Origin of the sequence: Streptomyces formicae, assembly GCF_002556545.1 — a bacterium.
GTDB lineage: Bacteria > Actinomycetota > Actinomycetes > Streptomycetales > Streptomycetaceae > Streptomyces > Streptomyces formicae_A.
The window spans coordinates 1,148,829-2,071,574 of sequence record NZ_CP022685.1 but is presented as its reverse complement, the minus strand read 5'-3'; the positions used below and the strand labels follow the sequence as shown (position 1 = coordinate 2,071,574).

775 protein-coding genes, 8 tRNA genes, 3 rRNA genes, 4 pseudogenes and 2 riboswitches (1 of these 792 cut by a window edge) are annotated in these 922,746 nt (G+C 71.8%); of the genes and pseudogenes, 448 read left to right on the top strand and 342 right to left on the bottom strand.

Translation table 11 applies throughout. From position 1 onward, the window contains the following. Positions 1–59: 59 nt before the first annotated feature. Together KY5_RS08520 and KY5_RS08515 are read right to left on the bottom strand one after the other, a co-directional pair. Complete coding sequence (locus KY5_RS08520) at positions 60–893, bottom strand: siderophore-interacting protein (protein ID WP_098241652.1); 834 nt, start codon at positions 891–893, stop codon at positions 60–62. Then, positions 890–1,918, bottom strand: a complete 1,029-nt coding sequence (locus KY5_RS08515) for an ABC transporter substrate-binding protein (RefSeq protein ID WP_098241651.1) — start codon at positions 1,916–1,918, stop codon at positions 890–892. Before KY5_RS08515 ends, KY5_RS08520 begins: the two co-directional genes overlap by 4 nt. 53 nt (positions 1,919–1,971) lie before the next feature. Here KY5_RS08515 and KY5_RS08510 point away from each other — a divergent pair, with 53 nt between their 5' ends. The 3 genes from KY5_RS08510 to KY5_RS08500 are packed head-to-tail and all read left to right on the top strand — an operon-like array spanning position 1,972 to position 4,918. After that, positions 1,972–3,015, top strand: coding sequence for a FecCD family ABC transporter permease (locus tag KY5_RS08510; RefSeq protein ID WP_098241650.1), 1,044 nt, complete (start codon positions 1,972–1,974; stop codon positions 3,013–3,015). After that, complete coding sequence (locus KY5_RS08505) at positions 3,012–4,040, top strand: FecCD family ABC transporter permease (protein WP_098241649.1); 1,029 nt, start codon at positions 3,012–3,014, stop codon at positions 4,038–4,040. Before KY5_RS08510 ends, KY5_RS08505 begins: the two co-directional genes overlap by 4 nt. Beyond that, positions 4,037–4,918 (top strand): ABC transporter ATP-binding protein, encoded by an 882-nt coding sequence (locus tag KY5_RS08500; protein ID WP_098241648.1) that lies wholly within the window; start codon positions 4,037–4,039, stop codon positions 4,916–4,918. The genes KY5_RS08505 and KY5_RS08500 overlap by 4 nt, the downstream gene beginning before the upstream one ends. Here KY5_RS08500 and KY5_RS08495 read toward each other — a convergent pair. Beyond that, positions 4,902–5,249, bottom strand: coding sequence for an alkyl sulfatase C-terminal domain-containing protein (locus tag KY5_RS08495; protein WP_098241647.1), 348 nt, complete (start codon positions 5,247–5,249; stop codon positions 4,902–4,904). The two genes, KY5_RS08500 and KY5_RS08495, sit on opposite strands and share 17 nt — an antisense overlap. A 42-nt stretch (positions 5,250–5,291) precedes the next feature. Here KY5_RS08495 and KY5_RS08490 point away from each other — a divergent pair, with 42 nt between their 5' ends. Genes KY5_RS08490 through KY5_RS08480 form a run of 3 tightly spaced genes read left to right on the top strand, consistent with a single transcriptional unit; the run spans position 5,292 to position 7,340 of the window. Further along, a complete protein-coding gene (locus KY5_RS08490) occupies positions 5,292–5,600 on the top strand; it encodes a hypothetical protein (protein WP_098241646.1) in 309 nt (102 codons plus the stop codon). Between the two features lie 7 nt (positions 5,601–5,607). After that, positions 5,608–6,423, top strand: a complete 816-nt coding sequence (locus KY5_RS08485; RefSeq protein ID WP_098241645.1) for a TlyA family RNA methyltransferase — start codon at positions 5,608–5,610, stop codon at positions 6,421–6,423. Positions 6,424–6,434: 11 nt separating this feature from the next. Beyond that, positions 6,435–7,340: an NAD kinase gene (locus tag KY5_RS08480; protein WP_098241644.1), complete on the top strand. Its 906-nt coding sequence runs from the start codon at positions 6,435–6,437 to the stop codon at positions 7,338–7,340. Between the two features lie 9 nt (positions 7,341–7,349). On the opposite strand, the gene KY5_RS08475 is transcribed toward KY5_RS08480, so the two are convergent. Then, positions 7,350–8,708 (bottom strand): FtsX-like permease family protein, encoded by a 1,359-nt coding sequence (locus tag KY5_RS08475; RefSeq protein WP_234362654.1) that lies wholly within the window; start codon positions 8,706–8,708, stop codon positions 7,350–7,352. A 202-nt stretch (positions 8,709–8,910) separates the two neighbouring features. Between KY5_RS08475 and recN the strand changes: the two genes are divergently transcribed. Continuing rightward, positions 8,911–10,662, top strand: coding sequence for a DNA repair protein RecN (recN, locus tag KY5_RS08470; RefSeq protein WP_199842978.1), 1,752 nt, complete (start codon positions 8,911–8,913; stop codon positions 10,660–10,662). A 517-nt stretch (positions 10,663–11,179) separates the two neighbouring features. After that, entirely contained in the window at positions 11,180–12,319 is a 1,140-nt protein-coding gene (locus tag KY5_RS08465; RefSeq protein WP_098241642.1) for a glycosyltransferase family 4 protein, read from the top strand. A gap of 6 nt (positions 12,320–12,325) precedes the next feature. Here the strand turns inward: KY5_RS08465 and KY5_RS08460 are convergent, their stop codons facing one another. Next, a complete protein-coding gene (locus KY5_RS08460) occupies positions 12,326–13,948 on the bottom strand; it encodes a PucR family transcriptional regulator (RefSeq protein ID WP_098241641.1) in 1,623 nt (540 codons plus the stop codon). Between the two features lie 107 nt (positions 13,949–14,055). Continuing rightward, positions 14,056–15,867: a glycoside hydrolase family 15 protein gene (locus KY5_RS08455; protein WP_098241640.1), complete on the bottom strand. Its 1,812-nt coding sequence runs from the start codon at positions 15,865–15,867 to the stop codon at positions 14,056–14,058. A gap of 443 nt (positions 15,868–16,310) precedes the next feature. On the opposite strand from KY5_RS08455, the gene KY5_RS08450 reads away from it, so the two are divergent. The 12 genes from KY5_RS08450 to KY5_RS08395 all read left to right on the top strand — a co-directional run bounded on the left by KY5_RS08450 (position 16,311) and on the right by KY5_RS08395 (position 29,657). Beyond that, the gene (locus KY5_RS08450) at positions 16,311–17,990 is read left to right on the top strand and encodes a CTP synthase (protein ID WP_098241639.1); all 1,680 of its coding nucleotides are present in this window, start codon (positions 16,311–16,313) and stop codon (positions 17,988–17,990) included. A gap of 86 nt (positions 17,991–18,076) precedes the next feature. After that, on the top strand, positions 18,077–18,703 hold the full coding sequence (locus tag KY5_RS08445) for an NUDIX domain-containing protein (RefSeq protein ID WP_098241638.1): 627 nt from the start codon (positions 18,077–18,079) through the stop codon (positions 18,701–18,703). 157 nt (positions 18,704–18,860) lie between these two features. Next, a complete protein-coding gene (locus KY5_RS08440; protein ID WP_098241637.1) occupies positions 18,861–20,954 on the top strand; it encodes a tetratricopeptide repeat protein in 2,094 nt (697 codons plus the stop codon). 145 nt (positions 20,955–21,099) lie between these two features. Next, entirely contained in the window at positions 21,100–22,215 is a 1,116-nt protein-coding gene (ald, locus tag KY5_RS08435) for an alanine dehydrogenase (protein ID WP_098241636.1), read from the top strand. 347 nt (positions 22,216–22,562) lie between these two features. Continuing rightward, entirely contained in the window at positions 22,563–23,735 is a 1,173-nt protein-coding gene (locus tag KY5_RS08430) for a ParA family protein (RefSeq protein ID WP_079043497.1), read from the top strand. Beyond that, positions 23,720–24,310 carry a hypothetical protein gene (locus tag KY5_RS08425; protein ID WP_098241635.1) on the top strand — a complete coding sequence of 197 codons (591 nt, stop codon included), beginning with the start codon at positions 23,720–23,722 and terminating at the stop codon, positions 24,308–24,310. Before KY5_RS08430 ends, KY5_RS08425 begins: the two co-directional genes overlap by 16 nt. 18 nt (positions 24,311–24,328) lie before the next feature. After that, positions 24,329–25,276: a segregation and condensation protein A gene (locus KY5_RS08420; protein WP_098241634.1), complete on the top strand. Its 948-nt coding sequence runs from the start codon at positions 24,329–24,331 to the stop codon at positions 25,274–25,276. Continuing rightward, complete coding sequence (gene scpB, locus KY5_RS08415; protein WP_267894265.1) at positions 25,273–25,932, top strand: SMC-Scp complex subunit ScpB; 660 nt, start codon at positions 25,273–25,275, stop codon at positions 25,930–25,932. Before KY5_RS08420 ends, scpB begins: the two co-directional genes overlap by 4 nt. Beyond that, entirely contained in the window at positions 25,932–27,083 is a 1,152-nt protein-coding gene (locus tag KY5_RS08410; protein ID WP_098241633.1) for a pseudouridine synthase, read from the top strand. The genes scpB and KY5_RS08410 overlap by 1 nt, the downstream gene beginning before the upstream one ends. 70 nt (positions 27,084–27,153) lie before the next feature. Beyond that, positions 27,154–27,888, top strand: coding sequence for an NUDIX hydrolase (locus KY5_RS08405; protein ID WP_098241632.1), 735 nt, complete (start codon positions 27,154–27,156; stop codon positions 27,886–27,888). Further along, positions 27,885–28,886: an ADP-ribosylglycohydrolase family protein gene (locus KY5_RS08400; protein WP_098241631.1), complete on the top strand. Its 1,002-nt coding sequence runs from the start codon at positions 27,885–27,887 to the stop codon at positions 28,884–28,886. Before KY5_RS08405 ends, KY5_RS08400 begins: the two co-directional genes overlap by 4 nt. 3 nt (positions 28,887–28,889) lie before the next feature. Continuing rightward, positions 28,890–29,657, top strand: a complete 768-nt coding sequence (locus KY5_RS08395; protein ID WP_098241630.1) for a DNA polymerase beta superfamily protein — start codon at positions 28,890–28,892, stop codon at positions 29,655–29,657. Here the strand turns inward: KY5_RS08395 and KY5_RS08390 are convergent. The 4 genes from KY5_RS08390 to KY5_RS08375 are packed head-to-tail and all read right to left on the bottom strand — an operon-like array spanning position 29,640 to position 32,179. After that, complete coding sequence (locus KY5_RS08390) at positions 29,640–30,326, bottom strand: DNA polymerase beta superfamily protein (RefSeq protein WP_098241629.1); 687 nt, start codon at positions 30,324–30,326, stop codon at positions 29,640–29,642. The genes KY5_RS08395 and KY5_RS08390 overlap by 18 nt on opposite strands. Before the next feature lie 22 nt (positions 30,327–30,348). Beyond that, positions 30,349–30,831 (bottom strand): Rieske (2Fe-2S) protein, encoded by a 483-nt coding sequence (locus KY5_RS08385; protein ID WP_234362653.1) that lies wholly within the window; start codon positions 30,829–30,831, stop codon positions 30,349–30,351. Next, positions 30,828–31,421, bottom strand: a complete 594-nt coding sequence (locus KY5_RS08380; protein WP_098241628.1) for a DUF6529 family protein — start codon at positions 31,419–31,421, stop codon at positions 30,828–30,830. The genes KY5_RS08385 and KY5_RS08380 overlap by 4 nt, the downstream gene beginning before the upstream one ends. Positions 31,422–31,477: 56 nt before the next feature. Next, entirely contained in the window at positions 31,478–32,179 is a 702-nt protein-coding gene (locus tag KY5_RS08375) for a hypothetical protein (RefSeq protein ID WP_098241627.1), read from the bottom strand. Positions 32,180–32,310: 131 nt separating this feature from the next. Here KY5_RS08375 and KY5_RS08370 point away from each other — a divergent pair, with 131 nt between their 5' ends. The 6 genes from KY5_RS08370 to der all read left to right on the top strand — a co-directional run bounded on the left by KY5_RS08370 (position 32,311) and on the right by der (position 37,449). After that, the gene (locus tag KY5_RS08370) at positions 32,311–32,796 is read left to right on the top strand and encodes a YidB family protein (protein ID WP_418952863.1); all 486 of its coding nucleotides are present in this window, start codon (positions 32,311–32,313) and stop codon (positions 32,794–32,796) included. Positions 32,797–32,927: 131 nt separating this feature from the next. Next, entirely contained in the window at positions 32,928–33,290 is a 363-nt protein-coding gene (gene aroH, locus KY5_RS08365) for a chorismate mutase (protein ID WP_098241626.1), read from the top strand. Then, entirely contained in the window at positions 33,287–34,372 is a 1,086-nt protein-coding gene (locus KY5_RS08360) for a prephenate dehydrogenase (protein WP_098241625.1), read from the top strand. Before aroH ends, KY5_RS08360 begins: the two co-directional genes overlap by 4 nt. Before the next feature lie 146 nt (positions 34,373–34,518). After that, on the top strand, positions 34,519–35,214 hold the full coding sequence (gene cmk, locus KY5_RS08355) for a (d)CMP kinase (RefSeq protein WP_098241624.1): 696 nt from the start codon (positions 34,519–34,521) through the stop codon (positions 35,212–35,214). Beyond that, the gene (locus KY5_RS08350) at positions 35,172–35,888 is read left to right on the top strand and encodes a lysophospholipid acyltransferase family protein (RefSeq protein ID WP_199842976.1); all 717 of its coding nucleotides are present in this window, start codon (positions 35,172–35,174) and stop codon (positions 35,886–35,888) included. Before cmk ends, KY5_RS08350 begins: the two co-directional genes overlap by 43 nt. 82 nt (positions 35,889–35,970) lie before the next feature. Next, a complete protein-coding gene (gene der / locus KY5_RS08345) occupies positions 35,971–37,449 on the top strand; it encodes a ribosome biogenesis GTPase Der (protein ID WP_098241622.1) in 1,479 nt (492 codons plus the stop codon). Positions 37,450–37,544: 95 nt separating this feature from the next. Here the strand turns inward: der and KY5_RS08340 are convergent, their stop codons facing one another. Next, on the bottom strand, positions 37,545–37,925 hold the full coding sequence (locus KY5_RS08340) for a hypothetical protein (protein ID WP_098241621.1): 381 nt from the start codon (positions 37,923–37,925) through the stop codon (positions 37,545–37,547). A 119-nt stretch (positions 37,926–38,044) separates the two neighbouring features. Then, the gene (locus KY5_RS08335; RefSeq protein ID WP_098241620.1) at positions 38,045–38,830 is read right to left on the bottom strand and encodes a hypothetical protein; all 786 of its coding nucleotides are present in this window, start codon (positions 38,828–38,830) and stop codon (positions 38,045–38,047) included. Positions 38,831–39,357: 527 nt separating this feature from the next. Here KY5_RS08335 and KY5_RS08330 point away from each other — a divergent pair. Both KY5_RS08330 and KY5_RS08325 read left to right on the top strand, forming a co-directional pair. Then, positions 39,358–39,978 carry a transglycosylase family protein gene (locus KY5_RS08330; protein WP_098241619.1) on the top strand — a complete coding sequence of 207 codons (621 nt, stop codon included), beginning with the start codon at positions 39,358–39,360 and terminating at the stop codon, positions 39,976–39,978. A gap of 107 nt (positions 39,979–40,085) precedes the next feature. Next, positions 40,086–40,709 carry a transglycosylase family protein gene (locus KY5_RS08325; RefSeq protein WP_098241618.1) on the top strand — a complete coding sequence of 208 codons (624 nt, stop codon included), beginning with the start codon at positions 40,086–40,088 and terminating at the stop codon, positions 40,707–40,709. On the opposite strand, the gene KY5_RS08320 is transcribed toward KY5_RS08325, so the two are convergent. From KY5_RS08320 to KY5_RS08310, 3 genes are read right to left on the bottom strand one after another with little or no spacing between them, the layout of a single operon-like run. Beyond that, complete coding sequence (locus KY5_RS08320) at positions 40,675–41,364, bottom strand: ATP-binding cassette domain-containing protein (protein ID WP_098241617.1); 690 nt, start codon at positions 41,362–41,364, stop codon at positions 40,675–40,677. The genes KY5_RS08325 and KY5_RS08320 overlap by 35 nt on opposite strands. Beyond that, on the bottom strand, positions 41,361–43,994 hold the full coding sequence (locus KY5_RS08315) for an ABC transporter permease subunit (protein ID WP_098241616.1): 2,634 nt from the start codon (positions 43,992–43,994) through the stop codon (positions 41,361–41,363). The genes KY5_RS08320 and KY5_RS08315 overlap by 4 nt, the downstream gene beginning before the upstream one ends. A 4-nt stretch (positions 43,995–43,998) precedes the next feature. Next, positions 43,999–44,514 carry a hypothetical protein gene (locus KY5_RS08310; protein ID WP_098241615.1) on the bottom strand — a complete coding sequence of 172 codons (516 nt, stop codon included), beginning with the start codon at positions 44,512–44,514 and terminating at the stop codon, positions 43,999–44,001. 135 nt (positions 44,515–44,649) lie between these two features. Here KY5_RS08310 and KY5_RS08305 point away from each other — a divergent pair, with 135 nt between their 5' ends. The 5 genes from KY5_RS08305 (at position 44,650) to KY5_RS08285 (ending at position 49,871) form a co-directional block, all read left to right on the top strand. Next, entirely contained in the window at positions 44,650–45,216 is a 567-nt protein-coding gene (locus KY5_RS08305) for a hypothetical protein (protein ID WP_098241614.1), read from the top strand. After that, positions 45,191–46,498 carry an ABC transporter substrate-binding protein gene (locus KY5_RS08300; protein WP_098241613.1) on the top strand — a complete coding sequence of 436 codons (1,308 nt, stop codon included), beginning with the start codon at positions 45,191–45,193 and terminating at the stop codon, positions 46,496–46,498. The genes KY5_RS08305 and KY5_RS08300 overlap by 26 nt, the downstream gene beginning before the upstream one ends. 163 nt (positions 46,499–46,661) lie before the next feature. Continuing rightward, positions 46,662–47,936, top strand: coding sequence for a glycosyltransferase family 4 protein (locus KY5_RS08295; protein ID WP_098241612.1), 1,275 nt, complete (start codon positions 46,662–46,664; stop codon positions 47,934–47,936). Next, a complete protein-coding gene (locus KY5_RS08290) occupies positions 47,933–48,814 on the top strand; it encodes a hypothetical protein (RefSeq protein WP_234362652.1) in 882 nt (293 codons plus the stop codon). Before KY5_RS08295 ends, KY5_RS08290 begins: the two co-directional genes overlap by 4 nt. Before the next feature lie 46 nt (positions 48,815–48,860). Continuing rightward, positions 48,861–49,871 carry a helix-turn-helix transcriptional regulator gene (locus KY5_RS08285; protein WP_098241611.1) on the top strand — a complete coding sequence of 337 codons (1,011 nt, stop codon included), beginning with the start codon at positions 48,861–48,863 and terminating at the stop codon, positions 49,869–49,871. On the opposite strand, the gene ctaD is transcribed toward KY5_RS08285, so the two are convergent. Beyond that, positions 49,780–51,510 (bottom strand): cytochrome c oxidase subunit I, encoded by a 1,731-nt coding sequence (ctaD, locus tag KY5_RS08280; RefSeq protein WP_098247121.1) that lies wholly within the window; start codon positions 51,508–51,510, stop codon positions 49,780–49,782. The two genes, KY5_RS08285 and ctaD, sit on opposite strands and share 92 nt — an antisense overlap. A gap of 503 nt (positions 51,511–52,013) precedes the next feature. Between ctaD and KY5_RS08275 the strand changes: the two genes are divergently transcribed. After that, on the top strand, positions 52,014–52,229 hold the full coding sequence (locus KY5_RS08275; RefSeq protein ID WP_098241610.1) for an I78 family peptidase inhibitor: 216 nt from the start codon (positions 52,014–52,016) through the stop codon (positions 52,227–52,229). A gap of 164 nt (positions 52,230–52,393) precedes the next feature. Here KY5_RS08275 and KY5_RS08270 read toward each other — a convergent pair whose 3' ends face one another. Both KY5_RS08270 and KY5_RS08265 read right to left on the bottom strand, forming a co-directional pair. Beyond that, a complete protein-coding gene (locus KY5_RS08270) occupies positions 52,394–53,410 on the bottom strand; it encodes a phosphatase PAP2 family protein (protein WP_098241609.1) in 1,017 nt (338 codons plus the stop codon). A gap of 259 nt (positions 53,411–53,669) precedes the next feature. Beyond that, a complete protein-coding gene (locus tag KY5_RS08265) occupies positions 53,670–54,818 on the bottom strand; it encodes a mannosyltransferase family protein (RefSeq protein ID WP_098241608.1) in 1,149 nt (382 codons plus the stop codon). Between the two features lie 230 nt (positions 54,819–55,048). Between KY5_RS08265 and KY5_RS08260 the strand changes: the two genes are divergently transcribed. Then, positions 55,049–56,680, top strand: a complete 1,632-nt coding sequence (locus tag KY5_RS08260; RefSeq protein ID WP_098241607.1) for an MFS transporter — start codon at positions 55,049–55,051, stop codon at positions 56,678–56,680. Between the two features lie 178 nt (positions 56,681–56,858). Further along, a complete protein-coding gene (locus KY5_RS08255) occupies positions 56,859–58,055 on the top strand; it encodes an acyl-CoA dehydrogenase family protein (RefSeq protein WP_098241606.1) in 1,197 nt (398 codons plus the stop codon). Between the two features lie 39 nt (positions 58,056–58,094). Here the strand turns inward: KY5_RS08255 and KY5_RS08250 are convergent, their stop codons facing one another. Beyond that, the gene (locus KY5_RS08250; RefSeq protein ID WP_098241605.1) at positions 58,095–58,544 is read right to left on the bottom strand and encodes a cell division protein SepF; all 450 of its coding nucleotides are present in this window, start codon (positions 58,542–58,544) and stop codon (positions 58,095–58,097) included. Between the two features lie 290 nt (positions 58,545–58,834). Between KY5_RS08250 and KY5_RS08245 the strand changes: the two genes are divergently transcribed. After that, a complete protein-coding gene (locus tag KY5_RS08245; RefSeq protein WP_199842974.1) occupies positions 58,835–60,160 on the top strand; it encodes a DUF5685 family protein in 1,326 nt (441 codons plus the stop codon). 45 nt (positions 60,161–60,205) lie between these two features. On the opposite strand, the gene KY5_RS08240 is transcribed toward KY5_RS08245, so the two are convergent. Continuing rightward, positions 60,206–61,165, bottom strand: a complete 960-nt coding sequence (locus KY5_RS08240; RefSeq protein WP_098241603.1) for an ABC transporter substrate-binding protein — start codon at positions 61,163–61,165, stop codon at positions 60,206–60,208. 532 nt (positions 61,166–61,697) lie between these two features. Between KY5_RS08240 and KY5_RS08235 the strand changes: the two genes are divergently transcribed. The 12 genes from KY5_RS08235 to adhE all read left to right on the top strand — a co-directional run bounded on the left by KY5_RS08235 (position 61,698) and on the right by adhE (position 76,770). Beyond that, positions 61,698–62,564 carry an amino acid ABC transporter permease gene (locus KY5_RS08235; protein WP_098241602.1) on the top strand — a complete coding sequence of 289 codons (867 nt, stop codon included), beginning with the start codon at positions 61,698–61,700 and terminating at the stop codon, positions 62,562–62,564. After that, positions 62,561–64,303 carry an FAD/NAD(P)-binding protein gene (locus tag KY5_RS08230; protein ID WP_098241601.1) on the top strand — a complete coding sequence of 581 codons (1,743 nt, stop codon included), beginning with the start codon at positions 62,561–62,563 and terminating at the stop codon, positions 64,301–64,303. Before KY5_RS08235 ends, KY5_RS08230 begins: the two co-directional genes overlap by 4 nt. Before the next feature lie 29 nt (positions 64,304–64,332). Continuing rightward, entirely contained in the window at positions 64,333–65,217 is an 885-nt protein-coding gene (locus KY5_RS08225) for an amino acid ABC transporter permease (RefSeq protein ID WP_098241600.1), read from the top strand. Further along, positions 65,214–65,975 (top strand): amino acid ABC transporter ATP-binding protein, encoded by a 762-nt coding sequence (locus tag KY5_RS08220; protein ID WP_098241599.1) that lies wholly within the window; start codon positions 65,214–65,216, stop codon positions 65,973–65,975. Before KY5_RS08225 ends, KY5_RS08220 begins: the two co-directional genes overlap by 4 nt. A gap of 10 nt (positions 65,976–65,985) precedes the next feature. Continuing rightward, positions 65,986–66,960, top strand: coding sequence for an ABC transporter substrate-binding protein (locus KY5_RS08215; RefSeq protein ID WP_098241598.1), 975 nt, complete (start codon positions 65,986–65,988; stop codon positions 66,958–66,960). A gap of 90 nt (positions 66,961–67,050) precedes the next feature. Further along, the gene (locus tag KY5_RS08210) at positions 67,051–68,112 is read left to right on the top strand and encodes an LLM class flavin-dependent oxidoreductase (protein ID WP_098241597.1); all 1,062 of its coding nucleotides are present in this window, start codon (positions 67,051–67,053) and stop codon (positions 68,110–68,112) included. Next, positions 68,109–69,416, top strand: coding sequence for an NtaA/DmoA family FMN-dependent monooxygenase (locus KY5_RS08205; RefSeq protein WP_098241596.1), 1,308 nt, complete (start codon positions 68,109–68,111; stop codon positions 69,414–69,416). Before KY5_RS08210 ends, KY5_RS08205 begins: the two co-directional genes overlap by 4 nt. Before the next feature lie 5 nt (positions 69,417–69,421). Next, positions 69,422–70,267 (top strand): DUF1684 domain-containing protein, encoded by an 846-nt coding sequence (locus tag KY5_RS08200; protein WP_098247120.1) that lies wholly within the window; start codon positions 69,422–69,424, stop codon positions 70,265–70,267. Positions 70,268–70,546: 279 nt separating this feature from the next. After that, positions 70,547–71,449, top strand: coding sequence for a S1 family peptidase (locus KY5_RS08195; RefSeq protein WP_098241595.1), 903 nt, complete (start codon positions 70,547–70,549; stop codon positions 71,447–71,449). 182 nt (positions 71,450–71,631) lie between these two features. Beyond that, positions 71,632–72,546 (top strand): slipin family protein, encoded by a 915-nt coding sequence (locus KY5_RS08190; protein ID WP_234362651.1) that lies wholly within the window; start codon positions 71,632–71,634, stop codon positions 72,544–72,546. Between the two features lie 280 nt (positions 72,547–72,826). Next, positions 72,827–73,906 carry a S1 family peptidase gene (locus tag KY5_RS08185; protein WP_098241594.1) on the top strand — a complete coding sequence of 360 codons (1,080 nt, stop codon included), beginning with the start codon at positions 72,827–72,829 and terminating at the stop codon, positions 73,904–73,906. A 260-nt stretch (positions 73,907–74,166) separates the two neighbouring features. After that, positions 74,167–76,770, top strand: coding sequence for a bifunctional acetaldehyde-CoA/alcohol dehydrogenase (gene adhE / locus KY5_RS08180; protein ID WP_098241593.1), 2,604 nt, complete (start codon positions 74,167–74,169; stop codon positions 76,768–76,770). An 18-nt stretch (positions 76,771–76,788) separates the two neighbouring features. On the opposite strand, the gene KY5_RS08175 is transcribed toward adhE, so the two are convergent. Genes KY5_RS08175 through KY5_RS08165 form a run of 3 tightly spaced genes read right to left on the bottom strand, consistent with a single transcriptional unit; the run spans position 76,789 to position 79,692 of the window. Beyond that, complete coding sequence (locus tag KY5_RS08175; RefSeq protein ID WP_098241592.1) at positions 76,789–77,937, bottom strand: AAA family ATPase; 1,149 nt, start codon at positions 77,935–77,937, stop codon at positions 76,789–76,791. A gap of 46 nt (positions 77,938–77,983) precedes the next feature. After that, positions 77,984–78,646, bottom strand: a complete 663-nt coding sequence (locus KY5_RS08170) for an acetate uptake transporter (RefSeq protein WP_098241591.1) — start codon at positions 78,644–78,646, stop codon at positions 77,984–77,986. Further along, a complete protein-coding gene (locus KY5_RS08165; protein ID WP_234362650.1) occupies positions 78,643–79,692 on the bottom strand; it encodes an ABC transporter permease in 1,050 nt (349 codons plus the stop codon). Before KY5_RS08165 ends, KY5_RS08170 begins: the two co-directional genes overlap by 4 nt. Before the next feature lie 185 nt (positions 79,693–79,877). Between KY5_RS08165 and KY5_RS08160 the strand changes: the two genes are divergently transcribed. From KY5_RS08160 to KY5_RS08150, 3 genes are all read left to right on the top strand, one after another. Beyond that, a complete protein-coding gene (locus tag KY5_RS08160; RefSeq protein WP_098241590.1) occupies positions 79,878–83,330 on the top strand; it encodes a DNA polymerase III subunit alpha in 3,453 nt (1,150 codons plus the stop codon). Further along, positions 83,327–84,349: a DNA polymerase Y family protein gene (locus KY5_RS08155; protein WP_098241589.1), complete on the top strand. Its 1,023-nt coding sequence runs from the start codon at positions 83,327–83,329 to the stop codon at positions 84,347–84,349. The genes KY5_RS08160 and KY5_RS08155 overlap by 4 nt, the downstream gene beginning before the upstream one ends. 175 nt (positions 84,350–84,524) lie before the next feature. Next, the gene (locus KY5_RS08150; RefSeq protein ID WP_098241588.1) at positions 84,525–85,388 is read left to right on the top strand and encodes an esterase/lipase family protein; all 864 of its coding nucleotides are present in this window, start codon (positions 84,525–84,527) and stop codon (positions 85,386–85,388) included. A gap of 24 nt (positions 85,389–85,412) precedes the next feature. On the opposite strand, the gene KY5_RS08145 is transcribed toward KY5_RS08150, so the two are convergent. Next, the gene (locus KY5_RS08145) at positions 85,413–86,393 is read right to left on the bottom strand and encodes a lytic polysaccharide monooxygenase auxiliary activity family 9 protein (protein ID WP_098241587.1); all 981 of its coding nucleotides are present in this window, start codon (positions 86,391–86,393) and stop codon (positions 85,413–85,415) included. Positions 86,394–86,662: 269 nt separating this feature from the next. Here KY5_RS08145 and KY5_RS08140 point away from each other — a divergent pair, with 269 nt between their 5' ends. Further along, positions 86,663–87,502: an AraC family transcriptional regulator gene (locus KY5_RS08140; RefSeq protein ID WP_234362649.1), complete on the top strand. Its 840-nt coding sequence runs from the start codon at positions 86,663–86,665 to the stop codon at positions 87,500–87,502. 126 nt (positions 87,503–87,628) lie between these two features. After that, positions 87,629–88,159, top strand: a complete 531-nt coding sequence (locus KY5_RS08135; RefSeq protein ID WP_098241585.1) for a hypothetical protein — start codon at positions 87,629–87,631, stop codon at positions 88,157–88,159. A 31-nt stretch (positions 88,160–88,190) separates the two neighbouring features. On the opposite strand, the gene KY5_RS08130 is transcribed toward KY5_RS08135, so the two are convergent. Beyond that, positions 88,191–88,877 carry a response regulator gene (locus tag KY5_RS08130; RefSeq protein ID WP_098241584.1) on the bottom strand — a complete coding sequence of 229 codons (687 nt, stop codon included), beginning with the start codon at positions 88,875–88,877 and terminating at the stop codon, positions 88,191–88,193. A 131-nt stretch (positions 88,878–89,008) separates the two neighbouring features. On the opposite strand from KY5_RS08130, the gene KY5_RS08125 reads away from it, so the two are divergent. The 4 genes from KY5_RS08125 to KY5_RS08110 are packed head-to-tail and all read left to right on the top strand — an operon-like array spanning position 89,009 to position 92,514. After that, a complete protein-coding gene (locus tag KY5_RS08125) occupies positions 89,009–89,992 on the top strand; it encodes a Bug family tripartite tricarboxylate transporter substrate binding protein (RefSeq protein ID WP_199843536.1) in 984 nt (327 codons plus the stop codon). Continuing rightward, on the top strand, positions 89,989–90,531 hold the full coding sequence (locus KY5_RS08120; protein WP_098241582.1) for a tripartite tricarboxylate transporter TctB family protein: 543 nt from the start codon (positions 89,989–89,991) through the stop codon (positions 90,529–90,531). The genes KY5_RS08125 and KY5_RS08120 overlap by 4 nt, the downstream gene beginning before the upstream one ends. Position 90,532: 1 nt before the next feature. Next, positions 90,533–92,041 carry a tripartite tricarboxylate transporter permease gene (locus KY5_RS08115; protein WP_098241581.1) on the top strand — a complete coding sequence of 503 codons (1,509 nt, stop codon included), beginning with the start codon at positions 90,533–90,535 and terminating at the stop codon, positions 92,039–92,041. Then, positions 92,038–92,514, top strand: a complete 477-nt coding sequence (locus KY5_RS08110; protein ID WP_098241580.1) for a GNAT family N-acetyltransferase — start codon at positions 92,038–92,040, stop codon at positions 92,512–92,514. Before KY5_RS08115 ends, KY5_RS08110 begins: the two co-directional genes overlap by 4 nt. A 15-nt stretch (positions 92,515–92,529) precedes the next feature. Here KY5_RS08110 and KY5_RS42095 read toward each other — a convergent pair whose 3' ends face one another. Next, on the bottom strand, positions 92,530–92,670 hold the full coding sequence (locus tag KY5_RS42095; RefSeq protein ID WP_098241579.1) for a hypothetical protein: 141 nt from the start codon (positions 92,668–92,670) through the stop codon (positions 92,530–92,532). Positions 92,671–92,771: 101 nt separating this feature from the next. On the opposite strand from KY5_RS42095, the gene KY5_RS08100 reads away from it, so the two are divergent. Further along, a complete protein-coding gene (locus tag KY5_RS08100; RefSeq protein ID WP_098241578.1) occupies positions 92,772–94,274 on the top strand; it encodes a trifunctional class I SAM-dependent methyltransferase/NUDIX hydrolase/VOC family protein in 1,503 nt (500 codons plus the stop codon). A gap of 25 nt (positions 94,275–94,299) precedes the next feature. Here KY5_RS08100 and KY5_RS08095 read toward each other — a convergent pair whose 3' ends face one another. After that, positions 94,300–94,797, bottom strand: a complete 498-nt coding sequence (locus KY5_RS08095; protein WP_098241577.1) for a DUF402 domain-containing protein — start codon at positions 94,795–94,797, stop codon at positions 94,300–94,302. Further along, a complete protein-coding gene (locus tag KY5_RS08090; protein ID WP_098241576.1) occupies positions 94,778–95,707 on the bottom strand; it encodes a GNAT family N-acetyltransferase in 930 nt (309 codons plus the stop codon). The genes KY5_RS08095 and KY5_RS08090 overlap by 20 nt, the downstream gene beginning before the upstream one ends. A gap of 70 nt (positions 95,708–95,777) precedes the next feature. On the opposite strand from KY5_RS08090, the gene KY5_RS08085 reads away from it, so the two are divergent. Continuing rightward, entirely contained in the window at positions 95,778–96,158 is a 381-nt protein-coding gene (locus KY5_RS08085) for a GntR family transcriptional regulator (protein ID WP_199842972.1), read from the top strand. A gap of 174 nt (positions 96,159–96,332) precedes the next feature. On the opposite strand, the gene KY5_RS08080 is transcribed toward KY5_RS08085, so the two are convergent. Then, the gene (locus KY5_RS08080) at positions 96,333–97,427 is read right to left on the bottom strand and encodes a DUF5925 domain-containing protein (protein WP_098247119.1); all 1,095 of its coding nucleotides are present in this window, start codon (positions 97,425–97,427) and stop codon (positions 96,333–96,335) included. A gap of 140 nt (positions 97,428–97,567) precedes the next feature. Between KY5_RS08080 and KY5_RS08075 the strand changes: the two genes are divergently transcribed. After that, positions 97,568–98,992, top strand: coding sequence for a GH39 family glycosyl hydrolase (locus KY5_RS08075; protein ID WP_098247118.1), 1,425 nt, complete (start codon positions 97,568–97,570; stop codon positions 98,990–98,992). Positions 98,993–99,016: 24 nt separating this feature from the next. On the opposite strand, the gene KY5_RS08070 is transcribed toward KY5_RS08075, so the two are convergent. The 6 genes from KY5_RS08070 to KY5_RS08045 all read right to left on the bottom strand — a co-directional run bounded on the left by KY5_RS08070 (position 99,017) and on the right by KY5_RS08045 (position 107,349). Beyond that, the gene (locus KY5_RS08070) at positions 99,017–102,838 is read right to left on the bottom strand and encodes a lipopolysaccharide biosynthesis protein (RefSeq protein WP_098241574.1); all 3,822 of its coding nucleotides are present in this window, start codon (positions 102,836–102,838) and stop codon (positions 99,017–99,019) included. Beyond that, entirely contained in the window at positions 102,831–103,634 is an 804-nt protein-coding gene (locus KY5_RS08065; RefSeq protein ID WP_098241573.1) for a polysaccharide deacetylase family protein, read from the bottom strand. The genes KY5_RS08070 and KY5_RS08065 overlap by 8 nt, the downstream gene beginning before the upstream one ends. Further along, positions 103,627–104,631: a glycosyltransferase family 2 protein gene (locus KY5_RS08060; protein ID WP_098241572.1), complete on the bottom strand. Its 1,005-nt coding sequence runs from the start codon at positions 104,629–104,631 to the stop codon at positions 103,627–103,629. The genes KY5_RS08065 and KY5_RS08060 overlap by 8 nt, the downstream gene beginning before the upstream one ends. Beyond that, positions 104,628–105,455: a glycosyltransferase family 2 protein gene (locus KY5_RS08055; RefSeq protein WP_098241571.1), complete on the bottom strand. Its 828-nt coding sequence runs from the start codon at positions 105,453–105,455 to the stop codon at positions 104,628–104,630. The genes KY5_RS08060 and KY5_RS08055 overlap by 4 nt, the downstream gene beginning before the upstream one ends. 363 nt (positions 105,456–105,818) lie before the next feature. Next, complete coding sequence (locus KY5_RS08050; protein ID WP_098241570.1) at positions 105,819–106,919, bottom strand: GNAT family N-acetyltransferase; 1,101 nt, start codon at positions 106,917–106,919, stop codon at positions 105,819–105,821. A 1-nt stretch (position 106,920) separates the two neighbouring features. Then, complete coding sequence (locus tag KY5_RS08045) at positions 106,921–107,349, bottom strand: hypothetical protein (RefSeq protein WP_234362648.1); 429 nt, start codon at positions 107,347–107,349, stop codon at positions 106,921–106,923. A gap of 234 nt (positions 107,350–107,583) precedes the next feature. Between KY5_RS08045 and KY5_RS08040 the strand changes: the two genes are divergently transcribed. Next, positions 107,584–108,402 (top strand): SGNH/GDSL hydrolase family protein, encoded by an 819-nt coding sequence (locus KY5_RS08040; protein WP_098241569.1) that lies wholly within the window; start codon positions 107,584–107,586, stop codon positions 108,400–108,402. Here the strand turns inward: KY5_RS08040 and KY5_RS08035 are convergent. The 4 genes from KY5_RS08035 to KY5_RS08020 are packed head-to-tail and all read right to left on the bottom strand — an operon-like array spanning position 108,386 to position 114,564. Beyond that, complete coding sequence (locus tag KY5_RS08035) at positions 108,386–110,089, bottom strand: serine/threonine-protein kinase (protein ID WP_098241568.1); 1,704 nt, start codon at positions 110,087–110,089, stop codon at positions 108,386–108,388. The genes KY5_RS08040 and KY5_RS08035 overlap by 17 nt on opposite strands. A gap of 31 nt (positions 110,090–110,120) precedes the next feature. Next, on the bottom strand, positions 110,121–111,671 hold the full coding sequence (locus KY5_RS08030) for a nickel transporter (protein WP_234363149.1): 1,551 nt from the start codon (positions 111,669–111,671) through the stop codon (positions 110,121–110,123). A gap of 14 nt (positions 111,672–111,685) precedes the next feature. Then, positions 111,686–113,014, bottom strand: coding sequence for a tetratricopeptide repeat protein (locus KY5_RS08025; protein ID WP_098247116.1), 1,329 nt, complete (start codon positions 113,012–113,014; stop codon positions 111,686–111,688). Further along, a complete protein-coding gene (locus KY5_RS08020) occupies positions 113,011–114,564 on the bottom strand; it encodes a DUF4331 domain-containing protein (protein WP_098241566.1) in 1,554 nt (517 codons plus the stop codon). The genes KY5_RS08025 and KY5_RS08020 overlap by 4 nt, the downstream gene beginning before the upstream one ends. Positions 114,565–115,087: 523 nt before the next feature. Here KY5_RS08020 and KY5_RS42460 point away from each other — a divergent pair. Beyond that, on the top strand, positions 115,088–115,360 hold the full coding sequence (locus KY5_RS42460; protein WP_079044039.1) for a hypothetical protein: 273 nt from the start codon (positions 115,088–115,090) through the stop codon (positions 115,358–115,360). Positions 115,361–115,533: 173 nt separating this feature from the next. On the opposite strand, the gene KY5_RS08010 is transcribed toward KY5_RS42460, so the two are convergent. Next, positions 115,534–116,316, bottom strand: coding sequence for an ABC transporter permease (locus tag KY5_RS08010; protein ID WP_098241565.1), 783 nt, complete (start codon positions 116,314–116,316; stop codon positions 115,534–115,536). A gap of 71 nt (positions 116,317–116,387) precedes the next feature. Continuing rightward, complete coding sequence (locus KY5_RS08005) at positions 116,388–117,320, bottom strand: ATP-binding cassette domain-containing protein (RefSeq protein WP_098241564.1); 933 nt, start codon at positions 117,318–117,320, stop codon at positions 116,388–116,390. A gap of 63 nt (positions 117,321–117,383) precedes the next feature. On the opposite strand from KY5_RS08005, the gene KY5_RS08000 reads away from it, so the two are divergent. After that, positions 117,384–118,112, top strand: coding sequence for a TetR/AcrR family transcriptional regulator (locus KY5_RS08000; RefSeq protein WP_098241563.1), 729 nt, complete (start codon positions 117,384–117,386; stop codon positions 118,110–118,112). A gap of 22 nt (positions 118,113–118,134) precedes the next feature. Here the strand turns inward: KY5_RS08000 and KY5_RS07995 are convergent, their stop codons facing one another. Both KY5_RS07995 and KY5_RS07990 read right to left on the bottom strand, forming a co-directional pair. Beyond that, positions 118,135–120,963 carry an ATP-binding protein gene (locus KY5_RS07995; protein WP_098241562.1) on the bottom strand — a complete coding sequence of 943 codons (2,829 nt, stop codon included), beginning with the start codon at positions 120,961–120,963 and terminating at the stop codon, positions 118,135–118,137. A gap of 72 nt (positions 120,964–121,035) precedes the next feature. Continuing rightward, entirely contained in the window at positions 121,036–121,977 is a 942-nt protein-coding gene (locus KY5_RS07990) for an NADP-dependent oxidoreductase (protein ID WP_234362647.1), read from the bottom strand. Between the two features lie 182 nt (positions 121,978–122,159). Between KY5_RS07990 and KY5_RS07985 the strand changes: the two genes are divergently transcribed. Continuing rightward, positions 122,160–123,557: an MFS transporter gene (locus KY5_RS07985; RefSeq protein ID WP_098241561.1), complete on the top strand. Its 1,398-nt coding sequence runs from the start codon at positions 122,160–122,162 to the stop codon at positions 123,555–123,557. Here the strand turns inward: KY5_RS07985 and KY5_RS07980 are convergent. The 3 genes from KY5_RS07980 to hmgA are packed head-to-tail and all read right to left on the bottom strand — an operon-like array spanning position 123,550 to position 126,918. After that, positions 123,550–124,764: a type ISP restriction/modification enzyme gene (locus tag KY5_RS07980; RefSeq protein WP_098241560.1), complete on the bottom strand. Its 1,215-nt coding sequence runs from the start codon at positions 124,762–124,764 to the stop codon at positions 123,550–123,552. The two genes, KY5_RS07985 and KY5_RS07980, sit on opposite strands and share 8 nt — an antisense overlap. A gap of 25 nt (positions 124,765–124,789) precedes the next feature. Then, a complete protein-coding gene (locus KY5_RS07975; RefSeq protein ID WP_098241559.1) occupies positions 124,790–125,539 on the bottom strand; it encodes a GntR family transcriptional regulator in 750 nt (249 codons plus the stop codon). Positions 125,540–125,592: 53 nt separating this feature from the next. After that, on the bottom strand, positions 125,593–126,918 hold the full coding sequence (gene hmgA / locus KY5_RS07970; RefSeq protein WP_098241558.1) for a homogentisate 1,2-dioxygenase: 1,326 nt from the start codon (positions 126,916–126,918) through the stop codon (positions 125,593–125,595). Between the two features lie 100 nt (positions 126,919–127,018). Here hmgA and KY5_RS07965 point away from each other — a divergent pair, with 100 nt between their 5' ends. The 4 genes from KY5_RS07965 (at position 127,019) to KY5_RS07950 (ending at position 132,797) form a co-directional block, all read left to right on the top strand. Continuing rightward, positions 127,019–127,663 (top strand): TetR/AcrR family transcriptional regulator, encoded by a 645-nt coding sequence (locus KY5_RS07965; protein WP_098241557.1) that lies wholly within the window; start codon positions 127,019–127,021, stop codon positions 127,661–127,663. Positions 127,664–127,769: 106 nt separating this feature from the next. After that, positions 127,770–130,010 carry a molybdopterin-dependent oxidoreductase gene (locus KY5_RS07960; RefSeq protein ID WP_098241556.1) on the top strand — a complete coding sequence of 747 codons (2,241 nt, stop codon included), beginning with the start codon at positions 127,770–127,772 and terminating at the stop codon, positions 130,008–130,010. Between the two features lie 121 nt (positions 130,011–130,131). Then, positions 130,132–131,565: a CitMHS family transporter gene (locus KY5_RS07955; RefSeq protein WP_098241555.1), complete on the top strand. Its 1,434-nt coding sequence runs from the start codon at positions 130,132–130,134 to the stop codon at positions 131,563–131,565. Beyond that, a complete protein-coding gene (locus KY5_RS07950; RefSeq protein WP_098241554.1) occupies positions 131,565–132,797 on the top strand; it encodes an MFS transporter in 1,233 nt (410 codons plus the stop codon). The genes KY5_RS07955 and KY5_RS07950 overlap by 1 nt, the downstream gene beginning before the upstream one ends. Here KY5_RS07950 and KY5_RS07945 read toward each other — a convergent pair. Further along, entirely contained in the window at positions 132,781–133,998 is a 1,218-nt protein-coding gene (locus KY5_RS07945; protein WP_098241553.1) for a S8 family peptidase, read from the bottom strand. The two genes, KY5_RS07950 and KY5_RS07945, sit on opposite strands and share 17 nt — an antisense overlap. A gap of 568 nt (positions 133,999–134,566) precedes the next feature. Between KY5_RS07945 and KY5_RS07940 the strand changes: the two genes are divergently transcribed. Together KY5_RS07940 and KY5_RS07935 are read left to right on the top strand one after the other, a co-directional pair. After that, positions 134,567–135,955 carry an aldehyde dehydrogenase family protein gene (locus tag KY5_RS07940; protein ID WP_098241552.1) on the top strand — a complete coding sequence of 463 codons (1,389 nt, stop codon included), beginning with the start codon at positions 134,567–134,569 and terminating at the stop codon, positions 135,953–135,955. A gap of 32 nt (positions 135,956–135,987) precedes the next feature. Continuing rightward, the gene (locus tag KY5_RS07935; RefSeq protein WP_098247114.1) at positions 135,988–137,067 is read left to right on the top strand and encodes a Zn-dependent alcohol dehydrogenase; all 1,080 of its coding nucleotides are present in this window, start codon (positions 135,988–135,990) and stop codon (positions 137,065–137,067) included. Positions 137,068–137,069: 2 nt separating this feature from the next. Here the strand turns inward: KY5_RS07935 and KY5_RS07930 are convergent, their stop codons facing one another. The 5 genes from KY5_RS07930 to KY5_RS07910 form a co-directional block, all read right to left on the bottom strand. Beyond that, entirely contained in the window at positions 137,070–140,393 is a 3,324-nt protein-coding gene (locus KY5_RS07930; RefSeq protein ID WP_098241551.1) for an NACHT domain-containing protein, read from the bottom strand. Then, positions 140,390–140,767 carry a hypothetical protein gene (locus tag KY5_RS07925; RefSeq protein ID WP_098241550.1) on the bottom strand — a complete coding sequence of 126 codons (378 nt, stop codon included), beginning with the start codon at positions 140,765–140,767 and terminating at the stop codon, positions 140,390–140,392. The genes KY5_RS07930 and KY5_RS07925 overlap by 4 nt, the downstream gene beginning before the upstream one ends. Continuing rightward, positions 140,764–141,840: an urea transporter gene (locus tag KY5_RS07920; RefSeq protein WP_324960811.1), complete on the bottom strand. Its 1,077-nt coding sequence runs from the start codon at positions 141,838–141,840 to the stop codon at positions 140,764–140,766. The genes KY5_RS07925 and KY5_RS07920 overlap by 4 nt, the downstream gene beginning before the upstream one ends. A 55-nt stretch (positions 141,841–141,895) precedes the next feature. Continuing rightward, complete coding sequence (locus KY5_RS07915; RefSeq protein ID WP_098241549.1) at positions 141,896–142,846, bottom strand: DMT family transporter; 951 nt, start codon at positions 142,844–142,846, stop codon at positions 141,896–141,898. 137 nt (positions 142,847–142,983) lie between these two features. After that, positions 142,984–143,577, bottom strand: a complete 594-nt coding sequence (locus KY5_RS07910) for a dihydrofolate reductase family protein (protein WP_098241548.1) — start codon at positions 143,575–143,577, stop codon at positions 142,984–142,986. 69 nt (positions 143,578–143,646) lie between these two features. Here KY5_RS07910 and KY5_RS07905 point away from each other — a divergent pair, with 69 nt between their 5' ends. Further along, positions 143,647–144,225 (top strand): TetR/AcrR family transcriptional regulator, encoded by a 579-nt coding sequence (locus KY5_RS07905; RefSeq protein ID WP_098241547.1) that lies wholly within the window; start codon positions 143,647–143,649, stop codon positions 144,223–144,225. Here the strand turns inward: KY5_RS07905 and KY5_RS07900 are convergent. Continuing rightward, positions 144,222–144,938, bottom strand: coding sequence for an ArsR/SmtB family transcription factor (locus KY5_RS07900; protein ID WP_098241546.1), 717 nt, complete (start codon positions 144,936–144,938; stop codon positions 144,222–144,224). The genes KY5_RS07905 and KY5_RS07900 overlap by 4 nt on opposite strands. Before the next feature lie 73 nt (positions 144,939–145,011). Further along, positions 145,012–145,671 carry a TetR/AcrR family transcriptional regulator gene (locus tag KY5_RS07895; RefSeq protein WP_098241545.1) on the bottom strand — a complete coding sequence of 220 codons (660 nt, stop codon included), beginning with the start codon at positions 145,669–145,671 and terminating at the stop codon, positions 145,012–145,014. 72 nt (positions 145,672–145,743) lie between these two features. Between KY5_RS07895 and KY5_RS07890 the strand changes: the two genes are divergently transcribed. From KY5_RS07890 to KY5_RS07880, 3 genes are all read left to right on the top strand, one after another. After that, positions 145,744–146,895 (top strand): acyl-CoA dehydrogenase family protein, encoded by a 1,152-nt coding sequence (locus tag KY5_RS07890; RefSeq protein ID WP_098241544.1) that lies wholly within the window; start codon positions 145,744–145,746, stop codon positions 146,893–146,895. Between the two features lie 61 nt (positions 146,896–146,956). Next, positions 146,957–147,247, top strand: coding sequence for a YiaA/YiaB family inner membrane protein (locus tag KY5_RS07885; protein WP_098241543.1), 291 nt, complete (start codon positions 146,957–146,959; stop codon positions 147,245–147,247). Positions 147,248–147,314: 67 nt separating this feature from the next. Continuing rightward, entirely contained in the window at positions 147,315–147,938 is a 624-nt protein-coding gene (locus KY5_RS07880; RefSeq protein WP_199842970.1) for a TetR/AcrR family transcriptional regulator, read from the top strand. A gap of 13 nt (positions 147,939–147,951) precedes the next feature. On the opposite strand, the gene KY5_RS07875 is transcribed toward KY5_RS07880, so the two are convergent. Next, the gene (locus KY5_RS07875) at positions 147,952–148,416 is read right to left on the bottom strand and encodes a MaoC family dehydratase (RefSeq protein ID WP_098241541.1); all 465 of its coding nucleotides are present in this window, start codon (positions 148,414–148,416) and stop codon (positions 147,952–147,954) included. Positions 148,417–148,546: 130 nt separating this feature from the next. On the opposite strand from KY5_RS07875, the gene soxR reads away from it, so the two are divergent. Together soxR and KY5_RS07865 are read left to right on the top strand one after the other, a co-directional pair. Then, positions 148,547–149,014, top strand: coding sequence for a redox-sensitive transcriptional activator SoxR (soxR, locus tag KY5_RS07870; RefSeq protein ID WP_098241540.1), 468 nt, complete (start codon positions 148,547–148,549; stop codon positions 149,012–149,014). Positions 149,015–149,115: 101 nt separating this feature from the next. Continuing rightward, positions 149,116–149,634 (top strand): hypothetical protein, encoded by a 519-nt coding sequence (locus KY5_RS07865; RefSeq protein ID WP_098241539.1) that lies wholly within the window; start codon positions 149,116–149,118, stop codon positions 149,632–149,634. Positions 149,635–149,646: 12 nt separating this feature from the next. On the opposite strand, the gene KY5_RS07860 is transcribed toward KY5_RS07865, so the two are convergent. Then, complete coding sequence (locus tag KY5_RS07860) at positions 149,647–150,255, bottom strand: hypothetical protein (protein ID WP_098241538.1); 609 nt, start codon at positions 150,253–150,255, stop codon at positions 149,647–149,649. Between the two features lie 297 nt (positions 150,256–150,552). Between KY5_RS07860 and KY5_RS07855 the strand changes: the two genes are divergently transcribed. Further along, a complete protein-coding gene (locus tag KY5_RS07855) occupies positions 150,553–153,390 on the top strand; it encodes a penicillin acylase family protein (RefSeq protein ID WP_098241537.1) in 2,838 nt (945 codons plus the stop codon). A gap of 9 nt (positions 153,391–153,399) precedes the next feature. Here the strand turns inward: KY5_RS07855 and KY5_RS07850 are convergent, their stop codons facing one another. Further along, on the bottom strand, positions 153,400–154,701 hold the full coding sequence (locus tag KY5_RS07850) for a serine-threonine protein kinase (protein ID WP_098241536.1): 1,302 nt from the start codon (positions 154,699–154,701) through the stop codon (positions 153,400–153,402). A 41-nt stretch (positions 154,702–154,742) separates the two neighbouring features. On the opposite strand from KY5_RS07850, the gene KY5_RS07845 reads away from it, so the two are divergent. Beyond that, entirely contained in the window at positions 154,743–155,339 is a 597-nt protein-coding gene (locus KY5_RS07845; RefSeq protein ID WP_098241535.1) for a DinB family protein, read from the top strand. 9 nt (positions 155,340–155,348) lie between these two features. Here the strand turns inward: KY5_RS07845 and KY5_RS07840 are convergent, their stop codons facing one another. From KY5_RS07840 to KY5_RS07830, 3 genes are all read right to left on the bottom strand, one after another. Further along, on the bottom strand, positions 155,349–156,668 hold the full coding sequence (locus KY5_RS07840) for an MFS transporter (protein WP_234362646.1): 1,320 nt from the start codon (positions 156,666–156,668) through the stop codon (positions 155,349–155,351). A 59-nt stretch (positions 156,669–156,727) separates the two neighbouring features. Then, positions 156,728–158,065: an erythromycin esterase family protein gene (locus tag KY5_RS07835; protein WP_098241533.1), complete on the bottom strand. Its 1,338-nt coding sequence runs from the start codon at positions 158,063–158,065 to the stop codon at positions 156,728–156,730. 129 nt (positions 158,066–158,194) lie between these two features. Further along, complete coding sequence (locus tag KY5_RS07830) at positions 158,195–159,445, bottom strand: exo-beta-N-acetylmuramidase NamZ domain-containing protein (RefSeq protein WP_098241532.1); 1,251 nt, start codon at positions 159,443–159,445, stop codon at positions 158,195–158,197. 145 nt (positions 159,446–159,590) lie between these two features. On the opposite strand from KY5_RS07830, the gene KY5_RS07825 reads away from it, so the two are divergent. Genes KY5_RS07825 through KY5_RS07815 form a run of 3 tightly spaced genes read left to right on the top strand, consistent with a single transcriptional unit; the run spans position 159,591 to position 162,646 of the window. Continuing rightward, positions 159,591–160,358, top strand: coding sequence for an SDR family oxidoreductase (locus KY5_RS07825; RefSeq protein ID WP_098247112.1), 768 nt, complete (start codon positions 159,591–159,593; stop codon positions 160,356–160,358). Next, positions 160,355–162,028 (top strand): class I adenylate-forming enzyme family protein, encoded by a 1,674-nt coding sequence (locus tag KY5_RS07820; protein WP_098241531.1) that lies wholly within the window; start codon positions 160,355–160,357, stop codon positions 162,026–162,028. Before KY5_RS07825 ends, KY5_RS07820 begins: the two co-directional genes overlap by 4 nt. 21 nt (positions 162,029–162,049) lie before the next feature. Then, complete coding sequence (locus KY5_RS07815) at positions 162,050–162,646, top strand: TetR/AcrR family transcriptional regulator (RefSeq protein WP_098241530.1); 597 nt, start codon at positions 162,050–162,052, stop codon at positions 162,644–162,646. A gap of 121 nt (positions 162,647–162,767) precedes the next feature. Here the strand turns inward: KY5_RS07815 and KY5_RS07810 are convergent, their stop codons facing one another. The 3 genes from KY5_RS07810 to KY5_RS07800 form a co-directional block, all read right to left on the bottom strand. After that, on the bottom strand, positions 162,768–164,000 hold the full coding sequence (locus KY5_RS07810) for an acyl-CoA dehydrogenase family protein (RefSeq protein WP_098241529.1): 1,233 nt from the start codon (positions 163,998–164,000) through the stop codon (positions 162,768–162,770). 9 nt (positions 164,001–164,009) lie between these two features. Continuing rightward, a complete protein-coding gene (locus KY5_RS07805) occupies positions 164,010–165,041 on the bottom strand; it encodes a phosphotransferase family protein (RefSeq protein WP_098241528.1) in 1,032 nt (343 codons plus the stop codon). Between the two features lie 157 nt (positions 165,042–165,198). Further along, the gene (locus tag KY5_RS07800) at positions 165,199–165,495 is read right to left on the bottom strand and encodes a hypothetical protein (protein ID WP_098241527.1); all 297 of its coding nucleotides are present in this window, start codon (positions 165,493–165,495) and stop codon (positions 165,199–165,201) included. A 117-nt stretch (positions 165,496–165,612) separates the two neighbouring features. On the opposite strand from KY5_RS07800, the gene KY5_RS07795 reads away from it, so the two are divergent. Next, positions 165,613–166,548, top strand: a complete 936-nt coding sequence (locus KY5_RS07795) for an NADP-dependent oxidoreductase (protein ID WP_098241526.1) — start codon at positions 165,613–165,615, stop codon at positions 166,546–166,548. Positions 166,549–166,572: 24 nt separating this feature from the next. Here KY5_RS07795 and KY5_RS07790 read toward each other — a convergent pair whose 3' ends face one another. From KY5_RS07790 to KY5_RS07765, 6 genes are all read right to left on the bottom strand, one after another. Beyond that, positions 166,573–166,914, bottom strand: a complete 342-nt coding sequence (locus KY5_RS07790) for a DUF202 domain-containing protein (protein WP_098241525.1) — start codon at positions 166,912–166,914, stop codon at positions 166,573–166,575. A gap of 4 nt (positions 166,915–166,918) precedes the next feature. Beyond that, positions 166,919–167,284, bottom strand: coding sequence for a YidH family protein (locus KY5_RS07785; protein WP_418952862.1), 366 nt, complete (start codon positions 167,282–167,284; stop codon positions 166,919–166,921). Between the two features lie 51 nt (positions 167,285–167,335). Continuing rightward, the gene (locus KY5_RS07780) at positions 167,336–167,872 is read right to left on the bottom strand and encodes an NUDIX hydrolase (RefSeq protein ID WP_098247111.1); all 537 of its coding nucleotides are present in this window, start codon (positions 167,870–167,872) and stop codon (positions 167,336–167,338) included. Positions 167,873–167,887: 15 nt separating this feature from the next. Continuing rightward, entirely contained in the window at positions 167,888–168,658 is a 771-nt protein-coding gene (locus KY5_RS07775; protein WP_098241523.1) for a glucose 1-dehydrogenase, read from the bottom strand. Continuing rightward, positions 168,655–169,299 (bottom strand): TetR family transcriptional regulator, encoded by a 645-nt coding sequence (locus KY5_RS07770; RefSeq protein WP_098241522.1) that lies wholly within the window; start codon positions 169,297–169,299, stop codon positions 168,655–168,657. The genes KY5_RS07775 and KY5_RS07770 overlap by 4 nt, the downstream gene beginning before the upstream one ends. A 397-nt stretch (positions 169,300–169,696) precedes the next feature. Beyond that, positions 169,697–170,584: a DMT family transporter gene (locus tag KY5_RS07765; RefSeq protein ID WP_098241521.1), complete on the bottom strand. Its 888-nt coding sequence runs from the start codon at positions 170,582–170,584 to the stop codon at positions 169,697–169,699. A gap of 245 nt (positions 170,585–170,829) precedes the next feature. Between KY5_RS07765 and KY5_RS07760 the strand changes: the two genes are divergently transcribed. From KY5_RS07760 to KY5_RS07740, 5 genes are all read left to right on the top strand, one after another. Continuing rightward, positions 170,830–172,485 (top strand): FAD-binding dehydrogenase, encoded by a 1,656-nt coding sequence (locus KY5_RS07760; protein WP_098241520.1) that lies wholly within the window; start codon positions 170,830–170,832, stop codon positions 172,483–172,485. 198 nt (positions 172,486–172,683) lie between these two features. Beyond that, positions 172,684–173,646, top strand: coding sequence for a hypothetical protein (locus tag KY5_RS07755; RefSeq protein WP_098241519.1), 963 nt, complete (start codon positions 172,684–172,686; stop codon positions 173,644–173,646). Positions 173,647–173,737: 91 nt separating this feature from the next. Continuing rightward, entirely contained in the window at positions 173,738–175,303 is a 1,566-nt protein-coding gene (locus KY5_RS07750) for an APC family permease (RefSeq protein WP_098241518.1), read from the top strand. A gap of 156 nt (positions 175,304–175,459) precedes the next feature. Beyond that, a complete protein-coding gene (locus tag KY5_RS07745; RefSeq protein WP_098247110.1) occupies positions 175,460–176,125 on the top strand; it encodes a molybdopterin-dependent oxidoreductase in 666 nt (221 codons plus the stop codon). After that, a complete protein-coding gene (locus KY5_RS07740) occupies positions 176,109–176,723 on the top strand; it encodes a cytochrome b/b6 domain-containing protein (protein WP_098241517.1) in 615 nt (204 codons plus the stop codon). The genes KY5_RS07745 and KY5_RS07740 overlap by 17 nt, the downstream gene beginning before the upstream one ends. Positions 176,724–177,074: 351 nt before the next feature. Here KY5_RS07740 and KY5_RS07735 read toward each other — a convergent pair whose 3' ends face one another. Both KY5_RS07735 and KY5_RS07730 read right to left on the bottom strand, forming a co-directional pair. Next, positions 177,075–178,472, bottom strand: a complete 1,398-nt coding sequence (locus KY5_RS07735; protein ID WP_098241516.1) for a GntP family permease — start codon at positions 178,470–178,472, stop codon at positions 177,075–177,077. A gap of 82 nt (positions 178,473–178,554) precedes the next feature. Next, a complete protein-coding gene (locus tag KY5_RS07730) occupies positions 178,555–179,061 on the bottom strand; it encodes a gluconokinase (protein WP_098241515.1) in 507 nt (168 codons plus the stop codon). Between the two features lie 181 nt (positions 179,062–179,242). Here KY5_RS07730 and KY5_RS07725 point away from each other — a divergent pair, with 181 nt between their 5' ends. The 4 genes from KY5_RS07725 to KY5_RS07710 all read left to right on the top strand — a co-directional run bounded on the left by KY5_RS07725 (position 179,243) and on the right by KY5_RS07710 (position 185,042). Continuing rightward, positions 179,243–179,944 (top strand): FadR/GntR family transcriptional regulator, encoded by a 702-nt coding sequence (locus tag KY5_RS07725; RefSeq protein WP_098241514.1) that lies wholly within the window; start codon positions 179,243–179,245, stop codon positions 179,942–179,944. Positions 179,945–179,982: 38 nt separating this feature from the next. After that, on the top strand, positions 179,983–180,402 hold the full coding sequence (locus tag KY5_RS07720) for a YchJ family protein (protein ID WP_098247109.1): 420 nt from the start codon (positions 179,983–179,985) through the stop codon (positions 180,400–180,402). Between the two features lie 361 nt (positions 180,403–180,763). Further along, positions 180,764–183,658: a peroxidase family protein gene (locus KY5_RS07715; RefSeq protein WP_098241513.1), complete on the top strand. Its 2,895-nt coding sequence runs from the start codon at positions 180,764–180,766 to the stop codon at positions 183,656–183,658. After that, on the top strand, positions 183,645–185,042 hold the full coding sequence (locus tag KY5_RS07710) for a hypothetical protein (protein WP_098241512.1): 1,398 nt from the start codon (positions 183,645–183,647) through the stop codon (positions 185,040–185,042). Before KY5_RS07715 ends, KY5_RS07710 begins: the two co-directional genes overlap by 14 nt. Before the next feature lie 12 nt (positions 185,043–185,054). Here KY5_RS07710 and KY5_RS07705 read toward each other — a convergent pair whose 3' ends face one another. Beyond that, positions 185,055–186,614: an acetolactate synthase large subunit gene (locus KY5_RS07705; protein WP_098241511.1), complete on the bottom strand. Its 1,560-nt coding sequence runs from the start codon at positions 186,612–186,614 to the stop codon at positions 185,055–185,057. A gap of 81 nt (positions 186,615–186,695) precedes the next feature. After that, positions 186,696–187,730: a helix-turn-helix domain-containing protein gene (locus KY5_RS07700; protein ID WP_098241510.1), complete on the bottom strand. Its 1,035-nt coding sequence runs from the start codon at positions 187,728–187,730 to the stop codon at positions 186,696–186,698. A gap of 52 nt (positions 187,731–187,782) precedes the next feature. Here KY5_RS07700 and KY5_RS07695 point away from each other — a divergent pair, with 52 nt between their 5' ends. The 3 genes from KY5_RS07695 to KY5_RS07685 all read left to right on the top strand — a co-directional run bounded on the left by KY5_RS07695 (position 187,783) and on the right by KY5_RS07685 (position 190,546). Then, positions 187,783–188,211: a cupin domain-containing protein gene (locus KY5_RS07695; RefSeq protein ID WP_098241509.1), complete on the top strand. Its 429-nt coding sequence runs from the start codon at positions 187,783–187,785 to the stop codon at positions 188,209–188,211. A gap of 14 nt (positions 188,212–188,225) precedes the next feature. After that, entirely contained in the window at positions 188,226–188,927 is a 702-nt protein-coding gene (locus KY5_RS07690; RefSeq protein WP_098241508.1) for a VOC family protein, read from the top strand. A 179-nt stretch (positions 188,928–189,106) separates the two neighbouring features. After that, complete coding sequence (locus KY5_RS07685; RefSeq protein WP_098241507.1) at positions 189,107–190,546, top strand: ATP-binding protein; 1,440 nt, start codon at positions 189,107–189,109, stop codon at positions 190,544–190,546. On the opposite strand, the gene KY5_RS07680 is transcribed toward KY5_RS07685, so the two are convergent. Further along, positions 190,479–192,419, bottom strand: coding sequence for an amino acid transporter (locus tag KY5_RS07680; RefSeq protein WP_098241506.1), 1,941 nt, complete (start codon positions 192,417–192,419; stop codon positions 190,479–190,481). The two genes, KY5_RS07685 and KY5_RS07680, sit on opposite strands and share 68 nt — an antisense overlap. Positions 192,420–192,618: 199 nt before the next feature. On the opposite strand from KY5_RS07680, the gene KY5_RS07675 reads away from it, so the two are divergent. The 8 genes from KY5_RS07675 (at position 192,619) to KY5_RS07640 (ending at position 202,781) form a co-directional block, all read left to right on the top strand. Continuing rightward, positions 192,619–194,460 carry an APC family permease gene (locus KY5_RS07675; RefSeq protein ID WP_098241505.1) on the top strand — a complete coding sequence of 614 codons (1,842 nt, stop codon included), beginning with the start codon at positions 192,619–192,621 and terminating at the stop codon, positions 194,458–194,460. A 30-nt stretch (positions 194,461–194,490) separates the two neighbouring features. Next, the gene (locus KY5_RS07670) at positions 194,491–194,670 is read left to right on the top strand and encodes a hypothetical protein (protein ID WP_098241504.1); all 180 of its coding nucleotides are present in this window, start codon (positions 194,491–194,493) and stop codon (positions 194,668–194,670) included. Further along, on the top strand, positions 194,667–194,756 hold the full coding sequence (gene kdpF / locus KY5_RS07665) for a K(+)-transporting ATPase subunit F (protein ID WP_055544543.1): 90 nt from the start codon (positions 194,667–194,669) through the stop codon (positions 194,754–194,756). The genes KY5_RS07670 and kdpF overlap by 4 nt, the downstream gene beginning before the upstream one ends. Positions 194,757–194,764: 8 nt before the next feature. Continuing rightward, positions 194,765–196,429 carry a potassium-transporting ATPase subunit KdpA gene (gene kdpA, locus KY5_RS07660; RefSeq protein ID WP_098241503.1) on the top strand — a complete coding sequence of 555 codons (1,665 nt, stop codon included), beginning with the start codon at positions 194,765–194,767 and terminating at the stop codon, positions 196,427–196,429. Beyond that, positions 196,426–198,567, top strand: a complete 2,142-nt coding sequence (gene kdpB, locus KY5_RS07655) for a potassium-transporting ATPase subunit KdpB (RefSeq protein ID WP_098241502.1) — start codon at positions 196,426–196,428, stop codon at positions 198,565–198,567. The genes kdpA and kdpB overlap by 4 nt, the downstream gene beginning before the upstream one ends. Before the next feature lie 5 nt (positions 198,568–198,572). Further along, entirely contained in the window at positions 198,573–199,241 is a 669-nt protein-coding gene (locus KY5_RS07650) for a potassium-transporting ATPase subunit C (protein WP_098241501.1), read from the top strand. Between the two features lie 283 nt (positions 199,242–199,524). Next, entirely contained in the window at positions 199,525–200,208 is a 684-nt protein-coding gene (locus KY5_RS07645) for a response regulator (RefSeq protein WP_098241500.1), read from the top strand. A 26-nt stretch (positions 200,209–200,234) separates the two neighbouring features. Further along, the gene (locus KY5_RS07640) at positions 200,235–202,781 is read left to right on the top strand and encodes a sensor histidine kinase (protein ID WP_098241499.1); all 2,547 of its coding nucleotides are present in this window, start codon (positions 200,235–200,237) and stop codon (positions 202,779–202,781) included. A gap of 69 nt (positions 202,782–202,850) precedes the next feature. On the opposite strand, the gene KY5_RS07635 is transcribed toward KY5_RS07640, so the two are convergent. The 4 genes from KY5_RS07635 to KY5_RS07620 are packed head-to-tail and all read right to left on the bottom strand — an operon-like array spanning position 202,851 to position 207,718. Continuing rightward, entirely contained in the window at positions 202,851–203,882 is a 1,032-nt protein-coding gene (locus tag KY5_RS07635; protein WP_098241498.1) for a polyprenyl synthetase family protein, read from the bottom strand. After that, entirely contained in the window at positions 203,879–204,934 is a 1,056-nt protein-coding gene (locus KY5_RS07630) for a terpene synthase family protein (protein ID WP_098241497.1), read from the bottom strand. The genes KY5_RS07635 and KY5_RS07630 overlap by 4 nt, the downstream gene beginning before the upstream one ends. Beyond that, complete coding sequence (locus tag KY5_RS07625) at positions 204,931–206,358, bottom strand: cytochrome P450 (RefSeq protein ID WP_098241496.1); 1,428 nt, start codon at positions 206,356–206,358, stop codon at positions 204,931–204,933. The genes KY5_RS07630 and KY5_RS07625 overlap by 4 nt, the downstream gene beginning before the upstream one ends. Positions 206,359–206,389: 31 nt before the next feature. Further along, positions 206,390–207,718, bottom strand: coding sequence for a cytochrome P450 (locus KY5_RS07620; RefSeq protein ID WP_159072501.1), 1,329 nt, complete (start codon positions 207,716–207,718; stop codon positions 206,390–206,392). Between the two features lie 196 nt (positions 207,719–207,914). Between KY5_RS07620 and KY5_RS07615 the strand changes: the two genes are divergently transcribed. Beyond that, positions 207,915–209,174 (top strand): glycosyltransferase, encoded by a 1,260-nt coding sequence (locus tag KY5_RS07615; RefSeq protein WP_098241494.1) that lies wholly within the window; start codon positions 207,915–207,917, stop codon positions 209,172–209,174. A gap of 2 nt (positions 209,175–209,176) precedes the next feature. Here KY5_RS07615 and KY5_RS07610 read toward each other — a convergent pair whose 3' ends face one another. Next, positions 209,177–209,668 (bottom strand): dirigent protein, encoded by a 492-nt coding sequence (locus KY5_RS07610; RefSeq protein ID WP_098241493.1) that lies wholly within the window; start codon positions 209,666–209,668, stop codon positions 209,177–209,179. 196 nt (positions 209,669–209,864) lie between these two features. Next, positions 209,865–209,952 (bottom strand) — tRNA-Leu (locus KY5_RS07605). Positions 209,953–210,139: 187 nt separating this feature from the next. Between KY5_RS07605 and KY5_RS07600 the strand changes: the two genes are divergently transcribed. The 3 genes from KY5_RS07600 (at position 210,140) to KY5_RS07590 (ending at position 212,840) form a co-directional block, all read left to right on the top strand. After that, positions 210,140–211,465, top strand: a complete 1,326-nt coding sequence (locus KY5_RS07600) for a M20/M25/M40 family metallo-hydrolase (RefSeq protein WP_098241492.1) — start codon at positions 210,140–210,142, stop codon at positions 211,463–211,465. 186 nt (positions 211,466–211,651) lie between these two features. Further along, positions 211,652–211,885: a chaplin ChpH gene (gene chpH, locus KY5_RS07595; protein WP_055544536.1), complete on the top strand. Its 234-nt coding sequence runs from the start codon at positions 211,652–211,654 to the stop codon at positions 211,883–211,885. 139 nt (positions 211,886–212,024) lie between these two features. After that, entirely contained in the window at positions 212,025–212,840 is an 816-nt protein-coding gene (locus KY5_RS07590) for a chaplin (protein ID WP_098241491.1), read from the top strand. Between the two features lie 65 nt (positions 212,841–212,905). On the opposite strand, the gene KY5_RS07585 is transcribed toward KY5_RS07590, so the two are convergent. Continuing rightward, entirely contained in the window at positions 212,906–213,094 is a 189-nt protein-coding gene (locus KY5_RS07585) for a DUF5703 family protein (protein ID WP_055544534.1), read from the bottom strand. A 47-nt stretch (positions 213,095–213,141) separates the two neighbouring features. Between KY5_RS07585 and KY5_RS07580 the strand changes: the two genes are divergently transcribed. Continuing rightward, positions 213,142–213,900: a hypothetical protein gene (locus KY5_RS07580; RefSeq protein ID WP_098241490.1), complete on the top strand. Its 759-nt coding sequence runs from the start codon at positions 213,142–213,144 to the stop codon at positions 213,898–213,900. A 102-nt stretch (positions 213,901–214,002) separates the two neighbouring features. On the opposite strand, the gene KY5_RS07575 is transcribed toward KY5_RS07580, so the two are convergent. Further along, positions 214,003–216,207, bottom strand: coding sequence for a helix-hairpin-helix domain-containing protein (locus tag KY5_RS07575; RefSeq protein WP_098241489.1), 2,205 nt, complete (start codon positions 216,205–216,207; stop codon positions 214,003–214,005). Then, positions 216,204–217,184: an aldo/keto reductase gene (locus KY5_RS07570; protein ID WP_098241488.1), complete on the bottom strand. Its 981-nt coding sequence runs from the start codon at positions 217,182–217,184 to the stop codon at positions 216,204–216,206. The genes KY5_RS07575 and KY5_RS07570 overlap by 4 nt, the downstream gene beginning before the upstream one ends. A 198-nt stretch (positions 217,185–217,382) precedes the next feature. Here KY5_RS07570 and KY5_RS07565 point away from each other — a divergent pair, with 198 nt between their 5' ends. Then, complete coding sequence (locus tag KY5_RS07565; protein ID WP_098241487.1) at positions 217,383–218,438, top strand: LLM class F420-dependent oxidoreductase; 1,056 nt, start codon at positions 217,383–217,385, stop codon at positions 218,436–218,438. 237 nt (positions 218,439–218,675) lie between these two features. Then, positions 218,676–219,464 carry a ferritin-like domain-containing protein gene (locus tag KY5_RS07560; RefSeq protein WP_098241486.1) on the top strand — a complete coding sequence of 263 codons (789 nt, stop codon included), beginning with the start codon at positions 218,676–218,678 and terminating at the stop codon, positions 219,462–219,464. A gap of 15 nt (positions 219,465–219,479) precedes the next feature. On the opposite strand, the gene corA is transcribed toward KY5_RS07560, so the two are convergent. Then, the gene (corA, locus tag KY5_RS07555; protein WP_199842968.1) at positions 219,480–220,478 is read right to left on the bottom strand and encodes a magnesium/cobalt transporter CorA; all 999 of its coding nucleotides are present in this window, start codon (positions 220,476–220,478) and stop codon (positions 219,480–219,482) included. Between the two features lie 61 nt (positions 220,479–220,539). On the opposite strand from corA, the gene KY5_RS07550 reads away from it, so the two are divergent. From KY5_RS07550 to KY5_RS07530, 5 genes are all read left to right on the top strand, one after another. Next, complete coding sequence (locus tag KY5_RS07550; protein ID WP_098241484.1) at positions 220,540–221,226, top strand: histidine phosphatase family protein; 687 nt, start codon at positions 220,540–220,542, stop codon at positions 221,224–221,226. A 102-nt stretch (positions 221,227–221,328) separates the two neighbouring features. Then, the gene (locus KY5_RS07545) at positions 221,329–221,919 is read left to right on the top strand and encodes a DUF3090 domain-containing protein (RefSeq protein ID WP_098241483.1); all 591 of its coding nucleotides are present in this window, start codon (positions 221,329–221,331) and stop codon (positions 221,917–221,919) included. After that, a complete protein-coding gene (locus KY5_RS07540; protein WP_098241482.1) occupies positions 221,883–222,713 on the top strand; it encodes an SCO1664 family protein in 831 nt (276 codons plus the stop codon). The genes KY5_RS07545 and KY5_RS07540 overlap by 37 nt, the downstream gene beginning before the upstream one ends. A 91-nt stretch (positions 222,714–222,804) precedes the next feature. Continuing rightward, positions 222,805–224,034: a cysteine--1-D-myo-inosityl 2-amino-2-deoxy-alpha-D-glucopyranoside ligase gene (gene mshC / locus KY5_RS07535; RefSeq protein WP_098241481.1), complete on the top strand. Its 1,230-nt coding sequence runs from the start codon at positions 222,805–222,807 to the stop codon at positions 224,032–224,034. Positions 224,035–224,182: 148 nt separating this feature from the next. Next, positions 224,183–227,242, top strand: a complete 3,060-nt coding sequence (locus KY5_RS07530) for an NPCBM/NEW2 domain-containing protein (protein ID WP_098241480.1) — start codon at positions 224,183–224,185, stop codon at positions 227,240–227,242. 84 nt (positions 227,243–227,326) lie between these two features. On the opposite strand, the gene KY5_RS07525 is transcribed toward KY5_RS07530, so the two are convergent. From KY5_RS07525 to KY5_RS07510, 4 genes are all read right to left on the bottom strand, one after another. Next, complete coding sequence (locus tag KY5_RS07525) at positions 227,327–227,902, bottom strand: hypothetical protein (RefSeq protein ID WP_234362645.1); 576 nt, start codon at positions 227,900–227,902, stop codon at positions 227,327–227,329. 60 nt (positions 227,903–227,962) lie between these two features. Beyond that, a complete protein-coding gene (locus KY5_RS07520) occupies positions 227,963–229,720 on the bottom strand; it encodes a S8 family peptidase (protein ID WP_098241478.1) in 1,758 nt (585 codons plus the stop codon). 323 nt (positions 229,721–230,043) lie between these two features. Continuing rightward, entirely contained in the window at positions 230,044–231,141 is a 1,098-nt protein-coding gene (locus KY5_RS07515) for a PAC2 family protein (protein ID WP_098241477.1), read from the bottom strand. 127 nt (positions 231,142–231,268) lie between these two features. Then, complete coding sequence (locus KY5_RS07510) at positions 231,269–231,940, bottom strand: FadR/GntR family transcriptional regulator (RefSeq protein WP_098241476.1); 672 nt, start codon at positions 231,938–231,940, stop codon at positions 231,269–231,271. Between the two features lie 213 nt (positions 231,941–232,153). On the opposite strand from KY5_RS07510, the gene KY5_RS07505 reads away from it, so the two are divergent. After that, positions 232,154–232,714 carry a MarR family winged helix-turn-helix transcriptional regulator gene (locus tag KY5_RS07505; protein WP_098241475.1) on the top strand — a complete coding sequence of 187 codons (561 nt, stop codon included), beginning with the start codon at positions 232,154–232,156 and terminating at the stop codon, positions 232,712–232,714. Here KY5_RS07505 and KY5_RS07500 read toward each other — a convergent pair. Genes KY5_RS07500 through KY5_RS07450 form a run of 11 tightly spaced genes read right to left on the bottom strand, consistent with a single transcriptional unit; the run spans position 232,675 to position 242,627 of the window. Next, positions 232,675–233,721, bottom strand: coding sequence for an aromatic ring-hydroxylating oxygenase subunit alpha (locus KY5_RS07500; protein ID WP_098247108.1), 1,047 nt, complete (start codon positions 233,719–233,721; stop codon positions 232,675–232,677). The genes KY5_RS07505 and KY5_RS07500 overlap by 40 nt on opposite strands. Before the next feature lie 5 nt (positions 233,722–233,726). Further along, the gene (locus KY5_RS07495) at positions 233,727–233,951 is read right to left on the bottom strand and encodes a recombinase-like helix-turn-helix domain-containing protein (protein WP_098241474.1); all 225 of its coding nucleotides are present in this window, start codon (positions 233,949–233,951) and stop codon (positions 233,727–233,729) included. A gap of 19 nt (positions 233,952–233,970) precedes the next feature. Continuing rightward, positions 233,971–234,912, bottom strand: a complete 942-nt coding sequence (locus tag KY5_RS07490) for a PDR/VanB family oxidoreductase (protein ID WP_098241473.1) — start codon at positions 234,910–234,912, stop codon at positions 233,971–233,973. A 15-nt stretch (positions 234,913–234,927) separates the two neighbouring features. Further along, on the bottom strand, positions 234,928–236,559 hold the full coding sequence (locus KY5_RS07485; protein WP_098241472.1) for a thiamine pyrophosphate-binding protein: 1,632 nt from the start codon (positions 236,557–236,559) through the stop codon (positions 234,928–234,930). A 10-nt stretch (positions 236,560–236,569) separates the two neighbouring features. Continuing rightward, on the bottom strand, positions 236,570–237,343 hold the full coding sequence (locus KY5_RS07480; RefSeq protein WP_098241471.1) for an SDR family oxidoreductase: 774 nt from the start codon (positions 237,341–237,343) through the stop codon (positions 236,570–236,572). Between the two features lie 19 nt (positions 237,344–237,362). Continuing rightward, positions 237,363–238,103, bottom strand: a complete 741-nt coding sequence (locus KY5_RS07475; RefSeq protein ID WP_098241470.1) for an SDR family oxidoreductase — start codon at positions 238,101–238,103, stop codon at positions 237,363–237,365. After that, positions 238,096–238,617 carry a cupin domain-containing protein gene (locus KY5_RS07470; protein ID WP_098241469.1) on the bottom strand — a complete coding sequence of 174 codons (522 nt, stop codon included), beginning with the start codon at positions 238,615–238,617 and terminating at the stop codon, positions 238,096–238,098. The genes KY5_RS07475 and KY5_RS07470 overlap by 8 nt, the downstream gene beginning before the upstream one ends. After that, the gene (locus KY5_RS07465; protein WP_098241468.1) at positions 238,608–239,423 is read right to left on the bottom strand and encodes an alpha/beta fold hydrolase; all 816 of its coding nucleotides are present in this window, start codon (positions 239,421–239,423) and stop codon (positions 238,608–238,610) included. The genes KY5_RS07470 and KY5_RS07465 overlap by 10 nt, the downstream gene beginning before the upstream one ends. Next, the gene (locus KY5_RS07460) at positions 239,420–240,217 is read right to left on the bottom strand and encodes an aspartate dehydrogenase domain-containing protein (RefSeq protein ID WP_199842966.1); all 798 of its coding nucleotides are present in this window, start codon (positions 240,215–240,217) and stop codon (positions 239,420–239,422) included. The genes KY5_RS07465 and KY5_RS07460 overlap by 4 nt, the downstream gene beginning before the upstream one ends. Beyond that, positions 240,214–241,119, bottom strand: a complete 906-nt coding sequence (locus KY5_RS07455; protein ID WP_098241467.1) for a VOC family protein — start codon at positions 241,117–241,119, stop codon at positions 240,214–240,216. Before KY5_RS07455 ends, KY5_RS07460 begins: the two co-directional genes overlap by 4 nt. A 20-nt stretch (positions 241,120–241,139) precedes the next feature. Beyond that, positions 241,140–242,627 carry an aldehyde dehydrogenase family protein gene (locus tag KY5_RS07450; RefSeq protein ID WP_098241466.1) on the bottom strand — a complete coding sequence of 496 codons (1,488 nt, stop codon included), beginning with the start codon at positions 242,625–242,627 and terminating at the stop codon, positions 241,140–241,142. Positions 242,628–242,849: 222 nt separating this feature from the next. On the opposite strand from KY5_RS07450, the gene KY5_RS07445 reads away from it, so the two are divergent. Then, positions 242,850–244,280, top strand: a complete 1,431-nt coding sequence (locus KY5_RS07445; RefSeq protein WP_098241465.1) for an MFS transporter — start codon at positions 242,850–242,852, stop codon at positions 244,278–244,280. 27 nt (positions 244,281–244,307) lie between these two features. On the opposite strand, the gene KY5_RS07440 is transcribed toward KY5_RS07445, so the two are convergent. From KY5_RS07440 to KY5_RS07405, 8 genes are read right to left on the bottom strand one after another with little or no spacing between them, the layout of a single operon-like run. Beyond that, positions 244,308–245,069: a ferredoxin reductase gene (locus KY5_RS07440; RefSeq protein ID WP_098241464.1), complete on the bottom strand. Its 762-nt coding sequence runs from the start codon at positions 245,067–245,069 to the stop codon at positions 244,308–244,310. Then, positions 245,062–245,691, bottom strand: coding sequence for a sulfite oxidase-like oxidoreductase (locus KY5_RS07435; RefSeq protein WP_098241463.1), 630 nt, complete (start codon positions 245,689–245,691; stop codon positions 245,062–245,064). Before KY5_RS07435 ends, KY5_RS07440 begins: the two co-directional genes overlap by 8 nt. Further along, entirely contained in the window at positions 245,688–247,043 is a 1,356-nt protein-coding gene (locus KY5_RS07430; protein ID WP_199842964.1) for an amidohydrolase, read from the bottom strand. The genes KY5_RS07435 and KY5_RS07430 overlap by 4 nt, the downstream gene beginning before the upstream one ends. Before the next feature lie 30 nt (positions 247,044–247,073). Then, a complete protein-coding gene (locus KY5_RS07425; protein WP_098241462.1) occupies positions 247,074–247,835 on the bottom strand; it encodes a purine-nucleoside phosphorylase in 762 nt (253 codons plus the stop codon). Further along, positions 247,832–248,734, bottom strand: a complete 903-nt coding sequence (locus KY5_RS07420) for an ABC transporter permease (RefSeq protein WP_098241461.1) — start codon at positions 248,732–248,734, stop codon at positions 247,832–247,834. Before KY5_RS07420 ends, KY5_RS07425 begins: the two co-directional genes overlap by 4 nt. Further along, positions 248,734–249,828 (bottom strand): ABC transporter permease subunit, encoded by a 1,095-nt coding sequence (locus tag KY5_RS07415; protein WP_098241460.1) that lies wholly within the window; start codon positions 249,826–249,828, stop codon positions 248,734–248,736. Before KY5_RS07415 ends, KY5_RS07420 begins: the two co-directional genes overlap by 1 nt. Position 249,829: 1 nt before the next feature. Then, positions 249,830–251,398 carry an ABC transporter ATP-binding protein gene (locus KY5_RS07410; protein ID WP_098241459.1) on the bottom strand — a complete coding sequence of 523 codons (1,569 nt, stop codon included), beginning with the start codon at positions 251,396–251,398 and terminating at the stop codon, positions 249,830–249,832. Next, on the bottom strand, positions 251,382–252,431 hold the full coding sequence (locus tag KY5_RS07405) for a BMP family ABC transporter substrate-binding protein (RefSeq protein WP_098241458.1): 1,050 nt from the start codon (positions 252,429–252,431) through the stop codon (positions 251,382–251,384). Before KY5_RS07405 ends, KY5_RS07410 begins: the two co-directional genes overlap by 17 nt. A gap of 351 nt (positions 252,432–252,782) precedes the next feature. Between KY5_RS07405 and mtnA the strand changes: the two genes are divergently transcribed. Further along, positions 252,783–253,847 (top strand): S-methyl-5-thioribose-1-phosphate isomerase, encoded by a 1,065-nt coding sequence (gene mtnA, locus KY5_RS07400; protein ID WP_098241457.1) that lies wholly within the window; start codon positions 252,783–252,785, stop codon positions 253,845–253,847. A 5-nt stretch (positions 253,848–253,852) separates the two neighbouring features. Here the strand turns inward: mtnA and KY5_RS07395 are convergent, their stop codons facing one another. The 9 genes and pseudogenes from KY5_RS07395 to KY5_RS07355 all read right to left on the bottom strand — a co-directional run bounded on the left by KY5_RS07395 (position 253,853) and on the right by KY5_RS07355 (position 263,227). Then, positions 253,853–254,764, bottom strand: coding sequence for an alpha/beta hydrolase (locus KY5_RS07395; RefSeq protein WP_199843532.1), 912 nt, complete (start codon positions 254,762–254,764; stop codon positions 253,853–253,855). Positions 254,765–254,953: 189 nt separating this feature from the next. Beyond that, the gene (mtnB, locus tag KY5_RS07390) at positions 254,954–255,586 is read right to left on the bottom strand and encodes a methylthioribulose 1-phosphate dehydratase (RefSeq protein WP_098247104.1); all 633 of its coding nucleotides are present in this window, start codon (positions 255,584–255,586) and stop codon (positions 254,954–254,956) included. Between the two features lie 27 nt (positions 255,587–255,613). Beyond that, positions 255,614–256,300, bottom strand: a pseudogene (gene mtnC / locus KY5_RS07385) (acireductone synthase); the annotation flags it as partial. After that, complete coding sequence (locus KY5_RS07380) at positions 256,297–256,881, bottom strand: 1,2-dihydroxy-3-keto-5-methylthiopentene dioxygenase (RefSeq protein ID WP_098241456.1); 585 nt, start codon at positions 256,879–256,881, stop codon at positions 256,297–256,299. The pseudogene mtnC and the gene KY5_RS07380, both read right to left, overlap by 4 nt. Positions 256,882–256,940: 59 nt before the next feature. Continuing rightward, the gene (locus KY5_RS07375; RefSeq protein WP_098241455.1) at positions 256,941–258,005 is read right to left on the bottom strand and encodes an LLM class flavin-dependent oxidoreductase; all 1,065 of its coding nucleotides are present in this window, start codon (positions 258,003–258,005) and stop codon (positions 256,941–256,943) included. A 156-nt stretch (positions 258,006–258,161) separates the two neighbouring features. After that, the gene (locus KY5_RS07370) at positions 258,162–259,787 is read right to left on the bottom strand and encodes a glycerol-3-phosphate dehydrogenase/oxidase (protein WP_199842962.1); all 1,626 of its coding nucleotides are present in this window, start codon (positions 259,785–259,787) and stop codon (positions 258,162–258,164) included. Positions 259,788–259,791: 4 nt separating this feature from the next. Then, the gene (gene glpK, locus KY5_RS07365; protein WP_098241453.1) at positions 259,792–261,336 is read right to left on the bottom strand and encodes a glycerol kinase GlpK; all 1,545 of its coding nucleotides are present in this window, start codon (positions 261,334–261,336) and stop codon (positions 259,792–259,794) included. A gap of 67 nt (positions 261,337–261,403) precedes the next feature. Further along, the gene (locus tag KY5_RS07360) at positions 261,404–262,195 is read right to left on the bottom strand and encodes an MIP/aquaporin family protein (RefSeq protein ID WP_098241452.1); all 792 of its coding nucleotides are present in this window, start codon (positions 262,193–262,195) and stop codon (positions 261,404–261,406) included. Positions 262,196–262,462: 267 nt separating this feature from the next. Continuing rightward, positions 262,463–263,227, bottom strand: coding sequence for an IclR family transcriptional regulator (locus KY5_RS07355; protein WP_098241451.1), 765 nt, complete (start codon positions 263,225–263,227; stop codon positions 262,463–262,465). A gap of 267 nt (positions 263,228–263,494) precedes the next feature. Between KY5_RS07355 and metH the strand changes: the two genes are divergently transcribed. The 4 genes from metH to KY5_RS07335 all read left to right on the top strand — a co-directional run bounded on the left by metH (position 263,495) and on the right by KY5_RS07335 (position 271,475). Continuing rightward, a complete protein-coding gene (gene metH / locus KY5_RS07350; protein WP_234362644.1) occupies positions 263,495–267,058 on the top strand; it encodes a methionine synthase in 3,564 nt (1,187 codons plus the stop codon). 115 nt (positions 267,059–267,173) lie between these two features. Then, positions 267,174–267,869, top strand: a complete 696-nt coding sequence (locus tag KY5_RS07345) for an HAD family hydrolase (RefSeq protein WP_098241450.1) — start codon at positions 267,174–267,176, stop codon at positions 267,867–267,869. A gap of 347 nt (positions 267,870–268,216) precedes the next feature. After that, positions 268,217–269,824, top strand: a complete 1,608-nt coding sequence (locus KY5_RS07340) for an ABC transporter substrate-binding protein (protein ID WP_098241449.1) — start codon at positions 268,217–268,219, stop codon at positions 269,822–269,824. A 73-nt stretch (positions 269,825–269,897) separates the two neighbouring features. Beyond that, entirely contained in the window at positions 269,898–271,475 is a 1,578-nt protein-coding gene (locus KY5_RS07335; protein WP_098241448.1) for an ABC transporter substrate-binding protein, read from the top strand. An 89-nt stretch (positions 271,476–271,564) separates the two neighbouring features. On the opposite strand, the gene KY5_RS07330 is transcribed toward KY5_RS07335, so the two are convergent. Both KY5_RS07330 and KY5_RS07325 read right to left on the bottom strand, forming a co-directional pair. Then, positions 271,565–272,236 (bottom strand): response regulator, encoded by a 672-nt coding sequence (locus KY5_RS07330; RefSeq protein WP_098241447.1) that lies wholly within the window; start codon positions 272,234–272,236, stop codon positions 271,565–271,567. A gap of 14 nt (positions 272,237–272,250) precedes the next feature. Then, positions 272,251–273,132 (bottom strand): RecB family exonuclease, encoded by an 882-nt coding sequence (locus tag KY5_RS07325; RefSeq protein ID WP_098241446.1) that lies wholly within the window; start codon positions 273,130–273,132, stop codon positions 272,251–272,253. 129 nt (positions 273,133–273,261) lie between these two features. Here KY5_RS07325 and KY5_RS07320 point away from each other — a divergent pair, with 129 nt between their 5' ends. The 3 genes from KY5_RS07320 to KY5_RS07310 all read left to right on the top strand — a co-directional run bounded on the left by KY5_RS07320 (position 273,262) and on the right by KY5_RS07310 (position 276,558). Next, positions 273,262–274,794, top strand: coding sequence for a site-2 protease family protein (locus tag KY5_RS07320; RefSeq protein WP_098247102.1), 1,533 nt, complete (start codon positions 273,262–273,264; stop codon positions 274,792–274,794). Positions 274,795–274,862: 68 nt separating this feature from the next. Next, entirely contained in the window at positions 274,863–275,765 is a 903-nt protein-coding gene (locus KY5_RS07315; RefSeq protein WP_098241445.1) for a tRNA (adenine-N1)-methyltransferase, read from the top strand. Between the two features lie 214 nt (positions 275,766–275,979). Beyond that, the gene (locus KY5_RS07310; protein WP_098241444.1) at positions 275,980–276,558 is read left to right on the top strand and encodes a hypothetical protein; all 579 of its coding nucleotides are present in this window, start codon (positions 275,980–275,982) and stop codon (positions 276,556–276,558) included. Between the two features lie 19 nt (positions 276,559–276,577). Here KY5_RS07310 and KY5_RS07305 read toward each other — a convergent pair whose 3' ends face one another. Beyond that, on the bottom strand, positions 276,578–276,892 hold the full coding sequence (locus KY5_RS07305) for a ferredoxin (protein WP_055555581.1): 315 nt from the start codon (positions 276,890–276,892) through the stop codon (positions 276,578–276,580). Positions 276,893–277,146: 254 nt separating this feature from the next. Between KY5_RS07305 and arc the strand changes: the two genes are divergently transcribed. From arc to prcA, 6 genes are all read left to right on the top strand, one after another. Further along, a complete protein-coding gene (gene arc / locus KY5_RS07295) occupies positions 277,147–278,913 on the top strand; it encodes a proteasome ATPase (RefSeq protein WP_055555579.1) in 1,767 nt (588 codons plus the stop codon). A 213-nt stretch (positions 278,914–279,126) separates the two neighbouring features. Continuing rightward, positions 279,127–280,638, top strand: a complete 1,512-nt coding sequence (gene dop / locus KY5_RS07290) for a depupylase/deamidase Dop (protein ID WP_098241442.1) — start codon at positions 279,127–279,129, stop codon at positions 280,636–280,638. A 119-nt stretch (positions 280,639–280,757) separates the two neighbouring features. After that, on the top strand, positions 280,758–280,976 hold the full coding sequence (locus tag KY5_RS07285; protein ID WP_098241441.1) for a ubiquitin-like protein Pup: 219 nt from the start codon (positions 280,758–280,760) through the stop codon (positions 280,974–280,976). Next, positions 280,973–281,272, top strand: a complete 300-nt coding sequence (locus KY5_RS07280; protein WP_098241440.1) for an endonuclease VII domain-containing protein — start codon at positions 280,973–280,975, stop codon at positions 281,270–281,272. The genes KY5_RS07285 and KY5_RS07280 overlap by 4 nt, the downstream gene beginning before the upstream one ends. Further along, entirely contained in the window at positions 281,224–282,069 is an 846-nt protein-coding gene (gene prcB, locus KY5_RS07275) for a proteasome subunit beta (RefSeq protein ID WP_098241439.1), read from the top strand. The genes KY5_RS07280 and prcB overlap by 49 nt, the downstream gene beginning before the upstream one ends. Before the next feature lie 51 nt (positions 282,070–282,120). After that, a complete protein-coding gene (gene prcA / locus KY5_RS07270) occupies positions 282,121–282,906 on the top strand; it encodes a proteasome subunit alpha (RefSeq protein WP_098241438.1) in 786 nt (261 codons plus the stop codon). Positions 282,907–282,989: 83 nt separating this feature from the next. Here the strand turns inward: prcA and KY5_RS07265 are convergent, their stop codons facing one another. Further along, entirely contained in the window at positions 282,990–284,012 is a 1,023-nt protein-coding gene (locus tag KY5_RS07265; protein ID WP_234362642.1) for a LacI family DNA-binding transcriptional regulator, read from the bottom strand. A gap of 138 nt (positions 284,013–284,150) precedes the next feature. Between KY5_RS07265 and KY5_RS07260 the strand changes: the two genes are divergently transcribed. The 12 genes from KY5_RS07260 to KY5_RS07205 all read left to right on the top strand — a co-directional run bounded on the left by KY5_RS07260 (position 284,151) and on the right by KY5_RS07205 (position 296,241). Beyond that, positions 284,151–285,410, top strand: coding sequence for an MFS transporter (locus KY5_RS07260; protein ID WP_098241436.1), 1,260 nt, complete (start codon positions 284,151–284,153; stop codon positions 285,408–285,410). A gap of 9 nt (positions 285,411–285,419) precedes the next feature. Continuing rightward, positions 285,420–286,781, top strand: coding sequence for a Pup--protein ligase (gene pafA / locus KY5_RS07255; RefSeq protein ID WP_098241435.1), 1,362 nt, complete (start codon positions 285,420–285,422; stop codon positions 286,779–286,781). Positions 286,782–286,920: 139 nt separating this feature from the next. Beyond that, positions 286,921–287,916 carry an FKBP-type peptidyl-prolyl cis-trans isomerase gene (locus KY5_RS07250; protein ID WP_098241434.1) on the top strand — a complete coding sequence of 332 codons (996 nt, stop codon included), beginning with the start codon at positions 286,921–286,923 and terminating at the stop codon, positions 287,914–287,916. 75 nt (positions 287,917–287,991) lie between these two features. Then, positions 287,992–288,366, top strand: a complete 375-nt coding sequence (locus KY5_RS07245) for an FKBP-type peptidyl-prolyl cis-trans isomerase (protein ID WP_098241433.1) — start codon at positions 287,992–287,994, stop codon at positions 288,364–288,366. Positions 288,367–288,503: 137 nt separating this feature from the next. Beyond that, positions 288,504–289,481, top strand: a complete 978-nt coding sequence (locus KY5_RS07240; protein ID WP_098241432.1) for a helix-turn-helix transcriptional regulator — start codon at positions 288,504–288,506, stop codon at positions 289,479–289,481. 17 nt (positions 289,482–289,498) lie between these two features. Further along, positions 289,499–290,485, top strand: a complete 987-nt coding sequence (locus KY5_RS07235; RefSeq protein ID WP_098241431.1) for a helix-turn-helix transcriptional regulator — start codon at positions 289,499–289,501, stop codon at positions 290,483–290,485. 11 nt (positions 290,486–290,496) lie between these two features. Then, a complete protein-coding gene (locus KY5_RS07230) occupies positions 290,497–290,757 on the top strand; it encodes a hypothetical protein (protein ID WP_098241430.1) in 261 nt (86 codons plus the stop codon). 9 nt (positions 290,758–290,766) lie between these two features. Then, positions 290,767–290,964: a hypothetical protein gene (locus tag KY5_RS07225; RefSeq protein ID WP_098241429.1), complete on the top strand. Its 198-nt coding sequence runs from the start codon at positions 290,767–290,769 to the stop codon at positions 290,962–290,964. 207 nt (positions 290,965–291,171) lie between these two features. Next, positions 291,172–291,456: a Sec-independent protein translocase subunit TatA gene (tatA, locus tag KY5_RS07220; RefSeq protein ID WP_098241428.1), complete on the top strand. Its 285-nt coding sequence runs from the start codon at positions 291,172–291,174 to the stop codon at positions 291,454–291,456. A 92-nt stretch (positions 291,457–291,548) separates the two neighbouring features. Next, positions 291,549–292,445 carry a twin-arginine translocase subunit TatC gene (tatC, locus tag KY5_RS07215; protein WP_098247101.1) on the top strand — a complete coding sequence of 299 codons (897 nt, stop codon included), beginning with the start codon at positions 291,549–291,551 and terminating at the stop codon, positions 292,443–292,445. Between the two features lie 40 nt (positions 292,446–292,485). Further along, complete coding sequence (locus tag KY5_RS07210; protein ID WP_098241427.1) at positions 292,486–293,376, top strand: diacylglycerol kinase; 891 nt, start codon at positions 292,486–292,488, stop codon at positions 293,374–293,376. 54 nt (positions 293,377–293,430) lie between these two features. Further along, the gene (locus KY5_RS07205; RefSeq protein WP_098241426.1) at positions 293,431–296,241 is read left to right on the top strand and encodes a DEAD/DEAH box helicase; all 2,811 of its coding nucleotides are present in this window, start codon (positions 293,431–293,433) and stop codon (positions 296,239–296,241) included. 183 nt (positions 296,242–296,424) lie between these two features. On the opposite strand, the gene KY5_RS07200 is transcribed toward KY5_RS07205, so the two are convergent. Then, complete coding sequence (locus tag KY5_RS07200; protein WP_098241425.1) at positions 296,425–297,519, bottom strand: LLM class flavin-dependent oxidoreductase; 1,095 nt, start codon at positions 297,517–297,519, stop codon at positions 296,425–296,427. Between the two features lie 484 nt (positions 297,520–298,003). On the opposite strand from KY5_RS07200, the gene KY5_RS07195 reads away from it, so the two are divergent. From KY5_RS07195 to KY5_RS07175, 5 genes are all read left to right on the top strand, one after another. Continuing rightward, positions 298,004–299,629, top strand: a complete 1,626-nt coding sequence (locus KY5_RS07195) for an ATP-binding protein (RefSeq protein WP_098241424.1) — start codon at positions 298,004–298,006, stop codon at positions 299,627–299,629. Then, entirely contained in the window at positions 299,626–300,033 is a 408-nt protein-coding gene (locus KY5_RS07190; protein ID WP_098241423.1) for a roadblock/LC7 domain-containing protein, read from the top strand. Before KY5_RS07195 ends, KY5_RS07190 begins: the two co-directional genes overlap by 4 nt. After that, on the top strand, positions 300,030–300,458 hold the full coding sequence (locus tag KY5_RS07185; RefSeq protein WP_098241422.1) for a DUF742 domain-containing protein: 429 nt from the start codon (positions 300,030–300,032) through the stop codon (positions 300,456–300,458). The genes KY5_RS07190 and KY5_RS07185 overlap by 4 nt, the downstream gene beginning before the upstream one ends. Then, positions 300,439–301,062: a GTP-binding protein gene (locus KY5_RS07180; RefSeq protein WP_098241421.1), complete on the top strand. Its 624-nt coding sequence runs from the start codon at positions 300,439–300,441 to the stop codon at positions 301,060–301,062. The genes KY5_RS07185 and KY5_RS07180 overlap by 20 nt, the downstream gene beginning before the upstream one ends. Before the next feature lie 94 nt (positions 301,063–301,156). Beyond that, positions 301,157–302,632, top strand: coding sequence for a cytochrome P450 (locus KY5_RS07175; protein WP_098241420.1), 1,476 nt, complete (start codon positions 301,157–301,159; stop codon positions 302,630–302,632). Here KY5_RS07175 and KY5_RS07170 read toward each other — a convergent pair. Next, complete coding sequence (locus tag KY5_RS07170) at positions 302,626–303,570, bottom strand: RluA family pseudouridine synthase (RefSeq protein ID WP_098241419.1); 945 nt, start codon at positions 303,568–303,570, stop codon at positions 302,626–302,628. The two genes, KY5_RS07175 and KY5_RS07170, sit on opposite strands and share 7 nt — an antisense overlap. Positions 303,571–303,641: 71 nt before the next feature. On the opposite strand from KY5_RS07170, the gene KY5_RS07165 reads away from it, so the two are divergent. After that, a complete protein-coding gene (locus KY5_RS07165) occupies positions 303,642–304,241 on the top strand; it encodes a GNAT family N-acetyltransferase (RefSeq protein ID WP_098241418.1) in 600 nt (199 codons plus the stop codon). A gap of 56 nt (positions 304,242–304,297) precedes the next feature. Here KY5_RS07165 and KY5_RS07160 read toward each other — a convergent pair whose 3' ends face one another. Further along, on the bottom strand, positions 304,298–305,134 hold the full coding sequence (locus KY5_RS07160) for a siderophore-interacting protein (RefSeq protein ID WP_098241417.1): 837 nt from the start codon (positions 305,132–305,134) through the stop codon (positions 304,298–304,300). 52 nt (positions 305,135–305,186) lie between these two features. After that, positions 305,187–306,125: a 5'-3' exonuclease gene (locus KY5_RS07155; RefSeq protein WP_234362641.1), complete on the bottom strand. Its 939-nt coding sequence runs from the start codon at positions 306,123–306,125 to the stop codon at positions 305,187–305,189. 289 nt (positions 306,126–306,414) lie between these two features. Here KY5_RS07155 and KY5_RS07150 point away from each other — a divergent pair, with 289 nt between their 5' ends. From KY5_RS07150 to KY5_RS07130, 5 genes are all read left to right on the top strand, one after another. Continuing rightward, positions 306,415–307,533: a quaternary amine ABC transporter ATP-binding protein gene (locus tag KY5_RS07150; RefSeq protein WP_234362640.1), complete on the top strand. Its 1,119-nt coding sequence runs from the start codon at positions 306,415–306,417 to the stop codon at positions 307,531–307,533. Further along, positions 307,526–310,135 (top strand): ABC transporter permease/substrate binding protein, encoded by a 2,610-nt coding sequence (locus tag KY5_RS07145; RefSeq protein ID WP_098241414.1) that lies wholly within the window; start codon positions 307,526–307,528, stop codon positions 310,133–310,135. The genes KY5_RS07150 and KY5_RS07145 overlap by 8 nt, the downstream gene beginning before the upstream one ends. Before the next feature lie 166 nt (positions 310,136–310,301). Beyond that, positions 310,302–311,291: a hypothetical protein gene (locus KY5_RS07140; RefSeq protein WP_098241413.1), complete on the top strand. Its 990-nt coding sequence runs from the start codon at positions 310,302–310,304 to the stop codon at positions 311,289–311,291. A gap of 105 nt (positions 311,292–311,396) precedes the next feature. Further along, complete coding sequence (locus KY5_RS07135) at positions 311,397–311,972, top strand: helix-turn-helix domain-containing protein (protein WP_098241412.1); 576 nt, start codon at positions 311,397–311,399, stop codon at positions 311,970–311,972. Then, entirely contained in the window at positions 311,972–312,754 is a 783-nt protein-coding gene (locus KY5_RS07130; protein WP_098241411.1) for a helical backbone metal receptor, read from the top strand. The genes KY5_RS07135 and KY5_RS07130 overlap by 1 nt, the downstream gene beginning before the upstream one ends. A gap of 15 nt (positions 312,755–312,769) precedes the next feature. Here KY5_RS07130 and KY5_RS07125 read toward each other — a convergent pair whose 3' ends face one another. Beyond that, positions 312,770–313,909 carry a TDT family transporter gene (locus KY5_RS07125; RefSeq protein ID WP_098241410.1) on the bottom strand — a complete coding sequence of 380 codons (1,140 nt, stop codon included), beginning with the start codon at positions 313,907–313,909 and terminating at the stop codon, positions 312,770–312,772. Positions 313,910–313,979: 70 nt separating this feature from the next. On the opposite strand from KY5_RS07125, the gene KY5_RS07120 reads away from it, so the two are divergent. Continuing rightward, positions 313,980–314,960, top strand: coding sequence for a LysR family transcriptional regulator (locus tag KY5_RS07120; protein WP_234362639.1), 981 nt, complete (start codon positions 313,980–313,982; stop codon positions 314,958–314,960). A gap of 42 nt (positions 314,961–315,002) precedes the next feature. On the opposite strand, the gene KY5_RS07115 is transcribed toward KY5_RS07120, so the two are convergent. Then, on the bottom strand, positions 315,003–316,169 hold the full coding sequence (locus KY5_RS07115; protein ID WP_098241408.1) for an alanine--tRNA ligase-related protein: 1,167 nt from the start codon (positions 316,167–316,169) through the stop codon (positions 315,003–315,005). A 353-nt stretch (positions 316,170–316,522) separates the two neighbouring features. On the opposite strand from KY5_RS07115, the gene KY5_RS07110 reads away from it, so the two are divergent. Both KY5_RS07110 and KY5_RS07105 read left to right on the top strand, forming a co-directional pair. Further along, on the top strand, positions 316,523–316,969 hold the full coding sequence (locus KY5_RS07110) for a DNA-binding protein (RefSeq protein ID WP_098241407.1): 447 nt from the start codon (positions 316,523–316,525) through the stop codon (positions 316,967–316,969). An 81-nt stretch (positions 316,970–317,050) separates the two neighbouring features. Then, on the top strand, positions 317,051–318,016 hold the full coding sequence (locus KY5_RS07105) for a phosphotransferase (protein ID WP_098241406.1): 966 nt from the start codon (positions 317,051–317,053) through the stop codon (positions 318,014–318,016). On the opposite strand, the gene KY5_RS07100 is transcribed toward KY5_RS07105, so the two are convergent. From KY5_RS07100 to KY5_RS07090, 3 genes are all read right to left on the bottom strand, one after another. Further along, a complete protein-coding gene (locus KY5_RS07100; protein WP_098241405.1) occupies positions 317,985–318,668 on the bottom strand; it encodes a gamma-glutamyl-gamma-aminobutyrate hydrolase family protein in 684 nt (227 codons plus the stop codon). The genes KY5_RS07105 and KY5_RS07100 overlap by 32 nt on opposite strands. Positions 318,669–318,708: 40 nt before the next feature. Then, on the bottom strand, positions 318,709–320,154 hold the full coding sequence (eat, locus tag KY5_RS07095; protein ID WP_098241404.1) for an ethanolamine permease: 1,446 nt from the start codon (positions 320,152–320,154) through the stop codon (positions 318,709–318,711). 169 nt (positions 320,155–320,323) lie between these two features. Beyond that, entirely contained in the window at positions 320,324–321,073 is a 750-nt protein-coding gene (locus KY5_RS07090; protein WP_098241403.1) for a FadR/GntR family transcriptional regulator, read from the bottom strand. Between the two features lie 75 nt (positions 321,074–321,148). Here KY5_RS07090 and KY5_RS07085 point away from each other — a divergent pair, with 75 nt between their 5' ends. The 6 genes from KY5_RS07085 (at position 321,149) to KY5_RS07060 (ending at position 328,391) form a co-directional block, all read left to right on the top strand. Then, positions 321,149–322,519, top strand: coding sequence for a glutamine synthetase family protein (locus KY5_RS07085; protein WP_098241402.1), 1,371 nt, complete (start codon positions 321,149–321,151; stop codon positions 322,517–322,519). 7 nt (positions 322,520–322,526) lie between these two features. Beyond that, complete coding sequence (locus KY5_RS07080; protein ID WP_098241401.1) at positions 322,527–323,879, top strand: aldehyde dehydrogenase family protein; 1,353 nt, start codon at positions 322,527–322,529, stop codon at positions 323,877–323,879. A 4-nt stretch (positions 323,880–323,883) separates the two neighbouring features. Continuing rightward, on the top strand, positions 323,884–324,663 hold the full coding sequence (locus KY5_RS07075) for a 3-oxoacyl-ACP reductase (protein ID WP_098241400.1): 780 nt from the start codon (positions 323,884–323,886) through the stop codon (positions 324,661–324,663). A gap of 81 nt (positions 324,664–324,744) precedes the next feature. Next, on the top strand, positions 324,745–326,049 hold the full coding sequence (locus tag KY5_RS07070; RefSeq protein WP_098247100.1) for a haloacid dehalogenase-like hydrolase: 1,305 nt from the start codon (positions 324,745–324,747) through the stop codon (positions 326,047–326,049). Positions 326,050–326,071: 22 nt separating this feature from the next. Next, on the top strand, positions 326,072–327,385 hold the full coding sequence (locus tag KY5_RS07065; RefSeq protein WP_098241399.1) for a hypothetical protein: 1,314 nt from the start codon (positions 326,072–326,074) through the stop codon (positions 327,383–327,385). A gap of 55 nt (positions 327,386–327,440) precedes the next feature. After that, complete coding sequence (locus tag KY5_RS07060; RefSeq protein WP_098241398.1) at positions 327,441–328,391, top strand: DUF2510 domain-containing protein; 951 nt, start codon at positions 327,441–327,443, stop codon at positions 328,389–328,391. Between the two features lie 42 nt (positions 328,392–328,433). Here the strand turns inward: KY5_RS07060 and KY5_RS07055 are convergent, their stop codons facing one another. Continuing rightward, positions 328,434–329,636 (bottom strand): amino acid deaminase/aldolase, encoded by a 1,203-nt coding sequence (locus KY5_RS07055; protein ID WP_098241397.1) that lies wholly within the window; start codon positions 329,634–329,636, stop codon positions 328,434–328,436. Between the two features lie 169 nt (positions 329,637–329,805). On the opposite strand from KY5_RS07055, the gene KY5_RS42450 reads away from it, so the two are divergent. Genes KY5_RS42450 through KY5_RS07040 form a run of 3 tightly spaced genes read left to right on the top strand, consistent with a single transcriptional unit; the run spans position 329,806 to position 333,443 of the window. After that, positions 329,806–331,518 (top strand): hypothetical protein, encoded by a 1,713-nt coding sequence (locus KY5_RS42450; RefSeq protein ID WP_234362638.1) that lies wholly within the window; start codon positions 329,806–329,808, stop codon positions 331,516–331,518. Then, positions 331,515–332,699 carry a type VII secretion-associated serine protease mycosin gene (gene mycP, locus KY5_RS07045; protein WP_098241396.1) on the top strand — a complete coding sequence of 395 codons (1,185 nt, stop codon included), beginning with the start codon at positions 331,515–331,517 and terminating at the stop codon, positions 332,697–332,699. The genes KY5_RS42450 and mycP overlap by 4 nt, the downstream gene beginning before the upstream one ends. Positions 332,700–332,708: 9 nt before the next feature. Beyond that, positions 332,709–333,443: an SseB family protein gene (locus KY5_RS07040; RefSeq protein ID WP_098241395.1), complete on the top strand. Its 735-nt coding sequence runs from the start codon at positions 332,709–332,711 to the stop codon at positions 333,441–333,443. Positions 333,444–333,459: 16 nt separating this feature from the next. Here KY5_RS07040 and KY5_RS07035 read toward each other — a convergent pair whose 3' ends face one another. After that, entirely contained in the window at positions 333,460–333,846 is a 387-nt protein-coding gene (locus KY5_RS07035) for a DUF1844 domain-containing protein (protein WP_098241394.1), read from the bottom strand. Between the two features lie 381 nt (positions 333,847–334,227). Here KY5_RS07035 and infC point away from each other — a divergent pair, with 381 nt between their 5' ends. From infC to KY5_RS06985, 10 genes are all read left to right on the top strand, one after another. Continuing rightward, on the top strand, positions 334,228–334,890 hold the full coding sequence (gene infC / locus KY5_RS07030; RefSeq protein ID WP_199843524.1) for a translation initiation factor IF-3: 663 nt from the start codon (positions 334,228–334,230) through the stop codon (positions 334,888–334,890). 108 nt (positions 334,891–334,998) lie between these two features. After that, on the top strand, positions 334,999–335,193 hold the full coding sequence (gene rpmI / locus KY5_RS07025) for a 50S ribosomal protein L35 (protein WP_007829094.1): 195 nt from the start codon (positions 334,999–335,001) through the stop codon (positions 335,191–335,193). 97 nt (positions 335,194–335,290) lie between these two features. Then, positions 335,291–335,677 (top strand): 50S ribosomal protein L20, encoded by a 387-nt coding sequence (gene rplT, locus KY5_RS07020; RefSeq protein WP_098241392.1) that lies wholly within the window; start codon positions 335,291–335,293, stop codon positions 335,675–335,677. Positions 335,678–335,851: 174 nt separating this feature from the next. After that, on the top strand, positions 335,852–336,697 hold the full coding sequence (locus KY5_RS07015) for a TrmH family RNA methyltransferase (protein WP_098241391.1): 846 nt from the start codon (positions 335,852–335,854) through the stop codon (positions 336,695–336,697). Between the two features lie 53 nt (positions 336,698–336,750). After that, positions 336,751–337,893: a sensor histidine kinase gene (locus KY5_RS07010; RefSeq protein ID WP_098241390.1), complete on the top strand. Its 1,143-nt coding sequence runs from the start codon at positions 336,751–336,753 to the stop codon at positions 337,891–337,893. Positions 337,894–338,043: 150 nt separating this feature from the next. Next, complete coding sequence (gene pheS, locus KY5_RS07005) at positions 338,044–339,174, top strand: phenylalanine--tRNA ligase subunit alpha (protein WP_098241389.1); 1,131 nt, start codon at positions 338,044–338,046, stop codon at positions 339,172–339,174. After that, a complete protein-coding gene (gene pheT, locus KY5_RS07000; RefSeq protein WP_098241388.1) occupies positions 339,174–341,687 on the top strand; it encodes a phenylalanine--tRNA ligase subunit beta in 2,514 nt (837 codons plus the stop codon). Before pheS ends, pheT begins: the two co-directional genes overlap by 1 nt. A gap of 192 nt (positions 341,688–341,879) precedes the next feature. Beyond that, positions 341,880–343,025, top strand: a complete 1,146-nt coding sequence (locus tag KY5_RS06995; protein ID WP_098241387.1) for a PP2C family protein-serine/threonine phosphatase — start codon at positions 341,880–341,882, stop codon at positions 343,023–343,025. A 260-nt stretch (positions 343,026–343,285) separates the two neighbouring features. Further along, the gene (locus KY5_RS06990) at positions 343,286–344,635 is read left to right on the top strand and encodes a transcriptional regulator (protein WP_098241386.1); all 1,350 of its coding nucleotides are present in this window, start codon (positions 343,286–343,288) and stop codon (positions 344,633–344,635) included. A 109-nt stretch (positions 344,636–344,744) separates the two neighbouring features. After that, entirely contained in the window at positions 344,745–345,287 is a 543-nt protein-coding gene (locus KY5_RS06985; RefSeq protein WP_098241385.1) for an NUDIX hydrolase, read from the top strand. Here KY5_RS06985 and KY5_RS06980 read toward each other — a convergent pair. After that, the gene (locus tag KY5_RS06980; RefSeq protein WP_098241384.1) at positions 345,284–345,541 is read right to left on the bottom strand and encodes a hypothetical protein; all 258 of its coding nucleotides are present in this window, start codon (positions 345,539–345,541) and stop codon (positions 345,284–345,286) included. The two genes, KY5_RS06985 and KY5_RS06980, sit on opposite strands and share 4 nt — an antisense overlap. Positions 345,542–345,743: 202 nt before the next feature. Further along, on the bottom strand, positions 345,744–346,604 hold the full coding sequence (locus tag KY5_RS06975; RefSeq protein ID WP_098247098.1) for a 3-hydroxybutyryl-CoA dehydrogenase: 861 nt from the start codon (positions 346,602–346,604) through the stop codon (positions 345,744–345,746). A gap of 181 nt (positions 346,605–346,785) precedes the next feature. Here KY5_RS06975 and KY5_RS06970 point away from each other — a divergent pair, with 181 nt between their 5' ends. Beyond that, a complete protein-coding gene (locus KY5_RS06970) occupies positions 346,786–348,021 on the top strand; it encodes a glycoside hydrolase family 10 protein (RefSeq protein WP_098241383.1) in 1,236 nt (411 codons plus the stop codon). A 10-nt stretch (positions 348,022–348,031) separates the two neighbouring features. Here KY5_RS06970 and KY5_RS06965 read toward each other — a convergent pair whose 3' ends face one another. Next, positions 348,032–348,223 carry a DUF1918 domain-containing protein gene (locus KY5_RS06965; RefSeq protein WP_098241382.1) on the bottom strand — a complete coding sequence of 64 codons (192 nt, stop codon included), beginning with the start codon at positions 348,221–348,223 and terminating at the stop codon, positions 348,032–348,034. A 107-nt stretch (positions 348,224–348,330) separates the two neighbouring features. After that, positions 348,331–349,269: a DMT family transporter gene (locus KY5_RS06960; RefSeq protein ID WP_098241381.1), complete on the bottom strand. Its 939-nt coding sequence runs from the start codon at positions 349,267–349,269 to the stop codon at positions 348,331–348,333. Between KY5_RS06960 and KY5_RS06955 the strand changes: the two genes are divergently transcribed. From KY5_RS06955 to KY5_RS06945, 3 genes are all read left to right on the top strand, one after another. Then, on the top strand, positions 349,268–350,704 hold the full coding sequence (locus KY5_RS06955; protein WP_098241380.1) for a PLP-dependent aminotransferase family protein: 1,437 nt from the start codon (positions 349,268–349,270) through the stop codon (positions 350,702–350,704). The genes KY5_RS06960 and KY5_RS06955 overlap by 2 nt on opposite strands. An 88-nt stretch (positions 350,705–350,792) precedes the next feature. Further along, entirely contained in the window at positions 350,793–351,236 is a 444-nt protein-coding gene (locus KY5_RS06950; protein WP_098241379.1) for a GNAT family N-acetyltransferase, read from the top strand. A gap of 54 nt (positions 351,237–351,290) precedes the next feature. Next, positions 351,291–351,881: a histidine phosphatase family protein gene (locus KY5_RS06945; RefSeq protein ID WP_098241378.1), complete on the top strand. Its 591-nt coding sequence runs from the start codon at positions 351,291–351,293 to the stop codon at positions 351,879–351,881. Here the strand turns inward: KY5_RS06945 and KY5_RS06940 are convergent. From KY5_RS06940 to KY5_RS06930, 3 genes are read right to left on the bottom strand one after another with little or no spacing between them, the layout of a single operon-like run. After that, entirely contained in the window at positions 351,811–352,350 is a 540-nt protein-coding gene (locus tag KY5_RS06940) for a DUF6314 family protein (RefSeq protein ID WP_098241377.1), read from the bottom strand. The two genes, KY5_RS06945 and KY5_RS06940, sit on opposite strands and share 71 nt — an antisense overlap. Then, a complete protein-coding gene (locus KY5_RS06935) occupies positions 352,347–352,919 on the bottom strand; it encodes a GrpB family protein (RefSeq protein WP_098241376.1) in 573 nt (190 codons plus the stop codon). Before KY5_RS06935 ends, KY5_RS06940 begins: the two co-directional genes overlap by 4 nt. A 44-nt stretch (positions 352,920–352,963) precedes the next feature. Continuing rightward, a complete protein-coding gene (locus tag KY5_RS06930) occupies positions 352,964–353,953 on the bottom strand; it encodes an aldo/keto reductase (RefSeq protein ID WP_098241375.1) in 990 nt (329 codons plus the stop codon). A 260-nt stretch (positions 353,954–354,213) separates the two neighbouring features. Here KY5_RS06930 and KY5_RS06925 point away from each other — a divergent pair, with 260 nt between their 5' ends. Together KY5_RS06925 and KY5_RS06920 are read left to right on the top strand one after the other, a co-directional pair. Beyond that, the gene (locus tag KY5_RS06925) at positions 354,214–355,710 is read left to right on the top strand and encodes an alpha/beta hydrolase (RefSeq protein WP_098241374.1); all 1,497 of its coding nucleotides are present in this window, start codon (positions 354,214–354,216) and stop codon (positions 355,708–355,710) included. Then, positions 355,707–356,903, top strand: a complete 1,197-nt coding sequence (locus tag KY5_RS06920; protein WP_098241373.1) for a serine hydrolase domain-containing protein — start codon at positions 355,707–355,709, stop codon at positions 356,901–356,903. The genes KY5_RS06925 and KY5_RS06920 overlap by 4 nt, the downstream gene beginning before the upstream one ends. A gap of 184 nt (positions 356,904–357,087) precedes the next feature. Here KY5_RS06920 and KY5_RS41720 read toward each other — a convergent pair whose 3' ends face one another. The 3 genes from KY5_RS41720 to KY5_RS06905 are packed head-to-tail and all read right to left on the bottom strand — an operon-like array spanning position 357,088 to position 359,307. Continuing rightward, positions 357,088–357,225, bottom strand: a complete 138-nt coding sequence (locus tag KY5_RS41720) for a hypothetical protein (RefSeq protein WP_159072500.1) — start codon at positions 357,223–357,225, stop codon at positions 357,088–357,090. A 4-nt stretch (positions 357,226–357,229) separates the two neighbouring features. Continuing rightward, positions 357,230–358,717 (bottom strand): MFS transporter, encoded by a 1,488-nt coding sequence (locus tag KY5_RS06910; RefSeq protein WP_098241372.1) that lies wholly within the window; start codon positions 358,715–358,717, stop codon positions 357,230–357,232. Continuing rightward, positions 358,714–359,307 (bottom strand): TetR/AcrR family transcriptional regulator, encoded by a 594-nt coding sequence (locus KY5_RS06905; RefSeq protein WP_098241371.1) that lies wholly within the window; start codon positions 359,305–359,307, stop codon positions 358,714–358,716. The genes KY5_RS06910 and KY5_RS06905 overlap by 4 nt, the downstream gene beginning before the upstream one ends. Positions 359,308–359,437: 130 nt before the next feature. Between KY5_RS06905 and KY5_RS06900 the strand changes: the two genes are divergently transcribed. After that, the gene (locus KY5_RS06900; RefSeq protein ID WP_098241370.1) at positions 359,438–361,657 is read left to right on the top strand and encodes an NADP-dependent isocitrate dehydrogenase; all 2,220 of its coding nucleotides are present in this window, start codon (positions 359,438–359,440) and stop codon (positions 361,655–361,657) included. Between the two features lie 99 nt (positions 361,658–361,756). Here the strand turns inward: KY5_RS06900 and KY5_RS41715 are convergent, their stop codons facing one another. Together KY5_RS41715 and KY5_RS06895 are read right to left on the bottom strand one after the other, a co-directional pair. Beyond that, entirely contained in the window at positions 361,757–361,897 is a 141-nt protein-coding gene (locus tag KY5_RS41715) for a hypothetical protein (protein ID WP_159072499.1), read from the bottom strand. 64 nt (positions 361,898–361,961) lie between these two features. Next, complete coding sequence (locus KY5_RS06895; RefSeq protein WP_098241369.1) at positions 361,962–362,786, bottom strand: LysR family substrate-binding domain-containing protein; 825 nt, start codon at positions 362,784–362,786, stop codon at positions 361,962–361,964. A 57-nt stretch (positions 362,787–362,843) separates the two neighbouring features. Between KY5_RS06895 and KY5_RS06890 the strand changes: the two genes are divergently transcribed. Next, positions 362,844–363,254 carry a DUF5997 family protein gene (locus tag KY5_RS06890; RefSeq protein WP_098241368.1) on the top strand — a complete coding sequence of 137 codons (411 nt, stop codon included), beginning with the start codon at positions 362,844–362,846 and terminating at the stop codon, positions 363,252–363,254. A 624-nt stretch (positions 363,255–363,878) separates the two neighbouring features. On the opposite strand, the gene KY5_RS06885 is transcribed toward KY5_RS06890, so the two are convergent. Together KY5_RS06885 and KY5_RS06880 are read right to left on the bottom strand one after the other, a co-directional pair. Continuing rightward, positions 363,879–364,424, bottom strand: a complete 546-nt coding sequence (locus KY5_RS06885) for an FABP family protein (protein ID WP_098241367.1) — start codon at positions 364,422–364,424, stop codon at positions 363,879–363,881. Between the two features lie 161 nt (positions 364,425–364,585). Further along, positions 364,586–365,026 (bottom strand): DUF6299 family protein, encoded by a 441-nt coding sequence (locus KY5_RS06880; protein ID WP_234362636.1) that lies wholly within the window; start codon positions 365,024–365,026, stop codon positions 364,586–364,588. 210 nt (positions 365,027–365,236) lie between these two features. On the opposite strand from KY5_RS06880, the gene argC reads away from it, so the two are divergent. Genes argC through KY5_RS06855 form a run of 5 tightly spaced genes read left to right on the top strand, consistent with a single transcriptional unit; the run spans position 365,237 to position 370,088 of the window. Next, positions 365,237–366,265 carry an N-acetyl-gamma-glutamyl-phosphate reductase gene (gene argC, locus KY5_RS06875; RefSeq protein ID WP_098241365.1) on the top strand — a complete coding sequence of 343 codons (1,029 nt, stop codon included), beginning with the start codon at positions 365,237–365,239 and terminating at the stop codon, positions 366,263–366,265. Next, entirely contained in the window at positions 366,262–367,416 is a 1,155-nt protein-coding gene (gene argJ, locus KY5_RS06870) for a bifunctional glutamate N-acetyltransferase/amino-acid acetyltransferase ArgJ (protein ID WP_098241364.1), read from the top strand. The genes argC and argJ overlap by 4 nt, the downstream gene beginning before the upstream one ends. Further along, positions 367,413–368,333, top strand: coding sequence for an acetylglutamate kinase (argB, locus tag KY5_RS06865; protein WP_098241363.1), 921 nt, complete (start codon positions 367,413–367,415; stop codon positions 368,331–368,333). The genes argJ and argB overlap by 4 nt, the downstream gene beginning before the upstream one ends. After that, a complete protein-coding gene (locus KY5_RS06860) occupies positions 368,330–369,523 on the top strand; it encodes an acetylornithine transaminase (RefSeq protein WP_098241362.1) in 1,194 nt (397 codons plus the stop codon). The genes argB and KY5_RS06860 overlap by 4 nt, the downstream gene beginning before the upstream one ends. Before the next feature lie 19 nt (positions 369,524–369,542). Then, complete coding sequence (locus tag KY5_RS06855; protein WP_098241361.1) at positions 369,543–370,088, top strand: arginine repressor; 546 nt, start codon at positions 369,543–369,545, stop codon at positions 370,086–370,088. 49 nt (positions 370,089–370,137) lie between these two features. Here KY5_RS06855 and KY5_RS06850 read toward each other — a convergent pair whose 3' ends face one another. From KY5_RS06850 to KY5_RS06840, 3 genes are all read right to left on the bottom strand, one after another. After that, a complete protein-coding gene (locus KY5_RS06850; RefSeq protein WP_199842958.1) occupies positions 370,138–371,118 on the bottom strand; it encodes a bile acid:sodium symporter family protein in 981 nt (326 codons plus the stop codon). Positions 371,119–371,204: 86 nt separating this feature from the next. Further along, the gene (locus KY5_RS06845) at positions 371,205–371,918 is read right to left on the bottom strand and encodes a L,D-transpeptidase family protein (RefSeq protein WP_098241360.1); all 714 of its coding nucleotides are present in this window, start codon (positions 371,916–371,918) and stop codon (positions 371,205–371,207) included. Positions 371,919–371,921: 3 nt separating this feature from the next. Next, positions 371,922–372,509: a pyridoxamine 5'-phosphate oxidase family protein gene (locus KY5_RS06840; protein WP_098241359.1), complete on the bottom strand. Its 588-nt coding sequence runs from the start codon at positions 372,507–372,509 to the stop codon at positions 371,922–371,924. 121 nt (positions 372,510–372,630) lie between these two features. On the opposite strand from KY5_RS06840, the gene KY5_RS06835 reads away from it, so the two are divergent. The 5 genes from KY5_RS06835 (at position 372,631) to KY5_RS06815 (ending at position 378,480) form a co-directional block, all read left to right on the top strand. Beyond that, the gene (locus tag KY5_RS06835) at positions 372,631–373,824 is read left to right on the top strand and encodes an argininosuccinate synthase (RefSeq protein ID WP_098241358.1); all 1,194 of its coding nucleotides are present in this window, start codon (positions 372,631–372,633) and stop codon (positions 373,822–373,824) included. A 25-nt stretch (positions 373,825–373,849) separates the two neighbouring features. After that, positions 373,850–375,280 (top strand): argininosuccinate lyase, encoded by a 1,431-nt coding sequence (gene argH, locus KY5_RS06830; protein ID WP_098241357.1) that lies wholly within the window; start codon positions 373,850–373,852, stop codon positions 375,278–375,280. A gap of 65 nt (positions 375,281–375,345) precedes the next feature. After that, positions 375,346–376,320, top strand: a complete 975-nt coding sequence (locus tag KY5_RS06825; RefSeq protein ID WP_098241356.1) for an aldo/keto reductase — start codon at positions 375,346–375,348, stop codon at positions 376,318–376,320. Positions 376,321–376,390: 70 nt separating this feature from the next. Next, complete coding sequence (locus KY5_RS06820) at positions 376,391–376,942, top strand: TetR/AcrR family transcriptional regulator (protein WP_234362635.1); 552 nt, start codon at positions 376,391–376,393, stop codon at positions 376,940–376,942. Continuing rightward, the gene (locus KY5_RS06815; RefSeq protein ID WP_098241354.1) at positions 376,939–378,480 is read left to right on the top strand and encodes an MFS transporter; all 1,542 of its coding nucleotides are present in this window, start codon (positions 376,939–376,941) and stop codon (positions 378,478–378,480) included. Before KY5_RS06820 ends, KY5_RS06815 begins: the two co-directional genes overlap by 4 nt. A gap of 220 nt (positions 378,481–378,700) precedes the next feature. On the opposite strand, the gene KY5_RS06810 is transcribed toward KY5_RS06815, so the two are convergent. Then, positions 378,701–379,390 carry a lysophospholipid acyltransferase family protein gene (locus KY5_RS06810; RefSeq protein WP_098247096.1) on the bottom strand — a complete coding sequence of 230 codons (690 nt, stop codon included), beginning with the start codon at positions 379,388–379,390 and terminating at the stop codon, positions 378,701–378,703. 365 nt (positions 379,391–379,755) lie between these two features. Here KY5_RS06810 and KY5_RS06805 point away from each other — a divergent pair, with 365 nt between their 5' ends. From KY5_RS06805 to KY5_RS06795, 3 genes are all read left to right on the top strand, one after another. Beyond that, entirely contained in the window at positions 379,756–380,937 is a 1,182-nt protein-coding gene (locus KY5_RS06805; protein WP_098241353.1) for a glycerophosphodiester phosphodiesterase, read from the top strand. 74 nt (positions 380,938–381,011) lie between these two features. Next, on the top strand, positions 381,012–381,539 hold the full coding sequence (locus tag KY5_RS06800; protein WP_098241352.1) for an RNA polymerase sigma factor: 528 nt from the start codon (positions 381,012–381,014) through the stop codon (positions 381,537–381,539). A gap of 37 nt (positions 381,540–381,576) precedes the next feature. After that, on the top strand, positions 381,577–382,080 hold the full coding sequence (locus tag KY5_RS06795; protein WP_098241351.1) for a GNAT family N-acetyltransferase: 504 nt from the start codon (positions 381,577–381,579) through the stop codon (positions 382,078–382,080). Between the two features lie 65 nt (positions 382,081–382,145). Here KY5_RS06795 and KY5_RS06790 read toward each other — a convergent pair whose 3' ends face one another. Then, entirely contained in the window at positions 382,146–382,589 is a 444-nt protein-coding gene (locus tag KY5_RS06790; protein WP_234362633.1) for a hypothetical protein, read from the bottom strand. Position 382,590: 1 nt separating this feature from the next. After that, on the bottom strand, positions 382,591–382,950 hold the full coding sequence (locus KY5_RS06785) for a hypothetical protein (protein ID WP_098241350.1): 360 nt from the start codon (positions 382,948–382,950) through the stop codon (positions 382,591–382,593). A 71-nt stretch (positions 382,951–383,021) separates the two neighbouring features. Between KY5_RS06785 and KY5_RS06780 the strand changes: the two genes are divergently transcribed. The 10 genes from KY5_RS06780 (at position 383,022) to KY5_RS06735 (ending at position 396,620) form a co-directional block, all read left to right on the top strand. Then, entirely contained in the window at positions 383,022–383,669 is a 648-nt protein-coding gene (locus tag KY5_RS06780) for an HAD family hydrolase (RefSeq protein WP_098241349.1), read from the top strand. Positions 383,670–384,080: 411 nt separating this feature from the next. Next, positions 384,081–385,133: a methionine ABC transporter ATP-binding protein gene (locus tag KY5_RS06775; protein ID WP_199842955.1), complete on the top strand. Its 1,053-nt coding sequence runs from the start codon at positions 384,081–384,083 to the stop codon at positions 385,131–385,133. Continuing rightward, positions 385,130–385,876, top strand: coding sequence for a methionine ABC transporter permease (locus KY5_RS06770; RefSeq protein WP_098241347.1), 747 nt, complete (start codon positions 385,130–385,132; stop codon positions 385,874–385,876). Before KY5_RS06775 ends, KY5_RS06770 begins: the two co-directional genes overlap by 4 nt. A gap of 80 nt (positions 385,877–385,956) precedes the next feature. After that, positions 385,957–386,796 carry a MetQ/NlpA family ABC transporter substrate-binding protein gene (locus tag KY5_RS06765; protein ID WP_098241346.1) on the top strand — a complete coding sequence of 280 codons (840 nt, stop codon included), beginning with the start codon at positions 385,957–385,959 and terminating at the stop codon, positions 386,794–386,796. Positions 386,797–386,798: 2 nt separating this feature from the next. Next, on the top strand, positions 386,799–387,626 hold the full coding sequence (locus tag KY5_RS06760) for a MetQ/NlpA family ABC transporter substrate-binding protein (protein ID WP_098241345.1): 828 nt from the start codon (positions 386,799–386,801) through the stop codon (positions 387,624–387,626). Between the two features lie 153 nt (positions 387,627–387,779). Continuing rightward, a complete protein-coding gene (locus KY5_RS06755; RefSeq protein ID WP_098241344.1) occupies positions 387,780–388,463 on the top strand; it encodes a GNAT family N-acetyltransferase in 684 nt (227 codons plus the stop codon). A gap of 150 nt (positions 388,464–388,613) precedes the next feature. Continuing rightward, complete coding sequence (cbiE, locus tag KY5_RS06750; RefSeq protein ID WP_098241343.1) at positions 388,614–389,840, top strand: precorrin-6y C5,15-methyltransferase (decarboxylating) subunit CbiE; 1,227 nt, start codon at positions 388,614–388,616, stop codon at positions 389,838–389,840. A 357-nt stretch (positions 389,841–390,197) separates the two neighbouring features. Continuing rightward, positions 390,198–394,283 (top strand): nicotinate-nucleotide--dimethylbenzimidazole phosphoribosyltransferase, encoded by a 4,086-nt coding sequence (gene cobT / locus KY5_RS06745; protein WP_098241342.1) that lies wholly within the window; start codon positions 390,198–390,200, stop codon positions 394,281–394,283. Positions 394,284–394,479: 196 nt separating this feature from the next. Further along, positions 394,480–395,712, top strand: a complete 1,233-nt coding sequence (gene cobA / locus KY5_RS06740) for a uroporphyrinogen-III C-methyltransferase (RefSeq protein ID WP_098247094.1) — start codon at positions 394,480–394,482, stop codon at positions 395,710–395,712. Positions 395,713–395,801: 89 nt separating this feature from the next. Continuing rightward, the gene (locus KY5_RS06735; protein ID WP_098241341.1) at positions 395,802–396,620 is read left to right on the top strand and encodes a TrmH family RNA methyltransferase; all 819 of its coding nucleotides are present in this window, start codon (positions 395,802–395,804) and stop codon (positions 396,618–396,620) included. 12 nt (positions 396,621–396,632) lie between these two features. On the opposite strand, the gene KY5_RS06730 is transcribed toward KY5_RS06735, so the two are convergent. After that, complete coding sequence (locus tag KY5_RS06730; protein WP_234363146.1) at positions 396,633–397,946, bottom strand: serine/threonine-protein kinase; 1,314 nt, start codon at positions 397,944–397,946, stop codon at positions 396,633–396,635. 196 nt (positions 397,947–398,142) lie between these two features. On the opposite strand from KY5_RS06730, the gene KY5_RS06725 reads away from it, so the two are divergent. The 4 genes from KY5_RS06725 to KY5_RS06710 all read left to right on the top strand — a co-directional run bounded on the left by KY5_RS06725 (position 398,143) and on the right by KY5_RS06710 (position 400,901). Continuing rightward, on the top strand, positions 398,143–398,409 hold the full coding sequence (locus tag KY5_RS06725; protein ID WP_098241340.1) for a hypothetical protein: 267 nt from the start codon (positions 398,143–398,145) through the stop codon (positions 398,407–398,409). Positions 398,410–398,610: 201 nt separating this feature from the next. Continuing rightward, on the top strand, positions 398,611–398,814 hold the full coding sequence (locus KY5_RS06720; protein ID WP_055556485.1) for a hypothetical protein: 204 nt from the start codon (positions 398,611–398,613) through the stop codon (positions 398,812–398,814). Between the two features lie 735 nt (positions 398,815–399,549). Beyond that, complete coding sequence (locus KY5_RS06715) at positions 399,550–400,467, top strand: aminoglycoside phosphotransferase family protein (protein ID WP_234362632.1); 918 nt, start codon at positions 399,550–399,552, stop codon at positions 400,465–400,467. Positions 400,468–400,577: 110 nt separating this feature from the next. After that, positions 400,578–400,901, top strand: a complete 324-nt coding sequence (locus KY5_RS06710; protein WP_098241338.1) for a zf-TFIIB domain-containing protein — start codon at positions 400,578–400,580, stop codon at positions 400,899–400,901. A 49-nt stretch (positions 400,902–400,950) separates the two neighbouring features. On the opposite strand, the gene KY5_RS06705 is transcribed toward KY5_RS06710, so the two are convergent. From KY5_RS06705 to KY5_RS06685, 5 genes are all read right to left on the bottom strand, one after another. Then, positions 400,951–401,025: transfer RNA gene (locus KY5_RS06705), tRNA-Val, on the bottom strand. Positions 401,026–401,054: 29 nt separating this feature from the next. Next, a tRNA-Val gene (locus KY5_RS06700) sits at positions 401,055–401,126 on the bottom strand. A 37-nt stretch (positions 401,127–401,163) separates the two neighbouring features. Next, a tRNA-Val gene (locus KY5_RS06695) sits at positions 401,164–401,235 on the bottom strand. A gap of 1 nt (position 401,236) precedes the next feature. Further along, positions 401,237–401,310, bottom strand: a tRNA-Cys gene (locus tag KY5_RS06690). A 40-nt stretch (positions 401,311–401,350) separates the two neighbouring features. Further along, positions 401,351–401,423, bottom strand: a tRNA-Gly gene (locus KY5_RS06685). 187 nt (positions 401,424–401,610) lie between these two features. Here KY5_RS06685 and KY5_RS06680 point away from each other — a divergent pair. The 3 genes from KY5_RS06680 to KY5_RS06670 are packed head-to-tail and all read left to right on the top strand — an operon-like array spanning position 401,611 to position 404,332. Continuing rightward, on the top strand, positions 401,611–402,636 hold the full coding sequence (locus KY5_RS06680; RefSeq protein ID WP_098241337.1) for a chorismate-binding protein: 1,026 nt from the start codon (positions 401,611–401,613) through the stop codon (positions 402,634–402,636). Beyond that, a complete protein-coding gene (locus KY5_RS06675) occupies positions 402,633–403,454 on the top strand; it encodes an aminotransferase class IV (RefSeq protein ID WP_098241336.1) in 822 nt (273 codons plus the stop codon). The genes KY5_RS06680 and KY5_RS06675 overlap by 4 nt, the downstream gene beginning before the upstream one ends. Positions 403,455–403,507: 53 nt before the next feature. Then, positions 403,508–404,332, top strand: a complete 825-nt coding sequence (locus KY5_RS06670; RefSeq protein WP_098241335.1) for a GNAT family N-acetyltransferase — start codon at positions 403,508–403,510, stop codon at positions 404,330–404,332. Here the strand turns inward: KY5_RS06670 and KY5_RS06665 are convergent. Further along, positions 404,329–404,841 carry a DsbA family protein gene (locus tag KY5_RS06665; RefSeq protein ID WP_098241334.1) on the bottom strand — a complete coding sequence of 171 codons (513 nt, stop codon included), beginning with the start codon at positions 404,839–404,841 and terminating at the stop codon, positions 404,329–404,331. The genes KY5_RS06670 and KY5_RS06665 overlap by 4 nt on opposite strands. A gap of 188 nt (positions 404,842–405,029) precedes the next feature. On the opposite strand from KY5_RS06665, the gene KY5_RS06660 reads away from it, so the two are divergent. Then, positions 405,030–405,473: a hypothetical protein gene (locus KY5_RS06660; protein WP_098241333.1), complete on the top strand. Its 444-nt coding sequence runs from the start codon at positions 405,030–405,032 to the stop codon at positions 405,471–405,473. Between the two features lie 28 nt (positions 405,474–405,501). Here the strand turns inward: KY5_RS06660 and KY5_RS06655 are convergent, their stop codons facing one another. After that, the gene (locus tag KY5_RS06655) at positions 405,502–407,073 is read right to left on the bottom strand and encodes a DUF4874 domain-containing protein (RefSeq protein ID WP_159072498.1); all 1,572 of its coding nucleotides are present in this window, start codon (positions 407,071–407,073) and stop codon (positions 405,502–405,504) included. A 188-nt stretch (positions 407,074–407,261) separates the two neighbouring features. Here KY5_RS06655 and KY5_RS06650 point away from each other — a divergent pair, with 188 nt between their 5' ends. After that, positions 407,262–407,480, top strand: coding sequence for a hypothetical protein (locus KY5_RS06650; RefSeq protein ID WP_098241331.1), 219 nt, complete (start codon positions 407,262–407,264; stop codon positions 407,478–407,480). A gap of 22 nt (positions 407,481–407,502) precedes the next feature. Here KY5_RS06650 and KY5_RS06645 read toward each other — a convergent pair whose 3' ends face one another. Both KY5_RS06645 and KY5_RS06640 read right to left on the bottom strand, forming a co-directional pair. Further along, positions 407,503–408,060: a CGNR zinc finger domain-containing protein gene (locus tag KY5_RS06645; RefSeq protein WP_098241330.1), complete on the bottom strand. Its 558-nt coding sequence runs from the start codon at positions 408,058–408,060 to the stop codon at positions 407,503–407,505. 277 nt (positions 408,061–408,337) lie between these two features. After that, on the bottom strand, positions 408,338–408,751 hold the full coding sequence (locus tag KY5_RS06640) for an SsgA family sporulation/cell division regulator (RefSeq protein ID WP_003959770.1): 414 nt from the start codon (positions 408,749–408,751) through the stop codon (positions 408,338–408,340). A 191-nt stretch (positions 408,752–408,942) separates the two neighbouring features. Here KY5_RS06640 and KY5_RS06635 point away from each other — a divergent pair, with 191 nt between their 5' ends. After that, the gene (locus tag KY5_RS06635) at positions 408,943–409,398 is read left to right on the top strand and encodes a TIGR02611 family protein (protein ID WP_098241329.1); all 456 of its coding nucleotides are present in this window, start codon (positions 408,943–408,945) and stop codon (positions 409,396–409,398) included. A 66-nt stretch (positions 409,399–409,464) separates the two neighbouring features. Continuing rightward, positions 409,465–409,536, top strand: a tRNA-Val gene (locus KY5_RS06630). Between the two features lie 116 nt (positions 409,537–409,652). On the opposite strand, the gene KY5_RS06625 is transcribed toward KY5_RS06630, so the two are convergent. Continuing rightward, positions 409,653–412,043, bottom strand: a complete 2,391-nt coding sequence (locus KY5_RS06625) for an SCO7613 C-terminal domain-containing membrane protein (RefSeq protein ID WP_098241328.1) — start codon at positions 412,041–412,043, stop codon at positions 409,653–409,655. An 83-nt stretch (positions 412,044–412,126) separates the two neighbouring features. Here KY5_RS06625 and KY5_RS06620 point away from each other — a divergent pair, with 83 nt between their 5' ends. Then, on the top strand, positions 412,127–412,573 hold the full coding sequence (locus KY5_RS06620; RefSeq protein ID WP_098241327.1) for an SRPBCC family protein: 447 nt from the start codon (positions 412,127–412,129) through the stop codon (positions 412,571–412,573). Between the two features lie 39 nt (positions 412,574–412,612). Next, positions 412,613–412,684 (top strand) — tRNA-Val (locus KY5_RS06615). 95 nt (positions 412,685–412,779) lie between these two features. Here KY5_RS06615 and KY5_RS06610 read toward each other — a convergent pair. Continuing rightward, positions 412,780–413,505, bottom strand: a complete 726-nt coding sequence (locus KY5_RS06610; RefSeq protein ID WP_098241326.1) for a 3'-5' exonuclease — start codon at positions 413,503–413,505, stop codon at positions 412,780–412,782. A gap of 166 nt (positions 413,506–413,671) precedes the next feature. Here KY5_RS06610 and KY5_RS06605 point away from each other — a divergent pair, with 166 nt between their 5' ends. The 6 genes from KY5_RS06605 to KY5_RS06580 all read left to right on the top strand — a co-directional run bounded on the left by KY5_RS06605 (position 413,672) and on the right by KY5_RS06580 (position 423,244). Further along, positions 413,672–414,238, top strand: a complete 567-nt coding sequence (locus tag KY5_RS06605) for a DUF4365 domain-containing protein (protein WP_098241325.1) — start codon at positions 413,672–413,674, stop codon at positions 414,236–414,238. Positions 414,239–414,240: 2 nt separating this feature from the next. Beyond that, positions 414,241–415,470 (top strand): hypothetical protein, encoded by a 1,230-nt coding sequence (locus KY5_RS06600; protein WP_098247093.1) that lies wholly within the window; start codon positions 414,241–414,243, stop codon positions 415,468–415,470. Positions 415,471–415,626: 156 nt separating this feature from the next. After that, positions 415,627–417,609: a threonine--tRNA ligase gene (gene thrS, locus KY5_RS06595; protein WP_098241324.1), complete on the top strand. Its 1,983-nt coding sequence runs from the start codon at positions 415,627–415,629 to the stop codon at positions 417,607–417,609. A 113-nt stretch (positions 417,610–417,722) separates the two neighbouring features. Then, positions 417,723–418,289: an HIT family protein gene (locus tag KY5_RS06590; RefSeq protein ID WP_098241323.1), complete on the top strand. Its 567-nt coding sequence runs from the start codon at positions 417,723–417,725 to the stop codon at positions 418,287–418,289. A 129-nt stretch (positions 418,290–418,418) separates the two neighbouring features. After that, positions 418,419–419,831: a helix-turn-helix domain-containing protein gene (locus KY5_RS06585; protein ID WP_098241322.1), complete on the top strand. Its 1,413-nt coding sequence runs from the start codon at positions 418,419–418,421 to the stop codon at positions 419,829–419,831. Positions 419,832–420,052: 221 nt separating this feature from the next. Then, complete coding sequence (locus tag KY5_RS06580) at positions 420,053–423,244, top strand: M20/M25/M40 family metallo-hydrolase (protein ID WP_098241321.1); 3,192 nt, start codon at positions 420,053–420,055, stop codon at positions 423,242–423,244. Positions 423,245–423,296: 52 nt separating this feature from the next. Here KY5_RS06580 and KY5_RS06575 read toward each other — a convergent pair whose 3' ends face one another. Together KY5_RS06575 and KY5_RS06570 are read right to left on the bottom strand one after the other, a co-directional pair. Next, a complete protein-coding gene (locus tag KY5_RS06575; protein ID WP_098247092.1) occupies positions 423,297–424,964 on the bottom strand; it encodes a hypothetical protein in 1,668 nt (555 codons plus the stop codon). Between the two features lie 181 nt (positions 424,965–425,145). Then, positions 425,146–427,344, bottom strand: coding sequence for an elongation factor G-like protein EF-G2 (locus tag KY5_RS06570; protein ID WP_098241320.1), 2,199 nt, complete (start codon positions 427,342–427,344; stop codon positions 425,146–425,148). A 258-nt stretch (positions 427,345–427,602) separates the two neighbouring features. On the opposite strand from KY5_RS06570, the gene pgsA reads away from it, so the two are divergent. From pgsA to KY5_RS06495, 15 genes are all read left to right on the top strand, one after another. Continuing rightward, the gene (gene pgsA, locus KY5_RS06565; protein WP_098241319.1) at positions 427,603–428,274 is read left to right on the top strand and encodes a phosphatidylinositol phosphate synthase; all 672 of its coding nucleotides are present in this window, start codon (positions 427,603–427,605) and stop codon (positions 428,272–428,274) included. Beyond that, a complete protein-coding gene (locus tag KY5_RS06560; protein WP_098241318.1) occupies positions 428,271–429,191 on the top strand; it encodes a phosphatidylinositol mannoside acyltransferase in 921 nt (306 codons plus the stop codon). Before pgsA ends, KY5_RS06560 begins: the two co-directional genes overlap by 4 nt. Further along, entirely contained in the window at positions 429,188–430,351 is a 1,164-nt protein-coding gene (locus KY5_RS06555; RefSeq protein WP_098241317.1) for a glycosyltransferase family 4 protein, read from the top strand. The genes KY5_RS06560 and KY5_RS06555 overlap by 4 nt, the downstream gene beginning before the upstream one ends. A 129-nt stretch (positions 430,352–430,480) precedes the next feature. Beyond that, positions 430,481–431,026, top strand: coding sequence for a hypothetical protein (locus tag KY5_RS06550; RefSeq protein ID WP_098241316.1), 546 nt, complete (start codon positions 430,481–430,483; stop codon positions 431,024–431,026). A gap of 178 nt (positions 431,027–431,204) precedes the next feature. Continuing rightward, positions 431,205–432,119 (top strand): pyridoxal 5'-phosphate synthase lyase subunit PdxS, encoded by a 915-nt coding sequence (pdxS, locus tag KY5_RS06545; protein WP_098241315.1) that lies wholly within the window; start codon positions 431,205–431,207, stop codon positions 432,117–432,119. After that, a complete protein-coding gene (gene pdxT, locus KY5_RS06540; RefSeq protein WP_098241314.1) occupies positions 432,119–432,724 on the top strand; it encodes a pyridoxal 5'-phosphate synthase glutaminase subunit PdxT in 606 nt (201 codons plus the stop codon). Before pdxS ends, pdxT begins: the two co-directional genes overlap by 1 nt. Positions 432,725–432,803: 79 nt before the next feature. After that, entirely contained in the window at positions 432,804–433,556 is a 753-nt protein-coding gene (locus KY5_RS06535) for a YebC/PmpR family DNA-binding transcriptional regulator (protein WP_098241313.1), read from the top strand. Positions 433,557–433,668: 112 nt separating this feature from the next. After that, complete coding sequence (gene ruvC / locus KY5_RS06530) at positions 433,669–434,259, top strand: crossover junction endodeoxyribonuclease RuvC (RefSeq protein WP_098241312.1); 591 nt, start codon at positions 433,669–433,671, stop codon at positions 434,257–434,259. Beyond that, the gene (ruvA, locus tag KY5_RS06525) at positions 434,256–434,864 is read left to right on the top strand and encodes a Holliday junction branch migration protein RuvA (RefSeq protein WP_098241311.1); all 609 of its coding nucleotides are present in this window, start codon (positions 434,256–434,258) and stop codon (positions 434,862–434,864) included. The genes ruvC and ruvA overlap by 4 nt, the downstream gene beginning before the upstream one ends. Positions 434,865–434,928: 64 nt before the next feature. Next, positions 434,929–436,002: a Holliday junction branch migration DNA helicase RuvB gene (gene ruvB / locus KY5_RS06520; RefSeq protein WP_098241310.1), complete on the top strand. Its 1,074-nt coding sequence runs from the start codon at positions 434,929–434,931 to the stop codon at positions 436,000–436,002. A 197-nt stretch (positions 436,003–436,199) separates the two neighbouring features. Next, complete coding sequence (gene yajC, locus KY5_RS06515) at positions 436,200–436,661, top strand: preprotein translocase subunit YajC (RefSeq protein ID WP_098241309.1); 462 nt, start codon at positions 436,200–436,202, stop codon at positions 436,659–436,661. Between the two features lie 166 nt (positions 436,662–436,827). After that, complete coding sequence (gene secD / locus KY5_RS06510) at positions 436,828–438,567, top strand: protein translocase subunit SecD (RefSeq protein WP_098247091.1); 1,740 nt, start codon at positions 436,828–436,830, stop codon at positions 438,565–438,567. Between the two features lies 1 nt (position 438,568). Further along, positions 438,569–439,696, top strand: a complete 1,128-nt coding sequence (gene secF / locus KY5_RS06505) for a protein translocase subunit SecF (protein ID WP_098241308.1) — start codon at positions 438,569–438,571, stop codon at positions 439,694–439,696. Next, positions 439,693–440,241 (top strand): adenine phosphoribosyltransferase, encoded by a 549-nt coding sequence (locus KY5_RS06500; RefSeq protein ID WP_098241307.1) that lies wholly within the window; start codon positions 439,693–439,695, stop codon positions 440,239–440,241. Before secF ends, KY5_RS06500 begins: the two co-directional genes overlap by 4 nt. Before the next feature lie 372 nt (positions 440,242–440,613). Next, positions 440,614–443,154 (top strand): RelA/SpoT family protein, encoded by a 2,541-nt coding sequence (locus tag KY5_RS06495; RefSeq protein ID WP_098241306.1) that lies wholly within the window; start codon positions 440,614–440,616, stop codon positions 443,152–443,154. Positions 443,155–443,259: 105 nt separating this feature from the next. Here KY5_RS06495 and KY5_RS06490 read toward each other — a convergent pair whose 3' ends face one another. Beyond that, positions 443,260–444,492 carry a DUF349 domain-containing protein gene (locus KY5_RS06490; protein ID WP_098241305.1) on the bottom strand — a complete coding sequence of 411 codons (1,233 nt, stop codon included), beginning with the start codon at positions 444,490–444,492 and terminating at the stop codon, positions 443,260–443,262. A 134-nt stretch (positions 444,493–444,626) separates the two neighbouring features. Then, on the bottom strand, positions 444,627–445,451 hold the full coding sequence (locus KY5_RS06485; RefSeq protein ID WP_098241304.1) for a peptidylprolyl isomerase: 825 nt from the start codon (positions 445,449–445,451) through the stop codon (positions 444,627–444,629). 166 nt (positions 445,452–445,617) lie between these two features. Here KY5_RS06485 and KY5_RS06480 point away from each other — a divergent pair, with 166 nt between their 5' ends. Next, on the top strand, positions 445,618–446,331 hold the full coding sequence (locus tag KY5_RS06480) for an MBL fold metallo-hydrolase (RefSeq protein WP_098241303.1): 714 nt from the start codon (positions 445,618–445,620) through the stop codon (positions 446,329–446,331). Positions 446,332–446,343: 12 nt separating this feature from the next. Further along, entirely contained in the window at positions 446,344–447,609 is a 1,266-nt protein-coding gene (gene hisS, locus KY5_RS06475; RefSeq protein WP_098241302.1) for a histidine--tRNA ligase, read from the top strand. Between the two features lie 79 nt (positions 447,610–447,688). Here the strand turns inward: hisS and KY5_RS06470 are convergent, their stop codons facing one another. Then, positions 447,689–448,540, bottom strand: coding sequence for an ABC transporter permease (locus KY5_RS06470; protein WP_098241301.1), 852 nt, complete (start codon positions 448,538–448,540; stop codon positions 447,689–447,691). Next, complete coding sequence (locus KY5_RS06465) at positions 448,537–449,403, bottom strand: ABC transporter ATP-binding protein (RefSeq protein ID WP_098241300.1); 867 nt, start codon at positions 449,401–449,403, stop codon at positions 448,537–448,539. Before KY5_RS06465 ends, KY5_RS06470 begins: the two co-directional genes overlap by 4 nt. Before the next feature lie 136 nt (positions 449,404–449,539). Here KY5_RS06465 and KY5_RS06460 point away from each other — a divergent pair, with 136 nt between their 5' ends. From KY5_RS06460 to rpsD, 4 genes are all read left to right on the top strand, one after another. After that, positions 449,540–450,181, top strand: coding sequence for a vitamin K epoxide reductase family protein (locus KY5_RS06460; protein WP_098247090.1), 642 nt, complete (start codon positions 449,540–449,542; stop codon positions 450,179–450,181). Between the two features lie 57 nt (positions 450,182–450,238). After that, on the top strand, positions 450,239–451,600 hold the full coding sequence (locus KY5_RS06455) for a replication-associated recombination protein A (protein ID WP_098241299.1): 1,362 nt from the start codon (positions 450,239–450,241) through the stop codon (positions 451,598–451,600). Between the two features lie 106 nt (positions 451,601–451,706). After that, a complete protein-coding gene (locus KY5_RS06450; RefSeq protein WP_098241298.1) occupies positions 451,707–452,426 on the top strand; it encodes an HNH endonuclease family protein in 720 nt (239 codons plus the stop codon). A gap of 344 nt (positions 452,427–452,770) precedes the next feature. Further along, a complete protein-coding gene (rpsD, locus tag KY5_RS06445) occupies positions 452,771–453,385 on the top strand; it encodes a 30S ribosomal protein S4 (protein WP_055543665.1) in 615 nt (204 codons plus the stop codon). A gap of 22 nt (positions 453,386–453,407) precedes the next feature. Here the strand turns inward: rpsD and KY5_RS06440 are convergent. Next, positions 453,408–455,523 (bottom strand): annotated as a pseudogene (locus KY5_RS06440) (ATP-binding protein). A 173-nt stretch (positions 455,524–455,696) separates the two neighbouring features. Between KY5_RS06440 and KY5_RS06435 the strand changes: the two are divergent. The 13 genes from KY5_RS06435 (at position 455,697) to nusB (ending at position 468,739) form a co-directional block, all read left to right on the top strand. Then, on the top strand, positions 455,697–456,143 hold the full coding sequence (locus tag KY5_RS06435; RefSeq protein WP_098241297.1) for a DUF948 domain-containing protein: 447 nt from the start codon (positions 455,697–455,699) through the stop codon (positions 456,141–456,143). A gap of 7 nt (positions 456,144–456,150) precedes the next feature. Next, positions 456,151–456,525: a DUF6167 family protein gene (locus KY5_RS06430; RefSeq protein ID WP_098241296.1), complete on the top strand. Its 375-nt coding sequence runs from the start codon at positions 456,151–456,153 to the stop codon at positions 456,523–456,525. Then, positions 456,525–459,194, top strand: a complete 2,670-nt coding sequence (gene alaS / locus KY5_RS06425) for an alanine--tRNA ligase (protein ID WP_098241295.1) — start codon at positions 456,525–456,527, stop codon at positions 459,192–459,194. Before KY5_RS06430 ends, alaS begins: the two co-directional genes overlap by 1 nt. Continuing rightward, positions 459,194–459,679 carry a Holliday junction resolvase RuvX gene (gene ruvX / locus KY5_RS06420; RefSeq protein WP_098241294.1) on the top strand — a complete coding sequence of 162 codons (486 nt, stop codon included), beginning with the start codon at positions 459,194–459,196 and terminating at the stop codon, positions 459,677–459,679. The genes alaS and ruvX overlap by 1 nt, the downstream gene beginning before the upstream one ends. Positions 459,680–459,803: 124 nt before the next feature. Continuing rightward, complete coding sequence (gene mltG / locus KY5_RS06415) at positions 459,804–461,642, top strand: endolytic transglycosylase MltG (RefSeq protein ID WP_098241293.1); 1,839 nt, start codon at positions 459,804–459,806, stop codon at positions 461,640–461,642. Next, a complete protein-coding gene (locus KY5_RS06410) occupies positions 461,632–462,471 on the top strand; it encodes a shikimate dehydrogenase (protein WP_098241292.1) in 840 nt (279 codons plus the stop codon). Before mltG ends, KY5_RS06410 begins: the two co-directional genes overlap by 11 nt. Before the next feature lie 134 nt (positions 462,472–462,605). Continuing rightward, complete coding sequence (gene aroC / locus KY5_RS06405; RefSeq protein WP_098241291.1) at positions 462,606–463,790, top strand: chorismate synthase; 1,185 nt, start codon at positions 462,606–462,608, stop codon at positions 463,788–463,790. Continuing rightward, a complete protein-coding gene (locus KY5_RS06400; protein WP_199842954.1) occupies positions 463,787–464,302 on the top strand; it encodes a shikimate kinase in 516 nt (171 codons plus the stop codon). The genes aroC (KY5_RS06405) and KY5_RS06400 overlap by 4 nt, the downstream gene beginning before the upstream one ends. Further along, positions 464,299–465,396: a 3-dehydroquinate synthase gene (gene aroB / locus KY5_RS06395; protein WP_098241290.1), complete on the top strand. Its 1,098-nt coding sequence runs from the start codon at positions 464,299–464,301 to the stop codon at positions 465,394–465,396. The genes KY5_RS06400 and aroB overlap by 4 nt, the downstream gene beginning before the upstream one ends. A 152-nt stretch (positions 465,397–465,548) precedes the next feature. Beyond that, positions 465,549–466,463, top strand: a complete 915-nt coding sequence (locus KY5_RS06390; RefSeq protein ID WP_098241289.1) for a Pro-rich N-terminal domain-containing protein — start codon at positions 465,549–465,551, stop codon at positions 466,461–466,463. Between the two features lie 108 nt (positions 466,464–466,571). Beyond that, a complete protein-coding gene (locus KY5_RS06385; protein ID WP_098241288.1) occupies positions 466,572–467,678 on the top strand; it encodes an aminopeptidase P family protein in 1,107 nt (368 codons plus the stop codon). 57 nt (positions 467,679–467,735) lie between these two features. Beyond that, positions 467,736–468,302 carry an elongation factor P gene (gene efp / locus KY5_RS06380; RefSeq protein WP_055543676.1) on the top strand — a complete coding sequence of 189 codons (567 nt, stop codon included), beginning with the start codon at positions 467,736–467,738 and terminating at the stop codon, positions 468,300–468,302. 2 nt (positions 468,303–468,304) lie between these two features. Continuing rightward, on the top strand, positions 468,305–468,739 hold the full coding sequence (gene nusB / locus KY5_RS06375; RefSeq protein WP_055543677.1) for a transcription antitermination factor NusB: 435 nt from the start codon (positions 468,305–468,307) through the stop codon (positions 468,737–468,739). A gap of 215 nt (positions 468,740–468,954) precedes the next feature. Here the strand turns inward: nusB and bldD are convergent, their stop codons facing one another. After that, positions 468,955–469,455 carry a transcriptional regulator BldD gene (gene bldD / locus KY5_RS06370; RefSeq protein ID WP_030787240.1) on the bottom strand — a complete coding sequence of 167 codons (501 nt, stop codon included), beginning with the start codon at positions 469,453–469,455 and terminating at the stop codon, positions 468,955–468,957. Between the two features lie 223 nt (positions 469,456–469,678). Between bldD and pyrR the strand changes: the two genes are divergently transcribed. The 13 genes from pyrR (at position 469,679) to metK (ending at position 484,297) form a co-directional block, all read left to right on the top strand. Further along, entirely contained in the window at positions 469,679–470,251 is a 573-nt protein-coding gene (gene pyrR, locus KY5_RS06365; protein WP_098241287.1) for a bifunctional pyr operon transcriptional regulator/uracil phosphoribosyltransferase PyrR, read from the top strand. 85 nt (positions 470,252–470,336) lie between these two features. Then, on the top strand, positions 470,337–471,323 hold the full coding sequence (locus KY5_RS06360) for an aspartate carbamoyltransferase catalytic subunit (protein ID WP_098241286.1): 987 nt from the start codon (positions 470,337–470,339) through the stop codon (positions 471,321–471,323). Between the two features lie 5 nt (positions 471,324–471,328). Continuing rightward, a complete protein-coding gene (locus KY5_RS06355) occupies positions 471,329–472,615 on the top strand; it encodes a dihydroorotase (RefSeq protein WP_098241285.1) in 1,287 nt (428 codons plus the stop codon). Continuing rightward, positions 472,612–473,181 (top strand): hypothetical protein, encoded by a 570-nt coding sequence (locus tag KY5_RS06350; protein WP_098241284.1) that lies wholly within the window; start codon positions 472,612–472,614, stop codon positions 473,179–473,181. Before KY5_RS06355 ends, KY5_RS06350 begins: the two co-directional genes overlap by 4 nt. After that, positions 473,178–474,320: a glutamine-hydrolyzing carbamoyl-phosphate synthase small subunit gene (gene carA / locus KY5_RS06345; RefSeq protein WP_098241283.1), complete on the top strand. Its 1,143-nt coding sequence runs from the start codon at positions 473,178–473,180 to the stop codon at positions 474,318–474,320. Before KY5_RS06350 ends, carA begins: the two co-directional genes overlap by 4 nt. Continuing rightward, entirely contained in the window at positions 474,313–477,621 is a 3,309-nt protein-coding gene (carB, locus tag KY5_RS06340; RefSeq protein ID WP_098241282.1) for a carbamoyl-phosphate synthase large subunit, read from the top strand. Before carA ends, carB begins: the two co-directional genes overlap by 8 nt. Positions 477,622–477,706: 85 nt before the next feature. After that, positions 477,707–478,813 carry a quinone-dependent dihydroorotate dehydrogenase gene (locus KY5_RS06335; RefSeq protein WP_098241281.1) on the top strand — a complete coding sequence of 369 codons (1,107 nt, stop codon included), beginning with the start codon at positions 477,707–477,709 and terminating at the stop codon, positions 478,811–478,813. Further along, entirely contained in the window at positions 478,810–479,655 is an 846-nt protein-coding gene (gene pyrF, locus KY5_RS06330; RefSeq protein WP_098241280.1) for an orotidine-5'-phosphate decarboxylase, read from the top strand. The genes KY5_RS06335 and pyrF overlap by 4 nt, the downstream gene beginning before the upstream one ends. 405 nt (positions 479,656–480,060) lie before the next feature. Then, positions 480,061–480,384 (top strand): integration host factor, encoded by a 324-nt coding sequence (locus KY5_RS06325; protein ID WP_005319887.1) that lies wholly within the window; start codon positions 480,061–480,063, stop codon positions 480,382–480,384. A gap of 38 nt (positions 480,385–480,422) precedes the next feature. Further along, positions 480,423–481,016, top strand: a complete 594-nt coding sequence (gmk, locus tag KY5_RS06320) for a guanylate kinase (RefSeq protein WP_098241279.1) — start codon at positions 480,423–480,425, stop codon at positions 481,014–481,016. A gap of 45 nt (positions 481,017–481,061) precedes the next feature. Further along, positions 481,062–481,334, top strand: a complete 273-nt coding sequence (gene rpoZ / locus KY5_RS06315; RefSeq protein WP_005319902.1) for a DNA-directed RNA polymerase subunit omega — start codon at positions 481,062–481,064, stop codon at positions 481,332–481,334. Positions 481,335–481,406: 72 nt separating this feature from the next. Further along, a complete protein-coding gene (gene coaBC, locus KY5_RS06310) occupies positions 481,407–482,663 on the top strand; it encodes a bifunctional phosphopantothenoylcysteine decarboxylase/phosphopantothenate--cysteine ligase CoaBC (RefSeq protein ID WP_098241278.1) in 1,257 nt (418 codons plus the stop codon). Positions 482,664–483,088: 425 nt separating this feature from the next. Further along, positions 483,089–484,297, top strand: coding sequence for a methionine adenosyltransferase (gene metK, locus KY5_RS06305; protein ID WP_098241277.1), 1,209 nt, complete (start codon positions 483,089–483,091; stop codon positions 484,295–484,297). Between the two features lie 66 nt (positions 484,298–484,363). Here metK and KY5_RS06300 read toward each other — a convergent pair whose 3' ends face one another. Genes KY5_RS06300 through KY5_RS06285 form a run of 4 tightly spaced genes read right to left on the bottom strand, consistent with a single transcriptional unit; the run spans position 484,364 to position 489,504 of the window. Further along, on the bottom strand, positions 484,364–485,464 hold the full coding sequence (locus KY5_RS06300) for a hypothetical protein (RefSeq protein WP_159072497.1): 1,101 nt from the start codon (positions 485,462–485,464) through the stop codon (positions 484,364–484,366). Positions 485,465–485,484: 20 nt separating this feature from the next. Next, a complete protein-coding gene (locus KY5_RS06295) occupies positions 485,485–487,434 on the bottom strand; it encodes a hypothetical protein (protein ID WP_098241275.1) in 1,950 nt (649 codons plus the stop codon). Continuing rightward, positions 487,431–488,183 carry a toll/interleukin-1 receptor domain-containing protein gene (locus tag KY5_RS06290; RefSeq protein ID WP_098241274.1) on the bottom strand — a complete coding sequence of 251 codons (753 nt, stop codon included), beginning with the start codon at positions 488,181–488,183 and terminating at the stop codon, positions 487,431–487,433. Before KY5_RS06290 ends, KY5_RS06295 begins: the two co-directional genes overlap by 4 nt. Before the next feature lie 28 nt (positions 488,184–488,211). Then, positions 488,212–489,504 (bottom strand): helix-turn-helix domain-containing protein, encoded by a 1,293-nt coding sequence (locus KY5_RS06285; RefSeq protein WP_098241273.1) that lies wholly within the window; start codon positions 489,502–489,504, stop codon positions 488,212–488,214. Between the two features lie 224 nt (positions 489,505–489,728). Between KY5_RS06285 and KY5_RS06280 the strand changes: the two genes are divergently transcribed. After that, a complete protein-coding gene (locus KY5_RS06280) occupies positions 489,729–491,969 on the top strand; it encodes a primosomal protein N' (protein WP_098241272.1) in 2,241 nt (746 codons plus the stop codon). A 207-nt stretch (positions 491,970–492,176) separates the two neighbouring features. On the opposite strand, the gene KY5_RS06275 is transcribed toward KY5_RS06280, so the two are convergent. Then, complete coding sequence (locus tag KY5_RS06275) at positions 492,177–492,719, bottom strand: hypothetical protein (RefSeq protein WP_098241271.1); 543 nt, start codon at positions 492,717–492,719, stop codon at positions 492,177–492,179. A gap of 312 nt (positions 492,720–493,031) precedes the next feature. Here KY5_RS06275 and fmt point away from each other — a divergent pair, with 312 nt between their 5' ends. Together fmt and KY5_RS06265 are read left to right on the top strand one after the other, a co-directional pair. Next, positions 493,032–493,976, top strand: coding sequence for a methionyl-tRNA formyltransferase (gene fmt, locus KY5_RS06270; protein WP_098241270.1), 945 nt, complete (start codon positions 493,032–493,034; stop codon positions 493,974–493,976). Positions 493,977–494,029: 53 nt separating this feature from the next. Beyond that, on the top strand, positions 494,030–495,511 hold the full coding sequence (locus KY5_RS06265) for an RsmB/NOP family class I SAM-dependent RNA methyltransferase (RefSeq protein WP_098241269.1): 1,482 nt from the start codon (positions 494,030–494,032) through the stop codon (positions 495,509–495,511). Between the two features lie 24 nt (positions 495,512–495,535). Here KY5_RS06265 and KY5_RS06260 read toward each other — a convergent pair whose 3' ends face one another. Both KY5_RS06260 and KY5_RS06255 read right to left on the bottom strand, forming a co-directional pair. Further along, a complete protein-coding gene (locus tag KY5_RS06260) occupies positions 495,536–496,450 on the bottom strand; it encodes a PDR/VanB family oxidoreductase (RefSeq protein ID WP_418952746.1) in 915 nt (304 codons plus the stop codon). 94 nt (positions 496,451–496,544) lie between these two features. Further along, positions 496,545–497,174, bottom strand: coding sequence for an MSMEG_1061 family FMN-dependent PPOX-type flavoprotein (locus KY5_RS06255; RefSeq protein ID WP_098241268.1), 630 nt, complete (start codon positions 497,172–497,174; stop codon positions 496,545–496,547). A gap of 147 nt (positions 497,175–497,321) precedes the next feature. Between KY5_RS06255 and KY5_RS06250 the strand changes: the two genes are divergently transcribed. Beyond that, positions 497,322–497,945: a TetR/AcrR family transcriptional regulator gene (locus tag KY5_RS06250; protein ID WP_098241267.1), complete on the top strand. Its 624-nt coding sequence runs from the start codon at positions 497,322–497,324 to the stop codon at positions 497,943–497,945. On the opposite strand, the gene KY5_RS06245 is transcribed toward KY5_RS06250, so the two are convergent. Further along, positions 497,917–500,073, bottom strand: coding sequence for an MMPL family transporter (locus KY5_RS06245; RefSeq protein ID WP_098241266.1), 2,157 nt, complete (start codon positions 500,071–500,073; stop codon positions 497,917–497,919). The genes KY5_RS06250 and KY5_RS06245 overlap by 29 nt on opposite strands. 134 nt (positions 500,074–500,207) lie before the next feature. Here KY5_RS06245 and rpe point away from each other — a divergent pair, with 134 nt between their 5' ends. The 7 genes from rpe to KY5_RS06210 all read left to right on the top strand — a co-directional run bounded on the left by rpe (position 500,208) and on the right by KY5_RS06210 (position 506,842). Then, complete coding sequence (rpe, locus tag KY5_RS06240) at positions 500,208–500,894, top strand: ribulose-phosphate 3-epimerase (protein ID WP_098241265.1); 687 nt, start codon at positions 500,208–500,210, stop codon at positions 500,892–500,894. Positions 500,895–500,972: 78 nt separating this feature from the next. Then, positions 500,973–502,019, top strand: a complete 1,047-nt coding sequence (locus KY5_RS06235) for a sugar-binding transcriptional regulator (protein ID WP_098241264.1) — start codon at positions 500,973–500,975, stop codon at positions 502,017–502,019. A gap of 99 nt (positions 502,020–502,118) precedes the next feature. Then, the gene (locus KY5_RS06230) at positions 502,119–502,529 is read left to right on the top strand and encodes a ribonuclease domain-containing protein (RefSeq protein ID WP_098241263.1); all 411 of its coding nucleotides are present in this window, start codon (positions 502,119–502,121) and stop codon (positions 502,527–502,529) included. After that, positions 502,526–502,936: a barstar family protein gene (locus KY5_RS06225; RefSeq protein ID WP_098241262.1), complete on the top strand. Its 411-nt coding sequence runs from the start codon at positions 502,526–502,528 to the stop codon at positions 502,934–502,936. The genes KY5_RS06230 and KY5_RS06225 overlap by 4 nt, the downstream gene beginning before the upstream one ends. Positions 502,937–503,110: 174 nt before the next feature. After that, positions 503,111–504,553, top strand: coding sequence for a GuaB1 family IMP dehydrogenase-related protein (locus tag KY5_RS06220; protein WP_199842953.1), 1,443 nt, complete (start codon positions 503,111–503,113; stop codon positions 504,551–504,553). A 353-nt stretch (positions 504,554–504,906) separates the two neighbouring features. Further along, a complete protein-coding gene (locus KY5_RS06215) occupies positions 504,907–506,376 on the top strand; it encodes an amino acid permease (protein WP_098241260.1) in 1,470 nt (489 codons plus the stop codon). A gap of 10 nt (positions 506,377–506,386) precedes the next feature. After that, positions 506,387–506,842, top strand: coding sequence for an Lrp/AsnC family transcriptional regulator (locus tag KY5_RS06210; RefSeq protein ID WP_098241259.1), 456 nt, complete (start codon positions 506,387–506,389; stop codon positions 506,840–506,842). A gap of 50 nt (positions 506,843–506,892) precedes the next feature. Here the strand turns inward: KY5_RS06210 and KY5_RS06205 are convergent, their stop codons facing one another. After that, a complete protein-coding gene (locus tag KY5_RS06205; RefSeq protein ID WP_234362629.1) occupies positions 506,893–507,480 on the bottom strand; it encodes a Repetin in 588 nt (195 codons plus the stop codon). A 186-nt stretch (positions 507,481–507,666) separates the two neighbouring features. Beyond that, positions 507,667–508,263, bottom strand: a complete 597-nt coding sequence (locus KY5_RS06200) for a Repetin (protein WP_098247086.1) — start codon at positions 508,261–508,263, stop codon at positions 507,667–507,669. 426 nt (positions 508,264–508,689) lie between these two features. Here KY5_RS06200 and KY5_RS06195 point away from each other — a divergent pair, with 426 nt between their 5' ends. Both KY5_RS06195 and KY5_RS06190 read left to right on the top strand, forming a co-directional pair. Then, positions 508,690–509,487, top strand: a complete 798-nt coding sequence (locus tag KY5_RS06195; protein WP_199842952.1) for a carbon-nitrogen hydrolase family protein — start codon at positions 508,690–508,692, stop codon at positions 509,485–509,487. 58 nt (positions 509,488–509,545) lie between these two features. After that, the gene (locus tag KY5_RS06190; protein WP_098241258.1) at positions 509,546–511,243 is read left to right on the top strand and encodes a flavin monoamine oxidase family protein; all 1,698 of its coding nucleotides are present in this window, start codon (positions 509,546–509,548) and stop codon (positions 511,241–511,243) included. Positions 511,244–511,340: 97 nt separating this feature from the next. Here KY5_RS06190 and KY5_RS06185 read toward each other — a convergent pair whose 3' ends face one another. The 5 genes from KY5_RS06185 to KY5_RS06165 all read right to left on the bottom strand — a co-directional run bounded on the left by KY5_RS06185 (position 511,341) and on the right by KY5_RS06165 (position 517,464). Beyond that, positions 511,341–512,270, bottom strand: coding sequence for an LLM class F420-dependent oxidoreductase (locus tag KY5_RS06185; protein ID WP_098241257.1), 930 nt, complete (start codon positions 512,268–512,270; stop codon positions 511,341–511,343). A 136-nt stretch (positions 512,271–512,406) separates the two neighbouring features. Further along, positions 512,407–513,111 carry a DUF5995 family protein gene (locus KY5_RS06180; protein ID WP_098241256.1) on the bottom strand — a complete coding sequence of 235 codons (705 nt, stop codon included), beginning with the start codon at positions 513,109–513,111 and terminating at the stop codon, positions 512,407–512,409. A 196-nt stretch (positions 513,112–513,307) separates the two neighbouring features. Next, positions 513,308–514,471, bottom strand: a complete 1,164-nt coding sequence (locus tag KY5_RS06175) for a Cmx/CmrA family chloramphenicol efflux MFS transporter (RefSeq protein WP_098241255.1) — start codon at positions 514,469–514,471, stop codon at positions 513,308–513,310. Positions 514,472–514,702: 231 nt separating this feature from the next. Continuing rightward, positions 514,703–516,109 (bottom strand): uracil-xanthine permease family protein, encoded by a 1,407-nt coding sequence (locus tag KY5_RS06170; RefSeq protein WP_098241254.1) that lies wholly within the window; start codon positions 516,107–516,109, stop codon positions 514,703–514,705. A 143-nt stretch (positions 516,110–516,252) separates the two neighbouring features. Next, positions 516,253–517,464, bottom strand: a complete 1,212-nt coding sequence (locus tag KY5_RS06165; protein ID WP_098241253.1) for an MFS transporter — start codon at positions 517,462–517,464, stop codon at positions 516,253–516,255. Positions 517,465–517,562: 98 nt separating this feature from the next. Between KY5_RS06165 and KY5_RS06160 the strand changes: the two genes are divergently transcribed. After that, the gene (locus KY5_RS06160) at positions 517,563–518,732 is read left to right on the top strand and encodes an ROK family transcriptional regulator (protein WP_098241252.1); all 1,170 of its coding nucleotides are present in this window, start codon (positions 517,563–517,565) and stop codon (positions 518,730–518,732) included. A 47-nt stretch (positions 518,733–518,779) separates the two neighbouring features. On the opposite strand, the gene KY5_RS06155 is transcribed toward KY5_RS06160, so the two are convergent. The 3 genes from KY5_RS06155 to KY5_RS06145 all read right to left on the bottom strand — a co-directional run bounded on the left by KY5_RS06155 (position 518,780) and on the right by KY5_RS06145 (position 522,950). After that, positions 518,780–519,526 carry an SDR family oxidoreductase gene (locus KY5_RS06155; RefSeq protein WP_098241251.1) on the bottom strand — a complete coding sequence of 249 codons (747 nt, stop codon included), beginning with the start codon at positions 519,524–519,526 and terminating at the stop codon, positions 518,780–518,782. Positions 519,527–519,615: 89 nt separating this feature from the next. Beyond that, the gene (locus KY5_RS06150; protein ID WP_098241250.1) at positions 519,616–520,512 is read right to left on the bottom strand and encodes an RNA polymerase sigma-70 factor; all 897 of its coding nucleotides are present in this window, start codon (positions 520,510–520,512) and stop codon (positions 519,616–519,618) included. Between the two features lie 116 nt (positions 520,513–520,628). Further along, positions 520,629–522,950, bottom strand: coding sequence for a chitinase C-terminal domain-containing protein (locus KY5_RS06145; RefSeq protein WP_098241249.1), 2,322 nt, complete (start codon positions 522,948–522,950; stop codon positions 520,629–520,631). A gap of 311 nt (positions 522,951–523,261) precedes the next feature. Between KY5_RS06145 and KY5_RS41710 the strand changes: the two genes are divergently transcribed. The 7 genes from KY5_RS41710 (at position 523,262) to KY5_RS06115 (ending at position 543,248) form a co-directional block, all read left to right on the top strand. Next, on the top strand, positions 523,262–523,408 hold the full coding sequence (locus KY5_RS41710; protein WP_159072496.1) for a hypothetical protein: 147 nt from the start codon (positions 523,262–523,264) through the stop codon (positions 523,406–523,408). 91 nt (positions 523,409–523,499) lie between these two features. Beyond that, the gene (locus KY5_RS06140; RefSeq protein ID WP_098241248.1) at positions 523,500–526,730 is read left to right on the top strand and encodes a lantibiotic dehydratase; all 3,231 of its coding nucleotides are present in this window, start codon (positions 523,500–523,502) and stop codon (positions 526,728–526,730) included. Then, complete coding sequence (locus KY5_RS06135; protein WP_098241247.1) at positions 526,727–528,142, top strand: lanthionine synthetase LanC family protein; 1,416 nt, start codon at positions 526,727–526,729, stop codon at positions 528,140–528,142. Before KY5_RS06140 ends, KY5_RS06135 begins: the two co-directional genes overlap by 4 nt. Positions 528,143–528,244: 102 nt before the next feature. After that, positions 528,245–540,232, top strand: a complete 11,988-nt coding sequence (locus KY5_RS06130) for a type I polyketide synthase (protein ID WP_098241246.1) — start codon at positions 528,245–528,247, stop codon at positions 540,230–540,232. Between the two features lie 36 nt (positions 540,233–540,268). Then, a complete protein-coding gene (locus KY5_RS06125) occupies positions 540,269–541,783 on the top strand; it encodes an FAD-dependent monooxygenase (protein WP_098241245.1) in 1,515 nt (504 codons plus the stop codon). A gap of 2 nt (positions 541,784–541,785) precedes the next feature. After that, positions 541,786–543,039 carry a cytochrome P450 gene (locus tag KY5_RS06120; RefSeq protein ID WP_098241244.1) on the top strand — a complete coding sequence of 418 codons (1,254 nt, stop codon included), beginning with the start codon at positions 541,786–541,788 and terminating at the stop codon, positions 543,037–543,039. 2 nt (positions 543,040–543,041) lie between these two features. Further along, a complete protein-coding gene (locus tag KY5_RS06115) occupies positions 543,042–543,248 on the top strand; it encodes a ferredoxin (RefSeq protein WP_098247084.1) in 207 nt (68 codons plus the stop codon). Positions 543,249–543,309: 61 nt separating this feature from the next. On the opposite strand, the gene KY5_RS06110 is transcribed toward KY5_RS06115, so the two are convergent. From KY5_RS06110 to KY5_RS06095, 4 genes are all read right to left on the bottom strand, one after another. Further along, positions 543,310–546,264: a helix-turn-helix transcriptional regulator gene (locus KY5_RS06110; RefSeq protein ID WP_098241243.1), complete on the bottom strand. Its 2,955-nt coding sequence runs from the start codon at positions 546,262–546,264 to the stop codon at positions 543,310–543,312. 362 nt (positions 546,265–546,626) lie between these two features. Next, on the bottom strand, positions 546,627–547,463 hold the full coding sequence (locus tag KY5_RS06105) for an AfsR/SARP family transcriptional regulator (protein WP_324960405.1): 837 nt from the start codon (positions 547,461–547,463) through the stop codon (positions 546,627–546,629). A 54-nt stretch (positions 547,464–547,517) separates the two neighbouring features. Further along, positions 547,518–548,012 (bottom strand): flavin reductase family protein, encoded by a 495-nt coding sequence (locus KY5_RS06100; RefSeq protein WP_199842950.1) that lies wholly within the window; start codon positions 548,010–548,012, stop codon positions 547,518–547,520. A gap of 121 nt (positions 548,013–548,133) precedes the next feature. Continuing rightward, positions 548,134–549,339 (bottom strand): acyltransferase family protein, encoded by a 1,206-nt coding sequence (locus tag KY5_RS06095; RefSeq protein WP_098241241.1) that lies wholly within the window; start codon positions 549,337–549,339, stop codon positions 548,134–548,136. A gap of 185 nt (positions 549,340–549,524) precedes the next feature. Between KY5_RS06095 and KY5_RS06090 the strand changes: the two genes are divergently transcribed. After that, positions 549,525–550,115: a TetR/AcrR family transcriptional regulator gene (locus KY5_RS06090; protein ID WP_234362628.1), complete on the top strand. Its 591-nt coding sequence runs from the start codon at positions 549,525–549,527 to the stop codon at positions 550,113–550,115. A 78-nt stretch (positions 550,116–550,193) separates the two neighbouring features. Here KY5_RS06090 and KY5_RS06085 read toward each other — a convergent pair whose 3' ends face one another. From KY5_RS06085 to KY5_RS06050, 8 genes are all read right to left on the bottom strand, one after another. Then, a complete protein-coding gene (locus KY5_RS06085; RefSeq protein WP_098241239.1) occupies positions 550,194–551,243 on the bottom strand; it encodes an LLM class flavin-dependent oxidoreductase in 1,050 nt (349 codons plus the stop codon). Between the two features lie 39 nt (positions 551,244–551,282). Beyond that, positions 551,283–552,752 carry an MFS transporter gene (locus KY5_RS06080; protein WP_098241238.1) on the bottom strand — a complete coding sequence of 490 codons (1,470 nt, stop codon included), beginning with the start codon at positions 552,750–552,752 and terminating at the stop codon, positions 551,283–551,285. A gap of 234 nt (positions 552,753–552,986) precedes the next feature. Next, positions 552,987–554,471 (bottom strand): FAD-dependent monooxygenase, encoded by a 1,485-nt coding sequence (locus tag KY5_RS06075; protein WP_098241237.1) that lies wholly within the window; start codon positions 554,469–554,471, stop codon positions 552,987–552,989. A gap of 81 nt (positions 554,472–554,552) precedes the next feature. Next, the gene (locus KY5_RS06070) at positions 554,553–556,403 is read right to left on the bottom strand and encodes a dipeptide ABC transporter ATP-binding protein (RefSeq protein WP_098241236.1); all 1,851 of its coding nucleotides are present in this window, start codon (positions 556,401–556,403) and stop codon (positions 554,553–554,555) included. After that, a complete protein-coding gene (locus tag KY5_RS06065; RefSeq protein ID WP_234362627.1) occupies positions 556,390–557,325 on the bottom strand; it encodes an ABC transporter permease in 936 nt (311 codons plus the stop codon). Before KY5_RS06065 ends, KY5_RS06070 begins: the two co-directional genes overlap by 14 nt. Next, positions 557,322–558,572: an amidohydrolase family protein gene (locus KY5_RS06060; RefSeq protein WP_098241235.1), complete on the bottom strand. Its 1,251-nt coding sequence runs from the start codon at positions 558,570–558,572 to the stop codon at positions 557,322–557,324. The genes KY5_RS06065 and KY5_RS06060 overlap by 4 nt, the downstream gene beginning before the upstream one ends. Next, positions 558,569–559,516, bottom strand: a complete 948-nt coding sequence (locus KY5_RS06055) for an ABC transporter permease (RefSeq protein WP_098241234.1) — start codon at positions 559,514–559,516, stop codon at positions 558,569–558,571. The genes KY5_RS06060 and KY5_RS06055 overlap by 4 nt, the downstream gene beginning before the upstream one ends. Continuing rightward, positions 559,513–561,153 (bottom strand): ABC transporter substrate-binding protein, encoded by a 1,641-nt coding sequence (locus KY5_RS06050; protein WP_159072495.1) that lies wholly within the window; start codon positions 561,151–561,153, stop codon positions 559,513–559,515. Before KY5_RS06050 ends, KY5_RS06055 begins: the two co-directional genes overlap by 4 nt. 180 nt (positions 561,154–561,333) lie before the next feature. Between KY5_RS06050 and KY5_RS06045 the strand changes: the two genes are divergently transcribed. Further along, positions 561,334–573,339 (top strand): SDR family NAD(P)-dependent oxidoreductase, encoded by a 12,006-nt coding sequence (locus tag KY5_RS06045; protein WP_418952745.1) that lies wholly within the window; start codon positions 561,334–561,336, stop codon positions 573,337–573,339. A gap of 14 nt (positions 573,340–573,353) precedes the next feature. Next, entirely contained in the window at positions 573,354–587,348 is a 13,995-nt protein-coding gene (locus KY5_RS06040) for a type I polyketide synthase (RefSeq protein ID WP_098241231.1), read from the top strand. A 216-nt stretch (positions 587,349–587,564) separates the two neighbouring features. On the opposite strand, the gene KY5_RS06035 is transcribed toward KY5_RS06040, so the two are convergent. From KY5_RS06035 to KY5_RS05990, 10 genes and pseudogenes are all read right to left on the bottom strand, one after another. Continuing rightward, positions 587,565–588,845 (bottom strand): MFS transporter, encoded by a 1,281-nt coding sequence (locus KY5_RS06035; protein WP_098241230.1) that lies wholly within the window; start codon positions 588,843–588,845, stop codon positions 587,565–587,567. An 81-nt stretch (positions 588,846–588,926) separates the two neighbouring features. Beyond that, positions 588,927–589,457 carry a carboxymuconolactone decarboxylase family protein gene (locus KY5_RS06030; protein WP_098241229.1) on the bottom strand — a complete coding sequence of 177 codons (531 nt, stop codon included), beginning with the start codon at positions 589,455–589,457 and terminating at the stop codon, positions 588,927–588,929. Positions 589,458–589,483: 26 nt separating this feature from the next. Then, a complete protein-coding gene (locus tag KY5_RS06025) occupies positions 589,484–590,326 on the bottom strand; it encodes a hypothetical protein (RefSeq protein ID WP_098241228.1) in 843 nt (280 codons plus the stop codon). Between the two features lie 163 nt (positions 590,327–590,489). After that, a pseudogene (locus KY5_RS06020) lies at positions 590,490–595,211 on the bottom strand (type I polyketide synthase); the annotation flags it as partial. 41 nt (positions 595,212–595,252) lie between these two features. Further along, on the bottom strand, positions 595,253–596,056 hold the full coding sequence (locus KY5_RS06015; RefSeq protein WP_098241226.1) for a thioesterase II family protein: 804 nt from the start codon (positions 596,054–596,056) through the stop codon (positions 595,253–595,255). Continuing rightward, positions 596,053–596,280 (bottom strand): phosphopantetheine-binding protein, encoded by a 228-nt coding sequence (locus KY5_RS06010; RefSeq protein WP_234362626.1) that lies wholly within the window; start codon positions 596,278–596,280, stop codon positions 596,053–596,055. Before KY5_RS06010 ends, KY5_RS06015 begins: the two co-directional genes overlap by 4 nt. Then, the gene (locus tag KY5_RS06005) at positions 596,280–598,208 is read right to left on the bottom strand and encodes an HAD-IIIC family phosphatase (RefSeq protein WP_098241224.1); all 1,929 of its coding nucleotides are present in this window, start codon (positions 598,206–598,208) and stop codon (positions 596,280–596,282) included. Before KY5_RS06005 ends, KY5_RS06010 begins: the two co-directional genes overlap by 1 nt. Positions 598,209–598,213: 5 nt before the next feature. Beyond that, positions 598,214–599,242 (bottom strand): 3-oxoacyl-ACP synthase III family protein, encoded by a 1,029-nt coding sequence (locus KY5_RS06000; RefSeq protein WP_098241223.1) that lies wholly within the window; start codon positions 599,240–599,242, stop codon positions 598,214–598,216. 39 nt (positions 599,243–599,281) lie between these two features. Beyond that, complete coding sequence (locus KY5_RS05995; protein ID WP_098241222.1) at positions 599,282–600,310, bottom strand: alpha/beta fold hydrolase; 1,029 nt, start codon at positions 600,308–600,310, stop codon at positions 599,282–599,284. Beyond that, complete coding sequence (locus KY5_RS05990; protein ID WP_234362625.1) at positions 600,307–601,095, bottom strand: 2-oxo acid dehydrogenase subunit E2; 789 nt, start codon at positions 601,093–601,095, stop codon at positions 600,307–600,309. The genes KY5_RS05995 and KY5_RS05990 overlap by 4 nt, the downstream gene beginning before the upstream one ends. Before the next feature lie 222 nt (positions 601,096–601,317). Further along, a riboswitch (FMN riboswitch) is annotated at positions 601,318–601,448 on the top strand. Between the two features lie 182 nt (positions 601,449–601,630). Between KY5_RS05990 and ribD the strand changes: the two genes are divergently transcribed. The 10 genes from ribD (at position 601,631) to KY5_RS05940 (ending at position 610,118) form a co-directional block, all read left to right on the top strand. Beyond that, a complete protein-coding gene (gene ribD, locus KY5_RS05985; protein WP_098241221.1) occupies positions 601,631–602,734 on the top strand; it encodes a bifunctional diaminohydroxyphosphoribosylaminopyrimidine deaminase/5-amino-6-(5-phosphoribosylamino)uracil reductase RibD in 1,104 nt (367 codons plus the stop codon). A gap of 1 nt (position 602,735) precedes the next feature. Then, the gene (locus tag KY5_RS05980; RefSeq protein ID WP_098241220.1) at positions 602,736–603,356 is read left to right on the top strand and encodes a riboflavin synthase; all 621 of its coding nucleotides are present in this window, start codon (positions 602,736–602,738) and stop codon (positions 603,354–603,356) included. Positions 603,357–603,412: 56 nt separating this feature from the next. Then, positions 603,413–604,000, top strand: coding sequence for a nicotinamide mononucleotide transporter family protein (locus KY5_RS05975; protein ID WP_098247080.1), 588 nt, complete (start codon positions 603,413–603,415; stop codon positions 603,998–604,000). Then, a complete protein-coding gene (locus KY5_RS05970; RefSeq protein WP_098241219.1) occupies positions 603,997–605,286 on the top strand; it encodes a bifunctional 3,4-dihydroxy-2-butanone-4-phosphate synthase/GTP cyclohydrolase II in 1,290 nt (429 codons plus the stop codon). The genes KY5_RS05975 and KY5_RS05970 overlap by 4 nt, the downstream gene beginning before the upstream one ends. Before the next feature lie 32 nt (positions 605,287–605,318). Continuing rightward, positions 605,319–605,804, top strand: a complete 486-nt coding sequence (ribH, locus tag KY5_RS05965) for a 6,7-dimethyl-8-ribityllumazine synthase (protein WP_055547749.1) — start codon at positions 605,319–605,321, stop codon at positions 605,802–605,804. 35 nt (positions 605,805–605,839) lie between these two features. Further along, a complete protein-coding gene (locus tag KY5_RS05960) occupies positions 605,840–606,112 on the top strand; it encodes a phosphoribosyl-ATP diphosphatase (protein WP_098241218.1) in 273 nt (90 codons plus the stop codon). Between the two features lie 54 nt (positions 606,113–606,166). Next, positions 606,167–607,015, top strand: a complete 849-nt coding sequence (gene hisG, locus KY5_RS05955; protein WP_098241217.1) for an ATP phosphoribosyltransferase — start codon at positions 606,167–606,169, stop codon at positions 607,013–607,015. A gap of 20 nt (positions 607,016–607,035) precedes the next feature. Next, positions 607,036–607,485: a PH domain-containing protein gene (locus KY5_RS05950; protein WP_098241216.1), complete on the top strand. Its 450-nt coding sequence runs from the start codon at positions 607,036–607,038 to the stop codon at positions 607,483–607,485. Between the two features lie 198 nt (positions 607,486–607,683). Continuing rightward, the gene (locus KY5_RS05945) at positions 607,684–609,027 is read left to right on the top strand and encodes a hemolysin family protein (RefSeq protein WP_098241215.1); all 1,344 of its coding nucleotides are present in this window, start codon (positions 607,684–607,686) and stop codon (positions 609,025–609,027) included. Then, positions 609,024–610,118: a hemolysin family protein gene (locus tag KY5_RS05940; protein WP_098241214.1), complete on the top strand. Its 1,095-nt coding sequence runs from the start codon at positions 609,024–609,026 to the stop codon at positions 610,116–610,118. Before KY5_RS05945 ends, KY5_RS05940 begins: the two co-directional genes overlap by 4 nt. A gap of 35 nt (positions 610,119–610,153) precedes the next feature. Here KY5_RS05940 and KY5_RS05935 read toward each other — a convergent pair whose 3' ends face one another. Further along, a complete protein-coding gene (locus KY5_RS05935) occupies positions 610,154–612,037 on the bottom strand; it encodes an AAA family ATPase (RefSeq protein ID WP_098241213.1) in 1,884 nt (627 codons plus the stop codon). Positions 612,038–612,503: 466 nt separating this feature from the next. Next, positions 612,504–613,154 carry a uridine kinase family protein gene (locus KY5_RS05930; protein WP_098247079.1) on the bottom strand — a complete coding sequence of 217 codons (651 nt, stop codon included), beginning with the start codon at positions 613,152–613,154 and terminating at the stop codon, positions 612,504–612,506. Between the two features lie 295 nt (positions 613,155–613,449). Between KY5_RS05930 and KY5_RS05925 the strand changes: the two genes are divergently transcribed. From KY5_RS05925 to KY5_RS05910, 4 genes are all read left to right on the top strand, one after another. Further along, positions 613,450–614,799, top strand: a complete 1,350-nt coding sequence (locus KY5_RS05925; protein WP_098241212.1) for a peptidase C39 family protein — start codon at positions 613,450–613,452, stop codon at positions 614,797–614,799. Positions 614,800–614,953: 154 nt separating this feature from the next. After that, positions 614,954–615,505 carry a SigE family RNA polymerase sigma factor gene (locus KY5_RS05920; protein ID WP_098241211.1) on the top strand — a complete coding sequence of 184 codons (552 nt, stop codon included), beginning with the start codon at positions 614,954–614,956 and terminating at the stop codon, positions 615,503–615,505. Further along, positions 615,502–616,875: a PQQ-binding-like beta-propeller repeat protein gene (locus KY5_RS05915; protein WP_098241210.1), complete on the top strand. Its 1,374-nt coding sequence runs from the start codon at positions 615,502–615,504 to the stop codon at positions 616,873–616,875. Before KY5_RS05920 ends, KY5_RS05915 begins: the two co-directional genes overlap by 4 nt. Before the next feature lie 161 nt (positions 616,876–617,036). Then, positions 617,037–617,687, top strand: a complete 651-nt coding sequence (locus KY5_RS05910) for a DUF6629 family protein (protein ID WP_098241209.1) — start codon at positions 617,037–617,039, stop codon at positions 617,685–617,687. Positions 617,688–617,699: 12 nt separating this feature from the next. On the opposite strand, the gene KY5_RS05905 is transcribed toward KY5_RS05910, so the two are convergent. Further along, on the bottom strand, positions 617,700–619,178 hold the full coding sequence (locus KY5_RS05905) for a M1 family metallopeptidase (RefSeq protein ID WP_199842949.1): 1,479 nt from the start codon (positions 619,176–619,178) through the stop codon (positions 617,700–617,702). Positions 619,179–619,377: 199 nt separating this feature from the next. Here KY5_RS05905 and KY5_RS41355 point away from each other — a divergent pair, with 199 nt between their 5' ends. Then, positions 619,378–619,524 carry an SCO1431 family membrane protein gene (locus KY5_RS41355; RefSeq protein ID WP_107645690.1) on the top strand — a complete coding sequence of 49 codons (147 nt, stop codon included), beginning with the start codon at positions 619,378–619,380 and terminating at the stop codon, positions 619,522–619,524. Here KY5_RS41355 and KY5_RS05900 read toward each other — a convergent pair. The 3 genes from KY5_RS05900 to KY5_RS05890 are packed head-to-tail and all read right to left on the bottom strand — an operon-like array spanning position 619,502 to position 622,023. Then, a complete protein-coding gene (locus tag KY5_RS05900; protein ID WP_098241208.1) occupies positions 619,502–620,410 on the bottom strand; it encodes a hypothetical protein in 909 nt (302 codons plus the stop codon). The genes KY5_RS41355 and KY5_RS05900 overlap by 23 nt on opposite strands. 24 nt (positions 620,411–620,434) lie before the next feature. Further along, positions 620,435–621,418 carry a DUF6114 domain-containing protein gene (locus tag KY5_RS05895; RefSeq protein WP_418952744.1) on the bottom strand — a complete coding sequence of 328 codons (984 nt, stop codon included), beginning with the start codon at positions 621,416–621,418 and terminating at the stop codon, positions 620,435–620,437. Further along, a complete protein-coding gene (locus KY5_RS05890) occupies positions 621,409–622,023 on the bottom strand; it encodes a DUF6230 family protein (protein WP_199842947.1) in 615 nt (204 codons plus the stop codon). The genes KY5_RS05895 and KY5_RS05890 overlap by 10 nt, the downstream gene beginning before the upstream one ends. A 141-nt stretch (positions 622,024–622,164) precedes the next feature. On the opposite strand from KY5_RS05890, the gene KY5_RS05885 reads away from it, so the two are divergent. Next, complete coding sequence (locus KY5_RS05885) at positions 622,165–622,788, top strand: TetR/AcrR family transcriptional regulator (protein WP_098241206.1); 624 nt, start codon at positions 622,165–622,167, stop codon at positions 622,786–622,788. An 81-nt stretch (positions 622,789–622,869) separates the two neighbouring features. Here KY5_RS05885 and KY5_RS05880 read toward each other — a convergent pair whose 3' ends face one another. Beyond that, entirely contained in the window at positions 622,870–624,114 is a 1,245-nt protein-coding gene (locus KY5_RS05880) for a glycoside hydrolase family 18 protein (protein ID WP_098241205.1), read from the bottom strand. Positions 624,115–624,484: 370 nt separating this feature from the next. On the opposite strand from KY5_RS05880, the gene KY5_RS05875 reads away from it, so the two are divergent. From KY5_RS05875 to KY5_RS05860, 3 genes are all read left to right on the top strand, one after another. Beyond that, complete coding sequence (locus tag KY5_RS05875) at positions 624,485–625,657, top strand: acyl-CoA dehydrogenase family protein (protein ID WP_098241204.1); 1,173 nt, start codon at positions 624,485–624,487, stop codon at positions 625,655–625,657. 596 nt (positions 625,658–626,253) lie between these two features. Next, positions 626,254–627,381: a hypothetical protein gene (locus KY5_RS05865; protein ID WP_098241202.1), complete on the top strand. Its 1,128-nt coding sequence runs from the start codon at positions 626,254–626,256 to the stop codon at positions 627,379–627,381. A 23-nt stretch (positions 627,382–627,404) separates the two neighbouring features. Further along, positions 627,405–628,505, top strand: a complete 1,101-nt coding sequence (locus KY5_RS05860; RefSeq protein WP_098241201.1) for a phosphotransferase family protein — start codon at positions 627,405–627,407, stop codon at positions 628,503–628,505. Between the two features lies 1 nt (position 628,506). Here the strand turns inward: KY5_RS05860 and KY5_RS05855 are convergent, their stop codons facing one another. Further along, positions 628,507–628,938, bottom strand: a complete 432-nt coding sequence (locus KY5_RS05855) for a hypothetical protein (protein ID WP_098241200.1) — start codon at positions 628,936–628,938, stop codon at positions 628,507–628,509. Between the two features lie 233 nt (positions 628,939–629,171). Here KY5_RS05855 and KY5_RS05850 point away from each other — a divergent pair, with 233 nt between their 5' ends. From KY5_RS05850 to fxsA, 4 genes are all read left to right on the top strand, one after another. Next, positions 629,172–629,612, top strand: coding sequence for an Lrp/AsnC family transcriptional regulator (locus KY5_RS05850; RefSeq protein WP_030789227.1), 441 nt, complete (start codon positions 629,172–629,174; stop codon positions 629,610–629,612). A 47-nt stretch (positions 629,613–629,659) separates the two neighbouring features. Next, positions 629,660–631,321, top strand: coding sequence for an amidohydrolase (locus KY5_RS05845; protein WP_098241199.1), 1,662 nt, complete (start codon positions 629,660–629,662; stop codon positions 631,319–631,321). Positions 631,322–631,879: 558 nt separating this feature from the next. Further along, positions 631,880–632,671 (top strand): polyprenol monophosphomannose synthase, encoded by a 792-nt coding sequence (locus KY5_RS05840; RefSeq protein ID WP_098241198.1) that lies wholly within the window; start codon positions 631,880–631,882, stop codon positions 632,669–632,671. Between the two features lie 147 nt (positions 632,672–632,818). Continuing rightward, positions 632,819–633,397 (top strand): FxsA family membrane protein, encoded by a 579-nt coding sequence (fxsA, locus tag KY5_RS05835; protein ID WP_098241197.1) that lies wholly within the window; start codon positions 632,819–632,821, stop codon positions 633,395–633,397. A 127-nt stretch (positions 633,398–633,524) separates the two neighbouring features. Here the strand turns inward: fxsA and KY5_RS05830 are convergent, their stop codons facing one another. The 4 genes from KY5_RS05830 to KY5_RS05815 all read right to left on the bottom strand — a co-directional run bounded on the left by KY5_RS05830 (position 633,525) and on the right by KY5_RS05815 (position 637,131). Beyond that, entirely contained in the window at positions 633,525–633,899 is a 375-nt protein-coding gene (locus KY5_RS05830; RefSeq protein WP_030360404.1) for an RNA polymerase-binding protein RbpA, read from the bottom strand. 256 nt (positions 633,900–634,155) lie between these two features. Next, positions 634,156–635,514: an MFS transporter gene (locus KY5_RS05825; RefSeq protein WP_107645689.1), complete on the bottom strand. Its 1,359-nt coding sequence runs from the start codon at positions 635,512–635,514 to the stop codon at positions 634,156–634,158. 46 nt (positions 635,515–635,560) lie between these two features. Further along, entirely contained in the window at positions 635,561–636,328 is a 768-nt protein-coding gene (locus KY5_RS05820; protein ID WP_098241196.1) for a glycerophosphodiester phosphodiesterase, read from the bottom strand. Next, a complete protein-coding gene (locus KY5_RS05815; RefSeq protein WP_418952861.1) occupies positions 636,325–637,131 on the bottom strand; it encodes a YczE/YyaS/YitT family protein in 807 nt (268 codons plus the stop codon). The genes KY5_RS05820 and KY5_RS05815 overlap by 4 nt, the downstream gene beginning before the upstream one ends. A 30-nt stretch (positions 637,132–637,161) precedes the next feature. Between KY5_RS05815 and KY5_RS05810 the strand changes: the two genes are divergently transcribed. After that, positions 637,162–638,661: a PLP-dependent aminotransferase family protein gene (locus KY5_RS05810; RefSeq protein WP_098241195.1), complete on the top strand. Its 1,500-nt coding sequence runs from the start codon at positions 637,162–637,164 to the stop codon at positions 638,659–638,661. A gap of 41 nt (positions 638,662–638,702) precedes the next feature. Here KY5_RS05810 and KY5_RS05805 read toward each other — a convergent pair whose 3' ends face one another. Next, the gene (locus KY5_RS05805) at positions 638,703–640,289 is read right to left on the bottom strand and encodes a hypothetical protein (protein ID WP_098241194.1); all 1,587 of its coding nucleotides are present in this window, start codon (positions 640,287–640,289) and stop codon (positions 638,703–638,705) included. A 37-nt stretch (positions 640,290–640,326) separates the two neighbouring features. Further along, on the bottom strand, positions 640,327–640,521 hold the full coding sequence (locus tag KY5_RS05800) for a hypothetical protein (protein ID WP_018534760.1): 195 nt from the start codon (positions 640,519–640,521) through the stop codon (positions 640,327–640,329). A 291-nt stretch (positions 640,522–640,812) separates the two neighbouring features. Between KY5_RS05800 and KY5_RS05795 the strand changes: the two genes are divergently transcribed. From KY5_RS05795 to KY5_RS05770, 5 genes are all read left to right on the top strand, one after another. After that, positions 640,813–641,205: an ankyrin repeat domain-containing protein gene (locus KY5_RS05795; RefSeq protein ID WP_098241193.1), complete on the top strand. Its 393-nt coding sequence runs from the start codon at positions 640,813–640,815 to the stop codon at positions 641,203–641,205. Positions 641,206–641,506: 301 nt separating this feature from the next. Beyond that, positions 641,507–642,925, top strand: coding sequence for a HEAT repeat domain-containing protein (locus KY5_RS05785; RefSeq protein WP_098241192.1), 1,419 nt, complete (start codon positions 641,507–641,509; stop codon positions 642,923–642,925). 198 nt (positions 642,926–643,123) lie between these two features. Continuing rightward, positions 643,124–644,254, top strand: a complete 1,131-nt coding sequence (locus tag KY5_RS05780) for a glycosyltransferase family 4 protein (protein WP_098241191.1) — start codon at positions 643,124–643,126, stop codon at positions 644,252–644,254. A gap of 122 nt (positions 644,255–644,376) precedes the next feature. After that, the gene (locus tag KY5_RS05775; RefSeq protein ID WP_418952743.1) at positions 644,377–645,531 is read left to right on the top strand and encodes a glycosyltransferase; all 1,155 of its coding nucleotides are present in this window, start codon (positions 644,377–644,379) and stop codon (positions 645,529–645,531) included. A 73-nt stretch (positions 645,532–645,604) separates the two neighbouring features. After that, on the top strand, positions 645,605–646,438 hold the full coding sequence (locus KY5_RS05770; RefSeq protein ID WP_234362624.1) for an SGNH/GDSL hydrolase family protein: 834 nt from the start codon (positions 645,605–645,607) through the stop codon (positions 646,436–646,438). 38 nt (positions 646,439–646,476) lie between these two features. Here KY5_RS05770 and KY5_RS05765 read toward each other — a convergent pair whose 3' ends face one another. Genes KY5_RS05765 through KY5_RS05745 form a run of 5 tightly spaced genes read right to left on the bottom strand, consistent with a single transcriptional unit; the run spans position 646,477 to position 650,887 of the window. Continuing rightward, positions 646,477–647,346 (bottom strand): biotin-dependent carboxyltransferase family protein, encoded by an 870-nt coding sequence (locus tag KY5_RS05765; RefSeq protein ID WP_098241188.1) that lies wholly within the window; start codon positions 647,344–647,346, stop codon positions 646,477–646,479. Beyond that, a complete protein-coding gene (locus KY5_RS05760) occupies positions 647,343–647,957 on the bottom strand; it encodes a 5-oxoprolinase subunit B family protein (RefSeq protein ID WP_098241187.1) in 615 nt (204 codons plus the stop codon). The genes KY5_RS05765 and KY5_RS05760 overlap by 4 nt, the downstream gene beginning before the upstream one ends. After that, on the bottom strand, positions 647,954–648,736 hold the full coding sequence (locus tag KY5_RS05755; RefSeq protein ID WP_098241186.1) for a LamB/YcsF family protein: 783 nt from the start codon (positions 648,734–648,736) through the stop codon (positions 647,954–647,956). Before KY5_RS05755 ends, KY5_RS05760 begins: the two co-directional genes overlap by 4 nt. A gap of 43 nt (positions 648,737–648,779) precedes the next feature. After that, positions 648,780–649,589 (bottom strand): putative hydro-lyase, encoded by an 810-nt coding sequence (locus tag KY5_RS05750; protein WP_098241185.1) that lies wholly within the window; start codon positions 649,587–649,589, stop codon positions 648,780–648,782. Continuing rightward, entirely contained in the window at positions 649,586–650,887 is a 1,302-nt protein-coding gene (locus KY5_RS05745; protein WP_098241184.1) for an MFS transporter, read from the bottom strand. Before KY5_RS05745 ends, KY5_RS05750 begins: the two co-directional genes overlap by 4 nt. A 160-nt stretch (positions 650,888–651,047) precedes the next feature. Between KY5_RS05745 and KY5_RS05740 the strand changes: the two genes are divergently transcribed. The 4 genes from KY5_RS05740 to KY5_RS05725 all read left to right on the top strand — a co-directional run bounded on the left by KY5_RS05740 (position 651,048) and on the right by KY5_RS05725 (position 658,983). Beyond that, positions 651,048–651,767 carry a GntR family transcriptional regulator gene (locus tag KY5_RS05740; protein ID WP_234362623.1) on the top strand — a complete coding sequence of 240 codons (720 nt, stop codon included), beginning with the start codon at positions 651,048–651,050 and terminating at the stop codon, positions 651,765–651,767. 70 nt (positions 651,768–651,837) lie between these two features. Next, complete coding sequence (locus KY5_RS05735) at positions 651,838–653,364, top strand: hypothetical protein (RefSeq protein ID WP_098241183.1); 1,527 nt, start codon at positions 651,838–651,840, stop codon at positions 653,362–653,364. A gap of 46 nt (positions 653,365–653,410) precedes the next feature. Continuing rightward, positions 653,411–654,304, top strand: coding sequence for a hypothetical protein (locus tag KY5_RS05730; RefSeq protein WP_098241182.1), 894 nt, complete (start codon positions 653,411–653,413; stop codon positions 654,302–654,304). A gap of 62 nt (positions 654,305–654,366) precedes the next feature. Beyond that, the gene (locus tag KY5_RS05725) at positions 654,367–658,983 is read left to right on the top strand and encodes a hypothetical protein (RefSeq protein ID WP_098241181.1); all 4,617 of its coding nucleotides are present in this window, start codon (positions 654,367–654,369) and stop codon (positions 658,981–658,983) included. Here the strand turns inward: KY5_RS05725 and KY5_RS05720 are convergent. The 5 genes from KY5_RS05720 to KY5_RS05700 all read right to left on the bottom strand — a co-directional run bounded on the left by KY5_RS05720 (position 658,973) and on the right by KY5_RS05700 (position 665,963). Next, entirely contained in the window at positions 658,973–660,097 is a 1,125-nt protein-coding gene (locus KY5_RS05720) for an aromatic ring-hydroxylating oxygenase subunit alpha (RefSeq protein ID WP_234362622.1), read from the bottom strand. The two genes, KY5_RS05725 and KY5_RS05720, sit on opposite strands and share 11 nt — an antisense overlap. A gap of 11 nt (positions 660,098–660,108) precedes the next feature. After that, positions 660,109–661,278 carry an N-methyl-L-tryptophan oxidase gene (solA, locus tag KY5_RS05715; protein ID WP_098241179.1) on the bottom strand — a complete coding sequence of 390 codons (1,170 nt, stop codon included), beginning with the start codon at positions 661,276–661,278 and terminating at the stop codon, positions 660,109–660,111. Positions 661,279–661,344: 66 nt separating this feature from the next. Continuing rightward, positions 661,345–663,798 (bottom strand): GcvT family protein, encoded by a 2,454-nt coding sequence (locus tag KY5_RS05710; protein WP_098241178.1) that lies wholly within the window; start codon positions 663,796–663,798, stop codon positions 661,345–661,347. Beyond that, positions 663,795–664,880 (bottom strand): S-(hydroxymethyl)mycothiol dehydrogenase, encoded by a 1,086-nt coding sequence (locus tag KY5_RS05705; protein ID WP_098241177.1) that lies wholly within the window; start codon positions 664,878–664,880, stop codon positions 663,795–663,797. Before KY5_RS05705 ends, KY5_RS05710 begins: the two co-directional genes overlap by 4 nt. A 252-nt stretch (positions 664,881–665,132) precedes the next feature. After that, the gene (locus KY5_RS05700) at positions 665,133–665,963 is read right to left on the bottom strand and encodes an IclR family transcriptional regulator (protein WP_234362621.1); all 831 of its coding nucleotides are present in this window, start codon (positions 665,961–665,963) and stop codon (positions 665,133–665,135) included. Between the two features lie 189 nt (positions 665,964–666,152). Here KY5_RS05700 and KY5_RS05695 point away from each other — a divergent pair, with 189 nt between their 5' ends. Both KY5_RS05695 and KY5_RS05690 read left to right on the top strand, forming a co-directional pair. After that, complete coding sequence (locus tag KY5_RS05695) at positions 666,153–666,488, top strand: bifunctional 3-phenylpropionate/cinnamic acid dioxygenase ferredoxin subunit (protein WP_098241176.1); 336 nt, start codon at positions 666,153–666,155, stop codon at positions 666,486–666,488. Then, positions 666,485–667,768, top strand: a complete 1,284-nt coding sequence (locus KY5_RS05690; RefSeq protein WP_098241175.1) for an NAD(P)/FAD-dependent oxidoreductase — start codon at positions 666,485–666,487, stop codon at positions 667,766–667,768. The genes KY5_RS05695 and KY5_RS05690 overlap by 4 nt, the downstream gene beginning before the upstream one ends. A 28-nt stretch (positions 667,769–667,796) precedes the next feature. Here KY5_RS05690 and KY5_RS05685 read toward each other — a convergent pair whose 3' ends face one another. Beyond that, a complete protein-coding gene (locus tag KY5_RS05685) occupies positions 667,797–668,258 on the bottom strand; it encodes a hypothetical protein (RefSeq protein ID WP_098241174.1) in 462 nt (153 codons plus the stop codon). A gap of 455 nt (positions 668,259–668,713) precedes the next feature. Here KY5_RS05685 and KY5_RS05680 point away from each other — a divergent pair, with 455 nt between their 5' ends. From KY5_RS05680 to KY5_RS05660, 5 genes are read left to right on the top strand one after another with little or no spacing between them, the layout of a single operon-like run. Continuing rightward, positions 668,714–671,833 (top strand): nitrate- and nitrite sensing domain-containing protein, encoded by a 3,120-nt coding sequence (locus KY5_RS05680; RefSeq protein ID WP_098247073.1) that lies wholly within the window; start codon positions 668,714–668,716, stop codon positions 671,831–671,833. Continuing rightward, on the top strand, positions 671,830–672,270 hold the full coding sequence (locus KY5_RS05675) for a roadblock/LC7 domain-containing protein (RefSeq protein ID WP_055553594.1): 441 nt from the start codon (positions 671,830–671,832) through the stop codon (positions 672,268–672,270). Before KY5_RS05680 ends, KY5_RS05675 begins: the two co-directional genes overlap by 4 nt. Positions 672,271–672,279: 9 nt before the next feature. Further along, entirely contained in the window at positions 672,280–672,732 is a 453-nt protein-coding gene (locus KY5_RS05670; RefSeq protein WP_234362620.1) for a DUF742 domain-containing protein, read from the top strand. Between the two features lie 25 nt (positions 672,733–672,757). Next, positions 672,758–676,444, top strand: a complete 3,687-nt coding sequence (locus tag KY5_RS05665) for a hydantoinase B/oxoprolinase family protein (RefSeq protein ID WP_098241172.1) — start codon at positions 672,758–672,760, stop codon at positions 676,442–676,444. After that, positions 676,425–677,030 carry a GTP-binding protein gene (locus tag KY5_RS05660; protein WP_098241171.1) on the top strand — a complete coding sequence of 202 codons (606 nt, stop codon included), beginning with the start codon at positions 676,425–676,427 and terminating at the stop codon, positions 677,028–677,030. Before KY5_RS05665 ends, KY5_RS05660 begins: the two co-directional genes overlap by 20 nt. 74 nt (positions 677,031–677,104) lie before the next feature. Here KY5_RS05660 and glpK (KY5_RS05655) read toward each other — a convergent pair whose 3' ends face one another. The 5 genes from glpK (KY5_RS05655) to KY5_RS05635 all read right to left on the bottom strand — a co-directional run bounded on the left by glpK (KY5_RS05655) (position 677,105) and on the right by KY5_RS05635 (position 682,425). Further along, positions 677,105–678,625: a glycerol kinase GlpK gene (glpK, locus tag KY5_RS05655; RefSeq protein WP_098241170.1), complete on the bottom strand. Its 1,521-nt coding sequence runs from the start codon at positions 678,623–678,625 to the stop codon at positions 677,105–677,107. A gap of 22 nt (positions 678,626–678,647) precedes the next feature. Beyond that, positions 678,648–679,403, bottom strand: coding sequence for an MIP/aquaporin family protein (locus KY5_RS05650; protein ID WP_098241169.1), 756 nt, complete (start codon positions 679,401–679,403; stop codon positions 678,648–678,650). A gap of 385 nt (positions 679,404–679,788) precedes the next feature. Then, the gene (locus KY5_RS05645) at positions 679,789–680,979 is read right to left on the bottom strand and encodes a lipid-transfer protein (RefSeq protein WP_098247072.1); all 1,191 of its coding nucleotides are present in this window, start codon (positions 680,977–680,979) and stop codon (positions 679,789–679,791) included. After that, entirely contained in the window at positions 680,976–681,401 is a 426-nt protein-coding gene (locus tag KY5_RS05640) for a Zn-ribbon domain-containing OB-fold protein (protein ID WP_098241168.1), read from the bottom strand. Before KY5_RS05640 ends, KY5_RS05645 begins: the two co-directional genes overlap by 4 nt. A 190-nt stretch (positions 681,402–681,591) precedes the next feature. Continuing rightward, on the bottom strand, positions 681,592–682,425 hold the full coding sequence (locus KY5_RS05635; protein ID WP_098241167.1) for a M15 family metallopeptidase: 834 nt from the start codon (positions 682,423–682,425) through the stop codon (positions 681,592–681,594). 73 nt (positions 682,426–682,498) lie between these two features. On the opposite strand from KY5_RS05635, the gene KY5_RS05630 reads away from it, so the two are divergent. After that, positions 682,499–683,032: an NUDIX domain-containing protein gene (locus KY5_RS05630; protein ID WP_234362619.1), complete on the top strand. Its 534-nt coding sequence runs from the start codon at positions 682,499–682,501 to the stop codon at positions 683,030–683,032. Between the two features lie 104 nt (positions 683,033–683,136). On the opposite strand, the gene KY5_RS05625 is transcribed toward KY5_RS05630, so the two are convergent. Beyond that, complete coding sequence (locus KY5_RS05625; RefSeq protein ID WP_098241165.1) at positions 683,137–685,497, bottom strand: glycoside hydrolase family 31 protein; 2,361 nt, start codon at positions 685,495–685,497, stop codon at positions 683,137–683,139. A 214-nt stretch (positions 685,498–685,711) separates the two neighbouring features. On the opposite strand from KY5_RS05625, the gene KY5_RS05620 reads away from it, so the two are divergent. Next, positions 685,712–687,697: an acetoacetate--CoA ligase gene (locus KY5_RS05620; RefSeq protein ID WP_098241164.1), complete on the top strand. Its 1,986-nt coding sequence runs from the start codon at positions 685,712–685,714 to the stop codon at positions 687,695–687,697. Positions 687,698–687,782: 85 nt separating this feature from the next. Further along, positions 687,783–688,676 (top strand): hypothetical protein, encoded by an 894-nt coding sequence (locus KY5_RS05615; protein ID WP_098241163.1) that lies wholly within the window; start codon positions 687,783–687,785, stop codon positions 688,674–688,676. Between the two features lie 61 nt (positions 688,677–688,737). Here KY5_RS05615 and ptsP read toward each other — a convergent pair whose 3' ends face one another. Both ptsP and KY5_RS05605 read right to left on the bottom strand, forming a co-directional pair. Continuing rightward, positions 688,738–690,408, bottom strand: a complete 1,671-nt coding sequence (ptsP, locus tag KY5_RS05610; RefSeq protein WP_098241162.1) for a phosphoenolpyruvate--protein phosphotransferase — start codon at positions 690,406–690,408, stop codon at positions 688,738–688,740. Between the two features lie 77 nt (positions 690,409–690,485). Next, positions 690,486–690,935 carry a PTS sugar transporter subunit IIA gene (locus KY5_RS05605; RefSeq protein WP_098241161.1) on the bottom strand — a complete coding sequence of 150 codons (450 nt, stop codon included), beginning with the start codon at positions 690,933–690,935 and terminating at the stop codon, positions 690,486–690,488. 715 nt (positions 690,936–691,650) lie between these two features. Between KY5_RS05605 and KY5_RS05595 the strand changes: the two genes are divergently transcribed. The 13 genes and pseudogenes from KY5_RS05595 (at position 691,651) to KY5_RS05535 (ending at position 707,172) form a co-directional block, all read left to right on the top strand. Next, positions 691,651–693,176, top strand: a 16S ribosomal RNA gene (locus KY5_RS05595). A 296-nt stretch (positions 693,177–693,472) separates the two neighbouring features. Beyond that, a 23S ribosomal RNA gene (locus KY5_RS05590) occupies positions 693,473–696,596 on the top strand. A gap of 88 nt (positions 696,597–696,684) precedes the next feature. Next, positions 696,685–696,801 (top strand): 5S ribosomal RNA (gene rrf, locus KY5_RS05585). The 16S, 23S and 5S rRNA genes sit together here, the layout of an rRNA operon. 160 nt (positions 696,802–696,961) lie before the next feature. Beyond that, positions 696,962–697,570: a CDP-alcohol phosphatidyltransferase family protein gene (locus tag KY5_RS05580; protein WP_055544981.1), complete on the top strand. Its 609-nt coding sequence runs from the start codon at positions 696,962–696,964 to the stop codon at positions 697,568–697,570. A gap of 112 nt (positions 697,571–697,682) precedes the next feature. After that, positions 697,683–700,178: a mannose-1-phosphate guanyltransferase gene (locus KY5_RS05575; RefSeq protein WP_098241160.1), complete on the top strand. Its 2,496-nt coding sequence runs from the start codon at positions 697,683–697,685 to the stop codon at positions 700,176–700,178. A 90-nt stretch (positions 700,179–700,268) separates the two neighbouring features. Continuing rightward, the gene (locus KY5_RS05570; protein ID WP_098241159.1) at positions 700,269–701,168 is read left to right on the top strand and encodes a DUF881 domain-containing protein; all 900 of its coding nucleotides are present in this window, start codon (positions 700,269–700,271) and stop codon (positions 701,166–701,168) included. After that, a complete protein-coding gene (locus tag KY5_RS05565; protein ID WP_003988855.1) occupies positions 701,165–701,497 on the top strand; it encodes a small basic family protein in 333 nt (110 codons plus the stop codon). Before KY5_RS05570 ends, KY5_RS05565 begins: the two co-directional genes overlap by 4 nt. Before the next feature lie 5 nt (positions 701,498–701,502). After that, positions 701,503–702,330: a DUF881 domain-containing protein gene (locus KY5_RS05560; protein WP_098241158.1), complete on the top strand. Its 828-nt coding sequence runs from the start codon at positions 701,503–701,505 to the stop codon at positions 702,328–702,330. Positions 702,331–702,412: 82 nt separating this feature from the next. Beyond that, positions 702,413–703,375 (top strand): FHA domain-containing protein, encoded by a 963-nt coding sequence (locus KY5_RS05555; protein ID WP_098241157.1) that lies wholly within the window; start codon positions 702,413–702,415, stop codon positions 703,373–703,375. 42 nt (positions 703,376–703,417) lie between these two features. Beyond that, the gene (locus tag KY5_RS05550) at positions 703,418–704,161 is read left to right on the top strand and encodes a MerR family transcriptional regulator (RefSeq protein WP_098241156.1); all 744 of its coding nucleotides are present in this window, start codon (positions 703,418–703,420) and stop codon (positions 704,159–704,161) included. 84 nt (positions 704,162–704,245) lie between these two features. Further along, entirely contained in the window at positions 704,246–704,719 is a 474-nt protein-coding gene (locus tag KY5_RS05545) for a bifunctional nuclease family protein (RefSeq protein ID WP_030794342.1), read from the top strand. A gap of 169 nt (positions 704,720–704,888) precedes the next feature. Then, positions 704,889–705,506 carry a MerR family transcriptional regulator gene (locus tag KY5_RS05540; RefSeq protein WP_098241155.1) on the top strand — a complete coding sequence of 206 codons (618 nt, stop codon included), beginning with the start codon at positions 704,889–704,891 and terminating at the stop codon, positions 705,504–705,506. A 93-nt stretch (positions 705,507–705,599) separates the two neighbouring features. Next, positions 705,600–707,172, top strand: a pseudogene (locus tag KY5_RS05535) (DNA polymerase IV). Here the strand turns inward: KY5_RS05535 and KY5_RS05530 are convergent. After that, the gene (locus KY5_RS05530; protein ID WP_098241153.1) at positions 707,091–707,468 is read right to left on the bottom strand and encodes a PRC-barrel domain-containing protein; all 378 of its coding nucleotides are present in this window, start codon (positions 707,466–707,468) and stop codon (positions 707,091–707,093) included. The pseudogene KY5_RS05535 and the gene KY5_RS05530 overlap by 82 nt on opposite strands. A gap of 144 nt (positions 707,469–707,612) precedes the next feature. Further along, positions 707,613–707,711, top strand: a riboswitch (glycine riboswitch). Positions 707,712–707,903: 192 nt separating this feature from the next. Here KY5_RS05530 and gcvP point away from each other — a divergent pair. Beyond that, positions 707,904–710,792: an aminomethyl-transferring glycine dehydrogenase gene (gene gcvP / locus KY5_RS05525; protein WP_098241152.1), complete on the top strand. Its 2,889-nt coding sequence runs from the start codon at positions 707,904–707,906 to the stop codon at positions 710,790–710,792. A gap of 155 nt (positions 710,793–710,947) precedes the next feature. Here gcvP and KY5_RS05520 read toward each other — a convergent pair whose 3' ends face one another. Together KY5_RS05520 and KY5_RS05515 are read right to left on the bottom strand one after the other, a co-directional pair. After that, positions 710,948–711,154, bottom strand: a complete 207-nt coding sequence (locus KY5_RS05520; RefSeq protein ID WP_030794330.1) for a DUF5999 family protein — start codon at positions 711,152–711,154, stop codon at positions 710,948–710,950. A 324-nt stretch (positions 711,155–711,478) separates the two neighbouring features. Beyond that, a complete protein-coding gene (locus tag KY5_RS05515; RefSeq protein WP_098241150.1) occupies positions 711,479–712,063 on the bottom strand; it encodes a hypothetical protein in 585 nt (194 codons plus the stop codon). Positions 712,064–712,547: 484 nt separating this feature from the next. On the opposite strand from KY5_RS05515, the gene KY5_RS05510 reads away from it, so the two are divergent. Then, a complete protein-coding gene (locus tag KY5_RS05510; protein ID WP_098241149.1) occupies positions 712,548–714,068 on the top strand; it encodes a glutamate--cysteine ligase in 1,521 nt (506 codons plus the stop codon). Between the two features lie 5 nt (positions 714,069–714,073). On the opposite strand, the gene KY5_RS05505 is transcribed toward KY5_RS05510, so the two are convergent. After that, positions 714,074–715,843: a substrate-binding and VWA domain-containing protein gene (locus KY5_RS05505; protein WP_098241148.1), complete on the bottom strand. Its 1,770-nt coding sequence runs from the start codon at positions 715,841–715,843 to the stop codon at positions 714,074–714,076. Positions 715,844–716,010: 167 nt separating this feature from the next. On the opposite strand from KY5_RS05505, the gene KY5_RS05500 reads away from it, so the two are divergent. Continuing rightward, on the top strand, positions 716,011–716,814 hold the full coding sequence (locus KY5_RS05500) for a CPBP family intramembrane glutamic endopeptidase (RefSeq protein WP_098241147.1): 804 nt from the start codon (positions 716,011–716,013) through the stop codon (positions 716,812–716,814). A gap of 50 nt (positions 716,815–716,864) precedes the next feature. Here KY5_RS05500 and KY5_RS05495 read toward each other — a convergent pair whose 3' ends face one another. The 3 genes from KY5_RS05495 to KY5_RS05485 all read right to left on the bottom strand — a co-directional run bounded on the left by KY5_RS05495 (position 716,865) and on the right by KY5_RS05485 (position 719,020). Further along, positions 716,865–717,713, bottom strand: a complete 849-nt coding sequence (locus KY5_RS05495; RefSeq protein ID WP_098241146.1) for a PhzF family phenazine biosynthesis protein — start codon at positions 717,711–717,713, stop codon at positions 716,865–716,867. A gap of 194 nt (positions 717,714–717,907) precedes the next feature. Continuing rightward, positions 717,908–718,381, bottom strand: coding sequence for a carboxymuconolactone decarboxylase family protein (locus tag KY5_RS05490; protein WP_098241145.1), 474 nt, complete (start codon positions 718,379–718,381; stop codon positions 717,908–717,910). A gap of 156 nt (positions 718,382–718,537) precedes the next feature. Then, positions 718,538–719,020, bottom strand: a complete 483-nt coding sequence (locus KY5_RS05485) for a MarR family winged helix-turn-helix transcriptional regulator (RefSeq protein WP_098241144.1) — start codon at positions 719,018–719,020, stop codon at positions 718,538–718,540. A 64-nt stretch (positions 719,021–719,084) separates the two neighbouring features. Between KY5_RS05485 and KY5_RS05480 the strand changes: the two genes are divergently transcribed. Beyond that, the gene (locus KY5_RS05480; RefSeq protein ID WP_098241143.1) at positions 719,085–719,465 is read left to right on the top strand and encodes a tautomerase family protein; all 381 of its coding nucleotides are present in this window, start codon (positions 719,085–719,087) and stop codon (positions 719,463–719,465) included. 146 nt (positions 719,466–719,611) lie between these two features. Next, positions 719,612–720,241, top strand: a complete 630-nt coding sequence (locus KY5_RS05475; protein WP_098241142.1) for a PadR family transcriptional regulator — start codon at positions 719,612–719,614, stop codon at positions 720,239–720,241. A 123-nt stretch (positions 720,242–720,364) separates the two neighbouring features. On the opposite strand, the gene KY5_RS05470 is transcribed toward KY5_RS05475, so the two are convergent. Further along, positions 720,365–720,793: an SRPBCC family protein gene (locus KY5_RS05470; RefSeq protein WP_098241141.1), complete on the bottom strand. Its 429-nt coding sequence runs from the start codon at positions 720,791–720,793 to the stop codon at positions 720,365–720,367. A gap of 280 nt (positions 720,794–721,073) precedes the next feature. On the opposite strand from KY5_RS05470, the gene KY5_RS05465 reads away from it, so the two are divergent. After that, positions 721,074–721,949, top strand: a complete 876-nt coding sequence (locus KY5_RS05465) for a putative protein N(5)-glutamine methyltransferase (RefSeq protein WP_098241140.1) — start codon at positions 721,074–721,076, stop codon at positions 721,947–721,949. A gap of 12 nt (positions 721,950–721,961) precedes the next feature. Here KY5_RS05465 and KY5_RS42090 read toward each other — a convergent pair whose 3' ends face one another. Next, positions 721,962–722,150 carry a hypothetical protein gene (locus KY5_RS42090; RefSeq protein ID WP_199842945.1) on the bottom strand — a complete coding sequence of 63 codons (189 nt, stop codon included), beginning with the start codon at positions 722,148–722,150 and terminating at the stop codon, positions 721,962–721,964. A 195-nt stretch (positions 722,151–722,345) separates the two neighbouring features. Between KY5_RS42090 and KY5_RS05455 the strand changes: the two genes are divergently transcribed. The 3 genes from KY5_RS05455 to KY5_RS05445 all read left to right on the top strand — a co-directional run bounded on the left by KY5_RS05455 (position 722,346) and on the right by KY5_RS05445 (position 725,206). Continuing rightward, on the top strand, positions 722,346–722,897 hold the full coding sequence (locus KY5_RS05455) for a Clp protease N-terminal domain-containing protein (protein WP_098241138.1): 552 nt from the start codon (positions 722,346–722,348) through the stop codon (positions 722,895–722,897). A 168-nt stretch (positions 722,898–723,065) separates the two neighbouring features. Continuing rightward, the gene (locus KY5_RS05450) at positions 723,066–724,085 is read left to right on the top strand and encodes an EamA family transporter (RefSeq protein ID WP_098241137.1); all 1,020 of its coding nucleotides are present in this window, start codon (positions 723,066–723,068) and stop codon (positions 724,083–724,085) included. A 152-nt stretch (positions 724,086–724,237) separates the two neighbouring features. Then, the gene (locus KY5_RS05445) at positions 724,238–725,206 is read left to right on the top strand and encodes a DMT family transporter (protein WP_098241136.1); all 969 of its coding nucleotides are present in this window, start codon (positions 724,238–724,240) and stop codon (positions 725,204–725,206) included. A 101-nt stretch (positions 725,207–725,307) separates the two neighbouring features. On the opposite strand, the gene KY5_RS05440 is transcribed toward KY5_RS05445, so the two are convergent. Beyond that, entirely contained in the window at positions 725,308–726,009 is a 702-nt protein-coding gene (locus tag KY5_RS05440; RefSeq protein WP_098241135.1) for a pyridoxamine 5'-phosphate oxidase family protein, read from the bottom strand. A gap of 127 nt (positions 726,010–726,136) precedes the next feature. On the opposite strand from KY5_RS05440, the gene KY5_RS05435 reads away from it, so the two are divergent. Beyond that, the gene (locus KY5_RS05435) at positions 726,137–727,468 is read left to right on the top strand and encodes an aminotransferase class I/II-fold pyridoxal phosphate-dependent enzyme (protein WP_098241134.1); all 1,332 of its coding nucleotides are present in this window, start codon (positions 726,137–726,139) and stop codon (positions 727,466–727,468) included. Here KY5_RS05435 and KY5_RS05430 read toward each other — a convergent pair. After that, positions 727,459–728,484 (bottom strand): DMT family transporter, encoded by a 1,026-nt coding sequence (locus KY5_RS05430; RefSeq protein ID WP_098241133.1) that lies wholly within the window; start codon positions 728,482–728,484, stop codon positions 727,459–727,461. The two genes, KY5_RS05435 and KY5_RS05430, sit on opposite strands and share 10 nt — an antisense overlap. A 74-nt stretch (positions 728,485–728,558) precedes the next feature. Here KY5_RS05430 and KY5_RS05425 point away from each other — a divergent pair, with 74 nt between their 5' ends. After that, entirely contained in the window at positions 728,559–729,461 is a 903-nt protein-coding gene (locus KY5_RS05425) for a LysR family transcriptional regulator (RefSeq protein ID WP_098241132.1), read from the top strand. Between the two features lie 117 nt (positions 729,462–729,578). Here KY5_RS05425 and KY5_RS05420 read toward each other — a convergent pair whose 3' ends face one another. Beyond that, the gene (locus KY5_RS05420; protein WP_098241131.1) at positions 729,579–730,046 is read right to left on the bottom strand and encodes a pyridoxamine 5'-phosphate oxidase family protein; all 468 of its coding nucleotides are present in this window, start codon (positions 730,044–730,046) and stop codon (positions 729,579–729,581) included. Positions 730,047–730,190: 144 nt separating this feature from the next. Here KY5_RS05420 and KY5_RS05415 point away from each other — a divergent pair, with 144 nt between their 5' ends. Next, complete coding sequence (locus KY5_RS05415; protein ID WP_098241130.1) at positions 730,191–730,826, top strand: cysteine hydrolase; 636 nt, start codon at positions 730,191–730,193, stop codon at positions 730,824–730,826. A gap of 40 nt (positions 730,827–730,866) precedes the next feature. On the opposite strand, the gene KY5_RS05410 is transcribed toward KY5_RS05415, so the two are convergent. Beyond that, positions 730,867–731,355 (bottom strand): Rieske (2Fe-2S) protein, encoded by a 489-nt coding sequence (locus KY5_RS05410; protein ID WP_098241129.1) that lies wholly within the window; start codon positions 731,353–731,355, stop codon positions 730,867–730,869. Positions 731,356–731,387: 32 nt separating this feature from the next. Beyond that, on the bottom strand, positions 731,388–733,526 hold the full coding sequence (locus tag KY5_RS05405) for a S9 family peptidase (protein ID WP_098247071.1): 2,139 nt from the start codon (positions 733,524–733,526) through the stop codon (positions 731,388–731,390). Positions 733,527–733,590: 64 nt separating this feature from the next. On the opposite strand from KY5_RS05405, the gene KY5_RS05400 reads away from it, so the two are divergent. From KY5_RS05400 to ung, 6 genes are all read left to right on the top strand, one after another. Next, positions 733,591–734,382 carry a HipA family kinase gene (locus KY5_RS05400; protein ID WP_098241128.1) on the top strand — a complete coding sequence of 264 codons (792 nt, stop codon included), beginning with the start codon at positions 733,591–733,593 and terminating at the stop codon, positions 734,380–734,382. Continuing rightward, positions 734,379–734,777, top strand: coding sequence for a DUF3037 domain-containing protein (locus KY5_RS05395; protein WP_098241127.1), 399 nt, complete (start codon positions 734,379–734,381; stop codon positions 734,775–734,777). Before KY5_RS05400 ends, KY5_RS05395 begins: the two co-directional genes overlap by 4 nt. A gap of 170 nt (positions 734,778–734,947) precedes the next feature. Next, complete coding sequence (gene fabG, locus KY5_RS05390; RefSeq protein WP_098241126.1) at positions 734,948–735,709, top strand: 3-oxoacyl-ACP reductase FabG; 762 nt, start codon at positions 734,948–734,950, stop codon at positions 735,707–735,709. A 17-nt stretch (positions 735,710–735,726) separates the two neighbouring features. After that, positions 735,727–736,500, top strand: coding sequence for an SDR family oxidoreductase (locus tag KY5_RS05385; RefSeq protein ID WP_098241125.1), 774 nt, complete (start codon positions 735,727–735,729; stop codon positions 736,498–736,500). A gap of 186 nt (positions 736,501–736,686) precedes the next feature. Next, positions 736,687–738,270, top strand: a complete 1,584-nt coding sequence (locus tag KY5_RS05380; RefSeq protein WP_098241124.1) for an ABC transporter substrate-binding protein — start codon at positions 736,687–736,689, stop codon at positions 738,268–738,270. Between the two features lie 118 nt (positions 738,271–738,388). After that, positions 738,389–739,072, top strand: coding sequence for a uracil-DNA glycosylase (ung, locus tag KY5_RS05375; protein ID WP_098241123.1), 684 nt, complete (start codon positions 738,389–738,391; stop codon positions 739,070–739,072). A gap of 2 nt (positions 739,073–739,074) precedes the next feature. On the opposite strand, the gene KY5_RS05370 is transcribed toward ung, so the two are convergent. Beyond that, complete coding sequence (locus KY5_RS05370) at positions 739,075–739,485, bottom strand: DUF3224 domain-containing protein (RefSeq protein ID WP_098241122.1); 411 nt, start codon at positions 739,483–739,485, stop codon at positions 739,075–739,077. 101 nt (positions 739,486–739,586) lie between these two features. Here KY5_RS05370 and KY5_RS05365 point away from each other — a divergent pair, with 101 nt between their 5' ends. Together KY5_RS05365 and KY5_RS05360 are read left to right on the top strand one after the other, a co-directional pair. Then, the gene (locus KY5_RS05365; RefSeq protein WP_098247070.1) at positions 739,587–740,552 is read left to right on the top strand and encodes a helix-turn-helix transcriptional regulator; all 966 of its coding nucleotides are present in this window, start codon (positions 739,587–739,589) and stop codon (positions 740,550–740,552) included. Positions 740,553–740,640: 88 nt separating this feature from the next. Continuing rightward, a complete protein-coding gene (locus KY5_RS05360; protein WP_098241121.1) occupies positions 740,641–741,129 on the top strand; it encodes a tetratricopeptide repeat protein in 489 nt (162 codons plus the stop codon). Positions 741,130–741,160: 31 nt separating this feature from the next. On the opposite strand, the gene KY5_RS05355 is transcribed toward KY5_RS05360, so the two are convergent. After that, positions 741,161–741,652, bottom strand: a complete 492-nt coding sequence (locus tag KY5_RS05355; RefSeq protein WP_098241120.1) for a hypothetical protein — start codon at positions 741,650–741,652, stop codon at positions 741,161–741,163. 114 nt (positions 741,653–741,766) lie between these two features. After that, the gene (locus KY5_RS05350) at positions 741,767–742,360 is read right to left on the bottom strand and encodes a TetR/AcrR family transcriptional regulator (RefSeq protein ID WP_098241119.1); all 594 of its coding nucleotides are present in this window, start codon (positions 742,358–742,360) and stop codon (positions 741,767–741,769) included. A 140-nt stretch (positions 742,361–742,500) separates the two neighbouring features. On the opposite strand from KY5_RS05350, the gene KY5_RS05345 reads away from it, so the two are divergent. Together KY5_RS05345 and KY5_RS05340 are read left to right on the top strand one after the other, a co-directional pair. Then, entirely contained in the window at positions 742,501–743,742 is a 1,242-nt protein-coding gene (locus tag KY5_RS05345) for an FAD-dependent monooxygenase (protein ID WP_098241118.1), read from the top strand. 34 nt (positions 743,743–743,776) lie between these two features. After that, the gene (locus KY5_RS05340) at positions 743,777–744,682 is read left to right on the top strand and encodes a Gfo/Idh/MocA family protein (RefSeq protein ID WP_098241117.1); all 906 of its coding nucleotides are present in this window, start codon (positions 743,777–743,779) and stop codon (positions 744,680–744,682) included. Here the strand turns inward: KY5_RS05340 and lnt are convergent. The 5 genes from lnt to KY5_RS05310 form a co-directional block, all read right to left on the bottom strand. Next, entirely contained in the window at positions 744,606–746,255 is a 1,650-nt protein-coding gene (gene lnt, locus KY5_RS05335; protein ID WP_418952742.1) for an apolipoprotein N-acyltransferase, read from the bottom strand. The two genes, KY5_RS05340 and lnt, sit on opposite strands and share 77 nt — an antisense overlap. Positions 746,256–746,433: 178 nt before the next feature. Further along, the gene (locus KY5_RS05330) at positions 746,434–746,952 is read right to left on the bottom strand and encodes a nuclear transport factor 2 family protein (RefSeq protein WP_098241116.1); all 519 of its coding nucleotides are present in this window, start codon (positions 746,950–746,952) and stop codon (positions 746,434–746,436) included. 75 nt (positions 746,953–747,027) lie between these two features. After that, positions 747,028–747,531: an NUDIX hydrolase gene (locus KY5_RS05325; RefSeq protein WP_098241115.1), complete on the bottom strand. Its 504-nt coding sequence runs from the start codon at positions 747,529–747,531 to the stop codon at positions 747,028–747,030. Beyond that, complete coding sequence (locus tag KY5_RS05320; protein ID WP_098241114.1) at positions 747,532–747,711, bottom strand: hypothetical protein; 180 nt, start codon at positions 747,709–747,711, stop codon at positions 747,532–747,534. Positions 747,712–748,027: 316 nt separating this feature from the next. Beyond that, the gene (locus KY5_RS05310; protein WP_098241112.1) at positions 748,028–748,483 is read right to left on the bottom strand and encodes a MarR family winged helix-turn-helix transcriptional regulator; all 456 of its coding nucleotides are present in this window, start codon (positions 748,481–748,483) and stop codon (positions 748,028–748,030) included. A gap of 164 nt (positions 748,484–748,647) precedes the next feature. Here KY5_RS05310 and KY5_RS05305 point away from each other — a divergent pair, with 164 nt between their 5' ends. The 5 genes from KY5_RS05305 (at position 748,648) to KY5_RS05285 (ending at position 754,455) form a co-directional block, all read left to right on the top strand. After that, positions 748,648–750,105, top strand: coding sequence for an MFS transporter (locus KY5_RS05305; protein WP_098241111.1), 1,458 nt, complete (start codon positions 748,648–748,650; stop codon positions 750,103–750,105). Between the two features lie 165 nt (positions 750,106–750,270). Continuing rightward, positions 750,271–750,903: a DUF4352 domain-containing protein gene (locus KY5_RS05300; protein ID WP_098241110.1), complete on the top strand. Its 633-nt coding sequence runs from the start codon at positions 750,271–750,273 to the stop codon at positions 750,901–750,903. Positions 750,904–750,995: 92 nt separating this feature from the next. Then, positions 750,996–751,529, top strand: coding sequence for an HAD domain-containing protein (locus tag KY5_RS05295; protein ID WP_098241109.1), 534 nt, complete (start codon positions 750,996–750,998; stop codon positions 751,527–751,529). A gap of 251 nt (positions 751,530–751,780) precedes the next feature. Further along, positions 751,781–751,957: a hypothetical protein gene (locus tag KY5_RS41705; RefSeq protein ID WP_159072494.1), complete on the top strand. Its 177-nt coding sequence runs from the start codon at positions 751,781–751,783 to the stop codon at positions 751,955–751,957. A gap of 857 nt (positions 751,958–752,814) precedes the next feature. Beyond that, on the top strand, positions 752,815–754,455 hold the full coding sequence (locus KY5_RS05285) for an FAD-dependent monooxygenase (RefSeq protein ID WP_098241108.1): 1,641 nt from the start codon (positions 752,815–752,817) through the stop codon (positions 754,453–754,455). Between the two features lie 51 nt (positions 754,456–754,506). On the opposite strand, the gene KY5_RS05280 is transcribed toward KY5_RS05285, so the two are convergent. Next, complete coding sequence (locus KY5_RS05280; RefSeq protein WP_098241107.1) at positions 754,507–755,508, bottom strand: hypothetical protein; 1,002 nt, start codon at positions 755,506–755,508, stop codon at positions 754,507–754,509. Positions 755,509–755,810: 302 nt separating this feature from the next. On the opposite strand from KY5_RS05280, the gene KY5_RS05275 reads away from it, so the two are divergent. Together KY5_RS05275 and KY5_RS05270 are read left to right on the top strand one after the other, a co-directional pair. After that, the gene (locus KY5_RS05275) at positions 755,811–759,875 is read left to right on the top strand and encodes a type I polyketide synthase (RefSeq protein ID WP_098241106.1); all 4,065 of its coding nucleotides are present in this window, start codon (positions 755,811–755,813) and stop codon (positions 759,873–759,875) included. A 153-nt stretch (positions 759,876–760,028) separates the two neighbouring features. Beyond that, positions 760,029–760,652 (top strand): TetR/AcrR family transcriptional regulator, encoded by a 624-nt coding sequence (locus KY5_RS05270; protein WP_098241105.1) that lies wholly within the window; start codon positions 760,029–760,031, stop codon positions 760,650–760,652. 91 nt (positions 760,653–760,743) lie between these two features. Here KY5_RS05270 and KY5_RS05265 read toward each other — a convergent pair whose 3' ends face one another. Next, complete coding sequence (locus KY5_RS05265) at positions 760,744–761,790, bottom strand: NAD(P)-dependent alcohol dehydrogenase (protein ID WP_098241104.1); 1,047 nt, start codon at positions 761,788–761,790, stop codon at positions 760,744–760,746. Between the two features lie 487 nt (positions 761,791–762,277). On the opposite strand from KY5_RS05265, the gene aroA reads away from it, so the two are divergent. From aroA to KY5_RS05230, 7 genes are all read left to right on the top strand, one after another. Beyond that, positions 762,278–763,591, top strand: a complete 1,314-nt coding sequence (gene aroA, locus KY5_RS05260) for a 3-phosphoshikimate 1-carboxyvinyltransferase (RefSeq protein ID WP_234362618.1) — start codon at positions 762,278–762,280, stop codon at positions 763,589–763,591. A gap of 5 nt (positions 763,592–763,596) precedes the next feature. Further along, positions 763,597–764,781: a chorismate synthase gene (aroC, locus tag KY5_RS05255; RefSeq protein ID WP_098241102.1), complete on the top strand. Its 1,185-nt coding sequence runs from the start codon at positions 763,597–763,599 to the stop codon at positions 764,779–764,781. A gap of 90 nt (positions 764,782–764,871) precedes the next feature. Then, a complete protein-coding gene (gene hppD / locus KY5_RS05250; RefSeq protein ID WP_324965833.1) occupies positions 764,872–767,232 on the top strand; it encodes a 4-hydroxyphenylpyruvate dioxygenase in 2,361 nt (786 codons plus the stop codon). Continuing rightward, the gene (locus KY5_RS05245) at positions 767,214–768,686 is read left to right on the top strand and encodes an FAD/NAD(P)-binding protein (protein ID WP_159072492.1); all 1,473 of its coding nucleotides are present in this window, start codon (positions 767,214–767,216) and stop codon (positions 768,684–768,686) included. The genes hppD and KY5_RS05245 overlap by 19 nt, the downstream gene beginning before the upstream one ends. A 48-nt stretch (positions 768,687–768,734) precedes the next feature. Beyond that, positions 768,735–771,365: a non-ribosomal peptide synthetase gene (locus KY5_RS05240; RefSeq protein WP_098241099.1), complete on the top strand. Its 2,631-nt coding sequence runs from the start codon at positions 768,735–768,737 to the stop codon at positions 771,363–771,365. Then, entirely contained in the window at positions 771,365–772,876 is a 1,512-nt protein-coding gene (locus tag KY5_RS05235) for a tryptophan 7-halogenase (protein WP_098241098.1), read from the top strand. Before KY5_RS05240 ends, KY5_RS05235 begins: the two co-directional genes overlap by 1 nt. 148 nt (positions 772,877–773,024) lie before the next feature. Next, a complete protein-coding gene (locus tag KY5_RS05230; protein ID WP_098241097.1) occupies positions 773,025–774,518 on the top strand; it encodes a cation:proton antiporter in 1,494 nt (497 codons plus the stop codon). Positions 774,519–774,588: 70 nt separating this feature from the next. Here KY5_RS05230 and KY5_RS05225 read toward each other — a convergent pair whose 3' ends face one another. From KY5_RS05225 to KY5_RS05170, 12 genes are all read right to left on the bottom strand, one after another. Further along, a complete protein-coding gene (locus tag KY5_RS05225; RefSeq protein WP_098241096.1) occupies positions 774,589–775,062 on the bottom strand; it encodes an allene oxide cyclase barrel-like domain-containing protein in 474 nt (157 codons plus the stop codon). Positions 775,063–775,128: 66 nt separating this feature from the next. After that, the gene (locus KY5_RS05220; protein ID WP_098241095.1) at positions 775,129–776,781 is read right to left on the bottom strand and encodes an aromatic amino acid ammonia-lyase; all 1,653 of its coding nucleotides are present in this window, start codon (positions 776,779–776,781) and stop codon (positions 775,129–775,131) included. 2 nt (positions 776,782–776,783) lie between these two features. Beyond that, a complete protein-coding gene (locus KY5_RS05215; RefSeq protein ID WP_098241094.1) occupies positions 776,784–777,854 on the bottom strand; it encodes an AMP-binding protein in 1,071 nt (356 codons plus the stop codon). A gap of 70 nt (positions 777,855–777,924) precedes the next feature. Further along, entirely contained in the window at positions 777,925–778,686 is a 762-nt protein-coding gene (locus KY5_RS05210) for an SDR family NAD(P)-dependent oxidoreductase (protein ID WP_098241093.1), read from the bottom strand. Positions 778,687–778,739: 53 nt separating this feature from the next. Next, positions 778,740–779,759, bottom strand: coding sequence for a long-chain fatty acid--CoA ligase (locus KY5_RS05205; protein WP_098241092.1), 1,020 nt, complete (start codon positions 779,757–779,759; stop codon positions 778,740–778,742). Continuing rightward, positions 779,756–780,031, bottom strand: coding sequence for an acyl carrier protein (locus KY5_RS05200; protein WP_098241091.1), 276 nt, complete (start codon positions 780,029–780,031; stop codon positions 779,756–779,758). Before KY5_RS05200 ends, KY5_RS05205 begins: the two co-directional genes overlap by 4 nt. After that, positions 780,018–780,482, bottom strand: a complete 465-nt coding sequence (locus KY5_RS05195) for a hypothetical protein (protein WP_098241090.1) — start codon at positions 780,480–780,482, stop codon at positions 780,018–780,020. Before KY5_RS05195 ends, KY5_RS05200 begins: the two co-directional genes overlap by 14 nt. 26 nt (positions 780,483–780,508) lie before the next feature. Then, on the bottom strand, positions 780,509–782,248 hold the full coding sequence (locus KY5_RS05190) for a prenyltransferase/squalene oxidase repeat-containing protein (protein ID WP_098241089.1): 1,740 nt from the start codon (positions 782,246–782,248) through the stop codon (positions 780,509–780,511). Then, the gene (locus KY5_RS05185) at positions 782,245–783,594 is read right to left on the bottom strand and encodes a phenylacetate--CoA ligase family protein (RefSeq protein ID WP_098241088.1); all 1,350 of its coding nucleotides are present in this window, start codon (positions 783,592–783,594) and stop codon (positions 782,245–782,247) included. Before KY5_RS05185 ends, KY5_RS05190 begins: the two co-directional genes overlap by 4 nt. 34 nt (positions 783,595–783,628) lie before the next feature. Beyond that, positions 783,629–784,999 (bottom strand): aldehyde dehydrogenase family protein, encoded by a 1,371-nt coding sequence (locus tag KY5_RS05180; protein ID WP_098241087.1) that lies wholly within the window; start codon positions 784,997–784,999, stop codon positions 783,629–783,631. A 53-nt stretch (positions 785,000–785,052) separates the two neighbouring features. Further along, entirely contained in the window at positions 785,053–786,156 is a 1,104-nt protein-coding gene (locus KY5_RS05175) for a 3-deoxy-7-phosphoheptulonate synthase (RefSeq protein WP_199842942.1), read from the bottom strand. 320 nt (positions 786,157–786,476) lie between these two features. After that, positions 786,477–787,349 carry a helix-turn-helix transcriptional regulator gene (locus KY5_RS05170; RefSeq protein WP_098241086.1) on the bottom strand — a complete coding sequence of 291 codons (873 nt, stop codon included), beginning with the start codon at positions 787,347–787,349 and terminating at the stop codon, positions 786,477–786,479. A 154-nt stretch (positions 787,350–787,503) separates the two neighbouring features. Between KY5_RS05170 and KY5_RS05165 the strand changes: the two genes are divergently transcribed. Next, complete coding sequence (locus KY5_RS05165) at positions 787,504–788,910, top strand: MFS transporter (protein ID WP_098241085.1); 1,407 nt, start codon at positions 787,504–787,506, stop codon at positions 788,908–788,910. Between the two features lie 216 nt (positions 788,911–789,126). On the opposite strand, the gene KY5_RS05160 is transcribed toward KY5_RS05165, so the two are convergent. Together KY5_RS05160 and KY5_RS05155 are read right to left on the bottom strand one after the other, a co-directional pair. Next, entirely contained in the window at positions 789,127–789,999 is an 873-nt protein-coding gene (locus tag KY5_RS05160; protein WP_098241084.1) for an undecaprenyl-diphosphate phosphatase, read from the bottom strand. Positions 790,000–790,197: 198 nt separating this feature from the next. Then, the gene (locus KY5_RS05155; protein WP_098241083.1) at positions 790,198–790,659 is read right to left on the bottom strand and encodes a winged helix-turn-helix transcriptional regulator; all 462 of its coding nucleotides are present in this window, start codon (positions 790,657–790,659) and stop codon (positions 790,198–790,200) included. A 116-nt stretch (positions 790,660–790,775) separates the two neighbouring features. On the opposite strand from KY5_RS05155, the gene KY5_RS05150 reads away from it, so the two are divergent. Continuing rightward, positions 790,776–791,945, top strand: a complete 1,170-nt coding sequence (locus tag KY5_RS05150; RefSeq protein WP_098241082.1) for a thiolase family protein — start codon at positions 790,776–790,778, stop codon at positions 791,943–791,945. A 49-nt stretch (positions 791,946–791,994) separates the two neighbouring features. On the opposite strand, the gene KY5_RS05145 is transcribed toward KY5_RS05150, so the two are convergent. Continuing rightward, on the bottom strand, positions 791,995–792,699 hold the full coding sequence (locus KY5_RS05145) for a TVP38/TMEM64 family protein (RefSeq protein WP_098241081.1): 705 nt from the start codon (positions 792,697–792,699) through the stop codon (positions 791,995–791,997). A gap of 49 nt (positions 792,700–792,748) precedes the next feature. Between KY5_RS05145 and KY5_RS05140 the strand changes: the two genes are divergently transcribed. Continuing rightward, on the top strand, positions 792,749–793,459 hold the full coding sequence (locus KY5_RS05140) for a DNA alkylation repair protein (protein WP_098247067.1): 711 nt from the start codon (positions 792,749–792,751) through the stop codon (positions 793,457–793,459). A 352-nt stretch (positions 793,460–793,811) separates the two neighbouring features. Continuing rightward, a complete protein-coding gene (gene tuf, locus KY5_RS05135) occupies positions 793,812–794,981 on the top strand; it encodes an elongation factor Tu (protein WP_098241080.1) in 1,170 nt (389 codons plus the stop codon). 88 nt (positions 794,982–795,069) lie between these two features. Here tuf and KY5_RS05130 read toward each other — a convergent pair whose 3' ends face one another. Then, positions 795,070–796,215 (bottom strand): serine hydrolase domain-containing protein, encoded by a 1,146-nt coding sequence (locus tag KY5_RS05130; protein WP_098241079.1) that lies wholly within the window; start codon positions 796,213–796,215, stop codon positions 795,070–795,072. A gap of 71 nt (positions 796,216–796,286) precedes the next feature. Here KY5_RS05130 and KY5_RS05125 point away from each other — a divergent pair, with 71 nt between their 5' ends. Beyond that, complete coding sequence (locus tag KY5_RS05125; protein WP_098241078.1) at positions 796,287–796,970, top strand: TetR/AcrR family transcriptional regulator; 684 nt, start codon at positions 796,287–796,289, stop codon at positions 796,968–796,970. A 107-nt stretch (positions 796,971–797,077) separates the two neighbouring features. Beyond that, complete coding sequence (locus tag KY5_RS05120) at positions 797,078–797,869, top strand: spermidine synthase (protein WP_098247066.1); 792 nt, start codon at positions 797,078–797,080, stop codon at positions 797,867–797,869. On the opposite strand, the gene KY5_RS05115 is transcribed toward KY5_RS05120, so the two are convergent. From KY5_RS05115 to KY5_RS05100, 4 genes are all read right to left on the bottom strand, one after another. After that, positions 797,831–799,189: an MFS transporter gene (locus tag KY5_RS05115; RefSeq protein ID WP_418952741.1), complete on the bottom strand. Its 1,359-nt coding sequence runs from the start codon at positions 799,187–799,189 to the stop codon at positions 797,831–797,833. The genes KY5_RS05120 and KY5_RS05115 overlap by 39 nt on opposite strands. Positions 799,190–799,246: 57 nt before the next feature. Then, positions 799,247–800,350, bottom strand: coding sequence for a hypothetical protein (locus tag KY5_RS05110; protein ID WP_098241076.1), 1,104 nt, complete (start codon positions 800,348–800,350; stop codon positions 799,247–799,249). A 194-nt stretch (positions 800,351–800,544) separates the two neighbouring features. Then, a complete protein-coding gene (locus KY5_RS05105; RefSeq protein ID WP_098241075.1) occupies positions 800,545–801,594 on the bottom strand; it encodes a hypothetical protein in 1,050 nt (349 codons plus the stop codon). 126 nt (positions 801,595–801,720) lie between these two features. Beyond that, positions 801,721–802,698, bottom strand: a complete 978-nt coding sequence (locus KY5_RS05100) for a hypothetical protein (RefSeq protein ID WP_098241074.1) — start codon at positions 802,696–802,698, stop codon at positions 801,721–801,723. Positions 802,699–802,795: 97 nt separating this feature from the next. Here KY5_RS05100 and KY5_RS05095 point away from each other — a divergent pair, with 97 nt between their 5' ends. The 4 genes from KY5_RS05095 to KY5_RS05080 all read left to right on the top strand — a co-directional run bounded on the left by KY5_RS05095 (position 802,796) and on the right by KY5_RS05080 (position 808,344). Continuing rightward, a complete protein-coding gene (locus tag KY5_RS05095; protein ID WP_098241073.1) occupies positions 802,796–803,239 on the top strand; it encodes a DUF4442 domain-containing protein in 444 nt (147 codons plus the stop codon). Positions 803,240–803,481: 242 nt separating this feature from the next. Beyond that, the gene (locus KY5_RS05090; protein ID WP_098241072.1) at positions 803,482–805,971 is read left to right on the top strand and encodes a beta-glucosidase family protein; all 2,490 of its coding nucleotides are present in this window, start codon (positions 803,482–803,484) and stop codon (positions 805,969–805,971) included. Further along, positions 805,968–807,596: a carboxylesterase/lipase family protein gene (locus KY5_RS05085; protein WP_098241071.1), complete on the top strand. Its 1,629-nt coding sequence runs from the start codon at positions 805,968–805,970 to the stop codon at positions 807,594–807,596. Before KY5_RS05090 ends, KY5_RS05085 begins: the two co-directional genes overlap by 4 nt. A 55-nt stretch (positions 807,597–807,651) precedes the next feature. Then, positions 807,652–808,344 carry a DedA family protein gene (locus KY5_RS05080; protein WP_098241070.1) on the top strand — a complete coding sequence of 231 codons (693 nt, stop codon included), beginning with the start codon at positions 807,652–807,654 and terminating at the stop codon, positions 808,342–808,344. 29 nt (positions 808,345–808,373) lie between these two features. Here KY5_RS05080 and KY5_RS05075 read toward each other — a convergent pair whose 3' ends face one another. Then, positions 808,374–808,907, bottom strand: coding sequence for a gamma carbonic anhydrase family protein (locus KY5_RS05075; protein ID WP_098241069.1), 534 nt, complete (start codon positions 808,905–808,907; stop codon positions 808,374–808,376). Between the two features lie 143 nt (positions 808,908–809,050). Here KY5_RS05075 and KY5_RS05070 point away from each other — a divergent pair, with 143 nt between their 5' ends. From KY5_RS05070 to KY5_RS05060, 3 genes are all read left to right on the top strand, one after another. Further along, positions 809,051–809,788 carry an acyltransferase gene (locus KY5_RS05070; protein WP_098241068.1) on the top strand — a complete coding sequence of 246 codons (738 nt, stop codon included), beginning with the start codon at positions 809,051–809,053 and terminating at the stop codon, positions 809,786–809,788. Positions 809,789–809,957: 169 nt separating this feature from the next. Then, positions 809,958–810,542 carry a helix-turn-helix domain-containing protein gene (locus KY5_RS05065; RefSeq protein WP_098241067.1) on the top strand — a complete coding sequence of 195 codons (585 nt, stop codon included), beginning with the start codon at positions 809,958–809,960 and terminating at the stop codon, positions 810,540–810,542. A 19-nt stretch (positions 810,543–810,561) separates the two neighbouring features. Beyond that, positions 810,562–811,119: a YbaK/EbsC family protein gene (locus KY5_RS05060; protein WP_098241066.1), complete on the top strand. Its 558-nt coding sequence runs from the start codon at positions 810,562–810,564 to the stop codon at positions 811,117–811,119. Between the two features lie 13 nt (positions 811,120–811,132). Here KY5_RS05060 and KY5_RS05055 read toward each other — a convergent pair whose 3' ends face one another. Continuing rightward, positions 811,133–812,299, bottom strand: coding sequence for an acyl-CoA dehydrogenase family protein (locus KY5_RS05055; protein WP_098241065.1), 1,167 nt, complete (start codon positions 812,297–812,299; stop codon positions 811,133–811,135). Beyond that, positions 812,296–813,489: a CaiB/BaiF CoA transferase family protein gene (locus KY5_RS05050; RefSeq protein WP_098241064.1), complete on the bottom strand. Its 1,194-nt coding sequence runs from the start codon at positions 813,487–813,489 to the stop codon at positions 812,296–812,298. The genes KY5_RS05055 and KY5_RS05050 overlap by 4 nt, the downstream gene beginning before the upstream one ends. A gap of 191 nt (positions 813,490–813,680) precedes the next feature. Here KY5_RS05050 and KY5_RS05045 point away from each other — a divergent pair, with 191 nt between their 5' ends. From KY5_RS05045 to KY5_RS05035, 3 genes are all read left to right on the top strand, one after another. Then, entirely contained in the window at positions 813,681–814,580 is a 900-nt protein-coding gene (locus tag KY5_RS05045) for a hypothetical protein (protein ID WP_098241063.1), read from the top strand. Between the two features lie 214 nt (positions 814,581–814,794). Continuing rightward, positions 814,795–815,547 carry a GNAT family N-acetyltransferase gene (locus KY5_RS05040; protein ID WP_098241062.1) on the top strand — a complete coding sequence of 251 codons (753 nt, stop codon included), beginning with the start codon at positions 814,795–814,797 and terminating at the stop codon, positions 815,545–815,547. After that, entirely contained in the window at positions 815,544–816,548 is a 1,005-nt protein-coding gene (locus KY5_RS05035; RefSeq protein ID WP_098241061.1) for a lysophospholipid acyltransferase family protein, read from the top strand. The genes KY5_RS05040 and KY5_RS05035 overlap by 4 nt, the downstream gene beginning before the upstream one ends. 476 nt (positions 816,549–817,024) lie before the next feature. Here the strand turns inward: KY5_RS05035 and KY5_RS05030 are convergent, their stop codons facing one another. Continuing rightward, positions 817,025–819,052, bottom strand: a complete 2,028-nt coding sequence (locus KY5_RS05030) for a hypothetical protein (RefSeq protein ID WP_098241060.1) — start codon at positions 819,050–819,052, stop codon at positions 817,025–817,027. Positions 819,053–819,364: 312 nt separating this feature from the next. Here KY5_RS05030 and KY5_RS05025 point away from each other — a divergent pair, with 312 nt between their 5' ends. Beyond that, positions 819,365–820,948, top strand: a complete 1,584-nt coding sequence (locus KY5_RS05025) for an SDR family oxidoreductase (protein ID WP_098241059.1) — start codon at positions 819,365–819,367, stop codon at positions 820,946–820,948. Here KY5_RS05025 and KY5_RS05020 read toward each other — a convergent pair. Together KY5_RS05020 and KY5_RS05015 are read right to left on the bottom strand one after the other, a co-directional pair. After that, positions 820,945–822,006 carry a chitinase gene (locus tag KY5_RS05020; protein WP_098241058.1) on the bottom strand — a complete coding sequence of 354 codons (1,062 nt, stop codon included), beginning with the start codon at positions 822,004–822,006 and terminating at the stop codon, positions 820,945–820,947. The genes KY5_RS05025 and KY5_RS05020 overlap by 4 nt on opposite strands. A gap of 157 nt (positions 822,007–822,163) precedes the next feature. After that, the gene (locus KY5_RS05015) at positions 822,164–822,619 is read right to left on the bottom strand and encodes an Lrp/AsnC family transcriptional regulator (RefSeq protein ID WP_098241057.1); all 456 of its coding nucleotides are present in this window, start codon (positions 822,617–822,619) and stop codon (positions 822,164–822,166) included. Between the two features lie 158 nt (positions 822,620–822,777). Here KY5_RS05015 and KY5_RS05010 point away from each other — a divergent pair, with 158 nt between their 5' ends. Then, positions 822,778–823,818 carry an asparaginase gene (locus KY5_RS05010; protein WP_234362616.1) on the top strand — a complete coding sequence of 347 codons (1,041 nt, stop codon included), beginning with the start codon at positions 822,778–822,780 and terminating at the stop codon, positions 823,816–823,818. Between the two features lie 142 nt (positions 823,819–823,960). Here KY5_RS05010 and KY5_RS05005 read toward each other — a convergent pair whose 3' ends face one another. Beyond that, positions 823,961–827,773, bottom strand: coding sequence for a hypothetical protein (locus KY5_RS05005; RefSeq protein WP_159072491.1), 3,813 nt, complete (start codon positions 827,771–827,773; stop codon positions 823,961–823,963). Positions 827,774–827,987: 214 nt separating this feature from the next. On the opposite strand from KY5_RS05005, the gene KY5_RS41700 reads away from it, so the two are divergent. Then, a complete protein-coding gene (locus tag KY5_RS41700; RefSeq protein WP_159072490.1) occupies positions 827,988–828,452 on the top strand; it encodes a hypothetical protein in 465 nt (154 codons plus the stop codon). A 39-nt stretch (positions 828,453–828,491) separates the two neighbouring features. On the opposite strand, the gene KY5_RS04995 is transcribed toward KY5_RS41700, so the two are convergent. Beyond that, positions 828,492–829,457: a helix-turn-helix domain-containing protein gene (locus KY5_RS04995; RefSeq protein WP_159072489.1), complete on the bottom strand. Its 966-nt coding sequence runs from the start codon at positions 829,455–829,457 to the stop codon at positions 828,492–828,494. Positions 829,458–829,638: 181 nt separating this feature from the next. Between KY5_RS04995 and KY5_RS41695 the strand changes: the two genes are divergently transcribed. Next, positions 829,639–830,781, top strand: a complete 1,143-nt coding sequence (locus KY5_RS41695) for a twin-arginine translocation signal domain-containing protein (RefSeq protein WP_159072488.1) — start codon at positions 829,639–829,641, stop codon at positions 830,779–830,781. Positions 830,782–830,831: 50 nt separating this feature from the next. Next, positions 830,832–831,293, top strand: a complete 462-nt coding sequence (locus KY5_RS04985) for a hypothetical protein (RefSeq protein WP_098241051.1) — start codon at positions 830,832–830,834, stop codon at positions 831,291–831,293. 110 nt (positions 831,294–831,403) lie between these two features. Here the strand turns inward: KY5_RS04985 and KY5_RS04980 are convergent, their stop codons facing one another. The 5 genes from KY5_RS04980 to KY5_RS04960 all read right to left on the bottom strand — a co-directional run bounded on the left by KY5_RS04980 (position 831,404) and on the right by KY5_RS04960 (position 836,983). Further along, the gene (locus KY5_RS04980; protein ID WP_098241050.1) at positions 831,404–832,087 is read right to left on the bottom strand and encodes an HAD family hydrolase; all 684 of its coding nucleotides are present in this window, start codon (positions 832,085–832,087) and stop codon (positions 831,404–831,406) included. Positions 832,088–832,113: 26 nt separating this feature from the next. Beyond that, positions 832,114–832,596, bottom strand: a complete 483-nt coding sequence (locus KY5_RS04975) for an Lrp/AsnC family transcriptional regulator (protein WP_098241049.1) — start codon at positions 832,594–832,596, stop codon at positions 832,114–832,116. Positions 832,597–832,753: 157 nt separating this feature from the next. Beyond that, positions 832,754–834,070, bottom strand: a complete 1,317-nt coding sequence (locus KY5_RS04970) for a ricin-type beta-trefoil lectin domain protein (protein WP_234362615.1) — start codon at positions 834,068–834,070, stop codon at positions 832,754–832,756. Positions 834,071–834,202: 132 nt separating this feature from the next. Next, positions 834,203–835,723 carry an MFS transporter gene (locus tag KY5_RS04965; RefSeq protein WP_098241048.1) on the bottom strand — a complete coding sequence of 507 codons (1,521 nt, stop codon included), beginning with the start codon at positions 835,721–835,723 and terminating at the stop codon, positions 834,203–834,205. Positions 835,724–835,807: 84 nt separating this feature from the next. Then, positions 835,808–836,983, bottom strand: coding sequence for an alpha-hydroxy-acid oxidizing protein (locus KY5_RS04960; protein WP_098241047.1), 1,176 nt, complete (start codon positions 836,981–836,983; stop codon positions 835,808–835,810). Between the two features lie 181 nt (positions 836,984–837,164). Between KY5_RS04960 and KY5_RS04955 the strand changes: the two genes are divergently transcribed. Continuing rightward, entirely contained in the window at positions 837,165–837,584 is a 420-nt protein-coding gene (locus KY5_RS04955) for an ATP-binding protein (protein ID WP_234362614.1), read from the top strand. 46 nt (positions 837,585–837,630) lie between these two features. Here the strand turns inward: KY5_RS04955 and KY5_RS04950 are convergent, their stop codons facing one another. Both KY5_RS04950 and KY5_RS04945 read right to left on the bottom strand, forming a co-directional pair. Continuing rightward, positions 837,631–838,593 carry a hypothetical protein gene (locus tag KY5_RS04950; RefSeq protein WP_199842940.1) on the bottom strand — a complete coding sequence of 321 codons (963 nt, stop codon included), beginning with the start codon at positions 838,591–838,593 and terminating at the stop codon, positions 837,631–837,633. Between the two features lie 379 nt (positions 838,594–838,972). Continuing rightward, on the bottom strand, positions 838,973–840,025 hold the full coding sequence (locus KY5_RS04945; protein WP_098241045.1) for a LacI family DNA-binding transcriptional regulator: 1,053 nt from the start codon (positions 840,023–840,025) through the stop codon (positions 838,973–838,975). A gap of 280 nt (positions 840,026–840,305) precedes the next feature. On the opposite strand from KY5_RS04945, the gene KY5_RS04940 reads away from it, so the two are divergent. From KY5_RS04940 to KY5_RS04930, 3 genes are all read left to right on the top strand, one after another. Continuing rightward, positions 840,306–841,607: an ABC transporter substrate-binding protein gene (locus KY5_RS04940; RefSeq protein WP_098241044.1), complete on the top strand. Its 1,302-nt coding sequence runs from the start codon at positions 840,306–840,308 to the stop codon at positions 841,605–841,607. Positions 841,608–841,725: 118 nt separating this feature from the next. Continuing rightward, on the top strand, positions 841,726–842,688 hold the full coding sequence (locus tag KY5_RS04935; protein ID WP_098241043.1) for a carbohydrate ABC transporter permease: 963 nt from the start codon (positions 841,726–841,728) through the stop codon (positions 842,686–842,688). After that, a complete protein-coding gene (locus KY5_RS04930) occupies positions 842,685–843,578 on the top strand; it encodes a carbohydrate ABC transporter permease (RefSeq protein WP_098241042.1) in 894 nt (297 codons plus the stop codon). Before KY5_RS04935 ends, KY5_RS04930 begins: the two co-directional genes overlap by 4 nt. Positions 843,579–843,645: 67 nt before the next feature. Here KY5_RS04930 and KY5_RS04925 read toward each other — a convergent pair whose 3' ends face one another. Together KY5_RS04925 and KY5_RS04920 are read right to left on the bottom strand one after the other, a co-directional pair. Beyond that, positions 843,646–844,482, bottom strand: coding sequence for a class II fructose-bisphosphate aldolase (locus KY5_RS04925; RefSeq protein ID WP_098241041.1), 837 nt, complete (start codon positions 844,480–844,482; stop codon positions 843,646–843,648). Between the two features lie 8 nt (positions 844,483–844,490). Continuing rightward, entirely contained in the window at positions 844,491–845,441 is a 951-nt protein-coding gene (locus KY5_RS04920) for an SIS domain-containing protein (protein ID WP_098241040.1), read from the bottom strand. A 199-nt stretch (positions 845,442–845,640) separates the two neighbouring features. Here KY5_RS04920 and KY5_RS04915 point away from each other — a divergent pair, with 199 nt between their 5' ends. Continuing rightward, positions 845,641–846,444, top strand: a complete 804-nt coding sequence (locus KY5_RS04915) for a DeoR/GlpR family DNA-binding transcription regulator (RefSeq protein ID WP_098241039.1) — start codon at positions 845,641–845,643, stop codon at positions 846,442–846,444. Between the two features lie 73 nt (positions 846,445–846,517). Next, entirely contained in the window at positions 846,518–847,456 is a 939-nt protein-coding gene (locus KY5_RS04910; RefSeq protein WP_098241038.1) for a GNAT family N-acetyltransferase, read from the top strand. Positions 847,457–847,530: 74 nt separating this feature from the next. Here KY5_RS04910 and KY5_RS04905 read toward each other — a convergent pair whose 3' ends face one another. Beyond that, positions 847,531–849,054: a chitinase gene (locus KY5_RS04905; RefSeq protein ID WP_098241037.1), complete on the bottom strand. Its 1,524-nt coding sequence runs from the start codon at positions 849,052–849,054 to the stop codon at positions 847,531–847,533. A gap of 287 nt (positions 849,055–849,341) precedes the next feature. On the opposite strand from KY5_RS04905, the gene KY5_RS04900 reads away from it, so the two are divergent. Together KY5_RS04900 and KY5_RS04895 are read left to right on the top strand one after the other, a co-directional pair. Next, complete coding sequence (locus tag KY5_RS04900) at positions 849,342–850,139, top strand: phosphotransferase (protein WP_098241036.1); 798 nt, start codon at positions 849,342–849,344, stop codon at positions 850,137–850,139. A 156-nt stretch (positions 850,140–850,295) separates the two neighbouring features. Beyond that, entirely contained in the window at positions 850,296–851,456 is a 1,161-nt protein-coding gene (locus tag KY5_RS04895; protein ID WP_098241035.1) for a glycosyltransferase, read from the top strand. Here the strand turns inward: KY5_RS04895 and dctA are convergent. From dctA to KY5_RS04875, 4 genes are all read right to left on the bottom strand, one after another. Then, a complete protein-coding gene (gene dctA / locus KY5_RS04890) occupies positions 851,424–852,803 on the bottom strand; it encodes a C4-dicarboxylate transporter DctA (RefSeq protein ID WP_098241034.1) in 1,380 nt (459 codons plus the stop codon). The genes KY5_RS04895 and dctA overlap by 33 nt on opposite strands. Positions 852,804–852,858: 55 nt before the next feature. Continuing rightward, positions 852,859–853,914 (bottom strand): tartrate dehydrogenase, encoded by a 1,056-nt coding sequence (locus tag KY5_RS04885; RefSeq protein WP_098241033.1) that lies wholly within the window; start codon positions 853,912–853,914, stop codon positions 852,859–852,861. Between the two features lie 72 nt (positions 853,915–853,986). After that, positions 853,987–854,907, bottom strand: a complete 921-nt coding sequence (locus KY5_RS04880; RefSeq protein ID WP_098241032.1) for a LysR family transcriptional regulator — start codon at positions 854,905–854,907, stop codon at positions 853,987–853,989. Between the two features lie 67 nt (positions 854,908–854,974). Then, on the bottom strand, positions 854,975–855,958 hold the full coding sequence (locus KY5_RS04875) for a pyridoxal-phosphate dependent enzyme (protein WP_098241031.1): 984 nt from the start codon (positions 855,956–855,958) through the stop codon (positions 854,975–854,977). Between the two features lie 237 nt (positions 855,959–856,195). Between KY5_RS04875 and KY5_RS04870 the strand changes: the two genes are divergently transcribed. Then, positions 856,196–856,756, top strand: coding sequence for a response regulator (locus KY5_RS04870; protein ID WP_098241030.1), 561 nt, complete (start codon positions 856,196–856,198; stop codon positions 856,754–856,756). Here the strand turns inward: KY5_RS04870 and KY5_RS04865 are convergent. Beyond that, positions 856,737–857,270, bottom strand: coding sequence for a GNAT family N-acetyltransferase (locus KY5_RS04865; RefSeq protein ID WP_098241029.1), 534 nt, complete (start codon positions 857,268–857,270; stop codon positions 856,737–856,739). The two genes, KY5_RS04870 and KY5_RS04865, sit on opposite strands and share 20 nt — an antisense overlap. Before the next feature lie 118 nt (positions 857,271–857,388). Next, positions 857,389–859,704 carry a glycosyl hydrolase family 18 protein gene (locus KY5_RS04860; RefSeq protein ID WP_098241028.1) on the bottom strand — a complete coding sequence of 772 codons (2,316 nt, stop codon included), beginning with the start codon at positions 859,702–859,704 and terminating at the stop codon, positions 857,389–857,391. A 549-nt stretch (positions 859,705–860,253) separates the two neighbouring features. Between KY5_RS04860 and KY5_RS04855 the strand changes: the two genes are divergently transcribed. After that, positions 860,254–860,997, top strand: coding sequence for a trypsin-like serine peptidase (locus KY5_RS04855; protein WP_098241027.1), 744 nt, complete (start codon positions 860,254–860,256; stop codon positions 860,995–860,997). A gap of 6 nt (positions 860,998–861,003) precedes the next feature. Here the strand turns inward: KY5_RS04855 and KY5_RS04850 are convergent, their stop codons facing one another. Then, on the bottom strand, positions 861,004–861,501 hold the full coding sequence (locus KY5_RS04850) for a cupin domain-containing protein (RefSeq protein ID WP_098241026.1): 498 nt from the start codon (positions 861,499–861,501) through the stop codon (positions 861,004–861,006). Positions 861,502–861,958: 457 nt separating this feature from the next. On the opposite strand from KY5_RS04850, the gene KY5_RS04845 reads away from it, so the two are divergent. Together KY5_RS04845 and KY5_RS04840 are read left to right on the top strand one after the other, a co-directional pair. Further along, positions 861,959–863,467 carry an FUSC family protein gene (locus KY5_RS04845; protein ID WP_098241025.1) on the top strand — a complete coding sequence of 503 codons (1,509 nt, stop codon included), beginning with the start codon at positions 861,959–861,961 and terminating at the stop codon, positions 863,465–863,467. A 336-nt stretch (positions 863,468–863,803) separates the two neighbouring features. Then, positions 863,804–864,850, top strand: a complete 1,047-nt coding sequence (locus tag KY5_RS04840) for a lactonase family protein (protein WP_234362613.1) — start codon at positions 863,804–863,806, stop codon at positions 864,848–864,850. 75 nt (positions 864,851–864,925) lie between these two features. Here the strand turns inward: KY5_RS04840 and KY5_RS04835 are convergent, their stop codons facing one another. From KY5_RS04835 to KY5_RS04795, 9 genes are all read right to left on the bottom strand, one after another. After that, on the bottom strand, positions 864,926–865,870 hold the full coding sequence (locus tag KY5_RS04835) for a sirohydrochlorin chelatase (protein ID WP_098241023.1): 945 nt from the start codon (positions 865,868–865,870) through the stop codon (positions 864,926–864,928). 95 nt (positions 865,871–865,965) lie between these two features. Then, positions 865,966–866,964 carry an N-acetylglucosamine kinase gene (locus tag KY5_RS04830; protein WP_098241022.1) on the bottom strand — a complete coding sequence of 333 codons (999 nt, stop codon included), beginning with the start codon at positions 866,962–866,964 and terminating at the stop codon, positions 865,966–865,968. Beyond that, the gene (locus KY5_RS04825; protein ID WP_098241021.1) at positions 866,961–867,638 is read right to left on the bottom strand and encodes a uracil-DNA glycosylase; all 678 of its coding nucleotides are present in this window, start codon (positions 867,636–867,638) and stop codon (positions 866,961–866,963) included. Before KY5_RS04825 ends, KY5_RS04830 begins: the two co-directional genes overlap by 4 nt. A 33-nt stretch (positions 867,639–867,671) precedes the next feature. After that, entirely contained in the window at positions 867,672–868,757 is a 1,086-nt protein-coding gene (locus KY5_RS04820) for a WD40/YVTN/BNR-like repeat-containing protein (RefSeq protein WP_199842935.1), read from the bottom strand. A gap of 117 nt (positions 868,758–868,874) precedes the next feature. After that, positions 868,875–869,783: a homocysteine S-methyltransferase gene (gene mmuM / locus KY5_RS04815; protein WP_098241019.1), complete on the bottom strand. Its 909-nt coding sequence runs from the start codon at positions 869,781–869,783 to the stop codon at positions 868,875–868,877. Next, a complete protein-coding gene (locus KY5_RS04810) occupies positions 869,780–871,825 on the bottom strand; it encodes an ABC transporter ATP-binding protein (protein WP_098247063.1) in 2,046 nt (681 codons plus the stop codon). Before KY5_RS04810 ends, mmuM begins: the two co-directional genes overlap by 4 nt. Positions 871,826–871,850: 25 nt before the next feature. Continuing rightward, positions 871,851–872,756 carry an ABC transporter permease gene (locus KY5_RS04805; RefSeq protein WP_199842933.1) on the bottom strand — a complete coding sequence of 302 codons (906 nt, stop codon included), beginning with the start codon at positions 872,754–872,756 and terminating at the stop codon, positions 871,851–871,853. Then, positions 872,753–873,712, bottom strand: a complete 960-nt coding sequence (locus KY5_RS04800) for an ABC transporter permease (protein WP_098241018.1) — start codon at positions 873,710–873,712, stop codon at positions 872,753–872,755. Before KY5_RS04800 ends, KY5_RS04805 begins: the two co-directional genes overlap by 4 nt. Beyond that, a complete protein-coding gene (locus KY5_RS04795; RefSeq protein ID WP_098241017.1) occupies positions 873,709–875,550 on the bottom strand; it encodes a peptide ABC transporter substrate-binding protein in 1,842 nt (613 codons plus the stop codon). The genes KY5_RS04800 and KY5_RS04795 overlap by 4 nt, the downstream gene beginning before the upstream one ends. Positions 875,551–875,755: 205 nt before the next feature. Here KY5_RS04795 and KY5_RS04790 point away from each other — a divergent pair, with 205 nt between their 5' ends. The 3 genes from KY5_RS04790 to KY5_RS04780 all read left to right on the top strand — a co-directional run bounded on the left by KY5_RS04790 (position 875,756) and on the right by KY5_RS04780 (position 879,428). Further along, positions 875,756–876,955: an ROK family transcriptional regulator gene (locus tag KY5_RS04790; protein WP_098241016.1), complete on the top strand. Its 1,200-nt coding sequence runs from the start codon at positions 875,756–875,758 to the stop codon at positions 876,953–876,955. Next, positions 876,952–878,526 carry a M81 family metallopeptidase gene (locus KY5_RS04785; RefSeq protein WP_098241015.1) on the top strand — a complete coding sequence of 525 codons (1,575 nt, stop codon included), beginning with the start codon at positions 876,952–876,954 and terminating at the stop codon, positions 878,524–878,526. The genes KY5_RS04790 and KY5_RS04785 overlap by 4 nt, the downstream gene beginning before the upstream one ends. Before the next feature lie 74 nt (positions 878,527–878,600). Then, entirely contained in the window at positions 878,601–879,428 is an 828-nt protein-coding gene (locus KY5_RS04780; RefSeq protein WP_098241014.1) for a transporter substrate-binding domain-containing protein, read from the top strand. A gap of 25 nt (positions 879,429–879,453) precedes the next feature. Here the strand turns inward: KY5_RS04780 and KY5_RS04775 are convergent, their stop codons facing one another. Beyond that, positions 879,454–879,687, bottom strand: a complete 234-nt coding sequence (locus KY5_RS04775) for a WhiB family transcriptional regulator (RefSeq protein WP_098247061.1) — start codon at positions 879,685–879,687, stop codon at positions 879,454–879,456. Positions 879,688–879,774: 87 nt separating this feature from the next. On the opposite strand from KY5_RS04775, the gene KY5_RS04770 reads away from it, so the two are divergent. Beyond that, complete coding sequence (locus KY5_RS04770) at positions 879,775–880,158, top strand: VOC family protein (protein WP_098241013.1); 384 nt, start codon at positions 879,775–879,777, stop codon at positions 880,156–880,158. Between the two features lie 41 nt (positions 880,159–880,199). Here KY5_RS04770 and KY5_RS04765 read toward each other — a convergent pair whose 3' ends face one another. Then, positions 880,200–881,279, bottom strand: a complete 1,080-nt coding sequence (locus KY5_RS04765) for an NADH:flavin oxidoreductase/NADH oxidase (protein ID WP_098247060.1) — start codon at positions 881,277–881,279, stop codon at positions 880,200–880,202. A gap of 252 nt (positions 881,280–881,531) precedes the next feature. Between KY5_RS04765 and KY5_RS04760 the strand changes: the two genes are divergently transcribed. Then, positions 881,532–881,894 carry an ArsR/SmtB family transcription factor gene (locus KY5_RS04760; protein WP_098241012.1) on the top strand — a complete coding sequence of 121 codons (363 nt, stop codon included), beginning with the start codon at positions 881,532–881,534 and terminating at the stop codon, positions 881,892–881,894. Between the two features lie 122 nt (positions 881,895–882,016). Here the strand turns inward: KY5_RS04760 and KY5_RS04755 are convergent, their stop codons facing one another. Continuing rightward, positions 882,017–883,384 (bottom strand): FAD-dependent oxidoreductase, encoded by a 1,368-nt coding sequence (locus tag KY5_RS04755; RefSeq protein ID WP_098241011.1) that lies wholly within the window; start codon positions 883,382–883,384, stop codon positions 882,017–882,019. 175 nt (positions 883,385–883,559) lie between these two features. Here KY5_RS04755 and KY5_RS04750 point away from each other — a divergent pair, with 175 nt between their 5' ends. Next, entirely contained in the window at positions 883,560–884,126 is a 567-nt protein-coding gene (locus tag KY5_RS04750; RefSeq protein WP_324960087.1) for a DUF6214 family protein, read from the top strand. 49 nt (positions 884,127–884,175) lie between these two features. Here KY5_RS04750 and KY5_RS04745 read toward each other — a convergent pair whose 3' ends face one another. Next, complete coding sequence (locus KY5_RS04745) at positions 884,176–884,853, bottom strand: DUF305 domain-containing protein (protein WP_098241009.1); 678 nt, start codon at positions 884,851–884,853, stop codon at positions 884,176–884,178. Between the two features lie 168 nt (positions 884,854–885,021). On the opposite strand from KY5_RS04745, the gene KY5_RS04740 reads away from it, so the two are divergent. After that, positions 885,022–886,524 carry an LVIVD repeat-containing protein gene (locus KY5_RS04740; protein WP_098241008.1) on the top strand — a complete coding sequence of 501 codons (1,503 nt, stop codon included), beginning with the start codon at positions 885,022–885,024 and terminating at the stop codon, positions 886,522–886,524. Here KY5_RS04740 and KY5_RS04735 read toward each other — a convergent pair. After that, positions 886,512–887,189 carry a TetR/AcrR family transcriptional regulator gene (locus KY5_RS04735; RefSeq protein WP_098241007.1) on the bottom strand — a complete coding sequence of 226 codons (678 nt, stop codon included), beginning with the start codon at positions 887,187–887,189 and terminating at the stop codon, positions 886,512–886,514. The genes KY5_RS04740 and KY5_RS04735 overlap by 13 nt on opposite strands. A 248-nt stretch (positions 887,190–887,437) precedes the next feature. Between KY5_RS04735 and KY5_RS04730 the strand changes: the two genes are divergently transcribed. Both KY5_RS04730 and KY5_RS04725 read left to right on the top strand, forming a co-directional pair. Next, positions 887,438–887,683, top strand: a complete 246-nt coding sequence (locus KY5_RS04730; RefSeq protein WP_098241006.1) for a DUF2630 family protein — start codon at positions 887,438–887,440, stop codon at positions 887,681–887,683. Continuing rightward, positions 887,680–888,081, top strand: a complete 402-nt coding sequence (locus KY5_RS04725) for a (4Fe-4S)-binding protein (protein WP_098241005.1) — start codon at positions 887,680–887,682, stop codon at positions 888,079–888,081. The genes KY5_RS04730 and KY5_RS04725 overlap by 4 nt, the downstream gene beginning before the upstream one ends. Before the next feature lie 481 nt (positions 888,082–888,562). Here the strand turns inward: KY5_RS04725 and KY5_RS04720 are convergent, their stop codons facing one another. Both KY5_RS04720 and KY5_RS04715 read right to left on the bottom strand, forming a co-directional pair. Beyond that, positions 888,563–889,267, bottom strand: a complete 705-nt coding sequence (locus tag KY5_RS04720; RefSeq protein ID WP_098241004.1) for a phosphatase PAP2 family protein — start codon at positions 889,265–889,267, stop codon at positions 888,563–888,565. Positions 889,268–889,345: 78 nt separating this feature from the next. Then, on the bottom strand, positions 889,346–890,281 hold the full coding sequence (locus KY5_RS04715; protein ID WP_098241003.1) for a M56 family metallopeptidase: 936 nt from the start codon (positions 890,279–890,281) through the stop codon (positions 889,346–889,348). Positions 890,282–890,496: 215 nt separating this feature from the next. Here KY5_RS04715 and KY5_RS04710 point away from each other — a divergent pair, with 215 nt between their 5' ends. After that, positions 890,497–891,138 carry an HAD family hydrolase gene (locus tag KY5_RS04710; protein WP_098241002.1) on the top strand — a complete coding sequence of 214 codons (642 nt, stop codon included), beginning with the start codon at positions 890,497–890,499 and terminating at the stop codon, positions 891,136–891,138. A gap of 19 nt (positions 891,139–891,157) precedes the next feature. Here the strand turns inward: KY5_RS04710 and KY5_RS04705 are convergent, their stop codons facing one another. Then, positions 891,158–891,715, bottom strand: a complete 558-nt coding sequence (locus KY5_RS04705; protein WP_098241001.1) for a DUF5134 domain-containing protein — start codon at positions 891,713–891,715, stop codon at positions 891,158–891,160. Between the two features lie 199 nt (positions 891,716–891,914). Here KY5_RS04705 and KY5_RS04700 point away from each other — a divergent pair, with 199 nt between their 5' ends. From KY5_RS04700 to KY5_RS04680, 5 genes are all read left to right on the top strand, one after another. Further along, the gene (locus tag KY5_RS04700) at positions 891,915–893,624 is read left to right on the top strand and encodes an FUSC family protein (RefSeq protein ID WP_098241000.1); all 1,710 of its coding nucleotides are present in this window, start codon (positions 891,915–891,917) and stop codon (positions 893,622–893,624) included. Continuing rightward, the gene (locus KY5_RS04695; RefSeq protein WP_098240999.1) at positions 893,621–894,157 is read left to right on the top strand and encodes a MarR family winged helix-turn-helix transcriptional regulator; all 537 of its coding nucleotides are present in this window, start codon (positions 893,621–893,623) and stop codon (positions 894,155–894,157) included. The genes KY5_RS04700 and KY5_RS04695 overlap by 4 nt, the downstream gene beginning before the upstream one ends. A gap of 193 nt (positions 894,158–894,350) precedes the next feature. Then, complete coding sequence (locus KY5_RS04690; RefSeq protein ID WP_098240998.1) at positions 894,351–895,619, top strand: M20 family metallopeptidase; 1,269 nt, start codon at positions 894,351–894,353, stop codon at positions 895,617–895,619. Next, entirely contained in the window at positions 895,616–897,049 is a 1,434-nt protein-coding gene (locus tag KY5_RS04685; RefSeq protein WP_098240997.1) for an aldehyde dehydrogenase family protein, read from the top strand. Before KY5_RS04690 ends, KY5_RS04685 begins: the two co-directional genes overlap by 4 nt. A gap of 35 nt (positions 897,050–897,084) precedes the next feature. After that, positions 897,085–897,897: an SDR family NAD(P)-dependent oxidoreductase gene (locus tag KY5_RS04680; protein WP_098240996.1), complete on the top strand. Its 813-nt coding sequence runs from the start codon at positions 897,085–897,087 to the stop codon at positions 897,895–897,897. A 276-nt stretch (positions 897,898–898,173) separates the two neighbouring features. Here KY5_RS04680 and KY5_RS04670 read toward each other — a convergent pair whose 3' ends face one another. Together KY5_RS04670 and KY5_RS04665 are read right to left on the bottom strand one after the other, a co-directional pair. After that, complete coding sequence (locus KY5_RS04670; RefSeq protein WP_098240994.1) at positions 898,174–899,520, bottom strand: NAD(P)/FAD-dependent oxidoreductase; 1,347 nt, start codon at positions 899,518–899,520, stop codon at positions 898,174–898,176. Between the two features lie 170 nt (positions 899,521–899,690). Further along, positions 899,691–900,083 (bottom strand): VOC family protein, encoded by a 393-nt coding sequence (locus KY5_RS04665; protein WP_098240993.1) that lies wholly within the window; start codon positions 900,081–900,083, stop codon positions 899,691–899,693. A gap of 69 nt (positions 900,084–900,152) precedes the next feature. Here KY5_RS04665 and KY5_RS04660 point away from each other — a divergent pair, with 69 nt between their 5' ends. Beyond that, positions 900,153–900,704, top strand: coding sequence for a GNAT family N-acetyltransferase (locus KY5_RS04660; RefSeq protein ID WP_098240992.1), 552 nt, complete (start codon positions 900,153–900,155; stop codon positions 900,702–900,704). 27 nt (positions 900,705–900,731) lie between these two features. Here KY5_RS04660 and KY5_RS04655 read toward each other — a convergent pair whose 3' ends face one another. The 5 genes from KY5_RS04655 to KY5_RS04635 form a co-directional block, all read right to left on the bottom strand. After that, positions 900,732–901,415: a glycerophosphodiester phosphodiesterase gene (locus tag KY5_RS04655; RefSeq protein WP_098240991.1), complete on the bottom strand. Its 684-nt coding sequence runs from the start codon at positions 901,413–901,415 to the stop codon at positions 900,732–900,734. A 277-nt stretch (positions 901,416–901,692) separates the two neighbouring features. After that, positions 901,693–902,370 (bottom strand): PadR family transcriptional regulator, encoded by a 678-nt coding sequence (locus KY5_RS04650; RefSeq protein WP_098240990.1) that lies wholly within the window; start codon positions 902,368–902,370, stop codon positions 901,693–901,695. A gap of 48 nt (positions 902,371–902,418) precedes the next feature. Beyond that, positions 902,419–905,106 carry a pyruvate dehydrogenase (acetyl-transferring), homodimeric type gene (gene aceE / locus KY5_RS04645; RefSeq protein WP_098240989.1) on the bottom strand — a complete coding sequence of 896 codons (2,688 nt, stop codon included), beginning with the start codon at positions 905,104–905,106 and terminating at the stop codon, positions 902,419–902,421. A 123-nt stretch (positions 905,107–905,229) separates the two neighbouring features. Next, on the bottom strand, positions 905,230–905,925 hold the full coding sequence (locus KY5_RS04640; protein WP_098240988.1) for a GntR family transcriptional regulator: 696 nt from the start codon (positions 905,923–905,925) through the stop codon (positions 905,230–905,232). Between the two features lie 81 nt (positions 905,926–906,006). Continuing rightward, positions 906,007–907,557, bottom strand: coding sequence for a bifunctional phosphatase PAP2/diacylglycerol kinase family protein (locus KY5_RS04635; RefSeq protein ID WP_098240987.1), 1,551 nt, complete (start codon positions 907,555–907,557; stop codon positions 906,007–906,009). A gap of 134 nt (positions 907,558–907,691) precedes the next feature. Here KY5_RS04635 and KY5_RS04630 point away from each other — a divergent pair, with 134 nt between their 5' ends. From KY5_RS04630 to KY5_RS04620, 3 genes are all read left to right on the top strand, one after another. After that, a complete protein-coding gene (locus tag KY5_RS04630) occupies positions 907,692–908,063 on the top strand; it encodes a DUF488 domain-containing protein (protein ID WP_098240986.1) in 372 nt (123 codons plus the stop codon). A 100-nt stretch (positions 908,064–908,163) separates the two neighbouring features. Then, positions 908,164–908,958 (top strand): SDR family NAD(P)-dependent oxidoreductase, encoded by a 795-nt coding sequence (locus KY5_RS04625; RefSeq protein WP_098247059.1) that lies wholly within the window; start codon positions 908,164–908,166, stop codon positions 908,956–908,958. Between the two features lie 140 nt (positions 908,959–909,098). After that, the gene (locus KY5_RS04620) at positions 909,099–910,085 is read left to right on the top strand and encodes an alpha/beta fold hydrolase (RefSeq protein WP_098240985.1); all 987 of its coding nucleotides are present in this window, start codon (positions 909,099–909,101) and stop codon (positions 910,083–910,085) included. A 170-nt stretch (positions 910,086–910,255) separates the two neighbouring features. Here the strand turns inward: KY5_RS04620 and KY5_RS04615 are convergent, their stop codons facing one another. Continuing rightward, a complete protein-coding gene (locus KY5_RS04615; protein WP_098240984.1) occupies positions 910,256–910,990 on the bottom strand; it encodes an ANTAR domain-containing response regulator in 735 nt (244 codons plus the stop codon). A gap of 291 nt (positions 910,991–911,281) precedes the next feature. On the opposite strand from KY5_RS04615, the gene KY5_RS04610 reads away from it, so the two are divergent. Further along, positions 911,282–911,845 (top strand): GNAT family N-acetyltransferase, encoded by a 564-nt coding sequence (locus tag KY5_RS04610; protein WP_098240983.1) that lies wholly within the window; start codon positions 911,282–911,284, stop codon positions 911,843–911,845. A 152-nt stretch (positions 911,846–911,997) separates the two neighbouring features. On the opposite strand, the gene KY5_RS04605 is transcribed toward KY5_RS04610, so the two are convergent. Further along, entirely contained in the window at positions 911,998–913,500 is a 1,503-nt protein-coding gene (locus KY5_RS04605; protein WP_098240982.1) for an MFS transporter, read from the bottom strand. Between the two features lie 118 nt (positions 913,501–913,618). On the opposite strand from KY5_RS04605, the gene KY5_RS04600 reads away from it, so the two are divergent. Continuing rightward, positions 913,619–914,365, top strand: a complete 747-nt coding sequence (locus KY5_RS04600) for a TetR/AcrR family transcriptional regulator (RefSeq protein ID WP_098240981.1) — start codon at positions 913,619–913,621, stop codon at positions 914,363–914,365. Next, positions 914,358–916,628: an arylsulfatase gene (locus KY5_RS04595; RefSeq protein ID WP_098240980.1), complete on the top strand. Its 2,271-nt coding sequence runs from the start codon at positions 914,358–914,360 to the stop codon at positions 916,626–916,628. Before KY5_RS04600 ends, KY5_RS04595 begins: the two co-directional genes overlap by 8 nt. Positions 916,629–916,659: 31 nt before the next feature. On the opposite strand, the gene KY5_RS04590 is transcribed toward KY5_RS04595, so the two are convergent. Together KY5_RS04590 and KY5_RS04585 are read right to left on the bottom strand one after the other, a co-directional pair. After that, the gene (locus KY5_RS04590; RefSeq protein WP_098240979.1) at positions 916,660–917,985 is read right to left on the bottom strand and encodes a uracil-xanthine permease family protein; all 1,326 of its coding nucleotides are present in this window, start codon (positions 917,983–917,985) and stop codon (positions 916,660–916,662) included. Continuing rightward, positions 917,982–919,115 (bottom strand): aryl-sulfate sulfotransferase, encoded by a 1,134-nt coding sequence (locus KY5_RS04585; protein WP_098240978.1) that lies wholly within the window; start codon positions 919,113–919,115, stop codon positions 917,982–917,984. The genes KY5_RS04590 and KY5_RS04585 overlap by 4 nt, the downstream gene beginning before the upstream one ends. A 165-nt stretch (positions 919,116–919,280) precedes the next feature. Here KY5_RS04585 and KY5_RS04580 point away from each other — a divergent pair, with 165 nt between their 5' ends. The 4 genes from KY5_RS04580 to KY5_RS04565 all read left to right on the top strand — a co-directional run bounded on the left by KY5_RS04580 (position 919,281) and on the right by KY5_RS04565 (position 922,511). Then, complete coding sequence (locus KY5_RS04580; RefSeq protein ID WP_098240977.1) at positions 919,281–919,889, top strand: helix-turn-helix domain-containing protein; 609 nt, start codon at positions 919,281–919,283, stop codon at positions 919,887–919,889. A gap of 82 nt (positions 919,890–919,971) precedes the next feature. Then, positions 919,972–920,592 carry a TetR family transcriptional regulator gene (locus KY5_RS04575; RefSeq protein ID WP_098240976.1) on the top strand — a complete coding sequence of 207 codons (621 nt, stop codon included), beginning with the start codon at positions 919,972–919,974 and terminating at the stop codon, positions 920,590–920,592. Between the two features lie 14 nt (positions 920,593–920,606). Continuing rightward, complete coding sequence (locus tag KY5_RS04570) at positions 920,607–921,419, top strand: SDR family NAD(P)-dependent oxidoreductase (RefSeq protein ID WP_098240975.1); 813 nt, start codon at positions 920,607–920,609, stop codon at positions 921,417–921,419. 51 nt (positions 921,420–921,470) lie between these two features. After that, positions 921,471–922,511 (top strand): NAD(P)-dependent alcohol dehydrogenase, encoded by a 1,041-nt coding sequence (locus KY5_RS04565; protein WP_098247058.1) that lies wholly within the window; start codon positions 921,471–921,473, stop codon positions 922,509–922,511. 12 nt (positions 922,512–922,523) lie between these two features. Here the strand turns inward: KY5_RS04565 and KY5_RS04560 are convergent, their stop codons facing one another. After that, a protein-coding gene (locus tag KY5_RS04560) for a chitinase (RefSeq protein ID WP_098240974.1) crosses the window boundary here: on the bottom strand, positions 922,524–922,746 show its final stretch. Its footprint extends 509 nt past the window's final position; only the last 223 of its 732 coding nucleotides appear in the window; its start codon lies off the right edge, out of view — the gene reads right to left on this strand; the stop codon is at positions 922,524–922,526.

Sequence of the window (922,746 nt, the reverse complement as noted above, 5' to 3'; positions counted from 1 at the left end):
GGTGACGTGACGTGACGTCAGGGCAGGCGGGGGGCCCGCCCTGACGCCGACGCCTTGTCTCAGGCGGCTTCGCCCCGTGCGATCAGTTCGTCCGTGGTCGTGTCCTTGCGCCAGTAGCCGGAGAACGACACCTTCTTGCGGTCGATGCCCCGGTCGCGCACGAGGTGGCGGCGGACGGCCTTGACGGTCGCGGACTCGCCCGCGACCCAGGCGTAGGGCGTGCCTTCGGGGAGGTCGGCGCCGCGTAGCGCGTCCGTGGTGGCGCCCTCCTCGGTGAGCCAGTGGATCTCGGCGTCGGCCTCGGTGGGCAGTTCCTGACGGTCTGCCAGGTCGTGCACCTCGATCCAGACGCGGGTCGGCAGTCCCGGCGGGAGCGTCTCCAGGATGCTCGCGACGGCCGGGAGCGCGGACTCGTCGGCGGTCAGCAGGAGCCAGTCGGTGTCCTGCGGCGGCCGGAAGTCGTACGCCCCGTTCTCCTCGTCGACCGGGGCGAGGACGCCGATGCGGGCGCCGGGCCGCGCGGTCCGTGCCCAGCTGGTGGCCGGGCCGTCGGCGGGCGAGGGGGTCGCGCCGTGCACGGCGAAGTCGACGATCAACTCCTCGGGTTCGCGGCGCAGTTCGCGGGTCGTGTAGGTGCGCATGATGCCGCGTACGTCCGGGTCGAGCGCGCACCACGCGGCGTACCAGTCCATCGCGTCACCGGAGTCGGTGTCCGGCATGACCGGGGTGTCCTGGCCGGGGTGCGGCAGGAAGATCTTGATGCGCTGGTCGCGGCCGCCCGATGCCATGCGGGACAGGCCGGTGCCGCCGAAGGCGACGCGGATCATGGCGGGGGTGAGGTGTTCGGCGCGCAGGACCTGCGCGTCGAAGAACTGGTACGGGGATTCGGTCATCGCTTGAGCCTCTTCGACTTCTCGACTGCGGTGGCGAGCCCCTCCAGGACGGGGGCGTATCCGGCGTAGCTGTAGCGCTCCTCCATCGACCAGGCCACGGTCTGTCCTGCCTTGACGGCGGGGAGCCGGGCCCAGGTGGGCTTCTTCGCGAGCTCCTCGGGGGGCAGCGCGGTCGTGCGGTTGTCGATCATGATCAGGTCGGCGTGGTACTTGTCGGCGTTCTCCCAGCTGAGGAACTCCCAGAAGCCCCACTCGTCGCTCTTCTCGCCCTCGACGAACTCGATGCCGAGGTCCTTGAAGTAGTTCAGGTCGCAGTAGGAGTCGGGGACGGCGACGTACATCTGGTCGGCGTCGCCCGTCATGGCGAGGACCTTGAGGCCGCGACCTGCCGCCGCGGCCTTGCGCAGGGTGCGTTCGGCCTTCTGGAAGCGGGCCTTGGCGGCACGCACCTTGTCGGTCTCCAGGTCGGCGCCGAGGGAGGTGGCCAGTTCGGTGTAGCGCTTGAGCGGCTGCTCCAGGGAGACGCGGGCGCCGTTGATGCCGACGCTCGGGGCGAGCGAGGCGATCTTCTCGCGGCTCTCCTCGGGGACGAACCAGAGGGCGGGCGCGGGGAACATGTTGCTGATCAGCAGGTCGGGTTCGAGGGCCGCGTACTTCTCGATGTTGAACTGGCCCCACGCGGTGCCGAGGCTGGTCAGCTCGGTGAGGTCGAGGTCGCCCGCCTGCGGGTTGGGCTTGCCGTCGATGTGCTCGGAGGGACCGAAGACGCCCGTGCACTCGATGCCGTAGTCGTGCAGGGCGGCGGCAGTGCTGACGAAGGCGACGATGTTCTTCGGGAGTCGCTCGGCGGTGGCGGTCTTGCCGCGGTCGTCCTTGAAGCGCCAGGCCCTGGTGTCGCCGCCGGACCGTTTCTCCTTGCCGCCGCCGCACGCGGTGAGCAGCGCGCCGACGCCGAGCGCGCCGCCCGCGGTGATTACGCCGCGGCGGTTCAGGGCAGTCGAGGGGGAGCGACGGGATGCGGGCATGGGTGGCGCTTCTCTCATCGAAGTGCAGTGCGAGGGTAGGCTAACCTAACCTGGTGTTGGTCGACAGTCCCCCAGAACCCCGCGCGGAATCCGCTCCCGCGCCCCCCAAGCGCCGCGCGATACGCAGCATCGGACTGCTGGCGTCGGTGCTCGTGCTGCTGCTCCTCTTCCTGACGAGCATCGCGATCGGCGCGAAATCGATGTCCCTGGACCAGGTCTGGCACGGACTGTTCGAGGACTCGGGGACGTACGGGGACGTGGTGGTCGGCGAGCGGCTCGCCCGCACCCTGCTCGGCCTGCTCGCCGGTGTCGCGCTCGGCCTCTCCGGCGCCGTCCTCCAGGCACTCACCCGCAACCCGCTGGCCGACCCCGGGCTGCTCGGCATCAACCTGGGCGCGTCCGCCGCGGTCGTCACCGCGATCAGCTTCTTCGGCGTGACCTCGCTCAGCGGCTACGTGTGGTTCGCCTTCGCGGGCGCCGCGATCGTCGGCGTGTTCCTCTACATCCTCGGCGGCGCGCGCGGCGCGACGCCCGTGCGGCTCGCGCTCGCGGGCACCGCCATCAGCGCCGCGCTCTACGGCTATCTCCAGGCCGTGATGATCACGGACGGCGCCGCGCTCAACAAGATGCGCTTCTGGACGGTCGGCTCCCTGGCCTCCGCCAACATGGACACCATCAAGCAGGTGCTGCCCTTCCTCGTGATCGGCACCGTGCTCGCCCTCTCCCTGGCCCGGCCGCTGAACGCCATGGCCATGGGCGACGACACCGCCCGCGCGCTCGGCGCCCATCTGACGCGTACGCGCGCGCTGTCCATGGCGGCCGCGACCCTGCTGTGCGGCGCGGCGACGGCGGCCTGCGGGCCCATCGTCTTCGTCGGTCTGATGGTGCCGCACATCGTGCGCTCCTTCACCGGACCCGACATGCGCTGGATCCTGCCGTACGCCGCCGTCCTCTCGCCGGTCCTGCTGCTCGGCGCGGACGTCGTGGGCCGCGTGGTGGCGCGGCCCGCCGAGCTCCAGGTGGGCATCGTGACCGCGGTCATCGGCGCGCCCGTCTTCATCCTTCTCGTACGTCGGCGGAAGTTGGCCCAGCTGTGAAGGCGATACGCACCCGGGGCGGCCTCTCCGTCCGGCTCGACGTCCGCACCGCGGTGGTCGTCGCCCTGCTCCTTGTGGCCGCGCTCGCCGCGAGCGTCGTCCTCATCGGCACCGGCGACTTCCCCATCCCCGCCGCCGACGTCGTCCGCACCCTGCTCGGCAACGGCAACGCGGGGCAGGAGTTCATCATCAACGACCTGCGCCTTCCGCGGGTCCTTGTCGGACTGCTCGTCGGCGCGGCCCTCGGTCTCGGCGGCGCGCTCTTCCAGTCCATCGCGCGCAACCCGCTGGGCAGCCCGGACGTGCTCGGCCTCGGACAGGGGTCGACCGCGGGCGCGCTCACGATGATCGTCCTGTTCCAGGGCGACGCGGTCGAGGTCGCGGGCGGCGCGCTCGTCGGCGGTCTGGTGACCGGCCTCGCCATCTATCTGCTCGCCTGGAAGCGGGGCGTGCACGGCTACCGGCTCGTCCTCGTCGGCATCGGCGTCTCCGCCTTCATGACGGCCGTCAACGGCTATCTGCTCACCAAGGCCGACTTCGTGGACGCCGCCCGTGCCGTGGTCTGGATGACGGGATCCCTCAACGGGCGCGACTGGGACCAGGTCTGGCCGCTGCTCGCGCTCTGTGCCGTCCTCGTACCGCTCGTGCTCGTGTACGGGCGGCCGCTGCGGATGCTGGAGATGGGCGACGACGTCGCGGGCGCGCTCGGCGTGCGCGTCGAACGCACCCGCCTGGTGCTGCTGGTCGCCTCCGTGCTGCTGACCGCGGCCGCCACCGCCGCCGCGGGCCCGGTCGCCTTCGTCGCGCTCACCGCACCGCAACTGGCCCGGCGCCTGACCCGCTCGCCGGGCCCGAACCTGATGCCCGCGATGTTCATGGGCGCCACGCTCCTGATCGTCGCGGACTGGGCCTCGCAGCGGGCCTTCGGCGCGGACCAGCTGCCCGTCGGCGTCGTCACCGGCGTGCTCGGCGGCGTCTATCTGCTGTGGCTGCTCGTCACGCAGCGCAAGGCGGGACGCATATGAGGCCCCGCCGCGAACCCGTACCACCCCAGGACCGCGTACTACCCAAGGACCAGGAGCGTGCTGCTGTGAACCGGCTCATCGCCGACGACGTCACCCTCGGCTATGACCAGCGCGTCATCGCGGAGAAGCTGTCCGTCGAGATCCCCGACAACTCCTTCACCGTGATCGTGGGCCCCAACGCCTGCGGCAAGTCGACGCTGCTGCGCGCCCTGTCCCGGATGCTGAAGCCGTCCGAGGGCCGCGTGCTGCTCGACGGCAACGTCATCCAGTCGATGCCCGCCAAGAAGGTCGCCAAGACGCTCGGCCTGCTGCCCCAGTCGTCCATCGCGCCCGACGGGATCACGGTCGGCGACCTGGTGGCGCGCGGCCGCTATCCGCACCAGGGCCTTCTGCGGCAGTGGTCGGACGACGACGAGCGGATCGTCGACGCGTCGATGGAGTCGACCGGCGTGCGCGAACTCGCCGATCGCTATGTCGACGAACTCTCCGGCGGCCAGCGCCAGCGCGTCTGGATCGCGATGGCCCTGGCGCAGCAGACCCCGCTGCTCCTCCTCGACGAGCCCACGACGTTCCTCGACATCCAGCACCAGATCGACGTCCTCGACCTGTGCGCCGAGCTCCACGAGGAGCAGGGCCGCACGCTCGTCGCCGTGCTGCACGACCTGAACCACGCCGCCCGCTACGCCACGCACCTCATCGCGCTGCGCGACGGCGCGGTCGTCGCCGAGGGCGCGCCCGCCGACATCGTCACGGCGGACCTCGTGGAGCAGACGTTCGGGATCAGCTGCCAGATCATCGACGACCCGGAGACGGGGACGCCGCTGGTGATCCCGGCGGCGCGCGCGGGGCGCAGGGCACCGGCTAAAGCAGGGATCTGAGCTTCAGCAGATCCCGGAAGCCCGCCTCCAGCTTCACCCGGCCCGAGGCCCACGCCTTCGCGAAGTTCAGCTCGCCGGAGACCATCGCGACGAGGTCGTCGCCGGTCATCGCGAGGCGGATCTCGGCCTTCTCGCGGGGCGGGCCCGGATGGTGGTCGAGCACCGTGATCCGGCCGTTCTCCAGACGCCCGGTGAAGGTGACGTCGAGATCGGTGATGCGGCAGCTCAGTGAGCGGTTCAGGGCCACGGCGCCGCGCACGTCGCCGTCTGCGGACGCGAGATTGTCCGAGAGTCTGTCGAGTGCGGTGCGGCACTCCGCCATGGTCGCCATCGTGATCGACGGTACCGCAGCGCTTCGGGGTAGCGTCGTGCCATGAGCGACTCTTACGCGGGCCCCGAAGAGGGGGAGGCGGTGGACCCGGAGCCTCAGGTTCCGGACGAGCCGTCGTACGACCCCGCAGCCCCGGCGCCCCTCGGCGTCGAGCGCACCCCCACGGGCAACGCCGACGTGGACTCCGGCCTGGCCCGTCTCGGCGACGCGGACCACCTCGCCACGGAAGGACACACCGAGGTGTACGAGGATGTACACCGGGGCCTGCGCGACGCGCTGACCGCGCTCGACACCCGTCCCGGCCCACCGGCACCCCCAGGGGCGCCCACACCTTCGTACAACAGGAGCTGAACCGAACGTGGCAGGAGTGGCACGACGCCGCCTCGACGCCGAGCTCGTCCGCAGGAAGCTCGCGCGCTCGCGCGAGCACGCGAGCCAGCTGATCGCCGCAGGCCGGGTCGCGGTCGGCAAGACCGTCGCGACCAAGGCCGCGACCCAGGTCGAGACGGCCGCCGCGATCGTGGTCTCGCAGGACGACAGCGACCCCGACTACGTCTCGCGCGGCGGGCACAAGCTCGCGGGCGCGCTCGCCGCCTTCGGGCCGCGGGGGCTGGTCGTCGAGGGGCGGCGCGCGCTCGACGCGGGCGCCTCCACCGGCGGCTTCACCGACGTGCTCCTCCGGGCGGGCGCCGCGCACGTCGTCGCCGTCGACGTCGGCTACGGCCAGCTCGCGTGGTCCCTCCAGAGTGACGACCGGGTCACCGTGAAGGACCGTACGAACGTACGGGAGTTGACGCTCGAAGCCATCGACGGCGTCCCCGTCGACCTGGTCGTCGGCGACCTCTCGTTCATCCCGCTCGGCCTGGTGCTGCCCGCCCTCGTGCGGTGCGCGGCGCCGGACGCGGACCTCGCGCTCATGGTCAAGCCGCAGTTCGAGGTCGGCAAGGAGCGGCTCGGCAGCGGCGGCGTGGTGCGCAGCCCCGAACTGCGGGCCGAGGCCGTGCGCGAGGTGGCGCGGCAGGCGTGGGGGCTCGGCCTCGGGGTGCGCGGGGTGACCGCGAGCCCGCTGCCAGGGCCTTCGGGGAACGTCGAGTACTTTCTGTGGCTGCGCGCCGGGGCTCCCGAACTGGACCCGGCGGACGTTGACCGTGCCGTGGCGGAGGGGCCCCGTTGACCCAGACCCGAGTGACCCAGACCCGAGCTCGTACCGTCTTCCTGCTCGCGCACACGGGACGGCCCGCGGCCATCCGCAGCGCCGAACTCGTCGTCCAGGGGCTGCTGCGCAGCGGCCTCGGCGTACGGGTCCTGGAGGCGGAGGCCGAGGACCTGCCGCTGCCCGACGAGGTCGAGACGGTCAAGGAGGCCACCGCCGACTGCATCGACGACTGTGAGCTGATCGTCGTGCTCGGCGGCGACGGGACGCTGCTGCGCGGCGCCGAGTTCGCCCGGGCCTCCGGGGTGCCGATGCTCGGCGTCAACCTCGGCCGGGTCGGCTTCCTCGCCGAGGCCGAGCGCGACGACCTCGACAAGGTCGTCGACCGCGTGGTCACCAAGGCGTACGAGGTCGAGGAGCGCATGACGATCGACGTCGTCGTGCGCCGCAACGGCGACGTCGTGCACCGCGACTGGGCGCTCAACGAGGCCGCGGTCCAGAAGGTCTCGCCCGAGCGGATGCTGGAGGTCGTCCTGGAGATCGACGGGCGGCCCGTCACCGGCTTCGGCTGCGACGGCATCGTCTGCGCGACGCCGACGGGATCGACGGCGTACGCCTTCTCGGCGGGCGGTCCCGTCGTCTGGCCCGAGGTCGAGGCGCTGCTCATGGTGCCGATCAGCGCGCACGCGCTGTTCGCCAAGCCCCTGGTGACCTCGCCCGACTCGGTGCTCGCCGTCGAGGTCCAGCAGCACACGCCGCACGGCGTGCTCTGGTGCGACGGGCGGCGGACCGTCGAACTGCCCGCGGGGGCGCGGGTCGAGGTGCGCAGGGGCGAGGTGCCGGTGCGGCTCGCGCGGCTGCACCACGCGTCGTTCACGGATCGACTCGTCGCCAAGTTCGCGCTGCCGGTCTCCGGGTGGCGGGGGGCGCCGCACTGACCCTCGGGGTCAGGTGGCGCCGACCACCGAGATCGCCCGCTTGCGCATCACGGCGCGGACCGGCAACCCGGTGGCGAGCAGGGTCAGCAGCAGCGTGCCCGTCGCGACGCCGGTCGGCACGGGCCACGGCAGGTACGGCAGGGAGGAGCCGAACGCCGTGCTGAGGATCGGCGCGAGCGTGCCCAGTGCGATCGCGCAGCCGAGCAGCAGCGCCGTGCCCGCGACGACCACGGCCTCCCAGGCCGCCATCGCGCGCACCTGCGCGCGCTGACTGCCCACCACCCGCAGCAGGGCGACGTCACGGCGGCGTTCGAAGGAGATCATCGCGAGGGTGTTCGCCGCGGCGATGGCGGCGAAGCCCGCGTACAGACCCGTGCCCACGTAGTCGAGCCAGACCTCGCCGGGGCTGCCCGCCGAGCCGGTGTGGTGCTGCGCCGTCGTATGCATGCCGATCTTGGTGAGCCCGAACCCCACGACGAGGACGAGCGGGACGACCGCGGCGGAGAAGCGGCGGGGCTGCGAACGGACGTTGAGCATCGCCAGGCGCGCGCTCGGGCCGAACCGGCCGACGGCCGAGGAGACCAGCCAGGCCGCGGGGCCGATGAGTCGCGGGCCGAGCAGACCGGCGCCGACGCAGAAGAGGATCAGCACGAGGAACGCGCCCTCGCCCGCCTCGGCCGCCGGCTGCTTCGACAGGAGTACGGCGACCACGCAGGCCCCCGCGATCGCGATCACCCCGAGCGGTGCGCGCAGGAGCCCGAGGCCGCGCCGCCCGGTCGCCGCCTCGCCCAGGGCGCGGGCCGGACGCAACAGGGAGAAGCGCAGCGCGGAGAGGAAGGCGGCGAGCGTCGTGGTCACCACGGCCACACCGATGCACACGGGCAGCGCGAGCCAGCTGAAGCGGAAGGTGGCCTCGGCGGGCAGCAGCCCGTGCGAGACCATCCCCGCGTGCCACCAGCGGGCGCCGAAGCCGCCGAGGACGAAGCCGGCGAGGGCCGCGGGGACCGACGCGGCGAGCGCCTGCACGGCCACCGCGCGGCGGACCTGGCGGGGCTTGGCGCCGATCGAGCGGACCATGGCCAGCTCGCGGTGCTGCTGTGCCACGGCCGTGCCCATCGTCGACGCGACCACGAAAATCGACATGTAGATGGATCCGATCAACAGGACGACGGCCATGTCGCCCACGCTGTTCTCCGCGATCTGCGCGCGGGCCGCCGCGGAGAGTCCCTCGGTGCTCCCCGCGCTCGTCGAGGTGAGCATCATTGTCGAAGCGCTCACCACGGTCGCCGCGAAGAGCGCGGCCACCGCCGTGCCCACGAAAGCCGGGCGGTGCGCGCGCAGGGCAGCCTGTGCCAGTCCTGTTGCCATGTCGATCATGGTCCTGCGGGGGCGGTGCGGGTGGCCATGCGGTGGGCTGGTGGATCTTGCTGGGGTTATCCCCACCCCTCCTCCCGTACCCCTTCCCGGCCGTCCCCTCGGAGAGTGACGTCGAACGTGCGGGTCGGTCGCCAACCTGCGCCTTCGCGGGCCAACGAAGGGGTGACGTCGCGGCGCACAGGGGAAACCTCGTATGGTCGGGTCCGTGTTGGAGGAGATGCGGATACGGTCGCTCGGAGTCATCGACGACGCGGTCGTCGAGCTGTCACCCGGTTTCACCGCCGTGACGGGTGAGACGGGTGCGGGCAAGACGATGGTGGTCACGAGCCTGGGGCTGTTGCTCGGCGGGCGCGCGGATCCCGCCCTGGTGCGGATCGGCGCCAAGTCGGCGGTGGTGGAAGGGCGCATCGCCGTGCCCGCGGGCGCCTCCGCGGTCGTCCGCGCGGAGGAGGCGGGGGCCGAACTCGACGACGGGGCGCTGCTCATCAGCCGTACCGTTTCGGCCGAAGGGCGCTCGCGCGCCCATCTCGGCGGGCGGTCCGTGCCGGTCGGCCTGCTCTCCGAACTCGCCGACGACCTCGTCGCCGTGCACGGTCAGACCGACCAGCAGGGGCTGCTCAAGCCCGCCCGGCAGCGCGGCGCGCTCGACCGGTACGCGGGCGACGCCGTCGCCGTGCCGCTCGCCAAGTACACGGCCGCGTACCGGCGGCTGCGGGCCGTCACCGTCGAGGTCGACGAGATCACCACACGCGCGCGTGAGCGAGCCCAGGAAGCGGATCTGCTGCGCTTCGGCCTCGACGAGATCGGTGGCGTCGAGCCGCGCGCGGGCGAGGACGTCGAGCTGGCCGGTGAGGCCGAGCGGCTCGGCCACGCGGAGGCCCTCGCCTCCGCCGCCGCGTCCGCGCACGCCGCGCTCGCGGGCAACCCCGAGGACCCGGAGGGCGTCGACGCCTCCACGCTGGTGGCGGGGGCCTCGCGGGCCCTGGAGGCCGTGCGCTCCCACGACCCCGCCCTGTCCGCCCTCGCCGACCGGCTCGGTGAGATCGGGATCCTGCTCGGCGACGTGGCGGGCGAGCTCGCCGGGTACGCCGACGACCTCGACGCCGATCCCTTGCGCCTCGCGGCCGTCGAGGAGCGGCGGGCCGCGTTGACCCAGCTCACCCGGAAGTACGGCGAGGACATCGACGCCGTGCTCGCCTGGGCGGAGGCGGGGGCCGAGCGGCTCGGCGAACTGGAGGGTGACGACGACCGGTTGGGCGAGCTGACGGCCGAGCGGGACGCGCTGCGGGCCGAACTCGCCGGGCTCGCCTCGGCGCTGACCGACGCGCGCCAGGAGGCGGCGTCGCGGTTCGCCGCGGCGGTCACCGAGGAGCTGGCCTCGTTGGCCATGCCGCACGCGCGCGTGACGATCGCCATCAGCAGCACGGAGGTTCCCGAGGGCGGGGACGGCGTGGTCGTCGGGGACCGCACGGTCGCGTACGGGCCCGCGGGGGTCGACGAGGTCGAGCTGCTGCTCGCCCCGCATCCTGGCGCGCCGCCCCGGCCCATCGCCAAGGGGGCGTCGGGCGGTGAGCTGTCGCGCGTGATGCTCGCGGTCGAGGTGGTCTTCGCGGGTACGGATCCGGTTCCCACGTATCTGTTCGACGAGGTCGACGCGGGGGTCGGCGGCAAGGCGGCGGTCGAGATCGGCCGACGGCTCGCGCGCCTTGCCAAGTCCGCGCAGGTCGTGGTCGTCACGCACCTGCCGCAGGTGGCGGCGTTCGCGGATCGGCAGCTGCTGGTGGAGAAGACGAACGACGGCATGGTGACGCGGTCCGGGGTGCAGGTGCTCGAGGGCGAGGACCGGGTGCGGGAGCTGTCGCGGATGCTGGCGGGGCAGGAGGACTCGGAGACGGCTCGGGCGCATGCGGAGGAGTTGTTGGCTGCGGCTCGGGGGGACGGGTAGCTGGCGGGGGCGCCTTGGGCGGGTGTCGCCTCGGGTTCGTCGTGGGGCGGGGCCGCGGGGGTATGTGCGTACTCGCCGTCCCAGAGCATTGCCAACGGACTTGCTTCCCTGCCTCGTTCACTGATGTGCTCCGTGCGCACATACCCCCACGTCCCCTCGGGCCGTCTTGGCGGCTGCGGCCCGTTTTTAGGGGCGCGGGGAACTGCGCGAAACCCCCGTGTGCCGTCGCACCGGACGGGGGGAAGATGCCACCACCTCCCCCACCCACCCGGCAGGGAACTGCGCGAACCCCCGTGTGCCGCCGCGCCGGACGTGGGGAAGATGTCACCACCTCCCCCACCCACCCGGCGGCGCAAACTCACCCGTGTGGGTGATCCCGCCCGGAGAGTTGCCAGGACAAACGCGGAAGTGACCTTTCAGCGGTGCCGGAACGCCCGTGCGGACTGGCATCCTTGGCGCAGCATCTGCCCGACCCGCCCGAGCACCGACCCGACGCAGACTCAGGAGCCCCGGCCACGTGAGCCACGTGAGCAGCCACTCGCCGCACGGACAGACGCCGCTGCACACCGTTCAAGTCCTCGGCGGCGGCAGCGCGGGCAGCAGCGCGCATGTCAGATCGCTGGCGGCGGGACTTGCCGCCCGGGGCGTGCGGGTCACCGTGTGCGCTCCGGACGAGGCGGATCGGGCGTACGACTTCGCGGCTACGGGCGCCCGCCACGTCCCGGTGCCGCGCAGCGGGGACCCCGCCTCCGTCGCCGCCCTGCGCGCGGCCTGCGCCGAGGCCGACCTCGTGCACGCACACGGACTGCACGCCGCCCTCAGGGCCTCCGTGGCGCTGACGGGGCGACGCGTCCCGCTCGTCGTCACCTGGCACACCCGCTCGTACGCGGAAGGCGCCCGCGCCCGTGTGCTGCGCCTCCTGGAGCGGCGCGTGGCCAAGGCGGCCGCCGTGGTCCTCGGGGCCTCGTCCGACCTCGTCGACCGGGCCCGCAGCAGGGGCGCGCGCGACGCCAGGCTCGCCGCCATCGCGCTGCCCGCGCCGCGCCGCCCCGACGACGCGGCCGAGGAACCGGACAGCCTCCTGCACAAGGCCCGTGCCGAACTCGGCGCCGTCGACCGGCCGTTGATCCTCGCCGTCGGCGCGCTCGAACGGCACTGCGGCTACGACCACCTCCTGGATGCCACGCGCGTGTGGCGGCATCTGGATCCGCTGCCGCTCCTCGTCGTCGCGGGGGAGGGGCCCGAACGGGGCGCCCTGCAACGGCGCATCGAGGCCGAGGGGCTGCCCGCCCGGCTCGTGGGGCGGCGCGACGACGTGCCCGAGCTGCTCGCGGCCGCCGACCTCGCGGTGGTGCCCAGCAGTTGGGAGTCCCGCTCCGTGCTCGCCCAGGAGGCCCTGCACGCGCGCGTGCCCCTCGTGGCGACGGCCGTCGGCGGTCTCCCCGAACTGGTCGGCGACGCCGCCGAACTCGTCCCGTACGGCGACGCGGAGGCCCTCGGCACCGCCGTGGCGCGCCTGCTGGCCGACCCGGTGCGCAGGGACGAGCTGAAGGCCAGGGGCGAGGCGCAGGCCGCCACCTGGCCGTCGGAGGACGAGACCGTCACCCAAGTCCTCAGCGTGTACGACGAGTTGACGCAGCCCGTGCCGTACAGCTGACGCGCCTCACGTCACGTGGCGGCGCGCCCGCAGGGCCAGGCTCAGGGCCAGCACCGTCTGCGGGTCGTCGAGGTCCGTGCCCAGGAGCTCGCTTATCCGGGCCAGGCGGTTGTACAGCGTCTGGCGGTTGAGGTGGAGTTCGCGCGCGGTCTCCGCCTTGCGGCCCGCGTGCGCCAGGTAGGTCTGGAGCGTGGGCAGCAGCGGCGGCTTGGAGCGCTCGTCGTGGGCCCGCAGCGGGCCGATCGCGCGGTCCACGAACGCCGCGAGGTCGGGGTGGTCGCGCAGCCGCCACAGGAGCAGGTCGATGTCCAGGCGCCGCGCGTCGTACCAAGGCCGGTCGGACAGGCCCTGCGCCGCGGCCGCCGTCTCCGCCGCGTGCCGCAGGCCCGCGGAGGCCGCGGCCCAGCCGCCCGCGACCCCGACCACGACGACCGGCGGCTGCGCCCCCGGCCGCCGCATCCCGGCCCGCTCCACACCGGCCCGCAGCGCGGCCGCGACGCGGTCGGCCACCGCGGTGCGCTCCGACTCCGAGCGCAGACCGAGCAGGAGCGGCACGCGGCCCTCCACGGGGCGTACGCCGAGGAGCACCGGCACTCCCACCGACGCCAGCTCCTCGGCGACCGCGCGGGCGAGCACCGCCCAGCCGCTGCCGGTCGGCAGCCCGTCGGCGAGCCGCATCACGACCGGCAGGAGCGGGCTCTCGCCGGGCTTGAAGCCGAGTACGCGGGCCTGCGCGGGCGCGTCGTCGGCGGCGATCCGGCCCTCCGCGAGGTCGGTGAGGAAGTCGCCCCGGCCGCGCGCCGCGAGCTCCTCCTCCTGGCGGGCCTGCATGAGCACCACCGCGAGGCTGCTCGCGGCCCGCTCGGCCGCGATGCGGTGCACCGGAAGCGGCGCGGCCTCCACGGCGAGCAGCACGAGCCTGGCCCGCACCGAACCGGCGCCGGGACCGCCGCCCGGTACGTCGACGAGGACCGCGCCCGCGGGCGGCCCGTCCTTGCGGTGCCCCCGCAGCCCCTCCCACACCTGGAGCGGGTCGGCGCACTCGGTGCCCGCGCCCGCGGCGTACAGGAGCTGGCCGTCCGCCGTCTCCAGGAAGACCGGGTTGCCGCTGAACTCCGCGAGGATGCCGAGCACTTGGGGCACCCCGCCGCCGCCGAGCAGCGCCTCGGTGCAGCGCCTGTGCACCTCCTCGGCCCGCTGGAGCAGCGCGTAGTGGCCGTTGACGATCTCGGTGTGCACCTCTTCGGTGACCGTCACGAACGGCACCTCGCGGTGCAGCTGCACCAGGGGCAGTCCTGCCGCCCGCGCCGTGTCCACGATCGCGGCGGGCAGCCGGGTGAAGCGCGGCCCCAGCTCGACCACGAGCGCCGCGATGCCGCGCTCGGCGAGGTTGCGCACGAAGGCCCGCTGTTCGGCGGGGCGCGCGCCGAGCCCGAGGCCGGTGGTGAGCAGCAGCTCGCCGCCCTTGAGCAGCGAGGCGATGTTGGGCACCTCGCCCGCGTGTACCCATCGCACCGTGCGCTGCAACCGCTCCGCGCCCGCGACGACCTCGGGGAGACCGCCGCGCAGGCCCGGCAGTTCCAGCGCGCGCTGCACGGTGATGCCGCCCTGAGTGCCCTGACTGTCCATGGCGCGGACGCTACCGGGGCGCACGTCCCCGGGACATCTCCGGTGGCGTGCGTCACACGCGGACGGCGACGGGTCCGCTGCCCGTCGCCGTCCGGAGCCGAGCGGCGCTACCCTCCGTACGCCCCCGAAGCCGTCAGCCGGAGCGCCGTGTCGATCAGCGGCACGTGGCTGAACGCCTGCGGGAAGTTGCCGACCTGGCGCTGCAGGCGCGGGTCCCACTCCTCGGCGAGCAGGCCCAGGTCGTTGCGGAGCGCGAGCAGCTTCTCGAAGAGCTTGCGGGCCTCGTCGACCCTGCCGATCATCGCGAGGTCGTCGGCCATCCAGAACGAGCAGGCGAGGAACGCCCCCTCGTCGCCTTCGAGGCCGTCCACGCCCGCGTCGTCACCGGTCGTCGGGTAGCGCAGGATGAAGCCGTCGGACGTGGAGAGCTCGCGCTGGATCGCCTCGATCGTGCCGATGACGCGCTTGTCGTCGGGCGGCAGGAAGCCCATCTGCGGGATGAGCAGCAGCGAGGCGTCCAGCTCCTTTGAGCCGTACGACTGCGTGAAGGTGTTCCGCTCCTTGTCGTAGCCCTTCTCGCAGACGTCCCGGTGGATGTCGTCGCGCAGCTCGCGCCACTTCTCCAGCGGGCCGTCCGCGTCACCGGACTCGATGAGCTTGATGGTGCGGTCGACGGCGACCCAGACCATCACCTTGGAGTGCACGAAGTGGCGGCGCGGCCCCCGCACCTCCCAGATGCCCTCGTCCGGCTGGTCCCAGTGCGTCTCCAGGTAGCGGATCAGCTTGAGCTGGAGCAGCGAGGCGTAGTCGTTGCGGGCCAGGCCCGTCATGTGGGCCAGGTGCAGGGCCTCGGTGACCTCGCCGTACACGTCGAGCTGGAGCTGGTGCGCGGCGCCGTTGCCCGCCCGGACCGGCTGCGAGTTCTCGTATCCGGGCAGCCAGTCGAGTTCGGTCTCGCCGAGCTCGCGTTCGCCCGCGATGCCGTACATGATCTGCAGGTTCTCCGGGTCGCCCGCGACCGCGCGCAGGAGCCACTCGCGCCAGGCGCGGGCCTCCTCGCGGTAGCCGGTGCGCAGCAGCGAGGAGAGCGTGATCGCGGCGTCGCGCAGCCAGGTGAAGCGGTAGTCCCAGTTGCGCGAGCCCCCGATGTCCTCGGGCAGCGAGGTGGTGGGCGCCGCGACGATCCCGCCGGTCGGCGCGTAGGTGAGCGCCTTGAGCGTGATCAGCGAGCGGACCACGGCCTCCCGGTAGGGACCGTGGTACGTACAGTGTTCGACCCACTCCCGCCAGAAGGTCTCCGTGGCGGTGAGCGCCGCCTCGGGCTCGGGCAGCGCGGGCGGCTCCTTGTGCGAGGGCTGCCACGAGATGGTGAACGCGATCCGGTCGCCCGGCGCCACCGTGAAGTCCGAGTAGGTGGTGAGGTCCTTGCCGAAGGTCTCGGCGGAGGTGTCGAGCCACACGGAATCGGGTCCGGCGACGGCCACCGTGCGCCCGTCGACCTTGTGGACCCAGGGCACCACACGGCCGTAGCTGAACCGCATGCGCAGCGCCGAGCGCATCGGCACCCGGCCGCTGACGCCCTCGACGATCCGCACGAGCTGCGGGGCGTCGGTGTCGCGCGGCGGCATGAAATCGATCACGCGGACGGTGCCGCGCGGAGTGTCCCACTCGGATTCGAGCACCAGGGAGTCGCCGCGATAGGTGCGGCGCGCGGCCCTGGGTGGCTGCGCCTCCGGGCCATGCGCAGGCCCCAGGCGCCAGAAGCCGTGCTCGTCGGTGCCCAAGAGGGCGGCGAAAACGGCGTGGGAGTCGAAGCGGGGCAGGCACAGCCAGTCGACTGTGCCGTCCCGGCAGACCAGGGCAGCGGTCTGCATGTCTCCGATGAGTGCGTAGTCCTCGATGCGCCCGGCCACGTGCATCTCCAGTCGAACGGCCACGTTCGCCCCGCGGGGCGCTTACTGGTCAGCGGTCAAGTGATCGTTGACGAGCGCTTGTTCCGGGTGCAGGGCGGGGTGATGCCGTGTGCCGGAGGGGGCTCGGCAGCGAGTGTCCGAGCAGGATACGACGCACGTTAGTGATCTGCGCGCCCCTCTGGACAACGCGGCTACGCCGAACGGGTGAGCGCCTGGTGAGAGGCGGTGCGCGGGGCAGGAAGAGGGGCGTGCGGGTCTCGTGACCGAGATGTGCGCGCCTCGTGGCGGAGCGTGGCCGGAAGCGGGCCCGCCCCGTCGCTGATACCCTGGTAGCCCGTGAGCCGGTGGTCATAGAACCCCCGAACCGCAGCGACGGCGCCTCCCCGAATCCCTGGTGAGGGCGCCGGAACGCACCTCCAGACCGCGACCACGGGAGCCCCCCTTTGGCTATGCAGCCCGCTGCTTTTCGAAACAGCACAGCCACGACGACCAAGCACATCTTCGTCACCGGGGGTGTCGCCTCCTCGCTCGGCAAGGGGCTGACGGCCTCCAGCCTTGGCGCGCTGCTCAAGGCAAGGGGTCTGCGCGTCACCATGCAGAAGCTCGACCCGTACCTGAACGTCGACCCGGGCACGATGAACCCCTTCCAGCACGGCGAGGTGTTCGTCACCAACGACGGCGCCGAGACCGACCTGGACATCGGCCACTACGAGCGCTTCCTCGACGTCGACCTCGACGGCTCGGCGAACGTGACCACCGGCCAGGTCTACTCCCAGGTGATCGCCAAGGAGCGGCGCGGTGAGTACCTCGGCGACACCGTCCAGGTCATCCCGCACATCACCAACGAGATCAAGCACCGCATCCGCCGCATGGCGACGGACGACGTCGACGTCGTGATCACCGAGGTCGGCGGCACGGTCGGCGACATCGAGTCGCTGCCCTTCCTGGAGACCGTCCGCCAGGTCCGCCACGAGGTCGGCCGCGACAACGTCTTCGTCGTGCACATCTCGCTGCTGCCCTACATCGGCCCCTCCGGCGAGCTGAAGACCAAGCCGACCCAGCACTCGGTCGCCGCCCTGCGCAACATCGGCATCCAGCCCGACGCGATCGTGCTGCGCGCCGACCGCGAGGTGCCGACCGCCATCAAGCGCAAGATCTCGCTGATGTGCGACGTGGACGAGGCCGCCGTGGTCGCCGCCATCGACGCCAAGTCGATCTACGACATCCCGAAGGTCCTGCACACCGAGGGCCTGGACGCCTACGTCGTGCGCAAGCTCGACCTGCCGTTCCGCGACGTCGACTGGACCCAGTGGGACGACCTGCTCGACCGCGTGCACAACCCCAAGCACGAGGTCACCGTCGCCCTGGTCGGCAAGTACATCGACCTGCCCGACGCCTACCTCTCGATCACCGAGGCCATGCGCGCGGGCGGCTTCGCCAACAAGGCCCGCGTCAAGGTCAAGTGGGTCACCTCGGACGACTGCAAGACCCCGGCGGGCGCCAAGAAGCAGCTCGGTGACGTCGACGCGATCCTCATCCCCGGCGGCTTCGGCGACCGAGGGGTCAACGGCAAGATCGGCGCGATCCAGTTCGCCCGCGAGAACAAGGTGCCGCTGCTCGGCATCTGCCTCGGCCTCCAGTGCATCGTGATCGAGGCCGCCAGGAACCTCGCGGACATCCCCGACGCCAACTCCACCGAGTTCGACGCCGCCACCGCCCACCCGGTGATCTCCACCATGGCCGAGCAGCTCGACATCGTCGCGGGCGAGGGCGACATGGGCGGCACGATGCGCCTGGGCATGTACCCGGCCAAGCTCGCCGAGGGCTCCATCGCGCGCGAGGTGTACGACGGCAAGGAGTACGTCGAGGAGCGCCACCGCCACCGCTACGAGGTGAACAACACCTACCGCGCCGAGCTGGAGAAGAAGGCCGGTCTCCAGTTCTCCGGCACCTCCCCGGACGGCAAGCTCGTCGAGTACGTGGAGTACCCGCGCGAGGTGCACCCCTACCTGGTCGCCACGCAGGCCCACCCGGAGCTGCGCTCGCGCCCGACGCGTCCGCACCCGCTCTTCGCGGGGCTGGTGAAGGCGGCCGTGGAGCGCCAGACGGCGGCCAAGAAGGCCAAGTAACACCAGGGTTGTACGGTTGCCGGGGTGCGTGCCTTTCGAGGCGCGTGCCCCGGTTTCCGCTTGTGTGCGTGGGAGGACAGGACGACATGACGATCAAGGACACCGCCGAGGAGTGGCAGGTCACGGCGAGCCGGACGCCGTTCGTCGGGAACAAGACCTCCGTGCGTACCGACGACGTGGTCATGCCCGACGGGACCGTCGCGCACCGCGACTACCAGGTCCACCCCGGCTCGGTGGCCGTCCTCGCGCTCGACGACGCGGGCCGCGTCCTGGTCATCCGCCAGTACCGCCACCCCGTCCGCCAGAAGCTCTGGGAGATCCCCGCGGGTCTCCTGGACGTCCCCGGCGAGAACCCGCTGCACGCCGCCCAGCGCGAGCTCTACGAAGAGGCGCACGTCAAGGCCGAGGACTGGCGGGTCCTCACCGACGTCTACACCACGCCGGGCGGCTGCGACGAGGCCGTGCGCGTCTTCCTCGCGCGTGACCTCTCCGAGGCCGAGGGCGAGCGCTTCGAGGTCTCCGAGGAGGAGGCCGACATGGAGCTCGCCAGGATCCCGCTGGAGGAGCTCGTGCGCGGCGTGCTCGGGGGCGAGCTGCACAACAACTGCCTCGTGGTGGGTGCCCTCTCGCTGTACGCCGCCCTCAAGGGTGACGGCGTCGACGCGCTGCGCCCCGCGGAGGCGCCGTGGCCGGCCCGCCCCTTCGAGGTGTGAAAGCGCCGTCGACGCCTGCGGTGTGACGATCCACTGATCCGATCGGGCGACTTGCGCGCGCCGCGCGGCCGGGAGGGCCACGGGGCCTGAACTAGGCTCTGAAAGCGTCCCGCCCGGAGTCCCGGCGGGTTCGTGCAGGCGGACGGGAGCGTGGCCCGTGACGGATCAGGCGGTCGACACGGACGGTGCGGCGGCGGGTGGCGCTGTGCCGTCGCCCGCGAGTGCCGCGGCCCAGCCGACCAAGGCTCAGTTCGTGGGCAGACGCCGGGAGTTGAAGGAACTCCGTGCCGACATCGACCGGGCGGGACTCGACACCCTCTCGGGCCGCAAGGCACCCCGGGCACGCGTCCTGCTGGTCGCCGGACGCCCCGGCTCGGGCCGCACCTCGCTCGCCGTGGAACTGGCGCGGCAGCTGGCGGACGACTACCCCGACGGGGTGCTCCGCGCCCGCCTCACCGAACCCGACGGCGCCCGGGTCCCCACCGAGCGCACCGCCCGCGAACTGCTCGACGCGCTGGCCGTGCCCGCGCCGCCCGGGGCCTGCGAGGACGACCTCTCCGCCGCCCTCAGGGACGCGCTCGCCGACCGCAGGGCGCTGCTCCTGCTCGACGACGCGGCCGACGCGGAACAGGTCGACCCGCTCCTGCCCGACACCCCCGACTGCCTGGTCGTCGCGGTCTCCGAGGGGCCGCTCACCGGCATCCCCGACGTACGGCCGTGCACGCTCGGCGGCCTGGACAAGGGCGCCGCCGTCGAGCTGCTCGCCAGGGCGTCGGGGCCCGTGCGCATCACCGTCGACCCGCGCTCGGCCGAGTCCCTGGTCGAGGCGTGCCAGGCGCACCCCGAGGCGCTGGTCCTCGCCGGTGGCTGGCTCTCGGTGCGGCCCAAGGCCGCCGTCGCCGATCTGGCCAAGCAGGTGCACGACATGCCGGACGAGGGATCGGCCCTCGCACGTGTCTTCCACCACACGTACGCCTCGCTGCCCGGGCCCGCCGCGCGGATACTGCGATTCCTCTCGCTGGCCCCCGCGGGCCACGTCGACCCGCACACCGCGTCCGCGCTCGCGGGCTGCTCGGTCTCCGCGGCCCGCACGACCCTCGACGACTTCGTGGCGCTCGGCCTGGTGCGCGCCGTGGACTCGCCGCTGCCGCAGTACGAGGTGCCCGGCTGTCTGGTGCCGCTCCTGCGCGCCCGCACCGAGAGCCAGGACAGGCCCGCCGAGGTCCAGCTGGCCAGGGCCCGGATGCTGGAGCGGACCGTCCGCCTGTTGCAGTCCTGCCGGGCGGTCACGGAGCCGGAGGGATCCGCTGCCCGCAAGAAGCTCGCGGGGCTGCCCCGGGCGCTGCGCTTCCCCTCCGCTGCGGCCGCCGCCGAGTGGCTGTGGATCCGGCAGCCCGCGCTGCTCGCCGCCGCCAGGATCGCGGTGGCCGACGGGGAGCTCGACACCCTCGCGCGGCGCCTGATGGCCGCGCTGGTCAGGGCCCTGGTCGCGCACCGGGGCACGGAGGACGCGGCCCCGGTGCTCTACGGGATCCACCGTCTGGTGCTCGACGTCGCCGAGCGGCGGAACCTGCCGCGCGAGCAGGCCGCCGCGCTCCTGAACCTCGCGGACCTGGACGCCCAGACCGGACGTACGCGGGAAGCGCTGGTCCGCTACCGGGCGGCGCTCGATGCGGGGCGGGCGGCCGGTGATCCGTACGCGACCGCGCGCGCGATGGAATCCGTAGGCGGCGCCTACCAGGAGCTGGGGGACTGGCCGAGGGCCTCCGACTGGTACGGCAGGGCGCTGGCCCAGCGGCTCGCGCGCGACGAGCGCGCCGACGCCGCCAGGATCTACGGCCGGATCGGCGCGGTGCACACCTATGCGGGCCGCTACGGAGAGGCCCTGCGCAACTGGAGTTCGTCCGTCACCGGGCACCGCAAGAACGGGGACGTGGCGGCCCAGGCACGGGCGTTGAGCGAGATGGCGCGGGTCCAGGAGTACGCGGGGCGTCCCGAGGAGTCGCTGCGGACCTGCCAGGAAGCGGTGGAGTGGGCGCGGCACGCCAAGGACGTGCGGCTGCAGGCCGCGTTGCAGCTCCGGCTCGCCGACACCCTGGACCGGCTCGGCGACCCGGCGGCCGCCCGGCTGCACAGGGGCGCGGCCGAGCGCATGCTGGGAACGGAGATCCCCGCGGCCGCCAGGCTTGAATCGAACGGTGGAGCACAGCCTTCCGCCTGCGAAATCCGTAGTGCATCTACAGAAGATTGAAGTATTGGAAGGCTAGACAGCGAGAAATCCTTCATTAGACTGGCTCCGCCGCGTACATCCGTGGTGTCTCCCGTTGCGCCCTCGTGTGCACCGGTCTGTGTTGCATTGCCCGAGAAATCCCCTGAGCCAAGGACCGTGATCCACGATGAAGGTCGGCATCCCCCGCGAGGTCAAGAACAACGAGTTCCGGGTGGCCATCACCCCCGCCGGCGTGCACGAGCTGGTGCGCCACGGCCACCAGGTCGTCATCGAGCGGAACGCCGGTGTGGGCTCCTCGATCACGGACGCCGAGTACGTCTCGGCCGGTGCGAAGATCCTGGAGACCGCCGATGAGGTCTGGGCCACCGCCGACCTGCTGCTGAAGGTCAAGGAGCCCATCGCGGAGGAGTACCACCGCCTGCGCAAGGACCAGACCCTCTTCACCTACCTGCACCTGGCCGCGTCCAAGGAGTGCACGGACGCGCTCCTGGAGTCGGGCACCACCGCCATCGCGTACGAGACCGTGGAGACCGCGAACCGCGCGCTCCCGCTGCTCGCCCCGATGTCCGAGGTCGCGGGCCGTCTGGCCCCGCAGGTCGGCGCCTACCACCTGATGGCCGCCCAGGGCGGCCGCGGTGTCCTGCCGGGCGGCGTCCCGGGCGTGGCCGCGGGCAAGGCCGTCGTCATCGGCGGCGGCGTCTCCGGCTGGAACGCCGCGCAGATCGCCATCGGCATGGGCTTCCACGTGACCCTGCTCGACAAGGACATCAACAAGCTCAAGGAGGCGGACAAGATCTTCGGCACGAAGATCCAGACCGTCGTCTCCAACGCCTTCGAGCTGGAGAAGGCCTGCCTCGACGCCGACCTCGTCATCGGCGCCGTGCTGATCCCGGGTGCCAAGGCCCCGAAGCTGGTCACCAACGAGCTCGTCTCGCGGATGAAGCCGGGAAGTGTCCTTGTCGACATCGCGATCGACCAGGGCGGCTGCTTCGAGGACTCGCACGCCACCACGCACGCCGAGCCGACCTTCCCGGTCCACAACTCGGTCTTCTACTGCGTCGCCAACATGCCCGGCGCGGTGCCCAACACCTCCACGTACGCGCTGACCAACGCGACGATGCCGTACATCGTCGAGCTGGCGAACCGCGGCTGGGTCGAGGCCCTGCGCCGCGACCCGGCGCTCGCCCTGGGTCTCAACACCCATGACGGCAAGGTCGTTTACAAGGAGGTCGCCGAGGCCCACGGTCTCGAGCACCTCGAGATCGAGACGCTCCTCGGCTGACCCGGGTGACTGACTTCGGTCAGTCTCCGACACTTTCGTCAACGAGAGTCGTCAATCTCACGCCAGCGGCCGGACCTTGAGAGGGGTCCGGCCGTATGCGTATCAGTGTGGACACGCTCAACTCGCCTTGAACGTAACCATTTAACCGTTTCGCCCACCCCTGAAACGTGCCGATGGCATGCCGCACGCCCTTGACATCAGGGTGTTCCGTTGCCGACACATCGGGTCCGGTCCGGCGGATTGTGTTGCTGTGGACCGGTGACACGCCATAGAGTCGCCAACCGTCGGCATGGCGCCACGCTGACCTATCGAGAAATTTCCTGGTCACCAAGGAGGTAAGACGACTTGTGAATGAGTCGACATTTGCTCCCGGGGGTGGTCAACCAGGAACCTCTGAGCGGGGCCAAGGACCCGTGGGGCTCGAGGCCGTCGGCTCGGTCGCTGTCCGCACCTTCGAAGCCCGGCAGAGCCCCCAGCCGACACAGTCAGCACCCCAGAGCATGGATGGCCATCACGTGAACGCCATGGCCGGCGACCGGAGTGGCGATAACACCCACACCCACCTCGCCGACTACGAGGAACTGCCCCAGGGGCACTTCTACGACCCCGACGCCGAGTACGAGCCCGATCCGGAGTACGCGGCCACGCTCGCGCCGGACGCCGCCCGTCAGCGCCGCGAGCGCATCGGTCCCACGGGGCGCCCGCTGCCGTACTTCCCGATCCCGGGCCCGCTGACCGACCACGGTCCCGCGAAGATCATCGCGATGTGCAACCAGAAGGGCGGCGTCGGCAAGACGACGTCGACCATCAACCTGGGCGCGGCCCTCGCGGAGTACGGACGCCGGGTCCTGCTCGTCGACTTCGACCCGCAGGGCGCGCTCTCGGTGGGCCTCGGGGTGAACCCGATGGAGCTGGACCTGACGGTCTACAACCTCCTCATGGAGCGCGGCATGTCCGCGGACGAGGTGCTCCTGAAGACGGCGGTCCCGAACATGGACCTGCTGCCCAGCAACATCGACTTGTCGGCCGCCGAAGTGCAGTTGGTGAGCGAGGTCGCCCGCGAGTCCACGCTGCAGCGCGCCCTGAAGCCGCTGATGCAGGACTACGACTACATCGTGATCGACTGTCAGCCCTCGCTCGGCCTGCTCACCGTGAACGCCCTGACGGCGGCTCACAAGGTGATCGTGCCGCTCGAGTGCGAGTTCTTCGCGCTGCGCGGTGTGGCCCTGCTGACCGAGACGATCGAGAAGGTCCAGGAGCGGCTCAACCCCGACCTGGAGCTCGACGGCATCCTCGCGACCATGTACGACTCCCGCACGGTGCACAGCCGTGAGGTGCTCGCGCGCGTGGTCGAGGCCTTCGACGACCACGTCTACCACACGGTCATCGGGCGCACGGTGCGCTTCCCGGAGACCACGGTCGCCGGTGAGCCCATCACGACGTACGCCTCCAACTCGGTCGGCGCGGCCGCCTATCGTCAGCTCGCCAGGGAGGTGCTCGCCCGGTGTCACGCCGAGTGAGTCTGCCCGGGGCCGACGAGCTGTTCCGTACGACCGGGGGGATGGCGCTCCAGTCGTCGTCTCCGCGGCGCCCGGCCAACGGCGAGGCGCGCGTGCCGGGGCCCGCGGGCGAGAGCGACGAGGCCGCGGCCACGGACGACGCCGCCGCGCAGGGCGACGGCGGTGACCCCGCCGAACACGCGGCCACGGACGCGGAGTCGGGCGCCGAGTCGCGCAGCCGCGCCGCGGCCGCCGAGGGCGAGAAGGGTGCCGGGCGCCGCGCGGCCCCGGCGCAGGAAGGTTCGGCCACCCAGGGCGGCGGCAAGTCCGGCTCGTCGACCGCGCAGGCACGGCGGCGGGCCAGGGCGGCGAACCGGCGCCCCAGCGGGCGTGAGCGGCACGACGAGAAGATCACCGTGTACGTCTCCGCCGAGGAACTGATGGACCTGGAGCACGCGCGCCTCGTGCTGCGCGGCGAGCACGGGCTCGCGGTCGACCGCGGGCGCATCGTGCGCGAGGCGGTCGCCGTCGTCCTCGCCGACCTGGAGTCGCGCGGGGACGCGAGCATTCTCGTACGACGGTTGCGCGGGCGGTAAGGGTAGCGTTCCCGCCTGATGGCCACGAACGACTACTCCGCACCGCCCCCGTCCGGCAGACGCCGTGCTCTGGGCCGTGGGCCCGGGGAGGCTCCCGCGGAGCCGGAGCCGGACTCGCAGCCGGAGGCTGTGGAGCCGGAACCGGTGGCACCCGAGCCCGACGACGGGCGTTTCACGGTGCGGCTCGCGAACTTCGAAGGGCCCTTCGATCTGCTGTTGCAGCTGATCTCCCGGCACAAGCTCGACGTCACCGAGGTCGCGCTGTCCAAGGTGACCGACGAGTTCATGGCGCACATCCGGGCCATGGGGGCCGACTGGGACCTGGACCAGACGACCGAGTTCCTGGTGGTGGCGGCCACCCTGCTCGATCTGAAGGCGGCCAGGCTGCTGCCCGCCGCCGAGGTCGAGGACGAGGGCGATCTGGCGCTGCTGGAAGCCAGGGACCTGCTCTTCGCGCGGCTGTTGCAGTACCGCGCGTACAAACGGATCGCGGACATCTTCAGCGGGCGCCTCGATGACGAGGCCCGGCGCTATCCGCGGACCGTGGGCCTGGAGCCGCACCACGCGGAGCTGCTGCCCGAGGTCGTCATCAGCATCGGCGCGGAGGGGTTCGCCAAGCTCGCCGTGAAGGCCATGCAGCCGCGCGCCAAGCCGCAGGTGTACGTGGACCACATCCACGCCCCGCTGGTCTCCGTACGCGAGCAGGCGGGCCTCGTCGTCGCCCGCCTGCGGGAGTGCGGGGAGGTCAGCTTCCAGGTGCTCGTGGAGGACGCGGGGGACACCCTGACGGTCGTCGCCCGCTTCCTGGCCCTCCTGGAGCTGTACCGGGAGAAGGCCGTCGCCCTGGACCAGGAGGACCCGCTGGGCGAGCTGATGGTCCGGTGGACCGGCGGGGACGGCGCGGCGGAGCCGACCGTGACCGACGAGTTCGACCGGGCCCCCGAGCCGATGGAGGAGAAGGCGTGAGCGAGCAGAGTCCCGTGGGGGAGCTTGCCGGTGCCGTGGCCGAGCTGGAGCTGCGGCCCGCCTTGGAGGCCGTCCTGATGGTGGTGGACGAGCCCGCCACCGAGGAGCACCTCGCCAAGATCCTGCAGCGGCCCAGGCGCCAGGTCGCCGAGGCGCTGCGGGAGCTCGCCGACGAGTACACGGTGCAGAAGCGGGGCTTCGAGCTGCGTCTCGTGGCGGGCGGGTGGCGGTTCTACACGCGGCCCGAGTACGCGGCGGCGGTGGAGGGCTTCGTGCTCGACGGGCAGCAGGCGCGGCTCACCCAGGCGGCCCTGGAGACCCTCGCGGTGGTCGCGTACCGCCAGCCGGTCAGCCGTTCCCGGGTCTCCGCGGTGCGCGGGGTGAACTGTGACGGGGTGATGCGGACGCTTCTCCAGAGGGGCCTGGTGGAGGAGGCGGGCGCGGAACCCGAAACAGGTGCGATCCTGTACAGGACGACGAACTACTTTCTGGAGCGGATGGGCCTGCGCGGCCTTGACGAACTCCCGGAGCTCGCGCCCTTCCTCCCCGAGGCGGAGGCGATCGAGTCGGAGACGCTGGAAGGTGTCCCGTCGTTCGACCCGGACGCACCCGATGCGCCGGGTGACGAGGACGCAGACGACCAGACGGAACTTTGATGCGAAACAGCAGCGGCAGGAACAGCAGCGGAAACAACGGCGGGAGCCGTGGTGGCAACAGCGGCGGCCGCGGCAACAGCGGCGGCCGGGGAAGCACCGGCGGCCGCGGCAATTACCGGGGCGCCGGTAACGGCCGTGACGACAAGCAGGGCAGCGGCAGGCCCAGCAAGCCGCGTCCCGAGGAGCGGCGCTACGACGTGAGCCCCGCCGACGGCGGCGGCACGCCCAAGAAGGGCCGTGGCGCGGCGGCGCGCGGCGGCGCCAAGGGCGGCCCGCGGACCTCCCAGGGCACCGGCGCCCGCGGCAGCCGTCGCGGCGGCTCCCCGGCGACCTCGCGGGAATACGACGCCCGGCAGGAGGAGCGCAACCGCGAGCGGTACGCGGGCAAGCCCAAGGCGAGCCCGCCCAAGACCTTCCCGGGCGCCGAGCAGGAGGGCGAGCGGCTCCAGAAGATCCTGGCCCGTGCGGGCTACGGCTCGCGCCGCGCCTGTGAGGAGCTGGTCGACGAGGCCCGCGTCGAGGTCAACGGCGAGATCGTCCTGGAGCAGGGGCTGCGCGTCGACCCCGAGAAGGACGAGATCAAGGTCGACGGCCTGACCGTGGCCACGCAGTCGTACCAGTTCTTCGCGCTGAACAAGCCGGCCGGTGTCGTGGCCACGATGGAGGACCCCGACGGCCGCCAGTGCCTGGGCGACTACACGAACAACCGCGAGACGCGGCTGTTCCACGTGGGCCGTCTGGACACGGAGACCGAGGGCGTCATCCTGCTCACCAACCACGGCGAGCTCTCGCACCGGCTGACCCACCCGAAGTACGGCGTGAAGAAGACCTACCTCGCGCACATCGTGGGTCCGATCCCGCGCGACCTGGGCAAGCAGCTCAAGGACGGCATCCAGCTGGAGGACGGCTACGCGCGCGCGGACCACTTCCGCGTCGTGGAGCAGACCGGCAAGAACTACCTGGTCGAGGTCACCCTGCACGAGGGCCGCAAGCACATCGTGCGGCGCATGCTCGCCGAGGCGGGCTTCCCGGTCGACAAGCTGGTGCGGGTGGCTTTTGGGCCCATCACCCTGGGCGACCAGAAGTCCGGGTGGCTGCGCAGGCTCTCCAACACGGAGGTCGGGATGCTGATGAAGGAAGTCGATCTGTAGGCCCTGAGGGGTTGTGACCGCCCGCCCACCCTCTTTATAGTCGTGATGACTATTAAGGGGGTGGGCGGGCATGTCCGTGTCCGGGACCTACGACAAACGCGCCTACGAGCCGTTCGCCGTCACCGTCGACCTGGCGGTGTTCACCATCCGCGACGGCGCGCTGCACGTGCTGCTCGTCGAGCGCGGCCAGGAGCCGTACGCGGGGCGCTGGGCGCTGCCCGGCGGCTTCGTGCGGCCCGACGAGTCCGCGGAGGGCGCGGCGGCGCGCGAGCTCGCGGAGGAGACCGGGCTCGCGGACGTCAGCGGGCTCCATCTGGAGCAGGTGCGCACCTACAGCGAGCCGGACCGCGATCCGCGCATGCGGGTCGTCTCCGTCGCCTTCGCGGCGCTCGTGCCCGACCAGCCCGAGGTGCACGGCGGCGGCGACGCGGCCCGCGCCGCCTGGCTGCCGTACCGGCCCGCGAGCTACCGGCCGCTGGCCTTCGACCACGACCGGATCCTGGCCGACGCCCACGACCGGGTCGGCGGCAAGCTGGAGTACACCGGCATCGCCACCGCCTTCTGCGCGCCCCGGTTCACCCTCGGCGAGCTGCGGCAGGTCTACGAGGCGGTGTGGGGCGCCGAACTCGACCCCGCCAACTTCCGGCGCAAGGTCGTCGGCACCCCCGGGCTCGTCGAGGCGATCCCCGGCGCCGCGCGCCTGACCGGCGGCCGCGGCAAGCCCGCCGCGCTCTTCCGCGCGGGCAGCGCCACCACCCTGCACCCGCCGCTGCTCCGCCCCGCGTCGGAAGGAACCTCCTCATGAAGCGCGCCGCCACCGGATCCCTGCTCGGGCTCGCCCTCGGGGACGCGCTCGGCTTCCCGACCGAGTTCAACGACGTACCGTCGATCCTCGCCACGTGCGGGCCCTGGCGGGAGATGGAGCTGCCGAAGCGGGCGCTCATCACGGACGACACCCAGATGACGCTCGCGCTGGCCCGCGGCCTGCGCACCGCCATGGACCGGGGCGCGCTCGGGCCCAAGCGTCTGGAGCGGCCGCTGCGCGAGGAGTTCGTGGACTGGTACCAGTCGCCGGAGAACAACCGCGCGCCCGGCAACACCTGCCTGCGGGCCTGCTACCTCCTCAAGGACGGTCGGCCGTGGGCGGAGGCCAGCCAGACGCACTCCAAGGGCTGCGGCGCCAACATGCGCGTCGCGCCCATCGGCCTCGTGCCGGGTCTGAGCGACGAACAGCGGGCGGGCGCCGCCCAGTTGCAGTCCGCGCTCACCCACGGCCACCCCACCGCGCTCGCCGCATCCGACCTCACCGCGCACGCCGTCCGGCTGCTCGCCGAGGGCGTCGAGCCGACCGGGCTCGTCGGACTGCTGCGCTCCTACGCGTACGAGAACCGCGAGACGTACCACGAGCGCTGGCTCGGCGACCTGTGGACGCGGGGCGACGCCGCGACGCCGGGGGCGTTCGTCGCGCAGGGCTGGGACGAGTGCCTCGGTGCCCTGGAGCGGCTCAGGGACGCCCTGCGCGCGCCCTCGCCCGAGACCGATCCGTGCCTGGCCACCGGCGAGGGCTGGATCGCCGAGGAGGCGCTCGCCACCGGGCTGCTGTGCTTCCTGATGTTCGTCGACGAACCGGTCGCCGCGGTGCGCAGGGCCGCCTGCACGTCGGGGGACTCGGACTCGATCGCCTGCCTGGCCGGGGCGTTCGCGGGGGCCCATCTCGGGGCGGACGCGTGGCCCGCCGCGTGGACGGCGCGGATCGAACACGGGGACGAGCTGCACGCGTTCGGCGAGCTCTGGGATTCTTGAGCCATGACTGCTGACCTCGGCCTCGATGTCGACCTGCACGCCGTCGTCGCCGAGCAGGCCGACCCCCTGCTCTTCGCGACGGTCTCCGGCGCGCATCTGTACGGCTTTCCCTCCCGTGACTCGGACGTGGACCTGCGCGGCGTGCACCTGCTGCCGGTGGCCGATCTGGTGGGGCTCAAGGAGCCGGACGAGACCCGGTCCAGGATGTGGCTGCGCGACGGGGTCGAGATGGACCTCGTCACGCACGACCTGCGCAAGTTCGTGCGGCTGATGCTGCGGCACAACGGCTACGTCCTGGAGCAGCTGCTCTCGCCCCTGGTGGTGCACACCACCGACGTGCACGCGGAACTCGTCGCGCTCGCGCCCACCGTGCTCACCAGCCACCACGCCCACCACTACCGGGGGTTCGCACGGACCCAGTGGCGGCTCTTCGAGAAGAACGGCGAACTCAAGCCGCTGCTCTACACGTTCCGGGTGCTGCTCACCGGCGTCCACCTGATGCGTAGCGGCCGGGTCGTCGCCGATCTGCCCACGCTGGCGGGCGAGGTGGCCGGGGCGCCCGCGTACCTGCCCGAACTCATCGACGCCAAGAGCGCGGCCGAGCACGGCGGCGCCGAGGTGGACCGCGCGCGCGTGGCCGCCGACGTGGAGCGGCTGCACGCCCTCCTCGACGAGGCACAGGCCGCCTCGGTGCTGCCCGGGGTCCACACCGCGTACGACGCGTTGCACGATCTCGTCGTCCGGGTGCGCCTGTCAGGACCTCAGGGCTGACGCCTGCCGCGTACGGAAGAGGAAGTCCTCGATCCGCTCCCGGTCGGGTCCGGCCGGGAGCGGGCTGTGCGGGGCCGCCGCGTCCGCCTCCGCCGCGAGACGGTTCATCCAGGACTCGACCTCCGGCCAGGAGAGCTCGCCGCGCTTGACCGCGAGCAGCGGCTCGCGGTGCTCGGCGACGTCGATCGTCAGCTCACCGGTGCGCAGCAGGTCGCGGCAGGAGATCAGCAGGCGCAGCAGGTGCATCGCGTGCTTCCAGCGCGGGGCGCCGTGGACGCGGACGTCGGCGTCCAGCTTCTTGCGCTGGCCGAGGGCATAGCGGGCGAAGGTGTCGTGGGCCTGGCGGGAGAGGAACGCGCCGCGCAGGTCGAGCAGTTCGCGGCCGGTCTCGGTGAGGTGCTCCACGAGCGGGGAGTGCAGGCACTCCAGGACGTTCGGGTTGGCGCGCAGGGCCAGCTCGCAGAAGCGTTCGAGCTCCCAGCTGAACTGTTCGGCCGCGGGCCCGTCCACATGCGTCGGCGGCTTCTCGAAGCGCCAGAAGAGCGGTGTGGGGGCGAGGAAGATGCCCCTGCGGTCGGTGTCGCTGTCCTCCGTGGCCAGGCCGAAGGCGCGCGAGCCCATCACGCAGGAGTAGATCGTGTGGTCGCGGACCAGGTCCTGAGGGTGCATGCCGTGAGCGTACGGCTCCGGGTCAGCCGAGCGTGATCGAGTTTCCGGTGACCGTGATCTTCTGCGGGGGCAGCGGACGCGGCGCGGGGCCGCCCGCGACGGAGGCGTCGGCCACGCGGTACTTGCTGCCGTGGCAGGGGCAGTTGATCGTGCCGCCCGCCACCTCGGAGACGGTGCAGCCCTGGTGGGTGCAGACCGCCGAGAAGGCCCTGAAGTCGCCGCGCTCCGGCTGCGTCACGACGACCTTCTCGTCCTTGAAGACCTTGCCGCCGCCGACCGGGATGTCGGAGGTCCTGGCCAGCTCGGGGCCGGCGGGCGGCTTCTCGGAGGCGGGCGCGGATGACGTGTTGTCCGAGGCGTCGGAGCCGGACGACGCCGAGGCGGAGGCGGGCTCCGACGACTCGGGCCGCGCCCCCTCGTCGCCGTACTTGCTGCACCCCGCGGCGAGCGCGCCCGCACCCGCCGCGATCACCGCACGGCGCGAGGCCCGCCCCGTGCCGCTCACGTCGTCACCCCGACCGTACGGAAGAACCAGAGCGCCGACGTCAGCCAGAGCACCGTGAGCGTCACGAAGACCGCGCCCGCGACCAGGGGAAGCAGCCAGCCGGGCAGCCGTTCCGAGCGGAGGAGCAGCATCTTGGCGCTGAACACCCCGAAGAAGAAGCAGCCGAGCAGCGAGTGCCACAGCACGCGGGTCGAGTACGTCTGGTAGCCGAGCGCGTAGAGGCAGTGCACCGCCACGGGGACGGCGACCAGGAACGCGATCCGGCCCGACCAGCGGTGCAGGGCCGCCGACCAGGAGGGGCCCGGGACCCTGCCGTACAGCATCAGGGCCGAGACGACCTGCACGAGCGCGAAGGCGAACGCCGTCGTGGCCAGCCAGGACTTGACGGCGCTCGTGCTGCTGAACCCCGCGAGGTTGAAGGCGGTGCCCTCCGGGTCGTGGACCTTGCCGTACGCCCCGAGGCCCACCGCGACGGCCGCGGCGACCAGCGCGGGCACCAGATAGCGGGCGGCGCTCGGCCTGCGGTGCTCGCCCGCGCCCGGCGGCACGGGGAAGCCGCCCTGGGTGGGGGCGGTGGGGTCGACGCTCATGAGGGCTCCCTCTCGGCGTGGGCGGGACGGGCGCTCGGCGGTGCGGGCGGGCGGCGCTACGGAGTGACGGGACGGGCGGTGACGACGTCGCCGTCGACCCGGGCGGTGCGGGTGTCCGGGTCGAGCCGCGGGGCCTTCGCGGGCCTGCCGTCGCGCGTGAGGATGCCGACCTGGCTGCCGTCGGCCAGGACGATCCAGCCGCCGTCGAGCTTGGCGCCGCGCACCTCGGTGGTGGCGCGGTAGAGGCCGGACGGCTTGACGGCCTTGGCGGCGGTGAACTTCCAGGTCTCTTTGTCGATGTCGACCGTGCCCCGGATCTTCGTGCCGGCGAGTCGGCCGTTCAGCTTCGCCCCGTGCTTGCCGGTCAGCCGCATCGAGCCGTCGTCCTCGACGTTGCCCTTGAGCCAGGACTCGGTGTCGTGGCCGTCGCAGAAGTACGCGATGGCCTTGCCGTCGCGCAGCGAGAGGGAGACCGCGGAGGTGTTGTCGTCGGTGCGGCCCGCGTAGTCGGCGTTGGGCGGCGGCATCTTCGAAGGCTGCTCGGAAGGCCGCTCGGAAGGCTGCTCCGAAGGCTTCTTCGACGGACTCGGGCTCGGTGCGGGCTTCGACGCGCCCTTCGCGGGGGAGGAGGGCGCGGCGCCGGGCGCCTCACCTCCGTACGACGAACTGCCCGTCCCCGTCGTCGCGTTGAGCGACAGCATGAACAGGGCGAGCAGCAGCCCGGCGAGAAGGGTGTACAGAGGTCCTGAGCGCTTCATCCGAGCCCCCCGAGGCGCTGTGCCTGCCTGCCCTCCCATGCAAGCGGACCCGTGCGGCCCCGTCCATAGCTAAACAGCCCTCAATCGGCCCAAGTGGCGACAGGGGGCGATTCGGGTGACATTGGCATGGTCTGAGGCCCGGCCGCCCTCCCCGGCGCGGGCCAGGACCTCACGCGAAAGGCATGACCATGGCGGGTAACGATCTCGGCAGCCTTCTCGGCGGTCTGCTCGGCGGCGGCCAGCAGGGCGGCGCGTCCGGCGGCGGGGGTGGCAACATCCTCGGCGCGCTGCTCGGCGCCCTGATGAGCAAGGGCGGCGGCGCGGGCGGGAGCAACCCGCTGTCCGGCCTCCTGGAAGGACTGACCAAGGCCGGACTCGCCGACCAGGCCCAGTCCTGGGTCGGTACCGGCGAGAACAAGGAGGTCTCCGGCACCCAGGTGCGGGAGGCGCTGCCGGACGACACCCTCCGCCAAGTCGCCGAGGAGGCCGGAGTCTCCCCTGAGCAGGCCGCGAACGAGATCGCTCAGGTGCTGCCGCAGGCCGTCGACAAGCTGACGCCCGAGGGCCAGGTGCCCTCGGGATCGCTCGAGGACCTGATCAGGCAGCAGCAGCTCTGACCCACCCCGGTATGGTGCGCGGCGCCCGTCTCGGCAGACGGGCGCCGCGCACTCCTGTGCCGGGCGCTGACTACGCTTGTCGTACGAAGGCGTCGGCAGCAGTCGTCGCCGCGCGAGCGAGGAGCAGCACTGTGGCGGTACGAGCGGTCCGGGGCGCCGTCCAACTGGAGCGGGACGAGGCCGGGCACATGGGCGAGCGGGTCGGCGCGCTGCTCACCGCCGTCCTCGAGCGGAACGGGCTGACCCAGGAGGACCTGATCAGCATCTGGTTCACGGCCACGCCCGATCTGCACTGCGACTTCCCCGCGGCGGCCGCGCGCGGCCTCGGCATCGTCGACGTACCGCTGATCTGCGCCCAGGAGCTGGACATAGCCGGGGCCATGCCGCGCGTGGTCCGTGTCCTCGCGCACATCGACACCGACCGGCCGCGCTCCGAGGTCGCGCACGTCTACCTCGGCGCCGCCGCCGCACTCCGCAAGGACATCGCCCAGTGAGAACCGCCCTCGTCATCGGCACGGGACTGATCGGCACCTCCGCCGCCCTCGCCCTCGCGTCCCGTGGCGTCACCGTCCACCTCGCCGACCACGACCAGGCCCAGGCCCGCACCGCGGCCGCGCTCGGCGCGGGCACCGACGAGGCGCCCGCGGGCCCCGTCGACCTGTGCGTCGTCGCCGTGCCGCCCGCGCACGTCGCGGCCACCCTGGCCGACGTCATGCGACGCGGCGCCGCGCGCGCCTACCTCGACGTGGCCAGCGTCAAGGGCGGCCCGCGCCGCGATCTGGAGGCGCTCGGCCTCGACCTCGCCCCCTACATCGGCACGCACCCCATGTCGGGGCGCGAGCGCAGCGGCCCGCTCGCCGCCACCGCCGACCTCTTCGAGGGACGGCCCTGGGTGCTCACGCCGACCAGGGACACCGACACCGAGGTCCTCAACCTCGCCCTGGAGCTCGTCGCGCTCTGCCGCGCCGTCCCCGTGGTGATGGACGCCGACGCCCACGACCGCGCGGTCGCGCTCGTCTCGCACATGCCCCACCTGGTCTCCAGCATGGTCGCGGCCCGCCTGGAGCACGCCGACGAGACCGCGGTGCGGCTCTGCGGCCAGGGCATCAGGGACGTCACGCGGATCGCCGCGTCCGACCCGCGCATGTGGATCGACATCCTCTCCGCCAACCCGGGCCCGGTCGCCGACCTGCTCGCCGCCGTCGCCACCGACCTGGACGACACCGTGGCGGCGCTGCGGGCGCTGCAGTCCGCCGACGCGGAGAAGCGGACCGAGGGCGTGGCGGGCGTGGAGAACGTGCTGCGGCGCGGCAACGCGGGCCAGACCCGGGTGCCGGGCAAGCACGGCGCCGCCCCGGCCGCCTACGAGGTCGTCGCGGTGCTCATCGACGACAAGGCGGGCCAGCTGGCCCGGATCTTCGCCGACGCGGACCGGGCGGGCGTCAACATCGAGGACGTGCGCATCGAGCACGCCACGGGACAGCAGGCGGGCCTGATCCAGCTGATGGTCGAGCCGAAGGCGGCGCCCGTGCTGAGCGCGGCGCTGCGCGAGCGCGGCTGGTCGATCCGGCAGTAGCGGCCGGTCATCCGCCGTCGCGGGCGGGCGGCGGGGGCCGGTGCGCGGGGGCTGTAAGGGCAGGGTGTGCGAGCCAGTAACCTTGTGCGGGGCGTGTTCGCGTCCCGCTTCCCCGCTCCGAGTACTGCGAAAGGTGTCCGCTCCCCGTGGAAACCGCAGCAACCGCCGCCCCGGCCGCCGTGATCGTCGCCATCGACGGGCCCTCCGGCACGGGCAAGTCGAGCACCTCGAAGGCCGTCGCCGCCCAGCTCGGCCTCAGCTACCTGGACACCGGCGCCCAGTACCGGGCGATCACCTGGTGGATGGTGCACAACGGCATCGACCTCACCGACCCGAGCGCGATCGCCGCCGTCGCGGGCAAGCCCGAGATCATCTCCGGCACCGACCCGGCCGCCCCGACCATCACGGTCGACGGCACGGACGTCGCGGGCCCGATCCGCACCACGGAGGTCACCTCCAAGGTCAGCGCGGTCAGCGCCGTCCCCGAGGTGCGTGCCCGCATCACCGAGCTGCAGCGTTCCATCGCCGGGTCGGCCGAGCAGGGCATCGTCGTCGAGGGCAGGGACATCGGTACGACGGTGCTGCCCGACGCCGACCTGAAGATCTTCCTGACCGCGTCGCCCGAGGCCCGCGCCGCCCGCCGCTCCGGCGAGCTCAAGGGCGCCGACGTCAAGGCGACCCAGGAGGCCCTGGTCAAGCGGGACGCGGCCGACTCCAGCCGCAAGACGTCCCCGCTGGCCAAGGCCGGTGACGCCGTCGAGGTCGACACCACCGAGCTCACGCTCCAGCAGGTCATCGAGTGCGTCGTCACCCTCGTCGGGGAGAAGCGGGCGGCGAAGTGAGCGAGGCTCCCGCCGACCGGGGCGCTGCCGTCCGGGGCGCTTCCGAGCGCGGTGCGGAGGTCGGCCGCCGGATCGGCGTCGGCCTGATGTACGGCCTGTGGAAGCCGCGGGTGCTCGGCGCCTGGAAGGTGCCGGCCACCGGCCCGGTGATCCTGGCCGTGAACCACTCGCACAACGTCGACGGACCGATGGTCATGGGCGTGGCGCCCCGGCCGACGCACTTCCTGATCAAGAAGGAAGCGTTCATCGGGCCGCTCGGCTCCTTCCTGCACGGGATCGGCCAGGTCGAGGTGGACCGGTCGATCGCCGACCGCACCGCCATCACCAGGGCCCTCGGCGTCCTCTCCGACGGCGGCGTCCTCGGGATCTTCCCCGAGGGCACCAGGGGCGAGGGAGACTTCGCCTCGCTGCGCGCGGGCCTCGCGTACTTCGCGGTGCGCGCCGGAGCGCCGATCGTGCCGGTCGCCGTCCTCGGCAGTACGGAGCGGCGCGGACGGCTGATAAAGCAGCTGCCGCCGCTGCGCAGCCGGGTCGACGTCGTCTTCGGAGACCCCTTCGAAGCGGGTGACGGCAGCGGGCGGCGTACGCGCAAGGCGCTCGACGAAGCCACCGTGCGCATCCAGGAGCGGCTCACCGGCCACCTGGAAAACGCCAGGCGCCTGACCGGGCGCTGAGCGAGACTTATCAAGTAGTGCCCCGGCCGACACGAGAGGCCGGTGCACCGATCACCACGATGAACGACGAGGTACGGACTTCATGAACGACCAGACACAGCCCGAGGGCGACGGCTTCGCCGAGCACGACCACGGGGCGCTCGGCGACGCCGAGTACGCACAGTTCATGGAGCTCGCCGCCGAAGAGGGCTTCGACGCCGAGGAGGTCGAGGGCGCCATCGAGGAGGCGGGCCACGGCCCGCTGCCCGTCCTCGCCGTCATCGGCCGCCCCAACGTCGGCAAGTCGACCCTGGTGAACCGCATCATCGGCCGCCGCGAGGCCGTCGTGGAGGACCGTCCGGGCGTCACCCGCGACCGCGTCACCTACGAGGCCGAGTGGTCGGGCCGCCGCTTCAAGCTCGTCGACACCGGCGGCTGGGAGCAGGACGTGCTCGGCATCGACGCGTCCGTCGCCGCCCAGGCGGAGTACGCCATCGAGGCCGCGGACGCCGTGGTCTTCGTGGTGGACGCCACGGTCGGCGCCACCGACACCGACGAGGCGGTCGTGCGCCTGCTCCGCAAGGCGGGCAAGCCCGTCGTGCTCTGCGCCAACAAGGTCGACGGCCCCTCCGGCGAGGCCGACGCCACCGCCCTGTGGGCCCTCGGCCTCGGCGAGCCGCACCCCGTCTCCGCGCTGCACGGCCGCGGCACCGGCGACATGCTGGACGCCGTCCTCGAAGCGCTGCCCGAGGCGCCCGCGCAGACCTTCGGGACCGCGATCGGCGGACCGCGCCGCATCGCGCTCATCGGCCGTCCGAACGTCGGCAAGTCCTCGCTCCTGAACAAGGTGGCCAACGAGGACCGCGTGGTCGTCAACGAACTGGCGGGCACCACCCGCGACCCGGTCGACGAGCTCATCGAGCTGGGCGGCATCACCTGGAAGTTCGTCGACACGGCGGGCATCCGCAAGCGCGTCCACCTCCAGCAGGGCGCCGACTACTACGCCTCGCTGCGCACCGCGGCCGCCGTCGAGAAGGCGGAGGTCGCGGTGATCCTCATCGACTCCTCCGAGAGCATCTCGGTCCAGGACCAGCGCATCGTGACGATGGCGGTCGAGGCGGGCCGCGCGATCGTCGTGGCGTACAACAAGTGGGACACCCTCGACGAGGAGCGCCGCTACTACCTGGAGCGGGAGATCGAGACCGAGCTCGCCCAGGTCGCCTGGGCGCCGCGCGTCAACGTCTCGGCGACCACCGGGCGCCACATGGAGAAGCTCGTCCCGGCGATCGAGACGGCCCTCGCGGGCTGGGAGACGCGCGTGCCGACCGGGCGTCTGAACGCCTTCCTCGGCGAGATCGTCGCCGCGCACCCGCACCCGGTCCGCGGCGGCAAGCAGCCCCGCATCCTCTTCGGCACGCAGGCGGGCACGAAGCCGCCGCGGTTCGTCTTCTTCGCCTCCGGCTTCATCGAGGCGGGCTACCGCCGCTTCCTGGAGCGCCGTCTGCGCGAGGAGTTCGGCTTCGAGGGCACGCCGATCCACGTCTCGGTGCGGGTCCGCGAGAAGCGCGGCCGCAAGAAGTAGCAGTCGTACGGGGCGCGCCCGCGCCCGTACGCACGGATGCCCGGCCTCCCCACGACGGGGAGGCCGGGCATCCGTGTTCGTCCGTGCTCGCCGCCTCAGTGCTCGCGGCGCGGTCCCGGCGGCAGCGCGGCGGGGAACTGGTGGTGGCCCGTCGCGTGGTGGTGCGCCATGTGGTGGTCGTGCTGGCCGTAGCGGGCCACCTGGAACTGGCCGAAGGCGGTGTGCCGCGCGTCGTGCCGCGGGTCGTGCCCGCGGTGCTGGACGCCGTAGGGGCCCGCCCCGAAGGCGGTGAATCCCAGGTCCTCCTCGCCGCTCCGGTCGCCCGGCAGGGCCCTGAAGGACCTGAGGTACTCCGAGTACAGCGTGTCGTAGATCGGCGTGGCCGAGTGGTCGCCCGGTGTGTCCTGCGACGTGCGCATGGACGGGATCGGGCTCTGGTACACGGGCCGGGGGCGTGAGGGGTCGTATGGGTGCACGTCTGTGCCAACGAAACCGTCGCCCGACGGATGCGGGGGCCGCGCCGCTTTCCCGGGCCGGTGGGGGTGTGACCGGCGCATTCGGGTCGGCGGCGCGGCCCCCGATGGAGGCCGGACCGTCAGGTTCCGGCGAGCGGCATCGCGCAGGCGACGAGGCGGCCGTGGGCCGCGGCCTTGTCCAGGGCGTCGCGCAGCAGGTCCTCGCGCGGCTGGCGGCCGATCACGCCGGAGGGCGCGGCGAAGAGCAGCACGGTCTGCGTCTTGTTGGCCGCGGCCCGCCAGGCCTCGGTGACCTGGAGCGGGTGGTGGGCCTGCCACCAGGCGACGGGGGAGCCGCCGTTCGTGCCGGGCTGCAGGATGGCGTGCAGCTGGCCCATGGCGAGCAGCACGGACCAGCCGGGCAGCCCGGGCGGTACGCCGTCGAGCGAGCTCGCGGGCATGAAGCCCTGCTCGATCAGGAGCGGCAGGAAGTCGTCGCCGCCGCTGCCCGGGGTGGTGCCGGGGCGGGCGATGGGCCCGGTCGGCTCGACGACGAGGGCGGGCCGCAGCTCGCCGTCGATCAGGACGAGGCCGCTGGTCACGCCGAGCACGGCCTGCTCGGGGACGACGTCGGCGGGGCCTTCGCCGTCCTCGCCGGTGATCGACCGCACGGCGCCCTGCAACTGCTCCTCGGAGACCGTGACGATCTGGGAGGGCAGGCAGGTGGCGTGGGCGAAGGCCAGCACGGCGGTCTCGTCGCCGACGAACAGGACGGTGCTGGTGCGCTCCTGTTCCGCGTCGCCCGGGGTGCGGCAGGACGTGCAGTCGTAACTGCCGGGGGTGTTGTCTCCGGCGAGCAGCCGGTCGGCCTCTTCGTCGCCGATCTCGGCGCGTACGTCGTCGCTGACGTCGAGCATGCGCGGCACGGTGGCTCCTCGCGATCGTCACATGGGGGTGCGTGGGGTGGATGTGGCGGCCGGGCGGCGCCCGGCTCATAAGAAGACAACGGTGGATCAGTGGCGCAGGTCACGCGCGGAAGCGAACGGAATCGAACCATCCGCAGCGGAGGGTGAGTCGGGCACCGGAATCTGTCACTCCGCGCCAACACGTGCTGGGTGCACGAAACTTGGGTCGGTGAGGTGGGTCACAGATCGCCGGGGCGCATGGTCGACAAATCATGAAATCCAAGGACGTAGTGGGTGGCCGAAACTCGCCGATACCCCGGGTAACAGTCAACTGGCCTGGAATGACAAGGAGTTGGTTGATAGCGGGGCGAGAGAGCTCCTAGATTCCACCGCCGTGTGCAGCGAGCACCGCTCGGGTACGTCCGCCGGTCGCACCAGCCAGCTCAAGCACCGACACCGGCGGTCGGGGCCGGACGGGACCCCAGGCGCCGGACGCGCGAGGGGCCCGCACGGCCCGGGGGAGCCCGGGTCCTTCGAGAGGGAAATTCATGTCCGCACGTCCCAAGTGCATTCGCAAGACGGCAGTGATCGCAGGGGCGGCGCTCGTCGCCCCGCTGACGCTGCTCGCCGCGACCGGCCAGGCCGACGCGGCAGACGGCGGAGTGTGGGACCGCATCGCACGGTGTGAGAGCGGCGGAAACTGGCAGATCAACACGGGCAACGGCTACTACGGCGGACTGCAGTTCTCCGCCGGTACCTGGCGCGCGTACGGCGGCGGGGCCTACGCGCCCACCGCCGACAAGGCGTCCAAGGCGCAGCAGATCGCTGTCGCCGCCAAGGTCCAGCGCGCGCAGGGGTGGGGCGCCTGGCCCACCTGTGCGGCCCGGGCGGGCGCGTACGGCAGCGCGCCGTCCGCCGCCGCTCCGGTGCCGAAGGCGGCCAAGCCCGCGCCCAAGGCCGTGCAACGGCGCGCCGAGCGGGCACCGGACCGTACCGACCGGGGTGCGTCGCGGAGCGCTCCCGGTAACTACACCGTGCGGCAGGGCGACACCCTCAGCCGCATCGCGGCCCGCCACGGCACCAGTTGGCAGCGCGTGTACGCCGTGAACAAGGCGGTGATCGGCGGGGATCCCGACACGATCGTGCCGGGCCAGCGGATCAGGGTCTGAGACGCCGCGGATCCGGCATCGCGCCTGGTCGGCCGACCGGGTGGGGGTCGCCACCGCGGCGGCGCGGCACGCCCCCGGGCCGTCGCGCGGCCACCTAGCGTGACCCGATGCACCCGAAGCTGAAGCTGAACCCGACCAGGCGTCTGCGGTCCGTGTCCCTGCTCCTCGGCGCGCTCCTGGCGGCAGTGGTCCTGCCGCACCCCTCCGCTGCCGCGGCTCCGCCGCCGCTGCCGGGGGCCGCTTCCGCGATGTACGACTGTTCCCTGACCAAGGGCCCGTGGAACTGCCTCGCCGAGTGCGAGAGCAGTGGACGATGGCACGTGAACACGGGTAACGACTACTACGGCGGGCTCCAGTTCTGGCAGCCCACCTGGGAGGAGCACGGCGGGCTCGCGTACGCGCCGCGCGCCGACCTCGCCACCAGGGAGGAGCAGATCAAGGTCGCCGAGGCGGTGCTGCGTACGCAGGGCTGGAAAGCCTGGCCCGTCTGTTCGAAGAAGGTGCGGATCGAGCGGTTCGACCGGCCCGGCGGCACGGGGCGCGCCGACCGGCGCGAGCACACCGTCAAGGCCGGGGAGACGCTGAGCTCCATCGCGCGGCGCTACCGGGTCAAGGGCGGGTGGCAGGCCCTCTACAAGGCCAACCGCGACATGATCGGGCGGGCTCCCGACCGGCTCAACGTGGGAACGCTGCTGGTCATTCCGGGTGGTTCGGGCGGCAAGCGGCGTTGAGTTCGCCCGGCTCGCCGCTGAACACCACCGTGCCGCGGCGCAGTTCGTGCACCACTGCCGTCCGGCCCGCGCCCCTACCGGGGCGCAGGGCGGGCGGTAGTCGCTGTTCCGCCACGATCACGCAGGCGTCCAGGGCGCCGAGCAGTTCGTACGTACGGGCCGCCAGCGCGGGCGACATGCCCTGGGTGGGCTCGTCCGCGAGGACCACTCCGGCGCCCGACAGGGGAGCCCTGGACAGGGCGAGGGCGCGCTGCTCGCCGCCGGAGAGCGTGCCCGCGCGGCGCGGCAGCAGGGCGCGCAGCTCGGGGTAGACCTCCAGGGCCGCGCTGAAGTCGCCCTCGGGATGGGCCAGTTCGAGGTTCTCCCGCACGGTGAGGGAGGCGAAAACGGCCTGCCGGTCCGGGACGAAGCAGAGTCCGGCGGCGGCCCGCGCGTGGGCGGGCTGGGACGTGATGTCCCTGCCGTCCCGCACGACGCTGCCCCGGGTGAGGGGGAGGGTGCCCGCCAGGGCGTGCAGGGCCGTGGTGCGGCCCGAGCCGTTGCGGCCGAGGAGGACGGTGAGGGCGGGGGAGGGCGCGGCGAGGGTCACGCCGTGGAGGGCCTCCAGGGGGCCGTAGTGGACGTGGGCTCCGTGCAGTCCGATGCCCTTCCTCATGGCGCCGCCAGTACGCGGTCCGGCGGGCCCGAGGCGACGATCCGGCCCGCCGTCATCACGTGCACGGTGTCGGCCAGGTCCGCCACCAGGTCGAGGTCGTGCTCCACCACCAGGATCGCGGTGCCGTCGGCCGCGAGGGCGCGCAACAGGGTGGCCAGCGCGGTCACTTCGGCCGTGTCGAGGCCCGCGGCCGGTTCGTCGAGGAGGAGGGTGTGGGGTCCGCCTGCCAGGGCCCTCGCCAGTTCCGTGCGTCTGAGGGCGCCGGTGGGGAGGGCGGTCGCGGGGTGGGTGGCCAGGTGCTCCAGGGACAGGAGGCGGAGGGTCCGGGAGGCGTGGCGACCGGTCTGCTCGGCGCCTACGCGGATGTTCTCCTCGATCGTCAACGTCGGGAACACCGCGAGTTGTTGGAACGTGCGGGCCAGGCCGAGGCGGGTGCGGGCGTGGGGCGGGAGCGCGGTGATGTTCGTGGTGCCGAGGGTGATGCTGCCGGACCGGGGACGGAGGGTGCCCGCCAGACAGTGGAACAGGGTGCTCTTGCCCGCGCCGTTGGGGCCTATGACCGCGGTGACGCGGCCCCGGGGGACCGTGAGGGAGACGTCGTCCAGGGCCGTGAAGCCGTCGTAGGCGAGGGTGATGTGGTGGGCGGCGAGCGGGCCCGGTGCGCCTTCCGTGTCTTGTGGGTACGGGGCCGCAGGGGCATTGTGCCGCGCTCGCGGACGCTCCCGCGTACCCTTCCGGGGGTTCGGCGGCTGCCGCTCCTCGGTGGTGACGGGCGAGCCTCGCGTGAGCCGCAGGGTTTCGCGCAGGTGGGTGCCCCGGGGAGTCAGGCGGGGCGTGCGGCGGACGTACTGGGTCGCCTCGCGCAGCGCCTCGTAGGGCCCGCCGGGGAAGCGGCCGATCAGGATGGCCAGGAGGCCGATGACGGCCGCGGCCACCCCGCCCCGGGTGCCCGCGTCCAGGCCGACCAGGAGTGCCGCGGCCGCCAGTGCGCCCAGGACGCTGTCCGAGCCGAGGACCAGGACCGCCGCGAACCAGAGGAGGCCGCGCACGGGGTCGTACGCCCCGGCGTCGAAGGCCCGTTGGCCCATGGCGAGCATGCCGCCGCCCAGGGCGGCCAGCGCCGCGCCGGTGACGAAGGCCGCGAGCTTGAGCGCGGGGACCCTGACCCCGGCCGCCGCCGCACCCTCCTCGTGGTCCCTCATCGCCGCGAGCGCGCGGCCCGTGCGGCCCCGGCGCAAGGCGGTGACCAGGAGCAACGCGCCTGCCAGGAGGGCGAGTTCGAGCACGTAGTACGCGCGGTCGCCGGTGAAGCCCGCGGGGCGGTCCAGGGTCAGGCCCGATGTGGCGTACGGCTGGGCGAAGACGAAGCGGCTGACGCCCACGCCCACGGCGAACGTCGCGAGGGCCAGCGCGAGGCCGCGTCTGCTGATCGCGGGCCATCCCGTCAGGAGGCCCAGGGGCGCCACGAGGAGTACCGCCACCGCCAGGGCGGGCAGGTGCGGGAGTTCGGGGAGCCCTGGGAAGCGGCCCGCCGTGAGCAGCGCGGTGAAGAGCGCGCCGAGGCCCGCGTACGCCGCCTGGCCCAGGGAGATCTGGCCTCCTCTGCCCGTGACGATCACCAGCGAGAGCAGGATCACCGCGAGCGCCGGGACCTGGACGGACGTGGTGAGGTCCGAGCCCGCGAAGCCGAGGGGGAGGAGGAAGAGGACCGTGGCCACGATCCAGGCGCCCGGAGGCGTGGGGACGCGGGCCGTCGCCGTACGCGGCAGGGCGTCCTGGGAGCCGATGCCCGGCAGGATCAGGGCGGCGACGAGCAGGGCGATGACGAAGAGGTTCGCGCCCGCCGTCTGGAGGAGCTGTTCCTGCCAGCCGGGAGGGTGCAGACGGGTCAACTGGCTCTGGGCCACGCCCAGACCGAGCGCCACCAGGACGGCGATGGGCAGGCTGCGCATCCCCGCGGCCACCGCCACGGCGAGCACCTCCATGACCAGGAGCGGCATGCCGTACGGGTCGAGACGCAGGTAGGGAGCCAGGAGCACCCCGGTGAGGCCCGCGGTGAAGGAGCCGAACGCCCAGCCCGCCGCGGCCACCCGGTCCGCGTCGATGCCGGAGAGTACGGCCAGGCGGCGGTTGTCGACCACGGCGCGCAGCTCGCCGCCGAAGCGGGTCCAGCGGGTGACCGCGCCCACGGCGAGGGCGAGCGCCACCGCCGTCGCCAACTGGGCCCAGGGGTCGGCGGACAGGAGCGTCGGCGCGTCCGCGCGGGCTCCCTGGCCCCAGAGCAGGGCCGCCGCTCCGACGAGCAGGATGAAGACGCCGATGGACGCGACCAGGGTCTGCGCCTGTGCGCCGCCGCGCACCGCGAGCGGGCGGAAGACCGCGCGCTCCAGGAGCAGCCCGATGGCGGGGGCGATGACGAGCAGGGTGACCGCGGCGGCCGGCGGGAGCGGCCAGTGCCACTCGGCCGTGAACTGGCGCAGCACGTACGCGCACACCATCGCGATCGCGCCGTGCGCGAAGTTGAGGACGCCGGTCGCGCGGTACGTGACGATCAGGCCGATGCCGGTGAGGGCGGCCGCGCTGCCGACCGAGAGCCCGGCCAGCGTGAGGTCGTAGCTCAGGGACGCCACCGCGTCATCGCTCCGGGGCGGCGTCGGCGGGCGGTTCGCAGATCGGGCAGGGGCCGAGGTCGCCCCGGGCGAGGATCGTGGCGTCCGCGGGGACCGCCTCCGGCTTGTCCGCGACCAGGGGGCAGTCCGCGCGGTGCCACAGCGTGCCGCCGGGGACCATCAGGAGGTCGTCGCTGGTCGCCACGGTCTGCGGGGAGCCGGGCGAGAGGGGAGCGGTGGCTTCCGTCGCCACCAGGAGGCCGTACAGCTCCTCCACGCGCGCCGCGGCCAGGGTGCTCCTGCCGTGGGCGAGCAGCACGGTGCCCGCGATGATCAGTGCAGCGCCCGGCACCGTGCACGAGGCGAGATAGGGCAACTGCCGCTCCGCGAACCGCTCTCCGGAGACGCCGTACCAGCCGATCACACAGAGCACGGCGCCCGCGGCCAGTGCCGCGAAGGCCGCCCACAGTTCGGGGCGCACCCCGCGCAACCGGCCCTGACGGGGCGCACCGGCCGTCGGATCTGTCCGAGCCACCCGCATCCAGGCCCCCTGGGACACGTCAGTCACGTCGATGGGCTGTCCATGTCAGCCGATGGATTGCACTATGCCTTCTGGAAGCTGACCCTGAAAGCTCCGGGCGCTGATGGCCCGGACCGATACCCGGTGGTGAGCCAGATGGTTCTCGGGAGCAGCCCCAGGCGGGGGACGGATCGCGGGCGGGGGAGGGCGCGGAGCGCGGCGTCGGCGGCCGCCACGGTCCTGCTGATCGCGTCGGCCGCCGTGGCCTGCGGCGACGACAGCGGGGGCGGGGACGGCAGCGATCCGCCCGAGCCGTCCGTGGAGAAGACGACCGGGGCACCGCGGGAGAGCGCGAGCGCGCCCGCCGACACGGCGGCCGCGGAGAAGGAAGTCCGCGCCAACTGGGAGAAGTTCTTCGATCCCGAGGTGTCCATGAAGGACAAGGAGACCGTTCTGGAGAACGGCTCCAAGATGCGGGACGTGCTGGAGGGCTTCAGCGGCGACCGGCGCGGCAAGGAGGTCGCGGCGGAGGTCGGCAAGGTCGAGTTCACCTCGCCGAAGGCCGCCGACGTGACGTACGCGCTGACCCTGAAGGGAGCCACCGCGCTGCCCACCGCGTCCGGTACGGCGGTGCGGCAGGACGACACCTGGAAGGTGTCCGTCAAGACCCTCTGCGCGCTGGTGAAGCTGAGCGGGAATGCGTCGCCGGGTCCCGGCTGCTGAGGTGCTGCTCGCCGCCGCGCTCCTGGTGGGGAGCGCGGCCTGCGGCAGCCGGCTGCCGGAGAGCGACTTCGAGGGGCGGGGCACCGCGCCCGCGCCGGTGGGCGGCGCGCCCCTCAGGGTCGGCATCATCACCAGCGCGACGAGCCCGGTCGGCGGCTCCGCCTTCACGGGGCCGCGCGACGGGGCCAGGGCCTATTTCGACAGGATCAACGCGCGCGGCGGCATCGGCGGCCGCAAGGTCGATGTGCGCACCTGCGACGACGGCGGCAGCGGCGTCGGCAACAACGACTGTGTGCACAAGCTCGTCGAGGAGCAGCAGGTCGTCGCGCTCGTGGCCACCGCGTCCCTCGACTACGCGGGCGCCTCGCGGGTGTCCCACGCGCGCGTGCCCGACATCGGCGGACAGTCGATCGGATCCGCGTACGACACGTATCCGCATCTGTACGGGATCTACGGCAGCCTCGCCCCGCGGAACGGGAAGCCGGGCTGGGACGGCAAGCTGTACGGCGGCACGGAGGTCTACCGCTACTTCAAGCGGGAGCAGGGCGCGCGCACCGCTGCCGTCGTCTCCTACAACCAGGCCGCGTCCGCCGCGTACGCCCGGCTCGTCACCCGCGGTCTGAAGGCCGAGGGCTACCGGGTGGTCACCGAACAGGTCGACTTCGCGCTGCCCAACTTCCGCGCCGCGGCGGCCGACCTGAAGGAACAGGGCGCCGACCTCGTCTTCGACGCGATGGACACGCACGGCAACGCGCAACTGTGCGAGGCGATGGACGACGTGGGGGCGAAGGTCACCGCGAAGGTCACCAACGTGCAGAACTGGACGTCGTCGGTGGCCGAGGACTACAAGGACGCGCCGCGCTGCCGCAACGCCCTGTGGGCGACCGGGTCGAGCCGGAACTACGAGGACACCGGCCACCCGGCCGTGCGCGAGTTCCGGGCCGGCATGAAGGCGGCGGGCAAGGGGGACGCGCTCTCCCAGTGGCAGCTGGAGGGCTGGGCCGCCGCCATGTGGTTCACCGACGCGGCGAAGTCCTGCGCGGGCGGCGCGGGCGGCGACGTCACGCGCGCGTGCGTCGACCGCTTCATCAACCGGGGTCGGCCCTACTCCGCGCGGGGGCTGCTGCTTCCCGTCAACTTCGAGCACCTGGCCGAGCCGCCGAGGACCCGCAGAACGTGCCTGTCCGTCGCCCGCTGGCAGGACGGGAAGGGCTGGGTGACCCGGGGCGGCGACATGAACGACAACTGCTTCGATGTCCCGCAACTCTCCTACCAGCCGTGATCTGCCGGATCACCGGAAAGTTCCCGCCCTGTGCTACCGATCACGTATCTGTTGGGAAACAAAGTGATGAGGAAACCCAACCCTTGGCCAGGAATCTCGGTCTAACCCTGCGGTAGGCGGATGAGGGGGACTGTCCGCATGGAAACGCGGGATACGGGGACGTATGCACATCTCTTTCCTGATTCACAACGCGTACGGAATCGGAGGGACCATCCGGACGACGTACAACCTCGCGAACACGCTGGCCCAGCAGCATGACGTCGAGGTCGTGTCCGTCTTCCGGCACCGTGACGAGCCCGTCTTCGCGCCTGACCAGCGCGTGCGGCTCCGGCACCTCGTCGACCTGCGCAAGGGCACCTCGGGATACGAGGGCGACGACCCCCAACACCTGCTCCCCGCCCGGACGTTCCCCAGCGCCGAGGGCCGCTACGACCAGTACAGCGCGCTCACCGACCGGCGCGTCGCCGACCACCTCGCCCGGCTCGACGCGGACGTCGTCGTCGGTACCCGCCCCGGCCTCAACGTGCACATCGCCCGGCAGACCGCGCGCGGCCCGCTGCGCGTCGGGCAGGAGCACCTCACGCTGGACAGCCACTCCAAGGAACTCCGCCGCCAGCTGCGCAGCGTCTACCCGCGCCTCGACGTCCTGACCACGACGACCGAGGCCGACGCCCGCGCCTACACGCGCAAGATGCGGCTGCCCGGCGTGCACGTCCAGGCCGTGCCGAACCCCGTGCCCGCGCCCGGCATAGAGCCCGCCGACGGCTCCCACAAGTGGGTCGTCGCGGCAGGGCGGCTCGCCCCGGTCAAGCGGTACGACCTGCTGATCAGGGCCTTCGACAAGGTCCGGCGCGAGCGCCCCGACTGGCGCCTGCGGATCTACGGCGGCGGCAAGCAGAAGGAGAAGCTGCGCGCCCTGATCGACGAACTCGGCCTCTACAACCACGTGTTCCTGATGGGCCCGGCCCATCCCATCGAGCCCGAGTGGGCCAAGGGGTCCATCGCCGCCGTCACCTCCAGCCTGGAGTCGTTCGGCATGACGATCGTCGAGGCGATGCGCTGCGGGCTGCCCGTGGTGGCCACCGACTGCCCGCACGGCCCCGGCGAAATCATCGACAACGGTGTCGACGGGCGGCTCGTCGAGGTCGGCAACCCCGACGCGATAGCGGGCGGGCTGCTCGAACTGATCAATGACGACGCGCTGCGGCGCGACATGGCGGACGCCGCGCTCCAGGACTCGGAGCGCTTCGACCCGGCACGCATCGCCGAGCGTTACGACGCGATGTTCTCCGGGATGCTCAGCCGGGGGAGCTCGTTCGGGGGCCGGATGCGCGGCTCCCTGCACCGCACGCGCGGCGCGCTGCTCGGGGGCGCGTACGCGGTGCGGGACCTCACAGGAGCACGACGCGGCGCACAGATGAAGGGATCCACCGCATGACGGCCTTGGCCACCTCGCAGGCGCAGGCGTACGCCGGGGACGACCAGGAGGTGGCGACGGCGCCACGTGCCGACTGCATCGCCGACTCCGCGGGCGGCCTCACCTTCGACGTGACGGAGACCGGCGAGCCCGGCATGCGGGACGCGGCGTACCTGCTGCTGCGCCGCCGCGAGTCCGACGACGAGGTGCGCCTGCCGCTCTCCCCGTCGGCGGACGGCAGGCTGCGGGCCGCGCTGCCCAGCAGCGTCGAGCTCGCCGAGGGCCGCTGGAACGCCTACGTCCAGCTCGCGGGCGGCGAGCCGCGCCGCCTGATGCCCGGCGTGAACGACCTGCGCTCGCTGGTGGACCGCGCGCCGAGCGGCGCCCGCGGCCACGTCGCGGTGCGCATCCCCTACGCGACGAAGCAGGGCAACCTCTCGGTGCGCAGCTGGCTGCGCGCGCCGCACGCCGAGGTCGGCGAGATCCAGATATCCGACGCGGACGTGTCCGTGCAGGGCCGGGTGTACGGGACCACGCTGACCGGCGCCGCCTACGCGGAGGCCGTCAGGCGCACCGAACCCGACCTGGTCCGGCGGGCCGAAGTGACCTCGGAAGGGCCAGGCTTCACCTTCACGCTGGGCCACGGACCGCTCGCGGACAGCGGCCAGGGACCCTGGGACCTGTGGCTGTGCCCCGAGGGGGAGAGCGGCCCGCGCATCCGCCTCGCCCGGCTCCTGGACGACGTCCCGGACAAGAAGGCGATCTTCACCTACCCGTGGGTGCGCGTCGGGACGGCGGACGGCGCGGTCGAGGCGGGGCTCTACTACACCAACGACAACGACCTGTCGGTGCGGATCAGGGAGGCGCGTGCCGAGGAAGCGACCGGCACGGAGGGCTGAGGTTCGCGGACAGCGGCTGTCCTGAACTGCGGGCACAATCACGTCCATGTTGGAGACATCGGCACGACTGCTCCGCCTGCTCTCCCTGTTGCAGGCCCACCGCGAATGGTCGGGCGCCGACCTCGCCGACCGGCTCGGCGTCACCGCGCGCACGGTCCGCCGTGACGTGGACCGGCTGCGCGAGCTCGGCTATCCCGTCAACGCGAGCCCCGGCACCGGCGGCGGCTACCAGCTCGGCGCGGGCGCGGAGCTGCCACCGCTGCTCCTGGACGACGAAGAGGCGGTCGCGGTCGCCGTCGGCCTGCGCACGGCCGCGGGGCAGGGCGTCGAGGGCATCGGCGAGACCTCGGTCCGCGCGCTCGCCAAGCTGGAACAGGTCCTGCCGGACAGGCTGCGCCGCCGGGTGGGCGCCCTGAACGCGTTCACCGTGCCGATGCTGCGCGCCCCGCAGCCGCAGGGCGTGGACCCCGTGGTCCTCACGGAACTGGCCCACCTCTGCCGGGACTCGGAGCGGCTGCGCTTCGACTACCGCGACCACGCGGGCAGTTCGACCCGGCGCACCGTCGAACCGCACCGCCTGGTGTGCACCGAGCGCCGCTGGTACCTCGTCGCCTGGGACCTCGACCGGGCGGACTGGCGGACCTTCCGCGCGGACCGGATCACCCCGAGACCGCCGCACGGCCCGCGCTTCGCGCCCCGCACGCCACCGGCCGACGACCTGGCCGCGTACGTCTCCCGGGGCGTCTCCACGCGCGCGTACGCCACGCGGGCCGTGGTCCGCCTGCTCGTGCCCGTGGAAGAGGCGACCCAGCGGATCACGCCGTCGGACGGCACCCTGGAGGCCGAGACCGAGCACACCTGTCTGCTGCGCACGGGCGCGGCGAGCCTGGACGTGATGGTCTTCCACGTCCTCTTCATGGGCATGGAGTTCGAGGTCGTCGAGCCCGCCGAGCTCACCGACCGGATCAGCTCGGCCCGCGACCTGTTGACCCGGGCCCTGGACCGGGGTGCTCCGTCTGCGGATCCTGCGGCACACCGCTCACGTCCTGCGCCGTGAACGCCGCGTACTCGGGATGGTGCAGATCGAACGCCGGGGACTCCGAGCGGATCCGGGGCAGCGTGACGAAGTTGTGCCGGGGCGGCGGGCAGGAGGTCGCCCACTCCAGGGAGCGGCCGAAGCCCCAGGGGTCGTCGACGTCGACCTTCTCGCCGTACTTGGCGGTCTTCCAGATGTTGTAGAGGAACGGCAGCGTGGAGAGGCCGAGCAGGAACGCCCCGATGGAGGAGATGGTGTTGAGCACGGTGAAGCCGTCCGCGGCCAGGTAGTCCGCGTACCGCCGCGGCATGCCCTCGGCGCCCAGCCAGTGCTGGACGAGGAACGTGGTGTGGAAGCCCACGAAGAGCGCCCAGAAGTGGATCTTCCCGAGCCGCTCGTCGAGCATCTTGCCGGTCAGCTTCGGCCACCAGAAGTAGAAGCCGCCGAAGGTCGCGAAGACGACGGTGCCGAACACCACGTAGTGGAAGTGCGCGACGACGAAGTACGTGTCGGTGACGTGGAAGTCGATGGGCGGCGAGGCGAGCAGCACACCGGTGAGCCCGCCGAACAGGAAGCTCACCAGGAAGCCGATCGCCCAGAGCATGGGTGTCTCGAAGGACAGCGAGCCCTTGAGCATCGTGCCGGTCCAGTTGAAGAACTTCACGCCGGTCGGGACCGCGATGAGGAAGGACACGAAGGAGAAGAAGGGGAGCAGGACCGCGCCGGTGGCGAACATGTGGTGCGCCCACACGACGATGGACAGACCGGTGATGGCCGTCGTGGCGCCGACGAGCGGCAGGTAGCCGAAGATCGGCTTCCTGCTGAAGACCGGGATGATCTCCGTGATGATGCCGAAGAACGGCAGCGCGATGATGTAGACCTCGGGATGCCCGAAGAACCAGAAGAGGTGCTGCCACAGCAGCGCCCCGCCGAACTCCGCCTCGAAGACCACCGAGCCGAACCGCCGGTCCGCCTCCAGGACGAGCAGCGCGGCGGCGAGCACGGGGAAGGCGATCAGCACCAGGATCGAGGTGAACAGGACGTTCCAGGTGAAGATGGGCAGCCGGAACATCGTCATGCCGGGCGCCCGCATCCCGATGATGGTCGTCAGGAAGTTCACCGAGCCGAGGATCGTGCCGAAGCCGGAGAGCGCGAGTCCCATGATCCACAGGTCGGCGCCGATGCCGGGGGACCGCTGCATGCTGTTGAGCGGGGCGTAGGCGAACCAGCCGAAGGCCGCGGGGCCGCCCGGCACGAGCAGCGAGCCGAGCACCATCAGGCCGCCGAAGAGGAACAGCCAGTACGAGAGCATGTTCAGGCGCGGGAAGGCGACGTCGGGCGAGCCGATCTGCAGCGGCATGATCTCGTTGGCGAAGCCCGCGAACGTCGGCGTCGCGAAGAGCAGCAGCATGATCGTGCCGTGCATGGTGAACGCCTGGTTGAACTGCTCGTTGGTCATCAGCTGCAGCCCGGGCCTGGCGAGTTCGGCCCGCATCATCAGCGCGAGGAGCCCGGCGATCAGGAAGAAGACGAACGACGTGATCAGGTAGAGGTGGCCGATCTTCTTGTGGTCCGTGGTGGTCAGCCAGTCCACGATCACCCGGCCGGGGCGCCGCTCCCGTACCGGCCCTTCGGTCGCCTGCGCCGTATCGGTCCCCATCGCTTGCCCCTTCGCCATCGCGTCCTGGGCCTGCTCGAAGCTCACGCCATGATGCTCGCGTCGCCCCGGCTGCGACAGAGGGCGTACACGTCCGCGCGCGAGCGGCGGACCGGCTTCCGCGCGTGCCGCGGATCGGCTCCTGTGGAGAAGCTGTGAATTCCCTATGCTCCGTCACATCCCGGAAAGAGGCTGGGATTCGGAAATGCGGAGGGTTCGCGAAGACGGCTCCGCGGTATTTTCCGTGAGGTATTCCGGCGATCTTCGAGTGATCTTCGGGGGATCTTTCGGGCGCTCGTGGAGAGACGGGAAGAGGCCCTCGAATTACGTCGCGACAAGGAGGGAACCGCCCGTACGTGTGACGGAGTTCGACCGAAACGCGCGTGGTGATCCTGTGACATAAGCGTGACCGGAGAGGTACCGGTGACGCATGGTGCGGGGTTCTCGCCCGCTCCCCGGCGGCCCCGGACTTCCTCGGCGCGACCCGGCCGCCTAACGTGGCGGGCATGGCACCTATTCCGACTCCTCCCGCACAGCCCCAGGACGACCCGGACGCGTATGTCGGCCTGGGGGCCGAAGGCGCCGAGCGGCAGGCGCGCGAGCGCGGCTGGTCCACCGTCAGGTCGCTGCCGCCGGGGGCGATGATCACGATGGAGTACCTCGCGGGGCGGCTGAACTTCGAGGTCAAGGAAGGCGTCGTGACGCGCTGCTGGAAGGGCTGAGCGACCGGCCGCTGAGAGACCGCCCGCTGAGAGACCGCCCGCTGGGCGACCGTCCGCTGGGCGGCGCCCACGACGAAGGCCCCGGTTCCGAGAGGAACCGGGGCCTTCGCGGTGCGGGGGATGGGCTGTGCGTACCGCCCCCGCCGTTCGTGGTGCCCGCCGGGTCAGCCGCCCGCCACCGGGCGGGCCGATGTGGTGCCGCGCGGCACGCGATCGGCGCCCGGTGGACGGCGGCTGCCCGCCGGGGTGACCGGGGTCCGCTCCGAGCGCGCCGTGTGCGGTCCTGGCGCGAGGTAGGCGGGGGTCCTCGCCGAGCGGGCCGCGCCGATGGTCTCGCGCAGCGGCGGCTCCTCGTCCAGGGCGGCGCGCTGCGGGATCATCGCGGAGACGCCGGCCGGGGCCTGGGCGGGCGCGATGCCGAAGCGGCGGGCCCGCCAGGCGTCGCGGAGGGTGAAGAGCATGGTCTCGACGCGGGTGATCAGGGGCTCGAACCAGGGCAGCGCGAGCAGGATGAGCAGGCCCGCGGCCCAGCCGAGGAAGACGTCGCTGATCCAGTGCGTACCGAGGTAGACGGTGGTGAGGCCGACGCTGAGGGAGACCACCGCGGAGAGCGCCGACAGATAGCGGCGGGTGCGCGGGGTCGAGGCGAGGTACGCCAGGATTCCCCAGGTCACCACGGCATTGGCGGTGTGGCCCGAGGGGAATATATCGCCGCCGAGTCCCATCTCGTTCGAGCCGATGGTGGTGGCGTAGTGCGGGCCGAGGCGGCCCATGCCGATCTTGGCGGCGCCCACGGTGACGTTGAGCAGGAGCAGCGCGGTACCGAACGTGAGCAGCGGGCGCAGCGTGTGCTGGCGCCAGGAGCGCCAGCCGAGCCAGGCCGCGACCATGACGGCGGTCGGGCCGCGCTGGCCGAGGACCACCCAGTAGTCGAGGAAGGCGTGGATCTCGGGCCACTGCTGGTAGGGCCGGAAGAACATGACCTGCCAGTCGAACCGCACCAGCCACGAGGTGGTCAGCACGGCGACGACGATGGCCAGGTAGAAGGCCAGGGTCGCGCTGAAGAGCACGACCCTGTGCCGGCTCATCCTCGGCACATCGAGGTGGGTCGGTCGTTCCGGCTCACGGTCTAGCCGGGCGAAGACCCGGTCAAGACGGGTGAGGTTTCGTTCGGTACGCACCCAATCGACGTTACAGCGAGTGAGTGCGGCACTAGGCCGAATCAGTGGCTTTGTGATGACGATGTGATGTGGGATTGATCTCAGAAGGGGGTTTATTCCCGGGGATTTATTAATCCACGGAGAGACCCTTACTCAATTCGTTGATCGTTTCCGGTGCTGTTTTATCGCCCTTATGAATTCGTTCACCGGGTCCTGGCGCGGAATTTCCCGTTCGATCATCGGGAGACGGCGCCCGGCGACAGAAACGATCATGACGTGATCACGGTGGCCCCGAGCCGTGCAGCCAGAACGCCCCGTACACCGCGCTCGCGAGGGCCACACCCCCGAGGACCAGCGCCGACCTGGACGTACGCAGCCTGGCGAGGGCCACGGCGAGCGGCAGGAGCAGCGGGAAGGCGGGCAGCAGGAGCCGTGGCTTCGAGCCGAAGTAACCGGCCGCGCACAGCGCGAGCGCCACGACGATGCCGGTGTAGACGAGCAGCGGCAGCGGCTGCCTCTGCCGGACGCCGACGACGTACAGCCAGATCACCAGCGCGACCCCGACGATGAGCCCCAGACCCGCGAGGGCGCCGGGGAGCGAGGTGAACTTCTCCCCGACGAAGCGCGCGAAGGCGTAGCCGAAGTCGAAGCCGTTGCCCCAGCCCGCCTGCACGTCGAGGTAGCCGAAGAGGCCGTCGCCCGTGCGGTGGCCGACCCAGAGCACATAGCCCGCGGCGCCGAGCGGGGCGAGGAGCACGCCGAGGACCATGCGGGGCGCCGCCCGCCGCTCCCGGTACACCTGGACGGCCGCCGCCACCCAGATCGCGGCGACCACCGCCGCGCCCACCGGCCTGGTCAGGCCCGCGCAGGAGGCGAGCAGGCCCGCCGTCACCCAGCGGCCCCTGAGCACCGCGTACAGCGACCAGGCGGCGAGCGCCGTGAACAGGGACTCGCTGTACGCCATCGACTGCACGATGCCGACGGGCAGCACCGCCCAGATCGCGGCCGCGCAGATCCCGGCCCGGCGGCCGTACACGTGGTCGGCGACCGCGAAGATCCCCGCCGCGGCGAACAGCGAGGCCACCCAGCTCACCACCAGGCCCGCGTCCGCGTACGACAATGGGCTGATCGCCGAGACGAGCCGCTCCAGCCACGGCAGGAGCGGGAAGAACGCCAGGTTCGAGTGCACGCTGCCGTCCGGGAGCGTCACCTCCCAGCCGTAGCCGTGCTCGGCGACGCGGGTGTACCAGAGCGAGTCCCAGCGGGCGGTGAGGAGCGTGTGCGGGCTCTTGCCCGCGGCGGCGCCCCAGATCGCGAGCACCGCGAGGCCCAGCGCACGCACCCCGGCGTACACGAGGAGCGCGGGCGCCGCGCGGCGCAGCGCGTGGCCCGCGCGGGGCGGCGTGAGGCGTTGATCAAGATCAGTCACGGGCTCGATTATCGGCCGAAGAGGGAACCGGACGCCCGCCCGGGGCGTGGTCGATGGGCGGGGGCGTGGCGCACGCCACACGGCATCCGCACAACCATGAGAGGTCCGCCACGCGCCCCAGGCGTGAACTCGCGTACTCTGACGGCTCACTCGCCTTTGTCTGCGCCGCCGGAGCAGGGAGTTCACCTCCCGCAGGCCGCCGATGCGAGGGATCACTGGGAGGTAGGCACATGTCCGGGACGTCCACGGCCGCAGCACCGTTCGGCCGTCGGGGACCCGGGACGGGTGCCGGGGCGAACCGCTGGCTCGTGCTCGTCGTCCTCTGCGTCAGCCTGCTGCTGGTCGCCGTCGACGCCACCGTGCTGCACGTGGCCGTGCCCGCCGTCACCGAGGACCTGCGGCCCGGCGCCATCGAGCTGCTGTGGATCGTCGACATCTACCCGCTGGTCTGCGCCTCGCTCCTGATCCTCTTCGGCACGCTCGGCGACCGCGTCGGCCGCAGACGCGTCCTCCTCCTCGGCTACGCGCTCTTCGGCGTCGCCTCCGCCGTCGCCGCGCTCGCCGACAACGCGCAGGTCCTGATCGCCGCCCGGGCGCTGCTCGGCGTCGGCGGCGCGATGATCATGCCCGCGACCCTGTCGATCCTGCGCCAGGTCTTCCCCGACCGGCGCGAGCGGGCCGTCGCCATCGGCATCTGGAGCGCGGTGGCCGCCGTGGGCGCGGCCGTCGGACCGCTGCTCGGCGGGTTCCTGCTCGAACACTTCTGGTGGGGCTCGGTCTTCCTCATAAACATCCCGCTGATGCTGGTCAGCCTGCCCATCGGGCGCTGGCTCCTGCCCGAGTCCACCGGCGACAGGAACGGGCCGTGGGACGTGGTCGGCGCGCTGATGGCCGCGGCGGGGCTCTTCGGCGTCGTGCTCGGCGTGAAGCGGCTCGGCGGCGGCGAGTCGCCGCTCGGCGCCACCACCCTGGTCTCGCTCGTCGTCGGCATCGCGCTGCTCGTCGGCTTCGTGCGCAGACAGCGGCGGCGCACGCATCCGCTCGTCGATCTGTCGATGTTCGCGCGGCCCGCGTTCAGCACGTCGGTCGGCTGCATCGTGCTCGCCATGCTCGCCCTGGTGGGCCTCGAACTGATCGCCGCGCAGTATCTGCAACTGGTGCTCGGCCTGTCCCCGCTGGAGACGGGGCTCAGGCTGCTGCCGCTCACCATCGCCGCGATGGCCGCGGGGCTCGCCGGATCGCAGCTGCTGCACCGCTTCGGGCCCCGGGTGATGGTCTGCTCGGGCTTCGCGCTGACCGCGCTCGCCGTGGTGCTCCTCACCGGCATGGGCGACCACGCCAACGACGCGCTGCTGCTCACCGGCTTCGTGCTGCTCGGCCTCGGCCTGGAGACCACGCTGTTCGGTTCGTACGAGTCGATGCTGAGCGAGGCGCCGCCGTCCCAGGCGGGCGGCGCCGCGGCGATCGGCGAGACCTCCTACCAGCTGGGCGCGGGCATCGGCATCGCGCTGCTCGGCAGCGTGATGAACGCGGCGTACGCGCCGGGGCTCTCCTCGGTCCGGGGGGTTCCGGCGGCGGACAGTGCGGCGGCGAGTCACTCGCTCGGCGAGGCGTATGACGTCGCCGAGCGGCTCGGTGGCGGTTCGGGGGCGGCTCTGCGGGCCGCGGCGCGGGATTCCTTCGTGCACGGGCTGCATGTGACGCTGCTGGTCAGCGCCGGGTTGCTGGTGCTTGGTGCGGTTGCGGCTCTGCGGTTGCCTCGGGTGATGGAGTGTGGGGTGCCTGCGGTGCGGCTTGAGCAGGGGGTGCCGGCGCCTCGGGACGCCGCTGGGGTCGGTGTCACGTCGTCCGTGGATGCCTGAACCTCTCGGGGCCCGTCCTTCGGGTGCGGGTCCGTCGTGGCTGAGCGCGCAGTTCCCCGCGCCCCTTACGGGGCCGCCCCTTACAGGACCTCTCTGGACGTGCGGGAGACTGCGTCGTACCGTCAGCGCGAGTCGTAGATAACTATCGCTGCTAGTTTTCTTGTCGCCGGAGGTCCGCATGTCCGCAAGCGCCCGTACGCCGCTCCCGTCCTTCGACCCCGCCGATCCGCTCGGCATCGACGATCTGCTCGACCCGGAGGACCTCGCGATCCGCGACACGGTCCGCGGCTGGGCGGCGGACCGGGTTCTGCCGCACATCGCCGAGTGGTACGAGAAGGGCGAGCTGCCCGGGATCCGGGAGCTCGCCCGTGAGCTCGGCTCCCTCGGGGCGCTCGGCATGTCCCTGGAGGGCTACGGCTGCGCGGGCGCGAGCGCCGTGCAGTACGGGCTCGCCTGCCTGGAGCTGGAGGCCGCCGACTCCGGCATCCGCTCCCTCGTCTCCGTGCAGGGCTCGCTCGCCATGTACGCCATCCACCGCTTCGGCTCCGAGGAGCAGAAGCAGCGGTGGCTGCCCGGCATGGCCGCGGGCGAGATCATCGGCTGCTTCGGCCTCACCGAGCCCGACCACGGCTCCGACCCGGCCGCCATGCGGACGCACGCGAAGAAGGACGGCCCCGACTGGGTGCTCACCGGACGCAAGATGTGGATCACCAACGGATCGGTGGCGGGCGTCGCCGTGGTGTGGGCGCAGACCGACGAGGGCATCAGGGGATTCGTCGTACCGACCGACGCGGCGGGCTTCTCGGCCCCGGAGATCAAGCACAAGTGGTCGCTGCGCGCCAGCGTCACCAGCGAGCTGGTGATGGACGAGGTGCGGCTGCCGGGCGATGCCGTGCTGCCCGACGTCGTCGGCCTCAAGGGCCCGCTCAGCTGTCTGTCCCACGCGCGCTACGGCATCGTCTGGGGAGCCATGGGCGCGGCGCGCTCCTCCTTCGACGCGGCCCTGGAGTACGCGAGGACCCGCGAGCAGTTCGGCAGGCCGATCGGCGGCTTCCAGCTCACCCAGGCCAAGCTCGCCGACATGGCGGTCGAGCTGCACAAGGGCGTCCTGCTCGCCCATCACCTCGGGCGGCGCATGGACGCGGGAAAGCTCAGGCCCGAGCAGGTCAGCTTCGGCAAGCTGAACAACGTACGAGAAGCGATCGAGATCTGCCGTACGTCCAGGACCATCCTGGGCGCCAACGGGATCTCGCTCGAGTACCCGGTCATGCGGCACGCGACGAACCTCGAGTCGGTCCTCACCTACGAGGGCACCGTCGAGATGCACCAGTTGGTACTGGGCAAGGCGCTCACCGGACTCGACGCCTTCCGGTAGTCCGGCGCCGGTACGTGGTCGCGGTGAGCGGCCCTGCCCCTAGCTCTGGTTGAAGAAACCGTCCGCGGGGCGGCCCGCGGCCTCGCCGTTCACGATCTGGGTGTGCGCGGGGGTGAGCAGGAAGACCCGCGTCGCCACGCGCTCGATCGAGCCGCGCAGACCGAAGGTGAGGCCGGCCGCGAAGTCCACCACGCGCTTGGCGTCGGTGGGCTCCATGGCCGTGAGGTTCATGATCACCGGGACGCCGTCCCGGAAGAGCTCGCCGATGGCCCGCGCGTCCCGGAAGCTGTCCGGGGTCACGGTCCCGATGCGGCGCTCCTCCTCCTCGGCCGCCTCGGCCGCCACCCGCACGCGCGGGTCGGTGATCCAGGCCTCCGCCTTGTCGGGCCCTTCGGCCCTGTCGTCCTCGTAGCCGTCGTCGTAGTAACGCTCGTCATTGTTGTCGTCGACGAGGCCAAGCCAGGCACTCGCCTTGCGCACCGATCCCATGGACGCCTCCTCTCACAGCGGTTTCCCTGCGTTCCGCATCCCCATGTTCGTCCATGATGCGGATGATGCGCCAAGTGGATAGTCGCCGCGCGGGGGTTTCGTGACGGTACTGGTGCAGAGTCAACACGCCGACGCGCGTTGTCCTCCAAGGGTCGTGCCGTGTACGGCTGCTGACAGTGAGTGAAATATGATTCTTCACGGCGTATGGGTGACGGCAGGTGCGTCCGGGTGAACGGTCTCTCGCTACGATGCCGGAGTTGATCGGTTTCCGGACTCTCGGGGGAGTCGTCTTGTTCGGAATTGTCAGGCCCTGCAGTCATCGGCTCGGCGAGGGACTCAAGACCCAGTGGATGGCGCACCTGTGCGGGCTCTGCCTCGCGCTGCGCGGCGACCACGGGCAGTTCGCCCGGGTCGTCACCAACTACGACGGGCTCATCGTCTCGGTTCTGACGGAGGCTCAGGCCGAGCGCGCCACCGGCTGGCGGCGCACGGCGGGGCCCTGTCCACTGCGCGGGATGCGGACGGCCTCCGTCGCGCAGGGCGAGGGCGCGCGGCTCGCCGCCGCCGTCTCGCTGGTGCTGGCGTCGGCGAAGGTCCGTGACCACGTCGTCGACGGGGACGGGCTGCTCGCGCGGCGCCCGGTGTCCTTCGCGGCCCGCCGCGTGGCCAAGGGCTGGGACAAGGCGGGCGCGCGCACCGGTGCCGCGGTGGGATTCGACACGGCGGTCCTGCTCGACGCCGTCGAACGCCAGGCGGGCATCGAGTCCTTGGCCGGGCCCGGCACCTCCCTGCTCACGGTGACCGAGCCGACCGAGACGGCCACCGCCGCGGCCTTCGCGCACACCGCCGTGCTCGCCGGGCGGCCAGGGAACGCGGCGCCGCTCGCCGAGGCGGGGCGGCTCTTCGGCAGGCTCGCGCACCTCCTGGATGCCGTCGAGGACCAGGAAGCTGACGCCGCGTCGGGTGCGTGGAACCCGCTGACGGCGACCGGAACCACGCGGACCGAGGCGCGCCGTCTCGCCGACGACGCCCTGCACGGCATACGTCTCGCACTGCGGGACGCCGAGTTCACCGACGGCAAGCTCGCGCACCGGCTGCTCGCGCACGAGCTGGGCAGGTCGATCGACCGGGCCTTCGGGACCGACGCGTGCGGGCACACCCACGAGGTGACGGCCCATCAGGGCGGCGCCTTCGGGCCGCCGCAGGGCGGTCAGGGGTACGACGGGCAGCAGGGCGGTCCTTACGGGCCTCCCGCCGGCGGTCCCTACGGTCCGCAGAATCCTTACGGAGGCGGCAATCCGTACGGGGGCGGGGCGCCCGGCGGTCCCGGGGGACCTGTCGGACCCGGTGGGCCGGTCGGACCCGGTGGGCTTGGCGGCTTCGGTGGCGGGCCCGACTTCGGGAAGCCGCCGAAGCCGGGCAAGCGCGGCTTCTGGGCGGGGTGTGCCGTCGCCATCGGCCTCTGCTGCACGTGCAAGGTGTGCTGCGCCGACCACTACGAGGGCCCCTGGTCCCGGAAGCGGCGCGAGGGCTGCTGCAACAACTGTGACTGCGGTGGCGACGGGGGCTGCTGCGAGTGCTGTGAATGCTGCTCGTGCTGCGACTGCGGGCTCTAGCTCCGGAGGGCCTGTTCCTGGGGCCGCCCCACGGATGAGGGGGCGTCAGCCCGTGATCTCCGGCGGGGAGATCCGGGACTCCTTGATCGCCGAGGCCCGCGTCCCCCACTTCTTCAGGATCCGGTCGTACGTCCCGTCCTTGATCAGCTGATCGACCGCGGCCTGGAACGCGGGCGCCAGCTTCGTGCCCTTCTTGAAGGCGAAGCCGACGTCGAGCCGGTGGTACTCGCCGAGGAACTTCAGGCCCTCCTGCTGCCGCACGGCGTACCGCAGGCCGTTGATGGTGGACATCACCACGTCGGCGCGGCCCTGCTGGAGGGCGGGCCAGATCGCGCCCTGCTCGGCGTACGTCTTCACGCCGTACGGCTTCTTGCCCGCGTCGGCGCAGACGTGCTTGTTGTCCTCCAGGGTCACCTCGAAGGTGGTGCCCGCGCCGGTCGCCACGTTCAGGCCGCAGAGCTGCTCGAAGTCGGTGACCTCGGCCAGCTTGCTGTCCTTGCGGACGGCGAAGCCCTGGCCGTCGTTGATGTACGTCACGAAGTCGATGGTCTTGCGGCGCTCCTCGGTGACGCCGAAGTTGCCGGTGCCCAGGTCGTACTTGCCGCTGTCCAGGGCGGGCAGGATCGCCTCGAAGCTCGCGGCCTCCCGCTTCAGCTTCAGGCCGAGGACCTTGGCGACGGCGTCCGCGAAGTCGATGTCCTGGCCGACGATCGTCCTGCCGTCCTCCAGGTAGGTGGCGCCCGGCGGGGTGCCGCCGACGGCGGAGGCGAGGCTGAGGGTGCCGCGGTCGCGGACGTCCGCGGGCAGCAGCTCCGCCGAGGCCCGGTTCTTCCTGACGGAGGACACCACGTCCGTGGTCGGGATCTCGGCGCTCCCGCCCGCGGGCGCCGCACCGCCCGGGGTGTCCGCGCCACCCCCGGATCCGCACGCGGTCAGCGTGAGGGTGGCGGCGGTGATCAGGGCGAAGGCGGCCGGGAGGCGACGGGAGTGCGGGGGCGTGCTCATGGCGTGACGTTCTCCAGCTCGGCAGGGCAGGGCGAAGCGGGGCAGGGCGAAGCGGACGTACGAGGGGAGGGGTGCCGCCGCTCACGACGGGAGAGCGGTGACGTACGCGTGTGAAGGCGGGGTCGACGCCCGCGCGGGGCGCGGGCGTCGGGAAGGGAAGGCGCGCAGAAGCCGACGGCCCCGAAGGTCAAAGGGCCCGCGACCCGAGGGTGCGAGGGCCGGAGGGCCCGACGGGCTCAGGACGCGGAGATCGCAGGGGGTCGGCTCAGGAGGACATCAACAAGACGCCGACCACACTCGACCGAAGTCGATGTGGGAGCGCGTGACCAGCCACTGCTGCGGATGCATGGGCCAAGTGGAACAGGCATCCGTTTCCGCGTCAACTGCCGTGAGACGTACGGCTCATATTCTGGACAGCCTTGACAGCGGGCGGAAAGCGCACCGTAATCTCAGGGACGGATCGTGCTGAGGGGCTCGGTCCGTGTGAAGGCACCACCCGTGTTCGAGCTCGTGCATCCACGGAGCCTTCCGCATGTCTTCCGACACCCTCGCCAACGTCGCGACCGCCCCTCCTCCCGAGAATCCCGCAGTACTCCCCGACACCCCGCGCATCGTGCCCCGGCCCCGTGCGGGCCAGTGGACGGCCGCCGCACTCGTCCTGGTCCTGCTGGCGCTCGCCGCCACCTCGGTGATCCGCAATGAGGCGTTCCAATGGGGCCTCGTCGCCGACTACTTCACCTCGGCGTCCGTGCTGCGCGGCCTCTGGCTCACCCTCTGGCTGACCGCCGTCGTCATGGTGCTCGGCTTCGCGCTCGGCACCCTGCTCGCCATGGGCAGACTCTCCGCCAACCCCGTCCTGCGCACGGTCAGTTGGGGATACGTCTGGTTCTTCAGGTCGATGCCGATCCTGGTGCAGCTGCTGTTCTGGTTCAACATCGGCGCCCTGTACCCGGAGGTCTTCGGGGTCAGGACGGTGAACCTGATGGGGCCCGTCACCATCGCCGTCGTCGGCCTCACCCTGCATGAGGCCGCGTACGCGGCCGAGGTGGTGCGCGGCGGGATCCTCTCCGTGGACCGGGGGCAGATCGAGGCCGCGCAGTCGCTCGGGCTCGGCCGGTGGCGGCGCTGGCGGCGGATCGTGCTTCCGCAGGCCATGCGGTCCATCGTGCCGCCCGCGGGGAACATGCTGATCGGGACGCTCAAGGGCACCTCGATCGTCAGCGTCATCGCGGTGCAGGACCTGCTCTACTCCGTGCAGCTGGTCTACCACCGCACCTACCAGGTCATCCCGCTCCTGATGGTCGCCACCCTCTGGTACGTCGTGGTCACCTCGGTGCTCGGCGTCGGCCAGTACTACGTCGAGCGGCACTACGCGCGCGGCTCGGAGCGTGCCCGGTGAGGCGCTCGCTCGTGATCGTGGGGGCCGGTCCGCGCGGCACCGGGATCCTGGAACGCATCGGCGCCAACGCCCCTGCCCTGTACGGGGATGCGGGGCTCGACATCCACCTCGTCGACCCGTACCCGCCGGGCGGCGGCCGCATCTGGCGGCACGACCAGTCGCCGCTGCTCTGGATGAACTCGCAGGCCCAGGACGTCACCATGTTCACCGACGAGACGGTGGAGGTGACGGGACCCGTCCTGCCGGGACCCGCACTCGACGAGTGGTCCGGGCTCGACGGGCGCACCTTCGCCAGCCGCCGCGAGCAGAGCCGGTACATGGGCTGGGTGTACGAGAAGGCGGTGGCGGGTCTGCCGCGGGGTGCCGTCGTCCGCCACCACCGGCGCAGGGCGGTCCGCCTCACCGGCGAGCGCACGGGGCGTCAGGAAGTGTGGCTGGAGGGCGTCGACGAGCCGCTCCTCGCCGACGTGGTCCTCCTCACCCAGGGCCACCTCGACGCCGAACTCGACGACGAACAGGACGAGTTGGCGCGGTACGCCGAGCGGAACGGGCTCGTGCACCTGCCGCCCGACTTCACCGCCGACGCCGATCTCTCGCGGCTCGCACCCGGCGAACCCGTCCTCGTACGCGGCTTCGGGCTCGCCTTCGTCGACCTGATGGTGCTGCTGACCGAGGGGCGCGGCGGGCGGTACGAGGGGGAGACGTACCTGCCGTCCGGGCGCGAGCCCGTCCTCTATGTCGGCTCGCGGCGCGGCGTGCCCTACCACTCCAAGATCGGCTACGCCTTGACGGGCGAACGGCCGCCGTTGCCGCGCTACTTGGGCCCCGCAGAGATCGACGAGCTGCTCGCCAGGCCCGAAGGCTACGACTTCCGGCGCGACGTGTGGCCGCTCGTCGAGAAGGAACTCGGCTTCGCCCACTACCACCGGCTCTTCACCGCCCATCCCGAGCGCACCCGGGCCGCCTGGACGGACTTCGACGAGAAGTACGCGGCCTGCCCGCCGGGCAGCCCCGAACTCGACGCCCTCGTCGCCTCCGCCGTGCCCGACCCCGCCGACCGGCTCGACCTCACGGCGCTCGACCACCCGCTCGCGGGCGTGCGCCACACCTCGTACGAAGGACTCCAGGACGGCCTGCGCGGCTACGTCACCGACGACCTCACGCGCCGCCACGACCCCGGGCACAGCCCGGACCTCGCCGTCTTCCTCGGGCTCCTCTCCGTCTACGGGCAGTTGATGCGGCTCGGCGACGTGGGGGAGTGGTGGCACGGCTTCTTCAGCTACCTCGCGTCCGGGCCACCGGGGCCCCGGCTGCGCCAGCTGCTCGCCCTCTCCCGGGCCGGGGTCGTGCGGTTCCTCGGCGCCGACGTCCGCGTCACCGCCGAGGACGGGGTGTTCCGCGCCCAGAGCCCGACCCTGCCGGGCCAGGTCACCGAGGCCCGCGCGCTCGTCGAGGCGCGGCTCCCGCAGCCCACCCTCGCCCGCACCCGCGACCCGCTCCTGCGCGCGCTGCACGCCGAGGGGGTCGCGGTGACCGCGGCGGGGCTGCTCGCCGTCGATCCCGCCGACGGCCGCGTGCTGGACCGCGCGGGCGTGCCGCATCCGCGCCGCTTCGCGCTCGGCCCGCACACCGACGCGCGCGGCGCGGGGGCCTTCACCAGGCCGCGCACCAACAGCCCCTCGTTCCGGCAGAACGACGCCACCGCGCGCGCCGTACTCGACCTGCTCCGCACGCTCTGATCCCTCCGACTGAGCCCTTCGAGGAATCCATGTCCCTGACCGCTGATCCCCCCGTCGACAAGGCCACGACCCCACCGGGCGACGACTACGGCGACCTGAAGGTCGTGCCCGTGCGCCACCCCTTGCGGTGGGCCGCCGTCGCCGCGACCGCCGTCCTGATCGCCCAGTTCGCGCACGGCCTCGTCACCAACCCCGCATGGGAGTGGGAGGTGTTCGCCGAGTTCTTCACCGCCGACGTGATCCTCAAGGCGGTCTGGGTCACCCTCCAGCTCACCTTCTACGGCACCGCCATCGGCTTCGCGCTCGGCATCGTCCTCGCCTTCATGCGGCTCTCCGCCAGCCCCTTCCTGAAGTCGGTGGCCTTCGGCTACATCTGGGCGTTCCGCTCCATCCCGCTCATCGTGCAGCTGCTCTTCTGGTTCAACCTCGCCTATCTGTACAAGGAGGTGCGGTTCGGGATCCCCTTCGGGCCCGGCTTCCTCTCCTTCGACACGATGGGTCTGGTCGGCGCGATGAGCGCCGCCGTGCTCGGCCTCGCCCTGCACCAGGCCGCGTACGCCGCCGAGATCGTGCGCGCGGGTGTACTCGCCGTCGACGGCGGCCAGTTGGAGGCGGCCGCCGCGCTCGGCATCCCCAAGCTGCGCCAGGTGCGCAGGATCGTCCTTCCGCAGGCGATGCGGTCGATCCTGCCCAACGCGGCCAACGAGATCATCTCGCTCTTCAAGGGCACCTCGATCGTCTCCGTGATGGCGATCGGCGAACTCTTCTACCAGGTGCAGGTCATCTACGGCCGCAACGGCCGCGTGGTGCCGCTCCTCATGGTCGCCACCGTCTGGTACATCCTCCTGACCAGCGCGCTCTCCGTCCTCCAGCACTACGTCGAACGTCACTTCTCCAAGGGGGCCGCGCGATGAGCGCCATGGTCGAACTCCGTTCCGTACGCAAGTCGTTCGGGTCGTTGGACGTGCTGAAGGGAGTCGACCTGGAGGTCGGCGCGGGCGAGGTCACCGTCGTCCTCGGGCCCTCCGGATCCGGCAAGTCGACGCTCCTGCGCACCATCAACCACCTGGAGAAGGTCGACGGGGGCTGGGTCAGCGTCGACGGCTCGCTGATCGGCTACCGGCGCTCCGGCGACAAGCTGTACGAGTTGCGCGAGCGCGAGGTGCTCAAGCAGCGCACGCAGATCGGCTTCGTCTTCCAGAACTTCAACCTCTTCCCGCACCTGACCGTCCTGGAGAACGTCGTCGAGGCGCCGGTCTCCGCGCTGAAGCGGCCCCGCAGGGAGGCCGTGGCGAGCGCGGAGGCGCTGCTCGCCAGGGTCGGACTCGCCGACAAGGCCGACGCCTATCCGCGGCAGCTCTCCGGCGGTCAGCAGCAGCGCGTCGCCATCGCCCGCGCGCTCGCCCTGGAACCCAAGCTGCTCCTCTTCGACGAGCCGACCTCCGCGCTCGACCCGGAGCTGGTCGGCGAAGTCCTCGACGTCATCAAGGACTTGGCGCGCCGGGGCACCACGATGATCGTCGTCACGCACGAGATCGGCTTCGCCCGCGAGGTCGCCGACACGGTCGTCTTCATGGACGACGGGCGCGTGATCGAGCGGGGCGCTCCGGACGACGTCCTCGACGCGCCGCAGCACGAGCGCACGCGCGCCTTCCTCTCCAAGGTCCTCTAGGAGCTCCTGAATGCCATCCCGACGCACCACCCTCACCTACGCCGTCGCCGCCCTGGTCGCCACGCCGCTGCTCGGCGCCTGCGGCGGCGACAGCGACGCCGCGACCGGCGGCGGCAAGCCCGGCACCAAGCGGGTCGGCGACATCAACATCGGCCCCGACCAGCACCGCGTACGCGGCAAGAAGGTCGCGTCCATCGCCGCGCTCGTCCCCGAAGCGGTGCGAAAGCGCGGCACGCTGCGGCTCGGCGGCGGTGCCGACTCGACCGCGCCGCTCGGCTTCTACGCCACCGACGACAAGACCCGCATCGGCTCCGAGGTCGACCTCGCGATCCTCGTCGCCGACACGCTCGGTCTGAAGCCGACGTTCGAGCAGGTCTCCTGGGAGAACCTCTTCGTCGGCCTGGACAGCGGGAAGTTCGACGGCGTGTTCAGCAACGTCACGGTGACCGAGGAACGCAAGGAGAAGTACGACTTCGCCACCTACCGTCTGGACAACATCGCCTTCGAGGCGAAGAAGGACGCGGACTTGAAGGTGAAGGGCCCCGCCGACGTGGCGGGCAGGTCCGTCGCGGTCTCCTCCGGCACCAACCAGGAGAAGATCCTCGTCGACTGGAGCAGGAAGAACGAGAAGGCCGGGCGCGAGCCGGTCGACATCAAGTACTTCCAGAAGGACTCCGACTACTATCTGGCCCTCCAGTCCGGGCGCATCGACGCGTACCTCGGGCCCAGCCCCTCGGTCTCCTACCACGTGGCCTCGGCGGGACAGACGAAGGTCGTCGGCTCGCTGTCCGGCGGGGGCGCGTCGGTCCAGGGGGAGATCGCGGCGACCACGAGGAAGGGGAGCGGGCTCGTGGACGCGTATGCCGCCGCGCTCAATCACGTGATCGCGGACGGGAGTTACGCGAAGGTGCTGAAGCGGTGGGGGCTTTCCGGGGAGGCCGTGGCGAAGTCGCGGGTCAATCCGCCCGGGTTGCCAAGGCCGTAGTCGTTCGGCCGCGGGCCGGTCGTGGTCGCTCGCGCAGTTCCCCGCGCCCCATAGGGGGCGCCCCGTTCCCTGCTCAGAAAGGTTCAGTTGATGTCCAGCCTTCATCTTGCCGCCGCCATCGACCATCCCGGGGTCTATGAAGCCGCTCCCTACGCCGAGTTGGCGCTGCTCGCCGAGGGCGGGGCGCTCGACTTCGTGACGCTCGGGGACTCCTTCGCGCGGCCCGGGCTCGACGCGCTCGCCGTGGCCGCACGGCTCGCGCCCGGCACCGGGCGGATCGGGCTCGTGCCGACCGTCACGACCACGCACACCGAACCGTTCCACGTGCAGGCCGCCGTCGCCACGCTGGACTGGGTCAGTCACGGACGGGCCGGTTGGGTGGTCGAGGTGTCGGAGACCGAGGCGCAGGCCCGACTCTTCGGGCGGCGGCGGGCCGAGGCGCCCGAGCAACTGTGGCAGGAGGCGGGCGAGTTCGCCGACGTGGCGGCGCGCCTGTGGGACAGCTGGGAGGACGACGCGGAGATACGGGACGTGCCGACCGGCCGTTTCATCGACCGCGACAAGCTGCACTACGTGGACTTCGAGGGCCGCGCCTTCTCGGTTCGGGGCCCGTCCATCGTGCCGAGGCCGCCGCAGGGCCACCCGGTGACCGTCGTCGACGCCACCGATCCGTGGGCCCGCGAGGCCGCGGCCCGCCATGCCGACGTCGCCCTGGTGCGGTCCCCCTCCCTCACCCGGGCGGACGCCGCGCGGGCCGAACTGCGCGGCCTCGCCACCCGGTTCGGGCGCGACCCGGACACGCTGCGGGTGTTCGCTTCGCTCGTCGTCGACCTCGGCGGCGGCGAGTACGCCGCGGAGCCGGGCCACGGGGGCGGGCCGCTGCCCACCGCCGAGGGTCCCGCCTACCGGGGCGGGCCCGTCGACCTCGCCGAGCTGATCGCCGACTGGCACCGGGCGGGCGCCGTCGACGGGTTCCACCTCACGCCCGTCGAGCCGCGCCGTGACCTGGAGCGGCTCGTCAACGGCACCGTCGCGCTGCTCCAGCACCGCGGTCTGTTCCGCACCTTCTACCCGGGCAGCACGCTCCGGGAGCACCTGGGCCTCGCCCGGCCCGCCAACCGTTACGCCGCGCTCGCGGGGGAGCCCTCATGACCGAACGTACGCCCGGCAAGCAGATCCATCTGGCCGCCCACTTCCCCGGTGTCAACAGCACCACTGTCTGGACCGACCCCAGGTCCCGCTCGCACATCGACTTCTCGTCGTTCCAGCACCTCGCCCGCACCGCCGAGCGCGGCCTCTTCGACTTCTTCTTCCTCGCCGAGGGGCTGCGCCTGCGCGAGCACAAGGGGCGCATCCACGACCTGGACGTCGTCGGGCGGCCCGAGGCGCTGACCGTCCTCACCGCGCTCGCCGCCGTCACCGAGCGGCTCGGCCTCGCGGGCACCGTCAACGCGACCTTCAACGAACCCTATGAACTCGCCCGCAGACTCGCCTCCCTCGACCACCTCAGCGCGGGCCGCGCCGCCTGGAACGTGGTCACCACGTCGGACGCCTTCACCGGCGAGAACTTCCGGCGCGGCGGCTACCTCGACCTGGCGGAGCGCTACACCCGCGCCGCCGAGTTCCTCGCGACGGCGCGCGAACTGTGGGACTCCTGGACGCCCGACGGCAGGCAGCGGCCGTTCGCGCACCACGGCCGGCACTTCGCGATCGAGGGCGAGTTCACCGTCCCGCGCTCCCCGCAGGGGCACCCGGTCGTCATCCAGGCAGGGGACTCGCCGGAGGGCCGCGAGTTCGCCGCGTCGGCCGCCGACATCATCTTCACCCGGCACGGCACGCTGGAGGCCGGGCGGGAGTTCTACGCCGACGTGAAGGGGCGCCTCGCCGCGTACGGGCGGGACCCCGATGACCTGCTGATCATGCCGGGGGTCAGCTACGTCCTCGGCGACACCGCGGCGGAGGCGCAGGAGAAGGCCGCCGAGATCCGCCGCAAGCAGGTCTCCCCGCAGAACGCGATCCTCGCCCTGGAGCAGGTCTGGGGCGTGGACCTCTCCGCTTACGACCCGGACGGGCCGCTGCCCGACATCGACCCGGACCCGGGCTCGGAGCTCGTGCAGGGACGCGTGAAGATCACCGACCCGTTCGCCGTGGCCGCGAAGTGGCGCGCCCTGTCCGAGGCCAAGGGCCTGTCCATCCGGCAGACCGTCATCGAGACCACCGCGCGCCAGTCCTTCATCGGCACGCCGGACGCGGTCGCCGCCGAGCTCGCGGAGTTCGTGGCGCGCGACGCCGCCGACGGCTTCATCCTCGTCCCGCACCTCACTCCCGGCGGGCTCGACGACTTCGTCGACCGGGTGGTGCCCCTGCTCCAGGAACGCGGCGTGTACCGCACGGAATACCGGGGCGCGACACTGCGCTCCCATCTCGGGCTGCGCGAGCCCGCAGGGAAAGGTTGATCAACATGAGCACCGAACACGACACCGCGGCGACCGCAGGGGCCGGGACCGACGTCGCAGGGGACTGGAAGCGCTGGCACGAGCGGCGCGTCGAGAGCGTCTCGGCCCCCTACGGGCCGCTCTCCCTCAAGGGCACGCACTGGCTCGCGGACCATCCGGAGGGCAAGCTCCCTGATCTGCCGGGGCGGTGGGCCGAGACGCCGGACGCGGTCGTCCTGACCGTGGGGCCCGATGACGGCGGTGCGGGCCCCGGCGACGGCCTCACCCTCGACGGGCAGCCGGTCACCGGAGAGGTGCGGCTGACCGCCGACAGCGGCCCCGCCGCCGAAGCCCGCGTCGCGTACGGCGCGCGCCGTCTCGTCGTCATCCGCCGCGAAGGGCTCTGGGCGGTACGCGACTTCGATCCCGACGCGCCCGCGCGCCGCGCCTTCACGGGCATCGACGCCACCGCGTACGACGCGTGCTGGGCGGTGCCCGGACGCTTCACGCCGTACGGCGAGGACCGCACCGTCACGGTCGGCAACGCGGACGGCAAGGAGCGCGGCCTCGGGATCGGCGGTGAACTCTCCTTCCGCCTCGGGGGAGTTGAGCACACCTTGCAGGTGACCGTGGAGGGGGACGGGTCGCTGTGGGCGGTCTTCGCCGACGCCACCAGCGGCACCTCAAGCCACCGCTTCCGGTTCCTGCGGCCCCCGGCGCCGGACGCCGAAGGCCGCACCACCGTGGACTTCAACCGGGCGCTGCTGCCGCCGTGCGCCTTCGCCGACCACTTCCTGTGCCCCTTCCCGCCGCCCGGCAACACCCTCCCCACCGAGATCGCGGCGGGAGAGCGGAACCTTCTCGACCGCTGAGACGTCTGACTGCGGGGACGCCCCGAAGGCGGCCCCTGAACCACGGCCGATGACCCAAGCCCCGGTGGCGTACGACAGGTACGAAACCCACCGGGGCCGGTCGTCGTGTATCGGTCGGCGGCCGAAACACGCCCTTGTGCGGCCTGTCCCACCCCCCAATACTCCCGAGCAGCGCTTGTCAGGAGCACGGCGTATCCGGAATCAGGGCTTGCTCTTTGGCTGCGCCTCACGGGTCCACAACCCACAAGGACCCACTGACTTCCCTCGGGAGGAACAAACGTGAGGATCAAGCGCACCATCCCCCGCAGCGGTCCGGCGAGACGCGTCTCCATGCTTGCCGTGGCCACCGGTCTCGTCGCCGCGGGCGCGCTCGCCGTCCCCGCCGCCAGCGCCCACGACGGCACGGCGACGTTCAGCGCCGCGCAGCTGGAACAGGCCAGTGACGCCGTGCTCGACGCCGATGTCGCGGGCACCTCCTGGGGCGTCGACCCCACGACCGGGCAGGTCGTCGTGACCGCCGACAGCACGGTGTCCAAGGCCGAGATCGCCGAGCTGAAGTCGGCGGCGGGCAGCAACGCGGGCGCCCTGAAGATCGAGCGCACCCCGGGCAAGTTCCAGAAGTACATCTCCGGCGGGGACGCCATCTACGCGTCCAGCTGGCGCTGTTCGCTCGGCTTCAACGTCCGCAACGGCAGCACCTACTACTTCCTGACGGCCGGGCACTGCACCGACGGCGCGGGCACCTGGTGGTCCAACTCGGCGAAGACCACCGTGCTCGGCACCACGTCGGGCTCCAGCTTCCCGACCAACGACTACGGCATCGTCAAGTACACCAACAACTCGGTCACCAAGTCCGGCACCGTGGGCAGTCAGGACATCACCAGCGCCGCCGACCCGACGGTCGGGCAGACAGTCACCCGGCGCGGTTCCACGACCGGTACGCACAGCGGCCGTGTCACCGCGCTGAACCAGACCGTCAACTACGGCGGCGGCGACGTCGTCTACGGCATGATCAAGACCACGGTCTGCGCCGAGCCCGGCGACAGCGGTGGTCCGCTCTACGCGGGCTCGACGGCCCTCGGGCTCACCTCCGGCGGCAGCGGCAACTGCTCGTCGGGCGGCACGACCTTCTTCCAGCCGGTCACCGAGGCGCTGCGCGCGTACAACGTCAGCGTCTACTGACTCCGGTGCACTGATGCACTGAGCGGCCACCGAGTCCGCAGCCAGCAGCGGGTGGGCCCCCGTCCGGTACGCCGGGCGGGGGCCCACCCTTGTGTCCCGTCACCCTCTCCCTTTGTGTCCGGCACGGGGTTACCTTCGAAGAGGACGCCCAACACGCCCAATTCGGACCCTGGGGGGCCGGCATGGTCGAGGAGCTGGTGGCGGCGGGAGTGACCGTCGGGTCTCTCTCAGTGGTCTACGTGATGGCGGCGGCGCGCGTCGTCAAGCAGTACGAACGCGGTGTGGTGCTGCGCCTCGGCAAGCTGCAGCGGTCGGTGCGCGGCCCGGGGCTCACCATGATCGTGCCCGCCATCGACCGGCTCCGTAAGGTCAACATGCAGATCGTGACGATGCCGGTGCCCGCGCAGGACGGCATCACCCGCGACAACGTCACGGTCCGGGTGGACGCCGTCATCTACTTCAAAGTCGTCGACGCGGCCGACGCCGTCGTCCAGGTGGAGGACTACCGTTTCGCGGTCTCGCAGATGGCGCAGACCTCGTTGCGGTCCATCATCGGCAAGAGCGACCTGGACGACCTGCTGTCCAATCGCGAAAAGCTCAACCAGGGCCTCGAGTTGATGATCGACTCCCCGGCGATCGGGTGGGGCGTGCAGATCGACCGCGTGGAGATCAAGGACGTCTCCCTGCCGGAGACGATGAAGCGTTCCATGGCACGGCAGGCCGAGGCGGACCGGGAGCGGCGTGCCCGGGTCATCAACGCCGACGCCGAACTCCAGGCGTCCAAGAAGCTCGCCGAGGCGGCGCACGAGATGGCGGAGGAGCCGGCGGCCCTGCAACTGCGGCTGCTGCAGACCGTGGTGGCGGTCGCCGCAGAGAAGAACTCCACCCTCGTCCTGCCCTTCCCCGTCGAACTGCTCCGCTTCCTGGAGCGCGCCCAGCAGGCGCTGCCGACACCACAGCAAGCGTCACCGGATGCGCCGTCCGCGGCGGATCCGGTCGTTCCTGTGACCCCGGCGAAGCTGCCGGAATCCGGTGCGGAGAAGGCGGAATTCGGAGAGCCCGGCCGCGCCGCGGGGTCGAGATCCGGACAGGACTAGTCCTTACAGGCTGGCGATCGTCCCCTCGCACGCGGTGTTTGCAACGGGAACCGACGTGGCGAGACCGAGGTCGTCCAACCGGCCGGGGGCGCGCGACCGTTGTCGTGCGCGCGTCCTGAAGTAGACCTTGTGTGCGACCGGAGGGCATCGGGATAGTGGGCGAGGCCACATTGGCATGGACGCGGCTTCTTTAGCGTGGTGACTCCGTGCCGCGTACGCCCTGCGGCCCGCCCGGCCCCCACGCCTGACGGGTCGTTCCCCCCACAGGAGGTCGTGACTTTTGAAGCACCGACGCATACCCAAGCGGCGTGCCGCCGTGGCAGGCGCGGGCATCGCCGCGCTGGTAGCCGCGGGAATCACCTTCCAGACTGCGAACGCGAGCGAGAACTCCCCGGATCCCACGCCGGACACCCTCTCGGTGGCGAAGGCCGGAAAGCTCGCCTCGTCCCTGGGCAAGGAGCTCGGCACCCAGGCCGCGGGCACCTACTACGACGCCAAGGCCAAGAGCCTCGTCGTCAACGTCCTGAACAAGAGCGCGGCGGACAGCGTCGAGTCGGCCGGCGGCAAGGCCAGAATCGTCGAGAACTCCCTCGCCGAGCTGAAGAGCGCCCGTACGACGCTGAACGACAAGGCGGCCGTGCCCGGCACCTCCTGGGCGATGGACCCGGCGGCCAACAAGGTCGTCGTCACGGCCGACCGCACGGTCAAGGGCGCCAAGCTCGACAAGGTCTCCGCGATCGTGAAGAGCCTCGGCGGCAAGGCCGAGCTCAAGCACAGCAAGGGCGAGTACAAGGCCTTCATCGCCGGTGGCGACGCGATCTGGGGGAGCGGTTCGCGCTGCTCGCTCGGCTTCAACGTCGTCAAGGGCGGCCAGCCCTACTTCCTGACGGCGGGCCACTGCGGCAACGCGGTCAAGAGCTGGTCGGACTCGCAGGGCGGCTCGGAGATCGGCACCACCGAGGAGTCGAGCTTCCCGGGCAACGACTACGCCATCGTGAAGTACACGGGTGACACCCCGCACCCCAGCGAGGTCAACCTCTACGGCGGCACCCAGGCGATCAGCAAGGCAGGGGACGCCACGGTCGGCCAGAAGGTGCAGCGCAGCGGCAGCACCACCCAGGTCCACGACGGTGACGTCACCGCGCTCGACGCCACGGTCAACTACCAGGAGGGCCAGGTCGACGGTCTGATCCAGACCACGGTCTGCGCCGAGCCCGGCGACAGCGGCGGCGCGCTCTTCGCCGGTGACACCGCGCTGGGTCTCACGTCGGGCGGCAGCGGTGACTGCTCCTCGGGCGGCGAGACGTTCTTCCAGCCGGTGCCGGAAGCCTTGTCGGCCTACGGTGCGGAAATCGGCTGACCTCTCGGTCAAGCTCTGAGTCCCGCCCCCTTAAAACGGGGCGGGGCTTTTTTGGGATTCCTTGTGAAAACTTTCACAAGAGCGCAAGGGTCTAAAGTCCTGTGGGACCTGTGCAGGTCAAGGCTGGTGTGTGGGATGGATCCGTTCCTCCGGAAGGACCTTATGCCTGGATGGTGAGGCCCTTTTCGGCGCCTCAAGGAGCGCCCGCGGGTGTGGAATTGGAGGCGTAAAGAAAAGGTCCTGAAGAAGGAGTACCTGCCATGCGGGCCAAGGAGATGGTGGACGGACTTGTCGAGAGGGCGCTCGCCGCGCTCGACCGGTTCGAGTCGTACGACCAGGAGCAGGTCGACCACATCGTCAAGAAGGCCTCCCTCGCCGCGCTGAGCCAGCACGGGGAGCTGGCGCGGCAGGCGGTCGAGGAGACCGGACGCGGCCTGTTCGAGGACAAGGCCGTCAAGAACCTCTTCGCGTGCGAGCACGTCGTCAACTCGATGCGCGGCCTGAAGACCGCGGGCGTCATCTCCCGCGACGAGCTGAACGGCATCACCGAGATCGCCGAACCGGTCGGCGTCGTCTGCGCGATGACCCCGGTGACCAACCCGACGTCGACGACCGTCTTCAAGGCGCTCATCGCCCTGAAGACCCGCAACCCGATCGTCTTCGCCTTCCACCCGAGCGCGCAGCGCTGCTCCGCCGAGGCCGCCCGCGTGGTGCGCGACGCCGCGATCGAGGCGGGCGCGCCGGAGGACTGTGTGCAGTGGGTCGAGGAGCCGTCGATGGAGGCCACCGGGCTCCTCATGCACCACGAGGGCGTCTCCACCATCCTCGCCACCGGCGGCAACGCGATGGTCAAGGCCGCCTACTCCTGCGGCAAGCCCGCGCTCGGCGTCGGCGCGGGCAACGTACCCGCCTACGTCACGCGCAGCGGCAAGCTGCGCCGCGCCGTGCACGACATCGTGCTCTCCAAGTCCTTCGACCACGGCATGATCTGCGCCTCCGAGCAGGCCGTCATCCTCGATCAGGAGATCTACGAGGAGGGGCTCGCGGAGTTCCGGCGGCTCGGCGCGTACGTCCTGACGGCGGCCGAGAAGACCAAGCTGGAGGAGTTCGTCTTCGGCACCACCGCCTTCGCCAACAACTGCTCGGGCGCCAAGCTGAACGCGGCCGTCGTCGGCAGGTCCCCGCAATGGATCGCCGAACAGGCCGGGTTCTCCGTGCCGGAGGGCACCTCGGTCATCGTCGCCGAGTGCGCGGAGGTCGGCGAGGGCGAGCCGCTCACCCGCGAGAAGCTCTCCCCGATCCTGGCCGCGCTGAAGGCCGAGGACACCGAGCACGGACTCGAACTCTCCGCCCGGATGGTCGAGTTCCACGGGCTCGGGCACAGCGCCGCCATCCACACCGAGGACGAGGAGCTCGCCGAGGAGTTCGGCAAGCGCGTCAAGGCGATCCGCGTCATCGTCAACGCGCCCTCCACCTTCGGCGGCATCGGCGACGTCTACAACTCCTTCCTCCCCTCGCTCACCCTCGGCTGCGGCTCCTACGGGCACAACTCGGTGTCCGACAACGTCTCCGCGGTCAACCTCGTCAACGTCAAGCGGATCGGACGGCGCAACAACAACATGCAGTGGTTCAAGGTCCCGCCGAAGATCTACTTCGAGCGCAACTCGCTGCGCTACCTCGGTGAGATGGAGGGCATCAGGCGCGTCTCGATCGTCACGGACAAGACCATGTCGACGCTCGGGTTCGTCGCCCGCGTGACCGACATCCTCGCGGCGCGGCCCGACGCGGTCACCGTGCAGATCATCGACAACGTCGAGCCCAACCCGGAGCTGGCGACGGTGCGGGCCGGTGCCGCGCTGATGCGGGACTTCCAGCCGGACACCATCATCGGCCTCGGCGGCGGCTCGCCGATGGACGCGGCGAAGATCATGTGGCTGATGTACGAGCACCCGGAGATCGAGTTCGCGGACACCAAGGAGAAGTTCTTCGACATCCGCAAGCGCGCCTTCAAGTTCCCGGGGCTCGGCAAGAAGGCCCAGATGGTGGCGGTCCCGACCACCTCGGGCACCGGCTCCGAGGTCACTCCCTTCGCGGTCATCTCCGACCCGAAGGCCGCGCAGAAGTACCCGCTCGCCGACTACGCGCTCACCCCGAACGTCGCGATCGTCGACCCGGTCCTGCCGATGGGGCTGCCCGCCACCGTCACCGCCGACTCCGGCTTCGACGCGCTGACCCACGCCACGGAGGCGTACGTCTCCGCCTACTCGAACGACTACACCGACGGGCTCTGCCTCCAGGCGATCAAGCTCATCTTCGAGAACCTGGAGCGGTGCGTCGTCAACGGCCCGAAGGACCCCGAGGCGCGCGAGAAGATGCACAACGCCTCGACGGTCGCGGGGATGGCCTTCGCCAACGCCTTCCTCGGCCTGGTGCACGCGATGGCGCACACCCTCGGCAACACGTTCCACGTCGCCCACGGGCGCACCAACGCGCTGCTGCTTCCGCACGTCATCCGGCACAACGGCACCGTCTCCGGCAAGGCGACGCCGTGGCCGAAGGCCGAGGTCTACCGGGCGCCCGAGCGCTTCCAGGAGATCGCCCGGATGCTGGGCCTCGCGGCCGCGACGCCCGAGGAGGGAGTGGAGTCCTATGCCCGTGCGGTCGAGGAACTGCGTGCCAAGTGCGGTATCCCCGCCTCCTTCCAGGAGGAGGGTGTGGACGAGGCGGCCTTCCTGGCGGCTCTGCCGCAGCAGGCGATGAACGCGTACGCCGATCAGTGCGCGCCCGCCAATCCCCGGATGCCGATGATCGATGAGATGCAGCAGCTCATGCGGCAGGCGTACTACGGCGCGACCAGCCACTGACGAGCCGCAGGTTCGAACTCAGCGCTTCGGCCAGTACCAGAGCGGCTCGTCCAGCAGGCTTTCCCGGCCCGCCACCGTCGTTCGGCCCGACTCCTTGAGCAGTTCTATGGAGTTGACGTCGACGCGGTGGCGGGCCGCTCCCTTCGCCACCGCTTCGGCCAGTTCCTGGGCGTGGGTCACCAGGACGACCTGGGTGTCGTCCGTCGCGGCGACGATCAGGTCGGCGAGCGGGCGGAGCAGGTCGGGGTGCAGGCTCGTCTCCGGCTCGTTGAGGACGAGGAGGGACGGCGGGCGTGGGGTGAGGAGCGCGGCGGTCCACAGCAGGTAGCGCAGGGTGCCGTCGGACAGTTCGGCAGGGCCCAGGGGGCGCAGCAGGCCGCGCTGGTGCAGTTGGACTTCGAAGCGCCCTCCGTTGTCGACGACGCGGACCCGGCTGCCGGGGAAGGCGGCCGCCACCGCCTCGTCGAGCGCCACGTCGTCGCCGATCTCGCGGATGGTCTGCAGGGCCGCCGCCAGGTCCGCGCCGTCGTGGGTGAGGACGGGGGTGCGGGTGCCGATGCGGGCGGCGCGGGCGGGCGCGTCGGCGTCGGTGCGCACGTGGTCGTAGAACCGCCAGGAGCGGATCAGCTCGCGCAGCCGCAGCAGGTCGGGGGCGAGCTGGGGGTCGGCGAACTCGCTGAGCATGCTGTCGTACGGCTTGATGCCCTGGGAGCGGTGCCAGCCGCCGTCGGCCGTGCGGGTGCGCACGGCGGGGCCCGCGCGGTCGCAGAGCAGCGCGGCGGTCCGCAGCACGGGCCCGGCCCAGGTGGACTCGCGCTTGATCTCGGGGTCGAGGGCGAACATGGAGGGCGCGCCGCCAGGGCCCGAGCCGCTGGACTGGGGGACGCCGAAGTCGACCGCGTACCCGAACTCGTCCCCGGCGAAGCCCAGTTTGAGCCCGGCGGGCTCCGCCTTGCGCTCGCCCGCCCACATGGCGGACGGCAGGCCGCCCTCGCGGGCCAGGGCCGCGACCGCGCCGCCGGTGGCGGAGTCGGCGAGCAGCCGCAGGGCGCGGTACAGGCTGGACTTTCCCGTGCCGTTGGCGCCGGTGATCACGTTCAGCCGGTCCAGCGGGACGATCAGCTTGCGCAGGGAGCGGTAGTTCTCGACGGCGAGTGTGCGGATCATGCGTCTCAGCCTCGCACCCGGGTCTGACAATCGGGTCTGACCCTTTTCAGCTCTCCGGCCGGACGTCCGGGGCGTCCGGCGCGAGGAAGCGGCCCATCGGCAGGACGGGGCGGCCCCAGGTGGACGCCATCACCTGGCCCGCGAGCAGGTAGAGCGCCCCGGCGCTCGCGCCGAGCCCGAACCAGCCCGCGACCCGGTTCCAGCCGACCGACCCCGTGAAGCCGTTGCAGGTCATCGCCACGAACACGACGAGGACGCAGGTGAAGGTGAGCAGCAGCGCCAGATGGATGCGGAAGCTCGCCAGCCACAGCACGAAGACCACGAACACCCAGGGCAGGGTGAACAGCCCCATCGTGTCGCCCCGCAGCGACGGGTCGAGGCCGGGAAGCACCCAGAGCAGCATCAGCGACTTCGCCATCCAGAAGAGCCCGAAGCCGCCGAAGACCGTGGCGTGCCAGGTGTCGCCGCGCTGTGCCTGGAAGAGCCCGGCGAGCAGCTGCGCGAGCCCGCCGATGAAGAAGCCCACCAGGGGCACGACCGAGTGCAGGAGCTTCTCGGGGAAGACGCCCGCGTCGATGCCGGTGGCGATCATCGTGACGACGATGAAGCCGGTGAGCCCGAGCGGGCCCAGCTGGGCCTGCGCGGTGGGCTCCATCCGTTTGACGGAGACGGCCTGGGCCGCGGGGCCCGTGCGGTGCGGAAGGTTCACGCGGCGCCTTTGCCGAACCCGCTGGCGGTCAGGTCGATCGAGCCGCTGCTGCTCCTGCTCCCGCGCCGGGCGGACAGGGCGATGGTGACGGCGACGCCGAGCACCGCCCAGGCGACCAGGACCAGGAGCGGTCCGGTGACCGCGTTCCCCTCGAAGTACGCGATGGAGCGCGCCACCCAGGTGCCCGCGCCCGGCGGCAGCCAGGGCCCGATCGCCTCCCAGAAGGGCGGCAGCATCGGCAGCGGGAAGGCGCCGCCCGCGCTCGGGTTGCCCGCGATGACGACGAGGAGGACGGCGAGGCCGATGCCCACGATGCCGGTGAGCGACTGCAGGGCGAGCGTGAGCGCGCCGACCCCGAAGGTCAGCAGGGCGCCGAGGCCCCACAGGCCCATGATGCTGCCGGGCAGGGCGCCGAGGATCGGCCCGATGATGATCGCGCCGCCGAGTCCGCCGACGATCGAGAAGAGCGCCATGGTGCCGAGCCTGATCACCGCGCGCGGCACGTTGGCGGCCCGGGAGCCCGCGCTGATGGCGAGGATCGAGGCGCACAGGTAGCCGCCGACGCACCAGCCGACGACCAGGTAGAACGAGGAGAGCCCGTTGAAGTCCTGCTTCGACGCGGGGGCCACGTCGACGGTCTTCACCGAGCGCTTCTCGGCGCCCTCGACCTTGGCGGTGAGCTCCACCAGGGTCCTGGAGAGGGCGGTGCCGCCGCCGGAGGCGACCAGGAGGGTGTCGGTCGTGCCGCGCGGGTCGACGATCAGCGCGCCGTCGATGTCCCTGTTCATGATCTTGTGGCGGGCGACGCCCTCGTTCTCGACCACCCGGGGGTCGAGCGGTTCGCCGGGGAGCTTCTTCAGCCGGTCGGCGGTCTGCTGGGCCGCGTCCCCCGGGGCGACCACTCCGAAGGACACGTCCTTCGGTTTCGGGTTGTGCAGGGCCCCTACGTAGGAGGCGATGAACAGCAGTTGCAGGGCGAGTACGCCGATGACGAGCAAGGCTGCTCGCGGAGTGACGGCGCTCTTCAATTCGTCGGCGAACCTCATGCCTCCACGCTCCGGGGCTTCGAGCGTTTCCGCAGGTGGGATGGGCCGAACGGACGACAGGAGCGGGGCGGTAGTGCCCTCGATCGGTTAATCGAACATTCGTGTCGTACGTGAGTTCGAAACTGGTCTATGGTGGAGAGAGGGGGCTGCGAGGTCGGATCGGTTCAGGGTTACAGGAGGTGCGTGTGCCGGGGTTCACGCATCTGCACACCGTCTCCGGGTTCTCCCTGCGCTATGGCGCGTCGCACCCGGAGCGGCTGGCCGAGCGCGCCGCCGAGCGGGGCATGGACGCCCTCGCGCTCACCGACAGGGACACCCTCGCGGGCGCCGTCCGGTTCGCCAAGGCCTGCGCCAAGGCGGGCGTGCGGCCGCTGTTCGGCGCCGAGCTCGCGGTGGGGGAGCCCGCCCCGCCACGGGGCGAGCGGCGCCGCGCCCCCGTGCGCGGCGGTGCCTTCATCGACGAGTCGACCCCGCGCGTGACCTTCCTCGCCCGCGACGGCGCCACCGGCTGGGCCGCGCTCTGCCGCCTCGTCACCGCCGCGCACCGCGCCCCGGAGGGGCAGCCCGTGCTGCCGTGGCAGGAGAACCACGGGGACGGCCTGACCGTGCTGCTCGGCCCCGCGTCCGACGTGGGGCGCGCGCTCGCCGCCGGACGTCCCGACCGGGCCGCCAGGCTCCTGGCCCCGTGGCGCGAGCGCTACGGCGACGCGCTGCGCCTGGAGTCCGTCTGGCACGGGCGTGAGGGCACGGGGCCGGGATCGCTCCGGCTCGCCGCGCGCACCGTCGGCTTCGCCGCTGAGCAGGGCGTACGTCCGGTCCTGAGCAACGCCGTGCGCTACGCCGACCCGGGGCAGGGCCCCGTCGCCGACGTGCTCGACGCCGCGCGCCGCCTCGTCCCCGTCGATCCGACCAAGGAACTCGACGGCGGCGAGCGGTGGTTGAAGGGCGCGGACGCCATGCTCGGCATCGCCGAACGGGTCGTCGAGGCGGCCGGGTTCCGCCGCGACACCGCCCACCGGCTGATCGAACAGACCCGGGCGGCCGCCGCCGAGTGCCTCGTCGACGCGGAGGACGACATCGGTGTCGGCACCGTGCACTTCCCCGAGCCGCGCCTGGTCGGCGCCGGGCACCGCACCGCGCAGCGCGTCCTGGCGTCACGGGCGGCGGCGGGCATGGTGCTGCGCGGCTACGACCGGGCGGCGGGGGCCCGCGCGTACTGGGAGCGAATGCACCGCGAGCTGGACATCATCGCGTACCACGGCTTCGCGTCCTACTTCCTGACCGTGGCCCAAGTCGTCGACGACGTAAGGGACTTGGGCATCAGGGTCGCCGCACGCGGCTCCGGCGCGGGATCCCTCGTCAACCACCTCATCGGCATCGCGCACGCCGACCCCGTCGAGCACGGCCTTCTCATGGAGCGGTTCCTCTCCAAGCGGCGGTCCGTGCTCCCCGACATCGACATCGACGTCGAGTCGGCCCGCAGGATCGAGGTCTACCGCGCGATCATCGGCCGCTTCGGCACCGAGCGGGTCGCGACGGTCGCGATGCCCGAGACCTACCGGGTGCGCCACGCCGTGCGCGACGTCGGCGCCGCCCTGTCCATGGACCCGGCCGACATCGACCGGATCGCCAAGGCGTTCCCGCACATCCGTGCCCGCGACGCCCGCGCCGCGATGGAGGAGCTGCCCGAACTGCGCGGGATCGCCGAGGAGTTGGGGGACAGGGACCGGCTGTGGGAGCTGGTCGAGGCGCTCGACGCGCTGCCGCGCGGTGTCGCCATGCACCCGTGCGGGGTGCTGCTCTCCGACGCCTCGCTGCTCGCGCGCACGCCCGTCGTGCCGACCAGCGGCGAGGGCCTGCCCATGTCGCAGTTCGACAAGGAGGACGTGGAGGAGCTCGGGCTGCTCAAGCTGGACGTGCTCGGCGTGCGGATGCAGTCGGCGATGGCGCACGCGGTGGGGGAGGTCGAGCGGGCCACGGGGGACCGGGTGGACATCGACGCGGTGCCGCCCGGCGACCCGGCGACGTACCGGCTCATCAAGTCCGCCGAGACGCTGGGCTGCTTCCAGATCGAGTCGCCGGGCCAGCGCGACCTGGTCGGCCGCCTCCAGCCCGCGACCTTCCACGACCTGGTGGTCGACATCTCGCTGTTCCGTCCGGGACCCGTCGCCGCCGACATGGTGCGGCCCTTCATCGAGGCCAGGCACGGCCGCGCGCCCGTCCGCTATCCGCACCCGGATCTCGCCGGGCCGCTGAAGGACACCTACGGCGTCGTCGTCTTCCACGAGCAGATCATCGAGATCGTGGACATCATGACCGGCTGCGGACGCGACGAGGCGGACCGGGTGCGGCGCGGGCTCTCCGATCCCGAGTCGCAGGGCCGGATCCGCTTCTGGTTCGCGCAGCACGCGGCGGCCAGGGGCTATGACGCGGAGACGATCGGCCGCACCTGGGAGATCGTCGAGGCGTTCGGCTCGTACGGCTTCTGCAAGGCGCACGCGGTGGCCTTCGCCGTGCCGACGTACCAGTCGGCGTGGCTGAAGGCCCATCATCCGGCCGCGTTCTACGCAGGGTTGCTCACGCACGACCCCGGGATGTACCCGAAGCGGCTGCTGCTCGCGGACGCGCGGCGGCGCGGGGTGCCGATCCTGCCGCTGGACGTGAACCGGTCCGCGGTCGCTCACCGTATCGAACTGGTGTCTGATAACTCGGAATCCCGAGAGGTCTGGGGCCTGCGCCTCGGGCTCTGTGACGTGCACGGCATCAGCGAGGCCGAGTCCGTGCGGATCGCCGAAGGGCAGCCCTACGCCTCGCTCGTCGACTTCTGGGAGCGGGCCAGGCCCTCGAAGCCGGTCGCGCAGCGGCTCGCGCAGGTCGGCGCGCTCGACGCGTTCGGCGCCAACCGCCGCGATCTGCAACTGCACCTGGCCGAACTGCGGCGGGGCGCGCGCGGCGCGGCGGGCGGCCAACTGCCCCTGGCCGGTGGGCGCGCGACCGCGCCCGCGGGCCTTCCCGACCTGGACGACGCCGAACGGCTCAGCGCCGAACTCGGTGTCCTCGGCATGGACTCGTCCCGCCATCTCATGGGCGACCACGAGGAGTTCCTGCGGGAGCTCGGCGCGCTCTCGGCGCGGCGCCTGCGCGAGGCCGAGCACGGCGCGACCGTCCTGGTGGCGGGCGCCAAGGCCGCCACGCAGACCCCGCCGATCCGCTCCGGCAAGCGGGTCATCTTCACCACCCTCGACGACGGCACGGGCCTGGTCGACCTGGCCTTCTTCGACGACGCGCACGAACGGTGCGCGCACACCGTCTTCCACTCCTGGCTGCTGCTCGTACGCGGCGTGGTGCAGCGCAGGGGCCCGCGCAGCCTCAGCGTGGTCGGCTCGGCCGCGTGGAACCTGGCGGACCTGGTGGAGGTGCGCAAGGAGGGCGGCCTCGACGCGGTGGCGCGGCGCCTGGCGGAACCGGGCCCGGAACCGGGCCCGGAACCGGAGCCGGGGCCCGGGGCGGGGGAGGGGCGCCGCATCCGCATGGCCACGGGCTACGAGATGCACCCCTGGGCGGATCTGCGCCCGGCGGGCGAAGGGACGGCGGGAACGCGGAAGCTGTGGCACCAGAGCCCGGGGAGCGCGGGATGAACACGATCCACACCGCCCACACCGACCAAGCCGTCCACGGCGGCGCGAGCACCCTCTACGTACGCTTCCTGCTGCCCCCCATGCATGAAGCCCTCCTGCCCCAACTGCTCGGCCTGCTCGGTGAGTTCACCCCAGAGGTCGAGGCGCTGCCGCCCGACGCCGCGCTCGTCGACGTGCGCGGCGCGCGGCGGTACTTCGGGCGCGGCGCCGTCGAGCTCGCCGCGCTGATCAGGGTGCGGGCGCTCGCGCTGTACGGAGTGGAGTGCGCGATCGGCGCGGGCCCCGGCCCGATGCTGGCCAGGATGGCCGCGCGCGGGGCCGCCCCCGGGGTGACCCGCGCGGTGCCCGAAGGGGCGGATGGGGTGAGGGAGTTCCTCGCCGAGCGGCCCGTCGGCGAACTGCCGGGCATCGGCCGCGCCACCGCCCGCACCCTGTGCGAGTACGGCCTCGACTCCCTCGGCAAGGTCGCCGCCGCGCCCCTGTCCACCCTGCAGCGGCTCGTCGGCGCCAGGGCGGGCCGCGAGCTGCGCGAGAAGGCGCGGGGCGTCGACCGCGCCCGCGTCGTACCGAACGCCGCCTCGCGCTCCCTCTCCGCCGAACGCCCGTTCCCGCGCGACGATTTGGACCCGTTCCGGCACCGCCGCGCACTGCTCTCGATCGCCGAGGAGCTGGGCGCGGGGATGCGCGGCGACGACCAGGTGTGCCGGACGCTGACCCTCACCGTGCGGTACGCGGACCGCACCACCACGACCAGGACGCGGACGCTGCCCGAGCCGACCGCGCACTCGGTCGCGCTGACCACCACCGCGTACCGCATGTACGAGGCGCTCGCCCTGCAACGGGCCAGGGTGCGCGCCGTCGCCCTGCGCGCCGAGGGCCTCGGCCCCGCCGAACACGCCGCCCATCAGCTGACGTTCGACCCGGTGGACGAGCGGTCCCGCAGGATCGAGGAGGTGGCCGACCGGGCGCGGGAGAGGTTCGGCCCGGGCGCGATCGTGCCGGGGACACTGGCGGCGTAGGGCCCGCGGCCCGGCCGCGAGGACCGCGCCAGTGACCACTGGAACTTTTTACTGACGCGTAACTTCACTCTTCGCGTACCGGCCCCTAGCTTGGCATGCGCACGGCACATCCTCGTGATCCGGATCACAGGGCTCACCCCCCCGCAACTCCCTTGAGCCGCAAGGAGATCACACGATGCTGCCCTGGAGACGAGCGCTGCGCGCGCTCGCCGCCGCCCTGCTCGTCATGGGCGCGGTCACCCTCACCCCTGCCGCCACGGCCGCGGCCGACACGGCGTCGTCCGCGTCGTCGAGCGGCTGGAACGACTACGGCTGCAAGCCGTCCGCCGCCCACCCGCGCCCGGTCGTCCTCGTCCACGGAACCTTCGGGAACTCCATCGACAACTGGCTCGTCCTCGCGCCCTACTTGGTCAAGCGCGGCTACTGCGTCTACTCGCTGGACTACGGGCAGTTGCCCGGCGTGCCCTTCTTCCACGGGCTCGGCCCGATCGACAAGTCGGCCGAGCAGCTGGACGCCTTCGTCGACAAGGTGCTGGCCGCCACGGGCGCGAAGAAGGCGGACCTGGTGGGCCACTCGCAGGGCGGCATGATGCCCCGCCAGTACCTGAAGTTCCTCGGCGGCGCCGACAAGGTGAACGCGCTGATCGGGCTCGCGCCCGACAACCACGGCACCACCCTGCTCGGCCTGACCAAGCTGCTCCCGTACTTCCCCGGCGCCGAGGACCTGCTCGACGCGAAGACCCCGGGACTCGCCGACCAGGTGGCGGGATCGGCGTTCCTGACCAAGCTCAACGAGGGCGGCGACACGGTGCCCGGCGTGCGCTACACCGTCATCTCCACGAAGTACGACGAGGTGGTCACCCCGTACCGCAGCCAGTTCCTGACCGGTCCCGACGTCCACAACGTGACGCTTCAGGACCTGTGCCCCGTCAACCTGGCGGAGCACGTGACGATCGGCATCCTCGACCGCGTCGCCCACCACGAGGTGGCCAACGCGCTCGACCCGGCGCACGCGACGCCGAGCACGTGCCTGTCGTAGCACGTGCCCGGCGTCGCACCCGGCTCAGCGGCCGTGACGGCCCGCCGCGCGGCGGCGGGTCGTGGCGAACATCGCCGCGGCGCCGACGGCGAGGGCGGCGGCACCGCCCATCGCGATGTACGGCGTGGTGCTGTCGCCGCCGGTCTCGGCGAGGTTGTCACCCGCGGCGCTGACCGGCTTCTCGGCGCCGCCGTTCACCTCGGGCTCGTTGCCGGAGGGCGCGTCGGCGGGGGCGGCGGCGTCGGCGCCGGTCTTCGCGTCCGCGTCGCCGTGGCCGTGGTGCTCGACCGTCGACTTCTCCGCGCCCGCCGCGATGTCCTTCTCGGAGGGGGCCGACGCGGTCGGCGCGGAGGCGCCCGAGCCGCCGCTGTCCTTGCCGAAGACGACGTCGGAGCAGGTGTAGAAGGCCTCGGGCGAATCCGAGCGCTGCCAGATCGAGTAGATCAGGTGGCGGCCCGACCTGGCGGGGATCTTCCCGTCGAAGACGTAGTCGCCGTTCTCCATCTTCGGGTCGGTGACGTTCACGAAGGGCTTCGCCTCCAGGTCCGACCACTTCAGGGGCTTGGAGGGGTCGTACGAGTCCTTCGTGAGGTACAGCTCGAAGGAGCCCTTGTGCGGGGCGGTGCCCTTGTAGCGGAAGGTGTGGCCGCCCGCGGCGAGCTTGGTCGAGGGCCAGTCGGCGCGCGGCAGGTCGAGGCCCTTGTACTTGTCGTTGCCCGCGCTGCACAGCTTGCCGTCGGGGATGATCTCCTTCGACTTGCCCGCGGCGTTGGCGATGTTCACGGCGTTCCAGTCGTAGAACGCCTGGGCGCCGCTGGCGGCGACCGCGGCCTTGCAGGCGGCCGACTTCGGCGCCTCGGGGCCCTCCTGGAAGCAGGCGGAGACCCGGCTGACCGGGTCCGTCATCGACCCGTGCGCGGCGGCGGGCGCGGCCGAGAGGGCGGTCAGGGCCAGCGGGGCGACACCTGCGGCGGCGAGCGCGGCGACCTTGCGACGAGCAGTCATGGGTGGTTCTCCTCAGAGGGCGGTTCAGGGGGCGACCAGAAAGCTAGCCCCTGAAAACCGTGAAATCGCCTGCTGGGGCCGGGGGATGGAGATCCTTATGGTGCGGTTAAGGGAGCGCTAATCAGGGGCTCAGGCTGAGTCCTGGAATGTCCCGCCTCGCGTGTTTCACCGCATCCCCTAGGCTGCTGACACCGGGCGGGCGGCGCCGCGGGAGGGGACGGGGCATGGCGCGGGGCGGTAGCGAGGGAGCGGTCGGCGGGGGAGTCGAGATGACGCGCCTTGGCGGCGGCAGATGGCGGGTCACCCGGCCCTGGCCCGCCGCGCTGCGGCCGTATCTGCACAGTTACGCGGGCTACTGGGAGACGGTGGCCTCGCCCTACCGGGTCCGCCTGGTCCCCACCGGCCGCGCCGTCGTGGTGATCAGCCTGGGGGAGCCGTTCGCCCAGGTGCGCAGGCTGGGGGAGACCGGTCCGGCCGCCGGCGTGGTGGGCTCGCTGGTCTCGGGGCTCGAGGACGGGCCCCGGGTGTGCGACCACCCCGGCGGCCAGGAAGCGATCAGGATCGAACTGACCCCGCTGGGTGCCTACCGGCTGTTCGCCGTGCCGATGCGCGAGTTGACCAACACGCTGGTCGAGCTGCAGGCCGTACTGGGCCCCAGGGCAGGCGAGTTGGTGGAGCGCATCGCGCTCATCGACGACTGGGGAGCCCGGTTCGACCTGCTTGACACCGCGCTCATCGGCAGGCTCGGGCGCGGCCCCGAGCCCGCGCCCGAGGTGCGCCACGCCTGGCGGCTGCTCTCCCGGTCGGGCGGGGCGGTCCCGGTGGCCGGGATCGCCGCCGAAGTGGGCTGGAGCCACGGCCACTTGGTCCGCCGCTTCACCGAACAGGTCGGTCTCACACCGAAGACGTCCGCCCGCGTGCTGCGCTTCCACCGGGCCGTGCGGCTGCTCGCCCGCGAGACCGCGAACCTCCACGAGGTGGCCGCCGTCTGCGGCTTCTACGACCAGGCCCACCTCAACCGCGAGTTCCGTGCCCTGGCCGACCTCACCCCCGGCAGGCTGGCGGCCGGGCGCCTCGCGGAGGGGGCCGTGCCACTTCAGGACGGGTGAGCGGCGAGGTCAAATTTGTCCAAGCCAGCCCGTCCGCACGTCGCTAGGGTCCCCGACTGTGATCTTCAGGCCGATGGCCTGGGCCAGTACTCCGGTGCTCCGCACCGGCACGTCAGGGGGACCCCGATGGCACAGCAGAATCAGCCCGCACGCCGCGGGCGCTGGGAGCGCTACAAGGTGACGGGCCCGTTCTCGCCCCAGGACCTGGCTGGGCTGTGGGGAGCCATCGCGGGCGTCGTGCTCCTCGCCGTACTGCTCGGCTGGGCGCTCGACATGAAGGGCGGTGTGGTGATCGTCGCCGCGATCCCGTTCATCTCGTCCTGGTTCGACTCCAAGCGCATCCTCTTCCAGTTCGACGCCGCGGGCGCCCGGGTCGGCAACGTGCTGCTGCCCTGGAACGACGTCACCCAGTTCGTCGTGGCCGTGCCTCCCGGCAGCGAGGAGGTCCTGATCGGCGCACGGCTGCGGCAGAGCGCGACGCTCCCGGCGGGGGCACGGGTCCCGCAGGCGCACCCGGACATGCCCGCACCGCTGTACGTGGCCGTTCAGCGGCACAAGTTCGACCTGGCCAAGATGGTCACCAAGGCCCGCAAGTACGCCCCGGCGCACGTTCAGATCATCGTCGCCGAGCCGTCCGGGGAACGGGTCGCCTCCTGAGCGCCTCGACGGCCCTGAGCGCCCTGAGCGCTCACCCCAGCCACCGGTACTGCCGCTCGGGCCGCCCCGTCCCTCCGTACCGGAGCGAGACATCGGCCCGCCCGGTCTCCGCGAAGAACTCCAGGTAGCGGCGCGCGCTCACCCGGGAAAGCGCCCCCGCCTCGGCGCACTCCGAGGCGGAGAGGCCGCCCGGGTGGGCGCGCAGCGTCTGCTCCACCAGCTCCGCCGTGTGCGCGGCGAGCCCCTTCGGCAGTTCCCTGGAGCCCGGCGGGCGAGGGCCGAAGAGCTGGTCGACGTCCTCCTGACGCGCCTCCGCGAGCCCTTCCAGACGCGCCCGAAGAGACGCGGCATGCCTCAACTGCTCTTGTAGAGCAGCCTGGTTGAACGGCTTGATCAGATAGTGCAGGGCGCCCGCCCGCAGCGCGGCCTGCACGATCTCCGCGTCCCGCGCCGCCGTGATGAACAGGGCGTCCACCGGCTGCCGCGCCGGATCCCGCTCCTCGGCCGCCCGCAGCTCGCGCAGCACCGCGATGCCGTCCATGTCGGGCAGGTAGACGTCGAGGAGGACGAGATCGGGGCGCAGGCGCTCCACCGCGCCGACCGCTTCGGCGCCGCTGTGGGCCACGCCCACCACGGTGAACCCGTCCATCGACGCCACGTACCGACTGTGCAGCTTGGCGACCATGAAGTCGTCGTCCACGACCAGCACCCTTGTCATCGCCGCAGGCTATGGGCGCGACCACAACGACCACAACGTCCGTTGATTCCGGAAGAGAGACAGGTTGTTAACGCGCGGGCAACATGTGGGCCACCTCACACCCGACTACGTACCGACAGGTGGTGGCACACGTGCGCCTGCGCACACCCCTCGCCCTGCTCGGGGCCGCACTCCTCGTGCTCGTCGCGCCGCCGCTGCTCACCACGGGCAGCGGCGCCGAGACCGGCACCCAGATCCCCGGCCTGCGCCTCATGGTCCCCAACACGCCCGGCGGCGGCTACGACATCACCGCCCGCACCGCGGCGAAGAACGCCGAGGACGCCGAACTCACCCACAACATCGAGGTGTTCAACCTGCCGGGCGCGGGCGGCACCGTCGGCCTGACCCGCCTCGTCGGCGAGCACGGCAACGGCAAGCTCGCGATGTCCATGGGCCTCGGCGTGGTGGGCGCCGCACGCTCCAACCACTCCCCGAAGACCCTCGCGGACACCACGCCGATCGCCCGGCTCACCGAGGAGCAGGACGTCGTCGTGGTCGCGAAGAACTCCCCGTACCAGACCATCGACCAGCTCGTCGCGGCCTGGAAGAAGAACCCGGGCAAGCTCCCCGTGGGCGGCGGCTCCTCGCCCGGCGGGCCCGACCACCTCGCGCCGATGCTGATGGCGCGCGCCGCCGGGATCGCCCCCAAGCAGGTCAACTACGTGCCGTTCGACGGCGGCGGCGAACTGCTCGCGTCCATCCTCGGCAGCAAGGTCGCCTTCGGCGTCTCCGGCGTCGGCGAATACCTGGACCAGATCAAGTCGGGCGAACTGCGCCTGCTCGCCGTCACCGGGCCGAAGCGGGTGAAGGGCCTGGACGGACCCACCCTCAAGGAGTCCGGCTACGACGTGAACTTCACCAACTGGCGCGGCATCGTCGCCCCGCCGGGACTCAGCGACGCCGAACGCAAGAAGCTCACCGGCCTCATCAGGAAGCTGCACGCCTCGCCCGAATGGAAGAAGTCCCTCAGGACGAACGGCTGGGACGACGCCTTCTTGACCGGCGACGCGTTCGGCGACTTCCTGGCAGCCCAGGACAAGCGCGTCGTGTCCGTACTGAAGGAGCTGGGGCTGTGACCGCCACCGAACTCCCCGAGCGGCCCGAGCAGGAGGCGCGCGGCCGCCGCTCCTGGCTGCGCGAACACTCCGAACTCGGCGTCTGCGTCCTGCTGTTGGCACTCGGCGTGCTCGTCCTCACCGACGCGCTCACCATGGACGTCGAGATCACCCAGCGCGGCCCCGTCGGACCCAAGACCGTGCCGGTCGTCGTCGGCGTCGGGCTGCTCGTCGTCGCCGTGCTGCTCGCCGTCGACGTCCTGCGCGGCGGGCGCGGCGAGGCCGAGGGCGGCGAGGACATCGACCTGTCCGAGCCCGCCGACTGGCGCACCGTGCTCCTGCTCGCGGGCGTCTTCCTCGCCACCGCCGTCCTCATCGAACCGCTCGGCTTCCCGATCGCGGGCGCCCTGCTCTTCTGGGGCTCCGCCTACGCGCTGGGCAGCCGCCACCTCGACCGCGATCCGCTGATCGCCGCGGGACTCTCCGTCGTCACGTACGAAGTCTTCAACAACCTGCTCGGCGTGCCCCTGCCCGGCGGGCCCCTGATGGGAGTGCTGTGACATGAACGCCTTCACCTCCCTGATGGACGGCTTCGGCACCGCCCTCACCCCGATCAACCTCCTGTGGGCCGCGATCGGCGTCCTCCTCGGCACCGCGATCGGCGTCCTGCCCGGCATCGGCCCCGCGATGGCGGTGGCCCTGCTGCTCCCGGTGACGTACGGACTCGAACCCACCGGCGCGTTCATCATGTTCGCCGGCATCTACTACGGAGCGATGTTCGGCGGCTCCACGACCTCCATCCTGCTCAATACGCCAGGGGAGAGCGCGGCCGTCGTCGCCGCCATGGAAGGCCATCCCATGGCCAAGTCGGGGCGCGGCGCACAGGCGCTCGCCGCCGCGGCCATCGGGCACTTCGCGGGCGGCATGATCGGCACGCTCCTCCTGGTCGCGCTCGCGCCGACCGTCGCCGACCTCGCCGTGGACATCGGCGCGCCCGACTACTTCGCCATCATGGTGCTCGCCTTCATCGCGGTCACCTCCGTGCTCGGCTCCTCCCGCGTCCGAGGGCTCGCCTCGCTCCTGATCGGCCTGACCATCGGCCTGGTCGGACTCGACCAGATGACCGGACAGCAGCGGCTCACCTTCGGCTCGCTCCAACTCGCCGACGGCATCGACGTGGTGATCGTCGCGGTCGGCCTCTTCGCGATCGGCGAGGCCCTGTGGGTCGCCGCCCACCTGCGCCGCTCCGGCGCCGAGGCGATCCCCGTCGGCCGCCCCTGGCTCGGCAGGAAGGACGTCAAGCGCACCTGGAAGTCCTGGCTGCGCGGCCCCCTCATCGGCTTCCCCTTCGGCGCGATCCCTGCGGGCGGCGCGGAGATCCCGACCTTCCTCTCCTACGTCACGGAGAAGCGCCTGTCCCCGCACAAGGACGAGTTCGGCAAGGGCGCCATCGAAGGCGTCGCGGGCCCCGAGTCCGCGGCCTCCGCGTCGGCGGCGGGCACCCTCGTCTCCATGCTGACGCTCGGCCTGCCCACCACGGCCGTCGCGGCCGTGATGCTCGCCGCGTTCCAGCAGTACGGCATCCAGCCGGGACCGCTGCTCTTCGAACGCGAACCCGACCTGGTCTGGGGCCTGATCGCGTCCCTGTTCGTCGGCATGGTGCTGCTGCTCGCCCTCAACCTGCCGCTCGCCCCGGTCTGGGCGAAGCTCCTGCGCATCCCCAGGCCCTACCTCTACGCGGGCATCCTGTTCTTCGCGGCCGTCGGCGCCTACGCCGTCGGCGGTGAGCCGCTCGACCTCGTCATCCTGCTGGTCATCGGCCTGATCGGCTTCGGCATGCGGCGCTACGGACTGCCGATCCTGCCCGCCGTCATCGGCGTCATCCTCGGCCCGAACGCCGAGCAACAGCTGCGCCGCGCCCTGCAGATCAGCGACGGCAGCGTGCGCGGCCTCGTCGACACACCGTTCTCCGTGACGGTCTATGGCCTCATCGTCCTGATCGTGGCGTGGCCCTTGGTGAAGAAGGCGGTGGTGCGGGCGCGCCGACGTGGCGTAGACGTAGAGGCATGACCGACGACATCCGCCTCGCCACCGCCGCCGACGTACCCGCCGTGCGGGCGGTGACCGACGCGGCGTACCACCACTACATCGAGCGGATCGGGGTGGTGCCCGCGCCGATGGAGGCCGACCACGCCGCGGACGTGGCGGCGGGGCGGGTGTACGTCACAGGGGACCCGGTGACCGGCCTCCTGGTGCTCGTCCCCCGGCCGTACGAGGGCCGTCTCCTCCTGGAGTCGATCGCGGTCCACCCCGATGCCGCGGGGCAGGGGGTGGGCCGACGACTGCTCGCCTTCGTGGAGGCACACGCGCGTGCGCTCGGCTTCATCGAAGTCACGCTCTACACCAACGCGTTGATGTGGGAGAACCAGAAGATCTATCCCCGGTACGGGTACGAGGTCGTGGAGCGGCGCGTGGACGGTCCCTACGACCGGGTGCACTACCGCAAGCGACTGCCGCGGCCGTCCGGGGAGTCCGGGGACTGAGGCCACCCGCCGGGCTCAGCCGTCCGGCCACCAGGTGCGCTGGATGTCCTTGCGGACCTCCGGCCTCTCATGCGGCCGGGACTCGGCCTCCTGACGCTCCCGCACTCGGCGGGTGACGGGTCGGCCAACGGGCTTGTGCGTGGTCACTCGGCGCATGGCTGCCTCCCTCTCCCTATCCGATGTCCATTTCCGAGGTGGCGTAGACCTCCATGGACACGCTTTTCTGATTTGTCAGTGGCGAGTGCCACGATCGGGACATGACGAGCAACGAGGGTCCCGGAGCCATCGATTGGGACGCGGCCGCGGCCACGTTCGACGACGAGCCGGACCACGGCCTGCGCGACGGGGACGTGCGGGCGGCCTGGGCCGAGCGGCTGCGGGAGTGGCTGCCGAGGACACCCGGCGAGGTGCTCGACCTCGGCTGCGGCACCGGCAGCCTCGCCCTGCTCGCCGCCGAGCAGGGCCACCGCGTCACGGGAGTCGACCGCGCGCCGGGGATGGTGGCCAGGGCCCGCGAGAAGCTGGCGGGCCACACCGCCGACGTGCTGCTCGGCGACGCGAGCCTGCCACCGGTCGGCGACCGGTGGTTCGACGCGGTCGTCGCCCGCCACGTCCTGTGGACGCTCCCCGACCCGGAGGCGGCCCTGCGCCACTGGCGCACGCTGCTGCGCCCCGGCGGCCGTCTGATCCTGATCGAGGGCGTCTGGGGCACGGTGAGCCCCGTCGGACTCCCGATGTCGCGACTGGTGCGGGCCCTCACCCCGCTCGTCCCGCGCCTGCACTCCGAGCGCCTCTCGGGGGACGCGCGGCTGTGGGGCGGTCCTGTGGACGATGAGCGCTACGCCCTGGTGGCCTCCCTGCCGACCGCGCCGCCCCGCCACCGGGAGGTCGTCGACGTCCACCTGATCCTGCTCAGGGGCGACGAGGTCCTCCTCTCCAGACGGGCCAATACCGGCTACGGGGACGGCTTGTGGCACCTCCCCTCGGGACACGTGGAGGACGGCGAGGACGTCCGCGCGGCACTGCTCCGCGAGACCCGCGAGGAGATCGCCGTCGACCTGGCCCCCCAGGACGTCCGGGTGGAACTGGTCATGCAGCACAGGGGCCCTGCGGGCGCGCCGAGGACGGGCTGGTTCTTCGCGGCGGAGCATCGGTCGGAGCGTGCCCCGGTCAACGCCGAGCCGGACAAGTGCGCGGAGCTCGCCTGGCATCCGCTGGGCGCGTTGCCCGAGGACATGGTGGCGTACTGCCGCGCGGGCCTCGCGGCCTGGCGGGCGGGCGAGCGGTTCGTCCTGCACTGGCAGCACGACGCGGAGAGCGTCGCGTACGACGAGGGGCGCACCGCCGCGCCGGTCCCGCTGGCCCCCGCGCGGGCGGGCGGAGTCCACCACGTGGAGCTGTGGGTGCCCGACCTCGCGGCGGCGGAGGTCTCCTGGGGGTGGCTGCTCGGCGCGCTGGGCCACGTCCCGTACCAGCGCTGGGAGCACGGCCGCAGCTGGCGGCGCGAGGGCACCTACGTCGTGCTGGAACACTCGCCGGACCTGCGGCCGGGCCGCCACGACCGGCGGCGGGCAGGACTGAACCACCTCGCGTTCCACGTGGCGGACCGAGACCACCTCGACCGGCTGGTGGCCGCCGCGCCCGGCCGGGGCTGGACCCTGCTCTTCCCGGAACGCCATCCGCACGCGGGCGGCGAAGGGCAGTACGCGGCCTACCTGGAGGACGGGCAGGGCTATGAGGTCGAGCTGGTCGCGGAGTAGCCCGACGGCCCGGATCCGGACCCGGTCAGAGCGTGCCGAAGCCCTCCGCGCGGGCCAGGGCCTCCAGGTCGTCCAGGGCCCGCACCGCCGCCTCGGCCGCCGCCGGATCCGTGGTGGCGAGGCCGCTCTCCGCGAACTCGTCCTCGTCCAGGCGCAGGATCGTGGCGCCGTCCGCGGAGACCCACAGGTCCAGGTCCAGGTCCTCCACCGTGAGGGTGTCGCCGGTGCGGACCGTGGGGCGGGTGACGTCGCAGTACCAGCCCTTGAGGGTGCCGTCCGCGGCGTACACCTCCTTGATCGCGTACCAGCGGTCGCGCCAGTAGTGCTCGGTGAAGACGTCGCCGGGCTCGAAGCGCACGAAGCCGAAGTCGCGGACGTGCGGGGCCGCCCAGGGCGCCCGGACGGTGAGCTTGGTGCCGTCGTCGGCCAGGAGCTCCGCCGGGTAGCGGATCTTGGTGCGGCCCGCCTTGACCAGGGCCACCCGCACGGTCGCGTGGCGTGCCTCAGCCGAGGTCCCTGACATGGCGCACCTCCGTCCCGCAGATCTCGTACCCGAACCACTCGTTGATCGCCAGCATCGGCTCGTTGCCCGCGTCGTTGCCGGTGAACGCCTCCGTGCAGCCCGCCTCCCTCGCGCGGTGCAGGGAGTCGTTCTTGGCGAGCTTGGCCAGGCCCTTGCCCCGGTGGGCGCGCGCCGTGCCGGTCATGCCGGACGCGTAGCGGCCCGCGCCGTCGGTGCGGGCCAGGCTGAACGCCGCGGGACGTCCTTCGACCAGGGCCACCGTGGTGAGCTCGCGGCTCACCAGCGGGTGGTGCCAGGTCTCGGCGAGCCAGTGCGCGTAGTCCGTGAACTCCGCGGCGATGTCGCCCGGTTCGTCCGCGACCGTCTCCGCGTCCAGGTCGAACAGCGGCCGCGCGTCGTCCGCGAACACCGAACCGCTGACCAGCTCGACCCCGGCGGGCGGCCCCTGACGGGGCGGCAGCGTGCCGTGTGCCAGGTCCAGGCGCAGGAAGTGCGCGGACCGGCTCGCCCGGTAGCCGTGGCGGTCGGCGAAGGCGAGGTTCGCGGGGTCGTCCATCACCCACGAGTAGACGGTGGTCGTGCCCTCGCCCGCCAGGTACTCCTCCGCCGTGCGCAGGAGCAGCGTCCCCGCGCCCGCGCCGCGCCGGTCCGGGTGGACGTAGACGTTGGCGTAGCCCTGCCCGGGCTCCGGGCTGTCGTACGCCAGGCCCACCTGCGCCGTGCCGATGATCTCGCCGTCCACCTCGGCGATCAACTGCCGGTAGCCGGAGTCGGGATGGGCGTGCGCGCGGTCGAAGGCGACCGACTCGGGAGTGGCGAGCATGGCGGGCACGGCGGCCCGGCGCACGGCGGCGAAACCCGCGGCGTCCCCCGGGAGATCGGGACTCAGGGTTCGGACGATCACTGTCATGGAGCCGCACGGTACGCGCGGTGTGCGCCGGGGTGCCTCCCATTTTCCGCGCGTGCGGGACAATCGGTCCGTGACTGTGAAGATCGACATCGACGGGGGCGCGAGCGACGCGCCGTACGAGCAGGTGCGGGCCCAGATCGCCGGGCAGGCGAGGTCGGGGGCGCTGCCCGTCGGCTACAAGCTGCCGACGGTGCGGGGGCTCGCGGAGTCGCTGGGGCTCGCGGCGAACACGGTGGCGAAGGCGTATCGGGCGCTCGAGGCGGACGGGGTGATCGAGACGCGGGGGCGGAACGGGACGTTCGTCGCTGCGGCGGGGGAGGGGGCGGTGCGGGAGGCGTCTGCCGCGGCGCAGTCGTACGCCGAGCGCGTCCGACGCCTCGGGCTCTCCGAGGCCGACGCGCTCGCCGCGGCGCGGGACGCACTGCGTGCGGCCTACGGGGCTTCTGGCTGAGGCGCCCCGTAAGGGGCGCGGGGAACTGCGCGACCAGCCCGGACGCGGCCGCGGATGCCCACTGCGAGGTGCTCCCTGCCACGGAAAGCGGTACTCGGCACCGGGGGTTGTGCCCACCCGTTCCGCCGTGCGGAACGCCTGCCCACAACAGGGGGCGCCTGCCCGCGATGGGCGCTACAGGTACAGGCCCCCGTCCGCCCCCTCCCGTTGGTCCGGGACCGACGTCGGGGTCGTGCCGCGCCGCAAGGCGAAGAGTTCGGCGAGGGTCGCGCCCTCGCGGGAGAGACCCTCCTCCGTGCCGAGCCACTCCACCGACTCGGTCCGGGTCAGCGGCCCGACCTCGATGCGGGCCAGGCAGCGGCCGGGACGGACGACGGCGGGATGCAGCCGCTCCAGGTCCTCGTTGGTCGTGACGCCCACGAGGACGTTGCGCCCCTGCCCGAGGAGCCCGTCCGTGAGGTTGAGCAGCCGCGAGAGAGCCTGCCCCGCCGTGTGCTTCGCCTCGCCGCGGATCAGCTCGTCGCAGTCCTCGAGGAGCAGCAGCCGCCACCGCCCCTTCGCCGTGCCGTCGTCCTCGCCGATCGCGATGTCCATCAGGTAGCCGACGTCGGAGAACAGGCGCTCCGGGTCCAGGACGCAGTCCACCTGGCACCAGTCGCGCCAGGAGCGCGCGAGCGTCCGCAGCGCCGTCGTCTTGCCCGTGCCCGGCGGGCCGTGCAGCAGCAGGAGGCGGCCCGCGATGTCCTCGGGCGTGGTCTTCATCAGCTTGTCCATGGCCTCGGCGACCGGCGCCGTGTAGTTGGGCCTGACCTCGTCCCACGTGCCGGCCGAGATCTGCCGCGTCGTACGGTGCGGGCCGCGCCGGGGGGAGACGTACCAGAAGCCCATGGTGACGTTCTCCGGCTGCGGCTCCGGCTCGTCCTGTGCGCCGTCCGTGGCCTGCCCGAGGACCTTCTGGGCCAGATCGGCGGTGGTCGCCGTCACTGTGACGTCCGCGCCCCGGTTCCAGCGGGAGATCAGCAGCGTCCAGCCGTCCCCCTCGGCGAGCGTCGCGCTGCGGTCGTCGTCGCGGGCGGCCCGCAGCACCGTCGCCCCCGGCGGAAGCAGCGTGGAACCGGACTTGACGCGGTCGATGTTGGCGCTGTGCGAGAAGGGCTGCTCGCCCGTGGCGAAGCGGCCGAGGAAGAGGGCGTCCACGACATCCGACGGGGAGTCGCTGTCGTCGACGTTGAGCCGGATCGGCAGGGTGTCCTGAGGGTTCGCAGACATGCCGCCATGATCCGGCACGCACGCGTGCTTGTGCATCCGGTTTCCGTAGTGAGTCCCTTGTGTCCCGGTCCGGGCGTTGTTACACAGTGGTGGTCCGGAACGCGCCCCACCGCCAACTCACCCCGATACCCTTGCCCTTGATGGCACGCCATGGGTGGAATTCGGACGCGTTGCGGTGGCGGCTCACCGCACTGATCGGCGTAGCTCTGGCCGCGCTGGCCCTGGTGGTCACCCTGCTCGACACGTTCCCCGGGGACGGGGCGGGCACGCGCGGCACCACCCGTGACGGGGACAAGGTGCACGGCACGCCCGCCGTCCCGCCCGGCGACGCGAGCGCCGAGGTCGGCTGGGGCTTCACCCACACCCAGTACAGCGCGGACGAGGGCGACGCGCGCGCCACGGACCGCGTACGGAAGGAACTCGCGGACCAGGGGCGGCCGATCCCGCAGATCCAGCACATCATGGGCTGGGGCGCGGGCAATCCGGAGCCGGTGCAGGGCCGCTACGACTTCTCCGAGATGGACCGCAGGGTGGACTTCGTCCGGGGGACCGACGGCACGCCCGTGGTCACCCTGTGCTGCGCACCCGACTGGATGAAGGGCGGCAAGCCCGGCGCGGACAACACCGACTGGAGCCAGCAGTCCCTGGAGACGGCCCCGGAGCGCGCGCACTACAAGGACTTCGCACGGCTCGCGGCCACCGTCGCCAAGCGCTACCCGGACGTACGCCACTTCATCGTGTGGAACGAGTTCAAGGGCTTCTGGAACAACGAGCGGGGCCGCTGGGACTACGAGGGGTACACGGAGCTCTACAACCTCGTCTACAAGGAGCTCAAGAAGGTCAACAAGGACATCATGGTCGGCGGTCCCTACGTGGTGATGGACAGCTTCGACCCGCGTCAGAGCGAGGGCACGTCGACGACGGTCAAGGGTCCCTGGGGCCGCATGGACCAGCGGGCCCTCGACGCCTTCGACTACTGGAACAAGCACAAGGCGGGCGCGGACTTCGTCGTCGTCGACGGCTCCAGCTACACCGAGGACGACGAGATGCTCCCCGACGAGTTCCGGGCCACCGACAAGCTCACGGCCGTCAGCGAATGGGTGCGGGCGCGGACCGGTGACCTGCCGCTGTGGTGGGCCGAGTACTACGTGGAGCCCGGCGACAGCCAGGACGACCGCGACGACTGGACCGAGGACCACCGCGTCGCCGTGCAGGCATCGGGCCTGATGGCGATGGCCCGCGGCGGCGCCACCAGCGGCTTCTACTGGAACCCGCAGAAGCGGGGCGAGAAGTGCGCGGGCTGTCTGTGGACCGCCACGCAACTGGACGACGGCGGAGCCGAGTTGCCCATGCTCGGGCTCATCGAGCGGTTCGGCAAGGAGTTCGGGCCCGGCACGACGTACGAGAAGGTCTCCGTCGCCGCCGACGACCGGCCGAACGTACGCGTCATCGCCGACCGCGACGTGGCCCTGGTGGTGAACACCCTGGACCGCCCGATCAGCGCGAAGGTGGACGGGCAGCGGTTCGCGATGAAGGGGTACGAGGTGAAGTGGCTGAAGCGGTAGGGCACCCCGCGCGGCCCTCCTGCCTCACGCCATCGTCACGAACCGTTGGATCAGCGCGGCGACGAGCACCGCGAGCAGCGGCAGCGAGAACCAGAAGCTGCTCTGCAGCCGCCGCTGCTGCCGCACGCTCGGCGCGGTGGCGACCCGCACCACCTCGCGCGCCGCGAGGAGCAGCACCAGCGCGATCGCGGCGAGCGCGCCCACCACCGACCAGGGCGTCCAGGTCACCTGCGGACCGATCGGTCCCGGGGCGGCCGCGGGGACCTTCCCGTCCGGCTGGTCGCGCAGCGCGTAGATCGTCGCGTCGTCGTTGGTGAAGACCTTCTCGAGCTCCTGGCGGTCGTCGAGGTTGTGCAGGAGCCGCGGCTCCCACGTCCTCGCGTAGCCCGCGTCCAGCTGGAGGTAGACCGACTGGCTGCGGTTGATCATGAGATACGACTGGGGTCCCGCGTCCTTGAGCGCCTTCACCAGGCCGGACACCAGGACCGGATCGGTGGGCGCGAGCGTCGGGACGTACTCGACCTTCTCCATGTCACGGGTGCCCCACGGCATCGCGGGCGTCACGTTGTTGACCGTGTCGTCGCTCATCCAGAGCAGCCGTACCGTCGGGTCGTCGTGCGCGTACACGTACTCCATGGCGCTGACCTCGCCGGGCCTGATCCGTTCGAAGGACTCGTTGCCCCAGCGGGACACCAGGAAGCCGCCCATCAGGACGAGCCCCGCCATCAGCGCGGCGAGCGGCGCGAGGCTCACCCGGTCGCGGTCCCGCTCCTCCAGGGTCAGGCCCGCGCGCGGGAACAGCGCGAGGCCCGCGAGCAGACACGCGCCGGGCAGCGCGAACATGAAGACGCGCAGCGCCATCTCGCCGCCGTACGACTGCATGCCGAAGCCCAGGAACGGCACGAAGGTGAGGACGAGCAGGGAGCGCTCGGTGTACTTGTAGGAGCGCCGCCGCCACCAGCCCCAGCAGCCGAGGGCCAGGACGGTGCCCGCCATCGCCACGCGCGCGTAGAGCACGAGTTGGTGCGTCGAGCTGCCGCCCTCGATGCGCCCGGAGACGGACGAGGACACGTTGCCGCCGACGCCGCCGACCCCGCCGAACAGCTCGTCGAAGTGTCCCGACCAGTACGGCTCGGCGAGGAAGCCCAGCCACACCGCGACGAAGACCCCGAACAGGAGGGGCAGCCCGCGCAGTTCGGAGCGGCCGAACACGACGAGGGCGGTGAGCACGCCGAGCATCACGAACGGCGTGAGCTGGTGCGCGGGGACCGTCGCGGCGAACAGGCCGACGAGGATCAGGAGCAGGATCGCGCGCTCCTTGCGGCCCGTCGGCTCGACCTCGTTCTCGCCGGGCCGCCGCTTGGCCCACAGCACGCGCGGCGCCCGGAACCACACCAGGAGGATCGCGACGAAGGAGAGGTAGAGCAGATACGTGAAGCCCTGCGGCGAGAAGTAGTCCTGGCCGACCCAGCCGCTCAGGACGAAGATCCACAGTCCCGCCCACTTGGCGCGCCAGGCGGCCCGCAGGGAGCGCACGAGCAGGAACATCGGCGCCAGATAGAGCAGTTGCATGGCCAGCGGCCACCAGCGGATCACCTCGGTCATGTCCGAGACGCCGCACGCCCGCGCGACGAAGGTGGCCGCGGCGAAGAACCCCGGCCAGCTCCAGCGCGCGTCCAGGTCGGGCACCGCGGACCCGGTCCTGTCGATGTACTCCATGAAGCCGAGGTGCTGCCAGGCCGTGGCGAACCGGGGCTCGGTCTCGATGACCGCGGGCAGCGCGTGCAGCGACACCACCGTGGCGAGCAGGGTGACCAGGAGCAGGCCCTTGATCGGCTTGTCCATCCAGAGCAGCGCGGCGAACACGATGACCAGGAGGGCGGCACCGGCCAGGGTCGGCGTCGGCAGGACGGAGATCAGGCCGAGCCCGCCCATGCCGTCCAGGTCGGCCTCGCCGAGGCCGAACACCGGCAGCCAGTACAGGGCGAGCGCGACGGCCAGGAGCAGCGCCATGACGAGGACGCGGCGGCGCGGGGTCTTCTCGGGGGCGTCGGGCTCTTCGGGCAACGGCTCCTCGGGCAGCGGCACTTCACTGACGGCGCCGTCGGGACCGTAGGGGCCGGGCGGCGCCTCAGGAGGCGCCTCGGGTTCGGGCTTCTCCACCGGAGCCGACGGCGCCGACTTCACCGAGGAGGACGGACCGGGAGCGGGGGTTCTCAGCGCCCACGTGGGCCGGTGGTCCATGTCGTCCCCCTCGCTCGGCGCCACGGGCCGTACGTCGGGCCTGCGCTCCTGGTGTTCGAAGTCGACCTGCACGGCGAGGTGCAGGGTGTCGGAGTCGAGGGACTCGCGCAGCGCCCACGCGGGCCCGTGCCGCTCCGTGGCCTGGACGCCCGCGCCTCGCGCCCGCACCCGCTCGGCGGGCGCGTCCGGCGTGCCCAGGTCGGCCAAGTCGCCGTCGGGTGCCGTGCCGTCGGCGGTCGCCGCCACGGGGACAGTACGCGTCACGCGGTACAGCTTCGGCGCGGCGATCGCCACGATCACCGCGAGGCTGGAGATCTCCGCGACGCCCGCGCCCGTCAGGCCCATGCGCGGCAGCAGGAGCAGCGTGAGGCCGAGCACCATGACGCACAACAGGCCCTGCAGCCAGGCGATCCCCGAGGTCTTGCTCTGGGCGCGCTGCACCGCGAAGTACGTCTCCATGACGACCCTCAGGAGCGCGCCCACCGCGAACCAGCGCAGCAGCGGGGTCGCGGCCTCCGCGTATCCCTGGCCGAACATGCTGAGTACGAGGGGCGCCGCGAGGAAGAGGGTCCCGCACACCGGCAGCATGATCATCGCCATCCGGCGCAGCGCGGAGCGGGTGTTGGCGGCGAGCAGCGCCGGGTCGTGCGCGCCCTCGACGGTGAGGGAGGCGCCCATGTTGATGGCGAGCAGGTTGATGGTGCCGCCGATGGTGGTGGTGATGTAGAAGTACGCGTTGTCCACCGAGCTGACCTGCGAGGCGACGATCACCGGGACGAGGTAGACGACGGCGAGCGAGAAGAGCGAGCCGGTGTAGTCACCGGCCAGGAAGCGGCCGATCTCGCGCAGCGTCGGCGGGCGCGTCTTGCCCTCGGTGGCCTGCACGTGGCGCGGTACCAGGCGCCGGAAGACCAGCCAGCCGAGCGGGACCACCGAGACGAGGATCGAGGCGACCCAGGAGACGAAGACGCCCGCCGTGGGGATCGCGGCGGCGATCGCGATGAGCAGGCCGAGCTTGGCGACGGAGAAGACGGTGTTGCCGACGGGCACCCACAGCGCGTTGCGCAGGCCCGTCAGGACGCCGTCCTGGAGGGTGAGCAGCGACCAGGCGACGACGGCGAGGACGAAGCCGATGCCGTGCACGGGGCCGTGCAGGAAGCGGTAGGAGGGGCCCCAGAGGTCGAGCGTCAGCAGGAAGACCGCGGCGGCCAGCGCCACGGCCGCCGAACTCCCCGCGTACGTACGGAAGATGAGCCTGCCCGTGGCGCGGCCCGCGATGGGGATGAAGCGCACCAGGGCGCCCGTCAGCGTCAGGGCGGTGAGGCCCGCGAGGAGCTTCATCGCCGCGATCGCCGCCGAGCCCTGGCCGACCGCCGACTCCGAGTAGTACCGGGCGGCGGCCAGCCAGAAGCCGACGCCGAGCACGCCGGAGATGCCCGTGTTCAGCATCAGCGCGTAGGCGTTGCGGAACAGCGGGCTGCCGCCGTCGCCCCGCCCCGGCAGGCGCAGCCTGCGGGGCCTGCCGGACTTGCCGGTCGGCCGCCGCGCCGAAGTGCTCGCGCAGCCGGCGACGTCGGCCTGGGCGGTGGTCGTGTCAGACACGGGAACGGATGGCCTTCCGGCGGACCTGTCGGGCTCGGCGGACCACGGCGTACCCCTTGGTGAGGGCGTGGTCCCTGGCGAAGTTCCGGTGGATCGCGCGGCCCTCGACGAGCCGCTCGAACTCCTCGGTCGCGGTGCTGCGGCGCACCGTGACCCGGCGCAGGGCGTAGGGCCCCTGGGCGCGCCGGGCGAGGGAGTTGCCGACGGCGAGGGACTGGGCGTACCCCGTCTCCCGCACGCGTTCGCGCACCCGGCGGCTGGAGTAGCCGTACGGGAACGCGAGGGAGCGCGGCCGGGTGCCCAGCTCGTCGGTGATGATGTCCCGGCAGGACCGCAGCTCGAACCTGAGCCCCTCGTCGGACAGCTGGTCGAGTTCGGGGTGGGTGTGGCTGTGACCCCCTATCTCGGCGCCCGTCGCGGCGAGTTCGCGCACCTGGTCCCAGTCGAGCATGCGGTCGAGGCCGCCCCCGGTGTCGTACTTCCCGCGCAGCCAGCCCGTGGCGACGAAGACCGTGGAGGCGAAGCCGTGCTTGGCGAGCACGGGCAGCGCGTACCGGTGCACGCCCTCGTAGCCGTCGTCGAAGGTGATCAGGACCGGGCGGTCGGGCAGCGTGCCGCCCGCCGCGCGCCAGGCGGTGGCCAGCTGGTCGGTGGTGAGCGGTGTGAACCCCCGCTCGCCGAGCACCTCCATCTGGCGTGCGAAGGCCTCGGGCGACACCGACAGGTCGTGCGTCGCCTCGTTCGGCACGTGCGCCACCGAGTGGTACATCAGTATCGGCACGGGTCTCTCACTCATGCCGGGCCCCCTCGCCGCCCGTGTCGTCGCCGATCTCCGCCACGGAGAACGTGGCGCCCGCCCTGCGCGCGCGGACGCTCCCGATGACGTACCCGCCCGCCGCGGCGAACACGCCCGTCACGATGGCGCCCGCGCGGGCCGCGCCGCCGGGCCGCCCGAGCACGGCGTCCCGCAGGCCGCGGACGACCCCGGCGGGCAGCACGCGCGTGGTGTAGCGCCGCTCCGACTCCAGGCCCTTGCCGGAGCCGACGCTGCGCGACACCAGGGCCTTGGAGAGGCCCTCGGCGTACGACCGGCTGCGGAAGTAGGGGAACCGCTCCCGCGCGGCGGGCACCCGGTGGTGGATCACCGCGCGGTCGTCCATCAGGAGCACCGCGTCCGGTCTTGCGCGGGTGAGGCGGATGCAGAACTCGGTCTCCTCGCAGCCCAGCGGCCGCTTGTCGCCGTCGCGTCCGATGCCGGTCGCGAAGCCGCCCGCCACCTCGAAGGCGGCACGCCGGAACGCGGCGTTGCCGCCGAGGACGTTGCGCACGCGCACCCGTCCCGCGGGGTGCCCCTTGTACATGCAGCCGACCACCCAGTCGAACTCCTCGGGGAACCAGACGGGCCGCCGCCCGGAGTCCCAGGCGGGCAGGGTGCGGCCGCCGACGGCGAGGACGTCCGGGTCCTCGAACCCCTCGGCGAAGCGCCGCAGCCAGTCCCGCTCGGCGACGGCGTCGTCGTCGAGGAAGGCGATGACGGCGCCCCGGGACGCGGCGATGCCGGTGTTGCGGCCCGCGGAGAGGCCGCGGGGGCCCGCGTTGGCGAGCACCCGCACCCCCTCGGTCTCCTTGTACTCCTTGGTGAGCCGGTCAAGGAGCACGGTGTTGTGGTCGACCACGAGAAGGGTCTCCAGGGCCGTCAGTGACTGCGCGCGCACCGAGGCGACCGCCGCGAGGATGTCCTCCCAGCGGTCCTCGGTGTACACGCAGATGACGACGGAGAGCTCCGCGCTCAAGACGCCTCTCCCTGGCCCTCGCGGAAGGGGAGCCCACGCGAACGCACCCGCTGCGTACGGCGGTTGGAGCGTTCGGCGAGGATCACCTTCAGTACCCGGATGCCGTCCCTGACGGCTCTGAGGTTGCTGGCGCCGTGGATGCGCAGGTACTCGTGGCTGGGGATCTCCTGGACCTTGAGTCCGGCCTTGACGACCCGGATGTTCATCAGGGTCTCGACCTCGAAGCCGGTGCAGTCGAGCTCGATCTTGTCGAGGCAGTGCCGCCAGAAGGCGTTGTAGCCGTAGCACAGGTCGGTGTATCTGGCGCCGAACTTGGCGTTCACGACCGAGCACAGGACGTGGTTGCCGAGCTTGCGGATGGGCGTCATGTCGTCCGTGCCGCCGCCGTTGGCGAACCGCGAGCCCTTGGCGAAGTCCGCTCCCGAGACGAGGGCGGAGACGTAGGAGACGATCTCGCCGCCGTCGGCCGAGCCGTCGGCGTCGACCATCACGATGATGTCGCCCGTGCACGCGGCGAAGCCGGTGATCAGGGCGTCGCCCTTGCCCTTGCCGAGCTGGCGGACGACCTTCACGTCCGGCCACAGCTCGCGGGCGACGGCCACCGTGTCGTCGGTGGAGTTGCCGTCCACGAGGACGACCTCGTGGATCCACTCGGGCAGCGTCTTGAAGACGTACGGAAGGTTCTCCGCCTCGTTCATCGCGGGTATGACGACGCTGACCGGCGGCGTGATCGCCAAGTGTGTGGAGATCGGGCGGTAGTTCCTGGAGATCTCGTTTAACGGATCTTCTTGTCCGGCGTCCGCCGGGCGCACGAAAGAAGTCATGAGTCTGGTGGTCCCTCTCGTCCGGTGGACCGCCCGCCCCCGGGCGGTCCGGTAATTGATCCGGTTCGAAAGGGGGGTTCTCACGTGAACATGACGAAATAGATCTCCGTACATGCCGAGTGAGCTGGCATTTCGCGGGACGTGACCCGGTTGAAGAGCGATTACCGGGCACGGCACCCCCCTACCGCGCCCCGCACGGGCGCCATCGCGACCTTGAGCCCTCCCCTAGATCGCATTGCGTGATGGACCGTATGCGGGTGGATGTACGACGGTATTGACGATTGAGACTGTATGGCAAGACCTGGAACGTGGCCTCACGTTTTTGATGATTTGAGTAATCTATGCGGTCACATTCGGACGGCGCTATTCACGTCCCAGTGATCGAATTTTGCCCAATCTCTTGAGCAATTTGTCGGCGGGCTCGAAGAGTTCCGGTCGCGACACCACGGTGTTGCGCAGCGCCCGGACCGGAGCGCGGTGCGCCCGGTGTCCGAATGCCACGGGGTGGCGCAGCGCCACCCACCCCTCGGAGACGGCGAGTTCACGCGTCTTCAGGGAGTCCTTGTACGCCTTCTGGCCGCGTCCGAGATCGAGATACGCGATGCCGTCGGCGGCCGCCGCCTCGGCCATGTGCAGGTGCATCGTCATGCCCGGCGAATATCGCCCGTAGGCGGGGTCGTAGGCGGGGAACCAGTTGACGAGCACCCGTTCGGTCCGTAGCCCGAAGTGGGCGGCGACCGGCACGTCGGCCGCGTAGAGGACGGACAGGATCCCGGCGAACGAGTCGGACCTGGTGTGGAAGAGGCGGCGCACCAGCTGGCTGATCCAGGGGTGCGCGAAGCGGTCGCTGCGGCCCGTCCTGCGGTACTGGGCGGACTTCCAGCCCATCAGGGTGGCCAGGACCTCGGGGTCGCGCTCGTCGTGCACGTAGCGGACCTCGCCGTGGTCGCGGACGAGTCTTCGCTCCTTGGCCAGCGTGCGCCGGGCGAACTTGGACGCTCTTTCGTGCAGTTGGTCGAGGTAGGCGTCGAATCCCTGGTCGAGGTCCATGACGGGGGAGGGGAAGGTGCCGGACGCGCCCGTCACGAACGGCTCCTGACCGCCTGCCAGGTGATCGAACTCCCACACCGCGAGCCCGCAGGCCCGCAGCAGCTCCCGGGCGTCCCACAGATAGCCGGGCCGGTGCACCAGGCCCTGGCAGTCGGAGAGGCCCAGGCCGATGGCCCGGCCGACGCCGGTGATGGATCTCTGGAAGGGGAAGAACGCGGCGGGCTCGCCGTCCTCGCGCACCACGCCGATGAACACACCGCGTCTCGCCTGCCCCATCGCGAGCGTGAACTCCGGCGAGAGGAACGGATTGGCGAGCTCGGGCGAGCCGTTGAGGTGGGCCTTGGACTGGAGCGCGGTCCACGCCGCCCGATCGGCCGCGGTCAGTTCCCCGGGGCGGTGCACGGTGATGTCCACGTCAGGTGGTCCGCCTTCTCGCCGTAGTACGGCGGCGCGCGCGCCGTAGCAGTACCAGCAGGAGGGTGAGCGAGCTGAACAGGGTCACGGCGACGACTCCGCCGCGCACCGACCACACATGCAGCGCCAGCATGGCCTGTGCCACAAGGAGGTTGACCGCGACCGACCCCGATGCGGAAGCCACGATCCGGCCCCATGGCGTCAGCCCGCGCAGCGCGGCCCAGCTCGCCGCGGCGGGCGCGACGAGCAGGAAGAAGAGGACGAAGGGGCCGCGCAGCGGCGAGGAGAGGTCGATGAGCGCGAGCGTCGCCCCCACGCCTCCCACGGCGACGGCGACCCCCGCGAGCAGGGGCGGCAGATCCTCTCGTCGGCCCTGCCCGGCCTGCCGTTCGGTGTCTGATGACAGTGCCTTGATGCCGATGTTCTGCATGGGCGACTTTGCCCCCCGACGCGCCGGATGCCGGGCTTCAATGTCGCGCAGTCCCCGGCGGCCCGTCAAGATGCGGAGGGAGTGTGGAGATGTTCCTGTCAGGGGCCTTATTCAGCGGATGAACTTCCCCTACGGGAAGGGAACTTGTTGACGAATTCATTGACATGCCCACTACCCGTTACTGGTGGTGCGTGCTATCACTGACGAGGCAGAAATCCTGCTAAGGGAGGTTCCATGAGATTGTCCCGAATCACGGCATACATGTCCTCGCTCCTCCTCGCCTTTGCCTTTGCCCTTACCGGGGCCGCGGCGGCTCAGGCGGACCAGTCCGGCCAACAGGCCGCCGCCACCGGCTATGTGGCCCTCGGCGATTCCTACGCGTCGGGCGTCGGCGCCGGCAGCTACGACAGCGCGAGCGGCAACTGCAAGCGCAGCAAGGTCGCGTACCCCGTGCTGTGGGCGGCCGCCAACTCACCCTCCAGCTTCAACTTCACCGCTTGCTCGGGCGCTCGTACGAGTGACGTCCTGGCCAACCAGCTCGGCCCGCTCGGTTCGGGAACGGGCCTCGTCTCGCTCTCCGTCGGCGGCAACGACGCGGGCTTCGCCGACGTCATGACGACCTGTGTGCTCCAGTCCGAAGCCAACTGTCTGGCACGGATCGACCAGGCGCGCGCCTTCGTCGACTCGACGCTGCCCGGCAACCTCGACAAGGTCTACTCCGCGATCGACGCCAAGGCGCCCTCCGCGCACGTCGTGGTGCTCGGTTACCCCCGCTTCTACAAGCTGGACGGCCAGTGCGTCGCCGGTCTCTCCGAGAAGGAGCGGGCCGCCATCAACGGCGCGGCCGACTACCTGAACGCGGCCACCGCCAAGCGCGCCGCCGACCACGGCTTCACGTTCGCCGATGTCACGTCCGCCTTCTCCGGACACGAGATCTGCTCGGGCAGCGCCTGGCTGCACAGCGTGGAGTGGCTCAACCCCAGCGAGTCCTACCACCCCACGGCCTCGGGACACTCCGGCGCCTACCTCCCGGTCTTCACCGCGGCTGCCTGACCCCCACCGTTCCGTCGTAAGCGCTGGGCGAGTAGGAAGAGGAGGCCCCGCCCGTCGGGGTCTCCTTCTCGCACGTGACGGTGTACGAGACCGAGTCGGACGTCGTGCGCACCGGGCTCCGCACCTCCACGGCGATCGTGTTCGCGTACGTCCCGCCGCCCTCGTCGTACGCCGTCTCGATGTGGTTGACCTGCCGCGTCTTGCCGGTCCCCGTAGAGAAGGACAGCGTCTTCCAGCCCGGGTCGGTCGGCTCTCCCGAGCCCGTGACCCAGCGGTACTCGACGGTGACGGGGACCCGCCCGACCGTGAACGTCGCGGTGAACGTCGGCGCCTGGCCCGACGTCGGCGGGCAGGGGCCCTTGTACCGGGTGTTGGCTCCGGAGACGTGCACCTTCACGGACTGGGCGGGCGTGTTGCCGCCGCCGTTGCCTCCGTTGCCGTTGTTCCCGCCACCGCTGCTGGTCGAGCCCCCGTTCGAGCCGCCGCCGCCTTCCTTCGTGGAGCCGTCCGAAGCGCTCCCGCCGGACCCGCCGTTCGAGCCTCCGTACGTATCGCCGCCCCCGGACGTGCCGCCTCCGGCCGCGTTGTTGCGGTCGCCCGTGTGGTCGCCACCGCCGTCGTCGCGGTTCAACAGCGCGTACGCCAGGCCGCCCAGGGCGAGCATCAGCGCGACCACGCCCGCGATGAGCACGAGGACCGTCCGGCGGGAGCGCGCGTTCTCCGTCGTCCCTGTGCTGCCGTACGCGGAGGGCTGCGGCGAGGCGACCGGCAGCGGTGCGGGTGGCGTCGGCGCGGGGGGTTCCTGCCGGGAGACGACCGTCGGCGCGTACGGGAAGGCGGCCTCGGTGCGCGGCGCCTCGCCCGACGCCACCAGACGCAGATCGCGCTCCGCCGCGTCGGCCGACATCCGCTCGGCGGGGTCCTTGCGCAGCAGCCCCTGGATGACGGGCGCCAGCGGACCCGCGTTGCGGGCGGGCGGCAGCTCCTCGTCCACCACCGCGCGCAGCGTGCTCAGCGGGGTGTCCTGACGGAACGGCGAACTGCCCTCCACGGCGGCGTAGAGCAGCACGCCCAGCGACCACAGATCGGACGCGGGACCGGGCCGCTGGCCCAACGCCCGCTCGGGCGCGAGGAATTCGGGCGATCCGACGACCTCACCCGTCATCGTCAGGGCCGAGCTGCCCTCCACCGTCGCGATGCCGAAGTCGGTCAGGACCACCCGGCCGTCGTTGGCGATCAGTACGTTGCCGGGCTTGACGTCGCGGTGCAGCACTCCCGCGCCGTGGGCGGCGCGCAGGGCCGCGAGGACCTCGGCACCGATGTACGCGGCACGCTCCGGGGGCATCGGGCCCTCGGCGTCGAGGCCGTCCGAGAGGGAGAGGCCGCGCACGATCTCCATCACGATCCACGGGCGGCCGCCCTCGTTGGCCACGTCGTAGACCGTGACCACGTTGCGGTGCGGAATGCGCGCGGCGGCCCATGCCTCGCGCTCCAGGCGTGCGTACAGCCGCTCGACCTCGCCGGCCGGGAGCCCGGCGGGCGCGCGGACCTCCTTGACGGCCACCTCGCGTCCGAGCACCTCGTCCCTGGCTCTCCAGACCGTGCCCATGCCGCCCTCGCCCAGCGGGGTCAGGAGGCGGTAACGCCCCGCGATCACGCGCTCTGCCTCGCTCACGGGCGCCCCCATTCGCAGCGGTGCGATTCAGATCAAAAGTAGCTCAACCGAGCGCCGTTGCGGCCCCCTTGAACACCAATCCGCACCCGAGGGCGAGCACCACGCAGGCCGAACCGAGCGGCAGGAACCGCGCGGTGATCCGTCGGAGCCCCGCGGGCACCGCGCCGCCGAGCCGTCCGCTCGCGAGGGCCCCCGCGCGGACCACGAGGAACCCGGCCGCCGTCAGCGTCAGGGCGAGCCCCGCGCCGTACGCCACCACGAGCAGCAGACCGAACCAGGCCGCACCGAGCGCGGCGGCGCCGACCAGCACGACGACGGCGGAGGGACTGGGCACGAGCCCGCCCGCGAACCCGAGGAAGAGGGCGCCGCGCACGCCGGTGCCGGGGGCCTTGTCGTGCCGGTGGGGGTGGGGGCGCGGGGGAGAGTGGTCATGAGGGTGGGGGTGCGGGTGCGTAGGGGGATGTGGGTGGGGGTGCGGGTGCTCGTGGTGGTGGTGCGAGTGGTTCGAGCCGCTCGTACGCCGACGGCGCCATGCCCTGCGGACGAGGAGGACGCCCGCACCCGTGACGAGCACGCCGCTCGTCACGCCGAGCCAGGCGACGACCGAGGGCCCCGCGGCCGAACCCCCGCTCACCAGGAGGCCGAGCGCGAGCACGCCCAGGGTGTGCGTGACCGTCACCGACGCGGCCAGCGGCAGCACGTCCCGCGCGGTCGCACGGCCTCGGGCGGCCGCCGCGGCGGCCATCAGCGTCTTGCCGTGGCCCGGCGCGAGCGCGTGCAGGGCGCCGAGGAGCAGGGCGGTGCCGAGCGCGAGGGCGGCGAAGCCCGGGGTGAGCCGGTGCCGGCCGACGAGTCCGGTGAGCGCCCGCGTCCATCGGTCGGCGCCGCGCGGCAGCACGGAGGCACCCGGCGCCTGCCGCTCGGCGCCGAGTGCGGGGCCGCCGGGGACGATCCGCAGCGCGGCGGTCGCGGTCGCGGGCGGGTCGGACTGGAGCTCCTTGGGATAGCGGGTGAGCCGCTGTGAGGGGGATTCCTCGGGCACGTCGGAGCGGGCGAGCGTCATCCGGTCGCCGCGAGCCGTGACCTCACGCCAGCCGCCGGTCTCGGATGCACCACCGCTGAACCGGAGTTCGACGGCGGTGCCGCGGGGCAGGGGAGCGGTCAGGACGCACTCCACGCGCAGGGTGTCCAGGCCCGCCTGGCCCGGCCGTACGCGGACGCGGGCGTCCCGCACCCGGAGCGCCGCGCGCCGCCCGTCCACGTCGACCCGCGTGTCCCCGGCGGCGGCCCGGCACCGCTCCCGCGCCCAACGCGCCCTGCCCACGTCGCGGATGCGCGGCGCGGCCTGGGTGGCGGGAATCTCGGCGAGGTCCTCCACGTGCTCGACCCGCAACCGCCCCGGCTCGGCGACGAGCCCGTCGTACCGGCTGACGGTGAAGTTCCCCAAGGGATGCGCGAAAGCGGCACCCCCGCCGAGCCCCCACACCAGGAACCCCACCCCCACCACACACCCCCACCGAAGGCCCCACCGAACCCCCCACCGCCTCCGCGCGGCTCCCGCCCCTCGCGTACGTCGCCGCGCCTTGAGCCTCATGACCGACCTCTGCCTCATGACCCGCCCCCCATCTCCCGCAGCGCCTCGCGTGCCGCTGGTGCCCCCAGGGGTGAGAACCCCGGGTTCTTGCGCAGCGCCGCCCGCAGGGAGCGTTCTGCCGCGGTCGTGTGGCCGGTGGCGTGTTCGATGATTCCTCGGTGGTAGAGGAACGTCGCCTCGTCGAAGCCGGTGGCCGTGGCGCGGTGGGCGTAGCGCAGGGCCTCCTCGTCGTGGCCGTTGACGTGCAGCGCCCAGGCGAGCGCGTCGGCCGTGTGGACCGTCCTGCGGCGCGCCCACTCCGCCCGTGCCGCCCGCAGCGCCGCCGCCCCGTCCCCGTGGTCGGCCGCGGCCAGTGCCGTGTCCAGGTCCGCGTCGACGCCGTGTGCGCGGGCGAGCGCCACCCAGGCGTCCACGAGGCGGTACTGCTCGCGGGCCCGCCGCCGCTCGCCCCGCGCCTCGTACAGCTCGCCGAGCGCGAGCACGGGGCCCGGCAGCGGCTGGCGGGCCACCACGTCGCGCAGGTCGGCGATGGCCGCCGCCGTGTCGCCGCGTGCCGCCCGCGCCCTGGCCCGGCACTCCAGGGCGGGCAGATACGCGGCGTCGGCCCGCAGCGCGGCCCCGCAGCGCCGGAGCGCGGTCGCGTAGTCGCCCTGGCGCCAGGCGAGTTGGCCGAGCGCCGTCGACACGTACGCCACGTCCCCCGGTGCCGTCGCGCCGGCGAGGGCCCGCTCCAGGACGCGCCGGGCGGTCGTGACGTCCCCGCGCAGCTCCCGTACGTACGCGTAGCGCGTGAACACCGGCACCCCGGGCCGCCGTGCGTCCGCCGTGTCGGCCGCGCGGGCCGCCGCGTCGTACTGACCGAGTTCGACCAGGGCGTCGATGCGGGAGGCCAACGCCCGCTCGTTGTAGGGGTTTTCGGCGAGCGCGGCCGACGCGTGCCGCAGTGCCCCGTGGAAATCGTGCCGGGCGGCGGCCACCGCTGCGCGCCCCGCGAGCGCCGCGTCGTTGCCGGGGCGCAGCTTCAGGGACCGGTCGATGGCGCGGTCGGCCGCGTCGTAGAGCGCCGGGTCGCCGCGTGTGCGGGCCTGTTCGACGTGGGCCGTGCCCAGCGTCGCCCAGGAGACGAAGTCCTTCGGCTGGGCGCGCAGATGGGCCCGCAGGGCGGCCACGCCCCGGTCCAGGTCGCCGTCCCTGGGCAGGACGGTCGGCACGGCGGGACCGGCGACGGCGGGGGGCCGACCGGCCCCCGCGCCGCCGCCGAGCACGATGGCACCTCCCGTGAGGGCGGCCGCCAGGGCCACGACGACCCCGGCGGTACGCGCCGCGCGGCGTGCCGTGCTCAAGTGGCCCGCCCCCGCCTGCGCCACCACAGGAGGCCGAGCCCCACGAGGAGCACACCGGCGGCGCCCGCCGCGGCGGAGCCGATCAGAACGGCGTCGTCGGTGCCGTCCGCCGGGGTGGCCCGCTCGAAGGAGCCGCCGACGAGCGCGTCGCGCGCGGAGCTGCCGGACGCGCTGTCCTTGCCGTCCTGGCCGCCCTTGCCCGCAAGCGGTCCGCGGGATCCGGCCGTGGGCAGCGCCAGATACGGGAAGGTCCCGCCGAACGCCTGGTCGTTGGCGTTCACCGCGTCGCCCAAGTCGTTCTTGTTGCCGACCAGTTCACCCGCGACGGCCTGCAGCTCGATGTCGACGACGTCGTCGGTGAGCCGCCGCCCGTTCGGGAAGCCCGCGTTGTCGCCGTCCAGGACGCCGAGCCGCTTGGGGTCGGCGCTGGGCTTGACGGAGGTGTTGAGGCGCAGCGCCTCCGCGGGGCGCACGCCGGGCGGCTGGTTGAGCCCCTTCACCCCGGTCAGGAAGACGGAGACCAGGTCCTTGCGGGGCTCGTCGGCGGCCTTGATCCCGTAGATCTTCTCCAGGAGCCTGGCCAGCTCGGGGCGCTGCACGTACGTCAGGAAGTCGGCGTCCTTCCAGGGCGAGGACGCGTTGAACCTGTCCTTGTCGCGCAGCGGCACGACCACCTCGTTGACCAGCGGGTTGCCGAGCCGCGACACCTGCGTCCAGTCGCCCTGGGCGTTCTTGCGCTGCGTCGTCGACCAGATGCCGACGGTCGGCTGCTTCGCGGACCGGCGCAGGTCGGCGCTGGGCACCTGAAGCGCCACGGTGTTCACGTTGTAACCCTTGAGCGTGTCCCTGCCGACCTCGGAGAGGTTCCCGCCGTACAGCAGGTCGAAGACCCGCAGATCCAGGAAGAAGGGATCGTCGGCCTGCCCCACGTAGGAGGTCCCGCCGCCCGAGACCTGACGCACCGCCTGGTCGCGGAGCTTCTTGTAGTCGGGCATCGACGCCCTGCCGACGTTCGACGGCGCGACCGGCAGGTCGTCGGCGATCTTCTTGGTGGAGACGATCTTCTGGTCGTCGAGCTTGAGCAGATCGATGTCGTACGTCTGCGTGATGTTGAGGTCGGGGTCGTCGAGGCTCGTCACCTGGTCGGTGTTGTAGAGGAAGGTGTCCTTGTTCTTGACCTTGGTGTCGAACGTCCACCGGTAGATCAGGTCGCCCTGCGCGTCGCCGTCGCTGTCGACGTGGATGTCGTACCGGGCGTCCTCGGGGTAGAGGTAGAAGTTGGGTCCTCCCGCGGGTTCCTCGAAGGGGATCCAGTTCGCCACGAGCGTCGTGGTGTCCGGCTTGTCGGGGCTGACGAACGCGTACACGTCCGTGTTGTCGTACTGGGGCTGCCCCGAGATCAGCGGGGCCTCCCGGTGGCTCGAGGCCTCGGCGGCCCCCGGACCCAGTGCGCTCACCCCGGCGGCCGTGAGCCCCCCGGCGGCCAGCGCGCCGCAGACGAGGGCGGCGAGCCCGCGCCACCCCGTCCCGGTCCTGGCGATTGCTGTCATCGCATGCGTCCTCGTGTCCCTGTGCGGTGGTGCTGCGTGCGACCGCCCACGCGGTGCGGGGGCCGCCTGACACAGGCCATTCGGGACGGCGGACCGGGCGGATTGGGGGCGCGCGCCGGACACCGGCCTCCTGTCCTCGACTCCGTGCGACAGGTGACGGGGGCGGGTACGACGGGCGCATCAGGCCCCGGTCACGGAACCGGCGCACGTGAGATGGACCACGTCGGGGCCGACGACGGAGCCGACCACGGACCGGACCTCCGGGACCTGGGCGGATCGCGCCCGGAGGCAGCCGCCGCCGGGCGTGGGGCGGCCGCGGGGTGCGATCGGGCGTTCGGCCCGCCGCCGGACCCGCCGTCGGACGGGATGTCCAACTCGCCCTGGAATCAGTTGTATTCGGAGAGTAGTCGTCAACCTCCTTGTGGGGGAGGTGAATCCTGCGACCGGGATACACGAGTGTCACGATGGGGCGATAGGGTTAACCTGCCCTGGGCCGGGTGCCCTCGTACGGGTGGGGAGTGACATGGAACAGATAACGGTGCGCAGCAGGGCGCGTGTCCCTGCGATCACTTGTGGGAGCAGCGCGACCAGCTCGCGTCTCGACCGCCATCTCTCGGTGCTGGGCGGTCCCGCCGTCCCGCAGCGCGAGTCGCACGAGGCGACCTTGCTGATGCGTGAGCTCACCTCACGTGACGCCGCGCACGCCCGCAGCAGCCGGGGTGCCCGAGTGAGGCGTGTCTCACTCTTCGCGCCGCTGCGTCGGTTGCGTCGGTCGCTTTTCGGGGGTCGTCGCTAAGGCCGCGGGTGGTCTGGGAGATTCGAACCGTCGCTCTTCGCGGCGGACGCACTCCCACCCACCCACCCGATTTCCCACCACACGTGTGTCCAGCTCACCCGTCGCCATCTCACCCGTCCCCGCAACACCCTTGCCCCGCCCGCTCGTTGGTACCGCGGACTTCCCCACCGCACTCACCGATCTCCCCGTGTGCAACGCCGGACCGCGAGCGGCACGCAGAGCGCGAGCAGCACGAGGGACCACGCGATCGACCCCGCCACGGGATGCGCCACCGGCCACGCGGCATCCGCGGGTACGGGCGCGTTGCCGCACAGGTCCCGTACCGCCGTGGCGACCGCGCTGATCGGATTCCACTCGGCGACGGTGCGCAGCCAGCCCGGCAGCCCTTCGGTGGGCAGGTAGGCGTTCGAGAGCAGCGGCAGCATGAAGGTCGCGCCGCCCAGCTGCCCCGCCGCCTCCTCGCTCCGTGAGACGAGCCCGAGCAGGATGCCGATCCAGGTGCTGGCGAAGCGGAAGAGCAGCAACAGGCCGAAGGCGCCGACCGCTTCGAGCACCCCGCCCTCGATCCGCCACCCCATCGCGAGCCCCACGAGCATCAGCGGCACGAGGCCCGCGGCGGTCGTCGCCAGATCGGCGACGGCCTGCCCGAACGGCACGGCGGCCCGGCTGATCGGCAGGGTCCGCAGCCGGTCCATCACCCCGCGGTGGGAGTCCTGGGCGGCCGTGAACATCCCGGTCATGATGCCGTTGGCGGCGGTCGCCACGAGCATGCCGGGCACGAGGAACGCGCGGTAGTCGGAGCCGGGCATCGCGAGCGCGCTACCGAAGACGTAGCCGAAGAAGAGCAGGAAGACAATGGACATCGTCTGGGTCATGATCGGGATCGCGGGCGCGTGCTTGATGCGCCGCAAGTGTCGACCGAACATGGCCCCGCTGTCGTGGACGAGGTCAGTCATGTGGTTCAGCCCTTCGGGTAGGAGCGTTGGGTGGGCGGGCGAGAACGATTCGCCGCGAAGCGGCGCGCTGTTCAAGAAACAAGCCGCAGAAAGACGTCATCAAGCGTCGGAACCCGCAGACTCGCGTCGACGACAGGAACCCCCGCGGCATCGAGCTCCCGCACGAGCCGAGGCAGCGTCAGCGAGGGATCGAGCGACACCACGCCCACGGTCCGCTCCTCCGCACGGAGAACCGGCTCCGCACCGGTCAGCTGGTCCAGCACGACCGCGGCCGCGGACAGCGCCTCGTCCTCCGCCACGACCACCTCCGCATAGCTCCCGATCTGTGCCTTGAGCTCCGCGGGCGTCCCCCGGTGCGCGGCCCGTCCCTCGTCGATCAGCACGATGTCGTCGGCGAGTTGATCGGCCTCCTCCAGGTACTGGGTGGTGAGCAGCACGGTCGTGCCCTCGGCCGCCAGCTTCCGCACGGCGTCCCAGATGCCGTTCCTGCTGTGCGGATCGAGGCCGGTGGTCGGCTCGTCGAGGAAGAGCACCCGGGGCCGGACGAGGAGGCTCGCCGCGAGGTCGAGGCGGCGCCGCATGCCGCCGGAGTACGTCCGCGCGGGACGCCCCGCGGCGTCGCCGAGGCCGAACTCCTCCAGGAGCTCGTCGGCACGCGTGCGCGGCGCCCGCAGCAGCTTGGCGAAGAGCCGGAGGTTCTCCCGCCCCGTGAGGTCGCCGTCGACCGAGGCGTACTGCCCGGTGACACCGATGTGGCGTCGTACCGCCTCCGGTTCGCGCAGCACGTCATGCCCCGCGACCCGCGCCGTGCCCGCGTCCGGCGTCTGGAGGGTGGTGAGCACGCGGACGGCGGTCGTCTTGCCCGCGCCGTTGGGGCCGAGCAGCCCGCAGACGGTGCCTTCGGCGATGGCGAGATCCAGGCCGCGCAGGGCCCGCACGGCGGAATCGCCGGAGCCGTAGCGCTTCTCCAGACCTTCACTAAGTACAGCGTACGTAGAAGTCATGTCGGCACCGTACCCCACTACGTACGCTGTACGTAACTAACATGGTGGGCGAGGTGATGATCCATGGCGGGCCGAGCGGCCACTCCCGAAGTGATCTGGGCGCGCCCCGAGCGTGCGGGCCGCGGCCCCAAGCCCGCGTACAGCAGGGCGGACATCGCGGCGGCCGCCGTCCGCATCGCCGACGCGGACGGCGCCGACGCGGTCTCCATGCGGCGCGTGGCGGGTGAGCTGGGCTGCGGCACCATGTCGCTCTACAACTACGTGCCGCGCAAGGAAGACCTGTACGAGCTGATGGTCGACGCGGTCAGCGCCGAGTATGAGCTGCCCGCGGGCCCCGGGGCCGCCGACTGGCGCGCGGAGATCCTCGCGCTCGCCCGCCAGACGCGCGACATGATGCGCCGTCACCCCTGGCTGGCGCGCGTCATGTCACCGCTCTACGGATGCAGCCCGAACGCCCTGCGCTTCCTGGAGCACTGCCTGACCGTCCTCGAAGGGCTCGACGTCCCCTCGGGCACCAAGATGGAACTGATCGGCATGGTCAACGGCTCGGTCATGACGTACGTGGCCAACGAGTCCGCCATGGCCGACCACGCCAGGTCCCTGCCGTGGTCGGAGGAGCAGGAACAGGCCGCCCGGTTCGCCTACCTCGCGGGCCAGGTCGGCGGCGGCGCCTACCCACGCCTCGCCGCCGCGTTCGCGCAGGGCCCCGCGCCGGGCACCCCGGACGAGATCTTCGAGCGGATGCTCAACCGGCTCCTCGACTCCTTCGCGGGGGCGGGCGGGGCGGGCTGAACGGCCAGGTCCCCGCCGGGCGTCAGGCCGCCTCCTCGCGTTCGTCGCTGAAGTCGAGCCCGGCCAGCTCGCCGCGCGAGGCCACGCCCAGCTTCGGGTAGGCGTTGTAGAGGTGGTAGCCCACGGTCCGGGGCGAGAGGAACAGCTGGGCGCCGATGTCCCGGTTGGTCATGCCGGTCGCCGCGAGCCGCACCACCTGGCGTTCCTGGGGGGTGAGGTGCTCCAGGGGTGCCAGGTCGCCGCCGCGCCGCGCCCGGCTCTCACCGGTGGCCCGCAGTTCGGCGCGGGCCCGCTCGGCCCAGGGCGCGGCCGCCAGGAGCTCGAAGGTGTCCAGGGCGGAGCGCAGCGGTGTACGGGCTTCGCTCCTGCGGCCCGCGCGGCGCAGCCACTCCCCGAGGAGCAGCTCGGTGCGGGCCCGTTCGAAGGGGCGGCCGTCGTCGGCGTGCAGGGCGAGCGCCTCCTCGTACACCGCGCCCGCCGCCGCCTCGGGGGCGAGCAGCGCACGGCAGCGGGCGGCGAGGGCGCGTGCCCATGCCGCGCCCGTGTGTCCGGCCCACGCGCCGAAGTCCGCCGCCAACTCCCGCACGGAGGCGGCCCGTCCGGTGCGTACGGCCGCCTCGACCCGGTCCGGCACGCCGTACAGGACGGCGACCGTGTGGCCCGACGGGCTCGCCGCGACGTCCTCGTACACGCGCAGCGCCGCCTCGTACCTGCCGTTGCCCAGCTCCAGGAGGCCGACGGCCAGCGCGCCCCACTCCAGTCCCGGCAGCGTCTGGCGCGGATCGCTGCCCCGGCCCGCGAGGTCGCGGCAGCGCTCCTCGTCGCCGTCGAGCGCCGCGAGATGGGCGAGGGCGCCTCTCAACTGCCGTGCGTAGTACGGCTGTCCGGTGTCCTCGGCGATCCGCAGCCCCTCGTCCGCGCCGGCCAGCGCACAGCCGTGCCTGCCCAGCAGGATCCGGGTGCGCGTGCGCAGCAGCAGTACGAGGGGCAGCGGACCGAGCGCGCCCTGGTCGCGGCAGTCGCGCTCCAGCTCGGCCACGAGGTCGTTGCCGGTCCGCACCTCGGCGAGCGGCGCGAACCAGGAGGCGATCGAGACCCGTTCGCGCAGGGTGTGCCCCTGGCCCTGGCGGGGGGTCCGCAGCGTCTCGAACAGCGCGCGCAGCGGCGCGAGTCCGGCCCCCGGGTCGCCCGCCGCGAGCCGGGCGAGGCCCTCGGCCGCGGCCAGATAGGGCGGCGCTTCGGGCAGCGCGTCGATCGGCGCCTTCAGGCCGAGCCCGGCCAGCCGGTCACCGGTCTCCTCGATGGCCTGCCGGTGCCCGGAGTGCCAGGCCGCCGCCATCGCCTCGTACGCCATGAACGCCGCTGTCCCCGGCGCGTGCGGGGCGATCCCGGCGGCCGCGTCCAGGAGCACGGCACCTGCGGTGTCGAGCCTGCCCTGCTCGCGGGCGAGGACGGCGCGAGCCTGGGCGAGGTGCGCGAGGACGGCGGGGTCGGTGAGGTGCGGGGCGACGCGCAGGGCGAGTTCCGCGGCACGCTCGTGCTGGCCCGCGTCCGCGGCGGCCGACGCGGCGAGCGCGAGGCGCCGGGCGCGGTGGTCGCCCTCCGGGCTGAGCTGGGCCGCACGTTCGCAGGCCGCGGCGACGGCCGCGTAGCCACCGCGCTCGCGGGCGTGCTCGGCGGTCTCCTCCAGGGCGGCGGCGACGTACTCGTCGGGCTCGGTCGTGGCGGCGGCCAGATGCCAGGCGCGGCGGTCCACGTTGCCGACGCGGGGCAGCGCGTCGGCGAGCGCGCGGTGGGCGGCGATGCGGTCGCCGACCGGCGCGCCGCGGTAGGCGGCCGCGCGGACGAGGGGGTGCCGGAAGGCGAACCGGCCGCCGTCGACGCCGATCAGCTCCTTGCGTTCGGCGGGCTCCAGATCGGTGACGGAGGCGCCGAGGGCGCTCGCCGCGGACGCGGTCACCGCGAGGTCCCCGGTCCCCTCGGCGGCCGCGACGACCAGCAGGAGGCGGGTCGCGCGCGGCAGCGCGCCGACGCGGTCGGCGAACGTCGCAAGGAGGCGGGAGTGGCTGGGCAGCGCGCCCAACCGGTAGTCGTACGCGGACATCCGGCCCTCCCGCTGGGCGGCGGGCAGCTCGCGCAGGGCGAGCGGGTTGCCGGCCGATTCCGCCCGGATCTGATCGCGTACGTGGCGGGGCAGATCCCCCGCGTGCGCGGCGAGCAGCTCGCTCGCGGCCCCTTCGTCGAGCCCGGTGAGCCGCAGCTCGGGCAGGCCCTGCGCGGGGAACGGCGGGGCGTGCGCGTCGCGGGCGGCGAACAGCATGACGATGCCGTCGGCGGTGAGGCGCCGGGCCGCGAAGAGCAGGGCGTCGGCGGAGGCCCGGTCGAGCCAGTGGGCGTCGTCAACGAGACAGAGGACCGAGCCGCCGTCCGCACCTTCCGCCAGGGGCTGCCCGGACTCCTTGGGCCGCACAGGTTCCGCGAGGTCCGCGAGGAGGGTGAGGACGGCGAGGCCGACGAGGAAACGGTCGGCACCGGCGCTCGGGCTCGGCGCGAGCCCGAGCGCCGCCCGCAGCGCGTCGGCCTGCGGCCGCGGGAGGTCGTCGATCCGGTCGGTGGCGCGATGCAGGAGCAGATGCAGCCCCGCGAAGGGGAGTTCGCTCTCCGCCTCGATGCCGGTGGCACGCAGGACGCGGGTGCCGTGCGCCGTCGCCAGCGCGGCGGCGTGCTCGAGCAGCTCCGTCTTCCCGATACCGGCCTCGCCGCGCAGGACGAGCGCGGCGCTCGCGCCCTGCCGGGCACGTACCAGCAGCTCAGCCAGCCGAGCGGTCTCGTCGTCGCGTCCGTAGAGCATGGTCCGACCCTAACGGGCCCCCGCGGGCGACCGGTTCGGAAGGTCGCTGTCGTCCGTCACCGGGCCCGTGCCTCACGACCCCACCGTCAGCACCACCTTGCCGATGCCGTGCCCCGTCTCCACGTTCTGCTGGGCCTGCGCCGCCCGCTCCAGTGAGTACTGGGCGCGGATGTGCACCCGCAGCTGCCCCTTCGCGTACAGATCCACCATCTCGGCCAGTCGCCAGGCGGCCCGGGTGCCGGTCATCTCCGGCAGGCCCAGCGCACGCGCCTGCTCGGTGTCGACCATCGTGATGACCCGGTCGCGGTGTGCGGCCACCGCCGCCGCGGCGGCCAGACCCGCCCCGCCCGCCCCGTCGAGCACCGCGTCGACACCGTCGGGGGCCAGGGCGCGCAGCCGCTCCTCCAAGCCGTCGCCGTACCGCACAGGGACCGCGCCGAGCTTCCGCAGATGGCCGTGGTTGGCCTCGCTCGCCGTGCCGATGACGGTGCTCGCGCCCCACAGCCGTGCCAACTGCACGGCCAGCGTGCCGAGTCCGCCCGCCGCCGCGTTGATCAGGACCGTGTCACCGGGCTCCACCCGCATCGCGCTCAGCGCCAGGTGCGCGCCCTGCGCGTTGCCCGAGAAGCCGCCCGCCACCGCCCATTCCATCTCGTCGGGCTTGCGCACCAGTTGGTCGGCGCCCACCACGACGTACTCCGCGTACGCGCCGAGCAGCGAGTAGCCGAGCACCGGTTCGCCGGGGACGAAGTCGGTGACGCCGGGGGCGACGGCGTCGACCGTGCCCGCGAACTCGTTGCCCGGCACGATCGGGAACTCCACGCCCGGCGGCCTCATCACGCCCTGCCTGATCCCGATATCGAACGGCATCACCCCGGCCGCCCGTACCCGCACCCGCACCTGGCCGGTCCCCGGCTCGGGGACGGGCAGGTCCGCGGTGCGCAGGACGTCGGCCGTGCCGTACGCCGTGATCGCGGCCGCCCGCATCGTCTTCTCCGTCGCCGTTTCCGTCATCGTCGACTCAACTCCCTGTCCGCTCGCTGATGTCCCTTGATCCGGACACTCGGAACGGTAGGAAGCGCCCGGGGTGCCGGACCTCTGTCGGACGACCGGGTTCATGACCGGGTCCGGTTACCTGGTCACCCCCAGTCGTACGACGGAGGCGAGGCGCGGCACCCGGTTCCTAGGTTCGGGCCATGACGCATACGACCTGTGGGACCGATGGGGGAAGCGACGCCGTGCGGACGCGGTGGGCGCCGGTCGCCGTGCTGGCGCTCGCGTTTCTGATGGTCACCCTCGAACTGAGCCTGTCGTCGGTGACCTTGCCCGCCATCGGCGCCGAACTCGGCGTGGGGACCGGCGCGACCCAGTGGGTGCTGCTCGCCTACGCCCTGCCGACGGCCGCGCTCGCGATCCCGGCGGGCCGCTGGGTGGACCGCGTGGACCTGCGGGCCCTGTTCCTGCTGGCCGTGCCCGCGGTCGGTGTCACCAGCGTGCTCGCGGCCGTCGCGCCGAACTTCCCCGCCCTCATCGCCGCCCGGATCCTCCAAGGCGTGGCGGGCGTCCTGGTCGGCGCCCTCTACCTGCCGATGGTCGCCGCCACCGTCCACCCGGACCAGCGCGGCCGTGCCATGGGCTACATCGCCACGATCATGCCGCTCGGCTCGATGGGCGGCTCGTCCCTCGGCGGGCTCGTCGCGGACGCGTACGGGTGGCGTCCTGTGATGCTGATGAAGCTCCCGGTCCTGATCGTGGTGGTCTGGCTCGGGGCGCGCTTCGTCCCTTCGACGGGACCGCGCGGGCTCACCAGGCCCGACCGCTCCCTGGTCGGCGACGGCCTGGTGCTCGGTGGCGCGGTGGCCGCGCTCCTGGTGGCCTTCGACCGGATCGAGGCCGACCAGCCGATCGTCGCCGCGCTGTTCGCCGTGGCGGGCGCCGTGCTCGGAACGGGGTGGTCGCGGCTGCGTTCGGCGCGCCCGGTCATCGGCCTGCTGCGGCGCAGGGCCGTCGGCCTGCCGATGCTCGCCCTCCTGGTGACGGGCACCTTCGTGGGGCTCTCCTACTTCCTGCTGCCGTTCTACGTCGCCGACGTGCTGGACAGGGGCGCCGCCACGACCGGCCTCGCGATGGTCTTCTTCATCGGCGCCGTGGCCCTCTGCTCACCGGTCAGCGGCCGTCTCGCGGACCGGCTGCCCGGCAGGTTCCTCGGCGCGGGCGGACTCGTCCTGGTCGTCGTGGGGCTGCTGAGCATGCTGACGCTCGGGCCGGACTCCGGGCTCGTCGACATCGGCTGGCGGCTGGCCGTGATCGGCGTGGGGCAGTCCCTGTTCGGTACGCCGGTGAACGCGTCGATCATGGCCGCGGCGCCGCCCGGCATGCTCGGCACGAGCGGCGGGGTCGGCAACACCGCGCGCACCCTCGGCTTCACGGTCGGTCCCGCGATCGCGGCGCTCGCCCACGGCCTCGGCGGCGGGGGAGCGGCGGGCTTCCGCACCGGCGTCGTCGTGCTCGCCGTGCTCCAGATCGCCGGGATCCTCGCGCTCGTGGCAGCGGGCGACGCCGGTCGCGAGGCCACGTCCGGCGAAGTCAGATGAGCGCGAACTGTCCGCCGGGGCCCTCTTCGTGGTGGTCGAGGACGGAGGCCGGGCGTCGTGCCGCCTCCGGTACCGGCAGGATGCCCGCCTCGCGCAGCTCGGCGGCGTCCGTCGTCCGTTCCTCGTCGAGCGCGTCCGTCAACTCGCCTCGTCGCGGCTCCAGTTCGCTCAGGAGCGTGAGTACGGTGATCAGTTCGAGGAGTTCGGACGTCCAGGTCTGCGGCCAGGTCGTCGGGCGGATCGCCTCCAGCGCGGTGGGGTCCTCGGGCTCGGTGGGTGTGGTGCGGCGCAGGCACCACAGTTCCAGGACGCGTACGCCGCTCACCTCGAACTCCCACGCCTCGCGCGGCACCGGTGAGATGCGTCCCGCGTCCAGGCACAGTGCTTCCTCGTCGGCGTCGTAGGTGAGCGCCGTCGGCCGTGCGGGGAGCGGCGCCCGGACGTAGGGTCGTCGTCCTCCGGGGAGCTTGGGGCGGGCGCCGTCGGCGCGTGCCTGGAGGCGGAGCAGGTGGTGGCCCAGTTCCGTGCCGCGTGCCCACAGCTCGGCGTCGGAGGTCAGCGGGACCCGGCAGCCCCCGGCCGACGGGCGTGCGGCGGCCAGCGTCCAGGCGAGCAGGTCCTCGGCGTCGACGGGCTGTCCGAGGGCGGCGGAGAGGTGGGTGAGCAGGCCCGGTGCCACGTTGGGTTCGCGTCCGCAGGGGCGGCGGAACAGCGGTCGGATCCTGCCCGGGCGTCCGGCGGGCGAGCGGCCGTCGGGGAGTACGGCGGAGGCCAGTACGGCGGGGCCCGAGGCTCCCGCGACGTGTCCCTGCTCCACGAGGAACAGCTGGCCCTCGCCCGCGACCCGCCACAGCTCGGGCCGTGCCACGTCGATGAGCCGGTGATCGGGGATCAGCCACTGTTCGTCGAAGGGGCCGTGCAGCACGCGCACCGGCTCCGGGCAGCGGCCCGACTCGGTGGCCAGCGGGCCGGTGCCGCCGGGGTGGCCGGGGAGCTGGGCGACCGTGGTGTGCGGGGTGCGCGAGCGCGAGGGGGCGAGCAGGCGGGCCCGCGCCGGGGCGTCCGCGCGGACGAAGGCGTCCCAACGGGCCTTCAGGGATGCGGCGTCGGGGCCCATCGGCCACCCCCGGCCCGGCCGGAGCGGTGCGACGGACCACGGCATGAGGTCACCGAGCAGCGGCGCTTCGTCGTGCGTCACGCCCGGCATCGTACGACGTACCCCCGGCCGGGCGTCACGTCGCGTCGAGCGTGACCGTGAAGGAGAAGCGGTCGCCCCGGTAGTGGATGCGGGCCACGTCGAGGGCCCGTCCCTCCTCGTCGTACGTGATGCCGGTGTAGTGCAGGATCGGGCTGAGCAGCGGCACTTGGAGGAGCCGGGCGGTCTCCGGGTCGGCTAGCGTGGCCTCGACGGTGTCGGTGATCCGGCCGATGGTGACGCCCACCACGTCCCGCAGGACCTTGGTCATCGGCCAGCGCACGAGGTCGTCCGGGTCGATGCGGTCGGCCAGTTCGGGGCGGATGTAGTTGCGGGCGTGGTTGGTGGGCTCGCCGGAGAGCTCGTCGCCGCGCAGCCGGTGGTAGGTCGCCACCTCGGCCGAGTCGGGGAAGTGCTCGGCGAGTTCGGCCGGGACGGGCGCCGTGCCGTGCTCCAGGAGCCGGGTGCTCATGCCCGACTGCTGGGCCACGATCGCGTCGACCGAGCCGAGCAGGCGGACGGGGGAGCCGCGCTGCGCGCTCGGTTCGATGAACGTGCCGCGCCGCCGGTGCCGGGAGATGAGGCCCTCGTCCTCCAGCTCCTTGAGCGCCTGCCGCATGGTCAGCACGCTCACCCCGTAGTGCCCCGCCAGCTGCTCCTCGGTGGGCAGCCGGAGCGGGGCCTCGGGGGTGCGGCCGAGTATCGAGGCGCGCAGTGACTGGGACACCTGGTACCACAGCGGCAGCTTCCGATTCAGGACGATCGAGTCCGGGGCGAAAGCGGTCACGGTCTCTCCGAATCAGTCGCGTGAGCAGCGCCGACAGCTGCGTGAACACCTTGTCAGCTGCGGAAGTGGCGCTCCAGACCCTGCCACACGTCGTCGTACCCGCGCTGCAGATGGGCCGCCTGGGCCGCCTGCCCTGTCGCGGTCACCGGCCAGCGCGTCTCGAACATGAAGGCGAGGCCGTCGTCGATCTTCTGCGGCTTCAGCTCGGCGGCCGACGCCTTCTCGAAGGTCTCGCGGTCGGGTCCGTGCGCCGACATCATGTTGTGCAGCGAGCCGCCGCCGGGCACGAAGCCCTCCGCTTTGGCGTCGTAGGCGCCCTCGATCAGGCCCATGTACTCGCTCATCACGTTCCGGTGGAAGTACGGCGGCCGGAAGGTGTCCTCGCCGACCAGCCAGCGCGGCGCGAAGACGACGAAGTCGACGCCCGCCAGGCCCGGGGTGTCCGAGGGCGAGGTGAGGACCGTGAAGATCGAGGGGTCCGGGTGGTCGTAGCTGATCGAGCCGATCACGTTGAAGCGGTGCAGGTCGTAGACGTACGGCACGTGGTTGCCGTGCCAGGCGACGACGTCGAGGGGGGAGTGGTCGTACGTCGCGGACCAGAGGTTGCCGCAGAACTTGTTGACCACCTCCACCGGACCCTCGACGTCCTCGTACGCGGCGACGGGCGCGCGGAAGTCCCGTGCGTTGGCGAGTCCGTTGGCGCCGATCGGGCCGAGGTCGGGGAGCTGGAAGGGCGCGCCGTAGTTCTCGCAGACGTACCCGCGCGCGCTCGCGTCGAGCAGCTCCACGCGGAAGCGGACGCCGCGCGGGATCAGCGCGACCTCGCCGGGCTCGGCGTGCAGCAGGCCCAGTTCGGTGCGGAGCAGGAGCCCGCCGTGCTCGGGCACGATCAGCAGCTCGCCGTCCGCGTCGCTGAACACCCTTTCCCGCATGGAGGAGTTGGCGTGGTAGAGGTGAATGCCCATGCCGGTGCGCTGGGTCGCGTCGCCGTTGCCGCCGAGCGTCCACAGGCCCGCGACGAAGTCCGTGCCGGGCGCGGGTTCGGGGAGCGGGTTCCAGCGCAGGCGGTTGGGGTCGGGCACCGACTCCGTGAAGGGGGCGGTGCGCAGAGCGCCGTTGTCGACGCGGGTGAAGCGCGGGTGCGCGGCCGAGGGGCGGATGCGGTACAGCCACGAGCGGCGGTTGTGCGCCCGTGGCTCGGTGAAGGCGGAGCCGCTCAGCTGCTCGGCGTAGAGCCCGAGGGGAGCGCGCTGGGGAGAGTTGCGGCCGTGCGGCAGGGCGCCCGGCACGGCCTCCGAGCTGTGTTCGTTGCCGAAGCCGGAGAGATAGGACAGCCCTTCGGCGGTCTTCCGGGCGTCGCTGGTGTGGTCCCCGCTCATCGTCGCTCCCTCGTCATGATTCCTATGGAACACCGTAGGATTCAGCTTTTCCTTCCGCAAGAGGGAGCCAAGAAGCTGAGCGGTGCTCTACTCTCCCGGGATGTCCCACCCGAACCCGCCCGAGGAGCCGCGCCCGCTGGGCGCCCTGCGCCGCACGCCCGTGCAGCAGCGCAGCGCCGAGCGCCTGACCCGCATCCTCGACGCCTGCGCGGCCCTCCTGGACGAGGTCGGGTACGAGGAGCTCAGCACCCGCGCCGTGGCGCAGCGCGCCGACGTGCCGATCGGCTCCGTCTACCGCTTCTTCGGCAACAAGCGCGCCATGGCGGACGCCCTCGCCCACCGCAACCTCGACCGCTACGGCGAACGCGTCGGGGCCCGCATGGCCGACGTCGCCCCGGGTGACTGGCGCGGTGCCGTCGACATCGCCTTCGACGAGTACCTCGCCATGAAGCGCTCCGTACCGGGCTTCGGTCTCGTCGACTTCGGCATCCCCTCCGCCCCCGACGCGATGCCCGACGCCAACCTCGACGTCGCCGACCGCGTGGGCGAACTCCTCGCCGACCACCTCGGCCGCCCCCTCGACGCCGCACTGCGCCGCGCTGTCGTGGTCGCCGTCGAGGCGGTCGACTCGGTCCTCCAACTCGCCTTCCGCACCGACCCGTCGGGGGACGCGGCGCTGATCGTGGAGGCGCGGGAACTGGTCCACGCGTATCTGACGCATCGGCTCGGCGGCGCGGGGGAGTAGGGGGCAGGGGAGTAGGGGGCAGTTTCGCCGCCCGCGGGGGCTCCCCTCCATGCGTACCGGTCGGTATGCTCAAGGCGCTCGCACACCCACGCCCCGGGGAGGGCTCATGCCCCGTACCGCCCTGCGCATCTGCCCGCTCTGCGAAGCCACCTGCGGGCTCACGCTCACCGTCGAAGGCGCCCGGGTGACCGGTGCGCGCGGCGACCGGGACGACGTGTTCAGCCACGGCTTCATCTGCCCCAAGGGCGCCTCCTTCGGCGAGGCCGACGCCGACCCCGACCGGCTGCGTGCGCCCCTCGTGCGCAAGGACGGGCGGCTCCAGGAGGTGGGCTGGGACGAGGCGTTCGACGTCGTCGCGGCCCGGCTGCGACCGCTGGTCGAGGAGCACGGGCCGAACGCCGTCGGCGTCGTCCTCGGCAATCCGAACGTCCACAGCGTGGCGGGCGCCCTCTACCCGCCCGTCCTGCTCGGCGCCCTCGGCACCCGCAACGTCTTCACCGCGAGCACCGTCGACCAGATGCCCAAGCACGTCTCCAGCGGACTGCTCTTCGGCGACGCCCTCGCCATCCCGGTGCCCGACCTCGACCGCACCGACCATCTGCTACTCCTCGGTGCCAACCCCCTGGAATCCAACGGGAGTCTGTGCACCGCGCCCGACTTCCCCGGCAAACTCAAGGCGTTGAAGGCGCGCGGCGGCACCCTCACCGTCGTCGACCCGCGCCGCACCCGCACTGCCGCGCTCGCCGACCGGCACCTCGCGATCCGCCCCGGCACCGACGCGCTGCTGCTCGCCGCGCTCACCCAGGTCCTCTTCGAGGACAAGCTGACCGACCTCGGCGAGCTGGCCGACCAGGTGCAGGACGTCGATGAACTGCGCGAAGCGGTACGGGAGTTCACCCCCGAGGCCGTCTCGCCGGCCTGCGACGTGCCCGCCGACACCATCCGCGCGCTCGCCCGCGAACTGGCCGAAGCGCCCACCGCCGCCGTGTACGGACGCGTCGGCGCGAGCACCGTCGCCTTCGGCACCCTCACCAGCTGGCTCGTCGACGTACTGAACGTTCTGACCGGGAACCTGGACAGGCCGGGCGGCGCCCTCTTCCCGCTCGCCGCCACCGCACAGCCGCCCCGCCCGGCCGGCCCCGGCAAGGGCTTCGCGCTCGGGCGCTGGCACAGCAGGGTGAGCGGACACCCGGAGGCCAAGAGCGAACTGCCGCTCGCCGCGCTCGCCGAGGAGATCGACACGCCCGGGGAGGGCGCGGTGCGCGCGGTCGTCGCCATCGCCGCCAACCCCGTCCTGTCCGCGCCCGACGGCGACCGTCTGGACCGGGCCCTGGAGTCCCTCGACTTCATGGTGAGCGTCGACCCCTACCTCAACGAGACGTCACGCCACGCGGACGTCGTGCTCCCGCCGCCCCCGCCCGCCCAGAGCGCCCACCACGACTTCGTCTTCAACGGATTGGCCGTACGCAACCAGGTCCGCTACACCCGCGCCGCCGTCCCCCTGGAGGAGGGCCGCATGGCGGAGAGCGAGATCCTCGCCAGGCTCGTCCTCGCGGCATCGGGCACGCACGGCGCCGACCCGTCGGCGGTCGATGCGATGGTGGTCGACAACACCCTCGGCAAGGCCGTCACACAGCCGCACTCGGCGGCGTACGGCCGTGACCCCAAGGAGCTCGCCGGGCTCCTGACCGGCGCGGACGGCCCCGAGCGGCGGCTCGACATGATGCTGCGCCTCGGCCCCTACGGCGACGGGTTCGGCGCCCGGCCCGAGGGCCTGACCCTGGAGCGGCTCCTCGCGCATCCGCACGGCATCGACCTCGGACCGCTCGCCCCGCGCGTGCCCGAGGTGCTCAGGACCCGCAGTGGACGCGTCGAGCTCCTCCCCGAGCCGCTCGCCGCCGAGCTGCCCCGGCTCGCCCGCGCGATGACCGAGGAGCCCGCCGCGCTCGTCCTGGTCGGCCGACGCCATCTGCGGTCCAACAACAGCTGGATGCACAACGTCCGCACCCTGGTGGGCGGCTCCAACCGCTGCACGCTGCACGTCCACCCCGACGACGCGGCCCGCGCCGGACTCGCCGACGGGGGCCTGGCGCGCGTGGCCGCCGCAGGAGGGGAGATCGACGTGCCGGTGGAGGTGACGGACGCGGTGCGCCCCGGAGTGGTGAGCCTGCCGCACGGCTGGGGGCACGACCGGCCCGGCACCCGGCTCGCCGTCGCGGCCGAGGAACCCGGCGCCAACGTCAACCAGCTCCTCGACGGCACGCTCCTCGACCCGCTCTCCGGAAACGCGGTGCTCAACGGCTTTGCCGTGCAGGTCACCGCCCTTACCCCTGCCCTACCGCGTTGACCTGGAGTTTTGCGCTTATTGCTCGCGCGTCAACATCTTGTTAACGCTTCGGAGCGGGTCCTAACGTCATCCGGACCGCCAGACCTGGTGGGAGTTCGATGGTGAACGTTAGGTAGCCCCCATGCTGACAATCCTCGGATTCGTCATGATCGCCACCTTCCTGGTGCTGATCATGATGAAGAAGATGTCGCCGATCGCGGCACTGGTGCTGATCCCCGCGCTCTTCTGCGTGTTCGTAGGAAAGGGAGCCCATCTCGGGGACTACGTCCTCGAAGGCGTCGGCAATCTGGCGCCCACGGCGGCCATGCTCATGTTCGCCATCGTGTACTTCGGCGTCATGATCGACGTCGGCCTCTTCGACCCGATCGTCCGGGGCATCCTGCGCTTCTGCAAGGCGGACCCGGTGCGCATCGTGGTCGGCACCGCCGTGCTCGCCGCGATCGTCTCGCTCGACGGCGACGGCTCGACCACCTTCATGATCACGGTCTCGGCGATGTACCCGCTGTACAAGCGCCTCAAGATGAGCCTCGTCGTGATGACGGGTGTCGCCGCGACCGCCAACGGCGTCATGAACACCCTGCCCTGGGGCGGCCCGACGGCCCGCGCCGCGACCGCCCTGAAGGTCGACGCGTCCGACATCTTCGTCCCCATGATCCCGGCGCTCGCCATGGGCCTGGTCGCGGTCTTCCTCCTCTCGTACGCCCTGGGTCTGCGCGAGCGCAAGCGGCTCGGTGTCCTCTCCCTCGACGACGTCCTGACGAAGGAGACGGCGACGTCCGACGAGACCGTGCTCGTGGGCGCCGGTGGCGACGGCGACCGTACGAAGCCCACGAAGAAGCCGACCGGATCCGCCGGGGGAGCGGGCACCGACGCGGAGGCCGACGCCGACGCAACGGACGCGGACGACGAGGGCTTCCAGGGCCTCGACCCGCACCGCGCGACGCTGCGCCCCAAGCTCTACTGGTTCAACGCGGGCCTCACCGTCCTGCTGCTCACCGCCATGATCATGGAGTGGCTGCCGATCCCGGTGCTCTTCCTGCTCGGCGCCGCGCTCGCCCTCACCGTCAACTTCCCGCACATGCCCGACCAGAAGGCCAGGATCGCCGCTCACGCGGAGAACGTCCTCAACGTCACCGGCATGGTCTTCGCCGCCGCCGTCTTCACCGGCGTCCTCCAGGGCACCGGCATGGTCGACCACATGGCCGACTGGCTGGTCGACGCGATCCCGGAGGGCATGGGCTCGCAGATGGGCCTCGTGACGGGCCTGCTCTCCATCCCGCTCACCTACTTCATGTCCAACGACGGCTTCTACTTCGGCGTCCTGCCGGTCCTCGCCGAGGCGGGCCAGGCGCACGGCGTCGGCACCCTGGAGATCGCCCGCGCCTCCATCGCCGGGCAGGCCCTGCACATGTCGAGCCCGCTGGTGCCCGCCGTGTACGTCCTGGTCGGCATGGCCAAGGTCGAGTTCGGCGACCACACCAGGTTCACCGTCAAGTGGGCCGTGCTCACCTCGCTCGTGGTGCTCGGCTCCGGGATCCTCTTCGGCATCATCTGATGCCCGACGCGTCGACCGGGCCCGGTGGCAGGGGCTGGCTGCTCCGTCTCGTCATCGCCTTCAGCTTCGCGCAGGGGGCGGTGTCGATGGCGCGGCCCGCCGTCTCCTACCGGGCCCTCGCGCTCGGCGCCGACGAGCGGGCGATCGGCGTCATCGCGGGCGTGTACGCGCTGCTCCCGCTCTTCGCCGCCGTACCGCTCGGCCGCAGGACCGACCACGGGCGGTGCGCGCCGCTGCTGCCCGTCGGCGTCGTCCTGATCTCCGGCGGCTGCGCGCTGAGCGGCATGGCGAACTCCCTGGCCGCGATGGCCGCGTGGAGCGGTGTGATGGGGCTCGGCCACCTCTGCTTCGTGATCGGCGCGCAGTCGATCGTGGCCCGCCAGTCCGCGCCCGCCGAACAGGACCGCAACTTCGGCCACTTCACCATCGGCGCCTCGCTCGGACAGCTCGTCGGGCCGATCGCCGCGGGCGCCCTCATCGGCGCCGACACGGGCCGCACCAGCGCGCTCGCGCTGCTGGTCTCCGCGGCGGTCGCGGCGGTGGCCATCGGCTCGCTCTGGCGCATCGAGTACGTGAGGTCGGCGCCCTCGGGGACGACAGAACCGCGGGTTCCGGTGTTCGGCATCCTGCGTACCAGGGGCGTGCCCGCGGGCATCTTCATCAGCCTCGCGGTGCTCTCGGCGACGGACATCCTCACGGCCTATCTGCCGGTGGTCGGCGAGCACCGGGGGATCGCGCCCGCCACGGTCGGTCTTCTGCTCTCGCTGCGGGCGGCGGCCACCATCGCCTGCCGACTGGTGATGACGCCGCTGATCAACCTGCTCGGCCGCGCCGCCCTGACCGTGGTCACCTGCGTGCTCGCCGCGCTGCTGTGCGCGGGCATCGCGCTGCCCGTGCCCGTGTGGGGACTCGGCGCGATGCTGGTCCTGCTCGGCTTCTGCCTGGGTGTCGGCCAGCCGCTTTCGATGACGACGGTGGTGCGGGCAGCGCCGCCCGGCGCCCGCTCCACGGCCCTCGCCCTCCGCCTCACGGGCAACCGCCTCGGCCAGATCGCGGCCCCGGCATCGGCGGGCCTGATCGCCGGAGTGGCGGGCGTGGCGGCGCCGTTCGTGATGCTGGGCGGGCTGCTGCTCGTCGCGGCGGGGCTCGGCGCGCGCACGAGCCCCGGAGGCGCGAGACGCCCCCGGGGCACTGCTGACCGCGCTGGGCGGAGAGTTACTGAACGATCTTGAGCAGCTTGTTCGGGGAACCCGAACCGGGGCTGGTCACGACGTTCGGGGTGGCGCCGTTCACGAGGGCGCTGGAGACCTGGGCCGGGGTGGCCGAGGTGTGTCCCGCCAGGTAGACGGCGGCCGCGCCCGCGACGTGCGGAGTGGCCATCGACGTACCGGAGATGGTGTTGGTGGCGGTGTCGCTGGTGTTCCAGCCCGCCTTGATGTTCACGCCGGGCGCGAAGATGTCCAGGATCGAGCCGTAGTTGGAGAAGCTGGCCCTGGCGTCGGTGTTGCTGGTCGCGCCGACCGTGATGGCTTCGGGGACCCTGGCGGGGGAGGAGTTGCCCGCGTTGGTGTTCTCGTTGCCCGCAGCGACCGCGTAGGTGACGCCGTCGGCGATGGACTTCTTCACCGCGTTGTCGAGCGTCGTGGACGCGCCGCCGCCGAGCGACATGTTGGCCACGGCGGGGGCGCCCGCGGCGTGGTTGTTCGTCACCCAGTCGATGCCCGCGACGACCCCGGCGGTGGTGCCCGAGCCGTTGTTGTCGAGCACGCGGACCGCCACGATCTTGGCCTTCTTGGCCACGCCGTAGGTCTTGCCCGCGATGGTCGTGGCGACGTGCGTGCCGTGGCCGTTGCCGTCCTGGGCGGTGTTGTCGCCGTCCACGGCGTCGTAGCCGTTGACCGCGCGGCCGCTGATCTCGGTGTGCGTGATCCGCACGCCGGTGTCGATCACGTACGCGGTGACGCCGCCGCCCGCGCTGTCCGGGTAGGTGTAGGTGCCGGAGAGCGGGAGCTTCGCCTGGTCGATGCGGTCCAGGCCCCAGGGGGCGTTGGACTGCGTCGCGGTGGCGTGGAGCACCCGGTCCTGCTCGACGGAGGCGACGGCGGGATCGGCGGCGAGTCTCTTCGCCTCGGTCGCGCTGAGGCCGGTCGCCGCGTAGCCGTTCAGGGCGGACTTGTAGGTCTTGTGCACCGAGCCGCCGTACTGGGCTATGAGGTCCTTGCCCCGGCTCGAGGCGGCCTTGAGGCCGGAGCTGTCCTTCAGGGTCACGAGATAGCTGCCCTTGACCGCGTCGGCGGAGCCCGCCGCGATCACGGTGCCTTCGGCGGGGGCGGAGGCCTGGGCGGGCAGTGCGGCGACCGTACCGATGACGGCGGCGGTGGCGGTCGAGATCGCCGCGGCGATCACAGTCTTCTTGCTGCGGAGCATGGCCATTACGAGGGAGTCCTCCTCATAGGCGGCGCGCCCGGGGTCGGGCGTCGCGACTGTGGGGGGTGCGCGCGTGGATCGCACACACAGATGGGAGCGGCCACTGCCGCTCCCGTCGCGTTCAGTAGCGTGGCGGCTCCCCGGGGTCAGATCAAGAGAGTTGACGCCTTGTCATGCAGCTGTCACACAAGAGAAGTTGAATTCGGGTCGAATACGCCGGGAATGCCCGAGGGCGGGGCCTGCCCCGTCAGGGGCGCGGGGAACGGCGCGCTCAGCGCCAACGCGCCCGCACGCGAAGTCCGTACGCCCACGGACGGGACGTCGGAGACGGTGCCGAGGGGGGCGCCCCGCAAGGGGCGCGGGGAACGGCGCGCCCAGCCACGGCGAACCCGCACGCGAAGTCCCTGCGACCACGGACGCGAAGCCCCTGCGACCACGGACGGGAGGTCAGAACCCGCACCCAAGTCACACCCCCACCGCTCCCAGCCCGGGCGGAAGCCCCACCCCCCTGGTGTCAGAAAACTATCAACGCTAGTTTGTGGTTCCGGCCCTGACGACTACCTGGAGGACGGCGATGAAGGCCCACGACGGGATGTACATCGACGGCGCCTGGCGCCCCGCTGCGGGCACCGGCACCATCACGGTCCTGAACCCCGCGGACGAGCGCCCCGTCGGCGACGTCCCCGCGGGCGACGCGCAGGACATCGACGCCGCGGTGCGCGCCGCCCGCAGGGCCCTGCCGGCCTGGTCCGCGACCCCGCCCACCGAGCGCGCCGCGCTGATCGGCGCGCTGCGCGACCGGCTCGTCGCCCGCAAGGACGAGATCGCCGAGACCGTCACGGCGGAACTCGGCTCCCCCCTCGCCTTCTCGGAGGCGGTCCACGCGGGCGTACCGATCCTGGTCTCCGGTTCGTACGCGGAACTCGCGGCGACGCACGCCTTCGAGGAGCAGGTCGGCAACTCGACCGTCTACCTGGAGCCGATCGGCGTGGTCGGCGCGATCACGCCCTGGAACTACCCCCTCCACCAGATAGTCAACAAGGTCGCCCCCGCGCTCGCCGCGGGCTGCACCGTCGTGCTCAAGCCCGCCGAGGACACCCCGCTCACCGCGCAGCTCTTCGCCGAGGCGGTCCACGAGGCGGGCATCCCCGCGGGGGTCTTCAACCTCGTCACCGGGCTCGGCCCCGTCGCCGGGCAGGCGCTCGCCGAGCACGAGGGCGTCGACCTGGTCTCCTTCACCGGGTCGACCGCCGTCGGCAAGCGGATCGGCGCCACCGCGGGCGCCGCCGTCAAGCGCGTCGCCCTGGAGCTCGGCGGCAAGTCCGCCAACGTCATCCTGCCGAGCGCCGACCTCGCCAAGGCGGTCAACGTCGGCGTCGCGAACGTCATGTCCAACTCCGGCCAGACGTGCAGCGCCTGGACCCGCATGCTGGTCCACACCGCCCGGTACGACGAGGCGGTGGAGCTCGCCGCAGCGGCCGCCGCCAAGTACGGCCCCCGCATCGGCCCCGTCGTCAACGCCAAGCAGCAGGCGCGCGTGCGCGGTTACATTGAGAAGGGCGTCGAGGAAGGCGCCCGGATCGTCGCCGGCGGCCCCGAAGCGCCCCAGGAGCAGGGCTATTACGTCCGGCCGACGGTCTTCGCCGACGTCACCCCCGAGATGACCATCGCCCAGGAGGAGATCTTCGGCCCGGTGGTCTCCCTCATCCGCTACGAGGACGAGGACGACGCCCTGCGCATCGCCAACGGGACCGTGTACGGACTCGCGGGCGCGGTGTGGGCGGCCGACGACGCCGAGGCGATCGCGTTCGCACGCCGCATGGACACCGGCCAGGTCGACATCAACGGCGGCAGCTTCAACCCCCTTGCCCCGTTCGGCGGTTACAAGCAGTCGGGCGTGGGCCGCGAACTCGGCGCCCACGGCCTTGCTGAGTACCTCCAGACGAAGTCCCTCCAGTTCTGAGCCGCCCGACCTACCCGAAGGAGTACGTGAACGTGGTCCGCGCCGCCATCCTCCCCGCCGTCGGCTCCGCCCTGGAGATCGCCGAGATCGAGCTGCCCGAGCCCGGCCCCGGCCAGGTCAGGGTGCGCCTCGCCGCCGCCGGGGTCTGCCACTCCGACCTGTCCCTGACCAACGGCACGATGCGCGTCCCGGTGCCCGCCGTGCTCGGCCACGAGGGCGCGGGCACGGTGGTTTCCGTCGGCGACGGCGTCACCCACGTCGCGCCCGGCGACGGCGTCGTCCTGAACTGGGCGCCGTCCTGCGGCAGTTGCCACGCCTGCTCGCTCGGCGAGGTGTGGCTCTGCGTCAACGCCCTCGCGGGCGCGGCGGACGTCTACGCCAAGCGGTCGGACGGCAGCGACCTCCACCCCGGCCTGAACGTCGCCGCGTTCGCCGAGGAGACGGTGGTCGCGGCGGGCTGCGTCCTGCCGGTGCCCGACGGCGTCCCGCTCACCGACGCGGCCCTGCTGGGCTGCGCGGTTCTGACCGGGTACGGCGCGGTGCACCACTCGGCGAAGGTCCGCGAGGGCGAGACCGTCGCGGTGCACGGCGTCGGCGGGGTGGGCCTCGCCACGCTCCAGGCGGCCAGGATCGCGGGCGCCGAGCGGATCGTCGCGGTCGACGTCTCCCCGGAGAAGGAGGAGTTGGCGCGCGCGGCGGGCGCCACGGACTACGTGGTGGCCTCGGAGACGACGGCGAAGGACATCCGCAAGCTCACCGGCGGCCACGGCGTCGACGTGGCCGTGGAGTGCGCGGGCCGCGCGGTGACCATCCGCACGGCCTGGGAGTCCACCCGCCGAGGCGGCCGCACCACGGTGGTCGGCATCGGCGGCAAGGACCAGCAGGTCACCTTCAACGCCCTGGAACTCTTCCACTGGGGCAGGACCCTCTCGGGCTGTGTCTACGGCAACTGCGACCCTGCCGTGGACCTGCCGGTGCTGGCCGGTCACGTCCGCGCGGGCCGCCTGGACCTCGCCGCCCTGGTGACCGACCGGATCGGCCTCGACGGCATTCCGGCGGCGTTCGAGAACATGGTCGCGGGCAAGGGGGGTCGGGCGCTGGTGATGTTCTGAGGTCAGGTGTCCAGCTTCAGGCGGGCCAGGGGGAGCGCGGACCCGGCAGGGGCCTTGAACCCGTCCAGGCGCCGCGAGCCGTGGATCAGCCATCGTTCGCCCGCCTGGAGCTGGATCTGGTCCAGTACGCGGGCACGGAGACCGTCCGACCAGAACGGGTTGTTCTCGGCGAGCTCGGTCAGGTCCCACTTGCTCGCGGACTCCAGGGCCCGAGCGATGTCGCGGTCCGTGGGGGAAGCTCCGTCGACGCGCAGCAGGTTCATCAGCGGCCAGTCCTCGTGCCCGGCGTCCGTCGGGGCGATCCAGTGGGCCGCCAGCGCCTCCCAGTTCTCCGGCAGGTCGCTCAGCTCGGCGATCGTTCTGCACAGGCTCCGGAAGGTGGCGTCGTCGAGCAGGCGACGCGCGCGCTCGATGACGGCGCGGGCCGACCCCCGGCCGGTCTCCCCGGATTGCACGGACCACGCCCGATGGGATAGCCGTCGGGCGAGCCCGGCGAACTCCGTGTCGTCCCGGACGTCGGAGAGCGCCAGCAGGGCCGACTCGTACGAGATGGTGAGATCGCACTCCGCAGGGACGCTCCCGATCACCTCGCGCAACTGCTCGGCCCCTACGGTGTCCAGGCCGTGGCGCAGGCCGTAGTCGCAGAGCGGTACGAGGAGGTTCTCGGCGACGGCGGCAAGGCGCGCGCGATCGCCGCCTCGGCACGCCGACCAGATGTCCCAGACCTCCCCGGCCAGCGCCGTGACGCGCTGATCGGCCCCGCCCGGTGTGACCCAGTGCATGGCCGCGAAGGGGAAACCGCTCGACGCCACCCGGGCCCCGAGGGCACCGTGGCGCAGGTACGCGTCGATGTCGTGCAGACGTACCCCGTTCGTTCTCCAGCGCTCCTCCGCGGCGTACCAGGCACGGGCGTCCAGCGGGTCGGTGAGCCGCGCGGCTACGAGGCCCTCCCGCACGGGCCACGGCAGCATCCGCCACGCCGAGAACTCGTCGAAGTCGGTCCGCTTGCGAGCCAGCGAGGCGAACGTGGCCGCACGAGGGGCGCGCGCCGCCTCCGCGACCTCGCGCCATGCCGCCCAGTTCGGGTGGCAGTCGTCCGGCGGTGTGGTCAGCGACTCCAGCCACTCCGAGCCTTTCAGGGACAAGGGGCCTGACAACGGCCACATGCCTTCGAGCTCTATGCCGTTGAGTGCGCGTGAGATCGGCCCGGAATGCATCACCTGCCAGGCGGCCCATGCCCAGTCGGACAGTTCGTGGACGGTCCGCACGAGCGAATCGGCGGACACGGCGTGCGGATCCGCGCGCCGAAGAAGAACGGTGAGATGTTCGGGCCCCACGGCTTCGGGGACCGCGGTGTCCAGCAGGAGCCTGGGAAGCGCGGCGGGCGGGGCCCCGTCGAGATGTCCCCGTACCGCTCGCAGCGCGTGCTGGTTTCCTTGCTCCGCAAGCTTGTTGAGGAATCGCCAGGGGTTGCCGTGCGAGGCCCGGGCGGGCGGGGCCGACTCCACGAGGCCGAGGAGTTCATCGACCCTGGGGCCGTCGAAGAGGCCCCACGCCGACGCGGCGAGGCGGTCGGCACGGTGGCCGAGGTCGGCGATGACGTCCGCGCCTGGCAGGAGGTGCAGTCGGTATCGGTCCTCCAGCTCCGGCATGTCCGCCAAGAGGTCGACGGCCAGCTCCGCCCCTCTCAGCTCCAAGGACGCGACGCCGGAGAACCGCGCCGAGTCCAGCTCGGCCAGCGTGGTGATCACCGAGTCCCGCAGGTCCCGCTCGTCCAGGTGCTCCGTCTCGAAGGCCGCGGTCGCCATGAACCTCGCCACGTTGCGCCAGGGTTCGGACTCGGCGGCCGCGCGGAACCGCTCGCGCACCAGGCGCTCGTCACCCGTCCCCGCGAGATGCGCGGCGGCCAGGAACTCCACCAGGGACTTGATCTGGAAACCCACGATGTCGGAGTCCACCCCGACGATCAGGACGAGGCGTTCCCTGGCGAAGCGGAGCAGTTGCTGGACCACGTCCGTCTCGTCGTCACCCGCCAGCACCCCGGTGTCCCGCACCACGGCCCCCGCGATCGCGGCGAAGTCGTCGGCGCGGATGCCGCGCACGTCGTGCTGCTTCTCGCCCGCCACGATGATGTGGAAGGCGGCACGGCGGTGCAACTCGTCGACCAGCCCCCGGTAGCGCTCCAGGAAGGTGCCGAGCTCCCCGCCCCTGCCCTCTTCACGGGCGTACACGTGGTCGTAGTAGCGGGCGAACAACCGGTGCCGCCCGGTGGGCAGTTCACCCGAGTCGGCCAGGATCGAGACCACGAGGGCGACGTGCAGGGGAGTGTTGAGGATGTCCGGCAGATCGCCGCGACGTGCCGCGTCGCGGAAGAGCCCGAGGAGCCGCTCGCCCTCGGGGCCTTCCCCCGCCAGGACGGCCGCGTGCAGCTCGGCCTCCTCCGGGGAGAGGTCGGTCAGGGACCAGGCGGTGAACGCGTGGGGCCGCAGCTCGTCCCCGTACGCCTGCGGCCGGGAGGTGACGACGATCGACGCGTGGGCCCGGTCCACCTGCATGTCGTCGGCGAAGTCCCTGACGTGCCGCAGGACGGCGGAACGGTGGCGCGGGGACACCTCGTCGTAGCCGTCGAGGACGAGGGCGGTGGGCACGGCGCGGGCCAGGGCGCGGATCTCCGAGGGGGAGACCTCGGTCTTGAGGAGGTGTTCGTAGCGGTGGGCGAGGAAGTGCCACAGGGAGCGCCGCGGCTCGGCCGTGCCGCTCAGGTACGAGGCGAGGGCGTCGGCCTCGATCCACAGGGGGAAGCGCGCGGGCGCGGGAGGCGTCAACGTCAGCCTGCGCAGCGCGAGTTCGACGCGGTCGAGTTCCGTGACCGTCTGCGGGGAGAGCAGCTCGGAGTCGAAGGCGCGCAGCAGGGCGGCCCTGTGCACGTGGGCGAGCATCTGGACGGCGGTGGTCTTGCCCTGGCCGGGCCCGCCCGTCAGAACGGTCCGCAGCGACGGTCCTTCCATGGAGAGGTACTGCTCCACGAAGTGCCGTTGGGCGTCGCCGGTGCCCACTTCGGCCGGACTCCGGGACGGCAGTCGTACGAGGAGGTCCACGAACACGTCCGCGATGCTCCTGCGCTCGCGCACGAGGGAGGGATCGAGCAGCCGGACCGAGGCCCCGGCGTGGAACTCCCTTTGCAGGACCCGCAGGAGAAGGTGCTCGGTCTCCGGCGCGGTGACTCCGGTGCCGCGGTCGCCGCCCCCGAGGCGGAGGTGGACGTCGCCGTGGAAGACGGCCCCCGGCGCGTTCAGCCCCGACGAGCCCTCGACGTGATTGCTCACGGCCCGTCGGTCCCCGCATCGTCGCCGAAGCTCATGGTGACGGGCCCGGTGAACGTCGCCCCCGGCGCGTTCAGGCCCCGGGAGTCGTTGACCGTGTTGATCTGCGACGCCGCAGGGCCGAACCGAGCCGTCAGCGACTGGAGTTCACGCTGGAAGTCCGGGTCGGAGGCGGCAAGGTCCCGCAGCGCCCCGCCCAGCCGGCGCACGGCTTCGGGGTCCGTCGCGTCCCGCTCGTCGAGTACGGCCAGGACGCCGGAATCCCCCGCGAACCGTTCACGGAGCCGCTCCCAGAGCGCGGCGGCGGCGCTGGTCCCCAGCTGTCCCCAGGCCCCGCCGAGTGCCGCGGCGGCCAGTGCGTCGAAGGCGATGCTCATGCCGTCACGGTATCGCCCCGCTCCGACAGCGAACGGTCCGAACCGGCAAGCCGCGGAAAGGACTTGGCCCCGGCCAGGAACACGAGCGTGGTCAGCACGAACGGCCAGGTGAAGGTGTGCCCGCCGGACGGCGCGAAGAGCGCCGAAAGCGCCGAGCCGACCGCCGTGGCCGCGGCGGCGCCCACGAGCGCGTACGCCAGCGTCGCCGTCCGCACGGGCAGGAAGACGCCGCACAGGGCGAGCGCCACGAGGACGGAGTTGTATCCCATCGAGCCGTCGGTGATCTGCGCGGCGGGGGCACCGAGCGCCCAGGCCGTGCCGATGCCGACCACGCTGCCGAGGGCCGCCACGGCGGCCGCGCGGCGGCTCGCGATCAGCAGTCCGGCGAACAGCAGGGCGCCCACGTACCACTGCGGCATGAAGAAGATCTGGGCGAAGTCCGCGAAGAAGGCGCGGGCCAGTTCGGCGGGGCGCACGACGGTGGGACCCGTCGCCGCGCGGGTGAGGGCGGCGAGCGCCTCGCCGTGGTGCCAGACCCGTTCGAAGCCGGGCGCCGCGATCGTCATCGTGCTCGCGATCAGGCAGTACGGGAGGGTCAGCGAGGGCAGCCCCCAGACGCCGAGGACGTTGGCGACGGCCGAGGTCACCACCGTGACGACCACGCAGCCGCCGATGGCCAGCAGCGCCGTCGAGAGGTGGTCCGCGCCCAGGAACACGGCGAAACAGAGCGCCGTGAGACAGGCGTTGAAGCCTTCGAGCCCCGTGGTGACCCTGTCCTTGTCGGCGCCGAGGAACCGCGCGGTGGCGGTGCCCACGGCGGTTCCGACGAGGCCGTAGAGGCCGTACCGCCACCCCGCGGCGAACAGCGCGACACAGAAGACGGCGCCCGCCGCGGCGCTCGGCAGGAAGGTGACCTGGGCCTGCCCGCGCAGCACCGCGGCGCCGAAGCCGACGGCGCGGCCGCGGGAGAGCCTGACGGGCGGCCCGTTGCCGCCGGTTGAAGGTGCTGTCGGACTCTCGGCCGAGTCCTCGGCAGAGCTCCCGCTGTCCGTCGCATCCGTCGCATGCCCCACGGCCACTCCCGTGTTACGTCCTTGTTTCGTCCGGCAGGACGGATGCAGATTACATCTACCTGCGGGAAGGCGTGGTCTCCGGGGTGGCGACGGTCTGCGCGCGAGGACGCGAGCGCGCCACCGCGACCCCGGCGAGACACAGCGCGCCGCCGCCGAGCGTCACCGCGCCGGGCACCTCGTCGAGCGCCAGCCACGACATCGCCACGACGAGGGCGGGCACGGCGTAGGTCGTCGCGCCCATGCGGCTCGCGGTCGTGCGGGCGAGTGCGTACGCCCAGGTCGTGAAGGCGAGCGCGGTCGGAAAGACGCCCAGGTACAGCATGTTGAGGGTCGCGGACGCGGGGGCGTGGCCCATGTCCCGCACGAGCTGACCGGCGAACGGTAGACAGCCGACCGCGCCCACCAGGCAGCCGAACGTCGTCACCTGGAGCGCGCTCGCGTGGCCGAGCGCGGGCTTCTGGGCGACGATCCCCGCCGCGTACCCCACGGCGGCGATCAGACAGAGCGCCACGCCGAGCACGGACGCCTTCCCCTCGCCCGACATCGAGAGGCCGACGGCGATCACGCCCGCGAAGGAGACCGCCATCCCGGCGAGGAGCCGCGGCGGCAGCGCGTCGCCCAGCAGGCGCGAGGCGAGCAGCGCCACGAGGATCGGTCCCACGTTCACGAGCAGCGCCGCCGTGCCCGCGTCGACCTGCTGCTCGCCCCAGTTGAGGACGACCATGTACACCCCGAACCAGAGCAGCCCGGACACGGCGATGCCCGGCCAGGCGGCCCGGGGCGGCCAACCCTCCCTGCGCAGCGCCCAGATGACCCCGAGCGTCAGCGCCCCGGCGAGCAGTCGGCCGAGCGCGAGCGCGCCCGGCGCGTAGGCGGCCCCCGCGCTGCGGATGGAGACGAAGGCGGAGGCCCACATGACGACGGTGAAGGTGGCGGCGGCGGCCGCGAGTACTTCGGGACGCCGGAACCAGGGGCGGGAGGAGGGGGAGGGGAGGGGTGCAGACATGCCCCGAGGCTAGGGCGGGAACGCTTCGGCCCCCACCGAATTATCGCGGCACGGTCAGCGCCCCGTCAGGGGCGCGGGGAACTGTGCGCCCAGCCACGGCCGACCCGCGGAAGGGGAACGGCCCGACCCGCGGAGCGTCACGCCTCGAACCACGTGATCATGACCTCGTTGGCGAACGACTCCCGCGCACGCACGCGAAACCGCTTCGGGTCGAACTCGCCGCCGAACAAGGGGATTCCGGCCCCCGCGACCACCGGATAGCTCTTGACGATCAGCTCGTCGATCTCGGGAAGCAGCGCGGCCGCCAGCCTGCCGCCGCCGCAGAGCCAGATGTCGAGGCCCTCGGGCCCTTCCTGCCGCTTGAGGTCGCGCACCAGCGCGAGCGGGTCGCCGCCGACCACGGTCACCGCGGGGTCGGGGGAGGGGCCGAGGGTGCTGGACACGACGTACTGGCGCAGATGTGCGTACGGACTCGGCATGCCGTGCTCCAGGGCGGGGCGGTAGGTGCCGCTGCCCATGAGCACGGTGTCGAAGCGCAGGTTGGGGGCGTCGGCGAGGCCCGCGTGGGCGCGCATCGCGGTCGGGACGGTCTCGGGGTAGCGGGCGTTGACCGCCGCGGCGTACGCCGCGGCCTGCTCCGCGTCGCCCACGGGGTAGAAGTCGACCTCGCCCGCCGGGCCCGCGATGTACCCGTCGACGGAGGTGCCGATGTAGTAGACGAGCTTGCGCATCAGGTAACTCCCCCTGTAGTACTCTTTTCGTAGTGGTTGAAACGTAGTACTACATGTGGAGTGGTGTCAATGGTGCGCAGGAATGACGAGCGGCGGGCGGCCCTGGTCGACGCCGCCATCGAGGTGCTTGCCAGGGAGGGTGCGAGGGGCCTGACCTTCCGCGCCGTGGACACCGAGGCGGCGGTGCCGACCGGTACCGCGTCCAACTACTTCGGCAACCGCGACGACCTGCTGACCCAGGCGGGTGCCCGCGTCTACGAACGGCTCACGCCCGGCGACGCGGAGATCGAGCGGCAGCGCACGGCCGAGCCCGACAAGGAGACCTACGTCGAACTGATGCGCGAGGTCGTCGGCCGGGTCAGCGGCTTCCGCACCGGCTATCTGGCCCTGCTCGAACTGCGCCTGGAGGCCACCCGCCGCCCCGAGCTGCGCGCGGTCCTGACCGGGCGCGTCCAGGACGACCTGGCCGCCAACCTGGCGTACCACGAGAGCTCCGGACTGCCCGGTGACGCGACGGCGGTCAAGCTCCTCTACCTGGCGCTCAACTGGCTCATCCTCGAGCAGCTCACCCTCCCCGACGTCCTCTCGGAGGCCGAGCGCGACCGCCTGGTCGAGGCGGCGGTCCAGCGCGTCATCATCGACGACTAGGCGCCTCGGAGGCCGTCGATGCCCAGGTGCGCGGCGAGCGCCCGCGCCCCGGCCGGGGTGACCCGCACCGCGCGCTCCGAGCCGATCCGCTCGCACCAGCCCGCGGCCAGCGCGTGCCCGCACAGCGCGGCGCCCGCGACCCCGGCCAGATGGGGCCTGCGCTCGGTCCAGTCCAGGCAGGCCCTGGCCAGCGGCCTTCGGCCGGTGCGCACCAACTCGATGCCCAACTCCCCGTACCAGTCGACGCCTTGGTCGGTGAGGGCGAACCCGGTGTCCTGCCGGAGCAGCCCCCGGCTCGTCATCGCCCCGGTGATCGCGATGCCGAGCCGCCCCGCGAGGTGGTCGTAGCAGGTGCGGCCCCGCGCCATCGCGGACCGGGTGCTCGACTCGCGCAGCGTGCGGGGCCGGGTGGCGTCGGGTGCCGCGTGCGCGGTGAGGTCCTCGACGAGCTGGGCGACCCGCGCGTCGGCGAGCCGCACGTAGCGGTGCCTGCCCTGCCGCTCCTCGGTGAGCAGCCCGCCCGCGACCAGCTTGCCCAGGTGCTCGCTGGCGGTGGAGGCCGCGACGCCCGCGTGCCGGGCGAGCTCGCCCGCCGTCCAGGCCCGTCCGTCGAGCAGCGCGAGCAGACAGGCCGCCCGTGTCTCGTCGGCGAACAGCGCGGCGAGTGCGGCGAGGGCCGGTGCGGTGGTGTTCTTCGTGTGGCCGGGCGTCATGCCACCAGGATGCGCCGGGAACGCTTCGCCGTGGGCCGAACCGTCACCTGCCGCGAAGAGGCGGGCCGAAGCCCTACGCCCCCGCCGCCTGCCCGGCCGTCACCTGCTCGTACTGGAGCGCGAGCCCGTCGAGCAGGGCCCGCAGGCCCGTCTCGAAGGCCCGCCCGTCGATCACTTCCTGGCGCTCGGCGAGCAGGTGGGCCTGGCCGAGGTGGGGGTAGTCGGCGGGGTCGTACGCCGCCTCGTCGTCCACGAAGCCCCCGGCGAACGAGCCGAGCGCGGAGCCCATGATGAAGTACCGCATCAGCGCGCCGATCGAGGTGGCCTGCGCGGCGGGCCAGCCCGCGTCGACCATCGCCCCGAACACCGCGTCCGCGAGCCGCAGTCCGGCCGGGCGGCGGCCCGGGCCGCTGGCGAGCACCGGGACGATGTTCGGGTGCCGGGTGAGGGCGGCCCGGTAGGAGGCCGCCCAGTCGTGCAGCGCGGTGCGCCAGTCGCGCGCGTCGTCGGCGTCGAACATCGACAGGTCGACCTGGGCGCTCACCGAGTCCGCGACCGCCTCCAGGATCTGGTCCTTGGTGCGGAAGTGGTTGTAGAGCGAAGGACCGCTGACCCCGAGCTCGGCGGCGAGGCGGCGCGTGGAGACGGCGGCGAGGCCCTCCGCGTCGACGAGGGCGCGTGCCGTGTCGACGATGCGTTCTCGGCTGAGGAGGGGCTTGCGCGGTCGGGCCATGCGGCACATAGTAGGGCTGCCACCAGAAACTAGCAGTGCTAATTTAAATGTCGACGCGAAGAGGTGCGCACGATGAACCTGGAGCTCAGCGAGGAGCAGACCGCGGTCAGGCAGCTGGCCAAGGACTTCGTCGCGCGCGAGATCACCCCGCACGTCGTCGAGTGGGACCGCACCGAGAGCGTCGACCGGGCCATCGTGAAGAAGCTCGGCGAGGTCGGCTTCCTCGGCCTGACGATCGACGAGGAGTACGGCGGCTCGGGCGGCGACCACCTCGCGTACTGCCTGGTGACCGAGGAACTCGGCCGGGGCGACTCCGCCGTGCGCGGTATCGTCTCCGTCTCGCTCGGGCTCGTCGCCAAGACCGTCGCGTCCTGGGGCAGCGAGGAGCAGAAGCGGCAGTGGCTGCCCGGCCTCACCTCCGGCGCGTACGTCGGGTGCTTCGGGCTCACCGAACCGGGCACCGGATCGGACGCGGGCAACCTCGCGACCAAGGCCGTGCGCGACGGCGACTCCTACGTCATCAGCGGCACCAAGATGTTCATCACCAACGGCACCTGGGCCGACGTCGTCCTCCTCTTCGCCCGCACCAACGACGCCCCCGGACACAGGGGCGTCTCCGCCTTCCTGGTGCCCACCGACACGCCGGGGCTGACCCGCCGCACCATCCACGGCAAGCTCGGCCTGCGCGGCCAGGCCACCGCGGAGCTGGTCCTCGAGGACGTGCGGGTCCCGGCGTCGGCGATGCTGGCGCCCGAGGGCAAGGGGTTCTCGGTGGCCATGTCGGCCCTCGCCAAGGGGCGGATGTCGGTGGCCGCGGGCTGCGTGGGCCTCGCCCAGGCCGCCCTGGACGCCGCCGTGCGGTACGCGGGCGAGCGCGAGCAGTTCGGCAAGCCCATCGCCCACCACCAGCTGGTGCAGGAGCTGATCAGCGACATCGCCGTCGACGTGGACGCCGCGCGCCTGCTGACCTGGCGGGTCGCCGACCTCATCGACCGGGGGCTGCCCTTCACCACGGAGTCGTCCAAGGCCAAGCTGTTCGCGTCGGAGGCCGCGGTGCGCGCCGCCAACAACGCGCTCCAGGTCTTCGGCGGTTACGGCTACATCGACGAGTACCCGGCGGGCAAGCTGCTGCGCGACGCCCGCGTGATGACCCTCTACGAAGGCACGAGCCAGATCCAGAAGCTCGTCATCGGCCGCGCGCTGACGGGGGTTTCCGCGTTCTGAGTACGTGAGGTGAGTACGGGAGCGGATACGGCGCGGCCGCTCCGGGGCCAGGCTGTGGGGCATGAGCGAAACACCGGTCAAGCAGCAGAGCACCACGGCCTACTACGGCCAGGCGGTCGCGTCGTTCGCCGTGGCGCTCGGCGCGACGGCGGTCGGCATCTACAGCCTGGATGTCAGCGGCTGGATCCGCGCCTTCCTCGCCATCTCCGTCCTGTACCTGACGACGTCCGCGTTCACCCTGGCCAAGGTCATCAGGGACCGGCAGGAGGCCGACCAGATCATCAGCCGCGTCGACCAGGCGCGCCTGGAGAAGATCCTCGCCGAGCACGACCCGTTCAAACCGGCCGCCTGACGGCGCCCTAAGCGCTTGCTCACCGACAAGGGTATGGTGTCCCTCCCTGAAGGCTGAAGGAGTGGGCATGGGTACGGCGGAGCAGACGGGCGGCGACGAGCAGCCGTGGGGCGAGGTGAGCCCCGACGCGGCCAGGCGTCTCCTTGTCGCCGCCGTCGAGGCCTTCGCGGAGCGCGGGTACCACGCGACGACGACGCGGGACATCGCGGGCCGCGCGGGCATGAGCCCCGCCGCGCTCTACATCCACTACAAGACGAAGGAAGAGCTGCTCCACCGCATCAGCAGGATCGGCCACGACAAGGCCCTCGCCATCCTGCGGACCGCGGCGGACGGCGAGGGCACGGCCGCCGAGAGGATCGCCGCCGCCGTGCGCTCCTTCGTCGGCTGGCACGCCGCCCACCACATGACCGCGCGCGTCGTGCAGTACGAACTCGACGCGCTCGGCGACGAGCACCGCACGGAGATCGTCGCCCTGCGCCGCAAGTCCGACGCGGCCGTGCGGGACATCATCAACGACGGGGTGCGGGCGGGCGAGTTCGACGTCCCCGACGTGCCGGGCACCACGCTCGCCGTGCTCTCGCTCTGCATCGACGTCGCCCGCTGGTTCAACGCCTCAGGGCACCGCACGCCCGACGAGGTCGGCGCGCTCTACGCCGACCTCGTGCTGCGCATGGTGGGGGCCCGGACGTAGTCCGCAGAGCCGCTCAGAAGTAGTAGCGGGACACCGACTGCGCGACGCAGGACGGCTTGTCGCCGCCCTCGCGCTCGACCGTGACGGTGGCCGTGACCTGCACGCCGCCATCCTTCGTGGCACTGACGTCGGTGAGCACGGCGGTGGCGCGCAGCCGCGAGCCGACCGGCACCGGCGAGGGGAAACGGACCTTCTCGGTGCCGTAGTTGAGCCCCATCTTCATGCCCTCGACGCGCATGATCTGCGGCACCAGGCTCGGCAGCAGCGACAGCGTCAGATAGCCGTGCGCGATGGTCTTCTTGAAGGGCCCCCGCGCCGATTTCTCCGCGTCGACGTGGATCCACTGGTGATCGCCGGTGGCGTCGGCGAAGAGGTCGATCCGCTTCTGGTCGATCTCCAGCCAGTCGCTGTACCCGAGCTGCTCGCCGACCCCGGCGCGCAGTTCCTCGGCCGACGTGAAGATCCTCGGCTCCGCCATGTCCCTGGTCCTCCCGGATGTGTGCGACTGGACGTGTGCGACCACGCCGTCTACGTACGCGACTAAGCGCTTGCTCAGCATGCGGGGTGTGCCGACGCGTGTCAACGCACCAGCCATTAGGGTTCGACGGGTGCCCCAGATCCCAGAGAAGGTCCACGAACTCACGGTCGGCCAGCTGTCGTCCCGCAGTGGCGTCGCCGTGTCCGCCCTGCACTTCTACGAGTCCAAGGGCCTCATCACCAGCCGCCGCACCTCGGGCAACCAGCGCCGCTACCACCGTGACACGCTGCGCCGCGTCGCCTTCATCAGGGCCTCCCAGCGCGTGGGCATCCCGCTCGCCACGATCCGCGAGGCGCTCGACTCGCTGCCCGAGGAGCGCACGCCCAACCGCGAGGACTGGGCACACCTCTCGGAGCACTGGCGCGCGGAACTGGACGAGCGCATCAAGCAGTTGGGCCGCCTACGCGACCACCTCACCGACTGCATCGGCTGCGGCTGCCTCTCCCTGGAGACCTGTGTGCTCTCCAACCCCGACGACGTCTTCGGCGAGCGGCTCACCGGCTCCCGCCTCCTCGCGGAGCGCCGCACGGGGCAGTGACGCAACCCTGCGCAGTGACGCAACCGCGCGCCGTCCCCCCGACGTGTAAGCAGCACAGGGAGGTTGGGCCTTAGCGCCGACAGCGATCCGGGGGAGGACCGATGTCACTCGCCATCTGCTCGTTGAAGTGGGACTCCGCGCTCAGCGGACAGCAGAACGTGACGTACGACAGCGACGGATACCACCTGGTGCGGTTCCCGTACGGGGCGGGGGAGGAGTCGTACGACCCGTGGACCATGCACGACCCGGCCAAGGGCGGCACGGGTCCTTCCCAGTTCCCGGACGCCAGGTCCGGGCTCATCTGGCCGAGCCACGAGGGCTGGGGGCTGCTCTCCGCGCTGGTCTTCTGGGCGGCGGACACCGACCCCACCGAGTACCGGGCGCGCTTCGTGCGCGATCCGCTGTCCGTGTCCACCGGGTACGACTCCACCGCGACGACCGACTCGGCGCCCACCAGGGGCGCTCAGTTCAGGTCCTACACCTGGCAGATGTTCGTGCACCCCGAGACGCCCCTGGGGCTGAAGATCACGGCACGCGGCGTGGGGGACGTGCGCATCGCCACGCCGCTGACGCTCGCCGAGTTCAAGCTCGCCATCCACACCGAGGTGGGCACGCCCTGACGGCGGCGCTCCTCAGACTGTCACCAGGGGCCTCAACCGCCTCGCCCGCGCCTGGGCCACCGCGTCCTGCGTGAGCACCGGAGCGGGTACGACGATGCCGCAGCCCGTGCAGACCGCCCCCGAGGACGGCTCGTGCGCCAGGCCGTGCTGCCAGACGAGTGAGGTGTCCGCGCAGACCGGGCAGCCGTTGCCGGGTTCCCGCTCCAGCGCCGTGATCAGCCGGCGCAGGACCTCCGCGAGCGGGGCGTGCGGGTGGATGCCGGGGTCGTCGCACCAGGCGACCCCGAACCCGCCCCAGGTGCAGCGGTGCCAGTCGTCGATGGTGCCGGGGCGCCTCAGCCCGTCGTGCTTCTCCTTGCGGCGGCGCGCCGCGAATCCCGCCTCGTAGGCGAGCCAGACGGCGCGTGCCGCCTCCAGTTCGTCGAGCGCGGACACGAGCCGCGCCGGGTCGGGCGACCGGTCCTCGGGGCCGAACCCCGCCCGGGAGCACAGATGGTCCCAGGTCGCCCGGTGGCCATAGGGGGCGAACCTCTCCAAGCACTTGCGCAGCGAGTACCGCCGCAGTGCCAGATCGCTCTGCGGATCACGCACCTGTCTCGCGAGACTCCGGAATCCGGCCATCGCCCTGCACCTCCGTCACACGTACTGCCCCGTACTGGTACCCCGCGTTCCGTATCTGTCGGCGTCGCAGTCGAGTCGAAGTCGAAACGACGTCGCCGAGTAGACGTATCGACACGCGATTCGGCTCCCTTCTCGGGCGACCGTTTTTCGCCTGCCCGTTTGAACAGGGGTGATGCGTCATCGAGGGGGGCGCGTTGTGGTGATTCGGAAAAGGCGACGCATGTTCACCTTTCAGGTTGGGCGACCCGCCAGTAGCCTCCGCCGCATCGGCCTTCCGCAGGACCCGGAGGAGCATCCATGCGACGACGCATCGTCAGACTCAGAACGCTCACGGCGGGAGCGGCCCTCGCGCTCGGTGCGGCCCTCCTCGCGCCGCTGCCCGGGGCCGGTGCCGCGCCGCGCCAGCCGGTCGCCGAGCAGCGGCCCGCCGTGGACGGGGACCACTGCGCGGGTCAGTGCGCGGACGTCCTGCCGCCCGGCGCCAACGGCAGCGCGACCCTCGCCGAGATACTCGCCCACCGGGTCCTCGGCACCCAACCACCGCACGCCGACGACCAGTTGGGCCCCTACGACGCGCTGTCCTCCGGCTATTCCTCGCTCACCGACGACCGGCTCACCGAGTTCTTCAACGACGCGTCCTTCGGAGTCCCGGACGACCAGGTCGCCTCCACCACCAAGCCGCGCGACGACGTGACGATCACCCGGGACAAGAAGTACGGCGTCCCGCACATCAAGGGCACGACCCGCTACGGCACCGAGTTCGGCGCGGGCTTCGCCGCCGGGCAGGACCGGCTCTGGCTCATCGACCTGTTCCGGCACATCGGGCGCGGCGAACTGACCTCGTTCGCGGGCGGCGCGCTCGCCAACCAGGGCCTTGAGCAGCAGTTCTGGCCGCAGGCCCCGTACACCGAGCAGGACCTGGAGAAGCAGGTCGAGTACATCAGGTCCACCCAGGGCGAGCGCGGCAAGCAGGCCATGGAGGACGCCCAGGCGTACATCGACGGGCTCAACGCCTACCGGGTGAAGTCCAAGAACGGCCGCTACTTCCCCGGCGAGTACGTCCTGACCGGCAAGATCGACGCGATCACCAACGCCGGTGAGATCCAGCCCTTCAAGATCACCGACATGATCGCGCTCGCGTCCGTCGTCGGCGGCCTGTTCGGCAACGGCGGCGGCGGAGAGGTCGAAGGGGCCCTCTCGCTGCTCAAGGCCCAGGAGAAGTACGGCGTCGAGAAGGGCACGAAGGTCTGGGAGTCCTTCCGCGCCCGCAACGACCCCGAGGCCGTCCAGACCATCCACGACGGCACGAGCTTCCCGTACGCGGGCAAGCCGGAGAAGGCGCGCGGCACCGCGCTGCCCGACCCGGGATCGGTCGAGCGCGAGCAACTCGTGTACGACCGCGAGGGCGGCGCCAGGACCGGGGTCAAGGACCCGGTGAAGGCGCCGAAGAAGCTCAAGCCGCTCCAGGGCATGTACGACGAGGGCGTCCTGCCCTCGGACCTCTTGAAGCAGGACGGCCACAAGAAGGGCATGTCCAACGCCCTGCTCGTCTCCGGCGAGCACACCGCGAGCGGCAACCCCGTCGCCGTGTTCGGCCCGCAGACCGGCTACTTCGCGCCCCAGCTCCTCATGCAGCAGGAGCTCCAGGGCCCCGGCATCAGCGCGCGCGGCGTCTCCTTCGCGGGCGTCGGCATGTACGTCCAGCTGGGGCGCGGCCAGGACTACGCCTGGTCGGCCACATCGGCGGGGCAGGACATCACCGACACGTACGCCGTCGACCTGTGCGAGCCGGGCGGCGGCACGCCCACCAAGCAGTCCACCGGGTACCTCTACCGGGGCACCTGCACGCCCATGGAGAAGCTGGAGCGCAAGAACGCCTGGAAGCCGACGCTCGCCGACTCCACGGCCGCGGGCTCCTACCGCATGCAGGTCTTCCGCACCAAGTACGGCATCGTCACGCACCGCGCGAACGTCGAGGGCAAGCCCGTCGCGTACGTCTCGCTGCGCTCCACCTACCGCCACGAGGCCGACTCGATCATCGGCTTCCAGATGCTGAACGACCCCACGTACGTCAAGGACGCCCCGACGTTCATGAAGGCGGCGCAGCACATCAGCTACGCCTTCAACTGGTTCTACGCCGACTCGCGCGACATCGCGTACTACAACAGCGGCGCCAATCCGGAGCGTGCCGAGAGCGTCGATCCCGCGCTGCCGGTCAAGGCGCAACAGGCGTACGAATGGCGGGACTTCGACCCGGCGGACAACACCTCGGCGCAGACGCCGCCCGCCGAGCACCCGCACTCCGTCAACCAGGACTACTACATCTCCTGGAACAACAAGCAGGCCAAGGACTTCAGCACGGCGGGCTTCGGGGCCAGTGCCGTGCACCGAGGCGACCTGCTCGACGGGCGGGTCAGGAAGCTCACCGAGGAGGGCGGTGTCACCCGCGCCGCGCTCACCCGGGCCATGTCGGAGGCGGCCGTCACCGACCTGCGCGGCGAGCAGGTCCTTCCCGAGCTGCTGAAGGTGCTGCGCAGCAAGCCGGTCACCGACCCGCAACTGGCCAAGGCGGTACAGGAGTTGGAGGCGTGGCACAAGGCGGGCGCGCAGCGCAACCAGACGTCGGCGGGCTCCAAGACGTACGCCCACCCCGACGCCGTGCGCGTCATGGACGCCTGGTGGCCGCTGCTCGTCGAGGCCGAGTTCGAGCCCGGTCTCGGCAAGGACCTCTACGACTCCCTGACCGGGGTGCTGCCCATCGACGAGTCACCGTCGGCGGGCCACGGACCCACCGGGGCGCACGCGGGCTCCGCCTTCCAGTACGGCTGGTGGGGCTATGCCGACAAGGACCTGCGCAAGGTGCTCGGCCAGCCGGTGAAGGGCGAACTCGCCGACGACTACTGCGGGGGCGGGAAGCTGGACGCCTGCCGGGACGCCCTGCTCGCCACCCTCGCCCGGGCCGTCGCCAAGCCCGCCACCGAGGTCTACCCCGGTGACGACGCCTGCAAGGCGGGCGACCAGTGGTGCGCGGACGCCGTCATCCACCGGGCGCTCGGCGGCATCACGCACCGGCCGATCCAGTGGCAGAACCGCCCGACGTACCAGCAGGTCGTCGAGTTCCCCTCGCACCGCTGAGCGAACGGTTCAGGCCGAGGCGATCCGCCCCGCGGTGAACACGACACGCGCCAGCTCCTGGTGGCAGATGTCGCTGTGCGCACCGGAGGGCGGACCGCCCCGGCGCACCACCGCGGCCGCGTCCACGCTCACGCACCCCGTGGTGGGCACGGCGTGACCGAGGGTGATGCGCTGGGTGCCGTCCACGGCCTGGATCCCGTCGTAGCCGATGGCGCCCCACCGCTCCCACAGGTTCAGGAAGCTCGTGGAGTCACCTGCCAGCTTCGACGCCAGCGGATAGAGCTTGCCGAGCGCGTCGTCGTGCCGCGAGTAGCAGGAGATCAGCGGTCCGTCGATCCGCCGCTGGATGCCGTGCAGGGCGCCGCCGCGCGTGGCGTCCTGGGGCAGCCGGTCGGCGAACGCGTAGTGCGAGAAGGCCCCTTGGAGCAGGGTCGTCGACTTCACGGTGCGCACGTCGGCGGGCATCCCGCGCAGCGCGTACGACACGAGCCTCGCGCCGAAGCTGTGCCCGATCAGATGGACCCGGACCGTCGGTACGTCACGGGCGAGCAGACCGATCGCCGGGCCGAGGCCCAACTGCCCGATCGCGCCGGCGCGTCGCTTCATCGCGTAGTAGGTGCCCTGCCGCAGCAGCTCGTGCGCGCCGTTCCACAGCCGTTTGCGCAGCCGCCCGAAGAGCTCGGGCGCTCCCTCGGTGTCGAGGACGGCCGCGAACATTTCGCAGACCTCGATCGCGTCGTCGGTGAGCATGGCGGGCTCGCCCGCGCCGGTGTCCTCGCCGAAGTGCCTGGCCGGGTGGGACTCGCGCAGCGACACGAGGTCGCGGACCAGGCGCCCGAACTCGTAGAGCCGGGACGGCACGTCGGAGTGTTCGGCGAGCAGCTCGGCGATCCGGTCGAGCTCCGCGTGGTGCTCGGGGAAGGCCCGCGCGAGGGCCTCGCGGGTGACCTCGTCGAGCACGGGTTCACCGGGCGGCGCCGCGGCCGGGGTGGCGGCGGACGGGGGGAAGTCGGGGATGGGCTCGTCGGCGAAGCGGATGGCGGGCCAGAGCACGCCGACGTAACCGAGGCGCACCCGCGCCCCTGACATGGCCTGGCAGGGGGCGAAGAAGCGCTCGTACAGCCGCCTCGCGTCCCGCTGCTCGTTGTTCCAGCCGTGCGCGAAGACCAGCAGATCGGTGACGCGTTCACGTTCCGCGCCGGACAGCAGCTCTTCGCGCTGCGCGGTGTCGACGTCGCCGTCGGCGTCGAAGGTCAATTCCCAGTAGGGCTCCACGCCGGTATGGTCCTGCTGACCGGCGTGCCTGGCCATACACCGCGCACCACGAGCGGCACGTGGCAAGCTTGTGCCGCATGATCGACGACTTCGCGAAGGACACCCTGCACGGGAGACTGCGGCGGGACCGCACGGCGCTGCTCTGGAAGCTCGACGGCTTGTCCGACTACGACGCGCGCCGACCGCTGACGGCGACAGGGACCAACCTCCTCGGCCTGGTCAAGCACCTGGCCAACGTCGAGGCCAGGTACTTCGGCGAGGTCTTCGACCGCCCTTCCCCGGAAGGGCTTCGCCGGTGGCAGGACCACTCCGGCGGCAGCGACCTGTGGGCGGCCGAGGACGAGACGCGTGACCAGATCATCGCGTTCTACCGGCGCACGTGGGAGCACTCCGACGCGACGATCGACGCGCTTGCGCTCGACGCCCCCGGCCACGTGCCGTGGTGGCCGGAGCCGCACCCCAACACGAACCTGTTCGCCGTCCTGGTCCATGTCCTCGGCGAGTCCAACCGGCACGCCGGGCACGCCGACATCCTGCGCGAGGGCCTCGACGGCCGGACCGGGGCGCGCCCCGAACACGAGCAGCGGATCGACGACGAAGCCCGTGCGGCCCACCGCGCGAAGGTCGAACAGGCCGCCAGGGCGGCCGCGTCCATCGCGGATCCCGCCACGTGAGCCACCCGCTCAGGCGAGTTCCCGCTCCCGCGTCTCCGGCAGCGCGAGCACGCACACCAGCGACACGACCGCCATGGCGCTCACGTACCAGCCCACCGAGGAGGAGCCGAACGCGGACTGGAGGCGGGTCGCCACCAGGGGAGAGACCGCGCCGCCGAGCACGCCGCCCAGGTTGTACGCGAGCGAGGCGCCCGAGTAGCGCACGTTCGTGCTGAACAGCTCCGGCAGGTAGGCGCCCATCGGGCCGTAGACCACGCCCATGCAGAAGAGCGCGCCGCCGATCGCGAGGGCGATGAGCACCGGCTGCTCGGTGTCCAGGAGCGGGAAGAGGACCAGGCCCCAGACCACCGCGAGCCCCGCGCCCGCGAGGACCAGCCTGCGCCGTCCCGCCCCGTCCGAGCGGGTCGCGGCGAGCCAGGTACCGGCCGCGAGGAAGAGGCAGGCCACCAGGGAGAGGCCGAGCATGGTGTTGCGGGAGACGTGCAGGGTGCCGGTGGCGTACGCCAGGCAGTACGTCGTGGCGGTGTAGAAGAGGCCGTACGCGACGACCATCCCGCCCGCGCCGAGCAGCAGTTCGCGCGGGTGGCGGCGGAGCACGTCGAGCGTGGGGACCTTGCTGGCCTCCTGCGCCGCCATGACCTTGGCGAAGACCGGCGTCTCGCTGATCCGCAGCCGCACGAAGAGTCCCACGCCGACGAGCAGGAACGAGAGCAGGAAGGGCACGCGCCAGCCCCACGAGCGGAACGCGTCGTCGGAGAGGGTGGAGGAGAGCAGCCAGAAGACGCCCGTCGCCGCGAAGAAGCCGACGGAGGGACCGAGTTGGGGGAAGGCGGCGTACATCCCGCGCTTCTTCTTCGGCGCGTGCTCCACCGCGAGCAGCGCCGCGCCGCCCCACTCGCCGCCGAGCCCGATGCCCTGGAGGAAGCGGAGCAGGATCAGCAGGACCGGCGCCCAGATGCCCAACGTGCCGTATCCGGGCAGGAGTCCGACGAGCGCGGTGGAGAGGCCCATCAGGAGCAGCGAGGCCACGAGCACGGACTTGCGGCCCACGCGGTCCCCGAAGTGGCCGAAGATCACCGAGCCGATGGGCCGGGCCGCGAACGCCACCGCGTAGGTGGAGAACGAGGCGAGGGTGGCGTTGACCGGGTCGAGGGTCGGGAAGAACGCCTGGTTGAGGACGAGCGCGGCCGCCGTGCCGTAGATGTAGAAGTCGTAGAACTCGATGGCCGTCCCGATGAAGGAGGCCACGGCCACCCGGCGCAGGCTCTCCGGGCTGCCGTCCGCGTCCTGGACCTGCTGTTTCACTGTTGCTGTCGCTTCGCTGTGCACGAGCGGCACTCTCGTGGTGGATGGAGGGGGCAGTCAATACTTGATACGGCCAGTCTCGGTCACTGAGACTGCCGGTGGGCCGCGGTGACCTCGTGCAGATGGATGAGGACGTCGTGCGAGGGCGCGAGGCGGATCTTGTACGGGCCGTCGGGCCAGCCCGAGCCGATGCTGCGGGTCACGCGTGCCCGGCTCAGCCACTCCTTGGCCGGGGCGGGCAGGGCGCGCAGATCGACGAAGTAGTCGTCGAGACGCACCTTGTCGAGCGTGTACTCGTTCATGCCGCGGGTGGCCGGGCCCACCGAACGGGGCTTCCACACCTCGGAGTCCGGGCCCTGCGCCATGAAGCCACCCCGGTCGAAGGTGAACCCGATGCTCGCGTACCGCTTGCCGAGCCGGTCGCGCAGGAAGGCGCCCTGCATCTTCGGGTAGCGCGGGTCGTAGGACTCGTACGCGACGTGCGCGTTGTGGGCCGAGAGGAACACCTTGCCGCCGTCGTACCGCTGCCACCACGCCGTGTTCTCCGCCATGATCCGGTCGCGGTAGAGCATGGCGTCCCGCTGCCCTTCGGCCGTGTCGAGCGGGAAGGCGTACATGTCCCCGGTCTGCGCGACGGACAGGGCGTGGTGCAGGGCCAGTTCGTACGCCGTGCCGCCTCCCGCGGGCCGCCGCTCCTTCAGCAGGTCGTACGCCGCCCACGCCTTCTTCGCCAGCGCCTGGCGCTCCGCGCGCGGCAGCGCCATGTAGGTGTCGCCGTCCGTCACCCGGCGCAGCGGCGCGTACAGGGCGTCGATCCGGCCGAGCAGGTCGGGATCGTGCTCGCGCACGTAGGCGCGCACCCCGTCGAACAACTCGACGCCCTGCTCCGGGTAGTTGAGGTCGTCACCCATGACGCGCAGCTCGCGCTCCGGGTTCCTGTCGTTGTACGCGCGCATCCAGGTGAGCAGATGGACGTACTCGTCGGTGTCCCACGGCGTCTTCGCCAGTTCCCGGTGGACGAGTGCGCGCACGTCGCCCTTGCGGCCCTCGCCCCGCACGTAGGCGTCGAAGCGAAGGCCGGTCGTCCAGCTCATCTCCTGCGCGAAGGTGGTGAATCCCTTCTCCTTCACGAGATGGCGGAACACCCGCTCCTTCATGGTGAAGAACTCGTGCGAGCCGTGGGTCGCCTCGCCGAGCCCCACCACCGAGGCGCCGCCCACCATCCGGCCGAGCGCCCGCAGGTCCTCGGTGTTCCCGCCGGGGTCGGTCGAGCGCAGGGGGTGGGCCGCGCGCTCGATCGCCGCGACCGGATCGGCGGGACGGGGTGCCGCTCCCGCGCCCTGGGGCGCGTACAGCACGGCCCCCGCCCCTGCCGCCGCGACCAGCAGCAGGGGAACTCCCCGTCGTGTCACCCGTGTCATGCCGAACCTCCCTGTTCCGCCCGCGCGAACCCACGCGGATCGACCGGAAGATCACGGTCTCCCACGCGGCGGGAGCGGCGCCATGGAGCAGGCACCCCGTGGCGTAGTGGGGCCTGCCCCACCGGGGCGTCAGGAGTAGCGCAGATACCGGCGGCGCACCGCCCGGAAGCGGGTGAGGTCGTCCTGCCAGGCGCCCACCACCTCGTCCGTCCCCGCACCCGCGTCGATCATCGTGCGGACCCGGGCCGAGCCGGTGAGCTTGTCGATCCAGTGGTCGGGGCGCCAGGCGAAGCCGCTCCACGCCTTCCTCGCCGTCACCAGGAGCGCGATGCCGGTGCGCACGGGGTCGTACGACTCCCGGTCGTGCACGTGGAGTTGGACGCCGCCGATGGTCTTCCCCCGGAACTTGTCGAAGGTGGGGGCGAAGTACGCCTCCCTGAAGTACACGCCCGGCAGGTCGAGCCGGTCGAGCGCGGCCGCCCACCGCCGGTCGATCCCCTCCGCGCCGAGCAGTTCGAAGGGGCGGGTCGTGCCGCGCCCCTCGGAGAGGTTCGTGCCCTCGAACAGACAGGTGCCGCCGTACGCCAGGGCGGTGTCGGGCGTCGGCATGTTCGGGCTCGGCGGCACCCAGGGCAGCCCCGACGCGTCGGGGAAGTCGGTGCGCCGCCAGCCCGTCATCAGGACGGTCTCCAGCTCGACGGGCCGCTTCAGGAACTCCCCGTTGAACAGCCGCGCCAGCTCCGCGACCGTCATGCCGTGCGTCTGCGCGATCGGCTCACGCCCCACGAAACTCGCGAACTCCCTGCGCAGGACGGGTCCGTACGCCTCGCGGCCCGACACCGGATTGGGCCGGTCGAGCACCACCAGGCGCTTGCCCGCGAGGCGCGCCGCCGCCATGCAGTCGTAGAGCGTCCAGATGTACGTGTAGAAGCGGGCGCCCACGTCCTGGATGTCGAAGACGAGGGTGTCCACGCGGGCGGCCGTGAAGACGGCGGCCAGGTCCTCGCCGCTCTTGCGGTAGGTGTCGAACACGGGAAGCCCGGTGGCCGGATCGTCGTACCTGCCCTGCGAGCCGCCCGCCTGCTCGGTGCCCCGGAAGCCGTGCTCGGGGCCGAACACCGCGACCAGGTCCACGCGCTCGTCGGCGTGCATCACGTCCACGACGTGCCGCACGTCGCGCGTCACCCCGGTGGGGTTGGTGACGACGCCGACCCGCTGTCCTTCGAGGAGCCGGTAGCCGTCGGCGGCGAGGCGCTCGAACCCGGTGCGAAGACGGGGTCTCGGCCCTTGTCCGGCGTACGGGGTGGCGGCGGCCGGGGCCGCCGGCGTCAGGGCGGTTCCCGCGGTGGCGGCGAGGAGTCCGCGTCGGGAGAGGTTCATGGGCCGGACGCTAGTGGCCGAGGGGGCGCCGGGGAACGAACCCGGGCCGTGCGCCCCCCTTTCGCCGCGACATACCGACTGGTTAGTCTGCGAGGAATGCCGAGGCGCCGGGGGAGCCTGCCGAGCCGCAGGTCGAAGGAGAACGATCGTGGAGACCCTGCAGGACAAGGGAGTTGTCGTCACCGGTGCGGGAGGCGGCATCGGGGCCGCGCTCGCCCGCCGCTTCGCCGCCGAGGGGGCGCGCGTCGTCGTCAACGACATGGACGGCGCCAAGGCCAAGACCGTCGCCGACGAGATCGGCGGGATCGCCGTGCCGGGCGACGCCTCGCTGATCGTGCGGGAGGCGGCGGACGCGCTCGACGGCACGGTCGACGTGTACTGCGCCAACGCCGGGCTCGGCTCCGGCGGCAGCGAGGCCGCCCCCGAGGAGGTCTGGGCCGCGGCCTGGGACGTCAACGTCATGGCCCACGTGCGGGCGGCGCACGCGCTCCTGCCCGGCTGGCTGGAGCGGGGCAGCGGCCGCTTCGTCTCGACCGTCTCCGCCGCCGGACTGCTCACCATGATCGGCGCCGCGCCCTACAGCGTCACCAAGCACGGCGCGTACGCCTTCGCCGAATGGCTCTCGCTCACCTACCGGCACCGCGGCATCAAGGTCCACGCGATCTGCCCGCAGGGCGTGCGCACCGACATGCTCGCCGCCACCGGCACCGCGGGCGACCTCGTGCTCGCGCCCACCGCGATCGAACCGGCGGCCGTCGCGGACGCGCTCTTCGCGGGCATCGAGGAGGACCGCTTCCTGATCCTTCCGCACCCCGAGGTCGCCGCGTACTACCAGGCGCGGGCCGCCACCCCCGACAAGTGGCTGACCGGCATGAACCACATCCAGCAGAAGTGGGAGGAGACGGAGCGGTGAGCGACACGACCTCGATCTACGCCGCGAAGCCCTGGCTCGCGCGCCTCAACGACGCCCAGCGCGGCCCCGTACGGCCCGCCGCCTCCGTCGTGCACGCCTTCCGCTCGGCCGTGGAGCGGGCGCCCGAGCACACCGCGCTCGCCTACTTCGACGGGCGCCTGAGCTACCGCGAGACGGACGCGCTCACCGACTCCGTGGCCGGACACCTGGCCGCGCGCGGCATCGCACGCGGCGACCGCGTCGCGATCCTCCTGCAGAACACCCCGCACTTCGTGATCGCGCTGCTCGGCGCCTGGAAGGCGGGCGCCACGGTCGTGCCCGTCAACCCCATGTACAAGTCGGCGGAGGTCGGCCACGTCCTGGCCGACGCGGGCGTGGCCGCGCTGATCTGCGCCGACCGCGCCTGGGAGACGTACCTGCGCGAGACGGCGGCGGACTCCCCGGTCCGCGTCGTGCTCACCGCCTGCCAGCTCGACCTCCAGACGCGGGGCGACACCCGGGTTCTCGACTTCGAGCGGCTGCCCACGCCCGCCGACGCCGACGACCTGGTGGCGGTGGCGCGCCAGGGCGTCGCCGCGCCCGCCGACCGGACGCTCGGCAGGGACGACATCGCCCTGATCAGCTACACCTCGGGCACCAGCGGCGCCCCCAAGGGCGCCATGAACACCCACGGCAACATCACCTACAACGCCGAGCGGCAGCGCGTCGGCTGCACGATGCCGCAGGGCTCCTGCTACTTCGCGATGGCGCCGCTCTTCCACATCACCGGCATGGTCGCGCAGGTCGCCGGGTGCATCGCCAACGCGGGCACCCTCGCGCTCGCCTACCGCTTCGAGGCGGGCGTCGTCCTCGACGCCTTCGCCGAGCACCGGCCCGCCTACACGGTCGGCCCCTCGACCGCCTTCATGGCACTCGCCGCCCACCCGAAGGCGACCCGCGCGCACTTCGACTCCTTCCAGATGATCTCCTCGGGCGGCGCCCCGCTGCCGCCCGCCCTGGTGGAGAGGTTCCGCGCCGACTTCGGCCCCTACCTGCACAACGGCTACGGCCTCACCGAGTGCACCGCGCCCTGCGCCTCCGTGCCGCCGGGGCAGGAGGCGCCGGTCGACCCGGTCTCGGGCACGTTGGCCGTCGGCGTTCCAGGCCCCGAGACCGTCGTACGCATCCTGGACGACCTCGGCCAGGAGGTGCCCTTCGGGGAGCACGGCGAGATCGTGGTGCGCGGACCGCAGGTGGTGCCCGGCTACTGGCAGCGGCCCGAGGCCACCGGCGAGTCCTTCCCCGACGGAGAACTGCGCACCGGCGACATCGGGTTCATGGACCCGGCGGGCTGGCTCTACGTCGTCGACCGCAAGAAGGACATGATCAACGCGTCCGGCTTCAAGGTCTGGCCGCGCGAGGTCGAGGACGTCCTCTACACCCACCCCGCGGTCCGCGAGGCGGCCGTCGTCGGGGTGCCCGACAGCTACCGCGGGGAGAGCGTCAAGGCGTACGTCAGCCTGCGTCCCGGCAGTGACACCGGCGCCGACGAACTGATCGCGTACTGCGCGGAGCGGCTCGCCGCCTACAAGTACCCGCGCGAGGTCGCGATCCTGGCGGAGCTCCCGAAGACGACAAGTGGGAAGATCCTCCGGCGGGAACTGCGTTCCCGTGCACGGAACAGTCAATGATGCGAAAGGCAGGTGGCGGCAGTGGCCAGGACGACGGACGGTGACGGCACGCCCGTCCCGCAGCGGCTGCTTGCCGCCGCCACCCGGCTCTTCGCCGACCGCGGCTACGACCGCACGTCGGTGCAGGAGATCGTGGAGGCGGCCGGTGTCACCAAAGGCGCGCTCTACCACTACTTCGGCTCCAAGGACGACCTGCTGCACGAGGTCTACGCCCGGATGCTCCGCGTCCAGCAGGAGCGGCTCGACGCCATCGCGGACGCGGACGCGCCCGTCGAGCAGCGGGTCCGCGACGCCGCGGCCGACGTCGTGGTCACCACCATCGACAACCTCGACGACGCGTCGATCTTCTTCCGCTCCATGCACCACCTGAGCCCTGAGAAGAACAAGCAGGTCCGTGCGGAGCGGCGCCGCTATCACGAGCGGTTCCGCGCGCTGATCGAGGAGGGGCAGGCCTCCGGCGTCTTCTCCACGGCGACCCCCGCGGATCTCGTGGTGGACTACCACTTCGGGTCCGTCCACCACTTGTCCACGTGGTACCGCCCGGAGGGCCCGCTCACTCCTCAGCAGGTGGCGGACCACCTGGCCGACCTGCTCTTGAGGGCCCTGCGGGCCCCGTAGGGGCGCGGGGAACTGCGCGCTCAGCCCCCGCCGGGGCGCGGTCGCGTCTGCCGCGGCAGGCCTTACGGCGGGCGCGGCCCGTCGCGGGCTGGCCGCGCAGTTCCCCGCGCCCCTTACGGGGCTACACGTACTTCTTCAGCTCACGCCGCGCGAGGGAGCGCTGATGCACCTCGTCGGGCCCATCGGCGAGCTGCAAGGTCCGCGCTCCCGCCCACAGTTCCGCGAGCGGGAAGTCCTGGCTCACGCCCCCCGCGCCATGGAGCTGCACCGCCCGGTCGAGGATGTCGACCACCGCACGCGGCGTCGCGATCTTGATGGACTGGATCTCCGTGTGCGCGCCCTTGTTGCCGACGGTGTCCATCAGCCAGGCCGTCTTGAGTACGAGAAGACGCAGCTGCTCCACCGCGACCCGCGCGTCCGCGATCCACTCCTGCACCACGCCCTGCTGGGCGAGCGGCTTGCCGAAGGCCGTACGGGAGACCGCGCGCCTGCACATCAGCTCGATGGCGCGCTCGGCCATGCCGATCAGCCGCATGCAGTGGTGGATGCGGCCGGGGCCGAGCCGCGCCTGCGCGATGGCGAAGCCGCCGCCCTCCTCGCCGATCAGGTTCGAGACGGGGACCCTGACGTCGTCGAAGACGACCTCGGCGTGGCCGCCGTGGTAGTGGTCCTCGTAGCCGTAGACCTTCATGGCGCGCCGCACTTCGAGGCCGGGGGTGTCGCGCGGGACGAGCACCATCGACTGCTGGCGGCGGATGTCGGAGGCGTCCGGGTCCGTCTTGCCCATCACGATGAAGACCTTGCAGTCGGGGTTCATCGCCCCGGAGATGTACCACTTGCGGCCCGAGACGACGTACTCGTCGCCCTGCCGCTCGATCAGCGTGGTGATGTTCGTGGCGTCGGACGAGGCGACCTCGGGTTCGGTCATCGCGAACGCCGAACGGATCTCACCGGCGAGCAGCGGCTCCAGCCACTGCTTGCGCTGCTCGTCCGTGCCGAACTGCGCGAGGACCTCCATGTTGCCGGTGTCGGGCGCCGCGCAGTTCAGCGCGGTGGGCGCCAACTGCGGGGAGCGGCCGGTGATCTCGGCGAGCGGCGCGTACTGGAGGTTGGTGAGGCCCGCGCCGTGCTCCGCGTCGGGAAGGCTGTGCTGGTCTACAAAGAAGAGATTCCACAGCCCCTGGCGACGGGCCTCGGCCTTCAGCTCCTCGACGACCGAGGGCGTGTCCCAGGGCGAGGCGAGCAGGGCGCGCTGCTCCTCGACGACCTGCTCGGCCGGGTGGACGTGCTCCTCCATGAAGGCGAGCAGCTTGGCGCGCAGCTCTTCGGTGCGCGCGTCGAATGCGAAGTCCATGGCTGTCCCTCAGCCTTCCTGTCGTCCCTGGAGAGTGGTGAGGCCGTGCTCGATGAAGACCGGGACCAGCTCGCCGATCCGGTCGAAGCCCGCGCCGACGGTCTGGCCGAGCGTGAAGCGGTAGTGGATGCCCTCCAGGATCACGGCGAGCTTGAACCACGCGAAGGCCGTGTACCAGGAGATGGCGCCGACGTCGCGCCCCGACCGCGTGGCGTACCGCTCGATGAGCTCGGCCGGGTCCGGGTGGCCGGGGGCGCCCGCCGTGGTGCTGACGGGGGAGTCGGGCAGCTCCAGCTTGACGCTGTACATGGCCAGGAGGCCCAGGTCGGTGAGGGGGTCGCCCAGCGTGGACATCTCCCAGTCGAGCACCGCCCTGATCCGGTCGGACCCGTCGATCAGGACGTTGTCGAGCCGGTAGTCGCCGTGGATGACGGTCGCCGCGGGCGAGGTGGGCAGCGCGCGGCCGAGGGCGGCGTGCAGCTCGTCGATGCCCGCGAGGTCGCGGCCGCGGGACGCGTCGAGCTGCTTGCCCCAGCGGCGCAGCTGCCGGTCGAGGAAGCCGTCGGGGCGCCCGAAGTCGCCGAGGCCGACCGAATCAGGGTCCACGGCGTGCAGGTCGACGAGGGTGTCGACGAGCGTGAGCACCGCGGCGCGGGTCCGCTCGGGGCCGAGCGGCGCGAGCTGTTCGGCGGTGCGGTAGGGGGTGCCCTCCACGTACTCCATGACGTAGAAGGGCGAGCCGATGACCGACTCGTCCTCGCACAGGAGCACCGGCTTCGGCACCGGCACGTCCGTCGGGTGCAGTGCGCTGATCACCCGGTGCTCGCGCTTCATGTCGTGCGCGGTGGCGAGCACGTGGCCCAGCGGGGGGCGCCGCACCACCCAGCGGGACGCGCCGTCGGTCACGGCGTACGTGAGGTTGGACCGGCCGCCCTCGACGAGCCGGGCCGAGAGCGGCCCGCCGACCAGCCCTGGCCGTTCGCGGTCGAGGTGGCCGCGCAACGTCTCCAGGTCGAGGCCCGGTGGGTGGACTGCGCTCATCTTCACTCCTGATCGGCGAGGCGGTGGCGTGCCACACCATGATGCCGACCAGTCGGTATGTCGTCTAGGGGCTATCGGGGACGGGCCAGGAAGGGGCGCGGGGAACTGCGCGACCAGCCACACCCGGCCCGCAGTCGTCCCGCGTGCTCAGGGGCCCTCAGTGATCGTCCCAGTGCCCTTCGTGGGCGGCGTGCCGATGCCCATCGTGCAGATAGTCGACGTGATCGGCGTGGCTGACGGCGTCATGCCCGCAGCCGTCGCCGTGCTGGTGATCATGCCCCTGATGGGCCACGTGCCCGCTCGGCTCGCACTCGTCGTAGTGGTCGGTGTGCAGCCGGTGCAGATGCCCGTCGTGCGCGTAGTCGACGTGGTCACCGTGCGGCACCTCGGGATGGCCGCACGCGGGGCCGTGGACGTGGTCGTGGACGGGGTGTTCGTGGTGGAGCGTGGTCATGGCGCACACCTTCGATGGGGGGGGAGGGGTGACCCTCTCAGGCTAGCCCCCGATGCCCCTTTGATGGCGTTATGGGAGCCTTGTCGGTGTCTCTCCGACCTCCGTGAAGGCGACCCCATGAAGGCGATCAGCTACCGCAGCTACGGCGGACCCGAAGTCCTCGAGTACGGCGAGGTGCGCGACCCCAAGGTCGGCCCCGACTCCGTCCTGGTGAAGGTGCGGGCCGCCGCCGTGAACCCCGTCGACTGGAAGTGCCGCGAGGGCTACCTCGACGCCGCCCTCGACCCGGTCTTCCCCGTGATCCCGGGCTGGGACGTCGCCGGTGTGGTGGTCCAGCCGGGCGCGTCCGTGCCGGAGTTCGCCGTCGGCGACGAGGTCATCGGCTATGTGCGCGAGGACTTCCTCTCGCGCGGCACGTTCGCCGAGTACGTCGCCGCGCCCGTGCGCACCCTCGCCCGCAAGCCGCGCAACCTCACCTTCGAGGAGGCCGCGGGGCTGCCGCTCGCCGGGCTCACCGCCTACCAGGTGATCGTCAAGGCTCTTGAGGTCACCGAGGGCGACGTCGTGCTCGTGCACGCGGCCGCGGGCGGGGTCGGCTCGCTCGCCGTCCAGCTCGCCCGGCACGCGGGCGCCCGCGTCATCGGCACCGCGAGCGAGCGCAACCACGACTATCTGCGCGAGCTCGGCGCGGAACCCGTCACCTACGGGGACGGACTCGTCGACCGCGTGCGGGCCCTCGCGCCCGAGGGCGTCGACGCGGCCTTCGACACGGTCGGGGGCGACGCGCTCAAGGCATCGGCCGAACTCCTCGCCCCCGGCGGGAGGCTCGCCTCCATCGCGGACGGCGGCGTGATCGGGCTCGGCGGCCACTACTGCTTCGTACGTCCCGACGCCGCCGATCTGCGACGGCTCACCGAGCTCGCCGAGCAGGACGTCCTGACCGTCCACGTCGACGAGACGTTCCCGCTGGAGCGGGCCGCGGAGGCGCACCGGCGCAACGCGGAGGGCCGCACCCGGGGCAAGATCGTCGTCACGGTGGAGTGGACGGACTGACCCCGCGCCCCGCTCGGGGCCCTCTCAGAACACCATCGCCGCGGCGCACACCGCGAACGCCAGCGTGCACAGCGCCGCGGCCCGCGCGGTGCCGAGGGAGAGCGTCCGGGGCCCGCACGCGCTCAGGGCGACCATCCTGCGGTGCGCGACGGCCAGGAAGCCCAGCCAGAGCAGCAGGCACAGGGCGCAGGCGAGGACGCCGGGCACCGTCGGCCCCTGGTGCAGCGCGGCCCGTCCGGCGAGCACGGCGGCGACCGTGCACGACAGCGTCGTACGCCGCCACGCGAGCCGGGTGCGCTCCGGCTGGAGCCCGGGATCGCGGACCCGTTCCCCGGGATCGCGGACCTGTTCCCCGGCCGGTGTCACCCCGTCACCCCTCCCACCCGAAGAGCACGACCACCACCATGGCGAGCGCGACCACGGCGACGGCGAGGCCGAGCAGCACGGGGAAGCGGCTCGTGGGCAGGTCGTCGCCGCGCCGCATGGCCCGCTCGCAGCGCACCCAGTGGTTCACCGCGCGCAGCGAGCAGAGCACGCCCGCGGCGAGCAGCGCGAGCGCGAGCCCGATGCGCCACGCCCAGCGCAGGTCCGGCAGGAACTGGTCCACGGCGAAGCCGCCGCCGATCAGCGCCAGCGCGGTGCGCAGCCAGGCCAGGAAGGTGCGTTCGTTGGCGAGCGAGAAGCGGTAGTCGGGGGTGTCGCCCTCCTCGCGGATGCGTTCGGGCGCGAACCACATCCGCAGGCCCTGTACGAAATTGCTCACGGGCGCACCATAAGCCGTGCCAGGTCAGGCCGCGCGGAAGGCCCTCAGCCGGTGGTAGGCGTCGAGCCCGTCCGGCACCCACTCCCACGTGCCGAGCCGCCGCTCCAACTCGTCGTCGGTGACGAAGTCGTGCCAGGCGACCTCCTCGGCCTGCGGGTCCACCGGCAGGTCACAGCGCACCTCGTACAGGGCGGACCACCAGGAGTGCCCGGCGCCGTCGTCGTACAGGAACTTGAACAGGGGCGTGGGGCGCGGCAGTCCCTGGACCCCCAGCTCCTCCTGTGCCTCGCGCAGCGCCGCGTCGTCGTACGACTCGCCCGCCCCGACCACGCCGCCGACGAACATGTCGTACCGCGAGGGGAAGACCAGCTTGGTCGGGGTGCGGCGGTGCACGAAGAGACGGCCCCGGGCGTCCCGCACCTCGATGAACACACAGCGGTGCCGCAGGCCACGCGCGTACGCCTCGGCGCGGGGGGCCTCGCCGACGACCTCGTCGTGCTCGTCGACGATGGTCAGGATCTCTTCGCGGGGGTCGGCCTGTCCGGCTGCTGAGTCAGTCATGCCGACCATCCAACCTCACTGCCCCATGACGTACTTGACCGTGGGGCCCGCCGTCCAGCCGCCGTCGACGGCGAGCTCGGCGCCGGTCACGTAGGAGGCGGCGTCCGAGAGCAGGAAGACCATGGCGCTGGCGATCTCGTGCGGCTCGCCGACCCGGCCCATCGGGGTGTTGGGGTACTTGCCCTCGCCCTGCTCGATGCCGACCTGGGCGGTCATCGGGGTGTACGTCATGCCGGGGTGGACGGAGTTGACGCGGATGCGGGCGGTGCCGAGCTCCACGGCGCCGATCTTGGTGAGGCCGCGCACGCCCCACTTGGACGCGCCGTACCCGGCGGTGAGCGCGAGGCCCATGAGCCCGGCCGCGGAGGAGATGTTGACGATGGATCCGCCCCCGGCCTCCTTCATGGCCGGGATGACGGTCTTCATGCCGATGAACACGCCGGTGAGGTTGATGTCGAGGACCTTGCGGAAGTGCTCGACGGACTCCGACTCCAGGAACTGTCCGGTGGATATGCCCGCGTTGTTCACCAGGCCGTGGATGCCGCCGAACTCGGCGACGGCGAAGTCGGCCACCCGCTGCCAGTCCGCCTCGGACGTCACGTCGTGGTGGACGAAGCGGGCGCGCTCGCCGAGGGCCTTCGCGGTGGCCTCGCCCTCCTCGTCGAGGACGTCGGTGAGGACGACGCTGGCGCCCGCGGCCACCGCCTGGCGGGCGGCGTCCGCGCCCAGGCCGCGGGCGGCGCCCGTGATGACGACGGTCTTGCCGGTGAGGTCGTGCTGGGTCATGAGGCATCTCCAAGGTGGGGTCGCGGGGCCCGCAACAGGGCCGCGGTGGTTTCGACGAGGTCGGCGAGGAAGAGCCGCTCGTCGGTCAGGGGGGTGGTGCCCGCCAGGTACTGGCGGGCGCGGTCGCCGAGGGCGGCGCCGACCAGCGTCAGCGCCAGGTCCAGGCGCTCCAGGCGCAGCGGCTCGGGCAGGCCCGCCTCGGTGAGGCAGTCCTCGACGAGCCCGATGAGGCGCCAGTAGACGGTGCCGTCGATGGTGGGGTGCGGGGTCCTGGTGCGTACGCCGCTCTCGTGGCTGAGCTGGGCGGACACGCGCAGACAGCGCCGCCCGCGCTCGGTGCGCAACTCGGTGGCCTCCGCGGCCACCAGAGCACCGAGCAGCCCGCGCAGCCCCGCACCGTCGCCGACCCGCTCCAACTCGTCGGCGAGCACCAGCTCGGTGCGCTCCTGACGCGCGGCCATCACGGCATCGAGCAGCCCGCCCCGGGAGCCGAAGTGGTACTGCACGGCAGAGGGATTGCTCTGCCCCGCGATCCGCACGATGTCCCGCAGCTGGGCCCCGTCCACTCCCTGCTCGGCGAAGACCTCTTCACCAGCACGAATGAGCTTCTCCCGAGTCTCGGGACCTGATGTCCTGGCCATGCCCCCACTCTAATGCCGACCATTATTAAAAGCGAGGAAGCACCTGCGGACCCCACTGGACGCGCGGCCCGGCCAGGGGCGCGGGGAACGGCGCGCCCAGCCCCAACGAGCCCGCAGGTGATGTGCGCGGCTCGGCGTGGAGGGTCCCCGTGCGGCTCGGCTGGACGCGCAGGCCGGGGCGGCCCGGTCAGGGGCGCGGGGAACTGCGCGCCAAGCCACAGCGAACCCGCAGGGAGTGTGCACGGCCTCGGCGTGGTGGGCCCCGGTGCGGGCTCGGCTGGAGGCGCGGGCCGGGGCGGCCCGGTCAGGGGCGCGGGGAACGGCCGCGCCCAGCCACAGCGAACCCGCAGACGCCACCGGCACACGAACCGGCCACGGCGTGAGGCGACACCCCGCCTCAGGCCCGCTGAAACTCCCGCTCCCCGGCCGCCCCACCCCTCGGCATGGCCGGGTGCAACCCAAGAAGCACCACCCCCACCACGATCCCGAGAAGCCCACCCGCCTCCCAGGCGAGCGCCCCCGCATCGGTGTGCAGACGGTCACCGAGGAAACCCACCCCGCACGCGATCCCCGCCAACGGCTGCGCCGCCGTGAGCGCGGGCAGGGACATCCGCAGCGGCGCCGTCTCGAAGGCGCTCTGGACGAGGACGAGGCCCGCGACGCCGAGCGCGACCACCCCGTACGGCTGCCACCCGGCAAGAAGCCCCGCCCAGCCGTCCGCGGACAACCGCTGCCCGCTCACCCGCGTCAACGCGTCCTGCACGCCGTAGAGGAGCCCGGCGGCGAGCGCGAGCAGGGCGGGCCCCGCGCTGAGCCGGGACCGCTTGGCGTACGCCGTGAGCAGCAGCGCGCCGCCGACCATCACGCCGATGATCAGCCAGTGCCGCACCGGATCCGTCACCGCGGCCCCGCCGTGCGGCCGGCCCGCCACGATGAACGCCGTGACACCGCCCGCGAGCAGCGCGAGCCCGGCCCAGCCCTGGCGGCCGAGCCGCTGGCCCGTCTGGTGGCGCGAGAGGGCGAGCGCGAAGAGCAGGTTCGTGGCCAGCAGCGGCTCGACCAGCGTCACCTCGCCGTGCCCGAGGGCGACCGCGCCGAGCGCCATGCCGCACACCATCAGGCCGATCCCGGCGAGCCAGCGCGGCACCCGCACCAGGTCGAGGAGCAGCCGGGGCGAGAGGAAGTCGCTCAGCGGCGCGAGCCGCGCCGCGTTCTGCTGGAGCACGAAGCCGAATCCGAGGCAACAGGCGGCACCGACGGAGAGGAGGAGGACCGTAACCGGCACGTGAGGCACCTCGGGGCTCAAGGCGGGTCGGGGGACGGGTGCTTGGCGGGGCGTCGCGGCGGAGCGGCCTTGCCGTGACACCGCCGCGCGGGCGGGTACTTGGCCGACGATAGTCCCCTTCGTCCCGCTCCGCGCCCGCCCGCTTGACGAACTTCCGCCGTCTGTCGGTTGACGTCCGTCACCGCGCTATCCAGGATCTGACCCACCAGTAACTTTGCGGGACCCTGTCGAGGAGGACGACCCCTATGGCGTACGACGCAGATGTGATCGTGATCGGGGCGGGGCTCGCCGGGCTCGCGGCGACCGCGGAGCTCGTCGACGCGGGCCGCCGGGTCATCCTCGTCGACCAGGAGCCCGAGCAGTCGCTCGGCGGCCAGGCGCACTGGTCCTTCGGCGGGCTCTTCTTCGTCGACTCGCCCGAGCAGCGCCGCCTGCGGATCAAGGACTCGCACGCGCTGGCCCTCCAGGACTGGATGGGCACGGCCGCCTTCGACCGTCCGGAGGACCACTGGCCGCGCAAGTGGGCCGAGGCGTACGTCGACTTCGCGGCCGGTGAGAAGCGGTCCTGGCTGCACGGGCAGGGCGTGCGGTTCTTCCCGGTCGTCGGCTGGGCCGAGCGCGGCGGGTACGACGCGCAGGGGCACGGGAACTCGGTGCCGCGCTTCCACATCACCTGGGGGACGGGCCCCGGACTGCTCGCGCCGTTCGTGCGACGGGTGCGCGAGGGCGTGGCGCGCGGCCTGGTCCAGCTGAAGTTCCGGCACCGCGTCAGCGGCCTCGGGCGCAGCGCGGGCGCCGTCGACACGGTCACGGGCGAGGTCCTGGAGGACTCGTCCGTGGAGCGCGGCAAGGCCAGCAACCGCGAGGTGACGGGATCCTTCGAGTTCCGCGCGCAGGCGGTGATCGTCACCTCGGGCGGCATCGGCGGCAACCACGATCTCGTACGCGCCAACTGGCCGCAGCGGCTCGGCAGCCCGCCCGAGAAGATGATCTCCGGGGTGCCCGCGCACGTGGACGGCAGGATGCTCGGCATCGCCGAGGGCGCGGGCGCGCGCCTGATCAACCGCGACCGCATGTGGCACTACACCGAGGGCATCGAGAACTGGCACCCCATCTGGGACAAGCACGGCATCCGCATCCTGCCGGGCCCCTCCTCGCTCTGGCTGGACGCGCGCGGCGACCGCCTCCCCGTGCCGCTCTTCCCCGGCTTCGACACCCTCGGCACGCTCGAACACATCATGGGCACGGGGTACGACTACACGTGGTTCGTGCTCAACCAGCGCATCATCGGCAAGGAGTTCACGCTCAGCGGCTCCGAACAGAACCCGGACCTGACGGGCAAGTCGGTGCGCGGGGTCATCGACCGGGCGCGGTCCGAAGTGCCCGGTCCCGTCAAGGCGTTCATGGACCACGGCGCCGACTTCGTCGTCGAGAAAGACCTGGGCGCGCTCGTGCGCGGCATGAACGCGCTGACCAAGGAGCCGCTGATCGACGAGGCCGCGCTGCGCCGCACCCTCGCCGCGCGCGACCGCGAGATCGCCAACCCGTTCACCAAGGACCTCCAGGTCACCGCGATCCGCGGCGCCCGCAAGTTCCTCGGCGACCGGCTCATCAGGGCCGCGGCCCCGCACCGGATCCTGGACCCCAAGGCCGGGCCGCTCGTCGCCGTGCGCCTCAACATCCTCACGCGCAAGACCCTCGGCGGCCTGGAGACCGACCTGTCCTCGCGGGTCCTGACCGAGGGCGGCCGGCCGCTGGAGGGCGTCTACGCGGCGGGCGAGGCCGCCGGGTTCGGCGGCGGGGGAGTGCACGGATACCGCTCGCTCGAGGGCACCTTCCTCGGCGGCTGCCTCTTCTCGGGGCGTGCGGCGGGGCGCGCGGCCGCGGCCGCCGTCCGGTAGGCGCTGACCGCGGGCGGCGAAAGTAAAGCGCATACATCGGGCGACCGGGGGTTACCCCAGGTGAGGAGCGAAGTCGGCAGATTCTGAGATGAGTTGGTGAAGAGCCAGCGTACGGGCGGGTCTTGACGTGGAGTGCCGCCTACCGCTTTGCTGTGCGTGATCATCCGAACGCAGCCGCGCCGGGGAGGACGTCCCGCGGTGTCACCACCCCCACCCCCACTGGGCCGTTCCCGCAAGAAGCGGACGGCGCACGCCTTCGACGCCGCACTCGACGACGCCGAACTCGTCGTCGCACGCACCGCGTTGACCCAGGGCCGCTGGACCGAGGTCCGTGCCCTGCTCGCCGCCACCGGGAGCGACTGGGACCGCAGGGGCCACCGTTTCGACGTCCTCGCGCAGGAACCCACCACCGAGGCGTGGGTACGCGACTGGCGGCTCGCCGAGCCCGAGAGCTACGACGCCGAGGTGCTGCTCGCCTTCGCCGCCGTGCACAAGGCCCTGCGCGGCAAGGCGCGTTCGGACAAGGTGCGCGCCCTGTGCCGCGAGGCGGCCGCGCGGCAGCCCGCCGATCCGACGCCCTGGCTCGCGCTGCTCCTGCTCGAACGATCCCTCGGCCGCGAGGAGGACGTCGTGCGCCTCTTCGACGAGGTCCGCCACCGGCACCCCGAGCACCACCACGCCCACCACCTCATGGTGGCCAGGCTCGCCGAGCGGCGCCCCGCCGCCGGGCAGGACCCGATGCACGAGGTCTACGACTTCGCCTCCTGGGCGGTCGAACAGGCACCCGCCGCCTCGCCGTTGGCGGTCCTGCCGGTCGTCGCGCACGCCGAGCGCTACCGGGTGCTTGCCGCCGCGGGCCTGGAATCCGCCGATCCGGCCGCCTCCGGGCACTGGACGGGGCGCCGCGCCCGCGGCGTGATGAAGACCGCCTTCGACTGGTGGCTGGAGTGGCAGAGACCCGGCGCCCCCACGCATCCGCGCGCCTGTGTCGACCTCAACTTCCTCGCCCACGCCACGTTCTGCGAGGGCAGGGCGGCCGAGACCGCCGCGCTCTTCCACCGCATCGGCAGGCACGCGACCTCGGCCCCCTGGTCGTACCCCGACCGGGATCCGTACGCGGCGTTCGGCGCCGCGCGGGCCGCGGCGCTCGGATCGGCCTGAGCATGCGTCCCCGATCAGGACCCGCAGCGGTTTCCCGCAGCAGTTCCCCGCACCAGTTCTCCCATCAGTCCCCCGAAAGGACGACCGCGCCATGGCGACGGGCAGTTCGCGCACGAGCGGCAGCAGCACCCTCGGTGATCCGACGGGTGACACCGGCATCAGCACGTACAAGGGCCAGGAGACCGCGCTGCGGGCCGGGCGGCTCGGCACGGCGGGGCTGCTGCTCTCCGTGCTCGCCGCGACCGGGCCGCTGATGGTCGTCGCCGGTGTCATGCCCACCACATACGGCGTGATGGGGGTCGTCGGACAGCCCCTGCTCTTCCTCATCCTCGGCGTCGTCCTCGCCCTCTTCAGCTTCGGCTACGCGGAGATGAGCCGGCACGTCCACAACGCGGGCGCCTTCTACGCGTACATATCCCGGGGCCTCGGCGGCACCGCGGGCGCCGGTGCCGCGCTGGTCGCGCTCGTCGCCTACAGCGCGTTGCAGGCCGGTCTGTACGGCATGCTCGGCTTCGAGGTGTCCGGGCTGCTCCAGACGTACTTCGAGGTCGAAGTCGCCTGGTGGATCCCGGCGCTCGTTGCCGTCGCCGTCGTCGCGGTCCTCGCCTGGCTGAAGATCGACCTCAACGCGCGCGTGCTCGGCGTGCTGCTGCTCATCGAGGTGGCGCTCGTCGTCATCTTCGACATCGCGGCCGTCGCGGACCCGGCCAAGGAGGGCCTGTCCCTGCACGCCTTCAACCCGGACACCCTCACGGGCGCGGGCGTGGCCACCTCGCTCTGCTTCTGCATCGCGGCCTTCACCGGCTTCGAACAGGCGCCCGTCTACGCCGAGGAGACCAGCCGCCCGCAGGTCGTCGTGGCCCGGGTGATGTTCTTCGCGGTGGGCTTCGTCGCGATCTTCTTCGCCTTCAGCTCCTGGGCGCTCACGGTCGCCGCGGGCCCTTCCGGCATCGTCCCCGCCGCCCAGGAACAGAGCGCGGGACTGCTGTTCAACCTCACCGAGTCCCGGCTCGGCGGCACCTTCACCGACGTCCTCCACGTCCTCTTCGTGACCGGCATGTTCGCGGCGATCCTCAGCTTCCACAACGTCGTCGCGCGCTACGCCTTCGCGATGGGCCGCGAGCGGCTGCTGCCGGCCGCGTTCGGCCGCACCAACACCGCGACCGGCGCGCCCGGCACCGGATCGCTGCTCCAGACCGTCGTCTCCGTCGTGGTCGTCATCGGCTTCGCCGTCGCCGACGACGGCCCCGCGGGCGACCCGACCGCGCCCGTCCTGCACCTGTTCACCTGGGGCGGCAACATCGGCGCGCTCGGCGTGATCCTCCTGATGGCCACCGCGTCGATCGCCGTCATCGTCTTCTTCGTCCGCAGGGGAGCGGCCCGCGCCCAGGTGTGGCGGATCACCGCGTCCGCGCTCGCCACGGTCGGCCTGCTCGTCATCGCCGGGTACACCGTCAAGGACTTCGACGTCCTGGTCGGCGCGGGCAAGGACTCGGCGCTCAGCTGGGTGCTGCCCGGCATCATCTTCCTCGCCGCCCTGATCGGCGTGGTCTACGGCGTGGTCCTGCGCTCCAGGAACCCCGCCGCGCACGCCCGCATCGGGCTCGGCAACGAGGCGTTCCAGCTGGAGAAGGCGTCCGGCGGCGCGGAGATGTGACGGAACGCTGACGACCGCACGCGGCCCCTGGCCTCCGGGGGCCGCGAGTGCTCGAATCGAAGCGTGACCACGCGACAGACCGAAGCGGACGAGGGGCGGGACGCCGGGCGGGACGACGGGCGTGGAACGCCCGTCGGGCGCCGCATCGTCCTCGGCATGCTCGGCCTGGGCGCCCTGGGGGTGGCCGCCGCGCCCCCGCTCCAGCGCGGGCTCGAGGCCTTCCTCGGCGCCGCCGCCGACAAGGACCCCACGGGCCTGACCGAACTCCTGCCCAACGGCGGTGGGTTCCGCTACTACTCGGTCGCCGCCTCCGTGCCGCACAAGAGCCCGTCGTCGTACCGCCTGAGGATCGACGGACTCGTCGAGCGGCCCGTCACCCACACCCTGGCCGCGCTGCGCGCCTTCCCGCAGACGCGTCTGGTCCGCGACGTGCAGTGCGTGACGGGCTGGCGGGTGCCGAGGACGCCGTTCGAGGGGGTACGGCTCGGCCGGCTCCTGGACGCCGCGGGAGTGCGTCCTGAGGCCCGTGCCGTACGGTTCACCTGCTTCGACGGGACGTACAGCGAGAGCCTCACCCTCGAACAGGCCCGCAGGAAGGACGTCCTTGTCGCCCTGCGCATGCAGGACGCGCCGCTCGGCCACACCCACGGCGGTCCCGTCCGCCTCTACGCCGCCCCGATGTACTTCTACAAGTCGGCCAAGTGGCTCTCCGGCATCACGCTGACCGACGAGGTCGTGCCCGGCTACTGGGAGCGGCGCGGCTACGACGTGGACGCGTGGGTCGGCCGGTCGAACGGACGGGACGATGAGCCGACTGTCTGAGGTGGCCGGGGCGCCGGAACGCGTACGCAGGTTCAGCCGCGCCCAACGGTGGGTGCATCGGCTCACGGCCGTGCTGATGGGGGTGTGCGTGGCGAGCGCCGCCTGCCTCTACGTCCCCCAGTTCGCCGAGCTCGTGGGCCGCCGCGCTCTGGTGGTCACCGTCCACGAGTGGTCCGGGCTGCTGCTCCCCGCCCCGTTCCTGGCGGGCCTGGCCTCCCGTGCCTTCCGCGGCGACCTGCGCCTGCTCAACCGCTTCGGTCCGCACGACGGCGCGTGGCTGCGGGCGGCGCTCCGGCGCGGGCCGAGGCCCGGGGCGGGCAAGTTCAACGCGGGTCAGAAGGTGTTCGCCGGGTGGCTGGCCGGGGCGGTGCTCGTGATGCTCGGCACGGGGCTGCTGATGTGGTTCACGCACCTCGCACCCTTGGCGTGGCGCACGGGGAGCACGTTCGTGCACGACTGGCTGGCGCTGGCCATCGGGGTGGTGCTCGCCGGGCACGTGGGGATGGCGCTCGGGGATCCCGAGGCGCGGCGGGGCATGCGGACCGGGTCTGTGGACCCGGGGTGGGTGGAGCGGGAGCATGCGCTGTGGCGACGGTGACAGGGGGTTGACGTCACGTCGCCGGCTGCGCCGAGCTCGTCCTCAAGCGCCGGACGGGCTCGATATTTCGGTCCCCGCCGTCGTCGGCTTTGATCACCGGCTGCGCCGAGCTCGTCCTCAAACGCCGGACGGGCTGGGATTCCCCCGGACGGGCTGGGATTCCCCCCGGACGAGCTGAGATTCCGCCGGCCGGGCTGAGATTCCCCCGGACGGGCTGAGACGTTCGCGGCCGGGCTGCGATGTGCAGCCCGGCCGCAGGAATGTCTGCCCGGTGGCGGAAGGCGAGCGATTCTCAGCCCCTCCGGCGTTTGAGGAGCGGGGTCCGGGGCGGAGCCCCGAGGAGACGGCGCGCTAGATGACCAGCGACAGGAGCAGGACCAGCCCACCCGCCACCACGGAGATGATCGTCTCCATCACCGACCACGTCTTGATCGTCTGCCCCACGTCAAGACCGAAGTACTCCTTGACCAGCCAGAACCCCGCATCGTTGACATGCGAGAAGAACAGCGAACCCGCACCGATGGCCAGCACCAGCAACGCCGTGTGCGAGGTCGACATGTCGGCCGCCAGCGGAGCGACAAGCCCCGCCGCCGAGATCGTCGCGACCGTCGCCGAGCCCGTCGCCAGACGGATCGCCACCGCGATCAGCCACGCGAGCAGCAGCGCGGGGATCGACCAGTCCTTGGAGAAGTCCAGGATCATCTGGCCCACGCCGACGTCGATGAGCGTCTGCTTGAAGCCGCCGCCCGCGCCCACGATCATCAGCACGCCCGCGATCGGCGCGAGCGACTTCTCGACCGTCGTCGAGAGCCGGTCCTTGGTGAAGCCCGCCGCACGGCCCAGCGTGAACATCCCGACGATCACCGCCGCGAGCAGCGCGATCAGCGGCGAACCGATGACGTCGAAGACCCGCTGCACCGTGGCCTGGGGGTCGTCCACCACGATGTCCACCAGCGCCTTGGCCAGCATCAGGACGACGGGCAGCAGCACCGTGGCGACGGTCGCGCCGAAGCCGGGGCGCTTGTCCAGGTCCTCCGAGGGACGCTGCGGGATCATCTTCTCAGGGGCGGGGACATCCACCCAGCGGGCCGCGACCTTGGCGAAGAGCGGGCCCGCGATGATCACCGTGGGAATGGCCACGAGGACGCCGAGCGCGAGCGTGACACCGAGGTTGGCGTCGACCGCGTCGATCGCCACGAGCGGACCCGGGTGCGGCGGGATGAGCCCGTGCATCACGGACAGACCGGCGAGCGCCGGGATGCCGATCCGCATCAGCGAGTAGTTGCCGCGCTTGGCGACCATCAGGACGACCGGGATCAGCAGCACGATGCCGACCTCGAAGAAGAGCGGCAGACCGATCACCGAGGCGATGAGCACCATCGCCCAGGGCATCGCGCGCCCGCCCGCCTTGGCGAGGATCGTGTCGACGATCTGGTCGGCGCCGCCGGAGTCGGCGAGCAGCTTGCCGAGGATCGCGCCGAGGGCGATGAGGACGCCGACGCCCGCGACGGTCGAGCCGAGGCCGGTGGTGAAACTGGCGATCGCCTTGTCCAGCGGCGCGCCAGCGAAGGCGCCGAGCGCGAGTGACCCGACGGTCAGCGCGAGGAAGGCGTGCAGCTTGAACTTGGTGATGAGCAGGACGATGACGGCGATGCCCGCGAGGACGGCGATCCCCAGCTGGGCATGGCCCGCCGAGGTGATCGGCTCGACGGGGTCCGCTGCCAGCATCTCGACGCTGAGATGGGTCACGGTTGTTTCCTTGTGCGTGGGTGCCCCGTAAGGGGCGCGGGGAACTGCGCGACCAGCCCGATGCGGCCCGCAGACGAATTGCCTAGCCGAGGAGGTGAAGCGCCTCGAAGGCCCGATCGGCGATCTCCTCGGGGCCACCCGAGACATCGACGTCGACACCCGCCTCGTCCGCCCCGAGGGGCTGCAACGTGGCGAACTGGGAATCGAGCAGCGCCGTGGGCATGAAGTGGCCCTGGCGGTGCGACATCCGCTCCTCGATGAGGGCCCTGTCACCGGTGAGGTGGACGAAGACGACGCCGGGCGCGGCCGCCCTGAGCCGGTCGCGGTAGGCGCGCTTGAGCGCCGAGCTGCTGACCACCCCGCCGTGTCCTGCCCTGCCGTGCGCCCAGGCGCCGATGGCATCGAGCCACGGCCACCTGTCGTCGTCGGTGAGCGGCGTACCGGAGGACATCTTCTGGATGTTCTCCGCCGGGTGGAAGTCGTCGCCCTCGGCGTAGGGAACGCCGAGCCGGTCCGCGAGCAGGGGGCCGATCGTGGTCTTGCCGGTTCCTGCCACGCCCATGACTACGACGACGTGGGGGGTGCTCATCGCTGGTGCCTCGCTGTCTTCATGTCCTCATCGACATCGGTCGCGCGGACCGGGACCGAAGGGGGGTGGCCCCGGTCCACGCGTTCACGCCACTGAAACCCATTAGGTCTGACGAATTCAAGTGCCTGTGATGTAAAAGTCTGACTTATTGTTCCCGGGCCACTCCTCGTAGGCTTCCGTCATGACCGCACAGGCCCGAGGGCTGCACTCCCGCGTACTGGAAAGCCTCGGGCCCGCCATCACCGCGGGGGAGTACCCGCCAGGCAGCGTGCTGCGCACCGACGAGCTGGCCCAGCGCCTCGAGGTCTCCCGCTCCGTGATGCGCGAGGCGGTCCGGGTCCTGGAGTCCATGCACCTCGTCGCCTCCCGTCGCCGCGTGGGCGTGACCGTACTGCCCACCGAGGAGTGGAACGTCTACGACCCGCAGGTCATCCGGTGGCGTCTGGCGGGCGCCGACCGGCCGCGCCAGCTGCGCTCGCTCACGGTGCTGCGGTCCGCGATCGAGCCCGTCGCCGCGGGACTCGCGGCCCGGCACGCCACCGCCGAGCAGTGCGCCGAGCTCACCGCGTGCGCGCTCGGCATGGTCGCCCACTCGCGGGGGCACCAGCTGGAGGGCTATCTGAAGCACGACGTGGCCTTCCACCGGGTGATCCTCAACGCCTCGGGCAACGAGATGTTCGCCCGGCTCGGCGATGTCGTCGCGGAGGTCCTGACCGGCCGTACCGCACACCAGGTGATGTTCGAGGACCCGGACCCGCCCGCCGTCACCCTGCACGTCCGGGTCGCCGAGGCGGTGCGCGAGGGGGACGCGGCCCGCGCCGAGGCCCTGACGCGGGAGATCGCCGAGGGCGCCCTCCAGGAGCTGGACATCCTCGCGCCCTGAGGCGGGGGAGCCCCGGACGGTCGGCGACAATGGGCACCATGTCCCGACGCGCCGCACGCCCCGCCCGTACCGCACGCCCCGCGAACTGCCCCTGCGGCCACCCCGTGCCGTACGAGAAGTGCTGCGGCAGGCTGCACCGGGGCGAGGCCGCGGCGGCCACCCCCGAGGAGCTGATGCGCTCCCGCTACAGCGCGTTCGCGGTCCGGGACGAGGGCTACCTCCTGCGCACCTGGCACCCGAGGACGCGGCCGCCGCGCGTGGAGTTCGACCCCGCGACGCGCTGGACGGGCCTGACCATCGAGGACACCACCGAGGGCACGGCGTTCCACCCGAGGGGCACGGTCACCTTCCTGGCCCGGTACACCGACGGGGGCCGCGCGGACTCCCTGCACGAACACAGCACGTTCGAACGCGTCGACGGAGCATGGGTGTACGTCGACGGCACGTTCATCGACTGAACCGGGGGCGACCGCGCGCCGGGTCCGCAGCGGACGCCTGTCCGAGAACCGACGTGACCCGGCCATCGGTGTACCCGTGCGCGTGGGACTGCTGGGAAGCGGAGGTTCACACGGGGTGTGTCCGCGGCGCGCGGGGTGCGGCCGCGCGGGGCCCCCGACGCCGCCGACGGGCCCAAATGCCCTGACCCGCCCGCCTGTTCGAGGTGGCGGAGCGGCCGTGCACATAGGCGGGAACCGGCGCTGCGGGCGACCGGTGCCACCAGTAGCGTCTGCCTGCTTCCTGTCCCTTTCGCGGTCCCGTGCACGCATCCGCGGTCCCGCGCACGCAGTCCCGTACGCCGCGCGAAGAAAGAGGCGCCCGATGGCCGACACCGGACAGCACCAGCAGAGCCAGCAGAGCTACGAGCGCCACCTGGGCGGCAGCCCGGAAGCGGAACGCCTGCTGTTCGAGCGCCTGGCCCAGGAACTGATGAAGGTTCAGGAGAAGAACCGGCGCGGCGCGGGGGCCGCCACCCCCGGCCGCGCCTTCCACGAGAAGGCGGCGCTCGGCGTGGAGAACGCCCGGCTGCGCTTCCACGACGAGCTGCCCGACGCCCTGCGGCAGGGCTTCGCGCAGCCCGGAGCCGAGTACGCGGCGACCGTGCGGCTCTCCAACGCCAGCGGCATCCGGCAGGCCGACGGAGCCCCCGACCTGCGCGGCGCCGCGGTGCGCGTGACGGTGTCCGCCCGCGAGAGCCACGACCTGCTCGCCACCAACCACCCGGTCTCGCACGCCCGCGACGCCCGCGAGTTCGTCGCCTTCGCCAAGGCCATGGCGGGCGCCACGACCCCGCTGCGCAAGGCCGTCGGGCTGCTGGTCAAACTCCCGCTCGCCGTCGGCCTCTCGACCGCCGCCCGCATGCGCCGCAACGTCCGGGCCGCCGCCCGCCACACCGTCGAGAGCCTGGCCGGTGAGACGTACTGGAGCCGCGGCGCCATCCTGTGGGGCGAGGCGGGCCCGGTCCGCTATCTGCTGCGTCCCACGGGCAGCGCCACCACCGCCAAGGCGGGCTCCGGACGCCGCGATCCGCAGTACCTGCGGCGGGAGTTGGAGACCCGGCTCGCCCGCCAGGACGTCGCCTTCGAGCTCTGCGTCCAGCGGTACGCCGACGCCGTGCGCACTCCCGTCGAGGACGGCTCCGTGGAGTGGCTGGAGTCCGTCGCGCCCGCGCTGCCCGTGGCCACGCTCACCGTGCCGAGCCAGGACCTCGACACCGCCGAGGCCCGCGCGGCGGGCGGCCGCGTCGAGGTGATCGGCTTCAACCCCTGGTACACCACCGACGACTTCCGTCCGCTGGGCAACCTCAACAGGGCCCGCAAGGCCGCCTACGAGGCGAGCGCCGCCTACCGGCACGGACTGCGCTTCGTCACCGAGGAGCCGCTGCGCAACAAGGTGCTCGGCGTGCCCGTCGGCGCCGCGTTCCGGCTCCTGAACCGCTTCGTGCCCTGGCACAAGCTGCCGTTGCAGGCGAGCCTGCTCAACCTCGTCTTCCTGCGCCAGGCGCTGCGCCGCTTCAACCTCATCGACACCGACCCGCACGAGGCGCCCCCGAAGGCGGTCCCCGTGCCCGCGCCCGTCGACGAGAGGCTGCGCACGGCGCGGTCCTACGACGGGACGTACAACGACCTCTCCGCGCCCACGATGGGCGCCGTCGGCGCACCCTTCGGGCGCAACCTCGCCCCCCAGTACCGGCCCGACCTCTTCGACACCCCGAACCCGGTCACCGTCAGCCGCCAACTCCTGTACCGCGACACCTTCCTGCCCGCCACGTCGCTGAACGTCCTCGCCGCCGCCTGGATCCAGTTCCAGGTCCACGACTGGGTCAACCACCCGCGCCACAAGCCCGGCGGCAAGGCCGTCGAGGTGCCCCTGCCGGCCGGGAGCACCTGGCACAACACCCCGGGCGGCCCCGCCGAGCGCGTGATGCGCTTCGCCGAGAACGAGGGCATCGAGCTGCCCGGCGACCAGCCGCCGCTCCTCTTCGCCAATGCCGCTTCGCACTGGTGGGACGGTTCTGAGGTCTACGGCGAGAGCGAGCAGACCGCGAGGTTCCTGCGGGAGCCCGACGGCGGCGACAAGCTCCGCCTCGAAGACGGCCATCTGCCCATCGGCCAGAACGGCATCCCCCTGACCGGCTTCGCCGAGAGCTGGTGGCTGGGCCTGAGCGCCATGCACACGCTCTTCGCCCGCGAGCACAACGCGGTCTGCGACGCGCTGCGGGCGGCCTACCCCTCGATGAGCGCCGAGAGCCGCTACCACACGGCACGCCTGGTCGTCTCCGCCCTCATCGCCAAGATCCACACGGTGGAGTGGACGCCCGCGATCCTCGCCACCGAGGCCATCGACCTCGGTCTGCACACCAACTGGGACGGGCCGCCGCAGAGTTGGCTGAACAAGCTCGGCCTGTGGCTCCTCGAATCCCACTCGCTGACGGGCATCCCCAAGACGCTCCCCGACCACCACGGCGCGCCGTACTCCCTCACCGAGGACTTCGTCACCGTCTACCGGATGCACCCGCTGATCCCCGACGACTACGAGATGCGCGAACACCACTTCGGGCAGCGCCTGGAGGCCCTCACCTTCAACGACATCCAGGGCGGCGCGGCCGAGGCGGCCATCCGCAAGACGGGCCTCGCCGACACGCTGTACTCCCTCGGCATCGCCCACCCCGGAGCGATCACGCTGCACAACTTCCCGCGCGCGCTCCAGCGGTTCGAGCGCGACGGCGAGATCATCGACCTCTCCGTGGTCGACCTGGTGCGCACCCGCAGGCGCGGCGTGCCCCGCTACAACGACTTCCGCGCGGGCCTGCACAAGGAGCGGATCCGGCGCTTCGAGGACCTCAGCGAGGACCCCGGGACCGTCGCGCGGCTCAAGGACGTCTACCGCTCGGTCGACGAGATCGACACCGTCGTCGGCCTGTTCGCCGAGAACCCGCCGCACGGCTTCGGCTTCAGCGACACGGCCTTCCGCATCTTCATCCTGATGGCCACCCGGCGGCTCCAGAGCGACCGCTTCCTGACCGTCGACTTCCGCCCCGAGATCTACACCCCGCTCGGCATGGACTGGGTGCAGAAGGGCGGCATGAAGTCGGTGCTCCTGCGGCACGCCCCGGAACTCGCGGGCCTGCTGCCGCGCGGCGCGAGCGCGTTCGCGCCCTGGCGTCAGGTGCAGCCGGTCAGCGGCGGGGGCGGGGGCGGACATGCCGGAGGCTGACGACGGCCCGGGAGTCCCCGGCGACCCGGGGCACCCCGGCCTCGCGGACCTGTTCGCCAGACCGCTCCTGGAGACGGTCTGGCGGCGCCGCACGCACCGGGTGAGCCGAGGTGCCGACGTCCCCGCGGGCTCGATGAGCCATCGCTCCACGCACGAGCCGCGCCCCCTGTCCGAACTGGAGGAAGCGGTCCTCATCGCGCTGACCGGGTGCACGGGCCTGACGATGCCGGACCGTCCCTTCGACGACCCGCGCGACGGCACGCCCATCATGGCGAAGCCGAACATGACCATGGCGGGCCGCACCGCGGGCAGCCCGGACAACGCGCAGGCCACGCACTTCTTCCTGATCAACGACTCGGGCACCTACTTCCTGCGAAGGCTGCCCCCTGCCCCTTCCGCACCCCTGGACGCGCGGCGCCTGGTCGAGCGGGCGCGGCTCGCGAAGGTCCGCGTCCTCGACCACCGGCTCGACGTCGCCGAAGGGCTGCGCGACTTCCCCGCCTACCTCGACTCGAACCGCTTCCTGTCCAACCTGCCGGGAACGACGCTCCTGTTCCCCGTCGTGGACCTCTCCCACCAGTACATCAACGCCCTGATGTACCTGCTCACCCAGCCCGACCAGGCCCGCCCCACCCTCGTCGACGACCGCAACTTCTACCGTCCCGCGGGCGTCAAGAAATGGGTCCGCAACGGCTTCCTCAACGGCGACCTGAAACTGCCGCTGGGCGCCCTCGGCCCGCTGCGCACCCAGATCGAGGCGGACCTGCTCCTGCAGAACCTGATGCTGACCGCCGAGGCGATGGGACTCGGTGCCTGGATCCACGCCTCCGTCAACCCTCAGATCGCCCTGGGCGACCCGAAGTTCTCCCGCGCCTACGGCCGCATGCTCGGCTTCTCCTTCGTCACCCCGCGCTGGCGCCTGCCCGACCTGTGGCGCTGGCACGTGCCGCTCCCCAAGTACGCGACGGTGCGCGCGCATCCGGTGGGCCTGACGTCCCCCGAGGGCGAGACGCTGATCGCGGCCGCGTGCCCGCCCGCCCACCGCACCATGCGCGAGGCGGTCGACACGGTGATCCGCGACAAGTTCGGGCCCGGCGGCGTCTACGGGGACAAGGACGTGTTCGCGCGCATCTACAAGGAGCAGTACGGGCAGCGTTATCTGGCGGAGGCCAGCGCGTACGAGGAACGGGTCGTCGAGTGCGCGCGCGACATCTGCCAGTACATCCACGACACGCACCGCCGCTTCCCCGCGCACACGGACGCGATCCACGTGCCCGGGGTGTGGCTCCAGGTGCACCACGTGGAGACCGAGTACTACGAGAGGTTCTTCAGGAACGGGCTGACCGACGCGCACCGTCGGCACGAGGGCCTCTGGGACGGCTGACCGCACCGGGGGTCACACCAGCGACGGCACCACGCAGTCGATCAGGAAGGGCCCCGGCTCGGCGAGGCCACGCTTCAGCAGGGCCGCGAACTCCTCGGCGGTGTCCGCCCGTTCGGCGGGCACCCCCATGCCGCGCGCCAGCGCGACGAAGTCGAGGGAGGGGCCCGAGAGGTCGAGCAGCCGACGGGCCCGCGCCCCCTCCGCGACGGCCCCCACCGCCCCCAGCTCCAGATTGAGGATCGCGTACGACCGGTTGTCGAAGACCACGGTCGTGACGTCGAGCCCTTCCCTGGCCTGCGTCCACAGCGCCTGCACCGTGTACATCGAGGCGCCGTCCCCGACCAGCGCGAGCACGGGCCGCTCGGGGCAGGCCACCGCGGCGCCCACGGCGAGCGGCAGCCCCTGGCCCATCGCCCCGCCGGTCAGCGTCAGCCAGTCGTGCGGCGGCGCGCCCGCGGTGGCGCCGGGCAGCCAGAGCCCCGAGGTGTTCGCCTCGTCCACGACCACGGCGCCCTCGGGCAGCAGCGCCCCGATCACGGCGGCCGCCGTCTCGGCGGTGAGGTCGCCCGAGGGCAGCGCGGGCCGCGCGGCCTCCTCCGGTACGGGGGATCCGGGCCCGAGCACCTCGGCGAGCCCAGCGAGCGCCGCCGTCACGTCCTCCGCGCCCGCCGCGAGCGTGTGCACCCGGCACCCCTCGGGGAGCAGGTCGCCGTCCTGCCCGGGATAGGCGAAGAAGGCGACGGGCGACGTGGCCCCGGCGAGCACCAGGTGCCGTACGCCCGCGAGCCTGCGCCGCGCGGCGGCGGGGAGGTAGGCGAGCCGCTCGACGACGGGGCGTCCCGCGCCGCGCTCGGCACGGGCGGGGAACGTCTCGCACAGCAGCTCCGCGCCGGTCGCGGCGGCGATCCGCGCCGCGGCCGCGAGCCCGGCCCCGCGCACGGCCTCGCCGCCCAGCAGCACGGCCGCGCTCTCGCCGGAGCGCAGCGCGTCGGCGGCGCCGGTCACCGCGTCCACCGAGACGAGCCCGCGCCTGGCGGGGCGTGGCGGTGTGGCGGCGGGCGGGTCGCCCGCGTCCGACCAGGAGACGTCGGCGGGCACCACCAGGGTCGCGATGCGCCCCGGCGGCCCGGTCGCGGCGGCCACCGCTTCCGCGACGTCGCCCGCGAGTTCGGCGGCGTGATACGTGCGCCGCGTCCAGCCGGAGACCGTTCCGGCGAGCGCCTCGATGTCGGACTCCAGGGGCGCGTCGAGCCGCTTGTGGCGCAGCGCGTGGTCGCCGACGACGTTGACCAGCGGGGTCGCGGCGCGCCGCGCGTTGTGCAGGTTGGCGAGGCCGCCCGCGAGCCCGGGGCCCAGGTGGAGGAGCGTGCACGCGGGCCGTCCCGTCATCCGCCCGTACCCGTCGGCCGCGCCGGTGGCGACGCCCTCGAAGAGGCAGAGCACGGGACGCAGTGCGGAGGCGTCCTCCAGTGCCGCCACGAAGTGCATCTCGGAGGTCCCCGGGTTGGCGAAGCAGGCGCGGACCCCCGCGCCCACGAGTCCTTCGATCAGGATCTGCGCTCCGTTCGGCATGGCGGTCCGCCTCTGCTCGGTGGGCAGGGTGTGCGGGGGCGTCGGTGGCCGACGTCCGGCGCGTGGGAGGGGTGCCAGTCTTCACGGAGTCCGGTCCTGGACGGCAGCCGGGATCCGGCCAGCCGGACCGGGTCCGCCGGGGCCGAACCTGCGCCGGTAGTCGCTCGGGCTCAGCCCCGTCTCCCGGCGCAGCCTTGCGCGCAGATTGGCGGCCGTCCCCAGGCCGCTGCGGCGCGCGACGACGTCCAGACGTTCCTCGCCGCGCTCGATGAGTCGGCAGGCCAGGGCCACGCGCTCGCCGGTCAGCCAGGCCAGCGGGGTGGTGCCGAGCTGGGCGCGGAAGCGGCGGTGCAAGGTGGCCGGGCTGACCCCCGCGCGGGCCGCGAGGTCCGCCACGGTGAGCGGCTGCCCGAGCCGCTCCTGTCCCCAGGCGAGCAGCGGCGCGAGCGAGGCGTCCCGCACTTGTGGGACGGGCCGCTCCACGAACTGCCGCTGGCCCCCGTCCCGGTGGGCCGCGAAGACGAGTCGCCTGCTCACGGAGTTGGCGACCTCGGCGCCGAAGTCGCTGCGCACGATGTGCAGGCCCAGGTCGAGGGCGGCCGAACTGCCCGCCGCGGTGAGGATGTCGCCGTCGTCGACGAAGAGCACGTCCGGTTCGAGCCGCACGGCCGGAAACCGCTCCCGGAAGGCGTCCGCCCACTGCCAGTGCGCGGTGGCCCTGCGCCCGTCGAGCACCCCGGCCTCGGCGAGGGTGAAGGCGCCGCTGCAGAAGCCCACCAGGCGGGCCCCGCGCGCGTGCGCCCCGCGCACGGCGTCCAGGACGGCGGGCCGCCGGGGGACCTCGGTGTCGGGCCTGTTGGGCACGATCAGGGTGTCCGCGGTCTCGGCCGCTTCGAGCCCGGCGACTCCGGTGAGCGTGAAGAAGCCGTCCCGCATCAGGGTGCCGGGCTCCGGCGAGCAGAGCGCGAAGTCGTAGAGCTCGCGGCCGAGTTCGGGCCTGCGCAGGCCGAAGACCTCCGTGGCGCAGCCGAGTTCGAAGGGGTTGGAGTTCTCGTCGACGATCACCACGACGCGGTGGGGACGGCCGGGCGACGGCTGCGAGGATCCTTGTGGCATGTGCGATTTCTAGCACTCGCGCACGGTGGCGCGCACGGTCGATGATCGCTGCATGAGCACCGAACCCCTCTCCCTCGACCAGGCACTCGCCTCCTTCGACGCCCTGTGGAGCCCGCGCGTCGTCACGCGGGTCAACGACTACGACGTACGCGTCGCGAAGGTCGAGGGCGAGCACCTCTGGCACGTGCACGACGACACCGACGAGTTCTTCCTCGTGCTCGGCGGCGAGCTCCACATCGACCTGCGGGAACCGGCGGGGGAGCGCCGGGTCACGCTCCCGGCGGGCTCGGTCTTCACCGTCCCGCGCGGCATCGAGCACAAGCCGTACGCCCCCGACGGCGCGCGGATCCTCCTCTTCGAGCCCACCGGAACCCTGACGGTGGGCGACCGGCACGACGAGATCCCGGACCACGTGGACGCGACGACGGGGCACGCGCTCACCGGTCCCGGTCTCCCGGGCCCCCTCTCTGTTCAAATTTGACTAGACTGGCGCGCATGCCAGAGAAAACCATCCCGCTCCTGCCGTGCCAGGAGATCCAGCCGGTGGTCGACTTCTACACCGCGCTGGGTTTCGAGACGACCTTTCTCCAGAAGAGCCCCTACGCCTACGCCGACCTGGAACGCGGCACCATCGAGCTGCAGTTCTTCGCCATGAAGGGGTACGACCCGAAGGAGTCCTACTCCGGCTGCTACGTCCTCACCGACGACGTGGCCGACCTGCACACCGCCTTCCGCGCGGGGCTCAAGGCGGCGTACGGCAGGATCCCCGCCCGGGGACTGCCCCGCATCGGACCGCTCAAGGACATGTCGTACGGCGTGCGGCAGTTCCTGATGACCGATCCCGGCGGCAACAGCATCCGCGTCGGACAGCCGATCAGCGAGGACCCGTCGATGCGCCCCGCGCCCAAGGGGACCTTCGCGCGGGCCCTGCACACGGCGGACCTGTTCGCCGACTCCAAGGAGGACCTGCCGGGCGCCGCGAAGATCATCGATCGCGCGCTGGGCCTGACGGACGAGCGGCCCACCCCCGAACAGGAGGTGCGGCTGCTCGTCCTGCGCGGCGACATCGCCCAGCGGCTGGGCGACGACACCCTGGCCGAGAGCCTCCTCGCCCGCGCCGCCGGGGTCCAACTCTCCGAGGCGGAAAGGGAGTCGACGCGCGACGCGCTGGCGCGCCTGGCCGAACTGCGGGCCTAGGGCCGGGACCCGCACGTCAGGGCCTCGTCAAAGTCCCCGTGCGCGGCGCCAGGGCGGCGTCAAGGCCCGTGTCCACGGCGGCCGTCGGGGGAGTGGGTGAGGCACGCTCCCCCAAGGGCGTCCGCCCGGGAGACCGCCCCGCTGGACCGAGCTGGACCGAGCTGGACCGAGGGGCTGTCATGAGCGACGACGTACGACCCGGAGCGCTGAAGGTCTATCTGGGGTCGGCCCCCGGCGTCGGCAAGACCTGCCGCATGCTCGACGAGGCGCATCGCAGGGCCGCCCAGGGCACCGACGTGGTCGTGGGGGCCGTCGAGTGCCACGGGCGCCCGTACACCGAGGCGTTGCTCGCGGGGCTCGACGTGCTGCCGCCCGCCGGGGGCGGCCTCGACCTCGCGGCGCTGCTCGCCCGCCGCCCGCGCCTCGCCGTCGTCGACGACCTCGCGGTCGTCAACACCCCGGGCGGCGGCCGTCGTTCGCGCCGCTGGCAGGACATCGAGGAACTGCTCGCGGCCGGTGTCGACGTCATCACCGCGGTCGACATCCGGCACCTGGAGTCCCTCAACGACCTCGTCGAGAAGATCACCCGGGTGCCCGTCACCGGGACCGTCCCCGACCGCGTCGTCCGCCGCGCCCGGCAGATCGAGCTGGTGGACATGGACCCCGAGGCGCTGCGCCGCCGCATGGCGCACGGCGGCATCCACGCGCCCGAGGACATGGACGCGGCCCTCGCCCACCACTTCCGCCCCGGCAACCTCACCGCGCTGCGCGAACTCGCCCTGCGCCGGCCGGCCGGACACGTCGGCGCCGCCCTGGAACGCGCCAGACTGGCCGAGGCCACCGCCGAGGTCGAGCCGGTCAGGGCCGCCGACCGGATGCGCACCGCGCTGCTGCGGGCGGTCGGCCACGACCTGCGCACCCCGCTGGCCGCGGCCCTTGCCGCCGTCGCCTCGCTGCGCAGCCGCGACGTGCGGTTCTCCGCCGAGGATCGCGACGCCCTGCTCGCCACCGCGGACGAGTCCCTCGCCAAGCTGGACCGTCTGGTGGCGAACCTCCTCGACCTGAGCAGGCTGGAGGCGGGCGCGCTCACCCTCGCCCTGCGGGCCACCGCCCTGGAGGAGGTCGTGGTGCCCGCGCTCGAAGCGCTGCCCGAGGGCGGGCACCGCATCGAGACGCGGCATCTGGAGGAGGCCCCCGCCGTCCTCGCCGACCCGCCCCTCCTGGAGCGCGTGATCGCCAACCTGATGGGCAACGCGGCCCGCCACTCGCCGCCCCACGAGCCGGTCCTCGTCTCGGCGAGCGCGCTCGCCGACCGCGTCGAACTGCGCGTCGTCGACCGGGGCCCCGGACTGCCCCCGACCGGCCGCGATCGGCTCTTCGCACCGTTCCAGCGGCTCGGCGACACCGACAACAGCACCGGGCTCGGCCTCGGGCTCGCGCTCGCGCGCGGCCTGACCGAGGCCATGGACGGCACGCTCACCCCGGAGGACACCCCGGGCGGCGGGCTCACGATGGTGCTCTCGCTGCCCTGCGCGGCCCGGCCGGGGGACCTCAGCCCACGTGTACCCGCGGTCGCCTCTCCGGGTCCGGCTCGGCCCGGCGCAGCACCTCCCGGGTGACGGGCGCGACCTCGCCGTCGCCGAAGACGAGGAAGCGCAGGAGGTGGCTGATCGGATTGCCCTCGGTCCAGTTGAAGTAGGCGTGCGGGACCTGTCCCGTGCGGTCGCGGATCTCGATCAGGACGGCCGCGATGGTGTTGGGCACCCCGGGACCCGCCACCCGCAGCCTGCGCGAGTGGTGCTTCTCGTCGCCGCACACCGTCAGCGAGGTGGTGAAGTCGGAGGAGTTGCGGACCAGGACCTCCAGGAAGAGCACGGGCTTGCCGTCGGGGATGTGGGTCTGCTCGCGCTGGCTGTACTCCTTGGCGCGGTACTCGGCGGTGCTGTGCTCCTGCGGTTCGTTGGCGATGATCCGCACCGGCCCCGACGCGGCGACCTCGTCGATGAGCCGGGCCGCCGTCTCGTCGAACACCACGCCCGTCGACCGCAGTTCGAAGGCCCTGTGCACCCGGGACGCGAAGGACGTCAGGACGATCCCGAGGATGAAGAGCGCCGCGATCTTGATGCCGTCGGGCCGCTCGACGACGTTGGTGACCAGGGTGTACGCGAACACGGCGGTGATCAGGCCGAAGCCGAGGGTGGCCGCCCGGTGCCCCCGGTGGCGCACGGCGACCGTCGAGGCGAAGGCGGCGGAGAGCATCAGGACGAGGACGCCGGTGGCGTAAGCGCCGCTCTGCGCGTCGACGTCGGCGTTGAACCACAGGGTGATGGCCACCGCGATCGCCATGAAGACGAGGACCAGCGGCCGCACCGCCCGCGTCCACTCGGGCGCCATGCCGTAGCGCGGCAGGTAGCGCGGCACGATGTTGAGAAGACCGGCGAGCGCGGAGGCCCCGGCGAACCAGAGGATGGCGATCGTCGAGACGTCGTAGAGCGTGCCGAACACCTCGCCCAGGTGCTCGTGCGCCAGATACGCGAGCGCCCGCCCGTTGGCGGGGCCGCCCTTCTCGAAGTCGCCTTGCGGGATCAGGATCGTCGTCGCCAGGCTGGACAGCAGCAGGAAGCAGCTCATCAGGAGCGCCGCCGTGGTCAGCAGCTTGCGGGTGTCCCTGATCCGGCCCGCCGGCTTCTCGTAGGTGTCCGTGTCGTCGCCCCGGACCTGCGGCATCACCGCCACGCCGGTCTCGAACCCGGACATGCCGAGTGCCAGCTTCGGGAAGACGAGCAGCGCGACGCCGACCATGACGAACGGCGAGGAGTGCTCGGCCGTCATCGCGCTCCACCAGTCGCCGACGCGCACCGGCTCGCTGAGCACCAGCCACACCGAGGTGGCGAGCACGACCAGGTTGAGCGTGAGGAAGACCCCGACCAGGGCGACGGCCACCCCGATCGCCTCGCGGAACCCCTTGAGGAAGACCGCGCCGAGCGCCGCGATCAGGACGAGGGTGATCAGGACGTTCTCGCCGTCCAGCCAGTGCGGGGCGAAGGGGTTCTCCACGACGTGCGCGGAGGCGTCCGCGGCGGACAGCGTGATGGTGATGATGAAGTCCGTGGCGGCGAACCCGAGCAGGACGAGGACGAATATCTTCCCCGACCACCACGGGAGCAGCCGCTCCAGCATGTGGATCGAGCCCTCGCCGTGCGGCGACTCCTTGGCCACCCTGCGGTAGACGGGCAGCGCGCCGAGGAGCGTCAGGGCGATGAGGACCAGGGTGGCGAGCGGCGAGAGCAGTCCGGCGGCGAGGGCCGCGATGCCCGGCTGGTAGCCGAGCGTGGAGAAGTAGTCCACGCCGGTCAGGCACATCACGCGCCACCACCTGTGGCCCTGGTGCTCGGCGGGCGGGGTGGAGTGCGGGCCCTGGTGCCGCGCGGACTGCTCGGTGATTCCTTCGAGGAGCCAGGCGCGCAGGTGCCGTCGTGCCGTCGCGGTCATGTCGACATCGTCACCCGCAGCCGTCAAAAAGGCGTGAAGACCGGGCCGTTCCGCGCGAAGAACGCGCAAGGGGAGCGCTTCACCGACCGGAACCGGACAGAACCTGGGCGCACCTGCCCACGACCGGGCCCGTTCGACCCGCGCGCCGGGCCCGCCCGCTCCGGAGCCCCGAACTCCCGGCGCCCCAGAAGGAGTACGCATGTCCGTCCTGACCAGTGAGCCGGGAACCGCCTCCCGCGACGAGGACCCGCCCGATAGCGGGGACAAGCACCGGCTCACCGTCGTCACCGGGCTCGCGGCCCTCTCCCTGGACGCGATGGCGTCCGTCGCGTACGGCCCCGAGGCGATCGTGCTCGTCCTCGCCGCCGCGGGCGGCTACGGCCTCGGCTTCACCCTGCCGGTCACCCTCGCGATCGCCGCCCTGCTCGCGGTCCTGGTCGCCTCCTACCGCCAGGTGATCGCCGCCTTCCCCGACGGCGGCGGCTCCTACGCCGTGGCCAAGACCCACCTCGGCCGCCGCACCAGCCTGGTCGCCGCCGCGTCCCTCGTGCTCGACTACGTCCTGAACGTCGCGGTCGCCGTCACCGCCGGGGTCGCCGCCCTGACCTCGGCCTTTCCCTCGCTGTACGGCGAGCGGCTGTGGATCTGCCTGGCCGTGCTCGTCCTGATCACCGCGATCAACCTGCGCGGCATCGTCGACTCCGCACGGGCCTTCATCGTCCCGACCGCGGTCTTCGTCCTCTCGATGCTCACCCTGATCGCCGTCGGCCTCTTCCGCTCCGCGCCCGTCAGCACCGAGGCCGCGCAGGGCCACGCCTCGGTCGTCGCCGACAACGCCACCACCGTCGGCGCCCTGCTCCTCCTGAAGGCCTTCGCCTCCGGCTGCTCCGCGCTCACCGGCGTCGAGGCCATCGCCAACGCCGTGCCGTCCTTCCGCGCCCCGCGCGCCAGGCGCGCCAAGGACGCGGAGATCGCCCTCGGCGCGGTACTCGGCGTCATGCTGATCGGCCTCGCCGTGCTGATCTCCCGCTTCCACCTCCAGCCGGTCGAGGGCGTCACCGTCCTCGCCCAGCTCGCGGACGCCTCGCTCGGCCACAACGCGGCCTTCTACGTCATCCAGTTCGCGACGATGATCCTGCTCGCCCTCTCCGCGAACACCTCCTTCGGCGGCCTGCCCGTTCTCCTGAAGCTGCTCGCCCGCGACAACTTCCTGCCGCACGTCTTCGCCCTCAAGGCCGACCGCCAGGTCCACCGGCACGGCGTCCTCACCCTCGCCGCGATCTCCGCCGCCCTGCTCGTCTTCTCCGGCGGCGACACCAACACCCTCGTGCCGCTCTTCGCCATCGGCGTGTTCGTCGGCTTCACCATCGCGCAGACCGGCATGGTCCTGCACTGGCGCCGCGAGCGGAGCCCGAAGTGGCGCGGCAAGGCCCTCCTGAACGGTCTGGGAGCGGTCCTGACCGGCGTCAGCGCGGTCGTCGTCACCGCCACCAAGTTCCATGAGGGCGCCTGGCTGATCGTGATCGCCCTGCCCCTCCTGGTCGCCGCCTTCGAGACCGTCCACCGGGCCTACGCCCGCATCGGCGAGCGCCTCGGCCTCGGCCGCGTACCGGAGTGCCCGCACCGCGACCGCTCCCTGGTGATCGTCCCCGTCTCCTCCCTGTCCCGCCTGACCAGCGAGGCCCTGACCGCCGCCGTCTCGCTCGGCGACGAGGTCCGCGCGGTGACCGTCTGCCACCCCGACCCGGAGGACCGGGCGCAGGTGGAGGCCCTGGAGCGGGACTGGGCACTGTGGGGCCCCGGTGTGGACCTGGTCCGCGTCCCCGCCGAGCGCCGCACCCTCGGCAGGCCCATCGCCGCGTACGTACGAGCGATCGAGGAGGCCCGCCCCGGCACCCGCGTCACCGTGCTGATCCCCGAGGTCGAACCGGCCCGCGCCTGGCAGCGGATCCTGCAGAACCAGCGCGGCGCCGTGGTCGCCCACGCGGTCCGCAGGGACACCGACGCGGCCATCTGCCGCCTGCGCTTCCGGCTCTCGTAAGAGACCCGTCAAGAGGGCTCATGACGGCGTATGGACGGCGTCAACGGCGGCCGGATCCGGCTGGAAGGGCGCTTTCCTCTAATCGTCAGTTCAAGCAAACCCATCCACTTTCCTCAGGAGCTCACGATGGCCGACGTGGCCTTCGTCGTCACCACGATCGCGGTCTTCGCGCTGGTGGCACTCGTCGCCAAGGGGGTGACCAAGCTGTGACCGCCGAGAACATCGTCGGCCTGATCGTGGCCGTCGCCCTGCTGGGCTATCTCGTCCTCGCCCTCGTCTTCCCGGAGAGGTTCTGAGCACAGATATGAGCCCCGTCCTCGCTGGTGTGCTCCAGCTGCTCGCGCTGATAGCGGCGCTTGCCCTCGCCTACCGCCCGCTCGGCGACTACATGGCCCACGTCTACTCCTCGAAGAAGCACCTTCGCGCGGAGAAGTGGATCTACAAGGCCATCGGCGCCAACCCGGACACCGAGATGCGCTGGCCCGCGTACCTGCGCGGCGTCCTCGCCTTCTCCGCGGTCGGCGTCCTCTTCCTCTACCTGCTGCAGCGGCTCCAGGGCTCGCTGCCCGGATCGCTCGGCTTCCGGTCGATCGACCCGGACCAGGCGTTCAACACCGCCGCGTCCTTCGTCGCCAACACCAACTGGCAGTCGTACTCCGGCGAACAGGCCATGGGCCACGTCGTGCAGACCGCCGGTCTCGCCGTACAGAACTTCGTCTCGGCGGCCGTGGGGATCGCCGTGGCGGTGGCCCTGGTCCGCGGCTTCGCGCGCGCCCGCACCGGTGAGCTCGGCAACTTCTGGGCCGACCTGGTGCGTGGCGTCGTCCGCGTCCTGATCCCGATCTCCGTGATCGGCGCGCTCGTCCTGGTCGCCTGCGGTGCCATCCAGAACTTCTCCGGCATCCACGAGGTCGGCCAGTTCCTCGGCGGCAAGCAGGAGTGGAACGGCGGTGCCGTCGCTTCCCAGGAGGTCATCAAGGAGCTGGGCACCAACGGAGGCGGCTACTTCAACGCCAACTCCGCCCACCCCTTCGAGAACCCCAACGGACTCTCCAACCTCTTCGAGGTCTTCCTGATCCTCGTCATCCCGTTCGCGCTGACCCGCACCTTCGGCACGATGGTCGGCTCGGTGCGGCAGGGCTACGCGATCCTCGCCACGATGGCGACGATCTGGATCGGCTTCACGGCGCTGATGATGTGGACCGAGTTCCACCACGGCGGCCCGGCCTTCGACGTCGCGGGCGGCGCGATGGAGGGCAAGGAGACCCGGTTCGGCATCGGCGGTTCGGCGATCTTCTCGGTCGCCACCACGCTGACCTCCACGGGCGCGGTCAACTCCTTCCACTCCTCCAACACCGGCTTCGGCGGCGGCATCGACATGCTGGGCATGCAGCTCGGCGAGATCGCTCCGGGCGGTGTCGGTTCCGGCCTCTACGGCATGCTGATCATGGCGATCATCGCGGTGTTCATCGCGGGCCTGATGGTCGGCCGTACGCCGGAGTACCTGGGCAAGAAGATCGGCACCCGCGAGATCAAGCTCGCGGCCTGCTACATCCTCATCACGCCCGCGCTCGTCCTCGGCTTCACCGCGGTGTCGATGGCGCTGCCCACGCCCAAGGACTCGATGCTCAACACCGGGGCGCACGGCTTCTCCGAGATCCTGTACGCCTTCACGTCCGGCGCCAACAACAACGGCTCGGCGTTCGGCGGTCTGAGCGCGGACACCACCTGGTTCAACACCACGATCGGCCTCGCGATGCTGCTCGGCCGCTTCCTGCCCATGGTGTTCGTCCTCGCGCTCGCGGGCTCGCTCGCCGAGCAGAAGCCGATCCCGGCCACCGCGGGCACCCTGCGCACCGAAAAGCCGCTGTTCACCGGTCTGCTGGTCGGCACCATCATGATCATCACCGGTCTCACCTACTTCCCCGCCCTCGCGCTGGGACCGCTTGCCGAGGGGCTGGCGTCATGAGCACACCCATCAAGAAGCACGAGGAGCGGACCACCGCTCCGGCCACCGCCCTCGCGCCCCACCCGGACGTCCCCAGCGGCAACAAGTCCGCCGACGACGGCAAGGTCGGCGCGGGCCTCTTCGACCCCGCCCAGCTCCTGAAGTCGCTGCCGGACGCGGTCCGCAAGCTGCACCCGCGGGTCATGGTCAAGTCCCCGGTCATGTTCGTGGTCCTGGTCGGCTCGGTGGTCACCACCGTGCTCGCCGTGAAGGACCCGGGCGACTGGTTCGGCTGGGCGATCGCCGCCTGGCTCTGGCTGACCACGATCTTCGCCAACCTCGCGGAGGCGGTCGCCGAGGGCCGCGGCAAGGCGCAGGCCGACACCCTGCGCAAGGCCAAGACCGACACCGTCGCGCGCCGTCTGACCGGCGGTACGGAGGAGTCGGTGCCCGGCACCGAGCTGCGCATCGGCGACCTGGTCGTCTGCGAGGCGGGCGACATCATCCCCGGCGACGGTGACGTCGTCGAGGGCGTGGCCTCGGTCGACGAGTCCGCGATCACCGGCGAATCGGCCCCCGTCATCCGGGAGTCGGGCGGTGACAGGTCCGCCGTCACGGGCGGGACGAAGGTCCTCTCCGACCGCATCGTCATCAAGATCACGACGAAGCCCGGCGAGACGTTCATCGACCGCATGATCAACCTGGTCGAGGGCGCGGCCCGGCAGAAGACGCCCAACGAGATCGCGCTGAACATCCTCCTCGCGTCCCTCACCATCGTCTTCCTGCTCGCCGTCGTCACCCTCAAGCCCTTCGCCATCTACGCGGGGGCCGACGACCAGACCTCGATGATCGTCCTGACGGCACTGCTCGTCTGCCTGATCCCGACGACCATCGGCGCGCTGCTCTCCGCGATCGGCATCGCGGGCATGGACCGCCTGGTCCAGCGCAACGTCCTCGCCATGTCCGGCAGGGCGGTCGAGGCGGCGGGCGACGTGTCGACCCTGCTCCTGGACAAGACCGGCACCATCACCCTCGGCAACCGCCAGGCCGCCGAGTTCGTGCCGGTGCGCGGCACCACCGAGGCCGAGGTCGCCGACGCCGCCCAGCTCTCCTCGCTGGCCGACGAGACCCCCGAGGGCCGCTCCATCGTCGTACTCGCCAAGGAGAAGTACGGCCTGCGCGAGCGCCACCAGGGCGAGCTGACCGGCGCCGAGTGGGTGCCGTTCACGGCGCAGACCCGGATGTCGGGCGTGGACGTCGACGGACGCAAGGTGCGCAAGGGCGCGACGGGATCGGTCGTCGCCTGGGTCAAGGAACGTGGTGGCGAGGTCGCCGAGGATGCGCAGGAACTCAACGACCGCATTTCACAGGCTGGTGGCACGCCGCTCCTTGTGGCTCTGGAAGATGCTGACGGTGCGCGCGTCCTCGGGGTGATCCACCTCAAGGACGTGGTCAAGGAGGGCATGCGCGAGCGGTTCGACGAACTGCGCCGCATGGGCATCAAGACCGTCATGATCACGGGCGACAACCCGCTGACCGCCAAGGCGATCGCGGACGAGGCGGGCGTGGACGACTTCCTCGCCGAGGCCACGCCCGAGGACAAGATGGCGCTGATCAAGCGGGAGCAGGCGGGCGGCAAGCTGGTCGCGATGACGGGCGACGGTACGAACGACGCGCCCGCGCTCGCCCAGGCGGACGTCGGCGTGGCCATGAACACCGGTACCTCGGCCGCCAAGGAGGCCGGGAACATGGTGGACCTGGACTCCAACCCGACCAAGCTCATCGAGATCGTCGAGATCGGCAAGCAACTCCTCATCACCCGGGGCGCGCTCACGACCTTCTCGATCGCCAACGACGTCGCGAAGTACTTCGCGATCATCCCCGCCATGTTCGCGGTCGCCTATCCCTCGCTCGACAAGCTCAACATCATGAACTTGTCGTCGCCCGAGTCGGCGATCCTCTCCGCGGTCATCTTCAACGCGCTGATCATCATCGCGCTGGTGCCGCTCGCGCTGAAGGGCGTGCGGTACCGGCCGATGAGCGCCGACAAGATGCTCCGGCGCAACCTCGGGATCTACGGCCTCGGCGGGCTCGTCGCGCCCTTCATCGGCATCAAGATCATCGACGTACTCCTCTCCCTCATCCCCGGAATCGGTTGATCGGCATGAACAACTCCGTAGGAAACTCGGCGCGGTTGCTGGGGGCGGGCCTGCGCGCCCTGCTCGTCCTCACCGTGATCTGCGGCGTCCTCTACCCGCTCGCGGTGACCGGCGTCGCCCAGGCCCTGTTCCACGACAAGGCGAATGGCTCCGAGGTGACGGCGGACGGCAAGGTCGTCGGCTCCGAACTCATCGGCCAGCGCTACGACCTGCCGCTCAAGAAGGGCCAGGAGACGGCCGAGCCCGACCTCAAGTGGTTCCAGCCGCGCCCCTCCAACGGCCTGGGCGAGAACAGCGTCAACACCCAGTACCAGCTGCTCCTGTCCGGCGCCACCAACCTCTCCGGCGACAACAAGGACCTGGTCCAGCAGGTGAAGGACGCCAAGGCGGCCGTCATCAAGGACAACTCCACAGCGGACCACCAGGTCAAGCCCTCCGACGTGCCCGCCGAAGCGGTCACCTCCTCCGGCTCGGGCCTCGACCCGCACATCTCCCCGGAGTACGCCGACCTCCAGGTGCACCGCGTCGCGGCCAGGAACCACCTGGGCGTCGAGCAGGTTCGGAAGCTGGTCGACGGACACACCGACGGACGGATCCTCGGCTTCGTGGGAGAGCCGCGCGTCAACGTCCTCCAGCTCAACATCGCCCTCAAGGAACTGACCGAGAAGGGCTGATGGGCTTAGGGCCTGTCCGGCGGATCATGGCGCTGTCGCGGGGTCTGGCACGCCCTCCCCCAAGCTCTCGGCTCCGCTCGAGCAGGGGAGACCCCACTGCGTTGCCGCCCTCCTCCGCCTTGCAGCTGCACGCACCAGACCCCGCTCGCCTGCACCGGACGGTGGACGCCACCCGAGCGCGCCCTGATCCGCCGGACAGGCCCTAACCGTCACCGGCGGGAGCCGAGGAACCCGGCACACACCGGGGTCCGTCGGCTCCCGCCACGAGGAAGAAGGCACTCCGATGACCCGGGTCCTTGTGGTGGAGGACGACGCACAGCTCGTACGGGCTCTCGTGATCAACCTGGAAGCGCGCGCGTACGCCGTGGACGCGGCCCCCGACGGAGCCACCGCGCTCCGCCTGGCCGCCGCGAAACAGCCCGACGTCATCGTTCTCGACCTCGGTCTCCCCGACATGGACGGCATCGACGTACTGAAGGCCCTGCGCGGCTGGACCCGCGTACCGGTCCTCGTGCTCACCGCGCGGCGCGCCTCCGACGAGAAGGTCGCCGCGCTCGACGCGGGAGCCGATGACTACATCACCAAGCCGTTCAGCATGGACGAACTCCTCGCCAGGCTGCGCGCCGCCGTCCGCCGCACCGAGTCGGCCCCGGCCGCCAGGGAGACCGTGGTGGTCACCACCGACGACTTCTCCGTCGACCTGGTGGCCAAGCGGGTCACCCGGCGCGGCCGCGACATACGCCTGACCCCGACGGAGTGGCAGCTCCTCGAAATACTGATCTGCCACCCGGGACGGCTCATCACCCAACGGCAGTTGCTGCTCGACGTGTGGGGCCCGTCCTACGGCACCAAGACCAACTACCTGCGGGTCTACATGGCCCAGTTGAGACGCAAGCTGGAAGCGGACCCCTCCCACCCCCGGTACCTCATCACGGAGCCGGGCATGGGATACCGCTTCGAGAGCTGACGACCGGCGGACGGACTCGAGAACCCATGGCACGCGGCACCCTCAGGATCTACCTCGGCTCCGCACCCGGCGTCGGCAAGACGTACGCGATGCTCTCCGAGGCACACCGTCGTGTCGAGCGCGGCACCGACTGCGTGGTCGCGTTCGTGGAACACCACGAAAGGCCGCGCACCGAGGTGATGCTGCACGGCCTCGAAGTGGTGCCGCGCAGGCGACTGGAGTACCGGGGCTCGGTCTTCACCGAGATGGACCTCGACGCGGTCCTCGCCCGCCGCCCGGCCGTCGCCCTGGTGGACGAGCTCCCGCACACCAACGTCCCCGGCTCGCGCAACGCCAAGCGCTGGCAGGACGTCGAGGAACTCCTCGCGGCCGGCATCGACGTCGTCTCCACGGTGAACATCCAGCACCTGGAGTCGCTCGGCGACGTCGTGGAGTCCATCACCGGCGTACGGCAGAAGGAGACCGTCCCCGACGAGGTGGTGCGCCGCGCCGACCAGATCGAGCTGGTCGACATGTCGCCCCAGGCGCTGCGCCGCCGCATGGCGCACGGCAACATCTACAAGCCCGACAAGGTCGACGCGGCGCTCTCCAAGTACTTCAGGCCCGGCAACCTCACCGCCCTGCGTGAACTCGCGCTCCTGTGGACCGCCGACCGCGTCGACGAGTACCTCACCGAATACCGCGCCGAGCACCGCGTCAAGAAGATCTGGGGCTCGCGCGAACGCATCGTCGTCGGTCTCACCGGAGGACCCGAGGGCAGCACCCTCCTTCGCCGCGCGGCCCGCCTCGCCGAGAAGGGCGCGGGCGGCGAGGTGCTCGCCGTCTACATCTCCCGCAGCGACGGCCTCAGTTCGGCCTCGCCCAAGGAACTCGCCGTCCAGCGCACCCTGGTGGAGGACCTCGGCGGCACCTTCCACCACGTCGTCGGCGACGACATACCGGCCGGGCTCCTCGACTTCGCGCGCGGGGTCAACGCCACGCAGATCGTCCTCGGCGTCTCACGGCGCAAGACCTGGCAGTACGTCTTCGGGCCCGGGGTCGGCGCGACAGCGGCCCGCGACTCGGGACCCGACCTCGACGTCCACCTCGTCACGCACGACGCGGTCGGCACCGGGCGCGGGCTCCCGGTGGCCAGGAGCGCCCGGCTCGGCCGCGCCCGGCGCCTGGGCGGCTGGCTGATCGGCGTGGCGGGCCCGGTCCTCCTCACCTGCCTGCTCAGCACCTGGGCACCCGGCGTGGGCCTCGCCAACGACATGCTGCTCTATCTGTCGCTGACCGTCGCGGCCGCGATACTGGGCGGCGCCTGGCCCGCGCTCGTCTCGGCGGGCGTCGGTTCACTGCTCCTGAACTGGTACTTCACCCCGCCCATCGGCAAGTTGACCATCAACGACCCGAAGAACATCGTCGCCCTCGCCATCTTCGTCGGCGTCGCGGTGTCGGTGGCCTCGGTCGTCGACCTGGCCGCCCGGCGCACCCACCAGGCGGCCAGGCTGCGCGCCGAGTCGGAGATCCTCTCGTTCCTCGCGGGCAGCGTGCTGCGCGGCGAGACCAGCCTGGAGGCCCTCCTGGAACGGGTCCGCGAGACCTTCGCCATGGAGTCCGTCGCCCTCCTGGAACGCGCGAGCGACGTCGAACCCTGGACCTGCGCGGGCCGGGTCGGCACGGCCCTGCCGCTCGGTCGGCCGGAGGACGCGGACGTGGACATGCCTGTCGGCGACCACATGGCGCTCGCGCTCTCGGGCCGGGTGCTGCCCGCCGAGGATCGCCGGGTGCTCGCCGCGTTCGCCGCGCAGGCCGCCGTCGTCCTGGACCGCCAGCGGCTCCAGGGGGAGGCGAAGGAGGCCCGCGCGCTCGCCGAGGGCAACCGCATCCGCACCGCGCTGCTCGCCGCCGTCAGCCACGACCTGCGCACCCCGCTCGCGGGCATCAAGGCGGCCGTGTCCTCGCTGCGCTCCGACGACGTCGAATGGTCCGAGGAGGACGAGGCCGAGCTCCTGGAGGGCATCGAGGACGGCGCCGACCGCCTGGAACACCTCGTCGGCAACCTCCTGGACATGTCCCGCCTCCAGACCGGCACCGTCACCCCGCTCATCCGCGAGATCGACCTCGACGAGGTCGTGCCCATGGCGCTCGGCGGCGTACCGGAGGGCAGCGTCGACCTGGACGTCCCGGAGAACCTGCCGATGGTCACGGTCGACAAGGGCCTCCTGGAGCGCGCGGTCGCCAACATCGTCGAGAACGCCGTGAAGTACAGCCCCGAAGGCGCCCGCGTCCTGGTCTCCGCGAGCGCCATCGGCGACCACGTCGAACTGCGCGTGGTGGACCGGGGACCCGGCGTCCCCGACACCGCCAAGGACCGCATCTTCGAACCGTTCCAGCGCTACGGTGACGCTCCGCGCGGCGCGGGCGTGGGCCTCGGCCTGGCCGTCGCCCGAGGCTTCACGGAGTCGATGGACGGCACGCTCACCGCCGAGGACACCCCGGGCGGCGGGCTCACGATGGCGCTCACCCTGCGGGCGGCTCCGGGCCACCCGCAGGGCGGGGAGGAACGTCCGGCGGCGGCCACGACCTGACCGGGCCCGGCCGCACACCGCTCCTTCACTCGTCCCCTCAGACACTCGTCCCCTCAGACACTCGTCCCCTCAGACGTCTCTTCGCGTGATCAGGTCCGCCAGCGAGGCCAGCGCCGCCGCCCCCTCGGGCACGAGCTCCGCGCCCGCCAGACAGCCGAGCGCCGAGGACCGCTGCCGGTCCGCCTCCTCCTGCGCCCAGCGGCGCCCGCCCGCCTCCTCGATCAGCGCGGCGGCGCGGGAGACCGCCGCGTCGTCCAGCGGACCCGCACGGCCGTAGAGCTCGGCGAGGCGGGCACCGGCCGGGGTGCCGCCGGACAGCGCGGCCACCACGGGCAGGGACTTCTTGCGCAGCCGGATGTCCGCGCCGACGGGCTTGCCCGTCCTCGCGCTGTCGCCCCAGATGCCCAGGAGATCGTCGACGAGCTGGAACGCCAGACCCAGATGGCGCCCGAACTCCCGCAGCAGACCCACCCGCCGCTCGTCGGCCCCCGCCGCCACGGCGCCCAGCGCACAGGCCGCGGCGAGCAGCGCGGCCGTCTTGCCGCCCGCCATCCGCAGACACTCGTCGAGGCCGACGTCGGCGCGTGACTCGAAGGCGAGGTCGGCGCCCTGGCCCGCGACCAACTCCAGGAGCGCGTCGGCCAGTTCCCGCACGGCGGCGGGGGAGAGCCGGGGGCAGCGGTGGGCGAGGACCTCCAGGGCGGCGGCCAGCAGGGCGTCGCCCGCGAGGACCGCACGGGCGCTGCCGAAGACCGCCCAGGTGGCGGGCCGCCCCCTGCGCAGCCGGTCGCCGTCCATCAGATCGTCGTGCACCACCGTGAAGTTGTGCACCAGCTCCACGGACGCCGCGTGGGCCACCGCCTGTTCGGGACCGGCGCCCAGGGCCTCGGCAGCGGCGATCACCAGCGCCCCGCGCACCCCCTTGCCCCAGTCGCCGTTCACCGGACGCCCGGCCTCGTCGCACCAGCCGAAGTGGTACGCGGCCACCGGACGCACCGGTTCGGCGAGCCGGTCGACGGCCTTGCGCAGCTCGGGCTCGGTCAGCTCCTTGGCCCGCTTGAGGAGCTGCGCCGCCTCGGTGGTGACCGCGGGCGCCGTCATCGCTCGGCCCTCGTCAGGACGGTCTCCAGGTACGCGTCGGGGCGCCTGCTGTCGTCGGCGACCTCGGCGGCCTCGTACCGCTTGGTCCGGCTCGACCAGTCGAGATTGCCCCGCATCCACGTCCGCATGCCCGCCAGATAGGGGGTGAGGACGGCCGTGTGCCCGGGGTGGGCGCGCAGGAGTTCGCGCTCCCGCGCCAGGAACAGCTCGGTCTCCGCCGACGTCGCCCCGATGACGTGCGCGAGCGCCTTGTCCCGGTCGAGGCCCCGGTGGTGTTCCACCACGTGGACGAGGTTGTGCACCTCGCCCATCGCCCGCTCCTTCTCCAGCGAGTACACGTCGTTGGTCCAGCACACGACGTTGCACGCCGCCTCCAGGGCCGCCGTGAACTCCCGGCTCTCATAGACGGCCACCGGCACGTCGATCCGCTCGACGATGTCGATCAGGTCCATGCACACGTAGATCGCGCCGGTGTGCCGACGCTTCTCTCTGTACGTCTCCTCGTCGGGGACGATGCCCGCGTGCCGGTTCCCCGCCTCCCAGGTGGCGGCCGTGGTGAGGCAGTCGTCGAGGTGCTGGACGAAGCGGCGGCGCCAGTGCGCCGTGGCGTCCGACGACGACCGCAGCCACAGGTCGGCGAGCGACGACACGGCCGCCGGAAGCTCCGGGTCCACCGCGGCGGCCGCCCCGTGGTCGGCGCTCCCGAGGACGGCCCGCATCCCGGCGAACACCTCCTTGACCTGCTCGGGGCTGTGCCCCACGCGGCCGTCGTCCAACTGGTCGTCGACGAGGAAGAGCCAGGCGAACCAGCCCGCCATCAGCTCCAGACGCTCGGCGTCGGCGGTCGGATAGACCATGGCCGCGAACCAGCCGAAGTCCGCCTTCTCGAACCGCCGCCTCGCCGCGTCGCGCCGCACGAGGCCGATCCGCCGCGTCCACTCCCCGAGATGGGCACGCGCCTGCTCGACGTGCGGACTCACGCGGTACGGAAAGGGGTTGAGGATGTCCGGCACGGGCCCCTCCGGTCTGCTCGCTGTCGTCGGGTCGGTCATGAGCGCGGTTCCGGCCGCAGATGCACCCCGCCCTGGGGATGCAGCGTGATCAGTGCCTCCGGGTGCACGTCGGGCGTGCCCGCAGGCCGCACGAGGCGGTGGGTGCGGGCCACGGTGGCCAGGACGAGGGTGAGCTCGGCGAGGGCGAAGTGCTTGCCGATGCAGATGCGGTGGCCGCTGCCGAAGGGGACGTACGCGTGCTTGGGGCGCGCCGCGACCCGCTCGGGGGTGAACCGCTCGGGATCGAAGCGCTCCGGGTCGTCCCAGAAGTCGGGGTGCCGGTGCAGGAAGTAGCTGTTGATCAGGACGTTGGTGCCGGCGGGCATCCGGTGCCCGTCGATCTCGTCCTCCTCGCGCGCCCGCCGCATGAACTGGTACGCGGGGGAGTAGATGCGCAGCGTCTCCTCGGCGATCATCCGGGCGTACGACAGCTTCGGCAGGTCCTCGAACTCAGGCACGCGGCCGCCGAGCACCTGGTCGACCTCCGCGTGCAGCCGCTCCTCGACCTCGGGATGGTTGGCCAGCAGGTAGAAGGCCCAGGACAGCGTGTTGGTGGTCGTCTCGTAGGCGCCGATGCAGATGTTCAGGACCTCGTGGTGCAGCTGCTCCAGGTCCATCCCCTTGCCGTCCTCCTCGTCCACGGAGTGCAGCAGCAGGGTCAGCAGGTCGGCCTCCTCGCCCGCCGGGGTGTCCTCGCGCAGCCGCTGGGTGATGAACCCGGAGACGAACGCGTCCATGTCGTTGATGGCCCGGCGCAGCCGCTCGTTGCGCGGCGTCGGGACGCCGAGCGGCGGGAAGGGGAAGCGGAAGAACGCGCCGAGGATGCTGTTCGCCTCGCCGAAGGCCCGCTCGAAGGCCTGCGCGGACTCGCTCACATCGGCACTGAACAGCGACCTGTTGACGATGCGCAGCGCCAGCTGGCCGATCTCGTCGGTGACGTCGAGCGTCCCGCCGGCGCCCCTGGCCCCCTCGCCGCGCTCCCAGCGCTCCAGCATCCGTACGGTCTCGTCGGTCATGTTCCTGGCGAACGCGCCGACCGTGCGCGGCGTGAAGTGCGGCGCCATCATGCGGCGTTGCCTGCGCCACAGCTCCATGTCCGCGTTGGCGATCAGCCCCTTGCGCAGCACGGGACGGACCACCTTGAAGAGCACGGCGTCCTTGTCGTACTGCTCGCCCCGGTCGACGAGCACGTGCCGGATGTAGTCCGGGTGGTTCACCATCACCATCGGCAGGCCGAGCAGCCGGAAACGGAAGATGTCTCCGTGCCGCTCGAGACCCCCGCCGAGAAAGGCGAGCTGGTCACGTTTGAAGGCGAGTGTTCCGCCGATGCCGTCCCGGGCCTTGACGGTCGGGATCTCCTTGAGCGGAGAGCTGTTCCTGGTGCGTAATCGGCGTGCGGCGCGGTCGCGCGGAATCAGGGACATTCATGACCTCGATACCTCGATATGCGTGGCGTCAGCGGCGTTGCAGTCTCAGCCGTATGCCGCCCTTGGGATGCAGCGTGATGAGCGGAGCGAATCCCACCGGCGGCTGCCCGGGGGGCCTCGTGACGTGAAATGCCTGGGCGAGCATGACGGTGATGATGTGCAGCTCGGTCAGTGCGAATTGCTTGCCGAGGCAGTAACGCGGACCGCTGCCGAATGGCTGGTACACGCCGCGCGGGCGCTTGGCGACTTCCTCGGGCGTGAAACGCTCGGGATCGAACCGGGTAGGGTCCGGCCAGAATTCCGGATGCCGGTGGAACGTGAAGAGATTCAGATAGACGTCGGTGCCCTTCGGGATCCGGTAGCCGTCGATGACGTCCTCGTCGACCGCGTGCCGCATCGTCTGCCACGCGGGCGTGAAGAGGCGTAGCGTCTCGTCGATCACCCGGCGCGTGTACGACAGGTTCGGCAGGTCGTCGAAGGTGGGCACCCGCCCGTCCAGCACCCCGTCGACCTCTTCCTGCACCCGGCGCTGGATGTCGGGGTGCGCGGCGAGCTGGTAGAAGATCCACGAGATGGAGTTGCTGGACGTCTCGTACCCCGCGATGATCATGGCGAGGATCTCGCTGGTCAGCTGTTCGTGCGTGAGCCCCGTGCCCGTCTCCTCGTCCAGCGAGTTCAGGAGCAGGGTGAACAGATCGGGCTTGTCGCTCCGGTGCTCCATGCGCGCCGAGATGAGGTACGCGATGAACGCGTCCATGTTCCGGATGAGCGCCCGCAGCCGGTTGCGGGAGGGCGAGTACCAGGACAGCGGCGGGAACGGGAACCGGAAGAACTTCCCGGCGATCGCGTTCACCTCCAGGAAGTCCCGCTCGAACTGCCGCCCGCGCTCGGCCGCGTCCACTCCGAAGAGGGCGCGCAGCACGATCTTCAGCGCCAGATCGGCGACGTCGGCGGTGACCTCGACGGGGGTGCCCGCGTCGGCGTCCGGCTCCCAGGCGCGCAGCAGCTCGGCGGTGAGATCGCTGATGTTGGTGGTGAACCCGGCCACGCTGGAGCGGTGGAAGGACGGCTGCATCAGCTTGCGGTGCGTCCGCCACGACTCGCCGCCCTTGTTGGCGATGAGCCCCTCGCGCAGCACCGTGCGGGTGGCGCGGTAGAGGAAGTTGTCCTTGTCGTAGTTCTGGTGGTGATCGACCAGGACGTGCTGGAGGTGGTCCGGGTGATTGATCATCACGGTGGGCAGTCCGCCGAGGCGCATGTGGAAGATGTCGCCGTGGGTCTCGACCGAACGCACCAGAAAGGCGAGTTGGTCGCGCCGCATGTCCTTGAGGCCGACGAGGTTCTCCCGCAGGCTCAATCGTGGAACGGGTCGGGCGGAAGAGCTCTCTGATTCGGGCAGCCTTGATCCGACGGGTGTGCTGGACACGTGAGTTCCTCGCGACATCGGGAGCTGGAGCGATCACTTTTCGGGGAAACTATCCGTCCGCAATATCGCGCCGTTATCGGGAAGGTTCATGGTGGCTTGATCCGAGGCGCGACCCTACGATGCCGCCATGACCGTCCTCCTGATCGGCAACGGAACGCACGGCGACATAGCACCGCTCATCGGCCTCAGTACCCGTCTTCAGGCGGCGGGCCACTCCGTCGCCATCGCGACGTACAAGGCATTCGAGCAGCAAGTCAGGGACAGCGATACGGAATTCCGTATTCTGCCGGGTGACCCGAGCCTGCTCGGCGTCAATGAACAGGGCCGCCTCAAGAAGAAGAGCCTCGGCGAATCGCTGCGGGCGGGCCGCTGGCTGCGGCGGATTCTCCGGCACTCCGAGGAACTCGCCGACGGTCTGATCGCCGCGGCCGAGAAGGACACCGACGTCCTGGTCTGCAGCGGCCTGACGATGTTCCACGGCTACCACCTGGCGAAGGCCCTGAACCTGCCCAGCATGGGCCTCGGCCTCCAACCCCTGCACCCCACCGGGGACTTCCCGCCGCCTGTCGGCGTCTCCTCACTGGGCCGCTGGGCCAACCGCGGTCTCGGCGAGCTGATGTTCACCACGGGACTGACCCCGTGGTCGAGCTCGCCGGAGTTCTGCGCCAGGATCGGCGTGCCCCGGCTGAACACCGCGCAGACCCTGCGCCGCACGGCCGAGGAGCGCTGGCCCGTCCACTACGGCTTCAGCCCCTCCGTGGTGCCGCGCCCCGCGGACTGGCGGCCCGGCGTGGACGTGGTCGGCTACTGGTGGCCCCACGAACGGCCCGGCTGGCAGCCGCCGCGGGAACTGGTCGACTTCCTCGACGCGGGGCCCGCGCCCGTCCGCGTCGGCCTGGGCAGCGCGGGCGACCCCCGCGACGCCGAACGGCTCGGCGAACTGCTGCACGCCGCCCTGCGCAAGGCGAAGGTACGGGCGGTCGTCCAGTCGGGGACCGCGGGCATCGACCTCGCCGGCGACGACGTCCTGACGATCGGGAACGCCCCGCACAGCTGGCTCTTCCCGCGCACGGCCGCCGTGGTGCACCACATGGGCGCGGGCACCACGGGAGCGGGCCTGCGCGCGGGCGTGCCCACGGTGGGAGTGCCCACCTTCGGCGACGCCCCGTTCTGGTCCCGCCGCCTGGTCTCCCTGGGCGCGAGCCCCGGTTACGTCCCCATCGGCGAGCTGACCCCGGACCGCCTCGCCGCGCTGATCCGCGCCGCGGTCCACGAAAGACGCCACACGGACCGCAGCCGGGCCCTGGCCGCGGCACTCGCCGCCGAGGACGGCGGGGCCCGCACGGTCGCGGCGGTGGAGCGGCTGCTCGACCGTGGCACCGCATGACGTCAGTGCAGGATCTCGGCGCGCATGCGCTCCTGCGGCGTGGCGATGTCCCAGTAGCGAGCAGTGCCCCGGGCGTCCTTGAAGGCGCCGGTGCCGCCGGTGATGGCCATGTCGAGCGACCGCGCGTCGCTCGCCTGCAGCGATTGCATCGTCAGGGAACCACGCTCGAGCTCGATCGTGATCACGGCCTGTGACGTGTGCCTCTCGCCGTCGACGCTGACGACCTGAGACGTCCCGGCCCCGCGCCCGACCGTGCGGCCGTTCTCCACGGCGGTGCCGCAGAAGACGCTCATGTCGCCCAGGCCCGGCCCGGTCGGACCGACGTCGATGGCCTTGTACTCGAGGTCCTTGATCTGGAGCTCGATGACCTCGGCCCGGTCCTTGCCCGAGGTGTCGGCGGCCGCGCTGCCCACGGCGAGGACGCCGACCCCGGCGGCCACGAGCGACAGGGCGGCACATTTCACGAGCAGGGGTCGTCTCTTGCCGTTCTCCATGGCGGAAGCTCCTCATCGAGATCTGCGGGTGCGAACAACTGGACGCTATGGCGCGCCCGTTGTGCCCGTCCAAGACCAATGCCGCTATGACGTCATGACGTCCGCGGAATGAGAAGGGAGTGGGGAGGCGGTGGGGAGAGGGGACAACGCAAACGGTGCTGACCGAGATTCGGTCAGCACCGTTTGGTGTACTGCGTGGTGTCCGAGGGGGGACTTGAACCCCCACGCCCGATAAAGGGCACTAGCACCTCAAGCTAGCGCGTCTGCCATTCCGCCACCCGGACTAGGTGTCTGTCTTCGCGGGGTTTTCCCCGCGGCGACAGAGAGAACATTACCAGGCTTCCGGGGGCACTCGATCACCCCTCCCTCGGCTGTGAACGGACGATGACGACACCCGCCCGGCCTTGGGCGATGAGGTCAGGAGAGAGAGGATGAGGGGGACCACCAGCTGCGAATGCGGGAGGAGCCAGCGTGAGCGGGTCCAGCACGGGCAAGGCCGTCACCGGCGAGGACGAGGTCGTCGACCTCTGCCGTGAACTGATCCAGATCGATACGAGCAACTACGGCGACCACTCGGGCCCGGGGGAGCGCAAGGCCGCCGAGTACGTGGCCGAGAAGCTCGCCGAGGTCGGGCTCGAACCCAAGATCTTCGAGTCCCACCCCGGCAGGGCCTCCACCGTCGCCAGGATCGAGGGCGAGGACCCGTCGCGGCCCGCGCTGCTCATCCACGGCCACACCGACGTCGTGCCGGCCAACGCCGCGGACTGGACGCACCACCCCTTCTCGGGTGAGATCGCGGACGGCTGTGTGTGGGGCCGGGGCGCCGTCGACATGAAGGACATGGACGCGATGACCCTCGCGGTCATCCGTGAGCGCATGCGCACGGGCCGTAAGCCCCCGCGCGACATCGTGCTCGCGTTCCTCGCCGACGAGGAGGCGGGCGGCACGTACGGCGCGCGGCACCTCGTCGACAACCACCCCGATCTCTTCGCGGGGTGCACGGAGGCGATCAGCGAGGTCGGCGGCTTCTCCTTCACCGTCAACGAGAACCTGCGGCTCTATCTCGTCGAGACGGCGCAGAAGGGCATGCACTGGATGAAGCTGACCGTGGACGGCACCGCCGGTCACGGTTCGATGATCCACAAGGACAACGCGATCACCGAGCTCTCCGAGGCCGTCGGGCGCCTGGGGCGGCACAAGTTCCCGGTGCGCGTCACCAAGACGCTGCGGCACTTCCTCGACGAGCTCGGCGACGCCCTCGGCACCGAGCTCGACCCCGAGAACATGGACGAGACGCTCGCCAAGCTCGGCGGCATCGCCAAGCTCATCGGCGCCTCGCTGCAGAACACCGCCAACCCGACGGAGCTCGGCGCCGGTTACAAGGTGAACGTGATCCCCGGACAGGCCACCGCGCACGTCGACGGCCGTTACCTGCCGGGCTACGAGGAGGAGTTCCTCGCCGACCTGGACCGGATCCTCGGCCCGAACGTGCGGCGCGAGGACGTGCACGCGGACAAGGCCCTGGAGACCACGTTCGACGGCGCCCTGGTCGACGCCATGCAGACCGCCCTGCGCGCCGAGGACCCGATCGCGCGCGCCGTGCCGTACATGCTCTCGGCCGGTACGGACGCCAAGTCCTTCGACGACCTCGGCATCCGCGGCTTCGGCTTCGCGCCGCTGAAACTGCCGCCGGAGCTGGACTTCGCGGGCATGTTCCACGGTGTGGACGAGCGGGTCCCGGTGGACGGCCTGAAGTTCGGGGTGCGGGTGCTCGACCGTTTCATCGACGCCTCCTGACGCGAGACGTTTCTTGACGGGAACCGTCCGATTTGCGTGCTGAAACGACTTTCCAACAATCGCCAGCGCGTACGTACTTGAATGGAAAGAGTGAAAGGGGTCCTGGGCTCGTAGCCCCACAACTTCCCCCTCGTTACAGGTGATGCAGTCCGCGGCTGGGACTGCATTTGCCAACAAGGAGGAATAATGATCAAGAAGGTCGTCGCTGCTGCGGCTGCCACTGGTGGTCTCGTGCTCGCTGGCGCGGGCATCGCCGCTGCCGACGCCGGTGCCCAGGGTGCCGCCGTGAAGTCCCCCGGTGTCGTCTCGGGCAACGTCATCCAGGTGCCCGTGCACGTGCCGGTGAACGCCTGTGGCAACACGGTCTCCGTGATCGGGCTGCTGAACCCCGCCTTCGGCAACACCTGCATCAACAAGTGACGTTGTTGTGCCTCACCCCTTGAGGGGTTGAGTCCGTCGGCCCCGGAGTGCGTGCCATGCACTCCGGGGCCGACGGGCATTTCGCGCCCGGGCAAGGAGGCCCGGGCGTTTTCCGGAAGGCAAAAGGCAGGGAACAGCTATGCGACAGGTCACGCGCAAAGGTCTGATGACCGTGGCGGCCGCGACCGGCGTACTCGCCGTGACCGGCGGCTACGCCCACGCGGACTCCGGTGCTGAGGGCAGCAGTTCGCAATCGCCCGGTGTGCTGTCGGGCAACTCCGTCCAGCTCCCGGTTGACGCTCCTGTCAACGCGTGCGGCAACACGGTGAACGTCGTCGGGGTCCTCAACCCCGCGATGGGCAACAACTGCGCCAACGGCTCCCACCACGGGGGCGGTTACGGTTCGGACAAGCCGCACGGCGGCGGGTCTACGGCGCACGGCCACACCAGCGACTCACCCGGCGTCGGGTCCGGCAACAGCGTGCAGGTGCCGATCGACGCCCCGGTGAACGTGTGCGGCAACAGCGTCACCGTCGGCGGCCTCGGCAACGCGGCCACCGGCAACAGTTGCGCCAACGAAGGAGGCCAGGCGGTGACCCCGCCCGGCTCCAAGCCGCCGGGGAGCCCGGAGCACCCCGGCAAGCCGGAGCAGCCGGGTACGCCCGAGCACCCCGGCACGCCGGAACACCCGGGCAAGCCGGAGCAGCCCGGCAAGCCGGGACAGCCGGAGCAGCCGGGCAAGCCCCACCAGCCCGGCAAGCCGCACGCTCCGGTGGGCCCGGTCGACCGTGCCATGCCGAACCACCCGGGCACGCAGAGCGTCACGCCGCCCGAGGGAACCTCGCAGCTCGCGGAGACCGGCACCTCGATGCCGATCGGCCTCGCGCTGCCGGTGGGCGCGGGCGCACTGCTCGCGGGCACCGTGCTGTACCGCAGGGCTCGGGCGAACGCCTGAGTGACCCCGCGTGCGAGCACGTCGAAACGGAGCGGGCCCCGCGACTGCGGGGCCCGCTCCGTTTCTCACCAGGTGGCCCTCAGCTGGCGGATGATCCGCCGCTTCAGCCGCACGCGGCGGCTCCCGTCGGAGTGCAGGCTCAGGCGATCCAACTCCCAGTGCCCGTACTCCGCGTGGTCCGTCAGCAGGCGTGTGGCTTCCTTGCGGGTCACCCCACGCGGTACGTACACGTCGACAAATTCGTATTCCGGCATCGCATCTATTGTGCGGGCATGGGCCCGGTACGGATAGCGTCTGCACTATGTCTGATGCTGCGCAGCCCACCGCTGCCGAGGTACGTGCCGCCGCCGAGGCGGTCAAGACCGCGCTCGACCGACACCTGGCCGCGGTCGAACGCAGGTCGGGCGAGGACGATCCGGCCGTCTACGAGGCGTTCAACGAGCTCGCCGCCGCGGCCGAGGAGTACGACGAACTCCTCTACGACCGCTACGACGAGGTCACCCCCTTCGAGATTCCCGGCACGGAGGATGCCCTGCCGCCCTACCAGGGCCCGGCGGAGGCGAACGCGCTGAGCGTGCTGATCCGTCGCGACTACGCCGTGGTCGAGCCGCAGCGGCTGCTCGCCCAGGCCCAGCGGGTCGCCGACCTCGACGCGGAGGGTGGGGGCGCGGGGCCCGCCGACACCGTGCACGGCGCGCTCGGCGTCCTCTTCGGCGAGTTCGAACCGGACGAAATCGCCTCCCGGCACAAGGAGTTCGGTCTGGAGGAGGGGGACTCCACGCTCTGGGTCACGGCCGCGGACGCCCCCGCCGATCCGGGGGAGTGGCTCGACGCCCCCTTCGACCAGGCCGACCCGCACCGGGTCGTGTGCCGCTTCGACGTCAGCGCGGTCTTCGACGACGAGCTGGACGACGACGCCCTGGACGGGGTCGACGCGGACGTCGACATCGACCCGGACCTGGTGGTGCCCCTCGACGAGGTCGAGGACATCGAGGACGCGGACGAGCCGGATGACGTGGAGGGCGAAGTGGACGCCGCGGACCGGGGCGCCGGACGCTGACGGCGAGAGCCGGCTGACACCGGCACGAACATCGGCAAGCGCGCCGCTCCTCGCAGGGGCGGCGCGCTTGTCCGTGTCCGGGACAGGCGGCGACGGGTCCGCTCAGACGGCCACCGACGGCACCTGCGGGCGCAGGAGCGTCTGCAGACGCGTCGTACGGTCCTTCCAGAGGCGCTCCGCCACCGCGCGCGGCAGCGCCTGCTCCACGCCCCGCACCACCGAGAGGTGCCGCTCACCGCGGCTGAACGCGGTGTAGACCCACGGCCGGGTCAGCGCCTGGCCGGCGTCGCCCGGCAGCACCACGACCGCCGCGGGCCAGCGCAGCCCCGTCGCCTGGTGCGCGGTGAGCGCCCACGCGTGCCGCACCTCCTGCTCGACCCGCTCCTTGCGTACGACGACGGGGGCGCCGTCGCACTCCAGGTGCAGCCCTTCCGCGTCGGCCCGCACCACCCGGCCGAGCGTCGTACGGCCCGCTGCCGGGACGTGGGCGACCCGGTCGCCGGGGTCGAAGCCGCCGAACCTGCCGGGGCCGGGGTTCAGCCGCTCCTTCAGGGCGGCGTTGAGCACGCGCGTGCCCGCGGCGCCGCCGTGCCCGGGAGTGATGACCTGGGTCTGCTCGGCGGGCACCCCGATCGCCCGGGGCACCGAGTCCGCGACGAGCTGCACGGTGCGGTGGATCGCCTCCGCGGCGTCGCGCACCGGGACGATCACGACTTCCTTGCCGGGCGCCTCGACCTGGTTCAGCTCGCCGATGCCGATGCCGGAGACCAGCTCGCCGATGGGGCCGGGGTCCGGGGTGCGCGAGACGACCTGGGGGCAGCAGCGCGCCGCGACGAGGTCCGCGAAGACCCGCCCCGGCCCGGCCGACCACAGCACGCCGGTGTCGCCGCCGAGCACCAGGCGGGCGCCGTCCGGCAGGGACTCCGCGAGCATCGCCGCCGTCTCCACGTCCAGCTGCGGAGCGTCCAGGACGACGAGGAGGTCGAGCGTGAACGCGCCGTCCGCGTCCCGTCCGGGGCCCTCGGCCCCGGCGAGCAGCCCCGCCACGGTCACCGCGGCCGCCTCGGGCACGCCCGGCGCCTGTGCGACGCGCTGGCGTCCCTCGGCGCTGTGGGTGGCCACGCAGACTCGCAGATCCATCGCCGCGGCGGCCGCCACCAGGGCGGCGGGCTCCGCACGCGCCGTCTCGCCGCCGGTGTGCAGCACGAGGCCGTGCCCGGCCACGGCGCGGACCAGCTCGGCGGCCGAGCCGGAGAGCTCGGCGGCCGCGGCCTCCCAGTCGTCGGCCGACGGGCCCAAAGCGTCGTCCTTGGAGAGGGAGTTGATCACTCGGGCGAGCCCGTCCGCCAGGCTCTCCTCCGCCAGCGCGTACCGCTCGAGTCCGATCAGGACGCGGACCGGGCGCTCCTGCTCCTCCTCCGCGCCGTCCTGCGCGTCCTCGTCGTCCGAGCGCTGGACCGGTACCTCGGCGCCCTCGATGGCGTCCTGGAAGACCAGGGCCTCGCCCTCGGCGACGGCGCTCTGCACCGCGGCGTCGGGATCCGGCACGGAGCGCTGGGCGAGCGCGGCGACCAGCGCCGAGGAGTCGAGCGCCGTGTGCCCCGCGACGGCGGCCTGCTCCAGGAGCCAGACGGTGATCGCGCGGCCCCTGCGCTCGTCGTCGGGACCGCACTCGGCGCCGAGCAGCGCCCGCGCGAACCCGTCGGCCTGCTCGGTCCTGACGCCGGGAACCCGCAGCAACTGCCAGGGGTCCTCGCGCAGCAGGCCGTCGGCGCCCTCGCCGAGCGCGGCCGCCGCCGGGGCCGCGAGGGTGGCGGGGGCGCCGCCTTCGGTGAGCACGGCCCGCACCGCTTCGACGGACTCCGCCGCGGGAGCCGACGCCGCCACCGGCTCCTGTGCGCGCGCCGGTCCGGCGGCGGGGGAGGGGGCGGGCCTGCGCGGGGCGGGCTCAGGATCACGGAAGGCGCTGGCGACGGGCTGCTCGCCGCTCTCCACGGCGCGCACGGCGGCGAGGAGGTCGGCGGCGGTACCGCTCAGCTTCGTCCCGGCCGCGATCGGTCCTTCCTTGGACGCCTTGCGCTGTTCGATCCGCTCCCTGAGCTCGCGCTGCGCGGCGATCTCCGCCTCGGTCTCCGACAGCTCGGCGGGCTCCGCGGACTCGGCGGCCTCGGTGGTTCCGGCGGCTTCGGCGCTCTCGCCTTCGCCGTCCGCGCCGTCCGGGGCGGCGTCCGGCGTGCCCGGTCCGGCTTCCTCCGCGGCAGCGGTCTCCGCTTCCTCCGCGGCAGCGGCTTCGGGCTCCGTACTCACAGCGTGCTCCAGTCTTGATCGGGATAGCGGTGCACGGGCGCCGACACGTCGTCGAGCGCCTGGCAGATCTCGTCAGGAAGACTAAGGGTCTCCACTGACAAAGCGGCCGCGAGCTGCTGCGCGTTGCGCGCGCCGACGATCGGCGCGGTCACTCCGGGGCGGTCCCGCACCCAGGCCAGGGCGACCTGGAGCGGGGTCGCGGCGAGGCCGTCGGCGGCGGTCACGACCGCGTCCACGATGCGGCTCGCCGCGTCGTCCAGATAGGGCGCGACGAAGGGCGCCAACTGGTCGGACCCGCCGCGCGAGTCGGCCGGGGTCGCGCGGCGGTACTTGCCGGTGAGCACGCCACGGCCGAGCGGCGACGAGGGCAGCAGGCCCACCCCGAGGTCGACGGCCGCGGGCAGCACCTCCCGCTCGACGCCGCGCTGCAGCAGGGAGTACTCCATCTGCGTACTGGCGAGACGGGTGCGCGTGCCCGGCGCGGCGAGCTGCCAGGTCGCGGCCTTGGCGAGCTGCCAGCCGCAGAAGTTGGCGACTCCCGCATAGCGGGCGCGGCCGCTGCTGACCGCGATGTCGAGGGCTTGCAGGGTCTCGTCGAGGGGCGCGTCGGGGTCGAAGGCGTGGACCTGCCACAGGTCGACGTGGTCCGTGCCCAGGCGGGCGAGCGAGGCGTCGAGCGCGGCGAGCAGATGGCCGCGCGAGCCGTCGACGCGCCGCTCGGGGTCGGGCACGCTGCCCGCCTTGGTGGCGACGACCAGGTCGTGCCGGGGCACGAGCCGCTCCATCAGGCGCCCGAGCAGGTACTCGGCCTCCCCGTCGCCGTACACGTCGGCCGTGTCGACGAGGGTGCCGCCCGCCTCCCAGAACGCCTTCATGAGGTCGGCGGCGTCGTTCTCGTCGGTGTGCCCCCAGGTGAGGGTGCCGAGTCCGATGCGGGACACGCGCAGGCCGGTCCGGCCGAGATGCCTCTGCTCCATGGGCGCTGAGATTACTGGCCGGACTCCTGTGACGGGTGGGCCTGTGGACAAACCATCGAATGTGCAGAACTCGGCCACCCGTTCCGGTCGCCCCCGCCTCCGGCGCCCCCGGTCCGCCCCTGACGGATCGGCCACCCGCGCGCTACAGTCCCCGGCACAGGGACGTTACTCATGAGTACAGCGGTAAGGGGATCGGCCATGCAGCTCGGGATCAACCTCGGCTACTGGGGCGCCGGGATGGACGCGGACAATCTCGCCGTCGCCAGGGAGGCCGACAAGCTCGGCTACGCGGTCTGCTGGGCCGCCGAGGCGTACGGCTCGGACGCCGCGACGGTGCTGTCCTGGGTCGCGGCCCAGACCGAACGCATCGACATCGGATCCGCGATCTTCCAGATCCCGGCCCGCCAGCCCGCGATGACGGCGATGACGGCGGCCACCCTCGACTCGCTCTCCGGCGGCCGCTTCCGCCTCGGCCTCGGCGTCTCGGGCCCGCAGGTCTCCGAGGGCTGGTACGGCGTAAAGTTCGACAAGCCGCTGGCCCGCACCCGCGAGTACGTCGAGATCGTCCGCAAGGCGATGACCCGCGAGCGCCTCTCGCACGAGGGCGAGCACTGGACGCTGCCGCTGCCCGGCGGCCCCGGCAAGCCCCTCAAGCTCACCGTCCACCCCCAGCGCGAGCACATCCCGCTGTACATCGCGGCGATCGGCCCCAAGAACCTGGAGCAGACCGGCGAGATCGCCGACGGCGCCCTGCTGATCTTCCCGGCCGCCGAGCACCTGGAGGAGACCGCGCTCAAGCACCTGCGGGCCGGGCGCGCGAAGGCGGGCAGGACGATGGAGGGCTTCGACGTCGTCCCCACGCTGCCGCTGGCCGTCGGCGACGACTCCCAGGTGGAAGCCCTCGCGGACATGTTCAGGCCCTACACCGCGCTGTACGTCGGCGGCATGGGCAGCCGCAAGCAGAACTTCTACAACCAGCTCGCGGGGCGCATGGGGTACGAGAAGGAGGCCGCCGAGATCCAGGACAAGTACCTGGCGGGCGACAAGGACGGCGCGGCCGCCGCGGTGCCGCACCAGCTGATCGACTCGACGACCCTCCTCGGCTCCGTGGACCGCATCGCCGAGCGGATGCGGGCGTACGCGGCGGCCGGGGTGACCACGCTGACGCTGGCGCCCGCGGGCTTCACGCTGGAGGAGCGGCTCACCGCGCTGCGGGCCGGCACCCAGGCGCTGGAGCGCGCCGGACTGGCGTAAAGCGGGAGGGGGAGGTTTCTGCGGCCGTGGTGGGGGCTCGGGGGGTCTTCCCCGCCACGGCCGTCACGGAGCACAACGCGCCACCGGGCCCCCGGTTACGGCCTGCGGCACGCCGTCGTCGTCCGCCGTCGTCCTTCGTTCGGCGGAGTAGACCGGTACACCTGTTGCTCAGCGCCGAACCTCGCATTTGACTATTTCTTTGCGGAGGTTCGTGCCCAGGGCATGGAGGTGCCAGTGATGCTGTCGGCCAAGAGCGTCTTCGAGGAAATCCTCGACAACGACGAGTCGTTCCGGCTCTTCTGTTCGATCGCCGCCAGCGGCGAGGCCCAGGGAGGCTGGGAGAACGGCCGGATCGCCGCGCTCGTGCCCGAGGGCGAACGGGCGCTGGCCCCCAAGATCGCCCGGCACGGCGCCGACGAGGACAAGCACGGCCGGATCTTCAACGCGCTGCTGAGGAAGCGGGGGCTCGCCCCCGTCGAGGTCCCGCACGAGACCGACTACACGATGCTCCTGGAGAAGCACGGCATCGGCCTCGCGCACGAACAGTTGAGGGCCGACAAGCCGCTCACCGTGCAGGACATCGTCACCTACCTCGCGCACAGCAGAGTCACCGAGCAACGCGCCTCCGAGCAGATGCGACTGCTGCTCAAGTACTTCGCCGACCACCCGGACATCGGCCGCGCGGTCCGCATGATCTCCGGCGACGAGGACAACCACCTGGCGTACTGCCACGAGGAGTTGCTGCGCCTCGCGCGCGCCGGTCACGGCCGCGCCATCCAGCGCGCCCTGCGCGAGTGCGCGCTCGCCGAGATCGGCGTCTACCGCGACGTGAGCCTCGCCGTGATGGACCACATGGGGCGCGTCCTGGGCTGGCCCCCGGTCAAGCGGCAGGTGCTCGCCGCGGGGATCCACGGCGTGTACGCGTACGAACGGCTCGTCGGCTGGCGGCGGATGGTGTCCCTGGAGATGCCCGAGCGCCGCGACGCGCTCGGCGGTCCCGCGGCCCCCGCACCCGGGTTCGCCTAGACCGCCCGCAGCGCCCTACAGCCAGCCGCGGCTCTTGAACATGCGGTACAGGCCGAATTCGAGGGCGACCATCAGTCCGATCACGGCCGGGTAGGTCCACACCCAGTGCAGCTCGGGCATGTGGTCGAAGTTCATGCCGTAGACGCCCGCGATCATCGTGGGGACCGCGGCCATGGCGGCCCACGCCGAGATCTTCCGCATGTCGTCGTTCTGCCGCACGCTCATCTGCGCCAGATGCGCGGACAGGATGTCCGACACGAGCCGGTCAAGGCCCTCCACGGACTCGTTCACGCGCGTCAGGTGGTCGTTGACGTCACGGAAGAACGGCTGCGCCGAATCCTCCACGAAGGGCACGGCAGGACCGAAGGGGCCCGCTCCGGAGAGGCGGGCGAGGGGAAGCGCGAGCGGGCCCGTGGCCCTGCGGAACTCCAGGATCTGCCGCTTGAACGTATAGATCCGCGAAGCGGTGTTGCGGGAGCCGCCGATGTCCGGTGAGAAGACCTCCGCCTCTAGGAGCTCCAGATCCGCCTGGAGCTCGTCGGCGACCTCCAGATAGTGGTCCACGGAGGCGTCCGCGATCGAGTAGAGGACCGCCGTGGGGCCGTGTTTGAGGACGTCGGGGTCGGCCTCCAGGCGGTGGCGTACGGCCCCGAGCGGCGCGCCCTCGCCGTGCCGGACGGTCACCACGAAGGAGTCGCCCATGAACACCATGACCTCTCCGGAGGTGACGGTGTCGCTGTCCTGCTCGTACACGACCGGCTTGAGGACCATGAACAGCGAGTCGTCGTAGACCTCCAGCTTCGGCCGCTGGTGGGCCTTGAGGGCGTCCTCGACGGCCAGCGGATGCAGCCCGAACTCCTGACTGACCTTGTCGAACTCGGCCTCCGTCGGCTCGTGCAGGCCGATCCAGACGAAGGCGTGGCCCGATGCCCTCGCCTCCTCCAGTGCGGCGGAGAAGTCCTCGGGGCCCTCGGTCCGGCGACCCTCGCGGTAGATGGCGCAGTCGACGATCACACCGGCATTGTTCCCAACCCGCCCACCGGTCGCACCCCCGCGGGCGCTTAGGCTGAGCCGCATGCCCACGCTGATCCTCGTCCGGCACGGACGTTCCACCGCCAATACCGCGGGCCTGCTCGCCGGGTGGACCCCCGGTGTGGCCCTCGACGAGCGGGGCGCCGCGCAGGCCGCCGCGCTGCCGGGGCGCCTCGCCGCCCTGCCGATCACCGAGGTCGTCACCAGCCCCCTGCAGCGCTGCGCGGAGACCGTGGCACCGCTGCTCGCGGCCAGGCCGGGCCTCCAGGCGCACAGCGAGGACCGCATCGGGGAGTGCGACTACGGCGAATGGTCGGGCCGCAAGCTCGCCGAGCTCGCCGACGAGCCGCTGATGGAGGTCGTCCAGCGGCATCCGTCGGCCGCCGCCTTCCCCGGCGGCGAGTCCATGCGGGCCATGCAGACGCGGGCGGCCGAGGCGGTCCGCGAGTGGAACGCGCGCGTGGAGCGCGAGCACGGCGAGGACGCCGTCTATCTGATGTGCTCGCACGGCGACATCATCAAGTCCCTCGTCGCGGACGCCATCGGGCTCCACCTGGACCTCTTCCAGCGGATCTCCGTGGAGCCCTGCTCGGTCACCGCCATCCGCTACACGCGGCTGCGCCCCTTCCTCGTACGCCTGGGGGACACCGGGGACTTCGCGTCCCTCGCGCCCCGCGAGGCGCCGCAGGGCGACGACGCGACGGTCGGTGGCGGTGCGGGCGCACCGTGATCGTCGCCCGCAGTAGGGTGAAGCGGTTGAAGCAGGCCCCGTAGTCGCCGTGTCACCCGTCGTGGCACGAGTACTTGCAGTCGATCCCAATGGAGACAGGACGTGTCCCGTCAGGTGTTCCTCTACGACCCGCCGGAGCGTTTCGTCGCCGGAACGGTCGGGCTGCCCGGACGGCGTACCTTCTTCCTCCAGGCCTCAGCGGGGATCAGGGTGACCAGCGTCGCCCTGGAGAAGACCCAGGTGGCCGCGCTCGCCGAGCGCATGGAAGAACTCCTCGACGAGGTCGTACGCCGCAGTGGGGGCAATGCCGCGGTGCCGGCCGTCGCCCCCGCCGAGATCACCGACAGCGCGCCGCTCGACTCCCCCGTGGAGGAGGAGTTCCGGGTCGGCACGATGGCGCTCGCCTGGGACGGCGACGAAGAGCGGATGATCGTCGAGGCGCAGGCGCTCGTCGATCTGGACGCCGAGTCCGAGGACGATCTGGCCGAGGCCGAGGAGAGACTCCTCCAGGACGAGGAGAACGGCCCGCCGATGCTCCGCGTCCGCCTCACCGGCGCCCAGGCCAGGGCGTTCGCCAAGCGCGCCCTGGACGTCGTGAACGCGGGCCGCCCGCCGTGCCCGCTGTGCAGCCTCCCGCTCGACCCGGAAGGACACGTATGCCCGCGCCAGAACGGATACCGGCGGGGAGCGTGAGCGCCGACCCCGTCACGCTCCTGACCCGCGGGGAGCTGACCGTGCGCGGGCGGATCCGTGAGGCGTCGAACGCGGTGCTCTACTGCACGGTCTCCTACCAGGGCGAGGAGGCCGCCTGCGTCTACAAGCCCGTCAGGGGCGAGCGGCCGCTGTGGGACTTCCCCGACGGCACGCTCGCGGCGCGCGAGGTCGCCGCGTACGAGGTGTCACGGGCGATCGCCAGGGACGGCTGGGACCTGGTGCCGCCGACCGTGTGGCGCGACGGGCCCTACGGCGAGGGCATGTGCCAGCTGTGGATCGAGGCGGAGGACGGCACGGAGCTGCTCGCCCTAGTCGACGGCGACGAGCCGGGCGAGGGCTGGAAGGCGATCGGCTTCGCCCAGGTCGACGAGGACAGGACCGCGCTCCTCGTGCACGCCGACGACGTGCGGCTGCGGCGCCTCTCGGTGCTCGACGCGGTGATCAACAACGGCGACCGCAAGGGCGGCCACCTGCTCACCGCCGAAGGACGGCTGCACGGCATCGACCACGGGGTCACGTTCAACGCCGAGGACAAGCTGCGGACGCTGCTGTGGGGCTGGGCGGGGGAGCCGCTGCCCGAGGAGGCCCTTGAGGCCCTGCGGGCCCTGCGCGACGCCCTCAAGGAGGGCGCGGACCTCGCCGAGCGTCTGGCCGCCCTGATCACCCCCGCCGAGCTCGACGCCACCCGCGCGCGGGTGGCCGCGCTCCTGTCCTCGGGACGGCATCCGGAGCCCGGCGGAGACTGGCCCGCGATCCCCTGGCCACCGGTGTGACGGGGGGAATCGGCCACCCGGAATCCCGCGCGGCCGATTCTCCTTGATCCCCCACTCGTATACGGATGCCTCGTCCGGTTAGGCTCATGGCATGCATGCCTGGCCCGCTTCTGAGGTCCCCGCCCTTCCTGGCAAGGGCCGCGACCTCCGGATCCACGACACCGCGACCGGTGGACTCGTCACCCTCGACCCCGGTCCCGTCGCCCGTATCTACGTCTGCGGCATCACTCCGTACGACGCGACCCACATGGGTCACGCGGCGACCTACAACGCGTTCGACCTCGTACAGCGCGTGTGGCTCGACACCAAGCGGCAGGTTCACTACGTCCAGAACGTGACCGACGTGGACGACCCGCTCCTGGAACGCGCCAACCGCGACGGCAAGGACTGGGTCGAGCTCGCCGAGGGCGAGACCGCGCTGTTCCGCGAGGACATGACCGCGCTGCGGCTCCTGCCGCCGAAGCACTACATCGGAGCCGTCGAGGCGATACCCGGCATCGTGCCGCTCGTCGAACGGCTCAGGGACATGGGCGCCGCCTACGAGCTCGAAGGCGACGTCTACTTCTCGGTCGAGTCCGACCCGCACTTCGGGGAGGTGTCCGGGCTCGACGCGGCAGCCATGAAGCTGCTCTCCGCCGAGCGCGGCGGCGACCCGGAGCGTCCGGGCAAGAAGAACCCGCTCGACCCGATGCTCTGGATGGCGGCCCGCGAGGGCGAGCCGAGCTGGGACGGGGCCTCGCTCGGCCGCGGCAGGCCCGGCTGGCACATCGAGTGCGTCGCCATCGCCCTGGACCACCTGGGGATGGGCTTCGACGTGCAGGGCGGCGGTTCCGACCTCGCCTTCCCGCACCACGAGATGGGCGCGTCGCACGCCCAGGCGCTCACCGGCGAGTTCCCGTTCGCCAAGGCGTACGTGCACGCGGGCATGGTCGCCCTGGACGGCGCGAAGATGTCCAAGTCCAAGGGCAACCTCGTCTTCGTCTCCAAGCTGCGCCGCGACGGCGTGGACCCGGCGGCGATCCGCCTCGCGCTGCTCGCGCACCACTACCGCGCGGACTGGGAGTGGACCGACGCGGTCCTCGCGGAGGCCGTCGAGCGGCTCGGCCGCTGGCGTGCGGCGGTGTCCCGTCCCGACGGGCCGTCCGCCGAGGCGCTCGTCGAGGAGGTCCGCGAGGCGCTGGCCGACGACCTGGACGCGCCGAGGGCGCTCGCCGCGGTCGACGCCTGGGCCGCCCGCCAGGGCGCGGAGGGTGGTTCGGACGAGGGCGCACCCGGCGTCGTATCCCGTGCGGTGGACGCGCTTCTTGGCGTGGCCCTGTAGCAGTTACCCGTGGCTGAGGTCGATCGCCCTGCGGGCTCGTCCTCAATCGCCGGACGGGCTCGAACCCGTGATGGGCCGCTCCGGAAGTCCAGGAGCGGCCCATCAAAGTCCATGGCCCCGGGGCCGGTCGACGCGCTAGACCTCCGCCATGAGATCTCCCACGCGCTTCAGATCGGCGGCCGCGGCCGCCCTGCTGGGCCTCCTCGCGGTGTTCGCGGGCCCCGGCGGCGGCTCCGCGCAGGCCGCCGACGAGCCCTCGACCACCGTCGGTGACGTCACCGGGTTCGCCCACGACGGATCCGTCTACCGGCTCACCGCGGGTGCGGCCGAGGCCCGCGTCAGCTTCGTCTCCCAAGAGACGTTCCGGCTCGAACTCGCCCCCGACGGGACGTTCACGGACCCGGCCGGCAAGGACATCGTGCTGCCGCAGGGCAAGGCGCCGCGCACCACGTGGGCGGACAAGGGCGACCGCTACGAGCTGAGCACCTCCGAAGTGACGCTGCGCGCCTACAAGTCGCCGCTGCGCTTCGCCCTCTACCGGGCCGACGGCAGCCGCGTCTGGGCCGAGTCCAAGGGCCTGTCCTGGACGAAGGACGCCACCACGCAGAGCCTGGCGCGCGGCGCCGACGAGCAGTTCTACGGCGCGGGGATGCAGAACGGCCGCGGCAACACCTCGCACCGGGGCAAGAAGGTCGAGGTCGGCGTCGACTACGACTGGGACGACGGCGGGCACCCCAACTCCGTGCCCTTCTACCTGTCCTCGCAGGGGTACGGGGTCTTCCGGAACACCTACGCCCCCAACACCTACGACTTCGCCGAGCCCGTGACCGCCACAGCGAAGGAAAAGCGCTTCGACGCCTACTACTTCGCGGGGCGCGGCGACGACGCGGCCAAGGACGTCATCGGCCAGTACACGAAGCTGACCGGCAAGCCCTTCCTGCCGCCGGTCTACGGCATGGAGATCGGCGACGCCGACTGCTACCTCCACAACGCCAACCGGGGCGAGCGCCACACCCTGGACGCCCTGAAGGTCGCCGACGGCTACGTCGAGAACGACATGCCCAACGGCTGGATGCTGGTCAACGACGGCTACGGCTGCGGCTACGAGAACCTCGCCGAGACCTCCAAGGGCCTGGCCGAGCGCAAGATGAAGATGGGCCTGTGGACCGAGGACGGCCTCGACAAGATCGCCGACCAGGTCAAGGCGGGCCAGCGCGTCGCCAAACTGGACGTGGCCTGGGTCGGCGACGGCTACAAGAAGGCCCTCGACGGCTGCAAGGACGCGTACCAGGGCATCGAGGACAACAGCGACGTCCGCGGCTTCACCTGGGCCCCGGAGAGCTGGTCCGGCGCCCAGCGCTGCGGTGTGCAGTGGTCGGGCGACCAGAGCGGCAGCTGGGAGTACATCCGCTGGCAGATCCCCACGTACGCCGGGTCCACCATGTCCGGGCTCGCCTACACCACGGGTGACGTCGACGGGATCTTCGGCGGCAGCCCCAAGACGTACGTACGCGATCTGCAGTGGAAGATGTTCCTGCCGGTCACGATGACGATGGACGGCTGGGCCGCCAGCGACAAGCAGCCCTTCCGCCAGGGCGAGCCCTACACCTCCATCAACCGCACGTACCTGAAGCTGCACGAATCGCTGCTGCCCTACCTGTACTCGTACGCCCACGAGGCGACGAAGACCGGTGTGGGCGCGGTGCGGCCGCTGGCCTTGGAGTACCCCCATGACCCCAAGGCCGCGACCGACGCCGCCAAGTACGAGTTCCTGACCGGCGAGGACTTCCTCGTCGCGCCCGTCTACAAGGACTCCACCACGCGCGACGGCATCTACCTGCCGAAGGGCACCTGGACCGACTACTGGACCGGGCGCACCTACCGGGGCCCGACCACGATCGACGGCTACAGCGCGCCCCTGGACACGCTGCCGCTCTTCGTGAAGGGCGGCGCGACCGTGCCCATGTGGCCGGGCGGCATCCGTTCCTACGAGGACAGGAAGGCCGACTCGCCGCTCGCCTGGGACATCTACCCGCAGGGGAAGTCCTCCTTCGAGCTGTACGAGGACGACGGCGTGACCCGGCAGCACCGCGCGGGCAAGTACGCCATCCAGCGCGCCGAGGTCGACGCGCCCCGCGCCGGAGCGGGTGACGTGCGGGTGCGGATCGGCGCGAGCAAGGGGCGGTTCGCCGGGAAGCAGAGCACGCGGCCCTACGCGTTCACGCTGCACACCGGGGACGCGCCGAGCCGCGTGGGACTCGATGGGCGCACGCTGCCGAAGCTCGCGTCGAAGAGCGCCTACGAGAAGGCCGGGCAGGGCTGGTTCTACGACAGGGACGACCGCGGCGGCGTCGTCAAGGTGAAGACCGCCGCCCAACGCACCGACCGTGCCTTCGCGTTGACGCTGGAGGACACCAGTGCCGTCGGCGGTGCCGTGCCCGGGGCGCAGGCCGCCGTGAGCGCCGCCGCCGGGCAGGAGCTCGGCGCGGGCACCGCGGGGAAGGTAGCCGTGGAGGTCACGGCGGGCAGCAAGGACGCCACCGGGGTCGACGTCACCCTCGACGCCCCCAAGGGCTGGACCGTCGGCACCGCCGAGATCGACCGCGTCCCCGCGGGCGGCACGCGCCGGGTGGAGGTGGCCGTCACCCCCGCCAAGGACGCGGACATCGGCGAGCGCTCGCTCACCGCGACCGCCCGCTACCGCGCGGCGGGCCAGGAACGCACCGCCACCGGGCGGTTCGCGGTCGGCGTGCTGCCCGAGGCGCCCGCCGAGGACACCTGGGCGAGCGACATGGTCTGGCTCACGTCCACCAACGGCTACGGTCCCGCCGAACGCGACCGCAGCAACGGCGAGTCGGGCGCCGCCGACGGGCACCCGCTGACCCTGGCGGGGAAGACGTACGAGAAGGGCATCGGCACGCACGCCGACTCCGTCATCGAGGTCTACACGGGCGGTCGCTGCGCGAAGTTCACCGCGGACGCGGGCATCGACGACGAGATCAACGGCTACGGAGAGGTGGCCTTCTCGGTCGAGGCCGACGGCAGGACGCTATGGACCTCGCCGAAGGTGACGGGCGCGTCGGCGACCGTTCCGGTGGACGTCGACGTGAGCGGCGCCCGGCACGTGGTGCTCAAGGTGAAGGACACCAACGGCTCCAAGAGCGGGGACCACGCGGACTGGGCCGCGGCCAGGTTCAGCTGCGCGTAGGGGGCCTGGGCAGGGAGCGGCGCCGGGCGGGACGAACCCGCCCGGCGCCGCCGTTCGGTGTGCCGCGTTCCCCTCAGGCCGTGGTCAGCTGGTGACCACGATCGACAGGAGGAGACCCGGGTTGCCGGTGTCGTAGTAGCCGTACACCGTCTGGCCGTACGCGAACGCCTCCTGCACCTCGTCGTGCGTGCTGTCGAGCGGGTCGACGGAGACGCGCCACGAGCCGTCGATGAGCAGGTAGAGCAGCGGCGACTGCCCCGGCAGCGGCTGGACGACGTCCCAGAACGCCGTCGCGACGCCCGAGGTGACGTTCTGCGTGGAGACCTGCGGGGCCTGCGTCTGCGGGATCTGCTCCGTGCCCATCTGTTGCAGCAGCCCCTGGAACGGCTGCTGCTGGCCGAGCTGCTGGAGCTGCTGCTGCACGTGCTGCGGGACCTGTTGGATGCCCTGCTGGCCCTGGAAGCCCTGTCGGCCCTGGATGCCCTGCTGGCCCTGGATGCTCGGCGGCCCGAACGGCTGGCGCTGGCCGAATCCCTGCTGCCCGAAGGGCTGCTGGCCCTGCTGCTGTCCGAACTGCTGCGGCGGGGCCGTGCTCGGTCCCTGCTGGCCGTACTGCTGGCCTTGCTGTCCCAGTTGGCTCATCTGCGGGGTGGTGCTCATGCGGGTGCCACCTTCCCTCACTGATCGCGCGGATTGTACGGATTGCGCTGATGGATTCGTTCAGCCCGTGACGACCAGGCCGACGACCTCGTCGTCCGAGAACCAGACGCGTACGTCCGGCTGACCCCCGGCGAACGCGGCGTGCACCGCCTGACGCGTCTCGGGGGACGGGTTGTTGAGGTTGCGCCACTCCCCGGCCACGAAAAGACGCAGCCTCGGCGGGAGTTCCGGCGGATAGGGGAGCAGCTCGTCCCAGAACTTCTCGGCGCGGCCCGAACCCACCGCCGACGGCAGCAGATTCGTGACCGCTGCCTTCAGGTCGGGGCGGTTGCCGATGCGTTGCGACGCGGGCCTGCCCGGGGCGTCCTGCTGCGGCGATCCGGTGGAGCGCAGCAGCGCACGGGCCCGGTCCGGCGTCATCGGCTGCTGGCCCGACGCCTTGAGCATGCCCTGCAGCGCGGCGAGGGCGCCGACCACGATCGGCGACGCCGACGACGTGCCGGAGAACGTGTCCGTGTACCAGGCGAGTTCCTCCGCGCCGCCCTGCAGATCTCCCGGCCGGTCCCAGAAGCCACCGGTCGACGTGGTCTCGCGGCCCCAGCCCTGCGCGTCCACGCGGGCGCCGTAGTTGGAGAACGCGAGGCGCGAGCGGTCGGGCCCGTGGTCGCGGCCGTGCGTCCCGGGCGGCGGCGCGCCCGCGCCCACCAGGACCGCGCCCGAGGAGCGGTTGGCGGGGTTGAAGGGGTTGCGCCACCAGGACGGGAAGCCGTCCGACCTGCGCTCGTACACCGCGTCGTCCAGGGACTCGGCGCCGTTGCCCGCGGCGCCCACGACGAGGATGCCCTTGGCGGTGGCGTAGCGCACCGCGGCGTAGTCGTCGGGCCACCACTCGATGGCGATGTAGCCCTTCTGGTCGTCGCGTGCCTCGAAGTCGAACTTCGGTCCGGGGCGGTGCAGTTCGAGCAGGATGATGTCGCCGGGGTGCAGCCGGTCGGCCGCCGCGCGGATGGTGGCCGCCGTGCCGAGCGGCTGGAAGGAGGCGGCCGCGGTCACGGCCTCGGGCACGATGCCGGTGATGCCGATGCTGTTGCGGTCGCCGCCGATGACACCGATCACCGCGGTGCCGTGGTTGCGCCAGGCCACGTCCTGGATGGGGGTGCCGAGGACGACCCCGGCGAGCTTGCCCGACAGGTCCTCGTGGCGCAGCTGCCAGGCACCCTCGACGTCGATGATCGTGACGCCCTCGCCGGAGCCGCCGAGCCGCTGCCAGGCCCACCGGGCGTCGACGCCCTCGGGCGCCGGGTTCAAGTACCCCTGCCTGCTGGTGAAGTCGGGCGTGACGGGCATGCCCTCCTTGCGCCGCCGCGTCGCCTCGTCGAGCTCCTGCGGCCGGGACCGCGAGGGGTCGATCGAGGCGGGTACGGCGCCCGGCTTGATGTACGCCGTGTCGATGCCCGGCAGCGCCGCCATCCGCGAGCGCAGTTCCTGGGCCCGGTCGTCGCCGCCGCGCACCCGGTAGAAGAGCGCCAGGTCGGGCAGGTCCTCCTCGGCCTCGCTCGTGGGGGCGGCGGCCCGCAGCCGGTCCTCGTTGCCGAACAGGGGCTCCAGGACGAGCTGTTCGTCGGTGAGGAACATGTTCAGGGCCGACACGTCGGATCCCGACGCCGAGCGGACCTCGTCCTCACCGGCGCGCAGCCGGGCCTCGGGCCGTGCGACGACGATCAGCTCCTGCTCGGCTCCTCGGTAGGTGAATCCCATCCCGTCGGGGCCCGGCCCACCGGCTCCGGGGTCCCGTGCCGGGTTCGCCTGGTCGGTCATCGCTTCACCGCTCCCTTCGGTCCTTCGGGTGCCGTGCTCTGCGCAGCCGCGCCTTCGGGGCACACCTTGCTACTGGCGCGCCGACTCGTCCACCCCTCTTTTGCGCAACAGCGTTTGAAGAGAAGTTGAAAAGGGAAGCCCGGGCAATTCGGCCGGAAGGCGATGTCACGCCCTCAACACGCCAAACTCGTACGAGGGTGTCAGTGGTGCGAGGGGGGCTGGTGCGGGGAGGGGGCAGCGCGAGGGGCGGCACCCTCGTGGGTGTCGCCCCTTCACATGGCGTGCCGTGCGCTCGCACATGGCGTGCCGTGCGCTCGGCCGCGTCAGTCGTCCGAGGACTCGGCCGTACCGGAATCGCCCGAATCGTCACTGTCGTCGTCACCGCTCGCGGCGGGCCCGGAGCTCTCGGCGTCCTCGGGGCCGCTGGTGCCCTCCGGCCCTCCTGCCCCCTGCTCCGTCGGGCGCTGCGAGGGCTTCGGCTTCGGCGGCCGGGTGCGCTCGCTCGGCGTATCGCGCAGGTAGGCGGCGCCTTCGCCGTCCGTGGCGTGGCCCGCGGTCTGGCCGGGGCCCGGCGGCCCGCCGCCGTCGCGGCGGCGCAGATAGCGCTCGAACTCGCGGGCGATGGCCTCGCCCGACGCCTCGGGGAGCTCCGCGGTGTCCCGGGCCTCCTCGAGGGACTGGACGTACTCGGCGACCTCGCTGTCCTCGGCGGCCAGCTGGTCCACGCCCACCTGCCAGGCGCGCGCGTCCTCGGCCAGCTCGCCCAGCGGGATGCGCAGGTCGATGAGGTCTTCCAGGCGGTTGAGGAGCGCCAGCGTCGCCTTGGGGTTGGGCGGCTGCGACACGTAGTGCGGGACGGCGGCCCAGAGGCTGACGGCGGGGACGCCCGCGTGCGTGCAGGCCTCCTGGAGGATGCCGACGATGCCCGTCGGGCCCTCGTACTTGGTCTCCTCCAGGTCCATCGTGCGGGCCAGATCCGGGTCGGAGGTGACGCCGCTGACCGGCACCGGACGGGTGTGCGGGGTGTCGCCGAGCAGCGCACCCATGATCACGACCAGTTCGACGCCCAGCTCGTGCGCGAAGCCCAGGATCTCGTTGCAGAACGAGCGCCAGCGCATGGACGGCTCGATGCCGCGGACCAGGACCAGGTCGCGCGGCTTGTCGCCGCCCACGCGCACCACCGAGAGGCGGGTCGTGGGCCACGTGATCCTGCGCACCCCGCCGTCGAGCCAGACGGTGGGCCGGTTGACCTGGAAGTCGTAGTAGTCCTCGGCGTCCAGCGCCGCGAACACCTCGCCTTTCCACTCCTTGTCGAGATGCGCGACCGCGGTGGAGGCGGCGTCGCCGGCGTCGTTCCAGCCCTCGAACGCGGCCACCATGACCGGGTCGACCAGCTCGGGAACCCCCTCGAGCTCGATCACCCAGGCCTCCTTCCGACGTTCCCTTGCGTACGCCCCAACCTTACGGCGTCGGCAGGGGCCCTCCGCAGCCCCCTTGCGTGGGGGAGTGACGGGAACACTGCCCAGGTCACCCGCGCGTCACTCATGCTCACAGGGTGGAGCGCAGCCACTGTTCCACGCTCGCGATGTGCACCGTCGCCCACGACCTGGCCGCCTCGGCGTCACGGTCGCGCAGCGCGGTGAGGATCGCGCGGTGCTCGTGGAGGGTCCGGCTGACGGCGTCCTCCTGGGTCAGGCCGCGCCAGACGCGGGCCCGGGTGGTGGGTCCCGAGAGGCCGTCGAGGAGGGAGCAGAGCACCGAGTTGCCGGAGGACTGCACGATGCCCCGGTGGAACTCCAGGTCGCAGGCGACCAGCTCCTCCACGGACGGCGTCGCCCCCAGGGCGTCCAACTGCTGCGTCAGCGTGTCCAGTTCGGCCTCGGTGATGCGCGCGCAGGCCATCGCCGTCGCCGCGGGCTCCAGGATCCGGCGCACCGCGAGGAACTCCAGGACCGTGTCGTCGCGGTGGAAGTCGACGACGAAACTCAGGGCCTCGAGGAGGAGTTGGGGGTCCAGACTGGTGACGTAGGTGCCGTCGCCCTGGCGTACGTCGAGAATGCGGATCAGCGAGAGCGCGCGCACCGCCTCACGCAGGGAGTTGCGCGAAAGTCCCAGGTCGGCGGCGAGCTCGCTCTCCTTGGGCAGCCGGTCGCCGGGACGCAGTGCGCCGGAGACGATCATGCCCTTGATCTTCTCGATGGCCTCGTCGGTGACAGCCATGGGGACCTCGCCTCACGTGTCAAAGGTGCGTGTCAAAGGTGTCGGATCAAAGGTGCCGGAAAGACATCCGATGTATCAGGCGATTATGGCCCGTCACGCAGCCGTTGCGCACCAGGGTGCGGGGATTGCCCGTGATCCTTGAGGGCTAAGATTTCCGTACGGGCCCGGCTGACCATGGACCCGGACGGCGGACGGCACGGAGGGCGGCGACAGATGGCCGGGAAGAAGGCGGCGCACCAGCCGGACGCGGTGGCGTCGATCATCGAGGACTGGGCGCGGGAGCGGCCCGACCTCGACACCGCGCCCCTGGAGGTCCTGGCCCGCCTTCACCGCACCTTCATCCGGTACAACACCCGGCTCACCTCGGCGATCGAGCGGCACGGCCTCGCGGTCGCCGGGTTCGACGTGCTGACCGCGTTGCGCAGGGCGGGGGCGCCCTACCGGCTCACGGCGGGCCAGCTCGCCGACTCCGGCCTGGTCTCGTCGGCCGGGGTGACGCTGCGCATCGACCGCCTGGAGAAGGACGGCCTGATCGTGCGCGAGCGCGACGCGGAGGACCGCCGCGTCGTCTACTCGCGGCTCACGGACACCGGGCTCGCCAAGATCGACGAGGTGTTCGCCGAGCACCTCGACAACGAGCGCCGGATGCTCGGCGGGCTCTCGCCCGCCGAGTGCCGCCAGCTGGCCCGGCTGATGTCCAAGCTGGAGCGGTCCATCACGGAATCGGACGCGCCTCAGGAGGCGGACGAGGAGCGCGCGGGCGCCGCGGGCTGAGCGGCCCGCGCCTGGGCCTCGGCCTCGGCGCGGTACATCCGGCGCAGCCGCACCACGCCCAGGTCGTGCTGGTAGAGGTTCTCCCGCTGGTCGGCGTCGGCGGGCATGGCCTCCAGCATCACCCGGTCCTGTTCGAGCACCTGCCAGTGGCGCTCCTCGATGAGGGTCTTGTAGAGGAAGCGCCAGGTGTCGCGCTGCCAGCCCGTCACGCGGCGGTAGCGCCAGAAGAAGACACCCGTGCGGTTCTCGTCGACCGGGCAGACCATGCCGACGATCCCGAAGGGACCCCCCGGCCCGGCCGACGGCGGGTACGGGATGGTCAGGTCCACCCAGTCCACGCCGGTGCGGCACAGCTCGACCCAGTCGAAGTTGACGCCCCGCTGGTCGGTCTTCTCGAAGAAGTAGCCGCGGTCCGTCTCGCGGATGCGGAACTTGGCGGTGGTGTCGCCGTCGTACATCGTGTGCGACTCGTGGTGCAGGAACGCGCCGTGCATCGGGTCGAGCAGGTTCTCCACCGCGAACCGCCAGGGGCCGTTCCACTCCGCGTAGCAGAGGATCGCGTCCACGTCGGGGTCGGTGAGCGGCTCGGGCAGGGTCAGTCCGGCCGGTTCGGGGTGCTGCTCGTCGCCGAAGTAGGCGAGGACCGCGCCGCCGATCTCGCGCACCGGCAGCGAGGTGACCAGCTTCCTGCCCTCCAGGTTGCAGCCGGGCAGGCCCGGTACGGAGGAGACGGTGCCGTCGGTCTCGACCTCCACGCCGTGGTACCAGCACGCCACCCGGTCGCCCAGGTGTTTGCCCAGGGAGAGGGGCGCGCCGCGGTGCGGGCAGCGGTCGGCGAGCATCGCGAGGGTGCCGTCGGAGCGGCGGAACAGGAGCCACTGCTCGCCGAGGGCGGTGACCTTGCGCATCGCGCCGGGCGCGACGAAGGACGAGGGCACGACGGGGTGCCACTGGTTGCGCAGGCCGGTGGCGTAGAGGTGGTCGGCGGCGGCGGTCGGGGTGCTCATCTCGGTCACGCTCCCAGTCGGTTCATCTCGGCGCGGAAGGACTCCTCGGTCCACGGGGCGCCGTCCGGCGCGTGCACCTGTCGGGCGTTCAAGCCGCTTACGACGTCGGCGAGTTCATGTCCGTCCTTGGTGAAGACCTCTTCGAGGGTGGCGGCGAGCTTGTACTCGTAGGGGGTCGGCTCGTGCGTACGGGACTGGTGGACGTCCAGATACGGCCAGGTGGTGGTCACTGTTGCCTCCGGTGGGGAATCACAGGTCGAGGACGAGGCGGCCCGACGCGCAGCGCGAGACGCAGATCATCATCGAGGCGTTGGCGGCGTGCTCGGCGTCGCTGAGCAGGAAGTCGCGGTGGTCGGGGGTGCCTTCGAGCACGCGGGTCTCGCAGCTGCCGCAGATGCCTTCCTGGCAGGAGCTGGTGACGGTGAGGCCCGCGGCCTCGGCGGCCTGCAGGATGGACGTGTCGGCGCCGACGGAGAGCGTGCGTCCGGAAGCGCGGCACTCCACCTCGAACGCGTCGTCGTCACCGTTCCGCGTCACGACGGGCGCGGCGAACCGCTCCACGCGCAGCCGGTTCGCGGGGCAGACGGCCTCCACGGCGGCGAGCAGCGGCTCGGGGCCGCAGCAGTAGACGAGCGTGTCGCCGGAGATCCCGGCGAGCGCGGCGGCCAGGTCGATGTGCCCGCACTCGTCCTGCGGCACGACGGTCACGTCACCGCCCAGCGCGTCCAGTTCGTCGGTGAACGCCATCGACCGCCGGGTGCGCCCGCCGTAGACCATGCGCCAGTCGGCCCCGCGCCGCGCCGCCTCGCGGGCCATGGCCAGGATCGGGGTGATGCCGATGCCGCCCGCGACGAACACGTAGGACGGCGCGTCCTGGAGCGCGAAGTGGTTGCGCGGCGCGGAGACGGTCACCTGCTGGCCGGGGCGCAGCCGCGTGTGGACGTGGCGTGAACCGCCGCGCGACGTGGGTTCGTCCAGGACCGCGACGCGGTAGACGCCCGGGTCGCGCGGATCGCCGCACAGGCTGTACTGGCGGATCCGCCCGCCCACGTGGACGTCGAGGTGGGCGCCGGGGCTCCAGGCGGGCAGCGGTTTGCCCTCGGGGTGGGCGAGTTCGACGGAGAGGACTCCGTCCGCCTCCCAGGTCATGCGGCGCACCAGCAGGCCGAGTTCGCCTTCGTGCTCACTCATGGGGGTCGCTCCTCCTCACTGGCCGGGGATCTTGACCGGCGGGGTGAACGGGTTCTTCATCGGCCCGAGCCCGGCCAGGTCGACCTCGACGAGGGTCGGCCCGTGGGACGCGACGGCCCGGCCGATCACGGGCGCCGCGTGCTCCTCGGCGGCGATCCTGTCGTACGCGAGCCCGCAGGCCCTGGCGAGGAGCGCGAAGTCGGGGGTGGCCAGGTCGACGCCCGAGCGGCGCTCGCTGTAGCGGTCCTGCATGTTGCGGAGCACGCCGTAGCCGCCGTCGTTGAAGACGATCAGGGTCAGCCTCGGCCGCTCCTGGGCGAGCGTGAGCAGCTCGCCCAGGTGCACCGCGAGCCCGCCGTCGCCCGCAAGGACCACCGTGGGTGCCTCGGGGCGGCCGAGCGCGGCGCCGATGCCCATGCCCAGGCCCTGCCCGATGCCGCCGCCGCGCGGGAAGACGTTGTCACGCGGGTCGTACATCTCCAGGAGCCGGTTGCCCCAGCTGCTGGACGGGATCGTCACATCGCGGGCGACGACCGCCTCGCGCGGCAGCGCGGCCCTGACGGCGTCGCAGATCGCGGCCTGCGGACCGATGGCGTCGCGCAGATTCGCCCGTACCTCCGCGCGTACGGCGGCGATGCGGGTGTCCCAGCCGGACTCGGCGGAGCCGCGCCCCGCGTACGGAAGGAGCGCCGCGAGGACGTCCGACGCGTTGCCGCACAGGGCGTGCGTCGCCGGGTAGACGCGGCCGAGCGCGGCCGGGTCGACGTCGATCTGGACGTGTGCGGCGGGCAGCCGCAGGCCGTAGTCGGCGGTCTCGTTGGAGCGGAAGTGCGTGCCGACGGTGAGGAGCAGGTCGGCGTCGGCGAGCAGCGCGCGCCCTGCCGGGGTGGTGGCGAAGTTCCCGATGACGCGCGGGTCGTCCTCGGGGACGGTGCCGCGCCCCGAGTTGGAGGTGAGCAGCCCTGCCCCGGTGGCGTCGAGCAGCTCGGAGAGCGCGGCGCCCGCGCGGACGGCGCCGCCGCCCGCCCAGACGAGGGGGCGCCTCGCGGCGGCCAACAGCTCTCCGGCCGCGGCGAGTTCGGCGCCGAGCGGCGGCGTGAAGATCGGCTCGGGCAGGTCGATCGCGGCATCGGTCTGCGCCGCGTACTGGAGGTCGACCGGCCACTCCACGCTCGCGGGACCGCCCGGTGCGGCGAGCGCCGCGCGGGCCGCCTCGCGCAGCACCCGGCCCGCCTCGGCGGCCGACGGCACGGTGGCCGCGTACGCCGACACGGCCCTCAGCATGCCGAGCTGGTCCTTGGTCTCGTGGATGAAGCCGCGCCCGCTGCCCAGGTAGGCGCTCTCCACCTGCCCCGTGACGTGCAGCACGGACGTGCCCGCGCTGAGCGCCTCGACGAGCGAGCCCGCGGCGTTGCCCGCGCCCGTGCCGGTCGAGGTGAGGGCGCAGCCGATCGAGCCGCGGGCCCTGCCGTAGGCGTCGGCGGCGTTCACGGCGCTCGCCTCGTGCCGCACGGGCACGAAGCGCAGCTCCCGGTCGACGGCCTCGACCAGCGGCAGATTGTGCACGCTGACGATGCCGAACACGGTATCGATGCCGAGTTCGCGCAGGACGGCGACGAGGAGATCGCCCCCGGTGTCGTAACGCATGAAGGGCTCCTCAGAGGATGCCGCGGCCGACTCCGCCGCAGACGTCGATGCTGGTTCCGGTGATGTAGGAGGCGCGCGGCGAGAGCAGGGTGACGATCGCGTACGCCACCTCGTCGGCCCGTCCGAGCCGCCCGAGCGCGATGCCCCGGTCGGCGGCGAGCCCGGCCTGCCAGTCGTCGTAGCCGAGCGCGCTGCCGGACGCGGCGTGCCGACGCGTCCACTGGCCGGTGTCGACGAGCCCGAGGCAGACCGAGTTGACGCGGATGCCGTCCGGCGCGAGCTCCGCGGAGAGGGACTTGGAGAGGTTGAGGACGCCCGCACGGGCGGCGCTCGTCGTGATCAGCCGGGGTTCCGGCTGCTTGGCGAGGACGGCGTTGACGTTCACCACGGAGGCGGCGGCCGACGCGCGCAGCCAGGGCAGGCCCGCGTGCAGGGGGTGGAGGACGCCCGCGAACTTCAGCTCCAGCTCGTCGCGCCAGTCCTCGGCGGTCGACGCGGCGAAGTCCTTCATGCGGGACTGCCCCGCGTTGTTGACGAGTCCGTCGATGCCGCCGAACTCCTCGGCGGCGCGCCGGGTGAAGTCGCCCACGGCGGTGGCGTCGCGCACGTCGCACACGGCCGTGAACAGACGTTCGTGGTCGCCGATCCGCTTCAGGCGCTCGGCGTCGCGTCCGCAGGTGGCGACGTTCGCGCCCTCGTCGAGCAGGGCGCGGACCGTGGCCAGACCGACGCCCGAGCTGCCGCCGGTGACCAGGACGGTCCGGTCGGCGAGGCCCAGATCCATAACTGATGGCTCCTGTGGGTCAGTTCATGGTGAAGCCGCCGTTGACGGCGATCACCTGTCCGGTGAGGTAGCGGGACTCCTCGGAGAGGAGGAAGGCGGCGAGGCCGACCAGGTCGTCGGGCCGCTGCGGACGCGGGACGGCCCGGCCCGCGCGGTACAGGTCGTGCCGCTCGGCGGGCACCGACGCGGTGGCCTCGCACTCGGTGAGGCCCGGCGCGAGCGCGTTGACGGTGATGCCGCGCGCGCCGAGTTCCCGGGCCATCGCCCGGGTCAGGGCGATGACGGCGCCCTTGGACGCGATGTAGTGGGCGAGCCGCGGAGAGCCGTACAGGGCCGCGTCGGAGGCGATGTTGACGATGCGTCCCGCGGCACCGAACAGCGGGTGCAGCGCCTTCGCCACCAGCCAGGGCCCGCGCGCGTTGACGGCCATCAGCCGGTCCCACGCCGCGACGTCGATGTCCTGGAACTCCTTGCCGCCGACGCCGTTGGCGAGCGCCGCGTTGTTCACCAGGCCGTAGAGCGGCCCCATCTCCCCTACGAAGGACGCCAGTTCCCCGACCGAGAGGGGATCGGCCACGTCGCAGCGTACGAAGTGGGCGTCGCCACCGTCCGCGCGCAGCTCCTGGGCGGCCCGCTCGCCGCGCTCGGGGTCGACCTCGGCGACCACGACCCGGAAGCCGTCGTCGGCCGCCCGGCGGGCCATGGCGAACCCCAGGCCGCGGCCCGCCCCGGTGACGACCACCGTGCGCGGCTCAGTCACGGGTGACGCCGTGCATCGGCGAGTACTCGGGGTAGGAGGGGACCTGCGGCTTCCGGGTGCCGATGACGACGCAGAACAGCGCGTCCGTGTCGCCCTCGTTCTTCAGGGAACGGGTCACCCCGGCCGGGACGACGATCATGTCGCGGTAGCCGAGCGTGCGGTACTCCACCTCGTCGGCACCTCGGTGCACCCCGACGCGGACCTCGCCCTCCAGGACGAAGAAGGCCTCCTCCACGTCGTGGTGGGTGTGCGCGGGCCCCTCGGCGCCGGGCGGGAGCAGCATGTTGGAGAAGGTGAAGCCGCCGGACGGCAGGATGCGGCTGTCGCCCTCGTGGTCGCCGGTGGCGCCGGAGCCGACGTAGCGGATCTGGCCGCGGCGGTACTGCGGGCCCGCCTTCTCCTGGAAGGAGAGCGTGTCGAAGTCCGCGACGCGGGACTCCTTGGAGGCGATCAGGGAGTCGGTGTACTGGGCGAGGTCGCCGCCGTTGTCGTACGCGGTGGTGGTCAGAGGCATGACGTGAACTCCTGCTCGGGAAGGTGGGCGGTCTCGGGAAGGCGGTCGGTGATGCGGAGGTGGGAGAGGACCCAGGCGTCGAAGCGCTCGGGCTGTTCCTGGTTGGCCAGGTGACCGGCGTCCTTGACGATCACGTAGGCGGTCTTGTGCAGGGCTCCGGCGAGGACCTGCGAGGCCCCGACGCCGGTGACCCGGTCCTGGTCGCCGCAGAGGACGAGGGAGGGCGCGGAGACGGCGGGGAGCTCCGCGCGCAGATCGGCGGCGGCCATCGCCTCGGCGGCGTACGCGTAGCCGGGCAGCCGCACCGACGCGGCCATGGTGTCGACGACCCGCCGCACGAGCTCGGGCGGCGCGTCCGGCGAGAGGAGCCGGGGGCCGCGCCGCTCGGCGAACTCCCGCGGTCCGAGCTCGGCGAGCTCGGCGGCCCGCCGCCGCATGCCCTCCGCCTTCGCCGGATCGGTCCCCGACCCCGCGCTGGAGTCCGCGACGATCAGCGAGTCGACGAGCTCCGGGTGGCGCGCGGCGAGCCGCAGCGCGATCACGCCGCCCCAGGAGACGCCGAGGACGTGCGCCGACGTGCCGTGGGCGCGGATCACCTCGGCGGCCGCGTCCGCGAAGCCGTCCAGGTCCAACGGGTGTGCCGGGTCGGGCGACTTGGCGTATCCCGGCGCGTCCCAGGCGATGACCCTCACGTACGCGGAGAGCTCGGCCAGCTGGGGTGCGAACGCGGCCGACGAGGAGCCGATGCCGTGCAGGCACAGCAGCAGCGGGCCCTTCGAACCCGCCTTCTCCAGGTGGACGTTCACAGGATCTGCCCCGTCCGCCCGGCAAGGGCCGCGAGCGAGCGCAGCACCGCGTACGGCACGACCTGGCTGGTCGCGGGGTTGCCCGGGTCCGGCAGATGGGCCACTTCGAAGCGGTACGCGCCGTGCGGGCCGGACGCCTCGACGACGTGTCGCGTGTGGTGCGCGCCCGGATCGGCGACGACCTGGACCCGCACAGTGTCCAGGTCGCCGACGGCGAGGGCGACCGAGGCCGCGACGTTCGTCGACTTGGGGAACCTCACCGGAATGTCGCGCGCGGTCCCCGCGAGGACCTCGACAGGGCCTGTCGCCGTCCGTAGCCGGGACAGCAACTCATCGTCCATCCACGGCTGTTCGAGCGTGGCGGGCAGCTTCGTGGTGGTCAGCCGCACCTCGTCGAGCGGGCCCAGGGCGCGTACGGCCTGGAGGAGGTCGAGCCCGCCGACCGCGCCGCCGGTGAAGTAGACCCGGCCAGGCCCCGCCGCGAGCAGGCGCTCGGCAAGCTCCTCGTCGGTGAGCGCGCCCGTCGAGGCGATCAGCAGGTCGGTCCCGGAGGCGAGCACGCGCTCGCCCCACTCCCGCACGACGCCCTGGCCCGCCGCCTCCACGATCAGATCGCAGCGTTCCAGCGCCTCGTCGAAGGAGAGCTGCGGCGCGGGCGCTCCCTCGCCGAGCGGGCGGTTGTCGACGACGCACACCAACTCGGCGCCGGGAACGCGGTGTTCGGCGAGCGCGGTGCCGACGACGCGGCCGATGGCGCCCCAGCCGACGAGGCCCACTTTCCTGGTGGCGTTCACGCGCGTGCTCCTTCCGGCGAACCGGCCATGTGGCAGCGGATCTCCTGGGAGGGCGGGCCCGCCGTGCCCCACAGGTCGGACAGCTCGGGCACCCGCCGCCACACCTTGGCGATCCAGCGGTCCTCGACGACCTGGGCCACCTCGGAGGTGTACTCGCACACGAGCCCGGTCGGGTCGGTGAAGTAGGAGAAGGTGTTGTTGCCGGGCCCGTGCCGCCCGGGACCCCACTGCGGAAGGACCCCGTGGTGGCGCAGGCGGCCCAGGCCCCGCATGAAGTGGTCGACCGAACTCATCTCGTACGCCACGTGGTTGAGGGAGACCCAGTCGGCCTGGTTGAACGCGACGCAGTGGTGGTCGGCGTTGCAGCGCAGGAACGCCATCTGGTGCTCGGACCAGTCGGAGACCCGCAGGCCGAGCACGTCGGTGTAGAAGGCGACGGACGCGTCGATGTCGGTGGTGTTCAGGACGGCGTGGGTGACGCCGACGGGCACCGCGGCGGCGCGGCCGCGCGGGGCGACGGCCCAGGTCTGCGCGGAGAGCTCCAGCAGGCGGCCCTCGTGGTCGGTGAAGCGAAGGCCGTAGCCGCCGCCGACCTGGTCGAGCGGTCCTGGACCCGCCACCGGGGTGATGCCGCGCGCTTCGAGCCGCCGGGCGGCCTCGTCGACCTCCGCCGGGGTGCCGACGGAGAAGGTGAGGCGGCCGAGGCCCGCCCGCTCCGAGCGGGTGAGCTGGAGGGCGTGGTGCTCGTCGCCCGTGCCGCGCAGCCAGCTCGCGCTGTGCTCGGACTCGACCACCTCGAGGCCCCAGGCGTCCTCGTAGAAGTCGGTGGCCTGGGCGAAGGAGGGGGTGAGCAGCTCGACGGAGCGCAGGGCGCGCAGCCGGGCTATCGGGGGATGGGACATCAAGTACTCCGGGGGTGTGGTCAGTTGGCCCAGGGCAGCGGGGTCTCGGCGGTGCCCCAGTACAGGGACTTCTGGCGCTGGTGGGCGCGGATGCCGTCGCGGCCCTTCTCGCGGCCGAGGCCGCTGTCCTTCATGCCGCCGAAGGGGGTGGAGATGCTGAACTGCTTGTAGGTGTTGATCCAGACGGTGCCCGCCTCGATCCGGCGCGCGATCCGCCACGCGGCGCGGTGGTCGCGGGTCCAGATCCCGCAGGCCAGGCCGTAGACGGAGTCGTTGGCCTGGGCGACGAGGTCCTCCTCGTCGTCGAAGGGCAGGGCGACGAGGACCGGGCCGAAGATCTCCTCCTGGCAGGTGCGCGAGGAGTTCGGCAGTCCTTCGACGACCGTGGGCAGGTAGTACGCCCCGTCCCGGTACGCCGCGCCGTCGGGCGCCGCGCCGCCGCACAGGACCCGCCCGCCCTCCTCGCGCGCCAGGTCGACGCGCGCGGCCACCGCGTCCCGGTGGTCGTGGTGCACCAGCGGCGCCACCTGGGTGTCAGGGGCGGTGCCGGGGCCCACCCGCAACGCCCGCGCGCGCTCGACCAGTTCACCGACGAACTCCGCGTAGAGCTCGCGCGCCACGAAGAGCCGCGACCCCGCCACACAGGACTGCCCGCTGGAGGAGAACACCCCGAACATCACCCCGGCCAGGGCCTGTTCGACGTCGGCGTCGGCGAGGACGACCGTCGGTGACTTGCCGCCGAGCTCCAGGGAGAGCGGCATCAGCTTCTCGGCGGCCGCGTGGGCGATCGTCCGCCCGGTCGCCGTGCCGCCGGTGAAGGTGACCTTGCCCACGCGGGGATCGCGCACGATCGCGTCGCCGACGACGCTGCCGCGCCCGGGCAGGACGGACAACAGGGCTGCGGGCAGGCCGAGTTCGTCCAGGGCCCGGCCGATCAGGCGGCCGAGCGCCAGTGAGACGAGCGGAGTCCACTCGGCGGGCTTGAGGAGCACCGCGTTGCCGCCCGCGAGCGCGGGGGCGAGCTTCTGCGCGTCGCTGGCGACGGGGGAGTTCCAGGGGTTGATCGCGCCGACCACGCCGATCGGCTCGTACGCGCTCATCGTGACGTAGTCGCCGCGCGCGGGCGTGATCGACTCCTCGGCGGTCTCCACCGCGGCCGCGGTGTAGCGGAACGTGCCGGCGGCGCTGGCCACCAGGGCGCGGGTCTCGGCGAGCGTCTTTCCGGTGTCGGCGGTCTGGAGCGCGGCGAGCTCGTCGGCCGCTTCGTCGATCAACCGGGCGACGCGGTGCAGGAGTTCGGCGCGCCGGTGCGGCGGCAGCTCCCGCCAGCGCGGGTCGGCCGCGGCGCGGGCCGCGGCGTCGGCCGCCTCGGCGACCTCCTCGGCGGTGACCGCGTGCACGGTGGTGAGCACGCGCCCGGTGGCCGGGTCGACGGTCGGGGCGGGGGCGCCCGCGCCGCGTCGCCACCGGCCCCCGATGCGTGCCTCGTCGGCCGGGATGCGAAGCATGAGGAGCCTCCCTCTAGGCACTTGAGTAAGTGCTGGAAATCTAAGGGCTTAAATATCTTCGACGCAAGACCCGGCCGCCGGTTCTTTCCACGCTCAGACCCTTGACGCAGTCAGGGAGAGGGGCGGTACAACTTAAGCGCTTAGAAACTTTGCGCTAACTCGCCCCCGGTCTCGGGACGTCGAGACCCCGCTCCCGTCCCCTCATCGCCGCGGAGTACCTGCATGACGCTCAACGCTTCGGACGCCGCACAGGACCACGCCGTCCTGACCGCGCGCGCCGCGATCGCCGCCCGTTTCGAACGACTGCCCCTGTGCCGCTGGCACGTCACCGTCCGCCTCATCGTCGGCGCCGTCACCTTCTTCGAGGCCTTCGACCAGCTCCTGATCGCCTACGCCCTGCCCGAGCTGCGCCACGAGTTCCACCTCGGCACCTCGGGGGCCACCCTGCTGCTCACCGTGGGCTCGATCGGCATGCTGATCGGCGCCCTGCTCTCCGGGCGGCTCGCCGACCGCGTCGGCCGGGTCAAGGTGATCGCGATCTGCGTCGCGGTCTCCAGCGCCGCGAACCTCGCCCTGGCCGCGGCGCCCTCCCTGGAGCTCTTCACGGGCCTGCGTTTCGTCCAGGGCCTGGCCATCGGCGGCGAGGTCCCGGTGGCCGCCACCTTCATCGCCGAGATCACCCGCAGCCACCGGCGCGGCCGCTTCGTGCTCCTGTACGAACTGGTCTTCCCCGCGGGACTCACCGTCGGCGCCCTCGTCGCCGCCTGGGTGGTGCCGATGCTCGGCTGGCGCTGGATGTACGCCATCGCCGCACTGCCCGGGCTGCTCTGCATCCTCGTCCAGCGCAAGGTGCCCGAGTCGCCTCGCTGGCTCGCCGACCACGGCAGGACGGACGAGGCCGCCGAGGTGATGACCGGCATCGAGAGGGAGGTCGAACGCGTCACGGGGAAGCCGCTGCCGCCGGGGCCCGACGCGGCGCCCGAGCCGGTGCCGACCGCCACCGCCACGGAGACCGCCACCGCCCCGGAGACCGCCACCAGCGGCCTGCGCGGCCTGTTCACCGGCCGCTACCGCCGCCGCACCCTGGTCATCGGCGTCCTCTGGTTCACCGGCTACTTCGTCAACTACGGCATCACGTCCTGGCTGCCGACGATCTACCAGAACCGCTACGACCTGTCCCTCTCGGACGCGCTCCTCTACTCCACCGTCACGTCCTGCGCGGGCCTGCTCGGCTGTCTCGTCGCCGCGCTCACCGTCGACACGGCGGGACGCAGGCGCGTGATCACCGGCTGTCTCGGCGGGGCCGCCGCGATGCTGCTCGTCCTCGCGTTCCTCGGTGCCGACACCCCGGTCGAGGTGCTGATCTGGACCTCGCTCGCGGCGGTCTTCTTCTTCGGCTCCAACATCTGTCTGTACCTGTACACGCCCGAGCTGTTCCCCACCCGCATGCGGGCGCTCGGCAGCAGCGTGGGCGGTGCGATGAACCGGCTCGGCGTGATCCTGGGCCCGATCGTGGTGGGCGCGGTCTACGCGGACGGCAGCGTCTCGACCGTGTTCGTGATGCTGGGCGCGGTGGCCGTGGTGGGCGCCGTCGTCGCGGCGCTCGGCGCGGAGGAGACGGCGGGGCGGCGCCTGGAGGAGGTGTCCCCCTGACGCCGGCCCCACCGTCTGCGGCGGCGGTCAGCCGAAGCGTTCGATCCTGATCCGGTCGACCGGCTGGCCGCCCGCCACGAGCAGCCGCGACGCGTGCTCCGCGAAACCGTTGGAGCCGCAGACGTACGCCTCCCAGCCGCCCTCGGGCTGCCCGTCCGCACCCAGGAAGGGCGCCAGATGGGCGGCGTTCAGGCGTCCCTCGGTGCGGGTCAGGACGGCCGTGGTCTCCTCGGCGTACTCGGCCGCGTAGATCAGGTCCTGTCGGGTGCGCGCCGAGACGACCAGGCGCAGCGGCAGGTCGAGCCCGGCGGCCCGGTGGTGGCGGACCATCGACATCAGCGGCACCACGCCGGAACCCGCGCCGAGCAGCAGCGCGGGCCGGTCGCCGGGCCAGGCGAAGAACCCGGACAGCGGCCCGCGCACCTCGACCGTGTCGCCGACGCGGGCGACGGTGTGCAGGTGTCCGGAGACCTCACCGCCCGGCACGTGGTCCAGGGTCAGCTCGATCTCGCCGCTGCCGTCGGGCGCCGACGCGATCGAGTAGTGCCGCTGGGCGACGTAGCCGTCCTCGGCGGTGAGCCGCAGCATGAGGTGCTGGCCCGGCAGGTGGCCCTGCCACTCGGGCACCTTGAGGCGGAACGTGGAGACGGCAGGGGTCTCCGCGCGGATCTCCAGGACGGTCGCGCGCTGCCAGGTGGCCGCGGCGCGGTTGCTGACCGCGATGCGCCCCGGCACGGCGAACCGGCTCGGCGGCACGAAGCCCTCGGAGGTGGGGAGTGCGTCAGTCACCGGAGTAGCGCTCCTCCGCCCACGGGTCGCCCCGGTGGTGATAGCCGTTCTGTTCCCAGAAGCCGGGCTCGTCGTGGTCCAACAGGCGCAGCCCGGCGACCCACTTGGCGCTCTTCCAGAAGTAGAGGTGCGGGACGATGAGCCGGGCGGGCCCGCCGTGCTCGGCGGGCAGCGGCCCCTCCTCGTACTCCCAGACGATCCACGCCTTGCCGCCCGTCACGTCGGCGAGCGGCAGGTTCGTGGTGTAGCCGGTGTGGGAGTACGCGACGACGTGTGTGGCGCCGGGCAGCGGGCCCGCTGCCGCCAGGAACGCGTCCAGGCTCACCCCGCCGAAGCGCACCCCGAACTTGGACCAGCTGGTCACGCAGTGGATGTCGCCCCGGTACTCGGACGCGGGCAGCGCGTGCGCCTCGTCCCAGGTCCAGGTGTGCGGCGTCGTGACGAGCCCGTCGACGCGGAACGTCCAGTCCGCGGCGGTCAGTTGGGGCGTCACCTCGGCGGACAGCACGGGCCAGCCGTCGCGCGCGTCGTACTGCCCGGGAGGCAGCCTCGGGTCGCGGTCCGCGGCGCGGGCGCGGCCCGTGAAGCCGCGGGTCGGCGCGAAGTCGGTGTAGCGGCTCATGCCGTGCTCGTCTCCGGTTCGGCGGCCGCCGCCTCGGCCAGGTCCCGCAGCACCGCGGCCTCGTCCAGCGTGCGCAGGGCGCGGTCGCGCATCAGGACGCGCCCCTCGACGACCGTGTCCCGGACGTCGGAGGCCGCCGCCGCGTACGCGAGCGTCGACCACGGGTCGTGCCGGGGCAGCAGATGCGGCCGGTCCAAGTCGAGGACGATCAGGTCGGCGCGCTTGCCCGCCTCGAGGGAGCCGAGCCGGTCGCCGAGGCCGAGGGCGCGCGCCGACTCGATGGTCGCCATCCGCACGGCCTGCTCGGCACCGACCGCCGTCGGGTCGCCGCCCGCCTTGTGCACCAGCGCGGCGATCTTCACCGCGCCGAGCAGGTCGAGGGTGTTGGAGGACACCGCGCCGTCCGTGCCGAGGCCGACCGTGACGCCCGCGTCCAGGAGCTCGGGCACGCGGGCGATGCCGCAGCCCAGCTTGAGGTTGGAGACCGGGCAGTGCGCGACGGGCGTGCCGGTGCGGGCCAGGGTCGCGATCTCGGCGTCCGTGAGGTCGACGGCGTGCGCGAGCAGGGTGTCGGGGCCGAGCACGCCCAGCGAGTCGAGCAGCTCCACGGGGCGCATGCCGTGCTGCGCCACGACGTTCTCGACCTCGGCCGCGTTCTCGGACGCGTGGATGTGGAGGAGCGCGCCGTGCTCCCTGGCGAGCGCGGCGATCTCGGTGAGCTGCGCGGGATTCAGGGTGTACGCGGAGTGCGCGCAGACCACCGGGCGGGTGCCGGGCGCGGGGACGTACGCCTTGAGGTGCGCGGTCGCCCACTCCAGGCGCTCGGCGTAGGGCTTGCCGTCCGGCGGGCCCGGCACGTCCATGAAGGTGGGGCCGGTCAGGAGGCGCCACCCGGCCTCGCGGGCGGCGGCCTCGGCGGACTCGTGGAACCAGAACATGTCGAGCGCGGTGGTGACACCGCCGCGCACGGACTCGGCGATCGCGGCCCGCATCGCGGTCGCCACCGTCCCGGGCGACAGGATCGCGGCCTCGCGCGGCACGACCCGCTCCAGGAAGCCCTGGAGGGTGACGTCGTCGGCGATGCCCCGCATCAGGTTCATCGCGAGGTGCGTGTGCGTGTTGATCAGGCCCGGCAGGACGAGGCAGCCGCGCGCGTCGATCTCCTCGGCGGCCTCGTACGTCGCGCGGAGCCGGTCGGCGGGTCCCACCTCGACGATCCGGCCCGCGCGGACGGCGACGGCGCCGTCCGGCACGAGGGTGCCCGCGTCGTCGACGGTCAGGACGTCGCCGCCGTGCACGAGCAGGTCCATGGCGCCGCCCCGGTCCTGGGCGGGCAGGTCAGTGGCGTACATCGGATCCGTTCTCGGGGTCGGGGGTGGCGGTCAGCGCTCGGCCGAGGCCAGCAGGCGCAGCGCGTCCAAGGTTATCCGGGCGCCCCGCTCGACCCCTTCGGCGACCACGTTGCGGTGCGGGTCGTACCCGCCGGTCGCCTCGGTGTCGACGAGCTCGTCGGCGTTGGCGCCGTCCACGACCAGGGCGCCGCCCGCGGTCAGGCCGTGCGTGGAGGCGAAGACGTAAAGGGCGGAGAGCTCCATCTCGATGGCGGCGATGCCCGCCGCCGCGTACGCCTCGCCGGGCAGCGGCAGGAAGCCCGGCTGGAAGGCGGCCCGCGTCCAGACCACCCCGCGGTGGTACGGCGCCTCGGCCGCCCGCGCCGCGCGCTGGAGCGCGAGGACCGCCTCGGGGGCCGAGAACGCCGGGTACTCGGCGGGGATCAGCTGCTGCGTGACCCCGTCGTCGCGCACCGCCGCGTCCGCGATGACCAGGTCGCCGTCGCGGATGCCGGGGCGGATCGCGCCCGCGGTGCCGAGCCGGATCAGCGTGCTGACACCCGCCTCCGCGAGCTCCTGGAAGAGCAGGATCGCGCCGGGCGCGCCGACGCCGTGCGAGGCGACGACCACGTCGGTGCCCTGCCAGCTGCCGGTGAAGACGCGGTACTCGCGGTGGTAGGACACCTCCTTGGCGTCAAAGAGGAGATCGGCGACGGCGGCCGCGCGGCCCGGGTCACCGACCACGACCGCCCGCGCGGGCAGCCCGGCCCGGGGCACGCGGGTGATGGGCAGGGTGTCGGTGGACGTCGTCATGAGGAGGCTCCTACCAGGGGCTCGGGACGCTTGCGGCGCTTGCGGCGCGCCGTGGACAGGAAGAGGGCGACCAGGGTCACCACATAGGGGGCGGCGTCGGTGGCCTGCTGTGGCAGACCGTTGCCCTGGAGCCGGAAGCCGACCGCCTCCGCGACGCCGAAGAGCAGCGCGGCGAGCAGCACCCCGACCGGCAGGGCCCGGCCCAGCATGACCGCGACCACGGCGATCCAGCCGCGGCCCGCCGTCATGTTCTCCGAGAACAACGTGACGTTGCCGAGGGCTAGTTGGGCGCCCGCGAGCCCGCACAGCAGCCCGCTGGTGAGCACGGCGGCGTACTGGTACTTCGCCGGGCTCACCCCCAGCGTCGCGGCCGCGTCGGGCGCCTCGCCGACCCCGCGGAGCCGCAGCCCCCAGGGATGGCGCGCGAGGAACACGGCGGCGACGGCGACGGCCGCCCACGAGAGGTACACGAGGGCGGAGTGGCCGGACAGGACGGGGCCGAGGAAGCCCAGGTCGATGCCGCCGAGGCCCGCGAGCCCGGGATCGGAGAAGGTGCCCTGCACGCCGAAGACCGTACGCAGCAGGAACCCGGTCAGGCCGACCGCGAGCAGATTGAGCGCGACGCCGAGCACGACGGCGTCCCCGCGCAGGGTGATGGTGCCCACGGCGAGGATCATCGCGTACGCCGCCGAGGCGAGGGCACCGAACAGGACACCGAGCCAGGCGCTGCCGGTGAACCAGCTGCCCGCGACCGCGCTGAAGCAGCCGATCAGCATCATGCCTTCGAGCCCGATGTTGAACACGCCCGCGCGCTCGCAGATCGCGCCGCCGAGCGCGGCGAGCAGGATCGGGGTGAGGGCGAGGAGCGCCGAGTGGAAGAGCGCGGAGTCGACGGACATCAGAGGTCCCCCTCGGTGCGGACGGGCTCGTCGGCGGCGGGTCCCGGCTTCCTGGCGCGCCGCCAGGTCAGCTGGAGCCGCGCGGCGAGGAAGACGATGACGACGGCCTGGAGCACCTGCGTCAGCTCGCGCGGCACGGCGGTGGCCCGCTCCATGGCGAGCCCGCCGACGTCCAGCGCGGCGAAGAACAGCGCGGCGAGCGCCGTGCCGAGCGGCGCGGCGGAGGCGAGGAGCGCGGCGGTCAGGCCCGTCCAGGTGTGCCCGGCCGCGGTCAGCGAACCGTCGATGAAGCGGTACGGGAAGCTGAGCACGCCGATCGCGCCGACCAGCCCGGCGACGGCCCCGGACAGGCCCATCAGGCGCAGCGTGAGCCGGGGCCCCTCGATGCCCGCGTACGCCGCGAAGCGCGGGTTGAGCCCCGTCATGCGGATCTCGTAGCCGGTGGCGGTGCGGGCGTCGGCGAACAGGAAGGCGGCCGCGGCGAGCACGACGAGCACCAGGCCCACCGTGACCGTCGACGACCCGAAGGCGGGCAGCTCGACGCCCTCGGGAAGCCGCCGGGTCTGCGGCAGGCTCGACCCCTCCTCCTTCAGCGGGAAGCGCGCGAGATAGGAGGCGAACGACATCGCCGGGTAGCCGAGCAGCAGGCTGCTCACCAGGAGCGGTACGCCGAACTGGTTCTGGCACACGGCGGCGAGCGCGGCGTAGGCGGCGCCCGCCAGCATCCCGGCGAGCAGCGCGGCGAGCACCGCGAGCGGGGCGGGCAGCGGGACGTAGAGCCCGGTGGCCGCCGCGGCGATGCCGCCGAGGACCAGCTGGCCGTCGCCGCCGAGGTTGAGCAGCCCGGCCCGCATCGGGATCGCGAGCGCGACGGCGAGCCCGATGATGCTGGTGCCCGTCGTCAGGGTCGACCCGATGCCGTCGGGCCCGAGCGCGCCGCTGAGCACGGAGCCGTACGCGCCGATGGGGTCGGCGCCGGTGCCGACGAGGAACAGCGCGCCGACGAGCACGGCGGCGACGACGGAGTGCAGGGCGGGGGAGCGCAGGGCGCGCCCCGCGACCGAGCGGGCCCCGGTCGCAGAATCGACGGCCATGTCAGGGGCCCTCCTTGAGGGATTCCTTGGGGGCTTCCTCGACGGATTCCTCGGCGGATACGGGGGGCTCCGGGGCGCCGCCCGCCATCGCGAGACCGAGCCGTCGCTCGTCGGCCTCGTCGCGAGGGAACTCGGCGGCGATCCCGCCTTCGAACATCACGAGGACCCGGTCCGAAAGGCCCCGGATCTCGCTGAGTTCGGCCGAGACGAGCAGGATCGCGTGACCCGCGTCGCGGTGCGCGATCAGCTGGTCGTGGATCGTCTGGATGGCGCCGATGTCCACCCCGCGGGTGGGCTGTTCGACGATCAACAGGGGCGATTCATGGGCGAGTTCACGGCCGATGACGAGTTTCTGGAGGTTGCCGCCGGAGAGCGAGCCCGCCGGGTGCCTGCTCGACGCGGCCTTGATGCCGAAGCGTTCGATCAGCACGCGCGCGTGCTCGCGCAGCCGGCCGGGCGTGAGCAGGCCGTGCCCGCGGTGGTGGCCCATGGCGAGGTTCTCCGCGATCGTCGCGGCCGGGGCGGTGCCGACCGCCGTGCGGTCCTCGGGGACGTACGCGAGGCCCGTCGCGCGGCGCCGCGCCGCCGACGCGTCCGTGACGTCCTCGCCGGTGAGCGTGACCCGGCCCGCGCCCACGGGGCGCAACCCCGCGACGGCCTCGACCAGTTCGGACTGGCCGTTGCCCGCGACGCCCGCGATGCCGACGATCTCCCCGGCGCGCACGTCGAACGACACGTCCCGCACGGCGTCCGTCGTCAGGCCGGTGACCGAGAGGACCGCCTCGCCGGGCGAGCCCGCAGGATGCATCCGGTCGAGCTCCACCGCGCGCCCGGTCATGGCCGCCGCGATGCCGTCCGCGCTCGTCTGCGCGGTCCGCAGCCGCGCGGCGACCCGCCCGTCGCGCAGCACCGTCACGGAGTCGCTGCCCTCCATGACCTCGCGCAGCTTGTGCGTGACCAGGAGGACGGTGCGGCCCTCGTCCGTGAGGGAGCGGAGCACGCGGAAGAGTCCGTCGGCCTCCGCGGGCGTGAGCACCGCCGTCGGCTCGTCGAGGATGAGCGTACGGGCGCCCCGGTAGAGGAGTTTGAGGATCTCCACGCGCTGGCGCACGCCCACCGGCAGGTCCGCGACCTTCGCCGTCGGATCCACGGCGAGCCCGTGCTCGTCGGCGAGCGCCGCGACCCGGCGCACCGCCTCCGCGCGATCGGTGAGACCGAAGCGGCGCGGTTCGGCGGCGTACACGACGTTCTCGGCGACCGTGAACGAAGGGAACAGCTTGAAGCTCTGGTGGACCATCCCGAGCCCGGCCGCGATCGCCTCGCTCGGGCTCGCGAAGGACACCTCGCGCCCGTCGAGCAGGATCTGCCCCGCGTCAGGGCGGTGCAGCCCATACAGGACGGACATCAGCGTGGACTTGCCCGCGCCGTTCTCGCCCATCAGGGCGTGGATCTCGCCGCGCCGCACCGTCAGGTCCACCCGGTCGTTGGCGAGCGTGCCGGGGAACTCCTTGGTGATGCCCCGCAGTTCGACGGCGGGTGTGCCGCCGGTGTCCTCAGGCGGCGGGGTCATCGACGGTCAGCTTCCCGGCGACGATGTCGTCCCGCAGTTCCTCGACGCGCTGGAGCACGTCCTTGTTGGCGGGCTTCGCGATCAGGCACGCCGAGTCCGCGACGCCCGGCTCCAGGCCGGTCAGCGACATGCCGCCCTCCTTCAGGCCGTACGACACGGTCGTGCCGCCCTTGCCGTCCAGGATCTGCGCGATGCCCTTCTCCACGGCGACGTCGGTCTTCTTCAGGACGTTGTCGACGACCACGCCGGGGTTGCCCACGCACTGGTTGGCGTCGACGCCGTACGCCTGGAAACCCTTGCCCTTGGCGGCCTGGAACACGCCCGTGTTGCCGCCCGCCGCGGCCGCCATCACCTGGTCGGCGCCGCCCGAAGCGAGCGTCGCCGCCTGGTCCTTGGCGCGCGCCGCGTCGTTGAACGGCGACTGCCCGCCGACGAACAGCGTCCGGGAGGTGACACCGGGCCGCACCTTCTTCGCGCCCGCCGCGAACGGCTCGCTGTAGCGCCGGAACTGCGGGGTGTCGAGCACGTCGACCGCGCCGACCTTCTTGCCCTTGGTGAGCAGCCCCGCCTCCGCGCCCGCGAGGTAGACCGCCTCGTGCTCGCGGAAGACGGCACAGGTGACGTTCTCGTACGTCTTCTTGGTGCACGCGTCGACGAGCAGGAACTGCTGCTTGGGATGCGCCTCCGCCTGCTGCGCCACGATGTCCGCGAACTCGAAGCCGACCAGCGCGATGACGTCGGGCGCCGAGTCCACGGCCGAGGCGACGTTCTGCTGCCGCGAGTCGTTGTCGCTGCTCTGGAACACCTTCTGCGAGCCGCCCTGCGCTGTCGCCGCCGCCTTCACCCCGGCGACGGCCAGCTTGAGGAACTCGTTCTGGGCGACGGGGTCGGGCGTGACGAGCGTGAACGCCTTCCCCTTCGCCCCCTTGCCCGCGTCGTCGTCCTTGGCCGCGGCGTTGCAGCCGGTCGCGAGGAGGACGGCGCCGACGGTCGCGGCGGTGAGTCTCAGTGACGTACGCGTACGCAGGGACATGGGATCGCCTTCGTGGAGGCGCCCGGGGCGGGACCCGGGCGGAGACAGGAGAGTCGTACGTGCGGTGCGAGTGTCGCGCTCAGCGACAACAGCGGCGACAGCGGCACATTCGGCGGCCGCAGGACACGGTGGGGCAGCGCGTCGCGTCCGCTTTCGCGGTGATGATCGCGGTCATGGCTGTCCTCCTCGCACCGTGGATCGGATCGATCTGTCCTGGGTGGCGGTGAGGGTAACACCGGATTTCGGACAGCCGCACGAACGTCTCGAAATGTGGTTCGAGCATGTCAGGTACGGTGACGGCACCCCTCCTCCCGTGGCCGGAATCGCCCCCCTTCATTCGGAGTTGAGCCCATGAACCACCAGGAACTGCGCGCCGTGACGTGGACGGCGGCCGCGGAGGACGGCCGTCCCGCCCTGTCCCTCATCGACCAGACGGCGCTCCCGCACACTCTGGAGCGCCTCGCCGTCACCACGGTCGACGGCCTCGTCGACGCGATCGTGAGCCTCGTCGTGCGCGGCGCCCCCGCGATCGGCGCCGCGGGCGGGTACGGGGTGGCGCTCGCCATGGCGCAGGCCGAGCGCGAGGGCTGGGACCGCGCGCGCCTGGACGCCGAGGTCGCACGGATCCGCGCGGCCAGGCCCACCGCGGTGAACCTCATGGTCTGCGTCGACCGCGTCGCGCCCCGCATCGGCGAGGGCCTGCCCGCGGTGCTCGCCGAGGCCGACGCGATCGTCCGCGAGGACCTGGCGGCCAACCGCGCGATGGGCGCGTACGGCGCGGACTGGCTCCTCAAGCGGGTGGCTGCCGCCGGGGAGCGCCCGCTGCGCATCCTCACCCACTGCAACACCGGCGCCCTCGCCACGGCGGGCTGGGGCACCGCGCTGGGCATCATCCGCGAACTGCACGCCAGGGGCCGGATCGAGACGGTCTACGCCGACGAGACCCGCCCGCTCCTCCAGGGCGCGCGCCTCACGGCCTGGGAGCTCGCCCAGGAGGGCATACCGCACTACGTCCAGGCGGACGGCGCGGCGGCGGGCACCATCCTGCGCGGCGAGGTCGACGCGGCGATCGTCGGCGCGGACCGCGTCGCCGCCAACGGCGACACCGCCAACAAGGTCGGCACGGTGGGCATAGCCCTCGCGTGCGCCTACGCGGGCATCCCCTTCGTGGTGGCGGCACCCACGACCACGGTCGACCTGACCACGCCGTCGGGTGACGCCATCCACATCGAACTCCGGGGCGAGGACGAGGTGGTGGAGTGGGCGGGCATCCGCACCGCTCCCGCGGCATCCCGCGGCCACAACCCGGCGTTCGACGTGACGCCCGGCTCCCTGGTGACGGCGCTCGTCACGGAGCAGGGCGTACGGGAGGTGGCGGCGGGGGAGTTGCCGGTGGTGGGCCCGTCCGGCGCTTGAGCGGACTACCCGCGCGCGGCCAGCGCGGCCAGGGCCTCCGCGACCGGGGCGGGATCCAGCGGCCCGACGTGTGACGCCCCGGGGAAGTCGCGTACGCGGAACCTGTTGCCCGGCGTGGCCGCGTCCGCCTCGGCGATCATCCTGTCCTGGAGCGCGGTGGCGATCGTCCGGTCGTTGCCGAACCGCAGGTAGGTGCGGGGCAGACGGCCCCAGGTGCCCGCCCGGCCGACCGCTCGGCCCGCGTACGCGGCGACCGGCTCGTCGGTCTGCATCTCGGCCAGGATCCGGCGGAACTCGGCGTCGGGGTAGTCCGCGCAGATCATCTCCTTCAGGAGGGCGAGAGCGTGGCTGTCACCCGTCCGGAAGTTCAGCCGCAGGACGCCGATGCGGTCCAGGTCGCCCATCGCCAGCTCGACCGGGCTGACGGCGTTCGCGTTCTCGGGCGCCGCCGTGCAGGCGTCCGCGGTGGGCAGGGCGCGGCTCGGGCAGAAGGCCGCCATGTAGCAGATGTGGTGCAGCAGGTGCGGGACGGCGTCGGCGACGCGGCTCACCGACACGCCGCCCAGGCTGTGCCCGACGAGCACCACCGGGCCGTTGCGCGCCGCCCGCCGCACGATGCCCGTGACGCGCGCCTCGTAGTCGTCGAGGTCGAGGCCCTTCAGCGGGGACGGCTCGACCGCCAGTGCCGCGAGGTCCTGGCGCTGGTACGACTCCGGCACGAAGGCCTCGGCGCCGTGCCCGGGCTGGTCCACCATGACCGCGCGGTGCCCGCGCAGCGTCAGCTCCCGTGCGATCGGCATCCAGAACGCGCCCGCGCTGTGGGTGCCGTGCACCAGCACGTAGGTGGTGGGCCCGCGACGCGGGGCCGCGGCGGCCGGAGAGGCGCCGAGCCCGGTGGCCAGCGCCGCGCCCCCCACCGCGAGTCCGAGCCCGCGTAACGCGGCCCTCCTGGTGGCACCCGTCCGGTCCTGAGCCTGTTCTTCGTTCCCGGTATTCGTCATGAGCACGACGCTACGAAGGGGCCGCGCCGCCTGCCAGAGGCCCAGCACCCCTTCAGAGGTGGGGCCAGCTCCACTCTCCTCGGAGGCGGGGCCGGCTCCACCCTCTCAGCGCCGCGCCAACTCCAGTTCGAGGAGCCACTCCACGACCTCGGCCCGGTGCCGCGCCTCACGGGCGTCGGCGCCCCACACGTAGATCCCGTGCCCGGCCACGACGACCGCGGGCATCCCCGGGGCCAGCGCCGCTTCGAGCCGGTCCCCGAGCACCGTCATGTCCTGGCTGTTCGCGATCACCGGCAGCGTCACCGAGACCTCGTGCGTCGGATGCCCGAGCCCCTTCAGCATCTCCAGGCCCTCGAACACGAGCCCCTCGGGGGACCGTTGCCCCATGACCACGGACGCCACCGTGTGGACGTGCACCACGGCGCCCGCGCCGGTGAGCCGCGCCACGCGCGCGTGCAGCGCGGCCTCGGCGGACGGCCTGCCGGGGCCGACCGCGGCCCCCGCCCCGTCCGTGAGCACCACGTCGGACGACGTCAGTTCGCCCTTGTCCCGGCCGCTCGCCGTCACGGCGAGCCGCAGCGGATCACGGGAGAGGACGAGCGACAGGTTCCCCGACGTGCCCCGCATCCAGCCGAACGACGCGAACCGCGCGGCCTCCGCGGCGAGCACGGCACCCGCCTCCTCCAGATCGGCAGCGGTAACGGCGCTGACGGAGGTGACGGCGGTGGTCCCGGTCATGAACTGCTCCAAGTCCGCGACCACCGGATGGTCGCCGAAGTCGGCGTCGGCGTACGGCTCCCCGGCCCTGCGCACCCCGACCGCACGCCAGCCCGCGGCCCGCGCCGCGTCCAGCTCGCCGGGCCGGTCGGAGAGGAAGAGCAGCCGCTCGGGGGCGACGCCGGTGGACGAGGCGATCTTCCGGTAGGAGTCCGCCTCCTGCTTGGGCCCCGCGTTCTCGGTGTCGTACAACCCGCTGACGAGACCGAGCAGATCGCCCTCGGGGGAGTGCGCGAACCACGCGCGCTGCGCGGCCACCGAACCGGACGAGTAGACGTAGAGCCGCACCCCGTCCGCGTGCCAGCGCCGCAGCACCTCGATGACGTCGGGGTAGAAGTGCGAGACGAGGTCACCGCGGGCGAAGCCCTCCGCCCACAGGATGCCCTGCAACGTCTTCAGGGGCGTCGCCTTGCGGTCCTCGTCGACCCACCGGCCGAGGATCTCCTCCACGCGCGCGGCGTCCGCGTCGGGCTCACCGGCCTCGGCCCGCACCTGCGCGACGGCCCGCGCCACCTCGGGCTCCGCGCCCCGCGCGGCGAGGAGCGCGCCGAAGCGTGCGCGCGCGTACGGGTACAGCACGTCCACCACGAACCCCGTGGCGCTCGTGGTGCCTTCGATGTCGAGCACCACGGCGTCCACGGCGTCCACGTCGAACCGGCCGGGCTCCACGCTCACGCGGCGTACCCCGCGTGGATCTCGTCGAAGTCGGGGAAGCGCTCCGCGATCGGGCTGCCCGTGAAGTTCCCGATCCAGCCGTCCTCCTCGTGGAAGAAGCGGATCGCGGTGAACGCGGGCGACGTGCCCATGTCGAACCAGTGCGTCGTGCCCCGCGGCACCCCGAGCAGGTCGCCCTTCTCGCAGTACACGGCGTGCACTTCGCCCGCCACGTGCAGATAGAAGATCCCGGCGCCCGCGACGAAGAAGCGCACCTCGTCATCGTCGTCGTGGGTGTGCTCGGCCAGGAACTTCTGCCGGGCGGCCGCGGCCTTCGCGGGCCACTGCGGGTCCTCGCTCGGGTGGAGCGCCACGACGTCCACGGTCCGGAAGCCCTCTTCGGCGTTGAGCTTGTCGATCTCCGCGCGGTAGGCGGCGAAGACCGTGTCGCTGTCCGCGTCGGCCGGCACGTCCTCGCGCACCGGCCACTGCTCGTAGCGCACGCCTATGGGGGCCAGCGCGGCGGCGATCTCCACCGGGTCCGAGGTGCGCCGCACTAGGGACTCGGGGCCGGTCTCCGGCCAGGTCGTCAGGAGGGTCATTGATCACTCCAGGGCAGGTCAGGGCTGTTCTTCGGATCGTAGCTCCCGGTGCGGACACGTCACGGGGTGTCCCACAGCGTGGACGGCGCGGCCCTGCGCACCACCGGCGCGATCTCCTGCGCGAACCGCTCCAGGGTCTCGATCTGCTCGGCGGGCGCGAGCCCGAAACCGTCCACCGTGATCGACTGCAGATCGTGCCCGTACACCTCGTGGTAGCCGAGGATCTTGTCGATGATCTGCTGCGGGGAGCCGATGAGTTGGGGCCCGTCCGCGATCGCGTCCTCGATCGTGCGGAAGGGCGTGTTGTACCCCGCCTTTCCCGCCAGATCGGGCCGGAAGGACTGCGCGACCTTCGCCTCGTACAGCTCCTTGTAGCGGGCGACGGCCTGCTCCGCCGTGTCCGCGATGAGCAGCCCGCCCGAGCCCGCCGCGACACGGGCGCGGGCCGGATCGTGGCCGTACGCCTCGAAGCGCTCGCGGTAGTGGGCGATCAGCGACGCGTACGCCGAGCGCGGCTGGACGGCGTTGGCCGTGAACAGCGGATCGCCGTGCTTGGCCGCGAGCTCGGGGGAGTTGAGGGAGGTCGCCGAGCCGTGCCAGACGCGCGGCGCCCCGTCGTAGGGACGCGGCACCGTCGTCACGTTCTTCAGCGGCGGCCTGAACTCGCCCTCCCAGTCGACGTTCTCCTGCGTCCACAGGCGCCGCAGCAGCTCGTACTTCTCGCGCTGCAGGTCCCACTGCCGCTCCTCGTCGAGCCCGAACAGGTCGAAGTGCCCGGCCTCCGCCCCCTTGCCGACGACGAGTTCGACGCGGCCGCGCGAGATCTGGTCGAGGGTCGCGTAGTCCTCAGCGACCCGCACCGGGTCGAGGATCGCGACGACGGTGACGCCGGTGAGCAGCCGGATGCGGGAGGTGCGCGCCGCGATCGCGCCGAGCACGACCGTCGGGCTCGACGACAGGAAGGCGCCCGCGTGCCGCTCGCCCACGGCGTACGCGTCGTAGCCGAGGCGCTCGGCGGCCACCCCGACCTCGATCACCTCGTCGAACCGGTCGGCGGGGGAGGGGAGTCGGCCTGTCAGCGGGTGCGGGGCGTGGGAGATGAGGGAAAGCACCTGGAACTTCATGCCTTCAAATGTGCGCGCGGAACGTTGCGGCCCTGTGGCGGCGGTGTGGCATGAGCAGGGGCACGGGGCGGGGCACGGGGCGGGGCATGAGTAAGGGGCGGCCGCCCATGGCGACCGCCCCTTACCAGGGCCTCAAGGAGAGGTGCGTCGGGTGTGTCAGCCCTTCTTGCCCAGCAGGTCCTCGACCTTGCCGCGGACCTCGTCCGTCGCCAGGCCGCGGATCGTCAGCGTCGTACGACGGCGCAGCACGTCGTCCGCCGTCTCGGCCCACTCGTTGTCACGGGCGTAGACGACCTGCGCCCAGATCTCCGGGGCGTCGGGGTGGACGCGCTCGGCGAGCTCCGGGTTTTCGTTCGCAAGCCGGGCGATGTCGAAGGAGAGCGAGCCGTAGTGCGTCGCCAGGTGCTTGGCGGTGTCGGCGGCCATGCGCGGACCCGGTGCCGGGCCGTCCACCAGGAGACGGTGGGCGACGGCGCGCGGGTTGGCGATGCCGGGCAGCGGCAGCTTCTTCGGCAGCGAGGAGATCGGCTCGTAGTCGTCGCCCAGCGGGTGGCCCGGCAGCGACTCCAGCTTCTTCATGATCGTCCGGCCGATGTGGCGGAAGGTCGTCCACTTGCCGCCCGCGATCGACAGCATGCCGCCCGCGCCCTCGGTGACGACCGTCTCGCGCTTGGCCTTCGAGGTGTCGCCGGGACCGCCGGGCAGGACCCGCAGACCCGCGAAGGAGTACGTGATCAGGTCGCGCGACAGCTGCTGGTCGCGGATGGAGAACGCGGCCTCGTCCAGGATCTGCGCGGTGTCGGCCTCGGTGACCTTGACGTCGGCCGGGTCGCCCTCGAACTCCTCGTCCGTGGTGCCGAGCAGGAGCATGTCCTCCCACGGCAGCGCGAACGTGATGCGGTACTTGTCGATCGGCGTGGCCAGCGCGGCCTTCCAGGGAGCGGTGCGCTTGAGGACCAGGTGCGCGCCCTTGGAGAGGCGGATGGAGGGGGCCGAGTCCGGGTTCTCCATCTTGCGCAGGTGGTCGACCCAGGGGCCGGTCGCGTTCAGCACCAGGCGGGCGTTGACGCCGAACTCGGTGCCGTCCATGCGGTCCTTGAGCTCCGCGCCCGTGACCCGGCCCTTGGTGAAGCGCAGCCCGGTGACCTCGGCGTGGTTGAGGACGGCGGCACCGGCCTCGACGGCCGCGCGGACCGTCATCAGGGCCATGCGCGAGTCGTTCATCTGGTCGTCGCCGTAGACCGCGACGGCCTTGAGGTTGTCCGTGCGCAGCTCCGGCACGTCCTGCGCGGCCTTGGAGGGCGAGAGCAGGTGGCCGACGCCGTCGCCGAACGCGGAGAGCGCCGAGTACGCGAAGACGCCCGCGCCCAGCTTGGCCGCGCCGTGCGGACCGCCCTTGTAGACGGGCAGGTAGAAGGTGAGCGGGTTCGCCAGGTGGGGGGCGACCTGACGGGACACCGCGCGACGCTCGAAGTGGTTCTCCGCCACCAGCTTCACCGCGCCGGTCTGCAGGTAGCGCAGACCGCCGTGGAGGAGCTTGGAGGAGGCGGAGGAGGTGGCGCCGGCGAAGTCACCGGCGTCCACCAGGGCCACCCGCAGGCCCGACTGCGCGGCATGCCAGGCAGTGGAGATGCCCAGGATTCCGCCGCCGATCACCAGGAGGTCGTACGTCGCCTTGGAAAGCTGCTCCCGGGTCTCGGCGCGGCTCGCCACTCCAAAAGCAGCACGTGAACCGGCAGCCGGATGCGTCCCGAGGGCAGGGACGCTCTGCAGGGTGGTCATTGTCTTACTCCTCGCCACTCTCATCGAGCCAACCCATGGACCGCTCGACGGCCTTGAGCCAGCTCTTGTACTCACGGTCGCGGGTGTCCGCGTCCATGTGGGGGGTCCATTCCGCGGCCCGGCGCCAGTTGGCGCGCAGCTCGTCGGTGGAAGACCAGAAGCCGACGGCGAGCCCGGCGGCGTAGGCGGCACCGAGGCAGGTCGTCTCGGCCACCATCGGGCGCACCACGGGTGCGTCGAGGAAGTCCGAGAGGGTCTGCATCAGCAGGTTGTTGGAGGTCATGCCGCCGTCGACCTTGAGGGCCGCGAGCTCGACGCCGGAGTCCTTCGTCATGGCGTCGGTGATCTCACGGGTCTGCCAGGCCGTGGCCTCCAGGACGGCGCGCGCGATGTGCGCCTTGGTGACGTACCGGGTCAGACCGGTGATCACGCCGCGGGCGTCGGAGCGCCAGTACGGGGCGAACAGACCGGAGAAGGCCGGTACGAAGTAGGCGCCGCCGTTGTCCTCGACCGACGACGCGAGCGTCTCGATCTCCGCGGCGGAGTTGATCAGGCCCATCTGGTCGCGCATCCACTGCACCAGCGAACCGGTGACGGCGATGGAACCCTCGAGGGCGTAGACCGGCTTCTGGTCGCCGATCTGGTAGCCGACCGTGGTCAGCAGGCCCGAGTACGAGTTGATGGCCTTGTCACCGGTGTTCATCAGCATGAAGGTGCCGGTGCCGTACGTGGACTTGGCCTCGCCCTCGTCGAAGCAGGTCTGGCCGAACAGGGCCGCCTGCTGGTCGCCGAGCGCGGAGGCGACGGGGATGCCGCCGAGCAGGTCGCCGAGCGGGCCGCCGGAGACCTCGCCGTAGACCTCGGCGGAGGAGCGGATCTCGGGGAGCACCTGCATCGGGACGCCGATGGAATCGGCGATGCGCTCGTCCCACTCCATCTTGTGGAGGTTCATGAGCATGGTGCGCGAGGCGTTGGTGACGTCGGTGACGTGCTGGCCGCCGTCGACACCGCCGGTCAGGTTCCAGATGACCCAGGAGTCCATGGTGCCGAAGAGGATGTCGCCCGCCTCGGCGCGCTCGCGCAGGCCCTCGACGTTGTCGAGCAGCCAGCGGGCCTTGGGCCCGGCGAAGTAGGAGGCCAGCGGCAGACCGGTCTCGCGGCGGAAGCGGTCCTGGCCGACGTTGCGCCCGAGCTCCTTGCAGAGCGCGTCGGTGCGGGTGTCCTGCCAGACGATGGCGTTGTGCACCGGCTCGCCGGTGTTCTTGTCCCACAGCAGCGTGGTCTCACGCTGGTTGGTGATGCCGATCGCCTTGATGTCGTCGCGGGTGATCCCGGCCTTGGAGACGGCGGAGGCGACGACCTCCTGGACGTTGGTCCAGATCTCGGTGGCGTCGTGCTCCACCCATCCCGGCTTCGGGAAGATCTGCTCGTGCTCCTTCTGGTCGACGGAGACGATCCGTCCGTCCTTGTCGAAGACGATGCAGCGGCTCGACGTGGTGCCCTGGTCGATGGCCGCGATGAAGGGGCCTGCGGTGTGTGCGTCGGTCACGGTGTGCTCCAGAAGTTCTTGCTGTGGCTCTCGGGCTCTGAGGCGTTAATCGGTCGCTGTCGCGGGTCTACTTGAACGCGACGTTGTAGAGACCGCCCGCGATGGCTCCGCCGATCAGCGGACCGACGATCGGCACCCAGGCGTACGTCCAGTCCGAGCTGCCCTTGTTCGGCAGCGGGAGCAGGGAGTGCACGATGCGCGGACCGAGGTCACGGACCGGGTTGATCGCGTAGCCCGTGGGGCCACCGAGCGAGAGGCCGATGCCGACCACGACGAGCGCGGTGATCAGGGCGCCGAGGGTGCCCAGGCCGTTGCCGCCGTCGTTCAGGCCCTGGGTCAGGATGGCGAGCACCAGGACGACCGTGGCGATGACCTCGGTCAGCACGTTCTGGACGTAGTTCCGGATCTCGGGGCCCGTCGAGAAGATGCCGAGGACGGGGCCCGCCGACGGCGCGGCCTTCTGGTCGACCATGCCCTCTTCCACCGGCTGCGCCGCGAGGATCTCGGGGTCGGTCAGGTGGGCCTTGAACTGGCCCATGTAGGCGACCCACACCAGGAAGGCGCCGATCATCGCGCCGAGCAGCTGCGAGCCCAGGTAGATCGGGACGTCGCTCCACTTGGTGCCGCCCTCGATCGCGAGGCCGAGCGTGACCGCCGGGTTGAGGTGGGCGCCGGAGACGCCACCCGCGAGATAGGCGCCGGTCAGTACGGCGAAGCCCCACCCGAAGGTGATGGCGAGCCAGCCGGCGTCCTTGGCCTTTGAGCGCTTGAGCGTGACGGCGGCGCACACGCCACCGCCCAGCAGGATGAGCACGGCGGTACCGATGGTCTCGCCGATGAAGATGTCGGAGCTGGACACCCGCGACTCCTTTGTCCTTCGTCCAGGGGAAGGCGAACCCCGGGTCCCTCCGGTGGTCCGCGACCTCAGGTGAGGTCGTTGCCGGCCCTTGGCCTTGTCACACTCTAGCGCGTAATGCCGGTAGGTGTTCGACAATGCCGACCGATGGACGCGAGTCTCGCCCTGGTGTTACTCGCTCGTCAAGAGTTCTGTTATTGAAAACACGATCGTTATTGATCGTTCCGCGTTATCGGTGATCCCGCAGCCCGACGGGGGCGCGGCCGCTGCTCAGAAGCGCCCGGCGCCCAGGTCGCGGGAGACGGCCCGCGCGCAGTCGCGCACGGCGGCGATCAGCTCGGGCCGCAGCTCCCCGTCCCTGCACACGCGCTCCACGGCGCCGGTGACGCCGACCGCGCCGACCGGCATGCGCCGCCGGTCGTGGATGGGGGCGGCGACGGAGGCGATGCCCTCCCAGGTCTCCTCGACGTCCGCCGCGTACCCGCGCGCGCGGGTCAGGTCGAGGATGCCCTCGAAACCGTCGGGGTCGGCGACGGTGTGCGCCGTGAACGTCTTGCGCTCGGCCTCCACGGCCTCGTTGTGCGCGACCGGGTCGTACGCGGAGAGGACCTTGCCGAGCGCGGTGGAGTGCAGCGGCTGCATGGCCCCCACCTCCAGGACCTGGCGGCTGTCGTCGGGCCTGAAGACGTGGTGGACGATGAGCACGCCCTGCTGGTGCAGGACGCCGAGGTGGACGCTCTCGCCGCTGGAGCGGGCCAGGTCGTCGGTCCACACCAGGGCGCGGGCCCGCAGCTCGTGCACGTCCAGATAGCTGTTGCCCAGGCGCAGCAGCTCGGCGCCCAGCTGGTAGCGGCCCGACGCGGAGTCCTGCTCCACGAAGCCCTCGGCCTGGAGGGTGCGCAGGATGCCGTGGGCCGTGCCCTTGGCCAGGTCGAGCGAGGAGGCGATCTCCGAGAGGCCGAGCCGCCGTTCACCGCCCGCGAGCAGCCGCAGCATCGCCGCGGCCCGTTCGAGCGACTGGATGTTGCGTGCCATCGCAGTCCCGACCTCCGTCCCCTCGCACCACATTCGACGTTCGACAATGCTGAACACTATCGGTCGTTGTCGACCTCCCGCTAATGCACGGACGGCCCGTGTCGTACCCCTGTGCCCTGTCAAGAGGGCACTTGAGCCAGCCTCGAACCGCACGTCCGTCCCGTGGACGCCTTCACCACGGGACCTTGGTCCCGGCTACCCTGGCCGAGTGCGCCCTCCAACAGAAGGCGCAAAGCCGACAGCCGTCGCACTCCAGGGAGCTCTTTCATGGCCTCGTCGCCAACCCCGTCGTCGCAGTCCGCGCAGGCCGTACAGGCCGCCGGGACAGTGGACTTCCCGCCCGAGAGCAGGGCCCGAGTCGAGGCCTTCCGCGAGGCCCTCGCCACCCGTGTGGTCGTGGCCGACGGCGCGATGGGCACGATGCTCCAGGCGCAGGACCCCACGCTCGAGGACTTCCAGAACCTCGAAGGCTGCAACGAAGTCCTCAACATCACCCGACCCGACATCGTCCGCTCGGTGCACGAGGAGTACTTCGCGGTCGGCGTCGACTGCGTGGAGACCAACACGTTCGGCGCGAACTTCGCCGCCCTGAGCGAGTACGACATCCCCGAGCGCAACTTCGAGCTCTCCGAGTCCGGCGCCCGCATCGCCCGCGAGGTCGCCGACGAGTTCACGGCGAGCACCGGGCAGCAGCGCTGGGTGCTCGGCTCGATGGGCCCCGGCACCAAGCTGCCGACGCTCGGCCACGCCCCGTACACGGTCCTGCGCGACGCCTACCAGATCAACGCCGAGGGCATGATCGCCGGCGGCGCCGACGCGCTCCTGGTGGAGACCACCCAGGACCTGCTCCAGACCAAGGCCGCGATCCTCGGCGCCCGCCGCGCCCTTGACGCCACCGGCGCGAACCTCCCGGTCATCTGCTCGGTCACCGTCGAGACCACGGGCACCATGCTCCTCGGCTCCGAGATCGGCGCCGCCCTGACCGCGCTGGAACCGCTCGGCATCGACATGATCGGCCTGAACTGCGCCACGGGCCCGGCCGAGATGAGCGAGCACCTGCGCTACCTCGCCCGCCACTCGCGCGTCCCGATCTCCTGCATGCCCAACGCGGGCCTTCCGGTCCTCGGCAAGAACGGCGCGCACTACCCGCTCACCGCGCCCGAGCTCGCCGACGCCCAGGAGACCTTCGTACGCGAGTACGGCCTGTCCCTGGTCGGCGGCTGCTGCGGCACCACGCCCGAGCACCTGCGCCAGGTCGTCGAGCGGGTGCGCGGCGTCGAGACGAGCCCGCGCGAGCCGCGCCCCGAGCCCGGCGCCGCCTCGCTCTACCAGAGCGTCCCGTTCCGCCAGGACACCTCGTACATGGCGATCGGCGAGCGCACCAACGCCAACGGCTCCAAGAAGTTCCGCGAGGCCATGCTGGAGGGCCGCTGGGACGACTGCGTGGAGATGGCCCGCGACCAGATCCGCGAGGGCGCCCACATGCTCGACCTCTGCGTCGACTACGTGGGCCGCGACGGCGTCAAGGACATGGCCGAGCTCGCGGGCCGCTTCGCCACCGCCTCCACCCTGCCCATCGTCCTGGACTCCACCGAACTCCCGGTGCTCCAGGCCGGACTGGAGAAGCTCGGCGGCCGCGCCGTCATCAACTCCGTCAACTACGAGGACAGCGACGGACCCGAGTCGCGCTTCACCAAGGTCACCGCGCTCGCCAAGGAGCACGGCGCCGCGCTCATCGCGCTGACCATCGACGAGGAGGGCCAGGCCCGCACCGCCGAGCACAAGGTCGCCATCGCCGAACGGCTCATCGAGGACCTCACGGGCAACTGGGGCATCCACGAGTCCGACATCCTCATCGACACCCTGACCTTCACCATCTGCACCGGCCAGGAGGAGTCGAGGGGCGACGGCATCGCCACCATCGAGGCGATCCGCGAGCTCAAGCGCCGCCACCCCGACGTGCAGACCACGCTCGGCCTCTCCAACATCTCCTTCGGCCTCAACCCGGCCGCCCGCGTGCTGCTCAACTCCGTCTTCCTGGACGAGTGCGTCAAGGCGGGCCTGGACTCGGCGATCGTGCACGCCTCCAAGATCCTGCCGATCGCGCGCTTCGACGACGAGCAGGTGAAGGTCGCGAGCGACCTCATCTACGACCGCAGGGAAGAGGGCTACGACCCCCTCCAGAAGCTCATGGAGCTCTTCGAGGGCGTCTCCACCAAGTCGATGAAGGCGGGCAAGACCGAGGAACTCCTCGCCCTGCCCCTGGACGAGCGCCTCCAGCGCCGCATCATCGACGGCGAGAAGAACGGCCTGGAAGCCGACCTCGACGAGGCCCTGACGGGCATGCCCGCCCTCGACATCGTCAACACCATCCTCCTGGAGGGCATGAAGGTCGTCGGCGAGCTCTTCGGCTCCGGACAGATGCAGCTGCCGTTCGTGCTCCAGTCCGCCGAGGTCATGAAGAGCGCGGTCGCCCACCTCGAACCGCACATGGAGAAGTCCGACGCGGAGGGCAAGGGCACCATCGTCCTGGCCACGGTCCGCGGCGACGTCCACGACATCGGCAAGAACCTCGTCGACATCATCCTGTCGAACAACGGCTACAACGTGGTCAACCTCGGCATCAAGCAGCCCGTCGCCGCGATCCTGGACGCCGCCGAGGAGCACAGCGCAGACGTCATCGGCATGTCAGGACTCCTGGTCAAGTCCACCGTGATCATGAAGGAGAACCTGGAGGAGCTCAACCAGCGCAAGATGGCGGCCGACTTCCCGGTGATCCTCGGCGGCGCTGCCCTGACCCGTGCGTACGTCGAGCAGGACCTGCACGAGATCTACGAGGGCGAGGTGCGCTACGCCCGCGACGCGTTCGAGGGCCTGCGCCTGATGGACGCCCTCATCGCCGTCAAGCGCGGCGTGCCGGGCGCGACCCTGCCCGAGCTCAAGCAGCGCCGCGTCCCGAGCAAGGCGACCGCGGCCGTCCTCGAGGCCGACGAGGACGAGGGGCCCGCCCGTTCCGACGTCGCCGTCGACAACCCGGTCCCCACGCCGCCGTTCTGGGGCACCCGCGTCGTCAAGGGCATCCAGCTCAAGGAGTACGCCTCCTGGCTCGACGAGGGCGCCCTCTTCAAGGGCCAGTGGGGCCTGAAGCAGGCACGGACCGGCGACGGACCCTCCTACGAGGAACTCGTCGAGACCGAGGGCCGCCCGCGCCTGCGCGGCTGGCTGGACGAGCTGCACACCAAGAACATGCTCGAAGCGGCCGTGGTGCACGGCTACTTCCCCTGCGTGTCCAAGGGCGACGACCTGATCATCCTCAACGACGACGGCTCGGAGCGCACCCGCTTCTCCTTCCCGCGCCAGCGCCGCGGCCGCCGCCTGTGCCTCGCCGACTTCTTCCGCCCCGAGGAGTCTGGTGAGCGCGACGTCGTCGGCTTCCAGGTCGTCACCGTCGGCTCGAAGATCGGCGAGGCCACGGCCGAGCTCTTCGCCGCCGACTCCTACCGCGACTACCTCGAACTGCACGGCCTGTCCGTGCAGTTGGCCGAGGCGCTCGCCGAGTACTGGCACGCGCGCGTGCGCACCGAGCTCGGCTTCGGCGGCGAGGACCCCGCCGACGTCGAGGACATGTTCGCCCTGAAGTACCGCGGCGCCCGCTTCTCGCTCGGCTACGGCGCCTGCCCCGACCTGGAGGACCGCGCGAAGATCGCCGAGCTGCTCCAGCCGGAGCGCATCGGCGTGCAGCTCTCCGAGGAGTTCCAGCTGCACCCCGAGCAGTCCACCGACGCGATCGTCATCCACCACCCCGAGGCGAAGTACTTCAACGCGCGCTGACGCTCCCGGGAAACCCGAGAGCGCGTTGTACGGACGAGTCGTACACTGGTCGGTCCAGCTCAGGCCGGTTCCCCTCGGGGAACCGGCCTTCTCGTCCCTCATGGAGGTGTGCCGGATGACCAGTACGGTCCCCGCGCTTGGTACTCGAACGGCCGAGGGCTCCGCCCTGCAAGGCGTCCTCCTCGACATGGACGGCACACTCGTCGACACCGAGGGCTTCTGGTGGGACGCCGAGGTCGAGGTCTTCGCCTCCCTCGGGCACGCGCTCGACGAGGCCTGGCGCGACGTGGTCGTCGGCGGACCCATGACGCGCAGCGCGGGCTTCCTCATCGAGGCCACCGGCGCCGACATCACCCTGCCCGAGCTCACCGTGCTGCTCAACGACGGCTTCGAGGACCGCATCAGCCGCTCCCTGCCGCTGATGCCCGGCGCCGCCCGGCTCCTCGCCGAACTCGCCGGGCAGCGCGTGCCGATGGCCCTCGTCTCCGCCTCCCACCGGCGCATCATCGACCGCGTGCTCGACTCCATCGGCGCCCACCACTTCGAACTCACCGTCGCGGGCGACGAGGTGGCCCGCACCAAGCCGTACCCCGACCCCTATCTGCTCGCGGCCGCGGGCATCGGCGCGGACCCCGCCAGATGCGCTGTGATCGAGGACACCGCCACCGGAGTGGCCGCCGCGGAGGCCGCGGGCTGCCGGGTGGTGGCCGTGCCGTCGGTCGCGCCCATCGCCGCGGCGGCGGGCCGCACCGTCGTCCCCTCGCTGGAACACGTCAACCTGCCTTTCCTGCAAGGGCTGATGACGTTCTGAGGGTCCGCCAGTTCCGTTCGCGACACGGTTGAAGGTGTGACGTTTCCCACGTCGATCAGGGTCGACAGTGGGGCCCTTGTGTGCCGTGACCCCTCGTGGGGCAGAGGGGGGCGTGGCATTGTGTCCCGATTGGTGGGAGCGTGCACGAAACCTTCCACTGTTGGGTTATCGGTGCGTCCGCGCCCGGTTTCGCAGCGTGATTGGCCGTATACCTCCCACCCTCTCCGGAGCTCGACTGGTGCGGACTAATCTCATCGCGAGAACATCGCCCCACCCCCCGTGCCCCACCAACCCACACCCCGCGTTGCGGGATTCACGGGATCCAAGAGCTCTGGAGAACGTCGAGCATGAACCGCAAGACTTTGGTGCTGCCGGCTGTCATAGGTCTGCTCGCCCCCGCGCTCGCCGCGTGTGGCGGTTCCGGCAGCGGAGACGGCGACGACGCGATCGCCGTCGGCACCACGGACGCGTTCGCCATCTCGAAGGAGGTCCCGGCACCCTTCGACCCGGCCTACGCCTACGACGCCGGTTCCTGGAACGTCCTGCGCCAGACCGTGCAGACGCTGATGGCCCTGCCGCGCGGCGACGGTGAACCGCAGCCCGAGGCCGCCGAGCAGTGCGGCTTCACCGACACGGGCAACGAGCGCTACGCGTGCACCCTGCGCAAGGGCCTGAAGTTCTCGGACGGCAAGCCGCTGACGGCCGCCGACGTGAAGTTCTCCATCGAGCGGGTCCGCGACATCAAGCTCAAGGACCCCAGCGGTTCGGACGGTCTGGTGTCGAACGTCGAGGAGATCGAGACCGAGGGCGACCGCGAGGTCGTCTTCCACCTCAAGACACCCGACGCGACGTTCCCGTACAAGCTGGCCACCCCCACCGCGGGCATCGTCAGCAAGGACCACTACAGCAAGAACAAGCTGCGCGACGGCTTCGAGGTGTCGGGCTCCGGCCCCTACACCGCGGAGCAGGAGGTCAAGGACGACCGCCTGGTCAAGACGGTCTTCACCAAGAACCCCGAGTACAAGGGGCAGTTCAAGCCCCAGAGCGACAAGATCGAGCTGCGCAACTTCGCGGACACCGCCGCCATGGGCAAGGCGCTCAAGGACGGCGACATCGACCTGATGACCCGCACGATGTCGCCCGAGCAGGTCAAGCAGCTCGACGCGTCCTCGGACAAGAACATCGACCTGGTCGAGATGCAGGGTCTGGAGATCCGCTACCTCGCCTTCAACACCGATGCCCCGACGGTGAAGACCAAGGCCGTCCGCCAGGCCATGGCGCAGCTCGTCGACCGAGGCGCGATCGCCTCGCAGGTGTACGGCTCGACGGCCGACCCGCTGTTCTCGCTGGTGCCGACCACCATCACAGGACACGCCAACTCGTTCTTCAACAAGTACGGCAACGCGAGCACGGCCAAGGCCCGTCAGCTCCTGGAGAAGGCCAACATCTCCACGCCGGTGAAGCTGACGCTGCACTACACGACCGACCACTACGGTCCGGGCACCAAGAAGGAGTTCGAGATCCTGCGCAAGCAGCTCAACGACTCCGGCCTGTTCGACGTGGACATCAAGGGCGTGCCGTGGAGCACCTTCCGCGCGGCCGAGCGTGACGGCAAGTACGCGGTGTACGGCATGGGTTGGTTCCCCGACTTCCCCGACGCCGACAACTTCCTCGCGCCCTTCCTCGACAAGGACAACTTCCTCGGTTCGCCGTACGTGAACCGGACCATCAACGACCAGTTGATCCCCACCTCGCGCCGCGAGGCCGACCGGCTCGCCGCGTCCAAGAGCATCCGCAAGATCCAGGACCTCGTCGCCGAGGACGTCCCGATCCTGCCGCTCTGGCAGGGCAAGCAGTACATCGCCGCGCGCGACGACATCACGGGTGTCGAGTGGGCCCTCAACTCGGCGTCGAACCTCCAGCTGTGGGAGCTGGCCCGCGGCGTCAGCGGCTGACGTTCCCATGAGGGGGCGGGCGACCTCCGCCCCCTCGGTTCCACCGAACGACCACCACATCAAAGGCACGTAAGTGAAATGTCGTAACCAGTGGCTCGCCCTCCCGCTCACCGGAGGACTGGCCGCCGCCCTGCTGACCGGATGCGGGACGGAGACGGGCGGCGCGGGGGACACGGGCGACGCGGTCGTGGTGGGGATGTCCGACGACGTCCTGGCCACCGACCCGGCAGCAGGCTACGACCCCGGGTCGTGGCTCCTCTTCAACAACGTCTTCCAGTCCCTCCTGAGCTTCCCCAAGGGCGCCACGGAGCCCGAGCCCGAGGCCGCCAAGGCGTGCGGGTTCACGGACACGGAGGCGAAGGTCTTCAAGTGCGAGCTGCGTGACGGGCTGAAGTTCAGCAACGGCAACGCGCTCACCTCGAAGGACGTCAAGTTCTCCTTCGACCGCATGCGCGCCATCAAGGACGACGCGGGCCCCGCGCTCATGTTCCCGATGCTGGACAGCGTCCGGACCCCGGACGCCAAGACCGTCGTCTTCCAGCTGAAGTACCCCGACGCGACCTTCCCCAGCAAGATCGCCTCGGGCGCCGGCTCGATCGTGGACCACCGCGAGTACGCGATGAACCGGCTGCGCACGGACGGCAAGGCCGTCGGCTCCGGGCCCTACGAGCTCGACTCCTTCGGCGAGGACCAGGCGAGGTTCTCGGTCAACTCCGACTACCGGGGCACCGCGAAGGTCAAGAACGAGGGCGTGGCGATCACGTTCTTCCACGGTGACCAGAAGGGCCTCAAGAACGCCCTCGCGAACAACGAGGTCGACCTCGCCTACCGAGGTCTCGCCGCCGCCGACATCGCCGACATCGAGCGCGACACCTCCCAGGACCTCGACATCGTCGAGGGCACCAGCGCCGAGGTGCAGCACCTGGTCTTCAACATGAAGGACCCGGTCGCGGGCAAGCTCGGCGTGCGCAAGGCCATGGCCTACCTGCTCGACAGGGACGCCCTGGTCAAGGAGGTCTACCGGGACACGGCGACGCCGCTCTACTCGATCGTCCCCGCGGGCATCGGCGGCCACAACACCGCGTTCTTCGACACCTACGGCGACCGCCCGCAGCGCGCCAAGGCCGCCTCCGCCCTGCGCGGCGACGGCATCGAGGGCAAGGTCAAGCTCACGCTCTGGTCGACGCCCTCGCGCTACGGCCCGGCCACCGACCACGAACTGCGCGCCATCGCCAAGCAGCTCAACGCCTCCGGCCTCTTCGACGCCGACGTGAAGTCGGTCGGCTTCGAGCAGTACGAGAAGGACATCGCGGCGGGCAAGTACGGCGTGTACGTCAAGGGCTGGGTGCCGGACTACCCGGACCCGGACAACTTCACGCAGCCGTTCTTCGGCAAGGGCAACGTCCTCGGCAACCGCTTCGAGAACCGCGACATCACCGGGAAGATCATTCCCGGCACCGCGCGGCAGAGCGACCGGGCCAAGACCGACAAGCAGTACGCCGAACTGCAGGACATCGTCGCGGAGCAGGTGCCGATCCTGCCGGTCTGGCAGGCCAAGCAGTACGCGGTCGCGCGCGACAGCGTCTACGGCCTCGAATCCTGCCTGGACGCCTCGACGGTGTTCCGCTTCTGGGAGATCAGCAAGGGCTGAGCCCGGCCGGGACCCCTGAACCGACGGCGAAGACGGCGAAGGCGGCCACCCCCTCGGGGGCGGCCGCCTTCGCCGTCGGTCGGTACCCGCTACTGCGCGCCGGGTCGCACCAGACCGCTCTCGTACGCGTACACCGCGGCCTGCACGCGGTCGCGCAGGCCCAATTTGGTGAGCACGTGGCCGACGTGGGTCTTCACGGTCGTCTCGCTCACGAAGAGGTCCGCCGCGATCTCGGCGTTCGACAGGCCGCGGGCCACCAGCTTCAGGACCTCGACCTCGCGCTCGGTGAGCGTGTGCAGCGTGTCGGGCACCGGCTCGTCGCCGGAGGGCAGGTGCGCGGAGTACTTGTCGAGCAGCCGACGCGTGATGCTCGGCGCGAGCATCGCCTCGCCCGCGGCGACCACGCGGATCGCCTGCACCAGCTCGTTGGCCGGGGCGTCCTTGAGGAGGAAGCCGCTGGCACCCGCGCGCAGCGCCTCCACCACGTACTCGTCGAGGTCGAACGTGGTCAGGACCAGGACCTTCGCCGGGCCGTCCCTGCCGGGCCCGGTGATCTGCCGGGTCGCCTCGACACCGTCCATCCGGGGCATGCGGATGTCCATCAGGACCACGTCGGGCTGGAGCGCCCGCACCTGGTCCAGAGCCTGCAGGCCGTCTCCGGCCTCGCCGACGACCGCGATGTCCTGCTCGGCCTCCAGAATCATCCGGAACCCGGTGCGCAACAGCGGCTGGTCGTCGACCAGTAGGACGCGGATGGCCACGTAACTCTCCTTCGCTAGGCCGGGCCCATTCTGCCCTGCTCGCCCTCGGCGGACTCGGGCACCCTCACCGGAAGGGGATACGGCGGGGGAGTCCCCCCGAATTCCGGACAGACGGCCTGGTGGTCGCACCAGCCGCACAGCTTCGTGGGCCGCGGCCGCCAGTCGCCCGTCTCGGTGGCGAGCTCGATCGCCTCCCAGAGCGCGAGCAGCTTGCGCTCGACCCGCTCCAGATCGGCCACCACCGGGTCGTACGTGACCACGTCCCCGCTGCCGAGGTAGACCAGCTGCAGACGGCGCGGCACGACACCCTTCAGACGCCACACCACAAGGGCGTAGAACGTCATCTGGAACAGGGCGCCCTCCGCGTACTCCGGACGCGGGGCCTTGCCCGTCTTGTAGTCGACGATGCGGACCTCACCCGAAGGGGCCACGTCCACCCGGTCGATGATGCCGCGCAGCTTCAGGCCCGACTCCAGCTCCGCCTGCACGAACAGCTCCCGCTCCGCGGGCTCCAGGCGGGTGGGGTCCTCCAGGGTGAACCAGCGCTCGACGAGCTTCTCGGCGTCGGCGAGCCAGCGCGTCATGCGCGCGCCCTCCGGATCGTCCGCGAACAGCTCGGTCAGCTCCGGCTTCGCCTCGCGCAGCCGGTCCCACTGACCGGGAATGAGCGACTTGGCGCGCGGCGCGGTGCGCTCACCGGCGGGGGCGTCGAAGAGCCGCTCCAGGACCGCGTGCACCAGGGTGCCCCGGGTCGCCGCCTCGCTCGGCTTCTCGGGCAGCTTGTCGATCACCCGGAACCGGTAGAGCAGCGGACACTGCATGAAGTCACCCGCGCGCGAGGGCGACAGGGACGCCGGGCGCACGGCCGCCACGGCACCGTCGGTGCTGGTTTCCATGAGGACAGACCCTACGACCCGCCACTGACAACAGCCGCATACCATCGACGACAGACCCTCTCGCCCTGCATGATCGTGCGGGTGACCGCGCCAGCCCGGGGCGAGGGACGCTTCGAACGAGGGGACATCGTGGACGAGAGCGGCGGGAGCGGCAGGCCGCGGTCCGACGGCGCCGAGGGCCGGCGGCCGAGCGGAACGGATGGTTCCGTGGAGCCGTCGCGTCCGGTCGACACGGCACGGCCCCGGCACGACGAGGCGGAAGGACCCGCGCCGGTGCCCGGGAACGCGACCGCGAAGGCCCGGGAGACCCAGGACACGCGCGAGGTCCATGGAACCCCGAACAACCCGAGTGACCCGAGTGACCCGAGCGACCCGAACAACTCGGAGACTCCAGAGGCCCCGGCGCGCGACCGCCTGACCAAGGCCGCGCCCCAGGACCCTCACCCCGAGCGCTCCCGCGCCACCCACGGCCCGGCGGGCAAGGCAACACCGCCCACCAAGGCGCGGCGCGGCCCCGGCGGCGGACTGCTCATGGGCAAGCCCTTCGGCGTGCCCGTGTACGTCGCGCCCAGCTGGTTCCTCGTCGCCGCCCTCATCACCTGGGTCTTCGGCGGCCAGCTCGACCGCGTCCTGCCCGAGCTCGGCGGCGCCCGCTACCTGGTCTCGCTCTTCTTCGCCGTGGCCTTCTACGCCTCCGTACTCGTCCACGAACTGGCCCACACCGTCGCGGCCCTCCGCTTCAAGCTGCCGGTGCGCCGGATCCAGCTGCAGTTCTTCGGCGGCGTCTCGGAGATCGAGAAGGAGTCCGAGACCCCCGGACGCGAGTTCGTCCTCGCCTTCGTGGGCCCGCTCCTGTCCCTGGTGCTCGCCGGGGTCTTCTACGCGGGCATGCGCGCCGTCGAACCGGGCACCGTCCCCGGCGTCCTGCTCGCGGGCCTGATGATCTCCAATCTGATCGTGGCCGCCTTCAACCTGCTGCCGGGGCTGCCCCTGGACGGCGGCCGCATGCTGCGCGCCGTCGTCTGGAAGATCACCGGCAAGCCGATGAGCGGCACCGTCGCCGCCGCCTGGGTCGGCCGCGCCCTCGCCATCTCCGTACTCATCGGCCTGCCCCTGCTCAACCAGTCGGGCGCGCTCGGCGGCGAGGCCCAGGACATCGGCGGCATGGACACCGTCATGGACGCGCTGCTCGCCGCGATCCTCGCCGCGATCATCTGGACCGGCGCGGGAAACAGCCTGCGCGTGGCCCGCCTGCGCGAACACCTGCCCGAGCTGCGAGCCCGCACCCTGACCCGCCGCGCCGTCCCCGTCGAGGGCGACACCCCGCTCTCCGAGGCGCTGCGCAGGGCCAACGACGCCGGGGCCCGCGCCCTCGTCGTGGTCGACCCGGACGGCGACCCCCTGTCCGTCGTCCGCGAGGCGGCCATCGTCTCCGTGCCCGAGCACCGCCGCCCCTGGGTCACGGTCAGCGGCCTCGCCCAGGACATCACCGAGGGCATGCGGGTCTCCGCCGAGCTCGCGGGGGAGGAGCTCCTGGACACCCTGCGGGCCACGCCCGCCACGGAGTACCTGGTCGTCGAGGACTCGGGCGAGATCTACGGAGTGCTGTCCGCGGCGGACGTGGAGCGTGCCTTCGTCAAGGCGATGGCACGGCCCAGCTGAGCGCCACCTCCCCACGGCAGTGGGCTCGCGTGGTCGGTGGGATCCGCCGCGGCCGGTAGGCTGGTCACATGTCCGAACCGACCGGTGCCGCCCGCCGTCGCGGGCCCTTCAAGGTCGGGGACCAGGTCCAGCTCACCGACCCCAAGGGACGCCACTACACGTTCACGCTCGAGGCCGGGAAGAACTTCCACACCCACAAGGGTTCCTTCCCCCACGACGAGCTGATCGGCGCTCCCGAGGGCAGTGTTGTCCGTACCACGGGAAACGTCGCCTACCTGGCGCTGCGACCCCTGCTCCCCGACTACGTCCTGTCCATGCCCCGCGGCGCCGCCGTGGTCTACCCCAAGGACGCGGGGCAGATCCTGGCCTTCGCCGACATCTTCCCCGGCGCGCGCGTCGTGGAGGCGGGCGTGGGCTCCGGCTCGCTCAGCAGCTTCCTGCTGCGCGCCATCGGCGACGAGGGCATGCTGCACTCGTACGAGCGCCGCGAGGACTTCGCCGAGATCGCCAAGGGCAACGTGGAGCGCTACTTCGGCGGCCCGCACCCCGCCTGGCAGCTCACCGTCGGCGACCTCCAGGACAATCTGACCGACGGTGACGTCGACCGCATCATCCTCGACATGCTGGCCCCCTGGGAGTGCCTGGACGTCGTCAAGAAGGCGCTCGTCCCCGGCGGCATCCTGTGCTGCTACGTCGCCACGACCACCCAGCTCGCCCGCACCGTCGAGTCCATCCGCGAGATCGGCTGCTTCAACGAGCCCACCTCGTGGGAGTCGATGATCCGCAACTGGCACGTGGAGGGCCTCGCGGTCCGTCCCGACCACCGCATGATCGGCCACACCGGCTTCCTGCTCACCGCCCGCCGCCTCGCGGACGGCGTGGAGCCCCCCATGCGCCGCCGCCGCCCCGCCAAGGGCGCGTACGGCGAGGACTACTCCGGACCGAACGCCGACGGCGGGTCGCCGCGCTGATCGCGCGCTGACCGCCCAAGAAGCAGGCGCCGCCGCCGAGTTCCCTGACCGACCAGGGAACTCGGCGGCGGCGCCGTTTCGTTGACAGGGCACCAGCGACGTACCAACAGAATCGGACGACCCACCGGACCCCGGTGTTCCACCTCACTGTGAGGTATGGCACGATGCTGGCCACCTCCCCCACCGGCACAGCCCTCACAGGAGACACTTCCTCGTGCAGCACCCCGCCGTCCCGGAACTGGCACACACCACCGCGCGCCCCATCCACTGGCTGGCCACCGCGGCCGCCCTCGCCGCCGTGATCGGGGGCTCGGCCGTCCTGCAGCCCGACCCGGCGAACGCCGCGCAGTCCGGCGCGAAGCCGCACAGCAGAACCGCCGCGGCCCCGGCCCCCGCGCCCGACCCCGCGGCCGTCGACTTCCCCCTGGACTGCGGCCCCGTCAAGTCCGTCGTCAAGAAGAAGGCATCGGGGGACCTCGACGGGGACGGCAGGCCGGAGACCGTCGCCGTGGTGCACTGCGAGGCCGGCTCCGGCACCCCGCCCGACGCGGTCTACGTGATCACCCGGGCAGGCTCGGGCAAGCCCCGCGTGGTCGCCACGCTGGTCGACCCGAAGGAGCGGCTGAACGTCAGCGACTTCGCCGTACGCGGCGGCGCGGTGACCGCGACCCTGCTCGGCTACTCCTCGCCCAACGTGCCCCGCTGCTGTCCCGACCGCGAGGACAAGGCCAAGTGGCGATGGAACGACGGCACATTCGAGCGAACAGATCCCGCCGCGGCGCGCAGCGTCTGACGCCGCGGCGGCCGCCGGGTCACTCCGCGTCGGGTCCGTAGACCTCGACGCTGTCCGAAACGCGGCGGACGTGGATGCAGTCGCCGGGGCACTCCTTCGCGGAGTCCACGACATCACGCAGGAGCGGCAGCGGCACGGGCGTTGTGGCCCCCGGGGCCTGCAACAGCTCGTCGTCGCCGCTCTTCACATAGGCGAGACCGTCGATGTCCAGCTCGAAGACCTCGGGCGCGTACTGCGCACAGATGCCGTCTCCGGTGCAGAGGTCCTGGTCGATCCAGACCTCCAGCAGATCATGGCCCTCACTGCCGGTCTCGGCGTCGTGCCGCACGGTCATCTCTCCTGCCGTTTGCTGCGTCGAGCGGTCCGACTCATGTGCAAGTCGGGCCAGCCCTGACGGGTGTTGAACACTTCGACGATACAACCGCCCGCTTTCCGATGTTGTTGGGTGGGTATTCCCCTGACGTGAGGGAGAGCGCAAGGGTGAAGATCGGACACACCCCCATCGTCTTTGTGATCTAGGGGTTTCAATCGACACCCACCCAGGTAGGGTCTGGAAGCGTCCAGCTCCCCTTGGAGGAGGTGAGGACCGTGGCAGCCCACGACGACGACATCAACCGCGGCATCCGGCCCGGGCGAGGGTCTGAGGACCCCGCCGGACAGGTTGCCTATCTCGAGCAGGAAATCGCCGTCCTGCGACGCAAGCTCGCCGACTCTCCGCGTCATACGAGGATTCTCGAAGAGCGGATCGTCGAGCTGCAGACCAACCTGGCCGGCGTGTCCGCGCAGAACGAGCGGCTCGCCAACACGCTCCGCGAGGCCCGCGACCAGATCGTGGCCCTCAAGGAAGAGGTCGACCGGCTCGCGCAGCCACCGGCCGGCTTCGGAGTCTTCCTCGTGGCGAACGAGGACGGCACGGCGGACATCTTCACCGGGGGCCGCAAGCTCCGGGTGAACGTCAGCCCGAGCGTGGAGCTCGAAGAGCTCAGGCGCGGCCAGGAAGTAATGCTCAACGAAGCGCTCAACGTGGTCGAGGCCATGGAGTACGAGAGCGTCGGCGACATCGTCACCCTCAAGGAGATCCTCGAGGACGGCGATCGAGCCCTGGTGGTCGGACACACCGACGAAGAACGAGTGGTGCGGCTCGCCGAACCCCTCCTCGACGTCACCATCCGCCCCGGCGACGCCCTCCTGCTCGAACCGCGCTCCGGCTATGTCTACGAGGTCGTTCCCAAGAGCGAGGTCGAGGAGCTCGTCCTCGAAGAAGTCCCCGACATCAGCTACGAGAAGATCGGCGGCCTCGGCGGCCAGATCGAGATGATCAGGGACGCGGTCGAGCTTCCCTACCTCTACCCCGACCTCTTCAAGGAGCACGAACTGCGGCCGCCCAAGGGCGTCCTGCTGTACGGGCCCCCTGGTTGCGGCAAGACGCTGATCGCGAAGGCCGTCGCCAACTCCCTTGCCAAGAAGGTCGCCGAGGTGACCGGGCAGCCCGCGGGGAAGAGCTACTTCCTCAACATCAAGGGCCCCGAGCTCCTCAACAAGTACGTCGGGGAGACCGAGCGCCACATCCGCCTGGTCTTCCAGCGTGCGCGGGAGAAGGCGAGCGAGGGCACCCCCGTCATCGTCTTCTTCGACGAGATGGAATCCCTCTTCCGCACCCGCGGATCCGGTGTCAGCTCGGACGTGGAGAACACCATCGTCCCGCAGCTACTCGCCGAGATCGACGGCGTGGAAGGGCTGGAGAACGTCATCGTCATCGGCGCCTCCAACCGCGAGGACATGATCGACCCCGCGATCCTGCGGCCAGGACGACTCGACGTGAAGATCAAGATCGAGCGTCCGGACGCCGAGGCGGCGAAGGACATCTTCGCCAAGTACCTCACCGAGCGGCTCCCGCTGCACGCGGACGACCTCGCCGAGCACAGCGCCGACCGGCGCGCCACGGTGCACGGCATGATCCAGTCCGTGGTCGAGCAGATGTACGCGGAGTCCGAGGAGAACCGCTTCCTCGAGGTGACGTACGCCAATGGCGACAAGGAAGTCCTGTACTTCAAGGACTTCAACTCCGGCGCCATGATCGAGAACATCGTGGGCCGCGCCAAGAAGATGGCCATCAAGGCCTTCCTCGAGGCGAACCAGAAGGGCCTCAGGGTCGCTCACCTCCTCCAGGCTTGCATCGACGAGTTCAAGGAGAACGAGGACCTGCCCAACACCACCAACCCGGACGACTGGGCCAGGATCTCCGGAAAGAAGGGCGAGCGGATCGTGTACATCCGCACCCTCGTCACCGGAAAGCAGGGCGCGGACACCGGACGCTCCATCGACACGGTGGCCAACACCGGTCAGTACCTGTAGAACACAGGGCGGCTGCGGGTGTCCTTCACGGGTACCCGCAGCCGTCTGTTTTTCAATGACAGCAATGATCTCCCCACCAGCGCAAAGGCGTTCTAGGCTCTTCGGTACCGCCGAGTCGCGCAGTGCGGGGACGGGCACCGCACACGCACCGGAGAACCAGCGGTACTTGAGCGCCGTTCCCGAAGGGGAGCGCCGCCGGGCAAGGAGGGCCGCATGACCGTACGGCGAGTAATGGGCATCGAGACGGAGTACGGCATCTCCGTCCCCGGCCACCCCAACGCCAATGCCATGCTCACCTCGTCCCAGATCGTCAACGCCTATGCCGCGGCGATGCACCGGGCGCGACGCGCCCGCTGGGACTTCGAGGAGGAGAACCCGCTGCGGGACGCGCGGGGTTTCGACCTCGCCCGCGAGGCCGCCGACGCCAGCCAGCTGACCGACGAGGACATCGGCCTCGCCAACGTCATCCTGACCAACGGCGCACGCCTGTACGTCGACCACGCACACCCCGAGTACAGCTCGCCGGAGATCACCAACCCCTGGGACGCGGTCCTGTGGGACAAGGCCGGCGAACGCATCATGGCCGAGGCCGCCGAGCGCGCGGCGCAGCTCCCCGGCGCCCAGCCGATCCACCTCTACAAGAACAACACCGACAACAAGGGCGCCTCCTACGGGACGCACGAGAACTACCTGATGAAGCGGGAGACCCCCTTCTCGGACATCGTGCGGCACCTGACGCCCTTCTTCGTCTCCCGGCAGGTCGTCACCGGCGCGGGACGCGTCGGCATCGGCCAGGACGGCCACGAGCACGGCTTCCAGCTCAGCCAGCGCGCCGACTACTTCGAGGTCGAGGTCGGCCTGGAGACGACGCTCAAGCGGCCCATCATCAACACCCGGGACGAACCGCACTCGGACGCCGAGAAGTACCGCAGGCTGCACGTGATCATCGGGGACGCGAACCTCTCCGAGATCTCGACGTACCTCAAGCTGGGCACCACCTCGCTCGTCCTCGCGATGATCGAGGACGGCTTCATCGCGGTGGACCTCGCGGTGGACCAGCCGGTGCGCACCCTGCACCAGGTCTCGCACGACCCCTCGCTCAAGCACCTGGTCACGCTCCGCAGCGGCCGCTCACTCACCGCGGTCCAGCTCCAGATGGAGTACTTCGAGCTGGCCCGCAAGTACGTGGAGGAGCGCTACGGCGCCGACGCGGACGAGCAGACCAAGGACGTGCTCGCCCGCTGGGAGGACGTCCTCGGGCGCCTGGAGAGCGATCCGATGAGCCTGTCCGGAGAACTCGACTGGGTCGCCAAGCGAGAGCTGATGGAGGGCTACCGCCGCCGTGACGGCCTCGACTGGGACGCCGCGCGGCTCCACCTGGTCGACCTCCAGTACGCCGACGTACGGGCCGAGAAGGGCCTGTACAACCGCCTGGTGGCCCGGGGCAAGATGAAGCGGCTCCTGGACGAGGCGGACGTCGAGCGGGCCAGGAGCAAGCCGCCCGAGGACACGCGCGCGTACTTCCGCGGGCGCTGCCTCGAGCAGTACGCGGACGACGTGGCCGCGGCGTCCTGGGACTCGGTCATCTTCGACCTGCCGGGCCGTGACTCGCTGCAACGGGTACCCACGCTGGAGCCCCTGCGCGGCACGAGGAACCACGTCAAGGAACTTCTGGACCGCTGCCGTACGGCGGAAGACCTGGTACGGGTGCTGTCCGGGGGCTGAAAGGCCCACAGTGTGGGAATCATCGAGGTGGTCCCCGGACGTTGAGGAAGTAAGGGGCCGATGTCAGACCTCGCTTGTAGGGTCTGATCAAGAACGTCTAACCGAGCGGGGTGAGGTAGATGGCGACCAAGGACACCGGCGGCGGGCAGCAGAAGGCGACGCGCTCCACCGAGGAGACCGAGGAGCAGACGCAGGACGCGCAGGGCTCCGAGGACCTCAAGGAGCGCCAGGAGAAGCTGAGCGACGACGTGGACTCCGTGCTGGACGAGATCGACGACGTCCTCGAGGAGAACGCCGAGGACTTCGTTCGCTCATTTGTGCAAAAAGGCGGTCAATGACCGACCTGCCGCGGTGCCGGGAGTGCGTGGCCGAGTACGGCGCGGCGCACGACCGGCGCCGTCGGGAGGCCCTCGGCAAGCCGGTGCGGGGGATCTGTCCCAGCGCCTCCGCAATCCATGTGGATCACTGCCACGCGACGGGTAAGGTCCGTGGCGTACTGTGCTTCAACTGCAATTCGGGCATCGGCAAGTTGGGGGACGACCCCGACAGGACCCGCCGAGCCGCCGCTTACCTGGAAGGAAACTCGTGGAAGCCAATCCTCGTAGCACCGGGCGTCTACCAGCTGCCTTCCTGACGCCTGGTTCGTCGTCCTTCATGGACTTCCTGTCCGAGCACCAGCCCGAGATCCTGCCGGGCAACCGGCAGCTGCCGCCCACCCAGGGCGTGCTCGAGGCTCCGCACGGTACGACCATCGTGGCCGTGACGTTCCCCGGCGGCGTGGTGCTCGCCGGTGACCGGCGAGCGACGATGGGCAACGTCATCGCGCAGCGCGACATCGAGAAGGTGTTCCCTGCCGACGAGTACTCGGCGGTGGGCATCGCGGGCACGGCGGGTCTCGCCGTGGAGATGGTCAAGCTCTTCCAGTTGGAGCTGGAGCACTTCGAGAAGGTGGAGGGTGCCACGCTCTCGCTGGAGGGCAAGGCGAACCGCCTCTCGACGATGATCCGGAGCAACCTCGGCATGGCCATGCAGGGCCTCGCCGTGGTGCCGCTCTTCGCGGGGTACGACGTGGACCGCGAGAAGGGGCGCATCTTCTCGTACGACGTCACGGGCGGGCGTTCCGAAGAGCACGGTTTCGCGGCGACCGGTTCGGGTTCGGTCTTCGCGCGCGGTGCGATGAAGAAGCTCTACCACGACGCTCTGACGGAGGAGCAGGCGACGACCCTGGTCATCCAGGCGTTGTACGACGCGGCCGACGACGACTCGGCGACGGGCGGTCCCGACATGGCCCGCCGGATCTTCCCCATCGTCACCGTGATCTCCGACGAGGGTTTCCGGCGGCTGACGGAGGAGGAGTCCTCCGCGATCGCGCGCTCGATCCTGGAGAAGCGTCTGGAACAGCCCGACGGCCCGCGTGCCGCGCTGCTCTGATCGCTCCGAATTCGCCACTGACTGAAGTTTTGACAGAAAGGGACGGATCCGGTGTCGACGCCGTTCTATGTCTCACCCCAGCAGGCCATGGCCGACCGGGCGGAATACGCCCGCAAGGGCATCGCCCGCGGTCGCAGCCTTGTCGTGATGCAGTATGCCGACGGCATCGTGTTCGTCGGCGAGAATCCGTCCCGTGCGCTGCACAAGTTCAGCGAGATCTATGACCGGATCGGCTTCGCGGCCGCCGGTAAGTACAACGAGTACGAGAATCTGCGGATCGGCGGCGTCCGTTATGCCGACCTCCGCGGATACACCTACGACCGTGACGATGTGACGGCCCGTGGGCTCGCCAACGTCTATGCCCAGACGCTCGGCACGATCTTCTCCAGCAACGCGGAGAAGCCGTACGAGGTCGAGCTGGTCGTCGCCGAGGTCGGTGCCACGCCGGACGGGGACCAGATCTACCGCCTGCCGCACGACGGTTCGATCGTGGACGAGCACGGCTCGGTCGCGGTCGGCGGCAACGCGGAGCAGATCAGTTCCTACCTCGACCAGCGTCATCAGGACGGGATGACGCTCGCGGAGGCGCTCAAGCTCGCGGTGCAGTCGCTCTCCCGTGACACCAACGGCAGCGAGCGGGAGATCCCCGCGGAGCGGCTCGAGGTGGCGGTCCTGGACCGGACGCGGCCCCAGCAGCGGAAGTTCAAGCGGATCGTGGGGCGCCAGCTGTCCCGCCTGCTCGACGAGGGCGGCGCCACGGACGCGGCCGGAGACACGGACGCCGACACGGACGCGGGGACCGGGTCGGCGCGGGACTCCGGCGGCGACGTGGAGTAGCCATCTGCGTGGTGCGCCCCGTGTTCCGGCCCGAGGGCCGGGGCGCGGGGCGTTGTCGTGTGCGGGGGAGGGGGCGCCTGAGGTCAGCGGGCGGGGCCGGTGGACCCTCGGACGACGAGTTGGACGTCGAGCGGGGTGGCGTCGGGGGTGCGGCTCTCCAGGACGGCGACCAGGGTCTCCATGCCGCGCTCCCCGAAGCGCTCGGCGGGCAGCCGGACGGTGGTCAGTTCCGGTTCGACGGCGGTCGCCAGGGTCAGGTCGTCGAAGCCGGTCACCGAGACGTCCTCGGGCACGCGCAGGCCGAGCCGCCGTGCCGCCTTGCAGACGCCCGCGGAGAGGAAGTCGTCGTCGCAGACGACAGCGGTGGGCCGGGGCCCCGGGGCGGCCAGGGCGGCCTCGGCGACGACGCGGGCGCCCTCGACGTTCAGGGGTGCCGCGACTCGGTGTACGACGGTGTCCGCGCCGCGCAGCCCTCTCGCGAGGGCGTCTGCGCGCACGTCGAAGGTCCAGGAGTCCACGTCCGCGGCCAGGTGCAGGAAGTCGCGGTGGCCGAGGGCCAGCAGGTGCTCCGTCACCTGGCGCATGCCGTCGGCGAGATCGAGGTTGACGGTGGCGGCGCCCAGGCTGCCCGCGGGGTCGCTGTCCAGCATCACCAGGGGCAGGTCGTCGCCGCGGATGGTGGCGAGCGCGTCCGAGGCCATGGAGGAGGCGAGTACGCCGTCGAGGGAGGCCCGGGCCGAGGCGAAGGGGTCGCGGGCGGGGCCGATGCCGTCGGGGGAGGGGTAGAGCACCACGCCGAAGCCGTGCCGGGCGGCGACGCGGGCCACGCCGGTGTAGACGTGGGCGAAGAACTCGTTGGTGAGTTCGGGGACGACCAGGAGCGCGGTCCTGGTCCTGCCGAGGCGCAGGTTGCGGGCCGCGAGGTTGGGGCGGTAGCCCAGTTCTCGCGCGGCGAGGCGCACTCGCTCGGCCGTCGGCTCGGCGACCCGGCCGCGCCATTTGTCGCCGAGTACCAGGGAGACCGTGGCCTGGGAGACCCCGGCCGCGCGCGCGACATCGCGGCTCGTGGGGCGGGCGCCCCCGGATTCCTGTAGTGGCCCGGCCACTGGCACCTCCCGGCTCGTGCCCTCGGGGGTCGGAGCGGTGGCCTCCCGTGGACAGTGGACAGCGCTCATGGTACGTATGACGCTCGACGTTATACGTAAAACCTCGGGCGACGGTGCCGGGGGAAGGGGCGGGTGGCCATGGCGGGCGGATACGCGGAGATCCTCCGGACGAGATACGCGATGCGGCTCCTTGCCGGGACGCTGGTGGGCAGGCTCCCGAACGCCACCGCCGCGATCGCCATCGTGCTGTTCGTGCGCGCCGAGGGCGGGACCTACAGCCTCGCCGGTGCGTTCGCCGCGGTCTACGGAGTCGCCAACGCGGTCGGCCAGCCGCTCCTGGGGCGCCTCGTCGACCTGCGGGGCCAGCCGCGCGTGCAGCTGCCCGCCGCGCTCCTGTCCGCCCTGGGCATGGCCGTCTTCGCCTTCACCGGTCCCGACGCGCTCGCCCTGGCCTACGTCGCCGTGGGCGCGGCCGGGCTCTTCACGCCGCCCCTGGAGGGCGGCCTGCGCGCGCTGTGGCCGAGCGTGCTCGGCAAGGAGGAGCAGGTCCACACGGCGTACGCCATGGACGCCATCGCCCAGGAAGTGATGTTCACCGTCGGCCCGTTGCTCGTGACCGGCTGCGTCGCCCTCTGGTCGGAGCAGGCCGCGCTGCTCGTCGTGAACGCCGTCGGTGTGCTCGGGGCCCTCTCCGTAGTCATGTCCCGGCCCTCGCGCGCGTGGCGCTCGGCGCCCCGGGAGGCGCACTGGCTCGGGGCCCTGCGCTCGCCGGGGCTCCTCGCGCTCCTCGGCGCGTTCCTGTTCATCGGCATGGCGCTGGGCTCCATCACCGTCGCCGGTGTGTCGTACGGCGACGAGCACGGTGGCGACGCGGTGTACGGCTGGCTGATGGCGGCGCTCGGACTCGGCGCCCTGGTCGGCGGTTCGGTGTACGGGGCGCGGCAGTGGAGTGGTGTGCCGGAGCGGCGGTTGACCGTCCTCGTGGCCCTGCTCGCCGTCTGCTACGCGCCGTTGACGCTGACGCCCGGCGCGGTCGCCATGACCGCGCTCGCCGCCCTCGCGGGCGTCTTCCTCGCGCCCGCGCTCGCGTGCGCGTTCATCATCGTCGACCGGCACGCCCCGCGCGGGACGGTCACCGAGGCGTTCTCCTGGCTCGTGACGACGTTCACGGTCGGCGCCTCGCTCGGCACGGCCGCGGCCGGCCCGGTCGTCGAGTGGGGCGGGACGGCCTGGGGGTTCGCGGTCCCGGGGCTCGCGGGCGCGGGCGCACTCCTAGTTTTGCTGGCCACAGGGCGGGTATTGGAAGCGCCCGTGGAAACAGGGGTTGTTGCGGGTTCATCGGAAAATGATCGAAACGGTGCCGTCGAACCCGGTTTCAGTGCCGGGCATCAGGCGTAATGTTCAGTCATGGACCGCCGCATTTTCGGGCTGGAGAACGAGTACGGCGTCACGTGCACGTTCAGGGGACAGCGCCGCCTGTCGCCTGACGAGGTGGCGCGCTACCTCTTCCGCCGTGTTGTGTCATGGGGCCGCAGCAGCAACGTCTTTCTGCGGAACGGAGCCCGCCTCTATCTTGACGTGGGATCACATCCGGAATACGCCACACCCGAATGTGACAACGTGACCGAGCTTGTCACCCACGACAAAGCGGGCGAGCGCATTCTGGAAGGCCTGCTCGTCGACGCCGAACGCCGCCTGCACGAGGAGGGAATCGCGGGCGACGTCTATCTCTTCAAGAACAACACCGACTCGGCGGGAAACTCCTACGGTTGCCACGAGAACTATCTGGTTGCCCGTCACGGAGAGTTCTCCCGGCTCGCGGACATCCTCATCCCGTTCCTCGTCACGCGGCAGCTGCTGTGCGGCGCGGGCAAGGTGCTGCAGACTCCGCGCGGCGCCGTGTACTGCGTGAGTCAGCGTGCCGAGCACATCTGGGAGGGCGTGTCGTCGGCGACGACCCGCTCCCGGCCGATCATCAACACCCGCGACGAACCGCACGCCGACGCCGAGCGCTACCGCAGGCTGCACGTCATCGTCGGCGACTCGAACATGTCCGAGACGACCATGCTCCTGAAGGTCGGCGCCACCGACCTCGTGCTGCGCATGATCGAGGCGGGCACCGTCATGCGCGACCTCACCCTGGAGAACCCGATCCGGGCCATCCGCGAGGTCAGCCACGACATCACGGGCCGCCGCAAGGTGCGTCTGGCCAGCGGCCGCGAGGCATCGGCACTCGAAGTGCAGCGCGAGTACTACGAGAAGGCCGTGGACTTCGTCGACCGCAGGGGCATCCGCACCGGCACGGTCGAGCAGGTCCTCGAACTGTGGGGCCGCACGCTCGACGCGATCGAGGCCGAGGACCTCGACCGGATCGGCACCGAGATCGACTGGGTCATGAAGTACAAGCTCATCGAGCGGTACCGGGCGAAGCACAACATGACCATGTCGCATCCGAGGGTCGCGCAGATAGACCTCGCCTACCACGACATCCACCGTCGACGGGGTCTGTACTACCTCCTGGAGAAGAAGGGTCAAGCCACCCGCATCTGCAACGACTTGAAGATCTTCGAGGGCAAGTCGGTGCCGCCGCAGACGACACGCGCGAGGCTGCGCGGCGACTTCATCCGGCGTGCCCAGGAACAGCGCCGTGACTTCACGGTCGACTGGGTGCACCTCAAGCTCAACGACCAGGCGCAGCGCACCGTGTTGTGCAAGGACCCCTTCCGGTCGGTCGACGACCGGGTGGAGAAGCTCATCGCCGGGATGTGAGTCGATGGGGCCTCTGTGAGGCCAGTTGCGTCGTGGGAACGCAACACGGGCGCCGTACGTTCCTCGTACGGCGCCCTTCTCACGCCGTAGAGTTGCGCGCACGCCAACCCACAAGATCGACCGATACGAGGCCCCCACCGTGCGCCGACGCTCACTTCTTCTTGCCGTCCCGGCCGGCCTGCTCACGCTGGCAGGCTGTGGTGACGACAAGGCCGACAAGGCCAAGTCCAAGCCCAGCGACAGCCCGACCAACTCCGCGTCGGCCCCGCCGACGGCGAAGATCGTCGATGGTCCTGTGCCCGAGATCACCAAGGGCGACAAGTTCGGGCAGAAGCCGACCGTCGCCAAGGGCTCGGGCAAGCCGTCCTCCGATCTCGCGGTGAAGACGCTGATCGAGGGCAAGGGCAAGGAGGTCGCCAAGGGCGACTACCTGCAGGCCAACTACCTCGGCCAGATCTGGGCCACCGCCAAGGTCTTCGACAACTCCTACGACCGGGGCAACCCCACGGTCTTCCCGATCGGCGTCGGCAAGGTCATCCCGGGCTGGGACCAGGCCCTGGTGGGCAAGAAGCTCGACAGCCGCGTGGAGCTCGCCATCCCGCCGAAGATGGGTTACGGCGAGGAGGGCAACAAGCAGGCGGGCATCAAGGGCTCGGACACCCTCGTGTTCGTCGTCGACCTCGTGGACTCCTTCAACGCCAAGAGCTCGGCGAAGGGCAAGGAGGTCGCGCAGTCCAACAAGGACCTGCCCAAGGTCGGCACGAACACCGACGGCAAGGCCCCCTCGATCGACGTCCCGAAGACCGACGCCCCCAAGAAGCTCGTCGCCAGCTATGTGCTGGAGGGCGACGGTGACGTGGTCAAGGAGACCGACAGCCTCCTGTGCCAGTACAAGGGCGTGCTCTGGGCGGACGGCAAGGAGTTCGACTCCTCGTACAAGAGCGGTCAGCTCGCGCAGTTCCAGCTCGCGCAGGTCGTCAAGGGCTGGGCACAGGGTCTGACCGGCAAGAAGGTCGGCAGCCGTGTGCTCATCGTCATCCCGCCGGAGCTGGGGTACGGCGACCAGCCGCCGCAGGGCAGCCCGATCAAGAAGGACTCGACGCTGGTCTTCTGCGTGGACATCCTCGCGAAGTGATCCGCGCTGAGTGATCCGCCGCGAGGGATGCAAGACTGTCCGCGCTGACCTTTCGTTTCAAGCAGGAGCATTTTCGTGAGCATTGACAAGCCCGAGGTCGACTTCCCCGTCGGCGAGCCGCCGACCGAGCTGCAGATCAAGGACATCTGGGAGGGTGACGGGGCGGTCGCCAAGGCGGGCGACTTCGTCAAGGTCCACTACGTGGGCGTCGCCTTCAGCTCCGGCGAGGAGTTCGACGCGAGCTGGAACCGCGGCAACCCGCTGGAGTTCCAGCTCGGTGCCGGACAGGTCATCTCCGGCTGGGACCAGGGCGTGCAGGGCATGAAGGTCGGTGGCCGGCGCGAGCTGACCATCCCGGCCCACCTCGCGTACGGCGACCGCGGCGCCGGTGGCGGCCGCATCGCCCCGGGCGAGACGCTGATCTTCGTCTGCGACCTGGTCTCCGTCTGAGGACGTCCGTGACCTGATCTGTTCGTCAAGGGTCCATGCCTGTCTGGCATGGACCCTTGGCTTTTGCCACGACACCCCGGGGCGGTACGGTCATCGGTCGGAAGCACTGTCTGTTGTAAGGCCGAGAAAGGGCGTCGATGGCCATTGCCAAGGCCGAGCGGCTGATGAACCTGGCGCTGTGTCTGCTCGGGACCCGGCGGCCGCTCAGCAAGCGCGAGCTGCGCGATTCCATCGAGGCATACGTCGAGGCCTTCGGGCCCGGCGGCCGGGCGGCGGGGTCGGAGGACTCCTTCAACCGGATGTTCGAGCGCGACAAGGACGACCTTCGCGAGCTCGGCCTGGTCATCGAGACCGTGGAGAACCTCGACGGCGACGTCGGCTACCTGGCCCGCAGGGACAGCAACCGGCTGCCGCCCATCACCATCGACGCCGAGGAGGCCGCCGCCCTCGGTCTCGCCGCGAAGGTCTGGCAGCAGGCCAGGCTCGCCGGAGCGGCCAGCGGCGCCCTGCAGAAGCTGCGCGCGGCCGGGCTGCCCGAGGACGTCGACCCGTACGAGTCGCACGGCGCCCTCGAACCGCGCATCCCCGCGCACGACGCGTCCTTCGAGCCGCTGATGCTGGCCTGCCGCGACCGCCGCCCCGTCGTCTTCGACTACCGCAAGGCCACGGCGGCCCGCCCCGAGCAGCGCCACGTCGAGCCCTGGGCGCTGGAGTGCTGGCGCGGCCACTGGTACCTCGCGGGCTGGGACAGGGACCGGGGCGCCGAGCGCGTCTTCCGGCTCTCCCGGATCACCGGCAAGGTCCGGGCCCGCGCGGGGAAGTACACCGCCGACGTCCCCGACGTCGTCACGGTCCGTGAGACCGTCGCGAGCTGGGCGGGGGAGACCGCCGACCGCACCGCCCTGATCCGGCTGCGGACGGGCGCGGGCTACCCGCTGCGCGCCAAGGCCGTCTCGGTGCGGGAACTGGGCGACGGGTGGGACGAGTTGGAGATTCCGTACGGCCACGGGCTCGATGCCTGGCTGGTGGAGTTCGGGCCCGACGTGGTGGTCCTTGAGCCCGCCGAGCTGCGGGCCGACGTCGTGGACCGGCTGCGCGCCGTGGCCAAGGGCTGAGGGGGAACGGAAAGACCATGGCCTCGAACGCCATCGACCAGACCCGACGCATGCTGTCGCTCGTGACCTATCTGCGCGAGCGCCCCGGCGCCCACGTGGGGGACGTCGCCCGCGCCTTCGGCATCACCCCCGACGAACTGATCTCCGACCTCGACGTCCTGCCGCTGTGCGGGACGAGCTTCCGCGGCGGCGACCTGCTCGACATCGACACCGACGGCGACCGCATCTGGTGGCACAACCCCGACGACGTCGCGGCGCCGCTCCGGCTCGCCGCCGACGAGGCCACCGCGCTGCTGGTGGCCGCCCGCGCGGTCTCCACCCTGCCCGGACTGCGCGAGAGCGACCGCCTCGCGCTCCTGCGCGCCACCGCCAAGCTGGAGACCGCGGCGGGCGAGGCGGCGGGCGCCAGCTCCCGGCTCTCGGTCACCTTCGAGTCCGAGGGCGGCGTCTTCGCCGACGTCGACCGGGCGATCTCCGAGCGCCGCAGGCTCTGGATCCGCTACTACTCGCCCGCCCGCGACGAGCTCACCGAGCGCGAGATCGACCCGATCCGCCTGGTGAGCGTCGGCCACACCTACGTGGAGGCGTGGTGCCGCCGCTCCGAGGCGCGCCGCACCTTCCGGCTCGACCGGGTCGCCGAGATCAAGATCCTGGACGAGCCGTCCGCGCCGCCCGAGGTCGAGCTGCGCGACCTCTCCGAAGGACTCGTGCAGCCCGCCGCCGAGGACCCCGAGGTGGTCGTCGAGGTCGGCCCCGGCGGACGCTGGGTCGCCGAGTACTACCCGCACGACAGCGCCGACGAGCTGCCCGACGGCGGTCTGCGGATCACCCTGCGCACCCCCGATCCCGCCTCGCTGCGCAGGCTCGCGCTGCGGCTCGGCGGGGACGGGCGGATCGTCTCGCCGGCGCAGCTCGCCGACAGCGCGCGGCAGGCGGCGCGCGAGGCCCTCGACGCGTACGAGCAGCCCTTCGACAGGGACGACAGGCAGGAGCAGGGGCGTTGAGCACACCGACCATGTCCGGATTGCCGGGGGTGCCCGCGCAGCCGAAGCACGGGCCCGTCCTCTTCACCGCCGCCTGCCCCGACTGCCGCGCCCGCTTCGAGCTCTCCGCGGGGGCGCTGCGCCTGGCGATCGGCGCCAGCCGCCGCACCACCTTCTACTCCTTCACCTGCCCCGAGTGCGGGGTCGCGGTGCGCAAGCCCGCGGGCGAGCGCATCGTGGAACTCCTCACCGGCGCGGGGGTGCGGACGCTGCGTCTGCACTCCACCGTCTAGGCTCGGCGCATGTTCTGGGCGATGCTCGCGATCGCGGCGGGCTTCTTGGGTCTCGCCGTCCTCGGCGTACTGGCGATCAAGGTGTTCGTGGAGGCACAGCGCCTCGCACGTCAGGTGAGCGAGACCACACGGAAGATCAACCGGGCGGCCGAGGACCTGGAGCAGGCGGCGGCCGGTGTGGCCCGTGCGGGCGGAGAGGCCCTTTAGCCTCCGCGACCTGTCAACTCCCCAGGGATGGCGGGTACGCTGCGAAGGCGGCCCGGGATCGAGGCGGGGGCCGTACTCGGAGTATGCGCGGGGATTGCCGAGCGTTTACCCCGGGGGGTTACGATCGCTGCCAGCGAGGAGATCGGATGTATGTCCGTTCTCCGAGCAACCAGACTCCTGTCGCCTCGGTGAAGAAGGTATACAGCTATGGGTAGGCTCGGCCCCACCGAGATCATTCTCATCCTCGTCGTCATCGTCCTGCTGTTCGGAGCCAAGAAGCTGCCCGACATGGCGCGCTCCCTCGGCAAGTCGGCCCGCATCCTCAAGAGCGAGGCCAAGGCCATGAAGAGCGAAGGCAAGAAGGACGAGGCCGCGCCGGCCGACCCGCCGAGCGACCCCGCCGTCCAGCAGCGCACCATCCAGGCGGCCCCCGGCGACGTGACCAGCTCGCGCCCGGTCAACGAGCCGACCGACCGTACGACGCAGCGCTGATCCAAGGTCGGTGACGACCGGCCTGCCGCACGAGATGAGGACGTGGGTTGCTCAAGTCTGCCCGCAAGAAGGAGAAGGACCCCGAGGGGCGGATGCCCCTCGCGGAGCACTTGCGCGAGCTCCGCAACCGGCTCGCCAAGGGCATGCTGGCGATCACGATCGTGTCGATCGCCGCCGCGTACTACAGCGAAGAACTGATGAAGTTCCTCGCGTCCCCGGTGCCGCGCTGTCCTGACGGCGGCCTGGAGAGCAAGGGCGGCGAGTGCGCCGTCGTCGCCTACACCGACCTGCTCTCGCCGTTCACCACCACGGTCAAGGTCAGCGTCATGGCGGGCATCATCATCGCCAGCCCGGTCTGGCTGTACCAGCTGTGGGCGTTCATCGCGCCCGGACTGCACAAGAGCGAGCGCAAGTACACGTACGCCTTCGTGTCCGCCGCGGTGCCGCTCTTCGCGGGCGGCGCGCTGCTCGCCTACGTGATCCTGCCCATCAGCGTGCGCGTCCTGCTCGGGATCACCCCCGACGGCTCGGCGAACATCCTGCCGATGGACAAGATCCTCGACTTCACGGTCCGGATGATCCTGATCTTCGGCGCGGCCTTCGAGCTGCCACTGATCCTGATCATGATGAACCTGACGGGCATGGTGACGGGGCGCCGGATGGCGGGCTGGTGGCGCGGTGTCGTCATGGGCGTGTTCATCTTCGGCGCGGTCGCGACGCCGACCACCGACCCGTTCGGCATGATGGCCCTCGCGGGGCCGATCGTCGTCCTGTACTTCATCGCCGTCGCCTTCTCGATCGTGAACGACAAGCGGCGGGCACGGAAGAATCCCGACGCCGAGCTGGACGACGACGAGGCGTCCGACCTCGACCTGACGCCCGAGCCGATCGACCAGGTCGAAGGGGTACGGCCGCCGAGGGCGCTGCCCGAGCAGGCGGGCTCCGGACGGTCCGATCAGCGGGTGAACGGCTTCGACGACGTGACATAAACGGTTCCTGCGAAGTGACCCGACCTTGTATGGTCCGCCCGTGACCAGCGAGATCACCCTCTTCGTCAATCCCACCGCGGGCCGCGGCCGGGGCGCTCACGCAGCGCAGCCGGCCGCTTCCGCATTGCGGGCCCGCGGCTTCTCCGTACGCACGGTCATCGGTGTGGACGCCCCCGATGCGCTACGCAGGGCCCGTGAGGCCGTCGACGGCGGCACCGGGGCGCTGATAGCCGTCGGCGGCGACGGCATGGCGAGCCTCGCGCTCCAGGCCGTCGCCGGGACCCGCACGCCGCTCGGCGTGATCGCCGTGGGCACGGGTAACGACTTCGCCAGGGCGCTCGGCCTGCCGGTGCGCGAGCCCGCCGCCGCGGGGGAGGTGGTCGCCGAGGCGCTCAAGGGGGCGCGCACCCGCGACGTCGACCTGGGGCGGGTCGAAGGGACGTGGTTCGGGACCGTGCTCGCGTCCGGCTTCGACTCGCGGGTCAACGACCGGGGCAACCGGATGCGGTGGCCCACCGGGCGCTTCAAGTACGACCTGGCGATGGTCGCCGAGCTCGCCGCGTTCAGGCCCGTGCCCTACCGCATCGTGCTCGACGGCGGGACGGTCCACGAGGTCGACGCCACGCTCGTGGCGGTCGGCAACGGAACGTCGTACGGCGGCGGCATGAGGATCTGCGCGGCGGCCGACATGAGCGACGGGCTGTTCGACGTCACGGTGGTGGGGGACTGCAGCCGTACGACGCTCCTGAAGGTCTTTCCGCGCGTCTACAAGGGCACGCACCTCGACCATCCCAAGGTCACCGTGTACCGGGCCGCGAAGGTCGAGCTCGCCGCGCCCGGCATCACCGGATACGCGGACGGTGAGCCGCTCGGCGCGCTGCCGCTGACCGCGGAGTGCGTGCCGGGGGCCGTACGGATCCTGGGGCCGTGAGCTCCCGATAATGATCGTCCGTTGTCAGTGGTCCCCGGTAGTCTCGAAAGCACGATGACAGAGGACCTCTCACCGGCCGAGCGGTACGCGGCGGCGCGCAAGCGCGCTGTCGAGCAGGCCACCGCACTCGCGTCCTTCCGCGAGATGTACGAATTCGGCCTCGACCCCTTCCAGATCGAGGCCTGCCAGGCGCTCGAGGCGGGCAAGGGCGTGCTCGTCGCCGCCCCCACGGGCTCGGGCAAGACGATCGTCGGCGAATTCGCCGTGCACCTCGCTCTGCTGCAGGGCAAGAAGTGCTTCTACACCACGCCCATCAAGGCGCTCTCCAACCAGAAGTACGCCGACCTCGCCAAGCGGTACGGCGCGGACAAGGTCGGCCTGCTGACCGGCGACAACAGCGTCAACTCCGATGCCCCGGTGGTCGTCATGACCACCGAGGTCCTGCGGAACATGCTGTATTCGGGCTCGCAGTCGCTGCTCAACCTCGGCTATGTGGTCATGGACGAGGTGCACTACCTCTCCGACCGCTTCCGCGGCGCCGTCTGGGAGGAAGTGATCATCCACCTCCAGGAGTCGGTCACGCTCGTCTCCCTCTCGGCGACGGTGTCCAACGCCGAGGAGTTCGGCGACTGGCTCGACACCGTGCGCGGCGACACCGAGGTGATCGTCTCCGAGCACCGGCCCGTGCCGCTCTTCCAGCACGTGCTCGCCGGGCGTCGGATGTACGACCTCTTCGAGGAGGGCGAGGGCCAGAAGAAGGCGGTCAACCCCGACCTCACGCGCATGGCGCGGATGGAGGCCAGCCGTTCGTACAACCCGCGCGATCGCCGCAAGGGCAAGATGGTCCGCGAGGCCGACCGCGAGCGCGAGCGCAGACAGCGCTCACGGATCTGGACGCCGGGCCGCCCCGAGGTGATCGAACGGCTCGACTCCGAGGGCCTGTTGCCCGCCATCACGTTCATCTTCAGCCGCGCCGCCTGCGAGGCCGCCGTCCAGCAGTGTCTGTACGCGGGCCTCAGGCTGAACGACGACGACGCGCGGATGAGGGTCCGCGAGATCGTCGAGGAGCGCACGGGTTCGATCCCGAACGAGGACCTCCACGTCCTGGGCTACTACGAATGGCTCGAGGGCCTGGAGCGCGGCATCGCGGCGCACCACGCGGGCATGCTGCCCAGCTTCAAGGAGGTCGTCGAGGAGCTCTTCGTGCGCGGCCTGGTCAAGGCCGTGTTCGCCACCGAGACGCTCGCGCTCGGCATCAACATGCCCGCGCGCAGCGTGGTCCTCGAAAAGCTCGTCAAGTGGAACGGCGAGCAGCACGCCGACATCACCCCGGGTGAGTACACGCAGTTGACGGGTCGTGCGGGGCGCCGGGGCATCGACGTCGAGGGCCATGCCGTGGTCCTGTGGCAGCGCGCCATGAGCCCCGAGCACCTCGCCGGGCTCGCGGGCACGCGCACGTACCCGCTGCGCTCCAGCTTCAAGCCGTCGTACAACATGGCGGTGAACCTGGTCGACCAGTTCGGGCGGCACCGCTCGCGCGAGCTCCTGGAGACGTCCTTCGCGCAGTTCCAGGCCGACAAGTCGGTCGTCGGGATCTCCCGGCAGGTGCAGAAGAACGAGGAGGGTCTGGAAGGCTACAAGGCCTCCATGACCTGCCACTTGGGGGACTTCGACGCGTACGCGCGACTGCGTCGCGAACTCAAGGACCGCGAGACCGAGCTGGCCAAGCAGGGCGCAGCCCAGCGCAGGGTCGCCGCTGCCGCCGCCCTGGAGAAGCTCAAGCAGGGCGACGTCATCCACGTCCCGACGGGGAAGTACGCGGGCCTCGCGCTCGTGCTCGACCCGGGGCTGCCCGCCGGGCGGGTCAACGGCCAGCGCGGCTTCGACCACGTGGACGGGCCGCGTCCCCTGGTGCTCACCGCCGAGCGGCAGGTCAAGAGGCTCGCGGCGATGGACTTCCCGGTGCCGGTCGAGGCGCTGGACCGGATGCGCATCCCGAAGTCGTTCAACGCGCGCTCGCCGCAGTCCCGCCGTGACCTGGCGTCCGCGCTGCGCACCAAGGCGGGGCACATCGTCCCCGACCGGCACCGCAAGGGGCGTGCGGCGGCCGCCGACGACCAGGAGATCGCCCGTCTGCGCACGGAGCTGCGCGCGCACCCGTGTCACGGCTGCGACGAGCGCGAGGACCACGCGCGCTGGGCCGAGCGGTACCACCGCCTCAAGCGCGACACCTCGCAGCTCGAGCGGCGCATCGAGGGGCGGACGAACACCATCGCCCGCACCTTCGACCGCATCGTCGCCCTGCTCACCGAGCTCGACTACCTGCGGGGCAACGAGGTCACCGAGCACGGCAAGCGGCTCGCCCGGCTCTACGGAGAGCTGGACCTGCTCGCCAGCGAGTGCCTGCGCGCCGGGATCTGGGAGGGGCTCAACCCCGCCGAACTGGCCGCGTGCGTCTCGGCGTTGGTCTATGAAGCACGGGTCGGCGACGACGCGCTCGCGCCCAAGCTGCCGTCCGGCGCGGCGAAGGCGGCGCTCGGCGAGATGGTGCGGATCTGGGGGCGTCTCGACGGTCTGGAGGAAGACTTCAAGATCAGCCAGACCGAGGGCGTCGGTCAGCGCGAGCCGGACCTGGGCTTCGCCTGGGCGGCGTACATGTGGGCCAACGACAAGGGGCTCGACGAGGTCCTGCGCGAGGCGGAGATGCCGGCGGGTGACTTCGTGCGGTGGTGCAAGCAGGTCATCGACGTGCTCGGGCAGATCGCGGCGGCGGCGCCGCGCGAGAACAGTACGGTCGCGAAGAACGCGCGCAAGGCGGTTGATCTGCTGTTGCGCGGTGTGGTGGCGTACAGCTCGGTCGGCTGAGAGGTCCGCCCCGTCAGGGGCGCGGGGAGTGCGCGACCAGCCACGTCCGGCCTGCGGGCGTGACTGGGCGCCCAGTGGGCCGCTCAGGCGCTTTGCGGGGCGGGCTCCGTGGTGCTCGTCGGCGGCCGCAGGTGCTTCGTGGCTGGTCGCGCAGTTCCCCGCGCCCCTTGCGGGGGCGCGCTCCTACGGGCGCGTCGCGTCCCGCTTCGCGACTTCTTCGCGGACGATCGGGATCACGTGGCGGCCGAAGTCGATCGCGTCGTCGAGGAGGTCGTAGCCGCGGGCGGAGAGGATCTCCACGCCCAGGTCGTAGTAGTCGAGCAGGGCCTGTGCGACCGTCTCGGGAGTCCCCACCAGGGCCGTCGAGTTGCCCGCGCCGCCCGTCTCCGCGGCGGTGGGCGTCCAGAGCGCGCGGTCGTGCCGGTCCCCTGACGCGGCCACCGCGAGGAGCCGCTGCGATCCTGCGTTCTGCGGCTCGCCGAGCGGCCGGCGCCGGGAGAGCGCGGCACCGGCCTTGCGGGCCTTGACGCGCTCCAGGGTCGCGTACGCCTTCTCCCAGGCCAGTTCCTCGGTCGGCGCGATGATCGGGCGGAACGCCACCTGGATCGTGGGGACGTCGGTGCGGCCCGCGGCCTTCGCCGCCGCCTTCACCGACTCGATCTGCTCGGCGGTCTGCGCCAGCGGCTCGCCCCACAGGCAGTAGATGTCGGCCTCGGCCCCGCCCGCGGCGTACGCGGCGGGCGAGGAGCCGCCGAACGAGACGCGCGGGTGCGGCTGTTGGACCGGGAAGATGTCGCTGACGAAGTCGTTGAAGCGGTAGTGCGTGCCCTCGTGGTCGAAGGGTTCGTGCGACGTCCAGGCCCTCTTGATGATCTGGATGGCCTCGCGGGTGCGGGCGTAGCGCTCGTCCTTGGTGAGGAAGTCGCCCTCGCGCTGCTGCTCGTGGTCGTTGCCGCCGGTGATGAAGTGCACCGCGAGGCGCCCGTCACTGATCCGGTCGAGCGTCGCGAAGGTCTTCGCGGCGAACGTCGGGTACGAGACGTTGGGGCGGTGCGCGACCAGGATCTGGAGCCGGTCGGTGCGGGCCGCGATGTACGCGGCGGCGGGGGAGGGGTCGGGGGAGTCCGAACCGTAGGCGAACAGGACCCGGTCCCAGCCGTGGTCCTCATGCGCCCTGGCGAGCCTGAGGGTGTAGTCCTTGTCGAAGGAGGCGCCGGAGCGCGCGGTCACTTCGGATCCTTCGTTGGTGGCGGCGATGCCGAGGAACTCGACGGGCATGGTGAAGCCTCATCTCCTGCTGCGGTGACGTGGGGTGGTCGGCGGTGCCTTCAAAGGCGACACGCGGCGGACCACACCCGACCGAAGTCGATGTGGTCCCGGGTGACCAGCCGCAGCTGAGGTCGCATGCGTGGAGTGGAACAGGCGTCCATACGAGGCGTCAACGACGGTGCGGAGCAGGCAATTCCCCGGCGGGCCAAGGCCGTTCGAAGGTGTCACTCCATGTGTTCGAATGATCGCCAAGCGTGTAAATGGGGTGAGTGTATGCCCCTGGGTGAGGCGTCTGCAGGGGGTTGCCGAATATGACTCGGCGATGATTCCGGCGGACTAAGCTCGCCCGGAGCGCGGCGAGTTGAAACGAGTTGCGATACATTCGCGCGCTTGTTCATAGATCTTTCGAAAGTTCGTTTTGTTCCACCGCGCTACCCCGTTCCCGCAGAGTCCCCCCCGATTTCCCCCCAAGACGAGTGTTCAGAGGGCATACATGGTGAGTGTTCAATCGCCTCCCGGTGGCCGAGAAATCCCTTACGCGCGTGTGCTGTTGCTGCCTGCCATGCTCATGGCCGCAGCGACCGGAGCAGCCGTAGCCGCGGTGACGGAGACCGCGCGCCCCGCCGTGGGCCTGTGCGGTGCCGTCGCGACCCTGATGGTCGTCGTGGTCGGCACCGAAGCCGTGCGGCGCGGCCGGATCATCCGGGGGCTGCGCGCGCAGTACGCACAGCGGCTCGCCTTCCTCGAACGGCGCATCGCATCCCATGACGACGAGACCGTCCGCCTGGGCAGGGAGATCCTGCCCGAGGCGCTCTGGCGACTGCGCCAGGGCGAATCACCCGTGGAAGTGGTCCGCAACGTCGTCGACAATGACGAGGCCTACCGCGAACTGCCGGACTCGCAGCGTGAATTGCTGCGTTCCGTGCTCGACACCCTGGACCGCGAGGAGGCCATGCGCGAGTCCGCGCAGCGCGCCTTCGTCAACATCGCGCGGCGCGTGCAGTCCATCGTCCACCAACAGGCGGCGGAACTGCGTGACATGGAGGAGTTCCACGGCCGCAACCCCGAGGTCTTCGACGACCTGCTCCGCATCGACCACGGCACCGCGCTGATCGGGCGTCTCGCCGACTCCATCGCGGTGCTCGGCGGCGCCCGTCCGGGCCGCCAATGGCCCAAGCCCGTACCGCTGTTCAGCGTGCTGCGCGGCGCGATGTCCCGGATCCTCGACTACCCGCGCGTCGAGCTGCACTCGATCGCGAAGGTCGCCATCCACGGCACGTCCGTCGAACCGCTCATCCACGCCTGCGCGGAACTCCTCGACAACGCCACCCGGTACTCGCCGCCGCAGACCAAGGTGCACGTCACCGCCGTCGAGGTGCAGACCGGCATCGCCGTCGAGATCGAGGACGGCGGCGTCAGCCTCAGCGAGGAGGCGCGGGCCAGGGCCGAGCGCATGCTGGAGCAGGCGCAGGCAGGCATCGACCTGAACGACCTCGGTGAGACCCCGCGCCTCGGCATGGCCGTGGTCGGCAGGCTCTCGCAGATGTACAACCTCCAGGTCTCGCTGCGCCAGTCCGCCTACGGCGGCGTACGCGCGGTCCTCATCGTGCCGCGCGAGATGATGACCACGGGGCCCGCGCCCGGTCTCGCCCACGGCATCGGCGCCTCCGCCGTACCCCGCGTGGACAACGGCGGGCGGCCGATCGAGGAGCCCGCGCGCAACATCCGGCGCAAGAAGCCCCGGGTCGTCACCGCGGGGCCGCCGCTGCGCTCCCCGCTCACCGCGACCATGGAGGACGACGTCCCCGAGGTCACCGAGTGGACGCCGAACGGCCTGCCGCAGCGCCGCAGCCGCGTCAAGATCTCCCTGAGCGAGCGGTACGCCCAGGAGGCGGAGGCCCAGCGGATCGCCGAGGCGCACGCCGCCGCGACCGCGTCGCCCCCGCCCGCACCCAAGCGAGAAGAGCCCGAACCGGGCCTGTGGATCGAGGCGTTCATGAAGGGCGTCAAGGGCGACGAGCCCCAGGATCCTGATCCGTCCGCCCCGCAGGGATACACCCCTCCGCAGGGAACCAGTCAGAACGACCACGGCAATGCCGACGAGGGGGGCTGGAAGTGATCCAGCAACGCGCCAATTTCGACTGGATGCTCAAGGAGCTCGCCGACGGAGTGCCGCAGACGCGGCAGATCGTGGTGCTCTCCGCCGACGGCCTGCGCATCGCCCGCTACGGCGGCGACCCGGACGCGGCCGACCGCATCGCCGCCGCCTGCGCGGGACTCCAGAGCCTGGCCGCCGCGGTGGCCACGGAGATCCCGCACAGCGACGGCAACATGAAGATGGTCATCATCGAGATCAACGGCGGCTACTTCTACCTGATGGCCGCGGGAGCAGGCGCCTATCTCGCGGTGCTCGCCGACGAGACCGTCGACGCGGGCCTCATCGGCACCCGCATGCGGGACCTCGTCGTACGCATCGGTGCCCACCTGACGAGCCCGCCGCGGCGTGACGGGCAGGCCGTATGACTCCTCCGCAAGGCTCCTCGCACGGCCCTCCGCACAGCGACGTCCCCGCCCAGGACGGGGCGGCGGCCCGCGAGGGCCCGCCCCAGCGCGAACGCCGCAGTCCGGAGAACCCCGAGCGGCTGTACATCCTCACGGGTGAGGACTCCGAGCGCGCGCCGCTCGACCTCGTCACCCTGATCGTGGCGGCGGGCGAGGCGTCCCCCACGGCGCAGCCGGAGCACTCCGCGATCCTGCGGCTGTGCACGACGCCCCTCTCCGTCGCCGAACTCTCGGCCTACATGGCGCTGCCGTTCAGCGTCGTGACCGTCGTCCTGACGGAGTTACTGGCGACCGAGCTCATTCAGGCGCGCGCCCCCATCGTCCGCTCCGCGCTCCCCGACCGGTCCCTCCTCGAAGCGGTGATGCATGGACTTCAGAAACTCTAAGAACACCGACACGATCACCGGCCCGCGCAGCGAGGACGTTCTGCCGCACACGGCCGCCGCCGCCGTGAAGGTCGTGGTCGTGGGCGGATTCGGGGTCGGCAAGACGACCATGGTCGGCTCGGTCAGCGAGATCCGGCCGCTGACGACCGAAGAGACCATGACCCAGGCGGGCATCGGCGTCGACGACAACTACGGCTCGGAAACCAAGACGGCCACCACCGTGGCCATGGACTTCGGGCGGATCAGCATCTCCGAGGAGCTGGTCCTCTACCTCTTCGGCACCCCGGGCCAGGAGCGCTTCTGGTTCCTGTGGAACGGCCTGTTCGAAGGCGCGCTCGGCGCGGTCGTCCTCATCGACACCCGCAGGCTGGAGGTCAGCTTCGACGTGATCGGACGTCTGGAGGAGCGCGGCGTGCCCTTCGTCGTCGCCGTCAACTCCTTCCCCGACGCGCCCGACCACCCGGTCGAGACCCTGCGCAAGGCCCTCGACCTGGAACCCGCCGTGCCGATCCTGAGCTGCGACGCCCGCCGCAGGGAGTCGAGCAGGGACGTCCTGATGACGCTGATGCGCTATCTCCACACGCTGACCGTGGCCCGCGCCTGACCGCGGCCCCGGCCCCTCCACCGCACCTCCTTCCGCAATCCCGCCACCCCTTCCGCAACCCCGGATCTCCTTCCGCGAACACGGAGCGACGAACGTGACGACTCCTTCCTCCTCCTGGCCCGGCACCGACGGCGCGACCGCGCCACCGCCGGGCTGTCCCGCCCACGGGCTCGGCCCCAACGGCCTGCGCCGTCTGTACGGACCCGAGGCCGACACCGATCTCGCGGGCCTCTACGAGAAACTGCGCGCCGAGCACGGCCCGGTCGCGCCCGTCCTGATCCACAACGACGTGCCGATCTGGGCGGTGCTCGGCCACAGCGAGAACCTCCACATGATCCGCACCCCCTCGCAGTACACCCGCGACTCGCGCATCTGGCGGGCCGTGCGGGACGGCACCGCGGGCCCGGACAACCCGCTCGCGCCGGTCTTCACCTGGCAGCCGATGGCCACCTTCGCCGAGGGGGACGAGCACCAGCGGCTGCGCGGCGCCGTCACCGGCGCCATGTCGGGCATCGACCACCGGGGCGTCCGCCGCTACATCAACCGCTATACGAACCACCTGCTCAACGACATCTGCCAGGACGGCCAGGCCGACCTCGTCAGCCAGTTCGCCGAGCACCTGCCGATGATGGTGATGTGCCACATCCTCGGCATGCCCGAGGAGTACAACGAGCGCATGGTGCAGTCGGCCCGCGACATGATCAAGGGCACCGAGACCGCCATCGCCAGCAACGCGTACATCATGAAGGTGATGATGGGACTGGTGGCACGGCGCCGTGCCCACCCCGAGGAGGACTTCACCAGCAGCCTCATCGCGCACCCCGCCCAGCTCAGCGACGACGAGGTCGGCGCGCACCTGCGCCTGGTGCTCATCGCGGCGTACGAGGCCACCGCCAACCTCATCGCGAACGTCCTGCGGATGGTCCTCACCGACCCGCGCTTCCGCGCCCAGCTCAGCGGCGGCCAGATGACGGTCCCCGAGGCGGTCGAGCAGTCCCTCTGGGACGAGCCGCCGTTCAGCGCGATGGTCGGCTACTTCGCCAAGCAGGAGACCCAGCTCGGCGGCCAGCGGATCAGGCCGGGCGACGGCCTGATCTTCGGCATCGCGCCGGGCAACGTCGACCCGATGGTCCGCCCCGACCTCGCCGCCAACATGCAGGGCAACCGCTCACACCTCGCCTTCGGCAGCGGACCGCACGAGTGCCCGGGACAGGACATCGGCCGCGCCATCGCCGACACCGGTGTGGACGCGCTCCTGATGCGCCTTCCCGACGTCGAACTCGACGTGCCGGAGAGCGAGTTGCGCTGGACGTCGTCGATCCTGTCGCGGCACCTGGTGCAACTGCCCGTGCGCTTCGCGCCGCGCCCGCCGCAGGACGTGATGGCCCGTCCCTCGGCGCAGGTGCCCGCGCCGCGCAGGGACTGGCACGTGTCGTCCCCGCCGCCGTCGCGCGCGCCGGAGCCGGTGGCCGCCCAGGCACCGCAGCAGCCCGCGTCCGCACCCCTCGCCGAGAACGAACGGCCCAAGGGGGCCTGGCGCCGCTTCCTGACCTGGTGGCGGGGTTACTGAGCCCAGGCATCGTACGCCGACCAGGCGCCCAGCGTTCTGCCGCTGACGAAGCGGTGCGCGGCGCCGGTCACCGGATCCGTGAACTCCAGGACGCGGGAGAGGAGTTGGAGGGGCCGCCGGAAGTCGTCCGGCGGCACCGGGTCCGCCACCACCGGGTAGACCGGGTCCCCGAGGATCGGCAGGCCCAACGCGTTCATGTGGACGCGGAGTTGATGGGTGCGGCCGGTGCGGGGGACGAGCCGGTAGCGGCCGAGTCCCGCGCGGTGCTCGACGAGTTCGATCCGGCTCTCGCTGTTCGGCTCCGCGTCCGCCACCTCGTACGCCGCGATGATCCCGCGCACCTTCTCGATGTGGCTGCGCACGGTGCGCGGGAGCGGTACGGCCGGATCGTGGGCGGCGATCGCCTCGTACTCCTTGTGGACGCGGCGGTCGCTGAACAGCGTCTGGTAGGCGCCGCGTTCCTCGGGGCGCACGGTGAACAGGAGCAGTCCGGCGGTGAGCCGGTCCAGGCGGTGTGCCGCGCCGAGCGTCGGGATGCCGAGCTCGACGCGCAGTCGGGCGAGGGCGGTCTGGGTGACGTGGGAGCCGCGCGGCATCGTCGCCAGGAAGTGCGGCTTGTCGACGACGACGATGTGCTCGTCGCGGTGGACGACGTCGAGCGCGAAGGGGACCGGCACCTCGTGGGGCAGGTCCCGGTGGAACCAGACGAAGGTCCCGGGCGCGTAGGGCGCGTCCGGGACCACCGCGACCCCGTCGGCGCCGACGATCCTGCCGTCCCGCAGCAGGGCGTCGATGACCCCGGGCCCGGCGGCGAGCCGCTCCACGAGGTGGTCCCGCACGGTGGGCCACGCGCCGTCGGGCGGCAGCTTGATCCGGACGGGGTCGATGCCGTCGCGCTGGGGGAGGGGCGCGGGCGGAACGCGGGGCTTTCGTCTCATCAGGAGGTCAGGGTATGCGGCGGGGGGAAAATCGCTGTCCGGGGCCGCGCCCCGCTGCCACCATGAGGCCCATGCCCATGAAGATCGAAGACGTCGTCGCGCCCGGCACGCTCGCCCGCCGCGAGCAGCCGGTCATTGCCGTCCCTGGGGGACTCGTCATGCGGCCGTGGTCGGCCGCCGACGCGCCCGCCGTGTACGAGGCGTTCCAGGACCCCCTGCTGAGCCGCTGGCACGCGCGCGGGGCCGACTCCGAGAGCGAGGTGCTCGGCTGGATCGAGGACTGGCGCGCGAGCTGGGCCGGGGAGCGTGACGCGTACTGGGCGGTCGCCGACGCGGGGACGGACGAGCTGGTGGGCCGGATCGCCCTGAAGGCCATGGTGCTCGCCGACGGCCAGGCCGAGGTCGCCTACTGGACCATGCCGCAGGCGCGCGGCCGGGGTGTCGCGTCGCGTTCCGTCGTCGCGCTCTCGTCCTGGGCCTTCGGTGAAGTGGGGCTGCACCGGCTGGAGTTGACGCACTCGATGGCCAACGAGGCGTCCTGTCGTGTCGCCCTGAGGACCGGCTTCGCGGTGGAGGGCACCAAGCGCGGCGCGGGGCTGCACGAGGACGGCTGGCACGACATGCATCTGCACGCGCGTCTCAAGGGGGACGGGCCCGCCGCGTCGGAGTGACGGCGGGCCGGGCGTCGTCGGCCGTTCCTGGTGCTTCTCCCGCTTCGGCGAGGTGGTTACGCCGCCTGCTCCTGCTCCGCCTCCACCTGCGCGTTCCACTCGCGCTTGGACGCCTGCCAGCCGTCCTCGTTGTGGCCCACGCGCCAGTAGCCGGAGATAGAGAGGCGCTCGCGCGGCACCTCGCGCTCGACGCGCAGATAGCGGCGCAGCTCCTTCACGAAGCCCGCCTCGCCGTGCACGAAGGCCTGCATCTCGCCCGGGGGGAACTCCAGGGCGCGCACGGCCTCGACGAGGAGCTGGCCGACCGGGCGCTCGCCCCTGTGCAGCCAGACGATCTCGGCGTCGGTCGCGATCTTCTGCTCCTCCTCGGGGCCCTCGACCTCCACGAAGACGCGGGCGACCGCGCCGGGCGGGAGCGCCTCGGCCGCGGCGGCGATCGCGGGCAGGGCGCTCTCGTCACCGGCGAGCAGGTGCCAGCCCGCGTCCGCGTCCGGGGCGTAGCCGCCGCCGGGGCCGAGGAAGCGGATCGTGTCGCCGAGGCGGGCGTCCCGCGCCCACGGCCCCGCGAGGCCCTGGTCGCCGTGGATCACGAAGTCCACGGCGAGCTCGCGGGCCTCGGGGTCCCACCAGCGCACGGTGTACGTCCGCGTCACTGGCCACTGGTCGCGCGGGAACTCCTCGCGGATCCGCTGCATGTCGAAGGGCTCCGGATACGTGACGCCCTCGGCGTCGAAGAGCAGCTTCACGTAGTGATCGGTGCACTCGCCCGCGGCGAACTGGGCGAGTCCCTCCCCGCCGAGGACCACGCGCTGCATGTGCGGGGTGAGTCGCTCGGTGCGCACCACGTGGGCGACATGGGTCTGCGGTGCTTTGCGTGCCGGACGTTCTGCCATGGCGACGGCCTCCCCTGATCCACAAATACTTAGGCAAGCCTAAGTTAACACCTCAGGCGTGGAGAGTGGAGAGCAGCCGTTGCAGAGAACCGCCCAGATTCCACTGGGCCGCCAGCTCGTCGAGCGCGGCGGGGTCGCGCGGCTCGTGGGGCAGCGCGAGGTCCACGTCGGGCAGCGGCACGTCGCCCGCGACCCGGACGACCTGCGGCGCGACCGCCACATAGGGACGTGCCTCGTCGAGCCGCTTGCGCTGCGACGGCGTGAGCTTCGCCTTCGGGTCGTCCACCGCCGCCATGATCCCGGCCAGGTCGCCGAACGCGTCGAGGAGCTTGGCCGCCGTCTTCTCGCCGATGCCGGGGACGCCGGGCAGGCCGTCGCTCGGGTCGCCGCGCAGCAGGGCCAGGTCCACGTAGCCCGGGCCGTCCACGCCGTACTTCTCGCGCAGCCAGCTCTCGTCCGTGATCTGGAGGGAGCCGACGCCCTTGAGGGGGTAGAGGACGCGGATGCCGCGCTCGTCGTCCACGAGCTGGTAGAGGTCGCGGTCCCCGGTGACGATGTCGACCGGGCCCGTCGCGCGGGCGGCATAGGTGCCGATCACGTCGTCCGCCTCGTACGCCGGTACGCCCACGCGCGCGATGCCGACCGCGTCGAGCACGTCCTCGATGATCGGGACCTGCGGCGCGAGCGTGTCCGGGGTCTCCTCGGCGTCCGGGCCCTCGGGGACCTCCTCCGCGACACGGTGTGCCTTGTAGGAGGGGATGAGCTCGACCCGCCAGTGCGGGCGCCAGTCCGCGTCCATGCAGGCGACCAGGTCGTCGGGGCGGTGGTCCTGGACGAGGCGGGTGATGAAGTCGAGGAGTCCGCGCACGGCGTTCACCGGGGTGCCGTCCGGGGCCTTCATCGACTCGGGGACCCCGAAGTAGGCCCGGTAGTAGAGGGAGGCCGTGTCAAGGAGCATGAGGCGTCGAGTTCGCTGAGTCACGTTGCGCATCATGCCGCACGGCACCGACAGTGGAGCCGTACGGCACCGCGGGGCGAGGGGCCCTCCGTGCCGCCGCCGGGACCACGTTGCGCATCGCGCAGAAGCCTTGCCGAGAGTGCAACAAATGTGAGCTGGAACACTCCCCGGTTTGATTCGTGTAAGTGCGGGAAGGCGCGCATCCGGAGCGAACCCGGTCGAGTATTCAACTTTTCGATCGGGCAAGTGGGCAGAAGCCACTGCGTTCCACGGCCCGCCGGCGGGGGAGGCGGGCCGTCTTGGTTCGACCCGAGAGGTGTATGTGTCCAGGCTGCAGGCCGAGCACTTGTACAAAGTGTTCGGCAGACGACCCGATGACGCGGTGGAGCGACTCCGCCACGGAGCCGACCGAGAGGAGCTGCGCGACGAGGGCACCACCGCCGCCGTCATCGACGCCTCCTTCGAGGTCGAGCCGGGCCAGATCTTCGTCGTCATGGGTCTCTCCGGATCCGGCAAGTCCACGTTGCTGCGCATGCTCAACGGACTGTCGGAGCCGACGGCCGGTCACGTCCGCTTCGACGGTCAGGACCTGACCGAGCTGAGCGCCAAGGAGATGCGGGAGGTGCGCTCCAAGAAGATCAGCATGGTCTTCCAGCACTTCGCGCTCTTCCCGCACCGCAGCGTCCTCGAGAACGCCGGTTACGGCCTCGAGGTGCAGGGCGTGCCGCGCGCCGAGCGCGAGAAGCGGGCCACCGAGGCGCTGGAGCTGGCCGGTCTGAAGGGCTGGGAGAAGTCCTGGCCCGACGAGCTGTCCGGCGGCATGCAGCAGCGCGTGGGCCTGGCCCGCGCGCTCGCCACCGACGCCGACCTGCTCCTCATGGACGAGTCGTTCAGCGCGCTCGACCCGCTGATCCGCCGTGACATGCAGGACCAGCTCCTGGTGCTCCAGAAGCGGCTGAAGAAGACCATCGTCTTCATCACCCACGACCTGAACGAGGCCATGCGCCTGGGCGACCAGATCGCCGTCATGCGCGACGGGCAGATCGTCCAGATCGGCAACGCCGAGGACATCCTCGTCACCCCGGCCAACGACTACGTCGCCGCGTTCACGCAGGACGTCGACCGCTCCCGGGTGCTGACCGCGGGCGCGATCATGGCCGATCCCGACGAGGACTTCGTGGCGGCGGACGCCCCCGCGACGGTCACCGCGGACACCCCGATCATCGAGCTGTTCACGCCCTGCTCCACCAGCGGTGTGGCCGTCGCCGTCACCGACGACGAGGGCGAGCTCATCGGTGTCGTGCCGCGGGCCAGGCTGCTCGCCGTGCTCGGCGAGCCGATGAAGACGGAGACGCCCGGGGAGCCGCAGGACGCGGCGGCCGCCGCCGTCCCCGAGCAGGACAACGGCAAGAACGTGGGCAAGGTGAGCAGCGGTGCCTAGGATTCCCTTCGGCGACTGGGTCAATGACTCGGTCGAATGGCTCAGAACCCACATGGACTGGCTGTTCGACTTCATCAAGACGATCTTCCAGAACATGTGGGACGGCGTCTACGACGTCCTCTCCGCGCCCGAGCCGCTCCTGATGGCGGGCATCCTCGCCGTCATCGCGTTCTGGCTGCGCGGTCTGCTCGGCGGTGTGCTGTCCTTCGTGGGCTTCGCCTTCATCGTGTCCCTTGAGTTGTGGGACAACGCGATGATGACGCTGTCCCTGGTGCTCGTCTCCACCTTCGTGGCGCTGGTCATAGCCGTGCCCGTGGGCATCTGGGCGGCGCGCTCCAAGACGGTCAGCGGCATCGTCAGGCCCGTCCTCGACTTCATGCAGACGCTGCCCGCGATGATCTACCTCATCCCGGCGCTGCTGTTCTTCCGCATGGGCGCCCCCGCGGGCATCGTCGCCACGATCGTCTTCGCGCTCGCCCCCGGCGTGCGCATGACGGAACTCGGCATCCGCCAGGTCGACAAGGAGCTGGTCGAGGCCGCCGACGCGTTCGGCACCACGCCCCGCAACACCCTCTTCCGGGTGCAGCTGCCGCTCGCGCTGCCGACGATCATGGCCGGTGTCAACCAGGTCATCATGCTCGGCCTCTCCATGGCGGCGCTGACCGGCATGGTCGGCACGCCGGGCCTGGGCGCCGACGTGAACGCGGCCATCGGCCAGCTCGACGTCGGTCTCGGCGCCGAGGCGGGCGTCTCCATCGTGATCCTCGCCATCTACCTGGACCGCGTCACCAGCGGTCTGGGCGGCCAGGTCTCGCCGCTGGGCCGTCGCGCGCTCGCCAAGCTGCGGGCCGCGCAGGGCCTGAACATCTGGAACTACCGTCCCCGGCCCGTCGTCGCGATGGTCGGCGTCGTCGTCCTCGCGCTCGTCGCGGGCGGCATGGGCATCTTCGGCGGCACCAAGTCCGAGTCCGTGGCCGACGCCAAGAACGTCGGCGACGGCAAGGAGCTCAAGGTCGGCTACATCCCCTGGGACGAGGGCGTCGCCTCCACCTTCCTCTGGAAGGAGATCCTGGAGCAGCGCGGCTTCAAGGTGACGACCAGCCAGCTGGAGGCCGGTCCGCTCTACACCTCGCTCGCGCAGGGTGACATCGACTTCCAGACGGATTCCTGGCTGCCGACGACGCACGCCTCGTACTGGAAGAAGTACGGCAAGGACCTCGAGGACATGGGCTCCTGGTTCGGGCCCACCTCGCTGGAGCTGGCCGTTCCCGCGTACATGAAGGACGTCAACTCCCTCGAAGACCTCAAGGGCAACGCCGACACCTTCAAGGGCAAGATCACCGGCATCGAGTCGAGCGCCGGAATGATGGGCCTGCTCAAGGACAAGGTCCTGGACGCGTACGGCCTGAAGAAGGAGTACAAGGTCGTCGACGGCTCGACCCCGGCGATGCTGGCCGAGCTGAAGGCCGCGTACTCCAAGAAGGAGCCGATCGTCACCACCCTGTGGTCGCCGCACTGGGCCTACAGCGACTTCAAGCTGAAGAAGCTCAAGGACCCGAAGGGCGCCTGGGGCAAGGGCGACGGCGTGCACACGCTGGCGCGCAAGGGCTTCTCGGACGAGAACCCCGAGGTCGGCAAGTGGCTCAAGGACTTCAAGATGAGCGAGAAGCAGCTCACGAGCCTTGAGGCCGAGATCAACAAGGCGGGCAAGGGCCAGCAGCAGGAGGCCGTGCGCGCCTGGCTGAAGAAGAACTCGGGCGTCGTCGACAAGCTCGCCCCGCTGCCGAAGAACTCGGGCAGCGACGAGAACAAGCGCCCGCTGAAGGCCGCGTACTTCGCGTGGGACGAGAACATCGCCGTCACCAACCTGTGGAAGCGCGTCCTGGAGAAGCGCGGCTACAAGATGGACCTGACGCCGGCCGACGTGGGCCCCGCCTACACCGGTCTCGCGCAGGGCGACCTCGACCTCAACCTCGACGCGTGGCTGCCCACCGCCCAGAAGACGTACTGGGACAAGAACAAGGCGAACCTCAACGACCTGGGCTCCTGGTACAGCCCGACGTCCCTGGAGGTCGCCGTCCCGTCCTACGTCAAGGGCGTGAAGTCCCTGGAGGACCTCAAGGGCAAGGGCGACAAGTTCAAGGGCAAGATCATCGGCATCGAGCCGGGCACCGGCGTGATGCAGGCGCTCAAGGACAAGGTCCTGCCCGGCTACGGCCTGGAGGACGAGTACGAGATCGCCGCGGGCTCCACCCCCGCGATGCTCTCCGAGCTCAAGGCCGCCTACGCCAAGAAGGAGCCCGTCGCGGTGCTCCTCTGGTCGCCGCACTGGGCGTACAACGAGTACGACCTGACCAAGCTGAAGGACCCCAAGGGCGGCTTCGGCAAGGGCGACACGATCCGCACGCTCTCCAGCAAGGACTTCCCGAACCAGTACCCGCAGCTCACGAAGTGGCTCAAGAACTTCAAGATGAGCGAGCAGGAGCTGGCCAGCCTGGAGAACGAGATCAACAAGGCGGGCAAGAACAACGAGCCCAAGGCCGTCGACGCCTGGCTCAAGAAGAACCCGGGCTTCGAGTCGAAGATGACCTCCGCGAAGTAGCCGGAACGACGGCCGCGCGGCAGTAGCACGCGGTCATCACCCCGAAGGGGTGGGCCTCGCCCTGTGGCGAAGCCCACCCCTTCCGGCGTTCCGGCGGGGCCGCCCGGTCCCTAACCTCGACTGGGCCCCACCCGAACCTCGACCGTGCGAACGGGAGACCCCGCCCGTGACCGCAAGGCAGCCGAGGACGGCGCTCTTCACCGTCGCCGCCGTCCTCTCCCTCGCCGCTGCCCTGCTCGTCTCGCAGCTGGCGCGGGCGGACGCCACCCCCGCCTCGCCCGCCACCGCGCGGCTGGCCGCGCTCGCCGACGACGTGCCCTCCGCCGAAGGGCACCGCTACGACGCGCGGGACCACACGGGCCGCACCATGGACGCGGCCCAGATCCAGCAGGCCCAGGACGGCACCTACCTCGCCGTCTACCACACGCTCCTGGCCGACGGCCGCTTCCACGCCGCCGTCGCCACCTCCACGGACCTGCGCCACTGGCAGCGCCGCCACGACTTCGGGCCCGGCACCCACCAGCCCTCGCTCGCGCACGACGGACGGGGCGGCTACGTCCTCGCGTACGAGAAGGACCCGCGCAACCACATCGCGGTGCGGGCGTACGAGGATCAGCGGGCGCTGCTCGCGGGGCGCGCCCACCGGGCCTTCGACGCGCCGCTCACCCTCTCGCGCTGCGCCGAGGGCACGCCGAGCATCACCTCCGTACGCGGCGCGACCATCCAGCTCACCGGGCACTACCGCGCGGGCTGTGACACCGACCGCCAGCTGCGCGCCACGCTCACCGGGTTCCGGCACTGGCACGCCGAGCCCGACCGACGGCTCGACCGCGCGCTGCGCCGGTGGGGCAACGGCGGCAACATCGGGGACCGCGCGCCCGTCGAACTCGGCGGGCGGCGCGTGGTGCTCATCGAGGGCCAGCGCAGGCGCGGCGACTTCGGCAGCTGGGCCACCTACGCGTACGACCCCTCCAGCGGACGCGCTGACCGGCTCGACATCCGCACGCACGGCGGCAGCCGCGCCTTCGCCAACCCCTCGGCGACCCTGCTCACCGATCCGCGCGGGCAACCCGCCCTGCTCGTCAGCCTGTTCGTGCCCGAGGAAGGTTCCGCCCCCGGGGAGTCGGGGCAACTGCTCTACTGGCACAAGCTGTGACCCCCGGTCGGGTCAACGGGGCAAAACCGTTTGGCGAACATGCGTAGGGTGCAGAGAACCCCTCAGGGTTGAGAGTGGACCGATGCGCTGAAGGGAGCCGAGGCGATGGACGAGCACAAGGAGACCCTCCGGGTGGGCTCGGCCGTGCGGCGCCGCCGCCGGCAGCTGGAGCTCACCCTCGCCGTCGTCGCCGAGCGCAGCGGCCTCTCGGTGCCGTTCCTCAGCCAGATCGAGAACGAGCGCGCCCGTCCCAGCACGCGGTCCTTGCAGCGGGTCGCCGACGCCCTGTGCACGACCGACGTGGAGCTGCTCGCCGCCGCCGACCCGGCCCGCACGGTCGAGGTGGTGCGCGCCGACGACGACACGGATCTGGACACCTCGAAACCGGCCGCACGGGTGCGCGAGCTGACCCGCGGTCACCATCAACTGCACGTTCTCGAATTCATCGGTGACCACGACGAGGGCCGCGAATTCCAGCACCGCAACGACGAGTTGATGTACGTCGTCGAGGGCGCCGTGGAGATGGAGGCGGAGGGCCGCGCCTACCGCCTCGGGCGCGGCGACAGCCTGTTCCTCACCGGCGGGGTGCGGCACCGCTGGCGGGCCACCGTGCCGGACACCCGGGTCCTGGTGGTCGCCGTGGGCGACCACATCGAGGCGGTGGACGACGGGGGGCGCTGATGGTGCTCCGCCCGGGGACCCCGCCGCGGGTCGTCTCGCTCGTGCCCTCGCTGACCGAGGCGGTCGCCGTGAGCGTGCCGGGCGCGCTGGTCGGGGCGACCGACTGGTGCAGCCATCCGGCCGGCCTCGACGTCACCCGGGTGGGCGGCACCAAGAACCCCGACGTGCCCCGGATCCTCGCGCTCGCGCCCGACCTGGTGATCGCCAACGAGGAGGAGAACCGCGCGCCCGACCTGGCCGCCCTGCGCGCGGCGGGGCTCCAGGTGCTCGTCACGGAGGTGCGCGACCTGGACCAGGCGTTCCGCGAGCTGGCCAGGGTCCTCGCGGCATGCGGCGCGGAGCGGCCCCGATGGCTCGAGGAGGCCGAGGCCGCGTGGTGGGAGCCGCCCCCGCACCTCGAGGGCGCGGGCGGGCCCCCTCGCCCGGACATCCGCCTGCGCGCCGCGATCCCGATCTGGCGGCGGCCGTGGATGGTCCTGGGACGTGACACCTTCGCGGGGGACCTCCTCGCGCGCATGGGCGTCGACAACGCGTACGCCGCTCACGCCGAGCGCTATCCGCGGATCCCGCTGGAGGAGCTGCGGGCCGCGGACCTCGACCTGGTGGTGCTGCCCGACGAGCCCTACCGCTTCACCCGCGACGACGGCCCCGAGGCGTTCCCCGCGCGTACGCCGGTCGCATTGGTCAGCGGCCGCCACCTCACCTGGTACGGGCCCTCGTTGGCGGAGGCGCCCGCGGTGCTGGGGGCGGCGCTGCGGGCGGCCTACCCACCGGCCCTGTGAGCGCGCCTTCGCGGGTCAGCCCTTGGCGGGCCGGGGCGCCGCGAGCAGCCTGCCGCTGACCAGGCCGCGCAGGGTGTGCGCGAGGGCGATCGCCCAGGCGGTCAGGAGCAGGACGTACAGGCCGGTGGCCAGCCAGTCGAAGGCGACGAGGCCGGTGTGCTTGCCGAGGCCCTCGGTGCCGGTCACGCAGGTGCCGACGGGGAAGGTGAAGGCCCACCAGGTCATCGCGAAGCCCATGCCGCGGCGCCGGGCGCGGGCCACCATCGCGGCCGCGAGCGCCAGCCACATCAAGGCGAAGCCGATCACGGGGACCCCGTAGAGCACGGCGAAGGCCAGGAAGCCGCGGTCGAGCGGGGCGGGGACGACGCCGGGCGCGAAGTCGGCGAACTTGTTGGCGGCGGTGGTCGACTGACCGAGCGGGCCGAGCACCAGGAAGAGGGTGGGGGTCAGGGCCAGCGGCAGGGGCCCCGCGGTCACCAGGCGGGCGAAGATCACCGGCAGCATCACCAGGGTGGCGAGCAGGCTCAGTCCGAACATCGCGAAACAGGCGTACAGCAGGGTCTCCCGCGCCTGTCCGGCCGGCAGGTGGGGCACGAACAACGGGCCGACGGCGGCCGACACCATCGGGGCGACCACGGGCAGCAGCCACACGGGAGTGGCCTGGTCGGCGGCGATCCTGTGGCGGACCACCATCAAGTAGGGGATGGCGACGGCGGCCGCGAGTCCGATGGCCGTACCGGCGGTGAACAGCACGGTGGCCAAGGGGACCGCCACGCCCGTACCGAGCCAGTCCGCGCCCACGATCAGGGTGCCGCCGCCGACCGCGAGCAGTGCCATCGAGAGGCAGCCGTAGAACGGCGCCACGGCCGGATCGAGGAGGTGGGCGCGGGCCTGGTCGCGGTGGTGGATCCAGTGCGCGGCGCGGCCGGTGAGCAGCGCGGCGAGCATCACGAAGGACAGCGCCCAGACGACGGTGCAGGCCGTGCGCAGCCCGGTGAACTGGTACGGCAGCGTGGCACCGGCGTTGGCGATGATGGCGGTGCCCATGACGGAGGCGTACCAGTTCGGCCCGAGGTGTCGGACGGCGGCGGCGCGGCGCGCGGTGGGCGCGGGCGCGGGGTGCACGGTGTGCGCGGGGTGGGCGGTGGTGACCATGAGTCCACGGTCCCGCGCGCGCCCACCGGTCACCAGGGACCATTCCCCTATGGGGCCATAAACTGACTTTATGAGTATGTCTCCGCAGCCCGCCGCCTCCGAAGCCCCCGCCGGGACCGACCGTGCCAGGACCCCGGAGGCCCTGCTCGCCCACCGGGTGCCGGACCTCGGGGCGCTGCAACTCCTGCTGGCCGTGGCCCGGCTCGGCAGCCTGGGCCGGGCCGCGCGGGAGCTGGGCATCACCCAGCCCGCCGCGAGCAGCCGGGTCCGCGCCATGGAGCGGCAGTTGGGCGTCGCGCTCGTGGACCGCTCGCCGCGCGGTTCGCGGCTGACGGACGCGGGCGCGCTGGTCACCGACTGGGCGGGGCGGATCGTGGAGGCGGCGGAGGCCTTCGACGCGGGGGCGCAGGCGCTGCGCGACCGGCGGGACTCGCGGCTGCGGGTCGCGGCCAGCATGACCATCGCCGAGTACCTGCTGCCCGGCTGGCTGATCGCGCTGCGCACCCAGCGCCCCGACACGGCCGTGTCCCTGCTCGCGGGCAACTCGACGGCCGTTGCCGAGCGCCTCCTCGCGGGCGAGGCGGACCTCGGTTTCGTCGAGGGGCTCACCGTGCCGGACGCGCTGGACGGCGTGGTCATCGCGCACGACAGGCTCGTGGTGGTGACGGCGCCGACGCACCCCTGGGCGCGGCGGCACAAGCCGCTGGCCGCCGAGGAGCTGGCGGCGACACCGCTGATCCTGCGCGAGGAGGGCTCGGGCACCCGCCAGGTGCTCGACGCGGCGCTCGGCGGCCTGGCCCGCCCGCTGATCGAGCTCTCCTCGACGACGGCGGTGAAGGCCGCCGCGGTCAGCGGCGCGGGCCCCTCGGTCCTCAGCGAGCTCGCGGTGGGCGAGGAACTCGCGGCCCGGCGCCTGGTCGAGATCCCCTTGGCGGACGTACGCCTGGGCAGGGAGCTGCGCGCCGTCTGGCCGACGGGACATCGCCCCGCGGGTCCTGGCAGGGATCTGCTGGGGCTGACGCGGGGTGGGCCGGGGGCGCGGGACGCGTAGGTCCCCCTGTCCCGTCCCCGTCCCCTCCCCGGCCCCCTTGTCTCACTGCTGCCGCAGGTTCATGACCAGCTCGCGCGGCAGCCCGTGGGTGTCGTGGAGGTAGTGGAAGTCCTCCTCGTCCAGCGGACCGCGGAACCGGGGCCTGGCGAGCACCTGCCTGCCGCGTTCCAGGAGTCCCAGGAACTTGCGCTCCTCCTCGCACAGCACGCGGCGCACCTCGTCGGGGCCGGTGTCCTGCCGGAAGTGGTCCCGGGTGTGCAGGAACAGCTCGTCCGGCAGGTCGCCGACGGTGCGCGAGGGGTCGTCGCGCCACAGGGCGGTGAGCAGGCGCCGCACCAGCCGGCGCAGGACGTAGCCGCGGCCGGTGTTGGCGGGACGCACTCCGTCGCCGATCACGACCACGGCCGAGCGCAGGTGGTCGCAGACCAGCCGCAGCGTGGCCTCGTCCAGCGGCCACAGGGGCGGTACGAGACGGCGCCAGGGGGCGAAGACGTCGCACTCGAACACCGACGTGCGGCCCTGCAACAGCGAGGCGAGGCGTTCCAGGCCGAGGCCGGTGTCGACGTTGCGCTGGGGGAGCGGCACGAGGGAGCCGTCGGGGAGCTTGCGGTGACGCATCATCACGTGGTTCCACACCTCCACCCAGCGGTCGTCGCGGGTGGGCGTCGACCGGGGAGGGCCCTCGCCGGTCCACAGGAACATCTCCGAGTCGGGGCCGCAGGGTCCGGTCGGCCCGTTGTCCCACCAGTTGTCCTCGACGGTGAGCTCGACCGGAACGCCACGCTCCTGCCAGACCTCCAGGGAGGCGCTGTCGAGGCCCACCTGGTCGTCGCCGCCGAAGACCGTGGCGTGCAGCAGGCCCGGGTCGACGCCGAAGCCCTCGGTGAAGAGGTCGTATCCCCAACTGAGGCTCTGCGGGCCCTCGTAGTCGCCGAGGGACCAGGTGCCGAGCATCTCGAAGACCGTCAGGTGCGTGGGGTCGCCGACTTCCTCCAGGTCCGTGGTGCGCAGGCAGCGCTGCACGTTGACCAGGCGGCTGCCGAGCGGATGCGGGCGCCCCTCCAAATACGGGGTGAGGGGGTGCATGCCCGAGGTGGTGAACAGGACGGGGTCGCCGGGCGGCGGCAGCAGCGTGGAGCCGGTCGTGCGGCGGTGTCCGCGCTCCTCGTAGTACTCGACGAACGTACGGATGATGTCTTCGGTGTTCATGGTGGGGGCTCCTTCGCGTGAACGCGGGAGGCGCCGGATAACGGATCCGCGCGATCACCGGAGTCAGGGCGGGAGCCATGCACCATCGGCGGGCCGTTTCCGGTCGCCGAGGGGAAGGGGAAGGTCAGGCGGCGGCAACCGGCGAGCTGGTCGCTCGCGCGGTCGCGGTGGTGCGTGGGCCGGTGACGTTCATGAGGCCGAGGGTAACTCCGTTCGCGGTGGTGCGTCACACGATTTACGGCAGGGGGTGACGTGCCCTCTTCGATCCCTCTTCGATCCCTCTTCGATCGTGCAAACAAAGTGTTCACAATGAACTGTTGACTCCGTGCCGTGTGTCAGTCCATGCTGGATCCATGCCGTCGACTCCCGAGCAGCCCCAGGCCGCCGACCCCTTCACGCCCCCGCACCCCGAACAGGCCCGCGCCCACCGGGTCTACGCCTCGCTGATGCGCGTCGCCGAGCGGCACGCGGCCGACGAGGACCAGCGGGCGCGGCAGGTCCACCCCACCGTGCTCGGTCCGCACGAGGCGGTCAGGCTGGTGGCGTTCCTGCTCAGCGGCGCGGCCAGGCCCGTCGAAGGGGAGCCGGAGGTGGACCACGCGGACATCACCGCCGCCCTCACCCTGCTGCCGATGGTCCGCGGCGAGCTGGACGAACTGGAGACCGGGCTGCTCCAGATGGCGCGGGGGCGCGGCATGACCTGGCCGGAGATCGCCTTCGGCCTCGGGCTCGGCACGCCGCAGGCCGCGCGGCAGCGGTACGAGCGGCTGGCTTCGCGTACGGCGGGGGAGGGCGAGTAGCCGACGCTTCCCCCTCCGGGGGGCAGTGAGGCCCGGGGAAAACGCCTGGCGCCCGCCCCGGAGCCCTGCCCATCATGGGGCATGATTCCCACCGCGCCCCCGGCCACCGGCGTCCGTGCCCCCTGGGAGCAGCTCCCCGCGCACGTGAAGAGCGCCCTCGAGGCCGAGCTCGGCGGGACCGTGGTGGCCGCGACGACGCAGCACGGCGGCTTCTCGCCGGGCGTCGCGGCCCGGGTGCGGCTCGGGGACGGGCGGCGCGCCTTCGTCAAGGCCGTCAGCGCCGAGGCCAACCCCGGCAGCCCCCGGCTGCACCGCGCGGAGGCCCGGCACTCCGCCGCCCTGCCGGACTCCGTGCCCGCGCCCCGGCTCCTCGCGTCCTACGACGACGGGGCGTGGGTCGCCCTCGCCTTCGAGGACGTCGAAGGGCGCCAGCCGCACGTGCCCTGGCGCGCCGACGAGTTCGCCCTCGTGCTCGACGCGGTGGCGGAGCTCTCGCACGCGCTGACGCCCGCGCCCATCGAGGCGCGATCCGTCGTGGATACGGAAGGGGAGAGCTTCCGGGGCTGGCAGCGGCTGATCGAGGCCGAAGGGGCGGTACGCGAACGGCTCGACCCGTGGACGCGCCGCAACCTGCCCGCCCTCGCCGAACTCGCCGCCCCCTGGACCGAGTTCGCGTCGGGCGACACCCTCGCCCACGCCGACCTGCGCGCCGACAACATGCTGATCACCGCCGAGGGTCGGGTCGTCTTCGTGGACTGGCCGCACGTCGTGCGCGCCGCGCCCTGGTTCGACCTGCTCGTCATGCTGCCGTGCGTGCGCGCCCAGGGCGGACCCGACCCGGAGGACGTGTTCACCGCCCACCCCGTGGGCAGGGACGCGGACCCGGCGGGCGTGAGCGCCACGCTCGCCGCCCTCGCCAGCTACTTCGTACGGGGATCCCTGCAGCCCGATCCGCCCGGGCTGCCCACCCTGCGCGCCTTCCAGGCCGCCCAGGGCGCGGCCGCCCTCGACTGGCTCAGGAAGCGGCTCGGACCAGCGCTGCCATGACGCGCGTGTCCTCACCCATCTCCGGGTGCCACTGCACGCCCAACACCCAGGAAGCGCCCGGGAGTTCGACGGCCTCGACGGTGCCGTCCGCCGCGTGCGCGGACACCACGAGGCCCTTGCCGAGCCGGTCCACCGCCTGGTGGTGGTAGGTCGGCACGGCCGTCTCCTCGGGGGCCACGCGCGCGTACAGCGTGCCGGGTACGGGCGTGACCGCGTGCGTGCCGAAGACGCCGGTCCCCGCCGTGTGCCCGTCCATGTGCTGCACCAGCGTCCCGCCGAGCGCCACGTTCAGGAGCTGCATGCCGCGGCAGATGCCGAGCAGCGGCTTCCCCGACGCCAACGCGGCCTCGATGAGGGCCAGTTCCCAGGCGTCCCGCTCCCGTGCGGGCGGCCCGGTGCGCTCCTCGCGCTCGGCGCCGTACCGCACGGGTTCGACGTCGGGCCCGCCCGCGACGACCACGCCGTCGAGGCGGGCGACGACGTCGGCGGCGTACGAGGGATCGTCCGGCGGCACCATCGAGGCGAGGCCGCCCGCCGCCTGCACCAGGCGCGGGTACCCCGCGGGCAGCAGGGCCGCGGGCAGCTCCCACACGCCCCAGCTCACCTTGGACTCCAGATAGGTGCTGACCCCGATCAGCGGCCTGCCGCTCACTGTGTTCTCCTTCGCCTCTTCGCCGTCTTCGCCGTCGTGCTCAGTCGCGTGCCAACTCTGCCTCCGCGGCCGCGAGCGCCGCGAACTCCTCCTCCGGCGCCCGCGCCACCAGGCGCTTGCGGCTGTACATCCCGAAGTAGCCGATCGCGACGACGTACACCCCGAGTGCGATCAGCGCCGCCGTCACGTCCACCAGGAACGTCGCGACCAGGGCCGCGCAGGCGAGCACCAGGGCCACCGATGACGTCAGGATGCCGCCCGGCGTGCGGTAGGGGCGCTCCAGGTCCGGCTCGCGGCGGCGCAGGACGATGTGCGAGAGCGACATCAGGGCGTACGAGATGGTGGCGCCGAACACCGCGACGTTCAGCATCCGCGCGCCGTCACCGGTCGCCGCCGCCAGGCCGAAGCCGATCGCGCCCGGGACCAGGAGCCCCAGGTAGGGGGCCTTGCGGCTGCTGGTGAGGGAGAGGAAGCGGGGCAGGTAGCCCGCGCGGGAGAGCGCGAAGAGCTGGCGCGAGCCCGCGTAGATCAGCGAGAAGAAGGACGCCACCAGGCCCGCGAGGCCCGCGTAGTTGACGATGCGGCTCAGCGTGGTCGCCTTGCCGCCCGGCTGCAACGCCTCCACCAGCGGATTGCCCGCGTCCTGGAGGGCGTTCGCGCCGCGCGCGCCCGCCGAGGCGAAGAACGTGAGGAGCGCGAGCACGACCAGGATGGCCATCGACCAGCGGATCGCGCGCGGCAGCGTGCGCGCGGGGTCCTTGGTCTCCTCGGCCGCCAGCGGCACGCCCTCGACGCCGAGGAAGAACCACATGCCGAACGGGAACGCCGCCCAGATGCCCAACAGGCCCATCGGCAGCCACGAGTTGGCGCCGAAGGCGTCCGCTTCCACCGGGATGTCGTTGAGCTTGGACGCGTCGAAGTCCATGAAGGCGCCGACCGCGAAGACGAGCAGCGCGGCCACCGCGATGCCGGTGACGACGAAGCTGAACCGCAGCGCCTCGCCGACGCCCCACAGGTGGATGCCGATGAAGACGACGAAGCAGGCGAGGTGGACCGGCCAGCCCGAGGTCAGGCCGAACAGGCCGAGCGACTCGACGTAGTCGCCGATGAAGATGGAGATGGCCGCGGGTGCCAGGACGTACTCGATGAGGATCGCCGTGCCGGTCAGGAAGCCGCCCCACGGGCCGAGCGCCCGGCGCGCGAAGCCGTAGCCGCCGCCCGCGGTGGGCAGCACGGACGACAGCTCGGCGAGCGAGAAGACCATGCACGCGTACATCACGCCCATGAGGCCCATCGCGATGGCGAGACCGCCGAAGCCGCCCTCCGCGAGGCCGAAGTTCCAGCCGGAGTAGTCGCCGGAGACGACATAGGCGACGCCGAGTCCGGTCAGCAGGAGCCAGCCCGCGCTGCCCCTGCGGAGCGTCCTGCGTTCCAGGTAGTCGTCCGCCGGTTCGGCGGCACTCGGCTTGGTGGACTCCACGGTCATGGCACGGCTCCTATGCGGCGGCAGGCATATGGATCAGCTCAGGGCACTCAATGGAACGGATCCATACCTTTGCCGTGCGGCGGTCGAGAAATCAAGCCCTCTGCGTTACCTGTTGGTTAACGGCCCCTCACGTACGGCTCCTCACGTACCGCTCCTCACGTACCGCTCCTCATGTGAGGAACCCCCGCAGCAGCGCCGCCGTCCCCGCGCAGTGCTCGCGCATCATCTCCCGCGCCCCGTCCGCGTCCCCGTCGAGCACCGCGTCGACGAGCGCGGTGTGCTGACGCTGCGAGTGCTCCAAGTTCCTCACGAGCAGCGGGATGCAGTCGAGGAGGTCGTTGACCGTGGCGCGGACCGCGGCGTACTGCGCGGTGAGCGTCGGCGACCCGCACAGCTCGGCGAGCGTGAGGTGCAGGAGGGTGTCGAGGCGGCGGTACTCCGTCAGGGGCGCGTCATGCGTCTGGGCGAGCGCCGCGCGCAGCCGGTCCGCCTGCTCGCCGGTGAGCCCGTGCGTGGCACAGAGCCCGGCCGCGCCCACCTCAAGGACCTCGCGGAAGCGCAGCGCGTCCTCCACGTCGACGTCCTTGATGCGGCGGCGCAGCTCGTCCTCGCCGGGCGCCTCGGGGCGCGGCCGCACGAACGTGCCGCCGTAGCGCCCGCGCCGCGACTCCACCAGGCCCTGGTCCTGAAGCACCTTCAGTACCTCGCGCAGCGTGACGCGGCTGATGCCGAGCCGGTCCGCCAACTCCCGCTCCGACGGCAGGCGTTCGCCGCCCGGCACCAGGCCGAGCCTGACCACCTGGAGGATCTGCTCCAGGGCCTCCTCGAAGCCGTTGCCCGCCCGCACCGGGCGCAGCACCGCCGTCAGGCGCTCGTCGTCCGATGCGGACGCCGCCATGCCCTCTTCCGTGTGCGACATGCCCGTACCCCCTTCCCAAGCAATGGTTCTCCGCAATACCTTATGGCTCCCGGCTGACCCAAGGAGGCTTTTCCCGTGGCAGACCGCACACCCCCGCTCGCCGTCGAGGAGCTCAAGGCCCTCGTCGCGAGCGGCGAGATCGACACTGTCGTCCTGGCCTTCCCCGATATGCAAGGGCGGCTCCAGGGCAAGCGGTTCGCCGCCCGCTTCTTCCTCGACGAGGTCCTCGAACACGGCACGGAGGGCTGCAACTACCTCCTCGCCGTCGACACCGAGATGAACACCGTCGACGGCTACGCGATGTCCTCCTGGGACCGCGGCTACGGCGACTTCGCCATGCACGCCGACGTCTCCACCCTGCGCCGGGTCCCCTGGAACGAGGGCACCGCGATGCTCATCGCGGACCTCGCCTGGAACGACTCCTCGCCCGTGGTCGCCGCGCCCCGGCAGATCCTCCGCCGCCAGCTGGAGCGCCTCGCCGAACTGGGCTTCACCGCGCACGTCGGCACCGAGCTCGAGTTCATCGTCTTCAAGGACACCTACGAGCAGGCCTGGGACGCCGGATACCAGGACCTGACCCCGGCCAACCAGTACAACATCGACTACTCGGTGCTCGGCACCGGCCGGATCGAGCCGCTGCTGCGCCGCATCCGCAACGACATGTCGGCCGCCGGGCTGACCGTCGAGTCCGCCAAGGGCGAGTGCAACCCCGGCCAGCACGAGATCGTGTTCAAGTACGACGAGGCCCTGGTCACCTGCGACCAGCACGCCATCTACAAGACCGGCGCCAAGGAGATCGCCTCCCAGGAAGGCGTCTCGCTCACCTTCATGGCGAAGTTCAACGAGCGCGAGGGCAACTCCTGTCACATCCACCTCTCGCTCCAGGACGCCGACGGCGCCAACGTCATGGCGGGCACCCCGGACGACCCGGGAGGCATGTCGCCCGTCATGCGGCACTTCCTCGCGGGCCAGCTCGCCGCGCTCCGCGACTTCTCCCTTCTCTACGCGCCCAACATCAACTCCTACAAGCGGTTCCAGCCCGGCACGTTCGCGCCGACCGCCGCCGCCTGGGGCTACGACAACCGCACCTGCGCGCTCCGCGTCGTCGGCCACGGCCGCTCGCTGCGCTTCGAGAACCGCCTCCCCGGCGGCGACGTCAACCCGCACCTCGCGGTCGCGGGCCTGGTCGCCGCGGGCCTGTACGGCATAGAGCAGAAGCTCGAACTGCCCGACGAGTGCACGGGCAACGCCTACACCGGCGACTACGAACACGTCCCCACCAGCCTGCGCGAGGCCGCCGAGCTCTGGGAGAACAGCCCCATCGCCAAGGCCGCCTTCGGTGACGAGGTGGTCGCGCACTACCGCAACATGGCGCGGGTCGAGCTGGACGCCTTCGACTCCGCGGTGACCGACTGGGAGCTCCGCCGCTCCTTCGAACGCATGTGAGGCACCCTTGCTTGAGGTACTGAACCCGGCGACGGAAGAGGTCGTCGCCACCGTCCCCGCCGCCACCCCGCAGGACGTCGACGCCGCCGTCGCCCGTGCCGCGCGGGCCCAGGAACAGTGGGCCGCGACCGCCCCCGCCGACCGGGCCAGGCTGCTTCGCCGCTTCGCCGCCCAGGTGGACGAACACCTTGAAGAACTCGCCCAGTTGGAGGTGCGCGAGGCCGGACACGTCATCGGCAACGCGCGCTGGGAGGCGGGCAACGTCCGCGACCTCCTCGACTTCTCCGCCGGGGGAGTCGAGCGCCTGAATGGCCGTCAGATCCCCGTTCCCGGCGGTCTGAACGTCACCGTCCTCGAACCCCTCGGGGTCGTGGGTGTCATCGCCCCGTGGAACTTCCCGATGCCGATCGCCGCGTGGGGCACGGCCCCCGCGCTCGCCGCGGGCAACGCGGTGATCCTCAAACCCGCTGAGACGACCCCGCTCACCGCGCTCCGCCTCGCCGAACTCGCCCTGGCGGCGGGCCTGCCCGAAGGTCTCTTCCAGGTCCTGCCCGGCGAGGGCGGCGTCGCGGGCAACGCGCTGGTCGAACACCCCGGCGTCGCCAAGATCGTGTTCACCGGCTCCACCCGGGTCGGCAAGCAGATCATGGCCACGTGCGCCGACCGCGTGAAGCGCCTGACCCTCGAACTCGGCGGCAAGAGCCCGAACATCGTCTTCGCCGACGCCGACGTGGAGGCCGCCGCCCTCGCCACCCCCATGTCGTACCTCGACAACTCGGGACAGGACTGCTGCGCCCGCACCCGCGTCCTCGTCCAGCGCTCGGTGTACGACCGCTTCATCGAGGTCGTGACGCCCGCGATCGAGTCCGTCGTCGTGGGCGACCCGTCCGACGAGAAGACCCAGATGGGCCCGCTGATCTCCAGGACCCAGCTGGACCGCGTCCGCGCCCACGTCACCCCCGGCGACGGCATCCACGGGACGGCACCCGAGGGCCCCGGCTTCTGGTTCCCGCCGACGCTGCTCACCGACGTGGACCCGGACTCCCCGGTGGCCACGGAAGAGGTCTTCGGACCCGTCGCCGTCGTCATCCCCTTCGACGACGAGGCCGACGCGATCCGTCTCGCCAACGCCACCGACTACGGCCTCTCCGGCTCCATCTGGACCCGTGACGTCGGCCGGGCCCTGCGGGTGTCCGGGGGAGTCAGGGCAGGCAACCTGTCCGTCAACTCGCACTCCAGCGTGCGCTATTGGACCCCGTTCGGGGGTTACAAGCAGTCCGGGCTCGGCCGTGAGCTCGGCCCGGACGCGCTCGCCGCATTCACGGAAACCAAGAACGTCTTCATCAGCACGGAGGCCTGAACCCATGTCAGAAAACATCTGCCGCCGCCTCGTGGGCCGCACCGCCGTCATCACGGGCGCGGGCAGCGGCATCGGCCTCGCCACCGCGCGCCGCCTCGCCTCCGAGGGCGCCAACGTCGTCTGCGGCGACATCGACGAGAGCGCGGGCAAGGCCGCGGCCGACGAGGTCGGCGGGACCTTCGTGAAGGTCGACGTGACCGACGCCGAGCAGGTCGAGGCGCTCTTCAAGACGGCGTTCGACACCTACGGCTCCGTCGACATCGCCTTCAACAACGCGGGCATCTCGCCGCCCGACGACGACTCCATCCTGGACACCGGCCTGGAGGCGTGGAAGCGCGTCCAGGACGTCAACCTCACCTCCGTGTACCTGTGCTGCAAGGCCGCCATCCCCTACATGCGGCGCCAGGGCAAGGGCTCCATCATCAACACCGCCTCGTTCGTGGCCAGGATGGGCGCGGCGACCTCGCAGATCTCCTACACCGCGTCCAAGGGCGGCGTCCTCGCCATGTCCCGCGAGCTGGGCGTGCAGTTCGCCCGCGAGGGCATTCGCGTCAACGCGCTCTGCCCCGGGCCCGTCAACACCCCGCTGCTCCAGGAGCTGTTCGCCAAGGACCCCGAGCGGGCCGCGCGCCGCCTCGTGCACATTCCCGTGGGTCGCTTCGCGGAGGCCGAGGAGATGGCGTCCGCCGTCGCGTTCCTCGCCAGCGACGACTCCTCCTTCGTGAACGCCACGGACTTCCTCGTCGACGGCGGTCTCACCGGGGCGTACGTCACTCCGCTCTAGCAGTTCACCCCAGGGCCATCCATCCGTCAGCCGGGCGTCGCACGACGCCCGGCTGACCTGCGTAGACACGGGAGTGTGTTCGTGAACCTCAAGCGCCGCGCCGCCGCGGCCACCGCCGTACTCGCCGTCGCCGGAGCCGGTCTCGTGACCGTCCAGGCCACCGCGGAAGCAACGCAGCACTCCCGGCCGAAGGCCGCGAAGTGCCCCACGCTGACCGTCTCCGAGGGCTGGTACGGAGACAACAAGGCGAGACTCCAGCACATGGTGGACCGGTACGGCCGCTGCGGCGACGGTCACGGCGCCAAGCCGGTCGCCACCTTCGACTGGGACAACACCGTCATCAAGAACGACATCGGCGACGCCACCATGTTCTGGCTGCTGCGCAACGGCAAGATCCGCACCCCCGAGCGCGGCGACTGGCGCACCACCAGCCGCTACCTCACGGGGTCCGCGGCCAAGGCCCTCGCGAAGGCGTGCCCGGCCACCGGCACCACCCTGCCCACGCACCGGAACACCGCCTGCGCCGACGAGATCCTCTCCGTCTACGGCGAGGGCGCCACCACCGCGGGCAAGGCGGCCTTCGACGGCTTCGACCACCGCCGCATGGAGCCGCAGTACGCCTGGCTCGCCCAGCTCACCCGCGGCTGGTCCACCCGCCAGGTCAAGCACTTCGCGGCCGCCGCCCGCAAGGAGAACCTCGCGGCGCCCATCGGCACCGAGCAGCGGGTCGGCACCGGCAAGGTCACCGGCTGGGTCCGCTACTACGACCAGCAGCGCGACCTGATCCGTACGCTCAAGAAGGCGGGCTTCGACGTCTACGTTGTCTCCGCGTCCCCCGAGCCGATCGCCGAGGTGTGGGGCAAGGGCGTGGGCGTCGACGCCGAGCACACCATCGGCATCCGCAACGTCACCGCGCACGGGAAGCACACCGCGCACCTCAAGGGCTGCGGCACCGTGCGGGACGGCGACGACTCGATGATCACGTACATCGACGGCAAGCGCTGCTGGATCAACAAGGAGATCTTCGGCGTGCGCGGCGCGGCCGCCGAGAAGGTCCAACCGGCCGCGCGGCGCCAGGTGTTCGCGGCGGGCGACTCCGACACGGACATCTCCTTCCTGCGCGACGCCACCGCACTCCGGCTCGTCCTGAACCGCAACAAGAACGAGCTGATGTGCCGCGCCTACGAGAACGGCGACGGCCGCTGGCTGGTCAACCCCATGTTCATCGAGCCCAAGGGCAAGAAGACCGACCCCTACCCCTGCGCCAGCACCGGCTACACCGAACGGGACGGCGGAGCGGGTCCGGTGCGCCGCGCGGACGGCTCGGTGATCCCCGATCAGCGGGACACGGTGTACGGGGCGTCGACGGCATCGTCAGCGCGGTAGGACTGATGTACGGTCCACTCGCATGCGTAACAGAAACATTTTGGCGCTGACCCTGGCCACGGCCGCCACCTTCGCGGCGGCCGCGTCCACGGCTCTTCCCGCGGCCGCCGCCACGGCCGCGCACCCCGCGAACTCCCGCACCGCAGGGAGTCATTGCCCGCAGCTGTCGAAGAAGCTGAGCTGGTACGGCGAGAACCGCGCCAAGCTCCAGCGGACCATCGACGAGCGCGGCACCTGCGCGAACCCGGACCTGGGGCACGGCAGGAGCAAGCGCCCCGTCGCCGCGTTCGACTGGGACAACACCGTCACCAAGAACGACGTGACCGACGCGACCATCGCCTGGTCGCTGCGGCACGACAAGATCCTGCGCCCGAAGAGCTGGAAGTCCACCAGCAAGTGGATGACCGACGACGCCGACCGCGCGCTCACCAAGGCGTGCGGCACGAAGGTGCCCGTCGGCAAGCCGCTGCCCACCTCCACCAACACCGCCTGCGCCGACGAGATCTTCGAGGTCCGCGAGGACGGCAGGACGATGAGCGGCGCCGCCGCCTTCGCGGGGACGTGGGACCACCGGCACACCGTCCCGCAGTACGCCTGGGTGCCGCAGCTCTTCGCCGGGCACACCGTGCCCGAGCTCGAGTCCTACGCCGCCAAGGCCCGCAAGGAGGCGCTCGCCGCCCCCATCGGCGCGACGCAGAAGGTCGGCACCCACGAGATCCCCGGCTACGTCCGCTATTACGACCAGCAGCGCGACCTGATCCGTACGCTCAAGAAGGCCGGGTTCGACGTCTACATCGTCTCGGCGGGCTCGGAGCCGGTCACCGAGGTCTGGTCGAAGGGCGTGGGCATCGACCGCGAGCACACGGTCGCCATCCGCTCCGTCCTCGACCGCAAGGGCCGCATCACCACCTGGAACCAGGGCTGCGGCGACGTCCCCGTCAACAAGGGCGAGGCCATCCCCTACATCGACGGCAAGCGCTGCTGGATCAACCAGGAGATCTACGGGATCAAGGGCAAGGCGGCCTGGGACAAGCAGGACTTCAGGCACCGCATCGCGCTCGGCGGCGGCGACGCCGACACGGACGTGACGTTCGTCGGTGACGCCACCGGTGCCCACCTCGTCCTGAACCGCAACAAGAGCGAGTTCATGTGCCGGGCCTACGACAACGCGGACGGCCGCTGGGTCGTGAACCCCATGTTCATCGAGCCGCTGCCGCAGAAGAGCGGCACCTACCCCTGCTCGACCGCCGCGTACAACGAGCACGACGGGAGCAAGGGGCCCGTGCTGCGCGACAACGGCTCGGTGGTGCCGGACCAGCAGGACTCCGTCTACTGATGTTCCCTCCGCCGTTCCGTCCGTGGGCTTCAGGCGGAGCGCTTAGAGTGCCGGGATGAGCATGTCGCCGCCGCCCGGCTGGTACCCGGACCCCCGCCAGCCCTCCGTCGAGCGCTGGTGGGACGGGACCGCGTGGACCGAGCACCGCCGTACCCCCGAAGCCGCCCAACAGGCCGCGGCGCAGCAGGGGTTCGGCCCGGCCGACCCGGCCGTCACCACGGTGATGGCCCCGGTCGGGCCCGGCGGCGGCCGCGCCAAGGTCGTCGCGCTGACCGTCGCCGGTGTCGTCCTCGTCGGAGCGATCGTCACCGGCGCCGTCGTCCTCACCGACGACGGGGACCCGCAGGGCGCCACCCCCGCGCCGAGCGAACCCGTGGCGAGCAGCACGGAGCCGACGGCGACGAAGTCGTCGGCGACCTCGACGGCCGACCCCGACCCGGACACCCTCGTCGACGACCTCAACGGCATCACGCTCCCCGTCCCCGAGGGCTGGGAGAAGGACTCCGACACCATCGGGGGCGGCGCCACCATCCAGACCCCGGACATCGTCGACTGCCCGGGCGACTCCGGCCTGTGCCGCGAGGGCGTCGTCACGTCGAGCACCGTGACGGACTCCGACGAGACCGACCCCAAGGTCATCGCCCGCGGCGACATCAAGGACGCCGCGGACGCCGCCTACGACACGGACAAGCTGGACAAGCATCCCTACGGCGGCATCACGCGGCACGAGAAGCTCAAGGAGGGCCAGATCGCGGTCGCGGGCCGCTCCGGGTACTACGTGCGCTGGCGCGTCCACACCGCGAAGGGGGACGGCGGCTACGTCCAGTCACTCGCGTTCGCGTCCAGCGTCGGCTCGGAGTCACCGGTCATCGTCCGCTTCGCCGTCGGCGCGGGGGACGGCGCGCCGCCGGTCTCCGTCATGGACGAGATCACCCGGGGGATCAGGTCGGTCGACGACAGCGCGACCGGCGGCGGCGTGGGCAGCGACGTCGGGCCGACGCCGTGACGTGACGCGGTGACCGTCGTGACGCCGTACGGAGGGCGCGGGTCAGAGGAAGGTGTGGCCCTCGCCCCGGTACGTCGGCACGCTCGCCGTCACCACGTCGCCCTCGACCAGACGCAGCGTGTCGAACCGCTCGCACAGCTCACCGGCCTTCGCGTGCCGGAACCACACCTTGTCGCCGATCAACAGGTCGTCGGCGGGCGGGCCGTGCAGCGGTGTCTGCACCTCGCCCGCGCCCTCCTGCGGGTCGTACCGCAGCCCTTCGGGGAGGTAGGGCACCGGTGAGCGGTCGGCGCCCGCGACGCCCGAGGCCGGATAGCCGCCGCCGAGCACCGTCACGATCCCCACGCCCGGCCTGCGCACCACGGGCTGCGCGAAGAGCGCGGCAGGACGCCCGCTGAACGACGTGTAGTTGTCGAACAGCCGCGGCACGAAGAGCCCGGACCCCGCGGCGATCTCCGTCACCGCGCGCTCGGCCGCGGTGTGCTGCACGCTGCCGGTCCCGCCGCCGTTCACGAACTCCAGGTCGGGCGCGACCCTCCGCACCGCCGCGACGGTCTCGGCCCGGCGCTCGGCGAGCTCCTTGCGGGCCGCGGCCTGCATCAGCCGGATCGCCCGCGAACGCGCCGGACGCCCCTCTACCGCGTCGCCGACCCCGGCCACATGACCCTCGTACGCCATGACGCCCACCAGCCTGAACCCCGGCCGCCGCACGATGGCGCGGGCCAGCGACGCGACCTGGACGGGGGAGTGCAGCGGAGAGCGCAGCGCGCCGATGCGCACCTTGCCGCCGAGGGGTTTGAAGGAGGTGTCCAACTCCAGGCAGACCCGCACCTCTTCTGTCCCGCCGTCCCTCGCCTCGTCGATGAGGCGCAGCTGGGCCGGGTCGTCGACCATCACCGTCACGCGCGCCGCGAGCTTCGGGTCGGCGGCCAGCTCGGCGAAGCCGGACCGGTCGGCCGACGGATAGGCGAGCAGCACGTCGTCGAAGCCGGAGCGGGCCAGCCACAGCGACTCGGCGAGCGTGTACGACATGATCCCGGCGAAACCCTCGCGGGCCAGGACCCGTTCGAGCAGGGCCCGGCAGCGCACGGACTTGCTCGCGACCCGGATCGGCTTGCCGCCCGCCCGGCGCACGAGGTCGTCGGCGTTGGCGTCGAAGGCGGCCAGGTCGACGATGGCGACGGGGGCGTCGAGGTGTGCGGTGGCCCGGTCGTACCGGGCGCGGTCTGCGGCTCGGGCAGTCATGGCCGAAGCTTGCCAGACACGATTACCCGAGGGTAGGGGGATGATCCGGGCAGATCGCCCGGGGCGCGGACGGGGTTCCCTCGCGACCTGCGTCTGCCCGTAGAGTGACGCGCACGGAGCCTCGCCGGGCCGAGCGTTCCGGCGGCCGAGCGCGAGGAGACGGGGGAGCATGAGCACGGAGGCGCCTCGCAGCCCCATTCCCCCGCGCCCCACCACGCCGCCCCGCCCCGGCACTGCGCCACCGGCCCGTCCGGGCACCCCGCCGGACGCCGCCGACCGGGACCGCGACCCGGAACCGCCGCCCGCCCCCTCGGCCCGCTTCCCCGACGTCCCGCCCCCCGTCGACCGCGACTGGGTCCTCGGCAGCCCGCGCCCGCGCGCGGCGGCCGAGGCATCGGCCACGGCCGACGACGAACCCGGCGAGGCGGCCCGGATAGAGGACCTGCTGGCCCCCTTCGAACAGGCCCGCGCGGAGCGCGAGGCCGCGGGCGCCCTCCCCGAGACCCCGCCACCGCCCCCGGCGTCGGCCCGCCTGCCCGACGCCCCGCCGCGGATCCCCGAGGCACCCGCGGAGGAGGCCGACGCGTCCGAAGCCCCGTCCGAAGTCCCGGTCGGCGACGCGATAGAGGACGCGACCGACGACGCGACCGATGACGTGATTGACGACGTGATCGACGGCGAGGCCGAGCGGATGACGCCCCTCGCCCCGAAGCCGTCCCCGCAGTCGTCCCCGCCCCCGCAGCCCTCCGCACCGCCCCAGCCGTCCGTACCCCCACAGCCCTCCGCGCCCCCGGTCCCGCCCGTGCTGCCCGCCGCACCCACCCGCACCGGCAGCGGCCTGCCGCCCGCGCGCGGTGTGCCGCCCGAGGAGACCACGGCCCGACTGCGCCCCGTCACCGACGAGTCGGCGCCGCCCGAGGCCGCTCCCCGTACGGCCGACGTCCCGCCAGCTCCGCGTACCGGCGAGTCGCCCACCCCCCGTACCGGCGAGAACCGGCCCCGCGCGACGGCCGCCCGCCGCGCCGTCGGAGCCGTCGACCTGACGCCGGGACCCGGCACGGGCCGGCCCTTCGTGTCGTTCGCGCGGCCCGCGCTGTACGACGACAGCACCACGCGGCTGCGGCCCGTGGGCCCGCGCCCCCGCGCGGCGGCCGCCGCGGCCTGCTTCGTCATCGGGCTCGGCCTCATCGGCGGCGCGGTGACCGGGAGTTGGCTGACCGGCGAGTCCGGTTCCGCGAGCGGCACGCGCAGTGCGTACGCGGCCGCCGGCGAGCTCTGGCACAGCGCCCCCGTCGACACGCTCTTCCCGCCCGTCCTCAAGGGCGAGGGCGCGGGCCCCGGCGGCGCCGACCGCTCCTGGACGCGGATCGCCATCGCCCCCGACAGCGGCTGCGCGGCCGCCTTCGACCCGCTCCTGAAGAAGGCGCTCGCCCCGGTCGGCTGTCTGCGGCTGCTGCGCGCCACCTACACCGACGCCACCCGCAGCCATGTCACCACCGTGGGCCTGCTGTTCACCAAGGCGAACGCCGACGGCATGCGCTCGCTGCGGACCCGTTTCACGGAGGAGGGCCTGGACCGGCGCCCCGACCTGATGCCCCGTCCGTACGCCGCGAAGGGCACGCCCGCCGAGGGCTTCGGCGACGCGCAGCGCGCCTCCTGGATCGTGTCCGTGCTCCCCGACGCGCCCGTCGTCGCGTACGCCGTCTCCGGTTTCGCCGACGGACGCGCCGTCACCGAACCGGAGTCCGCCACCGAGGCGATGGGCGCGGACACCACGTCGGCGCCCGCCCAGTCCGGACTCGGCTACGAGGCCAAGGGCATCGCCGACCGCGTCGAGCGGGGCCTGCGCAAGACCATCGCGGCAGCGGAGAAGAGCTCATGAGGACCCGTCGGCCGTTCCTCGTCGCGGCGGTCGCCGCCGCCCTGACCCTGGCTCCCGCCACCACCGCGTACGCCGACGACGGGATCCGGGTCCAGCAGTGGGGCCTCGAGGCCATGCACACCTCGCAGGCGTGGCAGACGACCAAGGGCAAGGGCATCACCGTCGCGGTCCTGGACACCGGCGTCGACGCCCAGCACCCCGACCTCGCGGGCAACGTCATCGAGGGCAAGGACATGGTCGGCTTCGGCGCGGGCCGCGGCGATCGTCCCTGGGCCCGGCACGGCACCGCGATGGCCGGGATCATCGCGGGCCACGGGCACGGCCCGGGGCGCGGCGACGGCGTGCTCGGCATCGCCCCCGAGGCCAGGATCCTGCCGGTCCGCGTGATCCTGGAGGACGGCGACAAGGCCCGCAAGAAGGCCCGCAGCACCCGGGGCAACGCCCTCGCCGAAGGCATCCGCTGGGCCGCCGACCACGGTGCCGACGTCATCAACCTCTCGCTCGGCGACGACTCCAAGTCCGCCCACCCCGAACCGGCCGAGGACGCCGCCGTGCAGTACGCCCTGAAGAAGGGCGTCGCCGTCGTCGCCTCCGCGGGCAACGGCGGCAAGCTCGGCGACCACGTCTCCTACCCGGCCGCCTACCCCGGCGTGATCGCCGCCACCGCCGTCGACGAGAACGGCGAGCGCGCCGCCTTCTCCACCCGCCGCTGGTACGCCACCGTCGCCGCGCCCGGCGACGACATCGTCATCGCCGACCCGGACGGCGAGTACTACGAGGGCTGGGGCACCAGCGCGGCCTCCGCCTTCGTCTCCGGCGCCGTCGCCCTGATCCGCGCCGCGCACCCCGACCTGACCCCCGCGCAGATCAAGCAGCTCCTGGAGGACACCGCGCGGGACGCCCCGGCGGGCGGCCGCGACGACTCCCGCGGCTACGGCCTCGTCGACCCGGCGGCCGCCCTCACCCGGGCGGCCAAGCTGAAGCCGGAGGGGCTGCGGGCGTCGGCGTACGCACCGGAGTACTTCGGCGGAGGACCCGACCCCGCCGACCTCGACGACGGACCCGCCGGCTGGGTGGGCCCGGTCGCGGGCGGTACCGGTGTGGCCCTGCTCGCCGCCGCCGTCTGGCTGTGGCGGGGCAGGCGCGGCCCGGCGAGAAGGCGCCCGGGCCTGCCTCTGTAGGGTCGGGGCGTGGCGAACAAGAACATTCCCGACCCCGGTTTCTCCGACGACGACGGGACGGCGGACCCCCGGCTTGCCGAGGCGCTCGCCGCCTGGTCGCAGGACCGCACGGCGCACGGCCCGGTCCTCGAAGCGCTGGCGGGGGCCCGCCTCCTCGTCCCCGTCGTCGCCGTACTCGGCGAGGTCGAGGAGGACGAGAACGGGCTCCGTCGCGAGAAGACCAGCGACATGGCGGTCCCGACGCTGAAGGCCGGTGACCGCAAGGCACTGCCCGCCTTCACCTCGACCGAGGCCCTCGCCCTGTGGGACCCGGCGGCGCGCCCCGTCGCCGTTCCCCTGCACCAGGCGCTCCAGGCCGCCGCCCACGAGCGGGCCGACACCATCGTCCTCGACCTCGCCGGGCCCGTCCCCTACGAGCTCGGCAGGTCGGCGCTGCTCGCGCTCGCCGAGGGCCGCGCCAGCGCCGACCCGCTCGCCGACCCGGCCGTCACCGACGCCGTGCGCGCCGCGGTCGCCGCCGAGCCCGCCGTGCTCCGCGCCCATCTGGGCCCCGGCAGCTCCGACGGCACCCTCGCCCTGGTCCTGGACGCCGCGGCCGACCCGGCGGACGCCGCCCGGCGCGTGGCCCGGCGCATCGCCGCCGACGAAACACTGAGGGCCCGCCTGGTGCGCGGCCTCGACCTGGCACTGCTGCCTGCCGAGGCGACGCCACCGGGCGAGCCCCTCTACGTGCGCACGCCGTGAGAACGGCGCCTGGGTCTCAGCCGAAGACCGGGCCCGTGTACTTCTCGCCGGGCCCCTGACCCGGCTCGTCCGCCACCAGCGACGCCTCGCGGAACGCCAGCTGCAGCGACTTCAGGCCGTCCCGCAGCGGGGCCGCGTGGAAGGAGCTGATCTCCGTGGCGGACGCGTCGAGCAGCCCGGCCAGGGAGTGGATCAGCTTGCGGGCCTCGTCCAGGTCCTTGTGGCCCTCGCCGCCCTCGGCGAGGCCCAGGTTCACGGCGGCCGCGCTCATCAGGTGGACCGCGACCGTGGTGATCACCTCGACCGCGGGGACGTCCGCGATGTCACGGGTCAGGGTGTCGAAATCGGGAGAATCAGGGGCCGAGCCGGTCGGGAACTCGGGGGAGGGGGTCGCGTCGCTCATGTCCCACACGATAAGCCGAGCTCCCCGCGGCCCGAGCCGAAGGGCCACTGGTTAGCGGCACGGCCGGGGTACTGCTAACCTTGTGTAACGACCGGCCGGAGACCCGCGTGCCAACGCAAGGATCCGGCCCACAAGTGGAGGCTCCGATCTCCCACCTGACCGCTCCCCGGAGCGGCGGGTCACCGGTCAGGCGGTCGAAGCCCCGAGGCTTCGGGCCGCCCGATGTGCGCCCCGCGATCACCGCGGAGGTGCTCCGGTAGTACGTGGAGCCCCTTCAGTGATCGGTCGGGGCATTTTTTGTGGCCTCGCTCGGTTGGTCGAGATAACAGACGTAACGCGGCTGTCCGCCAGACGGTCGCGTGGTGCTACCGAGGAGGATCCATCAGCGCCGAGCCCCGCATCAACGACCGGATTCGCGTTCCCGAGGTGCGACTTGTCGGTCCCAGCGGCGAGCAGGTCGGGATTGTTCCGCTTGCCAAGGCCCTGGAGCTTGCGCAGGAGTACGACCTTGACCTGGTCGAGGTCGCGGCGAACGCCCGTCCGCCTGTGTGCAAGCTCATGGACTACGGGAAGTTCAAGTACGAGTCGGCCATGAAGGCCCGTGAGGCGCGCAAGAACCAGGCGCACACGGTCATCAAGGAGATGAAGCTCCGGCCGAAGATCGACCCGCACGACTATGACACCAAGAAGGGTCACGTCGTCCGGTTCCTCAAGCAGGGCGACAAGGTCAAGATCACGATCATGTTCCGTGGTCGCGAGCAGTCCCGCCCCGAGCTGGGCTTCCGACTGCTGCAGCGTCTCGCTTCGGACGTCGAGGACCTCGGGTTCATCGAGTCGAACCCGAAGCAGGACGGCCGAAACATGATCATGGTTCTCGGTCCGCACAAGAAGAAGACCGAGGCGATGGCCGAGGCCCGTGAGGCCCAGGCGGCTCGCAAGGCGGACGCGAAGGCCAACCCGGGCCGCTCGCAGAACTCCGCCGAGGACGAGGAGCTTTCCGAAGCTCCCGCCGAGGCCCCGGCTGAGGCTCCCGCCGAGGCCTGATCCCCCGGACGCGAGTCCAGGGGATGCCAACTGACACATCTGGTGCTCCCGGATGCCCGGTTCCACGACCGGGCATCGGAGTGCCACTGACGAGGAGAGAACGGCGCTATGCCGAAGAACAAGTCGCACAGCGGTGCCAGCAAGCGCTTCAAGGTCACCGGCTCCGGCAAGGTGCTCCGTGAGCGCGCCGGCAAGCGCCACCTGCTCGAGCACAAGTCGTCCCGTCTGACGCGTCGCCTCACCGGCAACGCCGAGATGGCCCCGGGCGACGCCAAGAAGATCAAGAAGCTTCTCGGCAAGTGAGCTCGGGTGCCGGACACGGCACCTGACCTCTGACCGGGACCCAATCGATACCGGGTCGTGTGAGTCCAACCACGGCCCCGCTACAAGGAGTTAAAAAGTGGCACGCGTCAAGCGGGCAGTAAACGCCCACAAGAAGCGTCGGGCGATCCTCGAGGCGGCCAGCGGTTACCGCGGCCAGCGGTCGCGCCTGTACCGCAAGGCCAAGGAGCAGGTCACCCACTCCCTGGTCTACAACTACAACGACCGCAAGAAGCGCAAGGGCGACTTCCGGCAGCTGTGGATCCAGCGCATCAACGCCGCTGCCCGCGCCAACGGCATCACCTACAACCGCTTCATCCAGGGTCTGAAGGCCGCCAACATCGAGGTGGACCGCAAGATCCTCGCGGAGCTGGCCGTCAACGACCAGAACGCGTTCGCCGCGCTGGTCGAGGTCGCGCAGAAGGCGCTGCCCTCGGACGTCAACGCGCCCAAGGCTGCCGCGTAACGCTGCGCTTCGCTGAGCGTGACTTCGGACCCGTAAGCCGAGCGGCTTGCGGGTCCGAGTGCGTTCGGCCGCTCGTCTGCCGACGTCCGTCCCTTGCCGACTGCGGGTCTCATCTGGCCGGGCGCGCAGTTCCCCGCGCCCCTGACGGGGCCCCTTATCCCCGAAGGTGAGTTCATGGTCGACGCTCCTGAGTTGATCTCTCCCAAGTCCCCCCGCGTCAGCGCCGCCCGGCGGCTCGCCAAGCGGAACTTCCGGGGGAAGGAGCGGCTGTTCCTCGCCGAGGGGCCGCAGGCCGTGCGGGAGGCCGCCGCGCACGAGGAGACGCTCGTCGAGCTGTTCGCCACCGTCGACGCCGCCGAGCGCTACGCCGACATCGTCGGTGAGGCCCGTGCCGCGGGGGCCCGGGTGCACCTCGCCGACGAGGATGTCGTCGCCGACATCTCGACGACCGTGACGCCGCAGGGGCTCGTCGGGGTCTGCCGGTTCGTGGACACGCCGTTCGACGAGGTCCTCGCCGCGCGGCCGAGGCTCGTCGCCGTCCTCGCGCACGTGCGCGACCCCGGCAACGCGGGCACCGTGCTGCGCTGCGCCGACGCCGCGGGCGCCGAGGCCGTCGTCCTGACCGACGCCTCCGTGGACCTCTACAACCCCAAGTCCGTGCGGGCGTCCGTCGGTTCACTGTTCCATCTGCCGGTGGCCGTCGGCGTACCCGTCGAGAAGGCCGTACAGGGACTGAAGGACGCGGGCGTACGCATCCTGGCCGCCGACGGCGCGGGCGCGGACGACCTCGACACGGAGCTCGACAAGGGCACCATGGGCACCCCGACCGCCTGGGTCTTCGGCAACGAGGCGTGGGGGCTGCCGGAGGAGACCCGCGCACTCGCCGACGCGGTGGTGCGTGTTCCGATCCACGGCAGAGCCGAGAGCCTCAACCTCGCCACCGCCGCCGCCGTGTGCCTCTATGCCTCCGCCCGTGCACAGCGTGCCGCCGGAGGGTGCCGCTCCGTCACATCGAGCTAGTAGGGTGACGGGCTCGGGGCCCACTGCACGGTCCGAGAGGTGGGGTACGGGGAATGAGCGTCGGCACGAGCAGAGCACCGGGGGTACCGGACTTCGTCCGCACCCGCGCGGACCGCGACGGTCCCGGTGACCTCGGCGACCTCGGCCTCGACCCCGACGAGCTGCCCGACGGCCTCGTCGTCGCGGACGAGACGGGCCACGTCATCTGCTTCAACGCGGCGGCGGTCCGGATCACCGCGGTCCGCGCCGCCGACGCGCTCGGCGCCCCGCTGGAGCGCGCCCTCCCTTTAGAGGACCTCGAAGGCCGCCGCTGGTGGCAACTGACCGATCCCTACGGCGGCCTCGCCACCCGCGTCGGCCAGCCCGAGCGCAACCTCCTGCTGCCCGGCGGCCGTGAGGTCCTCGTCTCCGCCCGCTACGTGCGCACCGCCCGCACCGGGCCCGTCCGCCGCGTCGTCGTCTCGATCAGGGACACCGAGGCACGCCGCCGCACCGAGCGCAGCCACGCCGAGCTGATCGCCACGGTCGCCCACGAGCTCCGCTCGCCCCTCACCTCGGTCAAGGGCTTCACGGCGACCCTCCTCGCCAAGTGGGAACGGTTCACCGACGACCAGAAGAAGCTGATGCTGGAGACGGTGGACGCGGACGCCAACCGCGTCACGCGGCTGATCGCCGAGCTCCTGGACATCTCCCGCATCGACTCCGGGCGCCTCGAGCTGCGCCGTCAGCCCGTCGACATAGGCGCGGCGGTCGGCAGGCACATCCAGGCGTACGTCGCCGCGGGACAGGGCGCGGACCGCTTCCTGCTGCGGATCCAGCAGCCGCTGCCCGATCTGTGGGCGGACCCCGACAAGGTCGACCAGGTCCTCAGCAACCTCATCGAAAATGCGGTGCGGCACGGCGAGGGAACCGTCACCATCGACGTAGCGCCCTCCTCTTCACCGCGCGAGCGGGGCGGCGCAGAGACCGCCGTGACCGTGAGCGACGAGGGTCCCGGCATTCCGGAGGAATCCATGGGCCGCGTCTTCACCCGCTTCTGGCGGGGCAGCAAGCGCGGCGGGACAGGACTGGGGCTGTACATCGTGAAGGGCATCGTGGAAGCGCACGGCGGGTCGATCACCGTCGGCCGTGCCCCCGGCGGCGGTGCCCAGTTCCGATTTACGTTGCCCGTGGGCACTCCGGCGTATCTCCTCTGATCCGCCCGAGCACCGCCCGCGGGCTCTTTCACCTGCGTCACCCCCGTTAGACTCGATCCTTGGCACGTTTGCGTCCCCGTTTTCGGGACGATTCGTCTCCGATTCGCAGACGGGGACCTTCAGCCAAGCCAACCGGAAGCACGGGAAGAGATGTCCGCACCGAACAAGTCGTACGACCCTGTCGAGGTCGAGGCACTGAAACCTGAAGAGATCGAGCGCATGCGGGACGAGGCGCTCGCCGCCTTCACCGCCGCCGACTCCCTCGACGCGCTCCAGGACGCCAAGGTCGCGCACACCGGCGGCACCTCGCCGCTGGCGCTGGCCAACCGCGAGATCGGCGCGCTGCCCCCGCAGGCCAAGGCCGAGGCCGGCAAGCGCGTCGGCATGGCGCGCGGCGCCGTGAACAAGGCGCTCGCGGCCCGTCAGGCCGAGCTCGAGGCCGAGCGTGACGCCCGCGTCCTGGTCGAGGAGGCGGTCGACGTCACGCTGCCGTACGACCGCACGCCCGCGGGCGCAAGGCACCCGCTGACCACGTTCATGGAGCGCGTCGCCGACGTCTTCGTCGCCATGGGCTACGAGGTCGCCGAGGGCCCCGAGGTCGAGGCGGAGTGGTTCAACTTCGACGCCCTCAACTTCACCCCGGACCACCCGGCCCGGCAGATGCAGGACACCTTCTTCGTCCAGGGCCCCGAGGGCGCCAAGGGCGACGAGTCCGGTGTCGTGCTGCGCACGCACACCTCGCCCGTGCAGGCCCGTGCGCTCATCGAGCGCCGCGAGCCGCCGGTCTACATCGTCTGCCCCGGTCGCGTGTACCGCACGGACGAGCTGGACGCGACGCACACTCCGGTCTTCCACCAGATCGAGCTGCTCGCCGTCGACGAGGGCCTGACCATGGCCGACCTCAAGGGCACCCTCGACCACATGGTCCAGGCGCTGTTCGGCCCGGACATGAAGACCCGGCTGCGGCCGAACTACTTCCCGTTCACCGAGCCGTCCGCCGAGATGGACATGGTCTGCTACGTGTGCCGCGGCGAGTCCGTCGGCAACCCCGACCGCCCCTGCCGCACCTGCGGCAGCGAGGGCTGGATCGAGCTCGGCGGCTGCGGCATGGTCAACCCCAAGGTGCTGACCGCCTGCGGCGTCGACCCCAAGAAGTACAGCGGATTCGCCTTCGGGTTCGGCATCGAGCGGATGCTGATGTTCCGCCACAACGTCGAAGACATGCGAGACATGGTCGAGGGTGACGTCAGGTTCACCCGGCCGTTCGGGATGGAGATCTGATGCGGGTCCCGCTTTCCTGGCTGCGGGAGTACGTCGATCTCCCCGCCACCGAGACCGGCCGTGACGTGCAGGCCAAGCTCATCGAGGTCGGCCTCGAGGTCGAGACCGTCGAGCAGCTCGGCACCGGCCTCAAGGGCCCGCTCGTCGTGGGCAAGGTCCTCACCATCGAGGAGCTGGAGGGCTTCAAGAAGCCCATCCGCTTCTGCACCGTCGACGTCGGCACCGCCAACGGCACCGGCGAGCCGCAGGAGATCGTCTGCGGCGCCCGGAACTTCGCGGTCGGCGACAAGGTCGTCGTGGTCCTGCCCGGCGCCGTCCTGCCCGGCGACTTCGCCATCGCCGCGCGCAAGACGTACGGCAAGACCTCGCACGGCATGATCTGCTCCGGCGACGAGCTCGGCATGGGCGACGACGGCTCGGGCGGCATCATCGTCCTGCCGCCCGAGCACGAGGCGGGCACCGACGCCATCGAGCTGCTCGAACTGGTCGACGAGGTCCTGGACATCGCCGTCACGCCCGACCGCGGCTACGCGCTCTCGATGCGCGGCGTCGCCCGCGAGACCGCCACCGCGTACGGCCTGCCGCTGCGCGACCCGGCGCTCCTGGACGTGCCCGCGCCGAACTCCTACGGCTACCCCGTCAAGATCAGCGACCCGCTCGGCTGCGACCGCTTCACCGCGCGCACCGTCACCGGGCTCCAGCCCGAGGCCCGCTCGCCGATCTGGCTCAAGCGCCGCCTGCAGAAGGCGGGCATGCGCCCGATCTCGCTGGCCGTCGACATCACCAACTACGTGATGCTGGAGCTCGGCCAGCCCCTGCACGCCTACGACCGCTCCCGCATCCAGGGGACGATCGGCGTGCGCAGGGCCGAGCAGGGCGAGAAGTTCACGACGCTCGACGGCGCCAAGCGCGTCCTGGACGCCGAGGACCTGGTCATCACCGACGACCGCGGGCCGATCGGCCTCGCCGGTGTCATGGGCGGCGCGAACACCGAGATCGCGGACGACGGGGACGAGGCCGGTGTGACCACCGACGTCGTCATCGAGGCCGCGCACTTCGAGGCGCTCTCCATCGCCCGCACCGCGCGCCGCCACAAGCTGGGCTCGGAGGCCGCCAAGCGCTTCGAGCGCGGCGTCGACCCGCAGGCCGCGTCCGCCGCGGCGCAGCGCACCGTCGACCTGCTCGTGCTGCTCGCGGGCGGCACCGCGGAGGCCGGTGTCACCGAGGTCATCGCCCCGACCGCGCCGCGCACCATCGCGATGCCCGCCGACCACCCGGACAAGGTGGCGGGCGTGGACTACGGCCGCGAGACCGTGGTGCGCCGCCTCCAGCAGGTCGGCTGCGACGTGTACGGCCAGGACGACCTGACCGTCACGGTGCCGTCCTGGCGCCCGGACCTCGCCGAGCCGAACGACCTCGCCGAAGAGGTCATCCGCCTCGAGGGGTACGAGAACCTGCCCTCGACCCTGCCGAAGCCCCCCGCGGGCCGCGGCCTGACCGAGCGGCAGCGCCTGCACCGCCGCGTCGGCCGCGCCCTCGCCGGGGCCGGGTACGTCGAGGCGCCGAGCTACCCCTTCATCGGCGAGGGCGTCTTCGACCAGCTGGGCCTCGACGAGGACGACGCGAACCGCCGCGTGGTCAAGCTCGTCAACCCGCTCTCCGACGAGGAGCCCGCGCTCCGTACGACGCTGCTGCCGGGCCTGCTCCAGGCCCTGCGCCGCAACGACGGCCGGGGCAGCCACGACCTGGCCCTCTTCGAGACGGGCCTGGTCTTCCACCCGCGCGAGGAGCGCAAGGTCGCGGTGCGGCTGCCCGTCGACCGGCGTCCCACCGACGAGGAGATCGCCTCCCTCACCGAGGCGCTGCCCGTCCAGCCCCGGCACGCCGCCGTCGTCCTCGCGGGCGCCCGCGAGCAGGCCGGCTGGTGGGGCAAGGGCCGCCCGGCCGACTGGGCCGACGCCGTCGAGGCCGCGCGGACCATCGCCCGCGAGGCCGGTGTCGAACTCATCGTGGACCAGGGGCAGTACGGCCCCTGGCACCCCGGCCGCTGCGCCGAGCTGAAGGTCGTCGTCGACGGCGAGATCGTCTCCGTCGGGCACGCGGGCGAGCTGCACCCGCGCGTCGTCAAGGCGCTCGGCGTGCCCGCGCGCACCTGCGCCATGGAGCTCGACCTGGACCGCCTGGAGCAGGCCGTCGACGGTGCGCTGCGCGCGCCGCGGATCTCCGGCTTCCCGGTGGCCACCCAGGACGTCGCGCTCGTGGTCGACAAGGAGGTGCCGGCCGCCGTGGTCGAGTACTACCTGAAGGGCGGCGCGGGCGAACTCCTGGAGTCCATCCGGCTGTTCGACGTCTTCGAGGGCGAGCAGGTCGGCGAGGGCAAGAAGTCCCTGGCGTACGCGCTGCGCTTTCGCGCGACCGACCGCACGCTGACGGTCGACGAGGCGACCGCGGCCAGGGACGCCGCCGTCGCGCGCGCGGCCGAGGCCACGGGCGCGGTGCTGCGCGGAGCGTAGTCACCACCCGTAGTCGAGAACAGGCGCACTAGGGGCGCAAAGAGGGGCTTATCCGGACCACCGGATGAGCCCCTCACTCGTTCGGGTGACAAGTCCTTTCACTCTGGCCCGATGGGCCTATGCGGTCGACAGAATCAATCCGGCCGTAGGCGCCGCCTGCTCGCTGAACAGGGCCTTAGGGGGGCCGTCGGCATGATCCGTAGCAAGGCTGGGGTTCCCTGCCCGACGAGGCTCCGGGCGAGGGTGCGGGCCAGGGTGCGCGACAGGGCGCACCGGGGAGTTCCCCGGTTGGCGCGCCGAGTCGAGGGACAGCGGTCCGGGCGCGTTCTCTCCCTGGGACTGCCGACCCTATGGGGAGCCTTCGCCATCACGTACAAACTGGCCTGCCCGCTCGCGCAGCAGGACGGCATGGGCGCACGTATCGTCAGCAGCGCCGTCTTCTTCGCCGTCGGCACCGGGCTCATAGCGCATGTACGCCGGGCGCTGCTCAGGGAGTTGCGCCAGATCCGTGAGGTCGCGGGGGCCGCGCAGAACGTGCTGCTCAGGCCGCTGCCGCCGCGCATCGAGGGGCTCGCCCTGGCCGCCGGACGGCTCTCCGCGTCGCGCGGCGCCTCCGTCGGGGGCGATCTCTACGAGGTGGCCGCCACCGACCACGGGGTCCGCGTGATCATGGGCGATGTGCGCGGTCACGGCCTCGCCGCCCTGGCCACCGTCGCCGCCGTCCTCGGCAGCTTCCGCGAGGCCGCACACGACGAGCCCGAACTGCCGCAGGTCCTGCGGCGGTTGGAGCGGGCGATGGGACGTCATCTGCGGGAGCGCTCCCGCGCCGAGCATCCGGCGAGCGGCGCTGCGGCGCCGGACAGCCCGCTGGCCGAGGAGTTCGTCACCGTACTGCTCCTGGAGATCGGTCAGGACGGCGAGATCTCGGCGCTCAACTGCGGCCATCCCTGGCCCCACCTGCTGAGTGGGCAGGCGCGCCCCCTGACGGACCGCGAACCGCTGCCGCCGCTCGGCCCGTTCCCGCTCCCCGCGGAGCTGCCCGTGCTGCGGTGCGGCCGGTTGCTGCCGGGACAGGCGCTCGTCCTGCACACGGACGGCGTGGAGGACGCGCGGGACGCGGCAGGGGCGTTCTTCCCGCTGCGGGACGAGCTGAGTGAGGCCGCCCGCGTCCCACCGGTCTCGCCGCAGTCCCTGATCCGCTCGCTCTACGCCGAACTCCTGCGGCACGCCGGGAAGTCGCCGTCCGACGACGCCGCGCTCCTCGTCCTGCGCAACGACCGGAAAAGAGTCCCCTCGCAGCACCCGGAGTCCGGGTGCAGGGCCGGGACGATGAGCTGAGCCGCGCGGTTCGCGCCGCCCGCCCCGCCATGGAGTTGTCGGGCAGACGGCGGGACGGACGGCGCCTGTGAGGGCCGCCGCACTGTACGAGGGGGAACCGGCGGCCCGGCCGGCCTCCTTAACTGATGAGGCATCTCAGTCAAGCGATTTCACCCCGCACGCGGCAGAGCGCACACCCCCCGGATCCGGGCACTCCGTTCACACCCCGTGTGAAGTCGCCTCCACTAATCTGAACAGCACCGAGCCACCGGAGGGCATCCATGCAGCCCAACACCCTGCTCGACGCGATCCTCGACGAAGCAGGCGTCTCTCACGCGGGACTTGCCGCACATGTGAACCAGGCAGGAAAGGCAAGAGGTCTCGCACTGCGGTACGAACACACCGCGGTGGCACGCTGGTTGAAGGGCCAGCGGCCGCGCGGGCAGGTCCCCGATCTGATCTGCGAGGTGCTCGCCGCCCGGCTGCAGCGACCCGTCACCCTCGACGACATCGGGCTCGGGGTGCCGGGACTGCCCGCCGTCCGCACCGGCTCGGCCTCCTCCACGCTCTCCGGCTTCGTCGAGCGCGCCACGGCCCTGTGGCGCTCCGACGAACAGCAGCGCCCGCACCTGCTCGGGGCGCCCGCCGTCACCGGCACCCCCGCCGTGATGCCGGTCTGGGAGTGGGAGAACCCGCCCGAGGACGTCGACGTCTCCCGCGGCGGCAGGCATCCCGTCAGCACGGCCGACATCGAGATGATGCGCGCCGCCCGCGCCCACTACGAGCAGATGTACCGCAAGACCGGCGGCATCGCGACGCGCACCCGCATCGTCGGCTTCCTCAACGCCGAGGCGGCGCCCCTGCTCCGGGGCAGCTACACCGACGAGATGGGCCGTCAACTGCACCGCTCCACGGGTGGGTTGGTGGCGATAGCGGGGATCTGCGCCTACGACTCCGACGCGCACGGCCTCGCGCAGCGCTACTTCCACCAGGCGCTGCGCCTCGCGAAGGCCAGCGGGGACAGAGGGCTCGGCGGATACGTCATCGCCCTCCTGGTCAACCAGTCGCTGTTCATGCGCGAATACCGCCAGGCCGTCGCGTTCGCCGAGGCGGCGCTGCGGGCCGCCGGCCGGGACCTCACCCCGGCGCTCGCCTCCGACCTGTACGCGATGCAGGCCAAGGCGTACGCGCACCTGGGCGACGGCAGGAGCGCGCTGTCCTGCATCCGGCGTGCGGAGGCCGCGGCCGACCGGATCCTGCGCGGCCGCGAGCCGGACGAGACGGGCTATGTCCAGCCCGGTCTGGTCAATGTGCAGGTGGCGGAGGCGCTGCTCAGCCTCGGAGATCTGACCAGCGCCCGCGAGCACGCGGCGGCGGCGGTGGTCACTCCGGCGCACGACCGGGGCAGGGTCCACCGGCTCGCCATGCTCAGCCAGATCGAACTGCGCCAGGGCAACACCGAAGAGGCGGTGGCCTCGGCGGTGGAAATGGCAGAACAGGCGCGGGGGATGGAGTCGCAGCGGCTGCGCGACCGGCTGCGCGCGGTGCGTGAGCACCTGGTACGCAGCGACTGCGCGGGGACGGCCGAGGCGGCGGAACTCATCGACGGGGCACTGCGCGTCCCGCTGTAGTGCGCTCGTGACGCGCGTCGTACGCCGCACCGACGGCGTTGTGCACACTCTGCTCTGAGAATCCTCCTGCTGCGATATTGCCATCTATTCAGCGGAAGGTGGCAGAACCGTGCAGTGGACGAAACAGAGCGAACAAACTGTGTATGGAAACCGATGGTTCACGGTCAATCTCGCAGATGTCGAGCTACCGAACGGCCGGCATCTCGACCACTTCCTCATAAGGATGCGGCCCGTGGCCGTGGCCACCGTCGTCAACGACGCCAATGAAGTGCTGCTGCTCTGGCGGCACCGCTTCATCACCGACAGCTGGGGCTGGGAGCTCGCGGCAGGCGTCGTCGAGGACGGCGAGGAGATCGCGTACGCGGCGGCACGCGAAATGGAGGAGGAGACCGGCTGGCGGCCGGGCCCGCTGCGGCACCTGATGAGCGTCGAGCCCTCGAACGGGCTCACCGACGCCCGGCACCACATCTACTGGTCCGACGAAGGGACCTACATCGGCCATCCCGAGGACGACTTCGAGTCGGACCGCCGCGAGTGGGTCCCGCTCAAGCTCGTCCCCGACATGGTCGCGCGCGGGGAGGTCCCGGCCGCCAACATGGCCGCGGCTCTCCTCCTCCTCCATCACCTGCGCCTCGGCCAGGACGCGCGCTAATGGCCGAGGGCCTGCCAGACCGCCACGGCGAGTGCCGCGACCGACGCGAGAGCGACGATCGTGGGCAAGGGCCAGCGCGTGTGTTCCAGGGCGGCGACCCGGGTCTCCAGGGCCTCCACGTTCTTGGCGGTCTGTTCGTCGTGCTGAGTGAGCAACGCCAGCCGTCCGTCGACGCGGGTCAGTCCCACGTCCTGGCTACGGCGTAACTCGGCGAGTTCTTCCGGGACCACGGCTATCTCGCCGTCGGTGGTCACGAGTCCACTCCTCTCTGTAGTGGCGCGTCCCCCCTTCATCCGCACAGGAAGTCAACTCGCCTGGTGGACAAGACGGGAGAGTGTGCGAAGGGCATATGCGAGCCCACTGCGCACACGGTGTGTGAACGCCGCGGGCCCGGCACTCGCAGGAGTGCCGGGCCCGTGTGTGACGGAGGGTGAGGTCCGTCGGGGTGCCTGTGCGTCAGGCGTACGTGTAGAAGCCCGAGCCGGACTTACGGCCGAGGCGGCCCGCGTCCACCATGCGCTGGAGCAGCGGGGGAGCGGCGTACAGCGGCTCCTTGTACTCGGCGTACATGGAGTCGGCGACCGAGGCGACCGTGTCGAGGCCGATCAGGTCGGCGAGCTTGAGCGGGCCCATCGGGTGGGCGCAGCCCATCTCCATGCCGTTGTCGATGTCCTCGCGCGAGGCGATGCCCGACTCGAACATCCGGATCGCGGAGAGCAGGTACGGGATGAGCAGCGCGTTGACCACGAAGCCCGAGCGGTCCTGGGCGCGGATCGCGTGCTTGCCGAGGATCTTCTCGACCATGACCTGGGCACGGCTGATGGTGCCCTCGGACGTGGTCAGGGCAGGGATCAGCTCGACGAGCTGCTGTACCGGCGCCGGGTTGAAGAAGTGGATGCCGATGACCTGGTCGGGACGGGAGGTCGCGACGGCCAGCTTCACCAGCGGGATGGAGGAGGTGTTGGAGGCGAGGATCGCGTCCTGCCGGGTCACCACCTGGTCGAGCACCTGGAAGATCTCGGTCTTGACCTGCTCGTTCTCCACCACGGCCTCGATGACCAGGTCACGGTCGGAGAACTCGCCGAGGTCGGTGGTGTAGCTCAGGCGGGCCAGGGTGGCGTCGCGCTCCTCCTCGGAGATCTTGCCGCGCTCGGCCGCCTTGGAGAGGGAGTTGTACAGCCGTGTACGGCCGATCTCCAGGGCCTCGCCGGTGGTCTCCGCGACCTTCACGTCGAGGCCGGAGCGGGCGCAGACCTCTGCGATTCCGGCGCCCATCTGGCCACAGCCCACCACTCCGACGCGTGAGATATCGGTCATGGAGTCGGTCACCTCGTGCCTTTCGCTGATCAACGGGGCAGGCAGGCCCCCCGTACGGATTCGGTGCCCGCCTCGGCCGTGAAGGTTACTCCGCAACGACGGGTGCATGACGGGCCGGGTCGGGCATGCTGTGCGCATCGGCAAGGGGTGCCGGTGCACAGCGAGCTCTGGGGGTGGACTGATGAGGCGTATGTCACGTCGGGGGTTCTCCGCGGTGGCGATCGCGACGGTGGCGGGTCTGGCGATGGCCGGGGACGCGGCGGCGATCGGCGAGCGGGGGCGCAAGAAGGGGCGCGAGCTGCGGGGCATGTGGCTGGCGAGCGTGGCCAACCGCGACTGGCCCTCCAAGCCAGGGCTGCCCGCGGCGCAGCAGCGCGCGGAGCTGCTCGCCTACCTGGACTCCGCGGTGAACCGGAGACTCAACGCGGTCGTCTTCCAGGTGAGACCCACCGCCGACGCGCTCTGGGCCTCGCCGTACGAGCCGTGGTCGGAGTTCCTCACCGGCGTGCAGGGCAAGGACCCGGGCTGGGACCCGCTGGGCACCGCGGTGAAGGAGGCGCACCGCAGGGGCCTCGAGCTGCACGCCTGGTTCAACCCCTTCCGGGTGGCGAATCACACCGATCCGTCCCGGCTGGTGCCCACACACCCCGCGCGCGTCCACCCGGACTGGGTGATTCCGTACGGCGGGAAGCTCTACTACAACCCGGGCCTGCCCGAAGTGCGCCGTTTCGTGCAGGACGCGATGCTCGACGCGGTGCGCAAGTACCCGATCGACGCGGTGCACTGGGACGACTACTTCTACCCGTATCCGGTAGCGGGCCAGGTCTTCGACGACGACGACGCCTTCGCGCGGTACGGCGGCGGCTTCCCCGACCGGGCCTCCTGGCGGCGCGACAACATCGACCGTCTGGTGCGCGAGATGGCGCGGCGGGTGAAGAAGGCCAGGCCCCGCACCCAGTTCGGGATCAGCCCGTTCGCGGTCTGGCGCAACATCGCGACCGACCCGACGGGATCGGACACCAGGGCGGGCGTGCAGACCTACGACGACCTGTACGCGGACACCCGCGGCTGGGTGGAGAAGGGCTGGCTGGACTACATCGTTCCGCAGGTCTACTGGAACATCGGCTTCGCCGCCGCGGACTACGCGAAGCTCGTCCCGTGGTGGAACGACGTCGTGCGCGGCACGGGCGTGCGCCTCTACGTCGGCGAGGCCCTCTACAAGGCGGGCGACCCCGCGCAGCCCGCCGCCTGGCAGGACCCGGCGGAACTGTCCCGCCACCTCACGTACGCCGAAGGCTTCCACGAGGTGCGCGGACACGTCTTCTTCTCGGCGAAGGAGGTGGGCGTCGACAAGATCGGCGCCATGGCGCGGGTGGTGGCCGACCACTACCAGGAGCCGGCCAAACCGCCGCGCTGAGCCCGGTGGGCTACGCCGGGTCCTGGTGCCGTACGACGGTGTCGGGGCCCGGCGACATCAGTGTCTCGTGACCGTCCTCGAAGCGGACGCGGTACGGCGGACCGCCGTCCGTGCCCAGTACCTCGACGATCTGTGCGACGCGGTCGTGCTGCCCGACGATCCTGCCGTGCACCACCAGCTCGTCGCCTACGGTTGCACGCATCTGGAGTGCCCCCTCGTCCCGCTCTGTCGACCGTTCCAGGGTCGCGATCCGTGGCCGCAAGTGTACGACGGGAGGCGGCAGTTGGGGCCTGTCGAACCGGTAACCCGTCAGCCGCGGGCCCGTTGGGTGACGGCGATGCAGACGAGCGCGGCGGCCGCGGTGAGCGGGGCGGCGACGGTGAGGTGCTCGCCGAGCAGGAACACCGACCAGACCAGGGTCAGGAGCGGCTGGGCGAGCTGCAGCTGACTCGCCTTGGGTACGCCGATGGCCGCCATGCCCCGGTACCAGACGACCAGGCCGAGGAACTGCGAGCCGATCGCGGAGTAGAGCAGGCCCGCCGTGCTGTGCCCGGTGAGCTGGAAGGACTCGTGCTGCAGGGCGACGCACGCCCCGACGGCGTTGAGCGGCAGGCAGAGGATCAGGCCCCAGCCGATGACCTGCCAGCCCGGCATCTCGCGGGCCAGGCGGCCGCCCTCGGTGTAGCCCGCCGCGCAGATCAGGAGCGCGCCGAAGAGGTAGAGGTCGGCGGTGGTCAGCGCTCCGCCGCTCTGCTGCACGGTGAAGGCGATGACCGCGGCGGCCCCGGCGAGCGCCGCCGTCCAGAAGGCGCGGGACGGCCGGGCGCCGGTGCGCAGCGCGGAGAAGACGGCGGTCGTCAGGGGGAGCAGCCCCACGACGACGGCCGCGTGCGCGGTGGTGGACGTCTGCAGCGCGAGCGTGGTCAGCAGGGGGAAGCCGACGACGACACCGGCGCCGACCACCGCGAGCCCCGCCCAGTGGCGGCGGTCGGGGACCGGGACGCGCAGGGCGAGCAGACAGCCGGCCGCGATGAGCGCGCTGAGCACGCCCCGCAGCGTCACGAGGCTCCAGGGGCCGATGCCCTCAAGGCCCCAGGCGGTGGCCGGGAAGGTGAGCGAGAAGGCGGTGACGCCGAGGGCGGCGAGCAGGGTGCCGGTGCGGCGTGAGCCGTGCGCGGTGGTGCCGGGTGTCTCCGCGGCCTCGACCGCTATCCGGGTCGGACGAGTAGCGCTATCCTGTGCTGTCATGCATGACGGTAGCAGTGTGAGCGAATTGGCGAAACAGCTGCGAGATGAGCTGGACCGCTACTCTCCAGGTGGAAAGCTCCCATCGAGCCGGGCCCTGGTCGAGCGGTTCAGGGTCAGCCCGGTGACCGTGTCGCGGGCCCTGGGGCAGCTGGCCGCCGAGGGGCTCGTCGTCACCCGGCCCGGCGCGGGGGTCTTCCGCGCCGAGCCGCAGGCCGCCGCGGCCCCGGCCGGTGACACGTCCTGGCAGGAGGTGACGCTGAGCGCCGACGCCGCGGCGGAACCGGTGCCGCGCGCTGTCGACGCCTCCGGCGTCCTGGTCACCCTGGCCGCGCCCGCGCCCGGCGTCATCGAGTTCAACGGCGGCTATCTGGACGCCTCGCTCCAGCCCGAGCGCGCCATGGCGGCGGCGCTCGCCCGCGCGGGACGGCGGCCCGGCGCGTGGGGGCGGCCGCCCGTCGACGGCCTCACGGAGCTGCGGGAGTGGTTCGCGCGGGGGATCGGCGGGGCGATCACGGCCGCCGAGGTGCTCATCACGGCGGGCGGGCAGAGCGCCCTGACGACGGCGCTGCGGGCGCTCGCCCCGCCCGGCGCCCCCGTGCTCGTCGAGTCGCCCACCTACCCGGGAATGCTGGCCATCGCCCGCGCCGCGGGCCTGCGCCCGGTGCCGGTCCCGGTGGACACCGACGGCGTGCGCCCCGACCTGCTCGATGCGGCGTTCCGGGCGACGGGGGCGCGGGTCCTGGTGTGCCAGCCGCTCTTCCAGAACCCGACGGGTGCGGTGCTGTCCGCCGCGCGCCGCCCCGAGGTGCTGCGGATCGCCCGCGCGGCGGGCGCGTTCGTCATCGAGGACGACTTCGTACGCCGACTGGTGCACGAGGACGCGGGGCCGCTGCCGAGGCCGCTCGCCTCCGACGACCGCGACGGCGTCGTCGTGCACGTCTGCTCGCTCACCAAGGCCACGTCGCCGAGCTTCCGGGTGAGCGCGCTCGTCGCCCGCGGTCCCGTCCTCGAACGGCTGCGCGCCATCCAGGTCGTCGACCACTTCTTCGTGCCGCGCCCCTTGCAGGAGGCGGCGCTCGAACTGGTGGGCTCGCCCGCCTGGCCGCGCCATCTGCGGGCCGTGGCGGGCGAGTTGAAGGACCGCAGGGACGCGATGGCGGCGGCGCTGCGGCTGCGCTTCCCCGAGTTCGCGGCGCCGCACGTCCCGGCGGGCGGCTACCACCTGTGGCTGCGCATGCCCGACGGCACGAACGAGGCGGCGCTGGTCTCCGCGGCCCTGCGCGCGGGCGTCGCCGTCGCCCCGGGGCGGCCGTACTTCGCGGCCGAACCCCCGGCGGCGTACCTCAGGCTGAGCTTCGCGGGCGTCGCGGGGAGGGGGGAGATCGCGGAGGGCGTACGCAGGCTCAGGGCCGCCTGCGACGAAGTCCTCGGGTGAGCCCGGGCCCGGTGCGACCGGACCAGGTGGCCGGTCCGCCCGGCGAAACGGGCTCGACGGCGCGTCGGCCGGCTGGCAGGGTCGGGGGATGAGCGACAGCACAGGACCCGGCATGGCCGACGGCTACGAGATGTCCGCCGACCCCGCCCGCATCGACGCCGCGCGCGTCCACCGGTGGCTCTCCACCGACGCCTACTGGGCGCTCGGACGGACCCGCGAGAAGCAGGACGCGGCGATCGCGGGCTCGGTCAACTTCGGCGTCTACGACGAGGCTTCGGGCGAACAGGTCGCCTACGCCCGCGTGGTGACCGACCGGGCCACCTTCGCCTGGCTCTGCGACGTGTACGTCGACCCGGCCGCCCGCGGCAAGGGACTCGGCACCGCCCTCGTCGCCGGGGTCCGCGCGCACCTGGAGCCGTTCGGCGTGCGCCGGATCCTGCTCGCCACGGCCGACGCGCACGGCGTCTACGAGAAGCTCGGCTTCGCGCCCCTGGAGAACCCGGAGAAGTGGATGGCGCTCGGCAACCAGTGAGCACGCCCCGGTTGAGCCCTTGACCTGCGCTCCCGCGCGCCCCAACATCACCGCATGCACGCTCGCGTCACACTCATCGCCGCCGCGCGGAGCGGCTCACTGCTCGCGGAGCGCTTCGACGACGACCGGCCGCTCGACCAGGCGGGGTGGCACGAGGTGCGGTCCGCCGCCCCCGCGCTCCTGCCGCTCGGCGTCGCCGAGTTGCGCTACTGCTCGCCCACCGCGCGCAGCCGCGCCACCGGCGACGCGCTGGGCTTCTGCCCGCTCGCCCAGCCCGCGCTGCGCGACTGCGACATGGGGCGGTGGCGCGGCCTGACCCTCGCCGAGGTCACCGCGCGCGAACCGGCCGCCGTCGACGCCTGGCTGAGCGACCCGCGCTCGGCGCCGCACGGCGGCGAGTCGCTGCTCGCCTTCATCTCACGGATCGGCGGCTGGCTCGACACCCGTCCGGTCGGCGACGGCGCCAGGATCCTCGCGGTCGCCGAGCCGGCCGTGGTGCGCGCGGCACTCGTCCACGGCCTGAAGGCGCCCCCGTCGACGTACTGGAACGTCGACATGCGCCCGCTCTCCACCGTCACCCTGACCGGCCACGGCGGGCGCTGGAACCTGCGGCTGGACGCGCCGGTACCCGTACGTACTCCGTGATCAGCAGCAGGTCCTTGGCGGGCCCGCCGACCCGCCACCGGGTCCGCCAGTGGTCCTCGTCGGCCACCTCGAAATCGCCGCGGTAGAGGTCGGCGGCGCACGGGTGGTCCGCCGTGTGGCGGCCGGTGCGCAGGTCGAGGTCGTGGAAGGGGCGCCCGTCGGCGAACTCGACGCGGGCGGTGCCCGGTACCTCGCCCGGCAGGAAGCGCAGGGTGCGCTCGGCGGGCCGTGCGGTGCCGTGCCAGGTGAAGGTGCCCGACTCGTGGTGGAGGAGGCCGCCCTCGTCCGGCGCGGGCAGCGGGGTGAAGCGCACGGTGCCGCTGAAGTGGCCTTCGGAGCCGTCGGCGAGGTCGCGGACGGTGCGTTCCACGTGCCAGGTGCCCGCGAGGTGGACGAGGGCGTCCGGTACGGGGTGGTGGGCTGCGGCGTCCGGTAGGGGGTGCTGGTCGGCGTCCCGTCGTGAGGTCATCGCGGGCTCCAGTCCGTCTGGATCGCCCAGAGCTGCGCCCCGGCCATCAGGGCGTCGGTCGCCGGTGCCTTGATCCGTCCGTACTCCTCAAGGGTGCCGACGCTCCGCGCGAGCCGCCGCTTGAAGGCGCCCCACGCCTCGCGGGCCACGCGGTCCGCGCGCAGGTAGTCCCGGAAGAGCAGCGCGTACTGGGCGTTCGAGCGGCCGTCCACGCGCAGATGGACGTTGCAGCGGCGGGCGCCCACCGGGGGCGCGAAGACCAGCTTGCGGCCGGGGTGGCCGAACGAGATCTCGGAGCGGTTCCACGGCTCGGGACGGCAGCGGAAGCCGATCGCCGCGAGCCGTGGCACGACCTGCTCCTCGTCCAGGGAGGCCACCCGCACCTGCACGTCGACGCAGTCCTTGGCCGCGAGCCCCGGCACGGCCGTCGAGCCCACGTGGTCGACGGCGACCGCGAGACCGCCGAGTGCGGGGCGCAACCGCTCCGCGACGCGCGCGAACTCCCCGGGCCAGGTGTCCTGAGAGTCCACGACCGTCAGCGGGTGGGCACTCTCATCGGGGAAGGGCATGCCGTCGAGGCTACGTCCCGCCGCGCGCCGCCCCGGCGACCGGGCTACCGGTCGACCACGGAGAGGCTCCGCTCGTCGTACCGCGTGCCCGCGACCCCGCCCGCGGGGGCCGCCGCGTCGATCGCGGCGAGCTCGTCGGCGGACAGCTCGATCGCGACCGCGGCGAGGTTCTCCTCCAGGTACGCCTGGCGGCGCGTGCCGGGGATCGGCACCACGTCGTCGCCGCGGTGCTGCACCCAGGCGAGCGCGAGCTGCCCCGCCGTGACGCCCTTCGCGGCGGCGAGCTCGTCCAGCGTCCGCACGATCCTCAGGTTCCGCTCCAGGTTGCCGTCGGTGAAGCGGGGCTGGGTGCGCCGCAGATCGTCCTCGGGCAGCCCGTCGAGCGTGGTGTAGCGGCCGGTGAGGAAGCCTCGGCCGAGCGGCGAGAACGGCACGATGCCGATGCCGAGTTCACGGCAGACCGGCACGATCTCCGCCTCCAGGTCCCTGGTCCACAGCGACCACTCGCTCTGGAGCGCGGCGATCGGGTGCACGGCGTGCGCCCGCCGGATCGTGCGCGCGCTCGCCTCGGAGAGCCCGAGGTGGCGCACCTTGCCCGCCTCGACCAGCTCGGCCATCGCGCCGACGGTCTCCTCGATCGGCACCGACTTGTCCACCCGGTGCAGGTAGTACAGGTCGATGTGGTCGACGCCCAGGCGCCGCAGCGAGGCGTCGCACGCCTCGTGGACGTACGCCGCGTCGCCCCGGATGTCCAGGGGCTCGCCCAGCCGGTTGGCGAAGCCGAACTTGGTGGCGATGACGGCCTGTTCGCGCCGGGGCCCGGCGAGCGCGCGGCCGAGGAGCTGCTCGTTGTGGCCGGAGCCGTAGAAGTCGGAGGTGTCGAGCAGGGTGGTGCCGAGGTCGAGGGCACGGTGGATCGTCGCCATCGACTGAGCGTCGTCCGACGTGCCGTAGCCATGGCTCATCCCCATGCACCCGAGCCCCTGCGCCGAGACGGTCAGTGCGCCGAGGCGTCGCGTGGGAAGGCTGGTCATGGTGAAACCTCCTGGGTCGTTCCCGATGAACGTGCATGACCTTATGAGTTGGAGAGAACTCCAGGTCAACCGGGCCGCGGCGGCCTTTCAGCGGGGCGCGGCGGCTGGAGATCCACAGCAGGCAAGTAGGGCTTTCCCCCGGGGAGTTCGGGCGGAGAGCCCGATGGTCCGGCCCCGGGCGCGCTCCTACTGTCGTGATCAGCACTTCCGCTCACACGTTCGCCCGAACGTCCACCCACCGGAACGCACCAAGGAGCACGATGCGCATCGCGTCAGCAGTCACCGCGGGCCTCGGCCTCGCAGGACTCCTCGCCACGGGGGCCGCGGCCGCCCCGCACGACTCGCCGCGCGGCCCTCGCGAGGCCGTGAACTGGGGCGCCTGCTCCGCCGCGCAGAAGGAGCTGAACGAGGCGGGCGCGCAGTGCGCGAAGGTGGCCGTTCCGCTCGACTACAGCGACCCCCGCGGCCGTACGATCGACATCGCGATCTCCCGGATCAAGGCGAAGTCGCCCGGTAAGCGGCGCGGCATCCTGCTCTCCAACCCGGGCGGCCCCGGCGGCACGGGCCTGGCCACCACCCTCTCCCTGCGCCCCACCTTGAAGGACGTCGCGGACCGCTACGACCTGATCGGCTTCGACCCGCGCTTCCTCGGCGAGAGTACCCCGCTCACCTGCGGCCCCGCGCCGCGCCCCGTCCCGCCGGGGGAGACCACCACGCCGCGCGAGGACTTCGACGCCGCGACGCGCGCCGCCCGCGACACCGCGCGCCGCTGCCAGGAACACGGCGACAACGCCGCGCTCCTTCCGCACGCCTCGACCCGCAACGTCGCCCGCGACATGGACGCGATCCGCGCCGCGCTGGGCGAGCGCAGGATGTCGTACTACGGGGTCTCGTACGGAGCGGACCTGGGCGCCGTCTACACGCAGATGTTCCCGCGCCGGGCCGACCGGATCGTGATCGACTCGTCGACCGACCCGGCCGCCACGCAGTACGAGCTGTTCCAGCGGTCGGGGGCGCCCGCGGAGGCGGCCCTGTCCCCCGGCGTGCGGGCCGACATGGAGAAGCTCCTCGCCCGCGCGGAGCGGCACCCCATCCCGGTCGCCGGGCAGCGCCTTGACGCGAAGCTGGTGCGGCTCATGTTCAAGCAGCTCGTGCAGCACGAGGAGAACGACGGACAACTCGCGGGCATGGTCGACGACTTGACGAGGGCGGCCGCCGGTGAGGAGGTCGAGCCCGGGCCCGCCCTCGCCGCGATGCTGGCGTTCCTCAACTCGCCCGAGGTGGAGAACAGCATGCTCGGCGGCGCGATGTTCATGTGCGGCGACGGCGGCTGGCCCGCGGGCGGCTGGCCCAAGGACCCGGAGACGTACTGGAAGAACATGGAGCGCAGCCGGGCCGACCAGCCGGTCTTCGGGCCCTATGTGAACTCGATGATCGCTCCGTGCGCGTTCTGGGACTCGGAGCCCCGCGAGCCCGGCACGAAGGTCGACAACAAGGTGCCCGTCCTGATGCTCCAGGCCCGCCTGGACAACAACGTCCCCTACGAGGGCGCGCTCGCGCTGCACCGCAAGCTCAAGGGATCCCGGCTGCTCACGGCCGACATCCGCTCGCACGGCGTGTACGGCCGTGGCAGTGCGGGGCTCACGCCCGTCCCGTGCGCCGACCGGACCGTCAACGCGTACCTGCGCGACGGCAAGCTGCCCGCCGCCGACGTGACCTGCGCGCACCCCGACGAGAAGACGGGGGCACAGCGATGATCACCAGACGTGCCGGACTCGCGGCCACCGCAGCGGCGTTGCTCGGCGGGGCGGTCGCGACGACGGAGGCGAGGGCCTCCGAGCCCCGGGCGCGCCGCTCGGGCCCTGCCGGTTCTCCCCTCCAGAAGAACGTCGAAGCCATCCGGGCCGCCGGAGTGTCCGGTGTCATCGCCGAGGTGCAGGGCGCGCACGGGAGCACGCGGGCCCGCGCGGGCGTCGCCGAGCTCGGATCGCGGGGACCGGTGCCCCACGACGCGTACTACCGGATCGGCAGCGACACCAAGACCTTCACCGCCACCGTCGTCCTCCAACTCGTCGGCGAGGGACGCCTGAAGCTCACCGACACCGTCGAACGGTGGCTGCCGGGAGTCGTCAGGGGCCACGGCAACGACGGCCGCCGGATCACCGTCGCCAACCTGCTGCGGCAGACCAGCGGCCTCAACGACTACTTCGCCGTCGGCGCTGACCCCGGCGAGTTCACGCCCGACGCCTACCGCCGCAACCGGTTCCGCGCGCAGCGACCCGAGGAGCAGGTGGCGGCGGCCGTCGGCGAGCCGCCGGGGTGGCTGCCCGACGCCGACGACCCGGCGGGGGAGCGGCGTTGGGGCTACTCCAACACCAACTACGTCGTGGCCGGGCTGGTCGTCGAGGCGGTCACGGGACGTCCCTGGGCCCAGGAGGTGCACGAGCGGATCATCGAACCGCTCGGCCTGCGCCACACGTTCACGCCGGGCACGTCGCCCTACCTGCCGCTGCCGACCGCCACCGGATACACGTACTTCCCGAAGGAGACCGGGCCCACCGACACGACCGTCGGCCAGGGCGGGGGAGCGGACGGCTGCGTCATCTCGACGACCCACGACCACGGGCTGTTCCTGCGGGCCCTGTTCGGCGGACGGCTGCTGCGCCCGGCCCAACTGGCGGCGATGCGCGAGACGGTGCCCGCCCCCGACTGGATCCCGGCACCCGGCGTCCGCTACGGGCTCGGCATCGCCTGGCGACCGGTACCGGGGATCGCCGACGGCATCTGGTTCCACGGCGGCACCAGCCTCGGCTGCGTCTCCGAGTGCGCCGTCACGTCAGACGGCGCCACGGCCGTGACCAGCGCCGCGTTCACCTTGCGCCTCGGCGGCCCGGAGCAGGAGGAGCAGTCGGTGCGGACTCTGCGGATGGTGGAGGAGGCGTTGCGCTGACGGGGGGTGGTGTGTCGTGTCCGGACCGGTGGGTCCGGGGGACGCGGGGGTCTCGGGGGACGTGGGGGACGTGGGGGATGTGGTGGCTGTGGGGGTCCGGCGTGGCAGTCGGGTCGCCATGAGCGCGCCGAGCGCCGCGACCACCGCGGGCGCCGTGAGTGTCTGGGCCATCGCGGCCACGAAGTCATCTGGGACCGGCGGGCTCGGTGGGCTTGGTGGATGCGGGGGATGTGGTGGCCGTGGCGGCGCGGCGTGCCAGTCGGGCCGCCGCGAGCGCCCCGAGTACCGCGAGCACCGCGAGTGTCGGGGCCACCGGTGCCATGAAGTCACCTGGGTCCGGCGGGCTCGGCGGGCTCGGCGGGCTTGGTGGACGCGGGGGACGCGGGGGATGTGGTGGCCGTGGGGGTCCGGCGCGGCAGTCGGGCTGCCGCGAGCGCGCCGAGCGCCGCGACCACCGCGAGCACCGTGAGCGTCGGGCCCATCGCGGCCACGAAGTCACCGTCGTTCCAGCGCGGCGCCGGGTCGCCGGGCCGCGTGGTGGCCGGGGCGAGGAGGGTCATCAGGGCCGTCGCGAGAGCGACGCCCAGCGCGGGGCCGACGTTCATCGCCGTCTGCTGGAGCCCGCCCGCGACTCCGGCCTCGCCCACCGGGGCATGCCGTACGACCACGGTGGTCGCGGCCACCATCACGGTGCCGAACCCGGCGCCGACCAGCAGGAACCCGCCGCCGACGGCCACGGTCCCGGGATCGGGGCCGAGGCGCGACAGGACGAGCACGCCGACCGTGAGCACCGCCATCGCCGCCGTGATCGTCCGCCGCGGCCCGTGCGCGCGCAGCAGTACGGCCGCGAGCGGCGCGGCCACCACCATCATCACGGCGAGGGGCAGCGCCTGGACGGCGCTGCGCAGCGGGTCGAGCGCGAGGACGTCCTGAAGGAAGTACGTGCCGACGAAGAGCGTCCCGAACATCGCGGCGGACGCGGCGAGCAGAATGCAGAGCGCAGGACCGACGGCGGCGGAGGCGACCAGTCCGGGCGACACGAGGGGCCCGTGCGTACGCCGCTCGTGCCGGACGAACGCACCGCCCGCGCCCGCCACCACCAGGAGCCCCGCCGCGGCCCCCGCCGTCGGTCCCGCATCGGCGACGGCGACCAGCGTGTGCACGAGAGCGGCCAGAGTCACCGCGAGCAGCACGGCACCCGGCACGTCGAGCCGGGGCGCGGGACCCGGGCGGCGCGGCGCGGGCACCCGGACCAGCAGGGCGATGACGCCGATCGCGAGCGCGGGCACGACGTTGAGGAAGAAGACGGCACGCCAGCCCAGGTGGGTGGCGAGCGCGCCGCCGAGCAGCGGGCCCGTGGCGGCCGCGAGCCCGATGGCGCTGGTCCGCAGCGCGATGGGCATGGCGATCTTCTCGGGCGGGTACGCGGCCCGCAGCATCCCGAGGGTGGCGGGCTGGAGCAGGGCGCCGCAGACGCCCTGGACGACGCGCAGCGCGATCACCCAGCCGATGCCGGACGCGAGCCCGATGCCCGCCGAGGCGAGCGCGAAGCCGAGGGTGCCGACGGCGAAGAGTCGCCGGTGCCCGTACCGGTCGCCGAGCCGTCCGGCGAAGACGAGCAGGCTCGCCACGGCGATGAGGTAGCCGGTGCTCGTCCACTGCACCTGCGCGAAGGAGGCGTCCAGGTCGCGTTGCAGGACGGGCTGGACGACGGTCAGCACGGTGCCGTCCAGGGCGACGATCATGGCACCGAGGACGCTGCACCCCAGCGTGAGGCCGCGCTGGAGCCGGTCGGGCGCGGATGTGGTGCTCATCGCGGCTCCGGTCCGAGATGGGCGTCGAGGGCCGCGTCGAGCAGCGCCTCCGCGTGCTCGGCACCCGACGCGAGACGCAGGCTGCCCCACTCCCACAGTTGCGCGATGCCGTGCAGGTTCGCCCAGAGCGCGCCCGCGACGACACGGGCCCCGGGACCCCCTTCGGGCGTCGGGCGCGCCTCGGCGACCAGGCCGACCAGCACGTCGAACAGCGGCAGGCTGGTCTCGCGCAGGCCGAGTTCGTTGCTCTCCAGGAGGTCGTGGCGGAACATCAGCTCGAACATGCCGCGGTGGGCCGCCGCGAAGTCGAGGTAGGCCCCGCTCAGCGCCCTGAGCCGCGCCCGCGCACTCGCCCCGCCCGCCGCTCTCCCCGCCTTCTCCGTCTCGGCCGCCAGCTCGGCGAAGCCCCGCCGGGCGATGGCGGACAGGAGCGCCACGTGCGTGGGGAAGTACCGCCTGGGTGCCCCGTGCGAGACGCCCGCCCTGCGGGCGATCTCCCGCAGGGTGAGGGCCCCCACCCCCTGCGCGGCCACGAGTTCGACGCCCACGTCCACAAGCCGGGCCCGCAGCCCGGCGTCCTGTTCGCTCATAGACACTGTCTACCGCACCACGTAGACAGTGTCTACTTCGAACACGAGTCCCAGGCCCCCTGTCCGCGAGGGGGGAGGTAGGAGGTATCTTGATGTCGAGAAATGTTGCAGACGCGGAGCGGAGCACCCGGTGACTGACTCGACCATCATCTACACCCACACTGACGAGGCCCCGGCCCTGGCGACCCATTCGTTCTTGCCGGTGGTCCAGGCCTACGCCTCGACGGCGGGTGTCAGCGTGGAGACCCGCGACATCTCGCTCGCGGGCCGCATCATCGCGAGCTTCCCCGAGCGCCTCGAGGAGAACCAGCGGATCTCCGACGCCCTCGCGGAGCTCGGCGAGCTGGCCAAGACCCCCCAGGCCAACATCATCAAGCTGCCGAACATCTCGGCCTCGATCCCGCAGCTCAAGGCGGCCATCGCCGAGCTGCAGGGCCAGGGCTACGCGCTCCCCGACTACCCGGACGACCCCAAGACCGACGAGGAGCGCGACACCCGCGCCCGCTACGACAAGGTCAAGGGCAGCGCCGTCAACCCGGTCCTGCGCGAGGGCAACTCCGACCGCCGCGCCCCCGCGTCGGTCAAGAACTACGCCAAGGCCCACCCGCACCGCATGGGCGCCTGGACGGCCGACTCCAAGACGAACGTCGCCACCATGGGCGCCGACGACTTCCGCTCCACCGAGAAGTCCGCGGTGATCTCCGAGGCCGGTTCGCTGCGCATCGAGCTCGCCGGTGAGGACGGCTCCACCACCGTCCTGCGCGAGTCCGTACCGGTCCTGGCCGGCGAGGTCGTCGACGCCTCCGTCATGCGCGTCGCCCAGCTGCGCGAGTTCCTCACCGCGCAGGTCGCCCGCGCCAAGGCCGAGGGCGTGCTCTTCTCGGTGCACCTCAAGGCCACGATGATGAAGGTCTCGGACCCGATCGTCTTCGGCCACGTGGTCCGCGCCTTCTTCCCGAAGACCTTCGCCGCGTACGGCGAGACCCTGGCCGCCGCGGGTCTGACCCCGAACGACGGTCTCGGCGGCATCTACAAGGGCCTCGAGTCCCTCCCCGAGGGCGAGAAGATCAAGGCGTCCTTCGAGGCCGAGCTGGCCGAGGGCCCCGAGCTCGCCATGGTCGACTCCGACAAGGGCATCAGCAACCTGCACGTCCCGAGCGACGTCATCGTCGACGCCTCCATGCCGGCCATGATCCGCACCTCCGGCCACATGTGGGGCCCGGACGGCGACGAGCACGACACCCTCGCGGTCCTCCCGGACAGCAGCTACTCCGGCGTGTACCAGGTCGTCCTCGACGACTGCCGCGCCAACGGCGCCTTCGACCCCTCGACGATGGGCTCGGTCCCCAACGTCGGTCTGATGGCGCAGAAGGCCGAGGAGTACGGCAGCCACGACAAGACCTTCGAGGTCGCCGCCGCGGGCACCGTCCGCGTCGTCGACGGCGCCGGGAACGTCGTCCTGGAGCAGTCCGTCGCCGCCGGTGACATCTTCCGCATGTGCCAGACCAAGGACCTGCCGATCCAGGACTGGGTCAAGCTCGCTGTCACGCGCGCCCGCGCCACCGGCACCCCGGCCGTGTTCTGGCTGGACGAGAACCGCGCGCACGACGCCGTGCTCATCGAGAAGGTCGCGGCCTACCTCGCCGAGCACGACACCGCAGGGCTCGACATCAAGATCATGTCGCCGGTCGAGGCCACCGCGTTCTCGCTCAAGCGCATCCGCCGCGGCGAGGACACCATCTCCGTCACCGGCAACGTCCTGCGTGACTACCTCACCGACCTGTTCCCGATCCTGGAGCTCGGCACCAGCGCCAAGATGCTCTCGGTGGTCCCGCTGATGAACGGCGGCGGCCTCTTCGAGACGGGCGCCGGCGGCTCCGCGCCGAAGCACGTCCAGCAGCTGGTCAAGGAGGACTACCTGCGCTGGGACAGCCTGGGCGAGTTCCTCGCCCTCGCGGTCAGCTTCGAGCACCTCGCCACCACGACGGGCAACGCGCGCGCCCAGGTGCTCGCCGACACCCTCGACCGCGCGACCGGCACGTTCCTGAACGAGAACAAGTCGCCGAGCCGCAAGCTCGGTGGCATCGACAACCGCGGCAGCCACTTCTACCTCTCCCTGTACTGGGCGCAGGAGCTGGCCAAGCAGACCGACGACGCGCAGCTCGCGGAGGCGTTCGCGGCCCTGGCCAAGACGCTGACCGAGCAGGAGCAGACCATCGTCGACGAGCTCGTCGCGGTGCAGGGCAACCCGGTCGACATCGGCGGCTACTACCGGCCCGACGCCGCCAAGGCGACGGCCGTCATGCGCCCGTCGGCCACGTTCAACCAGGCGCTGTCGACCCTGAGCTGACACACGTGAGCCGACGCGTCTGAGTCGGCCCGTGCCACCACGTCCGCCCCGGCCGGGTTCTCCCCGGCCGGGGCGGACGCGTAGGTACGGGACGGTGCCTCAGGCGTCCCGCGCCCGCAGCGCCGGACCACCGAGGAGGAGCGGGCCCGCCCACTGCCGCCAGTCGGGGTCGGCGAGCGGTGGCAGGGCGGAGAACAGCGCCGGTAGCCCGACCAGGGCCGCGACGGCAAGATGGAGCACCGAGCTGCGGCCGCTCGCGCCGTGGGACCGGCTCCAGGACCGTCCGGCCCTCGGACCGGCGACGCTACGACCGGCGCTTGGGCTTGCCCCGCTTGGCGGTCGGCTTGCCCGACTTGGCCCGTGCGGTGCCGCCGCCCCCGCGCGCGGCCTTGCCCGCACCCGACTTCCCCGAGCCGGACTTCCCCGAGCCCGGCTTGCCCCCACCGGACGGCTTCCGCCGCGCGCCGCCCGCCGTCTCCGGGCGCTTGTCCTTCTGCTGCGCCTGCGCCGACGCCTGCGTGCGTCCCCGCGAGCTGTTCACCGTGCGTCCGCGCACGATCCCGATGAAGTCCTCCACCAGGTCCGTGGTCGCGTCCTCGGGCCAGGACAGCGCGACGCGCGACTCCGGCGCGTCGGAGACCGGCCGGTAGGTGAGGTCCTTGCGGTGGTGCAGCCGGGCGAGCGACTGGGGTACGACGAGCACGCCGATGCCCGCCGCCACCAGTTCCACGGCGTCCTCGGTCGTGGCGGGCCGCTCGTTCGCGGGCAGTCCGGGCCGCCGCTCCCACTCCAGGACGTCGTCGAGCGGATGGAGCACGATCTCGTCGGCGAGGTCATCGGCGGACACCTCGTCGACCGCCGCCACGACGTGGTCCTTGGGGACGATCACCACGGTCGTCTCGGTGTAGAGGGGGATCGCGCTGAGCGCCGTACGGTCGATGGGCAGCCGGACGAATCCGGCGTCGGCCCCGCCGCCGCGCAGCACGTCGGGGGCTTCGGCGGCGGACACCGTGTGGAGCGTCAGCGGGACGTCGGGCTGCCGCTCGTTCCAGATACGCACCCATTTGGCGGGTGTCACGCCCGGGACGTAGGCGAGCCGGAACGAGGGGGATACATCCGAGCCTGTCACCTCGCCAGGCTACCCGGCGTGGTCGGGAGTAGCGCACACGCTCGATACCCTTGACCCATGACGTCGCACCAGACCACCCAGACCATGAAGCCCGCGACCGCGGCGAAGAAGCTGGGTGTGTACCTCCAGGCCACACCCGCCGAGTTCCAGGAGGGTGTCGTCTCGCGCGCCGAGCTCGCCGCGCTGCAGGCCGACCCGCCCGAGTGGCTCCAGGAGCTGCGGCGCAACGGCCCGCACCCTCGCCCCGTGGTCGCGGCCAAGCTGGGCGTCTCCATCGCGGGTCTGGCCCGTGGCGGAGTCACCGAGCCGCTCACCACGGAGCAGATCGAGGCCCTGAAGCAGGAGTTCCCCTCGTGGCTGCGCCAGGAGCGCGCCACCCAGGCCGAGGTCCGCAAGGAGACGGTCCGCATCAAGGAGAAGCACAAGGAGCAGAAGGACCGGGCCGAGGACCAGGGCCGGGACCAGTAGGAACGGCCGCCCGGCCCGCGCGGGCACGGACGAGCGCCAAGCGCTCCAGGCGAAGAGCGCCCCGGAGCCGAGCCAGGCCAGGGTGAGCGGCACGTGAGGTCGCGCTTCGCGGGGTGCGCGAGGCCCGCGGTGCCGCCCGCCGCCCAGGACAGCCAGACCGCCGCGATCGCGACGGCGGTGACGGCGGGCCTCGGCGGCAGGCGGAGCGGCCCGGAACCGCCGTCGCCCGTCCGCCCGGCGCACGCGTCGGGCCACCGTCGGCGCGGATGCGCGGGGAGCGCCACGGCGAGGCCGAGCCCCATGCCCACGAAGCGGATCTGCACACGGCGTAGGGGAGCAGCGGCACGAGGAAGCCCGTGCCCACCCAGGCGCAGAAGACCAGCGGCCGCCCGGGGAGCCGCGCCCCCAGGGCCGTACCAGCGCCAGTGCGACCGCGATCCCGGTCGCCGCCATGCCGACTCACCTTGATCACCAGATAGGGCGTCAGCGCCAGCGCGGCTCCGTATCCACCGAGCCGCCCGGCCCGGTCCCACAGGTCCATGCGAACTCCCTTTGCGCGGTGCGGAGTTCAAGCCTGTGTGCGGGCGGGCGGCCGGGCATCGGCCGACCGGATACCTCCGGGGCCTACGCGCCGCGGCGCAGCAGCTGGGCCGAGAGGTGGTGCTGCAACGGCTGTCCGACCGCCGCGAGGTCGTGCGCGAAGTCCAGCGTGTCGGCGTCGGTGAGTGTGTAACGGCGGCGGGTGGCGTCGACCTCCTTGGCCGTGGGCGTGCGCGCCACCTCGTGGGTCGCGATGTCCACCGTGCCGTCCGCGGCGCGGCCGACCGCGATCTCCGCGATGCCGGTGGGCTGGGTGATCAGTGCCTCGACGCGGCCGTCTGCCTGCAACCGCCACCAGCCGCTCTCGCGGGCGGAGGGGCGCAGCGGCGCACCGTCGGCGTCGAGCAGCCAGGCCCGGGCCTGATAGTGCAGGAAGGGGCGGCCGTCGTGGCTGAAGGTCACTTCCTGGGCGTACGAGAAGTCCGCTTCGAGCGTGGGGTACTCGCCGCGCCCACGGCCGTGCCAGGTGCCGAGGAGACCGAGCACCGGCGCGAGGAGGGGATGCGGCGCGGGCGCCTTGTCGGGGCGGTGTCCGTCGGGGAACGGGTGCCCGGGTACGGGGTCGAACATGAAGGGCGCTCCTGAAGTCTGGGCTGGGGCCTGGTCCCAGGCCGCGGCTGATGCCGAGGGAAGCCTAGGGCCGTCACCCGTCGGCCAGCGGCCACGGGTGAGTGCCGCGGTTGGCGGGAACTGCCGACCGCGGCACTCACCCGCGCGCGGGCAGAGCGGCCTCAGTCCCTCGCCGGGCGCAGTTCGACGTCCTGCCGGTCGCTCGCGAGGAAGGTCGGCACGGGCAGCCCGCTACGGGTGTTCAGATGCATCAAGGTCGCCTCGACCTCGGCGGATCCGGGCTTCAGGGACGTCCCGTTCCCGGGCCTCTCGTGGTTCACCCAGGTGTGCTCGGCGCCGTCGCACCGAGCGGCCGTCCCGCCGATGCCGTGCCGCACGGAGCCCTGCCGCACCGTCGACGACACGAACACCGGTCCCGGGGCGGACCGCGGAGAACAGCGGTAGGTCCCGGAGACGGTGACCGCCCCGTCCCGGGAAACGGTCCCCTCCGCGTCGGTGGTCACCGCCCCGGACCCGATCGTGATCGCGTCCGCCGGACCCGTCACTCCCGTCAACAGCCCCGCAGCGACCACGGCACTCGCGGCGACAAGACTTCCTCGCACTGGCACGACTCCTCGTCGTAGGCATTCCGATGCGCCTGTGCCGGGACCCTGGTGATCACCGGCGCGCATGCGCTGACCAACGCGCCGACCGGGCATGACGACACGTGTCGTGGACCGACCGCGTGACGGACCGCGGGGCGGCCCAGCAGAGGTCTCATTGCATAAAACTGCGGCGAAACGTATAGTCATGCCATCCAAGAGGAGGGTTCCATGGCGGTACGCGCAGCAGTGGCAGGGGCGAGTGGGTACGCGGGCGGCGAACTGCTGCGTCTGCTGCTTGTTCACCCCGAGGTGGAGATCGGCGCACTGACCGGCAACGCGAACGCGGGCCAGCGCCTCGGTGCGCTCCAGCCGCATCTGTTCCCGCTCGCCGACCGCGTCCTCGAGCCGACCACCCCCGAGGTGCTCGCCGGGCACGACGTGGTCTTCCTCGCGCTGCCCCACGGGCAGTCCGCCGCCGTCGCCGAGCAGCTCGGCCCCGACGTCCTCGTCGTGGACATGGGCGCCGACTTCCGGCTGAAGGACGCAGCGGACTGGGAGAAGTTCTACGGCAGCCCGCACGCGGGGACCTGGCCCTACGGGCTTCCCGAGCTGCCGGGCGGCCGCGCCGCCCTGGAAGGCGCCAAGCGCGTCGCGGTGCCGGGCTGCTACCCCACCGCCGTCTCGCTCGCGCTCTTCCCGGCGTACGCGGCGGACCTCGTCGAGCCCGACGCGGTGATCGTCGCCGCGTCCGGCACCTCCGGCGCGGGCAAGGCGGCCAAGCCGCACCTGCTCGGCTCCGAGGTCATGGGCTCCATGTCCCCGTACGGCGTGGGCGGCGGACACCGGCACACCCCCGAGATGATCCAGAACCTGAGCGCCGCCGCGGGCACCCCCGTCACCGTCTCCTTCACGCCGACGCTGGCCCCGATGCCGCGCGGCATCCTCGCCACGTGCAGCGCGAAGGCCAAGGCGGGCGTCACCGCCGAGACCGTACGCGCGGCGTATGAGAAGGCGTTCGCCGACGAGCCGTTCGTGCGCCTGCTGCCCGAGGGGCAGTGGCCCGCGACCGCCGCCGTGTACGGCTCGAACGCGGTGCAGGTCCAGGTCGCGTACGACGAGGCGGCGGGCCGCGTCGTGGTGATCAGCGCCATCGACAACCTCGCCAAGGGCACCGCGGGCGGCGCGGTGCAGAGCATGAACATCGCCCTCGGACTTCCCGAGGACACCGGACTTTCCACGATCGGAGTGGCACCGTGAGCGTCACGGCAGCGCAAGGGTTCCGGGCGGCGGGCATCGCCGCGGGAATCAAGCAGAACGGCAACCCGGACCTGGCCCTCGTGGTCAACGACGGGCCCCGCCTGGCCGCCGCGGGCGTCTTCACCTCCAACCGCGTCAAGGCCGCCCCCGTCCTCTGGTCGGAGCAGGTGCTCAAGGGCGGCGTCGTCTCCGCCGTCATCCTCAACTCCGGTGGCGCCAACGCCTGTACGGGTCCGCAGGGCTTCCAGGACACGCACGCCACCGCCGAGCGGGTCGCCGAGGTGCTCGACGGCGTGAACGCGGGCGAGGTCGCCGTCGCCTCGACCGGGCTCATCGGCGTGACCCTGCCCATGGACAAGCTGCTGCCCGGCGTCGCGGCCGCGGCCGGTGAACTCTCCGCGCACGGCGGCGAGAAGGCCGCCATCGCCATCAAGACCACCGACAGCGTGCACAAGACGTCGGTCGTCACCAAGGACGGCTGGACCGTCGGCGGCATGGCCAAGGGCGCGGGCATGCTCGCCCCCGGCCTCGCCACGATGCTCGTCGTGCTGACCACCGACGCCGACCTGGAGTCCGCCGTCCTGGACAGGGCGCTGCGCGACGCCACCCGGCTCACCTTCGACCGCGTCGACTCCGACGGCTGCATGTCGACCAACGACACGGTCCTGCTGCTGGCCTCGGGCGCCTCCGAAGTCACCCCGGAGTACGCCGAGTTCGCGGCGGCCGTACGCGAGGTCTGCGACGACCTCGGACGGCAGCTGATCGGCGACGCCGAGGGCGCCAGCAAGGACATCAAGGTCGAGGTGGTCAACGCCGCGAGCGAGGCCGACGCCGTCGAGGTCGGCCGGTCCATCGCCCGTAACAACCTCCTCAAGTGCGCGCTGCACGGCGAGGACCCCAACTGGGGCCGGGTGCTCTCCGCGATCGGCACCACGTCCGCTGCCTTCGACCCGAACCAGCTCAACGTCGCCATCAACGGCGTCTGGGTCTGCAAGAACGGCAGCGTGGGCGAGGACCGCGAGCTCGTCGACATGCGCTACCGGGAGGTCGTCATCACCGCCGACCTGGCGGCCGGTGCCGAGACCGCGACGATCTGGACCAACGACCTCACCGCCGACTACGTCCACGAGAACAGCGCGTACAGCTCATGAGTACTCCCACCGCGCGCAAGCACACCGCCCTGCCCAAGGCGCAGACCCTCATCGAGGCGCTGCCCTGGCTCACCCGGCACCGTGGCAAGACCGTCGTCATCAAGTTCGGCGGCAACGCCATGGTCGACGAGGAGCTGAAGGCCGCCTTCGCGCAGGACGTCGTCTTCCTGCACCACGCGGGCCTCAGGCCCGTCGTCGTGCACGGCGGCGGACCGCAGATCAGCAAGGCCCTCGACCGGCACGGCATCGTCAGCGAGTTCAAGGCGGGCCTGCGCGTCACCACTGAGGAGGCCATGGACGTCGTACGCATGGTGCTCGCAGGACAGGTGCAGCGCGAGCTCGTCGGCCTGCTCAACCAGCACGGCCCGCTCGCCGTCGGCCTCACCGGCGAGGACGCGCACACCATCACCGCCACCAAGCACCAGCCCCGCATCGAGGGCGAGCTGGTCGACATCGGCCGGGTCGGCCAGATCACCGAGATCGACACCGGCGCCATCGAGGCGCTGCTCGCCGACGGCCGCATCCCGGTGGTCTCCTCGATCGCCCGTTCCCAGGACGACGGACATGTCTACAACGTCAATGCTGATACGGCGGCTGCGGCACTCGCTGCGGCGCTTGATGCCGAGACCCTGATGGTCCTCACCGACGTCGAGGGCCTCTACGAGGACTGGCCGAACAGCGACGAGGTGATAAGCCGCCTCACCGCCACCGATCTGGAGAAGCTCCTGCCCGAGCTGGCCAGCGGCATGGTCCCGAAGATGGAGGGCTGTCTGCACGCTGTGCGCAACGGCGTCGAGACGGCCCGCGTGATCGACGGCCGGGTCCAGCACTCGATCCTGCTGGAGATCTTCACCGACGAAGGAATCGGCACGATGGTCGTGCCCGACGAGAAGACCGACAAGAAGGGGGAGTCATGAGCAACCAGGAGCTGACCGCGCGCTGGCAGGGCGCGCTCATGGACAACTACGGCACGCCGAGGCTCCCCCTGGTGCGCGGCGCGGGCAGCAAGCTGTGGGACGCCGACGGCAAGGAGTACGTCGACTTCGTCGGCGGCATCGCGGTCAACGCCCTCGGCCACGGCCACCCGGCGATCGTCGAGGCGGTCGGCAAGCAGATCGGCTCGCTGGGCCACGTCTCGAACCTCTTCGTCGCCGAGCCGCCCGTCGCGCTCGCCGAGAAGCTGCTCCAGCTCTTCGGGCGCGAGGGCAAGGTGTACTTCTGCAACTCCGGCGCCGAGGCCAACGAGGGCGCCTTCAAGCTCGGGCGCCTGACCGGCCGCTCGCACATGGTCGCCACCCAGGGCGGCTTCCACGGCCGGACCATGGGCGCGCTCGCGCTCACCGGACAGCCCGGCAAGCAGACACCGTTCCTGCCGCTGCCCGGCGACGTCACGCACGTTCCGTACGGTGACGTCGAGGCGCTGCGCGCGGCGGTCACCACCGACACCGCGTTCGTGATCATCGAGCCGATCCAGGGCGAGAACGGCGTGGTCGTGCCGCCCGCGGGCTACCTCAAGGCGGCCCGGGAGATCACCGCCGCCACCGGCACGCTGCTCGTCCTCGACGAGGTGCAGACCGGAATCGGCCGTACCGGCCACTGGTTCGCGTACCTCGCCCACGAGGGCGTCGAGCCCGACGTCGTCACGCTCGCGAAGGGTCTCGGCGGCGGCCTGCCGCTCGGCGCGACGGCCGCCTTCGGCGTGGCGGCCGAACTGTTCAAGCCAGGACACCACGGCACGACGTTCGGCGGAAACCCCGTCGCGTGCGCCGCGGGACTCGCCGTCGTCGACACCATCGAGTCCGAGGGCCTGCTGGAGAACACCAAGCGGGCGGGTGAGAAGCTGCGCGACGGAATCGAGTCACTCGGACACTCGCTCGTGGGCCGTGTAAGGGGCTCGGGCCTGCTGCTGGGTATCGTGCTCACCGAGCCGCTCGCGCCACGGGCGCAGCAGGCGGCTCAGGACGCCGGCTTCCTGGTGAACGCGCCCGCCCCCGATGTCGTACGGCTGATGCCCCCGCTGAACGTGCGCGACGACGAGGTGGACGCGTTCCTCCAGGCACTGCCGGGCATCCTGGACAAGGCTCTTGAAGCCGACGGGGACGAATGATCCGGAGAATGAGACGACGATGAGCCAGGCGCAAGGCAACGAGCACGGCGACCACGCGGGTCCCGCCGTGCCGCAGACCCGCACCGCACGCCACCGCCGGATCGTGGACATCCTCAACCGGCAGCCGGTCCGCTCCCAGAGCCAGCTGGCGAAGCTGCTCGCCGACGACGGTCTGACCGTCACTCAGGCGACGCTCTCCAGGGACCTGGACGAGCTGAACGCGGTGAAGATCCGCAACGCCGAGGGCGACCTCATCTACGCGGTGCCGAGCGAGGGCGGATTCCGCACCCCGCGCGCGCCGCTGGGCGAGTCGGCCAAGGAGGAGCGGATGCGGCGTCTCTCCGCGGAGCTGCTGATCTCCGCGGAGGCCTCGGCGAACCTCGTCGTCCTGCGGACGCCGCCGGGCGCGGCCCAGTTCCTGGCGTCCGCGATCGACCAGGCCGAGCTGCACGACATCCTGGGGACGATCGCGGGCGACGACACGCTGATGCTGATCAGCAGGGAGGCCACCGGGGGGCAGGCGCTCGCGGACCACTTGCTGCGGTTGGCTTCGAACGAGCATTGACCTGTCCCGGCGCCGGGGCCTGTCATCACCGGCTCCGCCGAGTTCGTCCTCAAACGCCGGACGGGCTTGAATTCCTCCGCGCCATCCACGCTGCCACGAGCGCCCCCGACACGTTGTGCCACACGGAGAACACCGCCGATGGCAGCGCGGCCAGGGGACTGAAGTGCGCCGTGGCCAACGACGCCGCGAGGCCCGAGTTCTGCATGCCGACCTCGAAGGCCATCGCCCGCGACGCCGGAGGGCCGAGCCGGGCCAGCTTGCCCGCGCCGTAGCCGAGCGCGAGGCCGAGCCCGTTGTGCAGGAACACCGCGAGGAACACCAGTGCCGCGGCCGACTTGATGGCCGCGGCACTGCCCGCGACGACGATCGCCACGATGGCGGCGATGGTCAGCGCGGACAGCCACGGCAGCACGCCGAGCACCCGGTCGACGTACCGTCCGAAGAGGAACCGCACCACAAGCCCCGCGAGCACCGGGAGCAGCACGGTCTTGAGGATGTCGGTGACCATCGAGCCCGCGTCCACGGGCAGGTACTCGCCCGCGAGCAGCAGCGTGAGCGGCGGGGTGACCAGCGGCGCGAGGACCGTCGAGACGGTGGCCACGGACACGGAGAGCGCCACGTCGCCGCGGGCCAGATAGGTCACGACGTTGGACGCGGTGCCGCTCGGCGCGCAGCCCACCAGGATCACACCGGCCGCCAACTGAGGGGAGAGCCCGAGCGCGTGGGCGATCAGCCAGCCGAGCCCCGGCATGATCACGTAGTGCGCGACGAGCCCGAGCGCGACGGCCCAGGGCCGCTTGACCACGCCCTGGAAGTCCAGCGGGGTCATGGTGAGACCCATGCAGAACATCACCACGCCCAGCAGGTACGGGACGTTGGTGCCCCAGCCTTCGAAGGTGTCGGGCACCAGGAGTCCGAGCGCGCCCGCGGCGAGGACGAGGACGGGGAAGACGGTGACGGCACGGCGGGCCGCCTTGTCGGCGGAGCCGGGGCCCTCGCTCTGGCTGGGGATCGTCTGTTCGGGTTGCACGGCGCGATGCAACGCCCCGGCCACGCGCGCGTGCAACCCCGTCTCGGTATGTGGTCGCTACACGGGAGTGGCGTGCCCCGGTCCTTTCAGTAGCGCGTGAGCGCCGTCGGCCCCGACTCCGTGCCGATCGCGATGTGCGGGTGCCGCCCGGGCTCCGCCCACCGCAGGATGCGCCGCATCGCCTCCCTGGGCACCGACACGCAACCGGCCGTCGCCCCGCGACCGTTGACGTGCAGGAAGATCCCCGCGCCGCGCCCGCGCACGGGCCGGTCGTAGTTGAAGCCGACCACCAGGGCGTGCGCGTACTGCGGGTCGTACGTGCCGAGGTGCTCCGACTCGGCGGCGCGGCAGTCGGCGGGGCGCGGCTCGGTCCAGCGGTTGTAGGCGCGCGACCGGTTGTCCTGGCACCACCAGGAATCAGGCGTCACGCGGCGGTACGGGTAGGCCGCCCCGGTCGGCCGCGCGCTGATGCCGAAGGCGTAGGGGAGTCCGTACAGGCCCGTCGGCGTCGTGTTCGTCCCCTGCTTGCGCGAGCCGCCCGCCACCAGGCCCTTCGCACCGAACCGCGCGGGCGCCGAGCCGGCCTCGGCCCAGCGGCCGCCGCGCCGGTCCCACCACGTGACGGTGCCCGTGGTGGAGCCGGTGCGCGCGGCCTCGGCGGTGATGAGCTGGCCCCCGCCGCCGGTGTCGGCCATCCGTTCGGGCAGCGGGGTGCTGCTGCCGGTGCTGCTTCCCGTACCGGGCGCGGTGCCGAGGGCGAGCAGGGCGGTGGAGGCGAGAGCGGCGGCTCGTGAGCGCATGGCTCAGACGGTACGGGGAGGCAGCGGAAGCGGCAGTCCGGGAAGTCCGTCGATGCTCTGTGCGATGTACTCCTTCTTGGCGAAGTAGGCGCTGAGCGACGCGTCGTCCTCGCGCGCGAACCGCTTGCCGTGCAGATCGCGGTCCTCGTCGTACGACATGAAGGGCACCGCGTATCCGCAGGTGTCACGGATGAGTTCGGCCGTCACGACGATGATGGCGCGCAGTCCGTGCGGGGTCGGGTCGATGCCGGGGAAGTGGCCGAGCAGGTCCCCGAAGCGCGGGTCGTCACGGAAGACGGGCTCGCCGCGGCCGTGCACCCGGACGATGTTCGGAGGGCCCTGGAACGCGCACCACATGACCGTGATGCGGCCGTTCTCGCGCAGGTGCGCGATGGTCTCCGCGTTGCTGCCCGCGAAGTCCAGGTACGCGATGGTCTGTTCGTCGAGCACCACGAAGGAGCCCTTGAGGCCCTTGGGGGAGAGGTTGATCGTGCCGTCGTCGGCGAGCGGCGCGGTGGCCGTGAAGAACATCGGCTGCGCCTCGATGAAGGTGCGGAGTCTGCCGTCTATGCGTGCGTAGGTCTTTCCCATGCCTAATGATTATTCACTGAAACCTTTCGCCTGTCTAACGACTGCGAGGAGATGGATTGACGAAACATACGGTGCAATGCATACTCATGCATGACAGCGAACGCACCGTAAGGAGAGACCCGTGACCGAGCGCGTCGTACTCGCCTACTCGGGCGGCCTTGACACCTCCGTCGCGATCGGCTGGATCGCCGAGGAGACGGGCGCCGAGGTCGTCGCCGTCGCCGTGGACGTCGGCCAGGGCGGCGAGGACCTGGACGTCATCCGCAAGCGCGCGCTCGCCTGCGGTGCCGTGGAGGCCGAGGTCGCCGACGCCAAGGACGAGTTCGCCGAGGAGTACTGCCTCCCCGCGATCCGGGCCAACGCCCTCTACATGGACCGCTATCCGCTGGTCTCCGCCCTCTCGCGGCCCACGATCGTCAAGCACCTGGTGGCCGCGGCGCGCAAGCACGGCGCGGGAACCGTGGCCCACGGCTGCACCGGCAAGGGCAACGACCAGGTGCGGTTCGAGGCGGGCATCGCCGCGCTCGGCCCCGACCTGAAGTGCATCGCCCCGGTCCGTGACTACGCGATGACCCGGGACAAGGCCATCGCCTTCTGCGAGGCCGAGAACCTCCCGATCGCGACCACCAAGAAGTCCCCGTACTCCATCGACCAGAACGTCTTCGGACGGGCCGTCGAGACGGGCTTCCTCGAGGACATCTGGAACGCGCCGATCGAGGACGTCTACGAGTACACCGCCGACCCCGCGGAGCCGCGCCCGGCCGACGAGGTCGTCATCTCCTTCGAGGCGGGCGTCCCGGTCGCGATCGACGGGCGGCCCGTCACCGCCCTGCAAGCGATCCAGCAGCTCAACGGGCGGGCGGGCGCGCAGGGCGTCGGCCGGATCGACATGGTCGAGGACCGCCTCGTCGGCATCAAGTCCCGTGAGGTGTACGAGGCGCCGGGCGCGATCGCGCTCATCACCGCGCACCAGGAGCTCGAGAACGTCACCGTCGAGCGCGAACTCGCCCGCTACAAGCGGCAGGTCGAGCAGCGCTGGGGCGAACTGGTCTACGACGGCCTGTGGTTCTCGCCCCTCAAGCGGGCCCTCGACGGCTTCATCGACGAGGCCAACCAGCACGTCACCGGCGACATCCGGATGACCCTGCACGGCGGCCGCGCCGTGGTCACCGGACGTCGGTCCAGTGAGTCCCTCTACGACTTCCACCTCGCCACCTACGACTCGGGCGATACGTTCGACCAGTCCAAGGCGCAGGGCTTCATCGACATCTTCGGCCTCTCGTCGAAGATCGCGGCGCGGCGGGACCTCGCGTAACTACCCCTTGAAGGAGCACGTGCAAGTGAGCAGCAACAACGGCGGTGACGTCCGGCTCTGGGGCGCACGGTTCGCCGACGGTCCCGCAGAGGCCCTCGCGCGGCTTTCCGCCTCGGTCCACTTCGACTGGCGCCTCGCGCCGTACGACATCGCGGGGTCCCGTGCCCACGCGCGCGTGCTGCACAAGGCGGGACTGCTCACCGACGACGAGCTGACCCGCATGCTGGCCGGACTCGACCAACTGGAGGCCGACGTCGCCGACGGGTCGTTCGTCGGCACGGTCGCCGACGAGGACGTGCACACCGCCCTGGAGCGCGGCCTCCTGGAGCGGCTCGGCGCCGAACTCGGCGGCAAGCTGCGCGCCGGACGGTCGCGCAACGACCAGGTGGCGACGCTCTTTAGGATGTACCTGCGCGACCACGCGCGGATCATCGGCGGTCTGATCGCCGACCTCCAGGGCGCCCTCGTCGGCCTCGCCGAGGCGCACCCGGACGTCGCCATGCCGGGGCGTACGCACCTTCAGCACGCCCAGCCCGTGCTCTTCGCGCACCACGTCCTCGCGCACGTCCAGCCCCTGGCGCGGGACGCCGAGCGGCTGCGGCAGTGGGACGAGCGGACGGCCGTCTCGCCCTACGGCTCGGGCGCGCTCGCGGGCAGCAGCCTCGGTCTCGACCCGGAGGCGGTCGCCGCCGACCTCGGCTTCGAGCACGGCAGCGTGGGCAACTCGATCGACGGGACCGCCTCGCGGGACTTCGTCGCCGAGTTCGCCTTCATCACCGCGATGATCGGCGTGAACCTCTCCCGGATCGCCGAGGAGATCATCATCTGGAACACGAAGGAGTTCTCCTTCGTCACCCTCCACGACGCCTTCTCGACCGGCTCGTCGATCATGCCGCAGAAGAAGAATCCGGACATCGCCGAGCTCGCGCGCGGCAAGTCGGGCCGCCTCATCGGCAACCTCACCGGGCTGCTCGCGACCCTCAAGGCGCTGCCGCTCGCGTACAACCGCGACCTCCAGGAGGACAAGGAGCCGGTCTTCGACTCCTGCGACCAGCTGGAGGTCCTGCTGCCCGCCTTCACCGGCATGATGGCGACGCTGACCGTCCACCGCGAGCGCATGGAGGAGCTGGCCCCCGCCGGGTTCTCGCTCGCCACCGACATCGCCGAGTGGCTGGTCAAGCAGGGCGTGCCGTTCCGCGTCGCGCACGAGGTCGCGGGCAGTTGCGTCAAGGAGTGCGAGGCGCACGGCATCGAGCTCGACCAGCTCACCGACGAGCAGTTCGCCAAGATCTCCGAGCACCTCACCCCCGAGGTGCGGACCGTCCTGAACGTGCCGGGCGCGCTGGCCGCGCGCAGCGGCCGCGGCGGCACCGCGCCCTCCGCGGTCGCCGCCCAGCTCGCCGAGGTCAAGGCGGATCTGGCCGTCCAGCAGGCGTGGGCGGAGGCCAAGAAGTAGCACGGCGGGCATCGCGGGATACGGTGGGTCGGGATCCGCAAGGAACCGACCGAACGGAGCCCGCGATGCCCTTCGCCCGGCTGGCCGCAGCCACCACCCCGACCGCGCACCTGGGGCTCGGTCTCGCCGCCGTCGGCAGGCCCGGCTACCTCACCCTCGACCGCGAGGTGGACCTGCCGCCGTCCCGCAGCGTCGAGGCGCTGCGCGAACGCACCTTCGAACTCCTCGACGCCGCCTACGCCTCGGGGGTCCGTTACCTCGACGTGGCCCGTTCCTACGGGCGTTCCGAGGAGTTCCTCGCCGACTGGCTGCACGCCAGGCCCGACATCCGCGACGTCGTCGTCGGCAGCAAGTGGGGCTACACGTACACCGCGGCCTGGCGCACCGACGTCGAGGGCCCGCACGAGGTCAAGGACCACAGCGCGGCCGCGTACGCCCGCCAGCGCGCCGAGACCGCCGAGCAGCTCGGCGACCGGCTCGACCTCTACCAGATCCACTCCGTGACCCCCGAGAGCCCGGCGCTCACGGACAGGGAACTCCACGCCAGGCTCGGCGAGCTGGCGGCGGAGGGCGTGACGGTCGGGCTCTCCGTGAGCGGCCCTCGGCAGGCGGCCGCGATCCGTGCCGCGCTCGACGTGAGCGTCGACGGGCAGCCGCTCTTCCGTACGGTCCAGGCCACCTACAACCTCTTCGAGACCTCGGCGGGCCCCGCGCTCGCGGAGGCGCACGACGCGGGCCTGACCGTGCTGGTCAAGGAGGGCATGGCCAACGGCAGGCTGGCCGCCGCGCACGCGCCCGCCGCGCTGCGCGAGGTCGCCGACGAGACCGGGCTCGGCTGCGACGCGGTGGCGCTCGCCGCGGTGCTGCGACAGCCGTGGGCGGGCGTCGTGCTGTCCGGCGCGGCCACCCCGGTCCAGCTCGTGTCGAACCTGCACGCCGCGGCGGTCGACCTGGACGACGAGCAGGTGACGCGCCTCGCGGGGCTCGTGGAGGAGCCCGTCGCGTACTGGGAGCGGCGCGGCCGACTGCCCTGGCACTGATCATCGGGGGCGCGTCGACCGCCGCATAATCCATGAGACGGCCCTGTCTCAGGTGGCTTATGGTTGTCTCATGTCAGTCGATCGCGACCAGGTCCTGCGCAGCGCGGCGGCCCTGCTCACCCGAAAAGCCACCTCCACCATGGATGAGGTGGCCCGCGCCGCGGGCATCAGCAGGGCCACCCTGCACCGCCACTTCGCGGGCCGCGACGCCCTCGTCCTGGCCCTCGAAGAGCTCGGGCTCCAGGAGTGCGAAGCCGCTCTCGAACGGGCCAGGCTCGGCGAGGACAGCGCCCAGGACGCCCTGCGCCGCCTGGTGAGGGAGGTCGAGCCCGCCGCGGGCCTGCTCGCCTTCCTCGTCACCGAGAACCAGCTCTTCGAGGGCGACGCGCAGAACGAGGGCTGGGCCCGCCTGGACTCCCACATCAGCGCGCTCTTCCGGCGCGGCCAGGAGAACGGCGAGTTCCGCATCGACCTGACCCCGGTCTGGCTCACCGAGGCGCTCTACGGGCTCATCGGCTCGGGCGCCTGGGCCGTCCTCGACGGCCGCGTGGCGGCCAAGGACTTCTCGTACATGATCGCCGAGCTGCTGATCGGCGGCGCACAGCGGAGAGTGGAAGCATGACCAGCACCCAACAGCGGACCGCCGAGGCGGATGTCGAGCGCGGCCCCGGGCGCTGGCTCGCCCTCGCCGTACTCGTGCTCGCCGTACTCCTGGTCGCCGTGGACGCGACCGTGCTCGGCCTCGCGACGCCCTTCCTCAGCGAGGACCTCAAGCCGTCCGGCACCCAGCTCCTGTGGATCGGCGACGTCTACTCCTTCGTCATCGCGGGCCTCCTGGTGTCGATGGGCAGCCTCGGTGACCGCATCGGCCGCAAGAAGCTGCTGCTCACCGGAGCCGTCGCGTTCGGCGCCGTCTCGGTCCTGAACGCGTACGCCACGAGCCCGGAGATGATGATCCTGGCGCGGGCACTGCTCGGCGTCGCGGGCGCGACGCTGATGCCGTCCACGCTCGCCCTGATCCGCAACATCTTCCACGACCCCAAGGAACGCAGCCTCGCCGTCGGCATCTGGGGCGCCGCGGCCTCCGCGGGCGCGGCGGTCGGCCCGGTGGTCGGCGGCTTCCTGCTCGAACACTTCTGGTGGGGCTCGGTCTTCCTGATCAACCTGCCCGTGATGGCGGTGCTCGTCCTCGTCGGCATCAAGCTGCTGCCCGAGTCCCGCGACCCGAACCCGGGCCCCTGGGACCTGGTCAGCGTCGGCCTCTCGCTCGTCGGCATGGTCGCGGTCGTCTACGCCGTGAAGGAAGCGGCGGTGCACGGCTTCCGCTGGGACATCGTGGCGGCGGGCGCCCTCGGCATAGGCGCCCTGTTCTGGTTCGTACGACGCCAGTTGACGCTGAAGTCGCCGCTCCTGGACATGCGCCTCTTCCACCACAAGGGCTTCTCCGGCGCGGTACTCGCCGACCTGCTGACCATCCTCGGCCTGTCCGGACTCGTCTTCTTCCTCTCCCAGTTCCTGCAACTGGTCCAGGTGCGTTCGCCGTTGGAGGCGGGCCTGATCGAACTGCCCGCGGCCGTCGGCGCGGTGGGCGCGGGCCTCACGGCGGGGATTGTGGCCCGCAAGGCGTCGGTGCGCAGCGCGGTCTCCGGCGGCCTCGCCGCGGTCGGCCTCGCGCTCGCGGCATGCATGGCGATCGGCGCGGACACCGGGGTGGTGGCCCTGGGCTGCGCGCTGTTCCTCGGCGGCCTCGGCGCGGGCCTCGCCTTCACCGTCACCGCCGACGTGATCCTCTCCAGCGTCCCCAAGGAGCAGGCGGGCGCGGCGTCCGCGGTCTCCGAGACGGCGTACGAACTGGGCGCCGCGCTCGGCATCGCCCTGCTCGGCACGGTGGTCACCGGCATCTACCGGGGCTTCACCACTCCGGACGGCGTCCCCGCGGACGCGGCGGCGGCGGCGCACGATTCGCTCGGCGGGGCGGTGGAAGCCGCGGCGACGCTTCCGCAGGCGCAGTCCGACGCGATGTTGTCCGCGGCGCGTGATGCGTTCACCGATGGGTTCCAGACCGCCGCGGGGGTCGGGTCCGCCGTTCTGTTCGCGACGGCCGTCGCGGCGTGGTTCCTCCTGAAGGGCCAGAAGCTGGAGGACGGCATCCAGCACTAGCGCTTCGCGGGGCGGGTTCATTCGTCTGCGGGCCGCAGGGGGCTGGTCGCGCAGTTCCCCGCGCCCCTTACGGGGCCCTCCGCCTGCTGTGGGCAGGCGTTCCGCACGGCGGAACGGGTGGGCACAGCCCCCGTCGCCGAGCAAGCGAAACGAGGAACGCCCGCCCCGGCGCCGGGGGTTACCCCTCAGCACCGGTGCGGGCGCACAGGAACCTAAAGGCTTAAGCCGCCTTCGCCTTGGTGGCGTACATGTCGACGTACTCCTGGCCGGACAGCCGCATGACCTCCGTCATCACGGAGTCCGTCACGGCCCGCAGCACGTACCGGTCGCGGTCCATCCCGTCGTAGCGGGAGAACTCCATCGCCTCGCCAAACCGCACCGTCACCTTGCCGGGACGAGGCAGCCCCTTGCCGCCGGGCTGGAGCTTGTCCGTGCCGATCATCGCGAAGGGGACGACGGGCGCGTTCGTCATCAGGGTCAGCCGCGCGATGCCCGTACGGCCGCGGTACAGACGCCCGTCGGGGGAGCGCGTGCCCTCCGGGTAGATGCCGAAGACCTTGCCGTCGTCGAGAATGCGCCGACCGGTCATCAGCGCGGCGACACCGCCGCGCCCGCCGTCACGGTCCACCGGGATCATGCCGACGCCGGTGAAGAACCACGCCATGAGGCGGCCCTTGAGGCCCTTGCCCGTGACGTACTCGTCCTTGCCGATGAAGAACACCGGACGGTTGGTCACCAGCGGCAGGATCATCGAGTCGATGAACGTCAGGTGGTTTCCGGCCAGGATCACCGGACCTGTCCCCGGAATGTTCTCGGCGCCTTCTACCCGTGGGCGGAACATCAGGCGCAAGATCGGTCCGAGCACTGCCTTGATGAGCGCTAGACGGGACAACGGGCCCTCCGGTGTCAACGGGTCGACGACGAGTAAATGCAGGTGAGGACGATACTCGCGGGCCCCCGTCGATTGCACATCGGGTTCATGCACTCGATACGCAGTGTTGACCTGAGTTTGCACGGTATTGCCCTGCGGCGTCGCCTCTGTGACGACGTTATCCCCGAGGGAACGGTGTGGCCCGAAGTAGTGGTCCTTGTCACGCGCGCACTTTCCTGTGCGTAACGGCCCTGCGGCACGGGCCGCTCACTCCATGGTGCGCCCACTCGCCACGTGCCGTCATCCCGTCGTTCGGTCCAGGGTCTCCCACACGTCACTCGCGGCCACCTACGATCGTCCCGCTTTGTCAGGTGCAAGGCGGCAGTACATCGGGAGGAGCGCCAATGGCGACGCAGGAGTCGGGTCAGCAGCAGCCGGGGACGAGCCGGGGGCGGCGAGCGGTACTGGGGGCGGCGATCCTCGGCGCGGGCACCGCCGTGGTCGGGCTGCCCGGCGTGGCGAGAGCCGATGAGCGACACGGCGGCGGACACGGCGGGCACGGCGGCTACAAGGACCTGCCGGTGCCCACGATCGTCGCGCACCGGGGGACCAGCGGTTACCGGCCCGAGCACACGCTCGGCTCGTACCAGCTCGCCCTCGACATGGGCGCGCATGTCATCGAGCAGGACGTCGTACCCACCAAGGACGGCCATCTCGTATGCCGTCACGAGAACGACATCACCGCGACGACCGACGTCTCCGCGCACCCCGAGTTCGCGTCCCGCAAGACCACCAAGGCGGTGGACGGGGTCTCGCTCACCGGCTGGTTCACCGAGGACTTCACGCTCGCCGAGCTGAAGACGCTGCGCGCCAAGGAGCGCATCCCCGGCACCCGCCAGCACAACACCCTCTACGACGGCCGCTGGGACGTGCCCACCCTCGAAGAGGTCCTCAAGTGGGCCGACAAGCAGGGCCGCAGGCGCGGCAGGCCGGTCTGGCTGCACATCGAGACCAAGCACCCCACGTACTTCCGCAAGCTGGGCCTCGGCCTGGAGGAGCCGCTCGCCAAGCTGCTGCGCCGCTACGGACGGCACAAGAAGAACTCGGCCAACTTCCTGCAGTCCTTCGAGCCCAGCAGCATCCAGCGCCTGGCCAAGCTGGTCTCCGCGCCGCGCGTGGTGCTCCTGTCCAGCGCGAACTCCCGGCCCTGGGACTTCGTCGAGGCGGGCGACCCGCGCACCGTCGCCGACCTCATCAAGCCCGCGGGCCTGACGTGGATGGCCGGGTACGCGCAGGGCATCGGCCCCACCCTCGACCTGGTCATCCCCAAGAAGCCGGACGGCAGCCTCGGCACCCCGACCACCCTCGTCAAGGACGCGCACGCGGCGGGCCTCATCCTGCACCCGTACACGATGCGCAACGAGAACACCTTCCTGCCGACCAACTTCAGGAAGGGCACCGACCCGAACGCCTACGGCGACGCCTTCGGCGCCTTCAAGGCCTACTTCGCGACGGGCATCGACGGGCTCTTCTCCGACAACTGCGACACCGCGCTGCTGGCCCGCGAGGACTTCGTCAACGGCTGACCGCCCGAGCCCGGTTGGGGTGAGAGACGGCCGCTCCGGAAACCTCGCGCCGGAGCGGCCGCGTCCCGCCCTGCATGACCTACGACCTCGTCCCCACGCTCATCCCCACCTTGCGTCCGCTGCTCGCCGCCGAGGCGTCCGCGGAGGCGTTCGGCTCGGGCACCGACCCCGGCGACCTCGAACAGGACGTCTGGCTGCTGCTTTTGGAGCGCCTGGAGTCCGAGGGACCGCCCGCCGACCCTGCGCTGTGGGTGCGCGGCGCGGTCCAGGCCGAGGCCCGCCGCAGTCGGCGCACGGCGCAGCACGAGGTGGCGTACGCGACCGAGCCGGCCGACGAGGGCGAGCGCGGACCCGAGCAGCGCGCCCTGACCGCCGACCGGCACCGCACCCTGCACGCCGCGGTGCGCAGGCTGCCGGGCCGCTGCCCCCGCATCATGGCCGCGCTGCTGTCCCCCGAGGACCTCACCTACCGGGAGATCGCGGGGGAGTTGGGAATGTCACAGGGCAGCCTGGGGCCGGAACGTTCCCGATGTCTGGGATGCCTGCGCAGAATGCTCGCGGCGGAGGTTGCGGCTCCTGAACCCTGGGGAAAGGAGCGATAGACAACCGGTGGAGCAGGTGAGCGGGAGGCATGCACACATGGGCATGAGCGTGACCATCTCGGCGGCGGCCGAAGCGGACGCCGAACAGATCCTCAAACTGCAGTACCTCTGCTACCAGAGCGAGGCCGAGCTCTACGGCGACTACTCGATCGAGCCGCTGACCCAGGGCCTCGACTCCATCAAGGCCGAACTGACCACGGGCACGGTCCTGGTGGCCAGGCTCGGCGACGAGGTGGTGGCCTCCGTACGCGGCACGGTCGACCCCGACGGCACGGCGCGGATCGGCAAGCTCATCGTCCATCCCCGGATGCAGCGGCACGGCCTGGGCGGTCGGCTCCTGGACGCGGTGGAGGAGCGGCTGGGAGCGGGTGGCGCCGCCAAGTCCTTCCAGCTCTTCACCGGTCACCGCAGCGAGCAGAATCTCCAGCTGTACCGCAAGCACGGGTACGCGCCGGTGCGGACGGACCGCGTGAGCGAGCGGCTCACGCAGGTCACGCTCGCCAAGGACGTGGACACACGCACCTTCGTCACCAGCGCGTAGACGCTTCGCGGGCCCCGGCTTCGGCTGCGGGTCCGCTGTCGTTGCTCGCGCAGTTCCCGCGCCCCTTACAGGGCCCTGCGTGCCCTCCGGAGCCAGAAGATCGCCGTCACCGGCAAGATCACCGGGATGAACAAGTACCCCATCCCGAAGTCCGACCACACCGTGGCGTCCGGGAACGCGGAGGGCTCGGCCAGTGTCCAAGCGCCCACGGCGAGCACTCCCACGAGCTCGGCGCCGCAGCACACCAGCGCCGCCTTGCGGGCCGTGTCCCCGCCGCGTACGAGCGAGTACGTGATGAAGCCGTAGACGACTCCGGCGATCGCGGACAGCGTGTACGCGAGCGGGGCCTTGTGGAAGTCCGTCGAGATCTGCACGGCGGAACGCGACACGGCCCCGACGACCATCACGCCGTACAGCCACACCAGCAGGATGCCGGGGCCCGCGATCAGCTTCTGCCGGGCGGGAGCCGCGTCCGCGCCTGTGTTCTTGTCGGGCTCGGTCACCGTCACCTCAGCCTCCCCAGATGTCGTAGAGCCGCACTTCGAGCACGGCGAGGACCACGCCGCCCGCCGCGACCGTCAGCGAGCCCCAACGGGTGCGCTCCGCGAGCGACATGAAGCCCGCCGCGGGCACGCACGCGAAGGAACCGAGCAGATACGCCACGAAGATCGTCGTGCCCTGCTCCGGCTCCTCGCCGCGCGCGAGCTGGACGATGCCGACGATCAGCTGGACCAGGGCGAGGAAGGTCACCACGCCCATGCCGATGAAGTGCCAGTCCTTGGTCGGCTGGTCGCGGTAGGCGGCGAAACCGCACCAGGCGGCGAGGGCGAGCGCGGCCACCGAGGTCGCGATCGTCAGGGCGTCAAGCATGCCCGTGACTTTATTACGGGTCCTTCGACCCGATGCGCGCGGCCCAGGGGTGCCGCGTAGGGTCGGGAGCCATGAAGATCCAGGCTGACGCGCTCCTGTTCGACAACGACGGCACCCTCATCTCGTCCATGGAGTCGGTGTACCGCTGCTGGACGCGCTGGGCGGGGGAGTACGGGATCACCGCGGAGGAGTTCGGGCGGGTGGAGCTGCACGGCCGCCCCGCCGCCGAGATCGCCGCCGACCTGCTGCCCCCGGAGAAGGTCGCCGAGGCCGTCGCCCGCATCGAGGAGCTCGAGGTCTCCGACGTCGCGGGCGGTGTCGTGCTGCTGCCCGGCACCCGCGAGCTGCTCGCGTCCCTGCCGATGGACCGCTGGGCCGTGGTCACCTCCGCGACCCGCGTGCTCGCCGAGGCCCGCCTCGCCGAGGTCGGCGTCAGGCCCGGCCTCGTCATTGCCGCCGACGACATCACGCGCGGCAAGCCCGACCCCGAGCCCTTCCTCTTGGCGGCCGACAAGCTCGGCGCGGACCCGGCCCGCTGCGTGGTCTTCGAGGACGCCCCCGCGGGCCTCCAGGCCGGCCGGGCCGCGGGCATGAAGACCGTGGCGTTGACCACAACCCACACCGCGGCCGAGCTCTCGGCCGACGTGGTCGTCAAGGACCTCTCCGCCGTGTCCGCGCAGGCCACAGCGGGTGGCGTGGAGATCACCTGCGCCGAGTGAGCCGGCGGTCCCGTACCGCCGACGCCGTCCCATCGCTGTCCGCTATACGGACAGCGATGGTGGACAGCCACCTCACGCGTGTTTTACTTGGGCCCATGACCACGACGAGCAGCCGCACCCTTGCGACCGAGGCGATGATGACGCCCGGTGCTCGTTGTATGTGTCGAATGTGCGCCTTCTGAGGGCCCCCGCACCACCTCCGAGCCTCGCGCCCCGAAGCGAAGCCGCTGTGCCGCGCTCCTGACCGACGTACTCGACGAAGTCGACAAGTCGACGCAGGAAGCGAGCCCGCCCCGCGCACACGTCCTCCGGTTCCCCCGCACCACCACCGCGAGAACCGTGCCGCGTTCCGAACGAATGCCCCGTGCCCGGCTCCATCCCGCCGCGCACTCGACAGTGACGGAAACCCCTGTGATCACCACTTCCGGCCTCACCAAGGTCTACCGCTCACGCGGTCGTGAAGTAACCGCCCTCGACGGAGTCGACCTGCACGTCCGCGAGGGTGAGGTGTACGGCGTCATCGGCCAGTCCGGCGCCGGCAAATCCTCCCTGATCCGCTGCGTCAACCTCCTGGAGCGCCCCACCTCCGGCACCGTGACCGTCGCGGGCCAGGACCTCACCGCCCTGGCCGGACGCGGCCCGCGCGCGGGCAGGGAACTGCGGCAGGCCCGCAACCGCATCGGCATGGTCTTCCAGCACTTCAACCTGCTGTCCTCGCGCACCGTGCAGGGCAACGTCGAACTGCCCCTGGAGATCCTCGGCCTCTCCGGCCAGGAGCGCTCCCGCAAGGCCCTCGAACTCCTCGACCTGGTCGGCCTCGCCGACAAGGCCAAGAGCTACCCGAACCAGCTCTCCGGCGGCCAGAAGCAGCGCGTCGGCATCGCCCGCGCGCTCGCCGGTGACCCGAAGGTGCTGCTCTCCGACGAGGCGACCAGCGCCCTCGACCCCGAGACCACCCGCTCCATCCTCCAGCTCCTGCGCGACCTCAACCAGCAGCTCGGCCTGACCGTCCTGCTGATCACGCACGAGATGGACGTCGTCAAGAGCGTCTGCGACTCCGCCGCCCTCATGGAGCGCGGGCAGATCATCGAGTCCGGCACCGTCAGCGAGCTGCTCGCGACGCCGGGCTCCGAGCTCGCCGCCGCGCTCTTCCCCGTCAGCGGCGAGGCCACAGGGACCGACCGCACCGTCGTCGACGTGACCTTCCACGGCGAGGCCGCCACCCAGCCGGTCATCTCCCAGCTGTCGCGCACGTACAACATCGACATCTCGATCCTCGGCGCCGCGATGGACACCGTCGCGGGCAAGCAGGTCGGCCGCATGCGCATCGAGCTGCCCGGACGCTTCGAGGAGAACGTCGTCCCGATCGGCTTCCTGCGCGAGCAGGGGCTCCAGGTCGACATCGCGGGACACGACGTGCCTGCCCCGCAGGACGCCACGCTGGTCAAGGAAGGTGCCAAGTGACCTGGTCGGAGATGCAGCCCCTGCTGGAGCAGGCGTGTTGGGACACCCTCTACATGGTGGGCTGGGCGACGCTGATAGCCATCGTCGCCGGACTGCCCATCGGCATCCTGCTCATCCTCACCGAGCGCGGCGGACTCCTGCAGAACACCCTGCTCAACAAGGTGCTCGGGCAGATCGTGAACATCGCGCGCTCGATGCCCTTCATCATCCTGATGGTCGCCCTGATGGGCTTCACGCGCTGGATCGTCGGCACCACGATCGGCCGCGAGGCCGCCCTCGTGCCGCTCGCCATCGGCGCCATCCCGTTCTTCGCGCGCCTGGTGGAGACCTCCGTCCGTGAGGTCGACGGCGGGCTCGTCGAGGCCGTGCAGTCGATGGGCGGCTCCACCTGGACCGTCGTACGCAAGGTCCTCGTCCCCGAGTCGCTGCCCTCGCTGATCTCCGGCGCCACCACCACGATCGTCGCCCTCATCGGCTACTCCGCGATGGCGGGCACGGTCGGCGGCGGCGGCCTCGGCGACCTCGCCCTCCGCTACGGCTACCAGCGCTTCGAGACCGAGCTGATGTGGATCACCGTGGCGATCCTCGCCGTGGTCATCTCGATCATCCAGTTCGCCGGCGACTACGCCGCCCGCAGGCTGCACAAGCGCGGCGGCGGCTCGGGTCCGCTGCTCCTCTTCCGGCCGCTGCGCGGCGTGCTGCCCGGCACCGTCGCCGCCGAGACGACCAGCAAGACCGGCTGACCGGGCCCGACGGCCCTCACCCGCAGTCTTCCCCGCGCACCCTCGCGGGGCTGCACCACCCATGGAGAAAGGCACTTTTCGTGCGTAACACCACCAAGATCACCACCGCTGTCCTCGCCACCGGCGCACTCACCCTCGGGCTCTCCGCCTGCGGCTCCGAGAAGGACTCCGCAGGGGACAAGGACGGCAAGCTCATCGTCGCCGCCACCCCGACGCCGCAGGGCCAGATCCTGGACTTCGTCCAGAAGAACCTCGCCAAGAAGGCCGGACTCGACCTCGAGGTCAAGGAGTTCACCGACTACGTCACGCCGAACACCGCCGTTCAGCAGGGCGAGGTCTTCGCGAACTACTTCCAGCACAAGCCGTACCTGGACGACTTCAACAAGAAGAACGGCACGGACATCGTGCCCGTCCCCGGGGCCACGGTTCACCTGGAGCCGCTCGGCGTCTACTCCAAGAGCCTCAAGAAGCTCGGTGACCTGAAGGACGGCGCCACCGTCGCCGTCCCGAACGACACCACGAACGAGGCCCGCGCGCTCAAGCTCCTCGCGGACAACGGCCTCATCGAGCTCAAGAAGGGCGTCGGCTACGAGGCCACCCCCAAGGACATCGCCAAGAACCCCAAGAACCTCACGTTCAAGGAGCTCGAGGCCCCCACGCTGCCGCGCAGCCTGGGTGACGTCGACGCCGCGGTGATCAACGGCAACTACGCGCTCGAGGCCAAGCCCGCGCTCAGCCCCGCCAAGGACGCCCTCGTCGCCGAGAAGGCCAAGGGCAACCCCTACGGCAACTTCCTCGCCGTCAAGAAGGGCGACGAGAACGACCCGCGCGTGAAGAAGCTCGCCAAGCTCCTCACCTCGCCCGAGGTCAAGAAGTTCATCGACGACAAGTACGACGGCGCCGTCGTCGCCGCGTTCTGATCATGCGTACGTCCGTCACGGCGGCGGCCGCGGGGACCCTGGTTCTCGCACTCGGCCTCACCGCCTGCGGGTCGGACTCCGGCAGCGGATCGGGCTCCGGCGACAAGCTCGTCGTCGGAGCCACCCCGACCCCGGCCGGTGAAGTCCTCGCGTACGTCCAGAAGAACCTCGCGAAGAAGGCGGGCCTGGACCTCCGCATCACGGAGTTCACGGACTACGTCACGCCGAACACCGCGCTCCAGGAGGGCTCCCTCGACGCCAACCTGTACCAGCACACCCCGTACCTGACGGACTTCAACACGTCCAAGAAGACGGACCTGGTGCCGGTCACCGAGGTGTACCTGCCGCCGATGGGCGTGTACGCGAAGAAGACCAAGGACGTCGCCGACCTCACCGCCGGCGCGACCGTGGCCGTTCCGAACGACACGACCAACGAGGGCAGGGCGCTCCAACTGCTCGCCTCCAAGGGCCTCATCGGGCTCAAGAAGGGCGTCGGCGGCACCGCGACGCCCGAGGACATCACGTCCAACCCGAAGAAGCTCACCATCAAGCCGCTCGACCCGGCACAGCTGCCGCGCTCGCTCGACGACCTCGACGCGGCGGTCATCAACAACAACTACGCGCTCGACGCCGGACTCAGCCCCAAGAAGGACGCGATCCTCCTGGAGTCGGCGAAGGGCAATCCCTACAACAACGTCCTCGCCGCCAAGAAGGGCGACGAGGACGACCCGCGGATCAAGAAGCTGGCGAAACTGCTGACTTCCCCCGAGGTGAAGAAGTTCATCGAGGACAAGTACCAGGGGTCCGTGCTGCCCGTCGAAACGGGCTGAACGGCCTCCCGCGCGCGGGACGCACATCAAGACACCAACGGGGTCCTCTCCTGGGACAGGAGAGGACCCCGTGGTGCGTCTGCGCCCGTACATGTTGCATGCTGGTCACTTCAGAAGGCCTGAAGGTGAAGGCTCTTCAGGTCTATGAAGGGTATGGAGCGGCGCATGACTACAGCCTCCTCGGGGTCCTCGGGCACGTCGGGGTTCCCCGACATCTCCATCAGCACGGAGCGGTTGGTGCTGCGCCCCCTCGAAGAGGCGGACGTCTCCGCGTACACGGAGATGATGAACGACGAACTCGTCACGGCCTGGACCTCCGTGCCCGAGCCCTACACCGAGGCCGACGCCCGCACCTGGATCACCCGCCTCGCCCCCGCCGAGCGCGCCGAGGGCCGCGGCATCGTCCTCGCCGTCACCGAGTTCCTCACCCAGCGCCTTGTCGGCATCATCCAACTGCGCGCCACCGACTGGCGGGTGCGCTCCAGCGAGCTGAGCTACGTCGTCGCGCCCTGGGCCCGCGGCGAGGGCTACGCGTCAGAGGCGGCGCTCGCCACCGCCCAATGGCTTTTCCACGACCAGAAGTTCGAACGCATAGAGCTGCGCACCGCCGCCGACAACACGGCCGCCCAGCAGGTCGCGCAGAAGATCGGCTGCATCAGCGAGGGCGTCCTGCGCGGCGCCTGGATAGCGCGCACGAGAAACGGCGGCGACCCGTTCGGCGGCTGGCTCGACATCCGCACCGACCTCATCGTGTGGAGCCTGCTCCCCGAGGACATCGAGGGCGTCAGCGAGAGCCTCGCCGACAGCGGCTTCTCCGCCTACTCCGACTGGAACTGAGCCGGGCCCTTCTCGGCCCGGCGCCCGCCCCGCGGCGCCGGGGCACCGCCGGGCGCCACCAGGTACGCTCGCCCCTGGCCGCGTGCGCGGCCGCCCCTGCCACCGCCGCCCCGCACGGACGCCCCGCGAGACCTCAGGAGACAGACGACGATGGCCGACCGGGTCACGGTGATCGGCTGGGACGGCACGCCACTGACCGCCGCCGCCCGCTCCGCGCTCGGCGCGGCCACGCTCGTGGCGGGCGCCGCCCACCACCTGGCACTGGACGAGGTCCCCGCCCGCGCCGAACGGATCCGCCTCGGCAGCGTCTCCCTCGCCGCCCGCCGCATCGCCGCCCACCGGGGCACCGCCGTGGTCCTGGCCGACGGCGACCCCGGCTTCTTCGGCGTCGTACGCACCCTGCGCGCGCCCGAATTCGGCCTTGAGGTCGAAGTGGTGCCCGCCGTCTCCTCCGTCGCCCAGGCCTTCGCCCGCGCCGGGATGCCCTGGGACGACGCCGAGGTCGTGGTCGCCCACCGCCGCACCCTGCGCCGCGCCGTGAACGTCTGCCGCGCCCACCCCAAGGTCGCCGTCCTCACCTCACCGGGCGCGGGCCCCGCCGAACTCGGCCTGCTGCTCGACGGCGTCCACCGCACCTTCGTGATCTGCGAGGAACTCGGCACCGACCGCGAGCAGGTCTCCGTGGTCACCTCCGACAAGGCCGCCGACCACGCCTGGCGCGACCCGAACGTCGTCATCGTCATCGGCGGTTCGGGGCCCGGCGCCGCGGCCTCCCCGGACACCGGCTGGATCACCGGCCGCGAGCCGGGCACGGGGCCGCGCGGCTGGGCGCTGCCCGCCGCGGAGTACGGCGGCGACATCTGGCTCGGCGAGGGCGAGACCGACCGGCTGCGCTCCGCCCAACTCGCCAGGACCGGCCCGCGCGTGGGCGACCTGGTCTGGGACATCGGCTGCGGCAGCGGCGCCTTCACCGCGGAGGCCGCCAGGTTCGGCGCCGCGGTGATCGCCGTCGACCGCGACGCCGACGCGCTCGGCCGCACCACGGCAGCGGTGCGCCGCTTCGGGGTCCAGGCGCAGACCGTGCACGGCGTCGCCCCGCACATCCTCGAAGACCTTCCCGAACCCGATGTCGTACGGGTCGGCGGCGGGGGAGCCGCGGTGGTCTCCGCGGTCGCCGACCGGCGCCCCGAGCGCATCGTGACGCACGCCGCGACACGCGACGCCGCCGAGCTCATCGGCAGGGATCTGACCGAGCACGGGTACGTCGTCGAATGTGCCCTCCTGCAGTCCGTGGAGCTCGACACACGCGCGTGGCGCGAGGAGAAGCGGACGGTGGTATTCCTGCTCTCCGGGCGGCTGCCGGACCGTTCCCCGTGACCCGGTCGGCGTACGGCGCGGGGTAGGCTGGCCGATCGTTGTACTGCACCCGGGTGTCCAGCAGTTCGTTGGCCAATGTCCGGAAAGCTCGCCCGTTTTGAGGGGTGTGTGTGGTACGGCATGACCGGAGGACGCGCAACGTGGCGCAGTCCACAGTGGGCCGTGGCCGATCAAGCTGCCGCGGTGGCGGGCCGACCGGGACAATGCCTGTTGTCCGGTAAGCGGTTCGTGCCGCGCGGCGCGCACGCTCGTTGAGGATGACGGGCGGTTGGTGCGCCGCTCCGGGCAATGGGGCCTCCCCGGCCGAAGGCTGAGGGGCGGTCGAAGACGCACTAACCGATGGGCGAGGGGTTACGCATGACCGACACCGGCCAGGTCCCGGGCGAGGGGCTGCCGGAGAACGCAGGCATGGTGGAACAGCCCGGCGTCCCCGCGCCGGGTGCGTACACCTTCCTCGACCCCTCCGACAGCCCCGCCGAGGACGACGACCTGCTGCTGATGCCGGGCGCCCAGGGCGCGTGGAGCGAGGCACAGTCGGCGCAGCAGGGCCACACCCCGGCTCAGGGCTTCGCCTTCCCCGGCCACGCGCAGGCTCCGGGCCACGCCCAGGCCCCCGGCCACGCGCAGGCTCCGGGGTACGCCCAGCCCTCCGCCCACGGCGAGCCGACGGGGCACGGCGCACCCGCCACGGCCCGTCCGGAGGCCGTGCACCAGCCGGGGCCGCACGAGACCTCGGGCCGGGACAGCGGCTCCGTCGACCTGAACGGTGTCCGCATGCCCGGCTCCCCGCCCGCCTCGTCCCACTCGGGCCCCGCCCGCCGCCCGTTGCACCGTGGCCCCTCGGGTCCCGCCGTGCCCGACGGCGCGGGCAGCCCCGTGCGCTCGCTCGCCGACCGCGGCCCCGCCGGGGCGACGCCGCCGCAGCACGCCGTGCCCGTACGTCACGCCGGTCCGCCGACCACCGGACCCGAGTACCTCGACATCCCGCGCGACGAAACGGGGATGCCTTCGCCGCAGGGAGCCACGCCCTGGACCGCGCAGCCGTCCGGGCCGCAGGGGGCGTACGCCGCACCAGCAGAAACGGTCGTCCCAGGTGACACGGGCGTCTCGGGCGCCCCGGACGCCTCTGGGTTCGCGGGTGTCCCGGACGAACCGGACGACACATTCGCACCACAGACCACAGAGGCGCCGGAGGCACGCGCTTCCGAGCTGCCCGGGGAGACGCCTGAGCAGGGGCTCTCCGAGCAGGCGCTGAACGGGCAGGGGCAGTACGCCGAGCAGGGCGCGGAGTTCGCACCGGCCTCCCCGGCCTCGCCGACCTCCCCGGTCCCTCCGACCACTCCGGCCCACGGCACGCCGCCTCCCGGCGCCGTGCTCCCCGGCATGCCCGAGCACACGGCCATGCCCGAGCACACCGCCTTCCCCCAGGCAGCCGACGCCGCGGAGGCCGCGGACGCCCACGCCGAGCAGCCCGCCTTCGCCCAGGCCGTGCCTGCCGCCGCGGTGCCTGCCGCCGCCATGGCGCAGACGCCGTTCGCCGTCGCCTCCGCCCAGCCGTGGGACGGCGCGCCCTTCCCGCACGCCGACGAGTCGGCTCAGCAGCCCGGATTCACCCCCGACGCCGCGCAGGGCGTGCCCGCGGGGATCGCCGCGGTCGGCGCCCAGCGCTCGCGCGCGGCCGACGGCGGCCACCCGGCCGAGGCCCGGCACGCCGCCCAGGGCCCGGCGGACGTTCCAGGACCGCAGGTTCCCCAGGACATGGCCGGTCCCGTGCCCACGTCGCTCCCCGGTGAGCACGCCGCGCACGGCGCCCACCAAGCGCCCACGCCCATCGGCCAGTTCGTGCCGGTGGACGGCATGGTCCCGACGACACCGCACCTGGCGCCGACGCCTCCGCACCCGCTGGTCGTCCCTCAGGAGGACCCGGCAGCCGAGGCCGAAGCGGCCGCCGCGGACGCCGGGCAGGCCCCGGTGCAGGGCGCGCCCGCCGAGGCGGACGCCGCCCCCATCGCCGTACTTCCGACGGAACAGCCGGAGCAGCCGGGGCCGCAGCCGGCACAGCCGGAGCCGGAAGAGGCGCCCGCCCACGACCCGTCGGCGGACGCCCAGCAGTACCCCACCACCGTGCCCGCCCCGCGCGACGGCGACGCCGTCGCGGCGGCACCCACCGCCGAGGGCCCCGACGCGGCCGCCGCGCCGCCGTCGGTGGCCCCGGAGAGCGAGACCACGGGCGACGCCGTGGGAACCGTCGAGGCGGCGCCGGTCACACCGGTCGCCCCTGCCGAGTTCCCCGCGGCGCCCGAGACGGCCGACCTGGCCGAGGAATTGGACGAGGCCGACGACGTCATCTCGTTCGAACCGATCGATGCGAACGAAGTGACGGAAGTGGCCGAAGCACCTGAGATGGCCGTAGCGCCCGCAGCACCCGAAGTACCCGAAGCACCTGAGACGCCCGGTGCCCCCGAGGCGCCCGAAGTCTTCGCGGCGCCTGCCACCCCGGAGGGAACCGAAGTCCTCGCGGCGCAGGAGGCGACCGAGCTCGCCGAGGCCCCCGAAGCCCCCGACGCCGTCGGAACCCAGGACGCCCCCGAGGCGTTCGAAGCGACCGGAGCCCCCGAGGCCCTCGGCGCCGACCAGCCCGTGGGCGAGCCCGTCGACGCACCTGTCGACGTACCCGTCGACCCGGCCACCGAGCTCCCCGCAGCCGCGGGTGCCCCCGCCCCGGCCTACGACGACGCCGAGCGCGAGGCCGTCCTGCGCGTCATGCGCGAGCGCCGTGACATCCGCAACGGCTTCCGCTCCGACGCCATCCCGCACGAGGTGCTGCTCCGCGTCCTGGAGGCCGCGCACACCGCCCCTTCGGTCGGCCACTCCCAGCCCTGGGACTTCGTCGTCATCAAGTCCGCCGAGACCCGGCGCACGATGCACGAACTGGCGCAGCGCCAGCGCGAGGCGTATGCCAAGTCCCTGCCCAAGGGCCGCGCGAAGCAGTTCAAGGAACTGAAGATCGAGGCGATCCTCGACACCCCGGTGAACATCGTCGTCACCGCCGACCCCACCCGCGGCGGCCGCCACACCCTCGGCCGGCACACCCAGCCGCAGATGGCCCCGTACTCCTCGGCGCTCGCCGTCGAGAACCTCTGGCTCGCCGCCCGGGCCGAGGGCCTCGGCGTCGGCTGGGTCAGCTTCTTCGACGAGCGCGAGATGGTCCGCGCCCTCGGCCTGCCCGAGCACCTGGAGGTCGTCGCCTACCTCTGCGTGGGGTACGTCGACGAGTTCCCCGACGAGCCCGAGCTGATGCAGGCGGGCTGGTCCAAGCGCCGCCCGCTCTCCTGGGTCGTCCACGAGGAGACGTACGGCCGCCGCGCGCTGCCCGGCGAGGACCCGCACGACCTGCTCGCCGAGACCGTCTCCAACATCCGCCCGCTGGACGCCAAGGCGCTCGGCGAGGCGTGGGAACGCCAGAAGCGGATGACGAAGCCGCCGGGCGCGCTCGGCATGCTGGAGATCATCTCCGCCCAGCTGTCCGGCCTGTCCCGGATGTGCCCGCCGCCCATCCCGGAGCCCGCGGCCGTCGCGATCTTCGCGGGCGACCACGGCGTGCACGCCCAGGGCGTCACCGCCTGGCCCCAGGAGGTGACCGCGCAGATGGTCGCCAACTTCCTCGGCGGCGGCGCGGTCTGCAACGCCTTCGCCAACCAGGTGGGCGCCGAGGTCTGCGTCATTGACGTGGGCGTGGCCAGCGAACTCCCGGCCACGCCGGGCCTGTTGCCCCGCAAGGTGCGCGCGGGCACGGCCGACATGACGACCGGCCCCGCGCTGACCCGCGAAGAGGTCAAGGCGGCCATCGAGGTGGGCATCGAGACGGCCCGCGACCTGGTGGCGGCCGGTAACAAGGCGCTGCTCACCGGCGAGATGGGCATCGCCAACACCACGGCGTCGGCGGCCCTCATCTCCGTCTACACGGACACCGACCCGGCCGAGGTCACCGGCCGGGGCACCGGCATCAACGACGAGATGCACACCCGCAAGGTCGAGGTGGTCCGCCGCGCCCTGGACCTCCACAAGCCCGACCCCGCGGACCCGATCGGCGTCCTCTCCGCGATCGGTGGCCTGGAGCACGCGGCGATGGTCGGCCTCCTGCTCGGGGGCGCTTCGCTGCGCACCCCGGTCATCCTGGACGGCGTCAGCGCCGGTGCCGCCGCCCTGGTCGCCCGCGCCATCGCCCCCGAGGTCCTCGCGGCCTGCATCGCGGGCCACCGCAGCGCGGAACCGGGCCACGTGGCGGCCCTGAACAAGCTGGGCCTGCGCCCCCTGGTCGACCTTGACCTGCGCCTCGGCGAGGGCACCGGTGCCCTGCTCGCCCTCCCGGTGGTCCAGAGCGCGGCCCGTGCGATGCACGAGGTGGCGACGTTCGACTCGGCGGGCGTCACGGAGAAGTAGTTTCGCGGTCCCACCCGTGCCGCCTGTTGTGGGCAGGCGTGCCGCAGGGCGGCACGGGTGGGCACAACGCTCCGTCGCCGAGCACCATGACCGCGGCGTGAGACAGCCGCCATACTGAAACCCGCACGTCAAAGAGCCGCCCCACCGTCGCAGCGGCAGCCGCAACGCCCCGCACGAGGAGCCCCCAGACATGGCCATGGCCGAAAACCCCGCCTACCCCGTAGGTCTCCGCCTCACCGGCCGTCGCGTCGTCGTCCTCGGTGGCGGCCAGGTCGCCCAGCGCCGCCTCCCCGCCCTGGTCAACGCGGGCGCCGACATCCTCCTCGTGTCCCCGTCCGCGACACCCTCCGTGGAGGCGATGGCCGACGCGGGCGAGCTCACCTGGGAGCGTCGCCGCTACGAGAGCGGTGACCTGCACGACGCCTGGTACGCCCTGATCGCCACCAGCGACGCGGCGGCGAACACCCAGGCGTCCGCGGAGGCGGAGGCCCACCGCGTCTGGTGCGTGCGCTCCGACGACGCGGAGGCGGCCACCGCGTGGACCCCGGCCACGGGCCGCTCCGAGGGCGTGACCGTCGCCGTACTCAGCAGCGACCTGCACGACCGCGACCCGCGCCGCACGGCGGCGATCCGCGACGCGGTCGTCGAGGGCCTGCGCGACGGCAGCCTCGTCGCCCCGCACCTGCGCGTGCGCACCCCGGGCGTCGCGCTCGTCGGCGGCGGCCCCGGCGACCCCGACCTGATCACGGTCCGTGGGCGCCGCCTGCTCGCCGCGGCGGACGTCGTCATCGCCGACCGCCTCGGCCCCCGCGACCTCCTGGACGAGCTCCCGCCGCACGTCGAGGTGATCGACGCGGCGAAGATCCCGTACGGCCGTTTCATGGCCCAGGAGGCGATCAACAACGCCCTGATCGAGCACGCCAAGCAGGGCAAGGCCGTCGTCCGCCTGAAGGGCGGCGACCCCTACGTCTACGGCCGAGGCATGGAGGAGCTCCAGGCGCTCGCCGACGCGGGCATCACCTGCACCGTCGTACCCGGCATCTCCAGCTCGATCTCGGTGCCCTCGGCCGCCGGCATCCCCGTCACCCACCGGGGCGTCGCCCACGAGTTCACGGTGGTCAGCGGCCACGTGGCCCCGGACGACGAGCGCTCCCTCGTCGACTGGCGGTCCCTGGCCAAGCTGCGCGGCACCCTCGTGATCCTCATGGGCGTCGACAAGATCGGCAAGATCGCCGAGGCCCTGATCGCCCACGGCAAGGCGGCCGACACCCCGCTCGCCCTGATCCAGGAGGGCACGACGGCCGCCCAGCGCCGCGTCGACGCGACGCTCGGCACGGTCGCCGACGCGGTGCGCACCCACGAGGTGAAGCCCCCCGCGGTCATCGTCATCGGCGAGGTCGTGAAGGTCGGCCCCGCGCCCACCGCCTGACCGGCCCGCCCCACCCCGAACGTAACCAGCGGTAACGCGACCCGTTCCCAGCCGTTGGCACCACACCCAGGACAAGGCAGTATCACCCTGTGGCTGATCTCATCACCGTCGACGACCCCGACGACCCGCGCCTGCGCGACTTCACCGGCCTGACCGACGTCGAACTGCGCCGCAGGCGCGAACCGGCCGAGGGACTGTTCATCGCCGAGGGCGAGAAGGTCATCAGACGGGCCAAGGACGCCGGCTACGAGATGCGCTCGATGCTGCTCTCGGCCAAGTGGGTCGACGTCATGCGCGACGTCATCGACGAACTCCCGGCCCCCGTGTACGCGGTGAGCCCGGACCTCGCCGAGCGCGTCACCGGCTACCACGTGCACCGCGGCGCCCTCGCCTCGATGCAGCGCAAGCCGCTGCCCACCGCCGACGAACTCCTCGCCACCACCCGCCGCGTGGTCGTCATGGAGGCGGTGAACGACCACACCAACATCGGCGCGATCTTCCGCTCCGCCGCGGCCCTCGGCATGGACGCGGTCCTGCTCTCACCGGACTGCGCCGACCCGCTCTACCGCCGCTCGGTCAAGGTCTCGATGGGCGCCGTCTTCTCGGTCCCCTACGCCCGCCTGGAGTCCTGGCCCAAGGGCCTCGACGGCGTGCGCGAGGCGGGCTTCAACCTCCTCGCCCTCACCCCGGACGAGAAGGCCGAGTCCCTGGACGAGGTGGCACCGCACCGGATGGACCGCGTGGCGCTGATGCTCGGCGCCGAGGGCGACGGACTCTCCACCCAGGCCCTGGTCGCGGCCGACGAATGGGTCCGCATCCCGATGGCCCACGGCGTGGACTCGCTCAACGTGGGAGCGGCGGCCGCGGTCGCCTTCTACGCGGTGGCGACGGGCCGCCCCCGGCTCTGAGGGGAGCGCCCCTCAGCTCTGCGGGGCGCCGTGCCCGGAATCGACCCGCGGACCGTGCGACTGCTGCGACTGCCCCGGGTGTACGTCGCTGTCCCCGAGGCCGCGCGCGGGCCCCTGGCACCCCTGGGCCGCGGCGATGCCGAGGGCCACGAGCAGCGTCACGACCACGAAGACGAAGAGCCGCTGGCGAAGCAGCCGGGGATTGGCGGGCCCCCTTCGCCCCGTACCCGTGGTGCGCGGCCCCTGCCGCCCGGTGCCGCTGCGCGGCGCCGACCTGCTGCCGGAGCGCGTGGTGTTCCTGGGCGCGCCGGGGCGCGAGCCGGACCGCGACGCACTAGGCCGCGACGCGTTGGGCCGTGAGGATCCCGTCCGCGGCGGGGGAGTGGCACCGGGCGCCGCACGCCGCTGGGTGCGCTGCTCCGCGTACCCCTCGGCGAGCCGTCCCGTGGGCCGGTCGTGGTCCTGGCGCGGCGCGGGCGGCCGCACGTCACCGAGCCCCTGGGCCTCGCGCGCGGCGATCTCCTTGAGCCTGAGCGACAGTTGGAGCGTGCTGGGCCGCTCCTCGGGATCCTTGGCGAGACAGGCCCTGATCAGCGGCGCGAGCGCGTCGGGCACACCGTGCAGCTGCGCCTCCTCGTGTACGACGCGGTAGAGCATGACCTCGGAACTGCCGTGCCCGAAGGGCGAGTCCGCCATGCCCGCGTACGCGAGGGTGGCCCCCAGCGCGAACACGTCGGTGGCGGGCGTGACGGCGGCGCCGCGCACCTGCTCGGGCGCGAGGAACCCGGGCGAGCCGACGGCCGTACCGACGTGCGTGAGCGTCGAGGCCCCCGTGGCCCAGGCGATGCCGAAGTCGATGATCCGCGGCCCCTTCGGGGACAGCAGGATGTTCGACGGCTTCAGGTCCCGGTGCACGACACCGGCCTCGTGCACGGCCACGAGCCCCTCGGCGAGCGCGGAGCCCACCACGGCCACGTCGGCTGCCGAGAGCGGGCCCTCGGCAGCGACCTTGTCGTGCAGCGAGGGCCCGGGAACGTACTGGGTGGCGAACCACGGCCGGTCGGCGTCGAGATCGGCGGCGACGAGCCGCGCCGTGCAGCCGCCCCTGATCCGGCGGGCGGCCGAGACCTCCCGCGCGAACCGCGACCGGAACTCCTGATCCTCCGCCAGATCGGGCCGGATCACCTTCAGGGCGACGCGCTGCCCCCGCCGGTCCGACCCCAGATAAACGACCCCCATGCCGCCGGCGCCCAGGCGCCTGTGCAACCTGAACGAGCCGACGACACGCGGGTCCTCGCGCCGGAGCCGCATCATCGCCATGTCCATCCCCGCTGCCCGGTCCGTCTGACGAGCCACAGCTTACGTTTCCACGGGCGAGCACGTGCAGAGGCCGCGCCCTCGCGGGCCGATCGATTGTCAGTGCCGGGTGGGAAACTCGAAGAGTGGTCAGGGCACGGGGGACGAGGGGCCGTCGACACCGCCCGGATCCCCAACCAACCATCGCTGAAGGGGGATTGATCCCGTGAAGGGTGATCGCGTGGAGATAGTCGTGGACGCCGGGGACACGACGCGTACGTACGAAGTGGTGGCGAGCCGGGCGGGCCGCCGGGTGGAGACGGCGGTGCGCAGGGGAGTGGTGGAAGTGAGCGAAGTCACCCGCAGCGGCTCCGTGGTGCGTACGGCGCGGTTCATGGCGACCCGCGTCCTGGCCCTGGTCGAACAGCCGGTCCCGAGGGAGGACTCCTCGGAAGTGGTGGCCCGACCCCTGCGGGAAGACCCTGAGTCCTAGGACCCCGTCTCCACCCACGGGAGTACGCGCGCACCGGTCGGTCATCCTCCGGGAGGCCCGGCAATCGGTACGAGGGCATGACGTCCAGCAGGCTCCGCGCACCTAGATTTGAGGTCAAGCGGCGGGTGGCAGCACTCGTCCCCCGAGGTCAGTTGCTCGCCGCTTGCCAAATCCACATCGAGATCGGTCAGGAGAGGAACCATGGCGGACACGGCACCGCGGACCATGCTCCGCACGCAAGGGCGCAGGTTCTCCGCGTTCGGCGTCCGCCCGTCCGGCACGCGCCACCCCTTGGTGGCGACGGCCATGGTCCTTCCCCTGGCAGCCCTGCTCGTGGTCGTCTTCGGCGGCTGGGAAGCAGTGGTCACACAAGCGTCGTCCGTGGGCGTGATGCTGGGGCGCTGAGCGGCGCCCCGGGCCCGGAAGAGCGGTCCGGGCGGGGACATCCGGCCATGAAACCCCGTGGGGACGGGGGTGCGGCGGACGGCACAACAACCCGCGCAGCTGGGGAGCTGCGCGGGTTGTTTCTTTTCCGCTGCGGCGCGGTGCGTTCGGGTGGGCGGGGAGGTGGTTCTTGCCCACGTCCGGTGTGGTGTCACACGGGGTTTTGCGCAGTTCCCCGCGCCCCTGAAGGGGTCCCCCCCCCGGTGGTCCGGTGCGGCTCCGTAGGGGCTGGGGTCGCGCTTCTGGTTCGGTCGTGGGGCGGGGCCGCGGCGGTATGTCCGTCCTCGCCGTCCCAGATGGCCGCCACACTCCGGGCACCTCGGGGCGTGGCCACATGTGCTCCGGGCGGACATACCGCCACGTCCCCTCCGGTCGAACGGCGGCCGCAGACCGGTGGGGGCCGGGAACCCCCGCCGGGGGGCGGTCGCGAGCGCGCGTGAGGGGACGTGGGGGTATGTGCGCACGGAGCACATAAGTGACGGGGGCAGGGAAGCAAGTCCGTTGGCAATGCTCTGGGACGGCGAGTACGCACATACCCCCGCGGCCCCGCCCCCGAGACGAACCCAAGGCGCACACCCGCACCCAAGACGCCCCGCGAGCCTGCCGACCGACGGGTGCATGAAAGGTTCGCTCCCGCCCCAAGGCCCCCGCTGCGTACGCTCACCCCAGACTCCACGCCACACCCCCGGGGGCCCCGTGACCACCACCCTCCTGCCCGCCCTGACCAGCACAGCCAAAGCCGCCGCCCACGACGCGACCCACCCCCGCCCGTGCACCTGCCCCACCCCCGTCCTCGCGGACCGCCCCGACGCCACCGTCATCCGCCACGGCGGCATCGTCGCCAAGGCGCACGCCCCGGGCACACCCCCCACCGACCTGACCGCACGCCTGGAGACCGCGGCGCACCCCACACTCGCCACCACCCTCCTCCCCCCGCTCCACGCCACCCTCACCGAACTACAGGGCCGCCCCATCACGCTCTGGCCCTACGGCACCCCTGTAGACCGGGACGATCCCGACGCGGCCCCCTGGGAAGCGGCAGCCGCCCTCCTGGCCCGCCTGCACGCGGTCCCCGCGAGCGCGCTGCCCCACCCGCTCCCCGCCATGAGAGGCCCCATCAAGGCCGCCCGTGCCGTCGCCAGGCTGCACGCGGCAGGACCCCACCCCGCCGCACCCCCGGTACTGCGCGCCTGGGCGGCACTCCCACCCTGGGCCCGTGCCGAGGGCCCGCCCCCCGGCTCCCGCCACCTGTGCCACGGCGACTTCCACCTCGGCCAACTGGTCCGCACCGAAGAGGGCCACTGGCGCCTGATCGACGTGGACGACCTCGGCACCGGCGACCCCGCGTGGGACCTGGCCAGACCCGCCGCCTGGTTCGCCTGTGGTCTGCTCGCCCCCGACGAGTGGACCCGCTTCCTGGACGCCTACCGAAGGGCGGACGGCGCGGCGGTCCCCAGCGACGGCACCGACCCCTGGCCCGCGCTCGACGTCCCGGCCCGCGCCCTGACCGCGCAGACCGCGGCGCTGGCGATCACCAAGGCCGTCGCGGCCGACCGCCCCCTGGACGAGATCGAGCAGGCGCTGGTCGACGCGTGCGACCGCATGTCCGAGTGACGCCCCTACCGGCGGAGTTGGCGCCCGGGACCACGAAGTAGGGTGCAACGCACCGAAGCCGGGCAGTAATCCGGCGAAGCAGTCACCACCGGCGAGGAGTTGAGCCGTCCATGCAGTGCCCCAAGTGTCACGCACCGATGCACACGTACAACCGCAACGGCGTCCAGATCGAGCAGTGCAACGGCTGCCGGGGGATATTCCTCGACTACGGCGAGCTGGAGTCCCTGACCCGGCTGGAGGCCCAGTGGGGCGGACAGCAGGCCCCGCCGCCGCCCGGCCCGCAGGGTTACCCCGCGCCCCCGGCCCCCCAGGGCTACCCGGCGGCCCAGGCTCCCGCGTGGGGCGCCCCGCACGGCGGCCACGGAGGCCACGGCGGTCACTACGGCGGACACAACCGGCACAAGAGCTTCGGGCACATGCTCTTCTCGTCCTGACGGGAACGACGAAGCCCCGGCCGTGGGAACGGCCGGGGCTTCGTGTGGATGGTGCGCGATACTGGGATTGAACCAGTGACCTCTTCCGTGTCAGGGAAGCGCTCTCCCGCTGAGCTAATCGCGCGGGTGGACCTGCGTGTGCTGCGTACTGCGTGCGCGATACTGGGATTGAACCAGTGACCTCTTCCGTGTCAGGGAAGCGCTCTCCCGCTGAGCTAATCGCGCGGGGATCCTTGCGGACCGGATCTTCGGTTGTGCTGCGTGCGCGATACTGGGATTGAACCAGTGACCTCTTCCGTGTCAGGGAAGCGCTCTCCCGCTGAGCTAATCGCGCTTGGAGGTGGAGACGGGATTTGAACCCGTGTAGACGGCTTTGCAGGCCGTTGCCTCGCCTCTCGGCCACTCCACCAGGAGCGTAGGGGCTCGGGAAGATCCCCCACTTTCCTGCGAGCGGACGACCAGGTTCGAACTGGCGACCTCAACCTTGGCAAGGTTGCGCTCTACCAACTGAGCTACGTCCGCTTGTCTTTCCCGGTCCGCTTGCGCGTCCCGGCGACGTGTTGAACTCTAGCGGATTCCTGGGCCAGTACAAAAACGCGTTTGCGCAGCGTGCTGCGCTGTCGCCGGTCAGGGGCGCCGCCGGCACGCCGGTCATAGACTCGCAGCCGTGCACAGCCCCCCTCTGACATCGTCTTCGACGCTCCCTCCCATGGCGCGCTTCGGCCCCCTCGTGGCCACCGGTCTGCGCGATGTGACCAGCGACCCCGCGGCCCTGGACTCCACCGGCTTCTGGGCGGTGTCCGCGGATTTCGAGGGGGGCCTGGTCTGCGCGCGCTTCGCCGACGTGCGCGGGGAGTCCGTGCCCGCGCCGGTCCCCGGGGCCTGGCACGGCCCCGCGGCCGGTGACTGGACGTCGTCCCTGGACCGCGCGGCGTACACGGAGGGCGTGCGGCGGATACGGGCGTACATCGCGGCCGGTGAGGTCTATCAGGCGAACCTCTGCCGGGTCCTCTCGGCGCCGGTGGCCCCCGACGCCGACGTGGACGCCCTGACCGCCCTCCTCGCACGCGGGAACCCCGCTCCGTACGCGGGAACGATCCGGCTGCCGGAGCACGGCGTGGAGATAGCCACCGCGTCCCCCGAGCTGTTCCTGCGCCGCGCGGGACGGTCCGTGGAGTCCGGGCCGATCAAGGGCACCGGACGTACCGAGGCGGATCTCCTGGAGAAGGACTACGCGGAGAACGTCATGATCGTGGACCTGGTCCGCAACGACCTGGGGCGGGTCTGCGCCACGGGTTCGGTGACCGTCCCCGACCTCTGCGTGGTCGAGAAGCACCCCGGGCTCGTCCATCTCGTCTCCACCGTCCACGGCGAGCTGAGGGCGGGCGCGGGCTGGCCCGAGCTGTTCGACGCCACGTTCCCGCCCGGTTCCGTCACCGGCGCCCCGAAGTCCAGCGCCCTGCGGATCATCGACGAGCTGGAGACGGCGCCGCGCGGCCCCTACTGCGGCGGCATCGGCTGGGTCGACGCCGATCGGGGTACCGGGGAGCTGGCGGTCGGCATCCGCACCTTCTGGATCGACCGCGACGAGGGCGTCCTGCGCTTCGGCACCGGCGCCGGGATCACCTGGGGCTCGGACCCCGAGGGGGAGTGGCGGGAGACCGAGCTGAAGGCGGAGCGGCTCCTGGCGGTAGCGTCGGGCGCGTACGAAGCGAGTGGAGGGACCCCGACGTGAAGATCTGGCTCAATGACGGGCTGCAGGACATCGACGACGCCCGCGTCTCCGTGCTCGACCACGGGCTCACGGTGGGCGACGGCGTCTTCGAGACGGTGAAGTCCGTGGCGGGGCGGCCTTTCGCGCTGACCAGGCACCTGACCAGGCTCGCCGGTTCCGCGCGCGGCCTCGGTCTGCCGGAGCCGGACCTCGACGAGGTGCGCCGCGCCTGCGCCGCCGTCCTGGAGGCCAACCCGCTGGCGCTCGGCCGGTTGCGGATCACCTACACGGGAGGCATCTCGCCGCTCGGTTCGGACCGGGGCGACCAGGGGACCACGCTCGTCGTGGCCCTCGCCGAGGCCGCCGAGCCCGCCGCGTCCACCGCGGTGATCACCGTGCCGTGGGCCCGCAACGAACGCGGCGCGCTGACCGGGCTGAAGACCACGTCGTACGCGGAGAACGTCGTCGCTCTCGCCCGCGCCCACGAACAGGGCGCCTCCGAGGCGCTGTTCGGTAACACCGTCGGGCAGCTGTGCGAGGGCACGGGCACCAACGTCTTCGTCGTCCTCGACGGCGAGATCCACACCCCGCCGCTCGCCTCGGGGTGTCTGGCGGGCATCACCCGCGAGCTGGCCGTCCGGTGGACGGGCGCGCGCGAGACCGAGCTGCCGCTGGACGTCCTGGCCCGCGCCGACGAGGTCTTCCTGACCTCGACACTGCGCGACGTGCAGGGCGTGCACCGCGTGGACGGGCGCCAACTGCCCGGCGCCCCGGGCCCGGTGACCGCCAAGGCGATGCGCGTCTTCGCCGAGCGGGCCGCGGACGACCTGGATCCGTGAACCGGTCGAATTCCCGGTGACGACCGGGTCGCGGGGCGGGTAGAACCTCTGTGATGACCACGACCCTGCGGCCCACAGCGCCGCTCAAGCAAGGCGCCGACGGCGCACGATCGCGCACGTACGACGTCTGTGTGAACAGCCGTCCCGTGGGCTCGATAGCACTGGCCACCGATCCGGTGTTCGGGCCCGAGGTCTGCCAGGTCAAGGACCTGCGCATCGACGAGCCCGACCGCGGGCGCGGGCGTGCCACCGTCGCCGCGCTCGCCGCCGAGGAGGTGGCGCGCGGCTGGGGCTGCCGGCGCGTCGAGGCGACCGTCCCCGCCGCGGCCACGGGCGCGCTGCGCCTCGCCACGGCCCTCGGATACGTCGAGCGCAGCCGCCAGATGGCGAAGTCGCTGACCGGCGACGCGCCCGTGCTGCCCGACGGGGTGGCGTGGCGGCCGATGTCCGAGGACGAGTACGGGCCGTGGTTCGCGCACCACAAGGAGGGTTATGCGCGCAGTTGGGTCGAGCGCGGTGTGCCCGAGGCGGCGGCACGGGAGAAGGCCGTCGCCGACCACGCGCGCTTCCTCCCCGACGGTTTCGCGTCCCAGGACACCTGGCTGAGCGTCCTCACCGACCGGGGCGTCAGGGTGGGCACCCTGTGGCTCGGCACGATGGGTGCGGACGCGTTCGTCTTCAAGGTCGAGGTCGAACAGGAGCACCGGGGCCGGGGCCACGGGCGCTCCCTGATGCTGTGCGCCGAGGCCCAGGCCCGTGCGGAGGGCCACAGCCGCCTCGGTCTCAACGTCTTCGCGGGCAACACCCCGGCCCTGCGCCTGTACGAGTCACTCGGTTACGAGCCGACCTCGTACTACCTCTACAAGCACCTGCTCTAGGCGTCGCCGAGCAGCCGGTCGGTGATCTCCTCGACGCGCTCGCGCAGCCCCTCCTGGCTCTTGCCGCCGTCGAGGCGCTCGCCGTCGACGACGTACGTCGGGGTGCCGGTGACGCCGATCGCCTTGCCCTCGGCCTGGTCGGCGTCGACGATCAGGATGTGCCTGCCGTCGACCAGGGCGGTGTCCAACTCCTCGGCGTCCAGGCCCAGTTCGCGGGCGACGTCGACCAGGAGCGGTTCGCCCGCCCGGTCCAGCTCCTCGACCCGGTCGAGCACCGCCTCGACGAACGGCCAGCCCTTCCCCTGCTCAAGAGCTTCCTCGGCGGCCTGCGCGGCGGCGAAGGAGTGCTTGTGCTTCTCGAGGGGGAAGTGCCGCAGGCGCAGATCGACGCGGTCGCCGTAGCGGGCGCGCAGGGCGCGCACGTCGTCGAGGGCGGTACGGCAGTCGGGGCACTGCAGCTCGCACCAGACGTCGATGACGACGGGGCGCGCGGGGGAGGAGTCGCTCATGGGGTCCAGTCTTCCAGCCCGCGCGCGAGGCGCCCAACCGGGACCTGCGGAGGAGACCCGACCCGGAAATGACCCGGAGATGTCCCCCAGGTCCGCCCCGGACGTGGCTCCGCGGTGGCCACTCGGTGCAGGATGGAAGGGACGACAGCGTCATATCCCTACGTACGCCTGTATGCCTGGAGGACCGGATGATTGCCGAGACCGTCTGTTCCGCCGTGTCCGCGGCCGGGCTGGGCATCGCCGCGGTCACGGCCTACCGCAAGCGCTTCCTGTCCGCGGCGAGGCTCGCCGCGTACTCCCTGGTCCCGGTGGGTCTGGTGCTCACGGGAGTCGTGGGGTGGGCGGCCGACACCGCGTTCAGCCTGAAGGCGTGGGTGGGCTTCGGCGTGCTCGGTGTGGCCTGGCTGGGCTTCATGACGACCCGCGCGATCGAGCGCCGCACGGGAGGCACCCGCAAGGAGCGCAAGGCCGCGAAGGCCGCCCAGCGCGAGGCGGTGGCGCCCGCCGCGTCCGCGCCCTCGCTCGGCGGCGCGGCCCGCCCGGCCGCCAAGCCCGCGGCCAAGCCGAAGGCCGCCTCGGCCGGGGAGGACTTCAGCGACATCGAGGCGATCCTCAAGAAGCACGGCATCTGAGCGCGCCGCCGGGCGGGCCCGTCGTGGCTCAGCGCCCGCCGAGGCGCACCTGGGTCAGCACGTTCACCCCGTCGACCCAGGCCACCGAGGCGTTCGCGCACCGCACGGCACGCCCGCGCCCGGGGAAGGCGGGATCGGGCAGGGCGAGACCGATGCGGTGCGGGCCCCGCGCCCCCTTCGGCACGTCGAGTTCCCCGCGCACGGTGGTGACGGCGGGCGCCGCGTGGTCGTCGCCGGTCTCGGATCGCCCCTGCGGCTGCCACGCGCGCCAGTCGGCACCCGTGTCGGCCGAGGCCACCGTCCGCCCCGCGGCGTCGAGCAGCACCAGACGTACGGGACGGGGGTGCTTCGGCGCGGCGAACCCGCGGTTGACCACGTCCACCTCCACCGGCAGCCGCCCGCTCCGCCGCAGCGCCGACACGTCGTGCCGTGCCTCCCGCACCTCCAGCCGGTAGCCGAGGTGATCGCGCAGGTACTCGAACTGGGTGCGGGCCACGGGACGCCCCGCCCGGCCGCGGAAGTACCCGTCGGAGAGCGGTAGTTGAGCCTCCGTCACCTGCCGCTCGGTCAGCTCGGCCGCCTTCCAGCCGGGAAGGGTCACCGTGGCGTTGTGCACCAGGGAGAGGCTGTCGAAGCGGAGAGTCTGGAGCCGGCGCGCGGCGGCGATCCCGGGGATCACGGTGCTCCACGCGTAGGGGTCGGCGCTCTGCCCCTTGTCCCAGGGCATCTCGCCGTCCATCATCCCGGCCTGCGAGACCTGGAGGTAGCGCGGCCAGCCGGGGTTGTCGGGGACGTAGTAGTCCCACAGGCCCTCGCCCAGGGTCACGTAGTCGTTGTGGAAGCCGACCCGGTCCAGGATCGCCCTGTTGGTGATCATGTCGCGCTTCTCGGCGTATCTGACCTGGGTGTGCATGCCCGGCGGCAGCGCCTCGACCAGTGTCGTCATGATGGCGGTCACGGCGTCGGGGTAGGTCTCGTGCCCGTAGTGGCTCCCGTGCCACTCGCCCCAGGTGCCGAGGAAGCCCGCCTGCCAGACCGCGACGACGTCGCTGTGGCGCGCGACCAGGGGCGCCAACTGCCCTATGTGGCGCTGGATGTCCCGCACGGTGTAGCGCCGGTTCTCGCGCACCCCATCGTCGTACACGAAACGCAGGACCGCCGCGTACCCCTTGCTCCGCAGTCCCCGCAGGACGCGCTCGATGTTGTCGAGCGCGCTCTGGGGGATCTCGGAGGTGGCGAAGTCCCAGAGGTAGAAGTAGAGCTGGGTCAGGTTCGCGCCCGTGCCGTACTCGCGCTCCAGGAGGTCGAGCGTCCTGGTGACGTCGGGGGAGTGGTCCTGCTCGTTCGGCCAAGGGCTCGTCAGGTCAAGGGCGTTGTACGACATCTCGTAGCGAAAGCCCCGGCGGGGGTTGGCCAGTGGGGCGCGCCCTTCCGGATCGTCCGGGCGGATGCCGCGGTGCCGGACGGTCGTCCAGGGGCCCGCGGTCCGCGTGGCGGCCGAAGCGGTCGAGGCGGCCCGAGCGGCCGCGGCGGGACCGAGCGGCACGGCCGCCACGGCGGCGGTGCCGAGCGCGGTCGTCAACAGCCGTCTGCGTTCCATGGACATGGGGCTCCCTCGTTCGGGTGCGGGCGATGTCGGGGAGTCTCGCGAGGGTCGAGGGTCCCCGGCCATGGACGGAACGCACCGGACGCTGGACTTTCGCCCGTTCACGGGTTGGGGCGAACTCCTGTCCGGTCCGGGCGTGTTGGTCAGCGGGGACGCGGCACCTGCGTCATCATCACCGCGAGATGCTGGACACCACACAGGGCGATGCCGCCCCGCCGGACGACGGACGGCGATCGGCTTCGGCACATGAGCGACGAGTCACCGACGAAGAGTGGCGGGCCACCGACGAAGAGCGGCAGGGCTGTCTCTTCGCCCTCTCCCAACCACCTTTGATGATCTTTCTGGCGGTGATCGGCACGCTGATCCTGATGGCTTCGCTGCACGACCTGCTGTTGCTGTAGCCGCCGGAGCGGCCCGGCGCGGCTAGCCCGCGGCTTCCTTGCGGCGGGCCCGGTAGGCGGCGACGTGCAGACGGTTTCCGCAGGTGCGGCTGTCGCAGTAGCGCCGGGACCGGTTGCGGGAGAGGTCGACGAAGGCGCGCCGGCAGTCGGGCGCCTCGCAGCGCCGCAGCCGGTCCTGCTCCCCGGCGACCACGAAGAAGGCGAGCGCCATCCCGCAGTCGGCCGCCAGGTGGTCGGCGACGGAGGCGCCGGGCGCGAAGTAGTGGACGTGCCAGTCGTAGCCGTCGTGGTCGGTGAGCCGGGGAGTGGTGCCCGCGGCCGCGATCAGCTCGTTGATGGTCGCGGCGGCGGCCCGCGGCTCGGGGTCCGCGAAGACCTCGGCGAACCGGGCCCGCACCTGGCGCACGTCGGCGAGGTCACGCTCCGAGAGCACCCCGACGTCGCTCACGTTGTGGGTTCGTACGAAGTCGCTCAGCGCTGCCACGTGGGCGAGTCCGTCGGCGCCGTCCTCCTCCGGTGCGGTGTTCACCAGATCGACCACGGCGTCCAGCGAGCACCGGGTGTCATGGGTGATCAGCACGATTCGCTCCCTGGCCAGGGGCGGGCGCGCGCCCGCCGGTGCTGGCCGATGCTAGCGGCTTCTTCTCGGGACGCACCGGGTCAGGAGGCACCGGGTCGGACGCGCGGGGTCAGGAGGTGCAGGGACGCGACGCACCGGCGCCGTCGTCGCGGAAGGGATCCGCGGCGACGGCGCCGGTGCCTGCTCTGTTCGCCTTCTGTCGTTGTGTCGCGTCGCACGCCCGTGCGCCGTCGCCCCGAGTCGGACGGCGTCGAGCGGCTCCCGACAGCGCCTGGCGCTAGCTTTCGGCCAGGATGTGCGAGAGCTCCGTGTCGAGGTCGAAGTGACGGTGTTCGGTACCGGGCGGCACTGCCGCGTCGGTTCGCTTCAGGAAGGACTCCAGGGCCCGCGCCGGGGCCTCGAGCAGAGCCTCGCCCTCCGGAGAGCTCAGGGCGATGCAGACGACGCCCTGACCGTGGCTCCGGGACGGCCAGACTCGGACGTCGCCGGTACCGGTGGGCCGGTGCAGGCCCTCGGCGAGGAGGTCGCGGGCGAACACCCACTCGACGGTTTCCTCGGCTCCGGTGTGGAAGGTGGCGTGCACGGCATAGGGATCGGCCGTGTCATACCGCAGTCCTGCGGGTACAGGCAGTGAGGACTCGCTCGACACAACGAGGCGCAGGTGCAGCTCGCAGCTGACCGTGGTGTTCATAAGCGCCAGGGCCTTTCGCTCAGTGTGCGCTCGGGGATTCGCACGTCGGCGAAATCGACATGCCACCTACGGTGCCGTTGTAAACCCCTCTGAGGGTTTTGCGTGTCTTTAGGTAGCTCGTATGGCGGGTTGTCCCCTCCGCGTGTGCACCCATTCCGGTGACGGGTTTCCGTCCGGTAAGGTTTGGCTGCATGAATACGGGGAGTAACGAGCCTGCGAGGGTCGCGGAACCGACCGTCGCGTCAGTGGGCGAGCAGTTGGACGCGAAGGCCGAGCAACCGCTCGGATCGCGGGCGCCGCAGTACATCCAGTCACGCAGGGTGCTGCACCTCAGCTGGCAGGTCGGCGTCTTCATCGTGGGTCTCGCGGTGGTCGTCGCGGGCATCATCATGCTGCCGCTGCCGGGCCCCGGCTGGCTCGTGATCTTCGGCGGAATGGCGATCTGGGCGACCGAGTTCGTCTGGGCCCAGCTGGTGCTCCGCTGGACCAAGCGCAAGGTCACCGAGGCCGCGCAGCGCGCGCTCGACCCCAAGGTGCGCCGCCGCAACATCATCCTGACGACGATCGGCCTCGTCATCATCGCGGTGCTCGTCGGCGTCTACGTGTGGAAGTTCGGCATCACCATGCCGTGGAAGATCAAGGAGTGACCCGGGGGTGACTCCGAGGCGGTCGGAGGCACCCGCTGACATGCGGTAATGTTCTCCATGCGCCCGGGGCGATTAGCTCAGTGGGAGAGCGCTTCGTTCACACCGAAGAGGTCACTGGTTCGAACCCAGTATCGCCCACCCCGGATTACGGCCCGGAGGCTCTTAGAGCCTCCGGGCCGTTCTCGTATTCCCCCGCCTTTCAAGGGAATTGACGGGTCCACATACGCGGCCCCGCGCGAAGTCGTCTTGCGCGTTCAGTGCATTCGGTTCAGTACATTCCGGAACCGGCGTGCGTCGCGCAGGCGTTGCTCATAGGTGGCGCCGAGCGCGAGCAGGAGCAGCCCCGCGAGGGCGGGCGGCAGCCAGCGCGGCAGGACGCCCACGGCCTGGACGAGGTACGGCGCCAGTTCGTGCAGCGCGTCGAGCGCGAGGACCGCGCCGCCGATGACCAGCGGTGCCCGCAGCCGGTGCCGGGCGCCGACGAGCGTGACCGCGAGCGCCGCGAGGCCGAGCAGCAGCGGGCGCTGCCAGTGCGGATCGCCCCACGCCGCGGCGAGGCTCGGCAGCAGCGTCGCGGCGAGCCCGGGACCGTACGCGGCCCAGGAGGAGAGCTCCGGGTCGCGGCGCCGCCGCAGAGCGCCGATGAGCAGCGCGGGGACGGTGACGGGCAGGGCGTACGCCTCCGGTGTCAGCACGTCCCAGGAGGCGAGGCGGACCCAGCTCGCCAGGACCAGCAGGGCCGCGGCCGCGTATCCGACGGGGCGGCGGTCGGCGCGCAGGGCCGTGCCCGACGCGATGAGCCCGCCGAGCCCGAGGGCCAGCGCCAGGGTCGGGGCGTGCGGCGCGGTGAGGCTGATGGCGAGCGCGCCCGAAGCGGCCGCCATGATCTCGACGGGCAGGGTGAGCGGATGGCGGCCCATGCGGGCCGCGACGAGCGCCGCGAGGGCGGGCACGGCGAGGGCCAGCAGGCCGGTGTGTTCCGGGCGCAGTCCCCAGGAGGCGCCCACGGCGCAGGCTAGCGCCGTGGCGTGGGCGAGGGTCGCGCAGACGGCGAGGGCCGCGGCGCCGGGGGCGGGCTCCGCGCGCCGCGCCAGGCCCACGCAGGCGGCGAGGAACGCCGCCGTCAGGAAGGCGAGCGTGCCGAGGGTCGCGGCGGTGGTGGCCAGGGAGAGGAACGCGACGCTCACCGAGGACGCGAGGGCCAGAGCCGACGCGGTCAGCGCCGTGACGGCCGATGTCGCGCGCACGGCGAGGATCAGCGCGACCGCCGTCAGCGCGAGGTGGGCGACCACTCCCGCCGCGTACGGAAGGGCCAGGGCGGGCGGCAGCGCGAGCGCGGCGGACCAGGCGAGGGCCCCCGCGCCGTACCCGGCCGCGCGCTGCCCCGCGCCGCCGATCCGGCCCGCCGCGACCGCGCACACTGCGGCGACGGAGGCGAGCACCAGCGGGGCGAGGAGCGGGTGGGCCGTGGGGAGCTCGACGAGCAGGGCGTCCCTGGCGTCCGAAGGCGTGCCCGACCAGGCCCTGGTGGCCCAGCCGAGGGGGCCGAGCAGCGCGAGGGCGGCCACGGGCAGCGCCCACAGCGCCGCGAGCGCCTGCACCGCGGCCGACGCCCCGGCGACGCCGCGCCGCAAGGTCCACGGAAGAGCGGTGCGCAGGACCGCCAACAGCGCGATGCCGCACGCCAGATGGGCCGGTACCGTCCACGCGGCGGGCAGCGCCGTCCGCAGCACCCCGCCGGACGCGGCCACCACGAGCAGACCGGCAGCGCACGCGGCGCCGGTCGCGACCTCGGCGCGGGCCGAGCGCCACGCCGCCACCAGGGCGATCGACGCGGCGAACAGCAGCAGGGCGCCCGCGCGCGCCGCCCCCGCCGGGTCCGTGGCCTGCGCGGACAGCCAGCCCGCGCTCGCCGCGCCCCACAGCCCGAGCGCGCAGGCGCCGACCGAGGCGGTGACGCGGACCGGCCTGGCGGACACCCACAGCGCGAGCGCGGTGTCGAAGGCGGCCGTCACCAGGAGCGCCGCCGTCATCGTGTGCGCGCCCGCGCCCGCGGCCCCCGCCCAGAGGATCAGCGGGAGTTGGGCCGTGGCCACGGCGGTCGGCAGCGGCAGGCGCAGCCCGCCGAGGAGCAGCCCGTACCCCGCCCAGACCGCGGCGAGCAGTGCGGACGTCACCGCCGCGAAGCCGAGGGCGTCCACGTCGGACAGCGCCAGATGGCGCAGCGCGTACGCGTCGAGGACGGTCAGGGCCATGCCGAGGGCCGCCACCGTCTCGGCCGTCGAGCGGAGCTTCCTGCGCAGCAGCACCGCGGGCACGCCGAGCGCGGCGAGGGTGACCGCGCCGAGCACCGCGCTGCGGCCGCCGATGCCCAAGTGACCCCAGCTGACCACCGTGAAGGCGATCGCGGCGATGGTCAGGAGCACGCCGCCGAGGGCGAGCAGCACGTTCTGCACGCTCGGCGGGGTGGCCTCTGATGCGGGCGGGCCGGCCGGGTGAGGGGGTTGCCCGGCCGGGCCCGCCGCGCGCAGGGCACCGAGCAGCCAGGCCCGGCGCTGCAGCAACTGCGTCCTGCGCGCCTCCAGTTGGCGCAACTCCCAGTCGAGGACGCGGAGCTCCTCGGCGGGTGGCGGAAGGTTCGTCATGTCAGGTGAGTGTGGTCCGCGCCACGCCGCTCGGCATCGGCGCGGATACTCAGGACGTACTCAGATCCGGGCAGACTGCCGTCATGGACTGGTGCCGCTACCGCTTCCGCAGCGTCTGGGATCTGCCCCGCGCGCCCGAGGACGTCTATGCCGTCCTCGAACGGGTCGAGGAGTATCCGCGGTGGTGGCCGCAGGTGCGGGAGGTGACGCCGGTCGACGACCACAGCGGCATCGCGCGCTTCCGCTCCTTCCTGCCGTACGACTTGGTCGTCACCGCGCGGGAGCGGCGCCGCGACCCGGCGGCCGGGGTGCTCGAGATCGCCATGAGCGGAGACCTGGAGGGCTGGGCGCGCTGGACGGTCGCGGCGGGGTCCGGCGGGACGCGGGCCGTCTACGACCAGAAGGTCGAGGTGCGTCGGCCGTTGATGCGGCGCCTCGCCGTCCCCGGCAGACCCGTGTTCCTGCTCAATCACGCGCTGATGATGAGGGCGGGGCGGCGAGGTCTGACGGCGTACCTGGCAGCGGTTTGAAGGAACGGCGATCGGACCTGTATTGTTCAGTGCGTTCCCGGGCGATTAGCTCAGTGGGAGAGCGCTTCGTTCACACCGAAGAGGTCACTGGTTCGAACCCAGTATCGCCCACCCGGAGGATGCCGGTCCGTCAGCAGACGGACCGGTTTTTTCTTGCCCCGATCGGTTCGCCGACGGGTTTCCGATCGATGCGCGTGGCCCCGCGCTCACGCCGCCGCGGGCAGTTCGGGCCGCAGCGGCCAGGCCGGATCCACCGCTTCGGGTGTGCCGCTCTTGGCGAACCACGCCTGTAGGCCGCGCGCCTGGGCCGCGTGCCAGACCGCTTGCAGCGAGTGCAGTTCGGCCGGTGAGAGCCGTTCGAGGCGGGAGGCGAAACGCCGCCCCACCGCGCGTACGACATCGAGGGCGGCCTGCGCGTCCGCCGCCGCGTCGTGCGCGTCGGAGAGCTCCACCGCGTAGTGCGCGCACAGGTCCGTGAGCGTGCGGCGGCCCTTGCGGTAGCGGTCCAGGTGTTTGTCGAGGACCCGGGGGTCGACCACGCAGAGCGGCGAGCCCTCCATGTAGCGACCCAGGGACGAGGCGCGGTGCCTGCGCAACTCCCGGTCCAGGATGGTCAGGTCGAACGGCGCGTTCATCACCACGATCGGCCGTCCCGCCGCGCCCTGCTCGGCCAGATCCCTGGCTATCTCCTCCATCACGGGCGCGGGCCAGCGGCCGTTGCGCTGGAGGTGTTCCTCCGTCAGTCCGTGGATGGCCGTGGCTCCTTCGGGCACGGGAACGCCCGGATTCACCAGCCAGCGAGTGATGCGCGGACGGGTGCCCGCGCCCTGCTGGACGACGACGGCGGCCGACACGATCCGGTCGGTCTCGACGTCGACGCCCGTGGTCTCCGTGTCGAATGCGGCCAAGGGCCCCTCGTACCAGCACGTCATGGTGACGCAACTCCTCGTTCATGTCCGGCAGATGACGTCAGTCCCCGCCCACGCTGGTGATACCCGGGCCGTTTGCGCTGTACGCGGCCCGGAGACAACAGAGGTACGGGGCCTTGACATCGACGGCCCGAGCGGGGAACTACCGGGTTCGGAAGGCTTGTTGGACATGGCGCTCGCGCAGCCCGAACAGGGTGGGCTGCTGCCCGAGCGGATCGCACCGCCGCGCGGCACACTCGCCACCACCGCCTGCATGGAGACGCTCCAGGTGGGCTATCTGCACGCCGTCGCCGCCGCGGCGGGGTGCTCGCTCTCCCAGCCCTTTCCGGACAACGGCATCGACTGGCACGTCAGCCACAGCGCCCCCGGGCACACGGTCGACGACGAAGTCACCATCAAGGTCCAGCTCAAGTGCACGTACCAGATACCGCCCCGTCCGGCGGGCCCCGCCTTCTCCTTCACGCTCGACAACGCGCATCTGGAGAAGCTCGCCCGCACCCCGGTCTCGGTGCACAAGATCCTGGTCGTGATGCTCGTGCCCCGGTCGCGGGACGACTGGCTGCGGGCCGGGCACGACAGGCTCGACCTGCGGCACTGCTGCTACTGGACCAATCTCGCCGGGCACCCCGTGACCGGCAGGCGCAGGACCACCGTGCGCGTACCGACCTCGCGGATCTTCGACGACCGCGCCCTCTGCGAGATCATGACGCGGGTCGGTACGGGAGGGAGACCGTGACCGTGACGCACCGCCCCTTCGGCTCCGACGAGCCGGTACTTCCCGTCCGCCCGCACCCCGCGCCCGTCGCGGGCCCCTGGACGGACCCGCCCGAGCCCGCCCACGTCGACCCCGCCGTGCTCGGCGCGCTGCTGCTCCGGCACGGCTGGCAGCGGCGCGGGGGAGCCGCGGGACGCTACGCCCGGTGGACGCCGCCGGGACCCGGGGGCGGCGGCATCAGCCTGCTCGTGCCGGAGAGCAGGGCCTTCCCCGACTGCGAGGACCTGATCGCCGAGGCACTCGTCGCGCTGACCCGCAGCGCCTCGCCCGCCGCGCGCGACGTGCTCGTCGGGCTCGCCGTGCCCAGCGACGAGATCCGCTGGTGGCGCGACGTCCCGGCCGGGCCCGCGGGCGCCGCGACCTGGCCGATGGAGGAGCAACTGCGCTCCGCCGCACGGCAGATGCTGCTCGCGGGGGCGCTCGCCGCGCGCGGCCGCGCCGGGTACTACGGGGCGCGGCACCGGGGCCCCGCCGCCGCGTCCCTGGACCACGTCCTGGTGGGGCCCGCGGTGGGCGGTCGCCGGCTCACCGCGTTCGTGCCCGTCCTGACCGGGCGGCCGCTCGCGGTCCGCCTGCACCAGGCGCTGTACGCCGCGCGGGAAGCCGTCGACTACCAGCGCGCGACCGGTGGCATGGACGCCTTCGACGGAGCGGTCGAGGCGGGGGTCAGCCACGAGCTGACCGAGGCGATCGTGGCGCTGGTGCGGGGCACCGAGGGAGCGCGGATCGCGGTGGAGTGGGCGCCGGGCGCCGGGGTGCCCGAGGGGTGCGCGGCACCGGCCGAGCCCGTGGAGTTCTCGCCGGGCGACCTGGCCGTGCTGCGTGAGGCGGGCGCCCGGTACCTGCGCGACGAGCCGTCGGTGCCGGTGCGGATCACCGGGGCCGTGGTGCGGATGCGGCGTGCCGCGCCGCGCGGTGACGGCACGGTGCGGATCCGGGTCATCGCGGGCGCGGAGGTCCCCCACGTACGGATGACGCTGGACGAGGAGGCGTACCGCATAGCGGGCCACGCACACCTGGTGGGGCTGCCGATCCGGGTGCACGGGCGGCTGGAGAGCCGGGGCGGGTTCCGCAGGCTCACCGGGGCGACCGGCGTGGTGCCGGTGCAGGTGGACGAGGCGGAGCGGGACCGGCTCATGAAGTCGCTCCAGGAGAACCTCGACTTCTTCGAGGAGGCGTGCGGCACGGACTGAGGGGAGCGGGGCGCGGTCCTGAGGGGCGCCCGGTCGGAGGGGGTGCTTCCGGTGGGCGCGGGACATCCGTTTCGCGGCGGGCCCCTCCGGCTCGGTACGATCCCTAGTGCGTGCGCATCAGGAAGCGCCGCACCCCCCTTCAGCTAGGAGAGACCGGTGTCAGACGTCCGTGTGATCATCCAACGCGATTCCGAGCGGGAAGAGCGCGTGGTGACGACGGGCACTACGGCGGCCGAGCTCTTCGCCGGTGAGCGCACCATCGTCGCCGCGCGCGTGGCCGGTGAGCTGAAGGACCTCGCGTACGCCGTGGCCGACGGCGAGGAGATCGAGCCCGTCGAGATCTCCTCCGAGGACGGCCTGAACATCCTGCGCCACTCCACCGCGCACGTCATGGCGCAGGCCGTGCAGGAGCTCTTCCCCGAGGCCAAGCTCGGCATCGGCCCGCCCATCCGCGACGGCTTCTACTACGACTTCGACGTCGCGGAGCCGTTCACGCCCGAGGATCTCAAGCGCGTCGAGAAGAAGATGCAGGAGATCCAGAAGCGCGGCCAGAAGTTCTCGCGCCGCGTCACCACGGACGAGGACGCCCGCGAGGAGCTGTCCGGCGAGCCGTACAAGCTGGAGCTGATCGGCCTCAAGGGCAACGCCGCACAGGCCGCCGACGGTGCCGACGCCGAGGTGGGCGCCGGTGAGCTGACGATCTACGACAACCTCGACGCCAAGACCGGCGAGCTGTGCTGGAAGGACCTCTGCCGCGGTCCCCATCTGCCCACCACCCGGAACATCCCGGCGTTCAAGCTGATGCGCTCCGCCGCCGCCTACTGGCGAGGCAGCGAGAAGAACCCGCAGCTCCAGCGCATCTACGGCACCGCGTGGCCGTCGAAGGACGAGCTGAAGGCCCACCTGGAGTTCCTCGCGGAGGCCGAGAAGCGCGACCACCGCAAGCTCGGTGCCGAGCTCGACCTCTTCTCCTTCCCGGAGGAGCTGGGTCCGGGCCTCGCGGTCTTCCACCCCAAGGGCGGCGTGATCCGCAAGGAGATGGAGACCTACTCCCGCAAGCGGCACGAGGACACGAACTACGAGTTCGTGAACACCCCGCACATCTCCAAGGAGCGCCTCTTCGAGATCTCGGGCCACCTGCCGAACTACTCGGACGGGATGTTCCCGGCCATCGAGTTCGACGAGCAGAACTACCGCCTCAAGGCGATGAACTGCCCGATGCACAACCTGATCTTCAAGGCGCGCGGCCGCTCCTACCGCGAACTGCCGCTGCGGCTCTTCGAGTTCGGCACGGTCTACCGCTACGAGAAGTCCGGCGTGGTGCACGGCCTGACCCGCTCGCGCGGCTTCACACAGGACGACTCGCACATCTACTGCACCAAGGAGCAGATGGCGGGCGAGCTCGACTCGCTGCTCACTTTCGTCCTCGACCTCCTGCGCGACTACGGCCTGAACGAGTTCGAGCTGGAGCTCTCCACCCGCGACCCCGAGTCCGACAAGTTCATCGGCGAGGACGCGGAGTGGGAGGAGGCCACCGAGGCGCTGCGCCAGGCGGCCGCCAAGCAGGACCTGCCGCTGGTGCCCGACCCGGGCGGCGCCGCGTACTACGGCCCGAAGATCTCCGTCCAGGCCAAGGACGCGATCGGCCGCTCCTGGCAGATGTCGACCATCCAGGTCGACTTCCAGCAGCCCAAGCGGTTCGGCCTGGAGTACACCGCGTCCGACGGCAGCAAGCAGCAGCCCGTCATGATCCACCGGGCGCTCTTCGGCTCCATCGAGCGGTTCTTCGCGGTGCTCCTCGAGCACTACGCGGGCGCCTTCCCGGTGTGGCTGGCCCCGGTGCAGGCGACCTGCATCCCGATCGGTGACGCGCACGTGCCCTACCTCCAGGAGTTCGCCGCCAAGGCGAAGGAGCAGGGGCTGCGCGTCGAGGTCGACGCGTCGTCGGACCGCATGCAGAAGAAGATCCGCAACGCCCAGAAGTCCAAGGTCCCGTTCATGGTCATCGCGGGCGACGAGGACATGGCCAACGGCGCCGTCTCCTTCCGCTACCGCGACGGCTCGCAGGAGAACGGCATCCCGGTCGACGAGGCGATCGCCAAGATCACCAAGGCCGTCGAGGACCGCGCTCAGGTCTGATCGCGCGCCGAGAGGCCGTCCGAGGCCCCCGGGGGAGTTTCCCCGGGGGCCTCGTGCCGTCGCGGAGTCGCGCACATCCGCCCCGGCGGCTCGCTCCGCAGGGATGAAGTCATATGCTGCACCTCATGACGAGTGAGCCGGAGCAGCAGATCGGAGTGGGTACGCAGGACGCGTTCCAGCGCCTGTGGACGCCCCACCGGATGGCCTACATCCAGGGCGAGAACAAGCCCACGGGGCCAGGAGCCGACGACGGCTGCCCCTTCTGCTCCATCCCGGCCAAGTCCGACGAGGACGGCCTGGTGATCGCGCGCGGCGAGCACGTGTACGCGGTGCTCAACCTCTACCCGTACAACGGCGGCCACCTGATGGTCGTGCCCTACCGGCACGTCGCCGACTACACGGACCTGACGGCCGCGGAGACGGCCGAGCTCGCCGAGCTCACCAAGCAGGCGATGACGGCGCTGCGCACCGCGTCCGGCGCGCACGGCTTCAACATCGGCATGAACCAGGGGACCGTGGCGGGCGCGGGCATCGCTGCGCACCTGCACCAGCACGTCGTCCCGCGCTGGGGCGGCGACACCAACTTCATGCCGGTCGTGGGGCACACCAAGGTGCTGCCGCAGCTGCTCGCCGACACCCGCAAGATGCTCGCCGACGCCTGGCCCGCGCTCGCGGGCTAGGCCCTGTCGTCGCACAGCGGGCCGCACGGCCTGTTGCATAGCGTCAACCCCCCTGGCAGATAAGGGGGTTGGAGGCGGCAACCTCACCTGCCACCCTGCTCTCAGGGAGAGCACGGTCAGGGAGGGGTCATGTCCGGCGGCGTGTCACAGGCGGCCGACCCGGGGTGGGTGGAGTTCGGGCGGCAGCTGCGCTTCCACCGTCGGCGGGCCGGACTCACCCAGCTGCAGCTCGGCAGGCGGGTGGGGTACCACCACAGCTTCATCAGCAGGCTCGAGGGCGGGCTGCGGGAGCCGCCCTTCGACCTGGTGAACCGGCTCGACGCCGTCCTGGAGACCGGGGGACGGCTCGCCGCCGCCCTCGCCTCGCCGCCACCGTCAGTGCGCGTGCCAGGGCCCCTCCTGACGGCGCCCACGCTGTTCTCGCCGATCCCCGGCGCGGACACCCCCGGCGAAGAGGCCCTCCTGACCACGCAGCCGTGGCCCGCGCGGCTGCCCGCCGAGGGCCTTGCCTGCCCGCTGCACGGCAGGGTGGGCTGCGAAACCCCCGACCGGAGTTCGGTGATGGACCTGCTGACCGGACCGGCCGGGCCGCGCGAGCGCGCCGACGAGCCCGTCGGCGCGGAGGCGGAGCTGCTGCACGGCCTGACCGCGGCGCTGGCCTGTCTGATCCGCGAGGCGTTCGTCCGCGTCAACGACGCGTGCGCGACCACCGTGGAGCGGCTGCTGCGCGGAGTGGCCCGCTGGGCCGAGGCGGTCAACTCCACGGGCCGCCTGCCGTACGGCCAGTTACGGCTCGCCGCCCAGTACGCCCAGGTCGCGGGGCGGCTGCGGATGGAGCGCGGGCAAAGCGGCGTGGCCATGGCCTGGTTCGGGCACGGCCTGCGATGGGCCGACGCCGCCCAGGACGCCGAGGCCCGCGCGACCCTCCTCAGTGACATGTCGACCCTCGTCCGGCTCGACGGGGACGCCGCGTCGATGCTCGTGTACGCGGAGGCCATCGGGGCGGTGGACGCCAAGCGGCGCTGGATGACGACCCTGGCGGACCTGTACCAGGCGCGCGCGTACGCGCTGAACCACGACGCCGCCGCGTGCCGCCGGCACATCTCGCTCGCGCGGCGCAGGTTCGCCAGGCTGGACGACCGGGACCTCCTCGAAGCGCCCTGGCTCGCGGGCGCGGAGGGCCTGCTGCGGCTCGAATCGGCCGTCGGCGGGGCGCTGCGCGACCTCGCGGTGGTGACGGAGGACCGCGCGGTGGCCCGGCGCGCGATCGAGGCCACCGCCCGTTCGTACGCGCTGCTGCCGCCGGTGATGCACACCACGCGCCTGCTGCTCACGCTGCGCCTCGCGGACAGCTGGGCGTGCGCCGGTGATCCCGTCGCGGCGGTCGCCCTGGCGCAGCCGGTCCTCGAAGAGGCCGTGTGCGCGCGGGAGTTCATGGTCACCGTGGAGTTGCGCGGACTGCACAGCAGGCTTGCGGGGCGCTGGGGCGACCTGCCGGAGGTACGGGAGTACCGGGAGCGGCTGCGGGCCGTGTCGGAGTGAGGCGGTGCCCGTGTGCCGCGCTTGCCAGTTCTTGACAGGGCGAACCGGAGGCCGGGAATCCATTGACCGGGACCCGGGCCGGTGTGAGGGTTCCGCCTGCCACGAGGGTGTCATGTCACCGCCAGTCCGGAACGGGAGCAGCGGGCACGACCGCACGGCCTGACGCACACGTACTCCCCCCTGGCCCGACGGAGCCTCAACACCTCTCACAAGGAGCCGTGATGCTCAGAAGATCCGCAGCGGCCGGGATAACCCTGGCCCTGGCACTCGCGGGGGTGACGGTACCGGCCTCCTTCGCCTCGGCGGCGGCACGGACCGCGCCCGCCGCGGGCAAGCCGGACCCCCTCGCGAGAGCCGTCGCCGCCGCCGACAAGGCGGTGCGCAGCGGCCTCGACTCGCTGGCCAAGGGCCCCGAGGAGCAGTACGACCGACACCAGGTCACGCCCTGGGTCAAGGGCCTCTACTCGGTCGCGTACGAGCGCACCTACCGCGGGTTGCCGGTGGTGGGCGGAGACGCGGTGGTCCTCGCCGACGGCAAGGGCAAGGTCCGCGACGTGCGGGCCGCGACCGACGCGAGGATCGCGGTCACCACCAAGGCGAAGGTGACGGCCGCGCAGGCGGTCAGGACGAGCCGTACGAAGCTGGCGTCGGTCAAGAAGGTCGACTCCAAGCGCCTGGTCGTCCGGGTCAAGAAGGACGCGCCCGCGCTCGCCTGGGAGACCAAGCTGTCCGGCAGGACCAAGGCGGGCGACCCCAGCAAGCTGCACGTCTTCGTCAACGCCCTCACCGGCAAGGTCATCGACACCTACGACGACGTGCGCGCGGGCACGGGACACAGCAAGTGGAACGGCCCCGACCCGCTGACCATCGACACCTCCCGGTCCGGCAGCAACTACGTGCTGCGCGACACCACGCGTCCTGGCCTCCAGTGCTCCAGCTACCAGGGCAGCGTCTTCTCCAAGGCGACCGACGACTGGGGCACCGGCAACCCCACCAGCAGGGAGACCGGCTGCGTCGACGTGATGTTCGCCGCGCAGAAGCAGTCGAACATGCTCAAGGAGTGGTTCGGCCGCAACGGGCACAACGGCAACGGCGGCAGCTGGCCGGTGAGCGTGGGCCTCAACGAGCTCAACGCCTACTGGGACGGCTCCTCCGTCACCATCGGCCACAACAGTGCCAATGAGTGGATCGCCGGAGTGGACGTCGTCGCCCACGAGTTCGGCCACGGCCTCGACTCCAACACGCCCGGCGGCGCGAACCACGAGAGCGGCCTGGGCGAGGCGACCGGCGACATCATGGGCGCCCTGACCGAGGCGTACATCAACGAGCCCGCGCCCTACGACACCCCCGACTACACCGTCGGGGAAATGATCAACCTCCAGGGCCGGGGCCCGATCCGGAACATGTACGACCCGAGCCGGGTCAACAACGACCCCAACTGCTACTCCGCCTCGATCCCCAACACGGAGGAGCACAAGGCGGCCGGGCCCATGAACCACTGGTTCTACCTCCTCGCCGAGGGCTCCAACCCCGGCGGCGGCAAGCCCAACAGCCCCACCTGCAACAACCAGCAGGTGACCGGCATCGGCAACAAGAACGCCGGCAAGATCTTCTACGGCGCCATGCTGCTCAAGACCAGCGGCATGACGTACAAGCGCTACCGCAGCGCCACCCTGACCTCGGCGAAGAACCTCGACGCGAGCTGCGACCTGTTCAACGCCACCAAGGCCGCCTGGGACGCCATCAGCATCCCGGCCCAGAGCGGTGACCCGACCTGCTCCGGGCAGCAGAGCGACTTCTCCCTCGGCCTCAGCCCTGCCTCGGGGAAGGTCGAGCCGGGCGCCTCGACCACCGCCACGGTCAACACCACGACCGTCACCGGCAGCGCCCAGCAGATCTCGCTGACCGCCTCGGGCGCGCCGACCGGCGTGAACGTCTCGTTCGACCCGGGAACCGTCACGTCCGGCTCCAACGCCACCATGAAGATCACCACCACGGCGTCCACCACGCCCGGCACCTACCCGATCACCGTCACGGGCACCGCGGGCACCAAGACGCACACCGCCCAGTACACGCTGACCGTGGGCGGTGGCGGCAACCCGACGCAGCCGCCGGACATCGACGTGGAGAAGGTGCGCGGGCACCTGGCCCAGCTCAACACCATCGCCACGCAGAACGGCGGCAACCGCCGCGCCACCGGTGCCGGTTACCGCGAATCCCTCGCGTACGTGAAGGGCAAGCTCGAAGCGGCCGGATACAAGGTCACCGAGCAGAGCTGCGCCTCCGGCTGCTCCGCGGGCGCGGGCAACAACCTGATCGCCGAGTGGCCGCAGGGCGACGCGGACAACGTCTACATGTTCGGCGCGCACCTCGACGGCGTGGCCGCGGGCCCCGGAATCAACGACAACGGCTCGGGATCCGCCGCGATCTTGGAGGCCGCGCTGAGCCTGGCCCAGAACAACCCCACGATGAAGAACCGGGTCCGCTTCGCCTGGTGGACCGACGAGGAGAAGGGCCTGAACGGCTCGGACTACTACGCCAGGTCCCTGTCGAGCACGGAGCGCGCCAAGATCAAGGCGTACTACAACTTCGACATGGTGGGCTCGACGAACGCCGGGTACTTCATCAACAACCTGAACTCGGCCGCCTCGGTGCCGTTGCGGGACTACTGGACCTCCCTCAACCTCGCACCCCAGGAGAACGTCGAGGGACAGGGCCGCTCGGACGACGCCTCCTTCCAGAGCGTCGGCATCCCGACCTCCGGCTACGCCACCGGCGCCTCCGCCACGAAGTCCGCGGCCGAGGCCGCGAAGTGGGGCGGTACCGCGGGCCGTTCGTACGACTCGTGCTACCACTCGGCCTGTGACACCACCGCCAACGTCAGCGCCACCTCGCTGGACCGCAGCTCGGACGGGCTCGCGTACGCGGTCTGGAAGACGTCCGTCAGCGACAAGCCCGCACCGACGGACGACTTCTCCCTCTCCGCCAACCCGGCCTCGGGCACGGTCGAGCCCGGTTCCTCCGCGAAGGTCACCCTCGCCACCGCCACCACCAGTGGCTCGGCGCAGAAGGTGGCGCTCGCGGCCGCGGGGGCCCCGTCAGGAGTGAGCGTCTCCATCAGCCCCGACGCGGTGCTCTCGGGCGATTCGGCGACGGCCACCGTCTCGGTCGCGGCGGGCACGACCGCCGGGACGTACACGCTGACCTTCACCGGCAGCGGCCAGGCCACCCACACCACCACGTACACCCTGACGGTGCCGGGCGGCGGCGAGACCACCTGGCAGCTGGGTGCCACCTACAAGGCGGGTGACGTGGTGACCTACAACGGCGTCCGCTACCGCTGCATCCAGGGCCACACCGCCTACCCGGGCTGGGAGCCGCCGAACGTTCCCGCCCTGTGGCAGGCCATCTGATCGGCGCTCGACCGGGGGCGGTGGGGTGCGCGCACCCCACCGCCCCTTCGGCTCACGCGTCGTACACGTCCGCCTTCCTCGGCATGGGGTCCTGGATCATCCCGCTGAGGAAGCCGGAACGGCTGCCGAACTTCTCCGTGTTCACGCCGTTCTCGTCGAGGACCTTGATCGCGGCCGAGTGCACCACGCGCAGCACGGGCGTGGCCGCGCGCAGCGCGTCGTCGGCCATGAAGCGGTGCCGCCAGGGCCGGTCCGCCCAGGCGTGCCGCAGGCCGAAGGGCTCGGGCAGCGAGAGGTTGCCGCCGAGGTAGTCGAGCAGCGGCGGGTACCAGGTGAAGGGGGCGCGGACCGCGAGGCGTACGACCTCGTCGGCGTCGACCAGCGGCAGATTGCGCGTGGTGGTCTCCCAGAACTTGATCGGCTTGGCGACCGTCTTCGTCTTGGGGGAGGGCTTGCTGGTGAACAGCGAGTGCACCGGGCCGAGCGCGTGCCCGGTGACCTCGATGCGCAGGGTCTCGTGCAGCACCGTCACGGTGATCAGCATCGTGATCACCAACTGGCCGTCCCAGAGGGTGAACTGGACGCCCAGGTAGTGCCGGTCGCCGCTGCCGAACTGCTGCTCGTTGCAGATGCGCTGGATCTCGTGGCCGCGGACCTGGAACGCCTCGACGTCCGTGCCGCTGGGACGGGCCACCGCCTTCGCGTTCTCCCCGATGGGGGAGACGACCCAGTGCTTTATCGACGGGGTCGGGAAGCCGCCGGTGTGCAGGGGGCCACGCTCCAGCATGCGGAGCTGGTCGTGCACCGCGCGTATGACGTCCCAGCTGCGGAAGGGGTGGATCTCCTTGCCCTCCTCGGCGGGCACCAGCTCCTCCGCGAGCTGCCAGCTGCCCCAGCGCGTGCCCATGCCCAGTATGCCCTTGGGCCCCGCGTAGAAGACGGAGTTGCTCTGCTGCTCGGCGGAGAGCCGCGCGAGGCCCTGCCGGAGCCGCTCGGCGGCCGTCTCGCCGGGGCTGCCCGGCACCGCCTCGGGGATCTTCGCGCCGATGCCGCCGCCCGCGAGCAGGCCCGACCAGCGATCGCGCATGTCCCGTGCCGTGCGCTCGGCGATCTGCTTGGCCAGGAACCAGCCCACCACGGGCAGCACGATCGCCGCCCGGAGGTACCAGGCCCAGAAGCCGCCGAACGGCAGCTTGAGCAGGAACAGCACGGCGAGCACGCCCACCGCGACGAGCACGGCCGTGGCGAGCGCGCCCGCGCGCTTGTTCTCGCTCTTGGCGACCTGCCGCCTGATGGTGAAGACCGCGAGCCAGACGAGCAGCCCCGGCAGGAAGAGGAGCCCGCACAGGACCATCACGGCGGTGAGCCAACTGTCGCGCTGCTTGCGGATGTTGCTCGCCGCGAGGCAGTGCTCGACGACCGCCTGCGGCTCTATGCCGAAGGACTGGATGAGCGGCTTGCGGCCGCCGCCGAGCATCCGCACCTGCACGGTGCGCGCGAACGCCTCGCCCAGGCTCGGCTTGAACAGCGACCAGAGGCCGGGCTTCACCTCGGACTTGTGCCACTCGTTGTTGGCCGTGAGGATCTCGTCCACGTCGCTGTCGCGGTACGCGGCCGAGGCCAGGGCATGTGTCGCCGCGGTCTGTCCGGCCGCGCCGGAGAGCGGGACCTGGGCCCCCGGCCTGAAGTCGAATCCATCGTCCGCCACTGCCGCCCCCATCGCCGCGACGCCTTCGCTGCTGCGGCTCTTCCCGACTTCACTGCCCGGCACACCTGTTGCCGCCCGGCACATCTGTTGATCAGGTCATCAGCGTATCCGGGCGTACCGACATCCGTCAGCGGACGACGGAATGCGGCCGATCACCGCCCACCCGGTGCGGGCGGTGATCGACGCCGCGCAACTACGAGGCGTCCGCCGCCTGTTCGCGGATCTTCTCGGAGAGCTGCGGGGGCATCGGCTCGTGGCGCGCGTAGGCACGAGTGAAGCGCGCGGTGCCCTGCGAGAGGGACCGCAGGTCCACCGCGTACCTGCCGATCTCGATCTCGGGCACCTCGGCCCGCACGAGCGTGCGCCCGCCGGGCGCCTGCTCGGTGCCGACGACCCGGCCACGGCGGCCCGACAGGTCGCTCATCACCGCGCCCACGTGGTCGTCGGAGACCAACACCTGTACCTCCGCGACCGGTTCGAGGAGGTGGATCCGCGCGTCGGCCGCGGCCTCGCGCAGCGCGAGCGCGCCCGCCGTCTGGAACGCGGCGTCGGAGGAGTCCACCGAGTGCGCCTTGCCGTCCAGGAGCGTGACGCGTACGTCGATGAGCGCGTACCCGGCGGCGACGCCCTTCGCCGCCTGCGCGCGCACGCCCTTCTCGACGGACGGGATGAACTGGCGGGGGACCGCGCCGCCGACGACCTTGTCGACGAACTCGATGCCGCTGCCGCCGGGCAGCGGTTCGACCTCGATCTCGCAGATCGCGTACTGCCCGTGCCCGCCGGACTGCTTCACGTGGCGCCCGCGGCCACCGGACCTGCCCGCGAACGTCTCCCGCAGCGAGACCTTGTACGGCACGACGTCCACCTGCACCCCGTACCGGCTGCGCAGCCGCTCCAGTGCCACGTCCGCGTGCGCCTCGCCCAGGCACCACAGGACCACCTGGTGGGTGTCCTGGTTCTGTTCGAGCCGCATGGTCGGATCCTCCGCGACCAGGCGCGAGAGCCCCTGCGAGAGCTTGTCCTCGTCGGCCTTGCTGTGCGCCTGGATGGCGAGCGGCAGGAGCGGGTCGGGCATGTCCCAGGGCTCCATCAGGAGCGGATCGTCCTTGGCGGACAGGGTGTCGCCGGTCTCGGCGCGGCTCAGCTTGGCCACGCAGGCCAGGTCGCCCGCGCAGCAGTGGGTGAGGCCGCGCTGCTGCTTGCCGAAGGGCGAGGAGAGCGCGCCGATCCGCTCGTCGACGTCGTGGTCCTCGTGCCCCCGGTCGGCGAGGCCGTGCCCGGAGACGTGCACGGTCTCGTCGGGGTGCAGGGTGCCGGAGAAGACGCGGACGAGCGAGATGCGGCCCACGTACGGGTCGGACGCCGTCTTCACCACCTCGGCGACCAGCGGCCCCGAAGGGTCGCAGGCGAGCGCGGGCCGCGGCTTGCCGCCCGGTGTGGTGACGGCGGGCGCGGGGTGTTCGAGCGGCGTCGGGAAGCCGCCCGTGATGAGTTCGAGGAGCTCGACCGTGCCGATGCCCTGGCGGGCGCCCTCAGCGGCCGGTGCCGCGGCGAGCACGGGGTGGAAGATGCCGCGCGCCACGGCCCGCTCCAGGTCGTCCACGAGCGTCGTGAAGTCGATGTCCTCGCCGCTGAGGTAGCGGTCCATGAGGGACTCGTCCTCGCTCTCGGCGATGATCCCCTCGATCAGTTTGTTGCGCGCCTCCTCGATCAGCGGCAGCTGGTCGGCGCCCGGCTCGGACTCCTTGCGCTCGCCGGAGGCGTAGTCGAATATCCGCTGCGAGAGCAGCCCGATCAGGCCGGTGACCGGAGCGTGCCCGTCCGGTCCCTGCTCGCCGTAGAGCGGCAGGTACAGCGGAAGGACCGCGTCGGGGTCGTCCGCACCGAACGCCTGGGCGCAGGTGCGGGTCATCTCGGTGAAGTCGGCGCGGGCCGACTCCAGGTGTGTGATCACGATGGCCCGCGGCATGCCGACCGCCGCGCACTCCTCCCACACCATGCGGGTCGCGCCGTCCACGCCGTCCGCCGCCGAGACGACGAAGAGGGCCGCGTCCGCGGCGCGCAGACCGGCCCTCAGCTCCCCGACGAAGTCCGCGTAGCCGGGTGTGTCCAGGAGATTGACCTTGTAGCCGCCCCATTCGACGGGGACCAGGGACAGCTGCACCGAGCGCTGCTGCCGGTGCTCGATCTCGTCGTAGTCGGAGACGGTGCCGCCGTCCTCCACACGGCCCGCCCTGTTCACCGCCCCCGCGGTCAGCGCGAGGGCCTCCACCAGAGTCGTCTTGCCCGATCCGCTGTGGCCGACCAGCACCACATTCCGTACGGACGCGGGGTGGTCGGCCGATGCTGCCCTGCCGGCGGCTCCGGGGTGTGCGTTCGCCTTGTCGCCCATGCCTTGGCCTCCCGGTTACGTGCGCGGTGAGGAGGCTCAGCCCCCTCGGGGATGCTGGCTGCTCGCGGACACGCGGGGCCGCGTGCGGGTCGGCTCCGGCGACGCCCGCGGTGCCTTCGAGCTTTCCACTCGGGTCACTCTGCGTCCATACGTCGTACGCGAACGTGAGGGGGCGAGCCGGTGCGTCAACGTCGTGACTACGATGGGCCAGCCGGTGGCCAACGGGGCCGCGCGGCGCACCGACCCCTCGGGAAGGCCATGCTGAACAAGTACGCGCGTGCATTCTTCACGCGTGTCCTCACACCGTTCGCCGCGTTTTTGATCCGCCGCGGGGTCAGCCCCGACGCGGTCACCTTCATCGGCACGGCCGGTGTCATGGCGGGAGCGCTGGTCTTCTTCCCCAGGGGAGAGTTCTTCTGGGGCACGATCGTCATCACGCTGTTCGTCTTCTCGGACCTGGTCGACGGCAACATGGCACGCCAGCTCGGCCGCTCGAGCCGCTGGGGCGCCTTCCTGGACTCCACGCTCGACCGGGTGGCCGACGGCGCGATCTTCGGCGGCCTCGCCCTCTGGTACGCGGGCTCCGGCGACGACAACATCCTGTGCGCCGTCTCCCTCTTCTGTCTGGCCAGCGGCCAGGTGGTCTCGTACACGAAGGCGCGCGGCGAGGCGATCGGCCTGCCCGTGGCGGTCAACGGCCTGGTGGAGCGCGCCGAGCGCCTGGTGATCACGCTGGTCGCCGCGGGTCTCGCGGGGCTCCACAAGTTCGGCGTGCCCGGCATCCAGGTCCTGCTGCCCATCGCCCTGTGGATCGTCGCCGCGGGCAGCGCCGTCACCCTCGTCCAGCGGGTCGTGACCGTGCGCCGCGAGTCCGCCGAGGCGGACGCCGCCGCGGCCGCGCAGGCCCAGGAGAGTGAGGCCGCGCAGTGAAGGACCGACTCACCGACGCGCTGTACGGGCTCGGCTGGAGCACCGTCAAGAAGCTGCCGGAGCCGGTCGCCGACCGCCTGGGCAGGACCATCGCCGACACGGTCTGGAAGAAGCGGGGCAAGGGCGTCCTGCGCCTGGAGTCCAACCTCGCGCGCGTGGTGCCCGACGCCACGCCGGAGCGGCTCGCCGAGCTCTCCAAGGCGGGCATGCGCTCCTACCTGCGCTACTGGATGGAGTCCTTCCGTCTCCCCTCCTGGAGCAGGGAGCGGGTCAAGAACGGCTTCGACGTCAAGGACGTCCACCACCTCACCGAAGGGCTCGCGTCCGGCAAGGGCGTCGTCCTCGCGCTCCCGCACCTGGGCAACTGGGACCTCGCGGGCGCCTGGGTCACCACCAAGCTCGAGACCCCCTTCACCACCGTCGCCGAACGCCTCAAGCCCGAGACGCTCTACGACCGCTTCGTCGCCTACCGCGAGAGCCTCGGCATGGAGGTCCTGCCGCACACCGGCGGATCCGCCTTCGGCACGCTGGCCCGCCGACTGCGCGCGGGCGGCCTGGTCTGTCTCGTCTCCGACCGCGACCTGTCGGCCTCCGGAGTCGAGGTGAAGTTCTTCGGAGACACCGCCCGGATGCCCGCGGGGCCCGCGATGCTCGCCCAGCAGACCGGCGCGCTCTTGCTTCCCGTCACCCTCTGGTACGACGATTCGCCCGTCATGAAGGGCCGTGTCCACCCACCCATCGACGTCCCCGAGACAGGTACCAAGGCCGAGAAGACGTCTGTCATGACGCAGGCCCTGGCCGACGCCTTCGCCACGGGAATCGCCGACCACCCGGAGGACTGGCACATGCTGCAGCGTCTGTGGCTCGCCGACCTGGAGCCCCGCCCCGACGAAGCTCGGCCGGAGGGGCGCTCGTGAGGATCGGCATCGTCTGCCCGTACTCCTGGGACGTGCCGGGCGGCGTCCAGTTCCACATCCGCGATCTGGCGGAGCACCTCATCCGCCTCGGGCACGAGGTCTCCGTCCTCGCTCCCGCCGACGACGAGACACCGCTTCCGCCGTACGTCGTGTCGGCGGGCCGGGCCGTTCCCGTGCCGTACAACGGCTCGGTCGCGCGGCTCAACTTCGGCTTCCTTTCGGCCGCGCGGGTACGCCGATGGCTGCACGACGGCACGTTCGACGTCATCCACATCCACGAGCCCGCCTCACCCTCGCTCGGCCTGCTCGCCTGCTGGGCCGCGCAGGGCCCGATCGTGGCGACGTTCCACACGTCCAACCCGCGCTCACGGGCGATGATCGCCGCGTACCCGATCCTGCAGCCCGCCCTGGAGAAGATCAGCGCGCGCGTCGCGGTGAGCGAGTACGCGCGCCGGACCCTCGTCGAACACCTGGGCGGCGACGCGGTCGTCATCCCCAACGGCGTCGACGTCGACTTCTTCGCCGAGGCCGAGCCCAAGCCCGAGTGGCAGGGGGAGACGATCGGCTTCATCGGCCGCATCGACGAACCCCGCAAGGGCCTTCCGGTGCTGATGAAGGCCCTGCCGCAGATCTTCGCCGAACGCCCCGAGGCACGTCTCCTGGTGGCGGGCCGCGGCGACGAGGACGAGGCGGTGGCCTCCCTCCCCGCCGAACTGCGCTCCCGCGTCGAGTTCCTCGGCATGGTCAGCGACGAGGACAAGGCACGGCTGCTGCGCAGCGTCGACCTGTACGTCGCCCCGAACACCGGCGGCGAGAGCTTCGGCATCATCCTGGTCGAGGCGATGTCGGCGGGCGCCCCGGTGCTCGCCAGCGACCTGGATGCCTTCGCCCAGGTCCTCGACCAGGGCGCGGCGGGCGACCTGTTCACCAACGAGGACGCGGAGTCCCTGGCCAAGGCGGCCGTACGCCTCCTGTCCGACCCGGACCGCCGCACGGGCCTGCGCGACCGGGGCAGCGCCCACGTACGCCGCTTCGACTGGTCGACGGTCGGCGCGGACATCCTGGCGGTCTACGAAACGGTGACGGACGGAGCGGCGTCGGTAGCCGCGGACGAACGCACGGGGTTGCGGGCGCGCTTCGGCTTGGCGCAGAAGGGCTGAGCCGGGGAGAAATCCAGCCCGTCCGGCGTTTGAGGACCGGGGGCCCGGCGGCGAAGCCCCCGAAAAGGCCCGGGCAGCCCGGACCCGGCCCCCGGTTCGAGGCGCCCCCGCCCGGTACCCTTGCCGCCCGTGACCTCCACCTTGATCTGGATCGCAGCCGCCCTCTTCGCGATCGGCCTCTACCTGAGCTGGACCGCGGGCAGACTCGACCGCCTGCACGCGCGCATCGACGCGGCCCGCGCCGCCCTCGACGCACAACTGCTGCGCCGCGCCTCGGTCGCCCAGGAACTGGCCACCTCCGGCGTGCTCGACCCCGCCGCCTCGATCGTGCTCTACGAGGCGGCCCACGCGGCACGGCAGGCGGAGGAGGAGCAGCGCGAGGTCGCCGAGAGCGAGTTGAGCCAGGCGCTGCGGGCCATCTTCGGCGAGGCCGGACAGGTCGAGGCGCTGCGCGAGGCGCCCGGCGGCGACGAGGCGGCGACCGAACTGGCCGCGGCGGTACGCAGGGTGCCGATGGCCAGGCGCTTCCACAACGACGCGGTGCGCGCGGCGAGGGCGCTGCGCAGGCACCGCAAGGTCCGCTGGTTCCGGCTCGCGGGGCACGCGCCGTTCCCGATGGCGTTCGAGATGGACGACGAGCCGCCGGTGGCACTGGCGGACCGGGCGACCGCGTAGCCGACGGCACGTCTCCGGAGAGACACGAAAGCGCAGGTCGGCAAGGTCCCACACGGCTCTGACCAGCCACGTCCCCGGAAAATGAGCCACCGGTCACCCATTGGCCCTTGCTGTGGCCTGGTGTCCGGGAGTTTCCTCGGAGCTGCAGAAATCCTCTTCAGCGAGCGAGGTCAACTCCGTGTCCAGCACCCCCTCCAGCAGCAACCCGACGCCCGAGATCGGCACCGCGCGCGTGAAGCGCGGCATGGCCGAGCAGCTCAAGGGCGGCGTGATCATGGACGTCGTCAACGCCGAGCAGGCGAAGATAGCCGAGGACGCCGGCGCCGTCGCCGTCATGGCGCTGGAGCGGGTCCCCGCCGACATCCGCAAGGACGGCGGCGTCGCCCGGATGTCCGACCCGAACATGATCGAAGAGATCATCGAGGCCGTCTCCATCCCGGTCATGGCGAAGTCCCGCATCGGCCACTTCGTCGAGGCCCAGGTGCTCCAGTCCCTCGGCGTCGACTACATCGACGAGTCCGAGGTCCTCACCCCGGCCGACGAGGTCAACCACAGCGACAAGTTCGCCTTCACGACCCCGTTCGTCTGCGGCGCCACCAACCTGGGCGAGGCCCTGCGCCGCATCGCCGAGGGCGCGGCCATGATCCGCTCCAAGGGCGAGGCCGGCACCGGCAACGTCGTCGAGGCCGTCCGCCACCTGCGCCAGATCAAGAACGAGATCGCCAAGCTGCGCGGCTTCGACAACAACGAGCTGTACGCCGCCGCCAAGGAGCTCCGCGCCCCCTACGAGCTGGTCAAGGAGACCGCCGAGCTCGGCAAGCTCCCCGTGGTCCTCTTCTCCGCCGGTGGCGTCGCCACCCCCGCCGACGCCGCCCTGATGCGTCAGCTCGGCGCCGAGGGCGTCTTCGTCGGCTCCGGCATCTTCAAGTCCGGCGACCCGGCCAAGCGCGCCGCCGCGATCGTCAAGGCCACCACGTTCTTCGACGACCCGAAGATCATCGCGGACGCCTCCCGCAACCTCGGCGAGGCCATGGTCGGCATCAACTGCGACACCCTGCCGGAGACCGAGCGCTACGCGAACCGGGGCTGGTGATGACCTCTCCCGTCGTGGGCGTCCTCGCTCTTCAGGGGGACGTGCGGGAGCACCTGATCGCCCTGGCCTCGGCGGACGCCGTGGCCAGGCCGGTCCGGCGCCCCGAAGAGCTCGCCGAGGTGGATGGCCTGGTCATCCCCGGCGGCGAGTCCACCACCATCTCGAAGCTGGCCGCCCTGTTCGGCCTCCTGGAACCCCTTCGCGCGCGCGTGCGGGACGGCATGCCCGTCTACGGCACCTGCGCGGGCATGATCATGCTCGCCGACAAGATCCTCGACCCGCGTTCGGGCCAGGAGACGGTGGGCGGCATCGACATGATCGTGCGACGCAACGCCTTCGGCAGGCAGAACGAGTCGTTCGAGGCGTCCGTCGGCGTCAACGGCGTGGACGGTGACCCCGTGGAGGGTGTCTTCATCCGGGCCCCCTGGGTGGAGTCGGTCGGCGCCGAGGTCGACGTGCTCGCCGAGCACGAGGGCCACATCGTCGCCGTACGCGAGGGCAACGCGCTCGCCACCTCGTTCCACCCCGAGTTGACGGGCGACCACCGCATCCACGCGTTGTTCGTGGACATGGTGCGAGGGAACGGGCGCGCGGGATCCTTGTAGGATCTCGTGGGATCCCCCGGGGCCTTAAGGTCTGGGAGAGTTCGTACTGGTTGTTGGGTAACGCGAAGGAGACAGGCAGATGTCCGGCCACTCTAAATGGGCTACGACGAAGCACAAGAAGGCCGTGATCGACGCCAAGCGCGGCAAGCTCTTCGCGAAGATGATCAAGAACATCGAGGTGGCGGCCCGCACCGGTGGGGCTGACGTCTCGGGTAACCCGACCCTCTTCGACGCCATCCAGAAGGCCAAGAAGAGCTCGGTCCCGAACAAGAACATCGACTCGGCGGTCAAGCGCGGCGCCGGTCTCGAAGCGGGTGGCGCCGACTACGAGACGATCATGTACGAGGGCTATGGCCCGAACGGCGTCGCGGTGCTCATCGAGTGCCTCACCGACAACCGCAACCGTGCCGCGTCCGACGTGCGCGTCGCCATGACGCGCAACGGCGGCTCGATGGCCGACCCGGGCTCCGTCTCGTACCTCTTCAACCGCAAGGGCGTCGTGATCGTTCCCAAGGGAGAGCTGTCCGAGGACGACGTCCTCGGCGCCGTCCTGGACGCGGGCGCCGAAGAGGTCAACGACCTCGGCGAGTCCTTCGAGGTCCTCTCCGAGGCCACCGACATGGTCGCGGTCCGCACCGCGCTCCAGGACGCGGGCATCGAGTACGACTCGGCGGACGCCAACTTCGTCCCGACCATGCAGGTCGAGCTGGACGAGGAGGGCGCGCGGAAGATCTTCAAGCTGATCGACGCCCTGGAGGACAGCGACGACGTGCAGAACGTCTTCGCCAACTTCGACGTCTCGGACGAGGTCATGGCGAAGGTCGACGCCTGACAGGCAGTCAACGAACGGGCCGACGGGGACACCCCCGTCGGCCCGTCGCTTTGTCGGTTTGTCAGAGGTCCCCGATACCCTGCACAAACAGGCGATCGATGGAGGGGGCTCGGTGCGGGTACTGGGTGTGGACCCGGGGCTGACCCGGTGCGGTGTCGGGGTCGTCGACGGAGTCGCCGGGCGCCCGCTCACCCTGCGCGGGGTCGGTGTCGTCCGCACCCCGCCGGACGCCGAGTTGGGCCACCGGCTGGTCGCCATCGAGCAGGGCATCGAGCAGTGGCTCGACGAGCACGACCCCGAAGTCCTCGCCGTCGAGCGCGTGTTCAGCCAGCACAACGTGCGCACGGTCATGGGCACCGCCCAGGCCAGCGCCGTCGCCATGCTCTGCGCCTCGCGTCGCGGCATCCCCGTCGCCCTGCACACCCCCAGCGAGGTCAAGGCCGCCGTCACCGGCAGCGGCCGCGCCGACAAGGCGCAGGTCGGAGCCATGGTCACCCGCCTCCTGCGGCTCGACGCGCCCCCCAAGCCCGCCGACGCCGCGGACGCCCTCGCCCTCGCCATCTGTCACATCTGGCGCGCCCCCGCGCAGAACCGCCTCCAGCAGGCCGTCACCCAGAACCGCCTCCAGCAGGCCGCGGCGCTGCACGCGGCGAAGACCGCAGCGTCCAAGACCTCCACAGCACAGAAAGGCCGTACCGCATGATCGCCTTCGTCAGCGGCCCCGTAGCCGCCCTCGCCCCCGATACCGCGGTGGTCGAGGTCGGCGGCATCGGCATGGCCGTCCAGTGCGCGCCGAACACGCTCTCCACGCTCCGCGTCGGCCAGCACGCCAAGCTCGCCACCTCCCTCGTCGTACGGGAGGACTCCCTCACCCTGTACGGGTTCGCGGACGACGACGAGCGCCAGACCTTCGAGCTCCTGCAGACCGCGAGCGGCGTCGGGCCGCGCCTGGCGCAGGCCATGCTCGCCGTGCACAGCCCGGACGCGCTGCGCCGCGCGGTCGCCACCGGCGACGAGAAGGCCCTCACGGCCGTGCCCGGCATCGGCAAGAAGGGCGCCCAGAAGCTCCTCCTGGAGTACAAGGACCGCCTGGGGGAGCCGCTCGGCACCGGAGGACCCGCGATCGGCAAGGCCGTCACCGCGGGCTGGCACGACCAGCTGCACGCCGCGCTGATCGGCCTCGGGTACGCCACGCGCGAGGCCGACGAGGCCGTCGCCGCCGTCACCCCGCAGGCCGAGGCCATGGAGTCGCCGCAGGTGGGCCAGCTCCTCAAGGCGGCGCTCCAGACCCTGAACCGCACCCGCTAGCCCTTCTCCGCCAGCCCCCCGCAGCCGCCTGCCACCCCCTGAACCGCATCGCGAGGCACACCGCATGAACTGGGACGACACGACCGACGAAGCTGCCGTCGCGGCCGAGCGACTGGTCGGTGCGTCCGCCGACGGCGAGGACCAGGCCGTGGAGGCCGCCCTGCGCCCCAAGGACCTGGGCGAGTTCATCGGCCAGGAGAAGGTCCGCGAGCAGCTCGACCTGGTGCTGCGCGCGGCCCGCGCGCGGGGTGCCACCGCCGACCACGTCCTGCTCTCCGGCGCCCCCGGCCTCGGCAAGACGACCCTCTCGATGATCATCGCCGCCGAGATGGGCGCCCCGATCCGCATCACCAGCGGCCCCGCCATCCAGCACGCGGGCGACCTCGCCGCGATCCTCTCCTCCCTCCAGGAGGGCGAGGTTCTCTTCCTTGACGAGATCCACCGGATGTCGCGGCCCGCCGAGGAGATGCTCTACATGGCGATGGAGGACTTCCGCGTCGACGTGATCGTCGGCAAGGGCCCGGGCGCCACCGCCATCCCGCTCGAACTGCCGCCCTTCACCCTGGTCGGCGCCACCACGCGCGCGGGCCTGCTGCCGCCGCCGCTGCGCGACCGCTTCGGCTTCACCGCGCACATGGAGTTCTACGAGCCCGCCGAGCTGGAGCGGGTCGTGCACCGCTCCGCCCAGCTCCTCGACGTGGAGATCGACCCGGCGGGGGCGGCCGAGATCGCCGGGCGCTCCCGCGGCACGCCCCGCATCGCCAACCGCCTGCTGCGCCGCGTGCGGGACTACGCCCAGGTCAAGGCCGACGGCGAGATCAACCGCGACATCGCGGGCGCGGCCCTCGCGGTCTACGAAGTGGACGAGCGCGGCCTCGACCGCCTCGACCGGGCCGTCCTGGAGGCCCTGCTCAAGCTGTTCGGCGGCGGCCCCGTCGGCCTGTCGACGCTCGCGGTCGCGGTGGGGGAGGAGCGCGAGACGGTCGAGGAGGTGGCGGAGCCCTTCCTGGTACGGGAGGGCCTGCTGGCCCGCACCCCGCGCGGCCGCGTCGCCACCCCCGCGGCATGGGCGCATCTCGGCCTCGTGCCGCCACGTCAGGCGGGCGGAAAGGGACAACAGGACCTCTTCGGGGCGTGATATCGGCGAGACGACGCCGCGCGTGAAGGAGAACGGCGCGGAGAGTCGACCCCTCAGGAACTGCGGTGCCATGCTGAGCGTTGTTCGTTAGGTGCGGACTCGCTTAGACTCCGCCGATGCCGCCTTTGCGGGCGGCGTGCCCACCCCCATCCCAATGGCCGCTTACCTGCGCGGTCGTGCGAAGGAAACTCCGTCCCGTGAATATCGTGACCCTCCTCCCGTTCATCGTGCTCATCGGGGCCATGTTCCTGATGACCCGCTCGGCCAAGAAGAAGCAGCAGGCCGCCGCGGCGATGCGTAACGAGATGCAGCCCGGCACCGGCATCCGCACGATCGGGGGCATGTACGCCACCGTCAAGGAGGTCCACGACGAAGCCGTCCTCCTTGAGGTGGCCCCCGGTGTCCACGCGGTTTACGCGAAGAACTCGATCGGCGCCGTCCTCGACGACGACGAGTACAACCGCATCGTGCACGGCACCGAGGACGACCTGAACGAGGACGCCCCCGTCGTTCCTGACGACGCCTCCTCCCTGACCGAGACCGACGAGCCCGCCGACGCTTCCGACGACTCGCCCATCGACCTCGGCAAGAAGGACGCGGCCGCCGAGGCCGACGAAGCGCAGCCGAAGAAGACCGACGGCGAGTCCGACGCGAAGTAGCCACGACCGGGGACCGCGGTGCGCGCCGCTCGCGTGCCGCGGTCCCCGGATCACGTGGTACTTCACGCCGAGTCTCGACACCACTTCATGGCCGCCCGCCCGGGACCTCCTCGCACGGTAAGGGGGCAGACCGGATGTCGGGCGGTTGGACAGGGAGAACGAGAAGGTGGCAGCACCGAAGAAGGGCCGAAGGCAGAGCGCGCCGGGCAAGCCGGGCCGCTCACTGGTCTTCATCTTGATCGCCCTCGTGGCGCTCACCGGGGGAATGTTCCTCTCCGGGCACACCACGCCGCGCCTCGGCATCGACCTCGCCGGTGGTACGAGCATCACGCTCGAGGCGAAGAACGAGCCGGGCCAGAAGAACGCGATCAACCCGACCAACATGAACACCGCGGTTGACATCATCAACAACCGCGTCAACGGTCTGGGCGTCTCCGAGGCCGAGGTTCAGACCCAGGGCGACAAGAACATCATCGTCAACATCCCCAAGGGGACGAACGAGAAGCAGGCGCGCGAGCAGGTCGGTACGACCGCTCAGCTCTTCTTCCGCCCGGTGATCACGCAGGCCCCTGGTGAGCCGACGCCCCAGCCGTCCGACAGCGCCTCGACCGGCGCCGACAAGGACAAGGGCAAGAAGGACGAGAAGGACAAGGCCACCGACAAGGCGACCTCTCCGACCTCCACCCCGACCTCCCAGGGCCGTGCCGTCAGCGACGCCCTGAAGGACGCCCCGACGCCGCCCGCCTCGGACAAGGACAAGGACGGGAAGAAGGACCCCACCCCGTCCGCCGACCCGGCCACGGCCAAGCTGCAGGAGAAGTTCACCAAGCTCGACTGCACGGACAAGAAGGCCCGCGTCGCCGCGGGCCAGGGCGTCAAGCCGTCCGAGCCGACCGTCGCCTGTGGCAAGAGCCCCGACGGCAAGACCTGGGACAAGTTCGTCCTCGGCCCCGCCGAGGTCAACGGCAAGGACGTCGGCAAGGCGCAGGCGACCATCAACCAGAACTCCGGTGCCTGGGTCGTCAACATGACCTTCACCAAGGGCGGCTCGAAGAAGTTCGCGAAGGTCACCAGCAAGCTCTCGCAGCAGCAGCCCCCGCAGAACCAGTTCGCGATCGTCCTGGACGGCGACGTCGTCTCGGCCCCCAGCGTCAACACGACCCTGAGCGCCAACGCCGAGATCTCCGGCAGCTTCGATCAGGAGTCCGCCAAGGACCTGGCGAACGTCCTTTCGTACGGCGCCCTGCCGCTCACCTTCCACGAGCAGAGCGTCACCACGGTCAGCCCGGCGCTCGGTGGCGAGCAGCTCAAGGCGGGTCTGATCGCCGGTGCCATCGGCCTCGCCCTGGTCATCATCTACCTGGTGGTCTACTACCGCGGCCTGTCGCTCATCGCCATCGCGAGCCTCCTGGTCTCCGCGGCGCTGACGTACGCGATCATGACGCTGCTCGGCCCGACGATTAAGTTCGCGCTCAACCTGCCAGCGGTGTGTGGTGCGATCGTTGCCATCGGTATCACCGCGGACTCGTTCATCGTGTTCTTCGAACGCGTACGGGACGAGGTCCGCGAGGGACGCACGCTGCGCCCCGCCGTCGAGAGGGCCTGGCCGCGCGCCCGGCGCACCATCCTGGTCTCCGACTTCGTCTCGTTCCTCGCCGCCGCGGTGCTCTTCGTGGTCACGGTCGGCAAGGTGCAGGGCTTCGCGTTCACGCTCGGTCTGACCACCCTGCTCGACGTCGTCGTGGTGTTCTTCTTCACCAAGCCGCTGATGACGCTCATGGCCCGCAAGAAGTTCTTCGCGAACGGCCACAAGTGGTCCGGACTCGACCCGAAGCGGCTCGGCGCCAAGCCGCCGCTGCGCAGGTCCCGCACCGCCTCCGCCCCCGTCGACCCGAAGGAGGCGTGAGATGTCGAAGCTCGGCAATCTCGGCGCCAGGCTCTACCGCGGTGAGGTCGGCTACGACTTCGTCGGCAAGCGCAAGATCTGGTACGCCGTCTCGATCCTGATCACCATCACGGCCATCGTCGGCCTCGCGGTGCGCGGTCTGAACATGGGCATCGAGTTCGAGGGCGGTGCCGTCTTCAACACCCCGAAGACGAGCGCCTCGGTCGCCAAGGCCGAGGAGTCCGCCGAAAAGGCCTCGGGCCACGACGCGATCGTCCAGAAGCTGGGTGACGACAAGCTCCGCATCCAGATCGCGGGCGTCGACATCAAGAAGTCCGACCAGATCAAGAAGTCGCTGGCCGCCGATCTCGACGTCAAGGCCGAGGACATCGACGCCGACCTGGTCGGCCCCAGCTGGGGCGAGCAGATCGCCAACAAGGCCTGGCAGGGCCTGGCGATCTTCATGGTCCTCGTGGTGATCTACCTGGCCATCGCCTTCGAGTGGCGCATGGCCATCGCGGCACTGATCGCGCTGATCCATGACATCACGATCACCGTGGGCGTGTACGCCCTGGTCGGCTTCGAGGTCACGCCGGGTACGGTGATCGGTCTGCTGACCATTCTCGGTTACTCGCTCTACGACACGGTCGTGGTCTTCGACAGCTTGAAGGAGCAGTCGAAGGACATCACCAAGCAGACCAGGCAGACCTACAGCGAACTCGCCAACAAGAGCATCAACGGCACCCTGGTGCGCTCCATCAACACCACGGTCGTCGCGCTGCTCCCGGTGGCGGGCCTGCTCTTCATCGGTGGTGGTGTCCTGGGCGCGGGCATGCTCAACGACATCTCGCTCTCGCTGTTCGTCGGCCTCGCGGCCGGTGCGTACTCCTCGATCTTCATCGCCACGCCGCTCGTCGCCGACTTCAAGGAGCGCGAGCCGCAGATGAAGGCCCTCAAGAAGCGGGTGCTCGCCAAGCGCGCGGCGGCCGCGGCCAAGGGCGAGTCGGCCGAGGCCCCCGAGCGGGAGGCCGACGAGGCGGACGACGTCGAGGACGGCCCGGATGACGCCGCCCCGGCGGTGGTCGGCCCGCGCACGCAGCCCGCTTCGCGCAACCGCGGCCGGGGCCGTCCCTCGGGGAAGCGCCGATGACCGAGCTGGCAGGCGTCACGGAGCTGCTGCTCAGCCGTATCCGTGACGTCCCGGACTACCCGAAGCCGGGCGTGATGTTCAAGGACATCACCCCGCTCCTGGCGGATCCCGAGGCGTTCGCCGCGCTGACGGACACGCTGGCCGACCTCAGCGTTCGGCAGGGCGCCACGAAGATCGTCGGCCTGGAGGCCCGCGGCTTCATCCTCGGCGCCCCCGTCGCGCTCCGCGCGGGGCTCGGCTTCATCCCCGTACGCAAGGCGGGCAAGCTCCCCGGAGCGACGCTCAAGCAGCGCTACGACCTGGAGTACGGCAGCGCCGAGATCGAGGTGCACGCCGAGGACCTGGCCGCGGGTGACCGCGTCATGGTCATCGACGACGTCCTCGCCACCGGCGGTACCGCCGGGGCCTCGCTCGACCTCATCCGTCGCGCGGGCGCCGAGGTGGCAGGCGTCGCGGTCCTCATGGAACTCGGCTTCCTCGACGGTCGGCAGAAGCTGGAGCGCGCCCTGGACGGGGCGCCGCTGGAGGCTCTCATCACTGTCTGACCACCGCCTGACCGCCGTCTCCGGACGGCTCGCAGGACGCCACGAAGGGCGCTCCGGCTTCGGCCGGGGCGCCCTTCGTGCTGGTCGGGGAGGGCATGCCGCCGGGCGGCACGAGGCGGTCGAGGGACCGGCCGGATCCCGCCACGGATGCGTGTGCCGCGCCGAGGCGGACCGTCCGACGGACGGGACGCGGTGGACGGGGGGCGCCCGAGGGGCCAGAGTGTCGGGGTCGGGGGAATCCGGGGGCGACCCCTCGTGTTTCTCCAGTACAGAGCTGTCTCATCGGCCGAAGGCGAGCCGGAGGCCCAGGATCGATACCATGGGCTCTTCGGGGCCTGTCCGAGGGACCCCGATCGCGCACAGGGAGCGCTCTTGCCAGACGAGTCCCAGCCACTCACCGCCGCCAAGGCCGCCCAGCAGGCTCAGCAGGCCTCGGCGGGCTCCGCCGCGCCCGCGAAGAAGGCAGAAGGCACGCAGGGCGGCACGTCCGCGCAGCGCGCCAAGGGAGAGGTCTCTCGGGGCGACAAACCGGCCGAGCAGCCCCGTCCGAAGCCGCCCGCCGACCATCACCCGACGGCTCCCGCGATCCGCCCCGCGACGGGCCAGCCCGCGCGCTCCGGTTCCTCCAACCGCGTCCGTGCCCGCCTCGCCCGCCTCGGCGTCCAGCGCTCCAACCCGTACAACCCGGTCCTGGAGCCCCTGCTGCGGATAGTGCGCAGCAACGACCCGAAGATCGAGACGTCCACGCTCCGCCAGATCGAGCGCGCCTACCAGGTCGCCGAGCGCTGGCACCGCGGCCAGAAGCGCAAGAGCGGCGACCCGTACATCACGCACCCGCTCGCGGTCACCACGATCCTCGCCGAGCTCGGCATGGACCCGGCGACGCTCATGGCCGGTCTGCTGCACGACACCGTCGAGGACACCGAGTACGGACTCGACACCCTCAAGCGCGACTTCGGCGACCAGGTCGCCCTGCTCGTCGACGGCGTCACCAAGCTCGACAAGGTCAAGTTCGGCGAGGCCGCCCAGGCCGAGACCGTGCGCAAGATGGTCGTCGCCATGGCCAAGGACCCCCGCGTCCTGGTCATCAAGCTCGCCGACCGCCTGCACAACATGCGCACCATGCGCTACCTCAAGCGCGAGAAGCAGGAGAAGAAGGCGCGCGAGACCCTGGAGATCTACGCGCCGCTCGCCCACCGCCTGGGCATGAACACCATCAAGTGGGAGCTGGAGGACCTCGCCTTCGCGATCCTCTACCCCAAGATGTACGACGAGATCGTGCGCCTGGTCGCCGAGCGCGCCCCCAAGCGCGACGAGTACCTGGCCATAGTGACCGACGAGGTCCAGGCCGACCTGCGCGCCGCCCGCATCAAGGCCACCGTCACCGGACGCCCGAAGCACTACTACAGCGTCTACCAGAAGATGATCGTGCGGGGCCGCGACTTCGCCGAGATCTACGACCTGGTGGGCATCCGCGTCCTCGTCGACACGGTCCGCGACTGCTACGCGGCACTGGGCACCGTCCACGCCCGCTGGAACCCGGTTCCTGGGCGGTTCAAGGACTACATCGCGATGCCCAAGTTCAACATGTACCAGTCGCTGCACACGACGGTGATCGGCCCCAACGGCAAGCCCGTCGAGCTCCAGATCCGTACGTTCGACATGCACCGCCGCGCCGAGTACGGCATCGCCGCGCACTGGAAGTACAAGCAGGAGGCCGTGGCCGGTGCCTCCAAGGTGCGCACCGACGTACCGAAGAAGGCCGGTGGCAAGGACGACCACCTCAACGACATGGCGTGGCTGCGCCAGTTGCTCGACTGGCAGAAGGAGACCGAGGACCCCAGCGAGTTCCTGGAGTCGCTCCGCTTCGACCTCTCGCGCAACGAGGTCTTCGTCTTCACGCCGAAGGGCGACGTCATAGCGCTCCCCGCGGGCGCCACCCCCGTCGACTTCTCGTACGCGGTGCACACCGAGGTCGGCCACCGCACCATAGGAGCGCGGGTCAACGGACGGCTCGTGCCGCTCGAATCGACCCTGGACAACGGCGACTTGGTGGAGGTCTTCACCTCCAAGGCCGCGGGCGCGGGACCCTCGCGCGACTGGCTCGGCTTCGTCAAGTCGCCCCGGGCGCGCAACAAGATCCGCGCGTGGTTCTCCAAGGAGCGCCGCGACGAGGCCATCGAGCAGGGCAAGGACGCCATCGCGCGCGCCATGCGCAAGCAGAACCTGCCGATCCAGCGGATCCTGACGGGCGACTCGCTCGTGACCCTCGCGCACGAGATGCGCTACCCGGACATCTCCTCGCTGTACGCGGCGATCGGCGAGGGTCACGTCACCGCGCAGTCCGTCGTGCAGAAGCTCGTCCAGGCGCTCGGCGGCGAGGAGGCCGCCAACGAGGACATCGCCGAGAGCGCGCCGCCCGCGCGCGGCCGCAGCAAGCGCCGTGCCAACGCCGACCCCGGTGTCGTCGTCAAGGGCGTCGAGGACGTGTGGGTCAAGCTGGCGCGGTGCTGTACGCCCGTGCCGGGCGACCCCATCATCGGCTTCGTCACGCGCGGCAGTGGCGTATCGGTTCACCGCAGCGACTGCGTGAACGTCGACTCGCTCTCGCGCGAGCCCGAGCGGATCCTGGAGGTCGAGTGGGCGCCCACCCAGTCCTCGGTCTTCCTGGTCGCCATCCAGGTCGAGGCCCTCGACCGCTCGCGCCTCCTGTCGGACGTCACGCGCATCCTCTCGGACCAGCACGTGAACATCCTGTCGGCGGCCGTACAGACCTCGCGCGACCGCGTCGCCACCTCCCGCTTCACCTTCGAGATGGGCGACCCCAAGCACCTGGGGCACGTCCTCAAGGCGGTCAGGGGCGTGGAGGGCGTCTACGACGTGTACCGGGTGACGTCGGCACGCCGACCGTAGAGACGGCTGCTACGTAGGAGAGACGGCCACTACGTAGAGGGGCTCCCGCACATGATGTGTGGGAGCCCCTCTACGTAGACAGCGAGAACGCCTGCGGCCGAAGACTCAGCCGCCGAACTCGTGCAGACCCTTCAGGGCCTGGTCGAGGAGGGCCTGGCGGCCGTCGAGCTCGCGCTGGAGCTTGTCGGCCTTCGAGGTGTTGCCCGCGGCGCGAGCGGTCTCGATCTGGCCCTGGAGCTTGTCCACGGCGGCCTGCAGCTGACCGGTGAGACCCTCGGCACGCGCGCGTGCCTCCGGGTTCGTGCGGCGCCACTCGGCTTCCTCGGACTCCTGAAGCGCCCGCTCGACCGCGTGCATCCGGCCCTCGACCTTGGGCCGCGCGTCACGCGGCACGTGGCCGATGGCCTCCCAGCGCTCGTTGATGGAGCGGAACGCGGCACGGGCCGCCTTCAGGTCCGTCACCGGGACGAGCTTCTCGGCCTCGTCCGCCAGCTCCTCCTTGAGCTTCAGGTTCTCGCCCTGCTCGGCGTCGCGCTCCGCGAAGACCGCGCTGCGCGCCGCGAAGAACACGTCCTGGGCGCCGCGGAAGCGGTTCCACAGGTCGTCCTCGTGCTCGCGCTGTGCGCGGCCCGCCGCCTTCCAGTCGGTCATCAGGTCGCGGTACCGGGCGGCCGTCGGACCCCAGTCCGTCGAACCCGACAGCGCCTCGGCCTCGGCGACCAGCTTCTCCTTGGCCTTGCGGGCGTCCTCGCGCTGGGCGTCCAGCGACGCGAAGTGCGCCTTGCGGCGCTTGGAGAACGCCGAGCGGGCGTGCGAGAAGCGGTGCCACAGCTCGTCGTCCGACTTGCGGTCGAGCCGCGGCAGGCCCTTCCAGGTGTCGACCAGGGCGCGCAGCCGCTCGCCCGCCGCCCGCCACTGCTCGCTCTGGGCCAGCTCCTCGGCCTCCACGACCAGGGCTTCCTTGGCGTGCCGCGCCTCGTCGGACTGCTTGGCCTTCTGGACCTTGCGCTCCTCGCGCCGCGCCTCGACGCTCTCCACGAGCTTGTCGAGCCGCTTGCCCAGGGCGTCCAGATCGCCGACCGCGTGCGCCTCGACGACCTGCTGGCGCAGGTGGTCGATGGCGGTCATGGCGTCCTTGGCCGACAGGTCGGTCGTCTTCACCCGGCGCTCGAGAAGTCCGATCTCGACGACCAGACCGTCGTACTTGCGCTCGAAATAGGCGAGGGCCTCGTCAGGAGATCCTGCCTGCCACGAACCGACCACTCGCTCGCTGCCGTCGGCCGTACGCACGTACACGGTCCCCGTCTCGTCGACGCGGCCCCACGGGTCGCTGCTCACAGCGCCTCCTCCACATGATGCCTGCGCAGGGCCTCGGGGCCCCCGGCATCGTCCACAGTTTCGTCACCGCCAACATAGGCGACCGGCGGGGCGGCTGTCCGCATCCCGCACGACCGAAGTTTGCCTGGCGGCGCTCAGGATTTCGTCACGGTCGCCTTGTCGATGACGACCGTCGCGTTCGGGGCGCCGTCGCCCTGGCCGCTGCTCTCCCCGGCGGCGGCGATCTTCTTGAGCACCTTCATGCCGGATTCGGAAATGGTCCCGAACGGTGTGTAGTCGGGCGGGAGCTGACTGTCCTGGTAGACCAGGAAGAACTGGCTGCCGCCGGTGTCGCGGCCCGTCTTCTTCGCGGCGTTGTACTGGTTCGCCATGGCGACCGTGCCCGCCGGATACACCTTCCCCTTCAGGCGCTTGTCCTTCAGGTTCTCGTCGGGGATCGAGTAGCCGGGGCCGCCCTCGCCGGTGCCCTTGGGGTCGCCGCACTGCAGGACGTAGATGCCGCCGGTGGTGAGCCGGTGGCACTTGGTGTGGTCGAGGTAGCCCTTGTTCACCAGGAAGTTGAACGAGTTGACCGTGTGCGGGGCCTTGGCGGCGTCCAGGTCGAGGCCGATGTCGCCGCACGTCGTCTTCAGGTCCATCGCGTAGTCGGCCGACTTGTCGATGGTGAGCGCGGGCTCCTTCTTGAAGCTCAGCGGCTTCACCTTGCCCGGGGCCGCCTTCGCGCACGGGTCCTTCGGCGGCGTGCTGCTGGGCTCCGCGTTCGCGCCGTCCTTCGTGTCGTCACCGTCGAAGGCGCCCGCCGCGTACGACACCGCGCCGCCCGCCACGACCACCGCGAGGGCCCCCGCGAGCACCGCGTTGCGCATCCGCGCCCTGCGGCGCGCGGCCTCGCGGCGCTGCTGCTGGCGCAGCGCCTTCTCCCGGGCGAGCTGCTTGCGGCGCTGTTCCTGGCTGACCACCGGCTCTTCTCCCCTTCTCCCGCGCACGTCTCCCCATGCGCTGCGTAGTGCCCCGTACCGTATATGGGTTACCTGTGGAATCGGCAGCGCCGGTAGGCTCTGATCTGCCGCGTTCTCCCGCCGGGGGCCGTGGCGCCGCCAGCCGGACGACGAACGAAGGACGATCGTGCTCATTGCCGGGTTCCCCGCCGGGGCCTGGGGCACCAACTGCTACCTGGTCGCCCCCGCCGCAGGCGAGGAGTGCGTGATCATCGACCCGGGCCACCAGGCCGCCCAGGGAGTCGAGGACGCACTCAAGAAGCATCGGCTCAAGCCCGTCGCGGTCATCCTCACCCACGGCCACATCGACCACGTCGCCTCGGTCGTCCCGGTGTGCGGGGCGCACGACGTCCCCGCGTGGATCCACCCCCGCGACCGGTACATGCTGAGCGACCCCGAGAAGGCGCTCGGCCGCTCCATCGGGATGCCGCTGATGGGCGAGCTGACGGTGGGGGAGCCCGACGACATGCGGGAGCTGACCGACGGCGCGGACCTGAAGCTCGCGGGCCTCGACTTCTCCGTCGCGCACGCGCCGGGCCATACGAAGGGGTCGGTGACCTTCCAGATGCCCGAGACCCAGGAAGTCCCCTCGGTCTTCTTCTCGGGCGATCTGCTCTTCGCCGGCTCCATCGGACGCACCGACCTGCCCGGCGGCAGCCACCCCGAGATCCTCGAATCGCTGGCCCGCGTGTGCCTGCCGCTCGACGACTCGACCGTGGTCCTGTCAGGGCACGGTCCCCAGACATCCATCGGCCAGGAGCGCGCCACCAATCCGTATCTGCGGCAGGTGGCCGCCGGCCTGGGCGCGGACGAGACGTCCGCCCCGCGACGAGGAATGTGACGAGAGAACACCGTGAGCACCTTCAAGGCCCCCAAGGGCACCTACGACCTGCTTCCGCCGGACTCCGCGAAGTACCTGGCGGTGCGCGAGGCGATCGCGGCCCCGCTGCGCAACTCGGGCTACGGCTACATCGAGACGCCCGGATTTGAGAACGTCGAGCTGTTCTCGCGCGGCGTCGGCGAGTCCACGGACATCGTCTCCAAGGAGATGTACGCCTTCGAGACCAAGGGCGGTGACCAGCTCGCGCTGCGCCCCGAGGGCACGGCGTCCGTGCTGCGCGCCGCGCTCGAGGGCAACCTGCACAAGGCGGGCAACCTCCCGGTCAAGCTCTGGTACTCGGGCTCCTACTACCGCTACGAGCGTCCCCAGAAGGGCCGGTACAGGCACTTCTCCCAGGTGGGCGCCGAGGCGATCGGTGCCGAGGACCCGGCGCTCGACGCCGAGCTGATCATCCTGGCCGACCAGGCGTACCGCACCCTCGGACTGCGGAACTTCCGCATCCTGCTCAACTCGCTCGGCGACAAGGAGTGCCGCCCCGTCTACCGCGCCGCGCTGCAGGACTTCCTGCGCGGGCTCGACCTGGACGAGGAGACACGTCGACGTATCGACATCAATCCGCTGCGGGTCCTCGACGACAAGCGGGCCGACGTCCAGAAGCAGCTGGTGGGCGCGCCCTCGCTGCGCGACTACCTGTGCGACGCCTGCAAGGCGTACCACGAGCAGGTTCGCGAGCTGGTCACGGCGGCGGGCGTCGTCTTCGAGGACGACGAGAAGCTGGTCCGCGGCCTGGACTACTACACCCGCACCACCTTCGAGTTCGTCCACGACGGCCTCGGTTCGCAGTCCGCGGTCGGCGGCGGCGGCCGGTACGACGGCCTGTCCGAGATGATCGGCGGCCCCTCGCTGCCCTCGGTCGGCTGGGCCCTCGGCGTGGACCGCACGGTGCTCGCCCTGGAGGCGGAGGGCGTCGAGCTCGACATCCCCGCGGCCACCAGCGTGTTCGCGGTGCCGCTCGGCGAGGAGGCGCGCCGCGTCCTGTTCGCCAAGGTGACGGAGCTGCGCAAGGCCGGTGTCGCGGCGGACTTCTCGTACGGCGGCAAGGGCCTCAAGGGAGCGATGAAGAACGCCAACCGCTCGGGCGCGCGCTTCACCGTCGTCGCGGGCGAGCGCGACCTCGACGAGGGCGTCGTCCAGCTCAAGGACATGGAGTCCGGGGAGCAGGAGGCGGTGGCGGTGGACGAGATCGTGGCCAAGCTGACGGCCGAGCTCGGCAAGTAGGACGAGGCAGAGCCCCTCCGACGATTGAGGAGCGGGGTCCGGGGCAGCGCCCCGGGACCTCGCCCCCCGGCGGAGGGGCTCAGCCGTCGCGCCGGTCCTTCCACCGGAACGTCAGCAGACACAGCACCAGTCCTCCGACGCACCAGGCGCCGAGCACCAGGGCGGTCTTCCCGTACTCCCAGCTCCCCGCCTGTTCGAGCACGCGCGCGGAGTCCGGCAGGAACACCCCGCGAAAACCCTGGCACATCCACTTCAGGGGGAAGAGGGCGCCGATCGTCAGCATCCAGTCCGGAATGGTGTCGATGGCGATGTACACGCCGGAGATGAACTGCAGCACCAGGAACGGCAGGATGACCACCGAGCTGGCGCTCCGCCCCGACTTCGGGACGCTGCTGATCGCGATGCCGAGCAGCGCGCAGCCGGTGAGTCCCAGGACGAAGATCCAGCCGAAGGTCAGCCAGTCGCCCGCGCGCGTGGGCAGGTCGACGTCGAAGAGGGTGACGCCGACGATCAGCAGGAGCGCCGTCTCCAGGAGTCCGGTGACCAGGACCAGCCAGATCTTCCCCAGGAAGTACGCGGCCGGGGGCATCGGCGTCCCGCGCAGCCTGCGCAGGACCTTCTCGTCCCGCTCGATCGCGATCGAGATGCCGAGGGACTGGAAGCTCGTCGACATGATGCCCGCGGCGATCATCGCGGCGACGTAGAGCTGGGACGCGGTGATGCCCGCGCCCTCCACGTCGTCGCTGAAGATCGACGCGAAGAGGAAGAGGAAGACGACGGGGAAGGCGAAGGTGAAGACGACCTGTTCGCGCTGGCGGAAGAACTGCCGCAGTTCCAGGACGCCTTGATGCAGGCCGAGCCCCCAGGCGCCGGGCAGCCGGTCGGTGGCGGCGCTCCGGGAGCGCGTTCCCTCCGTGCCGGTCGTGGTCATCGCCCGTCCTCCTGTCCGGTCAGCCGGAGGTAGACGTCCTCCAGTGTGGGTCGGCGGATCCGCAGGTCGGGGATCTCCCCGTCGAAGGCGCCGAGGAGCCCGGCGACCGTGCGGGTCGGGGTCGCGGTGCGCTCCTGGCGCGCGGTGCCGTCCGCCGCGGTCCACTCGACGGTGGCCTCGGTGCCGTACCGCCTGCGCAGCTCCGCGGGCTCGCCCCGCGCCACCACCCGCCCCTCGGCGATCACCGCGAGCCGGTGCGCGAGCGCCTCGGCCTCCTCCAGGTAGTGCGTGGTGAGCACGATGGTCGTGCCCTCGTCGGCGAGCGTCCGGATCAGGGCCCAGAACTGCCGCCTGGCCGCCGGGTCGAAGCCGGTCGTCGGCTCGTCCAGGAGCAGCAGCTCGGGTCCGCCGATCACGCCGAGCGCCACGTCGAGTCGCCGCCGCTGGCCGCCCGAGAGCGCCTTGATCCGACTCGTCGCCTTCTCCGCCAGGCCCACGAGCGCGATCACTTCGTCGGGGTCGCGCGGCCGCGGGTAGTAGCGCGCGAAGTGCCGCACCGTCTCGGCCACCGTCAACTCGGCGGGCGCGGACTCGTCCTGCCACACGATCCCGACGCGCGAGCGCCAGGCCCGCCCCGCCGTGCCGGGGTCGGCGCCGAGCACGGTGACGTCGCCGCCGTCCCTGGCCCTGTTGCCCTGGAGGATCTCCACCGTGGTGCTCTTGCCCGCGCCGTTGGGGCCGAGGATCCCGAAGACCTCGCCCGGCTCGATCCGCAGGTCCACCCCGTCGACGGCCGTGACGTCGCCGTACCGCTTGCGCAGTCCCCGTACGTCGACCGCGAGTTCGTGCCCGTATGCGCTCATGCGGTCGAGTCTCGCCGCGGAACGAACGCCTCGGGACCTCCGTGCGTACTTCCTTATGTCCATCGAACGGTGGACACACACGCGCGTACGGCACAATGTCGGTGCCCGCGGCCACCACAAGCGACGGAACGGCGTGATGAGCAAAACGATGTCAGCGAAGGACGACGCCCTGGACGACCAGGAGACGCGGCACGCTCCGGGTTCCGTCGGCGGCAGCCGCGCGTTCGCCCTGCTCCTGGTGATCACGGGCGCGGCCGGTGTGCTCGCCTCCTGGATCATCACCCTGGACAAGTTCGAGCTCCTGAAGGACCCGAACTTCCAGCCGGGTTGCAGCATCAACCCCGTGGTCGCCTGCGGCAGCATCATGAAGAGCGAGCAGGCCGAGGCCTTCGGGTTCCCCAACCCGATGCTGGGCCTCGTCACCTACGGCATCGTGATCTGCGTCGGCATGAGCCTGCTCGCCGGGGCCCGCTTCCCGCGTTGGTACTGGCTCACCTTCAACGCGGGCACGCTCTTCGGTGTCGGATTCTGCACCTGGCTGATGATCCAGTCGCTGTACGAGATCAACGCGCTCTGCCTCTGGTGCTGCCTGGCCTGGGTCGCCACGCTCCTGATGTTCTGGTACGTCACGTCCTTCACCATCCGCAAGGGTTTCCTGCCCGCGCCGGGCTGGGCCAAGAGCTTCCTCACGGACTTCACCTGGGCGCTCCCCGTGATGCACATCGGCGTCATCGCGATGCTGATCCTGACCCGCTGGGGCGCCGACCTCTGGGCCTGACCAGGGCCTGATCCGGTCCTGGCGGGATTGTCAGTGGCGTGGCATAGGGTTCTTGACGTGGAGCCCGACCTGTTCACCGCCGCAGCCGAAGACCGCCAGGAGAAGGACCCGTCCAGTAGTCCCCTGGCCGTCCGGATGCGCCCCCGCACCCTCGACGAAGTCGTCGGCCAGCAGCACCTGCTGAAGCCGGGCTCACCCCTGCGCCGCCTGGTGGGCGAGGGCGGGGGAGGGCCCGCGGGGCCGTCGTCGGTCTTCCTGTGGGGCCCGCCGGGCATCGGCAAGACGACCCTGGCGTACGTGGTGTCCAAGGCGACGAACAAGCGCTTCGTCGAGCTCTCCGCGATCACCGCGGGCGTCAAGGAAGTGCGCGCGGTCATCGACGGCGCCCGCAGGGCGATGGGCGGTCACGGCAAGGAGACCGTCCTCTTCCTCGACGAGATCCACCGCTTCAGCAAGGCCCAGCAGGACTCCCTGCTGCCCGCCGTCGAGAACCGCTGGGTGACGCTGATCGCGGCCACCACCGAGAATCCGTACTTCTCGATCATCTCGCCGCTCCTGTCCCGCTCCCTGCTGCTCACGCTCGAACCGCTCACCGACGACGACCTGCGCGGCCTGCTGCGCCGGGCGCTCGTCGACGAGCGGGGCCTCGGCGGCGCCGTCGAGCTGCCCGAGGAAGCCGAGGAGCACCTGCTGCGCATCGCGGGCGGCGACGCCCGGCGCGCGCTGACCGCCCTGGAGGCGGGCGCGGGCTCGGCCCTGGCCAAGGGCGAGAAGGAGATCACCCTCCAGACCCTGGAGGAGTCGGTCGACCGCGCCGCCGTGAAGTACGACAGGGACGGCGACCAGCACTACGACGTCGCGAGCGCCCTCATCAAGTCCATCCGCGGCTCGGACGTGGACGCGGCCCTGCACTATCTGGCCCGCATGATCGAGGCGGGCGAGGACCCCCGCTTCATCGCCCGGCGCCTGATGATCTCCGCCAGCGAGGACATCGGCCTCGCCGACCCCACCGCGCTGCCGACCGCGGTCGCCGCCGCCCAGGCCGTCGCGATGATCGGCTTCCCGGAGGCCGCGCTCACCCTCAGCCACGCCACGATCGCCCTCGCGCTCGCCCCCAAGTCGAACGCCGCGACGATCGCGATCCAGCAGGCCCAGGCGGACGTCCGAGGCGGTCTCGCCGGACCCGTCCCGCCCCACCTGCGCGACGGCCACTACAAGGGCGCGGCCAAGCTCGGCCACGCCCAGGGGTACGTGTACCCGCACGACGTGCCCGGCGGCATCGCCACCCAGCAGTACGCGCCCGACGCCATCGAGGGCAAGCGGTACTACCAACCCACTCGGTACGGTGCGGAGGCCCGTTACGCGGATGTGGTCGAGCGGGTCCGTGCGCGGCTCAAGGGCGAGAAGACCGAGAGCTAGGCGCTCTACCTCTGCGGGGCACCTGGCCTCTGCGCCTGCGGGCGCGTCGTGGCTGGTCGCGCAGTTCCCCGCGCCCCTTTGGGCGCGGCCGCCTACGCTCGGCGTCATGGGCAGAGCCGCCGGATCCGGTGTAAGGGCGGTGCTCGTCCTGGCCGCTGTGGTCACGGCCTGTACGCCGCCGCAGCTGGACCGCGCGGACGCCCGCCGCACGACGCGTCCTCCTACGAAGGCCCCCCTCACGAGCCCCGGCTTCCCGCCCACCGCGGGCGTCGCCCGTGAGCAGCTCGCCCGTCTCACCGTCGCCTGGGGCAAGAACTGGCAGACGTACAAGCGCTCCGAGTTCGGCGACGGCTGGTCCGACGACACCGACGCCCCCGGCGGGCGCAACGGCTGCGACACCCGCGACGACGTGCTGCGGCGCGACCTGAAGGACCTCCGCGAGGGCGACCGCAACCCCTGCGTCGTCCTCTCAGGGACGCTGAAGGACCCCTACACCGGCAAGGCACTGCCCTACTCCTACCGCAGGGCCTCCCAGATCCAGACCGACCACGTCGTCGCGCTCGGCGCCGCCTGGCGGGCGGGTGCCTGGGCCTGGACCCCGGAGCGGCGCCTCACCTACGCCAACGACCTGGACGTCCTGCTCGCCGCCGACAAGGACACGAACCACGTCAAGAGCAGCCAGACCCCCGACAAGTGGAAGCCGCCCCGCAAGGAATACTGGTGCGAGTACGGGCGCCGCTGGACCGGGATCAAGGCCAAGTACGAGCTGACGGTCACCGCCCCCGAGAAGCTGGCCCTCCAGGACCTCCTCGCCACCTGCGGCTGAGGCACCCTCCGCCACCCGGTACACTGGCCCGAGCGCTGCGTCCCGTGTCCGGTCCTGTACCGGCATCACCAGAACGGGACATTCAGCCGGAGCCCCGCACCGCAAGGCGACGGGGATCCAGGAGCGTCGCGCACCGTCGAAGGTGTCGCGGGCAGCCCACCACCATCCCGGATCCCGGGAAGCGGTCGGTGGGCCACTCGCGTGCTGCACGTATGTGCCCAGACCAGGGAGCGGCTGCCCGCCGGATCACGCATCACCCGATCCGATGGGTTTCCCCGGCTGCGGATTGCGACCTCCCCTAACCCTGGTGAAGCCGATTTCACAGAGAACAGAGAGGTTGGTTCATGCCGAACCAGTCCCGCCCCAAGGTCAAGAAGTCGCGTGCCCTCGGCATCGCGCTGACCCCGAAGGCCGTCAAGTACTTCGAGGCCCGCCCCTACCCGCCGGGCGAGCACGGCCGTGGGCGCAAGCAGAACTCGGACTACAAGGTCCGTCTGCTCGAGAAGCAGCGTCTGCGCGCGCAGTACGACCTGTCCGAGCGCCAGCTCGTCCGTGCCTACGAGCGTGCGTCCAAGACGCAGCTCAAGACCGGTGAGGCCCTGGTCATCGAGCTGGAGCGTCGTCTCGACGCCCTGGTTCTGCGTTCGGGCATCGCCCGCACGATCTACCAGGCCCGCCAGATGGTCGTGCACGGCCACATCGAGGTCAACGGCGGCAAGGTCGACAAGCCGTCGTTCCGCGTCCGTCCCGACGACGTCGTGATGGTCCGCGAGCGCAGCCGCGAGAAGCCGCTGTTCCAGGTCGCGCGTGAGGGTGGCTTCGCCCCCGACGGCGAGACCCCGCGCTACCTCCAGGTGAACCTGAAGGCCCTGGCCTTCCGCCTGGACCGCGACCCGAACCGCAAGGAGATCCCCGTGATCTGCGACGAGCAGCTCGTCGTCGAGTACTACGCCCGCTGACCCGGACGTAGCTCTCCCTGCTTCAGCCCGTCGCCTCCCCGCCCTTCCTGGCGGGGCGGGCGGCGGGTTCGCTCGTTCCTGGGGTCGGTCCCCGCGCCGTCGTCGGCGCGCAGCGCCCGCGCCACCGCCGCGTCCAGGCCCAGCTCCGCGCCCGCCCGCAGGCACTCCTCGTACCGCTCGTCGCCCAGCGCCTCGCGGGCCTGCTCCTCGCACGCCGCGTGCGGCCCGCCGAAATGGCCGGAGCCGAACAGCGGCAGACCCACCGACGGCCAGATGCCCGCCGCCGCGCCCTGGAGCACCGCCGCCTCCGCCGGATCGCCCTCCGCCGCCGTGAACAGCGCGAGCAGCTCCAGGGACAGGACCGCGCCGAGCAGATCGTGGAAGCGGTGGTCCAGGTCGAGGGACTGGGCGAGCAGCTCACGGGCCGCGTCGGCCTCGCCGCGCGTCCAGGCCGCGTAGCCGAGGACGTAGAGGGCGTAGGCGAGGGTCCAACTCTCGCCGTGGTCCTCGCAGACCCGGCGTACGTCCTCGCAGAGCTCCACCGCGGTGGCGAGCTCACCGCCGAAGGCCAGCGCCATGGCCAGCTCGACCTGGCCCATCAGGACGTTGCTGTTGAGCTCGCCGATCTCGCGATAGCGCTCCAGCGCCGAGCGCAGCAGCGTTTCCGCACGCGAGATGTCGTCCGAGACCAGGGCGAGACAGCCGATGCGGTGCTCGGCGTAGGCGGCAGCGGCGGCGCTGCCGGTGCGCTCCGCCTCGTCACGGCACTCGTGCAGCGCGGCGAGCGCGGCGACCGTGTCGCCCTGCAACACCGCGACGTAGCCGAGCACCCAGAGCGCCTTGAGCCGCGACTCCTCATGGCCGCCGTCCAGCTCGAGGGCGCGGCCGAGCCAGTGCCTGCCCTCGGCGAGGCGTCCGCAGCCGACCCAGTAGAACCACAGCGTGCCCGCGAGGTGCTGCCCCAGGTGCGCCTCGTCCCGCTCGGTCAGACAGAACTCCAACGCGGCGCGCAGATTGGGCAGTTCCCTGTCGACCAGGGCCGCGACCTGCGCCTGCCGAGGCGAGAACCAGTCCAGCTCGCACCAGGTGGCGAGCCCCATGTACCAGTCGCGGTGCCTGCGGCGCATCCGCGTGGACTCGCCCGCCGCCTCCAGCCAGTCGGCGCCGTACGCCCTGACCGTGTCGAGCATGCGGTACCGCGCGCCCGACGGCCCGTCCTCGCGGCACACCACGGACTGCGCGAGCAGCTCGCCGAGTACGTCGAGGACGTCGTCGGCGTGCAGCCCGTCCCCGGTGCAGATGTACTCGACGGCCTCCAGGTCGAACTGCCCGTCGAAGACCGAGAGCCGCGACCAGAGCAGCCGCTCCCTCGGGCTGCACAGCTCATGGCTCCAGCCGATGGCCGTACGCAGCGTCTGGTGCCGGGTCGGCACGTCGCGCCTGGCCCCGGTGAGCAGCCGGAACCGGTCGTCGAGCCGGGCGAGGAGCTGCCCGGGGGAGAGGGCCCGCAGCCGGCCCGCGGCCAGTTCGACGGCGAGGGGGATGCCGTCGAGGCGGTGGCACAGTTCGAGGACGTCCGCGCGGTTGGCGTCGTCGACGGCGAAGCCGGGCAGCGTGTCCGTCGCCCGGTCCGTGAAGAGCGCGGCCGCGTCCGGGGCGGGCAGCGGTGCCAGCGGGAAGAGCCGCTCGCCCGCGGTCTCCAGCGGCCTGCGCCCCACGGCGAGCACCCGCAGCCCGGGGGAGTGCGTGAGCAGGTCGTTCACCAGCGACGCGCAGACGTCCACGAGGTGCTCGAACCCGTCGACGACGAGGAGCAGTTCCCGCTCCGCGAGATGCCCGAGGAGCACCTGCCGCGGCGGCCTGCTGGTGTGGTCCGTCAGTTCGAGAGCCTCCGCGACCGCGTGCTCCACCAGGTCCGGATCGCGCAGCGCGGTGAGATCCACCAGCCAGGCCCCGTCGCGCAGCCTGCTCCCGGCGGCGGCCCGCGCGGCGAGGCGCGACTTGCCGACCCCGCCGACCCCGGTCACCGTGACCAACCGCCCCGCCTCCAACGCCGTTGCCAGCTCCGCCAGTTCGGTGGTGCGTCCGACGAAGGCGTTGAGTTCCAGGGGGAGGTTGCCGGGCTGAGAAGGTCGCATGGGGTACGGAGCGTACTCACCCGTATGCGGTCCGTACAATCGCTTCGGGCAACTCCTGCCGGGCCGAGGGGGAATGCGGTACGGACGTGCGGCCCCGGCGCGATAGGGTCGGGGGACGACTTTTCGATGTTCAGGAACGATGTTCAGGGACGAGATCCAGGGAGCGGTGCCAAGTGTCGGGTGGAGAGGTTGCCGGAATCCTGGTGGCCGTCTTCTGGGCGATCCTGGTCTCCTTCCTCGCGGTGGCACTGGCGAGGCTGGCCCAGACGCTCAGGGCGACCACCAAGCTCGTCGCCGACGTGACGGAGCAGGCCGTTCCGCTCCTGGCCGACGCCTCCACCGCGGTGCGCTCCGCGCAGACCCAGATCGACCGCGTCGACGCCATCGCCTCGGACGTCCAGGAAGTCACCTCGAACGCTTCGGCGCTGTCCACGACCGTCGCGTCCACCTTCGGCGGCCCGCTCGTCAAGGTGGCCGCGTTCGGTTACGGCGTGCGCAGGGCCATCAGTCGCAAGACCGGGCCCGAGGCCAAGGAAATGCCCGCCAAGCCGTCCCGTCGTACGGTGATCGTGGGCCGCACCGTCCCGGTCGCACGGCGGGGTAAGCGGAAGAAGGACTGACGCAGCGATGTTCCGCCGTACGTTCTGGTTCACCGCGGGCGCAGCCGCCGGCGTATGGGCCACCACGAAGGTCAACCGCAAGCTCAAGCAGCTGACGCCCGAGAGCCTCGCCGCGCAGGCCGCGAACAAGGCGGTCGAGGCGGGGCACCGTCTGAAGGACTTCGCCCTCGACGTCCGCGACGGCATGGCCGAGCGCGAGGCCGAGCTGGGCGAGGCGCTCGGCATGAACCACCACCCCGACAGCGAGCTGCCCGCGCAGCGGCGCTTCGCGGTCATCGAGAACCACAGCGCCACCAAGCACGACAAGCACGACAGCACCAACAACAAGACGAAGTACCTCGAGAACACGCGGTACTCGTACGACCGGAATGAGGACCACTGATGGAGTCGGCTGAAATCCGCCGCCGCTGGCTGAGCTTCTTCGAGGAGCGCGGGCACACCGTCGTCCCTTCGGCGTCGCTCATCGCGGACGACCCGACTCTGCTCCTCGTCCCCGCCGGCATGGTGCCCTTCAAGCCCTACTTCCTGGGTGAGGTCAAGCCGCCCGCGCCGCGCGTCACCAGCGTGCAGAAGTGCGTGCGCACGCCCGACATCGAAGAGGTCGGCAAGACCACGCGTCACGGCACGTTCTTCCAGATGTGCGGCAACTTCTCCTTCGGCGACTACTTCAAGGAAGGCGCCATCAAGCTGGCCTGGGAGCTGCTCACCGGCTCCGTGGCCGACGGCGGCTTCGGCCTGGAGCCCGAGAAGCTCTGGATCACGGTCTACCTCGACGACGACGAGGCCGAGCGGATCTGGCACGAGGTGGTCGGCGTCCCCAAGGAGCGCATCCAGCGCCTGGGCAAGAAGGACAACTTCTGGTCCATGGGCGTGCCCGGACCCTGCGGCCCGTGCTCCGAGATCAACTACGACCGCGGCCCGGAGTTCGGCGTCGAGGGCGGCCCCGCCGTCAACGACGAGCGCTATGTGGAGATCTGGAACCTGGTCTTCATGCAGTACGAGCGCGGCGCGGGCACCTCCAAGGAGGACTTCGAGATCCTCGGCGAGCTGCCGACGAAGAACATCGACACCGGTCTCGGTCTCGAGCGCCTCGCCATGATCCTCCAGGGCGTACAGAACATGTACGAGACCGACACCCTGCGCGTCGTCATGGACAAGGCCACCGAGCTGACCGGCGTGCGCTACGGCGCCGAGCACGGCTCCGACGTCTCCCTGCGCGTGGTCGCCGACCACATCCGCACGTCGACGATGCTGATCGGCGACGGCGTCACCCCCGGCAACGAGGGCCGCGGCTACGTGCTGCGCCGCATCATGCGCCGCGCCATCCGCAACATGCGCCTGATGGGCGCCACCGGCCCCGTCGTCAAGGACCTCGTCGGCGTCGTGATCGACACGATGGGCCTGCAGTACCCGGAGCTCGTCACCGACCGCAAGCGCATCGAGACCGTCGCCCTCGCCGAAGAGGCCGCCTTCCTCAAGGCCATCAAGGGCGGCACGAACATCCTCGACACCGCCGTCACCGAGACCAAGGCCGCCGGTGGCCAGGTCCTCTCCGGCGACAAGGCGTTCCTGCTGCACGACACGTGGGGCTTCCCGATCGACCTCACCCTGGAGATGGCCGCCGAACAGGGCCTGACCGTGGACGAGGACGGCTTCCGCCGCCTGATGAAGGAGCAGCGGGACCGGGCCAAGGCCGACGCCATGGCCAAGAAGACCGGCCACGCCGACCTGCACGCCTACCGCGAGATCGCCGACGCCGCGGGCGCCACCGACTTCACCGGCTACGCGCTCACCGAGAACGAGGCCGTCATCGTCGGCCTGCTGGTCAACGGCGCCTCCTCGCCCGCCGCCACCGAGGGCGACGACGTCGAGATCGTCCTCGACCGCACCCCCTTCTACGCCGAGGGCGGCGGCCAGATCGGTGACACCGGGCGCATCCGCCTGGACAGCGGCGCCGTCGTCGAGATCCGTGACGTGCAGAAGCCGGTCCCCGGCGTCCACGTGCACAAGGGTGTCGTCCAGGTCGGCGAGATCACCGTCGGCGCCCCCGTCTGGGCCTCGATCGACTCGCACCGCCGCCGGGCCATCGCCCGCGCCCACTCGGCCACGCACCTCACGCACCAGGCGCTGCGCGACGCGCTCGGCCCGACGGCCGCCCAGGCCGGTTCGGAGAACCAGCCGGGACGTTTCCGCTTCGACTTCGGTTCGCCGTCCGCCGTGCCCACGGCCGTGATGACGGACGTCGAGCAGCGGATCAACGAGGTCCTCTCCCGCGAGCTGGACGTCCAGGCCGAGGTCATGTCGATCGACGACGCCAAGAAGTCCGGTGCCATCGCCGAGTTCGGCGAGAAGTACGGCGAGCGCGTGCGCGTCGTCACCATCGGCGACTTCTCCAAGGAGCTGTGCGGCGGCACGCACGTGCACAACACCGCCCAGCTCGGTCTGGTGAAGCTGCTCGGCGAGTCCTCCATCGGCTCCGGCGTGCGCCGCATCGAGGCCCTGGTCGGCGTCGACGCGTACAACTTCCTCGCCAAGGAGCACACGGTCGTCGCCCAGCTCCAGGAGCTGGTCAAGGGCCGCCCCGAGGAGCTGCCCGAGAAGGTCTCCGCCATGCTCGGCAAGTTGAAGGACGCCGAGAAGGAGATCGAGAAGTTCCGCGCGGAGAAGGTCCTCGCGGCCGCCGCGGGACTCGTCGACTCCGCCAAGGACGTCCGCGGCGTCGCCCTGGTCACCGGCCAGGTGCCGGACGGCACGGGCGCCGACGACCTGCGCAAGCTGGTCCTCGACGTGCGCGGCCGCATCCCGGGCGACCGGCCCGCGGTCGTCGCCCTCTTCGCCACGGCCAACGGCCGCCCGATCACGGTGATCGCCACCAACGAGGCCGCGCGCGAGCGCGGTCTCAAGGCCGGTGACCTGGTCCGCACGGCCGCCAAGACCCTCGGCGGCGGTGGCGGCGGCAAGCCGGACGTCGCCCAGGGCGGCGGCCAGAACCCGGCCGCGGTCGGCGACGCCATCGCCGCGGTCGAGCGCCTCGTCACCGAGACGGCCTGATGACCGAGCCTGCCCAGGGCATGCGCAGGGGCCGACGGCTCGCCATCGACGTCGGTGACGCCCGCATCGGGGTCGCCTCGTGCGACCCCGACGGGATCCTGGCGACGCCGGTCGAGACGGTGCCGGGGCGCGACGTCCCGGCGGCCCAGCGCCGGTTGAAGCAGCTGGTCGACGAGTACGAGCCGATCGAGATCGTCGTCGGCCTCCCTCGCTCCCTCAACGGGGGCGAGGGCCCGGCGGCCGCCAAGATCCGCGCCTTCACCCAGGACCTCGCCCGCATGGTCGCCCCCGTTTCGGTGAGGCTCGTGGACGAGAGGATGACCACAGTGACGGCCAGTCAGGGCCTGCGCGCCTCCGGCGTGAAGTCCAAAAAGGGCAGGTCTGTCATCGATCAGGCGGCCGCGGTGATCATCCTTCAGCAGGCCCTGGAGTCCGAACGGGCGTCAGGCAAGGCTCCCGGCGAGGGCGTCGAAGTGGTCATCTGATCGCGATACGGTAACGTTCCGCGCGATGCGGCGGTGTTCGAACAGCTGCCGCACAGCAGCAAGAGGCGGAACGGTTGCCCGGCGATCCGGACGGCGGCCCCGCCTCGCGGCATGTAGGGGATCGATGACTGAGTATGGCCGGGGCCCAGGCTCCGAACCGTGGCATCCGGAGGACCCGTTGTACGGGGACGGCGGATGGGGAGGTCAGACGCCCGCGGGCGGACAGTCCACCTACGGCGGCCAGGAGCAGTACCACCAGCAGCCGCACCAGCATCAGCAGAACCAGCAGCACCAGGGCCAGTACGGCGACTGGAACACCGGCCAGCAGCAGGGCTACGGCCAGCAGCAGTACGACACCGGCCAGGGCCGGTACGACACGGGCCAGGGGCAGTATGCCCAGGGCCAGCAGCAGTACGACACGGGTCAGGGCCAGTACGCGCAGGGCCAGGGCCAGTACGACACGGGTCAGCAGCGTTACGACGCCGGGCCCGGCCAGGGCTACGGCGGCGGCCCCGCCCAGGGCTACAACGGTGGTTCCGACCAGGGCTACAACGGCGGTTGGGACACCGGTGGGCAGGGGCAGGTCCCCTACAGCGGCGATCCGATGGACCCCTACGGCGGTCAGCAGGGCGGCTACGGCGGCGAGAGCCCCGACTACTACGCGACGCCCGACGCCTACGCCCCGCCGGAGCCGCCCGCCCGTCGGCGCCCTGCCGCACCGGCCGAGCCGGAGCGCGAAGCGGACTGGGACCCGGGTCCCGACCAGGGCGAACACGCCTTCTTCGCGGGCGGCGATGACGACGAGTACGACGATGACGACGACCAGGGCCGCCGGGGCGGACGTGGCGAACGGCGCGGCGGACGCGGCGGAAAGAAACCCAAGAAACGCCGCAGCGGCTGCGCCTGTCTGGTCGTCACTCTCGTCTTCGCCGGCGGCCTCGGCGGTGTCGCCTATTTCGGCTACCAGTTCTACCAGGACCGTTTCGGCACGGCTCCGGACTTCGCCGGAGAGGGCTCGGGCCAGGCCACCGTCGAGATTCCCAAGGCGTCCAGCGGATACGCGATCGGGCAGAAACTCAAGGACGCCGGAGTCGTCAAGAGCGTCGACGCCTTCGTCTCGGCACAGGGGCAGAACCCGCAGGGCAAGACCATTCAGGCGGGCGTCTATGTACTAAAGAAGGAAATGTCCGCCAAGAGCGCCGTCGCCTTGATGCTCAACCCCAAGAGCCGCAGCAACCTCATCATTCCCGAGGGCAGGCGGAACGCGTGGGTCTATCAGCAGATCGACACGCGCCTGGAACTCGACAAGGGCACCACGGCGAAGATCGCCAAGGAGAAATGGAAGAGCTTCGGACTTCCTGACTGGGCGAATACGAACAAGGACATCAGGGACCCGCTGGAAGGCTTCCTCTACCCCTCCAGCTATCCGGTCGCCAAGGGCCAGAAGCCCGAGACCGTCCTCAAGAACATGGTCGCCCAGGCCAATGAGAAGTACGACGAGATGGGCCTCAAGTCGAAGGCCGCGGCGCTGAATCTGAAGGACCCGTTGCAGGTCCTCACCGTGGCCAGCCTCGTGCAGGCCGAGGGCATGACGCACGACGACTTCAAGAAGATGGCGGCCGTCGTCTACAACCGCCTCAAGGCGACGAACACGGCGACCAACCAGAAGCTCGAATTCGACTCGGCGTACAACTACCTCAAGGGCGAGAGCAAGATCAAGATCCCGATCTCGAAGATCAGGAACGACCCGGATCCGTACAACACGTACTACCACAGGGGCCTTCCGCCGGGACCGATCGGAAACCCGGGCGACGAGGCGTTGAAGGCCACGCTGGATCCGGACGGCGGCGGCTGGATGTACTTCGTCTCCGTCGACGGAAAGAAGACCCAGTTCACCAAGACGCTGGCCGAGCACGACAAACTGGTCGACCAATTCAACGAGCGGCAGAACAATGGCGGCTGACAGCGAGAGCGGCCGCCGGGCCGCGGTTCTGGGATCCCCGATCGCGCACTCCCTCTCCCCGGTGCTGCACCGCGCCGCGTACGAGGAGCTGGGCCTGCGCGACTGGACGTACGACCGTTTCGAGATCGACGAGGCGGCGCTCCCCGGATTCATCGGCGAACTCGGTTCCGCATGGGCCGGGCTTTCGCTGACCATGCCGTTGAAGCGGGCGATCATTCCGCTGCTCGACGAGGTGAGCGAAACCGCGGCGTCCGTGGAGGCCGTCAATACGGTCGTGTTCGGGCCGGACGGCAGCCGTCGCGGCGACAACACCGACATCCCCGGCATGGTCGCGGCCCTGCGCGAGCGCGGCATCGAGCAGGTCGAGTCGGCGGCGATCCTCGGCGCGGGCGCCACCGCGTCCTCCGCGCTCGCCGCGCTCTCCCGGATCTGCACGGGCGAGGTCGTGGCGTACGTGCGCAGCGAGGCCCGTGCCGCCGAGATGCGGCAGTGGGGCGAGCGGCTCGGCGTCGAGGTCAGGACCGAGGCGTGGGACGACGCCAGGGAGGCGCTGAGCGCGCCGCTGGTGATCGCCACGACCCCGGCGGGCACCACGGACGCCCTCTCCTCCGTCGTCCCCGAGCGGCCCGCCACCCTCTTCGACGTGCTGTACGACCCGTGGCCCACCGCTCTCGCGGCCCGCTGGTCGGCGTACGGCGGGGCGGTCGTCAGCGGCCTCGACCTGCTCGTCCACCAGGCGGTGCTCCAGGTCGAGCAGATGACGGGCCGCGCCTCCGCGCCGCTCGGCGTCATGCGCAAGGCGGGGGAGCAGGCGCTCGCCGGACGGTAGGAGACGTCCGCCTGCTGGACCGGCGGCCGGGCCCGCGCCCGGTCATGGGAGGATCGGGGGATGGCGGGCCAGGGCCGCGCACCCGGCCGCGCCGTCGAAGACCGCAGTTCCAGGCGCGAGCATGAGGAGCACCGTTGAGCAGGTTGCGCTGGCTGACCGCTGGGGAGTCCCACGGACCCGCACTTGTGGCGACGCTGGAGGGACTTCCCGCCGGCGTGCCGATCACCACGGAGATGGTGGCCGACCATCTGGCACGGCGCCGCCTGGGCTATGGACGCGGTGCGCGCATGAAGTTCGAGCGTGACGAGGTGACCTTCCTCGGTGGCGTGCGGCACGGTCTGACCATGGGTTCGCCGGTGGCGGTCATGGTGGGCAACACCGAGTGGCCCAAGTGGGACCAGGTCATGGCGGCCGACCCGGTCGACCCGGCGGTCCTCGCCGATCTGGCCCGTAACGCCCCGCTGACCCGTCCGAGGCCCGGCCACGCCGACCTCGCCGGTATGCAGAAGTACGGCTTTGACGAGGCCCGGCCGATCCTGGAGCGCGCCTCGGCGCGCGAGACCGCCGCCCGCGTCGCGCTCGGCGCGGTGGCCCGCTCCTACCTGAAGGAGACGGCCGGGATCGAGATCGTCAGCCACGTGACCGAGCTGGCGAGCGCCAAGGCTCCCTACGGCGTGTACCCGACCCCCGCGGACGTCGAGAAGCTCGACGCCGACCCGGTGCGCTGCCTCGACGCGGATGCGTCGAAGGCGATGGTCGCCGAGATCGACCAGGCCCACAAGGACGGCGACACCCTGGGCGGTGTGGTCGAGGTGCTCGCGTACGGCGTGCCCGTCGGCCTCGGCTCGCACGTGCACTGGGACCGGCGGCTCGACGCGCGGCTGGCCGCCGCGCTGATGGGCATCCAGGCGATCAAGGGTGTCGAGGTCGGCGACGGCTTCGACCTCGCGCGTGTGCCCGGCTCCCAGGCGCACGACGAGATCGTTGCCACCGGCGACGGTATCCGGCGCACCTCGGGACGCTCCGGCGGCACCGAGGGCGGCCTGACCACCGGTGAACTGCTGCGCGTGCGGGCCGCGATGAAGCCCATCGCGACCGTGCCGCGCGCGCTGGCCACCGTCGACGTCGCCACCGGCGAGGCCACCAAGGCGCACCACCAGCGCTCTGACGTGTGCGCGGTCCCGGCCGCGGGCATCGTCGCCGAGGCGATGGTCGCGCTGACCCTGGCCGATGCCGTCGCCGAGAAGTTCGGCGGCGACAGCGTGACCGAGACCCGGCGCAACGTGACGTCGTACCTCGAAAACCTCCAGATCCGGTGAGCGGCCCGCTGATCGTCCTGATCGGGCCGATGGGCGTGGGCAAGTCGACGGTGGGCGCACTGCTCGCCGAGCGGCTCGGCACCGCGTTCCGCGACACCGACGCGGACATCGTCGCCTCCCAGGGCCGCGAGATCGCCGACATCTTCCTGGAGGACGGCGAGCCGGTCTTCCGCGAGTTCGAGCGACAGGCGGTGCGCACCGCCGTCGCCGAGCACGACGGCGTCCTCGCGCTCGGCGGGGGAGCGATCCTCGACGAGACCACCCGGGCGCTGCTCGGCGCCCACCCGGTCGTCTATCTGTCGATGGACGTCGAGGAGGCCGTCAAGCGCACCGGTCTCAACCAGGCGCGCCCGCTGCTCCTGGTCAACCCGCGCAAGCAGTGGCGCGAGCTGATGGACGCCCGCCGCCATCTGTACGACGAAGTCGCCCGCGTGGTCGTCGCCACCGACGGCCGCACCCCCGAAGAGGTCGCAGAGGCGGTCCTCGACGCACTGGAGTTGAAGGAAGCATGACGACGGAGCAGACCCCCACCCGTATCCACGTCGGTGGTACCGCCGGCACGGATCCGTACGAGGTCCTGGTCGGTCGGCAGCTCCTCGGCGAGCTGCCCGGCCTCATCGGCGACCAGGTCAAGCGCATCGCCGTGATCCACCCGGAGGCGCTCGCCGAGACCGGTGACGCGCTGCGCGCGGACCTCGCCGAGCAGGGGTACGAAGTCGTCGCCATCCAGGTGCCGAACGCGGAGGAGGCCAAGACGGCCGAGGTCGCGGCGTACTGCTGGAAGGCGCTCGGCCAGTCCGGCTTCACCCGCAGCGACATCATCGTCGGCGTCGGCGGTGGTGCCACCACCGACCTCGCCGGGTTCGTGGCGGCCACCTGGCTGCGCGGGGTGCGCTGGATCGCCGTGCCGACCACCGTGCTCGGCATGGTGGACGCGGCGGTCGGCGGCAAGACCGGGATCAACACCGCCGAGGGCAAGAACCTCGTCGGCTCCTTCCACCCGCCGGCCGGGGTCCTCTGCGACCTCGCGGCGCTGGACTCGCTCCCGGTGAACGACTACGTCTCCGGGCTCGCGGAGATCATCAAGGCCGGTTTCATCGCCGACCCGGCGATCCTCGAACTCATCGAGGCCGACCCGGAAGCCGCCCGTACGCCCGCGGGCCCGCACACCGCCGAGCTCATCGAGCGCTCCATCAAGGTCAAGGCCGAGGTCGTCTCCGGCGACCTCAAGGAGGCGGGCCTGCGCGAGATCCTCAACTACGGGCACACGCTCGCGCACGCCATCGAGAAGAACGAGCGCTACAAGTGGCGGCACGGCGCCGCGGTCTCCGTCGGCATGCACTTCGCGGCCGAACTCGGCCGTCTGGCGGGCCGGTTGGACGACGCGACCGCCGACCGGCACCGCACGGTCCTCGCCTCGGTCGGGCTGCCGCTGAGCTACCGCTACGACCAGTGGCCCAAGCTCCTGGAGACCATGAAGGTCGACAAGAAGTCCCGCGGTGACCTGCTGCGCTTCATCGTTCTGGACGGCCTCGGCAAGCCGACCGTCCTGGAGGGGCCCGACCCGGCCGTGCTCCTCGCCGCGTACGGCGAAGTCGGCGAGTAGTCCGGCACCCGTGGCCGGACATTCCGGCCACGGGCACCTCTTGGCATCCCCGGCCGTTCACACAACGACGGCCGGGGACGGTACCGTTCGGTAACGGGCGGCCCCGGCCGCCGCCCGACCAGCGTCAGTCGCACGAGACGGAGTGGCACCGGATGCAGCACGCAGTGGGGTCGCCGCTGCCGCCGCCCCATCAGCCGGGGCACGGACCGGCCGCCGGCTGGTCCCAGGCCGCACACCACCCGAGCGCTCCGCCGCCGGGTGCCGTTCCGCAGGGCTCACCGCCGCCGCCCGCGCCGGGTTTCACGGCCGGGCCCGCGTCGTCGCATGCCCCGGGCCAGGCCCAGATGCCTCACGCGCCCATGCCGCACGCTCCCGTCGCGGGTCAGCAGGCGCCCTCCGCGCCGCCCGTGCCCCCGACGCCGGACACCACGGGACACGTCCAGCTGCCCCCGGGCGGCCCCGTCGCCATGCCGAGCCCGCCGCAGGGCGCGGCCCGCGCCGACACGGGTGCCACGACGCTCGCGGTGCTCCTCATCGGCCCCGCGGGCGCGGGCAAGACGAGCGTGGCCAAGTTCTGGGCCGAGCACCGCAGGGTGCCGACGGCCCACATCAGCCTCGACGACGTACGCGAATGGGTGCGCTCGGGGTTCGCCGACCCCCAGACGGGCTGGAACGACCACTCCGAGGCGCAGTACCGCCTGGCCCGCCGCACCTGCGGCTTCGCCGCGCGCAACTTCCTTGCCAACGGCATCTCCTGCATCCTCGACGACGCGGTCTTCCCCGACCGCCCGGTCGTCGGCCTCGGCGGCTGGAAGCGCCACGTGGGCCCCGGGCTGCTGCCCGTGGTCCTGCTCCCCGGCCTGGAGATCGTCCTGGAGCGCAACGCGCTGCGCAGCGGCAACCGCCGCCTCACCGACGAGGAAGTCGCCCGCATCCACGGCCGCATGGCCGGTTGGTACGGCTCGGGCCTGCCCATCATCGACAACTCCCAACTGGACGTCCCCGGCACGGCCCGCGTCCTGGACGACGTCCTGGCCCGCGCGATCGCGAGCCCGCCGAAGTGGTAGCGCTCCCCTCGCCGCCCCACCCTTGGCCCCACTCGTACTGACGTGCCCCGCCGCCCGGTCGGACGCGCCCGCCGGGCCGGGTCGGTGCGGCGCTCGTAGGCTCGCCCCATGTCAGAGGTGTACGCGGCCCGTCGAGATCGGGTGAGGGAGCGGTGTGCGGCGGGGGGCGGCGCCGCGGCGCTGGTGTCGAGGGCCGCCAATGTGCGTTATCTCGCCGGTGCGGCGCCGCACGGCGCCGTTCTCCTGGTGGGCAAGGACGAGGACGTGCTGCTGTGCGGCCGTCCGCCCAGCGACCAGCAGGGCGAGGGGCGGCCCGACGAGGCGCTGCGGATGCAGGTGCTCGCCGCACCGGGGGCCGACCCTGCCGTCGCGGGCGCCGGGCTCGCGGCCGCGCAGGGGGCCGAGACGCTCGCCGTCGAGGAGCACGATCTGACGGTGGCCAGGCACCGGGCGCTCGGTTCGGTCGCGCCGCGCCTCGACCTGCTCGATCTCGGCACCGCCGTCGAGCAGTTGAGGCTGGTCAAGGACGAGGAGGAGATCTCCTGTCTGCGGATCGCCGCCGAGATCGCCGATCAGGCCCTCGGGGAGCTGCTCGAGTCCATTCTCGTGGGCAGGACCGAGCGGCATCTCGCCCTCGAACTGGAGCGCAGGCTCGTCGACCACGGCGCGGACGGCCCCGCCTTCCCCACGTCGGTCGGCACGGGCCCCCACTCGGGCCGGGGTGCTCACCGGCCCTCGGACCGGCGGGTCGAGGAGGGGGATTTCCTCTCCGTGTGCCTGGGCGCGAGCTACCGCGGATACCGTTGTGAGATCGGGCGTACGTTCGTGATCGGAACGTCGCCCGCCGACTGGCAGATCGAGCTGTACGACCTCGTATTCGCCGCTCAGCGGGCGGGCAGAGAGGCCCTCGTGCCGGGGGCCGCCTGCCGTGACGTGGACCGCGCGGCCCGTCACGTACTCGACTCCGCGGGCTATGCGGATGGGCTCGCTCCGCTGACCGGACACGGTGTGGGGCTCGAAATTGACGAGGACCCGCAGTTGGCGCCCGCGGCCATGGGTAAACTGGACGTCTGCGTGCCGGTCACCGTCGAACCGGGGGTTCACCTCCCGGGCCGGGGTGGTGTCCGGATCGATGACACGCTCGTCGTGCGCCCCGAGGCGGACGGCGGACCCGAGCTACTCACCATCACGACCAAGGAACTGCTCGCGCTCTAGCGCGCGTGCGCCCCCGGGGTCGTCCACCAGACAGTCAGTGCAGGAGATTCCGCAACCGTGGCTTCCACGAACGACCTCAAGAACGGCCTGGTGCTCAAGCTCGAAGGCGGCCAGCTCTGGTCCGTCGTCGAGTTCCAGCACGTCAAGCCCGGCAAGGGCCCGGCCTTCGTGCGCACCAAGCTCAAGAACGTGCTCTCCGGCAAGGTCGTCGACAAGACGTTCAACGCCGGCGTCAAGGTCGACACGGCCACGATCGACAAGCGCGACATGCAGTTCTCCTACATGGACGGCGACTACTTCGTCTTCATGGACATGGAGACCTACGACCAGCTGCACGTCGACCGCAAGGCCGTCGGCGACGCCGCCAACTTCCTGATCGAGGGCTTCACCGCCTCCGTCGCGCAGCACGAGGGCGAGGTGCTCTACGTCGAGCTGCCCGCCGCCGTCGAGCTCGTCATCCAGGAGACCGAGCCGGGCGTCCAGGGCGACCGCTCCACCGGCGGCACCAAGCCCGCCACCCTGGAGACCGGTCACCAGATCCAGGTCCCGCTCTTCATCACCACGGGCGAGAAGATCAAGGTCGACACCCGTGACAGCGGCTACCTCGGCCGGGTGAACAGCTAACCGTGGCTGCTCGTAATACGGCCCGCAAGCGCGCCTTCCAGATCCTCTTCGAGGCAGACCAGCGCGGTACCGACGTCCTGACGGTCCTCGCCGACTGGGTGCGTCACTCGCGGTCCGACACCCGGCAGCCGCCGGTGAGCGAGTACACGATGGAGCTCGTCGAGGGGTACGCCGAGCACGAGCGTCGCATCGACGAGCTCATCTCGCAGTACGCCGTCGGCTGGACCCTGGACCGGATGCCCGTCGTCGACCGCAACATCCTGCGGCTCGGCGCCTACGAGCTGGTCTGGGTCGACGGGACGCCGGACGCCGTGGTCCTCGACGAGGCGGTGCAGCTCGCCAAGGAGTTCTCCACGGACGAGTCCCCGGCCTTCGTCAACGGGCTTCTCGGCCGCTTCAAGGACCTGAAGCCGTCCCTGCGCAGGGACGAGGCGTAAGACGGTCCAGTACGTCACCGGAGGGCCCGCAGCGGATTGCTGCGGGCCCTCCGGTTTTCCTCGCGGGTCCGCCCGGCATCCGTTCCGCATCCGCCGCGCGGGGAATTGCGGGTCGGTAAAGGCGGCGAAAAGCAGAAAGCCGCCGGGGCGGCCGCGGCCATTTAGGCTGCGGCCGCCCCGGCGGCACGTTTCTGCTGAACTCCGCGTCAGCGGTGTCAGACCTCTTCGTGGGCGACGGCGCGACGCGCGTCCGCGTCCAGGACGCCCCAGCTGATCAGCTGCTCGGTGAGGACCGAGGGGGACTGGTCGTAGATGACGGCAAGGGTGCGCAGGTCGTCCTGGCGGATCGACAGCACCTTGCCGTTGTAGTCGCCGCGCTGCGACTGGATCGTCGCCGCGTAGCGCTGCAGGGGGCCCGCCTTCTCCTGCGGGACGTGGGCAAGGCGCTCGAGGTCGAGGACGAGCTTGGGCGGCGGCTCGGCGGCGCCACCGGGCGCCGTACCCGGCAGGAGCTCCTGCACCGGGACGCCGTAGAAGTCCGCCAACTCGGCGAGGCGCTGCACGGTCACGGCACGGTCGCCGCGCTCGTACGACCCGACGACGACCGCCTTCCAGCGTCCCTGGGACTTCTCCTCGACACCGTGGAGGGAAAGGCCCTGCTGGGTACGGATCGCGCGGAGCTTGGCCCCGAGCTGCTTGGCGTATTCGCTGGACATATAGCTCCCCGGACGCTGGAACATTTTGCGGCTCCGCCGCGTGGCTGGTAACTCACTGTGAGGTTACGCAGCGTTACTTGCTTGCGTCAAGCCGAATGGTCCGTACCGCCCCTTCGGTGGAGGCCGATGACGTGCTCGGTCGTCAGTACTGGTACCGTGGATGGCGCAATTTCGACGTCCTTTAAAGTCCGTCCCGTGAGGCGGAGAAGGAGGTCCGTTTCATATGGACACGCAGGACCCAAAAGACTCCGCTGTCGCGCGACCCGTGCTCGAAGGCCCGGACATCGCGCGGGTGTTGACCCGTATCGCCCATGAGATCGTCGAGCGCGCCAAGGGCGCGGACGACGTGGTGCTCCTCGGCATTCCCACCCGCGGCGTCTTCCTCGGCCGCCGGCTCGCCGAGAAGCTCGAAGAGATCACCGGACGCGCGATCCCGGTCGGCTCCCTCGACATCACCATGTACCGCGACGACCTGCGCATGCACCCACCGCGTGCGCTGGCCCGCACCGAGATCCCCGGTGACGGCATCGACGGCCGCCTGGTCGTCCTCGTCGACGACGTGCTCTTCTCCGGCCGCACCATCCGTGCCGCCCTCGACGCGCTGAACGACATCGGGCGCCCGCGCGCGGTGCAGCTCGCCGTCCTCGTCGACCGCGGCCACCGCGAACTCCCCATCCGCGCCGACTACGTCGGCAAGAACCTCCCCACGTCGCTGCGGGAGACGGTCAAGGTCCAGCTGGCGGAGGAGGACGGCCGCGACGCCGTGCTGCTCGGCGCCAAGCCCGCTTCCGCGTAGGACCGGCTTCCTCCCCCCACGGGCCCAGGGCACACCCCTGCGCGCCCGCGTGCCCGCAGACCTCCACACACCGGAGTACACCCAGATGATGCGACACCTCATCTCGGCCGCCGACCTCTCCCGCGACGACGCCGTCCTCATCCTCGACACGGCCGAGGAGATGGCCCGCGTCGCCGACCGGCCGATCAAGAAGCTGCCCGCCCTGCGCGGGCGCACCGTGGTCAACCTCTTCTTCGAGGACTCGACCCGCACCCGGATCTCCTTCGAGGCCGCCGAGAAGCGCCTCTCCGCCGACGTCATCAACTTCGCCGCCAAGGGTTCCTCGGTCTCCAAGGGCGAGTCCCTGAAGGACACCGCCCAGACCCTGGAGGCGATGGGCGTCGACGCCGTCGTCATCCGCCACGGAGCCTCCGGCGCGCCCTACCGGCTCGCCACCTCGGGCTGGATCGACGCCGCCGTCATCAACGCGGGCGACGGCACCCACCAGCACCCCACGCAGGCCCTGCTCGACGCCTTCACCATGCGGCGCCGCCTGGTCGGTCCCGACGCCGGGCTCGGCCAGGACCTGGCGGGCCAGCGCATCACGCTCGTCGGCGACGTCCTGCACAGCCGCGTTGCCCGCTCCAACGTCGACCTGCTGCACACCCTCGGCGCCGAGGTCACCCTCGTCGCGCCGCCCACGCTGGTGCCGGTCGGCGTCGAGCAGTGGCCCTGCGACGTCTCGTACGACCTGGACAGCGTGCTGCCCAAGACGGACGCCGTGATGATGCTGCGAGTCCAGCGCGAGCGCATGAACGCCGCGTTCTTCCCCACCGAGCGCGAGTACTCGCGGCGCTACGGCCTGGACGGCGAGCGCATGGCGAAGATGCCCGAGCACGCCATCGTCATGCACCCGGGCCCGATGGTCCGCGGCATGGAGATCACCGCCGAGGTCGCCGACTCCGACCGCTGCACCGTCGTCGAGCAGGTCGCCAACGGCGTCTCCATCCGCATGGCCGTCCTCTACCTGCTCCTGGGCGGCAACGAGCCCGCCGTCACCCACACCCGCCCCACCGGTTCCGAGGAGAAGTAACCAACATGAGCAAGATCCTGATCCGTGGTGCGAAGGTGCTCGGCGGCGAGGCGCAGGACGTCCTGATCGACGGCGAGACCATCGAGGCCGTCGGCACGGGGCTCTCCGCCGAGGGCGCCGAGGTCGTCGAGGCCGAAGGCAAGGTCCTCCTGCCGGGCCTCGTGGACCTCCACACCCACCTGCGCGAGCCGGGCCGCGAGGACTCCGAGACGGTGCTCACCGGCACCCGCGCCGCCGCCTCGGGCGGCTTCACCGCCGTGTTCGCCATGGCCAACACCTTCCCCGTCGCCGACACCGCGGGCGTCGTCGAGCAGGTCTACCGGCTCGGCCAGGAGTCCGGCTACTGCGACGTGCAGCCCATCGGCGCCGTCACCGTGGGCCTGGAGGGCAAGAAGCTCGCCGAGCTCGGCGCCATGCACGAGTCCGCCGCCGGGGTCACCGTCTTCTCCGACGACGGCAAGTGCGTCGACGACGCCGTGATGATGCGCCGCGCCCTGGAGTACGTGAAGGCCTTCGGCGGCGTCGTCGCGCAGCACGCGCAGGAGCCGCGCCTGACCGAGGGCGCCCAGATGAACGAGGGCGTCGTCTCGGCGGAGCTGGGGCTCGGCGGCTGGCCCGCCGTCGCCGAGGAGTCGATCATCGCGCGTGACGTGCTGCTCGCCGAGCACGTCGGCTCGCGGGTGCACATCTGCCACCTGTCGACCGCGGGCTCGGTCGAGATCGTGCGCTGGGCCAAGTCGCGCGGCATCGACGTCACCGCCGAGGTCACCCCGCACCACCTGCTCCTGACCGACGAGCTGGTCCGCTCGTACAACCCGGTCTACAAGGTCAACCCGCCGCTGCGCACCGAGCGCGACGTGATGGCCCTGCGCGAGGCCCTGGCCGACGGCACCATCGACATCGTCGCCACCGACCACGCCCCGCACCCGCACGAGGACAAGGACTGCGAGTGGGCCGCGGCCGCTATGGGCATGGTCGGCCTGGAGACCGCGCTCTCCGTGGTGCAGCAGACGATGGTCGAGACGGGCCTGCTGACCTGGGCCGCGGTCGCCGACCGGATGTCCGTCAAGCCCGCGGAGATCGGCGGCGCCACCGGCCACGGACGCCCCGTCTCGGCAGGTGAGCCCGCGAACCTGGTTCTGGTCGACGCCGATTACCGTGGGGCAGTGGACCCCGCGGGCTTCGCCTCGCGCAGCCGCAACACTCCCTACGAGGGCCGTGAGCTGCCGGGCCGCGTCACGCACACGTGGCTCCGGGGTCGGGCCACGCTCGTCGACGGGAATCTCGCGTGACATCTCTTCTGCACCTGGCCGCCGAGAAGGAATCGGCGGACGTGACCGACTGGGCCGCACGGATCGGCTGGGTCGTCGGCCTTCTGCTCTTCATCGCGCTCGTCTACTGGCTGATGCGCGAGGGCTGGAAGTGGCGCGGCACGCTCCAGAGCGACCTGCCCGAGCTGCCCGGCGCGCCGAGCGAGCCCGGCCCGGCGAAACTTGAGCTGACCGGCCGCTACCACGGCTCCACCTCGGCCGGGCAGTGGCTCGACCGCATCGTGGCGCACGGACTCGGCACCCGCAGCCGCGTGGAGCTGACGCTCACGGACGCGGGACTGGACGTCGTGCGCCCCGGGGCGGCCGACTTCTTCGTCCCGGTCGCGCAGCTGCGCGAGGCCCGGCTCGACAAGGGCATCGCGGGCAAGGTCCTCGCGGAGGGCGGTCTGCTGATCGTCACCTGGGAGCACGGCGAGAAGCTGATCGACTCGGGCTTCCGCTCCGACCACGCCGCCGAGCAGGCCGAGTGGGTCGAGGCCATCAACAACATGATCAACACCAGTACTACGGAAGGCACCGCACGATGACGACCTCCACCAGGGGAGCCAGCAAGGCTCCCGCCGTACTCGTCCTGGAGGACGGCCGCATCTTCCGCGGCCGTGCCTACGGGGCCGTGGGGGAGACCTTCGGCGAAGCGGTGTTCTCCACCGGCATGACCGGCTACCAGGAGACCCTGACCGACCCGTCGTACGACCGCCAGATCGTGGTCGCGACCGCTCCCCAGATCGGCAACACCGGCTGGAACGACGAGGACGACGAGTCGAGCCGGATCTGGGTGTCGGGCTACGTGGTCCGTGACCCCGCCCGGGTCCCCTCCAACTGGCGCGCCGAGCGCTCGCTCGACGACGAGCTGGTCAACCAGAACGTCGTGGGCATCTCCGGGATCGACACCCGGGCGCTGACCAGGCACCTGCGCGAGCGCGGCTCCATGCGCTCCGGGATTTTCTCCGGCGAGACGCTCGCGCCCGACGCGGAGCTCGTCGCGAAGGTCCAGGCGCAGCCCGCCATGAAGGGCCTGAGCCTGTACGAGGAGGTCGCCACCAAGGAGGCGTACGTCGTCCCGGCGATCGGCACGAAGAAGTTCACCGTCGCCGCGATCGACCTCGGCATCAAGGGCATGACCCCGCACCGCATGGCCGAGCGCGGCATCGAGGTGCACGTGCTCCCGGCCACGGCGACCGAGGAGGACGTCTACGCGGTCTCTCCCGACGGCGTGTTCTTCTCCAACGGCCCGGGCGACCCGGCCACCGCCGAGGGCCCCGTCGCGCTGATGACGGCCGTCCTGGGGCGCAAGACGCCGCTGTTCGGCATCTGCTTCGGCAACCAGATCCTCGGCCGCGCCCTGGGCTTTGGCACGTACAAGCTGAAGTACGGCCACCGCGGCATCAACCAGCCGGTGCAGGACCGCACCACGGGCAAGGTCGAGGTCACCGCGCACAACCACGGCTTCGCCGTGGACGCGCCGCTCGACAAGGTCTCCGACACCCCCTTCGGGCGCGCCGAGGTCTCCCACGTGTGCCTGAACGACCAGGTGGTGGAGGGGCTCCAGCTCCTCGACCAGCCCGCGTTCAGCGTCCAGTACCACCCCGAGGCGGCCGCGGGCCCGCACGACGCCGCGTACCTCTTCGACCGTTTCGTCTCCCTGATGGAGGACCAGCGTGCCTAAGCGCTCCGATATCCAGTCCGTCCTGGTCATCGGATCAGGACCGATCGTCATCGGCCAGGCCGCCGAGTTCGACTACTCCGGTACGCAGGCGTGCCGCGTGCTCAAGGCCGAGGGCCTGCGCGTCATCCTGGTCAACTCCAACCCGGCGACGATCATGACCGACCCGGAGATCGCCGACGCCACGTACGTCGAGCCGATCACCCCGGAGTTCGTCGAGAAGATCATCGCCAAGGAGCGCCCCGACGCGCTCCTGCCGACCCTCGGCGGCCAGACCGCGCTCAACACCGCGATCTCCATGCACGAGCAGGGCGTCCTGGAGAAGTACGGCGTCGAGCTCATCGGCGCCAACGTCGAGGCGATCAACAAGGGCGAGGACCGCGACCTCTTCAAGGGCGTCGTCGAAGAGGTCAACAAGAAGATCGGGCACGGCGAGTCCGCCCGCTCCTACATCTGCCACTCCATGGACGACGTCCTCAAGGGCGTCGACGAGCTCGGCGGCTACCCCGTCGTCGTCCGCCCCTCCTTCACGATGGGCGGCGCCGGCTCCGGCTTCGCGCACGACGAGGAGGAGCTGCGCCGCATCGCCGGACAGGGCCTCACGCTCTCGCCGACCACCGAGGTGCTCCTGGAGGAGTCCATCCTCGGCTGGAAGGAGTACGAGCTGGAGCTGATGCGCGACAAGAACGACAACGTCGTGGTCGTCTGCTCCATCGAGAACTTCGACCCGATGGGCGTGCACACCGGCGACTCGATCACCGTCGCGCCCGCGATGACGCTGACCGACCGCGAGTACCAGACCCTGCGCGACGTCGGCATCGCGATCATCCGCGAGGTCGGCGTCGACACCGGCGGCTGCAACATCCAGTTCGCCATCGACCCGACGGACGGCCGGGTCATCGTCATCGAGATGAACCCGCGCGTCTCGCGGTCATCCGCGCTCGCGTCGAAGGCCACCGGCTTCCCGATCGCGAAGATCGCCGCGAAGCTGGCCGTCGGCTACACGCTGGACGAGATCCCGAACGACATCACGGAGAAGACCCCGGCGTCCTTCGAGCCGACGCTCGACTACGTCGTCGTCAAGGCCCCGCGATTCGCCTTCGAGAAGTTCCCCTCGGCGGACTCGACCCTGACGACCACCATGAAGTCGGTCGGCGAGGCCATGGCGATCGGCCGCAACTTCACCGAGGCGCTCCAGAAGGCGCTGCGCTCGCTGGAGAAGAAGGGCTCGCAGTTCACCTTCGTGGGCGAGCCCGGCGACAAGGCCGAGCTGCTGCGCGAGGCGGTGCGCCCCACCGACGGCCGCATCAACTCCGTCATGCAGGCCATCCGCGCGGGCGCGACCCCGCAGGAGGTCTTCGAGTCCACGAAGATCGACCCCTGGTTCGTCGACCAGCTCTTCCTGATCAAGGAGCTCGCGGACGAGCTCGCGGGCGCCGAGCGCCTGGACGCCGATCTGCTCGCCGAGGCCAAGCGGCACGGCTTCTCCGACCACCAGATCGCCGAGATCCGCGGTCTGCGCGAGGACGTCGTCCGCGAGGTGCGCCACGCCCTCGGCGTGCGCCCGGTCTACAAGACGGTCGACACCTGCGCCGCCGAGTTCGCCGCCAAGACGCCGTACTTCTACTCCTCGTACGACGAGGAGAACGAGGTCGCCCAGCGCGAGAAGCCCGCGGTGATCATCCTGGGCTCGGGCCCGAACCGCATCGGCCAGGGCATCGAGTTCGACTACTCCTGCGTCCACGCCTCCTTCGCGCTGAGCGACGCGGGCTACGAGACCGTGATGGTCAACTGCAACCCCGAGACCGTCTCCACGGACTACGACACCTCGGACCGCCTGTACTTCGAGCCGCTCACGCTCGAGGACGTCCTGGAGATCGTCAACGCCGAGGCGCAGGCAGGTCCCATCGCGGGCGTCATCGTCCAGCTCGGCGGCCAGACCCCGCTGGGCCTCTCGCAGGCCCTCAAGGACAACGGCGTGCCGGTCGTGGGCACCTCGCCCGAGGCCATCCACGCCGCCGAGGACCGCGGCGCCTTCGGCCGCGTGCTCGCCGAGGCGGGTCTCCCGGCGCCCAAGCACGGCACCGCCACCACCTTCGCCGAGGCCAAGGCCATCGCCGACGAGATCGGCTACCCCGTCCTCGTACGCCCGTCGTACGTGCTCGGCGGCCGCGGCATGGAGATCGTCTACGACGAGACCCGCCTGTCCGCGTACATCGAGGAGTCGACCGAGATCAGCCCCTCGCGTCCGGTGCTCGTCGACCGCTTCCTGGACGACGCGATCGAGATCGACGTGGACGCCCTGTACGACGGCGAGGAGCTCTACCTCGGCGGCGTCATGGAGCACATCGAGGAAGCCGGCATCCACTCCGGCGACTCGGCGTGCGCGCTGCCCCCGATCACCCTGGGCGGCTTCGACATCAAGCGCCTGCGGGCCTCCACGGAGGGCATCGCCAAGGGCGTCGGCGTGCGCGGACTCATCAACATCCAGTTCGCGATGGCCGGGGACATCCTCTACGTCCTGGAGGCCAACCCGCGCGCCTCGCGCACCGTCCCCTTCACCTCGAAGGCGACCGCGGTGCCGCTCGCGAAGGCCGCCGCGCGCATCTCGCTCGGCACCACCATCGCCGAGCTGCGCGCCGAGGGCATGCTGCCCGCCACCGGTGACGGCGGCACGCTGCCGATGGACGCGCCGATCTCGGTCAAGGAAGCCGTCATGCCGTGGTCGCGCTTCCGCGACATCCACGGGCGCGGCGTCGACACCGTGCTCGGCCCGGAGATGCGCTCCACCGGCGAAGTCATGGGCATCGACTCGGTGTTCGGCACCGCGTACGCCAAGTCGCAGGCGGGCGCCTACGGTCCGCTGCCGACCAAGGGCCGCGCCTTCGTCTCCGTCGCCAACCGCGACAAGCGCTCGATGATCTTCCCGGCCCGCGAACTGGTCGCGCACGGCTTCGAGTTGCTCGCCACGTCCGGCACGGCCGAGGTGCTCAAGCGCAACGGCATCAACGCCACCGTCGTACGCAAGCAGTCCGAGGGCGAGGGCCCGAACGGCGAGCGGACGATCGTCCAGCTGATCCACGACGGCGCGGTCGACCTCATCGTCAACACGCCGTACGGCACCGGCGGCCGCCTCGACGGCTACGAGATCCGCACCGCGGCGGTGGCCCGCTCCGTGCCGTGCCTGACCACGGTCCAGGCGCTCGCCGCGGCCGTCCAGGGCATCGAGGCGCTCAACCACGGGGACGTGGGCGTCCGTTCACTCCAGGAACACGCGGAGCACCTGACTGCGGCCCGCGACTAGCAGCCCACAAGGGGGACACCGGAGACACGGTGTCCCCCTTCTGGTGAGCCCCCTGACTTCCGGTGAGCACCCCCTGAGGACACACATGTACAAGCTCTTCTTCCACCTCGTCTTCAAGCGCATGGACCCGGAGAAGGCCCACTACCTGGCCTTCCGCTGGATCCGCCTCGCGGCCGGGATCCCCGTCCTTCGCACGTTCGTCGCGGCCGTCCTCGCGCCCCGCCACAAGGAGCTGCGCACCGAGGCCCTCGGCCTGCGGATGCACGGCCCCTTCGGGCTCGCCGCGGGCTTCGACAAGAACGCGGTCGCGATCGACGGCATGTCGATGCTCGGCTTCGACCACATCGAGATCGGCACGGTCACCGGCGAACCGCAGCCCGGCAACCCCAAGAAGCGGCTCTTCCGCCTGATCCCCGACCGCGCGCTGATCAACCGCATGGGCTTCAACAACGAGGGTTCGGCGGCCGTCGCCGAGCGCCTCGCGGCCCGTACGCCGGTCTTCCACACCGTCGTCGGCGTGAACATCGGCAAGACCAAGGTGGTGCCCGAGGAGGAGGCCGCGGCCGACTACGTGAAGTCGACCGAGCGGCTCGCCCGGCACGCCGACTACCTGGTCGTCAACGTCTCCTCGCCGAACACCCCCGGCCTGCGCAACCTCCAGGCCACCGAATCCCTGCGGCCACTGCTCACCGCCGTGCGCGAGGCCGCCGACCGCAGCGTCACGGACCGCCGGGTCCCGCTGCTCGTCAAGATCGCCCCGGACCTCGCGGACGAGGACGTCGACGCCGTCGCCGACCTCGCCGTGGAGCTCGGTCTCGACGGCATCATCGCCACGAACACGACCATCGCGCGCGAGAGCCTCGGTCTGCAATCCGAACCCGCCCTCTACGGAGAGACCGGCGGACTGTCGGGAGCACCGCTCAAGGAGCGCTCCCTGGAGGTCCTGCGCCGCCTCTACGCGCGCGTGGGCGACCGCATCACGCTCGTGGGCGTCGGCGGCATCGAGAACGCCGAGGACGCCTGGCAGCGCATCCTCGCGGGCGCCACGCTGATCCAGGGCTACAGCGCCTTCATCTACGAAGGGCCCTTCTGGGGCCGCGCCCTCCACAAGGGCCTCGCCGCGCGCCTGCGGACGAGCCCGTACGCCACCCTCGCCGACGCCGTCGGCGCCGACGTGAGGAAGCCCGCATGAGCGCCCTTGAACCCTTCGGCACGCGCCTGCGCCACGCCATGGACGAGCGAGGACCGCTCTGCGTCGGCATCGACCCCCACGCCTCGCTGCTCTCCGCCTGGGGTCTGAACGACGACATCGCGGGTCTTGAGCGGTTCACGCGGACCGTCGTCGACTCGCTCGCCGGGACCGTCGCCGTGTTCAAGCCGCAGATCGCGTTCTTCGAGCGCTTCGGCTCGCGCGGCATCGCCGTCCTGGAGAAGGCCGTCGAGGAACTGCGGGCGGCGGGCGCCCTGGTCGTCATGGACGCCAAACGCGGCGACATCGGCTCGACCATGGCCGCGTACGCCGAGACCTTCCTGCACAAGGACTCGCCGCTGTTCAGCGACGCGCTCACGGTCTCGCCCTACCTCGGGTACGGGTCCCTGAAGCCGGCCGTCGACCTCGCGCGCGAGAACGGCGCCGGGCTCTTCGTGCTCGCCCTCACCTCCAACCCCGAGGGCGCCGAGGTGCAGCACGCGGTGCGCGAGGACGGCCGCACGGTCGGCGCCACGGTCCTCGGCCACCTCGCCGCCGAGAACGCGGGCGAGACGCCCCTGGGCTCCTTCGGCGCCGTCGTCGGGGCCACCCTCGGCGACCTGTCCTCGTACGACCTGGCGATCAACGGCCCGCTCCTCGCCCCCGGCATCGGCGCCCAGGGCGCCACGCCCGCCGATCTGCCGGGCGTCTTCGGCGCCGCGGTGGGCAACGTCGTGCCGAACGTCAGCCGCGGCGTGCTGCGGTACGGCCCCGACGCGGCCGGGCTGCGCGAGGCCGCCGAGCGCTTCGCGGCCGAGGTCCGGGAGGCGGTGGCCGCGGCGTGACGCGGCGAGCCGCCCCACGATCGGGAGCCGCCCTGTAAGGGGCGCGTCCGTCGCCCCGGTTCCGGACTTCCGGAGCCGGGGCGACGCCGTTTTCGCGTTCCCTCGTGGCCGTGGTCGACAAGATCCACCGACTCGGTACGACGCGGCAGGTCGCGCCGCATGTCTCCTGTTGACGGTCTGTCGATGACTCACCGAGCCAAATCCGGGGCGAAATGCCCGTTATGTACGGCTCGGTAGAGGCTGACCAGGACTTTTCGTCTGTTCTCGCTGACTCCAGCGGCCATGGCCGCTAGTCTCCGACGAGAGCCAACGGGCAATCGCGTTGCACGTTGCTCGCCAGGTGTGGGGCGACTAGGTTCCTCACCGGTCCGTATCCGACAGTTCGACATCCGAGGTGACGTAGGCGTGGCTCTTCCGCCCCTTACCCCTGAACAGCGCGCAGCCGCGCTCGAAAAGGCCGCCGCGGCTCGCCGGGAGCGGGCCGAGGTCAAGAATCGACTCAAGCACTCCGGTGCCTCGCTTCACGAGGTCATCAAGCAGGGCCAGGAGAACGACGTCATCGGCAAGATGAAGGTCTCCGCCCTCCTGGAGTCCCTGCCGGGCGTGGGCAAGGTCCGCGCCAAGCAGATCATGGAGCGTCTTGGCATCTCCGAGAGCCGCCGTGTGCGCGGTCTCGGCTCCAACCAGATCGCGTCACTTGAGCGTGAGTTCGGCGGTGGCGCCGCCTGACGTTCTCAGGCACTCCTGAGAACCTGGATAATCGCTGCATGGCTGCAACATCCCGGGGGACGACCCCCGTACCCCCGGACGCACGTCCGCGGCTGACCGTGCTCTCCGGCCCCTCCGGGGTCGGCAAGAGCACGGTCGTCGCTCATATGCGCAAAGAACACCCCGAGGTCTGGCTCTCGGTCTCGGCCACCACGCGCAAGCCGCGCCCCGGCGAGAAGCACGGAGTCCAGTACTTCTTCGTCTCCGACGAGGAGATGGACAAGCTGATCGCCAACGGCGAGCTCCTGGAGTGGGCCGAGTTCGCGGGCAACCGCTACGGCACCCCGCGCCGCGCGGTCCTCGAACGTCTGGAGGCGGGCGAGCCCGTCCTCCTGGAGATCGATCTGCAGGGCGCGCGCCTGGTGCGCGAGTCGATGCCCGAGGCGCAGCTCGTCTTCCTCGCCCCGCCGAGCTGGGACGAGCTGGTCCGCCGGCTCACCGGGCGCGGCACGGAGGCGCCCGAGGTCATCGAGCGCAGGCTCGCCGCCGCCAAGATCGAGCTGGCCGCGGAGGCCGAGTTCGACACGACCCTGGTCAACACCTCCGTCGAGGACGTGGCCCGTGAGCTGCTAGCCTTGATGAAGGTTCTTTGATCTTCACCTAAGTTTGATCTTTCAATCCCCTTCGGAAGGCAGAGAGTGTCCTCTTCCATCACCGCGCCCGAGGGCATCATCAACCCGCCGATTGATGAGCTGCTCGAAGCCACCGACTCGAAGTACAGCCTCGTGATCTACGCCGCCAAGCGCGCGCGCCAGATCAACGCGTACTACTCGCAGCTCGGTGAGGGCCTCCTGGAGTACGTCGGTCCGCTGGTGGACACGCACGTCCACGAGAAGCCCCTGTCGATCGCGCTCCGCGAGATCAACGCCGGTCTGCTGACCTCCGAGGCCATCGAGGGCCCGGCTCAGTAAGCCCCGCTCAACAGGCGTTACGTACCCTTCACCACAGGCCCGGCAGCACGGCTGCCGGGCCTGTGGTGTGTCATGGACCCATACGCATCCGAGCGTGGATCCGAGCGCGGGGAGACAGACGCAGTGGCCGAGAAGCCGAAGGTAGTCCTGGGGGTCAGCGGCGGCATCGCCGCCTACAAGGCGTGCGAGCTGCTGCGGCGGCTCACCGAGTCCGGTCATGACGTGCGCGTTGTGCCCACCGAGTCGGCGCTGCACTTCGTCGGCGCGGCCACCTGGTCCGCGCTCTCCGGCAACCCGGTCTCCACCGAGGTCTGGTCCGACGTCCACGAGGTGCCGCACGTCCGCATCGGCCAGCACGCCGACCTCGTCGTCGTCGCCCCCGCCACCGCCGACATGCTCGCCAAGGCGGCCCACGGCCTCGCCGACGACCTGCTCACCAACACGCTCCTGACGGCCCGCTGTCCGGTGGTCTTCGCCCCAGCCATGCACACCGAGATGTGGGAGCACCCGGCCACCCAGGAGAACGTCGCCACGCTGCGCCGCCGCGGCGCCCTGGTCGTCGAGCCCGCCGTCGGCCGCCTCACCGGCGTCGACACCGGCAAGGGCCGCTTCCCCGACCCGGTCGAGCTCTTCGAGGTCGTACGTCGGGTCCTGGCCCGCGGCGACCTGGCCCAGGACCTCGCGGGGCGCCACGTCGTCGTCAGCGCGGGCGGCACCCGTGAGCCCCTCGACCCGGTCCGCTTCCTGGGCAACCGCTCCTCCGGCAAGCAGGGCTACGCGCTTGCCCGCAGCGCTGCGGCGCGCGGCGCCCGCGTCACGCTCGTCGCGGCGAACGCGGCGCTGCCCGACCCGGCGGGCGTGGACGTGGTGCCCGTCGGCACCGCCGTGCAGTTGCGCGAGGCCGTCCTGAAAGCGTCGGCCGACGCCGACGCCGTCGTGATGGCGGCCGCCGTCGCCGATTTCCGGCCCGAGACGTACGCGGCCGGAAAGATCAAGAAGAAGGACGGCCAGGAGCCCGCGCCGATCGCTCTGGTCCGCAATCCGGACATCCTCGCGGAGATCTCGGGGGACAGGCCGCGCCCCGGCCAGGTGGTGGTCGGCTTCGCGGCCGAGACCGACGACGTCCTCGCCAACGGCCGGGCCAAGCTGGAACGCAAGGGGTGCGACCTGCTCGTCGTCAATGAGGTCGGCGAGCGCAAGACCTTCGGTTCCGAGGAGAACGAGGCCGTGGTGCTGGGGGCCGACGGCAGCGAGACCCCGGTTCCGTACGGTCCGAAGGAAGCGCTGGCGGACACGGTGTGGGATTTGGTGGCCGCGCGTCTCACATAACGAGACGAAACGAGGCGAGGGGAGGGCGGATGTATTCGGTCCGCTTTTCCTCGCCGCTTCCCCTCCCGTTGCCGCCCCCGTTCCTGCCCTGTTCCTGTCCCGTCTCTTTCCTTTCTTTCGTCTCTCGGCGGAACTTGGCCACATTCCGACCTATGCCTTGACGTGGTCTCCATCGCCAGGGCTGAATGTCATTTTCGCCCTACCGGGCGCCTCAAATCCGAAAAAAACGGGCGAGAGGCGGTCTGGCGGAGGGTGATCGTCGTACCGCACAATGCAGTGCCGCAGGTCACAGGGCTCCCAAGTGGCGAGACATGTGGTCCGGCGGACGAGTGTGACCGATAAACTGGTCACGGACGACGCCGAGCGCAGCTCTCGGTGCGTCCACCAATGATCAGCCAGCAGCCGCTGCAACCACAGGGAGCGATGTGTCCCGGCGCCTCTTCACCTCGGAGTCTGTGACCGAGGGTCACCCCGACAAGATCGCTGACCAGATCAGCGACACCATTCTCGACGCGCTTCTGCGAGAGGACCCGAAGTCCCGGGTCGCCGTGGAAACGCTGATCACCACCGGCCTCGTCCACGTGGCCGGCGAGGTCACGACGAAGGCGTACGCGCCGATCGCGCAGCTCGTGCGCGAGAAGATCCTCGAGATCGGTTACGACTCCTCGAAGAAGGGCTTCGACGGCGCCTCCTGTGGCGTCTCGGTGTCCATCGGCTCGCAGTCCCCCGACATCGCGCAGGGCGTCGACACGGCGTACGAGAAGCGCGTCGAGGGCGACGAGGACGAGCTCGACAAGCAGGGCGCGGGCGACCAGGGCCTGATGTTCGGCTACGCCTGCGACGAGACCCCGGAGCTCATGCCGCTCCCGATCCACCTCGCGCACCGCCTCTCGCGCCGCCTGTCCGAGGTGCGCAAGAACGGGACCATCCCCTACCTGCGCCCCGACGGCAAGACCCAGGTCACCATCGAGTACGACGGCGACAAGGCCGTCCGCCTCGACACGGTCGTGGTCTCCTCGCAGCACGCCTCGGACATCGACCTGGACTCGCTCCTGGCCCCCGACATCCGGGAGTTCGTGGTCGAGCCCGAGCTGAAGGCCCTCCTCGAGGACGGCATCAAGCTGGAGACCGAGGGCTACCGCCTCCTGGTCAACCCCACCGGCCGCTTCGAGATCGGCGGCCCGATGGGCGACGCGGGCCTCACCGGCCGCAAGATCATCATCGACACCTACGGCGGCATGGCCCGCCACGGCGGCGGCGCCTTCTCGGGCAAGGACCCCTCCAAGGTGGACCGCTCGGCGGCGTACGCGATGCGCTGGGTCGCCAAGAACGTCGTCGCGGCGGGCCTCGCGGCCCGCTGCGAGGTCCAGGTCGCCTACGCCATCGGCAAGGCCGAGCCGGTCGGCCTCTTCGTCGAGACGTTCGGCACGGCCACGATCGACACGGACAAGATCGAGACGGCGATCGGCGAGGTCTTCGACCTGCGCCCCGCCGCGATCATCCGCGACCTCGACCTGCTGCGCCCGATCTACTCGCAGACCGCGGCGTACGGCCACTTCGGCCGCGCGATCCCCGACTTCACGTGGGAGCGCACGGACCGGGTCGAGGCGCTGCGCAAGGCGGCTGGGCTGTAGGGTCTGCTGCTGCGATTTCGCTGGGTTTTGGGGCCCGGCTCTCTCTGAGAGCCGGGCCCCGCCGCGTCACGGGGCGTACTCCGGCGGCGACGCGTCATCGCTGTCGGGCCGGGTGGGCTGGAAGCGGCGCTTCACCTCATCGATGACATCCGCCTTGCCATGAGCCCTCGCCAGATCGATGACCCTCTCGGCGAACAGCTCCAGGTCCTCGTCGTCCGCGGAGAAGCCGAACCACGCCAGCAGTGAGTCGAGTGGCGATTCCCGTGCTTCGTCGGCCGCTTCGTCATCGGGCAGGGCCGAGAAACCCAGCGGTTCCCACGTCGGTGTCGAACGAGGGCCTCCCTCCGAGGCGGAGGCCGCGAACGCGGGCATCGTCGGAGCCGCCAAGTGCTCGAAGGCGGGGGCGACTCGTTCGTTGTTGGCCGCGGCTGACAGCCGGGCGAGGAGTCCGATGCGATCGACGGCCCCTTCCACCTTCTCGTCGTTCCTGGCGAGCCACCACACCACGGCGCTCCCGGGGTCCTTGAGGACGTCATCGCCCAGGTAGGCGCGCTTGCTCCGCTCGTAGTTGCGCTCGTGCTCCCAAACGTCCTCGTCCTTGCGGACGTTGGAGAGCTTGGCGAGGCGGTCGCGGTCGATGTCCGAGAGATGGAGAGAGACGTCCAGGGCCATCGCCAGGATGCGGCCTGTCGCGTCGGGCCGCATCGTGCCCAGGGCCCCGTCGAGTTGATGTTGCACGAACGCTGCCTGGTGAGGCGGCTGTTGAGCTGTCACCGCCCTCGCGCGCTGCAGCACGGCGTCGATCGCCAGTCCCGCGGGATTGATGTACGGGGCGTCATCGGGGGCCTCCAGCAGCGCCCATCGCACAGTGGCGGAGAAGGAGAAGTCATAGTCCGCGACGGAGCTCGGCAGCGCGACGTACGCGACGCGTTGCTCCTGACGCTGCGGACTCGGCAGCGGCTCGTCGGGATCCGGAGGGAAGTACGGAGGGGGAGAGTCCGATCCCTGGTCCAGGACCCGGTGCGTCACCAGCGCGATGACGAGGAGCAACGCAGCCGTGGCAGGCCAGGCCCAAGGCGGCCAGCTGGCGCTCAGGCCGAGTATGACGAGGATCAGTCCGAGAATGACGGTGACGAAGGCGGTCATCGTCTTCTGACCAGAACTCATGGTGGCCCCCGGTTTCGGTGTCAGACGGCGTGGCTGTAGGGCGTGATGCCCTGAGCGGCATTGATTTTCCGCAGCAGGTCGGAGACGGTCTCCTCGCGCCTGGACGTGTCGCCCGTGTCGGCGCGCGACCAGTCGAGAGCGACGCGGTACAGGCGGCCCGAGGCGCGGACGTCGGTCGCTGAGGCGGCGACGAGTACGTCCAGAGCCGGATCGCGATAGCGGCCGTCACTGCAGGCGTTGAGCCAACCCACGGTTCGCGTGGTCCAGTAGTCGGCCGGACGGTTCAGTACGCCGGTCCATCCGAGGGCGAGGCTGTCCCTCACACTGGGGGAGCGGATCAGGCGTACCGGGTCGGCGAGGGTCAGGAACAAGTCGACATCAGTGGCCCAATGCCCCTGGGCGATTCCCGTGGCCAAGCGGTCCAGCATTCTGCGGTACAGCCGGTTGTCGGTCCTGGCAAGGCCGACCACCGCTTGGCGGGCATCCGCTCCGAGCGTTCCTGAGCTCCGTCGTGCCAGGTGGTGCAGGCGGACGAGGGCTTGATCCGGGTGGGAGCGTGCCATGGCTTCCGAACACACCAGGATGAGGACGCGTCGTAGCCCGGGACTCGTCGTCGTGTCTTTGGACCAGTCGTAGATCTGCTGCCGGAAGAACCGGCCGTGCTGGTCGTCCGCGAGGCCGAGAGCGAGTACCTGTGAGGCATCCGGCAGGAGGTCGGCCCGGGCGGTGGACAGCGTCCACTGCTTGGCCAGCCATGTCAGATCCTCGGGCCGATGGGTCCGTAGGCCCTGCTCGGCGTACCGGGCGACGGCGGCGCTCCTCTCGGACTGATCGGCCCCCGTCTGCGTCAGGCAGGTACTGAACCAGTCCCGCAGTTGGCATCGGATGTCCGGCAGGAACGTCCAGAAGTGGTTCCGGACGGCTTGGTCGTATCCCTGGAGGCGGAACTGGACGCGGCCGTCCGGCAGAGTCTCCGCACCGATCGCGGTGAGCTCCGCGTGGAGGTCGCTGTGCTCCAGCCGGGGAGTGGTGTCCGGGGGATGGCCGAGAACAGTCAGAAGGCCGTTCGTCGCCTGGAGGATCGCGCTGGGGAGGGTGCCGTGGAACACCGCGAGCGAGAGCAGCAGCGCCTTCCTGCGGCCGTTCTGCTCCGCGGAGATGTCCGCCGCCACGCGCGCGGTGTGGTCCGCGGCGCCTGCCAGGGATTCGGCGAGCCAGTGAGGGAACCCCTGGTCCGCTCCCGCAGTGTCCCGGCAGCGCCTGATGCGATCGGCCAGGGCCGCTACGTCGCGCATCGGCGCTCGGGCCAGGTGAGCCGTGAGGTCCGGACCGTTCAGTTCGTCTTCCCTCGGCGAGATGTTCTCGCACCGCAGGTGACGTATGAACAGTCTCTTCGGCGACGGGCGGCCCATGCCCACGGTGAGAGGGCGAAGCTCGCCCCGCAGGAGGTAACTGAGGTGGTGCGGAAGGACCATCGCCAGGTGAGCGCTCTTCCTCGCGAGGTGGCTGCGGAAGTCGGAGAACTCTTCCTGGATCCCCAGATACCGCGACTCGTCCACCTCGGAAAGGTCGAGCAAGAGCCGATCGCCGTGATGGATGTCGTGCACGTCGAGCGGCGAGGCCGTCGTGTCGTCAGAGGTGTCGGGGAGTTCGTGGAAACTTCCGGAGGCATCGGGGAGTTCGTGGAGCAGCATCAAGGCGGCGGTACGACGGCCACTGCCCGGGATTCCGTCGAGCAGCACCGCGCACGAGTCGTGGAGCAACTGCCGGGCCTGCTGCAGGCGGGGCGGCGGTACGAATCGCCGGTAGAGGTGTTCACGGTCGGCCCGTGCGATCACGAGCGGGCGCCTGCTGGCCTGCTCGCGCAGTCGAGAGGCGGCGGCTTGGACATAGAAGTTGTACTGGGCGCCCTCTCCGCTGTGCACGGCGCTGCGGGCTTCGTTGATGATCGAGCCCGGGAACTCGTTCACTGCTCGTCGTCCCTCCGCGGTCGGCGGGACCCGAAGCGCTGACGTATCTCACCGCTGTTGTCTCCGGAGATGTAGTTGGTGCCGTCCCCAGTGATGCGAGGGCCGTGGTACTGGTCGCCGCTCCCCGTGTGCAACGGACCGTGGGCCTCGTTGACGAAGCTCCCTACAGAGCCGCCGACCTGGCCGATCCCTCCGCTCTGGTGGTCCGTGCGCAGGCTGGTTTCCGGCGCGGACTCCGTCGGCGCATCCGGTCGGCCCTGGCTGTCCAGCTTCGCGAGTTCGGGGACCTGACGCACCAGACGGTCGCCGAGCCGTGCCAGGTCTTCGTCCTTGCTGTGCAACTCCACGCGTGCGTACTGGTGCTCCGCCAGCTCCGACAATGATGTGGGGAGGCGGTTCGGATCGAGCTGTTCCACCCGCCTGCCGATGAAGAGCGGGACGATCAGCGCGCCGGAGCCCAGGGCCGCCTCGATCTCCCTTCGGACCCAGTCCTGGGGATTGTCCAGGGCCCTTCTGCCGGGGCGGCGCACATCAGGGGCGTCGAGCCAGTGTTCGTCGATCAACGCGAGCAGGACGTGACAGCGGCGTACGGCTTGGATGATGTCCTCTGCGTACCTGCGACCGGGGTCGAGGGACTTCTTCGCGAGGAACACGCTGTCGGCACCGAATCGGGCCGACAGCACGGCGTCACACATGTATCCGACTTCCTTGCCGCCCTGCGTGCGGTAGTTGATGAAGACTTCGTGCACGGCTGGTCCTCCCTGATACGTAGTGGTTCTAAGACGTAGTGGTGCGGATCGCCGCGGCGGTGAGGTCCGGAGTGAGCGTGCGAACCGCGGCGTTACGGGCGTGACGCCGAAGCGTGTGGGACAGCCGACGGAGGTCGGCCGCGACCGTCGCGGAGTGGGTCAGACGTACCGAGGGAAGGATCTCCGTCGTCACCGCACAGGCCTGGTCGATGTCGCCTGCGGCCGCGTGGGCCAGCGCCCGTCGAACGCCGTAGCGTGCCCGGGTCCGGAAGGCGTGCTCGGGAATCCTCTCCGTCTCGACGTCGAGCAGCGCCGCCGCCTGTCGGGGGCGGCCGAGGTCGTACATGCACCAGCCCCGGAACATCGCGACCACGTCCGGCACGTGGGAAGCACCGAGCACCGGCCGGTCAGGTTCTGCCGCGTCCCGGGCCAGCAGCTCGCGTGCCCGGTCGAGACTGCGCATGCAGGTGCCGTAGTCCCCGTCCACAGCCGCGCTCTGCGCGAGGTGCTGGGCCGCCAGCCCAAGGATGCGGGGCGACGCCTTGCTCTTGAGCGCGTGCGCAGCCAGTTGGACGGCGTGGGAGACATCGCCTCGGTACAGGCTGATCAGCGAATGCCGGACGTAGGCGTACGCCGCGAGCCCTTTGTCCGCCCCGGCTTCCGCGAGCTGCACCGCGCGCTCGGTCCACCACAGGGCCGCCGTGTCGTCGCCGGATTCCTGAGCCATCCAGCCCACGTACTCGGCGTAGCGCGAGGCCAGCAGGAGAAGCTCACGTCGCGTACGCACGTCGGCGCCAACGGCGAGCTGCTCCAGGCTGTGCGTCTGCGCGATGAGCGGAGGGAGCACGCTCCCTGGACCGGATGCCTGCCCGAGGCGGCGGAATTGGTCGAAGAGCAGGCGCGCCGCGTCCAGTGCCGTCGATGCTCCTTCCGCGCATGCCGGCTGGGAGAGCCCGTCGCTCACCCGCATGACCAGAACCGAGGCTCCGGCGGCGATGACGCTGCGACGTGCCACGGGCTGGAACGAGCTGGAGCCGTCCTTGCTCAGATGCATCAACCACACCTCATCGTCGTGACCGGGTCCGGAGAGCGGTGAAGGCAAGCGCTGAGTGGGCACGAGCTCGGCGAGGCCGCCCCCGGCGTCCAGCTGCGCGTCGCAGAGCCGGGCCAGTTCGGTGGTCGGCCGTTTGATGCCGCGCTCCACCTTGCTGAGCTGACTCTTGCTGTAGTGCACCCGCTGGCCGAGCTGTCCGAGGGAGAGCCCGGCAGCCAGGCGCCTCACGCGCAGTTCCTGCCCGAAGTCGTTTGCGTTCTCCAGCACTTCAACCTCCGTCACTCCCGGCCAACGGTCGGTGAGCGCCGCGAAACAGCGTGCGACAGGCGACAAGGCCGAGCAAGGTGGATCGTGGGGTTTCCCGTTTCCTCATCCGGAGGGAATCCGACCGTGAGCCGGGTGTCCAGAAAGCTGAATCGGCCATGGTCGCGCCTGCCTACTCTGATCTTGGGCGGGCGGCGCTGTCAGTGAGGTCTGGTAGGAATGCAGCTGTGAGCAGCGAGAACGAGCAGGAGAGCGGTGGTGCGGAGGGCGCACCGCCCGAGCAGCTCGCGTTGATTCGGGACAGCGTGCGCAAGGCCAAGGTGCCGAGGGCCAAGCCGCGGACGTGGCGGGGGGCCGCTGTGGCCGGGGAGTTGCCGGTGGCGCGGGTGTTGGTGGACAAGGGTGTGCTGCATCTCGACCGGTACTTCGACTATGCCGTGCCCGAGGAGCTCGACGCGGTGGCGCAGCCCGGGGTGCGGGTTCGGGTGCGGTTCGGGGCCGGGGCGCGGAACGTGCGGGACGGGCGGCGTGAGGGGGGCGGGCTGATCGACGGGTTCATCGTCGAGCGGTGTGCCGAGAGCGATTATCAAGGGCCGTTGGCCGCCCTGGCGCAGGTGGTATCGCCCGAGCCCGTGCTCGACGAGCGCCTGCTCGGGCTCGCGCGGGCCGTGGCAGACCGGTATGCCGGGAGCCTCGCCGACGTGTTGCAGTTGGCCGTGCCGCCGCGGCACGCGCGGGCCGAGGCGCGGGAGTCGGGTGAGCCGCCCGCGCCGCCGGAGGCTCCGGAGCCGGGGAGTTGGCGGCGGTACGGGCACGGGGCCGAGTTTCTGGGGGCGCTGGCCTCGGGGGGCGCGCCGAGGGCCGTGTGGACCGCGCTGCCGGGGCCCGAGTGGGCCGAGGAGATCGCGCGGGCCGTGCAGGCGACGCTGGCCTCGGGCCGGGGCGCGCTCGTCGTCGTGCCGACCGGGCGGCCCGCCGCGCGCGTGGACGCCGCGCTCACCGAGCTGCTCGGCGAGGGGCGGCACGCCCTGCTGACCGCCGACGCCGGGCAGGAGAAGCGGTACGCGGAGTGGCTCGCGGTGCGGCGCGGGGCCGTGCGGGCCGTCGTCGGGACGCGGGCCGCCATGTTCGCCCCCGTGCGGGACCTGGGGCTCGTCGTCATCTGGGACGACGGGGACTCCAGCCACAGCGACGACCACGCGCCCTTCCCGCATGTCAGGGAGGTGCTTGAACTGCGGGCCTCGCGGGACAAGTGCGGCTTCCTGCTGGGGAGTTGGAGTTGCACCGTCGAGGCCGCCCAGCTCGTGGAGAGCGGGTGGGCCGCGCCGCTCGTCGCCGACCGCGATCAGGTGCGCGGGGCCGCGCCGCTGGTGCGCACCGTGGGGGACGGGGACCTCGCGCGGGACGAGGCGGCGCGGGCCGCGCGGCTGCCGACGCTGGCCTGGCGGGCCGTGCGGGAAGGGCTCAAGCACGGGCCCGTCCTGGTGCAGGTGCCGCGGCGCGGCTATGTGCCGCGGCTCGCGTGCGAGCGGTGCCGTGAGCCCGCGCGGTGCCGACACTGCGCGGGGCCGCTCGAGGCGCGGGAGAGCACCGGAGTGCTGTGCTGCGGGTGGTGCGGGCGGGACGAGGGCTCCTGGCACTGCGGCGCGTGCGGGGGGTTCCGGCTGCGGGCGCAGGTCGTCGGGGCGCGGCGGACCGCAGAGGAGCTGGGGCGGGCGTTTCCCGCCGTGCCGGTGCGGACGTCGGGGCGCGAGCAGGTGCTCGACACGGTTCCCGGGGCGCCCGCGCTGGTGGTGAGCACGCCGGGGGCCGAGCCCGTCGCGGAGGGCGGCTATGCGGCCGCCCTGCTGCTCGACGGGTGGGCCATGCTGGGGCGGCCCGATCTGCGGGCCGGTGAGGACGCGCTGCGGCGGTGGATCTCGGCGGCCTCGCTCGTACGTCCGCAGGGCGTGGGCGGCACGGTGGTGATCGTCGCCGAGCCGACGCTGCGGCCCGTGCAGGCGCTGGTGCGGTGGGACCCGGTCGGGCACGCGGTGCGCGAGCTCGCCGAGCGGGCCGAGCTGAGCTTTCCCCCGGTGTCGCGGATGGCCGCGGTGTCGGGCACCGCGGAGGCGCTCGCGGGATTCCTCGCCGGGGCCGAACTGCCGGGGGACGCGGTGGTCCTCGGCCCCGTCCCCGTGGCGGAGGCACCGCCGGGCCCCTCGCGCAGACCCGGGGCGCCGCCGCCCGGGGAGCACTGGGAACGCGTACTGATCCGGGTGCCACCGGGCAGCGGAGCCGCGCTTGCCGCCTCACTGAAGACGGCGCAGGCGGCGCGGATGGCGCGGGGTGCGAGGGGAGCCAAGGGCGGCAGAGGTGCCGGTGGCGCTGGTGGTGCCAGGAGCGCCGGGGGTGCCAGAGGGGCACGGGAGGCCGGTGGGGCGGCCGACGCGGTACGGATTCGGGTGGATCCGCTCGACATCGGCTGAGTCGGTGCGGCCCCGCCTGTCCACGGAGGCGGCGGTGCGGCCCCGCCTGTCCACGGAGGCGCCGCGATGTGCCGTTCCGCCGCGCCGTCGAGGCTGGTCGCGCAGTTCCCCGCGTCCCTTCGGGGCACGTCCGTGCCGAGCACACGACTGCCCTCTGCCGCCCGGCACGAAGCGGGACGGAAGAGGGCAGTCGGCAGGGTGGGCGCGTCAGCCGTTGCGAGGGCCGGGGAAGGCGCTCGGCCTCGGGTCCTCGCGGAGGGCGGGGCTTCCCGCCGTCGGCTGGGTCGGCATCGCGCGGGCCGCGGGGACGGACGGCAGGGGAGCACCGACCGGTACCACCGGGCGGGCGGCGGTCGGCGTCGTCTCCGTGGCGCGCTCCGCCTCGGCCGCCGCCTGGGTCGTCGCACGGCGCGCGCCGTAACGACGGTGCACCGCCTGCTTGGTGACCCCGAGGGCCGAGCCCACCGCGTCCCACGAGAACCCGAGCGAGCGGTCGAAGTCCACCGCCGCGGTGACCAGTGTCTCGACGCTGTCCCGCAGTTCCTGGGCGAGGCGGACGGTCGGGGCGGGGGCCCGCCCGTACACGACGAAGCCCGCGGACGGGCTGGAGCGGCGCGGGCGGTAGACGTTACCGAGCTGGGCGGTGAGCGTACGCAGCGCGTCCACCTGCCGGCGGACCCGCTCGATGTCCCGCACCAGGAGGTGCAGGCTGGCCCGTGCCTGGGCGTCGTGGGTTGCGTGGTCGGCCATGAACAAGCCTCTCGAACCGGCGTTGAAAAGGATCGGACCGCAACCGCGGCCCAGGGTGGTCAACTCTTTCTTGACCAACGCGCTAGTTCGTGTGGGGTCACGGTGCAGGGGCGTATGCGCATATGCACAGGGCGCGCGGAACGTCGTACGCCCCCGAGCCGGTCGGGGGCGAACGGCGGCCGTGGCGCGGGGGAGACCGTCCCGAGCGGGGTCCGGGGGCGGCCCATAGACTGGTGCGCTGCCGTGGCGGCCGTCCGCCGCAGCCGCCGCAGACCGCCGTCGCCGCCCACCAGAGATCCGAGGTACCCCCCAGTGAAGCTCGTCTTCGCAGGCACTCCCGAGGTCGCCGTCCCCGCCCTCGACGCCCTGATCGCCTCCGACCGGCACGAGGTGGCCGCCGTCGTCACCCGGCCCGACGCGCCCGCGGGCCGTGGCCGCAGGCTCGTCGCGAGCCCGGTCGCCGAGCGCGCGGCGGAGGCGGGCATCGAGGTGCTCAAGCCCGCGAAGCCGCGTGACGAGGAGTTCCTCGCCCGGCTGCGGGAGATCGGCCCCGACTGCTGCCCCGTGGTCGCGTACGGCGCGCTGCTGCCCAAGGTCGCGCTCGACGTACCGGCCCGCGGCTGGGTCAATCTGCACTTCTCGCTGCTGCCCGCCTGGCGCGGTGCCGCGCCCGTGCAGCACGCGGTCATCGCGGGCGACGAGATCACCGGTGCCTCGACCTTCCTGATCGAGCAGGGCCTGGACTCCGGTCCCGTGTACGGGACGGTCACCGAGGAGGTGCGGGCGACCGACACCAGCGGCGACCTCCTTACGCGGCTCGCCTTCGCGGGCTCGGGGCTGCTCGTGGCGACCATGGACGGCATCGAGGACGGCAGCCTGAAGGCCGTGCCGCAGCCCGCCGACGGCGTCACCCTCGCCCCCAAGCTCACCGTCGAGGACGCCCAGGTGGACTGGGCGGCGCCCGCGCTCCGGGTCGACCGCGTGGTGCGCGGCTGCACGCCGGCGCCCGGGGCCTGGACCGTCTTCCGCGGCGAGCGCCTGAAGATCATCCAGGCGGCGCTCGTGCCCGACCGCACCGATCTCGCACCCGGCGAGCTGTCTCCCGCCAAGAACAACGTGTACGTCGGTTCCGGTTCGCACGCCGTCGAGCTGCTCTGGGTCCAGCCGCAGGGCAAGAAGCCGATGCGCGGCGCGGACTGGGCCCGTGGGGTGCGGATCGCCCCGGGTGAGCGGGTGGGCGCGGGCGACGTAGGCTGAGTGGGTTCGGCCCATTCCAGCGGCGGTCGACCCATTCCACCAGCGGAGCACCTTTGAACGACCAGCAGAACCGGCGTCCCCGTAAGCCCGCGAAGTCGGCGTCGGGCAAGCCCGCGTCGGGCAAGCCCGCGTCGGGCAAGCCCCACCGCCGGCCGCAGAAGGACCCCGTCCGCATCCTCGCCTTCCAGGCGCTGCGGGCCGTGGATGAGCGCGACGCGTACGCGAACCTCGTCCTGCCGCCCCTGCTGCGCAAGGCCAGGGAGAAGGGCGAGGGCTTCGACGCGCGCGACGCGGCCCTCGCCACGGAGCTGGTCTACGGGACGCTGCGCCGCCAGGGGACGTACGACGCGATCGTGGCGGCCTGCATCGACCGGCCGCTGCGCGAGGTCGACCCGCCCGTACTCGACGTACTGAACATGGGCGTGCACCAGTTGCTCGGCACCCGCATCCCGACGCACGCCGCCGTCTCCGCCTCGGTGGAGCTGGCGCGCGTGGTGCTCGGCGACGGGCGGGCCAAGTTCGTCAACGCCGTCCTGCGCAAGGTCGCGCAGGACGACCTCGACGGCTGGGTGGAGAAGGTCGCGCCGCCCTACGACGAGGACGCGGAGGACCACCTCGCCGTCGTCCACTCGCACCCCCGCTGGGTCGTCTCCGCGCTCTGGGACTCGCTCGGCGGCGGCCGCGCGGGCATCGAGGACCTCCTCGAGGCGGACAACGAGCGGCCCGAGGTCACCCTGGTGGCCCGTCCGGGACGCTCCACCGCCGATGAGCTCCTGGACTCGGTGGGCGAGGAATCGGCGCTGCCCGGGCGCTGGTCGCCCTACGCCGTACGGCTCAGTGAGGGCGGCGAGCCCGGTTCGCTGGAGGCCGTGCGCGAGGGGCGCGCCGGTGTGCAGGACGAGGGCAGTCAGCTCGTCGCCCTCGCACTCGCGAACGCTCCGCTGGACGGCGGATCCGACGAGAAGTGGCTGGACGGCTGTGCCGGACCCGGCGGCAAGGCGGCCCTGCTCGCCGGGCTCGCCGCGCAGCGCGGCGCGGTCCTGCTCGCCTCCGAGAAGCAGCCGCACCGGGCCGGACTCGTCTCCCAGGCGCTCGCCGGGAACCCCGGTCCCTACCAGGTCATCGCGGCCGACGGGACCCGGCCGCCGTGGCGGCCCGGCACCTTCGACCGGGTCCTGATGGACGTGCCCTGCACGGGACTCGGCGCGCTGCGCCGCCGACCCGAGGCCCGCTGGCGCCGCCGTCCGCAGGACCTGGACGGCTTCGCGCCGCTGCAACGCTCGCTGCTGCGCACGGCGTTGGAGTCCGTGCGGGTCGGCGGTGTCGTCGGCTACGCCACCTGTTCGCCCCACCTGGCCGAGACCCGCGCGGTCGTCGACGACGTGCTCAAGCACACCGGGGGCGCCGAACTGATCGACGCCCGCCCGCTGATGTCCGGCGTTCCGGTGCTGGGCGAGGGACCCGACGTACAGCTGTGGCCGCATCTGCACGGCACGGACGCGATGTATCTGGCGCTGATCCGGCGCACTGCCTGACGGGCGGGGAGGGCGACGGGCCGCTCAGATGTCCAGGCGCAGTTCCGGCGTGAGGGCCCGCGAGACGCACGCGTACATGCGGCCCGTGGGGGCGCCGATGTCGTCGCGGTGTTCCGGGGTGCCGGAGAGCACGGTGAGTTCGCAGCTGCCGCAGACGCCCTCGCGGCAGCCCGACATCACCGGGCGCCCTGCGCGGGCCAAGGCGTCGAGGAGGGACTGGTCGGCGCCGACCTGGACCGTTCCTCCCGAGCGTGCGCACACCGCCTCGAAGGCGGTGTTCGGGGCGAAGGTCCGCGCGGCCGGGCGGAAGCGTTCCGTGTGGAGTCGCTCGGCGGGGAAGGCGGCCTGCGCCGCGCTGAGCATCGGGGCAGGGCCGCAGCAGTAGACGAGCGCGCCGGGCGCGAGGTCGGCGGCCAGGGCCGCGAGGTCCGGCCTGTGGTCCCGGGACGTGGCCACGAGCCGCACCCGGTCGCCGTGGCGGGCCCGCAGTTCGTCGGCGAAGGGCATGGTCGAGGCCGACCGCCCCACGTAGACGAAGGTGGCGGGGACGTCCGCGTCGACGGCCGCGGAGAGCATGGGGAGGAGAGGCGTGACGCCGATTCCGCCCGCGAGGAAGAGGTACTCCGGGGCGGGCAGCAAGGGGAAGTGGTTGCGGGGCGGCGAGACGTCGAGCGCGCGGCCCTGACGCAGGTAGTGGTGGATGTACTCCGAGCCGCCCCGGCTGAGCGGGTCCAGGCGCACCGCCACGCGATAGCGCTCGCGGTCGGCGGGGTCCCCGCACAGTGAGTACGAGCGGGTGAGCCAGTTCGGCAGCGTCAGGTCGACGTGCGCGCCCGGTTCCCAGGGCTCCAGGGGGCCTGTGGCGCCGCGCAGGACGAGCGAGACGACGTCATCGGCCACTTGTTCGACGCGGTCGATGACGGTGTGCTGCACCTGCATCGTGTGATTCACCTCGGGAGGGATCGGTTAAGCGGTCGGGTCGTTCGGCGGATGGTGCGGCGGGCCTCAGTGAGCAGGCCCCGGCACGCGGGTCTCAGTAGAGCGAGTGGTACGCGTCCTCGAGGCCCTCGTCGATGAGCTTGGGGTCGATGCCCAGGCCCATCTGCGCGGCGACGAGTTCGCCCGCCGAGGGGATCTCGTCGGCCAGCGCCTGGCTCGCCGGGTCCCACAGGCGGGAGCGGACCAGCGCCCGGCCGCAGTGGAAGTAGCCCTCCTCCACCTCGATGACGATCGCGAGGACGGCCTCCTTGCCTTCGGTGTGCATCCGGGCGAGCACGTCGGGATCATCGGTGGGGTACGCGCTGCCGTTGATGCGGAGGACCTCGCGCACTCCGGGGACGAAGAAGCAGAGCCCGACCCCGTCGTTCTCCGCGAGGTTGCGGAAGGAGTCGGCGATCTTGTTGCCCGGCCGGTCGGGCATCGCGAGCGTGTGCTCGTCGAGCACCTTCACGAAGCCCGGGTAGTCGCCGCGCGGCGAGCAGTCGGCGCGCCCCGCCGCGTCGGCCGTCGCCAGGGTGAGGAAGGGGGAGTGCGCGATGAAGCGGCGGAAGTGCTCGTCGACGCGGTCGAGGATCTTCGCCTCGATCCCGGCGTCCGGCGATCCGAGCTTCTCGCGGACCTCGGCCGGGGACAGCCGTCGGGGGCGGATGGCGGCATGCGTCACGAAGGCTCCTCGGGTGGGTGGCACTGGGCGCGTCAGCTCGCGCACTCGTATCGGGAGTACGCCTCGTACGCGCAGGTCGTGGCACCATTGTGAGCAATTACTCGCATCACGCGCTACTCGCGTTGAGGGCGCTGCCAGGAGGGCGACATGGGGGCGGACCGGCACTCGTTCCGCGCACGTAAACAGCCGCGTCAGGCGCGGGCCGAGCTCACCCGGCAGCGGATCCTCACGGCGGCTGCTCACGTTTTCGCCGAACACGGGTACGCGGCGGGGACCACGAACCGGATCGCGGCGCAGGCACGGATCTCCATCGGTTCGCTGTATCAGTACTACCCGAACAAGGACGCGATCCTGGTCGAGCTGATGACCCAGCACCTCGACGCGGGGGTGCTCTCGCTGAAGGAGCACCAGGAGAGCGACCAGCCCGACTCGATCGAGGCGACCATGCGCGGATTCGTGCGTTCCGTGATCGGCAACCACCTCGACGACCCGAAGCTGCTCCAGGTCATGATGGAGCAGACGCCGCGCGTCCCCGAGCTCCTGGAGAGGCTCAACCGGCACGCGCGGGAGCGGGTGGAGTTCACGCGGGACCTGCTCGCGCGCCATCCCGAGGTCCGGGTCACCGATGTCGAGGTGGCCGCCCAGCTCGTCGTGGTCACGGTGGAGACCGTCGTGCACCAGCTCGTCGCCGCGCCGCGGTCCGTCGACGTCGCGCGTCTCGAGGACGAGCTCGTCGCCATGGTCACGCGGTATCTGACGGCCGCCGCGTAGCGGACGGGGCGGCGGGCGGTTCGGCGCGCCGGGCCAGCGCGTGCGGCCACCACACCCTCGGTCCCACGTCCCAGAAGAGCGACGTGACCAGGACGGACCGTACGACGAAGGTGTCCAGGAGCACGCCGAGCGCGACCGCGAAGCCGATCTCGGCGAACGCGACGAGCGGGAGCGTGCCGAGGGCGGCGAACGTGCCCGCGAGGACGAGCCCGGCCGAGGTGATCACCGCGCCGGTCGCGGCGAGGCCCGTCAGGACGCCCGCGCGGGTGCCCTGTCGCCCCGCCTCCTCGCGGATGCGGGTGGACAGGAAGATGTTGTAGTCGATGCCGAGCGCCACCAGGAACACGAAGACGAAGAGCGGGAAGTCGGTGGTCTCGGCCGCGTAGTCGAACAGGTGGCGGAAGGCGAGCGCGCTCAGGCCGAGCGCGGCGGCGAAGGACAGGACCACCGTCGCGATCAGGAGCAGCGGGGCGACGACCGCGCGCAGCAGGACGCCGAGGGTCAGCAGGACCACGACCAGGACCAGCGGGATCACCAGCTTGTTGTCGTGGGCCGTGGCGTGGTCCATGTCGAGCAGGGCCGCCGTGCCGCCGCCCACCTTCGCGTCCGCGCCGGGCACCGCGTGCACGGCGTCGCGCACCCGCTCCACGGTGTCCTTGGCGGCCGCGCTGTCGGACGGATCGGTCGCCGTCGCCTCGAGGAGGACCTGCCCCTCGTACGCGCCCTTCGTACCGGGCGGACGCCCGACGCTCTTGGCCGCCACGCCCCTGGTGTCCGAGACGGCCTTCGCGACCTCGTCCTTCCGCGCCGTGTTCGCGACGATCACCAGCGGGTCGCCGGAGCCCGCGGGGAAGTACTCGGCCTGGATCTCCTGACCGGTGATCGAGTCGGGCTTGTCGGTGAACGCGTCGGCGTTGCTCAGCCCCTCCGCCCGCAGTTGGAGCAGGCCGAGCGAGAGCAGGGCGAGGACCGCGGCGGTGACGCCCCAGGTGAGCCGGGGGCGACGGGCGATGCGCCGCCCGGTGCGGGCCCACAGGCCGCGCTCGGTCGGCTCGGGGGAGCCCAGGTGCGGGACCAGCGGCCAGAAGAACCACCGGCCGAAGATCACGAGGAGGGCGGGGAAGAGCGACAGCATCGCGAGCAGCCCGACGGCGACACCGATCGCGGCGACCGGACCGAGGCCGCGGGTGGAGTTCATCTCGGCGGCGAGCAGCACCAGCATGCTCAGGACGACCGTCGCACCCGAGGCGAGCACCGCGGGGCCCGCCCGGTGCAGGGCGAGCGCCATCGCCTCGTGGCGGTCCTCGTGGCGGCGCAGCTCTTCGCGATAGCGAGCGACCAGGAGCAGGGCGTAGTCCGTCCCCGCGCCGAAGACGAGCACCGTCAGGATGCCCGCGCTCTGGCCGTTGACCGTGAGGTCCGCGTGCACGGCGAGCAGATAGACGAGCGCCTGCGCGGTGAACAGCGCGGTGATCACGGAGACCAGCGGGGCGAGCAGCAGCGTGGGGCTGCGGTAGGTGAGGAGCAGGATCACCACCACGATGCCGGCCGCCGAGAACAGCAGCGTCGAGTCGATGCCCTCGAACGCCTCCGCCGAGTCCGCGGCCGTGCCACCGGGCCCGGTGATGTGCACGCCCAGTCCGTCCCCGCCCTCGCCCACCCGCTGCCTGATGGAGTCGACCGCGGGCCCGATCCGCTCCCAGCCCTCCGCGTCCATCGTGATCGGCACGAAGACCTGGGCGGCCCGCGCGCCCGACTTCGCGTCGTAGACGGGGCCGCGGGTCTCCGCGCCGCGGATGCCGTGCGCGCGGAGACCCTTCACCTGGCGTACGTCCTCGGAGATGCGCGCCCGGTCCCGCGCGGTGAGGCCGTCTTCGCGGGCGTACACGACGACGGCCGGGATCGCCTCGGGCCTGAACTCGTCCGATACGGCCAGGACTTGGGTGGATTCGGCGGACCCTGGCAGCCAGGATTCCGAGTCGTTCTCCTGGGCGTCGGTGAGCTTCTGGGCCAGGGGTGCCGCCACGACGATCACCAGCAGCCAGAAGAGCACCACCAGCCACTTGGCGCGCCGCCCGCACACCAGCCACGCGATTTTGCGCCGGGTCTCCCGCTGACCATCCGCCATGGCTTCCCCCCGCTCGCCGTGCGCGGTGCCGATGGACCGCCCAGCATGGCACGCGGCGCCGCCTCGGGGGAGGCACTGTGCCCAGGGCTTGGACTGCGGTCAGCAACCGGCGCCGGGCATGGCAGGCTTGGGGCATGGCCGTGCAGATCAACCCCAGCATCCTGTCCGCGGACTTCGCCCGCCTTGCCGATGAGGCAAAGGCCGTCGAAGGCGCCGACTGGCTTCATGTCGACGTCATGGACAACCACTTCGTCCCGAACCTCACGCTCGGGGTGCCGATCGTAGAGTCGCTGGCCCGCGCGACGGACACGCCGCTGGACTGCCATCTGATGATCGAGGACCCCGATCGCTGGGCACCGCAGTACGTCGAAGCGGGCGCGGGATCGGTCACCTTCCACGCGGAGGCGGCGGCCGCCCCCGTCCGGCTCGCCCGCGAGATCCGCGCCAAGGGCGCCCGCGCCTCCATGGCGCTGAAGCCCGCGACGCCCATCGAGCCGTACGAGGACCTGCTCCCCGAGCTCGACATGCTCCTGATCATGACGGTCGAGCCGGGCTTCGGCGGGCAGTCGTTCCTGGACATCATGCTGCCCAAGATCCGCCGCACCCGTGAGCTGATCGGCAAGCACGGCCTCCAGCTCTGGCTGCAGGTCGACGGCGGTGTCTCGGCCTCCACCATCGAGCGCTGCGCCGAGGCGGGCGCCGACGTGTTCGTCGCGGGCTCCGCCGTCTACGGCGCCGAGGATCCCGCGGAGGCGGTACGTTCATTGCGCGCCCAAGCCCAGGCAAAGACGGCGTCAAGCGCCTGGGCATGCGGCCACTGAGCCAAGGGAACGTGAACGCAGGCCTTCAGGGCTGATCAACTAGGCCGGATCTGCAAGGATGAACGGCGAACCCAGTTTGTGAACAGCAGTGAGGAGAGCGCCGTGTCGGCCATGTCGGCGGGTCGGTCAGCCATGCGGATGGGACCCGCGGAGCTGGTGCAGGCGGCGGCCATGGCCCGCCGCTTCTACCTCGAGGGCAAGTCCAAGATCCAGATCGCCGAGGAGTTCGGCGTCAGCCGCTTCAAGGTGGCCAGGGTCCTGGAGACCGCTCTCGAGCGGGATCTCGTGCGCATCGAGATCCGGGTCCCGGCCGAGCTGGACGCGGAGCGCTCGGACGCGCTGCGGGCCCGCTACGGCCTGCGGCACGCGGTCGTGGTGGAGTCCCCGGCGGACGACGCCGACGAGTCGCCCGACCCGGAGAACCTCGGCGAGGTCGCCGCGGGGCTGCTCGGCGAGCTCGTCAACGAGGGCGACGTGCTCGGCCTCGCCTGGGGTCGCTCGACGATCCACATGGCGGCGGCGCTCGACGTGCTGCCGCCGTGCACGGTCGTGCAGCTGACCGGGGTGTACGACGCGGGCACGGCGGAGCGCGGCTCCGTCGAGGCGGTACGGCGTGCCGCGCAGGTCTCCGGCGGTGAGGCGCACCCGATCTACGCGCCGATGCTGCTGCCGGACCCGGCCACGGCCGCGGCGCTGCGCAACCAGACCGGCATCGCGCGGGCCTTCGAGTACTTCGACAAGGTCACCGTCGCGGCGGTGTCCATCGGCTCCTGGGAGCCGGGGATCTCCACGGTCCACGACATGCTCAGCGACGAGGAGCGCGCGCACTACGCCTCGCTGGGAGTCGCCGCCGAGATGTCCGCGCACCTCTTCGACGCCGAGGGGCGTCGGGTGGGGCGCGACCTCGGGGAGCGCTGCATCACCGTCGAAGCGGATCGGCTTCGACGGATTCCCGAAGTCGTCGCCATCGCCGGGGGGCAGCGGAAGGCCGCCGCGATCGACGCGGTGCTGAGGTCCGGGCTCGTCACCAGTCTGGTGACCGATACCGCTGCCGCGGATCAGCTTCTGGTGGCCGGGTCGCCGCCTCGGCCCGCGCTGAACCGGGCGGACCCGGACGGCAACTGAGGTCGGCTGTGGGCGCGTGGGGGCTTGTCGGGCAGTTCCCCGCGCCCCTGACGGGGCTTCCCCGCGCCCCCTAACGGGGGCTGTGGCAGCATCTGGGGCATGTTGAGGTGGTTTGTTCCCCGGGTGCTGGGGGTGGTGCTCGCCTGCTTCGCCGTGCTGGTGAGCGGGTGTTCCTCCGACAGTGAGGGAGGCGCGTCGGCCTCCGCCTCCGCGCCCGCCTGGGCCCGTGGCATGGCCACCGTCGAAGCCGGGCAGTTGCCCCGGGAGGCGCGGGAGACGTTGCGGCGCATCGATGACGGCGGGCCCTATCCGTACGCCAAGGACGGCACCGTCTTCAGCAACTTCGAGCGGGAGTTGCCGCCGCGCAAGCGCGGTTACTACCACGAGTACACCGTCCGTACGCCGGGTGAGCGCGACCGAGGGGCCCGGCGGATCGTCACCGGGGACGGTGGCGAGACCTACTACACCGACGACCACTACGCGTCCTTCAAGGCGGTGCTGAGGACATGACCGAGCAGACGCCCGATCCCCTCGCGCCCGTGCTCGACGCGGCGCGCGGCGCGGGGTGGACCACCGCGGCCCTGTCCCTGGCCGGGGTCACGGACAAGACCGGATTCATGGAGCGGTGTGCCAGGGGGCTCGGCCTGCCCGACTGGTTCGGGCGCAACTGGGACGCCCTCGCCGACTGCCTCACCGACCTGTCGTGGGCGCCACGCGCGCGTGGGCGGCTCCTGGTCGTCTCCGGGTGGCAGGAGTACGCGGCGGCCGCGCCGGGGGAGTGGGAGATCGCCCAGGAGGTGTTCTCCTCGGCCGTCGAGCACTGGCGGGGCGCGGAGACCGGTCTGGAGATCGTCCTCGCGCTCGGTCCCGTCACCCCGGCCGCCGCACCGGCCGCCACGGAGCGTGGTGAGGAGTGAGCCGAGCGTTCCGCTTCAGTGGCCCGCTTGGACGATCCGACCAGCGCCCCCGCGGCCTGCCTGGGTGATCGTCCCAGGCGGCACAACCCCCGGGGCATGGGACACTGAAGTACGTGCTTTTCCCTCGGGCTAACTGTCCGGGGGCCACCTCTGATCGACTGGGATGAGCAGCACGTGCGCTTCCTCAATGACATCCAGCCTGCGTACGACCTGACGTACGACGACGTCTTCATGGTCCCGAGGCGCTCCGCCGTCGGTTCCCGCCAGGGCGTGGACCTCTCCTCGCCCGACGGCACCGGCACCACGATCCCGCTGGTCGTCGCCAACATGACCGCGATCGCCGGTCGCCGCATGGCCGAGACCGTGGCCCGCCGGGGCGGCATCGTGGTCATCCCCCAGGACATCCCGATCGAGGTCGTCACCGACGTCATCTCCTGGGTCAAGACGCGCCACCACGTGCTCGACACCCCGATCGTGCTCGCCCCGACGCAGACCGTCGCCGACGCGCTCGCCCTGCTGCCCAAGCGCGCGCACAACGCCGGTGTCGTCGTCGACGCCGACCAGAAGCCGATCGGCGTCGTCACCGACGCCGACCTGAGCGGCGTCGACCGCTTCACGCAGCTCTCCGAGGTCATGGCCAAGGACCTGCTGCTCCTGGACGCCGACATCGAGCCGCGCGCCGCCTTCAACAAGCTGGACGGTGCCAACCGCCGCTACGCCCCCGCCGTGGACAAGGACGGCCGCCTCGCGGGCATCCTCACCCGCACGGGCGCCCTGCGCGCGACCCTCTACACCCCGGCTCTCGACGCGGAAGGCAAGCTGCGCGTCGCCGCCGCCGTCGGCATCAACGGCGACGTGGCGGGCAAGGCCAAGCAGCTCCTGGCCGCGGGCGCGGACACCATCGTCGTGGACACCGCGCACGGTCACCAGGAGTCGATGATCTCGGCGATCAAGGCCGTCCGCGGCCTCGACCCGCAGGTGCCGATCGTCGCGGGCAACATCGTCGCCGCCGAGGGCGTGCGCGACCTCATCGAGGCCGGTGCCGACATCATCAAGGTGGGCGTGGGCCCCGGCGCCATGTGCACCACCCGCATGATGACCGGCGTGGGCCGCCCGCAGTTCTCCGCGGTCCTCGAATGCGCCGCCGAGGCCAAGAAGTTCGGCAAGCACGTCTGGGCCGACGGCGGTGTCCGTCACCCGCGCGACGTCGCCATGGCGCTGGCCGCCGGCGCGTCGAACGTGATGGTCGGCTCGTGGTTCGCCGGGACGTACGAGTCCCCGGGCGACCTGCAGCACGACGCCCAAGGCCGTGCGTACAAGGAGTCGTTCGGCATGGCGTCCGCCCGCGCGGTCAAGAACCGCACGAGCGACGAGTCGGCGTACGACCGCGCCCGCAAGGCGCTCTTCGAGGAGGGCATCTCGACCTCCCGGATGTTCTTGGACCCGGCCCGCCCCGGCGTCGAGGACCTGATCGACTCGATCATCGCGGGCGTCCGCTCCTCCTGCACCTACGCCGGCGCGGGCTCCCTGGAGGAGTTCGCCGAGCGCGCCACGGTCGGCGTCCAGAGCGCCGCGGGGTACGCGGAGGGCAAGCCGCTGCACGCCAGCTGGAGCTAGCGCGCTCTCCTGGGTCCGTCTGCCGCCGCGGACCCTGGGGCTTGTCGCGCGGTTCCCCGCGCCTCTACGGGCCGCTCCCCTACGGGGGAGCGGCCCGTTCTGCTTGTGCCGGTGAGGGGCCTGGAACGCAACGGACGAAACGGACCGCGCAACGAAGCGACGTGGATGACGGAAGTGCGCAATGATCATCCGCGGTTGCGCAAGGGTGCTGCGTTACGGTCGGGAAGCCGCTACCTCTAGAGTCATGCGCTGTACGTGGTGTGGCGGGGACTGCCTGCTCGGTGGTCCCCGTTGTCGCGGGTGACTGCCGCGGTCCTCGCCGCCCTGACCGGCAGCGATGAAGGAGCCAGCGCGTGCTCGACCAAGGCGCACCCCCGCAGAACCGCCCGAGTCCCCCGGGCGCCGCCGGACTCGGCAGCCGCCTCATGCGCCGCAAGCCGGTGGAACTGCTGGTCGCGGAGGGTGGCAAGGGCGAGGGCGGCCAGCTTCGGCGCTCCCTCGGCATGTGGCAGCTGACCATGATCAGCATCGGTGCCACGCTCGGCACCGGCATCTTCGTCGTCCTCGGCGAGAGCGTCCCCAAGGCCGGGCCCGCCGTCACGATCTCCTTCGTGATCGCCGGACTCACCGCCCTCTTCTCGGCCCTCTCGTACGCCGAACTCGCCGGTTCCATACCGGTCGCGGGCTCCTCCTACTCGTACGCGTACGCAACGATGGGCGAACTCATCGCCTGGGTCTGCGGCTGGTGCCTGGTCTTGGAGTACGGCGTATCCGTCGCGGCCGTCGCCGTCGGCTGGGGCGAGTACCTCAACGAGCTGCTCGACGGGACCATCGGCGTCACCATCCCCGACGCGCTCTCCGCGGCGCCCGGCGAGGTGGACGGCGCGATCATCAACCTGCCCGGCCTGATCGTCGTGCTGCTCGCGATGGTGTTCCTGCTCGGCGGCGCCAAGGAGTCGGCGACGGCCAACACGATCATGGTGATCGTGAAGATCGCCGCGCTCGTGCTCTTCTGCACCATCGGCTTCATGGGCTTCAAGTCCGGCAACTACGCGGACTTCATGCCGCTCGGCACGGCGGGCGTCAGCGCCGCCGCCGCGAGCCTCTTCTTCTCGTACATCGGCTTCGACGCCGCCTCCACCGCGGGCGAGGAGGCGAAGAACCCCCAGCGCGACCTGCCCCGCGCGATCATGCTCTCGCTGGTCATCGTCACCGCCCTGTACGTCCTGGTCGCGGCCGTCGCCGTCGGCGCCTGGAACTGGAAGGACTTCGAGGGCTCGGAGGCCACGCTCGCCGCGATCATGAACGACGTCACCGGACAGAGCATGTGGGGCACGATCCTCGCCGCCGGTGCGGTCATCTCCATCGCGTCCGTCGTCCTGACCGTGCTCTACGGCCAGACCCGCGTCCTGTTCGCCATGTCCCGCGACGGCCTGGTGCCCAAGGCGTTCGGCCGGGTCAGCAAGAAGACCGGCACACCGCGGGTCAACACGGTCATCGTGTCGCTGTTCTGCGGCGCGCTCGCCTCGGTCATCCCGCTCGGCAAGCTCGTCGACGCCACCAGCATCGGCACGCTCTTCGCCTTCGGCCTGGTCAACATCGCGGTGATCGTGCTGCGCAGGACCCGCCCGGACATGCCGCGCACCTTCCGCGTGCCGCTCGGCTGGCTCTTCCCGGTCCTCGGCTTCGGCTTCTGCGCGTACAACATGTTCAGCCTCGACACCGTGACCTGGGTCGTGTTCGGTGTCTGGATGGCCGTCGGCCTCGTGTTCTACTTCCTGTACGGCATGCGCCGCTCCCGATTGGCCACAGCAGAGAAGTGATCCACCCCCCGTGCGACTGAACGATCTCGACGAACGCATCGTGCACGCCCTCGCCGAGGACGCCCGCCGTTCCTACGCCGACATCGGCCAGCTGGTCGGACTCTCCGCACCCGCGGTGAAACGGCGCGTGGACCGGCTGCGGGCGTCCGGGGCCATCACAGGGTTCACCGTGCGGGTGGACCCCGCGGCTCTCGGCTGGGAGACCGAGGGGTTCATCGAGATCTACTGTCGCAGGAACACCTCGCCGGATTCGATCCAGCGAGGGCTCGAGCGGTATCCCGAGATCGCGTCCGCGTCCACCGTCACCGGGGACGCGGACGCGATCGTCCAGGTCTTCGCCGCGGACATGCGGCATTTCGAGCGGGTGCTCGAGCGGATCGCGGGGGAGCCGTTCGTGGAGCGGACGAAGTCCGTGCTGGTGCTTTCGCCTTTGATGCGGCGGTTTTCCTCGGGGTCGCCCGCGTAGTTCTTCGAGCGCGGGTGCCGCGCGGCCCGTCGCGCGGTTCCCCGCGCCCCTTACGGGCGGTGGTCCAGGGGAGCCACGTGGAACGTGCCGCTGCCCGGCCTCGTCTTCTCGAACGGGGCGCCGCCCACGCACTTGGGCATGTCGTCCGGCAGGGCGCTCGGCAGGCCCACCATCGCCCAGCTGTAGCCGAAGCCGTCCTGCTTGCCCCGGTCGTGGACCGTGAGGCCGACGCGCTTGCCGATCGTGTCCTTCAGGTCGCCGTCCGCCCGCGTGACCACCGCGGAGACCGTGGCGACCTTCCCGCCGGTCATCAGGCAGTCCACCTTCGCCTCGCCTGCGCCGCCCCAGTTCAGCTCCTCCACGTAGTGGCTGAACCTGATGGTGCCGCGGGCCTTGCCCGGGTCCTGCCTGTCCGCGAAGGGCAGATGGGCGTCGAAGGTGAAGGTGATCTCGTCGCCCTTGGCGCGGTCGATCATCGCGGTGCCGGTCAGTGCGGCCTCGCGGACGTGCCGGGGCGAGTCCGCGGGCGAGTCCGCGGCCGCGGACGTGGCCGCCGCTCCGCCGGTGAGCAGGAGCAGGGCCACCGCTCCCAGGACGGCGGCACGTTTGCGGGTGATGCGGCGGCGCTCGGTACTCACGGGGAATCCTCCGTCTGCGGTGACTTCGCCCGGTCCCTCCGGGCGGCACCCACACTCCCGTGCGCCGGGGGCCCGCACATCGCACGCGAGGCGGTGACCGCCTCCGCCGCGCGGCGGGGAGCGCCGCTCGCCGCACCCTCCCCGGGGAGGAGCCGCCCGACCCCCGTCCGGGCGGCTCCCCGGTCATCAGCGGCCGGTCGGGTAGTCGAACTTCCACGGCAGGACGTCGAAGTCGCCGGTGCCCTTCCTGACCTTCTCGTACGGCGCCGAGCTCGCGCACTTCGCGAGGGTGTCGGGCTGCCCCTGCGTGCCGCCGTACGCCGCCCAGCTGTAGCCGACCCGGTCCTGCGTGCCCTTGCCCCTGCCCTTGTCGTCGACAGTGAAGCCGACCCGCTTGTCCTTGATCTCGGGCAGGTTGGTCTCGTCGATGACGCCGGTCGCCGTGGCCACCTTGCCGCCCGTCATCAGGCAGTCGATGCGGCCCTTGGCCCAGCCGCCCTTGCCGCCCGGCTCGTCCAGGTGGACGAAGTGGAAGGTGCCGGTCGCCTGCGAAGGATCGTTCCTGTCCTTGGCTGCCAGGTGCGCGTCGAAGGTGAACGTCACGTCCTCGGCGGTCTTGCGGTACATCTTCGCCGAGCCGGTCAGCGCGGCGGCCTCGCGCGGCCCGGCCGCCTTGCCGGGGTGCGAGGAGGATGCGGAGACGAGGTGCGAGGAGGACGCGGACAAGGGGTGCCCGGGGTCGTCGCCCGCCGCGACGGCCGCGCCCGCCGCGCCTGTGGTCATCAGGAGCGCGGCGCCCACGGCCAGGGCGCGGTAGTGGTTGCGCGGGTTCGTCGGGATGCGGCGGGTGGTCGTACGGCTCACGGGAAGCCCTCCGTCTGCGAGGCGTGCACCCGGTCTCTCCGGGTGGCATCACGCTCTCGCGGAAGGGGGGTGGGGCACGTCCGGCCACGGGCGGCACTCCGCTTCCGCCGTGCGGCGGGGGCCCGCGCACTCTCCCTGCGCCTCACGGTGGACGCCGCCGACACCTGGGGCGCACCTCACTGGCGCGGTGCCGGGCGGCGCCGCGCAACGAATCGCCGCGTCGGGCCCGTCACGCGCAACGGATCAAGCAGCTGCCCGCAACGCTCGCGCCTTGTCCGGGCAAGGCGGCCGACCGTACCGTCGTACGGACCCCACCTGCCCCTTCGCACGCCCCGAGGATCCGCCATGCCTGCGCTGCGCACCGCCCTGCTCCAGAGTTCCGGGCAGCTCGGATCCGTCGACGAGAACCTCAAGGCGCTCGACGCCGCCGCGGGCCGTGCCGCCGGGGCGGGAGCCGGGCTCCTCGTGACGCCCGAGCTGTTCCTCACCGGGTACGCGATCGGCGACGACGTCGCCCGGCTCGCCGAGCCCGCCGACGGGGCGGCCGCGGCCGCGATCGGCGAGATCGCCGTGCGGCACGGGATCGGCGTCGTCTACGGCTACCCGGAGCGTGCCGGTGAGGCCGTCTTCAACTCCGCCCAGCTGATCGGCCCGGACGGCGCTAGCCTCGCGAACTACCGCAAGACGCACCTCTTCGGCTGCTTCGAGCGCGACTCCTTCACCCCCGGTGACAACCCGGTCGTGCAGGCCGAGTTGGGCGGCGTGCGCGTCGGCCTGATGATCTGCTACGACGTGGAGTTCCCGGAGAACGTCCGCGCGCACGCGCTCGCGGGCACCGACCTCCTCGTCGTCCCCACCGCGCAGATGCACCCCTTCCAGTTCGTCGCCGAGTCCGTCGTGCCGGTGCGCGCCTTCGAGAATCAGATGTACGTCGCGTACGTCAACCGGGTCGGTCCTGAAGGGGAGTTCGAGTTCGTCGGGCTCTCCACGCTCGCAGGGCCCGACGGGATCGCGCGGGCCCGCGCGGGCCGCGGCGACGAGCTCGTCATCGGCGATGTCGACCCGGAGTTCCTGAGCGCGTCGCGCGAGAACAACCCCTACCTGCGCGACCGCCGCCCCGGCCTGTACGCGTCCCTCGTCTGAGGCTCCCCCCGGCCTTCCTCAGCTCTCCTCTTCAGTTCCCGCAAGGAGTTCGTACCCCATGACGTCCACGGTGCCCACTGCCGTCCAGCACACCGACGCCCAGCCGCCGATCACCATGTTCGGTCCGGACTTCCCCTACGCGTACGACGACTTCCTCGCGCACCCCGCGGGCCTGGGCCAGATACCCGCCGGTGAGCACGGCACCGAGGTCGCGGTCATCGGCGGCGGACTCTCCGGCATCATCGCCGCGTACGAGCTGATGAAGATGGGCCTCAAGCCCGTCGTCTACGAGGCCGACCAGATCGGCGGCCGACTGCGCACCGTCGGCTTCGAGGGCACCGGCACGGACGAGCTGACCGCCGAGATGGGCGCGATGCGCTTCCCGCCGTCCTCGACGGCGCTCCAGCACTACATCGACCTGGTGGGCCTGGAGACCAAGGCGTTCCCCAACCCCCTCGCCGAGTCGACCCCTTCGACGGTCGTGGACCTCAAGGGCGAGTCGCACTACGCCACCACCGTCGACGACCTGCCGCAGGTCTACCGCGACGTGATGAACGCCTGGAACGCCTGTCTGGAGGAGGGCGCGGACTTCTCCGACATGAACCGCGCCCTGCGCGAGCGCGACGTACCGAAGATCCGGGAGATCTGGTCGAAGCTCGTCGAGAAGCTCGACAACCAGACCTTCTACGGCTTCCTCTGCGATTCCGAGGCGTTCAAGTCCTTCCGGCACCGCGAGATCTTCGGCCAGGTCGGCTTCGGCACGGGTGGCTGGGACACCGACTTCCCGAACTCCATCCTGGAGATCCTGCGGGTCGTCTACACCGAGGCCGACGACCACCACCGCGGCATCGTCGGCGGCAGCCAGCAGCTGCCGCTGCGCCTGTGGGAGCGCGAGCCGCAGAAGATCGTGCACTGGGGCCTCGGTACGTCCCTGAAGTCGCTGCACGACGCGGGCGAGCCCAAGCCCGCCGTCACGCGCCTGACCCGCACCGCGGGCAACCGCGTCACCGTCACGGACGCCTCCGGCGACATCCGCACCTACCAGGCGGCGATCTTCACGGCCCAGTCCTGGATGCTGCTCTCCAAGATCGACTGTGACGACTCGCTCTTCCCCATCGACCACTGGACGGCGATGGAGCGGACCCACTACATGGAGAGCTCGAAGCTCTTCGTGCCGGTGGACCGGCCCTTCTGGCTCGACAAGGACGAGGAGACCGGCCGTGACGTCATGTCGATGACGCTCACCGACCGCATGACGCGCGGCACCTACCTGCTCGACGAGGGCCCCGACAAGCCCGCCGTCATCTGCCTCTCCTACACCTGGTGCGACGACAGCCTGAAGTGGCTGCCGCTGTCGGCGAACGAGCGAATGGAGGTCATGCTCAAGTCGCTCGGCGAGATCTACCCGAAGGTCGACATCAGGAAGCACATCATCGGCAACCCGGTGACGGTCTCGTGGGAGAACGAGCCGTACTTCATGGGCGCCTTCAAGGCGAACCTGCCGGGGCACTACCGGTATCAGCGGCGGCTGTTCACCCACTTCATGCAGGAGCACCTGCCTGCGGACAAGCGGGGGATCTTCCTTGCCGGGGACGACATTTCGTGGACGGCGGGGTGGGCCGAGGGGGCGGTGCAGACCGCTCTGAACGCGGTGTGGGGCGTGATGCATCACTTCGGCGGGGCGACGGACGGGACGAACCCCGGGCCTGGTGATGTGTACGACGAGATCGCGCCTGTCGAGTTGCCCGAGGACTGAGGGGGGGGCTGGGGCGCGGGGGATTCTGCCGGTCGCGTCGTGGCTGGTCGCGCAGTTCCCCGCGCCCCTAGGGCCGCGCCCCTTCGGGGCGCCTGCCCTATACCCCGGCCGCCCTTGCCGCCTCGTAGACCTGGGCCGCCACGTCCTTGAGTTCCTGGGCGTCGCGGGTCGAGCCGGCGAGTTCCACGATGATCTCGTCGACGCCCACCTCGGCGTGTGCCGCCAGGTCCTCGGTGATCTGGGCGACGTTGCCGTGGAAGGGGGCGCGGTCCGTGCCGTCGTACGCCGTGGGCGTGTAGCGCGCGTTGGCCCGCAGCACGCTCTGCACCGGGCGCTCGCGGCCCTGCTCGGCGGCGGCTTCGCGGACCTTGGCCCACTGTTCGGTGAGCGCCGCCGCGCCCGTGGCCACCGGCATCCAGCCGTCGGCGCGGTCCACCAGCCTGCGCAGCGAGCGCGGGCTGTTGGCGGGCAGCAGGATCGGGATCGGCCGTGCGGGCTTGGGGCCCACCACGGAGGGTGCGATCGTGGTCAGTTCCCCTTCGTACGCCACCGGGTCCTGGCCCCAGACCGCGTGGCAGACGTCGATGAGTTCGTCGAGGACCTTGCCCCGGCGCTTGAACGGGGCGACCGAGGCCGCCGCGTACTCGTCGAGGGACCAGCCCGTGCCGAAGCCCGCGACGACCCGGCCCCCGCTCGCCGCGTCCAACGAGGCCAGCGTGCGCGCGAGTTGGAAGGGGACGTGCAGCGGGGCGATCAGCACGCTGGTGCCGAGGCGGGCCCGGTCGGTGGCCGACGCGGCGAGCGTGAGGGTGACCAGCGGGTCGGCGACCGAGCGGTAGGAGTCGGGCCAGGCGAGGCCCGGGATTCCGTAGAGCCCCTGGGTGGCGGGCTCGGGGTAGAGGATGCGCTCGAAGACCCACAGGCTCTCGTACCCGATGTCCTCGGCGGCACGGGCGATCTCTGGGACGTCGCGTCCGATGGCGTACTGACTGCCTTGCGGGAGACTCAGTCCGAGTCGGGTCGCCATGCCGGTGCTCCTTCACGTCGGGATCATTCGGTTCAACGTACAACGAACGTGGGGGAGTTCCGGGGGGTATGCGCCGGGCGTGGCCGAAATGCCCCGAGGGTGCGGGCGGTTCGGGGCGGTCGGCCGTGGCGTCGTGTCAGTCCGGCAGCGGAGTCAGCAGGATGCGGCCCACCAGGCCCACCGCCCCGTCGAGGCGCTCGCGGAACTCCTCGGCGACGACCGGCAGATCGCGCAGCGCCCACAGCGTCCGCGCCGAGGCCCACGCGCCGTCCCTGGCCCGTTCGAGGCTCCAGGAACCGGCGAGGTGCGTCAGCGGATCGGCGACCTGGAGGAGGTCGGGGCCCGGCATCAGCTCCTCGCGGATGCGCTCCTCCAGGGATACGAGGACGTCGCCGACGCGGTCGAACTCGTCCTCCAGGTCGGCCGGTTCGCAGCGGAGCGTGCGACAGGTGTCCACGAGGGCCAGGGCGAGGTCGTGCCCGATGTGGGCGTTGATGCCCGCCAGCGCGAACTGCAGCGGGCGTACGCCCGGATGGCGGCGGTACTGGAACAGCGGGCGCCAGCAGGCGGGCGGGCGGCGGCCCGACGCCGCCGCGTGGACGGCCCGCAGATAGCGCTCCGAGAACCGGACGTCCAGCGCGGTCGCGGCCGCGGGGTCGGTGAACGTACCGCCGTCGATGCGCCTGCCGACCTCTTCGGTGACCGAGAGGTAGACGCGGTTGAAGACGGCGACGCCGTCGCGCGGCGGCCAGTCGGCACCGAGCGCGCGCATCCGCGCCAGCACTCCGTCCACCCCGTGCGCGGGGGCCGTGAACTCTGGGATCCGCTCCAACTGCGCCATGGTGGCAGCGTCCCAGTCTCCGGCGGGCCCGGGTGTCAGCGCACCGACGGCTTCCCCGAAACGAGCGAACGAGGGCCCCGCAGGGGCGCGGGGAACTGCGCGCGCAACCACGAACAAGCCGCAGCCGCGTCTGCGGGGATCTCGGCAGACGCGGCCGCGGCTCTTCCTCGGTTGAGCGCGCCGTTCCCCGCGCCCCTTACGGGGCGCCGACCGTCACGCGCGACGTCCGGCGCAGACCGACCCCGCCAACGGCCAGAGCCAGTACAACGAGAATCGCACTGGTCCAGAGTGGCGCCCGGTATCCGAGCCCCGCCGAGATCGTGAGTCCCCCGAGCCAGGGTCCGACCGCCGCGCCCACGTTCAACGCGGCCGTGGCGAACCCGCCCGCCAGATGGGGCGCGTCGGTGGCCGCGTAGAGGGCCTGGGAGATCAGCGTGGAGCCGACGCCGAACGACAGCGCCCCCTGGACCAGGACGAGCACGAGCGCGGCGACCGGGTTCCCGGCCGTCACCGCGAACAGGACCCAGCCGGCGAGCAGCGCGAGCGAGCCGAACACCAGGAGCGGCAGCGGCCGTACGTCGGCGACGCGGCCTCCCGCGGTGACGCCGATGAACGACCCGATGCCGAAGAGCGCGAGCACGCCGGGCACCCAACCGGAGCCCAGCCCCGTGACGTTGGTGACCAGTGGTGCCAGATAGGTGAACGTGCAGAACGTCGCGCCGTTCACCAGCGCGCCGAGCAGCAGCGTCACCAGGAGCCGAGGAGCGCGCAGCGCGCGCAGTTCACCGAGCGCGCTGGGCCCCTCGGCGTCCGGCGCCCCCGCGGGCACGGCCCGCGCGATGGCGAACACGGCGGGCACGGAGATCAGGGCCACGGCCCAGAACGCCGAGCGCCAGCCCCATACTTCGCCGAGCAGCGCCCCCGCGGGCACCCCCGCGACACAGGCGAGCGTCACGCCGCCGAGCAGCGCGGAGGTGGCGCGGCCCTTGGCGTTCGGCTCGACCATGCCCACCGCGGTGACCAGGGCGACGGCCAGGAACCCCGCGTTGGCGAGGGCCCCGACGACGCGCGTGGCCAGCAGCACGGCGAAGCTCGTGGTGAGCGCGCCGACGACGTGGACGAGGAGGAAGGTGATCAGGAAGACGAGCAGGGCGCTCCGGCGCGAGAAGCGGCGGCTCAGGACGGCCATCAGCGGCGCGCCCACGACCATGCCCACCGCGAACGCCGAGGTGAGATGGCCCGCGGCCGGGATGGAGACGGACAGGTCACGCGCGATGTCCGACACCAGGCCGGACAGCATGAACTCGGAGGTGCCTTGCGCGAAGACGGCGAGTCCGAGGAGGTAGAGGGCAAAGGGCACAGCGAAACTCCGCAACCACGTCGTGGATCGAAAGATCAGGACACGAGGCGGTGGCCCGGTGGTGGCGGTGCGAGGGGTCGCGGACGGCCTACGGCGGCTGCGGGAAGGCAGCGCGGGGCGTCAGAGCGAGAGCACGGGAAGCCACCGGACGACCGGTGGCGGGAGTCTGTCGGACTCGGGGCTGGACATGGTGCGCACCCTAATCGGCGGACGCGCACCACGTCGAGCCGATTATCGCTCCTTGCCCGCCGCGTCGTCGGCCGCGCCCTCTTCGTCGTACGTCGAGGTGCCCGAATCCAGCAGGGGTTCCTGGGACTTGAGGTGCGGCGGGGCGAACGCCCGCAGGACGTGATAGCCGGTGATGACGACGATCGTGCCGAGCGCGATGCCGCTCAGCTGGAAGTTGTCGGTGAACTTCAGCGAGACGCCGCCCACACCGATGATGATGCCCGCGGCCGCGGGGACCAGGTTCAGCGGATTGCGCAGGTCCACCTTGGCGTTGATCCAGATCTGGGCGCCGAGCAGGCCGATCATGCCGTAGAGGATGACGGTGATGCCGCCGAGCACGCCGCCGGGGATCGCGGCCACGACCGCGCCGAACTTGGGGCAGAGGCCGAAGAGGAGCGCGAAGCAGGCCGCCGCCCAGTACGCGGCCGTGGAGTAGACCCGGGTCGCCGCCATCACGCCGATGTTCTCGGAGTACGTGGTGTTGGGCGGGCCGCCGACCGCGGTGGAGAGCAGGGAGGCGGCGCCGTCGGCGGAGATCGCGGTGCCGAGCTCGTCGTCGAGGTTGTCGCCGGTCATCTCGCCGACGGCCTTCACGTGGCCCGCGTTCTCCGCGATCAGCGCGATGACGACGGGCAGCGCGACGAGGATCGCCGACCACTCGAAGCTCGGGCCGTGGAAGGAGGGCAGACCGATCCAGTCGGCGTTGCCGACGGCGGAGAGGTCCAGGCGCCAGTGGTCGACGACCTTGCCCGAGGCGTCCGCCGAGTGGATCTTGCCGAAGACCTGGTCGAAGACCCAGGAGATGCCGTACCCGAAGATCAGGCCGAGGAAGATCGCGATGCGCGACCAGAAGCCGCGCAGGCACACCACGGCCAGACCGGTGAACAGCATGACGAGCAGCGCCGTCCACTGGTCCTGCGGCCAGTACGTCGACGCGGTGACCGGCGCGAGGTTGAAGCCGATCAGCATGACGACCGCGCCCGTGACGATCGGCGGCATCGCGGCGTGGATGATCCGCGCCCCGAACTTCCGCACCGCGAGCCCCACCAGGAACAGCGCGGCGCCGACCACGAGGACCGCGCCCGTCACCGTCGCGCTGGAGCCGCCCTGCGCGCGGATGACCGCGGCGACGCCCACGAAGGAGAGCGAGCAGCCCAGGTAGCTGGGCACCCGGCCGCGCGTGGCGAGCAGGAAGATGGCGGTGGCGACACCGGACATCATGATCGCGAGGTTGGGGTCGAGACCCATGAGGACGGGCGCGACGAAGGACGCGCCGAACATGGCGACCACGTGCTGGGCGCCGAGCCCGAAGGTGCGCGGCCACGAGAGCCGCTCGTCGGGACGGACGACGGCTCCGGGCGCGGGGGTGCGCCCGTCGCCGTGCAGTTTCCAGCGCACGCCGAGATCCATGGTGAGTAAGTCGCTTTCTGTGCGCCGAACCGGGCCCGGTCCTGGTGGCCGGAAATGATCGACGCCATGTTAATGCGACGTAAGTACGGCTTCTCGCCGGTGCGGGGCGTCCGTCCCGAAGTCGGGACGGACGCCCCGCCGGGTCAGGACCTCGGTCCGGGCGCCGTCGCGTCCGCGGGCGCGGACTGTGCCGCCTTGCGGCCGCCCGTGCGCAGGACGCCCGCGAAGACCGTGAGGCCGCAGGCGAGCAGGGTCACCAGGCCGAAGGAGGTCACGAGGCTCGTGGCCTGGGCGAGGGCGCCGATCGCCGAGGGGGCGATCAGGCTGGAGGTGTACGTGATGGTGGCGACGCCCGCGATGGCCTGGCTGGGGTTGGGGCCGCTGTGCCCGGCGGCGGCGAAGGCGAGCGGCACCACCACCGCGATGCCGAGGCCCATCAGGGCGAAGCCGCTCATCGCCATCACCGGATGCGTGGCGAGGACCACGAGGAGGCCGCCCAGCGCCGCGAGGACGCCGCCCGCGCGCACCGTGCGCACCGCGCCGAACCGGTTCACCACCGCGTCGCCCACGAGCCGCGCGATCGCCATGGTGAGGGTGAAGCCGGTGGTGCAGGCCGCGGCGACGCCGGCCGAGCTGTCCAGGACGTCCCGCAGGTAGACCGCCGACCAGTCCAGGCTCGCGCCCTCGGCGAAGACCGCGCAGAAGCCGACCGCGCCGATGAGCAGCGCCGACTTGGGCGGCAGCGAGAACCGCGGCGGCGCCTCCTCCTCGGGCTCCGCCTGGACGTCGAGCACGCCCTGGCAGACGGTGAGGCCGATCGCGGTGAGGGCCGCGGCGGCGAGGGCGTGGTGCAGACGCGCGTCCGAGCCGAGGTGGGCGGCGACCGTCCCCGCCGCGGAGCCGATCAGGGCGCCGACGCTCCACATGCCGTGCAGGCCCGACATGATCGACTTCTTCATGAGGGTCTCGGTCTCGACGCCGATCGCGTTCATCGTCACGTCCGACATGCCCGAGGTCGCGCCGTACACGAGGAGGGCCAGACAGAGCGTCGGCAGGTTCGGCGCGAGCGAGGGCAGGAGCAGGGCGAGCGTCCACATCGCGAGCAGTCCGCGCAGCGCGGTGCGGGCGCCGAAGCGGTGGCTGATGCGGCTCGCGAGCGGCATCGCGACGGAGGCGCCGATCGCGGGGAAGGCGAGGGCGAGGCCGAGCATGCCCGCGCTGACGTCGGCGTGATCCTGGATCCAGGGCACCCGGGTCGCGAAGGATCCCGCGACCGCGCCGTGCACGCAGAAGACCGTCGCGACGGCGATCCGCGCCCGCTTCAGCCGGTGCTTGTCGTAGACCACTTCACTCATTCCGTTCCGCCCCTCCCGAGAGCTGCCCCGATACGGCGACGTAAACTATCAGGAAGCCTGCCTGATAAATAGACGCTTTTTTGTGGGAGGATCCGGCCATGCCTGTCTCGCCTGCCTCACCGAGTACCGCCCGGGCCATCAACGACCGGCTCGCGCTGGGGCTCCTGCAGAGTGAAGGGCCGCTGACGGCGAACCAGTTGAAGCAGCTCACGGGCCTGTCGCGGCCCTCGGTCGCCGACCTCGTCGAGCGACTCCAGGACTCCGGGCTCATCGCGGTCGTCGGGGAGGCGGGTGCCGCGCGGCGCGGGCCCAACGCCCGGCTCTACGGGATCGTCGCCGACCGGGCCCACCTCGCGGCCCTCGACGTGCGCACCGAGAGCGTCTCCGTCGTCGTCACCGACCTGCTGGGCGCGGTGCTCGCCGAGGGCTCGGCGGCCATCGACGGCGACACCGGCGCCGCCGTCGACGGTGCCCTCGCCCTCGTCGAGCGCACCGCCAAGGAGGGCGGCGTCGAACGGCTGCACACCCTCGGCATCGGCGCGCCCGGACTCATCGACCCGGCCACCGGCGAACTGCACGACACGACCTCGCTGCCCGCCTGGCACCGCCGCCTCGCCGGTGTCCTCCAGGAGCGGTTCGGCGCCCGCGTCCTGGTGGAGAACGAGAGCAACCTCGCGGCCCGCGCCGAACAGCGTGACGGCGCCGCGCACGACAAGGACACCTTCGTACTGCTCTGGCTCGGCGACGGCGTCGGCGCCGCCGTGGTCCTCGACGGAGTGGTGCGCAGGGGCGCGTCCGGCGGCGCGGGCGAGATCGGCTTCCTGCCCGTGCCCGGCACCGGATCCCTGCCCTCCGCCACCGGCTGCGAGGGCGGCTTCCACTCGCTGGCCTGCGCCGACGCGCTCCGTGAACTCGGCGCGGAGCACGGGATCCTGAAGCCCGACATGAGCGCGGCTGACGTGGTGCGGTACGCGGTGGAGGCGGCGGAGGGGGCGTTCCTCGACGCCGCCGCCGACCGGATCGCCGTCGGCGCGGCCGCGATGGCCGCGCTCCTCGACCCCGGCTGTGTCGTGCTCGGCGGTGAGATCGGCCGGGCGGGGGGCGCGGCGCTGGCCGGGCGGGTCGCGGGGCGGGTCGGGGTGATGTCGCCCCTCCGTACGGAGGTGCGTGCCAGTGTGCTGGGTGGGGCCGCGGTGTTGCGGGGGGCGTTGCTTGCTGCGCTCGATTCGGCGCAGGATGAACTCTTTGGACCGGCTTCGGGATACTGAGTGTGGCTGCGGGTGCGTCGTGGCTTGTCGCGCAGTTCCCCGCGCCCCTAGCGGGGCCCTCCTGACCGTGCCCTAAGGAACTCCTCGAACGTGCCCCTGTCCACGGCCCGTTCCGGAGTCAGGTGGCCGCCCGATCGTGCCGCGCGGAACGTCTTGCCCGGGAGGCGTACGGGCAGGAGCGCGCGGCGCTTGCCGGTGGTCCGCAGGTAGGTGCGGGCCAGGTCGGTGAACGTGTGGATCTCGGGGCCTCCCATGTCGGGGACCCGGCCCGCGGGGTGCGCGACGGCCAACTCCGCCAGGCGGTCGGCGACTTCGGAGACCTCGATCGGCTGGTCGCCGACGCCCGCGAGGACCGGCATCAGCGGGAGCTTCGCCGTGCTCTCCAGGATCGAGAGGACCAGGTCGTGGAACTGGGTGGTCCGCAGGATCGTCCAGCCGAGGCCCGACTCCTCGATCAGCCGTTCCACGGCGAGCTTGGACTTGTAGTAGCCGAGCGGCACGCGGTCGACGCCGACGATCGAGATGTACACCAGGTGCGCGACGCCTGCGGCGCGGGCCGCCTCGATCAGGTTCCGCGCGGCGCGCTCGTCACCGCCGCGCGGCGTGCTCGCGCAGTGCACGATCGTTGCCACCCCCGCCACCGCCGTGTCGAGGCCCGTGCCCTCGCGCAGGTCGACGGCGTAGGGCCGGGAGCGGCGGCTGAGCACGCGCACCTCGTGGCCCTCCGTACGCAGCCGTTCGGTCACGAGGCGGCCGAGGGTTCCGGTGCCGCCGGTCACCAGGATCGTGGTCATCACAAGACTCCTTCGCAGTGCGGGACGCCAAAGGGAGCGTCCGTCACCAGCTGAGAACCGGGCAGCCGCCGAAAACGTGACAGCCGGAGCTAGACCGGGGCCACCTGGCGCTCCGCGTACGCCAGTTTGTCCGGGTTGACCACGGCCCGCACCCCGATGACCGCGCCGTCGCCGGACAGTTCGAAGGAGGCGGTGCCCACCAGCGTCCCCTCGACCCGCGCGAGCACCGCGGGCGCGCCGTTGACCTCGGCGTACGAGAAGTCCATCGCGGCACCGAACGTCCGCATGCCGCCCACCAGGAACCGTACGACCTTCTCGCGTCCCAGGACCGGCCTGCGGGCCGCGGTGACCTTGCCGCCGCCGTCGCCCCACCAGGTCACGTCGGCGGCGAGCAGCTTCTCCAGGCCCGCGACGTCGCCGTCCCTGGCCGCCGCGAGGAACGCCTCGACGAGTTCCCGGTGCGGACGGGGCTCCGGCTCGAAGCGGGTCCGCCCTGCGGCGACCGCGCGCGCCGCCCTGCGGTACAGCTGGCGGGAGTTGGCCTCGCTCGTGTCGAGGACACCGGCGATCTCGCGGTGGCCGTACGCGAACGCCTCGCGCAGCACGTACACCGCGCGTTCGGTCGGCGTGAGCCGCTCCAGGACGACCAGGAGCGCCATCGACACCGCGTCGCGCTGCTCCGCCGACTCCAGGGGGCCGAGCGCCCCGCCCGAGGTGATCACCGGTTCGGGCAGCCAGGTGCCCACGTACTCCTCGCGCCGGGCGCGGGCGGAGGTGAGCCGGTTCAGACAGAGATGGGTGACGGTCTTCGCCAGCCAGGCGGCGGGCCGTTCGATGTCCGCGCGGCGCGCGCCGCGCCAGCGCAGGTACGCGTCCTGGACGGTGTCCTCCGCCTCCTGCGCGGAGCCGAGCATCCGGTAGGCGAGGCCGAACACGCGCGGGCGGTGGGAGGCGAACTCCTCCGCCGAGATCGTCTCTGTGCTCACCGCGCAAGCGTGCCAGAGCCGCGGACGGCCCGGCCCGTCGGGGCCGGGCCGCCCGGGGTCCCGGGGGCGGGGCAAGGGCACGTCAACCCGCCGCCGGGCGTTTCACGGGGGAGCCGTCAGCAGGCGCCCAGGTCCTGCCAGACCCCCCACTCGCCGGTGGTGCCGGGCTTGTCGCCCTTCGTCCACCACTTGGCCTTCCAGGTGTGCCCGTCCTGCGACACGACGCTCCCGCTGCCGTACTCGGACGTCGCGCTCCAGGCGGCGGGGGCGCACTTGCCGGGCGGGTCGGTGGGGCCGGGCGGGTCCGTGGGGCCCGTGCCCGTGCCGGGCTCGACGAGGGTGGTGCCGCGGGCCAGGTCACCGGCGAGGGCGTACGTCGTGCCGCCGATGTTCACCGTCCAGTTCGACGGGGTCGACACCGGCAGGTAGTAGTTGAAGGACAGGTCGACGGATGCGCCGGGGGCCAGCGTCTGCCAGGCGGGGAGCTTCAGCGAGACGCGGTGGAAGTCGCCCTTGAGGCCGCCGACGTTGCTGCCGGTGTGGCCGCTGCTGATCACCTTCGTGCCGAAGCCCGACTGGTCGGACGCGTTGCCGGGAGCGGAGGTGGCGTAGTCGAACTGGAACTCCGTGCCGCCGGGCAGCGTCGTCTTCGTGTTGTTGGTGATCTTCAGCTTGGGCGTGATCGGGTAGTTGGAGTCGCCGAGCTTGAAGTCGCCGAACTGCACGCCGATGTCGACGGCCTTGGCCGGCAGGTCCTGGCCCGCGACCTTCGCGCCGTACGGGGCGGCCGCCTTGAACTTGTCGTACATCGCGGTCGTGAGCGTGTCGCCGATCTCGTACTGGCCCTTGGCGGAGTTGAACTTGTAGTCGCCCGCGAGCTCCCACACCATCGTGCCGCCGATGCCCTTGTCGACCACGTAGTCGGCCTTGGCCTTCACCGACTGCTCGTCCTCGGTGGACAGGAAGACCTTCTTGTCGGCGTTCCAGAGCCAGGGCGCGACCAGGGTGGAGTCGTACTTGCGGGCGTAGGTGCCGGTCAGCTTGGTGTCGGCGGCGAAACCGTACTTGGTCACGTAGTCGCCGACGACGCCCTTCTCCAGGTTCTTGGCGTGCCACATCGGGTTCGAACCGGCAGGAGACTCCTTGCCGTTGGCGTCCTTGTCGTGCCACAGGTTGTCGATGCCGACGGCGCCGTCACCGCACTTGGTGAGTCCGGCCCCGGCCGGGCAGTTCGTGGTGGCCGCCTTGCCCCAGAGGCCGTCCGTGCCGCCCTGCACGTTCTTGAAGCCGCGGGTGTAGTACGGCAGTCCGATGTTGATCCGTCCCGCGGGCATCGAGCCGCGGAAGTAGTGGTACGCCCAGTCGGTGTTGAGGTAGCCGATGCCGCCGTACTGCTGGCTGCCGTAGACACCGGCCGCCGCGAGCTCGGCGTCCTTGCCGTCGTCGTAGAGCGAGGCGTTCGGGCCCACGTACTCGTTCCACGCGCCGTGCAGGTCGTACGACATGATGTTGACGTAGTCCAGGTACTTCTGGACTTGGAAGGTCTCCATGCCGCGCAGCAGATAGCCGGACGAGGGGGCCGCGACGGTCAGCATGTAGTGCTTGCCGTCGGCGGCGCCCGCCCTGTCGAGCTTCTCGCGCAGGGACTTCATCAGCGCGGCGTAGCCCTTGACCAGGCCCGCGCGGCGGGCGTTGGAGAGCTGCCAGTCGAGCGGGTTGCCCGAGTCCTTCATCGTCGTCGGGTACTCGTAGTCGATGTCGACGCCGTTGAAGCCGTACTTCTTGATGAACGCGACGGTGGAGTCGGCGAACGTGTCGATGCCCGCCTGGTTGACGGAGCCGTCCGCGTTGGTGGCCATCGAGTAGAAGCCGCCGGAGTCCACGCGCTTGCCGTCGTCGCCGAAGTAGCCGCCGGTCTCGGCCCAACCGCCCACCGAGACCAGGGTCTTGACGTTCGGGTGCTGCTTCTTGAACTTGTTCAGGAGGTTGAAGTGCCCCTTGTAGGGGAGCGCGGGGTCCATCTCGGCGCCCGCGACGCCCGGCCACGTCATGCCGGTCGCGGCGTTCTTCTCGCCGTCGGAGCCGACGGAGATCTTGTTGTCCTTGTCGACGTGCGCGAAGGCGTAGTTGAGGTGGGTGACCTTGTCCCACGGGATGTCGGAGGCCAGATAGGCGGGCTCGCCGTTCTTGCCGGTGCGCCAGCCGGTGAAGTAGCCGATGACGCGCCGCTGGTGGTCGGCGCCCATCTTCTCGCGGCCCGCGCTGTCGTAGACGGAACAGTAGGGAACGTCCACGCCCGGTGTCTTGTACAGGCCGTCGGGTCTGCAGGACTCGTTGTCGGCGGCGTGGGACGTACTCGCGGTGAGGCCGCCGAGCAGTAGTCCGGCGACGGCCGCGCCGGTGGCGAGGAGCGTGGTCCGGGGTCGTACGGGATGCACGTCGGTTCCTCCTGGGGAGGCTCGGTGCCGCGCGGGCGCGGCGGGGCGAACAAGGGCGGCGGCCCCTGGTGTGCGCACACCGGGCGGGCCTCTCCTGGGAGTGACGCAGACGTTAAGAGGACTAGACCAGAGCGTCAATAGGTATGGACCAATTGAAGTGGTCGGTGTGCTCGACGGCCGCCTGTTCAGGGCCCCTTAAGGCGTCGATTAGAGCCCCTCACTACAAACGGAGCGTTGTGTTGAAGGTGTGCCCGGCGGCCGCCCGTTCGGGGCCGCCGGAGCCGCCGTGACCCCTGACGAAAGGGACGTAGATGAACAACATCAGCGCCGCGGAGACCGAGTTCGACCTCGACCTCGACCTCGACACCGCCTTCGAGGACGCCCCGGCCATGGAGGCCAAGTCCTTCACGGGCACCGGCACGTGTCTCTCCTGCCCGGTGACCTCCTGGCACTGCTGATCCACCGACTCGTGCCGGGCGATGCGCAGGTGATGCGCGCCGCCCGGCACGGGCGTATCGAGACAGGGCTGCGACCGGGACGAGTGGGCGGGTGCGCGTGAAGGGCAAGGTCGAATTCGGATCAGCGGGAGTGGCGCTGCTGCGCGCGGCGGTGCTCGCTCTTCCCCCGGACCGGGGCGGCGGCCGCTCCGGTCCCGACGTGGTGGTGGCGGAGACGGCCCAGGCCGATGGGCCGGTGGCGGAGACGACCGGGGCCGACCCGCTCCGTGCCGAACTCGCCAGGCTCACCGGGCAGTCGGACTTCATGGCGGCGGTCGAGCTGGCGAGCCCCAGCCTCGCGGGCGAGGCCCGCAGGGCGGCGGCGGGCGAACCGCTCAAGGAGCGGCGGCTGCGGCGACTGGTGATCTCCCTGGTCAAGTACCACCTGCGGATGACCTATCGCGCCACGCCCTTCGGACTCTTCGCGGGCGTCGAGCTCGCCGGGTTCGGCCCGGCGCCGCGGCAGCGCGTCGGCACCGGGCACCACGCCGCGAGCCGCCCGGACGCCGCCTGGCTCGACGCCGTGCTCGCCACCCTGCGGGCGACGCCGGAGGTGCTGCGGCGCACCCGCCTGGTCGCCAACGGGCTGCGCGCCGAGCGGGACGGCAGGCTCGTGCTCGTCGACTTCCACGACGGCGCGGGGGCCCAGCGCCTGGCCCACTCGGTGCGGCTCGCGCCCGTCGTGCGCCACGCCCTGGAGTGCGCGGCCGAACCGATCGCCTGGGCGGACCTCGCCGCCCGGATCGCCGCGCGTTTCCCCGACGCCTCCGCCGAAGCGGTGGACCGCTGCATCACCCAGCTCACACAGGGCCACTTCCTGCTCAGCGACCTCACGCCGCCGCCCGACTGCACCGCACCGCTGACGCACGTCCTGGAGCGCGTCGACGGCTGGGACCACCCCTTCGCCGACGCCCTGCGCGAGATCGCCGCGGAGCTCGCCGCGCTGGACGCCGCGCCCCCGGCCGCGCGCGGCCGGGGGCTCGCCGAGGTCACCGGGCGGATGCGCGCGCTGCACACGGCCGACGACGTCGTCCAGTCCGATCTGCGCCTGGCCGCCGAACTCGTGCTGCCGCACGCGGTGGAGCGCGAGGCCGAGCGGGCGGCGAGCACGCTGTGGCGCACCTCGCTGATCCGGTCAGGGAGCCCGCACCTGCGCGACTACCACCTCGCCTTCCTGGAGCGGTACGGCACCGACCGCCTCGTGCCCGTCCTCGAACTCCTCGACGAGGGACGCGGGTTGGGCCTGCCCGACTCCTATCGCAAGGGACCGGGCGCACGGCCGGAGCCGCACCCCGAGGCGGACCGGCGTGATCGCGCCCTCGCCGAACTCTTCCTCGGCGCCTTCCGCGGCGCTTCCCGGGGCGACAGCGGGCGGCCCGCCGAGGTGGAGCTCGACGACGCCGCGCTCGACGCCCTCGCGCCGCCCGAGGGCCGCCGCGTACCCGCCTCCCTGGAGATCGGCGCCGAACTCGTCGCGCGCAGCTGGCAGGACCTGTGCGAAGGGGACTTTCGGCTGCTGCTCGGCGCCAACCCGGGCTCGCCCCTGGGCGGTGCCACCTTCAGCAGGTTCGCCTCCGTGTGGGGCGCGGACACCGCGCGGGTGGGGGAGCTGGTGCGGCGCGGCGCGGCCGCAGGGGCCACCGACGAGCTCCTGGCCACCGTCGCCTACCGGCCCCGCGTCATCCGCTCCGCCAACGTGGCCGCCGTTCCCCAGTGGCTCGCGCACCGCATTCCGCTCGGGGTCGGACCCGCGGCGGAACCCGGCACGACGGACCTGGACGTGGCGCGCCTCGCCGTCCACGCCGACCTCGAAGGGCTGCGTTTGTACGACACCGTGAGCGGACGGCGGGTGCGCCCGGTGTCGTACTCCATGCTCAACCCCGCCACCGGGCACGTGCCGCACGTCGCCCGCTTCCTGCTCGAACTCGGGCAGGAGGGGCACGACTGGTGCATCCCCTGGAACTGGGGCGCCTGGTCGTCGGCGCCCGCCCAGCCCCGCGTCACGCGCGGCAGGACCGTGCTCGCCCCGGCCCGTTGGCTGCCCGACCGCGAACTCCTCGACGCCGCCGAGGGAGCGGCGGGGGACCGGGGCTTCGCCCTCGGTGCCGGGCGGTGGCGGCGCCGCTGGGACGTGCCACGGCACGTCCTGCTGACCCGCGCCGACCACCGCATCGCCCTCGACCTCGAAGAGCCGCTCCATCTGCACGTCCTGCGCGAGGAGTTGAGGCGCTCACGCGGCCTGTCGGTCGTGGAGCGGTACGGGGCCGAGTGGGGGACGTCCTGGCTGAGGGGGCCCGAGGGGGCGCACGCGGCGGAGTTCGTCTTCCCGCTCGTGGCGGGGGAGCGGATGAGCGCCGATCAGGGGAGTGCCGGCGCGGTCCTCCGCGAGCCCTTCGTCGAGCCCTCGGCCGAGTCCCGCGCCCGCGCCGCGCACCTCCCCGGCGGCGAGTGGCTCTACGCCAAGCTCTACCTGCCCGACGCCCATCAAGTCACCGTAATGACACGGCACTTGCCCGAGATCATCGACCCGCAGGCGCTCGCCTCCGCCGGTGTCGACAGCTGGTTCTTCCTCCGCTACGCCGACCCCGACCCGCATCTGCGGCTCCGCTTCCACGGCGACCCCGCACGGCTCTGGTCGGCGCTGCTCCCCGTACTCAACCGCTGGACGGAGCGGCTGCGCGGCGCCGGGCTAGTCCAGCGTCTCGTCCTCGACACCTACGACCCCGAGACCGAACGCTACGGGGGCGCCGCCGCGCACGGGCACGCGGAGCGGGTCTTCCGCGCCGACAGCGCGGCGGTGGTGGCCCAACTCGCCCTGCCCGTCAAGGAGACGGGAGACCTGCCGGAGGAAGTGCTCGCCGCCCTCGGCATCCTCGACGTCCTCACCGGGCTCGGCACCCCGGACGAGGTCCTGGGCTGGCTCGGCGGCGAACGGATCCTGGCCCGGCGCGGTGACGTGTCGCGCCAGTGGAAGAACGCGGCCGCCGACCGGCTCGACGGCGAGGGCCGGGTACGGCCGCCGGGACCGGACGTGCCGCCCGGCGAGGACCCCGGCCCGCTCCCCGCCCGCTGGGCGGACCGCGCACGGGCGCTCGCCGAGCTGCGTGCCGCGCTCGCCGCCGAAGGAGTGCCCCCGCACCGCAGGGCCTCCGTCGCCATGAGCCTCGCGCACATGCACTGCAACCGGCTCCTCGGGACCCGGCAGGAAGCGGAAGTGCTCGCCCACACCGTCGCGCGCGAGGCGCTCGCGCTGCGTCTCGACAGGAAGCGGCACGGCAGATGAGGACCTTGGCGGAACTCCCCGACGAGGCGCGTCTTCCCGATCGGGCGCTGGAGATCGCGCATGCGGTCGGCGACCGGCTGCGTGAGCCGGAGGCTGTCGCGGACATCGCGAGGGAGGCTTTCGCGGCCGCGCCGCCCGGTCTGATGCTGCCCGGCTGGCAGCCCGCGTCGGTCCTGCTCGGTCATGCCGGGGTCGCCCTGCTGCACACCCACAGGGCGGCCCGGGGCGACGCGGTGTGGGCGCGGGCGGCCCATGCCCATCTGGCCGCCGCGGCCGCGGGAGTCGCCCGGCACGGTCCGGCCGCCGCGGGCGACCTGATCCTGCCCGCGCGGCTGCACGCCAGAGTCTCCGGAGGGTACGCGAAGCTGCTCGCGCGCAGTACGGCGGCGCACGCCTCCTTCACCGAAGCGGGCGTCCGGCGCCTGGCCGCGCGCCTTGCGCACAGCGGTCCAGGGCTCTCCTACCTGGAGTACGACGCGGTGGCCGGACTCGCCCGGCAGGGCCGCCTCCTGCTGCTCGCCGCGGACGGCGGCGACGAGCGCGCCGCGCACGTCCTCGCGGAGGTGCTCGCCCTGTTCGCGGGTCTCGCCCGACCGGTCCGGGTCGGCGGCAGGGAGGTGCCCGGCTGGTGGTGCGACCCCGGCCGGTACGTCGTGCCCCGCGACCGGGACGCCTTCCCGCGCGGAGACCTCAACGTCGGTGTGGCACACGGCATTTCGGGCCCGCTCGCCCTCCTCTCGCTCGCCGACCTCGCGGGCCACCGGGTGCCGGGCGGCCCCGAGGCCATCAGGACCATCACCGACTGGGTGCTCGGCAAGGAACACACCGACCAGTGGGGCGCGTACTGGCCCGGGCGCCTCTCCTACGAGGAGGAGACGGGGCAGGCCCCCGTCGAAGCGGCACGGACCGCCAGGGCGGGCTGGTGCTACGGCGCGTCCGGCATCGCGGGCTCCCTGCACCTGGCGGGCCGGGCGCTCGGCGACATCAAGGTGCGGGCCCGCGCTGCCGACGCGGTAAGGGCCGCGCTGCGGCGCCCGGTGCCCGCCTCCATGGAGCACGACCCCGGCCTCTGCCACGGCAGGGCGGGCCTGGTGCAGGCCGGGCTCCGGATGGTGGCGGAGACGGGCGACCCGGAGCTGTGGGACGGCGTGGACCGTGCCGTGCGGGGGCTCGTCGACTGCTTCGACGAGAGCGCGGCTTTCGGCTTCCGCCAGTACGTCGAGCACGTCCCGGGCGCGGGGGCCCCGGGGAACGACGGCGGACCCGGCGCCGCCCACCTGCTCGACAGCCCCGCCCTGCTCGACGGCGCCGCGGGCGCCGCGCTCGCGCTCGCCTCCTACGCCGACGTCCGCCGCGGCAGGACGCTCGGCCCGGACGCCGGAGCCTGGGACGCGGCGCTCCTGATGAGCTGAGGCGGCCGCGCTTTAGGGCGTGCAAAGGGGTTCGTAAGACCCCTTGGCGAGGCTGGCCCTCCACCGACCACCCCGGACTTGCCCCAAGGGAGTACGCGTCGAATGACGAACAACGATGAGCGCCTTCGCGACTACCTCAAGCGCGCCACGGCCGATCTGCGCCAGGCACGCCGGAGGTTGAGCGAGTACAAGGAGCCGATCGCGATCGTGTCGATGGCGTGCCGTTATCCCGGTGGGGTGCGGCGGCCGGAGGACCTGTGGCGGGTGGTGTCCGAAGGCGTCGACGCGGTGGGGGAGTTCCCCGAGGACCGCGGCTGGGACGTGGAGTCCCTCTACGACCCCGACCCCGAGCACGAGGGCACCAGTTACACCCGCCACGGAGGATTCCTGGCGGACGCGGCCGAGTTCGACGCGGAGTTCTTCGGGATCTCGCCGCGCGAGGCGCTCGCCACCGACCCGCAGCAGCGGCTGCTCCTGGAGACCGCCTGGGAGGCGTTCGAGCGGGCCGGTCTCGAGCCGGGGAGCCTGCGCGGCAGCCGTACCGGCGTGTTCGCGGGCGTGATGTACAACGACTACGGCTCGCGGCTCTTCGGCCGTTCCCCCGAGGGCTTCGAGGGCTATCTGGTCAGCGGCAGCGCGGGCAGCGTGGCGTCCGGCCGCGTCTCGTACACCTTCGGCCTCGAAGGCCCTGCCGTGTCGGTCGACACGGCGTGCTCGTCGTCCCTGGTCGCCCTGCACCTGGCCGCGCAGGCGCTGCGGCAGGGCGAGTGCACGCTCGCGCTCGCGGGCGGCGTCACCGTCATGTCCACCCCCTCCACCTTCGTGGAGTTCAGCCGTCAGAAGGGCCTGGCCGCCGACGGCCGGTGCAAGCCGTTCGCGGCGGCCGCCGACGGTACCGGCTGGGGCGAGGGCGCCGGTCTGCTCGTCCTGGAGCGGCTCTCCGACGCGCGCAAGAACGGTCACCCCGTGCTCGCCGTGCTGCGCGGCACCGCCGTCAACCAGGACGGTGCCAGCAGCCAGTTGAGCGCGCCCAACGGGCCCTCGCAGCAGCGGGTGATCCGGCAGGCGCTGGCCAACGCGCGGCTGAAGCCGTCGGAGGTCGACGTCGTCGAGGCGCACGGTACGGGGACGACGTTGGGTGACCCGATCGAGGCGCAGGCGCTGCTGGCGACGTACGGGCAGGACCGTCCGGCGGGGCGGCCGCTGTGGCTGGGTTCGGTGAAGTCGAACATCGGGCACACGCAGGCCGCGGCCGGTGTCGCCGGTGTGATCAAGATGGTCATGGCGATGCGTGAGGGTGTGCTGCCCAAGTCCCTTCATGTGGACGCTCCTTCGCCGCACGTGGACTGGGAGGCGGGCGCGGTCTCGCTCCTCGACGAGGCCCGGCCCTGGGAGGACAACGGGCATCCGCGCCGCGCGGGTGTCTCCTCCTTCGGGATCAGCGGCACCAACGCCCACGTGATCGTGGAACAGGCACCTGAAGCGAGCGAGACCGACGCGGACGCCGAGGCCGACGCCGGGGACGCCGAGCCCACGGACGCCGCCGAACAGGCAGTCGTCGCCGAGCGCGGTGACCTGCCCGAACTGCTCGCCCTGTCGGCCCGTACCGAAGGCGCGCTGCGCGGCCAGGCCGAACGGCTCGCCGCCCATCTGCGCGCGACGCCCGACGTACCGCTCGGCGACACCGCCCACGCCCTTGCCACCGCGCGCACCCACTTCACCCACCGCGCCACCGTCACCGCCCGCGACCACGACGAGGCGTGCGCCGCGCTCGACGCCCTCGCCGCCGGTGCCCCGCACCCCCGCGTCGCCCGGGGCGTCACGGACGCGTCGGAGGGGCGCACGGCCTGGATGCTGACCGGGCAGGGCAGCCAGCGCCCCGGCATGGGCCGCGAACTCCACGCCGCACACCCGGTGTTCGCGCGCGCCTTCGACGAGGCCGTACGCCATCTCGACCCCCACCTCGACCACCCCCTGCGCGACGTCGTCTTCGCCGAGCCGGGCACTCCGGCCGCCGCGCTGCTCGACACGACCCGGTACGCCCAGCCCGCGCTCTTCGCCCTCCAGACCGCGCTGCACGCGCTGCTCACCCACCACGGCGCCGCCCCCGACGTGCTCATCGGCCACTCCATCGGCGAGCTGACCGCCGCGCACCTCGCGGGCGTGCTGCAACTGCCCGACGCCGCACGCCTGGTGGCCACCCGCGCCCGGCTGATGCAGTCCGCGCCCACCGGCGGCATCATGCTCGCCGTCGCCGCCGCGCCCGAGGAGATCGCGCCGCACCTCGAAGGCCAGGAGCACCTGGTGTCCATCGCCGCGGTCAACGGGCCCGCCTCGACGGTCGTGTCCGGTGACGCGGAGGCGGTGCGGGCCATCGGCAGGATCTTCGCCGACCAGGGCGCCAAGACCAAGGAACTCGCGGTCTCGCACGCCTTCCACTCCCCGCACATGGAGCCCGTACTCGACGAGTTCAGGGCGGCCGCCGCGACCGTGACGTACGCCGCGCCGACCGTCCCCGTCGTCTCCGACGTCACCGGCAAGCTCGCCACCACGGAGCAGCTCACCAGCCCCGACTACTGGACCGAGCACATCAGGTGCCCCGTGCTCTTCCACGACGGAGTCACCGCGCTGCACGCCGACGGGGTCACCCGCTTCCTCGAACTCGGCCCGGACGCCGTGCTGACCGCCGCCGCCCTGGAGACGCTGCGGCACCTGGACGGGGACGCCGACGCGGGCTCCGGTGCCGGTTCCGCAGCCGTCGCCACGCTGCGCTCGGGCCACCCCGAGCCGGAGAGCTTCACCACCGCACTCGGCCGACTGCACACCAGCGGCGCCGCGTTCGCCCTCGACAGGCCGGGCGCCGCCGATGCGCGGGACACGGCGGCCGCCCTGCCCACGTACGCCTTCGAGCGCCGCAGGTACTGGCTCGCCCCTGCCGCGGGCACCGCCGACCTGGTCACCGCGGGCATCGACGCCGCGGGGCACCCGCTGCTCGGCGCGGCCGTCACCCTCGCCGCCGACGACAGCGTGCTGCTCACCGGCCGGCTCTCCCTCGCCACCCACCCGTGGCTCGCCGACCACGCGATCAGCGGCCATCCCGTACTGCCCGGCACCGCCCTGGTCGAACTGGCCCTGCACGCCGGGGAACAGGTCGGCTGCGACACGCTCGACGACCTCACCCTGCAAGCCCCGCTCGTCCTGCCCGAGCAGGGCGCCGTCCAGCTCCAACTGGTGCTCGGCGCGCCGGACGACGGCGGCCGCAGGGCGCTGACCTGCCACGCGAGGCCCACGGACGCCCAGGGCGCGGACGAGGAGTGGACGCTCCTCGCCACCGGAACGCTCGTCACCGGCGCTCCCGTCATCACGGCTGAGGCCGCCGCAACCGCCGACGCCGACCCGACAACCTGGCCACCGGCAGGGGCGCGCGCCGAGACCGTCGACGGCCTCTACGACCGGCTCGCCGCCCTGGGGTACGACTACGGGCCCGAGTTCCAGAACCTCACGGCGCTCTGGCGCGCCGACGGCGGCGACGACCTCTACGCCGAGGTCCGGCTGCCCGCCGACGCCGCCGAGTCCGCCGACCGCTTCGGCATCCATCCCGCTCTGCTCGACGCCGCCCTGCACCCGCTCGCGGCCGCGCTCGGCACCTCGGACGCCTCGGTACGGCTGCCGTTCGCCTGGCACGGCGTGCGGCTGGCCGCGACCGGCGCGACCACGCTCAGGGTGCGCCTGACCAGGACCGGCGACGACGCGGTGGCGCTGAACCTGACCGACCACGAGGGGCGCCGGGTCGCCGAGGTCGAGACGCTCGCCGTCCGTCCCGTCGCACCGGACGATCTCGTACGCGGCAGGAGCGCGGCCGACGACGCGCTGTTCCGCGTCGAGTGGACGGCGGTGCGGGAGCCCGACGAGCCCGTCGCGGAGACCGGTGCGCCCGAGCCGTGGACCACGGTGACGGACACGGCCGAGGGCGCCGCGCCGCTGCCCGGCGTGCTGTTCCTGACCGTGGGCGGCGCAGGCACCGAGGACGTTCCGCGGTCCGCGTACGACGTGACCGGCGGCGTACTGGAGCAGCTCCAGCTCCTCCTGTCGGACGAGCGGTTCGACGAGACGCGCCTGGTGGTCGTCACCCGGGGCGCACTCGCCGTACGGGACGGCGAGGACATCGGCGATCTCGCGGCGGCACCGGTCTGGGGCCTGGCGCGCACCGCGCAGTCGGAGTACCCCGGGCGCGTCACCCTGCTCGACCTCGGTGCCGGGTCCGGCGCGGGCGACGTGGCCGACGCCGTGCGCCGCGCGCTGACTATCGGCGAGCCCCAACTCGCCTTGCGGGACGGCCAGTTCCTCGCTCCTCGGCTGGCCCGTGCGGGCGTCGACGCCGAGCTCGTGGCGGCCGCTCCCGACCCCAGGGGCACCGTGGTGGTCACCGGCGCGTCCGGCACCCTGGGCGCCCGGGTGGCCCGGCACCTGGTGACCGCGCACGGGGCGCGCCACCTGGTGCTCGCCTCGCGGCGCGGCCCCGCCGCCGAGGGCGCCGCCGAGCTGGTGGCCGAGCTCACCGGCCTCGGCGCCACGGTCTCGGTCGTGGCCTGCGACGCGGCCGAAGCGACCGCGGTGGACGCCCTGTTCGCGGGCGTCGACCCCGCCCACCCGGTGACGGCCGTGGTGCACGCGGCCGGTGTCCTGGACGACGCCGTGCTCGCGGGACTCACGGCCGAACAGCTGCGCCGCGTCCTCGCGCCCAAGGTGGCCGCCGCCTGGAACCTGCACCGCGCCACCCTGGACCTCGACCTCGCCGCCTTCGTGCTCTTCTCCTCGGTGGCGGGCACCCTCGGCAACGCGGGGCAGGCCAACTACGCCGCCGCCAACACCTTCCTGGACGCCCTCGCCCAGCACCGGCACGCGTCCGGGCTGCCCGCCACCTCGGTGGCGTGGGGCCTGTGGGACGAGTCCAGCGGCATGACGGGACACCTGGCCGACGCCGACCTCGCCCGGGTCTCCCGGCTCGGACTCGCCCCCCTGAGCACCGAGCAAGGGCTCGCCCTGCTCGACACCGCGCTCACCGCGCCCCACCCCCTGCTCGTCGCCACGCGCCTGGACCACGCGGTCCTGCGGGCCAAGGCGACGAGCGGCGAACTTCCAGCCCTCTTCAGTGGGTTGGTGCGCGCGAGGGCCAGGCGCGCCGTCGCCGCGGCGGCACCGGGCGGCGGCTCCGCCTGGGCCGAGCGCCTGCTCGCGCTCCCCGCGGCCGAGCGGTACGGCACGGCCCTCGACCTGGTCCGTACGGCCGTCGCGGCCACGCTCGGCCACGCGACACCGGCCGCGATCGAGGCCGACCGCGCCTTCAAGGACCTCGGCTTCGACTCGCTGATGGCCGTCGAACTGCGCAACACCCTGGCCTCGCTGACCGGCAGGCGGCTGAGCGCCACCCTGGTCTTCGACCACCCGAGCCCCGCGGCGCTCGCCCGGCACCTCGTCGAGGAGTCGGTCGGCTCCGCCGCCCCGCGCGCCGCGGTGGTGGTGTCGGCGGACACCGCCGACGACCCCATCGCGATCGTGTCGATGGCGTGCCGTTATCCCGGTGGGGTGCGGCGGCCGGAGGACCTGTGGCGGGTGGTGTCCGAAGGCGTGGACGCGGTGGGGGAGTTCCCCGAGGACCGCGGCTGGGACGTGGAGTCCCTCTACGACCCGGAGTCGGGCCGCGAGGGCACGAGCCTGACGCGGCACGGCGGATTCCTCTACGACGCGGCCGAGTTCGACGCGGAGTTCTTCGGGATCTCGCCGCGCGAGGCGCTCGCCACCGACCCGCAGCAGCGGCTGCTCCTGGAGACCGCCTGGGAGGCGTTCGAGCGCGCGGGCATCGACGCGGCGGGACTGCGCGGCAGCCGCACCGGCGTGTTCGCGGGCGTGATGTACAACGACTACGGATCGCGTCTTTCCGGCCGAGCCCCCGAAGGGTTCGAGGGCTACCTCGGCAACGGCAGCGCGGGCAGCGTGGCATCGGGCCGCGTCTCGTACACCTTCGGCCTCGAAGGCCCCGCGGTCTCCGTGGACACCGCGTGCTCGTCGTCGCTCGTGGCGCTGCACCTGGCGGCGCAGGCGCTGCGGCAGGGCGAGTGCACGCTCGCGCTCGCGGGCGGTGTGACCGTGATGTCGACGCCGCTGACGTTCATCGAGTTCAGCCGTCAGAAGGCGCTGTCGGCGGACGGCCGGTGCAAGCCGTTCGCGGCGGCCGCCGACGGTACCGGCTGGGGCGAGGGCGTGGGTCTGCTCGTCCTGGAGCGGCTCTCCGACGCGCGCAAGAACGGTCACCCCGTGCTCGCCGTGCTGCGTGGCACTGCCACCAACCAGGACGGCGCGAGCAACGGCCTCACGGCCCCCAACGGGCCTTCCCAGCAGCGGGTGATCCGGCAGGCGCTGGCCAACGCGCGCCTCGAACCCGGTGACGTGGACGTCGTCGAGGCGCACGGTACGGGGACGACGCTGGGTGACCCGATCGAGGCGCAGGCGCTCATCGCGACGTACGGGCAGGACCGTCCGGCGGAGCGGCCGCTGTGGCTGGGTTCGGTGAAGTCGAACATCGGGCACACGCAGGCCGCGGCCGGTGTCGCCGGTGTGATCAAGATGGTCATGGCGATGCGAGAGGGCGTGCTGCCCAAGTCCCTGCACGTGGACGCTCCTTCGCCGCACGTGGACTGGGAGGCGGGGGCCGTCTCGCTCATCGACGAGGCCCGGCCCTGGGAGGACAACGGGCGTCCCCGGCGCGCGGGCGTCTCCTCCTTCGGCGTCAGCGGCACCAACGCCCACGTGATCGTCGAGCAGGCCCCCGAGGCGAGCGAGACCGACACGGACGCCGACCCCGAGCCCACGGACTCCGCGCCCGTCGTGCCCTGGATCCTCTCCGCCGCCGACGACGCGTCGCTGCGCGAACAGGCGGAACGGCTCCGCGAGTTCCTCGCCGAGGACGAGAGCGCGGGGATCCGTGACGTGGCGTACGCCCTGGCGAAGGACCGCGCCGCCCTGGAACACCGCGCCGTGGTCCTCGGCGAGGACCGCGACTCCCTCATCGCCGGGCTCGGCGCGCTCGCCGATGGCGAGGACAGCGCCTCGGTGGTGACCGGCGCGGCCACCGCCATCGGCGGCCGCACGGTCTTCGTCTTCCCCGGCCAGGGCTCGCAGTGGCCCGCCATGGCCGCCTCGCTCTACGCCACGTCGACCCCCTTCCGCGAGCACATCGACGCCTGCGCCGACGCCCTCGCGCCGTACACCGACTGGAGCCTGCGCGACCTCGTCACCCAGGCCCCCGGCGCACCCGGCCTCGACCGCGTCGACGTCGTCCAGCCCGCCCTCTTCGCGGTCATGACCTCGCTCGCACGACTGTGGCAGGCCCACGGCGTCCAGCCGGACGCCGTGCTCGGCCACAGCCAGGGCGAGATCGCCGCCGCGTACGTCGCCGGCGCGCTCGACCTCGCCGACGCCGCGCGGATCGCCGCGCTGCGCAGCAAGGCGATCACCGTGCTCGAAGGCACCGGCGGCATGGTGTCCGTACCCCTGGCGGCCGACGCCACCGAGGCGCTGATCGGACCGTGGCGCGGCGACGTGCAGATCGCCGCCGTCAACGGTCCCGGCGCGACCGTGGTCTCCGGTGCGGCCGACGCCCTGGACGAACTGCTCGCGCACTGCTCCGAGCGGGAGATCAGGGCCCGCCGCATCCCCGTGAGCTACGCCTCGCACCACCCGCACGTCGAGGCCCTGCGCGAGACGCTGTTCGACCAGCTCGCCGGGATCACGCCCAAGTCCGCCCCGATCGCCTTCTATTCGACGGTCGAGGCGGAGCCGGTCGACACGGCCACGCTCGACGCCGACTACTGGTACCGCAACCTGCGGCACACGGTCCGCTTCGAGGAGACCGCGCGGCGGCTCGTCGAGGACGGCCACACCCGGTTCGTCGAGACCAGCCCGCACCCCGTGCTCACCGTCGGCCTCCAGGACATCATCGAGTCCACCGGCACCCCCGCCACCGCGACCGGCACGCTCCGCCGCGACCAGGGCACCGCCCACCGGTTCCTGACCTCGCTCGCCACCGTGTGGACCGGCGGCGGCCCGGCCGACTGGCCCGGCACCATCCCCGGGGGCGGCGCGCCGCACCGCCGCGTCGACCTGCCCACCTACGCGTTCCGGCGCCGCCGCTACTGGCTGGAGCCCGAGACCACCATCAGCGACGCGTCAGGGCTCGGCCAGCACGCAGCCGACCACCCGCTCCTCGGCGCCGCCGTGGAGGTGGCGTCCGGCGCCGGACTGCTGTTCACCGGCCGCGTGTCGACCACCACCCACCCCTGGCTCCTTGACCACGCGGTGCTCGACACCGTGCTGCTGCCCGGCACCGCGCTCCTCGAACTGGCGCTGCACGCGGGCGGCCACGTCGGCGCCGACGAACTGGCGGACCTCACCCTGGAGGCGCCGCTGATCCTCGCGGCCGGTGCCTCCTACGACCTCCAGGTCGCCGTCGACCCGGCCGACGGCACCGGGGCCCGCGCCGTCCACATCCACTCGCGCGAACACCACGACGAGCCCGTGGCGGGCGAGGGCTGGACCCGGCACGCCACCGGCGTCCTCGCACCCGGCGCAGCCGGTCAGGGCGCGGGATTCGACCTGACGGCCTGGCCGCCGCCGAACGCGCGACCGTACCCGTTGAACGACGTGTACGAGCGGCTCGCACGCCACGGCTACGTCTACGGACCCGTCTTCCAGGGCCTCAAGTCCGCCTGGCGCGACGGCGACGACACCTATGTGGAGGTGCGCCTGCCGGAGGACGTGCGGGGCGAGGGCGAGCGGTTCGGGCTCCACCCGGCGCTCCTCGACGCCGCCCTGCACGCCCTCGCCCTCGACGGCGCGCCCGCCGAGGGCTCGGACGCCGCATGGCAGGTCCGCCTCCCCTTCAGCTGGAGCGGGGCACGGCTGTACGCGGCGGGGGCCTCCCTGCTGCGCGTGCGGCTGACCAGGACCGGCGAGGACACCGTCGCCCTGCGCGCGGCCGACGCGAGCGGCGCCCCTGTCGCCGCCGTGGAAGCCCTCGCCGTACGCCCCGCCGACCTCGCGGAGCTGGTCGCGTCGGCCCGCACCACGGGCGACGACGGGCTGCTGCACACCGAGTGGGTCTCCGCCCAACTGCCCGCCGACACCGGGGCCGATGCCTCGTCCGGCGCCGTGCGGGGAGCCCTCGCGCTCCTGGGCGGCCACAGCGCGGGACTGCTCCGCGCGGCCGAGCGTCCCGTCACCGTCCACGAGAGCCTCCTCGCCCTCCAGGACGGCATCGAGGCCGGTGTCCCCGCGCCCCGCGCCCTGCTGGTCACCGCCGTGCCCGCCGCGAACGGCCTCGACAGCGACATCGACACCGAGGAAGGGCCCGCCGACACGGCGCAGACCATCGTCCCGCGCTTCCTCGGCCTGCTCCAGAGCTGGCTGGCCGACCCGCGCCTTGCCGCCACCACCCTGGTCGTGGCCACCCGCGACGCCGTCTCCACCGGAGCGGGCGACCACGTGCGGCACCTGGCGGGCGCCTCCCTGTGGGGGCTGCTGCGCTCGGCGCAGTCGGAGAACCCCGACCGGTTCCTGCTCATCGACCTCGACGGTGAGCCGCTCGACGCGGCGGACCTGCACGCGGCCCTGGACAGCGGAGAGCCCCAACTCGCCGTACGCAAGGGAGAGTTCCTCGTCCCTCGGCTCGGCAGGGCGGCCACCGGGCACCTGCTCGCGGCGCCCTCGGACGACCCGCACTGGCGGCTCGCGAGCAAGGGCACCGGATCGCCCGACGGCCTGTGGCTCGCGCCCGCGCCGGACGCGGCACGGCCGCTCGGCGAGGGCGAGGTCAGGGTCGAGGTGCGCGCGGCGGGCATCAACTTCCGCGACATCCTCATCGCCCTCGGCATGGTGGCCAACGACGCACGGCCGCCGGGCGGCGAAGGCTCCGGCATCGTCCTGGAGACAGGACCCGGCGTCACCGGCATCGCGCCCGGCGACCGCGTGATGGGACTGCTGCCCGAGGGCGTGGGCCCGGTCACCGTGGCCGACCAGCGGGTGCTCACCCGGATGCCGCGCGGCTGGACCTTCGCGCAGGCGGCCGGCATCCCGGTCGTCTACCTCACCGCGTACTACGGCCTCAAGGACCTGGCGGGGGTACGCCGGGGAGAGTCCCTGCTGCTGCACGCGGCGACCGGCGGCGTCGGCCTCGCCACCCTCCAGCTCGCCGAACACTGGGGCCTGACGGTGTACGGCACGGCGAGCCCCGGCAAGTGGCGGGTCCTGCGCGACCGGGGGCTGCCCGACGAGCGCGTCGCCTCCTCGCGCGACCTGGACTTCGAGGACCGCTTCCGCGAGGCGACCGGAGGCCGGGGCGTGGACGTCGTCCTCAACTCGCTGGCCCAGGAGTACGTGGACGCCTCCCTGCGCCTGCTCGCCCCCGGCGGCCGCTTCATCGAGATGGGCAAGACCGACATCCGCGAGGCCGCCGAGGTGGAGAGCGCCTACCCGGGCATCCGCTACCAGGCGTTCGACGTCCTGGACGCCGGGCCCGAGCGGGTCAAGGAGATGCTGGAGGAGCTGCGCGAACTCTTCGAGAGCGGCGCGCTCGCCCCGCTGCCCTCGACGGCCTGGGACATCCGCAGGGCCCCCGAGGCGTTCCGCTTCCTCAGCCAGGCACGCCAGATCGGCAAGGTCGTCCTGACCCTGCCCGCCCCGCCCGACCCCGAGGGCACCGTGGTGGTCACCGGTGCGTCCGGCACCCTCGGCGCCCGCGTGGCCCGGCACCTGGCGGCCGAACACGGGGCGCGCCACCTGGTGCTCGCCTCGCGGCGCGGCCCGGCGGCGGACGGCGCGGCGGAACTGGAGCGGGACCTCACCGCGCTGGGCGCCCGGGTGTCCGTGGTGGCGTGCGACGTCGCCGACGAGGCCGCGGTGCGGGCCCTGTTCGCGGGCATCGACCCCACCCACCCGGTGACGTCCGTGGTGCACACGGCCGGTGTCCTCGACGACGCCGTGCTCGCGGGCCTCACCCAGGAACAGGTGCTGCGGGTGATGGCGCCCAAGGTGGCCGCCGCCTGGCACCTGCACCGCGCCACCCTGGACCTCGACCTGTCCTCCTTCGTCCTGTTCTCCTCGATGGCGGGCACGCTCGGCAACCCCGGGCAGGCCAACTACGCGGCGGCCAACACCTTCCTGGACGCCCTCGCCCAGTACCGGCACGCCTCGGGACTGCCCGCCACCTCCCTCGCCTGGGGCCTGTGGGCCGAATCCAGCGGCATGACGGGCCACCTGGACGACGCCGACCTGGCCCGCATGTCCCGTCTGGGCCTCGCGCCCATCAGTACGGAACAGGGGCTCGACCTGTACGACCGTGCGCTCGCCGCCGCCCAACCCGTCCTGCTGCCGGTGCCGCTCGACCTGCCGGCGCTGCGCCGACAGGCCGCCGACGGTTCGCTTCCGCCGCTCCTGAGCGGTCTGGTCCGCGCCCCGGTCCGGCGCGCGGCCTCGGCGGCCGACGGCACGGACGCGGCGGCACCGGACTCGCTCGCCGCCGACCTCGCGGCCCTCCCCTCGGCGGAACGGCCGCAGCGGCTGCTCGATCTCGTACGCCGCCAGGTCGCCGCCGTCCTCGGGCTCACCGGGCCCGAAGCGGTGTCGGCGGGCAAGGCGTTCAAGCAGATCGGCTTCGACTCCCTGACCGCCGTGGAGCTGCGCAACCGGCTCAACGCGGCGACGGGGCTTCGGCTGCCCGCCACGGTCGTCTTCGACTTCCCGACGCCCACGGCGCTCGCGGAGCGGCTGCTCGGCGAACTCCTGCCCGACGGCGGCCCGGACACCGACGTGCCCGCCGACGTCACGTCGGTCATCGCCGGACTCGAACGGCTGACCGCGACGGGAGCCGACGTACCGGACGCGGCGACCAGGGACCTGCTCGCCGCCCGGCTGCGGGAGGCCCTGGAGGCGCTCGGCGCCGCGGGCTCCGGGAGCGAGCCCGTCGGCGCCGTGATCGACCGGGCCACCGACGACGAGATCTTCGACTTCATCGACTCGGAGCTCGGCCTCTCCTGAAGGCCGACCCCCACCGCACACCCTGAGGAGCCCCGAATGACGGAAACGAGCGAGAGGGTCGTCATCGCCGGCGGCGGCCCCACCGGCCTGCTGCTGGCAGGCGAACTGGCGCTGGCCGGAGTCCAGGCCGTCGTCCTGGACAAGAGGGAGGGGATCGAGGAGTTCTCGGCGGGCATGGCGATCCACAGCCGCTCCCTCGACCTGCTGAGACTGCGCGGCCTCGCCGACCGCATCGCGCCCGAGGAGATCTTCGCCTGGCCGCGCACGCCCTTCGGGTTCCTCTGGCTCGACCTCACCGAGGTCGACGAGCGCGAGTACACCCACGCCTACCCGCAGTGGCGCGCCGAGCGCCTCCTGGAGCAGTGGGTCACCGAGCTCGGCGTCGAGGTCCGCAGGGGCAGCGAGGTCACCGGCTTCACCCAGGACGCGTCAGGAGTGAGCGTCGAGGTCCTCGGGGCGGACGGGACGTACCGGATCGAAGGACGCTACCTGGTGGGCTGCGACGGCCCCGACAGCACGGTGCGCCGCATCGCGGGCATCCCCTTCCCCGGCGGCGGCAAGAGCTACTACGGGGTGCTCGCGGACGTCGAACTCACCGGCGGCGACCACGACTTGTTCGAGAGCGGACTGCACGAGACCGGGGTCTTCGGCGCCCTGCCGCTGCGGCCGGGCATGACCCGTCTGATGACCATCGAGTTCGACACCGAACCCGATCCCGACGCGGGCGCCGTCACCACCGAGGAACTCCTCGCCAGCGTGCGCAGGGTCCGGGGACGCGAGGTGGAGATCGCGACCACCCACTTCTCGTACCGCTACGGCGGCCGTACGAGGCTGGCCGAGCGCTACCGGGACGGCAACGTCTTCCTGGCGGGCGAGGCCGCGCACCAGCTGTTCATCTCCGGGACGCAGGGCCTCAACACCGGCCTGCACGACGCCTTCAACCTCGGCTGGAAGCTCGCCGCCACCCTGCGCGGCTGGGCGCCGCCCGCGCTGCTCGACACCTACGAGGCCGAACGGCGCCCGGTCGGCGAGCGCGTCGCCCGCCACTCCCGGGCCCAGATGAGCCTGATGCACCCGCTGGCCGAGATGACGCCGCTGCGGGACATGCTCACCGAGCTGACCCGCCACGGGTCGGTCAACCAGCACCTGATGGAGGCCACCGCAGCCTTCGGCTACCCGCCCGAGGGCACGGTCCCCGCCGGTGACCCGGTCGAGGGCGAACCGCACCCCCTGACGGGGCAGCCCGTCCGCGACGTCGCCCTGAGCACGGCGGCGGGCGACAGCAGCGTCGGTGCGCTGCTGCGCGGCGGCCGAGGCGTGCTCGTCGACCTCACCGACGGCGCGGCCACGGGTGCGTGGCCCGAGGGCTGGGCGGACCGGGTGGACACGGTGACGGCGCGCCCGGCGCCGGAGATCGGAGCCGCGGCGGTGCTCATCCGCCCCGACGGGCACATCGCGTGGGCCGACGGCGGCTCCGACGGCAAGGGACTCGAACACGCGCTGCGGACCTGGTTCGGCGAACCCGCCGCGCCCGCGACAGGAAAGGAATGAAGATGACGGACACAGCCCAGGAGCAGACCGCGCCCGGGTGCCCGGTCTCGCTGGCGGACCGGACCCGGGCCTGGAGCCTCTACCAGCCCTGGCTCCAGCAGGACCCGGTCTCCCACTGGGAGGAGATGCGCGAGGCGGGGCCGATCTTCCGCTCCGAGGAGGCGGGCGGCTTCTGGATCCTGACCCGCTACGAGGACATCGAGTGGGCGGCGCGCACCCCGGAGATCTTCTCCAGCGCCGAACTCGCCATCCCGCACCGGCAGATCTTCCCCGAGAAGCAGATCCCCATCCAGCTCGACGGCGACGAGCACCGCAAGTGGCGCCAGACGCTTTCGAGCCTGTTCAACCCCGGTGTGGTCAACCACTTCACCCCGCAGATACGGCAGGCGGCCGCGGACGCCATCGCCAAGATCGAGGGGCGCGACTCCTGCGAGTTCGTCTCCGAGTTCGCCGTGGAGCTGCCCGCCGAGACCTTCCTCATCAACTTCGGGATCGGCCGCGAGTACCTCAAGTCGCTCCTCGACCACAAGAACTGGCTGCGCCGCGAGGGCATCCCCAACGCCCGCACCGACGCCGAGCTACGCGAGGCCAACCGGCCGCTGTGGCAGTTCTTCAGCGACGCCATCGACCGGCGCAGGGCGGAGGACACCGAGGGCCGCCGCGACGTCATCAGCCAGATGCTGCGCACCACCTACGACGGCAGGCCGCCGACGCAGGACGAGATGGTCAACGCCCTGTTCGTCTCCATGCTGGCCAGCCTGGACAGCACGACGGCCGCGCTCAGCATGGTCTTCGACTACCTGAGCAAGCACCCCGAGACCCAGCGGCTGATCGTCGCCGAGCCGGAGAAGATCCCGGCCGTCGTCCAGGAACTCCTGCGCCACGAGCCGGTGTCCTCCACGGGCCGCCTGGTCACCCAGGACGTGGAGCGGCACGGCGTCACGATGCGCAAGGGCGACCGGGTGCTCCTGTCCTGGGGCATGTCGGGCCTGGACCCGGACGTCTTCGAGAACCCGCACGAGGTGAACTTCGAGCGCGAGACGACCCGCCAGCTGGCGTTCGGCGTGGGCCCGCACCGCTGCCTCGGCATGCACGTGGCACGCCGCATCATCCAGATCGCCCTGGAGGAGTGGCACACCCGCCTGCCCGCCTACCGGCAGGCGCCGGACAGCCGCCCGATCCGGCACTACTCGCCGACCCGCGGTCTGCTCAACCTCGACCTCGTCTTCGAGGACGGACAGGAGGACGGACAGTGAGCATGAAGGGCCGGGTGGAAGAGGACCTGTGCATGGGCCACGGCATGTGTGCCGCGCTGGCCCCAGGGGTCTACGAGGTGAGCGACCTCGGCACCAACGACATGGGGGAGTTCGTGGTCACGGCGGGCTCGGAGGACGCCGCCCGGCGCGGCGCGCGGGCCTGCCCCGAGCGGGCGATCCTGCTCGACGAGGACGCGCACGTCGGGTGACGGGGAACGGGCCGGGGCCACGGGGGAGCACCCCGTGGCCCCGGCCTCGCCGTATCGGTGCTCAGCCCGTCTCGGCCATGAAGTGCACCAGCGCGGCCCGCGAGTTGATGCCCAGCTTCCGGTAGATCCGGGTCAGATGGACGTCGATGGTCCGCGGGCTGAGCCGGAGCTGTTCGGCGATCTCCCGGGTGCGTTTCCCGGTGCCCGCGATGACGGCGACCTGGCGCTCGCGGTCGGTCAGCGGGGTCAGCGGGGTGACCGGGACCCGCGCGGCGGCCACCGCCCGACCGGTTCCCGAGGCGGGAGACGCCACCGCTGGCGTGGCCGTCGGCACGCGGGACGCGCCCGTGACGGCGTCCGGCGGGGACACCGGCGGGCGCTGCTGGGGCCGGGCCTTGGGGAGCCGAAGACGCTGCTGGACGATGCGCTTCCGCAGGGCCAGGGAGCCGCACCATTCGGCGAGTTCGTCCGCCCGCTCAAGGAGGGCGAGGGCCCGCAGGGGATGCCCCGCCTCGGCGAGCCGGGGCGCGGCGAGCAGCAGCGTACGGGCCTGCTGCCCGGTCATCCCCGCCGACGCGAAGAGACGGGCCGCCTCCTGGTAGCGGTCGGCCGCCTGCCGCGCCGCGTCGGGCCCCGTCAGGACGTGCGCCCTCGCGGCGAGCGCGTGCGCCCGGTGGGCGGGCGACGAGGGCCGCGCGACGGCCTCCGCCCGGTCCGCCCAGGTGGGGTCGGGGCGCCCGGCACGCGCGGCGGCCTCCGCGAGCAGCTCGCAGGCCAGCGGCCGCAACGAGGCCGGTACGCGGGGGAGCTGGGGCCCGCCGAACGCGGCGATGGCCGTCGTCGACCACTGGGCGGGGTGGACGCAGTCGCGCACCGCGTCGGCCAGCCACAGCGCGGCGGAGACGTGCCAGTGCCCGTCGCGGGAGAGCGGTCCGAGGGGCACCGGCATCAGGGCTTCGCTGAGCTCGGCGGCCCGTCTCGCCGCCCGCACGTCGTGCGTGGTCTGCGCGGCGGCCACCGCCTCCAGGGTCGCGGCCAGGCGTACGGCGTGCGAGGAGCCGGTCCGCGGGGCGACGCGCTGGGCGCTCGCCGCGGCCTCGCGGGCCTCCACGAACCGGCCCGACTGGTAGCGGACGGTGGCGAGTTGGTTGAGCAGGGTGGGCAGCAGATGCGTCTCGTGGGAGCGCTCGGCGAGCCTGACGCCGCGCTGCAGATGGCTCTCGGCCTCCGCGGGTCTGCCCAGCATGCACTCGGCCCAGCCGAGGACCCCCAGATACTCGGGGTGGGCGGCCAGCTCCGCGTCGATCAGGGAGTCGGCGGCCCCCGCGCACGCGTCGACGGCCGCCTCGGCCTGGGCGGACTGACCGAGCGTCACCTGACGGGCGGCGAGCAGGCTCAGCGCGCCCAGCTCGTCGGCGCGGTCCCCGCCGCGGCGGGCCCAGCGCACCGCGGCGCGCAACTGCTCGGCGTCCGGCAGCGTTCCGGAGACGCAGGCGACCAGTTCGCGGGCGACCGTGAGCGAGGCGGCGAGGGCCGCCTCCTCGTCCGTATCGGGATCGCCCACCCGCCGCAGCTCCGCGCCGAGCAGTTCGTCGGCGCGCCCGTGCCGGCCGAGCGAGCAGTCCAGGAGGGCGGTGTAGACGACCATCCGCACGCGGGGCGCGCGTGGTTCGGCGGGCACGAGCGCGAGCATCTCGTCGCTCACCTCCAGGGCGCCCTGCGGCGCGTCGGCGAGTCCCTGGGCGCGGGCGAGGGCCGTGAGGAGCTCGACGCGTTCGGCGGAGTACTCGCCGCCCTCGGGCACCGCGCGCAGCGCGATCCTGATCCAGCGGCACGCCGTGTCGGGGTCGGTGGCCATGATCTCGACCGCCGCCTGGGCGAGCACGTGCCGGTCCTCGTCGCCGGAGGTGGGCGGCACCTCTTCGAGCAGGGGAGCGAGCTCCACCGCGGGGGTGCCCGCCCTGGACCGCATGGTGACCACGTGACCGCGGGCCGTGCGCCGCCAGCAGTGGTCCAGATCCGCGAACACCACCTGCCGCATGAGCGGGTGACGGAACGTCAGCTGGAGTCCGGGGCCCGCGGGACGGAACAGGTCGCGCTCGCTCAGGCGCGCGGAGGCGCGGCAGGCGCGATCGGGGTCCATGGCGGCCACCTCGGTCAGGTCCTCGAGCGCGAAGCGGTCGCCGAGCATGGCGGCCGCCGAGATGATCGAGGTCTCGTCCGGGGTGAGCTGGGCCAGTTCCGCGAGGAGCCTGCTGGAGAACCAGCCGGGCGGCAGGCCCTGGGCGTCGAAGACGGCGTCCACCGGCTGCTGCGCGGATTCCGCGAGCGCCCGCAGGTACAGGGGGTTGCCGCGGCTCTCCTGGTGCAGGGCTAGCAGGTCGGGGCCGTCCTCGGGCAGCCCGGTGAGGTGGGCGCTCTCGGCGAGCGTGAGCGGGGGCAGGTCGATCCGCCGGGCGGTGCCGAGTCCGACGGCGTGCCCGAGCGCGTCCTGCAGCCGCAGCGCGGACTGGCGCGGACGGTGCGCCGCGACGAGGAGCAGTGGGGCGGTGACGGGCCAGCTCAGCAGATAGTCGACCACCTCGAGGGTGCCGGGATCGGCCCACTGGAGGTCGTCGATCAGCAGGACGAGGCCGGTCTTCGCACGGCCCTGGAGAAGATGCCGGACCCGGTGCAGCATCAGGCAGCGGGAACCGCCGGGAGTGTGCGGGGGAGAATCCGGGACATCGCGGGAAGGGGCGGCCGCCAAATCGCGGAGAAGAGTGACCAATTCGTCTGACTGCGTGTCGGAATAGTCAGCCGGGTTTGTGTGGAGAAGTTGCGCGAGCGCCCTGAAAGGATGGTTCTGGGTGACGGTGGTGCAGCCGGTGCGGAGTACCTGGTACCCCTGTCGTCGCGCCTCGTCGGCGAACCGCGTCAGCATCCGGGTCTTTCCGGTGCCGGGGTCGCCCGCCAACTCGACGACCAGGCCGCCCGTCTCTTCCAGGTTCTCCAAAATGGTGGTGAACTGACACATCTGGTCAGCCCGGATATCGCAGAACTGTCCCCGATTATCGGTTACGACATCTGTCGGAACCACAGTTTGCACTCCCTTCAACACCGGCTTCCGCGGCGCGCCCGAGTCCCGGAGGTCCGGGGCTCGGGCGGCGTGAGCAACTCTCGTCGCAGGCAAGCGGAATTGTGATGTTCGAGTGTAACTTTTAAGGGTTTCCCGAGCGTAAATCAATGGCAAAGATCGAGAAGGGTATCCGCGTGGAATGCGGAAGTTCACCTTCCGGATAGCTCTCCGCAATTGAAGTGGGGGAAGACATTGTCGAGGTTATATTTCTGCACTGTGAAATCCTGCCGAAACGGGTTGCGAATTTGTGAACGGGGAAATCATGCCGCGATGGCGTGGTCCAGCGCGGGGTCGGACAGCAGGATGGCCTGGCGGAGTTCGTTCAGCGCGCGGCAGGGCGTGATGCCCAGCTCGGTGTCGAGCTTGGCGCGCACGGATTCGTACGCCATCAGCGCCTCGCTGGTGCGCCCCGAGCGGTAGAGGGCCAGCATCAGTAGCCGGTGGAAGGTCTCGCGCAGCGGGTGCTCCAGGGTGATCTGGTAGAGCTCGGCGACCAGTTCGCGGTGGGCACCCTGGGCCAGGTCCGCCTCGAACAGCATCTCGGTGCACTCCAGCCTGGCCTCCTCGGCCCAGGTGGTGAAGCTCTCGATGGTCGGGCCGCCGCGCAGATCGCCGAGCACGTCGCCGCGCCACAGACCGAGCGCCGCGGAGAAGGCGCGGGACGCCTCTGCGTGCCGACGGGCCTTGGCGTGGCCGCGTCCCTCGCGCACCAGTTGCTGGAAGTCGTGCACGTCGAGGGCGGCTTCGCCGAGCTGGAGCACGTAGCCGGGGGCGCGGGTCACGATGGGGCTCTGCGTCGCGCCCGGCACGGTGAGGAACTTGCGCAGCTGGGAGATGTAGACGTGCAGCGTGGCGGTGGCCCGGCGGGGCGGCTCGTCGCCCCAGATCTCGGTGATCAGGTGGGACGCGGAGACGATCTGGCCGCTGCGGATCAGCAGGGTGGCGAGCAGCGGCTCGATCTTGCGCGCTCTGAGGACGGCGACCTCGTCCCCGTCCGTTATTCGCAGGTTGCCCAGGACTTCGTAGCGCATCTCGCATCCCCCTGTGATGAAGACGAAGCGGCCGAGGCCGCGCGTGACGTGCGGATCCGCCTTCATCGCCGGATCCGTGATGGTGGTGCTGTACGACGTGGTGCTCAGGTGTGCACGAGCTCAGGTGCGCAGCGCCGCGTACCCGCCGTCGTGGTAGAGCAGTGGCTGCCCCGGCTCGCCGTGCCGCACGTGCACCGGCTCCGCGATGACCAGGGTGTGGTCCCCGGCGGGCACGCGGCTGACGACACGACAGATCAGCACGGCGAGTACGCCGTCGAGGACCGGGACCCCCTCGGGCCCCGGGTGCCAGGACGTGGGCGGCGCGAAGCGGTCCACACCGCTGCGCGCGAACGTGGCGGCGAGCTGCTTCTGCTCCTCGCCCAGCAGATGGACGCCCACGTGGCCCGCCGTGTTGACGGTGGGCCAGGACGAGGCGGTGGCACTGATCCCGAAGGTGAGCAGCGGCGGCTGGGCCGACAAGGAGGTGAGCGAGGTGGCGGTGAAGCCGACAGGGTGTTCGCCCTGTGCGGTGACTATGGCCACCCCGGCCGCGTGCCGACGGAACACGCTGCGGAACAGCGCGGGTTCCACCAGCACGGGTCGATAGCCATTCAAGACTCCTCCAAGGGATATGTCTCACCGGACGGGCGCCGCGCCGCGGAGCCCGTCCGGTGAAGATGCTGCCAGGTCTCGATGGCGTCGCCATCGGGGAAACTACGTACAACGTGAAACGAACTCAGTGAGGGGTACGTACCTCGCTCTCCTCCCCGGGGGCGGGCGCGACGGGGACGGGGGCGGCGGCGACGGGCCCGAGCCTCCCCGCCCGGTCCGCGCGGTCCTTGCGGGAGCGGGAGAGGTGGCGCACCGAGGGGCGTTCCACGACGGTGTAGAGGACTCCGGCCACGGCGACGGACACCGCGAGCAGGAGCACCAGGATGCCGATCGCGCCCGGCGTGCTCCAGGTACGGCCAAGGCCCAACACCCGGTGTCCGTACGTCAGTACCAACTGGTGGATCAGGTAGAAGGCGAACGACGCCTCGCCGAGCCACAGGGCGGCGCGGCCGCGGAAGGGGGAGCGCCTGCCCTCGATGTCGGCGACGGCGGCCGCGGCGACGAGCAGCGCCAGCGGGGCGACGCTGACCGCCACGATCGTGTAGAGGATCGAGGTGTACTTCAGGGCCACGAAGGCGGCGAGGGCGAGCAGCGCGGCCGGGCCCATGCCGATCCTGATCCAGCGGCCCGAGTGGACGATCAGGGCCATGACGATGCCGAGGACGAACTCCAGGGTCCGGGCGGGCGGGAAGCCGTACACGAACCAGAAGCGCGGGAAGGACTCCGAGACCGGCGGCGGGAACATCGGGGTGCCGGGCAGGAGTTGGGCGACCAGTGGCAGCGCGGCGATCGCGGCGACCACGATCACGGCCGTCGTCCACAGGTGCCGGGCCGGGATCCGCCGCAGCAGGGGCAGCAGCAGCGGGAAGAGCGCGTAGAAGAACACCTCGCAACCCAGCGACCAGGTGGGGGCGTTGACCCCGAGGAAGGTCGGGATGTCCGGCACCCAGGTGTGCACGAGCAGCAGGTTGGGCACCAGGACGTCGGCCTCGACGACCTGGTCGGTGATGCTCAGGCACAGCCAGGCCAGGAGCACGGCCGCCACGGTGCTCGGATAGATCTTCGCCGCGCGGCGCCGCCAGAACTTCAGGACGGTGTCGCCGGGCCTCGCCGACCAGGTCAGGACGAAGCCGCTGAGGACGAAGAAGAAGGAGACGCCGACGTAGCCCGCGCCCTCCACGATCCGGGCGTACTTGCTGTCCACGCCGGGATCGGCGAAGAGGTGCTGCGCGGAGGCGTGACCGAGGAAGACCAGGAGGGCGGCGACGAACCTCATTCCGGTGAGAGTGGGCAGCCGGCTGCCGCCGGCCGCGGGAGCGGTTGCTGTCATGGCGGTGTTGTCCCTTTCGCCGTTCGTGGCGAGGCGGTTGGCTCGCTTCCGCGCAGAATCCCGGCCCCTGCTGAGGCGGGGCTTAGCGATGGCTTAAACAACCACGTAAGCTGAGGGGGTCTCCGTTTGTCGGTCACGGGCCGGGCGGGGACTGCCGGCCGTCACTGACGAGGGGAGTTCTTCCGATGGACGCGACTCAGACGTCCGCAGCGCGGCGTCCCATGCGTGCGGACGCGCGCCGCAACTACGACCGGCTGCTCACCGCGGCCAGAGCGGCGTTCGCCGAACACGGCACCGACGCGTCCCTGGAGGACATCGCCCGCCGCGCGGGCCTCGGCGTCGGCACGCTGTACCGCCACTTCCCGACCCGCGACGACCTCCTCGAAGCCGTCTTCCACGACTCCGTCGAGGGCCTCCAGGCGCAGGCGCTCGCGCGCCTCGACGATCCGGAGCCCGGCGCGGCCCTGATGGACTGGCTGCGGGCGATCGCCGAACACGCGACCACCTACCGGGGGCTCGCCGGATCGCTGATGACCACCATGCTCGGCGAGACGACGGCGCAGCCGTCCGACTGTCACCGGCGCCTGCTCACCGCGGGCGAGGCCCTCCTCGCGAGGGCCCAGGAGAGCGGCGCCATCCGCGCGGACGTCGAGATCGCCGAACTGCTCAGGCTGGTCAACGGACTTGCCTGGGCCTCCCGGCCCTCCCCGGCGGGCGCGGACCGCACGGACCGGCTCCTGGAACTCGCGCTGTGGGGCCTCGTCCCCAGGGTGTGAGGGTCCAGGGCGCGAGGGCCCAGGGCATGGCTGAACCGGGCCCGGTCGGGGGAATTGCCGGGCCCGGTGGACTACGGGTCAGCCAGCGGCGCGCTGGGCGGCCGCGCGCGGCGCGAGCCGCGCACCGGTCTCGGCGAGGATCTCGAAGGACCTGATGCGGTCCTCGACGCCGTGCACCAGGGTGAGCGACATCAGCTCGTCGGCGCCGGTGCGCTCCAGGAAGGCCGCGACCTTCTTCTCCAGCGTCTCGGGGCCGCCCACCAGGTGCGCGGCCACGCGCTCGCGCACGTACTGGAGCTCCTGCGGGCCGTACGGGTGGGCCGCGGCCTCCTCCGGGCTCGGGTAGGGGCCCGTGATGCCGGTGGTCCGCTGGAGCAGCGAGGAGAGCGCCATGGGGCCCGCGAGGTACTCGGCCCGCTCGTCGGTCTCCGCCGCGATGACGATCGCCGCAACGATGGCGTACGGCCGGTCGAGCTGGGCCGAGGGGCGGAAGTTCTCCCGGTAGAGCTTGAGCGCCGGGATGGTGTTCTCCGCGCTGAAGTGGTGCGCGAAGGCGAACGGGAGCCCGAGCATGGCCGCCGTACGCGCGCTGTTGCCGCTGGATCCCAGGAGCCACAGCGGCGGCCGGTTGCCCTCGGCGGGGGTCGCGGAGACCGGCAGGGCGGGGCCGCCGGGCTCCGAACCCTCGAAGTAGCCGATGAGTTCGGCCAGGCGCTCGCCGAAGTCGTCGTTGCTGGTGTCGCGGCGCAGCGCGCGGGCGGTGACGGGGTCGGTGCCCGCGGCCCTGCCGATGCCCATGTCGATCCGGCCCGGGTGCAGGGCCTCCAGGGTGCCGAACTGCTCGGCGACCACCAGCGGGGAGTGGTTGGGCAGCATGACGCCGCCCGAGCCCACTCTGAGACGGGTGGTGGCGCTCGCGATCCGGTCCATGAGGATCGGCGGTGAACAGCTGGCGATGTTGGGGGCGTTGTGGTGCTCCGCCATCCAGTAGCGCCGGTAGCCGAGCTGGTCGACGTGTTGCGCGATGGTGATGGTGTCCCGCAGGGCCTGGCCGGGGTCGGACCCGCTCACCACGGGGGAGAAGTCCAGTACCGACAGGGGTATCGCGTCCGGCTGGGTTGTGGTCATGCTCTTCGCTCGCTTCCGTTCGATGGGCGCCTGGCGGCCTCAGGCGGCCGGCTTGGCGGGCGGCTTGGGCAGTTTCACTGCGAACAGCGAGATCAGCAGCGCGGCCACCGCGAACGCGGCGCCGCCCACGGCCGCGGACGCGATGCCGTCACTGAGCACGTGGTGCTTGATCTCGGTGGGGCTCGAACCCGCGGCCGGGGTGGAGTCCCTGCGTGCGGTCTCGAAGAGGTTGACCAGGATGGCGAGGCCGAGCGTGGCGCCGACCTGCTGCATCGCCTGGAGCAGACCGGACGCGGCACCGGCGTCCTTGGGCTGGACCTCGGAGAGGATGACCATGTTCAGCGGCAGGAAGCTCATGCCGGAGCCGGTCCCGAAGAGCAGCATCGGGCCGACGACGGCGGCCGCGTAGCTGCTGTCCGCGTCGATCTGGGTCAGCCAGACGATGCCCGCGGTGACCAGTACGCCGCCGACGACGAGCAGCGGCTTGGGGCCGAACTTCGGCAGCAGCTTCGGCGTGGCACGGGCCATGCCGAACTGGGTCAGCGCCATCGGCAGGAAGGCGAAACCGGTCTGGACCGCGCTGTAGTCGAGGACTTCCTGGAGGAACTGGGTGAGGAAGAAGAACAGCGCGAACATGGTCGCGGGCAGCAGCAGCATGTTGGTGTACGCGGCGGCCCGGTTGCGGTGGAGCAGCAGCTTCAGCGGGGTGATGGGCTGCTCCGCCTTGGTCTCGACGACCAGGAACGCGACGAGCAGGATGGCGGCGGCGGCGAAGGAGCCGATGGTGAGGCCGTCGCTCCAGCCCTCCTCGGAGGCGCGGATGAAGCCGTAGACCAGCGAGACCATGCCGAGCGTGGAGGTCAGCGCGCCGCCCAGGTCGAAGCGGCCGGGGTGCCGCTCGGGCTGGCGCACGTAGAGCGGGGCGAGCACGAGGATCGCGAGGCCGATCGGCACGTTGATGAAGAGCACCGAGCGCCACGAGAGCCAGTCGGTGAGCAGACCGCCGACGATCAGGCCGAAGGCCATGCCCGCGCCGGAGACCGCGGAGTAGATGGAGAGCGCCTTGGTGCGCTCCGCGCCCTCGAAGTTGGTGTTCAGGAGGGCCAGGGTGCTCGGCGCGGCGAACGCGGCACCGGCTCCCTGGAGCGCCCTCGCGGCCAGCAGCCAGGTGTCGTTGGTGGCGAATCCGCCCACGAAGGAGGCGACCGTGAAGACCACGATGCCCAGCGTGAACACCTTGCGGCGGCCCAGGATGTCACCGGTCCGCCCGCCGAGCAGCAGGAGACCGCCGAACGCCAGCGTGTAGGCGTTGACCACCCAGGCCAGCTTGGCCGGCGAGAAGTCGAGGTCGCCCTGGATGTCGGGGAGGGCGATGTTCACGATCGTGGCGTCCAGGATGACCATCAACTGGCAGGCCAGGATGACCGTGAGCGCGAGTCCGGGGTGGTGTCGGGGGGCTTCGGTGGCTCCGGAGCCGGCCGGTGCTCCCACTGTCGACTGAGTCGACATGGTTCCTCCATGTGAAATTCGGGCGCGAGGTAGTGCGGGCGGGCGGGCAGGAAAGGGGGACGGCGAAAGGCCCGCCGGACGGGCCACCGCTAAACGGAGGGTGGCTCTGTTTACGATACGGAGGCAGCCTACGTTTTTCAATCGGTACGCCCGTCCGGCCTGAAAACAGGGGTGCGACAGGGAATGTGAGGCAGCGTCAGGCCCCGCGCCCCGCTGCCGGAGACCCCCGTCGCCTCACGCGGCGGGCGCGCCGAACCAGGTGCGCAGCGCGGCATCGAGACCGGCCGCGTCGTCCTCCGGCGAACCGGCCCACGCGATGTAGCCGTCGGGGCGCACGAGCAGCGCGGGCGCGTCGATCTCCGTCACGGGCTCCGCGGCCACCGTGTCGACGCGGCTCTTCAGGGCCGACACGTCGGGAAGCACCGCCTCGCCGCCCGACAGGTCGTACAGCACGCCGCGGCCGCCGTGCAGGGTGCGGGCCACGTCCGTCGGCCCGGCCGGGGTGAGCAGCGCCGCGTTCGGTACGCGCAGCCCGGTCAGGGGGTGCTCGGGTGCCGCGTCCTCGGTCGCGTCGCCCGCCGCCCGCATCGGGTAGCGGATGTCCACGCCCGACATCATGTGGATCAGGTGCTCGCTCACCTCGTCGAGGGCGAGCAGCTCGCCGAACATCTCGCGCAGCGGCGTCATCTCCTGCGGCTGTTCCATCAGCGTCAGCTGGGCCCGGGTGTTCATGCAGACCCGCTCGCCGATGGGGTGCCGCTCCGCCTGGTAGGTGTCGAGCAGGCCGGGCGGCGCCCAGCCCTGGATCTCGGCGGCGAGCTTCCAGCCCAGGTTCAGGGCGTCCTGGATGCTGGTGTTGAGGCCCTGGCCGCCGATGGGGAAGTGGATGTGGACCGCGTCGCCGACCAGGAACACCCGGCCCTCGCGGTACTTCTCGGCCTGCCGGGTCGCGCTGCCGAACCGGGACAGCATCACCGCCTCGCCCAGCGGCGGCGCCTCGCCGACGATCCGCTCCACCAGCGTGGTCAGTTCCGCCAGCGTCGGCGGGACGTCCCGGGAGGCGGGCTCGGTCCTGAACTCGGCGGCGGTGACCCGGACCAGCTCGCCGTCCAGCGGGATGTACGCGAAGAGGCCGCGCTCGCGCAGCTGTGGATCCCACCGCTCCTGGAGCTCCACCGGCACCCGCAGGTCGCCCGTGATGCCGTTGGTCGTGGACGCGGTGCCGGGGAAGCCGATCCCGGCCAGCTTGCGCACCGTGCTGCCGCCGCCGTCACAGCCCACCAGGTAGGAGGCGCGGATGTCGTACTCGCCGTCCTCGCCGCTCACCCGCACGGTGACGCCGTCCGCGTCCTGCTCCATGCCCACCACCGCGTGGCCGCGGCGCAGTTCGACCCCGGCGAGCGCGTTGACCCGCTCCTCCAGGAGCTGCTCGATCCGCCGCTGCGGCACCCGGCGCGGCACCAGGTCCCCCGACAGGCCGGAGAACCGCAGCATGCCGAAGCCGAAGTACTTGATCTGCTGGTACTCGAAGACCGGGGCGGCGAGGCCCCGTTGGTTCAGCGCCTCGATGGAGCCCCAGTGCAGCCCCAACGCCCGCGACCAGCCCGGGGGTTCGGGCAGCTTCTCCAGTACGACGGCGTCCACGCCCGCCAGACCCAGCTCGGCGGCGAGCATCAGACCGGCCGGGCCTCCGCCCGCGATGACGACAGTGCGTTCCATGCGCAACCCCTCCACGAGGTCGAGTGGGAGCGGCCACCGCGGCCGCCACGGTGGATGCTCGCCCCGGCCCCTAAAGGCGGACTAGCGCGCGACTTCGGAGAAGGACCAAGCGTCCTCGGGCCGGGGCAACGCCGTCAGCAGCGCCCGGGTGTACGGATGCGCGGGCCGCGCGAAGACCTCCTCCGCCGTGCCCGCCTCCACCACCTCGCCGTCCCGCATGACCACCACCTCGTCGCTCAGGTGGTGGATCACCCCCAGGTCGTGCGAGATGAACAAGAGCGAGAGTCCGAGCCGCTCCTGGAGGTCGGTGAACAGATCGAGGATCTGCGCCTGTACCGACACGTCGAGGGCCGAGACCGGCTCGTCGCACACGATCAGATCGGGCTCGGGCGCGAGGGCGCGGGCGATCGCCACGCGCTGGCGCTGGCCGCCCGAGAGCTGCCGGGGCCTGCGCTCGGCGAGCGCGGGGTCGAGCCCGACGAGCTCGAACAGCTCCCTGATCCGCGGCCGGTTGGCGCGCACCCGCCGACGGCCGGGGGAGCCGAGCGCCTCGCCCACGATGCGCTCCGCGGTCCAGCGCGGATCGAACGCGCTCAACGGGTCCTGCTGGACGAGCTGCACCCGGCCGCGCAGGGCCCTGCGTTCCTTCTCCGGCACGCCCGACCACACCTGACCGGCTATCCGCACCTCGCCCGCGTCCGGTTCGAGCAGCCCGAGGACCATCCTGGCCACCGTGGTCTTGCCGGACCCCGACTCACCGAGCACCCCGAGCGTGCGCCCCGCGGGCAGCGCGAAGGACACCTCGCGCACGGCGGGCCGCACCACCCGGTCCGGATCGCGGAACCCCTTGGCGAGGCCGCGCACTTCGAGCACGGGATCCGCCGTGCCGCCGGTGCCAGGAGCGGTGTCTCGCACGCGCGGTGCGGGCACCGGGGGCGCGGGCCACGGCTCATCGCTGCGCGGGCACCGCACGGCGTGGCCCGCGCCCCGCTCCACCAGATCGGGCTCGCGCACGGCGCACTCGGGCACGGCCACCGGGCAGCGCGCGGCGTAGGAGCAGCCGTCCGCGGGGAGCCTGCGTCCCGCGCCACCGGCCGGGCCGCTCAGCCGGGTGTGCCGCGTCGCCGCGGTCGGCACGGCCGCCAGCAGCTGCCGCGTGTACGGGTGCCGGGGGCGGCGCAGCACGTCCTGGACCGCGCCCTCCTCCACGAACCGGCCCTGGTACATCACCGCGACCCGGTCCGCCAGCTTCGCCACCACCGACAGGTCGTGGCTGATCAGCAGCACCCCGGTGCCCGCGGCCTTGCGGGCGGCGAGGACGTCGAGGACGCGGGCCTGCACGGTCACGTCCAGTGCCGTCGTCGGCTCGTCCGCGATCAGCACGGAGGGGCCCGCGGCGATCGCGGAGGCGATCAGCGCCCGCTGCCGCAGGCCGCCGGAGAGCTGGTGCGGATACTGTCTGGCCCGCAACTCCGGGTCCGGCATGCCCACTTCGCCGAGCAGCGAGACGACCGTCGAGGGGATCTGCCGGGACGGCACCGTACGGTGGTTGCGCAGCGGTTCGGCGACCTCGGCCGCCACCCGGCGCAGCGGATCGAGCGAGACCAGCGCGTCCTGGAGGACGAGACCGATCCCGCGGCCGCGCAACTGCCGCCAGCGGCGGTCCCCGAGCCCGCGCAGGTCCTCGCCCTCCAGCTCCAGCACGTCGGCGCGCACCTCGGCGCCCGGCGCGCTCAGGCCGACCAGGGCCCGTGCGGTGACGCTCTTGCCCGAGCCCGACTCGCCCACGATCGCCAGGCACTCCCCGGCGGCCAGCGAGAAGCCGACGCCGCGCACGGCGGACACGTCGGCGCGGCGGCCGCGGAATCCGACGCGGAGCCCCTCGACGGTCAGCAGGGTGCGCGCGGGGGCGCTGGATTCAGTGCCGGACACCGGCGGTCCTTCCCTCGAAGCGGTGCTGCAGGTCGCGCCCGACCACGTTCACGGCGAGCACGGTCAGGGTGATGGCCGCCCCGGGAAAGACCGCGGGGGCCCAGGAGATGTCGAGCAGGTCGCGGCCCTGGGAGAGCATGGCTCCCCACTCGGGCGCGGGCGGCTGGGGGCCGAGGCCGAGGAAGCTCAGCGAGGATCCCGCGATGACGGCGGAGCCGACGCCGACCGTGGCCAGGACGAGCACCGGCGGCAGCGCGTTGGGCAGCAGGTGCCGCAGGAAGACGCTGGTCTTCGAACGGCCGAGGACCCGCGCCGCCTGGACGTAGTCGGAGTCACGGATGACCAGCGCCTGCGCGCGGGCGAGCCGGACGAAGCCCGGCACCATCGACGCGCTGATGGCGAGCGTCGAGTGGACCGAACCGGGGCCGAGCACCGCGACCACCAGGAGCGCGAGGAGCAGCCCGGGGAAGGCGAGCAGGATGTCGGTGACCCGCATGACGAGCTCGTCCACGGCGCGCCCCGCCGTCGCCGCGAGGACCCCGAGCGCCGCGCCGACCACGATGGCGAGCCCGGTCGCGCCGAGCCCGGCGGCCAGGGAGTAGCGGGCGCCGTGCGCCACCCTGCTGTAGACGTCCTGGCCCAACTGGTCGGTGCCGAACCAGTGGTCGGAGCCCGGCGGGGTGAGCGCGTGCAGCGGGTCGGCCGCGTCGGGGGCCCGGTCGGTGAGCAGCCCGGGCCACAGCGCGGCGACGGCGACGAGCGCGAGGACCGCCCAGGCGAGGACCACCGAGGGACGCACCGGCCAGGTACGGGGACGCAGCACGACGGCGAAGCCCCGGCGCCCGCCCTCCCTCGGCCGCGCGACGGGCCGGTCCTCGACAGGACCGCTCTGGTCGGACAGTTCTTCCGCGACCGTGCTCACACCGTGCTCCGTATCCCCGACGCGGGCGCGGTCCGCGCGCTCCCCGGCAGATGTTCGCGGCCGCGCGCGACGACCAGTCCGGGCGCCCCGAGCACCGCGACGTCCTGGCGCGGATCGCCCGTGACCACGAGGAGATCGGCGTCGCGTCCCGGCGCGAGGGTTCCCGTGACGTCGGCGAGCCCGAGGGCCTCCGCGGCCCTGCTCGTCGCCATCTCGACGACGGTCGGCGCGGGAAGCCCCGCGCGCACGAACCAGCTCAGGCCGACGGCGTACTCGTCGAAGCCCGCGCCGGGAATCCCCGCGTCGGTCCCCGCGATGAGCCGCACCCCGCGCTCGTGCTGGCGCAGCACCACGTCGAGCCACGGCCGCAGCCGGTCGATGCCGATGCTGGCGGCGGCCCGGTCGAGCGAGCCGCTGTAGGTGGGACAGACGAACGTGCCCGCCTCCGCGATGCGGTCGATGACGTCGGGCCGGTGCTCGGGCCCCGCCGCGGGACCGTCCGCCGAGATGAACGAGCAGTGCTCCAGGGTGTCCACGCCCGCCGCGAGCGCCACCTCGACGCCCGCGACCCCGTGCACATGGGCCGCGACGCGCGCGCCCGCCGCATGCGCCTCCCGCACCGCGACGGTCAACTCCGCGACCGTGAACTGGGGTTCGGCGGGCGCGGGCCCGCCGGGGGTGAGCGTGCCGCCGGTCGCCATCACCTTGATCAGGTCGGCGCCCGCCGCCAGATTGGCGCGGACCACCTCGCGTACGCCGTCGGCGCCCGTCGCCTCGCCGCCCAGGAACCAGCAGTGGCCGCCGCGCACCGTGACGGGCGCCCCGGCCGCGAGGATCCGCGGCCCAGGAAGCACCCCGTCGCGCACGCTGTCCCGCAGCGCCACGCCGACGCCGTCCCTGTCGCCCAGGTCCCGCACCGTCGTGACGCCGCCGTCGAGCAGCCGCCGCGCGGCGCCCGCGGCGTTCAGGGCGAGTGCGGGCGCGCCCGACGCCCGCAGCGCGCCCACCGGGTCGTCGCTGTGGTCGTCGAACGCCAGGTGCACATGCGCGTCGATCAGCCCCGGCAGCAGCGTGCCGTCGGGGAAGTGCGTCACCTCGGTGCCCGGCGCCGCGCGGGCGATCACCTCGTCGCGGGGACCGACGTCCGTGATCGTCGCCCCCGCCACGCGTACGGCACCGTCCGCCAGGGCCGCGCGGTCGGCCGGTCCGTGCAGCAGCAGGCCCGCCGCGTAGATCCGCTCGGTCATGCCGGAACCTCCCTCAACCGGGGATCGATCACCCGGTACAGCCAGTCGACGAGAAGATTGACCACGACGAACACCAGCGTGCTGACCACGACCACCCCGGTGACCACCGGGAAGTCACGGCCCTGGATCGCCGTTGCGAGGACCCGGCCGAGGCCCTGTCTGCTGAACACGGTCTCCACCACCACGGCGCCGCTGAACAGCGTGCCCACCACCCACCCGGAGAGGGTGACCATGGGGACCATCGCGTGCCGCAGCGCGTGCCGGAAGCGCACCGCCGTCTCGCCGGAGCCCCTGGCCCGCGCGCTGAGCACGAAAGGCTCCTCCAGGGCGCGTTCCACGCCCGCCCGCATGACCTGAGCGAAGACGCCGACCATCGAGGCGGCCAGGGTCACCGCGGGCAGGACGAGCCCGGAGAACCCGTCGCCGCCCGCGGCCGGGAAGACGTGCCAGCGGAACGAGAACAGCGTCAGGAGCAGCACGCCCACCCAGAAGCCGGGGCTCGAACTGAGCACCAGCTCCAGCTGGGTGGAGATCCCGCGCACCACCGGCCAGCGGCCCGCCGTGGACACCGCGAGCAGCAGCGCCACGACGAACGCGAGGGCGAACGAGGTCAGCGCGAGCTCCACGGTCCCGCGCAGCTGACTGCCGATCACGTGCGAGACGGTGTCGCGCAGTTGGTAGGAGGTGCCGAGGTCGCCGCGGAGCAGCTTGCCCAGGAACAGGACGTACTGCTCCGACAGCGGCCGGTCGGTGCCCAGTTCGTGCCGGACCTGCGCGAGGACCTCCGGCGTCGCGCTCGACCCGCCCAGGATGACCCGGACCGGATCGCCCGGGGTGAGCCGCAGCGCGAGGAACGCCGTGGTCGCCGAGCCGAGCAGGACCAGCGCCGAAAGGGCGATCCGCCGGATCAGCCAGCGCAGGACCGAGCGGGCCGAGCCGGTCACGAGTCGCCCAGCGACACGTCGTAGAACAGCGGGTAGGACGCGGCCTCGAAGGACAGTCCCTTGACGTCCTTCGCCGCCCCGACCAGATACGTGGGCACGTACACCGGCAGGACGAGGGCCTCGTCCCGCAGCCTGCGCTGCACCTTGACGTAGTCCTTCGCGCGCGCCGTACGGTCCGCGGTCGCGGCGCCGTGCCGCAGCCACGCGTCGATCTTCGGGTCGGAGACCTTGAAGACGTTCATGCCGCCCTTGGCCAGGGTCTGGTCCGAGGCGTACAGGGTGCGCAGCACATCGGGGTCGGCGCGCACGTTGCTGGAGTCCCACAGGTCCGCGTCACCGGCGAAGATCTGCTTGGAGTAGGTCCCGGTGTCCTTCGCGTCCCTGCGCACCTGGATGCCGGCCTTCTTCGCCTGCGCCTGGATGCCCTGGCCCAGGATGTCCCGCTGCTCGCGCAGGAGTTGGGGTACGAACGGCCAGTGCACCGTGAGGCGCTTGCCGTCCTTGACGCGGTAGCCCTCGCCGTCGCGCTTCGACCAGCCCGCCTCGTCGAGCAGCTTCCCGGCGAGCTCGGTGTCGTAGGCCCAACTGCCCTCGATCCGCTTGTCGTAGCCGAGCGTGCGCGGGCCGAGCTGGCTCCAGGCGCGGTCGTACTGGCCGAACGACACCGACTTCACCAGCTGGTCGAGGTCGATGGAGCGCAGGAACGCGGTGCGCACCCGCTTGTCCTTCAGCGGTCCGCGCGCGGGGTTGAGATGCACGCTGTACGTGCCGCCGGGCGCCTGCGAGCTGAGCACCTGGAGTCGCGGGGAGCGCTTGAGCGTCCGCACGTTCGGCGCGGGCAGGCCGCCGATGACGTCGACCTCGCCGCTGTTGAGCGCGCCGACCCGGACCGCGTTCTCCTGGATGAAGCGGATCGTCAGGCCCGGCAGCTTCGCGGGGCCCGTGTGGGCCGCGGTCGGCGGGCCCCACCGGTAGGCGTCGTTGTTCTTCAGCTGGATGCTCTGCTTCTGCTTCCAGCCCGCGAACGTGAAGGGGCCGGTGCCGACCGGGTTCCGGCACAGGGTGGCGGTGTCCTTGAGCGCCTTGGGCGACTGGATGCCGAGGTAGGCGGTGCTCAGCGACTGGAGCAGGGTGGCGTCCGGGCGCTTCAGGGCGACGCGCAGGGTGGAGGCGTTCTCGGCCCGCGCCTCGTCGTAGGCGCTCAACAGCCCTGCCGCGTAGGAGGACTTGGTCTTCGGGTCCACGACGTGGTCGAGGCTGGCCTTGACCGCGGCCGCGTCCAGCGGGGTGCCGTCGTGGAACTTCACGCCCTCGCGGAGCTTGAAGGTGTACGTCCTGCCGTCCTTCGAGACCGACCAGCTCTTGGCGAGCCACGGGTGGATCTTCCCGTCGGGCGACGCGTTCACGAGCGAGTCGAAGATGTTCCGGTCGATCAGCGCGGTCACGTCAAGGGGACTGACCGCGGGGTCGATGCACGAGGGTTCGGTGTCGGTGGCGAAGGTGAGCCCGCCACTGCCACCGGCGACCCCGGCACCGGCGGACCCGGAGTCACAGGCGGAAAGCCCGGCGCCCGCCAGGAGCACGCCGCAGAGCGCCGCCGCGGGGCGGCGGATGCGTGCGGAAGGCCGGCGGGCCACAGAGCGCGTCGATAGGTACAAAGCCATCTCCTTGAGCGGATACGCCGGTTCAGGGCGTACCCGACGGCCCGCCCCCGGCCAGGGCACCTCGGCGTCGCACTCTGGCGACGTGGTCTAAAGACTGCCTAAACGGCTCCGCTTTAGCGTCTGGAAAGCAACGGCTAAGTCCCCGAGCGCAGCGTGGCGATCACTGGTTGTGCGCGTGTCGGCGATATCGAGGGATGGCTCTGCATGTCGAACGAGGAGAAGCTCCGCGACTATCTCAAGCGGGTGACGACGGACCTCCACCAGACCCGGCAGCGTCTGCGGGAGGCCGAGGAGCGGGAGCACGAGCCGATCGCCATCGTCGCCGCGGGCTGCCGCTACCCCGGCGGGGTCGACTCGCCCGACGAGCTGTGGCGGATGGTCGCCGACGGCGTCGACGCCATCGGCGAGTTCCCCGCCAACCGGGGCTGGGACGTCGAGGGGCTCTACGACCCCGACCCGGAGGCCCCCGGCACGACCTCGTCGCGGCACGGCGGATTCCTCTACGACGCCGACGAGTTCGACGCGGACTTCTTCGAGATCAGCCCCCGCGAGGCACTCGCCATGGACCCGCAGCAGCGGATCCTCCTCGAAGTCGCCTGGGAGACCCTGGAGCGCGCGGGCATCGACCCCGCGACGCTGCGCGGCAGCGACGGCGGCGTGTTCGTCGGCGCCATCGCCCAGGACTACGCCCCGCCGATGCCCGAGGTGCCCGCCGAGGTCGAGGGCTACCTCGGCGCGGGCCTGATCACCAGCGTCGCCTCCGGGCGGATCGCCTACACGCTCGGCCTCGAAGGCCCCGCCGTCACCGTCGACACCGCCTGCTCGTCCTCCCTGGTCGCCCTGCACCTCGCCGTGCAGGCGCTGCGCAAGGGCGAGTGCTCCCTGGCGCTCGCGGGCGGCGTGACCGTGATGGCGGCGCCCCGCCTCTTCGTGGAGTTCAGCCGCCAGCGCGGCCTGTCGCCCGACGGCCGCTGCCGCGCCTTCGCGGGCGGCGCCGACGGCACCGGATTCGCCGAGGGCGCGGGCCTGCTCCTCGTCGAGCGGCTCTCCGACGCGCGCCGCAACGGACACCCCGTGCTCGCCGTGATCAAGGGCAGCGCCGTCAACCAGGACGGCGCGAGCAACGGCCTCACCGCGCCCAACGGCCCCTCCCAGGAGCGGGTCATCAAGCAGGCGCTCGCCGACGCGGGCCTGCGCCCCGAGGACATCGACGCGGTCGAGGGCCACGGCACGGGCACCAAGCTCGGCGACCCCATCGAGGCGCAGGCCCTGATCGCCGCGTACGGCACCCGGCGCCCTGCCGAACAGCCGCTCTGGCTCGGCTCGTTGAAGTCCAACGTCGGCCACACCCAGGCCGCCGCGGGCGTCGGCAGCGTCATCAAGATCGCGATGGCGCTGCGCCACGGCGAGCTGCCGCGCACGCTGCACATCGACGAGCCCACGCCGCACGTCGACTGGAGCGACGGTTCCGTACGGCTCCTGACAAAGTCGCGGAGCTGGCAGGCCGACCCGGAGCGCCCGCGCCGCGCCGCCGTCTCCTCCTTCGGCATCAGCGGCACCAACGCGCATGTGGTGATCGAGGAGGCGCCGACGGCGGAGGCCGCCGACGAGGCGGGTGACACGGAGGCGGGCGGCCCCGCCGCGACCGCCGCTGTCCCCGCCCCCGTCGCCGTCCCCTGGCCGCTCTCCGCCAGGAGCGGGGCGGCCCTCGCCCACCAGGCCCTGCGGCTGCGGGAGTTCGTCGAGCGCGAGCCCGGGCTCGACCCCGCCGCGATCGGCCGGGCGCTGGTGGCCTCGCGCACCGACCTGGAGCACCGCGCGGTCGCCTTCGGGCGCGACCGCGCCGAACTCATCGACGCGCTCAGGGAACTGGCGGCCGGGCGCACCGGATCAGGCGCCGTCACCGGGCACGCCGACGAGGAACCGGGCCGCACCGCCTTCCTGTTCACCGGGCAGGGCAGCCAGCGGCCCGGCGCGGGGCGCGAACTGTACGAGGCATTCCCCGTGTTCGCCGAAGCGCTCGACGAGGTGTGCGAGCACCTCGACGCCCAACTGCCGCGCCCGCTGCGGGAGGTGCTGTTCGCCGACGAAGGCACCGAGGAGGCCGCGCTCCTCGACCGCACCGAGTACACCCAGCCCGCGCTGTTCGCCCTCCAGGTCGCGCTGTTCCGGCTGCTCGACGCGCACGGCGTCGCCCCCGACGCGGTGCTCGGCCACTCCATCGGCGGCATCGCGGCCGCCCATGCCGCGGGCGTCCTCGACCTCGCCGACGCGAGCACGCTGGTCGCCGCGCGCGGCCGCCTCATGCAGGCGGCGCGTACCGGCGGCGCCATGATCGCCGTGCAGGCCACCGAGGAAGAGATCGTCCCGCTGCTCGCGGAACACCCCGGCGCGGGCATCGCCGCCCTCAACGGCCCCGCCTCCACGGTCCTCTCGGGTGACGCCGACGCGGTCGAGGCCCTCGCGGAGCACTTCCGCGCGCTCGGCCGCAAGACCAGCCGCCTCCAGGTCAGCCACGCCTTCCACTCCGCGCACATGGAGCCGGTCCTCGACGAGTTCCGGCGGATCGCGGCGGGCCTGACCTACCGCGACCCGGTGCTCACGGTGATCTCGGACGTCACGGGAGCGCCCGCGACGCCCGGCGAGCTCAGGGACCCCGAGTACTGGGTCCGGCACATCCGCAGGCCCGTCCGCTTCCTCGACGGCGTGCGCGCCCTCGACGCGTCGGGCGTCACCGGGTACGTCGAGGTCGGCCCGGGGCCCGTACTCACCGCGCTCGCCAGGGAGGCCGTCGGCGACCCGGACGCCGCCGCGTTCGTGGCGCCCCTGCGCAAGGGCAGGCCCGAAGCGCCCACGCTGCTCGGCCTGCTCGCCTCGCTGCACGTCCACGGCCACCGCGCCGAGTGGGGCGCCTTCCTGCCCGAGGGCCCCGCCGTCCCGGCCGGGGACCTGCCGACGTACGCCTTCGTACGCGACAGCTTCTGGCTGACCGGCACCGGCAGCGCCAACATCGCGGCCGCCGGGCTCGCCGCACCGGGCCACCCCCTCCTCGGCGCCTCGGTGGACCTCGCCGACAGCGGCCAACTGGTCCTGTCGGGACGGATCTCGCCCACCCGCCTGCCCTGGCTCGCCGACCACGCCGTGGCGGGCACGGTCCTGCTGCCGGGCACCGCCTTCGTCGACCTCGCACTGTCCGCCGCGGAGCGCACCGGACTCGGCGCCGTCGACGACCTCACCATCGAGGCCCCGCTGGCCTTCACCGACCGCGCCGTACAGCTCCAGGTGACCGTCGGCGCCCCCGACGACCAGGGGCGGCGCGGCCTGCTCATCCACGCGAGGCCCGAACCCGACGGATCCGACACGGACCCCGACCCCTGGACCCGGCACGCCACCGGCACCCTCGCCCCCGCCGACGGAGCCGAGCCCGCCGCGAGCGCGACCGTCTGGCCGCCCCGCGACGCCGAACGGCTCGCCCTCGACGAGGCGTACGAACGCCTGGCGGCCCAGGGCTACGCCTACGGACCCGTCTTCCAGGGCCTGCGCGAGCTGTGGCGCGACGCCGACGGCACCCTGCACGCCGAGATCGCGCTGCCCGAAGGCACCGACCCCGCCGGGCACGCCGTCCACCCCGCGCTGCTCGACGCCGCGCTGCACCCGCTCCTCGTCACCGCGCTCGCCGAGGCCGACGCGGCGGGCGGCGTCCTGCCGCTGCGGATCCCCTTCGCCTGGAGCGGCATCACGCTGCACGCCACCGGCGCCACCGCCGTGCGGGTGCGCCTGACCCCCAACGGGGCGCGGGACAGCGGTGGTTCGGACGACGGCGACGGCATCGCGATCGACGTCACCGACCTCACCGGGGCCCCGGTCGCCTCCGTGGCCGCCCTCGCCCTGCGCCCGGTCGCCGCCGACCAGCTCGCCACCTCATCCGCTCCCGGCGCCGACGCCCTGCATCGGCTCGGCTGGACCCCGCTGACCGCCGCGCCCGCCACCGGCGCCGACCCGGCGGGCACCGCCCCGGTCCTCATCGGCGACCACGGCCCCGCCCTCGCGGCCGCGCTCGGCGACCCCGCCGTGCGCACCGGCATCGCCGCACTCGCCGACGACGTGCCCGGCACCGTCTTCTGGACGCACCGCGCCCCCGAGGGCACGGACCCGACGGCGGCGCCGCACGACGCCACCGCCGAACTCCTTGACACGCTCACCGACTGGTTCGCCGACGAGCGGTTCTCCGACGCGCGGCTCGTCGTCGTGACCGAGGGCGCCGCCGCCGTCGTGCCGGGGGAGGCCCCCGGCGACCTGGCCGCGGCGGCCCTCACCGGCTTCGTCCGCTCCGTCCAGGCCGAGCGGCCCGGCCGCGTCACCCTGCTCGACCTCGACCCGGACTTCGCACAGGACCTCACCGCGGACCCGGAGAGCGCGGGCCCCACCCGCGACGCGGTGCGCACCGCCCTCGCGTCCCAGGAACCCCAACTCGCCGTACGCCAGGGCGCCGTGTACACCGCACGGCTCACCAGGGCCGCGTCGTCCGACGCGCTCACGCCGCCCGCGGGCCCCGGCACCTGGCGGCTCGGCACCACCGGCAGCGGCACCCTGGAGAACGTCGCCCTGGTGCCCGCCCCTGACGCCACCGCGCCGCTCGGCGCCGGAGAGGTACGCGTCCAGGTGCACGCCGTGGGCGTCAACTTCCGCGACGTCCTCATCGCACTCGGCAGCTACCCGGGCCGCGCCCCCATCGGCGGCGAAGGCGCGGGCGTCGTCCTGGAGTGCGGCCCCGGCGTCCGGGGCCTCGCCCCCGGCGACCGCGTGATGGGCCTGTTCACGGACGGCGCGGGCCCCGTCGCCCGCACCGACCACCGCACCCTCGTCGCCATCCCCGAAGGCTGGACCTACGCACAGGCCGCCGCGACCTCCATCGTCTTCCTCACCGCGTACTACGGCCTGGTGGACCTCGGCGGCCTGCGCGCGGGACAGTCCGTCCTCGTGCACGCGGCCGCGGGCGGCGTCGGCATGGCCGCCGTACAGATCGCCCGGGGGCTCGGCGCCGAGGTCTACGGCACCGCGAGCGCGGGCAAGTGGGAGACGCTGCGCGGCCAGGGCTTCGACGACGCGCACCTGGCCGGGTCGCGCACCCTGGAGTTCGAGGAACGGCTCCTCCGCGCCACCGGAGGGCGCGGCGTCGACGTCGTACTCGACTCCCTGGCAGGGGAGTTCGTCGACGCCTCGCTGCGCCTGCTGCCCCGCGGCGGCGCCTTCCTCGAAATGGGCAAGGCGGACGTCCGCGACCCCGAGCAGGTGGCGCGCGAGCACCCGGGCGTCGACTACCGGGCCTTCGACCTCGGCGAGGCGGGCCCCGACCGCATCCAGGAGATCCTCGCCGAACTCCGCGCCCGCTTCGAGGACGGATCGCTGACCCCGCTGCCGTACTCCGCCTGGGACGTCCGGCACGCCCGCGAGGCGTTCCGGCGCCTGGGCCAGGGGCGGCACACCGGCAAGGTCGTCCTGACCCTGCCCGCCACGCCCGACCCCGAGGGCACCGTCCTCATCACCGGCGGCACCGGCGCACTCGCCGCCCTCACCGCACGGCACCTCGCGGGCGAACGCGGCATCAAGCACCTGCTCCTCGCCGCGCGGCGCGGCGCCGACGCGCCCCACGCACAGGAGCTCACCGCCGAACTGACCGCGCTGGGCGCCGAAGTGACCTGGGCGGCCTGTGACGTCGCCGACCGGGACGCGCTCGCCGCACTGCTCGCGGGCATCCCCGCGGCCCACCCGCTCACCGCCGTCTTCCACACCGCGGGCGCCATCGACGACGGGCTCGTGGACACGCTCACCCCCGAGCGGATCAGCGGCGTCCTGCGCCCCAAGACGGACGCCGCCCACCACCTGCACGAGCTCACCCGCCACCTGGACCTCGCGGAGTTCGTGCTCTACTCGTCCGTCGCTGGCACCCTCGGCAACCCGGGACAGGCGAGCTACGGCGCGGCCAACGCCTACCTCGACGCCCTGGCGAGGCACCGCCGCGCCCTCGGCCTCGCGGGCACCTCGCTCGCCTGGTCCCTGTGGGACCTGCCCGACGGCATGGCGGGCGGACTCACCCCGGCCGAACGCCGCAGGATCGCCGCGTCGGGCGTCGTCGCCCTCACCGCGGAGCAGGGCGTCGCCGCCCTGGACGCGGCCCTCGGCCACGACCGGGCGGACCTGGTGCCGGTCCGCGTCGACGCGACGGTACTCCGCTCGCTCGCCGACGCCGGTGAACTGCCGCTCGCCCTGAGTGGGTTGGTGCGCGGCCGCCCCCGCAAGGCCGTCGCCCGCGCCGCGACCGGCGCTTCGTCGCTCGCCGAGCGGCTCGGCGCACTCCCCGACGACGAGCGCGACGAGCTGCTCCTGGACCTCGTGCGCACCGAGGTCGCCGCCGTGCTCGGCCGGGGCCGCGACACGCTCGACCCGCGCCGCGCCTTCAAGGAACTCGGCTTCGACTCGCTCGCCGCGGTCGAACTGCGCAACCGCGTGGTCGCCGCCACCGGGCTCAGGCTGCCCGCCACCCTGGTCTTCGACCACCCGTCCCCGGCCGCCCTCGCCGACAAGCTCCGCGACGAACTGCTCGGCAGCGGGCCCGCGGCGGCCCCGCGCGCGGCACGCGCCGCCGCGGGCACGGGAGCGGACGCGGCGGACGACGCCGTGGCCGTCGTGGCGATGGCCTGCCGCTTCCCCGGCGGTGTCACCACCCCCGAGGACCTGTGGCGGATCCTCGCGGGCGGCGTCGACACCATCGGCACCTTCCCCACCGACCGTGGCTGGGACCTGGACGCGCTCTACAACCCCGACCCGGAGGTCTCCGGCACCTCGTACACCCGGCACGGCGGCTTCATCGACGACGTCAGCGGCTTCGACGCCGAGTTCTTCGGCATCAACGCCCGTGAGGCGCTCGCGATGGACCCGCAGCAGCGGCTGCTTCTGGAGACGTCGTGGGAGGCGCTCGAGCGCGCCGGTATTGACCCCGGCACGCTGCACGGCAGTGACACCGGCGTCTTCGCCGGAGTCATCGCGGGCGACTACGTGACCCGGCTCGGGCAGCTCCCGGAGGGCCTTGAGGGCTACCTCTCCAGCGGCAACACCACGAGTGTGGCATCGGGCCGCATCTCGTACTCGCTGGGCTTCGAGGGTCCGGCGGTGACGGTGGACACGGCGTGCTCGTCGTCCCTGGTCGCGCTGCACCTCGCCGCGCAGGCGCTCCGTCAGGGCGAGTGCTCCCTCGCGCTCACCGGCGGTGCCACGATCATGGCCGGAGCGGCCAACTTCGTGGAGTTCAGCCGTCAGCGGGGGCTCGCCCCCGACGGCCGGTGCAAGGCGTTCTCGGCGGACGCGGACGGCACGGGCTGGGGCGAGGGCGTCGGCATGCTCGTCCTGGAACGGCTCTCCGACGCGCGTCGCAACGGCCACCCCGTCCTCGCCGTCCTGCGCGGCTCGGCCATCAACCAGGACGGCGCCAGCAACGGCCTCACGGCACCGAACGGTCCTTCGCAGGAGCGGGTGATCCGTCAGGCCCTCGCGAACGCGGGTCTGACGGGCGCGGATGTGGACGCGGTCGAGGCGCACGGCACGGGCACCAAACTGGGTGACCCGATCGAGGCGCAGGCGCTGCTCGCGACGTACGGCAAGGAGCACACGGCCGAACAGCCGCTGTGGCTCGGCTCGTTGAAGTCCAACATCGGCCACACCCTCGCGGCGGCCGGTGTCGGCGGCGTCATCAAACTCGTGCTCGCCCTGAACCACGAGGAACTGCCGCGCACCCTGCACGCCGCCGAAGCGACCCCACACGTGGACTGGGGCGACGGCGAGGTACGGCTCCTGAACGAGCCCCGGCCGTGGGCCCGGAGCGAGGGGCGGGTCCGCCGTGCGGCCGTGTCGTCGTTCGGCCTCAGCGGCACCAACGCGCATGTGGTCCTCGAGGAGGCCCCGCCCGCGCCGCAGGCACCGGAGATCTCAGGGCCTTCGGTGGTGCCGTGGGTGTTGTCGGCGAAGGGTGTGGAGGGGGTGCGGGCGCAGGCGGCGCGGTTGGCGTCGTATGTGCAGGCGCGTCCGGGGATTGATCTGGCGGGTGTGGGTGCGGCGTTGGTCGGGACGCGTGCCGAGTTCGATCATCGTGCTGTTGTGGTCGGTTCCGATCGGGACCGGTTGCTCGAAGGGCTCGCGGCGGTGGCTGATGGGGCTGAGGCTTCTGGGGTCGTTGCGGGTGGGAAGTCGGTGTTTGTCTTCCCGGGGCAGGGGTCGCAGTGGGTGGGGATGGCGCGGGAGTTGCGTGCTGGTTCGCCGGTGTTCGGTGCGCGGTGGGAGGAGTGCGCGCAGGCTCTGTCGGAGTTTGTGGAGTGGGATTTGTTGGCGGTTGTGGATGATCCGGTCGCGTTGGAGCGGGTGGATGTGGTGCAGCCGGTGTTGTGGGCGGTGATGGTGTCGCTTGCGGCGTTGTGGCGGTCGCACGGAGTTGAGCCGGATGCCGTGGTGGGCCATTCGCAGGGTGAGATCGCCGCTGCGGTCGTGGCTGGTGGGCTGAGCCTCGAAGACGGTGCGCGGGTAGTGGCTTTGCGCAGTCAGGCGATCAGGGCGCTTGCGGGTCTGGGTGGGATGGTGTCGGTGGCGTTGCCTGCTGATGAGGTCCGGTCCCGGATCGGTCGGTGGAGTGCGGATATCGGGGTGGCGGCGGTGAATGGGCCGTCGTCGACGGTGGTGTCGGGTTCGGCGTCCGCGCTGGATGAGCTGATGGAGGCGCTGGCCGACGAAGGAGTGCGGGCGCGTCGGGTGCCGGTGGATTACGCCTCGCATTCGGCGCATGTGGACCGTATTCGTGAGGATGTGCTGCGTCTGCTGGCGCCGATCTCCCCGAAGTCGTCGGATGTCACGTTCTATTCGACGGTGACGGGTGCGCCGTTGGATACGGCAGGTCTGGATGCGGAGTACTGGTTCCGTAATCTGCGCACCACGGTGGAGTTCGAGAAGACCACGCGGGCGTTGCTCGCGGATGGTCACCGGATCTTCGTGGAGTCAAGTCCCCACCCGGTGCTGGCCATTGGCCTCCAGGAAACCTTCGAAGCGGTCGGTGAGACCGGAGCGCATGTGGTCCCGTCGCTGCGTCGCGACGAGGGCGGCCTGGAGCGGTTCCTGACCTCTCTTGGTCAGGCGTACGTTCATGGCGCCGACGTCGACTGGGCGGACACGTTCGCCGGGGTCCGCCCGGTGGAGCTGCCCACCTATCCCTTCCAGCGCAGTCGTTTCTGGCTGGAGTCGTCCGCACCGGTGGGTGATGTGACGGCGGCGGGTCTGAGCGCGGCCGGTCACGCTTTCCTGGGCGCGGCCGTGACGCTGGCCGGTGACGACGGCCTGTTGCTGACTGGTCGTCTTTCGCTGCGTGGTCAGCCGTGGCTGGCCGATCACGCAGTGACCGGCACCGTCCTGCTGCCCGGGACCGCCTTCGTCGACCTCGCCCTCCACGCGGGCGAACAACTCGGCCTCGACGCCGTCGAGGACCTCACCGTCCACGAGCCCCTCGTGGTGCCCGCCGACGGCGGCGTACAGCTCCAGGTCGCCGTGGAGGCGGCCGACGCCACCGGGCGCCGGGCGCTGACCGTGCACGCGAGGACCGAAACGGCGGGCGACGAGCCCGGCGCCTGGCTCCGCCACGCGACCGGAGTCCTTGGCGCCGCGCCGACGGCCGCCCCCGTCCGGCAGGCCGCCTGGCCGCCGCCGGGTGCCGCGCCGGTCGAGCTGGGAGAGGTGTACGAGCGGCTCGCCGCTCTCGGCTACGAGTACGGTCCCGTCTTCCAGGGGCTCCAGCGCCTCTGGCGCGACGGCGACACCCTGTACGCCGAGGTCGCGCTGGCCGAGGACACGGAGCCCGGCGGGCACGCCCTGCACCCGGCGCTCCTGGACGCGGCCCTGCACCCCCTCATCGTCACCGCCCTCGCGGACGCCGACGCGGGCGACGGCACGGTGCCGCTGCGCGTCCCGTTCTCCTGGAGCGCGGTCACCCGGCACGGCGGGAGCACCCCGCGCGCCCTGCGCGTCGAGCTCTCCCGCACGGGCCAGGAGACCGCGAGGCTGACCCTGGCCGACGAGACGGGAGCACCGGTCGGCGAGGTCGGGGCGCTGACCCTGCGCGCCATCGACCCGGCGAGGATCACCGCCCTGGGCGCCGACGCCGTGCCGCTGCGCGTCGTGCGCTGGCAGCCGGTCGAACTCCCCGACGGAACAACGCAGTCGACGTCCGGCATCGTCGCGCTGGGGCACGGGTGGCAGGAGCAGGGCGACCCGGGGAACCTCGTGGACGCCGCGTACCCGGACATCGCGGCCCTCGCCGAGGCCGTCGCGGCAGGGCGTACGGTGCCCGATCTGATCGTGGTGGAGGTCCCGGCCGCGCCGGCCGACGACACCTCCATCGCGGATCGTGCCCGTGCGGAGACGTACCGCCAACTGGCGCTCGTACAAGAGCTCTTGGGTCAGGAGGAGCTCGCCGGGAGCGCGCTCGCCGTGGTCACTCGAGGTGCCGTGCTCGCCCCCGGCGACACCTCCGTCGACCCCGCGGCGGCCGCCGTCCGTGGCCTGCTGCGCACCGTCCGGTCGGAGAACCCCGGCCGCGTACTGCTGCTCGACACCGACGGCACACCCGCGTCGGACCGCGTGCTGCCGCGGGCCCTGGCCGCGCGTGAGCCCGAACTCGCCCTGCGGGAAGGAAAGTCGTACGCGCCCGGCGCCGAACCGGCCGGATCCACCGGAGTGGTGAAGCCGCTCGACCCGGACGGCACGGTGCTCATCACCGGCGGCACCGGCACGCTCGGTGTGCTGCTCGCCCGCCATCTGGTGACCGCGCACGGCATCCGCCACCTGGTGCTCACCGGCCGTCGCGGGCCCGCGGCCGCCGGTGCCGAAGAGATCGTCGCCGAACTCGCCGCGCTGGGCGCCGACGTGACCGTCGCCGCCTGCGACGTCGCGGACCGGGGCGCGGTGGCGGCGCTCCTCGCGGGCATCCCCGCCGCGCACCCGCTCACCGCGGTGGTGCACAGCGCCGCCGTCCTGGACGACGGCATCGTGCAGGCCCTGGACACCGAGAGGTTCGAGACGGTGTGGCGGCCGAAGGTCGACGGCGCGCTCCACCTGCACGAGCTCACGCGGGACACGGACCTCGCGGCGTTCGTCCTGTTCTCCTCGCTGGCCGGTGCCGTCGGCAACGCGGGCCAGGCCAACTACGCGGCGGCCAACGTCCTCCTGGACGCCCTGGCCCAGCACCGCCACACCCTCGGCCTGCCCGCGACCTCCCTGGCCTGGGGCCTGTGGGGCGAGCAGGAGGGCGGCGCGGGCCTCGCCACCTCCCTGGACGGCGCGAGCCTCGCCCGCGCCGGACGCGGCGGGCTGCTGCCGCTCGACGGCGACAGCGGCCTGGCCCTGTTCGACGCGGCGCTCGCGGCCGGTGAACCCGCCGTGCTCGCCGCCCGGTTCGACCCGGCGGGGCTGCGCGCCCAGGCGGCCTCGGGCACCCTGGCGCCCGTCCTGCGCGGCATCGTCAGGGCATCGGCCAGGCGCGCCCCCGCGCCCGGCGGCACCGGCGCCTCCCTGTCCGAGCGGCTCGCGGGGCTCGACGCCGAAGCGGGCAGGAACGCCGTGCTCGACCTGGTCCGTACGACCGTGGCCGCCGTCCTCGGTCACGGGGAGCCGGGCCGCGTCGAACCGGAGCGGCCCTTCAAGGAAGTCGGCTTCGACTCGCTCACCGCGGTCGAACTGCGCAACAGGCTGAACGCGGCCACCGGCCTCCAGCTCCCCGCCACCCTCGTCTTCGACCACCCCAACCCCGGGGCGGTCGTGGACTTCCTGCTGGCATCGGCGGCACCCGCCGAGGAGCACGCGACCGATCCCGTACTCGCCGAACTCGACCGCCTGGAAGCCGCGTTCGCGGCCGCGGGACCCGACCACGCGGCGGACGACGCGGCCTACCGCAAGACGGTCGGCATCCGGCTGCGGCAGCTCCTCGACGAGTGGTCCGTGCCGGTGCGGGACAACGGCGGCACGGACCACGACAACGACCACGAAGACGTCGCCTCCCGCATCCGCGGGGCCGCGGCCTCGGAGATCTTCGACTTCATCGACTCGGAACTCGGCGGACTCCCGCAGTGAGGGTGAGAGGTTTCATGACCACCAGCAAGAAGTCGCAGGACGCCCACGCCATCGCGATCGTCGGCGTGGCGTGCCGTCTGCCCGGCTCACCCGACCCCGACGCCTTCTGGCAGCTCCTGCGCGACGGCGAGCACGCCCTGCGCGACGTGCCCGCCGACCGCTGGAACGCCGCCGATTTCTACGACGCCGACCCCACGGCCCCCGGCACCACGCATGCCCACCAGGCCGGATTCCTCGACCGGGTCGACGGCTTCGACGCCCGCTTCTTCGGCATCGCGCCGCGCGAGGCCGCCGCCATGGACCCGCAGCAGCGCCTCGTGCTCGAACTCGCCTGGGAGGCCCTGGAGAACGCGGGCATCGTCCCCGGTGACCTGCGCGGCACCCGCACCGGCGTCTTCGCGGGGGCGATGCTCGACGACTACGCGACGCTGCTGCACCGGGCGGGTGCCGCCGCCATCGGCCCGTTCACCTCGACGGGCCTGCACCGCGGCATCATCGCCAACCGCGTCTCCTACCAGCTGGGCCTGCGCGGCCCGAGCCTGGTCGTCGACACCGGCCAGTCCTCGGCGCTCGTCGCCGTCCACCAGGCGTGCGAGAGCCTGCGCAAGGGCGAGTCCGCGCTCGCCGTCGCGGGCGGCGTCAACCTCATCCTGGCGCCGGAGAGCAGCGTCTCCGTCACCAAGTTCGGCGGACTCTCGCCCGACAGCCGCTGCTACACCTTCGACGCGCGCGCCAACGGCTACGTACGCGGCGAGGGCGGCGGGATCGTCGTCCTCAAGCGGCTCGCGGACGCCGAGGCCGACGGCGACGACATCCTCTCCGTCATCCTCGGCGGCGCCGTCAACAACGACGGCGGTGGCCGCGGCCTCACCGTCCCCGACCGGGGCGCACAGGAAGCCGTCATCCGGCTCGCCCACGAACACGCGGGCGTGACCCCGGCCGAGGTCGGCTACGTGGAGCTGCACGGCACCGGCACCAAGGCGGGCGACCCCGTCGAGGCGGCCGCGCTCGGCGCCGTCTTCGCCCCCACGCGCACGCCGGACAACCCGCTGCTCGTCGGCTCCGCCAAGACCAACGTCGGCCACCTGGAGGGCGCCGCGGGCATCGTCGCCCTCATCAAGGCGGCGCTCGCGGTGGGACACCGGGAGATCCCTCGGGCCCTCAACTTCGCCACGCCCCACCCCGACATCCCGCTCGACGCGTACCGCCTGCGGGTGCAGACCGAGCACACGCCCTGGCCGAGCCCCGATGAGCGGCTGATCGCCGGAGTCTCCTCGTTCGGCATGGGCGGCACGAACTGCCACGTCGTCGTCGCCGAGGCGCCGGGGCGGACGACGTCGCCCACCCGGGACGCCGGGCAGCCGCTCCGTCCCTCGGCGCCGTGGGTGCTCTCCGCGCGCACCGACCGCGCGCTGCGCGACCAGGCGGCGCGGCTGCGGGACTTCACCGAGGCCCGCCCCGAACTCGACCCCGCCGACGTCGCCCTGTCGCTCGCCACCTCCCGCACCGCCTTCGACCGGCGCGCGGTGGTGCTCGGCAAGGACCGGGCCGGACTCCTGGAGGGTCTGGCCGCGCTCGCCCGCGGCGAGAGCACGCGGGACGTGGTGCGCGGCACGTCCACCACGGAAGGACGCACCGCCTTCCTCTTCACCGGGCAGGGCAGCCAGCGTCCGGGCATGGGGCGTGAGTTGTACGAGGCGTTCCCGGTGTTCGCGGCCGCCTTCGACGAGGTGTGCGCGGCGTTCGACCCGCTGCTCGGGCGGTCGTTGCGCGAGCTGGTCTTCGCGGCGGAGGGGAGCGCGGAGGAGGAACTGCTGCACCGTACCGCCTTCACGCAGCCTGCCCTGTTCGCCGTCGAGGTCGCGCTGCACCGCCTGGTGGAGTCCTTCGGCGTCACGCCCGACCTGCTCATCGGCCACTCCGTCGGTGAACTCGCCGCGGCCCACGTGGCCGGGGTGTTCTCGCTGGAGGACGCGGCGGTCCTCGTCGTCGCGCGCGGGCGGCTGATGGACAGGGCGCCCGAGGGCGGCGCGATGATCGCCCTCGCCGCGCCCGAGTCCGACGTACTGCCCGAACTGGAGCGCCACCAAGGCCGGGTGAACCTGGCGGCGGTCAACGGCCCCCGGGCCGTCGTCATCTCCGGTGACGCGGACGCGGTGCGTGAGGTGGCGGCGGGGTTTGCCGGGCGTGGTGCGAAGACGAAGGAGTTGCGGGTCAGTCACGCGTTCCATTCGCCGCACATGGACGGCGTGGTGGAGGAGTTCCGTCGGGTGGCGGAGACGGTGACGTATCACGAGCCGTCGATTCCGGTCGTCTCGAATGTGAGCGGACGGGTCGCGGCAGAGGGCGAGTTGACGTCGGCGGGGTACTGGGCAGGCCACATCCGTGCCGGTGTTCGTTTCCACGATGGTGTGCGGGCGCTGCGCGAGCGGTCGGTGACCACCTTCCTGGAGCTTGGCCCCGATCCCGTCCTCACCGCCATGGTCCAGGACACCGTGGCGGACCTGGACTCCGGCGAGCCCGCCGTCGTCGCCGCGCTGCTCAACCGCCGCTACGACGAGGTCCGCACGGCCCTGCGCGCCCTCGCGGCGGCGTACGCGGGCGGCACCGACGTCGACTGGAGCCCCCTGCACGGCACGGGCCGCGACCGACGCGTGCCGCTGCCCACGTATCCGTTCCAGCGCAAGCGCCACTGGATCGACGCGCCCGCCGCCGTACCGGCTGCCACGGCGCACCCCACGGCGGACGCCGCCGAGGATGTCGACGACCTCGACGACCTCGACGACACCGGCCTGGCGGCACGCCTGCGCGGGCTCTCCGCCCGGCGGCGCGAGGAACACGTGCTCGGCCTGGTCCTGCGGCACACCGGCGACATCCTCGGCTACGGCACCGACGAGGCCATCGAGCCGACGCTCTCCTTCAAGGAGATCGGCCACAACTCCCTGACCTCCGTGGAGCTCAGGGACCTGCTCGTCGCCGATACCGGCCTCGCGCTGCCCGCGTCCGCCGTCTACGACCACCCGACCCCGCTGGTCCTCGCCCGCCACATCGTCCGCGAACTGCTGCCGCAGGACGGCAACGTCACCGAGCAGCAGGGCCCGGTGCGGCGCGCGGCCGCCGACGAACCCCTCGCCGTCGTCGCCATGGGCTGCCGCTTCCCCGGCGGCGTGGAGACGCCCGAGGACCTCTGGCGGATCGTCGCCGACGGTGTCGACGCCATCGGCGGACTGCCCACCGACCGGGGCTGGGACGTCGAGGGCCTCTACGACCCCGAGCGCGGCCGCAGCGGCAAGATCTACACGCGCGACGGCGGATTCCTGCGCGACGTGGCCGGTTTCGACGCCGAGTTCTTCGGCATCAGCCCGCGCGAGGCCGCTGCGATGGATCCGCAGCAGCGGCTGCTTCTGGAGACGTCGTGGGAGGCGCTTGAGCGCGCCGGTATCGACCCCGGCACGCTGCACGGCAGTGACACCGGCGTCTTCGTCGGCGCCACCGCCCAGGACTACGGCCCCCGGCTGCACGAACCCGCCGACGGCTACGAGGGCTATCTGCTCACCGGCAGCACCACGAGTGTGGCGTCGGGCCGCATCTCGTACTCGCTGGGCTTCGAGGGTCCGGCGGTGACGGTGGACACGGCGTGCTCGTCGTCCCTCGTGGCGCTGCACCTTGCGGCGCAGGCGCTGCGACAGGGCGAGTGCTCCCTCGCGCTCGCAGGCGGCGCGACCGTCATGGCGACCCCCGGCATGTTCGTGGAGTTCAGCCGCCAGCAGGGCCTTTCGCCCGACGGCCGGTGCAAGGCGTTCTCGGCGGACGCGGACGGCACGGGCTGGGGCGAGGGCGTCGGCATGCTCGTCCTGGAGCGGCTCTCCGACGCGCGTCGCAACGGCCACCCGGTGCTCGCGGTGCTGCGCGGCTCGGCCGTGAACCAGGACGGCGCGAGCAATGGTCTGGCCGCGCCGAACGGTCCTTCGCAGGAGCGGGTGATCCGTCAGGCTCTCGCGAACGCGGGTCTGACGGGCGCGGATGTGGACGTGGTCGAGGCGCACGGCACGGGCACCAAGCTGGGTGACCCGATCGAGGCGCAGGCGCTGCTCGCGACATACGGCAAGGAACACACGGCCGAACAGCCGCTGTGGCTCGGCTCGTTGAAGTCCAACATCGGCCACGCTCAGCAGGCGGCGGGCGTCGGCGGCGTCATCAAAATGGTCCTGGCCCTCCAGGCCGGAATCCTGCCGCGCACCTTGCACGCCGACGAGCCCTCGCCGCACGTGGACTGGTCGGCGGGCGCGGTGTCGCTGCTCGCGCAGGAGCGGTCCTGGCCCGAGGTGGACCGGCCGCGCAGGGCCGCCGTCTCCTCGTTCGGCATCAGCGGCACCAACGCGCACGTCATCCTCGAACAGGGCGATGCGCGGCCGGAAGAGTCTGCGCTGTCAGGGCCTTCGGTGGTGCCGTGGGTGTTGTCGGCGAAGGGTGTGGAGGGGGTGAGGGCGCAGGCGGCGCGGTTGGCGTCGTATGTGCAGGCGCGTCCGGGGATTGATCTGGCGGGTGTGGGTGCGGCGTTGGTCGGTACGCGTGCCGAGTTTGATCATCGTGCTGTTGTGGTCGGTTCCGGTCGGGACCGGTTGCTCGAAGGGCTCGCGGCGGTGGCTGATGGGGCTGAGGCTGCTGGGGTCGTTGCGGGTGGGAAGTCGGTGTTTGTCTTTCCGGGGCAGGGGTCGCAGTGGGTGGGGATGGCGCGGGAGTTGCGTGCTGGTTCGCCGGTGTTCGGTGCGCGGTGGGAGGAGTGCGCGCAGGCGCTTTCGCCGTTTGTGGAGTGGGATTTGTTGGCGGTTGTGGATGATCCGGTCGCGTTGGAGCGGGTGGATGTGGTGCAGCCGGTGTTGTGGGCGGTGATGGTGTCGCTTGCGGCGTTGTGGCGGTCGTATGGGGTTGAGCCGGATGCGGTGGTGGGTCATTCGCAGGGTGAGATCGCTGCTGCGGTCGTGGCCGGTGGGCTGAGTCTTGAGGATGGCGCCCGTGTGGTGGCGTTGCGGAGTCAGGCGATCAGGGCGTTGGCGGGTCTGGGTGGGATGGTGTCGGTGGCGTTGCCTGCTGATGAGGTCCGGTCCCGGATCGGTCGGTGGAGTGCGGATATCGGGGTGGCGGCGGTGAATGGGCCGTCGTCGACGGTGGTGTCGGGTTCGGCGTCTGCGCTGGATGAGCTGATGGAGGCGCTGGCCGACGAAGGAGTGCGGGCGCGTCGGGTGCCGGTGGATTACGCCTCGCATTCGGCGCATGTGGATCGTATTCGTGAGGATGTGCTGCGTCTGCTGGCGCCGATCTCCCCGAAGTCGTCGGACGTCGTCTTCTATTCGACGGTGACGGGTGAGTCGTTGGATACGGCAGGTCTGGATGCGGAGTACTGGTTCCGTAATCTGCGCACCACGGTGGAGTTCGAGAAGACCACCCGGGCGTTGCTCGCGGACGGTCATCGCATCTTTGTGGAGTCAAGTCCCCATCCGGTGTTGGCCATTGGCCTCCAGGAAACCTTCGAAGCGGTCGGTGAGACCGGCGCGTATGTAGTCCCGTCGCTGCGTCGCGACGACGGCGGCCTGGAGCGGTTCCTGACCTCTCTCGGTCAGGCGTACGTCCATGGCGCGGGCGTCGACTGGACGGACCTGTTCCCGTCCGTGCGCCCGGTGGACCTGCCGACGTACGCCTTCCAGCGCACTCGCTATTGGCTGGAGTCGTCCGCACCGGTGGGTGATGTGACGGCGGCGGGTCTGAGCGCCGCCGGTCATGCCTTCCTGGGCGCGGCCGTGACGCTGGCCGGTGACGACGGTCTGTTGCTGACTGGTCGTCTTTCGCTGCGCGGTCAGCCGTGGCTTGTGGATCACGCTGTGACCGGCACGGTGCTGCTGCCCGGGACCGCCTTCGTCGACCTCGCCCTCCACGCGGGCGAACAACTCGGCTGCGAGGAACTGGCCGAACTCACCCTGGAGGCACCGCTCCTGCTCGGTTCCCCCGGTTCCGGCGACACGGTCCAGCTCCAGGTGGGCGTGGACGCCGCGGATGCCGCGGGCCGCCGCACCGTGAGCGTGTACGCACGAGCGGACGCGGAGGGCGACGACGAGACCGGCCCGTGGACCCGCCACGCCACCGGCATCCTCGCGCCCGCCGCAGACGGGGCCGCCGATGCCGCGCCGGACGACCTGCGGGCCTGGCCCCCGTCCGACGCTCGTGCCCTGGACGTCGACGCGCTGTACGCCCGGCTCGCGGAGCGCGGGTACGACTACGGTCCGGTCTTCCAGGGCGTACGCGCCGCCTGGCACACCCCGGACGCGACCTACGCCGAAGTGCTGCTCACCGACGAACAGCAGGCGTCCGCAGCAGAGTTCGGGCTGCATCCCGCCCTCCTCGACGCCGCCCTGCACGCGGGGCTGCTCCCGGCCGGTGACGGTTCCGAGGGCGAGGCCGACGGCGACGAGGTGCCGCGGCTGCCCTTCGTCTGGTCGGGCGTGCGTCTGTACGCGACCGGTGCGACGGTGCTCCGCGTGCGTCTCGCCCCGGTGGGCCCGCACACGCTCCGCGTCGACGCGGCCGACGCCGAGGGGCGTCCCGTCGCCTCGGTGGCCTCGCTGGCGCTGCGTCCCGTCCCCGGCGGAGCGCTCGCCCCTGCGGTGAGCGCGGCGACCGACTCCCTTTACAAGATGGAGTGGACCCCGGCTCCCGCGCCCGAGCCGAAGGGGGCCTCGCCTCTCTGGTCGGTGCTCGGCGGCGACGACTCCCTCACCGCCGACCTGACGGCAGCCGTGCGTAGCGAACACGCCACCGCCTCCGTCCATCCCGACGCCGCCGCGCTGCGCGCCGCCGTCGAGGCGGGAGCCCCCGTACCCGACGTCGTCCTGCTGGCCGTCGACCGCCCCGCCGAAGGGGCCGAAGGACCCGCCGCCGTGCGGGCGGTCACGCACCGGGTGCTGGCCGAGCTCCAGGATTGGGCGGGCGCGGACACCTTGTCCGACACGCGCCTGGTACTCGTGACACGGGGCGCCGCGAACGTGCGCCCGGAAGTCGATGCCTCCGCCCCGGCCGTAGCCGCTGCATGGGGCTTCGCCAGAAGCGTGCGTGCCGAGCAGCCCGGCAGGATCACCCTCGCCGACCTCGACGCGCACGAGGCGTCCCCTGCCGCCCTGCTCGCGCACCTCGCCGCCGACACGGAGCCCGAACTCGCCCTGCGGGACGGCACGGCGCACCTTCCCAGGCTCGTACGGGCACAGCCGCCCGCGAGCCCGGCGGAAGCGGCCGGGAGCGAGACCACCGCACAGGCGCTGTCCGACGGCACCGTCCTGATCACCGGCGCGTCCGGCACCCTCGGCACCCTCGTCGCCCGGCACCTCGTGACCGGCCACGGCGTCACCCGGCTCCTCCTCGCGAGCAGGCGCGGTGCCGACGCGCCGGGCGCGGCCGATCTGACGGCCGAGCTCACCGCGCTGGGCGCCGATGTGGAGGTCGTCGCCTGCGACGTCGCGGACCGGGACGCGGTGGCGGCGCTCCTCGCGGGCATCCCCGCCGCGCACCCCCTCACCGCCGTGTTCCACACGGCGGGCACCCTCGACGACAGCACGCTCGGGGGGCTCACGCCCGAGCGGTTCGACGCCGTGCTGCGCCCGAAGGCCGACGCGGCCTGGCACCTCCACGAGCTCACCCGCGACCTGGGCGCGGACCTCGCGGCCTTCGTGCTCTTCTCCTCGGTCACGGCGACCCTCGGCAACGCGGGACAGGCCAACTACACGGCCGCGAACGGCTTCCTGGACGCCCTCGCCGCGCACCGCCGCGCCCAGGGGCTGCCCGCGACCTCCCTCGCCTGGGGGCTCTGGGGCCAGGCCACCGGCATGACGGGCCACCTGGACGCGGCCGACATCGCGCGGATGTCGCGCGGCGGTGTCGCGCCGATGACGTCGGAGCAGGGCCTCGCCCTGCTCGACGCGGCGCTCGCCGCCGACGATGCCGTCCTCGTACCGGCGAAGCTGGACCAGCGTGCGCTGCGCGCGCAGGCCGCCTCCGGGCTGCTGCCCGCCGTGCTCCGCGGGCTCGTCAGGGCTCCCGCGCGCCGCGCGGCGGCGGCCGTCGCCGCGACGGGCGGCGCCTCTTGGACGGAGCGCATCGCCGCGCTCCCGGCGACTGACCGGGACCTCGCGCTGCGGGACCTGGTCCGTACGCAGGTCGCCACTGTCCTCGGACACGCCGACGCCGGAGCCGTCGAAGGGGCGCGCAGCTTCAAGGACGCGGGCTTCGACTCGCTGATCTCCGTGGAGCTGCGCAACCGCCTCAACGCGGCCACCGGCCTCCAGCTCCCCGCCACCCTCGTCTTCGACCACCCGACGCCCGACGCCGTGGTGGCCCATCTCGCGGGGCGCGTGTCCGGCGGCACTGCCGTCGTTCCGGCCGCCGTGCCGCGACCGGGGCCGGGGGCGCCCCTGGACGACGACCCGATCGCGATCATCGCCATGAGCTGCCGCTACCCCGGCGGCGTCGGCTCGCCCGAGGACCTGTGGCGCGTGGTGGCCGAAGGCGTCGACGCCGTGGGGGAGTTCCCCGAGGGGCGCGGCTGGGACGCGGAGCGGCTCTACCACCCCGACCCGGACCGCGAAGGCACCACGTACGCGAAGGAGGGCGGCTTCCTCCACGACGCCGACGGCTTCGACGCGGAGTTCTTCGGCATCAGCCCGCGTGAGGCGCTCGCCATGGACCCGCAGCAGCGGCTGCTCCTGGAGACGTCGTGGGAGGCCGTCGAGCGGGCCGGGATCGATCCGCACAGCCTGCGCGGCAGCAGCACCGGCGTGTTCGCCGGTGTGATGTACGACGACTACGGCTCGCGGCTGCACACCGCCCCCGAAGGGTTCGAGGGCTACCTGAACAACGGCAGCCGGGGCAGTGTCGCCACCGGCCGGGTCTCCTACACCTTCGGCTTCGAGGGCCCGGCGGTGACGGTGGACACGGCGTGCTCGTCGTCCCTCGTGGCGCTGCACCTTGCCGCGCAGGCCCTGCGCCAGGGCGAGTGCTCGCTCGCCCTCGCGGGCGGTGTCACCGTCATGGCGACGCCGAGCGTCTTCATCGAATTCAGCAGGCAGCGCGGCATGGCCCCCGACGGCCGCTGCAAGTCCTTCTCCGCCGACGCGGACGGCGCGGGCTGGTCGGAGGGCGTCGGCATGCTCCTGGTGGAGCGGCTCTCCGACGCGCGCCGCAACGGCCACCCCGTCCTCGCGGTCCTGCGCGGCTCGGCCGTCAACCAGGACGGCGCGAGCAACGGTCTGACCGCGCCGAACGGACCTTCGCAGGAGCGGGTCATCCGGCAGGCCCTGCACAGCGCGGGCCTGACCGCGTCCGAGGTCGACGCGGTCGAGGCGCACGGCACGGGCACCCGCCTCGGCGACCCCATCGAGGCACAGGCGCTGCTCGCCACGTACGGCCAGGAGCACACGGCCGAACAGCCGCTGTGGCTCGGCTCGTTGAAGTCCAACATCGGTCACACCCAGGCCGCGGCGGGCGTCGGCGGCGTCATCAAGATGGTGACGGCCCTGCGCGCGGGCGTCCTGCCGCGCACGCTGTACGTCGAGGAGCCGTCTCCGCACGTCGACTGGTCCACCGGCGCCGTGTCGCTGCTCGCGGAGGAGCAGGTCTGGCCCGAGCTCGACAGGCCGCGCAGGGCCGCCGTCTCCTCGTTCGGCATCAGCGGCACCAACGCCCACGTCATCCTCGAACAGGCCGCCGACTCGGAGGCGGACACCGAGCGGTCCGGCGAGGAGGAGCCGTCCCCGGCGCCGGTCGCCTGGGCCCTGTCCGCGCGTTCCCCCGAGGCGCTGCGCGACCAGGCGGCACGGCTGCACGCGCACCTGGCGTCCGACTCCGACGGCACGTTCCGGCCGCGCGAGATCGCCCGCACCCTCACGACGGGCCGCACCGCCTTCGACCGGCGCGCGGTGGTGCTCGGCGAGGACCGGGCCGAACTCCTGGAGGGCCTGGCCGCGCTCGCCCGCGGCGAGAACACGGCGAACGTGGTGCGCGGCACGAGTGCGGACAGCGGCCGCACGGCTCTGATGTTCACCGGCCAGGGGAGCCAACGCCCTGGCATGGGGCGTGAGTTGTACGAGGCGTTCCCGGTGTTCGCGGCCGCCTTCGACGAGGTGTGCGCGGTCCTCGACCCGCTGATCGGCAGGTCGCTGCGCGAGCTGGTCTTCGCGGCGGAGGGGAGTGCGGAGGAGGAACTGCTGCACCGTACCGCCTTCACACAGCCCGCCCTGTTCGCCGTCGAGGCATCCCTGTACCGGCTCGTGGAGTCCTTCGGGGTCCGCCCGGACGCCGTGATCGGCCACTCGGTCGGCGAGCTGACGGCCGCGTACGTCGCCGGGGTGTTCTCGCTCGCGGACGCGGCGGCCCTGGTCGCCGCGCGCGGTCTGCTGATGGACAGCGCCCAGGAGGGCGGTGTCATGGTCGCCGTCCGGGCCCCCGAGCCCGATGTGCTGCCCGAACTGGCCGCGTTCGAGGGCCTCGTCAGCATCGCCGCCGTCAACGGACCCGAGTCCACCGTGATCTCCGGTGACGCGGACGCGGTGCGTGAGGTGGCGGCGGGGTTTGCCGGGCGTGGTGTGAAGACGAAGGAGTTGCGGGTCAGTCACGCGTTCCATTCGCCGCACATGGACGGTGTGGTGGAGGAGTTCCGTCGGGTGGCGGAGACGGTGACGTATCGCGAGCCGTCGATCCCGGTCATCTCGAATGTGAGCGGACGGGTCGCGGTGGCGGGGGAGTTGACGTCGGCGGGGTACTGGGCGGGTCACATCCGTGCCGCTGTCCGCTTCCACGATGGTGTGCGGGCGCTGCGCGAGCAGTCGGTGACCACCTTCCTGGAGTTGGGTCCCGATCCCGTCCTCACCGCCATGGTCCGCGGCAGCCTCGGTGACGACGCCGACGGCGGCGCCCCGGTGGTGGCCGCGGCCGCGCTGCGCGCCGGGCACGCCGAGGCGCGGACGCTGCCTGCCGCGCTGGCCGCCGCGTACGCGCACGGCACGAGCGTCGACTGGAGCGCGCTGCACGGCACCGGCCACGACAGCCGAGAGCCGCTGCCCACCTACCCCTTCCAGCACAAGCGCTACTGGCTCGACGCGCCCGCCGCCGCGGCCGACGCCATCGGCGCGGGACAGGACGCCGTCGACCATCCGCTGCTCGGCGCCGAGGTCGAACTGGCCGGAGGGCAAGAGCTGTTGCTCACCGGACGGCTCTCCCGCACCGCCCAGCCGTGGCTCGCCGACCACGTGGTGGCGGGGAGCGTGCTGCTGCCGGGCGCGGCCTTCGCCGACCTCGCGGTGCGCGCGGGCGACCGGGTCGGCTGCGAACGGGTCGAGGAACTCGCCCTGCACGCACCGCTGGTGCTCCCCGAGAACGGTGGGCTGCGGCTCCAGATCGGGGTGCGGGAACCCGACACCGAGGGCCGCAGGCCCTTCGCCGTGCACAGCAGGGCCGAAGCCGAAGGAGACACCTCGGGAGCCACCGCGTGGACCCGGCACGCGTCCGGGCTGCTCGCGGCCCGCACGCCCGAACCGGTGCTGCCCTGGGACGAACTCGCCACCGCCTGGCCGCCGTCCGGCGCCACGGCCGTCGACACCGACGCACTCGACGAGCGGCTCACCGGCGCCGGGCTCGACTTCGGCCCCGCCTTCCAGGGGCTGCGCGCCGCCTGGCAGCGGGACGAGGTGCGCTACGCGGAGGTACGGCTGCCCGAGGCGGCCGAGCGGAGCGCCACGGGCACGGACGCGTACGGCATCCACCCCGCGCTGCTCGACAGCGCGCTGCGGCTGCTCGCGCCCGCGGCGGACGGCGAAGGCGTCCGGCTGCCGTTCTCCTTCGGCGGCGTGACGCTGTACGCGACCGGCACCACCGCGGCACGCGTGCGCATCGCCCCCGCCGAGGGGTCCGACACGTACAGCCTCCAGATCGCCGACCAGGAAGGACGGCCCGTCGCCCTCGTCGAGGAGATCGCCCTGCGCCCGCTGGACGCCGGGCAGGTGCGCGCCGCGCGGCAGAACGCGTCGGGCGGCGGACTCTACAGGGTCGACTGGACCGTGCTCGCCGAGAGCGCGGATCCGGCGGGACTCCCGGAACGGGGCCAGTGGGTGGCGCTCGGCACGACGGCACCGGCGTACGGCGCGGCAACCGCCCACGCCGACCTCGCCGCGCTGCGCGAGGCACTCGCCGCGGGGGGCCCGTCGCCGGACGTCCTGCTGGTCGACGCCGCCACGCCCGACGGCCAGGAGGAGCAGCAGGCCCCGGACGCCGTGCGGGAGGCCACCCGCCACGTCCTCGGCCTCGTCCAGGGCTGGCTGGCCACCGAGGCCCTCGACGGCAGCCGCTTGGTGGTCCTCACCCGGCGCGGCGCCGCCGTGTTCCCCGGTGAGACACCGGGCCTCGCGGCCTCCGCCGTGCACGGTCTGCTCGCCGCCGCGCAGGCCGAACACCCCGGCCGGATCGTCCTGGTGGACCTCGACGGCCACCCGGACTCCGACCGCGTCGTCGCCGCCGCGGTGGCATCCGGCGAACCGCGCACGGCCGTACGCCAGGGCATCGTCCACGCGGCCAGGCTCATCGGCGCCGAGCCCGCCGCGGAGGAGACCGGGGCGGACTCCGTACCCGCCTCCTTCGGGCCGGAGGGCACCGTCCTGGTCACCGGCGCCACCGGACTGCTCGGCGGCCTCGTCGCCGAGCACCTGGTGAGCGAACACGGCGTCAGGAACCTGCTGCTCACCAGCCGTGGCGGCCCCGACGCCGCCGGAGCGGCCGAGCTCGTCGCGGGTCTTGAGGCGGCGGGCGCCCGTGTCACCCTGCGGGCCTGCGACGTCGCCGACCGGGCCGCGCTCGCCGGACTCCTCGCCACCGTGCCCGCCGACCGGCCGCTGACGGCGGTCGCGCACATCGCGGGCGTCCTGGACGACGGCGTGCTCACCGGGCTCACCCCCGAACGGCTCGACGCGGTCCTGCGGCCCAAGGTGGACGCGGCCTGGCACCTGCACGAACTCACCAGGGACCTCGACCTGTCGGCGTTCCTGCTGTTCTCCTCGGTCGCCGCCACGGTGGGCACCGCGGGACAGGCCAACTACGCCGCGGCCAACGCCTTCCTCGACGGGCTCGCCGCTCACCGGCACGCCGACGGCCTGCCGGGTCTCTCCCTCGGGTGGGGCCTGTGGGACGAGAGCGGCGGCATGACCGGCGACCTCCAGGAGGCCGACCGCGCCAGGCTCGCCCGCTCCGGCATCGCCCCGATGAGCGCACCCGAGGGCCTCGCGCTCCTCGACGCGGCGCTCGTCGCGGGTCGGCCCGTCCTCGTACCGGCCAAGCTGGACCTCGCCGCGCTGCGGACCGAGGCGGCCGACGGGCGGCTGCGGCCGCTCCTGAGGACCCTGGTGCGCGTCCCCGCGCGCCGGGCCGTGGCAGCGGCGGGCGGGGCGGGCGCGGCGGACGGTGGTCAGCGGTCCCTCGCCGACCGGCTCGCCGCACTGCCCGCCGACGAACGCGAGCGGACGCTCCTCACGCTCGTACGCGAAGAGGTCGCGGGCGTCCTCGGCCACGCCGACGTACGCACCGTCGATCCCCAGCAGGGACTGCAGGACATGGGGCTCGACTCGCTGACCGCCGTGGAACTGCGCAACCGCCTCGGCGTGGCGACCGGCCTCCGGCTGCCGACCACCCTCGTCTTCGACTATCCGACGGCCGCGGGGCTCGCCGCCCACCTGGGCGAACGCCTGCTGCCCGACGAGCAGGGGCCCGCGGTGACGGTCGCGGCCGAGATCGACCGCCTCGCGGCGGCGCTCGCCGCGGGACCGAGCGGTCCCGAGGAGCACGCCGAGGTCGGCGCCCGCCTCGCGGAGCTGCTGCGGAGCTGGCAGAGCGGCGGGGCGGCCGATGACGACCTGTCGTCGGCCACCGACGACGAGCTGTTCGACGCGCTCGACGAGGAGCTGGGGATGTCGGCGCTGGACTGACCGCCCGCGCCCGGCAGTTGAGAGAGCCGCCTTCCAGGACCGTTATCCGGGCCCTGGAAGGCGGCTCTCTCGGCTCTTCTCGGCCTTTCTCACTTCCACGCTGTCCTGACCGACGTCCGCACGATCTGGTTTGATCCGTCCGCCGTGAAGTAGACGTGCCGACTCATTCATGTTTCCAGAATGCGCGCTGTCACGTACCGCGTGATAGATGCCTTCTCACGCGGCTTTCGACAAGGTGGACCGGTCCCCGCTGGATGTGTGCCCGGCGGGTGTGGTGAGCGTGGTCGTGGTTGTGGTTCCGCCCGTGTCGTGGCGCGGCCACAGGAGGTGGGCGGTGATCGCTCCTGCCGCGGCCAGCGTCGCCAGGACGGACCACGTGAGGACGAAGCCCGCGTTCGTGCCGAGCCAGCCCGCGACGGGGTAGGTGACCAGCCAGGCCAGGTGCGACAGGGAGAACTGGGCGGCGAACGCCTCGGGGATCGCGCTCCGGGTGACGGAGGCGCGCAGGACCTTGCCGGTCGGCGTGATGATCAGTGCCATGCCGATGCCGATCACGGACCAGATGACCGCCGTGCCCGTCCACGTGGCGAGGTCGGTCGCGACGAGCGTCACCGCGGCGGTCGTGGCGCCGACGAGGACTCCGGCGCCCGTCATCATGACGGTGCGGGCGGCGATCCGGTCCAGGACGCGGGGGAGTGCGAGGGCGGCCAGGAGGGTTCCGGTGCCGGAGGCGGCGAGCATCCAGGCGACGTTCGACTGCGAGCCGCCGAGTTCGTCACGGACGTAGTTGACGGTGTTGACGACGACGATCGAACCCGCCGCCGCGACCACGAGGTTGAGCGCCATGATGCCGCGCAGCCGCGGCGTCCCGAGGAAGGTCCGGATGCCCGCCGTGGCCTTGGCCCACGCCTTGGTGTGGGTGCTGGGGCGGGCGTCGGGGACGCGTGTCGCCAGGACGAGCACGGCGGAGAGGAGGAATCCGGCGGAGGTGCCGAGGAACAGCCGGTCGAAGCTCATGAACGCCAGGGCGACGGCTGCCAGTACGGGGCTGAGCAGGCTCTCCATGGTGGAGGCGACCTGGGAGGCGGACAGGGCACGCGTGTAGGCGGACTCGTCGGTGACGATGTCGGGGATGACGGCCTGGAACGTCGGGGTGAACGCCGCGGACGCGGACTGGAGCAGGCCGATCAGGACGTAGATGTGCCAGACCTCGGTGACCAGCGGCAGCGCGAGGACCACCGCGCCACGGACCACGTCGAGGAAAACCAGGAAGGTTCTTCGGGGGAGCCGGTCGACGTACGCGGCGGCCAGTGGGGCGATGACCACGTACATGACCATCTTGATCGTCAGGGCGGTGCCGAGGACCATTCCGGCGTCCGGGCCCGCGAGGTCGTAGGCCAGCAGTCCGAGGGCCACGGTGGTCAGCCCCGTACCGAAGAGGGCGATCACCTGGGCGCCGAACAGGAAGCGGTAGTCGCGGATGGCGAAGAGACGCATGGCGGGTTCCTTCTACGTTCAGGCGGCGGGGCACGGCCCCGGGGTGGCGGCCGTGTCCCGCGCGGACAGGCGGAGTTGTCGCTACGCACCGGTGTCGCTCTCCGGTGTGAGACCGGCGAGGAGGTTGAAGGCGCCGGTGAGGACGTTGAGCGCGACGACGCCGACGACGTCGGCCAACGCCCGGTCGCTGTACCCGTGTTCGCGCAGCGCGGCGACCTGTTCGTCGGTGATCGAGGTCGGCTCGCGGTAGATCCGGAGGGCGAGGGCGATGACCGCCGCGATCGCGGGATCGTCCGAGGTGCCCGCGCGGGCACGCGCGATCTCCTCCTCGTCCACCCCCATGGCGCGGGCGGCGCCGACGTGCGCCTCGAGGCACAGTCCGCAGCCCTGCTGGGCCTGTACGGCTATCGAGATCCGTTCGCTGGTCTTCCGGTCGAGCTTGGCTCGCCCCATGGCGCGGCTGAGCTGGAGGTAGCCGCCCAGTACGGCGGGCGAGTGAGCCATCGTGGAGACCATGTCGCCGATGTGGCCGTGGCGGGAGGCGAGGTCGGCGAGGAGGTCGCGCGAGGCGCCGACCGCCGTGTCGGGCGTGAGCCGGGTCAGGCGGGGCATGACGCTCCTTTCGTGTGGTGGCGCGGTCAGTGGTGTGCGTGGTGGGTGTGGCTGCTGTGGGCGTGGTGGTTGTGCTCGGGGGCGGCGTCCGAGTGGGGAGCAGGCGCGGTGGTCCGCACCGTGAACTCGGCCGTCCGTACGACGCCCTCGTGCTGGAAGTCCAGGTACAGGCGGTAGGTGCCTGCTGAGGGTGCGACCGCCATGAAGGCGATCTCGGGGCCGGGCGCGGTGGCGCCGTCACCGGGCGCGCCTTCCGGGTGGACGTGGAGGTAGCCCAGGTCACCGACCCGCAGGGCCACCAAGTGCCCGTACGCGGCCAGGTAGGGCTGCAGGTCGGTGACGGGGCGGCCGTCCCTGCTGACGGTGAGGGTCAGTTCGCTCGCCAGGCCCGGCAGGAGTTCGCCGTCGAGCGCGACGGTGTACGCGCCGATCCGCGCGACCTTCGTGGCCTCGGGGAGCGGTCGCGGGTCGTACGGACCGGCGACGGCGGCGTCGATCCCCAACGTCATCGTCCCGCCGTGGCCGACCGGGTGGATGTCGGCGAAGAATCTCCAGTCCCCTGGCTCCAGGGCCAGTTCGACGCTCCAGGTGCCCTTCTCGTCCATCACCGGGTGCACGTGCTGGAACCCGGCCGTGTCGCGCCGAACGGCTATGAAGTGCAGCTTCTTCTCGTGCTCGGCCGCGAACTCGGTCACTGCGAGCCCGTCGGGGCCGATCACCCGGAAGCTGACAGGGCGCACGCCCGCGGCGAGGAGCGTCGAGTCGAGTTCGAGGGTGTATCCGTGCTCGGAGACCGCCAGGCCACCCGGCTGGGCTCCGCCGTGGCTGTTGTGGTTGCTGTGGCCATCGTGGCTGCTGTGGTCCTTCATGACATCTCCCAGGGTGTGATGCGTGCGTCAGTGGCGTGGTCCCGGTCGGGGCCACGTCGATGACTGTATACCCCTGGGGGGTATCTGTGAAGTGGTGATCAGGGGGCACACATGACTGATCCTCCGGTCCCGATGCGGGGCCGGAGGATCAGGTCGTGCGGGGCTACACCTGCTCGTGCTCCCCGGCCAGCTCCCCACTGAGCATCCGCGACAGGTCCTCGGGCGTCGGGTGGTCGAAGACCGCCGTGACCGGCAGCTCGACCCCGGTCACCGCGCTCAGCTCGTTGCGCAGCTGGAGCGCCATGAACGACGAGAAGCCCATGTCCAGGAACTGTTCGTCCGCGCCGACGCTGTCCAGCGCGCCCCGGTCAAGGACGGTCGACGTCCGCTCCCGCACCAGGCGGAGCAGCAGCCGCTGGCGGTCGCCCGCGGGCGACTTGGCGAGCAGCAGCCGCAGCGACTCCGGTTCGAGGGGCAGCGCGGGCAGCGCGCCCCCGGCGTCGGTGTCGGCGCGGACGTCGGCACCGCCGCCCGGCCCTTCGAGCTGCCCGGCCGCCGCGGGCAGCCGTCGCAGCAGGGGTGCCAGGGCGGAGGCGCCGAGCCTCGGGGCGAGCCGTGCCCAGTCGGCGTCCACGGTGATCAGCGCGGGCGCGTCGTACGTCACGGCCCTGGCCAGCGCCGCGACCACCAGCGGCAGATGCACCGGACGCACCCCCGGCTGCTCCTGCTCGTCGGTGCCGCCGTCCGTCCAGGGACCGATCGTCACGGACTTCGCGGGCAGACCGGCCGCGCGGCGCCGCTCGGCGAGGGCGTCCAGGAACGCGCCCGCCGCGAGGTCCACGGCCCGGCCCGGCGCGCCGGGGGCCGCGGTCGCGGGGGAGAGCAGGAACAGCGCGGGCACCTGGCCCGACGCGTCCGGCAGCGAGGCCAGTTCGTGCAGGGCGACGGCGGTCGCGGTCGCCGCGCCCACCACGCGCTCCGCCTCTGCCGGTGCGAGCTCCGCCAGCAGTCGGTCGCCCGCCGTGCCGCGCGCGTGCACCACGGACGTCAGTGGACGGTCGGCGGGCAGCCGGTCGCGGAGCGCGGTGAGCGCCGCGACGTCCGTGAGGTCGCAGGTGGCCACGGTCACCTCGATGCCCAGGGCGAGGAGTTCGGCCTCGGCCTCCACGGTCAGGGCCTGCCCGGAGCCGCCGGGCGACCGCACGAGCAGGACGTGCCGCGCCCCGCTGCGGGCGAGCCGCAGCGCGACCGAGAGCCCGAGGTCACCAGAGGCGCCAGGACCGCGCGCGCCCTCCTCGCCCGCGTCCACGGTGACGAGCACCGTGCCGTCGCCGCGCGGGCGCGGCGCGGCCCGCTCCTCGCCGAGCGGCGCGTGCAGCAGGCGCCGGGCGTGGCTGCCGCTGGCGCGCACCGCGAGCTGGTTCTCGCCGCCGTGCCCGGCGAGGGCGGCGGCCACGCGGCCCGCCGCGCGCTCGTCGAGCAGGCCGGGGAAGTCGATCAGACCGCCCCACCGCTCGGGGTGTTCGAGCGCCACGGCCTGTCCGATGCCCCACAGCCGCGCCGCCGCCGGGTCGCCCGCGTCGTCGGAGGCGTCCACGGACACGGCGCCACGGGTGCCGATCCACAGCCTGGCCGACGGCAGGGCGTACGTGACGTCGCGGACCAGTTCCAGGGTAGGGCCGACGCCGGTCAGGAGGGACAGCACGCCGTCGATGCCCCCGGGCCCGGCCTGCTCCACCGCCCGGGTCACCGTGTCCGCCACGGTGACCCGCGCCCCCGCCCCGCGCACCGCGTCGGCGGCCCACGTCGCGAGCGCGTCGTCCGCCGTTCCTTCGGGGCCCGTGACGATCAGCCAATGCCCGCTCAGCGCGGGCCCGTTGGCGTCCGTGAGGCCCTCCCAGCCGGTGCGGTACCACCAGCCGCCGCTGCGCCGGTACGCCGAAAGGCGCGGCAGGATCGCACGGAGCGCCGGGTGGTCCTCCGCGTCCAGCGCGAGCGCGTCGGTCAGCGAGTCGAGGTCGGATTCCGTGATCGCCGTCCAGAACGCGTCGTCGGCGGTGGCGCCGGACCCAGGAGTCCCGCCCGCGGCCGGTGCCTCCTCGACCTCGTCGAGCCAGTGACGGCGTCGCTGGAACGGGTAGGTGGGCAGGTCGACATGGTCCGAGGGGGCGCCGTCCAGGACGGTCGGCCAGTCCACGGCCGTGCCGTACGTGTGCAACTGCGCCACGGCCGCGAGCAGGCTCGGGGCCTCCGCCCTGTCGCGGCGCAGCGCGGGCACGAACACGGCCCGTTCCCCGGCGGGTTCGGCGGGCAGGGCGGTCTGCGCGAGCGGGGTGAGCACCGCGTCGGGGCCCAGCTCCAGGAAGATCCCCGCGTTGTTCTCCCGCAGTGCGCGGACGCCGTCGCCGAAGCGGACGGTGCCGCGCGCGTGCCGCACCCAGTACTCGGGGTCGGTGAGCACGCCGGGCCCCGCGATCTCCCCGGTCAGGTCGGAGACCACGGTCAGCGTCGGCTCGTGGTATTCGACCGACTCGGCGACGCGGCGGAACTCGGGCAGCATCGGGTCCATCAGCTGCGAGTGGAACGCGTGGCTGACCCGCAGCCGCTTGGTCTTGACGCCCTGCTTGCGCAGCAGGGTGGCGGCGCGGCGCAGTTCATCGGCGTCACCGGAGAGGACCGAGGCGTCGGGCCCGTTGACCGCGCCGACGGCGATCCCCTCGAACTTCTCCACGAGGTCGAGCAGCGCCTCCTCGGACGCCTGGACCGCCAGCATCGAGCCGCCCGGGGGGAGTTCGCGCATCAGCCGGCCGCGAGCCGTGATCAGCCGGGCGGTGTCGGCGAGCGAGAAGACCCCGGCCACGTGCGCGGCGGCGATCCCGCCGACCGAGTGCCCGATGAGCTGCCCGGGGCGGATGCCCCACTGTTCCACGAGCCGGTACAGGGAGACCTCGACGGCGAAGAGCGCGGGCTGCGTCCAGTCGGTGCGGTCGAGGAGCTCGGCCTCGGGGCTGCCGGGCGCCGCGAACAGCACGTCGCGCAGCGGCCGTTCGAGGTGCGGGTCGAGGGCCGCGCACGTCTCGTCGAGCGCCCGCGCGAACGCGGGCAGCTCCTCGTACAACTCACGCCCCATGCCGGGGCGTTGGGAGCCCTGGCCGGTGAACAGGACGGCGGGCCTCGCCGCGTCGCCGGGGCGGCGGACGCCTCGTACGACGTCGGGTGCGCTCTCCCCGGCGGCGAGCCGGGTCAGGGCGGCGCGCAGCGCGTCGGTGTCGCGGCCGACGACCGCGGCGCGGTGGTCGAAGGCGGTGCGCCCGGTGGCGAGCGCGCGGGCCACGGCCGCCGGGTGCGGATCGGGGCAGGCGTCGGCGCCGGTCCGCGCGGTGCCTTCGAGGAGGCGTGCCGCCTGGGCGCGCACCGCTTCGGCCGAGCGGCCCGAGAGGAGCCAGGGCAGCACGGCGGGCGCATCGGTTCCCTCGCCGCTCTGTTCGGCGGCCGCCTTGGGCGCGGGCGCCTCCTCCACGATGACGTGCGCGTTGGTGCCGCTGATCCCGAAGGAGGACACGGCGGCGCGGCGCGGCCGCTCGCCGTCGCGCTGCCAGGGCCTGGCAGCGGACAGGAGCTTGACGTTCCCCGCCGACCAGTCGACGTGGGGTGACGGCTGCTCGGAGTACAGGCTGCGCGGCAGGACGCCGTTGCGCATGGCCATCACCATCTTGATGATGCCGCCCACTCCCGCGGCCGCCTGGGTGTGCCCGATGTTCGACTTGAGGGAGCCCAGCCAGGCGGGCCGGTCCGCGGGGCGCCCGGGACCGTAGGTGGCGAGCAGGGCGCGCGCCTCGATCGGGTCGCCGAGCGTGGTGCCCGTGCCGTGGCCCTCGATGGCGTCGATCCGGTCGGCGGTGAGACCGCTGTCGGCGAGCGCCTGGCCGATCACCCGTTCCTGGGACGGGCCGTTGGGCGCGGTGAGGCCGTTGCTCGCGCCGTCCTGGTTGACGGCGGAACCGCGGACGACGGCGAGGACGGGATGGCCGAGCCGCTGCGCGTCCGAGAGCCGTTCGACGAGCAGGACGCCCGCGCCCTCGCTCCAGCCCGCCCCGTCGGCGGACGCCGAGAACGCCTTGCAGCGCCCGTCGGACGCGAGCCCGCGCTGGCGGCTGAACTCGACGAACACGCCCGGCGTCGACATCACGCTGACCCCGCCCACGAGCGCCAGCGAGCACTCGCCCGCGCGCAGCGCACGGATCGCCAGGTGCAGCGCGGTCAGGGACGAGGAGCAGGCGGTGTCGACGGAGACGGCGGGACCTTCCAGGCCCAGGGTGTACGAGATGCGGCCGGACGCCACACTGCCCGCGCTGCCGCTGCCGATGTACCCCTCGTAGCCGTCGGGGACGGGCCGCAGGCGGCTCGCGTAGTCGTTGTACATGACGCCCATGAACACACCGGTGCCGGTGCCGCGCAGGGTGGCGGGGTCGATCCCGGCCCGCTCGACCGCCTCCCAGGAGGTCTCCAGGAGCAGCCGCTGCTGCGGGTCGGTGGCCGCCGCCTCACGCGGGCTGAGGCCGAAGAAGGAGGCGTCGAAGTCGGCGGCGTCGTGCAGGAATCCGCCCTGCCGGGTGTACGTGGTGCCGACCGCGTCGGGATCGGGGTCGTACAGCTTCTCCACGTCCCAGCCGCGGTCGGTGGGGAAGGGGCCTATCGCGTCGGTGCCGTTCGCGACGAGGTCCCACAGCTCCTCGGGGCTGCGCACCCCGCCGGGGAAGCGGCAGGCCATGCCGGTGATCGCGATCGGCTCCCGGCCCCGCTCCTGCACCTCGCCGAGCCTGCGGCGGGTCTCGTGCAGATCGACCGTCACCCGCTGCAGATAGGCGACGAGCTTGGCCTCGTTGTCGGTGTCGGCCGTGGTGGCCCTGCCTGCGGTGTTGCCCGTCACGGGCGCTCAACTCCTTTGCCGGGGCGGGCGGCGAGCAGCCTGCTGAGAAGCCCGGTCACCGCCCCGCTGTGTTCCCTGGTGAAGAAATGGCCGCCGGGCATCTCGTGCACCCGGCAGCCTGCGGTGGTGTAGCGGGCCCACGCGGCGGCCCCCTCCGGGGTGAGGAGGGGGTCGCGGGAGCCGGTGAGCACGTGGATCGGGCAGGGCAGCGGCACGCTGTCGCGCGCCAGGCCGGCGGAGTCGCCGCCGAGCAGCAGATCGGCGCGGAGCAGCGCCGCGGCCTTCGCCAGCCACTGCGGATAGCGCAGGACGAGGTCGGGCACCCCGCCGACCTCGATCATCCACTGGACGAGTTCCGTGTCCGACGCGCCCCGCACCGCCGCCACCGGCCGCTCCAGGTGCGGGGCGGACATCGCGCCCACCGCGAGCAGCTCCGGTGTCCGCGCGCCCCTGCGGTGCCTGTGGTCGGCGAGTGCGTGCGCGATCAGACCGCCCATGCTGTGCCCGTAGAAGGCGTGCGGCAGGTCGAGCAGCGGGCCGAGCCCGGCGTCGAGACCGGCGACGAGCTCGGCCGCGTCGCGGTGTGCGGGGTGGTCGGACAGGTGCTCGCGCCCCGGCAGCTGCACGGGCACGACCGCGACGTCGTCGGCGTGGAACGCCCGCTGCCAGCCCGCGAAGAGGGACGCGGCCCCGCCCGCGTGGTGGAAGCAGAGCAGCCGGATCCGGGCCGAGCCCGGGTCCGGCTGTCGCGGCAGCAGGTACGCGGTGCCTTCGGGGGCGTATCCCGCGCGGGCGGTCATGCCGCCGCCGTCACCACGCGGTAGATGTCCGCCAGGCTCCCCGACTCGAGCACCTCGGGCAGGGAGACCCTGCGGCCCGTCTCGCGTTCGAGCGCGGTGAGCAGCACGAGCAGTTGGAGGGAGTCCCAGCCGGGCAGTTGGTCGAAGCCGGTGGCCGCGTCGTCGGTGGTGACCGGCAGCCCGGTCTCGTCCCCCACAAGATCGACGAACTCGTCAATGGTCATCACGGTCGGTTCCCTTCGGGGTCCTCGATGGACGGGGCGTCGGATCGGGTGATTGCTCGGGTGAGCCGGACGTGCGCGGGCGGTCCGGCGATCTCGGCCAGGTCGTGGCGGAAGAGGAGCACGTCCTCGGAGGCGTCCGCGGAAGCACCCTCGGCGTCGTCTCCGGCCCGCGCCACGAAGCCGTTGCGCGGGTAGAAGTCGCGGACCTTGCGGTTCTTGGCGGAGGCCCGGTACTCGGCGACGACCTCCCGCGCGCCGTGGTCACGGGCGTGTTCGAGCACCGCGCTCAGGCAGGTCTGCTCGATGCCACGGGAGAACACCCGGCAGCTGAGCAGGAAGTTGTCGATGCGCCACACGGGCCCGTCGGCGGCGACGAGGACCGCCCCGACCACGCCGTTGTCACCGAACCTGTCGCTGGAGCGGATGGTGAGCACATGGGCGTCGGGGGAGTCCGCGAGCGCCTCGACGTCGCCCTGCTGGAGCCGCCGCGTGGTGAGGTTGAACTGGTTGGTGCGCAGGGTGATCTGGGAGACCCTGGCCAGGTCGGCCGGGCGCGCGGCGGCCAGCTCGACGCTGACCTCCAGCTCGCGCAGATAGTCCTCCAGCGAGGAGAAGCTGTCCAGGAAGTCCTTGCGGACCAGCTCCTCGCGGTAGCGCTCGGGGCGCTTGAGGTCGTCCGTGGTGACGTCGGGGACCGCGAACCAGTCGTCCGCGAGGACGCGCTCCACGTGCAGGGCGGGGTCGTCGTCCAGGTGCAGGACGGTGACCTCGGGCAGCTCCCTGCGCACCAGACCGCATTCGTACGCGCTGTCGTCGGCGAACACGAAGCTGTCGATGCCCAGGTTGAGATCGGCGGCGAGCGCGCGCAGGTTCTCGTGCTTGGGCGCCCAGTTGGCGACGACGCGCACGAAGTCGTCCTCGCGCAGCGTCATGTCGGGGTGCTCGCGCAGGACCTGCGTCACGGGCTCGATGTCGTTCTTGCTGACCGCGGCGAGCAGCACGCCCTGCGCGGCGAGCTGCTTGGCCGTCCGTTGCAGGGCGCGGAACGCCTCGCCCCGGTAGCTGCCCGCGACCTCGATGCCCTCGATCCCGTCGTCGCCGAGGATCCCGCCCCAGGTGGTGTTGTCCAGGTCGAGGACGAGGGCCTTCTTGGCCCGGCCCGTCAACCCGCGCGCCAGATGGGCCAGTTCGCGTGCGTAGCGTGCGGTGATCTCGGGGGAGAACTGGGTCTTGGCGTAGGTGCCGAGGCGCGCGTCGCGCAGCGGGAGCCCGGTGGAGAGCAGCGGCTCCAGGTCCAGGACCGCGAGCGAGGGCTGGTCGGCGGCCAGGCGCAGCAGGCGCGCGTTGGCCTCGCGCCACACGGCGCCGAGCAGCGCGCGGTCGCGGTGCCCGACGAGTTCGGCGGCCCGCTCGCGCGGCAGCGGCAGGGTGTTGAGCACCAGCGTGCCGCGCCCGACGGAGGCGAAGGTCGCGGCGAGCTTGGCGAGCAGTTCGACCTTGCCCGCGAAGACGCGTTCGACGTCGTCGGGACGCCACTGGACGGGCACCTCGTCGAAGACGACGCTGGCGTCGAGGGCGCAGACCACCAGGTCGGCTCCGGCCGCGTACAGCTCGCTGCCGGGGTCGGAGAGGTCGAAGACGTAGGAGTTGAAGTCGGCGACGTGCGGCCGCAACAGGAGCCCGTGCCGGGCGAGTTCGGCCGTCATGGGCGCGACGAGCCCGGACACGACGCTGTTGCCGGTCACGGCCACGGACACCACGGGCGTGCCCGGGTGCTCGCGCAGCACGTCGTCCGGGTCGGTACGGGCCAGCAGCTGCCCCGCGCGGCGCAGCCCGGCATCACCCGCCTCGGCGAGCAAGGCGCGCACCCGCGGGTACGCGGCGGCGACGCGGCCCTGCCGGTGCAGCTCGGACAGTTCCTCGGACATGCGGGTCAGAGCCTTTCGAGGGCGTAGCCGGAGGTGATCCACTTGCTGGACTCGATCGCGATGCCGATGGCCCGGTCGCCGGGCCCCATCTCGGCCACCGCGCGCTCCAGTTGGAGGTAGGGCAGGCCGTTGCCGGTGTTGCCGGTGTCGGCGACGCAGCTGATCTCGCGCAGGGGCAGGTCGCCGAGCCGTTCCATGATCGTCCGGGTCATCTTCCCGGAGAGCTGGGGCGGCAGCAGATGGGTGAGGTCGGCGCGGTCCCAGTCCAGTTCGTCCAGGAGCTCGTCGAGGATCTCGGCGGCCATCTCGGGCACGTGCTCCTCGATGGCCTTGTAGTCCTCCACCGCGAACGGCCTGCCGTCCTGGTCGGTGGCGCCGAACCATTCGAGGGCCTGCCCCGGGGCCCGCCCCAGACCGGTGAACCGGCTGACGGGGGAGCGCAGCAGGGTCGCGCCGGGCGTCGGCTCGGTGCTGAGCACGACCGCGCCCGCGCCGTCCCCGAACAGCACCATGTTCACCAGCTCGCCCGGCGGCAGCGCGTTGAGGTCGGTCTTGGGGTCGAAGAACCGTGCGCAGAGGTCGCCGCCGATGACGAGCGCCGTGCGGTGGCCGCCCGCGAGCAGCAGCAGCCGCCCGAGCTCGATGGCCTGCACGGCGCCCGAGCAGCCCGACTGCACCTGATAGGTGGGGATGTTGTTGATGCCGAGCCGGTCCGCGACGATGTTCGCCGTGGTCGGCATGAGCTGGTCGGGCGTCGCGGTGTTGAGCACCACCACGTCGATGTCGATGGGGTCGAGCCCGGCCCGCTCGAGGGCCTGGCGCGCCGCGCTCTCGCCGAGATCGGCCAGCGAGTGGCTGACCTGCCCGGACTCCAGGTCGACGGCGAGGTGCCGGGTGCGGGTGCCGACGAACGCGTCGATCCACTGCTCCCAGATGTCGCCCATGCCGAAGTGCCCGGCCAGCGTCGCGTTGTCCACCGGAGGACCGGGGAGCGCGGTGCCGACCGAGAGGATGTGTATGTCTGCGACGTCCATCCTGTCGCCTCTCTCAGGGGTGGTGTACGGGGGAGGTGGTCATGCCGACGCGGGGTCGGCGAGCATCTTGATCAGGGACTCGACGGTCCACTGCATGGTCTGCTCGACGTGCGCGGGCGAGGCGTGGACGTCGTCGAACTCGTTGAGGCTCAGCCCGCGCACGTGCTTCTTCAGCGCGTCGACGTCACCGGCGGGGATGATCTCGTCGCGCAGGCTCGCGGTGTAGGCGACCGGGATCTCCAGGCCGGACAGCTCCGCGTCGGTCAGCGCCCAGGCGCGCAGCACCTCGTGCAGCCGCCCGGGCGCGGCGCCGGTCAGCCGGACGAGGGTGTCCACCGTGATCCGGGGCAACTGCCCCTGCCACGCGGCGTCCGTGAAGAAGTCGCTGACGGGCGCGCCGGTCGTGACGATGCCGCGCAGCCGTTCGTCCCGGGTCGCGGCGCGCAGCGCCAGGTGCCCGCTGAAGCTGTTGGCCACGGCGTACGTCCGGGAGACGTCGGCCCGGTCGGCGACCGCGTCGAGCAGGGCGGGCAGCATCCGCCAGCCGTCCACGTCGTACGGCAGCGTGTTCCCGCCCACGCCGGGCAGTTCGGTCACCACCATGGCCATGCCGAGCAGTTCGGCCTGGAGCAGGATCGGCGCCCACTGCTCCTTGGTGCTCACGATGCCGCCCATCACGACGAGCAGCGGCTTGCTCGCCGCGGTGTCGAGACCGCTGGCCCACGCCGTGAACTCGCCGCCCGCCAGGGCGACATGGACCGGCTCGACATCCTTCTGCGACTGCCGCCACCGCTCGAAGACGGCGAGCCGAGCCGCCTCGGCGTCCTGGCGCGCGGGCCCGTCCACGAAGGGGAACCTGGCCATGTTGTGGCAGAGGAACGCGAGCAGCAGCTGACTGTCGTCGCCTTGCAGCCGCTCGGCGGCCGCCGACCACTCGTGCGCCCAGGAGCCCGGCCCCCGACCGTCGTGACTCACCCGCTCCAGAACGCCCTCGTACAGCTCCTGCGGCAGGTTCTGGGCCTTGGCGTGGACGGTGATGAACTGCTTGAGTTCCGCGATGTCGTTCATGATCCTTCTCCCCCTGTGGGCTTGTAGCCCTCGAGCCCGTCCTTGATCTCGCCGAGCACGTCCGCGGCCTCCGCACCGTCGATCACGCGGTGGTCGAAGGTGAGGCTGAGGCGCATGACGGGGGCGACGACCACCGCGCCGTCCCGCACCACGGGCCGATCGGCGATGCGCCCCACGCCGAGCGTCACGGTGGTGCCGCCGACCGAGTGGAATCCGTCCACGGGCCGGTGGCCGAGCGAGGACACCGAGAAGGTGCCGAGCCGCTCCGCCCGTGCCGAGAGCGGGCCCACCGTGCGCCGGAAGAGCCGCCCGCCGAGCCAGCGCGGCACCTTGTGCAGCGCGCGCACCCCGGCGAACTCGGGCATCGTGTCGGCGTCCGCGTCCCGGTAGTGGTTCACCTGACGCTGGATCTCGTCCAGGTCGGCGCGTTCGAGGCCGGGGAAGACCGTGGAGAGCACCACGCGCCGCCCGGCCAGCGTCGCGTCGAGCGCGAGCTTGCCGTTGACCGACGCGTACTCGGCGACCCTCGGCCGGAACCGGCCGTGCAGGGCCGCGTTCGCGTGCGGATGCTCCTTGAGCACCCGCGCGGCGGTGTGCAGCACGTAGGTCACCACGGAGTAGCGCCCCGCCTCGGTGGCCGTGGCCGCGCGGTGCGCGAGCACCCCGTCCATCTCGACGTCGGTGTCCAGGTGGACGGGCGAGAACGACCGGATGCCGGCCAGGAAGTAGAGCGTGTGCAGGCGCTCCCGCGCCGGTGGGGACGGACGGACGTTCGGAGTGTTCACGGAGAGGATTCCTCCCAGGCTCCCGTGGCGGCGGGCGCCTCTGGCCCGGGCCGGTCTCCAGGAGTCTGGGGAGGATCTCTAAAGCTGACCTAAGTGAGTGCTTAGCGCCCGGGGACCGGTGGCTCGGCGCCCCCGACCCGGCCGGACCCCTGTGAGCCAGGCCACAGGCGCTCACTCACCTGGCCGACGATCAGGCGTGGCACACTGGCCTCGTACCAGAAGCAGCGCACTCCGGGGTCGGTGTAATTCCGAACCGGCGGTTACAGTCCGCGACCCGATCGCCTCCAGCGACCGGTTGACCAGGTGAAATTCCTGGACCGACGGTGAAAGTCCGGATGGGAGGCAGTGCGCGGCGGGCGGGCATCCGTGCACGCCGTCGTAGTGGCTCGTTCCTGGCTTTCCCAGGGACGGTTCTCGGGATTTCCCGGGGACAGGTGTCATTCCGGCGCAGGCGTCGCTCCCGGTGTGCTCGTCCGTACGTTCTGTCGTCATCGACAGGCCCCGGAGTCCGTGCCCGAAGAGGCAGGAGGACCCGGTGGCCACCGCCGTAACCGAAGCAGCCGCCTTGCGGCGCGCGCTCGCGCTCGCAGCGCTCGGTATCGGAACCACGAGCCCCAATCCGGTCGTCGGCTGCGTCGTCCTCGACGCCGCGGGCGAGACCGTCGGCGAGGGCTGGCACCAGCGCGCGGGCGGCCCGCACGCCGAGGTGCACGCCCTGCGCGCGGCCGGTGAGCGGGCCCGCGGCGGCACCGCCCTCGTCACTCTCGAACCCTGCAACCACACCGGCCGCACGGGCCCCTGCGCGCAGGCCCTCATCGACGCCGGGATCGCCCGCGTCGTGTTCGCGGTCGGCGACCCCAACCCCACCGCGACCGGCGGCGCGCACACCCTGCGCGCGGCGGGGATCGACGTGGAGCAGGGCCTCCTGGAGGCCGAGGCCGCCGAGGGGAACGCCGCCTGGCTGACCTCCGTGCGGCTCGGCCGCCCCCACGTCACCTGGAAGTACGCCGCCACCCTCGACGGCCGCAGCGCCGCGGCCGACGGCACGAGCCGCTGGATCACCTCCGCCGAGTCCCGCGCCGACGTCCACCGGCTGCGCGCCGAGTGCGACGCGGTCGTGGTCGGCTCGGGCACCCAGCGCGCCGACGACCCGCACCTCGCCGTACGCGGCATCGAGGGCGCGACCCAGCCGCTGCGCGTCGTCCTCGACACGAACGGCACCGCCGTCACGCCCGGCGCCCGCGTCCTGGACGACGCGGCGCCGACACTGATCGCCGTCGCCGATGACGTCACCCCCGCGTACGAAGCCGTGGCGTACGAAGCCGTGGAGACCGTCCGACTGCCGCGCGCGGAGGGCGGGTTGGACATCCCGGCCCTCCTCGACGTGCTGCACGCGCGCGGGGTGCGCTCCGTGCTCCTGGAAGGCGGCCCGACGCTCGCCGGTGCCTTCGTCGCCGCGGGCGCCGTCGACCGCGTCATCGGCTATCTCGCCCCCGTCCTGCTCGGCGCGGGCACCGCCGCCCTGACCGGCGGCGGAATCACCACCCTCACCGAAGCGTTGCGGCTCGACATGAGCGAGACCGTGCGCATCGGCCCCGACCTGCGCATCACCGCGACCCTCGTAGCGAAGGAGCACTGACGTGTTCACCGGAATCGTCGAAGAGCTGGGCGAGATCACCGCCGTCGAGAACCTCCCCGACGCCTCCCGCTTCCGTCTGCGCGGCCCCGTGGTGACCGAGGGGGCGAAACACGGCGACTCCATCGCCGTCAACGGCGTCTGTCTGACCGTCGTGGAGCACGAGGGCGACGAGTTCACCGCCGACGTGATGGCCGAGACCCTGAACCGCTCCAGCCTCGGCGCGCTCACCGTCGGCTCCCGCGTCAACCTGGAGCGCCCCACCTCGGTCGGCGCGCGCCTGGGCGGCCACATCGTGCAGGGCCACGTCGACGGCACCGGCGAGATCGTCGAGCGCAAGCCGTCCGAGAACTGGGAGATCGTCAAGGTCTCGCTCCCCGCCGACCTCTCCCGCTACGTCGTGGAGAAGGGCTCCATCACGGTCGACGGCGTCAGCCTCACCGTGGTCGACGCGGGCCCCGACCACTTCACCATCAGCCTGATCCCCACGACCCTCGCGCTGACCACGCTCGGCATCAAGCAGCCCGGCGACCCGGTCAACCTCGAGGTCGACATCATCGCCAAGTACGTGGAGCGCCTCCTCGGCGACCGCGCCCAGGTCCCGGAACGGGAGACCACCCAGTGAACTGGCTCAACTCCGAAGCCTTCACGGCCTTCGACCAGCACATCCTGTGGTCCGACATGATCGGTAACACCGTCGGCCTCGTCGCCCTCGCGCTCGGCTGGCGGCGCTCGATCTGGACCTGGCCCGCCCAGTTCCTCTCCGGCGTCATCCTCGTCGCCGCGTACGCCTCCGCGCAGCTCTCCGGCGGCGTCGGCAAGCAGCTCCTCGTCATCGGCGTCGCGCTGTGGGGCTGGCGGCAGTGGACGCGCGGCAGGCAGCAGGCGCAGGACGGCTCCATCGCCATCCGCTTCGCCACCTGGAAGGAGCGGGGCGTCCTGCTCGCGGGCACCGCGGTCGGCACGCTCGCCGTCGGCGCCCTGTTCAGCGCCGTCCCCGACCTGTCCTGGAACCCCTGGCCGGACGCCTACATCTTCGTCGGCACGCTCGCCGCGATGGTCGCCCAGGCCCGCGGGCTCGTCGAATTCTGGTTCGCCTGGCTGCTCGTCGACGTGGTCGGCGTGCCGCTCGCCTTCAGCAGCGGCCTGGCCTTCTCCGGCCTGGTCTACGTCGTCTACCTCGCCCTCGTCCTGTGGGGCATGCGCGACTGGTGGCTGCGCTCCCGCGCGGCGGCCTCTCAGCCCGTCATGGAAGGAGCCCCGGCATGAGTGTGGCACCGGTCTGGTACAGCACGGACAACGCCGAAGACCTCTCCCTCGACCCCGTCGAGCAGGCCGTCCGCGACATCGCGGCGGGCCGACCCGTCGTGGTCGTCGACGACGAGGACCGCGAGAACGAGGGCGACCTCGTCATCGCCGCGGAGAAGGCGACCCCCGAGATCGTCGCCTTCATGATGAGCGAGTGCCGGGGCCTGATCTGCGCGCCCATGGAGGCCGACGAGCTCGACCGGCTCCGCCTGCCGCAGATGGTCGAGCACAACACCGAGTCGATGAGCACGGCCTTCACCGTCTCCGTCGACGCCTCGGCGGCCCACGGCGTCAGCACCGGTATCTCCGCCGCCGACCGCGCCACCACGCTCCGCCTCCTGGCGGGCGGCGAGGCCGCGGCGGACGACTTCGTGCGCCCGGGGCACATCTTCCCGCTGCGTGCCAGGCCCGGCGGCGTGCTCGTGCGCAACGGCCACACCGAGGCCGCCGTCGACCTCGCCAGGCTCGCCGGTCTTCGCCCCGCCGGGGCCATCGTGGAGATCGCGGGCGAGGACGGGAAGATGCTGCGCCTTCCCGAGCTGGTCCCCTTCGCCCGCAAGCACGGCCTGACGATCATCTCCATCGAGGACCTGATCGCCTACCGCCGCTCCTCGGAGCCGACCGTCCGCCGCGAGGCCGAGGTCCGTCTCCCCACCGCCTTCGGCGACTTCACGGCGTACGGCTACCGCTCCACCGTCGACGGCGTCGAGCACGTCGCCCTCGTGCACGGCGACATCGGCGAGGGCGACGACGTCCTGGCCCGGCTGCACTCCGAGTGCCTCACCGGCGACATCTTCCACTCGCTGCGCTGCGACTGCGGCCCGCAGCTGGAGGCGTCCATGCGGCGCGTCACCGAGGAGGGCCGCGGCGTCGTCGTCTATCTGCGCGGCCACGAGGGGCGCGGCATCGGCCTGCTCTCCAAGCTGCGCGCCTACGAGCTCCAGGAGCGCGGCAGCGACACCCTGGACGCCAACCTGGAGCTCGGCCTGCCCGCCGACTCCAGGGACTACGGCGCGGGCGCCCGGATCCTCGACGACCTCGGCGTACGCAGCGTCCGGCTGATGACCAACAACCCCGACAAGACCGCCGCGGTCCTGCGGCACGGCCTGAAGGTCACCGGGCGCGAGCCCATGCCCGTCAAGGCCGGTGAGCACAACCTGCGCTACCTGCGCACCAAGCGGGACCGCATGGGTCACGACCTGCCGTGGCTGGACACCCCCGGTGCCTCGGCCTGCGGAAACCAGTAACAACTCCCTACGAGAGCGACCAGGAGAAGCGCGTGAGCGGCAAGGGTGCACCCGAACTGAGCGTGAAGAACTGCGGCGACCTGCGGGTCGCGGTGATCGCCGCGCAGTGGCACGAGAAGGTCATGGACGGCCTGGTGGACGGCGCCCTGCGCGCCCTGCACGAGCTCGGCATCAGCGAGCCGACGGTCCTGCGCGTGCCGGGCAGCTTCGAGCTGCCGGTCGTCGCCAAGGTCCTCGCGGGACGCGGCTACGACGCGATCGTCGCGCTCGGCGTCGTCATCCGCGGCGGCACACCGCACTTCGAGTACGTGTGCCAGGGCGTCACCCAGGGCCTCACCCAGGTCTCCGTGGACACCGGAGTGCCGATCGGCTTCGGCGTGCTGACCTGCGACACCGAGGAGCAGGCCCTGGACCGCGCGGGCATCGAGGGATCCCGCGAGGACAAGGGGCACGAAGCGGTCACCGCGGCCGTGGCCACCGCGACCACGCTGCGCACCGTCTCCGAACCCTGGCGCTGAGCGGCGCCGGTCAGCCGCGTAGAGTGAACGGCATCATGTCCAAGAAGACTTTCGAGGAGCTCTTCGCCGAGCTCCAGCACAAGGCCGTCAACGGCGACCCCGCGACCTCCCGCACCGCCGAGCTGGTCGACAAGGGCGTCCATGCCATCGGCAAGAAGGTCGTCGAGGAGGCCGCCGAAGTGTGGATGGCCGCCGAGCACGAGGGCAAGGAAGCCGCCGCCGAGGAGATCTCGCAGCTCCTCTACCACATCCAGGTGATGATGATCGCCCGCGGCATCTCCCTCGACGACGTGTACGCCCACCTCTGAGCCCCGCACCACCGGCTCGCCCAACTCACCCATCACGCAAAGGAATCCGACCTCATGCTGCGCATCGCCGTCCCCAACAAGGGTTCACTGTCCGGACCTGCGTCGGCGATGCTCCATGAGGCCGGATACCAGCAGCGCAAGGAGTCCAAGGAACTCGTCCTGGTCGACCCGGACAACGAGGTCGAGTTCTTCTACCTGCGCCCCAAGGACATCGCGATCTACGTGTCGGCGGGCAAGCTCGACATCGGCATCACCGGACAGGACCTCCTGATCGACTCCGGCGCCGACGCCGAGGTCATCCTGCCGCTCGGCTTCGCCCGCTCCACCTTCCGCTTCGCCGCCAAGCCCGGCACCGCGAACGGCATCGAGGACCTGGCGGGCAAGACCGTCGCCACCTCGTACGAGGGAATCGTCGCCAAGCACCTCGCGAACAGCGGGATCGACGCCTCCGTCGTCCACCTGGACGGCGCCGTCGAGACCGCCATCGAGCTGGGCGTCGCCCAGGTCATCGCGGACGTCGTGGAGACCGGCACCTCGCTGCGGAACGCGGGCCTGGAGGTGTTCGGCGAGCCGATCATGAAGTCCGAGGCGGTCGTCATCCGGGGCGCGGGCGCCGACGCGGACGACCCCAAGGTGCAGCAGTTCCTGCGCCGCCTCCAGGGCGTCCTGGTCGCCAGGTCGTACGTGATGATGGACTACGACTGCCGCGCCGAGCACCTGGAGCAGGCCGTCGCCCTCACCCCGGGCCTGGAGTCGCCGACCATCTCCCCGCTGCACAACGAGGGCTGGGTGGCCGTCCGCTCCATGGTGCCCGCCAAGGAGGCCCAGCGGATCATGGACGACCTGTACGCCATCGGCGCGCGGGCCATCCTGACCACCGCCATCCACGCCTGCCGCCTCTGACCCGGCAGGAGACCCCCGCCATGACTGACGCTTCCGCCCCGCCCGCCCTGCCCGTCACCTTCCGGCCGACGCGGACCCGGGCCGTCCTGCTCACCGCGGGCGCCGCGATGTTCGTGGTCCTCACGGTCGTCGCCTTCCTGCTGCCCACCCTCAGCCCGGGGGAGCGGACCAGCTTCGTCTTCACCGGCGCGCTGCTCTGCGGCGTGCTCGTGCTGCTCAGCAGGCCCAAGGTGGTCGCCGACGACTCCGGCGTCACCGTCGTCAACATCGCCACCAGCCGACGCCTGGCCTGGGCCGAGATCGTGCAGGTCAACCTCCGCCCGGGCGACCCCTGGGTGTTCCTGAACCTCAGCGACGGCACCAGCCTGCCCGCCCTCGGCATCCAGCCCGGCATCGCCAGGCAGCAGGCCATCGGCGACGCCCGCGCCCTGCGCGCCCTCGTCGACGCCCGGGCGCCTCGCGGGGACTGACGCCGCGCGCCCGGTCTTGATTAATCTGGTGGCGGGGCACGCATGGTGTGCCGCCCCGCCCCTGCCGGGCCCGCCAGGACCCCAGGGGCTCCTGCTACCCGAGGAGTGACTCCCTCCGGCGATGGACGGATCGTCCTGTAGTACCTGCGCCGCCCCCTCCCGACATACCGGGACCGGCACGACCGGGGAGGCGGCGGCATGACAGTCCCCTTGCTGCTCCTCGGGGCGGCATTCCTGCTGATTCTCGCCAACGGCTTCTTCGTGGCGGCCGAGTTCGGCCTCGTCACCGTGGAACGGCCCGACGCGGAGAAGGCCGCGGCCGACGGCGACCGTCGGGCCCGTACGGTCGTCGGTGCCCTCAAGGAGCTGTCCTTCCAGCTCTCCGGCACCCAACTCGGCATCACCATCACCTCGCTCGTCGTCGGCATGCTCGCCGAACCGGCCCTCGCACGCCTGCTCGCGGGACCGTTCACGGCGATCGGCGTCCCCCGGGGCGCGGTCGGCGGGGTCGCCGTGGTGGTCGGCATGCTCCTCGCCTCCGCCGTGCAGATGGTGATCGGCGAGCTGGTGCCCAAGAACTGGGCGGTGTCCAGGCCGTTGCAGGTCGCGCGGTTCGTCGCGGGCCCGCAGCACGCCTTCTCGCGGCTCTTCCGACCGGTGATCGCCCTGCTCAACGCGGTGGCCAACCGTCTCGTACGCGCCCTGGGCGTCGAGCCCGCCGAGGAGCTGGCGTCCGCCCGCACCCCCGGTGAACTCGTCTCCCTGGCGCGGCACTCGGCGCAGGCCGGCGCCCTGGAGCAGGACACCGCCGACCTCTTCGTCCGCACCCTCTCGCTCGCCGAACTGACCGCGCAGCACGTCATGACGCCGCGCGTGAAGGTCAGCGCCCTCCAGTCGTCGGCGACCGCCGAGGACGTGGTGAACCTGACCAGGGCCACCGGCCTGTCCCGCTTCCCCGTCTACCGCGAGCGGATCGACGAGATCGTCGGCATGGTGCACCTCAAGGACGCCCTCGCGGTCTCCGCCCACGAGCGCCTCAGGACGCCCGTGAGCCGCATCGCGCAGTCCCCGCTGCTCGTCCCCCAGACGCTGCCCGTGCAGCCCCTGCTCGGGCGGCTGCGCAACGAACAGCCCATCGCGGTCGTCGTCGACGAGTACGGCGGCACGGCGGGCGTCGTCACCCTGGAGGACATCGTCGAGGAACTCGTCGGCGAGGTCCGCGACGAGCACGACCTGCACGACGCGCCCGAGCTCAGCCCCGCGCCGCCCGAGGACGGCGGGGCCGCCTGGGACGCCGACGGCAGCTGCCGCGTCGACACGCTGCGGCGCGTCGGGCTCGACGTGCCCGAAGGTCCCTACGAGACGGTGGCCGGACTCGTCGCCGATCTGCTCGGCCGCATCCCCGCCCCCGGCGACCGCGCCGAACTCCCGGGCCTGCGGCTCGCGGTGCGCCAGGTGGGGCACTACCGCGCCGAGCGCGTCAGGATCGTCGCCACCTCGCACACCCCGGCCCGCACGTCCGTCGCGGAGGCGGTCCGATGAGCCTGCTGCAACTCCTGTTCGCCGTCCTGCTCGTGCTTGCCAACGGCTTCTTCGTGGGCGCCGAGTTCGCGCTCGTCTCCGTACGCCGCAGCCAGATCGAGCCGCTGGATTCCAAGCGGGCCCGCCAGGTCCTCTACGGCCTCGAACACCTGCCGCAGATGATGGCGGCCGCCCAGTTCGGCATCACCGTCTGCTCGTTGACGCTCGGCGCGGTCGCCGAGCCGACCGTCGCGCATCTCCTGGAGCCGCTCTTCGAGGCGGTCCACCTGCCCGACGGCATGATCCACCCGCTCGGCTACGTGATCGCGCTCGCCGTCGTCGTCTTCCTCCACCTCGTCATCGGCGAGATGGTCCCGAAGAACCTCGCGATGGCGGCGCCGGAGAAGACCGCGCTCTGGTTCAGCCCGGGGCTCGTCGCCTTCGCGCGTCTGTGCCGTCCGGTGACGGTGGCGCTCGGCGCCTGCGCCAAGGTCGTCCTCAAGGTCTTCGGGGTGGAGCCCAAGGACGAGGTCGAGGCGGTCTTCACCAGCGAGCAGCTGAACCGCCTCGTCGAGGACTCGGGCCAGGCGGGCCTGCTCGACCCCGAGGAGCAGGAGCGCCTCGAGGACGCCCTCGAACTGGGCTCGCGCCCGGTGACGGACGTCCTGCTCGACGGCGCTTCCCTGATCACCGTGGGCCCCTCGGTCACCCCGGGCCAGGTCGTCGAACTCACGGGGCGTACCGGCTACTCGCGCTTCCCGGTCCGCGCGGAGAACGGCGCCTTCATGGGCTACCTCCACGTGAAGGACGTCCTCGACCTGGAGGAGACGGACCGGGCCGTGCCGCAGCAGGTGTGGCGCCCGATGACGACCCTGCGGGCCGAACTCCCGCTGGACGACGCCCTGACCGTGATGCGCCGCGCCGCGACGCATCTCGCGCAGGTCGCCGACGGCGCGGGCAAGGTGCTCGGCCTGGTCGCCCTGGAGGACGTCCTGGAACTCCTGGTCGGCGAGGTCCGCGACCCCGCGCACCGGGTCGCGGTGCCCCGCACGGCGCAGGAGCGACGGGCCACCGGGGCCCGGGAGGCACGCGGCGGCGCCCTCGTGGGCTGAACCGGCTGGAGCGTGCCCTCAGAACCCGTCCGTCCTCAGATGCCGGACGGGTTCTGCGGTCCCCGCCCCGAGAGCACCTCTCCGTACGCCTGCATCAGGTCCGGCAGGCGCAGCGTCGACAGGTCGTCGCGGTCGGGGGCGCCCGGATAGCCGGACAGGCGCAGGTCGCGGTAGGCGCAGCTCTTCTCGTACAGCGTGCGCAGGAAGCGGCCGTTGCCGAGCTCGTCGATCCACGCCTGGTCGACGACGTGCCCGCTGATGGACCGCAGCTCTTCGAGTGCCTCCTCGTCCCACACGTCTCCGTTGTCGGCCGCCAGCACCTCGCCGATGGAGGTGAGTTCCAAGGGGCGGTACGAGGGGAAGTCCACGCGGGTCGTGAAGCGCGAGGAGAGTCCGGGGTTGGCGGCGAGCAGCCGGTCCATGCCCTCGGGGTAACCGGCCAGGATCACCACGAGGTGGTCGCGGTTGTCCTCGGCGCGTTTGAGGAGGACCTGGAGGGCCTCGTCGCCGTACGCGTCGCCCTTGCCGTAGCCCGAGTTGGACAGGGAGTACGCCTCGTCGACGAAGAGGACGCCGCCGATCGCCGAGTCGATCAGCTCGTTGGCCTTCACCGCGGTCTGGCCCAGGTACTCGCCGACCAGATCGGCGCGCTGCGCCTCCACCAGGTGGTCGCCGCCGAGCAGTCCGAGCGCGTAGAAGACCCGGCCGAGGATGCGGGCCACGGTGGTCTTGCCGGTGCCCGAGGGTCCTGAGAAGACGAAGTGTCGTTTCGGCGGCTGGACGGGCAGGCCCTGCGCCGCCCGCAGCCGTGCCATGTTCAACTGCGCGGAGAGCGCCTTGACCTGGCGTTTGACCGGTTCGAGGCCGACCATGCGCTCCAGCTCGGCGAGCGCGGCCTCCAGGAGCGCGGGGTCGGTGGGCCCCGGTGGCAGCTGGGGCGTGCCCGCCTTGATCGGGATGACCGCCTTCTCGCGGACCGCGTCGGTACCCGAAGGCCCGGGAGGCCCGCCGCCCGGCGGCGGTTCGGGGTCGGTGACCTTCAGGTCCCGGCCCTCGGCGCCGAACAGCGGCTCGATGCCCTCGGGCCCTTCGAGCAGGTCGGGTCCCGCCCCCGCCAGGCTGATCGCGGCGGCCAGGTCGGCCGCCTCGTCGTACCCGTCGCCCTCGGCGATCGCCGCGAGCCGCGCGGAGGTGTCCATGAAGGCGGGGTCGACGCGGTGCACCGCGCGGTACAGCGGCAGGGCCGCAGCCGAGCGTCCGGTGCCCTCGTGCGCGCGGGCCAGCCAGTAGCGCAGCTCCTTGCGCTGCGGCTGCTCGCTGCGGCAGCGCATCAGGGCGGCCGACAGGAGCGGATCCGCCTGGCCGTACATCTCCAGGCGTACCCGGGCCATGCCGCCGAAGAGACCGGCCTCGATGCCCAGCATCGGATCGTCGATCAGCGAGTCGGTGTGGCGCACCAACTGGTCCCAGTCCTTGACCAGGTAGGACCGGCAGGCGTGCAGGAAGCGCACCTGCGGATCCGCGTCGACCGGCGGCAGTCCGGCGAGCGCCCGGTCGAGCTCGGGCACGTGGCGTCCGTCCAGCCAGTGCGAGGCGTGCGCGAGCAGCAGGTCGCGGGTGCTCTCCAGGACGGGCTGGACCCACCAGCCCAGCCAGTACCAGGAATTGAGGGTCCGCGTGTGCCGGGCGCGCTGCTCCCCGAAGCGTTCCCTGTGCTGGAACATCCGAAGGAGCGCCGTCGTCGTGTCGATGCGCAGCGCGTGCAGCCCGAGCCAGCCGTCGGCCATCCCGGGATCCATCCGCACCGCCGTGCGGAACTCCTCCTCCGCCTGCGGATAGGCGCCCATCGTGTAGGCGTCGACGCCCCTCAGCCAGGCGAGGTCGGCCGGGGCGGGTGAGCCCACCGCGTCGAAGTCCATCACGTCCCCCACAAACCGTGCCCCCGTTTGCGTACCGCCGGGCGGTGCCCGTCGGCCACTTCGCTGAACCACCGTGCTGCGGACGGGAGTTGACTCGGCGCGCAGAGCATCAGCCGTCCGAAAGGCGCACCGAGATGCATCGTACCTGCGGGGGAGCGGTCGGCCGTAGGGTGCCGCACCGCGAGATCGGGCGCGCGGGGCCGCCGGGGAGCGGGCCCGATGGTGACCCAGTGTGAGCGAACGGCCGCTCGGGGCAGCCGGAAATCGGGCCCGAAAGGCAGAACGAAGCCCCCGATCACGGGGGAACAACCGGGGGCTTCGCGTCTGCGGGCGGTCCCGTAGGACCGCACATTCAGAACGTAAGTCCTGTAAGGCCCCTGGGTCAAGCAGAGTTGGGGCACTCGCTGAAACTGGCCGGAGCAAGTGGAAGCGCTTTTCCGGAGGTTCAGCGGACCGCCGATGGTTCTTAACTCAGTGTGACGACTTGGGTCCCGACTGGCGTCTCATTGGGGCCCTGGAGCAACTCGTATCCCTCGGGACTCTGTCGTACCAAAAGGTGAGCGAACGGCCGTGAAGGGTCCTCGGTGAAGTGCCGGAGTTCCGCGGGCTCCCATCCGTCCCAGAAGTCACTTTGGACCTGTCCGTCCCGATGGCGTCCCCGCGCCCATGCCTCCTCCTGCGGCACGTCCATCCACAACAGCTGGGCGAGGAAGGGGCGCAGCGCCGCGCGGCCCGCGCCGACCCCCTCGACGATCACCACGGGCGCGGGCGGCAGCTCCCGGTCGGCGGGCCCGAAACGGCGCTCGGTCCAGTCGTAGACCGCGTAATGCGCCGTCTCGCCGCGCGCCAGCGGATCCAGGACGGTGCGGCGCAGTCGCTCGGTCCAGGCGAACAGGGCGTCGTGGCTCGCGATGTCGTCGAGACGCAGCACGGGCGCCCCGCCGAGCGCCTCGGCGAGCCGGCGCGCGAAGGTCGACTTCCCCGAGCCCGCGTGCCCGTCCACGGCGACGAGCCGGACGGGGCCGCAGGAGGGCGGCAGCCCCCGCAGGGCCTCGGCGAGGCGGGGGAGCGCGGTGCGCGGGTGCGGACGCGAGTGTGGGTCCGGGTGCCTGGTCATCATCGGCAAGCGTACGACCGCGGAAGGATGTGTTCCGCGCGCCGCCGCAGGTCATGCCATTGGTAGAGGCCAATAATGATGCGCGCGGCAGTGCCCGAAGCGCTGGCAGAAGTCGGCGGGGACCGGCCATAGTTGGCCCACTTCCGTGCACCTGACCCGACCTTCCGGCGTCCGGCCGGAGACCACGTCGACTGGGGGTCCCTTCATGGACCGAGCAGACCGAGCAGACCGAGCTGGCAGAACCGACAGAACTGACCGGGCCGGCAGAACTGACCGAGCAGACCGAGCAGACGACATGTCCCGCAGAACCGTGCTCGCCACGGCCGCCGCGGTGGCCGCCATCGCGGCCACAGCGAGCCCCGCCCTCGGCGCCACGGGGCCCGCCGCCCGCCCGCCGCGCGCGGCCCGTCTCGTGGACAACCACTTCTGGACCTCGTACGAGGACTGGCGCACCGGCACCGCCGAGGGCACCGCCGTGGTCGCGGGGAGCCGCCCCGGGCTGCGCATCGCCAAGGCCGCGGGACGCACCGACTACACCGATCCGCACACCGGCACGACCGCCACCTGGGAGTACGCCCGGTGGACCTCGCCGACCCACCGCTCCACCGTGCCCGCGACGGAGGCCATCGCCTCCTGGAACGCGCGCACCCCGGCGGGCACCTGGCTCCAGGTCGAGCTGCGCGGCACCTACTCCGACAAGACCGAGACCCCTTGGTACGTCATGGGGCGCTGGACCGCGGGCGACGACATCGCGGTCGACATCCGGCGGACCTCGGTCGACGACCAGACCGACGGGAAGTCCACCGTCTGGACGGACACGCTCTCCCTGGACGACACGACGGCGGCCCTGCGGATCGTCTCCTACCGGCTGCGCCTGACGCTGTACCGCAAGCCCGGCGACACCGCGACGCCCACGGTCTGGCGGCTCGGCGCCATGGCCTCTGCGGTCCCCGACCGCTTCACGGTCCCGGCGTCCACGCCGGGCCTGGCCAAGGAACTGAAGGTTCCGCGCTACTCGCAGGAGATCCACGCCGGGCAGTACCCCGAGTACGACAACGGGGGCGAGGCGTGGTGCAGCCCCACCTCCTCGCAGATGATCATCGAGTACTGGGGCCGCAAACCCACCCCCGAAGACCTCGCCTGGGTCGACCCGACCTACGCCGACCCGCAGGTGTGCCACGCGGCCCGCTTCACCTTCGACTACCAGTACGAGGGCTGTGGCAACTGGCCGTTCAACGCCGCGTACGCCGCGACGTACAAGGACCTCCAGGGCGTCGTGACGCGCCTCGCGTCCCTCACGGAGCTGGAGTCGCTGATCGCCGCGGGCATCCCGGCCATAACGTCCCAGTCCTTCCGCAAGGAGGAACTGACCGGCGCGGGCTACGGCACGGCGGGCCACCTGATGACGGTCATCGGCTTCACCGCGGGCGGCGACGTGATCGCCAACGACCCCGCCTCACCGTCCGATCCGGCGGTGCGCCGCGTCTACAAGAGGCGTGAGTGGGAGAACATCTGGCTGCGCACCAAGCGCTACAACGCCTCGGGGAAGGTGGTCTCGGGCACGGGCGGGGTCTGTTACCTCTACTTCCCGACGAAGCTCTCCTCGGCCCAGCGCAAGGCGCTCGCGGCGGTCGGTATCCGCTGACGGGGCGCAGGAGGAAGCCCTCTCCCATCGCGGGGAGAGGGCTTCCTCCCTGTCCGCCCTGTCGGCTGAAGAGATCCGTGAAGAATTCCGCGACGGCAGACATAGATTGCCGGGAGTCCACGCGTCCTTGTGGTCGTCAGAAACGGGAGGGGCCATGAACCCGCAGGACCACGAGAGATTCCGGGACTTCGTCGACGCCCGGTGGAGCGCCTTGCTCCGCCTGGCGAACCTGCTCACGGGCGGCGATCGCCACGAAGCCGAGGACCTTGTGCAGATCGCTCTGCTGAAGGCGCTGGGGCGCTGGCGGCACATCGAGGACCCGGAAGGCTATGTGCGCAAGGTGATGTACCGGCACCAGATCAGCCGCTGGCGGCTGCGCAGACCGCACCGCGAGCCCACGTTCGCCACGCCGCCCGAGCGCCTCGGCGTCGCCGACGGCACGTCCGCAGCGGATCTGCGGATCACCGTCAGCGGGGCGCTGGCCAGGCTGACGCCGCGACAGCGCACCGTGCTCGTGCTGCGCTACTTCGAGGACCTGTCCGAGACGGAGGTCGCGGCCGCGCTCGGCTGCTCGGTGGGCACCGTACGCAGCACCACCCACCGCTCCCTGGCCCGGCTGCGCACCCTCGCGCCGGAGCTGGGCCTCCCCGGCCAGAACGCCACCACCGCCCCGCACGCCATGTCCCTGAAGGGAGCCCGCACATGAACCCCGAGCAGCTCGACGACACGATCAGGGACGTCCTGCACGCCTGGACCCCCGAGAACCCCGCGGCCCCCGCGGGCATCGCCGAGCGTCTGGTGGGCCGTCGCCGACGGCGCAACGCCGTCCGCGCGACGGGCACCGTGCTCGGCCTCGCGGGCATCACCCTGGGCGCCGCCCTCACCACCGGCGCACTCGGCGACGACGGGACGTCGCGACCGGCCGCGGGGGTGAGCAAGCAGAGCAAGCTGCTCTGGCGGACCACGCTGCCCGCGCCGTCCTGGGACGCCTGCGCGATCGGGATCGATCCGCGTGACGTGTACTGCAGGGGCGAGAAGTACGACGCCATCGGGGTGAACGGTCGTACCGGAAAGGTCGACTGGCGGCGGAAGGCCGAGGACGGCCACAGCGGCAGCACCCCGGCGGGCACGTTTCCCGGTGCCCGGGACGGGGTGGTGTACACCTACGCCGATCACGACCCGGGGGCGTCCAGGGCGGGCACCGACCTCGTCGCCCTCGACGCCGGGACGCGGCGGGTGCTGTGGAAGCACGAGCTGGCCGACGACAGCAGGGGCGGCACCTCCGCCGTCCTGTTCGACGGCGGTGTCCTCGCCAACGCGCCCACCTTCAAGCGCGTCGCCGCGCTGGACGGCAGGACGGGCCGGACGCTGTGGACGTACACCCGGAAGCAGGCCGACTGCGACCGGGCCGTCATCGGCGGCGTCCCGTACATGACGTGCTCCCCGGACAGCGAGAAGGCGCCGCAGCGGAGCGCCGTCATCCGCCTCGACCCGAAGACGGGCAGGCCGGAGACGGTGGCGTCCGTCAAGGGCCCCACCATGAAGATCGGTACGGACGGGGACGCCGTGCTGCTGGCGGGCCCGGCCGACGGCAAGCCGCTCACCGGCGAGCCGGGCCCCGCCACCCTGATCCGCGTCGACACCGGCTCCGGCAAGGTGACGCGCCACCGGATGGACCGCCTGGCCATGGGCACGGTCGCGGACGGCCGCATCCTGGGCATCGACAGGGACGGCAACGCCGTCGCGTACTCCGCGGACAACGGCGAGCGGCTGTGGTCGAGCGCCACGGGTCTCACGCTCCGCGAGGACCCGCGCGACGCCACGATGCGAGAGCTGGCCTCGGCGGCCGCGGTGGACCTCACGAGCCGGGTGGCGTACTTCCTCGACCCGTCGGGCCACCTGGTGGGCCTCGACCTGGACAGCGGCGACGTGCGCTGGCGCGGCAAGGTCCCGCTGCCGAAGACCCCGATGCGGCCCGGGATCGCGCCCGAACTCATGAGCGAGGACAAGAGCCTCGTCGGCCAGGTCGGCGGCGAACTCTTCAGGATCGAACCCCGACTGTCCCACGGGGGCTGACACCCGCCGGGACGACGTGAGCGGGCGAGCTCCGGCGGGGGAACCCGGAGCTCGCCCGGTCGTCCGAAAAGCGCAGCCGGGGCGGCCGGAAAGCGCACCGGGGGCAGCCGGAAAGCGCAGCCGACGCGCCCCCGCGCCGCCTCCGTCGTAGCGTTGCCGCCATGTGCTGGAGCGCTACCGCCGATCTCGTCGCGGGCGCGGGCATCGCCGCGGTGGGGGTCGCCTCGGCGACCCTGGCGGCCCGCCGCCCCCGTGACCTGCCGCTGGCCGCGCTGCCCGTCCTGCTGGGGGTCCACCAGATCATCGAGGCCGCGGTCTGGCACCACGACGGCGGCACCGGGCCCGCCACGCTCGCCTGGGCCGTCATCGCGCTGCCGCTGCTCGCGCTGTGGGTACCGGCGGCCGTGCTGTGCGCCGCGCCGCCGGGGGCCCGCCGCCGGTTGGCCGTCCCTCTCGTGGTGGGGTGCGCGACCGCCGCCGCGCTCGCGCACGCGCTGGCGACCCGCACCGTGACCGCCGAGATCCGCGGGCACACGGTCGGCTACTCCCTGGGGCTGCCCCGGGCGGAGCTGGTCGTCGCTGGCTACCTCTTCGCCACCATCGGCTCCCTGGTCCTCTCCGGTGACCGCGGCCTCGCCCTGTTCGGCGTCCTGGTCGCCGTCGGGGCCGCGGTCTCCTTCGTGCTGTGGCGCCAGGAGTACATCTCGACGTGGTGCGCGACCGCCGCCGTGTCCTCGGTGGTCCTGCTGCTGTGGGTCGCGCGGCGTCGCCCGCCCGCCCCGCGACGAGCGGGCGGCCCTCTCACACCGTGACGCCGCCCCGCGTCACGTGGCCGGGTCCACCACCCAGTCCGGATGCCCCGGCATCGGCGGCGTCTTCGCGCCGTACAGCCACGGCCGCAGGAACCCTTCGAGGTCCTGGCCCGCGACCTTCGACGCCAGGTCGATGAAGTCCTGGGTGCCCGCCGTGCGGCCCTTGAAGCCGCTGACCCAGGCGCGTTCGATCTTCTGGAACGTGGCGTCGCCGACCTGCTCGCGCAGGGCGTACAGGACCAGCGCGGAACCGTCGTACCGCATGCGCTTGAAGAGGTTCGGCTCGGTCGGCTCGGCGGGAGCGCCGTAGTCGCGGCGCCACTGGTCGTGGGCCTTGTACGCGGCCTTCATGAGGGCCTCGAAGTTCTCGCCGCCGTGCTGTTCGGAGTACAGCCGGTCGTAGAAGCGGGCGTGCCCCTCGCTCACCCACAGGTCGGACCAGCTCTTGAGCGCCACGCTGTCGCCGAACCACTGGTGGGTCAGCTCGTGCACCATGTTCCGCTCGGCGTCGACCTTGGTGCCGAGCAGGTCCGCCTTGGGGACGAGCGACAGCGTCTGCGTCTCCAGGGCGACACCGAGGTCGGTGTCGCCGACGAGGATGCCGTAGCGGTCGAAGGGATAGGGACCGAGCCGCTCCTGGAGCCACTGCAGATGGTCCGGGGTGAGACTTCGGTACGCGGCCGTCGGCTCGACCAGCGCGTCGGGAACGACGTCGCGCAGCGGCAGACCGCCGGGCCCCTCGCTCTCGACCACCGTGAACTTGCCGACGGCGAGCTGCACCAGCTGGGTGGAGAGCGGCTGTTCGGAGTCGTACGTCCAGCGGACGCGGCCGTCGGGACGCTCGGTGCGCGAGACGAGCCTGCCGTTGGCGACGGCCGTGCGGTCGCCCGGGGTGGTGATCCGGAAGGTGATCGGCGCGCGCTGGCTCGGGTGGTCGCTGCCGGGGAAGATCAGCCGGGCGCCGTTGGGCTGCGGATAGACCACGGTGCCGTCGGGCGTGGGGATCCAGCCGTAGTCCTCGATCGCGTCGTCGCGGTGCCGGGTCTGCGTCGGGTCGGCGGTGTAGGCGACCTTGACGGTGAAGGAGCTGCCCTTGGCCAGCGGGGACTTGGGGGTGACGGTCAGCTCGTCGCCGGAGCGCGACGTCGTGGCGGGGGCGCCGTTCACCGTCACGGAGTGCAGGGTGTTGCCGCCGAAGTCGAGGTTGAAGCGGGAGAGCGCCTGGGTGGCGTGCGCCTTGATCGTCGTCGTGGCCCCGAAGGGGGTCTTCGGCGCCTGCCAGTCGAAGTCCAGGTAGTAGCGGTCGATCGCGTAGCCGCCGTTCCCGTCGAGCGGGAACATCGGGTCGCCGAGTCCCGGCGCCCCGGGCGAGGGCTTCTGGACGGTGGCGGGCGCGGCCTGCGAGACCGGTGCGGTGAAGGCGGCCACCGCGGTGAGGGCGGCCGCGAGGGCGAGCCCCGCTCTGCGGCGGGGTGTCCGGTTCGTGCTCATCGGGAACCTCTCGGTCGGATGCTGCGCGTACGTGCGACGAGCCCTGCTCGTGTCACGACTTAGACGCACGGCACTCCGGCCGGGTTGTGGGTGACCAAGGTCTCTCCCACAAACGGGTGTCCTGCTGGCAAGGTGGAGGGGTCCCAGTGGGGGGAAGCCACTGTCAGACGCACTGCCAGACGAACGTCAGCGAGTAGACATGACCGCGACCTCTGCCACCGCCGTCCACGCCAAGGCCCGCACCGGCGGCCCCGGGGAAGACGGGCCGAATTACCTGGAGCACCTCGCGGGCTGGACCCTCGTCGTCGTCCTGGCGATGCTCGTCACGCAGACCGGTCTGCTCTGAGCCCGTCCACGTGGCCGTCGTCGTCGAGGCCCGCGCGCCAGTGCCGCCCCGGCACGCCCACCAGGCCGTACAGCCAGCGCACCGGCGAGCGCCCGTGCAGCAGCGTCACCCCCGCGAGCACCGCGAAGAGCGGCAGGCCGAGCCAGCCGCCGAGCAGCCGGACCAGACCGCTCGCCAGGAGCGCGCCGACGAACGGCAGCCCGTAGACCCCGGCCGCCGCGATGGCGATGCCGAGGAACCTCGGTACTTTCCGGTCCTCGTCGGCGCCGGGCAGTGACCAGCCCTCCATCAGCCAGCCGATCTCGGTCATCAGCATCGTGCCGATGACGGCGGCGCCGAAGAGCAGCAGCGCGAGGAACGTGCCGGACGTCAAGAAGCCCAGGACGTGATTGACGACGCTGTCCTTGGGCCACTCGGCGAAGTCCTTCGCGCCGGGGGAGAGGAAGCGCTCGTAGCCGCTGCCGTCCCAGCCGTGGATCAGCGTGCCGAAGAGCAGGAAGTACCCGCCCACGCACTGCAGGTACGCCCAGTACCCCGCCCCCACGAGCACCAGCGCCTGCGCCACCAGGAACCCGGTGATCGCGGCGACGGGGATGCCGCCCGCGTAGAAGAGCACGAACCCCGCCCACACGCCCTCGTGCCCCGACGCGACGTGCATGGTCGCCCACGCGGGGTTCTGCCAGAGCAGGAAGAGGCCCGTCGGCACCATCAGGACGGCGGCGAACAGCGCGGTGAGCGCGAGGTACGGATTGGCGGCCCTGCTGCGCGTGCGCGGCCCCTCGCCCGCGTTGATCCGCTCCCACACCTGGAGCTGGCGCCCCGCCGAGAGGGCGAACGTCGCGCCGATCGCGTACGCCCAGAAGAGCGCCGCCTGGATCTGGATCATGCCGAGCCCCTCATGCCGAGCCCCTCATGCCGAAGCCTTCAGGGTCAGACCACCCGCCACGATCAAGTCCGACGTCACCAGGGCCTGTTCGGCGCTGACGTCCGTCATGAAGACGAACGGCGGCACGATGGGCGGCACCGGCAGCTTGTCGGGCGTGAAGGTCAGGCAGAGGATGCCTTCGAGGCACCCCTTGAACTTGGTGAGGTACAGCGTGACCTCGCCGCTCAGCTCCAACGTGTCGGCGCCCAGGGTGAGTTCGTCCTTGCCGTCGCGCGTCGTGAGCCGGTAGTCGGTGAGCGAGGCGGCCTTCATCCGCAGCACCATGACCTTCAAGGGACCGTCCGCGGTCGGGATCTCGCGCACGCCCGCGAGGAGGAAGCCCTGCGGCGCGAAGAGCGTCGTGGTCACGATCGGCGGCACTCGCGGCGCCACGATCTCCGCGCCGGACGGCGGCGCGGCCTTCGCCGGGTTCCCGTTCATGATCCCGGCGACGATCAGCACGGGGAGGAGCACGGCAAGGGTCCGCGTGCCCTGCCCGTCCCGCACCTTGGGCCGGTCCGGATCCTCCTCGGTGCCCTCGGGCACGGGGCTCCAGCCGAACCCCATGGCGCTGCCCGCGATGCCGAGGAGCATGCCGATCAGGAAGCCGCCGAGATTGGTGGCGGCGAACGAAAGCACCGACAGGATCAGGGCGTTGACGCTCACGTAGTGATGGGTGTGCGGCAGCAGCCACAGGAAGAGCCCGGCCACGACGAGCGCGATCCCGATGCCGAGCGCCGCGATCCCGCCGAGTCCGAGGCTGACCAGGACGGTCAGCGGCGACAGCGGGACGAGCAGGAGTTCGGCGCCGCCCAGGATCAGCAGCAGGCCGCCCCAGAACGGCCGGGTGCGCCGCCAGCCGCGCAGCACCCGGCGCTGTTCGGGCCACGGCAGGCGCCGGTCGAGCCAGCCGCCGCCGTCCCGCCGGAACGGCCTGACCCCGGCTCTGCCGCCACCGGTCAGAAGCACTTCTTGCCGCCGATGCTGACATCGACCCTCATGCCCTTGAGCCGGAAGTTCCCGCCGGTCGCGGACCAGGCGTGCGACTTCACCCCGGCGACCTCGATGTCCCCGGCCTGCAGCCCGAACTTGCCGCGCTCGCCCTTGACTCCGGGCACCTCGTCGAGCGTGGAGGCGTCCCGGCCGATCTGCGCGGTGCCGAAGCGGGCGTCGCCCACCAGGTCCTCGCCGTCGATGACGAGGTTGCTCGCGGTGACCTTGCCCGCGTCGCCGCCCGCGGTCAGCTTGAACACCACGGTGCCCACGGGCGTCTTGACCTCGGCCGCCTGGCAGATGTCGGAGAGCGTGGCGTCGCCGATCCCGAGGAGCGCCACCGGGTGCCCCTTGCCGTCGACGTCCCGGTCGGTCTGTACGTAGGAGGACAGGCCCTGGCTGGTCAGCTTGCCCGACGACACCTGGAAACTCGTCCCGGAGACGGCGAAGGACGCGGCGAGCGCGCCCTCGGCCATCACATTGGCCATGACCCCGACGGCCAGCACGGCGGGCAGCGCCACCACGGCCGTCTTCTTCCAGTTGGTTCTGCCCTCGCGTAACGCGTTGCGTGCTGCGCTCACTGTCTTCCTCCCGTACGTCGTGCTGGGTGCGTAAGCGTGCGTAAGGGGAGTGCGTGAAGCGCCGTCGGGAGCCGAACCGGCAGGTGGCACGGTTCTGCCATACTGCGGACATCCCGAGGCAGTTGGAGACTAGGGCCGAAATTGAATAATAGTCAACAGCGCGGCACCGACCGCTCCGCGGCACGCCGAGCCGAACTCATCGCCATCGGCCGGAAGTTGTTCGCCGACACGTCCTACGACGCCCTGTCGATGGACGACATCGCGAAGCAGGCGGGCGTCGCCAAAGGGCTGATCTACTACTACTTCAAGTCCAAGCGCGGCTACTACCTCGCGATCATCGAGGACTCCGTCGCCGACCTCGTCGCGCGCGCCGGACGCCACGACGACCTGCCGCCCGTGGACCGCGTGCACCGCACCATCGACGGCTATCTGCGCTACGCCGAGCACCACCAGGCCGCGTACCGCACGATCATCAGCGGGGGCGTCGGCTTCGACGCCGAGGTGCACGCCATACGGGACGGGGTGCGCGAGGCCATGATCGGCACGATCGCCGAAGGGGCGTACGGCCGCAAGGACATACCGCGATTGGCGCGTACCGCGCTGCTCGGCTGGCTGTGCAGCGTCGAGGGCGTCGCGCTCGACTGGATCGGCCACCGGGGCCTGCCGCGCGAGACGGTCTGCGACCTCCTGGTGCGGACCCTCGGGGACACGCTGCGCGTGATCGAGGACTTCGAGCCGTCGTACCCGGCACCGGCCCGCCCCTGAGGCAGGGCCGTTGCCGGCGGCGTACGACGAAGGGGCGGGAGCCGCCGACCGGCTCCCGCCCCGACGCCAGTACGTGATGCGTCAGTTGATGGCCTTGATCAGCTCACCGTTGGACGTGTCGCCGCTGAGCTCCCAGAAGAACGTGCCGCCGAGTCCCTGCTGGTTCTTGTAGTCCATCTTCCCCGCGATGGTCGCCGGGGTGTCGTAGCTCCACCAGTTGTTCCCGCAGTGCGCGTACGCGGTCCCGCCGACCGTGCCGTTGGCCGGGCACTTGGTCTTCAGTTCCTTGTAGTCGTCGATGCCCTGCTCGTACTTGCCCGCGGCCGGGCCCGTGGCGGTGCCGCCGGGCTCCTTCTGCGTGACGCCCGTCCAGCCGCGTCCGTAGAAGCCGATGCCGAGCAGCAGCTTCTCGGAGGGAACGCCGAGCCCCTTCAGCTTCTTGATGGTCGCCTCGGAGTTCCAGGACTCCTTGGGGATGCCGCTGTAGGAGGTGAGCGGCGAGTGCGGGGCGGTCGGGCCCTTCGCGTCCCAGGCGCCGAAGTAGTCGTACGTCATGGGGTTGTACCAGTCGACGTACTGCGCGGCGCCCGCGTAGTCGGCGGCGTCGATCTTGCCGCCGGTCTCCGCGTCCGCCGGGATCGCCGCGGTCACGAGGTTGTTCGCGCCGAACTTCGCACGCACCGCGGACATCAGGCTCTTGTACGCCTCGCGCCCGCTGGTGTCACACGTCAGACCGCAGGCGTTGGGGTACTCCCAGTCGATGTCGATCCCGTCGAAGACATCGGCCCACTTGGAGTTCTCGACCAGGTCGTAGCAGGACTGGGCGAACGCCGCGGGGTTCTTGGCGGCCTCGGTGAAACCGCCCGACCAGGTCCAACCGCCGAAGGACCAGAGGACCTTGAGGTCGGGGTGCTTCTTCTTCAGCTTGCGCAGCTGGTTGAAGTTGCCGCGCAGCTCCTGGTCCCAGGTGTCGGCGACGCCGTCCACGGACTGGTCGGCGGTGTACGCCTTGTCGGTGGCCGCGTAGGCGTCGCCCATCGTGCACTTGCCGCCCTGGACGTTGCCGAAGGCGTAGTTGATGTGCGTGAGCTTGTCGGCCGAGCCGGAGGTGTCGACGTTCTTGACGTGGTAGTTCCGGTCGTAGACGCCCCATTCGGTGAAGTAGCCGACGACCTTGGAACCGGCGGCCGCCTTCGTGGGGGCGCCCTGGTCCTGGTCGGCTGCGGCGCTGCCCGCACCGGCGAGCAGGCCCGCGCCGAGGGCGGCGCAACAGGCGGTGGCGATGAGCGCCCGGAAGGAGGCGCGGGGGGTGTGCGGTCTGAGCATCGTGTCTCCTTGTGGGGGGAAACAGGGAGGGGGGAAGTGGTGCTGTGGACCTGTGTGTCGCGTCGGTGTCGCGTCCGCGCCGCGTCTTGGCATGAACGCGTTAAGACGTTCCGGGGAACAGTAGGAGGACTAGACCAGTGCGTCAATGGTTCGTACCAATCCCGCGGTCATCGTCGATCTTCGGCTATCTTTCGAGTAAGCGGTCGTTAACTAGTGACGGGGTGCCGTCGATCGGGCATACTCAACGCGCCAGAGCCGCTGGTCAGCCGCTTCCGCGACCCGGGAGATGGCCTGGGCCCTGCATCGTTTCCCGGCGGCGCCGCCTCACCCACAGCGGAGCCTGCCGCAGCCCCACAGGGAGGAGAGCGTCATGCCCGACCACGCCCCGCAGCCGGTGGATCGTCAGCTGCCCACGGATGAGGCCAGGGATCTGCTCTCGCTCGTCCGGGACATCGTCCAGCGCGAGATCGCTCCGCGGGCCGCGGAGGAAGAGGAGGCCGGGCGCTTCCCGCGCGAGGTCTTCACCCTGCTGTCCGAATCGGGCCTGCTCGGACTGCCGTACGCCGCCGAATTCGGCGGTGGCGACCAGCCGTACGAGGTCTACCTCCAGGTGCTCGAAGAGCTCGCTGCCGCCCGCCTGACCGTCGGCCTCGGTGTCAGCGTGCACTCCCTGTCCTGCCACGCGCTCGCCGGGTACGGCACCAAGGAGCAGCAGACCGAGCACCTGGCCGACATGCTCGGCGGCGGCCTCCTCGGCGCCTACTGCCTCTCCGAGCCCGCGTCGGGGTCCGACGCCGCGTCCCTGCGCACCAAGGCCGTCCGCGAGGGTGACGACTGGGTCATCACCGGCACCAAGGCGTGGATCACCCACGGCGGCGTCGCCGACTTCTACACCGTCCTCGCCCGCACCGGCGGCGAGGGCGCCAAGGGCGTCACGGCCTTCCTGGTGCCGGGCGACGCCGATGGCCTGAACGCGGCGGTGCCCGAGAAGAAGATGGGCATGAAGGGCTCGCCCACCGCGCAGATCAACTTCGACGGCGTGCGCGTCCCCGGCTCCCGCCGCATCGGCGAGGAGGGCCAGGGCTTCGCCATCGCGCTCTCCGCGCTCGACTCGGGGCGGCTCGGCATCGCGGCCTGCGCGATCGGGGTGGCCCAGGCGGCGCTGGACGAGGCGGTGTCGTACGCCACGGAACGACGGCAGTTCGGCCGGCCGATCGCGGACTTCCAGGGCCTTCGCTTCATGCTCGCGGACATGGCGACGCAGATCGAGGCGGGCCGGGCGCTGTACCTGGCCGCGGCCAGGCTGCGCGACGCGGGCAGGCCGTTCTCCAAGCAGGCGGCCATGGCGAAGCTCCTGTGCACGGACGCGGCGATGAAGGTGACGACGGACGCCGTACAGGTGCTCGGGGGCTACGGCTACACCGCGGACTTCCCCGTGGAGCGCTTCATGCGCGAGGCCAAGGTGCTGCAGATCGTCGAGGGCACCAATCAGATCCAGCGCATGGTCATCGCCCGTCACCTCGCGGGTCCCGACTCGCGCTGAACTGACCGAGCCGCACCGGCGACGCCGCGAGCCTGACCCACTCCGGGTCGGGGTGCCCTGGCAGGGTCCGGCCGCGGTCGGACCAGTGACGGATCAGCGCGCGGTAGATCGGCGGGTCCGCGAGATGCGGCTGCGGCTGCGCGTGGGGCGGGAGCCCCTGCGGGAGCGGCTGTTGATGAGTCTGCTGGTGCGCCTGCTGGTGCGCCTGGTGATGGGGCTGGTGATGAGGCTGTGCCTGCTGGGGCCGCTGCGGAACCGATTCTGCGGAGGCGGGCACCGTCACCAAGGCGCGCCGTCGGCGGCCGGTGGGGATGTGCGCCGGGCCCATGTCCGTGGGGGTCATGCAAGGCCAACGCCCGTCACCCTGCCGAGGTCACCGTCCCGCGGATTCGACTGTCAGTTCGCGGCAGGTCTGTGTGGCGGCGCGGATGTGCGCGTGGACGGCCGTACGACTCCGCGTACGCCGGAGGCGGCCCGCCACGGCTCCGTCCCGCTGTATGGCTCCGACCCGAAATCTGACGTACCGTCATCTCCGCGCCGGAGGAGCCCACCGCCTCCCGCCACCCTGAACTGCCGTGCTTACAGGGAGGTTTGCCGTGGCAGACGACCGTCCGGTCCCGCTCGACGAGTACCCCGTGCACCAGGTCCCGCTCTCCATGAAGCATGTCGCGACGGGCGACCGCAACGCGTACGACCGGTGCATCTTCCACCTCTTCGACCACGAGGGCCGTGCCCTGCTCATCCTCGGGCTCGGCGTCTACCCGAACACCGGTGTGATCGACGCGTACGCCACCCTGCGCGTCGGGAACACGCTGCACGCCGTACGCGCCAGTGACGCCCTCGGCGAGGACCGGATGAACCTCTCCGTCGGCCCGCTGCGCATCACCGTCGAGGAGCCGCTGCGCCGCCTGCGTCTACGCTGCGCCGCCGATCCGGACGACCCCGACTCCCTCTCGTACGACGTCACATGGACCGCCGACTTCCCCGCCCTGTGGGAGCCGCACCACATCCAGCGCCGGGGCGACCGGCTGAGCCTCGAAGGGCGCCGTTTCGTCCAGGCGGGCCGCCCCGAAGGGGTGATCCGCGCGGGCTCCCAGGAGATCCCGGTGAGCGCGCGGGAGTGGACCGCCACCCGTGACCGCAGCTGGGGCGTGCGGCCCATCCCCGGCGAGGAACGCGGGCGCCTGGAGGAGGAGTTCGGCACCGAGGGCTTCCACTGGATCTGGAGCCCGGTGCGCTTCGACGACCGCTTCCTGATGGTCATCACCCAGGAGGGCGCGGACGGTTACCGCACCCTGAACGACGCCACGCTGGTCCGCCCCGGCCATCCCGACCGCCAACTCGGCTGGCCCCAGGCCGACATCACCTACCGGCCGGGCAGCCGCCACCCGCAGAGCGCCGTCGTCCACCTCACCGATCCCGGCGACCGCAAGCCCGTCGAGCTCGGCGTGCAGATCCTCGCCTCGCTGCCGCTGGCCGTGGGCGCCGGATACCCGCCGGCCGACGACTGGCAGCACGGCACCTGGCGCGGCCGCGACTGGACCGACCGCCGCACCTACGACCTGTCGGACCCCTCGGCCCACCCGCTCGCCGCCTACGGCGTCATCGACCACGCGGCCCGCTTCACCCTCGACGGGCAGACGGGCTACGGAATCTTCGAGCACGGCAGCTTCGGCCGCCACGACCCCAGCGGATTCACCGGATTCGACTCGGTCGCGCCCTGAGGGACCGAGAGAGGAGCACGGGCATGGCCACGGCACCCCGTCCCCGCACCACCACGCGCGAACCGGAAGAGCTGGCCCGCCGACTGACCGCCTGGCTCGGCCGGCGCCTGCCCGGCGCGAAGGCGGTCGACGTCACCGTCCCCGAGTCCAACGGCATGTCGAGCGAGACCCTGCTCTTCTCCATCGAGCATCCCGAACCGCCCTTCGCCTACTGCGCGTTGCGCGTGGCGGCCGACCCGGCGGCGTACACGATCTTCCCCGTCTACGACATGCCGCGCCAGTACCGCACGATGCGGCTCGTCGCCGAGCACACCGACCTGCCGGTGCCGCGCGTGCTGTGGCTGGAGGAGGACCCGGGGCCGCTCGGCGCGCCCTTCTTCGTGATGGAACGCGTCGAGGGCCGCGTCCCGCCGGACGTCATGCCGTATACGTACGAGGGGAGTTGGCTGCACTCCGCGACCGACGCCGAGCGTGCCCACCTGGAGGAGGAGTCGGTCCGCGTCGTCGCGCACCTGCACGACCAGGCCCCGCTCTCCGAGGCGCGGTTCCTCGACACGCCCGGCGAGGGCAGCCCGCTGCGCCGCCACGTCGATGCCCAACGCGCCTACTACGCCTGGGTGGTGAGCGGACTGCCCCGCTCACCGCTCATCGAGAGCGCCTTCGACCGCATCGAGGAGATGTGGCCGGACGACGAGGGCGACCCCGTGCTCAACTGGGGCGACGCGCGCATCGGGAACATCGTCTACGCGGGCTTCGACCCCGCGGCCGTCCTCGACTGGGAGATGGCGGCCCTGGCCCCGCGCGAGGTCGACATCGGCTGGACCGTCTACCTGCACCGGTTCTTCCAGGACCTGACGGTGAGCTTCGGGCAGCCGGGCCTGCCGGACTTCCTGCGCCGCGACCGCGTCGAGGAGACGTACGCGCGACTCACCGGGCACACGCCGCGCGACATGGACTTCTACACGCTGTACGCCGCGCTGCGGCACGCCGTCGTGATGCTGCGCGTCGCCTACCGCCAAGTGCACTTCGGCGAGGCCGCCGTTCCGGTGAACCCCGAGGACGCGGACATGCTGATCCTGCACCACGCCAGCCTCGCGGCCATGGTGCAGGGCAGCTACTGGTGACTCAGGCGGCGGGCCGGTGCTGTTGGGGCACGCGGATGACAGGGCGCGAGCCCGGACCGCCCACGTGCGAGAACGGCTGCGTCCGCCAGTCGAGTCCCTGAGGGAGCGTCAGCAGCAGGGCGGTGTCCTGCTGCTGAACCTCCATCGACTCGTCGGCGGCCGAGGCATCGGCGGCCGGGCGGCCCGTACCGGCGCAGACCGTGAGCCCGAACGGGTTCCACGGGGTGGGGCACAGGGCGTGCTCGGGCAGGACGTCCTCGTCGGCGAGGAGTGCGATCGGCTGCCCGCAGTCGGGGCAGTTGACCCGGTACATCTCAAAGGTGTCGTAGGCGTCGAGCGCGTCGTCCGCCGGTTCGACGCCCTCCGGCTCGGGTTCGGCGACCGGCTGCTGCTTGCCGCGGGCAGACCGACCGGGGCGCTTCAGATTCTGCATGGGACTCTCCCCCTTGGGTGGGCCGACAAGGCGCTGCGGCCTCGACCACAGCAAGCACTTCCCGTCCCGTCGTGGGGGTAATCGTGGCATCCCGAAGGACACGGTCACAGAGATGTGTCGTTCGTCACATGCCGTGAGAGCTTGCCGGTCGCCTGCCCGCGAATCGGCCGGCCAAACGGCCCCTTCGGTCACTCCGGTATCCGGGGGGATCAAGAGCCCTGTAGGTTCGGCGCATGGAGGAGCTGGACCGACAGATCGTGCAGCTGCTCGTCAAGGACGGGCGGATGAGCTACACCGACCTGGGCAAGGCCACGGGCCTGTCCACATCGGCAGTGCACCAACGGGTGCGGCGCCTCGAACAGCGCGGCGTCATCCGCGGCTATGCCGCGGTCGTCGACCCCGAGGCCGTCGGGCTGCCGCTCACGGCGTTCATCTCGGTGAAGCCGTTCGACCCCAGCGCCCCCGACGACATCGCCGAACGCCTCGCGGGCGTCCCGGAGATCGAGGCGTGCCACAGCGTCGCGGGCGACGAGAACTACATCCTCAAGGTGCGCGTCGCCACCCCGCTGGAGCTGGAGCACCTGCTGAGCAGGCTGCGCGCCCTGGCGGGCGTCTCCACGCGGACGACGGTGGTCCTCTCCACCCCGTACGAGGCGCGGCCCCCGCAGGTCTGACGCGACCCCCGCGCCGGGCGGTCTCGCCGAGGGGCGAGACTGGTCCCATGAGCGAGAGCACCGCCCCCGGGACTGACTCCCGGGACCCCCAGGCCACCGAGGACCACCGCACCGTGCTGCTGCGCGGCGGAGAGGTCCACAGCCCCGCCGACCCGTTCGCGACCGCGATGGTCGTCGAACGCGGACACGTCGCCTGGGTCGGCTCCGAGGGTGCCGCCGACGCCTTCACCGACGGCGTCGACGACGTGGTCGACCTCGAAGGCTGCCTGGTCACCCCGGCGTTCACCGACGCCCACGTACACACCACGGCCACCGGCCTCGCGCTGACAGGACTCGATCTGACAGGGGCCCGTTCGCTCGACGAGGCGCTCGTTCTCGTACGCGAACACGCTGCATCGCGGCCGGACGACACCGTGCTGCTCGGGCACGGCTGGGACGCGGCCCGCTGGCCGGGCGGGCGTCCGCCCACGCGCGGGGAGCTCGACGAGGCGGTCGGCGGCCGGCCGCTCTACCTGTCCCGCATCGACGTCCACTCGGCGGTCGCCACCACGGCCCTGCTCGACCTGGTGCCCGGCGTCACGGGCCGCACCGGATTCCACCCCGACGCCCCGCTGACCGGCGACGCGCACCACGGCGTGCGCGCCGCGGCACTCGGCGCGATCACGCCGCGCCAGCGCGAGGAGGCCCAGCGCGCTGCCCTGCGGCACGCCGCGTCCCTCGGCATCGGCTCGGTGCACGAGTGCGCGGGCCCGGAGATCTCCGACGAGGACGACTTCACCGGACTGCTGCGGCTCGCGGCCGAGGAAGCGGGCCCGCGGGTGGTCGGCTACTGGGCCCAGCGCGGCGCGGAAGGCGTCGCGCGCGCCCGTGAGTTGGGCGCCGTCGGCGCCGCGGGCGACCTCTTCGTGGACGGCGCCCTCGGCTCGCACACGGCCTGCCTGCACGAGCCCTACGCCGACGCCGCACACACCGGCACCGCCCACCTCGACGCCGCCGACGTCGCCGCCCACGTCGTGGCCTGCACCGAGGCGGGCCTCCAGGCGGGCTTCCACGCCATCGGGGACGCCGCGGTGACCGCGGTGGCCGACGGGATGCGCGCGGCCGCCGAGAGGGTCGGCCTGGCCCGTGTCCGGGCCGCCAGGCACCGCGTGGAGCACGCCGAGATGCTCACCCCCGAGACGATCGCCGCCTTCGCCGAGTTCGGCCTCACCGCCTCCGTCCAGCCCGCCTTCGACGCGCTGTGGGGCGGCGAGGAGGGCATGTACGTCCAGCGTCTCGGCGCCGAACGGGCCCGCACCCTCAACCCCTTCGCCGCGCTCCTGCGCTCCGGCGTCCCGCTGGCGCTCGGCTCGGACAGCCCGGTCACCCCGCTCGACCCGTGGGGCACCGTCCGTGCCGCCGCCTTCCACCGCACGCCCGAGCACCGCGTCTCGGTGCGAGCCGCGTTCACCGCCCACACGCGCGGCGGCTGGCGGGCCTGCGGCCGCGACGACGCGGGCGTCCTGGTGCCGGGCGCGCCCGCGGACTACGCCGTGTGGCGCACCGCCGATCTGGTGGTGCAGGCCCCGGACGACCGGGTGGCCCGCTGGTCGACCGACCCGCGCTCCGGCACGCCGGGCCTGCCCGACCTGTCGCCGGGCGCCGAACTCCCCGCCTGCCTGCGCACGGTGGTGGGCGGACGGCCCGTCTTCGTGGGGCCGGACGAGTGATGTCCCGGCGGTGCGCGGCGCCGATCGAGGCCCTTCCGCCCGTCGTACGACCTGGGAATCCTCGGCACTGACCTGGCGGTCCGTGCGATAGCCCCAGGTCACGTGGCTATTGACAGAGAGCCGTCGTCGGCGGGTAGGTTCGGCCGGGTCCACCACAGGACGTCCGACCGGCGAACCTTCACGTGGTCGTCGAACGCCGCTGGGTCATGGGTGGTGTGCCGCACCGGCGCACCACCACTGGGAGCCAGGTCCAGCGCCCGCGACGCGGAGGCGAGGGAACGTATCAGCCGGTCGGCAGGTGTGACCCGGGTGGGGCCCGGACGCTCAGTAGACAACGGCTTTCGGTCGATCCGCAGCCAGCGGGTCCCAGGTCGGCCCGAAGGGCGCCGGGCCCCGATCCGCAGTACGTCCCCCCGTGGCGGCCGGGCGCGCCCCCGGCCTCGACCTCGCTGCGCCCCGGGTACATCTCGGGTACTTCCGCCCTGACCTCCGTGCCGCCGCTGCGGCGCAGGCAGCGGCCACTATGGTGGTCCTCTGCGTACGAACGAAGGGGCAGTAGTGAACGACGGCGGTCGGGTCTCCGAAGCGGGGGACCAGGGGAGACAGTTCGGTCCGCTCGGCACGGCCTTGGTGATCATTCCGACCTACAACGAGGCGGAGAACATCCAGTCCATCGTCGGCCGGGTGCGGGCGTCTGTGCCGGACGCGCACATCCTGGTGGCCGACGACAACAGCCCCGACGGCACCGGCAAGATCGCCGATGAGCTGGCGGCCGAGGACGAGAGCGTCCACGTGCTGCACCGCAAGGGCAAGGAGGGCCTCGGCGCCGCCTATCTGGCGGGGTTCCGCTGGGGGCTCGACCACGACTACGGCGTACTGGTCGAGATGGACGCCGACGGCTCGCACCAGCCGGAGGAGCTGCCCCGGCTGCTCACCGCGCTGAAGGGCGCCGACCTCGTGCTCGGCTCGCGCTGGGTGCCGGGCGGACGGGTCGTCAACTGGCCCAAGCACCGGGAGTTCATCTCCCGCGGCGGCAGCACCTACTCGCGGCTCCTGCTCGACGTGCCGATCCGCGACGTGACGGGCGGCTACCGGGCCTTCCGCAGCGAGACCCTGGAGGGCCTCGGCCTCGGCGAGGTCGAGTCGCAGGGGTACTGCTTCCAGGTCGACCTCGCCCGCCGGGCGGTCAAGGCGGGCTATCACGTGGTCGAGGTGCCCATCACCTTCGTGGAGCGGGAGCTCGGCGACAGCAAGATGAGCCAGAACATCGTGGTCGAGGCGCTGTGGCGGGTCACCGCCTGGGGCGTGGGGGAGCGGGTCGGCCGGGTCATCGGGCGCAAGCAGCCCTGAGCAGCTTGAGCAGCTTGAGAACCTTGAGGGCCCTGAGGAGCTTGAGGGCCCTGAGGGCGGCTCGCCCGGACCGTCCTCGCGGCGGGTCCCTCGCCTCTTGATCATCCCCTTATCCCGGACTGAGGCGGGCCCAGGCACACTGGGAGCATGACGACTGGCGCACCGCCTCCCAACCGAACCGCCCGGCCCCGCAGATCCGGGTCCCTGAGGTACCTGCCGCTCGGCATCGCCGCGTGGCTCGTCCTCGAGATCTGGCTGCTCACGGTCGTGGCGGGGGCCACGAGCGGCCTCGTGGTCTTCCTGCTCCTGGTGGCCGGTCTTGTGCTCGGCTCCGCGGTGATCAAGCGTGCGGGCCGCAGGGCCTTCCGCAAGCTCAGCGAGGCCGTACAACAGCAGCAGAGCGGCGTGACGCCCACCGCGGAGTCCGACAGCGGCGGCGGCGCCCTGACGATGCTGGGCGGCCTCCTGATCATCCTGCCGGGCCTGATCTCGGACGCCATCGGCCTGGTCCTGCTGATCCCGCCGGTCCAGAAGGCCCTCGGGCGCTACGCGGAGCGGACCTTCGAGCGCAAGGTGCGCGAGGCCACTCCCGGCGGCTTCGGGGACGCCTTCCAGCAGGCCCGCATGCACCGCCCCGACGGCAAGGTCGTCCAGGGCGAGGTCATCAGGGACGACGAGCCGGGGTCACGCGCCGAGCGCCCCGACGACCCGCAGCTGCCGCGCTGACCCACTGGACACAAAGAGGGCCTGGACACCAACAAGGGCCCTGGACGCAAACGAGGGCCGGGGCCACTGCTGAGCAGTGGCCCCGGCCCTCGTACTTGCTTGGTGCGGTGGTGCGCCGGGTCCGCCCTCAGGCGGACTTGCGGCTGTCCCGCGGATGCACCGCGATGTTCATGGCACCGGACCGGAGAACCGCGAGGCGCTCCTCCAGGACCTCCTCGAGTTCTTCTCGAGTACGGCGCTCCATGAGCATGTCCCAGTGCGTACGCGCCGGCTTGCCCTTCTTCTCCTCAGGTCCGTCGCCGTCTACCAGGAGTGCCTGGGCCCCGCAGACCTTGCACTCCCACTCCGGCGGGATCTCCGCCTCGACCGAGAACGGCATCTCGAAACGATGTCCGTTCTGGCATGCGTACTCCACGGCCTGGCGCGGGGCCAGGTCGATGCCGCGGTCGGTCTCGTAGCTTGTCACCACGAGACGCGTGCCGCGAAGAGCTCGCTCACTCATGAATCGTGCCTCCCGGGCTTGTCGCCCACAGGACAGGTGTCGCTGTCGTCGTCATCCGGTCAACGTCCGGTCGGCGGTAAAGATTCCCGTTCTGGGTCATGCGTCGCCGTCGTATGCCGCCCCTTGTTGTACCCACCAGCGCCCGGTTTGTCACATCTAGTAGCAGATGTCACCCAGCGTTTCTGAATCTTCAGCTCGCAGTAACGGTCCGCCTGGCAGGCCAAACGCGTACACTACCGGCCTTTGCCCTCAGTTGCTAAATCCGGTCGGGTACGGGATTTCCCGCGTCGCGCACCGCGCGGGCCACCGGCACCCTCGACAGCAGGGCGAATCCGATCAAAAAGAACGCCACGAGCGAGACGATCGCGTCCCGGTAGCTTCCTGTGAGCTGATACGTGAGGCCGAAGATCAACGGTCCGAGCCAGGCCATCCCGCGATCACTGATCTCGTACGCGGAGAAGTACTCGGCCTCCTTGCCGCGCGGCACCAGGTGCGAGAAGAGCGAACGGGACAGGGCCTGGGTGCCGCCGAGGACCAGGCCGATCCCCGCGGCGAGCACGAAGAACCAGGCGGGCGCCCCCGCGGGCAGGAAGTATCCGGCGCCGATCGTCGCCGTCCAGGCCACCAGCGAGCCGAGGATGGTGCGCTTGGCGCCGTACGCCCTGGCCAGCCTGCCCATGGCGAGCGCCCCGGCCACCGCGAGCAGCTGCACGAGCAGGACCGCGACGATCAGCGTGGACTGGCCGAGCCCCAGCTCCTCGGAGCCGTAGACGGACGCCTGGGAGATCACCGTCTGCACGCCGTCGTTGTAGACGAGGTAGGCGAGCAGGAACGCGAGCGTATGGGGATGGCGGCGCATGTCGCGGACCGTCGACCTCAGCTGCTGCCAGCCGCCCGTGGCCGGGGCGTCGGAGGGCGAGGTGCGGCGGTCGCGCAGCCGCTTGAGGGGGATGAGCGTGAACGCGCCCCACCAGATGCCCGCCGAGGCCAGACAGATGCGGACGGCGGTCGCCTCCGAGACGCCGAAGCTGTCGTGGGCCAGGAAGAGCACCAGGTTCGCCACCAGGACCAGGGCGCCCGACGCGTAACCGAAGGCCCAGCCGTGCGAGGAGACGGTGTCGCGCTCCTCCGGAGGGGCGATCTGCGGCAGGAAGGAGTTGTAGAGCACCATCGAGACGGCGAGCGAGGAGTTGGCGACGATCAGCAGGAAGCCGCCGAGGAGATAGCGGTCGCCGTCCAGGAAGAACATCCCCGCCGTCGCGGCGGCGCCCAGGTAGGCGGCCGCGGCGAGCAGCGGCTTCTTGCGGCCCGTGCGGTCCGCGGCAGCGGCGGCCACCGGCATCACGAAGACCGAAAGGAGCACGGACGCGGACACGGCGTACGCGAAGAAGGAACCGGCGCGTACGGGGATGCCCAACGGGTGGACGTAGCCCTCCGGGTCGGCGGCCGCCTTGGCGATCTCGGTCAGATAGGGGCCGAGGAAGACGGTCAGGACGCTGGTCGAGTAGACCGAGCACGCCCAGTCGTAGAAGTACCAGCCGTGCTGCTCGCGCCGTCGTTCGGCTCGCTCGTCGTCCGCTGTCGCCGTTGCCGTGCACAGGGTGTCGTCGCCCACCCGTGACCTCGCTGTTCCCCGTGGTGCGATGCCGCCCTCGGGCGGCTCAGACCCAGGTCCCCCGGTCCTTGAGCACCTCGCGCAGCGTCTCGATGTGATCGGAAACTATGCCATCCACGCCGAGGTCGAGCAGGGCGGCCATCCGCTCCGCGTCGTTCACGGTCCAGACGTGCACCTGGAGCCCGCGCGCGTGGGCCGCGCGCACGAAGCGGCGGTCGACGACCTGGATCCGGCCGTGCCTCTCCGGTACCTGGGCGCAGACCGCGGAGCGGCGCGGGGCCGCGGGCACGCCGTACGAGAGGAGGCGCAGCGCCGCCACGCCCCGCGTGCCCAGGGAGGTGGCCAGCCGGGGGCCCGCGAGACGCTGGGCCCTGGCCACGCGCGCCTCGGAGAACGAGCCGACGCAGACCCGGTCCCAGGCGCCGGTGCGGCGGATCAGGTCGAGCAGCGGCAGCAGCGCGGGCTCGGCCTTCACGTCGACGTTCCAGCGCACCTCGGGGAACGCCTCAAGGAGCTCTTCGAAGAGGGGCACCGGCTCGGTGCCCGCCACGCGCGCGTGGCGCACCTCGCTCCACGGCAGGTCGATGATGCGGCCCGCCGCGTCCGTGACGCGGTCGAGCGTCGCGTCGTGGAAGGCGACGAGCCTGCCGTCGGCCGTGGCGTGCACATCGGTCTCGATGTAGCGGTAGCCGAGGTCGACGGCGCGCCGGAAGGCCGCCGCGGTGTTCTCCAGGCCGTCCGCCGCGCCGCCGCGGTGGGCGAGGGCGAGCGTTCCCGGGTGGTCGAGGTAGGGGTGGCGTACGCGCGTGGTCACCGCTGAAGTATCGCCTGCCCCGAGGGGCCGCCGGAGGCCACGACGTCGTCGGCGGCGGGCGCGGGGATGGCGAAACGGCGCAGGAAGAACTGGGCGAGCGGGCCGATCGACACCGCGTACAGGACGGTGCCCACGCCGACCGTGCCGCCGAGCGCGAAGCCCGTCACCACGACCGCCACCTCGATCGAGGTGCGGATCAGCCGGATGGAGCGGCCGGTGCGCCGGTGCAGGCCCGTCATCAGGCCGTCCCGGGGCCCTGGGCCGAAGGCGGCCGTGATGTAGAGGCCGGTCGCCACGCCGTTGAGGAGGATTCCCGCCACGAGCAGCGGGACGCGCACCGCGAGGGAGTGCGCGTCCGGCAGGAGCGCCAGGGTGGCGTCCATCGCCAGACCGCAGACGAAGACGTTCGAGACCGTGCCGAGGCCGGGGCGCTGCCGGAGCGGGATCCACAGCAGGAGCACCGCGGCGCCCACGATGATCGAGACGACGCCGATGGACAGTCCGGTCAGTTCGGCGAGGCCCTGGTTGAGGACGTTCCACGGCTCGGGTCCCAGACCGGCCGCGACCATCAGCGCCGAACTCGCGCCGTACAGGGCGAGCCCGACGTACAGCTGGAGCAGCCGCCGTGCGAGGCGCGGCGTGCGCCGGGGCCTTAGGCGAGATCTGAGGCGGGATCCGCGGCGGGGCCCGAGAGGTGGCTTCGTGGCGGACAAGGAACGCTCCCCCGTAGTGCTGGTGGCTCGACAGTAGTACTGGTGGCCCGACACATGACACCCTGTGGCTTGGAAGCAGACGTCAACCATGGCCAATTCGGGGAAGGTGGACTGGGAATCATGGCTCAGTGGACTTCAGCAATGGGCTCGACCCAGCTCGCCCGGCTGCTCGCCTCCCAGCAGGCACGCCCCGGCGGGGCGGGCACCCGCCGCCCGCCCGCCTACCGCGCGCTCGCCGACGGCATCCGGCTGCTCGTGCTGGAAGGGCGCGTTCCCGTCGCCGCCAGGCTGCCCGCCGAGCGTGAGCTCGCGGTGGCGCTCGCCGTCAGCAGGACCACCGTGGCCGCCGCCTACGAGGCGCTGCGCACCGAGGGGTTCCTGGAGTCCCGCAGGGGAGCGGGCAGCTGGACCGCCGTTCCGGCCGGAAACCCCCTCCCCGCGCGCGGGCTCGAACCGCTGCCGCCCGAGGCGGTCGGCTCCATGATCGACCTGGGGTGCGCCGCGCTGCCCGCGCCCGAGCCCTGGCTCACCCGCGCCGTGCAGGGCGCCCTCGAAGCGCTCCCGCCGTACGCCCACACGCACGGCGACTACCCCGCCGGACTGCCCGCCCTGCGCGAGATGCTCGCCGAGCGCTACACCGCGCGCGGCATCCCGACGATGCCCGAGCAGATCATGGTCACCACCGGCGCGATGGGTGCCATCGACGCGATCTGCCACCTCTTCGCGGGCCGCGGCGAACGCATCGCCGTCGAGTCGCCCTCGTACGCCAACATCCTCCAGCTGATGCGCGAGGCCGGTGCCCGCCTCGTCCCCGTCGCCATGGCCGAGGGTCTTGAGGGCTGGGACCTGGACCGCTGGCGGCAGGTGCTGCGCGACGCCGCGCCCCGACTGGCGTACGTCGTCGCCGACTTCCACAACCCGACCGGCGCGCTCGCGGGCGAGGACCAGCGCAGGCAGCTGGTCGAGGCGGCCCGCTCGGCGGGCACGGTCGTCGTGGTCGACGAGACGATGAGCGAACTGGGGCTCGACCCGGACCTCGACATGCCGCGCCCCGTCTGCGGGTTCGACCCCGCGGGCTCCACCGTCATCACCGTCGGCTCGGCGAGCAAGGCCTTCTGGGCGGGCATGCGCATCGGCTGGGTGCGGGCCGCACCCGACGTGATCCGCAGCCTCGTCGCCGCCCGCGCCTACGCCGACCTGGGCACTCCCGTCCTGGAGCAGCTCGCGGTGAACTGGCTCCTGAACACCGGGGGTTGGCAGGCGGCCGTGGACGTGCGCAGGGAGCAGGCGAGGGCGAACCGCGACGCGCTGGTCACCGCCGTGCGCCGCGAGCTGCCCGACTGGGAGTTCGAGGTGCCGCGCGGCGGTCTGACGCTCTGGGTGCGCACCGGAGGGCTCTCGGGGTCGCGCCTGGCCGAGGTGGGGGAACGCGTGGGGGTCCGGGTTCCCTCGGGCCCTCGGTTCGGTGTGGACGGGGCCTTCGAGGGGTACGTGCGGCTGCCGTTCACCGTGGGCGGCGCGGTCGCCGACGAGGCGGCGGTGCGCCTCGCCGCCGCGGCCCGGCTCGTGGAGACGGGCGCGGGCTCGGGCGCCGAGGTCGCGCACCCGTTCGTCGCCTGACGCCCGTCCGTCGTTGTCGCCGCGGCCCGGACGGTGCCGGTTCAGCCCTCCGCGGGCACCGGCTCCGGCTGGTCCCTGTCCTGGTCCTGCTCCTGTTCCGTGGGCCGCGCGTCGGCCGGAGTGCTCCGCTCCGGCAGCAGGTCCATGACCGCCTGACGGTGCGCCTCGCTGGTCGCGTCGTCGTACGGATCGGGCGTCGCGGGCACCTGGAGCCGGTGCACGGGACCCGTGCCGAGCCGGGCGTAGCCGCGCCCTGGCGGGACGTCCGCGGTGGGCGTCGTGTGCGGCGGCGTGCCGAGCACCTCGTCGAGCTGGTCGGGCGTGGCGGGCCCGAGCACCACACGCGCGCGCGTGTGCTGGCGTACGGGGTCGCTCAGCGCCTCCAGGCTGTCGAACTGGTCGGCCACGACCACCGTCACGTTGGCCGCCCTGCCGTGTCGCAGCGGGACCTGGAGCAGCGACTGGGGATCCTTGCGGCCGTCCGCGGCGGCCAGGTGGCCGAGGGCGCTCGGGCGGTCGAGGAGGATCCACAGGGGGCGCTTGGTGTCCTCCGGCGGTGGGTGGCCCGCCTGCCGGGCGCGATTGGCGGAGATCAGCCGACGCTCGGTCTCGTGCGCCGCCCATTCGAGGCTCGCGAGCGCTCCGGAGAGCCCGCACTCGATGGCCAGGACGCCGTCGCGGCCGGTCAGGCACGCGTAGTCGCCGGTGCCGCTGCCCTCGATGATCAGGACGTCTCCGTACTGAAGGGCCTGGAGCGCCACGGAGCGCAGCAGCGACGTCGTGCCGCTGCCGGGCTGGCCCACGACGAGGAGGTGGGGCTCGGTGGAACGGACGCCCGTGCGCCACACGACGGGGGGCACGTCGCGCTGTTCCTCGCCGTCCGCCACCGGCAGGGTGCGCTGGACGGCGGTCTCGTCGGTGAAGCCGAGGACGGTCTCGCCCGGGGCGGTGACGAAGCGCTGGGCGGCGATGTCCGTGGGCAGCGGGGCGAGCACGGTGACGGTGAGCTGGTTGCCCTCCTCGTCCCACGCGAAGTGGTACTCCCTGCCGCGGCCTGCCTTGGCGTGCAGCAACTGCTCGATCCGCGCGCGCGATTCGGCCTCGCCGTCGGTGAAGTACGCCGGGTAGTTCACCACGAGACGTGAGACGCGCCCCGTGTCGTCGAAGTCGTACGAGGTGAAGGCCTTGTCCCAGTCGCCGCCGTGCGCGAAGAGCGGGGCGGGGTCCTCGGGGACCGAGAAGTACGGGACGAGCGCTTCGTAGAGGGACTGCAGCCGCTGGACCTGTGCCTCGTCGGGGCCGGTCGGCGCGGGCGCGGTGCGCTCGCGGCCCGTCCACGCGGCAGCCGCCATCAGGGCGATGGCGGCGAGCAGCGGACCGTAGGGGACGAGCGCCACGACCAGGACCACGGAGGCCACCAGGAACAGGAGCGGTCCGCGCCGGTCCTTGGGGGTGTCGGCCCACTTGCGCCGCCCGGCGGCTGCCAGCCGGCGCAGTCCACGAGTGATCGTGATCAGCGGGTGGAGAACATCGGTGGCGCTGTCTGCCGCCGACCGTGCCAGCTCCCGGCTCCGGGCGATGGATGCGGTGCCGTTGCTCAGAATGCGGGGGAGTGGGCGCCTGGCCACGTCTGTCTCCTGAAGGTGCGTACGAAAGGCAGGGACGTCAGAACTTGATCCCGCCGAGCAGGCTCGCCAGGCTCGCTCCGCCGGCCTTGATGCTCGGGGCGATGGCGGTGCCCGCGAGGTAGAAGCCGAAGAGCGCGCAGACCAGGGCGTGGGAGGCCTTGAGTCCGTCTTTTCGGAAGAACAGGAAGACGATGATTCCGAGCAGCACGACGCCTGAGATGGACAGGATCATGAGGATTCTCCTGGTTGATGGGGACAGTCACCATGAGTTCTTCCAGGCTCACAGCATGTATCCATACGATAAAAGGTGCAAATGGGTGACTTTTCCGGAATTTAGCTCGAATGGCAGAGCCCTAATGGGCCGCCCGAGCGCGGGTCCGGGCGGTCTCCCGCACCCTGCGTGATCTTTGCCTCGGGAGGGTCGGGTCATGTGCCCGCGAGGGCAGTACCCTGTCGATTCACTCGTACGGCTGCACAGGCAGCGCATCCCGGATCAGCGCATTCCAGAAAGGCGGACGCCCTCATGAGCGAAGCCCCCGACCCCGAGGTCGTGGAGCTGGCGACCAAGATCTTCGATCTGGCGCGCCAGGGCGACGCGGCGGCGCTCGCGGCCTACGTCGACGCGGGAGTCCCCGCGAACCTCACCAATGACAGCGGCGACTCCCTGGTGATGCTCGCGGCGTACCACGGGCACGCGGACGCGGTCCGGGCCGTCCTGGCGCGCGGCGGCGACGCCAACCAGGCCAACGACCGGGGCCAGACCCCGCTCGCCGGCGCGGTCTTCAAGGGTGAGGAAGCGGTGATCCGGGTCCTGCTCGACGGCGGCGCCGATCCGGCCGCGGGGATGCCTTCGGCGGTGGACACCGCCCGGATGTTCGGAAAGGCGGAGCTGCTGAAGCTGTTCGGGGCCGCCTGAACGGGGTACCTGACCAGCGAATACGGGGGCGCTGGAAATGTGGTCGCGGCGGACATGACCGCCGGGTCATCATGACGACGTGATTCACGGACGCGACGGTGGGGCAGGTGTTGCCGCACCGCGCGGGCCGTGAGCGGCCCGCCCCCGGACCTCCCGTCCGGGATCCCCAGGGCCACCGACGAGAGGCAGAGGAAGATGGTCTTCGACAAGCAAAAGACGGCGGGCGGCCCGACGTGTTGGCGCACGGCCAGGTAATGCGTGATTCCCGGTTGCGTCGACGCTTGATGTGAGGCTGTTTCCCATGTTCGATCCGGTCATAGCGCCCAGCGGTACGCTGCTCGGCCTGCTGCAGCGGGGCCGCGGCGACGGCACGCTGCACGCACTCACCGCACCACGGTCCGAGGCGCTCGCCGCCCTCGACCACTGCGTACTGAGCGACCCCCGCCACGACTGGCAGGTGGAGAACCGCTCCCTGTACTACGCGAGGCTCTACCTCGACCTGCACGGCGGGCTCGGGGAGATCGAGCGGCACCTGTTCGATGCCGAGGACGTCCTGGACACGGACGACTCGCGCACCGGACTCGCCCTCGCCGTCCTCGGGCACCTCGCCTCCTACGGCAGGCACGACGCCCTCGAACTGCTGCGCCGCTACGCGACGTACGGCACCAACTGGGCCTGGGCCCTGGACGAGCTGGCGCTGCGCGACGACGACGCGGGCTTGCGCGCCCTCGCCGCCCCCGTGCTCGCCCGGTTCCCCGCCGACGCGGAGGGCGAGGCCGACCTGGCCGCCGCCGTGCGCGACGCCTACGAACCGAGGCCGTGGCGACTCTGGGAGGAGGACCCGAGGGCCGACATCGGCGCACGCGTGCGTGCCGCGCGGGAACAGGGCTCCTTCGACCGCTGGCAGCGCCAGATGCGCCCATCGGGGCCGCGCCCGGAGTGGAGCGTCCAGGCCGTCTTCGACTGGGCGCAGGAAGGTCTCGAGCGCGGTGCCGTGCTGTATGTGCCCGCCGCCCGCTGCCTGACCGCCGTCGCGGGGCCCGACGACCGCGCCGAGATCGTCGAGGCCGCCCGCAACGGCTCCGACGGAGCGCGCGGCACGGCCCTTCGCTACCTGGCCGACGCCCGCGATCCCGAGGTGCTCGACCTCATCGAGCACGCCGTGGAGAGCTCCTCGCGGGTCGTGGTGGACGCCGCCACCGAAGCCTTCGAACGGATGCGCGATGTCGCCGCCGTCGAGCGCGCCCGCCGCTGGGCCTACCGGCCCGACGCCCTGGGCGCCGCCGCCGGACGCGTGCTCGCCTGCCGGGGCGAGGCCAAGGACGACAAGCTGGTCCTCTCCGCGCTGCGGGAAGCCGTCCGGGGCGAGGGCCCCGACGCGCCGACGCTGTGGACCCTGGTCGACGGCGCGGGACGCCTCGGCATCGCCTGCGCGGCCCCCGTGCTGCGCCACGTCTACCGCGAGACCGCCTCCTCCCACCTCCGCGGCCGCGCCGCCCGCGCGCTCGCCGCGACCGACCCCTCCTTCGCCGCCGGATTCGCCGTCGAGTGCCTCTGGGACTGCGAGGAGACCACCCGCGAAGTCGCCGCACGGCACGCGGAGACCGGTGACGCCCGCGTCGTCACCCAGCTCAGAAGGCTCGCCGCAGACCCCGCCGAAGAGGACGAGGTACAGACGGCGGTACGCAGCAGGATCGGGCCGGACACGCCCGCGGTGTAACCCGTAACCCGTAACCCGCCGGGCCCCGGCGCCACGCTCCGTCGCGCCCCGGCTCCGGGACATCGCCCCTTGTGCCGCGCCCGCCCCACGACGGGCGCGGAGGGGAACGCTCATGGGACGTTCCCCGCCAGGAAAGATCCACGTTGACGCGGCCACGTCCCGCACGACGACAACACCGGTATGCGAGTCAACACCGGTATGCGTGTCGTCATCGTCACCGAATCCTTCCCTCCCGATGTCAACGGCGTGGCGCACTGCGCCCTGCAGACCGCACGGCAGCTCGCCTGCCTCGGTCACCAACCGCTCGTGGTCGCCCCTGCCACCTCGGCCGGGCCCGGGGCCGACGCCGGGGCACCGTGTCCCGTCGTCCGGGTCCCCTCCCTTCCGCTGCCCGGCTATCCGCAGGTCAGGGTGGCACTGCCGAGCCGCAGGGTGGCCGCCGCGCTGGTCGGGCACCGGGCCCAAGTGGTCCACTTGGCCAGCCCGTTCGTGCTCGGCGCCCGAGGCATGGCGGCCGCGGGGCGGCTCGGCATCCCCGCCGTCGCCGTCTACCAGACCGACCTGGGCGGTTACGCGCGGACGTACGTGGGGAGGGGGGAGGCCACGGCCTGGCGGCGCATCCGTGGTGTCCACGCGGCCGCCGACCGCACCCTCGCCCCGTCCACCGCCGCGCTGCGCGACCTGGAGGCGCACGGGGTGCCACGGGTGCGGTGGTGGCCGCGCGGCGTCGACACCGTCCGCTTCCGGCCCGCCCTGCGCGATGCGGCACTGCGGCGCGCGCTCGCCCCGGACGGCGAGCTGATCGTCGGCTACGTAGGACGCCTCGCTCCGGAGAAGCGGGTCGAACTCCTGGCAGGGGCGTGCGCCCTGGAAGGCGTGCGCGTGGTCGTGGTGGGCGACGGGCCGAGCGAGGGCGCGGTGCGGGCCGCGCTGCCCGGAGCTACCGTCCTCGGCCGCCGCACCGGTCCCGAACTCGCCCGGATCTTCGCCTCCTTGGACCTGTTCGTCCACACCGGGCCGCTGGAGACGTTCTGCCAGACCGTGCAGGAGGCCATGGCCAGCGGTGTGCCGGTGATCGCGCCCGCGGCGGGCGGCCCGCTCGACCTCGTCGTGCCGGGCAGGACCGGCGTCCTGGTGCCGCCGGACGACGCGGCCGCAGTGCGCGACGCCGTCTGGGCCCTGGCCGCCGACCCGGGACTGCGGGCCGCGTACGGGGCGGCGGGGCGCGCGGCTGTCGCGGGGCGCACCTGGGAAGCGGTGGGCGAGCAACTCGTCGGCCACTACGAAGAGGTGCTCGCGGCGCGGACGCGGACGGTGGTGGCGGCGTGAGCGGGGGCGGGGGAGTCGAGTGGGGCGGATATGCCGGTCGGGTCGGTGGCGGGGTGCCGGGTGCGGCGGGCGCGCCGTATGCGCACACTGCGCCAGGCGCATCGGGCGCGGCGCTCCGGATCGTGCGGGTCGCGAACTTCGTCACGCCGTCGTCCGGCGGACTGCGCACCGCGCTCAGGGAGTTGGGGCGGGGCTACCTCGCGGCGGGACACGAGCCCGTGCTCGTCGTCCCCGGGGAGCGCGCGTCGGTCCGCGACACCGAGCAGGGGCGCGTCCTGACCGTGCCGGGGCCCGTGCTGCCGGGCACCGGCGGCTATCGGGTCCTCGCCGACCGGCGCAGGGTCGCCCGGCTCCTGGAGCGGCTCGCTCCCGACCGCGTCGAGGTCTCGGACCGCACCACGCTGCGCTGGACCGGGGCGTGGGCCAGGCGGGCCAGGATCCCGGCCGTGATGGTCTCCCACGAGACGGCGGACGGCGTCCTCGGCACGTGGGGCCTGCCGCCCGCCGCGGCACGGCGCGCCGCCGACGCGCTCAACATCCGTACGGCGCACGCCTACACGCGCGTGGTGTGCACCACGCGCTGGGCCGAGCGCGAATTCCGCCGCGTCGGGGCACGCAACGTCGTCCACGCCCCGCTCGGCGTCGACCTCGTGGACCGTCACCCGGGGCTCCACGACCTAGCGGTGCGGGCACGGTACGCGCGCGTGGGCGAGGTGTTGCTGGTGCTCTGCTCCCGGCTCTTCGTGGAGAAGCGCCCTGGCACGGCCCTTGACGCGCTGGCGGAGCTGCGGGCGAGCGGATTGCGGGCGGTGCTGGTCGTCGCGGGCGACGGACCGCTGCGCGGACGGCTCGAACGGCGGGCGCGGGAGCGGCGGTTGCCGGTGACCTTCCTCGGCCACGTCGCCGACCGCGCCGAGCTCGGCGCCTTGCAGGCCGCGGCCGACGTCTGTCTGGCCCCCGGGCCGTGCGAGACGTTCGGGCTCGCCGCCCTGGAGGCCCTGGCGTGCGGCACGCCCGTGGTGGCCAGTGCCTCGTCGGCGCTGCCGGAGGTCGTCGGCGCCGCGGGGGCCGCGGCGCGCGACACGGGGGAGGGCTTCGCGCTCGCGGTCCGCGCGGTCCTCGCGCGTACGGAGCACTCGCGGCGCGCGGCGGCACGCGCGCGTGCGGAGCTTTTCGGGTGGGACGCGGCGGTCGCGGCGTTCCTCGCGGCGCATGAGGCGGGGCCGGTACCGGTATCGGAACGGGAGTTCGGGAGGGGTTCCCATGTCGGGAGCTGATCAGCTGTCGCAGTCACCGCAGTCACCGCAGTCACCGCAGTCACCGCAGTCACGGGCGTCGGGGCCGCGGCCCGTGCCCAGTCGCCCTCTGCGGTTCGTCGCGCTGGGCGATTCGCTCACCCAAGGCGTGGGCGACCCCGTGGACGGAGCCTGGCGCGGCTGGGCGGCCCTGCTCGCCGAGGGGATCACGGCACCCGAGCGCGAGGTGGAGCTGCACAACCTCGCCGTGAGCGGCGCCCAGACCTCTGACGTGCTGCTGCGCCAGACGCCCGTGGCACTCGCCCTGCGCCCCGACATCGTCTCCGTCGTGGTGGGCGTCAACGACACCTTGCGGCACACCTTCGACATCCACGCCGTGGCCGCCCGCCTCGACGAGGTCTACGCGACCCTCACGGCCCAGGGAGCCGTGCTGCTCACCGCGTGCCTTCCCGACCCGGGCACGATGCTCGGCCTGCCCGGCGCCCTGGCCAGGCCGCTGGCCCGTCGACAGAGCGCGGTCAACGCCGTCGTGCACGCGCTCTCCCGGCGCCACGACGCCGTTCATCTGCACGCCGCCGAGGGCGACCTGGCCGCCGACCGCACCCTGTGGAGCGCGGACCGGCTGCACCCCGGCGAGCGCGGTCACCGGGTCCTCGCCGCCGGTTTCCACGCGCTCCTCGCCGACCGGGGGCTCGCCACGGGCACGCCGCCCGCGCGCGAGCCCGAACGGCCCCCGCCCACGCGCTCAGCGAGCCTGTGGTGGCTGGCCACCGCGGGCACGGGGTGGGTGGCGCGCCGGTGCACCGACCTGCTGCCCCAGCTCCTCGCCCTCGCGGCCGACGAGGTGCGGCACCAGGCGCGGGGCACCAGCGGCCGCCTCGATCTGAGCGCTTCGCACGCGGTGGCAGCGGCCCTGGCCGCACTCTGAGAGCGCTGAAGGCTTCAAGCCCCGGGCAAGGGCGGGGCTCAGCGCCACCCGGTCGCGACGAAGCGCACCGGCGTCCCCGGCACCGCCTGGGCCGCCGCGGCGAGGTCCGGCTCGCGGACGACGGCGACCACCGGGTAGCCCCCGGTGGTCGGGTGGTCGGCGAGGAAGACCACCGGTCTGCCGTCCGGCGGCACCTGCACGGCGCCGAGCACCATGCCCTCGCTGGGCAGCTCACCGGGGAACGCGCGTACCAGAGCGGGGCCTTCGGTGCGCAGGCCGATGCGATTGCTCGCCGACGACACCCGGTACGCGCGCGTGGCGAGCGTGTGCAGCGCAGCGGGCGTGAACCAGTCGGCGCGCGGTCCGAGGGCCACGCGCAGCACCAGCTCCCGGGGCGGCGCGGGCTGCGGCGCGGTGTCCACGCGCGCGTGGCTGCCACTCGGGCTGCCCAGGGGCAGGACGGCGCCGGTCGTGAGCGGCGGCGGACCCAGGCCGGAGAGGAGGTCGGTGGAGCGGCTGCCGAGCACCGGGTCGACCCGCACGCCACCGTCGAACGCGAGGTAGCTGCGTACTCCGGAGCGTGCGGCTCCCACATCGAGAAGCGCTCCGGCGGGTACCCGTACCGCCGCGCCCCAGGGCGCGGGACGGCCGTCCACGGTCACCGGGCAGGGCGCGCCGCCGACCGCCACGGTGACCGGTCGGCGCGGGCGCAGGGCGCAGCCGTCGAGAGTGGTCTCCAGGACAGCGGCGTCGGGCGAGTTGCCCACCAGACGGTTGACCAGGCGCGCCGCGGGCTGGTCGAGCGCCCCGGAGCGGGGCACTCCGAGATGGGCGTGCCCGGGGCGCCCGCCGTCCTGCACGGTGGTCAGCGCCCCGGCCCGTACCACGGCGAAGGCACGGTCGGTCATCGCTCGACCGCCACGAAGCGGACGCGCACACCGGGCGCGAGGAGCGCCGCGGGTACGCGCGCGTGGTCCCACAGGACGGCGTCCGTCGAGCCGATCAACTGCCAGCCGCCGGGCGACGCACGCGGGTAGACGCCCGTGTACGTCCCCGCCAGGGCGACGCTGCCCGCAGGGACGGACGTACGGGGCGTGGTCCTGCGCGGCACCGAACGGCCGTCCGGCAGTCCGGTGAGATAGCCGAAGCCGGGGGCGAACCCGCAGAAGGCGACGCGGTATTCGGCCGCCGAGTGGATCCGGGCGACCTCGCTCTCCGCCACGCCCCAGTGCGCCGCCACCTCGGCGAGATCGGGTCCTTCGTAGCGCACGGGAATCTCCAGCGCCGCCCCCGCGTGCGCGGGCAGCGGCGGTATCTCCCAGCCGGGCAGCTGCGCCCGCACGCTGCCGGGGTCGTCGAGGCCGTCGAGGAGCACCGTGCGGGCGGCGGGGACGATCTCCCGTACGCGCAGCGCGCCCGTGGCACGGCGGCGCAGCAGTTCGGCGTGGAGCGCCTGGGCCTGCGCGCCGTCGGCCAGTTCGACGAGCAGGGCCCGGTCGCCGACCGGCAGGGCCCTCATACGAAGGCCGCCACGCGCACGCCCGCCGCCTCCAGGCGTGCCCTGACCCGGCGGGCCAAACCGACCGCCCCCGGGGTGTCGCCGTGCAGGCACAGCGACCGCGCGCGCACCGCGATCTCCCGTCCGCCGTGCGAGGTCACCACACCGGACCTGGCCATGCCGACGGACCGTTCGACGACGGCGTCGGCCTCGGTGACGACGGCACCGTCGCTGCCGCGCGGCACCAAGGTGCCCTCGTCGGTGTAGGCGCGGTCCGCGAACGCCTCGGTGACGGGCGGGAGTCCGGCCTTCTCCGCTCTCTCCAGGAGGCGTGAGCCGGGCAGTCCGAGGACCGGCAGCGAGGCGTCGGCGAGCAGCACTCCGTCGACGACCGCACGGGCCTGCTCCTCGTCGGACACGACGCGGTTGTAGAGCGCGCCGTGCGGCTTCACGTACGACACGCGCGTGCCCGCCGCGCGCGCGAAGACCTCGAGGGCGCCGATCTGGTAGGCCACCTCGGCCGCGAGCTCGTCGGGCGGCACGTCCATCGCGCGCCGCCCGAAGCCCGCCAGGTCGCGGTAGGAGACCTGCGCGCCGATCCGCACGCCGCGTTCGGCGGCGCGGTCGCACACGCGGCGCATGGTGACGGCGTCCCCGGCGTGGAATCCGCAGGCCACGTTGGCACTGGTGACGACGGAGAGCAGCTCCTCGTCGTCGGTCAGGCGCCAGCGTCCGAAGCCTTCGCCGAGGTCGGCGTTGAGGTCGATCGAGGCCGTGGGTGCGGCGGGGACTGTGCTCATCTGCGGGGATCTCCTGTGGTTCGGCTCGCTCGGCGCGCGGTGGTCAGGCCACCCGGTACTGCTCGTCGCGGGCGTCGGTGAGGAACATGCGGCCCGGCGCGTGCGTGAGGGCGAAGGGCGGGCGGGAGGCCATGACCGCTGCCTGCGGCGTCACTCCGCACGCCCAGAACACCGGGATGTCGTCCGGTTCCGAGTCCACCGGGTCGCCGAAGTCGGGGCGGCCCAGGTCCTCGATGCCGAGCGCGGCAGGGTCGCCGCAGTGCACCGGGCCCCCGTGCACTGACGGCATCAGGGAGCTCTCCTCGATGGCGGCGGCGAGGTGCCGGGGCGGTACCGGGCGCATCGACACCACCATGGGGCCGCGCAGCCGCCCCGCGGGACGGCAGGGGCGCGCGGTCACGTACATGGAGACGTTGCGGCCCTGCTCGATGTGGCGCAGCGGGACTCCGGAGGCGGCGAGTGCCGACTCGAAGGTGAAGCTGCAGCCGATCAGGAACGACACCAGGTCGTCGCGCCAGTGCTCCACGACGTCCGTGGGCTCGGCGATCAGCTCGCCGTGCTCCCACACGCGGTAGCGCGGCAGATCCGTACGGAGGTCGGCGCCCGGCGCCAGCGGGGTGCGCCAGGAGCCCGCGTCCGTGACGTCGAGCACCGGGCAGGGCTTCGGATTGCGCTGGCAGAACAGGAGCATCTCGTACGCCCAGTCGGCGGGGACGGCGATGAGGTTGGCCTGCGTGTAGCCGGGGGCCCACCCCGCGGTGGGGCTCGTCACGCCCGAACGGAACGCCGCGCGGGCTTCTTCGGGATCCCGGACGGCGTCCGGGGGCTCCTGGAGGTGGAGGTTTTGGCTCACAGCAACTCCCTCCCGCGCGTCTCGGGCAGGCCGAACAGGGCGATGACGGCGAGGCCGTAACCGACCGCTCCGAAGACCAGCGCGCCGCCCACGCCCCAGCTGTCGGCCAGGAAGCCCACCATGGTGGGGAAGACGGCACCGACCGCGCGGCCCGTGTTGTACGTGAAGCCCTGGCCCGTGCCGCGCACCGCGGCCGGGTAGAGCTCGCTCAGGAAGGAGCCGAAGCCGCTGAAGATCGCCGACATGCAGAAGCCGAGCGGGAAACCGAGCACAAGGAGAAGGCCGTTGGCCCCGTCGGGGATGTTCGTGTACACGAGGATGCAGGCCGCCGAGAGGAACGCGAAGAGCGCGATGTTGCGCTTGCGGCCGAGCTTGTCGGTGAGATAGCCGCCGGTCAGATAGCCGAGGAACGCGCCGGAGATCAGGAAGGCGAGATAGCCGCCGGTGCCCACGACCGTCAGGCCGCGATCCGACTTCAGATAGGTGGGCACCCAGGTGGCGAGCGTGTAATAGCCGCCCTGCACGCCCGTGGACAGGAGCACGGCGAAGAGCGTCGTGCGCAGCAGTCCGGGCCGGAAGATGGCCGTGAACGACCCCTTGTGGGCGCTCTTCCGGCGCTCCGCCGACGCCTCCGGGGCATCGTGCACATGGCGACGTACGTAGATCACCAGGAGGGCGGGCAGCGCGCCGGTCCAGAACATCACGCGCCAGGCGACGTCGTCGTCGAGGAACTGGAAGACCAGGGTGTAGACGACCACCGCGAGTCCCCAGCCGACGGCCCAGGCGCTCTGGATCGCGCCGAGCGTGCGGCCGCGGTTCTTGGCGGTGGCGTACTCCGCGACGAGGATCGCGCCGACCGCCCACTCGCCGCCGAAACCGAGCCCCTGGAGGGCGCGGAAGACCAGCAGCGTCTCGTAGTTGGGCGCGAAGCCGCAGGCGACGGTGAAGACCGCGTAGGTGATGACCGTGATCATCAGCGCCTTGACGCGGCCGATCCGGTCGGCGACGACACCCGCGACGGCGCCGCCGACCGCCGAGACGACCAGGGTGACCGTGGTGAACAGGCCGGTCTGCCCGCTGTCCAGGCCGAAGTACGCGGCGAGCGCGACCATGCTCAGGGGCAGCGTGAAGTAGTCGTACGAGTCGAGGGCGTAGCCCCCGAAGGCGCCCCCGAAGGCGCGTCGGCCGCGCGGTCCGAGGGCGCGCAGCCAGCCGAACGCCCCGCTGTCGTCGGGGAGTTCGCCCTTGTCGTGGCGTATGTCGGCCGGGGCGGCCTGGGGCGGTGGGGTTGTGCTCATGGGCACCTCACTGGGAGGGGGACGGAGGGTGCTGGAGCGTGCGGGGAGGGTGCCGCGGCGAGTGCGGGCCGCGGCGCCGTGCCCGTCAAGGTAGAGGATCGTTGAACGATCCTTCAATACCCGTGTTGTTTCGTTCCCGTATCTGCGATTGAATCCGGGCATGGCTGATCCGGGCATGGCTGAGGGAGTGGCCGCAGTGGGCGGGCTGGCTGACGACCGTGCGCTCCTCGGGCGCACCAGCACCGCCGAGCGGGTCTCCGACATCCTCAGGACCCGTATCGCCGAGGGCTTCTTCCCGCCCGGCACCCGGCTCTCCGAGGACAGCATCGGCGGGGCGCTCGGCGTCTCGCGCAACACGCTGAGAGAGGCGTTCCGGCTGCTCACCCACGAGCGGCTCCTGGAGCACCAGCTCAATCGCGGCGTCTTCGTGCGGGTCCTCACCGTCGAGGACGTCGAGGACATCTACCGCTCCCGCCGCCTCGTGGAGTGCGCCGTTGTCCGGGGTCTCGGCGCGCCTCCGTTCGCCCTGGACGGGATCGCGGGCGCCGTCGCCGATGGCAAGCGGGCGGCGGCCGAGAAGGAGTGGAAGGGCGTCTCCACCGCCAACATCCACTTCCACCGGGAGCTCGTGGCGCTCGCCGGAAGCGCCCGCATGGACGAACTGATGCGCACCGTGTTCGCCGAACTGCGCCTGGCCTTCCACGTGGTGGACGACCCGCGCGGCCTCCACCAGCCCTACCTCGAACGCAACCAACGGATCCTGGACACCCTGCGCACGGGCGACGCCGCACACGCCGAGCGGCTGCTCGCCGACTATCTCGAGGACTCCCTCGCGGGCCTGCTCGAGGTGTATCGGCGGCGCGTCGGCGCGGGCGGCTGAGCGGACGGCTGGGCCGGTCGCTTCTGCGCCGTTTCGACCGTTGTCAGACCGAGGACCTAGTCTGTGCACCGTGACTTCGCCTGCCGTTACGGACACCGCTCCGCCCCAGCTCAGCGCGGGGCCGCGGCCCGCTCTGGGCCCGGCCGCCGACGAGGGCCTGGCGCGCCGCCTGCGCGCCCTCGCCTGCACGGCTCCGCTGCACGACCTCGACGTGCGCAAGGCCAACCTCGCCGGTGAGTACTCGGTGTACGCGATGGCCGAGGTGGCCCTGTCCGCCATCGACCTCGTCACGCTCAACATGGACTTCGACACCGGCGCCGACCACGAGCAGATCGTCGCCAGGCTGCTCCCGCGCGTCGCCGCCCAGGCCCCCCGGCGCCCGGCCGCGGAGCACGAGCGCGTGGCCCGCTGGGTCCTGGAGAACCTGATCAACGTCGGCTCCGTGGACCGCGGCTTCCGCGCGGTGTACGGCACCTTCGCCCCTGATGGGACCTATGTCCGCAGGGACTACGACTTCAAGCTCCTCGAAGAGGTCGCCGGGTACGGGGGAGGCGTCTACCTGCGCACGACCGACGAGGCGGTCAACGTCCTGGTGGGCGCCCTCGACACCGACGTCACCAGCGCGCAGATCGCCGCCGAGGTGAAGCTGGAAGTGCTGATCAGCCGCGGCAGGCTGGCCGACGCCCAGCTCGCCGCCGAGCAGGCCCGCTACCGCACCGTGCAGTATTCGGAAACGCTGCGCAAGGCCCTCGACGCGACCCGGCGCAACGTGCGCGCGGTGGACTGGCTCCAGGCCGTCCCCGACATGATCGCCGAGGCCCTGGACCACGTGGCCGACCGGTACCGCCACGAGAACGCGATCCTCACCAACATCCGCAAGGCCCGCGACGAGTCCGAGGACCCCGAGCACAAGCGGCGCGCCGCCGAGCTGGTCGACATCGTCAAGGACTGCATCCGCCGCCACACCCAACTGCAGTCCCGCCTCCTCGAAGCGGGCCCGCTGTTCCGCGCCGAGCAGGACCGCCAGGCGTTCGCCACGCCCTCCGCGCGCGCGGGCCTCGACCTCTACGGCCAGCTCGTCGCACCGATCCTGCCGCTCCCCGCCGAGCAGGCGATCCGCGTGACGGACGCCTTCTTCGCGCGCGGCACCGGCCTGCGCACCCCCGTGTCCGTCCGGGTCGGCGATCTCGTCGACATACTGCTCACGCCCCCGGTGGAGCGCGAGCACCTCGGCGCCGAGATGCCCGAGCCCGACCTGATCGCCACCCCGGACGACAGCCGCTTCACCGAGGAGCAGCTCGCGAGCGCCATGGAGCTGCTCGACCTGCCCGCCGACGCGCCGCGCCGCCTGTCGGGACTGCTCGCGGACGCCCGCCTCCGCGACCCCGAACTGCCCTATCTCGTCGCCCTCCTCGCGGTGCACGCGGCCAGCCCGCCGGTCGGCACCGCCTACCGCCAGGGCGAGGAGAAGCTGCTCTTCGCCGTGGACGACGGCACCCCGCTCGACGACCAGGAGTTCGGCGGCGCCGACCTCATCGTCGGCACGGCCCTCCTGGACGCCGTCGGCATGGCGGCCGACCGGACGGAGGCGGCGTGACCATGTCCCACCCCTTGACGCACCACCCCAGCAAGGAGCACACGCCGTGACCGACCACCCCGCAGAGCACGCCGCGTGGGGCGAGCCGGAGTCCACGGCGGCACCCGCCGCCACCGCGCCCGTCACCCCGGCCGACGCCGCCGACGCCGCCCGGCTCGTCGCCTTCGGACTGCAGCCCAAGCTCCAGCCCGCCCGCGACCAGGAGTACGGCGAACTGCTCCGCCGCTACCGCGAGGACCCGCCCTTCGCGCGGCTCGCCGACGCCGTCGCCGCCGGGCTCGGGCTCGTCGTCCTGGAGGTGTCCCCGCGCGCGGGCATGGCCGTGACCGCCGCGGAGGACTCCGTCTTCGCCGTCCGCATGGGCGACTACGCGCGCCGCACCGCCGCCGACTCCACCGACCGCTTCCTGCACGGCCTCGCGCACCTCGCCGTCGCCGCCATGGCCTTCCCGCGCCCCGAGGACCTCGCCGACGACGGGTACATCGGCCGCGTCACGGTCAACGGAGTCGACGCGTTCGTCCGCCAGGCCTGCCACCGCCTGGAGGAGCGCGCCGAGGAGCAGGGCGAGAACACCGACCCGGCCACCGACGCGCCGGGGCTCGAAGCCGCCTGGCGGATCTGGGCCCGGCGCAGCTCCACCGGCGCCACCAAGGACGCCCGCAGGCTCGCGGGTTCGACCACCGGCATCGTCGGCAAGGCCGTCGCGTTCCTCACCGACTCCGGGTTCCTGCAGCGCACGGGCGACGACTCCGGAGGGACGTACCGCACCACGGCCCGCTATCAGCTCCAGGTGCGCGACATGGCGGGCGGCGCGGCCATGGCCGAGCTGCTCGACCTGGGCGTCGTGCCGGTCACCGACGGCTCGGCGACCCTGCTGCCCCCCGAAGACCCCGACGACCTGGAGCTGGCCGCCGACGCGGGCCTGCCCTTCCACTCCTGAAGCCCCCCGCCTCACCCCTCCTTCCTGCCGCTTAGCCCGACTTACGACGAGAGTCCGCCGCCATGTACGAGCTGTCCCGGGTCCGCCTCTACTCCATCGGTCCGGCCGGTGCGCGCTACGCCGACACCGTGCTCGACCTGCGCGGAGTGGGCGCCGAGGTGCCCGACCCCGCGCCCACCCAGGCGGAGTTCTTCGAGGACGAGCCGGTCGGCCCGCCGCGCCGCCCGGCGCCCGCGGGCGTGCTCTTCCTGGAGAACGGCGGCGGCAAGTCCGTCCTGCTCAAGCTGATCTTCTCGGTGATGCTGCCCGGCCACCGCAACACCCTGGGCGGCGCCAGCTCCGGCGTGCTGCGCAAGTTCCTGCTCGCCGACGACTGCGGCCACGTCGCCCTGGAGTGGCAGCACACCCTCACCGGCGAGTGCGTCGTCGTCGGCAAGGTCAGCGAGTGGCGCGGCCGTCAGGTCTCCAACGACCCGCGGAAGTTCGCCGAGGCCTGGTACTCCTTCCGGCCCGGACCCGGCATGAGCCTGGACTCGCTGCCGGTCGCCGAGTCCACCTCCGTACGGCCCTCGGCGGAGGGCGCGTCCGGCGCGCAGGGGCGGCGGCGCACCATGAAGGGGTTCCGGGACGCCATCACCGAGGCGGTCAAGGCGTACCCCCACCTCGAAGTGCACTGGGAAGAGATCCACGACCGCTGGAACGAACACCTCGGCGACCTGGGCCTGGACCCCGAACTCTTCCGCTATCAGCGGGAGATGAACGCCGACGAGGGCGAGGCCGCAGGCCTCTTCGCGGTCAAGAAGGACTCCGACTTCACCGACCTGCTGCTGCGCGCCGTCACGGACACCCGTGACACCGACGGCCTCGCCGACCTCGTCCACGGCTTCGGCAACAAGCTGGGCCGACGCGCCGAGCTCATGGCCGAGCGGGACTTCACGGCGGGCTCCGTCGACCTCCTCGGCCGCATCGTGGAGGCCGCCGAGACCCGGGCACGCGCGCGTGACGTGCACGCGGGCGCCGAACGGCGCACCCGCACCCTGGCCCGCAGGCTCTCCGCCCGGGGCATCGAGGAGCGGGGCCGCGCCGCCGAGCTCGCCGAGCAGGTCACCGCCGCCGCGCACACCGTCACCGCCGCCGAGCAGGCCCGCGGCAAGAGCGCGCAGATCTCCGCCGAACTGGCGTACCGGCACGCCTCCTTGGCGCTCACCGTCGCCGAGAAGGCCGCCGCCGCCCTGCGCCGCGAGCTCGTCGAGGCGCGCACCCTGCACTCCGCCTGGCAGGCCGCCGAGGCCGTCCTGCGCCACCGCGCAGCCGCCGACCGCTCCGCGCGCGTCGCCGTCGCCATCCGCGAGGCCGAGCGCGACGCGGCACCCGCGCTCGCCGCCCGCGCGAAGGCCGCCTCCGACCTGGTCAGGGTCCTGCACACGGCCGCCGAAGGCGCCGAGAACCTCGCCAACGAAGAGGAGGAGCGCTCCGCGGCCCTCCAGGAGACCGGCGAGGCCGCCCACCGCGACGCCACCGCGGCCGCCACCGAGGCACAGCGCGCCCGCAGCGAGGCCGGGCACCTGCGCCAGCGCCTGACCGAGGTCGAGCAGGAGACCGCGGAGGCGGTGCGCGCGGGCTGGCTCGACGACACCGCGCCCGACGCCGACCCGGCCCGTGCCGCGCTCGCCGCCAGCGACGCGGAGAAGACCACGGTCGCCGCGTGGGACACCGCCCGTGAGGCGGCACACCGCGCCACCGAGCAGGCCAAGGAGGCGGCCGCCGCCGAGGCGCGCGCCGAACTGACCGCGGCCCGCGCCTCGGACGCCGCGACCGCCGCGGAGGGCGCCTACGACGCGGAGCGCCGCGCCGCGGAGTCCATCGCCGCCGACGAACGGATCGCCGAGCTGCTCGGACTGCAGGGCGGCGAGCCCGAAGGCGCGGTGCCGGGCCCCCGGCAGGGAACGCCCGGCGAGCGCGGGGGAGCCTTCTCCGTGGCGGAGCTCGACCGCTCCGCCGACGAGCTGCGCACCCTCCTCGACGACGGTGTCGCGGCCGCCGAGCGCAGCCTCTTCGACCTGCGCACCGCGGCGGCCGACGACTCCCGCATCCTCGGTGCCCTCGGCGACGGCGGGCTCCTGCCGCCGGGCCCCGACGTCCTGGCCACCGTCGAGTTCCTCGGCGAGCACGGCATCCCCGCGCTGCCCGGCTGGCGCTATCTGGCCCAGGCCGTCGACCCCGCCGACCACGCGCGCGTGCTCGCCGCCAGGCCCGAACTCGTCGACGGCGTCGTCATCACCGACCCCGACACCCACGCACGCGCCCGTGACGCGCTCGCCGACGCCGCGCTGCTGCCCCGCTCCGCCGTCGCCGTCGGCACCGCGGCCGCCCTCCTCGCCCCCACGCCGGGCGAACAGGCCGCCGACAGCGGCGTCTTCCTCGTACCGCCGAACCCGGCCATGCACGACGAGCACGCCGCCGACGAGGAACGCCAGGCGCTGCGCGCGCGGGCCGCCGGGCGCGACGAGGAGATCAGGGCGCTCGCCGTCCGGCTCGCCAAGGACCGGGAGCTGGCCGCGCGCCTCGCCTCCTGGCGCTCGGGCTGCCCGAGCGGCCGTCTCGCGGAGCTCGCCACCGCCGCCGAGGAGGCCCGCGCCTTCGCCGAGGAGGCCGAGGCCGAGCTCGCCGAGTGCCGTACGGCCCGCGCCGAGGCGGAGGAGACCGCGGGCGAGGCGGTACGCGTGCGTGACGAGCGGCAAGAAGCCGCCCAGCGCGCGAGGCGCTCCGCCGACGCCCTCGCGGGCCTCGCCTTCCGCCTCCGTGAGCGCGCCGGCTGGCAGGTCAAACTGCGGGAACTGGCCGACGACGCCGTCGAGTCGGAGGCTCGCGCCCAGACCTGCCTGGACCGCGCCCGCGCCGCCGACGAGGACCGCCGCGCCGCCCAGCGCGCCGCCGACGACGCCCGCCGCACCGCGCGTGCGCTGCGCGCCGAGCGCGCCGAGATCGCCGGCGCCCCCGAGGACGTGTCGCAGGAGGAGGCGCCCGCCAAGACGTCGCTGCCCGCCCTGCGGGAGGCCTACCGCGCGGCGTCGCAGCTCTACGAGAAGGTCGGTGTCGGCGCCGACCTGCGCGCCGAGCAGGCCCGTGCCGAGAGCGACGAGAGCGCCGCCCTCGCCGAACTGGACCGGCTCAGCAACAAGGTCCGTACCCGCGCCGCCCTGCTCCTCGAAGGCACCGACGGCTCCGACGGACCCTCCCGGCAGGCCGCCGCCGCGCGCGCGGAGGCCCAGGTCCAGCTGATCGAGGCCCGCTCGGCCACCGCGAGCGAGCAGCTCGGCCGCCTGCGCGGCGAGGCCGAGCGGCACGCGCCCGAGGACGGCGAGGCCCACACCGAGCTGCCCGAGGACCGCATCCCCTCCGACGCCGAGCAGGCCCAGGCGCTGCTGCGCACCGCGACCGGTGAACTGGCCGCGCACACCGAGGCGTTGAGCCGTGCCAAGGAAGCGCACGCGGCGCTGCTGCACACCCACCGCGCCACGGAGGACGCGGCGGGCGGCTTCGACGAGACCGCCGCGCTGTTGCGGGACCTCCTGCGCGAGCACCAGAGCGACGAGGCCGAGGAAGCCGTCGAGGCGTTCCCCGGCACCCTCGAAGAGGCCCGGCACTCCGCCGCCGAGGCCCGCCGCTCCCTGCGCGGTTGCGCCGCCGATCTGTCCGCCGCGGAGGCCGCCGTCCGCGAGGCCAGCGACATCCTCGTACGCCACGCGAACGCGACCCGGTACGAGCAGGTGCGCACCCCCGCCCGCCAGCAGATCCGCGAGCTGCCCGCGTCCGCGCTGCCCGAGCACGCCAAGAAGTGGGCGGACGCCTTCGCGCCCCGGCTGCGCGTCCTGACCGACGAGATGGAGCAGCTGGAGCGCAACCGCGACAGCATCGTCGACCGGCTGCGCGGGCTCGTCGAGTCCGCCCTCGCCACCCTGCGCTCCGCCCAGCGCCTGTCCCGGCTTCCGGAGGGCCTGGGGGAGTGGTCGGGCCAGGAGTTCCTGCGCGTCCGCTTCGAGGAGCCCGATCAGGCCACCCTCGTCGAGCGGCTCGGGGAGGTCATCGACGAGGCCACCCGCGCCGCCGTCAAGAAGAACTCCGACATGCGGCGCGACGGCATGTCCCTGCTGCTGCGCGGCGTCCAGGCCGCCCTGGAGCCGCGCGGCATCGCCGTGGAGATCCTCAAGCCGGACGCCGTGCTGCGCGCCGAGCGCGTCCCCGTCGGGCAGATGGGCGACGTGTTCTCGGGCGGCCAGCTGCTCACCGCGGCCATCGCCCTGTACTGCACGATGGCCGCCCTGCGCAGCAACGACCGGGGCCGCGACAAGCACCGGCACGCGGGCACGCTCTTCCTCGACAACCCCATCGGCCGCGCCAACGCGACGTACCTCCTGGAGCTCCAGCGGGCCGTCTCGGACGCGCTCGGCGTGCAGCTGCTCTATACGACAGGGCTGTTCGACACGACGGCGCTCGCGGAGTTCCCGCTGGTCATCCGGTTGCGCAACGACGCGGACCTGCGCGCGGGGCTGAAGTACATCAGCGTCGAGGAGCACCTGCGCCCCGGCCTGCCGCAGCAGGACCCGGGCGGCGAGACGGTGCACGGCGAGATCACCGCGACACGGATGTACAAGCGCCCCGACCCGGTCACTCCGTAGCGAGCCGCTTGGTCAGCCACTCGTGGAACAGACCGATGTGGTGCTCGGTGGGCACCAGCACCCCGCCCGCGCGGTAGGCGCGTGACGCCATCGCGGGCTGGGTGCGCTCGCAGGCCGCGAAGTCCTGCGCGTTGACCCGGTGGAAGAGCTCCACCGACTTCGACAGGTCGGCCCCCGAGGCGACGACGTCGGGTGCGTACAGCCAGTCGCACTCGACGACCGTGCGGTCCTCGGCCAGCGGGAACATGCGGTGCAGGATCACGTGGTCGGGGACGAGGTTGACGAACACGGTCGGCTTGACGGTGACCGCGTAGTAGCGGCGGTCCTGGTCCTCGGAGACCGCGGGCAGCCTGCCGAAGCCCGCGCTGCCGTCGACGGTGAAGCCGCCCACCTCGTCGCCGAACGCGGCACCGTGCCCGACGTAGTACTGCGCGGCGAAGCCGTCCGCGAACTCCGGCAGGACGTCGGTGAGTTCGGGGTGGATGGTCGCGCAGTGGTAGCACTCCATGAAGTTCTCGACGATCAGCTTCCAGTTGGCGCGCACGTCGTAGGTGAGGCGCTTGCCGAGCGCGAGGTCCTCGGTGCCGTAGCGCTCGATGGACGCCGGATCGCCGAGCCGTTCGGCCGCCGCTCCGATCACGGTCTCCTTGAAGGAGGGCGGTTCGTCGGCCAGGCAGACCCAGGCGTAGCCGAGCCACTCGCGCAGGGCCACGTTCACCAGGCCGTACGCGGCACGGTCCACGTCCGGCATCTTCACCAGGTTGGGCGCCGCGATCAGCCTGCCGTCCAGGCCGTACGTCCAGGCGTGGTACGGGCATTGCAGGGCGCGCCTGACCTGTCCTGACTCCTCCGTGCACAGGCGGGCGCCGCGGTGCCGGCAGACGTTGAGGAAGGCGCGCAGCTCGCCGGTGCGCGAGCGGGTGATCAGGACGCTCTCCCTGCCGACGGTGACGGTGCGGAACGCGCCCGGCCTGTCGAGGTCGGCGGCGCGCACCGCGCAGCACCACAGGGCTTCGAAGACGCGCTCCTGCTCCTGCCGGAAGATCTCCGGGTCGGTGTAGTAACGGCCTGGCAGAGTCGCGATGAGACTCGAAGGGGCCGGGGTCGTGGTCACGGTCGTACTCCTCAAGCGGGGGCGGCGGCAGCGGGCGCGGCGGCGAGGCGGCTGGGGTCGAAGAGTGCGATGGGGTGATCGGTGTAGCCGTGCAGCGCGAGGTCGGCGACGATCTCGCCGACCACGGGCACGAACTTGAAGCCGTGCCCCGAGAACCCGGCCGCGACGGTGACGGAGCCGGGGTGGGCCGGATGCCGCGCGATGACGAAGTGCTCGTCGGGGCTGTTGGAGTACATGCAGGTCGCGGCCTTGAGGAAGCGGCCGGGGAGCGCCGGGATCAACCGGCCCACCTGGTCGGCCATCGCGGTGACCTCGTGGTCGTGGACCGTGCGTTCGATGGTCTCGGGGGTGCAGACCGTGCCTTTGCGGAAGAACGCGACCTTCGCGCCGAGGCCGGGCCCGTCGATGGCAGGGAAGCCGTAGACCTGCACGCCGTCGGCGTCCTCCCAGATGTAGATCGGGTGGTTCTCCGCCTCGAACGGGCGCACGCCGCCGGTCGGTTCGAACCAGTACATGACCTGCCGCTCGATGGTGAACGGCACGCCGATGTCCGTCAGCAGGCCCGGCGCCCAGGCGCCCGGGCAGATCACCAACTGGCCCGCGGTGTAGGTGTCTTCCGCGGTGTGCACGCGCACGCCGTCGCGGTAGGGCTCCCACCGCGTCATGGGCTCCTCGAAGTGCAGGTCGGCGCCCCGCTGGGTGGCCAGTTGCAGGTGGGCGGCCACGGTGTTCTCGGGGCGGACCAGGCCCGCCCGCGCCTCGTACAGCGCCACCTCGTCCTCGCGCGGCGTCAACGTGGGGAAGCGGCGGCGGACCTCCTTGGCGTCGAGCATCTCGTGGGGCAGGTCCCACTGTTCGGCGGAGCGCTGCGATCCGGCCACGGTGCGGCTCTCGGGGCGGCCCAGCATCACGCCGCCGCAGAGGGTGGCGACCTCGCGCCCGGTGTCCCGCTCCAGTCGGTCGTAGAGCTCGTAGGCGCGCAGCAGCAGGGGTACGTACGCGGGGTCCTCGAAGTAGGACTGTCGGGTGATGCGCGAACCGCCGTGGCTGGACCCGCGGTGGTGGACCGGGCCGAACCTCTCCAGGCCGAGCACGCGGGCGCCGCGCGCGGACAGGTGGTGGGCGGCGGCGCTCCCCATGCCGCCGAGACCGATGACGATGACGTCGTACGTGGGTGACACGGTGCTCCTCCGGAACGGCGTGCGCCTTGCGGCGTACGGCAGTTGGCGGGCGGTCGGCGATGGCGGCTAGCGGCGGATGCGGGTCATCTTCGGGTCGAACAGCGGCTCCTCCGCGACCGTCGCGGACACCTTCTCCCCGAAGTACTCGATGTGCACGCAGGTCCCGGTGTCCAGGACGGGCAGCCAGGCGTACGCGACACAGCGCCCCAGGGTGTAGCCGTAAGCGGCACTGGTGACGTATCCGGCCGGAACGCCGTCTACGGAGACGGGCTCTTTGCCCAGGACGACGGCGGCCGGGTCGTCGAGGAGCAGCGCGGTGAGCCGCCGGGTGGGCGCGCCGCGCGCCTCCAGCGCGGCACGGCCCACGAAATCGCCTTTCTCCATGCGGACGGCGAAGCCGACGCCCGCTTCGTAGGGGTCGTGTTCGGCCGTCATGTCGTGGCCCCAGGCGCGGTACCCCTTCTCCAGACGCAGGCTGTTGAACGCGGAGCGGCCCGCCGCGATCACGCCGTGCTCGCGCCCGGCCTCCCACAGCGTGTCCCAGAGACGCAGCCCCAGATCGGCGGTGGTGTACAGCTCCCAGCCCAGTTCACCGACGTACGAGAGACGCATCGCCGTCACCGGCACGTGCCCGATGGCGGTCTGCCGGGCCTTGAAGTAGCCGAACGCCTCGTGCGAGAAGTCGTCGCGGGTGAGCGGCTGCACGAGCGCGCGGGCGAGCGGCCCCCAGACGCCGACGCAGCAGGTGCCGGGCGTGATGTCGCTGATGTGTACGTCGCCCGGCGCGTGCCGAAGGAGCCAGTCCAGGTCGGCGCGGGAGTTGGCGCCGACCTGGAAGCGGTCGGGCGCGAGCCGGGCCACGGTCAGGTCGGAGCGGATGCCGCCCGCCTCGTCGAGGAGGAGGGTGTAGGTGACCGCCCCCGGCCGCTTGGCGAGGTTGTTGGTGGTCATGCGCTGGAGGAAGGCGAGCGCCCCGGGGCCCGTGACCTCCAGGCGGCGCAGCGGGGTCATGTCGTACAGAGCGACCCGCTCGCGCGTGGCACGTGCCTCGGCCGCCGCGATCGGCGACCAGTAGCGGGCCGCCCAGGCATCACGTTCGGGCAGCTCGATGCCCTCGGCCAGTGGGGCGTTGGCCTCGTACCAGTGCGGACGCTCCCAGCCGCCGCCCTCCAGGAAGACGGCACCCAGTTCCTGCTGCCGCGCGTGGAAGGGGCTGACCCGCAGCGGCCTGGGCGACTCCAGGGGCTGCGTCGGATGGATGACGTCGTACACCTCGACGAACTGCTGTGCGCCGCGCTCGGCGACGTACGCCGGGGTGCGCTGCGCGTCCTCGAACCGCGTCAGGTCGCAGTCGTGCACGTCGAGCGAGGGCCGCCCGTCGACCATCCACTCGGCGACCGCCTTGGCGACGCCCGCGGAGTGCGTGACCCACACGGCCTCGGCCAGCCAGAAACCGCGCAGCGCACGCGATTCACCGAGCACCGGCATGCCGTCGGGCGTGAAGGAGAAGACGCCGTTGAAGCCCTCCTCGACCTCCGTGCCCCGCAGCGCGGGGAGCAGGTGGCGGCAGTCCTCCCAACTGGGCGCGAAGTCCTCCTCGGTGAAGGGGTACGAGGACGGCATCTCCACGGAGTCGTCGTACGCGGGGACCGTGAACGGGTCGACGGGCAGCGGCCGGTGGGCGTACGAGCCGATGCCGATGCGGTCGACGTGCTCGCGGAAGTACAGGTCCCGGTCCTGGAAGCGCAGGATCGGCCTCGAAGCCTCCGTCCGCGGGTCGTTGAGGCCGTCCAGCTCGGGCAGCGCCCGCGTTTTCACGTACTGGTGGGCGAGCGGCAGCAAGGGGACGTCGACCCCGGCCATCCGGCCGATCACCGGGCCCCAGAAGCCCGCAGCCGAGACCACGTGATCGGCGGGGAAGGTGCCTCGGTCGGTGACGACGGCGGTGACGCGGCCGCCGTCACCGACCTCCCGCTCGATGCCCGTCACGGTGTGTCGGTCGAGAAATCGTGCTCCCCGCGTGCGTGCCCGCTCCATCTGCGCGCGACAGGCGGGCACGGCGCGGGCCAGTCCGTCCTTCGGCGTGTACAGACCGCCGTACAGCAGGGACTCGTCGATCAGCGGCCACAGCTCCTTGCACCGCTCGGGCGGGATCAGTTCGGCGTCGTCGATGCCCCAGGACGCGGCGAAGCCCGCCTTGCGGTGCAGATCGGCCCAGCGCTCGGGCGTCGTGGCGACCTCCAGGCCGCCGACGGCGTTGAAGCAGGGGAGCCCGTCCACCTGGAGGGAGGCGAACTTCTCGACGGTGTACGACGCGAACGCGGTCAGCGTCTTCGAAGGCCCCGTGCGGAACACCAGACCCGGCGCGTGCGAGGTGGAACCGCCGGGCGCGGGCAGCGGCCCCTGCTCCAGTACGGTCACGTCGGTCCAGCCCCGCACGGTGAGCTCGTCGGCGAGGGAGCACCCGACGATGCCCGCGCCGATGACGACCACGCGCGGCCCGTGCGGCGCGCCGCTCACAGGACCACCACCGAGCGCAGCACCTCGCCCCGGTGCATGCGGGCGAACGCCTCCTCGACCTGGTCGAGGGAGATCGTCTCGGAGACGAATCCGCCGAGGTCGAGACGGCGGGTGAGGTACTGGTCGACGAGGATCGGGAAGTCCCGCGTCGGCAGACAGTCCCCGTACCAGGACGACTTGAGGGCGCCGCCGCGCGAGAACAGGTCGATCAGCGGCAGGTCGATCACCGCCTCCGGGTCCGGCACGCCGACCTGGACGAGCACGCCCGCGTGGTCGCGCATGAAGAAGGCCTGTTTGTAGGTCGCGGGGATGCCGACCGCGTCGATGGCGACGTCGACCCCGAAACCGCCGGTGAGCTCGCGGACCGCCTCCACCGGGTCGGTGCCGCGCGAGTTGACCGTGTGGGTGGCGCCGAACCGGGTCGCCCCGTCGAGCTTCGCGTCGTCGATGTCGACGGCGATGACGCGGCGGGCTCCGGCCAGGGAGGCCCCGGCGATCGCCGCGTTGCCGACGCCACCGCAGCCGATGACGGCCACGGTGTCGCCTCGGCCGACCCCGCCGGTGTTCACGGCGGCCCCGTACCCGGCCATCACGCCGCAGCCGATCAGGCCCGCGGCCTCGGGCCTGGCGGCCGGGTCGACCTTCACCGCCTGTCCCGCGGCGACCAGCGTCTTCTCGGCGAAGGCTCCGATGCCGAGGGCCGGGCTGAGCGGAGTGCCGTCGGTGAGCGTCATGGGCTGCCGGGCGTTGCGCGAGTCGAAGCAGTACCAGGGGCGGCCGCGCAGACAGGAACGGCAGGCTCCGCAGGGCGCGCGCCAGGCGAGGATCACGTAGTCACCGGGGCGGAGGTCGACGACGTCCGCGCCGACCGCGTCGACGGTGCCCGCCGCCTCATGGCCGAGCAGGAACGGGAAGTCGTCGTTGATCGCGCCCTCCCGGTAGTGCAGATCCGTGTGGCAGACCCCGCAGGCCTGCACGGATACCAGTACCTCTCCCGGTCCGGGATCTGGCACGACGATCGTCTGCACCTCGACGGGTGCGCCCCTCTTCAGGGCCACGACGGCACGGACCTCGTGTGGCACGGCCAGGCTCCTCTGCTGTTGCGCACGGCACGAAGGCGTGCCGTGTACGACGCGATGGCGTTGTTGCGTACTGCACGATCGGTTGCGCTATGAGAGACATAGTGGGAACGCCATCAAGAGGCCGTCAAGGGGGTGGAGTTAACCCTTCGCAAAACCCGGAGGGCGCACGGAGACGCGGCGGACATGAACGAGGGCGGGCCGGGATTTCCCGGCCCGCCCTCGTTCATGTCCGCCGCGTCTCCGCGTCCTCGGTCAGAAGCCGTAGCCCATCCGACGGGAAAGCTCCACGGCCGCCGCGACCGTGCGCTTGGCGAGCTCGGTCAGCCGGTCCTCGGTCAGCCGGTACACCGGCCCCGACGCGCTGAGCGCCCCGATCACCTTGCCGTCGTGCCCCCGCACGGGCGCGGCGACGGCGGCGAGGCCGACCTCCAACTCCTCGACGGCGACGGCGAAGCCGTGCTCCACGACGGTCTCCAGCTCGCCGCGCAGCGCCACCGTGCCGGTCACCGTGTGCTCGGTGAGCCGCGGCAGCGTGCGCGCTATCAGGCCCTCGCGCAGCGTGGTCGGCAGATGCGCGAGGAGCACCTTGCCGCTGGAGGTGGCGTGCAGCGGGGTGCGTCTGCCCAGCCAGTTCTGCGCGGTCACCGACGCGGGGCCGCGCGCCTGCATGATGTTGACCGCGGCATCGTCGTCCAGGACCGCGATGTTGACCGTCTCGCCCAGTTCGTCGGCGAGTTCCCGGCAGACCGGGCCGCCCTCCTGGGAGATGTCCATGCGCACTGCCGCCGCCCCCGCGAGGCGGAGTACGCCCGCACCCAGGAAGTACTTGCCGCGGTCCTTGGCCTGACCGACGAGGCCGCGGTTCTCGAGCACCCCGAGGAGCCGGAAGGCCGTCGACTTGTGCACGCCCAACTCGTCGGCGATGTCGGTGACTCCGGCCTCGCCGAGCCGCGCGAGGATCTCCAGGACGCTCACCGCGCGGTCCACGGACTGGACGGATCCGGCGGCTCCCTTCGGCTGCCTCTCGCGGGCTTCCCCGTCGGGGCCACTGCTGTGATCAGCCTGTTTCCGCGTGCCGGTCATATCTCAACTCTCACCACCTGGCGGCCCGTCGGGCCGCGTCTTCGGGAAGCCCTTGACGCGGTGGGCTTCCCGGCCGGATTCTGTTGCGCATAGCGCTCCCTCGTGCGCCATACGAAACATCATGTTACCGAAGGGTCTTGTCCCCAGAAGGGGCCAGGACCGGGCCGAATGAGACCAAGAGGGGGGCCCATGATTCCCGTATGCCGCCTAGCCGACCTCCCCGCGGGCGAGTCCGTCCGTCTCGACACCACGCCGCCCGTCGCGGTGTTCAACGCCGACGGCGAGCTCTTCGCCGTCGACGACACATGCAGCCACCAGGACGCGTCCCTGTCCGAGGGATGGTTGGAGGGCTGTCTGGTCGAATGCCCGCTCCACGCCGCCTCATTCGATCTCCGCACCGGGCGGCCGACCTGCCTGCCCGCCCGCAAGCCCGTCCGCACCCATGAGGTGCACGTCGCGGACGGCATGATCCACGTCCGCCTCGCCGCCGACGTGGCGGCGACCGGGGAGGGATCCGCCGCATGAGGGCCGTCACCGTGGTGGGCGCCTCGCTCGCCGGGCTGTACGCGGCGCGCGAGCTGCGGGCCCAGGGGTTCGCAGGGCGCCTGACCGTCGTCGGGGCCGAGCCGCACCAGCCGTACGACCGACCGCCGCTGTCCAAAGACTTCCTCACGGGCGCGGGCGACGAGGACCGGGCCGCCCAAGTCGACCGAATCGCCCTCACCGACCCGGAGGAACTGGCCGAACTCCGTGCCGAATGGATCCTCGGCGCGCGGGCGCGGGCGCTCGACGTGCGGGACCGCACGGTCGTCCTGGACGACGGGCGCACCCTGGCGAGCGACGGCGTGGTCGTCGCCACCGGGGCGAGCGCGCGGCGGTTGCCAGGGCCCCCGCTCGCGGGCGTCCACACCCTGCGCGACCTCGACGACGCCCGTGCGCTGCGCGCCGAACTGACCCGGGGCCCGCGCCGCGTCGTGGTGATCGGCGGAGGCTTCATCGGCGCCGAGACCGCGTCCTCGTGCGTGGCGCTCGGGCATGACGTCACGGTCGTCGAGGCCGCACCGCTCCCGCTCGCCGCCCAGCTCGGCACCGAACTCGCCCTGGTGTGCGCGGGTCTCCACGAACGGGGCGGGGCGAGGCTGCTGACCGGAGTGGGAGTGGCTCGGCTCCGGGGCGGGGGTGTCGCTGCTGGTGCTGGTGCTGGTGCTGGTGCTGGTGCCGGTGCGGGTGGCGCTGACTGGGGGCGTGCCGGTGCCGAGGCGCTGCCCGCCGTCAGGTCCGTGGAGTTCGCCGACGGGCGCTCGCTGGCTGCCGACGTGGTCGTCGTCGGCATCGGCGCCACCCCCAACACCGGTTGGCTCGCCGGCTCCTCCCTCGCCGTGGCCGACGGGGTCCTGTGCGACGACGGCTGTGCGACCGCGCTGCCCCAGGTCGTCGCGGTCGGTGACGTCGCCCGCGTGGGCGGCGTCCGCGCCGAGCACTGGACGAGTGCCACGGAGCAACCCCGCGTCGCCGTAAGGAACTTGCTGGCGGGACGCACGGTCGAGGCGGCGCGCCCGCTCCCGTACTTCTGGTCGGATCAGTACGGCTCCCGCATCCAGTTCGCGGGCCGCCGGGAGGACGGCGACACCGTCCGCATCCTCGAAGGCTCCCCTGAAGTCCTCGACGAGGGCGGCTTCCTCGCCGTCTACGAGCGGGAGGGTCGCACCACGGCCGCCTTCGCCGTGGGCCGGGCGCGTCCCTTCATGAAGGTGCGCCGAGAGCTTGCCGCCCAGGAGAGCCGGGCAAAGGAGACGGTGGTCTGACCCGGGAGCGGCCCACCACGCGGCCCCCTCAAGGGTGAGACAGCTGTCCCGCCCCACCCCGCCTACGTATGCGCACCTTGCCGCGCCCCTCAGCGCGAGCCTGCCGACGCGCTCGGCGCCGCTCCCTCCGCAGACGGCGTGCCGTGCTGCTCGGCGCCGAGACCACGCCGTTGCGCTGGTTCCACACCTGGCGGGTCACCCACACGTCGAGGACGCCCCACGTCGCGACGACCGTACTGGCCACGCTGCTCAGCACCATGGGGAAGGACAGCCAGGAACCGGCGAGCGCGGACAGGAAGGCGACCATCGCCTGCACCAGGGTGAGCGCCACGATGATCACGGCCCGCACGGCGGACGTGCGCACGGGATCGGGCAGCCGTCTCTTGCGCGCGGGCTCCTCGACCCACAACGGCGGGCGCTGTCCCGGCTCTTCGCGCTCCTGCGCGGCCGCACCGCTCCCGGACGCCTTGTCGCGCACTGTCGTACCCATCGATTCGTCACTCCCCCCGCGCCTCGCGGCCTCTCGCCGGACGCCACCGCCCAACTCACCAGTGGCTGCCCGTTTTACTGCGCTTTATGTCGCTCGCTCATGGTCCGGCCTCACGCCCCTCTCCCTGACTGACGAACGGGAGATCCGAAAGATTCCCGCGATGCTTCCGCGAACCGGACATGAACCGGTCGCGCACCTTCCGTTCAGCGAAGAAATCCGGCCAACTGGCGTACGGGCAAAGGGGGATGGGCCCAGGTGGCATGCGGCACATGCTGGGACGCAATCTCCCGTAATGGAGGGACAACTGGGGACGTCCCTTTCGCGTCACGGCTGAAAAGCGTTCGGATGCGCCTTCGAGTTGCCCGTGGGTCAGTAGTAGGCTCGCGCCGTTTGTTGACGCACATGTGTGCCCCTGGCCCATGCACCGGCCGCAGGGGGCCGATCAGGGGGAGGCCATGCGCTTTCGCGGGAAGTCCATCCGCCGGAAGATCGTGGCACTGCTGCTCGTGCCGCTGGTTTCCCTGACCGCGATATGGGGCTTCGCCACCGTCATCACCGGTCGCGAGGCGAATCGAGTGCTCGAGGCGTCGTACGTCGTCGACGAGCTCGGCTATCCCATCGAGGACACGATCCGCGTGGTCCAGGAGGAGCGCAGGCGGACTCTCGTCTACCTCGCCGACCCCCGCGCCTCCGACGCCCTCGCCGCCCTGCGCCGCAGTCGCACCGCGACCGACGACATGGTCAGCAAGGCGCGGGCGAAGGCCGATGACCCGGACATCAGGGACAACGTCTACGGAGACTCCGAGGAGCAGCTCACCGCGCTCGTCGAGGCGTTCCGCGGCATCGACTCGCTGCGCCGCACCGTCGAAGAGGGCACGATCACCAGGGCGGGCGCCCTGAAGATGTACTCGAAGCTGATCGATCCCTGCTTCGGCTTCCTGACCACGCTCAACGGCTTCGCCGGACTCGACGACGTGGGCCTCGACCAGCAGGGCCGCGCCCTCGTCGGTGTCTCACGCGCGCGTGAACTGCTGTCCCGCGAGGACGCGTTGCTCAGTTCCTCCCTCGTCGCGCGACGGGTCACCAAGCCGGAGATCCGGCAGATCGCCGAACTGCGGGCGCAGCGCGAACTGCTCTACGAGGTGAACCTCGCACAGCTGCCCGAGGGCGACCGTGAGCGCTACGAGCGGTTCTGGAACGGCGCCGAGACCACCCAGCTGCGCAAGGCCGAGGAAGACGTCATCGCGTCGACGCCCGGCACCCCGCGCGCGGTGACGACGGCCCACTGGGACGCGTCCGCGAGCCGGGTCCTCAAGGAGCTCACGCAGCGCAACATCGAGGCGGCCGACCGCTTCCAGGACCGTGTCGAACCGGCCTCCGTCGGCGTCATCGTCCGCGCGGTCGTGGCAGGCGTCGTGGGCCTGCTCGCCCTCCTGGTCTCGCTCTTCATGTCCATACGCATCGGACGCAGCCTCATCCGCGACCTACGCCGCCTGCGGCTGGAGGCCCACGAGGCGTCCGGCGTCCGACTGCCCGGCGTCCTGCGCCGCCTCGCGGCCGGTGAACAGGTGGACGTGGAGACCGAGTCGCCGCGACTGACGTACGATAAGGACGAGATCGGACAGGTCGGGCAGGCGCTCAACACCCTGCAGCGGGCCGCCGTGGAAGCCACCGTCAAACAGGCCGACTTGCGCCGCGGCGTCTCCGAGGTCTTCGTCAACCTCGCCCGGCGCAGCCAGGTCCTGCTGCACAAGCAGCTCACGCTCCTGGACACCATGGAGCGGCGCACCGAGGACACCGACGAGCTCGCCGACCTCTTCCGCCTCGACCACCTGACCACCCGCATGCGACGGCACGCCGAGGGCCTCGTGATCCTCTCCGGAGCGGCCCCTTCCCGACAGTGGCGCAAGCCCGTCCAGCTCATGGACGTGGTGCGCGCCGCCGTGGCGGAGGTCGAGGACTACGAGCGCATCGAGGTGCGCCGCCTGCCCCGCATCGCGGTCACCGGTCCCGCCGTCGCCGACCTCACGCACCTGATGGCCGAACTCCTGGAGAACGCCACGGTGTTCTCGCCGCCGCACACCGCCGTGCAGGTCCTGGGCGAGCACGTCGCCAACGGCTTCACCTTGGAGATCCACGACCGGGGCCTGGGCATGGCCGCCGACGCACTGCTCGACGCGAACCTGCGGCTCGCGGAGACCCCCGAGTTCGAGCTCTCCGACACCGACCGGCTCGGTCTGTTCGTGGTCAGCCGCCTCGCGCAGCGCCAGCGCGTCCGTGTCTCGCTGCAGCCGTCGCCGTACGGCGGTACGACCGCCGTGGTCTTCATCCCCGAGGGCCTGCTCACCGACGACGTGCCCGACACCGGTGGCGTCGGCTTCCGGCTCGACAGGCCGCAGCCCAAGGAGCCCGCCGTCAGCACCGACAAGACGGCCGATCGCACGGCGGCGCTCGCCCAGGTGCCCGTGCAACTGCCCGGCCTTCCCGCCTCCGTCCTCGACGGCCCCGTCGAGCTGGAGGCCCCCGTCGGCATGGCGGACCTCGACTCCTTCCCCGGCGCGCTCGGCGACGAGGACAGCGAGATCGGCGGGCTCTTCCGGCCGAGGCGCCGGGTGGCGGGCACGCCGGGGGAGCAGCACCAGCAGGCCCGCGACGAGCGGGAGCCGGGCCGCGCCGAACCCGCCCGCCCCGACGCGGCGGCGGGCCGCGCCACGGAGGAGAGCGCCGAAAGCGCCCACTCCGAAGAGGCCCGTTCCGAGGGACCCGTACAGCTGCCGCGCCGCAGGGCACCCAAGCTGGTCAGCTCGCACGGCCGCCCCGTGACGCACACCCGTCCCGGGGACAGCCGCCCCGCGGACAACCGGCCGCCGGACAGCAGGCCCCAGGACGGCAGGTCGCAGGAAGGCGCTCCCTTCGGAGAGCGGCCCGACGGCGGTGCGCCGTTCGGCGACCGGCCGCTGGACCCCGCGGCCGAGGACGGGACGCAGGGGCGCCCCTGGCGCCCGGGGACCACGGAGGGTCCGGCGGGCACCCGTCCGCCGCGCCCCACCGCACCCGGCGGCCTCGACCTGCCGCGCCGTCCCGAGCCGCAGTCGGCCTGGCCCGAGCTGTCCCCGCCGCACCGGGACGTCACGGCCACCGACGACGCGGAGGGGCCCGCGGAGCTGCCCAGGCGCCGCCGCACCGGCCTCCAGGGCCGCGGCAGCCAGGACCGCACCGACACGCGGCCGCCCGTCGCCCCGGTGCCCGACGCGGCACCGGGCAGGACCACCGATCAGCGTCACCAGGACACCGACCAGCACAGGAGCACCGACCAGGACCGCAACACCACGACCACTCTGGGGGGACTGCCCCGCCGTGTCCGGCAGGCCAGCCTCGCCCCGCAGTTGAAGGACAGTCCGGACCGCCGTTCCGAGCGCGCCGAGACCCGGCCGGAGGAGCGCGACGCGGAAGAGGTACGCAGCCGCATGGCCTCGCTCCAGCGGGGCTGGCAGCGCGGCCGGGACGAGAACGCCGCCGGCGACACCGCCACGGACGGCACAGCACCAGGAACCACAGAGGGGGACGGTCGATGACCGCACCGAAGGCCGACGCACGCACCGCCACGACCGGGGGGTCAGGTGAGCTGAACTGGCTCCTGGACGACCTGGTGCAGCGCGTCGCCAGCATCCGCAAGGCGCTCGTCCTCTCGGGCGACGGCCTGCCCACCGGCGTGTCGAAGAACCTGACCAGGGAGGACAGCGAGCACCTCGCCGCCGTCGCCTCCGGGTTCCACAGCCTCGCCAAGGGCGTGGGCAGACACTTCGAGGCGGGCAGGGTCCGGCAGACCGTCGTCGAGCTCGACGACGCGTTCCTCTTCGTCACGGCGGCGGGCGACGGCAGCTGTCTGGCCGTCCTCGCCGACGCGGACTCCGACGTCGGCCTGGTGGCGTACGAAATGACGCTGCTGGTCAAGAGGGTGGGCGTGCATCTGGGGACGGCGCCGCGCACGGACCTGCCCGCCGGGGGGTAGTGGGAGGTCATGAGCGACGACGGACGAGGGATACAGGGCACGCAAAGAACACAGAGATCGCAGGGGCCACAAGCGTCACAGGAGACCCACCGCTGGTTCGACGACGACGCGGGTCCCGTGGTGCGTCCCTACGCCATGACGCGTGGCCGCACCACGAGTCCGGGGCAGCATCGCCTCGACCTCATCGCGGTCGTCATCGCCGAGGCACGGGCGATCGGCGCCCCGGAGGCCGACCAGACGCTCTCTCCGGAGCACGTGGACATCGTCGAACTCTGCCGTGACACTCCCCAGTCGGTCGCCGAACTCGCGGCCGAACTCGATCTGCCCATCGGCGTGGTCCGCGTCCTCATCGGAGACCTCGTCGACGACGAACTGGTGCACGTGACCCGCCCCGTACCCCCCGCCGAGCTGCCGGACGAGAGTATTCTGCGCGACGTGATCAACGGCCTCCGGGCGCTCTGAACAGCGCGGAAGCAGGAGTGAGAACGTGACTGGCTGGCAGTTCTGGGTCGACAGGGGCGGCACCTTCACCGACATCGTCGCGCGGCATCCGGACGGTCGCCTGCTCACGCACAAGCTCCTCTCGGACAACCCCGCGCGCTACCGGGACGCGGCCGTCGCGGGGATCCGGGAACTACTGGCGCGGGCGGGCGGCGTACGGGACGCCGCCGATGCCCCCGACGGGCGGACGGCCGCGCTTCCCGTCGACACCGTCCGCATGGGCACCACCGTCGCCACCAACGCCCTCCTGGAGCGCAAGGGCGAGCCCACCGCGCTTGTCGTCACCCGCGGCTTCCGCGACGCCCTGCGCATCGCGTACCAGAACCGCCCGGAGATCTTCGCCCGCGAGATCGTCCTGCCCGAACTCCTCTACGAGCGGGTGATCGAGGTCGACGAGCGCGTGGCGGCGGACGGCACCGTGCTGCGCGAACCCGACCTCGACGGACTCACCGGTCCCTTACGGAAGGCGTTCGACGACGGGATCCGCTCCGTGGCCGTCGTCTGCATGCACAGCCATCTGTATCCCGCCCACGAACAGGCGATCGGCGAGCTCGCCGATCGCACCGGGTTCCCGCAGGTCTCGCTCTCCAGCGAGGTCAGCCCGCTGATGAAGCTCGTCCCGCGCGGCGACACCGCGGTCGTCGACGCGTATCTCTCGCCGGTCCTGCGCCGCTACGTCCAGCACGTCGCCGATGAACTCCAGGGCGTACGGCTGATGTTCATGCAGTCCAACGGCGGCCTCGCCGAAGCGGGCCAGTTCCGCGGCAAGGACGCGATCCTGTCCGGGCCCGCGGGCGGCATCGTGGGCATGGCCCGCATGTCGCACCTGGCGGGCTTCGACCGCGTCATCGGCTTCGACATGGGCGGCACCTCGACCGACGTGTCGCACTACGCGGGCGAGTACGAACGGGTCTTCACCACGCAGATCGCGGGGGTGCGCCTGCGCGCCCCGATGCTGGACATCCACACCGTCGCCGCGGGCGGCGGCTCCGTCCTCCACTTCGACGGCAGCCGCTACCGCGTGGGCCCCGATTCGGCGGGCGCGGACCCGGGCCCCGCGAGCTACCGAGGCGGCGGCCCGCTCACCGTCACCGACGCCAACGTCGCCCTCGGGCGCATCCAACCGGCCCACTTTCCCGCGGTGTTCGGACCGGACGGGGACCAGCCCCTGGACGCCGCACTCGTCCGTGACCGCTTCGCCGACCTCGCCCGCGAGATCCACGAGGCCACCGGCGACGACCGCACGCCCGAGCAGGTCGCCGAGGGCTATCTGCGCATCGCGGTCGCCAACATCGCGGGCGCCGTCAAGCGCATCTCGGTCCAGAAGGGCCACGACGTCACGCGCTACGCCCTGACCACGTTCGGCGGCGCGGGCGGCCAGCACGCGTGCATGGTCGCCGACTCGCTCGGCATCCGCACCGTCCTCGTCCCCCCGATGGCCGGTGTGCTCTCCGCCCTCGGCATCGGTCTCGCCGACACCACCGCGATGCGCGAACAGTCGGTCGAGGCGCCCTTGGAAGCGTCCTCCATGCCCCATGTCCGCGAGATCGCCGACGACTTGGAGAGCGCCGCCCGCGACGAGCTCCTGGCCGAGGACGTGCCCGCGGAACGCGTCCGGGTCACCCGCCGCGCCCAACTGCGCTACGACGGCACGGACACCGCCCTCACCGTGGAACTCACGGAGCCGGACACCATGCTCCGCGCCTTCGAGGACCGCCACCGCGCCACCTACTCCTTCACCCTGGACCGGCCCGTCGTCGTGGAAGCCCTCTCCGTGGAGGCCACCGGGATCACCGAGCCCCCCGATCTGGCCGACCTGGCCGCGTTCGCGGGCGACCCCTCGCACGGCGCCGCGCGGACCGTCCAGCTGCACACGGGCGGCGCCCGGCGCGATGTGCCCCTGCACCGCCGCGAGGAACTGCCGCCCGGCGAGAGGGTCACCGGGCCCGCCGTCATCACCGAGGCCAGCGCCACGACGGTCGTGGACGACGGCTGGCAGGCGGCCACGACCGAGGCGGGACACCTGGTCATGGAACGCGTGGCGGAGCCCGCGAGTTCCACCGCGAGCACCGCGGCCGACCCCGTCCTGCTCGAAGTCTTCAACAACCTCTTCATGTCCATCGCCGAACAGATGGGCGCCCGCCTGGAGTCCACCGCCCAGTCCGTGAACATCAAGGAGCGGCTCGACTTCTCCTGCGCGCTCTTCGACCCCGACGGCAACCTCGTCGCCAACGCCCCGCACATCCCCGTGCACCTCGGCTCGATGGGCACCAGCGTCAAAGAGGTCATCGCGCGCAGGGGGAGCGACATGCGCCCCGGGGACAGCTACGCGGTCAACGACCCGTACCACGGGGGCACCCACCTCCCCGACGTCACCGTCATCACCCCGGTCTTCGACCAGCCGGGGGAGCACGGCAGCGCGCGGCGGCGGATCCTCTTCTACGTGGCATCGCGCGGCCACCACGCGGAGATCGGCGGCATCGCGCCGGGCTCCATGCCCGCCGACAGCCGCACCATCGACGAGGAGGGCATCCTCTTCGACAACTGGCTTCTTGTAGAAGGCGGCCGTTTCCGCGAGCCCGAGACCCGCGACCTGCTCACCGGCGCCGCCCATCCCTCGCGCAATCCGGACACCAACCTCGCCGACCTGCGCGCGCAGATCGCCGCCAACCAGAAGGGCGTCGACGAAGTCGCCCGCATGATCGACAACTTCGGGCTCGATGTCGTCCAGGCGTACATGAAGCACGTCCAGGACAACGCCGAGGACGCGGTACGACGGGTCATCGACACCCTGGAAGAGGGCGAGTTCGCCTATCAAACGGACTCGGGAGCCACGATCCGCGTCCGGGTGAGCGTGGACCGCGAAGAGCGCACCGCGACCGTCGACTTCACCGGCACATCGGCCCAGCTCGCCACGAACTTCAACGCACCCTTCGCGGTGGTCAACGCCGCCGTGCTGTACGTCTTCCGCACGCTCGTCGACGACGACATCCCGCTCAACGACGGCTGTCTGCGGCCGCTGCGCATCATCGTGCCGCCCGGCTCCCTGCTCTCGCCCGAGCCGCCCGCGGCCGTCGTCGCGGGGAACGTCGAGACCTCGCAGGCCATCACCGGAGCCCTGTACGCGGCCCTGGGCGTCCAGGCGGAGGGCTCAGGAACGATGAACAACGTCACCTTCGGCAACGAACGCCACCAGTACTACGAGACGGTGGCCTCGGGCTCCGGCGCGGGCGACGGCTTCGACGGCGCGTCCGTCGTACAGACCCACATGACCAACTCGCGGCTCACCGACCCCGAAGTCCTCGAGTGGCGGCTGCCCGTCCTCCTGGAGGAGTTCGCGGTCAGGGCGGGCAGCGGCGGCAGCGGGAGGTGGCGGGGCGGGGACGGGGCCGTGCGCCGCATCCGCTTCCGCGAGCCGATGACGGTGTCCACCCTGTCGCAGCACCGCAGGGTCGCGCCGTACGGCATGGCGGGCGGCGCCACCGGCGCGCTCGGCGCCAACCGCGTGGAACGCGCGGACGGCGGCGTCCTGGAACTCGGCGGCAGCGACTCGGCCGACCTGGGCCCCGGCGACGTACTCGTGATCGAAACCCCCGGCGGCGGCGGATACGGACCGGCCCCGCGCGACACCACTGATCCAGGAGAAGTGAGCGATGATTTTCAGGCGTTCTGAGCGCGGCAAGGCCCCCGTCGAGCCGGTGACCCTGAAGATCCTGGTGGCGGGCGGTTTCGGCGTCGGCAAGACGACGCTGGTCGGTGCGGTCAGCGAGATCAAGCCGCTGCGCACCGAGGAGACCCTCAGCGAGGCGGGCCGCCCCGTCGACGACACCCGCGGCGTCGCGGGCAAGCACACCACCACGGTCGCCATGGACTTCGGCCGCATCACGCTCCGCGAGGACCTGGTCCTGTACCTCTTCGGCACCCCAGGGCAGGACCGCTTCTGGTTCCTCTGGGACGAACTGGCGACCGGCGCCCTGGGCGCGGTGGTCCTCGCCGACACCCGCCGCCTGGAGGACTGCTTCGCGGCCGTCGACTACTTCGAACGCCGCTCCATACCCTTCGTCATCGGCGTCAACTGCTTCGACGACGCCACCCGCTACCCCGCCGACGCCGTACGCCAGGCCCTCGACCTCGACCCGGAGGTCCCCGTCGTCCTGTGCGACGCCCGCGACCGCGAGTCGGTCAAGGACGTCCTCATCGGCGTCGTCGAACACGCGATGACCGCGGCAGCGGCGGCACGGGAGCCCGCGCTCCCGTAATCCGGCGTCGCGCGCCCGCGGAGCTACGGCCCGTACCCCCGCCGACCGGGGTACGGGCCGCAGTCGTGCTCGGCTCAGCCTTCCCCGTCCTCCAGCCAGCCGAAGCTCCGCTCCACCGCCTTGTGCCAGTTGTGGTACTCGCGCTCCCGCGCACCGGCGTCCATCTGCGGTGTCCACTCGACGTCCTGCTGCCAGTGCGCCTTGAGTTCGTCGAGGTCGTTCCAGACCCCGGTGGCGAGCCCGGCCGCGTACGCCGCGCCCAGACAGGTGGTCTCGGAGACCTTCGGCCGGATCACCGGCACCCCGAGGACGTCCGCCTGGTGCTGCATCAGGAGGTTGTTCTTGGTCATGCCGCCGTCCACCTTCAAGGTGGTGATCCGCACCCCGGAGTCCTGGTACATGGCGTCGACGACCTCACGCGTCTGCCAGCTGGTCGCCTCCAGGACCGCACGCGCCAGGTGCGCCTTGGTGACGTACCGGGTCAGTCCGGTGACGACACCGCGCGCGTCCGAGCGCCAGTAGGGGGCGAAGAGACCGGAGAACGCGGGCACGATGTACGCGCCTCCGTTGTCGTCCACGCTCGCCGCGAGGGTCTCGATCTCGTCCGCGTTGCGGATGATGCCGAGCTGGTCGCGGAACCACTGCACCAGGGCACCGGTGATCGCGATGGAGCCTTCGAGGCAGTACACGGGCGCCTCGGAACCGATCTTGTAGCCCATCGTGGTGAGCAGGCCGCTCTTCGAGGGGACGGGCCGGTTACCGGTGTTGAGCAGCAGGAAGCTGCCCGTGCCGTACGTGTTCTTGGCGGTGCCCGTGTCGTAGCAGGCCTGCCCGAAGACGGCCGCCTGCTGGTCGCCGAGCGCGGAGGCGACGGGCACTCCGGAGAGCTGGCCCACCGCCGTGCCGTACACCTCGGCCGAGGACCTGATCTCCGGCAGGACCGCCTCGGGGACGTTCATCGCCGACAGGATGGACGCGTCCCACTGGAGGGTCTCCAGGTTCATCAGCATGGTGCGGCCCGCGTTGGTGACGTCGGTGACGTGCTTGCCGCCTTCGGTGCCGCCCGTGAGGTTCCAGATCAGCCAGGAGTCGATGGTGCCGAACGCTATCTCGCCGCGCTCGGCACGGGCCCGCAGCCCCGGCACGTTGTCGAGCAGCCAGGCGGCCTTGGGCCCGGAGAAGTAGCTGGCCAGCGGCAGCCCCGTCTGTTCGCGGAAGCGGTCCTGGCCGTCCGCGCCGCCCAGTTCGTTGCAGAGCCCCGACGTACGGGTGTCCTGCCAGACGATCGCGTTGTGCACGGGTTTGCCCGTGGCGCGGTCCCACAGGACGGTCGTCTCGCGCTGATTGGTGATGCCGAGCGCGCTCAGCTGGTCGGCGCGGAGCCCCGCCTTGGCGATCGCCCCCGCGACCACCGCCTGCACCTTGGACCAGATCTCGGTGGCGTCGTGCTCCACCCAGCCGGGCTTGGGGAAGATCTGGCGGTGCTCGCGCTGGTCCACGGCGACGATCGCGCCGTCCTGGTCGAAGATGATGCAGCGGCTCGACGTGGTGCCCTGGTCGATCGCGGCGACGAATTTCTCGGAGCTGTCCGGCATGGCTACCCCTTGACGAGAAGACTCAGAAGGCTGCGTTGTAGATGACACCCGCGAGGGCCCCGCCGATCAGCGGTCCGGCCACCGGAATCCAGGCGTAGCTCCAGTCGGACGTGCCCTTGTTGGGGATCGGCAGGAACGTGTGCACGATGCGCGGACCGAGGTCGCGCGCCGGGTTGATCGCGTACCCCGTGGGGCCACCGAGGGAGAGGCCGATGCCGACCACGAGGAAGGCCACGATCAGCGTCTGCGTGCCGGATTCGCCGAGCCCCTTGGTGAGCCCGAAGGCCAGGATGGGCAGCACGAGGGCCACGGTCGCGATGACCTCGGTGATGAGGTTGGCGACGGGGTTCCGGATCTCCGGGATGGTGGAGAAGATGCCGAGCGTCGGCGTCGGCACGTGCACGCCCTCGGAGTCGCCCTTCGCGCCCCGCGTGACATTGGCGTTGAACTGCGCGAGATAGACGAGGTAGGCGAGTACGGCACCGAGCATCGCGCCCACCATCTGCCCGAGCAGATAGATCCACACCTTGTCCCACTTGCCGGTGTCGATCGCGATGCCGAGCGTGACGGCGGGATTGAGATGACCGCCGGAGAGCGGGCCCGCGGTGTACGCGCCGGCGAGCACGCCGAAACCCCATCCGAAGGCGATGACGACCCATCCGGAGGCCTTCGCCTTCGAGTGGCTGAGTGTGACGGCGGCGCACACACCGGCGCCCAGCAGAATCAGGATCGCGGTGCCGATGATCTCACCGACGAAGATGTCCCCATTCGAGTACATGGCGGCTCCTAGGCCCTCGCCCGGGGCGCTGCGCCCCGGTACTCCGTGCAGGGTGCGTTTCCGACGACTACTGCCTGGATACGCCCGGCTGATTCAGCCGAAGGCAGGAGGTCTCCCGCGCCCCGCCCGGCGTCCGTGACGAGCGTGCCGTCGCAGTCGGACCGCCTCGGGGGGATGACCCGTTGAGCAGGCCCTTCGTGCAGACCCTTCGCGCGCGCAGAGGCTCTGTGCGCCGTGGAGCCGAGGTGCGGCGATGCCGACTGACACCCGGAAGTGTTCACCGATGGTGATGGAGCGTCAAGGTCGCGGACGGCAACGGTTAACCGGTGCGACGCCTTCCTGCGACGCACCCCGCGATGAGCGGTCCGCGACCTCCCCGAAGCCCTCAGCGCACGGCGATGACGGCCGACCCGTGCCCGAAGAGCCCTTGGTTCGCGCTGATCCCCACGCGCGCCCCTTCGACCTGACGCGCCCCCGCCGAACCCCTCAACTGCCAGGTCAGCTCGCACACTTGGGCGATCGCCTGGGCGGGCACGGCCTCTCCGAAGGACGCGAGTCCGCCGCTGGTGTTCACCGGGGTCCGCCCGCCCGGCGAGGTCGCGCCCTCCCGGAGCAGCTTGGCCCCCTCGCCCTCGCCGCAGAGCCCGAGGTCCTCGTACCACTGGAGTTCGAGGGAGGTGGAGAGGTCGTACACCTCCGCCAGGGATATGTCCTCGGGGCCGACGCCCGCCTCCTCGTACGCGGCACGCGCGATGGAGGCGCGGTAGGTCTCCTCGCTCGGCTCCACGACGGCCGCGGAGTCCGTGGCGATGTCCGGCAGGTCGAGGACGGTGCGCGGATACGTCGGAGTGACCGTGGAGACGGCACGCACGCGTACCGGATCGGTGGTCCCGTGCCGCCGCGCGAACTCCATGCTGGAGAGCACCAGGGCCGCGGCCCCGTCCGAGGTGGCGCAGATGTCGAGCAGCCGCAGCGGGTCGGCCACCACGGCGGAGGCGGCGACCTCGTCGGCGGTGACCTCCTTGCGGTAGCGCGCGTTCGGATTGAGCGCCCCCAGGGCCGCGTTCTTCACCTTGACCAGGGCGAAGTCCTCCAGCGTGTCGCCGTGCACGGCCATCCGGCGGCGCGCGTAGAGCCCGAAGTACGCGGGGTTGGTCGCCCCCAGGACGCGGAACCGCAGCCAGTCCGGGTCGTCGGCCCGCTCCCCGCCCGCGGGCTTGAAGAACCCCTTGGGCGCCGCGTCGGCCCCGACCACCAGGACGACGTCGGCGAGACCCGAAAGGATCTGCGCGCGTGCCGTGTTGATGGCCTGGGCCCCGGACGCGCACGCCGCGTACACGCTCGCGACGCGCGCTCCCTGCCAGCCGAGCGCCTTGGCGAACGTGGCCCCGGCGACGTACCCGGGATAGCCGCCCCGCACCGTGTCCGCGCCGACGATCGAGCCCACGTCGCGCCAGTCGATCCCGGCGTCGGCCAGCGCCGCCCTGGCCGCCACCGTGCCGTACTCGACGAAGGACCGCCCCCACTTGCCCCACGGGTGCATGCCCGCACCCAGCACCGCCACCTCGCCGCTCACGCGCCCACCCCCACGGGTCGCCAGTGCCACGTCGTCCAGGTCGTCTCGTCGTCCTCGTTGAGCACGCCGGGGACGACCTCCATCTCCATGCCGACCTCCAGATCGGCGACGGAGAGCCCCGGCACCCCCTGGCCGAGCACCACCATGCGCTCTGCCGCGAGCTCCACAGCGATCAACGTGTAGGGCTCCCACGGAAGTTCCGGATCGGAGACATAGGGTGAGGGCGGGCGGTACCGGCCGTCCGTGTACGACCAGACCCGGCCGCGCCGGGACAGCGGCGCCTCCACCAGCTCACCACCGGCGCAGCCGGGATTGCGGCAGAAGGCGTCCTCGCGGGGGAAGAAGACGGCGGCGCACGCCGAGCAGCGCGTGCCCAGCAGACGGAAGTCCGCGCCCTCCCCGGCGAACCAGTGGGCCACCACGGGTGTGCTCGTACGCGACAAGGTTCCTCCACGGCTGAATCTGACGGAACGTCAGAAGTGTGCCACGAGCAACCGGATTCCGTCAGGGGGAGGAAAACAGAACCGGACGGGCGACTTTCGCGTCCGAGTACCGGAGGGGGTGACCGGGACCGACGGGGGTGCCCCGGTCACCCTCCCTTCGCGCTCGGTCCTACTTGCCGTGCTTGCCGTGCTTGCCGTGCTTGCCGTGCAGCGACCGCGGCGAGACGGGGAAGTCGAAGTAGGTGTCGGGGAAGAGCTCGGGCTTGTACGTGAAGTGCCACCACTCCTCGGGGAGATTGGTGAAGCCCACCTTGACCAGGGCGTCCCTCAGCAGGTCGCGGTGCGCGCGCTGCTTGCCCGTGATGCGCGGGTCGTCCGTGTGGGACAGCGTGTCGAAGCAGTCGAAACCCGTTCCCATGTCGATGGAGTTGTCGGGGAAACGCTGTTCCTTGGGGCCGTAGCACGGGGTGAGCGGCTCCCCGGGGACGTACGGACGGGTCGGTTTGGCGGGCAGACGGACGACCGTCAGGTTCAGCGTCGAGCCCCTGCTGTGCCCGGACTTCTCCGCGATGTAGCCGTCCTCGAACAGTCTCGACTTGTCGACCCGGGGATAGAACTCCGCCTTCATGCGCTCGTCGTCGAGGTCCTCGGCCCAGCGCACGAAGTGGTCGACCGCACGCTGCGGCCGGTAGCAGTCGTACACCTTCAGGGAGTAGCCCTTGCGCAGCAGCGCCCGCTGGGCCTTGTGCAGCGCCTTCGCCGCCGGTTCGGTGAGGATGCACATGGGCTTCTTGTAGCCGTCGATGGGCTCGCCCACGAAGTTGTGCGGCGTGAAGTAACGCATCTCCTGGATGATCGTGGGGTCTACGGAGCGCAGCGCGACGAACTCCTCGGGAGCCTTGGGCTCCGCTTTCGGCTCGGCGTGCGCGGGGGCGGCGGCCACGGCCAGCAGGGCGGTGGCGGAGACGGCGATGTTCCGCAGGGAGCGGGCAAGTCCTGTCATGCCCCCTGCGTCTATCAGGACCGCCGCCGACCGCGAAAGACCGCCGCGACGAAAGATCCGGTACAGTCCGCGCGTGCCCGCATCCCCACACCCCGCCAACTCCCTTCCCGGCTCCCACTGTTCGAGCTGTGGAGCGCCCTACGGAGAAGACCTCTCCGGCTGGCCCCGCACCTGTGCGAGCTGCGGCGCGGTGGCCTACCGCAACCCGCTTCCCGTAGTGGTGGCCCTGCAGCCCGTGTACGACACCCAGGGCACCGCCCTGGTCGTCGTCACCCGCACCATCGCCCCCGCGCGCGGGGGCACCGCCCTGCCCGGAGGGTTCATCGACGACAGGGAGGACTGGCGGCACGCCCTCGTACGCGAGCTCCAGGAGGAGACGGGCATCACCGCGGAGCCCCGCGACGTACGCCTGGCCGACGCGATGAGCGCACCCGACGGCTACCTCCTGCTCTTCGGCCTCCTGCCCGAGCGCCCCGCCGCCGAACTGGCGCCTCCCGCGCCGACGGACGAGACCGAGGGCTGGGACCTGCTGCGCCGCCCCACCGAACTGGCCTTCCCCCTGCACACGCTCGCGGTACGCGCGTGGTTCGAGGGCCGCTACATCTGAGTCGCCGGTGTCCGACGCCGGTGCTCAAGGCCCCGGCGTCTGGGTCTCCAGTCCGGGCCCCCGGTGGACGACGCCCCGGCAGACAGCCCCCGGCCCCGCGACACTCAGCCCGCGAGCCCCCGTATCCCCACGGGACGCCCCGGCGCACCCTCGCTCTCGCCACCATCCCGCTCGACGACCACCCGGCCCTCGTCCCACCGCGTCGTGTACCGCTCGATCTCCGCCTCCGCCCACCCGTCACCCGCGTCGGCGATCACCAGGCCCCCGCCCGTACGCCCCTGAGCCGGTGCCCACGCCTCCAGCTCGACACCGCCGTCGGACGCCCGCACCGGCAGCACGGTGCCCGCGCGCGCGAGCACCGGGACGCGCGACAGGGGAGCCTCGACCACGACCTGGCCAGGCCCTTCGTACGCCTTCCCGGTCGCCGTGTCGTACCAACGCCCCCTGGGCAGCCGCACCGTACGCTGCCGCACCCCGCTCTCCAGGACCGGCGCGACCAACAAGGAGTCACCGAGCAGGAACGCGTCCTCGCAGTCCCGCAGCGCCCTGTCCTCGGGGCCGCCCCACCACAAGGGCCGCACGTACGGAGTGCCGGTGCGCCGCGCCAGATGGGCGAGCGTCACGAAGTACGGCAGCAGCCTCCTGCGCTCGGCGAGCGCCACGCGCGCGTGCTCGAGGACCTCGTCCCCGAACTCCCAGGGCTCCCGCCGCCCCGCCCCCATCGCCGCATGCGTACGGAACAGCGGCAGGTACGAGCCGAGCTGGAACCACCGCAGATACAACTCCGGAGAAGGGCTGCCGTCGAAGCCGCCCACATCGGGCCCCGAGTACGGCACACCGCACAGCCCGAGCCCCAACACCAGTGACAGCGAAGCGCGCAGCCCCGGCCAGCCCGTGGACACATCGCCCGACCAGGTCCCTCCGTAGCGCTGCATGCCCGCCCAGCCGGACCGCGAGAACAGGAAGGGACGCTCGTCGGGATGCAGCTCGCGCAGCCCCTCGTACCCGGCACGGGCCATCGCCAGGCCGTACACGTTGTGCGCCTCCCGGTGGTCCCCACCGGCCCCCTCCAGGGCGTGCCGCGCCGAACGGGGCAGCGTCGCCTCACCGAACGCGGCGAACGACACCGGCTCGTTCATGTCGTGCCAGAACCCCGAGAACCCCTGCTTCAGACGCTCCCCGTAGAGCCGCCCCCACCACTCCCGCGCGCGTGGGTCGGTGAAATCCGGATACACCGACTCACCGGGCCACACGACACCGCGCACGGCACGGCCCCCGGCGTCCCGCACGAACACATCGGCCGCCACGCCACTGTCGTACAGCGCCACCCCCGGCTCGGCCTTCACCCCGGGGTCCACGATCGAGACGAGCCGGATCCCGTCCCTGCGCAACTCGTCGGCGAACTGCGGCAGCTTGGGGAACCGCTCCTTGTCGACGGTGAACACCTGATGCGCTTCGTAGTGGTCGATGTCCAGATGCACGGCGTCCAACGGAAGCCCGCGCTCCTGATAACCGGCGACGATCCGGCGCACCTCCTGCTCGCTGCCGAAGCCCCACCGCGCGTGATGGTGTCCGAGCGCCCAGGAGGGCGGCAGCGCGGGAGGGCCCGTCAGGGACGCCCAGGTGTGCAGCACGCGCGCGGGGGTGCCGACCATCGCCCAGCACCGCAGCGGCCCGCCGTCCATCCGCACCTCGCACGACCCCGTCCTGTCGTGCCCGGACCCGGCGCCCTCCTCGCCCTCGTGCACCAGGACCTCGCCCTCCCACGTGTTGTCGTGGAAGACCAGATGCGTACCGGCGTCGGCCACCACCATCTGCACCGGCATGGTGATGTACAGCGGGTCGTCCCCGGGCCCGAACGAACCACCGGGATCGGTGTTCCACAGCCGGTACGTCCCGTTGCGCAGCCGCGGCCCGCCCGCCCGGCCGCCGAGTCCGAAGAACCGCGCGTCCGCCGCCACCTCCGAACGCTGCACCCAGCGCGCCGCGCCGCCCTCGGCCTCCCACCAGCGCGGCGGCAGATCGCGCCGCAGCATCACGCCGCCGGGCGTGCGCAGTTCTACGGCCCCGTGCCGCGAGACGACGACCGTCGCCCGCTCCGACACCACCCGCCAACCGCCCTCCTTGTCGGGCTCCAGGACGGCACGGGGATCCGGCTCGGGACTCCCGCAGGCTAGCGCGTACGACGGCTCGGGCCCCGCACCGTCCCAGCCCCAGAAGACCGCCCCGCCCGCTGCCACCCGCACCCGCAGCTCGGACCGGGCGAACCGCACCACCCCACCACCGGGCTCCGGCTCCACACCCGTCACAGGCCCCGGCACCCGAGCACGCTCGGGCCCCCGAGGGGCGAGCCCCGCCGCGTCCGCCCGCCACCTGCGCCAGGAGGAGCGCACCGTGCGCAACCCTTGCGCCGTGCCGACCATGCCGACCGCCTTCACCGAACGCACCAGGTCACGACCGTTCATGCTGCTCACCCTGCCACCGAATTCGCCGCGCGTGTGCTGCGTTCAACTGCCGTTCACCTGGGGTGACGGCACATTCCCGGGGCAACGACTGTGTGGGGCACACCCTGGTGCGGAAGTCGATCACGTGGCAGGCTCCGAGGCAGCCGTGCCACGCGCACACCCAGCACGTGCGCACTCGCACGCATACGCCGCGTAACAGTCCGGGAGCCGCCCCATGACGTCCTCGTCGAACCTCTCACCGCTCTGGGAGCCGAGCCAGGAAAGGATCGCCGAAGCGCAGGTCACACGGTTCCAGGCATGGGCGGCAGAGCACTACGGAGCGCCCGCCGACGGCGGTTACGCAGCGTTGCACCAATGGTCCGTCGCCGACCTGGAGACGTTCTGGAAGGCCGTCACCGACTGGTTCGACGTCCGATTCTCGACCCCCTACACGCGCGTGCTCGCCGACCGCGCCATGCCGGGCGCCCAGTGGTTCCCCGGCTCGACCCTCAACTACGCCGAGCACGCACTGCGCGCGGCCGAGGATCCCGCGCGCGCGGACGCCCCCGCCCTCCTCCACGTCGACGAGAGCCAGGACCCGCACACCGTCACCTGGGCCGAGCTGCGCCGTCAAGTAGGCTCCCTGGCCGACGAACTGCGCACCCTGGGAGTACGCCCGGGGGACCGCGTCAGCGGCTACCTGCCGAACATCCCGCAAGCCGTCGTCGCTCTCCTGGCCACCGCCGCGGTCGGCGCCGTGTGGACCTCCTGCGCACCCGACTTCGGCGCCCGCAGCGTCCTCGACCGCTTCCAGCAGGTCGAACCCGTGGTGCTCTTCACCGTCGACGGCTACCGCTACGGCGGCAAGGAGCACGACCGCCGCGACACCGTCGCCGAACTCCGCGCCGAACTGCCCACCCTCCGTGCGGTCGTCCACATCCCGCTGCTCGGCACCGAAGCACCCGAAGGCGCCCTCGAATGGTCGGCCCTCACCTCGGCCGACGCGACCCCCACCTTCGAAGCCGTGCCGTTCGACCACCCCTTGTGGGTGCTCTACTCCTCGGGCACCACCGGCCTGCCCAAGGCCATCGTCCAGTCCCAGGGCGGCATCCTCGTCGAGCACCTCAAACAACTCGGCCTGCACTGCGACCTCGGCCCCGACGACCGCTTCTTCTGGTACACCTCCACCGGCTGGATGATGTGGAACTTCCTCGTCTCCGGCCTCCTGACGGGCACCACGATCGTCCTGTACGACGGCAGCCCCGGCTACCCCGACACCGGCGCCCAGTGGCGCATCGCCGAACGCACCGGGGCCACCCTCTTCGGCACCTCCGCCGCCTACGTCATGGCCTGCCGCAAGGCCGACGTCCACCCCGCACGCGACCACGACCTCTCGCGCGTCAAGTGCGTCGCCACCACGGGATCCCCGCTGCCCCCCGACGGCTTCCGCTGGCTGCACGACGAGTTCGCGGACACCCCCGGCGGCCTGTGGACGGCATCCGTCAGCGGCGGCACGGACGTCTGCTCCTGCTTCGCGGGAGCCGTCCCCACCCTCCCCGTCCACATCGGTGAGCTCCAGGCCCCCTGCCTCGGCACGGACCTCCAGGCCTGGGACCCCCAGGGCAAGCCGCTCACCGACGAGGTCGGCGAACTGGTCGTCGTCAACCCCATGCCGTCCATGCCCATCCACTTCTGGAACGACCCGGACGGCACCCGCTACCACGACAGCTACTTCGACACCTACCCCGGCGTCTGGCGCCACGGGGACTGGATCACGCTCACCGGACGCGGTTCGGTGATCATCCACGGCCGCTCGGACTCCACCCTCAACCGCCAGGGCGTCCGCATGGGCTCGGCCGACATCTACGAGGCCGTCGAACGCCTGCCGGAGATCCGCGAATCCCTCGTCATCGGCGTCGAACAGCCCGACGGCGGCTACTGGATGCCGCTCTTCGTCCACCTCGCCCCCGGCGCCACCCTCGACGACGGACTGCGCGACCGCATCAAGCGGACCATCCGCGAGCAGCTCTCCCCACGCCACGTCCCCGACGAGGTCATCGAGGTGCCCGGGGTCCCGCACACCCTCACCGGCAAGCGCATCGAAGTCCCCGTCAAGCGCCTCCTGCAAGGAACCCCGCTGGACAAGGCCGTCAACCCCGGCTCGGTCGACGACCTCGACCTCCTGCGGCACTACGAGGAGATCGCCCGCAACCGGTCCTGAACGCCCGTCCCCGCAGCTCAGCGCCCGTTGTCAGTGGCTCTCGTTACTGTGAGTGAGCATTGATCGACCGAGCGCAGGGGGAATCATGGCGCACACCCGACCCGACACGATGCGACGCGCTCTGCGCCGCGAAGTCGCCGGAACCATCGGCCTGCTGGCCGATGAGGAGGACTTCGCGGCGATGCGTCGCTACCGCACCTTCACCTTCGACGACCACGAGAGCTACCTCAAGCAGGTCGAAGGACTGCTCAGAGCCCTCGCGGCCCAAGGCGGCCACACCACGGTCGCGCTCTTCGACCCCGAGGAGTACGCGGAGTACTGCGCGGCGACCGGCCTCGAACCCGACGCCCCCGGCAGCCGCACCCGCTTCACCGCGGAACTGGCATCGGAAGGCCCCACCCTTCCCTATGAAGGGCAGCCCCTGACCGACCTGGTCCCCGACCTCGTCGACGAGGCGGTCCGACAGGCCACCTGGGAGTACGCGACGGTGGTGCTCGCCCGCGCCGGCACCTGCGCGACCTGCGGCGAGGACACCGGACGCGCCGCCTTCATCCGCGCGTCGGAACTCATCGCCAGGGCCCTCGCGTCATCCGGCCCCGGCACCCGCCACCTGGTGTGCAGCGTGCCCACCGACACCGAGACCCTCCTCGCCGCCCTGCACGTCGACGGCGACACCGACGGCGAGACCCACCTCGACGAGACCGAGGCCCTGGAGTTCACCACCGTCCTCGCCGTCGGCATCGCCACCCGACGCCCGGCCGGCATGGTGCTGCGCACCATCACGGAAGGCACCCGCGACCGCGTCCACGGCTGGCGCATGAGCGGCGGACGGCTCCAGCCCCTCACCGCGGCAGAGGTCTTCGACGCGTACTGCACCGACGCCGTCTCCGGAGAGCTCGTCTCCCCGGAATCCGGCGTCGACTACTGCGCGGCCCCAGACCTGGAGGACGACGAACCCGGGGGAGGACACACGCACTGAACGCCCGAGGGGCGCCCCACCGGAACCGGTGGAGCGCCCCTCGGACAGCGGACGGGCCCGACTACTCGCCGGACAGCACCGCCTGAGCGGCCTTGCGGGCCTCCTCGGCGGTGTCGGCGGCACGGGCCGCGGACGCCGCACGCTCGCACTGCGCCAACGTGTACTTCCCGAGCGTCGCACGCACGTAAGGAATGGACGCCGCACCCATCGACAGAGAGGTGACACCCAGACCGGTCAGCACACACGCGAGCAGCGGGTCGGAAGCGGCCTCGCCACACACGCCACAGCTCTTGCCCTCGGCCTTCGCCGCCTCGGCGGACAGCGCGACCAGGTCGAGCAGCGCGGGCTGCCACGGGTCCTGCAGCCGGGACACCGCGCCCACCTGCCGGTCGGCGGCAAAGGCGTACTGCGCGAGGTCGTTGGTGCCCAGCGAGAGGAACTCGACCTCCTGGAGGATCGAGCGCGCCCGCAGCGCCGCCGACGGAATCTCCACCATGGCGCCGAACTTCGCCTGCAGCCCGGCCTCACGGCACGCGTCGGCGAAGGCCTTGGCGTCGATGCGGTCCGCGACCATCGGGGCCATGACCTCGAGGTAGACCGGCAGCCCCTCGACGGCCTTGGCCAGCGCGGTCAGCTGCGTCCGCAGCACCTCGGGGTGGTCGAGCAGCGACCGCAGCCCGCGCACGCCAAGGGCCGGGTTCGGCTCGTCGCCCGGCGTCAGGAAGTCCAGCGGCTTGTCCGCACCGGCATCGAGGACGCGCACGACGACCCGGCCCTCGGGGAAGGCCTCGAGCACCTTGCGGTACGCCTCGACCTGCTTCTCCTCGGACGGCGCCTTGGTGCTGTCGTCGAGGAAGAGGAACTCGGTACGGAACAGGCCCACACCCTCGGCACCAGCCTCGACGGCGGCCGGCACGTCGGCCGGACCGCCGACGTTGGCGAGCAGCGGCACCTTGTGACCGTCGGACGTGGCACCGGGACCGGTCGACGCGGCCAGCGCGGCCTTGCGCTCGGCGGCGGCGGCCTCGAGCTGCTCGCGCTTCTCCGCACTCGGGTCCACGAAGATCTCACCGGTGCTGCCGTCGACGGCGACGACGGTGCCCTCGGCGAGCTCACCGGCACCCGGCAGCGCGACGACGGCAGGCACCCCGAGAGCCCGCGCGAGGATCGCGCTGTGGCTGGTCGGGCCGCCTTCCTCGGTGACGAAGCCGAGCACCAGCGCCGGGTCGAGCAGGGCGGTGTCCGCGGGGGCGAGGTCACGGGCGATCAGTACATACGGCTGGTCGCTGTCCGGGACACCCGGCATCGGCACGCCGAGCAGGCGCGCGACGATGCGGTTCCGCACGTCGTCCAGGTCCGCCACGCGCCCGGCCATGTACTCACCGGCACCGGCGAGCAGTTCGCGGTAGTGGGAGAACGCGTCGTAGACGGCGCGCTCGGCCGTGCTGCCGACGGTGATGCGCCGGTCGACGTCGGACATCAGCTCCGGGTCCTGGGCGATCATGGCCTGCGCCTCGAGCACCGCCTGGGCCTCGCCACCGGCCAGATTGCCGCGCGCATTCAGGTCGGCGGCCACAGCTTCCACGGCCTGGCGAGCGCGCCCCTGTTCGCGCTCGGCCTCGTCCGCGGGAATCTGCTTGGCCGGCGGCTCGAGAACCGCCGTGCCCATGTGCCGAACCTCGCCGATCGCCACACCGTGGCTCACACCGACGCCTCGCAGCGTTGTCTCCATTTCACCCGTCTCCGATAGTGCGACGGGCCCTGCCGCCGCGGTGGTTGTCGTGCTTGCCGTCAGCGACGGCGGTGACGTCACTTCCAGCTGAAGAGCGCGTCGCCGGACTTCACTTCGCCGTCCTCGACCAGCTCGGAGAGGGACTCGGCCGTGGCCTCGAGCGCCACGATCGGGCACACCGGGGACTTGCCCGCGGCCTCGACGGCGGCGGGGTCCCAGCGCACGACGGCCTGGCCGCGCTGTACGGTGTCGCCCTTGTTGACGAGCAGCTCGAAGCCCTCGCCATTGAGCTGAACGGTGTCGATGCCGAGGTGCGTCAGGACGCCGTGGCCCTGGTCGTCGACCACCACGAAGGCGTGGGGGTGAAGGGAGACGACGATGCCGTCAACGGGAGAGACGGCCTCGGAAGGCTCACGCACGGGATCGATGGCCGTGCCAGGCCCGACCATCGCGCCTGAGAACACGGGATCGGGTACAGCAGAGAGCCCAATGGCGCGTCCTGCAAGCGGGGACGAAACGCTGGTCATGGCTAGCCTCCCAGGGGGTGGAGATGTGTAGCCGCCGTCACTACCTGTCCTGGACGACGCACTGTTCAGAAGGGTAAGTCATAAGAAGTCCCGGTTCCGCACGAGAGGTCCCGGTTGGCGGACGTAGAGGCACTGCACAAACGATTTGCGCCCGCCCTGGAGCCGATGTACAGTCGGACTCCTGCCTGAGGCCGTGGGACGCAGTCAAGCGTCCGGTCTCGGCGGCATCCTTCACGTCAGATCCTATCCCTGGGTCCGGTTCCGCATGTCTGCGGTGACCGTGGTCAGAGAGTCGAATAAGACCTGATAAAGTCGGAACCGCCGGAAAGGGAAACGCGAAAGCCGAAAGGCTGGAGCGGGAACCGGAAAGGCACCGAGGAAGTCGGACACGAAAGAGTCTGATAGAGTCGGAAACGCAAGAGCGAAGAACAAAAAGAAACACCGAAGGGAAGCGCCCGGAGGAAAGCCCCAGAAAATGTTCTGCGGGTGAGTACAAAGGAAGCGTCCGTTCCTTGAGAACTCAACAGCGTGCCAAAAGTCAACGCCAGATATGTTGATACCCCGACTCACTTCGGTGAGTTGAGGTTCCTTTGAAAAAGTCCTGTACGGCCCTTGAGGTTCGTGCAGGCAGCACAGCGAGGACGCTGTGAACCGGGGGGATTATTCCTCTCCTTGGTTCCGCTCTCGTGGTGTCGCACCGGATTACCGGTACACATTCACGGAGAGTTTGATCCTGGCTCAGGACGAACGCTGGCGGCGTGCTTAACACATGCAAGTCGAACGATGAAGCCCTTCGGGGTGGATTAGTGGCGAACGGGTGAGTAACACGTGGGCAATCTGCCCTTCACTCTGGGACAAGCCCTGGAAACGGGGTCTAATACCGGATAACACCGTCTCTCGCATGGGAGAGGGTTGAAAGCTCCGGCGGTGAAGGATGAGCCCGCGGCCTATCAGCTTGTTGGTGAGGTAGAAGCTCACCAAGGCGACGACGGGTAGCCGGCCTGAGAGGGCGACCGGCCACACTGGGACTGAGACACGGCCCAGACTCCTACGGGAGGCAGCAGTGGGGAATATTGCACAATGGGCGAAAGCCTGATGCAGCGACGCCGCGTGAGGGATGACGGCCTTCGGGTTGTAAACCTCTTTCAGCAGGGAAGAAGCGAAAGTGACGGTACCTGCAGAAGAAGCGCCGGCTAACTACGTGCCAGCAGCCGCGGTAATACGTAGGGCGCAAGCGTTGTCCGGAATTATTGGGCGTAAAGAGCTCGTAGGCGGCTTGTCACGTCGGTTGTGAAAGCCCGGGGCTTAACCCCGGGTCTGCAGTCGATACGGGCAGGCTAGAGTGTGGTAGGGGAGATCGGAATTCCTGGTGTAGCGGTGAAATGCGCAGATATCAGGAGGAACACCGGTGGCGAAGGCGGATCTCTGGGCCATTACTGACGCTGAGGAGCGAAAGCGTGGGGAGCGAACAGGATTAGATACCCTGGTAGTCCACGCCGTAAACGGTGGGAACTAGGTGTTGGCGACATTCCACGTCGTCGGTGCCGCAGCTAACGCATTAAGTTCCCCGCCTGGGGAGTACGGCCGCAAGGCTAAAACTCAAAGGAATTGACGGGGGCCCGCACAAGCAGCGGAGCATGTGGCTTAATTCGACGCAACGCGAAGAACCTTACCAAGGCTTGACATATACCGGAAAGCATCAGAGATGGTGCCCCCCTTGTGGTCGGTATACAGGTGGTGCATGGCTGTCGTCAGCTCGTGTCGTGAGATGTTGGGTTAAGTCCCGCAACGAGCGCAACCCTTGTTCTGTGTTGCCAGCATGCCCTTCGGGGTGATGGGGACTCACAGGAGACTGCCGGGGTCAACTCGGAGGAAGGTGGGGACGACGTCAAGTCATCATGCCCCTTATGTCTTGGGCTGCACACGTGCTACAATGGCAGGTACAATGAGCTGCGAAGCCGCGAGGCGGAGCGAATCTCAAAAAGCCTGTCTCAGTTCGGATTGGGGTCTGCAACTCGACCCCATGAAGTCGGAGTTGCTAGTAATCGCAGATCAGCATTGCTGCGGTGAATACGTTCCCGGGCCTTGTACACACCGCCCGTCACGTCACGAAAGTCGGTAACACCCGAAGCCGGTGGCCCAACCCCTTGTGGGAGGGAGCTGTCGAAGGTGGGACTGGCGATTGGGACGAAGTCGTAACAAGGTAGCCGTACCGGAAGGTGCGGCTGGATCACCTCCTTTCTAAGGAGCACTTCTTACCAACTCCGGTTGGTCAGAGGCCAGTACATCGGCGAATGTTCGATGCTGGTTGCTCATGGGTGGAACGTTGACTACTCGGCACGATGACTTGGCTTCACTAGTACTGCTTCGGCGTGGAACGTGTGAGTTGGGTGATCGGGTCGGGCACGCTGTTGGGTATCTGAGGGTACGGATTTGATCCCGACCTCAATGCCGGCCCCGGTAAAGGTTCGCTTCGGCGGGCTGTGACGGGTGGTTGGTCGTTGTTTGAGAACTGCACAGTGGACGCGAGCATCTGTGGCCAAGTTTTTAAGGGCGCACGGTGGATGCCTTGGCACCAGGAACCGATGAAGGACGTGGGAGGCCACGATAGTCCCCGGGGAGTCGTCAACCAGGCTTTGATCCGGGGGTTTCCGAATGGGGAAACCCGGCAGTCGTCATGGGCTGTCACCCGCTGCTGAACACATAGGCAGTGTGGAGGGAACGCGGGGAAGTGAAACATCTCAGTACCCGCAGGAAGAGAAAACAACCGTGATTCCGGGAGTAGTGGCGAGCGAAACCGGATGAGGCCAAACCGTATGCGTGTGAGACCCGGCAGGGGTTGCGCATGCGGGGTTGTGGGATCTCTCTTTCACAGTCTGCCGGCTGTGAGGCGAGTCAGAAACCGTTGATGTAGACGAAGGACATGCGAAAGGTCCGGCGTAGAGGGTAAGACCCCCGTAGTCGAAACATCAGCGGCTCGTTTGAGAGACACCCAAGTAGCACGGGGCCCGAGAAATCCCGTGTGAATCTGGCGGGACCACCCGTTAAGCCTAAATATTCCCTGGTGACCGATAGCGGATAGTACCGTGAGGGAATGGTGAAAAGTACCGCGGGAGCGGAGTGAAATAGTACCTGAAACCGTGTGCCTACAAGCCGTGGGAGCGTCGGATGGAAGCTTGCTTCCATCTCGTGACTGCGTGCCTTTTGAAGAATGAGCCTGCGAGTTTGCGGTGTGTTGCGAGGTTAACCCGTGTGGGGAAGCCGTAGCGAAAGCGAGTCCGAATAGGGCGATGTAGTAGCGCGCTCAAGACCCGAAGCGGAGTGATCTAGCCATGGGCAGGTTGAAGCGGCTGTAAGAGGTCGTGGAGGACCGAACCCACCAGGGTTGAAAACCTGGGGGATGACCTGTGGTTAGGGGTGAAAGGCCAATCAAACTCCGTGATAGCTGGTTCTCCCCGAAATGCATTTAGGTGCAGCGTCGTGTGTTTCTTGCCGGAGGTAGAGCACTGGATAGGCGATGGGCCCTACCGGGTTACTGACCTTAGCCAAACTCCGAATGCCGGTAAGTGAGAGCGCGGCAGTGAGACTGTGGGGGATAAGCTCCATGGTCGAGAGGGAAACAGCCCAGAGCATCGACTAAGGCCCCTAAGCGTACGCTAAGTGGGAAAGGATGTGGAGTCGCACAGACAACCAGGAGGTTGGCTTAGAAGCAGCCACCCTTGAAAGAGTGCGTAATAGCTCACTGGTCTAGTGATTCCGCGCCGACAATGTAGCGGGGCTCAAGCGTACCGCCGAAGTCGTGTCATTGCGATATATACCCCCAACGGGGATCGTGATGGGTAGGGGAGCGTCGTGTGCCGGGTGAAGCCGCGCCGGAAGGCAGTGGTGGACGGTTCACGAGTGAGAATGCAGGCATGAGTAGCGATACATACGTGAGAAACGTGTGCGCCGATTGACTAAGGGTTCCTGGGTCAAGCTGATCTGCCCAGGGTAAGTCGGGACCTAAGGCGAGGCCGACAGGCGTAGTCGATGGATAACCGGTTGATATTCCGGTACCCGCTGTGAAGCGTCAAACATCGAATCAGGCGATGCTAAGTCCGTGAAGCCGTCCCGATCTCTTCGGAGTTGAGGGAAGTGGTGGAGCCGACGGACCAGACTTGTAGTAGGTGAGTGATGGGGTGACGCAGGAAGGTAGTCCAGCCCGGGCGATGGTTGTCCCGGGGTAAGGGTGTAGGACGCAAGGTAGGCAAATCCGCCTTGCACATAGTCTGAGACCTGATGCCGAGCCGATTGTGGTGAAGTGGATGATCCTATGCTGTCGAGAAAAGCCTCTAGCGAGTTTCATGGCGGCCCGTACCCTAAACCGACTCAGGTGGTCAGGTAGAGAATACCGAGGCGTTCGGGTGAACTATGGTTAAGGAACTCGGCAAAATGCCCCCGTAACTTCGGGAGAAGGGGGGCCATCACCGGTGATGACATTTACTGTCTGAGCTGGGGGTGGCCGCAGAGACCAGCGAGAAGCGACTGTTTACTAAAAACACAGGTCCGTGCGAAGCCGTAAGGCGATGTATACGGACTGACGCCTGCCCGGTGCTGGAACGTTAAGGGGACCGGTTAGTGCGCTTTCGGGCGTGCGAAGCTGAGAACTTAAGCGCCAGTAAACGGCGGTGGTAACTATAACCATCCTAAGGTAGCGAAATTCCTTGTCGGGTAAGTTCCGACCTGCACGAATGGCGTAACGACTTCTCGACTGTCTCAACCATAGGCCCGGTGAAATTGCACTACGAGTAAAGATGCTCGTTTCGCGCAGAAGGACGGAAAGACCCCGGGACCTTTACTACAGTTTGATATTGGTGTTCGGTTCGGCTTGTGTAGGATAGGTGGGAGACTGTGAAGCGGGCACGCCAGTGTTCGTGGAGTCAACGTTGAAATACCACTCTGGTCGTGCTGGATGTCTAACCTCGGTCCGTGATCCGGATCAGGGACAGTGTCTGATGGGTAGTTTAACTGGGGCGGTTGCCTCCCAAAGAGTAACGGAGGCGCCCAAAGGTTCCCTCAGCCTGGTTGGTAATCAGGTGTTGAGTGTAAGTGCACAAGGGAGCTTGACTGTGAGACCGACGGGTCGAGCAGGGACGAAAGTCGGGACTAGTGATCCGGCGGTGGCTTGTGGAAGCGCCGTCGCTCAACGGATAAAAGGTACCCCGGGGATAACAGGCTGATCTTCCCCAAGAGTCCATATCGACGGGATGGTTTGGCACCTCGATGTCGGCTCGTCGCATCCTGGGGCTGGAGTCGGTCCCAAGGGTTGGGCTGTTCGCCCATTAAAGCGGTACGCGAGCTGGGTTTAGAACGTCGTGAGACAGTTCGGTCCCTATCCTCTGTGCGCGTAGGAATATTGAGAAGGGCTGTCCCTAGTACGAGAGGACCGGGACGGACGAACCTCTGGTGTGCCAGTTGTCCTGCCAAGGGCATGGCTGGTTGGCTACGTTCGGAAAGGATAACCGCTGAAAGCATCTAAGCGGGAAGCCTGCTTCGAGATGAGTATTCCCACCCCCTTTGAGGGGTTAAGGCTCCCAGTAGACGACTGGGTTGATAGGCCAGATCTGGAAGCCCGGTAACGGGTGGAGGTGACTGGTACTAATAGGCCGAGGGCTTGTCCTCAGTTGCTCGCGTCCACTGTGTTGGTTCTGAAACCACGAACAACCGTCGTAGCCATGTGCCACGGCTCCGGTTGACAGTTTCATAGTGTTTCGGTGGTCATAGCGTGAGGGAAACGCCCGGTTACATTCCGAACCCGGAAGCTAAGCCTCACAGCGCCGATGGTACTGCAGGGGGGACCCTGTGGGAGAGTAGGACGCCGCCGAACTCCTTTTATAGCCGTGGCTCCTGGATTAATTTCCAGGAGCCACGGCTTTTTTGTTTTTGTGGTGGTGTCACGGCGTGCGCCACCCCTCTGCACCGTCGTACGGCAACTGAGGGTAAGGTCAGGGGGCATCATTGGCTCTTTCCCCACAGGAGGCCCCCGGGTGGAGGTCCAGGAGACGCGTGTCCAGACGGACCGCGTCCTCACCATCCCGAACATCCTCAGCATGGCGCGCCTCGCGGGCGTGCCCCTCTTCCTGTGGTTGATCCTCAGGCCGGAGTTCGGCGGGCCCAACAGTGACGGATGGGCGTTGCTGGTTCTGGCGTTCAGCGGCATCAGCGACTACCTCGACGGCAAGCTCGCGCGTCGCTGGAACCAGATCAGCAACCTCGGCCGACTGCTCGACCCCGCGGCCGACCGGCTCTATATCCTCTCGACGCTGGTCGGCCTGACGTGGCGCGAGATTCTTCCGCTCTGGCTGACCGCGGTGCTCCTCCTGCGCGAGCTGGTTCTGCTGGTGATGGTCGGGATCCTCAGGCGCCACGGCTATCCGCCGCCGCAGGTGAACTTCCTGGGCAAGGCCGCCACCTTCAACCTGATGTACGCCTTTCCACTACTGCTCCTCAGCGATGGAAGTGGCTGGATCGCTTCACTCGCTGCTATTTTCGGATGGGCGTTCGCCGGATGGGGTACAACGCTGTACTGGTGGGCAGGGATCCTCTACATGGTTCAGGTCCGTCGGCTCATCAAGGCGGACAGAACAGCCGATTGAGCTTGCCGATTCGGCGGCTGTAGAGGCTCGAAGGCTCACATCTCCCTCTGTGGGCACGGCTTGGCGGGCTAAGTCGGCTAGATCGTCGTCTATAGAGGAGGACGTTTCCGACATGAAGGCCGTCGTGATGGCCGGCGGCGAAGGCACACGCCTTCGCCCCATGACCTCGAGCATGCCCAAGCCGCTCCTGCCCGTGGCGAATCGCCCGATCATGGAGCATGTGCTGCGCCTGCTGAAGAGGCATGGGCTCACCGAGACCGTAGTGACCGTGCAGTTCCTGGCTTCGCTCGTCAGGAACTACTTCGGCGACGGTGAAGAGCTCGGTATGGAGCTCACCTATGCCAATGAGGAGAAGCCACTCGGCACAGCCGGGAGCGTGAAGAATGCCGAGGAAGCGCTCAAGGACGATGCGTTCCTCGTGATCTCAGGTGACGCACTGACCGACTTCGACCTCACCGAGCTGATTAATTTCCACAAGGAAAAGGGCGCGCTGGTCACGGTCTGTCTGACGCGCGTTCCGAATCCGCTGGAATTCGGCATCACGATCGTCGACGAAGAAGGAAAGGTCGAGCGCTTCCTCGAGAAGCCGACCTGGGGGCAGGTCTTCTCCGACACGGTGAACACGGGCATCTACGTGATGGAGCCCGAGGTTTTCGACTACGTCGACGCCGATGTGTCGGTCGACTGGTCCGGTGATGTCTTCCCGCAGCTCATGAAGGAGGGCAAGCCCGTCTACGGGTATGTCGCCGAGGGCTACTGGGAGGACGTCGGCACGCACGAGAGTTACGTGAAGGCGCAGGCCGACGTCCTGGAGCGCAAGGTCGACGTCGAGCTCGATGGGTTCGAGATCTCGCCCGGGGTGTGGGTCGCCGAAGGGGCCGAGGTGCACCCTGATGCCGTGCTGCGCGGGCCTCTCTATGTCGGGGACTACGCCAAGGTCGAGGCCAACGCCGAGATTCGTGAGCACACCGTCGTGGGGTCGAACGTCGTCGTGAAGAGCGGCGCCTTCCTGCACAAGGCGGTCGTGCACGACAACGTCTACATCGGGCAGCACAGCAATCTGCGCGGCTGTGTCGTCGGTAAGAACACCGACGTCATGCGGGCGGCCCGGATCGAAGACGGTGCGGTGATCGGCGACGAGTGTCTCGTCGGTGAGGAATCGATCGTCCAGGGCAATGTCCGCGTCTATCCGTTCAAGACGATCGAGGCGGGCGCGTTCGTCAACACCTCCGTCATCTGGGAGTCCCGAGGGCAGGCGCACCTGTTCGGGGCTCGTGGGGTGTCAGGGATCCTGAACGTGGAGATCACGCCCGAGCTCGCGGTGCGCCTTGCCGGTGCGTACGCGACGACGCTCAAGAAGGGCTCGACCGTCACCACCGCGCGTGATCACTCACGTGGTGCGCGGGCGCTCAAGCGGGCGGTGATCTCGGCGCTGCAGGCGAGCGCCATCGACGTACGCGATCTGGAGAACGTGCCGCTGCCGGTCGCGCGGCAGCAGACGGCCAGGGGCAGCGCGGGCGGCATCATGATCCGGACCACGACGGGGGTCCCCGACTCCGTCGACATCATGTTCTTCGACGGGCAGGGAGCCGACCTCTCACAGGGGAGCCAGCGCAAGCTGGACCGGGTCTACGCGCGCCAGGAGTACCGGCGTGCCTTCCCCGGGGAGATCGGTGACCTGCACTTCCCTTCGAGCGTCTTCGACTCGTACACGGGGTCGCTGCTGCGCAACGTCGACACGACGGGCGTGGCGGAGTCCGAGCTGAAGGTGGTCGTGGACGCGTCCAACGGCAGCGCCGGGCTCGTCCTGCCGAGTCTCCTCGGGAAGCTCGGCGTGGACGCGCTGACGATCAATCCGGGGCTCGACGAGTCGCGGCCCACCGAGACCGCCGATGCCCGCAGGTCGGGCCTGGTGCGGCTCGGCGAGATCGTGGCGTCGGCGCGGGCCGCCTTCGGGGTGCGCTTCGACCCGGTCGGCGAGCGGCTCTCGCTCGTCGACGAGAAGGGGCGGATCGTCGAGGACGACCGGGCGCTGCTCGTCATGCTCGACCTGGTGGCCGCCGAGCGGCGCAGCGGGCGGGTGGCGCTGCCGGTGACGACGACACGCATCGCCGAGCAGGTGGCGGCCTATCACGGCACGCAGGTCGACTGGACGACGACGTCGCCCGACGATCTGACGCGGGTGGGGCGCGGCGACTCGACGATCTTCGGCGGGGACGGGCGCGGCGGGTTCATCGTGCCGGAGTTCAGCGGTGTGTTCGACGGCACCGCCGCCTTCGTACGCCTGATCGGTCTCGTGGCACGGACGCAGCTCACGTTGAGTCAGATCGACGCGCGCATTCCGCGCGCACACGTGCTGCGGCGTGATCTCGCGACTCCGTGGGCCGTCAAGGGGCTCGTGATGCGCCGCGTGGTGGAGGCGGCGGGAGAGCGGTCCGTGGACACGACGGACGGTGTGCGGGTCGTGGAGACCGACGGGCGTTGGGTGCTCGTGCTGCCCGATCCGGCTGAGGCCGTCACTCATTTGTGGGCAGAAGGGCCCGACGACGCGTCCGCCCAGGCGCTGCTCGACGAGTGGTCCGCGGTGGTGGACAGCGCCGGTCGCTGACCTGTGCGGGGGCGCCGGGCGACACGTGCAACAGGTGCCGCCCGGCGCGCCGGTGGGGCCATTCGGAGGTAGCGCCCGCGACGTGCGACGATGTGCGGCATGCCGCAGCAGCCCCCCGTTCGGAGCACCCCCTCGCGCCCCCGGCGCCCGGACGCTTCCATGTCGCTGCTCACCACCGTCATGGACCACAGCCTCGACGAGGGGTACGCGGAGGCGGCGGCCCGGAAGAAGGCCAGGGGGGACAGCGGCGTGCCGCGTCCCCTGCGGGCCAAACTCGGGCTCGCCGCCGGTCTGGTGCTCGCCGCCCTGGTGGTCACGGTGGGGGCCGCGCAGGCCCGGATAGCGGCGCCGGTGATCGCCAAGGAGCGTGAGGAGCTCATCGACCGCGTCGAAGAGGCGACGGCCGGTGCCGACAAGCTCGAGGACGACGTGGACGAGCTCCGCGACGACGTGGGCGAGCGTCAACGCGCCGCGCTGAAGAAGCACGGCGGCAGCCAGGGCGAGTTGGTGGGTCTCCTCTCCGGTGCCACGGAAGTCGAGGGGCCCGGCGTGAAGCTCGTCGTGGACGACAAGAAGCAAGCCGACCAGGGCGGTGGCGGGCCGCGTGAGAGCGCGGGGTTCTCCGACACGGGACGGGTGCGCGACCGCGATATGCAGCGGGTCGTCAACGGTCTGTGGGAGTCGGGCGCGGAGGCGATCTCGATCAATGACCAGCGGCTCACCGCGCTGTCGGCGATCAGGGCCGCGGGTGACGCGATACTGGTCGACAACAGGCCGCTGGTGCCGCCGTATACGGTGCTCGCGGTGGGGGACGGGAAACGCTTGAGCACCCGGTTCCAGAACAGCCGCGACGGTCAGTACCTGCACGCTCTGCAGGAGAACTTCGGCATCCGGACCAGCATCTCCGTGTCGGACGAGCTCCGGTTGCCGGCCGCGCCGAGTGTGACCGTACGTACAGCAGAGCCGAAAGCAGGAAAGGGCACATCGTGATCGCCGTACTGGGCCTCGTCGTGGGAGTCGTGGCCGGATTGTTGGTTCGGCCCGAGGTTCCGGCGGTGGTCGAGCCGTACCTTCCGATCGCCGTGGTCGCGGCGCTCGATGCCGTGTTCGGAGGCCTGCGCGCGATGCTCGACGGCATCTTCGACGACAAGGTCTTCGTGGTCTCGTTCCTGTCGAACGTGGTGGTGGCCGCCCTGATCGTGTTCCTGGGCGACAAGTTGGGCGTGGGCGCCCAGCTGTCGACGGGCGTCGTCGTGGTCCTCGGCATCCGGATCTTCTCGAACGCGGCCGCGATCCGCCGCCACGTCTTCAGGGCGTGACGCCGATGAGCGCTGACGAGACGCCCGGCTACAACCGGCGCAGGGAGCTCCCCGCCGAGGTCCCCAGCGAGTCCGAGGCCCCCGCGCCGCCGGAGCAGCGGCCTCCGCGGCTCACGGGCAGGCAGCGGCTGGCACAGGGCCTGTGGCCGCCTCGGGTGACGCGGCCTCAACTCATCGTGGCCCTGCTCCTGTTCGTCCTCGGCCTCGGTCTGGCCATCCAGGTGCGGTCCAACAACGACAGCAGTGCGCTGCGCGGCGCACGTCAAGAAGATCTCGTACGCATCCTCGATGAACTGGATGACCGTACGCAGCGTCTGGAAGAGGAGAAGCGGCGCCTCGAGGAGCAGCGGACCGGGCTGGAGAACAGCTCGGACCAGGCAGAAGAGGCCCGCAAGCAGACGGTCGAGCGAGAACGGCAACTCGGCATCCTGGCCGGCACGGTGGCGGCACAGGGGCCCGGCATCACGCTCTCCATCAAGGACGAGAAGGGGGCGATCGAGGCGGACATGCTGCTCGACGCGATTCAGGAGCTGCGCGCCGCGGGCGCCGAGGCCATCCAGATCAATGACGTACGGGTGGTGGCCAACACCCATTTCTCGGACGCGAGCGGTGGTGGCGTGCGGGTGGACGGGCACAAGGTCGGCGCACCGTACCTCTTCAAGGTGATCGGGAAGCCGCAGGATCTGGAACCTGCGCTGAACATCCCGGGAGGTGTGGTGCAGACTCTGGAGAAGGAGCAGGCCACGGTCGGCGTGACCCGCTCGGAGAAGATCGTCGTGGACGCCTTGCGACCTGCGAAGCGGCCTGACTACGCTCGGTCGTCCTCCCCGTGAGGCGGGGGCGCATGGGGGCCGCCGGTCAAGGGCATGAGGTTGCGGGGGGTCGGCGCACCGAAGGGGTGGTGCGTGGTGGAAACTGTTTGGTGGATACGGACGTTGTGAGGATGTCTGGTTCACCGATGAATGTCGGTGTGTGCAATCAGGGTTCGTCCTGCCCCACGGGCGGGTCTGTTTCGGTCAAGGGGAATCGCCCGTGAAGTTGTTTGCGAAGTTGTTCGGCAAGAGCGCACGTGAGGACAGTGGCAATCCCGCCACCGCCCGGCACCGTGCCCCGCGCCATGGAGATGGCGAGGACCAGGGGGCCGAGCGCCCCATGTTCCGTGATCAGGTCGCCGGCCCGGGCGGCGACATTTCGGGCGGACAGGGCGCGTCGTCTGTTGACCCTGCCGGTCCCGGCCGCATAGGTTTCGGAGAACCGTCAACCTCAAGTGCGGGTGGAGGGTTCACTCCCGACCCGTACGCGACGAATGCCCCCGCGGGGCAGCCGCGGCAGGAGGATCCGTCCATGGCCCTGGTGTGTACGAGGTGCGGGAACCGGAACGCGGAGGCGAGCCGGTTCTGCTCCAACTGCGGTGCGCCGCTGCGGGCAGGGGCGACGCCCGAGCGGGCGTCCGAGACGACCTCGACGATCTCCATCTCGGGCCTGGAGGCCTACGACGCGGAGGTGACCGGGCAGAATCCCTCGCCCGCGCTCTCTCCGGAGGCGCAGGCCGCCGTCGACGCGCTGCCGCTGGGCTCGGCCCTCCTCGTGGTGCGTCGCGGTCCGAACTCGGGCAGTCGTTTCCTGCTCGACGGTGATCTGACCACGGCGGGGCGTCACCCGCAGAGCGACATCTTCCTCGACGACGTGACGGTGTCGCGTCGCCACGTGGAGTTCCGTCGCGTTCAGGACGGCTCCTTCACGGTCGCCGACGTGGGCAGTCTGAACGGCACGTACGTCAACCGGGAGCGGATCGACTCCGTCGCGCTGTCCAACGGCGATGAGGTCCAGATCGGTAAGTACCGACTGGTCTTCTACGCGAGCCAGCGGGGCATCTGACCCTCTCCCGGATCCGTCCGGGGGGACCCCCAGGGAAGGTCCATGCTGCAAACACCGAGGGGCGGTGCCGACCACGGCACCGCCGCCGCGGACCGTCGGCTGATGAGCATCGGTACGGTGCTGAACGAGCTGCGGGACGAGTTTCCCGAGGTCACCATCTCCAAGATCAGGTTCTTGGAGTCCGAGGGCCTCATCGAGCCGGAGCGCACGCCTTCGGGCTACCGGAAGTTCAGCCCGGAGGACCTCGAGCGCCTCGCTCACGTGCTGCGGATACAGCGGGACCACTATCTGCCGCTCAAGGTCATCCGTGAGTACCTGGACGCCCTGGAGCGCGGTGAGCGGGCTCCGCTGCCCTCTCTGGGGCGACAGCGGGACGCCGGTGACACCGAGGGCCAGGACGATCTCGAGGGGCCGACCGCCGCCCGCGTGGGGCGGGACGAACTGCTCGCCGTCGCCGAGGTCGATGAGGAGCAGCTCGACGAGTGGGAGACGTACGGGCTCATCGCTCCGCTGCCCGACGGCGGCTATGACGCCGAGGTGGTCACGGTCGCCTCGCTCGTCGTCGAGCTCGGCCGGTTCGGAATCGAGCCGCGCCACCTTCGCGCCATGAAGGCCGCGGCGGAGCGGGAGGCCGGGCTCGTCGACCAGATCGTCGCGCCGCTGCGGCGGCACCGTAATCCGCAGACCAGGGCCCACGCAGAGGCCCGTACCAAAGAGCTGGTGGGGCTCACGGGGAAGCTGCACTCGGCGCTGGTGCAGACCGCGCTCGGGGTCAGACTGCCCTGATCCGCCTCATCCAGGGGCTGCTCAGCCACTACTCGGCGGGTGCCCGACTACCCAAACCTGCCAGCCACGTCCTAGGGTTGCTGTGTGAACGAGCTCGACGTCGTAGGTGTCCGGGTCGAAATGCCCTCCAACCAACCGATCGTGCTCCTGCGTGAAGTGGGAGGCGACCGCTACCTCCCCATCTGGATCGGACCGGGGGAGGCGACCGCGATCGCCTTCGCACAGCAGGGCATGGCACCCGCACGACCGCTGACCCACGACCTGTTCAAGGACGTGCTGGAGGCGGTGGGCCAGGAGCTCTCCGAAGTACGCATCACGGACCTCCGTGAAGGGGTCTTCTACGCGGAGCTCGTCTTCGCGAGCGGCGTCGAGGTGAGCGCGCGTCCTTCCGACGCCATAGCGCTCGCGCTGCGCACCGGGACCCCGATCTACGGGAGCGACGGTGTCCTCGACGACGCGGGCATCGCGATCCCGGACGAGCAGGAGGACGAGGTGGAGAAGTTCCGCGAGTTCCTCGACCAGATCTCGCCCGAGGACTTCGGTACCAACAGCCAGTGAGCCGCCTCCGGCGGCCCGCGCCGGACCATTCGGCTAGCCTTTCCCGGCGGTGAGACACGGGAAACCACTCTCAGGGTGATTATCACTCGGCGTGCCTAGTGTGGCGATCGTTGACGAGCCCCTGGTGACTGCCTACCGTCGAGAAGGCAGGTCAAGGAGGGAGGTCGGCGTGAGAAGCAGCGGCGACGGTACGGCGGTGGGCGGTCCGTACCCGTTTCACGGCGGTGCGACCGATCACTCTCCGAAACGGCCCATGGCGGTCCAGGGGAGCGGGGACGCGACGTCCGAGAACTCCGAGCAGGTCGGGTACCGCGGTCCCACCGCGTGCGCGGCGGCCGGCATCACGTATCGACAGCTCGACTACTGGGCCCGCACGGGCCTGGTCGAGCCCAGCGTGCGGGCCGCGGGCGGGTCGGGGACCCAGCGGCTCTACAGCTTCAGGGACGTCGTCGTCCTGAAGATCGTGAAGCGGTTCCTCGACACCGGGGTGTCGCTGCAGAACATCCGCACCACGGTCCAGCACCTGCGGGAGCGCGGGTTCCGCGATCTCGAGCGGATGACGCTGATGAGCGACGGGGCCACGGTCTACGAGTGCACGTCGCCCAGCGAGGTCCACGACCTGCTCCAGGGCGGCCAGGGCGTCTTCGGGATCGCCGTGGGCGTCGTCTGGCGGGACGTCGAGTCCGCGCTGTCCCAGCTGCACGGTGAGCGCATCGACACCGGGGAGACGCTCGTCGGGCACAACCCCGCCGACGAGCTCGCCAGGCGCCGCAACAGGGCCGTCTGAGGGCCTCGCCCCGACCTCGCTCCGACTTCGCCCCGACGCCGCTTCGCATGGCGCGGGGCGGCGTTGTCAGTGGCGTAGGGCAGCATCGGGTGGGTGAGAAGCGCGCCGACGATTCTGCATCTGGACATGGATGCCTTCTACGCGTCCGCCGAGCAGGCCGCGAAGCCGAGCCTGCGCGGGAAGGCCGTGGTCGTGGGCGGCCTCGGGCCGCGTGGAGTGGTGGCCACCGCGTCGTACGAGGCGCGGCGGTTCGGGGTGCATTCGGCGATGCCGATGGGCCAGGCGCGGCGGCTCGCGCCGAACGCGGCGTATCTAGTGCCGCGCTTCGGGTTGTACCGGGAGGTCAGCGAGCAGGTGATGGGGCTCCTGCGGGAGCTGTCGCCGCTGGTGGAGCCGCTCAGCCTCGACGAGGCGTTCGTGGACCTGGAGGCGGGCGGTGTGGCCGATGACGAGGTGTCGGCCAGGGCCGTGGGGGAGCGGCTGCGGTCGGACATCAGGGCGGTCACCGGGCTGACCGGCTCCGTGGGGCTCGCGGTGTCCAAGATGCTCGCGAAGATCGCCTCGGAGGAGGCCAAGCCGGACGGGCTCCGGCTGATAGCGCCGGGGACGGAGCGGGCCCTGCTCGGCCCCATGTCGGTGCGGACGTTGCCCGGGGTGGGGCCCGCCACCGGGGACCATCTGCGGCGGGCCGGGATCACGACGGTCGAGGAGATCGCGGAGGCCGGGGAGGACGAGCTCGTACGGCTTCTCGGCAAGGCGCACGGCGGCTCGCTGTACGCGATGGCGCAGGCGCTGGACGAGCGGCCCGTGGTGGCGGAGCGTGACACCAAGTCGGTCAGCGTCGAGGACACGTACGACGTGGACATCCACGACCGGGTGCGGGTCCGCACGGAGGTCGCGCGGCTAGCCGAGCGGTGTGTGCAGCGGCTGCGGGCGGCGGGGCACTCGGGGCGGACCATCGTGCTGAAGGTGCGGCGGTTCGACTTCTCGACGCTGACGCGGTCCGAGACGCTGCGGGGGCCCACGGACGATCCCGGAGTGGTGCGGGAGGCCGCGGCGCGACTTCTCGAGTCGGTGGACACCACGGGTGGGGTGCGGCTGCTGGGCGTGGGGGTCACGGGCCTCGCCGACTACACGCAGGAGGACCTGTTCGCGCAGGCACAGGCGCAGGCGCAAGCCCTGGCCGCCGAGGTCGAGGCGGAGGAGGCGGCAGGCGCGGAGGCGGAGCCGGGGGCGGACGAGGCCGCCTCGGGCGAGCCGCAGCCGGAGGTCGTCGAGGAGCCGGTGGCGCGGGCCGAGCGGCGGTGGGCGGCCGGGCACGACGTGCGGCACGCCGAGTACGGGCACGGGTGGGTGCAGGGGAGCGGCCTCGGGCGGGTGACGGTGCGCTTCGAGACGCCAGGGTCGGAGCCCGGACGGGTGCGGACGTTCAGGACCGACGACGTGGATCTTGAGCCCGCGGAGCCGCTGCCCCTGGTGGGAGTGGGTGTGCCCAGCGGGTGGGCCGAGCTGGAGCGGGGGTGTGCGGCGTCCGGGGGCCAGGAATGAGGCGCTGAGAGCCGCGCGGGCCGTGCGGGCGCCGGGTCAGGAGGTTTCCGAGCCTGCGATCTGGCCGAAGTCCTGGTCGGGGGGTGGTGACGTCGGCAGCGTGGTGTCCAGGCCGTAGTGGTGGTAGAGCTGGAGTTCCTGTTCGGGGGAGAGGTGGCGGCCCACGCCGAAGTCGGGGGCGTCCTTGATCAGGGCGCGGTCGAAGGGGATGCGCAGGGTGCCGTCGCCGATCAGTTCGCTCGGTTCCAGGGGGACGAAGGCGTCGCGGCTGAAGAGTCCGGTGCGTATGGCCGCCCACTCGGGGACGCCGGTCGCGTCGTCGAGGTAGACCTCGTCGATCGTGCCGATCTTCGCCCCGTTCCGGTCGAACGCCTTGCGGCCGATCAGGTTCCGCGGATCGATGTCGGTCTGCACGGGCCCTCCAGCTGGTCGAGGGGTATCGAATATGGGTGTAACTCATCTTTAATCGCTCGTACTCACTACGAAAGAGCACTTCGGGGCAGGCGGCCACTCGAACGAACGGCCGTCTTCCTCGCTGGTAGGCTGGCGGCTGGCTGCTGACCCCGTGCGGGAGAGCTCTCCGGATGGTGATTCCGGAGGCGCCGAAGGAGCAAATCCTCCCCGGAATCTCTCAGGCACCCGTACCGCACGGACGAGGTCACTCTGGAAAGCAGGGCGGGCGTCGGGCGGGCACGTTCGGAACCCTTCCTCACCGACGGTGAAAGCAGATCTGTCTCGGGACTTGACGGGTCTGTGAAGCTCTCAGGTTGAGATGACAGAGGGGGAGGCCGTCCGGGTACCCGCGCCGTGGTACCCCTCGCAGGTCGTGCAGACCAGGAGGCCTCCGCAATGACTGCCACCAATCGCATCCCGCTCTCCGAGCTCGAAGCGGGCATCCCCTTCGAGCAGCGGCACATCGGGCCCGATGCGGAAGCGCGGGCCAAGATGCTCGCCCAGGTCGGGTACGGCTCGCTCGACGAGCTGACGGCCGCCGCGGTGCCGGATGTGATCAAGAACGCCGAAGCGCTGAACCTGCCCGGTGCGCGCACCGAGGCCGAGGTGCTCGCCGAGCTGCGGTCCCTCGCGGACCGCAACCAGGTCCTCGATTCCATGATCGGGCTCGGCTACTACGGGACCTTCACCCCGCCGGTCATCCTGCGGAACGTGATGGAGAACCCGGCCTGGTACACCGCCTACACGCCGTACCAGCCCGAGATCTCGCAGGGCCGCCTCGAGGCGCTGCTCAACTTCCAGACCATGGTCGCCGAGCTGACGGGGCTGCCCACCTCGGGAGCCTCGCTCCTGGACGAGGGCACCGCGGCCGCCGAGGCCATGGCGCTCTCGCGGCGCATGGGCAAGGTCAAGAACGGCGTCTTCGTCGTCGACGCCGACGCGCTGCCGCAGACCATCGCCGTCATCCAGACCCGCGCCGAGCCGACCGGTGTCGAGATCGTCGTCACCGACCTGAGCGAGGGCGTGCCCGCCGAGGTCGCCGAGCGCGGTGTGGTGGGCGTGCTGATCCAGTACCCGGGCGCCTCCGGTGTCGTGCGGGACATCAAGCCGCTGATCGACCAGGCGCACGAGCTCGGCGCGGTCGTCACCGTCGCCGCCGACCTGCTCGCGCTCACGCTGCTCACCTCTCCCGGTGAGCTCGGTGCCGACATCGCCGTCGGTACGACGCAGCGCTTCGGTGTGCCGATGGGCTTCGGTGGGCCGCACGCCGGTTACATGGCGGTGCGCGAGAAGTTCGCGCGCAGCCTGCCGGGGCGGCTCGTCGGCGTCTCCGTCGACGCGGACGGCAACAAGGCCTACCGGCTCGCGCTGCAGACCCGTGAGCAGCACATCCGCCGTGAGAAGGCCACCAGCAACATCTGTACCGCGCAGGTCCTGCTCGCGGTCATGGCCGGAATGTACGCCGTGTACCACGGGCCCGAGGGCCTCAAGTCGATCGCGCGGCGCACCCACCGGTACGCGACGCTGCTCGCCGCCGGGCTCACCGCCGGGGGCGTCGAGGTCGTGCATGGCGCGTACTTCGACACGCTGACCGTGCGCGTCGAGGGCAAGGCCGATGAGCTCGTCGCCGCCGCCCGCGAGGGTGGCGTGAACATCCACCAGATCGACGCCGACCACGTCTCCCTCGCCTGTGACGAGACGACCACGCGCAAGCAACTGGCCGCCGTGTGGGGTGCCTTCGGTGTCGAGGCCGACGTCGACGCGCTCGACGCCGAGGTCGCGGACACGCTGCCCGAGGGGCTGCTGCGCGGTGACGACTACCTCGCGCACCCGGTCTTCCACCAGCACCGTTCCGAGACGTCGATGCTGCGCTACCTGCGCAAGCTGGCCGACCGTGACTACGCGCTCGACCGCGGCATGATCCCGCTGGGCTCCTGCACCATGAAGCTCAACGCGACCACCGAGATGGAGCCGGTCACCTGGCCCGAGTTCGGGCAGCTGCACCCCTTCGCGCCCGCCCAGCAGGCGCAGGGCTACCTCACGCTCATCCGTGAGCTGGAGGAGCGGCTCGCCGAGGTCACCGGGTACGACAAGGTCTCGCTCCAGCCCAACGCCGGGTCGCAGGGTGAGCTCGCCGGGCTGCTCGCCGTGCGCGGGTACCACCGCGCCAACGGCGACGAGCAGCGCACCGTCTGCCTCATCCCGTCCTCCGCGCACGGCACGAACGCGGCGAGCGCCGTGATGGCCGGGATGAAGGTCGTGGTCGTGAAGACCGCCGACGACGGCGAGATCGACGTCGAGGACCTGCGCGCCAAGATCGAGAAGCACCGCGACGAGCTGGCGGTGCTGATGATCACCTACCCGTCGACGCACGGCGTCTTCGAGGAGCACGTCGCCGACATCTGCGCCCAGGTGCACGAGGCCGGTGGCCAGGTGTACGTCGACGGCGCCAACCTCAACGCCCTGGTGGGTCTGGCCAAGCCGGGTCACTTCGGGGGCGACGTCTCGCACCTGAACCTGCACAAGACCTTCTGCATCCCGCACGGCGGCGGCGGTCCCGGCGTCGGCCCCGTCGGTGTGCGCGAGCACCTCGCGCCGTACCTGCCCAACCACCCGCTGCAGCCCGCGGCCGGTCCCGAGACCGGGGTCGGGCCGATCTCCGCGGCGCCGTGGGGCTCGGCCGGGATCCTGCCGATCTCCTGGTCGTACGTACGCCTGATGGGCGGCGAGGGGCTCAAGCGCGCGACCCAGGTCGCGGTGCTCTCCGCCAACTACATCGCCAAGCGCCTCGAGCCGCACTTCCCGGTGCTCTACACCGGTCCCGGCGACCTCGTCGCGCACGAGTGCATCATCGATCTGCGGCCGCTCTCCAAGGAGACCGGTGTCAGCGTCGACGACATCGCCAAGCGGCTCATCGACTACGGCTTCCACGCGCCGACCATGTCGTTCCCGGTGGCGGGAACGCTGATGATCGAGCCGACGGAGAGCGAGGACCTGGTCGAGATCGACCGGTTCTGCGAGGCGATGATCGCGATCCGCGCGGAGATCGAGAAGGTCGGCTCCGGCGAGTGGGCCGCGGACGACAACCCGCTGCGGAACGCGCCGCACACCGCCGCCGCCCTGGGTGGCGCGTGGGAGCACGGTTACAGCCGGGAAGAGGCCGTCTTCCCCGCCGGTGTCGTGGCGTCGGACAAGTACTGGCCGCCGGTGCGCCGCATCGACCAGGCGTACGGCGACCGGAACCTGGTCTGCTCCTGCCCGCCGCTGGATGCGTACGAGGACTGATGCGCACGGCCCGCTCGGTTCGGGCATGCGTCGGGGCCGGTTCGGAGACTTCTCTCCGGGCCGGCCCCTTCTTCGTTCCGCTGTGCGGTTGAGTCGTACGGATGCGCTGTGCGGATGCGCTGTGCGGATGCGCCGTGCGGATGTGCCGGCGGTGCTCAGGCGGCCGTCATGATCTGGTCGGTGCCCAGCGGTCGGTGCGGGGCGATGATCTGGCCGTCCGGCAGCAACTCACCGGTGTCCTCGAAGAGCAGGACGCCGTTGCACAGCAGGCTCCAGCCCTGCTCCGGGTGGCTCGCCATGAGGAGCGCGGCTTCCCGGTCGGCGGAGTCGGCTGTCGGGCACGGTGGTTGGTGCTGGCACATGGAAGGGTTCTTTCGCTGCGATGAGATGGCTGTGACGTCTGTCCTGTGACTCGATGCGGTGTTCATAACCGCCCCCCGTTGTAGTCGGTCCGATCCCAGTGTTGCCCTACGAGCGTCAATCCGCAGGGATTTTGCCGCAGCGGCTCCTACTGCTTAAGGACGTATCACCCGGCCGGACGGTTCAGCCCAACTCCCCTGTCTCTTCGGGTGGTTCGGGGTGGCCCGGCCGGGCTAGTCCACTTGGGTGGGCAGCGCGGTGCCCCGCGGCCGGTGGCGGCGGGGCACGTGCGGCGGGTCGGTCCCGAGCGGGCTCGGGCGTGTCGGTCAGGCGGGCGAGCCGAGCAGCGGTGCCGGTGCCAGGCGGTGGGTGAGGACCGGCAGGAGTTCGGCGACGCGGTGCGGGCGGTGGGCCGCGATGCCGGGCGGGGCGGGTGCGAGGGGGACCAGCAGGTCGGTGGCGGCCAGTGTGCCATCCGCGCCGTCGTCCGTGCAGTCGCGGTGCAGCCAGAGGGTGAGCATGTAGAGCTCGGGCACCGAGAGCAGCCGCGGCTGGCAGGGCATCGGCATGGCCTCCGCGTGCCGCAGGGCGCGCTCGGTGGCGGCGATGTAGGGGCCCTCGAAGAAGTGCGAGAAGGCCCAGCCGTCCGGGGTCAGCATCGTGTCGGCGGCGGCCACCGCGCGGTCGCCGCAGCGGATCAGGAAGCGCCAGCCGGCCAGCCGGGTGGGCGAGGTGCCTTCCGGCGTGATGCGGTCGAGCACGTGGACGGGCAGGGGGAGCTCGGGGCTCGCCGGGGTCTTGGCCGCGCGCAGCGAGGGGGTGCGGGCCTCGCGTACGGCTGTGGGGGAACCGAGTGCCGCGAGGACGCTGCGCAGGGCGGGCGCGGGGGCAGGGGGAACATGCAGCGGCATGGTGGGTCGCCTCTCTCATACGACAGGCACGGTGGAGCGGGGGGACAGATGCGGACGGCGCTGTCAGCTCTGGGCCAGAGGGGCGGGGGCAGTGGACCGCGAGCGCCAACTCTCTGTCTCGGAGCGGAGTTTATACGAGACGTGTTCGGACGGTGTTTCATCTAGACGTGGCAGATATTCCCGGCAAGGCGGCAATGAGCCGTCCTTGTGCGGTATTTCTCCCGATATCGCGTGGGGCCCGCTTCCCTGGCCTCGCTATATCACGTCCGTGCGGTCGGCTGAATTTCGCCGGTATATTTGACCAGGTGCTCCGGAAGCGAATCTTCACGATGCCGCATGCCTGGTGAATGTGCCGTACGGCAACTCCGTCCAGCGTAGCGGTCAGTGGTCCTCCGTGGGGCGTTATGGATCACATCGACTGGGCATCATCCCCCGTACACAGCGGCCGGATCCTTGGCTGCCCATCCGAGGGAGGGACGCTTCGATGGGGGAGAAGGTCGTGGCGGGCACGTTCGACCTGTCCGATCGGCATGTGTACAGGGAGAAGCTCCTGGCGTGCCTGAAGGGACTCGAGCGGCTTCTGGCGGAGCAGCGGTTCGACCGGCCCAAGAATCTGATGGGCATGGAGATCGAGCTGAATCTGGCAGGGCCCGACGGGCTGCCGAGAATGTTGAACGCACAGGTTCTCGAGCGCATCGCGAGTCGGGATTTCCAGACGGAACTCGGAATGTTCAATCTGGAAGTGAATATCGCCCCGCACCGTATGGGAGGGCGCGTTCTCGATCAGCTCGCGGAGGAGCTTCGCACCGGACTCAACTATGCCCACAGGAAAGCGAACGAACTGAACGCGGGCATCGTGATGATCGGCATTCTGCCGACGCTCGGCCGTGCCGACCTGGTCTCCGCGAACCTCTCCGACGTCGACCGCTACGCCCTGCTCAACGATCAGATCGTGGCGGCGCGCGGCGAGCACTTCGCGCTCGACATCGAGGGCGTCGAGCGGCTCACGTGCACGTCCTCGTCGATAGCGCCCGAAGCGGCCTGCACGTCCGTGCAGTTGCACCTCCAGGTCACCCCGGGCCGGTTCGCCGACGTGTGGAACGCGGCGCAGGCGGTCGCCGCCGCGCAGGTGGCCGTCGGCGCCAACGCGCCGTTCCTGTTCGGCCGCGAGCTGTGGCGCGAGTCGCGGCCGCCGCTGTTCCTGCAGTCCACCGACACGCGCCCGCCCGAGCTGCGGGCCCAGGGGGTGCGGCCGCGCACCTGGTTCGGGGAGCGCTGGATCACCGGTCCTTACGACCTCTTCGAGGAGAACCTGCGCTACTTCCCCGCGCTGCTGCCCCTGATGGAACAGGAGGACCCGCTGGGCGTCATCGACGCGGGCGGGGTGCCGCAGCTCGGTGAACTCGTCCTGCACAACGGCACGGTGTACCGCTGGAACCGCCCGGTGTACGGCATAGCCGACGGCGTCCCGCACCTGCGCGTGGAGAACCGCGTGCTGCCCGCGGGCCCCACCGTGCCCGACGTCATCGCCAACGCCGCCTTCTACTACGGGCTCGTGCGGGCCCTCGCCGAGGAGACGCGGCCCGTGTGGTCCCGGCTGCCGTTCGAGGCCGCCGAGCAGAACTTCGACGCGGCGTGCCGCCACGGCATCGAGGCGCGGCTGCGGTGGCCGCGCCGCGGCAGGCTCGGGGGCGTCGCCGAAGTGCCCGCCGTGCAGCTCGTACGCGACGAACTGCTGCCGCTGGCCGCCGCGGGCCTGGACGCGTGGGGCGTCGAGCCCGCCGACCGCGACCTCTACCTCGGGATGATCGAGGAGCGGTGCAGGCGCCGTGTGAACGGGGCGTCCTGGCAGACGGCGACGTACCACCGGGCGCTGGAGCGCGGCCTCGACAGGGAGTCCGCGCTCGCCGCGACCACCCGGCGCTACAGCGAACTGATGCACGCGGGCGAGCCCGTGCACACCTGGCCCGTGGGCTTCCGGGAACCGGCCGTACCGCTCGGCTGACCCCCTCAGCCCTGCTTGCTGCCCGCCTCCATGATGGCCTTGAGGATCACCGCGTGGATCTGCGCCGGGTCGTCGACCTGGTGGCCCGAGCCGCCGCTGGCCTCGGCGATTTGCTGGACCTCCTCCTTGTCCGCGTCGGGGCCGACGGCGATCGCGATGATCGGCACCGGCCGCTCGGGGTCGGAGAGCTCGTCGAGCTGGGAGATGAGGGAGCCGCGGGAGATGCTGCCGGGGTCCTGGTTGGCGCCGTCGGTGAGGATCACCAGGGCGTTGAACTTGCCGCGCGCGTAGCCCGCCTGCGCGTCCTTGTAGGCGGCGAGCGTGGTGTCGTACAGGCCGGTGGCACCGCCGGGGACGGGCTGCAGGCCGCTGAACGCGTTCGAGAGCCTGTCGCGGTGGGTGGTGCCGCCCTCGCGGTCGCCGAGCCGCTCGGTGGGCTGCAGCTTGCGGTAGTCGCGCTTGCCGTCCAGGCGTGTGGCGAACTCCCAGAGACCGATCTGGTCCTCGTCCGTGAAGCCCGCGAGCGCCTGGAGCAGCGAGGACTTGGTGACCTCCATACGGGACTGGTCGCGCCCCGGCACCAGCTGGTTCATGGACTCCGACGCGTCGACGACGGTGTTGAGCCGTGCGCTCTGGACCGTGATCGTCCACATGCCCAGGGTCTCCTGGATCTCCTTGTCCGACGGCGGCTCGCTCGCCTCGTCGGCGTAGGGCTGCGGGGTGCGGCCGCCGGCGCCCGTGACCAGCTCGTCCGACGGCTGGTCGGGATCGGTCCTGAAGCCGTGCTTGGCCAGGATCCGTTCCCCGTCCTCGTCGCTGAACAGGGTCATGAAGCGCAGGGCGGCGCGGCTGAGGTCCGTGGACATCCCGGCGTCGTCGACCAGCGCGTAGGGGTAGTCGAGGCGGGGCGAGCCGTCCTTGGGATAGAAGAGGTCGAGGCTGTTCTCCTCGCCCGCCGACGCGTTGTGCGCGAACGCGGCCTGTTCGGAGACGATCAGCGCCTGATTGCGGTTGCCCTTCCCGGTCCCCGAGCCGTCGCGGGCCAGGGTGTCGAGGAGCTTGCCCTCGCTGTCGGTGGTGCGGGTGGAGAGCGCCTTGGCCAGCGCGGCGGCCTGGGTGTCGCCCTCTTTGCCGCCCTGCTTCTTCGCCGACGCGCCGATCTTGGAGAGGGCGAGGAGCCCGGTCGCGCTGCGCGCGGGGTCGGCGGCGCCCAGGCGCAGCTCGTCGCTCTTCATGGCCGCGGCGGTCAACTCCGGCCAGGCGTACGTCTTCTTGGGCCACCCAAGGGATTCGGCGGCGGTCGGCACCATGCCGACGCCGATGGGCGAGGAGGCGATGTTGCCCGCGGGGGAGACCTTGGTCTGCTTGGTGCCGAGCCCGACGCGCTGCACCCACACGTCGGAGTCGGGCACCCACACGTCGTACGCCGGATCGCCCTTGCCCGACCGGAGTTCCTCGGCGACCTCGAACGAGTCGCGGGCGCTGACCCGCACGTCGATGCAGTGCCCGTCGGAGGTGATCTCGTTCTCGCGCACTTCGTCGGCGGCCTCGCGTAGGGCGGGGGTCACATCGGGCGCGGCGACCACGTCCAGCCGGACCGCGTCGTCGTCGCAGGAGCCGCCGAAGGAGAGCAGGCCGCTGCGCGCCGCCACCGCCGTGCCGCCTGCCACCACGAGAACGAGGGCCGTGGCGATGGCGACCGTGCGGCCGCGAGCGCGCGGTCGGGGGCCGGGCGCACCCGTCCCGTCCTCATCGGGCAAGCTGTGACGTCCCATGGCGGTGGTGCCCCTCCTTGAACGATGAAGCAAGGAAAGAGGGGGCGGTACGCCCGAAATCGGCGTCCATCCCCCTCGGCCTGTCGCGCACGATCTTCGTAACTTCTTTCGAGACCCTAGCGGGACGAGGATGGGGATGAGGCGGGATTACTCAACTGGAGGCGTAAGTGCAAGCGGAGCCGGGGCCGATGGCCGGTTCTTTTCCCACGGGTGGGCCCTCGCGACGGACCCTCCGGGACGAGACGCTGCTCGTCCTGGCGCTCTCACTCGGCGCGAGCGGCGTGTCCGCGCTGATCAGCTTTGTCGGATCGGTCACCAAACCGGGCGGTCTCAAGGACCAGGCGGCCACCATGAACGCCTCGGCGGCGCCGGGTCGCCCGTGGCTCGATCTCGCGTGGCAATTGTTCGGTATCACCAGTGCGTTGGTGCCGGTCGCGCTCGTCGCGCACTTCCTGCTGCGCGAGGGGAGCGGCTTCCGGGCGATCGGGTTCGACAGGACGCGGCCGTGGCCGGACCTGGGGCGCGGCACCGCGATCGCCGCGGTGATCGGCAGCATCGGGATCGCCTTCTACCTGGCGGCGCGCGGCCTCGGCTTCAACCTCACGGTGGTGCCCGAGGCGCTGCCCGACGTGTGGTGGAAGTACCCCGTCCTGGTGCTCTCCGCGGTGCAGAACGCGGTCCTCGAAGAGGTCATCGTGGTCGGCTACCTGCTGCGCAGGCTGGGGCAGTTGGGGTGGACGCCGATGGCCGCCCTGGTGGGCAGTTCCGTGTTGCGCGGCTCGTACCACCTGTATCAGGGCATCGGCGGGTTCCTCGGGAACGTGGCGATGGGCGTGGTCTTCGCGCTGCTCTACCGCAGGTGGGGGCGGGTCGGGCCGCTGGTGGTCGCGCACTCCCTGCTCGACATCGGGGCGTTCGTCGGGTACGGGCTGCTCGCGGGGAAGGTGGGGTGGCTGCCTACGCCTTCGTAGGCAGCGCCCGGTTCTGCGTACGTCGGTGTCAGGTGCTCCGTAGGGCACGTTCAGGCGAGGAGATCGCCCTCGATGACCGTGACCGCGTGGCCGGTCAGCAGGGTGCGGTCGCCGCGCAGCCGGGTTCGGACCAGGCCGGTGCGGGGCGAGGCCTGCAGGCCCGTCAGGTCCGTGCGGCCGAGGCGCTCTGACCAGAACGGGGCGAGGGCCGTGTGGGCGCTGCCCGTCACCGGGTCCTCGTCGATGCCGACGCGCGGGAAGAAGCAGCGGGAGACGAAGTCGTAGCCGCGCGAGGGGTCTTCGGTCCTGGCCGTGGCGATGACGCCGCGCTCGGAGTGGTGGACGAGCGCCTTGTGGTCGGGGGTGAGAGCGCGGACCGTCTTCTCGTCGGCGACCTCGACGAGGAGGTCGCCGATGAGGCGGCCGGTGTCGTACACGGAGAGCGGCTCCGCGCCGAGCGCTTCCGCGACGCCGTCGGGCGCGTCGGTCGCCACGAGGGCCGCGGTCGGGAAGTCGAGGGTGAGGGAGCCGTCCTCGTGGGCGGTCGCGGTGAGGATGCCGCTGCGGGTGGCGAAGCGGATCGGGCCGGGGCCGGTGTCCGCGCCGGCGGCACGGGCGGCACCCGTGGTGTGCAGGACGTGGGCCGTGGCCAAAGTGGCATGGCCGCACATGTCCACTTCGGTGGCGGGCGTGAACCAGCGCAGCGCCCAGTCGGCGTCGCCGCCCTCGGGGAGGCGGTGGGCGAAGGCGGTCTCCGCGTGGTTGACCTCCTTGGCCACGTGCTGCAGCCAGGCGTCGTCGGGGAAGGCGTCGAGGAGAAGCACTCCGGCCGGATTGCCCGCGAAGGGGCGGTCGGTGAAGGCGTCGACGATGCGGATGCGGTGCGAGTTTGTCGGCATGTGTCGACGGTAGGAGGCCAATGGGGCGGCGGCCAAGGCCAATTCAGGGTTAGTGGACTTGTTTCTGGGGGCTTCCTTCTTGTCTGGGAGCGGCCGTCCCTCTCTGCCCGGGAGCGGGCGAGGGATACGGCGACGCCCTGGGCACCGCTCCTCGGCGCCCAGGGCGTGGGTGTCGTCCGCTCCCTTCCCCTTGCCTATCCGTGCTGGCCCACCTTGTAGTCGCCCGCGGGCTGCTGGGTCATGACGTTCATGCGGTTGAAGGCGTTGATCAAGGCGATGATGCCGACCAGGGCGGTGAGTTCGTCCTCGTCGTAGTGCTTGGCGGCGTTCGCCCACGCCTCGTCGGTCACGCCACCGGCCGCGTCCGCGATGCGGGTGCCCTGCTCCGCCAGTTCCAGGGCGGCGCGCTCGGCCTCGGTGAACACGGTGGCCTCGCGCCAGACGGCGACGAGGTTGAGGCGCAGCGCGGTCTCCCCGGCGTGCGCGGCCTCCTTGGTGTGCATGTCGATGCAGCCCGCGCAGCCGTTGATCTGGCTGGCGCGGATCTTCACCAGCTCCTGTGTGGCGCCGGGCAGCGTCGACTCCGTGAGTGCGCCGTGGGCCGCGATGATGTGCTTGAGGGCCTTGGCCATGTGCGGGCTGGCGAGGGGGTTCAGACGGGCTTCCATGCTGCGCTCCTGGGGTATCGGCCGTGCGGTTCTCGGTGCGTACGCCTGATAGACGGAGCGGGCGCGGTCAGTTGTGACATGGCCGGATGTGGCGTGCGTCTCGTGCGGTGCGCCAGTCCCGGTTCGCTCACGCGGCCGAGTGTTTCGCCGGAGCGGCTAAGCGTTCCGATGGTGCTGGTCGCCCGCCTGCTCCAAGGCGGCTTCGTAGGCGTGCAGGGCGGAGATGACCGTGGCGCGTTCCGCGGGGTCGAGACCGCGCATGACGCCTTCCCAGGCGGAGGCGCTGCCGGAAAGCCATTCGCCGATGGGCGCGGCGTAGGCCGGGGCGATGGCGACGATGCGGCGGCGGCGGTCGGTGGGGTCGGCGGTGCGTTGCAGGACGCCCGGCCGTGACAGCTCGCTGACCATGAGGCTGACGGTCGTCGGAGCCACCTCAAGCCGGGCGGCCAGGTCGTTGACGCTGGTGGGGCCGTCGTACTCCAGGTGGGCCAGCAGCGCGAGATGCCGCGGCGCCAGGTCGAGGCCCTGGAGCGCCGGAGGGATGGGCAGGCGCTTGGCGCGGCCGACGAGCCGTGGCATGAGCAACAGCAGCGTACGGACGGCTTCGTCGACGGCTGGGCCGTCCGGTTCCGTGGACATCAACGACCTCTTCCAGATACCTTTGAAAACAAAGGCTTTAACTACAAAGGGAACGAGGTCTACTATGCCGCATCTGACCGCCCACCTCGCAGAGGACAGGCTGGCCGGGAATGAGCCCGCGCTCATCGCCGCGCTGACCGACGCCGTCGTCAGCGTCTATGGCGAATGGGCTCGCGATCTCGTGAGCGTCCGCCTGGCCGGAGTCCCCGCAGGCCGTTTCGCGCAGGGCGGCAAGGCCGTGGACACGAATGTCTCGGTGGTCCTGGGGGTCCGCGCCGGAGTCTTCGACCGCCCTGACGCCGCCCGGATCACCGCGCGGCTCGGCGCCGCGCTCACCGACGCGATCACGCGCGTCGTCGGGGATGACCTCCGCGCCGGGACCATGGTCGAACTCGTCGCGTCACCGCAGGAGCGCACCTTCGTGGGTGGCGCCCTCGCCGTGTGAGCCCTTCCGTCTCTGCGGGGGGTTGTCAGTCGAACTCTTCCGATATATCGTTGAGACATCGCGACAGGTTCGCGACTGATCAAAGATCGAACTTCCACCGTGAGTGGATCACGGTGGACCCAGCAGAGAATCAAGGAGTGATCGCTATGCGTTCCCACGGTTTTGAACACGAGCACGGACGTGGCCGCCGCGGCGGCCCCCAGGGCCGCGAAGGTTTCGGCCGAGAAGGATTCGAAGGGCGGCGCGGGGCGTTCGGCCCGTTCGGCCCCGGCTTCGGGGGCCCCGGTGGTCCTTGGGGCGGCGGCGGTCGAGGCGGTCGCGGCGGCCCGCGCGGCAGGGCGAGGCGCGGCGACGTACGCGCGTCGATCCTGGCGCTTCTGAAGGACCGCCCCATGCACGGCTACGAAATGATCCAGGAGATCGCCGAGCGCAGCGGCGGGGCGTGGAAGCCCAGCCCCGGTTCCGTCTACCCGACCCTCCAGCTCCTGGAGGACGAGGGCCTCATCAGCAGCGCGAGCGAGGGCGGCAAGAAGCTCTTCTCGCTCACCGAGGCCGGGACCGAGGCGGCCGAAGAGGGCCCCGACGCGCCCTGGGAGGAAGCCGGACGCGGAGTCGACTGGGACACGCTGAACGAGATCCGGCAGGCCGGTTTCGGTCTGATGGAGGCGTTCGGCCAGGTCTGGAAGACCGGCAGCAAGGAGCAGCGCGAGAAGGCGCTCACGGTCATCAACGACGCCCGCAAGAAGCTGTACCTGATCCTCGCCGATGAGGACTGAGGTGGTCGGGGCCGACGGCCCCCACCGCAGATGAGGCGCCCCGCACGCATGGTGTGGGGCGCTTCGTCGTACGGCGCGTCGTCGTACTGTGCCTCGTCGTGCCGTGCGTCGTCGTGCTGCGCGTCAGGTGACCAGGCCCCGCAGTTTGCGCAGCGACTCGTCGAGCGCGGCGGTCGCCGAGTCCTTGAGCTTGCCCGCCATGAGGGAGACGGCGGCGCCGGTGAACTCGCCTTCGATGCGGACCAGTGTGGCCGTTCCTTCGGGGGAGAGCGTGTAGCGGGTGCCGACGTTGACGCCCATCGGGCCCTTGCCCCTGATGCCCAGGGTGCGAGCGGTCTCCAGCTCTTCGATGGTCCAGTTCACCTCGGCGGGGAAGCCCATCAGCTTCATGTTCTCGGCGAAGGTGCCGCCCACTTCCAAGGTGGTCGGGCCGCCCTGGGGGAAGCTGGTGTGCGTGGAGTTCCACTCGCCGTACGAGGAGAAGTCGGTGAGTTGGGCCCAGACCTTCTCGGCGGGGGCGTCGATCCGTGCTTCCGCGCTGACTTCGGCCATGCGGCACCTCTTCCCGTCGGGTGCTGCGACGGCCGCAGCTACGGTGTCGCGGAACGTAGCGGCAGGGCCTGGAACATTCAATACTGATGAACCGTCAGATCTATTCGGTGCGGGGGTGGGGTAGTGTTCCCTTGCCCCGCGACGGACGCGGGCCACGGCTCTGGGAGGTGAGACCCATTACCGCAGTAGTTGGTCGGGTGCTCTCCTTTCGCGACCGCGCGGTTCACCCGGCATAGGTGACCGAGGGAGCCCCATCGGGATCCCGGAAGGTTTTCTTCGCATGTCGGTATCAGAGTCTTCTCCGGCTTCGGCCGTTTCTCGTTCGTCTTCGTCCCCTTCTCCGTCCGCTTCTCCGTCCGTGTCGTCCCCCGCCGTCGTCGCCGCGTTGCGTGCCGCCGGGTGCGTCTTCGCCGAGGACGAGGCGGAATTGCTCCTCTCCGCGGCGCGCACCCCGGCCGAACTGTCCGCCATGGTGGAGCGCAGGGCGAGCGGACTGCCCCTCGAACACGTCCTTGGCTGGGCCGGGTTCCGCGGACTGCGGATCGCGGTGGACCCCGGGGTCTTCGTCCCGCGCCGCCGCACCGAGTTCCTCGTCGAGCGGGCCATCGCGCTCGCCGGAGACGGAGACGGGACGGGAGCCGGGACCGGCCCCAGACCCGTCGTCGTCGATCTATGCTGCGGATCCGGCGCGCTCGGCGCCGCGCTCGCCGCCGCCCTCGGCCCCGTCGAGCTGCACGCCGCCGACATCGACCCCGCGGCGGTGCGCTGCGCACGCCGCAACGTCGCGGCCGCCGGGGGCACGGTCTACGAGGGCGACCTCTACGACCCGTTGCCCGCCGCGCTCCGCGGCCGCGTCGGCATCCTGCTGGCCAACGTCCCGTACGTCCCCACCGAAGAGGTCGGCCTGCTGCCCGCCGAGGCGCGCGTGCACGAGGCGCGGGTGGCGCTCGACGGCGGCAGGGACGGCCTCGACGTGCTGCGCAGGGTGACGGCGGAGGCGGCCGAGTGGCTGGCGCCCGGTGGCCATCTGCTGTTCGAGACGAGCGAGGGCCAGGTCGCGGCGGCGCGCGGGGCCGTCGAGCGCGCGGGGCTCGTGGCGCGGGTGGTCGAGGACGAGGAGTTGTACGCGACAGTGGTCGTCGGCACCCGGCCCTAGCGAGGCGGGGCCTCAGCCGACCCGTCGTATCTCCGCAGCGTCGAAGAGGTCCGACGCCCTCGGGAACGGGCCCTCGTCATGGCAGTGCCAGGCTTCCCAGAACAGGTCGGCGGGCAGTGCGTCCTCGGGTGCGTACACCCGGTAGACGTACTGCCTGCCGTCGATCGCCGGCAGGGCGACCATCCAGGACCTGCTCTCCATGCTTATGGGACGAGTGCCACCGCGCGATGGTTGCCCGCCGGGCGTGAGGCAAGGCGGCGCGCGCCCCTGGATGAAGATCGGGTGGATCTCATCCGTAAGGAGGACAACCGACGGAGGAGTGCCCAACTTGTGTCGGACGCGAAGATGCTCCCCGCCGCCGATGCATATGCCCGTGGGGGTTGATGTGGTGGGAGAGTGCAAAGCCGTACCCCGCCGGGCGCCGAGCCCGGCTCCCCCCGCGCAGAACTCGACTCCCGGCTCAGTGCTGAGCTGACGTCGGTGGTGGCCGGCGCGCGCCGGCGCGCGGTGCGTGACGGGGACCGGCAGATCGACACCGCGCACCTCCTGCATTCCCTGCTCGAATCCGACCCGGCGGTCCGCGCCGTCTTCGAGGACGGCGGACAGGTCGTGCGGCTCCTCGGCTATCTTGTGCAGCGCAGCATCGGCTACGGCCTCCAGTGGCAGGGCACCGTCGAGGACTCCGGCGCGGTGCCGATGGTCACGGCGGTGAAGGAGGCGGGCTGGTCGCCCGCCGCCGCCACCGCGATGGAGATGGCCCTGGACCGCGCCGAACTGCGCGGCGACCCGCGCGCCCTCGGCATCGACCTGCTCGCGGGTCTCGCCGCCGACCCTGAGTGCCGTGCGGTCGAGGTCCTCGGACGGGCGGGGGTCGACGTGCCGCGCCTGCTGGCCCGGGTCGAGGCCGGATGCCAGGAGTACGCCGAGGAGTACGGCACGGGCTCCTGACCCGCCCTTCCCTGCACTCCACGAGCCTTCCCCGCACTCCACGAGCGGTGCCCGTCCCGGCACAGGCGTGCGCGTCCGCCGATTGAGACAGGCGCCATCAGGGGTGACGCTCATGACGCCTCCTGCCATGATGTGCCGGTGCAAGCGGCTCAGGGGAATCAGGGGACAGTGGAGAACCGGGGGAGAGGCGTCGGACTGGGGCTCGCCCTGGTGGCGGCGATCGCCTTCGGTGGCTCCGGCGTCGCGGCGAAGCCGCTGATCGAAGCGGGTCTCGACCCGCTCCACGTGGTGTGGTTGCGGGTGGCGGGCGCCGCCCTGGTGATGCTGCCCGTGGCCTGGCGCCACCGCGGTCTCCTGCGGAGCAGGCCCGCGCTGCTCGCCGGGTTCGGCCTCCTCGCCGTCGCGGGCGTCCAGGCCTGCTACTTCGCCGCTCTCTCGCGCATTCCCGTCGGTGTCGCGCTGCTCATCGAATACCTCGCCCCGGCGCTCGTCCTCGGCTGGGTGCGCTTCGTGCAGCGGCGGCCCGTGACCCGCGCGGCCGCCCTCGGCGTGGTGCTCGCGGTCGGCGGGCTCGCCTGCGTCGTGGAGGTGTGGTCCGGGCTGAGCTTCGACGTCGTGGGGCTGCTGCTCGCGCTCGGCGCGGCCTGCTGTCAGGTCGGCTACTTCATCCTCTCCGACCAGGGCAGCGACGCGGGTGACGACGCCCCCGATCCGCTGGGTGTCATCGCGTACGGACTGCTCGTCGGCACCGCAGTGCTGACCGTCGTCGCGCGCCCGTGGGGCATGGACTGGTCGGTGCTCACGGGGCACGCCGACCTGAACGGCACGACCGTCCCCGCCTGGCTGCTGCTCGGCTGGATCGTGCTCGTCGCGACGGTCGTCGCCTACGTCACCGGGGTGCTGTCGGTGCGCAGGCTCTCGCCCCAGGTCGCGGGCGTGGTGGCCTGCCTCGAAGCCGTCGTGGCGACCGCCCTGGCCTGGATCGTGCTCGGGGAACACCTGTCCGCGCCGCAGATCGTCGGGGGCGCGGTCGTGCTGGTGGGAGCGTTCATCGCCCAGGTCTCCGCGCCGCCGAAGCCCGTGCGATCCGCGGAGTCCATGGAGCTCGCGAGCAGCTCGCACTCTTCGGAGACAGGCGGAGTTCCGGCACCCGAAACGGAGTTGTCGCGCAGTGGCAACGCCTCCTAGGGTGCGACTCATGCACGCACGAGCGCTCGTTCTTCCGCCTCCCGCCGCGTAGCGCGGGGCACCTCGAGGATCACGCCCAGGCCGGTGGCCGGGCGGAACGGTGCTGCCCGCAGACGGAGCCCAGAGCCCATCTCTTCTGCGGAGAACTTCTCGTGTCGAACGCCATTGCCACTCCCGGCCTGCCCGTCGGGCGTGGCCTCCTCTCTCTGATCGTCGCCGGAATCGCCTGGGGCACCGCAGGTGCCGCCGCGTCGCTGGTCTTCCAGGACAGCGACATGGGGCCGGTGAGCCTCTCCTTCTGGCGCTGTGCGGGCGGCTTCCTGCTGCTGCTCGCCGCGCGTACGGTGCGCTCGCGCCGGACCAGGACGTACAAAGCGGCCGCCGGTGAGCCGTTGGGTCGCAGGATCCGGCGGATCGCCGTGACGGGCGTGGCCCTCACGGTGTTCCAGACCGCCTACTTCGCGGCCGTGCAGGAGACCGGCCTCGCGGTCGGCACCGTCGTCACCATGGGATCGGGGCCCGTGCTCATCGCGCTCGGTGCCCGATTCGCCATGGGGGAGCGGCTCGGAGGCGGCGGAGTGGTCGCCGTCGTGGGCGCCCTCGCCGGTCTGGTGGTGCTCGTGCTCGGCGGAGGTGACGCGGCCGTGCGGCCCGTCGGCGTGGTGTGGGGGCTCGTCTCCGGGGCCGCCTACGCGGCGATGACGCTGGTCACCCGGTGGTGGGGGCGGGACGGCGGCGCCGACTCGTCCGACACCACGGTCTGGGCGTTCGCCGTCGTCTCGCTCTGCCTGCTGCCGCTCGCCGCGGCCGAGGGGCTCGTGCCGCACACCGCGGAACCGGCGCGCGTGGGCGTCTACTTGCTGTACATCGCGGCCGTCCCGACAGCGGTCGCGTACGCCCTGTACTTCGCGGGTGCGGCCGTCGTGCGCTCCGCGACCGTCTCCGTGATCATGCTCCTCGAACCGGTGAGCGCCGCGGTCATCGCGGTCGTACTGCTCGGCGAGGAACTGACGGTGGCGACCGTGGCGGGCACCGTGCTGATGCTGGCCGCGGTGACGGGACTCGCCGTCGCGGAGGCGCGAGGGGCCGTGGCCGCGCGGCGGGTCGTGGCACCGGCGTAGTCGACACGGCGGGGCACGCGCAGGGCACGCGCGCGTGGCGGGCGGTTCCGGGGGCACGTTCTCTTCTTACGGAGAACGTGCCCCTGGAACCGGGAGCACCGTCAGGCCAGGTAGTCCGGCACCTCGATGCCGGGGGCGAGGTCGGCGGCGGGGATCAGGGCGTCGTAGCCCTTGCGCAACGGGACGACACCGGCCCAGTGCGAAAGGTCCATGTCCTCCGGCTCGTCGTTGGGGCCGCCGGTGCGCGCCTTGGCCGAGACCTCGTCGAGGTCGAGCCGGAGCACGGCGGTCGCCGCGAGCTCCTTGGCGTTGGCGGGGCGCGAGTCGGCGGTGCGGCCCGGCACCACGTGGTCGACCAGCGCGTCGAGCGCGGCCCGCTTCTCCTCGGGGTCCGTGACCTGGTGGGCGGTTCCGTGCACCACTACGGAGCGGTAGTTGATCGAGTGGTGGAAGGCGGAGCGGGCCAGCACCAGGCCGTCGACGTGCGTCACCGTCAGGCAGACCTGGAGGCCCGGGTCCGCCTGGTCCTTCCCGTCGCCCGCCATGCGCAGCGGTCGCGATCCCGTCGAACCGTGCACATAGAGGCGGTCGCCCACGCGTCCGTAGAGCGTCGGCAGGACGACGGGCGCCCCGTCGCGTACGAAGCCGAGGTGGCACACGTAGGCCTCGTCGAGTATCCGGTGGACCGACTCCTTGTCGTACGAAGCGCGTTCCTTCGAGCGGGTGGGGACGGTGCGGTCGGTCGGTGCGTAGGCGGCGCTGCCCTGCGAAGTGGTGTCCGTGGTGGTCTGCGTCGTCTGCATGGCCTCTCCCTGATGCTGCTTGCTCCGCGTGCTGTGCCGCGTGTTCGCCGTGGTGCGTGGTCGCTGTGGTGCGCTGCTCCAGTGCGTCGACTTGGCACTTCGATTGCACTAGTGCATAATGTGGTTTGTGCTAGGAGAGTATCCGATCAGAGGGCGACGCGCAGCCGAAATCGCCGCCAGCGTGGAGACGGCCGTGGGTGACGGCGGCCTCGAACCGGGGCAACTGCTGCCTCCCATGCGGGAGTTGGCGGAGCGCCTTGGGGTCAATCCCAATACCGTGGCGGCCGCCTATCGCACCCTGCGCGAACGGGGGGTGATCGAGACATCGGGGCGGCGCGGCAGCCGCGTCCGCCCCAAGCCCGCCACGACCGCCCGTGAGGCGATCCGGGTGGACGCGCCGCCCGGCGTGCGCAACGTCTCCCAGGGCAACCCCGACCCCCGGCTGTTGCCCGCCCTCGCCGACGTGTTCGCGGCGGCCGCGGCGCAGGGCGACAAGGAACCCGTCCTCTACGGAGAGGACGCGGTGGACGCGGACCTCGCCCGTCACGCGCGCGTGGCCTTCGACGCCGACGGTGTCCCCGACGGGCCCGTCGCCGTCACCTCCGGATCGCTCGACGCCATCGAGCGGGTGCTCGCCGCCCATCTCAAGCCCGGCGACGCGGTGGCCGTGGAGGATCCGGGCTGGGGCAGTCTGCTCGACCTCGTGTCGGCACTCGGCCTTCGCGCGGTCCCGGTCGGCGTGGACGACGAGGGGCCGCTCCCCGTCGACGTGGAACGAGCCCTTGCGGGCGGCGCCCGCGCGGCGATCGTGACGGACCGCGCCCAGAACCCCACGGGGGCCGCGATCGGCGCCGCACGCGCGCGTGCCCTGCGTGAGGTGTTCGCCGCGCACAAGGACGTGCTGCTCATCGAGGACGACCACGGCCACGGCATCGTCGACCTGCCGCTGCATCCACTGGCGGGCGTCACCCGCGGGTGGGCCCTGGTCCGCTCCACCGCCAAGGCGTACGGGCCCGACCTGCGGCTCGCGGTCCTCACCGGGGACCGGGTCACGGTCGACCGGCTCCAGGGGCGCCAGCGGCTCGGGCCGGGCTGGGTCAGCCTGATCCAGCAGCGCGCCGTGGTGCGGCTGTGGACCAGTGGCGCGGTGGACGCGCGCGCGGTGGCCGCCTCGTACGGGCGGCGCAGGGACGCGCTGATCGCGGCGCTCGCCGAGCGGGGTGTCCCTGCGTACGGGCGCAGCGGCATGAACGTGTGGATCCCGGTGCCGGACGAGACCGGGGCGGTGGCCCGACTGCTGCACTCCGGATGGGCGGTCGCCCCGGGGGCGCGCTTCCGGCTGAGTGCGCCGCCCGGTGTGCGGATCACCGTGGCGGCGCTCGCCGACGAGGACGTTCCGGTGGTCGCGGAGGCCGTCGCCGCCGCCACGGGGCCCGCTCCTGCGCGGCGTTACGACTGAGCGGGCGCGGTCGGCGCGCGGCGCGGCCGGGACTGGGTGAGCGCCGCGCCCGCCAGGACGATCACCGCGCCCACCGGCGTCGACCAGCTCAGGGACTCGCCGAGCACGGCGACGCCCGCGGCGGTCGCGATGACCGGGATGAAGTACGTGACCATCTGGGCGGTGGTCGGGCCGATCTCGGCGACCAGGGCGTACTGGAGCAGGAAGGCGAGCCCCGTGCCGATGGCGCCGAGTGCCACGATCGCCAGCAGCGGGACGACGGGGAAGTGCGTCGGCATCGAGGTGAACAGCGGCGTCACCACGGCCAGTTCGACCGTCGCGACGAGCAGCTGGGCGCCGGACAAGGAGAGGGTCGAGTGCCCCGACCTCGCCAGGGTGCGGCGCACGTAGATCCAGCCGATCGGGTAGCTGAGCGAGGCGAGGAGCGCCATCGCCGTGCCGCGAGGATCGAGTCCGCTGAAGCCCTGCCAGGCGCCGAGCACGGTGAGGACCCCGAAGAAGCCGATGCCGAGCCCCGCCACCCGGCGCCGCGTGGGCCGGTCTTCGGAGAGTGCGACCAGGGAGAGGGCCATGCCCCAGAGCGGTGACGTGGCGTTGCAGATGCCCGCGAGGGTGGACGGAATCGTCAGCTCCGCGTACGCGAAGAGCGAGAACGGCAGGGCATTGAGCAGGAACGCGGCGACGGTCAGATGTCCCCAGGTCCGCGCGCCGCGGGGCAGCCGTTGCCGCTTCGCGACGAGCACCGCGGCGATCACGATCGTGCCGAACGCCAGCCGCCCCAGCGTCACTTGGAAGGGCGCGTACCCCTGCGTGCCGACCTTGATGAGCAGGAAGCTGAAGCCCCAGATCAGCGACAGGACGCCGAAGCGGATGCGCCAGTCGAGCGTGCGGCGCCCTGGCGTCGCGGTGGCGGTGTCGGTGGCCTCATGGCCGGTCGCTGCGAGGGTCGAGGGCGTCGGGGGAGTCGGGGAAGCCGGGGCGATCGGTCGGGGCGGCGGCGGGGTGACGGTGCTCATGCGTCACACGATGCGTCCCACGATTTCGTAGCACAAGCGAGATTTCATGCCCGGTATCGCGTAGCATCGCTTACATGTTGAACCTGGAGCGGCTGCGCACCCTCGACGCCCTGGCCCGGCACGGCTCGGTGAGCGGAGCCGCCGCGGGCCTGCACGTCACGACGTCGGCGGTCTCCCAGCAGATGACCAAGCTGGAGCGCGAGGTGGGGCAGCAGCTCCTCGCCAAGAACGGCAGGGGAGTGCGCCTGACCGACGCCGGGCGCCTGCTCGCCGAGCATGCCGCGCGGATCCTCTCGCAGGTCGAGCTGGCCCAGGCCGATCTGGAGGAGCAGCGCGGCAAGGCGGTCGGCGAGCTGCGCATGTCGGCCTTCCCGACGGCCATGCGCGGCCTGATGCCCGCCACGCTGTCCGCCCTGCGCGCCGACCACCCAGGGCTGCGCGTCGGCTGTCACGAGATGGAGCCGCTGCCCGCGGTCGCCGCCGTGGTGCGCGGCGACATCGATCTCGCCGTCGTCCTCGACTGGTACAACAAGCCGATGCCGATCCCGGACGGCCTCGTCAAGGCCCCGCTCCTGGACGATCCCGCCGATGTCGCGATGCCCGCGGCGCACCCGCTCGCGGACCGCGCGGAGGTGGACCTGGAGGAGTTCGCGAACGACGAGTGGATCACCTGGGGAGAGGGCGAGTTCTGTCACGAGTGGCTCATGTTCACGCTGCGGGGCAAGGGCATGGAGCCCCGGATCGCGCACCGCGCGGAGGAGCACCACACCCAGCTCGCGCTGGTCGCGGCGGGGCTCGGGGTGTGCGTGGCGCCGCAGTTGGGGCGCGACCCGATGCCCGCGGGCGTGCGGACGGTCCCGGTGCGCCATCGGGTGCGGCGTCATGTGTACGTGGTGTGGCGCGCGGACGCCGACCGCCGCCCGTCGATCAGGGCGGCGGTGGAGGCGCTGCGGGGGGCGGGGGCGGGGCTTCGGTAGTCCTTCGGGGTGGGGCGGGTTTGCGTGTCTGGGTGTGCCGCGTTGTGTTGTCGGGTGGCTGCGGGGGCTTTGTGGATGGGCGCGCAGTTCCCCGCGCCCCTTGCGGGGCGTGCCCCGCTACAGGTCCGCCAGTTTTCTGAAGTCCCAGGAAGCGATCGCGTCCGGTGTCAGGCGGATCCAGGCGTGGCGGCCGTCGTGCGGCATCGCGTCGAGGCCGAACACCCGCTGGGCGAACAGCCGCTCAGGGGCGTCGAGTTCGGGGCACGGCTCGCCGCCGCGCGGTGACTCGCCGACGAACTCCACCGTGCCCGAGAGCTCGACGCCGCGCAGCTCCTCGTACGCCACCCCCGTGTCGACCACCACGGCGATCCGCTGGTCGTGGCGGAGATCGGACCAGCGCTTGCTGCGGGTGACCGAGTACAGCCACAGGGACGTGCCGTCCCAGACGAACCAGAGCGTGCTGACGTGCGGCGCGCCGTCGGGGGACACCGTCGCCACCCGGCAGGTGCGCTCCGTGGTGAGGAATTCGTCGAGCTCGTCCGGCGTCATCATGATGCGGCGGCCCCTGCGCTGTGTGACAGCCATGCGTCGTCCTCCCGTACCGAGTGGCATCTGACTGTGCGTCAGGGAATCATGCGGGCTCTTCCTTCGTGGCGCAATGGCCGTTAGCCTCCGCGGATTCCGGGCGCCGGATGTCCCGGACGTCCGCGATCCGCGACAGGGGAAGCCATGCCGTCGTACGAACAGCTCAGGGAACTCCTCGACCCGGCCACCACGGCCCTGTTGACCGTCGAGTGCCAGCAGGGCGTCGTGGGCACGGAGAGCGCGCTGCCGGAACTCGCCGAGCAGGCACGGACGTCGGGGGCGCTCGGCAACGTCGCGCGGCTGGTGGCCGGGGCGCACCGGAGCGGCGTACAGGTGCTGCACGCCGTCGCCGAGCGGCGGCCCGACGGGCGCGGCGCCAGCCACAACGCCCGGCTCTTCCGCGCGGCCGCGCGCCTTCCCGTGCAGCAGCTCTCCGGCACGAAGGCCGTCCGGATCGTCCCGCCGATCGAGGTGGCGGACGAGGACTTCGTCGTACGCCGACTGCACGGGCTTTCGCCCCTCGCGGGCACCGACGTCGACCCGCTGCTGCGCAACCTGGGCTGCCGCACGCTCATCGTCACCGGAGTCTCGGCCAACGTCGCCGTCCCGAACGCCGTGTTCGACGCGGTGAACCTGGGCTACAGCGCCGTCGTGCCCGCCGACGCCATCGCGGGAGTGCCCGCCGACTACACGCCGGTGATGGTCCGCAACACCCTCGCCCTGGTCGCCACCGTCACCACCACGGAGGACGTGCTCGACGCGTGGAAGCGGCCGCGCTGAGCCCCGTACGCGCAGGCGGGTCAGGCTACGCGCACGCGGGTCAGGCCAGCTTGATCGATTTGCCGTCCACCGAGATGTCCGCGGGCGGCAACGGACTCGGCGCCGGCGGGTGCTTCACACTGCCGTCGGCGATGCTGAACTTGCTGCCGTGGCAGGGGCAGTTGATGGTGCCGCCCTCGACGCTCGTCACCGGGCACCCTTTGTGCGTGCAGCGATTCGAGAACGCCTTGAACTCGCCCTTGGTGGGCTGGGTGACCACCACGCCCTCGTCCTTGAAGATCTTGCCGCCGCCCACGGGTATGTCCGAGGTGTCGGCGAGCACGGCCCCACCGGCACCGCCCTTCTCGGCACCGCCCTTCGCGGGCGCGGTCGACCCCGTGGACTCGGCGGAGTCATCGGCGTCACCGCCGCCGCACGCGGTGAGTGCGGCGGCGAGCCCCGCGGCGCCGAGCGTGGCCACGACGGTGCGGCGGCACGGTCCCGAGGGGGACGTGGCGTGACCGGAGGTGGGCATGTCGTGAGTCGTCATGCCCAGGGGTACGCATCCACGTGCCGCTTTGTTCACACGTTCAAGGTCTTTCCCAGGAAGTCCAGTTCGAGTCGCAGCAGGTTCGCCGCCACGTCCTCCCGGGTCACCAGATGGCTCGCCCCGGGCAGCGGCAGCACGGTGTGCGGCCGTCCTGCGGCCAGCAGCGCCGCGGAGAAGCGCAGCGTGTGGACCGGCAGCACATTGTCGTCGGACAGGCCGTGCACCAGCATCAGCGGCCGCTCCAGGCGGTGCGCGTGCGCGACCAGTGAGCACGTCTCGTACGCGGCCGCCTGGATGTCGGGGTGCCCGAGGTAGCGCTCCTTCCAGTGCGTGTCGTACAGGCGCAGATCCGTGGGGGCCGCGCCCGCCACCGCCGTGTGGAAGACGTCGGGGCGGTGCAGCACCGCGCCCGCCGCGAGGAACCCGCCGAAGGACCAGCCGCGGATGCCGACCCGCGCCAGGTCGAGATCGTCGGGGAAGTGCTCGGCTGCGGCGTGCAGCGCGTCCACCTGGTCGTCGAGCACCGGAGTCAACTGGTCGCCGTGCACCGCCTTCTCCCAGGCTTCGCCGCGCCCCGGTGTGCCGCGTCCGTCCGTGATCAGCACCGCGTAGCCCTGCTCCGCGAACCACTGCGCCACGATCGTCCACCACCCGCGCGCGTGGACCACGAGTTGGATTCCTGGACCCGCGTAGGGGCAGAGCAGCACGGGCAGCTTCGCGGAACCTGGCGCGTGCCAGGACGGCAGGTACAGCGTGCTGCGCAGTTCCCTCTTCCCGAGGGCGAGATGCCGGGGGCGGGGCATCACGACCGGCTCCTCCGCGAGCACCGCGATCCGCCCCGCCTGCTCGCCCCCGCGCAGCACGGTCACGCTCTGCCCCTCGGGTGTCCTGCTGTCCAGGACCACGGCGTCGCCCCCGACGGCGGCCGTGTGCACGCCGGGCCCTTCCGTGATCCGGCGCGGGGTCCCGGTACGGACTTCGGAATCGCCCGCGTCGTCCGCGAGGTCGAGCGACCAGACGTGGACCTCCGTGGACTCGTACGAGCCGGTGAACCACACCCGCTCGCCCGTGCCGCCGAGGACCTCACGGACGTGGAGGCCGGGCGGCGTCGAGGTGTTGCCCACCCGCAGCCCGCGCGTGTGCCCGGGGAGGCGCCAGGGCCGCACGAGACGGCCGCCGGCCAGGCGCAGCGGTGTGCCCGGCATCAGCTCCAGCCAGACGCGGTCCCGCTGGTGCGACACCATGCGCGCCCGGCCGGTCTCCGGATCGACCTCCAGGACGTACAGGGAGCGCTGGTCGCGGGTCTGCACGGTGACCAACGGACCGTGGGCGTCCCAGCACGCCGTCGGGACGTATTCGAAGGCGTCGTCCGTCCACTCGCCGTCGTCGTGGTGCTCCGACACCCGCTCCGGAGTACGCACCTCGGTCCGCGTCCCGTCCAGACGCAGCACATGCAGCGACGTCTCGGCGTTGGCGGTGCCCGCCGCCGGGTACCGGATCGCGCGCGGCGGCCGTTCGGGGTGAGCGGGGTCCGACAGCCACCAGCGCTGTACGGGGGAGGTGTCCACGCGGGCGACGAGCAGCGCGTCGCTCCCCGGAGACCACCAGAATCCCCGCTGCCTGCCCATGGACTCGGCCGCGACGTGGTCGGCGAGGCCGTACGTGATCTCCTCGTGCTCCGGTTCGGCGAGCGCCCGGTCCCCCGTCCCGTCGATGCCGACCACTCGCAGCGCGCCCCCGGTGACGTACGAGACGAGCGTCCCGTCGGGCGAGGGGCGCGGGTCGACCACGGGACCCGCCGTGCGGATCCTGCGCGGTGCGCCGCCCGCCGTTTCCACCACCCACAGGGCACCGCCCAGCGCGAAGGCGGCCACGCGCGCGTGGAGGTCGGTCGCGAAGCCCACCACTCCTTGTGACGCTTCCCGCGCGCGCTCCCTGCGTACCCGCTCCGCCTCGGGCACCGGCCCCGCGCCGCCGAGAGCCAGCGGATCCACGAGCAATCGCTCGGCCCCGTCCTCGAACACCCACAGCCTGCCGACGGGATCGTCGCCCGCCGTGGAGCGTACGAAAAGGACCCGCTCGCCGTCCGGGGAGACCGTGAATCCCCGTGGGACGCCGAGCGAGAAGCGCCGGGTGCGGGCGAACTGGCGAGGAAGGTCGGGGGAGTCCATGCCGGGCACTGTAGGCAGCGGGGCGGGTGATCGAACAGCGTGTCTCCGGCAGTAATCTGAGCCCATGCTCACCGAAGTCACCGCGGTCCGGTACGTCACCCCCCTGCGGGAGGGCGGATCGCTGCCCGGGGTCGTCGAGACCGCTGACGACCAGGGCGCGTACGCGACGTACGTCATGAAGTTCACCGGCGCGGGACAGGGGCGCAAGACGCTGGTGGCCGAGGTGGTCTGCGGGGAGCTGGCGCGCAGGCTCGGGCTGCGGATGCCGCGGCTCGTCCAGATCGAACTCGACCCGGTGATCGGCCTCGGGGAGCCCGACCAGCAGGTGCAGGAGCTGCTCAAGGCCAGCGGCGGACTCAACCTCGGCATGGAGTTCCTCTCGGGCGCGCTCGGCTTCGACCCGCTCGCCTTCGCGGTGGATCCGGTGGAGGCGGGCCGTGTCCTCTGGTTCGATGCCCTGATCAACAACGTGGACCGGTCCTGGCGCAACCCCAACCTGCTCCGCTGGCAGGGCGACCTGTGGCTCATCGACCACGGCGCGAGCATGATCTGGCACCACAACTGGCGCACGGCCGAGACCGCGGCCGCCAAGCCGTACGACGCGTCCGACCACGTCCTCGCCCCCTTCCGGCCCGACGTGGCGGCCGCCGCCGAGCGCCTCGCGCCGCTGGTCACCGAGGAGCTGCTCGCCGAGGTCACCGCTCAGGTGCCCGACGCGTGGCTGGTGGACGAGCCCGGCTTCGCGACGCCGGACGACGTGCGGCGCGCCTACGCGGCGACGCTGCTGCCGCGCGCCAAGACCATCCACGAGCGGATCACCCTGCCGGGGACCGACCTGAAGGGCGCCACGAAGTGACCGAGCAGAGCGCGCCCGAGCGCCACGTCTTCGAGTACGCGCTGGTGCGCGTGGTGCCGAGGGTCGAGCGCGGCGAGCAGTTCAACGCGGGCGTGGTGGTGTACTGCCGCGCCAAGTCCTACGTCGGCGTCCGTACGCACCTGGACGAGGCCAAGCTGCGGGCCCTTGACCCCGAGGCCGACGCGGACGGCATCCGGGCCGCCCTCGGCGCCGTCGAGCGGATCTGCGAGGGCGGCGAGGCGGCAGGACAGGCCGAGCGCGACGAGGCGGGCCGCCGCTTCCGCTGGCTGATCGCGCCGCGCTCCACGGTGGTCCAGCCGGGCCCCGTGCACACCGGTCTCACGGCGGATCCCGAGGCCGAGGCGGACCGTCTCCTCGGCCTGCTCGTCAGGTGAGCCCCGACCCGCGCGGCAGGGAAAGAACCACAGCGTGCACCACAGCCTCCTGTGAGCCGTTGACACCCGGTGCCAGGGCTTCTAGCGTCTCGTCCAGCTGAAGGTACTAAGCGGTCGCTCACCATCGGGGCGTACCGTGGAGCCGCACCCCAAGGGCGAGGAGAACCAGCATGTCCAGCACTGAGCAGCGCGTCGCGATCGTGACCGGAGGCGCACGAGGCATCGGCGCGGCGACCGCCGTACGGCTCGCCGCCGAGGGCCGTGCCGTGGCCGTCATCGACCTCGACGAGGCCGCCTGCAAGGACGCCGTCGCGCAGATCACCGCGGCCGGTGGCAAGGCGCTCGCCGTCGGCTGCGACGTGTCCGACGAGGCCCAGGTCGAGGCCGCCGTGGCCCGCATCGCCCAGGAACTCGGCGCGCCGACGATCCTCGTCAACAACGCCGGTGTCCTCCGCGACAACCTCCTCTTCAAGATGAGCGCGGGCGACTGGGACACGGTCATGAACGTGCACCTGCGCGGCGCGTTCCTGATGTCCCGTGCCGTCCAGAAGCACATGGTGGACGCCACGTTCGGCCGGATCGTCAACCTCTCCTCGTCCTCGGCGCTCGGCAACCGCGGCCAGGTCAACTACGCGGCCGCCAAGGCCGGTCTGCAGGGCTTCACCAAGACCCTCGCCAAGGAGCTCGGCAAGTTCGGCGTCACCGCCAACTCGGTGGCCCCCGGCTTCATCGTCACCGAGATGACCAAGGCCACCGCCGACCGCGTCGGCATGGACTTCGAGGAGTTCCAGGCCGCGGCCGCCACCCAGATCCCGGTGCAGCGCGTCGGCCGCCCCGAGGACATCGCCAACGCCATCGCCTTCTTCACGGGCGACGCGGCGGGCTTCGTCTCGGGCCAGGTCATGTACGTCGCCGGTGGCCCGCTCAACTGACCTGGAAGGCAGAGATCATGGCAGTGCAGGACGGAACGACAGTGCGGGACAGCGGGAAGGCCGCGCTCGTCACGGGTGCGAGCCGAGGCATCGGATACGGCATCGCCGAGGCCCTGGTCGCCCGCGGCGACCGGGTCTGCATCACCGGACGCAACGAGGACGCCCTGAAGGAGGCCGTCGAGAGGCTCGGCTCCGACCGGGTCATCGGCGTCGCGGGCAAGGCCCACGACGAGGCGCACCAGGCGGTCGCCGTCGAGCGCGCCATGGAGGCGTTCGGCCGGGTCGACTTCCTGGTCAACAACGCCGGTACGAATCCCGTGTTCGGGCCGATGGCCGACATGGACCTCAACGTGGCGCGCAAGGTCTTCGAGACCAATGTGATCTCCGCGCTCGGCTTCGCGCAGCAGACCTGGCGGGCCTGGCAGAGCGAGCACGGCGGCGCGATCGTGAACATCGCCTCCGTCGCCGGTGTCTCCCCCTCGCCCTTCATCGGGGCGTACGGGATGAGCAAGGCCGCCATGGTCAACCTCACCCTTCAGCTTGCGCACGAGTTCGCGCCGAAGGTGCGCGTGAACTCCATCGCGCCCGCGGTCGTCAAGACCAAGTTCGCCCAGGCGCTCTACGAGGGCCGCGAGGAGGAGGCGGCGGCCGCCTACCCGCTCGGCAGGCTCGGCGTGCCCGAGGACATCGGCGGCGCCGCCGCGTTCCTCACCTCCGCGCAGTCCGACTGGATCACGGGCCAGACGCTCGTGGTCGATGGCGGCATCTTCCTCAATGCGGGCGTCGGCTGACGAAGGCCGCACAAGGGGGGAGTACGCCGCCAAAAGCGACGTACGCGCGCGTACACACGCATCAAGTGCCCCGTCGGCGCCCGGAGTTGGCCCGACGGGGCACTGCGATATTGTCTCCCGACCCCCCCCTGACATGGCCGACCGAGGAGCGTGCGCGTGTTCAGTGAAATTCCCCGTGCGAAGAGGATGAGGGGTCGGCGCCAGGTGGCGGCGCTCGTGTCGATATCCCTGCTGGCGGGCTGCGGGGTGCTGTCCTCCGAGGGGTCCGACGAGGAGGAGCGGATCACTGTCGGCACGATGAGCGCGCCCAGCACGCTCGACCCCGCGAAGGCGTGGGACAGCTCCTGGGAGCTCTACAGAAACGTTTTTCAAACCCTCCTCAGTTTCCCCTCGGGGGCCACCGAGCCCGAGCCGGACGCGGCCGAGTCCTGTGGGTTCAAGGACTCCTCCAGTACGGTCTTCACCTGCGAACTCCGCGAGGGACTGCGGTTCTCCGACGGCGACGAGCTGGACGCGGCGGCTGTGAAGTACTCCTTCGACCGCATGCGCACCCTCGACGAGAAGAAGATCGTCAAGGGCGGTCCCATGGGACTGCTCGGCTCGCTCGACAAGGTCGAGACCAAGGGGAAGCGGACCGTCATCTTCCGGCTCAAGAAGCCGGACGCCACCTTCCCGTTCGTGCTCGCCACCCCGGCCATGTCGATCGTCGATCCGCAGGAGTATCCGGCGGACCGTCTTCGCGAGGGCAACGAGATCACCGGCTCCGGTCCGTACACGCTCCAGGCGTACGCGCGCAACGAGAAGGCCGAGCTGCTCAAGAACGACCGCTACAAGGGCGCGGCCGACATCAAGAACGTCGCCGTCACCATCCGCTACTTCAAGAAGTCGTCCGCGATGGTCGACGCCCTCAAGGCGAAGCAGATCGACGTGACGTTCCGCGGCCTCGACTCGCAGGACATCGTCACCATGCAGGGCAGGGGGCGGCGCGAGCAGGACATCGAGCTGGTGGAGGGCGCGGGCACCGAGATCCGCTACCTGGTGTTCAACACCAAGGACCCGTGGATCAGGAAGCTGCCCGTGCGGCGCGCCTTCGCCCAGGTCATCGACCGAGGGGCGATCGCCCACAACATCTACAAGGACACCGTCGAGCCGCTGTACTCGATGGTCCCCAGGGGGCTCACCGGCCACGCCACCGGGTTCTTCGACGAATACGGGAACCCCAGTGCCGCCAAGGCCAAGCGGATCCTCACCCAGGCGGGCATCAACGAACCCGTCCCGCTCACCCTCTGGTACACGTCCGACCGCTACGGCTCCGCGACCGCGAAGGAGTTCGCCGAACTCAAGCGACAGCTGGAGGCGTCGGGACTCTTCAGGATCACGCTCAAGAACCGCCCCTGGACCGAGTTCCAGGAGGGCTACAGCAAGGGCGAGTACCCCGTATTTGGCCGGGGCTGGTTCCCCGACTTCCCCGACGCGGACAACTACATCGCGCCCTTCGTCGGCCCCGAGAACGTGCTCAACACGCCCTACCCGTCCCGGGAGATCACCGATCAGCTGCTGCCGCGCGAACGCAGGGAGGAGGACCGCGGCGCCGTGATCGGCGACTTCGAGCGGGCCCAGGAGATCCTCGTCGACGACGTGCGGCTGCTCCCGCTGTGGCAGGGCAAGCAGTACATCATGTCCAGCGAGGAGATCGCGGGCGGCGAGCGGGCCCTGGATCCCTCGGCGATCATGATGATGTGGGAGTTGCAGCGGAAGACCAGCTGGTAGGCGCCGGGATCGGTGGGCGGCGTGCGACCGGCCCGGGCGTTCGGGGCAGCGGGTCGATTGTCAGTGGGCGCCGGTAGGTTCTGTGGTGAGAAGTGACCGCACACCGGAGGTTGTTGACGTGACCGACATCGCCATGCTGCCCGCGTCCTGGCGCGGAGTCCTCGGCGAGGAGCTGCAGAAGCCCTACTTCAAGGAGCTCACCGAGTTCGTCGAGGAGGAGCGGGCGAAGGGCCCCGTCTTCCCTCCGCGTGACGAGGTCTTCGCCGCTCTCGACGCGACGCCGTACGACCGGGTGAAGGTCCTGGTCCTCGGCCAGGACCCGTACCACGGCGAGGGCCAGGGGCACGGTCTCTGCTTCTCCGTGCGCCCCGGTGTGAAGACCCCGCCCTCCCTGCGGAACATCTACAAGGAGATGAAGGAGGAGCTCGGCCACCCCGTGCCGGACAACGGCTATCTGATGCCGTGGGCCCAGCAAGGCGTCCTGCTCCTGAACGCGGTGCTCACGGTCCGCTCCGGAGAGGCCAATTCCCACAAGGGCAAGGGCTGGGAGAAGTTCACGGACGCGGTGATCCGCGCGGTGGCCGAGCGGCCCGACCCGGCCGTCTTCGTGCTCTGGGGGAACTACGCGCAGAAGAAGCTCCCCCTCATCGACGAGGAGAAGCACGTGGTCGTGAAGGGCGCGCACCCCTCGCCGCTCTCCGCGAAGAAGTTCTTCGGCTCGCACCCCTTCACGCAGATCGACGCGGCGGTGGCCGCGCAGGGGCACGAGCCGATCGACTGGCGGATCCCCGACATCGGCTGAGCTCAGCCCTCAAGGGCGTAGTCGAGGGAGTACGGGGAGGTGGGCTGCCCGCCCTGCGCGGTGAACGAACCGGTGCCGGTGAGCCCCTTCAGCTCGCCGGTCGCCGAGTCCGGCAGCACGGTGAGGGCGCAGTCGATGCCGCCGTCGGCACGGAAGGCGCCGCGCTGCTCGATGACGAACGACCCCGTGCGGCCGTCGAGCGTGCCGTCGATGAACTCGTAGCCGACGAAGGAGCCGACCGTCTCGCTCGTGTACGCGATGGTGTACTCGCACGAGGTGCCGGTCGCCTCGATGCCGCCCGCGTAGTCGTTGGTGACGGCGGCGTGCGCGATGCGGGCGCCCCCGTCCGCTCCGGCCACGGGCTTCTCGTCCCAGTGGGCGAAGGTGAACGTGCCGGTGATCTGTGTGGGCATGGTGTCCTCTCGGTGTGGAGGGCCCCTGGTGGGCCGCTCCGGAGAAGATCCTCGCGGGTGTACCTGACACCTTCTGTCAGGTACCGGTGCAGACTTGGCGGATGCGTGCCGACCGGCTTCTCGCCCTCCTCCTGCTGCTCCAGAACCGAGGGCGCATGAGCGCGCCCGAACTCGCCGAGGAGCTGGAGGTCTCGGTCAGGACCGTCTACCGGGACGCCGAGGCGCTCGCCGCCTCCGGGGTGCCCGTGTACGCGGAGCGCGGCCCTGCGGGCGGTTTCCGGCTCCTCGACGGCTACCGCACACGGCTGACCGGGCTCACGGACGACGAGGCCGACTCCCTCGCCCTCGCGGGCATGCCGACGGCCGCGGCCGAGCTTGGACTCGGCGCGGAACTGGCCACCGCTGAGCTCAAGTTGGCCGCCGCGCTGCCCGCGGGCCTCGGCGAGCGCTCCCGGCGCATCCAGGAGCGCTTCCACCTCGACGCGACCGCGTGGTTCCGCACCGCCGAACCCGCGCCGCTCCTTGCCCAGGTCGCCGACGCCGTGTGGCGCAGGCGGCTGCTGCGGGCGCACTACCGGCGCTGGGGCGGCGAGACGCAGCGCGTGCTGCATCCGCTGGGCCTCGTCCTCAAGGCGGGCAACTGGTACCTGGTGGCGTCCGCCGACGGCGTCGTACGGACGTATCGGGTGTCGCGGTTCCTCGAACTGACCGTGACGGAGGAGGAGTCCGCCGGGCGCCCCGAAGGCTTCGACCTCGCGGCGTACTGGGAGGAGGCGTCGCGCGGCCTGGAGGCGCGGGTGCTGCGCGGCACGGCGCGGCTCAGGGTCTCTCCCGCCGGTCTTCGGCTGCTGCCCGCGCTGTTCGGGGCGGCGGGGGACAGGGCCGTGGCCGGGGCGGGCGAGGCCGACGCGGACGGCTGGGCCGAGGTGGACCTCGACGTGGAGGAACTGCGGGTCGCGGTGGCCGACATCCTCCGTCTGGGTCTGGAGGCCGAGGTGCTCGGGCCACCGGAACTCCGCGAGGAAATGACGAGGTGCGTCACCGGCCTGGCCCAGCGGTACGCGTGAGCGCCCCGCCCGCGAACGTGCCTGACCGCGATTGTCAGTGGCTGCCGCTAGCGTCGTGGGCGACGGGCGGACGAGTGCGGAGGACGCGGTGACGGAACAACGGGAGCAGACGGCGGAGGACGCCATGATGACGCGCATCGGGCAGGCGGTCATGCTGCATCACGGCGGGGACCGCGAGGAGGCGCAGGGCCGCTTCCTCGTCCTGTGGGGGGAGATCGGCGAGGACGGCGACCCGCTGCACCGCTGCACGCTCGCGCACTACATGGCGGACACGCAGGAGGACCCCTCGGCCGAACTGGCGTGGGACCTGCGGGCGTTGTCGGCGGCGGACGAGCTGACCGACACGCGGCTGAACCAACACCACCAATCCCTCGCCGTGCGCGGGTTCTACCCCTCCCTGCACCTCAATCTGGCCGCGGACTACGTGAAGCTCGGGCGGCCGGGTGCTGCGCGCAGCCATCTGCGCCGGGCGCGCGGGGCGGTCGGTTCGCTGGGGGACGACGAGTACGGGAACGGCATCAAGACGGCCATCGCGCGCCTCGAGCGGGAGGTGGGGGAGGGGAGCGAGGAGGAGTGACCGGCAGTTTCGCGGAGTCGGTGACGGGTCATCAGCGACCGTATGTCTCACGGCAGATGACCGCCTGGGGGCTGGCGGGATCCCAGCCGCCGTAGGTCTCGCCGAGCGTGCACGCGTTCGCTCCCGGCGCGGCGTCTCCGGTGGCGGGAGCGGGGCGGGTGGCGCCCGCGTCGGGCCGGGGCGAGGCGGGCCCGCGCACCGGGACCGGCGCCGGACGTGCGGGGCGGGGAGCGCGGGCCGGGGCGGCGGCGGGGGCGTCGGCTCGGGGTGCCTTCATCGTCGGGCGCGTGTGGGGGCCCGGGGACTCCGTGGACGGTGACGGGTCCATGCGCTCCAGCGCCTCTCTGGCGGGGGCCTGCACGATCTGCGGACGGCTCCTGCCGTCGGTCCGTGCCGCGCTGGGCATCGCCGTCGCCCCTGCCGGTTCGGTGGGGGCGGGCCGCGCGACGCTCACGCATCCGGTGACAGTGGCCGAAACGGCCACGGAGAGCAGGAGCGCGGCGGTGGTCGTCGATCGATGCACCCGGCCAACTCTGCGATGCGCGCGGCCGGTCGGGGTGCGAACGGGGGGAGGTTGCCCCGCACGGGTGACGGTGACGGTGACGGGGCGCGTGCCGGGGCCGGGCGCTGGCCCCCCTCACCTCTCCAGCATCCCCCGCAACAACTCGTCGAGCCCCGCCCGCAGCTCCTCCTCCGTCGGGACCGCCGCGTGGAACGAACCCGCCACGCACGAGAACATCAGGCCGTCGCACCAGGCCACCAAGGAGAGCGTGTGCCGTTCGGGAGCCGATGAGCCCGCCGCGCGGAGCAGCGCTTCCAGGGGCTCTCTGAACTGCCTGCCCGCCGCGTCGTAGTACGCGCGGAGCTCCGGCCTGCGTGTCGCCTCGAGGGCCAATTCGTAGCGCGATACGAGCAGTTCGCGCGAGTCCCCGGTCAAGTAGCGGTGCAGGGCCAGGGCCAGGGCGCCGGTCAGGGCGGCGCGACCCTCGACGGGGTCCGGCATCTCGGTCGGCGTCAGGATCACCGCCTCGCGTTCCGCCTGGCGGCGCACCGCCGTCTCCAGGAGGGCGAGCCGGGTGCGCGCGTGATTGGACGTGGAGCCCTGCGGAAGCCCCGCCGCCTCGTCGACGGCCCGGTGCGTGAGGCCGCGCATGCCGCGCTCGGCGAGGAGGGCGAGCGCCGCGTCGGCGATCAGTTCGGTGCGGGATGCCCCCGCGCTGCGTACGGACATGGGGGAACCCTATCGCCCTCGACTACATCTGTAGTACGTTCCTCCTGTCGCTCACTACAGGTGTAGTTAAAAGCGGCCCGAGCACTGCTGAGTACGCCTGAGCGCTGCTGAGCACCATGAAGCACGACGGAGGAGTAGCCATGAAGCAGCCCCACGCGGTCGTCATCGGCGGCGGCATCGGCGGACTCACGGCCGCCATCGGCCTGCACCGCACGGGGTGGCGCGTCACCGTCCTGGAGCGCGCCGCCTCCCTGGAACCCGTCGGCGCGGGCATCGGCCTCGCGCCCAACGCCCAGCGCGCGCTCGATGTCCTCGGCCTCGGCGACCGGGTCCGGTCGCTCGCCGCCTGGCAGGGAGTCGGCGGCATGCGCGCGCAGAACGGCCGTTGGCTGGTGCGCACGAGTGCCGCCGAGGCCGAAGGGGCGTACGGCGGAAGCCTGGTGATGCTGCACCGCGCGACCCTCGTCGACCTGCTCGTCGCCGAGCTGCCCGAGGGCGCGCTGCGCACCGGGACGAGCGCCCGCCTCACGGATCCCGGCGACGCGGACCGCCCGGCCGTCGTCGCCACCGAGGACGGTGACGTCGAGGCGGACCTCGTCGTCGGCGCGGACGGCATCAACTCGGCCGTGCGCGACGTCCTCTTCCCCGGCCACCCCCGGCCCGTCTACGCCGGGTTCACCGCCTGGCGCTTCGTGATCCCCGCACCGGGTGATCCCGTCGCCCCGCACGAGACCTGGGGGCGGGGCGGGGTCTGGGGCACGCAGCCGCTGAAGGACGGCAGGGTGTACGTGTACGCCACGGCCCGCGTGCCCGAGGGCGGCGCGGCGCCCGACGGCGAGCAGGCCGAACTGGCGCGCCGCTTCGCCGACTGGCACGACCCGATCCCCGAGCTCGTCGCCGCCGCGCGGCCCGAGGACATCCTGCGCAACGACGTCCGCCATCTCGCCACGCCGCTCGCCGAGCACCACCGCGGCCGCGCCGTCCTGGTCGGCGACGCCGCGCACGCCATGACGCCGAGCCTCGGGCAGGGCGGCAACCAGGCCATCGAGGACGGGGTCGTCCTGGCCCACCACGCGGCGGCGGGCACCGACCTCTTCGCGGGCCTCGCCGCCCACAGCGCGGCGCGCGTCCCGCGCACCACCGAGATCGTCCGGCGGGCGGCGCGCGCGTCGCGGGTCACGCACCCGACGAGCGCCCCGCTCGTCGCCGTACGCGACACCCTGGTCGCGACGGCGTCGCGGCTCGGCCCGAACCTCATCCTGCGCTCTTTCGCCTCCATCGCCGACTGGCGTCCTCCGCAGGCCCCGTATGCTGCGGGAACGGCGACCGGAGGGCCCGCGCGCACCGCGCGGGCGGCGGAGCGCGAGTCAGCACAGCGGTAACCCGCGGTGGCACGGCGGTAGTAGGGAGACAGTGGTGAAGGTCGGCTGCATCGGACTTGGTGACATCGCGCAGAAGGCGTACCTGCCCGTCCTCACCACCCAGCCGGGGGTCGAACTGCACCTGCAGACGCGTACGCCCGCCACCCTCGCCCGGGTCGCGGGCGTGCACCACGTCCCGGAGGAGCGGCTCCACACCGACCTGGACGCGCTGCTCGCCCAGGACCTCGACGCGGCCTTCGTGCACGCGCCGACCGCCGTGCACCCGGAGATCGTGACGCGGCTGCTCGAAGCGGGCGTGCCGACGTACGTGGACAAGCCCATCGCGTACGAACTCGCCGACTCCGAGCGGCTCGTCCGGCTCGCGGAGGAGCGCGACGTCAGCCTCGCCGTCGGCTTCAACCGCCGCTTCGCGCCCGGCTACGCCCAGTGCGCCGAGCACCCGCGCGAGCTGATCGTGATGCAGAAGAACCGCGTCGGCCTTCCCGAGGACCCGCGCACGCTCGTCCTCGACGACTTCATCCACGTCGTGGACACGCTGCGCTTCCTCGCGCCCGGCGCCATCGACCACGTCGGGGTGCGCGCCCGGATCCAGGACGGGCTGATGGAGCACGTGGTGCTGCAGCTCGCCGGCGACGGCTTCACGGCGCTCGGCGTGATGAACCGCCTGAGCGGTTCGACCGAGGAGGTCCTCGAGGTCTCCGGGCAGGACACCAAGCGACAGGTGCTCAACCTCGCCGAGGTCATCGACCACAAGGGCCAGCCGACGGTGCGGCGGCGCGGCGACTGGGTGCCGGTCGCCCGCCAGCGCGGCATCGAGCAGGTGGTGCTCGCCTTCCTCGACGCCGTGCAGGCGGGCAAGGTGCTCAGCGCCCGTGACGCACTGGCGACCCATGAGCTGTGCGAGCGGGTGGTGCGTGCGGCGCAGGAACAGGCCGCCTGAGCGTCCGCGCACCCTCGGCGACGCACAGCAGCGCGAGGAGGACCAGCGCGGCGTGTACGGGCCAGTCGCCCCACCTCACGTACGCCGTCACGCCCGTGGCCAGCGGCACCTCGTACACCGCGGTGGCGCTGGCCGACGTGCCGAGCGGCGCACCGACGCGTGAACCGTCGGGGCCGTAGACCGCGGAGACACCGGTGAGCGTCGCGTGCACCATGGGGCGGCCCGTCTCGGCCGCGCGCACCGCGGCGAGCGAGGCGTGCTGCTGCGGGGCCCAGCTGTGCTGGAACGACGAGGTCGCGGACTGGGCGAGCAGCAGCCGCGCGCCGTCGCGGGTGAGTTGGCGGCTCATGTCGGGGAACGCCGACTCGAAGCAGACCAGCGGGCCGACCCACAGGCCGTGCCCCGCGTCCATGACCACCTGCCGGTCGCCGCGCCTGCGATCCTCCCCCGCGGCCTTGCCGACCGACGTCGCCCAGCCGAGCAGGCCGCGGGCGGGTATGTACTCGCCGAAGGGGACCAGACGCATCTTGTCGTAGCGGTCGCCGGTCGGGCCCTGCGGTCCCACCAGGACCGAGCTCTTGAAGATGCCGGGCCTGTCGGAGCGGCGCGCGTCGACGTTCACCAGGATGTCCGCGCCGACCTCGCGGGAGAGCGCGGCGATCCGGCGTGCGACGTCGGGCCGGTCGGCGAGGTCGAATCCGACGCTGCTCTCGCCCCATACGACGAGGTCGACGTCCCGGCCCGCCAAGGTGCGGGTCAGCGCCTCCTCGCGGGCCAGACGCTTCTCCGGGCCCGCGATGCCGTCGATGACACCGGGCTGCACGACGGCGACGCGGACGCCGCCCGCCGGTTCCGGACGGGGCGCCCAGGCCCAGGCGGCGGTGGTCACGGCGGCGACGGCGACGATGCCGGCGACGGCCGGAGCGGTGGGGTTTCGTACGGCGGGGACGGCGGCTCGGGGCGCAGGGCCCCGCGCGGTCAGGGCGAGCACGAGCAGCGCGACCGCCGTGTTCACCACCACGACCAGGGCGCTGACCAGCCACACCCCGCCCACGGATGCGAGCCGCAGCGCGGGCGCGACCTGCCACTGGCTCGACCCGAGCAGCCCCCAGGGGCCGCCCAACCCCTCCCAGGACCTGACCAGTTCGACCATCAGCCAGGCCGAAGGCAGCGCCAGGAGCGCGACCGCGGCACGTCCGGGCGGCGGCGCTTCGCCGAACAGCCGCCGCACCAGCCAGCCCCACGGCGCCCACAACAGGCCGAGCAGCGCGGCGATGACGACCGTGAAGACATGCAGGCTGGGGAGCAGCCAGTGGTGGACGGCGACCATGAAACCGAGGCCGCCGAGCCAGCCGTCGAGCGCGGCGCGGCGCCCGGTCGGAGCCGACCGGGCCAGCAGGATCCAGGGCACGAGGGCGACGTACGCGAACCACCACAGCGAAGGGGCGGGGAACGCCAGCGCGGGCAGCGCCCCGGCGAGGACGGCCGCGCCGCCGCGCCACCAGCGCGAGGCGAGCATCTGCCGGGCGCGCCGCCCGGCCCGCCCCCATCGGCCGTCGCCGATCAGATCCATGCAGCGCCTCCCTCGGTCCCCGACGCCCGGTCGTACGTTCCAGTGTGCGCGCCCCGGACGATCTACGACAGTGGGCGTTCACCGTGGTCCGAGGGGTGTGACGGGGGCGCGGCGGACGCGTGCCGACCGGGGCGGAGGCTGGAGGTGCGGGCCTGGCTCGGAGGCCGGACGCGCGGGCCTAGCCCGCATGCTGCGTGATCCTGCGCCACTTCTCCGCGACGACGACCTCGCGGAGCCGCCAGCCGCTGTGAGTACGGAGCAGTCCGAAGGAGTAGCGGCCGCCGCAGACGAAGTCCGGCTCGGGAGTCCCCTTCGCCGCCCGTTCCTTCCCGTCCTTCCCGTCCGCGTCCGCCCCGTCCGCCCCGTCCGTCACGAACGCCATGGGGTTCACATAGTCGGCACGCACGCGTGCCGTGTCCCCGACGTCCTGTTCCAGCGTCCCGAACTCCAGCCTCCTGTTCACGATCAGATGCTGGCGCATCGAGAACATCCGCAGCGTCTCGGTCATCCAGGTGGCGACGTCGTCGGCCGCGCCTTCGATCCCTCCCGCGGAGCGGTAGTCGGCGCGCCCGCCGGGGGAGAAGAGCCGACGGTAGGCGTCCCAATCGCCGTCGTCGACGGTCACGGCGTACTCGGTGATGAGGGCGTCGATGGCCAACCGGTCCATTACTGCGGCGAGTTCCACGCGCTGCGTCATCGGCTCAGTGTTGGGTACGGGAGGTGGGGAGCCAAGGGGTGTGCAAGGGGCAAGACGTGCCGGAGTCGCGTCGGCCTAGGCCGACGGGCCGTGTCCTGTGCCGTGGCGGGGGAGCGCACGGCTGATCAGGTCGTGGACCAGGCACTCGCCGGGTGCGCGGTTCTCCTTGAGCAGGGGGAGTTCCGCGGGGCCGAACCAGGCGTACGTACTGTGCCGGGACCACTCGATGGCCGGGTGGGCCAGATCGCCGGTGACCTCGACGACGTAGTCGGCCTCGTGCCGCACGCCGTCGCCGTCGTCGCCCTGGCGGACGGCGATCCCCAGGAACCGCCGCACGCGCCGCAGCTGCCACCCCGTCTCCTCCTCGATCTCGCGCGCCAAGGCGTCGAGGAGGCCCTCGCCCGGTTCGACACGGCCGCCCACGACGTCCCAGCAGTCGGGGAAGAGGAGACGGTCGGGCCCGCGCTTCCGGGCGAACGCCTCGCCCCGGTCGTTGAGGATCACCGCGCCGACGGCCCAGGTCTCACCCTCGGCGGGCACGGGCACCTCGACGTCGCGGTCGATGCCGAACGGCCTCATCTAGGCGGCTTTCACGATCTCCTCGCGGACAGCGGTGGCCCATTCGGTCACCAACTGCTCGTACTCCCGGCGCTGTTCGGCGGAGAGGCGGCCGCCTGCGCGCAGCCACAGGCCGCGGATCCGCTCGTTCAGTTCGCCGGACGACCGCGCGGAACCATGGGGTGGTGGGGTTAAGGGCATGGAGTCAACCCTAGGGGATGGCTACGACAATCGGAACTGTCAGCTACCGCACACCTGCGCCAAGTGATCGTCGTGTCGGTCGATGACGCGATGGCCGACGTCGGGTCGCCGTCCGCAGACCGTTATGGAACGGTAGGAAGCGGCCAAGTCGGAACGAACGACGCAAAAGGTGGCGCGATGTCCTCGAAGCGACGCAGGAAGAAGAAGGCCCGCCGCAAGCACGCGGCCAATCACGGCAGCCGCCCGCAGTCCTGAGTCCGGAGTCGTGAACTTCAGGTTGTGAGGAGAGCGCGGACGCGCGTGAGGGCGGTCGGGGTCACGGACGTGGCCACGGCCGCCCTTCGATGCGTTCGATGTCCGTGTTGAAGCGCTTGAGGTAACCGGCGAACGCCTCGATGTCCTCGTCGCCCCACTCGGCCATGATGCGGTCCAGGCTGCGGGTGATCCCTTCGCGTTCCGCGTCCAGGCGCCGCTCGCCCTCGGCGGTGATGCGGAACTTGCGGGCCATGCCGCCGTCCGGGTCCGGGATGCGCTCGATGAGTCCGCCCCTGACGGCGGCGGCGGTCTGCCGGTTGAGCGTGGAGGTGTCGAGGCCGAAGGCGTCGCCGAGCTGGCCGATGGTCATCGGGCCCTGCATGCGGATGCGGCTGAGCAGGATGTACGCGCTGCGGTCCAGGGTGCTGTCGGCCCGTCGCCCCTTCGACTTGTGCAGGTGCAGGTAGCGGCCGAGCAGCATCTGCTCGTACTCGACCCGGTGCGTGGCCCTGCCCATGTGCTTCTTCCTCCGCCGTCCTGTTCGTCCCCGTTGTCGGTCCCGGCCATCTCTACCACACGGCGTGCATGGGCCATTCAATATGCCTGATGCATGAAGTGTGTACGATGCACATCCATTGCGCCCGTAGGCGCGCGCAGTCGAACCCGTAGAGGAGCCCCGTCATGGACGGCCCCAAGCCGACGTCCAGCAGCCCGCGCGGCGTCGTCGCCACGCTCGCGCTGGCCGGCACCGTCGCCGCGGTCATGCAGACCCTGGTGACCCCGCTCATCGGCGAGCTGCCGAGGATCCTGGACACCAGTGCGTCCAACGCGTCCTGGGTGATCACCGCGACGCTGCTCTCGGCGGCCGTCTTCACTCCGGTCAGCGGTCGGCTCGGCGACCTCTACGGCAAGCGCCGGATGCTCCTGGTGTCGTGCGTGCCGCTGCTGATCGGCTCGGTCGTCTGCGCCCTCACCTCCTCCGTCGGCCCGATGATCGTGGGACGCGGGCTCCAGGGCATGGGCATGGGGGTGGTGCCGCTCGGCATCAGCCTGCTGCGCGACGTGGTCCCGCCGGAGAAGCTCAGCTCGTCCATCGCGCTGGTCAGTGCGTCGATGGGCATCGGCGGCGGTCTCGGTCTGCCGGTATCGGCGGGCATCGCCGAGTACGCGAGCTGGCGGGTGCTCTTCTGGGGCGCGGCCGCCCTCGCGCTGCTGATCGGCGCGATGATCTGGTTCCTGGTGCCCGCCACCCCCGCGGGCGCCCAGGGGCAGCGCTTCGACTTCGTCGGCGCCTTCGGTCTCGGCGTCGGGCTCGTCTGTCTGCTCCTCGGCGTCTCCAAGGGTGCCGACTGGGGCTGGAGTTCGGGCACCACGCTCGGCCTGCTCGGCGCCTCGGTGCTCGTGCTGCTGGCCTGGGGCTGGTGGGAACTGCGCTCCCGCGACCCGCTGGTGGACCTGCGCACCACGGCCCGCCCCCGGGTCCTGCTGACCAACGTCGCCTCGGTCCTCGTCGGATTCGGCATGTACGCGCAGGCGCTGATCCTTCCTCAGCTGTTGCAGTTGCCTGAGGCCACTGGTTATGGGCTCGGGCAGTCGATGTTCGCCATGGGCATGTGGATGGCCCCCGCGGGTCTGACGATGATGGTGGTGTCGCCGATCGGCGGAAAGCTGACCGTCGCGCGGGGCCCCAAGTTCACGCTGGTCACCGGCGCCCTGGTGATCTCGCTCGGGTACGGGCTCGCGATGCCGCTGATGGGCTCCACCTGGGGCCTGCTCGTCGTGTCCCTGGTCGCCAACAGCGGGGTGGGCCTGGCGTACGGGGCGATGCCCGCGCTCATCATGAGCGCGGTGCCCCGGTCCGAGACCGCGGCGGCGAACAGCTTCAACACCCTGATGCGCTCGCTGGGCACCTCGTTCTCCGCCGCGGTGGCCGGTGTGGTCCTCGCGCAGCTCACCATCACGATGGGCGGCCATGTGCTGCCCTCCGAGACCGGCTTCCGCGTGGGCCTGTTGATCGGCTGCGGCGTCGCGCTGGTCGCGGCGGCGGTGGCCGCGATGATTCCGGCCGTACGGGCTGGTGCTGGGGAGGGTGACGGGGTGGGGCGCGGGGCCGGGGAGGAGGCCAGGGCTCGGGCCTGAGGTTTGCCGGTTCGGGTCGGTTCGAGTCGGTGCGGGTCGGGAACGAGGGGTGACCCAGGGGTGACTCAGGGGTGAACCAGGGGCAGATTTCCAGCCGTCTCCCGTACAACCCCACGGGACCTTCACGAGTCCTCCACGTGTATTCATTCATCCCTGGGGGAGAACATGCGCACCGCTCGTACCATCCGTGTCAGAAATGTCGCCGCCGCCGTCCTCGCGCTCGGCGCGCTCACCGGCCTCACCGCCTGCGTGGGCGGCGACGACGAAGTGAGCACCAAGCCGAAGGCGCACGCCTCGGCCGACGAGAAGAAGACGGACGAGCAGCCTGCGACGGACGCGGACGCCCAGGAGGCGGACGCCAAGGACGCCAAGAAGGACGAGGTGGCGAAGGTCGGCGACACCATCGAGCTCACGGGGATGGACAAGGGCAGCAAGCTCGACGTCACGGCCGTGAAGGTGGTCGACAACGCCAAGTCCAGCGACGAGTTCACCGCCCCCGAGTCCGGCAAGCGCTGGCTGGCCGTCCAGTTCCAGCTCGTCAACACCGGCACGAAGGCGTACGCCGACAGCCCGCAGAACGGCGCGCAGCTCGCGGACTCCCAGGGCCAGCAGTTCCAGACCACGTTCGCGGACATCACGGCGGGCCCGTCGATGTCGTCCGACGTCAAGCTCCGCCCCGGCGCGAAGGCGCTCGGCTGGATCACCTTCGAACTCCCCAAGGCGTCCAAGGCGGACGTGGTCCAGTTCGCGATGGACTCGGGGTTCTCGGACAAGACGGGGGAGTGGAGGCTGAAGTAGCGCTCGGCGGAGGGGATCCGGCGGGCTGGGCCGGATCCCCACCATGTGTGCCCGCAACGTACGAGCCCTCAAGACCCCGCTAGCGTGCCGTCATGACCGGAAACGCGCTGCCTCTCCTGTTCCTCGACGTCGACGGCCCCTTGATCCCCTTCGGGGCGACGCGGGAACAACTCCCCGACGGATATCCGACGTACGGGACGGGCCGCGCCGCTCTCCGGGCGGTCGACGCCAACCCGCTCATCACGCGACTGGACCCGGCGCTCGGCGACCGCCTGCTCGCGCTGCCGTGCACGCTCGTGTGGGCCACGACGTGGATGTCCGAGGCGAACGAATGCGTGGCGCCGTGGCTGGGCCTGCCGCAGCTGCCCGTAGTGACCTGGCCGGACCCCTCCACCGAGGACGAGCACCCCCGCGGCCTTCACTGGAAGACCCGCCCCCTCCTGGCCTGGGCGGCAGGACGCCCCTTCGCCTGGGTCGACGACGAGATCACCGACACCGACCGGGCTTGGACGGCAGCGCATCACCCGAGCCGGAGCCTGCTCCATCGCGTCGACCCCGGACTCGGGCTCAGGGACGGGGACTTCGCGATGCTCGATGCGTGGCTTCGGGTGAGTGGCCCCGCGTGAAGCGAGGGGTGAGGAGCGAAGCGATGCCCTGCACACGAGAGCGTCCACAACGTGGACACCGTGGTTCCGTGCGCCCCCTGTGCATCGGCGCCGTGGGTCAGGTCATGGCTGGCAGGGGTGCCACTCGACAACCCCAGGGGTATGAACACACCACGGCAACAAAGCCGAAGCCCCCGGCGCAGGATTTCCGGCTTCCCAACCAGCCTGCACCGAGGGCCTCATCCACCAGGCAACCCTGGAAGGAGAAGTACGTGACCGTACCTCAGTGTGTGAATGCCCCCGATGACGGCCGTGCACACGGCGCGCGGGAGTGGCATGTCGTCGTGATCGCGGTGATCGTCACCGTGATCGTGCTCGCGCACGCCGGATTGAGCCCCGACTGGATCGCCGCGTCTGCGGCCCTCGTAGGCGCCGCGACGCGTCGCTGATCACGCACCGACCACCACGAGTGCGGCGCCCCGCCTTGGGGCGCCGCCCACGGCGGGCCTTCTACCTAGGACTCCGGCGAACAGTTGACTGCGCACGGCTGCTGAGCTCTGATCCTGAACAGTTTGCGATTCATCTCCGGCTCCATGGCGGCATGATGTCTGGCTGCCTCTCGACGGAGCCGAGCACGTCCTCTCCGGTGCCAGGGACTGTTTGATCGCCGAGCTGCTCGGTTCGGGAAGGACCCACGGGGACGTCCAGCTCTCCGGACGGAACCGTGAACCTCTTCGGCAGGGAACTCGCGGTCCTCGACGTGTCCCGTGCCGAACACGGAGGGAAACCTCCCGTACGGCTCAACTCCCCTTCCACCGCATCACCGAACAGTCCGTCAAAGAACTGAAGCGATTCTCACGGATCACCCCGGCGACAACCCCGTCCGCCTCAGCGTGCGCGGCGCACGCAAGACAACCGTCTACGCCCTCCACGTCACCGTCGACGCCGCCTCCGTCGCCTCAGACGTGAAAGGCACTTTCGGAGCCGACGCGTGGGCGGGTGAGGCGTGACGAGCTGCGCCGAATCGCATGGAACTGGATTCAGCGGAAGTTCTCTGGCGGGATAAGGAGTTGTAGACCTGCTCGAATGACCGAATGGCGCGAAATCCCGCGTGGTGGGCAAGTCACTGAGGCGGACGGGATCGAACCGTCGTGCAGGAACGTGCCTGACAACTAGCTGCACTGTCCGGAGCTGGCAGGGGGCCCGGTGAATCGTCAAGCTGGTCGCGTAGCCACGCCGCGTGAAAGTCAAATGATGCGCGAATTAACCATCCGAACTCTTCGGGCGGAGAGCGGAATTCTGGCGAATGAGCCCAGCTCTGAACACAGCAGCAACGGAGGCAGATGTCATGTCAGTCCCGCGAGTTCCCGTACTCATCGTCGGAGGCGCCTACACCGGGCTCACCACCGCTTTGAGCCTTGCCGCACGCGGTGTGCGCCCTCTGCTGGTGGAACGCCGGCCGAGTGCTTCCACGCTGCCGAAGGCATGGGGGCTCAACACACGTTCCCAGGAACTGCTCAACACGCTGCCCGGCGTGGCGCAGCGACTCCGCACCGCCCTCGGGGAAGCGCAGTGGCCCCAGATCAGCCACGGCACGTCCATAGCCGATCCTGGGCGGCGCTACCTCGACCCGCTGGACGGGCAGCCCGACCCGCAGGAACTCTCGTCGGTGCCGCCGCTGGCGTGGGTGTCGCAGGCCCAGGTCGAAGAGATTCTCCGTACGAGCGCCGAAGAGGCCGGCGCCCAGGTGTGCCTCGGCACCGAGCTGGTCTCCTTCGTCCAGGACGACGAGAAGGTCACCGCGACGCTGCGCGACGTGTCCACCGGCCGTGAACGGGTGGTCGAGGCGGACTACATGGTGGCGGCCGACGGGAACATGAGCCCGGTCCGGGAGATGCTCGGCATCCCTGTCGAGGGCAGCGGCGTCATCGGCCACATGTACATCCTCACGTTCGAGGCCGATCTGACGCGCTACGTGGCGAAGGGCGCGGTCGAGGTCATCGGAATGCCGGGCAGCGGATCCAGCTTCATTCTGGACGGCTCCGAGCGGCACACCCTGTGGGTCGACTACTTTCCCGAACGGGGCGAGACGCCGGAGGACTTCACCGAGGCCCGCTGCCTGGAGCGCATCCGCCACGCCATCGGCGACGCCGAGATCGACGTCACCTTCGTCAACGCCCGCTTCTTCGCCATCAACCACAAAATGGCCGAACGGTTCCGCGAGGGCCGCGTCTTCCTGGCCGGTGACTCCGCGCATGCCTGCCCGCCCAACGGGGGCCAGGGCGGCAACCTCGCCATCCAGGACGCCTACGACCTGTCCTGGCGGCTCGCCCTCGTCCTCACCGGGCAGGCCGGGGCCGGCCTGCTCGACACGTACGAGACCGAGCGGCGCCCCCTCATCGACATCACCCTCAAGCGAGAGGTCGAACTGGCGAAGATCTCCGAGGGCCGGGTGCCCGCCAGCTACAACCCGGCCGACCCCAACGCCCCCATCCCCATGGCCAAGGAGTTCCTCGGCTTCCGGTGCCACTCCGCCGCGGTCCGCACCGAGGCCGACGACGACGGCAGCCTCCAGGAGGATCCGTGGCACCCCACAGGGCGACCCGGGGGACGGGCCCCGCACGTCGTCCTCACCGACGGCCCGCGCACGTTCTCCACCCACGACCTGTTCGGCCGCGGTTTCGTGCTCCTGGCAGGGTACGAAGCCCCGGAGTGGGTCACCGCCGCCGAAGAGGTCGCCCGCCGACTCGGCGTCACCCTGGCCGCGTACCGGCTCGGCGATCGCCTCACCGACGGCGACGGCACCTGGTGCGGCCGCTACGGGGTCGAACCGACCGGCGCCACGCTGATCCGCCCCGACGCCGTCGTGGCGTGGCGCGGCAAGCGGTCCTCTGTCGACCCGGAGGGTGAGCTCACGACGGCCCTCACCGCGGTCCTCACCCGCTGAGCCGAGCGTTGCCGCACCCGTGATCACCTCCGGATGCGGCAACGCCGCGGGTCACGCCGTGTTCGCCACGGGCCTCTCGGGACCGGACACGCCCATGTGGTCGCGAATGATCCAACCGGCCTGGAACCGGCTCTGCGCCCCCAGGTCCCCGAACATCTCGGCGATGTACTTCCGGCACGTCCGCACGCCGATGCCCAGGCGCCTTGCCACCACTTCGTCCTTGTAACCGGCGGCGAGCAGTTGGACGATCGCGGTCTTCGTCTCCTGCGTCAGCCACTCCGGGATCCTGTTGTTGCCGCCCGTTCCCTGAAAGACCGCGCTGCTCGCCCAGGCGCTCACCACCGTGTGCAGGATGAACTCGACTAAGGCTTCGTGCCGCACCATGTGCGCCTTGCCCGCTTCATCGCCGTCAAGGAGGAACACGACCGAGCGGTCGAAGGCGATCAGCGCGGGCAGGGACGCTGCGGTGGTCCGTACCTCGCCTCCGGACGCCGATATTCGTTCGGCGCAGTCGCGTACCTCCGCGTCGTAACGGGACTGGTGCGGGAGCAGCACCCGGACGGTGATCGCCGATGCGAGGGGCCCGCTGTCCGGGGAGAGCACGATCTGGGCGAGCGCCGAGGTTCCCCGCCCCAGGGGCTGTACGGCGAACACCTCTTCGGCGCAGCGTGCCGCGCGGTCCTCGATCGCGTCACGGATGTCGGACGCGCCCTCGATGGTGACCACGGGACTGGGGCCGCCGCCCTCCATGCCGTCGGCGCGCAGTCCGGAGAGCGTGTTGAGCTGTTCGCGGAGTCCGTCCAACTGCGCCTGCCACGCGTCGATGACGCCCGAGAGGGGCTTGGCGTACTGGCGCTTGACGGTTTCCGGATGGACGGCGATCCAGTCGTCGCGGCCCTCCACCCTGGACCGCGCCAGCTTCATCCTTCTGAGCCTGAACAGCACGCGCTCCGTCTGTGCCGGGCCCCAGCCCAGACTCCTCGCCAGTCTCTCGAGGGTGGATCCGCCGGTCGTGACGAGGAACTGATAGGCCGCCAGGTCCTCATCACCCATCAGCGGAACGATCTGGGCGATATCCACAATCTTCCCCCTACCTCTCCGGCATGACTACGTCCCAAGAATAAACACGGAGCTATAGATAGACGCAAGTACAATTTTTTGACGCCGGTTCAAGTTTCCGTCAATGTGCATAAGGGGCGTAGGTAGCCAAAGGGTTCACTTTTCTCCGCCTGGGTCCAAGGTTTCGTCAAGAGCCGACGAAACATAGGTGAAAAATGGTCCCGAGTGTATTTTTGAACCGCTGTTTTTGGCGATCATCTGTAGCGCTGCCCGTGCCGTGAAGCTTGGAGTCGTGCATGCGTACAGAACCGTCGGACGTACCCCCCGTCGCGATAGTCGGCATGGGGTGCCGGTTGCCGGGGATCGAGAGTGTCGATGAGCTGTGGGACGTGCTCGAGGCGCAGACCGACACCGTGACGCCGGTACCCACCGACCGCTTCGACGTGGGCGACCGCTACGACTCCACCCCCATGACCCGCGGCCGGACCGTGTCCCGGCACGGCGGCTTCCTCGTCGACCCCTTCGGCTTCGACGCGGCGTTCTTCGGCATCTCGCCCGTGGAGGCACGCGCCATGGACCCGCAGCAGCGGCTGCTGCTGCACGTGGTGTGGGAAGCCCTGGAGTCGGCGGGGATACGCCCCTCCCGGCTCGCGGGCAGCCGCGGCGGCGTGTTTGTCGGGCAGGCGACGGCGGAGTACGCGGAGACCGACCCTCGCCCCCAAGACCCCGATGTCCGCGGCCTGGTGGGCAGCCGACTGCGCGCCGTCACGGCCGGACGCGTCTCCTACGCACTCGACCTGCGCGGGCCGAGCGTCGTCCTGGACACCGCCTGCTCCTCGTCGCTGGTCGCCGTGCACGCCGCGCGCCAGAGTCTGCTCACCGGCGAGAGCGATCTGTGCATCGCCGCGGGCGTCAACGTGATCCTGTCTCCGCACGACGCCGTCGCCTACTCCCAGGGGGACATGCTCTCTCCCGGAGGCCGCATCAAGTTCGGTGACGCCCGCGCGGACGGGTTCGTGCGCAGCGAAGGCGTGGGCGCGGTGGTGCTCAAGCGACTTGACGACGCGCTCCGGGACGGCGACCCCGTCCATGCGGTACTGCTCGGCAGCGCGACCACGAACGACGGCGCGGCGAGCGGACTCCTGCTCCACCCTTCGGTAGAGGGCCAGGCCGCCATGGTGCGCGAGGCATGTCGCAGCGCCGGTATCGAGCCATCGGAACTCGACTACGTCGAGGCGCACGGCACCGGAACGCGTGTCGGTGACGGGGTGGAGCTCCAGGCGCTCGCCGAGGCGGTCGGCCCGGGCCGAGGGGCGGACAGGCCGCTCCTCACCGGATCGGTCAAGACCAACATCGGTCACACCGAGGCCACAGCGGGCATGGCCGGGCTGATCAAGGCGGTCCTCATGCTGCGCCACGGAGTCGTACCGGCGTCGCTGCATCTCGACGAGGCGCACCCCCTGCTGGCCCAGGACGACTTCCCGGTACGCGTGGTGACGCGCCAACAGCCCTTGCAACCGGCGGGTGCCCGCGCCCTGCTCGGCGTCAGCTCCTTCGGTCTTTCCGGCACGAACGCCCAACTGGTCGTCGGCGCCCACGTCCCCGAACCCGCGCCCGGCATCCCCCACCCCGCCACCGAGGACGGGCCCTGTCTGCTGGTGCTCAGCGCGCGCACCTCCGGATCCCTCCGTCGCCTGGCCCGGAAGTACGCGGACTACCTGGGCCCCTCCGGGCCAGGGCGCCAGCACCGCATCGCCGGCATCTGCGCCGCCGCGGTCACCCGGCGCGACGCCCACCCGCACCGGCTGTGGGTCGTGGGCCACGATCACGCGTCGCTGTCGCGGCGGCTGTACGCCCTCGCCGCGGGCGAGACGATCGCCGACGGCGGAACGGGGGAGGCGGGCCTGTCGGGCGACAAGCGCCTGGTGTTCACCTTCTCCGGGCAGGGGTCGCAGTGGGCGGGCATGACCCGGTCCCTGTACCGCTCATCGCCCGCCTTCCGTACGGCACTCGACGCGTGCGACCGGGCCGTCTCCAAGGAACTCGGCTGGTCGGTTCTGGAACGGCTGGCCTCCGACGCGGGCTTCCCGGAGGACGTGAGCATCGTTCAGCCCGTCCTGTGGGCGGTGCAGGTGGCGCTCGCCGCCGCCTGGCGCGAACGCGGCCTGACACCGGATCTGTGCATCGGACACAGCATGGGTGAGGTCGCGGCGGCCCATGTCTTCGGCGCCTTGTCACTCGGCGACGCGGCCGCGGTGATCTGCCGACGCAGTCGGCTGATGCAGCGCGGGGCGGGTCGCGGCGCCATGCTCGTCGTCGAACTCCCGGCCGCCCGGGCCCGGCAGTACACCGCGGCCTACGAGGGGGCGGTGTGCGTGGCGGCCGAGAACTCACCCACCACCACCGTGCTCGCGGGTGATCCCGTAGCCCTCGCGCGCCTGCGGGCGGAACTGGAGGAGCGCGACGTCCTGTGCCGTTCGGTGAAGGTGAACGTGGCGTCCCACTCGCCGCAGATGGACTCCCTGCGCGACGACCTGCTACAGGAACTGGCCGGGCTCTCCCCGGTTCCCGGCGCGAGCGGCATGATCTCCACCGTGCACGGCTGCGAGGTCAAGGGTCCGGAGCTGACGGCCGCCTACTGGGTGGACAACCTGCGCCGCCCCGTGCAGTTCGCCGACACCGTACGAGAAGTGGGTTGCGCCGCAGAGAGCGTCTTCCTCGAAATCAGCCCGCATCCGGTCCTCGTCGCCCCCATGAACGACACGCTGGGCGGCGACCAAGGCGACCAAGGCGACCATGGCGATGTCGCGGTGGCCTCACTGCACGCGGGGCAGGACGAACCCACCGAATTGGCCAGGGCCGCCGGACGGATCTTCGCCCTGGGCGGGCGGGTGGACTGGCGGCGGTGGTACGGCGGAGACCCGCGGCACGTGCCGTCGTTGCCCACCTACGCGTGGGACGTGGCGCAGTTCCGGCGTGCGTCGGCCGACTCCGTGGCCACGCACGGGACGGCCGTCCCCCGGGTCCGGCAGTTCGACCTCGCGTCCTGGAGCGGGACCGCCGAAGGGCGCGACGGCGCGGCCCACCACACAGGCGCGCCCGTGCCGCCCGTCGTCTATCTCGCAGCGATGCTCGAAACCGCGCAAGAGGCCGACCGCGCCGCGGCGTTCGAGCTGCGGGACGTGAAGCTGGGTGACGCGCCCGTGCCTCTCGAAGAGGCCGGCGGTACGACCCTGCGGGTGACCCTGGACGGGCACGGAGCAGAAGCCGGAGCGGCCCGCACCGTCACGGCGCAGGCCGCGCTTCAGGGTGTACCCGACCCCGTCTTCTGCGCCTGGGGACGGGTCGTCGGGGCGGACGCCGACGACGCGGAGCCGCTGGCTTCGGAGGCTCTCGACGCCGCGCTCGCAGGCTGCGGGGAGTACCTGGGGGCACAGGACCTCCAGGGACTCGCGCAGCGCCACGGCCGCGACTCCCAAGAGCCGTTCCGGGCCGTGGAGCACCTGTGGCGGCGCGACGGCGCGGCCGTGGCCCGCGTCCGGCTGCCGCGGCCCCTGTCCCGCGCCGACTGGGAGGCGGGCCTGCAGCCGCTCCTCGCGGCCAGGCCGGGAGCCGTGTCGGGTGACGACGGCTTCGCGTACGTCCCCGTGTCCATCGATTCGGTCCGGTTCTTCGCGGAACTGGAACCGGAATTCTGGAGCCTGATCGACGTGCGGACCGAGGGCGGTGGAGCCTCGCTGCGGGCCGACGTCCTCCTGATCGCACCGGACCGTCGGGTCCTCGCGCGGTTCTCCGGAATCCACCTGCGGCGCCTCGCACGGCCGTCGTCCCGGGCGGGCAGGCCCCTGGCGCACGTGCCCGCGCTCGTATCGGCCCTCACCGGGCAGTGCGCGGCGTCGGTCGCGGGCCTGGCCAAGAAGGTCACGGGCCCCTTCGGCGGCGGCTTGCTCACCGGCCTCCTGCGCTCGGTCGTCTTACCGCCTGCCGACCGGGACCGGGACCGAGAGCGGGACCTGGAGCGGGAGCCGGCGGCGGCGCGAACTGCCGCCCCTGCGCCATCCGTTAAGGAGGTCGCGGCTTTGCCTCCCGGCCCTGGAAGTGCCGCCGAGGCGCTTCTCGAGCACTCCGCGGCCCTGCTGGGCATGGCGGCTTCGGACATCGACGAGCGGCGGTCGCTGCGGGAGCTCGGGCTCGACTCCCTCATGGCCTCCCAGCTCCGGCAGCGTCTGCGCCGCAGCCTTGGCTTCGAGGTCACCGCCGGGCGGCTCCTGGGTGCGGAGAGTATCGCGAGTCTGGCCAAGAGCCTTGCCCCGCACGGCGCTTCACCGCGTTTCGGCCAGATGCGCGGGCAGGAGTCGTAAGGAAACTTGCACTCCAGTATAAAAATGTGCGATAGATTAACAGTGGCCAGCGCGCCCCACTGCCCCCGACAGGTCGACTGGATCCGGGTGGCCCCTTGCCGTCGGCTCACATCACTCAGGCCTCGCGAGCTCACCACACACAGGAGGCACTCAATGGACGCGAGTGCGGCAACGCCGCCGGTCAGCCGCCGGGAACGCAATAAGCAACGAGTCCGGGAACGGCTGTACTCGGCGGCAGTCAAGCTCATCGTGGAGAAGGGGTACGACCACACCTCCATCGACGAGATCGCCGAGCGGGCCGACGTGGCGCGTGGAACTTTCTTCAACTACTTCCAGCGCAAGGAAGACATCATCGGCGCCTGGGGAGACAGGAGGCGTGCCGCACTCGTGACGGGCCTCGACGCGAGCAACGTGTTCACCCCCGGTTCGGTCGCCCAACTCGAGGAGTGCATGGCGGTCCTCGTCCGCATCAACCAGGAGGATCCGCGGCTCACCGCCGCCATGCTCACCGCATGGGTGAAGGCGGGCCGGCCGATCCTTGAGGAGCCGCACGTCGCGGAGGTGTTCGCCAAGATCGTCGAGAGCGGGGTGCGCGAGGGCGAGCTGAGCCCGGGCATGTCGCCGATCGGTGTCGGCAACGTGCTGCGCGACGTCTACCTCGGAGCCCTGTACCGATGGGCCCACGATCCTTCGGACAAGATCGAACCGCTGGCCGACGAGCTGCAGCAGATCCTGCGGCTCCTCCTCAAGGGCATGACCACGACGGCGACGCACTAGGGGCCGTCCGGTGGATCGGGGCCTGGCAGCCGTGGCGCGAGAGGCGTGCGCCCAGGGCTCACGCCTCCCCGCCGTCGTCAGTTACGGGGCGTCAGGGCGCGCCGAGCGTGGCGATGTCGATGACATAGCGGTATCGGACGCCGGACAGGTTCTCCCAGGCCTCGGGGACCCGGTCGGCGGGGATCATCTCGATCTCCGATGTGATCTTGTGCTTCGTGCAGAAGTCGAGCATGTCCTGGGTCTCGCGTATGCCGCCGATGGATGACCCCGCGATGCTGCGGCGGGCGCTCAGGAGCGAGAAGACGTTGTACGAGGCGACCGGGTCGCCCGGTGCGCCCACATTGACGAGGGTGCCCCCGAGGTCTAGCAGGCCCAGATACGTGTCCACGTCGAGGAGGGCGGGCACGGTGTTGACGATCAGGTCGAAGTGGCCGGCGAGCGCGGCGAGTTCCGCGCTGTCGCGGGTGTCCACGAACCGTGCGGCACCGAAGCCCAGCGCGTCGTCCCTCTTCTCCGGCGACCGGCCGAGGAGCGTGACCTCGGCACCCATGGCCGCGGCGATCTTCACACCGAGATGCCCGAGACCGCCCATGCCGAGCACGCCGACCTTCTTGCCGGGACCCGCCCCCCACCGGCGCAGCGGCGAGTAGACGGTGACGCCCGCGCACAACAGGGGGGCCGCACCGGCAAGTTCGAGTTCATCGGGGATGCGCAGGACGAAGCGTTCGGCGACGACGATGGACTGGCTGTAACCGCCGAGGGTCACCGTCCCGTCGTGGTCACGGGCCGAGTACGTCTTGACGAAGCCCTCGGTGCAGTACTGCTCCTCGCCTGCCGTGCAAGGCGCGCACCGCCCGCAGGAGTTGACCATGCAGCCCACGCCGACCCGGTCACCCACCCCGAACGCGGTGACGGCGTCGCCGACTTCCGAGACCACTCCGGTGATCTCGTGTCCGGGCACGAAGGGGAAGAGCGTGCCGCCCCAGTCGTCGTGGCCGAAGTGCAGATCGGTGTGGCAGATTCCGCAGAAGCTGATGTCGATGCGGACGTCGTCGTCGCGCAGTGGGCGCCGCTCGATGGTGGTCGGTGTGAACGCTGCTCCCTTGGCGGGCAGCGACAACGCGAGGGTGCTGGGCATGGTGATCCGGTTTCCCTTGGCTCGGAGAGGACGGGCGGACCGCCGCTGCGTCGTTCCTCAATTCGTCCGAATCGAGTCGAACCGAATCGAGTCGAATCAAAGTCGAATCGAGTCAAGTCAAGCCGAATCGAGTCGACGCGTCGGTCGGCGTTCTCGGCGTTCTCGGCGAATTGTTCGGATGAAAAGGCGGCGGTGTCGTCCTCCACCGGAACGACCCAGTCGAGCAGTCACATGGCAACCACGGAAATCAGCTTGCCCTTCCGGTCGAGCGGCCCGCCATCACCGCATCGTGCAGCAAGTTGTGATGCAGCTTGCTGCACATCTCCGCACGCCAGGACGGTCCAGACTAGTGTCGCGACGGCGCGTTCAGGGAACGCCCCCTTCTTTGGAAATCCGCCTAGGGAAGGATTACTTGATGGATGCCAAATTACGCTCCGAGCGGACCGAAGCAGACCGGCCGTCCTTTGATACGGCACGTTCCTCAGAGTTGGTCCCCCGCATACCTGGTTCGAAGAGCCTGACCAACAGAACACTCCTGCTCGCCGCTGCCGCCACCGGTGTCAGCCGCCTCCTGGCCCCGCTCGTCAGTGACGACACCATCGCGTTCCGGGCGGCGGTGGCGGGCATGGGGGCCCGATGGGAGAGCAGCCCACTGGACGAGGTCTGGGACGTGACCGGAATCGGCAGGGGCCCGGTCGGCCCTGCCAGGGTCTGGTGCGCCGATGCGGGGACCGCGGGGCGGTTCCTTCCTCCCTTCGCCGCCACCGGGCAGGGCGCCTTCCTCTTCGACGGCTCCGCACAGCTGCGGGCGCGCCCGCAAAAGCCTCTGGTCGACGCGCTGTTGAGGATCGGCGCGCGGGCAACCGCGGGTGTGGGCGGCGGCCTGCCCCTGGTGATCGACGCCGACGGCCTGGACGGCGGCGAGGTGACCGTGGACTCGTCCATGAGTAGCCAGTACCTCAGCGGTCTGCTGATGGCGGCGCCCCTGATGCGGCGTGGACTCACGCTGCGGGGAGCGCGGCTGGTCAGCCGCCCCTACATCGACATGACGCTGTCCCTCATGCGCCGCTTCGGCGCACGGGTCCAGGAGCGGGACGACGGTGACTTCGCCGTGGAACCCGGTGCGTACGCCGCCGCCGACGTGGCGATCGAACCGGACGCGTCCACCGCCTCGTACTTCTTCGCAGCGGCGGCCGGGACCGGGCAGACCGTGACGGTTCCGGGCCTCGGCACCGACAGCGCGCAGGGTGACCTGCGGTTCGTCGAGGTCCTGGCGAAGGCCGGTGCCCGCGTGCAGGTGGGGAAGACCGCGACCACCGTGACGGGGAACGGAACGCTCCGCGGCGGATTCACCGTCGACATGGGCGAGATCTCGGACACCTTCATGACCCTCGCCGCCATCGCCCCACTCGTGGACGCCCCCATCACCATCCGGGGGATCGGCCACGCGCGGCTGAAGGAATCCGATCGGATAGCGGCCGTCGCGGCCAACCTCGCGGCGATCGGAGTCCAGACCCGGGAAGGCGCCGACAGGATCACTATTCACCCGGGCCCGCTCCGTCCCGCCCGCGTCAACTGCCGCCGGGACCACCGGATCGCGATGGCGTTCTCCGTCCTCGGGCTCGTGGCCCCCGGAACGATCACCCTGGACGACCCCGCCTGTGTCGCCAAGACGTTTCCCGGATTCCACAACGAGATGCGACGGCTGTTCTCCCGGTACGAACTTCCCGTCGGCACGACCGACATGACGAACACGGCCGACGTGACGAACACGGTCGGCATGGCGAAGGAGAACCGTTGAGCTCGATGGGCAGGTTGCGCTGGCTGACCGCTGGGGAGTCCCACGGACCCGCACTTGTGGCGACGCTGGAGGGACTTCCCGCCGGCGTGCCGATCACCACGGAGATGGTGGCCGACCATCTGGCACGGCGCCGCCTGGGCTATGGACGCGGTGCGCGCATGAAGTTCGAGCGTGACGAGGTCACCTTCCTCGGTGGCGTGCGGCACGGCCTGACCATGGGCTCGCCGGTGGCGGTCATGGTGGGCAACACCGAGTGGCCCAAGTGGGACCAGGTCATGGCGGCCGACCCGGTCGACCCGGCGGTCCTCGCCGATCTGGCCCGTAACGCCCCGCTGACCCGCCCGAGGCCCGGCCACGCCGACCTCGCCGGCATGCAGAAGTACGGCTTCGACGAGGCCCGGCCGATCCTGGAGCGCGCCTCGGCGCGCGAGACCGCGGCCCGCGTCGCGCTCGGCGCGGTGGCCCGCTCCTACCTGAAGGAGACGGCCGGGATCGAGATCGTCAGCCACGTGACCGAGCTGGCGAGCGCCAAGGCTCCCTACGGCGTGTACCCGACCCCCGCCGATGTCGAGAAGCTCGACGCCGACCCGGTGCGCTGCCTCGATGCCGACGCGTCGAAGGCGATGGTCGCCGAGATCGACCAGGCCCACAAGGACGGTGACACCCTGGGCGGTGTGGTCGAGGTGCTCGCGTACGGCGTGCCCGTCGGCCTCGGCTCGCACGTGCACTGGGACCGGCGGCTCGACGCGCGGCTGGCGGCCGCGCTGATGGGTATCCAGGCGATCAAGGGCGTCGAGGTCGGTGACGGCTTCGACCTCGCGCGTGTGCCCGGCTCCCAGGCGCACGACGAGATCGTTGCCACCGACGACGGTATCCGGCGCGCCTCGGGACGCTCCGGCGGCACCGAGGGCGGTCTGACCACCGGTGAACTGCTGCGTGTGCGGGCCGCGATGAAGCCCATCGCGACCGTGCCGCGCGCGCTGGCCACCGTCGACGTGGCCACCGGCGAGGCCACCAAGGCGCACCACCAGCGCTCCGACGTGTGCGCGGTCCCGGCCGCGGGCATCGTCGCCGAGGCGATGGTCGCGCTGACCCTGGCCGACGCCGTCGCCGAGAAGTTCGGCGGCGACAGCGTGACCGAGACCCGGCGCAACGTGACGTCGTACCTCGAAAACCTCCAGATCCGGTGAGTGCGAACCGCTGCAGCAACGTGCGGCGCACGTTGCTGCACCGGGCGAACGGTGGCGGCCGACGGCCGAATTGGCAAAGCTGGCAGCGTTATGGAAGGCGCTTGGCCTGAGGCGCACGAGAACCTCCCCCTTTACCGCAGCGGTTCATCAACTCTGCCGATGTACCGCCACAGTTCCTCAGCTCTGCCGAAGGGTGGTCCAGTCATGCAAGAATTTAGCTCCAATACCGCAGACAGTGGCCCGAATCTTGCTTATGTCGAGTTCTATGTGCGTGACGCCGCAGCCACCGCAGCGGAGTTGCGGCACAAGTACGGGTTCGAGACATGCGCAAAAGCCGGTTCCGCACGTTCAGGAAGTGACCACTATTCACTCGCCCTTCGGCAGGGCAACATCACCCTGGTCGTCACCCAGGGAGAAGCGGCTCACGCCTACGTGGAACGGCATGGTGACGGTGTCGCGGACATCGCCTTTCAGGTGGACGACGTCAGGGCGGCCTTCGCCGCGGCGGTGCGGGCGGGCGCAAGGGTCGTCCGCGAGCCCGGAGATTCTGACGGTGGCGACGCCGCGGTCGCGGTGTTCGGTGACATCGTCCATTCGCTGCTCGACCGCGCGATGTCCCTTCCGCCGGAGTTCTCGGATGCTCCGGAGTTCTCGGACCACTCCGCCGACGCCGCAGCGCGCACCGGTGGCTTCGAGGATCTCGACCACTTCGCGGTCTGCGTCGAAGCGGGAGAGCTCGGCGGTCTTGTGGAGTTCTGGCAGCGCGCGTTCGGATTCCGCTCCGTGTTCCAGGAGCACATTTCCGTCGGGTCCCAGGCCATGAACTCCGAGGTGGTGCAGAACGCCGGGGGAGATGTCACGTTCACCATCATCGAACCCGATCTCCGGGCACGTCCGGGGCAGATCAACGAGTTCCTTGAGGCGCACCAGGGCCCCGGGATCCAGCATCTCGCGCTGAGTACGCGAAACATCGTCGAGACGCTTGACCGGCTGAGCACACAGGGCGTGGAGACCCTCAACGTGCCGGACATGTACTACGACGCGCTGCCCGAGCGCGTCACCGTGACCGAGTACGCCATCGGCAGCCTCCGGAAGTCCCGGATCCTGGTGGACGAGGACCACAACGGCCGGTTGTTCCAGGTCTTCACCCGGTCCGTCCACCCGCGTGGGACCTTCTTCTTCGAAGTGCTTGAGCGGTGCGGAGCCGAGACGTTCGGGAGCAACAACATCCACGCGCTCTACGCGGCTGTCGAGTCCGAGCGCGTCGCCTCGGAAGTCGCGGAGGTCACTCAGGCGGTCTGCCTGGACGACCTGGCACAGCAGGCCGCCACGCAACTGCCCCGTGACGTATGGGACTTCATCGAAGGCGGCAGTGGCAGGGAAACGACCCTCGCCCACAACCGCACCGCCCTGGACGGCGTCCGCCTCGTTCCGCGCGTCCTTGCCGACGTGTCCCGTCCTCGTACGGCCACGCGCCTGCTCGGCGTCGATGCCGACATGCCCGTGGCAGTGGCGCCCATGGCGTACCACGCCCTCGTCCACCCGGAGGGGGAGCTGGCGACGGCGCGGGCGGCCGCGGCGGCAGGGGTGCCCCTGGTGGCGGGCATGCTCAGCAGCCGCCCACTGGAGCAGATCGCGCGGGAAGGACGGCCGCCGTTGCTCCAGCTGTACTGGCTCCGTGACCGCGCCCAACTGCTGCGTCTGGTGCGCCGGGCCGAGGAGATCGGCTGCCCGGGGCTGATGCTGACGGTCGACGCACCGCGCATGGGACGGCGGTTGCGGGACCTGCGCAGGCGGTTCGTGCTGCCTTCGCACGTCAGGCCGGTCAATCTCGACGAAGACCTACGGCCCGGCACAGGCGCAGATACCGGTACAGGTACGGGCATCGGAACCGGCGGCCGCGCCCCGACCGTCGCGGAGCACACCGACGCGGTTTTCGACGCGTCCCTCAGCTGGCCGGACCTGGAGTGGCTCCGTGAACAGACCGCGTTGCCGCTGCTCCTCAAGGGCGTCCTCGACCCCGCCGACGCGGCCAGGGCGGCGTCGGCGGGCATCGACGCGATCGTGGTGTCGAACCACGGCGGCCGCCAGCTCGACGGCGCCGTCGCCGCCGTCGCGGCCCTCCCCGCGGTGTGCGCGGCCGTCGAGGGCGCCTGCGACGTCCTGCTCGACAGCGGTATCCGCAGCGGCACCGACGTCCTGCGGGCGCTCGCTCTGGGCGCCAAGGGCGTCCTGCTTGGCAGGCCCGTCCTGTGGGGCCTCGCCGTCGGCGGTGAGCAGGGAGTGGGTGAGGTGTTCTCCCTGCTCAAGCAGGAGATCGAGGACGCCCTGGCGCTCTCGGGCTGCCCGGGCCCCGAGGCCGCCCGAGGCCTTGCGGCCGTCCTGGACGGATCCGACCGCACGACCCGTTCCGCATCCCGGGAGGCGGCACCGTGCACGGAGACCTGCTGATCATCGGAGCCGGGGCGACGGGCGTGAGTGTCTTTGTCAACGCGGTGCGCACGGCACGTCACCGGTCCATCCGGATCGTCGACCCCCGCGACGTCGGCCGGGGCATCGCGTTCGGCGAGTACCACCCCGACCTGCTGACCAACAGTTCCTGCGAGGCCAACTCCCTCGTGCCGGACGAGCCGTACGACTTCGTGGACTATCTGTGCGACCGCGGCCTGTCCCGCGCCCCGCACGACGTCGTGGAGCGTCGCCTCCTCGGCGAGTACGTCGCCCACCGCTTCGAGGAGTACTCCGTCCTGGCCGCCGCCCGCGGCGTCCGGGTCGAACGGATCCGTGCCAGGGCGCGGAGCATCGGCAAGCGCACGGGCGGATACCGCGTGGCGTTGAGCGACGGCACCGAGGTGCGGGCCTCTGACGTGGTGGTCGCCGCGGGACTCGAGAAGCCGCGCATCCCCGAGCTCATGCGCGCTCATCAGGACGATCCGACCTTCCTGGCGAGCCCGTTCCCCGCCGACCGCCTCGCGCGCCGTGTGCCGCCGGGGTCCCGGGTCCTCGTCCTCGGGTCCCGTCAGTCCGCCGTCGACGCCGCCCTGCTGCTGTGCGGGGACGGCAGCCGCGTCACCATGGCCTCGCCCTCCGGCCAACTGCCCGCGGTCCGTACGGCGACGCCGCTGCTGCCCGCATCGGTCACCGCGTCCCAGGGCATCGCGTCCCTCGATTCGGCGGACCCCCGCCTGGTGCGGAAGCTCACCAGGATCATGGTCGAGTCGGTCCGCCAGTGCGACGCCCGCCCGCTGCGCGAACAGATGACGGGCGCGACTGATCCCGTCCAGCGGCTCAGGGCGGAGACAGCCCTTGCCGAGAGCGGGGCCTGTGCGTGGCAGGACGTCGCCGTCGGCGTGAGCGCGGAACTCGCCGCATGGATACCCACCCTGCCGCCTCCGGCGCGGGCGAAGGTCCTGAAGGCATTCCACACCGTCGGCCGCAGATACGCCACGGCCTTGATCCTGCCCAACGCCCGAAAGCTGCTCGGACACATCGATCGCGGAGCGCTGCGCCTGGCGCGGGACTACCCGGTGCGCGTGCGACGTCGCGGCCCTGTGTGGTCGGTGGAGTGGCCCGACGGAGACGTGAGCACGGTCGACCGTGTCGTCAGCGCGTGCGGTTACGAACCGCCCGTGCTCTGGCACGACACCACGGACGACAGCATCCACCTGGAGCACGCCCCGCGCCACGCCCTCCCGGTCGACCGGCTCGGCGCGGACCTGCGTATCCGCACGTCCGCGCAAGCGCCGCCCGAGAACATCTGGGTCGTCGGCGCCGCCACCCACGTCCGGGTCCTTTTCTTCGCGACGCTCCTCTACATCGCCGCACACCAGGCCAAGGACGTCGCGCTCCAGCTCGGCGCCTCGACGGCGCGGGACCTTCAGGAACTGGCCGAGCTGAGCCACTGACGCACACGACGAGAACGAAGAGATCGCAGAGAACGGAGTCGGGCCGTCATGCCCACGCTGCCCCCAGACCCTGTCCCCTCCCTGCCCGAGTCCCTATCTGGTTCCCTACCCGATTCCCTCCCCGAGGCGTTCCGCGCCCAGGTCGCGCGCACGCCGCACGCCGTCGCGGTCCGCTCCCCCGAAGTCACCCTCACCTACCAGGAGTTGGACGACCTTTCGGACCGTCTCGCGCGGACGCTGCTGCGCACCGGGGTCGGCAACGAGACGCCGGTCGCCGTGCTCCAGGGGCACACGCCCCTCCTCGTGGCCTCTCTCCTCGCGATCCTCAAGGCCGGTTGCGCGTACGTGCCGTTGCACCCCGGCTACCCGGTCGACCGCATGCTCAAGGTGCTCTCCGAGAGCGGGGCCGGCCGTCTGCTCGTGGACTCCCGCTACCGGGGGTTCCTCGCCTCCGACAGCCTGTACGTCCTCGACGTGGAGTCGGACGACTGGCGGTCCGCACCCGCAGGCACTCCCGATACGCCACTCACCGGGGAGCAGTTGGCGTACGTGATGTACACGAGCGGCTCGACCGGCGAGCCCAAGGGCATCGAGGCGACCCACCGGAACGTCCTCGACCTGGCGCTCGACACGTGCTGGCACGGTGACGCCCACCGCAAGGTCCTGTTCCACGCGCCCTACGCCTTCGACATCTCCACCTACGAGGTGTGGGTGCCCCTGCTGTCGGGGGGCGAGATCGTCCTGCCGCCCGGCGGAGAGGCGGACGGCGGGCGCCTGCCTCAGCTGATCACGGAGTCCGGTGCCGACGCCGTCCATCTGACCGCGGGCCTCTTCCGCGTGATCGCGGAGGAGGCGCCTTCCTGTCTGAAGGGCGTCAAGGAGGTGCTGACCGGGGGCGATGTCGTCGCCGCCGATGCCGTCCGCCGCGTACTCGAAGCGTGTCCCGGCATCACGGTGCGGGTCCTTTACGGGCCCACCGAGGTCACCCTGTGCGCCCTGCAGCACGAGATACGCTCGCCCGCCGACATCGGGGAAGTCGTACCCCTGGGGCGGCCCTTGGACGGTACGGAAGTCCACGTACTGGATGCCGGTCTGCGGCCGGTGCCCGACGGCGGGACGGGCGAGCTGTGCGTCTCCGGGGCGGGCGTGGCACGCGGTTATGCGGGCCGCCCCGTCGAAACGGCCGCGGCGTTCGTGCAGGACCCGTTCGGTCCGCCGGGCACCCGGATGTACCGCACGGGCGACCTGGCGCGCCGGGAGGCGGACGGCCGGATCGTGTTCGCCGGGCGCGCCGACGACCAGGTGAAAGTACGCGGCTTCCGGGTCGAACTCGGTGAGATCGAAGCCGCTCTGGCGTCCCACCCCGATGTTACGGACTGCGTCGTCGTGGCCCTCGACGGATCCGGCGACAAGCGCCTCGTCGCCTACGTGGTCACCCCGGGCGGCGCCGCGCTGCCCCCGGGCGCCGTACGTGCGCATCTGGCGACTTCGCTGCCCGACTACATGATTCCCGCGGACGTCGTCCCCATCGACCGGCTGCCCCTGACGCCCAATGGCAAGATCGATCGCGGGCGGCTGCCCGAGGCCCGCGCCCGGTCCACCGACGCGGACGCTTCCGTCTCTCCCACCGGCCGTCTGATCAGTGAACTCGTTGCCCAAGTGCTCGGCCTGGAGAACGTGGGTGCGCACGAGGACTTCTTCGATCTCGGCGGCACGTCCCTCCTCGCCATCCAACTCCTCACCCGCATCCGTGCGGTGTTCGGCCTCGACCTCGAACTGTCCGCGATGTTCGCCGGGCCCACGGCCGACGGCCTCGCCCGGCGCGTCGACGCGCACGCCGACGACGGAGGCCGCGAGAGCCCCGGCACCCTCCTGCCCATCCGTCCGGGCGGAACGCGTGCCCCGCTGTTCTGCGTGCATCCGGGCTTCGGTCTCAGCTGGTGCTACTTCGCCCTCTCCCGCCACCTGGGAGTGGACCAGCCGATCTACGGATTCCAGGCGCGCGGGACGTCCGACCCGGTCGCGCTGCCGACCAGCGTCCGGGACATGGCCGCCGACTACGTGCGCCTGCTGCGCGCCGCGAGGCCCGTCGGCCCCTACCGTCTGCTCGGCTGGTCCTTCGGCGCCGTCGTGGCCCAGGAGATGGCCGTCCAGCTGCAAGAGCTCGGCGCGGAGGTCGAGTTCCTCGCCCTGCTGGACGGCTACCCGCCGCAGGACCGGGGGCCGTACGCGGGGGACGAACAGGAGATCGTCCGGAGCCTGTTGGCCGATCTGGGCGTCGACGTCGGCGACCTGCCGGACGGGGACGTCTCGCCCGAGGCCTTCGCCGGGCTCCTGCGCGAAGCCGACAGCGGCGGCGTACTGGGCGGGAACGACCCCGGGGCGCTGCTACGGGTCTTCGGCAACAACCAACGGCTCGTACGCGAGCACACGCCCCGCGCCTTCGACGGCCGGATGCTGTTCTTCACCGCCGCGCAGAGCTGGCCGGACGACGGCGCGGCGGCCCGGTTCCGGTCCTGGCTGCCGCACGCGCGGCAAGGCATCGACCACCACCGCGTGGACTGTCTGCACAAGGACATGCTGCGTCCGCTGCCGCTGCGGCGGATCGCGGAGGTCATCCGGGAACACACCGCGCACCCCTCCGACTCCCACACCCCATCCATGTCTGGAGCATCCTGATGACCTCACCGGAGCACGAGACCTTCGACGTCGTGGTGGTGGGCGGTGGGCCCGCGGGATCCACGGTCGCCACACTGGTCGCGAACCAGGGACACCGCGTCCTGCTCATCGACAAGGAGACGTTCCCCCGCTATCAGATCGGCGAGTCCCTGCTGCCCTCGACGATCCACGGGATCTGCGCGCTCCTTGGAGTCTCCGAGGAGATAGCCGACGCCGGGTTCATGCGGAAGCACGGCGGCACCTTCCGCTGGGGCGCGAACCCGGAGCCGTGGTCCTTCTCGTTCGCCGTCTCTCCGCGCATCGCGGGACCCACGTCCCACGCGTACCAGGTCGAGCGGATGAAGTTCGACGAGATCCTCCTCAACAACGCCCGCAGGAAGGGCGTCGAGGTCCGGGAAGGCTGCTCGGCCGTCGAGGTCATCGACGGGGGACAGCGCGTCGAGGGCCTGGTGTACACGGAGAGGGACGGCACGCGCCGTGTGGTGCGCTCCGCCTTCGTCGTCGACGCGTCCGGCAACAAGAGCCGCATCCACCAGGGTGTCGGCGGTTCGCGCACCTACTCGGACTTCTTCCAGAACATCGCCCTCTTCGGCTACTTCACCGGTGGCGACCGGCTGCCCGAACCGAGCGCGGGCAACATCTTCTGTGCCGCGTTCGACGAGGGCTGGTTCTGGTACATCCCGCTCAGCGACCAACTCACCAGCGTGGGAGCGGTGGTGAACCGCGACGCGGCCGCGGAGGTCCAGGGCGACCCCCGGCAGGCGTTGACCCGGCTCGTCGACAAGTGCGAACCGATCCGCGACCTGCTGAAGAACGCGACTCCGGCGACCGAGGGACCGTACGACCAGGTGCGCGTCCGCAAGGACTACTCGTACCTCAACACCCGTTTCTGGCGCGAGGGCATGGTGCTCGTCGGCGACGCCGCGTGCTTCGTCGACCCGGTCTTCTCCTCGGGCGTCCACCTCGCCACGTACAGCGCGATGCTGGCAGCCCGGTCGATCAACACCGTCCTTGACGGCCTCGTCGACGAAGAGCGCGCCTTCCAGGAGTACGAGGCCCGCTACCGGCGCGAGTACGGGCTCTTCTACGAGTTCCTCATGTCGTTCTACGACATGAACGCGGACGACGCGTCGTACTACTGGCAGGCCAAGAAGGTGACCCGGTGCGCCGACTCCGAACTCGAGTCGTTCGTCGGGCTCGTCGGAGGTGTCGCCTCCGGCGAGAGCTCAGTCCTCGGCGCCGGATCGGTGCGGGGGAAGGTGGCCGCCGCGTCGGAGGAGCTCGCGCGCTCCGCGGCCGCGGTCGGCGCGGCCGATTCCGAGGACGACGCGACGCCGCTGTTCCAGTCGTCGATCGTCTCGGAAGTGATGCGCGAAGGCTCCCGGACCCAGGCGCAGGCGCTGTTCGGTGAAGCGCTCGGCGACACCGCCCCGATGTTCCCGGGCGGCCTGGTGCCCACGGCCGACGGAGCGCGCTGGGTCGTACCCGAAAGGGTCGTACCCGAAAGGTGAGACGCCCCCTGTCAGGGGTCAGGGGCCAGAGATCGGGGGCCGGTGTCCGCACCGGCCCCCGACCACGTGCGGGCCCCCGCCCACCAGCTCCTGTCCGAACCAGTACGAGCCAGTAGAGGAACCAGCAAAGGGAGTAGGAGTCTCCATCGTGGCTTTCGACACATCCGGTCGCTCGCCGGGGCAGCGGTACCGCAGAGCGGCCGCCGTCGCCTGGGCCGTGGTCGTTCCCCTGGCTCTCATCGGCTTCCTCGCCGTACACGTCATGTCCGACGGGGCCAAGGAGCCCCTCTCGCAGGCCGGTTCGCCCCACCGGGAGAGCCCCACGGGCCACTTCCTGCTCGCGGCCGCCACGGTTCTGGTGGCATGCCGCATTGGAGGGAGCCTCATGCGCCGACTCCGGCAGCCCGCCGTCATGGGGGAGATCTGCGCCGGTCTGGCTCTGGGGCCCGCACTCCTTGGGCAGGTCTCTCCCGAGGCCGCGCACTGGCTGTTTCCCGCCTCCTCGCTGCCCCTCCTCGACGGCCTCGCCCAACTCGGCCTGGTCCTCTTCATGTTCGGGGTGGGACAGGAACTCGCCCACGTTCGGATGCGGGGCACACTCACCCGGGCCGTCCTGGTGACCCACGCGTCGTTGCTGATCCCCTTCGCCGGGGGCACCGCTGCGGCCGTGGCCCTCCTGGCGACGGACTCCGGCACCGGCGGCGTCCGCCCTGTCGTCTTCGTCCTGTTCGTGGGCTGCGCACTCAGCATCACCGCCTTCCCCGTGCTCGCCCGGATCCTCGCCGACCTGGGCCGCATGCGGACGGAGCCGGGCCGACTCAGCCTCTTCGCTGCGGCGGTCGGCGACGGGGTCGGCTGGCTGGTGCTCGCCGCCCTACTCGCCGGGGCCAGGGGCGGTGCCACGCCGGGCGGCCTCCTCTTCGACGCACTCGGCACCCTGGCCCTCGTAGCACTCTTCCTGGGCCCTGTACGCCGTCTGCTCAGGCGCCTTCCGGCCCTCAACGACGGGCGCACCGCGGACATCGGCACGACCACCGGGCTCGTCGCCGGGATCGCCGCGACGTCCGCGCTCACCGCCGCGCTCGGGGTGCACCAGCTGATCGGCGCCATGCTGGCAGGGCTCGTCTGGCCCGTGCGCCGTCGACCTGCCGACCAGGTCGCCCGGCGTCTTGCGCGTTCGGCGGCGTCGACGCTGCTGCCGTTCTTCTTCTTCTTCGAGTTCGGCCTGCACACGGACCTGAGCACGCTGCGCTGGGACGGGCGGACGGTCCTGACCCTTCTCGGCCTGACCTGTCTGGCCACGGTCACCAAGGTCGTCGGGCCCGCGGTGACAGCACGCCTGACCGGGATGTCATGGCGCTCCGCCTACACGCTGGGGGTCCTGCTGAACGCCCGCGGCCTGACCGAACTCGTCGTCCTTCAGGTCGGCTACCAGGCGGGCATCATCGACGAGCGCCTCCTCGGCATCCTCACCCTGGTCGCTCTCATCACCACGGCGATGACGAGTGTCCTGCTGCACTGCGGCCGAGCGGCCTCGCAGCACGGACCGCGCGAGCTCCGCGACCAGCAAGACCGACTAGACCAGCAAGACCAGCGCGATTCGGTCGGCGACGAGGGCATGCGCACCGGCCAGCCCGTCTGACGGCGGACCACACGCGGCGAGCGGCCCGGTGCACAGTGCACCGGGCCGCTCGCCGCGTGTGGTCCGCAGCTCACTTGTCCAACGTGATGCGGTACGTCTCCTTCGGAGTCTGGATGTCGTTGCACGTCAGCTCGCCAGTTGCACCGCGGTAGGCGCCGGTGCCACCGGTGATGGCCATCCGCACCGTGTCGCTGCCCTTCACCCACAGGGACTGCGCCGTGATCTGCCCCTTCGGTAGCTGTACCGAAAGCACGCAGTTGGTGGTGATGTCCGAGCCCACCAGCTCGGTCACCTGGCAGGAGCTGCCGTCCTTGCCGATCTGGTGGCCGCCCTGGGACAGCTTGTCGGCGTACACGAACTCGTCCCCGACGCTCAGACCGGGGGCGCCGACGTCGGTGTGCACGACCCCGTTGTTGCCCACGGCCAGGTTGATGACTTCCTGGGACGAGGCCTGCGCGGGAACGGTGAGAGCGGCGGATACGCCCACGGCAAGCACCCCGCTCGCGGCCATGCCGAATACGGCGCACGTCTTCTTCTTCAACACGCCTTTCTACCTCCTCAGTTGACCCACCGCGCTCGCCGCGATGCTGCTGTCTTCTCGTTCTCGTCCTTATTTCTGGTGCTGGTCGGCGAGTTCCCGGCCCTCGGTGAAGTCCTCGTCCCCGAGCCCTGCGGCGCGCCGCAGGGCGCCGGTCTCGATCAGGGCGGTCACGGCCTCGATGTCCTGGTCGAGGCGGCGGTCGCGCGTGACGAAGTCGCTGTGCTCCCTGATCAGCGCGTGCACCGCGCGGACGACGGGCGACGCCTTCTCTGCGCCGCGCAGCTCGACGGCCTGGGCGAGGGCGAGCAGATGGATGGCCGCTACTTCGCGCACCAGGCCGTTGACGGTGCGCGCGTCACGGGCCGAGATGGTGCCCATGCTGACGATGTCCTGGTTGTGCGCCTCCGTGGAGCGCGAGAACACCGAGACAGGACCCGTCTGTTTGAGGGCCTCGGCGGTGACGGCCGAAGCCGCTATCTGCATGCCCTTGAAGCCGTGGTGCAGCCCCGCCTCGGGGTCGTCCGGGCTGCGTGCGGCGATCAGGTTGGGTGGCAGTCCCTCGTTGAACTTCTCGTCCACGACGAGTGCGAGCTGCCGGTCGAGCAGGTTGGCAAGGCCCGCCACCGCGGTCTTCAGACTGTCCATGGACTGCCCGACGTGGCCCGCGTAGAAGTTCCCACCGAGATGGAGCCCGGACTCGTCGACGTCGAACAGGGGGTTGTCGGTGGCGGAGTTGATCTCGGTGCCGAGCCATTGCTCCGTCCAGTCGAGCGTGTCACGGGCGATGCCGATGATCTGCGGGGCGCAGCGCACCGAGTACTTGTCCTGGATCCGCTCGTTCAGCTGGAGGTAGTCGCGGCCTGCCAGCCTTTCGCGGCGCACCAGGATGTCGTCGAAGGACGTGGCGAGGCGCGACCCCGCGAGCAGTGCCCTGACGGCCCTGGCGGACTGGACCTGGCCCTGGTGCGGCTTGTTCTCGTGGACGAAGGGATGCAGTGCGGACGCGTTGCCGTGCAGCGCCTCCAGCGTCATGGCCGTCGCGAGTTCGGCGACGAAGACGAGTTCCCTCGCGTCCGCGGCGGCGAGGACCGCGTACCCGGCCGCGAAGGAGGTTCCGTTGATCAGCGCGATGCCCTCCTTGGGTGCGAGCCGCAGCGGCTCGATGCCCTCGTCGTGCAGGGCCGCGAGCGCCGGGCGCACGGTGCCGCGGTGCAGGACCTGGCCTTCACCGATCAGCTCCGCGGCCAGGTAGCACAGCGGCACCAGATCACCGCTCGCGCCGACCGACCCGCGTTCGGGGATCAACGGCAGGATGTCCCGGCTCAGGCAGTGCAGGAGGGTCGTCACCGCCTGCGGCCGGATCGCCGAGACGCCCTTGGCCAGCGAGTTGGCCCTGATGAGCATCGTGGCCCTGGCGACCTCGGGCACGGCCTTCGGCCCCACCCCGTTGAGGTGGTAGAGCACCAGGTTGCGCTGGAGTTCGTGTGCCTTGTCCGGCGAGATCTGCCGTACGCAGCTGTCTCCGAAGCCCGTCGTCACGGCATAGATGGGGACTTCCTGAGCCAGCAGCGTCTCCTTGAGTTCCACGGAGGCGTGCATCTGCTTGACGGCCGCGGGAGTGAGTGTCACCCGGGTGTCGCGGCCGGGTCGGCGCGCGGCCGCGGCGACCGCGCGCGGCGAGAGGCCGGTCCCGTCGAGTTCGAGGTGTGGGGCCGCGGACATGGTTAGTAGACGCCTTCGATCATCTTCTGGCCGTCGACCTCGGCGACCGGATGGATGTTGCGCAGGGAGTCCCCGGCGCCCGTGGGGCTGGGGACCCGCGTGGCCAGGTCGCGTTCGAGGCTGTTGGGCACGAGGCCGTACTTGGTGAGGTAGTTCATGACGACGGTTCCCTCCGACCCGAACTCGACCGGCAGGCCGGAGGCGGGGTCGACCACGCGGTAGATGACGAAGGGGGCGTACGAGTCGAAGACCGTGTCTCCCGTGTCGCCCGTGTCGCCCGTGCTTTCCGGGGCGGTGCGCTGCACCGTGCCGCTGAGGACGGAGGTGCTGCCGTACGACCCCCGGAACCGCGTCTTGGGGAAGAGCTCCGTGGACAGGTAGTCGAGGGTGTCGGGGTCCATGTGCGCTCCCGTCCAGATCACCAGGCGCACCTTCTCCTGGATCAGGGCGCGGGACGAGGCCCGTTCGGCGAGCCGGGCGAGGAGCGGGGGCGTCGTGATCAGGAAGGCGATGTCCTGGGACTGCAGGACCAGTTCGGTCTGGTCGACGAGGTGGTCGACGTAGGCGCCGGCGCCCGCGGTGTCACCGGCGGCGAGCAGCCGCTTCACCCAGCGCGGATCCAGATCGATGGAGAACCGGATGCCGCCCCTGGCCTCCGCGATCCGCTTCGAGTACTCGCCGAGCATGTGGGGGCCGCTGGGCGCGACGGCGAGGGCGTGCCCCGTACCGTCGTCGGGGTACTGGGAGTTCTCCCACGCCATGTACTGGTCGAACCAGTTCTCGAACATCACGAAGCGCTTGGGCGCCCCGGTGGTGCCACCGCTCTCGTACACGGCGAAGACCTTCTCCGTGGCGTCGAGGCCGCGGGGGATCAGGTCCTCGACCGGCACGTCCCGGAGTTCGTCCACCAGGTTGGGGAACTTCAGCAGGTCGTCGACGCACCGCACGTCCTCGACGGGGTCGAAGCCCAGCTGGTGGCGGCGGTCCAGCCAGTACCGGGAGCCCGTGGCCGGTTCGAAGTGCCAGCGCATCATGGCGCGGACGTGCGCGTCGGCCTGTTCGCGGGCGTTCATCGCGTGTCACCGTGCTTTCTTGTTCGGGGGAGTGAGGGCGAGGAGGGGGTGGGCGGAGCCGACGGTGTTCTCAAACGCCGTGGTACGAGCCGCCGTTGATCTGGAGGATCTGCGAGGTGACATAGCCACCGGCCGGTGAGCAGAGGTAGAAGCCGAGTTCGGCGACCTCGGCCGGATCCCCGGCGCGGCGAAGAGCGGTCTGCCGGACGAGCATGGTCTCCCGCGCGGCGGAGAGGCCGTCGCCGAAGAGGTCGGTGCCCGCGATGTATCCCGGCGCGATGACGTTCGCGCTGATGCCGCGCGGGCCCAGGCGCGTCGCGAGGGAGTGGACGTACGAGTGGAGGGCGGCCTTCGCGGCGCCGTATCCGCCCGTTCCCCGGGAGCCCCGGTAGGCGGCGATGGAGCTGTAGAGCACGATGCTGCCGCCGTCGGCCATGTGGGGGAGCAGGCCCTCCACGGCGATGACGGAGGTCAGGACGTTCGCCTCGTATGCCTCCTGCCATTCCGTCAGGACCGTTCGTACGTCCTTTCCTTCGGCCTCGTCCTCGGACCTCGGGACCGAACCGGCGCAGCACACCACGCTGTTGACGGGCAGTCCGATCGACCTGATGTGGTTCTGGAGGGTCTGAGCCGACTCGGCGTCGGACATGTCGAGGGCGAGCGGTTCGAGGTCCGCGCCGGGGACGCTCGACGCGATCTCCTCGGCCGCTCGCGTGAGGCGGTCCCGCCCCCTGGCGATCAACAGCACCTTGTCGGTGTTCTCGGCGAACCGCTTCGCCGAGGCCTTGCCGATACCGGCGCTCGCACCGGTCACCACGATCAACCTGGGCACAGTCGAATTTCCTTTGACGAGCTAACGAGCTAACGAGCTGACGGGGCGGCGGATCAGAGCGCCGCCAAAAGCGCCTTTCGATCCGGCTTTCCGGCGGACGTCCTCGGTACGTCCGCCAATTCCACGACCCTCGACGGGCTCGGGAAATCCCGGAGAGCCGCTCTGATGTCCGCGACGCCCACTTCCTTGCCGGGGCAGGACCAGAAGACCGCGTATCCCTCTCCGGCGATCGAATCGTCGGGCAGGGGCACCGCGACGCATTCCGCCTGCGGCAGGAGGGCGTTCAACCGCTCGTCGACCCTGGCGAGATGCACCCTGATTCCGTTCACCTTGATCAGGGAGCTGTCGCGCCCGATGAGGCGGAAAGCACGGGGTCCGGTGAATTCCACCAGGTCGCCGGTGGCCCACTGGTCGGGCGGCCGCGTCCCGTGCTCCGGGCGGGCCAGGCGCGGGCCACGGACCACGAGGTCCTCCGCCCGTCCCGCCGGTGCGTCGGCGGGACGGACGAAGTCCACGTCGGGGAAGGCCCGCCACGGGTCGGCGGCCCTGCCCCCGGGAGTCAGGGGCCTGTGGCCGATGCCCCCGGTCTCGGTCGACCCCAGGATCTCGTGGGCCCGGAGCAGCGGGGCGGCTCGGCGGACGAGGTCCTGGGCGGCGCGCGGCGGGGCCGCGGAGCTGTGCAGGGCGACGATCGAGCGCGCGCGCTCCAGCGCGGGCCAGGCGCGGCGCAGCAGCTCCCAGGCCATCGGGACGCAGACGACGAGGACCCGTTCACCGGGGGAGACCGACGGGGGCTCGTACGGATCGGCCCACGCCTGTTGGACGGGCACCCGCGCCATGCGCGGCAGCCACTGTCCGAACAGGGCGCCGAACAGGTGGTGCGGCGGCGCGTAGCTGACGACGCGGTCGACCGGGCCGACGAGGTGCGTGCCGATCAGCTCCACCTCGCGCTCCATCTGGTGCGGGAGCCGGAACCAGCGACGCGCGGCACCCGTGCTGCCGGAGGTGTCCAGGGGGATCTCCTCGCGGCCATCGGCCAGGGCCTGCGCCGTGCGAGCCTCCGTCGCCGTCATGCCGCCTGGTCCTCGACGCGTTCGCGCACGTACTCGGATGTCCGCACGAGCGTGCTGAACCAGTAGCGCACGTCGTCGCCGACGAAGTCGACCTCGAAGTCGAACTCGCTCTCGACGGCGGTGACGTATTCGAGGGCCGCCAGGCTGTCGAACCCCGGCAGGGCGTCGGACAGGTCGGCGTCCGGGGCCAGCGAGAGGACGGTGTCGCCGAAGCGCTTCTCGAGGAGGGCAAGGACGCGGGTGCTGATCTCGGTCTGGTCAGCTGTGTGCATGGCGGGAACCTTTCTCTTGGCTGTGGCCGGTCTCTTGGCTGTGGCCGGCCGGTAGCGGGCGGCCGTTCGTCATCGACCCCGATTCCAGGTAGAGCACCCGGTCGGGTTGGGTGGCTTCGAACCGGACCATCAAGTGGGCGGTGTCCGCGGCGAGGCCGAGGGCCTCTTTGATCTCCTCGGCGAGTTCCGCCCGGTAGGTGTGGTCGCGTTCGGGATGGATGTGGCACACGACGGACGCCCATCGGGCGCGCCTGTCCTCACCCGTGCCGTCCTCGAACTTCGTCAGCGGCATCCCGCCCGCGAAGTACGTCATGGGCTCCGCGGCACGGAAGGAGACCACGGCGTGTGCGGGGTCCGAACCGTGCGCGGCCAGCCAACGGGTGAGGCGGATGGCGGCCTTGAGCCGCGTTGAGGGGGTCAGCGGGGTGCTGGTCACTTCGACGGTCGGCAAGACTCCGTGCCTTTCGTGCGTGTCTTTCAGGAGAGGGCCAGCGGCGGCAGCGCGTGCTGAGCGGGCGAGAGGCGCAGCTCAAGGCGCCGCCCCAGACAGTCGGCGAGCGGCCCGCCGCTCGTGGCCATGAGGGGGGTCCAGGCGAACCCGGCGTCCGCGGTGCGCACGCTGTCCAGGAACTTCGTGAGGTGGCCGGTGTCCCATTCGAGGCCGAAGGTGTCCGCCGCCACCACGGCTTCGTAGGTGCTCAGGAGGTCGGGGACGCGGTTGCCCTCGTTCGCGAATCCCCCGCCGCGGACCCGGTGCCGGGCGAGCACGTCGCCGACGCGGGCGCCGTCGGACCCGTCGGACCCGTCGGACCGGTGCAGCGCCCTGAGCGCCTGCAGGGTGGCGCGCAGCGTGGGCCTGCCGCCGGGCACGTTGGCGTACTGCCCTGGCGCCGTCTCGCAGGTGGCCACGTACGCGGCGATGCCCCGCAGGGAGGCGGCGGCGGGGCTCCCGCCGGTCCGGTGGAGGATCTCAGCGGCCGCGCTCGTCGACACCATGTCCGACGCGCGGCCCTCCCAGTAGCCGAAGCCGCCGTCGGGGTTCTGGATGGAGGAGGCGAGCCAGTCCGCGATCCTGGCGCGGCCCTGTGCGTCGTCCTGGAACGCCCCCGCCGACAGGGCCCAGAGCGTGCACCGCACCTCACTGCCCCGACCGGGCATATACATGACGCCGTGCTCGTTCGGCATCACGCACCCCTCCACCCACCGCAGGGCGTCGCGTTCCCCGCCGCCCGAGAAGTGCCCGGCCAGCAGGTGGGCGGAGGTGGTGAGCACGTCCGACGCGAGGCCGGGCGTGCGGTAGGTGAATCCGCCCTGGCCGGTGCGGAAGGACAACACCGCTTCGACCACCGGGTCGGCGATGTCCGCCAGGCCCGCGCCCAACTCCCGCAGTGCGCCCACCCCGCAGAACGCGGCCCACACGTCCGGCACGGGGTAGCCGGGCCACCGGGTGAACGACCCGCCGGGAAGGAGCCGGTCCCGGATCCAGGCGACGCAGCCCTCGGCGTCCCGCGGGTTCTCGTCCAGGCGCCGCAACGCGCTGACGGCCCGGAACGTCGCCCACAGGCAGTCCGTCCCGTCGCCCGCCTGGAAGGTGAAACCACCGGCCGCGCTCTGCCGGTCCCTGAGCCAGCCCGTGAGCCGCTCGCGGTCCCACGGCAGCGGACCCTGCCCACCGGTGGCCGTGCTCCAGGCGGTGATGGCGTAGTAGCAGGCCCGAGCGTCGGAGGCGCCGTCCTTCGCGTGGGCCGGGCTCCAGGCCAGACCGCCGTCCTCGGCCTGCAGCGCCGCCAGCCAGTCGAACAGCGCCTCAGGGGGCCGCTCACCACAGATCTCCACCAGGGTGCGTACGGCGTAGTAGGTGGCCCACACGTCCGACGACTGACCGGGCATCATCGCGAACCCGCCGTCCTCGTGCGCGGTTCCCCACACCCAGGCGGAACTCGGACTGCCGACCGCGCCGCGGCTGCCGTCCGGCAGATCGGCCATCGCCTGCGTGCAGTAGTACGTGGCCCAGGCGTCGGAGCTCATGCCCGCCGACCACGCGTAACCGCCGTCGGAGTTCTGGCGGGAGGCGAGGAAGCCGCCGACGGTCTCGGGGGATGGCAGGTCACCGGTGCGCTCGAGCCAGCTGAGGGTCCGCACGGCCGCGTAGGTGCACCACAGGTCGGAATCGCCGGATACGACACCGGACGAGCCCTGCCGCATGTCGTACGTCATGCGGGCACCACCTCGTCGACGACGCGGAAGTTGGAGCGCTTCCAGCTCTTCTGGGAGCCGCCGCTCTTCGTCGTCACCGGCAGCCGGTTGACGAAACGGACCTCGTCCCAGCGGAAGCCGAGCCGTTCGCCCGTGCGCCGCTGGACGAGGTCGTTCTTCGCGGGCTCGGCCTCCCGGTCGGTGCTCGGGTCCCGTTCGAGGAGCAGCCTGGCCCAGGTGCCGCCCTGGTCGACCTCGATCAGGTAGCCCATGACGTCACTGTTCGCGTAGACGACGCCTTCGAGGTCGCGGGTGCGCACACGGCTGCCCTTGATCTCGGTTCCGTCGCTTCCCCGGCCGTGGACCGTCACCACCGGGGCTTTGTCGCCGCAGGGACAGCCGTCCGTCAGGGACACCTCGTCGCCCATGTCGAGACGGAGCAGAGGGCGGGCGTCGTTGTTGAGCGGGGTGACGACGAGCCTGCCGTCGCGCCCCGGCTCCGCGGGCACGATGCCGTCGTCGTTCGCGATCTCGAAGTAGTTGGCTCCGCGCAGCAGGTGCAGCCTGTCCTGCGCGCAGCACGCGGCCAGGGTGCCGCTCTCCGTACTGCCGTAACTCGCGTCGTAGGCGCGCGCGTTCCACCACTGCCCGGCCATGGCGCGCAGTTCGGGGGTGCTCACCTCGCCGAGCAGCATGAGGAGTTCGACGGACTGGCTCAGCCGGTCGAGGAGGCCGCGCCTCTTCATGACCTGGGAGAATTCGAGGAGCACACCGGGCGCGACGAAGAGGACGGTCGGCCGGAACACCTCCCACAGGCCGATGATGCGGTCCCAGTCGGAGATCCCGGTGGTGTACGGGTATGCCTTGGCGTGCGGTACTCCCAGGAACTCGCAGACGCCGACCATCAGGTCGGCCACCGGCACGATGTCCGATGGCAGCAGGATCAGCGCGCGGTGTCCGCCGTCAGCGAGCATCGGGCGCCATGCCTCGGCGACGGACACGGTGTTGGCGATCATGTCCTGGGCCGTGCGCGGCGTGGGCGTGGGGGCCCCCGTCGTCCCTGTCGTCTGGTAGTACTTCAGACCCGCGTCGACCGGCACCCGCAGGAAGTCGAGGGGCCGGGCCTTGAGGTCGTCCTTGGACGTCGCGGGCAGGTCCTGGAACGCCTGCGTCGAGAACGTGCCGAGCGAGGCGTAGGCCGACGTCTGCCCCGCGCGGTGCCACACCTCGGCCAGCTTCGACGTGTCGTTCCACGCGTCGTCCACGGTGTAAGAGGTCTCGTCGGAACAGGCCGCGCCGCGGTGAGCGGTCACTTCCCGCTGTATCCGTTCCATGAACTCGAGGTCACTCTTGGAGTTGATCTTCACTTGCCACTCCTTGCGTTGAGTACGGTCCCGCTACTCACAGGGCGCCGTGGGCAAGACCCTTGGCCCGCATCAGGAACTCGCCGAGGAACCCGTCGTGCGGCACGTCCGGATGGACCCAGGAGGTCGGCCTGCTCCGGTACACGTTGGAGACCGCCGTGAGCTCCGTGGCCTCGGAGACGAGGGCCGTGTCATCGGTGTGCAGCGAGAGGACCAAGGAGTCGTCGAGGACGTCCATGGCACCCCGGTCGAAGGGGGCGACCCATACGCACGGGAAGGGCACCTCGTACGAAAGCAACGGGTTCTTCGGGGACTCCAGCTCCACGACCGCGGGCGTCACGGTCGCCAGGGAACCCGCACCACCGAGGCGTTCGACCCGCGGGGCCAGGTGCACGACCGCGTCCTTCGTCCCGTTCAGGACCGCAGCCGCGAGACGTTCCGCGGCGGCCTCGGGCAGGCACGGCAGGAGGGCCGTGTCGTCCAGCGGCCCGGCCGGTGCCTCCACCTGGTGCAGCGCGGCGGCCAGTTCACCGGCGAATCCTGTCGGGTCGTGTTCGACGAGGACGCCGGTGGTCGCGGTGCACGCGGTCCCCGCGTGATAGAGCGCGCCCATCCGTGCAAGGCCGAGCCCGGCGTCCCGGTCCGCGTCGGCGGCCACGACCAGTTTCGAGCGGCCGGGGCCCTGCAGCCGGACGTCGGCGCGGTTGCGGTACTTGTCCACGACGTCCTGGCCGCCGTACACCAGGGCACGGTCCGAGCGCTCGATGATCAGGTCCGCCGTCGCATGGTCGCAGGGCGCCACGACCAGCTGCGTCGAGGGAACTCCCGCCTCGTGCAGCGCGGTGACCAGGCGGAAGGGGGTGAGCGGGTCCCGGGTGGAGGGGCGGACGACGACCCGGTAGCCGAGCGCGAGGGCCTCCAGCCACATGGCGTGCACCCCCGGGCTATTGCCCGCCGTGTGTACGGCGAAGACGTCTCCGGTGCGGCGCCACGCGGCGCCCGCCGACGGCGCGCCGGGCACGGGGGTGCCGATCGGGGCGCAGCCCGTGGGCCGTGCCGCCGACGGCGCCCGTCCCACGTCGCGCAGGGTCGCCGTGATGAGCCGGTCGCACTCGCGCACGACCGCGACAGGAGTCCCCGTCAGCGCGGCCGTGCGCCGCTCGTGGGCTGCCAGATCGTCTCCCAGGATCTGCTGGGTCTCGAAGACGTCGGCCGCCTTCTTGAGCACCTCCGCCGTGTCGGCGACGGGCAGGGGCGAGCTGCCGCGCAGTTGAGCGATCCAGTGGGAGACGACCAGGCCGGGCACTGATGCCAGTTCGAGGGCCGGGCTGCCCGAAGCGTCCGGCACGGTGGTGCGGTTCCGCGTCCGATAGGGCCCGGTCGGGCCCAGCGCGGGAATGTCCAGCATGCTCGCTCTCCTGTTCCTTGCGGCGAGTCGCGGGGCGAAGGGTGATGACGGGGTCAGCGTGCCGATGCCGTCACGGCGCGGCGCTGACGGGTCGCGGCCGCGAGGTCGCGCAGCACGTCCGCGGTGGCGTCCCAGCCCATGCAGGCATCGGTGACGCTCTGGCCGAACACGGGCTCTTCGGGGCCGAGGTCCTGGCGCCCCGGGATCAGGAAGCCCTCCAGCATGACGCCGCGGATGTCCGTGTTCCCGGCCGCGACCTGTGCCCCGATCTCCCGCGCCACCACGGCCTGTCGCTCGTGGTCCTTGCCGCTGTTGCCGTGGCTCGCGTCGATGACCACGCCGGTCGGCAGCGCGGCCGCCGCCAGGAGCCGGGCCGCCTCGCGCACGTTCTCGGGGTGGTAGTTGGGCCGCCCGGAACCGCCCCGGAGCACCACGTGGCAGTCGGGGTTCCCGCTCGTGCGCAGCGTGACCGCCCTGCCGTCCCGGTCGACGCCGAGGTAGGCGTGCGGCGCGGCCGCGGACCGGATGGCGTCGACGGCCACGCTCACGGAGCCGGTGCTGCCGTTCTTCATGCCCACGGGCATGGGGAGGCCGCTCGCCAGTTGCCGGTGCACCTGGCTCTCCACGGTCCGCGCGCCGATGGCTCCCCAGGAGATCAGGTCGGCCAGGTACACCGGAGCCGACGGGCTCAGCCACTCCGTCGCGATGGGCAGCCCCAGTTCGGCGATCTCCAGCATCAACGTCCGTGCCGTGCGCAGCCCGTGGTTGACATCCAGGCTGCCGTCGAGGGCCGGGTCGGTGAGCAGCCCGGTCCAACCGACTGTGGTACGGGGCTTCTCGACGTACACCCGCATGACGACCGCCAGGTCGTCGGCGAGGTCGGCGGCCAGTTCACCCAGCGATTTCGCGTACGCCAGACCGGCGTTCACGTCGTGGATCGAGCACGGCCCGACCACGGCAAGCAGGCGGTCGTCGGTACCGCTCAGGACGCGGCGGGTCATCAGTCGTCCTTCGCCCACCGAACGGGCCGCGGCCTCGGTCAGCGGCAGCTCGCTCATGAGCCCGTGGGGGGTGGGTGCCGAGTGCGTACGGTATTGGCCACCGATGTCACCCGGTGAAAGCGCGACCACGGAATCGGGCCTGTCCTCGGCCAGCATGTCAAGACTCTGCATCATTCCTCAATTCGTTCTACTCAGCGCAACATTTGTGCGTCGGCAGCGAATCATTCGGGATGCCCCGGCATAATCGTCCGGCAAGCACGCTGATTACCGTGCCCCATCGGCGAGTTGGCCCGCTACCCGAGCCGCGTGCAGCAAGCTGTTGTGCACATAGCTGCACACGGGTATTCGATATTCAGGCGGGGGAAGGAGGGGCCCTGGACTCCGTCACATCTGTCGCGCAAAAGAAATGGCCCGTACGCTCAGGAGGAAATCCTCCTGAGCGTACGGGCTTATGGGCGTACGGGCGGTCGCGCTTCCTACCGTTCGGCCTCCTCGGGGAGCGTCGCCTCAGAGGGGCTCGCCATGTCGAGGAGCAGCATCGCGTCGTGGTCCGGGGTGCCGGGCGGAGCCTGGTAGGTGACCAGGCGCTGGCCGTCCGTACGGGAGATCATCATCACCTCGAAGGAGAGGCGGATGGAGCCGACCTCCGGGTGCTGGAAGTGCTTCTCGCCGCCGCCGCGCTCCTGTACGTCGTACCGCTCCCACAGCCGGGCGAACTCCGGGCTCTTCACCACGAGTTCACCGACGAGCTGGGCCAGCTCCGGCATGTCCGGGTCGGCGCCCGCCACCGCGCGCAGATGGCCCGCGCTGTGCGCCGCCATCTCCTCCCAGTCCCTGTACAGCTTGCGGCCCATCGGGTGCAGGAACATGTAGCGCGTGATGTTGCGGCGCTCCCACGGCCAGTCCGTGATGCCGGAGAAGAGCCGCAGCCCCGGCCGGTTGGCGGCCAGCAGGTCGTTGGTGCGGCTGACGACGTAGGCGGGTGCGGGGCGCACCGTCTCCAGCAGGACGCGCACCGAATCGCGCACCTGGCGCGCCGGTCCTGGGGACGGCGCCGGTGGCTGGCCCGCGGCGAGCGCCACCAGCTCGTGCAGCCGGTGCAGCGCGTCGTCGGAGAGCTGGAGTGACTCGCCGAGCGCGGCGACGACGGCGGGGGAAGGACGCGTCTCGCGGCCGCGCTCAAGGCGGGTGTAGTAGTCGACGCTGACCCCCGCGAGGGTCGCCAGCTCCTCGCGGCGCAGCCCCGGAGTGCGGCGGACGCCCGTGCCTGCCCGCAGGCCCACGTCCTGCGGGCGGAGCTGCCCGCGGCGGGCGCGGAGGAAGCGACCCAGTTCCGTACCTTCGGTCATCCGTTCATTCTCGCAAAGAATGTCGCGCACAGGGGGGCCGTATCAGGGCCAGGCACCGTGCTCCCCCTCATATCTCGGCCTGCCAGAAGGGCGCACGCGCAGGGCACGCTGCTTGCCGTATCCACAGCGACAGCGCGGTGAGGAGCAGTGCACCATGAGTACGACACAGTCCGGCGCAGGCACGGCGGCCGGGGCGGGCGCCCCCACCGGGGACGATCCGGGACAGCCGGGACAGCCGGGTTCCGCCCGCGCGGCTCTGGTTGCCTCCGTTCTCGGCTTCTTCGTGATCACGATCGATGTCTCCGGCGTCAACGTCGCGCTGCCCGCCATGCGGGACGACCTCGGCGGCTCAATGTCCGGTCTCCAATGGGTCGTTGACAGCTATACGCTGATGTTCGCGGCGCTGATGCTCTCCGCGGGTGCGTTCTCGGACGGCGTGGGCGCGCGGCGCGCGTACGGCTGGGGGCTCGGAGTCTTCACTCTCGCCTCGCTGGCCTGCGGGGCGGCGCCGACGCTCGGGGTGTTGATCGCGGCCCGCGTGGTGCAGGGGGCCGCGGCGGCGGTGATGGTGCCCTCATCGCTCGCGCTGATCAGGCAGGCGTTCTCCGACCCGGAGGAGCGGGCGCGCGGCATCGCCCTGTGGACGGTCGGCGGCGCGGTGGCCATTGCCGCGGGGCCCGTCCTTGGCGGGCTGCTCACCACGGAGTGGAGTTGGCGCGCCGTGTTCTGCCTCAACCTGCCCACCGGGGTCGTCGGGTTCGTGGCCCTGATGCGGGCGAAGCGCTCCCCGCGCCATGCCGTCGCGTTCGACCTGCCGGGGCAGCTGACGGCCGTACTGACATTGGCCGCGCTGACCTTCGCCGTGATCGAGGGCGGGCACGACGGGTTCACCGGCACCGTCCTCGCCGCGACCGTGCTCGCGGTGTTGTCCGCGGCCGGATTCGTGGCCGTCGAGGCACGGCGGCGCAACCCGATGCTGCCGCTTGAGCTGTTCCGGCTGCGCGGCGTCACCGTGCCGGTCATCTCGGGCTTCGCCCTCAACGCGGCCTTTTACGGAGGGGTGTTCGTGCTGAGCCTCTTCTTCCAGGAGCAGCGGGGCCAGTCGGCGCTCTCGGCCGGGCTGATGTTCGTGCCGATGGCGCTGATCACCGCCAACGTCAACTACCTTTCGCCGCGGGCGGTCACCCGCTTCGGACGGCGTCCTGTGGTCATCGCAGGACTGCTGATCGTCGCGCTGGGCTGCGCCGTACTGCTCCCCGTCGACCCCGGTACGCCCCCGTGGGTGACCGCCTTGCTGATGATCCCGCTGGGCATCGGCGGCTCCCTCGCCATGCCCGCGCTGACCTCCCTGATGCTCGACAGCGTCGCCGCCGAGCGGGCGGGCACGGCGGCGGCCCTGCTCAACACCAGTCGCCAGACGGGCGGAGCGGTGAGCATCGCCGCCTTCGGCGCACTCCTGGCGGGGGACTTCACCACGGGGATGCGGGAGAGCCTCCTCGCCGCCGCCTGCCTGCTGGTGATCATGGCCCTTGGCGCGGGGGCGCTGCTGCCGCGACGCTGAGAACGGCCGGGGCGACGCCCGCCCCGGCCACCGTCGCCGATATCTCCCAGCGGCCGGACTCCCCCGGCCGGCCGCTGGGTCTTTTTGCGTGTTCATGGCGGTGTCACATGATGTGCGACCTCACCGAACCAGAACCCGGAATCACGCTCCGGGGCGCACGACAAGCGCGTCCTTTTTCCAGCCGGGCAGAGTGGTAGCCACCTGTGAGGCCCCGAACTACCCCGCCGACTCGCCCGCGTGCGGGCTAAGAACCCCCATCCCCACCAGCACGATCAGCACAATGCCCAGCAGCACCCGGTAGTAGACGAACGGCATGAAGGACTTCGTCGTAATGAACTTCATGAACCAGGCGATGACCGCGTAGCCGACCGCGAAGGCCACGAGCGTGGCGAAGATCGTGGGGCCCCAGGAGACGTGGCCCTCGCCCGCGTCCTTGAGCTCGAAGACGCCGGAGGCCAGGACGGCCGGGATGGCGAGGAGGAAGGAGTAGCGGGCCGCGGACTCTCGGGTGTAGCCCATCAGGAGGCCGCCGCTGATCGTCGCGCCCGAGCGGGAGACGCCGGGGATCAGGGCCATCGCCTGGCAGAAGCCGAAGATCAGGCCGTCCTTGACGCCGAGTTCCTTGAGGTCCTTGCGGCTGCGTACGGCGCGGTGTTTGCCGCCCGTTTCGTCGCGGGCCGCGAGGCGGTCGGCGACCCCGAGGACGATGCCCATCACGATGAGCGTCGTGGCGATCAGGCGGAGGTCGCGGAAGGGGCCCTCGATCTGGTCCTTGAACGTCACGCCGAGGACGCCGATCGGGATCGAGCCGACGATGACCAGCCAGCCCATCTGCGCGTCGTGGTCGGAGCGCGGCACCTTGCCGAAGAGCGAGCCGAACCACGCCGACAGGATCCGGGCGATGTCCTTGCGGAAGTAGATGAGCACGGCGGCCTCCGTGCCGATCTGGGTGATCGCCGTGAACGCGGCCCCGGGATCGTGCCAGCCCGCGAACGCCGCGGTGAGACGCAGGTGCGCGCTGGAGGAGATCGGGAGGAACTCGGTCAGCCCCTGGACGAGCCCGAGGATGAAGGATTCAAGCCAAGACATGAAAACTGCGCCGTCCAAGTACTGATCATCAGGCCGCGAGTGGATGCGGGTGCGGTGATAGCGGTCAACGAGAGGCGGTGCTGCGGCGGGAACGCCGGGGCGCGAGGGGCGATCACTCCCCCTCGTCGGGGGCAGCGTAACCGCCTTGGGTGAACGGGGTGCTCGGAGGGCCGCCGCGCGGCGTGTGGGCGCCCTGGTTCAGGGCGTCGTCGGGCCCGTCGTCGACCAGCCGGGCGTCTGCGGATGCGCCGCGAGATCGTCGTGGTGGACCGCGTCGCCGCAGGCGGAGCACGTCACGACCGGGACCAGCTCGTGGCCGCAGGAGTGCTCCAGGACCATCGGGCGTCCCTCGTCGCCGCGCAGATGGCGGTCGCCCCAGGCCATGAGGGTCATCAGGACCGGCTCCAGTTCGAGCCCGGCCGGGGTGGGCCGGTACAGGAAGCGCCGCGGGCGCTCGCTGTAGGCGACCTTCTCCAGGACGCCCGCCTCCACCAGGCGGCGCAGTCGGGTCGTGAGGACGTCGCGGGGGGCACCGATGTTGCGCGCCAGCTGGTCGAAGCGTTCGTTGCCGAGGCACACCTCGCGAAGGACGAGCAGGGAGTACTTCTCGCCGACCAGGGCGAGCGCGTCGGCGATGGAGCAGGGGCGCGGATCCTTCATGCGGGCAGTCTAGGGGGCCGACGAGAGAGGGTTTGATTTTCCAACTCACCCGGCTATCGTGAGTTTGGATTTCCTACTCACTGGTAGCAGGACCTGTCGTCGAAAGAGGACCGCTCATGCGTGACGCCGTCATCGTCGAAGCCGTACGCACACCCGTCGGCAAGGGCAAGCCCAACGGCGCCCTCGCCGGTGTGCACCCCGTCGAACTCCTCGCCCACACGCTGCGCGCCCTCGTCCGCCGCAGCGGCATCGACCCCGCCCTCGTCGACGACGTGATCGGCGGCACCGTCGACCAGGTCGCCGAGCAGGCCATGAACACCACCCGCTACGCCGTCCTCTCGGCCGGGTTCCCCGAGTCCGTGCCCGCGACCACCGTCGACCGGCAGTGCGGCTCCTCGCAGCAGGCCGTGCACTTCGCGGCGCAGGGCGTCATATCGGGTGCGTACGACATGGTGGTGGCCTGCGGGGTGGAGTCGATGAGCCGCGTACCGATGTGGTCGAACGTGCCCCCGGGCGCCGATCCGTTCGGGCCCGGTGTCGCCGAGCGCTATCCGGAAGGTCTCGTCCCGCAGGGCATCAGCGCCGAGCTCATCGCCGCCAAGTGGGCCATCGGGCGCGAGCACATGGACGCCTTCGCCACGGCCTCGCACCAGCGCGCCGCGCGCGCCTGGGACGCCGGTCTCCTCGACGCCGAGACCGAGCCGATCGCCGGTCTGACCCGCGACGAGTCCGTCCGCCCCGCCACCACCCCCGAGGTCCTCGCGGGCCTCAAGCCCGCCTACTACGACCCGGCCTTCGGCGAGCGCTTCCCGCAGATCACATGGAACGTCACGGCGGGCAACAGCAGCCCCGTCAATGACGGGGCGTCCGCCGTCCTCATCACCACCAGCGAGAACGCCGCCCGCCTCGGTCTGCGCCCGCTCGCCAGGCTGCACAGCTTCGCCGTCACCGGATCCGACCCGCTCCTCATGCTGACCGGCGTCCTGCCCGCCACCGAGAAGGTCCTGCGCAACGCCTCACTGACCCTCGACGACATCGACCTCTTCGAGGTCAACGAAGCCTTCGCCAGCGTCGTGCTCGCCTGGCTGCGGGAGACCGGCGCGGACCCGGAGAAGGTCAACGTGCACGGCGGCGCCATCGCGCTCGGCCACCCCCTGGGGGCCAGCGGCACCCGTCTGATGACCACGCTCGTCCACGCGATGCGCGCCCGTGGCGCCCGCTACGCGCTCCAGACCATGTGTGAGGCGGGCGGCCTCGCCAACGCGACGGTCCTCGAAGCGCTCTGAGTGCTCCGGCGAAGGCGGCGCGGGATCAGGTGCGGGATCAGGCGCGGGATCAGTGGCCGCGCAGATGGTGCCGCTTGAACCACGCCACCGCCGCCCCGCCGAGCCCGGTCACCGCGATGAACCCCATCGCGATCAGGAAGACGGGCGACGTCGGCGTCGACGCGCGGGCGCCCGCCACGACGTACGCCGCCGTGTTGGGAACGGACCCGATGCCCGTGGCGAGGAGGAACGGCAGCCAGCCCATCCGGGAGACCGCCGCGCAGTAGTTGGCCGCCGCGAACGGCACGCCGGGGAAGAGCCGCACCGCCAGCATGGAACGGAAGCCGTGGCTGCTGAGCTGGCCGTCCGCGGCCTTCAGCCACTTGCCCCGCAGCAACGGCCGCAGCGCGTCCTGACCGAGCATCCGGCCGAGGCCGAAGGCGATCCCGGCGCCGAACACGGTGCCGGCGATCGCCGCGCCCAGCCCGGCCGCCGTACCGAAGAGGGCACCCGCCGCGAGGTTCAGGAGCGGCCGCGGCACGAACGCGGCGGTGCAGGCTCCGTACGCGACGGCGAACAGGGCCACCGCCGCCGCGCCGCCGAGCTGGGCGGGCCAGCCGTCGGAGAGCAGCCGCTGCGGTTCGAAGAGCAGCACGCACGTACCGGCCGCCGCGAGCAGCACCACCAGCAGGGAGAGCCGCGACCACGGCGAGAGCAGCGCCCTGGTGCAGCGCACGGCGAGGCCCTGCGGCCGGGTGGTGACGGTCTCGAGCATCCGGGAAGAGTAACCGGCTCATGTGTCTGCTCGCCGTATGGTGCGTCTCATGAGCGTCACAGTGCCGATGCCCGTACCGCGCAGCGAGCTCGCCGACACCGTCGTCGAACGGCTCGTGGTGGCCTACCCGGCGGCGGCCGATCCGGCGCGGGCCGCGCGGATGCGCGCGTACATGAAGGACATCGCGCCCTTCCTCGGACTGGCCTCTCCGGTGCGCCGCGAGCTTTCCCGCGCGGTACTCGCGGGGACGCCGCGCCCCGACGAGACGGACTGCGCGGCGCTCGCCCTACGCTGCTGGGAGCTGCCCGAGCGCGAGTACGCCTACTTCGCGGCGGACTACCTGCGCCGTCATGTGCGGCGCTGCTCGTCCGGCTTCCTGCCCGTGGCCAGGCACCTCGTGACGACGCGCTCCTGGTGGGACACGGTCGACGCGCTCGCCGCACATGTCGTCGGCGCGCTGGTCGCGGCCGATCCCGCACTGCGCGCGGCCATGGACGAGTGGATCGAGGACGAGGACCTGTGGGTGGCCCGCACCGCCCTGCTCCACCAGCTCCGGTACAAGTCGGCGACGGACACCGAGCGCCTCTTCGCCTACTGCGTGCGGCAGGCGGGACACCCCGACTTCTTCATCCGCAAGGCGATCGGCTGGTGCCTGCGGGAGTACGCCAAGACCGATCCGGATGCGGTACGCGCCTTCGTCGAGCGGGAGCGGGACCGGCTCGCGCCGCTGTCGGTGCGTGAGGCGCTGAAGAACCTCTGAGCCTGGCGCGTGGCCCGGCCCGTGGGCCCGGCACGCGCAACTCGCCGGACGGAACCTGTCGTTCGGGATAAAACCATTCGACGTGGGCGCTTCCTTCGGTGAGGATCAGTGCCATGTTCCGGTACGCCTTCCTCACAGCAACGCCCGCGGTCGCGGGCGCTGTGAAGGCTGCCGTCCTCGCACCCGACGCCTTCGCACCCGACGTCTTCGACGGCGCCCGAAGCTGACCCTCCCCGGACACTCCGGCGGACCCCCTAGGGGGAGGGTCGGTCAGGCCCCGGGGTCCCCGTCCCGACCGCGCGCCGAGCGCCGGTCAGGGACAACAGCTTCGAGTTCCGGAGAAGGAACAGCCATGTCCAAGACGGCATACGTGCGCACCAAGCCGCACCTCAACATCGGCACCATGGGCCACGTCGACCACGGCAAGACCACCCTGACCGCCGCCATCACCAAGGTCCTCAGCGACCGCGGCACCGGCACCTTCGTGCCCTTCGAGCGCATCGACCGGGCCCCGGAGGAGGCGCAGCGCGGCATCACCATCAACATCGCGCACGTCGAGTACGAGACCGACACCCGTCACTACGCGCACGTCGACATGCCGGGACACGCCGACTACGTCAAGAACATGGTGACCGGCGCCGCGCAGCTCGACGGGGCGATCCTCGTCGTCTCCGCGCTCGACGGGATCATGCCGCAGACCGCGGAGCACGTCCTGCTCGCCCGGCAGGTCGGCGTCGACCACATCGTCGTCGCCCTCAACAAGGCCGACGCGGGCGACGAGGAGCTCACCGACCTCGTCGAGCTCGAGGTCCGCGACCTGCTCTCCGCGCACGGGTACGGCGGGGACTCCGTCCCTGTCGTCCGCGTGTCCGGGCTCAAGGCCCTGGAGGGCGACCCGCGGTGGACGGCCGCCGTCGAGGCGCTGCTCGACGCCGTCGACACCTATGTGCCGATGCCCGAGCGGTATCTCGACGCGCCCTTTCTGCTGCCGGTCGAGAACGTCCTCACCATCACGGGGCGCGGCACCGTCGTCACCGGCGCCGTCGAGCGCGGCACGGTGCGCGTCGGCGACCGCGTGGAGGTGCTCGGCGCCGACACCGAGACGGTGGTCACCGGCCTGGAGACCTTCGGCAAGCCGATGGAGGAGGCGCAGGCGGGGGACAACGTGGCGCTGCTGCTGCGCGGTCTGCCGCGCGACGCCGTACGACGCGGTCATGTCGTGGCGGCGCCCGGCAGCATCACGCCGAGCAGGCGCTTCACCGCGCAGGTGTACGTCCTCTCGGCCCGCGAGGGCGGCCGCAGGACCCCGGTGGCCACGGGTTACCGGCCGCAGTTCTACATCCGCACCGCGGACGTGGTCGGCGACGTCGACCTCGGCGACGCGGCGGTCGCCAGGCCGGGCGACACGGTCACGATGACGGTCGAGCTCGGCCGTGACGTGCCGTTGGAGACGGGCCTCGGATTCGCGATCCGCGAGGGCGGCAGGACCGTCGGCGCGGGCACGGTGACCGAGGTCGCCTGACGGGCCGTGGCCCGGCCCGCCCGGGGGACCGGGGGTGCGCAGGAGTGCGCGCCCCGGTCTCCCGGGCGGGAGCGACGAGGAGCAGGGCCTACGTCATCGCCACGCGGTACAGCGTCGCGAGCGCCTCGTCGATGGGATGGGGCTCCGGCCTGCCCGAGGCATCGAGCCTGTTCCACCGCTGCATGTTGACCGCGACCGCCAGCTGCCGCTTGCCGTCGGCGCGGACCACGGCCAGCGTCCCACCGCCCCAGACGGTGCCGCCGTGGCCCCAGAAGACGCTCCGGTCCGGGCCTTCGGTCGGGTACAGGCCGAGGCCGTAGTCGATCGTCTTCTGTTCCTGGGAGACGATCCGGACGGTGCGCTGCATCTCCGTCAGCGACGAGGAGCTGACGATCTCGCCGGACAGGAGCAGGCCGAAGAAGCGGTTGAGGTCCGCGACGGTCGATATCAGCGAGGCCGAGGGGCCCGCGAACGACATGTCGTAGACGCTGTACTCGTGCGGCGGGTCGAGCTTGCCGAGCCACATCTCGTAGAGCCGCGAGTGCGGTCCTTCGACGTGGGGTCCGGTGGGGAATCCGGTGTCCCGAAGCCCTGCGGGCTCGATGACGTTCCGGGTGACGCACTCCTCGGCCACGGTGCCCGTCACGTGTTCCAGGAGCTGGGCGAGGAGCAGGTAGTTGGTGTTGGAGTAGAGCCCGGGAGCGCTGCCAGGGGCGCCGGTGGCGGGGGCGGCGACCCCCATCTCGATCAGCGCGAGGGGGTCGAACCGCGTGAAGCGATGGTCGTCCATGCTCCGGGGCCCGGTGCCCGCGAGGTCGGGGAACGCCCTGAAGGACGGGTAGGCGTACGGCAGGTACTCGGCGAGGCCGCTGGTGTGGTTGATCAGCATCCGGACCGTGATCGCGTCGCCGCGCCCTCCGGGCACGAGCTTCGGAAGGTAGTGGCTGATCGGTGTGTCGAGGCCGACCCGACCGGCCTCGACCTGTTGCAGGACCGCGGCGGCGGTGAAGGTCTTGGTGACGCTGCCGACGCGGTGGCGCATGTCGGCGGTGACGGGGCGTCCGGTGGCGACATCGGCGACGCCCGCGGCGCCGCGCCAGACCTCGTCGCCGTCCCGCACCTCGGCGAACAGGCCCGGCATGCCGGCGCGGTGGACGTTCTCGATGGCCGAGTCGAGCTCCGTGGAGTTCAGCGCGTTCTTCACGTCATGCGTCCTTTCGTCTCCCCTATCCATGTCCTCATTATGCACGCGGTGCGTGCAACAGTGAGTGCATAGGTACGCTGAGGCCCGGCGAGAGGAGCAACATGGCAGGCCGCAGGCGTTGGTCGACCGAAGAAATCCTGGACGCGGCGGCGGAGCTGCTGCGCACGAGCGACGCGGATTCGTTCAGCGTGCGCAAGCTGGCCGCGGCCCTCGGGACCGACTCCTCCAGCCTCTACCGGCACTTCCGCAGCAAGACCGAGCTGCTGCGCGCGGTCGCCGACCGGATCCTGCTGGCCGCCATGGCCGACTACCGGCCCGAGGGCGACTGGAAGCAGCGCGTCACCGCCCTGGCCCTGCGGGCGCGGGACGCCTTCGGGCAGCAGCCCCAACTCGCCTCGGTCTGGGGGCGCTACGCGTCGAGCGGCGCGGGCTCCCGGCTGGTCATGGAGGAGGTGCTACAGGCGCTGCGCGCGTCCGGACTGCCCGACGAGGAGATTCCGGCGCGCTACCACCGCCTCGTGGTCCTGATCGTCGCGCTGATCGCCTCCGAGGCCGGAGTCAGCACCATCACGCCCGAGGAGTACGAGCAGGGGATGGAGCTGTTCCGCGTCTCGGTGCTCGGCGCCGACCCCGAACGCTTCCCCGCCGTGGCCCACTTCGCCCGGGAACTCCGCCCCCTCGGGGCCGACCGCAGCGCCGCGTTCGAAGCACTCGTCGCCGCTCAACTCGCCCAGATCGAGGCCGCGATCCCGCAGGGCCCGCCGACGGACGATGGCAAGGGCTGACGGCCGACAGGCACAATGGGCAGGTGGACGAGCACGAGTTCGAGGGCGAAGGCGGTGACGAGGCGATTCCGGTGACCCGGGACGTCGATCACGGCACCGCCAAGCTGATGCCCGACGTCGACCGTGCCAGGGCCTGGCTGCTCACGGTGGACGGGGCCCCGCAGTCGTACGTCGATCTGGACGCGCCCACGCACCTGGAGTTCGAGTACGCGCGGCGCCTCGCACACGTCCTGGACACCACCGGCGAACCCGGCCTGCCGCTCGACGTCCTCCACCTCGGCGGGGGAGCGCTCACCCTGCCCCGCTACGTCGCGGCCACCCGGCCGGGATCCCGGCAGGACGTGGTCGAGGCGGACCGCGCGCTGCTGCGCCTGGTGGCCGAGCACCTGCCGTTGGCCGAGGGCGCGGGGGTCACCGTGCACGGCGCGGACGCCAGGGCGTGGCTCGACCGGGCGCCGGACGACAGCGCGGACGTCGTCGTCGCCGACGTCTTCGGCGGTTCACGGGTGCCCGCGCACCTGACCACCGTCGCCTACGCCAGGGAGGCAGCCCGCGTCCTGCGGCCGGGCGGGCGCTACGCGGCGAACCTCGCCGACGGCGCGCCGTTCACCTTCCTCCGCTCCCAACTGGCCACCTTCGCCGAGGTCTTCCAGGAGCTCGCGCTGATCGCCGAGCCGTCCGTGCTGCGCGGCCGCCGCTTCGGGAACGCGGTGCTCGTCGCCTCGCAGGAACCGCTCGACACCGCGGCCCTGGCCCGGCGCGCGGCGTCCGACGCCTTCCCCGCCCGGGTCGAGCACGGGGACGGGCTGCGGCGCCTCATCGGCGACGCGAAGCCCGTCCACGACGAGGACGCGGTCGCCTCACCCGAGCCGCCCGGCGGCGCTTTCAGCGTCGGCTGAGGCGAGGCCGGAGCCGGGGGCGGCCTCCGTGGAGGTCCCGGCACCGGCCGCCACCTCCTTCGTACGCCGCGTCAGATGGCGTACGTCGGGGACGAGGAGGACCGCCGCCGTCACCACGATCACCAGCGCCGCGCAGCCCCACAGCGAGGCGGACCTGCCGAACGCGGACTCCGCGGGCCCGGCGAGCGCGGTGGCCAGCGGCACCATCGCCACCGAGCCGAACCAGTCGTAGGCCGCGACCCGCGACAGCTTCTCCTCGGGGATCTCCTGGTGCATCGCCGTCATCCACGAGACGCCGAACACCTCGATCGCCACACCGCTGACGAACATCACCGCGGCGAGCCCCGCCACCGGCAGCGGCACCGCGAGGGCCGCCGAGGGGGCGGCCAGCGGGAAGACGCACAGGGTGCCCGCGAACAGCAGCCGTCGCGGCTTCCACCGCATCATCAGGAGCGCGCCGCCGACCGTGCCCGCACCGAACGCGCCGAGCGCGAGGCCCCAGGGCCCGGCGCCGCCCAGTTCGTCGCGCGCGACCAGTGGGCCGAAGACCGCCTCCGCGGCGCCCACCACCGCGACCACGACGGAGAACTGCGCCACGATCGACCACAGCCAGGGGCGTCCTGTGAACTCCCGCCAGCCGTCCCGCAGATCGGCGAGGAGACCGCCGCCGGGCTCGCGCGGCGGAATGTGGCTGACGTCGAGGAGCGAGCGCAGCGCCGCCGCGCCCGCGAAGGCCACGGCGTCCACGGCGAGCACCCAGCCGGGGCCCATCGCCGCCACCAGCAGACCGCCGAGCGCGGCGCCGCCGAGCCCCGCGCCCTGCATCGCCATCCGGTACAGCGCGAACGCCCGGCTCGCCTGCTCGCCGCTGACGGACGACATCAGCATGCCCTCGGCCGCCGGGCCGAAGAACGCCTGTCCGATGCCGCCGAGCCCGGTGAGCAGCATCATCTGCCACAGCTGCGGCTCGCCCGCGAGGACGAGCACCGCGAAGGCCGCCTGCGAGAAGCAGTTGAGGGCGTTGGCGGCGACCATCACGTGGTGGCGCGGCAGCCGGTCGGCGACCGCGCCGCCGATGAGCAGGAACAGCACGAGCGGCAGGGTCCGCGCGGCCGCCACGAGCCCGACGTCCCCGCCGTCGCCGCCGGCGTCGAGGACGGCGAACGCCGCCGCGATCAACGCCCCGTGGCTTCCGAGGTTCGTCACGATCGCGGCGGCGGTCAGCAGCGTGTAGTTGCGGCCCGCCCAGGAGGGGCGGCGCAGGCTGGGGGCAGGTGTCGTCACCCCGGGACTATCCCCGGCGGGCGGCCGACTTGCCAAACGGTTTCTCCTCGTGGCCCGGCGTGGCTCGGAACCGGGCCCCGCGTGCCCCGGGGCTCAGGACTCGTCGCTGCCCGAGCTCCACCGGACGGTGTTGAGGATCTTCTTCACCGTGGCGTCGGGGACCTCTTCCTTGACGCCCTTGGCGCCGTAGAGGGTCCACGCCACGTACTCACCGGACTCGTTCTTGAAGGAGAAGGTGGTGGCCTTGCCCTCCGTGTCGCACTTGCCGGATCCGGCGGCGCCCTCGGTGACGGTGGTGACGAGGCTGCCCTTGATGCCGGCCTTGGTGGTGTAGTCCTCGATCTTGCCGATCTTGATCTTCTTCTTGTCGGCCTTCTTCTGGTCGGTGTACCCGGCGAAGACCCACCAGGCCGAGTCGTTGCGCGCGACGTCCTTGGTGTCCTTCGCGCCGTTCTGGCCCTTGGTGCCGACGACGGCGAGGGACGTGTCGTCCTCCTTGCCGTCCTTGTTGCTGTCCGAGGAGCACCACTTCTCCTTGAGGACGGCGGGCGCGGACATGATGATCAGGGCGCTGCCGTCGCCCTTCTTCTCGTCCTCGAAGCCGATGAGGGTGTCGGGCGTCTGCACCTTCCAGTCGGCGGGGACGTCGTAGGCGGTGCCCCACTTGGGGTTCACCACGACCTGCCAGCCGTCGACGGTCGGCTTGTCGCCCTCCGCGTTGCGCTCGTTCTCGCCGCTCGGCTCCGGGCTCGGATCCTTCTTCGCGGACTTCGAGGGCTTCGCGGGCCCCGCGCTGTCGACCTTGTCGTCCTTGTCGTCACCGAGGACGAAGAACGCCGTGATGCCGGCCGCGGCGAGCACGGCGAGCGAGGCGACGATCGCGGTGACCTTCGTCTTCTTGTCACCGCCGCCGTTGCCGCCCCCGGCGCCGCCCTGCTGCACCGTCGGCATCGGGGGCGGCGTCGGAGCCGCCCAGTGCGACTGCTCGGGCTGCGAGAAGGCGCCCGGCTGCGTCGGCTGCTGCGGCTGCGCGGGAGGCGGCGGATAGCCGCCCGGCTGCTGCGGCTGCGGCGGTTGCTGCTGGTAACCCGGCTGCTGATACGGGTTCGGCTGCTGGTACCCCGGCTGCTGGTACGGGTTCTGACTCTGGTCCTGCGGGTTCTGCTCGCCCCCGGGCGGCTGCTGTTCTGGCCACATGGCCAGTAACCATAGAGGGGGGTGGGGCCCCTGTGCCATGGGCGCCCCCGGTGGGGCGGGCACGGGGCCCCGGGACGGGCCCTGGAGACGGGAGGAAGAGGGGGAAGAAGAGGGGGGAGAAGAGGGGGAAACCGTGAGGATTCCCGTACGGATTCCCCTCAGGTTTCCCCGACGGATTCCCCGACGGATTCCCCTCAGGATTCCGTCGGGTCGCCCTGGGTGCGCACGGTGCTGAGGATCTTCATCACCGTCTCCTCGGGAATCTCGTCCTTCACCCCGGTGGCGCCGTAGAGGCTCCACACGACGTACTCACCGGCGGCGTTCTTGAAGCCGAAGGAGATCGCCTTGCCGTCCGTCGCGCACTTGCCCTTCATGGGGGTGTTGACGGACTTGGCGCGCGAGATGCTGCCCTTGATGCCGGACTTCGTGGTGTACGGCACCGCCTTCTCCTCGGGGCCGAGGCTCTTCTTGTCGGGCTGCGTGTAGACGCCGTAGATCCACCACGAGACCTGGTTGACCGCGACCTCGTCGGTGTTCTTCGCGCCGTTGGCGCCCTTGGTGCCCACGGCGGCGAGCTCGTGGTCCTCGGTCCTGCCGTCCTTGTTGTCGTCGGCGACGCACCACTTGGGCTTCAGGTACGCGGGAGCCGACATGGTCATGAGCGGCTTGCCGGTCTTGTGGTCCTCCAGGGCGATCGCCGAGCCGGGATTCTGCACGTCCCACTCCGGCGGTACGTCGAAGGCGGTGCCCCACTTGGGGTTCACCACGACGCGCCAGCCCTTGACGGTCGGCTTGAGCTCGTTGTCCGTACCGCGCTCGTCGTCATCGCCGTCGCCGCTGCCGTCGGTGCCCGGCGCCGCGCCCGGCTTCTCGGCCGCGGATCCCGAGGGGGAGTCGGCCTTGGTGTCCTTGTCGTCCTTGTCGCCGCCGAGCACCAGGAATCCGGTCACGCCAGCGGCCACGACCACGGCGGCCGCGGCGACGACGGCGATGACCTTGGACCTGTTGCGGCCGCCACGGCCGCCGTCTCCCGCGCCGTGTCCCATGCCCGTGCCCTGGACCGTGCTCCCGCGACCGTCCCCTGCCGCGCCCTGGCCGGGCGCGGGCTGCTGGTACGGATTCGGCGCCTGGTAGCCCGGCTGCTGATAGGGGTTCGGCTGCTGGTACCCCGGCTGCTGGTACGGGTTCTGACTCTGGTCCCGCGGGTTCTGCTCGCCCCCGGGCGGCTGCTGTCCTGGCCACATGGCGGGCAACGATACGGGTGCGCCACGAGCAAGATCACAGCCACCCCGGGCGACGGTTTTCCGGGTCCGTAAGGTACTCCGTAAGGCACTTGGGCCGCGCCGAACCCTCGGCGTCCCCCCCCCCGCTCAGTCCTCGGGGACGTCGTACTCGCGCACCGTCGCGAGGATCTTCTTCACGGTGGCGTCGGGCACCTCGTCCTTGACGCCCTTGGCGCCGTGGAAGGACCAGGAGGCGAACTCGCCGCCCGAGTCCTTGAAGGCGAACACGGTGGCCTTGCCGTCCGACGCGCACTTGCCCTGCTTGTCGACCCCGGCCGAACTGGCGCTCACCAGGCTGCCCTTGAGGCCCGACTCGGTGGTGTACGACTCGACGGCGCCGGTCGTGACCTTCTTCTTGTCGGGCTGGGTGTACGCCCCGTAGACCCACATGGTCGCATCGTTCCGCGCGGCCTGCTCGGTGCTCTTGACGCCCCTGTTGCCCCTGGTGCCCGCGGCGGCGAGCGACGTGTAGTCGGCCCTGCCGTCCTTGTCCTCGTCGGTCGCGCACCACTTCTGCTGGTAGTACGCGGGGGCGGCGAAGGCGGCGAGGTACGTCTCCTTCTCGTCGCCCTCCTTCACGACGCCGCCCGCCCAGTCCCTCGACTCCAGGGCCCACCCCGGAGGCACGTCGAAGGCGAGGCCGCGCCGCGGATTGACGACGACCTTCCAGCCGGGCACGGTCGGCTCGGGCTCGCCGTCGTCCCCGGTCCGGGGGTTGGCGTCGTCGGAGGCGTCCGCCGAAGGCGAGCCCGTCGCGGACTTCGTCGGGTCCGGCTTCGCGCTGTCGTCCTCGTCGCCGCCGAGCACCAGGAAGCCCGTCACGCCCGCGGCGACCACGACGGCACCGGCCGCGACGAGGGCGATCAGTTTGGTCCTCCCGCCGTTGCCGCCGCCGCGCGGCGGCTCGGGCGGCGCGGCCCCGGGACCCGCGGGCACCGTCGGCGCGTTCCACGGAGCCTGCTGCCCGTAGGGGCTCGGCTGCTGGTACCCCGGCTGCTGGTACGGGTTCTGACGCTGGTCACGCTGGTTCTGCTCGCCCCCGGGCGGCTGCTGTCCTTGCCACATGGGGAGCAACCCTAGGTGACGGTGATCTCCCCGGTGCCGGAGTCCTGGCCAGCGGCGCTACTCATGGGTAACATCACCGACCATGAGCGCAGACCAGATGTCGATCGGCGAGATGCTCGCCGCCACGGTGCCGATGGCCAGGACGCTGAACCTCGAGTTCCGCGAGACCGCGCCGGACAAGGCCGTGGTGGCCCTGCCCGACCAGAGCGAGTACCACAACCACGTCGGCGGGCCGCACGCCGGTGCCATGTTCACGCTGGGCGAGTCCGCGAGCGGGGCCATCGTGCTCGCCGCGTTCGGCGCGGAGCTCTCGCGGGCCGTGCCGCTCGCCGTCAGCGCCGAGATCGCGTACAAGAAGCTGGCCATGGGGCCCGTGACGGCCACGGCGACCCTCGGCCGTCCGGCCGCCGACGTGATCGCCGAGCTCGACGAGGGCAAGCGACCCGAGTTCCCCGTGGCCATCGCGATCCAGCGCGAGGACGGTGCCGTCACCGGCGAGATGACGGTCGTCTGGACCCTGCGGCCGAACGACCCCAGCTGATCCACCGGTCCCTCGCGGGACCCCGTTCTCGAACCCGGCGCCCGGGACGCGGCAGTACGCGTCCCGGGCGCCGTGCTGTCCGCTGCTTCCTCACTTAATTTGTTCAACTCGTTGACACGAGTCAGTGGCAGTCATAGTTTTCCCGCCGTCCCTCGCGGTGTCTAACGAAGCGTCAAGTCTGTTTTGTCGCATAGTGCGTTCAAAGGTCGAATGCTCGAAGGCACAGAAGGAAGTGACGGCTCATGTCCGACTCCGTGTCCCGGCGGTCAGCCCTCGGGCTGCTCGGCGGTGCGATCACCGTGGCCGCCGCGATCACCGCCGGTGCGGCGCCCCCGTCGTACGCCGCGGTCCGCGCGAGACGGGACCCCGGCGCCGGTCCCCGCGTCGAGTCCCTCATCGGCAGGCTCACGCTCGACGAGAAGATCTCGCTGCTGCACGGCGCCGACGACCCCGAGGGCCGCGGCCAGGCGGGCTACGTCCCGGGGGTGCCGCGCCTCGGCATCCCGCCCCTGCGCCTCGCCGACGGCCCCGCCGGTGTCCGCGTCGCCGCCCGCGCCACCGCACTGCCCGCGCCCGTCCTGCTCGCCTCGGCCTTCGACCCCGAACTCGCCCGCCGCTACGGCCGGGTGATCGGCCGCGAGGGACGTGCCCTGGGGCAGGACGTGCTGCTCTCGCCGATGGTCAACCTCATCCGTACGCCGTACGCGGGCCGCAACTTCGAGACCTTCGGCGAGGATCCGCTGCTCGCCGCCGAACTGGTCGCCGAGGAGATCAAGGGGATCCAGGGCGAGGGCCTCATCGCCACCGTCAAGCACTTCGCCCTGAACAACCAGGAGAAGGACCGCATGTCCGTCGACGTGCGGGTGGACGAGCGGACCCTGCACGAGACGGAGCTGCGCGGCTTCGAGGCGGCCGTCGCGGCCGGTGCCGGGTCGGTCATGGGGGCGTACAACAAGGTCAACGGCGCCTTCGCCTGCGAGAACAAGACGCTGCTCAGTGACGTCCTGCGCGAGCTCTGGGGCTTCGAGGGCTGGGTGATGACCGACTGGTTCGCGCAGCACAGCACCGTCGCCGCGATCGCCGCGGGCCTGGACATGGAGATGCCGGACGACGGCTACTTCGGGGCCGCCCTGAAGCGGGCGGTCCAGGACGGCAGTGTCCCCGAGGCCCAGGTGGACCGCTCCGTGCGCAGGATCCTCGGCGTCATGGACCGGTTCGGGCTGCTCGACGGGAGCGCCCCGAGGCGGCCGGAGCGCGATCCGAAGGCCGGTGCCGCCGTCGCCAGGGAGGTGGCCGAGGCGGGTGCCACGCTGTTGCGCAACGCGTCCGGCATGCTGCCCCTGACCGGCCGCGCGGCCCGCGACATCGCCGTCATCGGCCCCACCGGCATGTACCCGTTCGTCAGCGGCGGCGGCAGCGCCCACGTCGTGCCCGACCACGCGCAGGCACCGCTGGACGCCCTCAAGTCCCGCGCGGGGAAGGGCGCCCGCGTCACCTACTCCCTCGGTGAGGACCTCTACGGCAAGCCGCTGCCCGAGTCCGCGCTCACGCCCGGCTTCGACCCGGAGGGCCAGGAGGTCGCCGCGGGCAGGGACTGGTCGTACGAGGGGACGCTCACCGTGCGGGACAGGGACGAGTGGATGTTCGTCGTGCACTACTCCGGGGAGCGGCCCGCGGTGGAGCTGGACGGCGCGGAGCTGTTTCCCCCGCGGCCCGGCGTCGGCGAGTTCTTCACCGGCGGCCTGACGTCGACGGCGCCCGACGGGCTGAGCGTGCGCCGCGCCACGCGGCCCCTCACGCGGGGCGGGCACCGCCTGAGGATCCGGGCGAAGGGCGGCGACCAGGGGCAGACGTTCCGGCTGAGGCGCGTCACGGCAGCCACCCGGGCGGCCGACGTCGCCGAGGCCGTACGGGCGGCGCGCGGCGCGCACGCCGTCGTCCTCTTCGCGTACGAGGACGCCACGGAGGGCCAGGACCGCACGGCGCTCGCCCTGCCGGGGCACCAGGAGGCGCTGATCAGAGCGGTGACGGCGGCCAACCCGCGGACGGCGGTGGTCCTCAACACCTCGTCGGCGACCGCCATGCCGTGGCTGGAGCGGACCGCCGCCGTCCTGCAGATGTACTACCCCGGGCAGGAGGGCGCGGCCGCCACCGCCGCCGTCCTGTTCGGGGACCGCGACCCCGGCGGGCGGCTCACCCAGACGTTCCCCGTGGACGACGACCACCACCCGACGGCCGGTGACCGGCGTCGATACCCGGGCGTGGACGGCGTCGAGGAGTACACGGAGGGCATCCGCGTCGGCTACCGCTGGTACGACGCCGAAGGGGTGCGGCCGCTCTTCCCGTTCGGGCACGGGATGTCGTACACCACCTTCGCCTACTCGGATCTGACGGTCCGTCGGTCGGGACGCGACGGCGTCGAGGCGGAGTTCACCGTACGCAACACCGGGGCCCGTGACGGCGTCACCGTGGCGCAGGTGTACGTCGGCCCGTCACCCGACGTGCGGGCGCCCCGGGCCCCGCGGGTGCTCGGCGGCTACCGGCGGGTCCTGCTGCGTGCGGGGGAGCGGCGGCGCCTGACCGTACGGGTGGCCGGGCGGACCCTCTCCACGTGGGACGTCGAACGGCACGACTGGGTGCTCGGCACGGGACGCAGAACCGTGCAAGTGGGCACCAGCGCACGTGAGTTGATCCTTTCGGGAACCGTCGTCGTCAAGGGAGCCAGATCATGAGGAGAAGCCGGATACGACGCGCCGCGTCGGTCGTCGCCGCCCTGGCGGCGGCCGCCGCGGCCACGCTCGTGCCGCAGCAGGCACAGGCGCAGGAGAGGAGCGGGAGTGGCGCGGCAGCCGACCGGGCGCTCGTGCGCACCGACGCCGGGTGGGTGCGCGGGTCAGCCACGTCGCAGGGGCGGCAGTTCCTCGGGATTCCGTACGCGGAGCAGCCCGTCGGCGCCCTGCGCTGGAAGGAGCCCCGGCCCGCCGAACCCTGGGGCGGCGTGCGCGGGGCCACCGCATTCGGCAACCGCTGCGTACAGACAGCGAGTTGGGACCCGGGTTACGAGAAGCCCAGCCACACCGAGGACTGCCTCGACCTCAATGTGTACACCCCCAAAGACGCGCGCCACCGCCCCGTGATGGTCTGGCTGCACGGCGGCGGGCTCACCGCGGGCGCGGGCGAGGACATCGTGCCCGACACCTTCGCCCGCGAGACCGGCACCGTGGTCGTCACCGTCAACTACCGCCTGGGAGCCATGGGGTTCCTCGCCGCCGAAGGGCTCGACGGCGAGGCGTCCGACCGCGTCTCCGGCAACTACGGACTGCTCGACCAGCAGGCCGCGCTGCGCTGGGTGCGCGCCAACGTCGCCCGTTTCGGCGGTGATCCGGGCCGCGTCACCATCGCGGGCGAGTCCGCGGGCGGCCGCTCCGTCTGCACCCTGCTCGCCTCGCCCACCGCGCGCGGCCTGTACCGCGCGGCCATCGTGGAGAGCGGCGCGTACGGCGACTGCGCGGGCCGCGAGCACCGGCGGGCCGTCGGCGACGGCACGGCGTTCGCGAAGAAGGCGGGCTGCCCCGACCCGGCGACCGCACTCGCCTGCCTGCGGGCCAGGCCCGCCGAGGAGATCCTCGCCGCACAGGCCGGCTTCGACTGGGGCCCGGTCGTCGGCGGCGCCTTCCTGCCGGTCCAGCCCAAACGGGCGTACGAGAACGGGAGCGCGGCCCGTGTCCCGGTCCTGAACGGCGCCAACAGCGACGAGGGACGCCTCTTCGCCTTCTCCCAGTTCGACGGGCGGGGCACCCCGCTGACCGCCGAGCGGTACGGACCCGCGCTCACCGAGGCGTACGGGCCCGAGCTGGGCGGCCGCGTCCTGAAGGAGTACCCGCTCCGTGCCCACGCCTCGCCGACCCTCGCCTACGCGGCGGCGGTCGGGGACCGCATGTTCGCCTGCACCGCCCTGCGGATGAACAAGGCGCTCGCGGGGCGCGGGCCCGTCTACGCCTACGAGTTCGCCGACCGTACCTCGCCGCCGTTCGCCTCGCTGCGCAAGCTCGACACGGACTTCGACTTCGGCGCGACGCACGTCAACGAGGTGCAGTACCTCTTCAAGCACTTCGGTCTCGTCTCACCGCTCAACGCCGAACAGAGGGCCCTTTCACGGCAGATGGTGCGGTACTGGGGTTCGTTCGTCCGCGACGGCGTGCCGCGCGCGCACGGCGCGCCCACCGCGCCCGACCAGCGCACCCGGCCGGGGCGGGTGCTGTCCCTGCGCACCGCGTCGGCCGGCGGGACCGTGATCAGCGCGACCGCGCACGGCGAGCACCGCTGCGATCTCTGGGACGCCGTTCCTTCGGAGTGAACACCTCCCGGTAGGCTGCCCGTCTCGTACGCACAGCATTACGGAGGAACCGGCGTTGCACGTCCAGGAGTGGCTGGAGCACGTACCAGCCGTCAGCATCTACGCGCTGGTGGCCCTCGTCATCGGCCTGGAGAGCCTGGGCATTCCGCTGCCCGGCGAGATCGTCCTGATCTCCGCGGCGCTCCTGTCGTCCCAGCACGGCGACATCGACCCCGTCGTGCTCGGTGCGTGCGCGAGCGCGGGCGCCATCATCGGTGACTCGATCGGGTACGCCATCGGGCGCAAGGGCGGACGGCCGCTCCTTGCCTGGCTGGAGCGGAAGTTCCCCAAGCACTTCAATGCGGCGAACGTGGCGAGCGCCGAGCGGTCCTTCCAGAAGTGGGGCATGTGGGCGGTCTTCTTCGGCCGCTTCGTCGCCCTGCTGCGGATCTTCGCGGGACCGCTCGCGGGCGTACTGCGCATGCCGTACTGGAAGTTCCTGATCGCCAACGTCCTCGGCGGCATCGTCTGGGCGGGCGGCACCACCGCCGTCATCTACTACATCGGCGTGGTCGCCGAGGACTGGCTCAAGCGCTTCTCGTACCTGGGGCTCGCCGCCGCCGTGCTGATCGGGCTCGCCTCGATGCTGCTGGTCAAGCGCCGGGCGAAGAAGGCGGCGGCCGAGGCGGAGCGTGCCGGTACCGCAGGTACCGGCACCGGTGCCGAGGCCACGGTGGCCGAGCGGCAGTCCGTCCCGGCCACCGACTGAGCCACCCGGCCCGCTTCACCCGGTCGGGGTCACCCGGTGGCGTGCGCGTCGCGGTGGGCCTTGGCCAGCTCGACGTACATCGTGCCGTTCAGGGAGATGCCCTCGCGCTCCTCGTCCGTGAGCTGCCTGCGTACCTTCGCGGGCACGCCCGCGACGAGCGAGCCCGGGGGCACCTCCATGCCCTGGGGCACGAGCGCCTGCGCCGCGACCAGGGAACCGGCCCCGATCACCGCGCCGTTGAGGACGGTGGCGCCCATGCCGATCAGGCAGTCGTCCTCGACGGTGCAGCCGTGCAGGACGGCGTTGTGACCGACCGAGACGCGCTCGCCGACCGTGATGGGGAAGCCCGGGTCGACGTGCAGGGTGCAGTTGTCCTGGATGTTGCTCTCGGCGCCGATGACGATGGGCCCGCAGTCGGCGCGCAGCACCGCGCCGTACCAGGTGCTCGCGCCCGCGTGCAGCGTCACCTCGCCTAGCACGACGGACGTGGGCGCGGTGAAGGCGTCCTGGTCGATCTTCGGGTCCTTGCCGCCGATGCCGGTGATGAGTGCCTCGTGGCCCATCGACTCGCTCCCTGCTTCCGTGCGTCTGTGTGACGTCGCGCCTGACGGCACCGTACGGGACGCCGGGGCGCGGGCCGCCGCGTGGGGTGAAGATCACAGGGCGGGGGCCTGCGCGGCTCCGGGCCACTGAGTAACGTGAGCGCGTGCCGAAGAACAGGAACACGTTCTCATCCCTTGCCGCCGCGCGGCGCCGCATCGCGCAGCGCGCCGTCCACGCGGGCTGGTCCTGGGTGCAGCGCACGGGCGCGGTGACGTCGGCGCACCCCGGGCGGCTGCGGTTCGGGGCGATCGGCGAGGGCACCAAGCTCGCGTTCCCGCAGGGCACGGTCTTCGGGGAGCCCTGGATCAGGCTCGGCGACCACTGCATCGTCGGGGAGCACGTCACGCTCACCGCCGGGATGATGCCGGACCTCGACCTCGGACCCGACCCGATCCTGCGCATCGGCAACGGCGTCGTGCTCGGACGGGGCAGCCACGTCATCGCCGACACCACGGTCTCCATCGGCGACGACTGCTACTTCGGGCCCTATGTGTACGTGACGTCCACCAACCACTCGTACGACGATCCGCACACGCCGATCGGGAAGCAGTGGCCGAGGATGGAGCCGGTGGAGATCGGTTCCGGCTGCTGGATCGGCACAGGGGCGGTGATTCTGCCCGGGGCGCGGATCGGACGCAACGTCGTCGTCGCGGCGGGCGCGGTCGTCCGTGGCGCGGTGCCCGACCACGCGGTCGTGGCGGGCGCCCCGGCCAAGGTGGTGCGGACGTGGGACGCCGAGCGCGGGTGGGAGCCGCCGTTGCGCACGCCCGCGCCCGTGCCGATACCCGACGGGGTCACGCCGGAACAGTTGGTGGCGCTGGGGGAGTCGGAGAAGGCGTAGGCCCTTCTCCGTCGGCGTGGTGCGAGCGTCCTCTCTCCGTCGGGGTGGTGCGAGGGTCCTCGCAGTACAGTGTGTTGAACCACCGGGAACCATCAGGTGCACCACGCCGTAGTTCAGTGACCTGACGTTCAGTGCCCTGAACCCCGTCACCCAGGAAATTGGACGGAATGTGTCGGACCTCGACCAGCTGACCCAGTCGCTCGCGCGCAACCTCAAGCGCTGGCGCGGCGAGAGGGGCTTCACCCTCGACACCCTCGCGGCCCGCGCGGGCGTCAGCCGCGGCATGATCATCCAGATCGAGCAGGCCAGGACCAACCCCAGCGTCGGCATCACGGTCAAGCTCGCCGACGCGCTCGGCGTCAGCATCACCACGCTCCTCGACTACGAACAGGGCTCGCACGTCCGGCTGGTGCCGCCGGAGCAGGCGGTGCGCATGTGGTCCACGGACGCGGGGAGCAGCACCACGCTCCTGGTCGGCACCGACGCGCGGGGCCCCTTCGAGCTGTGGTCCTGGCGGCTGATGCCGGGCGAGGGCACGGACTCCGACGCCCATCCGCCGGGCACCGTCGAGCTGTTGCACGTTTCGGCGGGCGAACTGACGCTGCTCGTCGACGGCGCCGAGCACCAGGTCCCCGCGGGCAGCGCCGCCACGTTCGAGGCCGACGTGCCGCACGGCTACCACAACAAGGGCGCGGAGCCGGTCACGATGACGATGTCGGTCTCGGTGCCGCCCGCCCACGCCGCCTCCTACTGACGGCTGTTACCGTGCCGCCATGCGCGCTCCCCTCGGTGACTTCGACGTCGTCCACCCCGCTCCCGAAGCCCTCGACCTGCTCGTCGCACCCGTCGCCGACGCCGTACGAACCCTGGCCGGTGCCGTGGGGGCCGAGGAGCTGGTGCACGTCGACACCGACCCGCGGTGGGCCGACACCGCCACCTTCCTCGAGCACTACGGGCCCGAGCTGCTCGGTCGGTCCGCCAACTGCGTCGTCGTCGCGGGCAAGCGCGGCGGCGAGACCACGCTCGCCGCGTGCGTCGTGCTGTCCGGGACGCGGGTGGACGTGAACGGCGCGGTCCGCCGCCAACTCGGCGCCCGCAAGGCGTCGTTCGCCCCGATGGAGACGGCCACGGGCGAGACCGGCATGGAGTACGGCGGCATCACGCCGATCGGGCTGCCCGCCGCGTGGCCGGTGCTCGTCGACCCGGCCGTCGCCGATCTGTCGTACGTCCTGGTGGGCAGCGGCAGCCGACGCGGCAAGCTGATCGTGCCCGGCAAGGTGCTCGCCGGGCTGCCGAACGCGGTCGTCGTCGAAGGGCTCGGCGTCGTCTGACGCGACGCGCCGCTCAGGCGTCAAGGCCGCCGCGCGCGACGAGCTGACGCGCGATCACATTGCGCTGGATCTCGTTGGTGCCCTCGCCGACGATCATCAACGGAGCGTCGCGGAAGTAGCGTTCGACGTCGAACTCCGTGGAGTAGCCGTGCCCGCCGTGGATGCGCACCGCGTCCAGGGTGATCCGCATGGCCGTCTCGGACGCGAAGAGCTTGGCCATGCCCGCCTCCATGTCCACGCGCCGCCCCGCGTCGGCCTCGCGGGCCGCGTGCAGGGTGAGCTGGCGGGCCGCGGAGAGCGAAGTCGCCATGTCGGCGAGGTAGTTGCCGATGGACTGGTGCTGCCAGATCGGCACGCCGAAGGACTCGCGCTCCTGGGCGTAGCGCAGCGCGTCCTCGAACGCGGCGCGGCCCACCCCGAGCGCGCGGGCGGCGACCTGGAGGCGGCCCGTCTCAAGACCCTTCATCATCTGCCCGAAGCCCCGGCCCTCGATGCCGCCGAGGAGCGCGTCGGCGGGCACGCGCAGGCCGTCGAAGGACAGCTCGCAGCTCTCCACTCCCTTGTAGCCGAGCTTCGGCAGGTCGCGCGAGACGGTGAGGCCGGGGCCGTGCTCGGCGAGCAGCACGGAGATGCCGCGGTGGCGGGGCTCGGCGGCCGGATCGGTCTTGCAGAGCAGCGCGATCAGTTGTGAGCGGCGGGAGTTGGTGATCCACGTCTTCGCTCCGTCGACGACGTACGCGTCCCCGTCGCGGCGGGCCACCGTGCGCAGCGCCTGGAGGTCGGAGCCGCCCTCCGGCTCGGTCAGCGCCATGGTCGCGCGCACCTCGCCGGTGGCCATGCGGGGCAGCCAGTGGCTCCGCTGGGCCGCGGTGCCGTAGTGCACGAGGAGCTTCGCGACGACCGTGTGGCCGCCCATCGCGCCCGCCAGGCTCATCCAGCCGCGCGCCAGTTCCTCGGTGACCAGGACGTAGCAGGAGGTGGAGACGGGGGTGCCGCCGAACTCCTCGGGGACGGCGAGTCCGAAGACGCCGAGCTCCTTCATGCCCTCGATGAGGGCATCGGGGTAGGTGTCGGAGTGCTCCAACTCCCGCACGACCGGCTTGACTTGCTCGTCGACGAAGTCCCGTACGGTCGTCACGACCAGCCGCTCCTCGGCGGGCAGGGTGTCCAGGGCGCTCACCGGCAGACTCCTTCCGCGCGCAGCCGTGCGATCTCGTCCGGGTCTCGGCCCAGCTCGCGCAGGATCGCCTCGGTGTGCTCGCCCGCCGCGGGCACCGGGTCCATGCGCGGTGTCACTCCGCCTAGGGCGGCGGGCGGCAGCAGTGCCTGCACCGGTGCGTCCGTGCCCGGCACCTGGATGTCCTGCCAGCGTCCGCGCTCGGTCAGGACGGGGTGGTCGAGGAACTCGTGGACCGAATTGACGCCCGCGTTGGCGATGTTGGCGCGGTCGAGCAGCGTCATCATCTCGTCGCTGCCGAGTCCTGCGCAGCGTGCGGAGATGATCGCGTCGAGCTCGTCGCGGTGCGCCACGCGATCGGCCCCCGTGGCGAACCGCGGATCGTCCGCCAGCTCGGGCCTGCCGAGGAACTCCGCGCACAGGGAAGCCCATTCGCGTTCGTTCTGCACGGAGAGCAGGACGTCCTTGCCGTCCGCCGCGGTGAACGGGCCGTACGGGGCGACCGTCGCGTGCCGGGCTCCCACGCGCGGTGGCTGGGTGCCGCCGTAGCGCGTGTAGTAGGCGGGCTGGCTCACCCATTCGGCGAGCGCGTCGAAGAGCGAGACCTCGACGGTCGTCGCGCGCCCGGTCGTCGCCCGGGTGAACAGGGCCGACAGGATGCCGCTGTACGCGTACATCCCGCCCGCGATGTCGGCCACCGAGATCCCCGCCCGCACCGCCTCCTCGGGGGTCCCGGTGAGCTGGAGGAGCCCCGTCTGGCACTGCACGAGCAGGTCGTACGCCTTGCGGTCGGCCCACGGCCCGTCCGTGCCGTAGCCGCTGACGGTGCAGGGGATCAGGGACGGATGGCGGGCCCGCAGCGCCTCCTGGCCCAGGCCGAGCCGGTCGGCGGCGCCGGGCGCGAGGTTCTGCACGAAGACGTCCGCGCCCGTCAGGAGTTCCTCGAGGATCTCCCTGCCGCGCTCCGACTTGAGGTCGAGGGTGAGCGACTCCTTGGAGCGGTTCAGCCAGACGAAGTAACTGGCCTGGCCGTGCACCGTGGTGTCGTACCGCCGCGCGAAGTCGCCCCCGGGACGCTCCACCTTGATGACGCGGGCGCCGAGGTCGGCGAGCTGCCGGGTGGCGAAGGGGGCGGCGACGGCCTGCTCCAGGCTGACGACGGTGATGCCTGCGAGGGGGAGCGGGTGGGGCACGGGGTGTCTCCCTCGGGTGGGTGCGTGAGCAGTCGTCGGGGGTGGAGCAGGGCGCCCCGGGCCGAGTTTGTCCGGTCAAATCGAGGAGCGTCAATGCCCCCCCTGCTCACCGGCCCTTCGGCGTCCGGGCTTGACGGGCTCCGCGCGGGGACAGAGGCTTGAGCCGGTTTCGTACGGCACAAGAGGTGACGATGGAGCACACACCGTCCGGGCGCCCCACGGGGCTCGCGTCGTACGTGACCGAGTGGCACCCGGCACCGGTCACCGCCACGGACCCGCTGTCCGCCGCGCCCGCCGCCGCCCTCGGCGCGCTCCTCGACCGGCAGGACACGGCCCCCGGTCCCGGTGAACCGCTGCCGCCCCTGTGGCACTGGCCGTACTTCCTCGACTGGCCCGAGCAGCGGCGGCTCGGCGCGGACGGGCACCCGGCCGAAGGGCCCTTCCTGCCGCCCGTCCCCGACCGGCGGCGGATGATCGCGGGCGGCAGGGCCGAGTTCACCGCGCCGCTCCTTCTCGGTGCCGCGGCCCACCGCGCGAGCCGCGTCGTCGGCGCCGAGGTCAAGCACGGCCGCACCGGCGAGATGCTGTTCGTGACCGTCCGGCACGAGATCAGCCAGGAGGGCACGGTCCGCGTCGTCGAGGAGCAGGACGTCGTCTACCGTAGCGGCGACGACGCGCGCCGCCGCACCCGCTCCGCGCTCGACACGGCGGACGCCCCGCCCGTGCGGGCACCCTGGAAACTGCTCCTGCGGCCCACCCCTTCGCTGCTCTTCCGGTTCAGCGCCCTGACCGCCAACGCGCACCGCATCCACTACGACACTCCGTACTGCAAGGACGTCGAGGGCTACCCCGGGCTCGTGGTGCACGGCCCGCTGCTCGTCCTGCTCATGCTCGAACTGGTCCGTGAGAACGCTCAGGGGCGGACGGTGCGGGCGCTGTCGTACCGCCTGCGCGCGCCGCTGTTCGCGGGGGAGCAGTTGGTGGCGGCGGGTGAGGAAGGGACGGGTGAGGAGGGGGCGGGTGGCGCGGAGTTGTGGGTCGCGAGCCGCCGCGAGGAGCGGCACGCGAGCGCGCGGGTGACGTTCGCCTGAGACGGGGCAGGACGCCCGACGCCACAGGGGAGCCGAAGGGGATCCGCGGGGGAGGTCCGTAGGGGACCCGACGTGCCCCGGACGTACGGGCGACGTGCGCCCGAAGCGCGCAGTTCAGCCGGTGCGGCCACCGTGCTGGGAGTGCTGCGCCGCCGCGGCGCCGGACCTCGCGTCCGCACCCGGAGACTCCCCACGAACCGAGAACGGAACTGTCATGTCCTCGACATCGCTCGTTTCGACGGCCACCAGCTCGTACGTCACCTCCATCGCGGACACCACCGAACAGATCCGGGCGGCCCAACGGCTGCGCCACCGGGTCTTCGGCGAGGAGATGGGCGCGACCTTCGACACGCCCCTGCCCGGTCACGAGATCGACGCCTGGGACGACCTCGCCGACCACCTGATCGTCACCGACACCTCGACCGGCGAGGTCGTCGGCACCTACCGGCTCTTTCCCCCGGGCCGCTCCGAACGCTCCTACTCCGAGGGCGAGTTCGACATGCGGGCACTGAGCGCCCTGCGGTCCTCCACCGTCGAGGCGGGCCGGTCCTGCGTCCACCCCGACCACCGCTCGGGCGCCGTCATCAACCTCATGTGGTCGGCGCTCGCCCGCTACGTGCTGCTCTCCGGCTACCGCCACCTGGCGGGCTGCGCCTCCGTGCCGCTCGCGGACGGCGGCCGCTCGGCCTCCGCGGCCTGGCTCATCGGCACCTCCAAGCATGCGTCGCCGCCGGAGCTCAGGGTCCACCCGCACCGGCCCTGGACCCCGGCCGCCGCAGCCCCTGACCGCCCCTCCTACGCCGATCTGCCGCCGCTCCTGCGCGGTTACCTCCGACTCGGCGCGTGGATGTGCGGCGCCCCCGCCCACGACCCGGACTTCGACGTCGCGGACTTCTTCGTCCTGCTCGACATGGAACGGCTCAGCGACCGCCACCGCCGCTTCTTCCTCGGGGAGACGGCCCGGTGAACCCGTGGACGGTCGAGCCGGGCTGTCCGTCGAGCTGTGCCGCGCCGCCGGAGCATCGCGTGCCGAGGCCCGAACTGCTGCGCAGGTACGCCGCGTTGACGTACGCCCTGACCCGGGCTGCGGCGCGCGGCGACGGGCTCGCCGAGCCGCGCGTGCTGCGCTCCGAGGCGCGTGCCGTACTCGACGCGCTCGGGGTGCGCCTTGCCGCGGGCCGGGATCCGCTGAGCGCTCCGCGCGGCGCGGGCAGGGGGCCCGGCACGCTGATCGTGGCGAACCACATCTCCTGGCTCGATGTCGTCGCGCTGCTCGCCGTGGAACCGGCGACCGTGCTCGCCAAGCGCGAGGTGGGCCGGTGGCCGCTCATCGGCACCCTGGCCCGGCGCGTCGGCACGCGGTTCATCGACCGTGACGCAAGGCCGCGCGAACTCCCGTACACCGTGGCCGCGTTGGCGGAACTGCTGCGCGACGGCACCTCCGTCCTCGTCTTCCCGCAGGCGACGACGTGGTGCACGGCGGCGGGCGGCCGGTTCCGGCGCGCGGCGTTCCAGGCGGCGGCCGACGCGGGCGCGCCGGTGCGTCCGGTGACTGTCGAGTACCGGCAGGGCGGCCTGCCCAGTACGGCGGCGGCCTTCCTCGGCGACGAGGACTTCACCGCGTCGCTGCGCCGGGTGGCGGGGGCCCGCGATCTGACGGTGCGGATCACGGCGCACGCCCTGCTCGGCGGCACCGACCGGCGGGCCCTCGCCGCCGCGGCCCAACGGGCCACCAGGTCAGCGGCGGTTCCTGGCCCTCGGCCTGTCGCGGCGCACCGGGCGGGCGGCGCACCGGACGGGAGGGGACACGCGCGTGGCGCAGACCGTGCTGCCGAGCGGCGCGTCGGCCAACCGCCGCCATACGAAGGCCAGTTGACGGGCGAGGCGGACGGTGGGCTTGTGGGCGAAGACGAGGTACGTCATGGGGTCACCTCCGGGAAGGAGAGCGGGGCAGTGGTCAGTAGGTGATGCCGCACGCCCGTCCCGCCCCCGCGCGGTGGCCGCGCGGCGCGAGCAGAGGGGCGAGGCGTACGCACGCGTCGTGAACCGGGCCCGGCGGGTACGAGAGCCGCGGCGGCCTCCCCGAAGGCGGGGCGGCGGCACCGGTCGCGGCGCGGGGGCCAGGGGCGTCAGCGCGTACCGCGAGGAGACGGGGGGAGCGCGGGTCGTCGCAGACCCGCGCGCGAGCGCGCGGTGCGGCCCGGACCGGGAACCGGGATCGGACTCGTTGTCGGAAACGACATCGGACTCGGACTGTGGTCCATGATGTCCCGCCTCCCTTCTTCCTCGTCTCTGGTCCTGCTCCGTCCGCGCGCCGGTTCGGCTCGGCGCCGAACGTGGCGGAAGTGCCCCCAAGGTAGGCAGGGGGACGGCCGATGGGCCAGGGGCCAAGGTCCCGAACATCCGCGCTCGCGCGGCGAGTGGCCTCCTCGGGCGTACGGCGTTCAGTCGCCACGGGCGCCGCCCTGCTCGCCGAGGCCGACGAGGGTCTCTCCGTTGTCCAGGCGCGCGCCGACCCGCAGGCGGGCGTCCCGCGGCGCGCGCACCGCGAGGGTTCGTCCGGCGCGCTTCTCCTGGACCTGGCCGGACAGGGTGACGTCGGTGACGGCCCGGCTGCCCGCCGCCAGCGCGTACCAGTGCCCCGCCCCCGACTTCCAGTGGGCCGCGGCGACCACGTGCTGTCCGAAGCGACCGCAGGCGGCGGTGGACCCCTCGTGTGCCACCACCCGGGCGGGCGCGGACGCCGGTCCGCCGGGGGTGCGGAGCTGGACCTGCACGGAACCGGGGCCGCGCCAGGTGGAGGCCCGCGCACAGGTCCACACCGCGCGGCCGCCGTTCTCCGGCAGCTCCTGCTGGGCGAAGTCCCACGCGTTCACCGCGCGCACCCCGGTGCCGCGCAGCCCGTCGAGGGCGCAGGCCGAGTGGGCCCAGGCGAGCAGCGCGGTGGAGCTCGTGGCCTCGCGGGGCTGGCGCGCCGGTGGGGTGCCGCCGCCGGGCAGCGGGGTGTGCGTGAGGTGGACGGGTGAGAGGTCGCCGAGGTCGGCCAGCAGGAAGCTGTGCTTCTCGACGATGCGCGAGGACGACCTCAGCTGCAGGACCGGCCTGTTGTCGCAGCTCTTCACGTCCGCGCTGTCGACCGGCGCGGTGACCCCGTCGGGGCGGACGCGCAGGGTCTTGGCGGGTGTGTCGGGGCGCAGCAGGTCACGGGTCTCGGCCTCGTCGATCCACGGCGCGGTGAGATAACGGACCGTGCCGCCGCTCCGGGCGACGGCGACGGCGGCCGCCGTCGTCACATCGGCGTCGTCCGCACGGGCCACGTCCCAGGTCGGGGCGGATCCGGAGGTGTCGGGAGCGGAAGCGGCGTCCGATGACGGCTCCGTGTAGCGGGCGATGCGGTCCCCGTCGCCGAACAGGACCACCGTGCGGTCGTCGACGTCTCCCGCGTACAGCAGTCGCGGCGAGCTCGACGGCGGTTGCGTCGGCGTCGTGGACGTGGCCGACGTGCGGGTCTCCGGCGAAGGATCGGCCCAACTGCCGAGGGCGCGGGCCAGCAGGTCGTGGTCGTCGGTCCTGTCGCCGCGCGCGGGCCACGCGGTGAAGTCGACGCGGGCGGTGTCGGCCCACTCGTCGCGGGGCGCCCGTACGAGCCTGTCGGGGTCGAGGGCTCCGGTGGCGAGCGTGCGCGACGTGCGCGCGGTCGGCGTCGACGAGGGGCCGGAGGCCCGGGGGCCGACGACGGCCACGGTGGCGAGCGTGATCGCGGCGGCACCGGCGGCGGTGCACGCGAGGATCCTGCGCCGTCTGCGCCGCAGCAGATCGGTCGGCCGGGTCTGCACCGAGCAGGCGTCGAACTCCCTGGACCGCAGCAGTGCTTCGGCGAACGCGCCCGCGGACGACTGGAGCTGCCGGGCGCCGCGGAGCGCGACCGCGGGCCGCTCGACCCCCGCGGCGGTGAGGAGCCGCGTGACGCTCTCCTCGGGGAGGTGGTCGACCCGGCACAGGACGAACGCGGCGCGGGCCGGGGCGGGAGACCCCGACAGGGCCTGTGCCAGGGCCAGTTCGTCGGCTCCGCCGGACCGGGGGAACAGCTGGAGTCCCCAGACCAAGGGCAGCGCGGGCAGCAGGGTGCGCGGCGGCGGCAGGACGCGGGGCCAGCCTTTGGGCCGCCGGTCGTACCGGAGGGCCGAACGCAGCACCTGGGCGCGGGCCCAGTCGCGCTCGGAGTGGTCCGTGCGGTCGCCGCGACGCTGACCCGGCACGTGCGTGCCCCGGCGCGGCGGCCGTATCCCGGGCAGCGCCCGCTGCACCGCCGTGTGCGCGGCAAGGACCCTGCGGTGCCGCGAGAGCGAGGGCGGCAGGGTGAGGTAGGCGAGACGGACCAGATCGGTGTAGTGCTCGAGCAGAGCGGTCTCGGCTCGGTCGAGTGCTATGCGGCCGGTCTGGGCCGCTTCGTTTCCGGAGCGGGTGGGCATGGGGCGATGGCCTTCCGGGGTGGGCGACGCCGTGTCACTGTCACTGCACTTGGTCGGTCAAACGAGTGAATCGTGGGATGGTCACAGCCATCCGTGCGTGTGGCGCCCACGCGTCGGTGGGCAAGGGGTTCACGCCCGTCGAGCCGTCCGTCTCGCTGAGCGGAACGGCCGTGAGAGGGAGACGGTGTTCGAGGGACCGGTTGCGTGGTACCGGCCCCGGAAAGGTCGCGCGGCCCCGGAAAGGCCGCGCGGGACGTGGACGGCGGCGCGGGACGAGGCGGCGCAGGGCGACGACGGCTGGAGGCACCACCGATGAGCGACGACGGCGGCGAGGCGGGCGGCGACCCGAACGGCGGGGGAAGCGGCGACAGGAGCGGCGAGGGCGGGAGCGCCCCGCGCCCCCGCTGCCTGGTGACGGGCGCGACCGGCTACATCGGCGGCCGCCTGGTGCCCGAGCTGCTCGACGCGGGACACCAGGTGCGCTGCCTCGCGCGCTCTCCCGAAAAGCTGCGGGACCAGCCCTGGTCCGACCGGGTGGAGACGGTGCGGGGCGACGTCACCGACGCGGAGTCCGTCGGCGCGGCCCTGCGGGACATCGACGTGGCCTACTACCTCGTCCACGCGCTCGGCACCGGACGCGGCTTCGAGCGGACGGACCGCGAGGCCGCCAGGATCTTCGCGGAGCAGGCCCGCGCCGCGGGCGTGCGGCGCATCGTCTATCTGGGCGGTCTGACTCCGGACGGTGTCCCGGCCCGCGACCTCTCGCCGCACCTGCGCTCGCGCGCCGAGGTCGGCGAGATCTTCCTGGACTCCCCGGTGCCCGCCACCGTGCTGCGGGCCGCCGTCATCATCGGCTCCGGCTCCGCGTCGTTCGAGATCCTGCGCTACCTCACCGAGCGGCTGCCCGTGATGGTCACCCCGAGCTGGGTGCGGACCCGGATCCAGCCCATCGCCGTACGGGACGTCCTGCGCTATCTGGTGGGCAGTGCGCGGATGCCCGACGACGTGAACCGCGCGTTCGACATCGGCGGGCCCGACGTCCTCACCTACCGCGACATGATGCGCCGGTACGCCGCGGTGGCGGGTCTTCCGCGCCGTCTGATCGTGCCGGTCCCGATCCTGACCCCCGGCCTCTCCAGCCACTGGATCGGTCTGATCACCCCCGTGCCCCGGTCCATCGCCAGGCCGCTGGCGCAGTCGCTGAGCCACGAGGTGGTCTGCGGGGAGCACGACATCGCCCGCCACGTGCCCGATCCGCCGGGCACGCCGATCGGCTTCGACGAGGCGGTGTCGCTCGCGCTGCGGCGCATCCAGGAGGCCGATGTCGCCACGCGCTGGTCATCGGCGTCGTTGCCCGGCGCCCCCAGCGATCCGCTGCCCACCGACCCGGACTGGGCGGGCGGCAGCCTCTACACCGACTGCCGCGAGCAGCGCGTCGACGCCTCGCCCGAGCACCTGTGGCGGGTGGTCGAGAGCATCGGCGGCGAACACGGCTGGTACTCCTTCCCGTTGGCCTGGGCCGTGCGCGGCTGGCTCGACCGCCTGGTGGGCGGCGTCGGACTGCGCCGCGGCCGCCGGGACGCCGAACGGCTGCGCGTGGGCGACTCGTTGGACTTCTGGCGGGTGGAGGCGATCGAGCAGGGGCGGCTCCTGCGGCTGCGCGCGGAGATGCGCCTGCCGGGCCTCGCGTGGCTCGAACTCCGGGTGGAGGAGGACGAGGAGGGCGGGGCCCGGTACCGGCAGCGCGCGCTGTTCCATCCGCACGGCCTGCTCGGGCAGGCCTACTGGTGGGGCGTATCGCCCTTCCACGCCGTCGTGTTCGGCGGGATGGCCCGCAACATCGGCCGTGCGGCCGAGGCGGCGGGCCAGGGTTCCGGCAGCCGCGGGAAGCGCTAGGCGGTCGGCCGGAAGAGCCGCGAGGCGTTGTCCCCGAACGTCCAGCCCTTCGACCCGTCCCAGTTGATGGACCAGGTCATCAGGCCCTTGAGGGCGCCGCCGTAGGTGTTCCACGCCTGGGAGACCAGGCTCGGCGCCATGTAGCCGCCGCCCGCGCCCGGTTGGGCGGGCAGGCCCGGCACCTGCTTGTCGTAGGGCACCTTGATCGTGGTGCCCTGGATGACCAGGCCCTTGTTGAGGCAGTCGGTCTGCTTGGTGAAGCCCTGGACGGTGCCCGCGGAGTAGGAGTCGCCGGAGCAGCCGTACATGCTGCCGTTGTAGTACTGCATGTTGAGCCACCACAGGCGGCCGTTGTCCGCGTACTTCTTGATGATGGGCAGGTACGCGCCCCAGATCGAGCCGTACACGACGCTGCCGCCGGTGACGTACGCCGTCTCGGGAGCCATCGTCAGGCCGAAGTTCGAGGGCATCTTCGCGAGCACGCCGTCGATGATGCGCATGAGGTTGGACTGGGAGGCCGACGGCTGGTTGATGTTGCCGCTGCCCACGAGGCCGGTCTCGATGTCGATGTCGATGCCGTCGAAGTTGTACTTCTTCAGGATCGGCACGATCGTCTCGACGAACCGGTCGGCGACGGCGGGGGAGTTGAGGTCGATGCCGGCCGCCGCGCCGCCGATGGACATCAGGATGGTGGCGCCGTCCGCCTTGGCCTGACACATCTCGGCGGGCGTCGCGACCTTCACCGTCGCGTCCATGCCGTCCTCCCACAGGACGGTCCCGTCGGAGCGGATGACGGGGAAGGCGGCGTTGATGACGTTGTAGCCGTGCTGCTTGATGCGGCTGTCGGTGATGGGGGTCCAGCCGAACGGCGGGTGCACGCCGTTCGACGCGCCGTCCCAGTTCTCCCAGTACCCCTGGAGCACCTTGCCCGCGGGCTTCGACTTCACCTCGCAGGTGTCGGCCCGGGGGGCCTCGGGTGCCGCGGCGGCGGCCGGGAGTTGTGCGGCACAGGCCAGTGCCAGGGCGGATCCCAGCAGGCGTAACGTCCGACCGATCACGCTGTGCTCCTCGGGTGCGGAGAGGGGGGAGACCTGGAGACGTGCGTGGTGCGATGCGTCACGGTAGGCAGGTACAGACCAAGCGTCAATAGGTCTGTACCAAAGCGGGAGGGCCGGGTTCCGGGGCGCGGTCCTGGACCCTGGCGTTCTCCTCGCCTCAGTCGCCGACCGGCAGGCCGCGGGACTCCTTGACGCGCTTCATGATGATCTGCGAGTTGACCTCCGTGACCCCGGGCAGCGCGGTGAGCCGCTCGATCCAGAGGCGTTCGTACGCGGTGAGGTCGGCGACCGCGATGCGGATCAGGCAGCCGGGGCTGCCGAACAGGCGGTACGCCTCGATGACGTCCGGCACGTCCTGCAGCGCCTCCTCGAACGCCTCGACCGTCTCGCGGTCCCTGCGCACCTCGACGGAGACCAGGACCTCGAAGCCGCGGCCGACCGCCTCCGGGTCGATGACGGCGCGGTATCCCCGGATCACGCCGTCCTGCTCCAGCTGTCGCACTCGTCGCATACAGGGCGAAGCGCTCAGGCCCACCCGCTGGGCGAGCTCCTGGTTGGTCAGGCGGCCGTCGTTCTGAAGCTCGCGCAAGATACTGCGATCGATGTCGTCCACGGCGCAATTATCCACCTCGGGTGTTGCGCGAGCGACCGATGTTGGCAAACACATTGCGCAGTGTTCGAACTATCCTTGCGCGGGGTCCGACCGTCACCACGGGGGCCGGTGGTTCTGGGGATTCACGCACTCATGGGAGGTACGCAGAGGTGGAAGCCGTGGCAGCAGGGGACGCGCAGGCACGCAGGATCGTCGTCATCAGCACGGGCGGGACGATAGCCAGCCGGTGGCAGGGCACCGGCTTCGCCGCCGACGCCCCGGGCCGTGAGGTGCTCGCCACGGCGTCGATACCCGGCGGCATCACCTCCGAGGTCATCGACCTCTTCAACGTGAACAGCCCGCGCCTCACCTCCGCACAGCAGCTCACCCTGCTGCACACGGTGCACGAGGTGCTCGCCGACCCCGGCGTCGACGGCATCGTCGTCACCCACGGCACGGACACGCTGGAAGAGTCCGCCTTCCTGCTCGACCTGCACCACCACGACCCCCGCCCGGTGGTCTTCACCGGGGCCCAGAAGCCGCTCGGCGCCGAGGGCGGCGACGGTCCGGGCAACCTGTACGACGCGCTGCTCACCGCCGCCACCGTGCGCGGCCTCGGCGTCCTGGTTGTCTTCGACGGCAAGGTGCACGCCGCACGCGGCACCGTGAAGACGCAGACCGTGGCCGCCGACGCCTTCGCCGACCCCTCGGGGACGCGCGTCGCCAACGTCGGCTTCGGCAAGGTCTCCGTACTGCACCGCCCGGAGCGCCCCGAGCCGCTGCCGCTGCCCGCCGTGGTCAACAGCGGATCGCTGCCGCGCATCGACATGGTCATGCACCACGTCGACGCCGACCCGCTGTTCCTGGAGGCCGCCGTCGAGGCCGGAGCCCAGGGCATCGTCCTGGTCGCCACGGGCGCGGGCAACGCGACGCCCGAGTTCGTCGCGGCGGTCGCCGCCGCCATCGACCGGGGCGTACTGATCGCCCTCACCACGCGCGTCGCCGCGGGCCCCGTCACCGAGATCTACACGCACGGCGGGGCGGTCGACCTCTCGGCCGCCGGAGCGATCCTCACCGGAACCCTGCGCGCGGGCCAGGCCCGCTCGGCGCTCCTCGCGGTCCTGCTCGGCGAGAGCGGACAGGAGGCGCGCACCAAGGAGCTGCGCCGCGTCCTCGGCACGGACGCGGCCGCCGTAGCCGCCGAGGGGCGGGCGGCCTAGGGCTTGCCCTGGGATCGCCGCGCACAAACGTTTCCTCGGCTATGTGCGGCGATCCTGGATCGTCTGCGCCGGAGGAAAGCCGGTGGGCCGGGCCCTCGTTCGGCGGGCCCGGCCCAATTCGTCAGTGCGGAGAACAGGGTCATCAGCAGATGTCGCGGTACGGGACTTCCGGGATGTACTTGCGCCAAGTGGTTCGGGACGGTCCGCCGTTGGTGCGGGCGCAGATCGATGTGATGATGTGCTTGGGGTCCACCGCGTAGGACCGTGGCGCGCTGTGTTCGCCGGCGGAGTGGAGCGTGCGACCGTCCGCGGAGAAAGCCAGCGCGATCACGCTGTCGCCCGGTGTCGGTAGCGAGGCGCCCAACGGTCGGCGGGATGCGATGTCCCACAGTCGTACGGTGCCGTGGTCGCCTGCGACGGCCAGGGTGCTGCCGTCGGGCGAGTAGGCCAGTGCCGTCACCGCCTCGGTGTTGGCGGCTCCTGGCCGGGCGGCGTCGTACGTTCCGTCGAAGGTGCCGAGGCGCTGCTCGATGTCGCCGTCCCAGAGTGCGATCCGGCCGGTGTCCTTGCCCACCGCCAGCTGCTTTCCGTCCGGGCTGAACGCCATCGCACCGATTTCGGGGAGGACGAGGTCGTTGATGGTGGCCCGGCCGGATGGGAGAGCCACGGTCTGGCCCGAGGCGGACGCGAGGAGGTGCCCGTCGGGTCGTACGGCGAGTGGAGTTCGGCCCGAGAGGGACCCCAGCGTGTTCTTGTCCCACATGCCCTGCGGGGCTCCCGAGTCGTCGGAGCGGGGGCGGGTGGGGTGCTGTTTCCTGCGCGTGCCCCGGGACACGTCCCAGGTTTCGGTCGGGTCTACGTCCCATCCCGGGACCAGCAGGGATCGGCTGTCGGGGGTGAAGGCGAGGCCTGCCATGCCGGCGATCTCCGAGTCGGCGGAGCCGGGCCGGGTGAGCGAGTGGGACCGGGCGTCCTTTCGTACGTTCCACAGGGTCATCTGCCCTGGTTCGGCGGGCATGCCGGAGTCGTTGATCACAGCAGTGCCGTAGGCGAGGGTGTGACCGTCCGGGCTGAGCGCGAGCGCGGTGTAGCAGCTGTCGTCGCCGGAGAGGGGGTCTGTTTCGGCGCAGTGCAGTTCGGGGGTGCGGGCGATCCGCTTCCCGTCCGTGCCGCGCAGTACCTCAAAGCGTGAGACGTCGCCGTGACGTTGCTCGCGAGCCAGGGCACTGCCGTCCTGGCTGAACATGCCCTGAGCCGCCGGTTCTTCGCTCCATGCGCCGGTCATCGCGGCACCGTAGGCGAGTGTGCGTACCGACATTTCGGTGTTTCCGGCGTCGCTGACGTAACGGATTGCTCCCGCCCGTACGTCGAACCGCAGGTCCGTGGCCGACTCATTGGTGAGCGGGACCCGGAGGACCGGCGTCTTGGGAGCGGCCCACCGCCACAGCAGGATTTCCCGGCCGTCGGTCGCCACGACGAACGCCCCATCAGGGCTGAGTGCCGCCTCCGTCAGTCCTTTGTGCTGGATACGGGCCCGCTCCCTGCCTTTGGCCAGGTCCCACACCCGGATCTCGCTCCGGGGCTGGACCACCAGCCCGCGGTTGTCCGGAGTGAACTCCAGGGACGAGCCTTCGCCGCACACTTCCAGGCCGCGAACGCCGGACCAAGGCGCGGGCAGTTCGCGGTGCCGGGCCACATCCCGTACTTGCAGGGGGCTCCCGTCCTTCGCACACAGCGCCAGGAGCCGGTCGTCGGGGCTGATGGCCAGCTGGGAAGCAGTGGAGTCCGGTTGCTCGAAGAGGACTCGACGACGCTTGAGGTCCCAGAGTTCGACTCCACCCTCAGGGTGGGCACTGAGCACGGTTCGACCGCTGGGCCCAAAGTCGTGGAGCGATCCGACGTCCCCGAACGGTTCACCGACGGCTCTTCCGGTTCGCAGGTTCCACAGCTGCAGCTGATCGTCCGAATCCACGATCATCCGGCGCCCGTCGGGACTGACGGCTTCCACCGAACCGTTCTCAAGCGGATGCCGCGGCCCCGCAGGGCGGTGCTCAGCGGCGTTCCATGCCCGTACGCTGCTCTCCTCCTCCCTCACGACCGTGCGACCGTCCCTGCTCAGATACGACGTGGGCGCGAGCCCCGTGCCGGGGACCTCGAAGACGTCCTGCTCCTGCTGAGACAGGGCGCCGAGCAGGGCCGAGCGGGTCTCGGTCGTCCCACTCAGGGTCCAGGCCGCTGCGCTCAGCCGCATGGCCGTGACCGGGTCGGAGGAGCGCATGCTCTCGGCGATGGCGGCCACTCGCCGGGCCGCTACTTCCGTGCGCCGTTGTTCGCTCGTCCGGCTCTGCTGCCAGGCCGCTGCTCCCGCCACCAGGGCGAGCGTCACGAGGAGCGCGACGGCACCGGTGACGCCGTGTCGCAAGCGCCGCCCGCGCGCGTGTGCCGCAGTGCAGGTGCGGAGGAACTCCCGCTCAAGGGACGTCAAGTCCCTCCGGAGCTCGGGAGATTCAAAGGCATGCTCGATTTCGTTGAGCTCGGTGCCCCGCAGCAGCGCCCCGCTGTCACGCCCGCGGTCGTGCCAGTGACGCGCGGCCTGTGTGAGACGCCGGTGGCGTCGCAGCTGGTCACGGTCGTCCTCGATCCATCGGTGCAGCCGGGGCCAGGCGGTGATCAGCGCTTCGTGGGCGAGGTCGACGGTGTCGTCGTCCAGGGTGATCAGACGGGCACGGGCCAGGGTGTAGAGCGCGGTGTGCGGGTCACGCCCGGTGGCGCCTGTGGTGTCAAGGTCAGCCAGTTCGTTCTGGTCGACAGGGCGGCGGGTGTCCGGGGTGCCGTCGCCCGGGGTGATCAGGCGCAGCAGAATGTGGCGGGCCGCTTCCGCCTGTGCCGGGGTGAGTCGGGTGTAGAGGTCCTCGGCGGTCTGAGCGATGGCGCCGTGGATGCCGCCGGCTGCCATGTAGGCCTGCAGGGACAGAGTGCGACCGCGGCGCCTTCGCCAGGTTTCCAGGAGTGCGTGGGACAGGAGGGGCAACCCGCCGGGTTCCTCGCTCACTTCCTCGATGAGCCGGTCGGTCAGCACACGCTCCACGATCAACCCTGCCGCGGCAGCGGGCCGGACGATCGCTTCCCGCAGTTCGGACGGTGACATCGGGCCGACGGGCAGGCTCGCCTCCCGGATGACCGCCGCGAGTCCTTCGTGCTCCAGGCAGCGGCTGTAGAAGTCGGCCCGCACTCCCAGTACCACCCGCAGTCGGCTTCCGGGTTCGAGGGCGGTCAGCAACAGGTCGATGAAGGCGGCTTGTTCAGCCGCGTCGGAGTGGAGGGTGAACAGTTCCTCGAACTGGTCCACGACCAGCCATGTCTCTCCCGGCGCCTGGGCGGGGGTGAACAGTCGCTCGTGATCGCGCACGGCTCTGGTGCCCGGGGTCAGGATGCGGATCGCCGCCGGGCGCAGTGCGGTGTCCTGGGTATCCCGCAGGCGGGGCAGGAGTCCGGCCCGCAGGAGCGAGGACTTGCCGCTGCCGGAGGGACCGAACACGGCCGTGACGCGGTGGGCGTGGACCAGTTGCAGAAGGTCGTCCGTCAGCCGGGCGCGGCCGAAGAACACGTCCTGGTCGTCCGCCTCGAAGCGAGTCAGCCCGCGATAAGGCGCGGCGGCCGTCTCCTCCTGTGCTGCGAAAGCTTGTTCCTCCTCGTCGCGCCGGGCGTCCCGCCACCGTTCCTCCCACTCCGCCGCGTCTCCGCCACAGGCGGCCACATACGCCAACGCCACGGGCAGAGACGGCAGTTTCTCCCCGGACGCGGCCGTCGCCAGCGCGGTCACCGAGTACGGGACCTGCCGCGCCATCGCCCGGTAGGTCGGAGCGCCCGCCTCTTGGCGCAACTTGCGCAACGCGTACGCGAACCGCGCCACCGGCCCCGCGCTGGGATCCACCGGATTCTCACGACGCCCCACTACTGCCTCCCCGTTGATCGCAGCGCTCACCTCAACATGCCGGACCTCGAGGACGGAACCCGCGCGCAGGCCAATCCCCACCCGAACCGCCCTGCGCCATTTTGTTCAGCGGCAGGTCAGCGGGGTGCTGAACAACGCGACGGCCATTGAAATCACTGGTGTCGGTTCGTTTCGCCGGCATCATGCGGCGACTCAACAGGAACGGAGACAAGACATGACAGATCGAAGGAAGTTGCTGAGCGCGGTCATCGGCGGTGTGCTCGCAGTGGGACTGCTCGGCTCACTCGGTTCCACGGCTCAGGCTGCCCCTCACCAGGCGGCCTCGTGCTCATCCTCGTACGTGGACTCGGCCTCGTCCTCGGCTATGGCGGGCGGGGAGACGGCGGCACCGGTGGGGCCGCGGGTCGCGGCACACAAGTACGTCCAGGCCTCCATTCACACCAACCATTCCGATTACGTGCGGCTCTACGGCTTCAACCAGCACGGCAAGCGCGTCTGGTCCCCGTGGATAGCGACCCCCAACGCATGGACGCGCCTGCCCAACTGGTGGTGGCGCATGGATGGACCGATCACCATCCACTACACGGGCAAGTACAAGAATAAGACGTACACAGGCTCCGGCTGGGCCTGGTTCAAGCGCGGCACCACGCCCGCCTGGGGCGACCTCCGCACCTGGTAGAGCCGGAGGACGAGTGCCGCGCGGTGGAGTCGGGCCAGCTCACCCCAACGCGCGTGCGGGGGTGAGGAGGTCCAGACCGAGGGGCGTGCAGGAGTGCCGGACGGCTTTGCCGTCGCGCGCTGTGGTGACGAGTTGCGCGTTGCGCAGGGCCTTGGCGTGTTCCGATGCCGAGGATTGGCTGATGTGCAGTTCTTGGGCCAGCTCGCTGGTGGTGCGTGGCTGGGCGAGGGCCGCCAGGGTCGCCGCGCGCGTGCGGCCCAGCAGGGCGGCGAGTGGATCTGTTGTGAGGTGTTTGTCCAGGAGGGGCAGCGGCGTGGTGGCCGGGTACACCAGGACTCTGGGGGCGTCGGGGGGTTCCGCGATCAAGGGCCAGCCGTGCCAGAACAAGGAGGGTAAGAGAAGCAGGCCCTGGCCGTTGAGCGTGACCTCCCAGTCGTAGGGGGCGGGGAAGCTGACGGTGGTGCCCTGCCAGTGCGCTCCGGGCCCCAGGCTCGACAGGGCTTGGCGGATGCCGTGGTCGGCCATCTGCCGTACCCGCCAGGCGCGTTCGGCATCGAAACCGGACCGAATGCGGTTCCAGTGTGGTTCCAGGAGGCTGCCGTAGGCGGCGCCGATGGACTCGTTCAGGACACTCCAGGCGTCGTGGTCCTGGTCGGCCAGGCCGCGGGCCCACAACGACGGGGCCCTGCGGGTGCACACGCGCTGCAGTTCAGTGCGTACGAATTCAGCCGACGCCCCTCGCACGAGGTCGACGCCTTCCTCCAGTACGTGAGTGACGGGGTCGAGGAACATCGGCCCCCGGCCGGTAGCGGCCACCAGCTCGCCCAGGGGGTACGCGCCACGGGGGAGGGACTGCCGGGCATGGCGCTGCCATCGGCCGTAGAAGGCCGGCAGGTCCTTGCGCCGCGAAGTCGCCAGGGCCAGCACCATTTCCATCAGTGGTGCGGGCCGGGGGGCGATGGTGACCTGCAGCAGATCCTCAGCGGTGAAACGTATGCGCAGCATCGGTTCCTCCTGTGCAGCGATCGCTCCCGTCCACGGTTCGGCCAGAACCGAAACCATGGCGGCGCTGTGGCCGGTGCAGTGAGCATGGCACCCATCGCGGCCTCATCGGTGTGCGGGCGGGGCGCCGTGCTCAACCTGACGGGTTTCAGGTGGGCCCCGATGCGGCGGACTCAGCGGCTCAGTGCTTCCAGCCCTTCTCGGCAAGCTCAAAACCAAGGTAGGAGAGGACTATATGGGTTTGAATCGAAGGCAGTTGTTGCGCGGATCGCTTGCGGTCGGTGCCGCGGCTCTCCCCGTCGGGGCGCTGGCCGCTCCTGCGTACGGAGTCGTGCACAAGCCGCGCGCACAGGCTCGGCGGGCGGGTTTCAACCTGGCTCTGCTGGACGTGGCGAACGGGATCATCACGAACCATCACACCGGGGACATCCACACCAACACAAAAGGTGAGAAGGAATTCGGCAATCCGTGGGCGACGTTCCGCACAGGCAAGGACGGGGCGGTCGGCTGGGACCCGCTGGAACTCAAGGTTCGTACGCTCGATAACGGGAAAGGTGAGAAAGCCTTTCTCATCTGCGGAGGAGATTCTACTGAGGGGCACGTGACAATCCACCGCAACAGCGACGGTGCTCCTCTCGGTTGGGTGAGTGGACTGACGAACTTCCCGCATTCCCTGGAGTATGTTCCCGAGCATGAGGTGATCATCGTCGTTGGACCGCGGGGGCTGGGCCAATATGACCCGCCTCCGAGGGGCGAAAGCGAACCGGGCGGGTGCTACGAGATGTACGCGGCCCCCACCGGAGGGAGCGTAGGGCCACTCAAGAAGATCCCCATCGCGGATAAGGATCGCGCCTTCTGGAAGGCACACGGAGTCGTGTGGGACCGCGACAAGAAACTGGTGTGGATCTACGGCGGAAACAAGCTCCGGTCGTACAAGGTGATCGGAAAGGGAGAGGGTGCCCGCCTCGAGAGGGCAAACATCGAAATAGTCAGCGACCTTTTCAAGAATGGGCACGATCTTCAGCCCGACCCCTTGGAGCCCGAGTACCTCTGGGCGACAAGCTCAACTGAAATCCTCCAGATCAACAAGGCCGGAGGGTACGCGTTCATTCAGTGGTCGATTCCGGCGAAATCGGTGAAATCCTTCGCCCGTGACAGGTCGGGTAGTGCCGCTTGGACAGCGGACACCCTTGGGAACAAATACGGCGACGACAAGGTCCGGTTCATGTGGTATCCGGACATGACGGGCCCCGTCACGGTCCCGGCTGTATCCGGGGAGACGACGAAGCCGAAAGTGATCTATAAGGCCCGGCTCCTCGACATTTGAGCGTCGCCGACGCGAAGTCCTCATGCTGATCCCCGGGAAAGGAATACCTCGTGGCACCTCGCTCAGCCAAGACGATCCTCGGCGCCGCCCTCGGTGCCGCCCTCTGCCTCACCTTGGCCGCTTCCCCGGCCTCGGCGGAGGAACGTCCTGACCACTGGGACAACGGATACATCCCGTACGCCAACGGCCGTTACGCCGAAACAGATGCCACCCTCGGCGCCTACGCCTCCGTAGCCGTGGAATGGGAAGGCTACAAAGTGAGCCTCTCGGGCACGGTGTGGGACCGTGCCGCCGACACCTACGGCGTGCGGATGGAGGTGGGCTACAACTGGCAGAACGGTGCCGCCTGGGAGTGGACCACCCGCATCCTCGGCAAGGCCGAAGGGGGAAAGGGTGACTCCAAGTCCAGTAGCGCACATTCCAAGGCCGGAGTGAACGTCAAGGGGGTCAAGATCCGGGCATGCACCGTCAACAACAGCAACGTGGTGGTGGCCTGCAGTCCATGGGCATAGAGGCGCGAACCCGCCTCTCACCTCTATTGCGCGTCATCACTGGGTAGGCGCTTCCGGGACTGTGGTGGCCGGGTTGGCGAGCCCGCGCCCCTGAAGGGGCGCGGGCTCGCTCAGCCGAGTGCGAGTGTCTCCAGCGCCGCCTGAGCCGTGAACTCCTGCTGTCCGCCGCGGAACAGGAGTTCCGACCTCGCGAACGCCGGGTCGTCCGCGTGGGCGGCGACGTAGGGGATCGCGACGCACCGCATGCCCGCCGCGTGGGCCGCCGCCGCGCCCGGCGCCGCGTCCTCGAAGACCACGCAGTCGGCCGGGGACGCGCCGAGCAGGTCGGCCGCGGCGAGGAACACGTCGGGGGCGGGCTTGCCGTGCGGGACCTCCTCGGCGGAGACGAGCGTCGTCAGCTGGGCGTCCAGGCCCGTGCCGGACAGGATGGCCTCGATGGCCGCCCGCGAGGAACCGGACGCCACGGCCATCGGCACGCCCGCGTCGTGCAGTCGCTCGACGAGCTTGCGCATCTCCGGGTAGACGGGCGTGCTGGCGCGGGCCAGGGCGAGGTAGCGGCGGTCGAGGTCGGCGAGCAGCTCGGTCACCGTCGCCGCTATGCCGTACTCCCTCTTCCAGAGCGCGAGCGTCTCGTGCGAGCTGATGCCGACGTACTGCTCGTTGTCGGCCCAGGTGAACGCGCGTTCGGTGTACTGCGCGAGCAGGGCCCGTGACGCTTCGTAGTAGTTGGGCTCGCTGTCCACGAGGGTGCCGTCGAGATCGAAGATGACCGAGGTGCCGCTGGAAGTGCTCATGGCACCAAGCATGCCAAAGGCGCAGATCACGGGCGTGCCGCGGCCGCCCTGCCGATCGACTCGACGAGCGGCAGGAGCCGGTGCGGCACGCGCTCGCGCAGTGCCATCTCGGTCCGGGTGCGCACCACGCCGGGCAGTTGGATCAGCTGCTGGATCACGTCCTCCAGGTGGCCGTTGTCCCGCGCCGCGACCCGGGTGAGGAGATCGCCGTCGCCCGTGATCGAGTACGCCTCGATGATCTCGGGCACGGCGGCGAGCGCGTCACCCACCTCGTCCAGGTGGCCCTGGGTGACCTCGATGTGCACGAAGGCGATGACCGGGTGCCCGAGCGCCGCGGGGGAGAGGGAAGGGCCCGTGCCGGTGATCACGCCGTCCCGCTCGAGGCGGTCGAGCCTGGCCTGGAGGGTGCCCCGGGCGATGCCGAGCAGCCGCGCGTACTCGCGCAGGCTCGTGCGGGGCTGTTCGAGGAGCAGCCGCAGGATGCGGGTGTCCAGTTCGTCGACGGCCATGGTCGGAGGTTCTCCCAGGTGGGCGGGGCTGATCGCAGGTGACTGTAGCTGTTGTCCCGCGGTCGTGAGCGGCCCCGCCCCCGAGGGTGGCGACGACTGTTCCGGGCGATTGCCGAGGTGGCTGCCGAGACGGCTGCCGGGGCGGCTGCCCAGGTGGCTACTTGGGGGTCACCCAGACCTGCCGCTTGTTCGTGTTCGCCGTGTACAGCTGGACCTTCGTGCTGTTGGCGGTGGAGCCGCCCGTCACGTCCAGGACCTTGCCGGACGCGGCGTGCACGATCTGGCCCTTCGCGTTGACCGACCAGCGCTGCGACGCCCCGCCGTTGCAGTCGTAGAGGCTGATCTTGTTGCCGTTGGTGCCGGCGTTGCGGTAGTTGTCCAGGCACTTGCCGAGAGCCCGGAATGTGCCGTCCTTGCCCAGGATCCACGACTGCCCGGGGCCGCCGTTGCACGTGTACAGCTGGATCTGCGTGCCGTTGGCGGGCTTGCCGCCCTTGGTGTCGAGGCACTTGGCGCCGATGCCGGTCACCTTGCCCTGCGGCGCGAGCTTGGCGCCGCCGCCCCGGGCCAGATGGCGCAGGCCCTGGACGTCGTACTGCTGGACGTAGGTGCCCGCCCGCTTGTCCTGGTACGCCATGGTGGGCGTGCACATCACCGGGTTCTCGCCGGAGTCGGTGCCCTTGACGCAGTCCCCGCGCTCCGCGCTGCGGTTGGCGTGCGCGAGGCCCATCGTGTGCCCGAGCTCGTGGCTGACGTGGTTGCGCAGGTAGGGCTCGCCCCAGGAGGGCTTCGCCTTGCCGTCCGCGGTGAAGAACTCGTCGTCGATGTAGGCGTGCCCGCTGGTCACCGTGTCGGCGACGGACGAGGAGTAGAAGCCGCAGCTCAGGTTCTTGGTGCCGGAGCCGTCGCGGACGACCTTCCAGCCGGTGGAGCCCCCGTCGGCGGGCGGCACGCAGGGATGGTGCAGCAGACCGACGACGATCTCGCCCTTGGGCCTCTCGTAGTCCCAGCCGACCGGGTTCGTGTCGACGGTGACCGGCAGGCCGGTGACGCGCTGGAGCTCGGTCGCCGAGCGCTTCACGTAGGGCGCGAGCCAGTCCGCGGCCTTCTTGTCGTAGAACTTGATCGTGTAGCCGGTGGCGAGGTACTTGGACGCGCCGCCCGACTTCCAGCCGTCGCCGTGCGGGGCGGCCGCCGCGGCGGCCGAACGCCGGGCGGGGGGCTGCTTCAGGGACAGCACTCCGTCCTCGAAGGCCGTCCCGTCGGTGCCGGAGACGCCGAAGTCCGCGGTCTCGGTCTGGCGTGCCGCGAGTTCGGCGGGCCCGGCGGCTGGGCGTGCGCCCTGCGGCTCCGTGTCGTCGGTGCCGAACGCGCTGGGCGACAGTTGCAGGCCCGCCACGACGGCCGCCGCGGCACCCACCGCGGCCATGGCCGCCCGGCGCTTGCGGGTGCCGCGCTTACGTATGGAACTCAATTCCCCGTTGTCCTCTCGCTGTGGAACACGTGCTGACCCCGGGCCACCACTGGTGGCCCGGGGTCGAACAGATGATAGGCGTGAAGTGCGGGGCGGATGTTGCCAGTTGGGAGTGCCGTTGTCGAACGCCCGTCAGTGGGCGTTCTCCGTCGGGCGGAGGTTCTTCGGAATCCTCGCCCAGGTCAGCGCCGCGGCCGCCAGCGGCAGCGCGGCCGCCATCAGGAACGTCGGCGTCATCCCGGAGGTGAACGCCTCACCGGCCCGGGCGAGGAGGGCGGCGCCCGCCGGTCCTGTGAGCTCGCCCGCCACCCGCGCGGCCTCGCCGACCGAGTCGCTCACGGCCGCCGCGGTGTCGGACGTGAGGCCCAGGTCGGGCAGGTTCACGCGGTACAGCGCGGTGGCGATGGAGCCGAGGACGGCCACGCCCATGGCGGCGCCGAGTTCGTAGCAGGTCTCCTCGACGGCCGCGGCGCCGCTGACGTGGTGTGCCGGGGTGGACGCCATCAGCGTCACCGACGCGGCGGTCGTCGCGATGCCGACGCCGAAGCCGAGCACGGCGAGCGCGACGGCGACCTCGCCGTAGCCGAGCGGCCCCGACAGCTGGAGCAGCCACGGCAGGGCGAGCCCCCCCGTCATCAGGAGCAGACCGCCGCCCATCACGTGGCGGATCGGCAGCCGGTGCATGAGGGCGGGCGTGATCAGCGAGGTGATGACCAGGCCGAGCGGCGCGGGCAGCAGCCTGATGCCCGCCTCCAGCGGGGTGTAGCCCTGTCCGTACTGGAACCACTGCGTGATGAGGAACAGCGCGGACCCCAGCGCGATCATGCCGAGGAAGATCGAGGCGGCGGCGATGGAGAACGGCCGCGAGGCGAAGAGACGGACCTGGAGGAGCGGATGTTCCAGGCGCAGCTGACGGCGGACGAAGACGGTGAGCGTCACCGCGGCCACGACGAGCAGCACCCAGGCCGTCGGGTCGGCGGGACCGCCCTTGCCGAGCTGCTTGATGCCGCCCGCGAGGGCGAGCATGCCGACCACGGACTGACCGACGCCCCACCAGTCCCAGCGGCCCTCGCGCGGCTGGTGGGACTCGGGCAGGATCCACAGGCCGAGCGCGATGACCAGCAGCGCGACCGGGATGTTGATCAGGAACGCGGAGTGCCAGCCGTCGTGCTGGACCAGCAACCCGCCCACGACCGGGCCGAGCGCCATGCCGCCACCGATGACGGCGGACCACACGGCGTACGCGAAGGCGCGCTCGCGGGCGTCGGTGAAGACCTTCCGCAGGATCGACAGGGTGGCGGGCATGATCGCGGCGCCACCGGCGCCGAGCAGCGCGCGGGCGGCGATGACCTGCCAGGCGGCCGTCGCGAAGACGGCGAGCAGGGAGGCGAACGCGAAGATCCCGAAGCCGATCAGGAGCAGCCGCTTGCGGCCCCACCGGTCACCGAGGGCGCCCGCGGTGACGAGCAGTCCCGAGAGGACCAGGGCGTAGATGTCGATGATCCACAGCTGCTGCACGGAGCTGGGCCGCAGATCGGCGACCAGGGAGGGGAAGGCGACGTTCAGGATCGTGGTGTCCATGGCGATCAGCAGCAGGCTGCCGGACAGGATCGCGAGGACGGCCCAGCGCCGTGGATCACGCTGCGGGGTCATGGCGTAACACTCCAAGTTCGAATGAGACATAAATGTCTCACATGAAACTTGAAGGTGTCTAGTCGAGTGGGTCGGGGGATCGCGTCAGAGCACCCGCCGCAGCGCGTCGGGCGTGAGATCCGCGAGGGTCGGGTAGCCGTCGACGGCCATGAGCAGATCGGCCTCGGCGAGCAGCGAGCGCAGGACGTGCGTGACGCCGTCGACCCCGCCGATGCCGAGTCCGTACGCGTAAGGGCGGCCCACGCCGACGGCGGTGGCGCCGAGCGCGACGGCCTTGACCACGTCCGCGCCGCTGCGCACCCCCGAGTCGAACAGGACGGGCAGACCGTCGGCGGCCGCCACGACATCGGGCAGTACGTCGAGCGCGGGCAGACCGCCGTTGGCCTGGCGCCCTCCGTGGTTGGAGCAGTAGACGCCGTCCACCCCGCCGTCCCTGGCGCGGCGCACGTCCTCGGGGTGGCACAGGCCCTTCACGATCAGCGGCAGCGAGGTGAGCGAGCGCAGCCACGGCAGGTCGTCCCAGGTGAGCGGGTTGCCGAAGAGCCGCACCCACGTGAGGATCGCGGACTGCGGATCCTGCTCGGGGGCGGTCGCGAGCCGGGAGCGGAAGACCGGGTCGCTGAAGTAGTTGGCCAGGCAGTGCCCGCGCAGCTGGGGAAAGTTGGCGGTGCTCAGGTCGCGCGGCCGCCACCCGGTGACCCAGGTGTCCATGGTGACGACGATCGCCTTGAACCCGGACTTCTCCGCGCGCCGCACCAGGCTCTCGGCGAGCTCCCGGTCCGTCGGCGTGTACAGCTGGAAGAAGCCGGGCGTCTCGCCGAACTCTGCCGCCACCGCCTCCAGGGGGTCGGCGGACAGCGTCGAGGCGATCATCGGCACCCCGGTCCGCGCGGCGGCGCGCGCGGTCGCGAGATCGCCGTGGCCGTCCTGCGCGCAGATGCCGAGGACACCGATGGGAGCCATGAACAGCGGCGAGGGCAGCGTCAGTCCGAACAGGTCGACGGACAGGTCGCGGCGGTTCGCACCCACGAACATGCGCGGCATCAGGCCCCAGCGCTCGAACGCGGTGACGTTGGCCTCCTGCGTCCGCTCGTCCCCCGCGCCGCCCGCCACGTACGACACCACCGAGGGAGGCAGCGCGGCCCTGGCGCGGTCCTCAAGCCCCGCATATGTCATGGGGAACGGCGGCACGACCCCACGCAGCCCGTCGAGGTAGATCTCGTCCTGATAGTCCTTGTACGGACGCGGTGTCTTTGTCATGGACCCGCATGCTGCCAGGGAACGGTGAGCCCGTACACGTACGCCGACGGGTCGGTTGGCGATCACCCGAGGGGGGAATCACCGTGGGACAGGAACGGCCGCGCAAGACAGATCGCGGCCCCGGCGGCGGAGCACGAACCGCATGTTCGCCGGTTGTCCCAGGGAGGGGATGTGAGCTGTCATGCGTGCGCACGGGCGCGCCCATCGGCTTACCGCATGTGTGGAGTACGCGCTGCCCCAGGAGCCCGCATCGGCGGGCCGGGCGCGCAAGTTGACCTCGGCGTTCCTCGCCAGGTCCCATCGGCGCACGTGCGAGGTGACCGCGGAGCGGATGGACGACGTCACGCTCATCGTGTCCGAACTCGTCGCCAACGCCGTCCAGCACGCCCGGGGCGGCTGCCGTCTGCGCGTGGAGGTGGCGGGTGACCGGGTGACCGTCGAGGTGTACGACGCGAGCCCCGTCCACCCCAAGGTCCGTCGTCCCAACGTCACGCGGGAGAGCGGCCGCGGCCTCGCGATGGTGCGCCAGCTCGCCCAGCGCCTGGAGGTCGTGGGCACGCCCCGCGGCGGCAAGACGGTGAGAGCGGTTCTGGCGGGGTGAGACCGGCGCCCGTCCCGGGGCGAGGGGGCGGGCGCCGGTCGGGTGCTCAGGCGGTGCAGTTCTTCTGTGCGTCCAGGCGGACCTTACGGCCGGTGAACTCCTCCAGGACGGCGATGTTCTCCGGGGCGTAGTTGGTCGCGGTGATCTTGTCGGCGTCCTTGCTGCCCAGTTTGCCGGTGTAGGGCGCGGACTTCTCCAACCAGTAGGCCGTACGCAGGAATTGGGTGAGCACCAGGTCGCGCAGTTTGGGCTCGGCCTTGATCTGGGCCCAGTAGGCGGGGTGCTTGTCCTTGGCGACGCGCAGGTAGAGCAGCAGGTACCGCAGGTTGGTGGCGGCGATGTCGCGGGCGTTGCTCGCGCCGACTCCCTTGATGAACTCCTGGAGCACGGTGACCGAGGGCAGTCCGGTCAGCCCGGCGTTCTGCTCGGCCAGCACTCCCTGCAGTCGGTACGACCCCTGGGTGCTGTCCCGCAGATAGATGTCGTCCATCGAGGAGCTCAGCCTGTCCTTGATCAGCGGCAGGATCTCCTTGCGGGGGAAGCCGCCGTGCAGCGGCACCGCGAGCGCCTGCTGACCGCCGTTGATCCAGGCGGCGATGTGGACGTCCCAGTCGGTGCGGGACGGATCGAGGTCCCACATGTGGGTCTCCTCGTGGATCGCCACCATCATCGACTCGGCGAACCCGTCGAAGCTCCGCTTGTCCACGAACTGGTCCCAGTACCTGTCGTTGGCCTGGGCGATCGCCAGTGCCTCCCCGCTGGGCCAGCGCCGCTTGTACATGGCCTGGAGGGTCCGCATCCAGTTCGAGGAGGTGAACCCGGCCTTGAGGTCGGTCAGATCGGCGTCCGGCCGGGACGGCTCGTCGTAGCAGTACGGATCGGGGACGCGGCTCTGACCGGTGACCCCGGAAGGGGAACCCGGTGCCGGACCGGCGGCGACCGCGGTGCCCGACCCGAGGGCCAGGACCAGGCATGCGGTCAGTAAGCGGGCGGAGAGTCTACGGCTCACGAGAAACTCCTTCTCGAAGCGATCGCGTGGGGGGTACGGCGAGCGACGGGCGGACCTGCGCGCCGCTCGTCCGCCAAGTGACGGGAGGAGCCGCGTCGTCCGTCGCCCGCCAAGCAACGTACGACCCCGCACGCCCCACGCCTAGCTGTCATGTACCCATAACATTGGTGTCTGTCGGCGCGGCCCGGAGGAGCCGCGGACGCGAGGCCAGGAGGGGACGGGCACGAACTGCCGCTGCCCCGCCTGTCGGACGCCTCACCGGTGTTCGAGCCGGGGCCCCGAGATGGCCTGGCTGCCCCCCCCCCCCCCGCGGAGCCGACGGAGCCGATGCTCTCGCGCGTTGGGGGTGATCGGCGGGCGGTAGGGCCCGGCCCGTGGGTCAGCCCGGACCCGGGTCCGCCGCCCCCGCGGCCGCCGCCGTGCTCGTGCGGACGATCAACTTCGGCTGGACGGAGGCCGGTTCGGGTTCCGCCCGCGGGTTGTCGATGAGCCGCAGGAGATGGCCGAAGGCCAGCGCGCCCATCTCCGTGAAGGGCTGCGCCACGGTCGTCAGCGACGGGGAGCAGTACTCGGCGAGCTCGATGTCGTCGACGCCCACCACGGAGATGTCCTGGGGCACACGTCGGCCCAGTTCGTGCAGCGCGCGGATCACGCCGAACGCCATCTCGTCGCTCGCGGCGAACACGGCGGTCACCTCGGGGATGCGGCCGAGGAGCAGGCCGTTGCGGTAGCCGGACGAGGGGGACCAGTCGCCCTCCAGGACGGGCGGGACCATCCGGCCCTCGGCCTCCAGGGTCTGCCGCCAGCCCCGCATCCTGCTCGCCGCGTCGAGCCACTCGCCGGGGCCCGAGACGTGCCAGACGGTCTCGTGTCCGAGGTCGAGGAGGTGGCGGGTCGCCAGCTCGGCGGCCCGCACCTGGTCCACCGCGACGACCTCGGAGGCCGCCGTGCGCGAGCCGTCGACGGTCACCGTGGGCAGGGAGTCCGTCAACTGCTCGATGCGGGGGCTCACATGGATGAGCGGGATGGCGAGGATGATGCCCTCGACGCGCTGATCGGCGAGCCGGGACAGGGCCGCCTCGACGGCCGAGGTGTCGAGCGACGCCGTCGACGCCGTGGAGACCGAGTAGCCCGCCTCGTACGCCGCGCTCTCCACGCCGAAGGTGAAGGTCAGGCGGGAGTAGAACGTCGTCTGCAGCGTGACCACGCCGATCGTCCTGCTGCGGCCCGACGACAGGATCCGGGCCGCGCTGTTCTTGCGGTAGCCGAGCCGCTCCACGGCGGCGAGCACCTTGGCGCGGGTCTCCTCGCGGACGTTGGGATGGTCGGAGAGGGCGCGCGAGACCGTCTGCGCGGAGACGCCCGCGACCCGGGCCACATCGGCCATGCCGGGCGGTCGTCCGTTGTCCTCTTCACCGTTCGCTGTCCGCATGCGCCCTCTCTCGGTCCCTTCTCTCCGGTCCGTGTCGCCGGTCCGTGTCGCCGGTCCGTGTCGCCGGTCCGTGCGGCGGATGATACCGGCCCCATGCCCCTCCCAGTGGGGTGAGAGAGGCATGCGATGAAGGTATTGGCATCGATAACATTCTCTGCCATAGTTCCGGCCATCGGTGCCGGGAACGACGCCTCGTGCGGCTCGCGGCACACCGATCTCACAGCAGGCCCCGCCTTGTGTGTCCGGGTCTGATCCCTGCCCACGTACACAAGGAGGGGCCGTGCAGAAGACGCGTCTGCGTACGGCGGGAGTCGTCGGAGCGCTCGCACTGACGTTGGTGCTCAGCGGATGCTCGTCGTCCGATGCGGACTCGGCGGGCGGTGGCGGCGGGTCCGCCACCATGAAGTTCTGGGGCTGGTCGCCGGGGTACGCGGACGCGGTCAAGGCGTTCAACAAGGCGCACCCCGACATCAAGGTCGAGTACCAGGAGGTGCAGCCCGGCGCCAAGGGCGGCTACCAGAAGATGCTCAACGCGGTGCAGGCCGACAACGCGCCGTGCCTGGCCCAGGTCGGCTACGAGACGCTGCCGAGCTTCGCCGCGCAAGGAGCCCTCCAGGACGTCGCCAAGTACGCCGAAGGGGACAAGGGCGACTTCCAGAAGGCGGCATGGAACTCGGTCTCGCTGGGCGGCGCCGTCTACGGAGCCCCCGTCGACACCGGACCGATGGCCCTCTTCTACAACAAGAAGGTCTACGACGAGCTGGACCTGAAGGCCCCGAAGACCTGGGACGAGTACGCGAAGCAGGCCAAGAAGATCCACGCGTCCGACCCCAAGCGCTACATCTCCTCGCCCTATCTGAACTACGACTACGCGGGCCTGTCCTGGCAGGCGGGCGCCAGCTGGTTCGGGATCAAGGGCGACGCCTGGCAGGTCGACCTCGCGTCCGCCAAGGGCAAGAAGGTCGCCGACTACTGGCAGGGCCTCGCCGACGACGGCCTGATCAGCAAGGCGCCCATGTACGACCAGGCGTGGTACAGCGGTCTTGGCAGCGGTAACATCGCCACCGTCGTCGGCGCCGTCTGGCAGGCCGGAGTCATCAAGGGCGGGGCGAAGGACGGCTCGGGCGACTGGGCCGTGGCGCCCATGCCGCAGTGGGCCGACGGTGACACCTCGGTCGGCAACGCGGGCGGTTCTGCCACCGCCGTACTCAAGGGCTGCGAGTCCACCGAGGCCGCCTGGACCTTCGCCCACTGGCTGAGCACCGACCGCAAGGCGTACGGCGGCCTGGTCGACAAGGCGTCGCTCTACCCGGCCGCGCCCGCCCTGCTCGACCTGCCCCAACTGAAGGCCAAGGACCCCTACTTCGGCGGCCAGAAGATCTACGACGTCTTCGCCGCCGCGGCGCCGAAGGTCAGCTCCGACTGGACCTGGGGCCCCGTCATGACCAAGACGTCCGCGGACCTGGACGACGCGCTGAGCAAGGCATGGGCCGGAAAGGGAACCATCGCGGACGCGCTGCGCGGCACCCAGGACAAGACGGTGAGTGAACTCAAGAACCAGGGCCTGACGGTGGCCGACTAGGGCGCATGTCCGGCGGCCGCCCGCGCACCCTGCGGCGGCCGCACCCCGCGGCCATCCGAGGCGGTCGGTCCTGAGGACCGACCGCCCGTCCGTCAGGCGTCGAACCGGAAGCGAGCTCGTGACGACAACACTCAGCGCGGCGGAGCCCGCCGCGCCACCGTGCCAGAACCCCGGGCCCGCGCGGCGCGGACGGCGTCAGACGGCGCTCAGCAGGCGCACGCTGCTGCTCTTCGGCGGCCCTTTCGTGGTCCTCTTCGCGGCGATGTACATCGCGCCCATCGTGTACGCGACGGTGAGCAGCTTCTACGTCGTCAAGCGCTCCGGGCTCGGACTCGCCGCGCCCACCGAGGAGTTCGACCCGCTGCACAACTTCGCGCAGGCCTTCGGCGACCACGACTTCCTCGCCGGGCTCGGCCGGGTCGGGCTCTTCGCCGTCGTCCAGGTGCCCCTGATGCTGGGCGTCGCCCTCGGGCTCGCGCTGCTCATCGACTCCAAGTCCGCGCGCGGCAAGGGCCTGTTCCGCCTCGGCGCGTTCCTGCCCTACGCGATCCCCGGCGTCAGCGCGGCGCTCGTGTGGTCGTTCATGTACTCCGCCGACTCCAGCCCCATCAACCACCTGCTCGAACCGCTCGGCATCCAGATCCCGTTCTTCTCCAGCGGCTCGGTCCTGTGGTCCGTGGCGAACATCGTCACGTGGAGCTGGACCGGCTACAACATGATCATCATCTACAGTGCGCTCCAGACGATCCCCGGCGAGGTCCTGGAGGCCGCGCGGATGGACGGCGCGTCCGCCCTGCGGATCGCCTGGAGCATCAAGATCCCGGCCGTGCGCAGCTCACTGGTGCTCACCGCGGTGTTCTCCATCATCGGCTCCGCGCAGCTGTTCAACGAGCCGGCGGTGCTGCAACCCATCTCCAGCGGATCCATCTCCTCGACGTTCACGCCGATCATGTCCGCGCAGGCCGCGGTCGCGGCGGGCAACTACCACTACGCGGCGGCCCAGTCGGTGATCCTCGCCGTCGCCGTCGGCGTGCTGTCCTTCGTCTTCTTCAAGCTGACCAACCGGAGTGAGAACGCATGAGTGCCGCCGTGACGCGAGCGAACTCCACGGCAGGGGTGAAGGCCGGGGCGAGACGCGACACGACCGCCGCGAGCCGTGGCGTCGTCCTGGCCGTCCTGCTGATCTCCACCGCCTACTTCCTCTTCCCGCTGTGGTGGCTCCTGGTCTCGGTCACCAAGCCGTTCGGACGGCAGTTCAGCGGGAGCGGCCTGTGGTTCGACGGGTTCGGGCTCTTCGACAACCTCAGCAGGCTGACCGCGCAGAACGACGGCATCTTCTGGCGCTGGATGCTCAACAGCGTGCTGTACTGCGGTGTCGGCGCGCTGGTCGGCACCCTGCTCTCCGCGATGGCGGGCTACCTCCTCGCGAAGTACGAATTCCGGGGCAAGGGGCTGCTGTTCGGCACGGTGCTCGCCGCCGTACTCGTACCGAAGATCCTCTTCACGCTCCCGCTGTACCTGATGTTCTCCGGGGTCGGCCTGATCAACAATCCGCTCGCCGTGCTGCTGCCCAGCGTCGTCAGCCCGTTCGGCGTCTATCTGGCGCGCATCTTCGCGGCCCAGTCGGTGCCGGACGAGGTGATCGAGGCGGGCAGGCTCGACGGGGCGGGGGAGTTCAGGATCTTCCGGACCATCGGCGTGCCGATGATGCTGCCCGCGCTCGTGACGATCTTCCTCTTCCAGTTCGTCGACATCTGGAACAACTACCTGCTGCCCGCCATGGTGCTCGGCGACGACGAACTCCAGCCGGTCACCGTCGGCCTGGTCGGCTGGAACGCCAGCCACGGCGTCGCCGTCCCCGCGCCGCTGGTGGTCATCGGCTCGCTGATCTCCGTCATTCCGCTGATCATCGCCTTCGTCGTGCTCCAGCGCTTCTGGCGGGCGGGGATGACCGCGGGGGCGGTCAAGTAAGGGACAGGACGCAGGGGTTGGCGCCGACCGTCATGACGGTCGGCGCCAACCCCTGTGTCGTACGCGGTCAGTCCCGGTGCAGTACGCCGATGAGTCGTGCCACCTCGAACTCCACGGCGGTACGGGCCGGGCCCAGGTACTTGCGCGGGTCCGCCACCTCCGGTTGCGCGGCCAGCTGTTCGCGCACCGTCCGCGTGAACAGCTTGTTGAGGTGCGTGGATATGTTCACCTTGGTCATCCCGGCCGCGACCGCCTTGGCCAGGTCGCTGTCGCCGACGCCCGACGAGCCGTGCAGCACCAGCGGCACGCCGATCGCCGCCCGCAGCCGCTCGATGAGCGCGAAGTCGAGCACGGCGTCCCGGGTGAGCATGGCGTGCGAGCTGCCCACGGCGACGGCGAGTGCGTCCACGCCGGTCGCCCCGGTGAACGCGCGGGCCTCGGCGGGGTCCGTGCGCACCCCGGGGGCGTGCGCCCCGTCCTTGCCGCCGACCTCGCCGAGCTCCGCCTCCACCCAGACGTCGGAGCGGTGGCAGAACTCGGTGATCGCCCGGGTGGCCGCCACGTTCTCCTCGTACGGCAGCTTGGACGCGTCGAACATCACCGAGGTGAAGCCGAGTTCGACGGCCTCGCGGACCAGCTCGGCCGACTCGGCGTGATCGAGGTGGACGGCCACGGGGACGCGCGCGGCACGGGCGAGCGAGAGCGAGGCGAGTCCGACGGGCGCGAGCCCGCCGTGGTAGCGGGCGGTGTTCTCGCTGATCTGGAGCACGACGGGCAGCCCGGCGCGCTCGGCGCCCGCCACGATCGCTTCGGCGTGCTCGATCTGTACGACGTTGAAGGCGCCGACACCGGATCGCCGCGCGTGGGCGGCGCCGGTGATGTCGCCGGTGGGGGACAGGGGCATGGCTGCTCTCAGTCCTGGCCGTGGTCGAGGACCACGGACCGGGTGAGGTTGCGCGGGCGGTCCGGGTCGTAGCCGCGGCCCTGCGCGATCACCACGGCGAGGCGCTGGGCGAGGATCAGGTCGGCCAGCGGGTCCAGGGCGTCGGCGGCGTCACCGGACGCCGCGACGAAGGTGCCTCCGACCCGGTCGACGTCGTCGGCGAGGCCCTGCGGCGCCGCGCCGAACAGCCAGGCCACCCGGCCGGGTCCGGTGATGCTGATGGGCCCGTGCCGGTACTCCATCGCCGGGTACGACTCGGTCCAGGCGCCCGCGGCCTCGCGCATCTTGAGCCCGGCCTCCAGGGCGAGCCCGTAGGTCCAGCCGGTGCCGAGGAAGGTGAACTGCTCGGCGGCGCATACCTCGGGGGCCAGCGGCGTGGCGACGGCGCGCTCGGCGTCCGCGATCGCCCGGTCCATCGGAAGCACTCCGTCCGGCAGTGCGCCCTCCGCCTCCAGGTGGGCGCGCAGCAGCGCGATGACGGTGGTGGCGAAGCGCGTCTGGACCACCGACTCCTCGTCGGCGAAGTCCAGGACGGCCACCGCGTCGGCGAGTTCCATGACCTCGGTCTTCGGGTCCGCGGTGATCGCCGCGGTGGGCACGGTGCCCTTCACCGAGGCGAGCAGGTCGAGCACCTCGGTGGTGGTCCCGGACCTGGTGATCGCCAGGACGCGGTCGTACGTACGCCCGGTGGGGAACTCGGAGGCGGCGAAGGCGTCCGTCTCGCCGTGTCCGCCGCTCTCGCGCAGCTGGGCGTAGGCGAGGGCCATGAACCAGGAGGTGCCGCAGCCGACGACGGCCACGCGCTCGCCGCGCCGGGGCAGTGCGGCGGCGAATCCGCCGACCGAATCGGTGACCCGGCGCCAGGTCTCCGGTTGGGAATCGATCTCCAGCGTCGTACGGCAGGCGTCAGGGGCGGACATGGCTGAGCTCCTCGATACGGGTCGGATGGGGCCTCTCATGCGCGGAGAACGCTGTCGTACGAACACTCAAGATGTCAAGATGTGCTTGTAACAGAGATCAAAAGTGCAGAATCGCGCACTCGGCATGCACGTGGATCGGGCCGATTACGATCAGTGAGTGCCCGGAGGGGTACGGCCGGAGGCAAGGAGAAACCCGACGATGTCCAAACGCGAGCGCTGGAACGCGCTCCTCGAACTGCTGGCCGCCGAGGGCCGCCTCGACGTGGAGGAGGCCGCGGGCACGCTGGAGGTCTCCAGCGCCACCATCCGCAGGGACCTCGACGAGCTCGCCGAACAGCAGATGCTGGTCCGCACGCGCGGCGGCGCGATCGCCCACGGCGTCTCCTACGAACTGCCCCTGCGCTACAAGTCGTCCCGGCGCGCCCCCGAGAAGCAGCGCATCGCCGCCGCCGTCGCCGATCTGGTCGGCGACCGCGAGGTGGTGGGCCTGAACGGCGGCACGACGACCACCGAGGTCGCCCGGGTCCTCGCGCTGCGCTTCGGCGGCGGGCCCCGCGAGGACGGCGAGGCGGCCGCGTCGGCACCCGCGCTCACCGTCGTGACCAACGCCCTGAACATCGCGGCCGAGCTCGCCGTCCGCCCGCAGATCAAGACCGTGTCCACCGGGGGTGTGGCACGCCCGACGACGTACGAGCTCGTCGGCCCGCTGACCAGCGGCGTACTCAACGAAGTCGTGCTCGACGCCGCCGTCCTCGGGGTGGACGGCGTGGACGCGCAGCTCGGCGTCATGGCCCACCACGAGGACGAGGCCGGGGTGAGCAGGCGCCTCGCCGAGCGGGCGAACCGCGTCATCGTGGCGACCGACTCCAGCAAGCTCGGCAGGCGCGCCTTCGCCAGGATCTGCGGCCTGGAGCGGGTCGACATCCTGGTGACCGACGTCAACGTCTCCGCAGAGACCTCGGCCGCGCTGGCCGACGCGGGGGTCAAGGTGATCGCGGTCTGAGCGGACGGGACCGCACCGGGGGCGCGGGAAAAGTCCGTTGCGGGCCGGGTGCGCGGCGGCGGAGAGTGGGCCCATGAATCCGCCCGACCGCACCGTGCGCCCGGCGACGCTCGACGACGCGGCGGCGATCTGCGCCCTGCTCAACGAGGTCGACCTCCTGGAAATAGGCCGCGCAGACACCGAACTGGCCGAAGTCCGCGCGGACTTGAAGCATCCGGACGCGGACCTGGAGCGCAACTCCTGGCTGCTCTTCGACGGGGAACGCCTCGTCGGGTACGCCCTGCTGTGGGACGAGTCGGGCGGCGAGCGCATCGACGCCGACCACTACGTGCTGCCCGGCGAACTCCCCGGCGCCCTGCACCTGTTCGACCTCCTGGAGGCCCAGGCGGCGCGGCGCGCGGCGGCCAACGGGGCGCGGCGAGCGGTGGTGCACCTGCACCTGAACACCGCCCCCACCATCGACCTGGACGCGCTGCGCGAGCGAGGCTGGCGCACGGTGCGCCGCTACCACGTGCTGGCCCGCGCGCTCTCCACCGCCGCCGACCCGCTGCCGGAACCGCCGCCCGGCGTCACGCTGCGCCCCTGCCTCGCCGAAGAGGACCGCCGCATCGCCCACGCGCTGCTCCAGGAGTCCATGACCGACCACTTCGACTTCACGGCGCGCACGTACGAGCAGTGGCTCGACGACACCGACGGCGCCCGGGCCGACTGGTCCCTCGTCTGGGTCGCGCACGTCGAGGGCATCGGCGATGCCGCGGTCCTGCGCACCCACGACGATCGCCCTTCGATGGGCTGGATCAGCAACATCGCCGTACTGAGCAAGGCCCGCCGCAGGGGCCTCGGCGGTCATCTGCTGCGCCACGCCTTCGGGCACTACGCGGCGCTCGGCCGCGACCGGATCGGCCTCGGCGTGGACACGGACAACAGCAGCGGCGCGCCCGGTCTGTACGCGCGGCACGGGATGGGCGTGGACTACGCGGTGGACACCTGGGAGTTGATCCGCCGGGCGTGACCCGTGCCGGGACCGTCGAGCGGTCCCGGCACGGAGTGGTGCGGTGCGCGGAGTGGTGCGGTGCGGTGCGGGAATCAGCAGGCCCCGAGGTCCTGCCACACGCCCCACTCTCCGGTGGTGCCGGGCTCCTCGCCGGTCGTCCACCACTTGGCCTTCCAGGTGTGGCCCTTGTGGGAGACCTGCTGGCCACCGGTGTAGATCGTGCCGGAGGACCAGGGCGCGGCCGTGCACTGGTTGCCGCTGCCGCCGGTGATGGTCAGGGAGAACGTCGCCGAGTGCGCGGCCGACGGGCTCGCGCCGCTGACGGTGATCTCGTACGTGCCGTTGACCGCCGCCGCCGTCGTGGCGAGCGTGAGCGTCGAACTCCCGCCCGCCGTCACCGACGCGGGGCTGAGCGAGGCGGTGACGCCTGCGGGTGCGCCGCTCGCGGTCAGCTTCACGGTCTGGGCGCTGCCCGCGGTCACCGAGGTCTTCACGGTGCTGGTGGCGGAGGCGCCGGCCTTGACGGTCGCGGATGCCGGGGACACGGCGAGCGAGAAGTCGTCGCTCGGCACGGTGCCGCCACTGGTGAAGGGCGCGAAGACGTGGGTGAAGTCCCAGGTGTTCTGCTCGATGCCGGAGCAGTTGTCCCTGGCGCCGCCGCCGGGGCAGCCTCCGTTGTCACGCTGGAGTGCCCAGAAGGAGATCATGTTGATCCCCTTGGCGACCGCCCAGTCGTACACCTGCCTGGCGTTGGCGAGGGTGAAGGTCTCGGCGGGGCCGAAGTCGTCGACGCCGGGCATCTCGGTGACGCCGATCATGCCCCAGAGCTGGGCCGGGCTCTTGCTCGGGTAGAGCTTGGCGAGCTGGTCGTAGAGGCCCTGGGCGGCGGTCTTGGTGTCCTGCGCCATATCGTGCGTCGCGTTGTCGTAGTAGTCGAACGTCATGAGGTTGACGACGTCGATCCGCGCGCCGTTGGTGACGGCGTTCTTCAGTACGGCGAGACCGCTGGGCGCCAGGCCCGTGGTCGTCGTCGGCAGGGTGTAGGAGATCTCCAGCTTGCGGCCGTTCGCGGTGGCCCAGTCCTGGACCTTCTTGATCGCCTTGTTGCGCCGGTCGACGCCCGCGCTGTTGTCCAGCGCGTCGACCTCGATGTCCATGTCGAGCCGCGGGATGTCGTAGGTCGTGATGACCTTCTCGTAGACGGCGGCGATCTGGTCGACGTCGCTGCAACTGTCGGCGATCTCGGTTCCTGTGGTGTCCGCCGTGTAGCCGCCGAAGGAGGGGATGACGTCGCCGCCGCGCCCCTGGATCGTCTTGATGTCGGCGCCGAAGGACTGCTGGGCGACGGGCAGGGAGGTGTCGCCGTTCCAGTACGCGGTGCAGGAGCCCTTGGTCGCCGTCTGGAGGAACGCCATCGTCAGGTGCTTGGCGCCGGACTGGGCGCTGAGCGCGGCGGGGCTCTCGCCCGTCCAGGACTCGAAGTAGGGGGCGAAGACACGGGCGGGGAGCGGGGTCGCGGCCTGGGCGGGGGCGCCCGAGATCGCGGTCAGGCCCAGAGCGGCCACTGCGGTGGCCGCCGCGGTGAGAGCGGCACGGAGGGAACGCATACGTCTCATGGCCATCCAAGAGGTGAGGAGGCGTCAACTGTGGTGTGACGCACTGGCGTTGCCCTACGGAGTAGCCCTGTGGTCATAGGCATGTCAATGGTCTGAACCAAATCTTGAACCATATATGGACTAGACCAATCCGAGGGGTGCGGCGGGTCCACGCGGCGTCACGCGCCGCGCGATCGCTGGTCAGGGCCGTGGTGCGAGGCACCGGTTGTGGGGCCGCGGTGACTGACCCAGGGGCCCGCCCGGGAAATGCGGCTGCGCGAGCGGTCCCGCTGCGCTAGAACCGTGGCATGGCGGACGAGCGGCGGTTGCCCGGGGGCAGGACGGTCGGAGCGGTGCGCCGCGGTGACGCGGTGCACCGCCCCGTACAGCCGTGGACACCCGCGGTGCACGCGGTGCTGCGCCACCTGGAGGCGGCCGGGGTGGCGGGCGCGCCACGGGTCCTCGGCCTGGACGACCAGGGGCGCGAGGTCCTGACCCACCTCGAAGGCGAGACGGCGGGCGAGGAACTGCCCTGGCCCGTCTGGGTGTACTCGGACGACGCGCTGGTCGGCGTGGGCCGGTGGGCCAGGCGGCTGCACGACGCGACCCTGGACTTCGTCCCGCCGGGGGACGCGCGGTGGCTGGCTGGGCAGACCTGGCGGCCGGGACTGGTCATCGGCCACCACGACGCCGCCCCGTGGAACGCGGTCTGGCGCGACGGGCACCTCGCCGGCTTCTTCGACTGGGACACCGCGGGCCCCTCGTCCCGCGAGTTCGACCTGGCCTTCATGGCGCTGACCTGGGTGCCCCTGCACGCGCGCTCGTTCGCCGAGCGGACCGGCTTCACCGCCTTCGACGACCGCTCCCGGCGGCTGCGTCTGCTGCTCGACGCGTACGGGTACGAAGGCGACCGCGCCGCGTTCGGGACGGTGGTCGCCACCCGGGCAAGGACCAACGCGGAGGTCATCCGGCGCATGGCCGCCGACGGCGATCCGGTCTACACGGCGCTCGAACCGGTCGCCGCCGAACTGGAGCAGGCCGCACGCGAGGTCGGTAGGCTGCCCGCCTCGTTCTGGCGTCCGGCTGCCGGGGACATGTCCGACTAGCGCGGTTGTGTCCCGTTCCCGCGTTCCAGGCGGCTTCGATATCGGCTGGTCAGAGCCCGTTTCCGCGTTCCCGCATGCCGAATTGCCCGGCTTTCGTGGCACCCGTGCCGGATCACCCCGCAGGGTCGTGGTGTCCACGAACCCCTGGGAGCCCCCGTGACCTTACGGATAGCGATCACCGCCGAACCGATCCCCTCACACGTCTCCGCGCTCGACTTCGTCATCGGACCCGCCCTCGAACAGGGCCACGACGTCGCGCTGCACGCCCCGCCGATGTTCCGCCGCGAAGCCCGGCGGCGCGGCGTGGAGTTCCACCGGGCGGGAACGGACTGGACCTGCGATCCCGCCGTGCAGCGAAGGGCGAGCGAGATCTGGACGGCGTCGGGGAACGCCGCGTTCAACCGGTACGTCTTCGGCAGGCTCTGGCCGGACACGGCCGAGGCGAAGGCCCGCGACCTGATCACGGCGTGGACGCGGACCCGCCCCGATCTGGTGATCGCCGAATGCAGCGATCCCGGCGCGCACCTCGCGGCGAAGGTCCTCGATCTGCCCGTGGTCGCCGCGGACAACGGACTCGGCCCGGTGCTCCTCGACCTCTGGGACACCGACATCGCGCCCGCGCTGACCCTGCTCCACAAGCGGTACGGGCAGGACGACGCTCCGGTACCGCCGCCGCTGCTGACGCCCGCACCGGTCCCGTGGTTCTACGAGGACGCACCGGCTGCCGCACGAGCGGTTGCGCGCACCGTGGCGGGGGACCGGAGCCCCGCCCCCGAGCGGCCGGTCCCGTGGCTCCGCCCGCTCTCCGACCGGCCCCTCGTCTACGCCAGCCTCGGCACGCTGACCACCGCGATGCCGGGGCTCCGCGCCGTCGTGGGGGACCTGTACCGGAAGATCATGGCGGCCCTCGCCACGGTCGACTGCGACGCGATCGTCTCCGCGGGCGGCCTCGCCGAGGGGCTGCGGAGCCCGGACCCGCGCATCCGCGTCGTACGCCATGTCCCGCAGCACGCGCTGCTGCGCCATGCCGACGTGTTCGTGACGCACGGCGGCCGGGCGTCCCTGCTCGACGCGGTGCAGGGCGCGACGCCCGTCCTGGGCCTCGGTGTTCTCGGCGACCAGCCCGACAACACCGCCGCGTTCGCGCGGCTCGGTCTCGGCCGCGCGCTGGACCTCACGGCGACGCGCGAGGAGATCGCCGCATCCGTCACGGCCCTCCTCGACGACGCGTCCGGACCCGCCGCGGTGCGCGCGGCGGCGGCCGAGCTGTCCGCACTGCCGCCGCTAGACGTCGCGGAGCTGCGGAACGGGCGGTGACTCCTGTTCCTGTTCCGCCGCCTGTTCCGCCGGGGGCCGGGGCCGTGGCTCTCCGGTGTGCAGGACGCCGTTGACGTACGCGATGTCCAGGGCCTTCTCCCAGCGGGCGACGACGAGCGTGGCGACGCTGTTGCCCGCGAGGTTGGTCAGCGCGCGGCACTCGGACATGAACTTGTCGATGCCGAAGACGAGCATGATCCCCGCCGCGGGCACCGTGCCGACGGTGGAGAGGGTCGCGGCCAGGGCGATGAAGCCCGCGCCTGTGATGCCGCCGGAGCCCTTGGACGTCAGGATCATGACGGCGAGCAGCCCGAGCTGCTGCCCGATGCCGAGCGGGGTGTCCGTGGCCTGGGCGATGTAGACCGCGGCCAGGGAGAGGTAGAGGGAGCTGCCGTCGAGGTTGAAGGAGTAGCCGGTCGGGACGGTGAGGCCGACGATGTCACGCCGGATGCCGAGCCCTTCGAGCTTCATCATCAGGCGCGGCAGGGCGCTCTCGGACGAGGAGGTGCCGAGGACGAGGACGAACTCCTCGCGCAGATAGCGCAGCAGCCGGAAGATGTTGATCCGCAGGGCGGCGGTGACCGCGCCGAGCACCACGACGACGAAGAAGGCGGACGTGCCGTAGAAGAGGCCGATGAGGCGGCCGAGGCTGGTGAGGGTCGAGATGCCGTACTTGCCGATGGTGAACGCCATGGCACCGAAGGCGCCCACGGGTGCGGCCAGCATGACGTAGTGCAGGATCTTGAAGACGACGGCGCTGAGGCGGTGGACGCCGTCGACGATCGGCTCGCCCACCGGACCGACGGCTTTGAGCGCGACGCCGAAGAGCACCGAGAAGAAGATGACCTGGAGGATGTTGCCCTCGGCGAAGGCGCCGACCGCGCTGTCCGGCACCAGGTCGGTCAGGAAGTGCCACCAGCCCTGGTCCTCGCCGCTCTTGACGTAATCGCGTGCGTCGCCCTGGAGTGTGAGGTCGCCGGGGTGGGCGTGGACGCCCGCGCCCGGCTGGAAGACGTTGACGGCGACGAGACCGACGAGCAGCGCGGCCAGCGTCCCGGCCTGGAAGTAGAGCAGGGACTTGAGCCCCACCCGGCCCACGCGGCCGAGGCTGTCGACACTGCCGATGCCGCCCACGACGGTCAGGAAGACGATCGGGGTGATCAGCATCTTGATGGCGGCGACGAAGGTGGTGCCGACCGGTTCGAGTCCGGTGCCGACCGAGGGCCACAGCCAGCCGGTCAGGACGCCGGTGACGATGGCGGTCAGGACCCAGAAGTACAACTGCCGGTACCAGGGCCGTCTGCCGGTCCCGGCCGGGGAAGGGGTGGGTGGATCGGGTGGGGCCATGGCGTTTCTCCTCGTCGGAGAGGGCGGGAGCGGGGCCTGGACGGGAGCGGGTGGCCTAGAGCAGTTCGATGAGCTTCTCGGTGAACTCCGCGGTGGTCGCGGTGCCGCCGAGATCGCGGGTGCGCACCTCCGTCTTGGCGAGCAGCGCGGCGATCGCGTCGGTGACCTCCTTGGCGGCCTCGGGGTGGCCCAGGTGGTCGAGCATCAGGGCCGCCGACCAGATGGCGCCCAGCGGATTGGCGATGCCCTTGCCCGCGATGTCGGGGGCGGAGCCGTGCACGGGCTCGAACATGGAGGGGAAGTCGCGTTCCGGGTTGAGGTTGGCTGCCGGTGCGATGCCGATGGACCCGGCGACGGCCGCCGCCAGATCGCTGAGGATGTCGCCGAAGAGGTTGGAGGCGACGACCACGTCGAAGCTCTCCGGCGCGAGGACGAACTTCGCGGCGAGCGCGTCGATGTGCTCTTGTTCCCAGTCGACCCGGGGGAAGCGGGCGGCGCGCTCGGCGACCAGTTCGTCCCAGAACGGCATGGTGTGCACGATGCCGTTCGACTTCGTGGCCGAGGTGAGCCGGCCGCCGCGGCGCGCGGCGAGCTCGAAGGCGTGGTCGAGGACGCGGGTGACGCCCGCCCGTGTGAACACCGCTTCCTGCACGGCCATTTCGTCAGGGAAGCCCCTGTTCAGGCGGCCGCCGACCTCGCTGTACTCGCCCTCGACGTTCTCGCGGACCACCACGAAGTCGACCGCGCCGGGGCGGGCGCCGCGCACCGGACTCTCGACGCCCTCGAAGACGCGGACGGGGCGCAGATTGACGTACTGGCGGAAAGCGCGCCGGATCGGGATCAGGAGCCCCCACAGCGAGACGTGGTCGGGCACTCCGGGGTAGCCGACGGCGCCGAGCAGGATGGCGTCCTCGTCGCGGAGCAGGTCGAGGCCGTCCTCCGGCATCATCGCGCCGTCCCGCAGATAGCGCTCGCACGACCAGTCGTACGACGTGTAGGTGAGGCCGAAGCCGTGGCGCCTGCCGAGGACGTCGAGGACCTGCCGGGCGGGCGGCAGCACCTCGGCGCCGATGCCGTCGCCGGGGATCAGGGCAATGCGGTGGTTCGTCATGCGTCGATTGCAGCAACGCGCCTGGTGGGGCGTCCAAGACGGAAACCGGATCTGCCTTATAGGCAGGGGTTATCAGCGGGGCGTTGAGCCCTTCGCGACGACGTCCTTCGCCTGCGCGTCCGCGTCCGCGGCGATCCGGACGAACGCCGTGGCCGCGGGCGACACGCTGCCGCGCCTGCTCACCAGCGCGATGTCCAGGGTGGTCTCCGGCTCGATGTCCAGGACGCGCGCGCCCGCCTGCCGGGCGATGTCCCGCCAGGAATCGGTGACGACGGCGACGCCGACCCCGCCGAGCACCAGCGGCAGCAGGGCGACCCGGTGCTCGGTCTCGGCCGCGACCGTGAAGTCGACGCCCTCCTCGCGCAGCGCGTCGACATAGGCGCGCATGCCGGTGCCGAGCTGTCCGACGATCAGCCGCAGGCCCGCGAGTTCCGCGCTGTTCACCGTGGAGCGCCCGGCCAGCGGGCTCTCCGGCGGGACCAGCAGGACGAACCGCTGACGGCCGAGGGAGTGGCTCGCGACCTCCTTCTCGGGGACCGGTCCCGCCGACGCGAGCAGTCCCAGCTCGACCGCTCCCGTGCGCACCATGTCGATCACCTCACGGGAGGTGAAGGCCGCCCTGATGGCGACGGACACGCCCGGGTACCGCGCGCTGAAGGCGCGGATCAGAGTGGTGAGCGGCTCGACCGCCTGGGACGGCATGCAGGCCACGTCGAGCCGTCCCGTACGCAGCTCGTGCACGGCCTCGACGCTGGAGCGGGCGGTCCGGAGGCTGCGCGCGGCCTCGCGGGCCGGGCCGATCAGCGCGTGCCCGGCCTCGGTGAGGACCGCGCGCCGCCCGATGCGGTGGAAGAGGTCCGTGCCCAGATCCCGCTCCAGCGCCCGGACGGCCTGCGACAGGGACGGCTGGGAGACGTACAGGGCGGAGGCGGCGCGGTGGAACCCCCCGTGATCCACGATCGCGAGGAAGTACTCCAGGTGTCTGACGTCCATCCGTACGTGCTCCTCACGCCCCGCTGCCGCCTCCGGTCACAGGCCGCGCGCCCGGGTGCGGGCGGCGTCAGCCGGCGAGGAGTTCCGTGAACCGCTGTGTGTCGATGTTCCCACCGGAGGCGATCACGCCGATCCTGCGGGGCGCGGACCCGCGCGGCGCCGTGTCGACGCGCCCGGCCATGAGCGCGGCGAGCGCGGTCGCCCCGCTGGGTTCGAGGACGATCTTCAGGCGTTCGAAGGCGAACCGCATGGCGGCGATGATCTCCGCGTCGCCGACGAGCGAGACCCCGTCGACCAGACGCCGGTTGATGGCGAAGGTGATCTCGCCCGGCGTGGGCAGCGCCTGGCCGTCGGCGATGGTCCGGGGCACGGGGATGGTGACGCGTTCGCCGCTCTCCAGGGAGCGCTTGGTGTCGTCGCCCGCCTCGGGCTCGACGCCGCTGACCGTGGTGGCGGGGTGGAGTTCCTTGACGGCGACGGCGGATCCGGCGATCAGACCGCCGCCTCCGACGGGCGCGACGAGGGCGTCGAGCGGCCCCGTCTCCTCGACGAGTTCGAGCGCGGCGGTGCCCTGCCCCGCGATGACGTGGGGGTGGTCGTAGGGCGGGATGAGGGCGAGCCCCCGGTCGGCGGCGAGCGCCTCGCCGAGGGCGCCGCGCTCCTCGGTGTAGCGGTCGTAGGTGACGATCTCCGCCCCGTAGCCCGCGGTGGCCGCCCGCTTGGAGCGCGGGGCGTCCTCGGGCATCAGGATGACCGCGCTGGTGCCGAGTTCGCGGGCGGCCAGGGCGGTGGCCTGGGCGTGGTTGCCGGAGGAGTACGCGGCGATGCCCTTGGCGAGGCGCTCGGCGGGCAGCTGGGCCGCCGCGTTGTAGGCGCCGCGGAACTTGAAGGCCCCGACGCGCTGGAAGTTCTCGCACTTGATGAACACGTCGGCGCCGACCAGGGCGTTCAGGGTCCGCGACGTGAGCACCGGGGTGCGAAGGGCGATGCCGTGGAGACGCGCGGCGGCCTGCCGTACGTCGTCGAAGGTGACGGGGAGCGCTGCGGCCATGGTGAGTCCTCACGGGGGGTGCGGCGGAGCTGACGGCATGGTGTGATTACCGCGCGTTTGATCGCGCATCAGCACGGTAGTCGGTTACCGAACTACCTTTGGCGGGGGAGGTGTTGTGAGCGGTTCCGCGCGGCTCCGGAACGGAGTGTTCGATTTCGACACGGAGCATGACGCACGGGAACGCTCTTCAACTCGCCTTGGGCATAGTCTGGTTGGTGGAGTGAGGGGGCTCAACTCATGGCGCCGGATTCGAAGATCCTCATCGTCGATGACCACGCGGACACCTTGTTCGCGCTCGAAAGCGCGTTGGCACCTCTGCACTACGAACTGACCTGTGTCACCAACGGTGACGACGCGCTCAAGCAGATACTCCGGGGCGACATCGGCCTCGTGCTGCTCGACGTGCGCATGCCCGGCTCCGGCGGCCTCGACGTGGTGCGCTACATGCGCCGCCTCGAACAGACCCAGCACATCCCCATCCTGCTGCTCACCGGGTTCGGCATGAGCCGTGACCTGGCTGCCGCGGCCTTCATGTTCGGCGTGGCCGACGTGATCCTGAAACCCGTCGACCCGTGGACGCTGCGCACCAAGGTGCGCTACCTCTACGAGTCGTACGTGCGCACGCGCGCACTCCAGCGGGAACTGGACGCCTTACGTGCCAACGGCTCCACCGCGCCGCCCCGCGACCACTCCGCGGAACGCGGGGACGCGGACCCGCCGCCTCCGCGCGTTCCCGAGCAGCCGTCGGCGCCGAACCACCCCGCCGAACACCGTGGGGCTACGCCTGGTACTCGGTGAGGTCGATGGCGTACACGTGCAGCGGGTGGCCGGAGACCGGGTGGGCCGTCTCGCGCTCCAGGGTCATGCCGAGCTTGCGGATGACGTTGGCGGAGGCGTGGTTCCCCGGGCGGTCGATGCTGATGACGCGGTCGAGGCCGCGGTCCTGGAGGGCGAATTCGAGGGTGGCCTGCGCGGCCTCGGACGCGTAGCCCTGGCCCCAGAACTGGGCGCCGAGCCGCCAGCTGATCGCCGCGTCGGGCAGCGCCTCGGGGAGGAACTCGGGGATGGACAGGCCGGTGAAGCCCGCGAGCTCGCCGGAGGCGAGGAGCTCGACGGCGAAGAGGCCGAAGCCCTCGTCGTCCCACTCCTCCTCCCAGCGCTCGATGGCCTCGGCCGTGGCGTCCGGGTCGTTGCTGGGGCCTTCCTCGCTCCAGCGCATGACCTGGGGGTCCGCGTTGATGTCCGTCATGGGCACGAGGTCGTCGTCGCGCCAGCGGCGCAGGAGGAGGCGGGGGGTGCGGATCTCGGTCATGGCCCTCATCCTGCCGAAGGCGGGGGCGGTGGTGGTAATCGGCGGGCCGCGGCGCCCGAGCGGGGGCCGCCTCGGCTGAGGATGCCGAAGCGGCCCCGACCGGAGGGGAGCGCGGTCGTTACCTCAGACCGCGGTCCAGCGCGTTGAACAGGACGTTGTTCGAGGTGTCACCCGACATCTCCCAGATCATGCCGCCGAGCAGACCCTTGGACTTGATGTACTGGGTCTTCTTCTCGATGGACCAGGCGTCATCGAAGGACCACCACTGGCCGTTCGCCCCGGTGTAGCCGTACGTGGAGATGGACTGCTCGTCGTGGTAGACGGTCAGGTTCGGGAAGGCCGCGACGAGGTTGTCGTAGCCGCGGGTGCCCGCCTCCTCCTGGAACTGGCCGGGCGCCGCGCCGTTGGCGCTCTGCCACTCGCCGTGCGCGCCGCCGTCGGCGACCTGCTGCCAGCCGCGCCCGTAGAACGGGAAGCCGATGGTCAGCTTGCGCGGCTTGATGCCCTGGTCGGTGTACACCTTCACCGCGTCGTCGATGCTGAAGTCGGTGGGGTACGGACTCTGCGCGTCCTTGTACAGGTTGGCCTGGTGCCCCGTGCGGTTCGGCTCCCAGGAGTTGTCGCTGCCCGCGCCGTGGAAGTCGTAGCCCTGGACGTTGCCGAAGTCCAGGTGCTTGAAGACCTCCTTGAGGTCCCAGCCGTCGTTGATCTTCTTGGCGTCGGCCGGGGTGAAGGCGGTGAGCAGCCGGTGGCTGCCGCCGAGGGCGTCGAGCTGCTTGCGGAACTCGGCGATCAGCGCGGTGTTGTTGGCCTTGTCGTCCGTGCTCCAGTGGTTGCCGGGGTGCCCGTCCGGCGATCCGGGCCACTCCCAGTCCAGGTCGAAGCCGTCGAAGATCCCGGCGGCGACGCCGTCACCGCCCGCGCCGTTGTACGCGGGCAGGTTGCCCTTGATGTACATGTCGATGCAGGACTTGACGAACTTCTTCCGCGATTCGTCCGTCTTGGCGACGTCGGAGAAGTACTTGGAGTAGGTCCAGCCGCCGAGCGAGACGACGACCTTGAGGTTCGGGTGCTTGGCCTTGAGCTTCTTGAGCTGGTTGAAGTTGCCGCGCAGCTTGCCCCAGCCGTCGTCGGCGACGCCGTCCACGGACTGCCCGGCGGGGAAGGCCCTGCCGTAGTCGGCCTCGGCGTCCCCGGCCCCGTCGCCCTGGTTGGGGTCCTGGGGGTTCTGCGTGGTGCCCTTGGTGACGCCGTTGAGGCAGGTGAGGTTCTTGGGGTCGATGTTGGCGAAGGCGTAGTTGATGACGTCGAGCTTGGCCGCGGCGCCGGACGTCTCCAGGTCCCGCACGAAGTACTGGCGGCCGTAGATGCCCCACTGCACGAAGTAGCCGACCTTGGCGTAGCCGTCCTGGCCGACGGGGTCCTTGGTGGTGAGGGACAGGGCGTTGCTCGCGGGCGACGCGTTGTCGGCGGCGTCCCGTGCCTTGACGGTGAAGGAGTACTCCGTGGCGGGGGAGAGGCCGGTCACGGTGCTGGTGAGCGTGTCGGCGGGCAGGCTCTCCACGAGGGTCGTGCCCCGGTAGACGTCGTACGCGGCGACGCGCTGGTTGTCCGTGGCCGCGTCCCAGGCGAGCTTGACGGTGCTCGACGTGACCTCGGTGGAACGGAGGTTGCGGGGCGCGGTGGGCGGCACGGTGTCGGTCGCCGGGTCCACGGTGGTCGCCGTGACCGGGGCGCCGGCCTCCCCGGTGTTGCCGCGCGTGTCCTTGGCCCGGACGCTGAACTGGTAGGCGGTCGCCGGTTGCAGGTCGCGCACCGTGGCCTGGGTGGAGGCGCTGGCCGCCACGACGGTGGTGCCGCGAAGCACCTCGTACGAGGCGACGGGGAAGTCGCCCTGTGCGGCAGCCGTCCACTTCAGGCTGACCGTGCGGGCGGTGGCGTCGGCGACGCTGAGCCCGGTGGGGGCCTTCGGGGGCACGGCCGCGGTGCCGTCGCACTTGTCGCCGTTGATGAGGCAGCCGGTGGGCGGCTTGAGCTGGCCGCTGCCGCGGAAGGTGTAGCTGTACGGCTCGGTGTCGCGGCCCGCGGGGACGCGGGCGTTGTAGTACGCGGGCGTCACGACCACGTGCCTGCCCTTGACCTCGGCGGTGCCGTGGGTGTGGTCGCTGATGGTGACGCCCTCGGGCAGGTCGAACTCCAGGGACCAGGTGTCGACGGCGGTGTCGCCGCTGTTCTTCACGACGAACTTGCCGGTCCAGGACGTGCCGCTGCCCTCGCTGCTGAAGGTGGCGGTGAGCTTGGCGGCGGCGATGGCGGGGGCCGCGAGTGAGGTGAGTCCCGTCAGCGCCAGTGCGAGCACGGCGAGAACGGCGAGGATGCGTCGGTGTGCGGCCGGGACCGCGCGGGGTCTGGCGGTGGATCTGCGTGGGGACACGGCTCTCCTTGACGAGGTGAGGCGTCCGTCCGTGCCTGCGGGGTCCGATGGGGCGGGGGTCGGACGCGCTTCCTGGTACAGACCTCTTAGAGAACCACCCTCCGTGGGCATGTCAACGAGAGCGGGAGGGTGCTGGACCGTACCAATTCACGGCGTCGAACCCCCTGCCGGGCTTCCGTCCCCGTAAAGGACTGGACCAGCTCGGCGAGATTTTGCTTCGCCTTGACTCGACGTCAAGGCGAGCGCGGTCCCAACTCGCTTGTGGTGGGCGCGAGTTGAGCGCACTGCGGCCCGTGTTCCGGTGGTGGCCGACGGGGCGGCGCGGAGGGGCCCGCGGCGCGCGGGGTGTCGGCGCAGGCGCACCATCCGGCGCGCGCGAAACGCGAGTTGTGGCGTCCGCTCCCGCGGGTCCGGCGCGCACACCTCCGGTCGTTCACGCGCTGGCCTGCGGGTATTCATCGTCCGTCGGGGGCGATTGTGTGTGGCGTCACAGAGAATCCTCAGATTACTCGGGCATGCTTCCCGGCAACCGAGCGAGGGGAGCGAAGGATGGCGAAGCGCGTACGGCTGGGCCGCACACATCTGCGGGCACTGCTCGCCGTGGGCGCCCTGTTCTCGTGCCTCGCGCTCGCGGACAGGAACGAACTGCCCCACGCCGTCACGCCGACCGTGCGGTCAGGGCCGCCCGCCGAGTCGGCACGGGTCGGCGCCCTCTTCCGGGGCGGTCTTGAAGGGCGCCATTTCTGCACCGCGTCCGTGGTGCACAGCAAGGGCCGCGACCTCATCGTCACCGCGGGCCACTGCCTCGGCGACGGCAAGGGCGTCACCTTCGCCCCCGGCTACCACGACGGCAAGGCCCCCTACGGCCTGTGGACGATCGACCGCGTCTACGCCGACGACCACTGGACGCACGACGGGGACGAGGACCACGACCTCGCCTTCGCCGTCCTCGAACCCAGGAACGGCCGGCACGTCGAGGACGTGACCGGGGCCAACACCCTGGACACCACGGCGGGCACCGAGCGCCGCGTCACGGTCACCGGCTACCCCGACGAGGAGGACGCCCCGCGCACCTGCACCAGCACCGCGAACCGCTTCCGCGCGGAGCAGCAGCGCATCGGCTGCCCCGGCTTCACCAGCGGCACCAGCGGCAGTCCGTGGGTCACCGCCGACGGCCACCTGATCGGCGTCCTCGGTGGCTACCACGACGGCGGCGACACCCCCGACGTGTCGTACAGCGTGATCCTCGACAGGGAGGTGGCCGCCCTCTACGCCAAGGCGGCACACGGCTGACAAGGGCTACTTGGCGGCGTCGAGCGCGGCCTGCCACGCGGGGCTGGTCACGTAGTGGTTGTCGTACCGCTCGGAGGAGTTCTTGATCTCCTCGAAGCCCGCCTCGCCGCGCATCACGCGGCCCAGCAGGCGCAGGTAGTCGAAGCGGGGCATGCCCGGACCGAAGACGAAGAGCACGTCGGCCTCCCGGTCCGGGGCCGCGGCGAAGGCGTGCGGGGTGTGCGGCGGCACCAGCAGGAAGTCGCCCTTCTCGAGGACCTTCACCTCCTCGCCGACCAGGACCTGGAGCGCGCCGTCCACCACGAAGAACAGCTCGGACGCCTTGGTGTGGAAGTGTGCGGGGGCGCCGACCGCGCCCTTGGCGAAGGTCGAGCGGTAGCTGGTGAGCGCGCTGCCGTCGGTGCCGTAGTCGGCCAGCAGGGTCATCACGCTGCTGGGGTCCGCGGTGGTCTCCGCGGTGGCGGCGCGGGTGAGGACGGCCTTCGGTGCGGTCTGCGCGTTCATGCTGCTTCCTGCCTCTGAGCTGCGGCTTCGGGCTTCTCCGTTGCCTTGTGAGAATGACTCTACGGCGCAGAAAGACCTCGCATGAGGTGCATTTATCGGTCGGAATCATGGGTCAATTCGGCGCCCGCCCTGCCCGCCCGGGACGTCCGGGATGAGGGAGGGGCTGCCGTCCTGATAGCGTCACCGACGTCCACGCCAATGGTCCAGACCATTTGGGCGTGATGGCTCCGTCCCCTGCTTTAAGGGGGGAGGGGACGGAGCCGCAGCTCGTGCCGGATTCGTGATCAGTTGGTCCGCCTCTGGCGTCGTGCGAAGCGGCCGCACTGTGCCATTGGCCCACCCAGAGGTGCCTGGCTTGAGCCGCATGGCTTCTTGATGGTCTGATGGGTCTGTCGATGGCGCCCCGGACTCCGTGGCGCCTTCTTTGTGTCCGGGTTGCCGAGAGGGGCGGGAAGCAGTGCTGAAGAGGGTGTTCGTGGCTCCGGATCCGGGGCGGCTGCGGCTGCGCAGCGCCACCCGGGCGGTCATCGGCATTTCGTCCGCCGTGGCCGTGTGCGGTCTGGTGGGGCACTCCCTCAGCGCGGCCGTCGTCGGCGGACTCGCGGCGCTGCTCGCGCTCTTCACCGTGCTCGACCCGACCGTGCGCGGCCAGGCGGTGACGACCGCGCTGCTTCCGGTCGTCGGGCTGCCCGTCCTCGCCGTGGCCGCGGCGCTGCACGACTACCCCCTGACCAGGGACCTGACGTTCCTCGCCGTGGTCGGGGCCGGTGTCTACGCACGGCGCTGGGGGCCCCGCGGGCACTCCCTCGGGGTGTTCGCCTTCATGACCTTCTTCGCCGCCCAGTTCCTGCACACCGTGCCGGGCCAGCTGCCCGAGCTGGCCATGGCCGTGCTGCTCTCACTCTGCGTCTCGTCGACCGTGCGGTTCGGCCTGTGGTGCTACGAGCGCGGCCGCCCCGTGGCCGCCGCGCCCGCGTTGCCGCAGGGACGAGGTCTCGGCCGGGTCACCACGCGGCAGGCCGTGCAGGCCGCGGCGGGGGCGGCGTTCGCGCTCGGGGTGGGGCAGCTGCTGTCCGACCAGCGGTGGTACTGGGCGGTGGGCGCGACGTGGTGGGTGTTCGTGAACACCGTGTCGCGCGGCGAGACGCTGGTGCGGGGCTTCCGCCGGGTGCTCGGCACCGTCCTCGGCATCGTGGTGGGCTTCGCCGTCGCGCTCCCCGTGCAGGGCGCGGCGGTGCCGACCGCCCTGGTCGTGGCGGTGAGCGTCTTCGGGATCTTCTACACCGCGGCCGTCTCGTACAGCTGGATGATGTTCTTCGTGACCGCGATGGCCTCCATGCTCTACGGGCTGCTCGGAGTCCTGGACGCCTCGCTCCTGGGCCTGCGCGTCGCGGAGACCGCGGTCGGCGCGCTCGGAGCGGCGCTCGCGGTGCTGATCGTCCTGCCGGTCACCACGCACGCGGTCACCGACGAGTGGATCCGCCGCGCCCTGCGGTGCGTGCACGCCTGCACGGCCGAGGCCGCCGCACGTCTCGCCGGTACCCCGGGCGCGGATCCCGAGCCCCACGTCGCCGAACTGGAGACGCTGCTGGCCCGCGTGCGCCTGGCCGTCTCACCGCTGGTGCACCCGCTGCACCGGGGCCGCGAGCGCAAGGCGCGGGCGCACGGGGTGCTCGCGCTGCTCGACGACTGCGCGAGGGAAGTGCGTTCCCTCGCCGAGATCGCGGCGGATCCGGACGCCTCGCACGACGCCCGGCTCGCGGCCGCCTGCTGGCGGGTGGAAGCGGCGGTGGAAGCGCTGACGACCCCGCGCGGCGCCCGGCAGGAGCGTGAGCCCCAGGCATCGGTTCCGCACGCCGTCGGCCACCCGGCCCTCGCGCACCTGAACGGCTTGGAGCGGGCGCTCGAAGCGATGGCCGGGCACACGAAACCGGAGGAAGCGGCGTATCTGGGCGGTGCCAGGTAGTCGTCGGCGAGGTAACCGTCGTGCCTGGCCTGGCCTGGCCCGGTGTGGGCGGTGTGCGGTGTCCGTTCCGGCGTGGCCGTTGTGCCTGGCCCGGTGTGGGCGGTGTGCGGTGTCCGTTCCGGCGTGAGCGTTGTGCCTGGCCCGGGGTGAGCGGCGTGCCGTGCCCGTGTCGGCGTGGGCGTCGTGCCTGGCCCGGTGTGACCGGCGCGCCCGGCCGACCCGGGCCGCCACCTTCGAGTCCCCGCCACCGCCGCCGACTTGGTCTAGACCGGCTGCTAGCGTCGGCCGCACGAGCGGCGCCAACGGATGTGCCGCTCCGGTCGAGAGGGGACATCAGTGGTCGTCGGCAAGCACGCCGCGCGCGCGTACATCGGATCCTTCACCGCGGCGGGAGGGCGCGGCGTCAGCACCGCGGCCCTCGACGCGGACACCGGCGCGCTGACCGTCCTGAGCAGCACGGACGAGGTCGCCGACCCGTCGTACCTCGTGCTCTCGCCCACCGGGGACACCTTGTACGCGGTCAGTGAGACGGCCGACGGCGCGGTCGCCGCCTACCGGCTCGACGGCGCGGACCCGCGGCTCACCGGAGCGCCCGTCCCCGTCGGCTCCGCGCCCACCCATCTCACGCTGCACGCGGGCCACCTGCTCGCCGCCAACTACGGCTCGGGCAGCGTCGCCGCCGTCCCCCTGCGCGCGGACGGAACCCTCGGCGCCGCCCCGTCGAGCGTCCTCGCGCACACCGGCTCGGGGCCGCACCCCCAGCGCCAGCAGGCGCCGCACGCCCACCAGGTGCGCGTGGACCCCAGCGGCCGCTGGGCGCTCAGCGTCGACCTCGGCACCGACTCGGTGCGGGTCTGCGCGCTCGACGCGGAGAAGGGGGAGCTCACCCTGCACCGGGAGGTCGCGCTGCGTCCGGGGTCGGGCCCCCGGCACCTCGCCTTCCACCCGGACGGCGACCGTGCGTACGTCCTGAACGAGCTCACGCCGACCGTCACCGTCTGCGCCTGGGACGCCGTCGGCGGCACGATCGAGCCGCTCGGCGAGGCCGCCGTCCTGACGGAGGTCCCGGACGGCGACGCCTTCCCCTCGGCGATCGTCGTCGCCCCCGACGGGCGCTTCCTGTGGACCGCCACGCGCGGTACGGACGTCATCTCCGTGTTCGCGCTCGACGGCCCCGGCGGTGCGCCGCGGCTCACGACGACCGTGCCGTGCGGCGGCCACTGGCCGCGTGACCTGGCCGTCGACCCCACGGGCCGGTTCCTCTACGCCGCCAACGAGCGCTCCGGCGACGTCACCTGGTTCGCGGTCGACGGGACGACCGGCGTGCCGGTCAGGACCGGGTCCGTCGCCGCGCCCGCCGCCTCCTGCGTGGTCTTCGGCTGAGCCGCGGCAAGTACGACGACGGGCCCGCCCCCACATCGGGGCGGGCCCGTCGTCGTACCTGCTCCGCGCGGAAGCTCAGTGCACCGGCGCGCCCGAGGGCTGCTGCGGGGTGATGCCGAGCGTCGTCGTGTACTTGGCGAGCGCCAGCTTGCCGATCGCCGGGTAGGAGCCGAGCGGCTCGGCGACGGAGCAGCCCGCCTCCTTCGCGGCGGCGTCGAGCAGAGCGGAGTCCAGCTCGGGGCCGATCAGGTACGGGGCGAGCGCCAGCTGCGCCGAGCCTGAGCCGCGCAGCTGCTCGGCGGTCGCCGCGATGGCGCCCTCCTCGTCGAGCGCGGCGGCCATCACCGGCACCGCGAGGCGCGCGGCGAGCAGCATGCCGGTGATCCCGGCGGCCTGCACGGCCTCGTCGCCGCCCACGGTGGCGAGCACGATGCCGTCCGCGGCGGTCGCCACCGTGAACAGCCGGGCACGGTCGGCGCGGGCCAGACCGGCCTCCGAGAGGCGCACGTGCAGCGCCTCGGCGAGCAGCGGGTGCGGGCCGAGGACGTCGGTCAGCTCGGCGGCGACGCGGCTCTCCATGACGGCCTGCCGGATGCGCCGCATCAGCGCGCTGTCGGGGCCCGCGAGCAGCGGCACGACGACGGCGACGGGGCCTTCGGGCTCGGCCACCTCGGCGCCGGCGGCGCGCGCCCGCTCGACGCGGGCGGTGCGCTCGGTGGCCGCGTGCGCGAGCACGGACGTGAGCGAGGGGAACTCGGGGAAGGAGGTGACGGTGGCGTCCTCCTCACCGTCGACGTAACCGATGCGGGCGTCGAGGCCGGGCAGCTCGGAGCGGGCGATGCTCACGACTTCCTCGGCGAGGCCGCGCGTGGTGGTGCTGGGGGCGCCCGGCACGGCCAGGACCAGTGCGGGCGCGCCCTCAGGAGCCGCGACGGGCTCCGGACGGCGGTGCCGGCCCGGCTGGCGGGGGCGCGGCATTCGTACGGGCAGGCCTGATGCGGGCCCAGTGGGGGAGCTCATGCGGCCGCATGCTACTGGTTTGCGGGTCCTCGCTGTTCGGGGAGGGTGCAGGTGGGCGGTATAAGTCCGTTTTTGTCTGATGAATTACGTAGAGGTCAACTGTCGGCTTCACCGTGGACGGTGAGCATGCGCGGATCGCGCGGAAGTCGCAGCCGGTCCGCGCCGATATCAGCGGCAATGCGCAGCGCGCCGTCCAGCGGGTCGCCCGCCGCCGTCACCTGGACGGCGCGCGGCAGTCGCTCCGTCAGTTCCTCGCGCAGCGGCCCGGTGAGCGGCTCACCCAGCTTGAACAGGCCGCCCGTCAGGGCCACTTCGCAGGTGTCGCCCGCCGGGCAGACGGCGGCCGCGGCCTGCGCGATGTGCCGCGCGGCGTCCCGCAGGATGCCCTCGGCCACCGGGTCGTCGGCCGCGCAGGCGGCCACGTGCGGCGCGAACGAGGCGAGCACGGCGGGCCGGTCGGTGCGCGGATAGAGCTGTCCCGGCAGCCCGGTCACCGGGCCGAACAGGTCCTCGGCGCGGACGAGCAGTGCCTTCGAGCCGCCGTCCCTGCCGTCGTGCGCGCGCATCACCGCCTCCAGGCCCGCGCGGCCGATCCAGGCGCCGCCGCCGCAGTCCCCGAGCAGATGTCCCCAGCCGTCGGCCCGGCGCCAGGCCGTGAGGTCCGTGCCGATCGCGATCAGGCCCGTGCCCGCGGCGACGACCGCGCCCGGACGGTCGCCGACTGCTCCCGCGTACGCGGTCACGGCGTCCGCGGCGAGTGCCACCCGGCGTACGCCCAGGGCCTCTTCGAGTGCGGACGGCAGCTGGGCCCGCAGGTCGTCGCCCAGGGTCGCGAGCCCTGCCGCGCCGATCGCGACGGCCGTGATCCGCCCGCCGCCCACCCTCGCGAGCAACTCCCGTGCCATCGGCAGGAGTTGCGCAATGAAGTGCTCGGCGTCGATGCCCCGCTCGCCCGTGCGCACCGGCTCCGCCGAGCGCACGGGCGCGGGAGCGCGCATCCCTTCCGGGGGGCCGAGCGCGGCCCGCAGCCCGGAGCCGCCCGAGTCGACGCCCAGGACCAGGGCGTCGGCCGGTACCTCCGCCGCGGGCCTCACGGCACGCGCCAGTCCACCGGCTGCGCGCCCTGCTGGACCAGCAGATCGTTGGCCCGGCTGAAGGGGCGCGAGCCGAAGAAGCCCCGGTCAGCCGACATCGGCGAGGGGTGCGAGGACTCGACGGACGGCAACTGCCCGAGCAGCGGCCGCAGATTGCGGGCGTCGCGGCCCCACAGGATCGACACCAGTGGCTTGCCGCGCGCGGCGAGTGCCCGGATCGCCTGCTCGGTGACCTCCTCCCAGCCCTTGCCGCGGTGCGCGGCGGGCTTGCGCGGCGCCGTGGTCAGCGCCCTGTTGAGCAGCAGCACGCCCTGCCGCGTCCAGGGCGTGAGGTCGCCGTTCGACGGCTGGGGCAGGCCCAGGTCGGTGTTCATCTCGCGGTAGATGTTGATGAGGCTGCCGGGCAGCGGCCGCACTTCGGGCGCGACCGAGAACGACAGCCCCACCGCGTGACCGGGCGTGGGATAGGGGTCCTGGCCGACGATCAGGACGCGGACGTCGTCGAAGGGCTGCTGGAAGGCGCGCAGGACGTTCGGTCCCGCCGGGAGATAGGTGCGTCCGGCGGCGATCTCCGCGCGCAGGAAGTCGCCCATCGCGGCGATCCGATCGGCCACCGGTTCCAGGGCCTTGGCCCAGCCGGGTTCGACGATTTCATGCAAGGGTCGTGGTGCCACGGCGTCACCCTACTGCCGTAACGCCCCCGCCGATCAACCGATGGCCGCGGCCCGCACGCAGAGCACGTCCGGCAGGTGCGAGGCCAGTTGCCGCCAGCTGTCGCCGTCGTCCGCCGACGCGTACACCTCGCCGTTGCGATTGCCGAAGTAGATGCCCGCCGGGTCGCTGTCGTCGCTGCACATGGCGTCGCGCAGCACGGTGCCGTAGTGGTCCTCCTGGGGCAGGCCCGCGCTCAGCGGCTCCCAGGTCTTGCCCGCGTCGGCCGTGCGGTAGACCCGGCACCGGTGGTCGGCGGGGACCCGGTCGCTGTCCGCGGTGATCGGGAAGACGTACGCCGTGCCACCGCGGTGCGGGTGGGCGACCGCGGCGAAGCCGAAGTCGGAGGGCAGTCCCTCCCCGATGTCCGTCCAGTTGGCGCCCGCGTCGTCGCTTCGGTAGACGCCCCAGTGGTTCTGCAGGTACAGCCGGTCGGGGTCGGCCGCGTCCCGCGCGACCTTGTGCACGCACTGGCCGAACTCGGGGTCGGTCTCGGGCAGGAACACCGCGGAGACGCCGTGGTTCGACGGGGCCCAGCTCTCGCCGCCGTCCACGGTGCGGAACAATCCGGCGGTGGACACCGCGACCGTCACCGCGCGGGCGTCGCGGGCGTCCGTGAGCACCGTGTGCAGCCCCTCGCCGCCGCCTCCTGGCACCCATTTGGAGCGGGTGGGATGCTCCCAGAGTGGTCGTACGAGGCTGAAACTCTCGCCCCGGTCCTCCGAGCGGTACAGCGCGGCCGGTTCCGTGCCCGCGTACACCACGTCCGGTTCGGCGGCCGCGGGGTGCAGCTGCCAGACGCGCTCCAGCGAGGCCCCGGTGTCCTTGGGGAACTTGACCGCGGGCTTGGACGGCTCGGTCCAGGTGGCGCCGAGGTCGTCGGAGTGGAAGACCGACGGGCCCCAGTGCGCGCTGTCACCGCCGACGAGCAGGCGCGGGGTCGAGCCGCGGGTGTCGATCGCCACGGAATAGACGGCTTGCGCGTTGAAGTAGGGGCTGTCGTCGAACTCCCAGGCGCCACCGCGCCTGCGGCCGATGAAGAGGCCCTTGCGAGTACCTACGGTCAGGATGACGTCGGACATGCCGACCACCTCCGGGACGTCGTTGTCTCAGGTACCGGCCAGTCTGCACCCCGGCACTGACAGTCACCCCTGGAGCGGGTGTCCGCGCAGGTCAGAGCCGTGTCCCGGGTCCGGCGGCTACTCCCGCGACAGCTCGTCAGCCACCTGCGAGACCGTCGCGGGCCCCACCCGGCAGCAGCCGCCGACCAGCCGCGCCCCCGACGCCCGCCACCCCGCGACCCGGCCCGCCGTGAAGCTCACGGGGCCCCGCCACGCGCGGGCCGCCGCGTCCCAGTGCTCCCCGCTGTTGGGGTAGACGACCACGGGCTTGCCGGTGATCCGCGCGGCGAGCGCCACCGCCGTGTCCGCGTCACGCGGATCGCAGCAGTTCACACCGACGGCGATGACCTCGTCGGCGTCGGCGGCGAGCGCGAAGGCCTCCGTGAGCGGTTGCCCCGCGCGCGTGAACCCGCCCGCGACGCTGTACGACAGCCAGGCGGGCACCCCGAGCCCGCGCACCGCCCGCAGCAGAGCCCGCGCCTCGTCGGTGTCGGGGACCGTCTCCAGGGCGAGGACGTCGGGCGCCGCCCCGGCGAGGGTCTCCAGGCGCGGCCGGTGGAAACGTTCGAGCTCGTCCACGCCGAGGCCGTACCGCCCCCGGTACTCGGAGCCGTCCGCGAGCATCGCGCCGTACGGGCCCGCCGACGCGGCCACCCAGACGTCCCGTCCGGCGTCGGCACCGGCGCGGCGCGCCAGCTCCACGCTCAGGCGCAGGAGTTCCGTGGTGCGGGCCGCGTCGATGCCGCGCCGCGCGAACCCCTCGTACGTCGCCTGGTAGCTCGCGGTGATCGCGACGTCGGCGCCTGCCGCGTAGTACGTGCGGTGCGCCGTCTCGATGGTCTCGGGGGCGTCGGCGAGCAGCCGCGCGGACCACAGCGCGTCGCCCAGGTCGTGCCCGGCGGCCTCCAGCTGGTGGGAGAGGCCGCCGTCGAGCACGACGGGGCGGCGCGCGAGGGCGTCCGTGAGGGTCACCTTGTCGGCTTTCACGCCGTCGACGCTAGCCGAGGCGCGGCCAGCGGGAAGTGGCAGGCGACCTGGTGTCCCGCGCCGAGCGGGGTGCTGACCGGCGGCTCGGTGGTGGCGCACACGTCCTGAGCGACGGGGCAGCGGGTGCGGAAGCGGCAGCCCGAGGGCGGGCCGGCCGCCGACGGCGTCTCACCCTCCAGCGGGGTGCGCTCCGTGCCGGACGCTGCCTCGGGGTCGGGCAGGTTCACCGTGTCGAGCAGTCCCCGGGTATAGGGGTGCAGCGGCTGGGCGTACACCTGCTCGGCGGGTCCCGACTCGACCAGCTTGCCCAGGTACATCACGCCGACGGTGTCCGCCAGGTGACGCACCACCGCCAGGTCGTGCGAGATGAACAGATAGGTCAGGCCGCGCTCGCGTTGCAGGTCGCGCATCAGGTTGAGGATCTGCGCCTGCACGGACACGTCGAGCGCGGAGACCGGCTCGTCGGCCACCACCAGATCGGGGGAGAGCGTCAACACGCGAGCCAGCCCCAGGCGTTGGCGCTGGCCGCCGGAGAACTCGTGCGGGTAGCGGTGCACGGCGCCGCGCGGCAGGCCGACGGCGTCGAGGAGTTCGCCGACCAGCTCCTCCTGGTGGGCGCGGTCGCCGACGCCCTGGATGACGAGCGGCTCGCGCAGGATCTCGCCGACCCGCATGCGCGGATCCATCGCGGCCGTGGAGTCCTGGAACATCAGCTGGACGCGGCGCCGGTGCGCGCGGCGCTCCGAGCGCGAAAGGCCCGAGGGGTCGCGTCCCTCGAAGCGCACGGCGCCACCGGTCGGCTCCTCCAGGCCCGCCACGACGCGCCCCAGCGTCGTCTTGCCGCAGCCGGACTCGCCGACCATGCCGAACGTCTCGCCCCTGCGGATCTCCAGGGACACCCCGCCGACCGCGCTGACCGTGCCGCGACGGCGCGAGAAGGGGCCGCCCTTGAGGGGGAACTCCTTCACAAGGCCGTCGAGTTCGAGGAGGACGTCGCCGGGTGCCGTCAACGGCGGGGCGGGCGGCGGCATCACCACCTCGTCCTCCGATACGACCTCGTCCGGCACCGGATGGAAACAGGCGAACCGGTGTCCCGCGCCCCGCACTTCGTCGTCCGCGAGCAGCGGTTCCTCGGTGCGGCACGTGTCCGTGGCGAAGGTGCAGCGCGGCGCGAAGCGGCAACCGGTGGGCCGTACCGAGAGGTTCGGCGGCAGGCCGGGGATGGTGTGCAGTTCCGTGCCGCGCCCCGCCGCGCGCTCGGGCAGCGCCGCGAAGAGCGCCTCGGTGTAGCGGTGCCGGGGGCGCGCGAACAGGTCCTGCACGTCGGACTGTTCGGCGACCTTGCCCGCGTACATCACCGCGACCCGGTCCACGCGGTTGGCGATCACCCCGAGGTCGTGGGTGACCAGGATCATCGCCATGCCCAGGCGCTCGCGCAGATCGTCGACGAGCTCCAGGATCTGGTGCTGCGTCGTCACGTCGAGCGCCGTGGTCGGTTCGTCGGCGATGAGCAGCTTCGGCTCGCAGACCAGGGCCATCGCGATGGCCACGCGCTGGCGCATGCCGCCGGACAGCTGGTGCGGGTAGGCCTTCATGCGCTCGGCGGGCTGTGGCATGCCGACCAGGCGCAGCATCTCCTGGGCGCGCGCCCAGGCCTCCTTCTTCGTGATGCCCTCGCGGTGCAGGAGCAGCGGCTCCGCCACCTGCGCGCCGATCGTCATCGTCGGGTTGAGCGAGGTCAGCGGGTCCTGGAAGACCATGCCGATGGTGTTGCCCCGGACGTCCTGGAGGACGGGCGCGGGGGCGGCGGCCAGGTCCTGCCCCTCGAACAGCACGCGGCCGCCGGTGACGCGGCCGCCCGGCGGCAGCAGGCCGAGGACGCTGAGCGCGGTCATGGTCTTGCCGCAGCCGGACTCCCCGACGATGCCGAGGGCCTCGCCGGGGGCCAGGCGCAGGCTGACGCCGTCGAGGGCGTGCACGGTGCGTTCGCGCGAGGCGATGTCGACGCGCAGGTCGTCGATCGTGAGCAGGGGCTCGGTCATCACGGTCATTTCTCTGGGGCTCCCTTTACTTCCGCAGCCGTACTTCGAAGGCGTCCCGCAGCCCGTCACCGATGAAGTTGAACGCGGCGACGACCAGGACGATCGCGATGCCCGGCGGGAAGATCAGCCACCAGTAGCCGTTCTGGGTGTAGGTGATGCCTGCCGACAGCATCGAGCCCCAGTCGGCTGACGGCGGCGGAATGCTGAGCCCCAGGAAGGCGAGGTAGCTGACGTAGAGGATCGCGTCGGCGATCTGGAACGTGCAGTTGACGATGACCGTGCCGATCGCGTTCGGCACGATGTGCTTGAAGACGGCCCGCGCGCCACCGCCGCCCATCATCCGCATGGCCTGGACGTACTCGCGGTCGCGCAGCGAGAGGGCCTCGCCGCGCACCAGACGGGCGGGGGAGAGCCAGGCCACCGACGCGATGATGACGATCAGGACGCCCTTGCTCGGCGTGATGATCGCGGCGACCACGACGAGCAGGAACATCGCGGGAATGGCGAGCGCCGCATCGGTGATCCGCATCATCGTGGCGTCGACCCAGCCGCCGAAGTAGCCTGCGACGGCGCCGTACACGGTGCCGAAGAGAGTGGCCAACAGACCTGCGGCCAGGCCGATTTCGAGCGAGGTCTGCCCGGCGACCATCAGCCGGCCGATCATGTCGTAGCCGAGGTCGGTGGTGCCCAGGAGGTGGCCCGGGCTGCCCGGCGGCAGGTTCGCCTGCGCGAGGTCGGTGTGGACCTGCTCGGTGTCGTACACCAGCGGCCCGAGGTAGCTGAACACGAGCAGCAGGCCCAGGACGACCACGCCGGTCAGGGCGAGCTTGTTGCCGGTGAAGACCTGGAGCGTGCGGCGGGCGAGGGAAGGGGTGGCCTGTGCGGCCTCTTCCTGGCCGGGAGCGATGTCGGGGGCGACCGTGGTACTCATGCCACGCTCCGTATCCGGGGGTCGAGGACGGCGTACAGGACGTCGGTGAGCAGCGAGCCGACGACGGTGGCGACACCGACGACGAGCGTCACGCCGAGCAGTACGGGGAAGTCGGAGCCCTGCGCCGCGTTCCAGAACAGCAGCCCCATGCCGGGGTAGTTGAACATCGACTCGACGACGAGGGCGCCGCTGAACAGGGTCGGCAGATAGAGGCCGAGCAGGGTGGCGAGCGGGATCAGCGCGTTGCGCAGGACGTGCCTGACCATGATCCGGCGGCTCGACTGGCCCTTCGCCATCGCGGTGCGGACGTATTCCTCGGTGAGGTTGTCGAGGACGGCTGAGCGCATGTAGCGGCTGAACATCGCGATGATGCCGAACGCCATGGTGACCACGGGGAGCACCAACCCGCTGGCGTCGCGCAGGAGTTCACCGATCGTCTCGCCCTGCGGTGCCTCCGCCGGGAAGACCGGCATGACCTGCGCGAACAGGATGATCATGATGAGACCGAGGAAGAACACCGGCGTCGCGTACAGCAGGAAGGCGAGCCCGGTGAGGGCGTAGTCCGTCGCCTTGCCGCGCCGCACGGCCTGCACCAGGCCCAGCGGGACGGCGATGAGCACGGCGAGCGCGGTGGAGAGGACGGTCAGGAGCAGTGTCTTGGGCAGCCGCTGCTTGAGCAGTTCGAAGACCGGCGAGTTGAGCTTGAAGGACTCGCCGAGGTCGCCCGTGAGCAGCCGCTTCAGATACATCGCGTACTGCGTCGGCAGCGAACGGTCGTACCCCTGCTGGTGGTTGAAGTGCTCGATCTGCTGCGGTGTTCCCTTGGGGCCGAGGATGGCGCGCGCGGGGCCGCCCGGCAGCAGGTGCAGGAGCACGAAGACGATGACCGACACCAGGAAGAGGACGACGATCGCCTGGAGGAAACGCTTGACCAGAAAGCCGGTGAAGCCGGTCACTTCTCGGCCCCCTTCTTCTTGACGTAGTACCAGTACTGGGGTGCGAAGGTGATCGTCGGGTTCTGGCCGATGCCGCGCAGGTCGTTGCGGATCACGGAGACCTGGTACGCCGGGTTGGGCATCCACATGACGGGCAGCTGGTCGGCGAGGTACTCGCCGTACTTGTGCACGGACTTCATGTCGGGGGAGTACTGCACGCCCCGGATGATGCGGTCGGCCTTCTTGTCGCTGTAGTTGCCGAAGTTGGCGGAGGCGCCTGTGGAGAAGAGCAGTTCGCCACTGGGATTGAGCGGGTAGTACCAGCTGCCCGCGGTGCCGAAGAAGGACATGTCCCAGTCACAGCCGGGGTCCTTGGCCTCGCACGGCACGGAGTTGCCGAGGACGGAGTTCAACGGCTGCTGGCGGACGGTCAGTTGGATACCGGCCTTGGAGAGTGACGACTTCAGCTCCTGCATCATGTTCGTCGTCTCGGTCGAACCCGACTGGGAGAGCAGAGTGAGTTCGAGCGGGTCGTTCTCCTCGATGCCCGCGCCGCACCGGTCGTCGCCCGTACCCGGCCGTACGCAGCGCGCCGTGCCGTCCTCGGTGCGCCAGCCGTGGTCGGCGAGCAGCCGCTGTGCCTTCGCCACGTCGAAGGGGTACCGGTTCCGCTCCATCGCCTCGGAGAGGTACTGGCTCTTCGGCGTGACCGGCACGGGACCGAGCGTCGGCGTCGCGCTGCCCTGCCAGATGACGTCGCTCATCGCCTTCTGGTCGACGAGGTGCTGCATGGCCCTGCGGATGTAGAGCTGGCGCATCAGGGGGCCCGCGTGGGTGGAGTTGAAGTTGTAGACGATGTACGTCGCCGCCCAGCCCTCCCACGGATCGACGCGGTACCCCTTCTCCTCGAACTTCTCCTTCTGCGCCATCACCGACGGCGGGATGTAGCCGTAGTCGACACCGCCCGAACGCAGCACGTTGTACTCGGAGTCGGCGGTCGTGAAGGGCTTGAAGACGACCTTGTCGAGGTGCGGGCGCTCCGCCTTCGGGCCGGTGAACTTCTCGTTCGGCACGAGGGTGACCTGACCGCTGTCACGCCATCCGGCCAGCTTCCAGGGCCCGTTGACGGTCTTCCAGAGCGGGTCGGAACCGTACGAGCCGAGGCTCTTGGCGTGCTGGGTGAGCCGGGCGAAGACCGCCTTGGCGCCCGCGGGGGTGCGGTCCCAGTCGCCGATCTTCCCCCCGTCGGTCTTCGCGTCCCAGGCGTGCTGGGGCAGCGCCCGCATCAGGGTCAGCTGATTGGCGGTGAACCAGTCGGGGTTGTACGCGCGGGTCAGGTGCAGCCGCACGGTGTGGTCGTCGAGCGTCTCGAACCGCTTGACGTTGTCGGGCATCGTGCCGACCGAATAGCTGCCCCAGTCCGCCTTGTTGGCCTTGACCAGGTGGAACCAGAATTCCAGGTCGCGGGCGGTGACGGGCTTCCCGTCGGACCACCGCACGCCCTCGCGCAGCGGCACGGTCACCGTCCTGTTGCCGTCGCTGTACTTCGGCTTCAGGCCGAGCGTGCTGGTGTCGTGCGTGGTCAGCTCGCCCTTCGCCTTGTCCTGCACGGGGCTGTAGACCGGCAGGAAGAGCAGCGACTGGATCCCGTAGTTGTACGAGCCGCCGTAGCCGGGCGCGCCGATCGGGAAGATCCAGTTGGGCGTCGAGGCCGGTGGCAGCGCCATCGTCGCGGTGCCGCCCTCGACCGGGGTGCCGCCGGTGGGGCCCATGTCGATGCGGCCGCCCTCGCGGGTGCAGCCCGTCAGCGCCGCCGCGAGGACGAGCAGGGCTGCCGCCGTGGACCTGAATGAGCGCATGGCGATGGGCCTCCAAGGGATACGTGGCGGCCCCGTGCCGGAGAACGACGGGGCGGCGCCCGAACGCTAGGCCGGAGGCGAAAAACAAGTCAATAGCTTCGTTCGGCAAGAAGAGGAAAATCCGATAGGGCTAGCCAACTTGCTTCGAGCGAACCTAGAGTTCGTATCGTTCTCGAACGAAAGCTTCGAAGTAAATGGGGGCGGTATGGCCGGAACACCACTCGGCGAGCCAGGTTCGGCGCAGCACATCGTGCACCTGGTCTCCTCGGGGGCGGCCACCTCCCGGGCCGACCTCGTGCGCGAGCTGGGCCTCGCCCCCTCGACGGTCTCCCTGCGGGTCCAGGAGCTGGTCGACGCCGGGCTGCTCACCGAGTCCGGCGAGGGCGCGTCGCGCGGCGGCCGCCGACCACGCCTCCTTCGGGTGGCCGCGCACGGCGGCGTCGCCCTCGCCGCCGACCTCGGCAGCCATCACGCGCGGCTCGGCGCGGTCGACGCGGGCGGCACCGTCACGGACGCCGTCGACCTGCCGCACGACATCACCGCGGGTCCCGAGTCCGCCGTCGACTGGCTCTGCGGCCAGGCCGACGCGCTCGTGGCCCGCCACCGCGCCGAGGGGCGCGCGGTGCGCGCGTTCGGCGTCGCCTTCCCCGGCCCCGTCCAGCCGGGGACGGGACGGGTCCTGAGCCCGTCCCGCATGCCGGGCTGGCACCGCTACCCCCTCCGCGACGTCCTCGCCGAGCGGCTCGGCATCCCCGTCACCGTCGACAACGACGCCACGATGATGGCCGTCGGCGAACACCGTGTCGGGCGCCCCGAACTCGACCACCTCGTCGTCGTCAAGGCGGGCCGGGGCATCGGCAGCGGCGTCATCTCCGCGGGCCGCCCGCACGACGGCGCCAACGGCAGCGCGGGCGACATCAGCCACGTACGCGTCGACGCGGCGGGCGACCGGCCGTGCAGCTGCGGCAACATCGGCTGCCTGGAGACCGTCGCCAGCGGTGCCGCGCTGATCCGCGAACTGGCCGGACAGGGCGTCGAGGTGGCCGACACCACGGACCTGCTGCGCCTTGTCGCGGACGGCGACCCGCAGGCCACCACGCTGGTGCGCACGGCGGGACGGCACATCGGCACCGTCCTGTCCGTCGTCGTCAACTTCTTCAACCCGCAGGCCGTGGCGCTCGGCGGGGTCCTCGCCACCGCGGAGCCGCTGGTCGCCGCCGTGCGCGGGGTCCTCTACGAGCGCTGCCTGCCGCTCGCCACCGCCGACCTCGACATCACCACCACCGTGACCGGTGTCGACGCGGGCCTGCTCGGCGCGGGCCTCACCGCGCTGCGCCACCACCTGCCCACCTCCCCGACGGCCCCCGCACCCGCCGCGTCCCAGGAAGAGAGCGCACCCGCATGACCCCCTCCGCGAACCACCGCCGCCTGCGCATCGGCATCGGCGGCATCGGCATCGAGTCGTCCACGTTCTGTCCGCACCGCTCCACCACCGACGACTTCCGGCAGACCCGGGGCCAGGACCTCCTCGACCGCTACACCTGGACGCGGCCGGACTCCGACCTCGCGGAGACCGTGGAGTGGGTGCCGCTGCTGCACGCGACCGCGCTGCCCGGCGGCCCGGTGGAAGCGGAGTCGTACCTCACCCTCAAGGACGAACTCGTCACGCGCCTGCGGGAAGCGGGCCCCCTCGACGGCCTCGTCTACGACATCCACGGCGCGATGAGCGTCATCGGCCTGACCGACGCGGAGGCCGACCTCACCGAAGCGGTGCGCGCCGCCCTGGACTTCGTGGGCACGCCGGACGACACGGGCCGCCCCATGATCTCCACCGCGATGGACCTGCACGGCAACGTCTCGCGCCGCTTCGCCGAGCCGATCGACCTGCTCACCGCCCACCGCCTCGCCCCGCACGAGGACGCCTGGGAGACCCGCGAGCGCGCCGCCCGCAACCTCGTGCGCTGCCTCCTCGACGGCATCCGGCCGCACCGCGCCTGGGTCCAGGTCCCCGTCCTGCTCCCCGGCGAGAAGACCAGCACGCGCCTGGAGCCCGCCACCTCCCTCTACGCCTCGCTCGCCGACATCGAGCGGCTGCCCGGCATCCTCGACGCCGCGATGTGGGTCGGCTACGCCTGGGCCGACGAGCCGCGCTGCAAGGCCGCGATCGTCGTCACCGGCGAGAACGCCGAACTCGCCGGGGCCGAGGCCGAGAAGCTCGCACGGCGCTACTGGGACGCGCGCCGTGACTTCGTCTTCGTCGGCCCCACCGGCAGCGCCGAGGAATGCGTCGAGCAGGCCGTCGCGTCCGACAAGCGCCCCTTCCTGATCAGCGACTCGGGCGACAACCCGACCGCGGGCGGCGCGGGCGACCTGGCGTACATGCTCGGCAAGCTCCTGGAGAACGACGCCGTGCGCACGGGCCGGGTCACCGCCGTCCACCCCGGCATCACCGACCCGGTCGCCGTCGCCCACTGCTTCGCGGCGGGCGTGGGCGCCGAGGTCACCCTGAGCGTCGGCGGTAAGGTCGACGCGAACCACGGGGGACCGTACGAACTCACCGGCACCGTCGTGGCGTTGCAGCGCGCCACCGAGCAGAAGGACCGGGCGGAGGGCGGCGCGTACGACCGAGGCGTCGACATGGCGGCCGTGCGCAGCGGCGGCCTGACGGTCGTCCTCGTCGAGCGCCGCAAGCCGTTCCACACCCTCGCCGACTTCATGGGCCCCGAGGACGGCGGCCTCGGCATCGACCCCCGCACGTACGACCTGGTGGTCGTGAAGATCGGCTACCTGGAGCCGGAACTCCACGACATGGCCGCCGACTGGCTGCTCGCCCTCACACCCGGCGGCGTCGACCAGGACCTGCTGCGCCTGGGACACCACCGCGTCGAGCGGCCGCTCTACCCGTTCGACGAGGACGCGTACGCGGAATCCGCGCCGGACCTGACGCCCGTCCAGCTGTCGCCGCTCGCCAGGTGAGAAGGGGGTTCACCGGCGCGAACGGGTCTGGGAAGGTGATCCCTTCGAGCCGCCCACCGCGCAGAGGAGCCCCCGTGAAGCGTGCCGCCACCCTGTCCGCCCTGGTCTGTCTCCTGGCCGTCACGGCCGCCGCGCCCGCGTCGCCCGACGCGGCCCGGCGGCCGGAAGGACGTCCCGACCGGCACCACGGGAGCCTCCTCGACACCGTCCCGAAGAAGGGCGTCCTGAGGGTCTGCACGACCGGTGACTACGCCCCCTTCACCAAGCTCGACCCCGCCGACGGCACGTACAGCGGCGTGGACATCAAGATGGCGCGCGACCTGGCCAAGAGCCTCGAAGCGAAGCCGAGGTTCACCGCCACCACGTGGGCGAATCTGACCAAGGACGTGGCGGCGGGCCGCTGCGACATCGGTGTCGGCGGCGTCTCGATCACGCTGCCGCGCGCTCGCCAGGTGTACTTCAGCGAGCCCACGCGCGAGGACGGCAAGACGCCGATCGTGCGCTGCGCCGACAAGGAGAAGTTCGGCGAGGGCGCCCTCGCGGACATCGACAAGCCGGGCACGACGGTCGTCGTAAACCCCGGTGGCACGAACGAGCAGTTCGCCCGGGCGAACATCAAGCAGGCGACCATCAAGCTCCACCCGGAGAACACCACGATCTTCCAGGAGATCGTCGAAGGCCGCGCGGACGTGATGATGACGGACGCCAGCGAGACGCTCTATCAGTCGAAGATCCACCCCGAACTGTGCGCGCTCCACCCCGACGAGCCCTTCACCTTCTCGGAGAAGGCGTACGCGACGCCGCGCGGGGACGACGAGTTCAAGGAGTACGTCGATCAGTTCGTGCACCTCGCCACGCACGACGGAACGTACGCGCGGTACGAGGACGAGTGGATGAAGTGAGTCGGGTCCGCCCCCGGGGTGAGGCTCACCGCCGTGACTGCCTGCGCAGGACCGCCCGTTCCTCCTCGCAGGTGCCGCCCCACACCCCGGTGGCCTGCCGGGTGCTCATGGCCCAGGCGAGGCAGAGTCCGCGCACCGGACAGCGGGCACAGATCCGCTTGGCCGCCGTGCGGTCGTGCAGGGCGCGCCCCGCGCCGCCGCTGGGAAAGAACAGGTCGGGGTCCGCGTCGGCGCAGGCAGCCTGGTTCAGCCAGTCCATGAACGCCCGAGTGCCCGTGATCGTGAGGGGCAAACCCGGTGGTCGTGACGCTGTTTGGGGCGGCGGCTCGCGGGGACCCGTCGCGGCATGACGGTCCACAAGAACACCTTGCTCGTACTCGACTGCTCGGAGCCCGAGCGGCTCGCCGAGTTCTACGCCGGGGTGCTCGGCGCGGAGGTCCGGCTGAGCAAGGACCCTGATTACGTGGAGGTCGCGCACGCGGACGGCGTCTGTCTGGCCGTGCACAGGGAACGCGATTACATCCCGCCGAGTTGGCCCAGGCCGGAGGACTCCCAGCAGGCGCACCTGCGCATCATGGTCGCCCGTGAGGACATGGACGAGGCGGAGCGCGAGGTGGTCGGGCTCGGCGCGCGCCCCATCGACACCAAGGACAACAGCGGCCCCCGTGACACCCGGACCTACTCCGACCCGGCGGGCCACTCCTTCACGCTCGCGGCGATCCCCGAGTGACCTCGCCGCGAACGTGAGCCGGTGGCCGGTGGCCGCGGAGATCAGACGGAGCGCAGGTACTGCTCGGGAACCCTGACGTCGGCGCCGAGTTCGCGTGCCGCGCGCCGCGCCCACGAAGGGTCGCGCAGCAGTTCGCGGCCCAGGAGCACCGCGTCGGCCTCGCCGTTGGCGAGGATCTTCTCGGCCTGCTCCACCTCGGTGATCAGACCGACGGCCGCCACCGGCAGCTCCGTCTCGGCCTTCACCCGCGCGGCGAAGGGGACTTGGTAGCCGGGGCCGACGGGAATGCGCACACCTGCCGCGTTGCCCCCGGTGGAGACGTCGAGCAGGTCGACGCCGTGCTCCTTGAGGTCGGCGGCGAGGCGGACGGTGTCGTCCGGCGTCCAGCCGTCCTCCGGCAGCCAGTCGGTGGCGGAGACGCGGAAGAACAGCGGCTTGTCCTCGGGCCACACCGCCCGTACGGCGTCGACCACTTCGAGGGCGAAGCGGGTGCGGTTCTCGTACGAGCCGCCGTAGGCGTCGGTGCGCCCGTTGCTGTGCGGGGAGAGGAACTCGCCGATCAGATAGCCGTGTGCGCCGTGGATCTCGGCGACCTCGAACCCGGCGGCCAGCGAACGCCGCGCGGCGTCCGCGAACTGCCCCACGATCTCCTGGATCTGAGCGATGGTCAGCTCCGTCGGGACCGGGTGGCGCTCGTCGAAGGCGAGCGGGCTCGGTGCGAGGGGCTGCCAGCCGTGCGCCTCGGCGCCTAGCGGGGCACCGCCCTTCCAGGGCCGCTCGGTCGACGCCTTGCGGCCCGCGTGGGCGATCTGCACGCCCGGCACGGCGCCCTGGCTCTTGAGGAAGTCCGTGACGCGGCGGAACGCCTCGACCTGTGTGTCGTTCCAGATGCCCAGGTCGTAGGGGCTGATGCGGCCCTCCGGGCTGACCGCGGTGGCCTCGACGATGATCAGGCCCGTGCCGCCGGTGGCGCGGGCCCCGTAGTGCGCGAGGTGCCAGTCCCGCGGGGCGCCGGTCTCCGGTCCCTCGGGCAGCGCCGAGTACTGGCACATCGGGGGCATCCAGACCCGGTTGGGGATGGTCAGCGATCGCAGGGTGTACGGCTCGAACAGCGCGCTCACGGCGGACTCCATTCGTCACGGCTGATGTGCTGCTCGTACGGTAACCATCGTAGTACGGCATATGTCAAACTATGATGGATCTCGTACGATGGCCGGAAGGGGTCCCCCGGTCGTGTCGGACGCGCCGCGTGCCGGAAACCTGGTGGCTGACGCGCTCCGGTGCTGTTCGATGTACGCCAGCACGGGGGTGCGCATGCACGGATGTACGGACGGGAGCGCTCGCGGACACCGGGCGCACGACGAGGAGCAGCCATGACCATCGCCGCCACCACCAGCAGCAGAACGCTCGTTCATCCCGCGGCCAAGGACATCCGCCTCGAGGCCGTGCTGCACGCCCTCGCCGACCCGATGCGCATGCGGGTGGTGCGCGATCTGGCACAGGAGGAGGGCGCGGAGCTCTCCTGCTCCTCTTTCGACCTGCCCGTCACCAAGTCGACCAGCACCCACCACTTCCGCGTGCTGCGCGAGAGCGGCGTGATCCGGCAGATATACCGCGGCACGGCCAAGCTGAGCGTGCTGCGCCGCGACACCCTGGACTCACTCTTTCCCGGCCTGCTCGACAGCGTGCTCGCCGCGGCCGCCAGGGACGCGGACCGGCACGAGGACCGGGGCTGACTCGCGGGGTCTCGAACCACTTTGCGGGGCGCGGTGGTTGAGCACCCGAAGGGTGCGTCCGGGCTGGTCGCGCAGTTCCTCGCGCCCCTTCAGGGCGCACCCGCACCGCATCCCGAGGCCGCTCAGCCGGATGCCTCCCGGGCCGCCGCCCGCAGCCCCGCCCAGTCCGGGATCTTCACCACGCCGCGGCCGAGCGAACGGCCCAGCTCCGCCTCCGCGCGCTCGATGGCCTGCCATCCCGCCCACTCGACAGGACGCAGACCGGCGGCCCTGAGCGCCGCCAGCGGGTCGTCGGGCACCGCCTTGCGTACGAGGTCGGGGGCGTCGGCCAGCAAGGAGAGGACCGTCTCCTTGGCGCACGGCCGGTTGGTGCCGATGACGCCGGTGGGGCCGCGCTTGATCCACCCCGCCACGTACTCACCGGGTGACGGGACGCCGTCGCGCAGCACGCGGCCCGCCGCGTGCGGCACGGTGCCGAGGGCCGGATCGAACGGCAGCCCGTCCAGCGGCACCCCGCGATAGCCCACCGAACGCAGCACCAACTGGGCGTCGACGTCCTCGAACCGACCGGTCCCCGTCACGCCGCCCCTGCCGTCGGGCAGCGTGCGTTCGCAGCGCACCGAGGCCACCCGGCCGTCCGCTCCCGCGTGCAGCGCCACCGGGCGCAGGAAGAAGCGCAGCCGGATCCGCCGGGCGCGTTCCGGAGCCGGGTTCCGGGCCCAGCCGCGCAGGACCTCGACGTTGCGCCGGGTCGCCGCGGGCAGTCCCGAGGGATCGGTGTACGCCGGGTCGAGCGCCAACTCCGCCGGGTCCACCACGATGTCGGTGTCCGGCAGCGAGCCGAGCTCCCGCAGCTCCTTGGTGGTGAACCGGGCCTGCGAGGGGCCGCGCCTGCCCACCATGTGGACCTCGCGGACCCGGCTGTCCGCGAGCACGCCGAGCGCCGCGTCCGGCATGTCCGTGGGACGCAGTTCGGCGGCGCCGCGCGCCAGTATCCGGGCGACGTCCACCGCCACGTTGCCCACCCCGATGACGACGGCGGACTCCACCCCGCGTACGAAACCGTCCTGCTGGAAGCCGTCCGTCAGTACGTCGGGGTGGGCGCTGTACCAGGAGACGAACTCGGTGGCGGAGTGGCTGCCCGGCAGGTCCTCGCCGGGCACCCCGAGCCTGCGGTCCGCGGCGGCGCCCACGCAGTAGACCACCGCGTGGTAGAGGTCGAGCAGCCGGTCGGGAGGCAGGGTGCCGGGGCCGATCTCGACCCCGCCGACGAAGCGCACGCGCTCGTGTTCGAGAACCGTGCGGAGGTTGTTCTGCAGGGACTTGATCTTCTCGTGGTCCGGCGCGACGCCGTACCTGACCAGGCCGTAGGGGCAGGGCAGCCGGTCGAGCACGTCGACCCGCACCTCGGGCGGTCCGTCCCGCTGGACGAGGGTCTGCGCGGCGTACACCCCGCTGGGGCCCGAACCGACGACGGCGACCTGCAGCACGGCGGTGCTCCCTCCGCGAGGTGACCTCGGGACGGTCTCAGGATCGCACTCCGTCCCCCTCAGGGGGAGGGGCGCGACGGGCGGGGCCTCGGGGGTCCGCTGTCGGGGTGTCCCGCCCCGCGTCCCCGTGCGTGCCGTTCCTGATCAAATGCGATCGCGTAGTTAGCATGCTTCTGTGCTGAATAGCTCATCTATTGACTTTTCTGAACACTATCGACCGGGCGCGGCGACCGGGTGGGACGGCGGCGGATACGGCGAGAGCTTCCCGCCGCCCTGGTTCCAGGTGCGGTTGATGTTCGGTGACGGGGCCGAGGTCGATCTGCTCGCGGTGGTGGCGGACGGCCGACTGCCCGGCCAGGACCCGTACGCGAGGCCGCCGACCGTGCTGGACGGCTTCGCCGCGACGGCCGCACCCGTCGCGACTGCCGCGCCCGCTGTGCCTGTCGCGCCCGCTGTGCCTTCCGCACCCGTCGAAGTGATCCAGGTGGTCGAGCCCCCGGCGGAGGACGCCGCGCATCACCCGCGGGAGCCGCCCGCGCCGAGCCGCGCCCGCCCGGCCTGGCCCCGTGGCACCGAGGGGCGGCGCACCGTCGCCGAGGAGTACCGCGCGGCCCAGCGCGAGGGGCGGGACCCGGTGCTCGCGGTGATGAGCGCGACGGGTCGCAGCCGCCGCAAGTCGCTCAAGCTCATCGCCGCCTCCAGGGACGCGGGCTTCCTGTCGCCGCGCCACAACCGCCGCTGAGCGCATCGCGGTTGGGGAGCGGCGGAGGTGAACTCCGCCCGATGCGCCCTCACTCCATGTCCTGCATCCTGCCGATCTCGCTCGTCTGCTGCGCCACCACGTCGTTCGCCATCTCCTCGACCTGGAGGTTGTTGCCGTCCGCGAGGAGGTCCGTGGCCATCGTGATCGCGCCGTGGTGATGGGTGATCATCAGCTTCAGGAAGAGCTCGTCGAACGCCTTGCCCTTGGCGGCGCGCAACTGCTTCAACTGTGCCTCGGTGGCCATGCCGGGCATCGTGCCGTGGTCGTGGCCCGCGTGCTCGCGCGGCCCGCCGTGGCTCTTGAGCCAGCGCTCCATCGCGCCGATCTCCGGCTTCTGCGCCGCGCCGATGCGGGACGCGAGCCGCTTCACCTTGTCCGACTCCGCCCGCTTCGGGGCGAGTTCGGTCATGGTCAGCGCCTGGCCGTGGTGCACGATCATCATCTGCGTGTAGGTGAAGTCGGCCGAGTTCGGGGTGTCGTCGTCGGTCCGCCGCTTGGCCGCCTCCTCGGCCGACATGGTGGACGCCTTCTCGCCGGGCTTGCCCGGCGCGATCACCGAGGGGCCCGGTGCCGCCTTGCTCCCGGCCTTCGGTTCCGGCGCGCCGCTCCCCTCGGAGTCACAGGCCCCGAGGGTGAGGACGGCGATCGTCACCAGCGCGGTGACGGCGGACGAGCGGCGGTAGGGCACGGCAACCTCCTGGGGCACGCGGGGGAGTTGAGGCGAGCTTGGGTCCGTACTAGCACGTCGGTGAGCGTTAATGATCGGAAACTTTCGTTTCAGGTGCGTTGCCCTCTGTTGATCTGTGCATGATGGGAACGATACTGCGGGGGTCCGTGAACCGTTCGCTTGCGAACGGCGACAAGGGAGGACGCAGTGACCCTGTTGAACACATCCCGCACCCGGCGCAGACGCCTGGGCATCGGCGCGGCGGCGGCCGGACTGCTCGCCGCGCTGCTGACCGCCGCGCCGGCGGGGGCGACGCCCGACCCCGGCGACTCGCCCGCCGCCCCCAAGAGCGTGTCCAAGAGCGAGGCGGCCGAGGCGAGGAAGGCCATCGAGCGCGGTGAGATACCCGCGCCCGACGAGGTCGTGCACTCGGCCAACATCGAGCATCTGGCCAACATCCCCAAGGACGCGCTGCCCGGTCTCAACACCGACATCGCCTTCCAGGGGAAGTACGCCTTCGCGGGCAACTACGACGGCTTCCGCATCTACGACATCAGCAACCCGAAGGCGCCGAAGACCGTTTCACAGGTCCTGTGTCCGGGATCGCAGAACGACGTCTCGGTCTCGGGGAACCTGCTCTTCCTCTCCACCGACTCCTCGCGCAGCGACAACTCGTGCAACAGCACCACGCAGCCCGCGACGGAGAAGTCCTCCTGGGAGGGCATGAAGGTCTTCGACATCAGCGACAAGGCGAACCCCAAGTACGTCTCCGCCGTCGAGACCGCCTGCGGCTCCCACACGCACACGCTGGTGCCCAAGAAGCGGAACGTCTACATCTACGTCTCCTCGTACTCCCCGAGCGCGACGTTCCCCGACTGCCAGCCGCCGCACGACGGGATCTCCGTCATCAAGGTGCCGCGCAAGGCCCCGCAGAAGGCCGCGGTGGTCAACTTCCCCGTGCTCTTCCCCGGTGAGGGCCCCGACGGCGGCGGCAACCCGGGCGGGCCCACCAACCCGGGCGTCTCCAAGACCACCGGCTGCCACGACATCACGGTGCTGCCGTCGGAGGACCTGGCGGCGGGCGCGTGCATGGGCGACGGCATCCTCTTCTCCATCAAGGATCCGGAGAACCCGCGGGTCATCGACCAGGTCCAGGACAACGAGAACTTCGCGTTCTGGCACTCGGCCACCTTCAACCAGAAGGCCGACAAGGTCGTCTTCACCGACGAGCTGGGCGGCGGCTCCGGCGCCACCTGCAACGAGGCCACGGGCCCCGAGCGCGGTGCCAACGGCATCTATGACATCAAGGGCAAGGGAGACAAGCGCAAGCTGGTCTTCAAGAGCTACTTCAAGATCCCGCGCCACCAGGCCGACACCGAGAACTGCGTGGCCCACAACGGCTCGCTGATCCCGGTCAAGGGCAAGGACCTGATGGTCCAGGCGTGGTACCAGGGCGGCGTCTCCGTCTGGGACTTCACCAACTCGAACAAGCCGAAGGAGATCGGCTACTTCGAGCGCGGTCCGCTCACCACCGACAAGATCACGACCGCGGGTTCGTGGTCGGCCTACTACTACAACGGCCGCATCTACTCCAACGACATCGCCAAGGGCCTCGACGTCCTGAAGATCAACGACAAGCGCACCGACCCCGGCCAGCGGGTCAGGCTCGACGAGCTCAACGTCCAGACGCAGCCGGACTACTTCGACTGAGTCTCGACCGCGTAGGGCTCCCCGGCCGCGAGCCGGGGCGGCTGCCGCGGCTGCGTTCCGCCGGGCGGTGCCCCGTCCGGCGGGACGCCCAGGTCCCAGTCGAGGTCGTAGCGCTGGAAGAGCTCGGCGCGCAGCGCCGGAAGAGGCATCGGCGCGCCGGGCATGAGCAGGGCGAACACCGCGCCCATCAGGAGCGCGCGCAGCAGCGGGTACTCCTGGTCGACGTCGGCGGAGCCGTAGCGCTCGACGGTGTCGCGCAGCAGCTCGGCGAGGCGCTGCTGTTCCGGGCACTGGACGAAGCCCTCCGCCTGGAGGATCCCGGCCATGTGGGTGCGCATGAGGCGCGGTCGGTCCACGGCCAGGCCCAGGATCGCGTCGACGGCCCTGGCCAGGCGTTCCCGCCCGTCCTCCGTGTGCGGCTCCCGGTCGAGGGCCGCCGCGAGGGTGAGGTGCATCAGACGGTGCACCGCCGACTGCAGGAGCTGGCGCTTGCCGGGGAAGTAGTACGACACCAGGCCCCTGGCCGCACCCGCCCGGTCGGCGATGTCGCCGAGCTTCGTGGCCTCGTACCCCCGCTCGCTCACGAGCTCCACCGTGGCCTGCAGCAGCCGCTCCCGGGAACGCCTGCGCAACTCTTCATTGACCGATGGGCTACGGGGGGACATTCTGTAACTCCTACGTTGACTGGCCCTGAGCCAATATACTCAGACCACCCGCCACGGGGACTCTTCACGGGTTCCCGCGCGGGTCGGGCCGGCTCGAGGGCAGGCAGCACCGCGGGGGAGTGTTGCCTGCCCACGGGTCGTTCTGTGGCTGTTCTACGCGCGGTGCCGCGGGCCCTCCCTTGCTCTCTCCTCGCCGATCCCGTGCGCTCTCCTTACAGTGGGCCGGGGGGCCGAGGAGGGTTACCGACATGGACCAAGAGCAGATCCTGACCCGGATCACGGCGATGGTCGAGGACGAGAAGAAGCTCCGCGACTCCCTCGCCGCGGGAGAGATCGACGTCCCCACGGAACACGCGCGGCTCGCCGCCCTGGAGCGCGAGCTCGACCAGTGCTGGGACCTTCTGCGCAGGCGGCGCGCGAAGACCGAGTTCGGCGAGGACCCCGACGAGGTGACGGTGCGGTCCGTCGCGGAGGTCGAGGGATACCAGTCATGAGCGCGCGGCCGTACCGAGGCGACGCCGTCACCGTCACCTTCGACGCGGCGCGCTGCATCCACGCGGCGGAGTGCGTGCGGGGCCTTCCGCAGGTCTTCGACACCGGCCGCCGCCCCTGGATCACGCCCGACGCGGCCCCCGCCGACGAGGTCGCCAAGGTCGTCAGGCGCTGTCCTTCCGGCGCGCTCCAATACGCACTGGCCGACGGGACCAGGGAGACCCCACCCACCGAGACATCGGTGGAACGCCTCACCGACGGCCGGATCGTGCTGCGGGGCGACCTGCGGGTCCGCGCCGGGGGCGGGGAGGCGACGCGCGAGACGCGGGTGACGTTGTGCGGGTGCGGGCGGAGCGGGAACGAGCCGTATTGCGATCGTGCGGGGGTGTGTGGGGCTTAGCTTGTGAGGTGGGTGCGGGTCTTGCGCCTTGGGTTCGTCGGGGGGCGGGGCCGCGGGGGTATGTGCGTACTCGCCGCCCCAGATGACCGCCAACGGACTTGCTTCCCTGCCCCAGTCACTTATGTGCTCCGTGCGCACATACCCCCACGTCCCCTCGCGCGCGCTCGCGACCGCCCCCCGGCGGGGGTTCCCGGCCCCCACCGGGCCGCGGTCGCCGTTCGGCCGGAGGGGACGTGGCGGTATGTCCGCCCGGAGCACATGTGGCCACGTTCCGAGGTGCCCGGAGTGTGGCGGCCATCTGGGACGGCGAGGACGGACATACCGCCGCGGCCCCGCCCCACGACCGAACCAGAAGCGCGACCCCAGCCCCTACGGAGCCGCACCGGACCACCGGGGGGACCCCTTCAGGGGCGCGGGGAACTGCGCAAAACCCCCGTGTGCCACCGCACCGAACGCGGGGAAGATGCCACCACCTCCCCCACTAGCGCCGCGCCGCCGACGCCGTCCCGTCGGCACCGCGCCGGTCGGGCCAGTACGCGTACGAAGAGACGGCGAGCGCCACCGTCATCGCGCCGAGCAGCCAGCCGCCCAGTACGTCCGACGGCCAGTGCACCCCGAGCCAGACGCGGGTGAGGCCGACGCCCACGACGGAGACGGTCGCGAGGACCAGCGCCGCGCGCCACACGGCGGGCCGGGCGTCGTAGCGGCGCAGCAGCCACAGGAGCAGGCCGCAGACGACCGTCGCCGTCATGGCGTGCCCCGAGGGGAAGGCCGCGTAGTGCGCGGAGTCCACGGGATCGGGCCACACCGGGCGCGGCCGGTCGACCGCCGCCTTGAGGGACTGCTGCACGACCGAGCCCACCGCGCAGGCACCGGCGATCCACAGGGCGAGCCACCACGCCCCGCGGAGCGCGAGCCACCCGAAGGCCAGCGCGCACACCGCCCGCATCGTCCACGGGTCCCACACCCAGTCGGTGAGGACCCGGAAGGTCTGCGTGGTGTCGGGGTCCGCGACCGCCCAGCGGTGCGTCGTACGGGCGATGTCGCCGTCGAGGGTCAGCAGCGGACGCCACTTGAACGAGACGAGGAGCAGCAGCAGGACCGAAGGGACGCAGAGCAGCGCGGCGACGAGGGCGGCCCGGTAACCGGGGGGACGGGTGGGGGAGTCGAGCGGCGCGGGGTACATGAAGTGATCCTCGCCGAAGGGGCGGGGTCGGGGCCATGCCGGGGAGGGGGGTCGCGGGAAACCCGGGTGCGTCCTGGGCTAGCCCAGGGCCCGCAGGCCCGGGACGAACGTCACCAGGAGCGGGATCACCGGCACCAGGGCCGCGGTCGCCGTCAGACGCAGCCTGCGGCCCGCGGTGAGGCGCGGGCGGGCCGTGAGGAGCCGGTGCACGCGCTGCGGGACGTGCGCCTGCGGGGTCGGGCAGGGGCCGAACACGCCCCGGTCCTCGTTGAGTTCGACCAGGGCGAGGGCGATCGTCAGGCGGCCGAAACGGCGCGACGCCACGTCGTCCGCGGCCAGTTCGACCAGGCGGTGCATCTGGTCGCGGAACGCCGCGAACACCCGTACCTGAGGAAATCCCGAGGCGAGCGCGCCGGAGCAGTGCAGGAGCCAGTCGTGCCTGGCCTGCGCGTGACCCTGCTCGTGCGCGAGCACCGCGTCCAGTTGGCGGCCCTTGAGGCGGCGCAACGCGGCGGTGGTGATGACCAGTTGGGGCGCCTGCCCGGGCAGCCACCAGGCGTCGGGACGCCCGCCCTCCAGGACGACGAGACGGTCGGCGCCGGGCTCCTCGCCGGGCAACAGCGGTGCGCGCTCCAGGAGTTCGGCCCGTCGGGTGGAACGGCGGCTGCGCGCGAGCACGATCTCGCGGGTCAGCATCGCCGCGGTCCAGATGCCGCCGCAGGCCAGCACCACGGCCGTGGCCGCGGCCCAGGGCCCCGGGGCCTGCAACGCGTACGCCTCGACGACGGCGTGCGGCGCGGGGGCGAAGACGTGGCCGCGCACGGCCTGCCACGCGGCGGCGGCGCTCAGCGTCATCGAGAGCGCGCAACAGAGCAGGACACCCGCCACCACGCACTGCCACGCCCACAGCGCGACCACCGGTTCGCGCTCCGGCCAGTCGGCCCGTGCGAGCATCCGCGGGGCGAGGAGGGCGGTCAGCGCGCCCAGCAGCAACAGCGCGACGGGGACCATCATGCCGCCAGCCTATGAGGGCCGGGCGGCCCGGGGGTATGGACTGTCCGCGCAAGTGACGGACGCCACGGACGAAACGGGTGTGAGACGTACACGGGGGTCGACCGCGCCTGCTTTCAAACACCTGCGCGAGCTGCGGTGCTCCTTCGGTGGCTCCTCACCCGTGCGGCCGAGTCGTGCGGGACGCCGAGGCCCTCCGACGCCGTAATGTCCCTGTGATGATCGAGACCATCGTGTTCGACGTGGGCGAGACCCTCACCAAAGACGACCGCCACTGGGCCTCCTGGGCCGACTGGCTCCAGGTGCCGCGCCACACCGTCTCCGCGCTCGTCGGTGCCGTGGTCGCGCGCGGCGGGAACGGCGCCGACGCCCTGCGCCTGATCAGCCCGGACATGGACATCGCCTCGGCCTATCACGCACGCGAGGCGGCGGGCCGCGGCGAGCACCTCGACGAGACCGACCTCTACCCGGACGTGCGCCCGGCCCTGGGCGGTCTCCAGAAGCTCGGCCTCCGCGTCATCGTCGCGGGCAACCAGACCTCGCGCGCCGCCGAACTCCTCCGCGACCTCGACCTGCCCGCCGACCTCGTCGTCACATCGGGTGACTGGGGCGTGGCGAAGCCGGACCCCGCGTTCTTCACGCGGGTGCTCGAGGTGTCCCAGGCGGGCCCGCGCGAGACGCTCTACGTGGGCGACCACCCGGCCGACGACATCTTCCCCGCGCGCCAGGCCGGTCTGCGTACGGCGCACATCCGCAGGGGCCCGTGGGGTCACCTGTGGGCACAGGACGAGGCCGTGGCGGAGGCCGCGGACTGGCAGATCGACAGTCTCACCACGCTGGCCTCGCTGATCTCGCGCTGAGACGGGACCGGCCCCGTCCCTAGAGCGTCAGCAGCATCGCCAACATCCCCATCCCCATCGACAACCGGCAGGCGAGGGCCAGTTCGGGACGGTCGGCCCAGCCCAGCGGTACGGAGGGGCCCGCCGGGGCGGCGGCGGTGCGGGCCGGGGCCAGGCGGGCGCCCGAGCGCAGCACGTACACGGCGAAGTAGACGAGGAAGACGCCGGTCAGGACGGGCGCTCCCGAACTGCCGTGGCCCGCGTGCGCCATGGGCGTCATGGTCATCGCGAGGGACATGTAGACCATGGCGAACGCGCCGATCAGATGGTGCAGATGGTGGCGGCCGGTGCGGGCCGACCACAGGGACCGCAGGGCCGCGGCGCCGAACACCGCCGCATAGGCGAGCCAGACCCAGCGGGGCGGGGACACCACCGCGGCGGGCACGGCCATCAGGGCCATCGCGAACCCCATGAGCGCCTCGCCGCCCGCGGTGCGGCGCTGTTCCTCGATGCGGCTGCGCATCCGCAGCAGACAGTAGGCCCCGGTCGCCGCGCACAGCGTGACGAGCAGCCAGCCGGCCTGCGCCGGTCCGTGCACCGCGCACCTCCCCAGTCGACGGTGTCGTCGGGTCGATGCCCGGGCCTGCCGCGCCGTACGCGAGCGCACGGGGGTGCACCGGGAGCACAGGGGGAGCGGGCAGGGGCGTCGTGGTGCGAGTCGTGGGGGACGGGGCGCGAGGTGGGGCGTCGCGCCCCTCAAATGATTTGCAGGTAAAACACTTGCTAAGCTTTCGGGTATGAGCAGTGCACCGCCCTCCCCGATCCGCCCCGTACGCGTCCGCCGCCTCCCGCTCGCCGGTGTGCTCCGCCCGGGCAGCCCTTCCGACATCTGGTTCAAGCCCGCCTCCAGCGTGGTCGTCGCCACCGCGATACCGAACCTGACGCTGCTCGCCGTCGGGCGGCTCGATCTCGTGATGTACGCGATGGCCGGAGGGTTCTGTGCGCTGTACGCCCACAACCTGCCGTACGCCGCCCGGGCGAGGGCGCTCGCCTGGGTCGTCCTGGGGATGACCGCGAGCATCGGCGTCGCGCTGGTCACCGCCTCGCTGACCGGGGCGGCCGTCGTCCTCGTCGCGGTCGGCGCGGTCCTCGCCGCCGCGCAGAAGACGCTCTGCGACGCCACCCGCATCGGGCCGCCCGGGCACCTGATCTTCACCTTCATCAGCTCGGCGAGCCTCTTCGCGCCGCAGAGCCTGGGCCAGGTCCCCGGGCATCTCGCCCTGACCCTCGCCGGTGGCGCGGTGGCCTGGCTCGTCTGCATGGCACCCGCCCTGCTGCGTCCGCACGGCCCCGAGCGCAGGGCCACTGCCCGCGCGCTCGGCGCCGCGGCCGCCTACGCCGACGCCGCGCGCGCCGACGCCACGGGACCCGCGACCGAGCGGGCCCGCGCCGCCGCGGCGGGCGCCGTGCACGCCGCCTGGCAGTCGCTGCTGGCCGCCGGGGCGCGCGGTGCGGCCCGGCGCGCCCTGGAGCGCCTCGTCGTCCGCGCCGAGGAGGCCCTCGCGGTGCCCGCCGCCGCGGACACCGCCGAGCTGCGCGGCTGGGCAGCCGGGCTGCGCGGCACCGGCGCCGTCCCGCGCCCCCGTGGCGTACGGCAGGGGGAGCGCGACGAACTGCTCGGTGTCGACGTCGAACTCGCCGGGCCGAGGACGCCGCTGTGGCGACGGCTCGCCCCCGGCTCCCCGCTGCTGCCCATCGCGCTGCGCACCGCGGTCGGCTGCGCGCTCGCCGGATACGCCTCGCTCGCGCTCGGCATCGGGCGTCCGTACTGGGCCCTCGTCACCGCGGCGTCCCTCTATCAGGCGAACGTCACGCTCACCTGGAACCGCGGTGTGCAGCGGGTGGTCGGCAACCTCGTGGGTGTCCTCGCCTTCGCCGCGGTCGCTCCGTTCGCGCATCTCGGCCACGCCGAACTGATCGTCAGCTGCCTGGTCCTCGCCTTCTGCGCGGAGGCGCTGATGGGCCGCAACTACTGGCTCGGCACGGTGTGCGTGACGCCGATGGCGCTGCTCGTCACCGAGTTCGCACGGTTCCAGCAGCCCGGCGAACTGATCGTCGACCGGGTCGTGGACACCCTGGTGGGCGCGCTGCTCGGCATCCTCGCCGCCGTCGCCGTCACCAACCGGCGCGCGGGCGACCAGATCGAGCGGGCCCTCGCCGCGGCGACGCTCGCCACGGAGCGCGCCGAGGCCCTGCTCGCGGGAACGGAGCCCCTCGAACCCGCGCGCCGCCGCCTCACCGCCGCCCTCGTCGACCTGCGCGCCGCGGCCGACGCGGCGGCCGGTGAATGGTGGCAGCGGGCCCTGCCCGAACAGCGGGTGGTCGACGCCGAGCGCGCCGGACACCGTACGCTCGCGGCGACGGTCCGACGACAGAGCGGTGAGAACGGTCAGGGGACGCGGCCCCGTGCGGGGATCGCGGACGCCTGGGAGGGCGCACGAGCATGACAGAAGAGAACGGGCCGGTGGCGGGCTTCGGTGGGGACACCGTGGCCGCGGTGGTGCGGCAGTGGCACACGGTGCGCCCCGACATCGACACCGGGCCGATGGAGGTGATCGGCCGCATCAACCGCTGTGCGGCCCTCCTGCAACAGGCCGAGGACGCCCCGCTGCGCCGCGCGGGCCTGACCCGCGCCGAGTTCGACCTGCTCGGCGCGCTGCGCCGCACCGGCCACGAACTGACCCCCGGCGAGCTGGCCCGCGAGACCTTCTCCTCCGGCGCCGCGGTCACCAAACGGCTCAAGCAGCTCCAGGAGCGCGAACTGGTCGACCGCAGGACCGACGCCCGCGACCGTCGCGTCGCGCACGTCGGACTCACCGACGCGGGACGCGACCTCGTCGACGCGCTGCTTCCCGAGCAACTCGCGTACGAGACGGTGGTGCTCTCCGTGCTCGACGCGGCAGGGCAGGGGCAACTGAGCGCGCTCCTCGGCGAGTTGCTCGGGCAGCTCGAAGGGCGGCTCGGGGTGCGCAGGATCTGAGCGGGCGGGGTCCCGCGGCACCCGCGGGGCGCGCGGGCCGACCAAGATCTGATGGTTGACCCGGGGCTCGACGTGGCGGCAGAGTCAGGGAGTTCAAAGGGAGTTCAACCGGTCAGGACCGCTGACCGGTCGGCCGGCCCGGACGGATCCGGCGGTCGGCGGCGCGGTCGGCCGGACGACTTGGAGGTTCTCCATGGCCACCGCACCCCCGACCCTCCCCGCCGTAGACACCGACGCCGCGATCGCCTTCACCCAGGACCTGGTGCGCCTGCGCACCGTGAACGCCGCAGGAGCCACCGAGGTCGAGCGGCCAGCGGCCCTCCTCGTGCAGCGCCTCTTCGACACCTTCGGCTGGACGTACGACGTCGTGGAGGTCGCCCCCGGCCGCCCCAACACCGTCGCCGTGGTCGAGGGCGGCGGTGGCGCCGGGCCCACCCTCATGTTCGCGGGGCACATCGACGTCGTCACCGAGGGCGACGCGGCCGACTGGAGCGTCGACCCGTACGGCGCGGAGATCCGGGACGGCAGGCTGTGGGGGCGCGGCTCCGCCGACATGAAGTCCGGCGTCGCCGCCATGATCTACGCCGTACGCGCCCTGCAGCTCGCCGGGCCCTTCCCCGGCCGCGTCGTCGTCGGCGTGCTCTGCGACGAGGAGGGCCTGATGCTCGGCGCGAAGGCGTTCGCCGCATCGCCCCTGGCGCGGACCGTCGACGGCGTCATCGTGTGCGAGCCCGAGGGGTACGAGGTGTGCACATCGGCGCGCGGCGGGATCAGGATCAGGATCGATCTGCACGGCGTCATGGCGCACGGCGCGATGCCGCAGGAGGCCAGGAGCCCCATCGTGGCAGGGGCCCGCGTCGTCGACGCGCTCGCCGACGTCCAGGAGTGGGCCCAGGAGCGTTACGGCGCGCATCCGCACGCGGGCCGCGTCACGGTCACCCCGACCGTGCTGCTCGGCGGCGACCCCGACCAGCTCAACGTCATCCCCGCGCACGGCGTCGTCGGCGTCGACGTGCGCACCAACCCCGGCACCGACCACGCCGAACTCATCGACCGGGTAAGGGAATCGGCGCTGCGGGCGGCCGCGGACATCGGCGTGGACGTCGCCCTGACCGTCGTCGACGACCGGCCCGCCGTGGAGATCGCCGATGACCACCCCGTGGTGACCGCCCTGGTCGAGGCGCACCGCCACGTGCACGGCGAGGCACCGCCGTTCGGCGCCGTCCCGGGCACCACGGACGGCACGATCCTCACCCGTGACGCGGGGCTGCCCACCGTCGTCTACGGCCCCGGCGGCAAGTGGATCGCCCACCAGAAGGACGAGTACGTCGAGGTGCGCGAGATCGGCGAGTACGCGCGCGTGTACGCGGCGGCCGCCCGCGCTTTCCTCACCGGAACCGGAACCGGAACCGGAACCGGAGACGGAATGGGAGCCGGAGACGGAATGGGAGGCGCCCGATGACGTATCCCGAAGGGCTCCCCGTGGGTGACGGATGGGCCCCCGCGCCCGGCACGGCCGCGGTCACCTTCCCGTACGACGGCACGGAGATCGGGCGGGCCCCGGTCGGCGACGCGGCGCTCGCGCGGCGGGCCGTCGAGCACGCGGACGCGCTGCGCAAACGGGTCGGCGCGCTGCCCGCCCACACCCGGCGCCAGGTGCTCGCCGGGGTCGCGCAGGACCTCGCTGACGCGCTGCCCGGCCTCGTCGACCTGCTCGTCCTGGAGACCGGCAAGCCGCGCGTGGACTGCGACGTCGAGATGCGCCGTGCCGTGGCCACCTGGCAGGCGGCGGCCGACGAGGTGGCCCATCTGCACGGCGAGACCGTGCCGTTGGACATCCAGCCCTCCGGGGAGGGGCTCTTCGGGTTCTGGACGCGGCGGCCCATCGGCATTGTCGTCGGCATCGCCGGGTTCAACTACCCCGTCCTGCTGGCCTCCCACAAGATCGCGCCCGCCGTCGCCGCGGGCTGCCCCGTGATCATCAAACCGGCGCCCGCGACCCCGCTCGCCACGCTGCGGCTCGTGCACCTGGTCCGCGAACGGCTCGCCGCGGCGGGGGTGCCCGCCGGAACCGTCCAACTGGTCACCGGCGACGCGGAAGTCGGCCGCGCCCTCGTCACCCACCCGCGCGTCGCCGCCGTCTCCTTCACCGGCTCCGCGGCCGTAGGTCACCGCATCGCGCGCGACGCCGCGCCCCGCAGGACCGTCCTGGAACTGGGCTCCAACGCCGCGCTCGTGGTCGCGGCCGACGCCGATCTGGCCGCGGCGGCCGACGCCGTCGTGCGCGGCGGCTACTACGCGTCGGGTCAGGCGTGCATCTCCGTGCAGCGGGTCGTCGCCGTCGACGCGGTCGCCGACGAGCTGGAGAAACGGATCGCGGAGCGGCTGCCCGACGTGAGCGTGGGCGACCCGAGGGACGCGGCCACCCGGGTGTCCGCGCTCATCGACGAGGCGGCCACCGAGCGGGTCGTCGACTGGATCGCGCGGGCCAGGGCGGCCGGTGCCCGCCTGGTGCACGGCGGCATCCGCACGGGCCGGTGCGTGGTGCCGACCCTGCTCGCCGGGGTGCCCGAGGACGAACCCGCCTGGGCCGAGGAGATCTTCGGCCCGGTCGTCTGCCTGCGCGCGGTGCCTGATCTGACCGCCGCGTACGACCTGGTGAACGCCGGCCGCTACGGCCTGCACGCGGCCGTGTTCACCCGCGCCCTGGACACCGCGTTCCGCGCGGTGGAAGAGCTGGAGGCGGGCGGCGTCGTGATCAATGAGGTGCCCGGCTACCGCAGCGACATCGCGCCGTACGGCGGCGTCAAGGACTCGGGCAGCGGCCGGGAGGGACCGCGCTTCGCGATCGAGGAACTGACGGTGACGCGGATGGCGGTCGTCCGGCCGTGAGCGGCGGACCCGTGAGTGAGGGAGGCGGCAGGGACATGGAGCACGCCACGTACAGGGACCTGTTCCGGATGGACGGGCGGCGCGTCGCGGTCGTGGGCGGGGCAGGAGGCATCGGCCGCGAGGCCGTGCGGGCGCTGGTCGCCCAGGGCGCCGAGGTGGTCGTCGCCGACCGGGACGAGGCGGGGGCGGCGCAGACGGTTCGTCTGGCGACCGGGGGAGCGGGCGAGGCCCGGGAGCCCGACCGGGGCGGGGCCGTCGCGCAGGTGCTCGACGTCCTCGACGCCGACGCCGTGCGGGCGGCGGCCGCCGGGTGGGAGCCGCTCGACGGGCTCGTCGTCACCGTCGGCGTCAACGTCCGCAAGCGCATCGCCGATTACACCCTCGCCGAGTTCGACCGCGTCCTCGCGCTCAACCTGCGGTCCTACCTCACCCTCGTCCAGGCGGTCGCCCCCGGCATGGCCGAGCGCGGGCGCGGCAGCGTCGTCGGTTTCGCGTCGATGCGGGCCTTCCAGGTCGAACCGGGGCAGGGCGCCTACGCGGCGGCCAAGGCGGGGCTCGTCCAGTTCCTGCGGACCGCGGCCGCCGAGTGGGGGCCGCGCGGGGTGCGGTTCAACGCGATCGCTCCCGGCGTGGTGCGGACCCCGCTGACCGACCAGATCGCGGCCGACCCCGCCTGGTTCGACGCGTACGCCCAGGCGTCCGCGCTCAAGCGGTGGGCGAGGCCCGACGAGATCGCGGGAGCCGTCGCCTACCTCGTCTCCGACGCGGCGACCTTCGTCACCGGCAGCGTGCTGACCGTCGACGGCGGCTGGACGGCGGTCGACGGCCGCTACGACCCGTCGCTGTGACCACCACGGAGTACGTCGTTCCGGGGCTCGCTGAGCCCGTGGAGATCCTGAGCAACGCAGCCTGCCCGCGCGCCGGGTGCGGGAGTTCCTCGCGGAGGCGCGCGCGGCGGCAGCGCCGACACGGTGGGCGCTGCCGCCCACGGCAGCGGCTTCCGTCAGACGGCCGGCGCCACCTTCCGCCGCGTCGCCGATGCCGCCTTCCCGCTGCTCTACTCGCGGGAGCGGGTCGAGCGGCGCGCGAGGGCCACCACCATCACGCTCAGGCCGTCCGGCGGCTCACGCCGACTCCACCCGCTCGCTGATCTCCTCCGGTGACAGATAGGCGTCCGTCATCTCGAACCCCTTGAGCGTGGCGGGGCGGTGGGCCTGGAAGCCGGTGCGTACGTAGTCGTCGCCCGCGACCGCGTTGAGCCCCCAGTTGGCGGCCGTGCGGAAGCGGGCGGTCAGGGTGCGCAGCGCCCCCAAGTGGTAGCCGCGCGCCACCACTTGCGCGGGAAGGCCGGTCAACTGCACGCCCAGCGGCTTCGACACGGCCTGGATGCCGCCCAGGTCGACGACGAGCCCCAGGTCCTTGTGCCGGTAGTCGGCGAGCGGGAAGCCGCGCAGCGCCGCCGTGACGTTCTTGGCGGCGGCCCACCCCTGGCGCATCGCGTGCTGCGCGGTGGGCGGGCAGATCGCGTCGCCGCCCTTGACGACGTCCGGCACGGCCGCCGCGTCGCCGAGCGCGAACACGCCGTCGAGCCCGGGAACCGTCAGATCGGGCCGCACCACGAGCCGTCCGCGGTTCGTCTCGGCGCCGAGCGTCGCGATCAGCGGGCTCGGCGCGACTCCGGCGGTCCAGATGAGGGTGCGGCAGGGCAGGACGCGGTCGTCGGTGAGGGTCACCGTGTCCTCGGTCACCTTCGCCACGGACACGCCGAGGGAGACCTGCACGCCCCTGCGCTGCATGATGGCCATCGCCTTGTCACCGAGCCGGGGGCCGAGCTCGGGCATCAACTTCGGGGCCACGTCCACGAGATGCCACTTGATCAGGGACGGGTCCAGGCCCGGGTAGCGCTTCGCGGCGGCGCTCGTCAGGCGTTGCAGGTACGCGGCCGTCTCGGTGCCCGCGTACCCGCCGCCCACCACGACGAACTGCAGCCGCTGCTCCCGCTCCTCCTGGTGCGAGCTCGCGGCGGCCAGGTCGAGCTGGGAGATGACGTGGTCGCGGATCCAGGCGGCCTCGGCGAGCGTCTTGACGCCCACCGCGTGGCGGTCGACCCCGGGGATGTCGAACTGCCGCGTGACGCTGCCGGGGGTCAGGACCAGATAGTCGTAGCGCTCGACGACCTCCTCGCCGTTGATCTTGCGGACGACCACGGCCTTGGCCTTGGTGTCGACGCCTACGGCACCGCCGGGCACGATCGCCGTACGGCGCAGCATCCGGCGCAACGGCACGGCGACCGACTGCGGGGTGAGCACCCCGGCGGCCACGTGGGGCAGCAGTGGGAGGTAGAGCTGGTGGTCCATGGGGCTGATGAGCCGTAGCTCCGCCTCGTGGGACGAGAGTTTCCTCTCCAGCTTGTGGGCGCACTCCATGCCGGCGAATCCGCCGCCGACGATGAGGATCCGGGGGGCTGCCATGTGATGTCTCTCCTGGGCTGTTGGAGATCGACTTCAGGGCTGTGGGAGATCTTCTGTGGACCGTACCTGTGGCCTTGTACCCCCGCATTCCGGATGGATGGGTCGTGTGACGTGGTTCACATCGTGTGGGCCGTGCTGTCCGCGGGGCGCGGGCCCGCGGTCGCGGGTGGTCAGATCCCCGGTCGGTAGCGGATCGGATGGTCATCGGGCACCTCGACGAGCACGATCCGGCAGCCGTCCGGATCGGCGATCCACATCTCGATCAGGCCCCACGGCTCCCGCAGCGGCTCCCGCACCACCTCGACGCCCCGCTCGGTGAGCTCCGCGTGCGCCGCCCGTACGTCCGCCACCTGGAGCCAGAGCTGGAGGGCGGGGGACGGCGGGGTGTCGGAGCGGCCCGAGACCTCCAGGAAGCCGCCGCCGAGGAAGTAGACCGTGCCGCGTTCGGCGCCCGTGCCGAACTCGCGGTACACCGAGAGGCCGAGGGCGTCGCCGTAGAAGGCGCGCGAGCGCTCGGGGTCGGTGGGGCGGAGAAGGGTCCTGCTGCTCAGTACATGCACCATGCGGCCGCACCTTAGTGGCGCGTTAGGCTCGGCGGAGCCGCACCGTGCGCCAGATCGGAGAACCGCGCCATGGACACCGCCCCGCGTCCCCACCCCGCCGAGCTCACCTTCCGGGATGCCTCGACCGCCGACGTCGACGCACTCGTCGCGCTCGTCGAGTCGGCGTACCGAGGGGACTCCAGCCGCACGGGATGGACCACGGAGGCGGACATCCTGGAGGGGCAGCGCACCGACCCGCAGGAGGTCGCCGAGGTCATCGAGTCGCCGGTGAGCCGGCTGATGGTCGTCGAGCACGAGGGCGCCATCGCCGCCTGCTGCCAGCTCCAGGACCGCGGCGACCACGCCTACTTCGGCATGTTCGCGGTGAGCCCCGCCCTCCAGGGCGCGGGCCTCGGCAAGGCGATCATCGCGGAGGCGGAGCGCGTCGCGCGGACCACCTGGGGCGCCCGCGCGCTGCACATGACCGTGCTCACCGCGCGCGAGGACCTCATCGCCTGGTACGTGCGGCGGGGCTATCGCCGTACGGGAAAGATGACGCCCTTCCCGTACGGCAACGAGCGCTTCGGCCTTCCGCAGCGCGACGACCTGGAGTTCGAGCTCCTCGTCAAGGAACTGGACTGAGGCAGGTCACGCGGCGCGCCGGGCGGGTCAGGCCGTGAAGCGGCCGGTCCGCTTGATCTCCGGGTAGTCGGTGGTCGCCCCGTCCAGCTGGAGCGCGCGCACCAGACGCAGGTCGTCCTGGGTGTTCACGACCCAGCCGATGATCCGCAGGTCGGCCTTCCGCGCGTGCTCGACGATCTCGAGCGTCAGCCGCCGGATGTTCAGGACCAGCGTGGTGGCGCCGACGGCGGTGGCGCGCTGCACGACGTCGGTGCCGTAGCGGCTGGCGACGAGCGCGGTGCGCACCCCGGGCACCAGGCGGGCGATCTCGGCGATCGCCTCGTCGTGGAAGGAGATGACCTCCACCCGGGAGACCAGATCACGGCGGTGCATGACGTCGGCGAGGGCGCGCGCGGCCGCCACGTCCTTGATCTCGGCCTGGAGCGGCGCCGACACGGCGTCGAGCACCTCTTCGAAGACGGGGATGCGTTCCCCGCGCCCCGCGTCGAGTTCCCGCAGCTCGGAGAGGGTCTTCTCGGCGATGGGGCCCTTGCCGTCGGTCGTCCTGGCCACGTCGGCGTCGTGCATGACGACCAGGGCGCCGTCCTTGCTCAGATGCAGATCGAGCTCGATGAGGTCCAGGCCCGCGGCTTGCGCGGCGATGAAGGAACGGAGGGTGTTCTCGGGCTCGACACCCATGACCCCGCGATGACCGATGGTGAGGAGGTTCAAGGTCCACTCGCTTCCGTCGACGGCGGCTCGGCGGCCGCACGGCGAGGACGGAGGAACCGCGCGGCTGTCGCAGCCTAACGGCCCGCCTCCGTGCGGGAACCTGCCGGACGGGGGTGAGCGGAGTCGTCCGCTCGGGTTCCCACGATGCCGAGGATGAGTCCGGTGATCAGGGCGGCGACAAGAACGGCGCGGGTGCTCACGGGGGCGTTGCTCCCAACGGCGGGGACGGCTGACCCGGTCCGTCCTACCTCCGGCGGCACCACCGGGGCGAGCCGCTTCACCCGGGGGTGGGCGAGTCCTCCACGGGTTGACCGGCCTCCGCCGGGCCGAGCTCGCTCGAAGGGGTGGTTTCGGCGGCCGGTGGGCCCGCCTCCGCCAGATCGGCCAGCATCGCCCGCGCGAGATCGACCTCCGACTCCAGGCGGCGCACGCTCCAGCGCAGCGCGACGTGCGGATGGGACCACGCCTCGGTGTCCGCCGCGCGGGCCAGCGCGTCCCGCGCCTCCTCGAGGTCGCTCTCCGTCTGCGCGATGTGTTCGTCGACGAGCGCGCGCAACTGGTCGGGGGCCGTGAGGTGCCCGAGCCAGACCCGCAGCAACAGCGGGTGCTTGAGGACTGGCGGCCCCGCGTCCTGCGTGCCGCCCGCCCAGTTGGCGAGGGCCGCGCGGCCCTGCTCCGTGATCGCGTACGAGCGCTTCGCGCGCGGCTCCTCGGGGCCCGAGCGGCGCGATGTGGCGTAGCCGCGTGCTTCGAGGCGGCGCAGCTCGGCGTAGATCTGGCTGATGGCGGGCGACCAGTAGAAGAAGCGGAGGGAGGCGTCCGCCCACTTCTTGAGCTCGTAGCCGGTCCGCTCCCCGGGGAAGGAGAGCAGACCGAGTACGGCCCAGGCGGTCGGCGGCAGCCCGTCGCCCGGGGGGACTTCATGCCGCTGTGCTGTCGTTCGACGGGCTGTCATACGCCGCATTGAAGTGAACGGCCCACTCGGTACGCAAGGGGCGCCGGACTACAGGTCGTAGCGCGCGGCGGCCTCCCGCACCGTCTCCGGCTTGACCTCGCCGCGGCGGGCGAGGACCGCGAGGGCGGCGACCACGACCGAAGGCGCGTCGACGCCGAAGTGGCGGCGGGCGTTCTCGCGGCTGTCGGAGAGGCCGTAGCCGTCCGTGCCGATCGAGGTCCAGTCCTGCTCGACCCACGGCCTGATCTGGTCGGGCACGGCACGCATCCAGTCGCTCACCGCGACCACGGGCCCCGGCGCGCCCGCGAGGGCCCGGGTGACGTAGGGGACCCGGTCGCTCGCGCCCGTGTCGTGGGAGGCGGCGGCGAGGTTCGCGGCGTCGCAGGCCAGCGCGTCGCGGCGGAGCTCGGTCCAGGACGGTGCCGACCACACGTCGGCCGCGACGCCCCAGTCCTCGGTGAGCAGCCGCTGTGCTTCGAGGGCCCAGTGGACGGCCGTGCCGGAGGCGAGGAGTTGCAGGCGCGGGGCGTCGGCGGGCGGGGCCTCGGCCGCCCGGTAGCGGTACAGGCCGCGCCGGATGCCCTCCGCGACGTCGTCGCCGGGCGGCATCGGCGGCTGGACCTTCGTCTCGTTGTAGACGGTGAGGTAGTAGAAGACGTCCTCGGCGTCGGGCCCGAACATCCTGCGCAGGCCGTCCTCGACGATCACCGCGACCTCGTAGGCGAACGCCGGGTCGTAGCTGATCGCGGCCGGGTTGGTCGAGGCGATCAGGTGCGAGTGCCCGTCGGCGTGCTGGAGGCCCTCGCCCGTCATCGTCGTGCGTCCCGCCGTGGCCCCGATGACGAAGCCCCGGCCCAACTGGTCGCCCAGCGCCCAGAACTGATCGGCCGTCCGCTGCCAGCCGAACATCGAATAGAAGATGTAGAACGGGATCATCGGCTCGGCGTGCGTCGCGTACGACGTCGCCGCCGCGGTCAGCGAGGCCAGTGAACCGGCCTCCGTGATGCCCTCGTTGAGGATCTGGCCGTCGCGCGCCTCCTTGTAGTAGAGGAGCTGGTCGCGGTCGACGGGGTCGTAGGTCTGGCCGAGCGGCGAGTAGATGCCCGCGGAGGGGAACAGCGACTCCATGCCGAACGTGCGGGCCTCGTCGGGCACGATGGGCACCCAGCGCCGGCCGGTCTCCTTGTCCCGCATCAGATCCTTGACCAGGCGTACGAACGCCATGGTGGTGGCGATCTCCTGGTTCCCCGAGCCCTTCTTGAGCGCCGCGAACGCCTTGTCGGCGACGGCGGACCCGGTGGCGGGCAGCGGCTTGGCGACGACCTTGCGGGCCGGGGCGGGACCGCCGAGCGCCGCGCGCCGCTCGCGCAGGTAGGCCAGCTCGGGGGAGTCCTCGCCGGGATGCGCGTAGGGCACCAGGTCGTCGGTCAAGGCGCTGTCGGGGATGGGGAGTTCGAGCAGGTCGCGCATCGCGCGGAACTCCTTGCCCGAGAGCTTCTTCATCTGGTGGTTGGCGTTGCGCGACTCGAATCCCGGGCCGAGCGTCCAGCCCTTGACCGTCTGGACCAGGACGACCGTGGGCGCGCCCTCGTGCTCGACGGCGGCACGGTAGGCGGCGTACACCTTGCGGGGCTCATGGCCGCCGCGCGAGGTGCCGACGATCTCCTCGAGGCGCGCGTCGGTGAGCCGCTCGGCCAGCGGGCGCAGCGCGGGGTCCGCGCCGAGGAAGCGCTCGCGGATGTACGCGCCGTCACGGGCGGCGAAGGTCTGGAACTGGCCGTCAGGGATGCGCCCCAACTGCCGTACGAGTGCCCCGTCGGTGTCCTGGGCGAGCAGGTCGTCCCAGGCCGAGCCCCACAGGGACTTGACCACGTGCCAGCCCGCGGCGCGGAACTGCCGCTCCAGCTCCTGCACGATCTTGAAGTTGCCGCGCACCGGGCCGTCGAGGCGCTGGAGGTTGCAGTTGACGACGAAGGTGAGGTTGTCGAGCTTCTCGCGGGAAGCGAGGGCCAGGGCCGCGGTCGCCTCCGGTTCGTCCATCTCGCCGTCGCCGAGGAACGCCCAGACGTGCGAGGCGGACGTGTCCTTGATGCCGCGGTGCTCCAGATAGCGGTTGAACCGCGCCTGGTAGATGGCGGAGAGCGGGCCGAGGCCCATCGACACCGTGGGGAACTCCCACAGCCAGGGCAGCCGCCTCGGGTGCGGGTAGGAGGGCAGTCCCGCACCGCCCGTCTCCTGTCGGAAGCGGTCCAACTGGCCCTCGGTCAGGCGCCCTTCGAGGAAGGCCCGGGCGTAGATGCCGGGCGACGCGTGGCCCTGGACGTAGAGCTGGTCGCCCGAGTGGTCGGCCTCCTTGCCGCGATAGAAGTGCTGGAAGCCCACTTCGTAGAGCCAGGCGGCCGAGGCGAAGGTGGCCATGTGGCCGCCCAGGCCCCCGCGTTGGTTGCCGCGCGTCACCATCGCGGCCGCGTTCCAGCGGTTCCAGGCGGTGATGCGGGCCTCCATCGCCTCGTCACCGGGGAAGGCCGGTTCGGCGGCGGTGGGGATCGTGTTGATGTAGGGCGTCTCGAGCAGGGGCGGGAGGTCGATCCCGGTCTGCAGGGCGTGCTCGGTGAGACGGCGCAGCAGGTGCGCCGCGCGGTCGGCGCCCCCGAACCGGGCGGCACCGTCCAGGGACGCGCGCCATTCGGCGACCTCGGTCGGGTCCTGGTCGGGCAGTTGGTCGAGCTGGGACACGGGTGATCCCCTTTCGCGTACACGCGAGTTCCGTGATATGGAATCTCGGTTCCGTATGGCGAATCTAGGAGTCAGATGTGTGGGTGGTCAACACTTACTCGGCAGTAGATGAGTGATGATCGATCATTTCTGACCGTGCGGAGCCGCCGAGGTCGTCGAAGCCGCCGGGTTCGCGTAGTTCAGGACGTGCAACTGCACGAGTCGACCCACGTACGGATCCTGTCGACGGAACGCGTCGACGATCGCCTCGTGGTCGCAGGCGTTCTCGTGCGGCTCGGTGCGCAGCCACTTCAGGGAGAGGCGGGTCCACAACTCGATGGCCAGGGACTCCCAGTTGCGCAGCAGCACCTGGTTGCCCGCGGCCCGGACGATCTCGCGGTGGAACTCCACGCCGTGGTGGATCTGCCCCTCGACGTCGTTCGCCTCGGCCAACTCCCGCAGCCTGCCCAGATGGTGCGCGAGCACGGTCACGTCGCCGCCCATCCGGTGCACCGCGAGCTCGGCCGCGAGCCTCTCCAGGGCGGCCCGCACGGGGTAGACCTCGCTGAGCTGCCCCGGCGTCAGCTCCTTGACCCGCATGCCCTTGTTGGGGATCGACTCGACCAGCTGCATGGCCTGCAGATCCCGCAGCGCCTCGCGGATCGGGGTCTGGCTGACGCCCAGCTCCAGGCCGATGCGCCGCTCCACGATCCGGTCACCCGGCTGCCAGCGCCCTTCGAGCAGCCCTTCCAGGACGAAGTTCCTGACCTGGTCGCTGAGCGGGACGCGCGCCACGGGGGCGGGCACGGAGGGGATGCGGGGCGGTACGTCGGCGGTCATCTGTACTCTCCGGGGGCCAAAATGAGTGATGATCGATCATCGCTGCCCCTCACGATACCTCGCCGTGCCGGACGGGTGGTGTCAGAGCCGGCGCCGACGGCGTTCCCGGTTCGCCGCGAGCGTCGCGGTCCGGGCCCGCTGGGCGATCTCGTCGAGCGGCGCGGCGGGGCTGTAGACCGTCAGCGCCGCCTGCCGTTTGTCGAGCAGCAGGGCGTCCGGTGCCGGTGCGGTCTCGCCGTCGTACGCGAGGGCGGCCACCTGGTCGAGCCCGCTGAGCCTGAGCTGTTCGACGCGCTCGGCGCGGAAGACGTGGGAGCGCCGCAGCGCGCCGCCGAGAGCGGAGAGCGCGACCCGGGTGCGGGCGAGCGGCGCCTGCGCGTCGACCGTGCGGACGTCGAGCAGCCCGTCGTCCAGGCGGGGTCGGTGCGTGGGCGCGAGGCCGTCGGGCAGGTACTGGCCGTTGCCCGCGAAGAGCAGCCACAGGACGCGGTCGTGGCCGTCGAGCCGGATCCGCAGCGGCTCGGCCGTGCGCAGCACCTCCACGAACGACACGGCGGCCGCCGGCCACTTGCCGATGCGGCCCTCCAACTTCTCGCGCTTGCGCACCAGTTCCGGATAGAGCCCGATGCTGAAGGTGTTGACGAACCCGGTGACATCGGCGCCGTCGCCGTCGCGCACCCGGGCCAGGTCGACGCGGACGGCCTCGCCGCGCCGGACCGCGTACGCCGTGTCCTCGAAGGTCGGCGTGCCCGCGTCCAGGGCGAAGTGGTTCAAGGTGCCGCCGGGGAACACCGCGAGGGGCAGCCCGGCGGCAGAGGCCCGCAGCGCGGCGGCGTTCACCGTGCCGTCGCCGCCGCAGACGCCGAGGACACCGGCCGCGTCGGCGGCCCGCGCCACCGCCTTGTCCAGGACGTCGCCGAGGTCGTCCCCGGGCCCGTGCTCCAGGATCTCGGCACGCGGAAGCAGCAGCTCCAGGTGCTCACGCGCGGGCAGGCGCCCCGGCACGCCCTTGCCGGAACCGGAGTTGACGACCACGACCAGACCCTCGCCGTCGTCGAGCGCGGGAGCCGTCACCCGGGTCCGCCGGATCCGCGCGGGCGAGGGGCGCGGCGGCCACCAGTAGCAGGTGACCGCGGCGGCCGCCGCGCCGAGCGCGCATCCCGCGAGGACGTCGCCGGGGTAGTGGACCCCCACGTACACGCGGGAGAAGGCCACGGCCGCGGCGACCGGCGCGAGCACCGCGCCGTACCGGGGCGCCTCCAGGGCCACCCCCGTGGCGAACGCGGCGGCGGAGGCCGCGTGGCCCGAGGGGAACGACGACGTCCACGGCGCCCTCGCCAGGCGCCGGATCGCGGGAACCGCGTCCAGGACGGGGCGACGGCGGCGTACGGCGTACTTGGCCACGGCGTTCGTCGTCAGGGACGCCAGCGCGAGCGCGCCGACGCCGCGCCGCGCGGCACGGCGGGCCGCCGGACCGCCCGTGACGGCGAGGGCCGCCGCCGCGCCGAACCAGAGGCGCCCGTGGTTCGCCGCCGCGCTGAGCGGCGGCAGCACCTGCTCCGCGCCGGGCAGCCGCGCCGCCGCCACCCGTTCGAACCACCGCCGGTCGATGCTGCCGATCCGTCCCGTCATGGCCTCACTCGAACAGGACCGCGGGGCGGCGGCCCGGAATGCTCGCCCGAACGGGTCACGTCCCCCCATTGGCGGGGGCCCGGAGCCACCGGCAGCCTTGGGGTGGCACCCCCGACCGGACGGAGCACGCCGCCATGACGCCGAGCCACCCCCTGGACGTACAGGTCAAGCGGGTCTACGACCCCGCGTCGCCCGACGACGGGACGCGCGTCCTGATCGACAGGCTCTGGCCGCGCGGCGTCTCCAAGGAGCGGGCGGGGCTCGACGCGTGGGAGAAGGAGCTGGCCCCTTCGGCCGAGCTGCGGCACTGGTACGACCACGATCCCGACCGCTACGAGGAGTTCGCCGAGCGCTACCGGCACGAGCTCACCGACCCGGAGCGGACCACCGCGCTCGACCGGCTGCGCGCCGTCGCCCGCGCGGGCCGCCTCACCCTCCTCACGGCCACGAAGGACCTGCCGCACGGGCACGTGCGGGTACTCGTGGCGGCGCTGGAGCGGGGGTAGGGCCAGGGGCGAGGGTACGCAGAGCAGAGGCGTACGAGGTCCCGTGAGGCCGCACCGGACACGCCGGACACATCCGCAGCAACTCTTGGAGGTACGCACCGTGCAGATCGATCTCTCAGGCAGGACCGCGCTCGTCACCGGATCGACCCAGGGAATCGGCGCCGCGATCGCCGAGGGCCTGGCGAAGGCGGGCGCCCGGGTCGCGGTCAACGGTCGCTCGGTCGGCTCCGTGGACGCCGCCGTCAAACGGCTGTCCGACGCATGCGCGGGCGCCGACTTCGTCGCGGCGCCGGGCGACATCTCCACCGACGAGGGCGCCGCGCAGGTCTTCGACGCCCTGCCGGACGCGGACGTCCTCGTCAACAACCTCGGCGTCTTCGGCGCCGAGCCCGCCCTGGACATCACCGACGCCGAGTGGCGCCGCTACTTCGAGGTCAACGTCCTGACCGCGGTGCGGATGATCCGCCACTACCTGCCGGGCATGAAGGGCCGCTCCTGGGGGCGGATCCAGAACATCGCCAGCGACTCGGCGTTCGTCACGCCCGCCGAGATGATCCACTACGGTATGTCGAAGACCGCGCTGCTCGCGGTCTCCCGCGGCTTCGCCAAGGAGGCGGCGGGCTCCGGCGTCACCGTCAACTCCGTGATCGCGGGGCCGACGCACACCGGCGGCGTGGAGGACTTCGTCTACGAACTGGTCGACCGCGCGCTGCCGTGGGAGCAGGCGCAGCGGCAGTTCATGACCGAGCACCGCCCCCAGTCGCTGATCCAGCGGCTCATCGAGCCCGAGGAGATCGCGCACATGGTCGTCTACCTCAGCTCGCCGCTGGCGTCCGCCACGACGGGCGGTGCGGTGCGGGTCGACGGCGGGTACGTGGACTCGATCGCCCCGTAGGAGGGTCGCGCGGGGCCCTGATTTGCCGAAGTGGCAACGGTCTGCGTGCTCTTCGCGGGAATCGCCCCATGCTCGGGGTCACCGGCCACCGGTCGCCGACCACCCGTCACCGGCCGCCTCAGCACACCCCAGGAGGGTCCATGTCCCCGACGCCGTCCGCCGCCAAGGACCGTACGCACCGCATGGTGCCCTCGCCCGCGGGCCGGACCCATCTGGTCGAGCAGGGGACGGGGCCGCTCGTCCTGCTGGTGCACGGCTTCCCCGAGTCCTGGTACTCCTGGCGCCACCAGCTGCCGGTCATCGCCGCCGCCGGATACCGCGCGGTCGCCGTCGACCAGCGTGGCTACGGCCGGTCGTCGAGGCCGCAGGAGAGCGCCGCGTACCGGATGCTCGACCTGGTCGACGACCACGTCGCCGTGGTGCACGCGCTCGGCGAGGAGAGCGCGGTGATCGTGGGGCACGACTGGGGCGCCACCGTCGCCGCGCACGCCGCGCTGCTCAGGCCGGACGTGTTCCGCGCGGCCGGACTCCTGAGCGTCCCCTACACGCCGCCGGGCGGCCCCCGGCCGAGCGACGTGTTCGCGGGGATGGGCGGCGACGAGGAGTTCTACGTCTCGTACTTCCAGGAGCCGGGCCGCGCCGAGGCCGAGATCGAACCCGACGTGCGGGGCTGGCTCGCCGGTTTCTACGCCGCGCTGTCCGCCGACACCATGCCGGGCCCCGGCGCGCCCGACCCGCACTTCGTGAGCCGCGGCGGCCTGCTGCGGGACCGCTTCCCTGCGGGGAAACTGCCCGGCTGGCTGGACGAGCGCGAACTCGACTTCTACGCGGGCGAGTTCGAGCGGACCGGGCTGACCGGGGCGCTCAACCGCTACCGGAACATGGACAGGGACTGGGCGGACCTCGCCGACCACGCGGGCGCGCCCCTCACCCAGCCCTCGCTGTTCGTCGGCGGCGGTCTCGACGCCTCCACGATCTGGCTGGCCGACGCGATCAAGGCGTTCCCCGACACGCTGCCCGGGCTCCTCGCCTCGCACGTGCTCGACGGCTGCGGGCACTGGGTCCAGCAGGAGCGGCCCGCCGAGGTCAACCGCATCCTGACCGACTGGCTCGCCGAGCTGGCCTAGGCCCTGTCGTCACACTCCCGTCGTCGCCCGAAGGGCGGCCCCGCGGCGTCTGGTGCGTGCGATCGCAAGGCGCCGGGATGTCCTCGTAGTGGGCCTACTCGGGCATTCCGGCAACGCCGCGAGCGTGCGTGCCAGGCGTCGCGGGGCAGACGGGAGTGTGACGACAGGGCCTAGGGGCGCACGAACGGCGTGGCCCAGTGCGGGTGCGTGATGACCTCCCGCGACAGGTCGCTGAGCTTGATCCGGTGCGCGCGGGCGTGCTTGCGCAGCCGGTCGAAGGCGTCGTCGACGGTGCAGTCGAGGCGTTCGGCGAGGATCCCCTTGGCCTGCTCGATCACGACGCGGCTGGTCAGGGCGGTCTGCAACTGATCGTGGTGGGTCCGCGCGCTGCGCAGCGCCGTGCGGTGCGCCAGGGCGATGGCCGTGGCGTCGGCGAGCAACTGCCCCCACCGGGCGTCCGACGGGCACAGGGCGCGGTGCTGGTGGTAGAGGTCGAGGGAGCCGGTGAGGTGCCCGCGGTGGGTGATGGGCAGGGCCGTGACCGCGGTGATTCCGGCGTCCAGGGCGTGCTGGGTGAACGCGGGCCAGCGCACGCGGCTCTGCGGATGGACCATGGGGATGTCGTTGAGCGCCGTGCGGGTGCGCGCGGCATCACGGCAGGGACCCTCCTCCAACTCCTGTTGAACGCGCTCCAGTTGCTCCGCCACCAGGTCGGAGGCCGCGGTGCGGGTGGCGCCGCCCGGTGGTGCCGCGATGGTGCAGCTTGCCGCGTCGACGCCGGGGACGGCGGCCGCGCTCCTGGCAAGGCGCTCCAGGACGCGTTCGTCCTCCTCGTCGTCCCCCGAGCCGTCGATCAGCGCGAGCAGGGCCGCGGCGGCCGAAGAGTCCTGCGGGGGCAGAGGCATGTCCGATTCCCTCACGTGAGCTCCGTCGTTCGACGGCCGCCGCGGCCGGGCGGAACGCTCGCGTCGGTTCGATCGCGTCGGTCCGGCCGGTGCCGGACGGCCACTTTCCGTGAGGACGCCTGCCCACTCGCTTCGGCCAGCACACCGCCGAAGCGGTGGGAGCGGGAGCGCGGGCGTGGAGGGGCTGTGAAGTCGTGCCGCCCGCAACCACTTTCCGACGTGCGAGGATCCCTTTCGCGCCGCGACCGGATGACAGACCGCGGTGCGATAAGACGACACGGGAGGACGACGATGTACGCCATATCGCTGGGTGACGACGGCGCGGAGCTGTGCCCCCTGGAACCGTGGCAGGCGGCGGAGTTCCTGGCGCACATGGACCGGGGCAGGGAGTTCATCGGTCGGCACAACGGCCTGCCCGACATCGTCACCGACCTGGAGTCCAGCCGCGCCTACCTCCAGACGTACGCGGAGAAAACCGCGGCCGACACCGGCCGCCTGTTCGGGATCAGGGTCGAGGGCACGCTGGTCGGCGCGGTGCTCCTGAGGACGCTCGACGTCGCCCAGGGCACCGCGGAGGCGGGCTGCTGGCTGGAGCCGTCGGCGGTGGGCAGGGGCCTGGTGACGCGCGCGGTGCGCGCGGTCATCGACTGGGCCGTCGAGGAACGGGCCGTGCACCGCGTGGACTGGTGGGTCTCGTCGGACAACGAGCCGAGCATCGCCGTGGCCCGCAGGCTGGGCATGACCAAGGAGGGCGTGCTCCGCGAGTCCTACCTGTACCGGGGCGAGCGCCACGACGAGGAGATCTGGTCGGTCCTCGCACCGGAGTGGCGGGCGGCGCGGCGCGGCCCTCGCTGAGGCCGGGGGCGGGGCCGGAGGCGGGGCAGGGGCGGGGAGCAGGATGTCGGCGCGGGCAAGGCTCGGCGCGGGCAAGGCTCGGTGCGGGTGCGGGTGCGGGTGCGGGTGCGGGTGCGGGTGCGGGTGCGGATGAGGGTGCCGTGCCGGTCCTCCTACGGCGTCCGCCCCTTCGCCCCCCGCTCCGCTTCCGCGCCCACGATCCGCAGCACCCCGCCCGTCGCGGGCTCGCGGCCGTGCCGCATCGCGGTGGCGACCAGGAGGCCCGCGAAGGCCACCGCCGACGCGATGCCGAGGGCCAGGGCGTACCCCGTCTCCGCGTACAGGACGTGGTCCTCGTCGGAGTCGTCCACCACGTACCGGGCGAGGACCGCGCCGAGGACGGTCACGCCCGTCGCCTGGCCCAGGTTGTTGGCGACGCCCATCAGGCCCGCGCCGACCGCCGTGCGGTCGGCGGGGACGGCCTCCACGACGAGGTTGGAGACGCCGACGAAGAAGCAGCCGAAGCCCGCGCCCATGAACAGCGCGGCGAGCAGGAGCTGCCAGACGGCCGTGTGCAGCAGGGCCAGGGTGAGGGTGGTGGCGGTGAGTCCCGCGAGGGCGGCCATGAGGGTGTACCGGGGGCCGCGCCGCCGGGCGAGCAGTCCGCCGAGCGGCCCGCACGCCGCGCCGAGCAGCCCCTGCGGCACGAGGAACACCGCGGCGCCGAGCACGCTCATGCCGAATCCGTAACCGAGTGACGTGGGCGTCTGTACCAGCATCGGCATCGCGAAGGCCGTACCGCCGATCGCGAACGCCCCGGAGAACGCCGCGAGCAGCGTCCAGCGCAGCGCGGGCCCGGCGAGGAGCCGGAGGTCGATCAGCGGCGCGGGCGCGCGCAGTTCACGTCGTACGAATCCCACGAGCAGCAGCAGCGAAGAGCCGAGCGCGGTGAGCGTGGCCACCGAGGTCCAGCCCCAGGCGGCGCCCTGGCCGACGAGGAGCAACAGGCCGCCCGCGCCCGCGCCGAGCAGCAGACCGCCGCGTACGTCGATGCCGCGCCGCTCCTCGCGCGGCCGCCGCACCGGCGACTCGGGCAGCGTGCGCGCGAACCAGGGCGTGAGCACGGCGACGTAGCCGAGCGCGAACCAGAAGACCGCCCGGTACCCGAAGGTCTGCCCGAGCGCGCCGCCGGTCAGCGGGCCGACGATGGCGCTCAGGCCGATCCCGGTGGTGACGGCGCCGAGCGCGACCGGCACGACACGGGCCGGGAGGACGTCGCGGATCAGGCCGTACGCGGCGGGGGCCATCACCAGGCAGGTGCCCTGGACGGCACGGCCGGTCAGGAACACGGGGTAGGAGGGCGCGAGCGCGCAGATCAGCGAGCCGGTGGCGAAGGCCCCCGCGGCGTACAGGATCATCCGCTTCTTCCCGATCACATCGGCGACCCTGCCGAGCAACGGCTGCGCCACCACCCCCGTCAGGCTCACCACGGTCAGGGTCCAGCCGATCGACGCGGTGTCGAAGGCGTCGGACAGGAGCGGCAACACCGGGTAGATCAGGGTCAGTTCGAGCGCGGTGACCTCGGTGAGGAGGATGAGCGGGGCCAGCAGCAGGGCGTACGAGGCGGGGGAACGCTCGTCGGGCAGCGGGGTGGAGCGTGCGGGATCGGAGGGCATGGCCTGGGTCGCACCACCGCTCGGTCGGTCGCCAGTGGTCTCAACTCTCCTGCTGCTCGGGCAAGTTCACTGTTTAACGCAGTTGCGTTGAAGGGGCAAGGGCCGCACACTGACCGACGTGGACGAAGCAAGGACCGCCCCCGCGGCCACCCGGATCCGGCTGATCGAGACCGCCGAGCGGCTCTTCGCCGAGCGCGGCGTCCACGCGGTGTCGCTGCGCGAGATCGCCGCGGCGGCCGGTCAGCGCAACACCTCGGCCGTCGCCTACCACTTCGGCGACAAGCGCGGCCTGGTCACCGCCGTGTACGCGCATCGGCTCGGGCCGACCAACGAGGGGCAGCTGCGCCGCATCGCCGCACTCGACGAGCAGGGTGTCGGCAAGGAACTCCGGCCCCTGGTCGAGGTGTTCGTGCACCCCATGGCCGAGCGGATCACCCGCGCGGCGGCCGACCCCGACGCGCCGCCCAGCTACTTCCTCCGCTTCGTCGCGCAGGCCCTGTACGTCGAGGGCATCGCCCCGTACGACCTGGCCGCCGAGACCTGGACGCGCGCCCTGCACCGGCTGCGCCCGCGCATCGACGCCTGCCTCGCCGAACTCCCCGCCCCGGTCCGCGCCGACCGGTGGCGCGTCTTCGTCGGCCTGACCCTGCACACCCTGGCCGACCACGAACGGGCCCTGCAGTCCGGCTCGGCCGCGCCGGGGCGCCGCACGGACCTCCTCGTCGCCAACCTCGTCGACGCGGCCGTCGCCGTGCTCGGCGCCCCCCTCTCGCCCGCGACCGGCGCGCTGCTCGCGGGGCAGGGCGACGCGGGCGCCGTGCGCGAACCCCGTCCCCCGGATCCAGGAGGCACCGCGGATGACTGACCCCCGCGCCTACGCGGGGCCCCGCCCCGCGCCCGGCGCCCCCGACGTCGTCGTGATCGTCCTCGACGACCTCGGCTTCGCCCAACTCGGCTGCTACGGCTCCGACATGGCCACGCCCCACCTGGACCGCCTCGCCGCCGACGGACTGCGCTTCAACCGCTTCCACGTCACCGCGATGTGCTCGCCGACCCGCGCCGCCCTGCTCACGGGGCGCAACCACCACGCGGTCGGCATGGGCTTCCTCGTCGACCTGCCGATCGCCCACCCCGGCTACTCCGCGCGCCTGCCGAGGTCCGCCGTGCCGCTGCCCCGGCTGCTGCGCGACGCGGGCCACAGCACGCTCGCCGTCGGCAAATGGCACCTCACGCCCCGCTGGGAGCGCACCGCGGCGGGCCCCTTCGACCGCTGGCCGCTCGGCTACGGCTTCGAGCGCTTCTACGGCTTCCTCCAGGGCGACACCAACCACTACGCGCCCCACCTGGTGAGCGACAACCACTACGCCGAGCCGCCCGCCCGCCCCGAGGACGGCTACCACCTCAGCGAGGACCTCGCCGACCGCGCGATCCGCATGATCTGCGACCAGCGGCAGGCCGCCCCCGGCAAGCCGTACTTCCTCTACCTCCCGCTCGGCGCGACACACGCCCCGCACCACGTGCCCCGCGCCTGGAGCGACGCCTACCGGGGCCGCTTCGACCAGGGCTGGGAGCGCTGGCGCGAGGAGACCTTCGCCCGCCAGCGGGAACTCGGCGTCGTCCCCGGCGACACCATCCTCACCGCGCGCCCGCCCTGGATCCAGGACTGGCGCGGCCTCGACGGCGGCGAACGGCGCGTCTTCGCCCGCATGCAGGAGGTGTTCGCCGGGTTCCTCACCCACACCGACGCCCAGATCGGGCGCCTCCTGGACTTCCTGCGCCGCACGGGCCGCCTCGACGACACCCTCGTCCTCGTCCTCTCCGACAACGGCGCGAGCGCGGAGGGCGGCGCGCTCGGCACCCTCAACGAGCATCGCTTCACGGCCCGTTCGGGGGACAGCGCGGCCCGCAACCTCGCCGCGCTCGACGACTGGGGCGGCCCCGCGACCTATCCGCACTACGCCTGGGGCTGGGCCTGGGCGGGCAACACCCCGCTGCGGCTGTGGAAGCGCTACACCTGGCTCGGCGGCACCCGCGCCCCGCTGATCGCCCACTGGCCGCGCCGGATCCGCGACGCGGGCGCCGTCCGCACCGCGTTCACGCACGTGGTCGACCTGATGCCGACCGTACTCGACGCGTGCGGAGTCCCGGCCCCGGAGGAGGTGGACGGCGTGCCCCAGCAACCGGTCGACGGCCGTAGCCTGCTGCCCCTCGTCGACGACGCGGACGTCCAACGCCCCTTCCCCACCCAATACTTCGAGATGCTCGGCTCCCGCTCGATCGTGCACGGCGACTGGAAGGCCACCACGGACCACGTGTCCCGTGGCGTCGCCGACGAGGAGCGACTGCTGCCCGGCAGCCGCGACTTCACCGCCGACCGCTGGTCCCTGTTCCGCCTCTCGGACGACTTCGCGGAGGCCCATGACGTCGCGGACCGGCACCCGGACGTCGTACGGAAGCTGGCCGAGCTGTGGGACGCGGAGGCCGTGCGCAACGACGTGCTGCCGCTGGACGACCGCATGCAGGAGCGGCTCAGCGCGATGATCCCGCCCGCCTGGCCGCCGCGGGGCCGCGCCCGTTACCTCCCCGGCACCTCACCCGTGCACGACGAGGCACTGCCGCTGCTCTTCGCCGGATTCACGCTCACCGCCGACGCGGAGGTCCCCGAGGACGGTCCCGCGACCGGGGTGCTGTGCGCGCTCGGGGACCTCAACGGCGGCTTCGTCCTGTACGCCCACGAGGGCCGCCTCGCCTTCAGCTGCTCGCGGGCCGGGGACCTGGACCGGGTCGTGGCCGACGAGCCGCTGCCCGCGGGCAGGCACCGGATGGGCGTGCGGTTCGACGCGCCCGCTGCCGAACAGGGCGCGCGGTGCGGTGTGTTCACCCTCGTGCTGGGCGGCGCGGACATCGCCTCGGTGCCCCTCGGCGGGGCGTTCCCGTACACCTTCCAGCATGGTGGCGCGGGCCTGCGGGTGGGGCACGACAGCGGTCTCGCGGTCGACACCGCCGCCTACCGGCCGCCGTATCCGTGGCGCGGCACGGTGCACGAGGCGGTCATCGACACGACGGCGGCCCGCGCGGCCCCGCGGAACGTCGAGGACGAGGTGCGCGACGCCCTGCACGGCGACTGAGCGCCGCCCGCGACGCGAAAGCGCGAGTCCCTCAGGAGGAGTCGTCGGGCGAGCGGCCGCGGAGCAGCGCGGAGAGCAGCACCGCCGTCAGCGTCCCGGCGACCACCCCGCTGCCGAGCACCGTCCCCACCCAGTCGGGGAAACCGTCGTACAGACCGGGGGAGAGCAGCGGCAGGAGACCCGCCGCAAGGGCGAGCGCCGCCACCATGGAACCGGTGCCCTGTCCGGGGCCGCCGCCCAGGTCCGCGCGGCGCAGCATCTCCACGCCGAGCACCGCGATCACCGCGTACACGACGAGCGAGGAGCCGCCGACGACCGCCGCGGGGATGCCGGCGACCGCCCGCGACACGGGGGCCAGGAGCCCGGTCAGGACGAGCAGCGCGCCCGCGCCCGCCGTCACGAACCGGCTGCGCACCCCGGTGAGGCGCCCGATGCCGATGTTCTCCGCGCTGGTCACCATCAGCGAGGTGCCGAAGGCGCCGCCGACGAGCGAGACCAGCGCGTCGGCCCTGGCCACGCGCGGCACGTCGCGGCCCGGATCGGGGGCGCGGCCCGCCGACTCGCTGTTGAGGACGGTCTGACCGGTGATCTCCGCGAGCGTGGTGAGGCTGAAGAGCAGCAGCGGCAGCGCGGCGAGCGGATCGAAGTGCGGGGCGCCGTAGGGGAGAAGCGTCGGCAGGGAGAACCCGGAACCCGCCGCGGGGCGGAACTCGCCGAGACCCGTGAGCACCGCGAGCAGCGTCCCCGTGGCCATGCCGATGAGCACGGCGGTCTGCCGCCACACGCCCCGCAGCAGCACGTACGCCGTCACGGTCGCGGCCACCGTGAGCCCGGCGAGGACCACGGCGCGCGGCGGCGCGGGCTGTCCGCCGTTCCCCGCGATGAGCTGGGCGGCCACGCGGATCATCGCGATGCCGATGAGCAGCACCGTCACCCCCATCACGAGCGGCGGGAAGAACCGCACGACCCGCGCGTACAGCGGCAGCACGGCGAGCAGGAGCACCGCGGCGAGCAGCACCGAACCGGTCGCCGTGGCCGCCCCGTGGTCCTCGGCGATCCCCAGGAACAGCGCGGTGGCCGCGCCGCCTGGCAGCATCACGAACGGCAGTCTCGCGCCGATCCGCCACACCCCGAGCGACTGGACGAGCGAGCCCGCACCGCACAGCACAAGCACGGCGCTGAGCAGCGAAGCGGTGTCGCCGGGCGAGAGGCGCAGGGCGCCCGCCGTGAGGAAGACGGTCGACACGGGCGCCGCTACCATCGCGAGGACGTGCTGCGCGGAGAGCGGCAACAGGCGCCGCAGCGGGACGCGTTCGTCCACCGGGGCCACCCCGTCGGCCTGCGTCGGCGCGCTCATGAGAGACCACCGGCACGGTCCAGCCAGGGCAGTTCGGACGCCGCGTACCGATAGGAGCGGAAGACGGCGTTCGGCTCGGCGGGGAACAGGCCGCGCACCTCGGACTCGCGGTACCCGGCGAAGTACGGCACGACGTACTCCCAACACAGCTGTCCCTCGGCGGTCACCTCGAAGAGCCGGCCCGACGGCGAGTCGGTGATGAGCGTGTTCCCGTTGGGGAGGCGCTGCGCGCTGCCCATGAACGGCGCGAAGAAGAACTCCCGCGCCGGGTCGTGGTACTCCCACACCACCGCGCCGCTCGCCCGCTCGATCTCGATCACCCGCGAGTACGGGACGTCGTGGTGGGGCCGGAACACGCCGTTGTCGAAGACGAGGAAGTTCCCGTCGGCCAGCTCCGTCGGCGCGTGCTGCTGCGAGACCGTGCCGGGCTCGGTGCGCCACAGGACCTCACCGGTGGCCCGGCTGATGACGATCACGGCGGAGACGCTGCGCAGGCTCGCGAGGACGTTCCCGTCGGCGAGGGGTGTGACGCTGTTGATCAGCGGCCAGTGCTCACGGGCGTACGCGGGGTGCAGCGCGTAGGCGTCCCGGTCGAGGTGTTCGGCGGCGCGCCACGACCACACCGTCCGCCCCTCGGCGTCGACCTCGCGGATCGTGTCCGCCCAGACGACGCCGTCCGCCGCCTCGGAACCGGGCACGCCCCCGGCGACCGAGGCCGCGTCCGCGCCCCGCAGGGGTTCGAGCCCGGTGTACAGGATGTGGCCGTCGTCCAGGTGGTGGGCGTCGTGGTGCTGGAGCGGATCGCGGTGCTCGCGCAGCACGGTCCCGTCGGGCGCCGCCTGGAGCATCACGCCGCCCCGGTACTTGTGCCACATGGGGAACAGCGCGTCCTCGCCGGGCAGCACGCCGTTGTACGCGAGGGTGCCGCCCGGCAGCACGCGCGCGTGCCGCCCCGGCCGGTACGGGAAGGTCCACCGGTGCGCGGTGCGCCCCGCCATGTCGACGAGATGGACCTCGCCGGGACCGGTCAGCGGCGCGAAGAGCGTGTAGCCCGCGAAGGCGGTGTCCGGATCGTGCGCGATGAGCCCGGTGGCGTGTCGGCGGCGCGAGTTCTGGTCTACGGCGGGCATGGCGGGTCCCCCTACGGCATCGGAGCGGCATTCATCAAAATTTCTTTGATGACAGCGAACGACTTTGAAACTAGAGGGGGAGTGTGTCCTGCGTGTGACAGCCGTACGAAGGCGTGCGCGGGGCGGGTCGCGGGGCGAATTAGGGTGCGGGGCATGGGTGCTGACATGGGGGCGGACGTGGGCGTGAGTGCGGGTGCGGACGAGGGAGGCGGCGGCCGCGGTGACGGCGACGGAACGCCACGCGTGGGCGGCGCCGTGCGGCGGCGGCGCAGGACGCTCGACCTCACGCTCGCCGCGGTGGCCGGGCGCAGCGGCCTCTCCGTGCCGTTCCTCAGCCAGATCGAGAACGACCGCGCCCGCCCGAGCATGCGCTCGCTCCAGCGCATCGCCGACGCCCTGGACACCACGGCCGTGCAGCTCCTCGCGGCCTCCGACGAGCGTCGCGTGGTCGACGTCGTACGGGCGGACGACGCGGGCGGGCTCACCCCGGGCACCGGCGTACGCCCGCTGACGCGCGGCCAACACCAGCTCCACGCCCTGGAGTTCACCGGCGAGTCGGACGCGGGCCGTGAATTCCTGCACCGCAACGACGAGTTGATGTACGTCGCCGACGGTGCCGTCGAGGTGGAGGCGGAGGGGCGCGTCCACCGCCTCGGGCGCGGCGACAGCGTCCTCCTGTCCGGTGGCGTGCGGCACCGCTGGCGCGCCACGGAGGAGGGGGCGCGGGTCCTCGTCGTGGCGGTGTCCGACCAGGTCGAGGTCGCGGAGGGCTGAGCGAGGGCCCGCGACGGGCCCCGGAGGTGTCCCGGCGGGCCAAGTGTCCCATTGGGACACTTCGAGGAGTACAGTCGAGAACATGAGCACCAAGGAGAGCCGCAGGACCCGCAAGGTCCAGGAGAGCCGGGAGGCCATGGCGAGCGCCGCCGTGGACCTCGTCCTCGCCCACGGCCTCGACCGGGTCACCGTCGAGACGATCAGCGAACGCGCCGACGTCTCCCGTCGCACCTTCTCGCGGTACTTCGCGGGCAAGGAGGACGCCGTGGTCGACGCGCTCCGCGCCGACTACGCCAGGATCAACGCGGCGCTCGCCGTCCGCCCCGCCGACGAGGCCCCCCTCACGGCCTACTACCGCGCCCTGCGGAGCTGGCTGGACGACGACCCCGCCGCCTGGCACCGCGAGCCCCGCTCCTGCGACCTGCTGCGACTGCTCCACCAGGAGCCCTCGCTGCTGCCCGCCTATCTGCGGGTGCGGGACGAGGCCGAGGGCGAGTCCGTGGCGATCGTCGCGCGCCGCCTCGGCCTGGACGCCGAGCGCGAGCTGCGTCCCGCGCTCGCCGTCTCGCTCGCGGTCGGGGCCTTCGGCACCGCCGTGCGGTTCTGGATCGCGCCCGGCGCGACCACCCCCCTCCCGCAGCTCATCGACGCCGCGTTCGCGGCGCTCGCCGACGAACCCGCACCCCGCACCACCGGCAAGTGAAACCAGGTACCACCATGTCCACAGGGACCAGCACCGACACGACCACCACCGCCACCGCCGCCGCCCCGGGCACCGACCCCGCGGCCGGGTTCGCCGGGAAGACCGCCCTGGTCACCGGGGCCGCATCCGGCATCGGCCTCGAAGTGGCCCGCCGCCTCGCCGCGGCCGGTGCGTCCGTCGTCGTCGCGGACTACAACGAACAGGGCGCGAAGGACGTCGCCGCGGCCCTCACCGAGGCGGGCGGCCGCGCAGCCGCCGTGCGCGTCGACGTCACGGACCCGGAGTCCGTGCGCCGCGCCGTCGAGTCCGCCGTCGAGACGTTCGGCGGCCTGCACCTCGCGGTCAACAACGCGGGGATCGCCGGTGCCTCCGCCCCGACCGGCGAGTACGGCATCGAGGACTGGCAGCGGGTGATCGACACCAACCTCAACGGCGTCTTCTACTCCCTGCGCCACGAGCTGCCGCACATCCTCGCCTCCGGCGGCGGCGCGGTCGTCAACATGTCGTCGATCCTCGGCACCAACGGCTTCGCGGGCTCACCCGCCTACTCCGCCGCCAAGCACGCGGTCGTCGGCCTGACCAAGACCGCCGCCGTGGAGTACGCCGCCCAGGGCGTCCGCGTGAACGCCGTCGGCCCCGGCTTCATCGACACCCCGCTGCTCCAGGGCGCCGAATCCCAGCGCGCCCACCTGATCTCGCTGCACCCGCAGGGCCGCCTCGGCACCGCGGAGGAGGTCGCCGAGCTCACCCTGTTCCTGCTCTCCGACCGCGCCTCGTTCATCAACGGCAGCTACCACCTGGTCGACGGCGGATACGCGGCCCGCTGAGCACGAGACGAGAGAAAGAAGGCATCCCTGATGTCGGATCTGCCCGCCGAGATGAAGGCCGTCCAGTACCGCAGCGTCGGCGCCCACCCCGAGGTCGTCACCGTGCCGCGCCCCGAGCCAGGGCCCGGCCAGGTGCTGATCGAGGTCACCGCGGCCGGTGTGTGCCACTCGGACATCGCCGTGATGAGCATGCCCGCAGAGGCGCTCGGCTTCCCGCTGCCGCTCACCCTCGGGCACGAGGCCGCGGGCACCGTCGCCGCGCTCGGTGACGGCGTCACCGGGTTCGCGCCCGGCGACTCCGTGGCCGTGTACGGGCCGTGGGGCTGCGGCACCTGCCTGATGTGCGCGCAGGGCAAGGAGAACTACTGCACCCGCGCCGCCGAGCTCGGCATCAGGCCGCCGGGACTCGGCGCGCCCGGCGCCATCGCCGAGTACCTGCTCGTGGACGACCCGCGCCACCTGGTCCCGCTCGGCGACCTCGACCCGGTCACCGCGGTGCCGCTCACCGACGCGGGCCTGACCCCGTACCACGCGATCAAGACCTCGCTGCCCAAGCTGACGCCCGGCAGCACCGCGGTGGTCATCGGCACCGGCGGTCTCGGACACGTCGCCATCCAGCTCCTGCGGGCGCTGACCCCGGCGCGGGTGATCGCCCTGGACGTCACCGAGGAGAAGCTGGCCCTGGCCCGCGAGGTCGGCGCCCACGACGCGGTCCTCTCGGACGAGTCGGCGACGGCGAAGGTCCGCGAACTGACCGGCGGGCTCGGCGCCCAGGCGGTGTTCGACTTCGTCGGCGCCCCGCCCACCGCCACCACGGCGGCGGCCTGCGCGGCCGTGGAGGCGGACGTGGCCATCGTCGGCATCGGCGGCGGCGCCGCTTCCGTCGGCTTCGGCACGACGGCGTACGACGTCGCGGTCCGCTCCCCGTACTGGGGCAGCCGCGCGGAGCTGGTCGAGGTGCTCGACCTCGCCAGGGCGGGCGCGATCGACGTGCACGTGGAGACGTACGCCCTGGACGAGGCGCCCAAGGCGTACGAGAACCTGCACGCGGGGCGTGTCAACGGCCGCGCGGTCATCCTGCCGAACGGCTGACGCCCTGGCGGCTCAGCAGCTGAGGTTGCCGCCCGGATCCACGCCGAGGATCTGGGCGTACCGCTGGTAGCTGTCGATGCGGCTCTGCACCTGGGAGGGATTTCCTCCGTCGCATTCGAGGGTTCCGTTGATGCTGCGAATGGTCTCGCCGAATCCCGCGCCGTTCACCATGGCGTCGTGCGGCGTCATGGTGCCGGGCCCCGTCTGCGTGTTCCAGTACCAGAGTCCGGTCTTC

What these genes read in the sequence shown, in the direction of transcription:
- KY5_RS07450 (WP_098241466.1), bottom strand. Translation starts at nt 242,627, where the DNA reads ATGCTTCGCATCCCGGCCGACGAGGCACGCATCGGGGGCCGGTGGCGA.
- KY5_RS07550 (WP_098241484.1), top strand. Translation starts at nt 220,540, where the DNA reads ATGCCCACGCTGATCCTCGTCCGGCACGGACGTTCCACCGCCAATACC.
- KY5_RS06755 (WP_098241344.1), top strand. Translation starts at nt 387,780, where the DNA reads ATGGAGCGGCGCATGACTACAGCCTCCTCGGGGTCCTCGGGCACGTCG.
- KY5_RS06570 (WP_098241320.1), bottom strand. Translation starts at nt 427,344, where the DNA reads ATGGGCGACAAGGCGAACGCACACCCCGGAGCCGCCGGCAGGGCAGCA.
- coaBC (WP_098241278.1), top strand. Translation starts at nt 481,407, where the DNA reads ATGGACCCATACGCATCCGAGCGTGGATCCGAGCGCGGGGAGACAGAC.
- KY5_RS04580 (WP_098240977.1), top strand. Translation starts at nt 919,281, where the DNA reads ATGGGGGCGGACGTGGGCGTGAGTGCGGGTGCGGACGAGGGAGGCGGC.
- KY5_RS06625 (WP_098241328.1), bottom strand. Translation starts at nt 412,043, where the DNA reads ATGACGAACCTTCCGCCACCCGCCGAGGAGCTCCGCGTCCTCGACTGG.
- KY5_RS05680 (WP_098247073.1), top strand. Translation starts at nt 668,714, where the DNA reads ATGCGCTTTCGCGGGAAGTCCATCCGCCGGAAGATCGTGGCACTGCTG.
- KY5_RS07570 (WP_098241488.1), bottom strand. Translation starts at nt 217,184, where the DNA reads ATGGAGCAGAGGCATCTCGGCCGGACCGGCCTGCGCGTGTCCCGCATC.
- KY5_RS07945 (WP_098241553.1), bottom strand. Translation starts at nt 133,998, where the DNA reads ATGGCCATGCTCCGCAGCAAGAAGACTGTGATCGCCGCGGCGATCTCG.
- KY5_RS06990 (WP_098241386.1), top strand. Translation starts at nt 343,286, where the DNA reads ATGCAGCCCAACACCCTGCTCGACGCGATCCTCGACGAAGCAGGCGTC.
- KY5_RS08110 (WP_098241580.1), top strand. Translation starts at nt 92,038, where the DNA reads ATGACCGACGACATCCGCCTCGCCACCGCCGCCGACGTACCCGCCGTG.
- KY5_RS07895 (WP_098241545.1), bottom strand. Translation starts at nt 145,671, where the DNA reads ATGGCCCGACCGCGCAAGCCCCTCCTCAGCCGAGAACGCATCGTCGAC.
- KY5_RS05975 (WP_098247080.1), top strand. Translation starts at nt 603,413, where the DNA reads ATGATCGGTAACACCGTCGGCCTCGTCGCCCTCGCGCTCGGCTGGCGG.
- KY5_RS07725 (WP_098241514.1), top strand. Translation starts at nt 179,243, where the DNA reads ATGACCGCACAGGCCCGAGGGCTGCACTCCCGCGTACTGGAAAGCCTC.
- KY5_RS07900 (WP_098241546.1), bottom strand. Translation starts at nt 144,938, where the DNA reads ATGACGCCCGGCCACACGAAGAACACCACCGCACCGGCCCTCGCCGCA.
- KY5_RS06660 (WP_098241333.1), top strand. Translation starts at nt 405,030, where the DNA reads ATGATTGCCGAGACCGTCTGTTCCGCCGTGTCCGCGGCCGGGCTGGGC.
- KY5_RS06075 (WP_098241237.1), bottom strand. Translation starts at nt 554,471, where the DNA reads ATGGAACGCACTGTCGTCATCGCGGGCGGAGGCCCGGCCGGTCTGATG.
- KY5_RS06680 (WP_098241337.1), top strand. Translation starts at nt 401,611, where the DNA reads ATGGCGCGCTTCGGCCCCCTCGTGGCCACCGGTCTGCGCGATGTGACC.
- KY5_RS05380 (WP_098241124.1), top strand. Translation starts at nt 736,687, where the DNA reads ATGAGGGGTCGGCGCCAGGTGGCGGCGCTCGTGTCGATATCCCTGCTG.
- KY5_RS04770 (WP_098241013.1), top strand. Translation starts at nt 879,775, where the DNA reads ATGACGGTCCACAAGAACACCTTGCTCGTACTCGACTGCTCGGAGCCC.
- KY5_RS07860 (WP_098241538.1), bottom strand. Translation starts at nt 150,255, where the DNA reads ATGGCCGGATTCCGGAGTCTCGCGAGACAGGTGCGTGATCCGCAGAGC.
- KY5_RS04615 (WP_098240984.1), bottom strand. Translation starts at nt 910,990, where the DNA reads ATGCCTCTGCCCCCGCAGGACTCTTCGGCCGCCGCGGCCCTGCTCGCG.
- KY5_RS05105 (WP_098241075.1), bottom strand. Translation starts at nt 801,594, where the DNA reads ATGTGGCCAGGACAGCAGCCGCCCGGGGGCGAGCAGAACCCGCGGGAC.
- KY5_RS04620 (WP_098240985.1), top strand. Translation starts at nt 909,099, where the DNA reads ATGTCCCCGACGCCGTCCGCCGCCAAGGACCGTACGCACCGCATGGTG.
- KY5_RS05145 (WP_098241081.1), bottom strand. Translation starts at nt 792,699, where the DNA reads ATGCTCGAGACCGTCACCACCCGGCCGCAGGGCCTCGCCGTGCGCTGC.
- KY5_RS05385 (WP_098241125.1), top strand. Translation starts at nt 735,727, where the DNA reads ATGGCAGTGCAGGACGGAACGACAGTGCGGGACAGCGGGAAGGCCGCG.
- KY5_RS05950 (WP_098241216.1), top strand. Translation starts at nt 607,036, where the DNA reads ATGACTGACGCTTCCGCCCCGCCCGCCCTGCCCGTCACCTTCCGGCCG.
- KY5_RS07955 (WP_098241555.1), top strand. Translation starts at nt 130,132, where the DNA reads ATGCTGACAATCCTCGGATTCGTCATGATCGCCACCTTCCTGGTGCTG.
- KY5_RS41720 (WP_159072500.1), bottom strand. Translation starts at nt 357,225, where the DNA reads ATGGCACCGGTGGCCCCGACACTCGCGGTGCTCGCGGTACTCGGGGCG.
- KY5_RS06120 (WP_098241244.1), top strand. Translation starts at nt 541,786, where the DNA reads ATGACGGACACAGCCCAGGAGCAGACCGCGCCCGGGTGCCCGGTCTCG.
- KY5_RS08295 (WP_098241612.1), top strand. Translation starts at nt 46,662, where the DNA reads ATGCACATCTCTTTCCTGATTCACAACGCGTACGGAATCGGAGGGACC.
- mshC (WP_098241481.1), top strand. Translation starts at nt 222,805, where the DNA reads ATGCATGCCTGGCCCGCTTCTGAGGTCCCCGCCCTTCCTGGCAAGGGC.
- KY5_RS06855 (WP_098241361.1), top strand. Translation starts at nt 369,543, where the DNA reads ATGAGCCAGGCGCAAGGCAACGAGCACGGCGACCACGCGGGTCCCGCC.
- KY5_RS07205 (WP_098241426.1), top strand. Translation starts at nt 293,431, where the DNA reads ATGACAGAGGACCTCTCACCGGCCGAGCGGTACGCGGCGGCGCGCAAG.
- KY5_RS05320 (WP_098241114.1), bottom strand. Translation starts at nt 747,711, where the DNA reads ATGCCCTTAACCCCACCACCCCATGGTTCCGCGCGGTCGTCCGGCGAA.
- KY5_RS05935 (WP_098241213.1), bottom strand. Translation starts at nt 612,037, where the DNA reads ATGGACTTCGACGCGGTGGGCTCACCCGCCCCGGCCGACCTCGCCTGG.
- KY5_RS06780 (WP_098241349.1), top strand. Translation starts at nt 383,022, where the DNA reads ATGAAGATCCAGGCTGACGCGCTCCTGTTCGACAACGACGGCACCCTC.
- KY5_RS07530 (WP_098241480.1), top strand. Translation starts at nt 224,183, where the DNA reads ATGAGATCTCCCACGCGCTTCAGATCGGCGGCCGCGGCCGCCCTGCTG.
- KY5_RS07445 (WP_098241465.1), top strand. Translation starts at nt 242,850, where the DNA reads ATGACGCTCAACGCTTCGGACGCCGCACAGGACCACGCCGTCCTGACC.
- KY5_RS05605 (WP_098241161.1), bottom strand. Translation starts at nt 690,935, where the DNA reads ATGACCAGCGTTTCGTCCCCGCTTGCAGGACGCGCCATTGGGCTCTCT.
- KY5_RS08130 (WP_098241584.1), bottom strand. Translation starts at nt 88,877, where the DNA reads ATGACAAGGGTGCTGGTCGTGGACGACGACTTCATGGTCGCCAAGCTG.
- KY5_RS08500 (WP_098241648.1), top strand. Translation starts at nt 4,037, where the DNA reads ATGAGGCCCCGCCGCGAACCCGTACCACCCCAGGACCGCGTACTACCC.
- KY5_RS04690 (WP_098240998.1), top strand. Translation starts at nt 894,351, where the DNA reads ATGGCCACCGCACCCCCGACCCTCCCCGCCGTAGACACCGACGCCGCG.
- KY5_RS05880 (WP_098241205.1), bottom strand. Translation starts at nt 624,114, where the DNA reads ATGCTCAGACCGCACACCCCCCGCGCCTCCTTCCGGGCGCTCATCGCC.
- KY5_RS06905 (WP_098241371.1), bottom strand. Translation starts at nt 359,307, where the DNA reads ATGAGCGAACAGGACGCCGGGCTGCGGGCCCGGCTTGTGGACGTGGGC.
- KY5_RS05690 (WP_098241175.1), top strand. Translation starts at nt 666,485, where the DNA reads ATGAGGGCCGTCACCGTGGTGGGCGCCTCGCTCGCCGGGCTGTACGCG.
- KY5_RS07615 (WP_098241494.1), top strand. Translation starts at nt 207,915, where the DNA reads ATGACCGTCCTCCTGATCGGCAACGGAACGCACGGCGACATAGCACCG.
- KY5_RS08390 (WP_098241629.1), bottom strand. Translation starts at nt 30,326, where the DNA reads ATGCACCCTCAGGACCTGGTCCGCGACCACACGATCTACTCCTGCGTG.
- KY5_RS06590 (WP_098241323.1), top strand. Translation starts at nt 417,723, where the DNA reads ATGCTGCACCTCATGACGAGTGAGCCGGAGCAGCAGATCGGAGTGGGT.
- KY5_RS06385 (WP_098241288.1), top strand. Translation starts at nt 466,572, where the DNA reads ATGTCAGAGGTGTACGCGGCCCGTCGAGATCGGGTGAGGGAGCGGTGT.
- KY5_RS06030 (WP_098241229.1), bottom strand. Translation starts at nt 589,457, where the DNA reads ATGCCCCGCCTGACCCGGCTCACGCCCGACACGGCGGTCGGCGCCTCG.
- KY5_RS05110 (WP_098241076.1), bottom strand. Translation starts at nt 800,350, where the DNA reads ATGTGGCCAGAACAGCAGCCGCCCGGGGGCGAGCAGAACCCGCAGGAC.
- KY5_RS06335 (WP_098241281.1), top strand. Translation starts at nt 477,707, where the DNA reads ATGTACAAGCTCTTCTTCCACCTCGTCTTCAAGCGCATGGACCCGGAG.
- KY5_RS05350 (WP_098241119.1), bottom strand. Translation starts at nt 742,360, where the DNA reads ATGTCCGTACGCAGCGCGGGGGCATCCCGCACCGAACTGATCGCCGAC.
- KY5_RS06275 (WP_098241271.1), bottom strand. Translation starts at nt 492,719, where the DNA reads ATGGCCGACCACGCAACCCACGACGCCCAGGCACGGGCCAGCCTGCAC.
- KY5_RS04885 (WP_098241033.1), bottom strand. Translation starts at nt 853,914, where the DNA reads ATGACGAACCACCGCATTGCCCTGATCCCCGGCGACGGCATCGGCGCC.
- KY5_RS04835 (WP_098241023.1), bottom strand. Translation starts at nt 865,870, where the DNA reads ATGAGCTCCCCCACTGGGCCCGCATCAGGCCTGCCCGTACGAATGCCG.
- KY5_RS05915 (WP_098241210.1), top strand. Translation starts at nt 615,502, where the DNA reads ATGAACCCCGAGCAGCTCGACGACACGATCAGGGACGTCCTGCACGCC.
- KY5_RS07625 (WP_098241496.1), bottom strand. Translation starts at nt 206,358, where the DNA reads ATGTCCCTGATTCCGCGCGACCGCGCCGCACGCCGATTACGCACCAGG.
- KY5_RS06635 (WP_098241329.1), top strand. Translation starts at nt 408,943, where the DNA reads ATGAATACGGGGAGTAACGAGCCTGCGAGGGTCGCGGAACCGACCGTC.
- ald (WP_098241636.1), top strand. Translation starts at nt 21,100, where the DNA reads ATGAAGGTCGGCATCCCCCGCGAGGTCAAGAACAACGAGTTCCGGGTG.
- eat (WP_098241404.1), bottom strand. Translation starts at nt 320,154, where the DNA reads ATGACCGTGGAGTCCACCAAGCCGAGTGCCGCCGAACCGGCGGACGAC.
- pyrF (WP_098241280.1), top strand. Translation starts at nt 478,810, where the DNA reads ATGAGCGCCCTTGAACCCTTCGGCACGCGCCTGCGCCACGCCATGGAC.
- KY5_RS08330 (WP_098241619.1), top strand. Translation starts at nt 39,358, where the DNA reads ATGTCCGCACGTCCCAAGTGCATTCGCAAGACGGCAGTGATCGCAGGG.
- KY5_RS05810 (WP_098241195.1), top strand. Translation starts at nt 637,162, where the DNA reads ATGGCTCAGTGGACTTCAGCAATGGGCTCGACCCAGCTCGCCCGGCTG.
- KY5_RS07890 (WP_098241544.1), top strand. Translation starts at nt 145,744, where the DNA reads ATGAACCTGGAGCTCAGCGAGGAGCAGACCGCGGTCAGGCAGCTGGCC.
- KY5_RS06300 (WP_159072497.1), bottom strand. Translation starts at nt 485,464, where the DNA reads ATGAGTTCTGGTCAGAAGACGATGACCGCCTTCGTCACCGTCATTCTC.
- KY5_RS05505 (WP_098241148.1), bottom strand. Translation starts at nt 715,843, where the DNA reads ATGGGACGTCACAGCTTGCCCGATGAGGACGGGACGGGTGCGCCCGGC.
- KY5_RS04980 (WP_098241050.1), bottom strand. Translation starts at nt 832,087, where the DNA reads ATGAGCACTTCCAGCGGCACCTCGGTCATCTTCGATCTCGACGGCACC.
- KY5_RS07925 (WP_098241550.1), bottom strand. Translation starts at nt 140,767, where the DNA reads ATGAGCATCGCCTTCGACGCACTGGCCGCCGCGGCACTCGGCGGGGCC.
- KY5_RS07835 (WP_098241533.1), bottom strand. Translation starts at nt 158,065, where the DNA reads ATGACACGGGTGACACGACGGGGAGTTCCCCTGCTGCTGGTCGCGGCG.
- KY5_RS05400 (WP_098241128.1), top strand. Translation starts at nt 733,591, where the DNA reads ATGCTCACCGAAGTCACCGCGGTCCGGTACGTCACCCCCCTGCGGGAG.
- tuf (WP_098241080.1), top strand. Translation starts at nt 793,812, where the DNA reads ATGTCCAAGACGGCATACGTGCGCACCAAGCCGCACCTCAACATCGGC.
- pafA (WP_098241435.1), top strand. Translation starts at nt 285,420, where the DNA reads ATGGACCGCCGCATTTTCGGGCTGGAGAACGAGTACGGCGTCACGTGC.
- KY5_RS05170 (WP_098241086.1), bottom strand. Translation starts at nt 787,349, where the DNA reads ATGACCGAAGGTACGGAACTGGGTCGCTTCCTCCGCGCCCGCCGCGGG.
- KY5_RS05190 (WP_098241089.1), bottom strand. Translation starts at nt 782,248, where the DNA reads ATGACGTACGACATGCGGCAGGGCTCGTCCGGTGTCGTATCCGGCGAT.
- KY5_RS05240 (WP_098241099.1), top strand. Translation starts at nt 768,735, where the DNA reads ATGCCCACGCTGCCCCCAGACCCTGTCCCCTCCCTGCCCGAGTCCCTA.
- tatA (WP_098241428.1), top strand. Translation starts at nt 291,172, where the DNA reads ATGGGTAGGCTCGGCCCCACCGAGATCATTCTCATCCTCGTCGTCATC.
- KY5_RS05430 (WP_098241133.1), bottom strand. Translation starts at nt 728,484, where the DNA reads ATGAGCACCGTCACCCCGCCGCCGCCCCGACCGATCGCCCCGGCTTCC.
- KY5_RS07640 (WP_098241499.1), top strand. Translation starts at nt 200,235, where the DNA reads ATGGCACGCGGCACCCTCAGGATCTACCTCGGCTCCGCACCCGGCGTC.
- KY5_RS06730 (WP_234363146.1), bottom strand. Translation starts at nt 397,946, where the DNA reads ATGGACATGGCGATGATGCGGCTCCGGCGCGAGGACCCGCGTGTCGTC.
- KY5_RS05155 (WP_098241083.1), bottom strand. Translation starts at nt 790,659, where the DNA reads ATGAAGGATCCGCGCCCCTGCTCCATCGCCGACGCGCTCGCCCTGGTC.
- KY5_RS05615 (WP_098241163.1), top strand. Translation starts at nt 687,783, where the DNA reads ATGGCGCACACCCGACCCGACACGATGCGACGCGCTCTGCGCCGCGAA.
- KY5_RS05085 (WP_098241071.1), top strand. Translation starts at nt 805,968, where the DNA reads ATGAGGAGAAGCCGGATACGACGCGCCGCGTCGGTCGTCGCCGCCCTG.
- KY5_RS05940 (WP_098241214.1), top strand. Translation starts at nt 609,024, where the DNA reads ATGAGCCTGCTGCAACTCCTGTTCGCCGTCCTGCTCGTGCTTGCCAAC.
- KY5_RS06785 (WP_098241350.1), bottom strand. Translation starts at nt 382,950, where the DNA reads ATGCTTGACGCCCTGACGATCGCGACCTCGGTGGCCGCGCTCGCCCTC.
- KY5_RS05800 (WP_018534760.1), bottom strand. Translation starts at nt 640,521, where the DNA reads ATGATCCTGTCCATCTCAGGCGTCGTGCTGCTCGGAATCATCGTCTTC.
- pgsA (WP_098241319.1), top strand. Translation starts at nt 427,603, where the DNA reads ATGCTGAACAAGTACGCGCGTGCATTCTTCACGCGTGTCCTCACACCG.
- KY5_RS07430 (WP_199842964.1), bottom strand. Translation starts at nt 247,043, where the DNA reads ATGTACGCCACTGACCTGCCCGCCCAGGACCGGGGCGGCGCCATGGAC.
- KY5_RS07195 (WP_098241424.1), top strand. Translation starts at nt 298,004, where the DNA reads ATGGTGAGTGTTCAATCGCCTCCCGGTGGCCGAGAAATCCCTTACGCG.
- KY5_RS06390 (WP_098241289.1), top strand. Translation starts at nt 465,549, where the DNA reads ATGCAGCACGCAGTGGGGTCGCCGCTGCCGCCGCCCCATCAGCCGGGG.
- KY5_RS06955 (WP_098241380.1), top strand. Translation starts at nt 349,268, where the DNA reads ATGCATGACGGTAGCAGTGTGAGCGAATTGGCGAAACAGCTGCGAGAT.
- KY5_RS07680 (WP_098241506.1), bottom strand. Translation starts at nt 192,419, where the DNA reads ATGACCGCGACGGCACGACGGCACCTGCGCGCCTGGCTCCTCGAAGGA.
- KY5_RS07715 (WP_098241513.1), top strand. Translation starts at nt 180,764, where the DNA reads ATGGCCGACACCGGACAGCACCAGCAGAGCCAGCAGAGCTACGAGCGC.
- KY5_RS08150 (WP_098241588.1), top strand. Translation starts at nt 84,525, where the DNA reads ATGCTGCCCTGGAGACGAGCGCTGCGCGCGCTCGCCGCCGCCCTGCTC.
- KY5_RS06820 (WP_234362635.1), top strand. Translation starts at nt 376,391, where the DNA reads ATGTCAGTCGATCGCGACCAGGTCCTGCGCAGCGCGGCGGCCCTGCTC.
- KY5_RS06245 (WP_098241266.1), bottom strand. Translation starts at nt 500,073, where the DNA reads ATGGCGGATGGTCAGCGGGAGACCCGGCGCAAAATCGCGTGGCTGGTG.
- KY5_RS05920 (WP_098241211.1), top strand. Translation starts at nt 614,954, where the DNA reads ATGAACCCGCAGGACCACGAGAGATTCCGGGACTTCGTCGACGCCCGG.
- KY5_RS06450 (WP_098241298.1), top strand. Translation starts at nt 451,707, where the DNA reads ATGGGCAGAGCCGCCGGATCCGGTGTAAGGGCGGTGCTCGTCCTGGCC.
- KY5_RS06430 (WP_098241296.1), top strand. Translation starts at nt 456,151, where the DNA reads ATGTTCCGCCGTACGTTCTGGTTCACCGCGGGCGCAGCCGCCGGCGTA.
- KY5_RS41355 (WP_107645690.1), top strand. Translation starts at nt 619,378, where the DNA reads ATGACCGCGACCTCTGCCACCGCCGTCCACGCCAAGGCCCGCACCGGC.
- KY5_RS07410 (WP_098241459.1), bottom strand. Translation starts at nt 251,398, where the DNA reads ATGACCCCGCCGCCTGAGGACACCGGCGGCACACCCGCCGTCGAACTG.
- KY5_RS08520 (WP_098241652.1), bottom strand. Translation starts at nt 893, where the DNA reads ATGACCGAATCCCCGTACCAGTTCTTCGACGCGCAGGTCCTGCGCGCC.
- KY5_RS06130 (WP_098241246.1), top strand. Translation starts at nt 528,245, where the DNA reads ATGACGAACAACGATGAGCGCCTTCGCGACTACCTCAAGCGCGCCACG.
- KY5_RS07380 (WP_098241456.1), bottom strand. Translation starts at nt 256,881, where the DNA reads ATGACCCTCCTGACGACCTGGCCGGAGACCGGCCCCGAGTCCCTAGTG.
- KY5_RS07585 (WP_055544534.1), bottom strand. Translation starts at nt 213,094, where the DNA reads ATGCCGGAATACGAATTTGTCGACGTGTACGTACCGCGTGGGGTGACC.
- KY5_RS08310 (WP_098241615.1), bottom strand. Translation starts at nt 44,514, where the DNA reads ATGCGGGTGGCTCGGACAGATCCGACGGCCGGTGCGCCCCGTCAGGGC.
- KY5_RS05520 (WP_030794330.1), bottom strand. Translation starts at nt 711,154, where the DNA reads ATGTGCCAGCACCAACCACCGTGCCCGACAGCCGACTCCGCCGACCGG.
- KY5_RS42450 (WP_234362638.1), top strand. Translation starts at nt 329,806, where the DNA reads ATGAGCACGGAGGCGCCTCGCAGCCCCATTCCCCCGCGCCCCACCACG.
- KY5_RS07305 (WP_055555581.1), bottom strand. Translation starts at nt 276,892, where the DNA reads ATGACCGTGCGGCACGACGCCGAGACCGGCAGTGAGGGCCATGATCTG.
- KY5_RS08275 (WP_098241610.1), top strand. Translation starts at nt 52,014, where the DNA reads ATGGCACCTATTCCGACTCCTCCCGCACAGCCCCAGGACGACCCGGAC.
- KY5_RS06610 (WP_098241326.1), bottom strand. Translation starts at nt 413,505, where the DNA reads ATGACGTGCTGGTACGAGGGGCCCTTGGCCGCATTCGACACGGAGACC.
- KY5_RS06720 (WP_055556485.1), top strand. Translation starts at nt 398,611, where the DNA reads ATGGCGGACACGGCACCGCGGACCATGCTCCGCACGCAAGGGCGCAGG.
- KY5_RS07650 (WP_098241501.1), top strand. Translation starts at nt 198,573, where the DNA reads ATGAACAACTCCGTAGGAAACTCGGCGCGGTTGCTGGGGGCGGGCCTG.
- KY5_RS07720 (WP_098247109.1), top strand. Translation starts at nt 179,983, where the DNA reads ATGTCCCGACGCGCCGCACGCCCCGCCCGTACCGCACGCCCCGCGAAC.
- bldD (WP_030787240.1), bottom strand. Translation starts at nt 469,455, where the DNA reads ATGTCCAGCGAATACGCCAAGCAGCTCGGGGCCAAGCTCCGCGCGATC.
- KY5_RS06925 (WP_098241374.1), top strand. Translation starts at nt 354,214, where the DNA reads ATGCGCATCGCGTCAGCAGTCACCGCGGGCCTCGGCCTCGCAGGACTC.
- KY5_RS04820 (WP_199842935.1), bottom strand. Translation starts at nt 868,757, where the DNA reads ATGTCCGACGTCATCCTGACCGTAGGTACTCGCAAGGGCCTCTTCATC.
- KY5_RS06995 (WP_098241387.1), top strand. Translation starts at nt 341,880, where the DNA reads ATGATCCGTAGCAAGGCTGGGGTTCCCTGCCCGACGAGGCTCCGGGCG.
- KY5_RS06230 (WP_098241263.1), top strand. Translation starts at nt 502,119, where the DNA reads ATGTTGAGGTGGTTTGTTCCCCGGGTGCTGGGGGTGGTGCTCGCCTGC.
- KY5_RS06160 (WP_098241252.1), top strand. Translation starts at nt 517,563, where the DNA reads ATGCCTGTCTCGCCTGCCTCACCGAGTACCGCCCGGGCCATCAACGAC.
- KY5_RS05235 (WP_098241098.1), top strand. Translation starts at nt 771,365, where the DNA reads ATGACCTCACCGGAGCACGAGACCTTCGACGTCGTGGTGGTGGGCGGT.
- KY5_RS05200 (WP_098241091.1), bottom strand. Translation starts at nt 780,031, where the DNA reads ATGCACACAGCTGACCAGACCGAGATCAGCACCCGCGTCCTTGCCCTC.
- KY5_RS05510 (WP_098241149.1), top strand. Translation starts at nt 712,548, where the DNA reads ATGGGGGAGAAGGTCGTGGCGGGCACGTTCGACCTGTCCGATCGGCAT.
- KY5_RS05175 (WP_199842942.1), bottom strand. Translation starts at nt 786,156, where the DNA reads ATGCTGGCCGAGGACAGGCCCGATTCCGTGGTCGCGCTTTCACCGGGT.
- KY5_RS05165 (WP_098241085.1), top strand. Translation starts at nt 787,504, where the DNA reads ATGAGTACGACACAGTCCGGCGCAGGCACGGCGGCCGGGGCGGGCGCC.
- adhE (WP_098241593.1), top strand. Translation starts at nt 74,167, where the DNA reads ATGCGGGCCAAGGAGATGGTGGACGGACTTGTCGAGAGGGCGCTCGCC.
- KY5_RS07730 (WP_098241515.1), bottom strand. Translation starts at nt 179,061, where the DNA reads ATGAGCACCCCCCACGTCGTCGTAGTCATGGGCGTGGCAGGAACCGGC.
- KY5_RS04880 (WP_098241032.1), bottom strand. Translation starts at nt 854,907, where the DNA reads ATGGACGTCAGACACCTGGAGTACTTCCTCGCGATCGTGGATCACGGG.
- tatC (WP_098247101.1), top strand. Translation starts at nt 291,549, where the DNA reads ATGCCCCTCGCGGAGCACTTGCGCGAGCTCCGCAACCGGCTCGCCAAG.
- KY5_RS07225 (WP_098241429.1), top strand. Translation starts at nt 290,767, where the DNA reads ATGTTCTGGGCGATGCTCGCGATCGCGGCGGGCTTCTTGGGTCTCGCC.
- KY5_RS05945 (WP_098241215.1), top strand. Translation starts at nt 607,684, where the DNA reads ATGACAGTCCCCTTGCTGCTCCTCGGGGCGGCATTCCTGCTGATTCTC.
- KY5_RS05620 (WP_098241164.1), top strand. Translation starts at nt 685,712, where the DNA reads ATGACGTCCTCGTCGAACCTCTCACCGCTCTGGGAGCCGAGCCAGGAA.
- KY5_RS07155 (WP_234362641.1), bottom strand. Translation starts at nt 306,125, where the DNA reads ATGCGCAACGTGACTCAGCGAACTCGACGCCTCATGCTCCTTGACACG.
- argC (WP_098241365.1), top strand. Translation starts at nt 365,237, where the DNA reads ATGGCGGTACGCGCAGCAGTGGCAGGGGCGAGTGGGTACGCGGGCGGC.
- KY5_RS07200 (WP_098241425.1), bottom strand. Translation starts at nt 297,519, where the DNA reads ATGCCCGTCGAGTTCCTCGGCATCGCCGCCACCAACGAAGGATCCGAA.
- KY5_RS08405 (WP_098241632.1), top strand. Translation starts at nt 27,154, where the DNA reads ATGTCCGTGTCCGGGACCTACGACAAACGCGCCTACGAGCCGTTCGCC.
- KY5_RS04720 (WP_098241004.1), bottom strand. Translation starts at nt 889,267, where the DNA reads ATGTACCCCGCGCCGCTCGACTCCCCCACCCGTCCCCCCGGTTACCGG.
- KY5_RS08220 (WP_098241599.1), top strand. Translation starts at nt 65,214, where the DNA reads ATGAGCGCCATGGTCGAACTCCGTTCCGTACGCAAGTCGTTCGGGTCG.
- KY5_RS04930 (WP_098241042.1), top strand. Translation starts at nt 842,685, where the DNA reads ATGAGTGCCGCCGTGACGCGAGCGAACTCCACGGCAGGGGTGAAGGCC.
- KY5_RS08090 (WP_098241576.1), bottom strand. Translation starts at nt 95,707, where the DNA reads ATGACAGTGATCGTCCGAACCCTGAGTCCCGATCTCCCGGGGGACGCC.
- KY5_RS05550 (WP_098241156.1), top strand. Translation starts at nt 703,418, where the DNA reads ATGCTGCAAACACCGAGGGGCGGTGCCGACCACGGCACCGCCGCCGCG.
- hppD (WP_324965833.1), top strand. Translation starts at nt 764,872, where the DNA reads ATGGAAGGCGCTTGGCCTGAGGCGCACGAGAACCTCCCCCTTTACCGC.
- KY5_RS05875 (WP_098241204.1), top strand. Translation starts at nt 624,485, where the DNA reads ATGCCCGACCACGCCCCGCAGCCGGTGGATCGTCAGCTGCCCACGGAT.
- chpH (WP_055544536.1), top strand. Translation starts at nt 211,652, where the DNA reads ATGATCAAGAAGGTCGTCGCTGCTGCGGCTGCCACTGGTGGTCTCGTG.
- KY5_RS04795 (WP_098241017.1), bottom strand. Translation starts at nt 875,550, where the DNA reads ATGCGCTCATTCAGGTCCACGGCGGCAGCCCTGCTCGTCCTCGCGGCG.
- KY5_RS05365 (WP_098247070.1), top strand. Translation starts at nt 739,587, where the DNA reads ATGCGTGCCGACCGGCTTCTCGCCCTCCTCCTGCTGCTCCAGAACCGA.
- KY5_RS06085 (WP_098241239.1), bottom strand. Translation starts at nt 551,243, where the DNA reads ATGACCACAACCCAGCCGGACGCGATACCCCTGTCGGTACTGGACTTC.
- KY5_RS08255 (WP_098241606.1), top strand. Translation starts at nt 56,859, where the DNA reads ATGTCCGCAAGCGCCCGTACGCCGCTCCCGTCCTTCGACCCCGCCGAT.
- KY5_RS04945 (WP_098241045.1), bottom strand. Translation starts at nt 840,025, where the DNA reads ATGCGGACAGCGAACGGTGAAGAGGACAACGGACGACCGCCCGGCATG.
- KY5_RS05675 (WP_055553594.1), top strand. Translation starts at nt 671,830, where the DNA reads ATGACCGCACCGAAGGCCGACGCACGCACCGCCACGACCGGGGGGTCA.
- KY5_RS42460 (WP_079044039.1), top strand. Translation starts at nt 115,088, where the DNA reads ATGGAACAGATAACGGTGCGCAGCAGGGCGCGTGTCCCTGCGATCACT.
- KY5_RS08250 (WP_098241605.1), bottom strand. Translation starts at nt 58,544, where the DNA reads ATGGGATCGGTGCGCAAGGCGAGTGCCTGGCTTGGCCTCGTCGACGAC.
- KY5_RS06945 (WP_098241378.1), top strand. Translation starts at nt 351,291, where the DNA reads ATGCACGCTCGCGTCACACTCATCGCCGCCGCGCGGAGCGGCTCACTG.
- KY5_RS06155 (WP_098241251.1), bottom strand. Translation starts at nt 519,526, where the DNA reads ATGACCACGATCCTGGTGACCGGCGGCACCGGAACCCTCGGCCGCCTC.
- KY5_RS04915 (WP_098241039.1), top strand. Translation starts at nt 845,641, where the DNA reads ATGTCCAAACGCGAGCGCTGGAACGCGCTCCTCGAACTGCTGGCCGCC.
- rpe (WP_098241265.1), top strand. Translation starts at nt 500,208, where the DNA reads ATGGCCGTGCAGATCAACCCCAGCATCCTGTCCGCGGACTTCGCCCGC.
- KY5_RS08260 (WP_098241607.1), top strand. Translation starts at nt 55,049, where the DNA reads ATGTCCGGGACGTCCACGGCCGCAGCACCGTTCGGCCGTCGGGGACCC.
- pheS (WP_098241389.1), top strand. Translation starts at nt 338,044, where the DNA reads ATGTCCGCACCGAACAAGTCGTACGACCCTGTCGAGGTCGAGGCACTG.
- KY5_RS07280 (WP_098241440.1), top strand. Translation starts at nt 280,973, where the DNA reads ATGACCGACCTGCCGCGGTGCCGGGAGTGCGTGGCCGAGTACGGCGCG.
- KY5_RS06815 (WP_098241354.1), top strand. Translation starts at nt 376,939, where the DNA reads ATGACCAGCACCCAACAGCGGACCGCCGAGGCGGATGTCGAGCGCGGC.
- KY5_RS05325 (WP_098241115.1), bottom strand. Translation starts at nt 747,531, where the DNA reads ATGAGGCCGTTCGGCATCGACCGCGACGTCGAGGTGCCCGTGCCCGCC.
- KY5_RS05180 (WP_098241087.1), bottom strand. Translation starts at nt 784,999, where the DNA reads ATGCTGGACATTCCCGCGCTGGGCCCGACCGGGCCCTATCGGACGCGG.
- KY5_RS06950 (WP_098241379.1), top strand. Translation starts at nt 350,793, where the DNA reads ATGAGCGACAGCACAGGACCCGGCATGGCCGACGGCTACGAGATGTCC.
- KY5_RS04680 (WP_098240996.1), top strand. Translation starts at nt 897,085, where the DNA reads ATGGAGCACGCCACGTACAGGGACCTGTTCCGGATGGACGGGCGGCGC.
- cobT (WP_098241342.1), top strand. Translation starts at nt 390,198, where the DNA reads ATGACCGACACCGGCCAGGTCCCGGGCGAGGGGCTGCCGGAGAACGCA.
- KY5_RS04570 (WP_098240975.1), top strand. Translation starts at nt 920,607, where the DNA reads ATGTCCACAGGGACCAGCACCGACACGACCACCACCGCCACCGCCGCC.
- KY5_RS06355 (WP_098241285.1), top strand. Translation starts at nt 471,329, where the DNA reads ATGAGCAAGATCCTGATCCGTGGTGCGAAGGTGCTCGGCGGCGAGGCG.
- KY5_RS06185 (WP_098241257.1), bottom strand. Translation starts at nt 512,270, where the DNA reads ATGGCGACCCGACTCGGACTGAGTCTCCCGCAAGGCAGTCAGTACGCC.
- KY5_RS04875 (WP_098241031.1), bottom strand. Translation starts at nt 855,958, where the DNA reads ATGGCCGCAGCGCTCCCCGTCACCTTCGACGACGTACGGCAGGCCGCC.
- KY5_RS04730 (WP_098241006.1), top strand. Translation starts at nt 887,438, where the DNA reads ATGGACCAAGAGCAGATCCTGACCCGGATCACGGCGATGGTCGAGGAC.
- KY5_RS05410 (WP_098241129.1), bottom strand. Translation starts at nt 731,355, where the DNA reads ATGACGACTCACGACATGCCCACCTCCGGTCACGCCACGTCCCCCTCG.
- KY5_RS05425 (WP_098241132.1), top strand. Translation starts at nt 728,559, where the DNA reads ATGTTGAACCTGGAGCGGCTGCGCACCCTCGACGCCCTGGCCCGGCAC.
- KY5_RS07830 (WP_098241532.1), bottom strand. Translation starts at nt 159,445, where the DNA reads ATGAACCTCTCCCGACGCGGACTCCTCGCCGCCACCGCGGGAACCGCC.
- KY5_RS07875 (WP_098241541.1), bottom strand. Translation starts at nt 148,416, where the DNA reads ATGGCGGAGCCGAGGATCTTCACGTCGGCCGAGGAACTGCGCGCCGGG.
- KY5_RS07180 (WP_098241421.1), top strand. Translation starts at nt 300,439, where the DNA reads ATGGACTTCAGAAACTCTAAGAACACCGACACGATCACCGGCCCGCGC.
- rpmI (WP_007829094.1), top strand. Translation starts at nt 334,999, where the DNA reads ATGCCGAAGAACAAGTCGCACAGCGGTGCCAGCAAGCGCTTCAAGGTC.
- KY5_RS06920 (WP_098241373.1), top strand. Translation starts at nt 355,707, where the DNA reads ATGATCACCAGACGTGCCGGACTCGCGGCCACCGCAGCGGCGTTGCTC.
- KY5_RS06170 (WP_098241254.1), bottom strand. Translation starts at nt 516,109, where the DNA reads ATGGATCTCGGCGTGCGCTGGAAACTGCACGGCGACGGGCGCACCCCC.
- KY5_RS07420 (WP_098241461.1), bottom strand. Translation starts at nt 248,734, where the DNA reads ATGTCCGTCGACTCCGCGCTCTTCCACTCGGCGCTCCTCGCCCTCACC.
- KY5_RS07485 (WP_098241472.1), bottom strand. Translation starts at nt 236,559, where the DNA reads ATGCGTTACGACACCGGGGGCGATCTCCTCGTCGCCGTCCTGCGCGAA.
- KY5_RS06960 (WP_098241381.1), bottom strand. Translation starts at nt 349,269, where the DNA reads ATGACAGCACAGGATAGCGCTACTCGTCCGACCCGGATAGCGGTCGAG.
- KY5_RS06890 (WP_098241368.1), top strand. Translation starts at nt 362,844, where the DNA reads ATGACGTCGCACCAGACCACCCAGACCATGAAGCCCGCGACCGCGGCG.
- KY5_RS06460 (WP_098247090.1), top strand. Translation starts at nt 449,540, where the DNA reads ATGAGCAAAACGATGTCAGCGAAGGACGACGCCCTGGACGACCAGGAG.
- KY5_RS08040 (WP_098241569.1), top strand. Translation starts at nt 107,584, where the DNA reads ATGAGATTGTCCCGAATCACGGCATACATGTCCTCGCTCCTCCTCGCC.
- KY5_RS08010 (WP_098241565.1), bottom strand. Translation starts at nt 116,316, where the DNA reads ATGACTGACCTCGTCCACGACAGCGGGGCCATGTTCGGTCGACACTTG.
- KY5_RS06665 (WP_098241334.1), bottom strand. Translation starts at nt 404,841, where the DNA reads ATGAGCGACTCCTCCCCCGCGCGCCCCGTCGTCATCGACGTCTGGTGC.
- alaS (WP_098241295.1), top strand. Translation starts at nt 456,525, where the DNA reads ATGGAGTCGGCTGAAATCCGCCGCCGCTGGCTGAGCTTCTTCGAGGAG.
- KY5_RS07505 (WP_098241475.1), top strand. Translation starts at nt 232,154, where the DNA reads ATGGCCGGGAAGAAGGCGGCGCACCAGCCGGACGCGGTGGCGTCGATC.
- KY5_RS06500 (WP_098241307.1), top strand. Translation starts at nt 439,693, where the DNA reads ATGACCGAGCTGGCAGGCGTCACGGAGCTGCTGCTCAGCCGTATCCGT.
- KY5_RS07960 (WP_098241556.1), top strand. Translation starts at nt 127,770, where the DNA reads ATGCCCCGTACCGCCCTGCGCATCTGCCCGCTCTGCGAAGCCACCTGC.
- KY5_RS07315 (WP_098241445.1), top strand. Translation starts at nt 274,863, where the DNA reads ATGTCCGAACCGACCGGTGCCGCCCGCCGTCGCGGGCCCTTCAAGGTC.
- KY5_RS04735 (WP_098241007.1), bottom strand. Translation starts at nt 887,189, where the DNA reads ATGTCCCCCCGTAGCCCATCGGTCAATGAAGAGTTGCGCAGGCGTTCC.
- KY5_RS05205 (WP_098241092.1), bottom strand. Translation starts at nt 779,759, where the DNA reads ATGACGGCGACGGAGGCTCGCACGGCGCAGGCCCTGGCCGATGGCCGC.
- KY5_RS06250 (WP_098241267.1), top strand. Translation starts at nt 497,322, where the DNA reads ATGGGGGCGGACCGGCACTCGTTCCGCGCACGTAAACAGCCGCGTCAG.
- KY5_RS07880 (WP_199842970.1), top strand. Translation starts at nt 147,315, where the DNA reads ATGGGTACGGCGGAGCAGACGGGCGGCGACGAGCAGCCGTGGGGCGAG.
- KY5_RS05575 (WP_098241160.1), top strand. Translation starts at nt 697,683, where the DNA reads ATGAAGGCCGTCGTGATGGCCGGCGGCGAAGGCACACGCCTTCGCCCC.
- KY5_RS05925 (WP_098241212.1), top strand. Translation starts at nt 613,450, where the DNA reads ATGTCCCGCAGAACCGTGCTCGCCACGGCCGCCGCGGTGGCCGCCATC.
- rpsD (WP_055543665.1), top strand. Translation starts at nt 452,771, where the DNA reads ATGCCGAACCAGTCCCGCCCCAAGGTCAAGAAGTCGCGTGCCCTCGGC.
- KY5_RS07405 (WP_098241458.1), bottom strand. Translation starts at nt 252,431, where the DNA reads ATGTCCCTGCGTACGCGTACGTCACTGAGACTCACCGCCGCGACCGTC.
- aroC (WP_098241102.1), top strand. Translation starts at nt 763,597, where the DNA reads ATGGGCAGGTTGCGCTGGCTGACCGCTGGGGAGTCCCACGGACCCGCA.
- KY5_RS08290 (WP_234362652.1), top strand. Translation starts at nt 47,933, where the DNA reads ATGACGGCCTTGGCCACCTCGCAGGCGCAGGCGTACGCCGGGGACGAC.
- KY5_RS07770 (WP_098241522.1), bottom strand. Translation starts at nt 169,299, where the DNA reads ATGGCCAGGACATCAGGTCCCGAGACTCGGGAGAAGCTCATTCGTGCT.
- KY5_RS05480 (WP_098241143.1), top strand. Translation starts at nt 719,085, where the DNA reads ATGCCGCATCTGACCGCCCACCTCGCAGAGGACAGGCTGGCCGGGAAT.
- KY5_RS06640 (WP_003959770.1), bottom strand. Translation starts at nt 408,751, where the DNA reads ATGAACACCACGGTCAGCTGCGAGCTGCACCTGCGCCTCGTTGTGTCG.
- KY5_RS06845 (WP_098241360.1), bottom strand. Translation starts at nt 371,918, where the DNA reads ATGCGCTCACGAGCCGCCGCTCTCGCCTCCACCGCCCTGCTCGCCCTC.
- KY5_RS05150 (WP_098241082.1), top strand. Translation starts at nt 790,776, where the DNA reads ATGCGTGACGCCGTCATCGTCGAAGCCGTACGCACACCCGTCGGCAAG.
- glpK (WP_098241170.1), bottom strand. Translation starts at nt 678,625, where the DNA reads ATGCCGGACAGCTCCGAGAAATTCGTCGCCGCGATCGACCAGGGCACC.
- der (WP_098241622.1), top strand. Translation starts at nt 35,971, where the DNA reads ATGAACGACCAGACACAGCCCGAGGGCGACGGCTTCGCCGAGCACGAC.
- KY5_RS05300 (WP_098241110.1), top strand. Translation starts at nt 750,271, where the DNA reads ATGCGCACCGCTCGTACCATCCGTGTCAGAAATGTCGCCGCCGCCGTC.
- KY5_RS06535 (WP_098241313.1), top strand. Translation starts at nt 432,804, where the DNA reads ATGTCCGGCCACTCTAAATGGGCTACGACGAAGCACAAGAAGGCCGTG.
- KY5_RS04850 (WP_098241026.1), bottom strand. Translation starts at nt 861,501, where the DNA reads ATGAACGCGCAGACCGCACCGAAGGCCGTCCTCACCCGCGCCGCCACC.
- KY5_RS05635 (WP_098241167.1), bottom strand. Translation starts at nt 682,425, where the DNA reads ATGACAGGACTTGCCCGCTCCCTGCGGAACATCGCCGTCTCCGCCACC.
- KY5_RS07695 (WP_098241509.1), top strand. Translation starts at nt 187,783, where the DNA reads ATGAGCACCGAACCCCTCTCCCTCGACCAGGCACTCGCCTCCTTCGAC.
- KY5_RS07240 (WP_098241432.1), top strand. Translation starts at nt 288,504, where the DNA reads ATGGCCATTGCCAAGGCCGAGCGGCTGATGAACCTGGCGCTGTGTCTG.
- KY5_RS07685 (WP_098241507.1), top strand. Translation starts at nt 189,107, where the DNA reads ATGAGCGACGACGTACGACCCGGAGCGCTGAAGGTCTATCTGGGGTCG.
- KY5_RS04955 (WP_234362614.1), top strand. Translation starts at nt 837,165, where the DNA reads ATGCGTGCGCACGGGCGCGCCCATCGGCTTACCGCATGTGTGGAGTAC.
- KY5_RS07075 (WP_098241400.1), top strand. Translation starts at nt 323,884, where the DNA reads ATGTCAGAAAACATCTGCCGCCGCCTCGTGGGCCGCACCGCCGTCATC.
- KY5_RS07940 (WP_098241552.1), top strand. Translation starts at nt 134,567, where the DNA reads ATGAAGGCCCACGACGGGATGTACATCGACGGCGCCTGGCGCCCCGCT.
- KY5_RS07710 (WP_098241512.1), top strand. Translation starts at nt 183,645, where the DNA reads ATGCCGGAGGCTGACGACGGCCCGGGAGTCCCCGGCGACCCGGGGCAC.
- KY5_RS07635 (WP_098241498.1), bottom strand. Translation starts at nt 203,882, where the DNA reads ATGACGGCGCCCGCGGTCACCACCGAGGCGGCGCAGCTCCTCAAGCGG.
- KY5_RS05370 (WP_098241122.1), bottom strand. Translation starts at nt 739,485, where the DNA reads ATGCCCACACAGATCACCGGCACGTTCACCTTCGCCCACTGGGACGAG.
- KY5_RS08450 (WP_098241639.1), top strand. Translation starts at nt 16,311, where the DNA reads ATGCAGCCCGCTGCTTTTCGAAACAGCACAGCCACGACGACCAAGCAC.
- recN (WP_199842978.1), top strand. Translation starts at nt 8,911, where the DNA reads ATGGTCGGGTCCGTGTTGGAGGAGATGCGGATACGGTCGCTCGGAGTC.
- KY5_RS06025 (WP_098241228.1), bottom strand. Translation starts at nt 590,326, where the DNA reads ATGAAGGACCACAGCAGCCACGATGGCCACAGCAACCACAACAGCCAC.
- KY5_RS05745 (WP_098241184.1), bottom strand. Translation starts at nt 650,887, where the DNA reads ATGAGCACAACCCCACCGCCCCAGGCCGCCCCGGCCGACATACGCCAC.
- KY5_RS05785 (WP_098241192.1), top strand. Translation starts at nt 641,507, where the DNA reads ATGTTCGATCCGGTCATAGCGCCCAGCGGTACGCTGCTCGGCCTGCTG.
- KY5_RS08495 (WP_098241647.1), bottom strand. Translation starts at nt 5,249, where the DNA reads ATGGCGACCATGGCGGAGTGCCGCACCGCACTCGACAGACTCTCGGAC.
- KY5_RS07980 (WP_098241560.1), bottom strand. Translation starts at nt 124,764, where the DNA reads ATGCCGGGCGTGACGCACGACGAAGCGCCGCTGCTCGGTGACCTCATG.
- KY5_RS08490 (WP_098241646.1), top strand. Translation starts at nt 5,292, where the DNA reads ATGAGCGACTCTTACGCGGGCCCCGAAGAGGGGGAGGCGGTGGACCCG.
- carA (WP_098241283.1), top strand. Translation starts at nt 473,178, where the DNA reads ATGACGACCTCCACCAGGGGAGCCAGCAAGGCTCCCGCCGTACTCGTC.
- KY5_RS06760 (WP_098241345.1), top strand. Translation starts at nt 386,799, where the DNA reads ATGCGTACGTCCGTCACGGCGGCGGCCGCGGGGACCCTGGTTCTCGCA.
- KY5_RS07230 (WP_098241430.1), top strand. Translation starts at nt 290,497, where the DNA reads ATGTCCGGATTGCCGGGGGTGCCCGCGCAGCCGAAGCACGGGCCCGTC.
- KY5_RS08135 (WP_098241585.1), top strand. Translation starts at nt 87,629, where the DNA reads ATGGCACAGCAGAATCAGCCCGCACGCCGCGGGCGCTGGGAGCGCTAC.
- KY5_RS08055 (WP_098241571.1), bottom strand. Translation starts at nt 105,455, where the DNA reads ATGACTTCTTTCGTGCGCCCGGCGGACGCCGGACAAGAAGATCCGTTA.
- KY5_RS05215 (WP_098241094.1), bottom strand. Translation starts at nt 777,854, where the DNA reads ATGAACGCCCGCGAACAGGCCGACGCGCACGTCCGCGCCATGATGCGC.
- KY5_RS04630 (WP_098240986.1), top strand. Translation starts at nt 907,692, where the DNA reads ATGACGCCGAGCCACCCCCTGGACGTACAGGTCAAGCGGGTCTACGAC.
- KY5_RS06885 (WP_098241367.1), bottom strand. Translation starts at nt 364,424, where the DNA reads ATGTTCGACCCCGTACCCGGGCACCCGTTCCCCGACGGACACCGCCCC.
- KY5_RS06180 (WP_098241256.1), bottom strand. Translation starts at nt 513,111, where the DNA reads ATGGCGCAGTTGGAGCGGATCCCAGAGTTCACGGCCCCCGCGCACGGG.
- KY5_RS06655 (WP_159072498.1), bottom strand. Translation starts at nt 407,073, where the DNA reads ATGGAACGCAGACGGCTGTTGACGACCGCGCTCGGCACCGCCGCCGTG.
- hisG (WP_098241217.1), top strand. Translation starts at nt 606,167, where the DNA reads ATGCTGCGCATCGCCGTCCCCAACAAGGGTTCACTGTCCGGACCTGCG.
- KY5_RS06860 (WP_098241362.1), top strand. Translation starts at nt 368,330, where the DNA reads ATGAGCAACCAGGAGCTGACCGCGCGCTGGCAGGGCGCGCTCATGGAC.
- KY5_RS06095 (WP_098241241.1), bottom strand. Translation starts at nt 549,339, where the DNA reads ATGACAGCAACCGCTCCCGCGGCCGGCGGCAGCCGGCTGCCCACTCTC.
- KY5_RS08215 (WP_098241598.1), top strand. Translation starts at nt 65,986, where the DNA reads ATGCCATCCCGACGCACCACCCTCACCTACGCCGTCGCCGCCCTGGTC.
- KY5_RS05900 (WP_098241208.1), bottom strand. Translation starts at nt 620,410, where the DNA reads ATGATCCAGATCCAGGCGGCGCTCTTCTGGGCGTACGCGATCGGCGCG.
- KY5_RS07375 (WP_098241455.1), bottom strand. Translation starts at nt 258,005, where the DNA reads ATGAAGTTCCAGGTGCTTTCCCTCATCTCCCACGCCCCGCACCCGCTG.
- KY5_RS05795 (WP_098241193.1), top strand. Translation starts at nt 640,813, where the DNA reads ATGAGCGAAGCCCCCGACCCCGAGGTCGTGGAGCTGGCGACCAAGATC.
- KY5_RS06360 (WP_098241286.1), top strand. Translation starts at nt 470,337, where the DNA reads ATGATGCGACACCTCATCTCGGCCGCCGACCTCTCCCGCGACGACGCC.
- fxsA (WP_098241197.1), top strand. Translation starts at nt 632,819, where the DNA reads ATGACGACTGGCGCACCGCCTCCCAACCGAACCGCCCGGCCCCGCAGA.
- KY5_RS07500 (WP_098247108.1), bottom strand. Translation starts at nt 233,721, where the DNA reads ATGAGCACCCCGACCGCCGCCGCCGACCACCTCTACGCCACCGGCCTG.
- KY5_RS04565 (WP_098247058.1), top strand. Translation starts at nt 921,471, where the DNA reads ATGAAGGCCGTCCAGTACCGCAGCGTCGGCGCCCACCCCGAGGTCGTC.
- KY5_RS07905 (WP_098241547.1), top strand. Translation starts at nt 143,647, where the DNA reads ATGGTGCGCAGGAATGACGAGCGGCGGGCGGCCCTGGTCGACGCCGCC.
- KY5_RS07865 (WP_098241539.1), top strand. Translation starts at nt 149,116, where the DNA reads ATGTCACTCGCCATCTGCTCGTTGAAGTGGGACTCCGCGCTCAGCGGA.
- KY5_RS05140 (WP_098247067.1), top strand. Translation starts at nt 792,749, where the DNA reads ATGAGCGTCACAGTGCCGATGCCCGTACCGCGCAGCGAGCTCGCCGAC.
- KY5_RS41710 (WP_159072496.1), top strand. Translation starts at nt 523,262, where the DNA reads ATGAACAACATCAGCGCCGCGGAGACCGAGTTCGACCTCGACCTCGAC.
- KY5_RS06620 (WP_098241327.1), top strand. Translation starts at nt 412,127, where the DNA reads ATGGACTGGTGCCGCTACCGCTTCCGCAGCGTCTGGGATCTGCCCCGC.
- KY5_RS08075 (WP_098247118.1), top strand. Translation starts at nt 97,568, where the DNA reads ATGGCACGCCATGGGTGGAATTCGGACGCGTTGCGGTGGCGGCTCACC.
- KY5_RS08030 (WP_234363149.1), bottom strand. Translation starts at nt 111,671, where the DNA reads ATGAGGCTCAAGGCGCGGCGACGTACGCGAGGGGCGGGAGCCGCGCGG.
- KY5_RS08410 (WP_098241633.1), top strand. Translation starts at nt 25,932, where the DNA reads ATGCGAAACAGCAGCGGCAGGAACAGCAGCGGAAACAACGGCGGGAGC.
- KY5_RS07010 (WP_098241390.1), top strand. Translation starts at nt 336,751, where the DNA reads ATGAGCGTCGGCACGAGCAGAGCACCGGGGGTACCGGACTTCGTCCGC.
- KY5_RS06010 (WP_234362626.1), bottom strand. Translation starts at nt 596,280, where the DNA reads ATGACCATTGACGAGTTCGTCGATCTTGTGGGGGACGAGACCGGGCTG.
- KY5_RS06200 (WP_098247086.1), bottom strand. Translation starts at nt 508,263, where the DNA reads ATGACCACAGGCGCGGCGGGCGCGGCCGTCGCGGCGGGCGACGACCCC.
- KY5_RS05280 (WP_098241107.1), bottom strand. Translation starts at nt 755,508, where the DNA reads ATGGGTGATGAGGACCTGGCGGCCTATCAGTTCCTCGTCACGACCGGC.
- KY5_RS06465 (WP_098241300.1), bottom strand. Translation starts at nt 449,403, where the DNA reads ATGAGCGCATACGGGCACGAACTCGCGGTCGACGTACGGGGACTGCGC.
- KY5_RS04590 (WP_098240979.1), bottom strand. Translation starts at nt 917,985, where the DNA reads ATGAGCGCGCCGACGCAGGCCGACGGGGTGGCCCCGGTGGACGAACGC.
- KY5_RS06795 (WP_098241351.1), top strand. Translation starts at nt 381,577, where the DNA reads ATGGGCATGAGCGTGACCATCTCGGCGGCGGCCGAAGCGGACGCCGAA.
- KY5_RS07340 (WP_098241449.1), top strand. Translation starts at nt 268,217, where the DNA reads ATGAACCGCAAGACTTTGGTGCTGCCGGCTGTCATAGGTCTGCTCGCC.
- KY5_RS05845 (WP_098241199.1), top strand. Translation starts at nt 629,660, where the DNA reads ATGAGCGAGAGCACCGCCCCCGGGACTGACTCCCGGGACCCCCAGGCC.
- KY5_RS08165 (WP_234362650.1), bottom strand. Translation starts at nt 79,692, where the DNA reads ATGAGGTTCGCCGACGAATTGAAGAGCGCCGTCACTCCGCGAGCAGCC.
- ruvA (WP_098241311.1), top strand. Translation starts at nt 434,256, where the DNA reads ATGATCGCCTTCGTCAGCGGCCCCGTAGCCGCCCTCGCCCCCGATACC.
- KY5_RS08515 (WP_098241651.1), bottom strand. Translation starts at nt 1,918, where the DNA reads ATGCCCGCATCCCGTCGCTCCCCCTCGACTGCCCTGAACCGCCGCGGC.
- pdxT (WP_098241314.1), top strand. Translation starts at nt 432,119, where the DNA reads ATGACCTCTCCCGTCGTGGGCGTCCTCGCTCTTCAGGGGGACGTGCGG.
- KY5_RS07510 (WP_098241476.1), bottom strand. Translation starts at nt 231,940, where the DNA reads ATGGCTGTCACCGACGAGGCCATCGAGAAGATCAAGGGCATGATCGTC.
- KY5_RS04650 (WP_098240990.1), bottom strand. Translation starts at nt 902,370, where the DNA reads ATGACAGCCCGTCGAACGACAGCACAGCGGCATGAAGTCCCCCCGGGC.
- KY5_RS08400 (WP_098241631.1), top strand. Translation starts at nt 27,885, where the DNA reads ATGAAGCGCGCCGCCACCGGATCCCTGCTCGGGCTCGCCCTCGGGGAC.
- KY5_RS04810 (WP_098247063.1), bottom strand. Translation starts at nt 871,825, where the DNA reads ATGACCGAGCCCCTGCTCACGATCGACGACCTGCGCGTCGACATCGCC.
- KY5_RS05075 (WP_098241069.1), bottom strand. Translation starts at nt 808,907, where the DNA reads ATGGGCCACGAGGCACTCATCACCGGCATCGGCGGCAAGGACCCGAAG.
- KY5_RS05970 (WP_098241219.1), top strand. Translation starts at nt 603,997, where the DNA reads ATGAGTGTGGCACCGGTCTGGTACAGCACGGACAACGCCGAAGACCTC.
- KY5_RS07985 (WP_098241561.1), top strand. Translation starts at nt 122,160, where the DNA reads ATGACGCATACGACCTGTGGGACCGATGGGGGAAGCGACGCCGTGCGG.
- KY5_RS07125 (WP_098241410.1), bottom strand. Translation starts at nt 313,909, where the DNA reads ATGGTCACCACCGCCCACCCCGCGCACACCGTGCACCCCGCGCCCGCG.
- KY5_RS06105 (WP_324960405.1), bottom strand. Translation starts at nt 547,463, where the DNA reads ATGAAGGCGGATCCGCACGTCACGCGCGGCCTCGGCCGCTTCGTCTTC.
- KY5_RS05855 (WP_098241200.1), bottom strand. Translation starts at nt 628,938, where the DNA reads ATGCAGAATCTGAAGCGCCCCGGTCGGTCTGCCCGCGGCAAGCAGCAG.
- gmk (WP_098241279.1), top strand. Translation starts at nt 480,423, where the DNA reads ATGGCTGCAACATCCCGGGGGACGACCCCCGTACCCCCGGACGCACGT.
- KY5_RS08375 (WP_098241627.1), bottom strand. Translation starts at nt 32,179, where the DNA reads ATGAAGCGCTCAGGACCTCTGTACACCCTTCTCGCCGGGCTGCTGCTC.
- KY5_RS07670 (WP_098241504.1), top strand. Translation starts at nt 194,491, where the DNA reads ATGGACGGCGTCAACGGCGGCCGGATCCGGCTGGAAGGGCGCTTTCCT.
- KY5_RS07135 (WP_098241412.1), top strand. Translation starts at nt 311,397, where the DNA reads ATGGACGAGCACAAGGAGACCCTCCGGGTGGGCTCGGCCGTGCGGCGC.
- KY5_RS06125 (WP_098241245.1), top strand. Translation starts at nt 540,269, where the DNA reads ATGACGGAAACGAGCGAGAGGGTCGTCATCGCCGGCGGCGGCCCCACC.
- KY5_RS07425 (WP_098241462.1), bottom strand. Translation starts at nt 247,835, where the DNA reads ATGACGACGTCCACCGACACCCTGCCCATCACCCGCGTGCCCCGGGCC.
- KY5_RS07845 (WP_098241535.1), top strand. Translation starts at nt 154,743, where the DNA reads ATGATCGACGACTTCGCGAAGGACACCCTGCACGGGAGACTGCGGCGG.
- ruvX (WP_098241294.1), top strand. Translation starts at nt 459,194, where the DNA reads ATGACCGAGCCTGCCCAGGGCATGCGCAGGGGCCGACGGCTCGCCATC.
- KY5_RS07560 (WP_098241486.1), top strand. Translation starts at nt 218,676, where the DNA reads ATGCTGTCGGCCAAGAGCGTCTTCGAGGAAATCCTCGACAACGACGAG.
- KY5_RS08095 (WP_098241577.1), bottom strand. Translation starts at nt 94,797, where the DNA reads ATGTCAGGGACCTCGGCTGAGGCACGCCACGCGACCGTGCGGGTGGCC.
- KY5_RS07645 (WP_098241500.1), top strand. Translation starts at nt 199,525, where the DNA reads ATGACCCGGGTCCTTGTGGTGGAGGACGACGCACAGCTCGTACGGGCT.
- KY5_RS07015 (WP_098241391.1), top strand. Translation starts at nt 335,852, where the DNA reads ATGGTCGACGCTCCTGAGTTGATCTCTCCCAAGTCCCCCCGCGTCAGC.
- KY5_RS07805 (WP_098241528.1), bottom strand. Translation starts at nt 165,041, where the DNA reads ATGAGCGCAGTCCACCCACCGGGCCTCGACCTGGAGACGTTGCGCGGC.
- lnt (WP_418952742.1), bottom strand. Translation starts at nt 746,255, where the DNA reads ATGGATCTGATCGGCGACGGCCGATGGGGGCGGGCCGGGCGGCGCGCC.
- KY5_RS05695 (WP_098241176.1), top strand. Translation starts at nt 666,153, where the DNA reads ATGATTCCCGTATGCCGCCTAGCCGACCTCCCCGCGGGCGAGTCCGTC.
- KY5_RS04775 (WP_098247061.1), bottom strand. Translation starts at nt 879,687, where the DNA reads ATGGACTGGCTGAACCAGGCTGCCTGCGCCGACGCGGACCCCGACCTG.
- KY5_RS07885 (WP_098241543.1), top strand. Translation starts at nt 146,957, where the DNA reads ATGAGCGAAACACCGGTCAAGCAGCAGAGCACCACGGCCTACTACGGC.
- KY5_RS05995 (WP_098241222.1), bottom strand. Translation starts at nt 600,310, where the DNA reads ATGAACGACATCGCGGAACTCAAGCAGTTCATCACCGTCCACGCCAAG.
- KY5_RS08205 (WP_098241596.1), top strand. Translation starts at nt 68,109, where the DNA reads ATGACCGAACGTACGCCCGGCAAGCAGATCCATCTGGCCGCCCACTTC.
- KY5_RS05660 (WP_098241171.1), top strand. Translation starts at nt 676,425, where the DNA reads ATGATTTTCAGGCGTTCTGAGCGCGGCAAGGCCCCCGTCGAGCCGGTG.
- KY5_RS06805 (WP_098241353.1), top strand. Translation starts at nt 379,756, where the DNA reads ATGGCGACGCAGGAGTCGGGTCAGCAGCAGCCGGGGACGAGCCGGGGG.
- KY5_RS08420 (WP_098241634.1), top strand. Translation starts at nt 24,329, where the DNA reads ATGGCCACGAACGACTACTCCGCACCGCCCCCGTCCGGCAGACGCCGT.
- KY5_RS04710 (WP_098241002.1), top strand. Translation starts at nt 890,497, where the DNA reads ATGATCGAGACCATCGTGTTCGACGTGGGCGAGACCCTCACCAAAGAC.
- KY5_RS04575 (WP_098240976.1), top strand. Translation starts at nt 919,972, where the DNA reads ATGAGCACCAAGGAGAGCCGCAGGACCCGCAAGGTCCAGGAGAGCCGG.
- KY5_RS08285 (WP_098241611.1), top strand. Translation starts at nt 48,861, where the DNA reads ATGTTGGAGACATCGGCACGACTGCTCCGCCTGCTCTCCCTGTTGCAG.
- argB (WP_098241363.1), top strand. Translation starts at nt 367,413, where the DNA reads ATGAGTACTCCCACCGCGCGCAAGCACACCGCCCTGCCCAAGGCGCAG.
- KY5_RS06575 (WP_098247092.1), bottom strand. Translation starts at nt 424,964, where the DNA reads ATGGGGGCGGCAGTGGCGGACGATGGATTCGACTTCAGGCCGGGGGCC.
- KY5_RS06800 (WP_098241352.1), top strand. Translation starts at nt 381,012, where the DNA reads ATGACCTACGACCTCGTCCCCACGCTCATCCCCACCTTGCGTCCGCTG.
- KY5_RS07160 (WP_098241417.1), bottom strand. Translation starts at nt 305,134, where the DNA reads ATGGCAGAACGTCCGGCACGCAAAGCACCGCAGACCCATGTCGCCCAC.
- KY5_RS07455 (WP_098241467.1), bottom strand. Translation starts at nt 241,119, where the DNA reads ATGTCCCATCCCCCGATAGCCCGGCTGCGCGCCCTGCGCTCCGTCGAG.
- KY5_RS06190 (WP_098241258.1), top strand. Translation starts at nt 509,546, where the DNA reads ATGACGTCCACGGTGCCCACTGCCGTCCAGCACACCGACGCCCAGCCG.
- KY5_RS05860 (WP_098241201.1), top strand. Translation starts at nt 627,405, where the DNA reads ATGGCCACGGCACCCCGTCCCCGCACCACCACGCGCGAACCGGAAGAG.
- KY5_RS07995 (WP_098241562.1), bottom strand. Translation starts at nt 120,963, where the DNA reads ATGCTCTACGGACGCGACGACGAGACCGCTCGGCTGGCTGAGCTGCTG.
- KY5_RS05725 (WP_098241181.1), top strand. Translation starts at nt 654,367, where the DNA reads ATGTACGAGCTGTCCCGGGTCCGCCTCTACTCCATCGGTCCGGCCGGT.
- secF (WP_098241308.1), top strand. Translation starts at nt 438,569, where the DNA reads ATGTCGAAGCTCGGCAATCTCGGCGCCAGGCTCTACCGCGGTGAGGTC.
- KY5_RS06470 (WP_098241301.1), bottom strand. Translation starts at nt 448,540, where the DNA reads ATGACCACGACCGGCACGGAGGGAACGCGCTCCCGGAGCGCCGCCACC.
- KY5_RS05850 (WP_030789227.1), top strand. Translation starts at nt 629,172, where the DNA reads ATGGAGGAGCTGGACCGACAGATCGTGCAGCTGCTCGTCAAGGACGGG.
- KY5_RS07130 (WP_098241411.1), top strand. Translation starts at nt 311,972, where the DNA reads ATGGTGCTCCGCCCGGGGACCCCGCCGCGGGTCGTCTCGCTCGTGCCC.
- KY5_RS04685 (WP_098240997.1), top strand. Translation starts at nt 895,616, where the DNA reads ATGACGTATCCCGAAGGGCTCCCCGTGGGTGACGGATGGGCCCCCGCG.
- KY5_RS05830 (WP_030360404.1), bottom strand. Translation starts at nt 633,899, where the DNA reads ATGAGTGAGCGAGCTCTTCGCGGCACGCGTCTCGTGGTGACAAGCTAC.
- KY5_RS04610 (WP_098240983.1), top strand. Translation starts at nt 911,282, where the DNA reads ATGTACGCCATATCGCTGGGTGACGACGGCGCGGAGCTGTGCCCCCTG.
- KY5_RS08300 (WP_098241613.1), top strand. Translation starts at nt 45,191, where the DNA reads ATGCGTCGCCGGGTCCCGGCTGCTGAGGTGCTGCTCGCCGCCGCGCTC.
- KY5_RS07610 (WP_098241493.1), bottom strand. Translation starts at nt 209,668, where the DNA reads ATGGAGAACGGCAAGAGACGACCCCTGCTCGTGAAATGTGCCGCCCTG.
- KY5_RS08000 (WP_098241563.1), top strand. Translation starts at nt 117,384, where the DNA reads ATGGCGGGCCGAGCGGCCACTCCCGAAGTGATCTGGGCGCGCCCCGAG.
- KY5_RS42090 (WP_199842945.1), bottom strand. Translation starts at nt 722,150, where the DNA reads ATGGAGAGCAGGTCCTGGATGGTCGCCCTGCCGGCGATCGACGGCAGG.
- KY5_RS06110 (WP_098241243.1), bottom strand. Translation starts at nt 546,264, where the DNA reads ATGTGTCAGTTCACCACCATTTTGGAGAACCTGGAAGAGACGGGCGGC.
- KY5_RS05275 (WP_098241106.1), top strand. Translation starts at nt 755,811, where the DNA reads ATGCGTACAGAACCGTCGGACGTACCCCCCGTCGCGATAGTCGGCATG.
- KY5_RS07785 (WP_418952862.1), bottom strand. Translation starts at nt 167,284, where the DNA reads ATGTGGTTCGCGCCCGAACGCATCCGCGAGGAGGGCGACACCCCCGAC.
- KY5_RS07325 (WP_098241446.1), bottom strand. Translation starts at nt 273,132, where the DNA reads ATGGAAACCAGCACCGACGGTGCCGTGGCGGCCGTGCGCCCGGCGTCC.
- KY5_RS07055 (WP_098241397.1), bottom strand. Translation starts at nt 329,636, where the DNA reads ATGACTGCCCGAGCCGCAGACCGCGCCCGGTACGACCGGGCCACCGCA.
- KY5_RS08145 (WP_098241587.1), bottom strand. Translation starts at nt 86,393, where the DNA reads ATGACTGCTCGTCGCAAGGTCGCCGCGCTCGCCGCCGCAGGTGTCGCC.
- KY5_RS07965 (WP_098241557.1), top strand. Translation starts at nt 127,019, where the DNA reads ATGTCCCACCCGAACCCGCCCGAGGAGCCGCGCCCGCTGGGCGCCCTG.
- KY5_RS07520 (WP_098241478.1), bottom strand. Translation starts at nt 229,720, where the DNA reads ATGACCGACCAGGCGAACCCGGCACGGGACCCCGGAGCCGGTGGGCCG.
- KY5_RS05570 (WP_098241159.1), top strand. Translation starts at nt 700,269, where the DNA reads ATGTGCGGCATGCCGCAGCAGCCCCCCGTTCGGAGCACCCCCTCGCGC.
- KY5_RS08100 (WP_098241578.1), top strand. Translation starts at nt 92,772, where the DNA reads ATGACGAGCAACGAGGGTCCCGGAGCCATCGATTGGGACGCGGCCGCG.
- KY5_RS05465 (WP_098241140.1), top strand. Translation starts at nt 721,074, where the DNA reads ATGTCGGTATCAGAGTCTTCTCCGGCTTCGGCCGTTTCTCGTTCGTCT.
- KY5_RS07435 (WP_098241463.1), bottom strand. Translation starts at nt 245,691, where the DNA reads ATGAGCCGCTACACCGACTTCGCGCCGACCCGCGGCTTCACGGGCCGC.
- KY5_RS04900 (WP_098241036.1), top strand. Translation starts at nt 849,342, where the DNA reads ATGGCGGACGAGCGGCGGTTGCCCGGGGGCAGGACGGTCGGAGCGGTG.
- KY5_RS08455 (WP_098241640.1), bottom strand. Translation starts at nt 15,867, where the DNA reads ATGCACGTGGCCGGGCGCATCGAGGACTACGCACTCATCGGAGACATG.
- KY5_RS05025 (WP_098241059.1), top strand. Translation starts at nt 819,365, where the DNA reads ATGAGCGACGACGGCGGCGAGGCGGGCGGCGACCCGAACGGCGGGGGA.
- KY5_RS07415 (WP_098241460.1), bottom strand. Translation starts at nt 249,828, where the DNA reads ATGGCCGTCGATTCTGCGACCGGGGCCCGCTCGGTCGCGGGGCGCGCC.
- KY5_RS08080 (WP_098247119.1), bottom strand. Translation starts at nt 97,427, where the DNA reads ATGTCTGCGAACCCTCAGGACACCCTGCCGATCCGGCTCAACGTCGAC.
- ptsP (WP_098241162.1), bottom strand. Translation starts at nt 690,408, where the DNA reads ATGGAGACAACGCTGCGAGGCGTCGGTGTGAGCCACGGTGTGGCGATC.
- KY5_RS05045 (WP_098241063.1), top strand. Translation starts at nt 813,681, where the DNA reads ATGGAGCACACACCGTCCGGGCGCCCCACGGGGCTCGCGTCGTACGTG.
- KY5_RS06195 (WP_199842952.1), top strand. Translation starts at nt 508,690, where the DNA reads ATGCCTGCGCTGCGCACCGCCCTGCTCCAGAGTTCCGGGCAGCTCGGA.
- gcvP (WP_098241152.1), top strand. Translation starts at nt 707,904, where the DNA reads ATGACTGCCACCAATCGCATCCCGCTCTCCGAGCTCGAAGCGGGCATC.
- KY5_RS05560 (WP_098241158.1), top strand. Translation starts at nt 701,503, where the DNA reads ATGAGCGCTGACGAGACGCCCGGCTACAACCGGCGCAGGGAGCTCCCC.
- mltG (WP_098241293.1), top strand. Translation starts at nt 459,804, where the DNA reads ATGACTGAGTATGGCCGGGGCCCAGGCTCCGAACCGTGGCATCCGGAG.
- KY5_RS06015 (WP_098241226.1), bottom strand. Translation starts at nt 596,056, where the DNA reads ATGACCGCCCGCGCGGGATACGCCCCCGAAGGCACCGCGTACCTGCTG.
- KY5_RS07345 (WP_098241450.1), top strand. Translation starts at nt 267,174, where the DNA reads ATGACCAGTACGGTCCCCGCGCTTGGTACTCGAACGGCCGAGGGCTCC.
- KY5_RS06165 (WP_098241253.1), bottom strand. Translation starts at nt 517,464, where the DNA reads ATGAGTGAAGTGGTCTACGACAAGCACCGGCTGAAGCGGGCGCGGATC.
- KY5_RS07690 (WP_098241508.1), top strand. Translation starts at nt 188,226, where the DNA reads ATGCCAGAGAAAACCATCCCGCTCCTGCCGTGCCAGGAGATCCAGCCG.
- KY5_RS05160 (WP_098241084.1), bottom strand. Translation starts at nt 789,999, where the DNA reads ATGTCTTGGCTTGAATCCTTCATCCTCGGGCTCGTCCAGGGGCTGACC.
- KY5_RS06825 (WP_098241356.1), top strand. Translation starts at nt 375,346, where the DNA reads ATGCCCTTCGCCCGGCTGGCCGCAGCCACCACCCCGACCGCGCACCTG.
- KY5_RS07285 (WP_098241441.1), top strand. Translation starts at nt 280,758, where the DNA reads ATGGCGACCAAGGACACCGGCGGCGGGCAGCAGAAGGCGACGCGCTCC.
- KY5_RS05345 (WP_098241118.1), top strand. Translation starts at nt 742,501, where the DNA reads ATGAAGCAGCCCCACGCGGTCGTCATCGGCGGCGGCATCGGCGGACTC.
- KY5_RS08155 (WP_098241589.1), top strand. Translation starts at nt 83,327, where the DNA reads ATGAACACGATCCACACCGCCCACACCGACCAAGCCGTCCACGGCGGC.
- KY5_RS05515 (WP_098241150.1), bottom strand. Translation starts at nt 712,063, where the DNA reads ATGCCGCTGCATGTTCCCCCTGCCCCCGCGCCCGCCCTGCGCAGCGTC.
- KY5_RS05490 (WP_098241145.1), bottom strand. Translation starts at nt 718,381, where the DNA reads ATGGAAGCCCGTCTGAACCCCCTCGCCAGCCCGCACATGGCCAAGGCC.
- KY5_RS08235 (WP_098241602.1), top strand. Translation starts at nt 61,698, where the DNA reads ATGTCTTCCGACACCCTCGCCAACGTCGCGACCGCCCCTCCTCCCGAG.
- kdpB (WP_098241502.1), top strand. Translation starts at nt 196,426, where the DNA reads ATGAGCACACCCATCAAGAAGCACGAGGAGCGGACCACCGCTCCGGCC.
- KY5_RS04760 (WP_098241012.1), top strand. Translation starts at nt 881,532, where the DNA reads ATGACCATCGCCGCCACCACCAGCAGCAGAACGCTCGTTCATCCCGCG.
- KY5_RS07990 (WP_234362647.1), bottom strand. Translation starts at nt 121,977, where the DNA reads ATGACGGAAACGGCGACGGAGAAGACGATGCGGGCGGCCGCGATCACG.
- KY5_RS06910 (WP_098241372.1), bottom strand. Translation starts at nt 358,717, where the DNA reads ATGAGCACCACATCCGCGCCCGACCGGCTCCAGCGCGGCCTCACGCTG.
- KY5_RS06670 (WP_098241335.1), top strand. Translation starts at nt 403,508, where the DNA reads ATGACCACGACCCTGCGGCCCACAGCGCCGCTCAAGCAAGGCGCCGAC.
- KY5_RS07810 (WP_098241529.1), bottom strand. Translation starts at nt 164,000, where the DNA reads ATGGACTTCGCATTCGACGCGCGCACCGAAGAGCTGCGCGCCAAGCTG.
- KY5_RS05305 (WP_098241111.1), top strand. Translation starts at nt 748,648, where the DNA reads ATGGACGGCCCCAAGCCGACGTCCAGCAGCCCGCGCGGCGTCGTCGCC.
- KY5_RS04605 (WP_098240982.1), bottom strand. Translation starts at nt 913,500, where the DNA reads ATGCCCTCCGATCCCGCACGCTCCACCCCGCTGCCCGACGAGCGTTCC.
- KY5_RS07580 (WP_098241490.1), top strand. Translation starts at nt 213,142, where the DNA reads ATGTCTGATGCTGCGCAGCCCACCGCTGCCGAGGTACGTGCCGCCGCC.
- KY5_RS05960 (WP_098241218.1), top strand. Translation starts at nt 605,840, where the DNA reads ATGTCCAAGAAGACTTTCGAGGAGCTCTTCGCCGAGCTCCAGCACAAG.
- KY5_RS05330 (WP_098241116.1), bottom strand. Translation starts at nt 746,952, where the DNA reads ATGACGCAGCGCGTGGAACTCGCCGCAGTAATGGACCGGTTGGCCATC.
- KY5_RS07540 (WP_098241482.1), top strand. Translation starts at nt 221,883, where the DNA reads ATGCCCGCGCCAGAACGGATACCGGCGGGGAGCGTGAGCGCCGACCCC.
- KY5_RS07775 (WP_098241523.1), bottom strand. Translation starts at nt 168,658, where the DNA reads ATGACCCAGCACGACCTCACCGGCAAGACCGTCGTCATCACGGGCGCC.
- KY5_RS07065 (WP_098241399.1), top strand. Translation starts at nt 326,072, where the DNA reads ATGCGTAACAGAAACATTTTGGCGCTGACCCTGGCCACGGCCGCCACC.
- fabG (WP_098241126.1), top strand. Translation starts at nt 734,948, where the DNA reads ATGTCCAGCACTGAGCAGCGCGTCGCGATCGTGACCGGAGGCGCACGA.
- KY5_RS08190 (WP_234362651.1), top strand. Translation starts at nt 71,632, where the DNA reads ATGGTCGAGGAGCTGGTGGCGGCGGGAGTGACCGTCGGGTCTCTCTCA.
- KY5_RS06260 (WP_418952746.1), bottom strand. Translation starts at nt 496,450, where the DNA reads ATGCAGGTGCAGCACACCGTCATCGACCGCGTCGAACAAGTGGCCGAT.
- KY5_RS04960 (WP_098241047.1), bottom strand. Translation starts at nt 836,983, where the DNA reads ATGACAAAGACACCGCGTCCGTACAAGGACTATCAGGACGAGATCTAC.
- KY5_RS05130 (WP_098241079.1), bottom strand. Translation starts at nt 796,215, where the DNA reads ATGGATAGGGGAGACGAAAGGACGCATGACGTGAAGAACGCGCTGAAC.
- KY5_RS08140 (WP_234362649.1), top strand. Translation starts at nt 86,663, where the DNA reads ATGACGCGCCTTGGCGGCGGCAGATGGCGGGTCACCCGGCCCTGGCCC.
- KY5_RS08380 (WP_098241628.1), bottom strand. Translation starts at nt 31,421, where the DNA reads ATGAGCGTCGACCCCACCGCCCCCACCCAGGGCGGCTTCCCCGTGCCG.
- KY5_RS07800 (WP_098241527.1), bottom strand. Translation starts at nt 165,495, where the DNA reads ATGACCACGCTCCACCACGAACACCCCGTCCACGACCACGTCCACGGC.
- KY5_RS05780 (WP_098241191.1), top strand. Translation starts at nt 643,124, where the DNA reads ATGCGTGTCGTCATCGTCACCGAATCCTTCCCTCCCGATGTCAACGGC.
- KY5_RS06225 (WP_098241262.1), top strand. Translation starts at nt 502,526, where the DNA reads ATGACCGAGCAGACGCCCGATCCCCTCGCGCCCGTGCTCGACGCGGCG.
- KY5_RS04965 (WP_098241048.1), bottom strand. Translation starts at nt 835,723, where the DNA reads ATGACCCCGCAGCGTGATCCACGGCGCTGGGCCGTCCTCGCGATCCTG.
- KY5_RS06840 (WP_098241359.1), bottom strand. Translation starts at nt 372,509, where the DNA reads ATGGGAAAGACCTACGCACGCATAGACGGCAGACTCCGCACCTTCATC.
- KY5_RS05910 (WP_098241209.1), top strand. Translation starts at nt 617,037, where the DNA reads ATGTGCTGGAGCGCTACCGCCGATCTCGTCGCGGGCGCGGGCATCGCC.
- KY5_RS04635 (WP_098240987.1), bottom strand. Translation starts at nt 907,557, where the DNA reads ATGACGGGACGGATCGGCAGCATCGACCGGCGGTGGTTCGAACGGGTG.
- KY5_RS08395 (WP_098241630.1), top strand. Translation starts at nt 28,890, where the DNA reads ATGACTGCTGACCTCGGCCTCGATGTCGACCTGCACGCCGTCGTCGCC.
- dctA (WP_098241034.1), bottom strand. Translation starts at nt 852,803, where the DNA reads ATGGCCCCACCCGATCCACCCACCCCTTCCCCGGCCGGGACCGGCAGA.
- KY5_RS41700 (WP_159072490.1), top strand. Translation starts at nt 827,988, where the DNA reads ATGACAGATCGAAGGAAGTTGCTGAGCGCGGTCATCGGCGGTGTGCTC.
- KY5_RS04870 (WP_098241030.1), top strand. Translation starts at nt 856,196, where the DNA reads ATGGCGCCGGATTCGAAGATCCTCATCGTCGATGACCACGCGGACACC.
- KY5_RS07060 (WP_098241398.1), top strand. Translation starts at nt 327,441, where the DNA reads ATGAGCATGTCGCCGCCGCCCGGCTGGTACCCGGACCCCCGCCAGCCC.
- KY5_RS07090 (WP_098241403.1), bottom strand. Translation starts at nt 321,073, where the DNA reads ATGTCGCACACGGAAGAGGGCATGGCGGCGTCCGCATCGGACGACGAG.
- KY5_RS06060 (WP_098241235.1), bottom strand. Translation starts at nt 558,572, where the DNA reads ATGACCGAGCGGATCTACGCGGCGGGCCTGCTGCTGCACGGACCGGCC.
- KY5_RS07565 (WP_098241487.1), top strand. Translation starts at nt 217,383, where the DNA reads ATGCAGCTCGGGATCAACCTCGGCTACTGGGGCGCCGGGATGGACGCG.
- KY5_RS07855 (WP_098241537.1), top strand. Translation starts at nt 150,553, where the DNA reads ATGCGACGACGCATCGTCAGACTCAGAACGCTCACGGCGGGAGCGGCC.
- KY5_RS06970 (WP_098241383.1), top strand. Translation starts at nt 346,786, where the DNA reads ATGAGGCGTATGTCACGTCGGGGGTTCTCCGCGGTGGCGATCGCGACG.
- KY5_RS04905 (WP_098241037.1), bottom strand. Translation starts at nt 849,054, where the DNA reads ATGAGACGTATGCGTTCCCTCCGTGCCGCTCTCACCGCGGCGGCCACC.
- mtnA (WP_098241457.1), top strand. Translation starts at nt 252,783, where the DNA reads ATGAACCACCAGGAACTGCGCGCCGTGACGTGGACGGCGGCCGCGGAG.
- KY5_RS04665 (WP_098240993.1), bottom strand. Translation starts at nt 900,083, where the DNA reads ATGGTGCATGTACTGAGCAGCAGGACCCTTCTCCGCCCCACCGACCCC.
- KY5_RS06410 (WP_098241292.1), top strand. Translation starts at nt 461,632, where the DNA reads ATGGCGGCTGACAGCGAGAGCGGCCGCCGGGCCGCGGTTCTGGGATCC.
- KY5_RS05760 (WP_098241187.1), bottom strand. Translation starts at nt 647,957, where the DNA reads ATGAGGGCCCTGCCGGTCGGCGACCGGGCCCTGCTCGTCGAACTGGCC.
- KY5_RS06930 (WP_098241375.1), bottom strand. Translation starts at nt 353,953, where the DNA reads ATGACCAGCCTTCCCACGCGACGCCTCGGCGCACTGACCGTCTCGGCG.
- KY5_RS07950 (WP_098241554.1), top strand. Translation starts at nt 131,565, where the DNA reads ATGCCCGACGCGTCGACCGGGCCCGGTGGCAGGGGCTGGCTGCTCCGT.
- KY5_RS06135 (WP_098241247.1), top strand. Translation starts at nt 526,727, where the DNA reads ATGAGGACCTTGGCGGAACTCCCCGACGAGGCGCGTCTTCCCGATCGG.
- KY5_RS07110 (WP_098241407.1), top strand. Translation starts at nt 316,523, where the DNA reads ATGCCGTCGACTCCCGAGCAGCCCCAGGCCGCCGACCCCTTCACGCCC.
- KY5_RS04660 (WP_098240992.1), top strand. Translation starts at nt 900,153, where the DNA reads ATGGACACCGCCCCGCGTCCCCACCCCGCCGAGCTCACCTTCCGGGAT.
- KY5_RS07165 (WP_098241418.1), top strand. Translation starts at nt 303,642, where the DNA reads ATGCCCATGAAGATCGAAGACGTCGTCGCGCCCGGCACGCTCGCCCGC.
- KY5_RS07630 (WP_098241497.1), bottom strand. Translation starts at nt 204,934, where the DNA reads ATGACCGACCCGACGACAGCGAGCAGACCGGAGGGGCCCGTGCCGGAC.
- KY5_RS05670 (WP_234362620.1), top strand. Translation starts at nt 672,280, where the DNA reads ATGAGCGACGACGGACGAGGGATACAGGGCACGCAAAGAACACAGAGA.
- KY5_RS42095 (WP_098241579.1), bottom strand. Translation starts at nt 92,670, where the DNA reads ATGCGCCGAGTGACCACGCACAAGCCCGTTGGCCGACCCGTCACCCGC.
- KY5_RS08225 (WP_098241600.1), top strand. Translation starts at nt 64,333, where the DNA reads ATGTCCCTGACCGCTGATCCCCCCGTCGACAAGGCCACGACCCCACCG.
- KY5_RS06965 (WP_098241382.1), bottom strand. Translation starts at nt 348,223, where the DNA reads ATGCGTGCAACCGTAGGCGACGAGCTGGTGGTGCACGGCAGGATCGTC.
- KY5_RS06650 (WP_098241331.1), top strand. Translation starts at nt 407,262, where the DNA reads ATGCTGGACACCACACAGGGCGATGCCGCCCCGCCGGACGACGGACGG.
- KY5_RS06115 (WP_098247084.1), top strand. Translation starts at nt 543,042, where the DNA reads ATGAAGGGCCGGGTGGAAGAGGACCTGTGCATGGGCCACGGCATGTGT.
- KY5_RS05415 (WP_098241130.1), top strand. Translation starts at nt 730,191, where the DNA reads ATGCCGTCGTACGAACAGCTCAGGGAACTCCTCGACCCGGCCACCACG.
- KY5_RS06585 (WP_098241322.1), top strand. Translation starts at nt 418,419, where the DNA reads ATGTCCGGCGGCGTGTCACAGGCGGCCGACCCGGGGTGGGTGGAGTTC.
- KY5_RS05485 (WP_098241144.1), bottom strand. Translation starts at nt 719,020, where the DNA reads ATGTCCACGGAACCGGACGGCCCAGCCGTCGACGAAGCCGTCCGTACG.
- KY5_RS05270 (WP_098241105.1), top strand. Translation starts at nt 760,029, where the DNA reads ATGGACGCGAGTGCGGCAACGCCGCCGGTCAGCCGCCGGGAACGCAAT.
- mtnB (WP_098247104.1), bottom strand. Translation starts at nt 255,586, where the DNA reads ATGACCGGGACCACCGCCGTCACCTCCGTCAGCGCCGTTACCGCTGCC.
- KY5_RS06080 (WP_098241238.1), bottom strand. Translation starts at nt 552,752, where the DNA reads ATGTCGACTCAGTCGACAGTGGGAGCACCGGCCGGCTCCGGAGCCACC.
- KY5_RS05405 (WP_098247071.1), bottom strand. Translation starts at nt 733,526, where the DNA reads ATGGACTCCCCCGACCTTCCTCGCCAGTTCGCCCGCACCCGGCGCTTC.
- KY5_RS05095 (WP_098241073.1), top strand. Translation starts at nt 802,796, where the DNA reads ATGTCGATCGGCGAGATGCTCGCCGCCACGGTGCCGATGGCCAGGACG.
- KY5_RS05100 (WP_098241074.1), bottom strand. Translation starts at nt 802,698, where the DNA reads ATGTGGCAAGGACAGCAGCCGCCCGGGGGCGAGCAGAACCAGCGTGAC.
- KY5_RS07795 (WP_098241526.1), top strand. Translation starts at nt 165,613, where the DNA reads ATGAAGGCGATCAGCTACCGCAGCTACGGCGGACCCGAAGTCCTCGAG.
- KY5_RS05905 (WP_199842949.1), bottom strand. Translation starts at nt 619,178, where the DNA reads ATGAGCACGAACCGGACACCCCGCCGCAGAGCGGGGCTCGCCCTCGCG.
- KY5_RS05125 (WP_098241078.1), top strand. Translation starts at nt 796,287, where the DNA reads ATGGCAGGCCGCAGGCGTTGGTCGACCGAAGAAATCCTGGACGCGGCG.
- cobA (WP_098247094.1), top strand. Translation starts at nt 394,480, where the DNA reads ATGGCCGAAAACCCCGCCTACCCCGTAGGTCTCCGCCTCACCGGCCGT.
- KY5_RS07470 (WP_098241469.1), bottom strand. Translation starts at nt 238,617, where the DNA reads ATGCCTCTGACCACCACCGCGTACGACAACGGCGGCGACCTCGCCCAG.
- KY5_RS04715 (WP_098241003.1), bottom strand. Translation starts at nt 890,281, where the DNA reads ATGATGGTCCCCGTCGCGCTGTTGCTGCTGGGCGCGCTGACCGCCCTC.
- KY5_RS07185 (WP_098241422.1), top strand. Translation starts at nt 300,030, where the DNA reads ATGACTCCTCCGCAAGGCTCCTCGCACGGCCCTCCGCACAGCGACGTC.
- KY5_RS07745 (WP_098247110.1), top strand. Translation starts at nt 175,460, where the DNA reads ATGCTCGGCCTGGGCGCCCTGGGGGTGGCCGCCGCGCCCCCGCTCCAG.
- KY5_RS07120 (WP_234362639.1), top strand. Translation starts at nt 313,980, where the DNA reads ATGAGTATGTCTCCGCAGCCCGCCGCCTCCGAAGCCCCCGCCGGGACC.
- KY5_RS07910 (WP_098241548.1), bottom strand. Translation starts at nt 143,577, where the DNA reads ATGCGCAAGCTCGTCTACTACATCGGCACCTCCGTCGACGGGTACATC.
- cbiE (WP_098241343.1), top strand. Translation starts at nt 388,614, where the DNA reads ATGGCCGACCGGGTCACGGTGATCGGCTGGGACGGCACGCCACTGACC.
- KY5_RS08020 (WP_098241566.1), bottom strand. Translation starts at nt 114,564, where the DNA reads ATGACAGCAATCGCCAGGACCGGGACGGGGTGGCGCGGGCTCGCCGCC.
- KY5_RS07490 (WP_098241473.1), bottom strand. Translation starts at nt 234,912, where the DNA reads ATGAGTGAGCACGAAGGCGAACTCGGCCTGCTGGTGCGCCGCATGACC.
- KY5_RS04865 (WP_098241029.1), bottom strand. Translation starts at nt 857,270, where the DNA reads ATGACCGAGATCCGCACCCCCCGCCTCCTCCTGCGCCGCTGGCGCGAC.
- KY5_RS07480 (WP_098241471.1), bottom strand. Translation starts at nt 237,343, where the DNA reads ATGGATCTGGGCCTCGCCGACCGGACCGTCCTGGTCACCGGCGGCAGC.
- KY5_RS05470 (WP_098241141.1), bottom strand. Translation starts at nt 720,793, where the DNA reads ATGGCCGAAGTCAGCGCGGAAGCACGGATCGACGCCCCCGCCGAGAAG.
- KY5_RS05685 (WP_098241174.1), bottom strand. Translation starts at nt 668,258, where the DNA reads ATGGGTACGACAGTGCGCGACAAGGCGTCCGGGAGCGGTGCGGCCGCG.
- KY5_RS04920 (WP_098241040.1), bottom strand. Translation starts at nt 845,441, where the DNA reads ATGTCCGCCCCTGACGCCTGCCGTACGACGCTGGAGATCGATTCCCAA.
- KY5_RS04695 (WP_098240999.1), top strand. Translation starts at nt 893,621, where the DNA reads ATGACAGAAGAGAACGGGCCGGTGGCGGGCTTCGGTGGGGACACCGTG.
- KY5_RS06975 (WP_098247098.1), bottom strand. Translation starts at nt 346,604, where the DNA reads ATGACCGATATCTCACGCGTCGGAGTGGTGGGCTGTGGCCAGATGGGC.
- ctaD (WP_098247121.1), bottom strand. Translation starts at nt 51,510, where the DNA reads ATGGGGACCGATACGGCGCAGGCGACCGAAGGGCCGGTACGGGAGCGG.
- KY5_RS05815 (WP_418952861.1), bottom strand. Translation starts at nt 637,131, where the DNA reads ATGGTTGACGTCTGCTTCCAAGCCACAGGGTGTCATGTGTCGGGCCAC.
- KY5_RS05295 (WP_098241109.1), top strand. Translation starts at nt 750,996, where the DNA reads ATGACCGGAAACGCGCTGCCTCTCCTGTTCCTCGACGTCGACGGCCCC.
- KY5_RS04975 (WP_098241049.1), bottom strand. Translation starts at nt 832,596, where the DNA reads ATGGCCGTCGACGAACTGGACACCCGCATCCTGCGGCTGCTCCTCGAA.
- mycP (WP_098241396.1), top strand. Translation starts at nt 331,515, where the DNA reads ATGAGGACCCGTCGGCCGTTCCTCGTCGCGGCGGTCGCCGCCGCCCTG.
- KY5_RS05040 (WP_098241062.1), top strand. Translation starts at nt 814,795, where the DNA reads ATGTCCTCGACATCGCTCGTTTCGACGGCCACCAGCTCGTACGTCACC.
- KY5_RS06605 (WP_098241325.1), top strand. Translation starts at nt 413,672, where the DNA reads ATGGCGCTCGCGCAGCCCGAACAGGGTGGGCTGCTGCCCGAGCGGATC.
- KY5_RS05930 (WP_098247079.1), bottom strand. Translation starts at nt 613,154, where the DNA reads ATGACCAGGCACCCGGACCCACACTCGCGTCCGCACCCGCGCACCGCG.
- KY5_RS05090 (WP_098241072.1), top strand. Translation starts at nt 803,482, where the DNA reads ATGTCCGACTCCGTGTCCCGGCGGTCAGCCCTCGGGCTGCTCGGCGGT.
- pyrR (WP_098241287.1), top strand. Translation starts at nt 469,679, where the DNA reads ATGGACACGCAGGACCCAAAAGACTCCGCTGTCGCGCGACCCGTGCTC.
- KY5_RS04925 (WP_098241041.1), bottom strand. Translation starts at nt 844,482, where the DNA reads ATGCCCCTGTCCCCCACCGGCGACATCACCGGCGCCGCCCACGCGCGG.
- KY5_RS08240 (WP_098241603.1), bottom strand. Translation starts at nt 61,165, where the DNA reads ATGAGCACGCCCCCGCACTCCCGTCGCCTCCCGGCCGCCTTCGCCCTG.
- KY5_RS08305 (WP_098241614.1), top strand. Translation starts at nt 44,650, where the DNA reads ATGGTTCTCGGGAGCAGCCCCAGGCGGGGGACGGATCGCGGGCGGGGG.
- KY5_RS06035 (WP_098241230.1), bottom strand. Translation starts at nt 588,845, where the DNA reads ATGCGTCTCTTCGCCATCCGCGACTACCGCTTCCTGTTCGGCGCCCAG.
- KY5_RS05310 (WP_098241112.1), bottom strand. Translation starts at nt 748,483, where the DNA reads ATGGGCAGGGCCACGCACCGGGTCGAGTACGAGCAGATGCTGCTCGGC.
- KY5_RS04790 (WP_098241016.1), top strand. Translation starts at nt 875,756, where the DNA reads ATGGCCGGAACACCACTCGGCGAGCCAGGTTCGGCGCAGCACATCGTG.
- KY5_RS04700 (WP_098241000.1), top strand. Translation starts at nt 891,915, where the DNA reads ATGAGCAGTGCACCGCCCTCCCCGATCCGCCCCGTACGCGTCCGCCGC.
- KY5_RS08035 (WP_098241568.1), bottom strand. Translation starts at nt 110,089, where the DNA reads ATGGGGGCGCCCGTGAGCGAGGCAGAGCGCGTGATCGCGGGGCGTTAC.
- KY5_RS04785 (WP_098241015.1), top strand. Translation starts at nt 876,952, where the DNA reads ATGACCCCCTCCGCGAACCACCGCCGCCTGCGCATCGGCATCGGCGGC.
- KY5_RS08065 (WP_098241573.1), bottom strand. Translation starts at nt 103,634, where the DNA reads ATGAGTGAGAGACCCGTGCCGATACTGATGTACCACTCGGTGGCGCAC.
- KY5_RS08320 (WP_098241617.1), bottom strand. Translation starts at nt 41,364, where the DNA reads ATGAGGAAGGGCATCGGACTGCACGGAGCCCACGTCCACTACGGCCCC.
- metH (WP_234362644.1), top strand. Translation starts at nt 263,495, where the DNA reads ATGGCCTCGTCGCCAACCCCGTCGTCGCAGTCCGCGCAGGCCGTACAG.
- KY5_RS07105 (WP_098241406.1), top strand. Translation starts at nt 317,051, where the DNA reads ATGATTCCCACCGCGCCCCCGGCCACCGGCGTCCGTGCCCCCTGGGAG.
- KY5_RS05120 (WP_098247066.1), top strand. Translation starts at nt 797,078, where the DNA reads ATGCCCGACGTCGACCGTGCCAGGGCCTGGCTGCTCACGGTGGACGGG.
- KY5_RS07260 (WP_098241436.1), top strand. Translation starts at nt 284,151, where the DNA reads ATGGCGGGCGGATACGCGGAGATCCTCCGGACGAGATACGCGATGCGG.
- KY5_RS05495 (WP_098241146.1), bottom strand. Translation starts at nt 717,713, where the DNA reads ATGCCGACAAACTCGCACCGCATCCGCATCGTCGACGCCTTCACCGAC.
- KY5_RS04640 (WP_098240988.1), bottom strand. Translation starts at nt 905,925, where the DNA reads ATGACCGCCGACGTACCGCCCCGCATCCCCTCCGTGCCCGCCCCCGTG.
- KY5_RS04855 (WP_098241027.1), top strand. Translation starts at nt 860,254, where the DNA reads ATGGCGAAGCGCGTACGGCTGGGCCGCACACATCTGCGGGCACTGCTC.
- KY5_RS05475 (WP_098241142.1), top strand. Translation starts at nt 719,612, where the DNA reads ATGCGTTCCCACGGTTTTGAACACGAGCACGGACGTGGCCGCCGCGGC.
- KY5_RS05285 (WP_098241108.1), top strand. Translation starts at nt 752,815, where the DNA reads ATGAGCCCAGCTCTGAACACAGCAGCAACGGAGGCAGATGTCATGTCA.
- KY5_RS05220 (WP_098241095.1), bottom strand. Translation starts at nt 776,781, where the DNA reads ATGTCCGCGGCCCCACACCTCGAACTCGACGGGACCGGCCTCTCGCCG.
- aroB (WP_098241290.1), top strand. Translation starts at nt 464,299, where the DNA reads ATGACGACGGAGCAGACCCCCACCCGTATCCACGTCGGTGGTACCGCC.
- KY5_RS05060 (WP_098241066.1), top strand. Translation starts at nt 810,562, where the DNA reads ATGCGCGCTCCCCTCGGTGACTTCGACGTCGTCCACCCCGCTCCCGAA.
- KY5_RS04805 (WP_199842933.1), bottom strand. Translation starts at nt 872,756, where the DNA reads ATGAGTACCACGGTCGCCCCCGACATCGCTCCCGGCCAGGAAGAGGCC.
- KY5_RS07035 (WP_098241394.1), bottom strand. Translation starts at nt 333,846, where the DNA reads ATGAGCGACGCGACCCCCTCCCCCGAGTTCCCGACCGGCTCGGCCCCT.
- KY5_RS04910 (WP_098241038.1), top strand. Translation starts at nt 846,518, where the DNA reads ATGAATCCGCCCGACCGCACCGTGCGCCCGGCGACGCTCGACGACGCG.
- KY5_RS05030 (WP_098241060.1), bottom strand. Translation starts at nt 819,052, where the DNA reads ATGCCCACCCGCTCCGGAAACGAAGCGGCCCAGACCGGCCGCATAGCA.
- KY5_RS05420 (WP_098241131.1), bottom strand. Translation starts at nt 730,046, where the DNA reads ATGGCTGTCACACAGCGCAGGGGCCGCCGCATCATGATGACGCCGGAC.
- KY5_RS05440 (WP_098241135.1), bottom strand. Translation starts at nt 726,009, where the DNA reads ATGCAGACGACGCAGACCACCACGGACACCACTTCGCAGGGCAGCGCC.
- KY5_RS07115 (WP_098241408.1), bottom strand. Translation starts at nt 316,169, where the DNA reads ATGAACACCGAAGACATCATCCGTACGTTCGTCGAGTACTACGAGGAG.
- KY5_RS06000 (WP_098241223.1), bottom strand. Translation starts at nt 599,242, where the DNA reads ATGGACGTCGCAGACATACACATCCTCTCGGTCGGCACCGCGCTCCCC.
- KY5_RS07850 (WP_098241536.1), bottom strand. Translation starts at nt 154,701, where the DNA reads ATGGCCAGGCACGCCGGTCAGCAGGACCATACCGGCGTGGAGCCCTAC.
- KY5_RS05265 (WP_098241104.1), bottom strand. Translation starts at nt 761,790, where the DNA reads ATGCCCAGCACCCTCGCGTTGTCGCTGCCCGCCAAGGGAGCAGCGTTC.
- KY5_RS05765 (WP_098241188.1), bottom strand. Translation starts at nt 647,346, where the DNA reads ATGACCGACCGTGCCTTCGCCGTGGTACGGGCCGGGGCGCTGACCACC.
- KY5_RS07705 (WP_098241511.1), bottom strand. Translation starts at nt 186,614, where the DNA reads ATGCCGAACGGAGCGCAGATCCTGATCGAAGGACTCGTGGGCGCGGGG.
- KY5_RS04585 (WP_098240978.1), bottom strand. Translation starts at nt 919,115, where the DNA reads ATGCCCGCCGTAGACCAGAACTCGCGCCGCCGACACGCCACCGGGCTC.
- ruvB (WP_098241310.1), top strand. Translation starts at nt 434,929, where the DNA reads ATGAACTGGGACGACACGACCGACGAAGCTGCCGTCGCGGCCGAGCGA.
- KY5_RS05755 (WP_098241186.1), bottom strand. Translation starts at nt 648,736, where the DNA reads ATGAGCACAGTCCCCGCCGCACCCACGGCCTCGATCGACCTCAACGCC.
- KY5_RS04725 (WP_098241005.1), top strand. Translation starts at nt 887,680, where the DNA reads ATGAGCGCGCGGCCGTACCGAGGCGACGCCGTCACCGTCACCTTCGAC.
- KY5_RS05625 (WP_098241165.1), bottom strand. Translation starts at nt 685,497, where the DNA reads ATGAACGGTCGTGACCTGGTGCGTTCGGTGAAGGCGGTCGGCATGGTC.
- pheT (WP_098241388.1), top strand. Translation starts at nt 339,174, where the DNA reads ATGCGGGTCCCGCTTTCCTGGCTGCGGGAGTACGTCGATCTCCCCGCC.
- KY5_RS08460 (WP_098241641.1), bottom strand. Translation starts at nt 13,948, where the DNA reads ATGGACAGTCAGGGCACTCAGGGCGGCATCACCGTGCAGCGCGCGCTG.
- KY5_RS07370 (WP_199842962.1), bottom strand. Translation starts at nt 259,787, where the DNA reads ATGACCACCCTGCAGAGCGTCCCTGCCCTCGGGACGCATCCGGCTGCC.
- hmgA (WP_098241558.1), bottom strand. Translation starts at nt 126,918, where the DNA reads ATGAGCGGGGACCACACCAGCGACGCCCGGAAGACCGCCGAAGGGCTG.
- KY5_RS08175 (WP_098241592.1), bottom strand. Translation starts at nt 77,937, where the DNA reads ATGATCCGCACACTCGCCGTCGAGAACTACCGCTCCCTGCGCAAGCTG.
- KY5_RS08045 (WP_234362648.1), bottom strand. Translation starts at nt 107,349, where the DNA reads ATGCAGAACATCGGCATCAAGGCACTGTCATCAGACACCGAACGGCAG.
- KY5_RS04995 (WP_159072489.1), bottom strand. Translation starts at nt 829,457, where the DNA reads ATGCTGCGCATACGTTTCACCGCTGAGGATCTGCTGCAGGTCACCATC.
- KY5_RS07780 (WP_098247111.1), bottom strand. Translation starts at nt 167,872, where the DNA reads ATGACTGACTCAGCAGCCGGACAGGCCGACCCCCGCGAAGAGATCCTG.
- KY5_RS08445 (WP_098241638.1), top strand. Translation starts at nt 18,077, where the DNA reads ATGACGATCAAGGACACCGCCGAGGAGTGGCAGGTCACGGCGAGCCGG.
- KY5_RS06710 (WP_098241338.1), top strand. Translation starts at nt 400,578, where the DNA reads ATGCAGTGCCCCAAGTGTCACGCACCGATGCACACGTACAACCGCAAC.
- KY5_RS06005 (WP_098241224.1), bottom strand. Translation starts at nt 598,208, where the DNA reads ATGTCCGAGGAACTGTCCGAGCTGCACCGGCAGGGCCGCGTCGCCGCC.
- dop (WP_098241442.1), top strand. Translation starts at nt 279,127, where the DNA reads ATGACCGTACGGCGAGTAATGGGCATCGAGACGGAGTACGGCATCTCC.
- KY5_RS08200 (WP_098247120.1), top strand. Translation starts at nt 69,422, where the DNA reads ATGAGCACCGAACACGACACCGCGGCGACCGCAGGGGCCGGGACCGAC.
- KY5_RS07675 (WP_098241505.1), top strand. Translation starts at nt 192,619, where the DNA reads ATGTCCGTCCTGACCAGTGAGCCGGGAACCGCCTCCCGCGACGAGGAC.
- KY5_RS07590 (WP_098241491.1), top strand. Translation starts at nt 212,025, where the DNA reads ATGCGACAGGTCACGCGCAAAGGTCTGATGACCGTGGCGGCCGCGACC.
- KY5_RS08005 (WP_098241564.1), bottom strand. Translation starts at nt 117,320, where the DNA reads ATGACTTCTACGTACGCTGTACTTAGTGAAGGTCTGGAGAAGCGCTAC.
- KY5_RS06940 (WP_098241377.1), bottom strand. Translation starts at nt 352,350, where the DNA reads ATGACCTCACGACGGGACGCCGACCAGCACCCCCTACCGGACGCCGCA.
- KY5_RS06580 (WP_098241321.1), top strand. Translation starts at nt 420,053, where the DNA reads ATGCTCAGAAGATCCGCAGCGGCCGGGATAACCCTGGCCCTGGCACTC.
- KY5_RS08210 (WP_098241597.1), top strand. Translation starts at nt 67,051, where the DNA reads ATGTCCAGCCTTCATCTTGCCGCCGCCATCGACCATCCCGGGGTCTAT.
- KY5_RS07750 (WP_098241518.1), top strand. Translation starts at nt 173,738, where the DNA reads ATGGCGACGGGCAGTTCGCGCACGAGCGGCAGCAGCACCCTCGGTGAT.
- KY5_RS06935 (WP_098241376.1), bottom strand. Translation starts at nt 352,919, where the DNA reads ATGCCCTTCCCCGATGAGAGTGCCCACCCGCTGACGGTCGTGGACTCT.
- KY5_RS07170 (WP_098241419.1), bottom strand. Translation starts at nt 303,570, where the DNA reads ATGAGACGAAAGCCCCGCGTTCCGCCCGCGCCCCTCCCCCAGCGCGAC.
- KY5_RS08115 (WP_098241581.1), top strand. Translation starts at nt 90,533, where the DNA reads ATGAACGCCTTCACCTCCCTGATGGACGGCTTCGGCACCGCCCTCACC.
- KY5_RS07355 (WP_098241451.1), bottom strand. Translation starts at nt 263,227, where the DNA reads ATGGCACGCAACATCCAGTCGCTCGAACGGGCCGCGGCGATGCTGCGG.
- KY5_RS05700 (WP_234362621.1), bottom strand. Translation starts at nt 665,963, where the DNA reads ATGACCGGCACGCGGAAACAGGCTGATCACAGCAGTGGCCCCGACGGG.
- KY5_RS04595 (WP_098240980.1), top strand. Translation starts at nt 914,358, where the DNA reads ATGACTGACCCCCGCGCCTACGCGGGGCCCCGCCCCGCGCCCGGCGCC.
- KY5_RS07915 (WP_098241549.1), bottom strand. Translation starts at nt 142,846, where the DNA reads ATGTCTGCACCCCTCCCCTCCCCCTCCTCCCGCCCCTGGTTCCGGCGT.
- KY5_RS07700 (WP_098241510.1), bottom strand. Translation starts at nt 187,730, where the DNA reads ATGCCACAAGGATCCTCGCAGCCGTCGCCCGGCCGTCCCCACCGCGTC.
- KY5_RS07235 (WP_098241431.1), top strand. Translation starts at nt 289,499, where the DNA reads ATGGCCTCGAACGCCATCGACCAGACCCGACGCATGCTGTCGCTCGTG.
- KY5_RS07760 (WP_098241520.1), top strand. Translation starts at nt 170,830, where the DNA reads ATGGCGTACGACGCAGATGTGATCGTGATCGGGGCGGGGCTCGCCGGG.
- KY5_RS07525 (WP_234362645.1), bottom strand. Translation starts at nt 227,902, where the DNA reads ATGAGCACCACCCCGCAGATGAGCCAACTGGGACAGCAAGGCCAGCAG.
- KY5_RS08325 (WP_098241618.1), top strand. Translation starts at nt 40,086, where the DNA reads ATGCACCCGAAGCTGAAGCTGAACCCGACCAGGCGTCTGCGGTCCGTG.
- KY5_RS04670 (WP_098240994.1), bottom strand. Translation starts at nt 899,520, where the DNA reads ATGGCAGCCCCCCGGATCCTCATCGTCGGCGGCGGATTCGCCGGCATG.
- KY5_RS06040 (WP_098241231.1), top strand. Translation starts at nt 573,354, where the DNA reads ATGACCACCAGCAAGAAGTCGCAGGACGCCCACGCCATCGCGATCGTC.
- KY5_RS05740 (WP_234362623.1), top strand. Translation starts at nt 651,048, where the DNA reads ATGGCTGATCCGGGCATGGCTGAGGGAGTGGCCGCAGTGGGCGGGCTG.
- KY5_RS05650 (WP_098241169.1), bottom strand. Translation starts at nt 679,403, where the DNA reads ATGTACTCGAATGGGGACATCTTCGTCGGTGAGATCATCGGCACCGCG.
- KY5_RS06090 (WP_234362628.1), top strand. Translation starts at nt 549,525, where the DNA reads ATGGACGCGACTCAGACGTCCGCAGCGCGGCGTCCCATGCGTGCGGAC.
- KY5_RS08475 (WP_234362654.1), bottom strand. Translation starts at nt 8,708, where the DNA reads ATGGCAACAGGACTGGCACAGGCTGCCCTGCGCGCGCACCGCCCGGCT.
- KY5_RS07740 (WP_098241517.1), top strand. Translation starts at nt 176,109, where the DNA reads ATGAGCCGACTGTCTGAGGTGGCCGGGGCGCCGGAACGCGTACGCAGG.
- kdpA (WP_098241503.1), top strand. Translation starts at nt 194,765, where the DNA reads ATGAGCCCCGTCCTCGCTGGTGTGCTCCAGCTGCTCGCGCTGATAGCG.